The following is a 906,136-nucleotide window of genomic DNA, read 5'->3' on the forward strand; positions in this document are numbered from 1 at the left end:
GTGTTCAGCGCGGTACCGCACATGACCTTTCCCGGCGGGCCCGCCTTGCGTGCGCCCTTGCTGGCCCTGGGCATGCTCTGGCATCGGCTGCGTGAAATCCTGGGTTGACGGCCCACCTCCCAGGGCTCGGGAAGTGGGCGCATGCCCAGGTTCACAAAAAGCGCCTGTGCAGGAAGTCCAGCAGCCGGTGGTTGACCTGCTGTGCACGCTCGCTCTGGATCCAGTGCCCACACCCTTGCAGCACATGCTGCTCCAGGTCGGCGACCCGGTCGGGCATGCGCTTGAGGGTATGGGCCTCCAGCACGCCGACCGGATCGCGATCGCCCAACAGGAACAACGTAGGCTGTATGACCCGGGCTTGCGCGAGAAACTCGGTACGCTGCCAATTGCGCTCGAAATTGCGGTACCAGTTCAAGGCCGGGCGAAATCCCCTGCCAACGAAAGCCTGCCGATAGACCTGGAAATCCTCCTCCGGGCACCAGCTGGGCAAGCTGTCGGGGATGGTCACGCCATCGAACAATCGGGAGTCGGCCGGCTTGGGTTGCAGCAGGGCCTCGATATTGCCCATGAACAACCGCAGGCTGGTATCGATGTCAGCGTCGAGCTCGACCTCGGCCACGCCCGGTTCCTGGAAATACAGGATGTAGTTGAAATGCCCACCGTGCACCTGGCGCATGATCTCGCTGGCCGGGCGCTTGGGCCGCCCGGCAAAGGGCACCGACATCGTCACCAGCGCCGCCACCCGCTGCGGCTCCAACAGAGCCAGGTGCCAGGCCACCGGCGCTCCCCAGTCGTGGCCAACCATGCACACCCGCTCGTGACCGAAGGCCTCCATGGCCTGCTGGATATCGGCGCACAGGGTCAGCAGGTCGTAGTCTGCTATCGCCTGGGGAGCGGAGCTGCGGCCGTAGCCACGCATTTCCGGGACAAAGACCCGGAACCCGGCCGCCGCCAAAGCCGGCACCTGGTGCCGCCAGGAATGCCAGCACTCGGGAAAGCCGTGGAGCAGCCAAACGGGCCGGCCTTGCTCGGGGCCGGCCACCCAGACGCTGAGTTCGATGCCGTTGACGGCCAGAATGTGCTGCTGGAAGGAAGTCATGGCGAGGGCTCCTGGCAAGTGCCAGGACAACCTAGCAGATGTCCTGCCAGGCATTGAGCATCATCGATCAGCCGAATGATGCGGGTGTCGGCTCTGCGCGGCGGGCATCAGCTCAGGTGGATTCGCGAACTGCGGCGGCTGCGCAGCCGGTCGCAGCCTCGCCAGCTCGGCAGCGGCTACAGGTGCCCGGCCAGGGCATGGCTTTGCTGGCGAATCAGTCGCTGGGTCGCGAGGACCTTTTCCAGTGCCTGCTCTGAGTCCGGGTCCTGCATTGGCGCGCGGATCGCCGCCGATACCAGGCTGATCAGCTTGGCCATGACCTCGGCATCGGTGGCCGGGCGCCCCAGGCTCATCGCCTGCATCAACAGCCGCAACTCGGTGCCCGCCATCACCCCGGAAATCGCCTTGAGGGCGAACTGCAGGCGCACCCCCAGCTCGTTACGCGGCAGGTCCGGCAGGGCCAGGGCGAATGCCTTGAAAAAGCGTTCGAACACCGGCTGGTAGTGTTCCTTGAGGTACTCCTGGATGAAGGGCGAGGTATCGCTGTAGACCCGGCCAAGGAAGCGGATGAACGAACGACCTTCCACGCCGCCACTTTCATCACTGCGTTCCATGCCCATCGCCGGGGCGAACAACACCCCCAGCAGGGTTTCGCAATCCAGCGGCCCGTCGCTCTGCTCCTCGCACTTGGCCAAGAGCTCCAGGCGCTGATCATTGAGCGGCCCCAGGCGCTGCATCAGCAGGGCCTTCATCAGCGAGTCCTTGTCGCCGAAGTGATAGTTCACCGCCGCCAGGTTGACCTTGGCCCGTTCGGTGATCTGGCGCAGCAGCACGGCGTCGTAGCCGTACTTGATGAATAATGCCTCGGTCGCTTCCAGCAGTCGGGTCTTGGTGACATTGGGGGCACTGAGTTTCTTGGCGACCATGGAGGGCTAACCTTTACTGGATGAAAAACTGACCGTTCGAACAGTGTTTTAAAAAAAAATTTGATTTTTTATACCCGCGAGATTCCCTAAAAGCAAGGGCCTGAGGGACTCCTAAAGCGCCCATAGGCCGTTTTGTGACCAGTGGGTTCCTGCCCTGAACCTGTCAAAAAAAGCGCTCGATTACCCGCTCTAGACAGCTAGCGCACAGGAATGAACGCAGTTACTATTCAAACAAGTTTTTTAAAATAATAAATAAAACCAGAGCTTGGCGCTGCTCCAAAAAACTGCCCCGAAGACTCCCCCAGGTGTGGTTTTTTTCAGACAGTCCGTCGAGCCAGCCGGCGCAGTAAGCAATGACAGAGACGATAATCGAGCAAGGTTTCATCTCCCTGCAGGGCATAGGCAAGAGCTATCGGCTGGCGGAGCAACCGCTCCATATTCTCAAGAACGTCTCCTTGTCCATCCAGGCCGGTGAAAGCTGCGCCATCCTCGGTGCCTCCGGCTCCGGCAAGAGCACCCTGCTGAATATCCTCGGCCTGCTGGACCTGCCCGACAGCGGCGACTATCGCTTCGCTGGCCACGATATCTTCCGCGCCAGCCCCGATCAGCTGGCGGCGATCCGCAACCGCCAGATCGGCTTCGTGTTCCAGAGCTTCAACCTGCTGCCACGCCTGAGCGCACTGGACAACGTCGCCCTGCCCCTGAGCTACCGCGGGGTAGCACGGCGTGAGTCCCTGGAGCGAGCCATGCACATGCTCGACCAGGTCGGCCTCGGGCAGCGTGCCGACCACCGTCCGGCGGACCTGTCCGGCGGCCAGCGGCAACGGGTGGCCATCGCCCGGGCACTGGTGGGCGAACCCTCGGTCATCCTCGCCGACGAGCCCACCGGCAACCTCGACAGCCACACGGCCCGGGACATCATGGACCTGCTGCTGTCATTGAACCGTGAACGCCAGGTCACCCTGATCATCGTCACCCACGACCCCGGCATCGCCCAGCGCCTGGAGCGGCAAATCCGGGTCAACAACGGCGTGGTGCAAGAGGTCTGTCCGGCATGAGCCTGATGCTCGAGCAAAGCGCCAGCCAGCTGCTGCACGAAGCCTTCGTCAGCCTGCGGACCCTGGGCAAGCGCTCGATCCTGGCCCTGTTGGGCATCGTCATCGGCAGCTCCTCGGTGGTGGCCCTGATCAATATCGGCCATAACGCCGCCAAGGATGCCGCGGCGATCTTCCAGGACATGGGCACCGATACCCTTGCCGTACAGTTTCCCGATACATCCGGCAGCAAGGCCCGGATGCCTGCGGTCCTGGATATCGACTACCTGTACCAGCGCCTGCCACACATCCTGCATATCGCGCCCGTATCCCTGTTCAGCGGCCCGGTGGTCTTCCAGGGGCGGACCACCAATGCCGGCCTGGTAGGCGCTACCGCACCGCTGGCCCAGGCCATGCGCCTGCAATTGCTGGAAGGTCGTTTCCTCTCGGTATTCGATGCCGGTGAAACCTATGCGGTAATCGGCGCCAACATCGCCCGGACCTTGAGTACGCCCCATCACCCCCTGCGGCTAGGGGACCGGGTTCGGGTCAACGATTACCTGTTCCAGATCATCGGCATTCTGCGCGAACAACCCTCCGCGGTATTGATCCCGGTACAGACCAACGACTCACTGTTCATACCGCTGGAAGGCATGCGGCGAATTTCTCCCTCGCCACAGATCAGCAACCTCATCGCCCGCGCAGCCCCGGCACAGGATATGAACCACGTGGCCAGCGATCTGGAGCAAGCCTTGAAAAAACTCGTCCCAGGACGAGGCGTCGAGGTCCAGATACCACAGCAGATCATCGACGGCATGACCCGGCAAAGCCGCACCTTCGGCTATTTGCTGATGGCGCTGGGGGGGATCTCCCTGGTGGGCGGTGGCGTTGGCGTCATGAACGTGATGTTGATGAACGTCTCGGAACGGCGTCGGGAGATCGGTATCCGCATGGCCTTGGGGGCCCGGCGCCGGGACATTCGCAACCTGTTCCTGCTCGAGGCGGTGACCCTGACAGCCGTTGGGGCCTTGTCAGGGGCCCTCCTGGGAATCAGCGCCGCCTATCTCTATGCCCGGGTCTCCGGCTGGGAATTCGCCCTGGCGTCCACCTCACTGCCACTGGGTGTCGGTAGCACCTTGCTGATCGGCCTGTTCTTCGGCCTGTATCCGGCGCTTTCGGCTTCTGCCCTGCAACCGGTGGAGGCCTTGCGGGATGAGTGAACGTATCGTCGCCCTGTTGCTGTGGTCATGCCTGCTCAGCCCATTGGCTCTGGCCAAGGAGATGGATGTGCTCAGCCAGGCATCGGCCCCCAGCATGCGCAATATCGGTGGGCACCAGGACGGCGCCACACTGCTGAACCAGCAGGTCGACCTGACCCTTGCCGATGCCGTCTACCTGGGGCTGCGCAACAACCGCACAATCCGCAGCGCCTACCTGGACCGTGTCACGCAGAAATACGACTTGCTGGTCGCGGAAGACACCTTCAACCCCAAGTTCTCGATCAACGGCACCTACCAGGCCAACAGAGGCAGTGCGGACGGTGTACGCAACGCCACGCTCAAACCCTCCTCGACCCTGCTCACCGAATACGGGACTCGGTTGAACCTGGCCTGGAACCAGGAGCTGAGCAATGCCAACCGGGCCGGTTACAACCGCCGGGACGGGCTGGACCTCTCCATTATCCAACCGCTGCTCAAGGGCGCCGGCTGGGATGTCACCACCGCGCCCCTGCGCCTGGCACGCCTCAACGAGCAAGCCAATCGCCTGAACCTCAAGGCTGGCGTGGCGCAAACCATATCCGCCGTCATCAGCGCCTACCGCGATCTGCTTCGGGCCCAGGAGCAATTGACTATCGTGGAGGCGGCGCTCAAGCGGGCCAATGCCCTGCTCGACGTGAACCGGGCCCTGATTGCCGCCGGCCGGATGGCCGAATTCGAGATCGTGCAGACTGAGGCCGATATCGCCACCCAGGAACTGGGGGTCGAGGATGCGCGCAATCAGGTCGACAGCAATCGCTTGTCATTGCTGCGCCTGCTGGCGCTTGACCTGTCGGCCCGGGTTCGAGCCAGCGATGCGTTGCAAGCAACACAGATCAGCATCGGCCGCCAGGAGGCCTTGCGCCTGGCCCAAATCCAGCAGCCCAACTACCTGGCGACCCTGCTGGGCAGCCAGCAGGCCGATCTGAACCTGGTCGTGGCCAAGAGCCAGGGACTCTGGGATGTCTCGCTGGTCGCTGGCGCCAATCAGGTTCGCAATCGCTACGACAATGACAGCGGCAACGGTTCAAGGCGTAACTGGGACAGTTATGCCGGGGTCCAGGTACAAATTCCCATCGGTGACCCGAAGACCCGCCAACAGGAAGTCCAGGCCCGGGTTGCCGTGGAGAAGCAGGAGCTGACCATTGCCGAAGCCCGTCAGGAACTGGAGCGCAATGTCAACGATGTAGTGCGCGACCTGGGGACGCGCTGGCGCCAATATGAGATCTCCCAGCGCGCCGTGGAGCTATCCCGGCGCAAGCTGGAAATCGAGCGGGAAAAGCTCAGCGCCGGACGCTCCAGCAACTTCCAGGTACTGAGCTATGAAAACGATTTGCGTACCAGCGAAAACGCGCGCCTGAATACCCTCATTGCCTATCTCAACGCCCAGACCCAACTGGACCTGACGCTGGGCACGACCTTGGAGACCTGGGACATTGAGCTCAACGACTTCTGATCCCAAGAAACTACGCAAACGCCGTATCCAGGTTGGCGTTGCCATCGCCCTGCTGGTGGTGGCCGGTGCCGTCGTGATCAGCTATCGCGCCCCGGCCGAGCCGCAACCTGGCAAAGGGCAGTGGATCGAAGTGAGCAACGCGCCATTGACCCACCAGATCGGCCTGGTGGGCAAGATCGAACCCTTGCAGACCATCAGCCTGGTAGCGCCCTTCGATGGCAATGTCCTGGCCAATCTGGTGGAACAGGGCCAGCGGGTCGAAGCCGGCCAGGTGCTGCTGAAAATGGACCCGAGCCTGATCGAGATCCAGTTGCGCGAAGCCTTGTCGGTACAGCTCAAGGCACGCCGCACAGTGCAGGAGTTGCAGGATTGGGACAACAGCCCCCAAGTGTCCAGGGCCCGACGCACCTTGCGAACCTCGCAGATGACCGTCAGCAATACCGAGCGCAAGCTCAACGAGAGCCAGAACCTGTTCAGCCGGGGCATCATCCCCCGCAACGAACTCGATGACCTGACCCAGCAATTGCAGACCCAACGCATGGACCTGACCGCGGCCCAGGGCGAGTTGCAGCAGGCACAGGAACAGGGCAAGGGCGAATACCGCCAGATCGCCGACATGGAACTGACCAATGCCACGGTCAAGTACGAAGCCCTGCGCGCTTTGCTTGCCGGCAAGGACGTCAAGGCGCCCTTTGCCGGGATCGTCGTGCCGGCACCCGGGATCACCCTGGCGCAAGCGGCCTCGGCTGCCACCTCGGGCTCGATCCAGAACGGTAGCAAGGTCGGCCAGGGCCAGGCGCTGTTCGGCCTGGCCAACATCGAGCAGCTGAAAATCGTCAGCAAGGTCTCGGAGCTGGATATCAACCAGCTACGCCAGGGCCAGAGCGTGGAGATTCTCGGCGATGGCTTCGATGGCGAGCGCCTTCGCGGCCAGGTGGACATCGTCAGCAGCCTCGCCCTGCCGGCAGATGCTTCGGGCGGCAGCGCCCAATTCCCCGTGACCCTGTCGGTTCCTAAACTGACCCAGGAACAACTGCAACGGGTACGCCTGGGCATGAGCGCCCGGCTCACCATCATTACCTACAGCAATGACCAGGCGATCGTGGTGCCTCCCTCGGCGATCCAGCACAGCGCCGAGGGCATGAGCGTGGAGTATCGGACCGCAGCCGACCAGCCGCCCCGGCGGGTGCCCGTGACCACAGGCCAATCGACGGCCGAAGGCGTGGAAGTGTTCGGCCTGCAATCAGGCCAGGTACGGCTGCCCGAGGGCCAGTGAGCGCGCGGGGAAGATATGGCTTGCCAGCCTTGAGGAAACTGAGGACATAAAAAAGCGCCCCGCAGGGCAATGCCGATCGGTTAAGGACATCAGGCGCGAGGCTTGCCCGCGATGGACTGCAGAGCGCTGCGTTTATCCCGTAAACGCGCACTACCGCTCACGACCATCGCGGGCAAGCCTCGCTTCCACAATCACATGCCCGTTGCGCTCAGGTTCAGCGCAGGGCCCGGCGCAGGACCTTGCCGACCGTGGTCTTGGGCAGCTCTTCGACACGGAACTCGACGTAGCGCGGCACCTTGTAGCCGGTGAGGTATTCCCGGCAATGGGCCAGCAGTTGCTCCTGGGTGAGGTTCGGGTCCTTGCGCACCACGAAGATCTTCACCTTCTCCCCGGTGACTCCATCCTCGACGCCGATGGCCGCTACTTCCGCCACCCCGGGATGCAAGGCCACCACATCCTCGATCTCGTTGGGGTACACGTTGAAGCCAGACACCAGGATCATGTCCTTCTTGCGGTCCACCAGGCGGATGAAACCCCGCTCGTTCATCACCCCGATATCGCCCGTAGAGAGCCAGCCGTGGCGGTCCAGGACCTTGGCGGTTTCCTCGGGTCGCTGCCAGTAGCCCTTCATCACCTGCGGGCCGCGTACCTGCAACTCGCCCTCCTCGCCGATGTCCGCCAGTTGGCCGTCCTCGCGCATGAAGCGCACCCAGGTGGACGGCAGCGGCACACCGATAGTGCCGCTGAAATCACTTTCACGCACACGGGCGACCTCGATCGGGCTGATGCTCACCACCGGCGAGCATTCGGTCAGTCCATAACCCTCGACGATCGGTACCCCCGTCACCTCTTTCCAACGCTGGGCCACGGCGGTGTGGGTGGCCATGCCACCAGCAATCGCCAGCTTCAGGTCGGAGAAATCGCGCCCACGGAATTCCTCGTTCTCCAGCAAGCCATTGAACAAGGTGTTGACCCCGACGATGCCGCTGAACTTTTCCTTGCGCAGGATCATCTGCACCCGCTTCACGTCACGGGGGTTGGCGATCAGGATATTGCGCCCCCCCAGGCACATGAACATCAGGCAGTTCACCGTCAGCGACAGCACGTGGTACAGCGGCAGCAGGGTGACATTGGTTTCCTGCTGGTTCTCGTCCAGCTGGTCGCCGACCCAGGCCTTGGCCTGCATCAGGTTGGCCAGGATGTTGCGGTGGGTGAGCATGGCGCCCTTGGCATCGCCCGTGGTACCACCGGTGTACTGCAAGAAGGCGATGTCGTCCTGCGCAAGCTCCACCGGCCGGTACTCCAGCACGGCCGCCAGCTTCATCATCGCCGGGAAGCGAATGGAACCTGGCAGGTTGAACTTGGGAACCTGCTTCTGCACATGGCGCAGGACGAAATTCAGCGCCGCCCCCTTGAAGGTGCCCACCAGGTCGCCGATGGAGGCCACCACGATGTTCTTCAACTTGCTGCCCGGCATGGCCTGTTCCAGGGTATGGGCGAAGTTCTCGAAGATCACCACGGTCTCGGCGCCGCTGTCCTTGAGCAGATGGCGCAGCTCATGGGCGGTGTACAGCGGGTTGACGTTGACCACCATGGCGCCGACCAGCAGCGTACCGAACAGGCAGATCGGGTACTGCAGGCTGTTGGGCATCATCAACGCCACCCGATCGCCCTTTTTCACCCCCTTGGACTGCAGCCAGGCGGCGAAAGCGAACACGCGCTTTTCCCACAGGTCGTAGCCCATCTCGGTGCCGATGCTGACATAGGCCACCCGTTGTCGATACTTGTCCACGTGTTCGAGAAACACCTCGCGCAACGACGGGTAACGGTCGATGTCGGCTTCGATATCGCTGGGTACACCCGACATGTAAGCGTTGAGCCAGATACGCTCGGCAGGTTGCAGGCTTGCGACGCTCATGGGCAGTCTCCTTGTTATTTTATTTTTCGACGATGGCGGTTACACCCAGCCCGCCTGCTGCACAGACGGAAATCAGTCCGCGGCCTCCCCCGCGCTCGTGAATGGCCTTGGCCAGGGCCGCCAACAGCCGCCCACCGGTAGCGGCAAAAGGATGCCCGCACCCTAGGGAGCCGCCGTTGACGTTGAGTTTGGCCCGGTCGATGCTGCCCAGCGGCCCTTCGAGCCCGAGCTTGTCCCGGCAATAGTCGGCATCCTCCCAGGCCTTGAGGGTGCACAGCACCTGGGCAGCGAAGGCTTCGTGGATCTCATAGAAATCGAAGTCGCCAAGCCCCAGCCCCTCCCGGGCCAGCATGCGCGGTACTGCGTAGGCTGGCGCCATCAGCAGGCCCTCGGTGCCATCGACGAAGTTCACCGCCGCGGTCTCCCCGGTACGCAGGTAGGCCAGCACCGGCAGGTTGTTGGCCGCGGCCCACTCTTCGCTGGCCAGCAGCACCACCGAGGCGCCGTCGGTCAGGGGCGTCGAGTTGCCGGCCGTCAGGGTGCCGCTGTTGCGGTCATAGGCCGGGCCCAGGCCGGCGAGCTTTTCCAGGCTGGCGTCGGCCCGCAGGTTGTTGTCCCGCGCAAGGCCGCGATACGGCGTCATCAGGTCGTCGAAAAAACCCCGCTGATAGGCCGCATTCAACCGTTGGTGGCTGGCCAGGGTCAGTTCGTCCTGGGCCAGGCGCTTGATCTGCCAGCGCTTGGCCATTTCCTCGCAGTGCTCGCCCATGGACAGGCCGGTGCGCGGCTCGCCGTTACGCGGCAGCAATGGCTTGAAGAACATCCCCGGGCGCACCTTGAGCAGGCTACGCAGCTTGTTGCCGGTACCCTTGGCGCGATTGGCCGCGAGCAAGGTGCGACGCAAGCCTTCATTGATGCCGATGGGCGCATCGGAGGTGGTATCGGAGCCACCGGCAATACCCACCTCGATTTGCCCCAGGGCGATCTTGTTGGCCACCAGCAGCGCCGCCTCCAGCCCGGTACCGCAAGCCTGCTGGATATCGTAGGCCGGGGTCTGCGGCGACAACGTGGTGGACATCACACACTCACGGGCCAGGTTGAAGTCCCGCGAATGCTTGATCACCGCCCCCGCGGCGAACTCCCCCAGGCGTTGTCCGGCAAGGCCGTACCTGTCCACCAGGCCCTGCAGGGCCGCCACCAGCAGGTCCTGGTTGCTGTCATTGGCATACACCGTGTTGGAACGGGCGAACGGAATCCGGTTACCACCGATGATCGCTACCCGACGCACCGGCGCCGGATTGAAACTGTACTCAGTCATTCCCGAGCTCCCCAGGTCAGTAGGCCGCGCATATGGGGCTTGTCGCCCGCGTTGTTGCGCACTTCGAATTCATGGCGCGGGCCGTCGGGCACGCGACTCCACAGGCTTACCGAGGCCGGCAGGAAAATCGGCAGCTTGAACTCGCAATCCAACTGCGCCACGGCCAGCGGATGCGGTGGTTGTTGCGCCGCCAGGGCCCGACCCAGGGTCCACATGCCATGGGCGATGGGCCGACGGAAACCGAACAACCGCGCACCCAGCCAAGAGGTGTGGATCGGATTGAAGTCGCCGCTGACCTTGGCGAAACGTCGCCCCAGGTCCCCGGCCAGGCTCCAGCGTTGGGTGCGTATCAGGGCCTGTTCATCCAGCGCCAGTGCACCTACCCAGGGTTCGCCCACAGGGTCGGAAACGCCGCGGCGCAGGTACAGGCTGTCGCCCTCCCAGACCAGCCCGCCACCACTGTAGGCACGGGTGGCGATGGACAGGGCCTGGCCCTTGGGATGGGCGACCCAGCGCTCGGCAAAGACTTCCAGTCGCAGGGCCTGGCCCTCCTCCAGGCGCTGATGCTGGCGAATGTGATTGGCCAGGTGGACCATGCCACTGGCCGGATAGGGAAAGGTCCGGCTGGTGAGCAGCAACAGATGCAGGGGAAACGCCAAGGTATGGGGGAACGACAGCGGCACCCCATGCTCGCGGCGGAACCCGCAGGCCTGGGCATAACGGGCGACCTGCGCCGCCTGCAGCTCCACCGCCGGGCGCACCAGGCGCTCGGTAGGCAACGGCGGTGCGGTCTCAAGCTTGGGCTTGCGCAAGCCGCGCAGGCCGTCGTAGAGCAACTGGCCACGGGACGGTGGCGGCTCGATGATGCGAATCGCGGAATCGGCACTCATGGCTCAGGCTCCCAGCAGGCTTTGCCCGCAAACGCGGACCACCTGCCCATTGATCCCGCCGGAGGCTGGATGGGCCAGCCAGGCGATGGTCTCGGCCACATCCACCGCCTGCCCACCCTGGGACATGGAGTTCATCCGCCGTCCCGCCTCGCGGATCATCAACGGGATCTTCGCGGTCATCTGGGTTTCGATGAACCCCGGGGCCACGCCGTTGACTGTGATCTGCTGGCGCGCCGCCAACGGCGCCAGGGCCTGGACCAGGCCGATGACCCCGGCCTTGGAGGTGGCGTAATTGCTCTGGCCGAGGTTGCCGGCGATACCGGAAATCGACGACACGCAGACAATCCGCCCGCCCGGATTGAGCCCCTGCCCCTCCAACAGCGCCTGGCTGAGCAGCAACGGCGCTTCCAGGTTGACAGCCATGACCTTGCGCCAGGCGGCCTCGGTCATCTTCGCCAGGGTCTTGTCCAGGGTGATGCCGGCGTTGTGCACCACGATATCGAAGGCGCCCTGCTCAGCGACGAACGCCAGCAGACGCTGGCCAGCATCGGCTGCGGTGATGTCCAGGGCCAGGGCGCTGCCACCCAGGCTGGCGGCGGCCTGTTGCAGCTCGGCCTCGCTCTGCGGGATGTCCAGGCACACCACCTGGGCGCCTTCGCGGGCCAGGACCTTGGCAATGGCCAGGCCGATGCCACGACAGGCACCGGTAACCAGGGCCCGGCGCCCCCCCAGGGGCCGCTCCCAATCCAGCTGCCGAGGCACATCCACCGGTTCGCCGATGCGCACCACCTGGCCCGAGACATAAGCCGAGCGCCGGGACAGGAAGAAACGCAGGCTGCTGTCCAGTTCCGCTTCGGCACCGGGCTCGACATACAGCAGTTGTACGGTGATGGCCCGGCGCAGTTCCTTGCCCAGGGAACGCACGAAACCCTCCAGCGAACGCTGGGCCACCGCCTGGGCCAGTTCGGTGCAACGTTCCGGCGGCGTCCCCAGGATCACGACCCGGCCATGGGCGGTCAGGCGCCGGACATTGGCATGGAAGAAGCGATACAGCTCATCGAGCTGGGCGACGTCGCCCAGCCCGGTGGCATCGAACACCACGCCCTGGACCTTCACGGTCGAGGGCGCGTTGATGCTTGCGGCCTGCGCCGCCACGATATCGGTGGCGGCAAAGATCCGTTGCAACTCGCCCAACAGGCGCCCCTCGGGCGCCGCAGCGAGAATCACCGGGTTGATCAGGTTGCCGCCCTGCCCCTCGCGGTTGCGTTGCAGCGGCACCGGTTGTGGCAGGCCGGTGCGCTGGGCCAGCCAGCGGCCCCACCCGGAATTGACGAACGAAAGATAACCGTCGGACATATATGGATTCCAATCAAAACCAGTAGAAGGTCAATAGGCCGAGTCGCTGGCCGCTACCGTGTCTTCGCTGCTGGCGCTGCGCTTGCGCGAGGCCGGCTTGGCGCTCTGTTCGAAATGCGCCTGGCGTTGTTGCAAGGCTTCCAACAGACCGAAATCCTGCGGGAAGTCGTCTACCTGGATCGCGTGATCGCCGTACTCCACATAGCGGTCGAGCAATTCGTCCTCGTCCTGGCTGATCAATTGCAGTTCCCGGGCCTTGAGTCGCCATACGTCGAAGGCGTCGCGGGAGATCGGCAGCGGTGCCAGGGTGCCCTGCTTGACCGCCGGCTTGAGCCGCGCCTCGATCAGCTCCACCTGCGGTTGCAGGCGGAACGCCAGTTCGCCGTAGGCCAGCTTGTCGATGTCCGGTTGCGGGATGTAGGAATCGGCCAGCAGGCGGTCGCGGGTCGCGCCCGGGGTCTGCACCAGCTCGGCGACCTCTGCCAGCAGGCGGTCGCTGGGTTTGTGCTGGGGAATGCCGAACGGAAAGCTCAGGCCACGAATGATCCGCGCCGCGGCCTTGGACGGGTAGTTTTCCAGGACTTCGGCCAGGGCCTCGTGAGCCCGCAGCAGCGCGTCCTGGGCAGCCCAGTGCACCAGGGGCAGGTCGGCCTGGGGCCGGCCATCGTCCTCGAAGCGCTTGAACACGCAGGACAGGATGTACAGCTGGGAGAGGATGTCGCCCAAACGCCCGGTGATGCTTTCCTTGCGCTTGAGTGCGCCGCCCAGCACGCCCATGGAGATATCCGAGACCAGGGCCAGCACCACCGACAGGCGCTGGACCTGGCGGTAGTAAGGCGCCAGGGCCTTGTCGGTGTTGCTCGGGGCCTTGATCAGGCGCCCGCCGGTCACCGCATGCACGGCCGCGCGCACGGTGTTGGCGAAGACGAAGCTGATGTGGCCGAACATGGCGCTGTCGAAATCCTCCAGGCCCTTGCGCCCGGTATCGCGGGCCGCCTCCATCTCGCGGAACACGTAAGGATGGCAACGGATCAACCCCTGGCCGTAGATGATCAGGCAGCGGGTCATGATGTTCGCGCCTTCCACGGTGATGGCGATCGGGCTTTGCTGGTAGGCGCGGGCCAGGAAGTTGTTGGGGCCCATGCAGATGCCCTTGCCAGCGACGATATCCATGCCGTCGTTGACGATGATCCGCGCGCGCTCGGTGACGTGGTACTTGGCGATGGCCGAGATCACCGAAGGTTTTTCGCCGGCATCCAGGGACGCCACCGATACCCGGCGTACCGAGTCACAGGCATACAGGTGCCCGGACATGCGCGCCAGGGGCGCCTGGACGCCCTCGAACTTGCCAATGGGCAGGCCGAACTGCTTGCGCATCGCCGCATAGGCGGTCGTGCCGCGGACCGCGACCTTGCCCAGGCCGACGTTGGACGACGGCAGGGAAATCGCCCGCCCGGCGGCCAGGCACTCCATCAGCATGCGCCAGCCATTGCCCACCTGCGCCGCGCCGCCAATCACCCACTCCAGGGGAATGAACACATCCTTGCCGGTAGTCGGGCCGTTCTGGAATACCGCGTTCAGCGGCCAATGCCGGCGCCCGGTGTTCACCCCCGGATGGGTGGTGGGAATCAGTGCGCAGGTGATGCCCAGGCTGCCCTTCTTGCCCAGCAGGCCGTCCGGGTCTTCGGCGCGAAATGCCAGGCCCAGCACGGTGGCGATCGGCCCCAGGGTGATGTAGCGCTTGTCCCAGGTGACACGAAAGCCCAGGACCTCCTGGCCTTCGAACTGGCCCTTGCAGACCACGCCGGTATCGGGGATGGCCCCGGCGTCGGAGCCGGCATAGGGGCTGGTCAGGGCAAAGCATGGAATGTCTTCGCCACGGGCCAGGCGCGGCAGGTAGTGCTGGCGCTGGGCCTCGGTGCCGTAGTGCAGCAGCAGTTCGGCCGGGCCCAGGGAGTTGGGCACCATGACCGAGATCGCCGCCGCCGAGCAGCGGGTGGAGAGCTTCATCACCACCTGGGAATGGGCATAGTGCGAGAAACCTTTGCCGCCGTACTGCTTGGGAATAATCATCCCCAGGAAGCCGGCTTCCTTGGTGTACTGCCAGGCCTTGGGCGACAGGTCCTGCCAGACCTGGGTGGTTTCCCAGTCGTTGGCCATGTCGCACAGGGTTTCCACTTCGTTGTCCATGAACGCCTGCTCTTCGGCGCTCAGGCTGGCCGGTGCAGCACCCAGCAGGCGTTTCCAGTCGGGCTTGCCGCTGAACAGCTCGGCGTCCCACCACACGGTGCCGGACTCGATGGCCGCACGCTCGGTATCGGACATCGCCGGCATGATCTTGCGAAACATCGCCAAGGCCTTGCTGGTGAGCAAGGTACGACGCAGCGGCTTGAGCGTCAGCAATGCAGCAGGTGCTACCACCAGCACGATCCCCAGGACCAGGCCCAGGGTACCTACCAGGCCCAGCAGATGCCCGGCCGCCAGCCAGACCAGGCCGGCACCCAGCCACAGGGCTGCCGTGGCCTGCCGATACGCCAGGGCCAACGCCGCGGCAACTCCCACCAATAACCAGACAATCATGGAATACCTCTCTTGTTCTAACGAGACAGCTCCTTGGAGCCCGGGCGTTGTGCCGGCCCCTCGGAAACCACACTACAAAGGAAACAAGTGCGTTTCAAATTTTATTTTGAAATTTTTATTTAACATTTTTCTACAGCACAAAATGGCTGAACGCAGTCAGCCAGAAGGGGGAAAAATGAATGAAAACGGCCTCTACAAAGGCCTGTTTAGCCAACGGCAGCAGCGCAATTCCTTGGTGCTGTCGTTGGCTCGGTGGGGGTTCGTCCTTAGAAGCTATAGGTGGCGGATAGGCTCACCACTTCACCCTTGGCATCGACCTTGCCGTCCAGGCGAGAACCGCCGAGGCGGTCCTGGTTGACGGTCTTGAGCTTGGCTTCCTTGACGAATTGCCGGGAGTAGGCGCCGTCGATGGTCAGGCCGGGAATGGCCTTGATGTCATAGCCAAAGCCCAGGGAGGTGAACCAGCGATCGTTGTCCGGGATCCGCGGGTCACGGGTCGAATCCCGGGTCGGGGTCTCGTCGAATGCCACACCGGCACGCAAGGTCAGCTGGTCGGTGAGGCGATAGTCGCCGCCCAGGGAGTACATCATGGTGTCTTTGTATTTGTACGGGATGGAGACGATGGTGTTGCCTTGGGACTTGAGGGTCAGGTCCTTGAACGATGACCATTGGGTCCAGAGCATACTGGCTCCGAGAGTGAAACGATCATCGAACACATGCACCCAGTCCAGGCCGACGGTTGCAGGAATATCCAGTTGCGTGGACGCCTTGGCTCCGTCGGGGTTCAGCTTCAGGCCGGGATAGGCCGCTTCTACCAGAGTCTTGTTGCCCGGGTACGCAGGGATCGTCATTTGATCACGCCCCAGTTTATCGGCATAGATGTTGTAATTCCCCTCCATCTTGTTCTTGATCTTGGCGTGATAATTCAGGCCCAGCGTGTCACGATCCGTGGGCTTCCAGACCACACCGGTGAACCAGCCTACCGAGGTGTTGTCCACCTTTACCCGCATCAAGTTGGACCCTGCTCCAGATGGAAAAGGGATCGATCCGCCCAACCCAGGAGAGAGAGCCGCAGCCCCGCTGAGGTTGAGGTTCTGACTGACGAATCCCTGGCTTCGCTGGACGATGAGGCCTCCCCCTATGGAAAAATCATCCCTGACTTTGAACGATAACGAACCGGTCAAGCCCACGGTTTCGATCTTGGTATCGACAGCAAAGTCACGGAGCTTGGAGCCGTTCTGGTCCCAGGTACTGCGCATGCCCATGGGCACGACCTGGCTAAGACCGAAAGCGAACCGATCATTGATCGGCATCACCATGAACCCTGTCGGCAGCCACGCGGTAAAGCCACCCTGGCCACCATTGCCGTCCAGAGGAACAGCCGTATCACCCGGAATGCCATCTCCATCCACAGGCAGCATGGTCGCCGGGTCCCCACGGAAGTCATAGGCATTGCCTTTGTACTTCATCTTGATGCGGGCGTAGTCGACCGTCATCTGGGCAACGTTGCGATCGATAAAGGCCATGGCCGCCGGGTTGTTGAATGCAGCGCTAGGGTCGTTCTTGAACAGCGAGCCTCCCCCGAAGGCTCGACCCCATCCAGGAGCCCCGTAGGTCGGAGTAGAGAAACCACCCGCCTGCACCGAGCCAGAGCCGATCAGGCTTCCCAATACTGCCAGGCCAATGGCCGCCTGGAGCTTGTATTTCTTGTTATTCATGCCCTACTCCTTACTTACCTTACTTATTGTTATCGGCTGTGATCGGTCAACCCACCGATCTTGGGTACTGCTGCTGGCATCTGCAATCAGACGCCTGTTTCCGGTAAAACTAAAAACTGCAACTCATGCATTCATCATGGCGACACCGTTAAACGTGGCGTTGGCTGGACACTCAAAACCGTGATCTTGCATTTGCCAACTGGCTGCGATGAAGGGATGCTCAGGGTATTGGTTGAGTTATCCCAAATAACATTGATAGTTACCGGGATCGGACTGCAATAGTTAACAAACCTCAGATTCATTTTCGACACAGTGCCTGCAGCAACAGTGGGAAAGTACAAGTTCCAAGGTAGGGTCAGCGCGTTGCCCACCGTGCATGGAGGGCTGCTACCATTGATGGAAAAATTGGAGATCAGAGCCTTCGAACCATCTGGCGCCACAGCGCCATAGATATTGACATTGCAGGGAAAAGGAACATTAAAAAAGTCTGGCGACGTAATTGAAATAATACCCGCCGCGGAAAAATTAACGCCTGGAGGTGCAATGGTGACGGCACCAGCCAAAGATGTTACGCCCAGGAAAATGAGGCAAGAAACCAAAGACAACAGTGCCTTGATACTTTCCATTGACTTGCCTCCTCATTCCTGGAACTCATCCGATGCCCTAAAGACCATATCTTTCGCAAAAGCAACAATTCGCCCTGTCATCTATAGTCATCAAGGCTGATACATAGAAAACTTCAAATCTTGCAACAGGCACTTCGAGCGAAGTGCCCGTGCCCAACAGTTCTAACTCTGGCTCAATCCGACACAGTGAAACGTGGATTTGGATTGACACTCAAATCCGTGATCGTGCACCGCCCCACCTGCTGCGCAGAGCTGACCCACAGTCGATTTTGCTCATTGCTCCAATTACCACTGACGGTCGCCGGCGTATTGCCGCAATCAGAGAGCGCCCAGAACATAACGCCGGAAACTGTACCAGTAGTGGTGCTGGTAGCGGTCAAGGTCCAAGGCAGGTTCTTCAACACTGGCACTTTACAGAGCTGGTTACTGCCACTGATCGTAGCGCCCGTAATCATGGCCTTGGAGCCATCTGCCGTCACATTGCCGCTGAAATTGATATTGCAGGTCACCGGCATAAAGAAAAGAGCAGGCACCTTTACCGTAATAGTACCCGGAGCAGTGAAACTCGCCCCTTTAGGTTCAATGGTCGCTGCGCTGACCATTGACGTCACGCCCAGACAGATAACACAAGACGCCACAGAAAACAGAGTTTTTATAGTGTTCATCGCGTTATGCCTCTTAATGTTTGGACTCGACCGAACATCCATTCAAGTTATTGTTAGTTAGTTCATCACACCTCAACTTTCAGTTACGTTGCAGATCAGTCTTCAGTACATTGCAACAGGCACCCCAAGCGAGGTGCCTGTTTTCCCAGCCGGTGATCAGCAGGCTAGAAACTTACACCTGCATCAGTTCGATACAGTGAAACGTGGATCTGGGTTGACGCTCAAAGCAGTGATCTTGCATTTGCCGACTGGCTGCGCCGAAGGAACGCTCAGGGTGTTGGTCCCATTGTTCCAGGCAATATTGATGGTGACCGGAGTAGCGCTGCAGTCGCTGAGGATCTTGAAGTTCACGCCAGATACAGTGCCCGAGGTGGCGTTGGCGGGAGTCAGGGTCCAAGGCAGGTTGAGCAGTACTGGCACACCGCACAGTGGGTTAGAACCGTTGACAGTGGCGCCAGTGATGGTGGCGTTAGGGCCGTTCACAGTACCGGTGAAGTTGATGTTGCAGGTCACCGGCTGATTGAACGACGCAGGCGAGGATACAGTGATGGAGCCCGGAGCCGAGAACGGACCGGCAGGGCTGATGGTCGCTGCGCTAGCCATCGACGCGGCGCCGAGGCAGATGGCGAAGGAAGCGACAGATACCAGAGTCTTGATGCTTTGCATTGTTGTTTTCCTCAAGAATTAGGCAACCAGTGTTGCCAGGGGGTTATCAGCCTTGCCAGGTTGTCGATGACGCCATCGGCGCTCCGGCTCGACCGAATTCGGTACTGGAGTGCGCTAGGGTGATATCGATGCTGTTTGGACAGCCGGGGCTTTCCAATCCGCTTGCAAGATCATCAGCGTCCCTCCTTGGATTCTGTTTTTACTCAGGGTGCCACCCGGAACTTGGGCGGCATCTGGATCGATACGGTCTTGATGGTGCAGCCGCCGTCGAGGCTGACCTGGGCCGCTTCGAGTTTGCCGGTGGTGTTGTTCCAGCTGCCTTCGGCTGTGCTCGGGCCGCATTCACCGCCCACCAGGGGGGCGTGCACCGTGACCCGGATACCCGACATGGCACCGCTGGTTTCGTCCTTGGCGATCAGCTTCCAGGGCAAGTGCGTGGCCTCGACCTGGCCACACTTGAGGCCGCCGCTGAAATCGACTTTCTCGACACTGGCATAGCTGCCATCAGGACTGATCTTGCCGCTGACCTGGATGGTGCAATCGGCATTGATAATGCTCTTGGCAAAACTGATGGGGCCCTTGGCGGTGAACTCGGTGTTGGCCGGTTCGATGCGCGCGGCGTCGGCCGCGTTCATCAGCGATACACCCACCAGGACCACGAACAGACGGGCTGCGAACAGCGGTGAGATAGACATCCGTGACTTCCTTACAGTTGCTTATTGTTGTTGTCGGTCAACGTGTTTAAGGACTTCTGTCTTGCTCTGCTCACCCTTCAAGAGGTGAATCACAGGCGAACACAACCGGTTCACGAGCACTTGAAGTGGTGAGCAGTACAACTAAAGAGCGGTGTCTCAATCGGTTGCGTTGAAGCCGTAGCGCTTGAGTATCTCGGCACGCTTGGCCGGCTGGATATTGGCCAGCCGTACATCACCCGAGTAGTGGGCCAATACCCGGTGATCCATCAGCCGGCGCCAGAGGAACGGTACGTAGGCCCAGACGATCATGGTGGCGTAGCCATAAGGCAGCTGCGGTGACTCATCGAAGTGGCGCAGCGCCTGGTAGGCACGAGTGGGGTTGGCATGGTGGTCCGAATGCCGCTGCAACTGGAACAGGAAGATATTGGTGACGATCCGGTTGCTGTTCCAGGAATGGCGTGGCGAGCAGCGCTCATAGCGGCCATTGGGTTGTTTCTGGCGCAGCAGGCCGTAGTGCTCCACGTAGTTCACCACTTCCAGCAGGGAGAAACCGTAGATGCCCTGGATCAACAGGAACGGGATCACCGCAACGCCCAACCAAGCGATCAGCACCCCCCACAGCACCAGGCTGTAGGCCCAGGAACTGAGCACGGTGTTCTTCCAGTGCAGGGTCGGCAGGCCCTGCTTGCGCAGCCGCTCGCTTTCCAGGTGCCAGGCCGAGCGCAGGCTGAACCACACGGTGCGTGGCAGGAAGCTCCAGAACGACTCGCCAAGACGCGAACTGGCAGGGTCTTCCGGTGTGGCCACGCGGACGTGGTGCCCACGGTTGTGCTCGACGAAAAAGTGCCCATAGAAGGTCGAGGCCAGGGCCAGCTTGGCCAGGAACTTGGACATCAGCAGGTTCTTGTGTCCCAACTCATGGGCGATGTTGATGGCGATGCCAGTAGCCGCCCCAGTGGACATGGCCATGCCCAGGTAGGTGAACCAGGTCACGCTGCCGTGCAATTGCGAACGTTCGGTAACGAATGCCGCGAAATTCGCCAGGCCGCCCTGCAGGTGCAGCTGTTCGCTCAGCTGGACCAGGCCGCCGGCCATGATCCAGTCCACCCCATGGACTGCCATCCAGGCGGTGACTATCAGGGACAGCACCGAGAGCACGGCGCAGCTGTAGACAATGAAACGGTAGTAGGGTTGTTTTTCCAGGTCTGGAACAGCGGATTCAGGCGGGTTGCTGGTGTCTTCGCCAATCAGGCCGTCGATCAAGGGGATCAGGCCGAAGATCACCAGTACACCGATCCACCAGGAGAGCTGGATACCGGTAAGGAGCGCGAACACTCCAGACAACAAGGGGGTGATCATGGGCAAGGTGCCCAGCCACCACAGGTGACGCTTGCCATCGGTCCAGACTTGAGGTGCCGCCACTGAAACATTCATGGCAGCCTCCGCAGGATGGCAGAGGACAAGGATGCTATTAACCTGGCAAATAAATAGGGCATATTAGATAATCTGTCTCCATGAAAATAGATGCCCGTAAACTCAGCCCCCAAGAACAACGTGAAAAGCGCTCCACGGCCCTACGCATGCGTGAGCAGGGTTACACCTACAAGGCTATTGGCGAAGCGGTTGGTGTTCACCCCCGCACTATTGCTCACTGGGCGCAGGTCGCAGAACATAAAGGCGAAAAGGCTGCCATTGCCGGCGGCCAGCGTGGTGTGCGCCAGGGTGATCGCCGCAGTTTGAGCTCCAGCCAGGAAGTGCTGATTCGCACCTTGATGACCGATAAGATGCCCGACCAACTCAAGCTCGGCTTTGCGCTCTGGACGCGTGATGCGGTGCGAGAACTGATCCGCCAGCGCTGTGGTTTTCTCATGCCGGTTCGAACGGTTGGTGAATACCTCAAGCGTTGGGGCTACACCCCGCAGCGCCCACTGCATCGGGCTTATCAGCAGAAACCTGAAGTGGTTCAGCACTGGCTGGATAATGAATATCCACGCATCGCACAGCGGGCCAGGGCTGAGAATGGTGAGATTCAGTGGGGCGACGAAACCGGTATGCGCAGTGACAGCCATGCTGGCCGCAGCTACGCCCCTATTGGCGAAACGCCGGTGCGCCTGGTCAGCGGCAGTCGTTTTTCCACCAACATGATTTCCACCGTGACCAATCGGGGCAAACTGCGCTTCATGCTGTATCGGGAAACGCTGACAGCCCCAGTGCTGATTCGCTTCCTGAGTCGCCTGATTCGCGATGCTCAGGGCCGCAAGGTGTTCCTGATTCTCGACAACCTGCGCGTACACCACAGCAAAAAGGTGAGCGCCTGGGTTGGCGACCGCAAAGAGCAAATCGAACTGTTCTTCTTGCCGGCCTACGCCCCGGAGTTGAACCCTGACGAGTATTTGAATTGTGATTTGAAACATCAGGTTCGCACGGGCTTGCCGGCGCGTAATCAGGACGAACTGGAAAGGCGTGTTCGCTCGGTCATGAGACGATTGCAATTACGCCCTCAAAGAATCCGTTCTTATTTCCGGCATCCACGTATCGCCTACGCAGCATGATTTGGTGTATTTGATTGCCGGGTTAATATAAAGGAAAGCGCATCTGCGCTGTCCGAAGCGAGAGTGAATGAAGATGAAGCGTGAAATGGCGGTATTTTCATTATTTTAACCACTCAATTGCACTTTCAAAAAAAACATTCAAAACATTTTTTTAAAATAAATAGCGCGGATTCGATAGCTCGTCAACTATTTTTTCAGTCTGTTTTGAATGTCGCCCGTAAAGCAGTTACAGCTGCTGCCAAAGTCGTCGCCGGGCCCCCGAAAGCACCCCGCACCACGCCCCTAGCCTGCTCGTGATGCCGCGAACGGCGGATGCAATATGGTCGCGCTACGCTGCGGTCCGGCCTGCCCGGCAACGTGCCGGACCATGGCGACCACCCGTTCTACCGCGGTAATGGGCAGCATGTGTCCGCGCCCTTGAACGATCTCCAGCGCCAGGCCCGGCACCTTGCCGACCATGGACTCGCCGTGCCTGCGGTAGCTCAGGACCGGGTCCTTGGAGCCGTAGATCAGGCCCACCGGCAGCTTCAGGCTGGAGTAATGCTTGACCATGTCGGGCAAGGCCCGGTTGACCACGGCAATCTCGCTGGAGGCGTTGTAGAAGTTGCTCGTACGCATGCCCAAGAGGCCGCCGCCGCGTACCGCAAAGTCCTCGGGCACCGGGTCCGGGGCGAATACCGCCTTGACCAGGCTGTGCCGCCCGAGCATGGCCATGGGCGCGGCCAACGTCAGTGACATCCAGCGGCGCAGCAGGGCCGGCCGCACGCCCAGGGACAGGAACACCAGGGGCAGCATCCGTTGCGGGTGGGTCAGGGGCGCCACCAGGACCAGCCCCGACACAGACTGCGGGTGATTCAGCGCCAGCGACAAGGCAATGGCGCCACCCAGGGAATGCCCGAGCACCAAAGGTTGCCCAAGGTCCAGGGTCCGGATGAACTTGGCGATCAGGCTGGCCTGGGCCGGCAGGTCGGCCGGGGCCCCTCGGGCCCGGGTGGAGTAACCGGAGCCGGGGCGATCGAGGGTGATCACCCGAAACTGCTCACGCAGTTGTGGCGCCAGGGAATGGGTCAGGTTGCGTGCGCAGCCGGACAGGCCGTGGATCATCAGGAGCACCGGTCCCCTGCCCTCATCGGTGTAGTGCAGGCGTTCGCCCCCGACCTCAAGAAAGCGCCCGTTGATCGGCACCTGGCTTTCTATCTTGCGGTCGATACGAAAGCTCACCAGCCAAAGCACCACACTGACCACCAGGAATACCGTCGCCGCTACCAGCCATTCCATACCACGCCCCCTCGAGCTGACCTGTCTCGCGCGGCAACCGAATCACTGATCCGGCCCGGCTTGTCGCCCTGGCCTGGTACCGCCTGTGGAATCCCACCCAAGTCCGGATGGAGCCCGCAAATCCACAGGCGACGAGCGCAGGTGACATTTTCAGGTGATTTATTTAAATTAATTTTTAAAACATTATTTTAAATTGTGCAATCCTGAGTTTTCACTCACTGACGAAAGTCACCCAAGCGTCACTACAATCGAGGTACACACAATGAATGCGTACTCGCCACCCGACGGCCCCGAGGTCGTCGATATCGCCATCATCGGCGCAGGCTTTGCCGGCTTGTGCATGGCGATCAAGCTCAAGCAGGCCGGAATCACGGATTTCTTCGTTGCCGAACAGGCTGCCTCCCTGGGGGGCACATGGCGCGACAACCACTACCCGGGCTGCGCCTGCGACGTGCAATCCCATGTCTATTCCTTTTCCTTCGCTCCCAACCCGAACTGGACGCGGCAATTCGCCCCCCAGCCGGAAATCCGCGAATACCTGGAAAACTGCGCCCGGGATTTCGCCCTGGCGCCCTACCTGTGCTTCAACATGGGCCTGGAGCAAGCGGTCTTCGATGAGGATCGTGAGCGTTGGCAACTGCATTTCAGCAATGGCCGCCGGGTCAGCGCCCGGGTCCTGGTGTCCGGCATGGGCGGCCTGTCGCGCCCGGCGATCCCCGACATCCCGGGGCTCGAGACATTCACCGGCAAGCGCTTCCACTCCCAGCAGTGGGACCATCGCTACTCCCTACAAGGCAAGCGGGTCGCGGTGATCGGCACCGGTGCCAGTGCCATCCAGTTCGTACCGAAGATCGCCCCGCGAGTGGCTCAGCTCAAGCTGTTCCAGCGCACTCCACCGTGGATCATGCCCAAGCCCGATCGCAAGCTTGGTGCCCTGGAGCGCTGGGCCTTCAAGCACCTGCCCTTTACCCAGCGCCTGGCCCGCTCGGCGCTGTACTGGGCCCTGGAAAGCCGGGTGATCGCTTTCGCCCGGCGGCCCAAACTGATGAAGGTGGTGCAGCGCGTAGCCTTGCGCCACTTGCGCAAGCAAGTGCCCGACCCACTGCTGCGCCAGCGCCTGACTCCCGACTACACCATCGGCTGCAAGCGCATCCTGATCTCCAACGACTACTACCCGGCCCTGTCCAGGGGTAACGTCGGCGTGGTCAGCGAAGCCATCGAGCGCATCGAGGCCGATGCCGTGGTCACTGCCGACGGCACCCGCCATCCCGTGGACTGCATCATCTTCGGTACCGGCTTCCAGGCCACCGACCCGCTGCCCCATGGCCTGCTCTTCGGCCGCCAGGGCCAGGACCTGATGGACTACTGGTCCAAAGGCGCCCACGCCTACCTGGGCACCTGCCTGCCGGGGTTCCCCAACCTGTTCATGATCGTCGGCCCCAACACCGGGCTGGGGCATAACTCGATGATTCTGATGATCGAGGCCCAGGTGGACTACATCCTCAAGGCCCTGGAGCGGATGCGCCAGGACGGCATCGGTGCCCTGGAGGTCAAGGCCGACATAGAGCGCCAGTACAACCAGCGCCTGCAACAACGCCTGGCCGGGGCCATCTGGTCCACGGGCGGTTGCCGCAGCTGGTACCTGGACCCACGCAGCGGGCAGAACACCACGCTCTGGCCCGGCTCAACCCTGAGCTTCAAGAAGACCCTGCAGCACTTCGAACTACGGGACTACCTGAGCAGCCGCCTGCCCGGCCCCGTTCCTGTAGCCGCGCCGATCGTCGCGCATCCACTGAACCTGCAAGAGGCCGTCACCCATGAAGAACTTCAACGGTAAAGTCGCCGCCATCACCGGTGCGGCCTCCGGCATGGGGCGCGCCCTGGCCATCGCCCTGGCCCGCGAAGGCTGCCACCTGGCCCTGGCCGACAAGAATCCCCAGGGCCTGGCCCAGACCGTCGCCCAGGCCCAGGCCGCCACCTTGTTGCCATTGCGCATCAGCAGCCGGGAGCTGGACGTCGGCGATCGCGACGCCATGTTCGCCTGGGCCGCCGCCAGCGCTGCCGAGCACGGTCAGATCAACCTGATCTTCAACAACGCCGGGGTCGCCCTGTCGAGCACTGTCGAAGGCTCGAGCCTGGCGGACCTGGAGTGGATCGTCGATGTCAACTTCTGGGGCGTGGTGCATGGCACCCAGGCCTTCCTGCCCTACCTCAAGCAGGCGGGCGACGGCCACATCATCAACACCTCCAGCGTGTTCGGACTGTTCTCGCAACCGGGCATGAGCGGCTACAACGCCACCAAGTTCGCCGTGCGCGGCTTTACCGAGTCCCTGCGCCAGGAACTCGACCTGCAGGGCAACGGAGTCTCCGCCACCTGCGTACACCCCGGCGGCATCCGTACCGACATCGCTCGCACCAGTCGCATCAGCGACAACGTCAAGGGATTCCTCATCGACAACGAACAGCAAGCCCGTGACGACTTCGAAAAGCTGTTCATCACCTCGGCGCAAACCGCCGCCAAGGTCATCCTCCTGGGGGTGCGCAAGAACAAGCGCCGGGTACTGATCGGCCGCGACGCGCACTTCCTCGACCTGTTCATCCGCCTCTTGCCCAGCGCCTACCAGGCCCTGGTGGTATGGGTCAGCCGACGCATGGCGCCCAAGCCGGGCAAGGCTCGGCCAGCGGTGTATGAACCCCAGGATGAACGCGGCCTGTGAGGCCGCAACCTATTTCCATGTCTAGAGGAGCGACAGCCATGCTGCCCGTCCGCCGTGACATCAAGGTCGAACTGCCTGCCGAGCGCATCTGCGATTGGCACGAACAAGGCAGCCACGTGAGCCATTTCTTCAATGCCCTGTCCCTGCTGTTTCCATCCGGCGAGCTGTTCTTCATGGACAGCGTGCGCCACTACCGCGAGCACATCCACGACCCCGAGCTCAAGCGCCAGATCCAGGGCTTCATCGGCCAGGAGGCCATGCACAGCCGCGAGCACCAGCAGTACAACGATCTGTTGCAAAACGTCGGGTTGCCGGCCCACCTGCTGGATCGGCGCTTGCGCATGATCCTCGACTTCCAGAAGAAGCACTTCGCTCCCGCCTTCAACCTGGCGCTGACCATCGCCCTGGAGCACTACACGGCGATCCTCGCCGACCTGCTGCTGCGTGATCCCAGTCGCTTCGGTGACTCGGTGGAAGGCTACCGGCAGATGTGGCAGTGGCACGCGCTGGAGGAGACCGAGCACAAGGCGGTGGCCTACGACGTCTGGAACACCGTGCTCAAGCCGGGCCCCAAACGCTATCTGATCCGCACCGGCACCATGCTGTTCACCACCCTGACCTTCTGGCTGGTAGTGTTCGATTTCCATGTGCGCCTGCTGATCGCCGATCGCAAGCGTGGTGGCCACTGGCGCGGGATGTGGCAGGTGATCAAGTACCTCTACGGGCCCAAGGGGATATTCCCACGGATCGCCCTGCCCTGGCTGCAGTACTTCAAGCCGGGGTTCCACCCCTGGGATCACGACAACCGCCACCAGTTGCAGCGCATCGATGGCCTGGTACGAGACATCGAGCAGACCCGCTCCGCGGCAGCCAAGTAAGAGACCGTGCCGGGCACTCGACAATCACGGGCAGCCTGGGCAGTTCCCGGCGCAATCCCCGGGGGCTGCTAATCTGCAGCGGACCCTTCGTGCTCCCGAGCCTGCCCATGATCCTGATCCTGCTGCCCCACGCCGACTACGACCCCACCGAAAGCGGCCTGCCCTGGCAAGCCGCCCGGCAGGCCGGTTTCGAGGCATGCTTTGCAACGCCATTGGGGATGCCGGCCTATGCCGACTCGCGCCTGGTCAGCCTGGGCTTCGGCCCGCTCAACCCGATGCTCATGACCCGCGTCGCCGACCTGGAGCGCTACCATGACATGACCCGCGATCCGGCCTTTCGCGATCCGCTGGGCTACGCCGAGGTCGATCCGCAGGCGTTCGAGGGCCTGCTGATCCCGGGAGGCCATGCCCGAGGCATGCGTAGCCTGCTGGAATCTGATCAAGTGCGGCGGATCATCCTGGCCTTCTTTCGCGCCGACAAACCGGTAGCCGCGGTGTGCCACGGCCCCCTGGCCCTGGCTCGCTGCATCGATCCGCAGACTGGCCACTCGGTACTTTACGGGCGCAAGGTCACGGCCTTGCTGGCCGGCCCCATGGAACTGATGGCCTGGATCGCCACCGCCCCATGGCTGGGACGCTATTACCGCACCTACGACCACAGCGTCGAAGAAGAGATCAAGTCGGTCCTGGCCAACCCGCAGGACTTCATCCGTGGTCCGTTGCTGCCCAGGCGCGATTCGGCGCAGCATCCCGAGCGCGGTTTCGTAGTCCGCGATCGCAACTTGCTGACTGCACGCTGGCCCGGGGACTGCCACCGCTTTGCCAACGAGTGGGTGGATCTGCTGCAGCAAGCGCGCACTGCCCAGCCTCAGCCGCTACAGGTCACCCGCTGACCCGGCTTGAAGGCGTATCGGCGAGCCGCCCAGACCAGCACCAGCCCCATCGTGGCCAAGGCTGCCATCGCCCAGGGGAAGGACAGCGCACCGAAACGCTGCAGTAACAGGCCGCCCACCACCCCGCCACCGGCGATTCCCAGGTTGAACAAGGTCACCAGCATCGACTGGGCGACATCGGCCCCTTCCCCGGCGGCGTCTGCCACGGCAGTCTGCAGCAGGGTCGGTGCACCACCGAAGGTCAGGCCCCAGGCGATGATGGCCGGCCATACCAGCCATGGCTGCCGGCCAGCGATCCCCAATAGCAAGCAGGCCAGGGCGAAACCCGCCAGGCTGCACAGGGTCAGGCCCCGCAGCCAGCGATCCACCAGCAATCCGGTGCCCCAGATCCCCAGCAGCGACGCCAGGCCGAACAGCAACAAGGCGCGGTCCAGACTGCTGGCCAGCCCCAGGGATTCGAGGAACACCGCGATATAGGTGTAGAGAATGTTATGGGCCAGGATCCAGACGAAGATCACCAGCAGCGCCTGGGCAATCCCCGGAGTCAGGAAAATCTTCCCTAACGGCTGGCGTTGACCGGCTTGTTGCCCGGGCTGATCAGGGACCGCCAGGCGCACCCAGAGCCACAAGGCCAGGGCCAATAGGGACAAGCTCCAGAACACCGATTGCCAGTCCATCCAGGTCCCGAGCCAAGTGCCCAGCGGCACGCCCAGGCACAGGGCCAGCGGCTGGCCGACGCCCATCACCGCCAAAGCCCGCCCCTGCAACGCAGGAACCACCAGGCGCCGCGCGTAACCGGCCAGCAATCCCCAGACCAGCCCCGCCGCCATGCCAGCGGCAAACCGCGCGACCAGGGTCAGGCCATAGTGAGTCGACAGAGCCGTGAGGCTGTTACCTAGGAGCAAGCCGCCAATAGCCAGCAACAACAAGGGCCGGCGCCGCCAACTGCGGGTCGCGGCGACCAGCGGAATGGCGGCCGCCACCGAGCCCAGGGCATAGACGCTGATCAACTGTCCGGCCATGGCCTGGTCGATGGCCAAGCCATGGCTGATCTGCGGCAGCAGCCCGGCGGGCAGGGTTTCGGTGACGATGGCGATGAAGCCAGCCAGGGTCAGGGCCAAGAGGCGCCAGACCGGCAGCCGCGTGGCGGCGGCCGGATAAGATTCGGGGATGTTCATTCTGAAGATACTCACGCAAGCAACGATCAGGGCTGCGGCAGGCACCACTGTGGCCACCGCAGTAAAAGGCCGGGTTTCAGCCGAGGTAGGAGGCAGCCATGTCCTTGTCGCCATGGCCTTTGTCGAGGGCGCGCTGGAAACGCTGGATCCCTGCCTCGGCCAGATCGACCTTGACTCCGGCCTGCTGCGCGGCAGCCACCATCAGCTGGGCATCCTTCAAGGCATTGGCGAGGGTGAAGCTGGGGCGGTAATCATCGTTGAGCATGGCGGCGGTCTTGGCCTGGAAGTAGCCGCTGTCCAGGGGGCCGCCGGTTACCAACTCGACCACCAGCGCCGGGTCCACGCCAAGCCCCCTGGCCAGCGCCAGGCTCTCCGCGGCGCCGTGGGTCAAGGCCAGCACCCAGCTGTTGAGGGCCAACTTCAAGCGACTGCCGCCGCCAGGCACTTCACTGACCCAGGTCACTCGCTTGGCAATGGCATCGAACAGCGATTGGAGCTGGGCCCGGTACCCCTCGGGCCCAGCCCCCAGCACCAGCAGTTGCCCCTGTTCCGCTGGCTGCCGGGTACCGAGGACTGGGGCGTCGTAGAACACCAGCCCCCGGGCCTGGGCAAAGCCATGCAGCTCATCACAGGCCTGGACGCCCACCGTGGCCATTTGCAGCCAGAGCATACCGGGCTCCAGGGCCGGGCCAGCCTGCTCCATGGCCGCCAGCACGGCGGGGCCGTCCTTGCCCAGGGTAATGATCACCTCAGCCCCACGCACGGCATCCGCGGCCTGCTCGAACACCTGGACGCCCTCTTCCTGCAGCGCCTGGGCCCGCTGTGGCGTGCGGTTCCAGGCACGCACTGCAAACCCACGGCGTTGCAGGTTGCGCGCTACCGCCGCCCCCATGATGCCGATACCCAATACCGCGACTGAACCAAATAGCTTGGACATGATGTGTTTCTCCGATTTCAGCGATTTTTTTGGAATGATCATTCCAATAAAGGGTAAAAAAACAGCCACCCCGCGGGCTGGCTGAGCGATACATCGACCGCTGTACAGCGGCCTGGACAACGGCCACGCCAGGCGTCAGGCCAGGCTGGCCAGGGCCACCTCCACGACATCCAGCAGGCGCTGGCGGCGCTCATCAGGCAGGCTGCCCTTGCCCAGCACCCGCAGGCCCTGGATGGTGCACACCACAAAGCTGGCCAGGGCCCGGGGATTCTTCTGCGACGCGACCTGTCCCTGTTCCTGCCCCTGTCGCAGCACTTGCTCCAGCGCTGCCTCGATGCGCTTGAAGTTCTGCGCAACCCATTGCGCCACCACCGGGTCCTGACCGGCCATTTCCAGTGAAGCATTAGCCGCCAGGCAGCCCAGGCGCTGGTCGTCCTGCAATTCGTTGTCAACGATCTTCATCAGCAGGCGCCGCACCCGCTCCAGGGCCGGAGCCTCTTGGCCCAGTAGTTCGATATTGGCCGTGGTCATCTGCTGATAACGCTTGAGCGCGCACATGTAGAGCCCATGCTTGCTGTCGAAGGCGTTGTACAGGCTGCTGCGGCTCAGGCCTGTGCCCTCCACCAGGTCCTGGATGGAAGTGGCGGCATAACCGCGCTGCCAGAACACCTGCATGGCGGCATCGGCGATCTGGTCGGGGTCGAACTCCTTGGGACGCACGGCAAACACCTTTATGGAATGATCGTTCCATAAATTAAAGGTGCTACGGGTGAGCGTCAACCGTACCGGGGAAAATAATCCCCGGTACCGCCGGCGAGAGACTCATCCGGGAATGGTCCGATGCCGCTCAGGCGTGGGCCCAGCGGCGATGCAGGCTGCGAGCCATGGCATCCAGGGCAAAACCCAGGGCGCCGATCAACAGCACCATGGCCATCAACTCCGAATAGGCCAGGCGATCACGGGTATCGAGAATGAAGTAACCCAGCCCCGCGCTGACACCGAGCATTTCGCAGGGCACCAGGACGATCCACAAGATACCGATGGCCAGGCGCACTCCCGTCAGCACATGCCCCACGCCCCCCGGCAGGATGACCTTGCACAAGGTCTCCCAGCGGGTGGCGCTCAGGCTGCGGCTCAACTGCAACCAGCGCGGGTCCAGTTGACGCACCCCGGCGGCAGTGTTCAGCAGGATCGGCCACAACGCGGCAAAGGCCAGCAGGAAGTAGATCGGCTGATCGCCCACGCCCATCAGCATCACCACCACCGGCATCCAGGACAGCGGCGAGATCATCCGCAGGAACTGGAATGCCGGAGTGGTGGCCGCCTCCAGGTGCCGATAGCTGCCCACCAGCAGGCCCAGGGGCACCCCGACCAGCAAGGCCAGCAACAGCCCCAGCACAATGCGCTTGAGACTGACCCCGATGTGCTCGTACAACTCGCCACGCCCCAGCAGCTCGGCCAGGCTGGAGAAAGTCGCCTCGGGCGAGAAACGCATCGCCAAGCCGTCGCCAGCCAGCAGGTGCACACCCAGCCACCAGCCCAGCAACAGGCTGGCCAGACCGGCCAGCCCCAGGCCCCAATGGCCCAGGGAAGAAGGTTGCTTGTCCATCAGAACGCGAACTCCTCGCTGCGCTCGAAGCTTTCCGCCAGGCCAAAGGCCTTGAGCCCGCCAACGCTGGCGATGGCGTTGCGCACAAAACGGTCGTCCACCAAATCGCCAGCGGCGTGCCGCGGGTCGAGACCGGCAAGAAAGCCCTTGTCCCCCTCGATCAGCGTGTCCTTCAGGCGCTTGACCAGCTCTTCGGTGTAGCTGGGGAACGGATAGGGCTGGAAGTCGATGCGCTGCTCATCCCACTGGCCATTGCGGATCGCGCCACTGGCCAGGTAGGCCTCGCGGTCCGTGGCTGCCGGCGCCAATACCCGACCCAGCACCTGGGGCGCATGGGGGGTGTAGCGGTTGCTACCGTCCTTGGACAGCAGTTGCGCGGCCTCGGCGCGATGTTCGCGGGTCCAGAGCTGGGCCTTGACGATGGCGTTAACCACTTTCTGCGACCACTCGGGTCGGTTGTTCAGATCGTGCTCATGCATGAACACCACGCAGCAGGCGTGATTGCGCCAGACATCGCCGGTAAAGCGCTGCACCCGGCCGACCTTGAGTTCCTCGGCCAGGGCATTGAAGGGTTCGGCGACGATGTAGCCGGCGATGCGCTTGCTGGCCAGGGCTGGCGGCATGTCCGAGGGCGGCAGCACTACCAGGTTGACCTCATTGGCCCCCAGGGCGCTACCGGTGGCCTTGCTCACCGGCACCAGGCCACTGTCACGCAGCAACTGCTGGAGTACCACGTTGTGGATCGAGTACCAGAACGGAATCGCCAGGGACTGTCCCGCCAGTTGCCTGACCTCGGTAATGCCAGGGGCCACGGTCAGGCCGGAGCCGCCGACATGGTTCCAGGCCACCACCTTGGCCGGAACCTTGCTGCCATAGCGGGCCCAGACGGTCATTGGCGACAACAGGTGGATCACGTTGACCTGCCCGGAAATGAACGCCTCGATCACCTGGGCCCAACTGCGCAACAGCACCGGACGCTCGGCCTTGATGCCCTCGGCCTCGAACAGGCCGTTGTTGTGGGCAACCAATAAGGGCGTGGCGTCGGTGATCGGCAGGTAGCCGATGCGCACTGGCGCATCCGGCTCCTGGGCCGCGCGAGCCTGCAGGCTATTGAGCAGCGGCAAGGCGCCACCGGCGGTCAGCAGCGCGCTGAGTTTGAGGAAGTCACGACGCGTGTGGGTGAAGTCGTCCAGGCACATGGTCAATCTCCGACGGTGCAGGCAAAGGGGAATTGAGAGGGTTGCGGCTCGCCCGCCGAAGGGTCTTGAGAATCTCGATACGCAAGGCGCCCAACTCCTCGATCCGCTCGGCACGGGGTGCCGGCAGCTCGATACGCCATTGGCCGAGGATGTGCGCCGGGCTGTTACCCAGTAGCAGCACCCGATCGGACAACAGCAGGGCCTCGTCGATATCGTGGGTGATCAACAGCGCCGAAGTCCGGTGCTGGCCGATCACCTTGAGCAGCAGTTGCTGCATGTCGGCCCGGGTCACTTCGTCCAGGGCCCCGAAAGGTTCGTCCAACAGCAACACCTGCGGCTGGCGGGCCAGGCAGCGGGCCAACGCGGTACGTTGCGCCATGCCGCCCGACAACTGCGCCGGATAGCGCTGGCGGGCGTGCTCCAGGCCGACATCGGCAATGGCCTGGTCGATACGCTCCTGGCGCTGGCGGGCGCTCAGGCGCGGCTGGCGGGCAAAGTCCAGACCGAAAGCCACGTTGTGCTCCAGGCTCAGCCACGGCAACAGGCTGGGGTCCTGGAACGCCACCGCGACCCGCGGATGAGGCCCCTCCAGCACCTCGCCGGCCAGGCTCACCTGGCCCTTGTGCGGTGATTGCAGCCCGGCCAGGACCCGCAGCAGGCTGGACTTGCCGACGCCGCTGGGACCCAGTACCGAGACCACCTCCCCGACCTGCAATTGCAGGTCGAAGTCTTCCAGTACCGAGTGCCAGCCGTCCGCCGCGCGATACCCCAGGCTGATCTGCCGTGCATTCAACAAGCCACTCATGCGGCATTCCGCGCCTGGCGCTGCAGCTCGGCACGCAGTTGCACCAGGCTCGGGGTGACGATGGGCACGAAGGCCGACTCGCGCCAGCGCCGGGCGAAACCACTGCCGTGCTCGCACAGGTAGGCCTTGCCACCGCTGGCCTGGAGTTCCAGCTGCACGGCGTTGGCTGTGGCCTCCGCCAGGGCGATACGGACCCGGAACAAGGCGGCGGGCTCGCCCAGGAAGCGTCCGTCGAGCAAGCCGGCCTTGAGTTCGGCGACGGTCCGTTGCAGTTGTTCGCGCTGCTCCAGCAAAGGCTCCTGGAGCACCGAGCGAACGCCCTGGATATGCTGCTCGACCTCGGCCAGTGCCCGGCGGGCAAGGCCAATGGCCAGGGCGCATTGCAGGCCCAGGAATGCCGGACGCACTGCCGGCAGGAACTGGCGGGCGTCCTCATGCAACAGCCAGTCACGAGCGACCTCGACCTGCTCCAGGTCGAGGGCCGCGGTATTGCTCGACTGCAAGCCCATCAGTTGCAGGTCCTCGGAACGCTCAAGCCCCGGCAAGCCGTCAGGAATCGCCAGGATGAAAGGCGCCCCACCCTCCTCACGCTCTACCGCCGCGGCCACCACGAAACCGCTCTTGCGCAGGTTGGTCACCCAATGCAGGCGCCCGTTGAGGCGCCAGCCATGGGCCTGGTCCTGTGCCCGGACTTGCAGGGCCTCGATCCCGGAGAGGAACTTCATGGCGTTGGACAGCCCGGTGGCACCGGCCAGTTCGCCACTGAGCAGTGACGGCAACAGCCGTTCACGCAAGGCCTGGTTGGGACTGTGCAGTAGGTACTCGATGAAGGCGCGCTGGCCCCAGCAGACGAATGCCGCCGCCAGGGAGTGGCTGGCCACTTCGGCCATGACTTCCAGGGCGTCGCCCAGGTCCCCGCCACTGCCCCCCTGGGCCTGGCTGATGCCAGCTCGCAGCACACCGCCGGCCGCCAGTTGGGCGAGCACCGATTGCGGATCGCACTGCCCCAGGTCCAGCGCCTGGGCCTGGGCATCCAGCCATTGACTCAATTGCGCATTGAGCATGTGATTTTCTCCTTGAAGGGGCGTCGCCGATTGGCGACGCCCTGCTCATTGGCCCTGCACGGACCAGCGATACCTGGCCAGCTCGGGGTTCAATTCAGTACCGGCGAACACGTTGGCGAAGTTGCACAGGGTCGCCAGGCTGATGCCCAGGATCACTTCCAGGGCATTGCCTTCGCTGTATCCTGCGGCCTTGAATTCGGCATAGCGCTGGTCGCTGACCTTGCCCCGGGTAGCGATGACTTCCCGGGCGAACGCCGCCAGGACCTCCAGCCGAGCTTCAGGCAAGGTGCTCTGTTCACGCAGGGCGCTGACCACCGGATCGGCGAGTTTGGCCTTGTTCAGGGCGACAGCGGTATGACCTGCGACACAGAAATCGCAACCATGGGTGGTGGCGGCAATCAACTGCACCACTTCACGCTCGGCCAGGCTCAGTTCGGACTTGGCATTGAGCCCCGAGACCGTGACATAGGTTTCCAGGGCAGCCGGGGCATTGGCCAGGATGCCCAGCAGGTTAGGGATGAAGCCGGAATTCTTCTGGGCGTTTTCCAGGAAAGGCCGGGCCGCTTCTGGAGCGCTGGACAAGGTGTGTAGAGTGACGCGGGACATGGAGTGGACTCCTGTGGTGAAGGTGTGCGCCAAGTCTGTTGGTTATAAGAATTCCGATCCATATTCTAAAGTAGCGATTACTTGCTCCTGAGTGTTTCCCTTAGATGATTTCGTCGAGCCCCCTGGTTGATTGGTTATTAGAAGGACTGGAACTGGACGCCAGCCTGTTCCACGTCGGGCGCTACTGCGGTGGCTGGCACGCCAGCACCCAGGGCCTGGCCCGGGCCAGCTTCCACTTGATCGTGCAAGGTCATTGCTGGCTGCATGTGGACGGCGTATCCCAGGCCGTGCGCCTGGACGCGGGCGACGCCGTGTTCCTGCTGCAGGACCTGGATTACCGGCTGTCCAGCGCACAGCAGGCCTCCCAGGCACAACAGTTGCCGCGCACCGCCATGGGCGCCCTGGACCTGGGCGCCCAGGACGGAGTCGGACTGGTCTGTGGGTTCTTCCACTTCAAGTCGGGACTGTCGTCATTGATCATCGACGGCCTGCCCGGCTGGATCGTCCTGCGCGCTGGCGACCCGTCGCTGTCAGCAGCCAGGGCCCTGTTCCAGTTGATTCTCGAGGAGTGCCAACGGGGCCCGGCACCCTCGAGCACGTTGCTGGAACGCCTGAGCCACCTGCTGTTCCTGTATGTACTGCGCCAGCAGGTCAACCATAACCAGGACCTCGGGGGCCTGGTGGCCCTGGCCCGGCACCCGGCCTTCGCCCCCTTGCTGGAGCAATTGATCCAGCAACCCGGGCAGCCCTGGCCCCTGGAAACCATGGCGGCCCTGACCGGACTCTCGCGATCGGCATTTTTCAAGCGCTTCAACGAACTGGCCGGGCAGTCGCCGGGGCAGGTGCTACTGGCCCTGCGCATGCGCCATGCCTGCCAGTTGCTCAAGGCCAACCAGACCGTGGAGCAAGCGGCCGCCGCCGTGGGCTACCAATCCATAGCGGCCTTCACCCGGGCGTTCACCAAAGCCGTGGGCCTGCAACCGGGGGCCTATCGCAAGCAGCATGAGGGGCGCTGAATCCGCCATCAGCAGCCTGTCGGGCAGGCCACCTTCCGCGGCTGGCGCAAAGCCAGGGCGCAACACAAGGCCGCCGCCAGGGTGACCCCTGCCAATATCTGCAGCAGATGGGCAAACCCCTGGCTGTAGAGCTGTGCCATGGCCGCTGGCGATACCCGGTCGGCCAGCACCTGGACCCTCTGCATATCGCCCATGGCCAGGGCATTGGCGACCCGTCCCAGGGCGACATCCCCCATGTCCTGGCGGTCAGCAAGCCCCACCAACTCGCTGGCGAGCAAGGCCTTGAGCAGGGCCAGGCCCGCGGCCACGCAGATCGCCTCGCCACAGGCACGCATCGTGGTAAAGATCCCGGTGGCCATGCCCGCCCGCTCCACGGGCACCACACTGACCGACAGATCGTCCATCAGTCCCCATGGCAGTCCGGTACCGATGCCGATCACCAGCAGCGGCCAAAGCAACGCCGCGCCCGGCTGCCCCACAGGGACCAGGCTCAACCAGAACAGACCGAGTGCGGCAATCACCAGGCCCAGGCACGCCAGGCCAGCGGCGCTGTACCAACGCACCAGCCAGCCTGCGGCAAACGGCACGATGGCCATCGGGGCCGACAAGGCAATCATCATCGCCCCGGCCCGCCAGGGTCCCAGTCCTTCGATGCCAATCAGGCGCAACGGCAAGAGAATCAACAGCACGATGAAACAGACCGCCGTCGCCACCGGCAGCAGCTGGATGCCAACGAAGCGCCGGTAGCCGAACAGGCTCAGGTCCAGCATTGGCCGCCGGTGCCGCTGCTCCACCCGCACGAACCCCCAGAGACAAGCTGCAGCCCCACCCAGCAACCCCAGGACTGGCAAGCTGCCCAGGCCATCCTCGGGGACTTGCATGATGGCGAACGTCAGACACACCAGGAAAGCACTGAAGGTCAGGCCCCCCAGCTTATCCAGGGCCTGTGCCTCGGGATCGCGGGTCTCCTGCATATGCGGTACACCGAGGATCAGCACGGCAGCACCGATGATTGCTCCCAGCAGGAAGATCGCCCACCACCCCACCTGTTGCACCAGGGCTCCGGCGATGACCGGCCCGCTAGCGAGGCCAATGCCAAAGGCACTGCCCAACAGGCTGAAGGCACGGGTACGCGCCCGGCCCTCGAATGCCTGGGCCAGGGCCGCCGCACCACCGGCCATGGCCAAGGCGGCAGCGATGCCCTGCAAGCCACGCAACAGATCGAGCATCCAGACATCACGACAAAAACCGATCAGCAACGAGAACAGGGTGAAGCTGGCCATGCCCAGGCTGAAGATACGCTTGCGGCCATAACGGTCGGCCAGGGTCCCGGCCAGCATCACCGAGCTGCCAAAGCTCAGGGCAAAGGCATTGATTACCCAGGCCAGGGCGGTCGGGCTACCACCCAGGGCCTGTTCGATGGCCGGCAGTGCCATGGCCGGGCCGGTGTACTCCAGGGGCAGGATGAGGCCCGCCGCACAAACGGCGAACAACAGCCAGTAACGGTCGGCAGCAGAGGCAGGACGAGAGCTGGAAGGCATGGTGACAGGCTCGGGATTCAAGGAATCCTCGATGCTATTGCTGCACTTTTCGCATTGACATGCCCGCCTGATCAAAAGCAAATTGCACAATGCGCAAAACTCAAGATAACGCCGCCTGGCGTATTTTCTTCCGGGTGGTGGAACGCGGCAGCCTGACCCTGGCGGCCGACGACCTGCACCTGGAGCCCTCCTCCGTCAGCCGCCAGCTCACCGCCCTGGAGCATCGGCTCAATACCCAATTGCTCAATCGCAGTACCCGTAAAGTTAGCCTGACGCCGGCCGGAACCCGGGCTTACGAACACATGCGTCCGTTGCTCGAAGCAATGGACGCCCTGCTTGGCAGCCTCGACCAGAGTGCGACCGAGCTTTCCGGCCGCCTGCGGGTCAGCGCCCCGGTTGCCCTGGGGGAGCATCACGTGAGTGCCTGGCTCGCCGACTTCCAGGGCCAGCATCCACAGCTGACCCTGGACCTGGTGCTTTCCGACCGGGTCCTGGACCTGATGGCAGAAGGCATCGACGTGGCCTTGCGCATCGGCCACCTGCCCACCTCCTCCCTGGTGGCACGTCCCCTGGGGCAACTGTCCCACGGCGTGTATGCCAGCCCGGGCTACCTGCAAAGCCATGGCACCCCGCTCCAGCCTGCGGACCTCCCGGCCCACCGGGCGCTGGTTTACTCGTGGATGACCGAACACAACCCGACGCAGCTCACATTCAAGCACCAGGCAGAAGTGGCGAAGGTCGAACTCGATGCGCGTTTCTTTCTCAACAACCTCGGCGCCATTCACCGCGCCCTGCTTGCCGGCGCCGGGCTGCACGCAGGCCCGGACTGGCTGCTGGGTCCATCGGCCAGGCGCGGCGAACTGGTGCGCCTGCTACCCCAATGGCAGTTGCCGACGCTGCCGGTGAACCTGGTGCGCCTGCACAATCGCTTCGTTCCGCAGCGGATCAGTGCCCTGTGCGATTGGTTGGACCATTGCTGGCAGCAACTGCCGGATGTCCACTGATCGCCTGCGCCCTCGGGCTCAGCGCCGATGGGCCAGGGACCGCACCAGGCGATCGCCAACCGACTGTACGCATTGGACCAGCACGACCAGCACCACCACGGTGGCGAACATCACCTGGTTGTTGAAGCGCTGGTAGCCATAACGAATCGCCAAGTCCCCCAGGCCGCCGCCACCGATGACCCCAGCCATGGAGGAAAAGCCGATCAGCAGCACCAGGGTCAGGGTCAGCCCCGCCAGTAGGGTCGGCAGCGCCTCGGGCAACAAGGCCTTGAAGATCACATGGCCGATGTGTCCTCCCATCGCCAGCACCGACTCCACCCGGCCCTTGTCCACTTCGTCCAGGGCGTTCTCGACGATCCGGGCAAAGAACGGAAACGCCCCGATGGTGATTGGCACCACGGCAGCCGTACTGCCCAGGGTGGTGCCCACCACCATCCGCGTCAGGGGAATCAGGGCGATCAGCAGCACCACGAAAGGCAAGGAGCGTCCCAGGTTGACCAGGGCGCCCAGCAGGCGATTGAGCCGCACCATTGGCAACAATCCTTGCGGACGGCTGACGAATAGCAGCACCCCCAGTGGCAAGCCGATCAACACGGTGAACAGCGCCGCCAGCAGCACCATGTACAGGGTTTCGCCCGTGGCCGTCAGCAGTAGCTGCGCCAGCTCTTGCCAATCGAGGCCGCGGTTCACAGGCGCTCACTCCGAATGCCCCGCTGAACCAATGCGCTCAACAGGTGATTGAAGCGACTGGCGTCGGAACCTGCGGCACCGACCCGCAGGCGCCCTATCCGCCGGCCGGCCACGGACTCGACACCCGCTGCCAGGACCCGGAGCGGCACAGCCTGCTGGCCGCTGAGCTGCTCGAGCAAGGGCGCGGCGCGCTGGTCGTCGAAAAAGGTCAGTTCAGCCTGGAGCTGATCGCCGGTAACCGGCAGGTTGTAACCCGGCAACAGCGCCCGCCCAAGCACGGACTGCGGGTCCGCCAGCAGCGACCCGATCGGCCCGCACTCCACCAACCGCCCCTGGTCCAGCGAAGCAGCATGGGTGCAGATCGAGCGCACCACATCCAGCTCATGGGTGATCAGCACAATGGTCAACCCTAGCTCTCGGTTGATTCGAGCCAGCAGCTGCAGGATCGAGGTGGTGGTTTCCGGGTCCAGGGCGCTGGTGGCTTCGTCCGACAGCAGATAACGCGGGCCAACGGCCAGGGCCCGGGCAATGCCCACGCGCTGTTTCTGCCCCCCGGACAGCTGCGAGGGAAAAGCCTGGGCCTTGTCTTCCAGGCCCACCAGTTCGAGCAGTTCCAGCACCCGGTTGCGGCGCTGCTCGCGGGCCAGGCCGGCGATTTCCAACGGCACCGCGACATTGTCCAGCACCGTGCGCGAATGCAGCAGGTTGAAACCCTGGAAGATCATGCCGATCCCTTGGCGCTGGCGACGCAGCTCAGCCCCGGACAAGCGCCCCAGGTCTCGTCCATCGACCAGCACCCGTCCACTGCTGGGACGCTCCAGCAGGTTCAGGCAGCGCAGCAGGGTCGACTTGCCCGCGCCACTGCGCCCCAGGATGCCGTAGATCGAACCCTCGGGAATGCTCAGCGAGACCTGCTGCAACGCTGGCGCCTGGCCTTCGCCGTACACCTTGCTGACCTGTTCGACCTGGATCATGGCTGCGGCTCCGTGACCGGGATGACCGAGCCGGAATAGGTCTGGGCAATGAACCTGGCCACGTCGGGCGAATTGAGATCCTTGGCCAAGCGGCGAATGCGCGGATCATCCTGGAGCCCGGGGGTGGTCACCAGGATGTTGGCGTAGGGGTTGTGTTCGGCCTTCTCCAATCCCAGGGCATCCTTGGCCGGCACCAGCCCGGCCTCCAGGGCGTAGTTGCCGTTGATCACCGCCAAGTCCACATCCTCGAGGGCCCTGGGGATCTGTGGCGACTCCACTTCCAGGATCTTCAGTTGCCGGGGGTTCTCGGCGATGTCCCTGGGCGTGGCCTGATCGCGCGCCGGATCATTGAAACCCGGCTTGAGACGGATCAATCGATAGTCCTGCAACAGGTACAAGGCACGGCTGAGATTGGTGACGTTGTTGGGCACCGCCACCGTGCCACCCAGGGGGACCTGCTCGAGCCCCGGGTGGCGGTGTGAATAGATCCCCAGGGGTTCGATATGCACGCTGGCGACTACCGCGAACGGCTGCCCCAGGGCTTGCTCCTGGGACTTGAGGTATGGCAGGTGCTGGAAGTAGTTGGCGTCCACGTCACCGTGGGCCAGCAATTCATTGGAGTTCACACCGTTGGGGATCTCGATGACCTTCAGCTCCAGCTGCGGATCGAGCTTTTGCACATAAGCCAGGATCTGGGCGTGCGGCACCGGGTCGGCGGCCACCCGCAGCGGCTGGGCAACGGCGGTCACCAGCAACGACCCCGAACTGGCCAACAGGGCCAGGGCGAGCAGGTTCTTCTTCAGCATTGGCTAGGTCCTTGTGATCAACGGATTGGCTCAGGCACCCAGCGCGTCGGGCACCAGCACATCGGCATAGAAGCGTCGGGCCACATCAGGATGGGAACGCAAGCGCCCCTTGAGGTAGTTCCAACCGACATCGCGGAACAACGGGTTATCAGGATCGCTGGCAGGCCCGCGGGCCTCGCGCTGCAGGGTTTCGGGCAACGGGTACAACGGCACTCGGGCATCCAGCCGGGCTCCCAGGAAAAACGCGATGGACAGGCGCTCGCGATCCGCTGGCGGCGATAGCACCCTATGCACCGTGGCCCGCAGGTAGCCGTGGGTGGCCAACTCCAGAAGCTCCCCGATGTTGACCACCAGTGTGCCCTCCCGGGGTGGCGCATCGATCCAGCGCCCTTCTTGTACTTCCACTTGCAGGCCATCCTGGTGGTCCTGCAGCAGGAAACTCAGGAATCCGGAATCCTTGTGGGCCCCAACGCCCTGGTTGCCCTGTCCCGGAGCCTGGCCCGGGTAGCGAATCAGCTTGATGTGTTCGTTGGGGCTTTCACCGTACAGCCCATCGAAAGCCTGTTCCGGCAGCGCCAAGGCCTGGGCGAATGCCCTGAGCAAGCGCAGGGACATGCTGGTCATCGCCTGCTGCCACTCCAACAGCAATGGCTTGAGTTGCGGTAGCTGTCGCGGCCATTGATTGGGCCCTTGCAGGCGAGCCCAGGGCGGACTTTGCGGGTCCCGGGCCAGGACCTGGCGCTCGGCGCCGAGATCGAACTGCTCACGCAGGTCCGGCCGGCCACGGGTGATTTCCGAGGCGGCACGGGTGTAGCCACGAAAGTGCGGCGAGTGGATCATGTCCACCGCTGCTTTATCGGCCTCGGACAAGGCGAAGAAGGCCCGGGCCTGCTCCTGTACCTGGCTCAGCAGGCGGCTGTCGATGCCATGCCCGGTGAGGTAGAAAAAACCAACGTCCCGCGCGGCCTGGCGCAAGTCATCGAGAAAGGCCTGGCGGCGCTCCCGGGGAGCATCCAGCTGGGCCAGGTCCAGGACAGGCAAGGCGGTGATATCGAGCGAAGGCGGCATGTTCCACTCCCCTGTGAATGACCACGTCCGAAGGCACCGCCTCAGAGCTTGGCGATGGAGACCTCGGTGGACTTGACGAAGGCGATGACCTCACTGCCGACCTTGAGCTCCAGGTCCAGCACCGATCGGGTGGTGATCACTGAGGTGACAATGCCCGAGGCGGTCTGTACGTCGATTTCCGAGACCACCTGGCCCTGGTGGATCTCCTTGATCACACCCTTGAACTGATTGCGTACGTTGATCGCTTGAATGGTCATGCTGGAACTTCCCTTGTTGAGAGCGGACTCAGGACTTGAGCGGCTGGTGCTAAACATGCACCTTCGGCAAAAGCCTTCAAAGGAATAAATAATTAGTATTTTATTCTTTTTGGAAATATAAAATGCCAGGCTGGATTTCTCGGCCTTCCCTGCCAGGGCCCCGGAATGCCGTCTTGACCATTGCCAATCGCTTTGCTTTTCTGTGGCCCTCGCCCACCCGCTTGCCAACGACACCAGGAGGTAGCCATGCGCAAATTGCCGCTCGCAGATAGACAAGTCCCGGTCATTGGCCAGGGCACCTGGCGCATGGGCGAGGATCGCGGACGACGCCAACAGGAAATCGCCGCGCTACGCATGGGTATCGACCTGGGGATGACCCTCATCGATACCGCCGAAATGTATGGCGAAGGCGGCGCCGAAGAAGTCGTCGGCCAGGCCATCAGCGGCCGACGCGATGAAGTATTCCTGGTCAGCAAGGCCTACCCGCACAACGCCAGCGCCAAGGGCCTGCCCCTGGCCTGCGAGCGCAGCCTGAAACGCCTGGGTTGCGAGGTCATCGACCTGTATCTGCTGCATTGGCGCGGCCAGCATCCTCTGGCCGAGACCGTCGAGGCCTTCGAGCGCCTGCGCCAGGACGGCAAGATTCGCCGTTGGGGGGTCTCCAACTTCGATGTGATGGACCTGGATGAGCTCGGCACACCGGCCTGCGCCAGCAACCAGGTGCTGTACAACCTGGAGTCCCGAGGGATCGAGTTCGACTTGTTGCCCATCTGCCAGCAGTTACGGATGCCGATCATGGCTTACTGTCCGATCGGCCAGGGCGGCGCCCTGCTCGCCGAGCCGGCCCTGCAGCAAGTGGCCCAGCGGCACGGGGTGACAACGGCCCAGGTGGCCCTGGCCTGGCTGCTGCGCCAGGAAGGCGTACTGGTCATCCCCAAGGCCGTGCATCCCGAGCATGTCCGACTCAACGCCCAGGCCTGCGAGCTACAGTTGCAGGCAGAGGACTTGCAAACCCTGGACCTGGCCTTCCCCGCCCCCCGACGCAAGCAGCACCTGGAAATGGTCTGACCTCCTGCCGGCCCTGCCCAGGGGGTTGTCGCAGACACTCTGGCCAGCGACACACATGAGTCGTAGCTGTCACTTTCAACAAAACTACTTTGTACCCGACAATTTGAGAATTGTCTGATCCCTGCCTGGCATACCCCCCATTTACAGTGGCGGGCATGAGATTAAAAAGCTATCTGCATCAGATCAATCCACTATTTTCCTCCCCTGAAGCAGTTCGCAGGCTGCTACGTATCGTTGCGCTGGTTTTCCTGATCGGGCTGCTGGGCGCGGTCTACAACTTCATGCGCTCCACCCTCAACAACGAGCTTTCTCAGCGACGCAGCTACATGAGTAGCGCCATTGCCGAGGCCCAGACCTTCTTCACCTCCCGCGAGGCCTTGCTGGAAAGCCTGAGCCTGTCGGCCGTGCACAAGCCTCAGGCAGCCACCGGTTTCGACTCCACCGAAGAAGTCCACCTGAAGCTGGGATCACCAGAAGAGGACCATTGGGGCGTATGGCTCACCCGGCGCATGCGCGACTACCTCAAGAGCAAACAGTTGACGCTGCTCTACGTCCACCCTGGACAAAAACCCGAAGTGCAGTACCTGTTCAACCCGCGCCCCGAAACCTCTCATCTACCGCTGTCGCTACTCGCCAGGCTGACCGCCTTGAAGCCTGGGCAGACACCCCCGGGTGAAGAGGTATGGTTGATGGACCAGACCTCGATCTCTGCCAACCTGTACATTTTCACCCGCCTGGACGAACGCTTCGCCGACTCGGGTTGGTTGGGTCTGGAAATGGACGGCGCCAGCGTTTCTGATGCCCTCAGGAACCGCAGTGCAGGCGAGTTCATGATGTTCAACTCCCTGGGTGGCGTGCTTCTGGGCAGCGTCTCCAGCGCGCCACTGGCCGAGGCCATACGGCAGGTCCAGGGCGATAGTTTCTTTGGCGTCCTGGGTGGCGACTGGTGGTCCGAACACTTGGTGATGCGCAAGCAGCTAGGTTCCTCGGGTTGGCAACTGGTCTATTTCTTCGAGCTGCGAACCCTGCTCGAGAACCTGCTGCCGCAACTGATCGCTGCCGTGCTCATCAGCCTGTTCGGCATGGCACTGATCTGGCTGCTGACCCACTGGATAGAGATACGCGTGCTCGCCCCAGCCATGCACCGGATCCAGGCCCTTATCGAAAGCGAGGCATTCAGCCGCGACGTGATCCAGATCGCCCCGGTAGCCCTTTGTGTCCTGCGCCGCAGCGATGGCCGGCTGGTACTGGAAAACACCCTGTCCCAACAGTGGCTGGGCAATAGCAGCGAACGCGAGCAATTGTGTCCCGGCTGGATCGAGCAAGCCTTCGATCCAGGACGCGCAAACAGCACCGACTACTTTGAAACCGCAGACGGGCGCCACCTCTATCTCAGCTCGGCGCCCACCCGCTACAAGGGCGAAGACGTGTTGTTCTGTGCTTTCAGCGATATCAGTGCGCGCAAGCAAATCGAGGCGACCCTGGAGGAAGCCCGGCGCCTGGCCGACATCGCCAACGAAGCCAAGACCTTGTTCCTGGCGACCATGAGCCATGAGATCCGTACGCCACTGTACGGAGTCCTCGGCACCCTGGAGCTGCTCTCCCGCACCCCGCTGGACAACCAGCAAAAAGACTACCTGCGGGCCATCGAGGGCTCTTCCGGGACCCTGTTGCAGTTGATCTGCGACGTGCTCGATGTCTCCAAGATCGAAGCCGGACAATTGGCCCTGGAGCTCAGCGAATTCAACGCCCTGGACCTGGTGCACGAGATCGTCCAGGGCTATGCAGCCGCCGCCCAGGCCAAGGGCCTGCAACTCTATGCGTGCATCGATCCACAGTTGCCGGAGTTGCTGGTCGGGGATGTCACGCGGATCCGCCAGATCCTCAGCAATCTGCTGAACAACGCGGTGAAGTTCACCGACTCCGGACGTATCGTCCTGCGCGTTCGGGTCAACCGCCACGAAGACGAGCACGACAGCATCGTCTGGCAGGTTTCCGACACTGGCCGTGGTATCGCCCAGGGCGACCAGGCGTTGATCTTCCAGCCGTTCTACCAGTCCGAGGGCAATACCAACGTCATCGCCGGTACCGGACTGGGGCTTTCGATCTGCCAACGCCTGACCCAGCTGATGAATGGCAACATCCGTACGGTCAGCGAGTTGGGGTTGGGCAGTAGCTTCACCCTGACCCTGCCGCTGGAAACTCCCACCACGCCACCCCGCCCCCCGACTATCGGCGCCTTGCTGCCACAGATCATCTATGTCGTGTCGCCAGTACGCGAGCTGGCCGAGTCGCTGGCCGGGTGGTTGCGACGCTGGGGCGCACGGGCCCAGCCTTGCTCGCCCAACGTGGTCGGCATCAATCGCGACACGCTGCTCATCGAATTGCACCCGGGCCCGTTGGAGCGCCGGCTGGAGCCCGACTGGCCAGGCCCACTGGTGCTTGCCAGTGGCGACGGCCACCAGGAGACCCGGAGCCAGGATGGTATCTGGCAAGTCAACTGCAACAATCTGCGCGCCCTCCACCAGGCGGTCGGCCAGGCCCAGGGCCTATGGTCGAAACCGGGCCAGGAACACCCCGACAGCCGCGAACTCAAGCCGCTTCACCTGCATGTGCTGGTAGCCGAGGACAACCTGATCAATCAACTGATCCTCAAGGACCAACTGGAAGAACTCGGTTGCAGCGTAGAGTTGGCACGCAACGGTGAAGAGGCCCTCGCCATCTGGAAAAGCGGCCACTTCGACCTGGTCCTGACCGATGTGAACATGCCCAAGATCAATGGCTATGAACTGGCCAGGGAACTACGCCGGCGGGACGCTGCGATTCCGATCATCGGCGCCACCGCCAAAGCCATGCGCGGTGAAGAGGAGAAGTGCGCCGAAGCCGGGATGAACCACTGCCTGGTCAAGCCCTTCGCCCTGAGGGCCTTGTTCAACTATTTGTCGATTTATGCACGAACCGCCCGTGACGCCCCGGGCCTCGCCGACCAGAACCCAACATGACCGACACCGCCTTCGACTGCGCTCCTGGCGAAGGGCGAGCAAAGGCAGCGACCCTGGATAAACCCTCCGGCAGCCACGTCCGAACCTGGCGCCGAATGACCTGCCGCCATCCCGGGTGACGCCACAAGGATGCAGGGCCGGTGGCTCAACGTCCTTTCGCCCTTTACCTGTAGCGCTAAATGCCTTGTTGAAATTGAAGCCGCGATACCTGAGCCCACAAACCTGCTTGGTGAATGAGTGATGAATGACAGCGCAGTCCTCTTGAAAAGCCCGGCTCGCAAGCCATTGTGCGTGTACCCCGTGCTGCTGGCGCCACTGAGCCTGGCACTGCTGCTGGGGACCATGTACTGGACAGTGGCTCGGTCGATCGATGAGCAATCCGGCAACATCAGGTTTCATTTCACCCGGCTGATGGAACACATTCAGGAGCAGGAACTGTTTCTCAGGCGAGTAGCCGCTTATGACCCGATCGACTGGTCGGGCAGAAATACCGGCGACTTGCATGAGCTCAGCCATTTACTGGCGCAATCCCGGGACTGCGAAAACTGGAACATCCCACGCTCGCCGACAACGTCTCTCGCCCTCGATCCGGCGCTGCGCCAGATACCTCGTATCTTCGCCCTCGGCTTGCAGCTCTCGAGCCTCTACCAGGCCTTCTGGTCCTCATCACGCAACCAGACACCGCGAGCCTTTATGTTCAACTCGTGCGGTAACCTCGATATCGCCGCCTTGGCCACACAAAATGACCGCAACGGCTCTGGACACGTGGCCTCGACGGCGATGCTGGAGTTGGGCCAGGCAACCCTGGAGAAGGGGTGGCCTGCGAGCCACCAGGTTCGCTGGCGACAATACCCCGGTTCCCAGGCGCTGGGTTTGCGCCCAGGCATGCTGGCCTACATCAATTTGCATATGGGCTCCGCTCAGCGCCCTTTCTCTGCAAATCAAGGCGAGACACGAGTCGCCTCGTTGTTGGAGCTCGATGACATCCAGAACGTCGAACGCCTCAAGGATTCGACAGCCTACGACGCACTCACCCTGGTCGATCCCGCGGGTAACATCCTGGTCGGCTCTCGAGAACCGACCGAGTCCTTGCACGAGGGCCTGAACGTTGGCTGGCAAGGCATGACCCTGAAGCTCACCAGTCACACCCCCGCTCTCTGGACCGGCTTCTACAACATCAGCTACCGGGAGCTCTACAGCCAAGCGTTGTGGGCCCTGGCCAGCCTGCTTGGCCTGATGGCCGGAGCCGTGGCCTGTGGCTGGAGTGCCAGTCGCTGGTATCGCGCCTGGGAACAGGCACCTCACCCCCTGGCGCAACAGAGCGTTGCTGAAAGTGAAGCCTTCAACCGCACGGTCATCGAAACCTCGCCCACGGGCCTGTGCGTGCTGGGTCGGGAAGACTTCAAGGTCCTGCTGGAAAATCCCCTGGCCCGGCAGGAAGCCATTACCAGTGACCTGCTGGCACTGCTGGAGCAGGACCCACAGTGCATCGACGGCACGGAATCGTGCCTGATGATCGAAGGGCGGTACCTGCAAGTCAGGTTCGCCGCCACACGCTACCAGGACCAGGAGGCGGTGCTCTGCGTTTTCAATGACATCACCTGGCAAATCAAAAGTGCCCAGGCCCTTGAGCAAGCAAGGAGCTCGGCGGATGCCGCCAATCAAGCCAAGGCCCTGTTCGTGGCCACCATGAGCCATGAGATCCGTACGCCCTTGTACGGCGTGCTCGGGACCCTGGAGCTGTTCGGCCTGACAGCGCTGGACCCACGCCAGGCCGACTACCTGCAAACCATCCAGCGTTCCTCGGGTGACCTGCTGCAATTGATCAGCAACGTCCTGGACCTCTCCAGGATCGAATCAGGGCAGATGAAGATAGAACCGGTGGAGTTCTGTCCCCTGGATCTGTTGGAGGACCTCCTGCGCACCCATGCAGCCCTCGCCGAACATCACGGGATACTGCTTTATGGATGCATCGACCCTGGCCTGCCCGCGCTGCTGCAGGGCGACGCCGAACGGATCCGCCAGATTCTCGGCAACCTGCTGGACAATGCACTGAAGTTCACCGACAGCGGCCGGGTGGTGCTGCGGGCCAGGGTATTGGAACTGGACGAGCAGCAAGCCAGCATCGAATGGCAAGTCACCGATACCGGCATCGGCATCTCGACGGAGCAACAGAAGCATCTATTCGATCCGTTCTATCAAGTGCGCGACACCTCGACACAGGCTGGGGCCGGCCTGGGCCTGGCGATCTCCCGCCACCTCTGCGCCCTGATGGAGGGACACATGCAGGTAACCAGCGAACCCGGCCTGGGCAGCAGTTTTTCCATGCGCCTGCAGCTACCGCGCCTGGCAGGCGCCTTACCCGGCCTCCAGTCATTCCCCGATGGGCCGCCCGTGTATGTCCGGGCACCGATACCCGAGTTGCTCAAGAACACCTGCGAATGGCTCGAGCGCCTGGGCATCCAAGCCTCTGCGGTGCCTACTGATTGGGACGAACAACCGCAGCCCCCGTTGCTCATCGACATGCTGCCCCGGGACACCCTGGTCTCGTGGCCCGGCCTGTGCATCAATGCCGTCGGTAACGCGAGCCCGGGCGAGCCAAGGACAGTCGATGCCCACGATATTCGTGCCATTGCCCAAGCGGCCTCGCGTTCCCGGCAAGGCCTGCCCCTGCCCAGCGCCCCCCGCCAGCCTGAAGCCCTACGGCTGTTGAACCTGCATGTACTGGTAGCCGAAGACAACCCGGTCAACCAGGCGATCATCCTGGAGCAGCTACACACCCTGGGCTGCCAAGTCACCCAGGCGAGCAATGGCGCACAGGCGCTGGAACATTGGCAACCGCAATTGTTCGATCTGGTGCTGACCGACGTGAACATGCCCGTGATGAACGGCTATGAACTCGCCCGACAGTTGCGCGGCCAAGACCTGCAACTGCCCATCATCGGTATCACCGCCAACACCTTGCGTGAAGAAGGCCAGCGCTGCCTGGCGGCGGGCATGAACAGCTGGCTGGTCAAGCCCATCGACCTGCAAGGCTTGTACGAGCAGCTCACGCGACTCTGCCCAGTGGGCGCCGAAAAGCCTTCTCACCCCGCCAGCCCGGCACCTTCGCAGACTGCCAGCCCTCCTGAGGAATTCCTCTACGGCACGACGCTAGCCACTGGTGAACACATTCAGATTTCACAGCGCATGCGCCCGTTGTTTCTCCAGACCATGGACCAGGACCTGCGACAGCTGGATCGGGCGCTGCATCAAGGTGACCTGCAGGCCGCCGCCGAACGCCTGCACAGCATTGCCGGGGGCCTGGGTGCGGTTCGGGCCAGCACCTTGTCCAGGGCCTGTGCCGAAATGGAATGTCGCCTGCTGGAATCCCCATCGAACCCACAACTGGTGGTACAGACCAGGCAACTGATGCGACAGCTATCCGAACTGCTGTCGCTGCTTGCATGACGACACGCGGTATGCAGGTCGTTTCTCGACCTGTCATTCTTATTCTCTAACTTGTCTATTACACGAGTGCATTTCTCATGGAAAAGCTCAAAGTCATCATTGCTGACGATCACCCTATCGTGCTGCTCGGAGTCCGTGAGCTGATGGAGCGCGACGAGCGTTTCGAAATCGTGGGTGAAGCCGTGTGCTCCAGGGACTTGGTCCAGTTGCTGGAAACCCGACATGTAGACCTGATCATCACCGACTACAACATGCCTGGAAGCTCGCCCTACGGCGACGGCCTGAAGCTGGTGGAATACATCAAGCGCAACTTTCCGCACCCGCAGATCTTGATCCTGACCGTGATTTCCAACTCGTTGATCCTGGCCCGTCTACATGAGCTAGGAGTGGTGGGCGTGATCCAGAAGAACCAACTGCATGAGGAAATCCAGCTCGCCCTGAGGGCCATCGCCCAGAAAAGCGCCCACCGGAGCCACACCTCCCTCATCCGCTCGGTACCAGAATCGAATGTGGCGATCGATGAACGTATCTCTACCCTCTCACCCAAGGAATTCGAGATACTGCGGCTGTTCGTCTCCGGCAAAAGTGTCAGCGACATTGCTCGTACCCAGAATCGCAGCTCGAAGACCATCAGTGCGCAGAAGATATCCGCCATGCGCAAGCTGGACGTGCAAAGTGACCTGGACTTGCTGACCTATTGCATTGGTCGCAACCTCTTCAACTGACCCCTGTCTCTGAAAGGAATCAACCAGCATGAGCTCTACAATGCCCATCACCAGCGACCTGCTGGAACTGCAACGCCTGCAAGGCACCTGGGAGCAGGTCGAAATGGAGGACAGCGGCATACTCAATCCTCCTGACGAGCACAGCGCTCCAGGCGCCCAGACCCGGATCGAGGGCCAGAACTTTCGCGTGGTGACGGTAGACGGCCAGCTGTTGCTGGCTGGCAGCTTCACGCTCGACAGCAGCACCGATCCCAAGTCCATTACCTGGGTCGATTCGATCGGAGCCGATGCCGGGCAACCGCTGCCGGCCAGCTATCAGTTGACCGACGATGAGTTCGTGTTCATTGCCGCCGACACTGGCCAGCCACGCCCGACGCGGTTCCAGACTGGCCCCGGCCAGACCCTGCGTCGTTTTGTCAGGGCTCGCCAGGGCCATTGATACTTGCCGCGAAGCCTGGTGCCAGGCAGTACCGCGCCCATAGGGTTCAACACAACGCCGCCGGCCGGCCATGGGCTGTCCTGCGGCGTTGTCTATGGCGCGATGGCCCACCAGCGCGGCAGCAACCGCCGCACCCTGGGCTCGTTGAAACGATCGTCGATGAGCATCAGCACCCCGCTATCGGCCTGGCTGCGAATCACCCGGCCAGCCGCCTGCACCACCTTCTGCAAGCCGGGGTACAGGTACGTGTAGTCATAACCGCAGCCGAACAGTTCGCCCATGCGCTGCTTCATCTGTTCGTTCAATACATTGAGTTGCGGCAGGCCCAGGGTGGCGACAAAGGCACCGATGAGCCTCGAGCCCGGGAGGTCTATGCCTTCACCGAAGGCGCCACCGAGCACCGCAAAACCGATGCCCTGGCCCTCGACCTGGAACTTGCGCAGAAAATCCTCGCGGGCGGCTTCATCCATGCCTCGTGCCTGCAGCCACAAAGGAATGTGTGGATGTTCCCGGGCCAGTAATTCAGCCACCTGTTGCAGGTAATCGAAGCTGCTGAAGAACGCCAGGTAGTTTCCCGGACGTGCCGCGAACTGGCGGGCCATCAGCTCGACAATCGGCCCCAGGGACTGTTGGCGGTGGGCATAGCGCGTGGAGATCCGCTTGACGATATGGACTTCCAACTGCGTGGCCGCGAACGGCGACTCGACATCCACCCACACGCTATCCTCGGGCAGCCCCAGCAGGTCCTGGTAGTAATGCCTTGGATTGAGGGTCGCGGAAAACAGCACCACGCTGCGGGCGGCCTCCATCCGTGGGCGCAGTAGCGCGGCCGGCACCACATTGCGCAGGCTCAGGCATGACAGGCTGCGCCGGGCACTCAAGGTGCGCTTGCTGACATCGAAGATGAATGGCTGCTCATCGAACAACTCCGCCACCCGGGCGAACTGCAACAGCTCGAAGTACCAGCCCTGCAACCCACTTTCCAACCCCTGGGGGTGCTCGGCGAAGTAGTCGCCCAAGGCGGCGATGCACAATCCCAAGGCCTTGAGCAAGGCAGCGGGGATGCCTTGGTAGACCTGGTAAGGCACGAGCTGCTCCTTGTGCAGCGCGTTCCACTCCCGGTTCAACCGTTGCAGAGATGACTTCAACGCTTGTGGGGCGCTCTTGCGCACTTGGGCCAGTTGTTGCTGGTCGAGACTGGCGCTGTACATGCCGCGTCCTCGCTCTACCAGGTTGTGGGCCTCGTCCACCAGTACCGCCAGGCGCTCTTGAGCGGCCTGGGCCAGCCCGAACAACAGGGCGCTGGAGTCAAAGTAGTAGTTGTAGTCAGCCACCACCAGGTCACTCCAGCGCGCCATCTCCTGGCTCAGGTAGTAAGGGCAGACCTGGTGCTCCAGCGCCACTTGGCGCAGGGCCTGGCGATCGAGCAGCGGCACCTGGACCGCCGCCTGGCGGGCAGCGGGCAAGCGCTGGTAGAAACCCTTGGCCAGGGGGCAGGATTCGCCATGGCAAGCCTTGTCCAGGTGTTCACAGGACTTGTCCCGGGCCACCAGCTCCAAAACTCGCAAGGGCAATCCGGGCTGCTGGGCGAACAGCATTCGCGCACCCTCCAGTGCCAACCGCCGCCCCGGGGTCTTGGCCGTGAGGAACAACAGCTTGTCCAGCCGTTGCGGGGCCATGGCCTTGAGCATGGGAAACAGCGTGCCCAGGGTCTTGCCGATACCGGTGGGAGCCTGGGCCAGCAGGCAACGGCCGGTGCTGACCGCCTTGTACACCGACTCGGCCAGGTGCCGCTGGCCGGGGCGAAACTGCCCGTGGGGGAACCGCAGTTCGGCAGTCCCCTGGTCGCGCAGTGCCCGATGTTGCAGTTCCTGTTGCGCCCAACTGAGGAATATTGCGCATTGCTGGTTGAAGAACGCCTGCAACTGCTCGGCACTGTGCTCTTGCACAAAAGCCGTTTCCTCCTCGCTCTGGATATCGAAATACACCAGCGACACCCGGATCGCCGGCAGTTGCAGGCTCTGGCAGAGCAACCAGGCATAGACCCGGGCCTGGGCCCAGTGCAGTTGCCGGTGATTGTCGGGCATGCGCGCCAGGTCGCCGCGGTAGGTCTTGATCTCCTCCAGCAGATTCTGCTGCGGGTCGTAGCCATCTGCCCGGCCCTTGACCAGCAGCTCGCCATAGCGGCCTTCCACGGGCACTTCGCTTTGGTAATCGGGGCTGCGCCGGGCAGCCACGGTACGGTGTCCGAGCATGCCCTCCTGGGCGCTGGGCGATGGTGTGAAGCGCAGGTCAAGATCACCGCTCTTGGCACTGAACTCGCAAAGCGCCCGCACCGCAACGCGGTAGCTCAAAGACTCGGCTCCCGCCATTGCACGTAGCACACGGCCACCGGCATCCCATGCTCCTGGCAGAAGTCCAGCCAGCGCAATTGGTTGTCCTGCAGGCGATCTCCCGGGCCCTTGACCTCGATCATGCGGTAGGTCCTGTCCTCGGGCCAGAACTGGATCAGGTCCGGCATGCCCGCACGATTGGCCTTGATATCCAGCAACAGGCGCTCGAACCAATGCTTGAGGTGCGCAGCCGGCAGGCAGTCCAGGGCCTGCTCCAGCAGTTCCTCACTCAAGGCGCCCCAGAACACGAAGGGCGATTGCAAGCCCCATTTGCTCGCGAAGCGCTGGCGAATGCTGTCGCGGTAACGACCGTCGTCCAGCTCATCCAGGCAGGCCTGGAACAGCTCGCTGCGGCGCTCGTGGAAGTCCTCGCTCAAGAGATCCACCGGCCCACGCTGGAACGGGTGGAAAAAGGCCCCAGGCAACGGCGCGAAGATCGCCGGCCAGCACAGCAGCCCGAACAGAGAGTTGATCAGGCTGTTCTCCACGTAATGCACCGGTGCATGGGCCTGCTGCAGGTGCGCCTGGACCACCTGCTCCACCGCCAGGCTTTCATCCTCGCGGGGCAGGCACAGGTCCAATCGCGTTACCTCTGGCCTGCTGGGCCGGGCGACCACCGGCCCTCCCAGCTTGCGCCGTAGCCTGGGCAGCACGCGAGCGAGCTGCTGGGCCTCGGCGGCACTGTGCGGCGCGGCCCAGGCCTGCTCGGCCAGCGCCAGGGCCGCGGAGTATTCGTCGCTACGCTCCAGCACCCGGATCAGGCGCAAGCGCGCTCCGGGATAGGTGCACTGCTGGTAGATCTGATGGGCCAGGGGCCAGTGTGCCAGGCGCTCGCAATGCTGGCCCAGCAGGAACAGCAACTTGCTGCGGCGCTTGTGCAGCCAGGGGTTGGCACTCTCGAAGGCAACCACCAGTGCCAGTACCTCGGGCAATGGATGTCCGGCCTCGAATGCCTCCTGGCAGCGGTGCAGGTAGATGAAGCCGTCCACATCGTCGCGGCTGCGCAAGCCGCGAGCCTGGGCATCGATCTCGACCTTTTCGTAGCTGTAGATCCCCAGGTCCGCCAGCACGAATTCCGACCAATCCTGGTAGAGATTGCCGAAGAACATCAGGCGCAGGCGATCACACAGGGTCATGATCGTCAGGCTGAACAGGCGGTCCCCAAGCCCGGGGCACCATTGGGCAAATGCCCGGGGTTGCGGGTACAACGCCTGCAAGATTTCCCGCCACTGATCCTTGCGTGCCTTGGCCGGCAACGCCTGGGCACTGAAGCACTGCTGGAGCTCGGCCTTTTGCAACAGGCCGAACAATTCGTCCACCGCCAGCGGCGCCTGCTCATCGACCCAGCCCAGCTCCAGCAATGGCGCCAGGGCCCGGGCGCTGTCGCCGATCTCCGGATAGGCCAGCCTGCTCAAGCGAAAGTGATGCCCCTTGCGCATCACCATGCGGACCAGCAATGCCTGGGAGGGCTGTTCGAGCACGGAGAAGTCGGCGATGAAGCGTTGCTCCTCGGCGCTCAAGACATCGGCATAGCGCTGGTCCAGCCAGCTCAGCACCTGCTGGAAGTTGTGCAGGTAATACAGGGGGTTCTCGAGAGGGTTGGAAGTCACAGGAAAAAGGCGCCACGGCGGGATGGATACTGGTTATGCGTACAGATAACAGCGAGCGCCCCAGCCTGGCAAATAGTATTGGATAAATGGTGGAGAGAAGATTTTTATGGGCAACCAGCGAACTTTCGTCGTCTTCACGACACCAAGGCCCAGGATTATAGTGTCCGATACCGCCCGGATGCCCCATTAGAGATAGAGGTCTGCATGAACATGAAGAAACTGGCCCTGCCCCTGGCCATTGTCGGCACCCTGGCCCTGGCTGGCTGCGCCTCCCCTACGGTGGTCACGCTGCAGAACGGGACCCAGTACCTGACCCGTGACAAACCCAAGACCAAGAGCGCCGATGGCTTCTACGAATTCCAGGACATTTCCGGCAAGACCATCCGGGTCAAGGCGGACGATGTCGCCACGGTCCGCCAGGAAAAATAACACCCGCGCCCGGCTCAGGGCGACCAGGGCAACCCCGCCTGCCCCGGCTCACAAAACACCCCCATGGCCTTGCCACGCCTCACCAGCTCGTCACGCAGTTGTCGACAGCGCGCACGCTCCCTGGCATTGGCGTTGTCGATGCTGATATTGCCGGTGCTCTCCGGGGGCCGGTCGTCTCCCAGTCGTAGCTGCAACGCCGGCTGTTCAGGTTCCAGATGAAAACGTGCGGGGGCCGGAGCCTGGCCCATCGACGACCCCGCCTGCCCGGCCGGCAATTGGTCTGGGCTGACACCGAAACGTTGCAGAATCGAACCATGAGGCAGCTCCTCGGCCACTGCCGACAACGCCCATAAGGCCAGCAGCAGGCCGCTCACATACCTCTTGCTGTTACTCACTGTCAAAACTCTCCAACTCCTGGAACCGATTGCACCGTTTGTCCTGCGCCTGTAGTAACGCAACCACGAGGCAACACTTTAGGGGTATTGGAGTCATCAGCTGACCAAATGGTCACTCAATTGCAAAAAAACAGCGCGCACCCTGGCCGGGCCCGCGCTGCTCGCCCATCAGGCGATGGTGATCCCGGAACCGTTGAGTTGCGCGAGGCTGACGCCCACCAGCGTCACCGAGTCGGTGCCGAAAGTCAGCACCGTGTCGCTGCCATGGCTGCTGGCGTGGGCCCGATAGTCCTGGTCGGGCCGCACATCGCTCACCCCCATGAACACCAGTTTGTCCCCCCCCTGGTAACCGACGATGCGGTCCTCGCCGAAGTGCCCGGTAAACAGGAACGTATTGTTGCCGCCCCCCGACTCCATCAGGTCGTTACCAGCGCCACCGACAAAAATGTCATTGCCCTTGCCGCCAATCAGGTGGTCGTTGCCATCCAGGCCGAACAGCCAGTCGCCTCCGGCATGGGCCTTGAGCACATTGTCGCCGGCATCGCCGCGCACCGATGAGGCGTACTGGGTCAACTCGCCCCCCGCCTTCAGGCCCTGCTCGGAAACCTGGTGCAGCACGTCGTCCTTGAACAGGCCCCAGAGGAAACCCGGTTCCTTGCTCTGGATCGCGCCAATGTCGCGGGTGATGCTGATCCCGCCGTTGGCATCGCGCACATACAGGGTGCCGGCGCCATCGCTGGCAAAACTGTAGTCGTTCACCGAATGCTGCAGATCGAGGACATTGCTGCCCTTGCCGCCCAGGATGATGTTGTAGCCACCCGCATCGCGGAAGGTGTCGTTGCCGTCGCGGCCCTCCAGGTAGTCGTTGCCGCTGCCGCCCTGGATCAGGTCATTGCCGTCGGTGCCGATGATGAAGGTACTGCCCTTATGGGCCTGGGCATTGCGATTCAGGTCCTGGACCCAGGTATCGGCCCGGGCCGGATCGGACAGGTTGGCCACCACGATGGTGGAGTCCTTGCTGGTGTACTCGTAGAACTTCGAGTCCAGCACCCGGGTCAGGCCATCGCCATAGCCGGTGGGCAGGTGGGAGATCCAGGTGGAAATCTTGAGGATCGAGAATGGCACCACATTCCACAACGTCGAGGCGTAGTGGTCGTTGAAGTTGACGATGTTATTGGTGGCCGATGCCTGGGGAGTGTCGTGGATATGCAGCGAATCCAGGTTGAATTTCGAGCCGTCCAGGGCTCGGAACACCGGGTCGTTCTCATAGCCGATATTCAGCACCTTGTCGCTGGCGCTCTGGGTCGGCGAGGCGTAGGCGATGTAGTTGGCATCCTTGAAGAAGCCGGACCAGCGTCCGCCACTGAGGTCGGCCAGGCTGTTGACCGCCAGTCCGCCCAGGCTGTGGCCGCTGACCAGGATGTCCTTGCCGGACAGGCCGTTGGCCTGGGCGAATGTCGCGACATCGCCCAACAACCTGCCAAAAGCCTCACCCGCATAGTTCTTGGCATAGTCCTTGGGCCCCAGGGCTGCCAGCAGGTCGCTGATCAGGTCGCCGATGGTGTCGCTGATCAGCGATTCCCGCGGACCGCTGGTACCGCGAAAGGAAATACCGATGGAGCTCAGGTGCCCCTGGGCATCGTACTTGCCGAGGATCTCCACCTGGGCCGTCTCATAGCCGTTCTTTTCCCCGAAGAACGTGCCGCGTGCGTCCACCTTGCCGGTGTAGCCCAACTGCTGGGCACTGATGGTGGACCAGCCAGCCTTGTTCAACGCGTCCTTGGCGGCCTTCTCCGAGTCCGGGTTCCAGGGAATGCCGGGGATCACCCCCTGGGAATCGCTACTGCCGATCAAGGCAGTGATCAGGGTCGCCGGCAGGCCAAGGCCGAAGCCATTGTGCTGGTAGCCCACGGCAAAGCCATTGTCGAGGTTGTGGTAGGAATACAGCGTGATGGCCATGGCATCGGTGAACAGCGCCTTGGATTCAGCCGTACTGAGGTTTTTGTAGTCGTAGACACCCATGGTATTGCCTCTCTTTTGTTAGATTTGTCAGAGATAGCGAGTGCCCTGCCGGCCTGTCGCCAGGCTGGCAGGGCTGGTACAACACCTTGCATATCCGTTGCTGGGGCCTCAGAACGCCCAGTCCAGGGTCAGGCCGACCCCATGGCTCTTGTCACGGCTGCCCAGCAATGCGTTGTAGTCCAGGTTGACCCGGGCCTGGCTGTTCAGGGCAATGCCTGCCCGGGCACCGACCACGGCGGCATCGCGATCCAGGGCGACCGCCTGGACCTTGTAGCTGTCGCCCTGGCCGGCGAAGGCCAAGTGCTGCTCGGACCCCACCGAACTCAGGTTGTGCTGCCAACCCAGGGTGCCGGACAGCTCCACTGTCTGGCCCGTGGACAACTGCAGTTGCTTGCCCGCGCGCAGGCCCAGGGTCGATAGCCAGGCATCGCGATTGTCCTTGGCGCCCTTGAGCGCCGCAGCCCCGCCATGTTCCTTGAAGCTGTCGCTGTCCACATGCACGTAGGTCAGGCCAGCGAAGGGCTCCAGGGCGACACCGGGCAACGCGATTTTCCACGCCGCTTCGCCGAACACCTGGGTGCTCTGGGCGTCACGCTTGCTCTTCTGGCGATCGGAGACCTCGTTGTACTGCAGCTCGCGCTTGGTCTCGATCCGGTGCCAGCTGTGGCTGCCGCCCAGGCTCAAGCGCACCTGCTCCAGTTCCTTCCCGGCATAGGCACCCAGGTGGTAGCTGTCGACGGTGGCCGAAGAGTGACGCCCATCGCCCATGTTCAGCGAGCTGTCGCTGTAGCCAGTGAACACGCCCACGCGGGTGTCCTCGCTCATCTGCCCGTCGACGCCCAGCAGCAGGCCAGCGATGGAACTGCTGTAGCGAGCCTGGGCGGAGTCACCATCGGTCTTGCCCCAGGCCCCCAGGGCCTTGACCCACAACCCGGTATCGGCGCCGCTCACCGCAGGCGCGGCCGCTACACCCTGCTGACGGGTTCGTTCACCCACGGCATCGCGCAGATGACGGCTGTCGTTGAGCAACAGGTTGCTCACCGCCGGGTGGATTTCCCCGGAAAGCTGGTCGAAGGCTTGCTGGGCGCTGCTCGCACTGGAGGACAGCAACAGGCTTTCATACACCGGATTGCCTGCCCCCAGGCGGTCGGCAGCCGCCGCCACCGAGCGCTGGTTGGCAGTCAAGCCGACACTGGCAAAGGAGGTGGCATTGCGCTGGACCGCCAACTGCACACCGGTACCGGAATAGGCCAGGCCGCCACCGAGGAACAGCGAATTGGACGTCACGTTGGCAAAGCTGCCCTGCACTCCGCCTGCGGCATCCAGGATGTCGAACTGGCGCCCCACTAGGCTCGGTGCCTGCTGTGCTGCCAGGGAAACTCCCGGGTTTTGCAGGTCCAGCGCCAGGTTTGCCCCACCCAGCGAGGCCTTGCCATCGCTGACCAGGCGATCGGCACCGTTGGTGGCCACTTCCACGGCATAGGTCGAGCCCGGCTGGAAGGTCACATCGGAGCTCACCTGCAAGGTGCCGATGGAGTTACCGGGCGCCACCACGCCGCCAGCATTGGCGATCAGCGCGCCGATCCGGCCGTTACCGCCCACGATGCCGCCGGCATTGACCGTCACCGTCGATTGCAGCGAGCCATTGACCGCCAATCGTCCCTGGTTGACCAGGGTCGGGCCCGAGTAGCTGTTGTTGCCGCTGAGCACCAGGGTACCGACGCCCTGCTTGGTCAGGCCGCCATGGCCGCCGATATCGTTGCTCCACAGGTCCAGCACGCAACTCAGGTCGTTGCAACGCCGCTGGGTCGGCTTGCCGGCGTCCACCAGGGCGCCGATGCCCGGCAAGTCGGCCACGAACTGCGTTGGCCCGTAGCCGCCGGCGATGCGGAACTCCTCGGGAATGTCCTGCTCGGTGACCAGCATGCCCGGGCCGCGGATACCCTTGTCCAGGTTGATCATGCCCCAGCCGTACAGGGCATCGATGCCCGGCGCGCCCATGTCAGTGGCAGTGGTGCGCAGCACGCTGGCGATCTGTGCGCCGCTCATGTAGGGGAAGCGCTCCATCAGCACTGCCGCCGCGCCAGCGGCATGGGGCGCCGCCATGGACGTACCGTTCTTGTTGGCGTAGCCCAGGGTCAGGTTTTCCAGGCTGGTGCCGCCAATCACCGCGCTGTAGATCCGGGTACCGGGGGCCGAGACGCAGAAGCTTGCGGTATAGCCGCAACGGGACGAGAACGTACTGATCACGTACGGATTGGCGCTGCTGGTGTCGGGGTTCTGCTGCAACGCCGCCACGGTCATCCAGCTGGGAGCGATTTGCGGGACGAAATAGCCCAGCCCGGCAATCGCATCGGGGTTGTTCAGGTTGTAGTCGTTGCCAGCGGCGAAGATGGTCAGGACCCCACTGCGGGCAGCGGCGATGGCGCCGTCATAGGCACCGCCGGGCAAGGTGCCCAGCAATGGCTGGATCTGCGCGAACTGCGCGCGGGCATCGTCCACGGTGAAATGCGGGAAATCCGGATTGCGCCCACCCTTGGCGAAGCGATCGGTGATGCCGATGCCCCAGCTGTTGTTGATGATCCGTGCGCCGCTGTTCACCAGGCTGTCCCAGCCGGCCTTGTACACCGCGCCATCGTTGCCCAGGACGATGCCATCCTCGGGGCCGGGGTCGCCGTTGTCGGCACTGATGATCTGCGCGTCATAGGCCACGCCATGCATCTCTACGCCATCACGGTTACCGGCGGCGATCCCGCCGACGTGGGTACCGTGGGAGCCGAGCTTGCCATCCGAGCCTACCGACGGGCTGCCGTCATAACGAAAGGCATCACCGGCCTTCACCGGGATATAGGGGTCGGTGTACTGGCGGATGCCACTGGTGATGAGGGTCACGATCTTGTCCTGGCCGGCGAACTCCGGGTGCTTGGCATACACCGGCTGGTCGAAGATCCCCAGCTTGACCCCCTTGCCGCTATAGCCGGCGGCATAGGCGCTGTCGGCATTGATCGCCCCCAGCCCCCAATCAGCCTTGAATTCACTGCTGCGCCAGCTACTGGCATCCCCCAGGCGCCCGCTCTCGACATAGGGCGCGGCCTGGGCGGTACCCGCCAGCACCGCCCAGCCCATCAATGCCCGCCCCAACGGGCGTAGCACCCTGCCCTGTCCAACCGTACGACCCTCGCTGCATTTGAGTTGCTTCACTACGACCTTCCTTAGCTGCATTGAAAAAACCGCATCAATAAAATGGCGCGAGAAACGCCCAGCCAGCGGGCGTTCCACTCGCCAGCCAGTGACCTTAGAAACGCCACTGGAGATTGAGCCCGGCACCATGCTGTTGCTCACGGCTGGCCAGGCGGCCCTGGTAGTCCAGGCTCAAGTCCAGGTTGCGCGTCAGCCCCAGGCGCGCCTGCGCCCCCACGACCGCTGCATCCCGCAGGGCCGGTGCACTGTCGACCCGAAACGCGCTATCGCTGCCGGCAAACGCCAGGTGTTCACTGTCCTGGGTGCCGCTCAGGCGGTGTTGCCAGCCCAGGCTCGCCGCCACGTCCAGGCTTTGCTGCGAAGACAGCTGCCACTGCTGGCCGGCCCGCAGCCCAAGGGTGCCGAGCCAGGCGTCCCGCCGCTCTTCACCGGCATGCAAGGCGGCCGCGCCACCCTTCTCATGGAAGCTGTCGCGCTTAAGGTTCTGGTAGGTCAGGTTGGCGAAGGGCTCCAGTTGCAGGGGTTGCAACATCAAGCGATAGGCTGCTTCGGCGAACAGCTGCTGGCTACGAGCATCGACCCGGGCCCGCTGGCGCCCGGACACTTCGCCGTAGGCCAGGTCGCGCCGGACCTGTGCACGATGCCAGCTGTAGCTGCCGCCCAGGCTCAGGCGCCACGCGTCCACGTCATGCCGGGCATAGGCCCCCAGGTGATAGCTATCCACCTTGGCTCGGGAATGGGTATCGCCCATGCCCAGGGAACTGTCGCTGTAGCCCGCCGCCAGGCCGGCCCGGGTCTGTTCGTCGAAATCCCGATCGACACCCAGCAGCGCCCCCCCCAGGGAGCTGGTGTAGGACTCGTTGCCGTCCACCCCCTCGATCCGCCCCCAACTGCCCAGGCCCTTGAACCACACCTGGTTCGCCCCCGACTCGCCCGCCGGGGCCAGTGCGGAGCGTTGCAGGCGCTCGCCCAGGGCGTCACGAACCACAGAGCCCTGGCTGAGCAGCATCGAATCCAGGGCCGGATAGATTTCTCCCGCCAGCTGGCGCATGGCCTCCTGGGCACCCGCCTGGGAAGTCGAGAGCAGCAGGCTTTCGTACACCGGGTTACCCGGTCCCAGCCGTTCCACGGCCGCGCCGCTGGAGCGCTGGTTGGCACTGGCACCGACACTGGCAAAACTCGCGGCACTGCGCGTCAGGTCCAGTTGCACGGCGTTGGCCGAGTAATCCAGGCGGGTATCCAGAAACAGATAACCAGGCTGGACACCGGCAAAGCGCCCGCTGACCCCACCTGCCGCTTGCAGGATGTCGTACTGGCGCCCGACCAGGCTCTGCACTGGGCCTGCGCTCAGCAGGTCCGGCCGACTCTGGGGCAACAGGCTGACATTGGCGCCCTGGACACTGGCCTGGCCGCTGGCCACGATGCGGTCGCTGGCCGTGGGCGACAGCTCCACCCGGTAGCTGGAACCCGGCTGCAGATCCACATTGCCCGCCACATTCAAGGTGCCGATGGAATTGCCCGGAGCGATTCGGGAACCGGCTTGCGCGGTCAGCCCGCCAATCTGCCCGGTCCCTCCCAGGGTGCCTGCGGCCTTGACCGTGACCGTCGATAGCAAGCTGCCATTGACGCTCAGTTGCCCACCTTCGACCGTCGTTGCACCGCGATAGCTATTGGCGCCTCCCAGCACCAGCCAACCGTCCCCGGACTTGACCAGGCTGCCCTGGTAGGACCGCTGTGCTGCGGCGGCATCCCGGGCCATGCCCAGGGCGTAGTCGGTACGGTCCTGCTGGCTGGCCCCCGGCGCCAGGCCATGCTCCCAGCCCCGATCCTTGAGGGTCTGCTGCCAGGCCTGGTGTTCGGCGGCATCCTCGGCCTGGCGCTGGACCAGGGCCTGGTCGGAGATGCCATTGTTCCAGATATCACCCTGCCCGGCCCCCAGGTTGACATTGAACTCACCCAGCAACTGCCCGGGCCCATGCAGCGCCCGTCCCAGGTCCGGCACACCCCAGCCGACCCGCTCGCTGGGGGCCTGGGTGGGCGAGCCATCAAGCTGCCGGGAGGTGGTCAGCAGCACTTGCAAGGCCTGCTGGTTGTTCAGGTACGGATAGCGCTCCATCACCAGGGCCAAGGCCCCGGTGGCATGGGGCGCAGCCATGGACGTGCCGTTGTAGGTCGCGTAGCCGCCACCGGGCACCGTGCTGGTAATCGCTGCGCCCGGTGTCGCCAGGCACCAGTATTTGGCGATGCCGCACTGGTTGTATTTCTGCTGGTTGTTCTTGTCCAGCCCCGAGACGGCCAGCCAATGGCCCTCCAGGTCCGGCTGGAAGTACGGCAGCCCGGCGCGCACGCTGGCATTGGCATAACCGCTGTTGCCGGCGCTGAAGACATTGATCACCCCACGGCGCGAGACCTCGGCCGCGGCATCCAGCCAGGTCCCTTGCTGAAAGTGCTGGGCGTAGGCCGCGCGCAAGCCGTCCAGGGTCTGGTAGCTGACATCCTTGGGCTGGCTGCCCCAGCTGTTGTTGATGGCGCGTACCCCGGCGTCGGCCAGGGCCCCATAAGCGGCCGCGAAGTACTTGGGGTCAGGGCCTGGGCCGAACAGGAAACTGTCGTTGTGGTTGGTGTTGCCCACATATACCTGGGCATTGAAGGCCACGCCGTGCATGCCATTGCCATCGCGCGCCGCTCCCATGGTGCCGGTGACATGGGTGCCATGGCTGTCGTTGGCGCCGTTGAGGACACCGGAGACATTGAATGGGCTGCCATCCAGGTATTGGCCACTGGCGGTGACCGCATGAAAACGCTCGGGGCTGGCTTCGGGATGGGTCGGGTCGAACCCGGAATCCAGGGCGCCGATCTTGACCCCGGCACCGGTGATGCCGGCCGCATAGGCTTGGTTCGCCTGCATGCGTTCCAGGCCCCAGTCCTGCTGGTATTCGGCCGAACGCCAACTGGCGGGATCGCCCTGGCGGCCGGTCTCCTGATAAGCCGCCGCAACCGACAGCGGCAGTCCGGTGGCAAACGCCAGGCACAAGGTGCCCGTCAGCGTCTTGAGCTGATCAGATCTCACATCCATGTCGATGACTTCTCTTGTTTTTGTTGTTGGATCGCCCATTCCGGGTCGATCGATATACCGCTGCGTTGCCTGGCCGCAAGCTTGCGGCCCTATCGAACCAGGGGCGCTCACCCGCCCCTGGCCTGTTACCTCGGCTTCAGGCGAAAACGAAGCTTGAGCCGTTGAGTCCCTCAATACCAACGCCCAGCAGCGTCACGGAGTAGTCGCCGACCTTGAGCAAGGTGTCGTTGCCATCCTGAGACACGTGCTGGTTGTAGTCGTAGTGGGCGTCGATCCCCGGTACGCCCATGAACACCAGCTTGTCGCTGGCCTGGTAACCGTGGATCAGGTCATTGCCGAAGTTGCCGCTGAACAAAAAGGTGTTCACCCCGCCACCGCCGGACTGCATCACGTCATTGCCGCTGCCACCGACGAAGGTCACGTTGGACCTGTCGCTGCCCAGGAAGTCGTTGCCATCATGGCCGAACAACCAGTCGCCATCGACGCTAGCCAGCAGGGTGTTGCCATAGCCATCGCCATTGAGGGAATGGTTGTAGGCGTACCACGCATGGCCATCGAACATGCCGTCGGCGCTAAGGCTGTAGGTGACGTCCCGACCGCCCCACTGCCAGAAGCTGCCCTGCTCGTGGCTGACCAGCGCCCCGATATCGCGGGTCATGCTGATACCACCGTAGGCATCGCGGATGTACAAGGTGCCGTCGCCGTCGTTGGCGATGGAGAAGTTCTGCAAGGGTTGGCGCAGCTCCAGCACGTTATGGCCCTGGCCACCGTGGATGATGTTGTAGCCGCCGTCATCGCGGAACCGATCATCGCCAGCACCGCCGTCCAGGTAGTCGTTGCCCTTGCCGCCGTGCAGCAGGTCGTTGCCATCGGTGCCGATGATGAAGGTGCTGCCGGTGTGCTGCTCGGCGTAGAGGTTGAGGTCCTTGACCCAGACCTGGTCGCGCTTGCCCTCGGACAGGTTGGAGATCACCACCGTGGAATCGCGACTGGTCAGGTCATAGAAATCCGAGGCGACCAGGCGATTCAGGCCCGCGGCGTAGTCCACTGCACTATGGGCCGACCAGGATGCCGGGTTGAGGATGCTCTGGGGCACCAGCTTGCCCAGCAGCGACGAATAGTGATCGGTGAAGCTGACGATATTGTTGGTCGCCGACTCCTGGGGCCGGTCGTGGGTGCCCAGGGACGAGCCGTTGAAGTGGGTACCGTCCAACACCCGGAATACCGGATCGTTCTCATAGCCGATGTTCAGTACCTGTTGGCTATTGGCGCTCTGGGTCGGCGAGGCGAAGGCCACATAGTTGGCATCCTTGAAGAAACCGCCCCAGTGCTCGCCGCTCATGGCGGCCAGGCTGTTGACCCCCAGCCCGCCCAGGCTGTGCCCGGTGACCAGCACGTCCTTGCCGGCCAGGCCCTGGGCAGCGGCGAAGGCAGCGACCTTGCCCAGCAGGTTGTCGAAGGCCAGGCGGCTGTAGTTGTCGGCAAAGCCCGGGGAGAACGCCGCCTGCAGGTCGTTCACCGCATCGGCGAGGCTGTCGGTGCCACGAAAGCTGATGCCGATGGACAGCAACTGCCCACTGGCGTCGTACTTGCCAAGGATCTCCACCTGGGCATCGCTGACCGACGCCTGTTCGCCGGAAATGGTGCCCTGGGCGCTGACGTTGCCCTCATAGCCCAGCTGCGTCGCGCTGATCGGCCGCCAGGACGTCCCCGGCAACGGTTGCCCCGTGGGGGTCGAGGCATACAGGGCCAGGGTAATGGCGTCGCTGTACTGGGCTTTACCGGCACTGCCAAGGGCGTTCTTGTAGTCGAAGATGCTCATCTGCTTTCTCCTTTTTTCATCCCTGTGCCCACGTCCTTCGGCAAAGGCCTAGGGCACTGTACGTTGGCCGAAAGCCTCATCGACCCTGGCCAGGTCTGCTTCACGCAGGGTGCCTGCGTAGTAGTGCAACTTGGTCCAGGCCATCAAGTAGTCGTAACGGGCCTGGGCCAGGTCGCGCCGGGTGGTGTACAGCTGCTGTTCGGCGTTCAGCGCGTCAAGGTTGACCCGCTCGCCCCCGAGGATGCTCTGCTTGGTGGAGACCACCAGCGCCTCGGCCGACGTCAAGGCCTTCTGATAAGCGCGCAACTTGCTCACCCCAGATAGACAGGCACTGAATTGCCGGCGCAGTTCAATCAGGGTTTCCCGGGTCCTGCCGTCCAGCTCGTATTCGGCCTGTTCCATATTGCGGCTGGCCTGGCGGGTCGAGGCCGAGACCCCGCCGCCAGCGTAGAGCGGCATGCTGATCTCGATCCCGATGGTGTTGGTGTCGTAGCGCTGGTTATAGGTGTTGCCACTCTCGGACTCGTTCTGGCGCGAGGTGGCGTAGGCGCTGAGCCTGGGCAGGTGCCCGGCGCGGTTACGCTCCACCTCGTAGCGGGCCACTTCCACCCGCTGGCGCTGGGAGGCCAGCATCGGGTTGTTGCTCAGGGCGATCTCATGCCAACTGTCATAGGTGGCCGGGCTCAGGGCGAACGACTGGAAGCTCTCTTGCAGCGGGTCCAGGTCTCGCACATCGATGGCCGGTTCACCGATCAGCGCCGCCAATTCGCGCAGGGCCGCATCCTGTTCGTCCCGGGCCTGGATCTCCTCGGCAGTGGCCAGCTCATAACGCGACTCGGCCTCGAGGATATCGGTACGCGTGCCCTCGCCCCGCTCGAACAGGTGGCGATTCTGCTGGAACTGCTGGTCGAAGGCCTTCTTCTTGGCCAGGGCAATGTCGATCTGGTCCTGGGCGAACAGGGCCTTGGTGTAGTAGTCCAGGACCCTGAGCAACAGTTCCTGGCTCTTGCTGCGAAAGTTTTCGTCGGCGAACAACGCCTGGGCTACGCCCTTGCGATAGCTGGCATAGGCCTCGTAGTCGAACAACGGTTGCTGCAGGGTCAGTGACGAGCCGTAGCTGTCGTAGTTGCGCTTGTCGGTCTGGTTGCCGCCCCGAGGGCTGGGGTAGGTCGCCTTGGAGTTGTTGTGGCCCTTGTTGTAGTTGTAGCTGAGCCTGGGCAGCAACCCGGCGCGGCCGATGATGCGGTTTTCAAGCCCGGCATCGCGCTCCTTGATCGCGGCGAGAAACACCGGATCGTTGCGCACGGCCAGTTCGTAGACCTGGAACGGCCCCATGGCCTGGGCCCCCTGGCACACCAGCAAAGCCAAGGTTGCAGCGAGGATGGAAAGCTTACTCATACGACGCGACATCCTTATTCTTCGGTCAGTGCAGAGCCAGCCCGGTCGAGCAGGGGCTTGAACAGGTAGTTGAGCAACGAACGCTCACCGGTGCGAACGAACATCTCCGCCGGCATACCGGGCTTGATCACCAGCCCGTTGAGCTTCTCCATGGCCTGGTCGCTGACGCTGCTGCGCAGCACGTAGTACGGCATGCCGGTACGCTCGTCGATCATCTGGTCGGCGGACACCAGGCTGACCTCGCCGGAGACCCGGGGTGTGCGACTCTGGTTGAACGCGGTAAAGAGAATATCGACGGGCAACTGGCTGCCGACCTTGTCCACCAGGTTCACCGGCAGGCGCCCTTCCACTTCCAGATGCGTGCCCTGGGGCACGATCTCCAGCAGCGTGTCGCCCTGGCGCACCACCGCGCCCTCGGTATGGACCCCGAGGTTGACTGCAATGCCGTCGGCGGTAGCGATGATCTCGCTGTGCTGCAAGTCGAACCCGGCGGAAGTCAATTGCTGCTCCAGGGTCTGGGTCTTGAGCTGGGCTTCCGCCAGTTGGCTGCGTACCTCCTTCTGGTATTCCTCGCCATGCTGCTGCAGCTTGAGCCGGGACTCGAGGATGCCCTGCTCCACTCGCCCGCTCTCACCGGTGTTCTGCGCCAGTTCCTGTTGAACCTGGGACAGCTGGCGCTGGTACTCCAGCAGGCGATTGCGGGGGATGTAGCCGTTGTCGGCCAAGGGTTGCAGGTTGCCCAGTTGCTGACGCAGGGACTCGGCCTGGCTGCCCAGGTCGCTGCGAGCCCGGCGCATGCCGGCCAGTTGCGCGGTAGCGCCCTCTATATTGGCGCGGATTGCCGCTTGCTCGCGCAAAAAGGCTTCGCGCCGGCTGCTGAACAACTGCCGCTGGCCCTCGAGCACCAGGGCCAGGCGCGGATCGTCGCTGTTTGTCAATGACGCGGGAAAATCCACCTGCTTGAGGCCGTCGCGCTCGCTGCGCCAGCGCGCCAGGCTGGCCATGGCCATGCGGTACTGGGCTTGCAGCGATTGCACATCCGCCGCTACCTGGGTCTGGTCCAGGCGGAACAGCGGCTGGCCCTGCTTCACGCTTTCGCCTTCACGTACCAGGATGCGGCTGACCACGCCGCTGCTCATGGACTGCACGGCCTTGCGCTTGCCCGACACCACCACGGTGCCTTGCACCGGTATCCCCTGGTCCAGGGGCGCCAGGGCCGCCCATGCGAAGAAGCTGCCAGCCCCTGCCAATGCCAGGAGCCAACCCATGCGCACAAAAAACCCGGCATCGCGTTCGACCCGCTCCGGCGCGTAGTCCTGTTCGATCATCATGCTGCTGTCCTTGCTCATGCGCCTTGATTGCGCGTAGGGGCCTGATACTGGCGGCTCATGCTCAAGCCGCCGGGAGCTGCTGCCGCGGGTCGCTCCCGAGGCGCATCCTGGGCCTGGGTCTGTTGCGCGCCGGACAGTGCCTTGAGTACTTCCTGGCTGGGGCCGAAGGCTTGCAATCGACCTTCGTTGAGCACCAGCAGCTTGTCGGCCAGGGCCAGTACCGAAGAGCGGTGGGTCACCAGCACCACGCTGGTACCGCGGGCCTTGAGCTGGGCGATTGCTGCCGCCAGGGCACTTTCACCAACGGTGTCGAGATTCGAGTTGGGTTCGTCGAGTACCACCAGGCTGGGGTTGCCGTACAGGGCCCGAGCCAGGGCCACCCGCTGCTTCTGACCGCCGGACAGGCCGCTGCCGTCATCCCCCAGCACAGTGTCGTAGCCCTGGGGCAGGCGCAAGATCAGTTCGTGCACGCCTGCCAGTTGCGCAGCCTGGACCACCTGCTCCGGGTCGGCCTGGCGAAAACGCGCGATGTTCTCGGCAATGCTGCCGGTGAACAGCTCGATATCCTGGGGCAGGTAGCCGATGTAGGGGCCCAACTCATCACGGTTCCAGCGGTGGATGTCAGCGCCGTCCAGGCGCACTACGCCAGCCAGGGTTGGCCACACGCCGACCAGCACCCGGGCCAGGGTCGACTTGCCGGAACCCGAGGCTCCCAGCACCCCCAGTACCTCGCCGGCATGGAGGCTGAAATTGACTTGCTGCAGGGTCGCGACCCGGCGCCCGGGAGGGCCGGCACTGACCTGTTCGAAACTGACCTCGCCCTTGGGGGCTGGCAGCGACATGGCGGTGTCGCTGGGAGGGAACTCGCCCAGCAGCGCATCCAGGCGGCGGTAGGCCAGCTTGGCCGAGCTCCATTGCTTCCAGACGGCGATCAACTGGTCGATAGGGCTCAGCACCCGGCCCATGAGAATCGATCCGGCGATCATCATCCCGGCGGTCATGTCGCCCTTGATCACCAGCAAGGCCCCCAGGCCCAGCACCAAGGATTGCAGGCACAGGCGCAAGGTCTTGCTCAGGGAGCTGATCACCGCGCCGGTATCGCTGGCCTGGTTCTGCAGGCCGAGAAAACGCGAATGCACGCCAAACCAACGCTTGCGCAAGGCGCCCAGCATGCCCATGGCCTGGATGGTCTCGGCATTGTGCAAATGACTGGTGGCCAGTTGCGTGGACTGCTGCGAAAAACCGCTGGCTTCGCTCAGGGGCTTCTTGGTCAAGCCCTCATTCAGGTAGGCCAGGCCGATCAGCATCACCGCGCCCACCGTGGCCATGACGCCCAGCCAGATATTGAAGGCAAAGATCACCAGCAGATAGATGGGAAACCAGGGCGCATCGAAGAAGGCGAACAACGCCGGCCCGGTGAGGAACTGGCGGATATGGGTCAGATCGCCCAGGGACTGCCCGGCATGGCCTTCGCCCCGGGCCAGGTTACGCTCGAACGCAGCCTGGTAGACCCGCAGGTTGAAGCGTCGCTCCAATTGGCTGCCGATGCGGATCACGATAAAGCTGCGCAGCACCTCCAGCAGGCCGATGAACACGAAGAACCCCACCACCATCAGCGACAGCATCGCCAGGGTGGTTTCGTTCTGCGAAGACAGCACCCGGTCATACACTTGCAGCATATAGATAGAAGGAACCAGCATTAGCAAGTTAATCAACGCGGTAAAACAACCGACGCTGATCAAGATGCCTTTATATTCGCCCAGTGCCTTGAACAGTGGAGGTGCAGGATGAGAGTTCTTCACCATTTTTTAACCATTTCCCTGAGCTGTTAGTCCGCGTCCATTTGCGAAGAACCAATCTAGTACATAACTAGTTAATTGCTCTTTTTAATTCATAAAGCCTGCGGACACAGATAATTCGGACCGCTGTCTGCAACAGCAACCCGAACATACTCCTGTCGTTCAATCGAGAAACAATCTAGTGCCCATCCAATAGAGAACGAACAACCTCGACCGTTAATTAGCCGCACGCTGTAGAACTATCAGCTCGTCGGCCTTGAGGCGTGCTTCATACACCCCCTCTTGCTGGCGGCTGAAGAAAATCACTTTCGAACCTTCACGCCCGGTGATGGCGATGCCATCGGGCTCCGGGAACCAGCCGACAACGGCTTCCCCGACCCATTGCGACAGGCAGTCGGCGCCCGCCCCCAGGGCAGCGTTCTGCAGCAAGTCCAGGGTGCACGCGGTGCCCGGGCGGGCCTCCTGCTGCAGCTGCCAATGCCCAACCAGTTCCGAGGGGTCCGCCAAACGCAGGCTACTTGCCATGCTCATCGCTCCATAAAACATCATCAACGTCGCCGCCAGCCAGATGGCCGCCTTGCGACTCAGGGTGTGTGGGGTCATAAGGTACTCCGTCCGCCCGGTAGACTCGCCCAGTTGCCAGGGCCGATGCAAGAACACAGGGCGCCGCATCGGCAGCGCCCCGCGTCTACTTCACTCAGGCAACGATGTCGCTGACTGCTGCCTGGCCGATGGTGGTGACCAGGAAGTCCGCCACGCCGTGCCCGGAGAAGTCCACCGACAGGGTGCTGACACCACCGGAGGTGCTGAGGATCGCATCACCCGCCGCGCCGCTGAAGGCGTTGACGAAGTGCAGGCCCGCACCCTTGGTGATACCGGTCAGATCGATCTTGTCCTGGCCACTGACGAAATCCATGATCTGGTCGGCCGCACCCGGCTTGGAATCGGTGCTGGCACCGAACACGAAAGTGTCAGCGCCGGAACCGCCCCACAGTTTATCGGCACCGCCACCGCCGTAGATGATGTCGTTGCCGGCACCACCCTTGAGCTCGTTGGCGACGTTGTTACCGATCAACAGGTCGTTGCCCGAACCGCCGATGGCGTTCTCTACGGTCACCCCCTTGGCAATGGAAACGTTGCCGATCAGGCCACCAACATCGGAGAACGAAGTCTCATTGAGGTTGATCTTCTGATTCTGGGTGAAACCAGAGAAGTCCAGGGTGTCGTTGCCGCCACCGTCCCATACCGAGAACACCAGCTTGTCGGCCGACGAGGTCGCGCTGTAGAAGTCGCGTCCGGTGTTGGAGTTGAAGCCGTAGGTGGTGTCACCGGCACGGGTGGCGTAGTTGGCACCGTAGAGCTTCTGGATGGCAGCGATATCATCGATCAGCGGACCGGACGAATAGGCTTCGACCCCGCCCTTGCTGAAGTTCTGGCTGGTATTGCTTTCACTCCAGTAGCTCATGATGCTGTAGCCACGGGTGTCCTGCCCGTAGGTGGCATCCTTGTAGGTCGGGTTGCCATTCCCGGCGTTGTAGTCGCCAGGGTGGGCCAGGCCCAGGGTATGACCGATCTCATGGGTCAGGGTCTGACGGCCATAGTTGTTCAGGTCAGGGGTCTTGTTCGGGGTATAGCTGCTGTTGATCAGGTACCACGAAGTACCGTCATAACCCGCGCCAGTGCCCGGCAGATAGGCAAATGCCGCCGCGCCATCCTGGCCGCTGCTGTAGTTGCCGAAAGTCATGTGGCCGTCACCACCGGAAGCCTTCTCGGTGAAGACCACATTGGCCACGTCGGCCCAGGACTGCATGGACAGCACGGCCTGGGCTTTCTGTTGGGCGCTGAACTGGCTGAACCCGGCGATACCATGCTTGTTCATGGTGGCCTGGGTCGCCGAGGTCAGGAAGGTATAGGTCAGATCGATCTTGCCATTGCCGTTCAGGTCCTTGTAGGAAGCACCGTCACGCAGGATCTGCGTAGCTGCCTGGTCGACCGAGAACGAAGGTTTGCCATTGACCGTGAGATTGCCGCCACGATCATACTGGTGGCTGAAGCTATTGATCTGGTTATACGCCGAACTTGCTGCGGCCAGAGGCACCAGTTGTTGTTCAGCTGCATCAATAGCGTCATTCACTTTTACTTTCGACATAAACACACTTCCTTGTAATCAATGGAACAGTTTTTGTCAGATAGCGACAATCCCTGGCGAGATCGTCCTATCACTCGCCTTAAGCAGGCGCAAGGAAACTGACACAATTCGAAATCAAACGTCCACTACTTTTTTGACGTCAATTTCCACTGTTCCACGAAACTCCCGAAAACAATGACTGCCCAGTCGAAATATTCCTTTTCCAACTGATTGGCGGCAGCCATTGTCCGACAATCTACAATTTAATTATTAAATATCCTCATATGAAGTTATGCCAACTACGTCCCACTTTTCCGCCTCTTACTTCATGCTCCAACCCGTCGCTTGCAGGGCATCCTTGAGTATCTGCGCCGTCAGTGCCGGAACTTGCACACCGTCGGCACTGGTCATCGGCTCGCCGGCCAGCAGGGCATTGATGATCGCCTCCTCCACGGCCTCGGCAGCAGCACTGAACAGCGGAGAGATCTGATCGTTGTTGAGCATCGTCACCGGCGTCGTCCGCCCTGATTCCTCGAGCGTGTAGTCGGCAGTGGGCAAGTCCCGGTTTCCTGTGGCAAAGGCCAGGAAGATGTCGCCGCTGGCATCCTCGGTGCCACCGCCGGTGCGGGCGATGCCGATGGATGCGCGCTGGGCCAGGCGTTGGCACTGGTGCGGCAACAGCGGTGCATCGGTGGCCAGGATCACGATGATCGAACCCATGCCCGGGGTGCCACGCTCAGCGAAGGGCGAGACGATCTCGCGCAGGTGGCGTCCCACGGGATAACCATCGACCCGCAACTCCACGCGCTTGCCATGGTTGGCCTGGACCAGCGCCCCGACGGTATAGCCGCCCTGCTCCGCCGGCAGCCGTCGGGACGCGGTACCGATGCCACCCTTGAACTCGTGGCAGATCATTCCAGTGCCCCCGCCAACCGCCCCTTCGGCGACCGGTCCGGATTCGGCCCTGGACATTGCCTCACGCACTTGCGCGGGCCCCACGTGCTGGCCCCAGATATCGTTCAACAGGCCATCGAAGGTCTCCATCACCACCGGCATGCACCAGTACACCGAAGGATCGGCCAGCGCCTCGCGCTCCAGGGCAATCAGCGTATCGCGCACCACACCCACGCTATGGGTATTGGTAATGGCGATCGGCGTGGTCAGGGTTCCAGCCTCGCGAATCCACTCCAGGCCCGTGGCATCGCCATTGCCATTGAGCACATGGCAACCGGCGAAACACGGCTGCAGACGAGCATGCTCGGCCCGGGGCTCGATCAACGTCACACCAGTGCGCACCTGCTTGCCGCCGATGCTGGTTTTCAGCGTGCTGTGGCCGACCCGGATACCGGCAACATCGGTAATCGCATTGAGCGGGCCGGGAGTTCCCAGGCCCAGACTGATACCCACTTCACGTGCTCGCATAACCACTCCTTACAATTTCTGGAACGCCGGGCTGTACCGGCCATTGGTGCAATAGAGGATCACCGACAGTGCCAGCAAGCCGATGATTACCATGATGTCCCGCAGGGACGCGTCGAGAAACAGATTGACCAGCAGGTACCCGGCACCGACCACCGCCAGCAGCGCCGGCATCGGCCACAGCGGCATGCGATAGGGATGCTCGCGATCGCGCAGCAGGACCCGGCTCATCAGCGCGCTCAGAGCCACCACCAGGTACACCAGCATGATCAGCAGCACGCTGAAGGACGTCAGGTCCGCCAGGTTCGAGCTGAAACTGAGCAGCGCCGAAGGAACCGCCAGGAACAAGGTGGCCAGCCAGGGCGAATCCCAGCGCGGGTGGATACGGGTGAACAGACGATTGATGCCCGGTGTCCACAGGGCATCGCGGCCGCTGCTGAAGACGACCCGGCCGATCTGGATCACGATGGCGACGATGGCATTGAACACCGAGAGGAAGATCCCGGCGCTGACCACCCGGGCCAGGGTTTCGTTGCCATGGCTGGTGAGCAGGTAGCCGATCGGGTCGGGGCTGGCGAGCATCTCGCTCAAAGAGGGTGCGCCGATAAGCAGCGCCGTGAGCGGCACCAGCTCGATGATCACCACCAGTACCAGGGACCAGAGCACCGCCTTGTGCACCCCGCGGCCCCCGCACTTCATGTCTTCGGCCAGCAACACCGCCGGGCCGTAGCCGTTATAGGCAAACAGGCCGATGCCCACCGCCCCGATCACCAGGGCCCAGGGCGCCGCTTGCAGCACGCCATGATCGAGGATCTGCGGTTGCAACAGGATACTCACCGGCTGCGTAGCGTTGCCGAACCCCAGCCAGACGATCACCAGCAACGCCGCTACCTCCAGCAACAGGCAGGTCCCGGTGATCCAGGCATTGAGCTTGATATTGAGGATGCCCAGCAGGTAGCTGCAGGTGACGATCGCCAGGGCCACGGTCTGGGAATCGTACTGAGTGCCCAGGGCGTTGTTCAGGTAGGTAGCGGCACCCGTGGCCAGGACCGGCGGGATGAACAGCAGCATCACCAGCACCGTCAGGAAGGTGGCATAGCCGGCCAGGCCGCCGAACACCCGCTTGGCATACACGTATTCGCCGCCGGCACTGTTGTGGGCCCGGCCCAGCTCGGCATAACAGAAGGCGAACATCAGCGCCAGCAGGCCCGCCATGACGAAGGCCAGGAACACGCCGCTGCCGGCCTGATGGATGGCAAAGGGGGCGATCACGAACACGGAACTGGCAGGAGTCACTGCAGACACGGTGATAGCCACCACGTCGAACACGCTCAAGGTGGGTTTCAATACGCCGTCAGGCGTAGAGGGAGAGCTCATATCGTTATCCTCGTGCTTATTGTTGGTCTGAGGCAGGAACGAGATTCATCGGGCGGGTGCGCTCTGGGTCGCACTTGACGCCTGCCACTCTAGTCAGTGGCTCGCTGGCGAGAAATTCCCCTATTGGAGTACTCCCCCTTGACGGCATCGGGTAAATCGACGAAACCGTGATCACGCATTTTCAGCACATCGGTGGAGCGCAACCTTTGAGTAACCTGTTCAGGGAAGTCGGCCTGCATAGCAGCCTGGGACGAGCCCTCACGCTGATTGGCCAACCGCGATTCTGGAAGCAGCTGGTCCTGCTGCTGCATCAGGCCACGCCGTTCGACAACGCCCTGGTGATGCTCTACCCCCACGAAGGCCTGCCACAGGTTCTCGAGGAGTACGATGCCCAGCCCAACAGCAAGCCCGCCCCGATGGTTACCTACCTGAGTGGCATGTACCTGCTGGACCCGTTTTTCCAGGCCTGCCGCGAGGGCTACCCCAGCGGCCTGTATCGCCTGGAAGAAGTGACACCGGACCACTTCCGCCAGAGCGAGTACTTCCTCAGCTATTTCCACGACAACGTGCTGGAGGACGAAGTGCAGTTCATCCTGCAACTGCCTGAAACCGGCACCCTGTCCTTGTCCCTGGGTAGCCAGCGCCTGTTCGGCAACGATGAAGTCGGCCTGCTCACCACCTTCGCCGCCTGGGTGCTACCGCTCATGCAGCAGCACTGGCAGCACACCCAGGCCAAGTCCCAGGTGCCAGCCGCCGTCGAGATGGCCAGCCAGGTGCGCGATGCCCTGAGCCAGTTCGGTCATGCCGTGCTATCGGAGCGGGAGCTGGAGATCGCCCGGCTGATCCTGCGCGGGTTCTCCTCCAAGGCCATGGCCGAGCGCCTGAAGATCTCCCCGGACACCGTCAAGGTCCACCGCAGGCATCTCTATGCCAAGCTGGACATCTCCAGCCAGCCGGAACTGTTCTCGTTGTTCATCCAGTCCCTGGGCCACGACCTGGAAAACCCCTGAGCCCGTCGGCCTTCAACGATCACACCACTGCGCCAACCTTGCGGCCGCTACGCGCCCGGGCGCAGCCTGCGGCAGCGGCTACACACAGCACTGGCCTGTAGCCGCTGCCGAGCTTGGGAGGCTGCGACAAGGCCCGCAGGGCCTTCTGGGAATCGCCTCGCCCCACCGACGCCAGCGGCTACACGCCCTCAGGCATTCAATGAACGCGCACGGAAATCCCGGGGCGACTGTTCGAAATGTTTCTTGAAGGTGCGGCTGAAATGCGCCGAATCGGTAAAGCCCCACTTGAAGGCGATATCGGTGATCGATTCGTTGCGCAGGTGCGGGTTGCTCAAATCCGCCGCACTGCGCTTGAGCCGTGAACGCTGGATGAAACGACAGACGCTGTCGCCCTGCTCCTCGAACAATCGGTACAACTGGCGCACCGAGATATTCAGTTGCCCGGCCAGGGACACCGGGGTCAGGCTCGGCTCGTTGAGCGATTGCTGGATCAATTGCCGCGCCTGCTCCCCAAGACATGGGCCATGCAGGCCCTCGTCGAGGCCGGCAAGGCCTGCGGTATGGCGCAAGGTCGGGCCGAGCAAGGCGATCAGCGCTTCCTGCAAGGCCTGCCCTTCCTGCTGCGCCGCGCAGCCGTGGAGGTCGCCGGCACAGATCTGCTCCACCAGCAGGCGCATCAACCGGCCACTGGCGCAGTTTTGCGACAGCTTGCCGAACTTGCGCTGCTGGGCCGGCAGGTGCCGGTAGACCTCCTCCCGGCACAAATGGAACGAGGCATGCTCGATCAGGCCATGGGGCACGATCTCGCAAGCACCAGCGGAATCGAGCAAGGCCATGTCGCCCGGGGCCAGCTCAACGCTCTCGCCGTCCTGGCTCAGGCGCGCATGGCCGCTGCGCTGGACGATCAGGAAGCAATGGCGATCGTCGTCATGGTCGGCCGTGGTGCTCTGCCGGGAGATCAGCCCGGCGTTGGTACGGATCTGCGCCACCTCCAGCCCGGCGTAGTCCTGCAATCCGACCTCGCCAATGAACAACGCCGGATTGCGCGCCGGACGGGCATCAAATCGACCACAGACGCCCTGCAGGGCGCCGACCCAGGAACTGAAACTATGCGAAGCAAGCACTGTGCACCTCCGAAAGCCGGTTCAGACCGCCATTGTTGTTATGGCAATATCATTAACATGTTATCTATTTACCAGGCAAGGCACCTGGCAACCTGGATAACCTGTCGCGGCTCAAGCAGAGGTTGTGCCAGTACGCGGTTCAGTAGCCTCCCAACAAGCGTTGCAGATGGCTGAAACTGCCCAGCAACGCCTCGCGCTGCTCGGTGTTCAAACGGATGTAGCGACGCATTCCCGGTAGCCGGTTGACCACCTCGCTGGCGCCGAAGTGCTCCAGCGTCACCTGCCAGCCCCGCTCGTCACGACACAGTTCCAGGCGCTTGAAATCCAGGGGCAGCAGCACCTCAAGCAGCTGCCGATCCCGACACAGGCGCTGGAGAAGAGGCGTCCAGTCGGCCGAATCGCCCACCTGCAACCGGGCGGCAACCCCCTGGCGCCGGATCGCCCCGGTATGGCGCAGGGTGATTCGGGCCTGCCCCGGGCCGGCACATGGCACCCGCATGGACCATTGGCAAGCCACGATATGCATCAGGAACTGGGCCTGGGGGCACTCCGTCACCTCGAAGGCCAGGCCGCGCTGCAGGCAACGGAAAGTCCCCCGTGCCATGCCCTGTCCATCGAACTCCAGCCCCGCAAGGTCACGCCGCAACTGATTGAGGGTCAGTCCCGGGCGGTAGCCCGAAGGTGGCCGGTGCCAGAACTCAAAGAGATTTTGTCGCCAGCTTGAAAGATTCATCGCCCATGCCCTCCCGGGTACCAGGGATCTCGTCTGGAACCATCCCCAACGCCTGCTCCAGCACCTCTTCCACCGGCACCGGGCGAAACGGATTGACCTTCTGCACCAGCAGGGTCCAGGCCAGGGCATAAATCGCCGTCAGGCCCAGCATGCTGCCGAACGGCAAGTAGATGTCCCTCGGGTTCATCCCCGGTGGAGTGATGAACCACATGCCCAGCAGGATGCCCACCGAAGAGAGGATCTGCGGCAGTGGGAACCAGGGCGACTTGTAGGGTCGCGGCAGGTCCGGCCGGCGAATGCGCAGCATCACCACCGACAGCGTGACCAACAGATACGCCGTGCTCCAGGCACAAACCGCCGCCAGCACCAGGTGCATGATGCTGTCGGTGCTGCCACCCAGCCACCAGGCGTGCAGGCAAGGAATCAGCACCGCCACGGCGATGCACAGCAACGGCGTCTTGAAGCGTGGGTGCAGGTAGGTGAATACCTTCGGCAAGGCGCCGTCCTGGGCCATGCCATAGAGGATGCGCGGCAACCCGGCCATCAGCGTATTGATAGTGGCGGCACCGGCGAACAGCAGGCCGATCCCCAGCCAGATACGCCCGAACGGGCCCATGATCTGCTCGGCGAAATGCGGGATGGCCATGGGTGTCTCCAGCAGGTGCACGCTGCCGTCCTCGCTCAGGGCGACGTTGGCCACCTGGCGCTTCATCGCCGCGCCATAGATGAACATGCACACCGCCACCCCCACCAACCCCAGAGCCATGGCCCGGGGAATGGTCCGCGAGGCCTTGCGTACGTCCGGGGTCAGGGGCGTGACGAACTCGCAGCCGACGAACATGAACATCGCCATGCCCACCAGGGACAGGATGGTGGGCAGGTCGGTGCCCACCGTGGAAGCACCGAACCAGCCATCGAGCTGCACCGCCGGGGCCTTGAGCACGCCCATTACGCCGAAGATGATCAGGGTGCTCCACATGCCGAAGGTCAGGATCACCTCGGCGCGGCTGAAGGCTGTGATCCCTACGGCGTTGAGCAGGCCAAAGAACAGCACCAGCCCCACCCCCACCAGCCAGGCGCTGCCGCTCTGCTCCAGCAGGGTATTGAGGGACTCGAAATTGACCAGGGCCATGACCCCGCTGAGGATGGTTTCCGCAGTGCCGGCGAACACATGGACGATCAGGTAGGCCGACAAGGTGCCGGTAATGGCGAAGAAACGCCCCAGGCCGCAGGCCAGGTAGTCATAGACCGAACCGTTGGTGGGCAACAGGCAGGCCGCCTCGGCGAAGGTGGTGGACTGCGCCAGCATCATCAGCAGGGCGATCACCATGGCCGCGGCGAAGGCCCCGCCGCCGATGCCGAAACCGGTGGTGGCGGTGAGGATCACCGGACTGGCCATGATCAGGCCCACGGCACTGGCCAGGGCCGTGGGAAAACCGACGACACCCTGGTGCAGGTGCCGGTTGAGTCTGTCGTTGAGCGACATGCTGGTAAACCTCGAAAGCAGGGATTGATGATTGTTGTTCTAGGCATTTCAAGGGCACGCGTGGCCGCCATGCTCGGCTGTCTGGCGCAGCCTGGAGTCGTCCCGCAGGGCTGGCCTGCGGGGTGTGGCTCAATAGGCGATGCACACCGACTTGTTCTCGGTGTAGGCCTCGATGGCCGCATGGCCCATTTCCCGACCGATGCCGGACTGCTTGTAGCCACCGAAGGGCATCGAGGGGTCGAGCATGTTGTGGGTGTTGACCCAGACGGTGCCGGCCTTGATCTGCGGGATCAGTCGCATGACCTGCCCCAGGTCGTTGGACCAGATGCTCGCGCCCAGGCCGTACTGGTTGTCGTTGGCCAGCGCCACCACCTCTTCCAGGGTGTCGAAAGGCATGGCGACCACCACCGGGCCGAAGATTTCCTCGCGCACCAGCTGCTGCCCGACCTGCACATCGGCCACCACCGTGGGCCTGACATAGAAGCCGCGCTCACCGAAGGCCACGCCCCCGCACAGCACCCGCGCGCCCTCCTCGACTCCGCGCTCGACCATCTGCAGCACCCGGCGCTGCTGCTTGGCCGAGATCAGCGGGTTGATCTGCGCCTGTTCGTCCAGGCCCGGGCCGATGCTCAGCGAGCCGGCAATGGCCACCAACCGGTCGAGCACCTGCTGATAGATGCCGCGCTGGATGTACAGCCGCGAACCAGCAGTACAAACCTGGCCCTGGTTGAAGAAGATCGCCGCACTGGCGCCAGCGGCAGCGGTGTCCGGATCGCAGTCATCGAGCACGATCACCGGCGATTTGCCACCCAGTTCCAGGGAAAATCGGGTCATGTTGTCCACCGCCGCATGACCGATCAGCTTGCCCACCTGGGTCGAACCGGTGAAGGCCAGCTTGTCGATGCCCGGATGGGCCGCCAAGGCCGCCCCGGCCCCGGCCCCAGTGCCGGTCACTACGTTGACCACCCCGGGGGCGATGCCCGCCTCCAGGCACAACTGGCCCAGGCGCAGCGCGGTGAGCGGGGTCTCGTCCGCCGGCTTGAGCACCACGGTGCAACCGCAGGCCAGGGCCGGGACGATCTTCCAGATAGCCATCAGCAGCGGGAAGTTCCACGGCACGATGGCCCCCACCACGCCCACCGGCTCTGGCACCGTGTAGGCCCGGTACTGCGCGCCGGGCACTGCGGCAATGGACACATCCAGGCTCTTGCCCTCGATCTTGGTCGCCCAACCGGCCATGTAGCGGGTGAACTCCGCCGCCGCGCCCACTTCCAGGGCCCGGGCCAGGTGGATCGACTGGCCGTTGTTGAGGGTTTCCAGTTGTGCCAGCTCCTCGCCATTGGCTTCCAGCACATCCGCCAGCTTGAGCAGCAGGCGCTCGCGGTCGGCCGGGCGCAGTGTCTTCCATTCTCCCTCGAAGGCCCGGCGTGCGGCCCCCACCGCCAGGTCGATGTCGGCCTGGGCGGCCATGGCCACTTCGGTCAATTGCTCGCCGGTGGCCGGGTTATGGACCGGCATCCGCGCCCCGGAGAGCGCCGGTCGGCTATGGCCGTCGATCAGCAGGCCGTGCTGGCTGTCTATGAATGCGGCGACACGTGGGTCGATGGCAACGCTCATCGTCAATCCTCTTGGTTGTACCTGTTGACCGAGACTCTGAGCCCAAAGCCGAGAGTCGTCTTGATCCTGGCTGCCGCAAAACTTGGCGCTGGCTGCCAAGCCCGACAGCCTCGACAAACCCTTGGCAGCCTGGATCAAATGCCCTGGCACACAGAGGCAAGCAACACGTCGGCCAATCGCGCCCTAATGGCCCCAAGCTGTTCGAGCCCTATCAGGAGATCCAACGTGAGCCAAGCAAGCCATTTCTGGCATCCCATGCTGCACCCCAACGAGATGAAGCAACGTGAGCCGATCCGCATCGTGCGCGGCGATGGCTGCTATGTGTACGACGACCAGGGCCGTCAACTGGTGGATGGCGTGGCCGGGTTGTGGAACGTCAACGTTGGCCATAACCGCAAGGAAGTGAAGGCGGCCATCACCGCCCAGCTCGATGAGCTGGAGTACTTCCAGCTGTTCGACGGGGTCAGCCATCCCCGGGCCGAGGAACTGTCGCGGGTCTTGATGAACCTGCTGGAGCCTGAAGACATGCGCCGCGTGGCCTTCAGCTCGGGCGGCTCGGACGCCATCGAAAGCGCCCTGAAGCTGGCTCGCCAGTACTGGAAGCTCGAGGGCCAGGCCGATCGCACCAAGTTCATTTCTCTGCGCCAGGGCTACCATGGCACCCACTTCGGTGGTGCTTCGGTCAACGGCAACACGGTGTTCCGGCGCAACTACGAGCCGCTGCTGCCCGGTTGCTATCACATCGACACCCCCTGGCTGTACCGCAACCCCTACAGCCAGGACCCGGAAGAACTGGGCAAGATCTGCGCCGACCTGCTGGAGCGGGAAATCCAGTTCCAGAGCCCGGACACCGTGGCGGCCTTCATCGCCGAGCCGATCCAGGGCGCGGGCGGGGTCATCGTGCCGCCGGCCAACTACTGGCCATTGATCCGCGAGGTTTGCGACAAGTACGGCGTGCTGCTGATCGCCGACGAAGTGGTCACCGGCTTCGGCCGCAGCGGCTCGATGTTCGGCAGCCGCCTGTGGGGGGTCAAGCCCGACATCATGTGCCTGGCCAAGGGCATCACCTCGGGCTACATCCCCCTGGGCGCCACTGTGGTCAACCGGCGGATCGAGGAAGCGTTCGAGAAGAACGGCAACTTCACCGGCGCCATCATGCACGGCTACACCTACGCCGGGCATCCGGTGGCCTGCGCCGCGGCCCTGGCCTGCCTGGACATCGTGGTCAAGGAAGACCTGCCGGCCAACGCTGCGAAGATGGGCGACTACCTGCTGGCCAAGCTGCAGCCGTTCGTCGAACGCTTCGACAGCGTTGGCGAAGTGCGTGGCCAGGGCCTGATGGTGGCCCTGGACCTGGTGGCCGACAAGAGCACCCGCGAGCCCATCGACCCCACCAGCGGCTACGCCAACCAGGTGGCGCAGATCGCCCGGGAGCACGGGGTCATGGTGCGCCCGGTGGGCACCAAGATCATTCTCTCGCCGCCGCTGGTGATCCAGCCGGCGCAGGTGGATGTCATCGTCGACGCCCTCGCCCAGGGCCTGAGCCAGGCCCGGCGCTGACCGGCCCACCGGTACTGCCCGCATTCGCAGCGGGCAGCGCCGGCACTCTCCAACGGCCGGCCGCCATCGCGCGGCCCGCTACCTGCGCCAGCCCCGAGCCCCTGCCCAGCGGGCAGCCAGGAGCCTTCCATGAACGCAGTCGCCATGCCCCATGAACTGGGCCAACGCTGCATCGCCGCCTTCACCCGGGTAGTGCCCGCCACCCTCTGCGCCTTCTACCGCATCGACCCACAACTGCAAGCACAAGACTTCGCGCTGTACCGCATGCCCGAGCAAATGCACCAGGCCTACTTACAACGCTATCGGCGCTACGACCCGCTGCAACCACAGCTGTGCGCGGCCGCCGGGCGCCCGGTGCTGTCGCTGCACATGGGCATGGCCCGCCAGGATCGTCACGACACCCTGGTGTACCAGGGCTTCCTGCAGCGCCACGGAGTGCTGGATGTGGTGGAGATCCTGGCCTGCGACAAACAGCGGCCCATCGCCGGGCTTTCGCTGCTGCGCGATGCCAGCCTGGGGCGCTTCAGCAACGATGAGCTGACCACCCTGCAAGCCTTGCAGGGGCTGCTGGAAATCGCCGCCCGGGCCCCGTGCCCCGAGGCCGACCCGCGCTTGGCCGGGCTGACGCCCCGCGAGCGGGAAATCGCCTGGCTGCTGCGCGACGGCGCGGACAACAAGACCATCGCCCGGCGCCTGGACCTGGGCCTGCCCACGGTCAAGACCCACCTGATCAACCTGTTCCGCAAGGTCGGCGCGGGCAACCGCACCGAACTGGTAAGCACGCTGTTCCTCTGAAACAGCCAGGACTCAACCATCCGGTTGATGGGCAGGCGCCGCACCAGGCCCGAACATGCAGCTCTACGACAACGAACAAGAGCCTTGCCATGAACCTGCAACCTGAATGGATCACCGTCGGCGCCCTGGCCGACGGGTTTGCCGGCGACAACCATATCCTCCCCGCCCTCGACGATTTGGCCGGACGCCACCTGACCCTGCACTTCGACAACGGCTGGCAGATCGAGCATCGCTTCGGCGCCACCACCCTGAGCTGGAACAACATCGGCGAAACCGCCAGCGAGGAACTGGCCTACCGCGCCACCTCCGTGCGCCCTGGCCTGTACCTGGTGGACTTTCTCAAGCAGGACCAGGGCGCCACCCATTCGGTGAGCCTGGTCCTGGACCTGGAGCGCCAGTGCTTCACCGCCGTCCTCGGGCAGATGCCCAGCCGTGAAGAATCCCGTACCGATCTGTTCAGCCGGGCCCTGGCCGGCGGCGAGCTGACCAGCGTCAAGGCGCAGTTCCTGCACGGCGCCATCGACCGCCCGTGCACTGCCGACACGCCACGGCACGTCCCCACCCAGGAACTGGTCGGCCTGCGCAACCAGTACGTCTACAGCGCCAGCGAGGCCTACGAACACGTCTACCTCAATGCCGATTTCTACAGCTGGCAGTGCCTCAAGGGCGTCGAGCAAGGGCTGGCGGACACCGACCGTTGCCACTACTACAAGGTCGCCGAGCAACTGTACCTGTTCGTCTGGCGGGAAAAGATCGTCCCGACCCTGGGCCTGGTGCTGATCGACCTCGCAGCCGGGCGCAGCGACGGCAAGATCTTCGGCTACCAGGGCGCGGACTTCGAAAGCTTCGCCAACTTCCCGGTGGGCGCCCTGGCCCGGGTGCTCAATCGCACCAGCCATTCCTGAGCCTTTGCCACCGCACACTTTTCACAGGACCTTGCCATGACCCTGGGACTCGACCTGCAACGCGTCGCCGACTGCTACCAGAGCGAACTACAACTGTTTGCCGAGCGCCATCCGCGCTCCGGCGCCTTCTACCGCCAGAACCTCGAGCACTGGCTCTACGGTGCCCCGCTGCACTGGATGCAGCAGTGGCCCGGCTCGTATCCGATCATGGTGGCCGATGCCCAGGGCGCGACCCTGACCGACTGCGACGGCCAGCAGTACGCCGACTTCGCCCTGGGCGATACCGGGGCCATGTTCGGCCACGCCCAACCGGTGGTGGCAGCAGCCATCGCCGAGCAAGCGCGGCATGGCTCGACCCTGATGCTGCCCACCGCCGACAGCCTGTGGGTCGGCCAGGAGCTGAGCCGGCGCTTCAAACTGCCCTATTGGCAGGTCACCACCTCGGCCACCGATGCCAATCGCTTCGTCTTGCGCCTGTGCCGGATGATCACCGGCCGGCAGAAAGTGCTGGTGTTCAACTGCAACTACCACGGCAGCGTCGACGAGTCCCAGGTGGAGTTCGATGCCAGCGGCCAGATGATTCCCCGCGAAGGCGTGCATGCCAACGGCCTGCATCACGAGGCCACCACCCGCCTGGTGGAGTTCAACGACCTGCCGGCCCTGGAGGCGGCCCTAGCCCATGGCGATGTGGCTGCGGTACTCACCGAACCCTTCATGACCAACGTCGGCATGGTGCCGCCGGCGCCGGGATTCCATGATGGCCTGCGGCAACTGACCCGGCGCTATGACGTGCCGCTGATCATCGACGAGACCCATACCCTGTCCTGCGGCCCTGGCGGCTATTGTGGCGAGCATGGCCTGGAACCAGACTTCTTCGTCCTCGGCAAGTGCATCGCCGGGGGCATTCCCACCGCGGTCTGGGGCGCCAGCCAAGCCATGGCCGAGCGGATCTGGCAGGTGCTGCCGCACTTTGCGCCGGGCCAGGCGATCAACCATTTCGGCTTTGGTGGCACCCTGGCCGGCAACGCCCTGCAGATGGCCGCCATGCGCGCCACCTTCAGCGAGGTGATGAACGAGGCCAACTACCAACGCATGTTCCAGCTGGCCGAACGCCTGCGGGCCGGGGTCGAGGCGATCATCCAGCGCCACCGCCTGCCCTGGCACGTGACCCGCATCGGCGCCCGGGTCGAGTACCTGTTCATGCCCCATGCCCCGCGCAACGGCGGCGAAGCCCACCATGCGCGGCACGGGCTGATCGAGGCCTACCTGCACCTGTACCTGCTCAATCGCGGGGTGCTGCTGACGCCGTTCCACAACATGGCCCTGCTGTGCCCCAGCGCCAGCGAGGAGCAGGTGGACCTGCACAACCGCCTGCTGGACCAGTGCCTGGCCCAGGTGCTGCCGGGAGCAAGTTCATGAGCGGCGAACAGGCAGGACGCATCGCCCTGGTCACCGGCTCCGGCCAGGGCATCGGCCGGGCCATCGCCCAGCTGTTCGCCGCCCAGGGCGCCAAGGTGATGCTGGCCACCCGCAGCGCTGCCTCCGGCGCCGAGACCCTGCGCCTGATCCGCGAGGCCGGCGGCTGCGCCGAGCTGCTGGCCATCGACCTGGGTACCCGGGCCGCCGCCGAGCAGGCCGTGGCCGCTACCGAACAGGCCTTCGGCGGCCTCGACCTGCTGCTGCACAACGCCGGGATCTTCCCCATGCAGCGGCTCGCCGAACTGGAGGACGCGACCCTGGACAGCACCCTGGCGGTCAATCTCAAGAGCTGCTTCTGGCTGGCCCGGGCCGCGCTGCCGGCGCTGCGCCGGGCCCAGGACCCGCGGATCGTCGTGACCTCCTCGGTCACCGGGCCGCGCACGGCGATACCAGGGCTGGCCCACTACGCGGCGTCCAAGGCCGGGGTCAACGGGTTCATCCGCGCTGCGGCGCTGGAGCTGGCGGAATACGGGATCACGGTCAATGGCGTCGAGCCGGGGTTGATCGCCACCCAGGCCACCGACAACCTGGGGGATGCCGGTGCCCTGGCCAGGCACATTCCGCTCAAGCGCCTGGGGGCGCCCCAGGACATCGCCTGGGCCATGGCCTTCCTGGCCTCCCGGCAGGCCGGCTACATCACCGGACAGACCCTGGTGGTGGATGGCGGCGCCGTGCTTCCAGAGAACACCCAGATCTAGCAAGACGTTGAAAACTACCTGCGTTGCCATCGCGGTGTTAAAAACAAGCGGGGGCGCCAGCCCGGTCAAATGCTCATTTAGCACGCGTAAACTGCGTTTTTTCGCCTGTTTTTGCCTTGCGCTGGCTGCCTCGCCTAGGTTTTCCAATGGCCTGTTAGCGGCTTGGGTTGTCAGTTGCCGCTGCGGATCTTGTTCCACAAACGGGTACGGAGCCGGTCGATATCCAGCGGCATGGCCTGCAAGGCGAACAGCTTGTCCATCATCGCCGGGCTCGGGTAGATCTTGGGGTCGTCCTTGATCGCCGGATCGACCCGGCTGTCGGCTTGCTGGTTGCCATTGGCGTAATGCACGTAGTTGCTGATATCGGCCATCACCTCTGGACGCAGCAGGTAGTCCATGTAGGCGTAGCCGGCCTTTTCATCCGGGGCATCCACCGGCATGGCCACCATGTCGAACCACAGCGGCGTGCCTTCCCGGGGAATCGAGTAACCGATCTGGATACCGTTGCCGGCCTCCTTGGCGCGGCTTTCGGCTTGCAGGATGTCACCGGAAAAGCCCACTGCCACGCAGATATTGCCGTTGGCCAGGTCGCTGGTGTACTTCGAGGAATGGAAATAGCTCACATAAGGCCGGACCTTCATCAGCAAGGCTTCGGCTTTTTTGTAGTCCGCCGGATTCTTGCTGTGGTGCGCCAACCCCAGGTAGTTCAGGGCTGCCGGTATCAGTTCCGGGCCGTTATCCAGGATCGCCACCCCGCACTTCTGCAACTTCTGCATGTACTCGGGCTTGAAGATCAGGTCCCAGGAATCCAATGGTGCATCGTCCCCGAGCACTGCCTTGACCTTGGCCACGTTGTAGCCGATGCCGGTGGAGCCCCACAGATAGGGGAAACCGTACTGGTTGCCCGGGTCATTGACTTCAAGGGCCTTGAGCAGCACCGGGTTGAGGTTCTGCCAGTTGGGTAATTGGGTCTTGTCGAGCTTCTTCAGGGCCCCGCCCTGGATCTGCCGGGCCATGAAGTGGTTGGAAGGAAAGACCACGTCGTAACCGGATTTTCCGGTCATCAACTTACCGTCCAGGGTTTCGTTGCTGTCATAGACGTCGTAGGTGAAACCGATCCCGGTTGCCTTCTGGAACTGGCGGTTGGTGTCCGGTGCAATGTAGTCGGACCAGTTGTAGATCTTCACCGTATCGGCGGCCTGGGCCAGGGCGGCGGCCAGGCACAACGGGCTCAGCAGCAAAGCGCGAGTCTTGCGGGTCATGGAGCGATACCTGTGGTTGGTTTTGTTATTGGCAGGCAATTGGCGATCAGAAGATCAGGACATAGGTCTTGCGCACGGTCTCGAGGATGTCCCAGGTCCCGGTGCTGTTGGCCGGCAACATCAAGGCATCGCCGGCCTGGATGTGCACGGTTGCGCCGTTGTCGGGGGTGAAGGTGCAGCGGCCCTGGATGAAGTGGCAGAACTCCTGGGCGACGATCTGTCGCCGCCAGCGTCCTGGCGTGCACTCCCAGATGCCGGTCTCGACCCCGTCGCTGCGCTCCACGGCGGTGACCGAGGTCACGGCCAACGGCTCGCCCAGGGGCACGGCGACCGGAGCCGATTGCTCGAGGATGGCCGTGGCGGTGTTCTTCAATTGCGTGATGCTCATGGTGCTACCTCAGGCGGAAGCGCCGAGCGCACAGCGCCCGGCAGGTGAAGCCGGGTCAGTGCATGAAGCCTTCCATGAACCCGGCGATCCGGCTGGCCATCCTGCGCCGCCAGGGAGCCGTGGCCGGATTGGCCAGGGTCTGGTCTTCGTGAACGAAGCTTTGAATGATCGCGTTGTAGCCCAGCCAGCGGCAGGGCTCGGGCTCCCAGGCCCGCAGTCGGTCCAGGCCGCCTTCGGGCAGGACCCAGGGCTGGCGTACCAACGGGCTGTCGCGCTGCAGAATCAGCTCGGCCAGGGTCCGGCCGCCCAGGTTGCTGGCCCCTACGCCCTCGCCACCGTAGCCGCCAGCCAGGGCGATGCCCTTGTGGCGGTCGCAGAGCATGTGCGGATGGAACTGGCGCGACATGCCCAGGTTGCCGCCCCAGGCATGGGTGATGCGCACGTTCTTGAGTTGTGGAAACAGCTCGCCGAACAGGTAGCGGCGCAGTTGCACTTCGTCCTGGCTCAGGTTGAAGTCGTGGCGCAGCTTGCCAGCGAACTGATAGCCACCCCGCGCGCCGAACACCAGGCGGTCGTCCAGGGTGCGCTGGCCGTAGGTGACCTGGCGACTGCCCTCGCTGAAGGCCTGGCCCTGGCTCAGGCCGATCTCGTCCCAGGTGGACTGGGGCAGCGGCTCGGTGGCCACCAGCAGGCTCTGCACCGGCAGTTGGTAGCGCCCCAGGGGGGCCAGGGTCACCGAATAGCCCTCCACCGCCGGCACTATCCAGCGGCTGCGCACCGCCGCCCGTGGAGTCTGCAGGCTGCCGGACTGCCAATGGGTCACCGGGCTGTTCTCGTAGAGCGCCACCCCCAGGCGCTCCACCGCCCGGGCCAGGCCGCGCACCAGCTTGGCCGGCTGGATGGTGGCGCAATGGGTAGCCTGGATCGCCCCATAGGCATTGGCCACGCGCAGTTGCCCAGCCAGTTGCTCGGGAGTCAGCCAACGGTAGTCGGCCTCGCCAAGGCCCTGGTCATGCAGATGCGCCAGGTACTGGCGCAGGCTGGCGTGCTGCTCCGGATAACGGGCCGCGCAATACAGCACGCCGCCCTTGCGGTAGTCGCAGTCGATGCCTTCACGTTCGATGACGTTGGCCACCTCATCGGGTATGCCATGCAGCAGTTCATAGGAGGCCCGGCGCTGTTCGGGCGGCAGCGGCGCCAGCAGGCGGTCCTCGCCCAGCAAGTTGCCCATCAGCCAGCCGCCATTGCGCCCGGAGGCACCGAAACCGGCGATCTGTGCCTCGAACACGGCGATCTTCAACCCAGGATCCAGGCGCTTGAGGTAATAGGCGGTCCACAGGCCGGTGTAGCCGGCGCCGATGATCGCCACGTCCAGGTCCAGGTCCCGTTCCAGGGCTGGCCGGGGGGTTAGCGGCTCGTCGAGCTGGTCCATCCACAAACTGATATTGCGCCACGCAGGCATGCCAACACTCCGCCAACCGAACTTTCGATGGCCGATCCTAGTGCCCGGCCTCAGGCGCTGTCTTGTGCCCGTGCACGCAAGGAAATTTTCCGGGCATAGGCCTTGGGGGTCTGGCCGGTGTGCTGGCGAAAACAGTTGTAGAACGCCGACAGTGAATTGAAGCCCGCGGCGAAGGCCAGCTCATCGACCCGCACCGGCGGCACGGCCTGTTCCAGGGCCGCCAGCACATGTTGCAGGCGCGCCTGGTTCACATAGCGGTAGAAGCTTTGGCCCAGCACCTGGTTGAGCAGGTAGGAAATCTGGTTGCGGCTGTAGCCGGATTCAGCGGCCACCCGTTGCAGGTCCAGCTCCGGGTCCAGATAGGACTGCTGGTGCTGGAAGTATTGCTCCAGGTCGTTGGCCATGCGCCCCAGCTGGCGCGGCGACAACCCCAGGCGACTGGTTGCCGGACGCGGGCCGCCGGTAGCCTGGGCCGAAGCCCCTTCGCGCACCAGGGCCGCATATTCGTTGACCCGCCAGATCAGGCCGTCACGCACGGTGATCGCTTCGCTGGCCCGGAACGACACCAGCCCCTGGCTGCCCCTCAGGGTCACCTGGTACTGGATGAAGGCCGTGTCGCCATCCAGGCGGATGCGATCGCAATGCTCCAGGGTCTCGTCCGGGGCCCGCGGCATGCTGGCCTGCACGTATTCGCGCAGGTCAGCCAGGGCCAGCGTGCGATTCTGGAAGAAATCGTTGTATTGGATCTGCGGGTGATACAGCGCCATCACCCCTTCCAGATCGCGCAGCTTCCAGCACAGGTGGTAGCGCATCACCGTGTCGCCGGTGATTTCGGTTTGCAGGGGCCCGTCGTCAGCGCCAGCCATAGATTTCCCGAAAAGAAAAAGTGCAGCTTGCCGAACTTGCCGACAGGCGGCAATCACCACCCTGATAACCGGGACAAGCCGCGCGCTCGGTCATCCAATGCCTGCAGGGCTGGCATCAAACTTTCATGAACGAACCGCCGGACGGTGGCCAAAAAAACTGCAAGCGGCCATGACCCGGTGCTATTTTTAGAACCTCAACCGAGCGGCTCAGCGACGAGCCCTCGTTCCTACCGCGAGCACAAGGAAGCGCTCAATGAATCAAGGTGGGCCATCGATGAACACAGCCTGGGCCAGCAAAGTCACCTTCCCCAACGCCTGCCAGCTGATGCGCTGGCATTTTCATCCCATGGGTTTCGAAGCCAGCATGGATGCGCCTGGCAGCATGATCGCCCGGCTCTTCGACCGCGCCAGCGGCGAAACCATGATCGCCATCGCCGGCATTCCCTGCGCAACGGTAATGAGCGCCGCGGATGTCGAACGAATAATCGAGGCGGTGGAGGATGAGCTGGAGGCCTTCTCGCCCTCCCTGGTCCTCAAGGCCTGACCCCTTCACCCAGGCCCGCCCAACCGGCGGGCTTTTTCATGGCCGTTGCCGCAGGTCCTGGAAATACGGCTTGTCCTTCGGCACCCGGTCCGACGCCCTCGGAGCATTGCCCGCACTGGAGTCCTGGCGCTCGACATACCAGTAGCAGTGCTTGACCGCCCGAGTGATGCCCACATAGGCCAGGCGCAGGATCTCGTCTTTCTGGGCGCTGTCGTAGGGCGTGGCATCGCCGTCCTTGCCCAGCCCGGCCATGCGATACACCTGGTTCTTGTAAGGGGAGCTACTCAGGTGCTGGCAATCGCCCAGCAGGAATACCACGTCGGCCTGCAAGCCCTTGGCGCTGTGAAAGGTCAACTGCTTGAGCCGCCTGGCCGCTGGCGGCAAGCTAGAATCAACATTAACTATTTGTGAAATTTCGTTTTCAATCAATAACTTATCACTTGTTTTTCGAAACAACATCAAGATTGAATCGCCCTGTCGATAGTGCTCCGTCAAACGCTGGGCCAAGCCCTCGTCGTCCCGATCCAGCACTTGCACCGGCCATGGCTCGCGGGCCTCGCCGCTGGCCTTGGCTTTCTTACCGGCAATCGTCGGGGCCGAGCGGACGATGTGCTCCGCCGCATCAATGACGTACTGGTGGCTGCGGTAGTTCTCGCTGAGCATCACCCGGGTGACGCCCGGGGATGGAAACTCCTTGTTGAACTCGATGAAGTAGCGCGGCGAGCTACCCCGCCAGCCATAGATCGACTGCCAGTCGTCCCCCACGCACAACAACGAGGAATGCTGCGCACCACGCCCGACATGCAGCGTCGCGCCACGACGGCGGATCTCGCCGAGGCTGGCCTTGATCCAGGAGACGATCTGCGGCGAAACATCCTGGAACTCGTCGATCATCAGGTGCGACATCGGCCTCAGGCAGGCGTCGGCCAGCAGTTTGAAGTTCTCCGGCGAACGCTCGCTGAACAGGGCGAACATGCGGTTGTAGGTCATGATCGGTGGCGACTGGTCCAGCAGATGGTCTTCCAGGGCGCGCCAGAACAGGCTCAGGGCCTCGAAGAAGTACCGGTCCGGGTCATCCTGGGCAAAACTCATGCGGCCCACGGCGTCGCCCACATCCAGCCCCAGGTTCTCGATGAACCCGGCAGCGGCGACGAAACAATCCAGCAGCGGTGCCGAAGCCAGCTCGCCCTTGGCCCGGTAATCGAAGCCAGGGCCGGCACTGGCCTGGGCCGAAAAAGCGCCAAGGGCGCGTTTTGAGTCTTCATAACTATCAAGCCAAATCAATGGCTTACGACAGAAAGCTTGAAACAGGGTGCGTTTTACCGCCCACTCCGCACGGACACTCAGTTTGGCTCCGGGGCGGGTGATCTGCGAGTTTTCCCGCGGGTCGAAGCCCAGCACCACCCAGGCATCGAGTTCGGCGCAGTAACCATGGCAGTGGAACGATGCGCCGTTGATCTCGAAGCGTTGACGCTTGGGTTCGATGCCCTTGATCGGCCAGGCTCCGGCCCTGAACCACAAGTCCTCCACTGCGTCGCACAGTTCCTCGTCGCGCTTGGCCGCCAGCTCGGTGACGGCCATGCGCTTTTGCACATCCGGGTGATCACGCTCCAGCTCCTTGAGCTGCAGGGCATGGCGCAACAGCGGTTTCAAGGCCAGGCGAAAGCGCTCGTCGCTGTTATACAGCCCCTGATAGCAGGCGTTGAGGTGCTTGCGCTGGGCATCGTTGATACGCAGGTCGAAGGGGTTGCTGTCCACCTCGGCGTCGAGGCCCGGCTGCCGCTCGTTGAGGTTCTCGAAGGCCTGCAGCCGTTCGAACCCCGGCAGGCTGCGGACCATGGGCAGGATCCGTGAATGGAAGGTGCGCACCAGGTCCCGGGCCTGCCGGGCATCCAGTTGCCGGCCCCACAGGGCGAACACCTGTATCAGCTTGGCGATGAAATCCTTGCGCGACTCCCGGGTGAAGGTCACCACGGTCATGGAGTCCAGCTCGAACCCCAGGTAGTGATGGAGCAACAGCAGGCGCAGCACCAGCGAGGTCGACTTGCCGGCCCCGGCCCCCGCGATCACCGCGGTGGCTGGAGTATCGCTGAAGATCATTTTCCATTGCGCGGCACTGGGCTGGGCCTCGGGCGCCAGCAAGCGCGCGACATCGGCCTTGAAGCGCTTCTTCAGCTCGGCCCCCAGGGGCAGGCGCCAATCGTCGAACAGGCGGTCGTCCACGCCCGGGGGTCTGTGCTCGGTATTGCGGCTGTCGCGAATCAGCAAGACCTGCCGGCCTTCCTCCAAGCCCTCCAAGCGTCCTTCCCGGTAACCGTACTCCACCCCTGCCGTATGGCCACTGCGAAAGCCATCCGCCTGGCCATGCAGCCAGGACGCCCGATGCTGGGCCCGCAGGCGACTCAGGCCATGACCGAAGAAACGCGCTGCCAGGCGCTTGAGCAACGGCATCTGCGCCAGTGGCATGAGTTCGGGAGGTAGATCGGGGGTGTGTTGCGACACGCGGACTCCAGGGTGTGAGGCTTGAGCGGTTATGGTCGCCGGATTTTCTCGCAGCATCCAGTCAATTGCTTGCAAGTCATCAACTTAAGCGATGAACCGGAGATTCGGCATCCTCTTCGTCAGCTTAAAAAACATCTACTTTATCGATTGGATTACGGTATTTTTTGCGCTTTTTATCGATCAATGACTGATAGATGATGCTCGCCATCAACCAACGGTTATCGTTTTTGGCCAGACGCAACGTGCCATGACGAACCCTGACGAGGAGACGATCATGCTTGAACTCAGACCCTTCAGTTCCCTGGGCGGCGCCAACCACGGCTGGCTGGATGCCCATCACCACTTTTCCTTTGCCGAGTACTACGATCCCGAACGCATGCACTGGGGCAACCTGCGGGTCTGGAACGACGATGTGATCGCCCCCGGCACCGGCTTCCCGCAGCATCCGCACCGGGATATGGAGATCATCACCTATGTGCGCGAAGGCGCCATCAGCCATCAGGACAACCTGGGCAACAAGGGGCGTACCGAGGCGGGCGACGTGCAGGTGATGAGTGCCGGCACCGGCATCGCCCACAGTGAGTACAACCTGGAAGACACGCCAACCAAGATCTTCCAGATCTGGATCATCCCCAACCAGGCCGGTTCTGCGCCTTCCTGGGGCGCCAAACCGTTTCCCAAGGGGCAACGTGAAGGCTTCGTGACCCTGGCCAGCGGCAAGGATGGCGACGTGGAGAGCCTGCGTATCCGTGCCGATGCGCGGTTGGTGGCAGCCAACCTCAAGGCCGGTGAAAGCGCCGAGTATCGCCTGGACGCCGGGCGCCGGGCCTACCTGGTGCCGGCCACCGGGATCATCGAGATCAATGGCTTGCGCGCCGAAGCTCGAGACGGCGTCGCCGTGCAGGATGAACAGGTGCTACGGGTAACCGCAGTACAGGACAGCGAGATCGTCCTGGTGGACCTGGCCTGAGACTAGGCGCGACACAGCGGCAAATAAAAAAGGGGCGACCGAGATGGTCGCCCCTTTTTATTTGCCGGCAATCGCCTGATCAGTTGCCGCTGATGGCGCCATCCACCAGGGCCTGGGCTTGCTGCACCAATTGCTTGAGGTGATCATTGCCGATGAAGCTTTCGGCGTAGATCTTGTAGATGTCCTCGGTACCGGATGGCCGTGCGGCGAACCAGCCGTTCTCGGTCATTACCTTCAAGCCGCCAATGGCCTGGTCGTTGCCCGGAGCGTGGCTGAGGATCTGCTGGATCGGCTCGCCCGCAAGCTCAGTGGAGGTCACCTGCTGTGGCGACAGCTTGCTGAGCAACGCCTTCTGCTGCGGGTTGGCCTTGGCATCGACCCGTACAGAGAACGGCTCACCCAGCTCATCGCACAATGCACGATAGGCCTGGCTCGGATCGCGACCCGTACGGGCGGTCATTTCCGCCGCCAGCAATGCCGGGATCAGGCCGTCCTTGTCGGTGCACCACACACCGCCATCCCTGCGCAGGAACGAAGCCCCAGCGCTTTCTTCGCCGCCAAAGCCCAGGGAGCCATCGAACAAGCCGTCGGCAAACCACTTGAAGCCCACCGGCACTTCATACAAGCGCCGGCCCAGGCGGGCCGCCACACGGTCGATCAAGCCGCTGCTGACCACGGTCTTGCCTACCGCGGCATCAGCGCGCCATTGCGGACGATTCTGGAACAGGTAGTCGATGGATACCGCCAGGTAGTTGTTCGGCGCCAGCAGGCCACCGCTCGGAGTGACGATGCCGTGACGGTCATGGTCCGGGTCGCAGGCGAAGGCCACGTCGAAGCGCTCCTTCAAGCCGATCAGGCCCTGCATGGCGTGGCTGGAGGATGGGTCCATGCGGATCTGCCCGTCCCAGTCCACTGACATGAAGCGGAACGTCGCGTCCACTTCGCGGTTCACCACATCCAGGTCCAGCTTGTAGTGCTCGGCGATCGCCGACCAGTAGCGCACCCCTGCTCCACCCAGCGGGTCCACGCCCAGGCGCAGCTTGGCATTGCGAATGGCATCCAGGTCGATGACGTTGATCAGGTCGGCGACATAGGTATTGACGTAGTCATGGCGATGGGTGGTGTCGGCCTTCAGCGCCTGCTCAAAGCTGATGCGCTTGACCCCGGCCAGCCGGGCCGCCAGCAGTTCGTTGGCCTTGGCCTCGATCCACTTGGTGATGTGGGTATCGGCCGGGCCGCCGTTGGTGGGGTTGTACTTGAAGCCGCCGCTTTGCGGCGGATTGTGCGACGGTGTGATGACGATACCGTCCGCCAGGCCCGAAGTGCGGCCACGGTTGTAGCAGAGGATGGCATGGGAGACGGCGGGCGTCGGGGTGTATTCGTCGCCTTCGGCGATCATCACGGTCACGCCATTGGCAGCCAGGACCTCCAGGGCGCTGGCACCGGCCGGGGTCGAGAGAGCATGGGTATCGATCCCCAGGAACAGCGGACCATCGATACCCTGGGCTTCGCGGTACAGGCAGATGGCCTGGCTGATGGCCAGGACATGCCACTCGTTGAAACTCAGGTCGAACGAGCTGCCACGATGCCCGGAGGTGCCGAACGCCACGCGCTGGGTAGGGACCGATGCATCAGGCTGACCGGTGTAGTAAGCCGTAACCAGTCGCGGGATATCCACCAACAACTGGGTTGGTGCCGGTTTGCCCGCAAAAGGACTGAGAGTCATGCAAAACCTCAAAAGATGGGTGGTTCGAGAATGCCGCGCAGTTTACTGGCAGTTTGACCGCAGCGCGATGGAATCTATCCGTCGGCCACGGCAACATTTGCCACGAACCCAGGGGGCACGCAACGCCAGGAAAATGTATGGGCAAGAGCAACAGGCAAGCATTTGCCAGGAAGGCAGGAACAAGAACGCCAGGCTTCGAAAGCGAAGCCTGGCGTCAGGGAATCAGGCCGGTTCGACCTGCAGTGCGACCCGCTCGCGGCATGGGCATTCATCCATATAGCGGTGCGCCTGGACAAACTCGCTGAACGGGAAGACCCGGGTCTTCAATGGCACCAGCACCCGGTCGGTAGTCAACTGGTTGATATCACGCAGCGCCCGTTGCAAGGCTGCCTGGTCCTGGGTGATCCCCAGCTCGGGTTTACCGGTGAAGTTGCCGATGCAGTGCACGAAGAACTGGATGTTCTTCTGGAACGCCGCGCAAGCCGGGAACGGTGTCTGGTTGCCGCCTTGCAGGCCGTACAGCACCAGGCTGCCGCGAGGCGCCAGGACATCGCCGAGCATGGACATCTGCGGCCCGCCGAGGCCATCGAACACCACATCGACGCCACGACTGTCCGTGAGCTTGTTGACCTGCATCAGCAAGTCCTGTTCTTCGGTGACGATCACCTTCTCTGCACCGAGGGACAGCAGGTACTCGCGCTCCTCGGCGGTCTTGGTGACGGCAATCACCCGCACGCCCAGGGCCTTGCCCAGTTGGACGAAGGACGGGCCGGCGCAATGGCTGGCATCGGTAACCAGGGCGAACTGCCCAGGCTTGACCCGCGCCAGGTCGGCATAGGCAAAGTAGGCGATCAGCAGCGGCGTGTAGTGCACGGCCGCCTCGATCGGGCTCAGGACCTCCGGGTAACGAGTCAGGGCCGAGCGTGGCAGGACGATCTGCTCGCCATACACCGGGTAGTCATTGGGACTTTCGGCAGGAAAGCTGGCGACCTTGTCGCCCACTGCCAGGTCCTCGACGCCCTCGCCCACGGCGGTGACCACACCGGCCATCTCATGGCCCAGGCCAGAAGGCAACCGGGCATGGGAGGAAGCCAGGTTCTGCCGCCAGAGCACGTCATACCAGCTGATACCGATGGCTTCGACTCGTACCTGCACTTCGCCTGGCGCAGGCAACGAGGCCGCATGCTCTTCGCACTTGAGCACCTCGGCCGGTCCAAACTTGTGAAAACGAATCGCGCGGGACATCGCAAACCTCGTCAAAAAAAACCTCTAATGCCGCGGACTTTATCCGGGCTTTGAAAGCAAGACTATCAGTGCTGATTAATAGTCGACATGCCTGTCATCGATTCCAGGCCCTTGAAAATCGGGGTCGGGCGCTCTCCATGGGGCGATCCAGGCAATTAGCCGGTGCAGAGTAGCAGCCTTTACCCGTAAGATTCACGCCGGCCATTGTTTCGATATGGCCGCTCCCGTCAAGCTCGCTGACTCTGCCAGGACTCCAGATGAATCGTAATGACCTGCGTCGTGTCGACCTGAACCTGTTGATCGTGTTCGAAACATTGATGCACGAACGCAGTGTGACCCGCGCCGCCGAAAAGCTGTTCCTTGGCCAGCCCGCCATCAGCGCGGCCCTCTCGCGCCTGCGCAATCTGTTCGACGACCCGCTGTTCGTGCGCACCGGCCGCAGCATGGAGCCTACCGCCCGAGCCGTGGAGATCTTCGCCCTGTTGTCTCCGGCGCTGGACTCGATCTCCACTGCCGTGAGCCGCGCCGCCGAATTCGACCCGGCCACCAGCACCGCGGTGTTTCGCATCGGCCTGTCCGACGACGTCGAGTTCGCCCTGCTACCGATGCTGCTCAAGCGTCTGCGCGCCGAAGCCCCGGGCATCGTCCTGGTGGTACGCCGGACCAACTACCTGCTGATGCCCTCGCTGCTGGCTTCCGGGGAGATATCCATCGGCGTCAGCTACACCACCGACCTGCCAGCCAATGCCAAGCGCAAGGTGCTGCGCCGCAGCATGCCCAAGCTGCTGCGCGCCGACACCATGCCCGGCCCCCTGAGCCTGGACGACTTCTGCACCCGCCCCCACGCCCTGGTGTCGTTCGCCGGCGACCTGAGCGGTTTCATCGATGAAGAGCTGGAGAAACTCGGGCGCAAGCGCCACGTGGTGCTGGCGGTGCCGCAATTCAATGGCCTGAGCACCCTGCTGGCCGGCACCGACATCCTCGCCACCGTCCCCGACTACACCGCCGACGCCCTCACCGCCGCCGGCGGCGTACGTGCCGAAGACCCGCCCCTGCCGGTGCGCAGCTTCGAAATGCACATGACCTGGCGCGGCTCCCAGGACAACGACCCCGGGGAGCGTTGGCTGCGCTCACGGATCCAGATGTTCTTCGGCGACCCCGACAGTCTGTAAGAGCCCTACCGGCCAGGGTTGAACGACGCAGCGGGCCGGTATCGGCCGCTCGCAACTCAACTGACCACCCATGAGCAAGGCCCGGGCTCCTGCGTTCAATCCCTAAAGAGCAGCTGGCCTCGGCGCCGGCAACCCCACCAGTGCCAACTCAAGAAACGGCCGGGCGTCTTCCAAGACGCTTCTTGTTAACCCTAACGGCCCACCTTCCTAGAATTTCCTTGCGCTGATTCAAGGCGCTTTCTGCCTGATATATACCTGCAAGGAAAGACTCTCCCCATGAAAGCAATCAAGTTCCTGATGATCGCCTCGACTGCCTGTGTTCTGGCCAATTCCGCCCAGGCCGCCGATGGCACCATCAACTTCACCGGCGAAATCACCGCCGCCTCCTGCGTCGCCTCGGCAGGTGCCGGTTCCTCTGTCGGAGGTGGGCAAGGCCAGCAGATCGTCGAGGTCAACCTGGGTAAAGTCAGCATGGATGCCCTGGGCGGCTCCGCCGAGGCAGGACTGGCTGCCGGGACCTCGATCAACCTTAACCTGGACTGCGGCAACACCGCAGCCGGCCTGACCACCGTGAAGTTCGGCTTCGACCCGATGTCCGGCTCCGGCATCGATCCGAACAACAACAGCCTGCTCAAAACCACTGGCAGCGCCGGCGGAGTGGGCATCGGCATGTACGACGAAAACAGCCAGTTGATCAACCTCTCGGCGAACGAGGCCTACAGCGCAGCGCTGACTGCTTCCGGCGAAGGTGAACAGGCCAAGTACTCTGCCGCACTGAACATGCGTGCCTCCTATGTCGCCAACGGCAGCGAGCTCAAGCCGGGCACCGCCAACGGCACCCTGCCGTTCACGCTGACTTACGAATAAGTCGCCCTGGCGGGGGTGTATCGCCCCCGCCCTCCTCTTCGTTTTTTTGCTTTTTCCGAGTCCGTAATGAAACCAGGATTGATTTTGCGTCTCTGCATGCTGCTGACGCTCTCCATGTCCTCCGGGATCTGCCTGGCCGGCATCCAGGTCGGTGGCACGCGAATCATCTTTCCAGCCAGTGACCGCGAAGCGTCCATCCAGGTCAGCAACCTGGGGGCCGAGGACATCATGATCCAGGCTTGGATCGAGGCCGAACCAGGACATCAGCAAGCAGATGTACCATTTGCTGTCACACCTTCGCTAGCGCGCCTTGGCCACCGCAAGCAACAGACGCTGCGCATCTTCTACCAAGGCAAAGGCCTTGTGCAGGATCGCGAATCCGTGGTCTGGCTGAGTATCCAGGAAATCCCGCAGGTGTCTGATGCCAACAACAGCCTGCAGGTCGCGTTCCGCCAGCGCCTTAAACTGTTCTACCGGCCCCAGGGCCTGCCCGGCAACGCCGAGGAATCGGCCAAGCAGCTGCAGTGGGCTGCGCTCAAGGCGGGCAACGTACCGGCTCTGCAGGCAATCAACGACACAGCCTTTCACGTCTCGCTGGCTCAGGTACGGGTTCTGGCCAACCACCAGGAGTATGCGGTCGAGTCCGCCATGGTCGGACCGCACGACACCCGCAAGATGATCATCAAGGGCCTTCCCTCCGACTTCAGTGGGGTAGCGCAGGTTCGCTGGGAATCCATCAACGACTACGGCGCCCTAGAGAAACACAGCGTTTCTCTCCAGTTCTGACGCGCTTTCCACACCCCTCCCTTCTCAATTCTCGCGGACGCCGAGCGGTCGGCTCGAGTCCGCGTGCACAGGAAAGTGCTGTCAATGAACATGAATGATTATCCAAAGAGGCCTGGCAACAAACGAGCCTGGAAATACTCGAATGCCTGTATCCCGTTATTTGCCACCGCCAGCTTTCTTGGTACCACTCCCGCCAGCGCCGCGCAGTTCAACCCCATGTTCCTGCAGAACAAGGGGGCCGAAGTCGACCTTCGCTACTTCGAGCAGAGCAATGGCGTGGTCCCGGGCAGCTACAGCGTCGACCTGTACCTGAACCAGCGCCTGGAGCGACGCGAGGAAATCACCTTCACCCTGGATGACGAGGGTGATTCCACCAACGCACAACCTGTTCTGAGTCTTGGCCTGTTACGCGAGATGGGCATGGATATCGAGCGCCTGAAGCATGAAGGCATCGTCTCGCCAGACAGCTTGGACACCGACCCAGTGGTCCTGCTGCGTATCGAAGGTGCATCCATTGAAATGGACGCCTCAAGGCTCGCGCTGTACGTGAGCGTGCCCCAGGCCTACCTCAAGCGACGCTCACGCGGGTATGTCGACCCTTCGCTATGGGACAACGGGATCACTGCGTTTTTCAGTAACTACCAGTTGAACTACAACCGCAACACCAGTGACGGGTTCAACAGCGACTATGGCTACCTGGGCCTGCGCAATGGCTTCAACATCGGCCAGTGGCGCCTGCGTAACGAAGCAGCGATCAGCCAGAGCACCGGCATGTCGCGCCATTTCTCCAGCAACCGGACCTACCTGGAGCACGACATCACCGAGCTGAAGGGGCGGTTTGCCATGGGTCAGCTCTATACCAACGGCGATATCTTCGACAGCAGCCGCTTTCGCGGTTTCCAGCTGGGCTCGGACATCGGCATGTTGCCGGACAACGAATCCGGCTATGCACCGGTCGTTCGCGGCATCGCCGAAACCCACGCCACGGTGGAGGTGCGCCAGAACGGCTACGTCATCTATTCCACCACCGTCTCGCCGGGCGCCTTCGAGATTCGCGACATCTACCCGGGTGGTTCCAATGGCGATCTTGAAGTCACCATCGTCGAGTCGGACGGCCGTAAACGCTCGTTCAGCCAGGCCTATTCCTACCTGCCGGTGATGGTACGGCGCGGCACTTTCCAGTACAGCCTGTCGCTGGGCAAGTACGACAACGATGGGCAAAAAGCACCGAACCTGCTACAGGGCACCGCGGTCTATGGCGCCACCGACAACCTGACCACCTACGGCGGACTGCTGGGTGCCGACGGCTACAGCGCCGTCAACCTGGGCCTGGGCCTCAACACCACGGTCGGCGGCATGTCGCTGGACGTCACCAATAGCCACTCGCGCCCGGGGCACGGCAAGGCCGCGACCGGACAAAGTGCGCGCTTCCTGTACTCCAAGACGCTCGACAGCACCAACACCACCTTCACCATGGTGGGGTATCGCTACTCCACCTCCGGCTACCGGACACTGAGCGAGCACATCCAGGAGATGGCCGAGGCCAATCGCCAGGACTTCGTCAGTGCCAGGCCCAAGAACCGCCTGGATCTGAGCATCAACCAGTCAATCGGCAACAACGGCTCGGTTTTTCTCAGTGCCGGCGAAACCAACTACTGGGACCGTACCGGCAACACCCGGCGCATCCAGCTGGGCTACAGCGGTAACGTCGGCGAAGTGAGCTTCAGTATTTCTGCATCGCATACCCAGAGCGCCGGCACTTCGCAGGCTTCGGACAATCAACTGGCGATGTCGGTGAGCATCCCCTTCGGCTCCAGCACGCGCTCGCAGCGCCTGTACAGCAGCTATACCCACGCAGGCAAGGGCGATGACAGCCTGCAGACGGGGGTTTCCGGCTATCTGGACGACGCCGGCACGCTTTCCTACTCCGCCCAAGCCGGAAGATCCGACCAGGAACGCTCAGGCAGCGTCGGCATGGGTTGGGATGCGCCTTCGGCCAAGGTCGCCGGGAACTATGCCAAATCCGGTGCCTCACGCCACCTGGACCTGACGGCGACCGGCTCGATAGTCGCCCACAGCGGCGGCGTGACCTTCGCGCTGATCGAGGTCCCGGGGGTCAAGGGGGCGCGGCTGGAAGGTGCCAGCGGACGTACCGATGGCGCCGGCTACACCCTCGAAGGCTACGTGCAGCCCTACCGCTACAACAACCTGAGCCTCGATACCCAGACCCTGGGCACGGACGTGGACGTCAACGAGACCTCGACCCGAGTCGTGCCACGCCGCGGAGCGGTGGTCAAGGCACACTTCGCGGCATCTTCCGGACGTCGCGTGCAGTTCAACCTGCTGCAGTCCACCGGGGCCAACCTGCCCTTCGGCGCACAGCTGTTCGAAGGCGAGAAGCTGCTGGCCGTAGTGGACAACCAGTCGCGGGCGCTGGTGTTCGGCATCCCGGACAAGGGCCAGTTGCAGGCGCGCTGGGCAGGCGGCAGTTGCCATATCCCCTACACCCTACCTGAGCGCGACGCGTCCCTGGTGTATGACCAGGTGAACGCGGCATGCAGTGCTCAGCCGCTCACGGAGTCATGAAATGAAACCGCAGGTTCTGGCCCTCGCTGCAGCCTTCGCTGCGCTGGCCTTCAATACGGCGCAGGCCGCCAACTCGGATGGATGCTTCTGGTACACCGGAGGCAGCGGCAGCCAAAAAAGGTATTTTTCGATGACTGCGCCAAGCGCCATTGAGCTCAAGAGCGCGCCCGTCGGATCGGTCATGGCCACGGCGCCCAAGGCGACCATCCACACCGAGATCTGGCAGATCAAGTGCCCGTTTCCTGCCACCCCCAACTACCACGGTGAACACTACATCGCCGACGGCGAACTGGCAGACGGCTTCACCGATGTCTACAAGACCGGCATCCCGGGAGTGGGTGTGCGTTTCATGAGCGCGGCCGGCAATGCAAGCGGCAGCTTGCCACTGAAGCAGGGTTACCGTAATAGCGCCAGCATGTACATCAACGTGATCAAGTCCATCCAGCTCGAATTCATCCGCACCTCGCGCGATGTCAGCCAGGGAACCGCGACGATGAACTTTCGTATCGAGCAGGACATCAACGGCTGGAACGCAGCGCAGATACTGGTCGCAGGCAGTACCAAGCTTGAAACCCGCAGCTACTTCTCTGGCTGTGCTGGCGTTGAGAAACTCACCATTCCCATGGGGCGGGTGTCGATCGGCGATATCGGCAAGCAACAGAAATCATTCAACCTCGACGTACTCTGCGCCGGCATGCCGGCAGGAACGAAGATCCCGGTGCGGGTCTATTTCGAAGGGAACTCCAGCGGTCCTGGCCGCCTCAACCTCGACGCGGGAGGGGCAACAGGGGTGGAGATTTCGTTGAGCAACGGCAGTGGCGCGCTGCTGCCCTTCTCCAGGGGTAGCGCGCTATCCATGGGCTGGATCAACAGTCAACCTGGCGGAGAACTGTATCGCCTGCCCGTCAACGCCGCCTATGCCAGAAAGGCCGGGCAGCAGGTCAAAGCGGGCATGGCGAACGCAACGCTCAACTACATCATCGAATACGATTGACCGGCAGCACTGGGCGGCTGCTCCAGCCAGCCTCCCAGCGCGCCCAGTGACATGGGCCTGGCGCAGAGATAGCCCTGCCCGAAACGAACCCCCAACCCCATGAGGATCGAACGCTGCGCCCGGGTTTCGATACCTTCGACAATCAACTCCATTCCCAGCTCCTCAGCCAGGGTTCGCGCATGGCCCACGATCGCCTGCGCGCGCCCCGGTGTGGTGAGCTGACGCGTGAATTCCCCCGCCAGCTTGATCTCATCGAACGGCAACTGGCACAGGCGCCACAGTGAGGAGTGGCCTGTACCGAAATCATCCATCGACAGGCGCACCCCCAATCGCTTCAGGCGAAGTATCCGTTGAGTCACGACGGGCAAGATGTGGGTCCCTGCATCCTCGGTGATCTCCAGAGTCACCGCCGACAACGACAAGGGATGCGCTTGCAAGCGTGCCTCCAGGCGGTCGACCAGCCCTTCGTCGACCAACTGATGCAAGCTGAGGTTGAAGGCAAAGCCCATTTCGCGTCCTTGCCGGTGCAGCTCCAGCTGGCAGGCAAGGCCCTGGTCCAGCAGGCTGCAGAGCAGCTCGTCGAGCAACCATCCGTGCCCCATCAGTGGGAGAAAGGTCGCGGGGCCCAGTAGGCCACGCAGGGGATGGTGCCAGCGGGCAAGTACTTCCACGCAAGGCACTTGATGGCTTCGCAAGTTGAACTTGGGTTGCACATAGGCCTGGAACTCCCGGCGGTGCAGCCCTCTGCGCACCTCGTCGACGGTCAGCAACTGGGGGGATACTGCAATGGACATGTCTGAAGCCCTGGTTCGAATCACCCGCAAAGCCTATGCGTGCGGTGGCTCGGACCCTCAAAGATGCATCTGCGATACAGCCAGGAAAAGTCTTGAAGCAAACCAGGAAGCTTCTTGGTTCATACCGCCTGCAGGGATCCTGTGATCACTTCCAGGGTGTCGAGCAAAATCTGCACCGTTTCACCGAACTCCTCGGTGAGTTCACCTGAGCACAGCTCCTCGACTTCCACGCACTGCTCCAGCAAGGCCTGATGATTGAGCAGGTAGGCAGTGCCCTTCAGCTTGTGGGCAATACGCCCGGCCCCAGGCAGGTCACCCTCCTCCAACGCCCTGCGCAATGCGGCACTTTCCTCCTGGTTGCTGGCCACCACCTGCCGGGCCATTGAGGCGCGGATATCGTTGGTCCATGACAGCCCTTGGCTTGCCCACGATTGATCGGGGCCGAGCTTGGGAATGAAGCGATTGAGCGTGGCCAGATTGGTGGGTTTGGCCAAGGCATGGTCCATACCGGCATCGCGGCAGAGCTGCAGCGCCTCGCGCTGGGCATCTGCGGTGAGGCCGATAATCAGGCAAGGCTTGCCGCCCTGCTGTTGCTCCAGGCGGCGAATGGTCCGGGCCATCTCAAGGCCACCCATTTGCGGCATGTTGCAATCGCTGATGACGATATCGACGGCGTGCTCGCTCCACGTTGCAAGCCCCTCCAGGCCATTGCTGGCAGCCAGCACGCGATGCCCCAGGTATCCGACCTGCTGGACCAGCAAGTACTGGCTGGGCAGATGGTCCTCGACGACCAGCACGCTCAGCGGCTCATTGATGTGGCTTTTCGGCGCCTCCCCTTCGGGGAGCGTTGCACAATCGGCCATCACCCGTTCCAGCACGACGACGAAGCTCATGCAAGTGCCCGTGCCCTCCTCGCTCTTTACCTCCAGCGTCCCACCCATCAACAGGCAAAGGGCCTGGCTGATCGCCAGGCCCAGGCCCGCGCCAGCATTAGGATCGCCAACCGCCCCATCGACGACGTAGAACGGTTGGAACACCTGCCCCAACTGCGCAGCGGCAATACCCGCCCCAGTGTCAGTAACGCTGACTCGAAAACTCAACGCCGAGTCGCCGGCCGCCTCTACTGAGCAGCGCAGGTCGACGCCCCCCTGCTCGGTGAACTTGATCGCGTTGCTGAGCAAGTTGGAAACGATCTGCTTGACCTTCACCGCGTCCACCCAGACCTGTGCCGAGGCCTGCGCATCGATGTCCAGGGTAAGACGCAACTGCTTCTGCCGGGCAAGCCCCGAAAATACATTGCCCACGGACTCCAGCAACACCGTCATCCTCGCCGGTTCGGGCGCCAACTCCAGCTTTCCCGACTCGATGCGTGAGATGTCCAGGATGTCGCCAATCAGGGCCAGGAGACTGACCGCCGACTCGTAGGCGATATGCATCGACTGGTGATCGAGCTCGGTTTCGCCCCGACGTGTCAGCACCAGCTCCAGCATGCCGATGATCGCGTTCAGCGGCGTGCGGATCTCGTGGCTCATGGTTGCCAGGAATACCGTCTTGGCACGACTCGCGTGGTCCGCCGACTCCTTGGCCACTTGCAACTCATCCATCAACAATTGACGCTGCTGCAAGTCCTGGCGCTTGCGCCGAATACGCCGGCGCTGAGCGACAATCAACATGCCTGCCACCAGCAGCATCACTCCCAGCAGTCCGAAGGAGCGCCAGATGAACGATGCGACGCCTTCCCAGTACTTGTCATCGGTGGCCGAGTTGGCACGCCAGCGACCGACGATCAGCAGAGACTCCCTGGGGGTGATTTCCAGCATCGCCTTGTCGAGAATGCTGATCAGCTGGGCCTGGTCATGCGGCGCAGCGAACACTATCCGCACGCCGGGCCCGTCGAAGATGCCTCCGACCTTCAAGCTGCTTTCGTATTTGTACGACAAGTAGTAGCGCGCCACATTGGCAGGAGCGAGAACAAGATCGGCGCCGCCGTCTCGTAGCTGCTTGAAGGCTTCGCCCATGGTCTGCGTCTCCTTGAAGACCAGGTAAGGATACTGGGCACGGAACTGCTGTGGCTCGACATACCCCTTGGCGATGATGACCGTGGCCCGGGTCTGTGCATCGAGCGTTTCCTGAGCCTCCTGGCGCTGTATGAAGAGATATGGCGCGGTGGCGAGCGGATCGGAATGAGGATAGGGCAGCTCGACCGGAGAGGTTTCCGGAAGGATGCTCAGGCTCGCCGCTCCATGGTCGAGCAATTCGTTGGCCTGGCTGAGCGAGCTGACACGATCGATTTTGAAATGCAGGCCAGTCTTGCGTCGGATGATGTCCAGCACGTCCGACGCGATGCCGTTGAAGCGCCCACGGTTGTTGAAGAATGCATAGGGCGCCAGGTCTTCGCTGACCGCCAGGCGCACCGTCCCAGCCCTGTCGAGCCAGTCCAGTTCTTGTGCGTCGAGGCGGCTGCGAAAGTCGCTGGTACTGCAGACTTCGTTATCGCCCCAAAGGTGCTGCGCGCGGATCTTCTGGCAGCGGGTCATTCCCCCCAGCGCGCGCTTGAGAATACCTTCGAGTATCGCGTTACCCGGTTTCAGGCCAAAACCGACCTTCACTTCTGGCAGCTTCACACTCTGGTTGACCACCAACTGGTTGCTGAACAGTTGGCTGGACAGGTAGCGGGTCGAGAGTGCATCACCGAGGAACACCTCGTTCTCGCCGGTCAATACCGAGGCCATGGCCAGCAGCGCCGAGGGGTAGTGCTGGAACCTGCCACGCCCACCGGCGCTGCGAAACAGCTCCAGCATCATGCCGTTGGCGACTGCAATGCGTGTCTGGCCATCATCAATGCTGTATTCATGCAAGTCCCCACCTTCGGAGAACAGGGCCAGTTCGGTCAGGACATAAGGTGGGCTCAGGACCAGGCCATGACTTGCGGCCATCAACGGATTGATATTGCTGACCATATCGAGGTCGCCACCACGCAAGGCGGCATACATGGCGTCGCGGGTCAGGAAGCTGCGCAGCCGGATCGGCACCCCCAGCTCGCGTTGCAAGGCCACCACGTAATCGGCCAGCAATCCCTCCAGGCGCGGGCCTTCGACAAAGATGCGAAGCGGCGGCAATGGATCATGCAAGATGCCAACTGTCAGTGACTTTCTTTGCCCTAGCCACTGCCGCTCGGGCGCGGACAGGCTGATTTTCAGCTCATCGAGCGGCTGCCGCGCGACAGGCTGCAAGTCCGCGCCTCCAGCCATCCCAATCCGATGGCACATCAACAGGAGTAGAAAACACCCACAGCGAACCAGAGGCCAACGGGACTTCACGTCTGCAGGCTCAGATCAGATTGTGCCGACGAGCGATATCGGCCAGCTCGATGACCGAGACAACGCCGAGTTTGGTCTGGATATTCACCTTGTGGCCGCTGATGGTCTTGTTGCTGAGGCTCAAGCGCTTGGCGATATCGCCGTTGGAAAGCCCCTGCGCCAACATCTTGAGGATTTGCAGCTCCCGATCAGTGAGGTCTTCCAGGTCTCCGGTCAACTCGTGCTTGCCGAGCAACGGCATGAAGTCTTTCGGAAAGAAGATATAGCCGTCGGCGACCGTCTCGACCGCCTTTATCAGCTTGCCTATGGGCTCGCTCTTGCCGACGAAACCAGTCGCACCGGCCTGCAGGCAACGAGTTGCGTAGTTCTCCTTGGCCTGCGCGGTAAATACCAACACACGGGTATCGAGCTTCTCGCGGGTAATGCGCCTGAGCACGCTCAGGCCGTCAAGCTTCTCCAGGCCAATGTCGAGGATGACCACATCAGGCGCCAGCGACTCGATCATGCGCAACGCCTCCACGCCATCGGCGGTCTCCCCTACGGCCTCAAAGCCGATGGTCACTAGTGCTTGGCGAATTGCCTGGCATACCAGGGGATGATCATCAACGATCAAGACTTTCCTACTCATGCAATCACCAAAGTCATCAGGCATAGACGTTCCGAGAGCGACAAGGCCGATCCTGCAGCGTCTCACTAATAGGCTTACCCATATGGTGTAGCCGATTGGCTTGAGCTGACGGATTTTTCTTGCTGCCGGTGTGAATAATTCTGTCCGGCAACCGGGAAAAAAGCCTCAAGACACCTCTCGATATACGACAAGAATATTCTTGGTCCATGACTCTTGCTTGCCTTCGAGAATCCGCCCGACTGGAAACCAGGCGCTTCTTGCACATGCCGATGGCGCAAGGGCTTAGGCTTGGACGTTTTGAGGATCTTGCTGTGCATCGTCAATGCAAAGTCGCCGTGTTTGGCAGGTGTTTCAACGGGCTGCTGGAGCTCTGGCGCAAGCTCAACGGGCTGGGCGTGTTCAGCGTTTCAGTGCAAAGCAGCACCCAAGCACTCATCGAACGGCTGGAGGCAGGCGAGCGCTTCAATGCACTCTTTTTCGATGGCTTTGACTTAGACCGGGATGACAGCCTCCTGGAGACCATTGCCAAGTACCAAGCTTTCGACCTGCTCGTTCTGCTGGCAGACGTTAATTCCGTCCAGCGCCAGCAATTGTTCCAGCGGACGCATGAGCGCGCCATGGCGCATGTGCAGGTGCTCCCGCTACCGGTTCGGGCCGAGGACCTGGCGCTCGTGGTCGAGCTGCATCCTGCCTGTGGCCAAGTCGGCAACCTGGAGCCACCAACCACCGGTCGGCGTGCCAAAAGGAATAGGAAATTTCCTAACCCGAAGCTGGAAAACCTGAGCATGGGGCAATACCCTGCCACCACCGCCCAAGGTTACGAGCTGAAACATGTCAGGGAATACACCGTTTGAAAGCCCACGTTGGATGCGTGACCTGGTCCGCTTCCTGCCACTCAAGAGCCAGTTTGTCCTGTCCGGCAATATCCGCGACTTGCAGGCCAGCGAGGTGGCCCCCGGCACGGTCACGGCCCTGAGCTTCAACCAGACCCTCTGCGACACCCTGCTCGCGGCCGGCTACGCCCATGTGCTGACGTGGGACCCGGTAACCGGCATGCGCGCCATCGGCAAGCCGGACAGCGATCCCGCGGCGGGCCAGACCCTGCTCAAGGAGCTGGGCCTGACCCCGGTGGATGGCGCCGCTCCGGCAGGCCCCGATCTCTTGGCCGCCACCGTGCAGCGCCTGGTGAATCGCGCCGGCCCGCCGACTGCCCTGGTCATCGACTTCGCTTCGCGCCTGGTGGTGCGCAATGACTCTCTCAGCGCCGCCGAACACCAGCTGTTCACCCAGGCCCTGGTGCACTCCCACCAGGCCCGCAGCCGGCCGCTGCCGGAGCTGCGCAAACCCTTCTTCAATACCTTGCTGTGGCTGGTGGAAAAGGAAGGCGACCTGCCCGACTGGCTGCTGGTGGACAACCCGCGGCTACGCCACATTCCGGTATCCCGGCCCGATCAGCTGACCCGCCGCGCCCTGGCCCCGGCCCTGCTCAAGAGCCTGGCCGGCAGCCAGGAAGCCAGCGAGGACAGCACCCGCGAGGCGGTGGATGCCTTCGTGCAGAATACCGAAGGCCTGCTGCTGCTCGATCTGAGCGCCATCGCCCAACTGGCACGGGTCGAGGGCGTGGCCATGGAGCAGATCGCCGATGCCGTGCGCCGCTACAAGATCGGGGTCACCGAAGATCCCTGGCTGCGCATCGACCGCCAGCAGATCCGCCAGGCCGATGAACGAGTGCACCAGCGGGTCAAGGGCCAGGATCATGCGGTGACCCACATGCTGGACATCGTCAAGCGGGCGATGACCGGGGTCGGCGCCAACCGCAAGGGCAACCGGCCCCGGGGCGTGGCCTTCCTCGCAGGTCCCACGGGCGTGGGCAAGACCGAACTGGCCAAGACCATCACCAGCTTGCTGTTCGGCGATGAAAGCGCCTATATCCGCTTCGACATGTCGGAGTTCAGTGCCGAGCACGCCGACCAGCGCCTGATCGGCGCGCCGCCCGGTTATGTCGGCTACGACGTGGGCGGCGAGCTGACCAACGCCATCCGCGAAAAACCCTTCAGCGTGGTGCTGTTCGACGAAATCGAGAAGGCCCACCCGCGCATCCTCGATAAATTCCTGCAGATCCTCGACGACGGCGTGCTCACCTCCGGGCGCGGTGATCGGGTGTATTTTTCCGAGGCGCTGATCGTGTTCACCTCCAACCTGGGCATCTATCGCCAGGGCGATAATGGCGAGCGCGTCGCCAACGTGCTACCCGGCGAACCCTTCGAACAGATGCAGGAGAAGGTCCACAGCGAGATCGACCGCTACTTCAAGCTGGTGCTGAACCGTCCGGAGATCCTCAACCGCATCGGCGAGAACATCATCGTCTTCGACTTCATCCGCGAGGATGTGGCGATCCAGATCTTCGAGCAGATGGTCGACACCACCTTCAAGGACCTGCAACAGCAACAGGCGTTGTTCGTCGAACTGAGCTCCCAGGCCCGCCAAGGCCTGCGCACGCTGTGCCTGCATGACCTGTCCAATGGTGGCCGGGGCATTCGCAACCAGCTCGAGGCGCGCCTGCTCAATCCATTGTCCCGGGCCCTGTTCGATCAGGATGCGCAGCCGGGCGAGCGTTTCTCGATCACCGCGCTGGACGCCGGCGGCCTGCTCATGGAACGCCGCTGAAAATGCAGTTGAGCCTGTCGCGGGTGCATTTCCCGGTCACCACCCTGGGCCCCGGGCGGCGCCTGGGCATCTGGTTCCAGGGCTGCAGCATCCGCTGCCCCGGGTGCATTTCCGCCGATACCTGGGGGCCCGGCCAGCGGCGCCTGGACATCGACCAGTTGCTCACGCAACTGGCGCCCTGGCTGCGCGAAGCCGACGGCATCACCTTGTCCGGCGGCGAGCCCTTCGATCAGTTCGAGGCCCTGCTGCTTTTACTCCAAGGGCTGCGCCGCCAAAGTCCGGTGGACATCCTGGTCTACAGCGGCTATCCGCTGGAGCACCTGCAGCCCCAGCTAAGCAAGGCCCAGGGCCTGATCGACGGGCTGATCAGCGACCCCTACGAGGAACGCCTCGAACAATCCCTGGCGCTGCGCGGTAGCGACAACCAGCGCCTGACCCTGCTCACGCCCCTCGGCCATGCGCGCCTGGCGTCCTATGAGCGTCCCCTGGCAGCCGCCGACAAGGCCCTGGACCTGATGTTCGACGCCAACGGCAGCGTCTGGATGGCCGGTATCCCCCGACGTGACGACCTGCTGCACCTGCGCGACCTGCTGCAGGAGCAAGGCCACCAAATACAGACCAGTGCGCACCGCCACTGAATGGAATTCTCCCGATGATTCGCTTCTGCCCCAATTGCCAGACCGAACGCCCACTCCAGGAGCTGTTCTGCGAAGGCACCGTCGACCAGAACCCTTGTAACTGGGACCTGGCCGGCGAACCGCTGCGCGCCGACGGCTGGCGGCCCCAGGTCATCGTCACCCAAGACGCCATGCCCCAAGATCCCGTGCCCCAGCACGGCCCAGGCCAGGACAGCCCGCCGCCAGAGGCCCCGGCCCAGCCCGAGACCACCGCGCCGGGCCTGGTTTGCAGCAACGGCCATGCCATGGAACCAGGCGACCTGATGTGCCTGGAGTGCGACGCGCCCCCGGCCCAGCCCCCTGGCAACACGGCACCTGGGCCAGCACTTCCTGATGCCGAGGTCGACCCGGCCAGCGCCAGCCAGACCCTGATCGACGGCTGGGCGCTGATCCGCCAGATCAGCAGCACCGACGGCGTGCGCGAACGCTACCTGGCCAGCCACCAGGCAACGCCACTCCAGGCGGTGTTGACGCTCTACCGTCCCGGCGCCGAACCCGACCCGGCGATCTACGACGTGATCCGCCGCCTGCCCCGTGCGCATGTGCCCGAGATCATCGCCACCGGACGCTGGGACGGCCGGGCCTACGAGGTCATCGAAGAGCTCAGCGGCGGCACCCTGGCGGACCTGGGCAGCATCATTCGCGACACCGACAGCGTGCGCCATGTGGTCCGGGAACTGGGCCAGGCGCTGCATGCCTTCAACGAAGCCGGGCTGCGCCATCGCGACCTGCGCCCGGCCAGCCTGCTGGTACGCGCCCACGAGCCGCTGGACCTGGTGATCAGCGGCTTCGGCTCGGCGCGCCTGTCGGAGTTCGACCTGGATATCGTGTCGCCGCTGGAAACCAGCCGCTACATGGCCCCGGAGGCCATCGCCGGTGGGGTAGCCGCGGCCTCGGACTGGTGGAGCCTGGGGATGATCCTGCTCGAGCAGTTGACCCAGGGCGCCTGTTTCGAAGGCATCCATGCCAATGCCTTCCTTATTCATGTACTGGCCAACGGGGTGCCGATCCCCGATGACCTGGACCCGGGGCTCAACCTGTTGCTGCGCGGGCTGCTGGCCCGGGACCGGCACCAGCGCTGGCAGTGGCCCGAGGTCGAGGCCTGGCTCGATGGCCATCCGGTCGCGGCGCCGGCCTCGTCGTTCCAGGAGCGCGACGACGGCGAAGGCGCCACCTTGCAGCTGGGCCAGCGCCACTACCACAAACCCCGGGTGTTCGCCCTGGCCGCGGCCCAGGCCGAACACTGGGCCCAGGCCCTGGACCACCTGCTGCGCGGGGTGATCGTGACCTGGGCCGAACAGCTCGGCCTGCCCTCCTCGCTGCTCGCCGGCCTGCGCCAGGTGGTCCAGCATGACGGCCTGGAAGACGACTTGCGCCTGATGCTGGCGCTCAAGCTGCTCAATCCGCAAGTGCCGCTGATCCATCGCGGCGACATCGTCACCCCAGGCTGGTTGCTCGAACACCCGTTGGAAGGCTACCGGCTGATCAGCGGTTCGGTTCCCGATCTGCTGGAGCAGCTGCAGACCGACAACTGGCTGTCGCGCCTCAAGCTGCGCGCCGAGCAGGTGCGCCAGCGCGCCCTGCACCAGCAGGTCGAACTGGTGGAAGAGACCCTGCGCATCTACCTGCTGTCGACCTCTCGCGCCAGGCTCGCCACCCAGTGGCAGGAGCGCCAGCGCCTGCTGCCGGATACCGAGCATCCTGGCCTGGCCTACCTGTCGGAACGGCGAGTGATCGCCGAAGAAGACCTGATCGTGCTGCTCAGCGCCGCCATCGAGCAATTCCGCTCGGCCGACTCGATCATCCAGGAAGCCACCGAGCTGGCCCAGCGCACCGAGGTCGGCTGGTTCGACAGCGAGCAAGCAAGCGCACTGCTTGAGCACCCGCGCCAGGACCTGTACCGCAGCGTCGACGAACGCATCCGTGGTTTTGCCCGCAGTGGCGTGCCGGCGGTGGATGAGTGGGCCGAGCAGTTTCGCCTGGAACGGCGCATGCCCCTGGCCAAGGTACTGGTGCTGCTGGCCATTCCCGAGAGCCAGTGGCTGGAGCCGCAAAAGCAGCACTACGTATCGCAGATCCTCGACTTCTTCGAAAAGAAGGTGGTCACCGCGGTGATGCGCGGCCCGCTGGTGCGCATGAACATCGGCAAGACCACCGCCCGCGTCGACCTGGCCGAATTGCACAGCGAACGCCGCCCCGCCGCCGCCCTGCTCGACCACCTGCTGCAACGCAACGAGCGCGCGGTGAACCTCGACCCGGAATGCTTCCAGGCCGATCCGCGGATCGAGGCCCGACTGCATGCGCTGTACCGCCAGAGCGCGTTGTACAAGCGCGATACCGGCATCGACGGGCTCTACCTGGGCTTCCCCTTCTTGCTCAGCCGCGATCCGCGCGGCAACGCCCGCCCGCGGATCATCCCGTTGCTGCTGTGGCCGGTGAAACTGCTGCTGGAGCTGGGCCAGCGCGGCAACGCGCGGCTGGCCTTCGACGGCGAACGCGAAGAGGTGCGCCTGAACCCCGCGCTGGACAGCGTGCTCGGCGCCGAGACCTGCAAACTCTGGCGCAAGACCGCCGATGAATTACTCGGCCGCTCGTCCATCCGCACCAGCGACGTGATGGATGCCTTCGGCATGCTGGCCGGCGTACGCTCGCGCACCTTCGCCAGCCTGCCGGCCAGCACCGTGGAGGTCGCGCCCTACCAGGACGAACTGGCCTGCGCGGCGGTGCTGTTCCACGTCACCTTCATGGGCCAGGCCATTGGCGAAGACCTGCGCCAGCTCAAGTCGCTGTCACCCAACGGCACGGGCCTCGAGACCGCCTTGCGCCTCAGGAATGGCGAGGACGAACAGCCACCGGCCGATCCCGGGGAGTTGCAGCGCTATTTCACCGTGGCCAGCGACCCGTCCCAGGAAGCGGCAGTGCTCCAGGCCCGGCAAGGCCCCGGCCTGCTGGTGGAGGGGCCACCCGGCACGGGCAAGAGCCAGACCATCGTCAACATGGTGGCCGACGCCATCGGCCGCCAGCGCAGCCTGCTCATCGTCTGCCAGAAACATGCGGCGCTGGAGGTGGTGCACAAACGCCTGGTGGCCGAAGGGCTTGGCCAGCGCATCATCATGCTCAACGACGTCAACCGCGACCGCGAGCCGATCATCCGCAGTATCCGCGAGCAGCTGGAGGCCCTGTTCGTCGCTGGCGGCGACAGCCAGGGCTGGTTGCGCCAGCGTGAACAGACGGCGGAGCGGATCGAGGCCCTCGAGGGCGAGCTCGATCGCTACCATCAGAGCCTGCATCACCCGGACCCGGCCAGCGGCCTGAGCTATCGCCGCCTGTTGGGCGAGCTGATCGAACTGGAAGATGGCCCCGCGCCCCTGGAGTTCCCGGCCCTGCGCCAGCACCTGGCGCCCCTGGACCCCGCCAGCCTGACCCACCTGGAGGAGCGCTGCGCGCCGCTGGTTCGCCTGTGGTTGCCGGCACGCTACGAAGGCAGCCCCTTGGCGCAGCTGCAAGCCTTCGCCGCCGATCGCCCGACCCTGCAAGCCTTCGACGACAACCTGCGGGACTTCGCCCTGGCCGAGGCCGATCGCCAGGCCACGCTGCAAGCGCATCCGGCCAGTTTCGAGATCGACGACCCCGTGCCCTACCGCGCATGGATGGCGGCGCACGTCGCCACCTTGCTCGCCCTGGAGCCGCAGCAGCGGCTGCGCCTGGCCCGCTGGCTACCGCTGTTCCGCCTGCGCGAGCATGAGCCGCTGCCCCGTGGCGAGGCCATCCTCGACGAGCTGCGGCAATTGCAGCAGCAACTGCGCCAGTTGCCGGAAGATCGCTACCAGGCGGCGCTGTCGCCCGCCCTGGGGCTGATCGACCACAAGCGCCTCGGCAGCCTGGGCCAGGATTGCGCCAAGGTCATGGCCGCCCGTTCCTGGTGGTCGCGGATCAACCCCTTGCACCTGCTGCGCCGTGGCCGGCTGCGCGAGTTCCTGCAGGAACAGGGTGAAAACCGGATCGAGGAAGTCCTGCCCGCACTGCACGCAGCCATCGACCTGGAGCGCCAATGGCGCCCGCTGCGCGCCGAACTCACGGCCCTGCAACGGGAGCTGGGACTGGACGCCCCGGCCCCCGAAGCCGGCCTGGAGCTGAGCGCGACGGTCACCCACGACATCCGCCAACTGCTGGAGATCCAGGTCCTGGCCCAGGCCCTGGCCCAATCGCCCCGCGCCCACCAGGCCGACGCTGCGGTGCTCAGCGGCGACAAGCGCGAGTTCGAAGCGTTGCTCGGTGACCTGGACGCCTCGCTGATTCGCCAGGGCGTACGCCAGACCAGCCTCGACCAGCTCAAGCTGCTCGGCCACTGGCTGGGCGCCGAACTGCTTGGGCAACTGCAACAGGCTATCGAGCACAACCAGAGCAACGAGTTGCCCCTGGCCCGCCTGCAACAAGCCCTGCCCTGCCTCGGCGCCTACCAGGCGTTCCGTGGCCGAGCCAGCCTGCTGGGCGCGGAGGAGCTGGAGCTGCTGGCCCTGCTACGCCAACGCCAGGCGCAATTGGACGCCTTGGCGCCCGAGCAACTGGAAGCTGCCGTGCGCCGTCTGCTGAACCGCGAGGCGCGGCTGGGCTGGAAGCACCGCATCGAACAAACCCATCCCGAGTTGCTGTACGGCCAGGACGAAACCCAGGCCAAGGTCGCCAGCCTGGCCCAGGCCGATACCCGCATGCGCGAGCTCAACCGCGAGCTGCTGGCCAAGGGCATCGACCCCTCGCACCTGGGCAATCGCAAGCAATGGGAAGACGTGACCCGGCTCACCGGCAAGCGCTCGCGGCGTCTGCGCGAATTCATCGAGCTGGGTGCTCCGCTGGGGCTGATGAGCCTGCGCCCGGTGTGGCTGATGAACCCGGACGTGGCCAGTCGCGTGCTGCCGCTCAAGGCCGGCCTGTTCGATACCGTGATCTACGACGAAGCCTCGCAGATGCCGGTGGAGTTCGCCCTGCCGACCCTGTTTCGCGGGCAGGTCACGGTGGTCAGCGGCGACGAGAAGCAGATGCCGCCGACGGCGTTCTTCTCCAGCCGGGTGGAAAGCGACGAAGCCGAACTGTTCGACGGCGACGAACCCGACGCAGAAGCCGACCAGGAGCAACGCGAGGCCTTCGAAGACACCTGGAACCGCCGGGAGATCAAGGACTGCCCCGACCTGCTGCAACTGGCACGCAATGCCCTGCCCAGCACCACGTTGCAGATCCACTATCGCTCCGCCTACCGCGAGCTGATCGGCTTCTCCAATGCCTCGTTCTATGGCAACCGCCTGAATGTGCCCGTGCGCCATCCACAAGCCAGCATCGAGCGGGTCAAGCCGCTGGAGCTGATCCAGGTCGAAGGCCTGTACCAGAACCAGAGCAACGCCCAGGAAGCCGAGCGTGTCGTGCAGTACCTGGCCGAGCTGTGGCGCCAACCCTACGAGCAGCGCCCCTCGGTCGGCGTGGTGACCTTCAACCGCAAGCAGGCCGAGCTGATCGAGGAACACCTGGAGGCCCACGCCGCCCAGGACGAGCTGTTCCGCAGCGCCTACGCCCAGGAGCGCGAACGCAGCGAGGACGGCGAGGACATGTCGGTGTTCGTCAAGAACGTGGAGAACGTCCAGGGTGACGAGCGCGATGTGATCGTCTTCTCCTCGACCTTCGGCCGCAACAGCCAGGGCACCTTCCGCCGCAGCTTCGGGGTGCTTGGCCAGACCGGCGGCGAACGGCGCCTGAACGTGGCGGTCACCCGCGCACGGCACAAGGTGGTGATGATCACCTCGATGCCCATCGGCGACATCTCCGACATGCTCAATACCCACCGTGCGCCGGCCAGCCCCAGGGACTACCTGCAAGGCTACCTGGAATACGCCCGGGCGCTGTGCGCCGGGGAGTTCGACTACACCGGCAAGCTGCTCGACCGACTGCAGACCGACCGCGGCGACCTGCAACGCGGCCAGGGCCAGGATAGCGACGGCTTCGCCAGGATCGTCGGCCAATACCTCCAGGCCCAGGGCTGGCAGGCCGCGCCGACCAGCGAGGGCGACGCCTTCGGCCTGGACTTTGCCATCGAAAACCCCGGTACCGGCACCTACGCCATCGGCATCGAATGCGACGCCCCCAGCCACACCTTGCTGGAACGCGCCCGCGCCCGGGAGATCTGGCGCCCCTCGGTCCTGCGCCGGGCGATCCCGCATATCCACCGGGTGTCGTCCCAGGCCTGGTACCACGATGGCGACAACGAACGCGCCCGCTTGCGCGAGGCCATCGAACGGGCACTGCCGGCCGCCCAGCCAGATCCGGTCACGGCCCCTTCCAGCGATACGGAGATCTGCCCATGAGTGGTCCCAAGGTAGTGCGGATCGTCACCCGCGAAGAAATCATCGCCCTGTGCGAGGGGCACCTGCAGCGCCTGGAACAGGCCGTGGCCCGCTGGGAAGCCCAGGCCGCCAGGCTCGGCGAATTGAACGAGGAACAACGCAACGCCACTCGCGCCCGCGCTGAGCGCCTGCGCGCCCTGCTCGGCCAGGAACAGTTCGCTCAATTGCAGAAAGCCGTGCCGATCGAGATCGAGTACCTGCGCCGCGACCAGACAGAACGTGAGGAGCGCGCGGTGCTGCGTGCGACCGAGCAACGCCAGCGCCAGCGCCGCCAGCAAGAAAATGCCGCGACCCTGCTCGGCGCCCTGCGCGCCGCACAGGCAGCGGTTGCGCCCGAGCTGTTGCAAGACGTGGCGCGCCTGGCCGAAGGCGCCGACCTCGACCATGCGCAGCAGGTCCTGGCCCAGGGCTTCAGCCAGCTGGCCAGGGTCGACGAGACGGACAGCTTGAGCGAGCGCCAACGCGAACTGGCCCGGCAACTGCGCGAAGAGACACCCCAAGCCAGCCTCGAACAGTGGATCGCCGCGCAACAGCCAGCCGAGCGTGATCCGCGCCTGCAACGCATCGACCGGCATATCGCCGAACTGCAACTGCTCCAGGGCGCGCCAGCCGCGACCCCGTTCCTGCAACGGCTGGCCCGGGCCGAAGCCCAGGAGCAGGCGCAACAGCGCAACCTGTTGCTCGACAGCCTGGTGATCGAACTGGCCGAGGCCACGCGCGACTTCCAGCAGCGCCGCGAACTGCTTGGCCAGGTGCAGGACCTGGCCAGCGAACTCCATCCCCACGCCGCGGCCGATCACGCAACCCTGCTACGCCAGGTCGCCGAGTGCCACGAGCACAGCGACCTGGCGCTGCTGCAAGCGCTGAAGTCCGAATGCGAGGCTGCGCTCACCGCTGTGCTACAGGCCCAGGCTGCACTGGCCCAGCGCCAGGCCATGCTCGAGGGGCTGGCCCGGCTCGGCTACGAGGTTCGCGAAGGCATGGCCACCGCCTGGGCCGAGTCCGGCAAGGTGGTGCTGCGCAAGAGCGCCACCCCAGGTTACGGCGTCGAAGTCGGTGGCAAGGCCGACAACGGCCGCCTGCAGGTGCGCGCAGTGGCCCTCGACCCACAGCGGGACAAGGGGCGCGATCGGGATATCGAGACGATCTGGTGCAACGAATTCCAGCGCCTGCAAGCGCTGCTCAAGGACAACGGCGGCGAACTGCTGATCGAACGCGCCTTGGGGGTGGGCGAGGTGCCGCTCAAGGAAGCCACGGTCATGGGCGAGGAACGAGAGGCGGCGAACCTCCAGCAGCGGACGCTTTGAGCCGATCGCCCAGCAGCGCTTGGGTTTCCCGCCTCCTGGCACGCCCCCTAACCCTCCAGCAACAGGTGCCGGGGCGGGGCCTTGGCCACATGCTGCAGCACCGCCAGGGTCGCGGAGATCGCCTCCTGCGGGTGCGGGTTGTCATGCAGGCATTCATACAACAGGCCGGTAATGGCGATGCAACAGAACTCCAGCACCCCCGGCACATCGAGGCTGGGCGGCAGTTCCTGGCGCGACACGGCGGTTTCCAGCAGCCGCCGCAGATGCAGCTGGAGCAGCCCCCTGACCCAGTCCAGCCGCCGCTGATGGGTGCTGGGGTCGCTGCCGCAGGCGCCCTGGTACAGCATGATTTCCGAAAGACGGCGCGGCCCCTCGCCACTGACGGTGGCCACCAGGTCGTCGTGCAGCCGTTGCCAGCCGCGGTGGAAATCCACGGCTTGCGGCCGGTCGTTCTCCAGGGGCAGGGTCTGTTCGCTGAACAGCGCATCGAGCAGGTCCTGCTTGCCCTTGAAATGCCAGTAGATCGCCCCCCGCGTGACCCCGGCCTGCCGGGCGATCTGATCCAGGGTGGTGCTGGACACCCCTTCCCGGGAGAACAATTCGCTGGCGGCCTCCAGGATCCGGCGACGGGTGCGCGCGGCCTCGGCTGCGGTCTTCCTGGCCATGGCCCGGGCTAGTCCTGGGCCACGCGAGGAGTTCGGCCGATCATCTCCTCGATCTTCTGCTTGCACGCTTGCAAGGCCTGCTGGAACGCCTCGCCCCTGGCCGCCGCCCGTGAATTGGGGGCAACGATGGAGATCGAGTAATGGCCAAGGTAGGTGTCCAGCAGCACCGCGTAGGAACACAGGCCCTCGATGTACTCGTCCTGGTCATTGGCTGCGCCACGACCCTTGATGGCCCGCAACTGTTCCAGCAACGCCGCACGCCCCAGGCTCTTGGGGGTGCACACGGGCAACGGATCGGGCAGCAGCGCCTGCTGGGCCTCGCTCGACAACTGCGCCAGTAGCACCTTGCCGCCGGAAGTGGCCGTGGCCGGCACATGGATGCCGATGGGGAACACCACGCGCAACTCACGCTCGGCGACGATGCGATCCAGCACATAGACCTTGTCGCCAGACAGCGACGCCAGGCAGGTCGACTCCTGCACTTCCTCGGACAGGGCGCTCAGGTATGGCCTGACCAGGGAAATGATATCGACCTGGGCCTGGGTCACCAGTTGGCCGAAGGCCGGGCCCAGGCGAAAGCCGCCGGCCGGGCCCAGGGTCTCGACCAGATGCTCCACGCACAGGGCATTGATGATGCGCTGCACCGTCGAGCGCGGCAGTTCCACCACCTGGGCGATGGCTCCCAGGCTCAAGCCCTGGGGGTTGCTGCCCAAGGCCCGCATGACCGACGCGGCCCGCGCGATGACCTGTATCCCGCCGTGCTTGGCGCTGCTTTCTTCCGAATCATTCATACGACTCCTTGGGGCTGGCCGCGAGGCCGTCGTGCCGGGTTCTGTGAATTGGCCGCCACTCTAGTGGCAAGCGGCCGATCAGGCCAGCCGAGCAAATCCGAGCTTGCATTCGCTGAATCTCATGGTGGTACACTGTATCGCAATACGGACAACAAGTCGTAATTTTTGACTATTCAGTCCCACAACAGGAGACGAGCGTGAGACTCAAGCAAGCTTTGTGTGCGCGGCCATTCATTCCCCTGGCGGCCTTGTGCCTACTGGCCGGTTGCGGCGCCAAGGAGACGGAAATGGCTGCCGCCCCCGCGCCGGAGGTCGGCGTCTATACCGCCAAGGCCCAGGCACTGACCCTGACCACCGACCTGCCGGGCCGGACCTCGGCCTATCGCGTCTCGGAAGTCCGGCCCCAGGTGTCCGGGATCCTCCAGCGCCGGCTGTTCGCCGAAGGCGCCGAGGTCAAGGACGGCCAGCAGCTGTACCAGATCGATCCGCGCACCTACCAGGCCCGCCTGGCCCGGGCCGAGGCCAGCCTGCTCACCGCGCAGAACCTGGCCCAGCGCTACGAGCGCCTGCTCAAGACCAATGCTGTCAGCCAGCAGCAGTACGACGATGCCCTGGCCACCTGGAAACAAGCCCAGGCGGACGCACAGATGGCCCGTATCGACGTGCAATACACCAAGGTCCTGGCGCCGATCTCCGGACGTATCGGGCGTTCGGCCGTCACCGAGGGCGCGCTGGTGACCAACGGCCAGGAACAGGCCCTGGCCACGGTGACCCAGCTCGATCCGATCTATGTCGACGTCAACCAGCCCATCACCAAGCTGCTGGGCCTCAAGCAGGCCCTGGAGTCCGGGCGTTTGCAGGCCAGCGGCCCGGACCAGGCGCAAGTCAGCCTGACCCTGGACGACGGCACCCCCTACCCGCTCAAGGGCACCTTGAAGTTCTCCGAGGTCAGCGTCGATCCCACCACCGGTTCGGTGACCCTGCGCGCCGAGTTCCCCAACCCCGACCGCAAGCTGCTGCCGGGCATGTTCGTCCATGCCCAGCTCAAGGAAGGCGAGCAACAGGCCGCCATCCTGATCCCGCAACAAGCGGTCGGCCGGGATGCCCGCGGCGTACCCACTGCCTGGGTGGTCAAGGCCGACGACACCGTCGAACAACGCGAACTGCAGACCCTGCGCACCGTGGGCAACGCCTGGCTGATTGGCGCCGGCATCGCCGATGGCGAGCGGGTGATCACCGAAGGCGTACAGCGCGTGCGCAGTGGCCTGGCCGTCAAGCCGGTGGCGGCCGGCAACGTCAAGCTGGTGGCCGAGTTCGGTGCCGCCGCTGGCCCCCAGGCCCATTGAGGAGTCACTGATCCATGTCTCGTTTTTTCATCGACCGGCCGATCTTCGCCTGGGTGCTGGCCATCGTCGCGATGCTCGCCGGCGCCCTGTCGCTGCTGAAGATGCCCGTCAGCCAGTACCCCAACATCGCTGCACCCGCGGTCTCGATCCAGGTCAGCTACCCCGGCGCCTCGGCCAAGACCGTGCAAGACACCGTGGTCCAGGTCATCGAACAGCAGCTGGCCGGGCTTGACGGCTTTCGCTACATGTCCGCCGAAAGCAACGCCGATGGCAGCATGAACATCATCGTCACCTTCGAGCAGGGCACCAACCCCGACATCGCCCAGGTCCAGGTGCAGAACAAGCTGCAACTGGCCACCCCGCGCCTGCCCGAGGAGGTCCAGCGCCAGGGCCTGCGCGTGGTGAAGTACCAGATGAACTTCTTCCTCATCGTCGGCCTGGTGGACAACACCGGCAAGCTGGACAACTTCGACCTCGGCAACCTGATCGCCTCGCAGTTGCAAGACCCGATCTCGCGGATCAACGGCGTTGGCGACTTCCAGCTGTTCGGCTCGCCCTATGCCATGCGCATCTGGCTCGACCCCGGCAAGCTCAACAGCTACCAGCTGACCCCCGGCGACGTGGCCCAGGCCATTCGCGAGCAGAACGTGCAGGTCTCCGCCGGCCAGCTCGGCGGCCTGCCGACCCGTTCCGGCGTGCAGCTCAACGCCACGGTGCTGGGCAAGACGCGCATGACCAGCGTCGCCGATTTCGAGGAGATCCTGGTCAAGGTCAAGGCCGACGGCTCGCAAGTGCGGGTCAAGGACCTGGGCAACGTCAGCCTGTCCTCGGACAACTTCGCGATCTCCTCCAAGTACAAGGGCAAGGAATCGGCCGGCCTGGCCCTGCGCCTGGCCAGCGGCGGCAACCTGCTGGAGACGGTCAAGGCGGTCAAGGCGGTGCTGGAGAAGCAGAAGGCCTACCTGCCCGAGGGCGTGGAGGTCATCTACCCCTACGACACCACCCCAGTGGTGCAAGCGTCGATCCATTCGGTGATCCACACCATCTTCGAGGCCGTGGCCCTGGTGTTCCTGGTGATGCTGCTGTTCTTGCAGAGCATCCGCGCCACCCTGATCCCGACCCTGGCGGTGCCGGTGGTGCTGCTGGCGGCCTTCGCCCTGCTGCCCCTGTTCGGCCTGAGCATCAACGTGCTGACCATGTACGCCATGGTCCTGGCGATCGGCCTGCTGGTGGACGATGCCATCGTGGTGGTGGAGAACGTCGAACGCCTGATGCATGAGGAAGGCCTGTCGCCGCTGGAGGCGACACGCAAGTCGATGCAGCAGATCTCCGGTGCGCTGATGGGCATCGGCATGGTGCTCTCGGCGGTATTCGTGCCCATGGCCTTCTTCGGCGGCTCGGCCGGCATCATCTACAAGCAGTTCGCGGTGACCATCGTGGTCTGCATGGGCCTGTCGGTGCTGGTGGCACTGATCTTCACCCCGGCCCTGTGCGCCACCATCCTCAAGGCCCCCAAGGGCGATGCGCACCACGAGAAGAAAGGCTTCTTCGGCTGGTTCAACCGCACCTTCGAGCGCAGCACCCAGCGCTTCGAGCGGGGCGTGGGCGGCATGCTCAAACATCGTGGGCGCTACCTGCTGGCCTTCGTGCTGATCACCGGTGGCACGGGCTTTCTGTTCACCCAGATACCCAAGGCGTTTCTGCCCAACGAAGACCAGGGCCTGATGATGGCCGAGGTGCGCATGCCGCTCAACGCCACGGCCGAACGCACCGAAGCGGTACTCCAGGAGGTCAAGGACTACCTGGTCAACGAGGAAGGCGAGCGCGTCGAGCACGTCATGACCGTCAACGGCTTCAACTTCGCCGGCCGCGGGCAGAACTCCGGCCTGGTGCTGGTGGTGCTCAAGGACTGGGCCGTGCGCAAGGCCGCAGGTGAGGACGTGTTCAGCGTCGCCCGCCGCGCCAACCAGCGCTTCGCCAAGATCAAGGACGCCACGGTGATGGCCTTCGTGCCGCCGGCGATCCTGGAGATGGGCAACGCCATGGGCTTCGACCTCTTCCTGCAGGACAACTCCGGCCTCGGGCACGAGGCGCTGATGGCCGCGCGCAACCAGTTCCTCGCCCTGGCGGCGCAGAACCCCAAGCTGCGCTCGGTACGCCCCAACGGCAAGGACGACGAACCGCAGTTCCAGGTGCGCATCGACGACGAGAAGGCCCGTGCCCTGCAGGTCAGCATCGCGGCGATCAACGAAACCATGAGCGCGGCCTGGGGCTCGATGTACGTCAACGACTTCATCGACCTGGGCCGGGTCAAGCGGGTCTACCTGCAAGGCGTGGACAGCTCGCGGATATCCCCGGAAGACTTCGACAAATGGTACGTGCGCAACAGCCTGGGGCAGATGGTGCCGTTCTCCGCGTTCGCCACCGGCGAGTGGATCTACGGCTCGCCCAAGCTGGAACGCTACGGTGGCATTCCCGCGGTGCAGATCCTCGGTGAACCGGCGCCCGGCTACAGCACCGGCGATGCGATGCTGGCCATCGCCCAGATCATGCAGCAACTGCCGGCGGGTATCGGCCTGAGCTACAACGGCCTGTCCTACGAGGAGATCCAGACCGGCGACCAGGCGCCCATGCTCTACGCCCTGACCGTGCTGATCGTGTTCCTGTGCCTGGCGGCGCTGTACGAGAGCTGGTCGGTGCCGGTGTCGGTGATGCTGGTGGTGCCGCTGGGTATTCTCGGTGCGGTGCTGGCCACCCTGTGGCGCGGGCTGGAGGCCGATGTGTACTTCCAGATCGGCCTGATGACCACGGTCGGCCTGTCGGCGAAGAACGCGATCCTGATCATCGAGTTCGCCAAGGAACTCTACGAGAAGGAAGGCCTGCCCCTGGCCAAGGCTGCCATCGAGGCCGCCAAGCTGCGCCTGCGCCCGATCATCATGACCTCCCTGGCCTTCACCTTCGGCGTACTGCCCATGGCCATCGCCTCGGGTGCCGGCGCCGGCAGCCAGCACTCCATCGCCACCGGCGTGGTCGGCGGGATGATCACCGCCACGGTGCTCGCGGTGTTCTTCGTGCCCCTGTTCTACGTAGTGGTGGTGAAAGTGTTCGAACGCAACAAGCCAGCGATAGCCGCTGAAGGAGAAACGGCATGAAGCGCACCGGCCTCTCGATCGCCCTGGCCCTAGCCCTGGGCGGTTGCAGCCTGATCCCCGAGTACCAGCGCCCTACTGCCCCCGTGCAAGCGGCCTGGCCCCAGGGCGTGGCCTATGACCAGGCGACCACCGCCAAGCAGGCCCAGCCCGAGACTGGCGATACGGCCCTGGACTGGCGGCTGTTCTTGCGCGACCCATCGCTGCGCACGCTGGTGGCCACGGCCCTGGACAACAACCGCGACCTGCGCCAGGCCGCCTTGAATGTCGAGGCCTACCGTGCCCTGCACCGGATCGAGCGTTCGGCGCTGTTCCCCAGCGTCGATGCCAGCGCCGGCGGCAGCCGCCAACGCCAGCCCGCCGAGCTGTCGCCCAGCGGCAAAGCCGGAATCCAGAGCCAGTACAGCGTGGCCCTGGGCTTGTCCTATGAAGTCGACCTGTTCGGTCGCTTGCGCAGCCTGGAACGGGCGGCGCTGGAGCAATACCTGGCCAGTGCCGAAGCCCAGCGTGGCGTACAGATCGCCCTGGTGGGCGATGTGGCCATCGCCTACCTGACCTGGCGCAGCGACCAGGAACAACTGGAACTGGCACGCTCGACCCTGGCCAGCTACCGGCAGAGCCTGGAGCTGATCCAGTCGAGTCGCGAAGTCGGCACCGCGTCGGCGCTCGATGTGCGCCAGGCCCGCAGCCTGGTGGAAACCGCGCGAGTGCAACAAGCGCTGTACACCCGCCAGGTCGCCCAGGACGTCAATGCCTTGCAGTTGCTGCTCGGCACCGCGTTGCCCGCCGGCTTGTCGCGGACCACGGCCTTCGAGCAACCGCTGGCCGCGCCAACCCCGGGCCTGCCGGCCGACCTGCTGCTACGGCGCCCGGATATCCGCGCCGCCGAGCATCGCCTGCTGGCCGCCAATGCCGACATCGGCGCGGCGCGCGCGGCGTTCTTCCCGAGCATCAGCCTGACCGCCGCGGCCGGCACCACCAGCCGCGAGCTGGATGGCCTGTTCGAGGGTGGTTCGGGGCTGTGGAGCTTCGCACCGCAGATCAACCTGCCGATCTTCACGGCCGGGCGCCTGCGCGGCAACCTCGACTACCGCAAGGTGCTCAAGGACGTCAACGTCGCGGCCTACGAGCAAAGCATCCAGACCGCCTTTCGCGAAGTGGCCGACGGCCTCGCGGCCCGGGGCACCTTCGGCGAGCAGTTGCAGGCCCAGCGCGACCTGGTGAACAACGACCAGGCGTACTACGCACTGGCCAACCAGCGTTACGACGAAGGCGTCGACAGCTACCTGGCGGTACTCGACGCCCAGCGTGAGCTGTTCGGCGCGCAACAACAGCTGATCCGCGATCGGCTGAACCAGCTCAGCAGCGAAGTGAAGCTGTTCAAGGCCCTGGGCGGTGGCTGGGACAGCCACGAGCCCCTGGCCCTGGCCACCCAAGGCCAAGGCGGCAAGCAGTAGTTGAGCGGGCGTCCAGGCGAGCGGCCACGCCCCGCTCGCCTGAACGCCCAGGACCAGGTGACACCACGGGTTTCTTCCCGCTTGGCCAGTTCATGCAGTTCCCCACTGCATGGCTGGTCTTTTTTATTGCCCGTCCCATCCCGGCTCGCACCGGCCGAACACATACCGATCAACCAGGGCAATGCCCTGCCCCGCGCCTGGCCCGCCTGAGGCCTGCGGCGTCACTCACCACAAACCCATCACCCTGGCCTTTGAAGACCGGGTGCGCAGTTCAGGGTGCGAGGAACGTGATTTAAAAGTGGCACGGCCCGGTGATCGTGGGCACCGGGCCGCACCATGCCCTCCTGGCGGACGGACAGCGGCCGGCCTGGTGAGCGCCGGCCCTGCCCAGGCTTCCGTGCCTGGAACCCTTGAGGACTAGAAGCGGTAGCCCAGGCCCACCGTCAGCATGTGCAGCTCGCCACCGGCCTCGACACCTTCGCTGGCGCCCTCGCCCTTGGTGATGTGCCGTAAGTCGTACATGTAGGCGCCCGTCACCTCCAACTGGTCCGAGACCTGGTAGGTCAGCCCCAGGTGCAGGCTCTTGGGCTGGTTGCAGGGGGCGATGGAGACCAGCGTGGCCTCGCGATCCGGCACCTGGTGATTGGCCAGGGACACACCGGTACGCAACTGCAGGCGTTCGCTGTAGTGGTAGTTGACCCCAAAGCGAAAGACCTGCTGGTCGCGCCAGCCGAACCCCGGCCCGTTGCCGGCTCCCGGTGGCCCGCCCTGGGTCAGTGAATTGGCCAGGGCCTTCTCGCTGCTCCAGTCGATCCACAGGTAGTCGAAGGCGAAGGTCCAGGGTCCCGAGTCATAGGCCAGGCCCAGGCCCGCCTGCTGCGGCATGTTCAGGCGGCCATTGGGGATGATCTCCTCATGGGCCTCGAGCTTCTGGAACCACACCGGGCTCGAGTAGGTCAGGCCCAGGCGCAGCCCGGGGGCGATGGTCCCCAGGTAGCCGATGCCCAGGCCAGCACCCAGGGCATAGTCACGGTCGTTGCTTGCGCCGAAGTTCTCCAGTCCGTGGAGCATCAGGGTTTCATACCCCAGCTTGAGCGACAGGCCGAGGTAGTGCCCCGGCTGGAACTCGTAGGTGGCCGTGGGCGCCACCAGCATCTGCACCAGCTCGGACTTGACCTTCGAGGTGCCGAAGGCCGGCACCGACTTGCCGTAGTCGATACCGGCACCATAGCCGGATACCGCGACGCCGACGGTGATGTCCGGACGGTACTGGTAGTTGGCGCCGAACCCCGGCACGAACACCAGCACGTCATCGCTGTTCTTCGCGCCCTGCACGTTCGAGCGCAACTGCCCGGTGGTGGCGGTCAGGCTGCCATCGATCCGAGTGCCGACCCGGCCCATGCCGGCAGGATTGTTGACCGCCGCTACCGCGTCGGTGGGGTTGGCGATGGCGGCGCCGCCCATGCCCATGGCCTGGGCGCCGTAGCCGGCGTACTGCGGTCCGTTGGAAGCGCCCGCGGTGGTCGCGACCAGCAGCGGACTGGCGAACAGCAATCGGAAAAATCTGTTCATGACCCTGGTTCCTTGTAGTTGTTGTGATCAGGTCAATGGTTGGCGGTCCTGCGCCGGGCACAGCGTCGCCCGGGGCGCTTGCTGGCGGGCAGGCACCGTCGATAGGCAGGCAAGGCAAGCGCGGGCGCCCAGGCGCCCGCTGTCACTCAGCCCCGGGGGCTAGGGGCGGCCCGCACCTTTGCCGATGGCAACGCGGGTGGTGAAGATCGTGGTTTCGGTGCGCAGGTTGACCATGGCCTCGAAGATGTTGTCGCCCTCGACCTTGGTCGCCACCAGGAACAGGGTCTTGCCGTCTTCGCCGCCAAAGGTGCTGGCCACGCATTCGTAGCCCGGCATCGGGATGCGGTGGGTGACTTCGCCCTGGGGGCTGATGCGCATGAACTGCTCGGCGCGCAGCATGCTCAGCCAGATGCCGCCTTCGGCATCGATGGAGATCCCATCGACGCAACCACGCTTGCGGGCACGGTCTTCTGGCGAAGGGAACAGCAGCGTCAGGTCCAGCAGCACGCGGCGGTTGACCAGCTGGCCGTCGACGATGTCCACCGCGCTGAGGCGCTCGGCGAAGGTCTCGACGAATACCAGGGTCTTCTGGTCCGGGGTGATGACGATGCCATTGGGGAAGTTGCAGTCCTCCACCCCCACCGAGATCTCGCCGTTGGGCTCGACGATCACGATGCGCCCCGGCTTGAGCGGTTCACCCTCGAAGACCCGGGCCCCGACATCGTCGACATAGATCCGACCCTGCGGGTCGATCACCATGTCGCCGACATAACCGGTGAACACAGCGGACAGGTCGGCATAGAGTTCCGGGCCCTGGGGGGTGTAGCGGTACAGCCGGGCTTCGTGCATGGAGCTGAGGATCAGCTCGCCATTGGGCAAGAACCCCATGCCGTTGGGTTTGTGGGGCATTTCGGCGATGACCCGGCGATTGCCGGCGGCATCGATGGCATAGACCTTCTTGCCCAGCATGTCCGAGACATACAGGGTGCCGTCACGCCAGCGCGGGCTTTCACCGAAGTACAGGCCGCGGGTCAGTTCGTTCAGTGCATATTGTTCTTGTTCTACGGTCATTTTGCGTACTACCTCTGGTTTGTTGTCTGGTGGGTGGCGGCCCCAGCCCCAGGCAGGGCCATGGCGCGGGCCGCCACCGTCAAGCGATCTCGAACAACCCCGCTGCGCCCATGCCGCCGCCGACGCACATCGACACCACCACGTAGCGCGCCTTGCGCCGCTTGCCTTCGAGCAGCGCGTGCCCCACCTGGCGCGCACCGGTCATGCCGTAGGGGTGGCCGATGGCGATGGCGCCACCGTTGACGTTGCAGCATTCGGGGTCGATATCCAGCTGGCGCTGGCAATACAGGGCCTGGCAGGCGAACGCCTCGTTGAGCTCCCACAGGTCGATGTCCTGGACCTGCAGGCCGTGCTGCTTGAGCAGCTTGGGAATGGCCAGCAACGGGCCGAGGCCCATCTCCTGTGGCGCCAGCCCGGCCACCGCCATGCCGCGATACAGGCCCAGCGCGCTGTAGCCCCGCTGTTCGGCCAGGCGCCGGTCCACCAGCACGCAGGCACTGGCGCCATCGGACAGCTGGCTGGCATTGCCGGCGGTGATGCTTCCGCCATCGAGCACCGGCGCCAGGCGCGCCAGGCCGTCCAGCGTGGTTTCGGGCCGGTTGCCCTCATCCTGGTGCAGGGTCAGCGCCTGCAAGCGGGAAACCCCGGTGAGCTTGTCGACGATCTGCTGCCGGACCTCGATGGGCACGATCTCATCGGCAAACAGCCCCTGGGCCTGGGCCCGGGCGGTACGCAACTGCGAGACATAGGCGAACTCATCCTGCTGCTCGCGGCTGATGCCGTATTTGCGTGCCACCACCTCCGCCGTTTGCAGCATCGGCATGTAGGCATGGGGTACTGCCTGGATCACCGCGTCATCCTGCTCGTCGGCGACCCACTGGAAATAGCGTTGCTGCACCGCGGAGATATTGTCCTGGCCGCCCGCGGCCACTACGTCCATGCCATCGACGATGATCTGCTTGGCCGCCGTGGCGATCGCCATCAACCCCGAGGAACACTGGCGATCCAGGGTCTGCGCGCTCACCGAGACCGGCAACCCGGCGGCGAACACCGCATTGCGCCCCAGGTTGGAGCCAGCAGTGCCGGCGGCCAGCACCGTGCCGATGACCACATCGTCGATGGCCCCGGGCTCGACCCCCGCGCGCTCGACGGCATGGCGCAGGGCATGGCCCATCAGCGTCGGTGACTTGATGTGGTTCAGCGCGCCACGCCCGGCCTTGCCGATCGGCGTGCGCGCGGTGGAGACGATCAGTGCCTCACGCATGGGCGCCCTCCTTCACCGCCGGATACCGCCCCGAGAGCAACGCCCCGGCACCGGGCACCACAGGCTCCAGGCCCAGGTGGTCGAGCATGCGGCGCACTGTGCACACCGCAGTGGAAGTCACCGGAATGCCCAGGGCGTCCTCGGCCGCCTGGATCGACGGCAGCGACTGCATCTGCACGCAGGCCGACAGCACCACCACGTCCACGCCCCGGGTATCCAGGCGCCGCACATCCTCGAGCAACAACGCCGGATCACGCTTGCCCACCTCGAGGTTGTCGGGGATCTCGAAGGCGATCGAATCGACCACCTCGATGCCTTCGCTCTCGATGTATTCCACCACTCGGTCGCACAAGCCGCGCATGTACGGCGCCAGCAAGGAGATGCGCTTGGCGCCCATGATCTTCAGGCCTTCGACCAGGGCCCCGGCCGAAGTCATCACCGGCGCCTGGCACTGGTTGGCCCGGGCGATGGCCGTCAGCTCCTCCTGGACCTTGCGGTGGTAGCCGTTGCCCATGGCCATGATCGCCACCAGGCAGGCGGTGCTCATCACGTCCACCCGGGCGTCCGCCAGCTCGGCCGCGCAACGCAGGGCTTCGCGGTTCATCGCCTCCAGCTCCTCGCGGGTCACCTTGTGCATGCGCATGCGGCTGGAGTGGAAGGTGAAACGTTGCGGCCGGATCAGTTGCCGGGCATGGAGCATCGCCGGGATCTCGGTTTCCATCGTGGTGTTGGAGCTGGGCACGATCTGGCCAATTCGATAGGTCGCGTTCATGGGCGGCCCCCTTCATCAGTGATGTGGTGGAACTGCAGGATGTCTCGCAGGGCAGGCGGGATGGGCACCCCACGGCGCTCCCGTGGCTCGATGCAGATCGGCGCGAACACGCCTTCGAAGGCCAGGCGCCCGTCCGCCAGCCGGGCATGGGCCAAGAGGTCGAAGCTGCGCTCGCGAATCGCCCCGACCCGGATCACGATGTCCACCGTGGTTTCCGGCGGCAGGCTCACGTGGAAGGTCAGCGCCATGTGCTTGCAAGGCAGGCCGACATTGGCCTCGCCCTTGGCCCCCGGGCCCCAGCCGATATGCCGGTAGAAGTGCATGACGGCACCGATCAGGTACTCGCTGAAACGCCCGGTGAAGGCCACTCCCGCCGGGTCGCAATCGATCCAGCGCACCGTGCGCCGCACCGTGAACGGCTGATGGTCGACGACCATCTCGACACTCTCGTTCATGCCGGGCTCCCGACACGACCCAGGCGCGCCATCAGTTCCGGGTATTCGCGGCGCAGGCGCTGGTCATCCACGCGGCCGGTGCGGGTCATGAACTGGTAGACGAATTGCTCGGCGCTGTAGTCGTCCATCCAGCGCGCCATGTCCTCGTACCACAGGTAGGAGCGCTCCGAGGCGCGGATCAGCTTCTGCTTGCTGGGCTTGTGGCCCTGCTCGTAGGCCGCGAGGCCAGCCAGGGCATCGCCGCTGCAATCGAGCAGCGCCCGGGCCAGGGCAATGGAGTCGTTCATGGCGATGCGCGTGCCCGAACCAATGGAGAAATGCGCGCTGGCCAGGGCATCGCCCACCAGCACATGACGGCCATGGGTCCAGTGGGCATTGCGGATCACCGGGAACTGGCGCCAGACCACCCGGGCGCCACCGTCGAGCAACGGCGCGCCTTGCAACTCGGGGGCGAAGATCTTTTCCATCAGCGCCTGGCGCTGGCCGTCGCTGAGGCTGCCCAGGTCCAGGCGCTGCCAGGTAGCGTCGTCGCACTCGGCGACGAAGGTGCTCATGGTGTCGCTGTAGGCGTAGTAATGGGCCACGAAATGCCCGCCGCCATACTTGCGGAACACCAGCGCCGAGGCGTCGAACACCTTGGGCGTGCCGTACCAGGCGAAGTGGTTGCCCAGGGTGCTGCTGGTGGTGCCGAAACCGTCCTCGAAGGCCCGGCGCACCACCGAGTTGATACCGTCGGCGCCCACCACCACATCGGCGTCGTCCAGCCCCAGGCGGGCCAGGTCGGCGAGGCTTTCCAGGCGTTCGCGGTAATGCACTCGCACTCCCGCGGCTTCGGCTTGCTGCTCGAGGATCTGCAACAGGGTCAGGCGTGGAATGGCCCCGCCCTTGACCGGCAGGCGGATATCGATGGCAGTTTCCGCCTGCACGATCACTTGGTGCTCGTGCTGCTTGGTGGCGGCACACAGGGCATCATAGGACGCCTCGTCGGCCTCGCGCAGTTGCTGCAGCCCGCTGTCGGCCAGCACCACGCCAAAACCGAAGGTCGCGTCCGCCGCGTTCTGCTCCACCACTTCCACTTGCCAGTCCGGCGCGCCGCGCTTGAGCAGCAAGCCCAGGTAGAGCCCCGAAGGGCCGCCACCGACAATCGCGATCTTCATCACTGCTCTCCCCGGCTGATCTGCAACCGATAACGGTCGAATTCACTCACCTGGCCAACGAAGCCACCGGTCAACGCGGCGTTCCACAAGGCCGGCACAAAGCCCAGCTGCTTGCGCTCGAACACCAGGGCGTCTTCGGTGGTGATCTTCCAGTAGCCGTTGCCGAGCTTTTCCAGGTGCACGCCGCTGGCCTGCTGCGCCGCTTGCACCAACGGCGAGAACTCCGGCGCATCGAGCACGTACAAGGCCAGCTCGTCGTCGGCCCCGGGATCGATGGCCCTGGCCTTGGCCCGCCATACCTGGTCGATGCTGGTGAATGCACCGCCACCGGCCTGCAGGCCGTCTTCCAGGGCCATGGCCGCTTCCAGGGTGCGGGTGGCATCCTCGGCGTCCAGGGCGTCCATCGGCCGCTCCTGGATGGTGATCTCCAGGTAGTAGCCATTCGGGTCGTTGAAGTAGATCGACTCGATCAGCTCGTGGCGAATCTGGAAGATCAACGCGATGCCCTGGCTCTCCAGGCGCTCGCGCCAGGCCAGCAACTCCTCGCGGCTGTCGACGCGCCAGGCGGTGTGGGTGGCCTCGTAGCGGTAGTCCGCTACGGGCTGGGTGTAGTCCGGCTGCTCGGTGTTGATGTAGTAGAAGAACGCGATGGTGCTGTGCTGGCCGCTGTCGAAGAAAAAGTGCAGGAAATCGGGGTGGTTGGACGGTCCCCAACCACGGGCCGAGATCGCATGAACCAGCGGCAGCCCCAATTTGTCGCGGTAGAACTCCACGGTCTCACGAAGTTTCCAGGTGGGCCTGGCACTGTGGTGGACGCCTTTGAGAACGGGCTGGTTTGCCATTTTCGGTACTCCTTTGAACGGTCTGTCAGTTCGCTTGCTTGGCCTTTTCATGCAGCACGTTGGCCTTGACCTGCTCGCGCAGTTTTTCCTTGCTGAGCTTGCCGGAGGCGGTCAGCGGGAAGGCCTCCAGCACTTCGATGCGCTCCGGCCACTTGAACTTGGCCAGGCCGTAGTCCTCGAGGAAGGCGCCCAGCTCGGCGACCGTGGGCGCGGCGAAACCGTCGCGCAGCACCAGGGCGGCGCACAGGCGCTCATCGAATACCGGGCATGGGTAACCCACGGCCGCCACCGCAGCGACGGCCGGATGCCCGGCGACCGCCAGTTCGACTTCCTCGCAATTGATCTTTTCGCCACCGCGGCTGACCAGGTCCTTCAGGCGGCCGCAGAACACGAAGTAGGTCTTGCCCTCCAGGACCTTGGTGTACATCAGGTCGCCGGAGCGGTAGTAACCGTCGCGGGTGAAGGTTTCGCGGTTGCGCTCCTCGGCACGGAAATAGCCGTGGATGGTGTACGGCCCCTTGAACGCCGGTTCGCCGATCTCGCCGGGCTTGGCGTCCTGCTCGGTGCCGGGCACCAGGATGCGGATGTCGTCGAAGGCCGAGACTGGCCGGCCATTGGTAGTGTCGTGGGCCTCGGCCCCGTCTTCGCGGTGGCCGAACATGATCACGCCTTCGGTGATGCCGAACACATTGTGGGTCCGCACCCCCAGCAGCTTCTGCAACTTGGCGGCGCTGTTGGCCACCAGCACGCCCCGGGCATTGCCCAGGTCGACCCGGCCATCCTGGATCGCCGATTCCAGGCGGGCGATGATCGGCCCGCCAAGCATCAGCCAGGTCGGCCTGGTCGAGGCGATCAACGCAATCAGGGTTTCCGGCTGCAGGTCGGGGGTCACGGTGATGGTGCCGCCGGTCATCAGGAACGGCCCGAAGCAGCAACCCATGTTGAGGTTGTGCACCATCGGTTGCGGCATGAACAGCACGTCGTCAGCCCGGTAATCGAGCCACTGGGCCACGGCGCGCATGTTGTACAGGTACTCGTTGTGAAAGCGCGGGATGATCTTCGGCACCCCGGTGGTGCCGCCGGACAACTGGTAGACCGCCACCTGGAACGGGTCCAGGCGCACGCCTTGCAACAGCGCTTCGGCACTGGCCAGGTCGATGCCGTCCACCAGCGCATCCTGGTGCAGCACGCCGTCCTGGGCCGGGCCCCGGACCTGCATGATCAACTGCAACGACGGCGTGGCTTCGCGCATCTTGCGGGCGAAACCGACGCTGTCGAACTTGGCGTCATCGCCCTGGACGATATGCAGCTTGGCCTCGGCCAGGTTGGCCAGGTAGCCGATCTCGCGCTCGCGGTGCGCCGCCAGGGTGCAGATCGGGATCAACCCGGCCTTGAGGCAGGCGAGGAAGGCGATCACCAGCTGCTCGCTGTCGCGCAGCTGGAACACCACCGGGTCCAGCGGTTGCAGGCCCTGCTGCAGGAAGGCCCCCGCCAGGCGGGTGGAGCGCTGGTCCAGCTCGCGATAGGTGATGCGCAGCCCGGGGCCGAGCAGCGCGACGTTGTCCGGGTACTGGCGGACGATGGCGGCAAAACCATCGACCAGGGTCTGGAAACCGAGCACCCCTTCACGCAGGTAGCGCTCGAGCTCGCCCTGGGGCGGATAGACCACCCCGGGAATCGGCGCGGCGACGTGGCGCAGGGGTTCGCCGCGGGTATCCGAGGCAGTGGAGAAAGAGGCTTGAGTTGTTGTAATTGTCATGACTGCACGCTCTTGATCGTTAGGATGCTTGGCCGTTCAGGCTCTTGGTCGTCTAGAAGTGGTCTTGGAGCCACCGTTGCAAATGCCTGCCGGCGAGGATCTGGCCGCTGGTCTCGCCCTCCTCCAGGGCCTGGCCGTGATGGTTGCCGCGCACCCGCTGGCGCTCCTTGCTGGATGCTGGAATGGCGTCGTAGATGGCGTCGGCGTCGCCGGGGAATACGCAGTTGTCACCGCTGTACTCGATCAGCAGCAGGGGCTGCTCCATGGCCCCGGCGCACTTGGCCAGCGAAGCGTTCGAGGACAACCCGGACCAGGTCGACAGCCACGACTCCGGGGTCACCGTGCGGGCAAAGCTGACGCTGCCCAGGTTGGAAATAAACGGGTCGCTGCCCCACAGGGAGCCGACATAGCGGTCGGACGGGTCGAGGCTGGTATCCCAGCAGCGCAGGTCGGCATCGGTGCGCCACACCTGGAAGATCGGGCCATGGCTGGCCACGGCCTTGTCCTGGCGCGAGCCGCCGTTCTTGAGGCGTTCACGCGCGGCCTGGCGTTGTTCGACCAGGTGCCGGGCGAAGGTATCGATACGGGCGACCCGCTGGCGCTGCGCGGCGCGATAACGCTCGATGAACTCGGCGCTGTAGCGCGAGCTGTCCGGCGGTGCGCAAAAGCCATTGGCGGCGCTGAACGGGTCCAGCCGAGGATCCACCGAGAACGGGTCCAGCTCATCGGTGACCGAGGGGTCCAGGGCATTCATCAGCAAGATGCCCTGGCCCGGATGCGGCGACACCAGGACGATGCCGTCCGCCGCGGGCAGGTCGGCACTGGCGAAACGGGTGGGCCGCCCGGCGGGGGTATGGCTGATGCGCTGTGCGGGAGCGCACAGGGCCTGCTGGTTGTAGAAGGCAAACAGCCCGGCGCCCCCCGAATTGCCCAGCAGCACGATGGTCTCGAAACCCTGCGCCCGCAGGTGACGCATGCCGGCGGCGACATCGTAGAGCGCGAACTCGTGCTCCAGGCGCAGGTCGTTGCCGATCGAGCGCGCGCCCTGGACCCAGCAGGCCCAGCCCGCATCCAGGGCATCGGGCACCAGGTAGTGGGTCAGCACCAGCTCGCGAGGATGCATGATGAACAGCACCTTGCGCTCGCCACCCCGGGAAAACAGCATGCCCAGGGCGCCTTGGCCGTCCTCGGTCAGCAACGGGTACGGGGTGGATCGATACGGCTCGAGCATGCGCTGGGCACTCCAGGATGCACCACGCAGACCGGCGGTCACTGCGACTTTCTTGTTGTTGGGATTAGCCACGACGGGCCCTCCTGCCAGATCCCGAAGGATCGCTTACAAGCAATAATTGAGATGCACTCAATTAAACCTGAAGCCAGACTAGAACAACAATTGAGATAGTGTCAATTATAGCCCTGAAAAAATTTCCCGCCCTCGCCCGAAGGCGCTTGCGGATAGCCGGCCAACACGGCCTCCAGCGCCCCGAGCGCCGGTTGCAGGTCCTCGGCCAGGCGGGTCGCCAAGGGGGTGGGCGCCAGTTGTCGGCCTGCGCGCAGGAACAGCGGATCGTTGAAGCGCCGGCGCAACTTGCCCAGCACATTGCTCACCGCGGGCTGGGTCAGGCCCAGGCAGTGCGCCGCGCGGGAGACGTTGCGCTCGCGGTAGACCGCGACGAAGGCCACCAGGGCGTTGAGGTCCAGGCTGCGCAGCAGGCAGGGATCGAGGGAAGTGGGCGGCATAATTGACAGATCCTCAATTTGAACCCGGCAAAAGCTAGATGCTAATCTGAGAGCCTGTCAATTAGCCCATGGGACATCTGGATGTCTGAGAAACCCGCCTCCCCCGTCACCGCCAAGGCCGCCCCTCGCAAACGTTCGGGACGTCGTCCCAAGGGCGACCAGGACGTCTCGCGCGAGGCCATGATCAACTGCGCCATCGGCATCGCCCAGGGCGAATCCCTGGCGGAAGTCAGCATGGTCAGGATCGGCAAGGAACTGGGGGTCGCTGCCGGCATGGTCCACTATCACCTGGGCAATCGCGACGAGCTGATCAGCGCGGTGATCAACGCCGCATTCAAGGAGCGCCTGCAACAACTGCCGCCGATCACCGGCCACTGGCGCCAGGACATCGAGGCCTTCGCCCACTCGTCGCTGGCGATCCTCGAACGCTGGCCGGGCCTGGCGACCTACATTCTCACCGAGAACAAGTTCCGCCTGTTCCAGCGCGTGCAGCCGGGCGAGATCGACTATGGCCTGGCCTACTTCGATCACATCGGCCGGATCCTCGAACAGGCCGCCCTGCCCCAGCCCTTCGCCGCCATGGCCTATCACCTGTTGCTGCTGTTCATCTCGGTGATCGCCGCGGAAAAGGAAAACCACCAGGCGCCACAAGCCCATGGCGATTTCATCAGCGGCTACCTGGCCAGGTCCGCAGGCGACTACCCGGGCGCTGCCTTTCTCGGCACGCACTTTGTCCAGGTCAATAGCGGCAACACCTTCGAAGCCGGCCTCGGCCTGCTGCTGGATGGTTTCGAAACCTGGCGCCGGCCAACTGCCTGAGCGGCCAAGTGGGCCGGACCGGCTACATACGCAGCTCGAAGTCGGGGAACAGTTCGCCCAGGGCAGCCCACAAGTCGGGCAACCGGCCTTGGGGCATTGCAGGGGGCAGGTCCTCATCGAGCATCCGGGCAGTGCGTACCCACTGCACGACGAAGCGTTCGACGCCACGCTGTCGCAGGCGTTCGGCCAGGAGCATGAGCCTGGCCGGATCGACCAGGTGCCAGTGCACCGTGGTCCGGCATTCGTAGTCCACGCCACTTTGCAGCAGGTATTCCAGGCTGCGCCAGTTGGCCGCGCCACTGCCGCGCACGCCGGTGATGGCCTGGCAATCCTCGGCCAGGGACTTGACGTCGAAACCCACCCAATCGGCCAATGGCAAGGCCCGGGCCAGGGCTTCGGGCTTGATCCCGGCGCTGTGCAGGCCCACGGCGAAGCCCAGCTCCCGGACCTGGGCCATGGCGTCCGGCAACCCCTCCTGCAAGGTCGGCTCACCACCACTGAACACCACCGCTTCCAGCAGCCCCTGGCGGCGCCGGAGGAATTCCAGGACCTGCTCCCAGGGACGCTCATCGAGGCCTCGGGGCGGGATCAGTTGCGGGTTGTGGCAGTAGCGGCAGCGCCAGGCGCAGCCCTGGCAGAACAGCACGCAGGCCAGCCGCCCCGGGTAGTCGAGGGTGGTCAGGGGCACCAGGCCCCCGACCCGTAGTGCTCGGTTCAAGGGTGAGTGGCCGTGGCCGCGCGTTCGTTGAAGTGCAGGCGCTCGCGATGCTCGGACTGTTTGCCGGGATTGAACGCGGCGACCGGACGATGGTAGCCCATCACTCGAGTCCAGACTTCGCAGCGCTGGCGTTGGGCGGTAGGCAGGTTGGCTTGTGCAGTCATGGGAGAAACTCCTTGGTCTTCAGGGAAAGTGGCTCAGTGCAGGCTGCCCTGGCGCTGCGCCAGCAACAGGGCCTCATCGCATTTCGGGCAGAACTCGTGCTCGCCATCCAGGTAGCCGTGTACCGGGCAGATGGAGAAGGTCGGGGTGATCGTCAGGTATGGCAGGCGGAACCGCTCCAGCGCCCGGCGCACCAGTTGCTTGCAGGCCTGGGCCGAGGAAATCCGCTCGGCCATGTACAGGTGCAGCACCGTGCCGCCGGTGTACTTGCATTGCAGCTCGTCCTGCAGTTCCAGGGCCTCGAACGGATCGTCGGTGTAGCCCACCGGCAGCTGCGAGGAGTTGGTGTAGTACGGCGCCTCATGGCAGCCGGCCTGGAGGATGCCGGGGAAGCGCTTGCGATCCTCCTTGGCGAAACGGTAGGTGGTGCCCTCGGCCGGCGTGGCTTCGAGGTTGTACAAATGCCCGGTCTCTTCCTGGAAGCGCACCAGGGTGGCGCGCACATGGTCCAGCAGGTTCAGGGCGAAGCGCCGGCCCTGGGCGGTGTGCAGGCCCATCTGGTCGTCGCTGAAGTTGCGCAGCATCTCGTGCAGGCCGTTGACGCCGATGGTGGAGAAGTGATTGCGCAAGGTGCCCAGGTAGCGCTTGGTGTAGGGATACAGGCCGGCGTCCATGTGGTGCTGGATGACCTTGCGCTTGACCTCCAGGCTCTCCATGGCCAGTTCCATGAGCAGGTCCAGGCGCCGCAGCAAGCCGCTGGCATCGCCCTTGTACAGGTAGCCCAGGCGCGCGCAGTTGAGGGTCACCACGCCCAGGGAGCCGGTCTGCTCCGCCGAGCCGAACAGCCCGCCGCCGCGCTTGAGCAGCTCGCGCACGTCCAGTTGCAGGCGGCAGCACATGGAGCGCACCTGGTTGGGTTGCATGTCCGAATTGAGGAAGTTCTGGAAGTACGGCAAGCCATAGCGGGCGGTCATCTGGAACAGCCGCTCGGCGTTGTCGCTGTCCCAGGGAAAGTCATGGGTGATGTTGTAGGTGGGAATCGGGAAGGTGAACACCCGGCCCTTGGCGTCGCCGGCCTGCATGACCTCGATATAGGCGCGGTTGATCAGGTCCATTTCGGCTTGCAGCTCGCCATAGGCGAAAGGCATTTCCTCCCCGCCGATCACCGGGATCTGCTCGCGCAGATCCTGCGGGCATACCCAGTCGAAGGTCAGGTTGGTGAAGGGGGTCTGGGTTCCCCAGCGCGACGGTACGTTGAGGTTGTAGATGAACTCCTGGATGGCCTGGCGCACCTCTTCGAAACCCAGCCGGTCCTTGCGCACATAGGGCGCAAGATAGGTATCGAAGGAACTGAAGGCCTGGGCCCCGGCCCATTCGTTCTGCAAGGTGCCAAGGAAGTTGACCATCTGCCCCAGGGCGCTGCCCAGGTGCTTGGGCGGCGCTGCCTCGACCCGCCCCGGCACGCCGTTGAGGCCCTCGTGCAACAGGGTGCGCAGGGACCAGCCGGCGCAATAGCCGGCAAGCATGTCCAGGTCGTGGATGTGCAGGTCGGCCTCGCGGTGGGCGCGGCCGATGGCTTCGCTGTAGACCTCGTCGAGCCAGTAGTTGGCGGTGACCTTGCCGGATACATTGAGGATCAGCCCGCCCAGGGAATAACCCTGGTTGGCATTGGCCTGGACCCGCCAGTCCTGGCGGTCCAGGTACTCGTTCATCGAGGCCGCCACCTCTACCAGGGTCTTGCGATCGCGGCGCAGGCGCCCGTGCTGTTCGCGGTAGACGATGTAAGCGCGTAGCGAGAGGAAGTGCCCGGCGTCCATCAGCACCCGTTCGACCCGGTCCTGGATCTGCTCCACATGCAGCTGCGGACACCCTTCCAGGTGGGCCAGGACCGCCGCCAAAAGGCCTTCGCTTTCGGCTTCGGCGTACTCGCCAGTGGCCTTGCCGGCAGCGATCAGCGCCTGGCGGATCTTGTCCGCGTCAAAGGCCACCAGGCTGCCATCGCGCTTGTGCAGCCGGTTGTGCCCCACTTCGATCAGTGTGCTGTGCATTCACCCTCCTGACACTACATATAGGTGTTTTGGAATCTCAAAACACAAGATGCAGGGATATTACGGAGCATGAGATTGATTGCCATTGATCGTGATCAAGTATTTTTCCGCTCCCCGGCGACTGCCCAACATCAAACCCTGTAGCCGCTGCCGAGCAGCGCGAGGTTGCGTACGAGGCCGCAGGACTCGCCGGGCAGGCAACACGTTTCGCAAGGTTCTGCGGGATGGAAGGCTTGGCGGCAAATGGCGCGTCAGCCCCCGCTCATGTTCATGAAGCGCACCAGTTGCACCGCGCCCTGGGGATCGAAGTCATGGCGCAGCGGCTTGCGCCGCAACGCCTGTTGCAGGGCGTCGATCAGCGGCGCATCGTCCAGCGGATAGCGGCGCAGCAGGCCGCGCAAGTCCAGGGAGTCTTCCTGGCCCAGGCACAGCAACAGCTTGCCCTCGACGGTCAGGCGCACCCGGTTGCAGGTGGCGCAGAAGTTGTGGCTGTTGGGTGAAATGAAACCGACGCGGGTTCGCGGATGCTCCACCAGGCGCATGTAGCGCGCCGGGCCGCCGCTGTTCTCGGCGCTGTCGAGCAAGGCATGGCGGCTGGCGATCAGTCGCCGCACCTGGTCGCTGGCACAGAACGCCTCGCCCCGCGAGCGCCCCACCTCCCCCAGGGGCATTTCCTCGATGAAGGTGATATCGATGCCCTGGTCGATGGCGTATTGCAGCAGCGCCGGCACCTCGTCGAAATTGCGCCCCTGCATCACCACGCAGTTGAGCTTGATGCCTTCGAAGCCGGCCTGCCGCGCGGCCTCGATACCGCGCAGCACCTGGTCCAGGTCACCGTTGCGGGTGATGGCCCGAAAGCGCTGGCCGTCCAGGCTGTCCAGGCTGATATTCAGCCGGCGCACCCCGGCGTCGGCCAGGGGCCGGGCCAGGCGCTGCAACTGCGTGCCGTTGGTGGTCATCACCAACTCCCGCAGGCCCGGCAAGGCCGCGATCTGCCGGCACAGCTCGACGATCCCCGGGCGCACCAGCGGTTCGCCGCCGGTCAGGCGGATCTTGCGCACGCCCTGGCCGACGAACAGCGTGGCCAGGCGCAGCAATTCCTCCAGGGTCAGCACCTGCTGGCGCGGCAGGAACGTCATGTCGCTGGCCATGCAATAGACACAACGCAAATCGCAGCGATCGGTCACCGACAGGCGCAGGTAGTCGATCTGCCGCCCGAAGCCATCCTGCATCAGCTTGCCCATGCTCCTGCTCCTATTGCACCAGCGGCGAATCGGCACCCTGCAGGCGGATCCCGCGGATGTCCGCGGCGCCCACCAGGGTCTGCAGGTACTGCACCACCGCCTTCTGCCACACCCCCTGCTGCAGCTGGGTGCGGATCGCCGTGGCCACCGCCTCGTAGGGCAAGGGCTGGCCCTCGATCCGCTGGTCGACGCTCAGCACGTGCCAGCCATAACGACTCTCCAAAGGCTTGGCCACCAGGCCCTGGCCCTGGGTGAACAACTGGCGCTCCAGCTCCGGCACGGTCTGGCCCTTGCTGATCTGCCCCAACTCGCCGCCCTGCTCCTTGGACGGACAGGCCGAGTACTTGCGCGCCAGCTCGGCGAACTGCCCGGGGAACTGCACAAGCCGCTCGCAGAGAATCTGCGCCTGGGTGAAGGCCTGGGCCCGCGCCTGGGCATCGTCCGGGGCGCACTCGAGCAGGATATGCCGCACCGCCAGCAGCGGCGCGCTGTGGAAGCGCCCGCGGTTGCTGGCGTAATAGCGCTGGCAGCTGGCCTCGTCACATTCGGGCACCTGCACTTCATGTTCCAGGAGCAAGCGGGTGGCCGCCTCCTCCTGGTTCTCCCCGGCACCGAGCCGGGCCCCAAGGCCCAGCTCGGCGATCCGTTGCTGCAACAGCTCGCGGATCACCAGCGCCCGGGCGGCCAGGAACACCGCCTCCTGGCGATCGGCCGCCGGATGGTATTGCAGCTCCTGGGCCATGGCCTGGGGCTCGATCAGGGTGCCGTTGACACTGACCACCGGCCATTCCTGCTCACTGCTGGCAATCAGCTGCGGCGTTACCTCCACCGCCAGCTCCGGCCCCTGGCCAACCGCCTGGGGCGGGTGCACTGCCGAGGAGGAACAGCCGCCATTGCCACCCCCATTACCGCCACATCCGCATCCACTGGTCATGGTCGCCTCCTCAGGCTTTCTGCCGCACGATTTGATAACGCCGGCCCAGGTACCACACCGGGGCACTGACGATGTGCACCAGGCGGGTAAAGGGAAACAGCACGAACAGGCTCAGACCCAGCAGCACATGCAGCTTGTACACCAGGGCCACCGGGGCGATGGCCGCCGCCGCATCCACCGGCCGCAACAGCACGGTGTACTGCGCCCAGTCGGCGAGCATCACCATCACCGAACCGTCCATGTGCCCGGTGGAGGCGACGATGGTCAGCAAGCCCAGCAGCAACTGGGCCAGCAGCACCAGCAGGATCAGGATGTCCGAAGTGCTGGAAGTCGCCCGCACCCGAGGGTCGGTCAGGCGCCGCTTGATCAGCAGTACCAGGCCCAGCAGGCACAGGAGGCCGAAAAATCCACCGGAGACCATGGCCAGCAGTTGCTTGTGCTCGGTGCTGATCACGTGGTGATAGACCGAGGCCGGGGTCAGCAAGCCGACGAAATGCCCGGCCAGGACGAACAGCACGCCGATGTGAAACAGGTTGCTCGCCAGCCGCATGCCACGGCTGGAGAGCATCTGGCTGGAGCCGGCCTTCCAGGTGTACTGGGACAGGTCGAACCGCGCCCAGCTGCCCAGCAGGCAGATCGCCAGGGCCACATAGGGATACACCCCGAACAACAACAGGTTCCACTTAGACATTACCCACCTCCCCGGCCGGCTTGCGGGCCAGCCCTTGATCCTGAAAATCCACCCAGTGCAGCGGCACCGCGCTTTCCTCCCGGGGCTTGCCCGGCGCACTGGCCTGTCCGGCGCAACGGTCCTGCTGCTGGGCCTGGAGGAAGTCCACCGCCTCCTCCTCCCAGATCTTGTCCAGGGCCTCCAGGGAATCGTCGCGCTGCTCCGCCGCCACCTGCTCACGCACATCGGCCACGGCCTGGTGCGGCTCGGCCCCGGCGATCTGCAACAAGGCGCGGAAGCAGCCGGCATAGAAGCTCTCACGCTCCTCCAGGCGGGCGGCGAGCAGCGCCAGCAGGTGCGCGACATCGGCCAGGCCCTCGCGCGCCTCCAGCTCATCGCGAGTCGACAGGTACTCCAGGTACAGCGGGATGTAGTCCGGCAGCTCCTTGACGCCCAGGGCGAAACCCGCCGCCTCGTACTGGGCCAGCAAGTCGACCATGGCCTGGCCGCGATCGCGGGACTCGCCGTGCACATGCTCGAACAGCAGCAGCGACAGTGACCGCCCCCGGCCGAACAGCGCCCCGTAGTGCTCCTGGCGGTCCATCAGGTCGTTGTTGCAGATCAGCTCCAGCAGCTCGAACAGCGCCCCGCGCTGGCGCGGGCTGATCTCCCGGGCCTGGATGATCGCCTGCTCCAGTTCATCTCGGCCGGCGACCAGTTCCTGGGTCGGGTAGTCCAGCAGCAGTGAAATCACCTTGAGAATGCGCATGGTCAGTCCTCCCACAGTTGGACGGTCTTGATGATGTCGCGGCGGTTGGCCTTCTTCGCGCCGAACAGGTTGGTGTCGGAACTGCCGCTGCAGCCGCTGCCGAAGCTGAAGCCGCAGCCCGAGCGCTCGGCGAAGGCGTCGCTCATGGCCTCTTCGCGATGGGCGCTGGGCACCACGTAGCGATCTTCATAGTTGGCGATGGCCAGGTAGCGGTACATCTCCTCGACCTGGGCCACGCTCAGGCCGACGTCGGCCAGGACTTGCAGGTCCGGTGTGCCGTCCACCTGTTCCGAGCGCTTGTAGGCACGCATCGCCAGCAGGCGCTTGAGTGCGCGCCGCACCGGTTGCTCGTCACCGGCGGTCAGCAGGTTGGCCAGGTAGCGCAGCGGAATGCGCAGGCTGTCGACATCCGGGATCACCCCGCTCATGCCCACGGTGCCGGCCGCCGCGGCGTTCTGGATCGGCGACAGCGGCGGCACGTACCAGACCATCGGCAAGGTCCGGTATTCCGGGTGCAGTGGCAGCGCCAGTTGCCAGTCCACGGCCATCTTGTACACCGGCGAGCGCTGCGCGGCGTCGATCACCGACTGCGGCACGCCATCGGCCAGGGCCTGGCGGATCACCGCCGGATCGTGGGGGTCGAGGAAGATCTCCAGCTGCTTCTGGTACAGGTCCTGCTCGTCGGCGGTACTGGCCACCTCGCTGATGCGGTCGGCGTCGTAGAGCAGCACGCCGAGGTAGCGAATGCGCCCGACGCAGGTCTCGGCGCACACGGTGGGCATGCCGGCCTCGATCCGTGGGTAGCAGAAGATGCACTTCTCGGACTTGCCGCTCTTCCAGTTGAAATAGATCTTCTTGTACGGGCAGCCGCTGATGCACATGCGCCAGCCACGGCACTTCTCCTGGTCGATCAGGACGATGCCGTCTTCCTCGCGCTTGTAGATCGCCCCGCTCGGGCAGGACGCCGCGCAGGCCGGGTTCAGGCAGTGCTCGCACAGGCGCGGCAGGTACATCATGAAGGTGTTTTCGTACTCACCGTAGATGTCCGCCTGGATCTGGTCGAAGTTGCGATCCTTGCGGCGCTTGGCGAACTCGCTGCCCAGGATCTCCTCCCAGTTGGGTCCCCACTCGATCTTCTCCATGCGCTTGCCCGACACCACCGAGCGTGGTCGCGCGGTGGGCTGGTGGTTGCCCGAAGGCGCGGTGTGCAGGTGCTGGTAGTCGAAGTCGAACGGCTCGTAGTAGTCGTCCAGGCCTGGCAGCTCGGGGTTGGCGAAGATATTGGCCAACACCCGGAACTTGCCGCCGATGCGCGGGTTGATCGAGCCATTGGCGTTGCGCACCCAACCGCCCTTCCACTTGTCCTGGTTCTCCCACTCCTTGGGGTAGCCGATCCCGGGCTTGGTCTCGACGTTGTTGAACCAGGCGTATTCCATGCCCTCGCGGCTGGTCCAGACGTTCTTGCAGGTGACCGAGCAGGTGTGGCAGCCAATGCATTTGTCCAGGTTCAGGACCATGCCGATTTGCGAACGGATCTTCATGACTGCATTCCTCATTCCATCTCGGTGGGCAACGGCTGTGGCAGCTCGTCGCCACGGGAACCGTCGAGCCAGTCGACCTCGGCCATCTTGCGCACCACGACGAACTCGTCGCGGTTGCAACCGACCGTGCCGTAATAGTTGAAACCGTAGGCCTGCTGGGCATAGCCGCCGATCATGTGGGTGGGCTTGAGCACCACCCGGGTCACCGAGTTGTGGTGGCCGCCACGGGTGCCGGTGGTCTCGGAACCGGGCACGTTCACGATCCGTTCCTGGGCGTGGTACATCATCACCATGCCCTCCTTGACCCGCTGGCTGACCACCGCCCGGGCGGTCGCCGCGCCGTTGGCGTTGAAGCACTCGATCCAGTCGTTGTCCTGGATGCCGGCGCGCTTGGCGTCGATCTCCGAGAGCCAGACGATCGGCCCGCCACGGCTCAGGGTGAGCATCAGCAGGTTGTCGCTGTAGGTGCTGTGGATCCCCCACTTCTGGTGCGGGGTGATCCAGTTGAGGACGATCTCCGGGTTGCCGTTGGCGCGCTTGCCCTTCACCGCTTCGATGGTCCGGGTGTCCACCGGTGGCCGGTAGTTCATCAACTGCTCGCCGAAGGCCTGCATCCACGGGTGGTCCTGGTAGAACTGCTGGCGCCCGGTGATGGTGCGCCACGGGATGTTCTCGTGGACGTTGGTGTAGCCGGCGTTGTAGCTCACGTGGTCGTCTTCCAGGCCGGACCAGGTCGGACTGGAGATGATCTTGCGCGGCTGGGCCTGGATATCGCGGAAGCGGATCGCCTCATGGGCCTTGGATTGCGCCAGGTGGCTGTGGTCGATACCGGTAAACCGCGACAGGGCTTCCCAGGCCTTGAGCGCCACGCGGCCGTTGGTTTCCGGGGCCAGGGACAGCACCACTTCGGCGGCGTCGATGGCGGTGTCGATCTTCGGCCGGCCCTGGCTGATGCCCGCCTCCTGCTCGCGGTAGTTCAACTCGCCCAGCAGTTGGACTTCCTCCTCGGTGTTCCAGTTGATGCCCTTGCCGCCGTTGCCGAGCTTTTCCAGCAACGGGCCCAGGGAGGTGAACTGCTTGTAGATGTTCGGGTAGTTGCGCTCCACCACTTGCAGGTTCGGCGCGTTCTTGCCCGGCTGCGGCGCCACTCCGGCGCTCTTCCAGTCGCTGCCGCCGAAGGGTTGGGCCAGCTCGCCGACGCTGTCATGCAGCAGAGGCACGGTGACCAGGTCCTGCTCGACCCCCAGGTGCCCTTCGCTCATCTCGGAGAAGGCCTTGGCGATGCTCTTGTAGATCTCCCAGTCGGTGCGCGATTCCCAGGCCGGGTCGATGGCCGCCGACAGCGGGTGGATGAAGGGGTGCATGTCCGAGGTGTTCATGTCGTCCTTCTCGTACCAGGTCGCGGTCGGCAGGACGATGTCGGAATACACGCAGGTCGAGGACATGCGGAAATCCAGGGTGGTGACCAGGTCCAGCTTGCCGGTCGGGCCCTGCTCGACCCATTCGGCTTCCTGCGGCTTGCAGTCGCCGGACTGGCCGATGTCCTCGTTCATCACGCCGTTGCGGGTGCCCAGCAGGTACTTGAGCATGTACTCGTGGCCCTTGCCGGAAGACCCCAGCAGGTTCGAGCGCCAGATGAACATGTTGCGCGGGAAATTGGCCGGATCGTCCGGCTGCTCGCAGGCGAAGCGCAGGCTGCCGTCCTGCCAGGCCTTGACCACGTAGTCCTTGGGCGCCATGCCGGCCGCGGCGGCGTCACGGCAGATGTGCAGCGGGTTGCTGCTGAACTGCGGCGAGCTGGGCAGCCAGCCGGCGCGCTCGGCGCGGATGTTGTAGTCCAGGGCGTGCTCGGGGAACTGGCTCTTGTCGGCCAGGGGCGAGAGCACGTCGTGCATGTTCATCTTCTCGTGGCGCCACTGCGAGCTGTGGGCATAGAAGAAACTGGTGCCGTTCATCTGCCGGGGTGGCCGGCTCCAGTCCAGGCCGAAGGTCAGGGGCAGCCAGCCGCACTGCGGGCGCAGTTTCTCCTGGCCGACGTAGTGGGCCCAGCCGCCACCGGTCTGGCCGATGCAGCCGCAGAGCATGAGCATGTTGATCAGCCCGCGGTAGCTCATGTCCATGTGGTACCAGTGGTTGAGCGCCGCGCCGAGGATGATCATCGAGCGGCCACGGGTCTTGTCGGCGTTGTCGGCGAACTCCCGGGCGATCTGAATCGCCTTCTCGCGGCTGACGCCGGTGATCTGCTCCTGCCAGGCCGGGGTCCCGGGTACGTTGGCATCGTCGTAGTCGCGAGCGACGTTGGCGCCGCCCAGGCCGCGGTCGATGGCCAGGTTGGCCGCCGACAGGTCGAACACCGTGGCCACCTTGACCTGGCTGCCGTCGGCCAGGGTCAGACTGCGCACCGGCACCCGGCGAAACTGCACGGCATCGCCCGCCACATGCTCGAAGTGCTCGTGGCCGGCACCGGCGAAGTACGGGAACGCCACCTCGGCGACGTCGCCGCCGATCAGGCTCAGGCGCAGGTCGATCTCGCGCCCGGCGCCGCCCTCGCGGGGCAGGATATTCCACTTGCCCTGCTCGCCCCAGCGATAGCCGATCGAGCCTTGGGGCGAGACCAGCTGGTCATCGGCATCCAGGGCAATGGTCTTCCACTCGGGGTTGTTGTCCTGGCCCAGGTTGTCGGCCAGGTCCGAGGCGCGCAGGAAGCGGTCCGGCTGGTAGCCGGCGCCCGGCGCGGTGCCGAGCATCGGCTTGAGCAGCACCAGCACCGGCAGGTCGGTGTAGCGCTTGGCGTATTCAGTGAAATAGGCGCTGGGCCGCTCCAGGTGGAATTCCTTGAAGATCACATGGTTGAAGGCCTGGGCCAGGGCCGCGTCGGTGCCCTGCTTGGGGTTGAGCCACAGGTCGGTGAGCTTGGCCACCTCCGAATAGTCCGGGGTGATGGCCACGGTCTTGGTGCCCTTGTAGCGCACCTCGGTGAAGAAATGCGCATCGGGGGTACGGGTCTGCGGGACGTTGGAACCCCAGGCGATGATGTAGTTGGAGTTGTACCAGTCGGCCGACTCCGGCACGTCGGTCTGCTCGCCCCAGACCATCGGCGAGGCGGGAGGCAGGTCGCAGTACCAGTCGTAGAAGCTCAGGCAGGTGCCGCCGATCAGCGACAGGTAACGGGCGCCGGCGGCGTAGCTGATCATCGACATGGCCGGGATCGGCGAGAACCCCACCACCCGGTCCGGGCCGTACTGCTTCACGGTGTAGACGTTGGCGGCGGCGATGATCTGGGTCACCTCGTCCCAGCTGGAACGGATGAAGCCACCCATGCCGCGCTTGCTCTTGTAGGAGTCGGCCTTGGCCCGGTCCTCGACGATGCTGGCCCGGGCCTCCACGGGTGGCAGGGTCTGGCGCGCCTCGCGCCACAGCTTGAGCAGCGCCTTGCGTACCTTGGGGTACTTCAGGCGGTTGGCACTGTAGATGTACCAGCTGTAGCTGGCGCCCCGGGGGCAACCACGGGGCTCGTGGTTGGGCAGGTCGGTGCGGGTGCGCGGGTAGTCGGTCTGCTGGGTTTCCCAGGTGATCAGGCCGTTCTTCACGTAGATCTTCCACGAACACGATCCGGTGCAGTTCACCCCGTGGGTGGAGCGCACGATCTTGTCGTACTGCCAGCGCGAACGGTAGACGTTCTCCCAGTCGCGCGATTCCTTGCGAGTTTCCCCGTGACCGGCGGAAAACTCGCCTTGCTTGCGGTTGAAAAACCGCAGTTGATCCAGCAAGTGACTCATGATGCTGTCCTCTCAGGCGTGCTGCGGGGTTCTGCGCCCCGACTCGGCAAAGGTTGGATACGGGGGCATGTCAGCAAGGGGTCTGGGCGCCCTTGCGGGCGTACCACCACCAGGTCACGACGATGCAGCTCAGGTAGAACACCACGAACATGTAGAAGGCCAGCGCCGGGCTGCCGGTCAGGCTCATCGAGGTGCCGAAGGTCTTGGGAATGAAGAAGGCGCCGAAGGCCCCCATGGCCGAACTGAAGCCCAGCACCGCGGCCGACTCCTTGCCGGCGTCCTTGAGGGCCTGCTCGCGGGCGGCGCTGCCCTTGCCGCTGGCGGCGCGCTCATGCAGGGTGCGAAAGATCACCGGGATCATGCGAAAGGTCGAACCGTTGCCGATGCCGGTGGTGATGAACAGCAGCATGAACAGGCCGAGGAAGCCGTAGAAGTTGCCGCTCTCCCCCGGCTGCGGGATGAACGCCAGCACGCCGAAGACCATCAGGATCATCAGCACGAAGTTCCACAGGGTCACCCGCGCGCCGCCCAGCTTGTCCGCCAGCCAGCCACCCAGTGGCCGGACCAGGGCGCCCACCAGCGGGCCGAGGAAGGCGAACGTCAGGGCGTTGACCTGGGGAAAGGCCGTCTTGATCAGCAGCGGGAATGCCGCCGAGAAGCCGATGAACGAGCCGAAGGTGGCCAGGTACAACCAGCACATCAGCCAGTTGTGCTTGCGCTTGAAGATCACCGCCTGCTCGCTGAACGAGGCCCTGGCGCTGGACAGGTCGTTCATGCCGAACCAGGCCGCCAGGGTCACCAGCAGGATGAACGGCACCCAGATGAAACCGGCGTTCTGCAACCACAACCGGCCACCGTCGGCCAGCACCTGGGGTTGGCCGCCCAGCACCCCGAACAGGCCGAAGGTGATCACCAGCGGTACGCAGAACTGCATCACCGACACCCCGAGGTTGCCCAGCCCGGCGTTCAAGCCCAGGGCCGTGCCCTGCTGCGACTTGGGGTAGAAGAAGCTGATGTTGGCCATGCTCGAGGCGAAGTTGCCACCGCCAAAACCGCACAGCAGCGCGATCATCACGAACACGCTGTAGGGCGTGGCCGGGTCCTGCACGGCAAAGCCCATCCACAGCGACGGCGCCAGCAGCGAGGCGGTGCTCAGGGCGGTCCAGCGCCGGCCGCCGAAGATCGGCACCATGAACGAGTAGAACACTCGCAGCGCCGCCCCCGAGAGTCCCGGCAGGGCCGCCAGCCAGAACAGCTGGTCGGTACTGAAGCTGAAGCCGATGGCATTGAGGCGCACGATCACCGTGCTCCAGACCATCCACACGGCGAAGGCCAGCAACAGCGCGGGAATCGAGATCCACAGGTTGCGGGTGGCCGTGCGCTTGCCGCTCTGGCCCCAGAAGGCCGGGTCCTCCGGGCGCCAGTCGTGGATCACCGGGCCAGTGCCGGGCGTATTAAGAACCGACATGTTCTTCTCCTTGGGAAATGCTCGAAAACGGTGCCTGGATGGCGGATGGGTGCTTGCCCAGTAGCGGGCGCCGACGGATCTCGCTGAGGTACATCCAGATCAGCGACACCCAGACCACGCCGTACATCAACATGAAGCAGGAAGAGCGCACGCCGGTGAGGTCCACCAGGGCGCCGAACAGGATCGGCAGGATGAAGCCGCCCAGGCCACCGGCCAGGCCGACGATGCCGGACACCGCGCCCATGTTCTGCGGGTAGTCGTTGGCGATGTACTTGAAGACCGAGGCCTTGCCGAAGGCGAAGGCGATGCCCATGACGAACAGCAGCACGGTGAACAGCGCAGGGTTCAGACCGATATGCAAGTCCAGCGGGCCGTTGACGGTCTGCACCTGCAACTGGGTCTGCGGGTAGGACAGCAGGAACAGGCAGATCCAGCTCACCCACAGCACCCACCAGGTCACGCTCTGGGCGCCCCAGCGGTCCGACATCCAGCCGCCGACGGCGCGCAGCACCCCGCCCGGCAGGGAGAAGCAGGCAGCCAGCAGCGCGGCGCTCTGCAGGCTGAAGCCGTACTCCTGCACGTAGTACTTGGTCATCCACAGGGCCAGGGCCACATACCCGCCGAAGACGATCGAGTAGTACTGGCAGTAGCGCCACACGGCAGGCTCGGCCAGGGCCTTGAGCTGTTCGCCCAGGCCGACCGTGGACACCCGGCGATGGGCCTTGTTGTCGGCGCTGAAGAACCAGAACAGCAGCGCGGTGAGGAACAGGATGGCGCTGAACACCTTGGGTACCAGTTGCCAGCTACCGGCGGCGATCAGCGCCGGGGCGAGGAACTTGGTGACGGCCGAACCGGCATTGCCCGCACCGAAGATGCCCATGGCCAGGCCCTGGTTGTCCTGGTCGAACCACTTGGCGACATAGGCGATGCCCACCGAGAACGAGCCCCCGGCCAAGCCGACGAACAAGCCCAGCACCAGGAACTGCCAGTAGGCGGTGGCGTGGCTGACCAGGTACAGCGGCAGCACGCAGGCCAGCATCAGCAGGCAGAACACGCTGCGTCCGCCGAAGCGGTCGGTGAGCATGCCCAGCGGCAGGCGCACCAGGGAACCGGTCAGCACCGGGGTGGCGGTCAGCAGGCCGAACTGGGTTTCGTTGAGCTGCAACAGCTCCTTGATCGGCACGCCGAGCACGGCAAACATCATCCAGACCATGAAGCAGACGGTGAAGGCCAGGGTGCTCATGCCCAGCACCAGGCCTTGGCGTAATCGTGGTTGAGTCATCTTGGAGTCTCCAGCCATTGATCCATGGCTGCAGACTAGGGAGGCCAACCCCGATAAAACTTGACACCGATCAAGGAAGCCCAGGCGCCTGCATGTCTATGCTTGCGCCGCCTACCTCCAAGGAGGTAGCGCCGAAAAACCTCTGAACCCTTTGTTTATCAGGGCCTTGCCAGTTTCCCCAGGAGCTGCGCGAGGCAACCTTGGGTGAGCAACTCTTTAGAGGTAGAGCGCCAGGGACCGGCTGCGAAACAACCTTTTGCCATCCCGGAGCGCTACATGCCCCCTTCTCACCTGCCCGCTTTCGGTGATCACCGATGATCGCCTGGTTGCGCAGTTCGCTGCCGGCCCGCGCCGGCCTGGCGGTGATCCTGATCAGCGTGCTGGCCCTGGCCAGCTCTCTGAGCGCCGGCCTGATCGCCTGGTTCAGCCAGGGCGACGCAGCGGCGATCAATACCGCAGGCTCGGTGCGCATGGAGACCTACCACCTGAGCTGGAAACTGGCCGCCGGCGCCGGGGCCGACGAGCTCGAGCGCATCAGCCAGAGCCTGCAGCAACGCCTCAACAGCCCGGCGCTCAAGACCGTGCTGGAGGACGGCAACGACCTCGACCTGCAGCTCAGCTACCGGCAGTTGCAGGACGACTGGCAGCAGATCCTGCAACCGGCGCTGCAACGCGGCGATGCCAGGCTGTTCCAGGCCAGCACCCAGCCCTTCGTCGAGCGGCTCAACCAGTTCGTCAGCCTGTTGCAGCACGAGAACGAGCACAAGCAAGGCTGGCAACAACTGATCCAGGGCGCGGCCTTGTTCACCACCATGATCGTCCTGCTGTTCGGCCTGTATGAACTGCAATCCAACGTGATCAGTCCGCTCAAGGAACTGGTGGACGCCACCCAGCGCTTTCGCTGCGGCGATTTCCGGGCCCGGGTCAACCACCAGTCCGAGGACGAGCTGGGCCAGCTGGCCACCAGTTTCAACGCCATGGCCGAGACCATCGAGCAGTCCCATCGCACCCTGGAAACCCAGGTCCGGCAGAAGACCCTGCACCTGCAACAAGCCAACGCCGCGCTGGAGCTGCTGTACCAGAGCAGTCGCAACCTGGCCACCCGCCAGGCCAACGCCGAAGGCCTGGACGAGCTGATCCGGCGCTTCCAGGAGCGCCTGCCGGGCCTGCGCCTGTCGTTGTGCCTGCAAGGCCAGGCCCAGGCCAAGCAACTGCTGGCCCTGCATGGCAGCGACAACCGGCAGATCTGCGCCAGCAGCGACTGCGCCAGCTGCCGCCAGCGCAGCGACAGCCTGGCCTTCGACATCAGCCACCAGGGCGGTGCCTTCGGTGAACTCAAGGCGCACTTTCACAACGGCCTGGAACCCCAGCCCTGGGAAATCGAACTGATCCAGGCCCTGGCCAACCTGATCGGCACCTCGCTGCAGCTCAAGCGCCAGCGCGAGCAGGATCACCGCCTGGTGCTGCTGGAGGAACGCGCGATCATCGCCCGCGAACTGCACGACTCCCTGGCCCAGGCGCTGTCCTACATGAAGCTGCAGGTCAGCCGCATGCAGACCCTGATGCGCCGGGGCGAGCCGGTGGCGACCCTGGAGAACGTCACCAGCGAGCTGCGTGAAGGCCTGAACACCGCCTACCGCCAACTGCGCGAGTTGCTGACCACCTTCCGCCTGCGGATCCAGGACGCCGGGCTGGTGCAGGAACTCAAGGACACTGCCGGTGAGTTTTCCCGCCGGGGTGAGTTCCAGGTCCACCTGCATATCGACAGCCTGGCCTTCGAGCTGTCGGCCAGCGAACAGATCCACATCCTGCAGATCACCCGCGAGGCCCTGTCCAACTGCCTGCGCCATGCCCACGCGCAAAACGCCTGGCTGCAACTGCGCCAGCACGGCGAGCGGCTGTGCCTGTCGATCGAGGACGATGGCCGCGGCTTCAGCGGGAGCCACGACCTGCGCGAGCACCACGGTTTGAACATCATGGACGAGCGGGCCCGCAGCCTGCGCGGCCAATTACAGATTTTTTCCCGGGAGCCCCAGGGCACCCTGGTCAAGATGGAGTTTCGCCCGGAATTTCTCGGGCGCCTGACAGAAGGTAAACCCTCATGAACCCCTCCCCGCGCCACCGCATCCTGCTGGTGGACGACCATCCGATGATGCGTCGCGGCATCCGCCAGATGCTCGAACTCGAAGACGACTTCATCATCGTCGGCGAAGCCAACCACGGTGCCGAGGCCCTGGCCCTGCTGGACTCGCTGCAACCGGACCTGATCCTGCTGGACAACAACATGCCGCAGATGAACGGCCTGGAAACCCTGCGCCACCTGCGCGCGCAGGATTTTGCCGGCAAGGTCCTGCTGTTCACCGTATCCGATGCCGAGGACGACATTCGCGATGCCCTGCGCCTGGACGCCGATGGCTACCTGCTCAAGGACATGGAACCGGAGCTGCTGATCCAGTACATCCGCGACGCCATGGACGGCGTCCTGGTGATCAGCCCGGGGCTGACCCGGGTCATGGCCCAGGCCCTGCGCTCGCCACCACGGCAGAACGAGGTCGAGCTCACCGAGCGCGAGCGCCAGGTCCTGCGCAGCATCGCCAGCGGCTACAGCAACAAGGTCATCGGCCACAAGCTGGGCATCACCGAGGGCACGGTCAAGGTGCATGTGAAGAACCTGCTGCACAAGCTGGGCCTGCGCTCGCAGGTCGAAGCCGCCGTGTGGGCCATGGAGCACCTGCGCCAGGTCTCCTGACTGCTCCCTTGGAGGTAGGCCGGTGGAGGCATGGGCCGCCGGCGTCCGTCGCCCTACCATGGGCGGCAGCGGAGGTACGCCATGCTCAATCACCCATCCACCGTCCTGCTGTTGCGTCGCCACTACCTGTTCGCCAAGCTGCCGGGCCAGGTCTTCGAGGACGTCTGCGCCCTGGCCACCCTCAAGCGCCTGGCCTGCCACGACATCCTGGTGCGCCAGGGCGAACCGGCCAAGCGCTTCTTCCTGCTGGTCAGCGGCCAGATCAAGCTGTACCGGCTCAACGTCGAGGGCCAGGAACACCTGGTGGAAATCATCCAGCCGGGCCAGACCTTCGCCGAGGCCTTGCAGTTCAGCCAGGCCCACAGCTTTCCGGTGAGCGCCGGTGCCCTCAAGGATTGCGTGCTGGTGAGCATCGACGGCGCGCACTATCGCCACGCCCTGCAGGACCAGCCGCAGGTGTGCCTGGCAGTCATGGCCAGCATGAGCCAGCACCTGCACCAGCGCCTGCGGGACATCGACACCCTGATCCTGCCCAATGCCAGCCGCCGGGTGATCAACTTCCTGCTCCAGGAATGCAACACCGGCGATGGCCGGGTCGAGTTGCAGGTTTCCAAGCGCCTGGTGGCCTCCAAGCTCGGCATCCAGCCGGAGACCTTCTCGCGGACCCTGCACCGGCTGGTGGACGAGGGCTTGATCAGCATGCAAAGACGCAGCATCCAGATCCTCGCCCTCGACCGCCTGGCCGACTACCCCGGCTGAGCGCCGGGCCCAGCGGTGCCGGCCAAGCCCTGGCCGGCCCGTTCCAGGTTGCGCCACAACCACCCCGGCAATACCTGCGGGTCAAGGCTGTCGATCAGGTTCTTCAGGGTCAGGCCCAGCTCGGTATCGCCCTCGATCACCAGGCGCCGGCGGAAGAACAAGGTATCCGGGTCTTCCTGGCGGCTGGCCAGCAGCAGGAACTCGCGCCAGTTGCCGCGGATGCTGACGTCGGCCCGGGCTCGCTGGGCGATGTGCAGGCCACCGCGCTGGCGCGTCAGGTACCAGGTCAGGTCCAGGTCGCTGATGCGCAGGCACAACCAGCGCCCGCGCAACAGGTCGAACTCGCCATCGGCCAGGGGCTCGGCCAGGCAGCGGTTGAGCGCCTGCTCCAGGGCCAGGCGCTGGAGGCCGAACGGCACCCGGCGCACCAGCGGCAACATCCGGTCAGCGCTCTTGAGCAGCCATTGCATAGGTTTCAGCACAGTCCCGCCTCCTCGACCCGCAGCATGCCCGCCTGGCCATGCCAGTAACCATTGCAGCCGTCCACGCACAGCGGTGGCGCCTCGCCCTGGCAGACCCGGGCGAAGGCCTCCACCACCTGGACCATGCCTTCTGCCCGGGGGCTCAGGCGCAACAGGTCGGCGCCACAGGCCACCAGCCCCGGATAATCGGCCAGCAGGTTGGTGACCTCGGCCGACATGGTCTGGATGCCATTGAGGGTGAACAGCGCCTGGCCTTCCTGGCTGCTCAGGGCCAGGCCGTCGGGGTAGTTGATGCAGCAGAACTGGCAGTCGTCCTTGGGGCGGTTTTCCGCACGGGCGGTGAAGCAACGCGCCGAGTAGGCCAGTGGCAGGTGGCCGTAGGCGAACACCTCGACCTCAGGCAAGGCCCGGCCCAGCCCGGCAACTTGCTCGAGCACGGCGCGCACCAGGGCCGCGGAGCATTCCACCGGTGGCACCCAGCGGATCATCCCGCAGTCCTGCAGCTTGGCCAGGGCATGGCCGTTGTACAGGTTCAGCGCCGGGCCGGCCACGAACGGCAGTTGGCGCTCGGCCAGGAACTGCACCGCGCCCATGTCGTTGGCCTCCACCAGGAACTGGCCGTTGTCACACAGCCGGCGCAGGCTCGACAGCTCGGAGGCGGCCTCGATCAGGGTCAGGCCCGACAGCACGATCTGCGCCGCACCGGCCTGCTGCAGCTCGCGGCCCAGGCCCAGCCACTGGTCCAGGTTGAGCACCCGGCGCTTGGAGCACACGGTTTCCCCCAGGTAGATCACATCCAGCGCCAGGCTGGCCATCTGTTCGTAGAATCGCGCCAAGCGCTCCTTGTCCCAGTAGTAGAGGACGGGTCCCAGGCTGAGCTTCATCGGTAATCCCTCATTGCCATGAACGGTGGTAGGCGCCCAGGGTGGTCTGGCTGCCTTCGGAAAGCCCGGCCAGCACATGCCGCCACTGGTCCTTGACCGCGAAACGCTCGGGCGCCAGGCGATGGGCATCCAGCGCCGCGCGCCAGACCCGGGTGACCTGCTCGACATAGGCCGGGCTGCGCTGGCGCCCTTCGATCTTCACCGCCTGCACGCCGATCGCCGCCAACTCCGGCAGCAGGTCGAGGGTGTCGAGGCTAGTGGGCTCCTCCAGGGCATGGAAGCGCTTGCCGCCGACCATGAACCGCCCCTTGCACAGGGTCGGGTAGCCGGCCGGCTCGTCGTGCCCATAGCGGTCGATCAGCACTTCGCTCAGGCGGGCGCTCAAGCCCTCGGCATCCTCGCTCCAGCGCACCGCCTTGGCCGGCGAGCAGACCCCGCACAGGTTCGGCGACTCGCCCGTGATGTAGGACGACAGGTGGCAACGGCCCTCGGCCATGATGCACAGGCTGCCGAAGGCGAACACCTCGATGGGCACGGCGCTGTTGACCGCCACCTGGCGCACCTGGGCCAGGGACAGCACCCGGGGCAACACGGCGCGACGGATGTTGTAGTGCTGGGAGTAGAACGCCAGGGCACTGGCGTTGGTGGCCGAGCCTTGCACCGACAGGTGCAGGCTCAGGTGCGGATGGCGCTCGGTGGCATAGCCCAGGACCCCGGGATCGGCGGCGATCAAGGCATCCACGCCATGGTCGGCGGCGCGGTCCACCGCCCGTTGCCAGCGCTCCCAGCCCTGGGGTTGGGGGTAGGTGTTGACCGCCACATAGAGCTGGCGCTGGTGTTGGCGGATATGGGCGACGGCGGCGTCGAACTGCTTGTCGTCCATGTTCAGCCCAGCGAAGCTGCGGGCATTGGTGTCATCGCGAAAACCGACGTAGACCGCGTCAGCGCCTTGGCGCACCGCGGCCTTGAGGGCAGGCAGGTTGCCTGCCGGGCAGACCAGTTGCATGGGCATTCCTCTTCAAAGAACCTGCTCCACCCACCTTTCGTGCAGACCGCCAGCAGGCCCGGAGCACTGGAAAAAAAGCGCTGCCAGTCTAGCCAGCGCACCCGCCAGGACCTTGACGATAATCAAGAGCGCTCACTGCATCAGCTCGGCGAACGAGAGGAATTGCACCGGGTCGTCCTGGCGCAGTTGTTGCTGGCACTCCACCAGCGCCAGGCCATCGGCCCAGCAGGCGGCGCTGAGCATCGCCGAACTCTGCTGGGGATGCAGTTGCACGCGGCACTGGCCGTTATCCCCCGGCACCAGCCGGGCGCGCAGGTACTGGCGCCGGCGATTGGCTTGCGGCCAGTCGAAGCCGGCCGGCAACGCCACCGGTTGCGGCACGACATCGCGCAGGCCCTGGCTGCGCAGCAGGAACGGACGCAACACCACCAGCGCGGTGATCAACGCCGCCGCCGGATTACCCGGCAGGCCGAGCCAGGGCTTGTCCGCCACGGTGCCAAAGGCCAGGGGCTTGCCCGGCTGGATGGCCAGGCGCCAGAAGTCCACCTGGCCCAGTTCGCGGATCGCCTGCTTGAGGTGATCCTCCTCGCCCACCGAGACCCCACCGGAGCTGAGCAACAGGTCGCATTCCTGGGCGGCCAGGTGCAGGGTCTGCTTGCTGGCCTGCAGTTCATCGGCCATCGCGCCGTAGTCGTGGACCTCGACGCCCCACCCCTGCAGCAGCGCCGACAGGCAATAGCGGTTGCTGTTGTAGATCTGCCCCGGCGCCAGGGGCTGGCCGGGTTCGCGCAGCTCGTCGCCACTGCTCAGCAGGCCGACCCGCAGCGGCCGGTAGACCTCGACCCAACTGACCCCGCAAGCCGCCAGCAGGCCCAGCTCCTGGGCCCGCAGACGCTTGCCGGCGGGCAACAGCAGATGCCCTTCACGGACCTCTTCGCCGGCCTTGCGCACGTGCTGGCCAACGCTGACCGCCGGCAACCACAGTTGCTGGCCTTCGACCCGGCACAGCTCCTGGGGCACCACCGTATCGGCGCCCGGTGGCAGCGGCGCGCCGGTGAAGATCCGCACCGCTTGCCCGGCCAGCAACGCCGTGGTCGCCGCCTGGCCCGCAGCGACCCGCCCGGTCAGGACCAGGCAGCCACCCGCGGCCGGCAGGTCGGCAGCGCGCAAGGCATAGCCGTCCATGGCGCTGTTGTCCCAGCCCGGCAAGGCACGGGGGGCATGGACATCGGTTCCGAGGACCCGGCCCAGGGCCTGTTCCAGGGCCAGGCAATGCAGTTGCGGCGGGCGTGGCGCGCGTTCGAGCAAATGGCCGATGGCCAGGTCCACCGGCAGCAGCGTGCCGCTGTCGCAAGGCCCGACGCTCATGGTCGTACCTCGCAAGCGGCGATGGCCGCGCCGGGTTGCGGCTTCAGATGCGGGGCGAAGTTGCACGGGCCGGTGCGGCTGTCCAGCTGGTTGTGCAGGATCTGCGTCCAGGCGGTGCGGCAGGCCCCGGGCGAGCCCGGTACGCAGCACACCAGTACGCCATTGCTCATCCCGGCCAGGGCGCGGGATTGCAGGGTCGACATACCGATCTCCGCCAGGGAGACCTGGCGGAACACTTCGCCGAAACCTTCCACGTGCTTGTCCAGTAGCGGTAGCACCGCCTGGGGCGTGTTGTCCCGGGCAGTGAAGCCGGTGCCGCCGGTGGTCAGCACCACCTGCACCGCAGGGTCGGCGATCCAGCGCGAGAGCGTGGCGCGGATCTGGTAGATATCGTCCCGGACCAGCTCGCGGTCCACCAGCGCATGGCCGGCGGCCTGCAACAGGTCCACAAGGGTCTGTCCGGAGCTGTCGGTCTCGAAGGTGCGGGTATCGCTGATGGTCAGCACGGCGATGTTCAAGGGTACAAAAGTGCGTTGCGACAAATGGGCCATGGCCTGGGTGTCCTGTAGCTGGGGAATCGGCTTTGGGCCCAAGCCTGGACCCAAAGCCCCGGCGGGCCCATCCCTCCTTGGAGGTACCTCCGGGGGTGCGGCTCAGGGCGCCAGGCGTTGGCGCCGCCACTGGCCGCCCTGGCGCCGATAGTCGAGACGGTCGTGCAGGCGGTCGGCCCGCCCTTGCCAGAACTCCAGGCGCTCGGGTTGCAGGCAATAGCCACCCCAGTGCGCAGGCCGGTGCAGGGGTTTTTCAACGAAGCGGCGGATGGTCTGGGCCAGCAGCGCCTGCAGTTCATCGCGATCGGCCAGCGGCCGGCTCTGGGGCGAGGCCCAGGCGCCTAGGCGGCTGGCCAGGGGCCGGGAATCGAAATAGGCGTCGGACAGCTCATCCGCCAGGCGCACTACCGGGCCCTCGATCCGCACCTGGCGCTCCAGGGCCGGCCAGAAGAAGGTCATGGCGGCCTGGGGGTTGGCCGCCAGCTCCAGGCCCTTGGCACTCTGGTAATTGCCGAAGAAGGTGAACCCCTCAGCGCTCACCCCCTTGAGCAGTAACACCCGGCCATGGGGCCGGCCCTGGCTGTCCACGGTGGCCAGGTGCATGCTGTTGGCCTCCACGGGGGCGCTCTCGGTTTCCCGCGCCTGCTCCAGCCACTGGCCGAACAGCAGCAGCGGATCGTCCGGCGCCCGCTCTTCGTGCAGGCCACCTAGGGTGTAGTTACGGCGCATCTGGGCAAGGGACAGCGGCATTTCGGTGATCTCCTGGTAAGTGCTGCGCAGTCTGTAAGCAGCGCCACTTACGCACCTTGACCGCCATCAACGCCGCTGGCGCTACTTGAGCCGCAAGCGCCTGGCCAGCTTGTGCAGGTTGCTCGGGTCCACCGCTAGCAGCCGCGCCGCAGCGGCCCAGTTATCCCCGCTCAGGCGCAAGGCCTGGACGATGCACTGGCGCTGGCAGGCATCCACCGCATCCCCCAGGGAGGTCAAAGGCAAGCCCGGATCCGCCGGCTGCTCGGGCACCGGTGGCGCTGCCGGGGTGCTGTCCAGGTCCAGGGCCTCGGGCTCCAGGGTGATGATCAGGCTGCGGCTGCCGTCGCGGCTGAGCTGCTTGAGCGCAGCCCGGCCGATCACGTGTTCCAACTCGCGCACGTTGCCCGGCCAGCGGTAGCCCAGCAGCGCCCGCTCGGCCGCCGCCGACAGGCGCAGCCCGCGCAAGCCCAGGCGGGTGCGGTTGAGTTCGAGAAAGTGCCCGGCGATCAGCAGGACATCCTGGCCACGCTCACGCAGCGGCGGGATCGGTACCGGGTACACCGACAAGCGGTGATAGAGGTCGGCGCGAAACAGGCCATCGCGGATGCTGTCGGGCAGGTGTCGGTTGGTGGCGGCGATGATGCGCACATTGACGTGCAGCGGCTTGTCCGCCCCCAGCCGCTGGATCTCGCCGTTCTGCAAGGTACGCAGCAGCTTGGCCTGGACGCTCAGGGGCAGCTCGCCCACCTCGTCGAGGAACAGCGTGCCGCCGTTGGCCGCATCGAAGCGCCCGGCGCGATCGCTGGTGGCACCGGAGAACGCCCCTTTGACATGGCCGAACAGCTCGCTCTCGGCCAGGGATTCGGGCAAGGCCGCGCAGTTGACCTGCACCAGAGGCTTGTGGCTGCGCCGTGACAGGCGATGCAGGCGCCGGGCGAACAGCTCCTTGCCGACCCCGGTCTCGCCCAGCAGCAACACCGGCAGCTCGGAGTCGGCCAGCACGTCCAGTTCGTTGAGCAACTGGTGCAACACATCGCTCTGGCCGAGGATCTCGCCCTCCTCCAGGGGCCGCCGCACATCCACAGGTTCGCTGCGGGACAAGCGCAGGCTGCGGTTCTCCTGCTCCAGGCGGGTGACGCGCACGGCCGCCTCGATCTGCAAGGTGCAGCGCTTGAGCTCGTCCCGGGCGTCATCGTCAAAGGTGCCGGCCTGCAAGGCATCGAGGGTGATCGCGCCCCAGATCCGGCCTTCGATGTACAGGCTCACGCCCATGCAGTCGTGCACGGCCAAGGGTTCGCTGACGGCAGTATCGAGCAGGCCGTCGTAAGGGTCCGGCAAGCGGCTGTCGGGCTCGAACCAGGTCGGCTCGCGCGAGGCCATGATCGCCGCCAGCCGCGGGTGCTGGGCAATCACGAAGCGCCGCCCGAGGGCCTCGTGCACCAGGCCGACGGTGGCCAGCGGCCGCAGGCTGTCGTCCTCCAGGCGCAACAGGCCGACCGCACCGCAACGAAAGTATTCGCGCAGGGTCTGCACCAGTCGTTGCAACCGCACGGCATTGGGCAACTCGACGATCAGGTCGGCGGCCAGGCTTTCTCGCAACATGGTGGTCCTCACCCTCTATGGTCATATCTACCCAGGGAAATCGCGGTGGATTTCACCATAGTCCAGGAAACGGCCATTGATTCCGGGCAATCAAAGCTGGCATGGGCGATGCAATCACCAGGCAAGACCCACCCCCCCCAGGAATCCCCTGATGAACCAGACACTGTCCCAAAACGAACTTATCGAGCACATCCTGTCGCGTTTTCACGACCGCCACCGCGAGCAACTGCCGGAACTGATCCGCCTGGCCCGCCGGGTGGAACAGGTGCATGCCGGCGACAGCCACTGCCCCGAAGGCCTGGCCGATCACTTGCAGGACATGCAACAGGAACTGGAAAGCCACATGCTCAAGGAGGAACAGGTGCTGTTCCCGATGCTGCAACGGGGCATGGGCCGCCAGGCCGGTGCGCCGATCCACGTGATGCGCCTGGAGCACGACCAGCACGGCGAAGCCCTGGAACGGTTGATGCAACTGACGGGGCAGATCACCACCCCAGAGGCCGCCTGCAACACCTGGCGCACCCTGTACAGCGGCCTGCAGGAGTTTCGCGACGACCTGCTGGAGCACATCCAGCTGGAAAACGACGTGCTGTTCACCCAGGCCCTGCAATAACCCGCACCCCTCCCGGACCGGCCCGTTCCCTGGTGGAAACGAGCCGGTCCGCGCCGGTCAATGCCAATAGAACATGGCCTTGGCCAGGATCACGATCAATACCATGTGCCCAAGGATGCTGCGGCGGATGCCCAGCGCCCGGCCCTCGCTCAGGCGTCCGCTAAGTAGCCAGAACGCCAGCAGGAGATAGTGGCCAATGATGCTCAGGGCCAGGACGATCTTCAGCCCCAGCAAGCTGGCGAAGGTGCTGCCCAGCGGGTGCGCCAGGGCCAGGCGATGGTGCCAGGCCAGGCCGATTCCAGCGCCATAGAGCAACACCACCACGCCATGCAGGACCTTGCGCGAGCGCACCGACAGCGCCTGGTCGACCCCGGCCAGGGCCGCGGCCGGCACCTGGCGGCGTACCGCCGGCCAGATGAGCAGCTCGAAGAACAGCGTGCCGATGAACGCGATGGCCGCCAGCAGGTGGATCAGCAACAGATAGGGATAGAACATCCTGGACTCTCCTGAACCTTAACCTGGGTGGCCGTCGACCCGTGGCTGCAGCAGCATCGGCCCGTAGCGCCAGGCATACAGGGCGAAGGCCAGGGCCCAGCACGCGCCCGCCAGCCACAACCCGGCCTGGGGCAGCCAGGGCACCAGCAGCACCCGACAGACACCCGCCAGGTTGATCAGGATAAAGGCCTGGGTCATCCCCGCCGGTGGCTGCAACGGCCGCCCGGTATGGCCGAGGCTGACCCGGGCGATCATCGCCAGGATCAACCCGGCCATGGCGCCGATGGTCAGGCAGTGCACCGCCAGGCTCGGGTTCAGCGCCACCCCGCCATGCCACAGGGCCATGCCCAGGCAGGCCAGCGCCAGCCAGGCATAGGCCAGGTGCAGCGACCACAGCAGCGGTACCTGCCACAGGCCGCGATCATGCCAGCGCCACAGGCGTACCAGGTGCCCGAGCGCCAGGAAGGCGAACAACAGGCCCAGCCAGGGGCTCGGGGCCAGGGCCAGCCCAGCGGCATACAGCAGCGCCACCAGGGCCGAACCGCCCAGCAACAGCCAGTCCAGCCAGGGCCAGGGCGCCACCGCCTCGGCCCGCCCCAGCCCGCGCTGGGTGAAGAACGGAATCACCCGGCCACCGATCAGGCCCATGATCGCCGCCACCAGCCAGATACCGGCCAGCACCGCCTGGCGCTGCCAGCCCTCATCGCCACGCACCAGGCCGCACACCGCCAGGCCGTCCACCGCCGTCAGCAACAACAGGACCAGCACCAGCGGATAGTTGCGCTGCTGGCGCACCCGCCACAGGGTCCGCGCCATGACCAGCGCCACCAGCAATGGAAAACCCAGTTCCAGCAGCGCCAGCAGCGGCCAGGGCAGGTTCGCCAGCCAGGCCATCCGCGCCGCCAGCCACAACAGCGCCAGGCCCGCCAGCGGCTTGCCGGACAGGCCCGGCTGGCCGGTCCAGGTCTGCACCGCGGTGAGCAGGAACCCGGCGATGATCGCCAGGCCGAAACCGAATACCAGCTCGTGGCGGTGCCAGGCCAGCCAGCCGCCCGCGGGCTGCCAACTGCCCAGCACGCCCTGCAGCGCCGCCAGCCACAGCGGTACCGCCAGCAGCGCGAGGACGCAGCCGGCGAGGAACATCGGACGGAACGCCAGGCGCAACAACGGCGCTACGGCCAGGGCCTTACGGCGATCAAGTACTTGCATCAAGCCACTCCTTACCTTGTTGCCGGTGCTATCCACGGCGAAGCGAATCCCGGCGTCACCTTCTGCCATTCGCCGACCGTCGCCGCTGCGCCACATCAACGAAGCAGTCGATGAGCTGGTCGACGACAGCCGCAACCTGGCTGTCCAGACGGGTAGTGCAAGGGTCGTGCCCTGTGCCCGGGCGCGGCTGGCCGGCACCCTGGCGCCCATCGCAGGGTAAAAACAACCCGATCATGGTTATTAGAACCCTGATCATCAGGGTCATTTAAACCCTGCCGTCATTCAGGCCCAGGATTTGCGGGCGCCCGGGCCTGGTCCGGGTCTTGCTCGGCAAAGCTGTCCCGCGTTCCTGGAGTTCCCATGAAAAACATCGTCCAGCCCCTGGCTTGGTTCTGCATCCTCAGCGCCCTTGTGGCGGCCGCCAGCGGTATTTCCCTGAGCCTGGTCTGAACCCGTTCCCTGCCCTTTCCTACACGAGGATCAATAGCCATGGTGCTTCACCGAGTCCACCACCAGATCTTGCGCAGCCATCACCTGTTCGAGCCCTTGAACGACGAGCAGCTTGACGAGCTGATGGCCACCAGCCAACTGCTCAGCGTCGACAAGGGCGAGCCGCTGTTCCACCAGGGCGAAGTGGCCGATGCGTTCTATTTCGTCATTGCCGGGGCGGTGAAGATCTACCGCCTGACCCCGGACGGCCAGGAGAAGGTCTTCGAGGTGATTGGCCCGCGCCAGACCTTCGCCGAAGCGATGATGCTGATGGACACCCCCAACTACGTGGCCTCGGCCGAGGCCGTCGGCCCCGCGCAACTGTACCGGCTGTCCAATGCCACCTATATCCGCCTGCTGCAAAGCAACAGCCGGCTGACCTTCGCCCTGCTGGGCAAGCTCTGCGTACGCCTGCACCAGCGGGTCAACGAGATCGAGACGCTGTCGCTGAAAAACGCCACCCACCGGGTGGTGCGCTACCTGCTCACCCAGCTGATGCAGGCCCAGCCCGTGGAGCGCCAGTTCGAGCTGCCGATGGCCAAGCAACTGATCGCCGGGCACCTGGCGATCCAGCCCGAGACCTTCTCGCGGATCATCCGGCGCCTGATCGACGACAAGATCATCAGCCAGGACGGCCGGCGCATCGTCATTCTCGACCGGCCACGGCTGGAGCAATTCGAATGAGCCTCCAGGTGCAATGCCTGTACTGCCAGCAGGACAATCCGCCCGGGGCCGACCACTGCCAGCACTGCGGCATGCCGCTGCCGGCCAGGGCGGCCCAGGCCGGGGCACGCCGGCAGAAGCGCTTCATGGGGTTCTGTATCGCCCTGACGCTGTTCTGCCTGGCGATGGTGCTGTGGTTGCCGCGCTAGGCATCGCCCTCGACCCGGCCTCAGGGCTGGGTCAATTGGCGGTACAGCTGCGGCAGGCGCAGGGGTAGCTGCTCGGGCTGGTGGATCAGGCTGTAGCCGTGGCTGCCGAACATGTACGGCAGATAGGCCCCGGCCTCGCGATCGATGGTGATGCAGAACGGCGTGAGCCCCTGGCGCCGGGCTTCGCGCAGCGCCTCACGGGTGTCTTCGACGCCATAGCGCCCTTCGTACAGATCCAGGTCGTTGGGCTTGCCATCGGTGAGCAGCAACAGCAGCTTGCGCTGGTGCTTGCGCCCTTGCAGCAGGCGCGTGGCCTGGCGGATCGCCGCGCCCATGCGGGTGTAGTAGCCGGGCCTGAGGCTCTGGATCTTGCCCCGGATACGGTCGTCGTAGGCCTGGTCGAAACCCTTGAGTTCCTGCAGTCGTACCTGCTGGCGGCGCAGCGAGGAGAAACCGTACAAGGCGAAATCGTCGCGGAGCAGCGACAAAGTCTCGCCGAACAGCAGCAGGCTGTCGCGGATCACCTCGATCACCCGGTGCTGGTCGTTCAGGTGCGCATCGGTGGACATCGACACATCCGCCAGCAGCAGGCACGCCAGGTCGCGCTGGGTCTGGCGCCGCTCCAGGAACAAACCGCGCGCGGCGCTGCGCCCGTGCTGGCGCTCGACGTGGAAGTCCAGCCAGGCTTGCAGGTCCAGCTCGCTGCCCTGGGATTGCTGGCGCAGCCATTGGCGACGGTCGCGCAACTGCTCGAACTGCCGGCGCAAGCGCCGGGCCGGGGCCTGCAGATGGCCCGGCAGCGCTTGCGGTTGGCAATCCCGTGGCTCGAACAGCTGCAGGTTGACGAAGTCCTCCCGCAGCCGGCCCTGGCGATAGTCCCACTCGGGCAGCTTGATGCCCTCGCCCAGGGGCAGGTCGTCGATGTCCGCCGGTGGCAGGTCCAGGTGCAACTTGAGGCCGCCACCCTTGCGGATCCGCGTGCGCGACAGGGTCAGGTGGTCGAGGTCCTCGGCGACCCGGGCGGCGTCGGGGTCCTGGCTGTCATCCTCCCAGCGGTCGAGCTCGACGTGTTCGGTCCAACTGAACAGGTTCTCCAGGCGCACGATCAGCAGGCCGCCCTTGGCCGGCGCGTCATCGATGCGCGTGGCCCGCTTGCGCCCGCCCTGCTGCTCACCGGCACTGGCCGGCAGTGGGCTGTCGTCCTGCTCGAAGTCCGCCGCCTGCGGGCTGCAAAGGTGCAGCGGCGGATACAGCCACAGGGGCAGCGGCCAGGCGGCCCGTTCACTACGGGGAAACTCACGGACACTGCCCGGCTCGCGCAGGGCCCGGCACAGGGCGCGCTCCAGGGCTGCCTCGTCCGGTCGCAGCGTGGCCGGGTCGGGGCGCAACTGCAGGTGCGCCTCCACCAGGCGCCGGTAGCGCCTGGCCAGCCCCGGATAGGCCTGCAGCAATGCCTGGGTCCAGCGCTGGTTGTCCCGCCCCCAGTGGCGCATGGGGCCGGCCTGGGCCGCCAGCAACACCAGCCAGCGGTAGAGTTCCGCATTCAGTTGGGGATCGGGAAACACCGCCAGGCTGGCCGGCAAGCGCAGGTGTTGTTCGTCGCAACAGGCCAGGGGCGCTTGCCGGCACGTCCCGGCGATCTGCTGCAGCAGGCTGCGGCGCAGCAACAGGTCGCGCTCGCTGGCCGCCTCGAGGTTCTTGCCGGGCGCACCGCCCATGGCCCGATACAGCACGGCCAGGGCCCGCTGCCGGGACGCCAGCTCGACCCGTGCCTCGGGAAAATCGCTACTGGCCCGGCGAGTGATGAAGCGATGCCAGACGCTGCCGACCCATTCTTCCAGTTCAACCGTGAAGGCCATTGCGGCACCTCCTCTGAACACCAGGAAGCGGCCCGCCGTGCTGGCCGGGCCGCGTTTTTTTTCAAGCGCCAGCCAGCCTCAGGACGCGACCACCGGGGCCGGTGCGGCCAGGGCGGCGCGACCCCGCTGGCGAAAGCTCAGCAGGTAGCAGATCAGTCCGGCCATGAAGCCCACGCCACTGGCCAGGCGCGCCCAGAACAGGCCACGCAGGTGCTCGGTGGTGGACATGAACGGCAAGGCGCTGCCGTCTTCGGCCCAGCGTTGCAGCAGTACCTGGACCACGCCGGCAGCGGTGAGCAGCAAGGTGATCATCACCATCGACAGGGTCATCAGCCAGAAGCCCCAGATTTCCAGGGTCTGCGCACGCTCGTCAGGCGCCTCGCCCAGACCGCGCAAACGCGGCATGGCGTAGCTGATCAGGGTCATGACGATCATCGCGTAGGCCCCGTAGAACGACAGGTGACCGTGGGCCGCAGTCAGTTGCGTGCCGTGGGTGTAGTAGTTGACCGGCGCCAGGGTGTGCAGGAAGCCCCAGACCCCGGCACCGAAGAACGCGGTGACCGTGGTGCCCTTGGCCCACAGCGTGGCGGCGCGGTTGGGGTGTTGGCGCCGACGGTTGCGCACCATGGTGAAGGCGAACATCACCATGGCCAGGAACGGCAGCGGTTCCAGGGCCGAGAAGATCGAGCCGACCCACAACCAGACCTCGGGCGCGCCGATCCAGAAGAAGTGGTGGCCGGTGCCGATGATGCCGCTGATCAGCGCCATGGCGATGATCACGTACAGCCACTTCTCCACCACCTCGCGGTCGACGCCAGTGATCTTGATCAGCACGAAGGCCAGCATCGACCCCATGATCAATTCCCACACACCTTCCACCCAGAGGTGCACCACCCACCACCAGTAGAACTTGTCACGGGCCAGGTTGCCGGGGTTGTAGAAGGAGAACAGGAAGAACACCGCCAGGCCGATCAGGCCGGTCATCATCACCATGCTGACGGTGGTCTTGCGACCCTTGAGCAGGGTCATGCCGATGTTGTAGAGGAAACCCAGGCACACCAGCACGATGCCCAGCTTGGTGATGGTCGGCTGCTCCAGGAACTCCCGGCCCATGGTCGGCAGCAGTTCGTTGTGGGTCAGCCGGGCCAGGCCCGCATAGGGCACCAGCAGGTAGCCGAGGATGGTCAGCACCCCGGCCACGGCGAACACCCAGAACAGCACGATCGCCAGTTTCGGACTGTGCAGTTCACGGTCGGCCTCTTCCGGCACCAGGTAGTAGGCCGCGCCCATGAAGCCGAACAGCAGCCAGACGATCAGCAGGTTGGTGTGGACCATGCGCGCCACGTTGAACGGGATGGTGGGGAACAGGAAGTCGCCGACCACGTATTGCAGGCCCATGATCAGGCCGAACAGCACCTGGCCGAGGAACAGCATCAGGGCGAATACGAAGTAGGGTTTGGCCACGGCCTGCGAGGCGAATTTCAGATGTGGATTGGCAATGCTCATCACTCAGCCCTCCTTGTTGGGCGGCCAGCCGTTGGTGTCGATGTTCGAGCTCCACTTGAGGAATTCGGCGATATCGTCGACCTCTTGCTCGCTCAGGTGGAACTGCGGCATGGCGCGGCGCCCGGGCACGCCCAAAGGCTGCATCTTCATCCAGGCCTGCATGAAGGGCTTGAACCCCTCCTCGCCGCCACGGCGCTTGTAGACGTTGCCCAGCTCCGGCGCGAAGTACGCGCCCTCGCCCAGCAGCGTGTGGCAGCCGACGCAGTTGTTCTGCTCCCAGACCGTCTTGCCGCGCACCACTGCCTCGGTCAGCTGCGCCTGATTGCTACGTTTGGGAAAGGTCTGCTCGGTGTGATAGGTCAAGGCCAGGAATATCAGGAAGAAGAACACGCTTCCCCCGAAATAGATGTTCCTGGCCATGCCCTTGGTGAAGGTCTCTGACATGGTCGCGTCCTCTTTGCTTGGCGTGGCCATGATAGAAAGCGCGAGGTCCGAAACCGCTTGATGGCAATCAAGAAAGACTGATTGTTTTACTCAGGCTTTGCCCGACAGGTGCGACACCAGGCCCACCAGGGCCAGCACCACCAGGGCCCAGGCCAGCAGAGGCAAGCGCCAGCGCCAGGGGCTGTGGCGCAACTCCATGAAACCCTCGGTGATCAGCCAGGCCTTGGCCACCGCCAGGGCCATGACCCACCCGCCCTGGCCCAGCAGCACGGTGCCCAGGCTGAGCACGGCCAGGGCCAGCCCGCACAGCAGCAGGATGCGTGAAGCCGTCATGGGGTTCTCCTCAATCCAGGATGTAGACCAGCGGGAACAGCACTACCCACACCAGGTCCACCATGTGCCAATACAGCACCCCGGATTCGAAGCCGCTGCCGGCTAGCGGGGCCCGGGTGCAGGCGCGGTACGCCAGCCAGGCGAGGATCGCCATGCCCGGCAGCACATGCAGGAAGTGAAAGCCGGTGAGCAGCCAGTACAGGGTGAAGAAGGTGTCGTGCTCCAACCCCAGGCCCAGGCCCGCCAAGTGCCGGTACTCGCCGAGCTTGAGCCAAAGGTAGACGCCAGCCACGCAGCAGGCCAGGCCCAGCAGGCAGGCCGCCCGCCGAGGCCGGAGCTCGCGCAGTTGCTCCAGGGCCAGCGCCGCCAGCAGCCCGGCCCCCAGCAGGCTCAGGGTCATGGCCAGGCCGGTGGAGGTATCGAGCAAGGCGCGGCCGCTGGCGAACAGTGGCGGCTTGAGTTGCGCAGTCACGGCGAACGCCAGGATCAGCAAGGCGAACACCGACAGCTCGACCAGGATGAACAGCCACATTGCCAGGTCCCCCGGCAAGCGGCGTGCCCTCGTTTCAGGGGAAGTGCACATCGACCACGTCCATCAGCGCCGCCACGGTCACCGGGTCGTCGCTCAGTGGCTCGGCCAGGCAGGCCAGGCACGCCTGGCGCGGGTCCATGCCGGCGCCGATCAGGCGCGCGGTGAAGATCAGCAAGCGGGTCGAGGCCACCTCCTCCAGGTCGTGCTGGTCGAGCCGGCGCAGGGCCTGGCCGAGCTTGACCACCTGGCTGGCCAGGGCCGCATCGACCCCGGCCTCGCGGCGGACGATGCGTTCCTCCTGCGCGGCGTCCGGGTAACCCAGGCGCATGGCCACGAAGCGCTGGCGGGTGCTGGGCTTCATGCCCTTGAGCAGGTTCTGGTAGCCGGGGTTATAGGACACCACCAGCATGAACGACGGCGGCGCCTTGAGCACTTCGCCGGTGCGTTCCAAAAACAGCTCGCGGCGATCGTCGGCCAAAGGGTGCAGTACCACCACGGTGTCCTGGCGCGCCTCCACCACTTCGTCGAGGTAGCAGATGCCGCCCTCGCGCACCGCCCGGGTCAGCGGGCCGTCCTGCCACCAGGTGCCCTGGGCACCGATCAGGTGCCGGCCCACCAGGTCGGCGGCGCTCAGGTCGTCGTGGCAGGCCACGGTGTGCAGCGGCAGCTGCAAGCGCTGGGCCATGTGCTGGACGAAGCGCGTCTTGCCACAGCCGGTGGGGCCCTTGATCAGCACCGGCAGGCCGTGGCGCCAGGCTTGCTCGAACAGGGCCGGTTCATTGCCCTGGGCCTGGTAGAAGGGTTCGCAGCGGGGTTCAGAGAGGTCCATGGGATACCTGGATGACGACGGGTTCGCGATCACGCTAAGAGCCCCTGCGACAACCTGGCAAGCGTCGTGGCGCGCAAACTTGATCGCGATCAAGCGAGTCGGGCCCTGCTCCGGCATAGCCTTGGCGACACCAAGAACCTGCGCTCTGTCCTGGCCCCCAGCACATCGCAAAGGTCACGCCTGAGGAGAGAAGGATGCTGATCAGTAATCGAAAAACCTTTGCCCTGTCCGTCGCCAGCCTGTGTTCGGCCCTGGCGCTGACCCTTCCCGCCAACGCCGCCGAGCCCAAGGGCCCGGGGGCAGCGCAACCGGCCATGGTCACCAGCGCCGGGGCGCCGGACATGAGCCAGGCCGACTTCGACGCCGCCAAGGAGATCTACTTCCAGCGCTGCGCCGGTTGCCACGGCGTACTGCGCAAGGGTGCCACCGGCAAGCCCCTGACGCCGGACATCACCCAGGCCCGAGGCCAGGCCTACCTCGAAGCGCTGATCACCTACGGCTCGCCGGCGGGCATGCCCAACTGGGGCACCTCCAACGCCCTGACCAAGGCGCAGATCACCACCATGGCCAACTTCATCCAGCACACCCCGCCCACCCCGCCGGAATGGGGCATGGCCGAGACCCGCAACACCTGGAAGCTGCTGGTCAAGCCCGAGGATCGCCCGACCCGGCAGATGAACACCCTCAACCTGCAGAACCTGTTCTCGGTGACCCTGCGCGACGACGGCAAGATCGCCCTGGTGGACGGCGACAGCAAGCAGATCGTCAAGCTCATCGAAACCGGCTATGCCGTGCACATTTCGCGGATCTCGGCGTCCGGACGCTACTTGCTGGTGATCGGCCGCGATGCGCGCATCGACATGATCGACCTGTGGCCCAAGGAGCCGACCAAGGTCGCGGAGATCAAGGTGGGCATCGAGGCACGCTCGGTGGAGACCTCCAAGTTCAAGGGCTACGAGGACAAGTACGCCATCGCCGGCTCCTATTGGCCACCGCAGTTCACCATCATGGATGGCCAGACCCTGGAGCCCAAGCAGATCGTCTCGACCCGGGGCATGACCGTCGACAAGCAGGAATACCACCCCGAGCCACGGGTGGCGGCGATCATCGCCTCCCACGAATGGCCGGAGTTCATCGTCAACGTCAAGGAAACCGGCAAGGTCATGCTGGTCAACTACGAAGACATCAAGAACCTCACCATCACCAGCATCGATGCCGCGCCGTTCCTGCATGACGGCGGCTGGGACAGCAGCCACCGCTACTTCATGACGGCGGCCAACAACTCCAACAAGGTGGCGGTGATCGACTCCAAGGAGCGTCGCCTGACCGCCCTGGTGGACGTGGGCAAGACCCCGCACCCGGGCCGTGGCGCCAACTTCGACCATCCGCAGTTCGGCCCGGTGTGGGCCACCAGCCACCTGGGCGATGCCGGCATCTCGATGATCGGCACCGACCCGGCCAAGCACCCGCAATACGCCTGGAAACAGGTGGGATCGCTCAAGGGCCAGGGCGGCGGCTCGCTGTTCATCAAGACCCACCCCGCGTCCCGCCACCTGTATGTGGACACCACCCTCAACCCCGACGCCAAGCTCAGCCAGTCGGTGGCGGTGTTCGACATCGACAAGCTCGACGCCGGCTACAAGGTGCTGCCGATCGCCGAATACTCCGGCATCAAGCAAGGCGCCCTGCGGGTAGTGCAGCCTGAATACAACAAGGCCGGCGACGAGGTCTGGTTCTCGGTGTGGAACGGCCAGACCGAGGAGTCGGCGCTGGTGGTGATCGACGACAAGACCCTGGCCGTCAAGCAGGTGATCAAGGACCAGCGGCTGATCACCCCCACCGGCAAGTTCAATGTCTACAACACCCAGAACGACATTTATTGAGTTTTATCAACGCAAGGAATCGCCATGAAAAATACTCTGCTTTCACTCTTCGTCCTGAGCGCTGCGTTGAACCTGCAAACCGCCTTGGCCGACGACGGCCTGGCCCTGTTCCAGAGCAAGTCCTGCGTGGCCTGCCATAGCGTGGACAGCAAGCTGGTGGGGCCTGCGCTCAAGGAGGTAGCGGCCAAGAATGCCGGGGTCGCCGGTGCGGCCCAGACCCTGGCCGGGCATATCAAGAACGGCACCCAGGGCAACTGGGGACCGATCCCGATGCCGGCCAACGCGGTCAGCGAAGAAGAAGCGGCGCAGCTGGCCAAGTGGGTCCTGAGCCTGAAATGAAACCAACCAGGAGGGCGTCATGAACAGCTACCCCCGCGCAGTGATCCTGGCGACCCTCCTGCTTTGCCCTCCTCTTCACGCCGCGCCTGACGCCCAGCGCCAGGCGCAGCTGCAACACCTGCTGGAACAGGACTGCGGCGCCTGCCATGGCCTGCACCTGACCGGCGGCCTGGGCCCGGAACTGACCCCCGCCGCCCTGGCCGGCAAACCCCGCGACGGCCTGGTCGCCACCGTGCGCCTGGGTCGCCCCGGCACCGCCATGCCGCCCTGGGAGCCGCTACTGAGCGCCGAGGACATCGGCTGGCTGGTCGATCATCTCTTGCAAGGAACCTCTCAACCATGATCCGTCCCCTGATGCTCGGCGCGGCGTGCGCCCTGCTGTTGTCCGCCTGTGCCCAGGCCCCGCTGCGTGGCAGTGGCGACCTGGGCCTGGTGGTGGAGCGCGCCACCGGTAGCGTGCAGATCGTCGAGAGCAGCCAGGGCCGGGCCCTGGCCCGTATTGAAGGGCTGGGCGACCTGTCCCACGCCTCGGCGGTGTTTTCCCGCGACCAGCGCTACGCCTATGTGTTCGGCCGCGACGGCGGCCTGACCCAGGTCGACCTGCTCGAACAGCGCATCGCCCGGCGGGTGATCCAGGGCGGCAACAGCATCGGCGGTGCCATCAGCCAGGACGGGCGCCTGATCGCGGTGTCCAACTATGTGCCGGGTGGGGTCAAGGTGTTCGACGCCGCCACCCTGGAGCTTGTGGCCGATATCCCCGCCACCCTGCTGGCCGACGGCAAGAAACGCTCGCGAGTGGTGGGCCTGGTGGATGCCCCGGGCCAGCGTTTCGTGTTCAGCCTGTTCGACACCGGCGAGATCTGGAGCGCCGACTTCAGCCAGGGCAACACGCCACGCATCACGCGCTACACCGGCATCGGCCAGCAGCCCTACGATGCGCTGATCACCACTGACGGCCGCTATTACATGGCCGGCCTGTTCGGTGAGGACGGCATGGCCCAGCTCGACCTCTGGCACCCGGAACGCGGGGTCAAGCGAGTGCTTGGGGACTATGGCCGTGGCCAGGAAAAACTGCCGGTGTACAAGATGCCCCACCTGGAAGGCTGGGCCGTAGCGGGCGACCAGGCGTTCGTTCCCGCCGTGGGCCGCCACCAGGTACTGGTGATGGATGCGCGCAGTTGGCAACAGAGCGCCGCCATCGCCGTGGCCGGCCAGCCGGTGTTCGTTACCGCGCGCCCCGATGGCCGCCAGCTGTGGGTCAACTTCGCCTACCCGGACAACGACCGGGTGCAGGTGATCGACAGCCAGAGCCACCAGATCGTCGCCGACCTGCGGCCTGGGCCCGGGGTGCTGCATATGGAGTTCACCGCCCGTGGCGACCAGTTATGGCTATCGGTGCGCGATGGCGACCAGTTGCAAATCTGGGACCCCTATCGCCTCAAGCTGCGGCACAGCCTGCCGGCCGCCGCGCCCAGCGGGATTTTCTTCAGCAGCCGCGCCCAGCAGATGGGGTACTGACATGCCCCTCGACCCCCTGGAAAAACGCCTGATCGAACGCTTCCAGCACGGCATGCCGGTGTGCGCCGAGCCGTACCTGGAAATGGCCCAGGCCCTGGATTGCAGCCAGGAGCAGGTGATCGCCTGCCTGCAGCGGATGGCCGAGCACGGGCGCCTGTCGCGCATCGGCCCGGTGTTCGAGCACCGCCGCGCCGGGGCCAGCACCCTGGCCGCCCTGGCGGTGCCCCAGGAGCGCCTGCAGCAAGTGGCCGAGCGCATCAACCACTACCCCGAGGTCAATCACAACTACGCCCGCGAGCACCACTACAACCTGTGGTTCGTGCTCACCGGGCCGGACCGGGCGCACCTGCAGAGCGTCCTCACCGAATTGCAGGCCGACACCGGCCTGGTCCCCCTGGACTTGCCGATGCTCACGGCCTATCGCATCGACCTGGGTTTCGCCCTGGGAGACGCCCCATGAACGCCGCCCTCGATGCCAGCCAGGCCCTGGCCCTGCGCCGCCTGCTGGAGACCGGCCTGCCGTTGGAGGCCCGCCCCTACCAAGCCCTGGCCCGGCAGATCGGCGCCGAAGAGCGCCAGGTGCTGGCCCAGGTCGAACAATGGCAGCACCAGGGGCTGTTTCGCCGCCTGGGCCTGGTGCTCAACCACCGCGCCCTGGGTTTCACCGCCAACGCCATGCTGGTGCTGGACATTCCTGACGCGCTGATCGATGAAGTCGGCCAGCGCCTGAGCGGCGAGTCGGCGGTGAGCCTGTGCTACCAGCGGCCGCGGCGCCTGCCGCAATGGCGCTACAACCTGTTCTGCATGATCCACGGCCGCCAGCGCCAACGGGTCGAGGCGCAGATCCACGACCTGCTGCAGCGCCATTTACTCAGCGACCTGCCCCACCAGGTGCTGTTCAGCACCCAGGCCTTCAAGCAGTGCGGCGGGCGCTTCGCCCCGGGGGCGGTGAGCCATGGATGAACTGGATCGGCGCCTGGTCAACCGCCTGCAACTGGGCCTGCCGCTGGTGCCCGAGCCCTGGCAGGTATTGGCCCGGGAACTGGGCAGCGACAGCCAGGTCCTGCGCCAGCGCGTGCAGTGCCTGCTGGACGACGGCACCCTGACCCGCTTCGGCCCGATGTTCGATATCGAGCGCCTGGGCGGCGCCTTCACCCTGGCGGCGCTGCGCGTGCCTGAGGACCGCTTCGAGGCGGTCGCGGCGCTGCTGGAGGCCATGCCCGAGGTGGCCCACAACTACCGTCGCGAACATGCCTGGAACATGTGGTTCGTGCTCGGTTGCGCCAGCGAGCGCGAGCTGCGCCAGACCCTGCGGCGCATCGAGCAGGACAGCGGCCTTGCCGTGCTCAACCTGCCCAAGGAGGAGACCTACCATGTCGGCCTGTACTTCCCGGTCTGAACGCGCGCTGGAGCTGCGCCTGGTGGCCCTGACCCAGGCCGGCCTGCCCCTGGTGGACGATCCCTGGGGCTGGCTGGCCGAGCAGTTGCAACTGAGCCGCGACGCAACCCTGGAGCTGCTCCAGCGCCTGCAGGCCGAGGGCGCCATCCGCCGCATCGCCGCGGTGCCCAACCACTATCGCCTGGGTTATCGCTTCAACGGCATGACCGTCTGGGACGTCGACGACGAGCACATGCCGCGCCTGGGCCAACTGATCGGCGCCCAGCCCTTCGTCAGCCATTGCTACCGGCGTCCGCGCCGTGAGCAGTGGCGCTACAACCTGTTCGCCATGGTCCACGGCCGCAGCGCCATGGAGATCGACAGCTATCGCGAGCACCTGCGTTATCTGCTGAGAGAGGCCTGTCGGGCCGACGAGATGCTGGTCAGCAGCCGCATCCTGAAGAAGACCGGCCTGCGTCTGCACGCCCAGCAGCACTGAGACAAGGAGAGTTGCATGTTGAGGATCAGCCATTACCTGCGCGTCCTGGCCGGCCAGGCGCCGCCCCCCCGCACCAGCGCACCGGGCAGCAGCCGCCCGCCGGTGGTGATCTGGAACCTGCTGCGCCGGTGCAACCTGACCTGCAAGCACTGCTACGCCACCTCGGCCGACAGCGTGTTCCGCGACGAGCTCGACACTCCGGCAGCCTTGCAGGTGATCGACGATTTGGCCGAGGCCGGGGTCAAGGTGCTGATTCTCTCCGGCGGCGAACCGCTGCTGCGCGACGATCTGTTCCAGCTCAGCGCCCACGCCCGGGCCCATGGCATGTTCGTTGCGCTGTCGAGCAACGGCACGCTGATCGACGAGAGCAATATCGAGCAAGTGAGCGCCGCCGATTTCGACTATGTGGGCATCAGCATCGACGGCCTGCAGGACACCCACGACAGCTTTCGCCAGCTCAAGGGCAGCTTCGCCCGCTCGCTCAAGGCCATGCGCCTGTGTCGCGAGCGAGGCATCCGCGTGGGCATGCGCACCACCCTGACCCGCGACAACTACCCGCAACTGCCCGAGCTGCTGGCCCTGATGCGCGACCTGGACGTACAGAAGTTCTACCTCTCGCACCTCAACTACAGTGGCCGGGGCAAGCGCAGCCGAGGCCTCGATGCCCACCTGCAGATGAGCCGCGAAGCCATGGCAATGCTGTTCGACCGGGCCTGGGAGGACATCGTCCAGGGCCGTGACAGCGACTTCGTCAGCGGCAACAACGACGCCGACGCCATCCTCCTGCTGCACTGGACCCGGCACCACCTTCCCGGGCAGTACCCACAGCTGGAACAGATGCTCCGGGCCTGGGGCGGCAATGCCTCGGGCAGCGGCATCGCCAACATCGACAACACCGGCGAAGTGCACCCCGACACCTACTGGTGGCAACACTCGGTGGGCAACGTACGGCGCACGCCATTTCGCACCCTGTGGCTGGAGCAACCCGACGCCCTGCTGCGCCAGTTGCGCCAGCATCCACGTGCCGTCACCGGGCGTTGCGCCAGCTGCCGCTGGCTTCAGATCTGCAACGGCAATACCCGTACCCGCGCCTGGGCCGCTGGCGACCTCTGGGGCCAGGACCCGGGCTGCCACCTGAGCGATGAAGAAATCGGCCTGCCCCCGCTCGCCCGCATTCCCTGCGTCACCTGTTGAGAACCTGGCCCGGCAAGCGTCGATACAGGCGCAGCTGGCCACCCTGATGATGGATCAAGGATCGCCCACATGCATTCAGCCCTCACTCTACCTGCCGCCCTGCACTCGCCGTTCAACCCCGGGGAAGTCGCCCTGGTCGGCGCCGGGCCGGGCGATCCACGCCTGTTGACCCTGCGTGCCTGGAGCCTGCTGATGCAGGCCGATGCCGTGGTCCATGACCGGCTGATCAGCGCCGAGCTGCTGGCGCTGATTCCCAGCCGTTGCCAGCGCCACTACGTGGGCAAGAGCAGCGGCTACCACAGCCTGCCACAACCACGGATCAACCAGCTGCTGGCCGAGCTGGCCCAACAAGGGCTGAGGGTGGTGCGGCTCAAGGGCGGCGATCCGTTCATCTTCGGCCGTGGCGCCGAGGAACTGGACTACCTGCTGCAACAAGGCGTGGACTGCCAGGTGGTGCCGGGCATCACCGCCGCGGCCGGTTGCAGCGCCTATGCCGGGATCCCCCTGACCCATCGCGACCTGGTCAGCTCCTGTCGCTTCATCACGGGCCACCTGCAACGCGATGGCGCCCTCGACCTGCCCTGGCAGAGCCTGGCCGACAGCAGCCAGACCCTGGTGTTCTACATGGGGCTGGGCAACCTCGGGTTGATCACCGAGCGCCTGATGGCCGCCGGCTTGGCCGCCGATACCCCGGCGGCGTTGATCAGCCGGGGCACCTGCCGCGACCAGCAGGTCCTGCGTGGCCGCCTGGCGCAACTGCCGGCATTGGCCGGGCAATGCTCCCTGGCCACCCCGACGCTCACCGTGATCGGCAAGGTGGTCGGCTTGTTCGCCCAGCACAGCATGGAGCAACCTGCGCATTTCGCCGGCGCCGGGCTCGAACTGGAGCTGACGCCATGAGGGCCCTGTGGTTGCTGCCGCTGTTGTGGATCAGCCCGGCCCACGGCAGCCCGGCCCTCGACCAGGCCGCCCGGGATTACCAGCAGTATTGCCAGGCCTGCCACGCCGCCAACCGCTTCGGCGGCAGCGGGCCGGCGTTGCTGCCCGAGAGCCTGGGACGGATCAAGCCGGCCGAGATCCGCCAAGTGATCAGCACCGGCCGCCCGGCCAGCCAGATGGCGGGTTTCGCCCAGGTGCTGGGCCCGGAGCGCATCGACGCCCTGGCCACCTACCTGCAACAACCGCCGGCCACGCCGCCGACCTGGAGCGAGGAGCAGATCCGCGCCAGCCACCAGGTGCTCAACCCCATCGAGCAACTGCCCGCCACGCCCCAGCATGACGCCGACCCGTTGAACCTGTTCGTGGTGGTAGAAGCCGGCGACCACCACATCAGCATCCTCGATGGCGACCGCTTCACCGTGCTGGCGCGTTTCGCCACCCATTTCGCCGTGCACGGCGGGCCGAAGTTCTCCCCCGACGGGCGCTTCGTCTACCTGGCCTCCCGCGATGGCTGGGTCAGCCAGTACGACCTGCACAACCTCAAGCTGGTGGCCGAGGTGCGCGCCGGGCTCAACACCCGCAACCTGGCGGTGAGCAAGGATGGGCGCTGGGTGCTGGTGGGCAATTACCTGCCGGGCAACCTGGTGCTGCTGGACGCCCGCGACCTGACCCCGGTCAAGAGCATCGCCGCCGTCGGCCAGGACGGCACGCTGTCGCGGGTCAGCGCGGTGTACACCGCCCCGCCCCGGGACAGCTTCATCGTCGCGCTCAAGGACGTGAAGGAAGTCTGGGAGCTATCCAGCGCCGGCAGCAGCCCGGACTTCAGCCCACGGCGGATCCAGGCCCAGGACATGCTCGACGACTTTTCCTTTTCACCCGACTACCACCAGTTGCTGGCCACTTCGCGCCAGGCCCAGGGCGGCCAGGTGCTGGACCTGGACAGCGGCCGGGTGGTGGCCAACATCGCCCTGCCCGGCATGCCGCACCTGGGCTCGGGGACCTACTGGCAGCGCAACGGCGACTGGGTGTTCGCCACACCGAACATCAGCAAGGGCCTGGTCTCGGTGATCGACCTCAAGACCTGGAAGCTGATCAAGGAGATCCCGACCCTGGGCCCGGGCTTCTTCATGCGCAGCCATGCCAACTCGGCCTACGCCTGGACCGATGTGTTCTTCGGCCCGGACAACGACGCCATCCACCTGATCGACAAACAGACCCTGGAAATCGCCCACACCCTGCGCCCCGTGCCGGGCAAGACCGCCGCCCATGTGGAGTTCAGCCATGACGGCCGCTACCTGTTGCTGAGCATCTGGGCCAACGACGGCGCGTTGATCGTCTACGACAGCCAGACGCTGAAGGAGATCAAGCGCATTCCCATGAACAAGCCTTCGGGCAAGTACAACGTGGGCAACAAGATCGAGTTCGCCGAGGGCACCTCGCACTAGGTGCGCCGGGACGGGCCACGGCCTTCAGGAATGGGCGTCGTGGTCCTGCCATTGTTGATAGAGATCCACGGTAGGCCGCTCCAGTTGCTCGAACAGTTGGCAGATGCGGTCTACCTCCAGGCGTCCGGCGGGCAGGATGCTGATGAAATCCTCACTCAACTCCACCAGCCCGGCACGGGCCATGGTCTCCAGCTGGCGCCAGGCCTGGGCAAAGAACTGGCGGAAGATCAGGCCGTAGCGCTGCTCGATGGCCCGCACATCCAGCTCCAGGTCACAGGCGAGCCGTTCCGTTACCCATTGGCGGATCTGCGCTCCGGGCTCGCAGCGCCAACCGCGCCAGGTGGCCAGCTGGCCCTGTTGCAGTTGCTCCAGATAGTCTCCCAGCACCTCGGTATTCTGCGCATGCAAGCGTTCGAACTGGCTGACCGCCCCCAGGCCCAGGCCTATGTGGTCACAGTAGCCATGACGGGTGAATCCCCGATAGTTGCGGCTCAACTGGCCTCGTTCCTGGGCCAGGGCCAGGTCGTCGTCAGGACGTACGAACAGCCCCAGGCCGATGTGCAGGTAACCCGCTGCCGGCAGTTGTTCGAAACACAAGCGGCGCATCAGGGCCTTGTCGGCCGCGCTGCAAGCAGCCTGGTGGAGACTGCGCGGGTAGCGCGCCGGGGGTTGGGCGTAGTCGAAGACCTGCACGCGATCGGGCTCCAGCTCGATCAACGAGGTCAGCTTCAGGGCGAAGCTGGCCGGGGTCTGCCAGGCATGGCCATATCCCAGGTCGACGCTTACCGAGCGATAGCCGAAAGTGCGCGCCGCATCCAACAGCGACTGGATCGGTGCCGGGTCCTGGTAGCAGGCGGTGGAATGCTCGCAGGCGCACCCGCTATCGGGCACCCCGATGCTCACGTGATTGAAACCCTGTTCGCGCAGCAGTCCCATGCTCGCCCAGTCGGTGCCGGGTAGATCGACATCGACCCCATAGTCGCCCCCTTCGTAGGCCAGGAAGTTGAAACGCTTGTGCAACTGGGCCAGCAGTCGCTGCACAGGCACGGGATCGGGCGTGCCACCGGCCAGGTGAAATTGCTCGACGCGCTGGAAGCCGCCCAAGTGGCAGCCCACCAGGTCGATCTCCCGCAGCAGGGCGTCCAGATAGGCCGCCATGGGCTGCCCGGCGCCGCGCAGGGTGCCGGGCAATTGCAGGTTCAGCGCCAGGGGCCGTGGCTTGCGCCGATTGCCGCGCAGGGCCCGCAGTACATCCAGGGAGCCGATACCGGCGTGAAACCTGCTGATTTCAATCGGGCCGCTGGGGGCGAGCTGGTCGTGGTCACGTCGCTCGACCCGCTCGCCACGAGGGTGAATGACATCGAACATGACAAGGGCTCCGGGACCGGCTGTGGAACTTCAGTGTCTGTCGTTAAGGAGGCTGGGGCGTTGATTTGCATCAAACGCCGGCCTTGTGGCTACCAGGCCAGGTAGAACATGGCCTTGGCCAGCACGACGATCGCGATCATGTGGCTGAACACGCTGGCATGGATCAAGCGTGTCCAACCGGCAGTCATGCGCTCCTGGCGAAACAGCAGCATCGCCCAGACAAAGTGCAGCAGCACGCTGGCCGCCAGCGCGATCTTCAATGCCAACAAGGTGGCGAACGCAGAAGCCAGGGGAGCCGCCAGCAAGGGCAGGTAGCGTTGCCAGACCATACCGATACCGGCCCCGAACAACACCAGCAGCACCCAGGGCATCAGTTGTCGAGCACGTCGGCCAATGGCTTGCTCGAGCAGGAGCATGAGCCTGGCCGGCAGTTGCTTGCGGATGTTGTCCAGGAACAGGACTTCGAAAAACACCGTCCCGATGAAAATCAGCGCGGCGAACAGGTGCAGGGTCAGCAACACGGGGTAAATCATCATCCCCTCACGGATGGCTATGACAGGCTCCAGCCTAGCCCCACCCCTGCCCGTTCCCCTTGATGCCAATCAAGTAAGCATCTGCCAATGCATGCTGCCTCTGGCCTCAGGTGGCGTGGCCATCCGCACCACGGTGGGCCTGGCGCCATTGGATGGGGCTGACGTCGTACCAACGGCGAAAGGCTCGCGAGAATGCACTGATTTCCGAATAGCCCAGCGCCAGGGCCAACTCCGAAATGGGCAGGGTCGACTGTTGCAGGTAGTACAGGGCCAGCTCCTGGCGCACGGTGTCGACCAACGTCGAAAAGCTCAGGCCGCTTTCACTCAGGCGTCGCTGGATGGTCCAGGTGGGTATACGCAGGTTCTGCGCGACGTGCTCCAGGCTCGGATAACCCTCGCCCAGAAGATCCCGGACCTGGGCCCGCACTTGCGCGACGATGCCGGGCTGCGCCTGGCCCATGCCAGCATGGCAAAGCTTGCCCATGCTCTCCAGCAGGATCGCCAGGAGCTTGGGGTCGTGATCGGGCATCGGCCGTTCCAGCACACTGCGCCGAAACACCAGGGCATTGCAGGGCTGGCCGAACAGCACCGGCGCATCGAACACTTTGCAGTGCTCGTGCCAGGCCTCGGGTTGCGGATGCTCGAACAGCACCCGCTCCGGCGCCCAGTTCTGCCCCAGGGCATGGCGTATCAGGTTGCTGAACATGCCCATGGACAACTCGGCATCCTGGCGCTTGCGCAGGATCGCACCGTGCTGCACCTGGTAGTCGAACCGGCACCATTGGCCCTCCTCCACCAGCCGTAGCAAGCTGCCTTGCTGGTGTGCCGGAAAGGTCCTGGCGACATTGCGTAGGCACTCGCCGAGGGTCGCCGAGCACAGCCCGACATACCCCAGGAACCCCAGGGAGTCCGGGCGAAACTGTTGCCCGTAGCGCAGGCCGAAATTGTGATTGCCGGTTTGCCGGGCAGCCTCCTCGAACACCGAGCAGTACTGGTTCAGGTCCAGGCTCAGGGTCGGGTGCAGCAGTTGCTCAGGATCGATGCCCGCCATGCCGAGAATCCGCTCGGGGCTACCGCCCTGTTGCTGGATGAACTCGCTCAGGCCGCTGGCCGCCGAAGCCAGGATGCCGATCTGGCGCTCATGGGAAGCGGCCTGGCAGGCCGTGGACGTTGTGACGGCGGGCATCTGCAACCTCCTTGCACAATCACCCTGGACAGATGGCTGAAGCAGGCAAGTTCCATTCCAGATCCTCAGTTTGCCCTGGCCCTGCACCAGCGGCGCCCTCAAGCCCGCCCCTATGGGCGCAACACGTGGGTGCAGGTCGCAGGCTGCTGCTCTGGGGTGGTGCGTAGCGGTTTGTAACATTCGTCTCAATGCCCACCATGGGACATGACATCCCGCAGCCCGTCATCCAGGTAGCGCCGGCACAATCCCAGGGTCTGCGCCACCCAATCGCGCCCCAGGCTCTCGACCTGCGGCGTGCCCCGGTGGGTTCCGGTCCAGGCCAGCAATTGCAGGCGCCGCTGCATGATCAATGTCGGCAGCATGGCCAGGTCCTCATCGCCAAGGCTCAGCCGGCTGCAGTAGCCCTGCAGCCAGTTGTCGATCCATTGCGGCAACTCGACGTGATGCTCGAAGAAGCTCAGGGCAGCGGCCAGGTCGTGCAGGTACCAACCCAGCCCGCAATCATCGAAATCGATGATTCGCGTCTGTTCGCCCTGCACCAACAGGTTGGCCAGGCGCAGGTCGGCATGGATCAGGCCGAAGCGCCCGGCCCCCTGGCCATACTCGGCCAGGCGCTGGCCGAGTAGGCCGACCACCTCGCCGATCAGCGCCCGGTCCGGCTCAGCCAGGTAAGGCGCTGCCTGCCATTTACCCCAGTGCCCTTGGGCACCGAGCATGCTCGCGTGGTTCCAGGTCATGCGGGTAAACCCCTCGGGCTGGCGCCAACGTCGGGCCTGTTCGTGCAGTCGGGCATTGATCGCCCCGAGACGGCGGAACGAGGCATCCAGGCCCTGGGGCGCGGGCTCGCTGCCCTCGATCCAGTCGAACAGCACCACATAGCGGCGGCCCAGCCCCGCCAGCTCGACCTGCTGGATCAACTGGCCATCCAGGCCTGCAATGGCATTGGGCACTTGCAGCCCCTCCTCACGCAGTGCCGCCAGCCACCACAGCTCGCTGACGATCTCCTGGTACGAGTGATAGGCCTGGCGGTGGACCCGCATCACCGAGCGGCGCCGTGCGTTGTACAGCACATAGGTGGCGTTTTCCGAGTGGCTCAGCAGCCGCAGTTGTCCCTGCAGCGCCGGGTCGTAGCGCAAGGCGGCCAGGCTGGCCAGGGGGGCGATGGCATCCAGGCCGGTGGCAAGGTTCGAGGCAGTCATCATCAGCACGCTCCAGGGTAGATAGGCCACCACAGGATGCGAGGCCGCCAGGGAACGTCGCTTGACCCGCCACGGCGAAATCTTGACTCCAGGACACAAGGCGTCCTGTGATCGCCACCGATTTGATAATTCAGGGTAAAAGTTGTGCCGCACGGTCAAGTGCGACCGTGCGTTGAAGTTTCAACATCCAGACAACCTCACGAGAAAAGGACTTAACCATGCTCACTTCCCTTCAAGGCAAGAGCGTTCTGATCACCGGCGCCACCAGCGGCATCGGCCTGGGTATCGCCTACGGATTCGCTCGCCAGGGTGCACAGGTCGCCATCACCGCCCGGCACGCCGACAAGGTCGAGGCCGTGGCCAGGCGCATGCGCGATGAAGGCTTGAAGGTCCACGGCTTCGTTGCCGATGTGGCGCAAGGCGAAGCGGTGAAGCGGCTGATCAACGATGTGGTCCGGGTCCAGGGTGGCCTGGATGTACTGTGCTGCAATGCCGGGGTGTTCCCGTCGGCCAGCCTCGAGCAGATGAGCGAGGCCGACTGGGACGGGGTACTCGCCACCAATGCCAAGGGCAGTTTCCTCTGCGTCCAGGCAGCCCTGCCCCACCTGCGCCGGGCCGAGTACGGCCGGGTGATCCTCACGTCCTCGATCACAGGCCCGGTCACCGGTTTTCCCGGCTGGGCCCACTACGGCGCCAGCAAGGCCGCGCAACTGGGCTTCATGCGCACCGCAGCGATCGAACTGGCCCGTGATGGCATCACCATCAATGCCGTGCTGCCGGGCAACATCCTCACCGAAGGCCTGCAGGGCATGGGCCAGGAGTACCAGGACAGCATGGCTGCCTCGGTGCCCCTGCGGCGCCTGGGCAGTGTCGAGGACATTGCCAACGCCGCGCTGTTCTTCGCCTCCCGCGAAGCCGGCTACATCACTGGGCAGAGCCTGATCGTCGACGGCGGCCAGATCCTGCCCGAATCCCTCCAGGCCCTTGCCTGAAGCCTCACCCCTGTTGACGGAGTGCCCCCATGAGCGAGATCTACACGGACAAGCTGCCCCAGCAACTCGATGCACCGGCCAGGCCCCATGAAGTCCAGCGCTTGCGCAAGAACGCCGTGGGCCTGATGGGGGTACTCTTCATGACGGTGGCCACGGCGGCGCCGATCACCGCCATGCTCGGCAACGTGCCGATCGCCATTGGCAGCGGCAACGGCCAGTACGCGCCCGCCGGCTACCTGGTGGCGACCCTCATCCTGGCGCTGTTCGCCATCGGCTATGCGCAGATGGCCAAGTACATCACCGCCACGGGGGCGTTCTACGGCTTCATTTCCCACGGGCTGGGCCGAGTGACCGGCATGGCGGCCGGTATCGCCGTGACCTTGACCTACATCGTCTTCGAAGCGGCCCTGGTGGGCATCTTCGCCTTCTTCTGCGTCGACCTGCTGGCCAGCTTCAGCGGGGTCCAGGTGCACTGGATCGTGTTCGCCCTGGCCATGCTGGCGGCCAACGGCATCCTCAGCTACTTCGATATTTCCCTGACCGCCAGGGTCCTGGGCATCTGCCTGGTCCTGGAGATCCTGATGCTGGCGATGATGGCGTTCGCCGTGCTCTGGCACGGTGGCGGTCCCCAGGGGCTGGTGCCGGAATCGATCAACCCGCTCAAGGCCCTCACCCCGGCCCAGGGGGTGATCGGCGCCAATGCCGGTATCGGCCTGTTCTTCGCCTTCTGGTCCTGGGTCGGCTTCGAGTCCTCGGCCATGTACGGCGAGGAGTCGCGCAACCCGAAAAAGATCATTCCCCTGGCCACGCTGCTGGCGGTGATCGGTATCGGCGTGTTCTACGTATTCGTGTCCTGGATGGCCATCGCCGGCGTAGGCCCCAGTGAAGCCATCCGCCTGGCCCAGGACCCGGCCCAGGCCGCTGAGGTGTTCTACGGCCCGACGCGCCTGTACCTGGGCGAATGGGCGGTGGGCCTGTTCAAGCTGCTGGTGGTGACCGGCTCGTTCGCCTGCGGCATGGCCTTTCACAACTGTGCCTCGCGCTACCTCTATGCTCTGGGCCGGGAGAACCTGTTCGACTGCCTCGGGCGCAGCGTGGGGCGTACCCATCCACGCCACGGCTCGCCCCATGTGGCCTCTACCGTGCAGAGCCTGATCGCCACGGCCATCGTCCTGGCCTTCCTGGCCGCAGGCAAGGACCCCTATGCCGACCTCTACGCCCTGCTGGCGATCCTCGGCACCATGGGCATCCTGATCGTCCAGGCTCTGTGCGCCTTCGCGGTGGTCTGCTACTTCCACCTGGGAACCCGCCATGTGGCCCAGCGCCACTGGTTCAAGACCTTTCTCGCGCCACTGCTGGGCGGGCTGGGCATGCTCTACGTGGTCTACCTGCTGTTTGCCAACCTCAGTTTCGCCGCCGGCAGCGCGGCACAATCGCTGCTGTTCAAGCTGATTCCCTGGATAGTCGCCGCCAGCTTCGCCCTGGGTGCGGCCATTGCCTTGTATTTCCGCCACTTCGACCGCCGCAAGTACCACATCATCGGCAGCATCGTCATGGACGATGAGCGCCAAGAGCCCTGAGGAGCCTCGCCATGTTGAAAGTCAATGCCTTCCAAGCCGAGCACGCCGAGGCCCTGGACAGCGCCCAGCGCGCCATGATCGAGCGCCGGCAACGCTTGCTGGGACCGGCCTACCAACTGTTCTACGAGCAACCCCTGCACCTGGTCAGCGGCAGCGGCGCCTGGCTGCAGGACCACGCCGGGCGCCGCTACCTGGACCTGTACAACAATGTCGCCTCGGTCGGCCATTGCCATCCGCGGGTGGTCCAGGCCCTGGCCGAGCAGGCGGCGCAACTCAATACCCATACCCGCTACCTGCACGAGGGCGTGCTGGACTACGCCGAAAAACTCCTGGCCACCCTGCCCACAGAGCTGGGCCAGGCGATGTTCACCTGCACCGGCAGCGAGGCCAACGACCTGGCCTTGCGCATTGCCCGGGACTACAGCGGCGGCACCGGGGTGATCGTCACCCGCTACGCCTACCACGGCATGACCCTGGCGATTGCCGAGCTGTCGCCCTCGGTGGGTGACTACGTGCCGCTGTCCCGGGACTGCCGGGTGATCGATGCGCCCCTGCATGACCCACTGCACCCGGAACGGGTGGGCCAGGTGTTCAGCGCCCAGGTGCGCGCGGCCATCGCCGATATGCAGCGCCATGGCATCCGTCCGGCAGCGTTGCTGGTGGACACCCTGTTCACCAGCGACGGGGTGTTCGCCGATCCGCCGGGCTTCCTCGCACCGGCAGTCGAGGCCATCCGCCAGGCCGGCGGCCTGTTCATCGCCGACGAAGTACAACCCGGGTTCGCCCGTACCGGCAGCCATATGTGGGGCTTCGAGCGCCATGGCCTGGTGCCGGACCTGGTGACCATGGGCAAGCCGATGGGCAACGGCCATCCATTGGCGGGCCTGGCGGTGCGCCCGCATATCCTGCAGCGTTTTGGCCAGCACGCCAGCTACTTCAATACCTTTGGCGGCAACCCGGTGTCCGCCGCCGTGGGCCTGGCAGTGCTGCAAGTGATCGAGGACGAAGGCCTGCAGGCCAACGCCCTCGTGGTGGGGCGCAGACTCAAGCAAGGCTTGCAAGGCCTGGCCGCCAGTCACCCATGCCTTGGGGAAGTACGCGGTGCCGGGCTGTTCCTGGGGGTCGATATCCTGGAGCGCGGTACCGGCGAAATGGACCCGCGGATGGCTCGGCGCCTGGTCAACCTGCTGCGCGACGAAGGCATGCTGATCGGGGTTGCCGGGGCGGCCAACAGCACCCTGAAGATCCGCCCGCCACTGTGCTTCAGCCAGGACCAGGCCGAGCAGTTCCTCCACGCCCTGGAACAGGTCCTGCGGCGCCTGTAAGGGCCGCGCCAGCGTTGAAAACCCCGCCAGTCAGTCAACCTGTAGGAGCGAAGCCTGCTCGCGATGGTCGTTAACGCCAGCGCGTATTGACTGGCTCAACGCAGCGTTCTTAAGTCCATCGCGGGCAAGCCGGATCGCTGCCCGCTCCTTCAATCTCCTTGAACACCCTAGCCCGGCCCTGCTCCATAAAAACCCTGCTCGGCGAACAGCTGGCGCAGCTCATCGAGCACCTTGACATCCTCGATGGTCGCCGGCACCGCCACTTCCGGGCCCCGGGCCAGGCTGCGGATAGTCTTGCGCAGGATCTTCCCCGAGCGGGTCTTGGGCAGGCGCTTGAGCACCAGTACCCGACGCAGCGAAGCCAGGGCCCCGACCTGCTCGCGTACCCGCTGCACCAGCTCCTGCTCCAGTTGCCCGGGGTCCACCCGGGCGTCCTGCTTGAGCACCACGAAACCCACCGGCACCTCGCCCTTGAGGACATCGTCCAGGGCCACCACGGCGCATTCGGCCACCGCCGGGTGCTCGCCCAAGGCTTGTTCCAGGCTGCCGCTGGACAGGCGATGGCCGGCTACGTTGATCACATCGTCGATGCGTCCCATGACGAACACGTAACCCTGGGCATCCACATAGCCGCCGTCGCCGCTCAGGTAGTAGCCGGGAAAGGTCCCCAGGTAGCTGTCGAGAAACCGCTGGCGGTCCTGCCACAAGGTATTGAGCACCCCGGGCGGCAAAGGCAGGCGCAAGACGATGTTGCCCGGCTCGCCAGGGGGCACCGGGTCGCCCTGGTCATCGAGCACCGCCAGCTGGTATCCGGGTACCGGCAGCCCGGCCGAACCGGACCTGACCGGGTAGCCGGCGTCGATCCGCGGCGTGCTGACCACCGGCCAGCCGGTCTCGGTCTGCCACCAGTGATCGATCACCGGGCATGGCAACGACGCACGCAGCCAATCGTAGGTGGCCGGGTCCAGGCGCTCGCCGGCCACGTACACCGCCTTCAGGCAGGACAGATCGTGTTCCTGGCGCAGCCGGCCATGGGGGTCCTCGCGCTTGATGGCGCGAAAAGCGGTGGGTGCGGTGAAGAACACATTGACCCGGTGTTCGGCGATCACTCGCCAGAACGCGCCGGCATCGGGGGTGCGCACCGGCTTGCCCTCGTAGAGCAAGGTGGTGCAACCACGGATCAAGGGCCCGTAGACGATGTAGGAATGCCCCACCACCCAGCCGATGTCCGAGGCGGCCCAGAACACCTCGCCAGGCTGCGCATCGTAGACCGCCTGCATGCTGTAGTTCAGGGCCACCGCGTGGCCGCCGTTGTCGCGTACCACGCCCTTGGGCTTGCCCGTGGTGCCCGAGGTATGCAGCACGTACAACGGATCGCCAGACATCACAGGCACGGGCGGTACCGCATCGGCACTGGCCATCAGCGCGTCCCAGTCGACATCGCGCCCAGCCTGCAATTGGGCATGGGCCTGGGGCCGGGCCAGCACCACTACCCGGGCCGGCGCCTGGGCCACCCGCTCCAGTGCCTGGTCCACCAGTGGCTTGTAGGGCACCACGCGCTCGTACTCGAGGCCGCAGCTGGCGGTCAGCAGCACCTTGGGCCGGGCATCGTCGATGCGCACCGCCAGCTCCACCGCGGAGAAACCGCCGAACACCACCGAATGCACGGCCCCCAAGCGGGCACAGGCCAGCATGGCGATCACCGCTTCCGGGATCATCGGCATGTACAGCACCACCCGGTCGCCCTGCTCCACCCCCAGCGCCCGCAACATGCCGGCACAGCGAGCCACCTGCTCGAGCAGTTGCCCATAGCTCAGGCGTCGCTGCTGGCCGCTGACCGGGGAGTCGTAGATCAGCGCCAGCCGCTCGCCATGCCCGGCCAGGACATGGCGATCCAGCGCCAGGTGGCAGGTATTGAGTTGCCCGTCGGCAAACCATTGATAGTGCTCGGGACTCTGCTGCTCGAAGATGCGTTGGGGAAAACGCATCCAGTCCAGCTGCCGGGCCTGTTGGCGCCAGAAATCGCTGGGATCGTCCTGGGCATGGGCCGTGGCGGTCAGGTAGGCATTCATTGGGCGATGTCCTGTTCTTGTTGGAAGTCGAAGGACCCGCGCCGTACCAGGCCGGCACAGGCCCAGGTTCCATCCTGGAGAGATCGCGGCCTGCGTGCTTGACCTTGCACCACAGTTTTTTGACCCTGGCCTGCATGAGGTCCGGGGCCCTCTCGGCCCGATCAATATTGCGTCTGGCGAAAGAATTAATTGCGCGTGAGGGAATTGATAGCCACCTAACGAAAGGTGCATGCTAGAGGGCTTTCCTGCGGCTTATATCATTCCGAATGATAGTTACCTTTGCTTCATTCGATTCGTGAGATACAAACCCGCCGAGCATCATCCGCCCATCTCAAATTACCTTGGCGGATGTATCCATGGACCAGTCAGTCAAACTCTTAAGTTTTCCACTAGCCGCGCTCGCCGTGGTGGTGTTGAGCGCCTGCGGCAAGGCTCCACAGACCGCCTCTGCCCCACCGGCAGCCAAGGTCAGCGTGGCCAAGGTGCTGGAGCAGCCTGTCAACGAGTGGGATGAGTTCACCGGGCGCCTGGAGGCGCCGGAAACCGTCGAGATCCGCCCACGGGTCTCGGGCCAGATCGACCAGGTAGCCTTCACCGAAGGCGCCCTGGTGAAAAAAGGCGACCTGCTGTTCCAGATCGACCCACGGCCGTTCCAGGCCGAAGTGCGCCGCCTGGAAGCCCAACTGCAACAGGCCCGGGCCACCGCGACCCGCAGCGCCAACGAAGCCCAGCGTGGCCAGCGCCTGTTGACCAGCAACGCGATTTCCGCCGAGCTGGCCGACACCCGCACCAGCGCCGCCCAGGAAGCCCGGGCCGGGGTCGATGCGATCCAGGCGCAACTGGACCTGGCCAAGCTCAACCTCAGCTTCACCCGCGTCGTCGCCCCCATCAGCGGTCGGGTCAGCCGGGCGCAGATCACCGCCGGCAACCTGGTGACCGCCGATGTCACCGCGCTGACCAGCGTGGTCTCCACCGACAAGGTCTACGCCTACTTCGACGCCGACGAGCGCGTGTACCTCAAGTACACCCAGCTCGCCCGCCAGGGCCAGCGCGGCCAGAGCACCCCGGTGTACCTGGGCCTGTCCAACGAGGACGGCCACCCGCACCTGGGCCAGATGAACTTCGTCGACAACCAGGTCAACCCCAAGACCGGCACCATCCGTGGCCGCGCGGTGTTCGACAACAGCGACGGCAGCTACACCCCGGGCCTCTACGCCCGGCTGAAGCTGGTGGGCAGCGGTACTTACTCGGCGATGCTGATCAACGACGAAGCCGTGGGCACCGACCTGGGCAAGAAGTTCGTGCTGGTGATGGACGCCGATAACAAGCCGGCCTATCGCGCCGTGGAACTGGGGCCGAAGATCGAAGGCCTGCGCATCGTGCGCAACGGCCTGAGCAAGGACGACACCATCATCGTCAAGGGCCTGCAACGGGCACGCCCGGGGGCACCGGTCACGCCTGAGGTGATCCCCATGGCCAGCAAGGAAACCCTCGCTGCCCTGGCCCAACAACGCCAAGCACTGGAAGCCAGCAACCTGCCGCAGGTCACCCCTGCCAAGCCGGCTGTGGCCGTGAAACTCGCCGCCGCGAATCCGCGCGGTTAAGGGACGACTCTCAAGATGAATTTTTCCCAATTCTTCATATCAAGGCCGATCTTCGCAGCGGTGCTATCGCTGCTGATCCTGATCGCCGGCGCCATCTCGCTGTTCCAACTTCCCATCAGCGAATACCCGGAAGTGGTCCCGCCGACCGTGGTGGTACGCGCCAACTTCCCGGGGGCCAACCCCAAGGTGATCGGTGAAACCGTGGCCGCGCCGCTGGAGCAGGCCATCACCGGGGTCGAGAACATGCTCTACATGTCCTCGCAATCCACCGCCGACGGCAAGATCACCCTGACCGTGACCTTCGCCCTGGGCACTGACCTGGACAATGCCCAGGTCCAGGTGCAGAACCGCGTGACCCGGACCCAACCCAAGCTGCCGGAAGAAGTGACGCGCATCGGTATCACCGTGGACAAGGCCTCCCCCGACCTGACCATGGTGGTGCACCTGACTTCGCCGGACAAACGCTACGACATGCTCTACCTGTCCAACTACGCCATCCTCAACATCAAGGATGAGCTGGCGCGCCTGGGCGGCGTGGGCGACGTGCAGCTGTTCGGCATGGGCGACTACTCGCTGCGCGTGTGGCTGGACCCGAACAAGACCGCTTCGCGCAACCTGACTGCCACCGACGTGGTCACTGCGATCCGTGAACAGAACCGCCAGGTGGCTGCCGGTGCCCTGGGCGCGCCACCTGCGCCCAACGCCACCAGCTTCCAGCTGTCGGTCAACACCCAGGGCCGCCTGGTCACCGAGGAAGAGTTCGAGAACATCATCATTCGCTCCGGCGAAGACGGCGAGATCACCCGCCTGAAGGACATCGCCCGGGTCGAGCTGGGTTCAAGCCAGTACGCCCTGCGCTCCCTGCTGGACAACCAGCCGGCGGTGGCGATCCCGATCTTCCAGCGTCCGGGTTCCAATGCCATCGAGATCTCCAACGAAGTGCGGGCCAAGATGGCCGAGCTCAAGCAGAGTTTCCCCGAAGGCATGGACTTCAGCATTGTCTATGACCCGACCATCTTCGTCCGTGGCTCCATCGAGGCAGTGGTGCATACCCTGTTCGAAGCCCTGGTACTGGTGGTACTGGTGGTGATCCTGTTCCTGCAGACCTGGCGCGCCTCGATCATCCCGCTGGTGGCCGTACCGGTCTCGCTGATCGGCACCTTCGCGGTGATGCACCTGTTCGGCTTCTCGCTCAACGCGCTGTCGCTGTTCGGCCTGGTACTGGCCATCGGCATCGTGGTGGACGACGCCATCGTGGTGGTGGAGAACGTCGAACGTAACATCGGCCTGGGCCTGAACCCGGTGGAAGCCACCAAGCGCGCCATGCGCGAGGTGACCGGCCCGATCATCGCCACCGCCCTGGTGCTGTGCGCGGTATTCGTGCCCGCGGCCTTCATCAGCGGCCTGACCGGACAGTTCTACAAGCAGTTCGCCCTGACCATCGCCATTTCCACGGTGATCTCGGCCTTCAACTCCCTGACCCTGTCCCCGGCCCTGGCGGCGGTGCTGCTCAAGGAACACCACGCGCCCAAGGACCGTTTCTCGCTGTTCCTCGACAAGCTGCTGGGTGGCTGGCTGTTCAGGCCGTTCAACCGCTTCTTCGAACGCGCCAGCAACGGCTACGTCGGTACTGTGCGCCGGGTCATCCGTGGCAGCGGCATCGCCCTGTTCCTGTATGCCGGCCTGATGGTGCTGACCTGGTTCGGTTTCGCCCACACGCCCACCGGCTTCGTTCCGGCCCAGGACAAGCAGTACCTGGTGGCCTTCGCTCAATTGCCGGATGCGGCGAGCCTGGATCGTACCGAAGACGTGATCAAGCGCATGTCCGACATCGCCCTGAAGCAGCCTGGAGTGGAAAGCGCCGTGGCCTTCCCCGGCCTGTCGATCAACGGTTTCACCAACAGCCCGAACAACGGCATCGTCTTCGTCACCTTGAAGCCCTTTGAAGAGCGCAAGGACCCGAGCATGTCCGCCGGCGCCATCGCCGGGGCCCTGAACGGCAAGTACGCTGATATCCAGGATGCCTACATGGCGATCTTCCCACCGCCACCGGTACAGGGCCTGGGCACCATCGGCGGGTTCCGCCTGCAGGTCGAAGACCGTGGCGGCCTGGGCTACGAGGACCTGTACAAGGAAGTGCAGAACGTCATCGCCAAGAGCCGCAGCGTGCCGGAACTGGCCGGGTTGTTCACCAGCTACCAGGTCAACGTGCCCCAAGTGGACGCGGCCATCGACCGGGAAAAGGCCAAGACCCACGGCGTGGCGATCTCGGACATCTTCGACACCCTGCAGATCTACCTGGGTTCGCTGTATGCCAACGACTTCAACCGCTTCGGACGCACCTACCAGGTCAACGTCCAGGCCGAGCAGCAGTTCCGCCTGGAAGCCGAGCAGATCGGCCAGCTCAAGGTGCGCAACAACAAGGGCGAGATGATCCCCCTGGCGACCTTCATCAAGGTCAGCGACACCGCAGGTCCCGACCGCGTCATGCACTACAACGGCTTCGTCACCGCCGAGATCAACGGCGCGGCAGCCCCGGGCTACAGCTCCGGCCAGGCCCAGGCGGCGATCGAGAAACTGCTCAAGGAAGAACTGCCCAACGGCATGACCTACGAATGGACCGAGTTGACCTACCAGCAGATCCTGGCTGGCAACACTGCGCTGTTCGTATTCCCGCTGTGCGTACTGCTGGCCTTCCTGGTGCTGGCCGCCCAGTACGAAAGCTGGAGCCTGCCGCTGGCGGTGATCCTGATCGTGCCCATGACCCTGCTGTCGGCCATTGCCGGGGTGATCATCTCCGGTGGCGACAACAACATCTTCACCCAGATCGGCCTGATCGTACTGGTGGGCCTGGCGTGCAAGAACGCGATCCTGATCGTCGAGTTCGCCAAGGACAAGCAAGAGGAAGGCCTGGACCCGCTGGCCGCGGTACTGGAAGCCTGCCGCCTGCGTCTGCGGCCGATCCTGATGACCTCCTTCGCCTTCATCATGGGCGTGGTGCCCCTGGTGATCTCCAGCGGCGCGGGTGCGGAAATGCGTCATGCCATGGGTGTGGCGGTGTTCTCCGGGATGCTCGGGGTGACCTTCTTCGGCCTGCTGCTGACCCCGGTGTTCTATGTCCTGATCCGCAACTACGTGGAGCGCAGCGAGGCCCGCAAGGCCGCCCGCACCCCGCAACTGGAGGCGCAACAATGAGTTCGAAAGTCTTCCTGCCGAGCCTGCTGGTACTGGCCCTGAGTGCCTGTGCCGTAGGTCCGGACTACCAGACCCCAAGCACCGAGGCGGCGCACATCAGCGCCGCCGGCGACACCGCTGCGGGCCAGAAGAACTTCGATCGCGCACGCTTCGAAGGCATCTGGTGGCAGCAGTTCGACGATCCGACGCTCAACCAGCTGGTGAGCCAGTCGCTCAAGGGCAACCGTGAGCTGCGGGTGGCCTTCGCCCGCCTGCGGGCCGCCCGGGCGATCCGCGATGACGCCAGCAACGACGCCATGCCGACCATCACCAGCCGCGCCAGCAGCAACCTGGGCAAGGGCCAGGTACCCGGCCAGACCAGCAAGCGGGTCAATAGCGAGCGCTACGACCTGGGGCTGGACATGGCCTGGGAGCTGGACCTGTTCGGCCGCATCCAGCGCAACCTGGAAGCCACCGAAGCCGACCAGCAGGCCGCCGAGGCCGACCTCTACCAACTGCAGGTGACCATGATCGCCGAGCTGGTGGACGCCTACGGCCAGCTGCGTGGCGCGCAACTGCGGGAAAAGATCGCCCTGGCCAACCTGGATAACCAGAAGGCCTCGCGCAAGATCACCGAAAGCCTGCGTGATGCCGGAGTGGGCGACCAGCTGGACGTGGTCCGCGCCGATGCGCGCCTGGCCGCGGTGGAGGCCAGCGTGCCACAACTGCAGGCCGAGCAGGTACGCCAGCGCAACCGCATCGCCACCCTGCTGGGTGAGCGTCCGGACAAGCTCAGTGTCGACCTTTCGCCCGCGCAGTTGCCGGCCATTGCCAAGGCCTTGCCGATCGGCGATCCGGGCGAGCTGCTGCAGCGCCGGCCGGATATCCTCAGCGCCGAACGCAAGCTGGCCGCCGCCACCGCGCGAATCGGCGTGGCCAAGGCCGATCTGTTCCCGCGGGTCAGCCTCAGTGGTTTCCTCGGTTTCACCGCCGGGCGTGGTTCGCAGATCGGCTCCTCGGCGGCCAATGCCTGGGCCCTGGGCCCGAGCATCACCTGGGCCGCCTTCGACCTGGGCAGCGTGCGGGCGCGCCTGCGCGGCGCCGACGCCAATGCCGACGGCGCCCTGGCCAACTATGAGCAGCAGGTGCTGCTGACCCTGGAAGAATCGGAGAATGCCTTCAGCGACTACGGCAAGCGCCAGCAGCGCCTGCTCTCGCTGATTCGCCAGAGCGAGTCCAGCCGCGCCGCCGCCGACCTGGCCGAGATCCGCTATCGCGAAGGCACCGTGGACTTCCTGGTGCTGCTGGACGCCCAGCGCGAACGCCTGGCCGCCGAAGACTCCCAGGCCCAGGCCGAAGTCGAGCTGTACCGCGGCATCGTCGCCATCTACAAGGCCCTGGGCGGTGGCTGGCAACCCGAGACGGTGGCCAGCAACTAAGTATTTGCAACGAGCTCCTTTGGTTGGCCGCAACCAACCAATGTTTGGCCCCGTGGATCATTCGGTCGCGGGGCTTTTTTTTGCCCGGATACCGACCTGCCGCTACGCAAGGCTGCGTCCGGCTGGGGCGGCATACCGGTGCCGCAGGGGCAGGCGCTTGCGCCCGCTGAAGGTCGCCAAGCAAGGTCCTGCGGACCTTTGTGCAGCCTCGCCGAGGGCTCGACAGCCGCTACACAGTGACGGATCGCCGATAGAGGCGCTCGATCAACCAGTCGGCCATTACGATTGGACAGCCACCCGGCCCGCTCCTAACCTGCGCTCGCCTCGTAGTCGCCCAGGCCTTCATCCCCATGATCGTGCGTCCCAAACCGAACCTGTTCGCCTTGCTCTTCGCCCTCAAGGGCTCGATCGCCAAGCGTATCGCCCTGCGCTGTGCCCTGGTGACCCTGCTGGCCTCGGTCATCGTGTTGGTGGAAACCCTGCAACCGGCCTTCTTCTCCAAAGTCAACGCCACGCCCTTCACCCTGCTGGGGCTGTCGCTGTCGATCTTCATGAGTTTTCGCAACAACGCCTGCTACGACCGCTGGTGGGAAGGCCGCAAGCAACTGGGGCAGTTGACCATCGAGGTGCGTTCGCTGATCCGCGAAAGCCTGGTGATCGAGGGCCACCCCGAGCGCGAGGGCTTGTTGCGCGATCTCTGCGGTTTCGCCCACAGCCTGATCGCCCGGCTGCGCCAAGAGGACGAAGCCCGTGCCCTGGAGCCCTGGGCCCAGGCACCGCTGGAGCGCCAACACCCGAACCTGACCGACGCCCAGTTGCAGCACATTGGGCGCCGTTGCTCGCAATGGGCCCGGCAAGGCCTGATCAGCGAGTGGCGCTATACCCAGCTGGAAAGCCGCCTGGTGAGCCTGAGCCTGGTACAGGCCGCCTGCGAGCGCATCCAGAACACCCCGCTGCCCTTCCCCTACACTTTGCTGCTGCATCGCACCATCTACCTGTTCTGCATCCTCCTGCCTTTTGCCATGGCCGAACCCCTGGGCTGGCTGACGCCGCTCTTCACCGCCATCGTCAGCTACACCTTCCTGGGCCTGGACGAAATCGGTGATGACCTGGAGGACCCGTTCGGCTACGACGACAATGACCTGCCCTGCAGCGCTCTGCTACGGGGCCTGGAGCGCGAAGTGCTGGCGGCGCTGGGCGTGTCCCCATTGCCACCGCTGCTGGAGCCCGAGGAGTACGTGCTGACCTGAAGCGGGGTTTGACTCAAGCCGGTTCCTGACCGAAGCTTGCTCCCTCCCCAAGTCGCTCGCTCCTGGACTTTCGCATGCCCCAAGCCCGCCGCTACCTGCTGATCAGCCTGTCCATCGTCATTCTTCTGGCCCTGGCCTGGTTCTTCCTGCGTAGCAGCCCACCCGCGGTGCCCGAGGCAATCCGCCAGGGTTATGGCGTGGCCCTGGAGAAGGCCCGCAATGGCCAGCCAGGCGCGGCACGGGTGCTCTACCAGCAGTTGGGGCGTCCCGATCTCAGCGACAAGCAACGCACTCGCCTGCTGGCCGTACTGCCCAACTACCCCAGCCCCCAGGCCCTGAAACTGGCGGACGCCGGCCTGCACCATGCCTCGGCGCAAGTACGCAAGGCCGCCATCGCCAGCGTGCTCGGCCTGGTGCCCAGCGGCAAGCGCAGCCTGTTGCTGGGTCCGTTGCTGGACGATCCGGAGCAAAGCGTGCGCTTTGCTGCCGTGGATGCGCTGCTGGGACTGTCTCCGGATGACCAGGGCCTGTATTTCGGCCCCCTGCAGCAAGTGATCGACGAATACACCCAGGTCCTCAAGACCCGTGGCGACGACGTCGAGGCCCAGTACCAGCTGGCGCGCCTCTACCTGCACAACGCCGACCTGGCCAGGGCCCAGCAGACCCTGGAGCAAGCCTTGAAACTGGCACCGGACAACCTGCAGGCCGTGGTGTTGCAGATCGAGGTGCTCGACAAGCAAGGCCAGAGCGAAGCCGCCCGCCAACTGTTGGCCAAGCAGTTGCAAGCCCAGCAGGATTCAGCCTACCTGCAACATGCCCTGGGGCTCTGGCTGCTCCAGCACGACCAGGGCGAGTTTGCCCTCCTGGGCTTGTCCCGGGCCGTGGAGCTGGAGCCGAACAACGCGGCCTACCGCTACGACCTGGCCACTACCTTGCACAGCGAGCAGGAACTGGAGGCCGCACAGAAGCAGTTGGAGGAAATCGTCCAGCGCCAGCCGTACAACCGCAAGGCGCGGGTGCTGCTGATCAACTATTGGAAGGAAAGCGGCCAATTGCAGAACGTCCAGGTGCTGCTGGCCCAGCTCGAACAGCAGAATCCCGACGATCCGGCATTGCAGCAGGGTCTCTGAGCCTGCGCCGCTGCGCGCCCGGGCGCAGCCTTCGATAGCGGCTACACCGTTGTAGCCGCTGTCGAGCCCGCGAGACTGCGACAAGGCCTGCAGGACCTTCAGCGCTCGACCAGGCGAACGGTTATGGTCCTGCGCGCCCCAGCCCCCGGTGGCGATAAAAGGTTGAACCGCGCTGGCGGCAAACGGTCAAGTGATCAAAGCGACATCGCGACTTGCGTGCCGCCACTGATCGAAGCCATTGCGAGGGTATTGCTTGACCACCCCAACTGCGTTGCACAGCGATAAGGCCGCCACCGGCATCGAGGGCCTGGACGACATTCTCAACGGGGGACTGTCGCGCAGCCACGTCTTCCTGCTGGAGGGTGAGCCCGGTACGGGCAAGACCACCGTCGCCCTGCACTTCCTGCGGACCGGTGCCCTGGCCGGCGAACGCTGCCTGTACATCACCCTTTCGGAAACCGAGCGTGAGCTGCGCCAGGGCGCGCAGTCCCATGGCTGGGAACTGGACGGCAGCATCCACATCTTCGAGCTGACCCCACCGGAAAGCCTGCTCAATGTCGAACACCAGCAGAGCCTGTTGTACTCCTCGGACCTGGAGCTGGGAGAAGCCACGCGGCAGATCTTCGAGGTCGTGGAGCGCGTCAAGCCGACCCGAGTCGTGCTCGACAGCCTCTCGGAAATCCGCCTGCTGGCCCAGAGTTCCTTGCGTTATCGCCGGCAGATCCTGGCGATCAAGCACTACTTCGTGCGCTACGACGCCACCGTCCTGCTGCTGGACGACCTGACCAGCGAAGCCCTGGACAAGACCGTGCACAGCGTGGCTCACGGTGTGATCCGCCTGGAGGAGCTGACCCCGGGTTATGGCGCCGAGCGGCGGCGGATCAAGATCATGAAATACCGCGGCCAGAAGTACCGTGGCGGGTTCCATGACTTCACCATCCAGGGCGACGGCGTGCACGTGTTCCCACGGCTGGTCGCCGCCGAGCACCGACGTCGCCACGAGCGCCAGACCCTGACCAGCGGCATCCGGGAAATGGACGCCCTGCTCGGCGGCGGGATCGCCAGCGGCTCCAGCACCCTGATCCTTGGCCCCGCAGGCACCGGCAAATCGCTGATTGCCATGATCTTCGCTGCGGCCGCCGTGGCCAGGGGCGAGAAAGCCGCGCTGTTCATCTTCGACGAGGAACTGGGGTTGCTGTTCGAGCGCATGGACAACATGGGCATCGACCTCCAGGCCCTGCAAGCCAGCGGCAACCTGATCATCGAACAGGTGGACGCCGCCGAGCTATCGCCTGGAGAGCTGTCGCACCGGGTCAGGCATTGTGTCGACAAGGGCCAGATCAAGACGGTGGTGATCGATAGCATCAACGGCTACCAGGCAGCCATGCCCGAGGAAAACGCCCTGGTCCTGCACATGCACGAGCTGCTGCTGTACCTCAACCGCCAGGGTGCGGCGACCTTCATGACCGTGGCCCAGCACGGCCTGGTGGGTGACATGCAGGCTCCGGTGGACATCACCTACCTGGCCGACACGGTCATCCTGCTGCGCTACTTCGAAGCCCTGGGCAAGGTGCGCCGGGCCATCTCGATCATCAAGAAACGCACCGGCAGCCATGAGTCCACCATCCGCGAATACCGTATCAGCGGCCGCGGCTTGACCATCGGCGAGCCCCTGGAAGCCTTCCAGGGCGTACTGCGCGGCGTCCCCAACTATCAAGGTGCAGGCCAGCCGCTGCTGGGGGACGAAGATCCATGATCCATAGCCCGGAGTTTTCCGAGCGGGCCCTGGTGCTCACGCCCCTGGGCCGTGATAGCCAACTGGCCCAGATGATGCTGCATGAAGCCGGCCTCAGCAGCCTGGCCACCGCAAACCTCGGCGCCCTGTGCCAGGAACTGGAGCACGGCGCCGGCTTGCTGATCATCGCTGTCGAAGCCTTGCGCGGGGGGGACCTCACGCCCTTGCTGCAGTACCTGGAGCAGCAACCGGCCTGGTCGGACCTGCCGATCATCCTGCTGACCCATCATGGCGGGCCGGAACAGAACCCGGCGGCAAGCTTTGGCGCGCCCCTGGGCAATGTCAGCTTTCTCGAACGGCCCTTTCATCCGGCCACCCTGATCAGCCTGGCCAAGGCCGCCTTGCGCGGCCGACGCCGGCAATACGAAGCCCGGGACCGGCTGGTCGATTTGAGCCAGAGTGAACTGCGCCTGCAACGCACCCTGGAGACCCTGGAGCAGCAGGTGGAGGAACGCACTGCACAGCTGCGGCACAACGAGGAAGCCTTGCGCCAGTCGCAGAAGATGGAAGCCGTCGGCCAGCTCACCGGCGGCATTGCCCATGACTTCAACAACATGCTGACCGGCATCATCGGCAGCCTGGAGTTATTGCGCCGGCGCCTGGCCCGGGGACGCACCGAGGACCTGGACAGCCTGATCGATCTTGGGGTGACCTCGGCCAATCGCGCGGCGGGCCTGACCCATCGCCTGCTGGCCTTCTCCCGACGCCAGTCGCTGGACAGCAAGCCCGTGGAAATGAACGCCCTGGTGAGTTCCATGGCACAGTTGCTGCAGGGCAGCCTCAGCGAAAGCATCGAACTGCAACTGCGACTGTGCGAACAGCCCTGGGTAGCCGAGGCCGACCCCAACCAATTGGAAAGCGCCCTGCTGAACCTGGCGCTCAATGCCCGGGATGCCATGCCCAACGGTGGTCGCTTGCTGGTGGAAACCCTCAACTGCAGGCTGGACGAGGACTTCGTCCAGGCCCACGACAACCTCGAGCCTGGCGACTACGTAGTGTTGCGGGTCAGCGATAACGGCTGCGGCATGCCCGAGGCCATCATCAACCGGGTGTTCGACCCTTTTTTCACCACCAAGCCCATCGGCCAGGGCACAGGCCTGGGCCTGTCGATGATCTATGGGTTCAGCAAGCAGTCCCATGGTCATGTGACGTTGGACAGCACCCTTGGGCGAGGCACCGAAGTCAGCCTCTACCTGCCGCGCTTCAGCGGCCAGCCGGCCCAGGACCTGCACCCCGAAGCCTTGCTGGCGCCTAGTGCGCACGACGGCGAGACGGTACTGATCGTCGAGGACGATCCTGCGGTGCGAGCCTTGGTCAGTACGGTACTGGGCGAGCTGGGCTACCGCTTTATCGAGGCTGGCGATGCCCGCAGCGCCATGCCGGTCCTCGACTCCGGGCAGCGCATCGACCTGTTGATCAGTGACGTCGGCCTGCCCGGCATGAATGGCCGGCAGCTGGCGGAGATCGGACGGCAGGTCCGTCCGCAATTGAAAGTCCTGTTCATCACCGGTTATGCCGAGCATGCGGCGGCCCGTGGCGGCTTCCTCGACCCGGGCATGCAGTTGATCACCAAGCCCTTCACCTTCGATCTGTTGATCGCCAAGGTCCAGGAAATGCTACGCGACTGAATCCCGGCTCAGGCCAACAGTTGCTGGATCTGTTGATGCAGGCTGTTGAGGTCGAAAGGCTTGGCCAGGATCGGCGCCTTGCGGGTGATGGGGCTGTTGCATTCGAGGATCTCGTTGGGATAGCCGCTGATGAAAATCACCTTGAGGTCCGGGCGCAGTTTCACTGCCGGCTCGGCGATCATCACCCCGGTGATGCCACCTGGCAGCCGGTAGTCGGTGATCATCAGGTCCAGGTTCGGCTTGCTGGCCAGGATCTCGAACGCCTGCTCGCCGTTCTCCGCCTGCAATACCCGATAGCCCAGGCCCGACAGGTAGTCGGCCAGCAGCATCAGGATCACCGGTTCATCTTCGACGATCAGTACGACGTCTTGTGCATCTTCACTCATGGAAAACCTTTGTTCGGTCAATTGCTGCTTGAGGCTGTCGAAGTTTGCCGGACCACCGTGCCGGCAAACCCCGGCAGCCACTGTACGACCATCGGGCCACGCAGAGGTTGCGTGCGGATGAAGTTTTAAGCGCTGGCCGGTAGGTCGATGTCCGCCAGAGGCAGGCAGACGCGAAACAGCGCCCCTTCGCCAATGCGGCTCTCGACGCCGATGGAGCCACCGTGGGCCGTGACGATCTGCTCGGAAATGAACAGCCCCAGCCCCAGGCCCGAAACCACATGGTTGGCGCTGACCCGCTCGAATTGCTGGAAAATGCGCTTCTGGTTGTCTTCGCTGATGCCGATACCGTGGTCACGCACCTCGACCCGGGCTTCACCGCAGGTGGTGTAGACCCGTACCTCGATAGGGCTCTTGGCGCCGTAGCGCAAGGCGTTGGTCAGCAGGTTGGAAACCACTTGCTCGATGCGAAACTCATCCCAGTTGCCCTCCACCGCTTGCTCGGCATGCAGGCTCAGGGATGATTGCGCGGCTTCGACCTGGGGGGCGAAATTCTCCACCAGGCCGCGTACCAACTGCACCAGGTCGAAGCGCGACGGGCGGATCGACAGTTTGCCGGTACGAATGCGCGAGATATCGAGCATGTCCTCGATCAATCTGATCAGGCTCTTGATCTGGCGCTCGTCGCGGTCGACCATCGCGTGCATCTTGTCCAGGCTGAAGGCTGCGGCATTCTCCCGGGCCAGGTGCATCTTGCGCAGCTGGGTCTCCAGGATCAGGCCATTGAGGGGCGTGCGGACCTCATGGGCGACGATCGACATGAAATCGTCACGCATGCGTACCGCCTGCTCCAGTTCGTTCTGGGTGGCCTGCAGCTTCTTGAGCAGCGCCTCCTGCTCACGACGACTGCGCTCCAGGGCCTCGACCTGCTGCTTCATGGCCTTGCTCTGGCGGTACAGGTCGACGAAGACGTTGACCTTGCTCTTGACCGCATGGATATCCAGGGGCTTGTGCAAGAAGTCCACGGCCCCGCTCTCGTAGCCCTTGAAGGCGTAGTTGAGTTCGCGCCCGGCAGCGCTGACAAACACGATGGGAATGTTCTTGGTCTTTTCCGTGCCCCGCATCAGCTCCGCCAGTTCGAAACCGTTCATGCCAGGCATCTGCACATCGAGGATGGCCATGGCAAACTCATGCTGGAGCAACAGCGACAGGGCTTCGTCGGCCGACAAGGCCTTGTATACCAGGCGATCCTCGCGCTTGATCAGGGCTTCGAGGGCCAGCAGGTTCTCCGGCAGGTCATCGACGATCAGCAGCTTGGCTTGGACATTACTCAACATGCGCTTCGTTCCAGCTCGGCGAGCAGACGGCTGATGCCGTGCAAAGGGAGGATGTAGTCCGGTTGGTGCAGGGCCAGGGCCGCATCCGGCATGGTCGATACATGGGCCTCGCTGGGGTCCTGGACGATGGTCAGGCCGCCCTGGCGCTTGACCTCGGCCAAGCCGCGAGCGCCGTCCTGGTTGGCCCCGGTCAACAGCACCGCAGCCAGGCGCGGGCCATAGGCGTCGGCGGCAGATTCGAACAAGACGTCGATGGCCGGCCGCGAATGATGGACCCGCTCCTCCTGGCTCAGTGACAGGCTGTGGTCCTGCTCCACCGACAGGTGATAACCGGGGGCGGCGAAATACAAGGTGCCGGGCAGGATCTGCTCCTTGTCATCGGCCTCCTTGACCCTCAGCGCCAGGCGCCGGTCGAAGACCTCCGCCAGTTGGCTGCGGCGTTCATCGGGCAGGTGCAGGACGACGATCAACGGCAGTCGGAAACCCCGGCCGAACCCGCTGAACAGGCCCAGCAAGGCTTCGACGCCACCGGCGGAGGCGCCCACCACGATGGCCTCGATCGGCGGTAGCGCGCCAGGGCTGAGAATATCCTGCGTCATAGCTTGCGATAGATCCGTTCTTGTTTGACCAGGGGCTCGAAGTGCTTGCCGTAGGCGGAGAAGTCCAGGGTTTCCTTGCTACCCAGCACCAGGAACCCACGATGGCAGAGCGACTCATGGAACAGGCCAAAGGCTCGATCCTGCAACTTTTTATTGAAATAAATCAATACGTTACGGCATGAGATCAACTGCGTCTCAGAAAATACGCTGTCGGTGGCCAGGCTGTGGTCGGCAAAGGTCACGCTTTCGCGCAGGCTCTTGTCGAAGATCGCATAGTCATAGGCCGCGGTGTAGTAGTCGGCAAAGGAGCGCTTGCCACCCGCCCGCTGGTAGTTGTGGGTATAGGCCCGCACGTTCTCCAGGGAGAAGATGCCCTGCTTGGCCTTTTCCAGGGAGTTGGGGTTGATGTCCGTGGCATAAATGATGGTCCGTTCCAGCAAGCCTTCCTCGCGCAGCAGGATGGCCATGGAATAGACCTCTTCACCCGTGCTGCACCCGGCGATCCAGATCTTCAGCGACGGATAGGTCTTGAGCAACGGCACCACTTCCTGGCGGATCGCCAGGAAGTGCGAAGGGTCGCGAAACATCTCGCTGACCGGAATGGTCAGGAACTGCAACAGCTGCATGAACGCGGTCGGGTCGTGCAGCACACGTTCCTGCAAGGCCGAGATGGTCTTGCATTCGAACTGGCGCAAGGCGTGGTTGACCCGGCGCTTGATCGAAGCGCCGGAGTAATCGCGAAAGTCGTAGCTGTATTTAAGGTAGATAGCTTCGATCAACAAACGCAGTTCGATCTCGGTATTGCGCTCCACTAAATTCTTTCCATCTTGGGTAGCCACACGCGGATAAGTGAGAACAACCGGTCGAGATCGATGGGCTTGGCCAGGTAGTCGTTGGCGCCGGCCTGCAGGCAGCGCTCCTGGTCGTCCTTCATGGCCTTGGCCGTCACCGCGATGATCGGCAGCTTGCGCCAGCGCGGATCCTTGCGGATCTGCGCCGTGGCTTCGAAACCGTCCATCTCCGGCATCATCACGTCCATCAGCACCAAATCGATATCCTCGACTTCGTTGAGTCTGGCAATGGCTTCCAGGCCGTTACGCCCGATCACCACCACGGCGCCCTTGTGTTCCAGGGCGCTGGTCAAGGCGAAGATATTACGCACATCGTCATCCACCAGGAGGACCTTGCGTCCCTCGAAGACCTTGTCGCGGCTGCGGGCGGTCTTGAGCATCTTCTGCCGCTCATGGGACAACTGGGATTCGACTTTGTGCAGAAAAAGCGTCACTTCATCCAGCAGGCGCTCTGGCGAACGGGCGCCCTTGATGATGATCGAGCGCGAATACTTGCGCAGCTCGGCCTCCTCGTCGCGGGTCAGGTTGCGCCCGGTGTAGACGATCACCGGTGGAAACGAGCAGATGTCTTCGGTGGACATGCGCTTGAGCAGGTCGTTGCCCAGCATGTCCGGCAGCTTGAGGTCGATGACCATGCAGTCGTAGACATTCTTGCGCAGCAGCTCCAGGGCATCCTGGGCCAGGCCCACGGCGGTGATCTCGATGTCATCGTCGCCGATCAGCCGGGCGATGCTGTCGCGCTGCAGGTCGTCGTCCTCCACCAGCAGCACGCGCTTGACCTTCTGCGTCAACTTGGCCTCCAGGCGGGCGAAGACGTCCTTGAGCTCCTCGCGGGTCGTGGGCTTGACCGCATAGCCCACGGCGCCCATGTGCATCGCCGCCTCGACCCGGTCCTCCACCGAGATCACATGCACCGGGATATGCCGGGTCTGCGGGTGCTCCTTGAGCCGTTGCAACACCGTCAGGCCGGAGTGATCGGGCAAGCGCATGTCCAGGAGGATTGCATCGGGAACGAACTGGGTCGCCAGGCTGAAACCTTCGTCGGCGCCATGGGCCACCAGGCAGTGATAACCCAGCTCATGGGCCAGGTCGAAGAGGATATGCGCAAAGTTGGCTTCGTCCTCCACCACCAGGATGCAACGGCTCTTGAAGGGCGCCTTGTCCCGATCGTCGGCGAAACGAGGGATCTCCACCACCGCCATCGCAGCCTCGGCAACCACCGGGTTGGACGGCTGGGGCAGTACCGCAGGCGCCACCGGCGCGAGGACGGTCGGCGCGGCAGACAAGGCATCGCTGTATCGCTCCGGCAGTACCAGGGTAAAGACACTGCCCCGGCCCGGTTCGCTGCTGACGCTGATCGTGCCCCCCATCAGGTTGGCCAGGTCCCGGGAAATGGACAGCCCCAGGCCAGTGCCGCCATAGCGCCGGTTGGTGGTGCCATCAGCCTGGTGGAACGCCTCGAAGATGCTTTCATGCTGGTCCTGGGCGATACCGATCCCGGAATCCTGCACCGCAAAAGCGATGCCCGAACCTGGATGAGCCGACACCACCAGGCCAACCTGTCCCTGCTCGGTGAACTTGACCGCATTGGACAGCAGGTTCTTGAGCACCTGCTCGACCCGCTGGCGATCGGTGAACAGCGTCTGCGGTGCGCCTGGTTGCAGCTCCACCTTGAATTCCAGGCCCTTGTCCGCCGTCAGTGGCTCGAACAGGCTGCGCAGCCCATCCACCAGGCGCGAGACGCTGGTGTTCTCCGGACGGACTTCGAGCTTGCCGGCCTCGACCTTGGAAATATCCAGGATGTCATTGATCAGGTTCAGCAGGTCGTTGCCGGCGGAATAGATCGACTCGGCGAACTTGACCTGTTCGTCGCTGAGGTTTTCCTGGGGGTTCTCGGCCAGCAACTTGGCCAGGATCAGCGAGCTGTTGAGTGGCGTGCGCAGCTCGTGGGACATATTGGCCAGGAACTCGGACTTGTACTTGCTCGAACGCTGCAATTCCTCGGCACGCTCTTCGAGCTGGATCTGCGCCTCGTTGAGTTCGCTGTTCTTGCGGTCCATGGCGTCACGCTGCTCGGCCAGCGCCAGGGCCTGTTCCGACAACTGCTCGTTGGTCTGCTCCAGCTCCACCTGCTGGGTTTCCAGGTGTGCCTGGGACTCCTTGAGAATGCGCGACTGTTCTTCCAGCTCCTCGTTGGCGGTCTTGAGCTCCTCCTGCTGGACTTGCAGTTCTTCGTTGAGCTGCTGGGTCTCGGCCAGCACCTCCTGCAAGCGCTGGCGATAGCGTGCGGCCTCGATGGAAGTACCGATATTGCCGGCGATCAGCTCCAGCAACTCGATATCGCGCTCGCTCAGGGCGCGCAGGAAGCCCAGCTCGATCACCCCGTTGACTCGATCGTCATCGCGGGTTGGCACCACCAGCACGCTGCGCGGCGCCCCCTCGCCAAGGCCGGAGCTGACCTTGAAATAATCCTGTGGCACATCATCCAGGCGGATCAGGCGCTTGTGTTGCGCAGCCTGCCCCACCAGCCCTTCGTCGCCATACAACGACTGACCCTGCTCCTCCTGCTCACGAGAGAAGCCGTAGGAAGCCACGCGCTTGAGGGCGCCATGCTCCTCGCGCACATACAGCGCCGCCACCGGCGTCCCCAGGTACTGGGCGCAGAACTGCAGGATGTTGCGACCCAGCAGGTTCAGGGTCAGTTGTCCCAGCATCTGCTCGGCCAGTTCGGTCTGGCCGGTGCGCAGCCAGGCCTGGCGCTCCAGGCTGCGGGCACTACGCAGCTCGGCCTCGAGGTTCTCGCTGTAGCTGCGCGACAGGGCGAGCAGGTCACGGCGCCCGACATAGGCCAGCAAGCCGCTGATGCCCACGACGAACAGCAGGTACAAGGTGACGCTCAAGATCGTGGTACGACTGACGTTGTCGTTGCGCTCCTGGCGCAGTTGCTGCTCCGAAGTCACGGCATCGTCGAACTCCTTGCGCACCTCATCGGTCAGGCGCTTGCCACGTCCGGCCCGCACCGCTTCGCGATAGTCGCCGTTCTGCCGGCGCAGCTCGATCATGCCATGGGCATAGTTGTTCCACTCGGTCTGCAGGGCTTCCATGCGCTTGAGCCGGTCCACCTGCTGCGGGTTGTCCGCCACCAACTCCTGCAGGCCGCGCAATTCAGTAAGGATGCGGGGCTTGGCCACTTCATAGGGATCGAGGAAATGCTCGTCGCCGGTGATCAGGAAACCGCGCATGCCGGTTTCCAGGTCGATGGTCAGGCGTGCGGCTTCATTAAGGTTGTTGATCACCCGATCGGTGTGTTGCACCCACTGGATCACCGACAGCAGATAGGTGATCAGGGCCACGAAAAACACTGCACTGAGTACGCCCACGCCAAGGGGCAGGCTGACGTTACGTGTCAGCAGCTTGCGAAAACTCTGTTCATCAACCGAGGACGGACGAATCATGTGGTGGACCTTGGGGTTGGTGAAAAAAAGGGCAGTTTGCCCCACATTCGGCCATCGCAGCTATTTTTTATAACCAACACGCCGGTGCATTGCGATGTGACCTGCCGTAGGACGATAGAAGCGGTTATTCTTGCCGGCACTTGTACAAGTGATTTTTTTTGTACAGCTTCGGGAACTTGTGGCCAGGCGCCACTTACTGATGCACAGGGCCGCCTGTTGCGCTGCCCGCCGAATTCAATCCTTGAGAGTGCCTATATGCCCGCCAGCGTTCCAACCATCCTAGTCGTCGAAGACGATGCCATCGTGCGCATGCTGATCGTCGATGTCCTCGAAGAACTGGAATTCGCGGTCCAGGAAGCCGACGGCAGTGAGGCGGCCCTGGACCTGTTGCAGGACCTGGAACGCCCCATCGACCTGCTGATGACCGATGTTGGCCTGCCCGGCATGAACGGCCGCGAACTGGCCGAGCATGCGCGCCAACTGCGCCCGCACCTGCCGATCCTGTTCGCCAGCGGCTACGCCGAATCCATCGAGGTGCCGCCGGGCATGTCGGTGATCGGCAAACCATTCTCCATCGATCAACTGCGGGACAAGGTGCGCGGCATCCTCGGCTGATCCTGGCGCCCGCCTGATCGAGCACTGGGGCACTGTGGTTTAATGGCGACCTTTTTTTGCCCTCGCCCACCAGGAACCACGCCCCATGAGCCCTACCGCCACGACCAAAGTCCTGATCATTGGTTACGTGTGGCCCGAGCCGCGCTCTTCGGCCGCCGGCGGGCACATGATGCAGATCCTGCAATGTTTTCTCGACCAGGGCTGGGAGTTGACCTTCAGCAGCCCGGCCAATCCTGGTGAACACAAGGAAGACCTCGTTGCCCTGGGCATCCGCGAATGCCCGATCGAGCTGAACAACGCCAGCTTCGACCGTTTCGTCGCCGAGCTGGCGCCGGATATCGTGCTCTTCGACCAGTTCATGATGGAGGAGCAGTTCGGCTGGCGCGTGGAGCAACACTGCCCCAATGCCTTGCGGGTCCTGGAGACCTCTGACCTGCAGTGCCTGCGCCATGCGCGGCACCAACGGCTCAAGGACCATCTCAAGCACGCGAGCGCAGAAGACGATTTCAGCCCGCTGTTTGCCCAGGCGCAGCAGGACGAGTTCCAGCACATGGCCGAGACCGACCTGGCCAAGCGCGAGATCGCCGCCATCTATCGTTGCGACCTGAGCCTGATGATCTCCGAAGTGGAGATCGAGCTACTGGTGGAACAGTTCCGCCTGCCACCGACGCTGCTGCACTGGTGCCCGTTGATGCTGGAACGACTGCCGGAGAGTTTCGCGCCGTTCGAGCAACGGGCGCACTTTCTCAGCATCGGCAACTTCCGCCACGCACCGAACTGGGATGCGGTGCTGTGGATGAAGAACCGCGTATGGCCCTTGATCCGCCAGCAATTACCCGGCGCGCAACTGCACCTGTATGGCGCCTATACCCCGCCCAAGGCAGCGGCGCTGCATAACCCGGCCCAAGGCTTCCATATCATGAACTGGGCCGAGGACGCGTTGCAGGTGATGAGCGCTGCGCGCATCTGCCTGGCACCACTGCGCTTCGGCGCGGGCATCAAGGGCAAGCTGCTGGACGCCATGCTCTGTGGCACGCCAAGCGTGACCACCCCCATAGGCAGCGAATCGATGACCGTGCCCGACCTGCCATGGCCCGGCGCCGTGGAGGAGTCCGCCACCGCCCTGGCCGCAGCGGCAGTGCGCCTGTATCAGGACCAGGCCCAGTGGTCCCAGGCCCAGGCCGCGGGCAGCCAGTTACTGGCAGCACGCTACCGCCAGCAGGTCCATGGCCCGGCGTTGATCCAGCGCCTGCAACACTGCCGCCAACACCTGGCCCAGGAACGCCGGGACAACTTCACCGGCAGCATGCTGCGCCACCATCACCACAAGAGCACCCAATACATGGCGCAATGGATCGAGGCGAAGAACCGTCCCTGAGATCCGGGCCAACACTTGCCCGAACCCGCCACACTCCCCCGCTCGAAACGCGTCTTCATCTTCATGGCTGGCCAGTGGGCCAGCCTCTCTTCCCCGCCCCAGATCGAAGTACTTTCTCGTCATTGCCGCCCAAGGCAACGATGCCTGCTGCCCTGCCCGGCCAACCGTGCTTAGCCATGCACTGAAGTTGCCCGGGGATACCGGACCAATGACCGCAAGGAATCCCGATGCGCGGCTATCCTGGTAAACAAATCTCGTTCAGCTTCCGTTCAGCGGCTGTCAACAATCTTCATTTAGCAATGAGTATCATTATGTTACAACTTAGCTCCCTACCTAGTTCATCCGCTGGTGCTGAATGCTCGTTCCATTTCTGATCATGCTGCGCGAAGGGATCGAAGCCGCGCTCATCGTTGGCATCATCGCCAGCTACCTGCAACAGACAGGCCGCGGCCAGTGGATGCCAGCGGTGTGGATCGGCGTCTTTCTCGCGGCTGCCCTGGCCCTGCTGGTCGGTGGCGGCCTGGAACTGATGAGCGCCGAGTTCCCGCAGAAGCAACAAGAACTGTTCGAAGGCATCGTCGGCCTGGTGGCCGTGGGCATCCTCAGCTCCATGGTGTTCTGGATGCGCAAGGTCGCACGTTCCATCAAGCACTCCCTGCAAGCCTCCCTGGACCAGGCCCTGGCCGGCTCCCGGCACCAGGTGATCGCCCTGATCGCCATGGTGTTCTTCGCCGTCGCCCGGGAGGGCCTGGAGACCGTGTTCTTCCTGTTGGCGGTGTTCCAACAGAGTGAAGGCCCGGGCGCGCCCATCGGTGCATTGCTGGGGTTGGTGACGGCCATTATCGTCGGCTTCCTGATCTACACCGGCAGCATGCGCCTGAACCTTGCGGTGTTCTTCCGCTGGACCGGGCTGTTCATCCTGGTGGTAGCCGCCGGCATCCTGGCCAACTCGGTACAGGCACTGCATGAAGCCGGGCTGTGGAACCACCTGCAGACCGTGCTCTTCGACTTCAGCGCCAGCCTGCCCATGGACGGCCCGCTGGGCTCGGTGCTGGCCGGCATGTTCGGCTACCAGGACGCCCCCACCATCAGCACCCTGGGCGCCTATGTGCTGTACCTGGCCGTGACCCTGGTGCTGTTCTTCCTGCCCGGCGCCGCGCCTGCCAAGGCGCCCGGCCCATCGTCTTCCGTTTCCAGTCAGTAAGGCTCCCCATGACCCAGCAAGCCTCTCCCCAGGCCTCGCCGCCCCGCGCTCTGCGTTGGGCGGTGGCCGGCTCGGTGATCGTGATGATCGCCGCCGGCGGGCTGTTCTACTACGCCTCGCAACTGGCGGCCAGCAAGCGCCAGGCCCACCAGGGCGAGATCACCGTGACCATCCACCCCCACAGCTGCGAGCCCAATGCGCTTACCGTGCCCGCCGGCCGCGCCAGCTTTCGCATCGTCAACCGCTCTGAGCGCGCCGTGGAGTGGGAAATCCTCGATGGCGTGCTGGTGGTCGAAGAACGGGAAAACATCGCCCCGGGCCTGAGCCAGGTGATCAACGCCAACCTGCAGCCCGGGGACTACGCCATCACCTGCGGCCTGTTGAGCAACCCCAGGGGGACCCTGCATGTCACCCCGACCGCCGAGTCCGAGGCCCAGGCCAAGGCACGGCCATCGATGGTGGCCTTTATCGGTCCCCTATCGGAGTTCCGCGTCTACCTGAGCACCCAGGGCAGTGCCCTGGTCAAGGCCGTCGCGGCCTTGCAGCAGGCCATCGAAGCCGGTGACCTGAAGCAGGCCCAAGCCCTGTACGTGCCCGCCCGCGCCGCCTATCAACGCCTGGCCCCGGCCGCGCAGCGCCTGGCCGAGCTGGACAATGCGATCAACGCCCGTGCCGATTACTTCGAAAAGCGTGAACAGGACCCCGGTTTCGGCGGTTTCCATCGCCTGGAGTACGGCCTGTTCCAGCAACGTGACCTGGCAGGCCTGGCGCCAGTGGCCCAAGCCTTGTCCAAGGATGTCGGCAACCTCAAGGAACAGTTGCTGGCCCAGGCCCTGCCGCCCGAACAACTGGTGAGCATCGTGGCGCGCAACATGCACAGCCTCGCCGACCTGCGTGCCAGCAGCGGTGAAGAGGAGCGCTATAGCCACAGCGACCTGGGCGGTTTTGCCGCCAACCTGGAAACCACACGCAAGGTCATCGACCTGCTGCGACCGCTACTGGCCAAGTCGGCGGCCCAGGTGCTGCCACCGGTGGACAACGCCGCCACCGCCCTGGCCGCACGCCTGGATAGCCTGCGCGACGGCTTCGGCTACCTGGGCTACGACCAGGTCAGTGGCGAGCAACGCAAGGAGATCGCCGACAAGGCCAAGACCCTGGCCGACGCCCTGGACGGCATCGATCCCGCATTGGGCCTCTCCGGCCTGTAACGACACGAGTCCTGCGCAATGAACGATTCAGATCAGTCCAATCCGTCATTTTCCGCCCAACGCCGACGTGTCTTGCTGGGCATGGGCGCCGCCAGCGTCGCCCTGGCCGGCAGTAGCCTGGCGAGCCCGGCCCTGGCCGGACAGGCACCGCCCCAAGTGACCGTGGCCCCCAGCAGCGACAAGACCCAGGAACGCAACGACTTCCACGGCCAGCACCAGAGCGGCATCGTCACTGCGCGTCCCACCGCAGGAATGATGGTGGCGTTCGATGTGCTGGCCAGCGACCGCGAGGACCTGGAGCGCCTGTTCCGCACCCTCAACGAGCGTATCGCCTTCCTCATGCAGGGCGGCCCCGTGACCCAGGTCGACGCAAAACTGCCGCCACTGGACTCCGGCATCCTCGGTCCGGTGGTCACCCCGGACAACCTGACCATCACCGTCTCGGTGGGCGAGTCACTGTTCGACGAACGCTTCGGCCTGGCCGACGCCAAGCCCAAGCGCCTGGTACGCATGGTGGGCTTTCCCAACGACGCCCTGGAACCGGCCTGCTGCCATGGCGACCTGAGCCTGCAGTTCTGTTCCAACACCGCCGACACCAATATCCATGCCCTGCGCGACATCGTGAAGAACCTGCCCGACCTGCTGCTGGTGCGCTGGAAACAGGAAGGCAGCGTACCGCCCCAGGCCCCGGCCAAGCCGGGCGAACCGGCACAGAGCGCGCGCAACTTCCTGGGCTTTCGCGATGGCTCGGCCAACCCCGACTCCAACGACCAGAAGGCCATGCAGCAGATCGTCTGGGTCCAGCCTGGCAGCGACGAGCCGGCCTGGGCCGCCCACGGCAGCTACCAGGCGGTGCGCATCATCCGTAACTTCGTCGAACGCTGGGACCGTACCCCGCTGCAGGAACAGGAAAGCATCCTGGGCCGGATCAAGGCCAGCGGCGCCCCCATGGACGGCCATCACGAAAACCAGGTTCCCGACTACGCCAAGGACCCCCACGGCAAGGTGACCAAGCTCGATGCCCACATCCGCCTGGCCAACCCGCGCACCGCCAAGACCCAGCAGAACCTGATCCTGCGCCGGCCGTTCAACTATTCCAATGGCGTGAACAAGAACGGCCAGTTGGACATGGGCCTGTTGTTCATCTGCTACCAGGCGGACCTGGAGAAAGGCTTCATCACCGTGCAGACCCGACTCAACGGCGAACCCCTGGAGGAGTACCTCAAGCCCACTGGCGGCGGTTATTTCTTCACCCTGCCGGGGGTCACGGGCGACCAGGACTTCATTGGTCGTTCGCTGCTCGCCGCCACGGCTGCCAAGGCCAATGCCTGATCGCCCCCTACAATAACCCCCACGGAAACGTCCCATGAAAAAGTCGCCTCTCGCTGTGTTGCTGACCCTTGGCTTGCTCCACGCTCCGCTGTCGGCCCTGGCCGCCCCCGCGCCCCTGGAGCTGGTGGGGCCGATCTCCGACTACAAGATCTACGTCACTGAACAGCTCGACGAGCTGGCCAGCCATACCCAGCAATTCACCGATGCAGTGAAACAGGGCGACTTGGCCAAGGCCCGGCAGCTCTATGCGCCGACCCGGGTCTACTACGAGTCGATCGAGCCGATCGCCGAGCTGTTCAGCGACCTGGATGCCTCTATCGACTCCCGCGTCGACGACCATGAACAAGGGGTCAAGGCCGAGGACTTCACCGGCTTCCACCGCCTGGAGTACTCGTTGTTTTCAGAGAACAGCACCCAGGGCCTGGGCGACCTGGCCGACCGCCTGAACAAGGACGTCAAGGACCTGCAGGCGCGCGTCGCCGGCTTGACCTTCCCACCGGAAAAAGTGGTCGGCGGGGCCGCTGCCCTGCTCGAGGAAGTCGCTGCGACCAAGATCTCCGGTGAAGAAGATCGCTACAGCCACACCGACCTCTACGACTTCCAGGGCAACATCGACGGGGCGAAGAAAATCGTCGACCTGTTCCGTCCGCAGATCGAGAAGCAGGACAAGGCCTTTGTCGCCAAGGTGGACAAGAACTTCGCCACCGTGAACAAGATCCTGGCCAAGTACAAGACTGCGGACGGTGGCTTCATGACCTACGACAAGGTCAAGGAGAACGACCGCAAGGCCCTGGTGGGCCCGGTCAACACCCTGGCCGAGGACCTCTCTACCCTGCGCGGCAAGCTGGGCCTGAACTGACTCCGCGGCCCCTGGCGGGAACCGGCATGCCGGTTCCTGCTCCATCGCTCCCCCCCCGCTTGCGCTGCAATTAGGCCTGGGCAGCCGTGCGTTATCCCGATAACGTGCACGCCCCGATGTTCCTCATGGAAGACCTGCTATGCCCACCCCCTCGGCCTCCAGGCCCCTCTCGCTCTTGCCGCTGATGGCGGCCTACATGGCCTGCACCATGTCGATGATGGCCTTCGTCTCGCTGATCGGCCCGATCTCTCGGGTACTGCATCTGGAAACCTGGCATGCCGGTGTGGCAGTGACCGTGGCCGGGGTGATCTGGGTGCTGCTGGCGCGCCCCTGGGGCCAGGCCAGCGATCGCTATGGCCGCCGCCGGGTGTTGCTGGTCGGGATCGCCGGCTTCACCCTGGCTTACTGGGCCCTGTGCCTGTTCATCGATGTATCCCTGCGGACCTTGCCCAGTGTCGCCGTGGCCTTCGCCGGCCTGGTACTGGGCCGTGGCTTGATCGGCGCCTTCTACGCGGCAGTGCCGGTGGGCGGATTCGCCCTGGTGGCCGACCACTTCGAACCCCAGCATCGGGCCCGGGCCATGGCCACCCTGGGTGCAGCCAACGCCGTGGGCCTGGTGGTAGGGCCGGCCGCTGCCGCGCTGCTGGCCCGGCACAGCCTGAGCCTGCCCTTCTACGTCATGGCTATCCTGCCGCTGCTGGCGCTGGTGGTGATGTACCGGCAACTGCCCCGCCAGGAGTTGCACCTGGCCCAGACGCCTGGCCGGGTTCGCCTGAACGATCCGCGGCTGGCCCGGCCAATGGTGGTGGCCTTCGTCGCCATGCTCTGCGTGACGCTGGCCCAGATCACCGTGAGCTTCTATGCCATGGACCGGCTGCAGATGAACTCCGCCGATGCGGCGCAGACCGCCGGGATCGCCCTGACCATGGTCGGTGTGGCCCTGATCTGCGCCCAACTGGTGGTGCGCAAGCTGGAATGGGCGCCACTGCGGATGATCCGCGCCGGCGCCCTGCTTTCAGCCGTGGGTTATGCCGGGGCGATGCTGGCGGACAGCGCCTGGAGCCTGTGGCTGGCGTTCTTCGTCTCGGCGGCGGGCATGGGCGGGATATTCCCGTCGTTCTCGGCCCTGGCGGCCAATTCGGTGCAAGCCTCGGAGCAAGGCGCCACGGCCGGCAGCATCGGCGCAGCCCAGGGCCTGGGGGCGGTGGTCGGGCCAATGGCCGGCACCTTGATCTACGCCATGGAGCCACGCCTGCCCTATCTGCTGGCGGCAGTGCTGCTGGCGTTGGTGGCGCTGTGGCCTTACCCACCCAAGCAAAGCTGATCCACTGGCCGCTGCCCTACGTCGATATCGACTTGCGCAAAGGGCCTGCGGCCCTCTTGCGCAGCCTTGCAGGCGAGGCTGCGGTACAGATTCGAGCTTCGTGTAGCCGCTGCCGCAGGCCCCGCTGGAGCACGGTGATACCCAACGCCTGAAGGGCCTAGCGGCTACAGATCAGAGGATGCGGTACAGCAGGCGCTCGATGCGCACGCGGCTGACCCGGCGCAGGAACTTGCTCACCGCCTCCGGGTAATCGGCCAGGCTGTCCAGCGACTGGAAATGCTCGATACGCCGGGTATGGCGATAGATCTCGGCCTGCTCGGCACTGCGCGCCGCCAGCAACTCACCCTTGGGGTCGTCCAGCAGCAGGGCATTTTCCAGGTCCAGGCGGAATGCCCGTGGGTTGAGGTTGTTGCCGGTGAGCAAGGTGTAGCGCTCGTCGATCCACAGGCCCTTGAGGTGGTAGCTGTTATCGCCATCGCGCCATAGGTGCAGGTTCAACTGTCCATTGTCGATGTACTTCTGATGCCGCTTGGCGAAGCGCCGCAGGCTGATCTCGTACAGATAGGGCAAGGCAGCGATGACCTTGAACGGCTCGCTGGGGGGGATATAGAAGTCGTTGGCAGTCTTGTCGCCAACGATGATGTCGATCTTCACTCCCCGCTCCAGGGCCCGGTTGATTTCCCGGACCACTGGCAATGGCAGGTTGAAATACGGGGTGCAGATGGTCAGCTGCTTCTGGGCCCCGGCCATCAGTTCGCAGATCACGCGGTTCAGCGGGTTGCCCTTGCCCACTCCCAGCAGCGGACTGACGGATAACCCGTTGCGCTCCAGGCTGCCGGCCGTGGTGTCGTAGGCTGCATGCTTGAGCCGGCTGCGCAGGTCGCCGATGTCATTGCGCAAGCTGCGAGTCGTCGGCAGCTTTGGCAGGTCCAGGCGATGCACCGCCCGCGATTCCACCAGGCCATGCTGCACCAGGTGATGCATGGAGTCGGCCAGGGCGCGATTGTGCAGCAGGTGATAGCGGTCGAACCGGTACTTGTCGAATTTGTGCAGGTACACGTTGTTCAGGCTGGCGCCGCTGTAGAGCACGCAATCGTCGATCACGAACCCCTTCAGGTGCAGGACCCCGAACAGCTCCCGGGTCTGCACCGGTACGCCGTAGATCGGCACCACACTGGCGTGGGTGCGAGTCATTTCCTGGTACCAGGCCGAATTGCCCGGCTGCTTGCCAGCGCCGATCAGGCCGCGTTGGGCGCGCATCCAATCCACCACCACCACGATGTCCAGCTCGGGACGAGCGGCCTTGGCAGCATGCAGGGCATCGAGGATCTCCTGGCCAGCTTCATCCTGCTGCAGGTACAGGGCAACGATATAGATGCGTTGGGTAGCCTGGGCGATCTGCTCCAGCAGGGTTTGGCGAAACTGCGCCGCACCACACAGCGTGGTGAAGGCATCGGGGGCCAGGGGAAAGCTGCGCAGCTTGGGCAGCAGGGAACGCTTGAAAAGCAACGGCATAGGGTTGGCAGTGGCTCAGATTCAAAGAGCGCAAGAGCTTACACCATGGATAGGTCGCAGTCCTCTATCTGGCCTGTACAAAGCCTGTAGTGGCCGATACACAGGCAGTCGAAGTACTGCGTGGATGAATGATTCGAACAACCCCATTGACCAAGGAGAACGATCGTTCTACTCTTTGCCCATGAACGAAATTACTCACTCAGAAACACGCGATATCATTCTCGATGTCACCGAGAAACTGATCTATAAAAGTGGTATCGCCGCCACCGGCATGGATCTTCTGGTCAAGACTGCCGGGGTTTCTCGAAAGAGCGTCTATCGCTATTTCGACAATAAGGAACAATTGGTCGTGGCCGCCCTGGAGCGGCGCGACGAGCGCTGGATGCACTGGTACCGCAGCGAAGTGGACAAGGCCCAGGGCTCGGCCCAACGCCTGCTGGCGCTGTTCAGCGTACTCAAGGCGTGGTTCGGCCGCGAAGACTTTCGCGGCTGCGCCTTCATCAATACCAGTGGTGAAACCGGTGATCCGCAAGACCCGGTGCGCCAGGTAGCGAAACGGCACAAACAGAAGCTGCTCGACTATCTGGTCGAACTTTGCCAGGAACATGGCACGCAACAACCTTCGGAACTGGCGGCACAGCTGCTGATCCTGATCGATGGTGCCATTACCGTTGCGCTGGTCATGGGCGATTACAGTGCTGCCGATAATGCGCAATGCATGGCGCGAAAGTTATTGGATCTCTGATCGACCCGAAGCAGTGCTACGCCTTAGTTGGAACTGCAACTTTCATTGGAGACTACCCATGTCGTCTAACACCCAAGTGCGCCCGCCGCTTCCCCCTTTCACCCGTGAATCGGCGATCGAGAAGATCCGCCTGGCCGAAGATGGCTGGAACTCGCGGGACCCGGAACGAGTATCCCTGGCCTACACCCTGGATACCCAGTGGCGCAACCGCGCCGAGTTCGCCCATGACCGGGAGCAAGCCAAGGCCTTCCTCACCCGCAAATGGGCCAAGGAACTGGACTACCGGCTGATCAAGGAACTCTGGGCCTTTACCGACAACCGCATTGCCGTGCGTTATGCCTACGAATGGCACGACGACTCCGGTAACTGGTTCCGTTCCTACGGCAACGAAAACTGGGAGTTCGATGAACAGGGGCTGATGGCCCGGCGCTTCGCCTGTATCAACGACATGCCGATCAAGGCCAGCGAGCGCAAGTTCCACTGGCCCCTGGGGCGGCGCCCGGACGATCACCCGGGCCTCTCCGAACTGGGCCTGTAATCGCCACGACCTTGTAGCCGCTGCCGAGCTTGCGAGGCTGCGACCAGGCTGCCAGGCCTGCATGCTCCAGGGCCCCTGCGGCCCTGCGGGCCATGCGCAGCCTGGGGCAGCGGCTACACGAAGCATGAAGGCCACGGGGCCTTCGACGCATCAGGCCGCGGCGTCCTGCCCGGCCTGGGCCTCCAGCTCGCGTACCAGGGGCAGTACGCGGCGGCCGAAGTACTCCACTTCCTCCTGGAAATGCAGGAATCCCGCCAGTACCAGGTCCACACCCACCGCCTTGAGCTCGACGATTCGCTGGGCAATCTGCTGCGGGGTACCGATCAGGTTGGTCTTGAAACCGTCGTTGTATTGCACCAGGTCCTCGAAGCTCGACTTGGCCCAGTTGCCCTCTCCTTCCGGCGAAGCCTGGCCAGCCTGCCTGGCCGCATCACCGAAGGCCCTGACCGCCTCTGGATCGGCCTGGTCGATGATCTGTTGCAGCACCGCCTGCGCCTCTTGTTCGGTATCCCGGGCAATCACGAAGGCATTCACCCCAATCTTCACCTGATGTTGGTTGGCCGTGGCCTTGGCGCGGATGTCATCGACCTGGGCCTTGATCCCCTCCACGCTGTTGCCGTTGGTGAAGTACCAGTCCGACACCCTCGCGGCCATGTCCCGGGCCGCCCGGGAACTGCCGCCCTGGAAGATTTCCGGTCGCCCCAGGGGCTTGGGCTTGAGGCTGTAGTTATCGAAACGGTAGAAGTCGCCCTTGAAGGTGAAATGCTCCTGGCTCCACACCCCGCGCAGGCAGCGGATGAACTCCTCGGAGCGGCGATAGCGCTCGTCGTGCTCCAGCCAATGCTCGCCGATGGCCTGGAACTCGCCCTTGAACCAGCCACTGACGATGTTCACGGCGATGCGCCCCTCGGTCAGTTGGTCGATGGTCGCCAACTGCTTGGCCGCCAAGGCCGGTTGCCAGGGCCCGGGCAAGATTGCCGCGATGACCTTGAGCTTGCTGGTGGCGGCCAGCAGCGCATGGCTGAACGCCACCGACTCATGCTGGTACTCGGCGCCGTAGCCGGCGGTAAAGCGGATCTGCGTCAGGGCGTATTCGAAACCGGCAGCCTCGGCGATCTGCGCCAGCTTGCGGTTGTAGTCGATGCCCCAGTGGGTGCGCTGCGCGATCTTGCTGACCACCAGGCCGCCGCTGACGTTGGGCACCCAGTAGGCGAATTTCACGGCTTGCTGACTCATGGTTCGGTCCTCGGGATGGGAAAGGTACAGGGGTCCCGAGCAGCATGCGTGCCAAACCCGCAGCGAGCGGTCACCGCTGCCGAGCCTGCGAGGTGGCGACAAGGCCGCCAGGCCTTCAATGACCCAGTGCCCCCTGCGGCCCTGCGGGCCATGCGCAGCCTTCGGCAGCGGCTACACGGATGCAGTGACCCACGGTAGTTTTCCGGGATCACCAGCTACCGATCAACCAGGCGGGAAAGTATTGCGGACAACGATTTGTTGCAGGGCTGTTGCCAGGGCAACAGTTACCGGCGGGCTGGGCACTGGCCCGACCAGCAAAACCGGAGCCATGACGGTCGGCATGTTGTGTGCAATCACCTGCAGGACCTTTTGTCTTTTCCTGCCGATTGCGGAGCCATGCCATGACCGAACACCAGGTAATCAATCCACTGTCCACCGGGGTCGACTACGACCCCCTGGCCGAGCGCTTCCGACCGATCTTCCAGCGTATCGCCACAGGCGCCGTGGAACGCGAGCAGCAGCGCGAGCTGCCTTACGAAGCCATCCGCTGGCTCAAGGAGGCGGGGTTCGGTGCGGTACGGGTGCCCGTCGAGTACGGCGGCGGTGGTGCCTCACTGCCCCAGCTGTTCCAGTTGCTGATCGAATTGGCCGCGGCCGACGCCAACCTGCCCCAGGCCCTGCGTGGGCACTTCGCCTTTGCCGAGGACCGGCTCAACGCGGCTCCAGGGCCCGGGCGCGACCTGTGGTTCAAGCGCTTCGTCGCGGGGGACATCGTCGGCTGCGCCTGGACCGAGATCGGCGCGGTGGAGATCGGCCAGGTGCTGACCAAAGTCAGCCCCCACGGCAAGGGCTGGCGGCTGGACGGCGAGAAGTTCTACAGCACCGGGAGTATTTTCTCCGACTGGATCGATGTCTACGCCCAGCGCAGCGACACCAGTGAAAACGTGATCGCCGCCGTGCGCACCCACCAGCCAGGCGTCGAGCAGAGCGACGACTGGGACGGCTTCGGCCAGCGCACCACCGGCAGCGGCACCACCCGATTCACCCAGGCCGAGGTGGAGGCCGACAACATCATCGACTTCGCCACCTGCTTCAAGTACCAGACCGCCTTCTACCAACTGGTGCTGCTGGCGACCCTGGCCGGTATCGGCCGCGCGGCCTTGCGCGACGTCGCCCATGAGGTACGGGTACGCCAGCGCATCTATAGCCATGGCAATGCACCACGAGCCAGTGCCGATGCCCAGGTGCAGCAGGTGGTGGGCGAGATCGCAGCCCTGGTCTATGTCGCCGAAGCCGCCACCCTGCGGGCCGCCCTGCCGGCGCAGCAGGCCTACCTGGCACGCTTTGCCGGGGACCCGACGCAGGAACAGCAGGCCAATGTGGCAGCGGAGATCGAATCGGCCAGCGCCCAAGTGGCGGTCACCGAGCTGGTCCAGCGTGCCACCAGTGAGCTGTTCAATGCCCTTGGAGCCTCGGATGTGCGCCGGGGCAAGGCCCTGGACCGGCACTGGCGCAATGCCCGAACCGTGTCATCGCACAATCCGGCGATCTACAAGGCGCGGATCGTCGGTGACTGGCACATCAACGGCACCGAACCGCCGTTCGCCTGGAAGATCGGCAACGGGCCCAAGGCCTGAAGCGGCTGCAACTCACCCTTGGCAGGGTGCCGGGCCAGGACCTTGGTCGCAGTCGCACCAGGGCGCGGGATGCAGGTAAGATGTCAGGCTTTCGCGCCCCCTGCGCTCCCGCCGAAATAAGCCGATTCCATGCCCTTCGATCTCAGCGTTGACCTGACCACCCTCGCCGTTCTCGCCCTCGTGGCCTTTATCGCCGGTTTCATCGATGCCATTGCCGGCGGGGGCGGCCTGCTCACCACGCCGGCCCTGCTCACCGCGGGCCTGCCACCGCACCTGGTACTGGGCACCAACAAGCTCAGCTCGACCTTCGGCTCGGCCACTGCCAGCTTCACCTTCTATCGGCGCAAGCTGTTCCACCCCCGACAGTGGATGCACGCCATCATCGGCACCCTGGTGGGCGCGCTGGCCGGGGCCATCGTCGCCCACTACCTGCCTGCCGAGTGGCTGAACAAGATGCTGCCGGTGATCGTCTTCGCCTGCGGCCTGTACCTGCTGTTCGGCGGCACGCCCAAGGCACCGCTGGACAGCGACGCACCGATCAAGAAGAAATGGCAATCGACCCAGGGCTTCAGCCTGGGCTTCTACGATGGCGTGGCCGGTCCCGGCACGGGCGCGTTCTGGACGGTCAGCAGCCTGCTGCTCTACCCCATCGACCTGGTCAAGGCCAGCGGCGTGGCGCGCAGCATGAACTTCGTCAGCAACATCGCGGCGCTGGCGGTGTTTGTCTTTTCCGGGCAGGTGGATTGGATCATCGGCCTGAGCATGGGCCTGTCGGTGATGGTCGGGGCCTTCTTCGGGGCACGCACCGCCATCAGCGGTGGTGCCAAGTTCATTCGCCCGGTGTTCATCACCGTGGTCCTGGGCCTGACTGTGCGCCTAGCCTGGCAGCACTGGTTCAGCGTGGCCTAAGCGACGCGCCACATAGAGGTCGATCAGGTAGCGGGCAATCGAGCGCGACGCTGGCAACGGCGGCAGCGCGTGCACATTGAACCACTGGGCATCCTCGATCTCGTCTTCCTGGGGCAGGATCTCGCCACTGGCGTACTCGGCATGGAAGCCCAGCATCATCGAATGCGGGAACGGCCAGCACTGGCTGCCCACGTACTGGATGTTGCGGACTTCGATGCTCACCTCCTCGCGCACCTCGCGGACCAGGCAATCCTCTGCCGACTCACCGGGCTCGGCAAAACCTGCCAAGGTGCTGTAGACCCCGGTGACGAAACGTGGCGAACGCGCCAGCAGGATCTCGTCGCCACGGGTAATCAGCACGATCATGCTCGGCGAGATCCGCGGATAGGCCCGCAGGTCGCAGCCCTGGCAGTACATGGCACGCTCGAGCGGCACCTGCACCGTGGGTTTCCCGCAACTCCCACAGAACCGGTGCTCCCGGGCCCAGGTGCCGATCTGCGCCGCATAACCGAGCACCTTGTACAGGGTGTGGTCGCTCTCCAGCATGAAGGCCCGCAGGCCTTTCCAACCACAACCTTGCACGTCGGCACGGCCACTGAGCTCCAGCAGGTACACCGGCTCGCCATCGAGGTGGCCGATGCCGTGCTCGGCCAATACCGGCAGGTCCTGGCTCTTGAGCCAGTGCCGGGGGAACAGCGCGCCGTTGTCATCGTAGAGAAAACCCTCCGGGCCACGGGCCACGGCCCAGCCGCCGGGAAGGTCAGTATCGAGTACTGCGGTGCTCCAGCGTGCAATCATCTTCTATCAGTCCAGAAATTCGGGTTTCTGTTTGCTCATGTGGGCGGCGATGGCCACGCGCAGGTCGTTGGACTGGAGCATCGCAGCGTTCCAGGTGGCGACGTATTCCAGGCCATCGTCGATACGATGGTCGCGCATGTAGCTGAGCATTTCCTTGGTGCCGGCCACGGCGATCGGCGACTTGGCAGCAATCTCCCGGGCAATCTCCATGACCCCGTCCAGCAGGCCCGAGGCATCGGCGAAGGTGCGATTGACCAGGCCGATGTCGAGCGCTTCCTCGGCGCCGAAGGTGCGTCCGGTGTAGGCCAGCTCACGCAGCATGCCGTCACCGATGATACGTGGCAAACGTTGCAGTGTGCCGACATCGGCGGCCATGCCGATATCGATTTCCTTGATCGAGAACTGCGCGTCGGCAGCGGCATAACGCATGTCGCAGGCGCTGATCAGGTCGATGGCGCCACCCAGGCAGTAGCCCTGGATCGCCGCCAGCACCGGCTTGCGGCAGTTGTCCACGGCGTTGAACGAGGATTGCAGTTCAAGGATCTTGCGTCGCAGCAGGCGCGCGTTGCGCCCCACGTCCTTGCCCAACTCATTGGCCACCCCGGCCAGCAGCATCAGGTCGATGCCCGAGGAGAAATGCTTGCCGGCGCCACTGAGTACCACCACCCGGACCGCGTCGGTATCGTCGATCCAGCGGAAGATATCGACGATCTCGGTCCAGAACGCGGCGTTCATGGCGTTGATTTTTTCCGGCCGGTTGATCTGCACATGGGCGATGTTATCGGCGAGTTCGACACGAAAGGCTTGGTATTCGGACATGGCGACGATCCTTCTCTGGTCAGCAAACAAGGGCCGAACTATAGCAAGTGGCAACCGCGCCCCGTAAGGCAGCGCATTGGCCAAAAACAGGACTGGGCCTGGCCTGCTGCCTTATTCGGTGATCGGTTCAGGCCTGCTTTATCGCGTAGAAGGCAGCGGTCTCATAAGGCACGGTCACCTCGCGGCTGTCCCGCAATTGGGGTTCGCTGGCCACCAGCTCGGCGAGCTGTCGCTCCAGCGCATCGCGTTGGTCCTGAGGCAACGCGGCGATGAAACTGGTGGAGCGCACGCGATTGAAGATCACATCTTGCGCGGGGCCCGTGTGCCCATGGCTAAAGTGCTGCTCCTGCAACGGTCCGAAACCGGGATGGGGAAAGGCCTGGCGCCAGGCCCCGGTGTAGTAGCGTGGCGTGTCGCCCTGCAGGGCATTGACGATGCGCTCCAAGTGCGCCACCCAGGGCACTCGCGCATCGCGCTGGTTCCACACCAGCGCCAGCTTGCCATTGGGCTTTAGCACCCGGTGGATTTCATCCAGGGCCTGGTGGCTGGCAAACCAATGAAAGGCCTGGGCACAGGCCAGCACATCCACCGAGGCGTCACGTAGCGGGATCGCCTCGGCGCTGCCATCCAAGACCTGGGCATCGGGATACTGCTGCGCCAGCTTGGCACGCATCTGCGCCACAGGCTCCACGGCAATCACCTGGGCGCCGGTCGCCAGGAGTCGCGCAGTGAACTTGCCAGTACCGGCACCCAGGTCCACCACTACCCTGCCCGGCTGCAGCTCCAGCACCTGGCGCAACCAGGGTTCCAGCTCAGGCGGATAGCCGGGTCGGCCGCGAGCATAGGTATCGGCCGCCTGCTTGTAGCCATCGGCCGCAGCATGATGAATGGGCCGGTCGTTCATGAGGCACCTCCTGGTCAGGGGAAAGCGCCGTTGAGAATAAACCCTGCACGCCGCCGGCCACATGAAATTAATGTCAGCACCACACTGCCGGGGCTGACGCGTTAACGCGACGTGGGCAGGCTCAGGAGAAAACGCGCGCCCCCCAGTGGCGAGGCCTCGACGGTCAGCGTGCCACCCTGAGCCTCCAGGGCGCGGCGACTGATGGCCAGGCCCAGGCCGAAACCGCCCGTGGAACGATCACGGCTACGATCCAGGCGATAGAAAGGCTCGAAGACCCGCTCCCGCTCATCGTCGGGAATGCCGATGCCATCATCGTCGACCCAGATTTCGCAACCATGCTCCCCCACCAGTACCCCGACCTGGATGCGTTTTTCACAGTAGCGGGTGGCATTGCGCAAGAGATTCTGCAAGGCCCGCGCGGTCAGGCGCGGGTCCAGGGTGAAACGCTCCAGGGTGCCGTACAGCAGCACGTCGATGACCACATCCGACTCCAGTTCATCGTCGACGCTGCCCAGGATGCTGTCGATGAACTCATCCAGGGCCACTTCGATCTGCTCCGGCAGGCACGCTGGATTCTGTAATCGGCTGTAGGACAACAGCTCCAGCACCAGTTCGTCCAGTTCGCGGATATGCGCCACCAGCCCCTGCAGGCGCTCGCGGCTGGCCGCGGGCAAGTCGTCGGACAGGGCCAGGGCCAGGCCGAAGTCGAGCCGGGTCAGGGGCGTGCGCAACTCGTGGGACACCGCATTGAGCAAGTCACGCTGTTGGTTCAGGAGCTTTTCGATGTCCCCGGCCATGGTGTCGAACACATGGGCCAGGCTGCCGATGTTGGAACTGGCCGGCAGTTGCGTACGCTCGTCCAGGTGCCCCTTGCCGAAGCGCTCGGCGGTGCGCTTGAGGCGCTCCAGGTCACGCCAGTGAGGCCTGACCCACAGCAGCAGGCAAGCCAGGAGCACCGCACCGATCAGGACATTGATGCTCCAGTACAACAAATTGACGTCCAGGGGGTCCGGCGGCATCACCAGCTTGACCGCCATCTGGTCGTGCAGCGGCGAAACCGCAAGCGTTCGCGAGCCCCAGTCGCCCACCCGCACGACCTTCTTGCCCGCCTGCAGCCGGGCGCGTTCGTCGGCGCTGAAATCAGGGTCGTCGATGCGTACCAGGGCGATCTGCAGCGGGTGGAAGTCCTCGTCCATCGTCTTCGCCAGCGCCGGCCACTGGGCGGGTGGGTGGGAGCGGAACTGCCTGGCAATCAACTCCTGCAGGCCTCGGGACTTGGTCAGGTTGTAGTCGATGAAGCGCTGGTGAAACACCTTGATCACCAGGTCGGGGACCAGGTACATCGCCGCACTGAAGGCGACGATGGTGATCAGGTACAGCCGTACCAGGATGCGTAGCATGGACTCAACATTCCCACTCGGAACGGCTGAACAGATAGCCTTTGCCCCACACGGTCTTGATCTTGCGGGCCTCGCCGGCATGATCGTCGAACTTGCGCCGCAGCTTGGAGATGGCCACGTCCACCGATCGGTCGGTGCCGTTGAACTCGATGCCACGCAAACGCTGCAGGATCTGGTCGCGGCTCAATACTTCGCCAGCATGCCGGGCCAGCACCACCAGCAGGTTGTATTCGCCGCTGGACAGCTCCACCAGTTGCTCGCGCCAGGTCACGGTACGCTCTGAAAGGTCGATGCACAGGTTGCCCATGAGGATCCGATCGCTGGCCGTCTGCGGCTCACCGAGGCTACTGCGGCGCAACAAAGTGCGCACCCGGGCCAATAACACTCGCGGTTCACAAGGTTTTGTCACATAGTCGTCGGCGCCCATTTCCAGGCCCAGGACCTGGTCGTGGCTGTCGTCACGGGCGGTGAGCATCAGGATCGGCAAGCTGGCCGAATCCGCTCGTAGCAGCCGGCATACCTGCAGGCCATCCAGGCCCGGCAGCATCAGGTCGAGGATCACCAGGTCCGGGGGGCTGGTCCGGGCTCGCTCGCGCACCTGGTCGCCACGGCTGATGACACTGACCTGGTAGCCATTGCGTTCAAGGTAGCTGGCAATCAATTCGGAGAGCGCGGGATCGTCTTCGACAAGGAGGATGTTGGCCATGGAAGAAAGGTCTTTTTGAAGAAATACACAGTACCGGCGTCTATCAGGATACCGGACAAGCAAGGCGCCAAGGATATACGCCCCGGCCCGTGCCGGCGCGCCTGCTTCACACTTTTTCACACAGCGCCTACGAAGCTTCACAGCGCGCGCTGTCTCCCGCTCTTAGCATGCCGGAGTCATTATTGGGGTATCAGCATGTCGAATAAACTCTTTACGCCGCTTTGCCTGGTGATTCTGGCCGCGACGTTGAGCGCCTGCGGCAAGGCCGCGGACGAACAGAAGGCACCACCGCCCAAGGTCCGGACCGAGACGATCCAGAGCCAGGCGCTATCGATCACCAGTGAACTGAGCGGGCGCATCGCCGCGCCGCGCATCGCTGAAGTGCGTGCCCGGGTCGCCGGCGTGGTGCTGCAGCGAACCTTCCGCGAAGGTTCGGATGTCAAGCAGGGCGACGTGCTGTTCCGTATCGACCCGGCGCCGTTCAAGGCCGACCTGGATAGCGCCATCGCCAGCCTGCGCAAGGCCGAGGCCACCGCATTCCAGGCGCGCCTGCAAGAGCAGCGCTACTCCAAGCTGGTGGCCGACCAGGCCATCAGCAGCCAGGAATATGACAATGCCCGGGCCGCCACGCGCCAGGCCGATGCCGAAGTGGCGGCGAACCAGGCGGCGGTACAGCGCGCCCGGCTCAACCTGGGGTATGCCACCGTCACCGCGCCGATTTCCGGCCGGGTCGGTCGCGCCCTGGTCACCGAAGGCGCACTGGTCGGCCAAAACGAAACCACGCCCCTGGCACTGATCCAGCAGCTGGACCCGATCCATGCCGACCTGACCCAGTCCACCCGTGAGCTCAACGAGCTGCGCCGGGCCATGCGGGCCGGGCAGTTGCAACAAGTCGGCAAGGACCAGGCCAAAGCCACCCTGATCCTGGACGACGGCAGTTTCTACCCATTGCCGGGCAAGCTGCTGTTCGCCGATATCAGCGTCGACCCGGGCACCGGGCAGATCATCCTGCGCAGCGAATTCCCCAACCCGGACCTGGACCTGTTGCCCGGCAGCTTCGTGCGCGTACGCCTGGAGCAGGCCGTCGACCGCCAGGGCATCAGCGTGCCGCAGCGCGCCATACAGCGCGACGGTGCTGGCATTGCCCAGGTGTTGCTGGTCAACGCCGAGAACCGTGTGGTGCAGCATCCAGTGCATCTGGGGGGCGTACAACAGGATCGCTGGATCGTCACCGCCGGCCTCAAGCCCGGTGACCGCATCATCGTCGAGGGCCTGCAACATGCCCGCCCAGGCGAGTTGGTGGAGATCGAAGACACTCCCGTGGTGCACGTCCAGAACCCAGGCCAGTAGGTAGTACAACATGCCGCAATTCTTCATTGACCGCCCGGTGTTCGCCTGGGTGGTCGCCTTCTTCATCTTGCTCGGCGGTGCGCTGGCGATTCCCAAGTTGCCCGTGGCGCAGTACCCCAACGTCGCCCCGCCGCAGATCGAGATCGCCGCGACCTACCCCGGCGCGTCGGCCCAGACCCTGGACGAGTCGGTGGTCAGCCTGATCGAGCAGGAGCTCAACGGCGCCGACCACCTGCTGTACTTTTCGTCCCAGAGCAGCCTGGGCAGCGCCACCATCACCGCGACCTTCCAACCGGGCACCAACCCGGAGCTGGCCCAGGTGGATGTACAGAACCGCCTCAAGGCGGTGGAGCCACGCCTGCCCCAGGCCGTGACCCAGCAAGGCCTGCAGGTGGAGAAAGTCTCCGCTGGCTTCCTGCTGCTGATCACCCTGAGCTCCAATGACGGGCGCCTGGACGAGGTCGCGCTCAGCGACTACATGGCGCGCAGCGTGCTGAACGAGATCCGCCGTCTGGATGGCGTCGGCAAGGCCCAGTTGTATGGCGCCGAACGGGCCATGCGGATCTGGCTCGATCCGCAGAAGCTGATCGGCTTCAACCTCACCCCCGCCGACGTCAACGCCGCCGTGGCTGCGCAGAACGCCCAGGTACCGGCAGGCAGCATCGGTGACCTGCCCGGCCCTTCCAGCCAGGAAATCACCGCCACCGTGCTGGTCAAGGGGCAGTTGGCCAGCCCTGAAGAGTTCGCCGACATCGTTCTCAAGGCCAACCCCGACGGCTCCACCGTGCGTATCGGCGATGTGGCGCGAGTGGAAGTGGGCAGCCAGGAATACCAGTTCGGCACGCGCCTGAACGGCAAGCAGTCCACCGCCGTCGGCGTGCAGCTGTCACCCGGGGCCAACGCGCTGAATACCGCGACCCTGATCCGGGCGAAGATGGACGAGCTGTCGCGCTACTTCCCCGCCGGCGTGGAATACAAGATTCCCTATGACACCTCGCCCTTCGTCAAGGTCTCGATCACCAAGGTGATCTACACCCTGCTCGAGGCGATGGCCCTGGTGTTCCTGGTGATGCTGCTGTTCCTGCAGAACATCCGCTACACCCTGATCCCGACCCTGGTGGTGCCGGTGGCCTTGATGGGCACCTTCGCCACCATGCTGGTCCTGGGCTTCTCCATCAACGTGCTCACCATGTTCGGCATGGTGCTGGCCATCGGCATCCTGGTGGATGACGCCATTGTCGTGGTGGAGAACGTCGAGCGGATCATGGCCGAGGAAGGCCTGCCGCCCAAGGAAGCCACGCGCAAGGCGATGAAGCAGATCACCGGCGCAATCATCGGTATCACCCTGGTGCTGGTGGCGGTGTTCATCCCCATGGCCTTCATGCCTGGCTCGGTGGGGGTGATCTACCAGCAGTTCTCGCTGTCCATGGCCACTTCGATCCTGTTCTCGGCGTTCCTGGCCCTGACCCTGACGCCGGCACTGTGCGCGACCCTGCTCAAGCCCGTCGCCGCTGGGGAGCACCACGAGCGTGGTGGCTTCTTCGGTTGGTTCAACCGCCGCTTCGAGCGCATCACCAACAGCTACCAGGGTGGCGTGGCCTACGCCCTCAAGCGCAGCGGTCGCTACCTGTTGGTCTACGTCATGCTGCTGGCGGTCATGGCGCTGTTGTTCGTGCGCCTGCCCTCCTCGTTCCTGCCAGTGGAAGACCAGGGCTACACCATCACCGATATCCAGCTGCCTCCTGGTGCCAGCCAGAATCGCACCATTCGCGTGGTGGAGCAGATCGAGGCGCACAACGCCACAGAACCGGGGGTTGGCGACACCACCATCATCCTGGGCTTCAGTTTCTCGGGTAACGGGCAGAACGCGGCGCTGGCCTTCACCACCCTCAAGGACTGGTCGCAACGGGGCCATGACGACTCGGCGATGAGCATCGCCGAGCGCGCTACGGTAGCCTTCGGCGAAATCAAGGATGCCGTGGCCTACGCCATCCTGCCGCCGCCGATCGATGGCCTGGGCACGTCCAGCGGTTTCGAGTTCCGCTTGCAGGACCGTGGCGGCGTCGGCCATGAAGCCCTGATGCAGGCCCGCACCGAGCTGCTGCAGGCCGCGGAAAAAAGCCCGATCCTGGTCAACGTCCGGGAAAACGCCCTGGCCGAGGCCCCGCAAGTGTACCTGGAGGTCGACCGCAAGCAGGCCAATGCCCTGGGCGTGTCGTTTGCCGACATCGGTAGCCTGTTGTCCACCGCCCTGGGCTCGGCCTATATCAACGACTTCCCCAACCAGGGTCGGATGCAGCGCGTGGTGATCCAGGCCGAAGGCGATCAACGCAGCCAGGTCGAGGATCTGCTGCGGCTGAACGTACGCAACAGCAACGGCAAGATGGTGCCGCTGTCATCCTTCGTCCGGGCCAGCTGGAAGCAGGGACCGGCGCAGCTGACCCGCTATAACGGTTACCCAGCGATCAGTGTGTCCGGTGAGCCGGCGCCAGGGCGCAGTACCGGTGAAGCCATGCAGGAAGTCGAGCGCCTGGTGGCCCAGCTGCCGGCAGGCCTGGGCCTGGAGTGGACCGGCCTGTCGTTGCAGGAACGCCTGTCCGGTAGCCAGGCCCCCCTGCTGCTGGGCCTGTCGCTGCTGGTCGTATTCCTGTGCCTGGCAGCGCTCTACGAGAGCTGGTCGATCCCGGCCTCGGTGCTGTTGGTGGTTCCGCTCGGTGTGCTGGGTGCCGTGCTGGCAGTGAGCTTGCGCGGCATGCCCAACGATGTGTTCTTCAAGGTGGGCCTGATCACCATCATCGGCCTGTCGGCGAAGAACGCGATCCTGATCATCGAGTTCGCCAAGAGTCTGTACGACGAGGGACATGACTTACTGGACGCCACCTTGCAGGCTGCCCGCCTGCGCCTGCGCCCGATCGTCATGACCTCCCTGGCGTTCATTCTCGGCGTGGTGCCCCTGGCCATTGCCACCGGCGCCAGCTCCGCCAGCCAGCAAGCCATCGGCACCGGGGTGATCGGCGGCATGATCACCGCGACCCTGGCAGTGATCTTCGTGCCGGTGTTCTTCGTGGTGGTGATGAAGCTGGTACGCCGTGGCGGCTCCCGCTAACGCCTGATGCTTGCCGCCCGCAACGGCGCGGCAAGTGCCATCCGCCCCGCCGCCGACCTACTCCAGGCCGGCGGCTACAGGGCCAGGGCCAAGGACACGCCAGTGCTCAGGCAAATGCCCAACAGCAACAGCAGGTACAAGGCGATGGCTGCATAGGCGCCCTGTTTGGCGCAAACGAGCAAGGTACGGCCCATGTCGATGATCTCCGAAGCGGCAATGTCCGGAGATTGCGCCAGATGCAGGCGACGCGACAGTCACTTTTTTCCATGACGACGATCAGTTTGCTTGATCGCCGGCAAGCCCTGGGTCAGTCCTGCAACAGACTGTTCAAGCGCTCGCGGGCCGTCTCCGGCTCACCTTCGAGCGGTTGCGCAGAAGACAGGATGGGACTGGAATAGAGCAACAACAGAACCACGGTCAGACGCATCATCATGCTATCGATCCTTGCTCGGGAAAGAGTCAATAATTCAGCGTCAAATTTAAACACATGGCCATGTGACACTACCAAGCAAAATTTGCCTGGCCTGTGAGTTCGCTCGCAAACAGGTCATGCAGGAGCGACAGCACTGCACCAGTGATGTCGCTCCTGCATACCGGGGGATCGGCGAGTCGGGATCAGCTATGGGACTTGTGGTCCAGAGCCGCATAGAAGTTGGCACTTTGCTGCAGGTACTTCTGGGTGTAGGTGTTGGTCGCGGATTTCTTCTGGCTGATTTCCACATGGGCGCTGGCAGGCAGGACCACGCTGGCGGAAATGGCGGAAGCGGCGATCACGGAGAAGAGATTGAAGTTCATCGGTATAACCCTCGGATTCAGTTGGCTTGCTTGCCCGTGTGGGCCTTGAAGCAAACTTACTCCCGAGGGTTGGCGGGCAAAAATGCTTTGCACCAGTAGCCAATATCAGCGTCATTAATAGAAAGACTCAGGCCCCGGATGACGGGGCCTGTGGCTTATTGCCGCACCAAAAACTTGATATCGCTGGGGGCATCGAAGGGCAATTTCTGCACGGTCTTGCCAAGGAACCCGGTCTTGGCGTCACGCTCGATCACCACGATCTGGTTGCTCTTCTGGTTGCCGATCAGCACATAGCGGTTGCTCGGATCGAGGCTGAACTCCCGCGGGTGGTCACCTTCCACGGAACGGCGCTGGATCTCCTTGAGCTGGCCGCTGGCCGGATCGATGGCGAATACCAGCAGCTGGTTGGCGGTGCCACGGTTGCTCACGTACAGGTACTGGCCGTCCTTGGAGGCATGCAGCGCCCCGGCGGCTTTCTTCTCCTTGCTGGCGTTGGCCGCCAGGTCGAGGATCTGGCGCTGGGTCAGCTTGCCATCCTGGTAGTCGAACACCGCCACCTGGGCGCTCATCTCCATGGTCAGGTAAGCATGCTTGCCATCGGCACTGAACAGCAAATGGCGCGGGCCACTGCCTGGCGGTAGCTGGACGAAGGCTGGCTCGGCCGGGCTCAACGGATGCTCGGGATTGGCCTTGGGGTCATAGCGATAGACGAAGATCTTGTCCGCACCCAGGTCATTGGCGAACAGGAACTTGCCATCGGGCGAGGACACCGACGAATGCACGTGGGCCGATTGCTGGCGCTCGGGGTCGACCCGGCTGGCCGGATGGCTACTGAGTTGCACCACGGGCGACAGATGACCATCGGCACTGACCGGCACCACCGCCAGGCTGCCACCCGGGTCGACATCCACCGAGTAGTTGCTGACGAACAGGTAGCTGCCATCGGCGCTCAGGCTGGAATGGGTCGGCTCGTTGCCCTGGCTCTGCACCTGGCTGATCAGGCTCAGTTGATGGGTCTTGGGGGCCAGGCTATAGCTGCTGACGCGACCGATGGGATCGGCCTGGCCGGGGCTGTTCTCGTTCACCGCGAAGACGAACTTCAGGTCCTTGGACAGGGTCAGCCAAGAGGGGTTGGAGCTCTTGATCACCTGCAACGGCTTGGGGTCGATTTGCCCGGTCCGCTCGTTGAAGTGCAGGCGGTACAAACCTTGGCTCTGGCCTTGGGTATAGGAGCCCACCAGCAGCTCCTGGGTCTCCACCGGCGCAGCCTGCACCGCCATCGCGCCGACACTGCCCGCCATCAGCAGGGGCCAGAAATTACGCATCTTCATGGTCATCTTCCTCTTCGTCACGGGCACTGAAGGCACTCATGCATACCAGGCGGTGCTCACCGGAATCGCCTTCCAGGGTCCAGCTTTGCAGATCCGGGTCGAAAGTCGCGGCCTGCACCTGGGCCAGGCTGAAGCTCCAGCGCTTGGCGGCGCGGCCATCCATGCATTCGATCAGCAGCCCCTGGTCGTCGAGGCTGAAGTCGAAGGCGTGCAAGCCGTCGATCTCCAGCATGTCGCAGGCTTGCAGGGCGGTGAGCAAGGTATCGGTTACAGCGGTCATGGCGAGCCATCATCAGTGGAAAGGCGCAATCATAGCTGATTGGCGCGCGCCGGTAGGGCCAGTATCGCACTGGCCAGGGCAGGTTCCACCGGAGCCCTGGCAAACCCGGCCAGACTCGCCCGGCCAAGAATGAAAAAGGCCGCAACCCGAAGGTTGCGGCCAGCTACTGGCGCATGGCGCAATCAATGAGCGAACAGCGAGTTGCCCTTCTGCCCCGCCAGCTTCTCGGGACGGATCAGGAAGCGGGCCAGGGCTGGCAGCAGCCACAGGGCGCCGAACATGTTCCACAGCAGCATGAAGGTCAGCATCAGGCCCATGTCGGCCTGGAACTTGATGGCCGAGAAGATCCAGGTGCACACGCCGATAGCCAGGCACAAGCCGGTGAACAACACGGCCTTGCCGGTGGAGCGCAGGGTCTGGTAGTAGGCCTCCTGCAACGGCAGCCCAGCCCGCAGGAAGCTCTCCAGGCGGCTATAGATATAGATGCCGTAGTCCACGCCGATGCCCACCCCCAGCGCCACCACCGGCAAGGTCGCCACCTTGACGCCAATGCCCATGAAGGCCATCAGCGCGTTGCCCAGCACCGAGGTCAGGACCAGTGGCAGGACGATGCACAGGGTCGCCGCCCAGGAGCGGAAGGTGATCATGCACATGGCCGCTACGCAGATGTACACCAGGATCAGGATGGTCAGCTCCGAGGTCTTGATCACCTCGTTGGTGGCCGCCTCGATCCCGGCGTTACCGGCAGCGAGGATGAACTCCAGGCCATCCTTGTTGTTCTCCTTGGCGAACTCCTGCACCGCATGCACGGCGCGGTCGAGGGTCTCGGCCTTGTGGTCGTTGAGGAACACCAGCACCGGCGCCAGGGAGCAGTTGTTGTTGTACAAGCCGTCGGCCCGGGCGATGGAGTTGTTCAGCACATCGGGGTTGCGCGACAGGGTTTCCCATTTCAGGTTGCCCTCGTTCATGCCCTTGATCATCTGCTTGGACACGGTCACCAGGGAAATCGCCGACTGCACGCCCTCGGTGTTCTGCATCTTCCACATCAGCTCATCGATCGGCGCCATGGCCTCGTAGCGCGAGCAGCCTTCGGCGGCGGTCTTGACCATCACCACCAAGACATCGGAGCTGGTGGAGTAATTGCTGATGATGAAGTTGTTGTCCTTGTTGTAGCGCGAGTCGGGGCGCAGCTCCGGCGCGCCCTGGTCGAGATCGCCGATCTTCAGGTTCTGGCTGTACCAGAGGCCGCCGCCAAATGCCACCAGGGCCAGGGCGATGGAAACGGGAGCCACCTTGGGGCTGGCAAAGCTGGACAGCCGGCGCCAGAACGGGTGCTCGCGGGACGCGTCCTTCTTGCTGCGCTCGACCGCACGCTTGCTGATGCCGACATAGGAGATCGCCACCGGCAACAGGATCAGGTTGGTGAACACGATCACCGCCACGCCGATGGAGGCGCCGATGGCCAACTCGCGGATCACCCCGATATCGATGATCAGCAGCGTGATGAAGCCCACGGCGTCGGCCAGGATCGCGATCATGCCCGGCAGGAACAGCTGGCGGAAGGTCCTTCGTGCCGCGGTCAGGGCGTTATCGGCATCACTGGACTGCAAGGCGATACCGTTGATCTTCTGCACCCCATGGGAAATACCGATGGCGAAGATCAAAAACGGCACCAGCATCGAGTACGGGTCCAGGCCGAAACCGATGGCGTGCATCAGCCCCAGTTGCCAGACCACCGCCACCAGCGTGGTGATCAGCACCGCGATGGTGCTGCGGATGCACCAGGTGAACCAGTACAACAGCACCAGGGTGATGATGAAGGCCACGCCGAAGAACAGCACCACCATGATCAGGCCGTCGATCAGGTCGCCGACCTTCTTGGCGAAACCGACGATGTGGATCTTCACATTGGGGTTCTGCGCCTCGAACTTGTCGCGGATCTTTTCTTCCAGCTGGTGGGAGAACTTCTGGTAGTCCAGGGCCAGCAGCTTGCCCTGGTCCTGTGGGTCCGGGTAGGACTCCAGCAAGGGGATATCGACGATGCTGGACTTGAAGTCGTTGGCGACCAGGCGCCCGACCTGCCCGGACTTGAGCACGTTGTTGCGCAGCTTGTCGAGGCTATCGGCCGAGCCGTTGTAGCTCTGGGGAATCACCTCCCCCCCGGCGAAACCTTCCTCGGTGACCTCGGTCCAGCGCACGCTGGGGCTCCATAGGGACTTGAGCCCGGAGCGATCGACGCCGGGGATGTAGAACACCTCGTCATTGATCTGCCTGAGGGTCTCCATGTAGGCCTGGGTGAAGATATCGCCGTCCTTGGCTTCCACCGAAATCCGCACGGTGTTGCCCAGGTTGGCCAGGTCGTTGCGGTGCTCCATCATCCGCTCGATGAACGGGTGCTTGAGCGGGATCATTTTTTCGAAACTGGTGGACGGCCGGATCAGGGTCGCCTGCCAGAACAGGAATACGCTGACCAGCAAGCAGAGGAAGATCACTGCCGGGCGGTTGTTGAAAATCAGGCGCTCAAGAAAATTCGCCTTGTCCTGGTTCTGACTACTCATGGAGTTCCCCACCTTCTTATTATGTGCCCGGCCTAGTTGCTGCCGAGTTCAGCGCCGGTTGCCGTGGCAACCCGTACCCCGCCCTGCCCGGCCAGGATCAACCCACCATTGCCGGCACCACTGACCGCCGACAGCGAGATTCGATCCGGGCGATTGAAGACGCTGAAGCTCAGGCCATGATCGGTGCTGCGGATCACGCTGCCGCCGTTGCCGACGATCACCAGGGAACCGTCTTCGAGCACGGTAGCGCCAGACAAACCGAATTCCAGGGCGCCGCGAGCGGCATTCAGCTGCACCTGCTCCCAGGTGCTGCCAAAATCCGTCGAGCGATAGAGGTTGCCACGCAAGCCATAGACCAACAGGGTCGCCGGCTGGCCGGTGCCGATCACGCCGAACAACGAGCCCTCGTAAGGGCCTTCCAGGCGCTCCCAGGTCTGGCCGCCATCGGCGGAGCGAAACATGCTGCCCTGCTCGCCCACGATGAACAGTCCGGAATCCTTGATCTGGGCAATAGCGTTTAGATGGAACTGATCCGGGTTGTCCAGGCGATCGCTGGCGTCCTCCCAGTGCTGGCCGCCATCGGTGGTCTCCAGCAAGGCGCCATAGGCTCCCACGGCATATCCGACCTGGGCATCCTTGAACCACACGTCCAGCAGCGGTGCCTCGCGCTTGAGGTCCTGGAACTGCCGGGTCCAGGTGAGGCCACCGTCGGTACTGGCGAGCACCTGCGCGTCGTGGCCCACGGCCCAGCCGTGTTGCTCGTCGACGAAATACACCGCGGTCAATAGCTGCCGGCTCGGCACCTTGGCCTGGGCCCAGCTTGCGCCCTGGTCATCGGAATAGAGAATGTGCCCACGGTCGCCCACCGCCACCAGGCGCTTGCCGGCGTGGACCACATCGAGCATCAGGTTTTTCGCCGCCTTGGGCGATTCAATGGAATAGACAACCGTATCCGCTGCGCTGGCAGCGGCCAGGACCGGTGCCGGCAGTGTCGCGACACCCAACAGCGAGAGCGCTGCGGCCAACGCTGCGAACCCACGCAACGCCGGCGGGCGGCCAGCAACCACACCCATGACAGGCTCACTCATAGACCACTCCCCCATTATTATTGTCAGGTCGTTCAACCTTTCAGGGCGCCTGCAGGGTGTCGCGGGTGTTCGTCCGATCAAGCCGATCGTCCTGAAACCTGCAATCTAGAGCCCCTTTGGCTGCGGGCTATCCTATCGGGCTTTGGAAACGTCTGACAATCGACGCCACGTTATCTTTTGTTAATCGCGTCCCCCCACGAGCTCCCTGAATCATCGGGCATTCGTCGAAGTGATCGATATGTGGTCCAGGCAGGCGCCACCCTGCCGGTATAGGCCAGGGGCGGTCGTGGGGCAAGCGAAGAAGAAAGGAAGAAAGGACCGGCACGCCCACGGGCAAGGCCGGTCGGAACTGCAGGGAAACACCGGCCACGAAAGCGAACAGGCCCCCGAGGGAGCCCATTCGCCTTCGAGCCAGGTCAGGCGAGGCTCTTGCTCACCACCTCGAACACATCGCTGGACAGTTCACCCGAGGCGCGAATGCGCTCCAGCTCGGCCTTCATCAACGCCTGCCGGGCGCTGTCGTACTTGCGCCAGCGAGTCAACGGCGCCAGTTGTCGAGAGGCAATCTGCGGGTTGATGGCATTGAGCTGGATCACCAGGTCCGCCAGGAAACGGTAGCCCGATCCATCGCCAGCATGGAAGTTGATCAGGTTCTGGCCAGCAAACGCACCGAATACAGCCCGTACCTTGTTCGGGTTCTTGATGTTGAACGCCGGGTGCTCCATCAATGCCTTGACCCGCGCCAGTCCACCAGGCAGCGGGCTGGCGGCCTGCACGCTGAACCACTGGTCCATGACCAGCGCATTGTCCTTGAAGTTCTCGGCGAATACCGCCAGTGCCTGTGCCCTCTCGGCCTCGAACGGCGAGTTGACCAGTACCGCCAGGGCGGTCAGGCGTTCGGTCATGTTGTCGGCGCTGTCGAATTGCTCGATGGTGGCCGCCAGGACCTCGGGCTTGCCGACGAGCATCAGGTAGGACAAGGCAATGTTCTGCAGCGCGCGGCGAGCGAAGTGCTCGGACTCGGCCACATAGGCGGTGGCGCGGGACAGCTCGCGATTGTCCTGGTAGCGCTTGAGCAAGGCGTCGAACAGCTGCTCGGCCAGTTGCTTGCGAGCGAATTCGCGGGCCCCATGGATAGCCTCGACATCCGCCACTTCGCTGATCTCGGTGAGATAGGCCTCACCCGGCAGCGACAGCATTTCCGCGACCATGGCCTGGTCCAGGCTCTCGTCGGCCAGCACGGTGCCCAGGGCGGTCACCAGGCGTTGGTCCATCACCAGGGCCTGGCCCTGCTGGTGCTGGCCGATCAGTTCCTGCAGTACCTGCACCGCCAACTGCTGGCCGGCATCCCAGCGGTTGAAACCGTCGCTGTCATGCTGCATGAGGAACATCAGTTGGTCGCGGTTGTAGGGGAAGCTCAGCTTCACCGGCGCCGAGAACCCACGCAGCAGCGACGGCAGCGGTTGTTCGGCAACATCGACGAACGTGAAGGTCTGCTCGGCCTCGGTCACCGAGATCACCCGGGAAGTGCCCTGGGCACTGGCCTCGCCAGCCAGGCGCAGGGCCATGGCGGCGCCCCGGCTGTCCAGCAGGCCCAACTCCACCGGGATCACGAATGGCAGTTTTTCCACCTTGTCCGGCGTCTGCGGGCAGCTCTGGCGGAAGGTCAGGCTGTAGGTCTTCGCCGCTGCGTCATAGGACTCGCTGACCGCGAGGCGCGGAGTACCGGCCTGGCTGTACCAGCGCTTGAACTGAGTCAGGTCGACGCCGTTGGCGTCTTCCATGGCCTTGACGAAATCGTCGCAGGTCACGGCCTGGCCGTCGTGGCGTGCAAAGTACAGGTCGCTGCCCTGGCGGAAGCCCTCGGCGCCCAGCAAGGTGTGGATCATGCCCACCACTTCCGAGCCCTTCTCGTACACGGTCAGGGTGTAGAAGTTGGAGATCTCGATGAAGCTCTCCGGGCGCACGGCATGGGCCATGGGACCGGCGTCTTCGGCGAACTGGTGGGTGCGCAGGTAGGCCACGTCCTGGATGCGCTTGACCGTGCGCGAATTCATGTCCGAAGAAAACCCGGCATCACGGAATACCGTGAAGCCTTCCTTGAGCGACAGTTGGAACCAGTCGCGGCAGGTGACCCGGTTGCCCGACCAGTTATGGAAGTACTCGTGGGCGACGATGCCCTCGACCCGCTGGTGGGCGCCATCGGTGGCGGTCTCGGCACGGGCCAGCACGGCGCTGGAGTTGAAGATGTTCAGGCCCTTGTTTTCCATGGCGCCCATGTTGAAGTCGTTGACCGCGACGATCATGAAGATGTCCAGGTCATACTCGCGGCCGTAGGTCTGTTCGTCCCAGCGCATGGACTTCTTCAGGCTGTTCATGGCGTGCTGGCACTTGTCGATGTTCTCCGGCTCGACATAGATGCGCAGCGCCACGTCGCGGCCGCTCATGGTGCAGAAGCTGTCCTCGACGCACCACAGGTCCCCTGCCACCAAGGCGAACAGGTAGGCCGGCTTCATGAACGGGTCTTCCCAGGTCGCCCAGTGCCGGCCGTCTTCGCCCGGGCCGCTGGCGATCGGGTTGCCGTTGGACAGCAGCACCGGATAGCGGTGCTGCTCGGCCACCACGGTGGTGGTGAACTTGCTCATCACATCCGGGCGGTCCAGGTAGTAGGTGATCTTGCGAAAGCCCTCGGCCTCGCACTGGGTGCAGAACATGCCGCTGGACTTGTACAGGCCTTCCAGGGCGGTATTGCTTTCAGGGTGGATCCGCACGCTGGTATCCACGGTGAAGCTGGCGCTGGCTGGGTGCAGGGTCAGGTAGCTGTCGTCGAGCTGATAGTCGCCAGCTTCCAGAAGCTGGTCGGACAGGCTCACCGACAGCAGTTCCAGCTGCTGGCCGTCGAGCACCAGGGGCGGCAGCCCGGCACCACGGGCCGGGTTGCGACGCATCACCAGTTGCGCATGGACCAGGCTGTGGTCCTCGAACAACTCGAAGGTCAGGTGCGTCTCGTCGATCAGGTACTCGGGGGCCTGATAGTCCTTCAGGTAGATCATCTTCGGCTGTTCGGTGCGCATGGCGAATTCCTTCTACTGATGCACGGCCAGCTGGTAGGCCGTGTACTTGCGAATGTTGATCACGCCGGTGTCGAAGATCAGGTACTGGCCCTTGATCCCCAGCAGGGTGCCTTCGGCGATCGGATTCTTGTCCAGGTTGAAACTGACGATCTTGGTCGGGTACTCCTCGACCGGATAACGGATTTGCAGGGGGTCGATGTCACGCACCGGCTGGATCGCCTGCAGGCCGAACCGCTGCTGCAAGGCCAGCAGGCCCTCGGCGCAGGATGCGAACAGCTGCTCGCGCACCTGCACCAGGTCCACGGCCTGGGCATCGCCCTTGAGCAAGGCCCGCCAGTTGGTCTTGTCGGCCACCTGGGAACGGAACAGGTCTTCGACGAAACCGGACTGCTGGCGGGTCGCTACACGCATGATCGGCAACGCCTGGCTGGCGCCCTGGTCGAGCCAGCGAGTGGGCAACTGGGTCGCCCGGGTGATGCCGACCTTGATCCCCGAGGAGTTGGCCAGGTAGACCACGTGGTCGGTCATGCAGAACTGTTCGCCCCAGGACGGCTCGCGGCAGGTGCCGGAGTCGTAGTGGCAGCGTTCCGGACTCATGATGCAGACATCGCACTGGGCCAGCTTGGTCATGCACGGATAGCAATAGCCCTGGCTGAAGCTGGTCTTGGTCTTGCGTCCGCAATGGGTGCAGTGGATCGCCCCCAGGTATTCCAGGCGCAGCCTGCTGCCGATCAAGGGGTTGACCGGCACCTCGCTATCACCCAGGCGAAAAGCGTATTGCACATTCGGCCCGTCGAGACGAGCCGACATTTTACTGATGGAGCCGCGGCCGATCTCGATCAATGGATGGCATCCGACTTGAACAGGATGTTCGGCACCGGCTCGGACTTCGACGAGCACTCCTGCGGGCCCATGTAGCCGGTGCGCTCCTCCTCCGGCAGGTTCTGCATCTCCCAGGCGATCATCGCCTGCAGCGACAGTTCACGCTGCTCAGCGGTGAGCTTGCGGCCATCGGACCATTTGCCGATCTCCACCGCCAGCTTCAGGCTGCGATAGATATCGGGGGTGATGTTTTCGATCATTTCGACAAAGGACGACATACCAGACTCCTGAACTCAAGGGGCCGGTCTACGGCGGCTGTACAAGCCACCCAACAGACCGGTAAGGCAACCGACGAGCAAACCGCCAACATGGGCGGCATTGGCGATTTCACCGAAGCCGATCATCGAGATCAGCCCGGACAGACACAGCAGCAGCCACACCAGCATCATCACCAGCACACCCCGGGGCAGGCGGTAGATGGGGTTGGGCGACAGCCATTGATAGATCCAGCAATGCCCCAGCAGTCCGTAGAGCACTCCGGAGAGGCCACCGAACAAGCTCGGGCCACTGAAATAATATTGCGCGTAGTTGGACACCAGGCTGAACAGCAGGGTCAGGCCCAGCAGGTTGATACTGCCCTGGCGCAACTCGATGCGCCGCCCCAGTTCCCAGTACCACATGCCGTTCATAGCGATGTGCAGGATGCCGAAGTGAACCAGCATCGGTGTCACCAGGCGCCACCATTGCCCCGCCGCCAGGCTGTCGGCCAGGGAGCTGAACTGGATGTAGTCGCCCGCCACGCGAAACTGCAGGAAGGTGAACCAGCTCAAGGCCTGCAGGTTGTCCCCCAACAGGGTGATGCCACAAACCGCCAGGCTCAGGACCAGGATCAACGCGGTAACCGGGCTGCGTCGCAATTGCTGGACCAGCCCAAGGCCCACCGGGGCGGCGGCCTGGGGAATGTCCAGTTGCTGTTCGGGATCGCCCTGGGGAAAACGCTGGTACAGGTCCAGCACGTCCTCGCGGATGGATTCGGGCACCCACAGCACCTGCTCCCCCGCTTCCTCGCTGACCCGATGGGGCACTTGCATGCGCTGCAAGAGCTTGACGAAGCCGCTGAGGTCAGTGGCCAGGGGCAGGCGCAAAATCGCTACCGCGCTCATCGCAGCACCTCCGGCCGCTCGACGTCGACCCAGACGAACTTGTTCGGGTCCAGGCGCGTTTCCTGGTCCAGGCGGTAGGCGGCGAGCTTGCCGTAGAGCACCGCGCTGTAGTCCAGGCAGGCCAGGTTGGGCCGGATCGGCGCCGGCGTGCCGCTGCGCCAATAGTGGCCGACGAACAGCAACGGCTCCTCGACGGCGTAGCGCAGCAGGCTGTTCTTCTCGTCCCTGGACAATGGCGTGCGCGCTACCGGCTCGGGCAAGGCATCGGGCTGGAAGACGATGTCGCCATAGGTCTGCGGGTCGTCTTCCCAGAACTTGGTACGGAAGAATGAACGGGTCAGGCCGTCGCCGCTGGTCATGGTCAGGCCATGGGGCAGGCGCATGTCGGTGCCACGCAGCAGGCGGTCGAAGGCATTGCTGGCAAAGCTGTCAGGCAACGCCGAGGCCTGGAGGAAATCGCGATCGATGCAGCCGTCCGGGTAGCGCTGGCGTAGCTGGGCGATCAGCGCCGAATCCCAACAGGCATGGACCACCCGGAAGCGCCCGGCGTCGACGAACAGCGGCATCTGGTAGAACCACTGAAGAAAGTCATGCCAGTCGCCCGGGTGCTGTTCGAACTGCGCCAGGGTCTCGTGGATCAGCCGGGCATGGCGCGGTGTGTGCTCGCGCACGAACTGCTTGCCACTGCCCGGCGCGGCCGGTGTACTCCAGCCCAGGGCATTGAACTCATGGTTGCCCATGATGCACAGCGCCTGGCCGGCCTCGGCCATGTCGTGGACGATGTGCAGGGCCTCGCGAATACGCGGGCCGCGGTCGATGATATCGCCGAGGAACACCGCCATGCGCGACGGATGCCGCCAGACGCCGCCCTGCTTGTGGTAACCGAGTCGGTCCAGCAGGTGCTCGAGGGTCAGGGCGCAACCGTGCACATCACCGATCAGGTCGTAGCTACGCGCGGGATCGAGCATCAGTCGCCTCCACCACCCAGGCGGCTGCCCCAGCCGAGCTTGGTCCGGCAGACCTCATAATAGTTATGGTCCAGGGGATGGATCAGGCGCAGTTTCTGGGCCTTCTTGCTGACCGTGATGGTGTCGCCCGGGGCGCAGGTGAAATGGTTCTGCCCGTCGCAGGAGACTTGCGGGTAGATCTGCATATCTTTGGACACGACGATTTTCAGCTCACTGTTGCCATCGACCACGATCGGCCTTCCGGACAAGGTATGGGGGTACATCGGCACGATCACAATGGCATCGAGCTTGGGATGCATGATCGGGCCGCCGGCAGACAGTGCGTAGGCCGTGGAGCCGGTGGGGGTAGCGACGATCAGGCCGTCGGCCTTCTGGCTGCAGACGAACTGGCCATCGATATAGATCTCGAACTCGATCATCCGGGTCGACTTGCCCGGGTGCAGCACTACGTCGTTCAGTGCATCGCCCTGGCCGATGGCCTCGGCGTGCCGGCGCACCTCGGCCTGCAGCAGGAAGCGGTTCTCCACCAGGTAGTGGCCATCCAGTACTTCGGCGACCTTGATCTCCAGCTCATCGGGGCGGATGTCGGTAAGAAAGCCCAGGCTGCCCCGGTTGATTCCCAGCACCGGGGTGTTGTGCCGTGCCAGGGCCCGGGCGGCGCCCAACAAGCTGCCATCACCGCCGACCACGATGACCATGTCGCAGACCTCGCCCAACAGCTTGCGCGAGGAGGTCTGCAAGCCGTGGCCTGGCAGCACTTCGGCGATGGTGTCCTCGAGGATCACGTGCAGGTGGCGTTCGAGCAGAAACTTTTTCAGTCGGCGAATGGTGTCCAGCACCTGGGAACTGCCCAGGCGACCGATAATGCCGATATTGCGAAATTGCTCCATGGGGCTCCTGCGGGGTTCGGGTTCAGGCCAAACGCTGGATTATGGGCGAAACCCGGCCGCAGACAAAATCCTTTCAGCCCTGTGGCCCTGCCGAAGTGCCGCGCCGACCGGAAACCCGGGCATTTGTCGCGGCGCCACCGGGTTTGCAGCTATGCTCGCAACATGCTCCCATTTCCGGATTTGCTCGATTTCCCCCGCCAGTTGCGCCAGCCTGAAGTCCGCGACCTCGCCTGGGTCATCCTCGCGCCGCCGATGCTCAGCCACACGCCCTGGCCCCAGCGCCACCCCCTGGCCGGCAGTGACTGGGCGCAGGCACCGCATTTACTGGTCCACTGGTTACGGCAACAAGACCAGGACAGCAGCGCCCTGCGACACTGGCTCAGTCGCAGCCCGACCCGACGCCTGGGCCTGTACTACGAACGGCTATGGCAATTTGCCGTGCAACAGGCTCCGGGGGTCGAGCTGCTGGCGGCCAACCTGCCGATCCGCCGCGGAGGCCACACCCTGGGCGAGCTCGACATGCTGCTGCGCGACCGCGACGGTGTGCACCATCTGGAACTTGCCATCAAGCTCTACCTCGGCCCACAGCAAGGCGACGGCACCGATTGCAGGCAATGGCTGGGCCCCGGCTGCCATGATCGGCTGGACCTCAAGCTGGCCCATCTGGATGAACATCAACTGCCGATTTCCACGCGATTGGAAAGCCGGGAGGCGCTAGCGGCACTGGATATCAATCAGTTCAACGCCGCCCTGTGGCTCGGGGGTTACCTGCTCTACCCCTGGCCGGGCCATGCCGAACCGCCCCGGGGCGCCCACCCCGGACACCTGCGCGGGCGTTGGCTGCACCAACGGGACTGGCCCGCCTTCATCACCCAGAGTCCGGCGGGGCGCTGGCAGCCCCTGCCCCGCCAGGCCTGGCTGGCCCCGGCCCGCTACCCTGGCGAGCACACCTGGAGCAGCGCCCAGCTCCAGCAATGGCTGGGTGAACTCGACCCACTTGCTCCGGCGCAATTGCTGGTGCGCCTGGAACAAAGGCGCGATGGCGACTGGGTCGAGGCCGAACGCCTGTTCCTGGTGTCCGATCTCTGGCCCCACCTGCCCCCCATACCGCAGCCCTAGGCCAGCGCTGCCGATCTCACCACGTCAGGCGCAAGGCCAGGGCTGCCAGCGTCGCCAGCAACACCGGCAGTGTCAGCACTATCCCGACCCGCAGGTAATAACCCCAGCCGATGTGAATCCCCTTGCGCTCCAGCACATGCAGCCAGAGCAGGGTCGCCAGGCTGCCGATAGGGGTGATCTTCGGCCCCAGGTCGCTACCGATCACATTGGCGTAGACCATCGCTTCCTTGATCACTCCCGTGGCGTGGCTGGCCTCTATGGACAAGGCGCCGACCAGCACCGCGGGCAGGTTATTCATCACCGATGACAGCCCCGCCGCTAACAATCCGCTGCCCAGTGCGGCGCCCCAGACCCCGGAGGCGGCCAGGCGGTCGAGCCAGCCGGCCAGGTACGCGGTCAGCCCGGCATTGCGCAGGCCGTACACCACCAGGTACATGCCCAGGGAGAAGATCACGATCTGCCAGGGCGCCTCCCTGATGACCTTGCGCGTGGAAATCCTGTGGCCCCGGGCCGCGACTATCAGCAACAGGGCCGCGCACACCGCGCAAATGGCACTGATAGGAATGCCCAGCGGCTCCAGGGCGAAGCAGCCCAGCAACAGGATCAGCAACACCCACCAGCCGGCCATGAACGTTGCACGGTCATGGATGGCGCTTGCAGGATCGGCCAACTGCCGGGGATCGTAGGATTGAGGGATATCCCGGCGAAAAAACCACAGCAGCACCGCCAGGGTCGCGATGACGCTCACCAGGTTCACCGGCAGCATCACCGCCGCATAACGATTGAAGCCGATGCCGAAGAAATCGGCACAGACAATATTCACCAGGTTCGAGACCACCAGCGGCAAGCTCGCGGTATCGGCGATAAAGCCCGCACCCATGACGAATGCCAGGGTCGAGGCCGGGGAAAAGCGCAGGGCCAGGAGCATGGAGATGACAATGGGCGTCAGGATCAGGGCCGCACCATCATTGGCGAACAGCGCCGAAACCAAGGCCCCCAGCAAGACCATGCAGGCGAACAACCGGCGTCCCCGGCCTTGCCCCCAACGCGCCACGTGCAGCGCCGCCCAGGCGAAGAACCCGGCTTCATCCAGCAGTAGGCTGATGATGATCAAGGCCACGAAAGTGGCGGTGGCATTCCAGATGATCTGCCACACCAGGGCAATGTCGCCGGGGTGCACCACTCCACTGAGCAGCGCCAGGCCGGCACCGATCGTGGCACTCCAACCCACGCCCAGGCCCCGGGGCTGCCAGATCACCAGGATGAGGGTCAGCAGGAAGATCGCCACGGCAATCAGCATGTTCGGGAAGTCACCATGGATGGCGGGAACTGGCGCGCCAGGGAACGCAGCGCAACCAGGCAAAGCGTAGCGGCAGGCCTGGATCGACGAGAAGCCGGCCTGGCGCTACGCCAGGCTTCAACTGCGTTTTTGCTGTTCGACCCACTGGCCGTAGGCGTTGATGAAGCTCTGCAGGAAAGGCCGCGTGGTATCCGACAACTTGCCGGCATCATCGAAGGCCGCGCCCGCGCCGCCCATATAGGCCTCGGGTTGCTGCATGCACGGCACATTGAGGAACACCAGGGACTGGCGCAGGTGGTGGTTGGCCCCGAAGCCGCCGATAGCCCCCGGGGATACGCTGATCACCGCTCCCGGCTTGCCGCTCCAGGTGCTCTGGCCATAGGGGCGCGAGCCGACATCGATGGCATTCTTCAATGCCGCCGGCACCGAGCGGTTGTATTCAGGCGTCACGAACAGCACCGCATCGGACTCGCGGATCTGCTGGCGGAACCTGGCATAGGCGGCCGGCGGGGTGTGCTCGATGTCTTCGTCATAGAGCGCCAGGTCGCCTATCTCGACAATGTTCAATTGAAGATTGGCGGGTGCCAGGTCGGCCAGGGCCAGGGCGACCTTGCGATTCAGGGACTGCTTTCTGAGACTGCCGACCAGCACTGCAACCTTGTAGACATTGCTCATTGGAGTTTCCAACCATTGGCTTGGGAGAGTTGCTAGTTATAGATGAGCCGGGGTCGTATCTGCTAGCCCACTCCGTGCATTTATGCACGGGAAGCGGCCATCGACTCCGAGCCAGGCCCACAACAGAATATTTTTTTTCGGGAGCAAAACTTCCCCCGCTCCCACTGGGTCTACAGCACCGAATTTTGCGTGTTTTATTTCCAGAGGCTCTAATAAATGGCAGCAGTACTTGTCGGACAATTCCATGCAAGAGATGCCGAGGGACGGGTGTATTCCGTCCACGAATTCCAGGAATCCATGCCTTCAGCGGACGGCGAAGCCGGCTCGGAACCAGTCACCACCTATCGCCTGGCCATCGGTGACCGGGTCAAGAAACTCGACGACAACCAATTCTTGCTGGTGCAGGCGGATGTAACCCTGGTGCGTGAACCCGAGTCGCCAGTGAATCAGTGACCCTCCCCTGCTCTTCGCCCAGCCCTGTCCGCTGCGACATCAACTACAGATTCGCGGCGCAGACTTGGGTTAGGATTCGACGCTTGCTTCCCTGACCGGCCGGATATGGATTTCAAGCATGCGTCTACGTCATATCGAAGTGATTCAAGCGCTCCTGCAAACCGCTCACCTGGGTACCGCCGCCGAGTTGCTGCAGCTCTCGGTGGCCGAGGTCGAGGCCCTGCTGCGCGACGCCGAAAGCCAACTGGGCTTGATGCTGTTCGCCAGCGTGCGCGGACGCCTGCAAGCCACCCGCGAAGCCTTGGAGCTACAAGTTGCCATTACCCGGGTCTACGACGCGTTCGAGCCCGTGCAACGCCTGGCCGATAGCCTGCGGTTCCACCAGGCGCCGCCCTTGCGCATCGTCGGTACCGCTCCACTGGTCCAGCAATTGCTCCCCCAATGCATCGCCGCCTTGCGCCGGCGCTTCGTCGATACGCCGTGCAGCCTGCTGTGCCAGAACACCCGTGAGATCACCGACAGCCTGCTGCTGCGCCACTGTGACCTGGGCCTGAGCCTGCATGACCCCGAGCACCCGGACATTCACAGCCAGAGCCTGGCCCAGGGCAAGCTGTTCGTCCTGGCGCCCCACGGCTGGCTGCAGGCCAAGCAGAAATACGTGTCCCTGCAGGACCTGGCCGGCCAGGCCATGGTCGGCCTGGAGGACCTGGACCCATTGGGCGTGACCCTGGCCAGTAAATTGCAGAACCTGCGACCCAGGCCGGTGATCCAGACCCGGGTACAGACCTACCAGATGATGCGCAGCCTGGTGGAAGCCGGCGAGGGCCTGGCGATAGTCGATCCCTTCACGGCCGCCGGCGCTCGGAGCGCGGGTCTCGATATCAGCCCTTTATCGCCCCCCATCGGCATCACCCTGTATGCCCTGCGCCGCAAGGGCAGCGAAACCTCGCCCCTGCTCAATGCCCTGATGGAGCTGTTGGGCGAACAGGCCACGGCGCTGCTTGCAGGTTAAGGAGCGTTGCCTGCGGGGTCTTCGGCGAACAGCAGGTACCAGAAGATCGCCACCTCGCGAGTCTGTGGATCGATACCGCGATAACGCAGGCGATCCACCCCGCCCACGACATAACCGCAACGTTCATACAGGCGACAGGCACCCAGGTTGTTGTTCTGGGTCTCCAGCATCACCCCCGGCAAACCCTTCCTGCGACTCCAGAACTGCGCGACTTCCAGCAGTGTCCTGGCCACCCCGTGACCTCGCGCTGGGGCGTGGACCGCCAGTTCATCGATATGCCCATACCCATTCCAGTTGGTACTGACCACCACGTGCCCGACCGCCTGGCCATCGAGATAAGCCATGAAGACTTCGCTGTCCGGCGCATTGCGATAGCTGCTGAATTCCTCGGGATCGATGCCATAGAACTTGCGATAGGAGGCGATCCGGCACAGCGGCCAGTCGGTCACCGCTACCCCGTGCGCGACCTCGGCGTAGGCATCGACCTGGAAACTGAAGTCACTGCCATTGATATAGGCCGCGAACCCTGCATCGGCGACACGAACCTGCACTCGCGACTTCCCAACATTGACCGTGGACGGCATAACGGCAGGCTCCTTACTCCTTGATGCAATCGACGGTGTAGTGCCGCCCATTGCCTTGTTCTTCATGTTGCAGACCGTGCACATCGGCGACAAATCCCGGGAAGCTGCTATCGAAGGCGCGGGCGAATGCCAGGTAGTCGATGATCGAGCGGGTCGATTCGGTGAAGCGCTCGCCGGGCATGATCAACGGAATGCCTGGCGGGTAAGGCACCAGCATCACCGCGGCGATACGCCCCTGCAACTGGTCGATGGAGACTGCCTCGACATCGCCGCGCACCAGGTGGTCGTAGGCGTCGGCAGGTTTCATCGCCACCTCCGGCAATACCGTGTACATGCGCTTGAGGTGCTTGGCCGTGGCGTTGCTGCGATAACAGGCATGCAACTGGTCACACAGGTCCTGCAGCCCCATGCCCTGGTAACGCTGCGGGTCCTGGCTGGCGACACTGGGCAGGCAACTGGCCAGGCTGGCGTTGGCGTCGTAATTGCGCTTGAACTCCAGAAGCTCGGTAAGCAAGGTGCTCCACTTGCCCTTGGTGATGCCCATGGAGAACAGCACCAGGAAGGAATACAGGCCCGTCTTCTCCACCACCAGCCCACGCTCCCACAGGAACTTGCTGACCACCGCCGCGGGAATCCCATGCTCGCTCAGGGCTCCTCCGGCGGTCAGGCCAGGCATCACCAGCGTCACCTTGATCGGATCGAGCAGTACATAGTCGTCGGTGACGCCGGCAAAGCCATGCCACTCGCCGTCGGCCTCCAGCAACCAGTCGCCCGTGCATACCTGGTCGATACCTTCGACCCGTTCCGGCTGCCAGACCGAAAACCACCAGTCATCGGCGGCGATGTTCTGCCGCAGGTTGGCCAGAGCACGGCGGAAGCTCAGGGCCTCGTCGAACATTTCCTGTAGCAGCGAGCGCCCTGCCGGGCCCTCCATCATCGCCGAGGCCACGTCCAGCGAAGCGATGATGCTGTACTGCGGGGAGGTGGAGATGTGCATCATGAAGGCTTCGTTGAAGCGGTCACGATCCAGTTGCCGGGCGCCACCGTCCTGCACATGGATCATCGAAGCCTGGCTGAAGGCCGCCAGCAGCTTGTGGGTGGAATGGGTGGTGAACACCAGCGGACTGTCGGCCGAACGCGAGGTCCCCATGCCATAGCGGCCGGCAAAGAACTCGTGGAACGCCGCATAGGCGTACCACGCTTCATCGAAATGCAGGACCTCGACGCTGCTGCCCAGGCTCTGCTTGATCAGCTCGGCGTTGTAGCACAGCCCGTCGTAGGTCGAGTTGGTGACCACTGCCAACTTGACCTTCGGTGCACGGCCACGCGTCAGCGGGCTGGCATCGATCTTGGCCTGGATCGACTCGGTGCTGAATTCCTCAAGGGGAATCGGCCCGATGATCCCCAGCTCGTTGCGCTCCGGACACAGGTACAGGGGGATCGCGCCGGTCATGATGATCGAATGCAGGATCGACTTGTGGCAGTTGCGATCCACCAGCACCAGGTCGTCACGACCGACCATGGAGTGCCAGACGATCTTGTTGGCCGTGGAGGTGCCATTGATCACGAAGAAGGTGTGATCGGCGCCGAAGTTGCGCGCGGCGCGGGCCTCGGCTTCCGCCAGGGGGCCGGTGTGATCCAGCAGCGAGCCCAGTTCCGGCACCGACACCGACAGGTCCGAACGCAGGGTGTTCTCGCCGAAGAACTGATGAAACGCCTGCCCTACCGCACTCTTGCGATACGCCACGCCACCGCCATGCCCCGGGGTATGCCAGGAATAGTTGGAGTCGGCGGTGTGTTGCACCAGGGCCCTGAAGAATGGCGGCAACAGGCCATCGAGGTAATTGCGTGCGGCCCGGGCCACTTGCCGGGCCAGGAACGGCACGGTGTCTTCGAACAAATAGAGGATGCCGCGCAACTGGTTAAGTTCGCTCATGGCGTCGGCCGGGGCGTTTTCCAGGGTCACCTGCTCGCCCAGGGCAAAGATCGGCAACAGCGGTGCGCGCACCCTGGCCAAACGAATCAGCTCCACCATGTTTTGCAGCAGGTGGGTGTTCTCCCCAGCGCCCTCGGCGGCGATCAACATGCAGGCCAGGCCATGGTGCGTGGAGGCCACCAGCCGCCCCTCGGCATAATCCACTGCGGAAAAGATGCTGAAGCCATCCTTTTCCAGCTCCCGGGCGATCCCTCGTACCCGGTCCCCCGCGACCGTATCGGCCTTGATGTCACGGTGCACGATCAGGATCGGAAACTGCAGGTCTTTATACATGGGGCGACAAGTCCTGAGGCGACGGGGGTGCCCCGCCAATCCACTCAGGGTAGAAGCTGCAAAGCACGCATGTCACCCCAGGCAGGGACTCCCTGTAATAAAACGTCGCACTGGGACAACAACGATGGCGCAGGCCGCTGCCTAGCCTACGCCCTTGCGAACAACCCGCGGCCCTTATGCAACAAGGCGAAGGACCGTGCGAGCCTGATAGTTACTGCTGGGTTTCGAGCAACTGGGTCCAGAGTGCCGGGCCGCCGGCGGACTTGGCGATGGCTTCCAGGCGTGCCTGGTGCTCGGCCAGCTCCGCCTCGCTGGCCATGATGATCCGGCCGCGTTGGCGATCGGCGGACAAGCGGCGGATCTCCGAGGCGCGCATCCCATCGCCTGCGCCACCATCGGCACCATTACCCGCCAGGGACAGGCTGGTCTGGCCACCGGTCATGGTCAGGTAGACGTCGGCCAGGATCTCCGAGTCGAGCAAGGCGCCGTGCAATTCACGGCCGGAGTTGTCGACGCCATAGCGCTTGCACAAGGCATCGAGGCTATTGCGCTGGCCCGGGTGCCGCTCGCGGGCCATCAGCAAGGTATCGAGGATGCTGCAATGCTGGGTGATGTCGGCCCGCTCATGCTGGCCCAGCAAGGCGAATTCGTTGTTGATGAAGCCAACGTCGAACGCCGCGTTGTGGATGATCAGCTGCGCACCCTTGATGAATTCGAAGAACTCATCGGCCACTTCGGGGAAGCGCGGCTTGCCCACCAGGAATTCGTTGGTGATGCCGTGGACGCCAATAGCGCCCTCGTCGCTCTCGCGATCGGGTTGCAGGTAAACGTGGAAATGGCGGCCGGTCAGGCGCCGACCGATCAACTCGACGCAACCGATTTCAATAATCCGGTGACCGTCGGTCACCGGCATGCCGGTGGTTTCGGTATCGAGGACAATAGATCTGTTGGCCATCAGTGGTCAGTTCTCAATCTGGCAAAGGGCGGGATTTTAGCATGCCCAGCCCAGGGACTGTGCACCAGGGCAGCAACGCCGGCCCGGCAGGCTTCATTTTAAGCAATCGACAAGCGGGCCGGCCTAGCCCTTGTGGCCACGGACCTCGTCCACACCGCGATTGGCCAACTGGTCGGCACGTTCATTGCCATGATGCCCCGTGTGACCACGCACCCACTTCCAGGTGACGTTATGCCGGCTCACCTGCTCATCGAGCTGTTGCCACAGGTCGGCGTTCTTCACCGGCTCCTTGGCGGCGGTCTTCCAGCCGCGCTTCTTCCAGTTGACCATCCACTCGGTGATGCCCTTCATCACGTATTGCGAGTCGGTGATCAGTTGCACCTCGCACTGACGCTTGAGCTCCTGCAACCCTCGGATTGCCGCCATGAGTTCCATGCGGTTGTTGGTGGTGTTGGCTTCGCCACCCCAGAGTTCCTTCTCGACGCCCTTGCACACCAGCAGCGCGCCCCAGCCACCCGGGCCAGGATTGCCCTTGCAGGCACCGTCGGTAAAGATTTCTACGCTATCGCTCATCCACGCCTTCCATCAAAAATTGCCATTGGCCCGCCGGCGATCACCGACGGCACCCAGGCCGGGCGAGCCCGGCCCATCTATATAAAGAGAGGTTTGCTACAGGTGCTCAAGGTTCAACATTGCGACGATTGACCTTGGCCAGGGGCATTGGCACCAGCTTGCCCATCGGCTCGCGGCGCACTTGGCGCACGGGGCGCAAGCCCACCGCGATCTTGCGCGCCACCAGCAGGTAGAAGCCGCCTCCGGACAGTTGCCAACGCCCTGCCCTGCGTTCCCAGCCCGCCAGCCGCGCCTGCCATGCAGGCGAGGCAAGCGGCGGACGATAGCACCCGAAGCGGCGTTTCTCCAGCGCGAAGCCCAGCAGGTTGAGCCAGTCGCCAACCCGCGAAGGCGCGATGCAACGGGCCCGGCGCAAGCCGTCATGGGCAAACGCCCGACGCAGGCCCCAGGTGCTCCAGGGGTTGATGCCAATAATCAGCAGGTGGCCACCCGGACGTACGCTGCTGGCCGCCTCGCGCAACAGGCCATGGGGCGACAGGGAGAAATCCAGGCCATGCTGCAGCACCACCACGTCGGCGGCATGCTCGCTCAAGGGCCAGGCCTGTTCCTCGCAGACGATCTCGACCCCGGGCAACGGAGCCCCCAGGCGAACGTTGCGCTGGACTTGGGGCGCCGTCGGCGGAGGCTGGGCCGACGGCCCGTAGTGCACCAGGTAGCCGCCAAAGAAGCGCCCCAGTTCCTCCTCGAGCATGCGCCGCTCTTCGTCCAGCAGGAATTGCCCAAGGGGCCCGGACAGCCAGTCCCGGGCGGCACCGATCAGGGCCAGCCAGTCAGGATCTGCCTGAGCGAAGGCTTTATCGGTCATTGCATTCTCCAACACGCCAGGAAGTTCTAAGATGCGCCATTGTTTTCCGCTTGGCGAATCCGAAGATGATACAGATCAGTGCCCTGCCCGCCTTCACCGACAACTACATCTGGTTGTTACAAGATCATCGCAACCACTGCTGCGCCGTCGTCGACCCGGGCGATGCATCGCCCGTACTGGCTTGGCTGGAGCAACACCCCGGGTGGCGCCTGAGCGACATCCTGATCACCCACCATCATCACGATCACGTCGGTGGCGTCGAACGCTTGAAACAGCATAGCGGTGCCACGGTCCACGGCCCCGCACGGGAAAAGATCCCCGCTCGCGACAATGCCCTGGACGACAACGACCAGCTCCAGATCCTGGGCTGGGACTTCACCGTGCTCGCCGTGCCCGGCCATACCCTGGGGCATATCGCCTACTACCATCGTGGCCTGCTGTTCTGTGGCGACACCCTGTTCGCCGCCGGTTGCGGCCGGCTGTTCGAAGGCACCCCCGAACAAATGCACCATTCCCTGAGCCGCCTGGCGGCCCTGCCGGACGACACCCTGGTCTACTGCACCCACGAATACACCCTGGGCAACCTGCGCTTCGCCCAGGCGGTGGAGCCGGATAACCCGGACATCGCCCAGCGCCTGGAGAAGGTGGTGCAAATGCGTGAGCAAGGCGTCATGACCCTGCCATCGACCCTGGCCCTGGAGAGGCTGACCAACCCATTCCTGCGTACGGGTGAAACATCTGTTAAACAAAAAGCAGACGAACGGAACGGCCAGGATAACCCGTCCCAGAGTGCGGTCTTTGCGGCGTTGAGAGCCTGGAAAGATAAATTCTAAGAGGCCCCGGCATTGGCATAGAAATTCTGAATGGTTGACCGCACTCCGGGTGCTTTCTAGAATCGCCCGACATTTTTGCCCGGAACTTACTTCCAGCCAATGTCGTCATTTATTCGTTACTCCATCAGTTCAGACGCATTGACGCGCTTGGCCCAGGCCATCGCGGTAGCTGTGTCAGCGACTCTTGCGGGCTGCCAAAGCACCGGCCATGTCCCGCAGAGCGACGCGACACACACTCCGAATCTCAACGCCCGCATCAAGCAAAAACCCATCTGGCTCGGCAAGCAGCCCAGCCCGCAAGTACCCCAGGACGTCTGGGAGCGCATGCGCCAGGGCTTCCAGTTGCAAGAAGGCTTGGGCGTCAACCCGCGTATCGAACAACAACGCCTCTGGTTCGCCAGCAACCCCTCCTTCCTGGAGAACGCCGGCGAGCGCGGCAGCCTTTATATCCACTACATCGTCGAGCGCCTCGAAGAACGCAACATGCCGCTGGAGCTGGCTCTATTGCCAGTGATCGAAAGCGCCTACAACCCACTGGCCTATTCCCGGGCCGATGCCGTGGGCCTGTGGCAATTCGTCCCGGCCACAGGTCGTTCGTTCAACCTGCGCCAGACCCGCTTCTACGATGGTCGGCGCGACATCACCGCCTCGACCACCGCGGCCATGGACTACCTGACCCGCCTGCACGACATGTTCAACGGCGACTGGCTGCTGGCCCTGGCGGCCTACAACGCCGGTGAAGGCACCGTGAGCCGGGCCATCGAGCGCAACGAGAAGCTTGGCCTGCCCACCGACTACTGGAACCTGCCACTGCCATCGGAAACCCAGGCCTACGTACCCAAGCTACTGGCCCTGTCCCAGGTGGTCATGACCCCCGAGGCCTATGGCGTCAACCTCAATCCCATCGCCAACGAACCCTACTTCCAGGTGGTGGAGATCAACCAGCGCATGGACCTGTCCAAGGTCGCGGCGGTGGCCAACATCGACGAGGACGAGCTGTTCCAGCTCAACCCGGCGTTCAAGCAGCGCATGACCGTCGATGGCCCGCAGCATCTCCTGGTGCCCACCTCCAAGGCACAGCTGCTGACCACCAGCCTGTCGACCATGCGCCCCGAAGAGCTGATCAGCAAACGCTCGCTCAAGTCGGTCTTCGCCAGCGATGAAGGCCGCGACTCGTTGCGCAAGCGTGCCTACCGGGTCAAGCGCGGCGACAACCTGGCGTCGATCGCCAAGGCCAACCGGGTCAGCGTTCAGGAACTGCAACGCTGGAACAAGCTCAACGGCAAGAACCTCAAGGTCGGCCAGACCCTGGTCACGCAGGACACCCGCAAGGCCGTCGGCAAGAAGACCGCCGTGGCCAGTGTCGAGAAAAAGAAATCGACCCAGTACAAGGTCAAGCAAGGCGACTCGCTGTACATGGTGGCCAAGCGCTTCAACGTCGAGATGCAACACTTGAAGCGCTGGAACCCCCGCGCCGGCCAGGCCCTGAAGCCAGGCCAGGTGCTCACCGTCTACCTGTCTCACTGAGCGACAGGCCCGGAACCCGACACCAGCAGTCAAGCCCTGCGACACTGACTGCCCGACACGCTGCGACGCCCCGATCCGGGGGCGTCCAACGCTCACCGGAGACAGGCTCCGGCATCCGGCAGGCCCCCGCCAGAACAAGCTTTTTCCAGCCGATACAAGCTGTTACTGTACCGAGCACAAAGCCCAAGCCGTCTGGATCGGATCTCTGACTCGATGCGTCCCCTGCTTCTGCTCTTCATCAGCCTGGCCTTGAGCTTTCCCGCAAGCGCGACGATCACTGAAAGTCATGGTTATGCGCAATTCGGCACGCTCAAGTATCCGTCCAGGTTCACCCACTTCGACTGGGTCAATCCCGCTGCGCCCAAAGGCGGCACCCTGCGGGTCATGGCCTTTGGCACTTTCGACACCCTCAATCCCTACACCTTCAAGGGCACCAGCCCTGTAGCCACGCCGAACTTCCTGCAGTACGGAGTCAACGAGCTCAACGAGCCCCTGATGGTGGGCACGGGCCTCTATGCTCCCTCCGGCGACGAGCCCACCTCCAGCTACGGCCTGATCGCCCGCTCGGTGGAGTACAGCGAAGACCGCAGCTGGGTGGTGTTCAACCTGCGGCCCGAGGCCCGCTTCCACGACGGCCTGCCGATCACCGCCCGGGACGTGGCGTTCTCCTACCGCCTGCTGCTCAAGGAAGGCCATCCGCAATACCGCACCAACCTGCAGGAAGTGCAGCGGGTCGACATCCTCGGGCCACAGCGCATCCGCTTCGTGTTCAAGCGCGCCGGCAACCCGCTGCTGATCCTGCGCCTGGGGGAAATGCCGGTACTGCCCCAGCATTACTGGAAGGACCGCGACTTCAAGGCCACCACCTTCACCCCGCCCCTGGGCAGCGGCCCCTATCGCATCACCCAGGTGCAGCCCGGGCGGCAGCTGGTGTTCGAGCGGGTCAAGGATTACTGGGGCAAGGACCTTGCGGTCAACCGCGGGTTCGCCAACTTCGATCGGGTCGAGGTGGAGTTCTACCGCGACAGCGACGTGGCGTTCGAGGCCTTCAAGGCCGGTGAATTCGATATCTACATCGAACACCAGGCCAAGAACTGGGCCAGTGGCTACGACTTCCCGGCGGTACGCCGTGGCGAGGTGATCAAGGCCCAGGTAGCGCACCAGATCCCCACCCAGACCCAGGGCCTGTTCATGAACACCCGGCGCGCGACCTTCGCCGATGTGCGGGTACGTGAAGCCCTGGGCATGATGTTCGACTTCCAGTGGACCAACCGCACGCTGTTCAGCGGTGCCTACCAGCGCGCCCTGAGCTACTACCCCAACAGCGACTTCTCCGCCACGGGCGTCCCCCAGGGCCGCGAATGGCTGCTGCTTTCGCCCTATCGCGAGCGGTTGCCAGCCAGCCTCTTCACCCAGCCCTTCAGCTTGCCGAGCACCGACGGCCGCGGCATCCCGCGCCAGACCCTGCGCCGGGCCCTGGGGCTGCTGGGCGAGGCGGGCTGGAAGCTCAACGGCCAGCGCCTGCAGAACAGTGCCGGGCAACCGCTGCGGTTCGAGCTGATGCTGGTCAATCCCAACCTGGAACGCATCCTCCAGCCCTACGTGGAGAACCTGGCCAGCATCGGCATCGACGCGCGCCTGCGCACCGTCGATCGCGCGCAATACAAGCAGCGCCTGGACCAGTTCGACTACGACATGATCCTCATGACCCTCAACCAGACCCTGAGCCCGGGCCTGGAGCAATGGCAGTACTTCCACTCAAGCCAGGTCGCGGTCAAGGGCAGCAAGAACTATGCGGGCATCAACAACCCCATCGTCGACCACCTGCTGGAGCAGCTCCTGGCGGCCCAGAGCCGCGACGACCAGCTGGCCGCCGGCCGGGCCCTGGATCGGGTGCTACTGTGGCAGCACTACATGATTCCCAACTGGTACCTCAACTATCACCGCCTGGCCTACCGTAACCGGTTCGCCTTCGTCACCACGCCGCCCTATACCCTGGGGCTGAGTGCCTGGTGGCTGAAGTCCTTGGAGACCACCCAATGATGCCCCTGCGTGCCCTGCTCCTGCGCACCTGCGGCGTGTTGCTCGGCGTCATCGCCTGCTGTGCCCAGGCCACGCCACAACATGCCGTGACCCTCTACGGCGAAGCGCCGAAATACCCGGCGAACTTCCAGCACTTCGACTTCGTAAAACCCGACGCCCCCAAGGGCGGGACCTTCCGCATGGCCGGCTTCGGCAGCTTCGACAGCCTCAATCCGTTCATCAGCAAGGGCGTGCCGGAGAGCAATATCGGCCTGGTATACGACACCCTGATGGCCCAGAGCCTGGACGAACCCTTCACCGAGTACGGCCTGGTGGCCGAGCGGATCGAGAAAGCCCCGGACAACAGCTGGGTACGTTTCTATCTGCGACCCGAGGCTCGCTTCAACGATGGCCATCCGCTGCGCGCCGAGGATGTGGTGTTCAGCTTCCAGACTCTGACCAACGCCGGCTCGCCGCTGTATCGCGGCTACTACGCCGATGTCGAGCAGGTGATCGCCGAAGACCCGCTACGAGTCCTGTTCAAGTTCAAGCACAGCAACAACCGCGAGCTACCGCTGATCCTCGGCCAACTGACGATCCTGCCCAAGCACTGGTGGGAGCACCGCGACTTCGCCAAGAGCAACCTTGAAGTGCCCCTGGGCAGCGGCCCCTACCGGGTGACCGAGGTCAAGGCCGGGCGCTCGATCCGCTATGAGCGGGTCAAGGACTACTGGGCCCGCGACCTGCCGGTCAATCGCGGCTTCTACAACTTCGACACCATCACCAGCGACTACTACCGCGACAACACCGTGGCCCTGGAAGCCCTCAAGGCCGGCCAGTTCGACTACTGGCTGGAAATGAGCGCGAAGAACTGGGCCAACGCCTACAACATCCCGGCCGTGGCCCAGGGTCGGTTGATCAAGGAGCAGATCCCCAATGGCAATCCCACCGGCATGCAAGGTTTCGTCTTCAACACCCGGCGCCCGCTGTTCCAGGACGTGCGGGTACGCCATGCCCTGAGTCTGCTGCTGGACTTCGAGTGGAGCAACAAGCAACTGTTCAACGGTGCCTATACCCGCACCCGCAGCTACTTCGAGAATTCGGAGATGGCCGCCACCGGCCTGCCGGGCCCTGACGAGCTGGCGATCCTCGAGCCCTTGCGCGGGCAAATTCCCGAGCAGGTGTTCACCCGGGCTTTCGCCCCTGCCCTATGCGACGGCAGCGGCATGATCCGCGCCCAACAGCGCCAGGCCTACCAACTGCTGCAAGAAGCCGGCTGGCATATCGTCGACGACAAGATGGTGGACGCCCAGGGCAAGCCGGTGGTGATCGAGTTCCTACTGGCCCAGACCGAGTTCGAGCGCGTGCTGCTGCCGTTCAAGCGCAACCTCGCCGACCTGGGCATCGACCTGGTGATTCGCCGGGTGGACGTGTCCCAGTACATCACCCGGGTCCGCTCGCGGGACTTCGACATGATCGTCGGCAGCTTCCCGCAGTCCAACTCACCGGGTAACGAGCAGCGTGAATTCTGGATGTCCAGCAGCGCCGACAAGCCTGGCAGCCGCAACTACATCGGCCTCAAGGACCCGGCCATCGACCGTCTGGTGGAGAGCCTGATCAACGCCGACTCCCGAGCCAGCCTGGTGGCCCATGCCAAGGCCCTGGACCGGGTCCTGCAATGGGGCTACTACGTGATCCCCAACTGGCACATCAAGACCTGGCGCGTGGCCTACTGGGACCACATCGGCCATCCACAGGTCGCGCCCAAGTACGACATCGGCGTCAACACCTGGTGGATCAAGCCCGATGCCAAACCCGCCGTGGAACCGGCACCAGACCACCAGGCGGCCGCGGCCGAAGCGGTGCAATAAGATGCTGGCCTATATCGTTCGCCGCCTACTGCTGATCATCCCGACCCTGCTGGGCATCCTCCTGATCAACTTCATGATCATCCAGGCCGCCCCCGGCGGGCCGGTGGAACAGATGATCGCCAAGCTCGAAGGCTTCGACGGCGCCACCAGCCGCATCGCTGGCGGTGGCGCCGAGGTCTCGGTGGCCGGTTCCAGCTACCGCGGCGCCCAGGGCCTGGACCCGGCGCTGATCAAGGAAATCGAGCACATGTACGGCTTCGACAAGTCGGCGCCGGAACGCCTGTGGATCATGATCAAGAACTACGCCACCCTGGACTTCGGCGACAGTTTCTTCCGCGATGCCAAGGTGGTGGACCTGATCAAGGAAAAGATGCCGGTCTCGATCTCCCTCGGGTTGTGGAGCACCCTGATCATGTACCTGGTGTCGATCCCCCTGGGGATCGCCAAGGCCACCCGCCACGGCAGCCATTTCGACGTCTGGACCAGCTCGGCGATCATCATCGGCTACGCAATCCCGGCGTTCCTGTTCGCCATCCTGCTGATCGTGGTGTTCGCCGGCGGCAGCTACCTCAACTGGTTCCCCCTGCGCGGCCTGACCTCCAGCGACTTCGAGCAACTGAGCCTGGGGCGCAAGGTCCTCGACTACTTCTGGCACCTGGCGCTGCCGGTCACGGCCCTGGTGATCGGCCACTTCGCCACCATGACCCTGCTGACCAAGAACAGCTTCCTCGACGAGATCAACAAGCAATACGTGATCACCGCCAAGGCCAAGGGCCTGACCCAGCGCCGGGTGCTCTACGGCCATGTGTTCCGCAACGCCATGCTGCTGGTGATCGCCGGCTTCCCGTCGGCCTTCATCGGCATCTTCTTCACCGGGTCCTTGCTGGTGGAAGTGATCTTCTCCCTGGACGGCCTGGGCCTGATGAGCTTCGAGGCCGCTATCAACCGCGACTACCCGGTGGTGTTCGGCACCCTGTTCATCTTCACCCTGCTGGGCCTGGTGGTGAAACTGATCGGCGACCTGACCTACACCCTGGTCGACCCACGCATCGACTTCGACAGCCGGGAGCATTGAGATGAACCTGTCCCCCCTCAATCGCCGGCGCTTCGAGCGCTTCAAGGCCAACAAACGTGGCTGGTGGTCGCTGTGGCTGTTCCTGGTGCTGTTCGTCCTGAGCCTGGGCGCCGAGTTGATCGCCAACGACAAGCCCCTGGTGGTGCACTACGACGACGGCTGGTATTTCCCGGCGCTCAAGCGCTACCCGGAAACCACCTTCGGCGGCGAATTTCCCCTGGAAGCCAACTACAAGAGCCCGTACATCCGCGAACTGCTGGCCCAGAAGGATGCCTGGGTGCTCTGGGCACCGATCCCCTTCAGCTACCAGAGCATCAACTACGACCTGCGGGTGCCAGCTCCGGCGCCGCCCTCCAGCGACAACCTGCTGGGCACCGACGATCAGGGCCGCGACGTCCTGGCGCGGATCATCTATGGCTTCCGGGTGTCGGTGCTGTTCGCCCTGACCCTGACCATCCTCAGCTCGATCATCGGCGTCACCGCCGGCGCCCTCCAGGGCTTCTACGGTGGCTGGGTGGACCTGGCCGGGCAGCGCTTCCTGGAAATGTGGTCCGGGCTGCCGGTGCTTTACCTGCTGATCATCCTCGCCAGCTTCGTGCAGCCCAACTTCTGGTGGCTGCTGGGCATCATGCTGCTGTTCTCCTGGATGAGCCTGGTGGACGTGGTGCGCGCCGAGTTCCTGCGCGGGCGCAACCTGGAATACGTGCGCGCGGCCCGGGCCCTGGGGATGCAGAACGGCGCCATCATGTTCCGCCACATCCTGCCCAACGCCATGGTCTCGACCATGACCTTCATGCCGTTCATCCTCACCGGCGCCATCGGCACCCTCACCGCCCTGGACTTCCTCGGCTTCGGCCTGCCTCCCGGCGCGCCGTCCCTGGGCGAGCTGGTGGCCCAGGGCAAATCCAACCTGCAGGCGCCCTGGTTGGGCATGAGTGCCTTCGCCGTGCTGGCCCTGATGCTGAGCCTGCTGGTGTTCATCGGCGAATCCGCCCGCGATGCCTTCGACCCGAGGAAATGACATGACCCAGGACAACCTGATCGAAGTGCGCGAGCTGGCCGTCGAATTCGTCGCCGGCGAGCAGCGCCAGCGGGTGGTCGAAGGCATCAGCTTCGACATCAAGCGTGGCGAGACCCTGGCCCTGGTGGGTGAAAGCGGTTCGGGCAAGTCGGTCACTGCCCACTCCATCCTGCGCCTGCTGCCCTACCCCCTGGCCCAGCACCCGTCGGGCAGCATCAACTACTCCGGGCACGATCTGCTGACCCTGAAAGAAAAGAGCATCCGGCACATTCGTGGCAACCGCATCGCCATGATCTTCCAGGAGCCCATGACCTCGCTGAACCCGCTGCACAACATCGAGAAGCAGATCAACGAGGTGCTGGCGATCCACAAGGGCCTGACCGGCAAGGTCGCCACCCAGCGCACCCTGGAACTGCTGGAACTGGTGGGCATCCCCGAGCCACGCAAGCGCCTCAAGGCCCTGCCCCACGAGCTGTCCGGCGGCCAGCGCCAACGGGTGATGATCGCCATGGCCCTGGCCTGCGAGCCGGAACTGCTGATCGCCGACGAACCCACCACTGCGCTGGACGTCACCGTGCAGTTGAAGATCCTGCAGTTGCTCAAGGAACTGCAGGCGCGCCTGGGCATGGCCCTGCTGCTGATCAGCCACGACCTCAACCTGGTGCGGCGCATCGCCCACCGGGTCTGCGTCATGCAAAAGGGCCGGATCGTCGAACAGGCGCCGTGCGAAGAGCTGTTCCGGGCCCCACAGCATCCCTATACCCGGGAACTGCTAGCCGCCGAGCCCAGTGGCCTGCCGGTCGCTAGCCAGGTCGGCGCACCACTGCTGGAAGTCAATGACCTCAAGGTCTGGTTCCCGATCAGGAAGGGCCTGCTGCGCCGCACCGTGGACCACGTCAAGGCGGTGGATGGCATCCACTTCAGCCTGCCCCAGGGCCAGACCCTGGGCATCGTCGGCGAGAGCGGTTCGGGCAAGTCGACCCTGGGCCTGGCGATCCTACGCCTGATCGCCAGCAAAGGCGCCATTCGCTTCGAGGACCAGCAGCTGGAGCGCCTCTCGCAGCAACAGGTGCGGCCACTGCGCCGGGAAATGCAGGTGGTGTTCCAGGACCCCTTCGGCAGCCTCAGTCCGCGCATGAGCGTGAGCCAGATCGTTGGCGAGGGCTTGCGCATCCACAGGATCGGCACCGAGCAGGAACAAGAACAGGCGATCATCGAGGCACTCCAGGAAGTGGGCCTGGACCCGCAGACCCGCCACCGCTACCCCCATGAGTTTTCCGGCGGCCAACGCCAGCGCATCGCCATCGCCCGGGCGTTGGTGCTCAAGCCCCGGCTGATCCTCCTGGACGAACCGACCTCGGCCCTGGACCGCACCGTCCAGCGCCAAGTGGTGGAGCTGCTGCGCAGGCTGCAAGGCAAGTACAACCTGACCTACCTGTTCATCAGCCATGACCTGGCGGTGGTCAAGGCCCTGAGCCACCAACTGATGGTGATCAAGCACGGCCAGGTGGTGGAACAAGGAGACGCCAGGGCCATCTTCGACGCCCCACAACACCCTTACACCCGGCAGTTGCTGGAAGCCGCGTTCCTAGTACCGGCAAACGCCGGATAACCCCTGACAGGAGACCGATGACGAGGCCCTGCCTCATCACCGGGAATGCCAAATCCATGCATGACAAACAATGGGCCATGATGGCCCTGAGCGGTCTTTTCGCAATGAGCGTCCAGGCCCAACCGACGACTTTCCAGCCGGACAAGCACAGCACCGTCACGCTTGCCCTACAGGGCCAGCAGGTCAGCCTGGAAATACAACGCAACGGTCACACCCAATCCAGAGAACTGCTGGTGCAGGCCGAGAAGCCGCTGCACATCGAGCTCGACGATTTCAACTTCGATGGGGCCGGCGACTTCGCCATCTGGCATGTCGATGATGGGATGGGTACTTACACGATCCACCGGGTGTTCATCTACAACCCGACGCAGGGCGAGTTCGTCGAGCGCTTTCCCAGCTGCGGTGATGAATTCCTCAACCTCAAGGTCAACAAGCCCGGGAAACTCCTGGTCAGTACCTACTATCAGGGCAACATCCCAAGACGCTGCCTGACGCGGCTGAACCAGGCTCCGGGGCCTGAGCCATTGTCTGCCGATCAGTCTTGACGCTGGCGCTTGCTGGCCTGCTTTTGCAGGTACATGGCCTTGTCGGCATCGGCCAACAGCGCCTCCACGTCCGGATGGCGCTCGGCGTTGTATTCGATCTGGCCGACGCTGAAGCGAATGTCGTAGCCACGCTTCAACGTGGCGTTGCGTTCATCGAGGATCTCGCGCAATCGGGCCATGATGTTCGAGGTTTCTACATGATCGGCGGCGGTCAACAACGCCACGAACTCGTCGCCGCCCAAGCGCCCGATCACATCGCTCTCGCGAAAGGCGATGCGCAGCACGTCGGCGAAGGTCTTCAATGCCCCGTCGCCCTCGGCATGGCCATAGGTGTCGTTGATCTGCTTGAAATCATTGAGATCGAAGAACAGCAGCGTCGCCGGTTTCTCCAGGCGCTTGCAGACGCCCAGCGCGTGCCGGGCCAGGGCCTCGAACCCACGGCGGTTGGACAGCAGGGTCAGCTCATCCATGCTGGCCATCTGCACGGCCGCCAGCTCCTGCTCGGCCATGCGTGCCAGATCCCGCAGCAGCGCCCGCTCCTCGTCATCCAGGTCCCGGGGCTTGACGTCGATCAGGCACAAGGTGCCCAGCTTGCTGCCATTGCCCACCGTCAGTGGGCAACCGGCGTAGAAGCGGATCCCGGGGTCGCCCACCACCAATGGGTTGTCATGGAAACGCACGTCCTGTTCGGCATCGCAAACCGTGAGGATCTGGTCGCCAAGAATCGCGTGCCCGCAAAACGAGATATCCCGTGGCGTCTCGCTGGCATCCAGGCCCATGCAGGACTTGAACCACTGGCGATCGCCATCCACCAGGCTGACCAGGGCGATGGGTACGTTGAACAGGCGCTTGGCCAGGCGGGTCAGGCGGTCGAACCGCTCCTCCGGCGGGGTATCGAGGACATTGAGCGCCCGCAGGGTCTGGATTCGCAGGGCCTCATTGTTCGGTTTGCTTGGGTACAACATCGCTGACTCCATTCGCGGCTAAGACGGCAAGCGTAGTCCAAAATGGCCAATGCCTGGGCCAGAGCTGTCGCCAGGCGATAAAGCGCCCGCTCAAGCACCGCGGTCCTGGGCCCGCTGCCTGACGAATTCAGGGAGCTGGCGGGCAGGCAGCGACTTGCTGTAGTACCAGCCCTGGATCACCAGCTCCGCACTCGATTGCAGGAGTTCCAGTTGCTCGCCCGTCTCCACGCCTTCCACCACCACCTTGAGGTCCAGGGTCTCGCAAAAACGCAGCAGGCCATTGAGTACCAGGGCACCCTTGGGGTCGGATTGGGCGAGAACGAAACTGCGATCGATCTTGATCCCATCCACCGGGAACTGGTGCAAATAGCTCAAGGCGGAAAAACCGGTACCGAAGTCATCGATGTAGATCCGCGCCCCCAGCGCATGCAGTTGCCCAATCCAGCGCTGGGTCAGCAACGCATCGCCCACCAGGGCATCCTCGGTGATCTCCACCGACACCTGGCCACCGGCTCGGGCAAGGATATCCAGCAGGCGCCGGCCGTGCTCCACCGACGCCAGGGTGGCACTGGAGATATTGATGGTGATCGGCAGCTCGAAGCCCTCGCGACGCCAGGCCTGATACTGGCGTACCGCCTGGGAGGCGACCCAGAAATCCACCTCAGGCATCAACCTGGCCTGCCCCAGCCACTGCAGCAATTCCCAGGGCGAGCGCACCTGACCGTCGCGGTCCCGGGCGCGGATCAACGCCTCGCACCCCGTGCAACGGCCACTGCCCTTGGCCACCTGGGGCTGGTACTCCAGGTGGAAGTCGTACTCGCTCAACTGCTGGATTCGCGCCAGCTGCAAGGACTGCCGGGCCGCTTGCTGATAGGAGGCCACCATCGGGTCCAGCTCGAACAGGCGGCCCCGTTCTTCCAGGCCATGAAAGGTGGTGTCGAAGGTCTTCAGGTAGACCTGCTCGGCGCCCTCGCCCTGGTACTGGATACTGCGGATGTAGGGGATATAGATCAGCGTACCGATCCCCAGCAGCACCAGTTGCAACAACACCGCGCCCCAATCGCCCTGGGTACTGAGGTAGGCATTGAGCAATACCGGCGAGGTAAAGGGCACCTCCACCAGTGCCGGGCGCACCCACCCCTGCTGGACCACCAGTAACGCCAGGCTGACGTTGGCCATGGGCACCAGCATGAACGGCACCAGCAACCTCGGGTTGAGGATGATCGGCAGGCCGAACAACAGCAGCTCATTGATGTTGAACAGCGACAGCGCCAGGCTCGCTAGGGCCAGCAAGCGCATGGAGCGATTGCGGGAAAACCCCAGGATCGCCAGGACCAGTGCCAGGGAACCGCCGGAACCGCCGATGAAGGCAAAACACCCCAGCAACCCGCTATTGAGGGCATAACGTATGGGTCGCCCGACTGCCTGATCCAGCGCATTGAGCGACACCGCCTGGTCCATCACGTCCATGAATGGCTGCATGGCGTGGCTGCCGTGGATCCCGAAGAACCACAGCAACGAATTGCTGGCCGTCAGCAGTATCCCACTCAGGTAGGGACTGCCCAGCTCATCGAGGTCCAGCGGCCGCTGGACATAGGCGAACTCCTGGACCTGCAGCAACAGTTGCAGCACCAGCACCAGCAACAGCGAAGTGACGATCCCCGGCAGCACCATGTTGATGGTGCTCTGCAGGTTGTACCCCACCAGGTCCTCGGCGATCAGCCGGGTCCAGCGCCGACGGTGCAGCCAGCCGATGATCGGAACATTGACCAGTGGCGAGGCAATGGCGATGAACAGCACGAACGTCGCCGCCGCCAGCGGGTAGTCGCGCAACACGTAGGTGGCGATCACTACATGGGACAGGCAGAGAAAGGCCACGGGAAGCTGCGGCAGGCGATGCTGGATCGCCAGCATGTAACCGATGGAAGCCGCGACCAGCAAGGGAATGATCGAGCTGATGCGGTCGTGCAGCCCCGTCAGCAGCTCCACCACCGCCCTCGGCGCTCCCAGGGCCTGGACACACTGGGCGAGGATCAGCAGCACGGCCGAAACCAGCAGGCATGGCAATAGCCAAAGCAGGCCTTCACGGATCGAACGCAGGGATTCGGCACCCGCCAGGAGCGCCAGACGGTGGGTGAAAAACAGCTTGAATCGCGGCTGGCGCATCAGCTTCTCCCCCCTTGCAGTCACTGCCTGCCTGATACCAGCAGGCATTTCAGGTAGCGCTTCACCCCAGTGCTGCGGCGTTCTACGGCCACTCGAGGCTGATAGCGAAGATACCATTGAAGAAACCCATGTCAGCAAGCATTCAATCGCCCGTACCCGGCCAGGGCTTGGCTACGCTTGTTCAAGGGGGGTAGCAGTCGACAGAGGGTCGCCAGCATGCAACGCATCCAAACCATCACCCCGTGCCTGTGGTTCGACCACCAGGCCCAGGAGGCTGCGCAGTTCTACTGCTCGATCTTCGAGCGCTCGCGCATCACCCACGTCAGCCACTACGGCAAGGCCGGCTTCGAGTTCCATGGCCGCCCCGAGGGATCGGTGATGAGCGTGGTGTTCGAGCTCGACGGCCAGGCCTTCACCGCGCTCAACGGCGGCCCGGCATTCACCTTCAACGAAGCCATTTCCTTGCAGGTGCATTGCCGCAGCCAGGCCGAGCTGGACCACTACTGGAATGCCCTGGGCTTTGGCGGGCCGCCCGAGGCCCAGCGCTGCGGTTGGCTCAAGGACCGCTTCGGCCTGTCCTGGCAGATCGTGCCGCAGGCCCTGGCGCAGATGATGTGCGACCCCGATCCGAGCCGTTCGCAACGGGTGATGCAGGCCCTGCTGGGCATGAGGAAACTGGATATCCAGCGCCTGCAGCGGGCGTTCGATGGCAAATCCTGAGCCATCCCCTCTACAATCGCCGGCACCCTGGACAATGGACAGCCCTGATGAAGAGCGCCCTGCACACTGACATCGCCCCGCGCTTCTGGCGCGACCCAGCCCTGCCCTTCATCGAGGCCCGGTCCATCGCCGATGGACACAAGGTCTGCTACAACCGCCATGCCCATGAGCAGTTCTCCATCGGTTGCATCACCGCGGGCCAGAGCACCTACCTCAGTGAAGGCGAACAGTGGCGGGTCGGCGCCGGCACCGTGGTGTTGATGAACCCTGGCGTGGTGCATGCCTGCAACCCCATCGACGACCAGCCCTGGTCTTATCGCATGCTCTACGTCGACACCCCCTGGCTGACCGCCTTGCAGCATGAGCTGGGCTTCGATGCGGCGTCGGGCTTTCGTCCTTTCAGCGCCACCCACAGCGACGATCCACAATTGTTTGCCGAGCTCCAGACGCTGTACCAGGTCCTGGTGGACGAACGCGGCGATACCCTGCACAAGCACAGCTGCGCGGTGGCGTTCTTCAGCGACCTGCACCAGCGCCTGAACCCGGCCGACAGCCTTCCCCGGGACAGCAACGAAAAGCTCGAACGGGCTGCCCGTTACATCCGCCAGCACTGCACCGAGCCCCTGGTCCTGGAAGATATCTGCCAGGCCGCCCAACTCTCGGCCTCCTACCTGACCCGCGCCTTTGGCCAGCGGTTCGGCATGCCGCCCCATGCCTACCTGGTCAACCAGCGGGTGCAGTTCGCCCAGGCCCGCCTGCGCAGCGGCGCATCGATCGCCGAGGTGGCCCTGGAGGCCGGCTTTGCCGACCAGGCGCACTTTCAGCGGGCGTTCAAGCAGCACTTGGCCGCGACACCCGGGCAGTACCAGCAAGGCCTCAGGTAAACAGGTACGCCGCGCTGACCGCCAGCAGCGCGGCCATGCTGCGATTGAACAGGCGCATGCCCGCAGGATTGTCCAGGTAGTGGCGCAGGAAACTGCCGGCATAGGCCCAGCAGGCAATCGACAGGTAGCAGATAACCAGATACACCGCGGCGAACAGCCAGACCAGGCGCGTATCGCCGTCGGCGGCAAACGCCCCGATGCCGGCCACGCAGGCCAGCCAGGCCTTGGGATTGAGCCACTGCATCAGGGCGCCGTACCAGGCTGAAGGTGCACGGACCTGGCCGTCGGCAGTCACTCGACCATCATCCCGGACCAGCTTCCAGGCCATGTACAGCAGGAACGCCACGCCAAACAGGCGGATGCCCTGGGTCAGCACCGGCCACTGGCGCAACAGTTCGTTCAACCCCAGGCCCGTCAGTACCAGCAGCAAGGTAAAGCCCAGGGTCGCGCCAGCGACGTGGCTCAGGCTGGCCTTGAAGCCGAAACGGGCCCCGCTGCCCAGGGCCAGGATATTCACCGGCCCCGGGGTAATGGATGCGGCCAGGGCAAAGGCCGCCATGGAAAACACTACGCTCATCTCTCGCCTCTCTTGTCCGGGTCGAATCGACCGCCCACAGATTACGAAGCGAGCCACATCACGTATTGAAGAAAACAACCCTTGAATCGTCGTTCAGCTATTGAAACGCGTGACCAGGGCATTGAGCTCATGGGCCGTGGACTCAAGGTCGCCGCCGATGCTGCAGGAGTGCACGGCGATATCGGCGTTCTGGTCCGAGACCCGGGCGATATTGGTGATCTGCCCGGAAATTTCCTCGGCCACATGGGCCTGCTGTTCGGAGGCCGCTGCCATCTGCTGGCTCATCTGCTGGATGCGCTCCATCGCCGAGTTGATCCCGTCCAGCGCCTGTTCGGTGCTGATCACCTGGGCCACTCCGGAACGCGCCTCGACACTGCCCTGGCGCGCTACTTCCACTGCCTGGCTGGCCACCTCCTGCAAGGTGGCGATGATCTGCTGGATGCTCTGGGTCGACTCCCGGGTCTTGGATGCCAGGGCCCTTACCTCATCGGCCACCACGGCGAAGCCACGACCCTGCTCCCCGGCGCGGGCGGCCTCGATGGCAGCATTGAGCGCCAGCAGGTTGGTCTGCTCGGCGATGGAATGAATCATGTTCGCCGCCAGCTGGATGGACTGGGTTTCATCGGCCAGGCCCTGGACCGACTGGCTGACCGTGTCCACGGTATCGGCCAGCTTCTCGATCATGACCCGGGTCCGCCGGGCTTCCTCGGAACCGACATGGGTCAGCTCATTGACCTGGTCGGCCGCCGAAGCGGTGTCCTGCACATGCACCGAGACCTGGGCGATGGAGGCCGCCATCTGGTTCATCGCCGTGGCCGCCATGTCCGCTTCGTCGCGCTGCTTGCCCAGGGCCGATTCCGCCTGGCGCGACAGGCTCTGGCTGCTGGAGGCCAGCGCCGCGGCCTGGTTGGCGTAGTCGCCCAGGCGACTGAGGGCGGTGCGGATCTTGGCCGCTTCGCTGATCAGGATCATCTGCAAGCGCGCCACCGGGCCACGCTCGTCGGTATAGGTACGGGCGATCAGTTCACTATCGAAGCTGCCCAGGGACACCGCGCTGATGCGTGCCAGCAGCCGTCGGGTGTGATACGCACCATAGGCCTGCACGGCGAACAGCCCGGCCACGGCAGCGGCCAATCCGGTCCAGGGCCCACCCAGCCAGCTGGACAGGGCAATGGCTGCCAGGGCCAACAGCGGCGGCAGCAGGATCTCGCCAGCCACCAGCAGCCGCTGGCTCCAGGGCATGGCCATGTCGGCGCCGCGCATGCGCTGGTAGAGGGCCGCGGCGCGCTCGACCTGCTCGCGCTCGGGCTTGACCCGCACCGACTCGTAGCCGGTGACCACGCCAGCGCTGAAGATCGGCGTGACATAGGCATTGACCCAGTAATGGTCGCCGTTCTGGCAGCGGTTCTTGACGATGCCCATCCAGCTCTTGCCATCCTTGAGATAGGACCACATATGGGCGAATACGGCCGGGGGCATGTCCGGGTGGCGCACGATATTGTGCGGGCTACCGATCAGTTGCTCGCGGGAAAAGCCGCTGACCGCCACGAACTCGTCGTTGCAGTACGTGAGCTTGCCGTGGGTGTCGGTAGCGGAAATAAGGCGCTGCTCGGCAGGAAAGACCCGCTCGCGCTGGGTCACTGGGAGATTGTTTTTCACCGGAAAAACCCCGCAGGAAGTCTGATGATTGTCCGTCGTGATCAAACAGCAACTTGCGCATCCTGCGATGACCCGAAGACTGCTCCTGCACCCCGGCAAGACTTCCCCGGCAGTCGGCGCCGGTGCAGTCGAGTTTAGATACAGCCTTGGTGAGTGCGACTAATTTTTTGCCAAGGGCAAGAAGGCACACCGGACAATCTCGCGTCTTCTTGATCTGGATCAATACGTAGCCTGGCAAGCGAAATCCTGTCTGAGAAAGGTTCCCGACACCAACGGCGCCAGGCGCTCCAGGCCCTAAAAAAGCCCCGATCTGAGGATTGACAAAGCCCCGGCCGGCTCTTAAAACTGAGCGCCTGAATTTGCGAGCCGCCAGCCATCATGTCCCAAGCCACCCTCCACGATCCGCGCGCTATTGGCCTGGTTGCCAAGGCTCCGGCGTGGGTGGCCTGCAATCGCAAATCGAAGAAACAGTCGCTCATGTGACCGGGGCGCTGTGTCCCGTCAGATGAGCTGACAGGACCTCGCCTCGGATACCCCCCGCTGACCGCCCTTCTACTCTTCTGACGACGACCCGACGGTCAAGCATCAGGAGAATCTGCATGTCATCGTTTCAAGGTATCTGGGTCCCCATCGTCACGCCCTTTCACAATGGCGCCATCGATTTCGTCGCCCTGCGCCGCCTCGCGGCCCACCTGCTGGAAAGCGCAGTGGCCGGGCTGGTGGTCTGCGGCACCACCGGCGAAGCCGCCGCGCTGGACAAGGACGAACAACTGGCCGTACTCGACGAGGTGCTGCAACTGGCGCCTGCGACCCGAGTGATCATGGGCCTGGCGGGCAACAACCTGCAGGAGCTGCTGGCCATGCAGCAGCGGGTGCTGGAGCGGCCGATTGCCGCCCTGCTGGTGCCCGCGCCCTATTACATTCGGCCCTCCCAGGCCGCCCTGGAGCAGTTTTTCCATCGCCTGGCCGATGCCTCCAGCGTGCCGTTGATCGTCTACGACATCCCCTACCGCACCGGCGTGACCCTGAACCAGGACACCCTGCTCAACATCGTCCGTCACCCACGGATCGCAGCGGTCAAGGATTGCGCAGGTAACCTGGAGAAGACCCTGGCCCTGCTGGCCAGTGGCGAGGTGCAGGTGTTGTGCGGCGAAGACCTGCAACTGTTCAGCGCCCTGTGCCTGGGCGCCAGCGGCGCCATTGCCGCCTCGGCGCATATCCGCCCCGAGCTGTTCGTGCAATTGCACCGGCAAGTCATGGACCAGCGACTGGAGGCCGCCAGGACCACCTTCATGCAATTGGCGCCACTGATCCAGGGCTTGTTCAGCGAACCCAACCCGGCCCCGGTCAAGGCGCTGCTGGCTCGCCAGGGCTTGATCGAGCCCCATCTGCGGGCACCGATGGAGGATTGCAGCGCCCCTACTGTCGAGCGCCTGGGGCACCTGCTCGCCGCCCTGTAGCCAGGAGCCGGCTCCCTTGGGCGGGAGCCGGCAGGCCAGCCCGGCTCAGCGGATCGGCGGAATGCGGATCTGCCCGGAACGGCACTGGGTCTTCACACCCTTGCCACAGTCGGCGAACTCCAGGTCCTTGTTCAGGCAGACCCGTACTTCGGACAGTTCAGGCCCGCTGCACAGTACTGCGACACCATTGGCGGTGATCCCAGGGTTGCTCTGGCGCAACTGCTGGGCGATCTCTGCAGCTTCGTAGTAGCGCACGCTGGTCGAGGGTTGCAGGGTTTCGGGGATTTGCACCTTGGCCAGGGCCTTGTCCGCCGCGTCCAGGTAGCCCATGGCTCCCAGGCCGCTACAGGTGCCGTGCTTGCTCCACTCATGCTTGAGCAGCTTCTCGGTGGGGAACAGGGTCAGGCCCTTGGCACGCTCTTGCTGGTTCAACTGAGTCAGCGGTGGGCACGACTCCGGCCAGCCGCCACGGGCGTACTGCGGCCACAGGCCATGCAGGACAAAACCGTAGCCCTTGCCCGAGCACTGTTCATTATCCGGGTGCATCAGGCAGAACGTTGGCGACCAGGACAGGCTCAACAGGTAGTAGTCGAAAGTCCCGGCCACCGAATCGCGCTGCTGCTTGGGCGAGCGTGCGTCGCTGATGCCCACCATCCCCAGGGTCAGCGTCAGCGCTGCCATCAGGGCAAAAAACTTTCTCATCGTGACCTCTCCTTGAAAAAACAGACGTGTCCCTGCCCGGATTGCAGGACGGTGCCGATCAAACATAGCGGATTCTTATTGGCACGCAGGCGTTGCAAGAACATGACAGGTGCGCCGCAGCGTCCCCGGATCGCCGGCCAGCGCCGGCGCGCCAAGATACCAGCCAGATCCTCCGAACGCATGGCTGTAACGCCACGGATACCCGTGCGCAACCACGGCGAATTGCACGCCTCACCCGCACCTATTTCACCCGTCCAGCCTTCAAGCAGACATCACCTGGGCTGGTGATCTGGAAAATTCCCGAGCGCAATCTGCAGACGCCAGATCGACAGGCGCTTGGGGCTGTCATGGCCAGGTTCAGGGGGCAAGGGGGTTCAGGGGGTCGGATCGGCGTTGGCCGGCAACTCGGCGAACAGCGTCGACAAACCCTCCGCCGCCAGCGGCCCGGCCAGGAACGGCCCCTGCACTTCATCACAGCGGACCTGACGCAATATCTCGAACTGCTCGGCGCTTGCCACACCTTCGGCAATGACCCGCAACGACAGCGCATGCCCCAGGTCGATGACCGCCTGGACGATAGAGCGGCCGGCCGGGTTATCGACCAACGCGGCAACGAAGCTGCGATCGACCTTCAAGCCGTCCAGGGGCAGGTTCTGCAGGTGCTGCAACGCCCAGTGACCACTGCCGAAGTCGTCCATCAGCAGGTTCACGCCCAGGGCCTTGAGCCCACGCATGACCTCCAGCACCTGGCGGCGATCGTCCAGCAGCAGCTTGTCGGTCATCTCAAGCTCCAGGCGCTCGGGCGCCAGGCCGCTGTGTTCGAGCACAGCCTTGATCCGCGGCACCAGCTTGGCCCGCTGGAATTCCGAGGCCGAGACCTTGACCGCGATCCGCAGCGGTTCGGGCCACGCCTGCGCCGTCTTGCAGGCGGCATGCAGCACCCAGTTGCTCAGCGGCAGGATCAGCCCGCTGTCCTCGGCGATCGGCACGAACACCTCTGGCCCCAGCAGCCCGTGCTGCGGGTGCTGCCAGCGCACCTGGGCCTCGGCCCCCACCAGTTGCCGCCCGACCAGCCGGTAGCGCGGCTGGAACTGCAACAGCAACTGGTCTTGCTCGATGGCCTGGCGCAAGTCCTGTTCCAGGCGCCGGCGCTCGACGATCCGGGCATTCATCTGCGAGGCATAGAAGCGCCAGGTGCTGCGACCTGCGGCCTTGGCCTCGTAAAGGGCGATATCGGCCAGGCGCAGCAGCTCATCGGCCTGCAGCGCATCCGCCGGGGCCCGGGCGATGCCGATGCTGGCGCTGATGAAGACCTCGTGGCCGGCCACGTAGAACGGCGCCTCGATCTGCTCGATCACTCGCCGGCACAAGCCCTCGATCTCCACCTGGGCCACATGCCCGGGTACCACCAGCACGAATTCGTCGCCACCGACCCGGGCCACCAGGTCCTCACTGCGCAAGCAGCGACACAGGCGCCGGGACACCTCGTGCAGCACCTGGTCGCCGGCCCCGTGGCCCAGCAGGTCGTTCACCGGCTTGAAGCGGTCCAGGTCGACGCTGAGCATCAGCAGTGGCTCGCGCAGCGGCGGCGAAAGCAACAGCTTGCCCTCCAGGAACTCCTGCATGCGCGTGCGGTTGGCCAGCCCGGTCAGGGTGTCGTGCTGCGACAGGTACTCGACCCGCCGCCGGGCCATGACCTCCTCGGTGATGTCGCTGGCGGTGCCGCGGTAGCCGCCGCCCGGCATGGCCCGCAGGGACAGGCGGCAAATCCGCGACTGCCGGCTGCCATCCAGGTAGGTGCACTGCAACACCTCCCGGGAGCGACGCTCCGGTTGCGCCAGCCATGGGGACAACCCGCCTTGCTCGCTGCTGAGCAAATCATCCAGGGACTGGCCCAGGGTCGCCTCCCGAGAGAGCCCGGTAACCGCCTGGAAACGCTCGGACAAGTAGGTGAAACGCAAATGCGCGTCGACTTCCCAGATCCAGTCGGACGCGGCCTCGGCGACGTCGCGAAAGCGAGCTTCGCTGGCCGCCAACGCCGCACGCCCGGCTTGCAGTGCATGCATCTGCTGGTCCATGACCCGGGCCGCCAGCGCTGCCCGGCGCAACAGGACGGCAGCCATCGCCCCCACCAGCAGCCCGGCCAGCAAGAGCAGGGGCATCACCAGCACCAGCAGTTGGTGGCCGGGCTGCGAAGGTTGCCACTGCAAGGCGCCGGCGCCATCGGGCAAGACCAGTTGCGGCAGGCCCGAAGCTGGCGTGCCACCGGCCACTTGCAGTCGCTCGATATCCAGGCCCTTGCCCAGCGCCAGCAAGCGCGGCGGGTCCAGACGGGCCACGAAGATCACCACCGATTGTGGCCCGGCATCGGCGCGCACCTCGGGATCGTTGCCCGGGCTCAGCACATCGGCGGCCACCAGGGCCGGGGTGCCGCCAATGGACACGTAGCGACTGACCGGATTGCCCGCAGGCGTCAGGCGGGTCTGCTCCACCAGCGTTGCGAGTTGCTGGCCCAGCCAGGTCCGTGCGTCCACCGCAGCCAGTTGGCCAGCCACCAGGGCATAGGAGGTGGCGCCGTGGGCATCGATCACGAACACGGCATCGAAGCCTAGATCGCGGTACAGGGTCGGACCGAAGTTCTGCCGGGTGAACGCCCAGTCGATATCGACCTTAAGGTGCAGGTTCTGGTAGGCGTCGCCCCACAGGGCATAATCCTTGAGCGTGGTACGGGTGCTGCTGGCGAGGGTTTGCAGGGCCTTGTCGATATCCAGTCGGTTGTGCTGCTCGGCGCTGTGGTTCTGTTCGAGGGCGATGTACACCAGCAACATCGCGGTAAACAGGAACAGCGCCAGCAATAATCCGCAGCAGCCGAACAAGGTGACCCGGGTCAGCGCCTGGTTGGAGGGGCTGGACCCTTGGGGCAGAACAGGACCGTGGTTTTCCATAGTGCTCCAGGTGCCATGGCGATCAATCGACCGGCGCGTCCCTGCGGTTCACACGCGGCTTTCGACGAAGCTCCCGCTTGCCTATAGACGATAGACAGTATTTTCCCGCCAGGCGTTGGCAACGCACCACACCGATGACATGACCCGACGGCAGAAATGCCCGCGGTACCCGGTCTCGACCCGGGTACGCACCGGCTTGGTGGCCTGGCGGCCGCGGCACTCAGGCCGGGGATGGGATAGTCAGTACCGGCAGTTGTTCCACCCCGTGATAGATGGCCAGGCCCTGGCGTCGGGCCTGCTCGAGCATGGCGTCGCAGCCGGCCGATGGCCCGCCAATCCGCAACACCGCATCGCAGCGCTGCAACAGGCGCTCGGCATAGGCATGGAACTGCGCTTCGTAGACTTCATCGCCCACTGCCGTGGAGCCAGCCAGGCGCGTCATGGGCAGGGCCACCCACTCCCCCAGCAGCGGAAAATGCCCGGCGGCCAGCACCTGCGCCGCACACTGCTCCATGGCCTCGACGTTGCGCGCCAGCAGCGTTGGGTCATCACCGGTGCCGGAACGGTAAGGACCGGCCACCAGCACCATCAGGCTGCGGGGCTTGAGCACATGCAACTGCAAGTACTGCAGGAGCATGATGGTCTTGCCGTCGGCGATTTCCCCGCTGTGGATCATGCCCAGGGCCTGGTCGATGTCCAGTTCCAGGACCTCGATGTCCTCGCCTTCGTGCTCCAGGCCGCCGCCGTCGTCGATCCGGTCATCGGCCTGGTAGCGGGCGATGAAGAAATGCACGCGCTCGGTTACCGAGCCGGGGCTCATGAAGGCGTCGAAGACCTTCTGCACCTCGCCGACCCGGTAGCCGGTTTCCTCCTCGGCTTCCTGGCGGATGCGCACCTCGGGGCTGGCGTTGTCCAGCAGCCCGGCGGCGGTCTCGATCAGGTAGCCGTCGTGATCGTTGACATAGGCCGGCATGCGGAACTGCCGGGTCAGCAGCACCGTGCGCCGCTCCAGGTTGTACAGCAAGATGGTGGCGCCGTTGCCGCGGTCATAGACCTCGCGGGTCTGGGCCTGCCAGCTGCCGTCGCGGCGACGCAGCTCGAAGCTGTATTTCTTCAACACATACCAGTTGTCGGAGAGGGTCTGCTCGCCGGTGATGCGGATCGAGGCCTCGCTCATGGTTGCTCCTGGAGATCAAGGGGGGTGGCGGGAAAGCCAGCCAGCTGCGCGAGCAGGTGCTGGCGGTATTCGGCGCTGAAGGCAAAACCACCACCGACCTGGAGCAACTGGCCGCCGGCCATCCGTGCCCGCCACCAGTCGTTGATGAAGTCGGGGGCGTAGCCACCGCTGCCGAAGCCCTTGGCGAAGGCGATCATCTCGCGGTAGTCCTGCAGGTACTGCTGCTTGCCGATGACCCCGTGGCGTTCCTGGTACAGCCAGAACTGCAGGTCGTACAGCAGTTGCGACAGCGGGTCGGCATGCAGGGCGAAGTAGCGCTTGTCCTGGACGATGCCCAGGGCGATGTGGCGGATGCGCAGGCCCAGGTCCGGCACCTGGGCGAAGTGTTCCAGCAGCTCGGCCAGCATCGGCGAGAACTCGGCGTTGGCCACCTTGTCCAGGTCATCCAGGTAGTCCTGCTCGGAGGTGTCGTAGACCTCCCAGGACACCAGGCCACGGACGAAGGTCTCGAAGTCAGGGGCCAGGACGGTCACCTCGTAGTCGCCCTCCTGGTCCACGTGCACCACTCGCGGCTCACCTTGCGGCCCGCACTCGCTGTAGTCCAGGGCCACCATGTCGTGCCCGGCGGACGGGCAGTCGCAGATGTAGATCCCCAGGTCCGGATAGCCCCAGTCCTCGATCATGAAACGGCTGCCGGAGGGTCCGCCCAGACTGTCGCCACCCTCGCGGGAGATGGCCAGGAACGAGTCGATAGCACAATGATCCTCGGCCCAGGAGGTGCCCTGCTCCACCGGGAAACAGGTGAGCTCGGGCCGCCCGCCATTGCGCAGGCGCATGAAGGCCACATAGGAATCGGGGAAGCGGTAGCCCAGTTCCTCTTGCAGTTCGGCGATCAGCTGGTCGCTGGGAGGTGGCAGGCGCTTGGCGGGATCATCCTGGCCCCAGAACTGGTCCAGGTCGATATCATGGGGAAATTCGCTCATCCAGTGCTTCCGTTGCGGTGGGTGGGCCGCCTGGGCCCAAAGGTGCCCAGGCTACCGCAATCGGCCGCTACAGCCACCAGCGCAAGAGAAAAAAGAAGCCCATGCTCAACAGCATGCTGAGCAAGGTGTTGCGGGTGTAGATCACCAGCACGATGGCCACCAGGGAGCTGAGCAGATAGGGGTTGTCCAGCCGCAGGTTCAACTGGTGCTCGGGCATGAACACGATCGGCCCGCAGATCGCGGTGAGCATGCCCGGCACGGCGAAACCGAGGAACTGCCGCGCATTGCTGCTCAAGCGCAGCGGCAGGCGCGGTTCGAGGAACACGTAGCGGTTGAGGAAGACCAGCAGGCCCATGCCGAAAATCACTGCCCAGACCATCATGCGCGCCCCCGATACAGCTTGTTGCAGACAAAACCCGCGGTCATGCCCGCCAGGCCCGAGATCACCAGGGCCGAGCCCCACTGCCAGTAGCTCAACAGCACCGAGCAGAACAACGACACCGCGACGCAGACCACGGTCGGCACATTGCGCACCAGGGGGGTGATCAAGGCGATGAAGGTGGCGGCGATGGAGAAGTCCAGCCCCAGGTGTTCAAGCCCCGGAATGCTCTTGCCGAGCACGATGCCCAGCAGGGTGAACAGGTTCCAGGCCACGTAGAAGGTCAGGCCCACGCCCAGGGCATACCAGCGGTCGAACTGCTGCTTGTCGTGGGCGCTGGTGAGGGCGAACAGCTCGTCGGTGAGCAGAAAGCCCAGGCCCAGGCGCCAGCGCCCCGGCAACGGCGCGATCACCGACCGCATGCTCATGCCATACAGCAGGTGCTGGGAGGTGAGCAGCAAGGTGGTCAGCAGGATCGAGAAGATCCCCGCCCCGCCCTTTAGCATGCCGATGGCCACCAGCTGCGCGGCACCGGCGAACACGATGCCCGACAGGCCCTGGGCCTGCAACGGCGAGAGATTGGCCTCGATGGCCATGGAACCGGCCAGCAAGCCCCAGGGCGCGGTGGCCAGGGACAAGGGCACGATGGCGATGGCGCCGCGGATAAAGGCGGCGCGCGGTAGAAGAACGCTGGACATGGAACCCCGCACGCAAATGATGGACCCGGACTGTGCCAGCTACTGCCGGTCCTGGCTTGAACAATCTTGCGCACTTGCGCCTGCTACAGGCCGGCGAGGGAGCGCCAGGCCGCAGCGGCCAAGTGCTCGCGGTACTCGCGGGGACGCCCCTGGACCCGCCCGGACAACCAGGCCCGGCAATAGCTCTCGGCCTGGCCGATGATCAACGACGGTAGCAGTTCGGCCGGGATGGCCGGCAAAGCGTCCGACGCCGAACGCGCCTTGAGCCACTCCAGCAAGCTGCGGTTGCGCGTGCGGTTGCGCTCGGCCAACTCCTGGCTGAAGGGCCCACGGGTCACGGCAAAGCGTGCATGGAACTGGAACCGCGCCCACTCCGGCTGGGCGTCGACCCAATCCACATAGCTGTGCACCAGGGCCTGGACGCCCTGCTCCAGGGTCTGCGCCTGGGCCAGGTAGCTGTCGCGCAATTGCGCCTGGTCGTCCAGGGCGGTGAAGAACAGCGCAGCGACCAGGCCTTCCTTGTGAGTGAAGTGGTGATAGATGGCGCCGACGCTGGTCTCGCATTCGGCACGAATCATCTCGATGGTAGTGGCCTCCAGGCCCAGCCGGTTAAAGCAGCCCAGGGCCTGCTGGAGGATGGTGCGCTTGAGTTCGGCGCGACGGCCCGGGTAGCAGCGTTCCAGCAGATCGGTATCCGGCATGGGGGATCTGGCTCCTTGCAGGGTCAATGGATGGGGCAGGCACGAGCCTAACAGGCCGTTTGAAAACTACCTGCGTTGCCATCGCTGCGTTAAAAACAAGCTGGTGCGCCAGCCCGGTCAAAATGCTCATTTACCACTCGTAAACTGCGCTTTTCGCCTGTTTTTGCCTTGCGCTGACTGCCTCGCCTACGTTGTTCAACGGCCTGCCAAGACCCATAGCTTGACAGGTTTTCTTTTTACCGAATATTGTTCTTTTACAGAATATTATTCTGTAAACCCTGCTCCCCTACCACAGCGAGGCATTTCCATGAGCCAGGTTCTCAGCATGTTCAACGCCGCCGGGGCGGAAAAATTCACCCAGATGGCCTGCCAGATGGCGCCCTACTTCTCCAGCATCACGCCCTTGATCGATGAGTTGCAGGCTGGCCACTGCCAGGTGCGGGTACCGTTTCGCCGGGAAATCACCAACCACCTGGGTACGGTGCACGCCATCGCCCTGTGCAATGCAGCCGAACTGGCGGCCGGGGTCATGACCGATGTGTCGATTCCCGCCGGTGCGCGGTGGATTCCCAAGGGCATGACCGTGGCCTACCTGGCCAAGGCCAAGGGCGATATCCGGGCAGTGGCCGACGGCAGCGCGGTGGACTGGTCCAGCGCCGGGGACAAGGTGGTGGCGGTGACGGCCTTCGATGGCCAGGAGCAAGCGGTGTTCACCGCGCAGATCACCATGAACGTGAAGCTGGCCTGAGCCATGAACGACAACGCCCCTCACGATGGAGGGGCGTTGGGTCACGCGGGCAGTGCGGTTACAGCTGGACCAGCTTGTCGATCTTCACGTCCGGATCGACATCGGCTTCGTAGTCGACACCGTCGATCTCGAAACCGAACAGGCGCAGGAACTCCTGCTTGTAGCCGGCGAAGTCGGTCAGCTGGTACAGGTTGTCGCTGGTGACTTCGTCCCACAGCTGCTTCACGCGGTCCTGGACCTCAGGTTGCAGCTCCTTGTAGTCGGCGCGCAGGCGGCCTTCTTCGTCGATGATCGGGTTCGGGTTGTACAGGCTGTCCTTGTACAGGCCGTAGACCTGCTCGATGCAACCTTCGTGGCTGCCCTGCTCCTTCATCACCTTGAACAGCAGCGACAGGTACAGCGGCATGATCGGGATCGCCGAGCTGGCCTGGGTCACCACCGCCTTGAGCACCGATACACGGGCATCGCCACCCAGGTCCGAGAGTTCCTTGCGAATGCCGATGACCTTCTGGTCCAGGTCCTTCTTGGCTTCGCCGATGGAACCGTTCCAGTAGATGTCGTGGGTCAGCTTCTCGCCCAGGTAGGTGAAGGCGGTGGTCTTGGCGCCTTCGGCCAGGACGCCGGCCTCGTGCAGGGCATCGATCCACATCTGCCAGTCTTCGCCACCCATGACCGCCACGGTGCCGTCGATCTCTTCCTGGGTCGCAGGCTGCAGGGTGGTTTCCTTGACAATTTCCTTGTCGGTGTCGACACCGCGCAGGGTCACGGACTTGCCCAGGGGCTTGAGGGTCGAGCTCAGCACTTCACCGGTCTTGGGGTGAGTGCGGCGCGGGGCGGCCAGGCTGTAGACCACCAGGTCGATCTTGCCCAGGTCGCGCTTGATGGTCTCGATGGTTTCGGCCTTGACCGCATCGGAGAAGGCGTCGCCGTTGATGCTCTTGGCGTACAGGCCCTTTTCTTCGGCGAACTTGTGGAACGCCGCGCTGTTGTACCAGCCGGCGGTGCCCAGCTTGCCGTCGACGCTGCCGCGCTCGAAGAACACGCCCAGGGTATTGGCGCCACAGCCGAAGGCTGCAGTGATCCGCGCAGCCAGGCCGTAGCCGGTGGAAGCGCCGAGGACCAGTACGTTCTTCGGCCCTGCGTCGATGGCGCCCTGCTGGGTGACGTAATCGATCTGTTGCTTGACGTTGGCCTCACAGCCGACCGGGTGGGTCGTCACACAGATAAAGCCGCGAACGCGGGGTTTGATGACCATACAGATTCTCCCAATTTCAAATGTGCCAGGCGCCGATGACGGCGGCGGCAGTGTCACTTGCACAAGTCGTAGACGCTCTCGCGGGCTTCGCGTCACCAACCGCTGGAATTTGTCCGCCAGGACCGGGTGTCCCCGCCTGCCAGGGGCGAGACTCTAGCAGTTGCGCGAGCAGGCTTCAGCATCCCCGCGCGTAAATTCCAGGGCGCCGGGTCAGGGCATCATGTCCAGCGCCAGGCGCTTGCCCTTGGTGCGTTCTTCGTACCACGCCTGCACCACGTCCGGCAGGCTGTGCTTCCACTCCGGCACGTTGCTGTAGTAGCGCACCCGCACCTCGTCCGCGGGCCCCTGCACCACCAGCATGGCGGTCCACAGCTGGCCCTGCGGCCCACGCAGGAAGATCGCGGCATTGGTGTTCGCCACCCCGCGCAGCCACATCTGGGTGACCTGGGCGTCTGGCAGCTCGGCCGAATGCTGCTCGATGAACACCGAGCCGCTGTCGAGCAGGGTCTGGTAGTCCGCGCCCAGCAGTTGGCGGGCCTGGCGATCTTCCTCCTCGGTATGCACCAGCGCCGTGCTCAGCAGATCGTAATGCGGTTTCAGTTCACGCTTGGAGGCCACGTAGCGGCCACTGTAGTTCACCCCGCTACCCGCCCCGCAGGCATAGGACTCGCCTTCCTGGTCCACCTCCAGCAGGCCATCGCGGGTGCGAAAAACCAGACTGCAACCCTCCACCGCATAGTGCGCCTCATTGCCCTGGATCCGCGCCTCGCCCTGCAAGGCCCCGGAGTTGGCGCCGCCCATGCCGGAGATCTCGAAATCCAGGCGGTCCTGGGCCAGGCGGCGGATAAACAGCTCACCGGCGAAGTAAGGGCTGGTGGACACCCGCTGCCAGGTGCCCTGCCAGGCGAACGGCACATTCACAAAGGGCAGCTCCAGCAGGCGACTCTGGTAGGTGCCGCGCAGGCAGGCCAGGTTGGCCTGGCAGTCATCGCGCTCCTTGAGCCACTGGCGTTGGGCCTGGCGCAGGGCCTTGGGCTCCCTGGACTGGGCCAGGGCCGTGGTCCAGGCGCTGGCCAGTTGGCTATCCAGTTGCAAGGTGTAGGAATCGGCGCAAATCGCCTTTTCGCTGGCGGTGGCGGCCTTGGCGCAAGCCAGGCCCGCGGCCTGGGCGGTCGGGGCACAGGCCAGGGCCAGGCACAACAGCCCTGCGGCCCGCAGGGAGGTGAACGAGGATCGGGGCATCGGTTAGCGTCCATGGTGCAAATGGCGCGCAGCATACTCCTGGGGCACGAGCGCTGGCGACGCTGGCGTGCAGGCTTGTCCCCGGCGCCCCGGCAGATGGCGCGAGAACTGGAAATACCTGGGATTTTCTGCGACAGCCCGCATCCTCGCGTACTAAGCTCTGCTCTTTTGTGCTCAAGGTGTGCGATGAACTGGGTGCTGGGAGCCATGCTGTCCCTGTTGAGCCTTGCGGCCAGCGCAGAGCCGCTGCGCATGCTGACCGACAACCACCCACCGCTGCACTTCCAGCAGGGCGAGCACATGGCAGGTTTCGGCGTCGATGTGGTGCAGGCCCTGGCGCAACGCAGCGGCGACCCTGTCCAGATCCAGCAACGGCCGATGCTGCGGGCCCTGCGCGATGCCAGCGAGGAAGCCGATACCGCGGTGTTCACCATCCTGCGCACCGCCGAGCGCGAAACCCGCTACCAGTGGGTCGGGCCTTTGATGCAGACCGAGACCGCGCTCTACAGCCGCAGCAGCGACACCACGCCAGTGGCCGACCTGCAGCAGACCCAGGGCCAGATCGCCGTGCCGCGCAAGTGGCTGGTCTACAGCTTGCTCCGGCAACAGGGCCTGACCAACCTGTGGGGCGTGGACAGCCCGGAAATCATGATGCGCCTGCTGCAGGTCGGCCGCGTGCAGTACGTGGTCGCCGACACCATGAGCGTCGGCACCTTCGCCGCCGAGCAAGGCATGGGGCTGGAACAGCTGCGCTACCAGATCCCGCTGATGCACCAGGATGCCTATATCGCCTTCTCGCCCAAGGTCGACCCGGCCCAGGTCGCCCGCTGGCAGCAGGCCCTGGAGGCGATGGAGCGCGATGGCAGCTTGCAACGGCTCAAGCAGCGCTGGAAGATCGACCGCCCACGCACATCGACCGATTGAAACGAGCATGACCGGCCTCTATCAGTACCACCCCATGCCCCACCAACTGGCACTGGCCTGCCCCCAATGCGCAGGCCAGGCCGACTTCGAATTCCTGGTGGCGGTGAGCATCGAGCGCAAGGCCGACGTGCCCTGGTTCCAGGCCCATCCGTTGCTGGAATACTGGCGCCCCCAGGACAGCTGCGGCCACTACCGCCACTACGCCCTGTACTATCCCGGCCTGCATGGCGACCCGTTGCAGAGCCTGGGACAGCTGCCCGAGGGCTATCGCGCCGAGCAATGGCGACAACCGCGCCACGGCTACCGCCAGCACAGCCTGGACCATGGCTCGGTCAGTTGCCCGCACTGCGATTACCAGGCCAGGCATGCACTGAACTGGCCAACCGAGGCTTATTACGGCGTGCCATACAGGGGCCAGTTGCTGTGGGCCTACCACCGGGAGTCGGCCCTGGCCCTGCACGATTACCTGCTGTCCACCCGGCGCGATCCGGGGGGTTATCCCTGGCAGCACTTCTTGCGACACATCCCTTCGCCGTTCAAGAGCCGCAAGGCCCGGGAACCGCTGACCCGCCTGCTCAAGCGGCTGCTGAACCGCGCCTGAGTACCCTGCCAAGGAACCATCGATGCCCACCTTCACCCCTGCCCGCGCCCTTCACCGTCTGAACTGCACCGGCTGCGGCTGGACACTGGCGATCCTCGGGCAGCACGAACAACCCCTGCAAAAGTGCCCCTGGTGCGGCTGCAACGAATTCAGCGCAGAACAGCCCGCCCGCAACGGCGCCGGGCAAGTGCTGGAGTGCCCGCGCCACGGCCCGGTTGTGGTGCAGGTCCTGGACGCGAACATCCACAGCGATGACTTCCTGGACAACCTGTACTGCCCCTTCTGCCCCTAGCCCGGGCCAATGCATCAACGCGCCTGCCAGTCCCGCAGCCATTGCAGGCCGGCGCTGGTGTCGCCCCGGGGCCGGTACTCGCAACCGACCCAGCCGGCGTAACCCAGCTCATCCAGCCACTGGAACAGGTAGGGGTAATGCAACTCGCCCTGATCCGGTTCATGGCGCTCCGGCACCCCGGCGACCTGGATATGGCCGATGCCCGCCAGGTCGCGGCGCAGCTTGGTGGCCACGTCACCCTCGACGATCTGGCAGTGGTAGCAGTCGAACTGCACCTTGAGATTGTCGGCCCCTACTTCGCGGCAGATGGCCTGGGCCTGGTCCTGGCGGGTGAGGAAAAACCCCGGCATGTCCCGGGTGTTGATCGGCTCCACCAATACCGTGATGCCCGCCTCGGCGGCCCGGGCGCAGGCATGGGCCAGGTTCTCCAGGTAGACCCCATGGTGCCGGGCCCGCTCGCCTTCGTCGGCCAGCAGCCCGGCCATCACATGGATGCGTGCATTACCCAGCACCGCGGCGTACTCCAGGGCCCGGGCGAACCCTGCACGAAACTCCTGCTCGCGCCCGGGCAGCGAGGCCGTGCCGCGCTCCCCTGCCGCCCAGTCCCCCGGTGGTGCGTTGAACAGCACCTGCTGCAGGCCGTGGTCGTCCAGGCGCTGCCTGAGCTCCTCGGCGCGATGCTCATAGGGAAACAGGTATTCCACGGCGGCAAAGCCATCGGCGGCGGCTGCGGCGAAGCGATCGAGAAAGGCGTGTTGCGGGTAGAGCATGCTGAGGTTGGCGGCGAAGCGAGGCATGGCGACTCCAGGGACCCGAGAGCGGACGACAATCAGTGGCGCAGGGTAATACAACCGTCATGGATCGCCACAAGGTAATGGCCGGACACTGGCTCTTCATACCGCTCGTCCCCTTCTGCCATCGCTGGCCGCACCGCTGGTCGGAAGCCCCGGGGCACTGGTCGGCTGGCTGCTACAAACATTCACAGCCCTGACTTGGATCAGCATCGCCAGCGGAGCTCTGGCCGAGGCTGGATGCACGAGGGCTGCTGACTGGTGGTAGTGCCCTTCATCGCAACTCCGTTGACGCTCCCGGTGACGGCGAGCTCAATGGCCTGTCTGGTTATGCTTGGATAAGGATGATTCAACATGGCAAAGATCGAGGTTTTATCGGGTGATTTCCTGCAAGGCACCGGTGAATACCGGCACGGTACCTTCAGGCTCAAGACCGTGCTCAACAGTGCCGGGGTCGACGTCAAGGCATCGGCGTTCAAGTCCCTGGAAATCGCCAGCGAAAGCCCTGTGACCAACCGCGACGCACTGGGCTACGGCCTGGCCGGCGCCATGCTGTTGGGCCCGGTGGGGGCGCTGGCCGGCTACCTGATCGCGGGCACGGAAAACGAGGTGACCTTCATCGGCACCTTCAAGGATGGCCGGCAATTGATGGCCGCCACTGACAGTGCCACCTACAAGGATATTTCCCAGCACCTGCTCAATTGAGGTCCTGGCAACTTCGTAACTATTGAGTGCCCATGATGTTATTCGATCATGGGCACTTTTTATTTACCGTCCAACTTATACAAGCAACTTTACAAGTTAGTTGCCCCCTGCCTGAACCTCAGCTGAAAAAAACATCATCGATCATTGATTTCCGAGCAATTTGAACTTGACTCACCCCAGCGCCCTGAGTAAATTGCGCGGGCCGGTCAAACCGGCCTTTTTTCCAACTCACCAAAGAAGCCAATGGACACAGTATCTAGACGCTGTCTGGTCGCGGCCCTCGGGCACCGCCAGGCACTTAACCCTGAACAAGACGGGACTCGACTCCACGGTCGGGTGAGCTGCGCTAGAGCTTGACGCTCCAACGTAACTTGCCTCCTCCGGAGCCAGTCCGGTCGCGAGGCAACTGTTATGACCTTCACTTCCTCTGTAATGCCCGGTGTCCGCGCCTTTGCCGCGACCATGCGGGTCAAGCTGCGCCCTGAGCCCAAGGCCCAGGCCCGCTCGCCTTTCTCTCGCACCACAGCTGCCTGCGCCACGCACCTGCGGGCCAACTGGCGTGTCTGCCCCACCAGCGGCCAACTGCAACAACGCTGGAGCTTCGACGACAGCCAGGACCCGCAGAGTCGGGGCGCGGCCTGGCTCTTCACCCAGGCCGCCTTGATCCTTGGCCTGTATCTCGGGGCTCGCACCTAAGTTCCAGGCGACAATAACTTTCGTTATTCAAAGACGAATTCCTTATATAGGAACTTGTCGGCACCCTATCGCCTTAAAGTTAATAAACATGCCGGAGAAAGTTATGGAAGAGGCCAGTAGTAGGTTCGCTGTCCATGCAACTTCATTGTGTGGGCAGCGAACGTTAAATCCTGAAAGACGCCCAGATCAAAATCGATCGCCAACCTGCGGTTCGACATACTTTCGCTCGCCTTTGATTAGTTGAGTGGCTCGTGTGTCGCGCCGTCAGCAAGCGGCAGGAGCACACACCCATGACTGTAAAAATCGCAACTTCCCGCAACCACAACGCCACCGGCGACCAGCACAAGCTGTCGATGCGCGCCGCCCGTGAAGCCCAGAACGGCCTGGCCGTGACCCTGGCCAATGTCAAGTCCAGCACCGCAGGTCTCACCGAACTGGACGCCGAAGGCCGCCTGCAACGGGACGGCCACAACGAGGTCGCCCACGACCGTCCGCCGCACGCCCTGGTGCAACTGCTGCAAGCCTTCAACAACCCCTTCATCTATGTGCTGATGACCCTGACCGGTATCAGTTTCTTCACCGACTTCTGGCTGCCGCTGCAGGCCGGCGAAGAAACCGATCTCACCGGGGTCATCATCGTCCTGGTGATGGTCCTGGCCAGCGGCCTGATGCGCTTCTGGCAGGAGCACCGCTCGGCCAAGGCCGCCGAGGCCCTCAAGGCCATGGTCCGCACCACCGCCGCGGTCCTGCGGCGCGAGCAGATGGGCATGCAGGCCCGGGTACGCGAAGTACCGATGCGCGAACTGGTGGTGGGCGACATCATCCAGCTCTCGGCGGGCGACATGATCCCTGCCGATATCCGCCTGATCGAATCCCGCGACCTGTTCATCAGTCAGGCGGTGCTCACCGGCGAAGCCTTGCCGGTGGAGAAGTACGACACCCTGGGCGCCGTCCAGGAGAAATCCGCCAAGGCCCAGGCCGCCGACCAGCAAGACCTGCTGGATTTGCCCAACATCTGCTTCATGGGCACCAACGTGGTCAGCGGCACCGCCACCGCCGTGGTGGTGGCCACCGGCGCGCGTACCTACTTCGGCTCCCTGGCCCGTTCCATCGTCGGCTCGCGCTCGCAAACCGCCTTCGACCGTGGGGTCAACAGCGTCAGCTGGCTGCTGATCCGCTTCATGCTGGTGATGGTGCCGGTGGTGCTTCTGATCAACGGCTTCACCAAGGGCGACTGGGCCGATGCCTTCATGTTCGCCCTGGCGGTGGCCGTCGGCCTGACCCCGGAAATGCTGCCGATGATCGTCAGCGCCAACCTGGCCAAGGGCGCCGCGGCCATGGCCAAGCGCAAGGTGGTGGTCAAGCGCCTCAACGCGATCCAGAACTTCGGCGCCATGGACGTGCTCTGCACCGACAAGACCGGCACCCTGACCCAGGACCGAATCATCCTCGAGCACCACGTGGGCATCGACGGTCAACGCTGCGACCAGGTACTGCAACTGGCCTGGCTCAACAGCTACCACCAGAGCGGCATGAAGAACCTGATGGACCGCGCGGTGGTGGCCTTCGCCGAGGAGAACCCGCGCTTCACCCCGCCCGCCGCCTGGCGCAAGATCGATGAGTTGCCGTTCGACTTCGTGCGCCGGCGCCTGTCGGTGATCCTCGCTGACGCCCATGGCCAGCACCTCTTGGTGTGCAAGGGCGCGGTGGAGGAAATGCTCGAGACCGCCACCCGGGTGCGCCAGGACGGCATTGCCGTGGCGCTGGACGCCGAGCGCCGGGCACAACTGCTGGCCCTGGCCGAACGCTACAACCGCGACGGCTTTCGCGTGTTGCTGGTGGGCACCCGGGAGCTGCCCAAAGGCCAGACCCGCAGCCAGTACAGCGCCAGCGATGAGCGCGAACTGGTGATCGAAGGCTGCCTGACCTTCCTCGATCCGCCCAAGGAAACCGCCGGCCCGGCCATCGCCGCCCTGCGCGACAACGGCGTGGCGGTCAAGGTACTGACTGGCGACAACCCTATCGTCACCGCCAAGATCTGCCGCGAGGTCGGCCTGGAAGCCGGCGAGCCACTGCTGGGCCGCGACATCGAGCACATGGACGATGAAGTCCTGGGCCGGCTGGTGGAAGAACGCACGGTGTTCGCCAAGCTGACCCCACTGCAGAAGTCGCGGGTGCTCAAGGCCCTGCAGGCCAACGGCCACACCGTGGGCTTCCTCGGCGACGGGATCAACGACGCCCCGGCCCTGCGCGATGCCGACGTCGGCATCTCGGTGGACAGCGGCACCGACATCGCCAAGGAATCGGCGGACATCATCCTCCTGGAAAAGAGCCTGATGGTGCTCGAGGAAGGGGTGATCAAGGGCCGCGAGACCTTCGGCAACATCATGAAGTACCTGAACATGACTGCCAGCTCCAACTTCGGCAACGTGTTCTCGGTACTGGTAGCCAGTGCCTTCATCCCGTTCCTGCCGATGCTGGCGATCCACCTGCTGCTGCAGAACCTGATGTACGACTTCTCCCAGCTGGCCCTGCCCTGGGACAAGATGGACAAGGAGTACCTGGCCAAGCCGCGCAAGTGGGACGCCAACAACATCGGGCGCTTCATGATCTGGATCGGGCCGACCTCGTCGATCTTCGACATCACCACCTTCGCCCTGATGTGGTACGTGTTCGCCGCCAACAGCGTGGAGATGGCGGCGCTGTTCCAGTCCGGCTGGTTCATCGAGGGGCTGCTGTCCCAGACCCTGGTGGTGCACATGCTGCGCACCCGCAAGATCCCGTTCATCCAGAGCACCGCGGCCTTGCCGGTGATGCTGGCTACTGGACTGGTGATGGCGCTGGGGATCTACGTGCCCTTCTCGCCCCTGGGCAGCATGGTCGGCCTGGTGCCGCTGCCGTGGGAGTACTTCCCTTGGCTGGTGGGCACCCTGCTCAGCTACTGCGTGGTCGCCCAGACCATGAAGACCCTGTACATCCGCCGCTTCAAGCAGTGGTTCTAAGGGCCTGAAACGTGGCGCGACCGCCCGGTGGCGGTCGCTTGCGATCATCCAGACCACTGCTGCCATCGTCGGCGCGGCCCGCGCCGTGCCGACGCCGACAGCGCTCGCCCCAAAGGAGCGTCGCCATGTACCTCAAGCCTTTTTCTTCGTTGCAACGCGGCCTCAAGGCCTTGCTGGTCTGCGCCTTGTGCGCCTGTGCCCGGCTGCTCGCCCGCCTGGGTTGCCGTCTCTATGTGCGGGGCCTGTTGAGCGCCGTGGAAATGCGTTTCGTGCTGGATTTGAGCGCCGCCCTCAACCGCGCCTCGCTGCGCCTGGCGATCGCCTGAACCCGCACCCGTCCCGGGAGAACCCTCATGTCGGGAACCACCCTTCTGATCAACCTGGCCGGCGCCATCGCCCTCTTGCTGTGGGGCTCGCAGATGATCTGCAACTCACTGCTGCGCGGCTTCGGCAGCCCGCTGCGCCACTGGCTCGGGCAACACCTGAATAACCGGTGGCTGGCGCTGCTGTGCGGCGTCGGCATCACCGGGGTGCTGCAAAGCAGTACCGCAGTGAGCCTGATGGCCAGCTCCTTCACCGCCGCCGGCACCCTGGGCCTGGCCCCGGCGCTGGCGGTGATGCTGGGGGCCAACATCGGCTCGACCCTGGTGGTCCAGCTGCTGAGCCTGGACCTCTCGCTGGCCGCCCCGGTGGCGTTGCTGGCGGGTTTCTTGTGCCTGCGCCTGCGCGATGACTCGCGCTTTGAAAGCATCGGTGCCGCGCTGATCGGCCTGGGCCTGATGCTCCTGGCCCTGGGCACGCTCGGCGCCACCCTGGGTGCGGTGGAACACACCCCGATGTTGCGCCTGGTGATGCAAAGCCTGGACGGCGACCTGCTGCTGGCGCTGCTGGTGGCGGTCGTGCTGACCTGGATGTGCCACTCCAGCGTGGCGGTGGTGCTGCTGGTCGCCTCGCTGGCCGGCACCGGGCTGCTGTCGCCGGCCACCAGCATGGCCCTGGTGCTGGGGGTCAATCTCGGCGGCAGCCTGCCCTCGCTGCTGGGCGCCAGCGGCAACGTCGCCCGGCGCCTGCCCCTGGGTAACCTGCTGGTGCGCCTGGCCGGGGTGGCGCTGGTCTTGCCGTGGATCGGCGCACTGGCCCAGCTCGAAGGCGTGCGCCAGCTGCCCGGGGCGCTGCTGGTGGTCTACCTGCACAGCGTCTTCAGCCTGGTGCTGGGGCTGCTGTTCATCGGCTTCACCGAGCCCATGGGCAAGCTGCTGACCCGCTTGCTGCCGGCCCCGCCGCCAGTGACCGACCCGGGCATGCCGCTGTACCTGGACGAGGCCGGGCTGGAAGTGGCCAATATCGGCCTGGCCAATGCCGCCCGCGAGGCCCTGCGCATGGCCGACATGCTCTCGGGCATGCTCGACCGGGTCCTGCAACTGCTGCGCACCTCACAGGTGGCCAACGCCGAGCAGATCCGCCAGATCGACCAGTCCCTGGACCTGCTCAGCGCGGCGATCCGCGCGTATCTGGCGGACATCGGCAAGGAAGGCATCAGCGACCAGGACGCCGACCGCTCCCAGGAAATCCTGCTGCTGGTGATCAACCTGGAGCACGCCGGCGACATCCTCAGCAGCAGCCTGGCGCAGCTGGCGGTACGGCGCCTGCGCCGCAGCGAGCCGTTCTCCGCCTTCGAGCTGGGGACCCTGGTGCCGCTGCACCAGGAACTGCTGGCCAGCCTTAGCCTGGCGGTCACGGTGTTCCTGCGCGAAGACCTGGCCACCGCCCATCAACTGGTGGCACGCAAGGAGAACGTGCGCCGCCTGGAAGCCGCCGCCGGCCGCGAGCACTTTCGCCAACTGCGCGAAGACCGCAGCGCCTGGGCCGAGTCCGGGGACATTTTCCAGCGCCTGCTGCGCGACTACCGGCGGGTCCACCACCACATCGCCGCCCTGGCCTACCCAGTGCTGGAACGGGCCGGCGAGCGTGACATCGAGCACGGCTATCTCGGCGAGCCACTGGCCGAGCCCCTGCCCGGCCAGTCGCACGACACCCGGGAGGACAGCCGATGCGCGTCCTGATCTGCGCCGGTCGCCACTACACCGACAGCCGTCGCTGCCGCCAAGTGCTGGAGGCCTTCCAGCGCCTGCACCCGGTACGGGTGGTGATCCATGGCGGCAGCCAGTTCCTCGGAGCGCAGATCGAGGACTGGGCCCGGGAGATCGGCGCCGACCTCGTCCGCTACCCGCCCAACTGGCAGTTGCACGGCAAGCACGCCGAGCGCCTGCGCAACCGCTTCATGCTGGCCGACAGCCGCCCCGACATCGTCCTCGCCCTGCCCGGTGGCGACGACACCGAGGAACTGCTGGCCCAAGCCCGGACCCAGGGCATCCAGACCCTGGGTCTGGGTGAGTGATCACCCGCCACTTCATGACTCCAACCCCGGGCGCCGCCAACCCGGCGCCCACAGCCGTGAGATTCGCCATGACCCAGCATCGTCCGCATCGCTCCTCCCGCTCCCGCGCCTGGGGCCAACCGCTGCCCGTCGCCAAAAGCCGCATGCTCAAGCGCAACCTGCTGTTCCTGGCCATCACCGCCGGCGCCACCGCGACCCTGGCCCTGTGCTCCAAGGCCCAGGCCGCCGGTGGCGCCTACGTGGTGGACAACGGCGGGATCAACGCCCCCGGCGAATGCAATGTCGACCTCTGGTACCAGGCCGATCGCCGCCAAGGCTCGAACCACAACAGCGTGCTGGTGCCGGCCTGCACCTTCAGCCAACTGCCTGGGGTGCAATTGGGCGCCGCACTGCAACGCCAGGAAACCGATGAGCACGGCGAAACCCAGCTCAGCCCCCAGGTCAAGCTGGCCTTGCTGGACCGCGACGACCTGGGCCTGCAACTGGCGCTCGCCGGTTCCGCCCACTGGGCACTGAACCGCAGCCACAGCTTCGACGGCGGCGACCTCAGCCTGCCGCTGACCTTCAGCCCCAGCGACGCGCTGCACCTGAACCTCAGTACCGGCTGGAGCCACGCCTATGACGACGGCCAGCAGCACCATCGCTGGACCTGGGGCACGGGGGTGGAATACGAGCTGCTGCCCAGCCTGACCCTGATCGCCGAACGCTACGGCCAGCGCGGCGGCGAACAAGCCTGGCAAGCCGGCCCGCGCCTGCACATCGGCCACGCCCTGGACCTGGACCTGATCCTGGGCCAGCACCTGACGGACCAGCGCGACCGCTGGCTGACCACCGGTGTCACCCTGCGCTTCTGAGCCGATCCCCCCACGGCAGCGGCTACACCTCCTGTAGCCGCTGCTGAGCCTGCGAAGCTGCGCCAAGGCCCCCAGGGCCTTCCAGCAATCGCCAACCCCGTGGCCGCTAGGCGCCCATGCGCAGCCTGCGGCGGCTACACGAAGCCCATCACGCCGGTAACGGGTACAGGGCGTCGTCGAACTGTTCCAGGCGCGGGAACACCAGCGGTTGCTCCTCATCGATGCGCTCCAGGCGTTGGCGGTACTGGGCCAGGAACCCCTCGCGCGCGTCCTGGCTGATATAGGGCACGTGCCAGGCCACGAACGGCTCCAGCACCTGGCAACCGACATAGGCCAGGGTGCCGCGCAAGAGCGGGCGCAACATGTCCTCCAGCGGACCGTGGATCGCCCCCTGGCCGAACATGTGCTCGCGCCCGCCCAGGGTCAGGCTCAGCAGGGCCTTCTTGCCCACCAGGCCGCCCTGGTCGTAGAAACGCTTGCCGCCGTAGCACACCCCGGACACCAGCACCCGGTCGATCCAGCCCTTGAGCATGGCCGGCACCGAGAACCAGTACACCGGGAAATTGAGGATCAGCAGATCGGCCCACAGCAATTTGTCCAGCTCGCCCTGGATGTCGGCGGCGATCCCGCCGTTCTTCACCCCTACCCGCTGCTCCAGGGCATAGACCAGGTACTCGGGGTTGTCGCGCCGGGCAAAGTCGGCGGCGCTGGCCACCGGGTTCCAGTCCATGGCGTACAGGTCGCTGACCTGCACCTGGTGCCCCTGGGCCTCCAAGGTGCTGCGAGCCTGGTCGCGCAGCGCAGCGGTGAAGGATTGCGGCTCGGGGTGAGCATGGACGATCAGCACATTCATGGCGGTTCCTCGGGGTTTATTTATAATTGTTACCGTAACAAATACTTTATTTTCCACACAATCGCTTTCACCGCGTCGTTGAACGGCCGGCGCTGGCATACTGGCGCCTTCCCAGGGACTTGCAGACACCCATGAGCCAGTCGACCCGCCTGATCACCGCTTCCTACATCCTGTCCTTCGTGGCCGCCAACGCGCCGCAGAAGCTGCGCACCGAGACCATCGCCAAATGGGTCAAGATCCACCCGGCGCGGGTGCGCAACCTGGTGTCGCAGATGGTCAAGGCCGATATCCTCGCCTCCTGCCGTGGCCCCAAGGGCGGCCTGACCCTGGCCCGCCCAGCGGCGCAGATCACCCTGCAGGACGTCTACGACGCGGTGCAGGAAAGCTCGCTGATCGCCGAGAAGATCGACAACCCCTTCTCTGGCATGGAAGAGCACTGCAAGGTGTTCGACGTCTTCACCCGGCTGTTCAGCCTGCTGGAGCGCAACATGCGCCAGGACCTGGCCAACATCACCGCCGACCAGCTGTTCGTGGCCTTCGACCCGCCCCTGGAAACCGACCGCGCTTAACCCCCCAACACCTTCCAACATTCCCAAACCCTGCGGCAGCGGCTACACGAAACCGGTAGCCGCTGCTGAGCCTGCGATGCTGCGCCAAGGCCCACAGGGCCTTCCGACGATCCTCCGCCTAGGCGAGGCAATCGCTGGCGCAGCGGGCGATGCGTCGGCAGGCTTCGCGCAGGGCCTCGGGCTCCAGCACCAGGCCCAGGCGGATATGCCCGGCGGCGCTGGGACCGAAGGCTTCACCGGCCAATACCGACACCCCCTGCTCGTCCAGCAGCCGTTCGCTGAAGGCCTGGGCACTCAGGCCCGTGGCGCGGATGTCGACCATCACGAACATGCCACCATCGGGCTTCAGCGGCCGGGCACCCGGGCAGTCGGCCAGGCAATCGCAGACCAGGTCGCGCCGCTGGCGGTAGGCCTCGGTCATCGCCGCCAACTGCGGCAAGGGTTGCTCCAGGGCGACGATGGCGGCGTCCTGGATGAACTCCGGCGAGCCATAGAGCATGCACAGCGCCAGGTTCTCCAGGTGCGCGGCCAGGGGCGCCGGGGCCACCACCCAGCCCAGGCGCCAGCCGGTCATGGCATGGGACTTGGACAAGCTGTTGAGGGTCGCGGTGCGCTCGGCCATGCCCGGCAGGCTGGCTGGGCTGACGTGCTCGCCCTCGTACAGCAGTTCGCTGTAGACCTCGTCGCAGATCAGCCACAGGTCATGCTCGATGCACAGCGCCGCCAACGCCTCCCAGGTGGCCCGGGGAATGCTCGCCCCCGTGGGGTTGTGCGGGCTGTTGAGCACCAGTGCCCGGGTCTTGCCGGTGATGCGCGCGGCCACGTCCTCTGGACGCACCTGGAAGCGCTCCTCGGCGCGTACCGGCAACGGCACCACCTGGGCATTGCAGGCGCCGAACACCGCCTCGTAGGTGACGTACATCGGCTCGGCGACGATCACCTCGTCCCCCGGGTCCAGCAGGCATTGGGCGACGCTGTACAGCGCGCACTGGGCACCGGCCAGCACCACCACCTCATCGGCCTGCACCACCTGCCCGCTGCGCGACTGGTGACGGCGGGCAATGGCCTCGCGCAGGGCACGCTTGCCGCGCACGTCGGCGTAATGGGTATGGCCGTCGCGCAGGCTGTCGATGGCCGCCTGGACGATGGGCTGCGGGGTGTCGAAATCCGGGTCGCCCACCGACAGCAGCCACACCGGCTCGCCCCGCTCGCGCTTGGCCAGGGCCCGGTAGTGGATGTCCCAGGCGGCGGCGCCATCGCCGGCGATACGTTGGGTCAGCTTGGAAAAACGCATGGCGAAACTCCTGGCAAAAAAATGTAGATCAGGCCTGGGCGCAGGCGTGCTTGAGCTCGATCAGCGTCACCCCGGGCTGGGCGAACCCACGGCGCAGCGCCTGTTGCAGCTCGTCGAGGCTGGCCGGCTGGCTCACCGGGCAACCGAAGGCCCGGGCCAGGGCGATGAAGTCCGGGTTACGCGGCAAGACCCCGATGGGCTCGATGTCCAGGGCCTGCATGTCATCGCGGATCTGGCCCAGGGCGTCGTTGTTCCACAACAGCACCACCAGCGGGCTGTCCAGTTCCTCCACCGCCGTGGCCAGCTCCTGCACGGTGTAGAGAAAACCACCGTCGCCCACCAGCACCAGGCCCGGGCGACCGGGCGCGCCGAGCTTGGCGCCGATGGCCGCCGGCAGGCCGTAGCCCAGGGTGCCGTAGCCGGTGGGGTGCAACCAGCTGCGCGGCCCCTGGCTGGGGTACAGGTAGTTGCCGCTGTAGGCCAGCTGGGTCATGTCGCTGCTGATGAAGCCGCGTTCGGGCAGCTCGGCCGCCACTCGCTGGAGAATCTGCTGGTGAATGCGCTGCAACGGGCCCTGCCCTTCGTCCACGGTGCGGCGTAACCGGGCCACCGCCGCCACCGCCCAGCTGGAGTCCGCCGGCGGCTGCTCCAGGTCCTCGAGCAAGGCCTCCAGGGTCTGCCGGGCATCGCCGTGCAAGGCCACGGCGCAGGGGTAGAAGTCATTGAACTTGCGTGGGTCGAGGTCCAGCCGCACGAGCTGGCCGTTGAGCGGCAGGCGCTCGCGCCAGTAGTCGGTGTCGGCCATCTCGGTGCCCACCGCCAGCACCACATCGGCCTGGCTGATCAACTGCCAGCCGGGCTCCACGCACAGGGTCGCACCGGCATTGAGCGGCGCCCGGTCCGCCAGCAGGCCCTTGCCGGCCACGCTGCTGAAGCACACCGCGCCCAGCCGGGTCGCCAGTTCCTGCAAGGCCGCGCCGGCGTGCAAAGCCCCTCCGCCGGCGATGATCATCGGCCGCTTGGCCAGGCGCAACAGGTCCGCCGCCTGGTGCACATCCGCCGCTGCGGCGGGACCACGGGCCGGGCGCCTCCGCACTTCGCCAGTCCAGTCCCGGGCCACCGGGGCCGCCAGCACATCCAACGGCACCGAGAGATGCACCGGCCGCGGGCGCTCGCTGTCGAACACGGCGAAGGCCCGGGCCAGCAGCTCGGGCAGGTCCTCGGGGCTCAGGGCCAGGGCCGAAAACGCGGTGATCGGCGCGGTGATGGCGCGCTGGTCCTGGGTTTCGTGCAGCGAGCCCCAGCCCTTGCCTAGGCTGGCGCTGTGGTTGACGCTGGAAATCACCAGCAGCGGGATCGAATCGGCATAGGCCTGGCCAATGGGCGTGGCGACGTTGGTCACCCCCGGGCCGCTGATGACGAAGCACACCCCGGGCTTGCCGCTGACCCGGGCATAACCGTCGGCCATGAACCCGGCGCCCTGTTCGTGGCGCGTCAGCACATGGCGGATGCCGCTGCCGGGCAGGCCGCGATACAACTCCAGGGTGTGCACCCCGGGAATGCCGAATACCGTGTCGACGCCATAGCCGGCCAGCAGCCGCACCAGGGCCTGGCCACCGGTCAAGGTCTGTTCGTGCATGTCTCTCTCCTCATACCCGGCCAAGGCGAATCAACGCATCGACCGCGACGGTGCCGCGGGCACCGACCAACAATGGGTTCACATCCAGTTCCAGCAGGGTCGCCGCGTGTTCGCAGGCGTAGTCGGCCACCGCACCGATGGCCGCTACCAGCGCGTCCAGGTCGGCCGCCGGGCGTCCGCGAAAGCCTTGCAGCAAGGCAGCGCTGCGCAGTTGCAGCACAGCCTGGCGGATTGCCGCCGGATGAGTCGGCAGCAACAGGCTGCGACTGTCCTTGAGCAGCTCCACCAGCACCCCGCCGGCGCCGATCACCAGGGCCAGGCCGAAATGCTCCTCGCGCTTGATGCCGACGATCAGCTCGGCCAGGGGCGGCGCGGCCATGGGCTCCAGCAGCACCTGGTCGAAGACCACCCCCGGGGCATGCTCGGCGATCCGCGCGCGCATCTGCCGCAGCGCCGCGCCTAGCGCCTCGGGGTCCTTGAGGTTCAGAGCCACCGCGCCGGCTTCGGTCTTGTGCGGCAGCTCGACGCTGACCGCCTTGAGCACCAGCGGATAACCCACCGCCGCCGCAGCGCTCAGCGCCTGCTCGGGAGTGCTCAGCAGGCCCTCGGGAATGCGCAGGCCAAATTCGCGCAGGGCCTGTTTGGATTGCCATTCATCCAGCAGTTGGCCCGTCCCCTCCAGGGCCTCGGGACACAGCGGCACCAGGGCCGCCTCGCCCAGTTCCAGCAAGGCCTGGCGCCGGCCCTGGTAGGCGGCGATCCGGCCCCAGGCCGCCAGGCCGTCCTCGACCCCCTGCAAGGCCGGGATGCCCAGGGCATGCAGGCGCTCCCGGGCCGCCGCCGGCAGCAATTCGGGGAAGGCCGAGGTGACGAAACCGCGCTTGCCATGGCGTTGCAACGCGGCGCAGAACAGCTCCAGCAGCAGGTCGCATTCCTTGCGCTCGCCGGTGAACTCGGCCGGGTAATCCAGCACCAGCATGGCGCTGTCGGCTGCGCTGCCCAGCACGGTATCGAGCATCTGCTGCAAGGCCTGGGCATCGCCCCAGATCGCGGTGGTGAAATCCAGCGGATTGACCAGGTTGGCGTACCCCGGCAACACCTGGGCCAGCGCCTGGCATTGCTCGCTCGCCAGCTTGGGCAACTCCAGGCCGTTGCGCTCGGCGTAGTCGGCGATCAACCCGGCATCGCCCCCGGAACAGGCCAGGGCCATCAACTGCGGGCCCGCGGGCAACTGGCCGCAGGACGCGGCCTTCAAGGTCTCGACAAAACTCACCGGGCCGCTGACGCGGATCACCCCCAGGCGCTGGAACAAGGCGTCGTACAGCGCATCGGAGCCGGAGAGCGAGCTGGTGTGGCTCAGGGCCAACTCGGCGCCGATCTGCGACACCCCGGTCTTCAGGGCGATGATTGGAATGCCCTTTTCCAGGGCCTTGTACGCGGCCCGGGCAAACCTCGGCACGTTCTTCAGGCCTTCCAGGTGCAGGCCGATGGCGGTGACTCGGGGTTCGTCCAGCAGCACGTCCATCAGTTCGGCGATGCCCAGTTGCGCCTGGTTGCCCACCGAGGCCATGTAGGCCACCGGCAACGAACGGTCGCTCATGGACAGGTTGTAGGCGAAGTTGCCGCTCTGGGTCAGCACCGCCACACCCCGCTCGACCTGCTGGCCGCCGTGGGCCACCGGCCACAGGGCGGCGCCGTGCAGGTAATCCAGCAGGCCGTAGCAGTTGGGCCCCAGCAGGGCCATGTCGCCGGCGGCCTGCAGCAATCGCTGTTGCAGGGCCTGGCCCTCGGCGCCGGTCTCGGCAAACCCCGAGGCGTAGCAGATCGTCCCGCCCGCGCCCTTGGCCGCCAACTGGGCGACGCAGTCCAGGGTCAGCTCGCGGTGGGTGGCGACGAACACCGCATCCGGGCCGCAAGGCAGTTGGTCGATGCTGGCCACGCAGGGCACGCCGTCGATCTGCGCGTGCTGCGGGTTGACCAGCCACAGGTCGCCGGCAAAACCGCCCTCGGCGCAGCGCTTGAGGGCCCGGGCCATGCTGCGGCCGCCGACGAAGGCCAGGTGCCGGGGCGCCAGCAGGCGCTTGAGGTTGTCACGTAGGGTCTGGGACATGACGCAGATTCTCCAGGCGGTTCAGCGCAGCAACGGCCGCAGCAGTTCACGGGAAATGATGTGCCGCTGGATCTCCGAGGTGCCCTCCCAGATCCGCTCGATCCGTGCGTTGCGCCAGATGCGCTCCACCGGGCCTTCGTCCATCAGGCCCATGCCGCCGTAGATCTGCACCGCCTCATCGGCCACCTTGCCCAGCACTTCGCTGGCGAACAGCTTGGCCATGCCGGCCTCGCCGTCGGTCATGCTGCCCTGGTCCATCTTCCAGGCGGTGTGCAGGGTCAAGAGCTCGGCGGCGCGGATCTGCGTGGCCATGTCCGCCAGCTTGAACGACACCCCCTGGTAGCTGCCGATGGCCTGGCCGAACTGCTTGCGGTCCGCCGCCCATTGCAGGGAGGCATCCAGCGCCCGCTGCGCCTGGCCCACGCAGTTGGCCGCGACCATTACCCGCCCGGCGGTGAGCCAGGCGTTGGCCACCTCCCAGCCCTTGCCCACCTCCCCCAATACCTGGTGGGCCGGCACCCGGCAGTCGTCGAAGAACATCTCGAAGGTGTGGTAGCCACGGTTGCTCACGCACTTGGGGCCACGGCGAATGGTCAGGCCCGGGGTGTCGCGGTCCACCAGGAACGCGGTCACGGCATTGCGCTGGCGGCCGTTGTGCTCGTAGGTGCCGGTGACGGCGAAGACGATGGCGAAATCAGCATGCCCGGCGTGGCTGATGAAGTGCTTGGCGCCATTGATCACGAAGTCGCCGCCCTCGCGCACGGCGCGGGTCTTGATCGCATTGGCATCGGAGCCGGCGCCGGGTTCGGTGAGGGCGAAGCAGTCGATCTTCTTGCCCTGCACGCAAGGCAGCAGGTAGTCGCCTATCTGCGAGCCGGTGCAGGCCATGAGGATCTTCGACGGTCGGGCGACGAACACATGCAGGGCCCAGGAACACTTGGCCAGCTCGCGCTCGATCAGCGCCTGGGACAGGTAGTCGAGGCCACCGCCACCGACCTCCTCGGGCATGTTGAAGGCATAGAAACCAGCAGCGATGGCCTTGTTGCGAATCTCTGCGGCCAGTTCGGCCGGGACCTCGTCGGCGCGGTCCACCGCTTCTTCGTGGGGCAGCAACTCCTTGCTGACAAAACTGCGGACTGCATCGACCAACATTTCTTGTTCTTGGCTGAGTTGGAAGTTCATGGCGCTACCTGTGGCGGGTTGACGGTGCGAAATAAGTGGATTGGGTCGTGGCTCAGCGACCGATAAAGCGTGGCGGGCGTTTTTCCGTGGCCGCGCGCAGGGCCTCAGCGCCGTCGGCACTGCGCCCGCACAGCAAGCCGGCGGCCAGTTCGGCGGCCAGTTGCCCGGGCAGGTCGCGCTCGGCGCTTTCGCGCAGCAGGCGCTTGGTCTGGGCGAAGGCGAAAGTCGGGCCGTTGGCCAGGCGGCCGGCCAGTTCGCTGACGGTGGCGTGCAGTTGCTCGTCGGCGCAGACCTCGCCCACCAGCCCGGCGGCCAGGGCACGTTCGGCGCTCCAGAGCTCATCGAGGAACAGCAGGCGCTTGGCCTGCTCGCTGCCGATCAACCTTGGCAGGTGCCAGCTGGCACCGGCATCCGGCGAATAGGCCATGCCGGTGTAGCCGGCCTTGAACCGCGCCGACTGCCCCGCAACCCGCAGGTCGCAGCACAGCGCCAGGTCCATGCCGGCGCCCACGGCCGTACCGTTGATGGCGGCGATGGTGGGTTTGTCCAGGCTGTGCAGGCAGCTCATCAGGGCGTGGGCGGTTTCGGTCCAGCCGTAGCTTTCCAGGGCGCCCCGGGCTTCGGCTTCGGCCCATTCGGCCAGGTCGGCGCCGGCGCAAAAACTGCGGCCGCTGCCGCCCAGCACCACCACCCGCACCGCCGGGTCGTCCTGGCAGCGCTCGAGCAAGCCGTGCAATTGGCGCAGGCCGGGAATGTCCAGGGCATTGCGCTGGTCCGGGCGGTTGAGGGTGATCCAGGCGATACCCGCCTCGATCTGGCAAAGCAGCGACGATGAAGTGCTCATGGGCGTCCTCGAATGATTGTATTTGGCATGAGGGAGGTGAGTTGCGAACCATGCTAAACGACTGTTCAACAAGACGGCAATTGCTCGAGGGGTACGCCGACCAGGGCCGGATTACCTATCCATCCTGTTGTTTTTATTGAATAAATAGTGATTCGAACGATTTGTGGCCGAGCGGCTGTTACAACTTCGAACAAGCCACTACAACCCGGTAAAGATGCAGACCTTGCGGCCGCTGCGCCCCCGTACGCAGCCTGCGGCAGCGGCTACAAAACCCTGTAGCCGCTGTCGAGCGGAGCGAGGCTGCGCCAAGGCCCGCAGGGCCTTCGGCTGTCAGGTGGCGGCGGCCAATGGCTGGGCCTGGCGCTTGCGGTTCACCAGGTAGTAGGCGCCGTAGCACAGGGCGATGAAACCGAAGCCCCAGTACAAGGATGGGCGCTGGGTTTCATCCAGGGCCAGGAACACGAACAGCGAACTGCACAGGACGATGCACAGCAGCGGTACCAGGGGGAACCACGGCGCACGGTACTTGAGCTGCTCCAACTGCCCGCCCTCACGCAGGAACTGGCGACGGAAGCGGTACTGGGCCAGGGCGATGACGATCCAGGTCACGGTGCCGGCCATGCCGCTCACCGCCATCAGCACCATGAACAGGGTGTCGGCGGCGATGAAGCTGGTCATCAGCGAGATCAGGGCGAAGCACAGGGTGATCGCCAGGGCCCGCAGCGGCACGCCCTGCTTGCTCAGGGGCGACAGCGCCTTGGGCGCCATGCCGCTCTTGGACATGGCCCAGAGGATGCGGGTCGAGGCGTACAGCCCGGAGTTGCCCACCGAGAGAATCGCCGTGAGGATCACGAAGTTCATCAGGTCCGCGGCATAGGGAATGCCCACCATGTCGAACACCTGGACGAACGGGCTTTCCACCAATCCGGCCTGCTGCCAGGGAATGATCGCCGCCAGCACCATCACCGCCAGCACGTAGAAGATCAGCACCCGGAACACCACGTTGCGCACCGCCCGTGGAATGCTCTTTTCCGGCTGGTCGGTCTCCCCCGCTGCCACGCCCATGATCTCGCAGCCCTGGAAGGCATAGACCACGGTCATCATCACCGCGAACACCGCCGGCAGGCCGTTGGGAAACAGCGAATCGCCGGTGAGGTTGTCGAACATCGGCGCCGGGGCGCCACCGGGCAGGTCGATGACGCCGAAGATCACCAGCACCCCGACCACGATGAAGCTGAGGATCGCCAGCACCTTGATCCCGGCGAACCAGTACTCGGCCTCGCCGAAAGCGCGGGTGGCCAGGGCATTGATGCCGAACAGCAAGGCGACGAAGAAGGCCGACCAGTACCAGATCGGCACCCCGGGGAACCAACGCTGCATGAGCATGCCCGCCGCGGTGAACTCCAGGCCCACGGTGGTGGCCCAGCTCATCCAGTAGACCCAGCCGATCATGAAGCCGGTGGCCGGGCCGATGTACTTCGTGGCGTGGGCCTGGAACGAGCCGGACACCGGCATCTGCACCGACAGCTCACCCAGGCAGACCATCACCAGGTACATCAGGAAGCCCGCCACCAGGTAGGACAGGATCGCCCCCCAGGGACCGCCCTGGTTGATGGTGACCCCGGAGCCCATGAACAGCCCGGTGCCGATCACTCCTCCCAGGGACAACATGAAGATGTGCCGGCTCTTCAAGGCCCGGGTCAGTTGGATGCCTTTGCGTTCAGTAGTGGTCGTCACGGCGCACCTCAGCAGTCGGTGAGGCGCAGGGCGCGCTGGGAAGGGGTACGACGGGATGGGGCAGCAGCTTGCAGGCGGTTCATTATTATTATCTCCAATAAGCTTCGAAGGCCGCGGCGGGCGCGGCTCGACCGATTATTGGAAAGCCATGTAAGTTCGCGTTGAAGCAAAAGATCGAAGATGTAAAAAGTCGTAAGGTTTTTGTACTTCAGGCCGCCAGCAGTTGTTCCAGGGCCCTGCGCGCCCGCTGCCAGGCCTGCTGCAGGTGTGGTACCTGGGCGGCCATTGCCGCGACGCCGGACTGCCCCGCCGCATCCTCCAGCGCCCGCAGCACCCGGGCCAGTTCGCAAAAGCCCAGGGAATCGGCACTGCCGGCCAGGCGGTGAGCCAGGTGATGCACCTGGGTACTGTCGGCCGCCGCCAGGGCGTCATCGAGCAACGGCCGTTGCTGGTCCAGGGTGCTCGCCAGGACCTTGAACAGCCCCTGCAACTTCTGCTCCCCCAGCAGGCTGCGGTGGGTGTCCAGCAGTTCCTGGTCGAGCACGCCCTCGGCGCTCCGGGCTGGCGCCGCCAATTCCTCGCTGGCCTGCTCCGCGGTGGCCAGAACCTGGCGCAGGCTGTCCATCTGCAAGGGCTTGCCGAGGATGCCCTGCATCCCCGCCTCCAGGTAACTGCGCACCAGGGCCGGCTGGACGCTGGCGGTCAGGGCGAAGATCCGCGCCTGGCGATTGGGTCCCGGGCGCCGGCGCAGCTCGCGGCACAGCTCGATGCCACTGATACCCGGCAGTTGCACGTCCAGCAGCAACAAATCGAAGCCCTGGCGCTGGCACAGCTCCAGCGCCGCCTCGCCGTCCTCCACCAGCCACACCTGGTGGCCGTCGCGCTCCAACAAGCCCTGGGCCACCTCGCGATTGAGCGCCACATCCTCCACCACCAGGATCTTCAGCCCCGGCACCGGTGCCGCGACCGGCGGTGGCGCCGGTAGCCCCAGACCGCCCCCCAGGGCCAGTTCGAACCAGAAACGACTGCCCTGCCCCAGCTCGCTGTCCACGCCGATGCGCCCATCCAGTTGCTGCACCAGGTGCTTGCAGATCGCCAGGCCCAGGCCGGTGCCGCCATAGCGCCGGCTCACCGCATCGCTGGCCTGGACGAAGCGCTCGAAGATCTTGTCGCGCATCGAGGCCGCGATACCGATGCCATTATCGGCTACCGAGCAGCGCAGCCGTTGCCGTTGTGGTCCGTCCTCCAGCACCTGGACCTCGACCCGCACCCAGCCGCCTTCGGTAAAGCGGATGGCGTTGGCCAGCAGGTTGCTCAGCACCTGGCGCAGGTACTGCTCGGCGCCGTACTGCCCCGGGGCCAAGCGCGGGTCGACGTGCACCTGCAACTGCGTGCCGTGCTCCCGGGCCCGGGGTTCGAGCAGTGTGCTGACCTCCTCCAGCAACTGGCGCAGGGAAAAATCCCGGGCCTCCGGGCGGCTTTGCCCCTCCTCCAGGCGGGCGAAGGACAACACCTCGTCGAGGATCGTCAGCAAGCCCTCGCCGGCCTTGTGCAGGGCCTGCAAACGCTGGCGGTCCTGGTGCGCAAGCGGCGCGCCGCGCAAGAGTTCGGCCATGCCGAGGATGCCGTTCAACGGCGTGCGCAGTTCGTGGCTCATGGTGGCCAAAAAGCGCGACTTGGCCAGGTTGGCCGCCTCAGCCTCGTCCTTGGCGTGCATCAGGCTGGCGGTGCGGCGCTGGACCATTTTCTGCAATTCGTCGCGCTTGTCCTGCAGGGCCTGGCGGTCCTGCTCGCGGCGCTGGATGTCATCGAGAATCGCCCGGCGCATGTCGTCCAGGGCCCCGGCCACGGTGTCGATCTCGTCGCCGCCCGGGTGCTGGCGCTTGTCCAGGTGCAGCGGCTGCTGTAAGTCGCCGCCGGCCACGCGGCGGGCGAACTCGGCCATGACCTGCAGGTGCCGGGTGACCAGGCGATAGAACAGCCCGGACAGCGCCACCGCCAAGCCGCAGAGAAACACGCTCATCCACAGCAGGCTGGCCAGCCCGGTGGTGTACAGGCGCCGGTACACCGCCCCCAGGTCAGTGCTGACCTGCAACTCCCCCAGCTCGCGACGGGGCCCGGACGGCGGCTGGTAGCTCAGGGCGAAGCGCTCCACTCGCAAAGGCCCGATCAGCTCGGCACTGCCCTGTTGCAGGTCGAAATCACTGCTGAGCAGGTGCACCCGGGCCACATCGGAAAAGTCCACCAGGCCCTGCAACTGCACTGTCAGCTGTTCCTGGTTGAGGTCCCACAGGTTGCGCTCCAGGCTGCCCAGGTAACCGGCGCGGATCAGCTCCATGCGGCTGTCGATGTCGCGCATTTCGCGGCGGTATTCGAAGTACAGCTGCACGGCGCTGGCCAGCACGGTGAAGCACAGGCTGAACAGCAGGATGAACAGCAACAGGCGCCGCAGCAGGCCGCCGGGCCGTGGGCCGATCATGGCGCCGCACCGGCTTGGGCCTTGAGCATGGCGCGGTAGTCGGCCTGGCTCTGGTCCAGCCAGCGCTGTACCGCGCCGCTGTCGACCTGGCGCTGCAACTGCGCGTCGATCTCGTCCATGCGCGCCGCCAAGGGCGACTGGCGCGACACCGCCAGGCGCAGGTAGTCGACGCTGATCGCCTGGGGCAAGGCGACGATGTCCTGGGCGCCCGGCAGGCGTTCGATGAACAACTGCCCGGTACGCCGCTCGTGGGGGATGAAATCGATGCGCTGGCGGATCAGCTTGCCGAAGTTCTGCACGCTGCTGGACACCCACTCGATGTTGCCGTGCTGCACCACCTCACGGTCGAAATCCTGGCCGTAGCTCTCGCCGAACAGCAGGCCGCCGCGATAGGCGGTGAGGTCTTGCAACTGCTGGAAGCGCGGCAAGTGGCGGCGGTTGACGAACAGCGCCACCTCCTCGCGCAGCACCGGCACCCGGGAGAACCGCAGCCCCTGCTGGCGCTGGCCGGTGCGGTAGGCCAGCACCACGTCCACGCGGCCGGCGGCGGCATCCAGCAGGCAGCGCTTCCAGTTGCCCAGCACCACCACTTGCACCTGGTAGCCCAAGTCCCCCAGCACCTGGCGCACCAGGCTCGGGGCCAGGCCGCGCACCTGGCTGCCGTCGCTCCAGGAGATCGGCGGGTACACCGGGTAGTCGCAATATTTCAGGGTCGGCCTGGGCTCGGCCAGCGCCGCGCCGGCCAGCAGCATCAGCCCCAGGGCCCAGGCGCGGCGCAGCACCTCAGGCGGCCACGCTGGCAGTGAACAGATAGCCGGCACCGTGGATGGTGATGATCAGCTCCGGCTCGGCCGGGTCGTCATGCAGCTTGCGCCGCAAGCGCCCCACCAGTACGTCGATGGAGCGGTCGCTGGGCACCCACTCGCGGTTGCGGATCTGGTCCATCAACTGGTCGCGGCTGAGGGTGTGGCCACTGTTGCGCAGGAACACGCTGAGCAGTTGGTATTCGCCGTGGGTCAGCAGGGTTTCGCCACCCCGGGCGTCGATCAGCCGGCGGCGGTCGGTGTCCAGGGCCCAGTCGGCGAACTGCTTGACCGGGCTGGGATGGCTGGCCGGCGCTGGCGGCTGGCGGGCATGGCGCACGCGGCGGACCAGGTTCTTGGCCCGGGACACCAGCTCGCGGGGGTTGAGGGGCTTGATCACGTAGTCGTCGGCGCCGCATTCCAGGCCGACGATGCGGTCGATGTCGTCGTTGCGCCCGGTGATCAGGATGATCCCCACCTCCGAGCGCACTCGCAGCTCGCGGGTCAGGGTCAGGCCGTCCTTGCCGGGCAGGCGGATATCGAGCATCAACAGATCGACCGTGTGCTGGTCGAGGAAGCTCTCGGCCTGTTCCGCCGTGGCGGCGCAATGCACGTCGTAGCCTTCCTGGGACAGATAGGCCTGGAGCAGTTCGCGAATCAACGGATCGTCGTCGACGATCAATACCCGAGGAGTCATCGCCTGTGTTCCTGATTATTTTTATTAGAGGTGTCGCCTTGTGCGCAGCAGCCTAGCCATTACTGAACAACCGATCAACAGCCCTATGTCGGCTGGCGAAAGCCCCGCCCCTGGCTGGCCAGCACGCCCTCGACCCAGGCTTCGCAGATCTGCACGCCTTGCTGCGGGCTGAAGGTCCCGGGGTTGAGCCCGGACTCCAGCCACAGGCCGTCGAGCAAGGCGCTGAGGCTGATGGCCGCCAGGTCCGCGTCGAAGTCGGCCCAGGCCTGGTCCCCGGCCAGGCTGGCCAGGAGTCCGGCCAGTTCGTTGCGGTATTCGGCGTAGGAATGGTCGTGGGCCTGGTTGATCGCTTCGGCGGTCTTCACCGCGCCCCAGAACGCCAACCAGGCGTCCAGCAGTTGCGGGTCCAGCAGTTCGGCGCAGAACGAGGCCCGGAAGAACGCCGACAAACGCTCCCGGGGCGCCGGCGCGGCCTGGTCCATGGCTTCGCGCAGCAGGTTCATGACCCGCCCGGTGATCGAGCGATAGGCCTCGGCCACCAACTCGTCCTTGCCGGAATAGTGATGGCTGATCAGCCCCACCGAGACCCCGGCCTCGGCGCTGATCTTGCGGATCGACGCGCCCTGGAAACCGTGGAGCTTGAGGCAGGTCAGGGTCGCCTCGATCAGCTCGGCCTTGCGCAACCCGGGTTCCAGGCGGGAAAAGCGCGCTTCCTGGTTCATGGGGCATGACTCCTTGGCAATGACGGGAAATGACAGTTGAACGACTGTACAACAAGCCTTTGTGAACTGGCCAGATTCGCAGCGGCGCCGGGTGATGTTGGCCGAGCGTTCGCTGAAGGCCCTGCGGGCCTTGGCGCAGCCACGCTGCGCTCGACAGCGGCTACAGGCTTCGTGTAGCCGCTGCCGCAGGCTGCGTACGGCTCGGCACGAGCCGCCAATCGTTATCCACGGTTTGCCTGCCGCGCTGCGGTGCTTGGTGTTACGGGCGCTGGGGTAGTGGCGTCAGTCGCGGTAGTCGGGGGCGATGCGCTCGAGCAGGCGCAGCAGCGCGGCCCAGGCCAGTTGCATGGCGTCCGGGTCGCTCAGTTCGCCCTCCTGCAACGGCCGGCCCGGGTCGTTGAACTGGCGCTCGGTGTGGGCGCAGACCGCGTCCGGTGGCAGCACGATCTCCCCCGCCGCCTGGGCCGCCAGCTGGATCTCGCAGGCCTTCTCCAGGTAATACATGCGCAAGAATGCCTGGCTGACGGTTTCGCCCACGGTGAGCAGGCCGTGGTTGCGCAGCATCAGCACGCTCTTGTCGCCCAGGTCAGCCACCAGCCGCTGTTGCTCGGCCAGGTCCAGGGCCACGCCTTCGTAGTCGTGGTAGGCCACCCGGCCATAGAACTCCATGGAGATCTGGTTCACCGGCAGCAAGCCGCACTTGAGCGCCGCCACCGCACAACCGGCCTTGGTGTGGGTGTGCAGCACACACTGGGCATCGTCGCGAGCGCCATGGATGGCGCTGTGGATCACGAACCCCGCCGGGTTCACCGGATACGGCGAAGGCTCCACGGCCTGGCCATCGAGGTCGATCTTCACCAGGTTGGAGGCGGTGATTTCCTCGAACATCAGCCCGTAGGGGTTGATCAGGAAGTGATGCTCGGGCCCGGGCAGGCGCACCGAGATATGGGTGAAGATCAAATCGGTCATGCGAAAGTGCGCGATCAGGCGGTAGCAAGCCGCCAGCTCTTCGCGCAGGCGCTGCTCGGTGGCGCTGCGCTCGGTCAGGGCGTGGGGGCTGGGCACGATCTTATTCATTATTGGAGTCCTCCAGGCTGTTGGGCTGGCAAACGATAGGGCCGCACGTCCGCCGACGTCCAGCCCGTTGGGGTTACTTGCTGGCCCAGGCGTTGAAGCGCTCTTCCAGCTCCTCGCCATGATCGACCCAGAACTCCACGTTCATCGCCAGGGCGCCCTTGAGGTTCTGTTCCGAGGTCGGCACCCACTGGGCCAGCGCCGGATCGAGCCGGGCCGCAGCCAGGGTGTTGGTGGGGCCGTAGGGAATGGCGCGCACATAGTCGACCTGGGCCTCGGGGCGGTTGGCGTAGGCGATGAAGCGCTTGGCCTGGGCCACGTGCCTGGAGCCCTTGATGATCGCCCAGTAATCCATGCCATACAGGCTGCCGGGCCAGACCACGGCCAGGGGCGCGCCGTCCTGGGCGGCCGCGGCGATGCGACCGCTGTAGGTCGAGGTCATCACCACATCGCCGGCGCTGAGCCACTGCGCCGGCTGCGCCCCGGCCTCCCACCACTGGATGTACGGCTTGAGCTGGCTGAGCTTGGCGAAGGCCCGATCCACCCCCTCGGGCGTGGCCAGGACCTTGTACACGTCCTCGACCTTGACCCCATCGGCCAGCAGCGCGAACTCCAGGTTGTACACCGCGCGCTTGCGCAGGCCGCGCTTGCCGGGGAACTGCTTGACGTCCCAGAAATCGGCCCAGGAGGCCGGGGCCCTGGCCAGCTTGTTGCGGTCGTAGGCGATGGCCACGCTCCACACCAGCACAGCCGAGCCACAGGGCTGGGCGGCATCGGCGATCAGCTCGTCGGCGTGGCCCAGGGCCTTCCAGTCCAGGGGTTCGTACATGCCTTCGTCGCAGCCGCGCATCAGGTCCGGACCTTCGATCTGCACCACGTCCCAATCGACGTTGCCGGTGTCGACCATGACCTTGATCCGCGCCATCTCGCCGTTGTACTCGCTCTGGATCAGCTTGCTGCCATCGGCCTTGGCAAAGGGTTGGAACAACGCCACATCCTGGGCTTTCTGGCCGGCTCCGCCGTACCCCACCACGACCATGTCGGGGGCTGCCCGGGCACTGTCCAGGCCCAATGTCAGGGCGAGGCTCAGGGCCAGGAACGAACAACCATGCTTGCGGGTGAGCGCTTTCATCGGTGATTCCTCGTGACGGTGCCCTGCCGGACAGCTCCGGCACGGCCCTTTTTTATTGTTGTGAGGGGCGCCCCGCAGGCTGGGGCGCCAATCGAAGCTACTGCAAGGATCAGTAAAAAAACAAGTTGATTTTTTACTACCGGTAAATTTTTATAGGAAAACAATAACAACGCCAAGGCATCGCCCTGCCCTTGGCCAGCCTGGAGCCCGCGCCATGACCACCGCCTTCCCGCACCTCTTCGCGCCGTTGCAGATCCGTGGCAAGCGCCTGAAGAACCGCATCATGTCCAGCGGCCACGACACCTCGATGCCCACCGACAACCTGGTCAACGAGCAGTTGATCGCCTACCACCGGGCCCGGGCCGAAGGCGGGGTTGGGCTGATCGTGTTGCAGGTGGCCGGGGTCCACGACAGTGCGCGCTACACCAGCCATGTGCTGATGGCCACCGACGATGCCTGCATCGACGGCTACCGGCGCCTGGCCGAGACCTGCCATGCCCACGGCACGCTGGTGCTGTCCCAGGTGTTTCATCCGGGGCGCGAGATCATGGAGTCTGCCGACGGCCTGCTGGCGGTGGCCTATGCCCCCTCGGGCGTGCCCAACGAGCGCTTCCGGGTCATGCCCCGGGCCCTGGACCAGGAGATGATCGACGCGATCATCCAGGGTTACGCCGACGCTGCCCGGCGCCTGCACCAGGCCGGCCTGGATGGCGTGGAGCTGGTGGCCAGCCACGGCTACCTGCCAGCGCAATTCCTCAACCCGCGGGTCAACCGCCGCAGCGACGGCTACAACGGCGAGCTGGAGCAGCGCCTGCGCTTTATCCGCGAGGTGCTGGCGGCCATGCGCGTCAGCACCGCCGACGACTTCATCATCGGCCTGCGCATCAGCGCCGACGAACGCGACCCCGAGGGCCTGACCGAGGACGAGTCCCTGGCCGCCGCCCAACACCTGCAAGACCAGCTGGACTACCTGCACATCGTCGCCGGCACCTCGGCCTCCCTCGGCGGCGCCGTGCACATCGTCCCGCCCATGGCGGTTGAAGCGGCTTACCTGGCCCGTGAAGCTGGGACCTTCAAGGCCGCGCTGCAGATCCCGTTGTTCGTCACCGGACGCATCAACCAGCCCCAGGAAGCCGAGGCCATCCTCGCCAAAGGCCAGGCCGACGTGTGCGGCATGACCCGGGCGCTGATCTGCGATCCGCAAATGCCCAACAAGAGCGACAGCGGCCGGGTCGACGACGTGCGTGCCTGCATCGCCTGCAACCAGGCGTGCATCGGCCACTTCCACAAGGGCCTGCCGATTTCCTGCATCCAGCACCCGGAAACCGGCCGCGAACTGCTGTACGCCCAAGCTCGGCCGGCCCAACAGCGCAAGCGCATCCTAGTGGTGGGCGGTGGCACGGCGGGCATGAAGGCCGCCGCCGTCGCCGCCCAGCGCGGCCACCAGGTGACCCTCTACGAAGCCGGCTCCCAGCTCGGTGGCCAGGTGCTGCTGGCGCAACTGCTGCCCCGGCGCAGCGAATTCGGCGGCGCCAGCACCAACCTGCAACGGGAAATGCAACTGGCCGGGGTCGAGGTGGTGCGCAACACCCGGGTCGATCGCGCCCTGGTGGAGCGCGAACAGCCCGACCACGTGATCATCGCCACCGGCGCCCGCCCCTACTGGCCCCATTTCGAGCGCGCCGGCGAGCTGCAAGTGGTGGACGCCTGGCAAGTGCTGCGCGACGAGGTCCAGCTCGGGCGCTCGGTGGTGGTGGCCGACTGGCGCTGCGACTGGATCGGCCCGGGCATCGCCGAGCGCCTGCTGCGCGCCGGGCACCAGGTGCAACTGGCGGTCAACGGCACTCACTGCGGCGAAAGCCTGCCGCTGTACGTGCGCGACCAACTGGCCGGGGAACTACACAAGCTGGGGCTGCCGATCATCCCCTACGCCCGCCTCTACGGCTGCGACGACAACACCGTGTACCTGCAGCACACCGCCAGCGGCGAGCCGATGCTGCTGGAAAACGTCGACAGCCTGGTGCTGTGCCAGGGCCACCAGCCGGTGGACGACCTGGGTGAGCAACTCAAGGGCCTGGTGGCCTTCCAGCGCATCGGCGACTGCCTGGCCCCGCGCACCGTCGAAGAAGCCATCCATGAAGGCTTGAAAGTCGCCTGGGCGCTTTGAGGCTGCTTTATACTCCAGGGCTTTTGCAGGACGGGTGCTCGGACGCGCCCGCCTTCCAAGCCTGGAGCCCGCCATGACCCAAAGCAGCAAGACGCCGCCCGCGAGCCACCTGCCCGAGCCCGGCGGCGACCACCAGGCCCCCGGCGGCCCGCAGTTCCTTGGCACGCGCATCCGCGGCCTGCGCAAACGCCGCGGCCTGACCCTGAGCGAACTGGCCCAGCAGAGCGAACTCACCGCCGGCTACATCAGCCAGCTGGAACGCAACCTCGCCTACCCCTCCATCCCCGCCCTGTTCAACATCGCCCGCAGCCTGGGCGTGACCATCCAGTGGTTCTTCGCCAGCGAAACCCAGACGGCCCCCGAAGACCAGGGCTACGTGGTGCGCAAGAAACAGCGGCTGCAGGTGAACTACGAAAACGGCATCGTCGACCAACTGCTGACCCCGCAACCGACCCAGCAACTGGAATTCTTGCACTCACGCTTTCCCCCGGGCACCTACAGCAAGGAGAGCTACAGCCATGAGGGCGAGGAAGCCGGGTATGTGCTGTCGGGGAGCTTCGAGCTGTGGGTGGGCGAGCGCTATTTCCAGCTGAGCGAGGGGGACAGCTTCAGGTTCTCCAGCCAGGAGCCGCATAAGTATGGGAACCCTGGGGAGGAGGATGCGGTGGTGTTGTGGGTGATTACGCCGCCGACGTTTTGAGGGGGCGACTGAGCGGAAGCGCAATGCACCGCTCTTTCGTTTACTGAAAACTAGCTGTCACGGGGAGGGAAGTAGGACTGCTGCCATAGCCACTCGCTGAACTGGGCCTCGGTCAGCAGCGCGGGTTGCTCGCCCATTTCATCCCACACGCGATTAATCATGTGCTCCCAGTTACGGGTGAGCTCCATTAGTGGCGCTGCTGAGCTTTAGCCTTTCTATTGCCCTGGTGCATCCATGCTCGGCGGCTTTATTGATAAACCGCACCCGCTCTTGCTTAAGGTTTTGCGTCAACATTTGAGTCGCCATACTCATATAAAGGTTGGCGCGAAAGCTTTTTTCGTCGAGCAACACGATTGGATTGCTCTCAGAGCGACTATTTCTATCGCAACTCGGCATCATCGTTGGCTGGGGGTAGTACCTGCTATACAGGGTTTCATCATTAGGCAACGCGTCGACAAGTGACCGATACCCAGGTGTTTTAACCTCATCGAAGCAATAGAAAAGCATCTGCAAACCCGCTGGAGTAAATCCGTTACTGAAACTGGATTTTAGGAGAGTGCAGACCTTTTCAGCGACTTGATCGCGAGATTCAAATGTCGACAACATTAGCGCTAGACGGTACTGCGCTGCTGGGTTGCCTTCCTCAGCAGAACGCTTGAGCAAAGGTACTCCTTCATTTACAAGCCGAAGCATTTCGTCTCTATATTGTTCTTTTTTTTGGTCGGGAACCTTTTCACTGACCGCTAACTGCTTTCGAAAAGTGAACATATCGTTTTGTATTTCATCGATTTTTTCTAGGTAAGGCAGCGCTTTGAAGTACAGCATCTCGCTTTCGGCGGATACTTTTAGATCACTTTCACTCGCACTTGCGAATGCAGCTAAAAAGACAGAAGCAAGAGCCAAAAAGCTCTTAATGGATGATTTTTCCACTGGAAACGTCCTTTGTATCTTCATTATGATTAAAACTAATGCTGAATCGCCCATACGTTGATAAAAGACAGAATGACCGCTTCCAACCTGCTCAGTACTTCATTCTCTCCATGCTGAAAAACGATCTTCGTATTTGAAAACTTCAAACAGAGGAACTCGTCCATTTAGCCTAACGGGCACGTTCACCACGCTCCGGCCGCCGCATTCGGGAGGGTAACCAGCCCATCGAAACACTACAAGTCACAGCCATGATGCCGGAAGACGCCGGCTATGTGTTGCTGGGGGCTTTGAACTGTGGGTGGGGGAACGGTATTTTCAACTGAGCTAGGGGGGACAGCTTTAATTTCTCCAGCCAGGAACCGCATAAGTATGGGAACCCTGGGAAGGAAGATGAGGTGGTTCACGCCGCCGACGTTTTGAGGGGAAAACGGCAGCTATCGGCCAATAGCGGACGTTCGATCCACCTACGACCTAAGTTCAGCTCACCGAGTTACGATGAAACGGACCACTAAAATGCTGCGCTATGTAGCGCGTTGCTTCGCGGAAGAGTGTCTATGCGTAGCAATTGGCAGGCCAATCAGGACACCATCGTGTGCAATTCGCTTAAGTTTATCGATATAGGACGCCTATGATGGAGACAGCATGGATCACTCTTCTCAGCCCATTGTGCTCGCAGTCGATGGCAAGAACATCCGACACGCCCAGTCCACCAATAGACTCAAATTGTCGAAGATGCTGCAGTGGAGCTGGTAGTTTGACTCCAACCCGCTTGAATAGACTACTGCCATCGTCGAGGTGAAGTGCTACATATTCGTCGAGATGTGCATCGAACTCATGTAAAGCAATGGCTGCACCGCCCAGTGCGATTTGGCCAGGGAGCGCAAGGGGAATGGCGCTATCTTCTTTAATACGGTAAGCCGACTGGACTTTTTTAATCTGCGAAATTTCTGGTATCTGCACAGCCTCATTTTTGGAACTAGGCACGAATTCAAGGCTGCCGAAAAACATCCCCACGATTGAATGCAGCATCACTTGATTTTCATGCAGAAGTTGTGTGGGAGGACTTCTTCTTGGATCAGGGGATTCAGCGGCGAGTGCAACAAGCTCCGAATGCTGAGGCTTCAGCAATCTACGAGCAAACACATCTTTCCCTGTACGGGCAATGACAATTTGTCGATCTGCTGGGACAGAAGCCTCTATCTCGACGATCGCTACGCTGCCCTGTGGACCTGCAAAACCTAATGTGTTCGATCTAATATAGAAAAAAGCTTTGGACTGGAACCAGTCGGAGGTAATTTCTTCAAATTCCAGTTCCTGAGAGTCGCCGAAGGAGGTACCTCTTACGAATGCCTTCAGGGAGGCTTGGATAAAAACTTGAAATTCCGGAACTTCAGCGGGGCATAAAGCGGCTAAATTCGTCGAAGGGATAGCTAATGGTTCCCGGCGGTTGAAGGTTCGGAACTCTTCATGCGCACGTTCTACTCCCTTGCGTAGACGCTCGAGATGCTCCTTGATTCCGGATACGTCCAGTGGGCGAATTCTTTCCTTATCCCTGTGATGGGATTTGTTGAGCAGCGCTAGTGTTGGAGATCCGTCGTTTAGAGCATGATCGTTGACGAAACCTCTGATGATCGGGCTCTTGAACAACTCATTTGGAGGATTCTTGATCAAGCCGCGCAGTCGACTCAGATGATCACTCAGCGTGGGCGCGAAACTAACTGTTGCGGCAGCAGGAAACGCGCGGTCATCGAACAGATCTCCCATACGACCCTCCAGAAATATACGACATTCTGCGAGATAATCTTGGGCCGCTCTGGCGTCGTCGGGGAGAGCCTTGAACTGTTCAAATGCCGCCTGAACTCTAGTTACGCTGGGTGTCAGGAAGATGGTGCCACGAGTGGCTGTAGCAGGATGTACATACTGATGGTTAAAAGAGACTGGCTTGCCTTGTAGATGTCTGGCTACCGCTAGAGCGAAACGCGTGTCATGAGTCGTGATGATCAATTGCGCACTTGCTTTGCAGATTTCATATATAGCTTCAGCAAGCCTATCGCGATTATCTCCATCAAGCAGCTCCTGGGGGTCATCAAGCAGAAGCAAATATAACCCTCCTCGCTCGCTGAGCATGTACTGCCAGTAAGCAAGGTAGAAGCCCAATAGGCTTGCGCGTAGAGCTGAAGCGTTTGACACGTGCTGTGCTGGTGCGGCGAGCCTGTTAGCCCCCACTAGCAGTTGCAACTCACCGCTGCCGCTCATCCGGGTATCCACAAGCTCCAAGCTGGTTGAGGGAAAAGCGCTGGAGTAGATTTTTTGTCGCCAAGCTGTAGCGCTGCTGTGTAGTCTCTTTTGTAGCAGCATAACCTGCTGCTCTGCCAACTCACCTACGGTGATACATTCTTTCAGCGCTAGACTTGCTTCACCGTAAGCCATCAAGCGTTGCTCAAAACTCCGACGTCGCATGAGCTCCGCCACCAGTCGCTTTTGCTTCACGACAGCATCGTCAACAGGGGCTATCGCAGCGACCACGGCTTGCAGCTTTTGTAGCATCCCCACAAGTGAATTTGGCACTGTCTCACACTCGGCGGTTGCTTCTTGACCAATGACCTCTGCCATGAAGCTGTTCCTCGCCGATGTGGCGCGCTTACGCCACTCGGGGTACGCCAGCGCGCGCTCAACGCGATAGATAAGTTTATTGAGCATTTCAAGTTCAGGTCGTCCGCTTCCCAACAACGGTGAAGCAGTAAAGCTGAATTTTGGAAATGACTCTAAGCGGTGGTCGCAGGCCTCAGCAACGCTCTGTTTGAGCGGCGCCAGACTTCCGATGAAGGAGGTATCAAGAAATAATTCGTCTACCACCGCTTGTCGAAGCAGTGAAGTCGGACTTTCTGGAGAGTCGCGTCTTGCCTCTGCAGCAATAGCGGCTGGGAGTCGTGTTGTTATTTCACCTACGACGTGATGAGCCCAAGTAGTGAAGGTTTGCCCTGCGTAGTCCCCTTCTTTAGCCGCCCCGCCTATGTGGTCCTTAATTTTTTGCCCTGTGATGTCATCTACGACATCTTCTAGATTGTGGCCACAGACCGCACAATTGTTTTCGTCGTGCAGTCCAGGATGTTCCTTTATCCAGGATGCAACCCGTGCGTAAAGTCGCACACGTGCCGCTTTGTTTGGCTCGGCAGCAATCTCAACAAGTTCTTCTGCTTCTTTCCGCACCGCAGAAATAAAATCCCGGATGGGTGCTGCCTCAGCATCCGAGAGCTTGGTCAGCCCACCTAGCCGCATAATTGAGGGAAGAGTGCCCAATTTGCCAACTGCGCTAAGTGCCGGAGCAATGCTCTTCACCAAGTCGTTCCGTTGCTTTTCATCCTGAGCATCGAACGCCTCTCCTAACACCTGTTTTGCGTGCTCAAGTCCGGACGACTTGAGCGTTTCCAGCTGAACCGCAAGTTCATCTAGCCTGGTCTCAAGAGTCGAATCGTCTGAAGGAAATGGAACGGCTTCTTGTTCAATAGTTAATGTGTGCTTATGGATCAGGTCTATCAGGTCGCTGCGGGTGACGATATAGGCTTCGTCTGATCTCTCCAGTTCGCCTTTTTTGCTCTTTGAAAGGTCGCCATCAATTTTTTTCTTGGCTTTTTGGGCATGGTTTGCCAGTTGGACCAGAGGTGCCATACCAGTGAGTTCTGACACCGCCTTACCTAATGCTGAGGTAGAGCCGACCTGAACATACGGCAGAATGCCGGGAATCGTCGTCCCAACGCGAGTGGCGATTGGATCTAGGCCCATTTCTTCAAGACCGGAGACTTCTTCCTTCAAGGCGTTGCGCGTTGCGCGCTTCAGGCTTCGACGAACTTGATAGGACTGGCTATCTTGATCTTCGAATACCAACTCGACCCAAGTATTGACGGGGATCGCTTGGGTGGCTAACGCTTCCATCGCCGGGTCTGGCAGCGGCACAACCGGCGGGGCGTTATGAATAGCGCCTCCATCAACTTCAAAATCAAAATCCTTGTTGCCTAACTCCGGTGGTCGCTGAGGTCGTAAGACCTCCCCGGTCAACGCCCAGACGATGGCATTAATGAGGGATGTCTTGCCGCAACCGTTGTACCCTTCGAAGAGGGTCACACCGTTTTTGACTTCAAAGGCGAAGGCGCTTGGTTTGGCTTGTGTGGTTCCAGCATGATGAAGACCGGCGAACTGATGCGCTTTGATCGATACGAGAGAAAATCTGCGGAGAGAGTCTGAGGGGGTGGCATTCGAAGGTGGGGGCTGCGGATCGGGAGCGGCAATAGCTGCATCGACTATAGCCTCCACATCTGTGGTTTGAACGTTGGCTGCCCATCGAGATTTATTTTTTGTATACCAGCGAAGCACGCCCCGCGACGCGTTTGATTTAAGTTGGAAAGCACTTCCGTCATCGCCCACGCTAACGGGTACACCTGCTATCAGGTCTGCGCAAAGGCTATCCAGCGTATGTAAGTGCAGTGGGCGATTCGCTGTCATCATTCCATTCTCTTTTTTGCGTTCGTCGAGCATAGATCTAAAGATGGCCATGCGCCATTTTCAACTTTTCTCCGCACCTGCACTCATTCCCTATGACACAGCACTCCTAGAGCGGTACCGCACTCGACCGTCAAAATATCCATTTCGAAATTCGACTTTGATACAGGAAGGCTGACTTATAGTTGGAACTATTGTTTCTGGTGGGGTAGCGGTCGATTGCGAACGTCCGCTTATGGCCGAAAGCTGCCTCCTCAAATCTCAAAGACGCCGCTTATCAACCAACAATAAGCGGCGCTTCTATCTACTTAGTACGGTGTAGCCCTAACTCAGAGCCCCTCCCTCAGCCGCTCTTCCACCCAACCCCAAACTCACATCATCTATCACCGCCTTACCCATCTCCGCCAAAAAGTGCGAAGCCCAAGCATAGCGCTCACCCTGCTCTTCCATCGCGGCATCCAGCGCAAGTTTCTTGGCGTAGTACAGGAGTGTCGAGGCGTGCTCCAACGCCTGCTCCAAAGGCACATCAGCGTTTACGCGAAACAGCGTTAATTCAGGATCGGCACAACTGCCAAAGGTAACGAAACCCAACGTCTTGACTGTGGTGGAAGTGCTCATCGGACACCTCCTACAACAGCCCGGAGACGGGTATTACGAAAGGAAGGTCCAGATAGATTACGGGCGTACATGATTGAAACTCCCATATCGGTAATGAGAGCTGCCGCGTTCGTTCTCAGGCGAATGGGTGGCAGCTGTGCGCGGGCTGAGAAACCGGAGATACAGGAACCCGGCAGACCCGAAGGTCTCCCACGCACAGCCGCCATAACACGAATAGACGGGCACAAAAATGCGCCAGCATCGTGGGCGGGCGCTTGTGCGCCTGCATCTTACCGGGTTCTCAGGCCCGGTCGCTGATTTTGCAGCGACCGCAGCAGACTAGGCGCTCTGCTTAGGGTCCGGCAACCGCTAAACCGTAGCCGGTTATGTCCCTCGATTGGCCGAGCCGCTATGCTCTCCCCCACCTCGGATAAGGACATCTGCCCCCTCATGATCGACCGCGAACAACTCCATCAAAACGGCTACCAGTTGCTGCGCCAGGCGGTACCCGCCAACTGGCTGGATGAGTTGCGGGCCACGTTCGAGGCGGGGGTGATTGCGCCGCAACAATGGCCGGTGCCTCGGGGCCACGATTGGCGTCATGCGCTGGTGGATCTGGATGCGCGGGTGCAGGCGGTCTGTCGGTTGCCAGCGGTGCTGGCGGTGGCCGGCGAGTTGATTGGGGAAGGTTTTTTTCTGGCTCAGGTGGAGGGCCGCGAGCCGTTGCCGGGGGGCGGTCATCAGGCGCTGCATCGGGATCTGTCGGAGCAGCGCCTCGGGGATCGGGCCATTGCCCTGGTCTATCTCGATGACTATGGACCGGCCAATGGCGCGACGCGCATCGTGCCCGGCAGTCACCGCCCTGGGGAGCTTTTGGCGCCCTTTGATTTCAGTGAGGAGTCCCATGCGGTGCAGCTCTCGGGCGCTGCGGGAGACATTCTGCTGTTCGATGCCGATCTGGTGCATGGGGCCAGCCTGAACCCCAGCGGCGCGCGCCGCCGCAGCTTGCTGATCAGCTATTGCGCCCAGGGATTGTATGAGGCTCATCTGCAAACGCTGGGCCTGCGCTTTGTGCGCATGGATACCAGCGAGCGCTTCGAGCCTGCGGACTTTGTCTGAGTGGGCTCGGGCGCCAGGGGTGCGTCAGCCAAAGCGTGGCGCTCACTCAGGCTGTCCTTGAACTAATCCGTTGCGCGGTCAACCGCCCCCTCACTCTCCACGCCCATGGGCCACGGCCAGTGCCAACAAGCGGGTGAAGTTGGCGATGGCGAAATACAGGTCATCCAGGGTGTCGCCATCCCACTCCTCCACCGCTTCGCGCTGGGCGGTCAGCGTGGCGATGCGCGCCTCGATCTCGACGATTTCCGCCTCGCCACACTGCCGGGCGATGGCCTCCCAGGCGGCCTGGGGGATGTTCTGCTGCACAGAGAGGCCAGCCTTGGCTTCAGCGATCAGCGTAGTCAATTTGCTCATGGTTCATCATCCTCAAGAGGCTAGGGCTTGCCGCGTTCCGCCCCTGGCGGGTGGCCGAAGTGGGCTTTATAGGCGTGGTTGAAGTTGGCGGGATTGGCATAGCCCAGGCGATAGGCGATTTGCGCCACTTGCCATTTGCCCTGGCGCAACAGGGTGCGGGCCAGTTCCATGCGCTGCTGGCGCAGGTACTGCAGCATCGACTGGCCGAAGACCTGGGCGAAGGCCCGGCGCAGGGTGGTTTCCCCTACACCCAGTTGCTGGGCCAGGGCCTGGCTGCCGGGCGGCTCGATCAGCTGGGCGTCGAGCAGGCGCCGGGCTTCGTGGGCCAGGTCCAGGCGGCCGCGCACCGTCGGCGGTGGTCCGGGGCGCTGGCCTTGCAGGTGCGCCGCCAGCTCCACCAGCACCGCCAGGCTCAGGCTCTCCTGGTGCAGGCGCTCCAGGGCGCCCTGGTACGGCGACTGGTATAGCCGTCGCAGCAGGTTGCCCAGGGCCTGGCAGCGCTGGAATTCGCTGAAGCACATGCCGTCGTCCAGCAGGCCGAGCAAGGGTTGCAGGCTGGAGTCTTCCTCGGCCAGTTCGCGCAGGTAATGCCCGGCGATACGCAGCCCGGAGAGGCAGGCGTGGCTGCCGGCGGGCAGTTGGTCCACCGCTTCCATGGTCTCGCTCAGACCCAGGGCGTGGGGCGCACCGGGGGTGTAGTGGTTGAGCTGGCCATCGACCCGGTGCCGCCACTGGCCGTCGAGCACCTGGACGATGCACAGGCTGTCCGGCAGCACCTTGTGGATGCGCAGCGGCTCGGGAAATTGCAGGTTGCAGTCGAAGTACTGCACATGGGCGCGCACGGTGCGGGCGCGGTAGTGGCCGATGGCGCTGCCCATCACTCGGCGGGCAGTGGGATCGAAGACCCCGGCACGGGCCAGGGCGCCGGGCCGGTCGAAGCGAAATTGGGTGTCGAGATAGGGGTTCCAGCATTCCATCGGTAAAGCGTGTCCATGACTGCCTGGCGTGCGGTGGCCAATGGTAACCCACTCACACTTTGTCCATCGCCACTTGTGAGCGACGGCATTTTTAGTGTGCGCGACGGTCATAGTGCTTGGCAGCGCGGCCAGCGCCGACTTCAATAGCTGCCCCTTTTCAATTTCTCAGGAGCGTGAAGGATGCACTTGTATAGCCGATGGACGGCCGCATGGGCCATGGCGTTGGCCCTGGTGGCCGGGATGGCCCAGGCCGAGGAACGCCCGCAGGTGGCGGACAAGATGGTGGCCTACAACGGCCCGCACGGGGTGAAGGTCTGGACCCTGCGCATCGGCGAGCGCAGCGCCAACCAGGCGCTGGTGCAGGTGGAAGACGCCGACCACGACTGGAACATGCGCATCCAGAAGATGAACGTGGAACAGACCTCCCGCGACACGCGCTATTTCACCCAGGTCGACGGCCAGAAGTTCGTGGTGCTGGTGCTCCAGGAAGGCTATGGCGAGCTGCACCTGCCGGGCCAGGCCAAGCCGCTGAAGGTGGGTTATGACGACAACCTGTCCAGCTATGGCAATGCCCAGGCCTTCCTCAACGACTACCTCAAAGCGCAATGACCCTCACGCGGGCGAGCGCCCCCGCGCCGCCCGTGCTTGTTCCCTCCCCTGATCCAAGGCTCCCCCATGACCGATGCCCAACACCCCGATTCCGCCCTCCCGCCCATGGCCGAGCATCCCCAGGCCGCCCAGCGCCAGCGAGTGATCGCCGAGCTGCAACAGGTGATCGAGCGCGTGCCCGAGCAGAGCGAGTTCACCAACACCCGCCGCTACCAGGTGTTCGGCCCGTTGCTGACCCTCGCGTCCCTCGGCGCCCTGGCCCTGGGCCTGCACCAGGGCAAGACCGGCCTGCTGCTCTGCGGCCTGTTCCTGACCCTGCTGTTCGCCGTGGTCAGCTGGCAGCACCGCAACGCCGGCCAGCAGGTTTTCATGCGCCTGACCCGGCGCCAGTTGTTCGCCGAGCCGTTGAGCGCGCCGGTCAACCTCACCGACGTGGTGGACATCCAGGTCAAGGACGAGCTGCTGCAAACCCTGCAACAACTGACCTTGCGCGCCGACGCCCCGCTGCCCAGCCATCGCCCGGTGCGCCAGCTGTTCGGCAACCAGGCCGTGGCCCTGCGCGACCCGCAACCGCAGATCCGCATCCACTCCGCCGGCCTGATGCGCGCCGGGCAAAAACTCAGCGTCGATGACATCTGCGCCCTGCTGGACGCCTACTGCCAGGCCGCCAACGCCCAGCAGCAACTGGATGAGCTGCAAGGCCGTGGATAACGCCGGCAAGGAAGCGCTGCTGGAACAACTGCAAGCGGCCGCCGACGGCCCCCAGGGCCAGTGTGAGATTCATGAGCGCTGCCTGGGCCAGGCGGCCCTGCTGGCCCTGCTCTCGGTGCTGTTGCTGGCCATCGGCGGCTGGTTGGCCAGCCTGCCTACGGCCTGGCAGTTGCACTCGGCCCAGCTGTTGTTCTGGGGGCCTGGCGCGCTGCTGCTCGGCGCTGGGCTCGCCGGCCTGATGGGGGCCGAGGCCCTGCGCCGACGCCACGGCCAGCGGGTGCTGGCACTGAGCGCCGACAGCCTGCAGTTCGCCAACGCCACCGAACCCACGCCCTGGACCTGTTTCGATGCCTTCGAACTGGAGCAGCGCTACCTGAGCCTGGCCGTGGTGTTCTCGGTGAGCGCCGGCCAGCGCGCGCCGGAACTGGCCCCGGCCGGCTTCAAGGCCCTGGCCGCGCCCAACGCCCGGAGCGTGGCGGCGGGCATGCGGGTCCGCCTGTGGCTGTGCAATCCCATGCTCGACGGCCGACGCCTGGGCTTCGAAGACCTGACCGACCTGCTCTACGCCTACCTGGAGGCGGCCCAGGCTCGTCGCACCCTGGGCCAGCTGTTCCCCGAGGTGCAGCGCTTGGGCGCCAGGCCATAGCCCCTCCCCCGACTGAAACCGCTGCCGCGCCCCGCCGCTGCTCTACCAGCAGAGGCGGCGGTGAACGCTCAGCCAACAGCGCTGAAAATAGGCGATCCGGCACTTAATTCGCCGCGCCGCGGCGGCGATTGCCGATAATCAATTCCTGCCTACTAAGGGCAACTTGAAAGTTGCCGAGAAAGTTCAAGAAAGCCCCCCCCATCGCACTTTTTAACAATCTTTAGCAAAAGCCCTGAGGTTGCCGAAGGTTACCCGTTGGTAGGGTTCACCCCCGAATTTAACCCCAACTTAACCTTCGTAGATCCAATGAAACGGCCAAACTTTCCCCACCTGTTATGTGTTGTTTGCGGCCTGATGAGCATGCATGCCCACGCCACCAGTTTCGTCATGACCACCGATATTTCGGTCAGTCTCACCATGAGTGCGTCCAAAGGCACTAGCGGCTCGTTCAAGGACGACAAGATCGTGCTGGCGGCCAAGGATGACGCAGCGGCATTCGTTGCCAGTGACGGCGATATTCGCGGGGTCCGCATTGAAGCGGCATTCGCCAGGATTCGCCAAGTAACGGGGGACTCGCAACTCTCGGACCTGCAACTAGCCAGAGCCATCCTGGTACTTTAAATGGAATTTACATGCCTCTTGCCAACACCCTCGTGGACCCGCAACTGATCAATATCCGCCATCTGTTCGCCACGCCGGTAGCGAGCCTGCGCCACCCCGATGCCCACGCGCTGAATGTGCAACTCAAGGCCCTGATCGCCAGCCGCATGGCCCAAGACCTGTGCGGCGCGCAGCACAGCAACGACGGCGGCTGGCAATCGCCGAGCGATTTCAACCTCTGGGGGGGCACGGCTTGCGAGTCCCTGGTGCAATTCGCCAAGGACTTCGCCAGCCAACTCACTGCGGTGCACAGCGAACAATACGGCCTGGTCGAACCCAACTTCGAGTGGAAGATCAACGCCTGGGTCAACGTCAATCAAGCCGGCCATGCCAATGCGCTGCATGGGCACCCCGGGGCATTCTGGTCTGGGGTCTATTGGGTCGATACCGGCGGGCGCGAAGAGCAACTGCAGGTGGGAGGCGATATCGAATTCATCGACCCCAGAGGCATGATCGCCTCGACTTACAACCCGGCACTGCGCATGCGCATCAAGGACTGTTTGGCAGCAGGTTTTGGCATCACCCAAGTTCCGGAAAGTGGCACCTTCCTGATGTTTCCCTCATGGCTTTTGCATTCGGTACAGCGCTATTCAGGTAACCGGCCAAGAATATCCATCGCTTTCAACTTCGGTGTTTGAAACAACGTGCGATTTAACCAAGTTGATCGGCAGGCAGGTGCAACTTTCAGGCAGTAGGTCGCGCGATATTCAAACGATAAAAAGCCTCGTCCAGCGTCCGCAAAAGACTCGCCGGCGCTGCCGCAAAAAGCTCCCGTAGCGCTTCGGTAACACGGTCATCGCGTTGCCCGCAGGCCGCAAGTGCCTCGACTGCGGCGCGAGGCACCAGGGTGGCGCGGGTCGCGTCGCACAAGATCGCCCACTGCCCTGTCGGGTACCACACCGCGGCAAACACCGCTGTTCCACGCTCCTCATGCTGGCGGGCATTGGGGTTGCCGCCCACGTCCTGCAAGAGCCTCGGCAGGGCGTGGGGGCTGCTGACGAAAGCATGCTCCAGGCTGGCGAACTTGTGCGCCGCCAGGGTGTGGCGACGCCAGGCACAACGCACATGGGCGGCGCCGAACTCCAGTGATTCGCCGGGTATTTCACGGACCTGGGTCCAGGATAAAGCGGTCATTGGCAGCTCCTTGCGTGGTATCCAGCACCCTGCATTGCTCCTGCCAGAAGCCTAGCTGGTTTCGATCAGGCCCAGCTAACCCCAGAGCGAGTAATGGCAACCATCAGCATCATGCAAGTGATTGTCCATCAAGGGGCGATGATGCCAATATGCCTTTACGCTAAAGGCCTCAGCAATTGAGAGTTTTAGTGCAACGCTAGGTACTTGCCGATCTTGGCCATACACCACAACATTTTCCTCGACCGCTACAGTAAGTGCCGGTCTGTATTGAATCAGGACGATGAACGAACACGCACTGAAACTCGCCACCTACTGGCGAAACTCTCTGGCCGACGCAGAGAACGGCAACGGCGCACTGGACGCCAGCCAAGCCGAAAAACTCATCGAGGTTCCAAACTGCAACGTGTCGAGCGGACGCCTGCCAGTCGAGCTCGCCGAAATGCTGTTCATGGGTGAGCCGCAAACGGCTGCCACGATCAAGGTCACCCTGCGCCCACTGGTGTACTACCAGCGCCTGGAACACGGCAAGGCTCGCAAGGACATGCCGGCAGTGGTCACACCATTGGTCTGTGATGTACTGGTTACCAGGGACGGCCGCTTATACCCGACCTCCCGAGTACTCCTTCCCCGCGACATTCTCGAACCACTGGACCAAGACAATTTCACCATTGGTACCCAGGCAGACCTGGATGCATTCCTGTCCACCGAGGAGGTGCCCTGCTTCGAACCATTGGCTGCAGAGCAGACGCAGGATGAGGAGGAACATCACGCCCAGTGGCGAACCTACCTGCACTTTTGCTGGAAAATGCTTCGGACCGTCAGCAATGGCTGGAAACATAACCAAGACAGCCTGATGCATGCCAACCACGGCTTGTTATTCAAAGAGGACAAGCCGAGCGGTTTCAGCCAAAACATCGTGCGTCTCTACGACTACCTGCGCCACCAAAAACCCAAGGCACAGCTGTTCGAGCGCTTTGCCCAACACACTCCTTCTCTCACCGAACCCTGCCTGGCACCACACAGTGGCTTTGCCGTACGTCTTGCCCACGCTGGCGATGAATACGCCCTGGCTTCGGCCCAGCGGGACGCCTTGACCCATTTGCTGGTTGGCGAGGCAGGCGATGTATTAGCCGTCAATGGCCCTCCCGGTACGGGCAAGACCACCTTGGTGCTGTCAGTGGTAGCTTCCTTGTGGGCTCGAGCAGCGCTGGCCGGTGGCGATCCGCCAGTAATCGTCGCCAGCTCCACTAACAACCAAGCCGTCACCAATATCATCGCCGCCTTCGGCAAGGACTTCGCTCACGGCTGCGGCCCGCTCGCCGGGCGCTGGCTGCCAGAGATCAAGAGCTTCGGTGCGTATTTCCCCAAGGCTTCAGCCGAAAAGGATATGTCGAACGCCTATCAGACCCAGGCCTTTCTCACCGGCCTGGAATCACCGGCGTATCTCGAACAGGCCCAAGCCCAATACCTGGCAAAGGCTATCGAGGCCTTTCCCGACGCCCAAGAGCCTGGTGTGCGCGATGTGGTCGAACGGTTGCGTGAACAGATCCAGGTTCGCCACCAGCAACTGCTCGGTATCGAACAGGCCTGGCCCGCTCTGGTTGCCGCGCGGGAGGCCGTTATGATGGAGCTTGGACCCACTCCCCAAGCTACGATTGCACAACGCGAACTCTCCTGCGATGAGCAGCGTCAGCAGCTCTGTGCCGCACAACAGCGCTTGAAAAACTTTCGGCATTACCTAGCCCACGAATCGCTGTTCTATACCTTGTTCAACTGGATCGGACCGGTGGCCGCCAAGCGGTTGCGCCTGGCCAAGCTTCAATTGGCCGAGACCGACCCGTTACTCCAAGGCGCTACAAGTATCGCTGAGATCGAAAACTACCTGACGTCTGCCGAGGCCGTTGCGCTTGCCACCCTTGCCGAACGTGAAACACGTCTACGCCTCGGCCAACAATTGCTGGCCACAGAGCAACGCGAACTGGCGACATGGCGGTTGAAGATCGCTGTACTGGCGCAAGCCAGTGAAAAGCCGGCAGCGCAGGTCACTCTTGCCGAATGCGATGTCTGGGCCGACACCTCTGTGCGTTTCGAAATTTTCCTCCTGACCACCCACTACTGGGAGGGTCGCTGGCTAATGGAGCTTGCCGAAGACCTTCCGACGATCCTCAAGCGAAGAGGCAAGAACGGCGCGAAGACCATTGCCGGCAACTGGCGGCGCTGGATGAAGCTAACACCCTGCGTAGTCGCGACCTTCTTCCGCTTGCCGGCCGAACTACTGTGCAAACGTCACGAGAATGGCAACTTCGTCGATGATTACCTGGTTGATTTCATCGATCTGTTGATCGTCGATGAAGCTGGCCAGGTCCTGCCCGAAGTGGCCGCCCCATCGTTTGCCCTCGCCAGGCAGGCATTGGTAATCGGTGATACCCAGCAGATCGAGCCAATATGGTCGATCCCGACCAGCGTGGATATCGGTAACCTGGCCAGCGCCGGACTGGTGGAGCGAAGCCAGGTAAAACACGGCTATGCGGCTTTCTGCAACGGCGGCCACAGCGCGGCCAGCGGCAGTGTCATGGCTGTAGCCCAAAGTGCCAGCCGCTACCACTACGACCCTGAGCTTGCGCGCGGCATGTACCTGTATGAGCACCGCCGTTGCTACGACTCGATCATCGCCTTCTGCAACGCCCTTTGCTACAAGGGCAAGCTGCAGCCGCGTCGGGGGCAGAAACCTGCCGGCGGACTACCCGGACTCGGCTACTTGCATATCGACGGTCTCTGCCGACAGGACAATCAGGGCAGCCGCGAGAACCTGCTCGAGGCACAAACCATCGCCGCCTGGATTCAGGCCAATGAAGCCCAGCTCAGGCAACGTTACGGCAACAAGGAGTTGTGCGAGATCGTCGGGGTGATCACGCCTTTCAGTGCTCAAGCGGCCACCGTCGCGCAAGCCTGCGCAGCCCTTGGTATCCGCGCAGGCAAGGGCGCAAGTGAAATCACCGTGGGCACGGTGCATTCGTTCCAGGGTGCCGAACGGCCAGTGGTGATTTTTTCGGCGGTGTATTCCAAACACGACGACGGTGGCTTCATCGATCGTCGGGAGAGCATGCTCAATGTGGCGGTTTCCCGAGCCAAAGACAGTTTTCTGGTGTTTGGCGACATGGACCTGTTCAGCCAGGTGCCACCTGGAAAGCCACGTGGATTGCTAGCTCAGTTCCTGTTGGCAAACCCAACCAATGAGTTGCAGTTCGCCTACCAGCCCAGAGAGGATCTTGGTACTGGCCTGAGTCATCTACATGAATGGGTAGAACACGACGCATTCCTGGCACAAACATTACGGACAGCACGCCAGCAGGTGCAGATCGTTACGCCCTGGGTCCGGCTGCGTTGTCTGCACAGCACCGGTGCTTTGGCGCACATGCGCGATACGGTACAGCGTGGAGTACAGGTGGAGGTCTACACTGACCTGCTACTCAATACCGAGCCCACTCCCTCGAATCCCGGCGGAGATCCCAAGAAAGTGCAGCAGTTCCAGTCAGTACTAGCCGAACTCAAGGCTCAGGCCATTCAGGTGCGCGTGGTGAAAAAGGTACACAGCAAACTATTGATGGCTGATCAGGAATTGCTATGTGTAGGCTCATTCAATTGGCTGAGCGCCCAACGCGAGGGAGACTTCGTGCGCCATGAAACCTCCATGGTCTATCGCGGCAAGGCTGTCCGGGATGAGATCGAGGTCAATCGCAACAGCTTGGCGAAGCGGGTGACACCCTACACGTAAGCTGGCGAACTGGCCGGTTCGATCAACGTTGTACATATAAGAATTTCAGAGCGCTATAGCACTCGCCTGAGGTCGAAAGCTCCCGACTGCAGATGGCAGCCATCACCAAGAGCTGAAGCCTCAAAGTAGGTGAATTACAAAGACCACCGAACAAGGGACAGTTCAAATGTTAACGGGAAAAACCACGTGAGCTCAGCTACGGACGAATACTCCATAGAGAAACACAAACACCTCTATGCCAAGTGGTGCGCAGCCTCCGCATACGGTCGCGGCCTGAGCGGTGGAGGCAACGTCTTGGCTTTTAATCTCATAGAGAGCAGTGGGCTAGCCCAAGTAACCGGACCAGAACATATCGAACAGGACGTCGACAAATGGCAAATGAATTTCATGAAGAAGATCGAGACCGAGGCAACACGTTTGGGAGTAACCAAATTCTCCTTCGGCCATGCCCATAAACTAGTCAACATCTATTTGAAAACCATGCTGGTCTGCGGCGGCCACCATCAACATCCAAGAGTTGCCCTGATCCATCCTCCTCTGGATTACGAACTCTTCAAGGGACTGCGCAGTTACTTATGGAACAACCGTTCAACACTGGGCAAGGCACGCTTAGCCTTCAACTCCGCGCAAAAGCGCAATCCACGATGGACCAAGTTCTCCGAGGCGGACTACACAGCACACATAGATGCCATCAAGCTACTGATGGCCGACAAACCTCTCTATTTGGTCGAGGAGCACTGGAAGCTATAAGCAGGCCAGAAACCGAACCGCTTGACCGCCAACCCTGGGCACTCCAATAGAAGCTCTGGAACGAAGCTGCCATCAGCGGCTCGTCACCCTCCACCCAGTACTGGCACCTGCCTGAAACGCTTCTGGTAATCGCCCAGCGACAGGCCGGTCTTGCGCTTGAACAGGCTGCGAAAGGTGCTGAGATCGTTGTAGCCCACCTGCTGGCAGGTCTGCTCCATGCTGAGCTAGTCCGGTTCCGGCAGGCGAAAGCCCAGGGCCAGGGTCGCTTCCATGCGGTGCTGGGCTTGGGCCACCAGCTTGTCGCTGTGGCCGTGCTCGCCCAGCAAGTTGGCTTAGGGCGCCTAGCCGATACGGTTGGTCTCGAACAGCAAGGGCTTGGCGGTGGCGCTGACCAGAGGCGCGCCGCGAGTTTTCCACCAGGCGGATCGCCAGGTTCAGGTAGGACGTAACGGCCCCGGCGCAAAACAGGCCTTCCTGCTCGATGAGGAGCAAGCGTAACCGCAAGTAACGCCGGGCAAAATCACCGGTCTGGGCCCAGGGGGGGGTGGCGTATCGGCTATCGAGCAGGCCGGCCTCGGCCAGCAGGAAGTTGCTGGTGCAGTAGGTCGCCAGCCAGGCGCCCTTGGCGTGCTGGTGGCGCAGCGCCTTGATCAGGGCCTGGACCAATGTCCGGTTGCCGATTGCGAAACTGCACTCCACTTGACCACCTGATTGCATCGGTACTGACCGCTCGATTGAATTGCACTTGACCAGGCGTTTGCATTCGGTCTGACAAGCGCGCTTAGTCACCATGATCGACTGAGAGCTGCGCGTTGTGGCGGTGGCGACAGGCAGAAATCGGCCAAAAGCGGACCTTGAAAGCAATTACAATGTGAGTCCCCTTTACCATCTTTTAGCAGCCACGCCAGCGGCCGCCATTGGGGTTATAGAGGGGTCGTTTGCAAAGAGTGTGGACTTACGTTAATGGCCTTGCTGCCGTTCGTACAGTGCGCGGTGAGTGACACTGAAGAGTCCAAATTGCTGATTTCCGGCACTGCGGCTAACGTCCGCTGCTTTAGTAGGTGCGGATATAGCGGTTAGATGTTGCCTCATATTCAGAAACACTAGTGCTGTGAATGATCCAGAGGCCGGACACCATTATCGAAAACGACGTTTCGTTTTCGAAACGTCGTTCCCTCGATACAGTGCGGTTTTCTGATCCGGTCCATGCGGAAATGCCGGAAATCTTCACGTGCAGGATCCCAGGCCACCAGATACCAGAGTGGCGGCAGAATCAACATCGCTTGCGGCTCAACTACACGTGTGCTGCTTTCACCTTTCGCATCGCGGTAATTGAACCGCAGATGCCGGTGCTGAAGAAACGCTGCCTCGAATTCCGGAAGCAAGGCAGGGTCCATTGTTCCGATACTGGATCTGTCTACCTGCGGGGCAAGTTCGCCAATGTACAGGCAGTCCAAAAAATGCCGCAAATCCCGAATTTTGTCTGACGGCAGTGCCTTTTCAATCTTTGCAAGCCCGGTATCTGCAATGCTTGAAAATGGTAGATTTCCCGCCGCGCGCATAGATGCCACGCTGATCAAAAGCGCAAAAACCTCGATCACTGAAAGACGTGGCGCGGTCTGGACTGAACGAGGGTCAAGCTGCAGCCCGCCGCCGCGACCTGGTTCAGAGCGAATGACAAAACCCTGTTCTCGCAACGCATTAATGTCACGTAGCAGCGTGCTGCGGGATGCCCCTACCTGTCCTGCGAGCTCGGCAATGGTTGATGATCCGTTGCGACGGAGACTGCGTATGATGGCTTCTTGTCGAAGGCGAACATTCATTTTCTTTGGATCAATAATCAAAGGTTTCAGATTTTGACACCTTTACCTCGTAGTTTACGAGTGTCGACGCCAGCTGAATGTCTGGCTCGAACCCTCGGACCTACCGGCATTCAGTGCTGCACCACTGCCTGATTGCCCATCCAAACCCAAAAGGAAGATGAATGTTTAACTCCAACGGCTTTCCCCAGCCCACTTTGATATCGGTAAACGGCGTTGAATTGGAGGTTTTTGAAGCCGGAAAAGAAAACTTTGGAAACCCGATCGTGCTTTGTCACGGCTGGCCGGCGCATGCCTTTTGCTGGCGGTATCAATTGCCAGCACTTGCAACCGCGGGCTATCACGTCATCGTGCCGAACCAGCGTGGGTATGGCAATTCTGCACGGCCGACTGACGTGACCGCATATGACCTCGCACATTTGACTGGCGACCTTATCGCGCTGCTTGATCACTTCGGATACGACGATGCCGTCTTTGTCGGCCATGATTGGGGCGCTAATGTTGTCTGGGGTACGGCGTTACTGCATCCAAACCGAGTGAGCAAGCTCATCGCGCTCGCACTTCCCTATCAGGAACGGGGTGATATCCCGTGGGTGGAGCTGATCGAAAACATCATGGGGCCTGATAACTACATGGTGCATTTCAACCGGAACCCTGGAGTGGCGGATGCGATCCTGGATCGAAACAGGCAACAGTTCCTTCGAAATCTGTATCGCAAGAATGAACAAACACAAGCACCCGACCTAGGAATGGCAATGATCAACTTGGCTGAGGCTGAGGCTGATACCGGAGAGCCGCTCATGACAGATGCCGAGCTGTCTGTCCTCGACGCCGCGTTCGAGGTCTCTGGCTTCACGAGCAGTATCAACTGGTATCGAAATCTAGACCGCAACTGGCATCTCTTGGCGGACGTAGACCCGATTGTTCCTCACCCCGCCCTAATGATCTACGGGGACCGCGATACGATACCCAAGTCCCCCAATCTGAGTGACTTTGTGCCAAACGTTGATGTTGTCAGTCTGGACACAGGCCACTGGATTCAGGAAGAGAAGCCAAAAGATACAACCAAGATAATTCTGGATTGGTTAAAGCAGACGTCTGCAAGCTGACCCTCAAAAGAGCAACAACTCATTTGCGCCCTCTGTCATGACTGGAGGGCGCATACGAACGCTGAAGGAAAAACGCTGGAGAGCCGACCTTTTTCGTCACTCCGCCGCCTCGAAGTGAATCGCCTCTGATTTCATAGACGGGTGCGAATGTCTGGCTTTTGCCAATTAGCCAATTCTGAATGACGAAAGCGGGTCGTTCTCTGTCGGTCGTCACTTCGGCGTGTGCTGGTCAAGTCGAACGCAAACGATTGCTCAATTGCAATGCAAATGGGTGGTCAAATCCATGCAATTACTCACCGATGAAGGCGGCCATTTCAGCCACGAACGGTGCGATCCGCGGCGATGCTCTGGCCCGAGCCGGCGCGCTGCCGATGGGCCTTTCGCCAGGCCTCCTCACTGCAAAAAGAAATGCTCCTTGATGCAATCCAGGATCAGCGCCTTGACCACCTGCATCGCTTCATCGTGCTTGCTGCCCACGCGCATGCCGATCTCCAGCTCGTAGGACGGCATCGGCACGGGACAGGGAAAGGTTTGCAACGAGGTGATCCGTGCCATCGCCCGGGCGGCGTGGGTCGGCACGGTAGTGATCAGGCTGGAGCCCACCAGCAGGAACGGCACGGCGGCAAAGTGCGAGGTCGAGACCTTGACCGTGCGCTTGTAGCCGGCGGCGTTCAGCCCTTCGTCGACGATGCCCACGTAGCCAGCCGAGGACACCAGCAGGTGCGGGCGCCCCGCGTAGTCTGCGGCGCTCTGGGGGATCGAGTTGTGGGCATCGGCGATGCACAGGTAGTTGCCCCGGCCCAGGCGGGTGCGAGTCACCAGTTGGGACGAGAAGCCACCGGCGCTGATGGCGATATCGACCTTGTGACCCATGAGCATGTCCTGCACCACGCCGCTGTGGGTCTGGCGGAAGATGATCCGCAGCCCGGGCAGGCGCTGCTCCACCGCCGCCAGGATCTGCTGCCCGAGGGCGATCTCGCTGTCGTCGGAAAGGCCGATGGTGATGGTCCGGCCACGGGTCTCCCGGCCGCCCACCGACAGGCTCAGGGCCAGGCGGCAACGATCGATGGCCTCGCCGATCAGCGGCGCCAGCTCATTGGCCCGGGTGGTCGGGCGCAGGCCACGGCCGGTGCGCTCGAACAGCGGGTCGCCGTAGATGTCCCGCAGGCGCCCGAGGGCGGCGCTGACCGCCGGCTGGGTGACCCCAAGGCGAATGGCGGCTCGACTGGCCCCGCCCTCCTCGATCAAGGCGACGAACACCCGGAGCAGGTTGAGGTCCACCGCTTCGATATCAACTGGATTCATATCAGATAGCCCATATAGCGCGTTGCTCTATATTCTAGCCTTCTTAAAATGTCCCCCCATAACCTTTTATCGCCCACTAAGCGATTGAGCGGTAAGGCTTTTCAAGCGACACAGGAATATCCGCAGCAGGTGCAACCCGGGCCCGATGGGCACCAGGAAAGGCACGGCGGATACCAGGGGACTAGACATGAAACAGCATGCCAAGCACGGCACAGCCCTGGCGGCCTTGGCCCTGCTGCTGGTGGTGCCTGCCGGGGCGTTGACGGCAACGCTGGCGAGCCAGGAGCCGGACACGGTTGCCGCCGGCCCCTGCTCAGCGCCCGAGCCACACTGCATGCAGGAGGCCCCAGGCTCGGCATCCGGCCAGCAGGTCATCAGCCAGTTGCAACGGGCGCTGGCCGCACGGGACTACTACCAGGGCCTGGTCGATGGCGTGGCGGGTGAACAGACCGCCCAGGCGATCTTCCTGTTCCAGATGGACTGCGAGTTGCCGCTGACCGGCAGCCTCAATGCCCGAATCCTCAAGTTGTTGCACATCCCCAGCCCTGCCTGGTTAACCGAATGACGCCACGGCTGGACCCGCCGTGTGCGACCTCTTCAAGCCATCGACTGCCCGCCGCGGGCCTGCAAAGCACTGCCCCATGACTCCAGCATCAACCACCCGCCAGCCCTGGCGCTTCAGCCTGGCCGTGGCCATCGTCGCCGGCATGGCCCTGGCGATCTGCGCGCGGATCATCCAGCTGCAAGTGACCGACAAGGCCTTCCTGATCAAGCAGGGCGATGCCCGCAGCCTGCGGCACATCGGCCTGCCCGCGTACCGGGGGCTGATCACCGACCGCAACGGCCAGCCGCTGTCGGTGAGCACCCCGGTCACCACCTTGTGGGCCAACCCCCGACAGTTGCTCGAACAACGCGCGCATTGGCCGGCCCTGGCCCAGGCCCTGGAAATCCCGCCAGCCCGCCTGGAGGCCTTGCTGCTGGGCAATCGCCACAAGGCGTTTCTCTACCTACATCGGCGCCTGGCACCGCAAGTCGCCGAGCGCATGCTGCAGCAAGTGCAAGCGCTCAAGATCGACGGTGTGCACGCCGTGCAAGAGTCGCGGCGCTTCTACCCAGCCGGGGCGACGGCGGCCCATGCGGTGGGTTTCACCGATATCGACAACCGCGGCAGCGAGGGCATCGAGCTTGCCTATGACCCACTGCTGCGCGGGCACGATGGCTTGCAACAGGTGCTGAAGGATCGGCGTGGGCAGTTGATCCAGGACCTGGGCGTGTCCCGCCCGGCTCGGCCCGGCCAGCCCCTGGCGCTGTCCCTGGACCTGCGCTTGCAGTACGTCGCCCATCGCGAGCTGCACCAGGGCATCGAGGACAACGGTGCCGATGCCGGCAGCGTGGTGATCCTCGACGTCAAGACCGGAGAAATCCTCGCCCTGGCCAACCAGCCCAGCTACAACCCCAACAACCGCGCGCAACTGAGCCCGGCAATGATGCGCAACCGCGCCGTGGTGGACGTGTTCGAGCCGGCCTCGACCATCAAGCCATTCTCGGTAGCAGCGGCCCTGGAAAGCGGGCGCTGGAAACCCGGCGACAGCGTGCACGTCGACACCGGCACCCTGAAGGTCGGCCGCTACACCATCCGCGATGCCTCCAGGACCGCCGGCCAGACCCTGGACCTGACCGGCATCCTGGTGCGTTCGAGCAACGTGGCGATCAGCAAGGTGGCCTTCGACATCGGCGCGCCACGCATCCATGACCTGCTGCAACGGGTGGGCCTGGGCCAGGCAACGGGCCTTGAATTTCCCGGCGAACGGCTCGGCGTGCTGCCCAACCGGCCAACCTGGCGCCCGAGCGAAACCGCCACCCTCGCCTACGGCTACGGCCTCTCGGTCAGCGCGGTGCAACTGGCCAGGGCCTACGCCACCCTGGTCAACGGTGGCGTCCGCCTGCCCTTGTCGCTGCTGCGGCTATCGGCGCCGCCCAAGGGCGTGCAGGCCATGGCGCCGCAGGTGGCCAACCGCGTGCGGGACATGCTGGTGCAGGTGGTCGAGGGGCCGCGGGGTATCTACCGGGCGCGGGTCGCGGGTTACCAGGTGGGCGGCAAGAGCGGCACGGCGCGCAAGACCGGTGCCGGAGTCCAGGGCTACCTGGCGCGCTCCTACCGGGCGGTATTCGCCGGTTTCGCCCCGGCTGCCGCGCCGCGCTACGTGATCGTGGTGGTGGTGGACAACCCGCGCCAGCACGGCTTCTTCGGCGGCCTGGTAGCGGCGCCTTTGTTCAGCCGGATCATGGCCGAGACCCTGCGCCTGAACCAGGTCGCTCCGGACCCGGGCTGAGGCCAGCCCATGTCCATGCCCATGCTCGTGCGCATCCGTCCACCGCCACGGCCCGCCGCGCTCCAACCCACGATCGTGGTTGCCCTCGGCGACCACCGCCAATGTTCCCCATGCTGGCCGGCCATCCGCCTGGCCGGTCACTGCCCAGCCCCAAGAGTCTTCGATGCCAGAGCACACCCCCTTCCACGATCAGGCCGACAACCAGCGGATCGTCAACCGCCGCATCATCGCCAGCGCCGTGCTGGTGATCGTCCTGACCTGCGCGCTGGTGGGCCGGCTGTATGTCCTGCAGGTGACGCAACACGACTACCAGGTGGCGGTGTCCGAGAAGAACCGCATCCACCTGCGCCCGATCCCGCCGCCCCGGGGCCTGGTGTATGACCGCAACAAGGTGCTGCTGGCGGGCAACGTACCGACCTTCAACCTGTTCCTCACCCGCGAGCGGGCCGGCGACGTGGCGACGGTGATCGCCCGCCTGAGCCGGATACTCGACCTGGACGCCGGGCAACAGGCGCGAATTGCCAAGTTGCTGCAACGCCGTGGGCGGGCCTTCGAGCCGCTGATACTGCTGCCGGACCTGAGCGAGCGGCAGATCGCCCTGATCGCGGTGAACCAGTTCCACCTGCCGGGGCTGGACGTCCAGGCGCAGTTCTCGCGGGTCTACCCCTTGGGGGAACATTTCGCCCACTCGGTGGGTTATGTCGGGCGGATCAACGAACAGGAATACTCGCGTCTCGACCCGGCCAAGTACCTGCGCAGCCAGTTGATCGGCAAGACCGGCATCGAGCGTTTCTATGAAGAGGCGCTGCATGGCCGCATGGGTTACGAAGAGGTGGAGACCAACGCCCAGGGCCGGGTCATGCGGGTACTGCGCCGCCAGCCGCCGGTGCCCGGCCAGGACGTCGTGCTGAGCCTGGACGTGCGCTTGCAGGGCGCCGCCGAAGCGGCCCTTGGCGAACGCCGGGGCGCGGTGGTGGCCCTGGACCCGGACACCGGCCAGGTGCTGGCCATGGTCAGCCGCCCGAGCTTCGACCCCAACCCCTTCGTCAAGGGCATCGGTGCCGGGGCCTATGCCGCCCTGCGCGACTCCGCCGACATGCCACTGTTCAACCGGGTGCTGCGCGGGCTCTACCCGCCCGGCTCGACCATCAAGCCCATGGTGGTGGTCGCCGGGCTCGACAGCGGCGTGACCACCCCGAGCCAGCGGGTGTTCGATCGCGGCTACTACGAACTGCCCAACTACCGGCACAAGTACCGCAACTGGAATCGCGGCGGCGATGGCTGGGTGGACATGTACGACGCGATCATGCGGTCCAATGACACCTACTTCTACGACCTGGCGCACAAGCTGGGCATCCGCCGGCTGCACGACTACCTCAGCGAGTTCGGCCTGGGACAGCGGGTGTCCATCGACATGTTCGAGGAGTCGCCCGGGCTGATGCCATCCCCGGAGTGGAAACGCGCGACCCGCCGCCAGGACTGGTACCCCGGGGAGACCCTGATCCTGGGGATCGGCCAGGGCTACATGCAGGTCACCCCGCTGCAACTGGCCCAGGCCACCAGCCTGATCGCCAGTCGAGGTATCTGGCACCGGCCGCACCTGGCGCTGTCGGTCGGCGGCCAGGCCCTGGTCGACCCGCAACCGCTGCCGGACATCCACCTCAAGGACCCGCAGACCTGGGACCAGGTCACCCAGGGCATGCAGATGGTCATGCATCACCCGCGCGGGGTCGGGCGCCGGGCGGCCCGTGGCGCGCAGTACCGGATCGCCGGCAAGAGCGGCACCGCCCAGGTGGTGGCGATCAAGCAGGGCGAACGCTACAACCGCGCCAAGACCCATGAACGCCACCGCGACAACGCCTTGTTCGTCGGCTTCGCCCCGGCCCAGCGCCCGGCCATCGTGGTCGCCGTGATGATCGAGAACGGCGAGGCCGGCGCCCGGGTGGCAGGCCCGGTGGTGCGCCAGGTGATGGACGCCTGGCTCTTGGATGACAGCGGCCGGCTCAAGGCCGAGTACGCCGTGCCGGCCGACGGGAAGCAGGCGGCGCTCGGCGAACCACGGCGCGCCGCCAGCGCAACCCTTTGAGGCCCATGCCGGGCCCATCGCCAACCGCAGTCGAGGAACCTTTGATGCGACTACTGAAGAACCTGGGCTGGTGTGCCCTGGCCATCGCCAGCCTGCTGGTGCTCGGCGCCAGCGGTACCTACCTGTACCTGCAACCGCAACTGCCCGATGTGGCGACGCTCAAGGACGTGCAGATGCAAGAGCCGCTGCAGATCCTCAGCCACGAGGGCAAGCTGATCGCCGAATTCGGCGAGATCCGCCGGATTCCCCTCGCCAACGCCGATATTCCCGATGACTTCCTCGCGGCCTTCATGGCCGCCGAGGATGGCAACTTCCGCCAGCACGCCGGCGTCGATCCCTCGGGGTTGTTGCGCGCGGCCCTGGAGCTGGCCAGGAGCGGGCATGTGCGTTCCGGGGGCAGCACCATCACCATGCAGGTGGCGAAGAACTTCTTCCTCAGCCAGGAGCGGACCTTCTCGCGCAAGCTGACCGAGATCCTGCTGGCCTTGCAGATCGAACGCAGCCTGTCCAAGGACGAGATCTTCAACCTGTACGTCAACAAGATCTACCTGGGCAAGCGCGCCTACGGCATCGCCGCTGCCGCGCAGGTCTACTACGGCAAGCCGGTGGCGCAACTGACCCTGGCCCAGACGGCGATGATCGCCGGCCTGCCCAAGGCGCCGTCGCGCTTCAACCCGATCAACAACCCGGCCCGGGCCAAGCAGCGCCGGGACTGGATCCTGGGGCGCATGCACGAGCTGGGCAGCATCGATGCCGCCCGCTACCAGGCAGCCCTGGCCGAGCCGCTCACGGCCCGCTACCACGCGCCGGAACCCGAGGTGGATGCGCCCTACGTGGCAGAGATGGCCCGGGCGCAGATGGTCGAGCGTTTCGGCGAACAGGCCTACACCCGTGGGCTGCAGGTGGTGACGACGATCACCGCGCCATTGCAGGCAGCGGCCAACAGCGCGCTGCAAAAGGGCTTGAAGGTGTATGACCGGCGCCACGGTTATCGCGGCCCCGAAGCCCAGCTGCGTGGCACGCCGCGGCCGGACTGGCCACAAGCACTGCAGGCCTACCCGACCCTGGGCGGCCTGAAGGCCGTGGCGGTGACCCAGGTCCTGGACCAGAGCCTGGTGATCGTCGATGGCAGTGGCCGGGAACACGCCGTGCCCTGGTCGACCATGGCCTGGGCCCGGCCCTTCATCAGCCACAACGCACTGGGCCACGCCCCGGCGCGACCGGCCGACCTGATCAAGGTGGGCGATGTGATCCGCGTCGAACAGCAAGATGCACAGCGACTGGCCTTCAGCCAGGTGCCCAAGGCCCAGGGTGCGCTGGTGTCGGTGGCAGCGGAAGATGGCGCGATCCGCGCGCTGGTGGGCGGCTTCGACTTCCAGCAGAGCCACTTCAACCGGGTGCTGCAAGCAAAGCGCCAGCCGGGTTCGAGCTTCAAGCCCTTCATCTACGCCGCAGCGCTGGACAACGGTTTTACCCCGGCGAGCATCGTCAACGACGCGCCCATTGTGCTGGGCAGCGACTACGCCGGCCCCGCCTGGCGCCCACGCAACGAGAACCGCACCTTCCTCGGCCCGATCCGCTTGCGCGAGGCGCTGTATCGCTCGCGGAACATGGTCGCGATCCGCCTGGTGCAGGCCATGGGCATCGACCCGACCCTCGACTACATCCGGCGCTTCGGGTTCGCCGCCGACGATCTGCCGCGCAACCTGTCCCTGGCCCTGGGCACGGCCTCGGTGACGCCCATGGAGGTGGTCGCGGCCTGGAGCGTGTTCGCCAACGGCGGCTACCGGGTCACGCCCTACCTCATCGAGCGCATCGAGGACCGCAACGGCCAGCTACTCTTCGCCGCCAACCCGAGCTGCGCCCCCAGCCTGCGCAATCCGGCGCCAGCCGCCGTGGCCGAACAGGTGGTGGACGGCCGCACCACCTACCTGCTGACCAGCATGCTCCAGGACGTGATCAAGCGCGGCACCGGGCGCGCTGCCGCCGCCATGGGGCGACCGGACATCGCCGGCAAGACCGGCACCACCAACGACGCCAAGGACTCCTGGTTCACCGGCTACAACGGCGACTACGTGACCAGCGTCTGGGCCGGTTTCGACCAGCCGCAAAGCCTGGGCCGCCGGGAATGGGGGGTGACCATCGCCCTGCCGATCTGGATGGATTACATGGGCCAGGCCCTGGCGGGCAAGGCCCCCTACTCACAGCCCGAACCGCCGGGCATCGTCACCCGGCGCATCCACCTGGAAGATGGCACGGCCGCGCCCGCGGACGCCGCGCACACGGCCATGGAGCTGTTCAAGAGCGAGAACGCACCGGCGCTGGAGAGTACCGCGCCCGCCTCGAACCCGGCCGTGGAGCGCACCTTGCAGGAGCTGTTCTGAACCCCACGCCCCTAGCCCTGGGCCTCGAAACCCGGATGAAAGCGCACTTCACCCTCCGGGCAGCGGCCCTGGAACGCCAGCGCCTGGAAGTACTCAGGGGGCACCCCGGGCAATACCGGTCCTTGCCCGGCCTTGAAGCCGAAACGCGCGTAGTAGGCCGGGTCGCCCAGCACCACGCAGCCGGCGGCGCCCTGCTCCTGCAACTGCGCCAGCAACTGGCGGATCAAGCGTGAGCCGATCCCCTGGCCCTGGCGCTCCGGCACTACCGAGACCGGCGCCAGGCCAAACCAGCCGGGCTCGCCACCGCTGAAGACCACCGGGGAGATCGAGCCATGGCCGAGCAGTGCATCGCCCTCCTCGGCCACCAGGGACAGGGTCAGCGCGCCGGCACTGCGCAGCGCGTTGACGATGTACTGCTCGGTATGGCTGGAGTGAGGCGCATCGCGAAAGGCTTCGCGGGTCAGCTGTTCGATGGCCGGGATATCGCCGGGACGTTCGGCGCGCAGGATCGGGTTCATAGGCTGCGGATACTCTCTGCAAGGGGCCAGCGCTCAGCCGGCCGCGTCGATGTGGCGCCGCGTGTCGTGGTCGATCTGCTCGCGCAGGGCTCGGAACAGCGGCGTGGCGCTAGTGTAGCGGCGGCCGTAGTCGAGGTTGAAGCGGTAATCGAAATCCGCCGGGTTGCGCCCCTGGTTGTGCTGCACCAGGGTCTCCAGCTTATCCAGGGCCTTGACCGCCCGGGCCTCGGCCGAGCTGGCATTCTCGTATTCGTCCCACAGGGCCAGCAGGCGCTGGCGGGCCGGGGCATCGAGGCAACTGGCGAGGGTCTGCAGGTCTTCGCGCTCCTGCTGGCCCTTGTCCGGGTGGGCCGCCTGCTGCACCGCCGGGATGTCGCCATGAAGGGCTTCGCCCAAGTCGTGGACGATGCACAGCTTGAGCACTTGCAAAAGGTCCAGCTCGCCCAGCTGGTCTTCCAGCAGCAAGGCCATCAGGCACAGGCGCCAGCTGTGCTCGGCGGTGCTTTCCTGGCGACCGCTGGAGGTGTGGGCACTGCGCAGTACGTCCTTGAGGCGCTCCGCCTGGCGCAGGAATTCGAGGCGACCACCGAGGAGTTGATCGTTCATGGCTAAACCTGAATGAAATGACAGCCCAGCCTAGCCGGCCCGGATTCGACAGGCCACGGATAAAATATCCGTGGCGCCGGAGCAGGCTGGAGTCAGAGGGTTTCCACCAGCCGCACCGCGTTGCCGTCGGACAGGTTCAGGCGGGTCCAGCGGCACTGGCTGGCCGCGATGGGCACGATGGCCGAATCGTTGTGCCCGCTGAAGAACTCCAGCGCCGGGGGCGCCAGCACTTCGCGCCAGCCAAGATCGTCGAGGGCCCTCTCCTTGCGCACGATTTCCTCGGTGCAAAAGCCCCACAAGGATTGCCCCAGCAACTCGCTCAAGGGCACGCCGAACTCCCCGGCACGGGTCGGCGAGCAGGCCAGCAGGCGGTGGGTCAGGTCGCAGACCAGGTGCACCGCCCGCGGGCTGTCGTTCACCAACCGGGCCAGGGCCTGGTCGGCGGCGGCGCTGAGGTTGGCCGCCAGCAGTTGCTCCAGCTTGGCGCGCTCGCTGGGTTCCATGGCTTGCTGGCCGTTTTCCCAGCGGGAAATGCTCGACTGCGCCACCCCGAACAGCTCGGCGGCGTGCTGTTGCTTGACCCGGTGCAGCAGGCGCCAGCGGCGCAGGGCCAGGCCCAGGTGCGGGGAAGTGAACAAGGATGCGGACATGAAAGCGACAGGTCCCAGCTGGAAAGACGCGACAGTTTGCCCGGGGCCGCAGCCTGCCGGCAAATCGGCCTGACCGAGCGCACCAGCGCTGGACAAGCGGACCGAAGCCGCGAAAACTCTCTGCCCTCGCCCGCCATCACAGCGGCACCATCAGCCAGGGACCCCGGCGGAATGCTCAATGTGTTGTTCGTTTGCAGCCAGAACAAGCTGCGCAGCCCCACCGCCGAACAGGTGTTCGCCGATTGGCCGGGGATCGTCACTGCGTCCGCCGGGCTCAACCACGATGCCCAGGTGCCTCTGGGCCCGGAGCTGGTGCAATGGGCCGGGCTGATCCTGGTGATGGAAACCCGGCACCGGGAAAAACTGCGCAAGCGCTTCAAGCAGCACCTGCACAAGCAACAGGTGGTGTGCCTGAACATTCCCGATGACTACGAGTTCATGGACCCGCAACTGATCCAGCTGCTGCAACAACGGGTGCCACCCTTCCTGCCCGAATCCTGACGGCCGCTACGCGTCCGTGCGCAGCCTGCGGCAGCGGCTACACCAAACCTGAAGCCGCTGCTGAGCCCGCGAAGCTGCGACGAGGCCCGCAGGGCCTTCAGCGATCGACCGTATAACCCACTACAGAAGCGCCTGGAGCAGTTCCGGGGAGGCGTTGTACAGCGGGGTATGGCCTTGCAGCAGGATCTGTGCGCTGCGCCGATAGGCAGCGCCATCGATCGAGAGCTCGCCGCCATGCACGCGGGCGCTGATCAGGGTCTCGAGGATGCCCGCGGGGTTTTCGATGGCCAGCGGATACTCGCTTCGGGTCGCGTTCAATTGCCGGGGCTGGTTCAGCAGTTGCTGAGCCACGGTGCCCTCGGCCAGGCAGGCCGCCGCCAGGCAACAGCCGCCGGATACCGCCAGGGACGGATGGGCGTTCTGCGGGGTGAAGTAGCGGGTCGCGATATCACCGCCGTCGCGGGCCGGGCTGACGATGCAGATCTTGGGAATGGTTTCGCTGCGCCGCAGTTCCTCGGCCGTCAGCAAGCCACCGTCGCGCCGGCGCAAGCCCATGCGCAGCCCGCCCTCGACCATCAGCCCCAACAGGCGCTCCTTGAACAGCGGGTCGGCGTCCAGCTGTGCCGGGGTTTCCTGGCCGGTCTTGCCCAGGTCCGCGGCCCGCACAATGACCATGGGTACCGCCACATCGATGCAGGTGGCCGGGACACCGTGGAGCAGGTCGATCCGCTGCCCGGTGGGAAACAGCGCCCCGGTCTTGGCGCCTACCGGGTCATCGAGGAATAGATCGACCCCGGGGAACTGGCCATTGACCCCGGGGATCCGCGTATCGCTGAGCAAGCGGCCGGCGTGGAAGCCCAGGCGCGCGCGCAGGGTGGTCTGGGTGTTGCTGTTGTAGATCTCGATCTGCCCGTCATCGACCTCCGGCGACAGCCAGCCCCGTTGCCAGGCGTACAACGGCAGGGCTGCCGACATGTTGCCGCAGTTGACGCTCCAGTCGATGGCGCTCTTGCCCGCCGCCAACTGCGCCAGGGTGCTGATCATCCGCGTCTGGCCGGGGCGACGCTCGACGATGAACACCTTGTTGCTGGTGGGGCCACCCCGGCCCAGGCCGGTGATCTGGTTATTGCCCGGCCACTCGCCAGCCAGGGGTACGCCCATCAGGTGGCGCAGCAGCTCCTCCACCAGGGCCTCGTCCTCGGGCAAGTCTTCCCGGGCCAGGATCAGCCCGGTGGAGGTGCCGCCACGGGCGTGGCACACGGGAAATTCGGGGATGGGCATGACAGAGGAATCGGGCATGGCGGGCGCCTCCGGGCTGGGCGAGAGGGAAAGGCCGCCGACCCGGGCTCGGGGTCGACGACAGCCCATGATAAACCGCCGACCCGGCGCGATGTTGGTTGGCAGCGTCGTACTGGCCAACGATGCCAATGGCTAGTGGCGCTGGACCGGCTCGCCCCGCAAACGCCGTTCCAGGGCCGCCAGATCGTGGACGAAGCACCAATCGCCACCACGATCGGTCTCATACACCAGGTCGCGCAGCGCCCGACTACGCGCCAGCCAGGGTTGGATATCGCCCAGCACGGCGAACCTCAGGCCGTAGTTCAACAGCTTCTGCACCAGACTGCCGGCCAGTCGGCTTTGCAGATCGAAGAAGGCCTGGGGCAAGCGCTCGACGGGCCAGACGATCCAGCGCCCGCCCAGCTCCCAGGCCGCACCGATCAGTTGCAGCGCCGCGGCTTCGCTATCCAGCAACGGCCCTGCCTCGGCTGCCAGCAACACCTCTTGCCCGGCCAGTGTCCGCCGCTCAAAGCGCTCCATTGGAGTCCTCCAGCGCGGCGTTTAGAAAGGCCAGCACTGGCAGGCTCTGGTCGCCCACATAGTGCGGCTTGTCGACCAGCAAGCGGACCTGCGCCCGTGGCACGCAACGTTGCAGGCGGCGCTGGCTGTCGAGGCTATCCAGCAACACATCGCGCCCGCCGAGTATCACCAGCAACGGTATCGCCAGGCCTTGCAACTGGGCATCGCTGAAACGTGGAATGCGCGCCAGGCGCGGCAGAAAATGCCGGTCGATCACCTCAATCAGCCGCACCAGGGCCTGCTCCGCCGGCGGCAACTGGCGGGGCAACGGGCCCAACACCATATCCCGCACCCGACGCCGGCCCCAGCGTCCCAGCAACAGCCAGGGCGCGGCCCGCAACAAAAAGGCTTTCTGCCGGCCGATTCCGGAAGGCCCGAGCAAAGCCAGGGCCGCGACCCGCCTGGGCCGGCGCAGGGCAAAATCCAGGGCCACCCAGCCCCCCAGGGACACACCGACCAGGCTTGCCCGCGCCAGCCCCAATCCATCCAGCACCTGTTCCAGCCAACGGGCGTGGGCGTCGCTGTCCAAGGCAGGGCGAACGGCAGCGCTCAGGCCGGCTTCCCCCGGCAGGTCCACGGCGTAGAGGCGAAAAGCCCGCGCCCAACACTCGACCTGGCGCATCCAACTGGCGCTGTTGCTCTGCGAACCGTGCAACAGCAGCACGGGCGGCGCATCTTCGGGGCCAGAGCGGATGACGAAGGTGTCGCCCAGGTCAGTGTCGATCCAACCCTGGGAATGAGCCACCGGCCACAGCCCAAGGGTCTCTCGGTACTGCGCCAGGATCGCCGCGGCGCCCGCTGGTGACTTGTACACCCCGCTCACGGCGCGTAGTTCTGCAGTAGTCGGTCCAGTAGGCCAAGCAGCGCGGCGGCGGTGCCCGGGGGAGCCACCAGCACCACCTTGAGCTGGTCCTGAGTGGGATCGAGCAGGGTCTGCAGGTGCACCACATCCTGCCCCGGGGCCGCCAGGGCTGCCTGCAGACCACGCGCCAGGTACTGCTGCAACTCGATGCTGGCACCGGGAATGTCCACCACGCTGGTGACCTTGGCCTGCCCGGCCCGAGCCGGTGCCTGCTCCGGTTCGCCGGCCAGGACCTGCAGGCGCGCATGGGCGATACGGTAGGCGCGCCCGACCCGGGTCGCCGGCAGGCGCCCTTCGCGGATGAAACGCAACACGGTCTTGGGGTGCAGTTGCAGGCGCGCGGCGGCTTCATCGACCGAATAGAAGGCTTTGAACATGGTTCCTGACTCCGGAGAAGGACGCCAAATATTACCTATTAATCCTATTAATAGGAACATTAAGGATTCTCCTGAGAGCAACCACTCGTCCAGCGTCGCCGTTTTTCTAGCCGGCCGATTTGACTCTGGAGGCCGGCGATCTAGATTCCACTCGCGACGTCATGGAAGTGCATCCAGCCCACCCTCCGAATCCTCGGCACTGGCTCGCGATGCTCAGTGGTCGCGCGATGAACATTGATTAGCCATGCCTGACAGCAGGGAGCTGGAAAAATGAGCGGAAACGAAAATACCATCGACATCATGATCCTCATCGATGTCGCCACCATCCTCGACTACAGCAAACAGGGCATTCTTCCGACACAACTGAGCATGGACCCCAGTAAGCCGACCCCGCTGTACAACTATTTATTGCCAGGTACGCAGACCAACGTCTCCAGCCAAGTGATCTGCATGTACACCGCCCGCAGCAACGTCAGCCCCGGCAGCAACAGCGAAGGCAGCGACGAACTCTCGGTGACGATGAAACAGGGCGACAATGTGTACTGGCGCACCACGACCCTGAGCAAGGACATGATTTACGCAGCAGTCCTGTACGACTACGAACAAACGGCCCCCAATCCCAAAGTAGATACAACGGTCTACCTCAAAAACATCGATGCCAGCGTCTTGTCAGATACCCCAATGCCGGTCATCAACAACCACAATCCACCAGCCAGCTACCACGATCAGCCAATCCCACAAAAGGTCACGACCTACTACTGGAGCGCGCAAGCCGTCAACAAATGCAACAACCTCAGGTACAACTGGTCGTTCATGCTCGTTGGTCCGGACAACGGTACCCTCGGCTATTGCTCCTGGGACCCCTACTTCATCATTACTTGAAGCCCTCGCCCCTCTTCCTCGCCAGGAAGGGGGGCCGCTCGCCCGATGCGGGCAGCCCGGCCCGTTGAATCAAGGCGATGGCGCCGCTGGCTTCAAGCGCACCGCCACGCGCAGCCCGCGGCGCGTGGCTTCATCCGCAAAACTCAACTCGACAGTGGCGCCAGAGCGCTCGGCGATTGCACTGACAATCGACAATCCCAGCCCGGAGCCCACCTCCCCTGTGCCCAGGCTGCGGTAGAACGGTTCGAATACCAATGTTTGCTCCTCGACGCTGATGCCAGGGCCGGAGTCCTTGATCTGGAGGGTCACGCCCTCCAGCCCTGCTTGCACCGCCAAGTCGATGCGCCCGCCTGGGGGAGTAAAGCGAATAGCGTTGTCCAGCAGATTCCTGACGAGGATGAACAGATCCATGTCGTTGATCATGACCTGCACATCCCGAGTGCTTTCAACGCCGATGTCGATGTCCTTGTGCTCTGCCAGTGGCAGCAAGTCCTCCAGGACCCGCCGAAAGACTTCATGGACCGATACCGCTGCCTGCACCCGCGGCACGATGGACTGGGCAGCCGCCAGGGCGAGCAATTGCTCGATCAGTTTGCGGCTGCGCTCGATGCCCTGGGCCAACGGCTCGAAACACTCCCGGGCTGGCGCCGGCATCGGCGTGGAGGCCAGGCGCTCCGCCTGCAGGGAGAGCGCAGTCATCGGTGAACGCAATTCATGGGCGGCATCGGCGATGAAGCGGCGCTGCACCTCCATGCCCTGGGCCACACGCTTGAGCAAGCGATTGATCGCCACCACGAAGGGCCGCACCTCCGTCGGCAGGTGGTGTTCATCGATGGCATGCAGCGCCTGCTTGTCGCGCTGGTCGATCTCGGCCGAGAGCATGGCGATGGGACGGAACAGCTTGCGGACCAGATCGCTCACCACCAGCAGCAACACCGGAAACAGGATGAGAAATGGCAGCAGGCTGCGCCAGGCGCTTTCACGTGCGTCCTTGTCCCGCAGGTCCATCTCCTGGGCGACGACTATGCGCTCGCCCCCGGCCGTGGTCCGGACCAGCACCCGAAACTGTTCGCCGGTGATGTTCAACGTCGACAGGCCATCGGCCAGTGTCGTGGGAAACGGCAAGGGCATGCTGGCGTCGTCATTGCCGGTGGCTTTGCTGCTATCGGCCAGGTACTGCACGATGACCCGCGACTCTTCGTCGTCTCCGGCGATCGGCTCGCCCGTGCGATAACGCAGGGTCATCTGCTGTCGATCGAACAGCATCGCCACCTGGCGCAGGGTCTCGTCCTGCATTTCGTGGGCCTCATCGAGCGCAGTGATGAAAGCGAACGCGCCAGACAGCAAGGCGACCAGGAAAATGGCCAGGGACAACGCCACGCTAAGCCTTAGCTGCACCGAATCCCTCAGGCGCCTTTTGAAACCATCCATCCCATTCCCCTGACATTCTTGATGACTTGGCTTCCCAACTTGCGCCGCAGGGCATGGATCAGGAACTCCACCGCATTGCTTTCCACTTCATTGCCCCAGCCGTAGATCCGGTCTTCGAGCTCGCTGCGCGAGAGGATCGCACCCGGCCGGATCAGCAAGGCCTGCAACAGCGCGAACTCGCGGGCGGACAGCGGGACGTCGGCCTGTCCGGCGGTGCTGGCCAGCTTGGAGACCAGGTCCAGCGACACCTGGCCATTGCCCAGTACGGATTGAGCGCTGCCGCCGCGACGCCGCAGCACGGCGCGCATGCGCGCCAGCAACTCGGCCATGGCGAAGGGCTTGAGCAAAAAGTCGTCGGCGCCCGCATCCAGGCCGCGCAGGCGATCATCCAGAGCATCGCGTGCCGTGATGATCAGCAGCGGCACCGGATTGTCGCCGGCGCGAATGTCATCGAGCACATCCAGCCCGTCCTTGCCGGGCAGGCCAAGGTCGAGCAGCACCAGGTCATAGGCCTGGGCACCCAGCGCCGCCAGTGCGTGCGGCCCGTTCTTCACCCAGTCGGTGGCGTAGCTGGCATCGTTGAGCGCGCCCTTTATGGCGTCGCCAATCATCAGATCATCTTCGACCAACAGAATCCGCATGCGGCGCTCCGATAGAAAAAGGCGCGGCGGTCATGACCGTCGCGCCTGTATTGAAGCATCTGGGCCGGTGGTTGTCCCCGGTCCCTGGAGGGTCACCGCGAGTCTTTCATCGAGTCGAAGGCCTTGAGCAAATCATCCATCGCGGCCTTGCAGGCGCCCTGCTGCGGCGAGCTGGCGCGCAGGGCATCGAGGGCGCGGTCGATGGCCTTGTCCAGCACATGCCAATCGCTGGCGGCACGCGGCTTGATGCCGGCTTCGGCGGAGTCCCAGGAGGTTTCCAGGTCCTTGATCCGGGTCTTGGCGGCAGGCAGGTCGTTATGCTCGACCAGGGTACTGACCTGGGCGGCAATGCTGCGGAACGCGCTCAAGTCCCCGAGCTTCGAGCCCGCCTGGGCCGAGGCACTTGAAGAGACGGTCGGCGTGGCGGTCGCGGGCTTGTCCCCGGGTTTCGAGCAACCGGCCAGGCTGCCCAGCAAGACGATGGAGGAGACGAGTACGACGCGGTTAAAGGCAAATCGCAAAGAGCGCATGTTGATTCCTTGATAGGTGCCCGAAGGGCTACGGGGTGACGGTTCTACGGTGGCTGAGGGTGATTTGCGCGACCGCCACCAACAGGACGATGACCGTCAGGAAGATGGCGCTGGTCCAGGGTGCTCCCAGGCCCAGGCCGCCGTATTGCTTGGCCTGGGTCAGCAAGTCACCGAGGGACGCGCCGAACGGCCGGGTAAGGATGTAGGCGACCCAGAACGTCAGGACCGTACTGGCCCCCAGGCGCCAGGCCACCAGGGTTGCGGCGATCAGTGCGGCGAAGATCATCGCGCCGAGCGTGAACCCCAGCCCCAGCGCTTCGGTAGCCAAGTCGCCGGCGGCGGTGCCCAGGGCAAAGGTGCAGAGCACCGTTGACCAGTAGAAACACTCGCGCCGCGGGGTGTCGATTTCGCGGATCGACAGGTTGCGCTCCACCTTGAACCAGAGCAGGAAATTGATCGCCAACAGCGCCGAGAACACCGCGGTGCTGGTGCACAGGCTGATATCGAGCCTGTCGGTCATGATGTCGGTGATCTGCGTCCCGACGATGCTGACCAAGACCACGGTCAACCAATAGATCCAGGGCGAATAGGCACTTTTGCGCATCTGCAGGAACAAGGCGCAGGCCAGTAGCAGCGCCATGCCGATGCTGGTCCAGCCGGCACCGAAACCGGCATCGACGGCCAGGAAATCGGCCCCGGTCTCCCCCACTGTCGTCGACAGGATCTTGATGACCCAGAACGACAGGGTCACCTCAGGTACTTTGTTGAGCCATCCGGCTCTTGCGTGATTCATGTGCGGCTAGCCTCTCCTGGTCTGCACTGAATGTGTGTAGAGGAGAAGATACGCAGTGAAACTTAGCTGGGACTGAGCAGGTCCCTATCGTCGATCAGGCCCGCCGTGCCAGTAGCAGGAGCGAGGCCGCACCCGACAGCAAGAGCGCGCAACCACGGTTGAACACGCGGCGTCCGGCGGGTTGGCCGAACCAGCGGCGCATGTGCAGGCCCATGCCGGCATAGGCCATGATCGCCACGCACTCCAGTGCCAGGAACAAGCCTCCCAGCATCAGGAACTGCCCCGTTACCGGCGCGGCGGGATCGACGAACTGCGGCAGGAATGCGGTGAAGATCAGGATGGCCTTGGGATTGCCGATAGCGATCAAAAACTCCTGCCGGGCCAGGCCCTGGAGCCCGGCTGCGGCGCGCTCCCCATCGGCCACGGTGCGGGTATCGGCCGTCCATAGCTGATACGCCAGGTACAGCAGGTAGCCCGCGCCAAGAATCTTGATCCCGTGAAACAGCAGCTCCGAGGCCTGCAGCACCGCCGCCAGCCCCACCGAGGCCAGGCCGATCATCAGCATGAAGGCCAGCAAGCGCCCTACCCCGGCCAGGCACGAAACCCGAAAGCCATAGGTGGTGGCGTTCTTCACCGACAGCAGGTTGTTGGGGCCAGGCGCCATGTTCAGGGCGAAACAGGCAGGCAGGAATAAAACCAGGGTCGCGAGGTTCATCGGCGGTGCACCTTGGGCTGGGCTGGGCTGGGCTTGGTGACGGAGCAACGGGCAATATAAAAGAGCGCCAGGGCACCACACAACCGGTCGCCCCTAGCACCGCCGCGCCGTGCGCTCGATGGCGGCCAGCACCGATGGCTGGCAGGCCGGTGGCAGGTCATGGCCCATGCCCGGGATCAGCAACCACTCGGCACCGGGGATCGAACGTGCGGTGTCCTCGCCACAGGCCGCAGGTATCAGCGGGTCTTCACTGCCATGCACCACCAGGGTCGGCGCCTGGATGCTGGCCAGCCGAGCCCGGCGATCGCCGGCACAGGCCAAGGCCGCCAACTGGCGCATGAAGCCTGCGGGATTCCAGCCCCGGCGCAACTCCTCCAGCACCAACGCGCGCTGGGCCTGGGCGTCGAACGCCTGGACGGTGCCGGCGATACGCCGGGCCAGGGCCAGGCGCTGGGTGACATGGCCCTCCAGGTCGGTCGCCGGGTCGGCCGCCGGAGCGGTCAGCAAGGCCATGACCTGCGGCGCGGGGGGCGGCAAGGCCGGGTTGCCGCTGCTGGCCATGATCGAGGTCAGCGAGCGCACCCGTCGCGGGTGTTCGCTGGCCAGCACCTGGGCGATCACCCCGCCCATGGAGCGCCCCACCAGGTGGGCCTGCTGGATGCCCAGGGAGTCCAGCAGGCCCAGGGCATCGGTGGCCATGTCGTGCAGGCTGTAGGGCAAGGCCAACGGGTGACCGGCCATCAGGGCCGCGAGGTCCGGAACACCGGCCTCGACCAGGTGCGTCGAAGCGCCGACGTCGCGGTTGTCGAAGCGAATCACCCGGAACCCTCGGGCCGCCAGGTCCTGGCAGAACGCCAACGGCCAACGGACCATCTGGGTGCCGAGGCCAGCGATCAGCAGGATCGTTTCGTCCGCCTCGTCGCCATGGCTGTCCCAGGCCAGCTCGATGCCATTGACCGGGGTACGTTGCAGTGCCGGGCAGCTCGGCGAAATCATTGCCCGGCTCCTTCGTCCACCTCTGCGCCTGCCAGGCGCAGGGCGTAGGCACGGATCGCCTCGGGCCAAGGCTGGAGCTGCTGGCGCAAGCGCTCCAGGTCATCGGCGAACAGGGCCCGTGTCGCTTCCTCGTAGCCCGGAAGGTCCCCGCCCAGTGCCAGCATAAATTGATAGGCCGCTTCCTGGGCCTGGCGCCGTTGTTGCCGAGGGTCGGGATGGCGCTGGGCATCGTCCACCAGGCGCCGCAGCACCGCCGAAGCGCCGCCGGGCTGGCTGGCCAGCCAGTCCCACTGGCGCGGGAGCAGAGTCACCTCGCGCGCGATGACCCCCAACTTGGGACGGCCGCGGCCGCGGACGGTTTCCGCTTCTGGCACGGCTTGCGCGTCGAGGTTGGCGGCCGGGCGATACCGGCCCCGGCCGGGTGGCGGGGTGGCTGCCAGGCGTTGCAACAGATCGTCCGCACTGCCACGCAGATCCAGGTCGATCAGCCGACCCGAGGCGTCATCGAACACCAGCAGCCCGTGGGCTACACCCTCCCGGCTGGCTTGCTGGACGGTCCGGGCGACCTCGACCAATGGGCCGTGGGCCAGCAAGCGCTGGTCCTGGAACGCGGTGACGGGTTTGTGCAATGGATCGGACATGGTGACGGCCTCATGAAAGGAGGCCAAATAATACCCGGGTAATAAAAAAATAAACAATATACCCGGGTAAAATAAATCAGGCGTCAGCCTAGCGGCTCACTGCGGGTCTTTCCCGGGACTTGCCGGCTCACTGTCGGTGGGAGGCGCAAAGCCCCAGTCGCCATGCAGGTACCAATCTTCGCCAAGCATCTCGGCCGGGTGCATGGTGCGATCGGAACCATTGCCGCAGGCCAGGGCATTGGCGGCGCAATAACGGTCACACCCCCAGCAGATGCGCTCGGGGTGCTTGGGGGAAAGAGGAAAAGGCTTGGCCATGACAGCTCCCGATATCAGGGAAGAGACCTGCAAGATAAAACCTCGTACCGGCTGCAACCTTGATCCGCATCAAGCCAGCCATGCCTTGTTTCCAAGCGGCCACAGGGGTCGATGGCAGTGGGCACTAGCCCATTTGTGCTAATCGACTGGCCACAGGAGCCAGGGCTATAGTCCTTCGCGCACGTTCCTTGTGTTCCCCCCCTCTGCACCGCAGCCTTGCGGTGCGAGGGTTCCCTCCCCGTCCTGGTTGCCCGGCACATGCCTGCCGAAGGTGGTTGCGGGACGCAGATTTTTCTCTGAAAGCCCTGGCCAGATCGCTATGATGGATCACCATGAATCCCAGCATCGCCATCCGCCAACCTTGTCCGCCTGGCGCTTGTGTCTGCGAGCGCGAGCAGTTGCTGGACACCCCCGGGGCCGACCTGCGCATCCTCAATCTCACGCGCCAGGAAGAAAAACGCCTGGTCGAGCGCCTGGAGAACCTCAAGGACCTGGCCGACCTGGAGCACATGCAACAGCGGATGTACCAGCAACTGGGCATTCGCCTGGAGATCACTCCCAGCGACAATGAAGTGCGCAGCATGCGCGGCATCACCATCGTCCTGGCCGAGCATCCGGGGCTGTGCCGCAAGACCCGCCAGAACATTCCCGCCGCGATTCGCCGAGCCATGGAAGAGCGCCCGGAAATCGCCTATCGCCTGCTCGATTCCCAAGACCTGCTGCGCGGAACTTAAGGGGCCTAGGCGCTTGCAGCCGTGGCGCCAAGGCTTGAAAATCGCCGCTGTTTTTTCCTGGAATGCCCATCATGCAAAACACCCCTCTGAACGCCGCCGACTTCGAGGCGATCGAAGACACCCTGCTCAAGTACGGCGACGACCACTCGGTGCTCAACCCCTGCGAGCTGGACGGCTACTTCACCGCCCTGGTCTCGGGCCCGGCCCAGGTGGATATCGCCGAATGGTTCCCGGCGATCTGGGGCGGCGAGAACCCGGCCTGGGAAACCCCGCAGGAATGCCGGCAATTCATCGACCTGTGCGTGCGCCACATCAACAGCCTGGCTGAGCAACTCGAGACCGAGGCCGGGGGCTTCAAGGCCCGCTTCGAGGAAACCGAGCACCAGGGGCAGAACCTGTTGCTGGCCGAGGAATGGTGCTTCGGCTACCTGCGTGGAGTGGCGGTAGGCAACTGGCCCACCCTGCCGGCACCACAGATCGCCCTGTTGCAGACCATCATCGACTGCGCCGAACAGGACAACTTCGAACTACCGGCAGACCTGGACATCCCCCGGCACCAGCAGCAGGTGGCGAGCATCGAACCCGCCGCCCGCCAATTGCACCAGTACTGGTCGAGCCAGCGCTAACCAGGCCTCCAGCCCTTGCACTTGCAGGGGCGTGCCTGGGCAGCGTCACTGGAAGCAGCCCTCGCTGGCCTCCAGCAAGTTGAGTAGCAGTTGCTCATCGATCTGCTCGTCGTCCAGGCCAACGGGGCCGGCCTGGTCCGGGTCCGAGATGCACTCCAGCACCCGCAAGGGCAACTGGGCGGCGCCGAAGAACGCCAGGATGTCGCGCACTTCTTGCTCGCGCTGCACATGGTCGTTGTGGAACAGCCAGGCGCTGTAGAACACCCCCTGGGCCCCCTGTCCCAAGTGCTCCCGGGCGATGCGCAACGACATGCCCAGGCGCTGGTGGAGAAATTTCACCAGCGCCAGGTCGGTGCTGGGGGCCATCAAGGCGATACTGATTCTGGACATACTCTGATCCTGCAAAAAAGTCGGTGGGGCTCGACCCTAGTCCGGGCGCCAGGGCTTGACACTTTGCAGATGCCGCTCGATGTCATCCATGTCGTCCTCGCCCAGGGTCAGGTCGAAGGGCTCGGTGAGGATCCTGCGCACCTGCGCCAAACGCCCGGTGACGCGCTCGTTGTCGATGAAGTCGGTGGTTGCGCGCTGGTAGTCCGCCACGGGCTTGTCCACGTAATGGCTGCCCATGCGGTGCAGCGACAGCATGATGAACTCCAGCTGCGCCAGGGCTTGCAGCGCCTGGTCTGCGGTGAGCGTGATCTTGCGGTTGTTCTCGCGTATCGGTCCTGCTGCCATCGCCCTGCCCTCAATCGCCCTGGGGGCCCTTGAACGGCGGCGCGCCCAAGCGTGCCGCATCGATGCCACAGGCCATGTTGCGCAGCTCGCCGATCACCGACTGACGGGGAAAGGCCGCCCATTGCGCGTGGGCCTCCTTGCGCATGACTTCCACGCCCTGGGCGAAGGGCTCGGAGAAATACACCCGGCCCAGTTGCGCCGATTCATCGCGCTCGCAGTTGATGATCCGCACCACCCGCGAGCTGTGGATCAGGGGTTTGGAATCGCCCGGGGCGGTGGGCTTGCTGTAGTTGTTGATCAGGTAGAACTGCCGCAGATGCGGGTTGTTCTGGTACAGGGCCAGGGAGTTGGCCGCGAAGTAAGTCGCCGACTCCGGAGTGTCCAGCACTTTGAACATGGCCTCGGGACGCGCCGCGCCAGCATCGCGGGCCTGGTCATGGGCGCAGCCCGCCAGCAGGAGCAAGCCACCCAGCCACCACAGACGCTTCATTGCGCTGCTCCCTGGGCCATGTCTGGCCGCTCCTGGCGCAACAACGTGGCATCGACGCTGCCTTGCAACGAGCAGAGCATGCGGGTCTTGCCGCCCTCCACGCTGAGCATGAGGATCTTCTCCGCAGAGCCCGGGGCTGGGGCGATCTCGGAAACCGCCGCCGGGTTGTCCTGCCAGGGCGCCTGGGCGCTGGGCTTGATCTGCGGCCGGGAGATGAAGTACTCGCCCGCCTCCTGCCAGCCGGCCTGGGGCATGGCGGCCATCACCGCTTCCCGGCTGGCATCGATCTCCAGGCCCCAGAAGTAGTAGATGCCCTCGCTGCCCAGGTCGAACACGCTGTCGTAGTAGCCGGTCAGCTTCAGGCCCTTGTCTTGCAGCGGGCGGGAGAAGGTGGCGGTGGAGGTCGCATTGTCATGCCGGTCGGGTACCGGAATCCAGGCGATGCCTTGCTGGTCGTCGTGCTTGAGGGCCACTACCCGGCCGAGCTCGGCGCGCTGCTGGTACAGGTCCTTGAAGAACGCCGGCTGGCATTGCATCAGGCTGTCGCTCAGGCTGGCCGCCAGCGAGCTACCAGCCCACAGGCTCAACACGAGTGCCAGGGGCTTGGGTGAATGGCGGGAGATGGCGCGAATCAAATCCATTGTCAGAAGCTTCCGGGTCAGGCGAAAAAATCGCGACTCTAAACCTCGCCAGCTTCCGACACAAATACTCCCGGGAGCCCAGGCTCCCGGGAACCGCCTCAGAGGAAAATGCTGCCACGCAGGTACAGCGCGCCATGGCCGCTGATGATCACCCGCCCGTTGTCCAGCACCTGGCAGTGCAATTGGCCCTTGCGCGCCCCACCCTGCTGCGCCCGCAGCTGGCTCTTGCCCAGGCGCTCGGCCCAATAGGGGGCCAGCGAGGTGTGGGCGGAACCGGTGACCGGGTCCTCGTTGACCCCGACGCTGGGACCGAACCAGCGGGAAACGAAATCGAATTCCCGGGACGGCGCGGTCACCGCGATGCCTCGCACGCCGAACTGGGCCAGGGCCACGAAGTCCGGCTTGAGTTCATCCAGCAGGCGCTCGTCGTCCACCACCAGCAGGTAGTCGTCGGTGCGATACAGCGCCTCGGCCCGATTCAAGCCCAGGGCTTGCAACAAGGCTGCGGGGATCTCCACCGCTTCGGGCTGCTTGGCCGGGAAGTCCATGGACAGCAAGCCACCCTCGCGGCTGACGCGCAACTCGCCACTGCGGGTGAAAAAGCGCAGCACATCGCGCTGCTCGCCCAATTGCTCGAACAGTAACCAGGCCGCTGCCAGGGTGGCATGGCCGCACAGGTCGACCTCTACCGTGGGGGTGAACCAGCGCAGCTCGAATCCCTCGTCCTTGGGCACGAAGTAGGCGGTTTCGGACAGGTTGTTCTCCTCGGCGATGCGTTGCAGCACCACGTCCGGCAGCCAGGCCTGCAGCGGGCAGACCGCCGCCGGGTTGCCGCCGAAGACACTGGAGGTAAAGGCATCCACTTGAAAGATATCGATCTGCATCGCGGTCATTCCTCAGCGCCTTGGGCGCGGATCTGGTCCAGGTAGTTGTAGATGGTGTAGCGAGTCACGCCGAGGGCCGCAGCGGCCTTCTCGATCCCGCCCTTGACGATGAACAGGCCGCGCTCCTGCATCTGGCGCACGGCTTCGAGCTTGTGCTGCTTGGTCAACCGCGCCCCGGGCTCCGGACAGGCCGCCTGGATGATCTGGGCCAGCAGTTGCTCCATGTCCTGGGGCTCATCGCCCCGTGGCTCCGGCGCACTGCCCAGGCCCAGCATCTGCCCCAGGCAGGCATGGGCCGCGGCGATCCCACTCAGGTCGCTGTTGCTGCACAGGCTGGCGAACGGTTGCCCGCCGCTGTCGCGAAAGACCACGGTGGAGCTGCGCAGCTCGCGGCCATCGGGCGCCAGGGTCGGGTAGTTCTCCAGCACCAGCGGGGTGCTGCCGGAGCGGTCGTGCAAGGCCCGCAGCACCGCGGCGAAGCCCAGGTCCTGGCGCGGTCCGCCCAGCACCGGGCCACCGACCCGGCGCCCGGTGACATGGCCGTTGGCGATAGCGATGATCGAGCGCTCGGGCTGGTCAAGATCGTGCAGGACGATCTCCACATGGGGCCCCACCACACCGGCCAGCATCTGCAAGGTACTGCGCAGCACCTGCAGGACCAGTTGGCGCTCGGCCAGGACGGCGGAAGAAGGCTGGTTCATGGACACTCCGGGAAAAATCTTCGGCGAAAAATATCAACGCAATGTTGAATATTCAACTTTTTGTTTACCTGACCTCGATCAGCCCTGGCCATCATGGCAATTGCATCGCCAGGGGCATTGCTGCAATATTCGCGGATGTAAAACGTTCTCATTTAAGCCTTTTCTCCAGCCGCTTGCGCAAAGTACCCCACCCCATGACCCCCAATCTGCTTCTCGTGGAAGACGACGCCCGGCTGCGCCAGGACCTTGACCGGCATTTCCGCCAGCGCGGCTTCGCCGTCAGCGCCTGCATCGATGGCCACGAAGGACTGGCGACGCTGCGCGCCGGGCACTTCGACCTGGTACTGCTGGACATCATGCTGCCCGGCCTCGATGGCCTGGCCCTGCTCGATACCCTGCGCCACGAACAAGGCATCCCGGTGATGCTGATGTCGGCCCTGGGCGCCGAGCAGGACCGCATCACCGGGTTCACCCGGGGCGCCGACGACTACCTGCCCAAGCCCTTTAGCCTGGCCGAGCTGGATGCCCGGGTCGATGCGCTGCTACGGCGCATGGCCCGGGTCCAGCCGCCCCCCAGCCAACGCCAGGACCCTTTGCTCGCCTTCGACGAGCAGGCCCAGGACGTGCTCAGCCAAGGCCGCGCCGCCGGCCTCACCGGCTCCGAATACCGCCTGCTGGTGACCCTGCGCGAGCATCCCGGGCAGACCCTGAGCAAACCCTTCCTCTACCAGCAGGTGCTGCACCGCATCTACACCCGCCTGGATCGCGGCCTGGACGTACACGTCTGCAACCTGCGGCGCAAGCTGGCCGAAATTGGCGTACAGCACTTGCAGATCCAGGCCGTGCGCGGTGCCGGCTACATCCTGGTACAAGCGGACCGCTGCTGATGCGCCGCCACCCCCTGTTGTGGAAGCTGGCGCTGTTGCAGATCGGCTTCTGCCTGCTGCTGACCTGGATCATCTGGACCTGGGGCCTGTCGGCCGAACGCAGCACTTACTTTCTCGACCCGGCCGACCGCCAGTACCTGGCCAGCTATGCGCAACAGGCCGAAAGCGCCTGGCGCCAGGACGGCGCGGCCGGGGTCGACGCCTTCCAGCGCCAGCTGGCCGCCCGGGAACACACCTGGGTCGCGGTGATCGGCGAGCGCCTGCAAAGCCTCGGCAGTACGCCCTTGAGCGCCGAGGAGGCCAGCCACCTGACCTTCATGCGCAAGCTGGACTGGCCCATGAGCCGGCGCCTGCAGGACGAGTTGCCCTATGTCAGCATCCAGTTCCCGGAGCATCCCGAACAGGGCCGGCTGGTGCTGCAACTGCCCGAACGCCTGCTGCCCAGCGGCCTCACGCCCTGGACCCACGTGCTCAGCCACGGGGTGGTGCCGACCTTGCTGGCCGCCCTGCTCGGCTTGTTGCTCTACCGTCATCTGGTGCTGCCGTTGAACCGCCTGCGCGACCGCGCCGATGCCCTGCGCGCCGACGACCTGGAGAGCCCGGGCCTGGGTACGCCCCTGGCCCGGCGCAGCGACGAACTCGGCGAACTGGCCCTGGCCTTCGAACACATGGCCGAGCGCCTGCGCCAGAGCCTGGCCCAGCAACGCCTGCTGCTGCGGACTTTGTCCCATGAGCTGCGCACGCCCCTGGCCCGCCTGCGCATCGCTCATGACAGCCGGCTACCGCCGGAGCAACTACGCCAACGCCTGGACCGCGAGATCCTCGACATGCAGCGCCTGCTGGAGGACACCCTGGACCTGGCCTGGCTCGACACCGAACGCCCGCAACTGTCCACCGAGCCGGTACAGGTGTTGTCGATCTGGGAGGCCCTGCGCGAAGACGCCTGTTTCGAGAGCGGCTGGAACCTGGAGCGCCTGCCCTGCCTGCTGGACGCCGATTGCCGGGTCCAGGTGCACCTGGACAGCATTGCCCAGGCCCTGGAGAACCTGTTGCGCAACGCCATCCGTTACTCCCCCGAGGGCGGCCGGGTCAGTCTGCGCGGCTGGCGCGAGGGCAGCCACTGGCACCTGTGCCTGGAGGATGAGGGCCCAGGGGTCGCCGAACAGGACCTGCAGCGGATCTTCCAGCCCTACCAGCGCCTGGGCTCGGCCCAGGGCGAGGGTTTCGGCCTGGGCCTGGCCATCGCCCAGCGCGCCGTGGAGTTGCACCAGGGGCGGATCTGGGCCAGCAACGGCCACCCGGGATTGTGCATGCACCTGCTGTTGCCGGCCGCCTGAAAGCAGGCTGTGCCAGCCCGTAGTCCGCCCCGTTACCGCCGAAGTGTTTAGAAAGTTAATGCGCTTTACTCGCAAATAGCAGTCATTATCATTCGTGATCTTCCTGTTCCAGCTTCCGTCCCGGAGATCACCGATGTCCATGCGCTCGATGCGTCCTTTCGCTCCCTTCCTGCTGTCCAGCTGCTGCCTGCTCAGCCATGCCGTCCAGGCGGCCAATGCCGAGGCGCCGCAGCCGGTCCTGGAACTCCAGCCCCAGAGCATCGTCGCCACCGCCAAGGAAGAGACCAAGCAGGCCCCGGGGGTCTCGGTGATCACCGCCGAGGACATCCAGAAGCGCCCGCCGGCCAACGACCTGTCGCAGATCATCCGCACCATGCCCGGAGTCAACCTCACCGGTAACTCCACCAGTGGCCAGCGCGGCAACAACCGGCAGATCGACATCCGTGGCATGGGCCCGGAAAACACCCTGATCCTGGTGGACGGCAAGCCGGTGGGCAGCCGCAACTCGGTGCGCTATGGCTGGCGCGGCGAGCGCGATACCCGGGGCGACACTAACTGGGTGCCGGCCGACCAGGTGGAGCGCATCGAGGTGATCCGTGGCCCGGCCGCCGCCCGCTACGGCAACGGCGCCGCCGGTGGGGTGGTCAACATCATCACCAAGCAGGCCGGCAGCCAGACCCACGGCAATGCCACGCTCTACAGCTCGTTCCCCGCCCACAAGGACGAAGGCGCGACCCAGCGCATGAGCTTCGGCCTCAACGGCCCCCTGACCGACACACTCAGCTACCGGGTCTACGGTAACGTGGCCCGCACCGACTCCGACGACGCCGACATCAACGCCGGCCATGAGTCGCTGCGCACCGGCAAGCAGGCCGGCACCCTGCCCGCCGGCCGCGAAGGCGTGCGCAACAAGGACCTCAACGGCCTCTTGAGCTGGCAGCTGACCCCGGACCAGAGCCTGGACTTCGAAGCCGGCTTCAGCCGCCAGGGCAACATCTATACCGGCGATACCCAAAACACCAACAGCAACAAGACCGTGAAGAACCTCCTGGGCCACGAGACCAACCGCACCTACCGCCAGACGTACTCGCTGACCCACCGCGGCGAGTGGGACTTCGGCAGCTCCATGGCCTACCTGCAATACGAGAAGACCCGCAACAGCCGGATCAACGAAGGCCTGGCCGGCGGTACCGAAGGCATCTTCAGCGACGCCAACTTCTACACCTCGGTGCTGCGCGACCTGAGCGCCCATGGCGAACTCAACCTGCCGCTGCACGCAGGCTTCGAGCAGACCCTGACCCTGGGCAGCGAGTGGTCGCAGCAAAAGCTCGACGACCCCAGCTCCAACACCCAGGACACCAAGGAGGCCGGCGCCATTCCCGGCCTGACCTCGAACAACCGCAGCAGCCAGATCAGCGCGCAGATCTTCTCGCTGTTCGCCGAAGACAACATCGAGCTGGCGCCCGGCACCATGCTCACCCCCGGCTTGCGCTTCGATCACCACAGCATCGTCGGCGACAACTGGAGCCCGTCGCTGAACCTGTCCCATGCCTTAAGCGACAGCCTGACCCTCAAGGCCGGTATCGCGCGGGCCTACAAGGCGCCGAACCTGTACCAGCTCAACCCCGACTACCTGCTCTACAGCCGTGGCCAGGGCTGCTACGGCCAGACCACCAGCTGCTACCTGCGGGGCAACGACAAGCTGGGGGCGGAAACCAGCGTCAACAAGGAACTGGGCCTGGAATACAAGGCCGACGGCTGGGTGGCCGGCCTGACCTACTTCCGCAACGACTACAAGAACAAGGTCGAGTCGGGCCTGGCGCCCACCGGCCGGGCCAGCGGTGGCAGTTCGGCGCTGTACAAGAACGCCGCGGTGTATGAGTGGGAAAACGTGCCCAAGGCCGTGGTCGAAGGCCTGGAAGGCACCCTGACCGTGCCCCTGGCCAGTCAGCTGACCTGGAACAACAACTTCACCTACATGCTGCAATCGAAGAACAAGGAGACCGGCGACTACCTCTCGGTGACCCCGCGCTTCACCCTCAACTCGATGCTCGATTGGCAAGCCACCCAGGACCTGTCGCTGCAGATGAACGTGGCCTGGTACGGCAAGCAGACGCCAAAGAAATTCGACTACCACGGCGACCGGGTCACCGGCAGCGCCACCCAGCAACTGGCCCCCTACGCCATCGCCGGCATCAGCGGCACTTACGCCCTGACCCGCAACCTGAGCCTGACCGCCGGGGTCGACAACCTGTTCGACAAGCGCCTGTATCGCGAAGGCAATGCCCAGGGCGTGGTGGATATCGCCGGGGCCGGCGCCGCCACCTACAACGAACCGGGACGCACCCTGTACACCAGCCTGAGCGCGTCGTTCTAAGCCCATAACGAGAAAGCCTGATGAGAACCACGACCTTGCGCCTGGCCCTGGGCTGGGCGCTGGCCGCCGCCAGTTGCCTGGCGATGGCCCAACCGGCTCCCGAGCAGCGGATGGACAGCAGCCTGCTGCAACGCCAGGACCTGCCCTATCGCTTCAGCAGCCTGCAACTGGATTCCACCGACGGCCAGCGGCACTACCAGGTATGGATCGGCCAGCCGCTCAAGGCCGCCCCCGAGCACGGCTACCCGGTGCTGTGGATGCTCGATGGCAACGCCGCCATCGGCGCCCTCGATGCGCAGCAGCTCAAGCAACTGGACCCACCCCCACTGCTGGTGGCAGTGGGTTACCAGACCCCGCTACGCATCGAGCGCACGGCCAGGACCTACGACTACACCCCGTACCAACCCGGCCGCCAGGAGCAGCAGGACCCCTTGACCGGCCAACCCAGCGGTGGCGGCGAAGCGTTCCTGCAACTGTTGCGCGAGCGCCTGCGCCCAGCGGTGGCCGCCCGGGTAGCGATCGACCCTGCGCAGCAGACCTTGTGGGGGCACTCCTATGGTGGCCTGTTGGTGCTGCAGGCATTGTTCCAGCGTCCCGGGGAGTTTCGTCACTACGCCGCCGCCAGCCCCTCATTGTGGTGGGGCGATGGGCTGATCCTCGACCAGGCCCGGGGGCTGGCTGAGCGCATGCAGGGGCATCGGGCACAGCTGCTGCTGATGCGCGGTGATGCCGAGCCGGGGGACCCACGCCAGGCCCCGGCTTCGTACCCAGCCCCGGGGGCCGACCTGCGGGCCCGGCAGTTACGCGAGCAACTGGCGCCGGTTCCCGGCCTGGCCCTGGACTTCCATACCTTCGAGACGCTCGGCCATGGCCAGACCTTGGCCGCGTCCCTGCACTATGTGCTGGAGCGCCTGTACTTGCCCCCGGACCAGCCTTGAACCACGAATTCCAGCGCAAGGGACCGGGTGCCAGGACCGCCGCCAGCGGCTAACCTGCCAGGCATCCCGACCCTTGCCCCGGATCACCGATGCCCGCCAGCCCCGATTTCGCCAGCACCTTCCTCGCCGCCCTGGATGCCGACTGGGCCCGGCATATCGCCGCCATCGGCCCCTGCCTGCACCAGCCCCGGCCGGAACGCGAGCCCTACCAGGCGCTGGTGCGCGCGGTGGCCTACCAGCAATTGCATGCCAAGGCCGGCGACGCGATCCTCGCCCGGCTGCGGGCGCTGTTTCCCGGCCAGGACTTTCCCAGCCCCAGGCAGCTCTGCGCAAGCAGCACTGAACAGCTGCGTGGCTGCGGTTTTTCCGCGCGCAAGGCGGCCACCCTGCACGGCATCGCCCAGGCCACCCTGGACGGCCTGGTGCCGTCGGCGGACGCCGCACGGGAGCTGGACGACCAACACCTGATCGAACGGCTGACGCAATTGCCCGGGATCGGGCGCTGGACCGTGGAAATGCTGTTGATCTACAGCCTGGAGCGCGCAGATGTGCTGCCGGTGGACGACTTCGGCGTGCGCGAGGGTTACCGGCGCCTCAAGGGCCTGGAACACCAGCCCAGCCCGCGCCAGATGCGTGAACTGGGCCAGGCCTGGAGTCCCTGGCGCACCACCGCCGCCTGGTACCTGTGGCGGGTACCGGTGTCATGAGCGACCCGGCAGTGCGGCACTGGACCCTGCTGGACCGCCACGGCCAGCCCTGGTCCAGCCCCTGCCCCGGGACCCTGGGCGGTCATCGGCGCAGCCGCATCTATGGCCGCCTGGACTGCCCCTGTGCCCTGGCCGCCATCGCCCGTGGCGGCTACGTACGCCACCGGGTGTTCTTCCTCGACGAGGCCACGGCGCTCGCCGCCGGCTACCGGCCTTGCGCCCGCTGCCTGCCCAGGCTCTATAAGGCCTGGCGCCACTCCGTGAATCGCTGAACCGGCAGGCACCTGCCAGGCTCTGGCAGCGATCCGGAGGAGAACTTGCCGGTATCTGTCGTGGAACGTCGCACCGTCGATTGAACCGCCGGCGCGTAACCCCTAAAGTCACGCCTTTCCGATTCCTGCTTCGAGATTGCCGATGGCTGCCCTTCGCCTGACCACCCTGCACACCACCCAAGCAGTACTGGACGCCTTTCGCGACAGCGACGTCCCGACCCAGGTGTTGCTCGAAGGTAGCGGCATCCAGCTGGCGGACCTGGAACTGCCCAACAGCCTGATCAATATCAGCCAGGAAATGCGCGTATTCAGCAATGCCGTGGCCTTTCGCCAGGACCTGGGACTGGTGCTTGGACGCAACCTGCACATCTGCGCCTACGGCATGTTCGGCCTGACCCTGCTGACCAGCGCCACCCTGCGCGAGGGCTGGTCCCTGGCGCTGCGCTACCCGCTGTTGCTGGGCACCTTCTTCCACCTCGACCTGGAACTGCGCGATGGCCTGGCCTGGCTCACCGCCGACCAGTACAGCGAGAGCGAGCTGGAAGTGTTCAACACCGATTTCTGCATGTCGTCCTACCGGGTCACCTGCCAGGACCTGCTGGGCTGTTCGCTGCCACTGCGCGAGGTGCACCTCAAGCACGGGCCGCAGCCCTACCTGGACAGCTACGAGCAAGCCTTCAATTGCCCGGTGCAGTTCAATGCCGGGCGCAACGCCATCGGTTTCGACCCGGAGTGGCTGGACCGGCGCCTGCCCCTGGCGGACCTGGTGACCCAGAACGACATGCTGCAACGCTGCATCCGCCTGAACGAGGAGCTCAGCGCCCGTCCGACCTGGATCGACCAGGTGCGGCGCATCCTCAACGAACAGCTGCACGCCGTGCCGGACTTCGACAGCCTGGCGCGCCAGGTGCACTGCTCCCCCAGCACCCTGCGCCGGCGCCTGCGGGCGCAGGACACCAGCTACCAGCAATTGCTGGACGAGCTGCGCTATACCCGGGCCCGCCAGTTGCTGGAACAGCACAGCCTGCCGGTGTATCGCATCGCCGAAGCCCTGGGGTTCAAGGAGACCGCGAGTTTCCGCCATGCCTTCCAGCGCTGGAGCGGTGTCGCTCCAGGACGGTTCCGGCAACTGGCCGGTCAGCTCGGTCCACTTTCGGACCGTTCGCAAGAATGACGTCAAATATCCCCTATTGACCGTTACCAACATTCTCTGAGCAACGCTTCCGGCGAAAAATGACGTCCGGAACGTTTCGCTTTCTTCAAGACATGGAGTCGTCGCATGAAATCGCTGCATACCGCCCTCACCAGCCTGGCCCTGAGCCTGGCCCTGACCTGCTCTTCCAGCGCGATGGCCGCCCCTGAACGGACGGTGAACATCTTCAACTGGTCGGAATACATCGCCCCCAACACCATCAAGGATTTCCAGGCCAGCAGCGGGATCAAGGTCAAGTACGACATCTTCGAAAGCAATGAAGTGCTGGAAGCCAAGCTGTTCACCGGCAACAGTGGCTACGACGTGGTGGTGCCCTCCAGCGGTTTCGTCAGCAAGCAGATCAACGCCGGTGCCTTCCAGCCCCTGGACCGCAGCCAGCTGCCGAACTGGAAGAACCTCGACCCGGCCGTCATGAAGTTGCTGGAGCAGAACGACCCCGGCAACCGCTACGTGATCCCCTACATGTGGGGCACCAACCTGATCGGCTACAACCGCGACAAGGTCCAGGAACTGCTGGGCAGCGACGCGCCGGTCAACAGCTGGGACCTGGTGTTCAAGGAAGAGAACCTGAAGAAGCTCAGCCAATGCGGCGTGACCTTCCTCGACTCGCCCGCCGAGATGCTGCCCCTGGCCCTGCACTACCTGGGCCTGGACTCCAACAGCCAGAACCCCGAGGACTATCGCAAGGCCGAGGCCCTGTTGCTCAAGCTGCGCCCCTATGTGCGCTACTTCCACAGCGCCAAGTGGATGGGTGATATCGCCAACGGCAATATCTGCGTGGCGGTCGGCTACTCCGGCGGTTTCCTGCAGGCGGCCAACCGTGCCAACGAAGCCAAGAACGGCGTGCACATCGAGATGCGCATTCCCAAGGAAGGCACCCTGGCCTGGATCGATACCGTGGCCATCCCTACCGGCGCCAAGCATGTGGACACGGCCCACGCATTTCTCAACTACCTGATGGAACCGCAAGTCATCGCCTCCATCAGCAATTTCGTCGGCTACCCCAACGGCGTCACGGACTCCAAGGCGTTCATCCAGCAATCGCTGCTGGACAACCCTGACCTGTTTCCCAACGCCCAGACCATGACCCGCCTGTTCCCCCTGGCGCCGCTGCCGGCCAAGGCCGAACGCACCCGGACCCGGACCTGGATCAAGGTCACCAGCGGACGCTGAACCCTTTACCCCGAACACCTTGCGCGCTGGTGCACAACCGGCCCGCAAGCTTTCGCCGCCGACGTGCCCAGCGCAGCCGGCGCCCTTGAAAGAAGAGTTGTCCATGTCGTCAGTCACGCCTAGCCACCCGCCCCTGCACCAGCTGTCGATCGAGGCCTTGCTGCACGGTTTCGCCACCTTGCAGTTCACCCCGGTGGACCTGTTGCGCGACCTGCTGGCCCGCATCGAGCAGCATGAGCCACGGCTCAACGCACTGTGCGCGCGCCAGGATGCGGCGGCGTTGCTGGCCGCCCAGGCCAGTGCCGAGCGCTGGGCCGCCGGGCAACCCATGGGCCGCCTGGACGGCATCGCGGTGCTGGTCAAGGACAACCATGACATCCAGGGCTGGCAGACCCGCAACGGTTCCAGGGCCCTGGCCCATCGCCCGCCCCTGGAGCGCGACTGCGCCCTGGTGGCGCGCCTGCGCGAAGCCGGGGCGATCTTCATCGCCAAGACCACCTTGCCGGAACTGGCTTGTACGCCCCTGACCGACAGCCCCCTGACCGGAGTCACCCGCAATCCGTGGAACCTCGCCCTGCATGCCGCGGGCAGCAGCGGTGGCAGTACCGCTGGGGTGGCGGCCGGTTTTGCCCCGGCCGCCACGGCCAACGACGCGGCCGGCTCGATCCGCACCCCGGCGAGTTTCTGCGGGGTGATCGGCCTCAAGCCCAGCCACGGCCTGGTTTCGACCAGCCCGGCCATCGATCCAGGTGGCATGTCCGCCGAGGGCCCGATCGCCCGCCATGTGCGCGACATCGCCTTGTTGCTGGAGCACATGAGCGCCTATGAGCCCGGCGAGCCCTTTGCCTGGCCCCATGCCCCCCTGGGCTTCCTGGAACGGATCGAGGATGGCGTCCAGGGTTTGCGCATCGCCTTCAGCACCGACCTGGGTTATGCCGCCTATGTCGACCCGCAGATCGCCGCCGCTTGCCTGGCCGCGGCGCGGTGCCTGGAAGAGGCTGGCGCGACGCTGGTGCTGGCCTCGCCGGACATCGGCAATCCAGCGCCCGGCTTCGTGCGTTCCTGGCCCGTGGAAGCGGCCAGCGCGGTGGACCTGGAGATACCCGGGGAGCAACAGCACCTGATGAGCGACTTTCTCCAGCAGACCCAATTGCGGGCCCGCCAGCTCAATGCCCTGGACTACGCCAATGCCGTGCAGGAACGGCATCAGGTTGCGCAGCAGTTGCATGACTTCCTCTGCGACTACGACCTGCTGCTGACCCCGACCGCGGTGGTCGAGCCATTCGCCGTGGAACTGCAGAGCCCGCCCGACTGGCCGCAGCAAGCCAGCAGCATGTGGCAGCCGACCACGTTCCCATTCAACTACAGCCGCCAGCCGGCGCTGAGCATGCCCTGCGGCCTGAGCGCAGCGGGCCTGCCCATCGGTTTGCAGATCGTCGCCCGCTTCGGCCGCGACGACCTGGTACTACGGGCCGCACGGGCCCTGGAAAAACGCCAGTCCATGGAGCTGTTCGCCCATCCCCCTGGGCTGTTGGACGCCACAGACACCCTCGGCACTGGCCAGTAACCCGTACAGCACAACCCGCCGCCCAACGGCAGCGACGGACAAGGAGGTGGACCATGGATTCTTCTAGCAGTTGGTACCAAGACACCCAATTCGAGCATGACATCTACGTGATGATCATCCGCGAGCCCAGCTCGCCAAGCCTCGACCCGCACCAGTCCGGCGCCAGCTACAGCTATGTCGGGCGCCTCACCGGTCAGGGCCAGCACCCATGCTTTTCCCTGCATTTTGCCTGCCCGCCCTATGGCAACGACTACCTGAGCACCGATGCCGCCCTGCAGGCCGGGATGGCCCACGGCCGGGCGCTGATCGAACACTGGCGCACCCGTGGCCGCAAGCCGCTGGCGCAGAACGCCGAAGTCGCCCTGGCCAGCTACAGCAACTGAGGTCCCGGCCCGGACCTTGGGTACGGGCCCAATGCCTCGGTCCTGGCTGGAACATGACCGGTGATCAGCCGTTGCCATGCACCGTTGCGAATATTGATGCCGGTCAAGCACTCCAATCGCCACACAGGTGAACCTGAGGGCAATCAGGGCTGTGGTTGCAGCCCGTTCCTTGCCTCCCAGGAGACTTGACCATGCCCAGCAGCGCTCTCGATATGCTCCCTCATCCGCCGTTCCCGGCGCAGCAAGGCCAGTACTGGATCGACGCCTTGAGCGACGGCAGCCATGTATTGATTCGCCCGTTGCGGCCCCAGGATCGCCAGCGGGAGAAGGCCTTCATCGAAAACCTCTCCCCCGTCACCCGGCACCAGCGCTTCCTGGGCGAGGTCAAGGAAGTGGGCGACCAATTGCTCGATCAGTTGATGGACGTCGGCACGCCACAGCGGGTGGCCTACGTGGCGCTGGTCCACGACAACGGCGAGTTGCGCGAAGTCGGCATCAGTCGCTATGCCCAGGTGGACGACCAGCCCTGGCGCTGCGAGTTCGCCGTGACCATCGCCGATCAATGGCAGGGCAAGGGCCTGGGTGGCCTGCTGATGCAGCACCTGATCGACGAGGCCCGCCACAATGGCTTCCAGCAGATGTACTCGGTCGATTCGGCCACCAACTATGGCATGCGCCGGCTGGCCAAGCTCCTGGGCATGCGCAGCGCCATCGACCCTGACGACGCCACCCAGGTGATCCACAGCCTGGAGCTGTAGCCCCCGCGCCGCGCCTCAGCCCGAGGCGCGGCCACACTGTCCGCAGAACCGCGCGCCAGCCTGCATCGGCGCACCACATTGCCCACACCCTGCTGCACCCAGCGATGCCGCGCATTGCTGGCAAAAGCGTGCGCCCGGCGCATTCATCGCGCGACATTGCCCACACGCATTGCCAGCCCCGACCTGGGGCGAACCGGAACCATGATGGCCACTGCGGGAACCGCCATGCCCAGAACCGTGGTGCCCCATCAGCAAACGTTTGAAAAAGCTCATCTCGATCACTCCGTATTGAGGTGATCGCCAGTAAAAACCCTATAGCTACTAAAGGGTCAAGCCATGGCCGACAAGTGTTCATAGAGAATGGCGCAACCGACGATGATCAGTACCAGGCCGCCCAATGCCTCGGCACGCTGCCCCATGACCGTGCCGATGGCGCGGCCGAGCATGACGCCCAGGGTGACCATGGTCATGGTGGCCAGGCCAATGGCGCTGGCGGCGATCCAGATATTGACGTTGACGAAAGCCAGCCCGACGCCCACGGCCAGCGCATCGATGCTGGTGGCGAACCCGGTGACCGCCAACAACCAGAAGCCATGCTCGCGAGGCTTGTCCGGCTCGGCCTCAGCCTCCAGGCGCAGGCCGTTGTAGATCATGTGCAGGCCCAGCAGCACCAGCAGGCCGAAGGCGATCCAGTGGTCCCAGGCGGCAGCCCATTGGGCCGCTGCCTGGCCAATAAACCAGCCCACCACGGGGGTGATGGCCTCGATGACACCGAATATCAGGCCAATGCGCAGGGCTTCGAGCAGGCGGGGCTTGAACATGGCCGAACCTTTGCCGACCGCGGCAGCGAAGGCATCGGTGGACATGGCGAAGGCCAGGAAAATGATCGAGGCAGGATTCATCTTGAGTCTTCCGGTCGGGCTTGAGTCCACGACATGCCCACGCGCCCGACTTCAGCGCAAGCCTGTCGATGGTCTCACCAACCGAAACGGTGCCCGTACCACGGCAGGTTGCCGAGAGTGTTGATACGGGCTCCACCGCGACAAGCGGTGGCAGGTTACTCCCCAAAGAAGGCCGCAGCTTAACTTGGCCCTTGTGAAAATTTCATTGCTGCCCGGACTTCCCAGCGCCAACCACGCTTCGAGTTAAGAAGCGGTTTAACACTCTTTGACAGTTTCCTGACAAAGCTGCCAAAGACTGGCCACCAGCCCTTCCCTAGCATTCACCCATCCAATTTGCGCTCGGGTGCTTGCTACATGTCCCCCAAACTTCTCGGCCTGCCAGTGCTGGGCATTCTGCTGGGTAGCCTGGGTTGCAATGGTCAGCCGCCATCGCCGCCGTCCATTGCACCCGGTGACTACGCCAGCATCATTCGCTATTTGAAACAGCACATTCCACGGGAGATGGCCGAGCATCAGGTCCCCGGGTTCTCCATTGCCCTGGTGGAAGGCCAGGAGCTGATCTGGGCCCGGGGCTTTGGTCTTGCCGACAAGAATCGTGGCCTGCAGGTCACGGAAAACACGGCGTTTCGCGCAGGGGCACTGTCGCAACTGCTGACCGCCACGGCGGTGATGCAACTGGTGGAGCAAGGCCGTCTGCAACTGGACTCGCCCCTGCAGGCCACACTCAAGGAGTTCTACGTTCGCTCGCGCTTTCATGACGATCAGAACGCCGCCGACCAGGCAGTGACCCTGCGACGCCTGCTCAGCCACCAGGCCGGGATGCCCGCCGAATACCTGCGGGACCTGCGCACGCCGCATATCCTCGGTGAGTTGCCACAGAAGGTCAGCGGGGTCTGGCTGAACAACCTGCCCGGAACGCGAACGGCCTACTCCAATCTCGGTTACGCCCTACTGGGAGCGGCCATCGAACGTAGCAGCGGCGTGGATTTCGAACAGCAGTTGCAGACCAGGCTGCTGCGCCCCCTGGGCATGAGCCAGTCGAGCTTCCTCGGTGACAGTAGCCACCTGCCCTATCGCACCCGGGGCTATGAGGACGGCGCGGTCAGTGTCAATGCGCCAGTGCGCGACGTTCCCGCCGGTGGCTTGTGGACCAGTCCACGGGACCTGAGCCGTTTCGTACGGATGCTTTTCGCCCAGGGTCGATACCAGCATCGCCAGCTGCTGTCGGCGGACTCCGTCAATGAAATGGTGCGAGTACAGAACACCGGCAACGTCATGGATTTCGACTGTCAGGTCGGCTTGGGCTGGTTTCTCTCGCCCTGTGGCGACGAGTGGGTGCGCCCGGGTATCCGTACCTGGCAACACAGCGGCAGCGGCAACAACTTCCATGCCCAGATCAGCGTGCTGCCGGAGCAGCAACTGGCAGTCATCGTCATGAGTAACTCCGGCACCGGCGAAGCCCTGGCCCAACCCTTGGTACCGCAGATCCTGCGGATGCTGTTGCAGGCCCATGGGGAGCCTGGCGAACAAGGCGCACAGGTCAACCAGCCCGCCCGGCAACTGGCGGCGCGGCGCCGGGTACCCGAGGCGGCGGACCGCCAACAACTGGCCGGGTTCTACGCCACCGCCTACGGCGTGTTGCGCATCAGGGACCAGGGCCAACGCTTGTTCGGCGAGGTGGGCGGCATTCGTTTCGAACTGCTGCGTGATGAACACGGCTGGCTACGGGCACAGAAGAAACTCCTGGGTTTCTGGCTCCAGGACCTGGGCGACCTGGGTCGGGTGCAACTGGATGTCGTCAGCGTCCAGGGACACCGGGTGTTCACCGCCAAGAGCCATGGCCAGTTGCTGGCCGTGGGGGAGCGCATCGACCCGGTGCCCCTGCCCGATAACTGGCTGGCCACGGTCGGCACCTACACAGCGCTCAACGACGACGAAGCCAACACCCCCATGAGCGGCGTCGACATCGCTCTGGAGGACGGTTTCCTGATGATTCGCAGCCTGCAGCAGGGACGCACCCTGACTGACTACATCCTGGCCCCGGTAGACAACGCCCATGCGGTGATTGCCGGCCATGGACCCGGCCTGGGCGACACCGTGCGACGCCAGATCAATGGGGTCAATGTCCTGGGCTACTCGTTCAAACGTACCTATAACTCCAACCACCTGAGGTTCTAAACCGATATGAAAACCCTGAAACGCACCACCACCGCGCTGTGGCTCGGCACCCTGGGCCTGACCACGGCTTCTGCCGTGGTCCATGCCGAGGACTGGAAATTCGGCGTCAATGCCGGGGTGGCCAGCGTTCCACGCTACAGCGGTAGCGACCAGCGCGCCGTGATGCCGATCCTCGGTGCCGAGGTCGTCAGCCCCTACGGCATCTTCCTCAATACCGAGCAGGGCCTGGGCTGGGGCAACAAATGGGGCGACCTGTCGTTCAGTACCTGGGTCGGCCCGAGCGAATCGCGCCACGACAAGAACCGGATGGGCCAGGGCTCCAAGCGCCTGAAGGGCATGGGCGACATCAAGACCCGCGCCCAGTACGGCGCTCACCTGGGCTATGACCTGGGCCCATTCGAGCTGGGCGCCACCGTGACCCATGCCGTGAAGAAGAACAGCAACCGCGATACTGGCCGGGCCTACAGCCAGCTGGAACTGAGCGTCGGCACCAACCTGTACGAAGGCAGCTACGGCAGCCTGGACGCCAGCGTCAACACCCTGTTCGGCAACGCCGACTACATGCAGACCTGGTACGGCGTCAGCAGCACCCAGGCGGCCAACAGCCGCTTCGGTGCCTATAACGCCAAGGGCGGCCTGGTCAGCAGCGGTGCGGACCTGACCTGGAGCCTGCCGCTCAACGAGCAGACCAAGCTGTCCACCCAGTTGTCGATGGACTACCTGGGCAAGAAGGCCGCCGACAGCCCGCTCGTCGATCGGCGCCTGCAGACGGTCCTCTCTACCCAGATCGAGTACAGCTTCTAAGGCCGCAAAAAATACGGCCCGTGATCACGGGCCGTAGGGTGTCGAAGACCAGGCCCCGCGAGGGGCTTGGTCATTTTTGTGCTCGGCCCTGGCGCAGCGTCAATCCGTGCTGGCCCAGGTCATGCGGAACGAGGCACCGCCCCACTCCGAGTCCATCACTTCGACCTTGCCGCCATGCCATTGCGAGACCCTGCGCACCAGGGCCAGGCCCAGGCCGAAACCACCGGTACGCCGATCACGACTGGCATCGAGCCTGGAGAATGGCTCGAAGATCTTTTCCCGCCCCTCTACCGGCACACCCGGGCCGTCATCGTTGACCCGCACCTCGTAGCCGTTTTCCAGACGCACCAGGGACACCTCCACACGCCGCTCGGCGTAGCGAATGGCATTGCGCAACAGATTGATCACGGCCCGGGCCATGAAGCGCGGCTCGATGCTGATGTACTCCACCTGGCAGGAGCGAATCAGCAACTGCACGCCTGCCGCCTCGGCCTCCAGCGCAACGCTGCCGATCACGCTGTCCAGCCAGCTCTGGGCCTGGATCTGTTCGCGATTGATCGTCGCCGCGCCGTGCTCCAGGCTGGCGTAGCTCAAGAGTTCGGACACCATTTCCTCCAGCTCGCCCAGGTCGGCGTACATGTCGCAGATCAGCTCCTGGCTTTCCTGCGGGTCCGGGTTCTGCTTGAGCTGGTCCAGTTCGAAGGACAACCGGGCAATGGGCGTGCGCAACTCGTGGGACACGGCATTGGTCAGCTCGCGCTGGTTGGCGATCAGGCCTTCGATGCGTGCGGCCATGCGGTTGAAGTGCTGGGCCAGGTCACGGATGTTGGAACTGCGCGACAGATGCAGGCGGGTTCCCAGGTCGTTGTTGCCGAAACGCTCGGCGGCCAGGCGCAGGCGCTCCAGGTCACGCCAGTGCGGCCGCACCCAGAAGTACAGGACGATACCCAGCAGCGCACCGAGCAAGGCATAGCCTGCAATGTTGTAGTGCAGGGTCATTGGCTGCTCTTCCGGCAGCTTGATGCTCAATAGCTGCGGACCGCCGTCGATACTGGAGATGAACTCGTCGTACTCATCGCCGCGCACCACCAATTGACTGGAGTCCAGCAGGGCCTGCTCGCGAGGCGTCAGGTTCAATTGATCGGCCTTCACCAGCGCCAGCAACAGCCCATAGTGAGGCTTGAGCGCCTCCAGCTGGCTCTGGCGTCCGGATTCGTCCAGCGGTCTTAGCTGTTCACCCAGGCTGTAGGCCTGCCCCCGGACCGCCTCGCGGTTGTAGGACTCGATCAGGTCGGCCGCCAGGTAGTTGAGGAAGATGTGTTGCACTGCAGCCATCGACCCGGCGAAACCCAGGACCAGGAACAGGTAGAGCCCCAGAAACAGCCGCAGCATTCAGATCTCCCAGGCGAACGGATTGAACAGGTAGCCCTTGCCCCACACGGTCTTGATGCAGGCCGGCTCGCGAGGATTGTCCTTGAGCTTGTGGCGCAGCTTGCTGATGTAGACGTCCACGCTGCGATTGAGACCGTCGAACTCGATGCCGCGCATGCGGTTGAGGATGTCGTCCCGGGACAGGGTCTTGCCCGCGGCGCTGGCCAGCAGCCACAGCAGCTCGAACTCCATGGTGGTCAGATCGATCGGCTCGCCGCTCAGGCGAACCTCGCGGCTGCTGCGATCGATGTTCAGTACGCCGAACTCCAGGGCCCCGCGCTGGGCAGCCGGCTCAGGCACCTGGCGTCGCTGCAAGGCCCGCAGGCGGGCCAGCAGCACCGGCGGCTTGATCGGCTTGATCACGTAGTCGTCGGCGCCGGACTCCAGGCCGAGGATGTGATCGAGATCATCCTCCTTGGCGGTGAGGATCACGATCGGGGTGTCCGATACCGCACGGATTTCCCGACACACATGCAGGCCGCTCTGGCCCGGCAACATGAGGTCGAGTACCACCAGTTTCGGTTTGAATTCGAGAAAAGCCGACAGGGCTACATCGCCCCGATGGACCGTCAATACTTCAAAGCCATGCTGGGACAGGAAGTTGGCGATCAGCCCGGCGAGCTTCTCGTCATCTTCCACCAGCAATACTTTGCCAAGACCCAGGTTTTCCATAGATACCAGTCTGCGAACGCACGATTTTTAAGTGCGCGCAGTATAAGCGGCAGGGGATTAAAGAAAGGCTAACGCGCAGCACAAAATCCAAAAGCTGCAGGGTTGCATGCAAGATTTCATCTTTTTAAGAGTTTTTTACAATTTGCCCCCAGTAAACCGGGGGCCATTGCTCACCAGGCCGGCACACCGCTGTGGAAACGGAACTCCTGGTCCGGCGACTGGATCAGTTCCTGCTCGGCGACTCGCACCTTGTCGATCACCTGGGCGATGTCCTTGGCGTCACCGTACTGATACGCCAGCTTCAGGTAGCCCTGGTAGTGCCGGGCTTCGCTCTTGAGCAAGCCGAAGTAGAACTTGCCCAGCTCCTCGTCCAGGTGCGGCACCAGGGCCTCGAAACGCTCGCAACTGCGCGCCTCGATGAAAGCCCCCACCACCAGGGTGTCCACCAGCTTTACCGGCTCGTGGTTGCGCACCACCTTGCGCAGGCCCGAGGCATAGCGACCGGCGGAGAGCTGGCGCAGTTCGACCTTGCGCTTCTTCATCAGGCGCAGGACCTGCTCGTGGTGCACCAGTTCTTCACGCGCCAGGCGCGACATCATGTTGATCAGGTCGATATGGGAGTGGTACTTGGCAATCAGGCTCAAGGCCGTGCTGGCGGCCTTGAACTCGCAGTTCTTGTGGTCGATCAGCAGGGTTTCCTGATCGGCCAGGGCGGCCTGGACCCAGGCATCGGGAGTCTGGCAGCCGAGGAATTCGGCAATCGGCGGGAAGTTCATCGGCGGGTATCCAGGCAATCCGCTGCGGCCCGCAGGTGACGGGCGGCGCTAGGGGTGATCGGTAACATGGGGCTCACGGGACAGGAGGGCTTTGCAGCCAAAGGCGCGATTATACCGGCCACGCCACAGACCACCAGCGACGGCGCTTGATATGCATCAACATCCCTCCAAGGTGCCAGCAACTATAGTTATTCACAGTAGTCGTTCATCCCTTCCTGGAGATCCCGAGCATGCAAAGCATCCGCAGTATCCTGGTGGTCATCGACCCCACGCCTGGAGAAAGCCTGGCCCTCAAGCGCGCCAAGCTGATTGCCGGGGTCACCCAGGCGCACCTGCACTTGCTGGTCTGCGACAAGAAACATGAGCATTCGGCCTTGCTCAGCGTGCTCAAGAGCAGCCTGACCGGCGAAGGCTACAGCGTCACCACCGAGCAGGCCTGGAACGAGAGCCTGCATGAAACCATCATCGACGTGCAGCAGGCCGAAGGCTGTGGCCTGGTGATCAAGCAGCACCTGCCGGACAGCCCGTTGAAAAAGGCCTTGCTGACACCCGCCGACTGGAAGTTGCTGCGCTACTGCCCAACCCCGGTATTGCTGGTCAAGAGTGCTACCCCCTGGTCCGGTGGCGTGGTCATGGCGGCGATCGATGTGGGCAACCTGGACGGCGAGCATCGCATCCTGCATTCGAGCATCGTCGACCATGGCTTCGATATCGCCAGCCTGGCCAAGGCCCAGTTGCACGTGATCAGCGCCCATCCGTCGCCGATGCTGTCGGCGGCCGATCCGGTATTCCAGCTCAAGGAGACCATCGAGAAGCGCTACCGCGAGGCGTGCAAGGCATTCCAGAGCGAGTTCGACATCGACGATAACCACCTGCATATCGAGGAAGGCCCGGCCGACGTACTGATCCCGCACATGGCCAACAAGCTCGAGGCCGTACTGACCATCATCGGCACCGTGGCCCGTACCGGCCTGTCAGGGGCACTGATCGGCAATACCGCCGAGGTGGTGCTCGACTCCCTGGACAGCGACGTGCTGGTGCTCAAGCCGGCGGACATCATGGATCACCTGGAAGAGCTGGCTGCCAGGGCCTGAATGACCGGGCGAGGGAGTTCGCTCCCTCAAGGCCCGGGGCTCAGGAACCCAGCGCGTCCTTGAGGAAGCCCGGAGCGATGTAGCGCTGGTAATGGGCTTCCGACAGGAGGAAGAACTCCCGGTCGATCGCATCGCGCAGTTCCGGCAGGCCCCAATCGCGAAACTCCGGCAACAGCGCCATCCCATAGGCATCGAGCTGGTTGATCACCCGGGCGCCGCGGGCAATCAGCTGGTAGGCCCAGCAGTATTCGGATTGATGGGGAACGAAACGGATCTTGCGTTGCTCGAGCTGCCCACGCAGCCGCGCCGGGTCGAAGACCTCCAGCTTGGCCGCCATCACCTGCACCAGGAGTTGCTCCAGGCGCAGCCACACCGCCCGCTTCTCATCCTCGTTGTAGCCATTCCAGTTGACCACTTCATGATGGAAACGCTTGCAGCCACGGCACACCAGGTCGCCATAAACGGTGGAGCAAAGGCCGACGCAGGGAGTCTTGATGGTCTGATTGGGCATAGATAGACAGCACACGCAAAAGCAAAACAGGGCGCAATGTTAGCCCTTTGTCTAACATTGATCACCCCTCAAACTTTAATCCGCCAACTTACGTTTAGTTTTTTTTTGCCGTAGAATCAGCCAGCCTTTTTAGGCGCCAATGTCCGTTTGAAGCTGTTTTCAAAGCGTCACGAGCACAGTCGTTCCTTCAGAGCGGTGTTGGCGAGGGGTTTTTCCAGCGGGGAAAAATCCAGCGCCAACCCTCATCAGCTCCCGTTCTGCAGGCGTAAAACTTTGAAAGCAGCTTCTGTAAGGAATTGTCGGTAATTCTGGCTAAGTGGCCCACAACGCCACGCAGCGCATGAGTACGGCAATTTCGGGATGAGCGTCCCGGACACCCATTTGGGACCACTGATGAGGGTAATAACTGTGCTTGAAGCCTACCGCAAACATATCGAAGAGCGCGCAGCACTGGGTATCGTTCCCCAGCCGCTAAACGCCGAACAAACTGCAGGCCTGGTCGAGCTGCTGAAGAATCCCCCGGCTGGCGAAGAAACCTTCCTCGTTGACCTGATCACCAACCGCATTCCACCAGGCGTTGACGAAGCTGCCTACGTCAAGGCCGGTTTCCTCTCCGCCGTCGCCAAAGGCGAAGTCACTTCCCCTCTGATCGACAAGAAACGTGCCGTCGAACTGCTGGGCACCATGCAAGGCGGCTACAACATCGCCACCCTGGTGGAGCTGCTGGACAGCGCCGAACTGGCCGCCGTCGCCGCCGAACAACTCAAGCACACCCTGCTGATGTTCGATGCCTTCCACGACGTGGCCGAAAAAGCCAAGGCTGGCAATGTCCACGCCAAGGCCGTGCTGGAATCCTGGGCTGCCGGCGAGTGGTTCACCAACAAGCCAGCCATCGCCGACAAGTACAGCCTGACCGTGTTCAAGGTCCCAGGCGAAACCAACACCGACGACCTGTCCCCTGCCCCGGATGCCTGGTCGCGCCCTGATATCCCGCTGCACGCCCTGGCCATGCTGAAAATGGCCCGCGACGGCATCGTGCCTGAGCAACAAGGCGCCATCGGCCCGCTCAAGCAGATCGAAGAAGTCAAGGCCAAGGGTTTCCCGGTTGCCTACGTCGGTGACGTGGTCGGTACCGGTTCTTCGCGTAAATCGGCAACCAACTCGGTACTGTGGTTCTTCGGCGACGACATTCCGTACGTGCCGAACAAGCGCGCCGGCGGCTTCTGCTTCGGCAGCAAGATCGCCCCGATCTTCTACAACACCATGGAAGATGCTGGCGCACTGCCTATCGAGTTCGACGTTTCGAACCTGAACATGGGCGACGTGATCGACGTCTACCCGCACGCTGGTAAAGTCTGCAAGCACGGCACCGACGACGTCATCACCACTTTCGAACTGAAGACTCCGGTCCTGCTGGACGAAGTTCGTGCTGGCGGCCGTATCCCACTGATCGTCGGCCGTGGCCTGACCGAGAAAGCCCGTACCGAACTGGGCCTGGGCCCAACCAACCTGTTCAAGCTGCCAGAAGCTCCTGTCGATACCGGCAAGGGCTACACCCTGGCACAGAAAATGGTTGGCAAGGCCTGCGGCCTGCCGGAAGGCAAAGGCGTGCGCCCTGGCACCTACTGCGAACCGAAGATGACCACCGTCGGCTCCCAGGACACCACTGGCCCGATGACCCGTGACGAACTCAAGGACCTGGCGTGCCTGGGCTTCTCCGCTGATCTGGTGATGCAGTCCTTCTGCCACACCGCGGCTTATCCAAAGCCGATCGACGTGACCACCCACCACACCCTGCCCGACTTCATCATGACCCGCGGCGGCGTTTCCCTGCGTCCGGGCGACGGCATCATCCACAGCTGGCTGAACCGCATGCTGCTGCCTGACACCGTCGGCACCGGTGGCGACTCCCACACCCGCTTCCCGATGGGCATCTCGTTCCCGGCCGGTTCTGGCCTGGTCGCGTTCGCCGCTGCCACCGGCGTCATGCCGCTGGACATGCCGGAATCGATCCTGGTGCGCTTCAAGGGCAAACTGCAACCTGGTATCACCCTGCGTGACCTGGTTCATGCCATCCCTTACTACGCCATCCAGAAAGGCCTGCTGACCGTCGAGAAGAAAGGCAAGAAAAACGCCTTCTCCGGCCGCATCCTGGAAATCGAAGGCCTGGACGAACTGACCGTCGAACAAGCGTTCGAACTGTCCGACGCCTCCGCCGAACGTTCCGCTGCCGGTTGCACCATCAAGCTGCCAGAGAAGGCGATCGCCGAGTACCTGCAGTCGAACATCACCCTGCTGCGCTGGATGATCGGCGAAGGCTACGGCGATGCCCGCACCATGGAACGTCGTGCTCAAGCGATGGAAGCCTGGCTGGCCAACCCGCAGCTGATGAGCGCCGACAAGGACGCCGAGTACGCCGAAGTCATCGAGATCGACCTGGCCGACGTCAAGGAGCCTGTGCTCTGCGCGCCGAACGACCCGGACGACGCTCGCCTGCTGTCCAGCGTCGCTGGCCAGAAGATCGACGAAGTGTTCATCGGTTCGTGCATGACCAACATTGGCCACTTCCGTGCAGCCGGCAAGCTGCTGGACCAGGTCAAGGGCCAACTGCCAACCCGCCTGTGGCTGTCGCCGCCAACCAAGATGGACGCCCACCAGCTGACCGAGGAAGGCTACTACGGCATCTACGGCAAGGCTGGCGCGCGCATGGAAATGCCGGGCTGCTCGCTGTGCATGGGTAACCAGGCACGTGTAGAGCCGAACTCGACCGTAGTGTCGACTTCGACCCGTAACTTCCCGAACCGTCTGGGCGATGGCGCCAACGTCTACCTGGCTTCGGCCGAGCTGGCGTCGGTGGCTTCGATCCTGGGTCGCCTGCCGACCGTCGAGGAGTACATGGAATACGCCGGCAAGATCGACAGCATGGCAGCGGACGTATACCGCTACCTGAGCTTCGACCAGATCGCCGAGTTCCGCGAAGCGGCCGCCAACGCCAAGATCCCGGTGATACAAGCCTAAGGCTCTAGCGTTGTAGAAAGAACGCCGCGTATTCCACGATACGCGGCGTTTTTTATTGCCCGTGATCCAGTGGCGGACCTCCGTCCTCTTCGTGGCGCAATTGACTCTGGCCCTTGAAAAGGCCGCAACGGCGCCAGGCTTCCGGGGTTTCTTCCTGGACGCAGGCGCCCGCCCCAAGGCCGCCGTCAACGCTACGGGGTCCGCTAGAGCGCCGAGTCATCGACATCGCTCGCCCCGGGCTGATAGCGGTGCCTGGAATAGCGTCGCGGCGAGACCCGGGTCCACGCCTTGAACGCCCGGGAGAATGTCGCCTGGTCGGAATAGCCCAGGTCCTGGGCCACTGCCGAAAGCGGCATGTCGCAAGCCTGGAGCAGGTTTTGCGCCTTAGCCTGACGCACCTCCTTTAACAGGCTGCGAAAGGAGCTCCCCTCTTCGACCAGGCGCCTGCGCAAGGACCGTGAGGAAAGGTCCAGCGCGGCGGCAATCGAATCGCAATCCACCGAGGCACATCCCAGCCGGCGGGCGATCAGTTCGCGGGCTTGCATGGCCAACCCCCTGGTCGTGGTGTTTTCCGGGCCCAGCAAGTCCAGCAGGTGGCGTTCCAGGACGCGTTTGAGCCCGATATCGTGCCCGCCTGCGGTACGGGAGAACGGGCGTTCGAGATCGCTGTTGAGCAACACCAATTGGTTGGCGCCCTGGTGGCCGCGTACCGGCGCCTTGAAAAAACGCTCCAGGTGCTGCTTCTTGCCGGCTATCGAGTGCTCGAAATGCACCTGCACCGGCGCCCATTGCGTCGTCAGCAACTGCTTGATCAAGCCTGCGATCCCGGACAGGGTGAATTCCGCATCCTGGCGGCGCGGCCAGATACCCGGGTCCTGGATCCGATAGCTCAGGACGCTCGTTTGCGGGCCGCAAGCCAGCTCCAGCAACGAGTGGGTCTGCCAGCGCGTCTGGAACTTAATGACGTAGTCCAGGGCATCGTGCAGGTTGGCGCAGGCCCTGAACAAAGCATGAAAAGGCCCCAGCTCCTCGAGCCCGAACTGCGTTCCCATGTCCAGGCCGAGAAAAGGCCGGTCGAACCTTTGCGCCGCCTGCTCGAGCAACGACACATAGCGCCCCAGTGCTATGCGCTCATAGGGTGTCGCAGCCTGGGATCGGTAGAGGCCGTGCTCACGTAACAACGAATCCAGCCGCCTGCCCACATTGGCCAGGACCTTGAGCAGCGTGATCAGGTACAGGGTACGGGTCGTCGCCGGCTCACCGGTATCCGGACGGCACTCATGAGTTACCTCAAGCAGTTCCTTCATACGCATCACCCCTCGCAGGCCATCCTGGCGTTAGTCGATCGCGCCCTCCTCCTATCGGCCTGGCCCCTACCAGCGCACAGCGCAGGGACATCAGTTTCCGCTCTTTCCCACAGGCCGCCAGAGCCGAATAGCGTGTTGGCCGATTCTGCAAATTCTGCATCCGGTTTTGCAATTTACCGCGGTTCTGGCCCACGGCAAGATCCGCCCAACAACAACAACAACAACAACAACAACAACAACAACAACAACGCCTGAAAGGATGTGAGAGATGAACGCCTCGACGAAGATCGACTTTGTTTATCTGTCCGAACCGGACATGGTCCGGGCCGGTGTGACCGACATGCCCAGCTGCGTGGACACCATCGAAGAAGTGTTCGGCCTGCTCTATCACAACGACTATCGCATGGCGGGCGCCAACAATAGCTCCCATGGCGCACTGATGGTGTTCCCCGAGAATTCGCCCTTTCCCGATATGCCCAAGCCCACCGCCGACCGCCGCTACATGGCGATGCCGGCCTATCTGGGAGGGCGTTTTCGCATGGTCGGCATGAAATGCTACGGCTCCAATGCCGAGAACCGCGACAAGGGCCTGCCCCGCTCGATCCTGATGTTCATGCTCAATGACGCCGATACCGCCGCTCCGCTGGCCTTCATGTCGGCCAACCTGCTGTCGGCTTACCGAACAGGTGCCGTGGCCGGGGTTGGTGCCCGGCACTTGGCGCGCCAGGACTCCCGGGTAGTCGGGATCCTCGGCCCGGGCGTCATGGCCCGGACCTCGCTGGCCGCTTTCATGGCGGTATGCCCGCAGATCGACACGGTGAAGATCAAGGGGCGCGGCCAGCACAACCTCCAGGCCTTCCTGGTCTGGGTCGCCGAGACCTTCCCGCAGATCACCCGGGTGCAGGTGGTCGACAGCCTGGAAGCACTGGTACGCGACAGCGACATCGTGACCTTCTGCGCTTCCGGCGTGGTCAGCGACCCTTCGACCTACCCCACGGTCCGGCGCGAGTGGCTAAGGCCCGGAACCTTCCTGTCGATGCCGGCCACCTGCAACATGGACCAGGCCATGGAGGCCGCGGACATTCGCAAGGTGCTGGACCACACCGCCCTCTACGAAGCCTGGTATGACGAAGTGCCCAAGCCTTCCCACGCCACTGTCCCGATGATCGGCATGCGCTTCATGGACCTGCTCGCCGCAGGCGGGATGCAACGCGAGCAGCTCGAGGACCTGGGTGCGATTGTCGCTGGCCAGGCGCCTGGCCGGCGCTCCGAGGACGACATCATCATGCTGTCGGTGGGCGGCATGCCCGTAGAAGACGTGGCCTGGGGCACGGTGGTCTATCGCAATGCCCTGGAGCGCGGGATCGGCGTCAGGCTCAACCTGTGGGAGCAGCCCGCCCTGCGCTGAGACCGGGTCGCGAGCAGCGGCCCGGGTGATGTCCAAGCTGAAGGAGACGAGCCGTGGCTCCCCTGATCACTCCAGTCCAGACCTCGCTGGACCTACCCGAAGCGACCACCGTAGTGGTCATAGGCGGCGGCATCATTGGCCTGGTCGCCGCCCTGGTCCTGGCCGAACGCGGCACACCCGTGGTCGTACTGGAAAAAGGCCGGATCGCTGGCGAACAGTCCTCGCGCAACCAGGGCTGGATTCGCAAGATGAGCCGCTCGGCGCCAGATGTCCCGCTGGCCATGGCCGCCGATCCACTATGGAACGGCCTGGCGGCCCGTGTCGGTGCCGATGTCGGCTACCGCCGCGCCGGCATCCTGTACCTGGCCCGCAACGAATCCGAATTGGCCGTGCACCAAGACTGGCTCGACTCGGTACAAGACCTGGCGTTGGACTCGCGCCAGATCAGTGCTCTGCGTATCGGGCTCCTGGCGCCAGGCGGCAGAGGCCACTGGGCAGGCGGCCTTTACACACCTTCGGACGGACGCGCCGAACCGACCCTGGCGGCCAGCGCGATCGCCCGTGCAGCCATGGCAAAGGGCGCCGTGATCGTCGAGCACTGTGCGGTACGGACCCTGTCGCTGGCCGCCGGCAGGATCGCCGGGGTCGTCAGCGAACGCGGCGAGATCCGCTGCGAACAGGTGCTGCTGGCGGGCGGCCTGTGGTCGCGACGTTTTCTCGGCAACCAGGGCATCGACCTGCCGACCTTGCCCCTGGTGGCGTCGATCCTGCGCACCGCGCCTGTGCAAGGCCCCTGTGATATCACCGTGGGCGCCCCGGACTTCTCGTTTCGCAAACGCCTGGACGGTGGCTTCACCATCAGCCATCGCGGCGTCCTGAACGCACCGTTGACGCTCGACAGCCTGTTGCTAGGGCGGCGTTACCTGGGTGCGCTGCGCGAACAATGGCAAAACCTGCAACCGTCCATCGGCCGCGAGCTGTTCGACGATCTCCTCCTGGGACGACGCTGGCGAGCCGACCAGGTATCGCCTTTCGAACGGGTACGGACCCTGGACCCACCTGCCGACCCCAGGGTGAACGCCGAAGCGCTGCGCAACCTGGCCACGGCCTGGCCGATGTTCAAGGACGTCGTGGTGAAGCAAGCCTGGAGCGGCGCGCTCGATGTCACCCCCGACTCGCTGCCGGTGATCGGCCCTGTCGCTAAGATCCCCGGCCTGACACTGGCCAGCGGTTTCTCGGGCCACGGCTTCGGTACTGCGCCAGCAGCCGGGCAGCTCGCCGCCGACCTGATCTGTGCCACCCGGCCCATTGTCGATCCGAGGCCTTATCGGCTGGAGCGGTTCTAGCCCTCTACCGCCGCGGGCCGGAGCCCGGTGCCTGATGATCGGCATGCTCGTCAGTCGCCGGCTCGCGCCCGCCCCGCCGCCCCTCCTGGAGGGTATCGTCGACGCTGGTACCGCTGAGCAACACCTGGTACCGACGGCTCGACGGCAGCGCCACCAGGGCCTGGTTGACGTCGTGCTTGAGCCGGGCCAGGGCCAGGTGCTTGCCCTCCTGGCTGACCTGGCGGAAGAACTCGTCCAGGGCCTCGATGCTGGTGCCGTCCAGGTTCGGCGACTCCTCGAGGCTGAGGATGATGCTGTGGATCGGTGCCTCGACATGGCGGATCAAGTGCAGCGCGCCCCCCAGGATGCGCTCGGCATTGGCGAAGAACAGCGCCTCTCCCGGACGCAGGATCAGTACCCCGGGCACCTGCCGCGCCTGGGGATGACGGCTCAGGTCGACAAAGTCGTGGCCGCTGCCCAACTGGCCGAGGATCTGGATTTGCGCCGACGACATCTGGCGCAACATCAGCAGGATGCTCACCCCCACCGACAGTAGCAGGCCATCGAGCACCCCCAGCACCAGCACCGCGGCCACCGCGCAGATCACCAGCAGGCGATCCCGGCGCCAGATAAAGTAGCGCCCCAAGGGTTGCAGGCTCAGCCCATGGCCCAGGGCATACATGACGATCGCCGCCAGCACCGGCTCCGGAGTCAGGGCGATGTAGGGCAACACTGTCAGCACGATCAACAGCATCACCGCCGCGGCGGTCAGCCCCGCCAGGCGCGAACCGGCTCCAGCCGCCTCGTTGGCGGAGCTGGCCGAGTAACCGGCACCGGCCGGCATGCCGTGGAACAGCCCGGACACCAGGTTGGATACCCCCAGGGCCAGCAGGTCGCGGTTGGACGACACCCGATCGCCATGCTTGAGCGCCAGGGAGCTGATGGAACCATAGGACTCGGCATACAGGATCATCACCAGGGCGAACGCCAGCTCCCCCAGGCGCAGCCAATCGGCAAACGGCAGGTCCGGCAGGCTCGGTACCTCCAGCTTGAGCTCGATGACGCCAATCAGCGCCACCCCATGGGCCGGCAGGTCCAGCCATTGCCCGGCGACGATGCCGATGACCACGGCCACCAACCCACCGGGCACATAGGGGATCCGCGAACAGATCGCCAGCACCAGCAGGGCCGCGGCCGCCACGGCGGCACCGGCCCAGTTCCAGTGCGGCCACTGCTCCAGCAACTGCGGTAAAAAGCGCACCAGGTTGCCGGTACTCAGGTGCACCCCGACCACCGTGGCGAACTGCTTGAGGATGATGGTCAGCGCCAGGCCGAAGGCGAAGCCACGCAGCACCGGCTTGGCGATGAAGGCCGTGACGCCACCGAGGCGGAACACTCCGGCCAGGACAAAGAACGCCCCCGTGAGCAGCACCAGGGCAAAGGCCAGGCCCAGGCGCAACTGCCCATCACCATCCGACAGCGACAGGGTCGCGGCGGCCAGTACCGCCGCCGATGACGAGGTCGCCGACACGATGGCGAAACGGCTGCTGCCCAGCAGGCCATAGCACAGCAAGCCGGCGAACAGGGCGATGACCCCGGCCTGGGGCGGCAAGGCGGCGATGCTCGAATAGGCCACCGCCTCCGGCAACAACAGCCCGGCGATGGACAGTCCGGCCAGCAGATCCCGTGCTCGTGTGGGGAGCGCAGTGGCAGGTCCCTGCCCTCGATCAGTCGACAATCTGGCCCACCCATCCCGGCAAGTAACGAGCGTCCTGGCTGCGCGCCAGCTTCATGGCCCGGGCCTGGACCTTGGCGCCCAGCTTGCCCAGCGCCTCGATGGCGATCCGCCGGCGAAAGAAATCCGCCCAGAGGAACTCACTGAAGGGCGTGGCGTCCTTGGCAAAGCCACCGGCGCGGCGCAGCAACCCGGCCAGGCTGCGGTAGGGGTCGTCCTGCAGATCGAGAATGCGCCCCGGGATACGCTCGAAGGAACGGCGAACGCCCTGGGCATCGTAGGGATGGGCCCACTGGTTGAAACCCATCACCTCCCAGAAACTGCCCGGCTCGACAAAGGACAGGTCTTTGAGCACCAGCAATGGCACCTCCTTGACCTCCTCTTGCAGCAGGGCCAGGCCAAAGTGATGGTGATCGACGATGTAGTAGCGCTGCCGGGGACCGAGTACACAGGGAAACCAGTGGTCGTCCAGGGCTGCCGCCCGGGCCTTGCGCTTGAGCTGTTGCCATTGCTCGCGCTTGGCCTGGACTTCGGCCAGGCCGACGGTGAGTTGGGTGGGGTGCAGGCTGTCCAGCCGGGCGCGGATCAACTGCGGGTGGGCACGGGCCATGAAATGACTCCAGGCAAAAATCATCAGCTTAGACGCTAATCGCCCGACGCTTGCCCTCTCCATCCACCCGCCTGCCTTCAGGCTCGGCAGGCCCCTGAACGACAACGCCGCCGGTGCTGGGCAGCATCGGCGGCGTTGATTTCAACTATTGCCTGGCGCCAGGCCAGCCCGGCCTCAGGAAGCCAGCGAGTACACCAGCGCGGTGATGGCCACCAGGCCTACCAGGGTCACGAACACATTGGACGCCTGGCCACGGTAGCGGGCCATGGCCGGCACCTTGCGGATGGCGTACATCGGCATCAGGAACAGGATGGCCGCGATCACCGGGCCGCCCAGGGTCTCGATCATGCCCAGGATGCTCGGGTTCAAGGTCGCCACGGCCCAGCAGATCACCAGCATGAAGGCCGCGGTCACCCGGTCCAGGGTCTTGGCGCCCGGGCGTCGGCCGCTCTTGACGATCAAGCCCTTGAGGCCTTCGCTGGCACCGATGTAGTGCCCCAGGAACGACTTGGCAATGGCCACGAAGGCAATCAGCGGCGCGGCGAACGCGATGGTCGGGTTGCTGAAGTGGTTGGCCAGGTAGGACAGGATCGACAGGTTCTGCGCCTTGGCTTCGGCCAGTTGTTCCGGCGACAGGGTCAGCACGCAGCTGAAGACGAAGAACAGCACCATGACCACCATCAGCAGGTGGGCGCGGGACAGGATCTGCGAGCTGCGCTGCTCGGCGTGCTGGCCGTAGCGACGCTTCTGGTCAACCGCGAAGGCCGAGATGATCGGCGAGTGGTTGAACGAGAACACCATCACCGGAATCGCCAGCCACAGGGTGTGCAGGAAGGCCGATGGCGCCGGGATGTCGCCGGCGGTGGCGAGGATGCCGCCGTTCCAGTGCGGAATCAGGAACACCGCCAGGAACAGCAAGGCGACGATGAACGGGTAGACCATCAGGCTCATGGCCTTGACGATCACCTGCTCGCCACAGCGCACCACCGCCAGCAGGCCGAGGATCAGCACCAGGGACAGGATCGCCCGTGGTGGCGGCGCGATGTGCAGCTGGTGTTCCATGAAGCTGCCGACGGTATTGGTCAGGGCCACGCTGTAAATGAGCAGGATGGGGAAGATGGCGAAGAAGTAGAGCAAGGTGATCAGGGCCCCGGCCTTGATCCCGAAATGTTCCTCCACCACCTCGGTGATGTCGGCGCCCTCACGCCCGGAGAGCACGAAGCGGGTCAGGCCGCGGTGCGCGTAGAAGGTCATGGGGAAGGCCAGCAGCGCCAGGATCAGCAGCGGCCAGAAGCCACCGAGGCCAGCGTTGATGGGCAGAAACAGGGTACCGGCACCAATGGCGGTGCCGAACAGGCCCAGCATCCAAGTGGTGTCTTGGCGGTTCCAGCTGGTCAGGGTCGCTGGGGCCGCCGTTTCAAAGCGTTGATCAACGCTGTTGGCCTGATCATTCATCCGGTGGGATCTCCACATTCCGGTCGTTTGCCGTTGGCTCGGAGCGCGCCGGAATACCCGACAGACAAACCCCCGAGCAAACAGAGGGGGCGCGATTGTCCGGGATTCCAAGGACGCTGCATAGACTCAGCGGAGGAATGGCACCTGCGTTGCGGCAATCTTGTCCGTTTTTGTCGCAAAGCGTCTGGCCCGGCCCTCTCCCTGGTCCTGCGGTTTTTTCGCAGGTGCCGATCGGCCCGTCAAAGCGGCTTATCGCCTCACCCCTGGTGAATCCCGCTCGGCCCGCGCCCGCGTTGACAGCAATTGGCGACGAACGGCATGATCGGGCCCATGAATGCCTATCCGCTCATCTCGACCACCAGCACCACGACTGCCTCCGGCGGGTCGCGTGGTGGCTGTGCAGGATGAAGCGAGCACAGTGACAACCAAGGCCCCGCCAGCAATGGACGGGGCTTTTTGTTTCTCCGTCCGGCTGGCACAACAAGGAGAGACAAGATGCCTTTACCCAACGCCAAGCGCGCCCTGCTGGTCATCGACATGCAGGTCGGACTGTTCAACGGACCGGACAAGCCCTACCAGCGCGAACAGGTCCTGGACAACATCAACCAGCTGATCCGTCGCGCCCGCCAGGCCGGGGCCCCGATCTTCGCTGTGCGCCACACCGGCGCCGCCGACTCGCCCATCGCCGCCGGCAGCCCGTTCTGGCAGTTGCTGCCGACCCTGGAGGTGGACGAGCAGCAAGACTGCGTACTGGACAAGACCCGTCCCAACTGCTTCACCGGCACCGGGCTGGCCGAGCGCCTGCACCAGGCCCAGGTCAGCGAGCTGGTGATCGTCGGCATGAAGACCCAGTACTGCGTCGATGCCACCTGCCGTGCCGCCGGCGACCTGGGCTTTGCCGCACGGCTAGTGGAGGATGCCCACACCTGCATGGACACCCCATACCTGGGGGCGCGCAAGATCATCGATCATCACAACACCACCCTGGACGGCGCCTTCGTCACCCTGGCCAGGACCGCCGACATCACCTTCTGATCCCGCCATCACCGCCCGGGACGCGCCGACGACGGCGCCACTCCCCGGCAACGGCTGCTTCGGGCATTGCCAAACGCCCGGCTAATGCGCACCCTTGAGCCTTCGCCATTGTTTTGCTGGAGTTGCCCATGAGTGTTGCCGGCTTCGTGCTCTACAGCCTTGACCCACAGGCCCTGGCGCGGTTCTACGCCGCACTCCTGGGCTGGCCCATCAGCGATCAGCAGCCCGACTACCTGCAACTGCAACACCAGGGCATGGAGCTGACGCTGATCCAGGTGCCGGCGGCGATCGCCGCGCGCATCGTCCTGCAAGATCCTCCCCTGCCCCGCAGCGACTCTGCCTGCAAGCCAGTGTTCTGGATCAGCGACCTGGATCAGGCCCGGCAACGCGCCGCCAGTGCCGGCGGGCGGCTGTACGAACCCGAGCGCGAATGGCAGTTCAAGGGCGCCCGGGTCTGCGATGGCATCGATCCGGAAGGCAATATCTTCCAGTTGCGGCAAACCCTGCCTCAATAACCCAAGGAGTTCGCCATGCCCGCTACCGTCCTGGTCCTGATTGAAAATTTCAACGCCTACCTGCCACGGCTCGAAGCGCTGGGCTTTGAGCTGATCCTGGCCCAGACGCCCGCTGCCCGGGCCCGAGCGATCGCCGACCACGCCGGGCAGATCGACGCCGTGCTGACCCGCGGCCCCCTGGGCCTGAGCGCACAGGAAATCGATGCCCTGCCCCGGCTGCAGATCATCTGCGTGATTGGCGCCGGCTACGAGCAGGTGGACCTGCAAGCGGCGAGCAACCGGGGGATTGCCGTGACCACTGGCGCCGGGATCAATGCCTCGTCGGTGGCCGACCACGCCCTGGCACTGCTGTTGGCCCTGGTGCGCGGCATCCCCCAGGCGGACGCGGCGGTGCGCCAGGGGCATTGGCCGAAAGTCATGCGCCCGGCGCTGACCGGCATGCGCCTGGGCGTCCTCGGGCTCGGCGCGGTGGGCCAGGCCATCGCGCGGCGCTGTGCCCTGGGCCTGGACATGCAGGTCAGCTATCACAGCCGCCAGCCCCGGCCGGACCAACCCTATCGTTTTTGCCCGACCGTGCTGGAACTGGCCCGGGACACCGACCTGCTGATGATCGCCACCCCCGGCGGCGCCGAGACCCGGCACCTGGTGGGCCACGAGGTGCTAGAGGCCCTGGGGCCCGAGGGTTTCCTGGTGAATGTGGCCCGGGCCAGCGTGGTGGACACCGAGGCCCTGCTGCTGGCACTGGAGCAACGAAAGCTCGCCGGTGCGGCCCTGGACGTGTTCGATGCCGAACCAGGGGTGCCGGAACGCCTCAAGCATCTGGACAACGTGGTGCTCACCCCCCATGTCGCCGGGCTGTCGCCCCAGGCCAGCCGCGACAGCATGGACATGGTCGGCCGCAACCTGCTGGCCCACTTCAGTGGCCAACCCTTGCTGACCCCTCTGGCCCTGCCGCTGCCCAACCGCAGCTGAATCCCGGCTGACGGCTATGCTCCCTGGGGCGATTCAAACGCCTGTATCAAAAACAATGATTGCCCGGCAACACTCGCACCTATAAAGGCCCGCCACGATTGTGGGGGGCCAGCGGGCACATTAGATTAGTCAATAATCTCTGGCCTCCAGAATAAGCAGAAGGGATAAGCATGGCGCTTACAGACCAGTCCACCCGCACCCGCTCGGGTGAAGAACTCGACGCCGCTCTGATCGACCCATACCTCAAGGCGCAGATTCCCGGCCTGACCGGCACGCCACGGATCAGCCAGTTTCCCGGCGGCGCCTCGAACCTCACCTACCTGCTGGAATACCCCGAGCAGGAATTCGTCCTGCGCCGTCCGCCGTTCGGCCACAAGGCCAAGTCGGCCCACGACATGGGCCGCGAGTTCCGCATCCTCAACCAACTCAAGGACGGCTTCCCGTACTGCCCCAAGGCCTACGTGCACTGCACCGACGAATCGGTGATCGGGGCCGAGTTCTATGTGATGGAACGGGTCAAGGGCATCATCCTGCGCTCCGACCTGCCAGCGGAACTGAACCTCGACGCCAGCCACACCCAGGCGCTGTGCAAGAGCTTCATCGACCGCTTCGTCGAGCTGCACCGGGTCGACTACCAGGCGTGCGGCCTGGGCGACCTGGGCAAGCCCGAAGGTTATGTGCAGCGCCAGATCAAGGGCTGGAGCGACCGCTACGAGAAAGCCCTGACCCCCGATGCCCCGCAGTGGGAGGTGGTCAAGGCCTGGCTCAACGACAAGATGCCCGCCGACCATCCGACCTCGAGCATCGTGCATAACGACTACCGCTTCGACAATGTGATCCTCGACCCGCAGAACCCGATGCAGATCATCGGCGTGCTGGACTGGGAACTGACCACCCTCGGCGATCCGCTGATGGACCTGGGCAACACCCTGGCCTACTGGATCGAAGCCAGCGATCCGGGGCCGGTGCAGCTGATGCGCCGCCAGCCAAGCAACGCCCCGGGCATGCTCAGCCGCCAGCAGTTCGTCGACTACTACGCCGAGCGCTCCGGCATCCAGATCGGCAACTTCGATTTCTACTACACCTACGGCCTGTTCCGCCTGGCCGGCATCGTGCAGCAGATCTACTACCGCTTCTACCACGGCCAGACCCAGGACAAACGCTTCGCGCAGTTCATCCACATGAACAAGCTGCTGGAGCAGATGAGCCTGCAAGTCATCGGCAAATCCAGCCTCTGAGTGCGCTTCGGCGCCTGACCGCCCAACAAGGAAAAACCATGTCCAAGACTCAGTTGTTCGACCTCGACGGCAAGATCGCATTCGTCTCCGGCGCCAGCCGTGGCATCGGCGAGGCCATTGCCAAGCTGCTGGCCCAGCAAGGCGCCCATGTGATCGTCTCGAGCCGCAAGCTCGAAGGCTGCCAGCAAGTGGCCGATGCCATCGTCGCCGCCGGCGGCAAGGCCACCGCCATTGCCTGCCACATCGGTGAAATGGAGCAGATCCAGCAGGTGTTCGCCGCCATCCGCGAGCAGTTTGGGCGCCTGGATATCCTGGTCAACAACGCTGCCACCAACCCTCAGTTCTGCAATGTGCTGGACACTGACCTGGGAGCCTTCCAGAAGACCGTGGACGTGAACATCCGCGGCTACTTCTTCATGTCGGTGGAAGCCGGCAAGCTGATGCGCGAACACGGTGGTGGCAGCATCATCAACGTGGCTTCGATCAACGGCGTATCGCCGGGGCTGTTCCAGGGCATCTACTCGGTGACCAAGGCCGCGGTGATCAACATGACCAAGGTCTTCGCCAAGGAATGCGCGCAGTTCGGCATCCGCTGCAACGCCCTGCTGCCGGGCCTGACCGACACCAAGTTCGCCTCGGCACTGGTCAAGAACGACAGCATTCGCAACGCCGCCCTGGCGCAGATCCCGCTCAAGCGCGTGGCCGACCCGAGCGAGATGGCCGGTGCGGTGCTCTACCTGGCCAGCGACGCTTCCAGCTACACCACCGGCACTGCGCTGAACGTGGATGGCGGCTTCCTGTCCTGAGCCACCTGCGCCGTACAAAAAGGCAGCCTGTGGGCTGCCTTTTTCATGCCCTACATAAACCTGCAGGAGCAGCCGGTGGACGCTCGATTGCACGCGAGGGTCGTTAACGATGATGTGCATTGCCTGACGGAACGCGGCGCCCTCGGGTTCATCGCGGGCAAGCCTTGCTCCTGCGGAGTTTTGCCTCGGTAATGAATATTTATTCTCTTTATTGAAATTAGAGAATTTTTATTCCATAAATACTCATCCCTACCACAACAACTCTAAAGGTGCGGCGATGGATGAACTGGGCGTTGGGCTGATCGGAACCGGATTCATGGGGCGCGCCCACGCCCTGGCTTTTCGCAGTGTCGGTGCGGTATTCGAACTGCCAGTGCGCCTGCGCCTGGCGGCCCTGGCCGATGCCGATGGGCAACGCGCCGCGCACTGTGCCAGGGCCTGGGGATTCGCCCAGGCCTACGCGGATTGGCGCCAGTTGATCGATGATCCCCAGGTCGGCCTGGTGGCGATCACCACCCCCAATCACTTGCACTTTCCCATGGCCATGGCTGCCCTGGCGGCGGGCAAGGCGGTGTACTGCGAAAAACCCCTGGCGGTGACCAGCGAACAGGCCCAGCAGATGCATCAAGCCGCACAGGCGGCCGGGGTGGTGACCCGGGTCGGCTACAACTACCAGCACAATCCATTGATCGTCCTGGCCCGGGAGCTGATCGGCAATGGCGAGCTGGGGCAACTGGTGAGTTTCCAGGGCGAATTCAGCGAGGACTTCATGGCCGATCCGGACTCACCCTGGACCTGGCGCTGTGACCCGCAACAGGCGGGCGGCGCCCTGGCGGACCTGGGCAGCCACCTGCTGGCCATGGCGCGTTTTCTCATGGGGCCGGTGGCCGCCGTGTGCGCCGATACCCACACCGTGCATCAGGAGCGCCCCGTTCGGGCCGGCGCCCCTGAACGCCGCGCCATCGCCGTGGACGACCAGGCCCATGCGCTGCTGCGCTTCGCCAATGGCGCCCGGGGCAGCGTGGGCAGCAGCTGGATCAAGCACGGCTACAAGAACCACCTGGCCTTCGAGATCAGCGGCACCCTGGGCACCCTGGCCTTCGACCAGGAACGCCTGAACGAACTGCGCCTGTATCGGGCCGGCCAACCGGGTTTCCAGCGCCTGCTGGCCGGCCCGTCCCTGCCCGGCTACGCGGCCTTCAGCCCGGCGCCAGGGCACCAGCTGGGCTACAACGAACTCAAGACCCTGGAAGTGCAGGAGCTGCTCATGGCGATCTGCGGCCAGGGGCGAGACGGCACCGACTTCCAGGAAGCCTGGAAAGTGGAACGGCTGGCGGCAGCGATCCGCCTGGCCGCCCGGGAGCAACGCTGGATCACCTTGTAACCGTTGCAGGGCCTAGGCGAGGCTGCGCCAAGGCCCGCAGGGCCTTCATCACGCCAAGCCCAATGCCCTCCAGCGCCTACAACGAGGCGGCCAGGCGCGCAGCCAGGGCCTTGGCCTGCAGGGCCACATCGGTGACCGCGGTGCTTTCCCACCACAGGCCGCGCAATGGCGGGCCCATGGCGAACAGGCATTCGCTGGCCCGACCCTGGGCGTCGTGCACGGCGCCGTCGGGCTCGGCACTGATGCCCAGGGCCAGCGGCCCCGGTTGCACCAGGCCCCGGGCCAGGAGCTGCCGGGGCAAGGGCCGGTCCACCCGGCGCCAGTCGTATTCGATGCCGCTGGAGTTGATCAAGGCATCGCCCGCCACTCGCGTGCTTTCCCGGCTGCCGCGATAGCGCAAGCGAATCGCCAGGCGGCCCTCACTGTCCGGCTCCAGCCCCTGGTAGCTGGCGGCATGGATGCGCAAACGCCCCTGGGCATGCAGGCGCCTCACCAGCTCATCGCTCAAGGGCGGCGAACGATGGTGATGGCTTTCCCACCAGGGCCGCACATGCCGCACGAACTGGCGGCGTTGGAAATCACTGGCCTGGCTCCACAAGCGCGGGATGTGCACCCGCACCGTGTCCAAGGGCGCTTGCCAGTCGATGCCCTGGGCCAAGGCCTGGCGGCACTGGCGGCGCAGCTCGTGGAGTAATTGACGGGGGCTGCGGATACCCGGGTCCTGGCCCAGGAAATCGATCCAGGCCGGCGGCTGGCGCCGCACATGGGGCAGCAGCCCGTGGCGGGAAAACACTTCGATGGGGCCCCGGTGCCCCGCCTGCTCCAGGGACACCACAGCGTCCACCATGGTCAGTCCGGAGCCGATGATCAGCACCCTGGACATCGGGTCCAGGCGCGCCATGGCGCTCACATCCCAAGGGTCCAGGGCGGCAGCATTGAGGCCGCTGGAATGGGTTTGCCGGGTACGGGCGGCGGGGAACATGCCCGTGGCCAGTACCGCTCGCGCGCCCTGCAGTTGGCGCCCATCGGCCAGGACCAGCGAAATCCCGCTGTCCTTATGCTGCAGGTCCACCACCTCACTGTGCACATGCTCCACCCAGGAGCCCTTCGCCAGGCCCACCGCCCGGGCCTCGGCCAAACGCTGCTGGACGTAGACCCCGAACAACCCCCGGGGCGGGAAGAGCTCGCTGATGGGCACAGGCTGGAGGGCCGACTCGGGCCAACCGCCTTCGGCAATGTGCTGGGTCAGCCACTGGGTCAGGTCGTCGGCGTTGTCCGGGTCGACACTCATGCGCGCCGCATTGCCATTGAGGGTGTGCCCCAGCTCAGTGGCACTGTAGGCCTCGCCGCGCCCCAGCTCGGCACGCGGTTCGATCACCAGGATGCGGCGCGCGCCCGGCAGGCGTAGCAATTGTGCGGCCAGCAAGGCGCCACTGAGGCCGCCGCCGATAATCAGTACTTCGGCATCGCAAGGGGCAGGATCCGGCTGCCCGATAGGGGTCTGGTTCATGCAAGGCTCATGGTCAGTGTTGGCCGGGACCCTGTCCCGGAGGGCATGGGGCACATCCCCGGGCAGCAGGGTAATACCTTGCCCGGTACCTGGAACATCCCCAGCAAGATATTAGGCCTGTACCACGACCGGATTCGCCAGGCAGTACCAAAGTAGGACGCCATCCGCGGCGACCTATCCGGGGCGGCGTTCGAACCGGTCGATCCAGCCTGGTAGCGTTCCTTGGGACGGCATCGGTTGCCAGATGAAACGCAGACGGGAAAGGCCCAGAACACGCCGCACCTGGCGCTCCAGCAGCCGCGCCAGGGTGCTGCTCGGGTGGCGCATGGTCCAGCCCCACAAGCGTCGGCGCCAGCTACCGACGGGGCCCAGTTGGCCTTCGATCTCCTCTGCCAGGCCCTGCAAACGCCGCGGTGACAGCAGCAGGTCGCTGGGAGCCATTTCGCGCCGGTCACGGGCCGCCGAACCCTGGCTCTCAGGAAACGCCAGGCTGTGCCCGCTACCCAGCCATTGTCCGAGCAGCACCTCCAGCCCGCCCTGCCATTGGGTCCCCTCCTCACTCCACAACTGCACGGCCTCATTGCGCTGGTGCCAAGCTGCCTGGCGCCGGGAGCCACTGCCGGGCCCCAGCAACTGACTGAAGGCCAGCCAGGGCTGGCGCGAACTCGCCAAATCGACTGGCGGCTCACGGACGATCAGCAGGCCTGGAGCCACGCCGTTCTCCCCCGCCGCCAACCAGCACGCCAGTTGCGGGCCGGAGTCGATGAACACGTGGCTGGGCCGCCAGCGCCACAGGCATTGACGCAAGGCCTCGATGGGCGACTGGTCGCCAAGGCTCACCACCTCGGCCCCCAGGCTGCTCGCCGCCAGGGCCAAAAGCAGCAGGTCCGGTTCGAACGACCCACTCAGGATCAGCCGGGAGCGATAGCCCAGGCCATGCTGGCGCAAGCCATCGACCAGGCGCTGGACATCGCGCAGCACATCGATCCAGCGCCAGGCGTACCACTGCCCCCCGCGCTTGTGGCGCAGGGCGTTGGCCAACGGCCGCATCCGGGCCCAGTGTCGCAGCGACTCGTACCTGTCCATGACCGCTCCCTGGTGGCGCCCCGTAACTGCCAGTGCAAGCTACGAACTACAACGGATGCGCGGCCGGCCGCAGCCGCTCCGGCTCGGCAGCGGCCACCACCTGGCGTTGGGCACCGAGGTTGCGCCAGGCGCTGCCCGGATGGCTCTCGGGCAACCCTGGGCCTGCGCCGAACAACTTCTCGCGCAAGGTGCCTGGCGCATAGTCGGTCTTGTACGCCCCGCGCTTCTGCAACTCCGGCACCAGCAGGTCCACTGCATCGATAAAGGTTTCGTGAGTCAGGGCATAGGCCAGGTTGAAGCCATCCACATCGGTTTCCTCGACCCACTCCTGCAACAGGTCGGCCACAGTCTCGGGACCACCGACGAACAACGGGCCGAAACCACCGATGCCCACCCAGTCTGCCAATTCGTGGGGCGTCCAGACCTTGTTCGGATCCGCCGTGGAGAAGGCCTCCACCGCGGACTGGATGGCATTGGTATGCACATGCTGCAGCGGCTCGTCAGGGCGGAAGCGACTGAAATCGATACCGGTCCAGCCACTGATCAAGGCCATGGCGCCTTCGTAGCTGACCCAGCGCTTGTACTCCTCGAACTTGGCCTTGGCCTGGGCGTCGGTCTCGCCGAGGATCACCGTCTGCAGGTTGAAGATCAGCAGCTTCGACGGATCGCGCCCGGCCTCGGCGGCGCGGCGGCGGATATCGGCCACGGTCTTTTTCAGCAGCACCTTGGAGGGCGCCGCAACGAACACGCATTCGGCCTGCTCGGCGGCGAACTGCTTGCCCCGGCTGGAGGCCCCGGCCTGGTAAAGCACCGGGGTGCGCTGCGGCGAAGGCTCGCACAAATGGATACCCGGCACCTGGAAGTGCCTGCCCTGGTGGCGAATCTCGTGGATCTTGCTTGGATCGCTGAAGATCCGCCGCTCGCGGTCGCGCAGCACCGCGCCGTCCTCCCAGCTGCCCTCCCAAAGCTTGTAGCAGACCTCCAGGTACTCCTCGGCATAGTCGTAGCGGGCGTCGTGCTCGGTCTGGGCTTGCTGGCCGATATTGCGCGCGCCGCTCTCCAGGTACGAGGTGACGATGTTCCAGCCGGCACGGCCTTTGGTCAGGTGGTCGAGGGTGGAAAGGCGCCGGGCGAAGGGATACGGGTGTTCGAAGGACAGCGAGGCCGTGAGGCCGAACCCCAGGTGCTCGGTGACCAGGGCCATGGGCGGAATCAGTTGCAACGGATCGTTCACCGGTACCTGGGCCGCCTGGCGGATCGCCGCCTCGCCGTTGCCGTTGTAGACGTCATAGAGGCCCAGCACATCGGCGATGAACAGCCCGTCGAACTTGCCCCTCTCGAGGATTCGCGCCAGGTCGGTCCAGTATTCCAGGTCCTTGTACTGCCAGGAGCGGTCCCTGGGATGGGCCCAGAGCCCCGGGGATTGGTGGCCGACGCAGTTCATGTCGAAAGCGTTGAGGCGTATTTCACGAGGCATCACACAGCACTCCTGGAACCTGGTGCCACGCCATTGAGGCGGTAATTGCCAATCAGCTGATACTTCCAGCGCAGCGGATCGTGCAGCGTCGACGGCTGCGGGCTGCGCTGGCCGGTGAGTTCGAACTCGGCATTGCCGGCCGCCAGCAGCGCCTCGCCGGCGGCAATCGCGGCCTCGGCCAGGGCGATCTGGGTCTCGGCCGGGGCCTGGCCTGACTGCAAGTGGCGCCGGGCACGGTCCTGCAAGGCCGAGGCCACGTCGATGCGTAGCTGAAGGTCGCCAAAGCGGCTGATCACATAAGGGTCGTCGCTGGCTCGGGCCAGGCCGCTACCGGGCCAGGGCAACGCCTGGTGGCGGACAAACGCCAGGGTCTGCTGCAACAGACGGCGTGCCAATTGCAGGTGTTCGACGCCCTGGGCCAGGGCCTGTTCGGGGTTCTCGGGACGGGTCAGTGCATTCATGGGGCAGTCCTTCAGTTCCAGGCGTGGCGGGCCGGCTTGACCCCGTTGAGCAGAAAGTTACCGAGCAGGTGGAGCTTCCAGCGCGCCGGGTCATGCAGGGTATGGGTCCGGGCATTGCGCCAGTGACGGTCGAGGTTGTACTTGGCCGAGACCGAGCGGGTGCCCGCCAGCTCGAACAGTTTGCTCGCCGCCAGCAGCGAGCTTTCTGCCGACAGCACCTTGGCCTGGGCCACCACCACCGAGGCCTGGGCGACGCTATCGGCATCAGGCCTGGCCAGGGCCTGGTCGATGGCCTGGGCGGCCCGGACGAGGATTTCCTCAGTGCCGTGCACGCGCCACTCCAGGTCGCCAATGGCGGCAAGGGTGTAAGGATCCTGCCAGCCATGATCCAGGCCGCTGTCGATCCAGGGCCGGGATTGCCGGGCCTGTTGCTTGGTGTCCTCCAGCGCAGCGACAGCGATGCCGGTATCCACAGCGGCCTGGATCACCTGGGAGATCGGCCCGTCGGCGGTGGGTTGGTCGAAGGCTCGATGGGCAGGGATCACCGCGCTGCGCGGCACCTGTACCGCCTGCAGGCTGACCCCGCCACTGGCGGTGGTGCGCTGGCCGAAGCCATCCCAGCTGTCGATCACCGTCAACCCCGGGGCATCGCGCTCGATAAAGGCGATATGGGCCTGACCGTCCTCATCCACGGCCACTGCCGGGACGATATGGGCGAACAAGGCACCGGTGCAGTAGAACTTCTGGCCATCGATGCGCGCCTGGTCGCCGTCGAAGCGGATCTGGCTCTGGAAGGCACCGACATGCTTGCTGCCGGCCTCGGAGAACGCGTTGCCGAAACGATACCCCTGCAACACCTTGGCGAAGTAATGGTGTTTTTGTTCCTCGCTGGCGGTCTGCAACAGGATGTCCACCACCCCCAGGTGGTTCTGCGGCAGCTGGCCCAGGGACGGGTCGGCGGCGGAGATGATCTTGATCACCTCCACCAGGGTCACATAGGACACTCCGGCACCGCCGTATTCGCGGGGAATGGTGATGCCCCACAGGCCACTGGCGGAGAACTCCTCCAGTTCGGCGATCGGCAGGCGCCGCTCGCGATCCCGTACCGCGGCATCCACGGCAAAGCGCCGGGCCAGGGCTCGGGCGACACTGATGGCTTCGGCATCGCTCTGGATGATATGGGCATTGCTGGGGGGTTGGGCTGGGGCTGTCATGGGCCGGCTCCGCTTCCTGATGATCGAGATCGACACCCGAAGGTGACTCCTGCCAGGACAATTGCAGAACCCGTGCCTAAGAATAAAATTCTTTTAAATCAATAATCCAAAAAACAAACAAGAGAAACTACCTTAACTTTAAACAGGCAAAATGCCCAACTGCTGTTGGCTGGCGAACAGTTGCCCGTGGCGTTGGCGCTCAGATCACCACATTGCGCACGAAGCGTGTGGCCTGCTCGCCGTCATTGCGATAGCCATGGGGAACATGGCTGGCGAACATGAAGAAATCGCCACTCTCCAGGCGACGTTCGTCATCGCCGAAGAACACCGTCAGGCAGCCCTCGAAGACGTACAACTGCTCGCTCCAGCCCTCGGCATCGCACTCGGAGCGATACACCTCCCCCGGCTCCAGGCGCCACTCCCATAGTTCCACTTCACGGGTTGCGTCGGCCTTGGCCAGCAACATCGCGCGACTGCCGGGAATCACCCCGGCCCAGGCCAATTCATTGATACGAGTGGAGTCCCGGGAGTCCGGGGCCTGGATCAGGTCGCTGAAGGCTACGCCCAGGGCTTCGGCCACCCGGTCCAGGGTGCCCAGGCTGACGTTCTTCTCCCCGGCCTCGATGGCTACCAGCATGCGCCGACTGACAGCGGATTTTTCCGCCAGGGCGGTCTGGCTCAAGCCTGCGGCATGCCGCAAGCGCCGGACATTGAGGCTGACGTGTTGCAGGACTGACGCCCGTTGCGTGTTTTCCTTGTGCACTATATTGCTCACCCCTGGTACCTGCGCAGTATACTGCTCAACTTTCGGCGCATTGTGCGTCCCCCTCAGGTAGCACGCAAGACCATGACATCCAAGGCTCCCAGCACTTTTTCCTACAAGCTCAGCAAGGCCGAGGCCGTGCTGGTGCTGATCACCATGATCTGGGGCGCTACCTTCCTGCTGGTGCAACAGGCCATGAGCGTCAGTGGCCCGATGTTCTTCGTCGGCCTGCGCTTCGCCGCGGCGGCCGCTATCGTCGCGCTGTTTTCCGGGTCGCGCCTGCGTGGGCTGACCCTGTTCGAATTGCGCGCCGGCAGTTTCATCGGGGTCGCCATCGTGCTCGGCTACGGTTTGCAGACCGTGGGCCTGCAAACCATCCCCAGCAGCCAGTCGGCCTTCATCACCGCGTTGTACGTGCCCTTCGTGCCCTTGCTGCAATGGTTGTTCATGGGCAAGCGCCCGGGCTTGCTGCCCAGCCTGGGGATCATGCTGGCATTCACCGGGCTGATGCTGCTGTCCGGGCCCAACGGCGCTTCCCTGGATTTCAGCCCCGGAGAGATCGCAACCCTGATCAGCACCGTGGCGATCGCCGCGGAAATCATCCTCATCAGCAGTTTCGCCGGGCGCGTGGACGTGCGCCGGGTGACGGTGGTGCAATTGGCGGTGACCTCGGTACTGGCCTTTGCCATGGTGGTGCCGACCGGGGAAACACTGCCGGAATTCTCCTGGCTGCTGCTGGTCATCGCCCTGGGCCTGGGAGCCTCCAGCGCGGCGATCCAGGTGGCGATGAACTGGGCGCAAAGGAGCGTCTCGCCGACCCGGGCCACGCTGATCTATGCCGGCGAACCGGTCTGGGCCGGGATCGTCGGGCGCATCGCCGGCGAGCGCTTGCCCGCCCTGGCCCTAGTGGGCGGGGCGATGATCGTGCTGGCGGTGATCGTCAGCGAGCTGAAGATCAACCGTAGATCGACGCACAGGCCAGAAGCCACCCTGGGCGGTGAGTCGACACCGCCCTGACCCCGGCCACCTACAAGGACGGCGCGTCGGGCTCAGGGCTCGAAAGCCAGCCCGGGGCGATCAAGGACCCATGGTGCTTGGGCTCCAGCGGCAGCGGATCACCTTCAATTTTGCCCTTGTAATAGAAATAGGCCCGGTAGCGGACATGCCCCTCCGGCATGGCCTTTTCGTAATACAGCACGGTGCCCGGCGGCAACAGGTAACTGTGCCCGTCGTCCGGGGGGCCGTCGATGACCAGGGCCTTGCGGGTGCTGATCATCTCCTGGGCCGGCGGGTACAACCGCTCCAGGCCGATGGCCAACGCGGCGCCCAGGCAGGTGAACAGCAGGGCAAAGCAGCCACGCCGGAGAAATCGGCGGGTGGTGGTTTGGGCTGGGTGCATCCGTGTCGATCCTTGTCCGATGAGTTGCGTGCAGGGCAAACCTTGTACAAACACCCGGGAACGGGCGAAGCAGGCATTTGTCTCCTACCTTTGAAAGCGCATGTAACATTTCTGATGGCTGCCTGGCCGCGCTTGGCGGTTGGTGATCCAGGGCCTGGCACGTATTATGCGTCATACTTTTCCGCAGATTAGAAGCCTATGTCCCTGATAGTTCTACTGCTTCTGCCGTTCATGGGCAGCTGTCTGGCGGCCCTGTTGCCGCACAACGCACGTAATACCGAATCCTTGCTGGCCGGCCTGGTTGCCCTTATCGGCACCGTCCAGGTGGCCCTGCTGTACCCGCAGATCGCCGATGGCGGGATCATTCGCGAGGAGTATGCCTGGCTGCCCAGCCTGGGACTGAACTTCGTGTTGCGCCTGGACGGCTTCGCCTGGCTGTTCTCGCTGCTGGTGCTGGGCATCGGCACCCTGGTGTCGTTGTATGCCCGCTACTACATGTCGCCCCAGGACCCGGTGCCGCGCTTCTTCGCCTTTTTCCTGGCGTTCATGGGCGCCATGCTGGGCCTGGTGATCTCCGGCAACCTGATCCAGATCGTGTTCTTCTGGGAACTGACCAGCCTCTTCTCGTTCCTGCTGATCGGCTATTGGCATCACCGTTCCGACGCCCGCCGTGGTGCCTACATGGCGCTGATGGTCACCGGGGCCGGGGGATTATGCCTGTTGGCGGGGGTCATGCTGCTCGGCCATGTGGTGGGCAGCTATGACCTGGATCAGGTACTGGCTGCCGGCGACAAGATCAGGGCCCATGCCCTCTACCCTGTCCTGCTTCCCCTGATCCTGCTCGGTGCACTGAGCAAGAGCGCACAATTCCCCTTCCACTTCTGGCTTCCCCACGCCATGGCCGCACCGACCCCGGTCTCGGCCTACCTGCACTCGGCAACCATGGTCAAGGCAGGGGTGTTTCTCCTGGCCCGCCTGTGGCCATCGCTGTCCGGCAGTGAAGAATGGTTCTGGATCGTCGGCGGCGCCGGCGCCTGTACTCTGGTGCTGGGCGCTTATTGCGCGATGTTCCAGAACGACCTCAAGGGCCTGCTGGCCTACTCCACCATCAGCCACCTGGGCCTGATCACCCTGCTGCTGGGCCTGAACAGCCCGCTGGCGGCGGTGGCCGCGGTATTCCACATCCTCAACCACGCCACCTTCAAGGCCTCGCTGTTCATGGCCGCCGGGATCATCGACCACGAGAGCGGCAGCCGCGACATCCGCAAGCTCAACGGCCTGATCAAGTTGATGCCCTACACCGCGACCCTGGCCATGGTGGCCAGCGCCTCCATGGCCGGGGTGCCGCTGCTCAACGGCTTCCTGTCCAAGGAGATGTTCTTCGCCGAGACGGTGTTCATCAATTCCAGCGCCTGGGTCGAGATCGCCCTGCCGGTGATCGCCACCATCGCCGGGACCTTCAGCGTCGCCTATGCCCTGCGCTTCACCGTCGATGTGTTCTTCGGCGAGCCGGCCACCGACCTGCCCCACACGCCCCACGAGCCGCCACGCTGGATGCGCGCACCGGTGGAGCTGCTGGTGTTCACCTGCCTGCTGGTGGGGATCTTCCCGGCCCAGATCATCGGGCCGTTGCTGGCCGCCGCCGCACGGCCGGTGGTGGGCGGGACCCTGCCCGAGTACAGCCTGGCGATCTGGCACGGCCTCAACGCGCCGATGATCATGAGCCTGATCGCCATGTCCTGCGGCATCGTCCTCTACCTGCTGCTGCGCAAGCCGCTGGTGCGTGGCCGTTTCGCCTACCCGCCGGGCGTGGGCCGCTTCAACGGCAAGCGCCTGTTCGAACGCTGCCTGGTGGCCCTGACTCGCCAGGCCCGCAGCCTTGAACGGCACTTGAGCACCAAGCGCCTGCAGAGCCAGCTGTTCCTGCTGGTGCTGGCGGCGGTGATCGCCGGGTTGATCCCCATGCTCTATAGCAGCCTGACCTGGGGTGACCGGCCGAAGATCCCCGGTTCCATTGTCTTCGTGACTTTCTGGCTGCTGGCCATCGCCTGTGCCCTGGGCGCCGCCTGGCAGGCCAAGTACCACCGCCTGGCGGCCCTGACCATGGTCAGCGTCTGCGGGCTGATGACCTGCGTGACCTTCGTCTGGTTCTCCGCCCCCGACCTCGCCCTGACCCAGTTGGTGGTGGAAGTGGTGACCACGGTGTTGATCCTGCTGGGCCTGCGCTGGCTGCCACGGCGGATCGAAGACGTCTCGCCGCTGCCCAGCAGCGTGCCCAAGGCGCGTATCCGCCGCCTGCGCGACCTGAGCCTGTCGGTCGCCGTGGGCCTGGGCATGGCGCTGTTGTCCTACGCCATGCTGACTCGGCCGACGCCCAACGACATTTCCTCGTTCTACCTGAGCCGGGCCCTGCCCGAGGGGGGCGGCACCAATGTGGTCAACGTGACCCTGGTGGATTTCCGCAGCTTCGACACCCTGGGCGAGATCACCGTGCTGGTGGCCGTGGCCCTGACCGTGTTCGCCCTGCTGCGACGCTTCCGCCCGCCCAAGGAGAGCATGCAACTGCCGGCCCAGCAGCGCCTGCTGGCACCGGACGTGGTCACCGACCTGGTCAACCCGCGCCAGGCCAGCGACACCGCCCTGGGCTTCATGATGGTACCCGCGGTGCTGGTGCGCCTGCTGCTGCCGATCGCCCTGGTGGTGTCCTTCTACCTGTTCATGCGCGGGCACAACCTGCCGGGCGGCGGTTTCGTCGCCGGGCTGGTGATGTCGGTGGCGTTCATCCTGCAGTACATGGTGGCCGGCACCCAGTGGGTGGAGGCGCAGATGAGCCTGCGACCGCTGCGCTGGATGGGCACCGGCCTGCTGTTCGCCGTGGCCACGGGCCTGGGCGCCCTGGCCTGGGGCTATCCGTTCCTGACCACCCACACCCTGCACCTGGACCTGCCGCTGTTCGGCGATATCCATATCGCCAGCGCGCTGTTCTTCGACATCGGCGTGTACGCGGTGGTGGTGGGCGCGACGCTGCTGATCCTCACCGCCCTGGCGCACCAGTCGGTGCGGGCCCACAAGCCTGCCAGCCAGTCCAAGTCCCTGATCAAGAGCGGAGCCGCCTGATGGAAGAAGTCATTGCAATCGCCATTGGTGTCCTCGCCGCCTCGGGGGTCTGGCTGGTGCTACGCCCCCGGACCTTCCAGGTGGTGATGGGCCTGTGCCTGCTGTCCTACGCGGTCAACCTGTTCATCTTCAGCATGGGCAGCCTGTTCATCGGCAAGGAGCCGATCGTCAAGGACGGCGTGCCCCAGGACCTGCTGCACTACACCGATCCCCTGCCCCAGGCGCTGGTGCTCACCGCCATCGTCATCAGCTTCGCCATGACTGCGCTGTTCCTGGTGGTACTCCTGGCATCCCGGGGCCTGACCGGCACCGACCATGTCGACGGTCGGGAGCCCAAGGAATGAACCTGTTGTCGCACCTGATCGTCGCCCCCATCCTGCTGCCGCTGCTGACCGCGGCCCTGCTCCTGTTGCTGGGGGAAAAACACCGCCCGCTCAAGGCTCGGATCAACCTGTTCTCCAGCCTGCTGGGCCTGGGCCTGGCGCTGTACCTGCTGTACTGGACCCAGGCCGAGGGCGCCACCGGCTCCTTCGGCGTGTACCTGCCGAGCAACTGGCAGGTGCCGTTCGGCATCGTGCTGGTGGTCGATCGCCTGTCGGCGCTGATGCTGGTGCTGACCGGCATCATCGGTACCTGCGCATTGCTGTTCGCCATGGCCCGCTGGGACGGGGCCGGCGCGAGCTTCCACGCGTTGTTCCAGATCCAGTTGATGGGCCTGTACGGCGCCTTCCTCACCGCCGACCTGTTCAACCTGTTCGTGTTCTTCGAGGTGCTGCTGGCAGCCTCCTATGGCCTGATGCTGCACGGCTCCGGACGGGCGCGGGTGTCCTCGGGGCTGCACTACATCACCATCAACCTCCTGGCCTCGTCGTTGTTCCTGATTGGTACGGCGATGATCTACGGGGTCACCGGCACCCTGAACATGGCCGACCTGGCGATGAAGATCCCCCTGGTGCCCGAGGCCGATCGCGGCCTGCTGCACGCCGGTGCCGCGATCCTGGCCATCGCCTTCCTGGCCAAGGCCGGGATGTGGCCGCTGAACTTCTGGCTGGTACCGGCCTACTCCTCGGCCAGCGCGCCGGTAGCGGCCTTGTTCGCGGTCATGACCAAGGTCGGGGTCTATACCGTACTGCGCCTGTGGACCCTGCTGTTCTCCGGGCAAGCCGGGGCTTCGGCCTACTTCGGCAGCCAATGGCTGGTGTACGGCGGCCTGGCGACGATCTTCTGCGCGGCGCTGGCGATCCTCGCGGCGCAGCGCCTGGAACGCATGGCCAGCCTGAGTATCCTGGTCTCGGCGGGCATCCTGCTCGCGGTGATCGGCTTCGCCGACCCGGCCCTCACCGGCGCGGCGCTGTTCTACCTGTTCAGCTCGACCCTGGCGATGTGCGCCTTGTTTCTCCTGGCCGAGCTGATCGAGCGCTCGCGTTCGGCCACCGAAGCCCCACTGGAGGATGAAGGTGAAATCCTGCCGCAACCGGTGGGTTCGCGAAACCCGCCACGGGGCAGCAACCTCGACGACGAACAGCAAGTGGTGGTCGGCCAGGTGATCCCCTGGACCATGGCGTTCCTGGGCCTGAGCTTCATCGCCTGTGCCCTGCTGATCATCGGCATGCCGCCGCTGTCGGGCTTTATCGGCAAGCTCAACCTGATCGCCGCATTGCTCAATCCCCAGGGCCTGGGCAGCAGTCCCGATGCCCAGGTTCCGCTGGCGGGATGGTGCTTTTTGGTGCTGCTGATCCTGTCGGGCCTGGCCTCGCTGGTCGCTTTTGCACGCCTGGGCATCCGCCGCTTCTGGACCCCGGAGGAGCGGCCTTCGCCCGTACTGCGGCGCCTGGAATGCATGCCGATCGTGATCCTGCTGGCGCTGTGCGTGCTGCTGAGCATCAAGGCCGAGCCGCTGCTGCGCTTTACCCAGGACACCGCCAACAACCTCAACCAGCCCGAGCACTATGTGATGGCGGTACTGGGGACTCGCACGGTGCTCAGCCCCGAGGCCAAGGCCGCACTGTCGATGGAGGTGCAGCCATGAAGCGCCTGTTCCCCTCGCCCTTCCTGTCCCTGGCGTTGTGGTTGTTGTGGCTGCTGCTGAACCTCTCCGTCAGCCCCGGCAACCTGCTGCTGGGCGCGATGCTGGGTTTTCTCGCGCCGCTGCTGATGCGCCCGCTGCGCCCGCAGCCGATCCGCATCCGCCGACCGTGGACCATCCTGCGCCTGTTCCTGTTGGTGGGGCGCGATGTGCTGGTGTCGAACCTGTTGGTGGCCTGGGGCGTGCTCAATAACGGTCGGCGCCCGGTGCGCTCGGCCTTCGTCAAGGTGCCCCTGGACCTGCGCGATGCCAACGGCCTGGCGGCGCTGTCGACCATCACCACGGTGGTGCCGGGCACGGTCTGGTCCGAGCTGTCGCTGGATCGCAGCATCCTCTTGCTGCACGTCTTCGACCTGGAGGACGAGGCGCAATTCATCCAGCACTTCAAGACCACCTACGAGCGTCCGCTGATGGAGATCTTCGAATGAGCGCACTGATGGATAACGCGATCCTGCTGAGCCTGTTCATCTTTTCCCTGGCCATGGTCCTGACCCTGGTGCGCCTGTTCAAGGGTCCCTCGGCCCAGGACCGGGTCCTGGCGCTGGACTACCTGTACATCCTGGCGATGCTGATGATGCTGGTGCTGGGCATCCGCTACTCCAGCGATACCTACTTCGAGGCGGCGCTGCTGATCGCCCTGTTCGGCTTCGTCGGCTCCTTCGCCCTGGCCAAATTCCTCCTGCGTGGCGAGGTGATCGAATGAACGACCTGCAACAACTGCCCCTGTGGGTGGAAATCCTGGTGGCGCTGCTGCTATTGGTCAGCAGCCTGTTCGCCCTGATCGGCGCCGTGGGCATCCTGCGCATGAAGAGCTACTTCCAGCGCATGCACCCGCCGGCCCTGGCCTCGACCCTGGGCTCGTGGAGCGTGGCCCTGGCCTCGATCCTGTATTTCTCGGCGCTCAAGTCGGGGCCGGTGCTGCATGCCTGGCTGATTCCGATCCTGCTGTCGATCACTGTACCGGTGACCACCTTGTTGCTGGCCCGCGCCGCATTGTTCCGCAAGCGCATGGCCGGTGACGACGTGCCGGCGGAAGTCAGCAGCAAACGCCAGGAAACCGGTAACTGAGGCGACGCGGGCTTGCCCCGCGCCTACCTTGCGGGGTTGGTCAGGCCCAGGCCAGTACCAGCAGCCCGGCCCCCAGCACCACGCACAAGGGGCAATAGAACAACGTATCGAGCCGGGCGAACGTCGAGCCGCGCACCTGCTTGAAGAACCCCACCAGTTCCGAGTCGCCAATGGCCCGGGCGAACATCAGCAAGGCCATGGCGCTGATGACCCACTGCAAGGCCGGATGGCTCACGCTCGGCAACAGGAGCCCGACCCGCAGGCACACCAGCAGCGCCACCAGCAACAGGGCTAGCGCCACCAGCAAGGTCGCCAGCGCCGGGGGCTGGAAGGCCGGCTGGCTCTGCCCGGGCACAGGCCCCGGCACCTGCGGAATCACCGCCTCGCTGCCGCGCTTGCCGCCAGCGGCCCAGTACAGGTGCAACAGGCTGATCGATAAAAAGGTTCCGGCCACTCCCTGTGCAAGCAGATGAGTCATGTTGGACGTCCCTGGAAAATTTCGCTGAAGAATGGACCTGATTGCACGTTTTGGTAAGTACGTTCGTCGTCTTCGATGCTAAAGTGCCGGCCCATGAAATTCGCCCGTTCCGATCGCTCGCTCGTTGCCTGGATGCTGTATTGCTGCGTCCTGTTCAACGTGTTCGCCTGCAGTATCGGCCATGGCCAGATGCTGGGCATGCAGCTCAACGGCATCGGCGGGCAGTTCTGTAGCGTCGACCCGGCCACCCAGGCGCCCGTGCAGGCCCCCACCGACCAGGATTCGCTGCCGACCCTGGCCAAGGCCTTCGGTTGCCCCCTGTGCTCCACCGGCGGCATGGGCCCGGCGCTGAACACCAGCCTTGGCCTGGCCTTCCTGCCGCAGCCCCAAGCACCACCGCTGCTCGCCGTAGCCCAGATCGACCTCCCTGCCCACCATAGCTGGCCCACCGCCCATCCCCGGGCACCGCCCCACGCCTGATTCCTGCCCCTACCCGCCCTCTCCACCGCGCCCTCTGCGTGGCGCGTGGCCGTGGGCTGTTTCCTAGTCAAGAATTCAGGACCTTTCAATGAAACACCTTCCTTTACTGGCGAGCCTGTTGGGCTGCCTGTCTATCAGCGCCTGGGGCCAACCGGGCCTCGAACTGGCCCCCACTACCATCGGTGCCGACGAAGCGGATGCCGAACCCGGGTTATCGCTCGATCGGTCCAGCGGCATGGCCTCGCGCCTGGGCCTGAGCCTGCGTGAAACCCCCGCCTCGGTGGCGGTGAGTAGCCGCCAGGACATCGAGCGCCGGGGCGATCGTACCTTCCAGGACGCCGCCAATGCCCTGCCCGGGGTCAATGCCAGCGCTCCTCCGGGGTTCGGCGGCTTCGTTTCCTATCGTGGCTTCACCAGTGGCCAGATCACCCAGATGTTCAATGGCATCAATGTCGCCACCGGCCTGGCCCGCCCTGTGGACGCCTGGATCTATGATCGGGTGGAACTGGTGAGCGGCCCGTCGTCGCTGATCAATGGCGCAGGCTCCGTGGGCGGCTCGCTGAACTACGTGACCAAGCTGGCCGAACGCCGCGAACGGGCCGCCGAGGGCCTGCTCGGCTATGGCAGCTTCGACACCACCCAGACCGCCTTCGGGGTCAACCATGCCCTGAGCCCGGCCAGCGCCGATGTGCAGCACTTCGCGCGGCTGGATGTCAGCCACAACACCAGCAACGGCTATATCGACCGCCAGGAGCGCGACGCCTGGAGCCTGGCATTCTCCCTGCTCAGCGACCTGACCCCGGACCTGTCCCACACCCTGGCCGTGGAGTATCAGGACGAGCACGAGGACAGCCCCTACTGGGGCACGCCAGTGCTCAACCCCAAGGCCGGCGACCTGAAGATCGACAAGCACAACCGCTTCAACAACTACAACGTCGCCGATGGCCTGTACGAACAGCGCACCGTCTGGCTGCGTTCGATCCTCGACTACCGGATCAACGACAGCACCAGCCTGCGCAATACCCTCTACCACCTGGACAGCCAGCGCGACTACCGCAACCTGGAGACCTACCAGTACAGCCCCGACAACCGGCTGGTGAACCGCTCCACCGCCTACCTGGTGCGGCACCAGGGCAACCAGGTGGGCAACCAGTTCGAGGTGCGCCACGAAGACCAACTACTGGGCCTCGACACCACCTGGGCCGCCGGTTTCGAGTACAAGGTCAACAGCACCACCAATTCGCCGAACAACGTACCGGCCCGCAACAGCGTCGACCCGAACAGCTACCGTCCCGGGCACTTCTACGAACTGGAAGGAACCCGCCAGGGCTGGGTCAAGGACAAGACCAACCAGGTCACCACCCGCGCGCTGTTCGTCGAGAACCGCCTGGCCCTGACCGACGAGCTGTCGCTGCTCAGCGGTTTGCGCTACGACGCCATCGACCTGGACGTGACCAACCACCGGACCATCACCGCCAGCAACCCGCGCCACTTCAAGCGCAGCTGGGAGCCGGTCACCGGACGCCTGGGCCTGACCTGGCAGTTCTTGCCCAGCGCCAACGTCTATGTGCAATACAGCACCGCCGCCGAACAGCCCAGCGGTACCCAGAACTTCGACGTATCCACCGGCAAGCAGTGGGAGGTGGGGAGCAAGTTCGACTACCTGGACGGTCGTGGCTCGGCCACCGTGGCGGCCTACCGCATCGAACGCAAGGACTTCGCCGTGACCGATCCACTGGACCCGGCCAATAGCATTCCGGTGGGCCAGCAGACGTCGAAGGGCATCGAGCTGGCCAGTTCGCTGCGCATCACCCCGCGACTGCTGGCCCAGGGCAACTTCGCCTGGGTGGATGCCGAGTACGATGCGTTCAATGAAAAGCTCGCCAGCGGCGCGGTGGTCTCGCGCAAGGGCAATACCCCCACCAACGTGCCCTCGCGCCTGGCCAACCTGTGGCTGACCTATGACTTGGCGAGCGACTGGCAGGCCGGGGTCGATGCCCGCTACGTGGCCTCGGTCTACGCCGACAATGCCAATACCCTGACCATGCCCGCCTACACCCTGTATGGCAGCTTCCTGCGCTACCAGCTCGACAGCCACACCAGCATTACCGGGCGAGTGCGCAACCTGACCAACGAAACCTACGGCCAGTTCGCCCACGTGTCCCCGGCCTACTACCTGGGCACCCCGCGAACCTTCGAAGTGGCGGTGCAAACCCGCTTCTGAAACGCCTCTGCAAGGTGGTGGCCCGAATGCCTTTACCAAGGGTTCGGGTACACCCAGGCCTGGGCGATTGCGCCTGGTTCGTCAACGAATGGAGGAACTTGCAAGCCGGGCCATGGTGCGCCGCACCTGCGTCCGGGGCTGGCCGATGGAACGAGCGGGCTGTGCTAGGGCGCGGGTATCACGGTTGTCACGGGCCTTCCGGCTCCTGCAGGCGTTGCAGCTCACGCCGCACCATGCTGGCGTAGGCTGCCGGGCGCAAGCTGTAGATCTGTGCAGCCACCCAGTTCAGCCAGGCGCCCTGCAAGACCGTCTTCTGCTGGAACAGGCGCAGGGCCTCGTTGCGCGCGTCAGCCAGATGCTGCTGGTGGAATTCGGCGCGGCTCAGGCTCGTCACTCGCTGGCCTTGAAGCTGATCAATTCGCCCTTGCGCCATTTGGCGGCCTTGGCGGACACCGCCTTGAGGGTCTTGGTCAGGCCTTCCTGCAACTGTTCGTTGGCGGCGAACACCATCACCACCGACTGGCCTTCCCGGAACACGATCCCCTGCCCCAGCGGGCTGCTGACGAAGGCGTAGTCGCCCAGGCCATAGACCGTCAGCTTGATCTCGCGAAAGCGGATTTCCATCTTGCCGCCTTCGCGACTGGGCAGCACCGCCGCCCGAAAATGATCGCCTACCTTGAGTTCCAGGCGCGGCTTATCGTCCACCACCATCGCCGACTCGGTATCGAGTTCGGCGATGTAGATGCCTTCGGCGGATTGTTCGGTGACATAGACAAAACGAGATTGAAACTGCTTGACCAGCTTTGCGCGCAAATCACCCAAAACAAACAACGCATGCATTTCAAGATTACTTACTGCCAAGGAAAGCTCCCCGATACTCAAATAATGCTGTCCTTGAAAAAATGGACAGCACAAAAAACCGCCATGGCGGCGTACTTATCTCGAACGATCAACCGGAAAAGTCACCCATATGAGCCTGGTACCGCTGCAGCCACGGGCGCTGGGCAAAGGGTATTTCGCCGATGCGGCAGGCTCGTGTCGAAGGCAGGAAAGTAGGCTCAGGGCCCGAAAAACATGGCTTTGCGCAATCAGGAATGGATGCTGGAACAGGCTTTCAGGCCCAATACGTCTAGTAACATGAATCCCTGGATCGGCAGCCACTTCGGGCGGCACAGGCAATTCTAGAGCAACTTTGGGCATTTCGACCATTCAAAGCGATCTTCCACTGCATACAGGCCCAGTCAAGCACAACAGCCGCGCAGCCATGCAGCAGGTAATACTGCCTTGGACACCTCCTTCGACAAGGCGCGATTCTAACTCTCCACCCCCCTTGATACGGCTAGGCATGGGCAAGATTAGTCGTAAGAAATGTCAACTCTGCTCGTCAGAACATTTACAACCTGAGTAGGACATGACCTGACTCAAGATCTGGCAGCAAACCGCGCGCCATACTCGACAGCGAACTTTTCGACCGCATCCTGCGGACCTTTAATACTCATTCACCCTGGGAGCAGGCAGGAAATGACCGAGCTGGATATTGGCGAATTCTTCATCCGCGGCCAGTGCCGGGAAGTCAGGGGCGAATTCCAGGCCGTGATCGCCCTGCGGGCCAAGCCACCAAGCAATCGGGTCGGTTTGTACCAGGTCGAGCGCGACCGCTGGTTCAAGACCCCAGCACAAGCCGCAGCCGCCGCCAGGGCATCGGCCCGGGCCCTCAAGCAGGCCATCGACCAGGGTGCGCTGGACGCTTGAGTCATTGAGCCGGAACCCGGCCCGCAAGCCCGACAGTACCCGGGGCAGCGTTCAAGCCGAGTGCTTGAGCGGCCTCCGGCCCGGCTTGAGCACCGCCAGCTGCTCCACCCAGGCCAACTGGCACTCCTGGGCTTCGGCGCGCGTGGCAAAGGCAGTACCACGCTGCTCACCGTTGACCAGCACCACCCAGCACACCTTGCGTCCCAAGGCCCGCAACGAAGCGGGCACTCCACTGCCAATCATCACCGCCACATCGACTTTGCCGTGCATGGAGTCTTCTCCGGAAAATAGTTAGCTGACTAATGATGTCTCATGCTAATGATTTCCCGCTCCACGCGACATGCCTGATTCTGCACAGCACAATTGCGCCATCGGTAACAATGACGGGCCTCATGAAGCCCGTTGCGGTGGCGCCTGCTCCGGTTTGTAGCCCAGGCGCAACCCACCCCAATGCCGGCCCAGGACCATGATCGGCACCGACAGGTCATGCATCAGCTCACCGGTGTCGCGGGTATAGGTCTGCAGCAGCAACGGTTGCTGGTGGCTGCCACAGCGGATGCCCGTACGGTCGGCAAACTTGCGCTTGCTGCGGTTATGCAGGTTGTCCACCTGGGGATCGCCGGTCAGCGGCTGGGAAAACGCCTTGTTATGGGTTGGCACATAACCTTCCTGGGTACAGGCGATGGCAAACACCAGGCCATCATGACGTGACAACAGCGACTCCTGGATCGGCGGCAGCACCTGGTCGGTATAGCGGTCGAAGCGGGTCTGGTACCTGGCCGGCTCCGTATTGGCGATCAGCTGATAGTGGCGGTCGAACAAATCATCGAGGGTAACGCGCTTGCCTGCCAGGTCCGCTTCGAATTGCTCGGCGATACGCCGTGCACCTTCGCGGGCCAGGTCATAGATGCGCTGGTGATAATCGTCCAGGCCCACCACGGCCAGGCGCTCGCTGATGGTTTCCGCCTGCCCTTCCATCTGTACCGCTGCCTGGGCCAGGCTGCGGGTCTGCTGGTCGCTGACCGCCAGGTCGCTGCGCATCTGCTCTACGGCATGGAACAGGCTGTCGAGCTGCTCGCGATTGGTCTGCGCCCCCCGGGCAATCTCGCTGACCTGCTCCTCGACCCCGGCAGCCAGGCGGGCGATGTTGTCCAGGTGGCGTCCCGTGTGTTCCACCTGCTCGACCCCCTGGCTCAGATCGTCGGACAGCTGGCGAATCTGCTCCACCACATCACTGGTGCGCTGCTGGATATCGGCCACCATCACCCCGACCTCGTCGGTGGCGGTGGCAGTGCGCCCGGCCAGGCCGCGCACCTCGTCGGCGACCACGGCGAAACCACGGCCATGCTCGCCGGCGCGAGCGGCCTCGATGGCGGCATTGAGCGCCAACAGGTTGGTCTGGCTGGCGATGGACTGGATGACCAGCGCCACCCGCTGGATTTCTTCGCTGCGCTGGCTCAGGGCCTCGATCAGCTCGCGGCTGTCATTGGCCCGCTGGCTGAGCAGGTGCATGCGGGTGATGGACTCGCCCAGTACGCTGCGCCCTTCGGCGCTGCTGGCATGGGCTTCGCTGGCGGCGCCCAGGGCCTGGAGGCTGAGCTGCGAGGTGACCTGCTCGGTCTTGATCATGACCTCGGCGTTACCGACGATGCTCACTGCGGCATCCAACTGCGATTGCAACTTGCCGGCCAGTTGGGTTACCGAGTACGCCACGGCGGCGGCAGACAATGCGTTATGGGTAGTGCCGTAGGACAGATCGCGGGTCAGTGCCGACAGCTCGGTATCGGCCGCGACCGCCGTGGTCTCCAGCGCCTTGCGCGTGCGCCAGCGAGGCAGCCAGACCACCAGCACCGCCAGCGGCAGGCACAGGTACAGCGGCCAGCCCCCCAGGGCCTGGCCCGCGAACAACGCCATCAAGGCTGCGCTCTGCAGGGTCGGCGCCCACCAACGTCCCCCATCGTCGCTGGCCAGCGGCTGCGCGACAGGCGCCGCGAGAGATCCTTCTCTTGACATCTTGGTCACCCCATATCGTTCTAATTGTTTTCCGGCATTAAACGCCACTAGAAGGCCATTATCCATGGTCCCTTAGTAGGAATCAGAGCAGCGGCAAGCTTGCAGCCATAAGCGGCAAGAGACGTTTGGGGAGGTATTATTCAGAGTCTTCCGGGAGGGATGTTGCAGTAGATCAAGGGAAATGGAAGACGGGCTGCGGATATCGCACAGGATTACCGCGAGGGGGGAGGTTCGCCCTCCAGTGCGCAGCGCTGGCTAGGCTGCGCCCCTGGAGGCAAGAATGCACTTGAAACACTGACAGCTTGCAGCTGCCTTTAAGCCTGGCGCTGGTGCTTGTCGATCTGCTCGTGGCGCTCTTGGGCTTCGATGCAGTACTTGGTGGTCGGGCTGATCAGCAGGCGCTTGAGGCCGATCGGCTCGCCGCTGTCGTCGCACCAGCCAAAGCTGTCGTCACTGATCCGGCCCAGGGCCTGCTCCAGCTGCGGCAACATGCGCTGGTCACGATCGATGGCGTTGACCAACCAGGTGCGCTCTTCTTCGACGGAAGCGGCGTCGGCCGGGTCAGCCGGGGTATCCAGGCTTTCAATGGCGATCCGGTTCTGCTCGATGCGCTCGTGGGTTTCCACCTTCATGGCTTGCAACAGCTCAGTGAAAAAAGCGTGTTGCTCGGCATTCATGTAGTCATCCGCCGGCATGGCCAGCAACTTTTCCTTGGTCATTGATTTCTCTATAAAAAATACGTGCATTAAGGCGAATTCAAGCTGTTTCCGGTTGACCCGTCAGGTCATCAGAAAGGCGCCATACCTTCCAAGCGCCACCCGGCACTCAATTTACGAGGGGCGGCAGTCTAAGGCCGGTTTGAGGGCGCAGCAACTGAAATGACAGCGAATCTGTCCGACAAACCGCACAAAGCCCGCAATTGCGGGCTTTGGGGCGGATGATCGGAGTGCTTTTATAACAAAAAATTCAATGGACACCGCTCTTTTAGAAGACAAACGGCAGTACCGGACGGCGGATTTGGCTATTTCTGCGACAGATTACCGCCCTTTCCCTCCCCCTCCGCCATCGGCATCAGCGTTTTAACTTGCGCTTGTTGCGGTACTGGTCGATGACCACCGCCACCACGATGATCAGCCCCTTGATGATGTCCTGGATATAGGCATCGACACCGACGAAGGTAAAGCCGCTGGCCATCACCCCCAGGATCAGCGCGCCGATCACCGTGCCGGTGATGCGCCCCACGCCCCCGGCCAGGCTGGTGCCTCCGATCACTGCAGCGGCAATGGCATCCAGCTCGTAGGACATGCCCATCCCCGCCTGCCCGGTGGCGGCCCGGGCCGAGGCCACCACCCCGGCCAACCCGGCCAGCAGCCCGGCGATGCTGTAGACGATCACCAGGTGGCGCTTGACGTTGATCCCCGACGTGCGCGCCGCCTGCATGTTGCCGCCAATGGCATAGGTGTATTTGCCGTAGCGGGTGTAGCGCAGGGCGACATGGAAAATCACCGCGACCACCAGGAAGATCACCACCGGCATCGCCCCGTGGCCAATGGCGGTGTAGGAATCGGACAACATGCTCACCGGCTGGCCCTGGGTGTAGTAGCGCGCCAGACCACGGGCCGAAACCATCATTCCCAGGGTAGCGATAAAGGGCGGGATGCCGCTGAGGGCGATGATGCTGCCGTTGATCGCCCCCGCCAGCAGGCCCACTCCCAGCCCCGCCAGCACCGGGATCCATACCGGCAGATCGGTCAACCCGGGGAACACCGCGCGGCTGAAGTCGGAAGTCTGCGCCAGGCTGGCGGCAATCATCGCCGACAAGGCCAGCACCGAGCCCGAGGACAGGTCGATGCCGGTGGTGATGATCACCTGGGTCACGCCGATGGCCAGCAGGCCAATGACCGAGACCTGGAGAATCATCAGCACCAGGCGCTGGGAATTGAGCAAGAAGCTCTGCTCGCGGACCACCCAGCCGGACAGCTCGAACACCAGGGCGATGCCGATCAGCACCAGGAAGATACTCAGTTCGGTCGGCAGGCGCCGACGGCTCTTGGCCGGTGCCAGGGCCGGTTTGTTTTCCAGTATTGCGTTCATCACCGTCCACCTTGATCAGGGGCGGCGCCATTGGCGGCGGCCGGCCCAGGTTGAATGTCGCGTGTCGCCGCTAGTGTTCCAGGGCCAGGCCCGAGGCCAGTTGCATCACCCGCTCCTGGCTCGCTTCGCTACGGTCCAGGGTGCCCATCAGCTGCCCCTCGTGCATGACCAGCACCCGGTCGCTCATGCCCAGGACCTCGGGCAGTTCCGAGGAGATCATCAGCACCGCCATGCCTTCGCCGGCGAGTGTGGCGATCAGGCGGTAGATCTCGGCCTTCGCCCCGACATCGATGCCCCGGGTCGGCTCGTCGAGGATCAGGATCCGCGGCCGGGTCATCAGCCAGCGGGCCAGCAGGGCCTTTTGCTGGTTGCCGCCAGACAGGGTGTCGATGCACTGCTCCAGCGACGGGGTCTTGACCCGCAACTGGCGACACATGTCCTCGCACAGGGCACGCAGGGTCTTGTGCTTGACGAACCCCGCCCCGGCATAGTGCTTGAGCACCGCCACTTCCATGTTCTCCAGCACCGACAGGCAGGGAAACAAGCCGCTGAGCTTGCGATCCTCGGTGAGCAGCGCCAGGCCCTGGCTGATGGCCACGTGGGGCTCGCCAATGCGCAACACCTGGCCATCGAGGATGATCTGCCCGCCATCGGCCGGGGTGATGCCGAACAGGGTCTCGGCCACGTTAGTCCGCCCCGAGCCCATCAGCCCGGCGATACCGAGGATCTCGCCGGCATGCAGGTCGAACGACACCCCCTCGAACACCCCGTCCAGGCGCAGGTCGCACACCTGCAGCAAGCGCTCGCCGATGGGCTGGTCACGCGTGGGAAACAGCTGGCTCAGCTCGCGCCCGACCATCATCGAGATCAGGCTGTCGCCGTCCAGGTTCTCGGCCCGTTGCAGGCCGATGTAGGTGCCATCGCGGAACACCGCCACCTCATCGGCGATGGCGAACACTTCGTTCATCTTGTGGGTGATGTAGATGATGCCCTTGCCCTGGGCCTTGAGGTCGGCGATGATCGAGAACAGGTGGGCCACTTCCTTGTCGGTGATGGCCGAGGTCGGCTCGTCCATGATCAGCACATCGGAGTCATAGGACACCGCCTTGGCGATCTCCACCATCTGCCGCTCGGCAATGCTCAGGTGGCCCACCTGTTCCTGGGGATCGAGCTCGATGCGCAGGCGCGCCAACAGCGCGGCGGTGGCCCGATGCATCGCCCGATGATCGACCAGGCCCAGCCGGCCCAGCGGCTCGCGGCCGATCCAGATGTTCTCGGCGACGCTCATGTGCGGCATCAGGTTGAGTTCCTGGTGGATCATGGCGATCCCCGCCTCCAGGGCCGCCAGTGGCGAGGCGAAGCTCACCGGCCGGCCCTTGAGGCGCAACTCGCCGGCATCGGGCTGGTAGATCCCGGCGATGATCTTCATCAGGGTCGACTTGCCGGCCCCGTTCTCCCCCATCAACGCCAGCACAGTGCCGGGACGTACCCGCAACTGCACCTCTGACAGGGCCACCACCCCGGGAAAGCCCTTGCTGACATTGATCACCTCTAGCAGGTAAGGCTCGATGACGGGGGTGATCCCGGCCGGATTCGAAACGGACGCACAGGCGTTCATGCTCAGCTACTCCCGCCGCCAGGCACCCTGGGCGCCCGGTCGGCTTGCTCGGTGAATGAGGCCCGGCTACTTGAACTGGGCGACGTTGTCCGGAGTGATCAACCGATACGGGATCCACACCGCAGCCTCCACCGGCTGCTGGTTGATCATCTTCACCGCGGTCTCCACCGACCCTTCGGCCTGGCCCTTGGCGTCCTGGAACACCGACACCGCCAGCTCGCCGCGCTGCACCGCGCGCAGCCCGTCGGGGGTACCGTCGACCCCGGCGATCAGCACGCTGCCGCGCGCCACCCCGGCCTGGTTCAAGGCCATGGCGGCGCCGATGGCCATCTCGTCGTTGTTGGCCACCACGGCGTTGAACTCGCGGCCCTGGGTCAGCCAGTCATTGACCAGGGTCATGCCGCGGTCGCGCAGCCAGACCCCGGTCTGCTCCTGGTCGACCCGGATGCCCGGGTACTTGGCCAGCACCTCCTTGACGCCCTTGGTGCGATTGGCCGTGGAGTTGTTGGCCAGGTCCCCCAGCAGGATCACCACGCTGCCCTTGCCGCCCATCTTGTCCGCCAGGTACTGCATCTGCATCCGCCCGGCCTCCAGGTCGTCGGAGGCCACGGTGACCACCCCCTTGGGCAGCGCCAGGTCATCCGGGCGGCGGTTGACGTAGACCAGCGGGATCCCGGCCTTGACCGCCGCCTCGGTGATCTTGCGAGTGGCGGCGGTGTCCACCGGGTTGACCACGATGGCGTCGACCTTCTGGCTGACGAAGCTTTCGACCTGGCTCAACTGCTTGACCACGTCGCTGCGGGCGTCCTCGAACTGCAACTGCACGCCCTCGGGCATGGACTTGGCCTTCTGGTCCATGGACTCGCGCAGGTAGGTCAGCCAGGTGTCGTCGAACTGCGACATGCTCACACCGATCCGCACCTGGGCCTGGGCCACGCCGCTGGACAGCAGCAAGGCCAGGGCCAGGGAAACCACTCGGGTCTGGATATTCATCAAGGGTGCTCTCCACGTTGTTGTCGGTTGGCGGCTCGGGCGCCGCCGCGGCTCAGGCGCGTGAATACAGGACCGGGGCGCCGGGCATGCAGCCCAGCAGCGAACCTTGGTGTTCGACGCACAGGCAACCCAGCAGCGACAGCAAGCGGGAGGACCAGGGAGTGCGAGGCATCTCGCGAGGGAGAGTGGCACCTGCCCGGGAGGGCAATGGCGTGGCAGAGCGAGGGATCTTCATCGACGGCACCTGTGTTGTTTTTGTTGGATGGCTGGCCAGGACACCAGGCAGAACCTGAAGACCCCGGCAGCCTGGGTAGTCGGCAACCTGGAAACGACTCTATTGGAAAATATTTTCTATATCAACTCATTTTAGAATTTTGTTGCAAGCCCTGTTCAAGCCCCATTCGAGGGCCTGCCCAGGGCCTTGGCCCGGGCCTCTCAGCCATAGAATGCGGGGCGCGGCGGCAAGTGCACCGGCACGATGGCCCCGCTCTGCTGGGCCTGGATGCAAGCGTCGGCAGCCACCGCTGCCGCCAGGCCGTCCCAGGCCGAGGGGCCACCCACCTGCCCTGCCGCCACGGCATCGATAAAGGCTTGCAGCTCGACGTCATAGGCGGCGATGAAGCGCTCCTTCCAGTCCATGAGGATGGCGCTGGACAGGTTGGCCGCGCTGCGCAGCTGCACCTGAGGCGGCTCGGGCAGGCGCGCGATCCCGCTCTCGCCCACCACCTCGCACTGGATGTCGTAGCCGTATTGGCAGTTGACGAAAATCTCCACATCGATCCGCACCCCACGGGCGGTCTCCAGCAGCACGATCTGCGGGTCACGCAGTTGCCCATGGGCCTTGCTCGAAACCCGGGGGAACAGCACCTGCACCGAGACGTAGTCGTCGTCCAGCAACCAGCGCAGCACGTCTAGTTCGTGGATCAGGGTGTCGGTAATGGCCATGTCGGTCTTGTAGTTCGGCCCTACCCGAGGATTGCGGTGGGCGCAGTGCAGCATCAGCGGCGTGCCGATCCGACCGCTGTCCACCACGGCCTTCAGCGCCTGGTAACCCGCGTCATAAGGGCGCATGAAGCCCACCTGGACCAGGCGCGTGCCATGGGCCAGTTCGGCCTCGACGATGCGCCGGCAGCCCTCGGCGGTCACCGCCAGGGGTTTCTCGCAGAACACCGGCTTGCCGGCGGCGATGGCTGCCAGCACGAATTCCTCGTGGCTGGGGCCCCAGGACGTGACCAGCACCGCCTGCACCTGGGGCGAGCGGATCAAGGCATGGCCGTCTGCATGGACTTCAGCCTGCAATTGCAGGTCGTCGACCACCCGCGCCGCCTGTTGCCGATCGATGTCGGTCACGGCCACGACCCGACTGCCCTGCAGGGTCTGGCTGCAACGCCGGATGTGATCCTGGCCGATGGCCCCGGTCCCGATAACGCCTAGCTGCAAAGACATGGATGTACTCCTGTGGTTGTTCGTGGCAAAGGATCAATACTGGCGGGCCCTGGCCAGTTCGGCGGCGATGGCTCGGGACGCGGCGGCAACCCGCTCGCTGTCAGAGACCTGGGCCACCCCCACATGCCACCAGGACTGGTAGCCGTGGAGCATGGTCTTGGGCAGGACCTTGATGTCGATCAGGGTCGAGACCGTCTGCCGGCGGGCATCCGCCAGGGCCGCCTGCAACTGCTCGAGACTGGTGACCCGGTAGGTCTTGCAACCGTAGGCTGCGGCGCTCATGGCGTAGTCCACCGGGATCAGGCCGCCGTCGAGCCGGCCCGTGAGCGGGTCGCGATAGCGAAATTCAGTGGCGAAGCTGTCCTGGCCCTGGCCCAGCTGCAGGTTGTTGATGCAACCGAAGGCCATGTTGTCCAGCAATACCAGGTTGATCTTGCGCCGCTCCTGGAGCGAGGTGACCAGCTCCGAATGCAGCATCAGGTAGGAGCCGTCCCCCAGCAGCGCATAGACCTCGCGCCCAGGCTCGGCGAGCTTGACCCCCAGGGCCGCGCCGACCTCGTAGCCCATGCACGAATAGCCGTACTCCACGTGGTAGCTGTTGAGCCCCTTGCTGGCCCAACTGCGTTGCAGGTCACCGGGCAGGCTGCCGGCGGCGGCGACGATCACCGCGTCTTCGTCCAGCACCTGGTTGAGCACGCCCAGGACCTGGCTCTGGGTCAGGCAGGAGCCGGTGAGTTCGATGAACTCGCGCAGCACCGCCGGGTCCAGTGAGTCGTCGACCTCGGGCACGAAGGCCTGCGCCGAATACTGCACGCCATGCAGGCGCTGCACCTCGGCCGCCAACTGCGCCTTGGCCGTCGCCACCTGCTCGCCCCAGCCGGCGCGATAGTCACGCTCCACCAGGACCTGCGACAGGCCCTGCAAGCCGGCCCGCGCATCGGCCAGCAACTGCACCCCATCGAGCTTCAGGGCATCGCCGGGGTTGACGTTGAGATTGAGGAACTGCACCTGCGGATGCTGGAACAGCCATTTCGAGGACGTGGTGAAATCGCTGTAGCGCGTCCCCACGCCGATGATCAGGTCGGCCTCCCGGGCCAGCAGGTTGGCCGCCAGGCAGCCAGTCTCGCCAATGCCGCCGACGTTCAGCGGATGGCTCGAGAGCAGCGCACTCTTGCCCGCCTGGGTCTCGGCCACGGGAATCGCGAAACGCTCGGCGAACGCCTGCAGCGCCTCGCCGGCAGCGGAGTACTTGACCCCGCCGCCACAGATGATCAGCGGCCGGCGCTTGCCCAGCAGCAGCGCCGCGGCATCGGCCAGCATGGCCGCGGTGGGCAGGCGCCGATCGATACGGTGGACCCTGCGGGCGAAGAACGCCTCGGGATAGTCGTAGGCCTCGGCCTGCACGTCCTGGGGCAGCGCCAGGGTCACCGCGCCGGTTTCCGCCGGGTCGGTCAGCACCCGCATGGCCTGCAATGCGGCACTCATCAATTGTTCCGGGCGGTTGATCCGGTCCCAGTACTTGCTCACGGCCTTGAAGGCATCGTTGGTGCTGATGCCCAGGTCATGGAACTGCTCGATCTGCTGCAACACCGGGTCCGGCTGGCGGCTGGCGAACACATCGCCGGGCAACAGCAGCAAGGGGATGCGATTGGCCGTGGCAGTGGCGGCCGCGGTCAGCATGTTCGCCGCGCCAGGCCCCACCGAGGCGGTACAGGCATAGACCTGTCGGCGCAGGCGCTGCTTGGCGAAACCGATGGCCGCGTGGGCCATGCCCTGCTCGTTGCGCCCCTGGTGCACCTGCAGGCCACCCGGGTCCTGCTGCAGGGCCTGGCCGATGCCCAGTACGTTGCCGTGGCCGAAGATGGTGAAGACTCCGGCGACGAAACGGCTCTGTTGTCCATCCACCTCGACGTACTGGTTGTCGAGGAACTTCACCAGGGCCTGGGCCATGGTCAGGCGTAGCGTGCTCATTTCAGCTCCTTACAAGGGATAGGGGCATGGCGCCGGGCACTCACTCCAGGGCCTGGCGCAGATGGTCGATGCTGGCGCCCAGGGCCTGGCGGACATCCACCAGGCCATGGACGCAGGCGGCGAAAGGCTCGAACGACAGGTAACCGGTGTAGCCCTGGTGCAACAGCGCCTTGAGTTGCGCCACGTTGCCGAGCCGATCCGCCGCGCCCACCAGCACTCGATGGCCGTCGCGCAATAGCTCCAGGGGCGCCTGCGCCTCCTCGACCCCGGAGATGTGCACCAGGGCGGTCTGTTCGGCGAACAGCTCCTGTTCTCCAGCCAGGCGGTGATGGAAGGTGTCATGCAGCAGGCGCAGGACATCCAGGCTGGCAGTGTCGCGGACCGCCTCCAGCGCCAGGCGCTTGCTGCGCAAGGCGCTCTCCTCAAAGCCCAGGGGCTCGATGAAGCCGTACAGGCCATGCCGGCGCAGTACCGGGGCGATTCCCTCGAGGGCGCTGCGCAGCGCCAGCGCCCGCTGCGTGGCATCGCGCGGGTCCCCGGCCTCATTCAGCGGACACAGCACCAGCCCCCTGGCACCGCAGGCCACGGCATACTCGGCCAATTGCCGCAGTTGCCGCTCGCGCTCCGGGTTCCAGACATCGAAGGGGTACAGCGCATTGATCGACAACACCCGCACGCCACGGTTGGCGCACAGCTCGCGAACCCGCTCCGGCGGCGTGCCATCGGTGATTTCCACGCCCGGCAGGTCGTTGCGCAACTCGATGGCATCGATCTGCAACTCCAGCGCCAGGTCGAGGAATTCCACCAGCGACAAGCTCGGCGCGACCATCCGGTTCAAGGCAAAACGCAAGGGCCGGGGCATGTGGCTGACTCTCCCTATGGCGTGGCGCTCTCAGAGATCGAGCAGCCAGCTGTGCTGCGGATCGTTGTGGAATTGCCAGGCGCGTTTCGGCCCGGCCATGACATTCAGGTAATAGGACTGGTAGCCGTACGGCACGCAGACCGGGTGATAGCCCTCGGGGACCACCACCAGGTCGTGGTGCTCCACGGCCATGGCTTCGTCCAGCCGTCGATCGTCGGTGTACACCCGCTGGAACACGAAGCCCTGGGGCGGGTCGACCTGGTGGTAGTAGGTCTCTTCGAGAAAGCTCTGGTGCGGCAGGTCGTCGGTGTCGTGCTTGTGGGGCGGGTAGCTGGAGGAGTGCCCGGATGGCGTGCGCACCTCCACCACCAGCAGCGAATGCGCAGGCTCGCTGGCCGGCAGGATGTCGCAGACATAACGGGTATTGGCGTCCTTGCCCCGTACGCTGCGCGAGCACTGCTGCGGGCGGATCAGCCGCGGCCCCAGCCCGGCCTCGCGGCAACCGGGGGCTGCGCAGACCGCCAGCTGCACCGGGTCCAGCGCGGTGATCCGGGCCTGGCTGCCCGGCGGCAGGTAGACGGCGAACGGCGCCAGGTCCTCGAACACCGATTGGCGCTCGCCGATCCCCTCCCAACGGAACGCACCATGCCCCGGTGCCTCGCCCTCGACCCGCACATGCCCGGCCAGCAAAACCAGGCATAGCTCGCGTTCACCGGCACTGACCGGCAGGCTTTCGTCCAGGCCCAGGCGGTAGGCGGCGAAACCCACGTACTGCAAACGGCCTTCCTCGAGTCGCACCAGCTCCTGGGCCGCGCTCGTGCCCTTGACCAGCAGGCTCATCGAGCAGCCCTCCCGTGCCCGGCACTGGCCAGCAAAGCGCGCAGGGTATCGTAGCCTTTGCGGGCATAGACCTCGCTGGGGGCCACCGCCGGGTCCTGCTCGGCCTCCACCACCAACCAGCCCTGGTAACCCGCGCCCAGCAACACCTGCAGCAACGCGGCAAAATCCAGGTCGCCATCACCGGGCACGGTAAAGGTGCCGTTGACGATACAGTCGGGAAAGCTCCAGAGCTGGTTGCGCGCCAACTGCACCACCGGCTTGCGCACATCCTTGAAATGCACATGGCAGACCCGCCCGACATGCCGGCGCAACACCTCCAGGGGCTCTGCACCGCCCATGTAGCAATGCCCGGAGTCGAACAGCAGGCCCACCTCGGGGCCGCTGCGGCGCATCAGTTGGTCGATGTCCTGCGGTGATTCGACGTAGGCGCCCATATGGTGGTGATAGGCCAGGCGTACGCCCTGGGAGAGGGTGAAACGGGCCAGTTCGGTGAGCTTGTCGGCATATGCCTGCCAGGCCTGTTCGGTATGAAAGCGCGGGCGCTCCACCAGGGCGATGGGTTGGCCCTGGATCGAGTCGGCCACCTCGCCATAGACCAGCACCGTGGCGCCATTGTGCGCCAGCAACTGCACATGGGCGGCGATGGCTTCGATCTCCTCGGCCACCGAGCGCCGCGCCAGTTGGCCGCTGTACCAGCCGGAAACCAGCGCCAGCTCGTAGGGCCGCAGCACCTCGGCCACCCCCTGGGCATCCTTGGGGAACTTGCCGTTGAGCTCGAAGCCCTCGTAGCCGATGGCCTTGCCTTCGGCCAGCGCCGTGTCCAGGGGTGTCTCGCCCCCCAGGGACGGCAGGTCGTCATTGCTCCAGGAAATCGGATTGATGCCAATTCGGATCGCGGGCATGGCTGCACCTTTTATTGTTGTTCGGATCGCACTCTAAAAAACCGCCGCGCCACCAAGGCCTGGGGCGTTCACGGGCGGGCGCTGCGCCAGGCCTCGATCAACTGGACGAACGTGCCCTGTACTTGCTCGATCAGCTGCTGGTCGTCGATCTCCCCTGCCAGCCAGGCGCGGCTGGGCTCCTGGAAGATCGTGCGACCCACGGCGAAGCCCCGGCAACTGCTGCTGCCGGCGGCCTGGCGAAAGCCCTCGGCCAGGGCCTGGGGCGAGGCGTTGAGCCCCAGCAATACCACCCCACGGCAGTAGGGATCACGCTCCTGGATCAACTGGTCCAGGCGCTGCCACTGCTCGCGATCCTGGGCCTCGATCTTCCACCAGGCCGGGTAGATGCCCAGGTTGTAGAGGCGCTTGATGGCCCGGTACAGCACCTCGGGATGGGCCCCGGGCAAGTCCTTGGGCGGGATGACCTCCAGCAGCAACTCATGGCCGCTGGCCTGGGACGCCTGGTACAGGGCGCGGATCTGCGCCTCCTGCTCCAGGCGCAGCAAGGGTTCGTCATCGGGATGAAATTGCACCAGGCACTTGATGATCTGCTCCTGGGGCCAGGCGATCAGGTTGCTGCCAATGGCCCGGCCCTGCTCGAACACCAGGGGCCGCGAACCCTGCAGTTCCACCGGGCGTGCCACCCACCAGCCACGACCGGTGGCGGCGTTCAATGCATCCTGGCCGAAGCGCTGGTCCGCCAACACGCCGACATCGGCCTCGACGCCTTCGCGTCGCAGGTCGGCCTCGACCCGCTGCACCGCCTCGACGAACAGCAGCTTGAGTTGTTCGATGACCCTGAGCTCGCGCCCACCCTGGCGGGCCAGCTCCACCAGTTGCCCGCGATGATCGAAGGCGAAGATGAACAGCGGCCGCCACGCCTTGCGCGGCACGCTGACCTGGTGCAGGCGCCGCAGGGTCGGGTCTTGGTCCGGACGGGTAATGGGCCGCGGGCTGCCGAACAGGTAGTCGAGCTCGGCACGGGTCGGCATTGCCGGGGCACAGGCGTGGCGCGAGACCACCAGGGCACCGCAGGCATTGGCCAGCTGGCAGCAGCGCTCATCGTCCGCCCCCTCCAGCCAGCCACTGAGAAAGCCGGACATGAACGCATCGCCGGCGCCCAGCACGTTCAGCACCTCGACCTGCACGCCCTGGTGCACCTGCAACTCCTCCAGATGGCCGGGAATGGCCCCATGGATCACCGTGCAGCCCCTGGGGCCGAGCTTGACCACCAGGGTCGCGGCCGTCAGCTCGCGCACCCGGCGCAGGGCCGCCAGCAAATCCGGCTCGCCCCCGGCGATCAGGAATTCCTCCTCGGTGCCGACGATCAGTTCGAAGCGCGGCAGGATGCCTTGCACATGCTGGCTGACCTGGCGGTCGGCGACGAAGCGGGTCTGGCCATCGGCCTTGGCCGCCAGACCCCAGAGCACCGGCCGATAGTCGATGTCCAGTACTCGCCGCACCCCGTGGCGCTCGGCATAGTCGAGGGCCTGGATGCTGGCGCGGTAGACCTGGTCGCTGGAAAAATGCGTGCCGGTGATCAGCAGCGCCTTGCTGGAGGCGATGAAGGCCTCGTCGATGTCCTCGGCGGCCAGGGCCATGTCGGCGCAGTTCTCGCGATAGAACACCAGGGGAAAGCTCTCGCGATCCTTGAGGCCCAGCAGGACCAGGGCCGTCAGGCGCTCGGGATCGACCCGCACGGCGCGGGTGTCGCAGCCTTCGCGCTGCAAGGACTCCAGCAGGAAGCGCCCCATGTGGTCGTCGCCGACCCGGGTCAGCATCGCCGACTTCAGGCCCAGGCGCGCGGTACCGAAGGCGATGTTGGCGGACGAGCCGCCAAGGTACTTAGCAAAACTGGCGACATCTTCCAGGCGGGCCCCCACTTGCTGCGCGTAGAGGTCGACGCCCAGGCGTCCGAGGCAGATCAGATCCAATTGACGCCCACTGGCAAAGCGATCCTGGCCCATGCTGGCTCCTGTTATTGTTATCAGCCGCTGCCTGCCGCCGGTTCCTCGGCAAGCACTCTTGGTGGGTGCAGCCTAGAACGGCTTTCACTGCCAAATCAATATTTATTCTAATTATTTTTACATGGAATATTTTTTCCACTAAAGTGCTTTGCACGCCGGAATCTGTGCCCTGCATCGATTCAGCAATGTGCTGCAGGCCCCGGCCGGCAAGATTTTCCCGGCGCCGACCCTGTAGACTGCCCGCAGTCCGCCTAGTCTCAGGGGCGATACCCAGGCTCGCCCCATCAGCACCCGTAAGAAGGATTGACCATGCCCCAGACCGATCAGCCGGCCTTGTCCGAAGGCACCACGGACAGCGACCTCGCCACTCGCCCGCTCGATGCCGAGGGCCTGCTGCAGCTGATCGCCCAGGAATACGAAAGCCTGCCGCGCCAGCTCAAGCGTATCGCCAGCTACATGAGCCAGCAGCGCGACCGGATCATGGTCGATCGCATCAGTGACATCGCCCGCGAATGCGAAGTGCATCCCTCGGCCATCGTGCGTTTCTCCCAGCGCCTGGGCTTTCGCGGCTTCAGTGACATGCAGGCGTTGTTCCGCGAGGCCTATACCCACAAGGCCACGCCGGTGCAGAACTACCAGCAGCGCATCCGCAGCCTGATCGCCAACAAATCACAGAAGGCCAGCAGCGCCGACCTGGCTCGCGACTGCATCGGCGCCACCCTCTCGGGGATCGAGCGCCTGGAACAGGAGCTGGACGAGGCGGCCCTGGAGCGAGCCGTCGACCTGGTGGTCAATGCCGAGAACATCTACGTGGTGGGGGTGCGGCGCTCCTTCGCGGTGGCCGACTACCTGGTCTACAACCTGCAGCACACCAACAAGCGCATCCACCTGGTCTCGGGGCTCGGTGGCAGCTACCGCGAACAGATGCGCAGCATCCGCCCCGGCGACCTGGTGATCGCCATCAGCTTCACGCCCTACGCCAAGGAAACCCAGCACTGCCTGCGGATTGCCCAGCACCACCAGGCCAAGACCCTGATCATCACCGACAGCACCCTCTCGCCCCTGGCCAAGCGCGCCAACAGCGTGCTGCTGGTCAACGAGGGCAGCTCGTTCGCCTTCCGTTCGCTGAGCGCCACCTTGTGCCTGTGCCAGGCGCTGTTCATCGCCGTGGCCTACCGCCTGGAGCTGAAGATGGATGAAATCCACGAGCAGAGCGGCTTCGAGGATTAGCCGCGCAGCGGGCGCCTCATTCGTAGATCTTGCCGCAGTACAGGAACACCGCGAAGCGCTTCCACGGTGAGGCGTCGGCCAACCCCTGGCTGGCGCCCATGGCACTGGCTTCGGCCCAGGCATGGGCGGAGTCGAGGAAGTCCTCGATGGAGTCGTTCTGCCAGTCGCTGGCTTGGCGCCGGTCGGCACTCAAGGCCTGGACGAACGCCAGGAAACTGCGCTCATCCACCACTTGCTGCAAGGCTTGATCCAGGTCCACGGTTACCTCGGGGTCATCGGTGCCTGCCAGGCCAGGCCCATGCGCAGCAACTCCTTGCGCAAGATCGGCCGTTCCAGGCAGTGCAGGCCATTCACGGCCGGGCACTCTAGCAGCCGGTCCAGCTTCTGCGCACTCGCGACTCCACCACTGAGCAAGTAGCTGCGCCCCTCGCCGAGGCTGATCAGGTTCAGCAGCCAGTCATCGCCCCACTGCCCCAGTACCCTTTCGATCAAGGGCCGTTGCTGGCGCAGCAAGCGATCGGCATTCCACAAGGTCAACTGGGCGAAACGCCTGGGCAGGTTGCTCTCTTCCCCGAGGACTTTCAGGTCCTTGTGCAGGGCCTGCTCCAGTTGTTCCTCGATCTGGCGCTGGCACTGGTCGAAGTAGCGTGCAGGCCATTGCTCGTCCAACCCGGCGTGCCGGGCCAGCACGGCATAGGCCTGGCGATCGGCATCGGTGCAGATCTGGGCAGTGAAGTTCAGGGTGTTGTCGAGAATCCCGGCTGCCAGCAACTGCGCACTGTCGCGGCTCATTCGCGGCAACAGCCCCGAGTCGCGCCAACGCTCGTAGACCTGGGTACAGGCGGCGCCGATCCGGCGAATATCCGCACGGGGGCCAAGGCGCTCGATCCAGAACGGCTCGAACCCCGGATGATGATCGATGACCTCCACCACCCGCTCCAGCGCCACCAGTGGGTCCAGGTGCAGGTGATTGGAAACGTCCACCAGCACGAACACATCGTCGTCGCCGATCGGCACCGGTGCATCCAGCCCCTTGCAGTTATGGCGCAGGGCCTGGGGAATGCTTTCGTTCAGTGGTGCGCTGCTCAGGGCCCGGGCCGGACGGCCGCAAAGGTTGAGCCATTCGGCGTAGGCGATACAGCCGGCGTAGGCATCCATGTCCAGGTAAGCCGCGCCGGAGGTGACAATGATCATGACATCCCTGTGGTGTACGAAGGCCCGCGGGCCGGGGTGCCGAGCATGGCGGGCGAATATGACCAAAGCATGACGATCAGCACCTGGCCAGGCCGGCCTCGGCCACCAGCAGGCTTGCCAGGCGCGCAGCGCTGTAGCGGATCTGCGCCGGGCTCAGGGCCGCATAACCGATGATCACGGCCGCTGGCCGACCGGGTCTCTGACAATGCTCGGCCAGGCCCTGCAGGTCGATGCCAGCCTCGGCGGCGCGTTGGCGAAAACGCGCCTCATCGCTACCGGCCGGCAACTGCAACAGCAGGTGCAGGCCGGCCTGCTGCCCGGTAATGCGATAGCAGCCCGGCGCCTCCCGGGCCAGGATCTGCAGCAGCAGGTCGCGACGCTCCTGGTAAGCCTGGCGGGCGGCCCGCAGATACCGCAGGAACGCACCGCTGGCGATGTAGTCGGCCAGGGCCACCTGCTCGATCACCCCGACCGAACGCCCGGTATTCTGCAAGGTCGCCAGCAATCGCTCGCGCAACGCCTGCGGCACCAGCATGAAACCCACCCGCAGGCCGGCGAACAGCGTCTTGTTGAAGCTGCCGCAGTAGATCACCCGGTCATCGAGGTCCAGGGACTTGAGGGCCGCCAGGGGGGCGCTCTGGTAATTGAATTCACTGTCGTAGTCGTCCTCCACGATCCAGGCCTGGCTGGCGCGCGCCCACTCCAGCAGTGCCAGGCGCCGCGATACCGGCATGCTCATGCCCAGGGGGGCCTGGTGCGCCGGGGTCACGTAGACCATGCGCGCATCGCGATGACGATGCAGGTACTCCACGTCGATCCCCTCCTCGTCGACCGGCACCGGCACCCATTGCGCACCGGCCAGGGTGAACAACTCCCTGGCCGACAGGTAGCCGGGGTCTTCCAGGCAGACCTTGTCGCCCCGGTGCAGCAGGCTGCGGGCCAACAGATCGAGGCCATGGCGAATGCCCGTGGTGACCATCACCTGGTCCGGGTCGCAGACAATGCCGCGGTGCTGCCCCAGGTACTGGGCGATCTGCTGGCGCAGCAGCGGCAAGCCAGCCGGATCGGGATCGCACAGCAATTGCGCCGGGGCCGCAGCCAGGGCCCGGGTCAGGGTGCGGGCCCACAGAGCCAGGGGAAACAGCGTAGGGTCGGCGAGCCGGGCGACGAAGGGTTGCCCGGCACGTACGCCCTGGGCTCGGGGGCGCGGGCCCGCAGGCTGTTCGGGCCGTGGCGCCCCAGGGGGCAGTGCCTTCAGGTAGAGGTCCGGCACCACCGCGCAGACCCGGGTCCCGGAACCGGACACGCGGCTGACGTAGCCCTCGCTGCGCAAGCGATCGAACACCGCTTCCAGGGTGCCTCGGGACAGGGACCAGCGCTGGGCCAGGGTCCGGGTCGACGGCAGTCGGCAGCCGGCCGGCAAGCGCTTCTCCAGGATCGCCTGGCGCAGGGCGCCATAGGCACTGTCCTGCTTGCCCAGGCCCTCGCCCAGGGCCTGGGGCAGCGGCAAGTCCAGCGGAACAGGGTGTTTTCCACGACTCATAGTGGTCCACTCGATACAGGTATAAATGGCTCTCGGCATTAAACCATAAAGGCCTTAGTTTTCTGCCCATGCCCTACCTGCCGAGCCATCCATGAAACCGACCACCGAAACCCCGCTCCTTGCCTCTACGGCCCCGCAAGCGCTGGCGCCCTGGCTCTGGACCCTACTGTTGCTGATCGTGGTCTGCCTGCCGCGGATCAGCATCGACCTGTACCTGCCGGCCTTGCCCGCCATGGCCGACGCGCTGGGCGCCAGCGACCAACAGCTGCAACTGACCCTGAGCCTGTACATGCTCGGCTATGCCTTCTCGATGCTGCTGGGAGGTCCCCTGTGCGATCGCTTTGGCCGGCGTCCGGTGCTGCTCTGGGGCATGGCGCTGTACCTGCTGGCCAGCCTGGCCTGCATGCTCGCCACCCGCGTCGAGGTATTGATGGCCGCTCGCTTGCTACAAGCCCTGGGCGGTTGCTGCGGCACGCTGGTGGGCCGGGTCATGGTCCGGGATCGCTGCACGCCTGCCGAACAGGCGCGGCTCCTGGGCCTGTTATCCATGGGGATCGCCCTGTCGCCCATGCTCGCACCTGTACTGGGCAGCCTGCTCGGCCACTGGCTCGGGTGGCGCGGCCTGTTCCTGTGCCTGAGCCTCTTGGCCGCCGCCGTGTGGCTGCTGATGCTGGCCAAGCTGGCCGAGACCCGTTCGCCCGAGGTGGCCCAGATGCCCCGCCAGAACCTGCCACGGCTCTACTTGCGGCTGCTGCGAAGCCGCTATTTCATGCGTTATTCCCTGGCCATCGGTTGCCTGTACTGCACCTACTTTCCCTTTATCCTGCAGTCGCCCGCCTTGCTCCAGCGCCAACTGGGGCTCTCCTCGAGCGCCTATGCCCTGGTCTTCGCCACCACAGTGGCCGGTTATCTATTGGGGTCGCGGTGGTTCCAGCGCCTGGCGCCACGCCAGGGTGCCGACCGCCTGATCGCCCGGGCCACGTTGCTCAACCTTGCAGGCGCCGGCCTGCTGCTGATCGCCCGCGGCTTCTGGCCAGACAGCCTGCTGGCCATCGTCCTGCCCATGCTGGCGATCATGTTGGCGGTGGGCCTGGCGATTCCGGCCTGCCAACTGGCGATCCTGCAACCCTATGCCGATGTGGCAGGCAGCGCTTCGGGACTGTTCTTCTTTATCCAGATGGGCATGACCGCCCTGTGTGGCCTGCTGGCCGATGCCCTGGTCGACAGCGCCGCCGGCTCCTTGCAAGCCCTGACGGGGCTGTTCAGCCTCGCCCTTGGCGTGGCCTGGTATGGCCTGCGCCCGCGACCGTAGCCGCCTAGCCCACGCCAGGCTCCAGCACAGGGCCAGGCAAAGGTACCCTGGCGCCCGTGCGCAGCCTGCTCCAGCGGCTCCACCGGGCATGGCCTGCCCCGGTGGCCGCTACCGAGCCCACGTGGTTGCGCCAGGTCAGCAGGACCTTCGGCGCACCACCGGGCAACCGGATCGATCAGGCGAACAGTGCCTGTTTCTTCTGCGGTTCCAGGGCAAAACGCCGGGCCAGGAATGGCGTGATGTCCAGCGGCAGGGCCTCGTCGTTGACCAGCTTGTCCAACAGCACCCCGGTGATGGCCGAGGTCAGGATGCCGGTACGGAAGTGCCCACAGGCATTGAGGTAACCCTCCACCCCTTCCATCGGCCCGAGGATCGGCAGTTCATCCGGCGAACCGGGGCGCAGCCCCGCCCAGCAACGCTTGAGGTTGACCTGGGCCAGCTCGGGGATGCAACGCACCGCGCCCTGCACCAGGCCGTTGATTTCCGGGTAGGTGGTGCTGACGTCGAAGCCCTTGTCCTCGGTGGTGCTGCCGATGAGGATTTCGCCGTTGTCCTTCTGCGCCATGTAGCAGTCACTGGTGGTCAGGCAACCATTGAGCAGCTTGGGCATGCGCTCGGTGAGCAGGATCTGGCCCTTCACCGGCTTCACCGGGATCTCCACGCCCGTGGCCTGCAGGCTCAGTTCGGCGGCCCAGGCACCGGCGGCGTTGATCAGGGTCGAGCAATGGAACAACCCGGCCTCGGCGGTCTGTACGCCGCTGACCCGGTTGCCCTGGTGCAGCACCCCGGTGACATTGGTATTGAAGTACACGTCCACGCCGTTCTGCCGGGCACCCTCGGTGTAGGCATCGGTGAGGCGGAATGGATTGACCTGGTGATCGCAGAGGAACTCCAGGGCACCCTGGGCCTCGTGGCTGATATTCGGCTCACTGGCGCGCAACGCCGCCTGGTCGAGCCAGCGCACCTGATCGGTCAGGTGCGGGATGCAGCCGACGATATGCTCGGCGTACAGGCGGTCTTCATCGTCATAGATGACGAACTTGAGCCCGGTCTGCTCGAACTTGAAGTCCATGTCGTGCAGGCCCATCAGTTCCCGGTGCAGGCGCGGATAAAGCTCGTTGGACTGCAAGGCGAAATCGAAGAACGACTGCGGCAGGATATGCGGCGTGCTGGAGTCCACCACCACGGCCGAGCCCTGGGCCTCGCGCTTGCGGTTGGCCGACATCATGCGAAAGAAAATCACCCCGCATCCCAGGCCCACCGACTCGCCGATGGCCCACAGGCCGCCGGCCGAGGCGCGGCTGGCATTGCCCGGGCGCTTGGAATCGATCAACGCCACCTTCAGGCCCTTGCGCTTGGACAGCTGGTAGGCGCAGGACGCCCCGATCACACCGCCACCGGCGATAACCACGTCATAGTGCTTAGTCATGCTTGGAGACCTCCTGTTCGGCCGGCGCAAAGGCAGAGAATGGAATCGGGTCCAGCGGGAAGCGCGGGCGAATCCAACCCACGTCCTTGCGGCCCGTGGCCTGGCGCAGGCGGTCGCTGCAATAGCCCACGCACATCCGCCCCTGGCAATCGCCCATGCTCACCCGGGTGCGCATCTTCAGGCTGGCCATGTCCTCGACGCCCTGGGCCAGGGCCCGTTCGATATCGTTGCGGGTGGTGTGCTCGCAACGGCAGATCACCGTATCGCCCTTGGGCAGCTCTACCTGCCCGACACCGCGAGCGGTGTAGCGATCCACCGCACCGCGAAAACGCAGGATCGAGGCCAGCTTGCGCTCATAGCCCTGGCGCCGTTGCAGGGCCTCTTCGTTACTCAGCACGTCGCGCTGCATGAGGATCGACAAGGCCGCGATACGCCCGCTGAGCATCGCCGCCTCGCCACCGCGGATGCCGCTCATGTCGCCAGCCAGGTGGATGTGCGGCTCGCTGCTCTGCTGCCAGACGTTGGCGTCGGCCCGCAGGTAGCCGTCGTCGCTGAAACTGTGCTCCAGGCCCATCTGCTGGCTGAGCTGGGTCCTGGGAATGAAGCCATAGCCGACGGCCAGGGTCTGGGCGGCTATGCGCTGGGCCTTGGACATGTCCGGTTGCCAGTCGCTGGAATACGGCGCCACGGTCACGACCCCCAGGGCACCCTGGCCCTGGGCCTCCACCACGCCCCAGCCATAACGCAGGGGGATGCCGTGGAGCTTGAGGTAGGCCAGCATGCTCAGGCCGTCGAGGAACAGTTGCGGCTTGTTGAGCATGGCCAGGCTCTGCTTGGCGATCTTGCCCAGGGCGCTGGCCTCGTAGACCCCGGCCACGCGCACCCCGGAAGCGTGCAACTGGCACGCCACCAGCGGCAGCAAGGGGCCGGTCCCGGCGATCACCACCGGGCTCTGCGGCTTGACCACGCCACTCTTGATCTGTAGCTGCAAGCCGCCCAGCAGCTTGACCCCGGGCAAGGTCCAGCCGGGGAACGGCACGCTGCGCTCGTGACAACCGGCGGCCAGCACCAGTTGCCCATAGGGCACCTCCTGCACCTGCTCCTCGGCATCCAGCAACATCAGGCTGTGGCTGCCCTCGGCGCCGATCACCCGGCTGTTGAGGCGCACGTCGATCATCTGTTCATGGTCGCCAAAGGCGCCATGCAGCTTGGCCAGCACTTCGCAATAACGAGGCCCCAGGTAATCGAGTTGCACGCCATCGCGCAGCGGTCCGCGATACACCACCCCGCCCAGGCGCGAGGCCTCTTCGACCAGGGTGCTGTGCACCCCGTGCTCGGCCAGTTCGATGGCCGCCGCCATACCCGCCGGCCCACCGCCGACGATCACCGGATTCAGGCTCATGAGTTGGGCTCCGTTTCACTGATGCGGTTGGCCAGCGTCTGCACCTGCATGCCCGGCTTGACCAGGGTCTGGCAAGCCCGGCGCTTGTGCCGGCCATCGATTTGAACCAGGCAGCAATGGCATACGCCCATGCCGCAGTAGGCGCCCACCAGTTGCCCATGGTCGTTGCGCGCCACCTGACGCAGGCCGGTGGCCTGGATCACGCTGAGGACGGTTTCGCCCAGGGCTGCGGTGACCGGCTGGCCATTGAGGCTGATGGTCATGTCCGCATGCTGCAGCGGCTGGATATCGAAGTTGCGGTCTATCTGACGCATTGCGGTTCATCCGTGAAGAGGTGAAAAGCGATTGCCGGCATCCTGCCGTCCGGGTCCCGACGGTCCGGAAATGGAGACGCGGCAACACCGCGGTTCCGAAAGCTCTGTCAGAACCGAGCGTGGGCCAAGCTAGTCGGTTTGTCGGACACGAGTATTGACCTGGGCCAAGCAAACGGTTGCGTGGCGCCGCAACAGTGCCGCGCCTGTCTCTGCATCTCGGGTCAGCGGGCAACAAAAAACCGCTGCCGGCGGGGCCGGCAGCGGTTCGAAGCGACATCAATGATGCCTGAGCATCAGTGCATGAACAGGGCGATCAGAATGATCACCGGGATAGGTACGCCAAGGAACCACAAGAGTAATGAGCGCATGGGGGATATCTCCTGATCAATGGGTGGCAACGGGCACTGCGGTACGTGGCTGGAGGTCGGTCTCGACCCAGACCACCGCGTCCCGGCGACGGCCGCCGTACAGCGCGGCCAGGCTGGCGAAGAAAGCGCCGCACAGCAGTGCGATGAACATCCACAGCGAGGACCACGCAGCGACCTTGGCAGCGGTATCGGCAGCCTCCTTGGCCGCTTGCTTGGCCTGCTCCACGGCCTGGTGAGCCTTGGCGAACACTTCATCGACCCGCCGCTCGGCCTCAGCCTGGCCGAGGTTGGTACGCTGGGCCACCAGTTGCGCCAGGTAGGCCCGATCCTCGGGCGCCAACTGACCATCGTTGCCCAGGGTCCGCACGAAGATGCGCGACACGGTGCCCCGAGCCGCATCGTCACTCACTACCACCGGGCGGTCGTCGCGAAACAGACTGTCGACGAAGTAGCCATAATCCTCTCGGGAACCCTGGCTGGCCGCCTGACCGGCCACCTGGGTCGCCGCTCCTGCAACGCCGCCGGCCAACTGCGCACCAGCCTGCAGGCCACCGCCAACCAGGCTGCCAACGGCGCCTACCAGCAACGTCGCGGTGACCAGGGTCGCCACGGCCCAGGCCAGGAAACCATGGGCCGTATCACGGAAATACACCTCGTCACCGTGCAGGTTGGCCCACTTCACTCGCAGACGTCCTGCCAGGTATCCGCCCAGGGCCGCAGCGACGATCTGCGTCAGCGCCAGCCAGACAATGCTGGAAATACCCAGGCCCTTGGCCCCCAGGCCGCTACCGGCCCAGGGCGACACCGAGGAGAACCCCAGGCCCAGGCCCAGCAGCAAGAGAATCAGCGACAGCGCCGCAGCCGCCGCGGCGCCGGCGAAGATCGCCGACCATGACACCCCCGAGCCATGGCTGGAGACATCGGTGGTAGCAAGCAGGTGTTCAGAAGGTCTGTTCATTGTTGTTCTGCTCCTGGCAGATGAAGGTGACGAAGCAAGTCTCGATCAGAGGATTGCAGTCGTCATGCCAGTTGCACGAAACCAATGAATGCTTTGTTTTTCAGCAGGTTGTAGCGCGATCAAAACGCCAGGGGCCGGGCAGATTGCCCACTGGATCGGTTGTCCGGCGGGCGTTCTGCACGGTCAGGCTCAGGACTTGGCGCGGGCGTAGTAGTACAGGTCGCGCCCCTTGAGCCAGGCAAAGCGGCCCAGCAAGGCGATGATCCAGTAACCCAGCAGGAACTGGCCGATGCTGGTTCCAGGCCAGGGCCCCAGGATCATCAGCAGGATGCACATCGGCAGGCAGGCCCAGGCGCCAAAGCGCAGGCCGAAGAGCATCAAGAGGCCCGGGATCACGGCGGTCAGCGGCGTCAGCAGGAGGATCTTGACGCCCGTGGTCACCAACAGGCTCCAGGCATAATGCGGCACGGCGCCCACTAGGGCGATGGCCGCGGGTAATGCCAGCAGGATCTGGCTCAGGCTGTTGAGTACCAGGCTCACCAGCAGCAGCCGGCCCAGGCGTTTGAAACGGGAGGTCTTGTTCATCGTCGATAGTCTGGAGTGGAAGAATCCGGCGCCGGCTTGGCTAGCGCCGCTTGTAGCTTTTATTGCCACTGGGCGTCAGGCAGTAGACCCCGCCCCTGGGCCCGGTGCAAAAGCTGCCAGAGCCGCAACTGCAACCCTCGGCGTCGCGCAGCAACGGTTGCGCCCGGGGGCTGGGCGCAGGTTCGCCGAACATCAGCGCGCAGTTTTTCTTCGAGGCGCTGATGGAGCCGTCGCGGCACAGGAACAACTCACCATCGCAGCGGGCGATGCCACCCTTGCGCCCGGAACAGGGCTGGTTACCCGCCAGCGCAACGCTGCTGCCCAGCAAAAGGAGCAGGCCCAGGCACAGCAATGAAGCGGGTTTGCTGCCCATTTGGATCACCCTGCCCATGCTCGTGCCTCCTGGCAAAAAAGTGGCCAGATGATATCAGCGTTCTGGCCCAGTGACGCTGGATTTCACTGGCCATGATGGGGTGAGTGCGATAGATGAAAGTTTTTTTAGAATCCAGGCCGCGGTTTCTTGGCAGAATGCCCTCCTGTGCCATGAACCCCTGCAACAGGTGCTCCGCCCATGACCCGCATTCTGACCATTGAAGACGACGCCGTAACGGCCCGGGAAATCGTCGCTGAACTGAGCAGCCACGGCCTGGACGTGGACTGGGTGGACAACGGCCGCGAAGGCCTGGTGCGCGCCGTCAGCGGCGACTACGACCTGATCACCCTGGACCGCATGCTGCCTGAGTTGGACGGCCTGGCCATCGTCACCACCCTGCGCACCATCGGCGTGTCGACGCCGATCCTGATGATCAGCGCCCTGTCCGATGTCGACGAGCGCGTGCGCGGCCTGCGCGCCGGCGGCGACGACTACCTGACCAAGCCCTTCGCCTCCGACGAGATGGCGGCCCGGGTCGAGGTGCTGCTGCGGCGCAAGAACACGGTCAAGGATTTCGACACCAGCCTGCGGGTGGCGGACCTGGAGCTGAACCTGATCAGCCGCGAGGCGACCCGCGCCGAGCAACTGCTGAGCCTGCTGCCCACCGAATACAAGCTGCTGGAATTCCTGATGCGCAACACCGGGCAGATCCTCTCGCGGATGATGATCTTCGAGGAGGTCTGGGGTTATCACTTCGACCCCGGGACCAACCTGATCGACGTGCACATCGGCCGCCTGCGCAAGAAGATCGACCCACCCGGCATGGCCCCGCTGATCCGCACCGTGCGAGGCTCGGGTTATGTCATCGCTGAACCCCTCTAAGGGCTGGCGCTCTTCCAGCAGCCGCCTGCTGGCGCTCTACAGTTCGCTGTTCGTGGCCTGGAGCTGCATCCTCATGGGGGTGCTGTACTACGAGGTCTCCAACTACCTGGACAGCCTGGCCAAGCACTCACTGATGCAGCGCCAGCACCTGTTCGCCCGCTTCGAGGGCGAGCAGCTGGTGGAAGCCCTGGCCACCAGCATGACCTTCGACATGCGCGCCATCGACGCCTACGGCCTGTTCGACGCCCAGCGCCGGCCACTGAGCGGGCCGATCCGCGAGATCCCCGAGGACCTGCCCCTGGACGGCAAGATCCACGAGCTGAAAAACTGCATCGACTCCGACGACCCGAGCCTGCCCCGGGACAGTTGCGATGCGGTGGCCACCCTGACCCGCGACGGCCGCTGGCTGGTGCTGGTGCGCGACAACGGCTCGCTGTTCGCGGTGACCCGGATCATCCTCCATGCCCTGCTCTGGGGGATTTCCCTGACCATCATTCCCGGCGCGGCCGGCTGGCACCTGCTGCGGCGCCGGCCGTTGCGGCGCATCCGGCAGATCCAGGCCAGTGCCGACGCCATCGTCGCCGGCGACCTGACCCGGCGCCTGCCGCTGTCCAATCGGCGCGACGAGCTGGACATGCTGGCGGCCATCGTCAACGCCATGCTCGAGCGCATCGAGCGGCTGATGCATGAGGTCAAGGGCGTGTGCGACAACATCGCCCACGATCTGCGCACCCCATTGACCCGCCTGCGGGCCCAGCTCTATCGCCTGCAACAGCAGGCCGAGGAAGGCTCGCCCCAGGCGTTGCAGATGGACCAGTTGCTGGCGGAAGCCGACACCCTGATGGCGCGTTTTCGCGGGTTGCTGCGGATCTCGGAACTGGAAGACCGTCGGCGCCGTTCGGGTTTTCTCGAACTCGACCCCTTGCCGCTGCTGCAAGAGCTGCATGATTTCTACCTGCCCCTGGCCGAGGAAGGCCGCCTGAGCCTGGTGCTGGAGGTGCCGCCGAGCCTGCCGCGCATGGTCGGCGACCGGGCGCTGCTGTTCGAGGCCCTGGCCAACCTGTTGAGCAACTCGATCAAGTTCACCCCACCGGGTGGCGAGGTGATCCTGCGTGGCCTGGATGACGGCGGCAGCCCGCGCCTGGAAGTGCTCGACTCCGGCCCCGGGATTCCCCCGGCGGAGCGCGCCGCGGTGTTCCGGCGTTTCTACCGGGTCGACGAAAACAACGCCCAGGGCGGCTTTGGCCTGGGCCTGTCGATCGTCGCGGCGATCGTCGACCTGCACGGCTTCAAGCTCGACGTCGGCACCAGCGAACGCGGCGGCGCCCGCCTGAGCCTGGACTGCCACCCCAACCTGATCACCGAATAGCCGCTATGCGCCCATGCGCAGCCTGCGGCAGCGGCTACACGCAGCGGTCTGCGCCAATCAGGCCCGGGGCAATTGCCAGCCGTAGTGCACCGAGAGCATGCGCAGGGCGAAACACGCGCTGCCGGCCAACCAGGCGCAGGCCATGGGCGCCAGCCCCAGGCGTCGGGCGAGGATCAGGGTGGCCGCGCCGATGAAGGCCGAGCTGGCGTACAAATCCACCTGCAAGACCAGGGGAATGCGCGCCAGCACGATGTCGCGGATCACCCCGCCACCGACCCCGGTCACGGTGCCCATCAGGGTCGCCACGAACGACGAGATGCCGACGTTCAAGGCCTTCTGCGTGCCGGCCACGGCAAACAGCCCCAGCCCCGCCGCATCCAGCAGGATCAGCAACGGCTCGGAAATCCCCAGCACCCCTTCATGGAACACGAAGGCCAGCCCACCCATCACCAGGGCCAGGGCCGGATAGCGCCAGTCGGCCACCGCCTTGGGCGGGCTGGCGCCGATCAACAGGTCACGGGTGACGCCACCGCCAAGGGCGACGATGAAGGCAATCACCATCACCCCCAGTAGATCGAGCTGGGCGCGCATGGCGCTGATCGCGCCTTCCACGGCGAACACCGCGGTACCGGCCAGATCCGCCACCAGGACGATATTGTCCAAACGACCGGGCACACCCTGAACCCGGGCGTTCACGGTTCACCACGATCGGAGTAGGGAAAGGTTGCGGGCATGGGGCCGACTCGCAAGGCCGGCCGCGAGCGCGGCCAGCGACCCTTTGCTTATAGTCCAGCGCCGGCGGCGCCGCCATCGAGAAGGCTCAGGGCGTCAGGTCGATGCGCCCCAGGGAGTTGCTGTCCAGCTCATAGAGCAGTTCGTCGATCATCTTCACCACATCGGCCTCGCTGCGCAGGGCCTTGAGGCTGAGCCCGCTGGCCACCAGGTCGACCCGGCCGCTGTGGGGCTCGAACACCCGCAGGGTCAGGGTGCCGTCGCCCGCCGTGGTGAAGCTGCAAGCCAGTGGCGCCAGGCGCTGTTCGATACAGGCCCGTAGCTGCGCCTGGGTAATCACCCCGGGCACCTCAGCGACGCCGCAGCAACAGGCCGGCCAGCAGGCCGACACCCGCCAACAACGCCACGCTGGCCAGCGGGCGCTCCCGGGCCCAACGCAAGCCCCGGTCCAGCACCTCGCCGTAGTGCTCCTGCAACTGGCCCGCCGCTTCCCGGGCCATGCCCCGCGCTTGCATCGGCTCATCGTCCAGCAGTTCGCCCACCATCGCCTGGGCCTTGCCTGCCGCCTTGTCCACCTTGCCCTTGAGCTGCTCGCTAGCCATGTCGATTGTCCTTTCGCTGTGGTTGATCGGGCGCCAGGTTCCAACAACGGACCTGCGCACACTCACAGCCTAAGAACCCGTAACGCCCGGCAAAAGGCGCATATGCACTAGCCGCACTAGTGCATGCGCACCAGCTCAGCGCGGCCCGCCCGCCAGGACGCCAGCGAACAGCCCGCGCTCCCGGGCCCAGACGATGGCCTCGCCACGGCTGTGCACGCCAAGCTTGGAATACAGGGTCGCCACGTGGTTGCGCACGGTATTGAGGGCCAGTTGCAACTGGGCGGCGATCTCCTTGTCCGCCAGGCCCTGGTAGAGCAACCCCAGGACTTCACGCTCGCGGGCGGTCAGGTCGGCCGAGGACGTGCCCGGGGCGCCGGGGCCACGGCTGTTGCGGACATTGGCGAGTTTTTCGATCAAGGTCTGGCTGAACCAGGAAGCGTCGCGCATCACCTCCTCGATGGCCCCCACCAGCTCCAGTTCGGAACGCTTGCGATCGCTGATGTCCATCAGCACCAGCAGGTAGCTGGGCTGGTCCTGAATCACCACGGTATCGGCGTAGGCCACGCAGTCGATCAGCTCGGCGCCCTTCTTGCGCACCTTGAGGTCCTGGCCCATGACGTGGCCGCTCTTCTCCAGCTGGCTGAACAACTGCCGGGCCGCCGCCTGCTCGGCGATGAAACCGATGCTGTCGAGGGTCTTGCCCAGCAGTTCCTCGCTGCTGTAGCCGCAGGTGTTGAGGAAAGCTTCGTTGACGTCGACGATCTGCTGCTCGGCGCTGCACACCAGGGTCGGCACCGGGGTCAGGCGGAACGAGCGGGCGAAGCGCTCCTCGCTCTGGCGCAGGGCGACCTCGGCCTTGCGCCGCGGCTCCAGGTCCATGAAGGAAAACAGCATGCAGTCTTCATCGTTGATATCCAGGGGCTGGCCAGCGACGATCACCAGCTTGCTGCCGCCCTCGGGCAGGCGCAGCTCGGCCTGCATCTGCGGAATGGTCGCGCCCTGCCCCAGGCGCTCGATGGCCAGGTCCTTGTGCTCGGCGTCCTCCAGCACATCCAGCTCATACACCGAACGGCCGATCACCTGATCCCGGGCGTAGCCGGTCATTTCCAGGAAGCCCTGGTTGACCTTGATGTAGCGCAGGTCGCTGAGGCGGCAGATCACCGCCGGCGCCGGGTTGGCGCTGAAGGTCTTCTCGAAGCGCTGCTCGGCGCTGGCCCAGTCGGTGGCATCGCTGAGAATCAGCACCAGCGATTCCGGGGCGCCGCCGCGGTCGCTGAGGATCATGCTGCGCACCCGGTGCACCCAGTGCCTGGCTTCACCCTCGATCTCGGCCTGGACCTCCACCACCACATCGCTGAAGGTCTCGCCGGCGGCCACCCGGCTGATGGGGTAGCTGTCCAGCGCCAGGGGATGGTTGTTGCGATAGCGCAAGGCATAACGCTTGGCGTATTCCCGGGCGTTGGCGCCCAGCTGGCTGACTTCGCTGACCCCGTGCATGGCCAAGGCCGCCTCATTGGCCCAGAGCAGGCTCCTGGCCTTGTCGGTCTCGATCAGGATCACCCCGTCGGACAGTCCCGAGATGATCTGCTGCAATTGGCGGCGATTGGTTTCGGTGGCAAGTACGGCCTGGCTCATGGCATCTCCTGAAGGCCACGGCAATGGCCGGGCAAGGGACAAGGGCAACTGCCATTACGACCACGGGCCGGCGCCATCGTGCCCCGGCATTGCGCCCTGGCACTCTGGCCCTATCACTCTGGCCCAGGCACACAGGCTCGGAGTAAGCTGCCCGACCCCGGACCTGGCAAGGAGCGCAGCATGATCACCATCCGTGAAGCCGAACACCGCGATCTGGAAGCGTTGCAGACCATAGGCCGCGCCACCTACCGCGAGCATTTCGCCTCGATCTGGAGCGCCGAGGGCATGCAGCGTTTTCTCGACCAGGACTTCGCGCCCCAGGCGCTGGAGCAATCCCTGGCCGCCCGGCACCAGCATCTGTGGCTGCTGGCCCTCAACGCGCAGCAGGTGCCCATCGGGTTCGCCAAGCTCAACTGGAACCGACCCATGCCCGGCAGCGGCAAGGTCGGGGCCGAGTTGCAGAAGATCTACCTGCTCAAGTCCCAGGCCGGCCAGGGCCATGGCCGGGTGCTGCTGGACCACGTGCTGCAAAGGGCCAGCCAGGGCGGCGCGCGCTGCCTGTGGCTGGACGTGCTCAAGAACAACGCCGGCGCTCGGCGCTTCTATGAAAGCGCCGGCCTGCGCCAGGTCGGCGAAGTACCTTTCAGCACCGACCTGGAACAGATCGGCATGTGGGTCATGGCCCGCGACCTGCCCGCCCCCACCCTGTAGCCGCTGCTGCGCCTACGAAGCTGCGCCAAGGCCCGCCGGGCCTTCCAGCCAGCGCCCCAACCGCCCTCTGGCAGCCGCTAAGCGCCCGTGCGCAGCCTGCGGCAGCGGCTACACGAGGCGATATCTAGCGGTTTACAGGCCCAGGGCCTTGAGCCGGCGGTACAGGGTGCGTTCGCTCAGGCCCAGGGCCTTGGCCAGTTCGGCGCGCGAGCCGTCGAACACTTCCAGGGCGTGGGCCAGTTGCTCCAGGTCCTTGCCGCCGCGACGCCGGGCCACCGGGGCCGCAGGTTGGGAACTGCGCAGCTCCGGCGGCAGGTCCTGCAGGCGGATCACCCCGTCGTCGCTGAACAACCGCGCCCGCTCCAGGATATTGCGCAACTCGCGGATATTGCCCGGGAAGGCGTACAGCCGCAGTTGCTCCAGGGCCGGCGGATCGAGCCGCAGCATCGCCCCCGGGTCGAGCCGGCGCAGCAGGCTGTCGATCAGCAGCGGCAGGTCGTCGCTGCGCTCGCGCAGGGCCGGCAAGCGGATCGGGAAGGCGCTGATGCGGTAGTACAAGTCCTGGCGGAAGGTGCCGGCCGCGACCATTTCCTTGAGCGGCTTGTGGGTCGCAGCCACCAGGCGAAAGTCCGAATGCACGGTGCGCAGGCTGCCCACCGGACGAAAGCTGCCGGACTCGATCAACCGCAACAGCTTGACCTGCATCGCCAGCGGCACCTCGCCGATTTCATCGAGGAACAGCGTGCCGCCATGGGCCGCTTCGGCCAGGCCGATCTTGCGTTGCAGGGCCCCGGTGAAGGCGCCCTTCTCGTAACCGAACAGCTCGCTTTCCAGCAGGCTCTCGGTCAGGCCGGTGCAGTCCACCACCACCAGCGGTCCGCCGACCCTTGGGCTGCCGTCATGCAGGGCGCGGGCGAACAACTCCTTGCCGGTACCCGATTCGCCTTGCAGCAGCACCGGGATCGGCGCCGGCGCTGCCCGTTGCAGGGCGCCAAGGGCTTCATTGAATGCCGGCGAGCGCCCCACCAGGCCATGTTGCTGCGGCTGCACCGAGGCCACCGCCACCGAACTCAGGCGCTCGACATAGGCCACCACCGCCCCGCTGGCATCGATGATCGGCCGCAGCTCCACATCCACGTGCTCCGGCCCGCGCGGGGTGTGGTGGATGTGCAGCATGCGTTCCGGCACCCGGCTGTCGTGGGCCTTGCGCATCGGGCAGTGCTCGCCGGCCTGGTCGCACGGCACCGCGAACTGGTGGGACACCCGGTAGCACTTGGCGCCCACATGGGGCTTGCCGGCCACGCCGAACTGGCGCTGGTAGGCCGCGTTGGCGGCAATGATGTTGTAGTCGGTGTCCAGCACTATGCTCGGTTGAGGATCGTGCTCCAGGTAGGACACCAGGGCAGACATCCGCAAATTGGCAAGGTCGGTGGCGATCAGGGACATGACAGGCTCCAGGGCAATGGCGAAAGCTTAAAGCAAGGCGCCCGCTACTGCCATTTTCTGCCACTCACCGCCAACTAACTGCCACTTCCGGGTGACAGTCACCCCGCCCAAAGCCCCGTACCAGGGCCTTGGCAAGCTTGCACACCCAGTAATGGGTGCCGGCCGGCGCTATGCCGGGTTGGCACGTTTATTGACAGTCCAAGGCAGGAGCGGCAGCGCAGACTGCCCTCGCCCTTCATTGCCGGAGTGCCCCATGATCATCAGCGACACGCTGCGTGTAGAAGCCTTTTTCGACAGCCACACCTGGACCATCAGCTACCTGGTGATGGACCTCGCCACGCGCCGCTGCGCCCTGATCGACAGCGTGCTGGACTACGACCCCAAGTCCGGCCGCACCCGCACCGAGTCCGCCGACCGCCTGGTGGCCCGAGTCCGGGAGCTTGAGGCGCAGGTCGACTGGATCCTGGAAACCCACGTCCACGCCGACCACCTCTCGGCCGCCGCCTACCTCAAGGAGCAGCTCGGGGCCCAGGTGGCCATCGGCGACCAGATCACCCGGGTGCAGAAAGTCTTCGGCGCGCTGTTCAACGAAGCCCCGGTGTTCGCCCGTGACGGCAGCCAGTTCGACGTGCTGCTGGCCGACGGCAGCGAGTTCGCCATCGGCCAGCTCACCGCCCGGGCCATGCACACCCCGGGGCACACCCCGGCGTGCATGACCTACCTGGTGCAGGTGGGCGAAGAGCAGGTGGCCTTCGTCGGCGACACCCTGTTCATGCCCGACTACGGCACCGCCCGCTGCGACTTCCCCGGTGCCGACGCGCGAACCCTGTACCGCTCCATCGGCAAGATCCTGGCCCTGCCACCGCAAACGCGGTTGTTCATGTGCCACGACTACCTGCCCAACGGCCGCGAGCTGCAATACATGACCACCGTGGCCGAACAGCGGGCCAACAACATCCACATCCACCAGGGCGTTGACGAGGACAGCTTCGTGAAGATGCGCGAAGCCCGTGACGCGACCCTGGACATGCCGGTGCTGATCCTGCCCTCGGTGCAGGTCAACATGCGCAGCGGGCACTTCCCCGAGCCCGAGGACAACGGCGTGAGCTACCTGAAGATCCCCCTGAACACCCTATAACGATTACTCCATACGGAGACCTTGCCATGCGTCCCATCCACCCTGCCCCGCGTGCCGTCGACGGCAGCCACCAGGTGCTGATCGTCGGCGGCGGTGCCGCCGGTATCGCCGTCGCCGCCAGCCTGCTGTCCCGCGATCCCCACCTGGACGTGGCGATCATCGACCCCGCCGACACCCACTACTACCAACCCGGCTGGACCCTGGTGGGCGCCGGGGTGTTCAGCGCCGAATCCACCCGCCGCGACATGGCCTCGCTGATGCCCAAGGGGGTCAAGTGGCTGCGCCAGGCGGTCAGCCGCTTCGAGCCCGAGCACAATGCCCTGGTGCTGGCCGACGAGCGTGTGCTGGCCTATGACCAGCTGATCGTCTGCCCCGGCCTCAAGCTCGACTGGGCAGCCATCGACGGCCTGCCACAGGCCCTGGGCAAGCACGGCGTGACCTCCAACTACCGCTACGACCTGGCGCCCTACACCTGGGAGCTGGTGCAGCAACTGCAACAAGGCCAGGCGCTGTTCAGCCAGCCGCCGATGCCGATCAAGTGCGCCGGCGCGCCGCAAAAGGCCATGTACCTGTCCTGCGACCACTGGTTGCGCCAGGGCCGCCTGGGCGCGATCAAGCCGCGCTTCATGAACGCCGGCGGCGTGCTGTTCGGCGTCGCCGACTACGTACCGGCGTTGATGGAATACGTGAAGAAGTACGCCATCGACCTGGACTTCGGCCACAACCTGGTGGCGGTGGACGGCCCGGCCCAGCGCGCGACCTTCGTCCGCACCCTGGCCGATGGCACCCAGGAAACTCTGGAACGGCCGTTCGACATGCTCCACGTGGTGCCGCCACAGTGCGCCCCGGACTTCATTCGCCAGAGCCCCTTGGCCGACGCCGCCGGCTGGGTCGACGTCGACCCCCACAGCCTGCGCCACAAGCGCTTCGCCAATATCCACGGCCTGGGCGACGCCACCAACACCAGCAATGCCAAGACCGCCGCGGCCGCACGCAAGCAAGCGCCGGTGGTGGCCAACAACGTGCTGGTGGCCCTCAAGCGCCTGACCCGGCTGGCCCATTACGACGGCTACGGCTCCTGCCCGCTGACCGTGGAACGGGGCAAGATCGTCCTCGCCGAATTCACCTACGGCGGCAAGCTGGCCCCCAGCTTTCCCGCCTGGCTGCTGGACGGGCGCCAGCCGACCCGGCGCGCCTGGTGGCTGAAGGAGATGATCCTGCCGCCGCTGTACTGGCGCGGCATGCTCAAGGGCCACGAATGGCTGGCGCACCCGACCCTGGCCACGGACACCTCCCAAGCATGAATGAACACAGTCTGCTGGGTGCGGGCCTGGGGGCGATCATCGGCGCGATCCTGGCCCTGACCGGGGCCGGCGGCGGCATCCTCGCGGTGCCGCTGCTGGTGTTCGGCCTCGGCCTGAGCATGGTCGAGGCCGCCCCCATCGGCCTGCTGGCGGTGGGCCTGGCCGCCAGCGTCGGGGCCATCCTCGGCTTGCGCCAGGGCATCGTGCGTTATCGCGCCGCGGGGTTCGTCGCCGGCATCGGCATCCTCATGGCGCCACTGGGGCTGTGGCTGGCCCACCGCCTGCCGAACCTGCCATTGGCCCTGCTGTTCGCCCTGGTGCTGCTGTACGCCTGCGGGCGCATTCTGCGCAAGGCCAGCCTGGAGCTGAAACAGGGCCGGCCGGCGCCGCGCCCGGCGTTCCAGCCCTGCGTGCTCAACCCGGCCCAGGGCCGACTGCGCTGGACCCTGCCCTGCGCCCGGGCGCTGACCTTCACCGGCCTGCTCTCCGGCCTGCTGTCGGGGCTGCTGGGGGTCGGTGGCGGTTTCGTGATCATCCCGGCGTTGAGCCGCTACACCAACCTGGACAGCAAGAGCATCGTCGCCACCTCCCTGGCGGTGATCGCCCTGGTGTCCCTGGGCAGCGTGGTTACCGCCAGCCTCAGCGGCGTGATGCACTGGGCGGTGGGCGCGCCCTTCGCCCTCGGCGCGGTGTTGGGCCTGGTGCTCGGCCGCCAGGTCGCCAGCCACCTGGCCGGGCCACGGCTGCAGCAACTGTTCGCCGTCACTGGCATCTGCGCCGCCCTGCTCCTGGCCGGCGGCGCCCTGGGCCTGTTGCCCCACTGAAGCATCCCGGCCCGCCACGGGTGATGGCCTGTGGCGGGCTTGCCCTCTTCCTGACGTGAGGAACCCTTGCATGTCCATCGACCTGCTGCACTTCAGCCCCTGGTCGGCCCTGGCCGGCGGCGTGTTGATCGGCCTTTCGGCCGGCTGGCTGATCGCCGCCAACGGCCGTATCGCCGGGATCAGCGGCCTGCTGGCCAGCGTGCTGCAACCGGCCGGCGAAGGCTGGGCGGAAAAGGCCCTGTTCATCCTCGGCCTGCTGCTGGCGCCGCTGCTGTGGGGGCTGTTCGCGGCCCTGCCGCCCGTGGAATTCCACAGCGACACCCTCGGCCTGATCGGCGCCGGCCTGCTGGTGGGCCTCGGCACCCGTTATGGCAGCGGCTGCACCAGCGGCCATGGGGTCTGCGGGATCTCCCGGCTGGCGCCACGCTCGATCATCGCCACCCTGTGCTTCATGGCCACCGGCTTCGCCACGGTGTGGGTCATCCGTCACCTGCTGGGGCTACTGCCATGAGGCGCCTCAGCGCCTTCGCTGCGGGCCTGGTGTTCGGCCTCGGCCTGCTGCTGGCCGGCATGGCCAACCCGGCCAAGGTCCTGGGTTTTCTCGACCTCGCCGGCCAGTGGGACCCGTCCCTGGCCCTGGTGATGCTCGGCGCCATCGCCAGCGCCTGGTGGCCTATGCGCTGGGCCCGGCAACGCTCGCACTCCCTGCTGGGCGCACCGATGCAACTGCCAGGCAAACGCCCCCTCGACCGCCGCCTGATCGGCGGCAGCCTGGTGTTCGGCATCGGCTGGGGCATCGCCGGCATCTGCCCCGGCCCGGCGCTGGTACTGCTGCCCAGCGGGCATTGGCAGGCCTGGCTGTTCGTGCTGGCGATGCTCTTGGGGATGCAACTGTTCAGTTACCTGGAAGGCTGGCGCCAGGCCTGAGGGCAACCCAAGCGGCGCCCATGGCCGCCAGCAGTTCCCAGGGAAGTTCTCTCCGTTGCCAGCGCACAAACGCAGCAGCCACCATGACCTGGCGCCCGTTACCCGCAAGGAGCCCGCCATGTCCACCCTCCCCGCCCTGGAACAAAGCTTCCACCGCTGCCTCTGGCGCAAGATCAGCCGCTACGCCCTGCATGTCGGCCGCAGCCTGATCACCAAGGCCCTGTGGCTGTACTACGCCGCCCAACGCCCGCAAACCCCAACCTGGGCCAAGGGCACCATCTACGGAGCCCTGGGCTACTTCGTCCTGCCCCTGGACCTCATCCCCGACCTGCTGCCTGGCGCCGGCTACGCCGACGACCTCGGTGTGCTGAGCCTGTCGATCGCGGCGGTGGCCGCGCATATCAATCAGGAGGTCAAGCAGCAAGCGGCTGGGCGGCTGGTGGAGTGGTTTGGGGAGTTGGGGGATTGAGCTGGCGCTGCGGGGTGGAGCGCACCGCACCTGCGCCAAGGCGGGCCAGCATCGAATGCATGGCAAGCTCAGCAACTCAGCCCGCCCCTACCGCAAATCAGGATCCGTCCTACAGCGGCGCCGTTGTTCCTGGTGCGCGGCATCCCTATAGTTTTTGGCGTCGCCGGCCTGGCCGGTGATGGGGTTTCGCAGCCTCAGAGATACGATTAATCTATGCCGCCCATAAAACACCGGTCGCCCACGGCATCCCGTGTTTGTTCTATGGCAGCTGTGTGCGGGAGATCTTCGGATCTGCCGAGTTCTCGTATCTTCGGTCTGCGAACCCGCGCACAGCTGCCACCCAATTCGATTCGCAGCGAATGGCAGCAATGTTTTCCGATACGAGGAGCAATGCCATGACGACTCAAGACAAGCCCCAACGCTTTATTCCCCTGACCCCGATCGCCAGCGATGGGCCAGTGCTGTTTGTCGACAGCCACGCCCCGCTAGAGGATCTACATGCATGCGCCAGCGAGCGGTTGCTCACTACGCTGGATTATCTGAATTTGATGGCCTGCGCTGGGCTGCGCGACTCCAGCGACAAGGACATTGGCACCGTGACCAACACCGCCCGACTGTTGCTGCAGGATGTGCGGGATGTGTTGGCGGTGATTGAGACGCGGGCTTTTAGTCGTTGATCTAAGCGCGCAAGAGAGCCGGCCATCGGCCGGCTTGTCTACTCGTACTCTTGCTAGTCAAGACAATGCCCTCTACGTCGAACACAAAAAGTACACGTGAGCTAAACCGCAGCCCTACCTAGCGATCAGTTCTAAAAACCCTTCCTCAAAAAACGAAATCTCCTACAATCAATCCTCCCATTTCTGACACAGCTCCTAGTCGCACCAGCTGTAGTCAACCAAGAGGCGAGATTGTGAGCACCGCTGTTGACTCCCCCACCCCATTACTCGACATCACCCGCTTAGCAACCGCACTACAGCGCTTCGCCGACGACCGCGACTGGCAGCAGTTCCATTCTCCCAAGAACCTGCTCCTGGCCCTCACCGGTGAAACCGGAGAGCTCTGCGAAATCTTCCAATGGATGAGCGAAGCCGACGCCTTGAATGCGGCCAAGCGCCCAGAAACGGCTCAAGCAGTGAAGGATGAATTGGCTGACGTACTGATGTACCTGGTGCGCCTAAGCACCGTGCTGGGTGTCGACCTCAATGAAGCGGTGACCAGCAAACTCGCATTGAACGGCCGGAAGTACCCCGTCGACAAAGCCAAAAGCACCAGCAAGAAGTACGACCAACTCTGACCCTCAGGGCTCTAAGGACCATTCGTGATCGTTTACGCCGCGACTAAACAGCAATTCCTCGACGTCTGCGATAACGACGATATCGAAGAGGTCATCCTCAAGCACTTCAAAGAGGCCACGGGCAAGAAAGTGGCGGCTTCGGAAATCAGATCTTGGCAAGGTTCGCTGACTTACATGGCCAAGGTTCTACGCGATAAGGACCTGCCGGATGACGCCGGCGTGGCCATTGAACTGCATATCCCGCAGTCCATGAAACGCATCGACTTCTTGCTGACTGGCCACGATCAACATCAGACCAAAAATGCAGTTCTGGTCGAACTGAAGCAGTGGAGCAAAGCCAGCGCCACCAGTAAGGATGCGATCGTGAAAACGGCGCTAGGTGGCAGTCATGTGGAAACCATCCACCCGTCCTATCAGGTGTGGTCGTACGCCACTTTGCTAGAGGGTTTCAATGAAGCCGTCTATGACAAAGGTATCCAAGTCCGCCCCTGTGCCTATCTGCATAACTATGTCAGCGATGGCGTTATCGACTCGGCTCACTACGACGCCTATACCAGCAAAGCACCGTTATTCCTTAAGGGCCCTGACGAACTGACGAAGCTGAGAAGTTTCCTCAAGCAACACATCTATTACGGCGACAACAAAGAAGTGCTCTACGAGCTTTCCACTGGTAAGACTCGTCCATCCAAGGCGTTGGCTGAAGCGCTGAGTGGTCTGATGGATGGCAAGCCCGAGTTCGTTCTGATCGATGATCAGAAGGCCGTCTTCGAGTCAGTACTCGCTGCGGTCACAGAAGCCTCTGCCGACGCTCCAAAGGTCGTGATCATTGAGGGCGGTCCAGGGACTGGAAAAACGGTCGTAGCCATCAACCTGTTGGTAAGGCTCACCGCCTTACAGTTGATGAGCAGATACGTCTCAAAAAACGCCGCTCCACGTGCCGTGTACGAAAAGAAATTGGTCGGCACCGTCAAGCCCACTAAGTTTTCCAGCCTATTTTCCGGTTCCGGCGCTTACACGGAAATCAAGCCTGATTTTTATGACGCTTTGATCGTTGATGAGGCCCATAGGCTCAATGAAAAAAGTGGTTTTTATGGCAACGAGGGTGATAACCAGATCAAGGAGTTGATCGGTTCTGCTAAATGCTCAGTGTTCTTTATCGATGAAGATCAGCGCGTGACCTTAAAGGACATTGGCAGCAAACAAGCCATACGGGCTTTTGCCGAGGCAAGAGGAGCGACAGTTGAGGAGTACACCCTGTCTTCCCAATTCCGTTGCAGTGGCTCCGATGGCTACTTGGCGTGGCTGGATGACGTATTGGGTATTCGCGAGACCGCCAACCCATTGCTCGATACCAGCGAGTACGAGTTCAAGGTGTTTGATTCTCCGCAAACGATGCACGCAGCTATCGAGGAGAAGAACCACGGCAACAAGGCGCGTGTTGTCGCTGGCTATTGCTGGCCATGGAGTAGCAAGAAAGACTCCAAGGCCATGGATATTGAGATCGGTGATAGTTACGCGCGCCAATGGAACTTGGACCAGGACGGCAGCTTGTGGATCATCGCGGACAACTCCGTAGAACAAGTTGGCTGTATCCACACCTGCCAAGGGTTGGAGGTGGATTACATCGGAGTGATCATCGGGCCCGACCTGGTCGTGCGTAATGGCCAGGTAGTGACTTCGCCTCATGAGCGGGACAAGTACGACAAGTCGATCCGAGGCTGGAAAAAACTGATGAAAGAACAACCTACTTTGGCGCAAAAGGAGACGGATTTGATCATCAAAAACACCTATCGAACCCTGATGACCCGTGGGATGAAAGGTTGCTACCTGTACTGTACCGATCCAGAGACTGCGCAATATTTTGCGAGCCGGCTAGCTGAACAAAGTAACAACTGATAGATCCACCTCACCCCGAGCACACTACTACGAAAGGGGCTGTGCTCGGGAAGCGTCTTTCGAGCTTCCCTCCTTCCAGCGAATCTCATTCGCATACGACATGATTCCCAAACGCTATCAGGCGAGAATATCCTTATTGAATATTGCGTTTCTTCCTACAAAGAAACGAGAAGCCTATGGGTAGCCCGATGCCCTCCTCCCCCACAAGCAACCAATCTAACCCCGCTTGGAGTCGCGACGAACTTGTCCTGGCCCTGGACCTTTACCTGCGTTATCGCGATGGGTTGCCCGGTAAAAACCATCCGGAAGTCCAAGCTTTGTCGCAGAGCCTCAATCTGATTGGAAACGCCACTGGCATGACTAAGAACCAGAGCTTTCGCAACGCCAATGGTGTTTACATGAAACTCAACAATTTCCGCCGCTGGGATCCGAGCTACACAGATTCCGGCCGGACTGGCCTTGCGAAAGGCAACAAGGACGAAGAGCTAGTATGGCTGGAATTCGCTAATAACCCCAAGCGACTTGCCGAAGTAGTGGCCGCCATCAACGCCAACGTCGACTCCAACACCACGACACCTATAAATTTGAATGAAGAGGAAGAGCCAGGCTTCTTCGAGGCAGAGGAAGGCAAGGTACTCACCCGGGTACACCGGGTACGGGAAAGGGACAAAAAGCTCGTCAAACACAAAAAGGACGAAGCCCTCAAGCAACACGGTGAACTCAAGTGCGAAGCCTGCGGCTTCAACTTCAGCAAAACCTACGGCTCGGATATCGAGGGCATTATTGATATTCACCACACTAAGCCACTGCACACACTCCAACCTGGCGATAAAACCAAGCTCGCTGACTTGGCGTTGCTGTGTGCCAATTGTCATCGTGTGGTGCATTCGCGACGTAAGTGGCTGAGTGTGGCGGAGGTAAAGGCGCGGTATCAAACCAATCGGGAGTGAACGACTTTTTTCATCGCCCGTTTGCCGGTGATTTATGGAGTGCTTGCAACCTCGGCAACCGCACCACTTTCAAAATATGGATAAGCATCGAGCCACCCAACCTCACAGGTTGGGTTATCTAATTGTTGGCCAGCAACGTCGCTCCTTGGGCGGCGGATTACTTGGTCGGTTACTTGATCGCTTACTTGGTCGCTTTGGCTGAGACCAGTCGACATTCCACAGTCGTCATGACGCATAAGAGCGCCGCAAGCAATCAAGCGTCGACCGGCTGCTCCTACAGTAGGATTGGTGGCCTTGGTTTATTGGCCCGCAGCCCCAGGGCTGCGCAATGTGAGCCTCACACCAACACCCCACTCCCCACCCCCACCAACTTATCCGGATTGCGCATGATAAAGACGCGGTTCACCCGCCCTCCTTCGTCATACCCAAAACTCACCACCGCCACCACTTCCTCCCCCTCCCCCCGCAACACCACCCCACGCCCCCCATTGATCTCCACCTCCTGCCACTGATACTCCCGCCAGTACCGGCTCAACGACTCCCCCACAAACGCCAACACCGCTTCCAGCCCATACAGCGTCTCGCGAATGGCGCTGGCCTTGCCGCCACCATCGGCGCACAGCTCAACGTCTTCGGACAACAACGCCGCCAATCCCTGGGTCGACCCACTGGCGATGGCAGCATGAAAGGCACTCAGCAGTTCCTGCTGACGGGACGGTTCCGGTTGGTGGCGTACCTGGGCATTACCCAGGCTGACCTTGGCGCGGGATACCAGTTTGCGGCAGGTGGCTTCTTGAACATCGAGTGCAGCAGCTACTTGCGAGTAGTCCAGGTCGAAGATGTCATACAGCAGATAGGCAGCGCGCTCCTTGGGCGTCAAGCGCTCGAGCAATAGCAGGAACGCGGTGGACAGCGACGAGGCCAGTTCATGGCTCTGTTCGGGGGATTCGTGGTGCAGGGTGTGGATCGGTTCCGGCAGCCAGGTGCCGATGTAGTCGACCCGGGCGCGGCGGGCGGAGCGCAGCAGGTCGATGCAGTGGCGGGTGCAGGCGGTGGTCAGCCAGGCGGCGGGGTTGGCGATGGAGGCCTGGTCGGCCTCCAGCCATTTGATGAACAGGTCTTGCACCACGTCTTCAGCTTCGGCGCGGGAGCCGAGGAGGCGGTAGGCCAGGCCCAGCAGGAAGCTGCGACGGCTTGCGAACACCGTCGCGTCATCGATTCGATCCATCCTCAGTGCCTCGACACCTGCATGCGATTCCACAGGTTGATCATGCCGATATCGGCCGTCAAGGCGGCGATCTGCGCGTCGCTGAAATGTTCGCGCAGGGCCGCGCGCAGCGGGCCGAAGTCGGTGCCTTCGTGCAGCACGGTGAGGGCTTCGGTCCAGGCCAGGGCGGCGCGTTCGGCGGCGCTGAAGTCGCTGACGTGGCGCCAGACCACCAGGCGGTCCAGGCGCTCGTTGCTTTCGCCGTCTTCCCGGGCTTCACGGGTGTGCATCTTCACGCAGAAGCCGCACTGGTTGATCTGCGAGGCGCGCAGCACCACCAGGTGATGCAGCTTGCGATCCAGGCCATGGGCGTCGATCAGGCCGTGGATCTGGCCCAGGCTGTCGAAGATCTCGGGGATGGTTTGCAGCAGGTTGACGGCTTGGGTGGGGTGGCTGGATGGCATGGGGTGGCTCCGTTACTTGAGGGATACACCGACATGACGGGCCAGCCTTAGAGTTTGTGACGGGGTGGTGGAAAATTAAATTACCCCCTCCCTCCAACCCGATAAACCGGCCCCTCCACAGCAGGCATCGTCAGGACATCGGGGTGAGTGTGTCGCACCCGTGGCGCGACTTTTAGCGCTCAACGTCAGGGTTTCAAGCATCAGGGGTTCAAACAATAGTGTCAGCAGTGCCGACACTTTCAGGCCCCTGTCACGCCCAGCCCCACCCTACCCCGGCATACACCTGAACCCACTCGCACTGGCCACTTGCTTGCCCTGCCCGTCATACAGCCGCGCCCGCACTTCGGTGCCCAGGGTCGATTCCACCAGCTTGTAATGCTCGCCGGCCTTGAAGCCGCTGTAGCTGATATGCCCGTTGCAGTCTTGCTGGTTGGAGTCGCCGGTGCTGTCTTCGAACAGGGTCACGTCCAGGCGGTGGGCGCCGGGGCGGACCTGGAAGTAGCGGCCGTCGTCGACGTTTTTGCCGTCCACGCGTTCGGCCATCAGATCGCTGGGGGCCTCTTCTTCAAGGCTGATCCAGGCGTCGTTGGGGTCGGCCTTGGGCATCGGGCCGGCGCAGGCGGAAAGCGCCAGCACCAGGCTCAGGGCGGGAATCAGCAGCAGCGGTTTGGCATTCATGGTAGGCACCTCGGCAGTGAGAAGGAACACGGGGTGCGACTGCGAACGCCAGCCGCGCCGGATTGCCATCCAGCTTGTCGAGGCCCGGCAACGAGGACAAATGAATCCCCATGAAGGAAAGTTAAGGCCCAACCTAAAACTTCCTTCACCTGGCTGAAAGCCGCGTGTTAGGTGGGTCGCCGGAGACTGCCGAGCCTCGTTTCCGTCTCGGAGGTCCACCCCATGCTCGGGCTGGTCAAGACCGCTCTGCTCAAGCCCTACACGTTTATCGTGCTGGCGATCTTCATCTGCATCATCGGGCCGCTGGCGGCCCTGCGTACGCCCACCGACGTGTTCCCGGACATCGGCATCCCGGTGGTGGCGGTGGTCTGGCAGTACAACGGCTTGTCGCCGGACGCCATGGCCGGCCGGGTGATCTACACCTACGAGCGCTCGCTGAGCACCACGGTCAACGATATCGAGCACATCGAGTCGCAATCGCTGCCGGGCATGGGGATCGTCAAGATCTTCTTCCAGCCGGGGGTGGACATCCGTACCGCCAACGCCCAGGTGACAGCCGTTTCACAAACCGTGCTCAAGCAGATGCCGCCGGGCATCACTCCGCCGCTGATCCTCAACTACAGCGCCTCGACGGTGCCGATTCTGCAGATGGCGTTTTCCAGCCCGACCCTGTCCGAAGCGAAGATTCGTGACCTGGTGCAAAACAATATCCGCCTGCCCCTGAGCGCCCTGCCGGGTCTGGCGATGCCCACGCCCATGGGCGGCAAGCAGCGGCAGATCACCCTCGACCTCGATCCCCAGGCGCTGGCGGCCAAGGGCCTGTCCGCCCAGGACGTGGGCAACGCCCTGGCGGCGCAGAACCAGATCATCCCGGTGGGCACCGCCAAGCTGGGTGGCAATGAATACACGGTGCTGCTGAACAACAGCCCGAGTGCCATCGACGAGCTCAATGACCTGCCGATCAAGACCGTCGACGGCGCCTTGATCACCATCGGCCAGGTGGCCCACGTGCGTGACGGCGCGCCGCCGCAGACCAACATCGTGCGGGTCGACGGCCACCGGGCGGTGCTGATGCCGGCCCTGAAGAACGGCAATATCTCGACCCTGGCCATCGTCGATGGCATCCGCCAGATGCTGCCGCGCATCGATGAGACCCTGCCGCCAGCGCTGAAGACTTCGCTCTTGGGCGATGCCTCGGTGTTCGTCAAGCAGTCGGTGGGCAGCGTGGCCCAGGAAGGCATCATCGCCGCGCTGCTGACCAGCGCGATGATCCTGCTGTTCCTCGGCAGTTGGCGCTCGACCCTGATCATCGCCGCCTCGATTCCCCTGGCGGTGCTCGCCGCCATCGCCCTGCTGGCCGCCAGCGGCCAGACCCTCAACGTCATGACACTGGGCGGCCTGGCCCTGGCGGTGGGGATCCTGGTGGACGACGCCACGGTGACCATCGAGAACATCAACTGGCACCTGGAACAGGGCAAGACGGTGAAGGACGCGATCCTCGACGGCGCCAAACAGATCGTCGGCCCGGCGTTCGTCTCGCTGCTGTGCATCTGCATCGTCTTCGTGCCGATGTTCCTGCTGCAGGGCATCGCCGGCTACCTGTTCCGGCCCATGGCCCTGGCGGTGATCTTCGCCATGGCCAGCTCCTTCCTGCTGTCGCGGACCCTGGTGCCAACCCTGGCCCTGTACCTGCTCAAGCCCCACATGCCGGAGACCGGCCCTGGCCATCACCCGGAAGATGCCTTCATCAACCACCACGAAGGCGAGCAGCACGCCCCGCCCCGGCATGCCCTGGTACGCGCCCTGCTGGGATTCCAACAAGGCTTCGAGCGGCGTTTTTCCAATGTGCGCGACACCTACCACGGCCTGCTGCGACTGGCCTTGGCCAGGCGTCGGCCGTTCCTCCTGGGTTTCCTCGCCTGTGTGCTGGCCTCCTTCGCCCTGCTGCCGAGCCTGGGCCAGGACTTCTTCCCCGCCACCGATGCCGGGGCCCTGGCCTTGCATGTGCGCCTGCCCCTGGGCACGCGGATCGAGGAAAGCGCGGCGGCCTTCGACCGCATCGAAGCACGAATTCGCGAGGTAATCCCGCCCGAGGAGCTGGACAGCGTGATCGACAACATCGGCATCCCCCTGAGCGGCATCGACATGGCCTACAGCAACAGCGGCACCATCGGCCCCCAGGATGGCGATATCCAGGTCACCCTCAAGCCCGGCCACGCGCCCACCGCCGATTACGTGAAGCGCTTGCGCGAGGCCTTGCCGGAGAGTTTCCCCGGAAGCCAGTTCGCCTTCCTGCCGGCGGACATCAGCAGCCAGATCCTCAATTTCGGCGCACCGGCCCCGCTGGACGTGAAGATCTCCGGGCCTGACGATGCGGCCAACCGCGCCTATGCCCTGGAGCTGCAACGGCGCCTGCGCCACGTACCGGGCATCGCCGACTTGCGCCTGCAGCAGTCCACCGGCTATCCGTCGCTGGCGGTCAAGGTCGATCGCCTGCGGGCCAACGGCCTGGGGATCACCGAGCGCGACGTGACCAACAGCATGGTCGCCTCCTTGGCCGGTAGCTCCCAGGTGGCGCCGACCTTCTGGCTCAACCCGAAGAACGGCGTGTCCTACTCCATCGTCGCCGCCACCCCGCAGTACCGCCTGGACAGCCTGCCAGCCCTGGAGGCCTTGCCGGTCACCGGCAGCAACGGCCAGGCGCAGATCCTCGGTGGCCTGGCGAATATCTCCCGCGCTGACAGCCCGGCGGTGGTCAGCCACTACAACATCCAGCCGACCCTGGACCTGTACGCCAACGTCCAGGGCCGCGACCTGGGCGCCGTGGCCCACGACATGCAACAGGTGCTGGACGACGCCGCGGCCCTGCGGCCCAAGGGCGCCACGGTCAGCCTGCACGGGCAGATCGATGCCCTGCACCAGGCCTTCAGCGGCCTGAGCCTGGGGCTGCTGGGGGCTGTGGTGCTGATCTACCTGCTGATCGTGGTCAACTTCCAATCCTGGCTCGACCCGCTGGTGATCATCAGCGCGCTACCGGCGGCCCTGGCCGGCATCGTCTGGATGCTGTTCCTCAGCGGCACCTCGCTGTCGGTGCCGGCGCTGACCGGGGCCATCCTGTGCATGGGGGTGGCCACCGCCAACTCGATCCTGGTAGTGAGCTTCTGCCGCGAGCGCCTGGCGGAACACGGCGATGCCCTGCTGGCCGCCCTGGAAGCCGGCTACACGCGCTTTCGCCCGGTGTGCATGACCGCCCTGGCGATGATCATCGGCATGCTGCCCCTGGCCCTGTCCGAGGAGCAGAACGCGCCCCTGGGCCGGGCGGTGATCGGCGGCCTGCTGCTGGCCACCGTCGCCACCCTGATCTTCGTCCCCGTGGTCTTCAGCCTGGTCCACGGTCGCCGTTCCCACCCCGCTGTCGCTGGAGAAACCACCCATGTCGCCTGACCACACCCCTTCGCGCAAACGCCTGATGCTGCTGGGCATCGGCGGCCTGAGCCTGGCCGCCCTGCTGGTGGCCAGCGGCCTGGCCGCGCGCACCCGGCATGAGCGGGCCGTCGCCGCCTGGACCGAAACCGCCGCCGTGCCCCAAGTGCTGGCGGTGCAACCACAACCCAACGCCCAGGGCGACAGCCTGCGCCTGCCGGCCCACCTGGAAGCCTGGAGCAAGGCGCCGATCCATGCCCGGGTCAGCGGCTACCTCAAGGACTGGAGCGCCGACATCGGCACCCAGGTCGCCGCCGGCCAGGTGCTGGCCCATATCGACAGCCCCGACCTGGACCAGCAAGTGGCCCAGGCCCGGGCGCGGATGCTCCAGCAGCAAGCCACCGCGCGGCTGGCCCAGACCACCGCCGCACGCTGGCAGAACCTGGTGGCCAGCCACTCGGTATCGCGCCAGGAAGCCGACGAAAAACGCGCCAACGCCACCGCCGCCCAGGCCAGTGCCGCAGCGGCCGCCGCCGACTACGCACGGCTCTCGGCCCTGGAAGACTACAAGACCATCCGCGCACCGTTCGCCGGCGTGGTCACGGCCCGCCATACCGACATCGGCCAGCTGGTAAAAGCCGACAGCGACAGCGATCCGCAACTGTTCGACCTGTCCGATACCCACAAGCTGCGGCTGTACGTGCCCATTCCGCAAAACTACGCCAGCGTGATCCGCCCCGGCCTCACGGCCCGGCTGACGGTGCCCGAGCATCCCGGCCAGCAGTTCAGCGCCCAGTTGGTGGGCGACTCCTGCGCCGTCGATCCGCGCTCCGGCACGCTGCTGGCGCAGTTCGTCGCCGCCAACCCCGACGGCGCCCTGCATCCTGGCGACTACGCCGAAGCGAGCCTGGCGCTGGCGGCCGACACCCATGGCCTGAGCATCCCCGCCAGCGCCCTGATCTTCCGCGCCCAGGGCACCCAGGTGGCGCTCATCGACAGCGCAAAACACGTGCACCTGCGCAGCATCCATATCGGCCTGGACCTGGGCGACCGCCTGGTGATCGACCAGGGCCTGCAAGCCTCGGATCAGGTCATCGACAACCCGCCGGACGCCCTGCGCGAAGGCGACCTGGTGCAACTGGCCGACGCCGGAGGTGCCCATGCGCCCAAGGCTTAAGCCCTTCGCCGCGCTGGTGCTGCTGGCGCTGCACGGCTGCTCCCTGGCGCCGCATTACCAGGCGCCGGAGGTGGCGTTGCCAGCGCAGTTTCGTGAACAGAGCGCCGCCGGGCCCTGGCACCCGGCCACGCCCCAGGCCCTCGACGCGCACTGGTGGCGGCTGTACCACGACCCACGGCTCGACGACCTGCAACAGCGCCTGCTCCAGGCCAACCCGGACCTCGCCGCGGCCCTGGCCCACTACGACGGCGCCCAGGCCTACGCCAGCCAGCTGCATGCCGGGCTGTTCCCGCAGATCAGCGCCAGCGCCCAGCCCTTGCGCCAGCGCCAGTCGGACAGCCGACCGCTACGCGGCGGCAGCCAGCCCTCGGTGTACAACAGCAACAGCGCCGGCTTTACATTGGAGTTCGACCTCGATCTCTGGGGCCGGCTGCGCAACCAGGCGCTGGCGGGCGATGCCCAGGCCCAGGCGTCCGGTGATGACCTGGCGGCGGCGCGCCTGAGCCTGCAACGCCAGCTGGCATTGCTCTATGTGCAACTGATCGGCCTGGACGCGCAAAGCAGGATTCTCAGCCGCTCCCTGGAAGACTACGGCCAGGCCCTGCAACTGACCCGTGACCGCTACCAGGGGCAGATCGCCTCGGAGCTGGACCTGACCCGAGCCCAGAGCCAGCTAGCCAATGCCGAGCCCGACCTGGACGAAGTCCGGGCCCAGCGCAACCTCACGGAACACGCCATCGGCGAGCTGGTGGGCGAACCGGCCAGCCAGTTCCGCCTGGCGCCCTCGAAACAACTGCTGGGCCTGCCGGAGGTCCCCCGGCAACTGCCCAGCAGCCTGCTGCAACGCCGGCCGGACATCGCCGCCGCCGAACGCCGGGTATTCGCCGCCAATGCCGGCATCGGCGTGGCGCGAGCGGCCTGGTACCCGGACTTCAGCCTCACCGGCCTGCTCGGCGGCCAGACCCAGGGCAGCGGCAGCCTGCTGGCGGCGGGTAATCGCTACTGGGCCCTGGGACCGCTGATGACCCTGCCGATTTTCGACGGTGGCAGGCTCAGTGCCAACGAGCGCCAGGCCCATGCCGAATTCGAAGAAGCTGCGGCCCATTACCGGGGACAGGTGCTGCGGGCGGTGCGCGAGGTGGAGGACAACCTGGGGCAACTGCGCGACCTGCAACAACAAGCGCTGGACCGACAAGCGGCGGTGAATGCGGCGCTGCACACCCAGTCCCTGGCGATGAACAGCTACCAGGCGGGAGCCGTGAGCTACCTGGATGTGGTCACCGCGCAAACCGCCGCGCTGCAGGCCCAACGCAGCCTGCAAGCCCTGCAGACCCGCCAGTTGCAAGCCAGCGTCGGCCTGCTCACGGCATTGGGTGGAGGCTGGAGCCCCCTGTAGGAGCGAAGCTTGCTCGCGATGCTGGTTAACGGTAACGGGGGGTTACCGGATAAACGCGGGGGCTCTGAAGGCCATCGCGGGCAAGCCTCGCTCCTACTCTTTCCTTAAACCCGCTTTTTACCCGCCATGGATTCTCATATATGACAGTTTCGGAGCGATCGGAAGCCCCATTCCAGAGCATTTTGCCATCACCCAAAAATTCACTGGACATGTAACGTTCATTACATAACTATCGTTTTCTGCTTTTTATGAAACAAAAACTACACCCGACCTTCAAGGCGTGCCGATGCCTTCGCTCAGAACCCTGATCACCGACCCTGCCCTCGACCTGACGCCCTCCGAGCGCAAGGTGGTGCGAGCCCTGCTCGACCACTACCCACGCAACGGCCTGGGGCCCATGTCGCGCCTGGCCGAACATGCCGGGGTCAGCGATCCGACCATCGTGCGCCTGGTGAAAAAGCTCGGCTTCGGCGGCTACGGCGAATTCCAGGACGCCCTGCTCAGCGACATGGATGACCGCCTGCGTTCCCCCAGCACCCTGTTGCACCCCCGGGCCCAGGTGGCCCAGGGCGACACCTGGGGTCGCTACCTGGCCGGCAGCCAGCGCGCCCTGCAGGACACCCAGGCGCTGACCCAGCCCGAGGACATCCGCGTACTCATGGACTGGCTGCTGGACAGCCGCCACTGCGTGCACTGCTTCGGCGGGCGCTTCAGCAGCTTCCTCGCCCAGTACCTGCTCAATCACCTGCGCCTGATGCGCCCGGGCTGTTTCTTTCTCGAAGACAACGCCCAACTGCCGGACCGCCTGTTCGATGTGCAACGCCAGGACGTGGTGCTGCTGTTCGACTACCGCCGCTACCAGTCCCAGGCCCTGCGGGTGGCCAGCGCGGTCAAGGCGCGCAACGCCCGGGTGGTGTTGTTCACCGATATCTACGCATCGCCGCTGCGCGAACTGGCGGACCTGATCATCAGCGCCCCGGTGGAGTCGCTGTCGCCCTTCGACACCCTGGTGCCGGCCTTGGCCCAGGTCGAGGCACTCATTGCCTGCATGACCCCGCGCAGTACCCATCTTGACCAACGCCTGGAGGGCATCGATGCCCTGCGGGCCGAATTCGCTACACACGTGCTGGAGGAGAAATAAGGATGTTCAGCCTGCCCCATCGTTCGCCACGGGACCTGCCCTTCGTCGTCGACCACACCGCCCTGCTGCTGGTGGACATGCAACGGGCCTGGCTCGAGCCTCAGTTCGACCCGCACCTGCAAAGCCCCGAGGGCGAGGCGTTCCTCAAGCGCGCCCGGGAGCAGGTGATCCCCAACCAGCAGAAGCTGTTGGCCGCCGTGCGCGAGGCCCGGCAAAACGTGCTGCACACCATCATCGAGAGCCTCACCGCCGATGGCCGCGACCGCTCCCTGGACCACAAGCTGTCGGACATGCACCTGCCCAAGGGCAGCCCGGAAGCGGCGATCATCGCTGAGCTCGAGCCGGTGGAAAACGAGATCGTGTTGCCCAAGACGTCGTCCGGCGTCTTCAACTCCACCAACATCGACTACGTGCTGCGCAACCTGGAGACTCGCCACCTGATCGTCGCCGGGATCGTCACCGACCAGTGCGTGGACATGGCCGTGCGCGATGCCGCCGACCGCGGCTACCTGGTGACCCTGGTGGAAGACGCCTGCGCCACCTACAGCGATGCCCGGCACCAGGCCTGCCTCAATGCGATCAAGGGCTACTGCTGGATCACCGACACCGCCACGGTGCTGGGCCGCCTGCGGGAGATCCGCGGGTGAGCCGGGGCCAGGGCGTCGAGGCCCTGAGCCCGGTGGCGATGACCAGCATCGTCACCACCGACCTGATCGGCGTCACCCGCGGACGCTCGTTTCCCAGCGATGAGCTGGAGCGCTATCGGCTCGGCGGTTGTGGCTGGGTGCCGGCCAACAGCGCACTGACACCCCAGGACCTGATCGCCGAGGACAACCCCTGGGGCGCCTATGGCGACCTGCGACTGATTCCTGACCTGGACAGCCGGGTCAGCGTCGGGGCCGGGCCCGATGCCTCGGCGCCGCCGCTGGATTTCATCCACGCCGATATCCGCGAGACCGATGGCCAGCCCTGGGCCGCCTGCCCGCGCACCCTGTTGCGCAACGAACTGGCGGCCTACCAGGCCCTGGGCATCCAGGTCATCGCAGCGTTCGAGCATGAATTCAACCTCGACACCGGTAGCGGGCAGGCCGAGCACCTGGCCTTTTCCCTGCAGGCCCAGCGCCAGGGCGCGGACTTCGGCGGTTGGCTGCTGGCAGCCCTGCGCAGCGCCGGGGCCGAGCCGGAGATGTTCCTGCCCGAGTACGGCAAGCACCAATACGAAATCACCTGCCGCCCGACCCAGGGCCTGGCCGCCGCCGACCGGGCGGTGAACGTGCGCGAGATCACCCGCGAGATCGCCCGGCAGCTGGGACATCACGTCAGCTTCGCCCCCAAGACCGCCGAGAACGCGGTGTGCAACGGCGTGCACCTGCACCTGAGCCTGCAGGACCTGGACGGCACGCCGTTGCTCTACGACCCGCAAGCGGTGAGCGGCGACGACCTCTCCAACCTGGGCCAGTACTGGGCCGCCGGGGTGCTCAAGCACCTGCCGGCGCTGTGCGCCTTTACCGCGCCAACGCCGATTTCCTATGCGCGCCTGCAGCCCCATCACTGGAGCGCCTCCTACGCCTGCCTGGGCCTGCGCAACCGCGAAGCCTCGCTGCGGATCTGCCCCACCGTGACCATCGGCGGCAAGGCCGCGGCGCCGCAGTACAACCTGGAGTTCCGGGCCCTGGACGCCACCGCCTCGCCGCACCTGGCCATGGCCGTGGTGCTGATGGCCGGGCGCCTGGGCATCGAGCAACAACTGGCGCTGACCGCGGTGACCGACAAGGTCCCCGACGAACTGAGCGCCGAACAGCGCCTGGCCAGCGGCATTGTGCCGCTGCCCGGCACCCTGCCCCAGGCCCTGGATTGCCTGCGCGAGAACCGCGAGCTGCGGCAACTGCTGCCGCCATCGCTGCTGGATACCTATTTCGCCGTCAAACAAAAGGAAGTGTCCCTGACCGAACACCTGAACGCTGCCCAACTTTGTGAGCACTATGCACGCCTGTACTAAATCTGCCGAGCTGGGGTTGTATACCGAGCCGGCCTACCGCCTGTTCCGGGAAGACTCCGAGCATCCGCTGATTCTGGTGTGCGAGCACGCCAGCCACTATATTCCTCCCGCCCTGAACGACCTGGGGCTGGACCCGGTGGCGGCGCGCGAACACATCGCCTGGGACCCGGGCGCCCTGGAACTGGCCCAGAGCCTGTCCCAGGCCCTGGGGGCGACCCTGATCGCGGCCAACTACTCGCGCCTGCTGGTGGACCTCAACCGTCCACGGCATGCTCCCGACAGCATCCCGCTGCAAAGCGAGATCTACCAGGTCCCGGGCAACCAGCACCTGGACGAAGCGACCCGCGAGTATCGGCGCCAGCAATTGTTCACCCCGTTCCACCAGCGCTTGCAACGGATCATCGACCGGCGCCTGGCCCAGGGCCGTGAAGTGCGCGTGGTGGGTATCCACAGTTTTACCCCGGTGTACTACGGCCAGCCGCGGACGCTGGAAATCGGCGTGCTCTACGGCGGCGCCACCGCCTATGCCGCCCGGGTGTTGGAGGGCTTGTGGGCCCTGCCATTGAAAGTGGCGGGCAACCAGCCTTATGAAATCGACCCGTTGAGCGATATGACGGTACCGGTGCACGGCGATGCCCGGGGCCTGGAATCGATCCTGATCGAGGTGCGCAACGACTTGCTGCGTACCCCAGAGGCGGTACAACGCTGGAGCGATTGCCTGGCACCGCTGCTGTAGTACCTCGGGAGCACCGCAGGTCATCCCATAACGCTGTTAACAGGACTGCAATAACAATCAGAAAAACCGCTGTGGTGTGCCTTTGACCCTGCCAGGTTCAAACACCGGCCCGCGTCCCCAAGCGTCAATGACGACGCTCGCCGCGGGCTTTGCCCCCCTATTGGCTACAAGGAGAACTGCTTCATGGAGATTGAAGAATTCGGCTACAAACAGGAACTCAAGCGCGGGCTGACCCTGCGCGACCTGGTGGTCTACGGGATGATTTTCATGATTCCCATCGCCCCGTTCGGGGTTTACGGCTACGTCAACCAGGAAGCCCCGGGCATGGTGCCCCTGGCCTACATCATCGGCATGGTGGCGATGGTCTTCACCGCCCTGAGCTACGGCGCCATGGCCCGCGCCTTTCCCATCGCCGGCTCGGTGTACTCCTATGCCCAGCGTGGCCTCAACCCCCACGTGGGGTTCCTCGCCGGCTGGCTGATGCTCCTGGACTACCTGCTGATCCCGCCATTGCTCTATGTCTACGCGGCCATGGCGCTCAACCACCTGTACCCGGAAGTGCCCAAGGTCGGCTTCATCCTGGCGTTCCTGGTCAGCGCCACCTTCGTCAACCTGCGGGGCATCACCTTCACCGCGCGGATGAATATCCTGTTCCTGCTGGCGCAACTGGTGGTCCTGGGGATCTTCCTGTTCTACGCCTGGAACGCCCTGCACGGCGGCACCGGCCACGGCCAACTGACCCTGGCGCCGCTCTATAGCCCGGAAAACTTCCACTTCGGCATGCTGATGCAGGGTGTGTCGATCGCGGTGCTGTCGTTCCTGGGTTTCGACGCCATCTCGACCCTGGCCGAAGAGGTCAAGGGCGACCCGGGCCGCAGCGTCGGGCGCGCCGCGCTGATCACCCTGGTGGTGATGGGCGCGATCTTCGTGGTGCAGACCTGGATCGCCACTGACCTGGCCGCCGGCATGGGCTTCAAGTCCGCCGATACCGCGTTCTACGAGATCGCCGAGCTGGCTGCCGGCAGCTGGCTGGCGACCGTCACCGGGGTCGCCACGGCGCTGGCCTGGGGCGTGGCGGTGGCCATCACCTCTCAGGCCGCCGTGTCGCGCCTGCTGTTCGGCATGGCCCGCGATGGCAAGCTGCCCAAGGTGCTGGCCAAGGTCCACCCCAAGCACAACACCCCGCACATCAGCATCTACCTGGTGGCGCTGTTGTCGCTGCTGATCTGCTACCTGTTCATCAACTCGGTGGACACCCTGACCTCGCTGGTCAACTTCGGTGCCCTGAGCGGCTTCATGCTGCTGCACATCACGGTGATCAACTTCTACTGGCGCCGGCAGAAGTCCGGTCAGGTGGTGCGTCATCTGATCTGCCCGTCGATCGGTTTCGTGATCGTTTGCGCCATCATGTACAACATGGGCGTGGATGCGCAGAAACTTGGCGCGATCTGGGTGGTCGCAGGATTGATCTATCTGTTTTTGCTCAACCGGCTGGGCAGCGGTGCCGCCCTGCCCGATCCGCTCAAACAGTAGTGTCGCCGGTGCCGCCCCCAGGGTGCGGCACCCACTGTGCACCACCGGCAACTGCGGTGCGCAGCCAGGCTGCCACGAGAGCGGCCATGAAACTGCGTGGTAATCGACAGTGATGTCTGGCCGCACCGACAGGCGCGGCCCTTGATACAGGAGTACCCCCATGCTGGCCTTGCGTCCCGTGGCGTTATCCGATTTGCCCCAACTGCGGCGCCTGACCCGCGAACGCCTGCTGGGCGCCACATCGCTGGTGGATGACGAAAGCTGCCTGCGCAGGAAGATTCTCAACTCGCAGGCGTCCTTCGCCAGGCAGGAAGCCGGCCGCGGACCGGAAAACTACTTCTTCGTCCTCGAGGACCTGGACACCGGGCAACTGCACGGCTGTTCCGACATCCTCGCCACCACCGGCCTCAGCGAACCCTTCTACAGCCTGCGCAACCGGCCTTTCGTCAGCAGCTCCCGCGAGCTGAACATCCAGCATGGCGTACCGACCCTGTCGCTGTGCCACGACCTCAACGGCCAGACCCTGCTGCGCAGCTTCCACCTGGATGCGCACCTGAGCGGCACGCCCATCGCCCAACTGGCGTCCAGGGCTCGCCTGCTGTTCATCGCCGCCCACCCGCAACGCTTCGCCGAGAGCTGCATCAGCGAGATCATCGGCTACAGCAGCGAGGCCGGCGAGTCACCCTTCTGGGAAGCGGTGGGCCAGCACTTCTTCGACCTGCCCTATATCGAGGCCGAGCGCGTGTGCGCCCTGCAAGGCCGTGGGTTCCTGGCCGAGCTGATGCCCCAGTACCCGATCTATATCCCGATGCTTTCGCAGGCGGCCCAGGATTGCATCGGCCGGATCCATCCCGCTGCCCGGGAAGCCTGTGACATCCTGGTCGACGAAGGCTTCTCGCCCACCCAGTATGTCGACCTGTTCGACGCCGGGCCGACCCTGCAGGCACGCAATAACGAGCTACGCTCGATCATTCAGAGCCGGGTCGCCGCCACTTGCTCGCAACCGCAAAGCGGCCAGGGCCGGCCATGGCTGCTGAGCAACGAACGGCTGGAGGATTTTCGGGCGCTGATCGCCCCCCTGGACGAAGCCCCCGGCGACATCGTGGGCCTGGACCCAAGCGTGCTGCAGGCGTTGCGCCTGGCCCCCGGCGAAGTTGTGCGAGGCGTGGCCTTATGAACCGCGCTGGATTTCGAAACGTGCCTCAATCGCTGCAAGGAGTTCGCCGATGATCGTGCGCCCGATCCGCATCAACGACCTGTCGGCAGTGCTGAGCCTGCTCAAGGGCTGCTGCCGTGAGCTGGACGACCTGAGCAGCGATCCCGAGCGCCTGGCCCACAGGATCCGCTGGGCACAGCGGACATTCGCCGGCCAGGTGGAACGCGCCGATGCCGACTACTTGTTTGTGCTTGAAGATGACGACCTGCAGGTAATCGGTATCTGCGGCCTGAGCGGTGCCATCGGCCTGCGCGAGCCCTGCTACAACTACCGGGTGGGCATCACCCGTGGCAGCGCCCCGGGGCTGGGGATCGAGAAGCAGATCCCGACCCTGTTCCTGTGCAACGAAATGACCGGACAATCCCAACTCTGCTCGTTGTTCCTGCGCCAGGACCAGCGCCAGGGCCATGCCGCACGCTTGTTGTCCACCGCACGCTTGCTGTTCGTCGCCGAGTACCCGGCGCTGTTCGGCGACAAGCTGGTGGTCGAACTGCGTGGCCAGGTCGACAGCGAGGGTGCCTCGCCATTCTGGGACAGCCTGGGGCGGCATTTCTTCAAGATGGATTTCCAACAGGCCAATCGCCTGTCCAGCCAGGGTGGCAAGGCCTCCATCGCCGAACTCATGCCGCGCCAGCCGCTCTACACCTGCCTGCTCAGCCCTACCGCCCAGGCCGCCATCGGCCAGGCCCACGCCAGCACCGATCAAGCGGTCGGCATCCTGCGCGAGGAAGGCTTCAACCACCAGGGCTGCATCGACATTTTCGATGGCGGGCCGGTGATCGAGGCCCAGGTGATGAACATCCGCAGCGTCCGCGAAAGCCGGACCCTGCCGTTGCTGGTGGGCAGCCTGGACGAACAGGCGCCGCTGTGGCTGATCTACAACCGCCGCCTGGAAACATGCCGCATCACCGCAGCCCCCGGGCGCCTGGTCGCCGGTTGCCTGCTGGTGGACCGCCAGACCACCAAGCACCTGCAACTGCAGCCCGGCGATACCGTGCGCGCCGTACCGCTGCTGGCCTGCCTCTCCGAGACCAGCAACCAGACCCAGGTGCGCACCTCCCCCGCCACCGCCTGGTAACGCCGGCCCCGTCCGTGTAGCCACTGCCGCAAGCTTGGCCCCGCGCTGAAGCCCCTGCGCACCTTGGCGCAAGCTCGACAGCGGCTACAGGGTTCGGCAGATGATGATGGGTGCCAACGGCTGCAGGATTGACGAACGGCAGGACGGATGTTCAGATGCCGCCCTGTTTCAGGTGCCTCACGCCGCCGTGCGTGAGGTGAAACGGGAAACCGGTGCGCCCCCAGGGGCAAGTCCGGTGCTGCCCCCGCAACGGTAAGCGAGTGCTGCATTCAACACGCCACTGTACCCAAGGTATGGGAAGGCGAATGCAGCCAGCCTCGCAAGCCCGGAGACCGGCCTGAAGCATCTGTTTGGCAATCCTGCGGTGGGCGGGCATGGGCCGGTGTGGGCGCGTGCGCGTGCCTGCCACCTTCTCCCTGCGTGCTTCCCGAAGACACTTTCGAGAAGACCAAGAATGACAACAACACACACTTCCCTTGCGCGCGACTGGCGTGCTCCGCGCCGTTCCATGGGCGGCGCCCTGCTCGGCTGTCTGTTCAGCCCCTGGCTGCTGGCGGACGACACCTCCCTGAAGCTGGACCAGCAGTTCGTGTCCGCCCCGTCGGTGGAGTCCACCACCGTGGCCGAGATGGCCAAGTACGGCAGCAAGGTGGAAATCATCGATCGCCAGCAGATCGAACGCGCCGGCCCCAGCAGCGACATCACCCGGGTCCTGCAAATGTACGTGCCGGGCCTCTATGTGGCGCCCAAGAACGGCCCCTTCGACTACGGCACCTATTCGCTGCTGGGCGGGCGCAACGATGACACGCTGATCCTGCTCGATGGCGTGCGCCTGAACAACCGCCTGTACGGCGGTTTGTACCTGGATACCCTGCCAGCCAACGCCATCGAGCGCATCGAAGTGCTCAAGGGCGGCCAGAGCCTGCTGTTCGGCACCCAGGCGGTGTCCGGGGTGATCAACATCGTCACCCGCAGCCCACAGACCCGCGACGCCTCCGGCGAAGTCAACCTGGGCCTGGACAGCTTCATGGGCAGGAGCGGCGATGCCCGGGTGGAACGCATCTTCAGCAACGGCCTGGGCGACCTCGGCTTGCTGGCCTATGTCAGCCACAACGTTTCCGACGGCTACCAGCCGTTTCGCAACAGCGCCTACAACACCAGCACCAAGGACAAGAAGCGCTCCTATGAGGTGACCACCTTCGGCGCCAAGGCGATCCAGGGGTTCGGCGACGACTCGCGCCTGGAGCTGTTCTACCAGTACACCGACGCCAACCTGGATTTTGCCCGCGCCGCGAACAACAAGAAGACCACCAACGACCGGGTCCAGCAGATCGCCACCGCCACCTTCGAGCAACGCCTGGGCGAGCGCTTCAGCTACTTCGTCAAGGGCCATGTCAACGATTGGGACACGCGCTACACCCGTATCAACAGCAACGATGATGGCGGCATCAAGGTCATCAACCACAACGACTACTGGGGCTTCACCGACTGGGGCGTGCAAGCCGAGGGCAAGGCCGAGCTGGACGGCGGCCATGTGCTGGTGTTCGGCACCGACAACCAGTGGTTCAAGGGCCAGGACGACGTACTCAAGATCGACGACAACAAGGCCCAGGCCAACGCCCTGTATACCCAGTTGCGCCCGGTGTTCGAAGCCCTGCCGGACTGGCACCCGAGCATTGGCGTGCGCCACGAGAAAATCAGCGGCGGCGAGAGCGCCACGGTGGGCATGCTCACCTCGCTGTACGACCTCACGCCCAACTGGCAACTGCGCGGCCAGTACGGCAATGCCTTCAAGCTGCCCAACGCCGAGCAGTTGTTCGCCAACGAACCCTATGAAAAAGGCAACCGCAACCTCAAGCCGGAAAAGAGCGTCAATGCTGAGCTGGGCCTGGACTACAAGGGCAGCCTGCTGGCCGGTGAATTCAATGCCAGCGTCACCGCCTACCGGCGCAAGATCGACGACCTGATTGCCCTGGACAACAAACAATTCGTCAACGGTGACAAACAGGTCAGGGTCCGGGGCATCGAGGTGGACGGACGCTGGCAGTTCAGCCCGCAATGGAACCTGTCCGCCGACATGACCCGCAACCTGGTCGAGTCACGCAACGTGACCCTGAGCAACATCCCCGGATTCTTCGCCCGCTCGCGCCTGGGCTTCGAATCGCAGGACCGCATGTGGGGCGTGGGCGGCGCGATTCGCTATATCGGCCAGATCGACAGTCCACGCAAGCTCGACTACGGCCATTACTCGGTGGTGGATGCCGACGCCTATCGCTACCTCGACACGGCCCAGCAGCATCGCCTGAGCCTGCTGGTGGAGAACCTGTTCGACCGTGACTACACCACCAGCATGACCAACGACACGCCAGCGCTGGACAACCTGGGGCGCCCCTTCACCACCGAAGTGCGCTACACCTACCGCTTCTGAGGCCGACCGACATGCATGAACACTATCAACGGGTGTTGTTCGTCGGTCCCGGCCTGCTGGGTGGCGCCCTCGGCCAGGCCTTCTGCCGCGAGCTCGAGGGCCTGCACGAGAACAGCGTCGAGACCCGGGTGATCGATACCCTGGATGGCTTCGACAGCCTCTGGGCTGCCCTGGACGAAACGCTGGCCAAGGCTGGCGCGGCGTTGCTGGTGGTGGACCTGGAACCCAGCTCCGACAGCGCCTACCTGGACTGGCTGCGCGATGAACTGGGACGCCGCGCCCGTGCCCACTCCCAGGCGCCACGGCTGTGGGTCACCGCCCAGGCCCTGGGTCGCCGGGGGCTGGATGCGGCCCTGGCCTGGGCCAGCATCGCCCAGCGCGAACGCCACCTGCCATGCGACCAGGTCAACCCGGTGGCCAGCGATCCGGACTGGTCGCAGGTGCCGCCCCACGCCCGCCAGGTATTGCTCTGCACCGGCCCGCGCTGTGTCCGGCGCGGCGCCCTGCCCTTGTGGAAGACCCTGCGTCGCGAGCTGCTGCGCCTTGATCTCATGGAGAAGCCCGGAGGCGTGCTGCTGACCCGCACCGCCTGCCAGTTCCCCTGCAACCTGGGACCGGTGCTCACCGTGCACCCGGATGGCTGCTGGTACCGGATCGAGAACGACAGCCAGGTGCTGCAACTGGTGGAGGGGCACCTGCTGGCAGGCGAGCCCGTCGCCCAGTTGCAGATCGCCGCACCGTATGGAGTACCCACCGATGCCTAGGACAGCCCGGGCCAGATGCCTGGCCATCCTGCTGTGGTTGGCCAGTGGGCCGGCCCTGGCCGGCAGCTACGAAAACTGCGGCAAGAGCTGGCCCAGCCCCGGCACGCCGCAGCGCATCGTCGCCCTCAACCAGCACAGCGCCGACCTGCTGCTGGCCCTGGGCGCCGGGCCGGCGCTGATCGGCGTCGCCTACCTGGACGACGATGGCCAGGCCATGGCCCAGGGGCAGTACCACGGGGTGCCGGTGATCGCCCGCCAGTACCCGTCGGCCGAGGTGCTGTACAGCCTCAAGCCCGACCTGGTGGTGGGCGGTTTCGCCTCGGCCTTCCCCGACAACTTCAGCTCCCGCGAGCGCCTGGGCGCCATCGGCGTCGGCAGCTACCTGCTGGAGTCGGCCTGCGCCGGGCATGACGAGGACTACTTCGGGCACATCCGCCGCGACCTGTTGACCCTGGGCCAGTTGTTGGGCAAGCAGGAACGGGCCCAGCAGTTGATCGCCCAGATGGATACCGACCTCGCCTCGGCCCGGGCCCTGTACCAGGACCAACCCCAGCCCTCGGTGTTCTACCTGGACAGCGAGGTCAACGGCCTGGCCAGCCAGGGCCGACGGGGGTTTGTCGGGGTGTTGCTGCAAGCTGCCGGAGCCCGCAACAGCTTCGCCGCCATCGACCGCCCGCGCCTGGTGGTGGACAGCGAGACCCTGCTGGCCAATGACCCGGAAGTGATGCTGCTGGCCGATGCCCTGTGGTCGCCGGCCGCACGCAAGCGCCGCCTGCTGCAGGGCGATCCGGTGCTGTCGCGGCTGCGGGCAGTGCGCGAGCAACGCCTGATCGACATCCCCTTCACCCAGTTGGTCCCCGGTATCGCCAGCGCCCGCACCGCCCTGGAACTGGCCCGGCGCCTGCACCCGCCGCAGGATTGAGCGCATAGCGGTAGCGGCCCAGCCTCGGTGGCCGCTGCCGCAGGCTGCGTACGGCCGCGCAGCGAACGCAAAACGTGAGCCCGACACCATCGCCGCAAGCCCCTTCGGGCCTGGGCGCAGCTTCGCAGGCTCAGCTGCGGCTACAGGGAGTTGAGCAGGTGCCGTTGTGGCGGGTGGCAGCTGACGTTGTTGCGCCCGCAGGTCTTGGCCGCATACAGCGCCTGGTCGGCGTCGTGGAGCCAACCCATGGCTTCTTCATGCCGGGAGTCGAAGGCGGCCAGGCCGATACTCAGGCTGACCTGCAAGGCCGGGGTCTGCTCATAGCCCAGGGCGCCGAAACGCCCGCGCAGCGCCTCCATCAACTCGGCGGCATGCTCCAGGGGGACATCCGGCAGGATCACGCAGAACTCGTCACCGCCGTAGCGACCGGCCTGGTCGCTGATGCGCAGGTTCTGGCGCAGCAGCTTGCTCAACTGGCGCAGTACCACATCGCCGGCCACATGGCCGTAGGTGTCGTTGATGACCTTGAAGTGATCGATATCGATCAGGGCGATGGCGCCGCCATGGTCCTGGCGCTTGCAGCGCTGGAACTCGATCTCCAACTGGTCCTTCCAGGCGCCGTGGTTGAGCAACCCGGTCAGGCTGTCGGTACGGCTCAAGGCCAACAGCTCGCGCTTGTGCCGGGCCAGGGTCACCGCCTGCTGGTAGCAGATGTATCCCAGGGCCAGCGGGTACAGGGTCAACATCGGCAGGCAGGCATACAGCTGCTCGGGCGAGGTGCGGGCAGCGAAGGCGAAACCGAAGATCCCCAGGCCCAGGCCAATGCCCAACAGTTGGGCCACGCAGCCAGCGAGAAAGAACCGCACCCCGCCCATGGCGATATTGTTCATGGCCATCATGCCCAGGGTGGTGGCCAGCGGCAGCGGATTGAACTGCATGGCCGCGACCCAGAAGCCCCCCAGCAGCGAATCCACCAGCAGGTTGCGGTATTCGGCGCGAAACGGCTGTCGGGCCAGGCGCGCCCACTGGTAGGCCAGGTGTGGCCAGGCGAAGGCGTTGAACAACATGAAGCCCCAGACCCAGGGCGCTGGCTGCAAGGGCGCCATGCCCTCGACAACGCAGAAGAACCCCAGGGCCAGCCCCAGGGTGCGCGAGCGGTAGAGCCTCCTGGCCAACGACAATCCCTTCCCTCTGGTGTACTGCTCAGGGGCCAAATCGCCTCCGTCCAGCGTTGGGAAAGATGCAACGAGCGGATAGGAATCAACCGGTGCATGCCGATCGATGCGAACTCAAAACGCCATCATCCATACAGGCCTGTTTTACCAGCCTCGGCGCGGTTGTTCGGGAATATTTGGCTATAACCGCAAGGCCCTCGATAACCAATTTTCCAGGAGCCCTGGCCGCAGCCTCCAGCTCCATGGCCAAAGTGGCTGCCGGCCCTGGCTGTCGCCGGGGGCCATGCAGTCGTTTGCAGAATGAAGTTCAGAGGAACTTTCGTTTGTCAGCCCTGACGGCGCTGCGCAGAATCGAGGCCGACCCGCTCCTCTCACGCCTCGATCCATTGCCACGGGAACCTTGTCCATGAGCCACCAGCGCTTCGTCAGTCCTGACCTGATCCGCCAGGGATTTTCCCGGGCGATGTCGGATATGTACCGCGAGGAGGTGCCACTGTATGGCGACCTGATGCAACTGGTGGCCCAGGTCAACGCCCAGGTACTGGAGCAACAACCGGCCATTGCCCAGCACCTGCAACACACCGGCGAATTGCAACGCCTGGACCTGGAGCGCCATGGCGCGATCCGCGTCGGCACCGCCGCCGAGCTGGCGACCCTGGCGCGCCTGTTCGCCGTGATGGGCATGCAACCGGTGGGCTACTACGACCTCACCCCCGCCGGGGTGCCGGTGCACTCCACGGCGTTTCGCGCGGTGCATGAACAGGCCCTGCAGCTCAGCCCGTTCCGGGTCTTCACCTCGCTGCTGCGCCTGGAGCTGATCGACAACCCCGAACTGCGCGCATTCGCCGAGCAGGTGCTGGCGCGGCGCTCGATCTTCACCCCCCGGGTGCTGGAGCTGATCCATCAGGCCGAGGACCAGGGCGGCCTCACCGCCGACGCCGCCGAAGCGTTCATCCAGCAAGCCCTGGAGACCTTCCGCTGGCACCACCACGCCACGGTCAGCGCCGCCCAGTACGCCAACCTCAGTGCCCAGCACCGGTTGATCGCCGACGTGGTGGCGTTCAAGGGCCCGCATATCAACCACCTGACCCCACGCACCCTGGACATCGACGAAGTACAGCGGTTGATGCCCGCGCATGGCATCACCCCCAAGGCGGTGATCGAGGGCCCGCCGCGCCGCGATTGCCCGATCCTGTTGCGCCAGACCAGCTTCAAGGCCCTGGAGGAAAGCGTCGCCTTCACCGACCAGGCGCACAACCAGGGCAGCCACAGCGCCCGCTTCGGCGAGATCGAACAGCGTGGCGCGGCCCTCACGCCCAAAGGCCGGGCACTCTACGACCGCCTGTTGAATGCCGCCCGCGACGAGCTCGGTGACTTCCCCAGCGAAGCCAATGCCCAGCGCTACAACCAGTTGATGCAGCAACACTTCGCCGAGTTTCCCGACAGCCACGACGCCATGCGCCAGCAGGGCCTGGCCTATTTCCGCTATTTCACCAGCGAAGCCGGGCTCGCCGCCCGCACCGAGCCCGGTCGCCCTACCACGGTGCAAGCGCTGCTGGCCGCCGGGCACCTGGGCTGCGAGCCCCTGGTGTACGAGGACTTTTTGCCGGTCAGCGCCGCCGGGATCTTCCAGTCCAACCTTGGCGACGACAGCCAGAGCCATTACGCCGGGCACTCCAACCGCCAGGTATTCGAAACGGCCCTGGGCCGGTCGACCCTCGATGAGTTGCAGCTGTACGCCCAGACCCAGCGGCGCTCCCTGGAGCAGTGCGCCGAAGCTTTGGGCCTGCCCGCCCTGTAAGCGCAAGAATCCATGGCCGGGAAACGGCGGCAAGGCTATCCTGCCGCCATTTGCGCCACCTGCCGGTGGCGTCTTCCAGGGATGGTTCCATGAAATTCAGCACCGGCCTGCTGTTCTGCGCTGCACTGGGCCTGGCCTCGGCCAGCCACGGCGAACAAATCGTCAACGACATCACCCAACTCAATCCCATCGTGGTCGACCAGGTGGCGCAGCCCACTCGCCTGGAGCAGATCGTCCAGCTGGTGGCCGACCACCCCGGGCCCATCGCCATCGGCGGCGGCCGCTACAGCATGGGCGGGCAAACCGCCACCGAGCACGCGCTGCAGATCGACATGCGGCGCTTCGACCAGGTCCTGGCGTTCTCCCGCGAGCGCAAGGAAATCACGGTCCAGGCCGGTATCACCTGGCGCGCCCTGCAAACCTTCATCGACCCTTACGATCTGTCCGTGAGCATCATGCAGAGCTACGCCAACTTCACCGTCGGCGGCGCCCTGAGCGTCAACGCCCATGGCCGCTACATCGGCTACGGGCCACTGGTGGGCTCGGTGAAGTCGATCAAGCTGGTGCTGGCCGACGGCCAGGTGATCGAGGCCAGCCCGCAAAACAATGCCGAGCTGTTCTACGGCGCCATCGGCGGCTACGGCGGCCTGGGAGTGATAGCCGAAGCCACCTTGCAGCTGAGCGACAACGTGCGCCTGCTGCGGACCTTCGAAGAAATGCCCCTGGAGCGCTACAACGACTATTTCTTCCAGCACATCGCCAATGATCCCAAGGTGATCCTGCACAACGCCGTGCTCTACCCCAACCAGTACCAGCACCTGCGCGCGGTGTCCTACAGCCAGACCGAGCTGCCGGTGACGGTCGAGGAGCGCCTCACGCCCCTGGACCGCAACTACTGGAAGGAACGCCGGGCCATGAAGGTGGTGAGCCAATGGCCCATGGGCAAGTCGATCCGCGAAGAGGTGATCGACCCGCTGGTGTTCAAGCGCCAGCAGGTGGTCTGGCGCAACTACGAGGCCAGCCTCGACGTGCGTGAGCTGGAGCCGGCATCCCGGGCCAGGCGCACCTACGTGTTGCAGGAGTACTTCGTGCCCCCTGGGCAGTTGCAAGGCTTCGTCGAGGACATGGGCGAGACCCTGCGCAAGCACAAGGTCAATGTGATCAACCTGTCCATCCGCCACGCCAAGGCCGATCCCGGCACGCTGCTGGCCTGGGCCCGGACCGACGTGTTCGCCCTGGTGTTGTACTACCAGCAAGACACCCGCCCGGCCGCCCGCGATGAGGTGCGCCAGTGGACCCGGTCCCTGGTGGACAGCGCCATCCGCCACGGCGGCAGCTACTACCTGCCCTACCAGATCCTGGCCACGCCTGAGCAGTTCCACGCGGCCTATCCCCGGGCCAACGAGTTCTTCGCCCTCAAGGCGCGGGTCGATCCGCACAACAAGTTCCGCAACAAGCTGTGGGATGCCTACGCCCCGCAGCGCCCGGGCCCAAAACCCTCGGAACGCTAGCGGGCGATGGACTTCTGCGAGGCCAGGACCTTGCGCTGTTGCAGGTAGATCACCGCATCGCCATCAAAAGCCAGCACCTTGTCGGCGGTCAGCGGGCCGCCGTCGCCGTCTTCGTAGCGCACCCAGCCTTCATCCCACAGATCGCCGCTGGCATGACGCACCTGGACGAAGAACAGCGGCGGCTCGGCGCGGGTGATCTCGACGAAGTAACCGCCATCGGCGGCGCCCTGCCATTGGGCCCCGGGGTGGTTGGCCAAGGGCAGGGGCGGCGTTCGGGCGAACTCCACCTTGGCCAGCACCAGGCCAAGCAGCACCAGCGCCAGCACACCGATCGACATCAACAAACGTTGCAACCAGATCAATCCCGGATCTCCAATAGCGTCCATGGCCCTCGTGGGCTCGGGCAAGGGGCGCATTCTGTTGAACGGGCCCGGCCCACGCAAGCAAAACCACCGCTCGGCTTGCCAGCCGGCCCCGGCTGCGGCAGCCTTGGCGCCACTCATCTCCCGGCCCGTGGAAACCCTGCCCATGCGTATCACCCTGACCGCCCTGCATCCTGAAATGCCCGATGGCCCGTGGGTCGGTTTCAGTTGCGCCGTGGGCAACGGACGCGGCCAGTGGTCGGGGTCGCTTCCGCCCCTGGCCAGCGAGCACGAGGTGGAGCTCGCCCTAGAGGACGGCTTCCAGTGGGACCACAACCTGCACGCAAGTCCCAACAGCGCCCCCCGCATGGACTGGAGCGCCGATGGCTTGCGGATCAACGCGCAGTTGTTGCAGGTGGACAGCGATGGCGGCGCAGCACTTTCTATCGGCGGGTCCATCGTCCTGCTGTCGTTGCAGGGCGCATCGCAAGACGGCCCGCAATGGGTCGAGCTGCAGGCCCGCAAGGTGGCGTTGTACCCGGTAGTTCTCTGACTGGGGCACGCAATAAGGCGACCCTCGATGAGGGTGGAGCGCTGATGAATAAGAGGGGGTGGAACGATGTGCGCAGGGCGCGGATCAGGAGGAGGTGTTCGCCCAGTGCTCTGGCCTTGGCAATCCTTGCACCGGTAAAGAGCCCTTGCACCGGGCGAACGGTTCGCATTCTAGTGCAACTGCCAGGGAAAGTCCGAGGACTGATTCTGAATAAAACTGGATTGATGAATTATCTGTATTTCAAGTAGGAAATTTCACACCCCCCAGGCCACTCCTGGCGCTGGTTTAGCCACTGGCGCGGGCCACTGCCTAACCGTTCGCCATTAATGCTCCAGGCACTCATCGGCCACCGGATACTTGACCACGACTCGATTGCGATACAGGCACTCCTGCTGCACCAGCTCGGAATCCTGGCCCTTGGTGCGGATGTCGCGCCAGATCTGGTTCTCGCGAAACACCCGACCACCCTCGCGAACGAAACGGTGCTCCCGCTGATAGACGTGGTAGCGGTAGCCGCGTGGTTGCTCGCACAACAGCTCGCCCTCGAGCTGATGCGCGCCGACGTGCAGCTTGAGCTGGAAGGCGTGCGGCCCGGGGTTGTGCAGCACCAGGTCGATGTAGTTGTAGAAGATCGCCGCGCCGGAACCGAAAGGCAGCACCCGGCCCTCGTCGGGAAAGGGGTCGAAGCTGTGGTTGGCCCGCTCCACCACCTGCAACGGCGAGTGGATCGCCATCCAGTGGATCAGGTTGCTCAGCTGGCAGATGCCCCCGCCGATACCGCTGCGCGCCTCGCCGAACGACAGCTCCATGCCCTCGACGAACCCCCGCGCGCGACTGGGCCGGCCCACCAGCTGGCAGAAGGAAAAATACTCCCCCGGGCCGATGCGCACCCCATCGATGCAAGCCACCGCCAGCCTGAGATTGATCACCTTGTTGTGCTGCAGGGCCAGGTCGCTGTCGCCCAGGGTGCGGATCAGCTTGGAGGTGTGCTTGATGTAGCGATGGGGCAAGCGCGGGCTGTCGGCTACGGGGCGCGCATAACGCCGGCCGGAAAAACGCCAGGCCAGGCTGCGCGCCAGGCGCTTCTGGCGCACGCGCAGCCAGTACAACAACGGATGGTACGAAGACAACGGCTTCATCGATGGGTATGGGCCAGCCCAGGGCCAGCTTCGTCCTTGAAAAAAAGAGCGGCATCTTAGCCGCAAGTCCGCCGCCCCACTAGCCAGGAGTCCGGCCTCTAGGCGCCGCCCTGCCCCAGCAATTGGCTCAAGGCAGCACGCAGCTTGCCTGGCTTCACCGGTTTGTTGAGCAGCGGCGCGCCCAATTGCTGCAAGGCCCGCCGGCACTGATCGCTGCGGTCGGCGGTGATGATCACCGCCGGCAACGGCTGGCCGAAGTGCTCGCGCAACTGGCGCACCACCTCGCACCCGGTGATGCCGTGATCCAGGTGGAAGTCCGCCAGAATCAGCTCCGGCGCCTGGCCCTGCAACGCCTCCAGGGCCGCCGCCTGGTCAGTGGCGGTGACGACCCGGCACCCCCACTGCCCCAGCAACGCGGCCATGCTGTCCAGGATGCTCAGCTCATTGTCCAGCACCAGCAGCCGGCGCCCGGGCAGCGGGTTGCCGGTGCTCGGCTGCGGCGCTTGCTGGCCGATGGGCAGCGGCATACGAGCGGCCAGGGGCACCTCGATGCTGAACCGCGAACCACGGCCCGGACGCGAATGCACCTGCACCCGGTAGCCGAGGATGCGGGCGATGCGCTCGACGATCGCCAGCCCCAAGCCAACCCCCTTGCGATCGGCGGCGCGGCCCACGTCCAGCTGGTTGAACTCGAGGAAGATCGACTCCAGGCGGTCGGCGGCGATCCCGCGCCCGGTGTCCCAGATCTCCAGCCGCAGGTACTCGCCCCGGCGCCGCGCCGCCAGCAGGATGCTGCCGCGCTCGGTGTAGCGACAGGCATTGCTCAACAGGTTGCGCAGGATTCGCGTCAGCAACCGCAGGTCGGTGAACAGCGCGTAGTCCCCCAGGCGCACCCGCAACTCCAGGCCAGCGGCCTCAGCGACCGACTGGAACTCGGACACCAGTGGCGCGAGGATTTCATCCAGGCGATAAGTCGCCGGATCGGGCTTGACCGCCGCCTGGTCCAGGCGGGAGATATCCAGCAGGTCGGTGAGCAGGTCCTCGGCGCCCTCCAGGGCCTGGTGGGTGCGCTCCACCAACAGTTGCTCGGCACTGGGCAACTGGCGCTCGCGCAGGGTGGAGATCAGCAAGCGCGCGGCATTCAAGGGTTGCAGCAGGTCGTGGCTGGCGGCGGCCAGGTACTTGTCCTTGCTGCGGTTGGCAGCCTCGGCGGCATCCCGCGCCTCCCGCGCTTCCCGTTCGCTGCGCTCGCGCCGCAGGATCTGCTGTTGCAGCTCGCGGTTGGCGTCCAGCAGTTCATCGGTGCGCGCGGTCACCCGCTGTTCCAGCTGGTCATTGAGTTGCTCCAGGCGTTGCTGGGCCAGCTTGCGCTCGGTGATATCGGCAACGAAACCCTCCACCAGCCCGGCTTCATCGGGCTTGAGCAGCAGGTTCATCAGCACGTCGATACTGCTACCGTCCTTGCGCCGCAGTTGAGTCTCGTAGCCCAGCAAGCTGCGCTCGCGTTGCAACTGCTCGCCGATGGCCTCCAGCTCCTGGGCGCCGCCGACGAACAAGTTGCCGGCCAGGTCGGCCAGCGAGAACAGCACTTCCTGGGGGTCCTGGTAACCCAGCATGCGCGCCAGGGCCGGGTTGGCGGCGCGCATGCCGGCCTGCAGGCTGGCCTGGAAGATCCCGTGCACGGCGTGCTCGAACAGCCACTTGTAGCGGTTGCGCTCGGTTTCCAGGTCTTCCAGGCGTGCGGCCAGCTCCGGGTAGTGACTCTTGCGCGCCGAGTGATTGCCCAGGCCCAGCAGCCCGGCCAGGGCCCGTTGCTGCTCGTCAGAGGGCCTCGCCATAGACCACCTCGACATCGCGCTGGCTCGACTCCCGGGGGTTGGTAAGGATGCACGGGTCGTCCATCGCATGGCGCGACAGGAACGGAATATCGCTGCTGCTGACCCCATGCAGGCTCAACGTTTCGTGGAAGCCGATGGCCTGCTTGAGCGCGATCAGGTGGTCCACCAGGCGCCGGCAGATCTGCTGTTGGTTGAGGCCGCGACAGTCGATGCCGAAGGTCTCGGCGATCACCTTGAAACGCTCCGGTGCCGAGCTGTAGTTGAACGCCACCACGTGCTCCACCAGCACCGCATTGCACAGCCCGTGAGGCAGGTCGAGGAAGCCGCCCAGGCTGTGGGACATGGCATGCACCGCGCCGAGGATCGCATTGGAAAACGCCAGTCCGGCCTGCATGCTGCCGAGCATGATCTTCTCGCGCAGGGCGATGTCCTGCGGGTTGGCGATCATCTGCACCAGGTTGCCGTTGATCAGGCGCATGGCCTCCAGGGCATGGGGGTCGGTGAGCGGGCCGTGGCCGGTGGAGACGAACGCCTCGATGGCATGCACCAGGGCGTCGATGCCGGTGCAGGCGGAGAGGAACGGGTCCATGCCCTGGGTGGTTTGCGGATCGATCAGCGACACATCGGGGACCACCGCCTTGCTGACGATGGAGAACTTCATCCGTTCCTGCTGGTTGGAAATGATGACGAACTGCGAGACATCCGCCGAGGTCCCGGCGGTGGTGGGAATCATGATCAATGGCGGGCTGGGCATGCGGAGCATGTCCACCCCCTCGAACTCCAGGATGCTGCGCCCGTGGGCCACCACGATACCGATGCCCTTGCCGCAATCCATCGGGCTGCCGCCGCCGACGGCGACGATCACGTCGCAGGCGTTTTCCCGGTAGACCTCGGCGCCCTGCATCACCTCCTCCACCCGCGGGTTGGGCGACACCGCGCTGTACAGGCAGTGCTCCACGCCCTGGGCCTGGAGGCTGGCCAGGACATCGGCGACCCAGCCGGCGGCGATCACCCCGGGGTCGCTGACCACCAGGACCTTGCGCGCACCGAAGGTCTTCGCATAGTTGCCGACGTTATGCCGGCAACCGGCGCCAAAGATGATTTCCGGGGAGACGAACTTGCGCAGCAGACTGAGATTCTGGCCCATGGCAAAAGCCTGTTTTCTTATTGTTCTGGAAAGAACGCCAGCCTAAAGCATCGCCGGGCGAATGCAATCCGACCATGGTGCCCCCTCGCCTCGTGTGGCCGCCGCAGACTGCGCACGGCCCGGTACGGGTCGCCCGATCAGGTGGTGCGATCGGCCTGATGCACCGCGCCGCCTGGTTTACGGGCGCTGCGCACCCGGTCGCAGCCTCGCGGGCTCGGCAGCGGCTACAGGTGCAGGTCCATGCCGTCGTGGGCCACTTCGATGCCACGGCACAGCAATTGGGCATGCTCGGCGGAGTCTTCGTCGAGGATCGGGTTGGTGTTGTTGATGTGGATCAGCACCTTGCGCGCCCTTGGGAACGCCTCCAGTACCTCGAGCATGCCGCCGGGGCCGCTTTGCGCCAGGTGGCCCATCTCGCTGCCGAACTTGTCGCCGACCCCGCACTGGCGCATCTCGTCATCGCGCCACAGGGTGCCGTCCACCAGCAGGCAGTCGGCGCGGCCCATCCATTCCAGCAGGGCCTGGTCCACCTGACCCAGGCCCGGGGCGTAGAACAGGCTGGCGCCGCTGCGCCGGTCCTCGACGAACAGGCCGATGTTGTCCCCCGGATGGGGGTTGCCGCGATGGGGCGAATACGGCGGCGCACTGCTGCGCAGGACAATGGCCCGCAGCAGCAGGTCCGGGCAGGCCGGTACGCTGAAGGTGCGGCCATCGAGGTGGATCGGCTGCCAGGCCAGGCCGCCGTTCCAGTGGCTGAGCATGTTGAACAGCGGGAAACCGCTGCACAGGTCCTGGTGCACCATCTCGGTACACCAGACCTGATGCGGGCAGCCCTCGCGCAGGCTGAGCAGGCCAGTGCAATGGTCGATCTGGCTGTCCAGCAGGATCACCCCGGCCAGCGCCGAGTCCCGCAGTTGCCGTGCCGGTTGCAAGGGAGGAAAAGACGCCAGTTGCACGCGAATGTCCGGCGAGGCGTTGCACAGGATCCAGTCCACGCCGTTGTCGCTCAAGGCGATGGACGATTGCGTGCGCGGCCGGGCTCGCAGGCTGGCATTGCGCACGCCGGCGCAGTTGCGGCAATTGCAGTTCCACTGCGGGAAACCGCCGCCCGCTGCGGAACCGAGGATGCGGATATGCATGGTGTGCTCCGAAGACAGAAGACTCCGGTCGCCACCCGTAGCGACCGGAGCGGAACGGCTCAGCGATTGGCGAAGTACAGGGTCACTTCGAAGCCGATGCGCAGGTCGGTGTAGGCGGGTTTATGCCACATGGGGTCGATCCTCTTGTCGTGCCGGGGGATTCCGGTAACCGCATTAATGCACGGTGGACGGTGGGACCGAATGCTACTTTGGCACCGGTTGGCGGATGCCTTGGTAGGGGTAGGGGCAGCTACAAGTTACAAGCTACAAGCGGCAAGATAGGAGCGACAAAGGCACGCATGGGTCGCTTGAAGCTTGCCGCTTGCCGCTGCCTAGAAGAAGCCCAGCGGATTGATGTCGTAGCTCACCAGCAGGTTCTTGGTCTGCTGGTAGTGGTCGAGCATCATCTTGTGGGTTTCGCGGCCCACGCCGGACTTTTTGTAGCCACCGAATGCCGCATGGGCCGGGTACAGGTGATAGCAGTTGGTCCACACGCGACCAGCCTTGATCGCCCGGCCCATGCGGTAGGCACGGTTGATGTCGCGGGTCCAGACCCCGGCCCCGAGGCCGAACTCGCTGTCGTTGGCGATCGCCAGGGCCTCGGCTTCGTCCTTGAAGGTGGTCACCCCCACCACCGGGCCGAAGATCTCTTCCTGGAACACGCGCATCTGGTTATGCCCCCTGAGCAGGGTCGGCTGGATGTAGTAGCCGCTGGCAAGGTCGCCCGCAAGGGGTTCGATGGCGCCGCCGGTCAACAGCTGGGCGCCCTCCTCCTGGGCGATCTGCAGGTAGGAGAGGATCTTCTCGTACTGCTGCCGGGACGCCTGGGCGCCGACCATGGTTTCGGTGTCCAGCGGGTTGCCGCGCTTGATCTGCTTGATCTTCTTCAACACCTCGGCCATGAACGGCTCGTAGATCGACTCCTGCACCAGGGCCCGGGATGGGCAGGTGCAGACTTCGCCCTGGTTGAAGAACGCCAGCACCAGGCCCTCGGCGGCCTTCTCGATGAACTTGGGCTCGGCCTGCATGATGTCTTCGAAGAAGATGTTCGGCGACTTGCCGCCCAGCTCCACGGTGGACGGGATGATGTTCTCGGCAGCGCATTTCATGATGTGCGAGCCCACCGGGGTCGAGCCGGTGAAGGCAATCTTGGCGATGCGCTGGCTGGTGGCCAGGGCCTCGCCGGCCTCGCGACCAAAACCCTGGACGATGTTCAGCACGCCGGCCGGCAGCAGGTCGGCCACCAGCTCGGCGAAGATCATGATCGACAGCGGCGTCTGCTCGGCCGGCTTGAGCACCACGCAGTTGCCGGCGGCCAGGGCCGGGGCCAGCTTCCAGGCGGCCATCAGCAGCGGGAAGTTCCACGGGATGATCTGCCCCACCACGCCCAACGGTTCATGGAAGTGGTAGGCAGTGGTCAGTTCGTTGATCTCTGCAGCGCCGCCTTCCTGGGCACGGATGCAACCGGCGAAATAACGGAAATGGTCGGCGGCCAGGGGCACGTCGGCATTGAGGGTCTCGCGCACCGCCTTGCCGTTGTCCCAGGTCTCGCTGACCGCCAGCAGCTCCAGGTTCTGCTCGATGCGATCGGCGATCTTCAGCAGGATCAGCGAGCGTTCCTGGACGCTGGTCTTGCCCCAGGCCTCAGCCGCGGCATGGGCGGCGTCCAAAGCCTTGTCGATGTCTTCGGCCGTGGAACGGGGGAACTCGGCGATCACCTGGCCATTGACCGGCGAAGTGTTGGTGAAGTACTGGCCGGCCACCGGCGGCACGAACTGGCCACCGATGAAATTGCCGTAGCGCGGCTTGAAGGACACGATGGCGCCTGGGGTTCCGGGTTGTGCGTAGATCATGCTGGGCCTCTGCGGGTCGATGCCTGTCCCACGACAGGCGATGGCTCGATAGTAGAGAGCCCCGGGGCACCGACGAATGCATCGTTGGCAGTGGGACTCTCGTCATTTGGTCGTAGGGCCGCAGAGTGGCAGGAGCTGAGCTGCAAGCTTCAAGTCGGGAGGCTGACCAGACAAATGTGGCGAGGGAGCTTGCTCCCGCTCCGGGGCGCAGCCCCGGCAAGACCTGAGACCACGGTCTGCCTGATGCAACCCGCTAAGCGGATTCTCGCTGGCAAGAATCAGAACATCGACCGCCCCCACGGGAGCAAGCTCCCTCGCCACAAGGGCGGTTCCCGGCGCTGGTGTCTTATGGCGAGTCGACGCGCTGCATCTGCTTGCGCTCGTAGCTCGGGTACAGGTGGCTGACACTGCGGATCAGTTCATAGCGGGTCAGGCTGATGGCGGCAAAACGCGCGGGGATCGGCGCGCGGATCAGTTCAGCCATGTCGTCGCCACGGGCAGCGCCGTCGCTCAGCAGCTGGTGCAGCCAGCCCAGGTAGTCGCGCATCTGGGCAAAGGGGACAGCGCTGCTGGCCACCGGGCCGTGGCCGGGCACCACCAGCCGCCAGGGCAAGGCTTGCAGGCGGTCCAGGTCCTTGAGCCAGACCGGAAGCCCCGGGCTGTTGGGGGTGGTCAGGGCGCGCTGGTAGAACACCAGGTCGCCGGCGAACAACACCCCGGTGCGCTCGTCGAAAATCGCCAGGTCGGCGCCGGTATGGCCGGCCAGGGCCAGCAACCGCAGGCGGTGTCCGCCGATCTCCAGCACTCCGGGTTCCAGGGTCCGGTTGGGCAGCACCACCTCGGTGCCGCGCATCCAGTCGCCCACCAGCCGGTAGAGGTTCTCGGCCATGGCGTCACCCTGCTGGCGCAGCAGTTCGGTGGTGCCGGCCAGGGCACCGATGGGCACATCGGCAAAGGCCTGGTTGCCCAGCACATGGTCCGGGTGATGGTGGGTCAGCAGCACCTGGATCACCGGCTTGCCGGTGGTGCCGGCAATCGCCTCGCGCAGGGCCTGGCCATAGCGTTTCGACGGCCCGGTGTCGATCACCAGCACCCCGGCCTCGGTAACGATGAACCCGGTGTTGACGATGTTGCCGCCGTTGTCCCGGGAGAAATTCTCGGTGCCGCCTTCCAGTAGCCAGGTGTCCTCGGCGATCTGCCGGGGCTCGAGACGGTAGTCCAGCTCGGCCCGGGCCGGCAGGCTCAGGCTCAGACACACCAGTAGTATCCAGCGCATGCTTGGCTCCTGGGCTCAGGGGATGGCCGCTTCGAACTGATTGCCGTTGTTGTCCCGCAGTAGCAGGCGGGTCTGCCCGGTGGCCTGGAGGTCGAACCCCAGGCTGGGGTTTTCGCTGACCGCCGGGTACAGCTCCAGGTGCGCCAGCACGCGATGGTCGGCGTCCAGCAGTTGCGCCTGGTTGAGGAAGAATTCGGGAATGCCGTTGAGCAGGCCGTTGTCCATCGGGTGCGACACCTGCAGGCGCAAGCGGCTGGCGCCGCCCCGGGGATAGCGCGCGCCCAGCACCTGGCCGACGTGCTCTTCCCAGCCGGGCTGGCTGCGCACCACGCTGGGGGCGGTACAGCCGCCGCCCGCGGCATCGATCAGGGCCGAGCCGACGTGCCACAGGCCATCGCGGGTCAGCACCGCGGCGCGCAGGGGCGTGGCCTGCTCGATGCGGATACGGATCGACAACCAGGGCTGCACCCCAGCGCCGGGGGTGAAATCGACGATCCGCGGCAGTGGGTTGAGCTCGGCCCAGGCGAGGATCTTCACCACTTCGCCGGCCAAGGCCCGGGCGTCGATTTCCAACGGCACCTGCCGCGCATCCTCGGCGAACGGCGGCGCCAGCAGCTTGACCCGTTCATCGAAGACGAAGGGCGCGTCCGCCAGGATCTGCCGATGGTAGTAGGCCCACATCACCGACGGCACCGGGTCCGGGCCGGGCTCGATGAGGGCCGCGAAGACCAGTGGCGAATTCAGCAGCAGGCCGCCCAGGTACAGCACCCAGAGGCGCATGGCCGTCATTCCTCGACGTGCACGCTGTCCAGGTAGCTACGCACCGCCCACAAGGCCTCCTGGCTCAGGTAGTCGGCCATCTTCGGCATGTACACCCGGCCATCGCGCACCGCGCCATGGCGCACCCGCTCGACGAACCACTCATCCCCGGCCTCGCCGACATCCAGCATGCGCAGGTCCGGGGCAATGCCACCGGACTTGGCTTCCAGGCCATGGCAGGCGGCGCAGTTCTGGTTGTAGGCCGAGGCGCCGATCTCCACCGCCTTGTCCCGCTCGGGGCTGGCCCGGTAAGGGTTGACCGCGGCCCAGCCGTCGCCGTCCAGGGTCACGCCAGCGTCCTTGACCGGGGTCAGGCCCTTGGTCTCCACCGCCTGGGGCACTACGTTGCCGTGGGCCCATGCACCGCTGTTCAACAGGCCGGCCAGCAGCCCGGCGGCCAGCCAGGCGTTGTGTTTTCTTATCATTGTCATGCCCTCAAGATTGCACGCTAGGCCTCTGGACAGAGGCCGTGGCGCCATCTTAGAAACAGCCTCCGGGGCAGCCGTATGCTGCTTTGGTGGCCGGGCCTTACTCCCTTGGTAGTAGGGCTTGTGGTGCGGTTCTAAATCAGGTGCCGGCTGGGAATTTTTCCCGGCAAGCGCGGGACTTTTTCCGTATCTCCAGGCCACGCCCCGGCACACCCTAGTCAGGCCAAAACCTCCACTGGGAACTGCCACCATGAGAATAAGAACGCTACCCACCCTTACCCCGCTGACCCTGGCCATGCAGGCCTGTCTGCTCGCTGGCAGCCTGTCCCTGAGCGCCGGCGCCAGTGCCGCCACCCCAGCCGCACCGAGCACCCGCAACGTTACCTGGGAAGACATCGCCAACGACCACCTGACCACCAAGGACGTGCTGCAGTACGGCATGGGCACCAACGCCCAGCGCTGGAGCCCGCTGGCCCAGGTCAACGACCAGAACGTGTTCAAGCTGACCCCGGCCTGGTCCTACTCCTTCGGCGACGAGAAGCAGCGCGGCCAGGAATCCCAGGCCATCGTCAGCGACGGCGTGGTCTACGTCACCGGTTCCTACTCCCGGGTGTTCGCCCTCGACGCCAAGACCGGCAAGCGCCTGTGGACCTACAACCACCGCCTGCCGGACAACATTCGCCCGTGCTGCGACGTGGTCAACCGTGGCGCTGCGATCTACGGCGACAAGATCTATTTCGGCACCCTCGACGCCCGGGTCATCGCCCTGGACAAGAACACCGGCAAGGTGGTGTGGAACAAGAAGTTCGGCGACCACAGCGCCGGCTACACCATGACCGGCGCCCCGGTGCTGATCAAGGACAAGACCAGCGGCAAGGTGCTGCTGATCCACGGCAGCTCCGGCGATGAGTTCGGTGTGGTCGGCCAGCTGTTCGCCCGCGATCCGGACACCGGTGAAGAGGTGTGGATGCGGCCCTTTGTCGAAGGCCACATGGGCCGCCTGAACGGCAAGGACAGCACCCCCACCGGCGACGTCAACGCGCCGTCCTGGCCTGATGACAAGACCACCGAGACCGGCAAGGTCGAGGCCTGGAGCCATGGCGGCGGCGCCCCTTGGCAGAGCGCCAGCTTTGACCCCGAGACCAACACCATCATCGTCGGCGCCGGCAACCCCGGCCCCTGGAACACCTGGGCACGCACCGCCAAGGACGGCAACCCCCACGACTTCGACAGCCTCTATACCTCGGGCCAGGTCGGCGTCGATCCGAGTACCGGCGAGGTCAAGTGGTTCTACCAGCACACCCCCAACGATGCCTGGGACTTCTCCGGCAACAACGAGCTGGTGCTGTTCGACTACAAGGGCAAGGACGGCAAGGTGGTCAAGGCCACCGGCCACGCCGACCGCAACGGTTTCTTCTACGTGGTCGACCGCAACAACGGCAAATTGCAGAACGCCTTCCCCTTCGTCGACAACATCACCTGGGCCAGCCATATCGACCTGAAGACCGGGCGTCCGGTGGAGAACGAAGGCCAGCGTCCGGCCAAGCCGCTGCCCGGTGAAACCAAGGGCAAGCCGGTGGAAGTCTCGCCGCCGTTCCTGGGGGGCAAGAACTGGAACCCCATGGCCTACAGCCAGGACACCGGGCTGTTCTACATCCCCGGCAACCAGTGGAAGGAGGAGTACTGGACCGAAGAGGTGAACTACAAGAAAGGCTCGGCTTACCTGGGGATGGGCTTTCGCATCAAGCGCATGTACGACGACCACGTCGGCACCCTGCGCGCCATGGACCCCACCACCGGCAAGCTGGTCTGGGAACACAAGGAGCACCTGCCGCTGTGGGCCGGGGTATTGGCCACCAAGGGCAACCTGGTATTCACCGGCACCGGCGACGGCTTCTTCAAGGCCTTCGACGCCAAGACCGGCAAGGAGCTGTGGAAATTCCAGACTGGCAGCGGCATCGTCTCCCCACCCATCACCTGGGAGCAGGATGGCGAGCAGTACATCGGCGTGACCGTGGGCTACGGCGGCGCCGTGCCACTGTGGGGCGGTGACATGGCCGAGCTGACCAAGCCGGTGGCCCAGGGCGGCTCGTTCTGGGTGTTCAAGATCCCCAGCTGGGACAGCAAGACCGCCCAGCGCTGATCGACCTGTGGCGAGGGCGCTTGCTCCCTCGCCACACCCGCCTTCACTGCTTCCGGAGAACCGCCCCATGAACTACCTGCCCCTTGCCCTGCTGCTGACCCTCTCCCCCGCCTTCGCAATGAACGTCGACGACGAGGGCAACGACGTCCCGCTGACCATCAACGGCTGCCTGATCGCCGAATCCAGCCAGTGCCCCGGGGCCAACCTGCGGGGCGCCAACCTGGCCAACCAGGACCTGCGCAAGATGAACCTGGCCGGCGCCGATCTGCGCGATGCAGACCTGCGTCACGCCCAACTGGACCTGGCCAACCTGGAAAAAGCCCGCTTGCAGGGCGCCAACCTGACCCGCGCCAGCCTGCAGCAGAGCAACCTGCGGTTGGCGGACCTGAGCGGCGCCACCCTGGTGGCCATCCAGGGCTGGGGCCTGTTCGCCCAAGGCGCACAGCTCGCCAACGCCAACCTCAGCGCCGCCTACCTGCAATTTGCCCGGCTGTCCGGGGCCAAGCTGCACCAGGCCAACCTGCAAGCGGCGGACCTGGAAATGACCTGGCTGAGCAAGGCCGACCTGCAAGGCGCCGACCTGCGCGATGCCAACCTGCAGGAAGCCAAGTTCGGCGAAAGCAACCTGGAACGCGCCGACCTGCGCGGAGCGCGCCAGCATTATGGGAATTTCCAGGATGCCAATATGGAGGGGTGCCAGGGGTGTCCGGGGACGTGGGATAAGTAAGGGGACGGGTGCATATCCGTTGCTGCGGGTGTGGCGGCTGGTGGTTTCGCCCTTACGGCGAGTCACTTTGAAAAGCCCAAAGTAACCAAAGGCTCCTGCCCCTCCACTCGGTGCCTCGCCTAGGCTCGGCATGCCCTCTCTCCGGCATTGATCCGTGGGCCGCCGCCACCGGCCGTCCCTGGCCGGATGGCGGCTAATCCGGCGTCCTGCCGGATTACCCACGGCTCAATGCCTGCGTTCGGCCATCGTGTCTAAGGGGGCAGGAAGATCAAAAGCAAAATCTGACGGCGGCCTGTCGGCCGGCCTTGTTTTTGTCCTGTTGCCCCTCTTTCACTGCCCTCTCCACGATGAATGAGGCTACATGGAACCGGCCTGCGCACCTTTGCTTTGGCTTTGGCTTTGGCTTTTGATCTTGATCTTGATCTGCCTGCCCCTTCAGGAGGCCGAACGCAGGCGTTGCGTAGGGGGCAGCTCGGCAAGGATGCCGAGCTAGCCGCCCCAGGCCATGGATGGCCTGTGGCGGCGGGCCCTCCGGAGCAATGCCGGAGCGAGGGCACCCCGAGCCTAGGCGAGGGGCCGTATGGAGGGGCAAGACTTTTTGGTTCCTTTTGTGGCGTTTGACAAAAGGGACTCGCCGTAAGGGCGAAACCCTAAGTTGGCCATGACCGCAGCAACGGATATGTACCCCGTCCCCAACATCCCTCACCACTACCGGAAAACACCTTCAGCCAACCACTCAGGAAAATCCCGCATACCCTGCAAAACGCGCCATACGTCGATGTAGTCATCGCGTTCAACGTAGAACACCAAATAGGGGTAGCGCTTCAACGGCCAGCAAGGTACCCCGGCAGATCCAGCTCGTGGGCGTAGCGAGACATACCCGAGGCCGGAAGGCGGCCGATATGAACATAGGCCTTTTCTAAAGCATCGATAAAACCGAGCGCAGCCTGCTCGGCCTGTTGGTCAAGGTAGTAGTTGATAGCGCCTTCCACGTCCTGACTGGCAAAGGCACGTGGAATGACCGGCTTGGCTTTCATCCTCGCGTCTTGTGCACCCTGGCACGCAGGGATTCGAAATAGTCACCCTCCACAGCAGTGCCCGGAGCCGATTGAGCACCGGCCAACAACAGGCCACGCAGGTATTGCCGATCCTGATCCTTGCGAGTCAGCTCACGCACATATTCACTGCTGGTGCTGTAGCCGCGCTGGCTGACTTGATCATCGACAAAGGACTTGAGAGCGTCCGGCAGGGAGATGTTCATGGTGCTCATGGCTTTGTCCGCTTTTGACAAAATTTGCCAAAATATACACCCCTCACCCCGCCACCCTGACCACCCCCATGTCGATCCCCAGATGCACCAGCTCCCCATGGGAACTGACCTGCAACTTGCTCTTGAGCAGAGTCAGGTGGTTGGACACGGTCTTGGCGCTGATGCACAGCTGCTCGGCAATCAGCCGCGCCGGGGTGCCCCGGGCCAGCATCACGAAGATCTCCAGCTCGCGCTGGGTCATGCTCTGCAAGCGCGGGTCGCTGGCGTTCGCCTGGGGGGTACAGGCCAGTTGGGTGGCCAAGGGTTGCTCGATGTAGGCGTGGCCGGCCAGCACCCGGTGCACCGCCTCGATCAGCACCTGGGGCGCCGAGTTCTTGGTCAGGTAGCCCGAGGCTCCTGCCTCCAGGGCCTGGCGCACCAGGGGCAGTTCGTCGTGCATGCTGAAGAACAGCACCCGCAACTGCGGCAAACGCTGGCGCAAGCGCCGAGTCGTCTCCAAACCGCTGATACCCGGCAAGGCAAAATCCATGATCACCAGTTGCGGCACGTCTTCCAGCACCCGGGCCAGGGCTTCTTCACCATTGGCGGCTTCACGCACCTGCATGGTCGGCAACACCGCCTGCAACAGGCTGGCGTAACCCTGACGGACCACCGCGTGGTCATCCACCAACAAGATATTCATCAGGCCTCCAGGGGTATGTCCAGGACCAGCGCCCAACCGGCGCCGGGGCAGTTGATGATGCGCAGTTCACCGCCCAGGCTGCGCGCCCTTTCGGCCATGGAGTGCAGGCCGACGCCCGTACGCCGGGCCTGGGGTGCGCCGCGACCGTTATCGCGGATCAGCAGGCGCAGCCCTGGGCCGCTTCGTTGCAGGCGCACCCGCACCTGACTGGCGCCGGCGTGTCGGGCGACGTTGGTCAGGGCTTCCTGCAACAGGCGATAGAGGTGGGTGTTGCTCGCCCTCGGCAAGGCCGGCAGGCGCTCGCCAACCCGCAGTCGGCATTCAATCCCCTGGCGCGCTTGCCACTGTTGCACCAGCAACCCCAGGGCTTCGGCCAGGGGCAGATGGCCCAGCACCACCGGGTACAGGTCCTGGACCATGGCACGAAAGCCCTGTTGCAGGTGCTCGCAGTTGAGCTCCAGGGATTGGGCGGTGCTGGCCACCCGCGCCGGCTGGTCCACCACCAGGCGCAGCAGGCAGGCCTGGGCGCGAATGCCGGCCAGGTACTGGCCGAGGTCGTCGTGCAAGGTCTGCGCCAGGTGATTGCGCTCTTGCTCCTGCACCGCCAGCAGGGACTGGGTCAGTTGCTGGTTGTCGCAATGGGCCTGCTCCAGGGCGCTGGCCATGCGGTTGAAATGTTCAGCCAGTTGCCGGGTTTCCGGCAGCGCGCTGCTGCGCAGGCGCACAACCATCTGGCCGTCGGACACCTGGCCCAGAGCATGCAGCACTTCATCGAGCCAGGCCCGGCCACGGCGCACCGCCCAGCCGATGCTCAGCAAGCTGAGCAGCAGCGCCAGCGCGCACAGGCCAAACCATTGCTGCAAGGCCTGGCGCACTTCCCCCAGTTCGGCGGCGGCATTCACCGCGATCAGCACGCGCCGGCCATCATTGAGTTGAAGTAACCGAGTACTGGGTGGGCTGTCACCCAGCAACAGGCGCTCCAGCCAGCCATCGGCAGCAATGGTACTGAGCGGCGTCAGGTCTTCATCCGGAACCAGCCAGTGCACCCGCACATGTCGCAGGCTGCGGGTCAGCTCTGGTTGCAGACTGGCTGGCTGCCGTTCGGCGCTATCCCCCAGGTACTGCACCAGGGCCTCGGCGGATTGCACTTCGCGTTCCACATCGTCCGCCGCCTGGCGCAGCAACAGCCCGGCGCCGGCCAGGGTCAGCAGCGCAAAACAGGCCGTGACCCACAGGTTGATCCGCCACAGGGCCGACATGCCTAGCGCCCCAGCGCCGCCGGCTGGCTCGCCGCCGGGGCCGGCCGTGAGCCGTGCAGGCGATCGACGCCGATCAGGCTGAGGATCAGCAGCAACGGCAAGAGCAGCACTTTCAGGATGCGCATGGGAAGGTCCTCCGGGTGGCCATGGCCGCTGCAGCCCATGCTAAGGCCAGCGCAAGAGTGCCGGCCTACTACCTTGGTACCGCTGCCCCGCTACTTTCTGCATAGCCGCCGAACACTCGCGTCAGGCAGCCGCCGCAAAGCCCGCGTCCCCCCTTTGCGAACACCCTCTTGGCGGCATGGTTTTCTACGACTTTGGTACTGCTTTTAGTGTCGATGGTCGCATTCCCAAGTGCCCGGCCCTGGCATGTAATGGGCCCATAACAACAAGGATAAAAGCCTTATGCCTCGTGCCCTGCAAACCCTGGCCACGCTGTGCCTGAGCCTGGCGCTGGGCAGCGCCCAGGCCGCCGACCCGCTGTTTTCCGCCGAAGGTTATCGCACCGGTCTCTATCGCAGCCCGACCCCGCTGCACATCGAGGCGGCGCAGATCGTCGACACCCAGGCCTTACAGGGCCTGCTGCAAGCGCGCCCGGCGCCGCTGCTGATCGATGTCTATCGCCGGCAATGGCTGCAAGGCCGCTTCATCGACAGCGAACCCCACGCCAACCTGCCCGGCAGCCATTGGCTGGCCAATACCGGCGACGGCGAGCTGACGCCCCAGTGGCAGGACTACTTCAACCAGCATTTGCAGCGCCTGAGCCTGGGCGACCGCCAGCGAGCGCTGGTGTTCTATTGCCGCGCCGATTGCTGGCTGAGCTGGAACGCGGTAAAACGCGCCGCAGCCCTGGGCTATAAAAATATCTACTGGTACCGCGATGGCCTGGATGCCTGGGAAGCCGCCGGGTTGCCCCTGGTGGCCGCCCAGCCCGAACCCCTGCCCTGACCCTGCCTGGCTCAAGTGCCCCCATAACCACAATAACGAGGTGAAAGGCCGTGTACAGAATCCTGATAGCCGATGATCACCCACTGTTTCGCGAAGCCATCCACAACGTCATCAGCGACGGTTTCCCCGGCAGCGAGGTGATGGAGACCGCCGACCTGGACAGCGCCCTGGCCCTGACCCAGGACCACGACGACCTGGACTTGATCCTGCTGGACCTGAACATGCCCGGCATGCACGGCCTCAATGGCCTGATCACCCTGCGCAACGAAGCACCGACCATCCCGGTGGTGATCGTCTCCGCCGAGCAGGACAAGCAGATCGTGCTGCAGGCCATCACCTACGGCGCCGTGGGTTTCATCACCAAGTCCTCGCCGCGCTCGCAGATGACCGAAGCCATCGAGCAGATCCTCAATGGCAACGTGTACCTGCCGCCGGACATCATCCGCACCCAGAAGAGCTCGCCAGGACGGCGCAGCAGCGAAGCCCCGAGCTTCCCGCCGGAGCTGTTGCAGGCCCTGACCCGCAAGCAACTGCTGGTGCTGGAGCGCATGACCAAGGGCGAATCCAACAAGCAGATCGCCTACACCCTGGACATCGCCGAGACCACGGTGAAGGCCCACGTCTCGGCGATCCTGCGCAAGCTCAACGTACACAACCGGGTACAAGCAATCCTCAGCGCCGGCGACATCGATTTCGGCGCCTACCTGCGCCGCTAGCGGTAAGCCTCAAGCTCGGGGCTTACAGCTTGAAGCTTGCCGCTGCTTTATGAGGTGGCTGATGGCGGTCTTGAGTTTCATTGGCCGAACCGGCTTGTGCATCAGGGTGTGGCCCAGTTCGCGCAGTTGCTGCTTGAGGTCGTTGCTGTAGTTGGCGGTGATCATCATCGCCGGGATCGCCAGGGCGCGCCGGGCGTTGATCCGCGCCACGGCGTCGATGCCGTTGCGCTGCTGGTCCAGGTGGTAGTCGGCGATCAGCAGGTCGGCCTCGGCCCGGTAGTCGTCCACCTGGCGCGCCAGGTCCTGCTCGGACAACGCCGTGACCACCTGGCAGCCCCAGCCTTCGAGCAGGGTGCGCATGCCGGCGCAGATCGCCGCATCGTTATCCAGCACCCAGATCCGCGCGCCCTGCAAACGCTCCAGCGGCGCCGCCCGCCCTTCCAGGCACGGTGTAGGTGGCGGCGCGCTGGCGCTGATCGGCACTTGCACGCTGAACACCGAACCGCGCCCAGGCCAGGAACGCACGTCGATGCGGTGGCCGAGGATCCCGGCGATTTTCTCGACGATGGCCAGCCCCAGGCCCAGGCCCCGATCCTGGTCGGGACGCTGTTCATCACCGCGCTTGAACTCCTGGAAGATCTCCTCCAGCCGCTCGGCGGCGATGCCCAGGCCACTGTCCCAGACCTGGATCGACAGCCAGCGGCCCTGGCGCCGGCAGCCCAGCACCACCCGACCCTGGCGGGTGTAGCGGATGGCATTGCTCAGCAGGTTGCGCAGGACCCGCGCCAGCAGCTGGATATCGCTGCGCACCAGCACCGAGCAGGCCACGAAGTGCAGCTCCAGGCCTTCGCTGCGGGCCACCTGGGCGTACTCGGCGGCCAGGTTGTCCAGCAGCTCGCCGAGGGCGAAGGGTGCGATATCGGCCTTGATCACCCCGGCGTCCAGCTTGGAGATGTCCACCAGGGTGCCCAGCAGGTTCTCCACGTCCTCCAGGGAGTTGCTGACATTGCGCACCAGGGCCTGGCTCGCCTCGGGGTCGCGACGCTCCAGCAGGGCACTGGTGAACAGCCGCGCGGCGTTCAGCGGTTGCAGCAGGTCGTGGCTGACCGCGGCGAGGAACTTGGTCTTCGACAGGTTGGCCCGCTCGGCCTCGCCCTTGGCCTCGCGCAGGCGCGATTCGACCCGGCTGCGCTCCTCGATCTCGCGCAGCAGTTGCTGGTTGAGGGTGGTCAATTCGGCGGTGCGCTCGCGCACTCGCAACTCCAGGTTCTGGTAGGCCTGGTGCAGGGCCTCGGCGGTGCGCCGGCGCTCGGTGATGTCGCGGATCAGCACGAAGATCCCTACCACCTCACCGTTGGCCAGGCGGTTGGGCACGTAGGAGCGCAGCATGTAGCGCTCTTGATGGTTGATGTTGGTCTCGGGGAACTCGAACGTCACGCTTTCCCCCGCCAGCGCCCGGACGATGTAGGACTCCAGGCGCTGGTAGTGCTGCTCGCTGTGCACCTCGCGCAGGCTCTGGCCGAGCATCACGCCCCGGGGCCAGCAGTACCACTCCTCGTAGACCTTGTTGGTGAACTCGTACACCAGGTCGGCATTGAGGTAGGCGATCAGCGCCGGCACCTGGTCGGTGATCAGGCGGATCCAGCGTTCGCTCTCGCTCAGGGCCTCGGCATGCTGGTAGCGCTCGGTGATGTCGGTGAAGGTGTTGACGAAACCACCGGTGGGCAGCGGATGGGTGCGGATCTCCAGGACCCGGCCATCGCTCAGGCGCTGCTCGCACTCATGGATCGGTCGACCATTGGCATCACGGCTGTCAGGGCTGAGCAGGCTCAGTTCGCTGTCACCGATGACCTCGGCAAACAAGCGGTGCGCGGCCACCGGCGCCAACCCGCTGAGCTCCAGGAAGCGCCGGTTCCACAACTCCAGCACGCCCTCGGCGTTGACCATGGCCACGCCCTGGGACAGGTTGTCCACCGCCCGTTGCAACAGGTGGGATTTTTGCGCCACCGCCTGCTCGCGGCGCTGGGTCTCGCTGTGCTTGACCTCGGTGATGTCGGTGAACAGGATCACCCGCCCACCCTCACGGGTCGGTCGTTCGCTGACCTGCAGCCAGCGGCCGTTGTGCAGGCGATACAACAGGTGTTCGTCACCGCCGCTGCGCGGCTCTTCGCTGAACAGCCCGGTGCTGGTCAGCAGCCGCCGGACCTCGGCCAGGCGCATGCCGGCCATGATCCGCACCCGGCTGCGGGCCCAGAAGGCGCGAAAGCGACTGTTGAACAGGACGATGCGCTGCTCCTGGTCGAACAGCACAAAGGCGTCGGAAATGCTCTCGATGGCATCGATCAGATGCTGGTGGGCGGTCTCGGCCCGCAACCGCGCCTCGCTGAGCAAATGGTTGCCGGCCTTGAGCTCGGCCATGGCCTGGTTCAGTGCGTCGGTGCGTTCGCGCACCTGTTCGGCCAGCACCACCGAGTGCTGGAACGCCGCATAAGGATCGTTGCCCCGGGTGATGCCGGACTCGACCCGCTCGATCAGCGCGTCGTTGATCCGCCGCAGCTTGCGGTTCTCCCGTTGCAGGCAGTCGATCCGGGCTTGCAGTTCAGCGACGGGCCGCAGTTCGGCTGCGGGCAATGGCGACCCCGGTAAAGGTCTGGTTGATGTGCATGCCATTGAACTGTTCTCCGTAGGTGTTGAACCCCATCACCCGCTGCTCGCGCAGGAAGGCACCGATACGCTCCAGGCCGCCCTGATCCTCCAGCTCCAGGCGGCGCAGGAAGCAGTCGCAGCCGATGGTCAGCAGCAAGCTGCCCAGGCGTTGCTGCAAGCCGTCGAACAAGGCTTGCAGGTTGGGCAGCAAGGGGCCGGGAGTCATGGCGGTGAGGACGATGCCGTTCTCCACCGCGCAGTAGAAGCTCAGGCTCAGGTCCGGGTGCACCTGCTGCACCGCACGCACGTAGTAGTGCTGGTTGATCCGCACCGCCAGCGGATGGGCGGCGAATACCCGGTGGTCGAGGTGCGCCAGCGGCACGCCGATCAGCCGTGCGTATTCCTCGGCGGCCGGCTCGGCGTTCAGCTCATAGACCCGGCGCAAGGTGCTGTCGACGCCGGTGACCACCAGTTTTTCCGTCCGGGGCTGGATGTGGTGGGTGGTGAACACCTCGAAATCCAGCCAGGTATTGACCAGCACCACCACCGCTGCACCGCTGTGGAATTCACCGCCGAAGTACACGTGGGTGTGGGTCAGGTAGTTGTCGTCGCCGGCCGAACCGCCGAAATGCGGGATATCGCCCAGGGCCGCGCTGAGGGCGGCCAGGACCATTTCCTCACGACTCGACAGGCCGTCCAGCAGGGTCAGGGCGAAGGTGTTGCCCTTGATCGGCGCCAGGGTGTTGCTGCGACAGCCGCCCACCAGGCGCTCGACCATGCGCTGGGCGTCGATCAGGCTGAAATGCTCCATCTGGTCGATCAGCTCGGCGGCGATGGAAAAGTGCCGATGGTCGAAACCGATGGCGGTCACGCAGTTGCGCCCGTAGCCCTGGGGCGTGATTTCCCCGGCGCTGGTGCAGCCCACCAGGGGGATACCGCCAAAGCCCTGTTGCAGGGCCTGGCCGAGGGCTTGCAGCGGGTACTCGGCGGAGCAGAAGAACAGCACGAAGCCCAGGTGCGGATGCAGCAGCTGGCGGGCCAGGTCCTGGGCCACCTGCTGCGGATCGCCGGCCTGGGACATGGCGCTGACCACGCCCTCGCTCTGGGCTTGCTGCATCGTCGCCTCCGGCGCGGGATTGTCTGAGGGATGAGTGTACGAAGCCGGCCCCGGGGCACGAATGCTACTTGGGTAGCGGGTGGCCGGTTCCATGGGCGTAGGCTGCGCCTTCCAGCGCGAGCGCACTTGCGCACCACAGGATTCTCACAATCGACCGCAAGAACAGACGCACACCGCTTGCGGCTACCCACTTGCGGCTTGCAGCTGGCAACTGGCGGCTTGCCGCTGCCGTTACCAGGTCAGCACTGCGCCTACGGCGAAGGTGTTGGTGTCTTCGTTCTGGGCGCTGCCGCGATGGCCGTCGATCTGGAACTGGTTGTACTCGGCCACCAGCTTGAGGTTGTCGTTGATGTCATGGAACAGCGCGACGCCGCGCGTCTGGTAGTCGGCGCCGCTGCCCACCACGCCGTTGCCGTCGTCACGGGTCTTGCCGTAGGACAGCGCCAGGCGGTTCTTGCCCAGCTTGTACGAGCCCTGCAGCAGGTAGCCGCGGCTGTCGACATTGCGCAGGGTGGCCTTGCCGGCGTTGTTGGTGAAGAACGGGTTGATGCCCCTGGCCTGGAACCCCGAGCCGGTCAGGGACAACCCGCCCAGCTTGGCTTGCAGGCCGTAGCCCAGGCCCTTGGAGGTCACCGAGCGCACCTCGGGGTCGGTGTTGTCGGAGGTCTGGTAGCTGCCGTTGAGCCAGCTGTAGAACTTGGCCCCGCCCAGGTCGAACTGGTAGGTGATCTCGCTCTCGGTACGCGGGTTCTTCTGGTAGGCCTTGCCCAGGGTGCTGCTGTCGTTGGTGTCCACCGGGTCGAGGATGCCCACCGCCACCCGCAGGCCGTCCATCAACGGGCTGCGGTAGGTGATCTGCGAGGTGGGAAAGGGATAGGGATAACCGCTGCCGATATTGCCGAACGACACCCCGCCGCCATCCACCAGCCCCAGGCTGTCGCTGACCTGGCCATAGCCTGCGAGCATCTCGTCGAGCAGGATGTTGGAGCGGGCGAACAGGCCGAAGTCCTTGCCGATCAGCACTTCGCCCCACTCCGGGTTGGCCACGGTGCCGTAGAACTGGCGCACGTCGATGGCGGTGTCGGTGCCGTTGTCCTGGCTGTCGTTGATGGTTACCCAGAACGAGGCCCGGGCGCCGAGCTTGAGGTCGTCCACCTGCTTGCCCATGTTGAAGCCCAGGTAGTTGGGCAAAAAGCCCATCTTCACCCGCGCCTGGCGCCGGTCGTACTGCTCGCCGGCACGGTCGACCTTGCTGTTGACGTAGAAGGCGTTGACGTAGCCGTCGGTGGAAAAGGTGGTCTGGTCCTTGTCGTAGAGCATGATCTGGGCCTGGGCGGCATTGCCCAGGCCGAGGGTCGACAGGCCGGCGATCAGGGCCGGGAACAGAGGGTGCTGGCGATTCTTATTGTTGTGCATGGCGCGCTCCGCATTCGGGGGACGAGATGTCGGAGGCGATTATCAAAAGGCGCCGCAAGCGCCCATAGGCTGCCTTGGGGGCAAGTGGCCGGTGCTTTGGTGGGGCAGCAGCGGAGCGGCCGTTTCGATCCACGACCAGCCCCGCTACCGGCCCCCTACCTGGAGTAACACCAAGGGCTCATGGACCCGGATGCGAAGGGATGAAGCCCTTAGTCGTCGCCCGCCAGGCCCCGCAGCCGCGCCAGTTCGGCGGTGGCCAGGGGAATGCCCTCTTGCAGGGATCTGGCCCGGGTGCGGTAGCGCCGGTCACCGGGCAGGCGCTCCAGGCCCACGGCCTGCATCTGCTGTACCAGCTCCTGGCTGCGCTGGGCGAAGCGTCCACCGCCGCAGTGGCTGGGGTCGATGACGATCAGCAACTGGCCGGTCCAGGGCGTCTGTGCCCCGGGATGCCGGGACCAGTCGAACTCGAAGGAGAAGTTGCCTCCGGTCAGCGCCGCTGCCAACAGCTCCACCATCATCGACAGCGCCGAGCCCTTGTGCCCGCCGAAGGGCAGCAAGGCACCGCCGTCGAGGATCGCCGCCGGATCGCAGGTGGGCTGGCCGTCACGATCCACCCCCATGCCCTCGGGCAGCTGCTCCCCCTGGCGCTTGGCGATCTGTACGTCGCCATGGGCAATGGCGCTGGTGGCCAGGTCGAAGACGATGGGCTCGGCGCCTTCGCGGGGCGCGGCGAAGGCAATCGGGTTGGTGCCGAACAGCGGCCGCTGGGCACCGTGGGGCACCACGCAGGTCATGCTGTTGACCAGGCTCAGGGCCACCAGGCCTTCTTCGGCGAAGGGCTCGACATCCGGCCAGAGCGCGGCGAAGTGATGGGAATTACGGATCGCCAGCACCGCGATCCCGGCGCTGCGGGCCTTGCTCACCAGCGCCTCGCGGGCCGCCGCCAGGGCCGGCTGGGCAAAGCCGCCTGCGGCATCCACTGCCACCACGCCAGGGGCTACATCCTCCACTTGCGGCACGGCCTGGCCATCGACCCAGCCGCTGGCCAGGGACGACAGGTAGCCGGGAATGCGGAACACCCCATGGCTGTGGGAGCCGTCACGCTGGGCCCGGGCGCAGTTGTCCGCCAGGACCCGGGCCACTTCGGCGCTGGTGCCGTGGCGCAGGAAGATACGTTGCAGAAGATGGGTCAAGGCCGATAGGTCGAGGTGCTCGACAGCGGCCTGCGCCAGGGGGGCGTCGGACATGGGTGGCTCCATTGGAATTGTTATTGGAAGGCACCTGACTATCGCGTCACGACAGTTAACTGTCAAATGTTGACTTAATGACAGAAAACATTCATTTTCCGTTGTCAACGGCCAATAACAATGAAAAACCATGAGCCAATCCATCAAACAACGCCTTGAAAGCAGCCTGCCCAGCGCCACCGCTTCAGGCCGGGCAATCGCCAGCTACATGCTGGCCAACCTCTACGAGCTGCCGTTCCAGACTGCCGCCGACATTGCCGAGAAACTCGGCGTCAGCGAGTCCAGCGTCGGCCGCTTCTGCCGCGCCATCGGCTACAGCCATTTCAAGGATCTGAAGAACGACCTGAAGAACGACCTCGGCGAAGGGCCGTGGCTGGTGGGCGATCGCTTGCAGGAGTTCCGCCAGCAGCCCAGCCCCACCGGCCAGGGCCTGCCACGCAGCTTCGAGCTGGAAGTCGGGGCGTTGATGAAGGTCTATGAATACAGCCTGACCCCGGCCTGGGACCAGGTGGTGCAACGCCTGGCCAGCCGGCCGCGGGTGTTCGTCGCCGGCTTCCAGACCGAGCGCGGCATCGCCGCCTCCATGGTCCATCTGCTGCAATACCTGCGCGACGGCGTGCAGCTGGTGGACGGTTCCGCCGGGCACTTCGCCGAGGTGCTGCTGGCCCCGCCCGCCGACTGCGCGCTGGTGGTGTTCGAAGCTCGGCGCTACTCGCGCCACGCCCTGGCCCTGTGCCACAAGGCTCGCGAGGCGGGGATACCCGTGACACTGGTGACCGATACCTTCTGCGATTGGGCCGAGCAGAACGCCGACGAGGTGTTTCGCGTGCCCACCGAGTTCAACCTGTTCTGGGAGTCCACCGCGGCGATGCTGTCGCTGGTGCACCTGCTGGTCAACCAGGTGTGCAAGCACCTGGGGCCCGAGGTGGAAAAGCGCCTGGAAGCCACTGCCGCCCTGCATAACGAGTTCGTTGGCTACACATCCTCCACCCGAGCAAAACAATAAATAATCGAGGTGCTCCATGAAAAACGTCGTTCGCTTCGCCAGTGCCTGCGTCATGGCCGTCGCCGCTACCGCGGCCCAGGCCGAGGTCTTGAAGATCGCCACCGAAGGCGCCTACCCGCCCTTCAACTACGTGGACTCCAGCAACCAGCTGCACGGCTTCGACGTGGACATCGCCAACGCCCTGTGCGAGCGGCTCAAGGTGCAGTGCCAGATCGTCGCCCAGGACTGGGAAGGCATCATCCCGGCGCTGATGGCCAAGAAGTACGACGCCGTGGTGGCCTCGATGATCGCCACCGACGAACGCAAGAAAAAGATCGCCTTCACCAACCACTACTACCGCACCCCGCTGTCGGTGGCGGTGCCCAGGGACTCGGACATCACCGATGCCCAGACCGACTTCAAGGGCCGTACCGTGGGCGCGCAATCGTCCTCGACCCAGGCCATCTACGCCGAGGACCACTACGGCCCGGCCGGGGCCGACGTGAAGTTCTACCCGACCCTGGACGAAGCCAACAGCGACCTGGCCGCCGGGCGCATCGACGGGGTGATCGCCGACAAGTTCCCGCTGCTGGCCTGGGCCGACACCGCCGGCAAGGATTGCTGCAAGATCATCGGTGACGTCAACGGCACCACCGCCGACGCCTCGATCGCCGTGCGCAAGGAAGACAACGCCCTGCGCGAGCGCCTGAACCAGGCCCTGGACGAGATCGTCGCCGACGGCACCTACAAGAAGATCTCCAGCCGCTACTTCGCCTTCGACATCTACTGATCCGCCGCCACGGTGCCGCGCCGCCCTGGCGCGGCGACCGGCTGCACGAAGCTTTGCGCAAGAGGGTCCGAGCATGTTCGAACAGCTGTCTCTTCTTTCCCTGGCCAGCGGCGGCTGGGGCTCGGCCTTGTTGGCCGGGGCCCTGGTGACCATCGCCCTGGCACTGGCCTGCGTGCCCATCGGCCTGCCCCTGGGGCTCGCCGTGGCCCTGGCCGCCCGCTCGAAAAACCGCTGGGCGCGAGCCTGGGCCACCAGTTTCTCCACGGTGTTTCGCGGCCTGCCGGAGCTGTTGACCCTGCTGATCATCTACTACGGCTGCCAGATCGCCGCGCAGAAGATCCTCGCCGCCCTGGGCTACCCCGGCGAGGTGGCGATCAATACCTTCGTCGCCGCGATGATCGCCTTCAGCCTGGTGTTCGCCGCCTTCTCCAGCGAGATCTGGCTGGCGGCGTTCAAGACCCTGCCCAAGGGCCAGTACGAAGCCGCCAGCGCCCTGGGCCTGTCGCGGCGCACCACCTTCAACCAGGTGCTGCTGCCGCAACTGACCCGCATCGCCCTGCCGGGCCTGTCCAACAACTGGCTGTCGCTGCTCAAGGACACCTCGCTGGTATCGACCATCTCCCTGGTGGACCTGATGCGCCAGACCAACCTGGCAGTCAGCGTGACCAAGGAGCCGATGCTGTTCTACACCGTGGCCTGCCTGGGCTACCTGTTGTTCTCGGCGTTGTCCGGGCAGTTGTTCGGCTTTCTCGAACGGCGCTTCAGCCGCCATCAACGGAGCCTGCAACCATGAACCTGGATCAATGGCTGAACCTGGTGCTCAACCAGGAACTGCTGGAGCGCTACGGCCCGCGCTTTATCGACGGCTTGCTGGTGACCGCCAAGCTGGTGGCGATCTCCTTCAGCCTCGGCGCCCTGCTGGGCCTGCTGATCGCCCTTGGGCGGCTGTCCGGCAACCCGCTGCTGCGGCGCTTTACCGGGGCCTATGTGTACTTCTTCCGCGGCTCGCCGCTGCTGGCCCAGTTGTTCATGCTGTATTACGGCCTGGGCTCGTTCAAAGGCTTCTGGCAGGACGTGGGGCTGTGGTGGTTCTTTCGCGAGGCGTGGCTGTGCACCCTGCTGGCCTTCACCCTGAACACCGCCGCCTACCAGGCGGAGATCCTGCGCGGCAGCCTGCTGGCGGTGGCCCAGGGGCAGCGTGAAGCCTGCCAGGCCCTGGGCCTGTCGCGCTGGACGGCGTTTCGCAAGGTGATTTTGCCGCAGTCGCTGCTGGTGGCCGTCGGGCCTTTGGGCAACGAGCTGATCCTGATGATCAAGGCCAGCGCCATCGCCTCCCTGGTGACCCTCTACGACTTGATGGGCGTGACCAAGCTGGCCTTCTCCCGCAGCTTCGATTTCCAGATCTACCTGTGGGCCGCGGTGCTGTACCTGGTGATCGTCGAGGTGGTGCGGCGCAGCCTGAAATACCTGGAAGGCCGTCTCGGCCGGCACTTGAACTGAACCCTTGGGAGCCCGCGCACGGCCCCCCGCAGTAAGGATAGAACCATGCATTGCCAGACCATCGTCTTGGGCGCCGGGATCGTCGGCGTCAGCACCGCCCTGCACTTGCAGGCCCGTGGCCGCGAAGTCGTGCTGCTGGACCGCCAGCCCCCGGGCAACGGCACCAGCCACGGCAACGCCGGGCTGATCGAACGCGCCAGCGTGATCCCCTACGCCTTCCCCCGGGAAGTGACCAAGCTTTTGCGCTACGGCCTCAACCAGCAATCGGACGTGCGCTACAGCCTGCGCCACCTGCCCAAGGCTGGCCCCTGGCTGCTGCAATACTGGCACCACTCCTCGCCCCAGGGCCTGGCCGCCGCCACCCGCGCCATGCTGCCGCTGATCGAACAATGCGTCAGCGATCACCTGGCCCTGGCGGAGCCGGCGGGCATGCTCGGGCTGATCCACGACGGCGGCTGGCTCGAAGCCTTCAATGACCAGCAAGCCTTCGACAGCGCCCAGGCCGCCGCCGCGGACCTGGCCCAGTACCAGCTCAACTACCGGGTGCTGGACCGCGAGCAGATCCACGCCCTGGAACCCGGCCTGCACGGCGACGTGGTGGGCGGCCTGCACTGGCTCGATCCCAAGACCGTCAGCGACCCCGGCGGCCTGACCCGCGGCTACGCCGAACTGTTCAAGCAACGTGGCGGCCAATTCGTCCTCGGCGATGCCCTGAGCCTGGCCCAGGTCGAAGGCGGCTGGCAGGTGCAGAGCGAACAGGGCCCGATCAGCGCCCAGGAAGTGGTGGTCGCCCTCGGCCCGCAAGCCGCAGGCCTCTTCGAGCCCCTGGGCTACCGCATCCCGCTGGCGATCAAGCGTGGCTACCACATGCACTACGCCGCCCTGCCCGGCAACGAACTGCGCCACCCTATCCTCGACCCGGTGGGCGGCTACGTGCTGGCGCCGATGGTGGACGGCATTCGCCTGACCACCGGCATCGAATTCGCCGACAGCGATGACCCGATCAACGAAATCCAACTGCGCCGCTGCGAAACCCTGGCCCGGCAGTTCTACCCCCTGGGCGAGCGCGTCGACGCCGAACCCTGGCTGGGCCGCCGCCCCTGCCTGCCGGACATGTGCCCGGTGATCGGCCCGGCGCCGCGCCATCCGGGGCTGTGGTTCAACTTCGGCCACGCCCACCACGGCCTGACCCTGGGCCCGGTCAGCGGTCGCCTGCTGGCGCAACTGATGACCGACCAGACACCCTTCACCGACCCTGCCCCCTATCGCGCCGAGCGCTTCAACTGACCGTCGGAGACCTGCCATGCTGACCCAGACCGCCCCGCTGTCCGCCGTGCCCGAACCCGCCGCTCGCGCCACCATCGACCGCCGCGAGGTGGTGATCGATATCGCCGGGCTGAACAAGTTCTACGGCGCCTTCCACGTGCTGCACGACATCGACCTCAAGGTCCGCCAGGGCGAACGCATCGTCCTCTGCGGGCCTTCCGGCTCCGGCAAATCCACCTTGATCCGCTGCATCAACCGCCTGGAAATCGCCGAGAAGGGCCAGATCCTGGTGGACCGCACCGACCTTGCGCAAAACACCCGCGAAGCGGCCAAGGTGCGCAGCCAGGTGGGCATGGTGTTCCAGCACTTCAACCTGTTCCCGCACATGAGCGTGTTGGACAACTGCACCCTGGCCCCCACCACCGTGCGCGGCCTATCGCGCAAAAAGGCCGAAGAACTGGCCCGCAGCTACCTGGCCAAGGTCGGCATCGAAAGCCAGGCCAGCAAATACCCCAGCCAACTGTCCGGGGGGCAGCAACAGCGCGTGGCCATCGCCCGGGCGCTGTGCATGGAACCGAAGATCATGCTGTTCGACGAGCCCACCTCAGCGCTGGACCCGGAGATGGTCAGCGAAGTGCTGGATGTGATGGTGAAACTGGCCGACAGCGGCATGACCATGCTGTGCGTGACCCACGAGATGGGGTTTGCCCGGCAGGTGGCGGAGCGGGTGTTGTTTCTGGATGGGGGGCGGATTGTGGAGGATGCGCCGCCGGAGGCGTTTTTTGCGGCGCCCAAGAGTGAGCGGGCGAAGGCGTTTCTTGCGCAGATTGTGCATTGAGATGGGTGGGCAGATTCGTTGCTGCGGGTGTGGCGGCGTCCTGCAACGAGTCAGGTTGGAGTTCCACAGTGAGCCAGGGGCTCCGCGAACTTACTGTGGCGAGGGAGCTTGCTCCCGCTCGGCCGCGCAGCGGTCGTAAAACCTGACACCCTGATCTTCTTGATGAAAAAGGGATGTGAGCATATCCGTTGCTGCGGTCACGGCCACTTAGGGTTTCGCTCTTACAGCGGGTCACTTTGGAAAAGCCGGAATGCCGGCCCAGCCCAAAGTAACCAAAGGGCTTCTGCCCCCTCACTCGGTGCCTCGCCTAGGCTCGGCATGCCAGAACGAAGGCATTGATCCGTGGGCCGCCGCCACCGGCCATCCATGGCCGGGGGCGGCTAACCCGGCGTCCTGCCGGGTTGCCCACGGCTCAATGCCTGCGTTCGGCCATCGTGTCTAAAGGGGCAGGCAGATCAAAAGCCAAAGCAAGAACAAGAGCAAGAGCAGACGGCGGCCTACCGGCCGGCCTGTTTTAGTTCCGCTCGCGTTACATGTAGCCGCTGCCGAAGGCTGCGAACGACCGCGAAGCGGGCGTAGCGATCTAAAACGTGAATATCTATCCGTCTCTCCAAGCCCCTCCCCCAGCCACGACATCTATCAACACAAGAAGAAAGTGCTCCACCGCAACATCTGAGGCAATCTCCAAGTTTCTTTATGAAGAACTCAGCAAAGGGATAAATCGACTAACCGAAAAAATTGCGTACTGCAATGAGCACGGCCAACAGCAAACAACCATTGGCAAGCATTCATGACGGATAACTATCGGCCAAGAGCAGTCGTTTGGTTCGGCGTTTAGATTTCATCCCAAAACCAAGGTGTTTCCGTTCCGCGCTAGCGCAACCTCTCATAAAAATGAGCGGTTTGTAGCTTTCTAACCCTTCAACCTCGCGTCAAACCTACAACTCCGTTCTTTTCCTCCTGGAACTCTTTGCGCATACACAGCAGGATAAGGAAAATGACCGCCTGTACACCGGTAAACGCGCTAAATGCAGCAACGAATGAACCGCTGGCTTCAATGATCGCTCCCATTAACGCCGGCGCGATTAAGGTTGAGGAAATACCAACCATCTCGGCATAGCCAATAGCATTACCACTGAGCTGGTCTCCATACTTCTCACTCAGTAAGGCGAAAATAGCGCCACCGCTGAACACCGCCACACCACTCATGACCGCAACGGTGATCAACCCACCATAAGGTAAACCCAGCTTGAGGGTCATCAGAAACGAAAGTGCCGAGAGCAGAGACAGCAAGGAGCCGATCTTGAGAATCAGCACGCGACGTCGGAACAGGTCGCTGCAATAGCCGCCTAGCAGCAACATGATGATTTGCGACACTCCCATCAGAGTGCCTATTGTGGCCGCTGATGCAGTTGCCATGCCTTGGGTCTCGATAAAGGCTGGAACCACCCAGGTAGCGGTTGCGGAGATAGCAAACATGTCTCCAAAGATCGCGAGCGACGCAATGTAGAACCAGCGTGACTTGAAAATAAGGCTAACTTTTGCGACTGCTTGATTGGCGGGAGGCTCGTCGTCCCAGGCAAAGTCGGGTAACCCCACACAGCGGCGCTCGCTCTTGACCAGTACCCAGCCCAAAAACGCGACAACCAAAGTGCCAATCGCCAGAACGATGAAAAAACCGCGCCAGCCAACGGCTTCGGCAAGAGGAATCCCGATCGCAAAATCTACTGTGATCGCCAGACTAAAAGCTGCCAGCAACGCGCTCAGTGCTCTCCCGCGCTGAGCTGGAGGGAACCATGTAACAACCAATTTTGCTGCTGCGATCCACACCGCGGCATCGAAAAAACCCACCATCAAACGTGCGGCTACCATCGCTTCATACGACGTGACTTGCGACTGCAATAACATGAACACGCCAACACCCAGCAGGCCACAACAGTACAGTGCACGTGTCGAAATTCGACTTCCCCATGCGGCCCAAAAAACCATACCCAATGCGTAGGTGATGGAGAACGAACCTTGTACGACACCGATTTGCAGTGGCGACAAATGCAACGTTTCTGTGACAAAGGGAATTACTGCTGCGAACCCATACCAATCACCCGCCAGAAATAACTGGGCAATGACCCCCATCAGAAGGCTAATGGTTTTCCATTGTTTTAGCGTGGTGCGCTGAGTGATGTTGAGCGACGACATTTTCATGCCAGATACTCCATTAACAAACACAGGAATTGATTGGGACAGGTTCATAGTTTGTGTACCCATCGCATCACAAAGCGGTTGCCTTCAGGACGGTTGCGAGCTTCGGATTCGAAGTAAAGGTTGGCAATCACTACGTCTTGGCGAGAGAACGCAAACATAGCGCCGGGGCCGATGGCGAAAACTTTTTCGCGTCGTCCAGATACTGAATCACCATCGATTTTTGTATCGGTGAACTGGTTGAGCCAGTACCCGTTCACACCTGCCGAAAATTTCGGGGTGAATGCGTAAAGGGTGTTGAAATTCAGATGTACCGCTTGCCCGGCCTGCACATCATCGACCCCATCGCCATAGGTCTCTGGTGAGGGAGCATCATTTTTAGCGTTCCACAGGTAGTGCAGACGCCACGAAATTGTGGTTTTGGAACTAGCCCAAAACGTCGCAGCCCAATATGGATTAAATGACCAGAAGTTTGCCCCTGGGTTGATCGCAGTATGTTTTTTGTAGTCGCCCACGGGGGCGATTACATCTGCCTCCAGGCGATGGACAAAGCGAGGGCCCTCGTCGCCCATGATTGGTTTGAACTGCAAGTAAAAGCCAATGTTGAGGTCAGCCAAACCTTCTGAACCGTCGAGCACGGTATTGTTCAAGCCATCGTCGACATGGTTCTTGGTAACCACGGGCAGAACCGCCGAAAACCCCCAATCGGAATCGTGGGGGCCACCACTTCCCTGATAAATCAGCTGCATCAGCACACTGTCTATATTGGTGGTCGACTTCGACAGGCCGATTTCATGCCCTTTGTTGTCGGTGATCTTTCTGCCGCGATAGTTCTGGTAGAACAACGATGCACTCCAGCCTTTGCCGCCGGGTACCTCAGCGCCATCATAGAACGTCGTCGAACCCAGGTTGACCACGGGAAGGTCAACGGCATGAGCGTTGATATGAATGGAGCATCCTACGATGAGGCCAACGATCAAGTGACCACGGTTTTTTACACATTTGTCTCCAAAGTTTTGAAGGTATTTCACCTTATTCGCTCCAGACTGATGTAATTGTGTTCGGGCTTTTTCAAATGAAAAACCCGATATTTTTGAGGACAGTAGGAAGTGGTGATGGAAGTCGGCTCGTTGTTCTGTTGACGCCTTGGGCCGACTAAACACGATGGTGCGCTGAGGCCGCGGGATGCTCTATCCGCGTTATGGGCAATAGCTATCCTGTTTTTATTTACGTGATTTTTGAGCGAGCCCCATGAAAGCCAGGACACCGTTTCCCCCTTACGAGAAGGGATAGGCAAACGACTGTGTTTATGACTACCAGCAAAGACAAAATCATCGAAGTGCTCGGCCAGGAGCGGCGTCGCCGTTGGAGCGTCGAGGAGAAACTAGCCATGGTGCGCGAGAGCCTGGAGCCTGGACAAAGTGTCTCGGTGTGGCGCGCTCGCAATTGACGGCTCGGCTCAAACAGCCCACTGCGAGGGCCCAGCCGCGTCGCAATGGACACGAGCAACACCCGCAGGTGCTCGGATGGATTCGAGTTCCGCTGCAAGGACGGCGAAAAACTACGGGTAACCTTCGCCCTGGGGTGCTGCGAGCGAGGCCATTAGTTGGGTGAGCCCACATGGCTGCGGTGGCGACGGTGTTCGCGAAGTGATGCTGGAAAGCCATCGAGCAACGCTTTAGTGACCAGCTTCCGACATCGCCGGTGCAATGACTGAGCAATAACGGCTCGGCCTATACCGCCGAACAGACTCGAAGCTTTGCCCGGCAGATCCGCCTGCTGCCCTGACAACTCCGGTGTGCAGCCCGCAGAGCAACAGCAGGGTGGAGAGCTTCGTGAAGACTATGAAGCGTGGCTACATCCGTCACATACCCAAGCCCGATCGAGCGACGGCCCTGCGTAACCTGGCCATCCTCTTCGAGCATTACAACGAGGAACATCCGCACAGCGCACCGAACTACCGCTCACCTCGGGAGTTCACATGCCGGCCATGACCACTGCTATTGCTCTGATCTTCGGCCCGTCAGAAAAGATACCCCAACAGGTCTATTTCACCCGTAGGGAACGTGGTATCGGAAATCGCTTTGACCATGAACGTCCCAGAAAAGTCTCGGCGCTGCATACTGTGGCTCGCGCGTTCTTCGATCGCCAGCCAAGTCAGCACGGCTGGTTCGATCGGCCGATAGCCATTACGCAAATACAGATCAGCTCGGTCGGCGAACAGGATCATAAAGTTTGACTGTCCACCACGCGCTAACGTCTCAGCGAACTGGAGCAGAGCACTGCCTCGGCCGACGTGCCAATAGCTCGGGTCGACGCAAAGATCAACGATACCTGTAACTCTCGTGACTGCATCGTCAATGCGGATGACACGGTGGTCGAGTCCGGCATATCCAATGAGAGTGCTACCCCTCCACATCAGCACGCGAGCATGAGGAATTTGTTTGAAGTAGCTGCGACCTTCGAACGTATTCGGAAAGCATCGATCAAGCAGCACCACGAGCTGTCTTTCCAACGGGCCTCTTAGGCTCATTTCGACGACAAGTTCGATCTTCTCGTCAGGCATAGTCATCCGCTTAAGCCCCCAGTTCCTGGATCACCGCCAGCGCGGCCTCGGTTGTTCCGAGGTCCCCACCCCCGGCTTCAACGACGGAACAACTGTCGATCCGCGTCTCGTTCATAATTTGCCTTATCGTGCGAATCAGTTGCTCAGGAGTCCATCCCGCATCGATCGGACTTGAAACGGCCGGCGCATACTGAGGGTCGAGAATGTCGAGATCGACGGAGAGATGGGTATGGGCTGAATCGCTCCATTGCGCTGGTCGCCAAGCCTCTCCACTCTGCGAGAGGCTGATCGGCAAACCATCATACTGGGCGGCTCGCACAGGGGCTGCGCCGTCACGGCATCCGATGAGGACTGCGTGGTCAATATGACGGTGCTGAAGTAAGTCCGCGAGAAAATTGGCGTGGTTGATTCGAAGCGGAGGCTGATCCGATCGATATCCATAAAGATCGTGGTGTGCGTCGATGTGGATGTACTGCACTGTCTTATCCGGCAACGCGGATTTGACGATGCTCAACATCGACCAAGTCGCGCGGTGGTCACCACCGACGATACCGAGCCGAATATTTAGCAAATCGGCAAGACCAACCAAGTCTTTAAGCTCCTCCGCGCTACGCGGCGAAGGGGCTTGCTCTGGCAATACACCTAGCACCGAAATCGTTTGAGGGCAGGCTGAAGCCAATATGTCAGCCAGCCCAGACGCTGTCGAGTGGCCTAGGCGGGCCAGATTGGTGTAGGGCAGCCCGATCCAGAACGCGCGTGGAGGTGGCCCGTCCAGCCATGTGGAAAACGGCTGTTCCACAGTTTTGTTAGGAAACTGCTCTTTGTAGTAGATCCGAGCTCGCCTCGGAATCTGGAAGCGCGTTCGCCCTACATCCACGATTCCTTCGAGGAAAAGACGCTCTACTTGCCATGCCGCAAACCCGTATGCCGAAAGCTCAGCGCATGACAGCCATTGGTGCGACAACGAAGTGAGTATTTTGAGTTCTGGAGGTAACGTCAGAACCTGACCGGTCTCGTCTCGAAGAGTCCCGCACGCTGTTACTTCGAGGCGTTGGTTTAACCGAACATCCAACATCGCGAAGCTCCTCTAAAGAAGCCAGCCGGAAAAGGCAAGGCGTACCGGGTAGTTTTCCTCGAATGGAACTGGATCAATCCAATGCGTCGTCGCGGTAGACGGCACGAAGATCACGCTCCTGTTCGGTACCGGTCGGATACGGATCGGAGCCTTGCTTTCACCGAACAGCAGAGGAACCTCACTTGTTCCCTTGCTGCTAAAATAGAGCAATATAGTCAAACGGTAAGCGTCCTGCCCCCCAAAGTCGGTATGTCGTTCAAGCCGGCAGCCCGGCGTAAACGCTGTAAGTGAGAAGTTCGTCCTGTCGAACGGACCTACCAAATGGCCGATCACCTCACGCCACGCGGCACAGGTGACCTCTTCGATTCTATGGAGCAAACCACTTTCATCGCGATCTTTGTGAAGTTGATGGTAGAGGTAGGTGAACGAATCGCCGCTGCCATCCATCACACAGTCGATGAGCGCCGCGACTTTCCGCAGACGGGTACCCAATTGCAATGGAAGCAGGTGTGACGGCCCAAGTCCTTTCACGCGAGTACCCCAACCGATACCACTTCGCCAGGATTCAACCACACGCTTGTCAAGTTCGTCGAAGACCGACTTGGGCAAGAGTGCGTCCTGCACCGCGAAGCCGTCGCGCTGCAGCGCGTCACATATCTCATTAATCGACCGCATGTGGCCCGATCTCGCAAAGGTTAAGAGTCGCGACGGCAGCGAGGTGACGGGAAAGCGCAGACTTAGTTTCGCCGACACGCATCCGAACGCTGGACAATGTCCGCCGGAGGACGAGGTTCTTTGAAATACAAAGCGACGGTTCGTGGTAAGTGACGCAATGCCACCAATCTTCGGGGATCCAAACGATCTGTCCCGACCTCTGCTCGAAGCTCATGCATGGCGCGTCAGTGGAGGGGGATTTGTGTTTTGCCCAGAAGGTCCACTGCTTGCTTCCCGAAAGGAGGACGTTCCAACTGGCCGTCCCGAACATGTCCTGATGCACTTTCACACTGCTACCTGACGGACCAACTATCGCCCAGAGGTAATGGGGTGTTTCGTCGCGCCGAAACTCGTCAAGCACACAACAAGTATCGGATCCCAAAGCCGAGATCCCCCTTTCTGCTTCGAGCAAGACAGGGGCCAGGAAGTCGTCACTGCAACGCCTCTTGAGCGGCCAGTGGACAACCTGGCCGGAAGAGGCCGCGGCTTTAGCTGCTTCAGGGTGGTTCCACCACCGCTCAAAGACGGACATGAGGCGCACCTTCTCAATCCGCTCAGCCTTCGGTCCAGTGATCCACACGCTCTCTTCTCCGTATCGCTCTGAGAATGTAGCCGCTAGCACTCTTGCATTGGCCCCCAAATCGACCAAAGTTGGCTCCAAGCTGGACACTGTCTGAAGTATCACTACGGCATTCATCTAGTCGTCGCTACGGCGCCTTGCAGCGCCGGTTGCGACAAGCCAAACACGGAGCGCCATAACCCCGACGTCGAACCCAAGATCCTGTCCGATCTCAAACTCGTTCACCGCAAGTAAATGATTTAAGTCTCGAATTTGCTTCTCGGAATTCAGGAATGCTCGGTGACCGTTCGAATAAACGTATGTCCCCTCGTCGGCTTTAACAACCTCGATGGGCGTATCGGACCGGATGTAGTTGCCGGTGGTCGTTTCGATAGTGGGAAGCTTTAGCTCAGGTATTTCGTCGAAACTGTTGTTGCTGAACCGACGGGCGACCGCATGCTGATGAGCCAGGGTCAGATCAACCCGATCGTAGCGAGCGATGAGCTCGTATTCACCCACTTCAGCATTCGCTAGGAAGTCTCGATAGTAGTTTGCCGTGGGGATCTGCAATGGCACCAGTTGACGCAACTCATGAAGTGCCTCTCGAAGGAGAAGGCTCTCGCTCTGCCTAGAGAAGGCGAGCGCGACTACAATGCTGACACCCTCCTGGCTAGACCCCACGTGATGGTAGTCAGCCGGTAAGAAGAAGGCGCTGCCGACCGGCATCACATAAGTCGTCGGCTCCGCGTGATCCACAGTACGACGCAGTCGGGCGGCATCTCCTCCGTAAGCGGTGAGAAATTCATGCCGGGGCCACAGGCTCATGGTTTTGTGATGCGGTCCCAGGTTGAAGTGGAAAATGCGGTCGGTCGGGTCGTCGATGTGAACCCCGAAAGAGGTTTCGACATAATGACCAATGATCAGGTGGTGCTCAATGGAGATCCCCGTTCGTCCGAAGCGGCGATCAAACGCTCCAACGAACGCTTTTGAGGCGGAAAGCATCTTTGGCACGTACAGCGCGGCGCGATTGATGAAAATGAGAAAGTCATGACCGCCAAAAATCTCAGACCAATTGATTTCACGAATCGACTCACTCAGGACGATTCGACGCACGATGTCGCGAGATGCGAATGGGCATACCAAAGCGCCGTCGACATAAATGCGGCAATTGCGGGTGATGCGCGACTGGGGACTGCTGCCTATCACGCGCAGGCACTCGATAACCATTTCATCCGTATACGGGTGGGGCGCGTTCAGGGTGACGTGCGGTGTTGCGAAGTGCTCTGTCGGACCATCGAATTGCCTATCAAAAAAGGTACTCATTCGACAACGGCTCCCCTCGCACTTAGAAGAAACTCGATAGCACGCAATCCCGTTGTCAAATCTCCTCCGTCGGCGACATAAACTTCCAAGAAATCCCGGACCGTCACGTGCCCATCATCGATAAGCCCGAGCACAGCCCGTGATATGCGATCAGCAATGAAATGACGGCCACGAGCGTAGACCACAGCTAAGGAGCCGACCTGCTCGACGATCACGGGCCATCGCTGGTCAATTCTGATCACAGACTGAGGCTGTAGACTCTGCATCCCGACCGACTTCGTCGGAGGAGCATAGCGCAAGTTGCCGTTTGAACTCGATCGCAGGCGCCCCATCTCGGCGAGGCGCGCGATCGTCATCTGCCAGATGGCGGACCCAGGCGCTCGTTCGTGTAGCTCACGACGCAGCAAAGTCAGTTCGCGCTCCGCCAAATGAAGCTCGCTTACATGTTCGAGGACGAATGTGGCCGCTGTCGATACATCGTTGTTGTAGGCGATGTGGAACTCGTCAGAAGGCAGTACGAACGCGTGACCGGGCGGTAAGGAATAATTGTCCGGTGCGATGTGGATCTTGGCAGTATCGATGATATTTCGGACGGGACCAAACTGCGCCTCGATGCCCTCTCGAGACCAAATATTGAGCTTCTTTAAGCCGGGACCCAAGTTAAAGATAATCGTCCGGTGCGTGCTGTCGTCGATATGAGCACCGAAGGGCGTTGCTCCATATGATCCGATGAAAAGAGTTACGTCGATCGTTATTGTGCCGGAAACAGTTGCGCGCAACGCTTCTGCATGCGGTGCAAGGCGCTCATGAACCTCATGGGACCACTGTAAGCCTCCATTGACGATCAGGCCCGCATTCTTTCCGTAATGCCCCCGTTCCGGGTCGAACGCTCGTAAGAGAGTGGCCTCAATGTGACTGGCGCTCAGATCCTCCGTCTCTAGAAATCGCCTTGCGAGGTCATAGTCTTCGCGACCTTCTACGTAAGCTCGAAAAAAGTTCAGTTTTGTGGAGCCGGGAGCGTCCCTCGCTCCCTGAAGAATCGAGGCTATTTCAGTGAAGTTTACGGGACTGGAGAAAGTCGGCGAGAACAGATGAGGCCCTCGCAGCCCGTTGGTCTGTTCGTAAAGATCAGCCCACATGAATGGCAAAGCGGCTATTGGCTGCTACGCGGGCCGATATCACGACGGGGCCCATCGAGCTCGTCCGGTTCGGCTCGTGGCCCAATATCGCGGCGAGGCCCTTCCAGATCGTCCTGATCAGTCCGTGGGCCAATATCACGGCGAGGCCCTTCCAAGTCGTCCTGATCAGTCCTTGGACCAATATCACGGCGAGGCCCTTCCAAGTCGTCCTGATCAGTCCTTGGACCAATATCACGGCGAGGTCCTGCCAGATCCTTATCGCGCTTCGGCCCTCCAACAATGGATGCTAGTGCTCGATCAAACGCTTCCTGGCTTACGCTCCCGTCCTCGCCTTTTGAATCTCCTGACATGATCAAATCCTTTTTGTTTAGTTACCTGGCGTTGATAGGTCTAGCACATAACGCCTTAAGCACAAGTCAACAGCTCCATCGGGGTTGGGGCGTCGATAACAAGCGTTCTTGTCGAGAGTGTAGTGGTCAACTAATCCCAGACACGACGTTAAGTTTTTTCTCGGTTTGAGCTGGCGCCAGCCCACCGTTGAACTGGTGCGGTCGAATCCAGTTATAGCGATGCATCAGGTAATGACTGATATCTCGGTGCGCTTCTTGAGCCGTCATGTAGCCCACGCTCGGTATCCATTCAGTTTTCAAACTGCGAAACACGCGTTCCATCGGCGCATTGTCCCAGCAGTTTCCACGACGGCTCATGCTCTGGCGCATGCGATAACGCCAGAGCCGTTGGCGAAACTGGCGACTGCCATATTGCGATCCCTGATCCGAGTGGAACAGCCCCCTTGAGGCCTGCCACGCTGTTCATAAGCCATGTCCAACGCCTTGATCACCAACTCGGCATCGGGTTTGTTTGACAGCACCCAACCCACAATTCGGCGTGCGTAGAGATCCAGAACGACCGCCAAGTAATGCCATCCTCCCTGCGCCCAGATGTAGGTGATATCGCCACACCAGATCTGATTAGGTGCCGGCACATCAAATTCCCGATTCAAGATGTTCGGAGTATCAGGCCGCTCGACCGTCGCTTGTTTGTAGGCATGTGATCCCGGTTGTTTACTGACTAACGCCAGTTCCCGCATCAGGCCACGCGCCTTGAACCGTCCGATTTGCTCGCCGTCTCCCTGCATCATCAACACGATGCTGCGGCTACCGGCGGCGCTTCGACTTTGCGTAAACAGTTCATTGACTCGACTGCGTAACCGAAGCCGCTCAACGCCCGGGGTTCAGCGTCTGAGACGCTGGGCGTAGTAACACGAACGAGTGATGTCAAAGATCGCGCAAAGCCAGTCGACCGGCTCATGGGCGCTTAGCTGATCAATCAGCGTGTGCGCTCGTGCTCTTCCGACATCAAGAGCGCGGTAGCCTTTTTTAAAATGGATTTCTCCCGCTCAAGGCGAGCGATTCGAGCTTCCAGTTCCTGGATTTTCTACTGCTCAGGCGTCAGCGCCTTGCTCTGCGGAGTCACGCCAGTGCGCTCTTGCTGGAGTTGGTTAACCCAGCGGCGCAACGCAGACTCGACCACCCCGAGCGACCGGCAGGCTTCGATATGGCTATAGCCCTGATCGGGCACGAGGCCTGCGGCCTCGCGTTTGAATTCAGCGGAAAAGGAACGGCGTTGCTTGGTCATCAGACACCTCTATCTGGCGAGCATTCTCGCCTAAATGGATGTCCGGTTTCATTAGACCACTACACAGGAGGCCGAACGCAGGCGTTGCGTAGGGGACAGCTCGGCATGGATGCCGAGCTAGCCGCCGTCAGGCCATGGATGGCCTGTGGCGGCGGGCCCCCGGAGCAATGCCGGAGAGAGGGAATGCCGAGCACTAGCGAGGCGCCGGATGCGGGGGCAGAAGCCCTTTGGTTACTTTGGGCTGGGCCGGCATTCCGGCTTTTCCAAAGTGACCCGCTGTAAGAGCGGAACCGATAGTGGCCGTGACCGCAGCAACGGATATGTACGCAGAACCGTATGGGCCAGCTGAGGTTTGGCGAGAACTGCGTCCTCGTACGCAGCCTCGCTGCGCTCGCCAGCGGCTACAGGTTTCGAGTGCATCTTGGAACACTAGACAAAGCATGATACATAACTCCAGACACACAAAATCAGCCGATTTACAATGTACCTGGAGTTATAAAACACCTCTCACCCCGACAAGGAGATGGAGGTGCAAAGCAGACAGCTAATCAAGGAGCTTGAAGCCGCTGGATGGATACTGGACCGGATAACCGGAAGCCATCATCTGTTCAAGCATCCTTACAGACCCAACACCGTTCCGGTGCCTCACCCGAAGAAGGACCTGCCACGGGGAACGGTCAGGGCCATCCGAAAACTGGCCGAACTGATATAGCGCCTGCCCCCTTCACACCTATTGAGGAGATCCCCATGCAATATCCCATCTGCATCGAATGGGGCGACGAACACACCGCCACCGGCATCCAGATTCCCGACATCCCCGGCGCAGTCACCGCCGGCGACACCTTCGAGAGCGCCTACAGCGCCGCCATCGAGATCGCCCACGTCATGCTCGAAGAACTGGCCCGCGCCGGACAAGCCATTCCCCTGCCCTCACCCACGAGCAAACACCGCGTCAACCCCGATTTCGCGGGCATGGGCTGGGGCATGCTGGACATCGACATCACGCCGTACCTGGGCAAGACCGAGAAGGTCAACGTGACGTTGCCCGGTTATGTGATTCAGCAAATCGACCGCTTTGTCCGTGAGCACAACATCAAGAGCCGGTCGTCCTTCCTGGCCGATGCCGCGCTGGAAAAGCTCGGGCGCTGAGAGCAGCTCCGCAGGGCAGGCCAAGCGGTATGAGGACTGTTGTGCTTGCTGCGCACCCCAGCGGGAGCAAGCTCCCTCGCCACAGGGGGGGGGCCTGCCAAATGGCTACATCACCTGACGGCATTGAGACGACCAGTTATACCCCAGTTCCAACCATGGGCTAGCTCTCTTTGGCACCCTCTACTCAACCGAAAATGATGAGAAGTAAAATGACAACTTATTATCTTCAAGATCGACCAATTGATAACGCATCCTGTCAAAACCCGAATCCAACTTACTCACGCTCATATGCATCAACTGAGTCAAGCCGCCGCCAATACCACGGGACGCAAAATGGCTGATATCAATAAATCTGATACGCACGACATCAGCCCCTGCCTTTTCAGAGACTGAAATCGATAGAGATAAATCATAAGCTATCCCATCTTCGTTTAACTGAATACTAATCGCGCGCAAGCAGTTGTGAGTGACAAGTAACTCATTTAATTGCGAAACTTCAATCATTGCTTATCCTCGCCCCTTCCTTTCGAACCCATAGCCAGCAACCTATTCGTAGGTGTGCGTGTGCGAATAGGAATGATATCTTGCAAAAATCAACTCAAAACAAACTCACCTCAACTCAACCAGTCAATACCAAACTCAGAAAGCTGATTATCAAGGTGCAACTTTAGCTCAAACCAAAAATCAAAAGTTCGACCATCGCTACTAGTCAAAAACAAGTAATACCCACCTGTTCCCCCTCACGATCCTCATCAATAGTTATTTTCCATCCAGAATACTCCCCAGATACAACAACTCCTTTCCGGATAATCGTCATCTACCCTCCTCAATCAAAATTTCCATATCAGTACGAATGCCTTCAGCCGGTTTGATGACAAGCTTGCCCTGAGCAGTAAGAGCACCTTGTCGAAGGGGCCCGCAGCGCCGATATGCCCTCGCTTTCCGCTGCCCCTCCTCACCCAACAACCCGCCCCAACCGCCTCGCCACGCCCGCCGCCTGCTCCGCACTGCCCACATTGGTAAACCCCATCACCAACCCCTGCCTAACCCCCTCCCCCAGGTACCACTGCGACAGCGGCTCCACAGCGATGCCCTGCGCCCAGGCCCGCTGGGCAATCTGCACATCGTCCCCCTCCGCCAAGCCGGCCACCACATGCATGCCCCCAGCCTGCGGGTCTATCTGCAACCGCCCCGCCAACTGCTGGTGCAACGCCTCAACCAGCCATTGCCGCCGACGCGCATACAGGCCACGCATCTTCTTCAAGTGCCGGGCAAAGTGCCCCTCGTTGAGAAAGGCCGCCACCGTCGCCTGTAGCAGCTGCGGGCAGTGATTGTGCAAACGATCCGCCTGCCGGGCGAACGCCTGGGCCTGTTCGGCGGGCACCACTAGATAGGCCAGGCGCAACCCTGGAAACAACACCTTGCTGAAGGTGCCGGTGTAGAGCACGCGGCCCTGCTGGTCGAGGCTCTTGAGGGCCGGCAAGGGCTTGCCCTGGTAGCGGTACTCGCTGTCGTAGTCGTCCTCGATGATCCAGCTGCCCTGGCGGTTGGCCCAGTCCAGCAGGGCCAGGCGCCGGGGCAGCGACAGCGACACCCCCAGTGGGCTCTGGTGGGTCGGGGTGACCACGGCAAAATCGGCCTCTGGCGCGCGGGCGATGCCTTGGGCAACGTCCAGGCCCTGATCGTCCACGGGCACCGGCACCAGCTGGGCGCCGGCCGCCAGCAGTGCGCTCCTGGCCATGAAGTAGCCGGGCTCCTCCAGCCAGCAGGTGGCCCCTTTGCGCATCAGCGTGTGGCTGATCAGGTCGAGGCAGGCGCGGTAGCCGGCGCAGACGAAAATCTGCTCCGGCTGGCAGCTGATTCCCCGGGAAATCCCCAGGTAGGACGCAATGGCCGCCCGCAACGGCGCATAGCCTCGCGAGTCCGGATAGATGAAGCCTTCGGTGCCCGCCTGGCGCAGTTGCCGGCCCGCGAGGCGGGTCCAGAGCTTGCGCGGAAAGGCATCCAGCGCCGGCAGGCCCATTTGCAGCGCCAGCGGCGGCGTGCCGGCGTGGGTGGCCTGGTAGGCCGTGGCCGCCACCGGGGCATGCGGCATGGGCGCGGTAACCGGCGCCAGCTGCGGCGTGACAATGGTCCCGGCGGCTCCGCGAGCCGTCAGGTAGCCCTCGCCCATCAGCAGTTGGTAGGCCGCCTCCACGGTGCCACGCGCCAGGTTCAGTTCCGCCGCCAGGGCGCGCACCGCCGGCACCCGGTCTCCCGGACGCAGGCGGCCATCGGCGATGGACTCGCGAAACCGTTGATAAAGCTGGCGATAGATCGGCGCCGTCTGGCTGCGGTCCAGTTCGAATGCAAGCATCATGGCCTAGTCATTTATGCACTTTTTGGCTCTACAGCTTAAGCCATCGGCCTTCTAAGGTGGGTCATCTCTTTTCAGCGGATGACGAACATGCCCTACACCCTTCAACACCTCGACAGCGAAGAAGCCTTTGCCGCCAGTTTCGACTTGATGCGCGTCCTGCGCCCACACCTCACCACCCCTGCGGCCTATACCGCGCAACTGGCTCGGCAGGCCGCGCAGGGCTACCGCTTGCTCGCCGCACGGGACGCTGAGCGCATCGTCGGCCTGGCGGGTTACCGCGAAATGGAAAACCTGCTCTACGGGCACTTCATCTACGTCGATGACCTGGTGGTGTGCCCACAGCTTCAGCGCAGCGGCGTGGGCGCCCGGCTGTTGAGCGCCGTGAGGGATGAGGCCGTGCAACGTCAATGCGAGCACTTTGTGCTGGATACCGGCCTGCACATGCCCCTGGCCCAGCGCTTCTATTTTCGCCAGGGGTTGCTGGCCCGTGGCATGCACTTCACCCAACGCCTGCGCGGTGAGGAGCGGGCATGAACAACCTGCTGTTGATCAACGCCAGCCCCCACGGCCGGGGTTCCCACGGACACCAGCTGGCCCTGGAACTGGCGGGCGCCCTGCGCCAACGGCATCCGCACCTCGAACTGCTCGAACGCGACCTGGTGGCGCAACCGCTGCCACCGCTCGGCCTGGACTACGCCCACGCCCTGACCACCGCCACGCCCTTCGACGCGCCGCTGTTCGAGGTGTCCGAAGGGTTGATTCGTGAGTTGGAGCGCAGCGATGCCCTGATCATTGCCACGCCGATGCACAACTTCACCCTGCCGGCCGCGCTCAAGCTCTGGGTCGATTATGTCCTGCGCATTCACCGCACCTTCAGCGCCCTCCCGGAGGGCAAGGTCGGCCTGCTCAAGGACCGTCCGGTGCATGTGCTGGTGAGCTCCGGCGGCGTTCACCAGGGCGAACGGGCACGCCAACCGGACTTCCTGACGCCCTACCTGCGCCACGTACTCAACATCCTCGGCCTGTTCGACCTGCAGTTCACCTACCTCCAAGGCTTGGTGTTCGGGGAGGACGCCGTGCGGCAGACCATCGAAGAAGCCCGCACCGCACTGTTCTCCAACCCCCTGTTCAACCCCCTTGTGGGTGCTTGATCACTTTTTCCCTACCGGAGTTTCACCATGAGCCAACTCAGACTGCCCTTTGCCACCCTGTCGCCTGCTGCCTATCAAGGCCTGCTCGCCACCAACACCGCGCTCGCCGCCAGCCCGCTCGGCTTGCCCTTGCTGGAACTGGTGTACTTGCGCGTATCGCAGATCAACGGCTGCTCGTTCTGCCTGGGCAAGCATTCGCAGACCCTGCGCGAGAGTGGAGTGACACAAGGCAAACTGGACTGCCTCGCCGGCTGGCGCGTCAGCGAACTGTTCAACGACCGCGAACGCGCCGCCCTGGCCTGGGCCGAAACCCTCACCTACGTCCACGACAAAGGCGCGCCGGACGAACTGTACGAACCACTGAAAGCACACCTGAACGACGTCGAAATCTCCGACCTGACGCTGGCCGTGTCTCTGATGAATGCCTTCAACCGGCTGGCGGTGGGCATGAAGCTCTAAGGGCGAGGTCGCCCGTGGACCAGATCACGAGGGTTGGGCTGAACAACACGACAGACATCTTGTCGCCCTAGGGACTCCAGCCGAGCCATCCACAACCTTCGGCCGTGACGACAACAGCGTCACCTGGCTTTGGCTTTGGCTTTGGCTTTTGATCTTGATCCACCCGCCCCTTTAAACACGATGGCCGAATGCAGGTATTGAGCCGTGGGCAACCCGGCAGGACGCCGGGTTGCCCACGGCCATGGATGGCCGGTGGCGGCGGCCCACGGATCAATACCGGAGAGAGGGCATGCCGAGCCTAGGCGAGGCACCGAGTGAGGGGGCAAAGAGCCTTTGGTTACTTTGGGCTCTTTCCAAAGTGACCCGCTGTAAGAGCGGAACCTCCAGTGGCCACACCCGCAGCAACGGAAATGCACACAGAACCGCGTGGAGTCAGGCAAAAAAGCGTTGCCAGGTTTGGCGAGGACCACGTCCCCGTACGCAGCCTTGCTGCGCTCGACAGCTGCTACAGGTTCCTCAATGTGCCCCACACAAAAAGGGACCGCAGCAACGGATATGTACACAGAACCGCGCGAAGTCAGGTGAAGAGCGCCGCCAGGTTTAGCAAGGACTACGTCCCCGTACGCAGCCTCGCTTCACTCGACAGCGGCTACAGACTAATGGGGCGGTTCCCCATAGGCAGCACCACACTCAGACCTTGAACCGCGCCACCAACCGATTCAACTCCGTCGCCAGATTAGCCATCTCCCCACAGGCACTGGCCGTCTGACTGGCTCCCGCCGAACTCTGGACCGACAGCTCACGGATGCTGGTCAGGTTCTGGTCGGCCTCGCGGGCCACCTGCGCCTGCTCCTCCGAGGCAGTGGCGATCAACAGGTTGCGTTCGTTGATCTGGGTGATGGCCTGGGCGATCTGCTTGAGCGACTGGTCGGCGTTCTGCGCCACCGAGATCGAGTTGTTGGCCATTTCCGCGCTGACGTTCATGGCACTCACCGCCTGGGTCGAGTCGGCCTGGATCGCGCCGATCATCTGTTCGATCTCCTGGGTCGACTGCTGGGTCCGGTGGGCCAGCGCCCGCACCTCGTCGGCCACCACCGCAAAGCCACGACCCTGCTCACCGGCCCGCGCCGCCTCGATGGCGGCATTCAAGGCCAGCAGGTTGGTCTGCTCGGCGATGGCGCGAATCACCTCCACCACCTTGCTGATGTCCTGGGCCCTGCTGGACAAGGCCTTGACCTGCTCGCCAGTGCTGGCGACGTTGCCGGCCAGGCCTTCGATGGCTTTGAGGGTCTGGGCCACGTTCTCGATGCCGGAGCGGGTGAACTCCAACGACTCGCGGGAAGACTGCGCGGCGGCCTCGGCGTTGCGCGCCACTTCATCCACCGCAGCGCTCATCTGCGTCACGGCGGTGGCGGCCAGGCTGACTTCGTCGTTCTGCCGCACCAGCCCACGGCTGGCGTCTTCGGTCACCGCGGTCATTTCCTCCGAGGCCGAAGCCAGCTGGGTCGAGGAGTCGGCGATATGGGCGATGGTCTCCCGCAGGTTGGCCTGCATCTTCGCCAGTGCGGCCAACAGCCGGCCGGCTTCGTCGCCGCCGCTTACGCCGATGTCCCGGGACAGGTCGCTGCCGGCGATGCGCTCGGCCACCGCCAGGGCATCGCCAATCGGCGCGGTGATGCTGCGGGTCAGCACCGCCGCCAGGGCAATGGTCAGCAGCACGGTGGCCACCAGCAGGCCGACCACCAGGCTCACGCCGCCGCTGTAGACCGAGGTCGCATGCACCCCGGCGCCCTTGGCCCCCTCGTCGTTGAAGTCCGAGAGCTTGTCCATCTTGTCCTGCAGGGAATTGGTCATGGGGCTGATGCGGGTATTGATCAGGGTGATGGCCGCGGCGTTATCGCCACTGCGCAGCAGCGGCTCCAACTCGTCCAGCAACTTGAAGTAGGCCTGCGCGTCCCCAGCCACCGCCTGGTACAACTCACGCTCTGCTGGGCCGGTGATCAGCGGCACGTAATGGGTCAGGGTGTCTTGCAGGGTGCTGCGATAACCGCCCAACGCGGCGATCCGGGTCTGGCGCTGCTGCTCGTCGGTGGTCACGGTGATGCGCAAGCTTTCCAGGCGCAGCCGCAGAGTGCCAGCCTTCATCTTGCCGATTTCCCGGATGCTGGCCATCCAGTTGTTTTCCACATCCTGCTCGGACTCACGCAGCTTGCCCATCTGCAACACCGCGACCACTCCCAGGGCGAAGACCACCAGGATAATGAGTGAGAAAAACACGGCAGACCTGGGCGCGAGATTCATTGTCCTGACGTTCATTGGCTATCTCTCTTATAGAAAGCTCGATGGTTCGCGGTTGCACGCTATCGACGCCAGGGAATGGGACATGGCACCGATGCAAGGTTGGGCAAAACGGTGATGGCTACAGGCAATTGCACTTTGTCATCACGATAGATCCAGCCTCGTCACAAAACCATTTTGCTGGCGTGAATTTTTATGGTCTGAGGCGTGGGGGCAAGGCACGACAGGAGCCGCTCCACCGGCTTTGGCTTTGGCCTTGGCCTTGGCTTTTGATCTTGATCCACCCGCCCCTTTAAACACGATGGCCGAACGCAGGTATTGAGCCGTGGGCAACCCGGCAGGACGCCGGTTAGCCGCCCCCGGCCATGGATGGCCGGTGGCGGCGGCCCACGGATCAATGCCGGAGTAAGGGCATGCCGAGCCTAGGCGAGGCACCGAGTGAGGGGGCAAAGCCTTTGGTTACTTTGGGCTCTTTCCAAAGTGACCCGCTGTAAGAGCGGAACCGATAGTGGCCGCACCCGCTGCAACGGATATGTACACAGAACCGCATAAAGCCAGGAGAAAAGCATGAGCAGGTTTGGCGAGGACTGCGTCCTCGTAGGCAGCCTCGCTGCGCTCGACAGCGGCTACAGGCTTCTCAGCCTGCCCAAGATCGGAACCCCAACCATGGACAGGTGCACAAAACCGCATTAAGCCAGGTGAAAAGCGTCGCCAGGTTTAGCGAGGACTGCGTCCTCGTGCGCAGCCTCGCTACGCTCGACAGCGGCTACAGGTTATCGACGTGTCCCGCATAAGAACGGAACCGCAGTGGCCGCAACCGCCGCCAACTCAACGACCAAGCACAGCCCTCCCGTCACTACCCCAGAACAACCCCACTGGCGCCGCCATCGGCCAACGCAAAAAGAAGATCCTCCACTGCCGGCGCCGGAGCAGACCCCAGGTCGATCTTCACTTGGAAGCCTTCGGCCGTCGGCTCAGGGTCGGAGATAAAGTGCACCACCCCTTGCAGCCCGTCTTCGGTCGCCGGGTTTTCATCTTCCACATCGAACCACTCGAGAAACCAGCGGCCCATGACCTGCACAAGCGCCTCCTGGCCCAGGCCACGGACCTCCAGCGCCAGCCAGTCCCAGCCAAAGGGCGAGATGCGCACCGCCATCTGCTCGATCCCAAAACCCACGGGCTCGAAGGCCAGTTCGGACTCGGCATCGACCTGGACAGGTTCCCCGGCCGCAGCGCCCTCCTGCGCGATCATGTCGACCCGGCAAGGCATGGCCATGACCCCTTCGGTGGCCAGTGAGCCGTCGCTGTTGCGGTAGGCGGGCTCGACGTAGGCGGCCCCTTGTGTAATCTGGCGGGCCAGCGTTTCAACATAGGGCTTGCGAATGGCGACAAGCAGTTCGGAGACGGTCATGAATCGGAGCTTCCCTGGCGGACTCGTCGCTGGGCAACCTACGACGAGAGGATGATGGTTGATGCACAAAGCGGCGCAATTGTGCAGTGGGCGAGCGCCCGGCGTCCATGACGGCCGATGATTGTTGGCGCTGGCCGCATACCTGGCAGGGGCCACCGCCCACCGGTGGCCCCTGGAACGCGGTGCATCAACCCAGGCGCATGCTCAGCTCGATATCATCGGCGAACGGCACCGACAGGTAGCCGTTCTGCGGCGCCCGGACGTGCGCCAGGTACTCGGGGCAGTAGTCGGTGTTGTCCGCCACCACCAGCGCGCCAGGCTTCAGGTGCGGTTCCACCAGGCCCAGGACCTCCCCATACAGCGCCTTGGCGCCATCGAGCAGGAGCAGGTCGATGCTCTCCGGAAGGTCGCCGGCCAAGGTCACCAGCGCGTCGCCCTGGCGAATCTGCACCAGGTCGCCGACACCGGCCTCGAGCATGTGCTCGCGGGCCATGGCGACCTTCGAGGCTTCGAACTCGCTGCCGATCAGCACGCCGCCGCCGTTGTCGCGCAGGGCGGCCGCCAGGTGCAGGGTGGACAGGCCGAACGAGGTGCCGAATTCGACGATGCTCCTGGCCTTGGCATTGCGTGCCAGCAGGTACAAGAGCTTGCCGGTATCCCGCGAGACCGGCAGCCACAGGTCCTTGAGCAATCCGTAGAACTCGAGGTAGTCAGTCTTGCTGTGCATCAGCCGTTCGCGTTCTTCCCGGGGCAAGTTGTCGAGGGCCGGGCTGGTGGCGGCATGGGCCAGGGTGTAGAGGCGTTCGATCAAGCCCGCCAGGGGCTCGCAGGTGAGGGTCGTCATGCTGGTCTTCCATCGGATGGGTCTAAGATGTTGGGTCACGACCATGATGGGAGCGATTCGGCCCATCCGCTATTCGCATTCCCAGGCACATCCGAGCTGTCCATGAGCAAGCGCCAGAGCCCTCGTATTTCCTCACGCAAACAGCCACAGCAGTCGCGCTCCACCGAGCTGGTAGCAGCGATTCTGCAGGCCGCCATTCAGGTTTTGACCCAACAGGGCGCCAAGCGCTTCACCACCGCGCGGGTCGCGGAAAAGGCCGGGGTGAGCATCGGTTCGCTGTACCAGTACTTTCCCAACGAGGCGGCGATCCTGTTCCGCCTGCAAAGCGATGAGTGGCTGCAAACCCGGCAGATGTTGAGCCGGATCCTCGACGACCAGGCACAAGCGCCCCTGGCGCGCCTGCGCAGCCTGGTGCATGCCTTCATCCGCTCGGAGTGCGAGGAGGCGCCGCTGCGCAGTGCCTTGAACGAGGCCGCGCCGCTGTATCGCGATGCCCCCGAGGCTGGCGCAGCCCGTGCGGCGGGACGGCAGATCTTCACCGGCTTCATGCTCCAGCTGCTGCCCGATGCCAGCGAAGCGACCCGCGCCGCAGCCTGCGAGCTGACCCTTTCCACGCTGAGTTCGGTGGGCAGGGATTTCTCCGGCAAGCCCCACACGAAGAGCACCATGACCGAGCGCGCCGACGGCCTGGCGGACATGTTCAGCGCCTATGTCCTGACACTCGCCCAACCCGGGGCCGCGACCGTGCACGCCCCTGTCGACAGCTGAGGTTTTCAGGCTGTTGTTTGCCTGCCACAGCCTCGGAGCCTTCGACCTAGAGCCTTGGACATAAATGTTTAAACATTGCCCGGCCAGGGTTCGTTGTACGGCGCTTGGCATCGTTTTTATAGTGCGATGGGGTGGGTAAACCTGCCCTTGCAATTGCTTCTTTAAGGAATGAAGTCCGGCCCTATAGAAGGATGAGCAGCCATGTACGCATATCCTGTGACCTTGCACCTGGAAGATGGCAGTACTCGGGTCAGTTGTATCGATGTGCCAGGAATGGCCTGCGTCGGCGATACGCTGGAACAAGCGCTGGCCGATGCGGTTGTGACCCTGGAAATGGCGTTGTCGTTGTATGTCATGCAGCGCATGACCATTCCCCTGCCCTCGCCCACTACACCGGGACAACTGCTGGTGCGCCTGCCCGCACTGAGCGTGGCCAAGGTGGCGCTGTGGAACGCCATGCTCCACCAGCGGGTGAGCAAGGCGGAACTGGCCAGGCGCCTGGGAGTGAACCGGCCCCAGGTGGACCGGCTGGTGAACCTGCTGCACCGCTCGAAGATCGAGAAGGTGGAACAGGCATTGCGAATGCTGGGATGGCGGATCGAGCTGGCGGTGGTAAAAGCCGCCGTGTAGCCGCTGTCGAGCTGGCGAGGCTGCGCACGGCCCACAAACCTGCCTCCGCGCAGTCCCTGGCGCACCGCGCCCTCTGATTTTGCGGCCGCTACGCGCCCGTACGCAGCCGCGCTGCGCTTGGCCCGGCACGGGCCGCCAGGGCGATATCCACGGCGCTACTGCACCGGCAGGAAGTTCATCAGCAACAGGCTCTGCGCATAATTGAGCCCCACCCGCCGGTAGCGCTCGTCGAGGATCTGCGTCAGCAGGTCCAGGCGTGCGACGATCTTGCCGAACTCCACGGCGAAACTCAGGTTGCTGCCCTCCTCCGAGATCTCGTTGGAGAACAGCAGCAATACCCCATTGGTATCCTGGCGCTGGCCCAGCATCCAGGTGGCTTTTTCGATATTGCGCGCGGCGTTGCTGATGAATTGCGGGTCCAGGGTGTCGGTCATGTAGAACTCGGTGCGCCCGCCATGGGCGGTCACCAGCATGCTGCCGATGGCGTAGATGAAGGCGCCGACCCGGTCGCCCTGGAACTCCGGGCTCAGGGAATAGCTCAGGGCCGCCAGGTCCCGGCGATCGCCCAGGGCCGGCAGCGGCTGGCGCTGTTCGATGGCATTGCGAATCTCCCGCTGCGCCGCGGTGCCATCGGCATACCCGGACTTGCGCCACTGGCTGGGGTTGCGCAGGTACAGCTTGCCCATCAGCAGGTACAGGCTCTGCAGGTTGTCGCGCATGCCGATGGTGGCCATGCGATCGACGCTGGTCTGGAAGAACTCGTCGGCCTTGCCATTGCGAAACTGGTTGGCGATATCACGCCCCTGCTGCTGGCTGCAGCCAGTGGCGCCGAGCATCAGCAGGCCTGCCAATAGCAAGGTGGGAAACGGGGTTTGCATCATGCAAGAAGAGGGAGCGTAGGCCATCGGCACCGGGTCGACATTCACGGGCTGCAGCGGGGATCGGCGCAGCCAGGCCTGCTCATAGAACGCAAAACGGTAAAAAAGTGCGATGGCCGTGGCCGGCCATCGCCAAATCGCCCGCTGTCGGGCGCTAGAGCCGACTGGGTGAAACGATGATCTTGACGTTGTGCTCCTTGTTGTTGACCAGCTCCTCGAAGCCCTGGCCGACGATGTCCTCCAGCTGGATGCGCCCGGTCACCAGCGGCGTGATATCCAGGCGGCCATCGGCGATGAAGGCGATCACATCGGCGAACTCACCGTTGTAGGCCAGGGCTCCCAGCACCTGCTTCTCGGTGGCCACCAGTTCGAAGAAGTTGAACTCGCTGGGCTCTTCGAAAATGCCCACCAGCACGCACTTGCCGGCCTTGCGCACCAGGTCGATGGCCAGCTTGGCGGTGTGCTTGTTGCCGATGCACTCGAAGCTGACATCGGCCCCCAGGCCACCGGTCAGGCGCTTGACCTCGGCCAGGGCATCGCACTCCTTGGGATCGAGCACCAGGCTGGCGCCCACTTCCAGGGCCTTGGCCTTGCGCGCCCCGGACATTTCCAGGGCGATCACCTGGGCCGCGCCGGCGGCCTTGGCGCACATGATGGTGCACAGGCCGATGGTACCGGCACCGACCACCACCACGTTCTGCCCCAGCAGGCTGCCAGCCTTTTTCACCGCGTGCATGCCCACCGCCAGCGGCTCGATCAACGCCCCGGCCTCGGCGGGAAAGTTGGCCGGCAAGGCGTACAACAGGTTGGCCGGCACGTTCACCAATTCAGCGAAGGCGCCGTTGTTCATCAGCCCGGTGAAGGCCAGGTTCTCGCAGATGTTGTACAGCCCGTGGGTGCAGTAATAACAGGTACCGCAGTGCTGGCAGGCGTCCGCCGCCACGGGCTGGCCAACACTGAAGCCCTGGACCCCGGCGCCGAGGGCAACGATCTCGCCACAGAACTCGTGGCCGAGGATGCACTGGCCCTTGATCCCGGTCAGCGGGTGCGGCGCCTGCACCGGAATGAACACCGGACCTGCCACATACTCATGCAGGTCGGAACCGCAAATGCCGCACCAGTCGACGCGGATCTGCACCCAGCCGGCAGGCGGCGCCTCGGGCAAGGGCACATCTTCGACACGGATATCGTGGCGGCCGTGCCAGACCGCGGCGCGCATGCTGGCAACAGGCTTGAGGGAAACGCTCATCGTGGCTTCTCCTGATTGTTGTAGAGCTGCGACGGCCCCCTGGCCGGCGCAGCGAACCTCAGTGCTGCTGGATGAAGTCGAGGATCAGGCGGTTGACCTGCTCCGCGCTTTCCATCTGCACCATGTGCCCCTGCCCCGGCAGCACCTCGACCTGCGCCTTGAGATCGGCGCTGTGGTTCACCGGGATGATCCGGTCGTCGCTGCCCCAGATCACCAGCATCGGCTGCTCGCCGCCCTGCACCACCGAACGCAGATCGGCCTGCTGGCGACCGTCGGTAAACAGCGTGCCGGCCAGCTGCCCGAGGGCCTGCTGCACCCCTTCCAGGCGCTTGTACTTGAGCATGTCGTCGAGCATCTGTCGGTTCACCAGCTCGGGGTTGGAGAACAGCTGCACCAACTGCGGTTTGAGCGCATTGCGATTGCCCGCCTCGACGAAGCCTTGCAGGTAGTCGCCATTGATCTCATGGCCCAGGCCGGCACTGCCGATCAACGTCAGGGAGCGCACTCGGTGCGGCGCCAGGCGCGCGGTGTCGAGGCACACCGCACCGCCCATGGAATGCCCCACCAGGTGTGCCTGGGCGACGTCCAGGTGATCCAGCAGCGCCAGCAGCACTTCGCTCAGCTCGTCCAGGTCGCCCCGCTGCAAGGCCTTGGCCGACTCGCCGTGGCCCGGCAGGTCCAGGGCGATCACCCGGCGCCCGGCGGCCAGGGCTTCATGGTTGAACAGCCAGTTGTTGAGGTCGCCGCCGAAACCGTGCACCAGCACCAGCGGCGTACCGCCTTCCCCGCGCTCGAAATAGCGCAGCAGGCGGCCATCGAGTTCGATCTTCTGCGGCGCCGGGCCGCTGTCTTCGGCGGCGCTGTCACCCGGTACGAAGCTGGCCTGGAAGCGCTCGATCACCGCGTCGATCTCGGCGTCGCTGGCCTCGCCCTCCACCACGATGCCCAGCAGCGCGCCCACCGCCAGGGTCTGGTCCTGGCGCGCCACCTGGCGACGCAGGATGCCGGAGAACGGCGCCTCGACACTGCTGGAGATCTTGTCGGTCTCCACGTCCAGCACTTCATCGCCCTTGCTGATGCTCTGGCCTTCTTCCTTGAGCCAGGCATCGACCCGGCCCTCGGTCATCGACAGGCCCCACTTGGGCATGGTCAGGGTATGGATCTGGCTCATCGACGGCTCCACTCGATCAGGTTCAGCACGGCCTGCTCGATCTTCGCCGCGTCGGGGATGTACAGGTCTTCCAGGGCGTCGGAGAACGGCACCGGGGTATGGGGCGCGGTGACCATCTCGATCGGCGCCTTGAGAGAGGCGAAGGCTTTTTGCGCCACCAGCGCCGAGATGTCGGTGGCCATGGAGCAACGCGGGTTGGCTTCGTCGATCACCACCAGGCGCCCGGTCTTCTCCACGCTTTCCAGGATGCTGTCCTCGTCCAGCGGGCTGGTGGTGCGCAGGTCGATGACCTCGCAATCGATACCACGCCCAGCCAGGTTGCGGGCCGCGTCCAGCGCGGTGTTCACCGTGCGCCCGTAGGACACCAGGGTCACGTCATTGCCGTCGCGCAGGAAGTTGGCCTCGCCGAAGGGAATCGCATAGGACTCCTCCGGCACCTCGCCTTGCAGGCTGTAGAGCAGCTTGTGCTCGCAGAAGATCACCGGGTCGTTGTCGCGGATGGCCTGGATCAGCAAGCCCTTGGCGTCGTAGGGCGACGAGGGGCAGACCACCTTCAACCCGGGGATATGGGTCCATAGCGAGGTGAGCATCTGCGAATGCTGGGCCGCGGCGCGCAGGCCGGCGCCGACCATGGTGCGGATCACCAGCGGGGTCTGGGCCTTGCCGCCGAACATGTAGCGAAACTTGGCCGCCTGGTTGAGGATCTGGTCCAGGCAGCAGCCGGCGAAGTCGACGAACATCAGCTCGCACACCGGACGCACGCCCCGGGTGGCCGCGCCCACGGCGGCGCCGACGTAACCGATTTCCGACAACGGGGTGTCCAGCACCCGCCCGGGGAACTGGTGATAGAGGCCCTTGGTGACGCCCAGCACGCCGCCCCAGGCATCGTTGTCGCCGGGGGCGCCGGCGCCGCCAGCCACGTCTTCGCCCATGATGAACACGCTGGGGTCGCGGCGCATTTCCTGGGCCAGGGCTTCGTTGATGGCCTGCTGGTAACTGATTTTTCTCGCCATGATGATGGTCTCTTGTTGTTCTTGGAGATGGCTTTAGAACCTGTTCACGATCTAGCGAGCGACACTCCGCCATTTTTAACGCCGCATGAGCTAAGCGCAGCAGATCGTGAGCAGGTTCTCAGGGATAGGCGACGTACACGTCGCTGAGCAGGTCCGCCGGGCTCGGCTTGGGATCGCTCTTGGCCTTGCGCACCGCGTCTTCGATCAGTGCTTGCACCTGGGCATCGATGCCGTCCAGCTGGCTGGCCTGTACCAGGCCCGAGCGAGTGGTGCGCTGGCGAAACTGCATCAGGCAGTCGTTGTGCTCGCGGTAGTGCTTGACCTCGTCCGGGGCGCGGTAGGTCTGGGCATCGCCCTCGAAGTGGCCGTAGTAGCGGGTCAGCTTGACCTCGATCAGCGACGGTCCCTCCCCGGCCCGGGCCCGTTCCACGGCGGCGCCGGCGGCTTCATGCACGGCGAAGAAGTCGAAGCCGTCCACCGTCACCCCGGGCATGCCGAAACCTGCGGCGCGGTCGGCGATATGGTCGCAAGCCACCGACCAGTTCGAAGCGGTGGCCTCGGCATAGCCGTTGTTCTCGGCGATGAACAGGCACGGCAGGTTCCACACCGAGGCCATGTTCATGGCCTCGAACACCGCGCCCTCGTTGGAACCGCCGTCGCCGAAGAACACCACCGACACGCCGTCGCTGCCTTGCAGCCGGGCCGCCAGGGCCGCGCCCACCACCAGCGGCGCACCGGCACCGACGATGCCGTTGGCGCCGAGCATGCCCTTCTCGAAATCGGCGATGTGCATGGAGCCGCCCTTGCCCTGGCAGACCCCGGTCTTCTTGCCGTAGATCTCGGCCATCATCCCGTAGACATCCACGCCCTTGGCGATGCAATGGCCGTGGCCGCGATGGTTGGAGGCGATGCAATCGTCATCGCGCAGGTGGGCCATGACCCCGGCGGCCGAGGCTTCCTCGCCGGCGTAGAGGTGGACGAAACCGGGGATCTCGCCCGTGGCGAACTCCACATGCAGGCGCTCTTCGAAAGCGCGGATGGTGCGCATCACCCGGTAGGCGTGCAGCAGTTGGTCAGCGTTCAGGGGTGTCGACATTTTTATTCTCCAGGGGTGTCTTCAGGCTGAAGGTTCATGGGGTGTTGCCGGTGACTGCGGTCGATGGCCAACAGGCGCTGGCGCGCCGCATGTTCCAGGACCGCATTGACGTCGATGCTCAGCGGGCCGCCGGCATCCAGGGTGACCGTGGGCCGGTCGCCGGGGTTGAACTCGATCTCGCGCTCGCCATCCAGGGCCAGGGTGCCGGCGCCCAGGCACAGGGGCTGGGGCTGGCCCGGTTGCAGGTAGCCGGCCTCCAGCACCCCGCAGCCTTGCAACAGCCCCGGGGCCAGGGGCACCAGCAGCGCCTCGGGCGAACCTGGTGCCAGGCGCATCCAGGCGCCGTGGGGCTGTTGCCGGGTCACCGGCAGCCACAACCCGCAGAGCGCGGAAATACCGATGGACTGTGGCTCGGCGAAGGTCACAAAGACCTCGGCCAGGTCGCTGGCGCGGCTGATGGCCCGGGCCCCGATGAAGGCCAGGGGCGACACCGCCACGTCCACCAGGGCCACTTCGCACAGGCCGCGGGCCGGCTCGCGCACCAGCAGCCGCTTGTTGCGCCGCAGGGCGATCTCGCCACTCACCCGGCCACTGGCGTAGAGCCCGCCGGCCAGGCCGGCGCTGGTGGCTTCGCGCAGTTCCGGAAAGGCGTTGTTGGTGCCGGTGGACAGGGTCAGCAGCGGGATATCGCCGACCTCGGCGGCTACCGCCTTGTGGGTGCCGTCGCCACCGAGCACGGCGATCAGCGCCACCCCGCGCTCGGCCATCCAGCGCGCAGCCTGGCGGGTGTCCTCGACGCTCTGGCGCAGGGTCAGGTCGAGGAACTCCAGCTCCGGCCAGTGCTGCTCGCGGGCCTGGCGGCTGCGGCTGTTCTTCTGCACTGCGGCGGCCATGCCGGTCATGTCGGTGGGCATCAGCACCCGCTCGATACCCGTGGCGCCGAAGGCCGCCAGCAGGCGCTGGATCACCCAGACCTTGTCGGTACTGGAAAACAGCCCGGCATTGGCGGTCAGGCGGCGCACATCGCGGCCCGAGGCCGGGTTGGCGATGATGCCGACACTCAACGGGCGGCGGCTCATAAGCTCACCACAGGCAGTTCACGGCCAGGACAGTGCATGGCATACCTCGTTCTTGTTCTTGGATGGGCCCGCCGCCGTGGTAAGCCTGCGGCGGGTTGCCAAGGGCCAGAGCAAGGCCGGTGCCAGTTGTCGAAAATCTTGCGCAAAAGCCCGCCGCAGAGCGCCTGGCACGCAGGCCTCGGCACCTTGCCCGGCAGCGCCGGTGAGACGTTGCATGTCAGGTTGCACGGGGCAGAGGTGAGACCTTGAGACGTTGCGTCTCAACCTCGCCGCCGGGCCAGCCGGTGCTTGTCCGCAGGCGCGGATCGGCGCTTAATGCGCCCACAACGATAAGAAGCTGTAACCGGAGGCCTGTCATGCTTTCCGCCCATTCCCGCGCCCATGTCGACTGCGTCAGCCGGGTCTTGAAGAACGCCGCGCACCTGCCCCAGGCGCCGGTACCGAACCTGATCCTCGACTCCTGGCGCCGCTCCATGGAGCAGCACCACCTGGACCCCGCCTCGCTGCAGGGGCCACGCATCCTCTCCGAAGACCTGCTCAAGCAGTGCCGCGAGCGCTCGGAGCTGTTCCTGCGCATCGCCAGCGAAGAAGTGGCGCGCCTGCATGGCCAGGTGCGCGATGCCGACTACTGCGTGCTGCTCACCGACGCCCAGGGCCGCACCATCGACTACCGGGTCGAGTCCGCCATCCGCAACGATTGCCGCAAGGCCGGCCTGTACCTGGGCACCTGCTGGTCGGAGGGCGAGGAAGGTACCTGCGGCGTGGCGGCGGTGCTCACCAGCGGCGCTGCGGTGACGGTGCACAAGCGCGATCACTTTCGCGCCGCCTTCATCGGCCTGACCTGCTCCGCGGCCCCGGTGTTCGACCCCCAGGGTGAACTGCTGGGGGTGCTGGACGTCTCGGCGGTGCGCTCGCCGGACGATCGCCGTTCCCAGCACCTGATCCGCCAGTTGGTGGTACAGAGCGCGCGGGCGATCGAGCAGGCGTTCTTCATGAGCAGCGCCCAGGGCTACTGGGTCCTGCGGGCCCACGCCAGCCCGGGTTATGTCGACAGCCAGCCGGACTTCCTGCTGGCCTGGGACGACGACGGTTGCCTGCAAGCGCTGAACCCCGCCGCCCGGGCCTACCTGCTGCGCCGCCACGGCCAGTTGCCCCGGCACATCGCCCAGGTGTTCGACACCCGGTTGCTGCAGCGCGCCAGGGACCAGGCGCTGTGGCCCCTGGATGGCGAGCTGCACGGTCGCCTGCAAGCGCCGCGCAGGCCGGCCAGCCGGCCACGGCTGCAACTGGCCGGGCAGGCGCTGGACCCCAGGGTGGAGCAGAGCCTGCGCCTGGCGGTGCGGGTCAAGGATCGCCACCTGCCGGTGCTGGTCCAGGGCGAAACCGGCAGCGGTAAGGAAGTCTTCGCCCGCCAGTTGCACCAGGCCAGCCAGCGTCGCGAGCGGCCGTTCGTGGCCCTGAACTGCGCGGCGATTCCGGAAAACCTGATCGAGAGCGAACTGTTCGGTTATGTCGCCGGGGCCTTCACCGGAGCCTCCAGCAAGGGCATGCAGGGCCTGCTGCAACAGGCCGACGGCGGCACCCTGTTCCTGGATGAGATCGGCGACATGCCCCTGGCCTTGCAGACCCGCCTGCTGCGGGTACTGGCCGAGGGCGAGGTGGCGCCGCTGGGCGCCGCGCGGCGCCAGGCGGTGGACATCCAGGTGATCTGCGCCACCCACCGCGACCTGGAAGCGCTGGTGGCCGATGGCAGCTTTCGCGAGGACCTGTATTTCCGCCTGGGCGGCGCGCGCTTCCAGCTACCGCCCTTGCGCGAGCGCAGCGACCGCCTGGCGTTGATCACCAAGATCGTTGAAGAAGAGTCCCAGCGTTGCGGCACGCCCCTGCAACTGGGCGACGCCGCCCTGGAGTGCCTGCTGGGCTATCGCTGGCCGGGCAACGTGCGCCAGCTGCGCCACGTGCTGCGCTATGCCTGCGCGGTATGCGAAGGGCCGGTGATCCAACTGCTGGACCTGCCCGAGCCACTGCGCGACGCCACCACCCCAGGCCCTCTGCCCGCCCCACAAACCGGCACCAGTCCCGAGCGCCAGGCCCTGCTCGACGCCCTGGTGCGCCACCGCTGGAAACCCCTGGCGGCGGCCAAGGCCCTGGGCATCTCCCGCGCGACCCTGTATCGCCGGGTGCAGCAACACGGCATCCAGATGCCCGGCAGAAGCGCCCCTGCCCCAAATGGATAACCCCTGTAGCCGCTGCTGAGCCCACGAAGCTGCGCAAAGGCCCGCAGGGCCTTGCTTGGCGATCTCCCGTCGGACCTGCTGGGGCTTCAAGATCGCGCGCCTGCTACGCAGCCGTTCGCAGCCTGCGGCAGCGGCTACAGGGTTGGGTTGAAACGGGCGCGGTAGCGCCCGGGGCTTTCGCCGGTCCATTTCTTGAAAGCGCGGTGGAAGGCGCTGGGCTCCTGGAAGCCGGTCAATTCGGCGATCTCGCCGATGCTGGCCGCCGAGCGGCGCAACAGGTCCACCGCGACGTTCCGGCGGACCTCGTCCTTGATCTCCTGGTAGGAGCCCCCCTCGCGCTCCAGGCGCCGACGCAGGGTGCTGGGGCTCATCTGCACCTCCTGGGCGAAGGCTTCCAGGGTCGGCCACTGGCTGTAGTGGCTGCTTCGCAGGCGCTGGTGCACCTGGGTGGTCAGGCCGTGCTGGTTGCGAAAACGGATCACCAGCCATTGCGGGGCGCTGCGCAGGAATACCTTGAGCGAGGCCAGGTCCTGGACCACCGGCAGGCGCAGCAAGCGGCTGGCGAATTCGATCTCGGTGCGTCCGGCGTTCCAGGTCAGGTTGCTGCCCCACAGCAGCGCGTCGTCGTCGAGGCTGAGGCGGGCATGGCGAAACTCCGCGCGATCGATGGGAATCCGCCGTCCGCCCAACCAGCACAACAGGCTGATGATCAGCACCAGCAGGGTTTCCTCGCCATAGTGGCCGCGCCCCGGCTCCTGGCAGCGGCTGTGGAGGCTGATCACCGCGCGCTTGCCACGCACACTGAGAGTGCCGCCAAAGTCCCGCAAAAACAGGCTGAAGTTGTTCAGGCACTGGCGCAGGGCCTTCTCCAGGTTCGGCTCCTGGATCAACCCCCGGCAGATCAGGGCGAAGGCCCCGGGCGGCAGGCCATGGGAATCGAGCTGGAAAAATTCGTCCTGCAGCTCGCGGATCTGGATCAGCCACAGCGCCGCAAAGGCGCTGCCGGAGACCCGCGCCCGAGGCTGTTGCAACAGCGCAGGGTCGATCCCGGCCTCGGCCAGCACCGCCGCCAGGCGCGCCGGACGCTGGTGCAGGGCATGGGTCATGACCTGCAGGTAATAGGCGGCGACCGAATCGGTTTCGCGCATGTGAAGGCTGTCCCCCCGGAACGGACGCTGTGGCAAAAAACGCCAGCACGGTTGACCGCTTTCGGCATAGTCCGCCCCTGTGCGGGGCCCTAGACTCGCGCTCGACAATGGGCCGTGCAAGGCATGGCCGCCATGCTCCGCGAAGGCAACGAACAAAGGAAGAGCTGAAGATGAATCTTGCGAACATCGGTGTGATCGGCGCCGGCACCATGGGCAACGGTATCGCCCAGGTCTGCGCCCAGGCGGGCTTTGCCGTGACCCTGCTGGACATCGCCCAGCCCGCCCTGGAAAAGGCCCTGGCCACCATCGGCAAGAACCTCGACCGGCAGGTGGTCAAGGGCGAGTTGAGCGATGGGCAGAAGCTCGCGACCCTGGAACGCATCCGCATCAGCACCGACTACGCCACGCTCAAGGATGTCCAGCTGGTGATCGAGGCCGCCACCGAGAACCTCGAACTCAAGCTCAAGGTGCTGCAGCAGATCGCTGCCCAGGTCGGCCCCGAGTGCGTGATCGCCTCCAACACCTCGTCGCTGTCCATCACCCAGCTGGCGGCCAGCGTCAGCGCCCCGGAGCGCTTCATCGGCCTGCACTTCTTCAACCCGGTGCCGGTGATGGGCCTGATCGAGGTGATCCGCGGCCTGCAGACCAGCGATGCGACCCACGCCCTGGCCCTGGACATGGCCCAGCGCCTGGGCAAGACCGCGATCACCGCCGGCAACCGCCCGGGCTTCGTGGTCAACCGCATCCTGGTGCCGATGATCAACGAGGCGATCCTGGTGTTCCAGGAAGGCCTGGCCAGCGCCGAGGACATCGACGCCGGCATGCGCCTGGGCTGCAACCAGCCGATCGGCCCATTGGCCCTGGCCGACCTGATCGGCCTGGACACCCTGCTGGCGATCCTCGAAGCCTTCTACGAGGGCTTCAACGACAGCAAGTACCGCCCCGCCCCGCTGCTCAAGGAAATGGTTGCCGCCGGCTACCTGGGCCGCAAGACCGGACGTGGCTTCCATGCCTATGGCTGAACGCTGCTCGCGCTTCGCGCAAAGCCGCGACAAGGCCCTGGAGCTGTTCGCCAGCAAGGGCTTCGGCCAGGTCGGCATGCGCGAGCTGGCCAGCCACCTGGGGCTGACGCCGGGTTCGCTGTATCACCATTACCCGAGCAAGCAGCACCTGTTGCTGGACCTGATCGAGGAGTTCTTCGATGAGCTGCAAGGCACCCTCAAGCGCCTGCAGCGGCGCAAGCTCCAGGACGGCTGCCTGGTGGCGCTGATCCGCGCCCACCTGAAACTGCACCGGGAACTGCCCCGGCACTTTCGCCTGGTGGAGCGCGACAGCGGCTGCCTGAACCCCGACCAGCAGTTGCGCGTCGAGCAATTGCGCGCAGGCTACGAACAGCAATTGCTGCAACTGCTGGGCACGCCTGCCGGGCAAGGGGAAGCCGCGCGCCGGGCCACCGCCCATGCGGTGGCCAACCTGCTCAATACCGCCCCCAGCTGGTTCCAGGAACAGCCCCTGGGCGAGCGCGAGCGCGAAGCCTTGCTGGAGAACCTGCTCAGCGGCGCCATCGAACGCCTGGTGGGCACAGGCCCAAGCCACAGCGCCGTGGCCTGAGGCCAGGCCTCAGCGCAATTGCAGCGGGTCCACCAGGCCGGCGGCGATGGCCATGCCCACCAGTTCCGGCAAATGCTCGGCCTGCATGCGCTTCATCACCCGCGAGCGGTACAGGTCGATGGTCTTGATGCTGACCCCCAACTGCTCGGCGATCTCGCGATTGGTATAGCCCTGCACCAGCGGCAGCAGCACATCCTTTTCCCGTGGCGTCAGGCTCTCCAGGCGCTCCAGCACCCGGGCCTGCCCGGCGCCCTGGCGCTGGCGGCTGCCGGCACGGTTCAACGCCTGCTGCACGCTATCGAGCAGCAGTTGCTCGTTGTAGGGCTTCTCGATGAAGTCCGCCGCCCCGGCCTTGAACGCGCGGACCACGATGGGCACATCGGCATGGCCACTGACGAAGATCAGCGGCAGGTCGATTTCCCGCTGGCGCAGCTCTTCCTGGACATTCAACCCGCCCATGCCGGGCATGCGCACATCCAGCAGCACACAGGCGTTGCGGCTCGGGTCGCAATGCTCGAGGAACTCGCGGCCGCTGGTGAAGGGCACGGCCGCCAGGCCCACCGACTCCAGCAGCCAGACCGTGGAGTCGAGCATGGCCGGGTCATCGTCGACCACGTACACCAACTGCTGCGTCGCACTCGTCATGGCCTTGCTCCTGTATTCGGGGAAATGGATGGATCGGTCTCAAGCGGCGCCGTGGCCGGCAGATGGCAGTCCATGCGCAGGCCCCGGGCCTGGGGCCGGGCCTGCAAGTCGCCGCCGAAACCCTCGACGATGCTGCGGCTCATGGACAGCCCCAGCCCCAGGCCATTGGCCTTGCTGGTGTAGAACGGGGTGAACAACTGCGCCAGCTGCTGGGTAGAAACCCCGGGGCCCTGGTCGCTGACGCTGATGCAGACCCCACCCTCGGCGCCGGCCATGGCCTGGAGCACAATCTGCGAGGCCTGTTGCGCATGGACCTCGCGATTGGCCTCTATGGCGTTGCGCAAGAGGTTGAGCAGCACCTGTTCCAGCAGCACCCGGTCGGCGTAGACCGGCGGCAGATTATCCGCCAGGCGCAGCTCGATCACCACCTGGCACGCCTGGGCTTCCCAGGCGCACAGGCGCACGGTTTCCCGGGCCACCTCGGCGCTGTCCAGGGCCTGGAGCCGCCGCCCGCCCTTGCGCAGGAACGCCCGCAGGCGCTTGATCACCTCGGCGGCGTGGGTCGCCTGCTCGGCGATGCGCTCCAGGCCCTGGGCCACCTTTTGCGCAGCCTGGGGCTGGGTGTCCAGCGCCTGTAAATAGCGCTGGCTGGCGTTGGCGTAGTTGACCACCGCCGCCAGCGGCTGGTTGATCTCGTGGGCAATGCCCGAGGCCAACTCGCCCAGGGTCACCAAACGCGCGGTATGGGCCAGCTCGTCCTGGTGATGACGCTGCTGGGCTTCGCGCAGTTCGCGCTCGCTCTGGTCATGGGCCACCAGGGAATAGAAGCGCTCGCCGCTGGCCGCCCGGTGCGCCAGGAGCATCAGCGACACCGCCACCGACTCACCGCCCGAGGGCGGCTGCAAGCGAGTCTCGATGCTCCAGCGCCCGGTGCGCTCGGCGCATTCCCAGCCCTCTCGCTGCAGGCTTTGCAGCACCGCCGGACTGAGGATCGCCACCAGCTCGGGCATCGCCTGCGCGGGCTCCAGGCCCAGGGCGCGCCGGGCGGCCGGGTTGAGGTAAGTGACACTGCCGCCCGGCTGGACGAACAGCACCGGATCGGGGTTGGCCTCCACCACCTCGGCCAGGCGCCGCTTGTTCTCCTCGGCCTGGACCCGGGCGGTGATGTCCCGGGATACCGCCACCACCTCCACCACCGCCCCGGTGTAGGTCTCGCGGATCGCCCGGCAGGCGGTCTCGAACCACAGGTAGTGGCCGTCGCGATGGCGGATGCGATAGGTCATGGTGTGGTAGCCGTCCTGCTCCAGGGCATCCCCGGTGCGCTGCATCAGCCCGGCCAGCCCGCGGCTGTGCAACAGGCTGCGGGCGGGCATACCGCGCAGCTCCTCGGGCCAGTAGCCGAGCAGGGTCCAGGACGCAGGCGAGGCGTCGAGGAAGCAGCCATCGGGGGTGTGCCGGGAAATCAGGTCGGTGGTGTTCTCGGTGATCAGCCGATACAGCCGCCGAGCCCTGGCCGACTCGCGCTCGGCCTGCACCTGGGTGGTGGCCTCGCGGCACCGGGCCAGGACCCGCTGGCGATACGGGTCGGGGATGAAGGTCCAGAGCAGGATCCGCTCGCCGCACTGGGCCTCGACGTCCTCGATCGGCCGTTGCTGGTCGAGGCAGGCCCGCACCAGGGCCGGGTGGTTGACCGGCAGCCAGGCCGCCAACCCATCCCCTGTCGCGCCCTCCAGCCACTGGCGCAGCGCCGGGTTCAGGTCCAGCGCCCGGGCGTCGGCATCCAGCAGCGCACTGGGCTGCGGGTCATGGCCCAGCCAGGGCGAATCTGGCAGGCGGCCTTCGCGCTGCAGGCGCAGCCAATGGCTCAAGTGAGCGGAGCTTTGCATCATCGTTGGACCTTTAGGGATCATCGGCGATCAATATAGTATTAATACTATACAACTCAGGTATTACTTCCATATCAATCTGCAAACAGTATATAAAAGTCTCCGGATAAGTCACCGAGGCGCCAACGAGCGCCTCGGTCAATAGAGCTAACAATCAGCCACCGGGTGCCCGAACCATGTCCATCTACGAGCAAGGCCTTGCGCCGTCTGCCGTCAACCACATCGCCCTTTCGCCCCTGAGCTTCATCGAGCGTACCGCCGCGGTCTATCCGGACTACCCGGCGGTGGTCCATGGTTCGATCCGTCGCACCTGGGCCCAGACCTACAGCCGCTGCCGGCGCCTGGCCTCGGCCCTGGCCGGCCGCGGAATCGGCAAGAACGACACGGTGGCGGTGATGCTGCCCAACATCCCGGCGATGCTCGAGGCGCATTTCGGCGTACCGATGATCGGCGCCGTGCTCAACGCCCTCAACGTGCGCCTGGACGCCGAGGCCATCGCCTTCATGCTGGCCCACGGCGAGGCCAAGGTGCTGATCGCCGACCGCGAGTTCCATGCAGTGATCCAGGCCGCCGTGGCCATGCTCGACCACCCGCCGCTGGTGATCGACCTCGACGACCCGGAGTACGGCGAGGGCCAGCCGGTCAGCGACCTGGACTACGAGGCGTTCCTCGCCGAGGGCGACCCGGAGTTCGCCTGGCAGTGGCCGGATGACGAGTGGCAGGCCATCGCCCTGAACTACACCTCCGGCACCACCGGCAATCCCAAGGGCGTGGTCTATCACCACCGCGGCGCCTACCTCAACGCCCTGGGCAACCAGATGACCTGGGCCATGGGCAACCACCCGGTGTACCTGTGGACCCTGCCGATGTTCCACTGCAACGGCTGGTGCTACCCCTGGACCGTCACCGCCCTGGCCGGGGTCCACGTATTCCTGCGCCGGGTCGACCCGCAGAAGATCCTCAACCTGATCCGCGAACACCAGGTCAGCCACCTGTGCGGCGCGCCCATCGTGCTCAATGCCCTGGTGAACATGCCGGAATCGGCCAAGGCGGCCATCGACCACCCGGTCAAGGCCATGGTGGCCGGGGCCGCGCCACCGGCCAAGGTGATCGGCGCCGTGGAAGAGATGGGCATCCAGGTCACCCACGTCTACGGCCTGACCGAGGTCTATGGCCCGGTGACCCTGTGTGCCTGGCACGCCGCCTGGGACCCGTTGCCCCTGGAAGAGCGGGCGCAGATCAAGGCGCGCCAGGGCGTGCGCTACCCGACCCTGGAAGGGGTGATGGTGGCCGACCCGAAGACCCTGGAACCCACGCCCCGGGACGGCCAGACCATCGGCGAGATCTTCATGCGCGGCAACACGGTGATGAAGGGCTACCTGAAGAACCCCACCGCCACCGCCGAAGCCTTCGAAGGCGGCTGGTTCCACACCGGCGACCTGGGCGTGACTCATCCGGACGGCTACGTGGAGATCCGCGACCGGCTCAAGGACATCATCATTTCCGGAGGCGAGAACATCTCCACCATCGAGCTCGAAGGCGTGCTCTATCGCCATCCGGCGGTGCTGGAAGCGGCGGTGGTGGCCCGGCCCGACGAAAAATGGGGCGAGACGCCCTGCGCCTTCATCACCCTCAAGGCCGACCACCAGGACGTGCGCGAAGCCCAGATCATCGCCTTCTGCCGCGAGCACCTGGCGGGGTTCAAGGTGCCGCGCACCGTGGTCTTCAGCCAGTTGCCCAAGACCTCCACCGGCAAGATCCAGAAGTTCGTCCTGCGCGACATGGCGAAAAACCTCTAGCCTGAACCCAAGATCCCCGCGCATGCTGCCCCGGCATGTTCGCGGGGCCCGCCCCTTTTGAATCACGCGGCCACGGCCGTGCAACCTCCACCCTTGCACGAGGTTTCCTGCAATGCCCGAATTCAACGCTCCTCTGCGCGACATGCGCTTCGTCCTGCATGAAGTGTTCAACGCCCCCAAGCTCTGGGCCCGGCTGCCGGCCCTGGCGGACATCGTGGACGGCGACACCGCCGATGCGATCCTCGAGGAAGCCGCCAAGGTCACTGCCACCCTGGTGGCCCCGCTCAACCGCAGCGGCGACGAAGAAGGCGCCACCTGGGACGCCGGCCAGGTGCGCACCCCCGCAGGCTTCAAGGAGGCCTACGCCACCTATATCCAGGGGGGCTGGGTCGGCCTGGGCGGCAACCCGGCCTATGGCGGCATGGGCATGCCGAAGATGCTCGCGGTGCAGTTCGAGGAGATGCTCTACGGCGCCAACTCCAGCTTCGCCCTGTACTCGACCCTGAGCTCCGGCGCCTGCCTGGCCATCGACGCCCACGCCAGCGAGGAACTCAAGGCGCGCTACCTGCCGGCGATGTACGAAGGCCGCTGGGCCGGCTCCATGTGCCTGACCGAGGCCCACGCCGGCACTGACCTGGGGATCATCCGCACCCGCGCCGAACCCCAGGCCGACGGCAGCTACCGCATCAGCGGCAGCAAGATGTTCATCACCGGCGGCGAGCAGGACCTGACCGAGAACATCATCCACCTGGTGCTGGCCAAGCTGCCGGATGCCCCGGCCGGGCCCAAGGGCATCTCGCTGTTCCTGGTACCCAAGATCCACGTCGACGCCAACGGCAACCTGGGCCAGGCCAACGCCGTGAGCTGCGGTTCCATCGAGCACAAGATGGGGATCAAGGGCTCGGCCACCTGCGTGCTGAACTTCGACGGCGCCAGCGGCTACCTGGTGGGCGAGGCCAACAAGGGCCTGGCGGCGATGTTCACCATGATGAACTACGAGCGCCTGTCCATCGGCATCCAGGGCATCGGCTGCGCCGAGAACTCCTACCAGAACGCCCGGACCTACGCTCGCGAACGCCTGCAGAGCCGCGCTCCGTCGGGCCCGGTGGCCAAGGACAAGGTCGCCGACCCGATCATCAACCACCCGGACGTGCGGCGCATGCTGCTGTCGATGAAGGCCATGACCGAGGGCGGCCGGGCCTTCGCCAGCTACGTCGGCCAGCAGCTGGACCTGGCCAAGTTCGCCGACCAGCCCCATGAGCGGCACAACGCCCAAGCCCTGGTGGCGCTGCTGACCCCGGTGGCCAAGGCATTCTTCACCGACAACGGCCTGGACAGCTGCGTGCTGGGCCAGCAGGTGTTTGGCGGCCACGGCTACATCCGTGAGTGGGGCCAGGAGCAGCTGGTGCGCGACGTGCGCATCGCGCAGATCTACGAAGGCACCAACGGCATCCAGGCCCTGGACCTGCTGGGGCGCAAGGTGGTGGCCAACGGCGGCGTGGCCCTGCGCCTGTTCACCGGCGAGATCCGCGACTACGCCTACCTGCCCGGCGCGGCCTATTCGGCGCAGCTGCTCGATGCCGTGCAGCGCCTGGAAGAACTCAGCGACTGGCTGTGCGAACAGGCCGTGCAGAACCCCAACGCCGTGGGCAGCGCCTGCGTCGAGTACCTGCAGTTGTTCGGTCATGTGGCCTACGCCTACCTGTGGGCGCGCATGGCCCAGGTGGCCGGGCACAAGCGCGCCGAGGACGAACGCTTCTACAGCGCCAAGCTTGGCACCGCGGACTTCTATTTCAGCCGCCTGCTGCCGCGCATCCTTGGCCTGGAGCAGAGCATCCGTGCCGGCAGCTCGCCGCTGTTCAGCCTCGCCGACGAGCAGTTCTGAAGCATCGGGCCGGGGGGGGGCAGCTCCCTGCCCGGCCCCTTGCACAAGCAGGTGCAAAACCCCGGGCGCCCCGGCATACTCGGCGCCCCTGCCCACCACCCAAGGATGAATCGTGTCGGCACCTGCCCTACTCGTCGCCGGCGCAGCCATCGTGCTGCTGCTCGGTACCCTGCACCTGATCTACACCTTCGCCACCGACAAGTTCCAGCCCCGCGACCCGGCCCTGGCCGAACGCATGCGTGCGGTCGCCCCGGTGATCAGCGCCCAGACCAGCCTGTGGCGCGCCTGGATCGGTTTCAACGCCAGCCATAGCCTGGGCGCCATGCTCTTTGGCCTGGTCTATGGCTACCTGGCCTGGCTGCATCCCGAGCTGCTGCAACAGGCCCCGGGGCTTTTGTACCTGGGCCTGGCCTTCCTCGCCGGGCTGTGGGTCCTGGCCGTCCGCTACTGGTTCCGCATCCCGCTGGTAGGCATCAGCCTGGCCTTGCTGCTGTTTGCCGTCGGCAGTGCACTGGCACTCGCCTGAACCTGCACCGCAACCACCCTTCACCTTCATCGAGTTTACCCATGCCCCGCCTGTTCACCCTCTGGTCCTGGCTCTACCACCCCCTGTGCTGGGTCGCCGTCGCGGCGCCGCTGGCGCTGATGGTGTTTTGTGACGTGCAATTGATTGTCCCGCGGGATGTCGGCGGCACCCTGTTCGGCGGTTCAATGGGCTTCATCCTGTACCTCAGCATCTGGCTGGCGTGTGCCCTGGGCCTGGGCCTGGCCTTGCTGACCCGGATGCCCGGAGCTCGCCTGGCCTGGATCGGTGCCGGTGTGGCGCCTTTGCTGCTGGGCGCCTGGTGGCGGATCAACTACCCGGACGATGCCGACGGCAACCTGATGTTCAGCCCCATGGCCCGGGAGCTGGACTACGCCATGGCCATTGGTTGCGCCTTCATCTACAGCGGCGTGCAACTGTTGCGCCGACGACGCCTGGCACCACGCCCTGCGGCCACCAGCGCCGATGAGCTGTTCCTGCGCACCGTCTTGGCACTGATCCTCGCGGCGCTGTTCATCCTTCCGCCCTTGAACGCCATGCGCCAGCGGGCCCTGCCCTATTGCGCATTCAACAAGGCGGGCGAGCAGTTGAGCGTATGCCTGGGCGGTGGCCCGGAGGAGCGGGTGATCGTCGACTGACGCCTGTCAGCGGCCCGGTCGAAACCGGTGTCGGGCCCCTGCGCCTACATCTCGTCGAGCACTCCGGGGCCTGAGCGAGCCTAACTACGCGGTTCGCGAAAGGCGCTGGCGATGACTCGCAGGGACTCACGGGTGCGGGTGTCCGACAGTTTGGAATGCACCACCAGCTTCGACGATGGCAGGCCAGGCAGGTCGAAACGCTGGGAGACCTCCACCAGCTCCACCGGAGCCAGGCGGCAAGGCAAGACACCCACCGCCAGCCCGGCACAGATCGCCGCGACGACAGTGGATACCCCGCCGCCAACGAACACTTCGACCCAAGGGATGGCCGCGCGATCGAGCGACAACGCCGCAAGATCCCGCACGCCGCATTGCGGGCTCAGGTTGGCGACGCGCAAGGGCTCGTTGCGATTGAATTCGAAGTCTGCGGCGGCGAACCAACCGAAGGTTTCGACGCACAACACGTTGCCGTCACGGCGATCTTCACAATCGCGGATGATCACCGCATCCAGCGCTCCAGCGTCGTAGTCATCGAGCAGTGGCCCGACGCTGTCGAGCCGCACCTCGATGGACAAGCCCGGGTCCATGGATTTCAACCGGGCCAGCAGCGTGGTGATCTCCGGCCCCATGACATGGCAGGCCATGCCGAGCTTCAGGTGCTTGCGCTGGGTGGCCAGGTTGGCCAAGGCCCGCTCGTGGGCCGCGAGAAAGTCCCGGGCCGACTCGATGAACAGCTCGCCCTTGGTGGACAGCCGCACATGGCGCGGGGTGCGCTCGATCAAACGATGCCCGAGCTTGTCTTCCAGGCGCTTGAGCTTGACGCTGAGCGCCCCTTGGGTCGTGCCCAGACATTGCGCGGCACGGGTGAAGCTCTGCGAATCGGCGATGACCACGAAAGCCCGGACCGAATCCACGTCCAGGGTGAAGTTGGCGACCATGGAGACATCCCAAATTGTTGTCATAGATATGGCGGGTGATTCTATTTCGTTGTGTTTAGCATCGCTAGCGCTTGATCAGCGCTGCCCGGGCGTCCCGGGGTTCTATCAACCCGCGCTGATTCGATCCAGGAGTGACCTGCACAATGAGCGCAATTGCATCATCCAGAAACCGGATCGCCCTGATGGCGGTCTGCCTGTCCGCCACGATGCTCGGTTTGGAAATCACCAGCATCCCCGCCATCCTGCCCACGCTTGAACACACATTGGCCGCCGACTTCCGGCAACTGCAATGGATCATGAACGCCTACACCATCGCGATGTGCGCCATGCTCATCGCCATGGGCGCCTTGGCCGACCGCTATGGCCGCAAGCGCCTGTTCATGCTCAACGTCGCGGCTTTCGGCGTGGCGTCACTGGTCTGCGGCCTGGCCAGCAATGCCCCGCTGCTGATTGCCGCGCGCTTCGGCCAGGGTGTCAGTGCCGCAGGGATGCTGGCCTGCCAGGTGGCGATCCTCTCCCAACAGTTTCGCGAAGGCCCCGAACGGGGCGTGGCGTTCTCCTGCTGGGGCGTGGTCTTCGGCTTGGGCCTGGGCACCGGCCCGGTCGTTGGCGGGGCGATCCTGGCGGTTTCGAGCTGGCAATGGGTGTTCCTGATCCATGGGGTCCTGGCGCTGCTGACCCTTGCCCTGACCCAACGCGGAGTGCAAGAGTCGGCCGACCCGCACACCAGCGGTATCGACATCGGCGGCATGATCACCTTGCCACTGGCGGTGTTCGGTTGCGTCTACCTGATCACCCAGGGCCAGGAGCTCGGCCTCGGGAGTGCCGGCGCAAGGGGCGTGCTGGCGGCCAGCCTCGCCTGCCTGCTGCTCTTCGTCGTGATCGAGCACCGGGCCGAACGGCCCATCTTCGATTTCAAGGCCTTTGGTATCCGCCACTTCTCCGGAGCCCTGCTGGGGGCCTGCGCCATGAACTTCAGCTTCTGGCCCTTCATCATCTACTTTCCCCTCTACCTGCAATCGGCACTGGGTTATGACGGCGTGCAGTCCGGGCTGATCGTACTCACCTACACCCTGCCGATCTGCCTCGTGCCGCCCTTGGCGGAGAAGATGCTGGCCAAGCGCGGCCCTGGCTGGGTGATCCCCCTTGGGATGTTCGCCATAGCCCTGGGGTTTGGACTCCTGGGCCTTGCCGTCACCACGTCCTACGCCGGTTGGGCCAGCCTGCTGCCTGGCTGCCTGCTGGCAGGCGCAGGAGTCGGCCTGACCACCACCTGCGTCACCAACACCGCCACCGGGGCTCTCCCAGCGGAGCGCGCAGGCATGGCCTCTGGCATGGAGTTCAGTGCACGGATGATTTCGCTGTCCATCAACATTGCCGTGATGGGATTGATCCTGGGGCTGGGAGTCTCCTGGTCGCTGGAGCAAAGCCTGGCCCCTCTCGGGGTCCAGGCGGGGCGTGCACTGGTGGACGCCATCTGCGCAGGCAACTTCACGGCCGCTGAAGCGCTGGGGGTTCCCATCGACCTGGCGCGTCGCGCATTGATGCAGGGAATCGGCTGGGTCCTGGGCTACGGCGCCAGCGCTACCCTGGTCCTGGCGTTACTGGCGCTGCGGGTCTTTGGCAAGTATCGGCCGCGCACCCTCTTGCCCATAGCCGACCTGGCCGAGGGTGACTGACGCAGCACCGGCCAACGCAGCTAGCGCGCAACGAAAAGCCCCGGACGAACCGGGGCTTCTCGTTGCCAGTCAGCTATCGTGCGGTGGGCCTGGGCCGATCCTTGCGTACCGGCAAGGCAGCGGCGAAGGCCAGGGCCTCTTCCCGGGTGCCAAAGGTGGCAAGCCGGTCGCCCGGGGTGCAGACCTTCCAGGGTCCGTTATTGACGCTCAGTACCTGATAGCCATTGATCTGCATCTTGTTCAGCAGTGGCGTACTCATACACACCTCCTTATCGTCAGCGAGCCTGAGGCTGGCCGGTCCACCTTACACCCGCACGTGGAACCGGCGACTGCCGCATGTCGGCATGCCCGGCGCACTCGCTTCACTTCTTCAGGTTGGCCAACGGATCATAGGCTCGGGAGCGCTTGCGCTCATGCTCCGGTGGCGGCCGATCCAGCGGGGCCCTCGCCGGGCCTACCGGATCGACCTGGGGGTCGGCCAGGTCCGGTGGGTTGCCGGGTGCTCATGGACTCCTCCTGCGCGAATGCCTGCGTGACGGGTACAGGCATAGATCGCAATCGAGCCCGTGGGTGCCGTGAACCGGACCAATGGCGCAGGACAAATTGCATTGTGCCGGCTGGCGTCGCAGGATGGCCCCTGCCCTCAACCGCTCAACAGGAAATGTCCATGACGATTCGTGCTGTGGTTTTCGACTTCGGTGGCGTGCTGTTCGACTGGAGTCCCCATCATCTGTACCGGCAACTGATCCCCGATGATCAACACCGCCAGTGGTTCCTCGACACCATCTGCACCCAGGCCTGGAACACCCGGCAAGACGGCGGTCGCAGCCTGGCCGAGGGCACCCGCAGCCTGGTGGCCGAGCACCCCGAGCATGCAGCGCTGATCGAAGCCTATTACGGGCGCTGGGTGGAAATGCTGCGCGGACAGCTGGACGACGGCGTGGCCCTGCTGGAGGAGCTGCACCAGGCGCAGATGCCGCTGTTCGGTTTGACCAACTGGTCCCGCGAGACCTTTCCCTACGCCTGGGACAACTACCCTTTCCTGCGGCTTCTGCGCGACATCGTGGTGTCCGGCCAGGAGCACCAGCTCAAGCCCGAGCCGCCGATCTACCACACCACGGTGCAACGCATCCGCGCCCACCTGCCGGACATCGCCCCCGAGGAACTGGCGTTCATCGACGACCATGAACCGAATATCCAGGCGGCCAGGGCCCTGGGCTGGAATACCATCCACCATCTTTCGGCGCAGCAAACGCGTGAACAATTGCAAGCGCTGGGCGTGACGCTGTAGCGGCTCGGTGAGGCTGCGCAGCGGGGCCTGATGCAGCGTGTCGTGGGGTCTCGCGGCAGCGGCTACAGATGCTTGGGGCTCCAGAGCTGTACGGCCCGGGCATCCACGGGCCTGGGCAGGAGTTTCTCCTGGTAGAAGGTGTCGGCGATCTTCTGCTGTTCGCCCAGGGCTTGCACCTGTACGGGCTCGACCTGGTAGGTGCGGCGGCTGTTGGCCAGTTCTACGGTCGGGACGTCGAGGTTGCCCCATAGCGGGCCCAGCAGCTTGGCCGCTTGTGCCGGGTTGGCCTTGACCCAGGCGCCGGTTTTCTGCAACTCGGTAAATACCTGCTGCAACACCTCGGGATGGGCCTTGGCGTAGTCGTTGGAGGCCAGGTAGTAGCGGCGGTAGCTGGCCAGGCCCTGGCCGTCGTGCAGTACCCGTGCACCCTGCTGGCGCTCGGCGCTGGCGACGAAGGGTTCCCAGGTGACCCAGGCATCGACCTTGGCGGTTTCCAGGGCGGCGCGGCCATCGGCGGGGGTCAGGTACACCGGCTGGATATCGGCGAAGCTCAAGCCCACCTCGCGCAACGCGGCGATCAGCAGGTAATGGCTGCCGGCAGCCTTGGTCACGGCGATGCGCTTGCCCTTGAGATCGGCCAGGGACTTGAGCGGCGAGTCCTTACCGATGACGATGGACTGGGCCGCGGGCGATGGGGTCTCGGTGGCGAAGTAGGTCAACCTGGCGCCGGCGGCCTGGGCGAACACCGGCACGGTGTCGGCGACATCGGCGCTGATATCGACATTGCCCACGTTCAGCGATTCGGCCAGGGGCAAACCGCTGGTGAACTCATGCCAGGTGATGTTCACCCCCTGCCCCGCCAGTTGCTTTTCCAGGGTGCCCTGGGCCTTGAGCACTGCCAGCAGGGTCGAGGATTTCTGGTAGCCAATGCGCAGGCTGGTGTCGGCCTGGGCGTTGCAGGCCATGCCCAACGCCAGGGCGACAAGGACGGAGAGCGACAAGCGACGAGGCAAAGCAAAGGGTTGGCGCATGGGGGCGAACCTTCTGGGAGAGGACAGTCGCTAAAAGCTAATTGATCTAATAATTAGAAAATAAATAATTTTTAGGAATTAGCTTAGTGTCTGCCAAAGGTTCGTCACCCATGCAAACCTGTAGCCGCTGCTGAGCCTGCGAAGCTGCGTACGAGGACGCAGTGCTCGCAGGCCGGGGACGGCAGTCAGGAGGTCAGGCTGATGGTCTGGGAGGCGGCAAGCATGGCGCGCAGCAGTACCGCGCAGCCGGCGGCCAGGTCGTCGGGGTCGGCGTTCTCGATTTCGTTGTGGCTGATGCCGCCTTCGCAGGGCACGAAGATCATCCCCGCCGGCCCCAGTTCGGCGACGAAGATCGCGTCGTGCCCGGCGCCACTGACGATGTCCATGTGCGACAAGCCCAGGCCCTCGGCGGCGCCGCGCACGGCCTCGACGCACACCTTGTGGAAGTACAGCGGCGGGAAGTCCGCCGTCGGGGTCAGCTCGAAACTCAGGCCGTGTTCCTCGCACGTGCATTCGATCACCTGGCGCACCTCGGCGATCATCGAGTCCAGGCGTGCAGGCTCCAAGTGACGGAAGTCCAGGGTCATGCGCACCTCGCCGGGAATCACGTTGCGCGAGCCCGGGTAGGCCTGCAGGCAACCGACGGTGCCGCAGGCGTGGGGTTGATGGCCAAGGGCCGCACGGTTGACCGCCGCCACCACCGCCGCGGCGCCGACCAGGGCGTCCTTGCGCAGGTGCATCGGGGTCGGGCCGGCATGGGCCTCGACCCCGCGCAGCTTGAGGTCGAACCACTTCTGCCCGAGGGCGCCGAGCACCACGCCGATGGTCTTGCGCTCGTCTTCAAGAATCGGCCCCTGCTCGATATGCGCCTCGAAGTAGGCCCCCACCGGATGCCCGCTGACCTGGCGCGTGCCGGCGTAGCCGATGGCGTTCAGCGCCGCGCCGACGCTGATGCCCTCGGCATCGGTCCTGGCCAGGGTGTCCTGCAGGGTGAATTTCTCGGCGAACACCCCGGAGCCCATCATGCACGGCGGGAAGCGCGAGCCTTCCTCGTTGGTCCACACCACCACTTCCAGGGGGGCCTCGGTTTCCAGCTTGAGGTCGTTGAGGGTGCGCAACACCTCAAGCCCCGCCAGCACGCCAAAACAACCATCGAACTTGCCCCCGGTGGGCTGGGTGTCGATATGGCTGCCGGTCATCACCGGAGGCAACTGCGGGTTGCGCCCGGGGCGGCGGGCGAAGATGTTGCCGATGCCGTCCACGCTGACCGTGCACCCGGCCTCCTCGCACCAGGTGACGAACAGGTCACGGGCCTGGCGGTCGAGGTCGGTCAGGGCCAGGCGGCAGACCCCGCCCTTGACCGTGGCGCCGAGCCGGGCCAGCTCCATGAGCGACTGCCACAGGCGGTCGCGGTTGATGTGCTGATGGCTGGATTGCAGAACGTCGACGGCAGCGTTCATGGTGATCTCCTCAGGCTTTTCTGGTTGTGGTCGACAAGGTCGTGCTCGTCTTGAGTGCTGTGGTGTCTGGTGGATTGTTTGTGAACAAGCCCCGCGTTCCCTGCAGGAGCGAGCGGGCGGCGATGCGACTTGCCCGCGATGCTCTCAATGCATCACACCGGCGTCTTGGCGCTCACGCCCTGCGGGCTGCGCAGGTTGCACAGGCCGTAGTAGATGAGCCCGCCCAGGGCCGAACCGGTGAACCAGCCGTAGCTGTAGAACCAGTTGAAGGCACTGCTGCCCAGCGACATCAGGGTCAGCGCCACCGGGATGGCGAAGGCGATGAAGCCGTGCCAGTTCCACGCCGGGTACACGTCGTCGCGGTACAATCCGGCCAGGTCCAGGCGCTGCCTGCGGATGATGAAGTAGTCCACCACCATGATCCCGGCGATCGGCCCCAGGAGGCTGGAGTAGCCCAGCAGCCAGTTGGAGTAAACGGTTTCCAGGCTCACGTCGGACACCAGCAGGCCGAGCTTCTTGAGCAGTTCGTGGCCCATCAGCGCCAGCCCTACCAAGCCGGTGAGGATCACCGCCGTGGTGCGGCCGATCAGCTTGGGGGCGATGTTCTGGAAGTCGTTGGTGGGCGAAACGATGTTGGCCGCGGTGTTGGTCGACAGCGTGGCGATGATGATCAGCGCCATGGCCACGGCCACCCAGCCCGGGCTCTGGATATGCCCGATCAGGCTCACCGGGTCGGAGACCGTGACCCCCACCAGCTTGGCCGAGGCCGCGGTCATCACCACTCCCAGGGCGGCGAACAGGAACATGGTCAGCGGCAGGCCGAAGATCTGCCCCAGCACCTGGTCCTTCTGGCTCTTGGCGTAGCGGCTGAAGTCCGGGATGTTCAGCGACAAGGTGGCCCAGAATCCGACCATGGCCGTCAGCCCGGCCATGAAGTAGCCGGTGACGCTGGCACCTTCGGGACGCTTGGGCGGGATCGCCAGCAACTCACCGAGCGATACGCTGGGCAAGGCCCACAGCAGCAGCCCGATACCCACCGCCACCAACAGCGGCGCCGACAAGGTCTCCAGCCATTTGATCGATTCCGCGCCGCGCAGCACCACCCACAGGTTGAGGGTCCAGAACAGCATGAAGCCGATCACCTCGCCGGTGCCGCCCAGGGCCTTCCAATCCGGGAAGATCGAGCCGAGGAACAGGTGGATGGCCAGGCCGCCGAACAGGGTCTGGATGCCGAACCAGCCACAGGCCACCAGGGCGCGGATCAGGCACGGCACGTTGGAGCCGATGATGCCGAACGACGAGCGCAGCAGCACCGGGAACGGAATGCCGTACTTGGTGCCGGCGAAGGCGTTGAGGGTCAGGGGCAACAGCACCACGACATTGGCCAAGAGGATCGCCAGCAGCGCCTCGCCGACACTCAGGCCGAAGTAGGCGGTGAGCACCCCGCCCAGGGTGTAGGTCGGCACGCAGATCGACATGCCGATCCACAGCGCGGTGATGTGCCACTTGTTCCAGGTGCGCTCCTGGACCTTGGTCGGGGCGATGTCGTGGTTGTAACGGGGGCTGTCGAGCACGTCGCTGCCGGCGTCCAGCTCGTACAAGCCGGCGCGCTCGGTCACCTGGGATCTGATCTGTTGCATGGCCGCTCCACTGTTGTTCTGATTATTTTGCTCATCAAGCCAGCGGACGATGGGATCGGGCGCCGGGCGATGGCCGGAGAACTGACGACTTCCATCCCCGGCGTGACGATCCGTGGCGGCACTCAATAAGTGTGCCGGTGAGCCCAGGTTCGTGACTGACCCGTTGATGGAATCCATGTAAGCAACTGATGTAACTCAGCTTTATTCAAATAACTTTCAGGTCTTCGGTTAGTTGCCAGGCCACTCAGGCAAGGTAGCTGGCAAGTTGCCACTTAGATCAAGACCCAAATAGGTGCACCGCACTTTCAGCAACGATATCCGATTCGTTTTCGTACCTCTTCAAGCTGCTGATAGGACATGGAAAATCTCGACTATTTTTCGATCCTGTCAAGTGCGTCAAAATGGTGAACGCCTGCACTATTTCTGGGATTTATATTTTTTATCGTTAAATTTCAATTAGTTACATTCAATATAAGCTTATAAAAAATATTCTTGATGTTTCTTCAAAGTGAGACTAGCGTTTAATCCTGACACCACTGACAGGATTGTTTAGTTGTCAGTGCGTTCAATAAAAAAGTTAGAACCGGCAAACAGTCGGTCATGCCTGCGAGGAACTCGGAATGTCTCTGTTGATCCGTGGCGCCACCGTTATTACCCATGATGAAAGTTATAAAGCCGATGTCTTGTGCGCAGAGGGCCTGATTAGAGCCATCGGCGCTCACCTGGACATTCCCGCAGGCTGCGAAGTGCTCGACGGTAGCGGCCAGTACCTGATGCCCGGCGGCATCGATCCCCACACCCACATGCAACTGCCCTTCATGGGCACCGTGGCCAGCGAGGACTTCTTCAGCGGGACGGCGGCGGGCCTGGCCGGCGGCACCACCTCGATCATCGACTTCGTGATTCCCAACCCTCAGCAATCGCTGCTGGAGGCCTTCCACCAGTGGCGCGGCTGGGCCGAGAAATCGGCCAGCGACTACGGATTCCATGTGGCCGTGACCTGGTGGAGCGAACAGGTGCGCGAGGAGATGGCCGAGTTGGTGCGGCATCACGGGGTCAACAGCTTCAAGCATTTCATGGCCTACAAGAACGCCATCATGGCCGCCGACGACACCCTGGTGGCCAGCTTCGAGCGCTGCCTGGAACTGGGCGCGGTGCCCACGGTGCACGCCGAGAATGGCGAGCTGGTGTACCACCTGCAGCGCAAGCTGCTGGCCCAGGGCATCACCGGGCCGGAAGCCCATCCACTGTCGCGGCCATCCCAGGTGGAGGGCGAAGCCGCCAGCCGGGCGATCCGCATCGCCCAGACCCTGGGCACGCCGCTGTACCTGGTGCACGTGTCCACCCGCGAGGCCCTGGATGAAATCACCTATGCCCGGGCCCAGGGCCAGCCGGTCTATGGCGAAGTGCTGGCCGGGCACCTGCTGCTGGACGACAGCGTGTACCGCGACCCGGACTGGCAGACCGCCGCCGGCTACGTGATGAGCCCGCCCTTCCGCCCGCGCGGCCACCAGGAGGCGCTGTGGCATGGCCTGCAATCGGGCAACCTGCACACCACCGCCACCGACCATTGCTGCTTCTGCGCCGAGCAGAAGGCCGCCGGGCGCGAGGACTTCAGCAGGATCCCCAACGGCACCGCCGGCATCGAGGACCGCATGGCCGTGCTGTGGGACGAAGGGGTCAACAGCGGGCGCCTGTCGATGCAGGAGTTCGTCGCCCTGACCTCCACCAACACCGCCAAGATCTTCAACCTCTACCCGCGCAAGGGGGCGATCCGCGTCGGCGCCGATGCCGACCTGGTGCTGTGGGACCCGGCCGGTACCCGGACCATTTCCGCCAAGACCCACCACCAGCAGGTGGACTTCAACATCTTCGAAGGCAAGACCGTGCGTGGCATCCCCAGCCACACCATCAGCCAGGGCCGGCTGGTGTGGGCCGACGGCGACCTGCGGGCCGAGCGCGGCGCCGGGCGCTACGTCGAGCGCCCGCCCTACCCGACGGTGTTCGACCTGCTGAACAAGCGCGCCGAAGCCCACAAGCCGACTGCCGTCGAACGCTGAACCTGTCGCCCTGTAGCCGCTGCCGAGCCTTGGCGAGGCTGCGATCGGGTTGGGCGGCAGTCCGAAGAAGCGCGCCCTAACCCGGCTATCGCGTTCTACCTGGCGCACCGCACGCGCAGGTTTTGCGGCAACTGCGTTGCCGATCGCAGCCTCGCTGGGGCTACAGAAACAGGCAGCGAATCAGAGGTCAGCGCGATAACCGCTCCATCGCTGAAAAACAATGCCCATCAGAGGCATTCGATAAAAAAACCTGAGGCCAGAACCGTGATCCAGACCCTGAACCACTTGCCCCGTCCGACCCTGGACGGCGTCACCCTCGCCGAGCATTTCAGCGACCTGGCGCCACCCCTGACCCCACGCCAGGCGCAGCTGGAAGCTTCGCGCTGCCTGTACTGCTACGACGCGCCCTGCGTCAACGCCTGCCCCAGCGAGATCGACATCCCCTCGTTCATCCGCCACATCCACACCGACAACGTGCAAGGCGCGGCGCAGAAGATCCTCGCGGCGAATATCCTCGGCGGCAGCTGCGCCCGGGTCTGCCCCACCGAGGTCCTGTGCCAGCAGGCTTGCGTGCGCAACAACGCCCAGGAATGCGCGCCGGTGCTGATCGGCCAACTGCAGCGCTACGCCCTGGACAACGCGCAGTTCAGCCAGCATCCGTTCCAGCGCGCCGCCGCCACCGGCAAGCGTATCGCCGTGGTCGGCGCCGGCCCGGCCGGGCTGTCCTGCGCCCACCGCAGCGCCTTGCACGGCCATGAGGTGGTGATCTTCGAGGCCCGGGAAAAAGCCGGGGGCCTCAACGAATACGGGATCGCCAAGTACAAGCTGGTGGACGATTTCGCCCAGCGCGAACTGGAGTTCCTGCTCGACGTCGGCGGCATCGAGATCCGCCATGGCCAGGTACTGGGCGACAACTTGAGCCTGAGCGAACTGCACCAAGAGTTCGATGCGGTATTCCTCGGCCTGGGCCTGGCGGCCAGCAAGCGCCTGGGCCTGGAGCACGAGGACGCCCCCGGGCTGCTGGCGGCCACCGACTATATCCGCGAGCTGCGCCAGACCGACGACCTTGGCCAGTTGCCCCTGGCCGAGCGCTGCATCGTCATCGGCGCCGGCAATACCGCCATCGACATGGCGGTGCAGATGGCCCGCCTCGGCGCCCGCGACGTCAACCTGGTGTACCGCCGTGGCGCCGCGGACATGGGCGCCACCGGCCATGAGCAGGACATCGCCAAGGCCAACCAGGTGCGGTTGCTGACCTGGGCCGCTCCCGAACAGGTATTGCTGGACGACCAGGGCCGGGTGCGCGGCATGCGCTTTGCCCGGACCCAACTGGTGGAGGGTCGCCTGCACACCACCGGCGAAACCTTCGAGCTGGCCGCCGACGCGATCTTCAAGGCCATCGGCCAGGCGTTCGACAGCGCCAGCCTGGACGATCCTCTGGCCCGGGAACTCAAGCGCAGCGGCGAACGCATCGCCGTGGACGAGCAACTGCGCACCAGCATTCCCGGAGTCTACGCCGGTGGCGACTGCACCAGCCTCGGCCAGGACCTCACCGTCCAGGCCGTGCAGCACGGCAAGCTGGCCGCCGAGGCCATGCATGCTCAACTCATGCTCAACGTGGAGGCTGCGTGATGGCCGATCTGTCGATTGTGTTCGCAGGAATCAAGGCGCCCAACCCGTTCTGGCTGGCCTCCGCGCCGCCCACCGACAAGGCCTACAACGTGGTCCGCGCCTTCGAGGCGGGCTGGGGCGGTGTGATCTGGAAAACCCTCGGCGAAGACCCGGCGGCGGTCAACGTGTCGTCGCGCTACTCGGCGCATTTCGGCGCCAATCGCGAGGTGCTGGGGATCAACAACATCGAGCTGATCACCGACCGCTCCCTGGAGATCAACCTCAGGGAAATCACCCAGGTGAAGAAGGATTGGCCGGACCGGGCGCTGATCGTTTCGCTGATGGTGCCTTGCGTCGAGGATTCGTGGAAACACATCCTGCCGCTGGTGGAGGCCACCGGCGCCGATGGCATCGAGCTGAACTTCGGCTGCCCCCACGGCATGCCGGAACGCGGCATGGGCGCGGCAGTGGGCCAGGTGCCGGAGTACGTCGAGCAGGTGACCCGCTGGTGCAAGACGTACTGCTCGCTGCCGGTGATCGTCAAGCTGACGCCGAACATCACCGACATCCGCCAGTCGGCCCGCGCCGCCCATCGTGGCGGGGCCGATGCGGTGTCGTTGATCAACACCATCAACTCCATCACCAGCGTCGACCTGGAGCGCATGGTGGCCCACCCGATGGTGGGCAGCCAGAGCACCCACGGTGGCTACTGCGGCTCGGCGGTCAAGCCGATCGCCCTGAACATGGTGGCCGAGATCGCCCGTGACCCACAGACCCGTGGCCTGCCGATCTGCGGCATCGGCGGTATCGGCAGCTGGCGCGATGCCGCGGAATTCGTGGCCCTGGGCTGCGGCGCGGTACAGGTGTGCACGGCGGCGATGCTGCATGGCTTTCGTATCGTCGAAGAGATGCAGGATGGCCTTTCGCGGTGGATGGACAGCCAGGGCTACCACAGCCTGCAGGACTTCTCCGGGCGGGCGGTGGGCAACACCACCGACTGGAAGTACCTGGATATCAACTACCAGGTGATCGCGAAAATTGACCAGGAGGCGTGCATCGGTTGCGGCCGTTGTCATATTGCCTGCGAAGACACTTCGCACCAGGCCATCGCCAGCCTCAGGCAAGCGGACGGCACCCATAAATATGAGGTGATCGACGAAGAATGCGTGGGCTGCAACCTGTGCCAGATCACCTGCCCGGTGCAGGATTGCATCGAGATGGTGCCGCAGCAGACCGGCAAGCCATTCCTCGACTGGCTGCATGACCCCCGCAACCCTCACCGCGAGGAAGCAGCTACAAGCGGCAAGTTCTAAGCAGCAAGTCGCAAGCTTCAAGCTCCTAGCTTGAAGCTTGCTTTCACTTGCCGCTTGCCGCTGCCTCTATGGTTCCAGGCCGATGCCGCGCAGGATCACGCTGGTGACGGTCTGCACCGCCCGTTCGAATTGCAGATCCGACAGCGGCTGGTGGTCGTTGAGGATGTTCACCTGGTGGTCGAAGTCGGCGTAATGCTGGGTCGAGGCCCAGATCAGGTACAGCAGCGCCGAGGGTTCCACCGCAAGGATCCGCCCGTCGTCGACCCATTGGCGGATCTTGGCTTCCTTCATCTTCGCCCAGTCGTACAGGCTCTCGTCCAACGCGGTGCCCAGGCTTGGCGCGCCATGCATGATCTCGTTGGCCCAGACCTTGGAGCCGTGGGGGCGGCTGCGCGAATGCTGCATCTTGGCGCGGATATAGCTGCTGAGCACCACCCGCGGGTCGTCGAACATCTCGAAGCACAGGGCGTCCTGCTTCCACACGTCCAGCAGGTCCAGCAGCACCGCGCTGTAGAGTTCGTGCTTGGTGCTGAAGTAGTAATGCAGGTTGGAACGCGGCAGTTGCACCTCTTCGGCGATGTCGGCCATGGCGGTGCCGGCGTAACCCTTTTCGGCGAAGACTTTCTCGGCCCCCAGGAGGATCTTTTCCACGTTGTTGCGACGAATCTCGATCTTGTGATTGCCCATGAGGGCTCCTACCAAAACAGTCTGCGGCAAGACTAGCACCCTGCTAAGCGCACTTCTAACTCAAGCACTGCCGAGAAAACCGGCTTGCTTGCCCGCTAGAGCCAGCGCGGATCGCCGGTGCCAGTGCCATGCCTGCATCAGCGTGGCGGCGGGTTCATGGGAGCCACACCCAGCTCGCCATTTCATGTTAAATCACGCCCTGGCGCAGCCAGCCCCCTGGGCCGGGGAAACGACTCGCCGCCCAGCGATTGACGCGACAACGCTTTGCCCCAACAGGCAGGGAGCATCCTTACGGAGACCTCATGGACGAATTCAAGCGCTTCAATTTCAATTTGAGTTTCGACAGGCAGAAAATCGCTCAAGTCCCGGAGCGACTGCAGATCCAGAGAAGCCTTGGCTTCTTGCAGGAGATCGGCAGGATCGACCCTATCCTCAAGCACTGGTTCTTGTGCGCTGACAGCCGCAACAAGGGCCTGGAGCATGAGGTGCTGCTGGACGAAGCCAGTTTTGTCCGCGAAGTGCAGTCCTGGAAGGATGAGGACTTCGCCATCAATGACATGAGCTTTGTGCTCTGGAACGGGATATCCGACCCGCTCAAAGGCGGGCTTTCACTCAAGTACCACGCAAGGCACAGAGGTTCGCTGCCCACGGGCCTCGAGTTTTCCGACGCTGGGACCTTGGTCCGCTGCTTGCAAAATCCGCGGCAAGGTTTGGTGGAACTGATCAGCACGGCGTTTGAGTTCTGGCCGGAGATCGCCTGGGGCGTGGTGGCCCCCAACGCTTACTACCGCCGGCAACGAACCTTCGCAGACCGGCAAACCGTCGGCTGGATCGGCTACTGCCCCCAGCCCTTGTCGGCGCAGGATTTCCCCCAGGTGGATGAACTGCGCCCAACCCCGGCCCAAGGCAGCATCATCGTCACATGCCCCGGCGTCATGGATGAAGGCAATGCACAACATCTGCAGAAAATCGCAACGACCGATGCCAAGCTGGTCGAGCTGGGGTTCCTGCCCATGCGGCATTAAAGACGCCTTCGGGGTTTCGCTGGCGGGCATCATTGGGTAGGATCGGCCTCCCGCTCATTTGCAGCCGTCACTGCAGTGCTCCGTCCAAGCGTTGATTCGCGACACGGGCATACAGGTCTCTGCCCAAATGCCGGCCCTACCCTACCGCCGGCCATCTAATCAGTTACCAAGATGGATCATCCCCATGAAGATTCGCCCTCGCGTCGCTGCGGACGACGCCTTGCTTACCGCGCTCTGGGAGCGTTCGGTACGCGCCACCCATGACTTCATCAGCGAAGACGACATCCAGCGCCTCTACCCGCTGATACGCGACAGCTACCTGCCGGCCCTGCAAGTGCTGGTCTGGGAGAACCCCGATGCCACGCCTGGCGGCTTCATCGCCATTGGCGACGACACCGTGCAGATGCTGTTCATCGAACCGGCCCAGCGTGGCCAGGGTATCGGCCGCCAGTTGCTGGATCAGGTCCGGCAGCCGGGTCTGAAGGTCGATGTCAACGAGCAGAACCCCCAGGCCCATGGCTTCTACCGTCACTATGGTTTCGTCGACTACGGTCGCTCGGAAACCGATGGTGAAGGCAAGCCGTACCCCATCATCCACATGCAGTTGCAAGACGCTTGAACCATACCGGCGCCCCAGCGGCGCCGGCTCCCTGGCTTTTCTACAGGTAACCTGCCATGTCGTTGAAAACACTCTGCACCACCTCCGCCCTCCTCACCTGCCTGCTGGCCACCGGCTCGGCACTGGCCCACGCCCACCTGAAAACCACCACGCCCGCCGCCGACAGCAGCGCCAGCGCCCCCAGCGAGCTGCGTCTGGAGTTCAGCGAGGGCGTGGAAGCGGCCTTCACCAAGGTCGAGCTGAGCAAAGACGGCGCCCCCGTCGCGCTCAAGGGCCTGGCCACCGAAGGCGCGGACAAGAAGACCCTGGTCGTCACCCCCGCCAGCGCTCCACTGCCGGCCGGCAGCTACAAGGTGCAATGGCACGCCGTGTCAGTGGACACCCACAAGAGCGAAGGCAGCTACAGCTTCAAGGTGAGCCCATAACCCATGGCGTCATGGCTGGTGCTGTGCCGCTTCGTGCATTTCGCCGCGATCCTGACCCTGGTCGGGGCCTGGGGCTTGCGCCCGTTGCTGCTGGGCCGAGGCCATGAAGTCGTGCAGCAGCGGCTGGACCGCGTGGCTCGCGGGCTGACCCTGGTCGGCCTGGCCAGCGCTCTGGGTTGGTTGCTGCTGATCAGCGCCAGCATGGCCGGGGCCTGGTCCGCCGCCCTGGACCCGGCGACAGTTTGGCTGGTGCTGGGCAAGACGTTCTTCGGCCAGGTCTGGACCTGGCACCTGGTGCTCAACCTGGTGTTGCTGGGCCTGCTGCTGACACCCCTGGGCCGTTCCCTGCCGTTGCGCCTGGGGCTGGCCGCCCTGCTCCTGGGCACCCTGGCCCCGGTGGGCCACGGCGCCATGTTCGATGGCCTCAAGGGGCAATTGTTGATTCTCAACCAGATCGTCCACCTGGGCTGCGTCGGCCTGTGGCTGGGCGGTTTGCTGGTATTGCTGATGGTCCTGCGCCAGCCGCAGGCGTCCCTGGAGCCGCTGCTGCGGCGCTTCAGCGGCGTGGGCTACGTGCTGGTGGCGGGCCTGTTGGCCAGTGGCCTGGTCAACGTGAGGATGCTCACTGGCCAATGGTGGCCGACCCCGCTGTTCAGCGGTTTCGCCCTGGTGCTGTTGGTGAAAGCCCTGCTGGTGGCCGGCATGCTGGCCCTGGCCCTGTTCAATCGCTTGCGCACCCGGGGCTGCGACCAGCGCCTGGACAGCCTGCGCCGCAGCGTGGGCCTGGAGTGGTTGCTGGGCATCGCCGCCGTGGCGGCCGTCGCCTTGCTAGGCACCCTACCGCCGCTGCAAGCCTGAACCGCCTTTGTAGCCGCCGCCCAGCGCCAGCGCGGCTGCGACCGGGCGCGCAGCGCCCGTGGAAACAGGCACCGCAATTATCCAGATGGAATGCATAGGCCGGTTTGGCGAGGACTGCGTCCTCGTGCGCAGCCTCGCGGGCTCGACAGCGGCTACAGGGCGGTAGCGCTAGGGGGTGACGGAGGTGTCGATGCTGACCACCACCGACAACCCCGGGCGTAGGCGATCCAGCTCTTGCTGGTCAGGGTCGACGGTGATCCGCACCGGCACCCGCTGGGCGATCTTGACGAAGTTGCCAGTGGCGTTGTCCGCCTGCAGCAAGGCGAATTCCGAGCCGGTGGCCGGCGAGATCAGCTGCACCTTGCCGGTGAACTTGCGGTGGTTCAGCGCATCCACGGTGAAGCTCACCGGCTGCCCCAGCCGGACGTTGTCCATCTGGGTTTCCTTCATGTTGGCGATCACCCACAGCTGGTCCGGCACCAGGGCCATCAACTGCGCCCCGGAGTTGACGTAGGCCCCCAGGCGCACGCCGATCTGCCCCAGCTGGCCATCGCGCGGGGCGAGGATCCGGGTGTTGGACAGGTCGATCCGCGCCAGTTGCACCGCCGCTTCGGCATTGGCCACCGCCGCCTCCAGGGAGCCGCGATTGACGATCACGGTCTGCAGGTCCTGGCGGGCGATTTCCAGCTGGGCCTGGGCCTGGGCCACCGCTGCCACGGTCTGGGCATTGGCGGCGCGGGTCACGTCCAGCTCACGCCGGGACACCGAACCATCGGCGATCAGCGCCTCGTTGCGCGACAGGTCCGCGGCGCTCTTGCGCGCCTGGGCCTGGCTGTCGGCCAGGGCCGCCTGGCGCAGCTTGATGGTGGCTTCGGCGCTGTTGCGTTGTTGCAGGTTATTGGCCAAAGAGGCCTTCTGCACCGCCAGCTGGGCCAGGGACTGGTCCAGGCGCTGCTGGTAGATGCGGTCATCCAGGCGCACCAGCAGGTCGCCGGTCTTGACGTGCTGGAAGTCCTGCACCGGCACTTCAAACACATAACCGCTGAGTTGCGGCCCGATGATCGTCACCTGGCCACGCACCAGGGCGTTCTCGGTGCTTTCAATGGCGCTGGAAAACGGCGGCAGCTGCCAGGCGTAGAGCACGATCAGCACGCCGACGATGGCGATCGCGGCAAACCCCAGGGACGAGATGATCCGCACTGCCAACGGCCGTGGCTCGGTGGCAGGAATGGTCGGCGGGCCATTGGGCTCGGGGCTCGAGGCGATGGCATTGGTGGTGGGATTGACGGTTTCGCTCATGAAGAAGGGGCACCACTGGGTTGGACGGGAGGCTGGGGCGCGACGGGCTTGGTGGTGCTCATCAGCCACAGGCTGCGGATGAAGATCCAGATCATGGTCAGCACGGCGATCACCGCGATCAGCATGAATACATCGTTGTAGGCCATCACGTTGGCTTCGCGGGTGGCCGCCGAAGCCAGGCTGCGCATGCCTTGCAGGGTGCGCAGGTCAGGGTCGGCGATGACCTTGCCATAGGCCGCCGCGCCGCTCTGCACCCGGGCCAGGACCTGGGGGTCGAGCAAGGTCAGCTGCTCGACGATGAAGCTGGAATGGTATTTCTCGCGCACGATCTGGAAGGTCCCCAGCAGGGCCGAGCCGATCAGCCCGCCGAGGTTCTGGCAGATGCCGAACAGCACCGAGAAGCTCACCAGGTTGCGCGGGTTGGTCAGCACGTTGCGGGTGCCCAGGACCATGGTCGGGCCAAGGAAGAACGTACCGCCGAAAGCCAGCAGGAACTGGCTGATGTACATGTTGGCCGGGCGCGTGAGGTTGCTGGAGAAACTGTCCATCACCGAACCGACGGCCATCAGCGCCAGGGAAATGACCAGGGGCATGAACAGGTGCGCCGGGTTGATGGTCAAGGCGCTGGTGGCCAGCCCCGCAATGCTGCCCAGCAGCATCACCCCGTAAAGCAGGCGCATCTGTTCGCTGCTCATGTTCAGCGCCTGGAGGAAACCCACCGCGCCGGTGGACTGCTCCGAGAGCACCATGCGGATCAGGATCACCGCCAGGGCCAGGCGGATCATCGCCCCGCTGCCCAGCCAGCGGGTCATCAGCATCGGGTTGCTGCGGTTATGTTCGATGCATAGGCCAGCGAAGATCAGCAGGATCGAGGCGGCGCTGGCGTAGCCGATCCACGGAGCCTCCAGCCACCAGTCGATGCGCCCCAGGGACAGCACCGCGCACAACAGCGCCACGCCGGTGGCGAGCAAGGCGAAGGTCAGGAAGTCGAGTTTCTCGAAGGTGCGAAAGCGATCGCCGGGCGGCAGCTTGAGCATGAACACGCAGCCCAGGGAAGCCAGGGCCAAGCCCAGCTCGAACAGGTACAGGCCACGCCATTCGGCGATCTGCAGCAGGTCTTCGGAGAACAGCCGCGCCAGGGGCAAGGCCAACTGCGAGGTACCCAGCCCCAGCACCAGGGCCTTGAGCCGCCATTTGGCCGGGAAGGCCTGGACCATGTAGTACAGGCCCAGCGAGCTCAAGGCCGCACCCACCATGCCGTGGGCCGCACGCACGGCGATGGCCGAGCTCAGGTCGTTGACGAACAGGTGGCCGAAGGTCACCAGGGCATAGAGCACCAGGAACACCTCGGTGAAGGCCCGCAGGCCGAACTGCTGGCGGAATTTCACCAGCAGCAGGTTCATCGACACGTTGGTCATGACATAGGCGGCCGGCAACCAGGCCATTTCCGCGGTGGTGGCCCCCAGGGCGCCTTGCAGGTACGGCAGGTTGGCGATCACCAGGGAGTTGCCCAGCCCACCGGTGATGGCCACCAAAAGGCCCACTAGCGCATAAGCCAGGCGCTTGTGGGTGGGGTGCAGCGGTGTCGAGGGCGAGCCGGGCAAGCTGGGCTTTTCGTGGGGCTGCCAGTTGCGCGGGGCGTAGTGATCCATGCAGTGACCTTAGTGTTGTTCTGGTCCGTACCGGGAAGGTCGACGCGGATCGTGTGACCGCCAGCCTGCCATAAACCCCCGGGCCCAGGCACGCCTGGAGTACGTTGGGTGAATTTTATTTCAAGACGCTGGCGTCGCCGGAGTTTTTTCGAAATCCTGCAACGGATGGCGACGGGTGCCGCTGACTGTTCGATCCTGGCCTGGTTGCATATCTTGTCCTATCCCTGTGGAGCATAAATGCCGCTTAATTTCGTGAAGATGCATGCCAATGGCGACGATTTCGTGGTGATCGACGCCCGCGGTCGCGGCCAGCCGATCACCGCCGAACGCGCCAGGGCCTTGGGCGACCGGCAACGTGGCATAGGTTTCAATCAACTGGTGGTGCTGGGCGATTGTCGCGAGAGCGCGGCGCAACTGACCTTCTTCAATGCCGATGGTTCCAGCCTCGATGCCTGCGGCAGTGCTACCCGGGGTGCCGCCGAGCTGTTGCTGCGCGAAAGCGGCGCCAGCGCGCTGCGCCTGAAGACCGCCCGCGGCCTACAAGATTGCCAGCGCCTGGCCGACCACAGCGTGTCGGTGGAGATGGGCGTTCCCGGGCTCGCCTGGCAGGACATTCCCCTGGCCCGGGAGCTGGACAGCCTGCGCCTGCCGCTACCGGGGGAACCGGCGGCGTGCAGCATGGGCAATCCGCATTGCAGTTTTTTCGTCGACGACCTGCAGCAGCTGGACATCGCCAGCCTTGGACCGGCGGTCGAGACCCATCCGTTGTTCGTAAAGCAGACCAACGTGCATTTCATCCAGGTCATCGACCGCCAGACCATTCGCCTACGGATCTGGGAACGCCACGGCGGCATTCCCCTGGGTTCCGGTTCCTGCTCCTGCGGCGCAGTGGTCAACGGCATCCGCCGGGGCCTGCTGGACAACCAGGTGACGGTGCTGTGCGACGGCGGACCGGTGAGCGTGAGCTGGGACGGCCAGGGCAAGGTGCGCCTGGCCGGTAGCGTGACCCGGGTGTTCAGCGGCTGGCTGTAGGGCCAGCCCTGCCCCGCTCCGGGCCTACAGCCAGCCCAGCCATTTCCACCAGGTCATGGCGAACACCAGCATCAGCAGGTAGCCGACCAGCGTCACCACCAGCCCGACCTTGGCGAACTGGCGCGCGGTGAAGGTCTCGGTGCCCAGGCACACCATGTTCTGCGGGGCGTTGATCGGCAGGATGAAGCCGTAGCTGACCACGAACCCCAGGAGCATGGTCATGCCCAGCCGGCTGAACTCGCCCGGCAGGGTCTGCAGCACCGCGATGAGGATCGGCAGCAAGGCCGAGGTCAGTGCCGTGGCGCTGGCGAACCCCAGGTGGATCAGGATCAGGAAGGCGCCGAGGATGGCGAAGACCGCCAGCGGGCCGACCTGGTCCAGCCCGGTGTGGGCCACCACCTGAGTGCCCAGCCATTGCCCGGCCTGGGTACTGAGCAGCGCCGAACCGAGGCTGATGCCGACCCCGAAGACGATCACCGTGCCCCAGGGAATGCGCGACTGCACATCCTTCCAGGTCATGATGCCGATCCGTGGCAGCAGCAGGAGCACCAGCCCGGCGTAGGTGGTGGTCGTGGTGTCGAACGGGTGCAGCTTGCCTTCGGTGGACCAGGCCAGCAGCAACAGCAGCGACACCGCCAGCAGGCGCTTCTGCGGCCCGGTCATGGGGCCGATATCCGCCAGGGACCTGGCCACCGCTTCCTTGCCGCCGGGAATGCTGTCGCTCTCCGGGGGCAGCATCTTGAGCACCAGATACAGCAGCACCAGGGACATGATCAGCGCCCAGGGCGCCCCGGCGATCAACCAGTCGAGCCAGGCCACGCGCTGGCCGAGCATCTTGTCCATGAATCCCACGGTCAAAAGGTTCTGTGCGGCGGCGGTCTGGATCCCGACGTTCCAGATACTGGTGCCCTGGGCCACCACGATCATCAGCCCGGCGGCGATGTTCGAGCGCTTGTCGACGCCGAACGCGGCGATCACTCCCATCATGATCGGCACCACGCAGGCGCTGCGGGCGGTGGCGCTGGGCACCAGCAGGCTGAGGAGGATGGTCACGGCGATGGCACCCAGGAGGATGCGCCGGGTACTGGTGCCGACCCGGGCCAGGGTTACCAGGGCGATGCGCCGGTCCAGGCCGGTGTGGGTCATGGCGGCGGCGATGAACAAGGCGCCGGCCACCAGGGCCAGGGCCGAGTTGGAAAACCCGGTCAGGGCCAGGCTGATGGCCGCCGAGCTGCCATACAGTTGGCCAGGGTCGTTCAAGGTTGGCGCGGTGCCGATGAGGATCGCCATCAGGGCGGTGATCATGATCGCGCTGGCCTCGTAGGACACCGCTTCGCTGATCCACACCACCACCGCGAATGCCAGGATCGCCAGCATCCGGTGCCCCGCCACGGGCAGGTCGGCGGGCAGCGGCAGGAACAACACGCCGATCATGGCCAGCACGGCGATCAGCAATCCAATTGGTAATGCGGCCTTGGCCGCGGGCGCCGTTGTCACAGGCGTAGTCATGGGCCTTTTCCTTCTCCATTGGACAGGCGCCCAGCATGGCGCAAAAGCGCAAAAGGCGCGTTGATGGGAGTCAAACCAGGGGCCGTGTATGGCTCGGCACGAGTCGCAGAACCTGCATCCGTGGTGTACCTGCCAGGACGAATCGCCCGGTTTGCGGGGCGTTGGCGCGCTGGGTGAAACGGAGAATCGTTTACAGAAATATTTTTTAACATCTCTACAGATTTTTCATCATTTAGGAGTCAGAGTGATATCAGGGCGACAAGGAGTCGACACAAACCTGGCTGTATCACTCCAACCTGCAAGGTGCCTCTATGGTGACAAGAAACTTGAAGCTGACTTCCAGGGCGCTGCTGAGCTTCGGCGCCATCTGCGTACTACTGATCGGCCTGGGGGGGCTGGCACTGTGGAAGATGGGACAGATTCACGACGCCGCGCTGGACTTGCAAACCAACTGGATGCCCAGCGTCCGCCAAGCCGCGAAAATCGAATCCGGCACCTTGCGGGTCCGCCTGGAGGCCCTGCACTACGCCACTGAGGGAGACAACCAGAAACCCGCTTCGCTGGACAAGCTGGGCACCCTGAAGACCACCCTGGCCCAGGCCATCAAGGACTATGAACCGCTGGTGTCCGGCCCCGAGGAGAAAGCTGCCTACGAACAGGTCAAGCGTGGCGCCCAGGACTACCTCGACAAGCTGGCGGTGATGATCAACTCCACCCAGACCAACACCGCCCAGCAGACCGCCGACTACATCAACCAGATCACGGTGCCTCTGGCCAACACCCTGCAAGCGTCCATCGAGGAGCTGATTCGCATCAACGAAAGCGGGGCCGGGCAATCCGCCGTAATCGCCGGCGACCAGTTCAGCACCGGCCTGACCGTGACCTGGGTGATCATCATCCTGGCCATCGTGCTGACCATCTTGATCGCCACCCTGTTCACCCGCAGCGTGACCCGGCCCGTGCTGTCGTTGCTGGCCAGCACTCGCAAGATCGCCGAGGGCGACCTGCGCACCCAGGTGGAGGTCAGTGGGCATGACGAACTGACCGATCTGCAAGCAGCGACCCAGGCCATGCTCGACAGCCTCAAGTCGACCATCCGCCATATCAGCGACTCCTCGACCCAACTGGCCTCGGCCGCCGAGGAGATGAGCGCCATCACCCGCGAATCCAACGCCGGCATCCAGCAACAGAGCATGGAGACCGACCAGGCCGCCACGGCAGTCAACGAGATGACCGCGGCGGTGGAGGAAGTGGCGCGCAACGCGGTATCCGCCTCGCAATCGACCCAGGCCTCGGAACGCTCGGCGGGCCTGGGCAAGGAACGGGTCGAGCAGACCATCCATGCCATCGAGAAGCTCACCGGCACCGTGGAGAACACCCGGGTGGAAATGGCCGGCCTGGCCCAGCAGGCCCAGGACATCACCAAGGTCCTGGACGTGATCCGCGCCATCGCCGAGCAGACCAACCTGCTGGCCCTGAACGCCGCCATCGAGGCGGCCCGTGCCGGCGAGCAAGGTCGGGGCTTTGCCGTGGTGGCCGACGAGGTGCGGGCCCTGGCCCATCGCACCCAGTTGTCGACCCAGGAAATCGAGCAGATGATCCAAGGCATCCAGAACGGCTCGAGCAAGGCCATGCTGTCCATGCAGCAGAGCAGCGAGGACGCCAACCAGACCCTGGCCATCGCCCACGAGGCCGGCAGTGCCATCGGCCATATCACCGAAGCCATCAGCGACATCAACGAGCGCAACCTGATGATCGCCACCGCCTCGGAAGAACAGGCCCAGGTGGCCCGCTCGGTGGACCAGAACCTGATGAGCATCCGCGACCTGGCGTTGCAGAGCTCGTCCGCCGCCAGCCAGACCTCCCTGGCCAGCAGCGAACTGTCGTCCCTGGCGGTGGGTCTGAACAAGCTGGTGGCACGCTTCGCCCTGTGACGCGTGTCGTGGGGCCTTAGCGAAACGCGTGGGTAAAAACGCTCGTGTGATCCGCAGTTCCCCGCTGCAACGGCTGCCGTCCAGCCGTTGCAGCGGGGAGAGTCGAGCGCCCCGTGGGGAGTACTGGTGATGCTGAAATTGATCTCGCTGCAACAACTGCAAATGGGCATGTACATCCACCAGTTCTGTGGTTCCTGGCTGGACCACTCGTTCTGGAAAGCCGGTTTCGTCCTCAACAGCCGTGAAGACCTGCGGCGCCTGCAACGCTCGAACCTGAGCGGCTTGTGGATCGACTCGGCCAAGGGCCGCGACCTGCCCGAACCTGGCGAGCGGCAAGCGACCCCGCCACCCGCGCCCGAACCGCCCTCGCCTGCCGCCGCCCCAACGACTGCACCGCGGGCCAGCATGGGCGAGGAGCTGCAACGGGCCATCAAGGTCTGTGCCCATTCACGCCAGGCGGTGATGGACATGTTCCAGGAAGTACGCATGGGCCAGGTGATCCAGGTGCAACAGGTCAACGAACTGGTGGGCATGATCACCGATTCGCTGCTGCGCCATCCCCACGCCCTGATCAGCCTGGCCCGACTCAAGCGCGCCGACGACTACACCTACATGCACTCGGTGGCGGTGTGCGCGCTGATGCTGGCCACTGCTCGCCAACTGGGCCTGTCGGAGCACTTCGTGCGACTGGCCGGGGTGGCCGGGCTGCTGCACGACGTGGGCAAGCTGACCATCCCCGATGCCATCCTCAACAAACCGCAGAAGCTGTCGGACAGCGAGTTCGAACAGGTCAAGCTGCACCCCGAGGCTGGCGGCAGCATCCTGCGCCAGAACGGTGCGGTGGATGCCCTGGTGCTGGATGTGTGCCTGCACCACCATGAAAAGGCCGACGGCTCGGGTTATCCGCACCGCCTGAAGGGCGAGCAGATCAGCCTGTTCGCGCAGATGGGCGCGGTCTGCGACGTCTATGACGCGGTAACTTCCAACCGCCCCTACAACCGCGGCTGGGACCCGGCCGAGGCGATCCAGCGCATGTCCACCTGGACCGGCCACTTCGACCAGCGGGTGTTCCAGGCCTTCGTCAAGAGTGTCGGGATCTACCCGGTGGGCTCCCTGGTGCGCCTGGAGAGCGGGCGCCTGGCGGTGGTGCTGGAGCAACACCCGGATGCGTTGCTGACCCCCAAGGTCAAGGTGTTCTTCTCCACCCGCTCCAACCTGCCCCTGGAACAGAGCGTGGTGGACCTGGCCAAGGTCAAGGGACGCGAACGCATCATCGCCCGTGAAGCCCCCGGCGACTGGGACTTCAAGGAACTCGATCGGTTATGGCAGGACGTCCCGGCCTGAGCCTCAGGTGCCCAGGGTCAGGCCATTGGCCGGCAGCGGCAACGCAGTCTTGTAGCGCACCTGCTTGAGGGCGAAGCTGGAGCGAATATTGGCCACCCCGGGCACCTTGGTCAGAAAGTCCATCATGAAGCGCTCCAGGGACTGGATGCTGGGCACCAGCACGCGAATCAGGTAGTCCGGGTCACCGGCCATCAGGTAGCACTCCATCACTTCCGGACGATCGGAGATGGCCTCTTCGAAGTGCTGCAGGGCCTCTTCCACCTGTTTCTCCAGGCTGACGTGGATGAACACGTTGACGTGCAGGCCCAGGAGGTCGGCATCGAGCAGGGTCACCTGCTCGCGGATCAGCCCCAGTTCCTCCATGGCCCTGACCCGGTTGAAGCAGGGGGTTGGCGACAGGTTCACCGAACGGGCCAGGTCGGCGTTGGTGATGCGGGCGTTCTCTTGCAGGCTATTGAGAATGCCGATATCGGTACGGTCCAGTTTGCGCATGAGACAAAACAACCTTGTTTTTATGTTTATGCAGATTTTTTATCTGCAAATGACTTTCTGCGCAACGAAACAGAGATAAATATTCTCCTTCTCCCGGCCTATGATGTTTGTAGGACAAGATTTCCCTTACCCAGGGAATGACTGCCAGCTAGCGCGCCCAAATACAAGAAATCCACAAGATCGAGCGTAGAAAGCCATGACCCCAGCGTATGCTCCGCTACGCCTGCACGTGCCCGAACCATCGGGCCGTCCCGGCTGCAAGACCGACTTCACCTACCTGCGCCTGAACGACGCCGGCCTGGTGCGCAAACCCCCGATCGATGTAGAACCCGCCGATACCGCCGACCTCTCCCGTGGCCTGATCCGAGTACTCGATGACCAGGGCAACGCCCTGGGCGAATGGGCCGAAGACGTGCCTGTAGAGATCCTCCGCCAGGGCATGCGAGCCATGCTCAAGACCCGCATCTTCGACAACCGCATGGTGGTCGCCCAGCGCCAGAAGAAGATGTCGTTCTACATGCAGAGCCTCGGCGAGGAAGCCATCGGCAGCGCCCAGGCGCTGGCCCTGAATGTCGACGACATGTGTTTCCCCACCTATCGCCAGCAAAGCATCCTGATGGCCCGCGAAGTGCCACTGGTGGACATGATCTGCCAACTGCTGTCCAACGAGCGCGATCCGCTCAAGGGGCGCCAGCTGCCGATCATGTACTCGGTGAAAGAAGCCGGGTTCTTCACCATCTCCGGCAACCTGGCGACCCAGTTCGTGCAGGGCGTGGGCTGGGGCATGGCCTCGGCGATCAAGGGCGATACCAAGATCGCTTCGGCCTGGATTGGCGACGGCGCCACCGCCGAATCGGACTTCCACACCGCCCTGACCTTCGCCCACGTCTACCGGGCGCCGGTGATCCTCAACGTGGTCAACAACCAGTGGGCGATCTCCACCTTCCAGGCCATCGCCGGTGGTGAAGCCACCACCTTCGCCGGACGCGGCGTGGGTTGCGGCATCGCCTCGCTGCGGGTCGACGGCAACGACTTCATCGCCGTGTACGCCGCCTCGCGCTGGGCCGCCGAACGCGCCCGCCGCAACCTCGGCCCGACCCTGATCGAGTGGGTCACCTACCGTGCCGGCCCGCACTCCACCTCCGACGATCCGTCCAAGTACCGGCCGGCCGACGACTGGAGCCACTTCCCGCTCGGCGACCCGATCGCTCGCCTCAAGCAGCACCTGATCAAGCTCGGCCACTGGTCCGAAGAGGAACACGCCGCGCTCAGCGCCGAACTCGAAGCCCAGGTCATCGCCGCGCAGAAGGAAGCCGAACAGTTCGGCACCCTCGCCGGCGGCCAGATCCCCAGCGCCGCGACCATGTTCGAGGATGTCTACAAGGACATGCCCGAGCACCTGAAACGCCAACGCCAGCAACTGGGGGTTTGAGATGAACGATCACAACAACAATATCCAGCTGGACACCGCCATGACCACCACCACCATGACCATGATCCAGGCCCTGCGCTCGGCCATGGATGTGATGCTCGAGCGTGACGACAACGTCGTGGTGTTCGGCCAGGACGTGGGGTATTTCGGCGGCGTGTTCCGCTGCACCGAAGGCCTGCAGGCCAAGTACGGTACCTCGCGGGTGTTCGACGCACCGATCTCGGAAAGCGGCATCATCGGCACCGCCGTCGGCATGGGCGCCTATGGCCTGCGGCCGGTGGCGGAAATCCAGTTCGCCGACTATGTCTACCCGGCCACCGACCAGATCATCTCCGAAGCTGCGCGCCTGCGTTATCGCTCCGCCGGCCAGTTCACCGCGCCGCTGACCATGCGCATGCCTTGCGGCGGCGGCATCTATGGCGGCCAGACCCACAGCCAGAGCATCGAGGCGGTGTTCACCCAGGTCTGCGGCCTGCGTACCGTGATGCCATCCAACCCCTACGACGCCAAGGGCCTGCTGATCGCCTCCATCGAGAACGATGACCCAGTGATCTTCCTGGAGCCCAAGCGCCTGTACAACGGCCCGTTCGACGGCCACCACGACCGCCCTGTGACCCCGTGGTCCAAGCACCCGTCGGCCCAGGTGCCGGACGGCTACTACAAGGTCCCGCTGGACGTGGCAGCCATTGCCCGTCCGGGCAAGGACGTCACCGTGCTGACCTACGGCACCACGGTCTATGTCTCGCAAGTGGCGGCCGAAGAAACCGGCATCGACGCCGAGGTCATCGACCTGCGCAGCCTGTGGCCACTGGACCTGGACACCATCGTCAAATCGGTGAAGAAGACCGGCCGTTGCGTGGTGGTGCACGAGGCCACCCGGACCTGCGGTTTCGGTGCCGAGTTGGTGTCGCTGGTGCAAGAGCATTGCTTCCATCACCTGGAGGCCCCGATCGAGCGCGTCACTGGTTGGGATACGCCGTATCCCCACGCGCAGGAGTGGGCATATTTCCCAGGGCCGTCCCGAGTGGGCGCGGCGCTGCAACGGGTCATGGAGGTCTGAATGGGCACGCACGTTATCAAGATGCCGGACATCGGCGAAGGCATCGCAGAAGTAGAACTGTCGCAGTGGCACGTGAAGGTTGGCGACCTGGTGGTCGAAGACCAGGTGCTGGCAGACGTGATGACGGACAAGGCCATGGTCGACATCCCCTCCCCGGTCCACGGCAAAGTGCTGGCCCTGGGCGGCGAGCCGGGTGAAGTGATGGCGGTAGGCAGCATCCTGATCAGCATCGAGGTCGAGGGTGCGGGCAACCTCAAGGACTCCGACCAGCTGCCGACGCCGAGCAAGGCGCCAGCCGCCGCGGAAAAACCGGCCGCCGCGCCGGTGGCCGCCGCACCTCAAGTGGAAAAACCGGCTCCCGCCTGCCAGGCCGCCGCCAGCCGTCCGGCCCAGGCTCCGGTCGCCCGGGAAGCCAACGAACGCCCACTGGCCTCGCCGGCGGTGCGCAAGCATGCCCTGGACCTGGGCATCCAGCTGCGCCTGGTACAAGGCAGCGGCCCTGCCGGGCGCGTCCTGCATGAAGACCTGGATGCCTACCTGGCCCAGGGCACCCGGGCGGCGCACGGACATTCGGCGCCATCTGCCGGTTATGCCGAGCGCCACGACGAGGAGCAGATCCAGGTGATCGGCATGCGCCGCAAGATCGCCCAGCGCATGCAGGAGTCCAAGCACCGCGCCGCGCACTTCAGCTATGTCGAGGAAGTGGACGTCACCGCCCTGGAAGAGCTGCGCATCCACCTCAACGAGAAGCATGGCGCCACCCGCGGCAAGCTGACCCTGCTGCCGTTCCTGGTACGGGCGATGGTCGTGGCCCTGCGCGACTTCCCGCAGATCAACGCACGCTACGACGATGAAGCCCAGGTCATCACCCGCCACGGTGCGGTGCACGTCGGGGTCGCCACCCAGAGCGACGTTGGCCTGATGGTGCCGGTGGTGCGCCACGCCGAGGCCCGCAGCCTGTGGGGCAACGCCGAGGAGATCGTGCGCCTGGCCAAGGCCGCCCGTGCCGGCAAGGCCGCGCGTGAAGAGCTGTCCGGCTCGACCATCACCCTCACCAGCCTCGGCGCCCTGGGCGGGATCGTCAGCACGCCGGTGCTGAACCTGCCGGAAGTGGCCATTGTCGGGGTCAACAAGATCGTCGAGCGGCCCATGGTGATCAAGGGCCAGATCGTGATTCGCAAGATGATGAACCTCTCCAGCTCCTTCGATCACCGGGTGGTCGACGGCATGGACGCCGCGCAATTCATCCAGGCCATCCGCGGCCTGCTCGAACAACCCGCCACGCTGTTTGTGGAGTAAGACATGCAACAGACTCTCAACACCCAACTGCTGATCATCGGTGGCGGCCCTGGCGGCTATGTCGCAGCGATCCGCGCCGGCCAGCTGGGGATCTCCACCATCCTGGTGGAAGGCCAGTCCCTGGGCGGCACCTGCCTGAACATCGGCTGCATTCCGTCCAAGGCACTGATCCACGTAGCCGAGCAGTTCCACCAGACCCGCCACCACAGCCAGGGCTCGGCCCTGGGCATCGAAGTGGCGGCGCCGACCCTGAACATCGGCAAGAGCGTGGAATGGAAGGACGGCATCGTCGACCGCCTGACCACCGGGGTCGCGGCCCTGCTGAAAAAGAACAAGGTCCAGGTGATCCATGGCTGGGCCCGGGTGATCGACGGCAAGACCGTGGAAATCGACGGCGCCGACACCCGTATCCAGTGCGAGCACCTGCTGCTGGCCACCGGTTCCAAGAGCGTCAACCTGCCGATGCTGCCCCTTGGCGGGCCGATCATCTCCTCCACCGAGGCCCTGGCGCCCAAGGTCCTGCCCAAGCGCCTGGCCGTGGTCGGCGGTGGCTACATCGGCCTGGAACTGGGCATCGCCTACCGCAAGCTGGGGGTGGAGGTCAGCGTGGTCGAGGCCCAGGAGCGCATCCTGCCGGCCTATGACGCCGAGCTGACCCAACCGGTGCTGGAATCGGTCAAGCAACTGGGGATCAAGCTCTACCTCAAGCACAGCGTGCTGGGCTTCGATGCCGGTACCAGCAGCCTGCAGGTACGCGAGCCCAACGGCGACACCCTGGCCCTGGCAACCGACCAGGTGCTTGTGGCAGTGGGCCGCAAGCCCAACACCCAGGGCTGGAACCTGGAAGCGCTGAACCTGGACATGAACGGCTCGGCGATCAAGATCGACGCACGCTGCCAGACCAGCATGCGCAACGTCTGGGCCATCGGCGACCTGAGCGGCGAGCCGATGCTGGCCCACCGGGCCATGGCCCAAGGCGAGATGGTGGCCGAGCTGATCGCTGGCAAGCATCGGGAGTTCACCCCGGCGGCGATCCCGGCGGTGTGCTTCACCGATCCGGAAGTGGTGGTGGTCGGCAAGACGCCGGACGAAGCCAAGGCCGCCGGCCTGGACTGCATCGTCAGCAGCTTCCCGTTCGCTGCCAACGGCCGGGCCATGACCCTGGAATCCAAGGGTGGCTTCGTGCGCGTGGTGGCACGGCGCGACAACCACCTGGTGGTCGGCTGGCAGGCGGTGGGCGTCGGGGTTTCCGAATTGTCCACGGCCTTTGGCCAATCCCTGGAGATGGGCGCGCGCCTGGAAGACATCGGCGGCACCATCCACGCCCACCCGACCCTGGGCGAGGCCGTCCAGGAAGCCGCGTTGCGCGCCTTGGGCCACGCGCTGCACATGTAACCACCAGAGCGTAGGAGCGAGGCTGCCTGCGATAAGGCCAGCAGGTACGCCAGAGATGTCGAACCGTCTGCGCCGATATCATCGCGAGCACGCTTCGCTCCTACAGAAAAGATGCAAAGCAGGTCGCTATCCGTGGGGTGACGGGAGGGTTCATGAGCAGGCTAAGTTTTTTTGCTCCCCCTCCCATCGTCCGGGGTGCGGCCTGCCCCCGGAATGCAGTATTGTTGTGCCCATCCAATAAAAACGTCAGAAGCCTTGAGCCGTTCCGACGGTTGTTAAGAGATAGAGGGTGTCATGGGTAACGAAAGCATCAATTGGGACAAGCTGGGTTTTGACTACATCAAGACAGACAAGCGCTATCTGTCGTACTGGCGCAATGGCGAGTGGGACGCAGGCACCCTGACCGAAGACAACGTGCTGCACATCAGCGAGGGCTCCACCGCCCTGCACTATGGCCAGCAGTGCTTCGAGGGCCTCAAGGCCTACCGCTGCAAGGACGGTTCGATCAACCTGTTCCGCCCGGACCAGAACGCCGCCCGCATGCAGCGCAGCTGCGCTCGCCTGCTGATGCCGCAAGTACCGACCGAACAATTCATCGAAGCGTGCAAGGCCGTGGTCAAGGCCAACGAACGCTTCATCCCGCCTTACGGCACCGGCGGCGCGCTGTACCTGCGCCCGTTCGTGATCGGCGTGGGTGACAACATCGGCGTGCGCACCGCACCCGAGTTCATCTTCTCGATCTTCGCCATTCCGGTCGGTGCCTACTTCAAGGGCGGCCTGACCCCGCACAACTTCCTGATCTCCAGCTATGACCGTGCAGCGCCACAGGGCACCGGCGCGGCCAAGGTCGGTGGCAACTACGCCGCCAGCCTGATGCCCGGCTCCCAGGCCAAGAAGGCCAGCTTCGCCGACTGCATCTACCTGGACCCGCTGACCCACAGCAAGATCGAGGAAGTCGGCTCGGCCAACTTCTTCGGGATCACCCATGACGACAAGTTCGTGACCCCGAACTCGCCATCGGTGCTGCCGGGGATCACCCGCCTGTCGCTGATCGAACTGGCCAAGAGCCGCCTGGGCCTGGAAGTGGTCGAGGGCGACGTGTTCATCGACAAGCTCGGCGACTTCAAGGAAGCCGGCGCCTGCGGTACCGCTGCGGTGATCACCCCGATCGGTGGCATCGAGTACCAGAACAAGCTGCACGTGTTCTACAGCGAAAAAGAAGTCGGTCCGGTCACCCAGAAGCTCTACAAGGAGCTGACTGGCGTGCAGACCGGCGAAGTCGAGGCTCCGGCCGGCTGGATCGTCAAGGTCTGACCCGCCCCGCTTCACCCGAGCCCGCCTCTGCTTGCCAGCGGCGGGCTTTTTATTGTCCAGCGCTTGGCTCAGTTGCTGCCGATGCGCTTGCCCGGCCGCACCGCCACCTGGCTGGCCTGGCCATCGCGCTGCTTGCCGTGGCGCGCCTGGGCGATCAACGCGGGGATCAACGGCCCCTCCGGCAGGTGCTTCCAGAACCGCGCCGGCAAGTGCCCCTGCATGACCTTGGGGTTGAGCCGCGCCGGGTTGAAGATATGGCTGTAGTAGGTCAACCACAGCTCGCCCCCGGGGTCTTCCATGCCCTGGGCCAGCTGTTGCCAGCCAAGTGGACACTGGCGCAGGTACAGCAGGCGTTCGCCATCGAAATACACCCCGTCCCGGGGCGTGGCGATCATCCAGCGCTGGCGCCCCATGCGCCCGATGAAATGCTCGCTGGCGCTGGCCAGGATGTCGTGGGCCGGCTCATGCCAGGCCACGAACTGCGGCTGCTCGGCCAGGGCCGAACGTCCTGGCGGCACCGCGATAAAACGCACGAAAGCGTGCAAATGATGGGCCTCGCGATCCACCTGGCGGATGCGCCGTTGCAATTCGCTGCCCAAGGGGTCGCCGCTGAGCATGGCCGTGCGGTCGCCATGGCTGACCCGCCACAACACCTCGTACAACAGGCTCCAGCGTTGCTCGCCGCAATAGCTTCCCGCCCGTTGCAACAGGCCCAGCAGCGCCAGGGGAATGCGCGCCTGGAACGGCCCGGGCTGCTGCGGATAGTCCTGCTGCTGGCCGAACAGGTCGGCCTCGCGGGCGCCGGACCAACTGACCTGGCTGGGGTCGATGCCATGGCTGAGCAAGCGCCGGGCCTGCTCGCGCCAGGTGTCGAACGACTCGTGGCAGTCCAGGTCGATCATCCCCACAACCCCATCTGCTGCGGCTGCGGGCGATCGCGCAGTTGCTGGTAGAGCTGCGCGCTGCTGGTCTCGGCCTGGCGCGGGTGATAGTCGCTGGTGATCAGGAACGGCTTGGCCTTGCCCAGCACGCACCGCATGCGCGCCAGGTCCTCGAAGCGGATGCGCCGTTCCCGGCGCAGCTCCACCAGGCGCTGTGTGGTACGCAGGCCGATCCCCGGGATACGCGCGATCAACGCTGGTTCGGCGCGGTTCAGGTCCAGGGGAAACAGGCTGCGGTTCTCCAGGGCCCAGGCCAGCTTGGGGTCGATGTCCAGGGCCAGGTGCCCGGGCCCCTTGAACAGTTCATTGGCGCTGAAGCCATAACCGCGCAACAGAAAGTCGGCCTGGTACAGGCGGTGCTCGCGCATCAGCGGCGGCGCGGCCAGGGGCACGCTCTTCGGGCTGTTGGGGATCGGGCTGAAGGCCGAGTAATAGACCCGGCGCAGGCGGAAGTTGCCGTACAACGCCTCGGCACTGTGCAAGATGGTGCTGTCGTCGGTGTCGTCAGCGCCAACGATCATCTGCGTGCTCTGCCCAGCCGGGGCGAAACGCGGTGCCCGGGGCTCGTTGAGCACCGTCTGCTCGCCGGTGTGGATGGTGCGCATGGCCTGCTTGATCGAGCCCAGCTGCTTTTCCGGGGCCAGGGTCCTGAGGCCCTGGTCGGTGGGCAACTCGACATTCACGCTCAAGCGGTCGGCATAGCGCCCGGCCTGCTCGATCAACGCGGGGTCGGCATCAGGGATGGTCTTGAGGTGGATGTAGCCACGGAACTCGTGCTCCTCACGCAAGAGCCTGGCCACCTGCACCAACTGCTCCATGGTGTAGTCCGCCGAGCGGATGATCCCGGAACTGAGGAACAGCCCGCTGACGCAGTTGCGCCGATAGAAGTCCAGGGTCAGGCGTACCACTTCCTCGGGGGTGAAGCGGGCCCGTGGCACATCGCTGGAACGGCGGTTGACGCAATACTGGCAGTCGTAAAGGCAGAAGTTGGTCAGGAGGATCTTCAGCAACGAGACGCAGCGCCCGTCCGGCGTGTAGCTATGGCAGATGCCCATGCCGTTGGTCGAGCCCAACCCTTCCTTGCCCAGGGAGCTGCGCTTGGGGGCGCCACTGCTGGCGCAGGAAGCGTCGTACTTGGCGGCATCGGCGAGGATGCCCAGCTTGTCGATCAGTTGCATGGCCGGACCCGGATACTGTTTTTATATACAGTAAAGAATTCGCCCTTGCCAGTTCAAGGGGGCCGGGGGGCTGGATCATGAAAAAATACCCCGGATAACCCGGACAAATCCCTCGCCAGATTCGCCAAAGCCCTTAAGATACGCGCCCCTCCCCGCCCCGAGAAAGGACTGCTCCATGCGCCACCCCGCCGCCTCCTGGTTATTGACCCTGATCCTGCTGCCCATCTGGCAGACCCAGGCCGCGACAACGCCCACGACCCCGGCCGAAGCGGTATCGAACAAGGTCCTGGCGCAGTCGCAATGGCAGGCCCAGGCCCAGCAATGCCCGGCGACGCTGATCCCGAAACGAGCGCAGGCAAGTCTCGACCGCGGCGACAACTGCAGCGAGGCCGAGCACATGGAAAGCTGCCTGCAACACTGCAAGGCCGGCGATGGCAATGACTGCTACTGGCTAGCCATCAACGTGCAAAAGGCCAAGGGCCCGGCCATGGGCTATGAGCCGCTGTTCCAGAGAGCCTGCAGCCTGGGCGTGATGTCCGGCTGCACCAACCGTGCGGCCGGGATGTTCGTGGCCAGCCCCGACGACGAGTCCGTGCGCCAGTGCGTAACCCAGACCTACGCCAAGGCCTGCGAGACGGACGACCCCTGGGCCTGCACCATGTACGGGTTCAACCTGAGCCAGGGCATTGGCACCCCGCCGGACAGCATCAAGGCCCTCAAGGTGCTGGACAGGTCCTGCAACAAGCACGGTCTCAAGGACCCGGCCTGCACCGCCGCCATCCAGCTCCAGCAGAAGATCCAGGACAAGCTCGCGGCGCCCAAGCCCTGAGGCCGCCATTCAGGACCCCATGGCTCGCCGCGGGCCATGGCCCAGGCGCTGGCGCAGCCATTCATAGCCGCTGACCAGCATGATGCCCGCCAGCACCAGCGCGGCGCCGAAGATGAAGCTCGGCTCCAGGGGCTCGTGCAGCAGCCACACGCCAAAACCGATGCCGAACAGCGGCGTCATGAACGACAGTACCCCCAGGCGCGAGGCCAGGTAACGGCGCAGCAGGCCGAACCAGATCAGGAAGCTGGCAAAAGACACCACCAGCACCTGGAAGCTCAGACTGGTGATGACCAGCGGGGTGAAGCGGATGGAGGTTTGCCCGGACAACCAGGCCGCCAATCCCAACCAGACGCAGGCACCCAGCAACTGGTACTGCAAGGTCCGGGTGGTGGGGCTCGAAGCCAGGCGTGAACAGCGCACCACCACCGTGGTCGCACCCCAGGCGGCACCGCCCAGCAGGCCGAGGAAATCCCCCAGCAATGCATTGCCCCCGGCGCCCTGGGTCGAGGGCCCGCTAAAGGCCACGACAATACCGGCGAACGCCACGCCGATCCCCAGCCATTGCATCGACTTGAGACGCTCGGCGGGTAGCCGCCAATGCAGGCCCAGGGCGGCGAAGATCGGCGCGGTATAAAGGAAGATCGCCATGTGCGAAGCACTGGTATGGCGCAGGCCCTCGCCCACCAGCAGGAACTCCAGGGCAAACAGCGCGCCCACCAGCAGGCCGGGGCGCCAGTGACCTTCACGCAGGCCCAGGCGCTCGCCGCGCCAGAGCATCAGCAGCCCCACCAGTAATGCAGCGCCAGCGGAACGCAGGGCAATCTGCATGATCGGCGCGATGTCCTGGGCGGTGGCCTTGAGCGCCACCTGTTGCAGGCCCCAGACGGCACACAGGCCGACCATCAGGCTGCAAGCCGTGGCATCGAGGGGTTGGCGTACAGCCATGACGGTTCCTTGGGTGGATGATTCAGGTGGGCTATTGTCCACCTGACAGAATTGCTAGATATAGCTGGCCTACGCCAACTCATAGCGAGTTAAAGACAACCGCATCAGAAATTTCCGGGAAGGGACTTCCAAGCAACGCCCTCAAGGCGCCGCTGTTTTCTATGGGGTTTGAATTAGCAGCAACGCGATAAAAAGACGGACAAGCCAAGGTCGAACCCAGCGTCGAGGTGATGGCTGGCACCAGGCAGGCTTGCAGACACGGCTCCCCCCCAAGTAGCAGAGAATGTTGATAAAGCTGCGCCGGAAAGAAATCAATTCCTCACTAGCAAACCCAAATCACCACAGGCAAACACTTGCAGCGTCCTGAAGGGCGCGCCTTGAGCGTTCAAATCTGCTGTGCGACTGATTCCACTGAACTCAAGTGTTAGCCAGGATCAGGCGCTGCTTCACCCCGGCTCGGCACTCCCAGCAGTACTGGCTTGGTCTCTTTCAATGAGGCACTCGGTTCGCTACTCGCCCTACCGTCTGAGAAGGCAGCTCGCCGAAGAAGTCTTGATAGTACTTGGAGAAGCGCCCCAAGTGACTGAACCCGGCGTCCAGGGCGGCGCCTTGGATCTTGTCGTGTGGCGACAACAGCATCAACTTGCGAGCGACATTCAACCGCACCGTCCGAACATAGTTGGATGGTGACATGCCCATGACCGACTCGAAACTATATTGAAGCGTGCGGCGACTCACCTTCAGGTAATTGCACATCTCCAAGACCCCAAATTCCTCATTGGAGAAATTGTCGAACAGGAGTTCACAACTTCTATCAACAATGTATGCACGGGTACTAGGCGGCAACACCCGAAGCACACCATCGGCTTCGCTCAGTGCGATTTCCTGTATGGAGCCCATCAAACGCTTGGTACTGGCTTGGCACACCTCACCTGGAGGGCTATCGACAAAGTTTTGCAGAACAGTCTTTTGGAAGTCCAGAACCGATCCATGGGAAGGCGTGATGAACGTCTCGAATACCCCCTTGAGAGACTTGATCTTTGCCCCCTCGGTGATGTGCTCCAAGAAAAAGTCTCTATCCAGCGTGACGATATAGGCACAAATCATGCTTTTCGAAATGGCATGAATAGGCTTGCCGGAGGAAACATGAAAACTTCCAGAGTTTACGTATCTTCCATTAATGAGAATATCGCTATCGCCCTGAATGTTAATAAGCATGATTTTATCGGACGGTACATATCCAATCTGTTCCACCAAAGGGGGGCGGTTGCAGGAGCTGAGTGCAACACGGTCATTGAATTGAAACTGGAGCATCATGCCGCATAGCCATGGCCTTCTGCATCACCTCGTCCATAACTTCGATTGGGCATTTGAAGTCGAAGCGCTTACGCGGTCGCATGTTCAGTTGCAGCGCAATGGCGTCCAGCTCCTCCTGGCTATGTACCGACAGGTCTGTGCCCTTGGGCAAGTACTGGCGAATCAGGCCGTTGATGTTTTCGTTGCTGCCGCGCTGCCAGGGGCTGTGCGGGTCGCAGAAGTAGATCGCCACGCCGGTTCTTTGGGTGATCTCGGCGTGTCGCGCCATCTCCCGGCCCTGGTCGTAAGTCATGCTCTTGCGCATCTCCAGCGGCATGCTATTGAGCGCGGCGCTGAAGCCTTCCAGCGCCGAAGTCGCCGTCGCGTCGTTCATCTTCACCAACATCAGGTACCCACTGGTGCGTTCCACCAGCGTACCGACGGACGAGGCGTTGGCCTTACCCTTGATGAGGTCGCCTTCCCAATGCCCCGGCATCAGCCTGTCTTCAATCTCCGGCGGGCGCACATGAATACTGACCATCTCGGGGATCTGGCCGCGCCGATCCACGCCACCAGAGCGCGGCCGGCGCGTCGTCTTGCCTTGGCGCAGACAGATGATCAGCTCCTTACGCAGCTCACCCACTGGCAGGGCATAGATCGCGTTGTAGATCGTCTCGCGACAGACGTAGGCATCTCTGAGGCTAGGTATGTTCATGTGGCGCAGCTTGCCGGCAATCTGTTCGGGAGACAAACGCTCACGCAGCATATGAACCACCAGTTCGAAGCGCTCGCTCCCCGGCAGCAGCTTTCGGCTCGGTCGACAGACTTGGCGGCGGGCCTTCATCTGCTCCTGGGCCGCGCGGGCCGAGTAGCTGCCACAGACATCTCGATTGCGGCGCAGCTCTCGACTGATGGTCGAAGGAGACCTATTGATCAGGCGAGCAATCCTGCGCAGGCTGAAGCCCTGGGCGTGGCCGATTTGGATGGTGGCGCGTTCTTCAACGCTGAGTTCGGTATATGACATAGGGGCAGCACCGTACCGGAAAGGTCAGGTGTTGCACTCAGTTTTTGCCGCCGCCGGGTGTTAATTATTTCCTTGGTGACGCGCACCCGCTTATCCAACTGGATATCAGACAGCATGCCGTGAAACTTGGACTTCTTCTCCAACTGGTGATATCGGTTGTCGAGCCATTGGTCAAGGCCATTGGCATGCTCGCAAACATCGTTGGAGACAGAAAATCGAACAGCATTGGTATCGGCGGAACTCATGATCGTTTACATCCACACGGGGGGAGCTAGTACATCAAGAGCAAGGAGCGTGCCGACAGGAGCCAAAAAACCCTTAATTTTCATAAAGTAAAGTCAAACGCCCGTAGATCCGACAAAAGTCTTGAACACAGGCTTTGACAAGCGTGTTTTTTTTAAAAAAACAATAAAAAGACCAACCAGAAATAACGATTCGAAATAATCAGACTTGAACAGGAGCACTACCCTAGTGCACACATGCTCAAGCGTGAGGCGCCATCAGAACGCTGTTACTAAGGTGTTACCGTTGTCCACAAAAAAGGGTGCACAGGGCACCCTTCACCGAGGTCGTACGAAACCTATTCGAAGTGGCCTGCCGTAACACCACCATCAAGTGCGTAGATCATACCGTTGGTGTAGGCCGCATCTTCAGAAGACAAATGCTCAATGACCTTCCCAACTTCTTCCGGAGCAGCGAAGCGACCAAGAGGAACTTCTTTCATGTAGGAGCGTTTTTCCTTCTCCGGATCAGCCGCCTCAGCGAACAACCGATCCATCATTTGGGTCTGCACGAACCCCGGGCAGACTGCATTAGAACGAATTCCAAACTTCCCGTAGTCCAGTGCCAAACAACGAACCAAACCAATGACTCCATGTTTGGACGCACAATATGCTGCGTAGCCCGAAGCCCCGCGAACACCCGCATCGGAGCTGACGGCAACGAAGCTTCCCCCCTTGAGTTCCATGAAGACTTGCATGGCACTCTTGGCCAGAAGGTAAGTGCCTGTGAGGTTGACGGAGATCTGCAGATCCCAATCACTGCGTGGCATCTCATCGATCCGGCCCGTACGAGCCACACCGGCACAGGAAACAACTGCCGATAACCACCCGAAACGCTCTTTGGCATGGGCGATCAAAGCCCTGACCTCGGATTCGTTCGCGACATCGACGGCACGAAAATCGAACACTCCACCGAAAGCCTTGATCTGCTCGGCCGTGTGTTCCATCCCGGCCAGGTCCCGGTCAGCGCCCACAACGGTGTAACCGCGTTGGGCAAATACCCGCGCTGTAGCCTGCCCGATACCGGAAGCTGCCCCTGTGATGACGGCTACGTTTTTCATGATGTGCTCCACTACTTGCTCAGTGACCAGGACTTACTGCGCGAGGAAGCCGCCATCGATGACAAATTCAGCGCCGGTAGCGAACTTCGATTCGTCCGAGGCGAGGAACAGTGCCATGTTGGCGATATCCATCGGTTCCCCCAAGTGACCAATCGGATGGAGCCTGGCCAAGCGAGCCAGTTCCGCCGGGTCATCCCCTACCATCGGGGTTTTGATGTAGCCCGGGTGGATGCTGTTGACCCTGACCTTGTAGCCTTTGCGCCCGGCGTGCAGCGCGGCGGATTTCGTCAAGTTGCGAACGCCAGCCTTGCCGGCGCTGTAGGCGGCATAGGTATCGATACCAACGATGCCCTCGATCGAAGACAGGTTGATGATCGATCCGCCGCGCGTCTTCAAGGCCTTCATGCCGTGCTTGGTGCCGAAGAAGGTGCCATTGAGGTTGACATCGAGCTCGCGCTTCCAGTCCTCGAAACTCATGTCTTCAACGTTGCCGGGAACGGCAATGCCAGCACTGTTCATCACCACATCAACCTGGCCAAACCGGGCCTGCGACTGCTCGAATAGCTCGACCCAGTTGGACTCGTTACGCACGTCGAGCCGAACGAACATGGCTTCACTCCCTGCGGCAACGATCTCATCAATCAGGGCGCTGGCGGCCTGCTCGTTGATATCCCCCAACACGAGCTTGGCACCCTCCTGGGCAAAGCGAAGAGCGGTAGCCCTTCCAAGACCTGAGCATGCTCCGGAGATAACAGCGACTTTTCCTTCAAGGCGCATGGCAGGCTCCTTACTTCTTGCTGATCTGGGCCAGGACTTTCTGCGCGACGGCTGCCGATGAGGCCGGGTTCTGCCCCGTAATGACCAAGCCATCTTGCACTGAGTGTTCGGTCCAATCCGATGCTTTGGTGTAGAGCGCACCGAGCGCCTTGAGGTCGGTCTCCACCAGATAGGGAACGTGTTCGACCATCGCCACCGCCGCCTCTTCGCTGTCGCTGAAAGCGGTCACGTTGAGGCCCTTGACGAGCGGACTGCCGTCAACTTTTTTGACCTCAAGCAGCGCGCAACCGGCATGGCAGATGGTGGCGACAGGCTTGCCTGCGCCCAGCAACGACTCGATCAAGCGAATCGACGCCTGGTCATGACGCAGATCCCAGAGCGGGCCATGGCCGCCTGGATAGATCGCAGCGGCAATGGCTGCGGGGCTTAGGCTGGACAGTTCGGTGGTGCTTTCCAAGGCCTGGTGCAACTGAGCATCCTTGGCGAAGCGAGCGTAAACCTCACTGTCTTTGAGAGCCTCGACCGATGCTGGATCGATAGGCGCATGACCGCCCTTGGGCGTTGCCAGGAGCGTTGGCTGGCCAGCGTCTTTCACCGCGTAATAGGGAACCAGGAACTCTTCGAGCCACAGGCCAGTGCTACGACCGGTGTCACCGAGTACAGCGTGGGAGGTCAGGATGAATACGACGCTCATGTTTCAGCCTCAAGCAGTGGAAAAATGACAGGAACAAGGGTGAGCCATGCCCACCCTTGTCGGCTTAGTGGATCTGCTCGCTCCACAATTTCTGGGCGTCGTAGCAGGTCTGGTTGAGCTGCGAGCCGTCCTTGAGCAGCCAGCTGATTGGCCCAACCATTTGCAGGATGAATGTGGTGTCGGCCAGCATTTTGGTCTCTTCGTGCTCGGCACCGGTAGCCTCGTACAGGTAGCCGTCCTTGATGCACAGCGCGCCGCCATTTTCAGGACCACCACGCAGTTCCAGGATGCCGTCGAAGACATAACCTTCTGCCGGGCCGTGATGGATGTGAGGTGCCAGGATCGAACCATTCGGGCAGAAGAACATGACCGTCCAGATACCGAATTCCGGCGCCACGTTCAGCAGCTTCCATTTAACGCCACCGGAGTGGAATTGCTCGGGAAAGTCCTGCCATTGGACTTCGTTGACTTGGACGTATGCGTCTTTGGGTTTCTGGACTTGCATCATCGGGACTCGCTCAGGTCGTACATTGAATTTCTTATGGCCAAAAGCTAACACCCACCTTTGCGGCCCCCTATCCGGTTTTGGCAACCAATCACCGGCGGCGCAATGTTCTTTTCTGGGAGCAATAAGACGCCGGCAGCATCTTCATAACGCTGCCGGCCAACCAGAGGATTGGATGAACGATGGATCACAGGTGCTTCGCGAACCACTCGATCGCGTACTGGGAAGACTGGTCGAAGCCCGAGAGATAGGGGTCGAAATGACCACCCTCCAGCAGCTCCAGATGCTTGGGCTGCAGTGCTTGTTCATAGGCTTTCAACGCGAGGTCGGTCACCGTCAGCGCGTCCCGCTTGGCCACCAGCATCAGCAAGGGCGTCGGACTGATCCGGTCGATCACGCTGCCTGGTTCGTACTCATTGAGCATCTCGACACTGCGCAGGGTGACTTCATTGCGCCAAGCGGGCGCCCTCTGCTTCTGGCTGCCGACAAAGAAGTCATAGGCATCTTGGCCGGGCAGTGCGCAATCACTTTTCGGATCTTCATTGACCACTTCAAGCATCACAGGTCCAGCGCCCTGATACCTGGCCGCACGATCTTCCTCGAAAGCAGCAAACAGGCCAGGCAGGAGGTCAGGCCGGATGGCCAAGCGCAGGTCCATGGAGCCGCTGATGTCTGGAACCTGGGCCACCACGCATTTCACACGCCGGTCGTAAGCCGCCACTTGCAGCACGTGGCCACCGCTGTAGCTCGATCCCCACACGCCGATACGCAAAGGGTCTACCTGCGCGAGCGTGGCCGCGAAGGTCATCGCATCACGGTAGTCGCGCACTTGCAGGACGGGATCGACTTCCTGGCGAGGCAGCCCCTCGCTGGCACCGAAGTTGCGGTTGTCATAGATCAGCACCGCGAAACCAGCATCGGCGAAGGCTTCGCCATATTTGTCCAGGTACTGTTCCTTGACCGCCGAGAAGCCGTGCGCCATCACGATGGTCGGCGAACGGCCGCGGGTACCTGGACTGAATAGCCAGCCCGCCAGGGTCAGGCCATCCTGTGTCTTGAACGCAATATCAGTGCGCATCTGGGGGGCTCCTTAAAGGATGTCTACAGCTTTGGTGTTCAGGACATCCGAGGCCACCAGGTAGTTGGGGTCACGCATTTCAACCCAGCCACAGAACGGAGGATTGGTGCTCCACCCCAGCAGGCGCTGGATACGCTCTGGATACTCGCGTACCCGATCACGTGGCACTGCGATGTAGGCGTTCTCCTCCTGGCGCAGATAACCGAGCACCAGGGTGGTTGCGATCGCCGTTCGGGGCCGATCCACAGTCGTGTTCTGACCGCCACCGTGGTAAGTCGAGCCCAGATAGATCAAGCCGTCGCCAGGATTCATCTGCGCCGGAACCGACTCTTCATAGGTTGGAGCCCGGTCATCGTCCCACTTGTGGCTACCAGGAATGACGCGAGTAGCCCCGTTGGCTTCGCTGTACTCGCTCAGTGCGTAGAGCACCTGGACTTGGCTGTCCGGGCCAGGGTGGCGGCGGTGGTGGGCAATATCGTCGCGATGCAAAGGCTGCAGCCCCTGTCCCGGCATGATCATGATTGCCTGGGTCAGCGATACCTGCAGCGTTGGGATCGCCTCGTATTGGGTGTCGTTCAGCCAGTACTTGAACGGCTTGCACAGCAGGCGTTCGGCAGCGCCATAGAAGTGCGGCTGGGTGATCAATTCCTGCATGTGCCTTGAGCGATTGAACAACCCCGATATTCGTCGCGTCTGGTTGCCTACGAAATACCCTTCTCCGGTAGGTGTCATGTCCAACTCGGCCCGCAGGTCTGCCCAAAGACCGTCGAGGGTGGATGTGTGCAACATGTTCTCGACGATGCAACCACCGTCGCGCTCAAAGCACTCCAGCACGTCATCAATGGTCGCCGTGTTGGGCAACTTCGTCAGGCCTTTCTTGCTCATGGGGAAACTCCGGGAGAAATCTGATTTCGATCCCGTTATACAAGTCCCTCCTCGGAGCCCTTAGCCAGAATCGGCAACCCACGACCGCACAGCACTGGACTGATGAAAACGTTGCTGCGCATTCCAGGCATGGGCCTTCGCAACAAGGTGCCGAGCAATGCCTATAGCTGCTGTGGTGCTTGGGTATTGGGTGATGCACTGGCCTTGATCGCGAACTTGCAGCCCGCGCTCACCGGGCCATTGATACGGGGAAGCATTTTTGCCGTGGTGGTCGGCCAACGGGGGCGTTTCATTCAAGCAAACGAAAAAACAGGCCCAGGCGCCATTTCAGCGTTGCCGATATTGGCTAGGGGGTACCGCCAGCCGCTCTGATAATCGGCTTGTAACTCGACGATTGAAACCAGGCACACAATGCTTTGTTCGAGGTCGGGACGGGCCAAAACCTTACTAATCAGAGACTAATAAAATGAATAAGACAGTCACCGTCATCGGTACCGGCCTGATGGGCTCCGCTTTCGCCAACACCCTGCTCAAGGCCGGCACAAAAGTGACGGTCTGGGATGGTCGCCCATCCGCCGCTGCCGGTGTCGTGGCCAATGGAGCTAGCCTGGCCTCCTCGTTCGCCGATGCCGTCAACACAAGTGATGTCGTGCTGTCCATCATCAGCAGCGCATCGGGCGGCGTCGCCCTGTTCCGGGAACACGCCAGCAAGCTCGACCTGAACAATCGTTTCGTGATCAACCTGAGCACTGCCATGCCTGAAGATGGCGAACAGTTCCGCTCGGTCGTGGAAGGCAACGGCGGCAAGTTCATCAATGGCGCCATAACCTCTTATCCGGATCTGATCGGCGGCCCGTACACCATCGTCCAATACTCCGGTAATCCTGACATCTGGAGGCAGGTCGAGCAGACCATGAAGCCGGTTGCCCCGGAAGGCACCCTCTATACCGGTGAGGACCTCGCCGTTCCATGCACCGTCGACGCCGCCATGACCGGCAGTTTCTACGCAGTGGCCTTGGCCGGGTTCCTGGAGGCCGCCGCCTACGCCAAGACCCACGGCGTCGACGCCATCCAGTTGGGGGACTTCGCTGACAAGTGCATCGATCTCCTGCGTTACAAGGTCAAGAAGAGCATCAAGGAAATCGAGTCCAACGACTTCAGCACCATCCAGGCCACCGTGGACGTCTACCTGGACGCCGTAGTCCAGTGGCGCGATGCCCTCCGTGCCTGTGGCCTGCGCGCAAGCCTGATCGGCGCGGTGGCCGATGACCTGGCCGAGACTCAAAAAGCGGGCCATGGCGGCCTGGGCTTCTGCGCTCAGTACCTGACGGCCAAGAACCAGTAGAACGCATTGCTCAAGCCCCGGTGCGTGCGACCCAGCCATACCGGGGCTTCTTTCTGCCCAGGCGACAGACTGGCGACGCCCACCTCAGCGCAACCACAGGCAAACACCCAGGCCACAGTGGGTTTAACCGAGGTTGCCAATTTCGGATATAGGACTGATCAAGGCGAGAGTAGCCTGGTTTCCAGGGCCGGATCCGAGCATTCAACGCCCCTGCCCTAAACTTGAAAGCTGTACACAACAAAGATAGGACTTTGCGTGTGAGGGATGATTGAAGGCACTCGCCTATCGAGCTTCCACTGAGTTTTCTGCCTCTCTATAACAAACATTACTGGCATACCTCCAAGAGCTGCCTAGAAGAGGGTCAAAATGAGCAAAATCGAAGTCGACGCTAGCTCAGGGATGATGCTGACCAGCCAAAGCTTGAACCAGGACCTGGTTCGCCAACTGAATGCTTTGGCCACTGAAGAACACACCTCCTCCGATTGCTGGAGACCGGCTCGCCCGATGATTGTCGAATCCACCGTCTGGATTCTGATAGCAGCGATCCTCTGGCTCGGCACCTTGATGATCGTCGCGTAGGAGGCCCGCCATGACCCAATCCAGTATCGAGTTCAAAAGCCATGTCGAGCAGGAGGCTCTTGCAGGACGCCTTCCCGTGCTTGCCCGTGACCGCGTCTACAAGACCTATGGCTCATTCCTTTGGACATGCTGTGCATTCAGTGCAGCAACCTGGGCCTTCCTGATCGGGAGTTACCTCCCCTACGTTGGCGACTGGCGCCTGGGTGTGATGGGCTACGTCATCGGTCTCATGATCGGTATGGCCATTGTCACACTCGCCTCCGGCGTACCCAGCCACAAATACGGTACCGATGTGATCGACAATGCCAAGGCATCCTTTGGCTATCGAGGGATTGTCGTGCCCCTGTTCGGTCTGCTCGCCACCTTGGTTGGCTGGTCGTATGTCGTTGAAGCGCTCACTGCCCGCGGCGCAGCGAACATTGCCGCGACCATGACAGGAACCGAAGTGACCGGGACCTCCCACGAACACCTGGTCATTGGTGTTGCCTTGGCAGCACTGGTACTGGTCTGGTTGATTGCAAGCAAAGGGCCCAAGCTGTTCGAGCGGCTGAATGGCTACATCGGCCCTCTGCACATGTTCATCACCTTGGTGATGCTGGGCATCCTGATCCACAAGTTCGGCCTGCAGCACCTCTGGACGACACAACTGCCTGCCGACCAGATGCTGAGCAAGGACCCGGTTCAGGGATTTGCCCTGGCGGTTGAGTTCGGTGTCTCGAACTCGATGACCTGGTGGCCCGTCATGGGCGGCCTGACTCGCCTCGTAGCCAAGCGCAAGCACGTGGTTGGCCCATCCGTGGTGGGCGTCGGTGTCCTGGGGGCGGCGTTTGTCTCGACCGTTGCCGCCTTGGCAGCCATCAGTGCCGGTACCTATGACCCCACGATCTGGATGATTGCCGTAGGTGGCCCAGTCTTCGGCTCCATCGTCATGGCGATCGTGCTGACGGCAAACATCGCGACCATGGTGGTCATGATCTACCTGGCCGGAGTGTCGGTGCAGCAGATCAAGTTCTTCGCCCGACTGAAGTGGGAGTTCCTCCTGGCCTTGCTGTTGCTCCCAGGCGTCTACTTCGCATTCAAAACCCAGTGGTTGCTCTCGGTGGTGATGAGCTGGCTTTCGTACAACGGCGTCATGTTCGTCGGCATCACCGGCATTACCCTGGTCGACTATTTCGTGCTTCGTCGCGAGCAGATCGATGTCACCAGCCTCTTCGCACACAAGGGTGGCAAGTACGAGTTCTGGAACGGGGTGAACTGGATAGCGGTCATCGTCACTGTCGCCTCGACCTTCGGTTACCTGTGGCTCTACAACCCGGTCACTGTCGCCATGGCTGAACCCTTCCGCTACCTGGGGGCATCGCTGCCGGTGATCCTGCTCTCGGGGGCAGCCTACTACCTCTGCGTTCGCCTGCTCATCTGGCCACTGCGCAAAGGCGACTACCAGGCGACCTCGGGCGTCATCAGTCGACCGAGCCTGGTCAGCCAGCGGGAGGCCGGCACCGTTGCCGTAAGCCTCTGAAGCAACCTTGAGGGGAGTTCGAACTCCCCTCTTCTACCACCAGCCACGTTGCTAGTTCGCGCCATTCCTGACGCATGTTTTTTATCGCCCGTAGAAAAACAAGGAGAAACCCCATGGGATTCGTTAAAACTGCCGAAGAAGTCAAAGAAATCCAGAAGCTCCTCGCCGATGGCAAGTTCACCACCGAAGGGGTGACGGTCGAGTTGCAGACCACTCCCGAGTTCGTGCGCAGCGTCCTTGCTCCCTGCTTCGAACCGGGCGACACGCCGACCGCCTACGTGAACATCTCGAAGTGGCAAAGCGCGATGTGCGGCGAGTTCGACTGTGCCATCGTGTTCCTCAAGTGCCGCTACAAAGAGCACGAAGGCACCACCATGCTGTGGATCATCGTCAGCGGCGACATGCCCGTGACCATCGGCCGTGAGATGTGGGGGGAGCCGAAGAAAACCGGCACCACCCAGATCTACATGGACGGTCACCAGTTCTATGGCTTTGCTGAGCGCAACGGCCAGCGCCTGATCGAGGTCAGCGCTGAGTTCGGTGAAGACCTGGGCCCGGTGAGCTACGAAGGCCTGGACTTCGAGCTGAAGGCCAGCCCCCATGTGAAAGGCATCGGCCTGCAGGACAAAGTGATCCTCACCTGCATGAAGAACATGGAAAACTACCGCATTCGCCGTGAAGGCACCGCCACACTGAAACTGACCGGTAACGAACTCGACCCGCTGGACAGCATCCCGGTGGTCTCGGTCGGCAAGGCCTGCTACTCCCAGGGCGAATCGTCGTGGGTTGTCCCATGGTTCGACACCCTGGAGAACCCCGACGCCTACGTGCCATTTATCTATGGCCAGAAGTTCGACGACTTCCGCATGTTCCACAAGGCCAAGCGCTTCGTGAAAGAGTGAGGCTCCGGCAACCGCATCCGAACTGTTTGGCAGGTTTGTTTCTGGCTCAGCGGTTATAAGTCTGAAGCCGACACTACAAGCCAGTGTCGGTTTCAGATTTAGGAGTACTGGATCGCCCAGGGACCTCTAGACACTCTGCAAGCTCATTGGACTCTACTCTGCATCGTAAGCGTCACCAGGCCATGCGTTGAAAGGAGAAAGCCTATGAGAACCCAACGATTCGCACCATGGGTTCGCTCCAAACGGCAGCAAAACTAGAAAACTAGCCCTGGCAGCGTACTTTCCTGGCACCACCTCCAGCGATGAATCTAGTGGGGTCGTGTAGGATTCGCACCTACCCCCTTTTGCTTGTCCACCCACCGGTGCCGCCATGCCCAAAGCCGCGCAACACTTGCACCTGCCACCGTTCAGCCAGGACCTGCCGGCGCCGGTGTTCTTTCGCACGGCCAACCTGCCCGCCCACGCCACCTACCCCCGGCATAGCCATGCCTGGGGCGAGTTCGTCTATGCCTACAGCGGGGTGATGGAGATCGAGCTGGACGACCACCATTACCTGGCGCCGCCGCAGTACGGCATCTGGTTGCCACCGAATGTCGAGCATGTGGGTTTCAACCACCAGGAGGCCTGCCACTGCTCGCTGTACCTGAGCCCGGAGCTGTGCGGTGCCCTGCCCGCGCGGCACTGTGCCCTGAGCCTCAGCCCGCTGGTGCTGGCGCTGCTGGACGACCTGCGCCAGGACCCGCCCGGCCTGCCGCAAAGCCCGGAGCAGCAGCGCTTGCTGCAAGTGCTGGTGGACAAGCTCGGCCAGGCGTCCTGCGCCGGCAGCTACCTGCCCTCCTCCGATGATCCGCTGCTGGGTCCGGTGCTGCACATGCTCAAGGCCAACCCCGGGGACCCACGTTCCCTGGCGGAACTGGCCCATGCCGCCAATACCAGCGAGCGCACCCTGGTGCGCCGCAGCCAGAAGGAGTTGGGCATGTCGCTGCTCGAATGGCGCCAGCGGCTCAAGGTGGTCCAGGCCCTGGCCTTGCTGGAACGCGGCCAGACCGTGGAGACCATCGGCCTGGACCTGGGCTACAGCAGCGCCTCGGCCTTCATCAGCATGTTCCGGCGGATGATGGGCACCACCCCGGACGAATACCGCCGGCAGTGCATGGGCCGGGGCTGAGCCCCACCACCTGTGCTTCAGCGGGCCGGCGCGGACAACTGCGCGAGAATCCGCTGTACCGCTTGCTCCGGTGCCAGCCGCGCAGTGTCCAGCACCAGTCGCGGTCGGTCCCAGGCCTGGTAGTCGTGGGCCAGTACCGATTGCCAGCTTGGGGGCGAAAGACCCGGGACATCCGCGCACCGGCCCTCGACCCGGCGTCGGTGCTGGTCGCGGTCGGAACACACCACTTCGATTTCCAGCAGGTCGACCTCCAGTTTGCGCGCCAGGGTTTGCCAGGCCGCGCGGCTCTCGGCCACCGGGTTGACGCAATCGGCCAGCACCCGGTTGCCCAGGGCCAGGTTGGCCTCGGCCAGTTGCAACGCAATCTGATAACCCGCACTGCCGACGTCCGCCAGGCCGGCATCACGCAGGCCCTGTTCGATACTGTCGATGCGCAGGTAGGTGGCCCCCAGGCGTGGGACCAGGGTGCGGGCGATGGTGGTCTTGCCAGTGCCAGGCAAACCGCCGAACACGATGAGCATGGGACGCTTCTCCTGGTTAGGGGTACAAATCGTCATGTGCCGTTCAGCCGCCGAGACCCTGCTGCTCCAGGCAGGCCGAGGCCGAGAGCGGCCGGGCCGGCTGGATCAGCGCCACGCCGAAACGCTTGCTGATGGCTCGCGCACCGGTGCTGGTCAACGCCAGGGCACGGCTGTCCAGGTCGCGAACCAGCCATTTGCGCTGCACCAGGGCTTGCAGCAAGGCCGCGCCCAAAGCGCCGCCCAGGTGCGGACGACGCACGCTCCAGTCCAGGCAGCCGCAGGCGAAACGCCGACGCAAGCCGGCCAGCGCCGCGACATCGATGTCCAGCCCACGGAAGAATTCACTCCCGCTGGCGCTGACCCGGTAGCCCTCCCCATCCACCAGCAGCCAGCCGGCCTCGAACAAGCGGTCGTGCAACTGCACGCCCAGGGTGCCCGCCAGGTGGTCGTAGCAGGTCCGGGCGAACTGCAGGCGATCCGGCGTGCGCGGGGTGAAGGTGCCGATATCGCCCTGGCCGATCACCATCAGGGTCTCCAGGGCCTGGGCGACCAAGGGGTCGGCCAGGCAGTAGTAGCGGTGCCGTCCCTGGACCTGCACCCGCACCAGACCCGCGTCCTTGAGCCTGGCCAGGTGCACGCTGGCCGTGGAGGTACTGACCTCGGCGATGGCCGCAAGCTCGGTGCTGGTACGCGCATGGCCGTCCATCAAGGCGCACAGCATGCGGGTCCGGGCCGGTTCGGCGATGGCCGCGGCGACCTGGGATACGCCACGGTCGGGGTGTTCGACATTCATATTTCGCTCTCCGACGAATCATGCCTTCGAGCGACTGAGGATAGTGACAACCCGAATGCTTGCCAAACATAGAGATCAATCATGGATCTGATCAGCATCCACAGCCATTCCAACCCCTACCAGCGGTACTACGCCCCGGTGCGTGCCCAGGGCGGATTGACCTACGACTCCACGCTCGGCTTGTGGATCGCCAGCAGCGCCGCGGCGGTAGCGGCGGTCCTCGAGCACCCGGCCTGTCGCGTGCGGCCAGCCCACGAACCCGTGCCGGTGGCGCTGACCGATGGGCCCGCTGGAGCGCTCTTCGCCCGCCTGATGCGGATGAACGACGGTCCGCGCCACGCCTGCCCGCGCACGGCCATTGAACCGGGCTTGCGGGCCATGGCCGAGATAGATTTGCAGGCCTGCCTGGGCCACGGTTACCCGAGGCTGGATACACCCACCGACGCCGCCGGGCTGCGCCACTGGCAATTCCGGCTGCCGGTGGCGCTGGTCGCCGGCTCGCTCGGCGTGACCATCGCCCAACAACCCGAGATCGCCCAGCGCACGGGCGAGCTGGTGGCCGGGCTCTCACCTCTGGGCGATGCCTCCCAGCGCCAGGCCGCCCATCAGGCAGCGCACTACCTGGACCAGCAAATGCACGCCCTGCTGCACGCCGATGCTCCCGGGCCGCTGCTGCAAGCGATCCGGCAACAGCAAGGGAGCCTGGACCCGGCAGACCTGCGGGCCAACCTGGTGGGCTTGCTGATCCAGGCCCATGACGCCTGTGCCGGGCTGTTCGGCAATGCCCTGCTGGCCTTGCTCGACCAACCGGCGCTGACCCAGCGCCTGCGCCACGATCCGGCGCAGCTCTGCACCTGGTTGCGCCAACAACAGAAGCTCGATCCAGCGGTGCACAACACTCGGCGCTTCGTGGCCGAGCCCTGCACCCTGGCCGGGGTGCCACTGCAGGCCGGCGACACGGTGCTGGTGCTGCTGGCCGCGGCCAACCACGACCCAGCCCTGCCCCCGGACCAGGACTTGAGTTTCGGCGCCGGCCGCCACCAGTGCCCCGGCCGGGGCCTGGCGCTGAACATCGTCGCCAGCCTGCTCCAGGCCCTGCTGGGCACGCCAGCCCTGGCCGAGCTGCGGCTACGCTGGCACTACCTGCCGTCGCTCAATGGTCGTATTCCGTGGTTCAACGATGCATCACCGCCCCACTGAAGCAGGCCCCCTTGGCAGCGTCCCGGGCTTGCGGTAAACCTGCGGCCCACGCGGTGCCCCGCACCCCGACCGATCCCGGAACAAGGAACGCCCATGCTGTTTGTAGTGATGCTGGGGGGCAAGCACCCCCAGGCGAAGATCGAGGTCCACGACGTCCAGTTCGTGGTGGCCGACTCCCTGGAAGCGACCTACCCGCAACTGCGCGAGGGCTGGTTCGGCAGCCCAGCCGGCCTGCACATCGACTCATGGATGCAGGTCGATGGCGTCGAAGGCTACAAGCTCGAGCTCAGCCCCCTGGCCCCCGCGGCCGGCGCACCCCGGCTGTTCTTCATCAACCTGGGCGGCTACGAGAGCGCCACCTTCGGCGAGGCCCATCGCTACTTGCTGGTGGTTGCCTCGGACAAGCAGCAAGCCAAGGCCAAGGGCAAGCAGCAGATGCTCGCCCATTGGCACAAGGCCCATACCGATGCCCTGCTGGATGTCGACGACTGCCTGCCGATCGACCTGTTGCAAGGACGCTACGTGCACCTGGTGCCAGGCCCGCACCAGGGCATAACGCAGCACAATGACTACATCACCCTCGGCTAGGCCGGTAGCGGCGGCCTAGGCTCGAGGCGCACCGGGCACCAGATAATCCAGGACCAGGTCGTCGATCGGCACCACCCGCTCCAGCAGGTACTGGCGCAAACGGGCGATCCGCTCCTGCTGGGGACTGCCGCGCAACCACACCAGGTAGTAACCGTCTCCCGAGGCCACCGCCCGGGGGAACGGCACCCCAACCCGACCACGCCGAATGTCCTCGGCCACCAGGTGCAGGTCGCCCACCGACAGCCCGTGCCCGGCCATGGCGGCGGAAATTGCCTGGTCCAGGGTGTCGAAGACCGTACCCCGGTCCAGCCGCAGCGCCTGTACCAAGCCCTGCTCCGGCTGGGCCTGCAGCCAGCGGCGCCAGTCGCGGCGATCCGCCGAGGGGTGGATCAGCTCGGCCTGCGCCAGGCGTTGCAGAGTCCAGGCCGGTGCATCCGCAGGTTGCGGCAGGCCAATGGGGATCAGCCACTCGTCGAACAGCTTGCAAGCCTCGACCCCGGCCCCGAAATGGCCATTGCCCAACAGGATCGCGCAGTCGTAGGGCTCGGCGTGCAGGTCCACATGATCGAAATCCATCCACACGCTGGCCAGCTGCACCGGCAGTTCCGGGCAGTCGCCCTTGAATTGCTCCAGCACCCGCAGTAGCCAGCGCATGGTCAGGGTCGAGGGGGCTTTCAGGCGCAGTTGGCCGCTGTTGGCGCGCAGGGGCAGGCAGGCGTCCTCGATGATCCGAAAGCCGCTCTTGAGCTCCCGGGCCAGGCGCTGGCCGACTTCGGTGAGCACCAGCCGCGGTCCATGACGCTCGAACAGGCGGCAACCGAACTGGCTTTCCAGGGTACGGATATGCCGGCTGATGGCGCTCTGGGTCAGGGACAGCTCCTCTGCCGCACGGGTGAAGGAGCTGGAACGAGCGGCCACTTCGAACGCGCGCAAGGCATAGAGCGGCGGCAGGGACTCGACCATCGGCGGGCACTCATCATGATAAAAAGTCATAGTAGGTCACAGCTTTTTGCGTTTTTCAACGCCGGCAAAAGCCCCCAAGCTGCGCGCCTGTCAATTGCCGGGAGCCTGGTCCGTGGAGCTGAATCTGTCGTTGTTACTGGTCTACATGCTGAGCGTGCTGATGCTGGTGGCGACCCCGGGACCGGTGGTGGCGCTGATCATCAATACCAGCATGAACGCCGGCCCGCGCCAGGCGCTGCTGACCGCCGTGGGCACCAACGCGGCCTCGCTGCTGCTGGCCCTGGTGGCGGTGCTGATGCTGACCACCGGCTTGTCCCTGGACCCGCGCCTGATCAGCTGGGTCAGCCTACTGGGCTGCTGTTTCATCGGCTGGCTGGCGCTCCAGGGCCTGCGGGAAGCTGCCGCTGCGCCCGGTACCGAACCTGAGGCCACTAGCCCACGGCGCCGTGGCCAGGGGCTGGCGACCGGCTTCCTGGTGGGGATCGGCAACCCCAAGGACATCATCTTCTTCGTCTCGTTCTTTCCCCAGTTCATCCAGGTTGGGCGCTCCCTGCAGCACAGCGCCCTGCTGCTGACCCTGGTCTGGGCGCTGATCGACTTCGCGGTGCTGGGGGCCTACATCCTCGTCGCTCGCCATGGCTTCTCACTGAAGTACAAGCGCCTGATCACCGGTTTGTCGAGCCTGGTGCTGATGGGCGTGGCACTGGTGGGGCTGGTCTATTCGGTGCTGGAGCTACTGCGCCCGGCGGCCTGAGACGTCAAACGCTGCGCAGCTCCAGGGTCAGGTGCGCCAACCCGGGCACCGGTGCCAGTCGCCCACGCAGGGCCTCGGCATTGAGGGACGCGCGGGCCACCACGCTGACGATCGCCGCCCGTGCCCCGGGGCCCACCTGCCACACATGCAGGTCGACGATATTGGCGTCTCCCTGCGCTTCCACCGAACGGCGGATCTGCTCGGCCACCTGCTCGTCGCTGGCATCGAGCAGCACTGCAGCGCTGGACTTGATCAAAGTGTAGGACCAGCGCGCGATCACCAGGGCGCCGACGATGCCCATCGCCGGGTCGAGCCAGACCCACCCCAGGTAACGCCCGGCCAGCAAGGCGACGATGGCCAGTACCGAGGTCAGGGCGTCGGCCAGGACGTGGACATAGGCCGAATGCAGGTTGTTGTCACCGTGGGCAGCGTGCTGCCGTCGATGTTCGTGATGTTCGTGATGTTCGTGATGTTCGTGATGTTCGTGATGTTCGTGATGTTCGTGATGTTCGTGATGTTCGTGATGTTCGTGATCATGGTGGTGCCCGTGGGCATGGCCGTGGTGGCCATGACCTGCTCCCAGCATCCAGGCGCTGAGGATGTTCACTGCCAACCCCACTACGGCAATCAGCGTGGCTTCGGCAAAGGCCACGCTGGCCGGCTGGAACAGGCGCACCAGCGACTCGCCGGCGATGCCCAGGGCCACCAGGCCAAGGATGATCGCCGAAGCGAAACCCGCCAGGTCGCCGACCTTGCCGGTACCGAAGCTGAAACGGCGGTTGCCGGCATTGCGCCGGGCAAAACCGTAGGCCGCCGCTGCGATCCCCAAGGCTCCGGCATGGGTCGCCATATGCAAGCCATCGGCCAGCAGCGCCATGGAGCCAGTGAGATAACCGGCGAGGATTTCCCCCACCATCATCACCACCGTCAGCACCACCACCCACAAGGTGCGCCGGGCATTGGCGTCGTGATCGGCGCCGAGAAACTGGTGATCGTGGGCCAGGTGTGCGGCCTGCTGGGACAAATTCATCGCATGGCTCCTACTTGGAATAACGGCGGATGGCTTCCAGCAACTCGTCTACGCCCTGAGCCCGCTCGGCGTCGCTGAGCTCGGGATTGGCCACATGTTCCAGGGCATGGGCCTCGATGATCTCGTCCAGCAAACCGTTCATCGCGCCCCGACTGGCAGCCACCAGATGCAGTGTCTTGCCGCACTCGGCACCGTCCTGCAGGGCCCGCTCGATGGCCTGGACCTGGCCGAGAATGCGCCGGACGCGTTTGAGCAACTGCTCCTTGCGCTCATGAGTGTGCGACATACCTATACCCCCTATACCTATATGCTGCGCATCCTGACCGCTGGCCCGTCGCCACACAAGCCACCCACGCAGAAAAAACGCCTTTGCCTGCTGCCGGTAGCGACTTGCCGACCAACGGCATGGTTCGGCAGAAAAAACTGCTGTTCGTCACATGGCGTGGATTAACATAGCCATGTGCCACCCTCAGGATCTCTCCCTCCATGTCGTCCAGAATCCGATGATTGCTGTCTGGTCCCTGCTCTGCCTGACCCTGTTGCTGGCCCTGCTGGCGTTGTGGCTATTGCATCGTGAACGCCACGCCCAGGCACAGTTGCGGGCCTATCGCAAACTCGCCGAGGACCTGCCCGACGATGTCGAGCGCTTCAAGCGCAGCCAGTATTTCGCCCGGATCGGTACCTGGGACTGGGAGGTGGACACCCAGCGCCTGTATTGGTCGGAAGCCATCTACGGCATGTTCGGTTTCAAGGTTGGCGAAGTGGTGCCCTCCTACGAGCTGTTTTGCTCCTGCGTGCACCCAGAGGATCGGGAGCGGGTACGTGAGGGGGAATTGCGCTGCCTGCGCACTGGGGAGAATCATGATGAGGAGTACCGCGTGGTATGGCCCGATGGCAGCGTCCACTGGCTGCGGGAAACCGGCAACGTGGTGAAGAATGGACACGACGCCGCGATCAAGATGATGGGCGTGGTGCGCGATATCACCGATGAAAAGGTGTCCACCCGCCATTTGCAGCGCCTGGCGCATTTCGACCCACTGACCGGCCTGCCCAACCGCCTGATGCTCGAACAGCGCCTGTCCCGGGCCCTGGAGCAGGCCCGCCTGAGCCAGACCCGGGTCGCCCTGGTGTTCGTCGACCTCAACGGTTTCAAGGCCATCAACGATCAGTACGGCCATGCCACGGGTGATCAGGTGCTCAACGTCACCGCCCGGCGCCTGCAAGGCATCCTGCGGGCCAGCGATACCGTGGCGCGCATCGGTGGCGACGAATTCGTGGTGATTCTCGAAGGTTTGTCAGCGGGCCTGGATCTGTCCGAGGAAGCCAGGCGCATCGGCGAGAAGATCTTCAGCCAACTGTCCCCACCAGTGGAGGTCGACAGCCACCGACACAGCATCGGCAGCAGCCTGGGGGTGGCAGTGTTCCCCGACCACGGGGCCCGCATGGACCAGTTGCTGCACGTCGCCGACCTAGCGATGTACGAGGCCAAGCGCAGCGGCAACAACCAGTACCGACTGGGGCAATGAACACACCGCGACCCCATTGCCCGCTATCGGGTCAATTGCCCGCAAGGCGCTCGCGCAAAAAGGCCAGGGCCTGCTGGAACAGCGGATGCCATTGCTCTGATGGCGCCTCGGCCAGGGGATGCCAGAAGAAGCTGAACTCATGGCCGCCGTCATCGCCACAACGGTGGCTCCAGGATTCGGCCAGCGCCTGGGCCACCTGGCACTCATGGAAGGCCCAGACCTGGCCGGGGAATCCGGACCGCCAGATGCCCAACGGGCGCACCGCGATGCCCTGGACCCCAGCCTCCTCCGCCAGCTCGCGGACCGCCGCCGCGGCCGCCGCCTCACCTACCTCGATGCTGCCCTTGACCAGTTGCAGGCCAGCCAATGGGTGCCGAAAAGCCAGGATTTCCAGGCCTGCGCCCTGGCGCAACACCACGGGGCAGGCCTTGTTCGCCTGCATGTTCACGCTCCCTGGCTCAGTCGTCGCGGGTCAGCACTTCCAGCAGTTCGATCTCGAACACCAGGTTGGCGTTGGCCGGGATCGAACCCACGGCGCGCTCGCCATACCCCAGGTGCGCCGGCACCAGCAGCTTGCGCTTGCCGCCCACCTGCATGCCCATCAGGCCCTGGTCCCAGCCCTTGATCACCCGCCCGGTGCCGATCACGCACTGGAACGGCTTGCCGCGATCATAGGAAGAATCGAAGCTGCTGCCGTCCTCCAGAAAGCCCCGGTACTGGGTGGTGATCAGGGCGCCCTTGACCACGGCCTTGCCGTCGCCCAGCTGGATATCGATCACCTGCAACTCATCGTTCATGCGTGCTCATCCTTCAACCATTGCCCCGGTGCGGGGCTGCGGGCGGCTTTTTCGCAGAATTGCCCGGGCTTGGCAATCACTGGGCTTGTCGCCGGATAACGGTGGCGGTCTCGTTGAAGATGCCAGCCAGTGCCGCGTCGAGTTCATCCGGCACCAGCAACCCGGTTTCCCAGCGTATTTCCAGGCTCGGCAGGGCACGACACCAGGCCACCGCCTGGGAGAAGTGCAGGGTCAGTTGGCCCGGCGCCAGCAGCACCTGCTCGATACCGCCGTAGCCGGATACACCCTGGCCCCCAAGCTCCACATGGTAGGTGGCCATGCCCAGTGCCTCGTCCTGCTCGTCGAATTCCTCGGCACGCTGCAACAGCAGGTAATGCGTGGGCTGCGCAGGGTCGTCGGCCAGGCCGAGGATATGCACCTCGTCTTCGGTATAGGCGCTATAGGTGTTGGCGTGAAATTCCAGGTTCATCCTTTGCTTTCCTTGTGCATTCGCTCTGGTCGTCACTGACGCAGCAACCCATGTTCATGGTCCAGCCAGCCCTGCTCGCCGAGTTCGTGCAAATAATCCAGCACCAGGTCCAGGGATACCTCGGCCGGCACGTTGACTGCATAGAACCAGCGATGCAGCCCTTCCCAGCTGCAACCCAGCGCCACCAGGTGCTGCAGGACCTGCTGCGCCTCGTCGTGGCCCGGTTCGTGGAACACCAGGCGCAAGGTGCTGTTAGTGCTTGCGCGGATCACCCGCTCGAACCATTTCAGGCCGTCATCCGCCACCCGTACCTGCACTTCGTCACCCCAGCACAGCTCGCGGGAATAGAAGGGAATGTTGTCGATCCGGTAATGCCCGCAAGGCTGGAGCTGGGCCCAGACGCCTTCGCTGGCAACCGGTGGGTAATCGTCGACCACTGTCAGCCGGAGCATGATCTTGTCCATCGCCAGTCCCTGGTTGTGCGAAATGGGAGCGCTTTTTCGCAGAATTGCCCGGACCTGGCAACCATCGGCCGCAAGTATTCCGTTACCATGGCCGCCCCCACGCTCCACCTCGATAAGGACATCCATGGCCACCGCCGATATCGTCACCCTGGCGCTGCTCGCCCTGCTGGCGCTGTACCTGTTCAGCCTCTACAACCGCCTGACGATCCGCCGCACCCGCCTGCGCAACGCCTTTGCCCAGATCGAAGTGCAGCTCAAGCGCCGCTATGACCTGATTCCCAACCTGCTGGAAACCGTCAAGGGCTACCTGCAGCACGAACACACCACCCTCACCGCCCTGGCCCAGGCCCGCAACACCGCCCGGGACAGCCTGCAAGCAGCGGCGGCCGAGCCCGGCGACCGCGAGAAGATCCTGCGCCTGGGCCAGGACCAGGGCGCCCTGGACCAGGCCCTGGGCCATCTGCACGTGAACCTAGAGGCCTATCCGCAACTCCAGGGCTCGCAGAACATGGCGCAGTTGAGCGAGGAACTCACCAGCACCGAGAACAAAGTGGCGTTCGCCCGCCAGGCCTTCAACGATGCGGTGACCGACTACAACCTGTGCAAGCAGCAGGTGCCGGCGCTGTTCTTCGCCCGCTTGCTGGGTCATCGCAGCGACGCCACCCTGTTGCAATTCAGCGACAGCGCGCTGATTCAAGACGCCACCCGGATCTCCTTCCAGTAAAACGGCCCCTGCCCTGCGGATGTTTGCATGAAGTTTTTTCAACACCAGGCCCAGGCCCGGCGCCGCACCCTCAAGCTGCTGTCGTTGATGGCCCTGGCGGTCGCCAGCCTGACCGCCCTCAGCAGCCTTGGCCTTGGCTGGCTGTGGCGCGAGCTGAACCAGGAGTCCGGCCAGCCCAAGGTACTGAACTGGCCCCTGGTCGCAGTGGTGGCCGCCCTTATCGTCCTGGTGGTGCTGCTGGGCAGTTGGTACAAGACCTGGCGCCTGCGCGCCGGCGGCAAGGTTATCGCCGAGCACCTGGGAGGACGCCTGATCAACGGCGCGGCGCGCAACAGCGATGAACAGCGGCTGCTGAACATCGTCGAGGAAATGGCCCTGGCTTCGGGCACCACGATGCCTGCGGTGTATGTACTGCCCGAAGAGGCGATCAACGCCTTCGCCGCCGGTCTCGACCCGCAGCAAGCGGTGCTGGGGGTGACCCGGGGCGCCCTCTCCCGGCTTGAGCGTGACGAGCTGCAAGGCATGGTCGCCCACGAATTCAGCCATATCCACAATGGCGACATGCGCCTCAACACCCGGCTGCTGGCGGTGATTCACGGGCTGCTGCTGTTCAGCCTGGCGGGCGTGCTGGTGCTGCGCCAGGCCGAACGCGAGCACCTGGCCAGCGACCGCCACCGCTTCATCTGGCAGATCGTCTTCGCCGTGCTCGGCCTGGCCCTGCTGATCCTGGGCTCGCTCGGCACCCTGCTGGGCAACCTGATCAAGGCCGCCATCGGCCGCCAGCGCGAATTCCTCGCCGACGCCTCGGCCGTACAGTTCACCCGCAACCCCCAGGGCCTGAGCGGGGCGCTGAAGAAAATCGGCGGCTGCACGGCCGGCTCGCGCCTGAAGGCCTTCAACGCCGCTCAATACAGCCACATGTATTTCCACCAGGGCGTGCAGTCGCGCCTGGACCGGCTGTTCGCCACCCACCCGCCCCTGGCCGAGCGCATACGGCGCCTGGATCCGCAGTGGGATGGGCGCTACCCGGGAGACAGCCGATAAGCTCACCCGGCTATCGTTATTACGTGCCTCATGGCGCCTGAGCCGAGTCTCACCCGATACCCGTACCCACCGTTGCTCGCCTGCGGCTGAAATCGTCACCTCCAGGCCGTTATCATCGTTGCGCCAAGTTTTGCGTACCCGTTCTACCAGGAGTCCCCCGATGCCCCATGAAGGCAACCTGCTACAAGCCGCCGTCGTGTTTCTCTGCGCCGCGGTCGTCACCGTGCCCCTGGCCAAGCGCCTGCAACTGGGAGCCGTGCTCGGCTACCTGCTGGCCGGGGTGCTGATCGGCCCGTCGGTGCTGGGCCTGATCGGCAATCCCCAGAGCGTCAGCCACATCTCCGAGCTGGGGGTAGTGTTGTTGCTGTTCATCATCGGCCTGGAGCTGTCACCGCGACGCCTGTGGGTGATGCGCAAGGCGGTTTTCGGGGTCGGCCTGGCCCAAGTGCTGCTGACCGGGGTCGTGATTGGCAGCGTGGCGCTGTTCCTCTTCGGCCAGACGCTCAACAGCGCAGTGGTGCTGGGCCTGGGCCTGGCCCTGTCGTCTACCGCCTTCGGCCTGCAGAGCCTGGCCGAACGCAAGGAACTGACCAGCCCCCACGGACGCCTGGCGTTCGCCATCCTGCTGTTCCAGGACATCGCCGCGATCCCGCTGATCGCCATGGTGCCGGTACTGGCCGGTGTCGATCACCACACCAGCAGCGCCGAGGACCTGCGCCACGGCTTGCAGGTGCTGGGCAGCATCGCCGTGGTGGTGGTCGGTGGCCGCTACCTGCTGCGCCCGGTGTTTCGCATCGTGGCCAAGACCCGTTTGCCGGAGGTCTCCACCGCCACCGCGTTGCTGGTGGTGATCGGTACCGCCTGGCTGATGGACCTGGTGGGCGTATCCATGGCCCTGGGCGCCTTCCTCGCCGGCCTGCTGCTGGCCGACTCGGAATACCGGCATGAGCTGGAAGCCCAGATCGAACCCTTCAAGGGCCTGCTGCTGGGCCTGTTCTTCATCAGCGTAGGCATGGGCGCCAACCTCAGCCTGCTGCTCAGCGCGCCCTTGGCCGTGCTGGGCCTGACCCTGCTGCTGATCGGCCTGAAGTTGCCACTGCTGTTCGTGGTCGGGCGCCTGGCCGGTGGCCTGGACCGCGAGCATGCGATCCGCCTTGGGGTGGTGCTGGCGGCGGGCGGTGAATTCGCCTTCGTGGTGTTCAAGATCGGCCGCGACCAGGGCCTGTTCGACGCGCGCCTGCACGACCTGCTGGTGCTGACCATCACCCTGTCCATGGCCCTGACCCCGCTGCTGTTGCTGGCCTGCTCGCGCCTGCTCAAGCCCAAGCCCAAGCCGGTGGAAATGCCCGCCGAATACCGCCGGATCGACTCCGACCAACCGCGGGTGGTGATCGCCGGCATGGGCCGTATGGGCCAGATCGTGGCGCGTATCCTGCGGGCCCAGAAGGTGCCGTTCGTAGCCCTGGACACCTCGGTGGAAACCATCGAGCTGATCCGCAGCTTCGGCGGCGGCATCCCGGTGTTCTATGGCGACCCGTTGCGGCCGGAGATCCTCAGCGCAGCCAAGGTCGGCCAGGCGGAGTTCTTCGTCATCGCCACCGACGACCCGGACACCAACATCAAGACCGCCGAGCAGGTGCGCAAGCTCTATCCGCACCTGAAGGTCATCGCCCGCGCACGTAACCGCCAGCACGTGCACCGCCTGGTGGACCTGGGCGCCCAGGCCGTGCGGGAAACCTACTACTCGAGCCTGGAGATGAGCCGCCGGACCCTGATCGGCCTCGGGCTCAGCCAGGTCCAGGCCGACTCGCGGATCCAGCGTTTCACCCAGCACGACCAGCAATTGCTGGCCGCCCAGCATGAGGTGTACGACGACGAGGCCAAGGTCATGCAGACTGCCCAGGAAGCCCGTGCCGAACTGGCCCGCCTGTTCGAGGCCGACGAAGAGGACGAACGCCTGGAAGAGAACCTGCTGCCGCCGATGCGCTGAAGCACTCTCCTGACAGATTCTGTCAGCCGCCCGGTCTAGATTGGGCGGCCCCTCCCCAGACAGGAACCCTCGATGAGCGACGCCGCCCCAGCCCTCAAGGAAATCTTCAACCAGCAACGCCTGGTGCATATCGCCGACGCCATGCGCGAGGTGTATCCGGCGTTCGATCACCCGGGCTTTCTCAAGCGCGCCAGCCAGGGCCTGGCCGAGCTCTCGGTGATGCAGCGCCTGGCGCGGGTCAGCGACAGCCTGCACCAGGTGCTGCCCGGGCACTACGAACACAGCCTGGAACTGTTGTATGCCCTGGCGCCACGGCTCGACAGCCGCTTCGTCTGCATGTTCCTGCCGCACTTCGTGGCCAGCCATGGCACCCATGACTTCGCCCGCTCCATGGCAGCGCTGAAGTTCTTCACCGGTTTTGGCTCCTCGGAGTTCGCCGTGCGCCCGTTCCTGGTCAACCAGCAGGCAGCGACCCTGGAGCATATGTACGACTGGTCGCGCGATCCGGACGAACACGTGCGCCGCCTGGCCAGCGAAGGCAGCCGCCCGCGCCTGCCCTGGTCGTTCCGCCTGGAACGCCTGCAGGCCGAACCTGGGCTGGCGGCGCCGATCCTCGAGCGACTGCGCAACGACCCCAGCCTGTATGTGCGCAAGTCGGTGGCCAACCACCTCAACGACATCACCAAGGACCACCCGCAGTGGGTGCTGCAACGCCTGCAAGACTGGCCGCTGGAGCAACCGCACACGGCCTGGATCGTCCGCCATGGCCTGCGCAGCCTGATCAAGCAGGGCGAGCGCCAGGCCCTGGCCTTGATCGGCGCCGGGGCCCGGGCCGAGGTCCAGGTAAAGCACTTCACCGTCACGCCCGCGGCCTTGCGCCTGGGCGAGCGCCTGGAGCTGGCGCTGGAACTGGTCTCCAGCAGCTCGCAGCCCCAGCGCCTGGTGGTGGACTACGCCATCGACTACATCAAGGCCTCGGGCGCCGCCAGCACCAAGGTGTTCAAGCTCAAGACCTTCACCCTGCCCGGCCAGGGGCGCCAGGCACTGGCCCGCCAGCAGCAGATCCGTGAATTCACCACCCGTCGACACTACCCCGGGCGCCACCTGGTGCACCTGTTGGTCAACGGCGAACAGTTGGCCAGCGCGCACTTCGACCTGCTGCCCTGACCCCTCTCAATCCACACAAGGAAGACCTCGTGGCAATCATCAACAGGTGGGCCAAGTCCATCGCCAAGGTGCTGGAAAGCAGCTTTGCGGTGAGCAGCAGCATCGCCGACCACAAGACCATCCTGGGCGACGCCCGGGAGAGTTTCATCAGGGATGTGCTGCAACGCTTCCTGCCGCGCAATATCAGCATCGGCTCAGGGCAGATCGTCGATGCCGAGGGCGGGATCTCCAAGCAGATCGACCTGATCATCTACCGCAACGACTTTCCCATCCTGCGCACCTTCGGCTCGGCCGATGTGTACCTGATCGAAGGCGTGGTGGCCACGGTGGAGGTCAAGTCGCAGCTCAACGAAACGCAGTTGTTCCAGGCCCTGGAGAACGGCAAGTCGGTACGCAACCTCAAGGTGTCGATCACCCGGGAATCCATGAACCACTACAGCCAGTTCATGTACCGCAAACCCTTCGCCGACCTACCACCGGCGCAATCCTTCTCGGTCCGCGACCAGCTGCTGCCGCCAACCTACATCTATGGCTACAACGGCTATACCGCCGGCAGCCTGGACAAGCTGCGCCAAAGCCTCAACGCCTGGCACAGCGAGCCCCTGGCCCAGGGCGAGCAGGACGTGATCCTGATGCCGGAGGTGATCGCCACCCAGGGCTGCGTGACATTGAAGAACCTCAACAACATCCTGGGCCTGCCCCGGGTTGCCGGCGAAGAGCTGGAGGCCTGCCGCCAGGCCTTCAACCGGGCGCTGGGATGCAACCTGGACAAACGCGAGTTCCTGGGCTATTTCCGCGAGCGCGACGCCCAGGGCTTCGACTACGGGATTGGCCTGAAAACCTGCGAGTCGCCCCTGCAGTACCTGATCTCCAGCCTGCTGCAGACCCTCACCTCCCGGATCGGTCATCCGCAGCTGGGCAGCACCGCGATCCAGTACGACCTGACCCGCTATCACTTGAGCGATGAGATGGAAGGTGGCTGGTCGGGCGCCGCGGTGAACCTCACGCGCATCAGCGACCCACGGCTGGACTTCGCCCGGGACAACGGCTTCTGAAACCTGCGCTGCGGCCACGTGCAACTCGGCCGCAGCGCGCCGGGCTTCAGTCCTTGGCGGTCGTGGCCGGCAACGCTATCAGGTGGTCGTCGCAGCCAAAGCCCACCACGTGCTCGCTGCCCCAGGACACCTCCACCACCGCAATGCACGGGTCATAAGACTCGCCCACCAGGCTGCCATCGGCCTTGAACACCCGCAGGTAGCCACCGGTGGAGTAGCGCGAGCTGTCGCCATCGCCGGGCATGGTCATGGCCGGAATCCAGGCGCGCCAGCTGAACAGCCGGTACTTCTGGTAGTAGAAGGCCCGGTCGTCACTGTAGTAGCGGTCCTGGTAGGGCGTGCCGTAGTAGAACCAGCCATAACCCTTGTACGCCAGGAATACGGCCAGTACCGCGCCGAGCAGGCGTTTGCTGTGTTTCATCGGGGTCTTTCCTTGTACCGAGAAGAACTTCAGTGCTGGGTCACGCCGAGCATCCGCAGGCAGGCCTGGACGATGGCCTCGGCCAGGGCCTGGCCATCTTCCTGGCGGGCGGCGATCACGTCATCGGTGGCGCCGTGCACCCCGGCATAGATCAGCGAGGCGATCACCGTCGGCTGTTCCAGGGGCCAGCAACCGGCCTGCCGCCCTCCTTCGAGGATGCCCTGCAACTGCCGCAGGATCGCATTGCGCTCCGGGTTGCCGCGCTCATGGTGGTGATGGTTGGGGTAGACGATGTCGTGCAGGCGGTAGGTGGCCAGGTAGGCCTGGACGCTGGCGCGGATCCAGCTACTGACCTTCGCCACCCAGTCATCCTCGGCGCAGGCCGCCACCGCCTGCTCCAGGCAATCGAGGAAGTCCCGGGTATAGCGCTCACCCAGGGCCGCCAGCATGTCGTTCTTGGATTGGAAGTAGTGATAGAAGGTGCCCTTGGCCACCCCGGCGCGCTCGACGATCTGGCTGATGGTGGTGGCCTCCACTCCCTGCTCCAGGAACAGGCTGCGGGCGGCGCCCATCAATTCTTCCAGGCGCACTTCGGCGGGTTTGGTCCGCGGCTGCGGCAAATCGCTGGCAGGTTCCTGGGCCTTGTGGCGTTTCACGATCATGAACGATTCCGGGCGGTGGCGAGGGCCGCCAGTCTAGGGCAATTGCCGGGCAAAAGAGAGTTGAGAATATTTATCATTTTCCATTGACCGACGGTCAGTCGAAATACTAACCTGAGTGCCTCGCCCCTCTCCAGCCCTCCACGGGAGATGTTTGATGGAACGCTATCGTCGCCCGGCCCTGGTGGCCGCCGCCTACCTCGGGACCTTCCTCGCCTCGCTGGACATCAGCATCGTCAACGTCGCCCTGCCGACCCTGCAACAGGCCCTGGCCACAGACCTGGCCGGCCTGCAATGGGTGGTCAACGCCTATGCCATCTGCCTCTCGGCCTTCATGCTCTCGGCCGGCCCCCTGGGCGACCGCTTCGGCCACAAGCGCTGCTGGCTGGCCGGGGTGTTGTTGTTCACCCTGGGTTCAGCGCTCTGCGCCCTGGCCCAGGAGCTCGGGTTGCTGCTGGCCGGGCGCGCGGTCCAGGGGCTGGCCGGGGCACTGCTGATTCCCGGGGCGATGCCGATCCTCAGCCACGCCTTCCCCGACCTGCGCCAGCGGGCCCATGTCATCGGCGGCTGGTCGGCGTTCAGTGCCCTGGCGCTGATCCTCGGCCCCCTGGTGGGCGGCCTGCTGTTGGAGTCCGTCGGCTGGCAGAGCATCTTCCTGATCAACCTGCCCATCGGCCTCCTCGCCCTGGCCCTCGGGTGCTGGGGAATCAGCGAGCGCAAGCACCCACAGCATGCCGCCCTCGACCCGCTGGGCCAGGCACTGAGCGTGTTGTGGCTGGCGGCCCTGACCTATGGCCTGATCCTCGCCGGCGAAGAAGGCTTCGCCAGCCGAGGCCCCCTGCTGACCTTATTGGTGGCCGCCGTGGGGCTGCTGGTCTTCACCCTGGTGGAGCGGCGGGTGCAACGGCCGCTGGTACCCCTGGACCTGTTCCGCCAGCGCCCGTTCGCCGTGGCCAACCTGGCTTCGTTCATCCTCGGTTTTTCCAGCTACAGCAGCCTGTTCTTCTTCTCGATCTTCCTGCAGCAGATCCAGGGCTGGTCCGCAGCCGAAACCGGCCTGCGCCTGCTGCCGCAATTCACCGTCACCGGCCTGGTAGCCATCGGCTTCGGGCGCATCAACCAGCGCGTACCCCTGTCCTGGCTGATGGTGGCCGGCTACGGCCTGGTGGGCCTGGCCATGACCGCCATGACCCTGTTCGACGCCCACACTCCCTACTGGCTGGTGGGCTCGTTGCTGGGGCTGCTGGGCCTGGGCATGGGCCTGGCGCTGCCGGGCACCGGCCTGACAGTGATGGCCTGCGCACCGCCGGAACGCGCCGGGATCGCCTCGGCCAGCATGAATGCCCTGCGCCAGACCGGCATGAGCATCGGCATCGCCCTGCTCGGCAGCCTGATGGGTGCCCGGGCCATCCAGGTGCTGAGCGAGTCGGCCCGGGCCAGCGGCATGGCCAACGCCGGCGAACTGGCCCACCAAGCGGTGACCGAACACCAGTTGCCCCCGGACAACCCGCTGTTCGGCGAGCTGTACCGCACGGCCATGACCAGCGGTTTGCACCTGGCCATGCTGCTGGCGGGTGCCTCTAGCCTGCTGGCCATGGGCTTGCTGCTGGGCATCCGCCGACGGGCCCGTGCGAAACAGCCCGCTGGGCCTGGCCGAGTCCAGCCCCGGGGGATCGAGAACAGGTGAACGATGCCCATTGTCCGGGGCTTTTCTCCTCGTCTAGTATGGTTGCCGGACCGCGCGAGCCACCTGGGGACGTGCCTTGCAGAACAATAAGAAAAACGCCATCGCCATGCCTGCATCCCGCCCCGTCGGCGCCTATGTGCGCCGCCTGAAGCTCAGCCCCTTGCTCGAGTACCTGCAAGAACGGCAGCTGCGCCTGCCATCGCCCTTCCAGGCCCAGTGGCAAGCGCTCAAACCCGCGGACAATATTCCCCTGGATCAATACCTGGGCTTCTTCGAAGAGGCGGCCCGGGCCTTGGACGACCCGCTGCTGGGCGCGCGCATCGGCCTTGCCAGCCGCTCCCCAGTGCTCTCGCCGCTGCGCGAACTGTTCCTCAACGAAGCGACCCTGCACGGCGCATTGCTTGAACTCAACCTCAGCACCGCGGCCCTGCAGGGCGGCACCCGCACCCAACTGCGCATCGACGGCGAGCAGGTGCAGATCAGCTACCAGTTGCCCGCCTACCCGGCCAATGCCTGCCGCCAGGACGTGGAGTTCAGCCTGGGCATGCTGATCCATGTCTTGCAGTTGCGCCTGGGGCAGGACTGGCGAGCCCAGCGGATCGACCTCTGCCATGAACTGACGGCCAAGGACCGCGAGGCCCTGGCCGGGTTGCTGGATTGTCCGGTGCGGGATGCCGCGCCCAGCAACGGCATCGTCTTCGCCAACCATTGGCTGGACCACAGGTGCCCTGGCCAGGGCTGCGATGCCGACGTCCTGCTGTTCTTTCGCGAGCACATCCAGGGCCTGTGCGCCGAACAACACAGCGGCAGCTTCCATGAGCGGGTGCGGCGCCTGCTGGAACAGCAATTGGGCGAACAGCCGCCCTCCCTGGAGCGCATCGCGCGTCAGCTGTGCCTGTCGCCACGTAGCGTGCAACGCAAGCTGGCCCTGGAACAGGTGGTGTTCTCCGAGCTGCTGGAGCAGGTGCGGCACAGCCTTGCCCTGGAACGCATGCGCCATCCCGGCACCCGGATCGACGAACTCGCCGACAGCCTGGGCTACGCCGACAGCGCGGCGTTTTCCAAGGCTTTCAAGCGCTGGACCGGGGTGCCGCCGCTGCGCTATCGGCGGCAGTTCCTCTAGCCGGCCCGACCCTTCAGAGCGGCGAGATGCCTTCGGGATACGCCGTCTCGCTCAGCAGTCGTACCTGTGCGCCGATGGGCGCGTTGAACCAGGTCCCATCCACCTCGCCCAGGGCCATGCCGTTATTGCGCCAGGCCCTGGTGTCGAGGACGAAGACGATCGCCACATCCACCGCCTTCTCGCGAAAGGTCACCAGGTACAACTGCTCGCGCAGCTTGAAATAACTGGCCTCGTCGCAATCACAGTCACCATGGCGCACACCGCCATGGATCTGATACGCGTACCAGCGACTGTTGAGATAGACATGCTCCACCGCGGTGTCCTGGCTATAGAGATTGAGCACGCGCTTGCCGATCAACTCGCCGCTGCGCTCGGGCGGTGCGCCTGCCGGCAGGCCATTCAACCCGGCGTGATGCAGCGCCTGGCCGACATTGGAGGCCAATCCGCGAGCCTTGCGCCCGGTATCCAGCCAGGAATGCACCAGCAAGGCCCGGGATCGCTGCTCGTCGATGATCACCACCAGGCTCTGGCGCTGCGCCGCCGGCAATGGCAGGTCGATGAAAAACAGCCCGGCGCAGGCCTGCACCACATTGGCTTGCGCCGTCCCCGACGCCAGCACCAGCGGCAGTCCCTGCCAACGAACCTCGCCCTGTTTATCGAACGCCAGCTCGCCACGCTGCTCGGCGAACGCCAGGACGAAGCGCCGCCCGCGCAGCGCCGGGGTGTCGGGCAGGCGGTTGAGGCGCAACTGCGCGGCAAAGTCATCGAACCCGGGAAGCGCCTGCTCCAGCGGGTTCATGGCCGCACCTCCCGCTGCTCGCCAGCCAGGGCCTGCTGGATCAGCCGCTCGCTGAGCGTCCACAGTTGCAGGGCCTGGGCGACATCACGCACCCGGGGCATGACGCCCAGGTGATTCAGGGGATCGGCGTTGCTCAAGGCCACCTGGCAATCCTCCAGGTAGTAACCGCCACAACCCTCCAGCTGCGGATGCAGCAGGGCCCAGAGAATGCTCGCCGCACCCTCCTCGGTGCTCTTGCGCCGGGTCAACTGGCGCAGCCCGGGCTGGCGTTCGAGCAAGGGCACGAAGTCGGCGTCGGTCAGGTGATTGTGCAGGTTGGTCCCGGCCACCACTCCGGGGGCCACCGCCAGGGCGCGAATGCCCTCCTCGGCCAGGTGCTGGTCCAGGCCCAGGGCGAACAGTACGTTGGCCGACTTCGACTGGCCATAGGCCGTCCAGCGGTCGTAGGCCCGGTGCTCGAAGTTGGGATCGGCGAAATCGATGCCCGCCAGGCGATGGGCGCCCGAAGTCAGCAGCACCACCCGGGCAGCGGCCGCCTGGCGCAGCAGCGGCAACAGCCGGGTGATCAACCGATGGTGGGCGATATGGTTGATACCGAACTGGCACTCCAGGCCATCGTCGGTACGAGCGAAATCGGTGGCCATGATCCCCGCACTGGCGATGACGCCGTCCAGGTGCGGCAACTGCTCCAGCAGCCTTGAGGCCAGCCGGTCGACGTCGCGCAACGACTCCAGGCGCACCGCCTCGAAGTGCAGCGACTGGCTGCCCGTGGCGGCCCGCAGTTCGGCCAGCGCGGCATTACCGCGTTCGGCGCTGCTGCCCAGCACCAGTACCCGGGCGCCACGGGCAGCGAGGCAGCGGGCGCTTTCCTTGCCCAGCCCCGAAGTGCCGCCGGTCACCAGGTAGATCTTGCCGGAGAGGTCCAGGTCCCGGACCAGATCCCAGGCTCGTGTATGGGTATCGAATGACATGTTGCTACTCCTTCTTTCATTGAATGAACAGGCTGGCGTCCAGCTCCAGGGCCGCACCGGGTGCCTCCAGGGCCTTGACCCAGAGCAGCGCCACGGACAGCTGCAACGCCGCCGCGGGTCCCAGCTCACGCTGCAGTTGGCGGCTGAACGCTTCCAGCAAGGGCTGGCTCGCCACGGGGCCGGCCTCGATGCCGGAGCACTTGAGCAACACCTGCAAGGCCGCCGGCTGGCCACCGGTGTCGAGGCGCCTGGCCAGGGCCCTCGCCGCCTGCTCCACGCTCGCCAGCGACAAGCTGCCGGCCTCGCCGCAGGCCAGGCTGACCCAGGTTGGCCGCGGGGCTTGCGGGCGCAAGGCCAGGCCATCGATCTCGATCTTGAAATCCTCCAGGACCATGCCGTGACCACGTAGCACGCACAGTTGCAGCGCCTCGGCCACCCCGGCATCGGCCCGCTGGCGCACAGCCTGCGTTACCAACTGCCGGGCATGCTGCGGGTCCTGGTCGGCGCGCAGGTACAGGGTCAGGCGGGCCAGGTCGGAGCAGTCGGCGTCCAGGGCCCGGAGGCTGTCCTGGATCTTGTCCAGGATCACCTCCACCTGCTCCGCCAGCCCGGGACGGACCTGCAGGTTATCGGCGCTCAAGCCACGCTCCGGCGCTAACAGTTCCAGGGCCTCGAAACCGGTGAGGAACAGCTGGCCGCGATACTCCAGGGCCCGCGCCACATCCATCGGCAGGTCGTCAAACAGGGCCCGCCGCGCCGGTGTGGCATGCCTGGCGAATACCGCCTCGAGCGCCACCAGCGCCCCTTCCCGGGACAGATGCGGCACCCGGAAAAGGGTGCCGACGCTGGGCTCCCGGACCAACCGGGGGGCCAGAGCATGGCACTGGCGATGGAATGCCTGGATCGCCGCCAGCGGGTCCACGGCGCCATTGCGAATGGCGATGCTGTGCTTGAGCATCGCGCCCAAGCTCACCCCTCGTTCGGCCAGGGCGGCGGCCATGGTTTCGAGCAAGGCGGCAAGTTGCTGCTCCAGGTCACCGTCCACTGCCGCCTGTTGCCAGTTGCAGAAGATCAGGTCCTGGGTTTGCACAAGGTTCATCGGGACTCTCCTCAAGGGATCAGTGGCGCCAGCCCAGCAACGGGTCGAGGGCGAAGTTCAGGCCCAGGCCGAACAACCAGCCGCTGGCCGGACGCTGTTCGGCGAAGGGGTTCTGGAAGCGACTGGGTTGCAGCACGTAGTTGATGAAGGGGTCCAGGGTCACGCCGCTACCCAGGACGAAGCGCCCATTGAGCTCGGCGACGAAACTGTCCCGTGGCTGCTCGTAGGCACTGCCCGACAGGCGCCCGGCGTCCTTGAGGCGGGCCTGGAAGTCCTTGCTCACGCGAAACCAGCTCAGGCGTGCACCAAGGCTATCCAGCGGGCGGCCCGGAATGACGTTGAGGGCATTGACCCCGATGAAGCCGAAGGCATCCACCCCACCGGTAACCCCGGGGGTCAGCGACGAGCTGAGCCCGCCTTCCAGGGTCAGGCTGCGCGGGTTGGTATCGAACGGGCGGCTACCACCGTCGGCGCGGTACACCGTCTTCTGCCAATTGAAGAGAATGCCGTCGGCATGGTCCTGGACCTTGGGCGCCGAGCCCGGGTCGAGCAAGGTCGAGGTACCGGCCACCGTGCGGCTGGGGTTGGGCTGTTTCTTGGTGGAGCGATACAGGGCCAGCTCGAAACGACTGGGATAGAGCGCCTCGCCAAAGCGGGTCTGGGTGCCGACCTGGGCCAGGAAGAAGCGCCCGTCATGGCGTTCCTCGCGCCAGTTCCAGCCGGACTCGAAGGGGATCTGCCCATTGAGCAACCAGCCGCCCACCTGGGCAAAGCGGTTGTCGTCGAAGTTGTAGCGGGCCGTGGCGCTCCAGTAGGCGAACGGATAGGCGAACACCGAGCCGTTCATCAACGTCAGCGGGTTGAAACAGGTGAACACGAAGGCACAAGCCGGCTGCATGAACGAGGTTGCGGGGTTGCTCCGGCCCAGCTCCAGCTTCAAGGCATCCTCCAACAGGCGCTGCTCGTAGGACAGCTGTACCAGCCGCGCCTTCTTCGGTACGAAGGGCGCCACCGCGCCATAGATGTCCCCCAGCGCCGGACCGTAGTCGACGTTGCTGGCCACCGGGGCATAGCTCTGCTTGAGGTGCACGCTGGCGCCCTTCACACCCAGCAGCTTGTGCAGGTCGAAGTCGGCCGCCAACATCAGGAACAGGTTGTTCTGATCCTGGCGACGCCCCACCCCGTAGGTGTTGTACAAGCTGTACCAGCTACCGAAGCCGTGCACGGCGATGCCCTGGGCATCCAGCTGTTCGCCAAGGCTCGGAGCCCGGGCCGGCGAGACCGGGCCGGGCTGATCCGGGCCGGCCAGCGCGCACCCGGCCCACAGGGCACAGCACGCCAGCACAGCCCCACGTTGGACGAAGAATCGATTGTTGTTATTGGAAGGATTCATGGTCGGACCTGTATGGGCGATGGACTCAAGGAGCAGGCACCAGCTCCAGTTGCCGGGCCTGGGTTTGCACGCGCTGGTGGTGCAGGCGATCGAAGTCGTCCGCCAGCCGCTGCTGTTCGATGAACTCGATAAAGGGATCGCGGACCTGGGTCTGCAGGCCGGTCAGGGCCTCGATGGCAGCGATCGCGCAGAACGGCACGTAGACCTCCGAGTAGCCGCCCTCATGGACCATCACCAAGCGCCCATGGCCGAGGCGCTCGGCCACCGCCACCATCATCCGGGTCATCTCGCGGAAACTGCCGCTGTGCAATTGCATGTGGCCGAGCACGTCGTAGGTGCTGGCGTCGTAACCGGCGCCGATCACCAGCAGGTCCGGGGCGAAACGCAGCAGCGCCGGCACCACCAACTGCGCCATGGCATGCAGGTACTGCTGGTGGCCGCAACCGGGCAGCAGCGGGATGTTGAGATTGCACCCCTGCCCTGCGCCTCGCCCAAGTTCGTCGGCGCCGCCGGAGCCTGGGGGAAAGCAGTTTTCCTGGTGCAGGGAGATGGTCAGCACGTCCCCGCGCTCGTAGAACAGCGACTGGGTACCGTTGCCGTGGTGCACGTCCCAATCGACGATGGCCACGCGCCGCGCGCCGAGTTCGGCAATGGCGTGCTCCACGGCGATGGCCGAGTTGGCCAGCAGCGTCGAGCCCATGGCCTGATCCCGCAAAGCGTGGTGCCCGGCCGGGATGCAGGCGGCATAGGCCCGCTGGTACTCGCCGCGCATCACGCCTTCCACCGCCGCCCTGGCCAGCCCGGCGGACAGCGCCGCCAGCTCGAAGCTGCCGGCAGCGAAAGGCGCCGCCAGTCCCAGTTCTCCTCCCTGCTGCTCGCTCAACCGACGAAAGCGCTCCAGGTACTCAAGGTCATGGACCCTGGCCATCTGTGGCAGGGAGGCCGGCGCTGCGGACTCCACCCGCAACTGCCGGCTCAGGCCGCTGGCGTCCATCAACGCCTTGAGCCGCCGCAGGCAATCGGCCGAGGCTACCCCCGAGCCGCTGGCCAGCGGCTGGACCCACCCGCCGACCGGGGCCGCCAGGGCCGAGGCCCGGCCGGAGTGGAACCACAGGCAGCGTTCGTCGAACAGGAACGCACTGGCGCCCGCTGAAGGATGCAATTCAGGCTTCATGGCAAAGACTCTTGGATGGCAGGTGCAAGTGCGCGAGGTTGATCGCCGCGGCGGCCAGCAGGGCCAACAGCGCGCCGCAGCCGAACATCGCCTGGTAGGAAAAGGTTTCCAGCAGGTAGCCGCACAGCGCCGGGCCGCAGGCCAGCCCCAGGCCGAGGACCAGGTTGGTCAGGTTGATCAAGCCGCCCTCGCGATCGTGCAGGCTGATCACCGTGAGCATGAAGGGCACCAGCAGGGTCCAGGTGAACTTGAACACCAGCACCGCGATGAAGGCCGCATCCGCCCGGGGCACCGCCGCCATCACCAGCAAGGCCAGGACCAACGCGGCGAACCCCAGCAGCAGGCATGCCCCGCGATAGCGATCACGTCCCAGCAAAGTGGCGGCGCCGGCGCCGAGGATGCCCACCGCGCTGGACAGGGTCAGCAACTGGTCCAACTGCCCACGATCCATGGCCGTGGGCGCCTGCAAGGCACTGATGAAGGTCCAGACTCCGCCCAGGCACACATACAGCAGGAAGATCGAGGCCACCCCCAGCAGGCCATGTCTGGAAGCCCCCAAGCGACGGCGCCCACCGCTGGCCGCTAGCTGAGGGACCCGAATGAAGTGCCGGCACAGCGGCACGCAGGCCAGCATCAACAGCGCCTGCAAGGCAAAGCACACCCCGGGGCCAAAATGCTGGAAGGCGCTGGGCAACACCGCCAGTCCCAGGGTTCCGAGTATCAGTTGGCCGAAGATGATCGAACCGAACGCCCGCCCGCGATCATCCAGGTGCGCGACGCTGCGGGTACACAGGATCAGCAGCGAACCGGCGGCCAGTGCAGTGACGCCCCGAGCCACCAGGAAGGCGTTGAAATAGCGCTCCAGCAACAGCGCCGAAGCCAGGTTGCCGCCGATGTACAGGCCCATGAACAGCAAGGCCCAGCGCTGCCAGTGACCCGAGCGCAGCCAGTAGATGGCCGGCAAGGTGGCCAGGCTGCTGAAGATCAGTTCCAGGGAAAACATCGCGCCGATCCGGCTCGGGCTCAGGCCGATCTGCGTGGTCAATTGCATGGACAGGGCCGGGGCCCAGAGGAAGGTCGCCGGCAGCACCGACGCACATAGGGTGATGGTGATCAGCAGCCAGCGATGACTGGCCTCGCCCGGCAGGGCTGCAGGTTCGGCGGTAGCGCTCACGATAGGCACCTTCGTTATTGATTGTTATGGGTGAGGTGGCACGGCAACGGCTGCCAATCTAGCAACGGCCCAGGCGGCGACCGGCTTCAATTGATGACGACTTTTTGTCTTTTCACGCCAATGCCCGCAGGCGCTATCAGGTTGGCCAGGCGCACCGGCGAGCCGGGGCATTGACAAGCTCGATGGCGGCTTCGACCATCGGCGCCGCAACGGCCGCTGCCGGCCATGACTCAGGAGATCAAGGATGAAAAGGCTTTCGCTGGCGCTGTGCCTGATGGCAGGCATGGGCCAGGCTGGCGCGATGGACCTGGCGGCGGCACGCCAGTCCCTGAAGAACTATGGACTGGCCTACTGCATGGCCAGGCAGTTTCCCGAGCGCTCGGCCATGGGCGAGGACGTTGGGCATGCCATCGGCATGTATGGCGTCATGGGCGGTGGCCTGCATCAGGTCCTGCAGGACGAAGACACACTCACCACCCTGCATGACCCCTATGACGCCACCACCGACTACGTCTTCAAGGCTTATGACCAGGTCGCGGCCAACAGCAAGCACCGTCCTGGCAAGGTCGTGCTGCACGCTTGCTTGCAGGTCTACAACTCCAGAGCCTTCGACCGGTTCATCCGGACCCAGGACTCCTACATCCGCCAGCAAGACCTGCAAGCTGCCGGCCCCGCCTCCTAGCCAGTGGCACCAGGCCCGCCATGACCTGGCCGCCCTGACGCGCACCGACAGCAACCGATGGCAGGTGTCGCTTAAACACCGGTCGAGGTCGAATCCAGCGCTCGGCCAGTGGTGCCACTGTCCATACTCAGCCACTTGCCCCTGGTAATGGAATACGCCCGTGAACCTGCCGCAGCCGCCCGCTTCTTCCCTGGTCAATCCCCTGCCCCTGGACCCGCAACAGCGGCGGCTGTTTCAGGAACAGGGCTACCTCAAGCTGCCGGGATTGCTGACCAGCGCCGCCATCGAATCGCTGCGCCAGCTGGTGGAGCAGCAACTGCGTCCGACCCAGGCCAGCGCTGGCGAGGGGTTCAACCGCCTGACCCACCGCCTGGACCAGGACGGTATTCTCCGGCAACTCCAAGGCCAGCCGGCACTGGCCCAGGTACTGACTTACCTCACCGACAGCCGGCTGATCCTGTGCGAAGCCCAGGGCTTCGAGCTAGACCAGGGGCGCTCGGGTTTCGCCTGGCACTACGACTCGCTGAACTTTCGCTACATCCGCCCCCAAGACCCGGCCTTCAGCCTGTGGCTGCCCCTGCAACCGGTACGCCCAAAGGCACAGGGTGGCGGCATGGCCTGGGTGCCGCTGTCGCTGTGCTCGGCCCTGGGCAACTTCCAGTTTTCGCGAATGCTGGCCCAGCAACTGGCCCAGGGCGAGTCGATCACCGAACTGTCCGAGCTCTTGCGCCAGACCTACGCCAGCCCGGGACCTTTGACCGAGCGCTTCGAGCGACAGCGCATCGAAGAAGCCTTCGAGCCCGGCGATGCCCTGCTGTTCAGCAAGTACCTGTGGCACCGCTCCAGTCCCTTGCTCGCCGGTGAGCTGCCACGGCGCCAGGCCGTGACCCTACGCCTGGTGGCTGCCCAGGCACGCCTGGACCCGCTGTTGCAGGACGGCGAGACCCGTACCACTGGCGGCCTGGGCATGGGCCAGGAACGCGGGGCACTCAAGCCGCGGTCCTACGGCTCGCGCTTCGTCGATATCCAGGCCGGCGACCTGCTCAGCCGCTCGGCCCACTGCGGGCCGCTGCTGTGAGTCGGCCTCAGCCCTGCACACCGCCACCCAGCAGCACCTGCTGCTGGGTGGTGCACAGCTCCATGAGGTAGTCCCAGACCACCCGCAGGCGCACCGACTTGTGCAGCTCGCGGCGGGTGCTGATCCAGTAGGCGCGCTGGATGCTCTCGGTGGGCAGCAACGGCACCAGCTGCCGGTCCTCGGCGGCCATATAGCACGGCAGCACCGCGATCCCCAGGCCCGAACGGGCCGCCTCCTGCTGGGCGATGACGCTGGTGCTGTGGAACAACACCTGGGGGTTGCGGCAAAAGCTGTTGAGGAACATCAGTTCCTGGCTGAACAGCAGGTCGTTGACGTAGCCGATCCAGGCATGGCGCCCCAGGTCCTCGCGATTGCGCAGCGGTGGGGCGCGGTCCAGGTAAGCCTGGCTGGCGTACAGCGCCAGGCGGTAGTCGGTGAGCTTGCGGGTCACCAGCATGTCGGCACTGGGTCGTTCCAGGTGGATGCTGATTTCCGCCTCGCGGTTGAGGATGCTGACGAACCGCGGCACCGCCACCAGTTCCACCTCCAGCCCCGGGTAACGCTCGAACAGGCCGCCCATGCGGCTGGCGAGGAACTTGACCCCCAGGCCCTCGGTGACGCCGACGCGGATCTTGCCCAGCAACGCGCTGGACTGGGTGATTTCCTCCTGGGCCAGCAGCGCCACGTTCTCCATGGCCTCGGCGTGCTTGAGCAGCGCCTCGCCGGCCGGGGTCAGCTCATAGCCCTGGGCGTGCTGGACGAACAGCGCGGTGCCCAGGGCCTTCTCCACCGCCTCGATATGCCGCGCCACCGTGGCGTGGGTGGTGTTCAGCCGTCGCGCCGCGGTGAGCAGGCGACCACTGCGTTGCAGTTCGAGAAAAAAGCGCAGGTCGTTCCAGTCGAACATGGGGATTCCTTGCCGGTGCCTGGGGGCTAATGCTGTTAGAAAACGCACAGCGGGTGGGCAAAAACTAACATTCTTTTAACGAAAGCTAACAACTAGGATGAAGCACAAGGCTGCCGCGGATGACGGACAGCTGCTAACAGGCCCTTGAAAAATGTAGGCGAGGCAGCCAGCGCAAGGCGAAAACAGGCGAAAAAGCGCAATTTACATGTGGTAAATGAGCATTTTGAGCCTGTTTTCAACGCAGCGATGGCAACGCAGGTAGTTTTTCAACGGCCTGCTAATAAGAATCTGCCAACGAGGTCACGAATGCTTCCTGCCTTTGACGCTTTCGACTACATCGTGGTCGGTGCCGGTCCCGCCGGCTGCCTGCTGGCCAATCGCTTGTCCGCCAACCCCCAGCACCGGGTGCTGCTGCTGGAAGCCGGCGGACGCGACAACTACCCCTGGATCCACATTCCCGTCGGCTACCTGTTCTGCATCGGCAACCCACGCACCGACTGGTGCTTCAAGACCGAGGCCGAACCGGGCCTGCAAGGCCGCGCCTTGAGCTACCCGCGGGGCAAGGTGCTGGGGGGCTGTTCATCGATCAACGGCATGATCTACATGCGTGGCCAGGCTGCCGACTACGATGGCTGGGCCGCCGAGGGCAACCCGGGCTGGAGCTGGAGCGAGGTCCTGCCGCTGTTCAAGAAGAGCGAGAACCACTTCGCCGGGGCCAGCCCGCTGCACGGCGCCGCCGGTGAGTGGCGGGTGGAGCGCCAGCGCCTGTCGTGGCCGATCCTCGATGCTTTTCGCAGCGCTGCCGAACAGAGCGGCATCCCACGGATCGACGACTTCAACGGCGGCGACAACGAAGGCTGCGGCTACTTCCAGGTCAACCAGAAGGCCGGGGTGCGCTGGAACGCCGCGAAGGCCTTTCTCAAGCCCATCGCCCAGCGCCCCAACCTCACCGTCCTGACCGGCGTCGAGGTGCAACGGCTGCTCCTCCAAGACGGCCGCGCCACGGCGGTGCGCGCCATGGCCCAGGGACGCCAGCAGGACTTCAAGGCCCGCCGGGAGATCATTCTCTGTGCCGGCTCCATCGGCTCGCCGAGCATCCTCCAGCGTTCCGGCATCGGCCCGGTGGCGTTGCTGCAACGCCTGGGCATCGGCGTCGCCCATGCCCTGCCCGGGGTCGGCGGCAACCTCCAGGACCACCTGCAACTGCGGTTGATCTACAAGCTGGACAACGCCCGCACCCTGAACCAGATCGCCGGCAGCCTGTGGGGCAAGATGGGCATGGGCCTGCGCTACCTGTACGACCGCAGCGGCCCGCTGTCCATGGCTCCCAGCCAGCTCGGCGCCTTCGCCCGCTCCAGCCCCGAGCAGGCCACCGCCAATCTCGAATACCACGTGCAGCCACTGTCCCTGGAACGCTTCGGCGAACCCTTGCACGATTTCCCGGCGTTCACGGCCTCGGTCTGCGACCTGCGCCCGCAAAGCCGTGGCCGGGTCGAGATCCGTTCCGTGGACGCAGGCCAGGCGCCGCTGATCCAGCCCAACTACCTGAGCCATCCGCAGGACCTGCAAGTGGCGGCCGACGCCATCCGCCTGACCCGACGCATCGTCGCCGCCCCGGCCCTGCAAGCGTTCAGTCCCAGCGAGTACCTGCCCGGCGCGCAATTGCAAAGCCAGGAGCAATTGCATGAAGCCGCAGCGAAGATCGGCACCACCATCTTCCATCCGGTGGGCACCTGCCGCATGGGCCACGACGCCCAGGCCGTGGTGGACGCCCAACTGCGCGTGCACGGCATCGCCGGGCTGCGCATCGCCGACGCCTCGATCATGCCGCGCATCACCTCGGGCAACACCTGCTCGCCGACCCTGATGATCGCCGAGAAGGCCGCCGAACTGATTCTGGCCACGACTACAAGGAGCCCTGCCCCGGAAAAACAGACCGCCTCCCCCGCCTGATTGTAGGGGCGAAGCTCGCCCGCGACAGGGCCAGCCGGCACGCCAGAGAGATCGAGCCGCCGACGCTATCGCGAGCAAGCTTCGCTCCTACAGAAAAGATCCAACGCCGGACCGTAGGAGCCAGGACTGCGAAAAACAAGATAGCGACGCCATCACTGGCGCCGACAGTGGAACAACAAAAACAATCACTGTGAGGGATATCGATATGTCGGAACATGCTCAAGCGATGGACACCACGGCCGTGGCGCCCACCAGCAAGGAAAGCCAGAAAGTCATCTTCGCCTCGTCCCTCGGTACCGTCTTCGAGTGGTACGACTTCTTTCTCTACGGTGCCCTGGCGGCGGTGATCAGCAAGCAGTTCTTCGCCGGGGTCAACGACACCACGGCCTTCATCTTCGCCCTGATGGCCTTCGCCGCCGGCTTCGTGGTGCGCCCCTTCGGCGCCCTGGTGTTCGGCCGCCTGGGGGACATGATCGGGCGCAAGTACACCTTCCTCGCCACCATCATCCTCATGGGCCTGGCCACCTTCGCCGTAGGCCTGTTGCCCAACTACGCCAGCATCGGCATCGCCGCGCCGATCATCCTGGTGGCCTTGCGCATGCTCCAGGGCCTGGCCCTGGGCGGCGAATACGGCGGCGCCGCGACCTACGTGGCCGAGCATGCGCCCCATGGCAAGCGCGGCCTGCACACCAGCTGGATCCAGTCCACCGCGACCCTGGGCCTGCTGCTGTCGCTGCTGGTGGTGCTGGCCTGCCGCTACTTCACCGGCGATCAATTCGACGTCTGGGGCTGGCGCTTGCCGTTCCTGCTGTCGATCGTGCTGCTGGGCATCTCCACCTGGATCCGCATGAGCCTGCACGAGTCGCCAGCGTTCCTGAAGATGAAAGAAGAAGGCCGCGCCAGCCAGGCACCGATCCGCGAATCCTTCGGCAAGTGGGAGAACCTCAAGGTGGTGCTGATCGCCCTGCTCAGCATCAACGCCGGCCAGGCGGTGACCTTCTACGCCGCGCAGTTCTACGTGCTGTTCTTCCTCACCCAGTTCCTCAAGATGGACCCGGCCCTGGCCAACAGCCTGCTGATCATCAGTGTGGTGATTGGCGCGCCGATGTTCATTTTCTTCGGCTGGCTCTCGGACAAGGTCGGCCGCAAGCCGGTGCTGATGCTTGGCCTGCTGTTGGCCACGGCGCTGTACTTTCCGATCTTCAAGGGCCTGGCCCACTACGCCAACCCGGCCATCGACCAGGCCAGCCGCCAGGCGCCCATCACCGTCACCGCCGACCCGGCCACCTGCACCTTCCAGTTCGACCCGGTGGGCAAGGCACGCTTCGACAGCCCCTGCGACAAGGTCAAGACTTTCCTGGTGAAACAGGGCCTGCCCTATTCCAGCATCGCCGCCCCGGCGGGCAGCCCGGTACAGGTCAGCATCGGCGACGTGAAGATCGACGGTTTCGACGAGGCGGCGCTGCGCGGTGCGGTGACCCTGGCCGGCTATCCGCAACAGGCCGATAACCAGAACGTCAACAAAGCCATGGTGGTGGCGCTGATCGTCGCCCTGATCCTGATCGCCGCCATGTGCTACGGCCCGCTGGCGGCGCTGATGGTGGAACTGTTCCCGACCCGTATCCGCTACACCTCGATGTCCTTGCCCTACCACATCGGCAACGGCTGGTTCGGCGGCTTCCTGCCCACCGTGTCCTTCGCCCTGGTGGTGTACACCGGCGACATCTTCTATGGCCTGTGGTACCCGGTGGCGATCACCGGGGCCAGCCTGCTGGTGGGCCTGCTGTGCCTGAAGGAAACCCGTGAGGTGGACATCAACCACAACTGATGACCACGGCCGCCGGCCAGGGCACGGCCCTGGCAGGCGGCCGGTTCACTCAGGTGTTGTTGCAACCCTTGGCGATGGAGTCCTCATTGGAGGTATAGGGGCGCGAGGGCTCCAGGTTCCACTGCGGCTTGTCCCGGGCGATGTTGAAGTGGCAGACCAGTTGGCGGCGCATGCTGCCCACCGTGCTGTCGCGGTTGTCCGGGTTGTTTTTCCACTGGGCGTCCAGGTAATGATCGCTGGCCAACTCGTTGAAGAAGTTGTTGGTCTGGTTGTCCTGGACCTTGCGCCCGCAGTCGGTGGGGGTGACTTCCAGGGTCATGACCTTCTTGCCGAACCCCGGGTCATCCCGCTCGATCCAGGTGGCACTCTGCACATAGCGTTCGCAGCTGTTCTTCTCGGTGATGGGGTAGATCACCTGCTTCTTGTTGTCGTAGACGAAGTTCGCCTCCTGCTGGGGTGTCTGCGGCAGCTTCATGTTGATCACCGGCAGGTACTGCTGGACCGCCTTGTACCACTGGATCTGGTTCAGGCGCGCGCCCTCCAGGCCGCCCTCCTCGGTGTAGAACAGCGCCAGGATCGACGGCGACTGCGGCGGCTTCTCTTCCCACTTGGCCAGGCGCAGCTCGTTCTGGGTACCGAAGGATTCGGCGGCGATCTGCGCCATGGAGCGGATGCTCTGGTAAAACGCCGGGCCAGCTGCGGCATTGCGCTCGTCGCGTACGTCGAAGGAGCACTGGCGCGAATGATCACCCCGATTCTGCCGGTAGTTGGCGCCCCATTGCTCCGCGGTGGTCACGCCGATCTCGTGGCAGTACTTCTCGACGCTGCCCGGGGTGCGCCGCGAGTCGGTGCAGCCTTGCTGCTGGCGGTCGTCGGTGGCGGCATCGATGGGGAAGGAGCACAGCACGGCGTAGTCCTGGTGATCCTTGGGGTTGCCGAAGATAGTGTCGAAGATGAAGCCGCTCTGCAGGCCGTAGGCCAACTTGCGGAACTTGGAGTCCTTGCGCAGGTAGGACGCCGAGACGCCGCCGCTGGCCTGGCTTTTCGGGCTGATGCTGTAGAACTGGTAGTCGGTGGAGGGCCAGGTGGCGCGAAACAGCACCCCAGAGCAGAGGAACGCCGGCTTGGACGGGCCGCCGCAATCCTGGCGGGTGTCGTTATACAACTGGTTGAGACGGGCCACGGTATCGCTGCCCTGGTCGGCTTGCGCGCTAGACAGCAGGCACAGGCCAGCCAGGCCCATGGCCAGGGGGATGGAGGTACTGAGTTTCATGAGATGGCTTCCGTGTGGGGTGAAATCCATGGTCGGCCACAGGCACGGCCGATACCGCCAGAGGATAGAAGCGTCCCCTGGCGCCATCCGGTTTTTTCCCCGGGGTGTCCCGGATCGCCGCTGCCCGGGCCCGGCACCGCGCGGCTTGAATTAACCGCGGCTTTACGCCACTGTCTCGGCACTTTTGCGGCGGAGACCCTGGCATGCTGTTCATCCTTCCCACAGTGGCGGCCCTGGCCTTGGCGCTGTTGTTCTGGCGGCGCCAGAAAGCCCTGGCGGCCTTGCGCCGCGAGGCCTTCATCCGCAGTTTCAGCCTGCCGCCCGGGCTCTTTACGCCCCTGCGCACCCGGCACCCCCACCTGACGCTCAAGGACTGCCAACTGGTCGCCCAGGGCCTGCGCCAGTTCTTCCTGGCCTACTTGAAAAGCGGCCAGCGCTACGTGTCGATGCCGTCCCAGGTAGTGGATGACCTGTGGCACGAATTCATCCTCCATACCCGTGATTACCAGGCGTTCTGCCACCAGGCCTTCGGCCAGTTCCTGCACCACACCCCGGCGGCGGTCCTCGGCCAGAATGCCGAGCGCCAGAGCGACAACGGCCTGCGCCGGGTCTGGCGCCAGGCGTGCCTCGAAGAAAACATCCACCCCGCCCAACCCAGCCGCTTGCCGCTGCTGTTCGCCCTGGATGCCAAGCTGAAGATCGCCCAGGGCTTTCACTACGTCGCCGATTGCCAGTCGCTGCGGCGCCTGACCGATAACGGCGCCGGCAGCACGGTGATCCATTGCGGCAGCGAGCTGCACAGCAGCTCTGCAGACAGCGACTCGTCCCCCAGCAGCTCCGACAGCGACAGCTCGCGCTTCGGCGGCGATGGCGGCAGCAGCGACGGCGGCGGTGACAGCAGTGGTTGCGGAGGCGGCGGTTGTGGCGGTGGGGGCGGCGACTGAGCGCCGGGGAAACCTGTGGCGGCCGCGCTGCTACCGAAAAGGTGGCGGGCCCTGGCCGACAGAGTGGAAGCGGCGCATCGCGCGCCGCTCCACTGGACCTGATTGATCAGGCGATGATGTCGGCCGCTACCGCCTGGCCAACGATACCCACGGCGAAGTCCGCCGTGCCGTGACCGGCGAGGTCAACCAGCAGACTGCTCTGGTTGGTGCCGGCGTTGTAGCTGAGGATCGCGTCGCCCGCATGGCCACTGAAGGCCTTGACGAAGTTCAGGGTTGCGCCGCCGGTGGCGAACTGCGCGATACCGGTGAGGTCGATCTTGTCCTGGCCGCTGGTGAAATCCATGATCCAGTCCGGCGCGTTGACGGTGGAATCCGACGCCGCGCCGAAGACGAAGGTGTCCGCCCCGCTTCCGCCCCACAGGGTATCGGCGCCGCCGCCACCGTAGATGATGTCGTTGCCGGCACCACCCTTGAGGACGTTGGCCACTGCGTTACCGATCAGCAGGTCGTTGCCGGAACCGCCAATGGCGTTCTCCACGGTCACGCCATAGGCGATGGAGACGTTGCCCACCAGGCCGCCAACGTCGGAGAAGGCACCGGCGTTGAGGTTGATCTTCTGGTTATGGCTGAAGCCGGAGAAGTCCAGGGTGTCGTTGCCGCCACCGTCCCAGACCGCGAACACCAGCTTGTCGCTGTTGGAGTGGGCGCTGTAGAAGTCCCGCCCGGTGTTGGAGTTGAAGCCGTACACGGTGTCGTCGGCACGGGTCTGGTAGTTGGCGCCGTAGAGCTTCTGCACCGCGACGATGTCGTCTACCAGCGGCGCCGAGGCATAGGCGCCACTGCCGTCCTTGCTGAAGTTCTGCCCGGTGTTGCTCTCACTCCAGTAACTCATCAGGCTGTAGCCACGGGTGTCCTGGGCGTAGCTGGCGTCCTTGTAGGTGGGGTTGCCATTGCCGGCGTTGTAGGTACCAGGATGGGACAGGCCCAGGGTATGGCCGATCTCGTGGGTCAGGGTCTGGCGCCCGTAGTTGCCGGTGCCGGGAGTCTCGTTGACCCGGTACTGGCTGTTGATCAGGTACCAGGACTGGCCGTCGTAGCTACCACCGGATGGCAGATAGGCGAAGGCCGCGCCGCCGGTGCTGACGTTGTAGTTGCCGAAGGTCATGTGCCCGTCGCCACCCTTGGCCGCCTCGGTGAAGCTGACCTTGGCCACATCCGCCCAGGACTGCATCGACAGCACGGCCTGGGCCTTCTGCAAGGCGCTGAACTGGCTGAAGGTACCCAGGGACGGGTTGTAGTTGGCGGGTTTCTCGGTGAGGAAGGTGTAGGTCAGGTCGATCTTGCCGTCACCGTTCTTGTCGTGCCAGGACAGGTTCTTGCGCAGGATCGCATCCGCGGCCTGGTCGGCGGTGAACGACGGCTTGCCGTTCACCGGATCGCTGCCACCCCGGTCATAGCGGTGGCTGAAAGCCTGTACCTGTTGGTAGGCATTACTGGCTTGTGCGGCCTGGTCGGCCCAATTCCAGGTAATTTCCGACAGTGCTTTTGACAGTGTCTTTGACATTGTTACGTCCTTGTTCCAGACAGAAAATGTTCGATAGAACACAAACGACCCCGCCTGCGAGATCGTCCTATCACTCGCCCAAAGAGGCGCTCCGAAGCTGACACACTCGTCGACGGCCAGTCCATGGTTTTTTTCGCCCGCTCAGAACCCGCCGGAGCCGCGTTTCGGGGGCCATATTCCACTCGCGCAAGCGTTGGGCAGGCGATAGGCTAGGCACTGACCCGGGGTGCCAGGGAGGCCGCAACGGCCGTCCCTACCCCTTCTCGCCAGGAGTCCGTAATGCGCAAGACATTGTTGCTGGGCACTTTTATGATCATCACCGGCACCGCCCAGGCCGAAGGCATTCCCCTGTTCAACGTCGCCTGCCCCGGCAACCTGGCGGTCAGCGCCGACCAGGGCGGCCCGGTGTACATCAATGGCAAGGAGGTCAAGAGCACGGCCGTGGATGACCGGCATTTCCAGGTCAAGGCAGGCGAAGCCAACCTGCCCATCAGCGTTGAAGCAGACGATTCGGTCACCGTGAACTACACCGACAAGCACGGTGCCAGCCACTTGTGCGAAGCCGTGGACGACTGACTCGCCCAGCGGCCCAGCGGCCCGTCATGACAGCCCGGCCGCTGCTCAGCCTTAGAACAACCCCATCTGCCCACCCACCAGGGTCGAGAAGTCATCCTGCACGAACGGCAGGATGGCATCCGCCACTGGCTGCAACTGGCGCGTCAGGTAGTGTTCGTAGTCGATGGTGGCACGGCGGATCTCCAGAGGCTCGGGACCCGCCAGGGTCATCACATAGCTGATCCAGCCACCACGCTGGTATTGCAGCGGCCGGCCCTGTTCACGGTTGTAGTCGTCGGCCAGGCGCGCCGCGCGGACATGGGGCGGGACATTGCGCTCGTACTCATCCAGGGGTCGGCGCAGACGCTTGCGGTAGATCAGCAGATCGTCCTGCTGGCCGGCCAGGGTGCGCTGCACGTAGTCGCGCACATAGTCCTGGTAGGGCTGGCGGTGGAAGATCCGCCGATACAGTTCCTGCTGGAACTCCCGGGCCAGCGGCGACCAATCGGTACGTACGGTCTCCAGGCCCTTGTAGACCATCTCCTGGCTGCCATCGGCGCGCTGGACCAGGCCAGCGTAGCGCTTCTTGCTGCCCTCCTCGGCGCCGCGGATGGTGGGCATCAGAAAGCGTTTGTAGTGGGTTTCGAACTGCAACTCCAAGGCGCTTTCCAGGCCGTACTGCTCGCGCAGGTGATCGCGCCACCACTGGTTGACGTGGTCCACCAGGGCCCGGCCGATCTGCCCGGCGCGCTCCTCGTCGTGAGCGCTGCCGAGCCAGACGAAGGTGGAGTCGGTATCGCCATAGATCACCTGGTGACCCTGGGCCTCGATCAACTGCCGGGTGCGGGCCATGATCTCGTGCCCGCGCAGGGTGATGGACGAGGCCAGGCGCGGATCGAAGAAGCGGCAGCCACTGGAGCCCAGCACGCCGTAGAAGGCGTTCATGATGATCTTCAGGGCCTGGGACAGCGGCGCGTTGTGCTCGCGCTTGGCCACTTCCCGGCCCTCGGCCACCCGCTGGACGATCGCCGGCAGGCAATGCCGGGTACGGGAGAAACGCGCCCCGCGAAAACCCGCCACCGAATGCTCTTCGTCACTCTGGCGCAGGCCTTCCACCAGGCCCACCGGGTCGATCAGGAAGCTGCGGATGATCGAGGGGTACAGGCTCTTGTAGTCCAGCACCAGCACCGATTCATAGAGCCCGGGCCGCGAATCCATGACGAACCCGCCGGGGCTGGCCTGGGGCGGCAGCTCGCCGAGATTGGGGGCGACGAAACCCTGGCGGTGCATCAGCGGCATGTACAGGTGGGTGAAGGCCGCCACCGAGCCGCCACTACGATCGGCCGGCAAGCCGGTGACGCTGGCCCGCTCCAGGAGGAAGGTCAGCAGTTGGGTCTTGGCGAAGATCCGCGTCACCAACTCGCAGTCCTTGAGGTTGTAGCGGGCCAGGGCCGGCTTGTCCTCGGCGAACATGCGGTTGATCTCGTCCATGCGCTGGTAGGGATTGTCGATCGACTTGCCCTCGCCCAGCAGGGTCTGGGCGACGTTTTCCAGGCTGAAGGACGGGAAACTCCAGGTGGCCGAGCGCAGGGCCTCGATGCCATCGATGATCAAGCGCCCCGCCGCCGAGGCGAAGTAATGGTTGTGGGTGGCGTGTTCGCGCCAGTGCATCTCCTGCCCTCCACGGCCCAGGCGCAGCGGTACCGCCAGGCGCCGGGCATGCTCATGCAGCACTCGCAGGTCGAACTGCACCAGGTTCCAGCCGATGATCGCGTCGGGGTCGTGCTCGGCCAACCACTGGTTGAGCTTCTCCAGCAATTGCTCGCGACTGGCGCAGAACTCCAGGTCGAAGTCCACCGCACTGTCGTCGGCGCGGGCCTTGCCTAGCATGTACACCTGGCGCTGGCCACAGCCCTCCAGGGCAATGGAATACAACTCGCCACGCTCGCTGGTCTCGATATCCAGGGACACCAGGCGCAGTTGCGGGCGGTAGTCGAGGGCGGGTTTCATCTGCGCGTCCAGCAGCAGCCCATCCGGTCCCGGTTGGCCATTGAACTCCACCGGCGCGGTGATGAAGCGCTCCATCAGGTAGCGCTCCGGCGGGCGGATATCGGCTTCGAACACGTCGACCCCGGCCCGGCGCAGTGTCTTGTCCAGGCGGATCAACTGGTTGTGCTGCGGGCAATACAAACCCAGTACCGGACGCTGGTGAAAATCACGCAGTTGCAGGGGGCGCAGCTCGACATCCGGATCGTCAGCCAGCAGGCGCTCGGCCTGGGGCCGCTGCACGGCCGGGACAAAAGCCACGGAGGTCTGCAACGGCAGGCGCAGGTGCCGTGGCCCCTGGTCGGTGGCCAGCCAGAATTCGACTTCAGTGCCTGCTGGCGTATCGCGCCAGTGTCGCGTCAGGACGAAGCCTTGTTGTACATCCACCGCTGCAACCTCAGAACCATTTCCAGGCGCCGATTCTACCTGCCCCAGCCCTGCTTGGGGGCTCGAATGAGGGCTTTGCGGCTTTTGTCAGACAATATGTAGTGCCTGAAAATTTTCACTACAAAACCGTTGACGAGCGGATTGCGCCCTTGCATGATGCAGGCGTCCCCCCGATCGGGGGACAAGGCAAAGGTGTTATGAGCAAGCTCGTCTGACCGCCGAGCTGTTGACCCGGATGTGTACTGCCCACAAGGCAGATTGATGAAACTGACCTGGCATTGACCGTTCGCGATTCGACGGGAAAGCCGGCGAGAACTCTTCAAGATGCTTGTGGCCGATGGTGGGAATGTCGGCAGCTTCATCCAGGTTCATGCTGCTTTCTATCGTTGTGGCGCTCTGTGCGTAGCAGTTAATCAAGGTAACTACACACATCAGGCTCTGGGCCTTATCTGTATCCGACAGACACCCTCTGTCGCCCTGTTTCCGGTATCAGGGTTCAACTTACCGATGTAGCAAGATGAATTAGCTAAACAACTTAGATAGATCGATGAATGGTCAAGGGGGCTACAAATGAATCTTAATAACCATCCCACTATTGATGAATTGGCACGTATGTTCGCCGCACGCAAAGACAGCCACGACAGCCATATCCTGTGGATTGCCAAGTCGGGCCAAGTGCATATCGACTGCCTGTCGCCCCATAGCCATGAAGCAGAATTCGACCGCAACAACCAGGATCTGGCAGCCCGCCTGAAGATGTACCGCCGCGGCCAGGGTTATGTCGGCAAGAAAGCCGCCGCCGACAAGGACTTCATCGGTCGGGTACTGGAGACCCTGAAGAACGAATGGCAGTCGCTGCGCGGCAATCCGGAAGTTCGAGTCATCGATCGGTTTTGTTGAGACAAGTTTAATCTCAATATAAAACAACAGGGGCGCTGAACTTTCAGCGCCCCTTTTTATTGCCCGCAATTAATCCGAACAACATCTTCCAGCTCACTCATCGCGATTCATGAACACGATCACCTGGCAACTGGACAGCCTGACGGCCAATTAGTAGCATCGCCCCGCTCAAACCGGCCAGGCGGTTGGCAAAGAGGGCTGCAGTATTCACTGACGCCTCGATGTCACCACCAGGCACGATATTCGAAAGCCAAGTCGAACCTTAAAAAAGGGGCGGCGGCAAAAACTGAGTGCAACACCTGACCTTTCCGGTACGGTGCTGCCCCTATGTCATATACCGAACTCAGCGTTGAAGAACGCGCCACCATCCAAATCGGCCACGCCCAGGGCTTCAGCCTGCGCAGGATTGCTCGCCTGATCAATAGGTCTCCTTCGACCATCAGTCGAGAGCTGCGCCGCAATCGAGATGTCTGTGGCAGCTACTCGGCCCGCGCGGCCCAGGAGCAGATGAAGGCCCGCCGCCAAGTCTGTCGACCGAGCCGAAAGCTGCTGCCGGGGAGCGAGCGCTTCGAACTGGTGGTTCATATGCTGCGTGAGCGTTTGTCTCCCGAACAGATTGCCGGCAAGCTGCGCCACATGAACATACCTAGCCTCAGAGATGCCTACGTCTGTCGCGAGACGATCTACAACGCGATCTATGCCCTGCCAGTGGGTGAGCTGCGTAAGGAGCTGATCATCTGTCTGCGCCAAGGCAAGACGACGCGCCGGCCGCGCTCTGGTGGCGTGGATCGGCGCGGCCAGATCCCCGAGATGGTCAGTATTCATGTGCGCCCGCCGGAGATTGAAGACAGGCTGATGCCGGGGCATTGGGAAGGCGACCTCATCAAGGGTAAGGCCAACGCCTCGTCCGTCGGTACGCTGGTGGAACGCACCAGTGGGTACCTGATGTTGGTGAAGATGAACGACGCGACGGCGACTTCGGCGCTGGAAGGCTTCAGCGCCGCGCTCAATAGCATGCCGCTGGAGATGCGCAAGAGCATGACTTACGACCAGGGCCGGGAGATGGCGCGACACGCCGAGATCACCCAAAGAACCGGCGTGGCGATCTACTTCTGCGACCCGCACAGCCCCTGGCAGCGCGGCAGCAACGAAAACATCAACGGCCTGATTCGCCAGTACTTGCCCAAGGGCACAGACCTGTCGGTACATAGCCAGGAGGAGCTGGACGCCATTGCGCTGCAACTGAACATGCGACCGCGTAAGCGCTTCGACTTCAAATGCCCAATCGAAGTTATGGACGAGGTGATGCAGAAGGCCATGGCTATGCGGCATGATGCTCCAGTTTCAATTCAATGACCGTGTTGCACTCAGCTCCTGCAACCGCCAGGACTTTGTGTGACTGATCGCAGCGGTGTCTTGCGTTACATCATTGAGCGGTACTACTCGGACGATCTGGAAGACGCCGAAGCCCGTACCGGATACAGCGTCAAGCAGATCCAGGAGTGGTGCTCAGGCCATTGCCAGCCCCAGCACATCACCGTCGAGTACTTCATTCACCGCGCCTTCACGCCTGAATTCCAGTCGGTGATCGAATTCGCCGAGTTCCAGCCGGATCAACCGGTGATGAAGCAGTTGAAGGTCCTGTTCAAAGGACACGAAGACCGGGCCGGCATCTATGCGTTCTATGACTCGATGGCCAACCTCATCTACCTCGGCAAAGCCACCAACCTGCTCAAGGAAGCCTATTCGGCCATACGCCGGGATGTGCATATCCAGTTCCCCGCGGGAATCAAGAAGAAACCCGAGAAACGCTATGAACTGGTGCGCTACATTTCTGCCTACGATGTCGGCAGCTCAGAATGGCGAGACTTTCCAAAGCATGTCGAGTCCCTGATCCTGCGTATTTCCAAGCCAATCCTGAACAAGAACATTGGTCACATCGAACAGGCGTATGCCGCGCCTGGTGAAGACTGAGACACTTGCCTGTCGCGAATACCCAGCCAGCAGGCGACAGCACGCCGCAGCGTCCTGTCGCCCTTTTATCGGCTGGGTTCAAAAGGCAAAGCACGAGCAGCCAAACGCGCCCCAGAAGCCCTGGAAATCGCTGACCGGCACCTTGGCCAGGCGAGCCCGCTCGTGCCCGTGGGCATGCACCGCGCAAGGACCGCTGCACTGGTGCAACTGAGCCGACAACGGCGCGGCAGGCTTCCAGTGCCCTGGCACCTTGGCCACCGGCGACCAGTCCGGCGTCACGGGCAAGCTGGGCGGTGCCAGCGAGTGGAAGTCGCCGGCGGCATGCACCACCTTGCCATCCACCACCGTCAACAGCGACTCGATCCACTTGATCGCCTCTTCCTCGACGCTGAAGTAGTCCGCCGACAGGGCCACCAGATCCGCCAGTTGCCCGACCTTGAGCTGGCCTTTCTTGCCCTGTTCCGAGGAGAACCAGGCGCTGCCGTGGGTATAGAGCTCCAGTGCGGTATCGCGATCCAGGCCCTGGGGATACAGAGCCAGGCCACCGACGGTCTTGCCACTGACCATCCAGTACAACGAGGTCCAGGGGTTGTAGCTCGAGACCCGGGTGGCATCGGTACCGGCGCCCACTGGAATGCCTTCGGCGAGCATGCGCTGGATCGGCGGGGTCATCTCGGCCGCCTTGGCGCCATAGCGGTCGACGAAGTACTCGCCCTGGAAGGCCATGCGGTCCTGGATCGCGATGCCACCGCCCAGGGCCCGGACCCGCTCGATATTGCGCGGGCTGATGGTCTCGGCATGGTCGAAGAACCAGGGCAAGCCGTTGAAGGGGATATCGCGGTCGACCTTTTCGAAAACATCGAGCATGCGCGAAATGGATTCGTCATAGGTCGCATGCAGGCGGAACGGCCAGCGCTGCTCCACCAGATGGCGGACCACCGGCTCCAACTCCTGCTCCATGTCCTGAGGCAGATCGGGGCGCGGCTCGAGGAAGTCCTCGAAATCGGCGGCGGAGAACACCAGCATCTCCCCTGCCCCGTTGTGCCGCAGGAAGTCATCGCCCTGGCCGTAGCGCACGCTGCTGGTCCAGTTCTTGATGTCCGCCAGTTCTTGCTTGGGTTTCTGGGTGAACAGGTTGTAGGCGATGCGCACCGTCAATTGCTGCTGGGCCGCCAGTTGCTCGATCACCTGGTAGTCGTCCGGGTAGTTCTGGAAGCCGCCACCCGCATCGATGGCACTGGTGACCCCAAGGCGATTGAGCTCACGCATGAACTGGCGGGTGGAGTTGACCTGGTACTCCAGCGGCAACTTGGGCCCCTTGGCCAGGGTGGCGTAGAGGATCATCGCGTTGGGCCGGGCGATCAGCATGCCGGTGGGATTGCCGTTGCCATCGCGGACGATCTCGCCGCCCGGCGGGTTCGGGGTATGGCGATCGTAGCCCACCACCCGCAGCGCGGCGCGGTTGAGCAGCGCCCGGTCGTAGAGGTGCAGGACAAATACCGGGGTATCCGGTGCCGCCTGGTTCAACTCTTCCAGGGTTGGCATGCGTTTTTCGGCGAACTGGAATTCGTTCCAGCCGCCGACCACCCGCACCCACTGCGGTGCCGGGGTGCGCTGGGCCTGTTCCTTGAGCAGGCGCAGGGCATCGGCCAGCGACGGCACGCCTTCCCAGCGCAGCTCCAGGTTGTAGTTGAGGCCACCGCGGATCAGGTGCAGGTGCGAGTCGTTGAGCCCGGGGATCACCGTACGCCCCTTGAGGTCGATGACCTGGGTGGTGCTGCCGCGCAAGGCCATGGCCTGGGCATCGTCGCCCACGGCGATGAAGCGCCCCTCCTTGATCGCCACGGCCGTGGCTCGAGGATTGGCCCGGTCCACGGTATGCAGGCGGCCGTTGAACAGGATCAGATCGGCAATTGCGTTGTGGTTCATGGCATGGCTCCGATTGAGGCGAAAAGGTTCAGGCCGCGCCGCGCGGTTGCAGCCAGCGGCTGAACAGGCGGGTGACCCGAGGCATGAAAACGTAGACCACCAGCAGCACGATGCTCAGGGTGATCAGCACATTGGCCTGCACGTAACCGCCAAGCCAGGGCAGCCAGGCGAACAGCGGCTTCCATAACTGCGGCACGAGGAAGGTCAGCGGCAGGATCACCAGGAAGGTCACGCAGGCTTGCTTCCAGCGCGGCGGCGGGGCCGGCGCGGCGCTGTCCTGGGGGGTGAACCAGAACTCGCGCTCGACATTGACCTCGGTCTGGTCGCCATCGGCCAGCAGGTGCTGGGCCTGTTGCACCAGTTGCCGACGGTCGTCGGAGTCCAGCCAGTCTTGCAACTGCTCGGTGCTAGCAAAGCGCAGCACGCTGGTGAAGAGGCCGAGGCCGCCGCTGTGGCCGCGCACCACATCGATCCCCAGGTGCCCCGGATAACTGCGGGCCTTGGCGATGATCTGGCGCAGCCAGGTCTCGTAGGCCTGCTCCTGCCCCTTCTTGATGCGGTGGCGCACCAGCAGGGTGACCACGCCATCGGTAAGTTCAATATTCATCTGCGACTCCGCACTGCCAGCACATTGAGCGACCAGCAGGGGCGCGCCCTGCTGCACGATATCCAGCGAGTGCCCGGGGGCACCGCCTGGCGAGCCATCACAGCCGGCGCTGCCCGGCCTTGTGCACCATGCTGTAGGCATAGTCGACACCCATGCCGTAGGCACCGCTGTGCTCCAGCACCAGGGCCATGACTGCGTCGTAGGTATCCTTGCGGGCCCAGTCGCGCTGGTACTCGAGCAGCACCTGCTGCCAGGTCACCGGCACCGCGCCGGCCTGGACCATGCGCTGCACCGCCATGTCGTGGGCTTCCTGGCTGGTGCCGCCGGAGGCATCGGTGACGATGTACACCTCATAGCCCTCGGCCAACGCCTCCAGGGCCGGGAAGGTCAGGCAGACCTCGGTCCACAGCGCCGCCATCACCAGTTTCTTGCGCCCGGTGGCCTGCACGGCCGCCACCAGGTGGCGATCCTCCCAGGAATTCATCGAGGTCCGTTCGATGGGCTGTTGCTCAGGAAACACCGCCAGCAGCTCCGGCCAGATGTAGCCGCTGAAACTCTCGGTCTCCACCGAGGTGAGGATGCTCGGTACGTTGAAGATCCTGGCGGCCTTGGCCAGGGCCACGGTGTTGTTCTTCAGGGCCTGGCGGTCGATCGATTGCACGCCGAAAGCCATCTGCGGCTGGTGGTCGATCAGGATCAGGGCCGAGTTGTTCGGGGTGAGCAATTCACGAATGGACATGGCGCGTTCCTTTTGCAGTCAGAGTGAGGGGCGAACATGACCGGCTGATGGCGCTGAAGGCGCCCTGTGGGGCCGGCTTGGTGGTTAATCTAGGTTCTGGCTGAAACAGGAACAATTCCCTAAAATCGAGAATCATTGATTCCAAAACAGGGACAATCATGGATCGTATCGAATGCATGCGCGCCTTCGTCGCCACCGTCGACGAAAGCGGTTTTGCCGCTGCGGCGCGGGCCATGGACGTGCCCCGCTCCAAGGTCAGCAAACAGATCCAGGCCCTGGAGGAAAGCCTCGGTGTGCAACTGCTGCAACGCACCACCCGCAGCCTGCACTTGACCGAGACCGGCGCCGAATACTACGAGTCCGCTCGCGAAGTGCTGGCAGCGGTGGACGAAGCCGAGCAGCGGGCCCGGGACGGTAGCGCCGAGCTGCGCGGAGTCTTGCGGGTCAATGCACCGATGTCTTTCGGCCTGCGCCGGCTCGGGCCGCTGGTGCCGCTGTTCCATGAACTGCATCCGCTGATCGAGTTGCAACTGGTGCTCAGCGACCAGCAAGTGGACCCGGTGCGCGGCGGCTTCGACGTGACGCTGCGGATCGCCAGCCTGGCGGATTCCTCCCTGGTAGCCCGGCAACTGGCGCCGGTGCCACGGATCATGGTGGCCTCCCCCGCCTACCTGGAACGCACCGGCCTGCCGCTCCAGCCCAAGGATCTGGGCAGCCACCGGTTTCTCGGCTACGGCTACCTGCAAAGTGGCGTCAGCCTGCAGTTGAGCCATGGCAGCGATACCCAGCGGGTGCATGTGACCGGCCCCCTGCACGCCAACAATGGCGACCTGCTGGCCCAGGCGGCGGAGGCTGGAATGGGGATCGCCCTGCTGCCGGACTTCATCGTCGAAGAGGCCCTGGAGGCAGGACGCCTGGTGCCGGTGCTGTGCCAGTGGCAGGCGCCGTCGATCAGCATCAACGTGGTCTACCCTTCGGCCCGGCGAGTACCGCAGAAGACCCGGGCCTTCATCGACTTCCTGGTGAGCCGGCTGGCCCAGCGCAGCGCCTGAACCGGACCAACGTACACCTGGCCGAACCGGCGCGCTCCTACACTCAAGAGAGGTTCCTGATGCTAGTGCGGTCATCATGAAAATCTCTCCTCGACTGGCCATCTCCAGCCTGCTGGGCGCCCTGGCCTACCTTGGCCTGGCGATCTGGGGACGCGGCGGCTTCGCGGCGTTCTTCGCCCACCCGGCGCTGACCTTGATCGCCATTGCCACCTTGCTCATGGTGCTGGCCTCGCTGTACAGCGAGGTCAACCTCAGCAGCGGCGAACAGGAAGACCGGGACAATCGCTGGGTGCTGCCGGTGTTCGGCCTGATCGGCCTGGCGAGCGGCTTCCTGCCGGCCTATTGCGATCGCCTGGAGTTCTGGACCTTCGGCGGCGAGGCCCTGCGCTGGCTCGGCGCGCTGTTGTTCATCGCCGGTGGCGCCTTGCGCCTGTGGCCGGTGTTCATCCTCGGCCGGCGCTTCAGCGGCTTGGTGGCCATCCAGCCCGATCACCGCCTGGTGACCGACGGCCTGTATCGCCACTTGCGCAACCCCAGCTACCTCGGCTTGCTGGTCAACGCAGTGGGTTGGGCCCTGGCCTTCCGTTCCGGGCTGGGGCTGTTGCTGGCGGTGCTGACCCTGGTGCCGTTGATTGCCCGGATCCACGCCGAGGAGGCGCTGCTCCGCGAGCATTTCGGCCAGCCCTACGAGGACTACTGCGCCCGCAGCTGGCGCTTGTTGCCCGGCCTCTACTGAAATGCCGTAAAAAAAATTAGACACCCTCGCCAAGGCCAACGCCCCGCTCTAGCCCGGGACTTGGCACCGACTCCATGGAAGCCTTCCGGGGCTGACTGACTCCACCACCCCCTTACATTGGCCAAAGGATTCTTGCAGTATGGGTTCGCCTCGGGGCTTGCTGCCCCTGAGACACCCGGAAGAATAAGCACAACGAACTCGACAGCGAGATCACCGGCCGATGTCCCTCACGAACCCGTACCACGGATTCGCCCGCCCCGCTCCCACGGCTTGCAGCCAGGGTCGCACGGGCATGGCCGTCGCACAGGGTTCGCTGCCTGCTCGCCACCTTCGCCACTTCGCCCATCCCCCTCATGAGGTCCATGAGGGTCGCGCCGCCGTCATCGGTTATTACCTGCTGGACAGGTCCTGCCCATGAAGCTCCTGGTCAACCTGCCCATGGCCCTGTGCCGTTCCCGCCTGCGCCACTCCTCACGTCCTCCGGATCACTCGCTCCTGGCCTGATCGCGCAACGTTGCGCATCACCCCTCCAGACCTGTTTTGCGTCCCTGCGAACGCCCCGTGCGTGGTGTCGTCGCAGGACCTGAAAACCTCTGCGCCCTGAAGGCGCAAGCGAGAACGACAATGAATTTTGCCGCCCCCGAAGAGGCCCGTGATTTCCTGGCCGCCAACCCCGACATCGACATGATCGAGCTGTTCATCCTCGACGCCAACGGCGTACCCCGAGGCAAGCTGCTGCACCGCGAGGAACTGCTGGCGGTGTATGAAAGCGGCCGCCCCCTGCCCAGCACCATCCTCGGCCTGACCCTCAATGGCGACGACGTGGAGAACTCCGGACTGGTGTGGGATGTGGGCGATATCGACTGCCGCGCCTATCCGCTGGCGGGCAGCCTGGTACGCCTGCCCTGGCGGCAGATCCCCACCGCTGCGGTGCAGGTCAGCATGCACCCGCAGGAAGGCCAGCCAGCCAACATCGCCGGTCCGCGTCACCTGTTGATCAAGGTCATCGACCGGCTCAAGGCCGACGGCTACTACCCGGTGATGGCCTGCGAACTGGAGTTCTACCTGCTGGATGCCAGGCGCGACGGCAATGGCCGCCCTCAACCGGCGCTGGATGCCGATGGCGGCCGACCGCGTACCACCCAGGTCTATGGCCTGCGGGAACTGGAACAGATCGAACCCTTCCTCGCCGACCTCTATGCCGCCTGCAAGCTGCTGGGCATTCCGGCGCGCACGGCGATTTCCGAGTACGCCCCAGGCCAGGTGGAGATCACCCTGGAGCATGGCGACGCCCTCGCCGCCATGGACCAAGCCGTGCGCTACAAGCGCCTGGTCAAGGCCGTGGCCCACCAGCATGGAATGCAGGCCACCTTCATGGCCAAGCCCTTCGACCACCTGGCCGGCACCGGCATGCACATGCACGTGAGCATCGCCGATGCCGCCGGCAACAACCTGTTCGCCGCCCAGGACCCGGCCGGCACCCCGCTGCTGCGCCAAGCGGTGGGCGGCATGCTCGCCTCGCTGCTGGACTCGTTGCTGCTGTTCTGCCCCAACGCCAACTCCTACCGGCGCTTCCAGGCCAACAGCTATGCGCCGCTGGCCCCCACCTGGGGCGTCGACAACCGTACCGTGAGCCTGCGGGTTCCCGGCGGCCCGGCCAATAGCCGGCACATCGAACATCGCATTTGCGGCGCCGATGCCAACCCCTACCTGGCCGCCGCGGCGATCCTCGCCGCAGTCCATCGCGGCCTGGATGAACAACTCGACCCGGGGGATCCGGTGCAGGGCAACGGTTATGCCCAGGCCAAGGAACTGCTGCCCACCGACTGGCTGACCTCGCTCACCGCCCTGGAACGCTCGACCTGGGCCCGCGAGGCCCTGGGCAGCGAATTCCTCGGGGTGTACCTGGCGGTCAAGCGCGCCGAGTACCGCCAGTTCATGGCCGAGGTCGGCGAGCAGGACTGGCGCTGGTACCTGACCCAGGCCTGAGCCCCCTGCTGGCAACCCGACTTGCTGGCCGCTGCCTACCGGCAGCGGCCCGGTTCATTCTTTTGCGAGGAGTTCCCCCATGAGCGCCGCCTTCGATCCGCGGACCCCGGCAGCCGAGCGCTGCCCCAGCTACTACAGCGCCACCCTCAACCAGGAAACCCAGTACCCGACCCTGCAAGGCAGCCAGCAGGTGGACGTGGTGATCATCGGTGGCGGCTTCACCGGCGTTGCCAGCGCCGTGGAGCTGGCCGAGCGCGGCCTGAAGGTGGCCATCGTCGAGAGCCACAAGATCGGCTGGGGCGCCAGCGGGCGCAACGGCGGCCAGGTCACCGGCAGCCTGTCCGGCGATGCCGCCATGCGCAAGCAGATGCGCCGCAGCCTGGGCGACGAAGTGGATGACTTCATCTGGCACCTGCGCTGGCGCGGGCACCAGATCATCCGCCAGCGGGTAGAAAAATACGCCATTGCCTGCGACCTCAAGCACGGCCACCTGCATGCCGCCTACAAGCCCGGGCACCTGGCCGAGTTGCGCGCCGCCTACGACGAAGCGGTGGAACGTGGCATGGGCGACGAGGTCAGCCTGCTGGACCGCGAGCAGGTCCGCGGCCTGCTGGAAAGCGATCTCTACCACGGCGCGATCAAGAACACCCGCAACCTGCACCTGCACCCGCTGAACCTGTGCATCGGCGAGGCCCGCGCCGCCGAAAGCCTCGGCGCGCTGATCTTCGAACACAGCCCGGTGCTGGAGATCGTCCATGGCCCGCAGCCGGCGGTGATCACCGCCCAGGGGCGCATCGAGGCCCGCCAGGTGCTGCTGGCCGGCGACGTCTACCACAAGCTCGAGCCCGGGCAACTCAAGGGCAAGATCTTCCCGGCCATGGGCGGCATCGTCACCACCGAACCCCTGGGTGACCTGGCCCGGCGCCTGAACCCCGAGGACCTGGCGGTGTACGACTGCCGCTTCGTCCTCGACTACTACCGGATGACCGCCGATGGCCGCCTGCTGTTCGGCGGTGGCGCCAACTACAGCGGCAAGGATTCGCGGGATATCGCTGGTGAGCTGCGGCCGTGCATCGAGCACACCTTCCCGGCGCTCAAGGGCGTGGCCATCGACTTCCAGTGGAGCTGCGCCATGGGCATCGTGATCAACCGCATCCCGCAACTGGGCAAGCTCTCGGACAACGTCTGGTACTGCCAGGGTTACTCCGGACATGGCGTGGCCACCAGCCACATCATGGGCGAGATCATGGCCGAGGCCCTGACCGGCCACCTGGGCCGCTATGACACCTTCGCCGCCTGCCAGCACATCCGCGTGCCGTTCGGCGACCAACTGGGCAACCCGATGCTGGCCGCTGGCATGTGGTATTACCAGATGCTGGAAAAACTGCGCTGAAGCCGGTCGGAGGGCATGCTAGATTCGCCCTCCAGCCACTACGGCACACCCTGGAGGAGGACCAGCATGAGCGCAGAGATGTACCAGGGCGGCTGCCTGTGCGGGCAGATTCGCTTCGAGGCCCGGGGGCCTGCCGCCAATCCCCATACCTGCTCGTGCAAGCTGTGCCAGCGCCATAGCGGCGCCCTGACCCTGGCCTGGGTCGAGTTCCCCCGCGAGCGGGTGCGTTGGACTGGCCCGGGCGGCGCGCCGAGCACGTTCAGGTCGTCGGACTATTCCAGCCGGGCGTTCTGTGCCCAGTGTGGCAGCTCCCTGGGCGCCATCGACGACGCACCCACGGTCGCCCTGCTGCTGGGGACGTTCGACAGCAACAACCGCAAGGCCCTGATGCCCACCCACCACTCCTACAAGAGCCAGCGACCGCGCTGGTGGCACGCCGGAGAAACGCCATGAGCCAAGGCAGTGGCCACGAAAAACTGGCGACGAATATCTGGACCTGGTACGGCCAGGACCAGTACCGCTGGCTCATCCTCCTGGGCGAACTGGGACCGGCCCTGGAGTTCCTGGCCATGGATGCGGACCAGCAACGGGTGGAGATCGGTTGCTGCGCGGAATGCAACCTGTGGTCCGATCAGCTGGATTACCTGGAGCGTTTCGTGCGGGATTTCCCGGCGCGGCTGGACCCGGCCCTGCACCAGCACCTGCAAGCCTTGTTGACGGCCTGTGAAGGGCTGAGCCCAGAAGCCTACGGCATGACCCTGGAGGACAACGGTTTCGAACACCGGCAATGGCAGCCATTGCGCCAGGCGGCCCAGCAAGCGCTGGAGGACCTGGGCTGGCCCGAGGCACGGGAGCATATGCCCGAGTTGGTCGCCGATTGCCGTGCGGCCCTGGACAAATGGCGCGATGGTTGAAACTGCGTGTAGCCGCTGGCGCAGACTCGGCACGAGCCACATCTGGATATCCGAAATTTGCCTGATGTACCCCTCCGCCAGGTTTGGCGGGCGCTGCGCACCCGATCGCAGCCTCGCCCGCTCGGCAGCGATTAAAGGGACCGGGTATGTGGCGCCGGAGTGCGGGGCAAGGCGCGCTTGTGGGCGGTGCGCTGGTAGGCGTTTTCGATCAGTTGGCGCACGGTGTCGGGTACCGGCTGGCCCATCAGGTAAGCGTCGATTTCCTCGTAGCTGCACCCATAGGCGTCCTCGTCCAGCTTGCCCGGCGCCAGTTCCTCCAGGTCCGCAGTGGGCGCCTTGCGCACCAGGTGCCCAGGCGCGCCAAGGGCATCGGCCAGCAGCCGCACCTGGGTCTTGGTCAGGCTCGACAACGGCGCCAGGTCGCAAGCGCCGTCGCCGTACTTGGTGAAGAAGCCCATCAACGCCTCGGCGCCATGATCGGTGCCCACCACCAGGCCATTGCTCAGGTTGGCCAGCGCGTACTGGGCCAGCATTCGGGCCCGGGCCTTGACATTGCCCTTGGTGAAATCCGTGAGTGCCGCCGAAGGTTCCAGGCCGTCGAGCTGCACCTCACGCATCAAGCCATCGACGCTGTCGGCGATATTGCAGGTGCTGATCTCATCGGGGCGGATGAATTCCAGGGACGCCTGGGCGTCGTGTTCATCCGCCTGGTGGCGATACGGCAGGCGCATGGCAATGAAACGCACCCCATGGCCGGCCTCGCGCATCTGCTCCACCGCCAGCTGGCACAGGCGCCCGGCCACCAGAGAATCGACGCCGCCGCTGATGCCCAGCACCAGGCTGTGGCAACCGGAATCACCCAGGACCTGCTGGATGAATGCCACGCGGCGGGCAATCTCGGCAGGCTCGCCGCCAGCGACCAGTTGCCGGTCGATGCCCAGTTCCCGGGCGATACGTTCTTGGGTCGGATGGGTCATGTCAGGCCTCCAGGGGCGAGTTGGCAAGATCGACGTTGAATACCTGTGCCGCATAGCGAAGGAAGGATGGGTCTTCGCAGACGTTCTTCACCGGGTCGTCGGAGAACTTCACCACCGGCTCGCCATGTACCCGCACCAGCTTCATCACGATGCTCAGCGGCTCCACACCCTCCACATCGCAGGCCAGGCTGGTGCCCATGCCGAAACCGAAGCGAGCCTGGCCGCGCACATGACGCAGGATCGGCAGGCATTTCTCGAAGTTCAGGCCGTCGGAGAACATCAGGTCCTTGCTCCGCGGGTCGATGCCCAGTTCCCGATAGCGGGCCAGGACCTTGTCGGCCCAGACCAGCGGGTCCCCGGAATCCTGGCGCAGGCCGTCATACAGCTTGGCGAAGTACAGGTCGAAGTCCTTGAGGAAGAAGTCGGTGCTAATGCAGTCGGTCAAGGCGATGCCCAGGCGCCCGCGATACTCGCGAACCCAGTTCTCCAGCGCGGCATTCTGGCTTTCCCGCAGCCGCCCCAGTTGCTGGTGCACCATCAGCCACTGGTGGGCCATGGTGCCGATCAGCGGCAGGTCGAACTCGTAGGCCAGGTGCGCATTGCTGGTGCCGACGAACACCCCGGGAAAATCACTGTGCATGATCTTCACCACTTCGCGCTGGGCCTTGAACGACAAGCGCCGGCGGGTGGAGAAGTCCGAGACCCGCAATTCGGCGAGTTCATCGCGGCTGGCATTCTTCTCCAGCCATTCGAACTTCTGGTAGAGCCGGCGAGTGACGTCCGCCAGTTCGACATCCGGGTACTTGTCGCGATTGCGCAGCTCGCTGACCATGGCCAGCACCGGTTGCTCGAACATGATGCAGTGCAGCATCGGGCCACGGACGCGGATGCTCAACTGACCCTCGACGGCGGCCACATGGATGTAGCGCAGGTTGAAGCGGAACAGCCCGAGGAATTGCTCGAAATCAGGGGTCAGGTATTCGCGAAAACGCTTGCTGAACAAAAAGCGCTGCTCGCCTTCGCGCATCTGCAGGTCGGCCAGTTTCTCCAGCTCCTGGCGGATCTCGGGGATCAGGTGCACCAGGGACTCTTTGGAGCGAACGATGAACTGGTACTCGACCTCGACATTGGGGTGCTGGTGCAGCACCGCCTGCATCATGGTGAAGGTGTAGTAGTCGGTGTCCAGCAGGCTCTGGATCACGCCGTTGTCGCGGTCAAATGCACTTTCCATGGTGACTCCTCAAACGCTGGCCAGGCTGGCGGCTTCTTCGCGGGTCGCGGCTATCGCGATACCGGCTTGCTGCATGTCGGCGATGGCCTGGGTGGCGCCCTCGGCGCTGATGGCCCGGCACGCCGGCAGGTGGATGATCACCTTGAAACCGGCGGCGGCCAGTTGCAGGGCGGTGGTCTTGACGCAGAAGTCCAGGGCCAGGCCACCAACGATGACCCGCTGCACGCCCTGGCTCTTGAGGTACTCGATGACCCCGGTGGAGAGCTTGCCGTGCAGGTCGTGGTAGCAGGCGCCGTAGGGGTGCAGGTCCGGCTCCACGCCCTTCCACACGAAATAGTCGTAGTCATAGGGGCTGGGCAATTCGTCCAGCAGGGTGAAGCCCTCGGTGCCTGGAACGCAGTGGCTGACCCAGGTCAGGTCGGCGTGTGCCAGGCCGGTGGGCTGGAGCATCTGCTCGTGCCCGGCCACCACCCAGGGAGCCTGGGGACTGTGGGCGTCCTTGCTGCCAACACGCAGGCTGGCCAGGGTCGCCATGAAGTTCAGCTCGCCACCGATGCGGTCGCCCTCGGCCACCGGCAACTCGTCCGGGCACAGCGGGGTGAAGCTCTTTTGCGCATCGACATCGAAAGAAGCGGTCTTCATCGTTTGGCTGTTCATGCTGGGTCTCTCCTCTGCATGGAGCACAAAGTACACGTCATGTACTTTTGTGGCAATCCCCCCTACTTCAGTTTTTTCAGTGTCGCCAAATCGATCACAAATTTAATGACAGCCTCAAACAGCAGTTGCAGCAGGACAAAGCGGTGATAAAGTACACGTCATGTACCAACATAGGATAAGCCGATGTTCGAACTGGCCCTGTATGGCGGCGCTTTCAATCCGCCCCACGCCGGACACGCCCAAGTGATGCTCGAGGCCGCTCGCCATGCCCGGCGCGTCCTGGTGGTGCCCAGCTTCCGCCACCCCGACGGCAAGCGCATGGCCGATTTCGAACAACGGGCACTCTGGTTGCAGGCCATCACCGGACACCTGCAAGCACAATGCCCGACCGAGCTGGCGGTGAGCCGCCTGGAGCAGACACTGGCGCTGGCCGATCCCGGCCCGGTATACAGCATCACCCTGCTCGAACGCCTGGCCGACGACCTGGCCCTGGAGGGCAAACGCATCGCCCTGGTGGTCGGTGAGGATGTCGCGCGGCAGCTGCCCAGGTTCCATCGCGGCCAGGAGTTGCTGCAGCGTTTTTCCATCCTGTGCATCGAGGAACAGCCTGGGGTGCGCAGCACGGTCTTGCGTCAATGCCTGGCTCGTGGCGAAACACCGCCCAGCCAGTGGCTGGCTCCGGGGATGAATCCGCTAAACTACGGCCTCTACGCCGCCCACGGAAGTTGATATGCACGACCGCCCCACCCTCGCCAACGCCTACCTGCACACCATCGACCTGTGCCTGTTGCGCTACAACCGTGACAGCGGCGAACTGGACATCCTCCTGCACCAGCGTGACAGCGAACCCTTCGCCGGACACTGGGCGCTGCCCGGGATCGTGGTCAACGGCGATGTCGAGGACCGCAGCCTGAACGACGCGGTGGAACGCCTGCGCCGCTCGAGCAAGGTGGACATGCCCCTGGCCTGGCTGGAACAGGTGGGCACGGTGGGCGATGCCTTCCGCGATCCGCGCTGCTGGTCGTCCTCGACCTTCTACCTGGGGATCGCCAGCGAACCCGTGCAGCCTGGCCCGCAGCAAGGTTTCTTCAGCTTGCGGGAAGTGGCCAGCGGCACCTTCAAGCTGCCCTTCGACCACAACAGCCTGGTGGCCCAGGCCCATGAACGGCTGCTGTCCAAATCCCTGTACAGCAGCCTGCCGCTGATGTTCCTCGGCAACGAGTTCAGTGCCCCCGAGGCCGTGGCGATCTTCTCTATCGTGCTGCAGCGCCCGGTGCTCAAGACCAGCATCCGCCAACGCCTGCTGAAGATGAGCGAAGCCGGCTACCTGCGCGACACCGGGCGCAAGAAGAGCGGCGACGGCGGCCGCCCCCAGGCGACCCTGGACAACCTCAAACCCGAGCAGGTGTACCTGTTCGATCGCTGCTTCCTGGAGTAACCCACATGAGTTCGACCCCCGATAACCAGTGCCTGCTGGAAACCCCCTATTTCAGGGTGGTCCGTGAGCAGGGCTACTTCATCATCAAGGAGGCCCAGGCAGTGAACGGCGTAGTCGCCATACCGACCCTGGCCGATGGCCGGCTGATGCTGGCCGACCTCAGGCGCCGGGCCATCGGCGGCCAGTCCATCGAGTTTCCACGAGGGGCCATCGACGCCGGCGAAAGCCCCTGCGATGCCGCCGCCCGTGAACTGCTGGAGGAAACCGGCTGGCAGGCATCGCAGGTGCGCCAGCTGGGATTGCTGCACAGCAACACCTCGCTGATCGCCAGTGCCGTTGCCGTGTGCCAGGTGGAAATCACCGAGCAGCAGGCCGGCGCCACCGATGGCGAAGTGGACAAGGTGCTGTGGGTCAGCCGCCAGGAACTGCTGGCGATGATCGCCGCCGGGCGCATCACCGACGGCCATACCCTGTCGGCGGCGATGATGCTGCTGGCCCACGAAGCGAGCTAGGGGCGCCCCCACTTCTCCAGGGCGAACTCGACGAAACTGCGCAGCTTGGGCAGCCGGTAGCGGTCCTGGGCATAGAGCAGGTGCATCGCCCGCAAAGGCAGCTGGTAGTCCTGCAACACGGCCACCAGCCGCCCCTGGCGCAGGTCTTCCTCCACCAGCGCATCGGGCATCATCACGATCCCCAACCCGCCCCGCGCCGCGCGATGCAGGCCGGAGGACGTATTGGCCAGCAATGAGCCGGACACCGGTATCAGCACATCTCCCTCGGGCCCGTGCAAGGGCCACTGGGTCGCGGTGGAACTCCACTCGTCTCCCGCCGGAAAGGCAAAGGCCAGGCAGTTGTGCTGCGCCAGGTCCTCGGGCACCTGCGGCGTGCCATGGTGCTCCAGGTATTGCGGCGCGGCGCAGATGGTCAGGGTGTAGTCCTGCAATGGCCGGGCAATCAGTGCATTGGTGTCCAGGTTGCCCAGGCGGATGGCCACGTCGAAGGTGCCATCGGTGAGGTCGAAGCGCTGGTTGGCCAGGTTCAGCTCGACCTTGACCTCGGGGCAACGCTGACGGAATTCACTCAGGGCCGGCGCCAGGCGTTCGGTGCCGAACGTCACCGGTGCGGTGATGCGCAAGGTCCCGGACGGCGTGCCCTGGGCCTGCTCCGCCAAGTGCTCGGAGTCGGCCACCAGGCCCAGCACCGCCAGGCAACGCTGGTAGTACTCGGTGCCGAACTCGGTCAGGCGCTGGCGGCGGGTGGTGCGATTGAGCAGGCGCACCCCCAGGCGTTGCTCTAGGGCCCGCAGGTGATTGCCCACCATGGTGGTGGAAAGGCCGCATTCCCGGGCGGCGGCGGTCATGTTCCCCGCCTCCACCACCTTGACGTACACCGACATGGCCTGGAACAGATCCATTATCAACTCCTACTTCAAGATGATTAAAGATCTTCCGAGTTTATCTAGCCTGGCTGGCTAACGATACTGGCGACCCCCCCACCCGTGATGGAAGTGAACCGCCATGAGCGCCGCCCTGATGAGTACCTACCAGCCTTTGTCCCTGAACTTCAGCAAAGGCCTGGGCACCCGCCTCTGGGACCAGGCCGGCCGCGAATACCTGGATGCCATCGCCGGCGTGGCCGTGACCGGTGTCGGCCATTCCCACCCGCGCCTGGTCAGCGCCATCAGCGAGCAGGCCGGACTGCTGCTGCACACCTCCAACCTGTACAGCATCGACTGGCAGCAACAACTGGCGGGCCGGCTGACGGCGCTGGCCGGCATGGACCGGGCGTTCTTCAACAACTCCGGGGCCGAGGCCAACGAAACCGCACTGAAACTGGCGCGCCTGCATGGCTGGTACAAGGGCATCGAGCAACCGCTGGTGGTGGTGATGGAGAACGCCTTCCACGGCCGCACCCTGGGCACCCTGTCGGCCAGCGACGGGCCGGCGGTCCGCCTGGGCTACGGGTCATTACCCGGGGATTTCCTCAAGGTACCCTTCGGTGACCTGGCGGCCCTGGAGCAGGCCGCCAGCCGCCATGGCGCGCGCATCTGCGCGGTACTGCTGGAACCGATCCAGGGCGAGAGCGGCATCCAGCTGGCACCAGCAGGTTATCTGAAGGCGCTGCGCGAGCTGTGTTCCCGGCGCAACTGGCTGCTGATGCTCGACGAAATCCAGAGCGGTATCGGTCGCACCGGCCGCTGGTTCGCCTGCCAGCACGAAGGCGTGGTGCCGGACGTGATGACCCTGGCCAAGGGCCTGGGCAACGGCATTCCCATCGGCGCTTGCCTGGCCCGGGGCAAGGCCGCGCAGCTGTTCACCCCCGGCAGCCATGGCAGTACCTTCGGCGGCAACCCCCTGGCCTGCCGGGTGGCCTGCACGGTGCTGGAGATCATCGAGGAACAGGGCCTGCTGGCCAACGCCGAACACCAGGGAGCGTTGCTGCTCAAGCTGTTGCGCGAGGAACTGTCGGGGCATCCGCAGGTGCTGGAGGTTCGTGGCCTGGGCTTGATGATTGGCATCGAACTGCGGCATCCGGCTCCGGACCTGGTGCAAGCTGCCGCCCGGGATCATGGGCTGCTGATCAATGTCACCCGGGGCAAGACCATCCGCCTGCTGCCACCGCTGGTGATCGATGAGGGCGAGGTGCGGACGATCGTCCAGGCGTTGCGCCAGTTGCTGGATCGCCCTTGAGCGCAACCGGGAAATACCTCGGGGTGCGGAGCAATGCCGGGGGCTAATGCAGCCTGCTCCCGGCAGGTCCTGAAACCAGGCTCAGTCGTCCAGGGCCTGGGGCGCCGACGCAGGCTTGGCTTGCTTACCGGCCTTGGCATTCTTGGCCTGGGGTTCCGGCGCCGGGGCCGGGGCGGCCGCCTGCTTCTCGGCCGCCGGCAATTGATCGATGGCGCTGAACACGTCCTTGAGTTCGATCGCCCCGGAATGCTCCAGCTTCTTCTCACCATCCTTACCCACCAGGATCACCTTGGTCTGGGCCCCCGCACCCAACTTGAGGCTACGAATCAGGGCCATGGTGGATTGCGGATCGATGTCCTTGCCATCGCGCTGGCCGATGGTATTGAGCACCGTGTACAGGACCATGTTGCGTTCGTTGAAGGCCTGGCGATTGGCGGGCTCTTCCAGGGACTTCTTCAAGCTCACCAGGGTCGGGTCGACGCTGCTGGGGGCGATCACGATCAATGGCCGTGATTTGCCCAGGTCCTGGGTCAGTGGGCCATCGTTGTCGGCAGCCAGGACGGGGCCTGCGACAGCGAGCAGAGTTGCGAGGGTCAATGACCGAATGAACATGCGTCTCTCCTTATATTTTCCACGCAGTAATGATTGCGCATTGCGGGAAAAGGTCCAGGCCGCTACTCAAAATCTGACATTTTTTTGGCCGCTCGCCCACGCTTGCCCCAGGCTCCCTACAGGCAGCGCAAATCAAGGGACCCAGTGATCAGGCAAGCCCCTGGGGCAGGCTGCGCGGTAAGTTCTTGTTGCATATTGGCAGGCTGGTTGTGGCAGGTGGGCAACTCGACCCATTAACTTTCATCCCCCGCGCCTGACCGACCGTTCATTCGAACACTGACTCGTTCCACACCAACCTATACGAACACGAAGTCACCACAAATAATAAGAAGTTATTTAACGATCAATTAAAAGTTATTTACAACGCGTCATTTTTCAAACGCCAGAAAACAGTCGCAAGACACCTTGAAAACTGACCAGACCCCCGTATTTACTGACTCTCATAACACGCCCCGGCAAACCAAGTGCCCACCCATTGAAAGTTGAACCCGCATCTTAAGTTGCCATTCCAGGTACTGGAAATTCATTGAACAATGATCTGGAACAAACAACTCGATTACCCGCTGCTTGTTCTTTCATTATCTGCCGCTCTATAGTTCGGCGCGGCACGGACAGCCTGTAACAAACACAATACAAACGGCAACTCGTTACATTCCCGAACACTATCCACCTGCGGATTTTTTCGAATGAGCGTCCGACCCCGATGATTCCCCTCCTCGTCTGCGATGACTCGAGCATGGCCAGGAAGCAGGTGCTGCAGACCCTGCCTGGCGAATGGCGAGTGTCCGTGACCCAGGCCTGCAATGGCCGCGAAGGACTGGAAGCCCTGCGCCGGGGCCTGGGCAAAGTGGCGCTGCTGGACCTGACGATGCCGGTGATGGATGGCTACCAGGTACTGAGTGCCGTGCAGGAAGAAGGCATCGACACGCAGATCATCGTCATCTCCGGCGACATCCAGGAAGAAGCCGTACGTCGTACCCGCGAGCTGGGCGCCCGGGCCTTTCTCAAGAAACCTTTCGACCCCCAGCAATTGCGCAGCCTGCTCAATGAACTGCAACTCTTGGATAACGGACGCTGCAAGCCGGTGCCCAATCCGTCCCCGGCACCGGTGGTGACCTTTCGCGATGCCTTTCGCGAGACCGTGAACGTCTCCATGGGCTACGCCGCGGCGCTGATCGCCAAGGTCCTGGATGTGTTCGTGCACCTGCCGATTCCCCACGTCAACGTCCTGGAGGCCGGCGAGCTGCAAATGCTCCTGGCGGACGCCAATCGCTCGCGACAGTTGACGGCCATCTGCCAGAGCTACATCGGCAGCGGCATCGCCGGCGAGGCCCTGCTGATGTTCTACGACTCTTCGGTGGCCGACATTGCGCAGTTGATGGAACAGGGCACCGACCCCTACCAGGAAATGGAAGTGCTGATCGACCTGTCCAGCGTGCTGATCGGCGCCTGCCTGAGCAGCATCGCCGACCAGCTGGACATGTTTTTTTCCGTGGGCCACCCCCAGGTGCTCGGCGAGCAGACCAGCATCGACGAATTGATCGTGCTCAATCAGCAGCGCTGGAAAAACACCCAGGCAGTGGAGATCAGCTACAGCCTGGAAGAGCAGAACATCCACTTCGACCTGCTGCTGTTGTTCACCGAAGGCTCGCTGGCCTTGCTGGAACAGAAGCTGGCCTACCTGATGAGTTGAACCATGCCCAGACAAATGAATTTCAGCGAGCTGCACTGGCTGCTGGCGGTGGTCCAGAGCATCGACGTGGGAATCGTCGTGCTGGACCTCGAATGCCGGGTCCAGGTGTGGAACAGCTTCATGGAGAACCGTTCCGGGGTGGCCTCCAAACAGGCCATCGATCGCTCGTTCTTCGAGCTGTTCCCGGAAGTCGAGAAACCCTGGTTCACCCGCAAAGTGGGGCGAGTGGTGGCCCTTGGCACCCCCGCCTTCACCATCTGGAAACAGCGTCCGTACCTGGTGCACTTCAAGAACTACCAGCCGATCACCGGCCAGGGCGAGTTCATGTACCAGAACACCACGCTGCTGCCGTTGCGCTCGGCCAACAGTGAGATCGATCACGTGTGCCTGGTGATCTACGACCTGACCGATGTGGCGATCAACAGCCTTGCCTTGCAGAAGGCCAATAATCAAATGCAACAACTGTCGCGTACCGACCACCTGACCCAACTCTACAACCGTGGGCACTGGGAGCAGCGCCTGCAATTCGAATACGCACACCATGACAACGCCATCGCCCTGCTGATGCTGGATATCGACCATTTCAAGTCGATCAACGATCGCTACGGCCACCAGGCGGGCGATGCCGTGATCAAGTGTCTTTCGCAATTGATCCACCAGCACCTGCGCGACAGCGACGTGGCCGGACGCTATGGCGGCGAGGAGTTTGCCATTGTCTTGCCACGCACCGACCTGGGAGGCGCCCGCACCCTGGCCGAACGCCTGCGTCAATCCGTGCAGAACCAGCAGGTGCTGCACAACGGCCAAACCATTGCCTTCACCATCAGCCTGGGCATCGCCTGCCTCGATCACACGGCCCGCGACCATCGCTGCCTGATCGAGCGGGCCGACCAGGCGCTGTATGCCTCCAAGCGTGCCGGACGCAACCGGGTCAGCACCTACGCGGCCTGAATGATCACCGCACCAGGAAAATCCTCGAGCCGCGGATAAACCACTGGTTTTCAAGGTCCATTCCAGGGTCAACTTGCCTACCCCGCGCCACAAGGAGTCCACGCGCATGTTCCGCCCCCCGCCCCAACAGAACGCCCAGGAGCAATGGCACCTCGCCGTGCACCGTTATGCCCAGGACATCAACCGCTATGTCGAGACCGGCATGCGCGAAGGCTGGGATAACCTGAAGGAGCCCAGCCTGCCAGCCACCAAGCACCTGCTGCCCGCCTGGCAGGCGGCCCTGGAAGCGAGCAATGCCGGCCCCCATGATCCCGTCGCACGCGAAGCCTTTCGCCAGGCCTGGCCGCCGGCGCACTTCCCCCTGACGCCACACCTGGAGAACCGGGGCCAGATGATCCCGGCCCTGGCCCTGCTGGCCGACGGCAGTCTGCTGGCGCGAATCGGCGCGCCCTACGAGGCGGGCTCGGTGGTGCACATCGATAACGATCGTGTCCGGCCCCTGGACCAGGTGGAGTACTTCGGCGCCTGTCCGCAGCGGCGCTACTTCGCCTGGGCCCGGGCCGCAGGCATCCAGGTCACCGACGGTTGGGACGGCCCACAGGTGGCGAGCTTCGCCTGGCCCGAGCGGCTCGCCGGATTGCCCGCAAACCTGGAACTGCGCGAGCGCGCCACGCCCAGCCAACTGATCCCCTTCCCCGACGGCCAGAGGGTGCTGCTGGTCAGTGCCGATGGCATCTTCGTCCTCCACGCCGGTGGCGCCACCCGCCTGCTGCGCAGCCTGGAAGAGCTGCGCCAGGACTTGGCCAAGGGAGTCGCCGCCGAGGACCTGAACCTGGACCTGAGCATGGAGCACGGGGCGATTTCGGCGGACGGCCAGTGGATCGCCGTGGGCGAGCAAAGCAGTTCGCACCTGGTGTTCGATGCCCAATTGCAGCCAGTGGCCGAGATCGGCCCCGGCAGCGAGTACCCGCACTTCGCCTGCTTCAACCAGCGCGGCGACCGCCTGCTGCTCAATGCCTGCCACTTCTACAGCGGCGCCAGCCTGGGCGTCGCGGTGGCCGACCTGCCGGGGCTGGCCACCGATTTCTACAGCGACGATCCACGCACCCCAGTACTGCAGGATGGCGCCCGGGTATACGCCGCAACCTCGCGAGGCGACGAGTTCATCATCGGCGATGCCTACGGTTACCTGCGGGCCTTCAGCGAGACTGGCCAAGAGCGTTGGCAGCACTACGTCGGCTCGACCCTGTGCGCCATGGACATCAGCCCCGATGGCAAGACCCTGGTGGCCGCCACCTTCGCCGGGATCATCGTGCGCATCGAGCTGGACCGTGGGCGCCCGGACTGGCAGATCGGCACCGGCGCGCACCATGAAGTACAGCGCTGGCTGTTCTGGAAGGACCTGGCCAAGCCGCTTCTATGGTGAAAAAGTCCAGCCCGGCTAACGCGAGAACTCAACCTGCATCTGCAAGTGGAGCGGATCGTCGATGGCCCGCAGGTACTGCTCCAGGCTGACCTCGCCGATGCAGGCGCGGGCTCCCGGGAGCAGCGCCTGACCATCGAGCACCTTGAGGATCACCGCCACCGCCGCACAACTGGGAATCTCCGGGCCATGATCATGGGTGGCCGTCAGTTGCGCGGCCATCGACAGCGGCTGGCCATCCTGGCCCAGGCCATGCACGTCGACATACATGGCACTCAAGCCATCGCCCAGCCACTCGAACCAGGTCCCGCAGCGATGCAACCGTACGGCCCAGGGCGCCGGATCGCGCACCAGACCCAGCTTCACCGCCTGGGCCAGCAAGGCGTTGGCCAGCCCGGCGACCTTGAGCCCGGCACCCGCCTTGAACGACAGGGTATGGGCGCCATAACGGGCGGCGAACAGGTCCAGGTCCGGCACATCGACATTGGCCACCAAGCGTGTGCCCAGCCTTGGCAACGTGCGCAAGGCCAGCCCCTGCCAGCCGATCACCGGGTGCGGCTGGCCGTCCTTGAGCTGCTGGATCGGCCGGCCGGCATAGGCCAGCACCCCGAGGATGGTGGACACCCCGGGCATCTTCGCCGAGGAAGAAATACCGTGCTCGATGCGATCGATACGGGAGAAGCGCTGGCGATGCTCGTCGATGATCGCCGACGACAGGGTCGGCACCGAACTGCAACCACTGAGCAACGTCACTCCGGCCGCTCGGGCCTGGGTATCGAGGCCGCCGATACCCCCCACGAATTGCCGGCAGTCGGCCAGGTCGCAGTAGTTCACCCCGGCCTCGATGCATCCCTGGGCCACGGCATAGGACTGCCCCTGGAACGGTCCGCCGGTGTGGATCACCCAATCGATGCCCAGGGTCTTGAGCGCCGGTGCCCACTCCTCGCCCATGGCATCCCCACACCACCCCTCGCAGGGCTGCCCGCCCTCGGCGCGCAGGGCCTCGACCTTGGCCGCCAGGCGGGCCGGGTCGCGTCCTGAGATCAGCAGGTGCACGCCGGGGCGGTGGATCAGGTAGCGGCAGATGATGCTGCCGAAATTGCCATAACCACCGACCACCAACACTCTGAGCGTCATTACCTGCATCCCTGAAATAAGTACGTTGCACCGCTGGATGAGCGGACCTTGCGGCGCGGCAGCTTCCGCGATTTGCCCTGGACCGACAAGCCCCTGGAGCCGCCCGGTACCTTACGGCCACAGTCCATCGGCACCCTGCGGAACACTTGTAACATTAAGTTGCTAAAAAATTGCCAATGCCAGTCCGGCATAATGCTATGCAAATTCCTCATCCTCTACGGCCTGGGAGCGTGTTAGCCTCGTCCTGCTATGTCGGCCTCGCATAACAAACCCGCCGTTTCATCCAATCAAGCGGGATAAAGACGCCTTGCTACCCCCCTGCTTCACCTTCATCTGCCCAACTAACGTTTCGCTGCGAGCCTTTCGATCATCGGCTCGCCAAGGGAACTGATTGCAAAATTCGATTCGACCCGAAGGTCGATCTCTCGATCCTATCTCGGAGCTGTTATGTCCAGGCTTTCCCATCAAGATTTGCGCCGCGGTTTCCGTGAACTGATCGCCTCATCTTCCTGCTATCACACCGCTTCTGTATTTGATCCGATGTCCGCCCGGATCGCCGCCGACCTGGGTTTTGAAGTGGGCATCCTCGGTGGTTCCGTAGCCTCGCTGCAGGTCCTGGCGGCCCCCGACTTCGCCCTGATCACCCTGAGTGAGTTCGCCGAACAGGCCACCCGCATCGGCCGCGTGGCCCAGTTGCCGGTGATCGCCGACGCCGACCATGGCTACGGCAACGCCCTCAACGTGATGCGCACCGTGGTCGAGCTGGAGCGCGCCGGCATCGCTGCGCTGACCATCGAGGACACCCTGCTGCCGGCGCAATTCGGCCGCAAGTCCACTGACCTGATATCCGTTGCCGAAGGCGTGGGCAAGATCCGCGCGGCCCTGGAAGCCCGGGTCGATCCTGAACTGGCGATCATCGCCCGGACCAACGCCGGGATCCTGCCGGTGCAGGAAATCATCAGCCGTACCCAGCAGTACGAGCGCGCCGGCGCCGATGCCATCTGCATGGTCGGCATCCGCGATTTCGAACAACTGGAGCAGATCTCCGAGCACCTGAGCGTGCCGCTGATGCTGGTGACCTACGGCAACCCGGCGCTGCGCGACGACGCACGTTTGGCCCAGCTGGGCGTGAAGATCGCAGTGGACGGCCACGCCGCCTATTTTGCGGCGATCAAGGCCACCTACGATTGCCTGCGCGAGCAGCGGCAGATCTTCACCCAGGCCTCGGACCTGAGCGCCACCGAACTGGCGCACACCTACACCCAGCCCGAGGAGTACATCGTCTGGGCGCGGGAGTTCATGAGCGTCAAGGAGTAACACCGGCAATTGGCCGGGGTGAGGCGCAACGCCTCAACCCTGGGCCGATTTCAACGCGCCTTCCACGCAATCCAGGACCTGCCCGATGGTCCAGGGCTTGCGGATGAACGACACCGGATAGCGCACCCCGGAACTCTCGGGAGTCTCGTACCCCGACATCACCACGATCGGCATTCCCGGCCAGTGTTCGCCGCACAGGTTGCTCAGGCTTGCACCATTGAGCCGGCCAGGCATGGTGATATCGGTCAGCAGCAGCGCCACATCCGCGGCCCGTTCATGGAGGAATTCCCAGGCCTGGTCGGCACTGTCCAGGGCTTGGGTGGCGTAGCCCTCGTCCTCGAGGATCTCGCACAGGAACTCCAGCACCGTCGGCTCGTCCTCCACCACCAGGATCAAGCGCCTGCAGGCGTCGCTATCGATGGGCGAAGCTGAATACATGGATGACACTCCCTGGCAGGTTGGATGGGCGAGCCAAGCCGCCGACACACTTATGAGCGAAGGCGCGAAGATAAATTCACTTGCCGCGACCGTCGGCGGATAATGCCAGCCCCGCACGCGCCACCCAAGTGGCGCCGTGGTTGAAAACGGAGGTGGTTCTTTCCATGGAGTTCGATCCCAAGCGACTGGCCCAGGCCAGGCACCTGGTGGTATTCAGCGGCGCCGGAGTCTCGGCGGAAAGTGGCATCCCGACCTTTCGCGATGCCCTGACCGGCCTCTGGGAACACTTCGATCCGGCGCGCCTGGCCACGGTCCAGGCCTTTCGCGACGACCCGGCGCTGGTCTGGGGCTGGTACGAATGGCGGCGCCAGAAGGTGCTCGCGGCCCAACCCAATCCGGCCCACCTGGCGATCGCCGAACTGGGCCGGCGCCTGCCGCGCCTGACCCTGATCACCCAGAACGTCGATGACCTGCACGAACGCGCCGGCAGCGTCGATGTGCTGCATCTGCACGGCAGCCTGCACACGCCCAAGTGCTTTGCCTGCAACCGGCCCTTCACCGGCGAACTGCCCATGCCCTCGGTGCCGGAGACGGGCGCTTGCCTGGAGCCACCACGCTGCACCGGCTGCAACGGCAAGATCCGCCCTGGCGTGGTGTGGTTCGGCGAAGCACTACCCGAAGCGGCCCTCAAGCGCGCCTTCCAGGCGGCCCGCGAGTGCGACCTGCTGCTGTCGGTGGGCACCTCCGGGCTGGTGCAGCCGGCGGCGCAGATTCCCCAGCTGGCCCTGCAGCAAGGCGCCTGCGTGGTGCATATCAACCCGCAGCCGCAACCCGGCAGCGCCCCAGGGGAATACCACCTGGTGGGCAAGGCCGGGCAAGTGTTGCCACACCTGCTACAGCAGGCCTTTACCTGATTTCCGGGTGGCCCACAGTGGGCCGCCCTCTGCTTTCAAGGACGTTTCAAGATGTCGGATACTCAAGACTTTTCATGGTTCGAAGCGGCCTGGGAACAGCGCGAAGAACAGGTCTACCGGAGTTTGTTCGGTGACCTCGGCCCCGGGATCTACCCCCTGGACCCGAGCCTGTTCCGCGACGCCGAAGTCGACCCGCGCTGGCTGACCCATGGGGTCTTCGAGTCGCCCCCCAATGCCCAGCGCGACAGCTGGCTGTACGTCACCTCGGGCCTGTCCAATGCCTGGCACGCGGAGCAGCCCGAGCCGGACGGCTGGTCCGGCATGGGCCGCGAGCTGCTGCTGGAAACCCGCGAACAATCGCCATGGGCGCTGTACCTGCTGCGCCACTTCTGCGCCTACCAACTGCTGCTATCTGCCGGCCACTTCGGCGAGCGGCCACTGCTGGACGAGTGGGACCGCATGCGCCTGGGCAACCCCATCGACGGTGCCGGCAGCCTGGTCGAGAGCGTGCTGTTCATCGCCGCGCCGGGTTTTCCCGGGACCCAGCAACTACTCTCCGGGCGTTTCGACTTCCTGCAACTGGTGGGCCTGACCGCAGCGGAACACACCTGGGCCCAGGCCGAAGGCTACCCCGAGCTGCTGCAGCGCCTGGCCCAGGCCGGCGCCTCGCCGGTGATCGATCCACGGCGCGCCAGCGTCCTGTGATGCGCCCAAAACCTGCAGGCAAGCGCGCGTCTCATCATTTTTCCCGCCACGGCGGTTCGTCATGAGGTAGATTCAAGCAGCGAACACCCGTGCAGCGAGTGGCGCTGTCTTGTCCAGCCGTTGCCAACCAGGCCGCCCGAACCGGGCGATCCTGCTCACTGCCCCGCTCTTGTGCGCCACCTGCGACCGCAGGTCCGGTGGCGCCGCTTTCAGGAAATGGATGAATGCCGCAAAGACATGTGATCAATGCTTCGGTCAGCCCGAAAGGCAGCCTGGAGACCCTCTCGCAACGTGAAGTGCAGCAATTGAGCGCTGCCAGTTCCGGCAGCATCTACACGCTGTTCCGCCAGTGCGCCCTGGCCATCCTCAATACCGGCGCCCACGTCGACAACGCCAAGACCATCCTCGACGCCTACCACGATTTCGAAGTACGCATTCACCAGCAGGATCGCGGCGTGCGCCTGGAGCTGCTGAACGCCCCGGCCGATGCCTTCGTCGATGGCGAGATGATCGCCAGCACCCGGGAAATGCTGTTCAGCGCCCTGCGCGACATCGTCTACACCGCCAATGAGCTGGACAGCCAGCGCATCGACCTGGAAAGCTCCCAGGGCATCACCGACTACGTCTTCCACCTGCTGCGCAATGCCCGCACCCTGCGTCCCGGCGTAGAGCCGAAGATGGTGGTGTGCTGGGGCGGCCACTCGATCAACACCGACGAATACAAGTACACCAAGAAAGTCGGCCACGAGCTGGGCCTGCGCAAGCTGGACATCTGCACCGGTTGTGGCCCCGGCGTGATGAAGGGCCCCATGAAGGGCGCCACCATCGCCCACGCCAAGCAGCGCATGAGCAGCAGCCGCTACCTGGGGCTGACCGAGCCGGGCATCATCGCCGCCGAGGCGCCGAACCCCATCGTCAATGAACTGGTGATCCTGCCGGACATCGAGAAGCGCCTGGAGGCCTTCGTCCGGGTCGGCCACGGCATCATCATCTTCCCCGGTGGCGCCGGCACTGCCGAAGAGTTCCTGTACCTGCTGGGCATCCTGATGCACCCGGACAACCGCGACCTGCCGTTCCCGGTGATCCTCACCGGCCCCAAGAGCGCCGCTCCGTACCTGGAGCAACTCAATGCGTTCGTCCTGGCGACCCTGGGCGAGGCGGCCAGCCAGCACTACCAGGTCATCATCGACAACCCGGCCGAAGTGGCGCGGCAGATGACCGAGGGCCTGAAGACCGTCAAGCAGTTCCGCCGCGAGCGCAACGACGCCTTCCATTTCAACTGGCTGCTGAAGATCGACGAAGGCTTCCAGCATCCGTTCGATCCAACCCACGAGAACATGGCCAACCTGCAGCTCAGCCATGCCCTGCCTCCCCACGAACTGGCGGCCAACCTGCGCCGGGCGTTCTCCGGCATCGTCGCCGGTAACGTCAAGGACCAGGGCATCCGCCTGATCGAGCAGAAAGGCCCCTACAGCATCCATGGCGACCCGACGATCATGCAGCCGCTGGACCAACTGCTCAAAGCCTTCGTCGAGCAGCACCGCATGAAGCTGCCTGGCGGCGCCGCCTACGTGCCCTGCTATCGCGTGGTGAGCTGAACCCTCTGTGGTGAGGGAGCCTGCTCTCTCACCACTCGACCCGCCTGGCGGCTAATGCCGATCAGTTAAGGAAACGGTAGGAGCGAGGCTTGCTCCTACCGGGGGATCGCCTCGCTTAACTGACGGGTATCAAGCCTGGCGCCCCCTTGCCGCCGGCTGGTGCTTCACCTTTGGCTATAGGCATAAGAATTTCTTAGAAGGCAGGACGCCGAAAGCTCCCTACCATGCCACGGACCCCGTTTAACGGGGCCCTCAAGGACCACGACCGGTCTCCTGCGACAGTGTTCGCAGGTACCGGCCGTCTAGGTGGAGAGCAGCATGGTGCAAATAAGAAAACCGGGGACCATGTATCCCCAGCCTCTGAAACCTCATCATTTAAAACCCCGTCACCTGACCGTTGCCCTGGCCCTGGCTTGGGCCCTGCCGGCCCAGGCCGAAGATTTCCGGCTGGGAGAAATCAGTGGTCGCTTCGACTCATCCCTGTCGATCGGTGCCAGCTGGGGCCTGCGCGATGCCGACAACGCGTTCATCGGCGTGGCAAATGGTGGCAGCGCTTCCACCCGTACCGGTGACGATGGGCGCCTGAACTTTCGCAAGGGCGAAACCTTCTCGAAGATCTTCAAGGGAATCCACGACCTGGAGTTGAGCTACGGCGACAGCGGAGTCTTTGTCCGAGGCAAGTACTGGTACGACTTCGAACTCAAGGACGAGCACCAGCACCTCTACGATATCGATGACCACGGTCGAGACCGTGCCGCCCGAGCCTCGGGAGCAGAGTTTCTCGATGCCTTTCTCTATCACAACTACAGCATCGCCGATCTGCCGGGCAGTATCCGGGTCGGCAAGCAGGTGGTGAGTTGGGGCGAAAGCACCTTCATCGGCAACTCAATCAACGCCATCAACCCTGCTGACGTCGCCGCCCTGCGCCGTCCTGGCTCTGAGCTCAAGGAAGGCCTGATTCCGGTCAGCATGCTCTACATCAACCAGGGCCTGAGCGACAACCTGTCGATAGAGGCCTTCTACCAGTTGAGCTGGCAGAAGACCGTGCTGGACAACTGTGGTACCTATTTCGGCAGCGACGTGGTGGCCAAGGGTTGCGACCTGGGCATGACCATCAACGGCACGGACCTGGAGCGCACCGCTCCCAGCTATGGTTACGTACCGCGCCTGGGCGACCGCGATGCACGGGACGGTGGCCAGTTCGGCGTGGCCTTGCGCTGGACAGTGCCGGAGCTCAACGAGACCGAGTTCGGCTTCTATGCCCTCAACTACCACAGCCGCACCCCGGAAAGCGCCTGGCTGGTAGGTAAGGGAGCCTTTCTCGACCCGGTCGGCGGGCTCATCGGCCAAGGAGGCGTCAGCACCGCACGCTATTACCTGGAATACCCCGAAGACATCCGCCTGTATGGCCTGAGCTTTGCCACCAACCTGGGCAGCACCGCGGTATCCGGCGAAATCAGCTACCGACCGAACATGCCCATGTCCCTCAACAGTACCGACGTGTCCACAGCGGCCACCCTCGGAGCGGCCGCGGTCCACCCGGCGATCAATGCCGGCCTGCCGATCTTCGACAGCGGTTGGGCCAGCTCGGTCTACGGCTCGCGAATCCAAGGCTACAAGCGCCTGCCCTATACCCAGGCACAGCTCACCGCGGTCCAGATCTTCGACCAGGTATTGGGGGGTGATCGCCTGACCCTGGTGGGCGAAGCCGGCATCGCCCACATCGGCGGCCTGGACAGCAGCGATGGCTCAGGCCTGCGCTTCGGTCGCAACAGTGCCTACGGCAATGGCGAACTGGCCAACGCTGGCAATGCTGCATTGCTCGGGGTCTCTGGCAATGACATTTGTCGCGCCCTGAATTCGGCCAATCCGCGCCAGTGTACCGACAAGGGTTTTTACACTCGTAGTTCCTGGGGCTATCGCCTGCGCGCGGTACTGGAGTTCAACGATGCCATCGCCGGGGCCAACCTCAAGCCCAACCTGTCGTTCGCCCATGATGTCGAGGGTTACGGCCCGACCTTCAACGAGGGCAGCAAGGCCCTGAGCATCGGCCTGGATGCCGACTTCATGTCCAAGTACACAGCCAGCCTGAGCTACACCGACTTTTTTGGCGGCGATTACAACACCAATACCGACCGAGATTTTCTCGCCCTGAGCCTGGGTGTGAGTTTCTAGGCCCTGCCTTCAAGAGGTTAACCATGGAACATCCACAACTGTTGCAGATTGGCTGCCTGATTCTGAGCCTGTTAACGGGCTCGGTAATGGCGGCGGTACCCAACGACCAGGCCGCACGCCTGGACAAGGACCTGACGCCTGTAGGAGCCGAGCGCGCCGGCAATGCCGACGGCAGTATTCCGGCCTGGACCGGCGGACTGCCTACCAGCACCGGCAAGATGGACGCCGACGGCTTCCTTAAAGACCCGTACGAGACAGAAAAGCCGCTGTTCACCATCACACCCCAGAACCTGGAGCAGTACAGAACCAAGCTCAGCCCCGGCCAACTGGCCCTGTTCAAGCGCTACCCACAGACCTACCGGATGCCGGTCTATCCCAGCCACCGCAGCGTCAGCCTGCCGCAGAAAAGCCTTGAGGCCACCCGGCTCAACGCCATGCATACCAGCTTGGTCGAAGGTGGCAACGGCCTGGAGAACTACAGCCCGGGCGCGGTGCCCTTCCCGATTCCCAAGGATGGCCTGGAAGTGATCTGGAACCACATCGGCCGCTACCGCGGGGAAAGCCTCAAGCGCATCGTCATGCAGGCTTCACCCCAGGCCAACGGCAGCTTCACCCCCAGCGTGGTCAAGCAGGAGTTGGCCTACCCCAGCGGCCTGACGGATTATCAGCCCACCGAGATGGCCAACATACTCAACTACTACCGCGAAGAGTTCCTCTCGCCTGCACGACTGGCCGGGGGCGTGCTGCTGGTCCACGAAACCGTCAACCAGGTCAAGGAGCCACGCATGGCCTGGCAGTACAACGCCGGCCAACGCCGAGTACGCCGGGCGCCGCAGATCGCCTACGACAGCCCGGCTGCCGAGGGCATGCGCACACTCGACGATTTCGACCTGTTCAATGGTGCGCCGGACCGTTTCGACTGGAAGCTGGTAGGCAAGCAGGAGATGTACATTCCCTACAACAGCTATCGCCTGGAATCTCCCAGGCTCAGGTACAGCGACATCGTCCAGGCCGGCCACCTGAACCCCGAGCACACCCGCTATGAACTGCACCGAGTCTGGCACCTGCAGGCAACCCTCAAGCCGGGCCAGCGCCATGTCTACTCCAGGCGCGACATCTATATCGACGAAGACAGCTGGCAAGCAGCGATCACCGACGCCTACGACGGCCGAGGTGCCTTGTGGCGCGTGGCCGAAGGGCATGCCAGCTTCTTCTACGACGTCAAGGTGCCTTCCTTCGCCGCCGAAGCCCACTACGACGTGCTCTCCGGACGCTATGCCGTGAACTCCCTGCGCAACGAGGAAAAGAACAGCTACCAGTTCAACCTGCCCTTCAGTCGCAAGGAGTTCACGCCATCGGCTTTACGCGCCACGGGCATTCGTTGACACCCAGCCGCCCGGCCTGCGGTTGCTTGGCAACCGTACGCTGCCTTGCAGGCTCGGCAGCGGCTACAGCACCAGGCTCGCTCCGTGTAGCCGCTGCCACCCGCTGCGCACGACCGCGCAGCGGGCGCCAGACTCAGGTTTGCGACTGCCGCGCCCAGGCGCCGCTTCGTAGGCACGAATACGGAGATTGGCTGCTCTCCCATCCCCTATGACAGGGTTTATGGCTTAGATTCAAGCTCCCATCCCTCGCCGGAATCTCGCCATGAAACTGCATCAGTTGCGCGCCCTGGTTTCTATCTGCGAAAGCGGCAGCATTCAGGAGGCCTCACGCCTGCTGCATATCTCGCAACCTGCGCTGTCCAAAAGCATCAAGGAGCTGGAAGCGGAACTTGGAGTACCTCTGCTGCTGCGCTCCAATCGCGGCATTACTGCCACTGAATACGGTGAACGCCTGGTACGCCGGGCACGACTGATACTGGAGGAGGTACGCCGCGCGACCGAGGAGATCGATACCCTCAAGGGGCGCATGGACGGCAGGCTCTCCATCGGGGTCTCACCGGTTACCCCCAGTCCGCAGTTCGTCAGCAGCCTCAATCGCTATCGCCAGCGCTACCCCAAGGTCCAGGTACAGATCCATGAGCTGCGGCCCTCAAAACTCATGGAGGGCTTGCGCGAGGGACTGCTGGACATGGTCCTCACCTCCTTGCCTGCAGCACGCAACATAGATGGTTTCCATTGGGAAGAACTCTATGCCCAGTCGACGATGCTGGCCGTACGCAAGGACCATCCCCTGCGTAACGCCCGGCACTTGAGCGAACTACGGGAGCAGGAATGGCTACTGCAAGACTCCCTGGAGCAGTCCATGGCCGGGGTCATGTTCAAGGAGCACGGCATCCAGCCCCCGGAAAAGATCATCGAATGTGCATCGGTGGTACTCCTGGCCGAACTGGCGATCACCAGCGATGCGGTCAGCTACTGGTCGCAGCGACTGCTGGAAAGCGCCCCCATGTTGATGCAGAAGCTGGAAATCCTGCAGATTGCCGAACCTGTACCGCCAATGAACATCTCCCTGGTGTGCCGCGACCCGGAGCTGATGACCCGCGAAGCCAAGGCCCTGGCCGATGAGTTGATCTACGTCTACAAGGGGCCGGTGGCCCCACCGCCGAACCGCATCCCGGCATTTGCCTGAACAGCTCGCCCAGCCACCTTGATAACCGCAGCCGATAAGCATGCACAGAGGTGATTATTCAGTGCTGTGACGCTGGGCCATGCTGCAGGTCTCCGTCAGTCATCCGGTATGCATTTCATGACCGCACCCTGCCCTTCCCTGATTCCGCAGATTCTCGCCTGGCAGGACGAATTCGTCCGGCTGCGCCAGGATTTCCACCAGCACCCCGAGTTGGGGTTTTCCGAGCACCGTACCAGCGAGCGGGTCGCCCAGTGCCTGGAACAATGGGGCATCGAAGTCCATCGTGGCGTCGGCGGCACCGGTGTGGTCGGTGTGCTGCGCAATGGCGGCAGTCCTCGCAGCCTGGGCATCCGTGCCGACATGGACGCACTGCCGATCAACGAAACCAGCGGCATGCCCTGGCAAAGCCGGCAGCCGGGAACCATGCATGCCTGCGGCCATGACGGCCACACGGCAATCCTGCTCTGCGCCGCCCGCTACCTGGCCCAGACCCGCCGCTTCCTGGGCACGGTCAACCTGATCTTCCAGCCCGCCGAGGAAACCCTCGATGGAGCCCGGCGCATGATCGAAGACGGATTGTTCGAACGCTTTCCCTGTGACGCCGTATACGCCCTGCACAACATGCCCGGCTTGCCGGTGGGGGTGTTCCTGACCCGACCGGGGGCCATGAGCGCCTCCTCGGACAATGTGCATATTCGTCTCAAGGGCATCGGGGGCCACGGCGCCATGCCACACAAGGCCCGCGACCCGGTAGTGGCCGCCGCTGAGCTGGTCCTGGCCCTGCAATCGATCGTTGCGCGCAACGTGCCGGCCGGCGAAGTGGCGGTCATCACCGTCGGCTCGCTACACGCCGGACAGGCCGCCAACGTTATCCCCGACTACGCGACCCTGGAGCTGAGCGTGCGCACCACCGACCCCAAGGTCCGCGCCCTGCTCAAGCAACGTATAGGCGAAGTGACCCAGGGCATTACAGCCGCTCATGCCCTGGAACTGGACTACCAGTACGATGAGCGTATCGGGGTCCTGCTCAATACCGCCCCGCAAACCGCCTTGTTGCAACAGGTAGCCCAGGAGCTGCTGGGCCCCGAAAGCCTGCTGACCGATATTCCCTCGGGCTTTCTTGGCAGTGAGGATTTTGCCTCGATGCTGGAACAACGCCCGGGATGCTACATCGTCATGGGCAACGGCACCGAAGGCGCCCACGGCTGCATGGTGCACAACCCAAACTACGACTTCAACGACGCGGCGCTGCCCTATGGCGCCAGCCTCTGGGCACGACTAGTGGAAACCGCCTTGCAACACCCCGATAACAACAACCAAGGGTAACTCGCCCCATGTCGATAGCTACCGCAAGACCCCGAGCCTTGATCATGGCGCTGCTGATGGCGGTGATGGTCATCAGTGTGCTGGACAAGACCATCTTCGCCTTCGCCGGTGTACAGATCATCGAAGAGTTGCAACTGACGCCAGAGCAATTCGGTTTTGTCGGCAGCGCCTTCTTTTTTCTCTACTCGATATCAGGGATCGCCGTAGGCTTTCTCGCCAACCGCTATCCGACTCGCTGGATCCTCACGCTCATGGCGCTGGTATGGACCAGTGCCCAACTGCTGGTGACCTTCGCTGGCAGCCTCGCCGCCCTGACCGCCAGCCGCTTGCTGCTCGGTGCGGGTTGCGGGCCGGGCACCGCGGTGACGCAACACGCGGCGTTCAAATGGTTCGGTACTCGGGAACAGGTCCTGCCGGCCTCGCTGATCCAAGTATCGATCATGCTCGGCGGGCTCTTGGGCGCACTCGCCCTGCCCTACGCCATCAGCCACTACGGTTGGCGCTCAGCGTACCTGGCCCTGGCTTTGTTGAGCCTGGGCTGGGTGTTGGCGTGGTTGTGCTACGGGGCCGAAGGGCGACATGGCGAACAGCCGGAGCAGATGCCACCTAGCGAGCCGGCAATTTCCTACCGTCACTTGCTGCTCAATCGCACCTTTGTATGGATCTCGCTGATGTGCTTTGTGGCCTATCTGCCCAACGCTCTTTCCTTCAGTTGGTCGGCGGTGTACTTGCAAAAAGGCCTGGGGCTCGACCCGATGCAGACCGGTTATGTCATGTTCGCCGCCACCTTCAGCATCATCCTGCTCAACCTGCTGGTCTCTGGCCTGTCCCAGCGGCTGCTCAAGCGCGGAGTCAGCGTGCAGCACAGCCTGGTGCTGCTACCGATGCTGTGTTGCATATTCGGCGGCCTGGCCTTGAGTACCTTGGGTTCTGTATTCAATGCCTTGGAAGCAAAGCTGCTGCTGTATGTCGCCGGCGCGGTACTGCTCAACAGCGTATTTGCGTTCGGCATGACCATCACTTCATATATTTCCCCTACTCGCCAGCGTGGAGCCATGCTGGCTATCCATGTGGGCTGCATGACCTTGTCCGGCATGCTCGCGCCCTGGCTCGTGGGCAAGCTGGTGGTTCTGTTCGATAACGACATCGCCCAAGGTTTTGAAACCGCGCTCAACGGTATCGGCCTGACAGCCCTGGCCTGTGCCTTGCTGGGGCTCTGGGTCATCACCCCAGGCGTTACTCGCGAACGCCTCCTGGCCCGGGGCCACGACACCCTGCCAAATCCGGCACCGGCTCAAGCAGCCTGACTGCGCCTGATCGACCGCCTGGCGGTACCCCTCTTCATTCTCCCTGGGACTACCAGTACCCGTGGCATGTCGGACACCGACGTGCCTCGCGATCCCGTATCCCTACCAGGAAGCCTTTCCATGAATCTTGCGAGTTTCTCCGACAGCTACGCCGAGGCCCGGGACAAGTTTCTCCGGGGCTGCGAGCAACGTGGCTTGCCAGTGCAATCCCACATCCATCCACTCAAGGGCCGTGATCAAGAAGTCCTGGCCATCGATGTCTGTCGTGTCGGCCCCAGCGACGCGCGCGACCTGATGGTGATCAGCAGCGGCTGCCATGGAGTCGAGGGTTTTTGTGGTTCGGCGATCCAGATCGACCTACTGGGCGACGAACAATGGGCCCGCTGTACCGAGGCACCAAGCCTCGCAGTGCTGTACCTGCATGGACTGAACCCCTATGGTTTTTCCTGGATGCGCCGGGCGACCCATGAAAACGTCGACCTGAACCGCAACTTCCTCGATTTCAGTCGGCCCCTGCCAGATAACCCCGGCTACCGTGCCATCGACCACCTGCTGCTGCCCCGAACCTGGCCGGCTGGCATCGGTCAGAGTGCCCGGCTGATGCTATTCGCCGCACGCCATGGCCGCCTGGCCCTGCAGGAAGCCATCACCCGCGGCCAGCATAGCCATCCCGATGGCCTGTTCTTCAGCGGCCTGGAACCCACCTGGAGCAACCTGCAAATCCGCCAAATCCTGCGCCAGCACGCCCAACGGTGTCGACGCATCGGCTGGATCGACATCCATACCGGCCTTGGCCCCAATGGCGTAGGCGAACGCATCTACAAGGGCCGCGCCAGCGCCGCCGACCTGCAACGGGCACAAGACTGGTGGGGCCCGCAGGTGACCAACAGCTTCGACGGCAGCTCCACCTCCGCGCAGCTCGACGGCACCCTGGACCTGGCCGTGATGCAAGAGTGCCCCCAGGCCCAATACAACGGTTTGACCCTGGAATATGGCACCCTGCCCGGTCCTCAGGTGCTCAACGCCTTGCGCGCCGAGCAATGGCTGGAATGCAACCCCCAGGCCTCGCGCACGCGCCACGAACAGATCAAGCGCCAGATGCGCGATGCGTTCTATGACAACCGTACGCAGTGGAAACAGCAGGTCCTGCAGCAGGCTCGTGAGGTTTGCGACCTGACCCTCGCCGCCCTGATGGAGCCATTCGATTAGCGCTAACGAACGCTCTGTCACGGCTGTGCATCACTGCCATTGGGCTCCAGCGGCGGCAACTGGCCTTCGATTTGCCGGCCCAGGTAATACACCCCCGCCATGACCCCGTGCTCAGGATCGTGCAGGTGCTTGAGCCAGGCCTGATCGAACGCGGCTCCCAAATCGCGGCGGGTCTCGGCCTGCAGGTCCGGGCGCGCATTGTCCTGCACCAGCGCCCGGACTCCGGCTACCCCCACCGAAATCAGCGCTCCCGCCACCCGTCCCACGGCCGCTGCCACAGCTCCGGCCACGCCTCGCCCGGCAAACTGGGCCTGGAGTTTTTCGCTGGTCTGCTCGGCCACCCGGGGCACGCCCGATGTCGTGCTGGCCGGCTCGGCCTGCGCCGGCGGCTGGAGCTTGTGCAACAGCGCGCCATAGACCGGCAAGCGGGCGATGGGCTCCACTTGCAGCAACTGCCGAAGGGTGGCTCGCTGGCCGGGCTCGGGGCCCAGGTCGATGGCCGTGACCCGCTCCAGATGCTGGTCCAGCTGTGGTGCGGGCAATTGGTGGCGGCGGCTGGTCACCGCCACTTGCTGACGCAGCAACTGCACATAGAATTCCATGGCTTGCGCAGTGATCTGGCTGGCATCGATCTCCAGTGCCACCGGCTCCAGGACTCGCTCCTGGTATTGCTGCTGCAAGTAACCGGCCAGGCGCCTGGAAGCCTGCTCGCTGTCGCCCCGGCTGTTGAGCGAATACCAGCCCACCTTCAACGACAGCCATTCCTGGGTCCAGTAGCCGCTGAACCAGGGCAGGAAGTTTTCATCGGTCTGCTGGTAGACCCGGGTCCGCCAATGCTCCATGGAACCCTGGGCGTAGACTTCGGCCTGCTCGGTGGCGGAACGCGAAGCCGCCAGCAGCTCACTGTCGACCTGGAGCCAGAAGGCCGGGGCCACCGCAGGTTGTACCGTCGGTTCGGGCACGCGGCTGGCGCAACCGGCCAGGATCAGCAGCGCGAGGCCGACGCCCACTGATCTTGCGTACGCACAGAGCCCTGTCGGAGAGCACAAGATGGGTACCTCCTGGCAACGCAGCGTCGGGCCCGGTCTCCCGACCTTTTTGCAGTATAGGTAGCGCAACACCGGTATATTGCGCCGCCGGCGCCCCCGCCACGGATTCTCCCCCCACAAGGACTCTTCATGCTCTACCGCATTGCCGCCGACAGCCTGGTGCTGTTCCACCTGTCATTCATCGTTTTCGTCATGCTCGGCGGCCTGCTGGTGCTCCGCCACCCCCGGCTGATGCTGCTGCACCTGCCTGCGGCAGCCTGGGGCGTGGCCGTGGAAATCGGCCACCTGGAGTGCCCGTTGACCCGCTGGGAAAACCTCCTGCGCCATGCCGCCGGCCAGCAGGGTTATGAGGCCGGGTTCATCGAGCACTACCTGATCCCGCTGATCTACCCCAGCGGCCTGACTCCAGGCATCCAGCTGTGGCTGGGAGGCCTGGTGCTGCTGGTCAACGTTTCGGTCTACGGCTGCCTGGCACGCCGCTGGTGGCGCCAGCGCAGCTCCTGAACGCCTCCACGAGCGGGCCCTGGCCCAAGGCCCCTATCAGCCTTGGGCCAGGGATGACGGTTTCGCTATATACTTTTGTATATTGCGAATATCGAACCCCGGGATTGCCCCATGCCTCACCCCTCGCCCTGCGCCGGCAAACCATCGCCCGCGACGACACCTGCAGCACCCCCATCGACCTCCAGCAAAGCCCCGGCAAGCCGGGAGCGCCGGTCCCGCTCACGCCATCGGCAGTTGATTCTCGAAGCGGCGTGCAACGAGTTCGCCGCCAAGGGGTTCAGTGCCTGCCAGACCCTGGACATAGCGCTGCGGGCCGGGGTCCCCAAGGCCAACCTGTATTACTACTTCCATACCAAGGAAAACCTCTACGCCGAGGTCCTCGAGCCCCTGCGCGCGCCCCTGCAACAGGCATCGTCACTGTTGTCCCGCGAGGTCGCACCGGCCACGGCGCTGGCAGCCTACATCGCCGCGCGATTGCAGATCGTCCAGGCCTACCCCTTGCGCTCGAAGATTTTCTGCAGCGAGTTGCTGCACGGTGCCCAACAGTTGCCAGAGGCCTGGCGCAACGAACTGCACGCCTGCAACCAGGATGAGATCGCCTGCCTGCGCCACTGGATGGCCCGTGGCCTGATCCAGGCCGTGGCTCCGGAACACCTGCTGCTGTTCATCGGCTCGGCGACCCAGACCTACCCCACCCTGGGCTGGCAGATCGCCCTGATCCGCGGCAAAGACGGGCCGCACGAGCAAGACATCGACGCGGTGGCCGCAACCTTGACCCGCATGGTCCTCGCTGGCGCCGTAGCGCCCCCGAGGGGTGTTGTGCGCCAACCTGGCCGGGCGCTGGCGACCTAGTCCAGGTTCGCCGCAGCCTGCTGCGCACAGGCCTGGGCCAGCGCCTGCCAGGTCGCCTCGTCGGCCGGTATCAGGTGTTCGATACGCAATGAGGCAACGGTGATGTCCTGGGGCATGCCGAAGGTGGTGAAGGTCGACAGGAAGCTCAGTTCGCCGTGAGGCCCGGCGACCCGGGTCAATAGCAATGGCGAGGCCAGGTCCGGGGCCATTGCCGACACCTCGGGACACGGCAGGCTGGCCAGCAACGCTGCCAGCCCGGGATCCTGCCCGGCCTCGCGGCTGGCCCGTTGCCAGGCCACCTGGCGGATCTCCGCGGCGTTGACCAGGCAATCGCCGAAACCACCGGGAGCCAGCAGAGCCGCCAGCAGGTTGAAACCTTCGGCAACCGCTTGTCGTGGCAAGCCCAGCCACTGGAACAACGCCTCGGTGGCGCGATTGGCCGCCAGCACCTGCCAGCCACTGTCGATGACGATCGCAGGTGCCGGATTATTCGCCTCCAGCAAATGCAGCAATGCCGTGCGTACCGGCGCCAGCCCCGGATCATCCAGGGGCAAGGCGGCATAGCGCGGCGCATAACCGGCGGCGAGAAACACCCGATTGCGCACTTCCAATGGGGTTTGCAGGTTGTCCAGCAAGCGGTGCAGCAACCCTTGGCTGGGTTGCGCACGACCGGTCTCCACGCAGCTCAGGTGGCGCTGTGAAAGACCTGCCTGCAACGCCAGGCCCAACTGGCTCAGGCGCGCTTGCTGTCGCAACTGGCGCAGCTGCAACCCCACCGGCAGGGGCTGGGCCGGGGTTTGCTCAAGATCTCGGGACACGGGTAGCACCGTCCTATGCAGGGTCATGAACAGTATCCGGTTCAACCCACCGGTTTGAAGAAGATCAGCTCCGGGTCTTGCTCGTCGAGGTTCTCGATCACCCCGCTGGGACGGAAACCAGCCTTGGCGATCATCCCGCGGGCGGCCTGGTTCGACTGGTTGGTGGAAATGAACAGACGCGGCGTGCGGCAGGCTCGCTCCGCAGCCTCGAGCAAGCGCAGCGCCACCCCCTGGCGTTGCTGCCCGGGGGCCACGACCACCAGCGAGACAAAACCATGGTCGAAGAAATCATGCTGGAGCAGCAGATAACCCGCGACGCTATCACCAACCATCTCGACCCAGCCCTGGCCACACTCTACCGCCCGAGCGACCGCCTGGCCCCGGGCCGGATGGGCCTGGGCATAGAGATCGCACTGGAGCATGGCCGGCACATCGTCGGCACGGGCCGCACGGATAAGTCGGCCGGGGCCGGCAGGCAGGATCGGGTGGCTCATGGTGGTTCAGTCCTTGAAAGGGAATCGGAGGAGCAGCACAGCGGATCCGCCCGCTGCTGTCTATGACCTCAGGGGTCATTGAGTGGTGACGCGCCTGCCACTTAGCCTGTTTGCCTTGGGTTGTTCAAGGAGTTTCACCGTGAAAAACATCCTCTGGATACTGGCCGTCGCCCTGTTCGCCGGTCATGAACTGGATGCCGTGGCCCAGGCCGAATGGCGCCTGCTGTACGGCCTGCGCGCGCTGGAGCCGGCACAGGGCCGAGGCTGGTTCATCGCCTTGCACGTGCCACTGTGCGCCGCCCTGATGCTGCTGGCCGGGCACCGACAAGCGCGAATCCGGCGCATCAGCCGACGCTCACTGGCCGGTTTTTTCGTGGTCCACGCCGGGCTGCACTACCGCCTGCAAGAGCACCCGCTGTACCTGTTCGGCTCGCTACCGTCCCAGGTACTGATCTACGCCTGTGCCCTGGCCGGCTTCGGGTACCTGCTGCTGGACCTGGGGAGTCGCCATGACCGCACTCCCGTCCCCACCCACCACTGAGCGAGAACCACACCATGCCCCGTCCCTACCCTGCACTCCTGGCCTTGCTGGCCTTGCTGGCCTTCGGCGGCTACACCCTGTTCACCCTGATGCAGGCCGAGCAATCGCTGCTGCAGTTCGGCTTGCAATTGCTGTCGCGCCCGGACACCGCGCAGGTGGTGATCGACCTGTACCTGATGGCCGTCCTGGCCGGCCTGTGGATGCTGCGCGATGCCCGCGCCCGTGACCGGGCGCTAGTCTCGGTTTTGCCTTATCTGTTGCTGACCGCCGTCTTTGTCTCCATCGGCCCGTTGCTGTACCTGGTGATCACCGGTTGGCAGGACCGGCGCCAAGCCGATCCCACCAAGCGTTGAGCCCGGTGCCTCAAATCAGGCGCTGGATCTGCTTGTGCCGCCAGACCAGCTTGAAGTAGCTGGTCTGCAACACCAGCATCACCAGGTAGGCCACCGGAAACGCCATCCACACCCCTTGCAGGCCGAAATGCGCATCCAGCAGGTAGGCCGCCGGCAACTGCACCCCGAGGATGCAGAAGATCGAGATCGCCACCGGCATCAACACCGTGCCGCTGGCGCGCATGATGCCGCCCACCACGGCCTGGAAACCGAACACCAGCAGACTCCAGAGCATGATGTGCAACAGGTGCTCGGCCTGGGCCAGGGCCGTCGGCTCGATGATGAACAACCCCAGCAGCCAGTGGGAAACCAGATAGCCCAGCAGCACCAGGGCTCCGGTCAGGCACAGGTTGATCAGCAGCCCGGTGCGCAGGATCGGGGTGATCCGCTCCAGGCGCCCGGCGCCGATGGCCTGGGCCCCGAGGATCGAGGCGGTGATGGCGATCGACAACGCCGGGAACTGCACATAGTTGACGATCTGCGTCACGGCGCCATAAGCCGCGGTCGCCTGGGAGCCGTGGCGGTTGACCAGGGCCAGGATCACCAGCTCGGACAACGAGATCACCACCATCTGCACCCCGGTGGGCAGGCCGATGCGCAGCACCTTGGCCAGGATCGCCCGGTCCAGTCTCAACGCCGCGAACAGCGTCCGGTCGAAGGCCAGTGGATGGGTCTGGCCCCTCAGGCGCCAGACCAGAAAGCCCATGGCGATGATGTTGCTGGCCAGCCCGGCGAAGGCCGCGCTCTGGATCCCCAAGGGCGGCAAGCCCAGCCAGCCGCGGATCAGCGCCGGGGTCAAGAGCAGGCCCACCAGGGTCGAGACGATCAGCGCCAGCAACGGCGACAGCGTATCGCTGACCCCTCGCAGCAACTGTGTGAAGATCACGAAGACCAGCAGCAACGGCAAGATCAGCATCATCACCCGGGCATAACCCACCGCGTCATCCAGCACGTCCGCCGGGGTGCCCAGGCCCTGCAACACCGGGCGAGCGAAGAGCATGCCCAGCAGCGCCCCCACCAGGCCGATCAGGGCCCCGAGCAACAGGGTGCTGCCGGCCACCGACTTGACCGTGTCCAGCTCCCGGGCACCCCAGGCCTGGCCAATCAGCACCGAGGCCCCGGCCCCCAGGCCGATCACCAGGGCGATGAAGAAGAACAGGATGGGAAACATCCCCGACACCGCCGCCAGGGCCTGGGTCCCCAGCAACTGGCCGATGTAGATACCGTTGAGGGTGCCGGAAAACGACTGCAAAAAATTCGACAGCACCATGGGCAGCAGGAAGATCAGGTACACCTGCCAGAGTGGTCGCTGGGGAGCCATGGACATGAACGTGCAACCTCGAATCAGGAACGCGAAAGAGCCACCAAAGGGCCCGGGGAATTTGCCGACCGGGTGTTGTCCGGTTCAGCGGCTCGGCCGTGGCGTCCACTCGGATCTATCGTGGGCACACGCGGCCAGCGAGGGATCAGCGGTTCACATCGACCACGACCCGTCCACGGATCGTGCCAGCGAGCAGCTCATGGGCAACCTCGATGGCTTCGCCCAGCGCCACCTCGCGAATCATCAGCTCCAGGTGAGCGAGGTCGAGCTCGGCGGCCAATCGCTCCCAGGCATGGACCCGTTCCTGATAGGGCCGGGTCACGCTGTTGATTCCCAGGAGGCTGACCCCACGCAGGATGAACGGCGCCACCGAGGCCGGGAAGTCCATGCCCTGGGCCAGCCCGCAGGCGGCCACCAGGCCATCGGCGGCAGTGCCGGCACAGGCGTTGGCCAGGGTGTGGCTGCCCACCGAATCGATCGCCGCTACCCAGCGCTCCTTGGCCAGTGGCCGTCCCGGCTGCGACAGCTCGGCACGCTCGATCACCTGGCTGACGCCCAGTTGCCGCAGGTAGTCGGCCTCTTCCGGGCGGCCAGTGGCGGCGATGACCGAGTACCCCCGGCGCGCCAGCAGGCTGATGGCAAAGCTGCCGACACCCCCATTGGCACCCGTGACCAGCACCTCGCCCTGCCCCGGGCGCAGGCCGTTACGTTCCAGGGCGATCAGGCAGAGCATAGCGGTGTAGCCGGCCGTGCCGATGGCCATGGCCTGGCGCGCAGTGAAGGCTTGCGGCAGGTGGATCAGCCAGTCGCCCTGCACCCGGGCCTTCTGCGCCAGCCCGCCCCAATGACTTTCCCCCACGCCCCAGCCATTGAGCAGCACCTGCTCGCCAGGACGGAACCTGGGGTGAGCGCTGGACTCCACCGTACCTGCCAGATCGATACCCGGGACCATGGGGAATTGCCGTACCACCGGGCTCTTGCCGGTGATCGCCAGGCCATCCTTGTAGTTCAGGGTGCTGTACGCGACCCGCACGCTGACATCGCCGACGGGCAACCGGGCTTCTTCCAACTGCGTCAAATCAGCGCGGTAACCTGCGGTGTCTTTATCGATCACAATGGCGTTGAACATCCTGGACTCCAGCTTGAACAGTGGTCGGTCGGCAACGGCAAAACGCTCTGGCCCCAGCAGCACCTGGCATGGCTTGCGGGCGAAGGCGCCATCCTACTCGGGGCTCTGCGAGGCGTCCACGCTGAACCCGACATGGCAAACCCGCGTACTGCGGCGTTACCATTGCCTGGCGTCTTTTAGTTGATCGAACGGATTCCCGACCTTGTCCCACCTTCTGGAAAAAGCCGCCGCTCGCGGCGATCTCATTGCACTGACCCGCTTGCTGGATGCCGGCGCGGATATCGAATGGAAGCACAAGGGCACCGGCCGCACCGCGCTGCTGGCCGCCACCATCGCCGGGCGCCTGCCCGCCGTGGCCCTGCTACTGCAACGCGGCGCCAACCTGCAACAACCCTGCAAGGCCCTGGGCTACAGCGCCCTGTCCTGGGCGGCCGGCAACGGCGATTGCGCCATCGCCAAGCTGCTGATCGAACACGGCGCGGCCCTGGACCAGGCTTCCCCCGACCTGCAGCGTAGCGCCTTGATGAACGCCGCCCAGGGCGGCCACGCGGAGATGGTCAGCCTGTTGCTCCAGGCCGGCGCCAACCCCCAGCACCTGGACTTCCAGCAACGCAACGCCTGGTCCCTGGCAGAAGAAAAAGGCCATGGGCGAATCATGCAGTTGCTGGCAGAAGCCGGTGCCGGGGAACAGCCTCCAGCACAACCGTCCCCGCACCTGCCGTGGCCGGATCTGCCGACCGATGCCCACAGCAGCGACCCGGTCACCCAGGTGCGGGCCTACACCCTGGCCCTGGAAGCCTGGGAACGGCGCGGCAAGGCCCAGGCTCGCAACGGCCTGGACCAGGATTTCTGGGCCGAACCCCAACAACTGCTGGAACGCTTCTGCACCCTGCGCGACAGAGCCTATACCCGCTCATCCTATGGCTCGCCCACCACCTACTCGAAGGACAACGAACTGCTGGCCTGCCAGCGGCTCAAGCCGAACCAGGCCGAAGTGCTGATCCGCGACCCCGCTTCGCGCAGGCTGCGCTACGAGTATCGGTTCCTGGTCAAGCTGGCGGCCGGGCAATGGCGGATCGACAACGTCAAGCGGCGCCTGGCCGGCACCGAGAAATGGGAAAACACCCTTCTTTGAATCGCATGTACACAAGGACCCATGCCCGATGAAATACGACGACGCCTCCTGGCACTACGGCGGTGACTTCCCCAGCGACCTGCCACCGAGCGCCGGGGGCACCCATATCGGCCTGTTCCTGGCCTGGATGCTGCTCAACGGCTTTGCCAGCGAAGAACTTGAAGAAGATGCCGCCGAGGAACTGGCGCAGCTACGTTCGCGCAAACTCGACGGCCGTGAGTTCCTGTTCAAGATGCTCGATGAAAAACTCTACGACGAAGACTTCAACGCCGAAGGCAATGCCTTCGCTGCTGCCTACTATGCGGGAAAGGACAGCAACGGCCGCTACAGCGAGGACTATGAGCAGCTCCTGGCGCCAATCCCCGATACGATCTACCGGGTGGAGAACAGCTGGAGCAACTACGACCTGCTGGCTCCGGTGCTCGCCAGCCGGCTGGCACAATGGCGAGCCATGGGCCGCCCGGAACACCTGGACTGAACCGCGCCCGGCCGGCAATTGTGGTTAAATGCCGCCCCGAAAAATTGCCGGTCGCGCCGATGAACCCTCAAGCCCTCGCCACCCTCAACCAACACCTGCTCGATGCCCTGGCCATTGCCCCAAGGGAAACCCGGCGCCTGTTCCACGGCCGTGGGCGCTGCTGGCCGGGCCTGGAGCAGGTGACCGTGGATTGGCTGCAAGGCGTGGTGCTGGTGTCGCTGTTCAAGGAAGTGCAAGCCGAGGAACTGGCGGCCTTGAAACAGCTGCTGGTGGCACTGGGCTCCACCGCACAATGGCAGGCCAGCGGCGCCACCAGCCTGATGCTGCAACACCGCTACCTGCCCGACAGCCTGGGGGAATGGCTGCTGGGCGAGCCGGTGGAGTCCTGCACCATCACCGAGGAAGGCCTGGACTACCGGGTGGACCTGGGCAGCAAGCAGAACAACGGCTTGTTCCTCGACATGCGCTACGGGCGCAACTGGGTGCGGGCCAATGCCCAAGGCCTGAGGGTGCTGAACCTGTTCGCCTACACCTGCGGTTTCTCGGTGGCGGCGATCGCCGGCGGGGCCGAGAAAGTGGTCAACCTCGACATGTCCCGGGCGGCCCTGAGCCGTGGTCGCGACAACCATCGGCTCAATGGCCACGACCTGGGCCGGGTGAGTTTCCTCGGCCATGACCTGTTCAAGTCCTGGGGCAAGGTCAAGCAAGGCGGCCCTTACGATCTGGTGATCATCGACCCGCCCTCCTTCCAGAAAGGCAGCTTTGTGCTGAGCAAGGACTACGCGCGAGTGCTGCGACGCCTGCCGGAGTTGCTGACGCCGACGGGCCGGGTGCTGGCCTGCATGAACGATCCGGCGTTCAGCGTGGAGTTCCTGCTGGACGGCATGGCCGAAGCCGCGCCAGGGCTGCATTTCGAACAGCGCCTGGACAACCCGCCGGAATTTCCCGATGCCGACGTGCAGTGCGGCCTGAAGGCCCTGGTGTTCAACCAGCCAGCGTAGCCGTGGCGGCCACCGGGTCGGCCTGGCGGCGCAGCTGATCGACCGCATCGTCCTTTTTACGGCCGCTACGCGCCCGGACGCAGCCTCGCCAGCTCGGCAGCGCACGGCTCGGCACGAGCCGCCAGGATCGGCGAGGGCTTAGAGTGGCATCCGGTATTCGATGAACCCCGAATTGGCCGCCACCCAGTCATAGAGCTTTTGCGCGCGCTTGTTGGTGGCATGGGTGTGCCAGTACAGCCGGGCGCAATCGTGCTGGCGGGCAAAGGCCTGGACCCACTCGATCAACTGCTTGCCGGTGCCGCCCCCACGCACCTGCGGCGCCACGTACAGATCCTCCAGGTAGCAGAAGTCCGTGGTGGCCCAGGTCGAACGGTGCAGCACGGAGTTGACGAACCCCACCAACTCGCCACCTTGCACCGCCACCGCCGAGTACACCGGCTCCAGGGGATCGAAGAAACGCTCGAAAGTGCGTTGGCTCACCTGTTCCGAAAGGTTCACCTGGTAGAAGTCCTGGTAGGCCAGCCACAACGCCTGCCATTGTTCGCGGTCTTCAGGCCGAATCGCACGTACTGTTACCGCCTGCTGTTTTTCGCTCATCACACGCTCCTCATGAAAAACCCGCAAGACCGTGGCCTTGCGGGGGTATCGAAGAGCGCCAGCTTAGGGGCAGAACGGCCTGCCTTATCAGGCCAATTCCATATTCAAGAGCAGACCACTTTCAAGTTTCGCCCAGGCTCAGGCCGCCGGCAATTGATGGGTCACGCAATGGATGCCACCCCCACCTGCGGCAATCGCATCGATATCCAGCTGCACCACCTCGCGCCCGGGGTAGAGCTGGCTAAGCAAGTCGTGGGCCTTGGCGTCGGCCACAGGATCGCCGAACTCCGGGGCGATCACCGCGCCGTTGATCACGAAGTAATTGATGTAGCCCGCGGCGAAGTCTTCGTTGCCCCGGCTGAAACGGCTCTTGCGCGGATTCAAGGGTGGCGACAGGGTGTGTACCTTGAGCTTGCGGCCATCGGCATCGGTGGCGTTGCGCAGGATCTCCAGATGCGCGCGGGTCACCGCGTAGTCGTAGGAATCCGGGTCGTTGTCGAGGTTGGCCACCACCACCCCGGGAGCCGCGAAGCGTGCATAGAAGTCGACGTGGGCATCGGTGATGTCATGCCCCTTGATCCCCGGCAGCCAGATGATCTTGCGCAGCCCCAGGCAAGCCTTGAGCTCGGCCTCGACATCGGCCTTGCTCCAGTCGGGGTTGCGATTGCGGTTGATCCAGCTGCTCTCGGTCATGATCCCGGTGCCGTGGCCATCCACCTCGATACCACCGCCCTCGCCTACCAGTTCGCTGCGCAAGTAGGTAGCGCGCGCGCCATCGGCCACCTGCCGTGCCAGGCGCGCATCCCGGGAATGGCGCTGCTTGTTGCCCCAGCCATTGAAGTTGAAGTCCACCGCGCCCAATTCACCGCGGGGGTTGAGCACGAAGTTGGCGCCGATATCGCGCATCCAGATATCGTCCAGCTCGGTGATCACATAGGTGACGTTGCGAGTGCCACACAGCTCCTCGGCCAGGTCGCGCTCATGCTCGCGGCAGAACAGGGTCAGCGGTTCATGGGCGGCAATCGCCCGGGCGATACGGCCCTGGGCCTCCTGCACATCGCCAGTGAAGTCTTCCCAGATCGCGTCCTGGGCACCGAAGGCCATGAAGGCCCGCTGGTGACGATCGCCTTCGTCGGGCATGACCCAGTCCTCCTGTTCCTGTTCTTGGGCCAAGACCCGACGGGCGCCCAGGCCCAGGGTAGTCACGGCGGCGAAACCGGCCAGCAGCGAGGCCTGTTTGATGAATGTACGTCGGGTCGACATCGGTCTTTCTCTCAAGGGGGATTGCATGAAGTGGAACGGCTCACGGTGCTTTTATCGTAGCCGTCTTGAACTGGGTCCAGATGCGCATTCGGGCCCGCATGTCGGCCTGGGGAATATCGCGCCCCGGCACCAGGCGGGCAAAGGTCGCGGCATCAGGATAGATATCCGGGTTGCCCACCATCCGTGGATCGATCTGCGGCCGCGCCTTGGCATTGGCCGTGGGGTAGCCGGTGAAGTTGCTGATGGCCGCCATGTTCTGCGGGCGCATGACGAAGTTGATGAAAGCATAGGCGTACTCCGGGTGCCGGGCATCCTTGGGGATCGCCATGGTGTCCATCCAGACCGTGGTGCCCTCGCGCGGGATGCGGTACTGGAAATCGACCTTCTTGCCTGCCGCGTCGGCGGCGCGCTGGGCCTGGGTCACATCGCCGCTGTAGCCCAGGGACAGGCACAGGTTGCCATTGACCAGATCGGTCACCGGCTGCGACTGGAACTTGCGGATGTAGGGGCGCAGCTTGAGCAGCAGCTCGCCAGCCGCTTGCAGGTCTGCCGGCTTGGCGCTGCGCGGATCGCGTCCCAGGTAATTGAGCGCCACCGCCAGGACTTCGTCGGGCGAGTCGATCACCGAGATCCCGCAATCGGCGAAATGCTCCGCCAGTTCCGGCTTGAACAGCAGGTCCAGACTGTTGACCGGTGCATTGGGCAAGCGCTGGGCGATCTGCCCGGCATTATAGGTCAGGCCGATGGTGCCCCAGGTATAGGGCACCGTGGCCTGGCTGGCCCTGGGGTACTGCACGCGCAAGGCTTGCAGGCCGGGCTCGATGTCGTCCATCTGCGCCAGCTTGGCAGGGTCGAGGCTCTGCAGGCTGCCGGCGTGCATCAATCGCTCGGCCACGGTATCGCCGGGAAAGATGAGGTCGTAGCCGCTGCCGCCGGTCATCAGCTTGGCCTCCAGGACCTCGCTGCCTTCCATGACGTCATAGATCACCTTGATCCCGGTCTCAGCGGTAAAACGCGCCAGGGTGTCCTCGGCGAAGTAGTCGGCCCAGTTGTACAGGCGCAGGGTCTTTTCTTCAGGCGCGGCCTGGACCTGCGCAGCCATCAATGCCAGAGCCAGCGCGCCGAGGCGCAATATGCCAATGCGGTTCATGGTCATGCCTCCCGAGGGTTCCAGCGTGAGTGCAGGTGTTGGCCGTCGAGGCTCAGCAAGGGCCCGTACATTTCCGGACGACGATCACGGAAGATGCCCCAGGTCCGCCGCTCCTCGGCCATGGCCGCCAGGTCCAGCTCATGCAGGAGCATGCCGGTGGTGTCGCGATCGGCCTCGGCCAGCAGCCGGCCCTTGTGGTCGCAGATGAACGAGGAACCGTAGAACTGCATGTGCAACTCTGAGTCGCTGCGGGCCACTTCCCGCCCGACGCGGTTGGCGGCCACCACCGGCAGCAGGTTGGCCGCGGCGTGCCCGCGCATGGTCATCTGCCAGTGATCCCGTGAATCCAGGTCGGTCGCGCCAGGCTCCGAGCCGATGGCCGTGGGGAACAGCAGCACCTCGGCGCCCTGCAAGGCCAGGCAACGGGCGGTTTCCGGGAACCACTGGTCCCAGCAGATGCCCACGCCCAGGCGGCCGAACGCCGTGTCCCAGACCTTGAAGCCGGTGTCGCCAGGGCTGAAGTACTCCTTCTCCTGGTAACCGATGGCGTTGGGGATGTGGGTCTTGCGGTACACCCCCAGCAGGCGTCCGTCGGCATCGGCCACGCTCAGGGAATTGAAGTAGGCAGTGCCGGCCCGCTCAAACCAGCTCAGCGGCAACACCACCCCCAGCTCCTTGGCCAGGGCGGCAAAGCGCTTGAGTATGCGGCTCTGGCCATACTCTTCGGCCAGAGCCAGGTGTCGGTGCTGCTGTTCGATGCAGAAGTACGGCGTGGCGAACAGCTCCTGCAGCAGAATCACCTGCCCGCCGCGGGCCGCGGCCTCGCGCACCAGTTGCTCGGCACGCTCGAGGTTGTCCGCCAGGTCCCAGGTACAGGGCATCTGCAACGTTGCGACGGTCAAGTTGCTCATGCCGACACCTCCAGTGGCCAGCGCGGTTGCTGCTGGGTGATGCAATGCACGCCACCACCGCCATGGGCCAGGTGGTTGATCTGCACCGGCACCACTTGCCGCCCGGGGAAGGCCTTGGCCAGGACCTGGGCCGCGACCTGATCGGCCTCGATGCCGTAGGCCGGCATGATGATCGCGCCGTTGGCGATGTAGAAGTTGGTATAGGAAGCGCAGAACACCTCGGCCTGGGTGTCCACCGCGGCAGTGGCTTCGAACAGCTCCACCAGTTCGAAGGCACGGCCCTGGGCATCCCGGGCCAGCTCCAGGGCACGGCGGTTCTCGCGCACCACTTCGGCGTACACCGAGCCTTGGTCATGGGTGGCGTCCACCAGCAGCAGGCCGGGACGGGCGAAGGCACAGACGCCATCGACATGGCCATCGGTCATGTCGCCGGTCACGTAGTCCGGATCGCCGGGCAGCCAGATGGTTTTCTTCACCCCCAGCAGGCGCTCGAAGATCTCTTCCATCTCGGCCTTGCCCAGGCCCGGGTTGCGATTGGGATTGAGCAGTACCGACTCAGTGGTGATCAGGGTGCCTTCGCCGTCCACATGGATGGCGCCGCCTTCGTTGGCCAGGTGGGTGCCGAAGCAGTCCAGCCCCAGCTGGTCGAGCAGGCGCCGGGCCAGGCTGCGATCCAGCTCATGGGCCGACTTGCCACCCCAGGCATTGAAGCGCCAGCTGACACCGGCCAGCCCGTGCTGGGGATGGCAGACGAAACTTGGCCCGGAGTCGCGGCACCAGCTGTCGTCCACGGCCTGGACCACCCGCTCGACGTTGGCACCGCAGTGGCGCCGGGCGCTCTCCAGGGCCGAAGGATCGACCACCAGCTTGACCGGCTCGAAACGTGCGATGGCATTGGCCACCCGGGCGAAATCCGCCTGTACGTCGGCCAGGGTCACGCCCCAGCCCGACTCCCACAGGTCCTGGTTATGGGGCCAGACCATCCAGGTCGCCGCGTGGGGCACCCACTCGGCGGGCATCCGCCAACCGCTGTTTCGACTGTCATTGCTGTGCATGGGAATCGCGCCTCTCGATTAAGGTTTTGTTATCAGCCAACAAATACCGGTGTAACCAATGGCGCCCATGCTATGGCTTTGAAAATCCCGCAACAAACGATAGATTTAGTGAAATTCTGATTAGCTGGGCTTATTGATAATGTTAAAACACTGGCCTCCCCTGAACGCCCTGCGCGGCTTCGAAGCGGCCGCGCGCCTGGGCAGCTTCCACCAGGCGGCGCAGGAGCTGCACCTGACCCAATCGGCCATCAGCCAGCAGATCCGCAGCCTGGAAACCTTCCTCGAACAGCCGCTGTTCTACCGCAGCGGGCGCAGCGTGACCCTGACCGATGCCGGGCATGACCTGCGCAGCACCACCCAGTCGCTGCTGCAGCAACTGGCCGTGGGCATTCGCCGCCTGGAGCAGTACCGCAAGCCCAACCAACTGGTGGTCAACACCAGCCCGGCCTTCGCCCGCCACTGGCTGCTACCGCGACTGGGCGAATTCAACCGCCTGCACCCGGAGGTGGACCTGTGGCTGTTCATCAGTTTCGAGCCGCCGGACATGACCACCCAGACCATCGACGTGACGATCCGCGACGACCTCAGCGCCCAGGCCGAATGCAGCTACCTGGAGCTGTACAACGACCAGCTCTATCCGGCCTGCCACCCGTCCCTGCTGGAGCAGCCCCAGGCGCTGCGCACCACCTTGCATGGCGAACGGGAAATGGACTGGAGCCACTGGGTGGTGGAAGGCGGCACGGATGTTGGCCAGCGCAACAACGGCCTGAACTTCTCCGACCCGGGATTGCTGCTGGACGCCGCCTGCGCCGGCCACGGCATTGCCCTGGTCAGCCAACTGCTGGCCCAGCAAGCCCGGGCCCAGGGTCAGTTGCAGCCGCTGTGCGAACAGAGCGTGCGCGGCCCGACCTGGGCCTGGCTGGTGCATCGCGACAGTGAAGGCAGCTCGCTGACCCGCAGCTTCTGCAACTGGTTGCACAACTCCCTGGAGCAGGCCGGACAGGCCTGAAAAACCGCTTTGCATTCCTGGCGCTAACCCCTGCCCCGGCGCCGCCTTAAGCTGGCGCCGGTGCAATCCGCACTGCCTCCAAGGAATCGCGCGTGCCCCCGTTCCACGACATCAACTGGTCATTGTGGTTGTCCACCATGCTGCCCATGGCCCTGAGCGCCGGCCCCGGCAACCTGATGGTGGCCAGTTCCGGCGCCCGCAGCGGCGTGCGCCGCTCCCTGCGCTTCATCCTCGGCCTGGACCTGACCTACTTCCTGCTGGCCCTGCTGGTGGGCCTCGGGCTCTACCACAGCCTGGCGCAGCAAGCGCCACTGCTGCGGGGCCTGCGGATCGCCGGCAGCCTGTACATCTTCTGGCTCGGCCTGCGCCTGTTGCTGCGGCCACTGCGCAAGCCCGGCGAGCCAGAACAGGCGCTGTTGTTCCGCGATGGCGTGGTGTTGCAATTGGGCAACGTGCAAGGGTTGGTCATGCTGCTGGTGATGTTCTCCACCTTCAGCCCGGCCACCAGTGCCGGCAGCCTGGCGGTGGTGACGCTGAGCGCCGCGCTGATCGCGGTGAACCTGTTCGGCCACCTGCTCTGGGCGGGCCTGGGCTCGAGCCTGCAACCGCTGCTACGTGCCAGGCCGGGCTTGCTCAAGGCGCAAAATGTGCTGTTCGGCTTGCTACTGATGGGGGTGGCGGCGTGGATCTTCCTGCGCAATGGCCTGGCCTGAGCCGACCGCCTCAGTGGTCTTGCAGGCCATGCTGGCGCAGCACCCGGTCGATGAACTGCACCACGTGCTCGACCCGCTCCTGGCCCTGGGTCGCCAGGTTGCGCAGCAACCAGATATCGGCCCGATGCGCCGGGACATCCGGCAACACCCGACACAGCCCCAGGGGTTCGGCGATATAGGCCGGCAAGGCGGCGATCCCCAGGCCAGCCTGCACCGCCTGGAGCTGCGCTTGCAGGTTGGTGGTGCTCATCCACAGCGGCTGGCCGCCACTGAGCCCATCTAGCCAGCGGGCCAGGGGCATATGCTCCAGGGCCTGGTTCCAGCCGATCAAGCCATGCCGGGCCAAGTCTTCGGGCGCTTGCGGACACCCCTGGGCCTGGGCATACCCCGGGGAGCAGAACAGCGCCTGGGTCAGCGCGCCGACCTTGCGCAAGGTGAAGTTGCTACCGGCTTCTGGCCGGTGCAGGCGCAGCACCAGGTCACTGTGGCTCTGGGTGAGCTTGACCGAGTGCGCGGCATTGACGAAGTCGAAACGGATTTCTGGATGATCCGCACGAAACGCCGCCAGGGCCGGGATCAACAGGTGGCTGCCCATCAGCTCCGGGCAATCGATGCGCACCACCCCGGCCATGCGCGCACCGGGCCGGGCCAACTGGCGCTCCATCTGGCCAAAGCGCTCCTGGGTCTCGAGCGCCATGGGCAGCAAGTCACGGCCGGCCTCGGTGAGGAAATAGCCCTGGGTGGTCTTCAGGAACAGCGCCGTGTGCAAGGCCTGCTCCAGCATCTGGATCTTGCGCGAGACCGTGGCCGCCGACACCTTCAGCGCCTGTCCGGCATCGGTGATATTGCTGGCGTTGGCGACCGCAATGAAGAATCGCAGATCATCCCAATTCACGCTTACCTGCCTGTCCTTGCGAAATCAGGCCGGGATCTTATGCGAAAAATACTCTGGCGCGATCAGAGTTTTCTTAAACCCAGGCGCTGAAGCGGTAGAGTGAGAACACCGCCCAATCCGAGGACAAGGACCGCCCCATGCTGGAACTGCACACCGAACGCCTGCACCTGCGCTCCCTCAACGCCAATGACTGGGAGCTGTTCCTGACCCTGCACAGCGACCCCGATAACCTGCGCTATGTCTGCGACCCGCTTTCCCGAGCGCAGATCGAGGAGCGCTTCACCTCGCGCCTACCGCACTGGAATACGGATTCGACCCACTGGCTGTGCCTGCTGATCAACGACCGCCACAGCGGTGAGGGCCTGGGTTTCACCGGCCTGCGGATCAGCAACGGCGACGCCGCCGAGGCCGAGGTCGGCTACTTGTTGCGTCCGCAGCATCAAGGCAAGGGACTGGCCGTGGAATCCCTGCGCGCCGTCATCGAGCACGCCCGGCACACCCTGGGCATCAAGCAATTGATCGCCACGGTCACCGACGGTAATGCGGCATCTTGCAAGGTCCTGGAGAAATGCGGCTTCGTCCTCCAGCGCCGTGACGAACGGGCCTTCCAGCTAGGCGGCGAGGATTTCGACGACCTGATTTTCGGCTGTCGCCTGACCGCTTGATGCGGCGCCTTGTCGCGGGTTTTTCTTGACAGGAAAAATTCGCCACGGCTATTGTCTGACAACCTGACTTACAAGGTTTACCCATGCTCGAACTCCAGCGCCCCGACTCTCTGGTCGTACGGGTCGTCAACGCCATCCGCAATGAGATCGACTCCGGCCGACTGGCTCCCGAGTCGCGCCTGCCCACCGAACAGCAATTGGCTGAACAGCTCAATGTCAGCCGCTCGGTGGTGCGCGAGGCCATCGCCCAGCTCAAGGCCGATGGCGTGCTGATTGCCCGCCGTGGCCTGGGTTCGTACATCTCCAAGACCCCGGCCGGCACGGTGTTCCGCTTCCCCCAGAGCGAGGGACGCCTGGCGGACCTGGCACAGATGTTCGAGATGCGCCTGTGGATCGAGACCCAGGCCGCGTCGATCGCCGCCCAGCGCCGGGATGCCGACGACCTGCAACGCATGCAAGCCGCGCTACAGGAAATGCACGACAAGCGTAGTGATTTCGAAGCGGCGGCCCTGGCCGACGTAGCGTTCCACCGGGCCATCGCCGAAGCCAGCAAGAACGATTACTTCGTGGCCTTCCACGACTTCCTGCGCAGCCAGCTGGCCAGTGCCCGCAAGACTGCCTGGGAAAACTCGGCGCTGCGCCTAGTGGGCGGCTCGGCCGACGCGGCCCAGGAGCACCAGGCGCTGTACCAAGCCATCGCCGCCGGTGACCGCCAGGCTGCCGCTGGCTGTGCCGATGCCCATTTGCGTGCCTCGGCCAAGCGCCTGGGCCTGGAGTTGCCGACCCTCGACTGACCCAACTGACGCCAGACCGCAGGCCGAGCCTGCGGTTTTTATCGGACTACTTAGTCTGACAACCTGATAACCAGACTGATACGGACACCTGGAACCATGATCTACGACTTTTGCATCATCGGCGGCGGCATCGTCGGACTGGCCACGGCGATGGAGATCCTCAAGCGCCAGCCCGGCGCTTCGCTGGTGGTCCTGGAAAAGGAAAGCGTGCTGGCCAAGCACCAGACCGGGCACAACAGCGGCGTGATCCACGCCGGGATCTACTACGCGCCGGGCAGCCTCAAGGCCGACCTGTGCAAGCGCGGCGCCGAGGCCACCAAGCAGTTCTGTACCGAGCATGGGATCAAGTTCGAGGTTTGCGGCAAGGTGCTGGTGGCCTCCAATGCCCTGGAAGTGCAGCGCATGGAAGCCTTGTACCAGCGCTCGCAGCTCAATGGCCTGAAGGTCGAGCGCCTGGATGCCGAGCAACTGCGCCAGCGCGAACCGAACATCGTCGGCCTGGGCGGGCTGTTCCTCGACGCCACCGGCATCGTCGACTATCGCGAGGTGTGCGACACCATGGCCCGGGTGATCCGCCGCGCCGGTGGCGAGATCTGCCTGGGCCAGACCGTCACCGCCATCCAGGAGCACGCCGACAGCGTCACCGTCGGCACCCATGGCGGCAGCTGGCGGGCAAAGAAACTGGTGGCTTGCGCCGGCCTGCAGTCCGACCGCCTGGCGACCCTGGCCGGGGTGCGGATCGATCACCAGATCATCCCCTTTCGCGGTGAGTACTTCCGCCTGCCGGCGGCGAAGAACGACATCGTCAACCACCTGATCTACCCGATCCCCGACCCGGAGCTGCCGTTCCTCGGCGTGCACCTGACCCGCATGATCGACGGTAGCGTCACCGTCGGCCCCAACGCGGTGCTGGGCCTGGGCCGGGAAAACTACCGCAAGTTCTCCATCAACTGGCGCGATGTCGCGCAATACGCCAGCTTCCCCGGGTTCTGGAAAACCATCTGGCAGAACCTCGGCTCCGGCACCACCGAGATGAAGAATTCGCTGTTCAAGTCCGGCTACCTGGAGCAGTGCCGCAAGTATTGCCCGTCCCTGGAAGTCAGCGACCTGCTGCCCTACGAAGCGGGCATCCGCGCCCAGGCGGTGATGCGCGATGGCAGCCTGGTCCACGATTTCCTGTTCGCCGAAACCTCGCGCATGTTGCATGTGTGCAACGCGCCCTCGCCCGCCGCCACCTCGGCGATTCCCATTGGCTCGATGATCGCCGACCGGATCTTCCAGGCCGGCTGAAACACCCTGGCACTCGCGTTGCCCGGCGCCTCGACGACGCCGGCAGGATCGCGTGCTCGCGTCACCCGACAATAAATACAATGATCCAAGAGGATGCACCCGATGACCGCAGTTGAACCCAGCATTACTGCAGCGGAAACCCCACAACAAACCAGGAAACGCCTGCGCAAGGTCGCGGCGGCCACCATCTTCGGCTCGATGCTGGAGTGGTACGACTTCTACCTCTACGCCACCATGGCGGCGATCGTCTTCTCGAAGATTTTCTTCGATACCAACAACCCCAACAGCGCCATGCTGATGTCGTTCTCCACCTTCGCCATCGGCTTTATCGCCCGCCCCTTTGGCGGCGTGCTGTTCGGCTACCTGGGCGACAAGTTCGGGCGCAAGCAGGTGCTGGTGCTGACCTTCTGCCTGATGGGTGTGTGCACCGCGCTGATCGGCCTGATTCCCAGCTACGCCTCGATCGGCATCTGGGCGCCGATCATCCTGGTGGCGATCCGGATCATCCAGGGTCTGGGTGCCGGTGCCGAACTGTCCGGCGCGGCGGTCACCTCCTACGAGCACGCCAGCGAAGGCAAGCGCGGCAGCCAGGGCGCCTGGCCGGCACTGGGGCTGAACCTGGGCTTGCTGCTGTCGTCGCTGACCATCTACCTGCTGACCATCAACGGCAACGAGTTCCTCTTGGCCGGCGGCTGGCGCATACCCTTCGTGTGCAGCATCGTGCTGGTGGGCGTCGGCCTGTGGGTGCGCAAGAGCATTCCGGAAACCCCGGAGTTCAAGGAACTGGACCAGCAGAGCCGCAAGGCCAAGGCCTCGCCGCTCAAGGCACTGTTCAAGAACGACCTCAAGGGCCTGGCCGTGGTGTTTTTCGTGGCCATCGGCTACAACGCCCTGAGCTACATCTTCAAGACCTTCTCCCTGGCCTACCTGACCCAGTACAAGCATGTCGATGTGCACGTGACCTCGTTGTCGGTGACCATCGCCAGCCTGGTGGCCATCGTCGCCGTACCGTTCTTCGGCTGGCTGTGCGACAAGTGGAGCAGCAAGACCGTCCTGGTGCTCGGTGGCCTGTTCTCGGTGCTGTTCGCCTACCCCTTCCTGGCCCTGCTCAACACTGGCGACAGCCTGATGATCTACCTGGCCATCGGAGTCGGCACCGGCATCCTGGCACCGATGATGTTCGCGCCCCAGGGCTCGTTCCTCAGCCGCCAGTTCCCCACCGCGACCCGCTCCTCGGGCTTCGGCACCGGGCGCGAGATCGGCACCGCCATCGCCGGTGGCCTGGCCCCGCTGGGCGCACTGTCGCTGGTGACCGCCTCGGCCACCCACTCCACCGATGGCGTGGTGATCATCCTCGCCATTGCCGCAGTGCTGGTGGTGGTGTTTGCCCTGTGCGACCAGGGCCGCAAGCACTCGGCCTTCAAGAACTGAGCGATGCAAGACTGCGGCAGGCGCCAAGCGACCTGCCGCAGCCTGTTAAGCTGGCGCTGGTTTTTTCTCGCAGGCCATCCCATGCAAATGCCCAGTACGTTCGGCGTCGATGCCGAAGGCTTGATCAAGTTGCCTCCCGAGCCGCCCCTGCAACCTGGGTTCGGTGCCTTGCTCGATGAGCTGTGCCACAGCCTCGGCCAGCCATCGCTGCACAGCCTCTACCTGTACGGCAGTGTGGCCCGGGGCGAGGCCCGGGTTGGAATCTCCGACCTGGACCTCGCCCTCATCCTGCGACAGCCACCTGCCCCGGGCCTGCTCGACGAGCTGGAACAGCTGCGCCTGCAACTACAGGCGCGGCACCCCGAGGTGTCGAAGATCGATTTCGATATCGGCCACCTGGAGCAAGTCCTGGCCAGCGAGAATCGCCCCAGCTGGGGTTATTGGCTCAAGCATCATTGTCGCTGCCTGCTGGGCGAGGACCTGCGCCAGCGCTTCGCCCCGTTCAAGCCCAGCCGGGAAATAGCCCTGGCGGTGAACGGCGATTTTCTTGCGGTGCTGAACGACTACGCCACGCGCATCGACCACGCGCCAACACCTGGGCAGACCCTGCGCCTGCAACGCGAGGCCTCGCGCAAGCTCCTTCGCGCGACCAACCTGCTGCGCCCGGAGCAGGAACCGAGCTGGCCCCGCAGCCTGGATGAGCATGCCCAGCTGTTTGTGCGGCGCTACCCGCAAATGAAGGCGGCCATCGACGAGTTCCGCCAAGCCGCCGAAGCGACAAGTCCCGCCGATGCCGGTTTCAGCAGCCGCTTGCGGCAGATGGCGCAGTGGATGAGCCAGCAAGCCGATACCCTTTGCCCCAGGGACTGACCCATGGATCTGCATCGCACCCAGCAACTGCTGCACCAGGACTTGGACCGCAGCCAGCCCCGCGAAGCACTGGTCCTTGTACTAGAGGCCGCGCTGGAGCTGGTGTCGCTGCCCGACAACGATTTCTGCTGGTCCAGCTGGACCGGACAGGAGCAGGCTAGTGCCGAGTTGCGTGGGCTGATCGCCACCCTGCAGGCCGGAAGGTTGCCCGAGCGGTCGAGTGTGGCGGTGCTCTTCGCCGTCACCGGTCCGCTGCAGGAAGTCAGCCTCAGCAGCGGCTGGGCGCAGACGTTCCTGAAAGTGGCGGACAGGTTCGACGAAGTAGCAGCCCTGCTCTGGTAACTGCCAAGGGTCAGACCTGCAGTACCTCGACTCCCTGCTGTCGATAGCCTTCGAGCTCCGCGCTCGCCACTTCCCGCTCTGTAACCAGCCGGTGCAGACGGTTGCAGGGTGCCACGACAAAAGGCTCCATGGCCCCGAGCTTGTCGGCGGTAGTCACGGCGATCACTTGCGCGGCGCTGTCGAACATCGCCTGCTTGATCGGCACTTCATCGAAATGCAGGGAGCTGATGCCGATCTCCGGGTGGATCGCGCAGACCCCGGTGAACAACAGGTCGGCCTTGATCCCCTGGAGCATCCGCAGCGCTTCATGGCCGCTGGCGGCCAATGTCGATGGATTGAGTTGGCCGCCGGCCAGGATCACTCGGACCCTGGGGTATTCGGCCAGGGCCACGGCGATCAGCGGTGAGGCGGTGACCGCAGTCAGGCCCATATCCCGGGGCAGCGAGCGGGCGATGTGCAAGGTGGTGGAGCCGGAGTCGAACAACACCGTCTGCCCCTCCTGCACCCACTGTGCGGCGAACTGCGCCAGGCGCATCTTCACCGCGTCGGTCTCGCCTACCCGGGTGAAGTAATCCTTGCCACTGTCCTTGGGCCGGGGCAGCGCGCCACCGTGGACCCGTTGCACCAGGCCAGCGGCATCCAGCTCCGCCAGGTCCCGGCGGATGGTGTCCTCGGAGACCGAAAAATGCCGGCTCAGTTCGGCGGCCATGACCTTGCCGTCGCGCTCGAGCAGCAGGAGGATCTTTTGCCGGCGCAGGGACGGCAGTTCAGCGGTGGAATGCAGGTTTTGCATGTTGATGCCTGATTCTGCGTGTTTGTGCGAGATTATCCAGGCAAGAGCAGTGGCACAAGCCCCTCTACCCAGCACCACCCGAAGGCCCTGCGGGCCTTGGCGCAGCCTCGCCGCGGCTCGACAGCGGCTACAGGAGCCATGCGTTGAGGCTTCGTGTAGCCGCTGGCGCAGGCTGCGCACGGACGCGCAGGGGCCGCAAGATCTGCAGGAACAGGGTCAGACCAGGCGCGGTGCCCGCGAGCGATGCAAGGCCGCTTCGCCCAGGCGCTCGCGCACCAGGGCTTGGGCCTGGCGGGTCAATTGGTCGAGGTGGCGGTCGCGCTTCTTCTCCGCCTCGATCATCGCCTTGCGCCCATGCTGCGCCAGCAGGTAGGTATGGATCTGCCGCACCTCCACCGAGTTGTAGATCGGCGCCACATCCAGTACTGCCAGCAAGCCATCGCTGCCATGCTCGCGGGTGTTCATCAGCACCTGCGGGCCACGGGCGCCCAGCAGTTGGAACCCCAGGGCCTCGAAGCACTGGAGCTTGGCCGGGCTGCAGGCCAGCTCGGCATGGGGATAGCGTGCGCGCATCGCCGCAAGCATCTGCCGGGCAATACCCTGGCGGCGCAGGTCCTGACGGACCGCCATGTAGGCCACGGCGCAAGCCTCGGGGTCGTCCTTGAGCGGCAGGTAGAGCAAGAAGCCCTGCACCTGCTCCGGGTCCAGCGGGTCGCTGGCCACCAGCAACTCCACGGCGAGATCCCGGGAGCCGTCCATGGCCTGCAGGTACAGGTGCACCTCGTAGCCAACGCCGTACTGGTAGAGGTTGTACAGCGGATTGCTGGGAGCGATGGCGACCGCGCTGATGTCGGTGATGTAGTCCACCACCATCTGCTGGATCTGGCTCTGGATGGCTTCGGCGGGCGGGGCCTGGAACAGGGTGATGCTGGACATCTGGGTGGTGACTCCGAGGGTTGGGGCATGTCCGCCAGGAGCGGGCGCGCCATGATACCCCTTCACGCAGGCGCAGGGGCGCACCGCCACATGGCAAGGCAAGGCAAGATTGGGAAGGCTTGGGGAATTTGCTGCCCCATTGCGGCGGCGACACGCCACCGCAATCGGAACAGCCAGCCGATGCCAAGGGCATCGGCGATGTCCCGCCCGGCGAACGCGGGCGGGAGCGGGGCTTACAGCGCCATGTCGGCCGCTGGGTTGCTCTCAGGCTTGGCCATGCTGGCCGGCGCTTGAGGAGCCGCACCCTTGACTGGTGGCGGCGTGGTCAGCTGCAGCACTTCGGCGGTGTAGGCCCATTCTTTGGCCACACGCTCTGGGCTGTCGTTCAGCGCAGTGCCGTAGCTCGGTACGATCTGCTTCAGCTTCTCCTGCCAGGCTGGAGTGGCGACCTGGTCCTTGAAGACTTTCTGCAGCACGCTGAGCATGATCGGCGCGGCGGTCGAAGCGCCCGGGGAAGCGCCCAGCAGGCCGGCGATGCTGCCGTCCTGGGAAGCGACGATCTCGGTGCCCAGTTTCAGCACGCCGCCCTTCTCTTCGTCACGCTTGATGATCTGCACGCGCTGGCCGGCCTGCCACAGGCGCCAGTCTTCCTGCTTGGCGTTGGGGAAGTATTCCTTGAGCGCCGCGAAACGGTCGTCATCCGACAGCATCAGCTGGCCAGCCAGGTATTCCACCAGCGGGTACTGCTCGATGCCCACCTTGGTCATCGGCCAGATGTTGTGGGTGGTGGTGCTGGTCAGCAGGTCGAAGTACGAACCTTCCTTGAGGAACTTGGTGGAGAAGGTAGCGAACGGGCCAAACAGGATCACGCGCTTGCCATCCAGCACGCGGGTGTCCAGGTGCGGTACGGACATCGGTGGCGCGCCGACCGAAGCCTTGCCGTAGGCCTTGGCCAGGTGCTGCTCGGCAACGCTGGCGTTGTCGGTTACCAGGAACGAGCCACCCACCGGGAAACCGGCGTATTCGTTGGCCTCGGGGATACCCGACTTCTGCAGCAGGTGCAGGGCACCGCCACCAGCGCCGATGAACACGAACTTGGCGTCGGTCTCGGTTTTCGAACCGTCCTTGAGGTTCTTGTAGGTCACGCGCCACGAGCCATCTTGGTTGCGCTCGATTTCTTCTACTTCGCTGGACAGCTTCAGGGCGAAGTTAGGCTGGGCCTGCAGGTGGGCGACGAACTGGCGGGTGATCTCGCCGAAGTTGACGTCGGTGCCGATCGGGCTCCAGGTCGCAGCGATCTTCTGCGCCGGGTCACGCCCTTCCATCATCAGTGGAACCCACTTCTTGATCTGCTCGGCGTCTTCGGAGTACTGCATGCCGCTGAACAGCGGGCTGGCTTGCAGGGCCTCGTAGCGAGCCTTGAGGAACTTGATGTTGTCATCGCCCCAAACGAAGCTCATGTGCGGCGTGGAGTTGATGAACGAACGCGGGTTCTTCAGGACACCGGTCTTGACCTGCCACGACCAGAACTGGCGGGAGATCTGGAACGCTTCGTTGATCTCGATGGCCTTGGCGATCTCGATCTTGCCGTCCTTGCCTTCAGGGGTGTAGTTCAGCTCGGCCAGGGCCGAGTGACCGGTACCGGCGTTGTTCCAGCCGTTGGAGCTTTCCTCGGCCACGCCATCCAGACGCTCGACCATCTCCATGGACCAGTCCGGCTGCAGCTCGTTGAGCCAGACCCCGAGGGTCGAACTCATGATGCCGCCGCCGATCAGCAGCACATCCACTTTTTTTGGCTCAGCCGCGTGAGCGGTCGTCAGACCTATCGACATCGCCAGCCCGATGAGGGCCGTGTTCACTTTCTTCAACATTCTGTAGTACCTACGATAGAACGCCATCCGCCGCCCGATCCTCGATCCTGTGAATCCCGGAGGGTGCGAAACAGGCATTTCGCAGGTCCCGGATGAACGCATTCATGAGAACTGGGGGGTGGGCACACAAGGCCGACGAAACGCGCTCGACCTCAGTTTTATATCGCTCCGGTGCTGACTTCTTGTCGTTGTTGGCTCAGCTACATGAGTGACACTTGTTACTCGGGGCTCGTCACGGGACGCAGCCGACAGGCAGCCACCCTGCTCCTTTCCATATTCCGCTGGCGCCGAATCGACGGGCAACGGCGGTACCCGCCTTCGCGGGAACCAGCAGGGAAAAAGGGTCGGATTCCACCAAGGAAGGTGGATGGACACTGCCTGACATTACGCTCGGCGGGTTTGCCAGAGACACCCGCACGCTTGCAAAGGACCCGATCAGGCCATTTGAAGCAAAGCACAGGGGGCATATTTTTGCACAAACGATGAACCGATTCAGCGCAAGAATATCATTACGGCATCAGCCTGTCTTGGCTGCGGCGCCCTTGGCAAACCCCGAGGCACTACGACATCCGCCGCAATCAATGCGTCACAGGGACGCTGGCGCAAATCCTTTCCCGGCACCGCCGCAGACCTTGGCCTGTGGCACCACCACGGGCATCATGGCCGACCGCGATACCCGCCAGACCATCGTCAAGGACAAGAAGAACAACCATGCACGCGACTTCCCTGCAAGACACCACCGCGCCCGAGGGCGTCTGCTTCGGCTGCGGCAGCAGCAACCATCACGGCCTGCACATCAAGAGCCACTGGCACGAGGACGGTATCCACGTGCTCGCCGAGCACCTGCCGGAGGCCAAGTACTGCGGCTGGCCGGACCTGGTGTATGGCGGCCTGATCGCCATGCTGGTGGACTGCCACTCCAACTGGACCGCCATGGCCTACCACTACCGCAACGAACAGCGGGCCCCGGGCAGCCTGCCGCGCATCGACTGCGTGACCGGCAATCTGGGGATCAAGTTCATCAAGCCGACCCCCATGGGCGTGCCCCTGACCCTGCGGGCCCGGGTCGAAGGTGAAGTGGCACGCAAGAGCCGGGTGGTGTGCGAGGTGTATGCCGGCGACGTGCTCACGGCCATCGGCGACTCACTATTCGTGCGAGTCGATACCCTGCAGCTGGCCGACGCGGCCCACGGCCGTGAAAGCTGAAACCGTTCCTCCCATGCCGTGCCAATCGGTGAGGGCCATAGCGCCCTCATGCGACGATTGCAGTCCTGTTTGACGCCCTTGTACTATTGAGAACGATTCACACTCACATCTCGGCGGCCAACGGTGCACTCATCTTCGAGCAACAAGCTGGGCTTCTTTTTCAGTGACCATCACCGGTGGTTGCTGCAACACATTCAAAAACGCCTGGGCAACCGTGCCGATGCCGAAGACACCGCCGCAGATACCTTCTGCCAGTTGCTCAGCGCCCAGGTCGACCCGGACAGCATCGAACAACCTCGGGCCTACCTGTCCACCATCGCCAGGCGCCTGGTATTCGACCGGCATCGTCGGCGCCAGTTGGAGCAGGCCTACCTGCAACGCCTGAGCGCCCTGCCGGAATTACTCGCGCCCTCCCCCGAAGAACAATTGCTGCTGATCGAGGCCCTGGTGGCGATCGATCGTGCGCTGGATGGCCTGCCGATGATCGTCAAGACCGCCTTCCTCTACAGCCAGCTCGATGGCCTGAGCTATGTGGCAATCGCCAACAAACTGCAATTGTCCGAACGCACCGTCAGCCGCTACATGAAACAGGCCTTGCGCCAGTGCTACCTGAGTGAGCTGGGCCTGTGAGCCGACAACGCCTGGACCCGGAGATCGAGCAGGCCATCGAGTGGATGGTGCGCTTGCGCGCTGGCGGCGCCGACCCACGCCTGGAGCAGGAGTTGGCCGCCTGGCTGGCCAGCGATCCTGCCCACGCCCAAGCCTGGCAGCAACTGCAAGCCAAGCTGGGGACGTCGTTCAATACCTTGCGCACCCTCGACCAGCGCCTGCCAGGGCAAGCGGGCGAAGCACGGCAGTTGCTGCTCAGCCCCCACGCCTCGCGCCGGCAACTGCTACGCGGCCTGGTCGGACTCGGCCTGCTGGGTAGCGGCCTGTGGCTGGGCACTCGCACACCTTATGGTGAAACCCTGTTGGCGGACCTCAGCACCGGCCGCGGCCAGCGCCGGGATTTCACCCTGGCCGACGGCAGCCGCCTGAGCCTGGATGCCGACAGTGCCGTGGACCTGAGTTTCGACGACCAGCAACGGCTGCTGGTCCTGCGTCACGGGCAGTTGCTGATCCAGGTAGCCAGCGATTCCCGGCGCCCCCTGCGGGTGCAAACCCTCCAGGGCCAGGTCCAGGCCCTGGGCACACGCTTCCTGGTGAGCCAGGAAACCGATGCGAGCCGGATCGTGGTACAGGAACACTCGGTGCGCCTGCGCCTGCGAACCGGCCATGAACAGGATTTGCAGCAAGGCCAGGCCGCACTGCTGCATCCTGGGCGGATCGAACTGCTGGCGCAGGACCAGGCATACCGTGGCGACTGGCTCAACGGCCGCTTGAGCGTGCTGGATGACTCCCTCGAGCAGGTCATTGCCGCGCTACGCCCCTATTGCCGGGGCTATATCCGAGTCAGCCCAGCGATCAGCCAGCTACGAGTACAAGGCGTGTTTCCCCTGGATGAGCCAGAGCGGGCCCTGGATGCACTGGCCCAGACCCTGCCCATCCGCATTGAACGCTACGGCCCCTGGTTCACGGTGATCCAGCCACACAGTTGAGAGCGGATATTTTTTAAAAATAACTCTCATTCGTGTCTGGTTTTCATTTTTCGTCCCACCTATCTCCTGACACTTCAACGCAATCAGGAGAATTTCGTGCGCAACCCTTGGTTCCATGCCTTTCCCGTCGCCATCGCCGTGACTGCCCTGAGCGGCCCGGCCCTGGCCCAGGAGCAGTCCCGGTCCTTCAACCTGCCAGCCGGGCCGCTGGCGGTGACGCTCAATGCCATTGCCGGCCAGAGCGGTGTCGTTCTGTCCCTGGACCCAGGCCTGGTCTCGGGCAAGCAGGCGCCAGCAGTGAACGGCACGATGACGCCGACCCAGGCCATGCACGCCGCCCTGGTCGGCAGCGGCCTGCAACTGCGGGTCACGGCCAGCGGCCACTTCAGCGTCGAGCCGCTCCCCGCCGGTGTTGCCGGGTTGCAACTGGGCATGACCGACATCGTCGAGAGCGAGTTCGACAGCGCCACCACCGAGGGCTCCAACTCCTATGCCGCACGCGCCGTGACCATCGGCAAGGGCCAGCACAGCCTGCGAGAAATCCCGCAATCGGTCACGGTCATGACCCGCAAGCAACTGGATGACCAGGGCCTCACCGACCTCAAGGCCGCCGCCAACCAGACCACCGGCCTGGTGGGTGTGCAAGGGGTCGGCAAAGGCATGATCCTGTCGTCGCGGGGCTTCCAGATCGACGATTGGCAATACGATGGCGTGCCGATCCCACGCAACACCTACTCATTGGGCAACTGGGCGACCCAGGACCTGATTTTCTTCGACCGCCTGGAAGTGTTGCGCGGCGCCTCCGGCCTGCTGCAGGGCACTGGCAGCCCGGGGGGCGCGATCAACCTGGTGCGCAAGCGCGGCCAGGACGCCCCGACCGTGACCCTGACCGGCAAGGCCGGGTCCTGGGACCACTATGGCCTGCAACTGGATGCCGGCGGCCCCCTGAATGATGCCGGCACGCTACGCGGACGTGTGGTGCTGGACGAAGACCAGAGTGATTCATTCATCGACAAGCAGTGGAGCAAGACCCACTCACTCTATGGCGCCCTGGATTTCGACTTCAGCGACGACACCACCCTGGGCCTGGCCGTGAGCCGCTCGGAAGCCGAATCGCGGCCGATGATCCGCGGCCTGCCGCGGCACGCCGATGGCAGCCCGGTCGATGTACCCCGCTCGACTTACAGCGGTGCCCGCTGGAACCATTCACAGATCAACATCACCACCCTGTACGCCGACCTGGAGCATCGCTTCAACCCGGACTGGACGTTCAAGGTCGGAGCCGTGCGCATGAGCGAAGACAACGACTCGACCCAACAGCGCACCCAGACCATCGCCGACGGCCTCGATGCCGACGGCAGCGGCTTGCAGTACGCCGACTGGGTCACCGATTTCGACAACACCAAGATCGGCCTGGACATGAACCTCACGGGACGTTTCGAGGGCCTGTCCATGGAGCAGGAAGTGACCCTGGGTGGCAACTACTCGAAGATGACCAGCGACGACGTGTTTGCCCGCACCTTCAACAATGGCGGCAACATCTTCGCCATCGAGCATGACCGGCCGCCCATCAGCTACGACAGCCTGCTCAATACTCCCGGTGGCCGTGGCACCCACAGCCGCTACGACATCCGCCAGAAAGGCCTGTACGGCAGTTGGCGGATCAAGCCGGTGCAGGACTTGACCCTGGTGCTGGGCTCGCGTGTGAGCTGGTACGACTATCGCTACGATGCCACCGATTACCAAGCCATCACGCGCAAGGCCACGGTGCAGTCGCCGAGTACCATGACCAACAACGGCGAAGTCACGCCCTACGCCGGTTTCATCTATGACTTGAGCCGCCAGTGGTCGCTCTACGCCAGCTACACCGATGTGTTCGAACCCCAGAGCTCACGCACCGCCAGCGGCTCGGTGCTGCAACCGGTGATCGGCACCAACTATGAAGTGGGGCTCAAGGGCGAACTGCTCGATGGCCGAGTCAACACGTCCCTGGCGCTGTTCCGCTACGACCAGAAGAACCGCGCCGTCCAGGACAAGGCCTCGGGTTTTGCCTGTGATGGCTGGTACTGCTCCACCGCCTCGGGCCAGGTGCGCAGCCAAGGCCTGGAAGCCGAAGTCAGTGGCGAAGTGCTGGATCGCCTGCAACTGTCCGCGGGCTACACCTACAACACCACCAAGTTTCTCAAGGACCCACAGGAACAGGGGCGGATCTTCAGCACCTGGACCCCGAAACACATGCTGCGGGTGTGGGGCGACTATCGCCTGGACGGTGAGTGGAGCAAGGTCAGCACCGGCCTGGGCTTCACCAGCCAGAGCCATACCCTGGGTTACGAGCGAAGCTACAAGGTACCGGGCTACACCGTCTGGAACGCACGTATCGCCTACCAGCTCAACGACCAGGTCAGCCTGGCGCTCAATGCCTACAACCTGTTCGACAAGCACTACTACATCTCCGGCTACAACCAACTGGATGGCAACAACAGCTTTGGCGACCCGCGCAACTTCATGCTCAGCGTGAAATACACGCCGCAGTTCTAAAGCCGCCAACGCAGTGCCCGAAGCGCATTCGGGCGCTGCGCGCCAGGCGCGGCTTTTGTATGATCGCGCTCCCGTTCCCCCCATAAAGGACGCTGTACTTGACCATGGACATCCAGAGCATCCAGGACCGACTGGCCAAACCGGCGCTGAAGTTCAGCGCCGGCGGTTTTCGCCCCAGCCATAGTGATGAAGAGAGTTGGCTGGGCCGAGTCTTCCTGTTTCGCGAAGACGAAGAGCTGCCAATCAACAGCGCGGGAGAAACCCTTCTGCCCTTCGCCCAGTTCCACTTGCCCTCCCTGCCCTTTAGCAGCCCGCATTTGCAAGGCATCAAGGTACTCACGGTATTCATCGCCAACCCCTTTCCCGATGAGCTCGAACCCATGGGCGAGCGTTGGCTGGTGCGCGAATACCGTGACGAGGACGTATTGGTGCGCAAGGAGCTGACGGCCGAGAAGGCCTTTCTCAAGCCCTTCCCGCTCAAAGCCGAGGCAGTGCCCGCCGACTACCCGCTGTGGGACGGCGGCGGCGTGCCCCGGGACCTGGAGCTGGAAATCCTCGAACTGGAACGCTCCGGCCGCATCGAGTGCTACTACGACCTGACCACCCACTGCTACGAACACAAGCTGGGGGGCTACCCATCGTTCTGCCAGTCGGGGATCGACCCGGGCGAAGGCTTCGAATTCGTGATGCAGATTTCCTCTGACGCCAAGATCAATCTCAACGTGGTGGACAGTGGCAGCCTGATGTTCTGGAAGCACCGGGACAGCGGCGAATGGGCGCTGTACTACGACTTCTACTGAGGCGTTCCGGCTGACGCCGGTTTCATCCGCCAATGGGTGAAAAGCCCTGGCGGCGAGTGCATCATGGGCGCGTCCGATTCCTGGGAGACCTTCATGTCCATGCGCTCATTGCTGTTGCCCGTCGCCACCCTGTCCCTGGCCCTACTGGGCCCGGCCGGGGCCATGGCCGATGACCAGGCGCAGCTGATCGAGTCGATCAACGCCTACCGCAGCCAGCCGCAACGCTGCGCCAACCAGGCCTCGTCCGAACTACCACCGCTGGCCAGCGACCCGCGCCTGATCCTTCCGGTGGACAACGCCGGCGATCTGCAACAGGCCCTCGCGCGGGCGGCCTACCCCATGGTCAACGTCCAGGCCATCAGCCTCTCCGGCCCGCGTGATGCCCAGGCGGCAATGCAGGCGATCCGCGAGAGCTTCTGCCAGGTGGTGCTGGATCCGCAGTTCGTCGATATCGCAGTCAATCGCCAGGCCACCCAGTGGCGCATCGTCCTGGCCCGCCCGCTATTGTCGGCGCGCCTGGGCGATTGGCAGGCCGAGGGCCAGCAACTGCTGGCGCAGATCAACAGCGCCCGCAACCAGCCCCGGCAATGTGGCGAGCAGGGTTTTGCCGCCGCCACGCCCCTGGCCTGGAACGCCACCCTGGGCGAAACCGCCCAGGACCACAGCCGGGCCATGGCCAACCAGAACTATTTCGACCACAAGGATCGCGACGGGCGCACCCCCGGCGATCGTGCGGAACTGGCAGGTTACGCCGGCCAGCAAGTGGGCGAAAACATCGCGGCCGGCCAGGACAGCGTGCGCAAGGTGGTGGACGGCTGGCTGGCCAGCCCCGGGCATTGCGCCAACCTGATGAACCCAGCCTACCGTGAGCTGGGCGCGGCCTATGCGGTGGACCCGAAAAGCGATGCCGGCATCTACTGGACCGCAATGTTCGGCGCACCTTGAGGCTCTGCCTGCCCCGCACAAAACAACCCGGTTCGACCTGGACCGGGTTCAGGCCCTGGGCAGTACCTCAGGCCTGCGAGTCGAATTTTCCGCAGGAGCATTGTCAGGTGGCCATGGGCTCTCGATAATCGCGCGCCCTATCCAATGAACTCACGCAAGGAACTGCCGTGAAAAAATCCCTGCTGTTGATCCCGCTGCTTGCCCTGTTGTTGCAAGGCTGTGGCGTGACCATGACTCGCTACGAACCCAGCTATGACAACGTCCAGCGCCTCAAGCAGCAGCAACCGCTGCAACCCATCGCTGGCGCCCAGGTGACAGCTGCGCCGGGCCAGGGCTCATTATCGGTTCGAGCCAACCCCATCCGCTCCCCCAGCGGCAGTATCAGCCAGCACATTCAGGAAGGTCTCAATGAAGAGCTGCGCCGGGCCGGCCTCCTCGACCCGAAAGCCCCGCGCCAGCTCCAGGTACTGATCGTGACTAACCAACTGGAGGCCGGTGTGGGCAGCGGCAGTGGCCAGGTTGCAGCACGCTTCACCCTGAGCAAGAGTGACCAGGTGCTGTACGAGGCGACCAAGCAGGCCAGCAGCAGTTGGGACAGCAGCTTCATCGGAGCCATCGCCATTCCCAACGCGGCCCATGCCTACAATCCGCTGGTACGCGAGTTGCTCAAGAACCTGTACAGCGATCCGTTGTTCATCCAGGCCCTGAAGTAACCAGTAGCAAACACTGCAATGAAAAAGGGACCGCCTCTTGTAGGGGCGGCCCCTTGGCCAGGTATCGTTTCGCAGCACACAGGACGCTAGCGATCGATGTCAACCAGGCTCTATCAACCGCGAGTCTCGACGGCCTTTAGCGATGAGTACTTGACCTGGTTCTGCTCGACCATCTGCTTGAGCAATGCATTGACCTGGCGACCGAAGGTATCGGTGACCGCCTGGCGTGGGGTGTAGGCCACCAACGGCAAGATCAGGATCCCCATCCAGGTTTCGACACCATCGTGGTTATTGCCCATGCCCACGCGCTGCCCCTGGGCGTCGAGCACTTCCAGGCTCATGCTGTATTGGTCATGGGCCATCGCCGGCACCACCCCCAGTGTCAGGCCGCTGATAAAAGCAAAAAACAGCTCGCCGCCGTTGGCTGGGTGGTTATAGACCTTCAGGCGCAACTTGTAGTCACCCGGCTGCTTCTCGAACTCATCCATGGTGACTCGACCGAACAACTCGGAGTCGGTCAGCAGTTTCTGCAATTTCGGCTTGAGTTCTTCCCGGGCAGCAGACACTTCGATTGCAGAAGCACTGGTCGGCAAGCCCTGATAGAACATGAACTCCACGAAGACATTCGGCTTGTTGGTGTAGCTGGCCATCGACGGCATCGTCACCGGCGCGACTTCATTCATGGTGAAGCTGGCACAACCGGCCAGCGCAAGTGCCAGGCTGGCACCCAGAATCTTGACGAACTTCATTATGACTTCCTTGAAAGATGGCTCTGCCCCTCCATGGCCGGAGCGGCTGGGGCGGATTCTAGAGGCAGACCAGCAATAGTAAAAGGCCACCATCGAGTGCCACGCCAGCGACAGGCCATAAAAAAGCCCCGATCACTCGGGGCTTTAATCAATACCTCGATCGCTTGGTTTATTTAGCCGCCATCTGCCCGGCTTCATCCTGGGTCACCAGGGCCTTGAGCGAAACATCGAACTGCTTCAAGGCATCGACCTGCAACTCGGTCTGCTGGTTGATCTGGGCCGCGATCTCCGGTGCCGCCTTGCCCCGCACCCACACCGAAGGCATGTCCTTGGCACGCAGGCCCTCGGCCTGGCCTATGTACTGCAGGTTGGCATCGTAGAACTTGGCGATGAACCGCGCCTCGACCCGATTGTTGCGTTTGCTCACCAGTTGGTTATAGGTATCGAGCATCACCACCACATCGGGATGGGCCTGGACCACGGCATCGAGATTGTCGTAGACGGTCACCGAAGCGAAGTGTTTCTGTAACGAAGCCATCAGCCAGTTGATGGCCAGTTTCGGATCGGAGCTATTGACGAAGGCCTGGCTGATACGAGGATCGAGACCGGCGTTCTTCGCGCCATTGAGCGCTACCGAATGGTAATGCTCCAGGTACTCCAGGGTATTGAGGGTGTTCTCGCTGTACAGCACACCAACCGATTGTGCGTGCTGCAGGTTGGCGCCGCTGTCGGCCATGGGCAGGAAGTGGCAGCTCATGTCATCGGCGGCCGAAGCCACTGCAGAAGTGCCGGTTCCCGTGAGCAAGACAACGACAAGGGCTAGCAAAGTCGAGATTCTCATCGGGTATTTCCTTCTGCAACAAACACGGTATGAGGGCTATCTTCCTCCTTTGTAGGAAAAACGGAACCACCACTTTTTGATGATAACTATCGATTGAAGCAATGATGTAGGGCGACGGCTCTGACAGTGCTTGGAACAACGTGGCGTTTGAGTGCAAAAAGAGATTTCAAGCATGCCCGGCTGCGGGACCAGCAGCGCATTTTCAAATTGCCCCGGTTCAAAACGGCGTTGCGGCTCAGTTCAGGTCAACGGTGCTGGATGCACACGGGCGCTTCAAGTGAGTGCTTCAGAATCGGCTGTGTTGGCAACATCGCTAATAGAGCAGTGATCAGTGCGTAAATAGGGGGGAAGTGAAAAGAACATACGTGGAGATATCCCAGGCCGCCGTCTTTCAGAATCGTCTAACTCCAAGTACGAGGGGCGATTGTTAGTCTACGAACCGCAACACAATGTAAATCGTTCAACACTCGGTGTGACTGCATCCGACGATCGATATTCGGCCTGTCTTTTGGGATCTCTACGACCATGAAACAACTCACTAGCAAACTCTCTCTTGTGGTTCTGGCTTCTTGCATCGGTGTATCACCTGCCGCGTTCTGTGCAGACGGTAGGATCACATTCACCGGCAACGTGACCGCGCAAACCTGCAAGATCAACGGCAACGGCAGTGGCTCGAATGACTTCACGGTCACGCTGCCAACGGTGTCGAGCAGCGCTCTGGCTAGCACGGGCCAAACAGCCGGCCGTACACCGTTCAGTATCGCCTTGTCCGATTGCACGCCAAAGTCCGGCAACGTTCATAGCTACTTCGAACCGGGCTCAACGGTCAACACGGCCACCGGCAATCTGGTTCTGAATTCGGGCGGTGCCTCCAACGTCGAAATCGGCGTGCTGAACAACGACCTCACCGCGATCAAGATCGGCGCTGCCGACGCCAGCCAAAACTCGCAATCCGTGGGCATTGACGGAAGCGGCAGTGCCACGCTTCCTTTCTACGCACAATACGTGGCGACCGGAACTGCAACAGCCGGTGCGGCGAGTTCGAGTGTCATGTATACGCTCGTTTACCAGTGAATAGAGAGTTGATCTTACTGAACTAGGGTCGAGTGGGCGTGTATTCGCCCTCTCTCTAACTACCGGTATGGAAACCTGCCATGACGCCCTCAAAAGCATTCAGAGCCGCAGCCATGACGTACTTTGCATCCTTCGGCTATCTGACGATGCCTGCTGAAGCCTCGGTCGTAATCGGAGGCACGCGCGTGATCTACGACGAACGCGAGTCCGAGATCACACTCAAGATGTCCAACGAAGGCCGAGCCCCGGCACTCGTGAAGTCATGGATTGATGATGGGCAGGTGTACAACACGCCATCGGCTATTCAGGTGCCGTTTACCGTGCTGCCGCCGATCACACGTATTGACCCGGCCAAGTCCCAGACGTTGCGTATTGTGTACACCGGTGAATCACTGCCGAAGGATCGCGAGACGGTGTTCTGGCTCAACGTTTTGGAAGTGCCACCTGAGCCGAGCGCGAAGGACGCGGACGCAAACCGGCTCCAGTTTGCATTTCGTTCGCGCATCAAGCTGTTCTATCGTCCGGAGAACCTTCCCGGCTCGTCTGCCGACGCGCTGGCGCAGCTCACTTGGCGGCTCATGCAGATAGATGGCCGACCAGCCATCGAGACGCATAACCCCACGCCGTTCTATGTCTCTTTGACTGAAATCAGTGTGCTGTCGGGGACCCGTAGCGCGACTTTCGACGATGGTGGCATGGTCAAGCCTGGCGAGACGCGAGCCTTTCCCTTGAAAGGCGACGCACTGCCTGCGGCAGGTGCCCGCGTGCGCTACACGTTCCTGAACGACTACGGCGGCGCGGTCAGCGGCGAGACGCCGCTGCGGGCAGGCGGTGCCGCGCCGCTGCCGTAACACGAGATCACCGCTTCCATTCCACGAAGAGCGGCTAGGGCCTCTAGCCTGCTTCCCGTTCATTGCCAAACCAATCATGCCTGACGAATGGGTAGGGGGTTGGTTTGCCCAAATTTCCTCGGGCTATCGTGATGCAACACACTTCTACCTTACAGCTGGCATTGCGCCGAAGCTCAAGCAGGGTCTGCCTGTTCGCGCTCTCGGTATCCGCGTCGGCACAGACAATGGCGTGGGAGACGGATGCCGCCCAAGTCGCGGACGTTCGATTCAATGCCCTGTTCCTGCAGCAACCTGACGGCGCGTCCGTAGACCTGAGCCGCTTTAACAAAAGTAATGCGGCGTTGCCCGGGGCGTATCGCGCGGATCTGTTCGTCAATACAAGCTGGATCGGCCGCTCGGAGATCACGCTACGGCAGGTCGGCGATGATCCGAACAATGTCCGGCCCTGCTTTGACCGAGAGCTTCTGCTAAGGGTAGGTGTCGATATTTCGAAGCTGAGCCAGGACGCAGCCAGCATGCTGACTGAAACGGCCCGGCTATGTGCCGTCCTTGAAAGGTTGGTGCCACAGGCGAGCGCCCTCTTTGATAACGGTGAACAGCGCCTGGACATCAGCATCCCCCAGGCCTCGCTGAGCCGTACGGCGCGCGGCTACGTGGACCCCCGCTATTGGGACGAAGGCGTGCCGGCGGCGCTGCTGTCATACAACGGCAATATGTACCGTTCAGAGAACCAAGGCATTTCATCGACACAGGGTTATCTGGGCTTGACGGGCGGCCTGAACCTCGGGCCTTGGCGTTTGCGCCATAACGGCAACTACACGCGCGACTCGTATAACGGATCGCACTACCAGAGCGTGCAAACGAATCTCTGGCGCTCGTTACCGGGAATGAAGTCGCAGTTCGTGATCGGTGAAGCGTTTACCAACGGCATGATGTTCGACAGCGTGGGCTTTCGGGGCGTCCAGCTGGCAAGCGATGAACGCATGTATCCAGAGTCGCAACGCGGCTATGCGCCGACCATCCGTGGGGTTGCCAACAGCAATGCACTGGTGCAGATACGCCAGAACGGCAACATCATCTACAGCGCCAATGTCGCGACCGGCCCGTTCGAAATCAACGATCTCTACCCGACCGGTTACGGAGGGGACCTGGATGTCATGGTGACCGAGGCCGATGGCGGTATTCGTACCTTCAAGGTGCCCTATGCCTCGGTCGTCAATTCGCTGCGACCCGGCATCACGCAGTTCAGCCTGACCGCTGGCCAATACCGCAACCCCCTGCTGTCGGACGAGCCGTCGCTGTTTCAGGCGACAGTCCAGCATGGGTTCACCAACCTGCTGACCGGCTACGGCGGGCTGACGGCAGCGCGCGGCTATACAACGGCCGTGGTCGGCACCGCGCTCAATACCGGATTGGGGGCTTTCGCGCTCGATATCTCGCAGGCCAACACCGAACTTCCCAACGCCCCCACGCGTCGTGGCCAGAGTGCGAAGCTCTCATACAGCAAATTGATCAGCCCGACCGATACCAATATCACGGTGGCTGCCTATCGCTATTCCAGTAGCGGCTACTTGGGTCTGCGCGATGCGATGCAATGGCGTGGTGAGCCGAGAGATCGAGATCGTGGCAATCGGCTGTTTTTCGACGGAATCCGTCGTGGGCAATTTCAGGTCACGTTGAACCAGAGCCTGATGGCAGGCTGGGGGTCGCTCTACCTCTCGGGCTCGACGGTCAACTACTGGGATCGCAAGGGCAACGACACGCAGTACCAGGCTGGCTATAACAATACCTTCGGGCGCTTGAACTACAGCATATCGGCCTCGCGCCAGTTCGATGTCCTGCAAAGCCGATGGGACAACCGCCTCATGCTGAACCTGTCGACTCCGCTGAGCTTCGGCGGGAAACCCCTGTATGCGTCCACCAGCCTGCAGCGTGACAGCAATGGCTCGACAATGGCCCAACAGTCGATGACGGGGTCGCTGGGTATCGACAATGCGCTCAGCTATGGCGTGACCGCGGGTCACACAAGCGGCAGCGGCGCAGGTTCGACCTCCAACGTGGGCGGCAACGTTTCCTACCTGTCGCCGTACACCACGTTGGCGGCCAATGCCTCGAAGGGCACCGGCTACAAACAGTATGGCGCCGGCCTCTCGGGCGGCATGGTGGCCTATGCCGGCGGGCTCGCATTTACCCCGACCATGGGTGAAACCATGGCGGTGGTCGAGGCCAAGAATGCCAGCGGCGCCCGTGTGACAGCGGGCAGCGGCCTGCGCATCGATCCGTTCGGCCATGCGCTCGTGTCCAGCCTGACGCCGTTTTCGACCAACGAAGTCGAAATCGATCCGAAAGGTCTGCCGATGAGCGTCGAGTTGAAGTCGAGCGCGCAGCATGTGGCGCCCACCGCAGGCGCCGTTGTGCGGCTGAAGTTTGAAACAGACGGGGGCGGACGCGCCGTCATCATGCGCGTGCGCATGAAAGACGGCGGCCCCATCCCCTTCGGCGCCGAAGTCACTGACGAGGGCCGAAGGAGTGTTGGCACCGTGGCGCAGGCGGGCCGCATCGTGCTGCGAGGCGTGAAGGCCGATACGGGAACCTTGCATGTGAAGTGGGGCGATAGGGCCTCCCAGCAGTGTTCGCTCCAGTACGCGTTGCCAGCGGCGAAAAAGACCGGAAACACGCAACGCTGGATCGACGCGGAGGCCGTATGCCTATATTGATCGAGAGAAACTCCAGGGAGCATCAAGGCATCCTGACGTCAGAAGACGCGCTGGCGAAACACGCGCACCGGAAACAACATGCCGTGTTCTGGCTGCTCACGCTGGCGACCCTATGGCTCGGACTCGGCGCACGCGCAGCATTCGCGAATAGTTGTACGGGGGTTGCGCAGACGATTGCGGTGTCGATGCCCGTATCGGTGACCGTGCCCCGCGACGCGGCTGTCGGGACGGTATTGACGCCGTGGGTATCTACGGCGGCAACGAACAACTATTTTAATTGTGTAACTACCTACACGGGCGGCACGGGAACTGTTTTCAGAACCTTGTCACTGACAAGAGCGCCACTGAGTGTGATGGGGCCAAACGGAAGTACTTATTACGTCTGGAATACCAACCTCCCTGGCGTAGGAGTCGCGATCGGCGTTCGTCCGTTTGTAAACTCTTGTGGCTGGATGGGCTGGATGGGCTGGATGAGTCAGGGGGCAGGTAATGAAGGTTTTGGGGAAGGTTGGACAGGCCAGGCCTGCAACGGCGGAGGTACCGTCACCAATGGTGGCCAGGCGCAGATGGCGCTCGTGAAGACCGGCCCCATTACTCCTGGTACTTTCGCGGGTGGCCCGATGCTCGAGGCCTCGGTTACGATCTCGGACGGCGGCGGCTACAGGACGCCAACGGATGGAAGAAAAACGTTCTCGTTGACCAGTACGATCATCAAAGTGGCAGCCTGCACCACCCCGGACGTGACGGTCAGCATGGGATCGCACAAGCAATCGGTTTTCAAGGGAGTCGGCACAACGACCCCCGCAGTCGCTTTCAATCTCGGCGTCAATGCCTGCCCGGCGGGCCTGAATGCGATCCAGTACCAGTTCATTCCGATCAACGCCGTGCTGGATGCCGCCAATGGCGTGTTGGCGCTATCAGGCGATTCGACGGCCACGGGAATCGGCTTGCAACTCAAAGACGGCAACGGCAACGCGCTGAAGTACAGGACTCAATATGTGTTGACCAACTACAACCGTGCCACAGGCGGCTCGTACACAATTCCACTCAGGGCGGCTTACTACCAGACCGGCCAGCGAGTGACGCCAGGCAGCGCAAACACGGTGCTGACCTTTACGATGAACTACCAATAGCCGCAGGGGCCAGCGGTGCTGGAAATTCGAGACTCGCATCGGCTTGCAGGTGTTTGGCCCACACCATCACCTGCTCGAACTACGCCTTGTGCTGGTCGAACCGGGCTCCTGGCTCTACGGCGCCCGGCACATCCACCCCGCCCCTTTAACAGCTGCCGGGCCTTTGGCTTTTCCTGCCGCGGCCAAAGCCTGGTGATCGCCTCGCCCAGTGACCCGGTGGTCTACCACCTAGCGCTCTAGCCGGTACTTGCGAAGCGTGTCGCAGAAGCTTTCCCGGCGTTTTGTCCTGTAGAATCCAGCCTCCTCCTCCGAACGAGTCCAAGCCATGGATGCCCACTCGATCCTCACCTACACCCTGGTCGCCGCCATCTCCATCGCCAGTCCTGGCCCGGCCACCCTGGTGGCGCTGCACAACAGCGTGACCTACGGCGCCAAGTCCACCCTGTGGTCATCCCTGGGTAATATCAGCGGCCTGTTCTGCATGTCTGCGGCAGCCATGCTGGGCCTGGGGGCGCTGATCGCCAGTTCCGAATGGATATTCAACGCCGTGAAGATCCTCGGCGCCGGCTACCTGTTCTACCTGGGTGCCAAGCAGTTGCTCAGCAAGAGCCCATTGCTCAGCGCCAACAGCCTGGATAACCAGGGCGTCAGCACCCCGCCGCGATTCAAGCTGTTCAAGTCGGCGTTACTGACCGCCGCCACCAACCCCAAGGCAACCATCTTCTTCACCGCGCTGTTCCCGCAGTTCATCGACCAGCATGCCGCCCTGCTGCCGCAGTTCTTCATCCTGACCCTGATCTTCATGGCCCTGTCGCTGACCTCGCTGAGCATCTATGCCCTGCTGGCCTCCCGGGCCAAAGGCGTGCTGACCCGTCCGGCATTGTCCAAATGGGTCAACCGGGTCGTGGGCTCCACCTTCATCTTCTTCGGCAGCACCATCCTGGCCATGCGCCACCAAGGGGTGTAGCCAAGCCGCGCAGCTCTTGGTCTCAGCCCTGCTTTTTGCGCAGGGCCTTGAGCCGGGTACTGGCCCGTTGCACGGCGGCCATCTTCTCCGGGCGCTTCATGCGTTTCCACTTGCGGATATCGTCCTTGGTGCGGCCACAGCTCACGCACAAGTCGCCGCTGAGCTGGCACAGGGCGATGCAGGGGTTGTCGATTTCCTTGGCCATCTCAGCCCCGCCCCGGTCGCAGGCGCGCCAGGCGTGGGGCCCAATCACCACCACTGATCCGCTGGCATTGCTCTTCACTGTCGAAGAATACGTGGGCCGCTACTGATGCAAGGCAGACGCCCGCCTCCTCCAGTGCCCAGGACGTGAGTTCGATCATCCGTGCCGCCTGCCCGGCGGCCAGGGCCTGCTCCTTGTGGGCCTGGGTGTCGAAGACCCAGACCACCACCAGGCTGGAGGGGAACGCCGCGTAATCCACTTCGTGGGTCAGCCAGGAAAACCCCTCGAGCAACGATTTGGCCGTTTCACAGGCTTGGGTGAGGGTCTTGGCCAGCAAGCGCTCCGTCGCGGCTTGCTGGCGTTTGTTCAATGGCATGGCGAGGCTCTGGTCGATCGCAAAAAAAGGCCGCACACGATACCTCAAGTCCGGCCTGCGAGTACCTTGGCGAGCTTCAGATCTTTGTGCCCAGGGCGCTCGAGAGCACCTCGTCATGCCCATAGATATCCGGCGCGTACAGCAACTGCCCATGGCTGTCGGCCTGCACCGTCCAGTAGCTGAGCAGGATCGGCACCGGCTTGGCCAGGCGGAACTCATGGGTCACGCCGGTCGCCAGCAACTCGTTGGTCCGCAGGCGCTCTGCCGGGCTGAGCAGCCAGTCGCGCAGTTGCAACGCTTGCTCGACCCGCACGCAGCCGGAGCTGAAAGCCCGTGGTCCCTTGCTGAACAGCGCCTGGCTCGGGGTGTCGTGCAGGTACACGGAAAACGGATTGGGGAAACGAATGGCGATGCGTCCCAGGGGGTTGCGCGGCCCGGCGCCCTGGCGCAGCAGGATATTGCCCGGACGGTCCCAATCGATATCCGCGGCGGCCAGGGGTTGGCCATTGGCGTCCAGCACCTGCAGGTTCTGGCGATTGAGGAAACCCTGGTCACGGCGGATTTCCGGCAGTTTGTCTTCCTTGAGGATGGTCGGCGGCACGGTCCAGGTCGGATTCAGGGTCAAGCGCGTGACCTGGGACTTGAGCAATGGCGTCTGGCGCTCGGCGCGCCCCACTTGGGTACGGGTCTGCCAGACGACGGCGTCATGCTGGTAGAAACTCAGGTGCGCCGCGGCGACATTCACCAGCACGATGTTGGGCTCGAAGTCCTGGGCCATCCAGCGCAAGCGCTCCAGATTGATGCGCAGTTGCTCGCGACGCAACGCCGGGCTGACATTCAGCTCCTTCAAGGTACCGGCGCCGATCACCCCATCAGCCTGCAGCGAGTGGCTGAGCTGGAAGCTCTTCACGGCATCCACCAGCTCGCCGCCATAGGTGTTGTCGGCATCGACACTGGGGCTTTGCAGGAAGCCGCCGTGATACAGACGCTGGGCCAACTCAGGAACGCGCTTGTCTTGCATGTGCGGCCTGAGCAACGGGCCACCGGCCACGGCCTGCCAGTGGGGCAAGGGCTGCTGGCGCTCATGGGCATAGGCCTGGCGCAGGTTGCGATACTGTTCAAGGCTCGGGCGTGCCTGGTCGAAGGCGGCCGCAAGATCCTCAAGCCCTGGCACGGCGATCGCCAGCAACACGCTCTGGCGATTGTCGGGTAGCGGTTGGGCACGCCACAGGGGCTCGAACCGCGTTTGCGACAGGCGCCCATAGTGCAGGTCCTGCAGGGCCTGCAGATACTGATGGGTGATATCGATATCGGTGCACAAGCCGTCGCTCGCGGCACTGCTGGGCGGCAGGTGGTAGCGCCCCGGGTCCAGGCCGTCGTCGACCATCTGCGCCAGCTGCGCCTGCAACTTGCCCAGCCGGCCCTCGACCGCCCATGCCGGTTGCTCGCCATGCTGGTGGTAAAACGCCTGCAGCAGTTGCTGGGTCGGCAGATCGAAACGCGTAGCCAGGCCCGGACAGGCCACCGTCAGTTGCGCCGGTGTGTCCTGCACAGGGCTCGCCGCGACCTGGGGCAGATCGTCGGCCAGCGCGACCAATGGCGCAGCGAGCAGCCACAGGCTCAAGTAACATGCGTGTTTTTTGAACAACTGCTTTACTCCAATCCGTAGCCCTCAAGGTGAGGGCCTAGCGTTACGGCAGATGTGGAAAACAATCAGGCCTGGGTATTAAACATATAGACCAGACTGCCGGGGAGACGACAGGACGTCAGGAGCCAAAGTGACCATGGGGATGCTCTATACATGTTGACCTTCTTGTGCCGATTCTACCTGGCGGCCATCGCCCTGGGCGCCATTTGCAGTCCTTCCTACGCCGCCAGCAAGCCCCACCCCACTACCAGCCCGGCGCTGTACAGCAGCCTCGCCCACGCCGCTCCGGAACTCAATCCCCAGGCCTTGAAAAGCGCCCTGAACGCCATGCAATGCGCAGTCAACAGCGGCGCCCGGCAAGCCCGGCACCTGGCGGTGATCGACTATTCCCAGCCGTCCACCGCCCGGCGCCTGTGGATCTTCGACCTGCGCAGCAAGAAGCTGGTGCTGCGCGACCTGGTGGCCCATGGGCAAAAATCCGGGGAAAACTTCGCCACCCAATTCTCCAATCGCCTGGGCAGCTACCAGTCCAGCCTGGGCCTGTTTCGCACCCAGGAAAGCTATGAAGGCAGCCACGGCTACTCGCTGCGCATGGACGGCCTCGAACCTGGCATCAACGATCGCGCTCGCGATCGTGACATCGTGATCCATGCCGCCGACTATGTGAACCCACTGTGGAGCCAACGCCAGGGCCGCATCGGCCGCAGCCAGGGCTGCCCGGCGGTACGCCCACAGGTCGCGCGCCAGGTGATAGACAAGCTCAAGGACGGCCAGTTCATGTTCTCCTGGTATCCCGATAAACGCTGGCTCAAATCCTCGGCCTACCTCAACTGCCAGCCACGCCAGGTAGCGAGTATTCTCAGCGCCAACGGCGGCTGAACCGCGCCACCGCTTGCGTCGGGCATCGAGGGCGAGATACCGTCGGTGTCCGCTACCTTCCAGCCCGATCCCATGCCGACATTCCTGCTCCACGCCCCCGGCCCTCGCCCGGCCTTTCCCCTGGTCGCCGAACACCTGTGGGGCCCTAAGTGCAACATCGACTCCGATGGCAACAGCCGCAGCGTGGCCGACGAGCAGTGGACGGAACTGACCCTGATCCTGCGCGCCGACCGCCAGCAGCGCCTGGATATCGACCCATTGACCGAAGTGCCGCTGGTCCTGGCGATCCACTCCTCCCAGGCCGGGCTGGGCCGCAAGGCCGCAGAATTTCTCCAGGCCCATTGCGGCGGCACCCTGGAACTCCAGGCAGGACGCTGAACCTTCATCGACTCATCCCCCACTGATTATTGTTTTCCCAGCCAAGGCAGGCCCAGCATGAGCGCACCCGATATCGATTTCGTCCCCCATTTCATCCCCGAGCCCGATGCCCTGTTCGAACAGCTCAAGCATTCGGTGCTTTGGGACGAACGCATGCGAGCTCGCAAGACCGCAAGCTTCGGCGTCCCCTATGACTACTCGCAGATCAGCTACCCGGCGGTGCCGATGCCCGAAGCGCTTGGCCAACTGTGCCCGGCCATCGAACGCTTGCTGGGGTTTGGCCCCAACAACTGCCTGCTCAACTTCTACCCGGACGGCCAATCGTCCATGGGCTTTCACTCCGACGCCAACGAACAACTGATCGCCGGCACCGGTGTGGTGGTGATCTCCCTGGGTCATGCGCGCAGCATGCTGTTCAAGCACAAGCAAAGTGGCGTGATTCACGAGTACAGCTTGCCCAGTGGCTCGCTGCTGCACATGTCCGATGAACTGCAGACCCAGTGGCTGCATGCGATTCCCAAGGCCCCTGGTGCGGGCGAGCGGATCAGCCTGTCGTTCCGCCAGCTCAAGGAGCAATAGTGCTGGAGCCGGGCCGGATCGACGCTTGACTCAAGGTCCTGCCCGTCGACAATGCCTGCCTGTGCTTACCCTGCCCCGAGGCTCCATGCAGTTGATTCCCTGGTCCCACCCGTGCCGCGAAGGCTTCACCCTGCGCGGCCTGCGCTCCGAGCCTTCGGGCAAGCCGCTGCTGCACTTTCTCCATGGCAACGGCTTCTGCGCCATGGCCTACCGCCCGATGCTGGCGCTGCTGGCAGAGTCTTTCGACCTGTGGCTCAGCGACGTCCAGGGCCACGGCGACAGTGACCATGGCGGCCCTTTCCTCGGCTGGAACCGGACCGCGCAACTGGCCGCCGAAGCCTTCGAGGCCGGGCTGAGGACCTACGGCGCAGTACCACGCTATGCCCTGGGCCACAGCTTTGGCGCCGTATTGACCTGCCTGATCCTGGCCGAGCGACCGCAGCTGTTCGCTGGAGCGGTGCTGCTCGACCCGGTGCTTTTCACGCCGTCGATGATCGGCTCGCTCAACGTGCTCTCGGTGCTGGGCCTGAGCCGCCGCCATAGCCTGGCACGCAAGGCGGCCACTCGCCGTCGACACTGGCCGGACCGCGCGGCGGCCAAGGCCGCGCTGGCCCACCGGGGAATCTTCAAGGGCTGGTGCGACGATGCCCTGGCCGCCTACATCGAATACGGTTTGAAAGACGATGGCCAAGGCGTGGCACTCAAGTGCGCCCCCGAGCGCGAAGTAGAGATATTCGGCTCCGTCCCCAGGCGGTTGTGGCATTCCCTGGGCCAGATCCGCACACCGAGCCTGGTGATTCACGGCCGCGACAGCTATCCCTACGTTGCGCGATCGATCAAGCGCTGGGCAGCCATCAACCCACGCCTGAGCACCTTGGTAGTGGATGGCCAACATTGCTTCATGCAGGTGAACCCCGCGGAAAGCGCGGGTGCTGTCGCCGCTTTCCTGCGCAAACACTCAGGCTGAATCCCTTCAGCTGGCGCCGCAAGCATGTCATTATGATATCATCCAGCGGTTTTCCGGTCAGGGAACGTGCCCCCGCCTACACTGGATGACGCTGGCCAAAGGCGCCGCCAGATGCGCCTCCCGCCCGCCTTGTGTGCAAAAACGCCGACGGCGCCATGAAGCCCGCTCCATGACGCGCCGCACCGACGCAACCGCGATTCACCTCGCCGGTTGTGCTTTTTGCTGCCACAAGGAACACCGTCATGCTCTTGAGAACGATGAACATATCCCGCCGCGCAGGGCTGAGCTTCGCCCTGATCGCCTTGCTGGCCCTGGGCCTGGGGGGCTTCTCGTTGCTGGAAATGCAGCGCATGAACCAGCAATCCCTTGAGGTCGACCAGAACTGGCAACCCTCCATCGTCGCCGCCAATGCCGTGGCCCTGACCAGCACCCAGATCCGCACCATCACCCTGCGCATGCTGGTGGTCCGTGACGCGAGCGCCGTCCAGGCCCTGCTGGCTCGGGTCGAACAGCTCGAACAGCAACTGGACCGCCAGCAGGCCACCTACGAACAGTTGATCAGCGAACCTGAGGAACGGGCCGCGTACGAGCGTTATCTCAACGCCAGGGCGGCTTATGTGAAGGACCAGCACCAGGTGCTGGAGCAGGTCCGGCAGGGCCACAAAGAGGCCGCGGTGAGCATCGTCGACGGCGGATCGTTCCTGGTCAACGCCGACGCCATGCTCAAGGAGCTGTTGAGCATCATCGACATCAACACCCGGGGCGGGGTCGCCGCCGCCGAGAAAAGCAACCAGGTGTTCCACAGTGCCATCGCCATGGTGCTGGTGATCCTGCTGGTGGTCGTGGCCCTGACCATCGCCCTGGCCCTGCTGCTGACCCGCAGTATCGTGCGTCCCCTGGGCCAGGCCCTGGGCGTAGCCGAGACCATCGCCAGGGGTGATCTGGGCCAAAGCTTCAGCATCAGCGGCAAGGACGAACCGGCGCGCCTGCTGCAAGCCTTGCAGACCATGCAAGCCAGCCTGCGCAACACCCTGCAGCGCATCGCCGACTCCTCGAACCAGCTGGCCTCGGCCGCCGAGGAACTGCACGCGGTCACCGAGCACTCCAGCCAGACCCTGCATCAGCAAAGCAATGAAGTGGAACAGGCGGCCACCGCGGTCAACGAAATGACCGCCGCCGTGGAAGAAGTGGCGCGCAACGCGGTGAGCACCTCCGAGGCGTCCAAGGAAACCGACCACACCGCCCACCATGGCCGCGAGCAGGTGCAGCACACCGTCGACTCCATCGGCCAGTTGGCCCAGGACGTGACCCAGACCTGCGAGCGGGTCGAACACCTGGCAGTGGATGTGCGCAACATCGGCCAAGTGCTGGAGGTGATCCGCTCGATCGCCGAGCAGACCAACCTGCTGGCCCTCAACGCCGCCATCGAAGCGGCGCGGGCCGGGGACGCCGGACGTGGTTTCGCCGTGGTCGCCGACGAAGTGCGGGCCCTGGCCCATCGCACCCAGCAGTCGACCCAGGAAATCGAAAGCATGATCAATACCATCGAAGAAGGCACCGAGGGGGCGGTCAGCGCCATGCGCACCAGCAATGAACGGGCGCACCTGACCCTGGAAGCAGCCCGCGCCTCCGGCCTGGCCCTGGACCAGATCACCTACGCCATCACCTCGATCAACGAGCGCAACCTGGTGATCGCCAGCGCCAGCGAGGAACAGGCCCAGGTAGCACGCGAGGTGGATCGCAACCTGATCAATATCCGCGACCTGTCGACCCAGACCTCGGCCGGGGCCAACCAGAGCAATGCCGCCAGCCAGGAACTGTCGCGCCTGGCGGTGGACCTCAACACCCTGGTGACCCAGTTCAAGCTGTAGCAGCGCCTCCGGCAACGGGTCCGTGCTCAATAGGCATAGCGCGCGATGACCTGCCGGACCTTGACCAGTGCCTCACGCAATTCCGCCAGGCTCACCGAACCCAGGGCCAGGCGGATCGCATGGGGCACCGGTGCGGCACTGACAAAGGGTTCGGCCGTGGACACCGAGATATTCTCGCGTAGCAACGCCATGGCGACCTGATCGGCTCGTACTTCCTCGGGCAACGGCAACCAAAGGAAGTAGGAGTTGGGATGAGCGATCTGCTCCAGGCCCGCCAGCAGCTCCCGCGCCAACGCCTGGCGCTGGCGCGCATCCTCGCGTTTCTCCCGTTCCAGGCGGGCCACGGTACCGTCCTCCAGCCAGGTGCAGGTCATTGCACTCATCACCCCGGGATTGCTCCAGGTCGTGGCGCGGATCGCCCGCTCGAGCCGCTGCGTCCAGGCCGGCGGGGCCACCAGGTAACCCACCCGCAGGCCCGCTGCAACGTTCTTGGAAAAACCGGACACATAAAGCGTGATGTCCGGGGCCAGGGCGGCCAGGGGGGCAGGCGGGTTCTCGGCGAGAAACGCGTAGGCGCCATCTTCGATGATCAGCAGCCGCTGCTCCCGGGCGATCGCCACCAGGCGCTGGCGCCAGGGCAGGTCCAGGATCCAGCCCATGGGATTGTGCAAGGTCGGCATGGCATACACCGCCCTCACCCGCCGCTGCCGGCACAGGCGCTCGAAGGCCGCAAGGTCAGGTCCCCGCGGCGTCAGTGGAATGGCCAGCAATTCCAGGCCATGGGCGTCCGCCACCACCTTGAAGCCCGGGTAGGTCAAGGCATCGGTAGCCACCACATCGCCGGGCTTGAGCAATGCCATGGCGGCAATCGACAAGCCATGCTGGGCGCCACTGACCATCAGCACCCGCTCGGCCTCCACCGGCAAGCCACGACAGGCCAAGTACCGCGCCACCTGGGCCCGCTCATGCAGTCGACCCGCATGGGGCTGATAGCGCAGCAGGGTCTCCAGGTCGCCACTGGAGGCCAGCTGGCGCAATGCACCGCGTAACAGTTCGGCCTGCCCGGGCAAGGCCGGGTAGTTGAAGTTGAGGTCCAGGGTGCCGGCTGCGGTGGCCTGCTGGTCCACCCCCTGCCCTGGCGGCAAGGCGGTCTCGCGGACAAACGTGCCGCGACCGGCCTCGCCACTGACCAGCCCCATGGCCTCGAGCTCGGCATACACCCGCGAGGCGGTCACCAGGGCCAGCCCTTCCCTGGTTGCCAGTTCGCGATGGGTGGGCAAGCGGGTGCCGGGAGCCAGCACACCGTTACGGATATCACTGGCAAAGCTGTCCACCAGTTGCTTGTAGCGAGCACGGGCCATAGGCGCTGTATCCATGACAATTTTTTGATTGTGCTGATTCTCGATCCTAGGATGAGCCAGACGCAAGGCCCACCTCAATGCCGGCCTGAATTTGCCCTCCCAAACGAGACCCCTTCAATGGAACGGACATCGAACCTGCAATCCCCCGTGCTGGAAAAAACCTCCAGTGGCTGGCTCAACGGCTTTCTCGGCGTGCTGATCTTCAGCGGCTCGCTGCCCGCGACCCGGGTCGCGGTGGCGGAATTCGATCCGTTGTTCCTCACCGTCGCCCGCGCCACCATCGCCGGGGTGCTGGCCCTGGCGATCCTGCTGCTGTTCAAGGAGCGACGCCCGAGCAAGCAGCAACTGCTGCCCCTGGCGGTCGTCGCCCTGGGCGTAGTCCTGGGCTTTCCGCTGCTCACTGCCCTGGCCCTGCAATACGTGACCTCGGCCCACTCCATCGTGTTCCTCGGCCTGCTGCCATTGGCCACTGCGGTATTCGGGGTGATCCGCGGCGGTGAGCGGCCACGCCCGGTGTTCTGGCTGTTCTCGATCCTGGGCAGCTTGCTGGTAATGGGGTACGCCTTCGCCCAGGGCCTGACGGCCTCGCCCCAGGGTGACTTGTTGATGCTGCTGTCGGTACTGGTCTGCGGCCTGGGTTATGCCGAGGGCGCCAAGCTGTCGCGGACCCTGGGCGGCTGGCAGGTGATCTCCTGGGCCCTGGTGCTGTCCTTGCCGCTGATGATCGCCCTGAGCCTGTTCACCCTGCCCGCTACATTCAGCGGCATCAGCCTGCCGGCCTGGACCAGCCTGGCCTATGTCTCGCTGTTCAGCATGCTGATCGGCTTTGTGTTCTGGTATCGCGGGCTGGCCCAGGGCGGCATTGCCGCCGTCGGCCAATTGCAGTTGCTACAGCCGTTCTTCGGCCTGGGCCTGGCCGCCGGCCTGCTGCATGAACAGGTCAGCCTGGGCATGCTCGGGGTCACGATCGCGGTCATCCTCTGCGTCGTCGGCGCGCGCAAGTTCTCCAAATAGGCCACCAGCCACCGCTCACATCGGCACGGCGATCAACCAGATCACCGTGGCATGGGCCGCGGTCGCTGCCAGTACTCCGTGGCGCAGGCGCAAGCCTGCGCACACCAGCCCTTCCAACAGCGTGAACAGCAGCACCGGCCAGCCCACGCCGGTGACGCTCAAAGCCAGGAAACCATGGCAGGCAGCGAACGCCAGGGCACTGAGCAATGCCGCCCGCCACGGCTCGCAGGCCTGCTCCAGATGCCCCTGGAGCAGGCCTCGAAACAGCACTTCCTCCAGGGCATTGCCACCCAGGGCCAGCAATGCCATGCCCAGCAGCCAGGAGCCACTTGCCTGCTCCAGGCCGATACCGGCATGCAGGCGCAAGGGCAGCCCCAGGGCCACCCCGGCGAACAACCCCAGGGCCAGCCCCACCAACCACCCACGACGTTCCCAGACCACCAGGGCCCAGAGCTCGGGAGCGATTCGCGCCAGGCAGGCCAGCGTACCCAGCGACAACAACCCCAGGCCCGCCAACACCAGGGGGTTGGCGATAAAGCCGATCTGCGCACCTGAGCCCAACGACCAGAACTGCAACGGTGTCATCACATCCCGCAGCAGGATGAACCCCAGCAGCAGGATCGCGATACGCAGCCCCACCAGGTGCCTGGGAGTCAGGCCGAACCACAGGGCATAGAGCCCCAGGCCCGGAAGCAGGTAGAAGAAGTAATGCCCGAGTGACGCCGCGGCCGAGATCATCGACCGCCCTCGCCCATCGATGGCCGGTGGCTGGGGAAGGAAAAGCTAGGATTCATGTCGGCAGTCCATTGCAACGAAGGGCCGCCAGGGTGGCGCAACTCGTTGCTCGGCTGCAACGTCCATGACCACGGAAGATGAGCGGCATTCAGCAAAAAAATGGAGAAACTCGAGGCTGGAACGGCAGCACGCCTTAAGAGCGAGCTACCGCCGCCTGGGCGACCTTGATTCAGGTCGGGGAGATAGTGGCAAGCGCACCGAGAGTGATGGTCAAGACCAGAAACCCAAACAAGAACAACGCCATCTTGGTCATCGGACCTCCTGAACATTAGGGTGCAGCGGGCCCGCTCTACAGCCAGAAGCCGGGCGGGTGTGCCATTTTCGAAGCTCGGCTGTGCTGATAACAGATGCAGATGAACAAGAAAAATACGGATCAGATGCCGCCAAAGGCCCTCCCACGCTTGAGTCGCCCGACTCTCAAGAGCAGCCGAAAAACCAGAGCCCCCATGGAGCTCCGGTAGCAGGTCGCGCAGCAGCGCTCAGGCCAGTTCTTTGCGCAACTGGCGAGCGGCGGTGACCATGTGCACCAGGGCGGCCTCGGTCTCCGGCCAGCCACGGGTCTTCAGGCCGCAATCGGGGTTGACCCACAAGCGCTCGGCAGGAATGCGCTTGGCGGCCTTGCGCAGCAGGTTGGCCATTTCCGAGGCATCCGGCACCCGCGGCGAATGGATGTCGTAGACCCCGGGGCCAATCTCGTTGGGGTAGGCGAAGGCCTCGAAGGCCTCCAGCAGCTCCATGTCCGAGCGCGAGGTCTCGATGGTGATCACATCGGCGTCCATGGCCGCGATGGACTCGATCACATCGTTGAACTCGCTGTAGCACATGTGGGTGTGGATCTGGGTTTCGTCACGCACCCCGCAGGCGCACAAGCGGAACACCTCGGTGGCCCAGTCCAGGTAGTGCTGCCATTGCGCCCGACGCAGCGGCAGGCCTTCGCGGAACGCCGCTTCGTCGATCTGCACGATGCGGATGCCGGCGGCTTCCAGGTCCACCACCTCGTCGCGGATCGCCAGGGCCAACTGTCGCGCCTGGACCTCGCGGGATACGTCCTCCCGGGGGAACGACCACATCAGCATGGTCACGGGGCCGGTGAGCATGCCCTTCATCACCTTGTCGGTCAGGCCCTGGGCATAGCGGATCCACTCCACGGTCATGGCCCGGGGGCGGCTCAGGTCGCCGAAGATCACCGCTGGCTTGACGCAGCGCGAACCGTAGCTCTGGACCCAACCGAACCGGGTGAACACGTAGCCGTCCAACTGCTCGGCAAAATACTCCACCATGTCGTTGCGCTCGGCCTCGCCATGCACCAGGACGTCCAGGCCCAGGCGTTCCTGGATCTGCACCGCATGGCGGATCTCGCTCTGCATGGCCTCGGTGTATTCGGCGACGCTCAACTTGCCCTGCTTGAACGACTGGCGCGCCAGGCGGATGGAGGCTGTCTGCGGGAACGAACCAATGGTCGTGGTGGGAAACAGCGGCAGGGCCAGGCCGGCGCGCTGCTTGGCGATCCGTTGGGCGAACAGCGACTGGCGCTGGCTGTCCCTAGCGGTGATCGCCGCCACCCGCGCCTGCACCACCGGCTTGTGGATCCTCGGCGAGGTGGCCCGGCTGGCCTGCACGCCACGGCTGTGCTCCAAGGCCTTGAGGACGGTCGGTGCCTGCGGCTGGTTGACGGCCTGGGCCAGCAGCGCCACTTCCTCGCACTTCTGCACGGCGAAGGCCAGCCAGCCCTTGAGCTCAGGATCGAGCTGGTCTTCCCGGGCCAGGTCCACCGGGCTGTGCAATAGGGAGCAGGAAGGCGCCACCCACAGCCGTTCGCCGACCCGCTCCTGGGCATGGCGCAGGGTCGCCAAGGCCTTTTCCAGGTCACAGCGCCAGACGTTGCGGCCGTTGACCACCCCCAGCGACAGCACCTTGTAGGCTGGCAGGCGGTCAAGAATGCTCGGGTATTGGTCAGGGCCGCGCACCAGGTCGATGTGCAGGCCGTCCACCGGCAGGTTGGCGGCCAGGCCGAGGTTCTCCTCAAGCCCGCCGAAATAGGTGGCTAGCAGCTTTTTCAACGGATCGCGCTGGATCAGGTTGTAGGCCCGCTCGAAGGCGTTCTTCCATTCTTGCGGCAGGTCCAGCACCAGGATCGGCTCATCGATCTGTACCCACTCCACGCCTTGCGCCGCCAGGCGCTGGAAGATCTGCCCGTACAACGGCAGCAAGCGCTCCAACAGCTCCAGCTTGTCGAACTCGCTGCCCTTGGCCTTGCCCAGCCATAGGTAGGTCAGCGGGCCAAGCACCACCGGCTTGACCTGGTGACCCAGGGCCCGGGCTTCCTCGACCTCCTCGAACAATTGCTCCCAGCCCAGCTGGAACTGCTGGTCGGCGCTGAACTCCGGGACCAGGTAGTGGTAGTTGGTGTCGAACCACTTGGTCATCTCCTGGGCATGGGCACCGCCGCAGCAGTTGTCGCTGACACCACGGGCCATGCCGAACAGGGTCTGCAGGGTAGCCGGGCCGTTCTGCGGGCGGAACCGCTCGGGGACCACGCCGAACATCAGGGAATGGGTCAGGACCTGGTCGTACCAGGCGAAGTCGCCCACTGGCAGCAGCTCGATGCCGGCGTTTTTCTGCAGTGCCCAGTGCGCCTGGCGCAGCTCGCGGCCAACGGCGCGCAAGCCAGCCTCATCGAGTTCGCCCTTCCAGAACGCTTCCTGGGCCTTTTTCAGTTCGCGGTCGCGGCCAATGCGCGGAAATCCGAGGGAATGAGCCAAAGCCATGACAGACAACTCCATTGTGTGAATGGCAGCCATTGTCGATAGCACCGCACGAGTGAGACAAACTCATTTTAATCCTGATGACCACAAGTTTTATTCATGATCATCCTTTCACCGCATTTCACTCTCGGGCTCAGCGCCGGGCCAGCTTGTAGCGCACGCAGTCATCGTAAAAGCTTTTACGCAACGCCTCGGGCTTGATCCGCGACGGGCTGTCGTAGGTCTGCTCGGTGATGCCCAGGGCCATCATGCGCATCCAGCCCTTGCTGAACTTGTAGACCTGGATCTTCTGCCGCGCCGCATACAGCGATACCCCGGACAACTTCAGCTCCTGGGCCCTGGCAGCTGTGCCTGCGCCCCAGCTGCAGACATACCGGTCATTGGCCGCCAGCTCCCGGGCCTGGGCGCTGCACGCCCCGCCGATCAAGGCAAGCGAAGTCAGCGTAATCAACACATGGCGCATTTTGCGGTCACCTAACCACCTGAAATTAAAGTGATTTTGGCGAATCTTCGGGAACCGCGGGGCCAGCATGCCGCCTCAACCGTCAAGGCAAAGTGCCTGCCAATGCTGGCCACCCATGCGATACAACCGCACCGGACGCTGATGGAACTGTATCTGCTGGTACTCACTGAAACCGGCCTTTTCGGCGACTCGCAAGGACGCACCATGGTCCGGTTCGATAATGACCACCACGCAGTCCAGGCCCGGTGGGGCGAAGACTCATGCCAGGACGCCACGCACCGCTTCGGTGGCCAGGCCGCGGTTCCAGAAACGCCGGGCCAGGCGATAGCCCAGGTTGGCTTCCTGGACCCCGCCCACCTGTTCGGGACTGACTCCGCAGAACCCCACCAATTCGCCGGTGCCCTTCTCCACCAGGGCCCAGGGCCCCATGCCCTGTTCGGCGTAGCAAACCAGGCACTCGTCGATGAACCGGCTGGTGGCCTGTTCATCGCACACGCCACGCAGGGAATGCTTCATCACCCAAGGGTCGCTGAGGATTGCCGTCAGTGCCGGCAAGTCCTCGCGAGACAGCGGGCGCCCGATAAGGCGTGGGGTTTCGAATAGCGGCACAGCTGACTCCTTGTACAACAGTTGAACGACGTTCATTGCCAATCGAATCGCTCAGGACGGCGAAGCAGCACCGGTAACAACGCCCCCCGCCTCCATCAGCATCCACTCGCGCAATGCCGCCACCGCCGGGCGTTCGAGGGCAGTGGCCGGATACACCAGGTAGTAGGCCAGATCGCTGGCGATGCCCTGTGCCATGGGCGCCAGCAGCGTCCCTTCGGCCAGCTCCCGCGCCACCAGCGAGCGGCGGACCAGGGCCACGCCGAGGCCAGCTTTCGCCGCCTCGATGGCCCCGTTGCTATCGACGAACACCCGCCCCTGATGCTCATCGAGCGACGCGCCGCCTGCCGCCTCGAGCCACAGGCGCCAATCATGGCGATGCTCGTCATGCAGCAGGCACAGGCGCGCCAGCTCGGCCAGTGTCAGGAGGGCCTCCGGGCCCAGCAACTGCGGGCTGCACACCGGCACCAGTTGATCGTCGAGCAGGCGCTCGCTGACCAGGCCGTCGTAGCGGCCAAAGCCATGGCGAACCGCAAGATCGATGCCATCGCGAGCCAGGTCGAGCACCCGGTTGCAGGCGCTGATGCGTACATCCACCCCAGGGTTTTTTGCCTCGAATTGCCCCAGGCGCGGCACCAGCCATTGCACGGCGAAACTCGGCGTGCAACTGAGCACCAGCACCTCCAGGCGCGTGCGCCCCACCAGCTCGACAGTGGCTTCGCGGATCATGCGAAACGCCGTTCGCAAGGTGGCGAAGTACTCTTCGCCGGAAGCGGTCAGGAGCAACCGCCGGGGCCGACGCACGAACAGCGTCACGCCCAGGGCCGCTTCCAGTTCCTTGATCTGCAGGCTCACCGCACCGGGAGTGACGTGCAGCTCGCCAGCCGCCAGGGTCACACTCAGGTGGCGCGCCGTGGCTTCGAATGCACGTAACGCGACGAGGGACGGCAACTCCATGCTCATGATTTAGCCCTCCTTAATCATTCAGCGAAAAATACTGGTTTGTCAGCGACTGGAAGCTCCCAGAATAATTGGCCTCAGCACGATATCAAGTGCAAGCACTCGACGAAAAATCCGAGCAAGACTCAATCATCGATCGGCAAACGGGAGCTACAGGCATGACCAAGCAGAATGTCATGGGCGCCTCGCAATGGGGCCAGTTGCTGGTGCTGTCCGTCCTGTGGGGCGGTTCGTTCTTTTTCATCGGTATCGCCGTCAAGGAGCTGCCGCCCTTGACCATCGTCCTGCTGCGCCTGTGCCTGGCGGCCCTTGCCCTGCTGGCAGTGCTGCGGATCACGGGCCTGAAACTGCCCACCGACCGCCAGGCGTGGCAAGCGTTCCTCGGCATGGGATTGCTGAACAACCTGGTGCCCTTCAGCCTGATCGTCTGGGGCCAGACCCACATCGCCAGCAGCCTGGCGGCGATCCTCAATGCCACCACCCCCCTGTTCGCGGTTCTGGTGGCCCACCTGCTGACCGCCGATGAAAAACTCACCGGCAACAAGCTGGCCGGTGTCACGGTGGGGTTCATCGGCGTGGCGATCATGATCGGCACCGATGCCCTGGCCGGCCTCGGTGAGCAGTCGGGCGCCCAGTTGGCCGTGCTGGGGGCAGCGTTGTCCTATGCCCTGGCCGGAATCTTCGGTCGGCGCTTCAAGGCCATGGGCATTGCTCCGCTGCCCAGCGCCACCGGCCAGGTCTGCGCCTCCAGCCTGTTGCTGATGCCCCTGGCATTGCTGGTGGACCGCCCCTGGACCCTGGCCCTGCCGAGCCTGCCGGTGTGGGCCGCCTTGCTGGGCATTGCCCTGTTGTCCACGGCCCTGGCCTACGTGCTGTTCTTCCGCATTCTGGCCAGCGCCGGCGCCACCAACCTGATGCTGGTGACGTTCCTGATCCCGGTCAGCGCCATCGTGCTGGGCGCCCTGGTCCTGGGCGAACACCTGCACGCCAAGCACCTGCTGGGCATGACCCTGATCACCCTGGGCCTGGTGGCCATCGACGGCCGCGTATTCAAGCGCCTGGCCCGAGCGAAGGACAAACCCGTGGATCGCGAGAGCTTTCTGGGCCGGGACATCTAGCCAGGCAAGCGCTGCGCACCGACACGTGGAGCGCCCATCCCCTGCACGCGGCCGGCTGCGCAAGGGTCATCAGGCAATGGGGGCGTACCGCCAGGTCGCGTATCGGCGAGCTGGCGCTCGGCGCAGTATTCCAGCGAAGAATAGGCCCATGAAAATCGTGCATTGTATTTCTCGCCCGGGATCTCTTAGCGTGTCCGCACCCCCATTGGAGATCATGCCGTGACCGCTTCCCGCCCGCGCCTGTACGTCGATGCCCAGTTCACCAGCCCCTATGCCATGTCCGTATTCGTGGCGCTACGGGAGAAAGGCATCGATTTCGAAATGCTCCCGCTGGACCTCGACGCCGAACAGAACCGCAGCCAGGACTATGCCCGGCTGTCCCAGACCCAACGGGTACCGACGCTGATCCATGAAGGGTTCGCGCTGTCCGAATCCTCGGCCATCACCGAATACCTGGAAGAGCTGTTCCCCCAGGTCCCGGTCTATCCCAAGACGCCACGCCAACGAGCCAAGGCCCGCCAGGTACAGGCCTGGCTGCGCAGCGACCTGCTGCCGATCCGCCAGGAGCGCTCGACCCTGGTGGTGTTCTACGGCCAGCGCGGCGAGCCGTTGTCGGCTCAGGCCCAGGTGGCCGCGGCCAAGCTGATCGATGCGGCGCAAGCGCTGCTGGAGGACGGGCGCCAGTACCTGTTCGACACCTGGTCCATCGCCGATGTCGACCTGGCGCTGATGCTCAACCGCCTGGTGCTTAACGGCGACCCGATACCGGCGAACCTGGTGGACTACGCCCAGCGCCAATGGCAGCGCCCGGCGGTGCAGGAATGGGTGCAGCTGCAGCGCCCGGCACTGTAGGCACTGGCCAAGGTCACGGCTCAGCCGGCGACCGGGGCCTGGCGCAGGTAGGCGAACATGTGTTGCGCGTACTCGGCCTTGCCCAGCGGCACACCGTTGTGGCGCAGGATGTTGTAGGCGGTGACCAGGTGGAAATAGAACTGTGGCGTGGCCCAGTTACGCGCGTACTCCTCGCCAGTCATGTCGAAGGCGATGGCGTTGGGCAGTTCGATAGCCACGGCCCGCGCACCGCTGTCATCGATCAATCGGCCATCGGCATCGGCGAGAAACGCCACGGTCTGGCGGATCAGTGCCTTGGCCTCGGCCATATTGGCCGGCGTCGGCAGTGTGCTGACCGATTGGCCGCTCAGGCGCTCCACCGCTTCCCGGGCCTGGGTACAGGTAAAACGCACCTGCGCCGCCAGATCGTACATATCCGGGGCCAGGCGTGCATCCAGCAGGTTCTGCGGGTCGAAACCCAGCTTCCGGGCATGCTCCTCGCCCTTGGCCAGCAGGGTCTCCAGAGTATGCAGCATCTGGGCGAAACAGGTGACGGTCACAGCATGGATCGACATAGGCTTCCTCTCAGGCTCGGGGTGCGCCTGGGCGCACGATGATCACAAGGCTTGCAGCCTAGCAGGTGGCCAGGCCGGGTTCGACGGTGCCTACCGGTGACAAAGGTACCCGTGCGCCGATCGTGCTGTTATGGTGCGCCCCTTGAGAAATACACCGCCAGCCAATGAGGAAAATGACCTTGAGCAGTGAAGCAACAATGACCGGGGACCTGTTCGAAGTCGACAAGCGCCTGGCCCTCAAGCCCATCGTCGAGTTCAATGCCTACCTGCGCGCCGCCTTCGCCGACGGTCCCTGTGCCTGCGGCCGCTGCGTGGCCAGCCAAGGCGACGAGAGTGGCTACGAACACCGCCACAGCTTCGAGTTTTCCGGCCAGGTGGCCAGCCGCCGCTTTGCCTCCACCGCCGGTAGCGATGTGCTGCAAGCCTTGAAGAAGGCCTGGCTGTCCTACACCAAGGCCGAGCTGCTGGTGCCTGGCGAACTGGAACTGGCCACGGTCAAGGAGTTCGTCGAACCACAACTGCACCAGCGCCTGGTGCCGTTGTTCCTGGCCAGCGGGCTGGCCCGGGAAACCGATGGCCAGTTGCACCTGCAGGTCCAGGCCGCCTGAGCCCACCCCGCACGTCCGTTCACAGCCAGCGGCGCACCTGCTGCTGGTAGGCCGTGAAATCGCTGCCGAACAACTGCCCCAGGGCACGCTCCTCGGGGCCGATCTGCCAGCGGTTCATGTACAGCACGAACCCTGGCACGCCCAACAGCGCCAGGGGGTTGGCCAGGTACAGGCCCCAGGCCAGCAGGCACAGGGCGAAACCTGCGTACATCGGGTTGCGGGTATAGCGATAGATGCCCGAAGTGACCAGCGCCGAGGCGTTCCCCGGCTTGAGCGGATTGACCGTGGTCCTGGCCCGGCGAAACGACACCACGCCAGCAAGCGCCACCCCTACGCCGACACACACCAACGGCAAGGCCAAGGCCAGGCGTAATCCGCGGCCCAGCTCCAACCCCGGCGTCCCCCAGGCCACAAGCCCCATGAGCAGCGCGCACAGCAGCGCGATCGCCGGTGGCGGAATGCGATGTTCCAGTCCCTGCATGTTTGTCCCTCCCTTCACCCTGAGCCTGCGACCGATGCCTACAGGTTATCCGTCAGTGAGCCCGGTTAGAATGCCTGGACCTGCCTTGAAGCTGGAGCAACGCCCCCACGGCACACCGATACCAGAATGGAGCGAGGGGATTGAGGCGATGGAGCGCCTGGATCACTATGTCGCTCCCCACGACGCGGGGACTGCCAGGCAACGAGCTCCAGCAAGACCTTGCCTGCGATGACAATACCGCCCCAAGGCCCTTCCCCTTCAAGCAAGAGATGAACATGCAGAACCCCCATCAAGGCAGTTGCCTGTGTGGCGCCGTGACCTACCAGGTCCACGGCGAACTCAAGGCCGTCACCCACTGCCATTGCCGCAAGTGTCGCAAGGGCCATGGGGCCGCCTTCGCCACCTACGCCAGCACCCTGCGCGCCCATCTCGCCATCGACGACCCAGGCGCTGCGCTCAAGGCCTACGAGTCCTCGCCCGGGGTACTGCGCCAGTTCTGTGGGCAATGCGGCTCTTCACTGTTCTGGCACAACGCCGGGGGCCAGTTCGCCGATTGGCTGTCGATCGCCATCGCCACCCTGGACACCGTCTTTACCGCGCCACGGCAAAAGCACCACTGCGTGGCCACGAAAGCCGACTGGCACACCATCACCGATCAATTCCCCCAGCAGCCATGACCCGGGAGTTCAGCTATGTCTGGCTGCTGCCGCTGCTGGAACGTCCCTGGGCCAGGGTCATGGCCGACCTGCCCGGCGCAGTGGCCGAACTGAGGATCGATGCACCGCTGCCCGAGCCGCTATCGCTGCGCGAACTGCTGCTCACCGCCCTGGACTCCGGCTCGCCCTACTGGCCACGGTGTGCGGCCCAGTGGCTGGAACAAGGGTTTCCCCTCGACCACGGGCTCTGCACAAGGCTGCTGGAGCGGGTGCATGGGAAAGCCTTCGAGCAGTCCGTCGGCCAGCGCCTGGGGGCACTGGCCAAGCGCTGGCAGCGCCAGCACCTGCCAACGCCCTAGCGCCATGCGCTAGCGGGCCGCCACATCCTTGGGCCGGTAGAACAGGAAGCTGCCGATCTCGACGGTCTTGATGTAAGTCCGGGCCCAATCCGGCGAAGCACTGCGATCGTGAAAGTACAGCGCACCGCCGGTGCGGTCCTTGAGCTGCTGGTTCAAGGCCTTGCGGGCAATCTCCTTGGCAACGCTGTAGCGCTGCTCTTCTTCCACCTGGTCCGGACGGCCATCGCACCACCAGGAGAATTGGCAAGGGCTCTTCTGCGAACCCTGCTTGACCACCTCGCACACCGTCCCGGGAAACCCCTCGTGGCCCAGGCGATTGAGCACCACATCGGCCACCGCCTCCATGTCCTCGGTCTCGCCGCCCTTGGCTTCCCAATAGAGGGTCCGCGACAGGCAAGTCAGGGCATCGTCCAGAGGTGCCTGGCCCGCCGGATCGACGGCCTGGGCTTCGCTCTTGCTCAGGGGAGCGGCCTCGGGCGCGGTCTTCGGGCTTTGCTTGTCCGCGGCCTTCTGCTCCAGGGCCTGGGCCTTGTCCTCGGCAGCGGCCTGGACCGCCGGCGACTCGGCCGCCCAGGCTGAAACAGTCAAGGGCAGCAAGCAAAAACAGATGATCCTGGCAATCAGATGCATGATCGATTCGTCCTGGTGAACCTTAACCACCCCGCCCCATCGCGCTGCTGGCAAGTCGGCGGGAGCCATGCTGAATCGACCATCGAGCGAGTAAAACATTCCGCGGCCAGCCCAGCGCCAACCACTGGATGCCAGTACGGTAAAAACCTTGAGCATGACTGGATTAGCCACTGGTAATGATACGGATTCTCATTAAAATAGCCGCCCATTCACGCTGGTACCGCATCGGCGTAGCGAGGACCATGGGCGATGGTGACCGGAGACAACCAACAACGACTCAGCACGCTGTTCGTCGCCCAGCGCGGTGCATTGATCCGCATGCTGTCGCGCGTGGTCGGCTGTTCCAGCCTGGCCGAAGACCTGGCCCAGGAAGCCTACTTGCGGGTGGCCAAGGCCTTGAACACTCGCTCCATCGAGCATCTGCAACCGTTTCTCTACCAGACGGCCCAGTACCTGGCCTTCGATCATCTGCGTAGCCAACGCAGCAAGCGCCGTTTCGAATACCAGCTGGGCGACGATCACCAGATCAACCAGGTTCCAACCGCCGCGCCGGGTCCCGATAGCCACGTACAGGGCCAGCAGCAGCTGCAATTGCTGCAGCAGGTACTGGCCACCCTGCCTAAGCGCCAGCAACAAATCCTGGTTTTGCATAAACTGCACGGCCTTTCCCAAGGCGAGATCGCCCAGCGCCTGCAGGTCTCCCTGAGCACGGTGGAAAAGGACCTGCGCCATGCACTCAACGCCTGCCTCAAGGCCACCGACCGGCACGACCCCGATGACTGAACACCCAAGCAACGCCCTGCCCTGCGATGCGGTGCGAGAACAGGCCAGCGACTGGTTCGCCCAGCGCGAGGCGGTGGCCGGCAACCCACTGCTGCGCCAGCGCTTCGAACAATGGCGCAGCGCCGATCCACGACACGCTGCGGCCTATGAGGCATTGCAAGCACTGTGGGAATCCACCGCCTTCGAGCAGGCCCTGGAGCATCTGGCGCTGGATCTGGAGCTGCCTCCCGCGCCGCTCCCGGTACGCCGCAAACCCGCCACTGGCCGCTGGCTGGCGGCAGCCGCAGCCTTGTTGCTGATGCTCGGCGCGGGTTGGATCAGCGACTTGCCAATGCGTTTGCAAGCCGATCACCTGGCCGGAATGGGCCAGTTGCAGGCATTCGACCTGGCCGACGGCTCCCATGTCGTCCTGGGCAGCCATAGCGCTATCAGCACCGCGTTCGACGGCGACCACAGGCGCATCCGCCTGCTGCGCGGCGAGCTGTATGTCGAAGCCTTTCACGATCCTTCCCGGCCCATGATCATCGACGCCGGCGACGCCACGGTCACCGTGGTCGGCACGCGCTTCAGCGTCAATCGTCATGACGAGGCCGTCACGGTGGCGGTGCGTGAAGGCCGGGTGCGCCTGGCCAGCGACGACGGCGAACAGAGCCTGTTGCAGGCCGGCAACTGGCAACGGCTGGAAGACCGGCACCTGCAGGCCTTGCACCTGCAAGGCAGTGAACGGCAGATGGCCTGGCTCAACGGTCGCTTGTCGTTCCAGGACATGCCGCTGGCCCAGGTGCTGGACGAGCTGCGGCGCTACTACCGGGCACCGATCCTGTTGTTCAACGATGCCGCCGCCCAGCAGCAGGTCAGCGGCAACTACCGGCTCGACAATCCGCAAGCGGTCGTCCAGGCCTTGAGCAAGGTCACGGGGACCGAGTTCACCCGCCTGCCAGGTGGCATCCTGGTGATCCGCTGACATACCCAAGGCAGGCGAGAAAAAAGTTTTACGGCTTTGTCCGGGACAACCCGTCAGGGTGTTTGCTTTTGCAAATCATTCCTATTTCGTACGGAACTTCCATGCACTTCTCATCCCACATCCCCGCCCGCAGCATCCTGGCGCTAGCCATCTGCCTGGCCTGCGGGCACGCAGCAGCTGTCGAACCCGCCAGCGCCCTCAGCAAGCAAGAGTCGAACCTGCATAGTTTCTCCATCGCCAGGCAACCCCTGGCCGAGGCCCTGGACCAACTGAGCACCCAGAGCGGGTTGCAGATTGCCTATTCCTCGCCGATGGCCCAAGGCATCCAGTCCCCTGGAGTCAGCGGCAGGATGAGCGCCGAACAGGCACTGGCCAAGGTGCTGGAGGGCACCGGCCTGGGCTTCGAGCGCAATGGCCTCAATGCCGTCCTGCTGACCCGCCTGCCCGCGGTGGAGAAGAGCGTGGAACTGGGTGCGACCCAGATCATCAGCAACCAACTGGGCACCGTGACCGAGGGCTCCGGCTCCTATACCCCAGGCACCCTAGCCACCGCCACCCGGCTGGTGTTGAGCCCCCGCCAGACCCCGCAATCGGTGAGCGTCATCACCCGCCAGCACATGGAAGACTTCAACCTCAACAACGTCGACGACGTGATGCGCCACACCCCGGGCATCACCGTATCGGCCTACGACACCGACCGGACCAACTACTACGCCCGCGGTTTCTCGATCAACAACTTCCAGTACGACGGCATTCCCTCCACCTCACGCAATGTCGCCTACTCGGCGGGCAACACCCTGAGCGACATGGCGATCTACGACCGGGTCGAAGTGCTCAAGGGCGCCACCGGCCTGCTGACCGGCGCCGGCTCCCTCGGCGCCACCATCAACCTGGTACGCAAGAAACCCACCGCCGAGTTCAAGGGGCACGCCACCCTGGGCGCAGGCTCCTGGGACAACTATCGCAGCGAGGTGGATGTCAGCGGCCCGTTGACCGACAGCGGTAATGTCCGTGGTCGTGCCGTGGCCGCCTACCAGGACAAGCAGTCGTTTTTGGACCACTACTCGCGCAAGACCGGAACCTACTACGGCATCCTCGAATTCGACCTGTCCCCGGATACGATGCTGACCGTGGGCGCCGACATGCAGGACAACATTCCCAAGGGCTCCAGTTGGTCCGGCACCTTCCCGCTGGTCAATTCCAACGGCAGCATCAACAAGATGTCGCGCTCCTACAACAACGGTACGACCTGGAGCGCTTGGGAGCAGTACACCCGCACCGCCTTCGCCATGCTCGAGCACGACCTGGGCGATGGCTGGGTCACCAAGCTGCAGCTGGACCACAAGATCAACAGCTACCATGCCGAGCTGGGCTCGATCCAGTTCGACCAGCCCCAGGCCGATGGCAGCGCGGAGATCAACGGCCAGAAGTACACCGGCGAAACCAAGAGCACCTCCGCCGATCTCTATGCCAGCGGGCCGTTCAGTCTGTTCGGGCGCGACCATGAGCTGGTGCTGGGCGGTTCGATCAGCACGTCACGCTGGCAAGGCAAAGGTTATTGGGCGCCGGTCTGGCCCCAGGGCAACAAGGTGGATTTCTACAACTGGAAGGGCCACCTGTCCCGCCCCATCTGGCAGGCTCCGGCGCAGATTACCGACGACACCACGCGCCAGACTGGCGCCTACCTGACCACCCGCCTGAACCTGCTGGACGACCTGAACGTCATCCTCGGCGGGCGCGTGGTCAACTATCACCAGACCGGCCTGACCCCGTCGTACCGGGAAAGCGGACGCTTCGTCCCCTATGCCGGGATCATCTATGACCTCAACGAGAACTTCTCGGCATACGCCAGCTACACCGATATCTTCATGCCCCAGGAAAGCTTCAACAAGGACCGGGACCAGAAGCTTTTGGAGCCGGATGAAGGCCAGAACTACGAGCTGGGCCTGAAGGGAGAATTCTTCGAAGGCCGGTTGAACAGCAGCCTGGCCTACTTCGAGATACGCGAGAACAACCGGCCGATCTCCGACGACGCCTACAACAACCTGACCCCCACCCCGAGCAACTATGCCTACAAGGGGTCCAAGGCGGTTACCAAGGGCTACGAGGCGGAGATTTCCGGTGAGTTGAGCCCGGGCTGGCAGGTCCAGGCCGGCTACACCCACAAGGTGGTGCGCGATGACAAAGGCGACAAGCTCTCCACCTTCGAACCCGAGGACCAGGTCAACCTGTACACCACCTACAAGCTCAAGGGCGACCTGGACAAGTTGACCGTCGGCGGCGGCCTGCGCTGGCAGAGCAAAGGCTGGTACTCGATCTACAACAAGCCGCTGGACCGCAACCAGGACATCACCCAGTCATCCTACTGGCTGGTGGACCTGATGACCCGCTACCAGATCACCGACAGCCTCTCGGCGACCCTGAACGTCAACAATATCTTCGACAAGTCCTACTACACCAACGTCGGTTTCTATAACTCGGCCGCCTACGGTGAACCGCGTAACTTCATGCTCAGCACCCGCTGGGACTTCTAGGCCCTTGGCCCTGTCGGACAATGACATCCGGCAGGGCCTGTCGCGGCCTCGCTGCACTCAGTCGAGCAAGCCGGCCTGCTTGAGCAACTGCTCCAGCCCCTGGGGCACCAGGGGCGCTTGCGGGCTGAAGCTCGAACTGTCGTGCCAGCTGACGGTAAAGCCCATGCCGTCGGTTTCCTCGCCGTGCAACTGGTCGCGGGAGTAGACACTGGCATCGTTGAAGCGTGCGTCATACACCTGGACGATTTCGTGCCCGGGCTGGCCCAGGTAGGTGAACAGGTTCTCCAGGGTACCCAGCAGGCGCAACTGGCTGATGGACAGGCCGAGTTCTTCCTCCACCTCGCGGCGGATGGCCTGGTCGCTGCGCTCGCCGAACTCGATGCCGCCACCCACCGGGCGGAACACCGTCTGCTGCTGATGGGGGTCGTCGAACTGATGGACCAGGATCTTGCCCTGGTGATGGAAGACACAAAGCGCCAGGGCGCGGATACGCGGTTCAGCCATGGGAAAATCCGTTTGCCGAGGGAAAAGGCGCGGCATTAGAGCATGGGCACCGACACCTCGACCAGGACCTCCCCGGCGAACCTTCGCAGTTGCTCCGGGCTGAGCAGCAGCGAGGCGTTGACGTGCCAGTCGCTGGCGTCATCCGCGGTCGACCACAGGCTGACCTTGAGCATCAGCAACGGCTGCCAGTCGGCGTCGGCCGTCACTTGCAAGGCCAGGTCAAGGCACGCCGAGCGCCATTGCAACGGCTCCTCAGGCAACGCTTGCGCCGCTTGCAGAAAAAACTCGGCCAACCCGACACAGCCCTCCAGGGGTTCGTGGACGATATGAATATGGGCCTGGAAGCCGCTGCCCCGCAGGCCAACGTCAAGCAACGGGCAGACGCTGCCCTCCTTGGCGACGATGGACAATTGCAGCCCATCGTCCTGGGCCACCACCGCACTCATTCGCAGGCCGGCAGGTAGAAATGGCTGGCCGCCAGTGCCGGCACTTCTTCCAGCGCCGTCCACAATTGCTCGTCCAGTTCGCCACTGATCAGCTCATGCTGCTCATCGCTGAGCCGCTCGGGAATATCCCACAGGCGCTCCAACGGCGGATGGGCCTGCAGATCGCCGATCGTCTGCCGCTGGCGTTCTACCACCGCCCTGGCCCGGGTCGCACCCAACGCCTGGAGTGCGTCCAGGGCCAACTGGTAGCTGCGCTCGCCCCAGTTGCAGAAGAACTGCAGGAAACCACCGTTGTAGCCATCTGCCTCCAGGCGCCACAGGGCGACGATGGCCTGGTCCCGTTCAGGCAGACGCTCCAGGTCCCAATCCAGCGCCTGCAGGCGCGCCATGGACTGCTCGCACACATGCTCCCAGATCCAGTCGGCACCCTCGATCACCAGCCCCTGCTCACCCAACCCGGGCCACAGCACCGAGCTGCCCTGGGGCGCGATCCGCCAGGCCTGGCGCTGCTGCGCCGAGGCTTCCTGCAAGCGGCCATAACGCCCGAGGGATTGGCGCAGCAGCAAGCCATCGGCCCAGGCGAGACAGAGCTGGTCCGCTTCGAAAGCGACGTGGGTGATGGGATTGGCGTTGGACAAGGCAGACCTTCCTGGCAGTGGTTTCGATCAAAGACTGGGGCGTTGCCCCGGGATGCTTCTACACCGATCCACCGCACGGTACCACCCTGCATAGGCTGCAAATACCCTTGGCTTGCGTGACCTGGAACCGCTATAAAACCCGCCCCCTCCAAGGATGCTTGCCGTGTTCACCAGACTGATCGACCAGGAGCTGCATCTCTACGCCAGTCCTGGCGAGTTCAATGCCATAGCCCGCGCCATTCGCAAAGACTGCCGTCAGGCTTTTGCCCTGGAGCCCGAACCTGCGCAACTCGTCAGCCTGATCCTGCACTGCGGTGGACACCAGGACAGCGTTCGCATCGAAGGGGACAGCCTGTACATCCATTTTACCCAGGCCACCAAGAACCGCGTTTGGACACACTTTTCGATGCCCCAGGAAACACCCCCGGGAGCGATGTTCTTCATCGACCGGTGCCAGGGTCATGTACCTGCTTTCGGCGATGACTGCTTGAACCTGGTACTGCACGTCAACGTAACGCCCCCTACCTGAAACCAGCCGAGACACCCTGCCCGATGAAAATCTACCTCGACGATGAACGCCAGACGCCCGAAGGCTGGGTGCGGGCCTACTGGCCGGACGAAGTCATTACCTTGCTCAAGGCCGGTGGCGTCAGTGAAATCAGCCTCGACCACGATCTGGGCGACGACGAACGCGGCACTGGCTACGACGTGATCCTGTGGATCGAGGAAGCCGTGGCCTTGCAGGGTTTTCGCCCACCACGGATCCAGGTGCACTCAGCCAATGCCTCGGCCGTGGAGAAGATGCAGGCCGGAGTCCGCTCGATACAGCGGCTGGCAGCCGGGCAGTAACCGTAGGGTCTTGAGTAGCGCTAGCGACAGCCCCACGGATCTCTTCCCACTGGATAGCGGCGCCCCAGCCCCTCTCAGGGCCGCGCCAGGCCTCAATAAGCGCCACCACAGCGGGCTGTCGCTTGCACATGTCCGTCGGTCGAATCTTCCATGCCAGGGTTCCACCACCAGCAGCACCTGGGCATCAGCCCACCAACCGCTTGCCCTTGAGCTCGGCATAGGCCGCCTTGATCGACTCGAAACCGTACTGCTGCTCCAGGCGCTTGACGATGAAATGCCCACGGGCCATGTCCTGGTAGAAGTCGGTGAACAGGGTATTGATGGTGGCGCCGGTGACGGCTCCGATCACCGGCACGGCCTGGGCCGCGAACTTGCTGGAGATGGTCACGCCATAGCGCGCCGCGACCTTTTCGATCAGCACCGCCAGCCACTTGCCCGCCTGCCCCGGCGACATCCGGCTGATGGCACTGGAGCCCTGCTTGGCGGCGATGGCGGCCAGTTCCTTGGAGAGTTGCTGCATGGCCTGGGTGGTGAAGCTGCGGGTCAGGTAGTAACCCGTTTCGCTGGCATCGTCGGCCTCGCTGTTGCCGCCCATGGCGAACACTTCGATGCACGCCTGCTTGGTGGCGAAGTCCGTCAGGTCGAACCCCTCGCTGCGCGCCACATCGGCCACCGAGCGCATCATGATGGTGGTGGACACCGGCAGCTCGACGAACAGCGAAGCAAAACCGAAGGCGCCCCCCAAGGCCCCGGACGCGGCCGCATACAACTTGTGCAAGCGCGGCGAGGCCTGTTTCTTCGGCTGGTTGTCCAGGCTCCACAAGGCCGCATCGGCGGAACTGTGCAGTGCGGCCACCACCGCGCCGTTGATCTTCTGCGACACCACCGCCGGCAAGGCCTTGACCGCACCCTCGATGGGCGAGCCCAGCAAGCCCGACAGGCGTGCCGTCAACGATGGCGACTCCAAGAGGCCCACGGCGCGCTTGAGGTCCCTGTAGTCTTGCGGGTTGTCTTGGATATTCACTGAAGCTTCCCTTGGCAGGCACTGATACGGGCGAACATAGTGGCAGCATCGACCGGGGAAAATAAACCGCCCGCCGACGCAGATTCGCGTCGGCGGGCGGGATGCGCTGCATGGTCAAGCCTGCAACCAGACCCGCACCTGCCGCTCGGGGCCTTCGATGAACAGCAAGTGCGCCACCTGGCCCGCTTCCAGCAGGTCCTGGCGGGCCTCCTGCAAACGTTCCAGGGACGGCGCCTGGTCCACCAGCTCGACCCGCGCGACCGGCGCCTTCATCGATTGCCGGGCATCGGACTTGGCCTTGCGAATCGCCGCCAGCGTCGCACTGACCGCTTCCAGCAACGACTCCACATCAGCCTCTGCCGCACAGGCCTCGGGCCAGGGCGCACGGTGCACCGAACCCGGCTGCCAGCAACGCCAGACCTCTTCGCAAACGAAAGGCAGGAACGGCGCAAACAGCCGCTGCAGGCTGCTCAAGGCTCGGGCCAGGGCGTTGCGCGCCGAGTGCCCTTCGGGCCGATAGGCGCGGCGCTTGACCAGCTCGACGTAGTCATCGCAGAACCACCAGAAGAATCCCTCGATGCGTACCAGGGCAGCGCTGTAGTCGTAGCTTTCCAATGCCTGCCGGGCCTGGCCGGCGACACTTCCCAGGCGTTGCAGCATGGCCTGGTCCAGCGCCTGGGACAACGGCCCGGCGGGGTCGCCGGGCAAGCCGAACACCAGCTTCGAGACGTTGAACAGCTTGAGCGCCAGGCGCCGGCCGATCTTCATCTGCTGCTCTTCGAAGGCGGTATCGCTGCCCGGCCGCCCCAGGGCCGCCCAGTAGCGCACCGCGTCGCTGCCGTACTGCTCCAGCAGCGCCAGGGGGGTGACCACATTGCCCCGGGACTTGGACATCTTCTTGCGGTCCGGATCGAGGATCCAGCCCGACAGCGCCACATGGCGCCAGGGCACGGCGGCCTGCTCGAAGTGACTGCGAACCAGGGTCGAGAACAGCCAGGTGCGGATGATGTCGTGGCCCTGGGGCCGCAGGTCCATGGGAAAGACCTGCTCGAACAGGCCATCGCCCTCCTCCCAGCCCGCGGCAATCTGCGGGCTCAGGGAGCTGGTGGCCCAGGTATCCATGATGTCCCGCTCGCCGATGAAACCATGGGGCTGGCCGCGCTGGTTCGGCTCGTAACCCGGCGGGGTGTCCAGGGTCGGGTCCACCGGCAGCAAGTCTTCGCTGGCCGCGATCGGCCGGTCATGGTCCGGTTCGCCCCGGGCATCCAGGGGGTACCAGAACGGCAGCGGCACGCCGAAGATCCGTTGCCGGCTGATCAGCCAGTCGCCATTGAGGCCGCCAACCCAATGCTCGTAGCGGCTGCGCATGAATGGCGGGTGCCAGGCCAGGGCGCGGCCCCGCCCCAGCAGTTGCTGGCGCAGCTCGGCATCGCGTCCGCCATTGCGCAAGTACCACTGGCGGGTGGCGACGATCTCCAGCGGTTGGTCACCTTTCTCGAAGAACTTCACGGCATGGCGGATCGGCCGTGGCTCACCGAGCAGGCCGCCGCACCCGTACAGCAGCGGCAACAACCGCTGGCGCGCCTGGGCCAGGCTGCAACCGGCCAGTGCAACATAGGCCTGGCGTCCGGCGGGATCGGCCAGCCACTCAGGCGCCTGCGCCAGCAAGCGACCGTCGCGGTCGATGATGCAACGGGTCGGCAGCTGCAATTCACGCCACCAGAGCACGTCCGTCAGGTCGCCGAAGGTGCAGACCATCGCCAGCCCCGTGCCCTTCTGCGGATCGGCCAGCGGGTGGGCGAGCAACGGCACCGGCACCTCGAACAGCGGCGAACGCAACTGCTGCCCGAACTGCCCCTGGTAGCGTGGGTCGTCGGGGTGCGCCACCAGCGCCACGCAGGCCGCCAGCAACTCCGGACGCGTGGTGGCGATGCGCAGCGCCTGGCCCCCGTCGCCCCGGAACACCAGGTCGTGCCAGGCTCCCGGCTGCTCGCGATCCTCAAGCTCGGCCTGGGCCACGGCGGTCTGGAAGGTTACGTCCCACAGGCATGGCGCCTGCTGGCTGTAGAGCTCGCCACGCTGGTAGTTGCGCAAGAGCGCGCGCTGGCTGACCCGCTGCGCCCGCTCATCGATGGTGGCGTAGGTCAGCCCCCAGTCCACCGACAACCCCAGCTGCACGAACAGGTTGCGAAAGGCCTGCTCATCGATGGCGGTCAGGCGATGGCACAGCTCGACGAAATTGCGCCGGCTGATCGCGACATACTCGCTGCGGCGCCGGGCTACCGTAGTCGGCGGCTGGAACTGCGGTTGGTACGTGGCATCCGGATCGCAGCGCACGCCGTAGTAGTTCTCCACGCGCCGTTCGGTGGGCAGGCCGTTGTCATCCCAACCCATGGGATAGAACACAGTCTTGCCGCACATGCGCTGGAAGCGGGCGATGATATCGGTGTGGGTGTAGCTGAACACATGGCCGACGTGCAGCGAGCCGGAGGCCGTGGGTGGCGGTGTGTCGATGGAATAGACCGCGTCCCGTGGGGCATTGCGGTCGAAGGCGTAGGTGCCTTCTTCGAGCCAGCGCTGGGACCAGCGTGTCTCGAGATGTTCAAGCGAGGGGGTGGGGCAAATCGTCAGGCTTTCACGTTTAACGGTGACATAGCTTCCTCCTGTCATCGGCAGATGGCGCGCAGTGGTGCGCGCCGCAAGGCCGATTTATAGAGCAAGGACACGGATTAGTAAATCGCCCTTTCAAAGCCATTTCACCTGCGGCGCCCACTGCGGGTACTCCGCGCGCAGGTGCTCCAGGCACTGGGCCAGCAACCGCGCATCGTCGGGCAAGCGCTGGCTCAATGCCGACCCGCCGTGGAACGACAATTGCCGTGGCATCTCCACCAGCCCGGTGATCGCGTCCCAGAACGCATCCCAGTTGCAGCCGTACCAAGCGGGAAACCCCAGGGCGTCGCGCAACAGGATGTGCAGTTCGGCCGAACTGCCCACCGCGCTCAAATCGATGTCCAAGCGCTGCAAACCAGTCACCTCCAAGCGGCTCCTGGATTCAGGCACCCGCACCGATCACTGGCGGACATACTGCACCTGCTTGCCATCGAAGACGTAGCTGACGTCATCGGCATCCCCCATCTTGCGGGTCTGGGTGTCGCCCGCAGAGGTGGTGCCGCTGAACTTGACCAGCAAGCGCGGCATCGGCCCTTGGGCCGCCACGAAATTCAGCTCGCCCTGGTTGGCGATGCAGGGGATCACCGTGCCGTCGTCGCAGGCCGCCGAGTTGTCCTCGCCGCTGAAGACCTGGCCCAGGTAGCTCCAGACCCAGCCGTCCTCCTCCGGGGTCTTGTTCGGGTTGAACACGAACACGGCATAACCGCTGATGCCATAGCCGCTGTCGAAGGTGGCCGTGGGCACCGCCAGCACCAGGCGGCCATCGTTGGTGCGGTACTCCAGGGCCTGGCGGCTGGTGTCCACTTCCTCGGGCTGCTCGCGGGCGCCGAAGAAGCCGATCTTGCGCTCGATGCTGCGAATATCGTAAGGCTGCTTCTGACCCGGGCGAGCCAGTTCGAAGGTCGCGTCCGCCAGCCGGACCTTGACGTCCGGGGCGATGAAGTCCTCACCTTCACGGGCCGCGCGGTCGCGAGTGAACCAGGAGAACGTCGCGTAATAGTGCTTGCCGCCCAGGTCGATCTCGCGGCCATACCAGAAATTGGACACCACGCCATCTTCCAGTTCGAAGGTTTCGGCCTGGTCATCGATCTGGACGTTGTTGATCACCGCCAGCACCGCGCCAGGCGGGATCAAAGGGTCCTTGGCATAGACGGCCAATGGCGCCGCGAACGCCGCCGTGGCCAACGTCAGAGCGGCCAACGCCCGCCCCAGGCGGCCGGGCTTGGGCAAACCTGCCTTGTTGTCGATCTTCATCGCTAGAACATCCCTGTAGAACCAGTGAAAGAGCCCGAGGCCGGTGGCGCAGAACCTGTCGACTCCGGGTGATTGGGCGCGCGAATCATATAAGCAGGTTTTCACCCGCCACAAGATACTGGCACATGGCGATTAACGGCCCATGGGCCAGCGGGCGGTCGATCAGCAACAGCGCCTTGACCCAGGCGCGGCCTCAGCGCGACAGGAACCCTAGCACCTGCTCCAGAACGCCATGTGGATTTTCCCGGTGGGGAACATGGCCACACCCGGCAAAGACATGCACCCACGCCGGGCCGCCGGTCCCAGCGGCGATACGCTCAGGGTGCAACAACGAACCGTATTCGTCGCAATTGCCATGCAACACCAACAGCGGGCACTGCACCCGGGCCAACTGCGGGTCCAGGGTCCAGTGGCCGAAGGCAGCGTCCAGCCAGGTGTCGGTCCAGGCCCGCAGGACCCACGTCGCCTTGTCGCCATGGTATTTGTGCAATCGCTGCAACTGCCCGGGCTCGGCGAACTGACGCTGCGCCTGGCGGATACCGTCGCGGGTCCGCTGCTCGACGAAAGCCTGAGCCGACTCACTGATCACCGCCTCGCAGCCCTGTGGGTGGGCCGCCGCGCAACCAATGGCCATGCCACCACCGACGCTATGGCCAAAGACCACGAAGCGCTCGATCCCCAGGGTGTGGCACACGGCCTGGAAATCACCCTGCGCCTCGTCCTCGACGAAACAGGTAGGCGGCAAATCGCTGCGAGCCGCCGAACGGCCGAAGCCCAGGCGGTCATAGGCCACCACTCGGCGCCCACTGGCCAGGGCCAGGCGCTCGGGGAAGTCCCGCCACAAACTCACGCACCCCAGGGAGTCATGCAACAGCACCAGGGGTACGCCTTGCTCCCGGCCCGGGTTCCAGCATTGGGCAAACAGCTGCCCCCTCGGGGTGTCGATCCAGTGTTGCCGGGTAGAAACAGAAGGCATGCACACGCTCCGCGACAGTGAATAAAAGGCCGGGCATTCCGGGCGCATCTTGCCCCAGGGTCACTGGCCGAGGCGATAGGCGGTGGCACTGAACAGGGCAATGCGCCGCTCCTGGCTGTCCGTGACCATGACCTGGTAATGGGCGATGTTCTTCGTGCTGCCCACCAGGGTGGCGCAGGCCATCAACTCCTCGCCCTGGACCCTGGCCATGTAGCGGATCTCGGCTTGCAAGCCGATGTACAGCGCATTCGCGGCATTGCACGCAGCGGCGAAAGCAATGTCGGCCAAGGAGAACACCAGGCCGCCGTGAATGCCGCCCAAGGCGTTGCGATGCGCTTCGCCCAGCCGTAGCCGGCAGACCGCCTGCTCGAAACTGGCCTGCTGGTATTCGACCCCGAGCAGATCGGCAAAGCGATCCACCTGTCCCGTACTGGTTGCTTGCATCCCTTGCTCCTGGCCATGGGCCTGTTCAACGATGCCGCCCATCCTAGTCTTGCGATTGTTCCCGATCGGTGTTCTAAAGGGCCGATCGATAGTCCGATCAGGCCATGGGGGGATGCATGAACGAGGTAGCGATTCTGGCTTATGACGGCTGCTGGGCCATGGGCGTGTTCTCGGCCACGGACTTCTTTCGCATCGTCGCACTGCTGGAACAGCACCTCGGGGTCCCCCAGGGTTATCGGGTCAGGGTGCTGTCGATCGATGGCGGCCCGGTCCAGGCTGCCAGTGGCCATGCCATTCACCCGGATGCCGCGCTGGAGGCGGCCGACGACTGCCAGCTGATCGTGATTCCGCCCATCGAAGGCCCGCGCCTGGCCGCCGGCTTTGCTCCGGATGCCCGGGCCCTGGCCTGGCTGGCCCAGTGCAAGGCCCGTGGCGCACGGGTCCTGGCGATGACCACCGGCGCCTGTCATGTGGCGGCGGCCGGGCTGGGCCGGGACATGCTCCTGGCCACCCACTGGGCCTATACCCGGCTCCTGAACAAACGCTATCCGGACTGCACCTTCGTGGCCCATTCATCCTTCACCCAGGCGCAGGGCATCTGGAGCAGCGGCTCGCTGGGGGGCGGCTTCGACGCCTTGCTGGAAATGCTCGCCCAGGACCAGGGCGACCGCTTCGCTCAACTGTGCGCCACCCACCTGCTGGTCTCGATGCCCGAGCGCCTGAGCCCGATCCTGCCGGGGCATCGCAATCATCGCGACCCGGTGGTACTCAAGGTCCAGGACTGGATCGAGAACCATCACCGGCAAGCCATCAGCATCGCGAGCCTGGCCCGTGAAGCCGGCCTGAGCGAGCGGACCCTCAAGCGCCGCTTCCAGTTGGCGACCCACTTGCCGCCCAACCTCTACGTGCAGAAGGTGCGGGTCGACAAGGCCAAGAAACTGCTGCTGTCCAGCGGCCTGCCGGTCAAGGCCATCGCCTATGAAGTCGGCTACGAAAACGTGAGCTTCTTCATCCGCCTGTTCAAGACCCAGGTGGGCCAGACCCCAGCCCAGTGGCGCGATGGCGCCGGCCTGCCGGCACCTTGAACGCCAGCGCCCCATGGGTTGCCAGCACGTATTGATATCCCGGCGCAGCGAGCATCCCTGGGCTCGACCTCGACATCGAACACCGCCTGCGCCACGTTCCCTCCCCCCTAGCGCACCGACAACCAGGCTGGCACCAGATGGCAACTGCCCTGGCCTCTGCGGCCAAGCCGCCCCAAGCACTTTTGTATAACTTGACCTGGCAGGCGAGCCGCACTAGCCAGTCTCCATCGCCTCCCGGACCGCCTGCATGCGCACCACCAAAAAAACCAATAAAGAGGGTGAGTAGATGACTGCGAGCAGACTCTACTGCGGGATGTCGAGTCATTTGCCGGAACGCGCTGCGGCTTGCGCGACACGACCGGGGCATGGGTACGGTGCGTACCACAGCCCTGCCGGCGAACCGCTTCCGTGCAATGCGGAACAGCGTCACCCCTACCCTTGCGAGTCACTTCGAACTACTTCCCGATAAACACAAAAAGCTCCCCAGGAGAAGTTCATGACACACCCTTCGCTTTCGCTGTTGGGCGGCGCGCTGTTGGCGCTGCTCGGTACTGTCCAGGCACAGGCTGCCCCCGCGGCCGACCTGAGCCAGCTGGGCAATCGACTGACCCCCATCGGGGCCGAGAAAGCCGGCAATGCCGACGGCAGCATCCCGGCCTGGACCGGAGGCCTGACCCAGGCCCCCACCGGCTGGTCGGCCGGCCATGGCAATCCTTACGCCAGTGACAAACCGCTGTACTCCATCGACTCGCGCAACCTGGCCCAGTACCAGCAACTGCTGCCCGCAGGTCAAGCGGCCCTGATCAAGGCCTACCCAGGCTACCGCCTGGACGTCTATCCGACCCGGCGCAGTTGCCCGATCCCGGCCGAAGTGGCCGAGCGCACCCGCACATTCGCCGGCCAGGCACGCATTGGCAGCGATGGCTGGCGCCTGGAGCAGGCCGCGGGAGCAGCGGTACCGTTCCCGATTCCGCAGAACGGCATCGAAGCCATGTGGAACTACAAGCTGCGCTACATGGCCAAGGGACGTCGAGCGCAGATCTCGTTCCTGCTGCGCGAAAAGAATGCGGCCCTCTCCGAGGTCCGGCAGTGGGCCTACGAGTACTACCCCTACAACAATGCCGCGGTGAAAGCACCGGGCGACACCGACGGCATCGAGGCCAAGCTGCTGTATGACGTGCTGTCGCCGTCGTCCAGGGCCGGGGAGATGTACCTGGTGCATGCCTTCCTCGACAAGGTACAGAGCTCATGGATCTATTTCCCCGGCCAGCGGCGTGTACGCCAGGCACCGTCCTTTGCCTATGACAACCCGATCGCCGGCTCCGACAACCTGTACTTCGTCGACCAGATCAACATGTTCACCGGAGCGCTGGATCGCTACGACTTCAAGTTGCTGGGCAAGCAGGAAATGATCGTGCCGTACAACTCCTACAAGCTGGTCGACAAGGCCAACAAGTACGAGCAACTGATCGGCCAGGACTACCTCAACCGCGATGTGCAGCGCTACGAGAAGCACCGGGTCTGGGTGGTCGAGGCCACCGTCAAGGCCGACAAGCGCCACTCCTTCGCCAAGCGCGTGTTCTTCTTCGACGAAGACAGCTGGAGCCTGTTGCACGTCGACATGTACGACGCCAAGGGCAACCTCTGGCGCGTCCAGGAAGGCAGCCTGTGGGCCGCTCCCGAAATCCAGGCCTGCACCAGTTTCGAATACCTGAGCTACGACCTGATTGCCCGGCGCTACATTGCCGATGGCTTCACCCAGGAAGGCCAGGTGCTGGATCTCACCGCCGGCCAGGAAGGCCGGGTCAACGACAAGATGTTCAACTCCAACGAACTGCGCCGTCGCGGCGAACGTTGATCGACCCGGGGAAAACGCCATGCACAAGTATAAAAAAGGCGGCGACTCGGTGCCCAAGCCAAGCCTCTGCTCGCGCAAGACCCTGGTCCTGACCATGACCGTGGCTTCCAACCTGGCCTGGATACCGGCCAGCCACGCCGTCCTCTTCGGCAGCGCGGACGGCCTGTCAGGCAGCTTCGACTCCACGCTCTCCTATGGTTTTGCCAGCCGCCTGCAATCCCCCGCATGCCGCCAGCTGGGCGGCGATAACGGTGGTTGCAACAACGGCATCGACAACGAGCTGGGCCGCTACTACAACCTCGGACGCGGCAACGGCTATGCCAATGCCGATATCAACTTCTCCAACTCCGACGATGGCGACCTGAACTATCGCAAGCACGATGTATATTCCCAGGTCGTCAAGGGCACCCATGAGCTGAGCCTGAAGTTCGGCGATGGCTGGAGCGCGCTCGGGCGCGTGGCCTGGGCCCGGGACTTCAAGATGGACGATACCCGGCGCACCGACCTGGAGCACACGGCCAAGCGCGATGCCACCGAGCGCTTCGACCTGCTGGACCTGTGTATGGTTCGAGAATGCCCGGCACGGCATCGTCGTCGGTGCCTACGGCTACGCCGCGCAGACCCAGGACGGCGGGCAGAGCTGGCAACGCCTGCAAGTCGGCGAGGAAGGCAACGACCGACACCTGAACCAGATCTTCGCCTCCGGCCAGGCGGGCCTGTTCATCGCCGCCGAAGCCGGCAACGCCTACCGTTCCAGCGACCATGGCAGTACCTGGCAGGCACTGGACACCGGTGCCAGCGGCTCGCTCTGGAGCGGGCTCGGCTTGCGCGATGGCCGGGTATTGCTGGCAGGCATGAGCGGCCGGGTGCTGCTCGGCGACCCGTCGGGTACGCAGTGGCGCGCGCTGGACAACCCCAGCCAGGAGTCGATCACAGCGATCACCCAACTGGCCGACGGTCGCGTGGCCCTGGTGGGCAATGGCGGCCTGATCGCGGTCGCCGAGCAGGACCTCGAACACTTTCGCGTCACCCGCCAGGAACAGCGCCTGAACCTCTCGGCCCTGGCCCCTGGTGCCAACGGCCAGTTGCTGCTGTTCGGGCCGGCCGGCGTGCTCACCCATTAACCCTGCCCCTTTTACTTGAGCATCCAACTGGAGAGTCACCATGGCATCCGAAGCATTCATTCACGATTTCGCTCGGGAGTTGGCCAACCGCGCCTTCGCCCTGATCACCGTCCGGCGCCTGTGCGAGCGCCTGGAAGGCGACAAGAGCCAGGTGTTCTGGAAGACCTACTGGGACCTGGAACTCTTCAACGCCGATCGCTATGGGGCGGCGGCCCGTCACTGGGGGCTCGATGCCACGCCCGCCGCCATGACCCGGCTCAAGGCCTGGCTGATTTCATCGACCCCCAAGGTGTTGCTCGGAGCCCTGGTCAGGGTCTTCCACAAGGGCACCATCGATTACGTCGACTGGCTGCGCAAACTGCGCCAGGCCGGGCCTGTCGAGGCCCGGGCATTCCTGGACTACATGGTCGAGCAAGAGGTACTGCAGGTGGAAATGATGCAACTGGCGATCGCCGGTCGTTACTCGGACATCGCCCAGCGGGCCGACGCGTTCTTCCTCAAGTACAACGGCGTCACCCTCGGCGCCCAGGCCCCCTCAGAGTCCCAGGGCGCAGGGGCTTGAGCCCCCCAAGGCAGTTTTTTACAGGACCTGGGGAGCGTCCCGGCCAGGCGATCTACAGCCCTGGACGGCCCCCACAGCAAGCGGCATCACCCAGGGCGGCCCCAACCGGGGCAGCGCCGGCGGAGGCCAAGACAGTCAACCCCGACAATGTTGGTACAGAGGTAAAAATGGCAACCCTTCCCAAACGCATGGCCGATGAGCTCTACCACGACCTGATGTCCTCCACCGCAGTGCTTGAGATCCGCCGGGAAGTCCGGGCATTCGCCGACGAATTCGTCGCCCCACGGGCCTACGAAATCGCTCACCGAGACGAGAGCGTGGCCAACTTTCCCCGGGACGTCTTCGATGCCATGGCGCGCCACGGCATCTTCCGCATCCCTTTCCTGGCCCAGGATGGCGGGCTTGGCCTGGAGCACCGGGTGCTGGCCACGGCCACGGCCTGCGAAGAGCTGGCCTACCACAGCAATTCGATCGCGGCGATCTTCGACGTGCATTGCATCCTCGCCGGACGCACCCTGGAGCGAGGCAGCGACTTCATCCGCGAACGCTATCTGCGCCCTTTGATCAACGGCGACAAGATCGGCGCCTTCGCCACCACCGAGCCCCTGGCCAGCACCGACCTGTCACCCAAGGCCGTGGCCACCAGCGCCCGGCTCAAGGGCGATCGCTACATCGTCAATGGACACAAGCGCTTCATCACCAACTCGCCGGTCGCCGACTTCATCGTGGTGCTGTGCCGTAGCGAAGAGGACGGCATGGTGGAGCTGGTGGTGGAGACCGACCAACCGGGCGTACGCATCGGCAAGCCCGATCGCAAGATGGGCAATCGTGGACAACTGACGGCCGACGTGCACTTGCAGGATGTGGAAGTGCCCCTGGAACGGCGCATCGGCGAGCCCAACCAGGGGCTGCGGGTCGCCCTGTCGACCCTGACCTACGGCCGCATCGGCATCGCCGCTACCGGCGTGGGCATGGCCCAGTCGGCATTCGACCACTCCACCGGACACCTGCGCAGCCGCGAGGCATTCGGCAAGAAACTGGGGGCCTTCCAGCACTGGCAGTTCCGCATGGCCGAGCGCGCGACGCACATCGAGAACGCCCGCAACCTCTATATCAAGGCGGCCCTGCGCATGGACCTGGGCAACGAGTTTCCGGAGCCCGAAGCGGCCATGGCCAAGTACTACGCCACCGAAGCGGCCGGCGACATGGCTCGCGATGCCGTGCAGATTTTCGGTGGCTACGGCTTCCTGCGCGAGCTGGCGCAGGACGGCAGCCACTACAAAGTCGAGGAGATCTATCGCGACAACAAGATCAGCGAGATCTATGAAGGCACCAACGAGATCCAGCGCATGGTCATCGCGCGGCAGATCTTCGGCAAAGCCCTGGTGGGCTGACCCGCCCCTGGGGCATCCGAGCGCTGGAGCAGCCGGGCCGCGGACCGATCCGGGGCGCGCTGCGGCCCGGCGCCATGGGCCCCACGCCTGACCTCACTCCCCCGTGGTGACGCGGCGATAACCGCTGTCGGGGCTGTTCACCAGCAACAGCCCCAGCAGGCCCAGCCCGAGCATCGCGACGATGGCCCCGCTGAGCCCCATCCAGGCGATGCCCGCCTGGCCGATGGTGATACCTCCCAGCCAGGCGCCCAAGGCGATCCCCGCATTGAAGCCGGCGATATTCAGCCCGGCCGCTACGCCCTGGGCATGGGGCGCATGCCGTTCGGCGACCCCGATCAAGCGGGCCTGTAGCGCCGGCACCGCCGCATAGGTGAACAACCCGAGCAAGGCCACCAGCACGAACATGGCCCCCGCAAACGTTGCCAGGCCCCACATGCCCAGCGTGCAGGCGGCAATGCCGGCGAGCACGATGGCACTGGCGCGGTTGACCCCGAGGCCGTCGGTCAAACGGCCGCCAAGCCAGTTGCCGACCGCAGCCAGCACGCCATAGGCCAACATGAAGAGGCCAACCGTCGTGGAGCTGATCTGCGTCACTTCGGTCAGCAGCGGCGCAATGTAGGTATAGGCGCTGAACGAACCGGCGTAACCGAGCACGGTCACCAGCGCCGCCGTCAGTAACGCTGGATGCAGGATCGCCTTGAGGGCCTGGCCCGCAGACTCGCGCTGTTGCCCCGCGACCCTGGCCGGCTCCCGCATGCCCAGCAACAAGCCAAGGAAACCCAATGCACCGAATGCGGCAATCGCCCCCAGCACCGGACGCCAGGACAGCAAGCCGCCCAGATAGGTGCCAATGGGCACACCGATCGCCATGGCGAGGGTGAAACCGGCGAAGACCACGGCCACCGCACGTCCCGCTTGCCCGGGGCCGACCAGGCGTGCTGCGGTGCTGGAGGCCACAGCCAGGAACAGGCCATGGCCCATGCCGGCGACGAAGCGCGCGACCAGTAGCAACGCCAGGCTGTTGGCGAACGCGACAACCAGGCTGCCGGCACAGAACACCAGCACGGTCACCAACAGGGCGTGCCTGCGCGACCATCCAGCGGTCAGGGCACTGAAGATTGGTGCGGCGAACGTCGCGCCCAGGGCGTACAGGGAAACCGCGCCACCGGCCTGCTCGACATTCACGCCCAGGTCCCGGGCAATAACGTCAGCCAGGCCGATGGGCACGAATTCAGCAAGGCCCAGGGCAAAGGCACTGAGGGTGAAGATATAGACGATGAATGGCATGGAAGCTCTCTCGAAACACTGGTTGGGCCGGCTCGTGGCCGTGCATGCGGCGGATCGTAGAGAGGCGTTACAGATACGAGAAATTATCCTTTATTGACCTTTACCAAAATATTTTTATAGCTCAAGCCGGGCTTGGCCCTATGCTGGCAAGCCCTTGGTCGGCGATGGATACCCTCGCCGGGCGCTTGTTGCTCAACCCCAGGAACACTTCGCGAGGGCGCCCACTGCGGCGCGATACCGTTTCATGAGCCATCTGGACCACCTGCGTACCTTCATCGAGGCCTATCGCCTGCAATCGTTCTCGCGTGCGGCCCAGGCCCTGGGCATGACCCAGCCTGGCGCATCGCTGCACATCCAGGCGCTGGAGGCCTTCGTCGGCAAGCCGCTGTTCGTGCGACGCTCACGCGGCGTGACCGCGACCGAAGCGGCGGACGAACTGGCGCGGGCCATCGGGCCGATGCTGGACGGCCTGGAAATGCGCATGGCGTCCTATCGCCTCGGCGATGAGATGAGCGGCACCGTGCACATCGCCGGGCCCTCGGATTTCATCCACGGCAAGATCGCCGCGGGCCTGGCGCCCCTGCTGGACCAGGGCCTGCAGATCCGCCTGCACACCGGCAATCGCGAACGCATCTACAGCCTGCTGGACAACTCGACCGCCGACCTGGCGATCACCGCGTCCCTGCCGGACGAGCATGCCCACGGTTTCGCCCGGCTGCTGACCGAACGATTCCTCCTGGTTCTGGCCCCGGAGCTGGCCAGGAAACTGGGGCCGCGCCCCTCGGCCGAGGAACTGGGGCAACTGCCACTGCTGGCCTACGATGAAGACCTGCCGCTGATCCGCCCGGTGTGGACGGCGCTGTTCCAGTTCGCGCCAACCCTGCAGGCCGCGCTGACCATTGCCGACCTGCGGATCATCCAGGACCTGGTCGTGCAGGGACAGGGCTGGAGCGTACTGCCCGACTACCAGTGCCGCGAAGCGCTGGAAGCCGGCCGCCTGGTGTCCCTGACTCCGCTCGAGGAGGCGCCCAGCAACGAGCTATACCTGGTCTGGAACAAGACCTCGATGCGCAATCCACGGCTGGTCCATGTGCGCGATTTTGTCCTGGGCCTGTTCGCCGACGCTCACCCTTGAACGCCACGATGCCCTGCCCCGGGAGCCGATGCTAGACTGCGCGGCTTTTTTCCCTGGGGCCAGGTTATGCAGCGCATCGTGATACTGGGCAACGCCGGGAGTGGCAAATCCACCCTGGCCCGTGAACTGGGACGCCGTCTGGCAGTGCCGGTGGTGCACCTGGACCGGCTGTTCTGGGAGCCCGGCTGGGTCGAGGCCGATACCGAGGTATTCCGCAGCCGGGTCCGCGAGGCCGTCGCCACGGATGCCTGGATCTGCGAAGGCAATTACTCGCGGCGCACCTTCGACCTGCGCCTGCCCCGCGCCGAGCTGGTGATCTGGCTCGACACCCCGCGCACCACCTGCCTGCGCCGGGTGTTCATGCGCAGCCTGCGCAACCGTCCACGCGCCGACCTGCCGGCAGGTTGCCGCGAGCAACTGAACCTGGAGTTCCTCAAGTTCCTGGGTTTCGTGTGGCACTTCGACCAGCACAATCGCCCGGGCATCGAACAGGTCCGCCAGGCCGTGGCGCCCCAGGTGCCGGTGATTCATCTGCGAGGCGTGCAGGACATCGACAGCTGGCTCAAGACGCTGCCACCCCGCCTGCCGGGCTGAACGCGACAGCCTGGACCGGTCGGCGGCCATGGCGCAAAAGCGCAAGACTTCCGGGTGAAAAACCGGATAATGGCGGCCTTTTCGTCTTGCTCGTTATTCTGGTAGCCCCCCATGGAAATCAAGGTCAACTTTCTCGACAACCTCCGACTTGAAGCCAAGTTCGATGACTTCACGGTGGTGGCCGACCAGCCGATCCGCTACAAGGGCGACGGTTCGGCACCGGGTCCGTTCGACTATTTCCTGGCTTCCTCGGCGCTGTGCGCCGCCTACTTCGTGAAGCTGTACTGCCAGACCCGCGACATCCCCACCGACAACATCCGCCTGTCGCAGAACAACATCGTCGATCCGGAAAACCGCTACAACCAGATCTTCAAGATCCAGGTCGAGCTGCCGGCGGACATCTCCGAGAAGGATCGCCAGGGCATCCTGCGCTCCATCGATCGCTGCACGGTGAAGAAGGTGGTGCAGACCGGCCCCGAGTTCGTGATCGAGGAAGTGGAGAACCTGGACGCCGATGCCCAGGCCCTGTTGATGCCGAGCCTGGATGCCGGCACCAGCACCCGCATCCCCGGCAAGGACCTGCCGCTGGAGCAGACCATCGCCAACATGTCGGCGATCCTCGCGGACCTGGGGATGAAGATCGAGATCGCCTCCTGGCGCAACATCGTGCCCAACGTCTGGTCGCTGCATATCCGCGACGCGCAGTCGCCGATGTGCTTCACCAACGGCAAGGGCTCGACCAAGGAAAGCGCCCTGGCCTCGGCCCTGGGCGAATTCATCGAGCGCCTTAACTGCAACTTCTTCTACAACGACCAGTTCTGGGGCCAGGAGATCGCCAACGCCGAGTTCGTCCACTACCCCGACGAGCGCTGGTTCCAGCCAGGGCGCAAGGATGCCCTGCCCAAGGAAATCCTCGACGAGTACTGCCTCGGGATCTACAACCCCGACGGCGAGCTGCGCGGCTCGCACCTGTACGACACCAACTCCGGCAACATCGAGCGCGGCATCTGCTCGCTGCCCTTCGTGCGCCAGTCCGATGGCGAAGTGGTGTACTTCCCCTCCAACCTGATCGAGAACCTCTACCTCTCCAATGGCATGAGCGCCGGCAACACCCTGGCCGAGGCCCAGGTGCAGTGCCTGTCGGAAATCTTCGAACGGGCGGTCAAGCGCGAGATCCTCGAAGGCGAGCTCGCCCTGCCGGACGTGCCCCAGGAAGTGCTGGCCAAGTACCCGGGCATCCTGGCCGGTATCCAGGGCCTGGAGGAGCAAGGGTTCCCGGTGTTGGTCAAGGACGCTTCCCTGGGCGGTGAATTCCCGGTGATGTGCGTGACCCTGATGAACCCGCGCACCGGTGGCGTGTTCGCCTCCTTCGGCGCCCACCCGAGCCTCGAAGTGGCGCTGGAACGCAGCCTCACCGAACTGCTCCAGGGCCGCAGCTTCGAGGGCCTGAACGACCTGCCGCAGCCGACCTTCGAGAGCCAGGCGCTGATGGAGCCGAACAACTTCGTCGAGCACTTCATCGACTCCAGCGGCGTGGTCTCGTGGCGCTTCTTCAGCGCCAAGGCCGACTTCGAGTTCGTCGAGTGGGACTTCTCCAGCCAGGGCACCGACTCCAACGCCGAGGAAGCCGCGACCCTGTTCGGCATCCTCGAAGGCCTGGGCAAGGAAAGCTACATGGCGGTGTACGAGCACCTGGGCGCCACCGCCTGCCGGATCCTGGTGCCGGACTACTCGGAAATCTACCCGGTGGACGACCTGATCTGGGACAACACCAACAAGGCGCTGTTCTTCCGCGAAGACATCCTCAACCTGCACAGCCTGGACGAAGACGGCCTGCGCGACCTGGTGGAGCGCCTGGAGCAAAGCGAGCTGGACGACTACACCGACATCACCACCCTGATCGGCATCGAGTTCGACGACAACACCGCCTGGGGCCAGTTGACCATCCTCGAGCTGAAGCTGCTGATCCACGTAGCCCTGGGCCAGTTCGACCCGGCCAAGGAACTGGTGGAGATGTTCCTGCAGTACAACGACAACACCGTCGAGCGCGGCCTGTTCTACCAGGCCATGAACGCGGTGCTGGAAGTGCAACTGGACGACGAGCTGGAGCTGGCTGACTACGAAGCCAACTTGCGCCGCATGTTCGGCAACGAGCGGATGGACGCGGTGATCGGCTCGGTACAGGGCCGCGTGCGCTTCCATGGCCTGACGCCTACCAGCATGCAACTGGAGGGCCTGGACCGGCACCTGCGGTTGATCGACAGCTACAAGAAGCTGCACGCGGCACGGGCCAGGATGGCTGGCCTGGCCAGCTGAGGGCAGTGTCAGAATGAGCATCGGCAGTTGAACCAACAGACCTTGTCCATGCGCCTGGAGCGCGTCGCGGCCCAGGTACCGGCCGGGGCGCGCCTGGCCGATATCGGCTCGGACCACGGCTACCTGCCGCTGGCGTTGCTGAGCCGTGGCGCCATCGAGAGGGCAGTGGCTGGCGAGGTGGCGCTGACGCCCTTCCACTCGGCCCAACGCAGCGCTCGTGCCAGTGGTTTCGGCCAACGCATCAGCGTGCGCCTGGCCAACGGCCTGGCGGCAATCGAGCCGGGGGACGGGATCACCGCCATCAGCTTCTGCGGCATGGGTGGCGAGACCATCCGCGACATCCTTGAGACCGGCAAGGCACGCCTCAATGGCCGCGAGCGCCTGGTCATGCAGCCCAACGGCGGCGAGCAGCCGCTGCGTCAATGGCTGATGGACAACGGCTACGCCATCCTTTTCGAAGAGGTGCTGCGCGAGAACCGCTTCGACTACGAGATCATCGTCGCCGAGCGCGGCGCCAGCCCAAGCTACAGCGCCGAGCAGCTGTACTTCGGCCCGCTGCAGATGCAGGAGCGCAGCCCGGCATTCCTGGCCAAGTGGCAGCGCAAGTTGCGCCAGAAGCACAAGATCCTGGCCCACTTCGCCCGGGCTCAGCAGGCGGTGCCCGAGGAGAAACTCCAGGACACCCAGCGCAAGGCCCGCTGGATCAGCGAGCTGCTGGCCTGAGTCTGCAGCGCTGCTTTCACTGGTAAAACCCGCTGTGTATCATCGGCCCAGGTCGATGCTACCTGCCGCTCGCATCCGCAAGGAATGGTGAAAGCATCGCTGTCCCCCTACCCTGTCGTCACTCTTGACAGTCGAGGCCCGGCAACGCGAGCACCCCTGCACCTCGGCGAACAGGAGCAACGATGATCACTCTCGAATACGCCAAGCAAATGGCCAAGCGCCTGCGCACCGCGCTCGCCGCCCACGACCAGTCGATCAGCCACGCCACCGCGCTGGAAAGCGTGGCCCGGCAACTGGGCTACAAGGACTGGAACACCGCCGCCGCAGCCCTGCCCCAGGAACAACCCCAGGGGATCAGCTTCGACAAGGCCATCCCGATCCTGCGGATGTTCGACGAAACCAAGGCTCGCGAGTTCTACCTCGATTTCCTCGGGTTCGCCGTGGAGTTCGAACACCGCTTCGAAGCCGACCTGCCGCTGTACCTGGGCATCAGCCGCAATGGCCTGCAACTGCATCTGTCCGAGCACCATGGCGATGCCAGCCCCGGGGCGACGATTTTCGTGCCGATGCACAACATCGAACAACTGCGCGATGAACTGCAAGCCAAGCGCTACGGCTACGGCCGCCCCGATATCGTCGAAGAAGACTGGGGCAAGACCCTGGAAGTCTACGACCCCTTCGGCAATCGCATCCGCTTCTGCCAGGGCTGATCCTGCGCCGACCATCCAGAGCGCAAACGATCCGCTCCACGGGCAGGCCCAGTGCCTGCCCGTGGACGCTCATGGGCTAGGGTTTCAAAAATCCACCGAGGCGGACAGCTCGAAGGTGCGTGGCGCACCCAGCCCCAGGCTGGTGGTCAGCGGCATTCCCCAGTAGGCCTTGTTGGTGAGGTTGCTGACGTTGCCCCGCAGGGTCACCGGGCGGTTGGCGACCTGGGTGGCGTAGCGGGCGCCCACGTCGAACAGGGTGTAGCCGGGAATCGACTGCTGGTTGTCGGCGCTGATGTACTGCTTGGACAGCGCCGTGGCGTTGGCGGTCAGCGTCAGGCCCTGCAGCACCGGGGTATCCCATTCCACGCCGAGCTTGCCTTGCAGTTCGGGATAGCCAGTGGCGTTCTTGCCGTCGTTGCGGCCACCCTCGGTCTTGGTCAGCTTGGGGTCGACATGGGCGACGCCGCCCATCAGCCGAACGTCGTCCAGCGGCGCCCCGAAGAAGCCCCACTCCACCCCGCGGTTACGCTGTTCGCCCCCCATGGAGTAGATGTTGGTGGCCGGATCGGTGTAGCTGCCCGGACGGGTGATCTCGTACAACGCCAGGGTATGGGTGAAGGAGCCCAGGTCGAGCTTCAGGCCGACTTCCTTCTGCTTGGTCTTGTAGGGCGCGAAGATCGCGCCGGCGTTGGCGGCGGTCAGCGGCGCCATGCCGCCTTTGCTCAGGCCCTCGATGTAGTTGGCATACAGCGACAGGTCGTCGGTGGCCTTGAACAGCACCGCGGCCGCCGGGGTGGTGGCGCTTTCGTCATAGCGCGAGGTGCGCTTGCCGGTGCTGACGCTGAAGGTATCGCTGAGCACCTCCTGGCGGCGCACGCCCAGGGTCAGTTGCAGGCGATCGTCCAGCACCGACAAGGTATCGGCCACGCCGTAGCTGCGCAGGCGGCTCTCGCTGTGCATGATCAGCGGCCAGCTGGTGGGCGCCTTGGGACCCCAGGTCGGGTGGTAGATATTGGTGGTCCAGTCGGCACCGGGCACCGAGCGACGCCCCCAATCCTTCTTCTTGTCCGAGTACTGGGTAGCGTTCAACGACCACTGGTGCTTGATCTCGCCCGTCTGGAACTGGCCCTTGAGGCCGGTTTCTGCCGAGACCTTGCGCACCTGGAACTTCAACTGGCCCATGCTGCTGCGCAGGTCGCCGGCATCGTTGATCACCGTGGCGATCATGGCGCCGTTGTAGGCGTAGTCGCTCTTGCTGCTGCCTACCGCGGCATAGGCGGTCAGTTGTTCACTGAGGTCGAACTCGCCACGCAGGATCGCGCCCTTGTCCTTGCTTTCCACCGTCGCCCAGTCGGGGTTGAGCAGCGAACCGGCCTTGGGCGGCCTGGGCACCGCAACCCCGGCAGCCAGGCCCATCCCACGGTTCTGGCCAGTGATGCGCTGGTCGGCGTCGTACAGGTCGAGGGACAACCGTGCGCGTTCGCCCCGCCAGTCCAGGGCCAATGACGCCAGGTCGGCTTTCTGCTTCTGGTGGTCGGTGGCCGCATCGCCTTCGCGGTGGACGCCGTTGAAACGCACGCCGAACTGTTGGTCCTGGCCAAAGCGCCGGCCCATGTCCAGGTGCCCCCCAAGCTGCGAGTCGGACATGTAGCTGCCGGTCAGGCGTGTCAGCGGTTCGTTGCCGGCACGCTTGGGCACCAGGTTGACCGTGCCGCCCACCGAGCCGCCTGGCGGCATGCCGTTGAGCAACGCCGAGGGGCCCTTGAGTACTTCGATGCGTTCGTACATTTCAGGGGACACGCGATAGAACGGTGCCATGCCGAACAGCCCGTCGACGGTCACGTCGCTGATGTCCGAGGAGAAGCCGCGAATCGAGTAGTTCTCGCTAAAGGTGCCGGTCAAGCCGTTGCTGAACACTGCCGGATCGGTGGCGGCGATCACATCGGTGATGCTCTTGGCCTGGCGGTCCTCGATGTATTTCTCGGTGTAGCTGATGGTGCTGAACGGGGTCTCCATGAAGTCCTTGTTGCCCAGCAAGCCGAGCTTGCCCCCCGAGGCCACCTGCTCCCCCGCGTAGGCCGGTGGCAGGCTGGAGACGGCTTCGCCCTGGATCGTGGTGGCGGGCAACGCCAGTGCCCGGTCCTGGGTCGCTTCGGCCGGCTCGCGAACCTCTGCGCCCGCCGGCGCCGCCAGCGTGGCCAGGACCCCCAGGGCCAGCCCTGCCAGCCCGCGGTGGACGCCGACGGCCAGGGGTTTGGCGACCAACGCCTGGGAAAGGTGTGCATTGCGATGGAAAGAATGACGGTGAGTCACGCTACAGCTCCGTTGAAGTGAGAAGGCAGTGTTTTTTTGATTAGTTGGCTTGATTCGAATACAAGAGCTAAGGCTGTTGATAATCACTTGCTACCACGCAAATGCCGCGAACAGCCCTTAGCTCGAAGTCAGGGCTGATAACCCTTGATGACGTCGTCGATCATCAGCTTCACCGAGGTCGGGCTGGCGGCGGTGACGTACCAGGCCTGGGCATCGGCAAAGACCACACGGCCGTTCTTCCACGCGTTGGTCTGGCGCAGCAGAGGGTTGTCCAGGCTCTGGGCATCCAGGGCCGGGCGCCCTTCCATCACGGCGGTGCGGTCCACCACGTAGAGGATGTCGGGGTTGGCCTGCTGGATGAATTCGCTGGAGATCGGCTGGCCATGCAGGCCGGTCTCGCCCTCGGGGCTGGCCGGTTTCACGCCCAGGGCATCGAAGATGAAGCCATAGCGCGAATGCGCGCCGAAGGAGCTGAAGGCGCCGTTGTTATGCAGCACGATCAGGGCGCGCTCAGGACGACCTGCCGTGACCTGCCGGGCCTGCTGCACCCTGGCCTCCAGTTGCGCGGCCTGCTCCCGGGCCTGTTGCTGCTTGCCGAAGATCTCGCCGAGACTCGCCAGGTGCTCCTTGATGACCTCGATATGCCGGCCCTGGCTGTCGCGGTAATCCACATCGAAATGCACTGTGGGCGCGATTGCGCTCAGCTCCTGGTAGTGGCTGGCCTGCAGCGAGGTGATCAGGATCAGGTCCGGCTTGACGGCGTAGATCCGCTCCAGGTTGGGCTGGACGATCGCCCCCAGGTCCTCGACCTGGGCCGCCTGCTTGTACCGGGCCAGGAAGTGCGGGATGAAATCCTTGGGCATGCCGGCCACGGGAATGCCCAGCTGGTCGAGGAAATCCACTTCGTTCATGTCCAGGGCCACCGTGCGCTGGGGCAGTCGCTCCACCAGCGTGGTGCCCAGCTGGTGCCGGACCGTGACCGGGGTATACGCCGGAGCCTGGTTGGCAGCAGCCGGAGCCTGGCCCGTCGCGGGCGAGGTGGCGGTTTTATCCTGGCAGCCCTGCCCGGCCAGGATCGCGGCCACCAACAGGGCCAACGTCCCATACCTGCTTGCGTGATGTCGGGTCATTTCAGTTCTCTTGCGGGGTTGAAGTAGTTGCACAGGTAGCCGCGGGCGTCATGGCTGATGCTGAAATCCAGCCCGTAGAGCTCTCGCAGCCGCTCTTCGGTCAGCACCTGGGCGACGCTGCCGGCGGCGTGCACGGCGCCCTTTTCCATCGCCACGATGTGGTCCGAGTAGTTGGCGGCGAAGTTGATGTCGTGCACCACCAGCACCACCGTGCGCCCCTGTTCGTCGCACAGTCGGCGCAGGGCGCGCATGATCTGCACCGCATGCTTGATGTCGAGGTTGTTCAGCGGCTCGTCCAGCAGCAGGTAGTCGGTCTGCTGGGCGATGGTCATGGCCAGGAACGCCATCTGCCGCTGGCCACCGCTGAGCTCATCGAGGAAGGCCCCGCGCAGCTCCTGCAGCGAGAGGAAGGCAATGGCCTCGTCGATCGCCTGCTGGTCGGCCCGGGTCAGGGCGCCGCGGCTGTAGGGAAAGCGCCCGAAGGCCACCAGCTCCTCGACCGTCAGGCGCAGGTTGAAGTCCGGCGCCTGGCGCAGGGTGGCCACCGTGCGGGCGTAGTCGCCGATGGCCATGCCACGGGTATCGCGGCCCGCCACCAGGATGCTGCCGCGAGTCGGTTCCAGCAGCCGCGCGATCATCATCAGCAGGGTCGACTTGCCCGCGCCGTTGGGACCGATCAGCGAGGTCAGGCGGCGGGCCGGGAACTGCACGTTGACCTCGTGCAGTACCGTCTTGGCGCCGTAGCTCTTGTGAAGGTCGTGGACGGTGATCATGCAACTCCTCGGGTACGCAGCATCAGGGCCAGGAAGTAAGCGCCACACAACAGGTTGACCAGCAGGCCCACGGTGGTCTTGTAGTTGAACAGGTGCTCGACCAGCAGCTGGGCGAGCAGGAACAGGCCCACGGCGATGGCGCAGCCCAGGGGCAGCGTGACCCGGTGGCGGAAGGTCCCGGCCAGGGCATAGGCGATGTTCGCCACGAATACCCCCATGAAGGCCACCGGCCCCAGCAGGCTGGTGGACACCGCCACCAGGCCGGCGATCAGCGCCAGTTGCAGGCGCACACAGCGTTGGTAGTCGACCCCCAGGGAGATCGCCTGGTCGCGCCCCAGCGCCAGCACATCGAGGGTCGCCAGGGTCTTGCGCCCTACCAGGCACAGCCCCGCCACCAGCAACCCGGCGTACAGCAACTGCTGGGGCTGCACCCGGTTGAACGAGGCCTGGCTGAACCCCAGCAGCATGGAGAACTCCCCAGGGCTGGCCTGGTACTGGACGAACTGGGTGAAGGTGCCGATGACCATGGTCAGCACCAGCCCCACCAGCAGTAGGAAGAACAGGTCGCGCCGGCCATCGCCGAACAGCCAGCGGTGCAGCGCCCAGGAATAGGCCAGCATCAGCAGCACCGACAGCCCGAAGTTGCCATGGGCGCCCAGCACCAGTAGGCCGGACATGCCCAGCACCGCCACCAGTACCGCCTGCAACAGCAGGTACACCGCCTCGTAGCCCATGATCGCCGGGGTCAGGATGCGGTTGCAGGTCAAGGTCTGGAAGGCGATCGACGACCAGGCGACGCACACCCCGCCAATCACCATCGCCCCCAGCCGGACCAGGCGCCTGGGGATCACCTGGGCAAAATCCAGCCCCGAGTCCAGCAACAGGAACAGCAGCGCCAGGGCGAACACCCCAAGCCACACCCCATAGTGCGAAGGTTTCATCGGCGCCCCCGTACCAGCAGGATCAGGAACAGCACGCCGCCGAGGCATCCGGCCGTCAGGCCGATGGGCACTTCGTAGGGGTAGATGACCAGGCGCCCCACCAGGTCGCAGACCAGCAGCAGCGATGCGCCGCCCAAGGCCACCAGCGGCAGGGTCCGGCCCAGCTGGTCACCGTGGCGCAGGGCGACCAGCTGCGGGATCACCAGGCCGACGAAGGGAATCGAGCCCACGGTGATCACCGTGGCCGATACGGTCACGGCCACCAGCAACAACCCCAGGGCCACCGTCGCCGGATAATTCAGGCCCAGGCTCGCGGCCATGCCCTCGCCCATGCCGAGCACGGTGAAACGCTGGGCATACAGATAGGCCAGGGCCACGATCGGCAGGATCAGGTAGATGATTTCGTAGTGGCCCTGGACCACCCGGGAGAAGTCCCCGAGCAACCAACCCTGCATGCTTTGCAGCACGTTATGGCGATAGGCGTAGGACTCGGCGAGTGCGCTCAGCACGCCGCCGTACATCAGGCCGATCACCGGCACCAATGCTGCGCTGCGCAATGGCACGCGGCGGATGATCAGGACGAAGGCCAGGCTCGCGGCGAAGCACACCCCCAGGGCGAACAGCATGCGCCCCAGGGTGCCGGCGCCCGGCAGCAGCACCAGCGACAGCAGGATGCCCAGCTTGGCCGCATCCAGGCCGCCGGTGGTGGCCGGCTCGACGAACTTGTTGCGCACGATGTGCTGCAGGATCACCCCGCACACCGCCAGCCCCACGCCGCTGAGCACCAGCGCCATCAACCGTGGCAGGCGGCTGGCGGTGAGGGTCAGCCAGGCATCGCCGGCCCCGGATAACAGCTGCCCCAGGGAGAACTGCCGGGCGCCCACCAGCAACGAGGCGCCGCAGAGGATGACGAAGGCCCCCAGCCAGCTGGCACGCATCAGCGGGACGCTCCGATCCGCCAGCCCTGGGCAGCGCCACGCGGGTCGAGCAAACGCGCGTAGTACCCCGGCCTGGCACGCAGCTCATCCGGTGTTCCCTGCTCCACCACCCGTCCCTGCTCCAGCACTACGATCTGGTCGGCCATGGCCACCGTCGACAGCTGGTGGGCGATGACCACCAGTGTGCATTGGCCGCGCAACCTGGCCAGGGCCTGGGCGATGACCGCCTGGTTTTCGGCATCCAGGGCCGCGGTGGCTTCGTCCACCAGGAGGATCGGCGCCTGCTTGAGCAGCGCCCGGGCAATGGCGATGCGCTGGCGCTCGCCTCCCGACAAGCGCGCCCCACCCTCGCCCACCTGGGTGTCGATGCCCTGGGCCAGGCGTTCGATGATCTCCCCAACACCGGCCTGGCGCGCGGCCTCCATGACCCGGGCGGCGCTGGCCTCGGGGTCGCCCAGGCGGATGTTGTCGGCAATGCTGCCCTGGAACAGGTAGGAATCCTGGAAGATCTGGCTGATGTGCCCGGCCAGTTGCGCCTCGGACATCTGCCGCACATCCACGCCACCGACCCGTACGCTGCCCTGGTCGACCTCGAAGAACCGGGCGATCAGCCTGGCCAGGGTGGTCTTGCCCGAACCCGACGCGCCGATCAACGCGGTCATGCTGCCCGGCGCCAGGCGCAGGCTGACGTCCCGCAGGACCTCGGGCTGCCCGGGGCCATAGGCGAAGCTCACGCCTTGCAGTTCGACCGAGGCATCGCCCGGCGCCTGGGGCGACTGGGCCTGGGCCAGAGGCGGCACGGCGAGGATTCGGCTGGCTTCTTCGAGCTGGCCCAGGGCCCCGCGCAAGGTCTCGCCATAGCTGGCCAGCTCCAGCAGCGGATCGACGAAGCGGCTGACCACTACCAGGGTCACCGCCAGGGCGATGGCCGGTCCGGTTTCCAGGCCCAAGCCCAACAGGCGTTCGAGCCATAGGCCGACACTCACCAGCAAGGCGGCGAAGATGCCCTGGACCACCCAGGTGTTGAGCACCGAGGATAACGACGACAAGTAGATCAAGCGCCCGGCGGACTGGCGCTGCTGGTCGATGGCCTGGCGCAGCAGGCGCGTGCCGCCCTGCTCGCCGTTGAACGCACGCAGCACCGACTGGGCCTGGGCGAACTCCACCATGCGCTGGCTGGTGTCGGCGAAATGCGCATGGAAAGCGCTATCGGCGCGACGCCCCAGGCGGGTCGAGAACGACACCGCGAGCGCCAGCAGCGGCAAGGCCAGGAGGGCCAGCAATCCGGTCGGCCAGTGCAGCACCCCCAGGGCGACGACCATCGCCAAGGGAGTCATCGCGGCACTGATCAGGGGCGTGAACACATGGGCCGGCAACTGCGCGATGGCCATCATGCCCTGGGTGATGACGTGGCCCAGCCGGGCGTTGTGCTCGGGCGTGAACCAGCCTACCGGCAGCCGGGCGATATGCTCGCCCATGCGCAAGCGCACGCCTTGCAGGACGGCGACACCCACCGCGACCCCGGCGCGCTCCACCCGGCGCCGCCAGAGCCAGCACAGCAGCACACCGGCCAGCAACAGCGCCAGCCAACCGATGGCCGCTTGCGTGTCGCCGGCCAGCAAGTGGCCGAGCAAGGGCACCAGGGCGGTGATGGTCAGGCCGCTGAGCAGGCCATAGCCCACTGCCATCCAGGCATAGCGACGCAATACCGGGACATCCTCGCCCAGCAGTTGGATGAAGGTCTTCAGCATGGTTGTGCTACCTGTTCCTTGCGGGTATCGCCATAGCCACCGAGCCTCCAGAGCCGTGCATACAGCCCTGCGTGCTCGAGCAATTGGGAGTGCCGGCCCTGTTCGCGAATACGGCCGTTGTCGAGTACCACGATGCGCTCGGCGTGCATCACGGTGTCCAGTCGATGGGCGATCACCAGCAGGGTGCGGCCCTGGGAGAAACGCGCCAGTGCTTCCTGGATCGCCACCTGGCTTTCGGCATCCGCCGCGGCCGTGGCTTCGTCGAGCACCAGCACCGGCGGATCGAGCAGCACGGCTCGGGCGATGCTCAGGCGTTGCTGCTCGCCCCCGGAAAAATGCGCGTCCTCGCCCACCACCGAGTCGTAGCCCCGTGGCAAGCGCAGGATCTGCTCATGGATATTGGCCAGGCGCGCGGCCGCTTCGATCTCCTGGCGGCTGGCCGAGGGTTTGCCCAGGGCGATGTTCTCGCCGACGCTGGCGTGGATCAGGCGCACGTCCTGCAACACGAAGCCGATATGGCGGTAGAGGCTGGCGCTGTCGAGTTGGCGCAGATCGACACCCCCCAGAGTGATGCGCCCGGTGCTGGGGTCGAAGAACCGCAGCAGCAGCCGCGCAAGGGTCGACTTGCCGGCGCCGGAAGGCCCGACGATGGCGGTGGTGGTACCGGGTTCGAGCACCAGGTCGATGTCCGCCAGCACCGGATGCTCGGGGTCGTAGCCATAGCTCACCCGCTCCAGGCGCAGCTCATTGCCCTGGGGCTGTTGCCCCGCACCGGGGGCCGGCTGTTCCAGCACTGGGGTCTGCAGCAAGGCCTGCACCCGCTGGGCCGCGCCGGTGGCACTGCCCAGGTCGTGGAGGATGTAGTGCAACAACAATACCGGCGCGCACAGCCCCGGGGTCACCAGGGCGAAGGGCAGCACGTCCAGCGGCGCGGCCCAGCCCTGGCTCACGAACAAGGTACCGGAGGCCAGCACCACCCCCAGTACCGAGACTGGGGCGACCATCGCGTTGGCGTTGGCCATGGCCGCCACCAGCGGACGGGTGAAGGCAATGAAGGTTTGGGCGAAGGCGTCGATCGCCTCGCGGTAGCGCACATGGGCCTGGCCACTGCTGCCAAAGGCCTTGATCACCGGGATGCCGTTGACGAATTCGACCACCGCATTGTCGATGCGCCCAAGGCCAGTGACGATCTCCTGCATGTTGGCGCCACTGGACTTCATGGCCCGCCCCAGGAACAGGAAGAACCCGGGAAACGGCAGCAGCGAGAGCAGCGCCAGGCGCCAGTCCATGGCGAACAGGTAGATCACCCCGATCAGCAACGCACCGCCGGCACGGCCCAGGGTGGTGAAGAAATGCGCGGTCAGGTTGTGCAGCGTGCCGATGTCGTCCTGCATCGCCCGCTTGACCTCCCCCGAGGCGCGGCCGGTGAACCATCCCAGCGGCACCAGGGTCAGGCGCTGGACGATCGCCAGGCGCAATTGATGGGTGATGCGGTTGTCGGCCAGGTGCGCCTGCAACTCGCCGGCGCAAAGCAGCGCCATGCCGCAGAACAGGCTCGCTACGCCCACCAGCAGCAGCCAGCCAATATCGCCGGCCACATGGGTGGCGTCGCCCAGGGCCAGCCTGGCGATACGCTCGATAACCGCCAAGGGGACCAGGGTCAGCATCGATCCGCTGGCGGCCAGGACGGCCGCCGTAATCAGCCGACCGCGCACGGGAGTCAAGACCTGGCTGATCGGACCCTGGGCCTTGGAGTTGGCCGAGGTCGCGTCGTGGGTGCTCATAGATGAAGTTTTCCAGACATTCGAAGACCGGCCTGCCCCACCCGCCCCGGTAAACGGAGCCGGAAACCCTGGCCGGGGGTAGCTCATGGATAGATCTGAGAATCAGAATCATATTTAGTTGCATGACTATAAACTAATTTGCCAAATCCAGACAAGACAGCTAAAAGTCATGCCTCATCGAGCCAGGACCTCTCCATGGAACCGCCACAGAAAACCCCGGCGCGCGGGCGCCCGCGCACCATCACCCGGGAACGGATCGCCGATGCCGGCATCGGCATCGGCTTGTCGAACATCACTTTCGTCGGCGTCGCCGCCGCCCTGGGCGTCAGCCATATGGCGCTGTACAAGCACATCGCGGGACTCGATGCGCTCAAGAGCCTGATCGCCGAGGAGCTGTTCCAGCGCTGGCAGATCCCCCGGGTCAATGCCGAGCAGCGCACCAGCCTCAAGGACTACCTGATCCTGTTCGCCACCTCGGCACGGGAGTTCGTCAAGGCGCATCCGGGGTTGACGCCCTATATGATCCGCCGGCTGGCAGCGACCCAGCCGATGCTGGACAAGATCCACGAGCACCAGTTGCATATCGCCCAGGCCTACGACATCGACCCGCTGCAGGCCCGCTGGTTACTGGCCACGGTGGCGTTCCACTGCTTCGCCGTGGCCGATACGGTGTATGCGGTGTCAGGCCAAGAGCCGGAACTGGAGGCTGATCGCCTGGCGGAAGTGGCGGAGATGGAGGCCGAACTGATCCAGGGCATGCATGCGCTGATCGTCGGTGCCCTGACGCTGCTGGAGGAAGGCCTGGTCCCAGGCGCCTGAAAACACCTGCCCGGCCGCCCAGCGGCCTGCCGGAACAAGGACGAACATGCTATTTCACGATTTCGCGCTAGGGCACATCGAAGTGCAGGTACAGGGCCGCGCCCACGACCTGCACAACTTCTACCAGGCCGAGCATATCCAGTACGACGTCACGAGCCGCACCCTGGCCCTGCACTTTCGCCGGTGGCCAGAACCCTGGGTGCCTCCCGAGGAGCCCGAGGCGATCGACCTGCTCTTCAGCGGCGTGAGCTACTTCTCGACCGATGGCCGTGATTGCGCCTGGGGCCCGGAGGACGATCGTTGCCTGCACGCCATCGGTGTGGTGCCGCAGGATGCCGCCACCAGTGAGTTCTACCTCAGCGACGACTTCCCCACCGATCACCACCTGGTGATCGAGTTCCAGTCGGGGCTGATCCTGCGCCTGCAGGCCGAAGAGGCGCGGTGCAGCCTGCGACCCTGACGATCCGGGTTGCACGACACTCCTGTACCCGCTACAAATCCAGCCATCGAACCTGCAAACACAAAGGAGCTGTGCATGTCCGAACAACTGAAATCACTGTTTCTCTCGAGCCAGGATTTTTTCAGGGCGAACCCGGGAAAGGCCACGGCGACTTTCTCGGTGACCAGCAGCGGCGATGGTGCGCTGCATCGCCAGGTGAAAATCCGCGAGTTCATCCTGGATATCGATGAACCGCAAAACCTGGGGGGAACGAACAAGGGGCCCAACCCCGTGGAGATGGCCCTCGCCTCCCTGGCGACCTGCCAGGAAATCAGTTATCACCTCCATGCGGCCGCCCTCGGGATACCGCTCAAGGAAGTCAGCGTCACCCTTGAAGGAACACTCGATCTGAGGGGGTTCTTCGCGGTCGATGATGAAACCCGCCCCGGCTTCACCGGCATACGCGGGACGGTCAAGTTCGATAGCACGGCGAGTAGAGAGGAGCTCATGGCCCTCAAGGAAAGCGTTGACCACTCTTGCCCGGTCATGGACCTGTTCCGGAACCGGACGCCCGTTGAAATCGCCTTCTAGCCCCCGCGTCGAGTGAGCGGCTCCGGCTCGTTCACCCTCCCAAGGAGCGCATCGGCCCACGCCGACGCGCTCCTTGCCCGTCCTTAGAACTTCGTCTGCATCCCCACCCGCAGCGTGCGCCCCGGCGCGGGCATGAAGCTTTGCGCCAGCGGGTCGAGGTAGTAGCGATCGGTGAGGTTCTGCAATGAGACATTGAAACTGGTGTGATCCTGCAACTGATAGTTGAGGAACAGATCCACCAGGGCCACTTCCCGGTAGTTCAACTGCGGGGTGGTGGCGCCGGTCTGCCAGGGCTTGTCGGCGGTGACCGTCGGCCCCGAGGTATAGGTGATGCGGGTACCGAGGGTCAGGCTCTGGTCGAAGAAGCGCAAGCCGGTGGTCAGGTTACCGGCGATCCGCGGTGGGTTCTGGGTGTTGGTGTAGGAACCCATGAAGCTGCCCGGGGTGCAGTTCGGGGTATCGGCGGTTGGCTGGTAGCGGTTGCTGGTGGCCCGCATCGTAGCGGCGAATTGCGAGTCGCAGGTTTCGGTCTTCAGGTAGTAGGTGGACGACAGGTCGGCGAACACTCGACCGGCGTCGTAGCGGGTCTGCAGCTCCAGGCCGCTGGTCTTGAAGCTGTCGGTGTTGCTGAAGCGCATCAGGCCCCACAGGCCCGGGCTCGGATCGTAGTAGCGGGTGATGTAGTTCTTGATGGTGTTGTTGAAGTAGGCGACCTTGATCGCGGCCGAGTCGCCATCCACCAGCAGGTCCTTGCGCAGGGTGCTGGCGCCGATTTCCCAGTTGCTCGAGCGCTCGGGCTTGAGGTTCTTGCCCGGCATGGTCTGCAGCACTCCCTGGCTGGTCTCGAACAGCGACGGCATGCGCATGCCCTGGGTGTAGGAGGCATAGACGAAGGTATCGGGCGCCACTTCCAGGTTGACTCCGAAGGCCGGAGCGAAGGCGCTGCCACTGTTGCGGTCCTTGCCGGAGTAATCGTAGCCGGTGACCACCTCCCCCACCTGGGCACCATAGACGCTGGTGCTGGTGGCGCCATACTGGTTGTAGGGCGTGCCTTCGAATGGGAAGTTGGTATTGGTGAACACCGTACCGTTGTTCAACCGCGGGTCGGTGGCATCGGTGTACTGGCCGCTCTGGTCGGGGAACCACATCAGGTAGCCGTAGTTGCCGGGCTTGGAAACCATCACGTACTTGTGCTCGAGCTCCTCGCGGCGGGCACTGGCCTGGGGAATTTCGTCCTTGGTGCGGTAGTAGGTGTAGCGTCCGCCACCCCACAGGGTAAGGCTGTCCACAGGCTTGTATTCCAGCTTGCCGTTGAGGCTGAACTCCTGCCGCGAACCTTCGCGCAACATGCGGTTGGCATTGATGTCGTGCTGGGTGGTGGCTACGCCTTTCTGTGGCTTGAGGTCCTCGATCTGGAACGAACCGCCCAGGTCCAGCTTCAAGTCGCCGTAGTCGGTCTTGAACCGTGAGCTGTTGTTCAAGTCGCCACCGATGCGCTGGTCGGCCTGGCGGCTCCAGCTACGGTCCGAGCGATAGGCCTGGGAGGCCGGCGCTGCCACCGAAGTCAGCTGGCTGGTCTGTGCATCGGTCATCCACACATTGGCGGTCAGGTCCACCAATGGGTTGTTATCGGGCAGGTAGTTGTAGCGCGCGGTATAGGTGTCGATCTTGGTCTGGCCCAACGGATACTGGTAGATGCCGCCGGTGCCGAAACGGAAGATGTCCGAAGGCATGATTTCGCCAATGCGCCCGTCGTAGCGGCGATAGCCCAGCTCGAAGGTGTGGCCGTCCGCCGGGCGCAGGGTGGTCTTGAGCAGGAACGACTCGGTCCGTGACGAGGAGTTGAGCACCTCCTCGCCGGCGTTGTAGGTCTTGGCCACACTGCTCTCCTCATCGCCATAGCGGTTGTACACGCGGTAGCGGTCCTGGCCCTTCTTGCCGGCGAAGTAGTTGCCCTGGTTGCGCTTGGCATAGGCGGCCACTACGTCGAACAGGTCATGACGATAGGCGAACGCGGCGCTGCCGGCTTCCGCTTCCGAACCGAACAGGCCACCACGGCTCTGGTGCGGCTCGGAATACAGGTCCTGGGTCCTGGAATGGCCGTCCCGCGAGGCGGGGGCGACGCCGTTGTTCCACAGGTCGCCCTTCAAGCGCAGGCCGACATCCTTACCCTCGCGCAGGATGTCGTCGACGCCGATGGTACGCATTTTCACCGTGCCGCCGATGGCGCTGGAGGTCAGGCTCGGGCCCTTGTCGATGCTGACGTCGCTGATCAGGTCGGGATCGATGTAGCTGCGCTGCTGGGTGCCGGCGTAGCCGCGATAGACATCCAGTGCCTGCTGCGAACCGTCCACCGTCACCGCCACCCGGCTCTGGCCCTGGATACCGCGGATGTTCACGTCCAGGCCACCGCCGTTGCGGCTGTCGCCTACTTGCACGCCAGGCTGGCCCTTGAGTATGTCGCCCACCGAGACCACGCCGAAGCGCTGCAGGTCTTCGCTGGAGATGTACACCGACGAGCGCGGCGCCCGGTAGACCTCTTCCTGGTTCGGGTCTTCACCCTTGACCTTCTGCACCGGCAAGGCCACCGACTCCTGGCGCAGGCGCAGGGCGTAGCCGCCGCCGGGCTGGTGCTGAAAGCCCAGGCCGGTACCTTGCAACAGCTGGTTCAAGCCGTTCTCGGCCGTGAACTCTCCATGCAGGCCCTGGCTGCTCTTGCCTGCGGTGAGCAAGGCGTTGCCGGCCATGCTGATCCCGGCCTGGGCTCCGAAGCGCGCCAGGACCTCATCCAGCGGTCCCGCATCGATCTGGTACTGGCGCTCGCCGACGGCGAACGCCAGCTCGCTGCCCAGTGGCTGCAAGCTGAGAAAAAGCAGGGCAAGAGTGCGGGTGCGCAAGGCACGGGCGGGGAATGTCATGCAAGGCTCCTAGGGGGTTGGCACCCACCTGTCCCGGTGGGTAATACCTGGAGGCCCCGCCAGCTCGGCAAAAACTGCGCAGGAGAAGAAAAATATTTTCAGGCGGGCACCAGGGTCACCCAGTAGCGGGTCCGGCGCTCGATACGCACGGGCAGCGTGCGGACCAGCAGCGCCAGGGCCGCATCGGTGTCGTCCAACTGGAAACTGCCGGTCACCCGCAAGGCCGCCACCGCTTCGCTGCACCGCAGGATGCCCGGGCGATAGCGCGACAGCTCGGCCAGCAATTGGTCCAGGCGCATGCGTTCGGCCGGCAGGATGCCTCGCAGCCAGGCCTGGGCCAGCGACGGATCGACCGGGCTCGGCACCCCGACGCCACGGCTGTCGACCCGCGCCCGCCAGCCAGCCTCCAGGCTGAGGAAGGCCGGGCGCTGCCGAGCCTCGACCTGCACCTGCCCGCGCAACACCGTGACCTGGGTCCCCAGGGAGTCATGGCGTACCAGCAGATGGGCACCATGGCCATGGAGCAACGCATCGGCAGTCAACAGTCGCAGGGCCGGAGCCTGCGCACGCACATCCAGCGCCAGTTCGCCCTCGATCAGTTGCACGTTGCGTCGCTGCGAATCGAACTGCAGGTCGACCGCACTGGCGGTGTTCAGCCACAGCGCACTGCCATCGGCCAGGGTCCAGCGCCGCCGTTCGCCAATACCTGTGCGGTAGGTGGCCAGGGCCGAGCGCACCAGGGTCGAATCCGCCCCCTGCCAGGACACCCCGCCCAGCAACCCGAAAGCCAGCAGGCACTTGAGCAGTTGCCGGCGCCGCCGAGGATCGGTTCCAGCGGCCTCCAGGGTCCGCCGGGCCGTCGCATCGGCCAACAGCCCCACGCCCGGTTGCAACAACAATGGCAGGCTGCTGACCCGCTGCCAGGCCTGTTCATGTTCGGCACTCGCCTGCCGCCATCGCTCCAGGGCCTGTTGCTCGCCAACGCTCATCAGCCCGGACTGCGAGCGCACCAGCCAGTCGATGGCACTGTCGCGCACCCGTGGATCGAGCGCCATGCCACTCATTCGAAACGGCTCGCGTAGCAGACACTGAAGGCCTTGCCCATGGCTCGCTGCACCTGGGCCACGCTCAGGCTCAACTGCGCAGCGATCTGCGGGTAGGTCAGGCCATCGAGCTGGGACAGGAAGAAAATCTGCCGCACCTGCATCGACAACCCCACCAGCAGCGAATCCAGCTCCAGCAGGGTCTCGATCATAAGGTGCCGCTCCTCCGGCGATGGTTCCTCGGCCACCGGTCGCGCCGCCAGGGCTTCCAGGTAAGCGCGCTCGATCGCCTGGCGCCGCCAGCGGTTGATCAACAGGCCGTTGGCGATGGTGGCGAGAAATGCCATGGGCTGGCGCAACTCATGCACGTCTTCCTTGGAGCGCAGCACGCGAATGAAGGTGTCGTGGGCCAGGTCCTCGGCATCGGCACTGTGCCCCAGGCGCCGGTGCAGCCAGCCACGCAGCCAGCCATGATGGTTCACATACAACTGGGCGACGGGCGAGGCAGTGCTGTTGTCGTGCATGGGAGATTCGCATTAATGATAATGCTTCTCATTTTATTATTTGCCGACGAGGATTGTACAGGCCGCAAAGCCCACAATTGCAGCAAGGCGACAGGCCTGCCCCACAGCCCGGGCAACCGGGACCAGGCGGCAAGAGCAACCTGCCGGCCGATCTGGCCCGCGTGGCGAATCAGGAGCTTTGTCGATCGATGTCGCGACGCAGGACGACCGCCGTGGTGATGTCCTCGACGGATTCGTGAGTGGCCACGGCGTCCCGGACGCGGTTCAGGTCATCGATGGTCCGCGCCTCGATCTCGATCACCAGGTCGAGTTGCCCGCTGACCGAAGAGACGCGGCGTACCTGCGAGTGTTGCGCCAGGACGTCGAGCAAGCCCATGGCCGGCGTGCGCTTGAGGCTCACCAGCAGGATGGCGCGAATCACATGGGCATCGATTTCACCGATATCGGCCCGGTAGCCCCTGATCACGCCGCTGCGCTCAAGGTTGATGACCCGCTCGCTGGTGGCGCTTCTCGAAAGGCCGATTCTCGCGGCCAGGGCCTTCAGGGCGATCCGCGCTTCTTTAGACAGGATCTCGAGTATTTCTCGATCTTTCACATCCAGGTCGCGCATTGGAACTTCCCCCGTTTTCCACCGATTTTGTGCCGGTCGATTCCGACAATATGCAGGCCGGGGCCGACCGCATACCTACTGCCCGCCCAGGCCGCGCATGCCAAGCTAACTGAAAAAAATAACTTGGAAAACCGCCGCCATGACCGATCTTCGCCACCCCGCCCCGCCGTTCTCCACCAGCGCTGCCGAAAAACTGGCCGAGCAGCTTTTCAATGTCATCGGCACGGCCACCCCCCTGGACAGCGAGCGCGATTGCAATTTTCGATTGAAGACCGAAACCGATGCAGGATGGATCCTGAAGGTCGTCAACGCGGCCGAACCGAGAATCGAGAGCGAACTGCAAACGGCCCTCCTCAGCCACCTTGCCAGCCACGGTCCCGGGCTGGCCGTGCCGGTGCTCAAGAAGAGCCTGGCAGGTCAATTCCTCGCCTCTGCGGTGGCGCCCTGCGGCGAAACCCATGTGGTGCGCCTGGTCAGTTGGTTGCACGGCACCCCACTGGCCGAAGCCAAGCGCACAGCCGGGCTGATGCGCAACCTGGGCCGGTCGTTCGGCGATCTGGACCGTGCGCTCCAGGGGTTCATCCACCCGGGCGCGGTGCGGGACCTGGACTGGGACCTGCGTCACGCCGCTCGCTCCAGGTCACGCCTGCACTTCGTCAAGGACCCTGGGAAAAGGGCCATCCTGGAGCGTTTCATCGATGCCTTCGAAAGCACGGTGCAACCGGCACTTTCGCGGTTGCGCGCGCAGGTCATTCACAATGATGGCAATGACTGGAACATCCTCGTCGCCCCGCAGAATCAGCAGGAGGTCTCGGGCATCATCGACTTTGGCGATGCCCTGCATACCGTGCTGATTGCCGAAGTCGCCATCACCTGCGCCTACTCCATTCTCGACATGGAAGACCCGATCGGCGCAGCCGCCGCGCTCACCGCCGGTTTCCATGAGCGCTACCCTCTGCAACCGCAAGAGCTGGACGTGCTGTTCAATCTGATCGCCATGCGCCTGGTCATCAGCGTCACCTTGTCGGCATCGCGGCAGGAACAGACCCAGGACAATCCCTACCTGGCGATCAGCGAAGCACCGGCCTGGCGCCTGCTGGAAAGAATGGACCGGATGAACCCGCGACTGGCGACGGCGATCCTGCGCAAAGCCTGTGGCTATGACGCCATGGAAGGCGCTGGAGCGGTGCGCCGCTGGATCCAGGAAAACCGCAGGCTCTTCGCGGATATCGTCCAGCCCGCGGCGACCACCCTGCACAAGGTCATCGTTCCGTTCGCCGATGCCTCCCACGAGATGACGATCGCCTCGGCCGCCCAGCGCCCGGCGGAGGCGACCCAGTGGTGGAATGAGTTCTCTGCCCAGCACAAGGTCCCGCTCGGCATCGGGCCCTGGGGCGAAGAACGGACCATCTACACCGACCCGGCCTTCGTCTCGCGATTCATCGAAGGACAGCGCCGGATCATCCACCTGGGGGTCGACTTGATCATGCCCGCCGGAACGCCGCTGTACACCCCGGTGGCCGGCGTGGTGCGCAGTGTCGAGGTCGAACATGAACCACTGGGTTATGGCGGCTTGATCATGCTCGAACACTCGCCACCAGACTGCCCGCCCTTCCTCACCCTGTGGGGCCACCTGGCCCACGAAGCCCTGGCCCGCCTGAAGCCCGGGGATCGCCTGGAGGCCGGCGCACTGGTGGGACACATGGGAGCGGACACGGAAAACGGTGGCTGGCTGCCCCATCTGCATTTGCAGATGTCCACCGACACCCAACTGCAAGCCAGCGAGTTCATCGGCGTTGGCGAGCGGGCCTATCTGGAGGTGTGGGCCGACCTGTTCCCCGACGCCTCGACCCTGGCCGGCATCCCCCCGGAAACCTACAGCCAGGAGGGAAGGACCAAGGCCGAGATCGTGGCCAAGCGCAAGGAGCTGTTGCTGCCCAACCTGTCGATTTCCTACTCGGACCCGATCAAGTTCGTGCGCGGCGATGGCGTCTGGTTGATCGATAACTTCGGCCGGGCCTACCTGGACTGCTTCAACAACGTCTGCCACCTGGGCCACAGCCATCCAGACGTGGTGCAAGCGCTGGCGCGCCAGGCGTCGCGCCTGAACACCAACACCCGGTACCTGCACGACACTATCGTGGAGTATGCCCAGCGGCTCACCGCCACCTTGCCTGAAGGGCTGGCGGTCGCCTCATTCGGTTGCTCGGGCAGCGAGGCCAACAGCCTGATGCTGCGCATGGCGCGCAATCACACCGGGCGCAACGACGCCATCGTGCTGGACTGGGCCTACCACGGGACGACCCAGGAACTGATCGACCTGAGCCCCTACAAGTACAAGCGCAAGGCTGGCAAAGGCCGCGCCGCACACGTGTTCGAGGCGACCGTCCCGGATATTTACCGCGCCGCCGATGACTGGCCGTTCGAGGAGCTGGGCCAGCGTTTCGCGCAAAGCGTGGCCGAACAGATCGAGAGCATGCGCAAGCAGGGTCGAGCGCCGGCGTTCTTTCTGGCGGAGTCCATTCCCAGTGTCGCCGGGCAGCTGTTCTTCCCGGAAAACTACCTGCGCGAAGTCTATGCCATGGTGCGTGCCGCAGGCGGCCTGTGCCTGGCCGACGAAGTCCAGGTCGGTTTTGGCCGGGTGGGCAGCCACTGGTGGGCCTTCGAAACCCAAGGGGTGGTGCCCGATGCGGTCTCCATGGGCAAACCCATCGGCAACGGGCATCCGCTGTCCGCAGTGGTCACCACGCGAGAGCTGGCCGACAGCTTCGACAATGGCATGGAGTACTTCAACACCTTCGCCGGCAGCCCGGTTTCATGTGCGGTAGGGCTCAGCGTCCTGGAGGTGATCGAGCGCGACAACCTGAAACTCAATGCCCTGACGATTGGCAACTACCTGCTCGATGGCTTTGGCAAGTTGCAGCAGCGTTACGAGGCCATTGGCGATGTGCGCGGGCTGGGGCTGTTCCTGGGCATAGAGCTGGTCACGGACCGCAAGAGCAAAGCCCCCGCCACGGAGCTGGCCAGGAAGGTCGCCGATGGCGCTCGCGAGCGCGGCATCCTGATCGGTACGGAAGGCCCCTACGACAACGTGCTGAAAATGCGCCCATCGATGATCTTCAGCCAGAAGAACGCCGACTTCCTGCTCGAGGTCCTGGACGAGAGCTTCAAGGCGGCGCTGCAATAGCAGGCTGGCACTGCGGCCGACATAGTGCCGGCCAACTCCGGCAATGTGTCCGGCAGGCGGACACATTGCCTGGTGATTTCCGGGGTGCCCTATGCAAAGCTTTTTCCGTGGCCTGGGTGAAGAGCCCAACAACAATAAATAATAATTCTTCAAAGGTGCCATCCAATGCTGACCAAAACGCTCAAAGGCCTGCTTGCTGCATCCACCATGGCCGCCGCAGCACTGCTCTGTTCCAGTGCCGCCCAGGCCGATGACCTGAAGTCGATCCAGGAAGCCAAAGAGATTCGCATCGCCATGAGCGGTCAATACTCTCCTTTCAGCTTTGCCAACGAGCAGAACCAGATCGTCGGTTTCGATGCCTCCATCAGCGAGGCCCTGGCTGAACGGCTGGGGGTGAAGGTAACCATTATCACCACGCCATTCGACGGGATCATTGCCGGGCTGCTGGCCAAGAAATACGACGCCATCATCGCCTCCATGACCATTACCCCGGAGCGTTTGAAGGCCGTGGATTTCGCCGGTCCCTACTACCACGCCGGGCGCACGATCGTGGTCAAGGATGACTCGCCGATCCACAGCCTGGACCAGCTCAAGGATGTGACGGTCGGCGTCACGCTGGGCGACGCCCACGACAAATGGGCCCGAGCCCGCGGCAACCTGAAGGTGAAGACCTACAAGGGCCTTCCCGAGATGCTGGTCGACCTGGAGGCCGGGCGGATCGATGCCATCGTGATGGACAGCGTCCCGGTGCTGGTGGCCGTCAAGGAAACCGGGCAGAAAGTACGCATCATCACGCCCCCGGACAGCGATGGCGGCATCGAAGGCATGGGCATCGCGCTGCGCAAGAACAACCCCGAGCTCAAGGCGGCGCTGCAGAAGGCGCTGGACAACATGCTCGCCGACGGCAGCTACGAAAAGATCTCGATGCAGTGGATCGGCAAGGACATTCGCTGACGCCCTTGTCACCTGGTTCGACCCGGCGTCGAGCCCGTCCACCTGACTTTTCCGAGCCTTCCCATGGACCTGACTCTCATACAGCGTACGCTGCCGTTTTTTCTCGAGGCCGCATGGACCACGGTGCAAGTGTCGCTGCTGGCACTGGTGCTCGGCTTGCTGGTTTCCATCGTCCTGGTGGCGGCGCGCCTGTGCAGCAGCTTCATCCTGCGCTGCCTGGCCAGGCTCTACATCAGTGTGTTTCGCGGCACGCCCTGCCTGGTGCAGTTGTTCCTCATCTACTTTGGCGGCCCACAGATCGGCCTGGAGCTGGAGCCGTTCTCGGCCGGGGTCCTCGGCCTGGGCCTGAACATCGCGGCCTACATGGCCGAGTCCATTCGTGGCGCTATCGCCAACGTCGATCCCGGGCAGGTGGAAGCCGCTCGCTCCATTGGTTTCAGCAAGGGCCAGACCCTCTGGCTGATCACCCTGCCGCAAACGACAAAGCTGATGATCCGGCCCCTGGGCGTGAATGCCGTGGCATTGATCAAGGGCTCGGCACTGGTGTCGACGATCTCCGTGGTCGAGCTGTCCTATACCGCGCAGCGATTCATCAGCTCGACCTATAAACCCTTCGAGATCTTCATGGTATCGGCGGTGCTTTACATCGTGATGGTCTATGCGGTGAGGCTGCTGGTCGACCACCTCGATCAGCGCTTCGCGGCCAAGTGAGATTTTTCCATGCCAAGCCTCGACCTGAGTATCGTGACACCTTATTCCGAACTGCTGGCGACCGGACTGTGGTGGACGGTCGTCCTGTTCCTGAGCTCCAGCGCCTTGAGCCTGCTGGCGGGAATCGCCTTCGCCCTGATCGTGCTCTACACCCCAAGGCTGGTATCGCTGCCCATACGCTTCATGACCTGGCTGCTCATGGGCACCCCGCTGCTGCTACAGCTGTACCTCATCTACTACGGCCTGGTGCAAGTGGGGATCGATATCCCGGCATTGATGGCCGGGATCATCGGCCTGAGCCTGCATTTCGCCGTCTACAACGCCGACGTCATTCGTGCCGGCGTACTGTCGGTGGACCCGGGCCAGATCGAAGGCGCGCGCTCCATTGGCCTGAGCCGCAGCCAGACCCAGCGCTACATCATCGTCCCGCAAGCCCTGCGCAGCACTATCGCGCCCCTGGGGAACAACCTGATCGTGCTGCTCAAGGACACCTCCCTGGTCTCCATCATCGGCATTGCCGAACTGGTCTACAGCGCCCAGCGCGCGGTGAGCGAGACCTACAGTCCATTCGAATTCTATCTGGCCGTCGCGGTGATCTATTACGCCGTCAATCTTGTTCTGGAAGCCGGCCTGCACCTTCTTGAAACCCGGGTAGAGATGTCACGATGACCACAGAAAAGCTCATGATCCAAGTCAAGGGGGCACGCAAGGCCTATGGCGCACTGGAAGTCCTCAAGGGCATCGACCTGTCGGTCTCGCGCGGGCAGATCATCGCCATCATCGGTCCCAGCGGCTCCGGTAAAAGCACCCTGCTACGTTCGATCAATCACCTGGAAGTACTTAACGACGGCGAGATCTGGCTGGAAGGCGAGCAGGTCAACCGACCATTGAAAGGCCGAGCCTTCGAGCAGCACATCAATAGCGTGCGCCAGCAGATGGGCATGGTGTTCCAGCACTTCAACCTGTTCCCGCACCTGACCGTGCATGAAAACATCGCCATCGGCCCGATCAAGCTCAAGGGGCTCACCAAGCCGTTGGCTCGCGAGCTGGCCATGGAGTACCTGGAGAAAGTGGGCCTGGCCAACAAGCTCGACGAATACCCCTCGCGCCTGTCCGGCGGGCAGAAACAACGGGTGGCCATCGCCAGGGCGCTGGCCATGCGCCCCAAGGTGATGCTGTTTGACGAAGCGACCTCGGCCCTGGACCCGGAGCTGGTCGAAGAGGTCAACCAGGTGATGAAGCAGCTCGCCGCCGAACACATGACCATGCTGATCGTCACCCATGAAATGCGCTTTGCCGGCGAGGTCGCCGACCGGATCATCTTCATGGACGGTGGCGTGGTGGTCGAGGAAGGAACACCCCGGGAGATCCTGCAGAACCCGACCCATGAACGGACTCGCCTGTTCTTGAAAAAGCACCTGCACGATCGATAGGTCGCCCGATCGCTTCGCCGGCAGGCTGAAGACAGCACCTACCAAAGCCTGGATAACCCGCAGGTCCAGCCGATCTAAAAGACCTATCGGGCTCATACCGGGGCCCGCCTGTGTGAAGGATCTTGTGAGGATCTCCCCGGACCGAGTGATCGCAACGCCCTGGCGTGTCTAGCCAACAGTAACGCTGCTAAACTCCCGCACCCGAACCCACCTGCCGATGACCACAGGCCTTGGTCTCTCAATTGAAAGGATGCTTCCATGAACAAGGCGCTCTACAGCCTTTGTGCCACCACCCTGGCGCTGTCTCTCGACGTGGCCCACGCCGCCTCCGTGGCCGAAGTCTTCACCGGCGACATGCTGGGCACCAACCAGCGCTACTTCGAATCGATCGCCGGAATCCCCCGGGAATCCAACGGCAATGCCCACGTGTTCAAGGTCCAGGGCTGCCAGATCACTGCCACGGTAGAGGGTGGCAAGGTCAGCGCCCTGCGCATGGAGCTGGGCCCCAAATGCCAGGCCGACCTGACCCAGTTCGTCGGCACCTATGCCCCAGCCCCCGGCCAACCCCTGACCCTGGGCGCCTTCGAGGCCTCGTCCGGCGGCGGCCTGAGCTACAGCGCCGACTGCCTGAGCATGTGCGGCAATGCCGCTGACCCGTCGGTCTATGCACACTGGGAAGGTCCCCATGCCGTGGACTTCAAGGAGGTGCTGCTGGAAGTGACGCTGGTCTCGGATGCCGCGATCAACGCCGCCGACCAATGGGCGACCCAGATGCAAAAGGCCGAGGGCGACGACTATGTGATGGAGACGCGCTTCAACTGCGACCAGAAATACACCGCCGCAGCCCAGAAAGCCTTTGAAAAAGTCCAGGTCACCGCAGTCACCATCGGCACCGGCCTCAAGGGCCCCGGCTGCTGAAACGACATGCGGCAACCCAAGCGCGTACGGGGATCCAGTTCAAGCTGATATCATCCGCGCGCTTGTCCCCCAGGTAGAGAAAGATGAATCGTCGCAAGAAAATCAAGCAACTGTTGGACGCCCACGCCAAGAAAGCCAAGGCCAAGCTGGCACCGAAAAACAAGCCCAAGTACATCTGCAAGGCTGATCGCTTGAAGCTGGCCGAAGAGGCCGCCCGCGAGGCCCAGGCTGCTGCCGAGAGCTGAGTGAAATGCCCTGGAGGAGCAGCTCATGCTCAGGGGCACGGATACCGAAGAAAGCCCTCGTTCGACGAGAAGCAGCCGCTGGTGATTAGCCACCTTCAACCGAAATTGGCTGTGGGGCACCCTATGCGCCGCAAGCTCTTCCAAAGGCAGGCAATGCTGGCTCCCTTGCGAGTCTGGCTTCAAACGCGCATGGCGGAATCCAGCTTGGGGTGATTGTCTTTATAGTAAAGCTCCGCATCCGCGGCATCTTCCAGAAACCCCCAAACCGACCTTGCAAGTACGCAGGACAACAAGACAAACGTGAAGATCATCCCATATGCCCATAGCAAACCACCGCTACCAAACTGCGTTACTGCAGATCCCATGAGCATATAGGAAGCCGAGTTCGCAAGCTGATTGATAACAAGAGTGGCTGCCGTCAATCGGATGCGAACTCCAGGAGGCACTGAAACGGTTCTTTTATCCATCCCGACAAGAGCAATAGATGCACTAGTAGCCCCTGCAACAAAGAGGCACAGAGCCAACTGCCAAACCTCTACCGAAAGAGCTGAAGCACTGAGAGAAGCAGTCAGCAGTACCCAAAGCGCAAGGTACCTATTGCGCTGATGCTTTTTTCCGGCAATAAAAGGACTAAGCCAAAACAGCCCCGCGACAGATCCCCCTGCAAATATAGCGTTGAATAGACCGACACTGCTTTCAGCAAGATCATGTGCATGGATCTGGTTCGGAACCAGCATGGGCAACGTAGCGCTAATGGCCAGGCAGAGTAAGAGACCAGATAGAGTCAAGAACCGTTCCGGCGGAAGAATGAGTTTTAGTTTGATACCTAAAAACATGTCATGGGCGCGCTCGATAGATGATTTTACCCGCGTCATATTTGGCTCCACACCATTGGGCAACATAAGTGCAAAAGCCAGGGCCGCCATACCCAGCACTGAGGAAAAAAGCAGGGCAGCTTGCGACGAAATAATGCCAATAGCAGCCCCTGCCAACAACGGCCCGACTACCCGACTGATAGTGACGACAATACGGCGGATGCGAAATGCATACTCTATACGATGCTTCTCTACTGTTTCAGCCGGATATATACCAAAGAGCGACTGGACAACACCAAAGGCTGATACGGCAAAAATATCAATTATCGTTAAAGCCTCGATCGAATATGAAACAGAAACAGAAAAGTAACGAAGGATGCCCGTCAACAGAATTATCGTGCAACCGGCTTTGAGCGCGGTACCACGCCGCATGCCCTCGACACGGGGGGCTAAAAACAGTATGGAAATGACGGCAGCGACGGCAAGAACTGTTTCGTAGGTCGCCAGTTCAAGCAGACCTCCCCGCTGCACGATGATAAGAGGTACCGTCGCGTTCCAGCAGCCGAGGTATATCCATATCATTGCTTCAAGACAAAGGTATGTTCGGAAAATGTTCAAGCCGTATATCCTTTCCCCACATGAGATCTACAACAGCCATTTGCCGCTGCAGACCCCATGCGTCACGATTATCCCGCTATGAAATGGCTTGACATTGAATCTACAAAAACCAACCGCAGAGTATTAAAATAATTATCCGTGTTTTTTATACATCTTGCGTCTGCCATCAATGCCAACTTCGCACCTTTGAAATTTCGCGCCACTCTCCAGGCATCGCCAATACTTCAATATTTTTACACCCCCAGGATCTGGCGATGACCAAGAAACATGCGCCCGGAATAACTTATCTCTTGAGAGACCTAAAGCGCCAACGAATCAATTAGACGCTTAGAAAACCTCTACCCGACATATCCAGCAGAAACACCATGAAAATATTCAGGATCTTGCAGTTGGCTTGGTGAAACGCAGCGGACTATTGCATGGATCGAGGAAAATCTTCAAGGATCGAAAAATTTCATGCTTATACTCAATATCCATATCGGCTATCCATCTACGATGAACAACCTGAAATGCTATTGCAGCACTGCCCAGGCAAAGGAAAACATCGAGATGGACATAAACACTCAATTAAAAATTTTCCCCTTGAGTAGATTAAGGCCAGATCGCTTCACTCTAAAACTCTAAGATCACCTCCCCCTCTGCAAAGTAGCCCAGTGACTCAGGCGTCACTGACGCAAGCTCATCACCAGCTTTGCCGCTGGGCTACCCCGCAACTGTCGGGGTCAACCGGACGGGCCGCCTGATACCCCAACCAGATGCCTTGCTGTTCCGACTTCTGAAGGCTTGGGAACAAGCTTCGCGACGTAAACGAAGGCTCGATCACTCATCGTCCCCGTAGTACTTGACGCCAATGCGGATGATGTCTCGTCCCTGGTCCTTGCGGTGGTGGTTGGTATCGCGCAGTGAGTAGATGCAACCACAGTACTCTTGCTGGTAGAAACGTTCGCGCTTGCTGATTTCGACCATCCGCGCCGAGCCGCCGCCCTTGCGCCAGTTGTAATCCCAATAGGTGATCCCCGGGTACTTTTGCGCGCTGCGGATGCCGCTATCGGTGATTTGCTTCATGTCTTTCCAGCGCGAGATACCCAAGGAACTGGAAATCACACTGAAGTTGTTTTCATAGGCGTAGAGCGCAGTGCGTTCGAAGCGCATGTCGAAGCACATGGTGCAGCGCACGCCACGCTCGGGTTCATGTTCCATGCCTTTGGCGCGTTCGAACCAGTTGTCTTTGTCATAGTCGGCATCGATGAACGGCACGTTGTGGTCTTCGGCAAAGCGAATGTTCTCGTCCTTGCGCAATAGGTATTCCCGTTCAGGATGAATGTTAGGGTTATAGAAGAAGATGGTGTAGTCGATGCCCGAGGCGGTGATCGCCTCCATCACCTCTCCCGAACAGGGAGCGCAGCAAGAGTGCAACAGCACTTCTGCGCACCATTGGGAAGGCTCAACTGAGGCCTTTTGAAGTCTGGCATTAGAGGTGTCCTGGATACATTGGCCCAGATGAAAAAACCAGAACACGATGATGTGCTCCGGCCACCTGTGGGCAAACATCGCTAGAGGTCTTGAGAGGGCCGCGCGGGTCAATGCTCAAAGCGTGTCATGCGCGGCGATGTTGCAATATTGCCCCTTGAAGTACAGCAATGGCTGCGTGGCGGCAGCTTCTTGCAGGTTCAAGGCCTTTACTTCACCAATCACTATCAAGTGATCGCCTGCAGCGTGTTCGGCATGAATTTCACAATCGAGCCAGTGCAGGCTGCCGGCAATGATGGGGTTGCCCAGCGGTGACTCCTGCCATTGGACTCCACGCCATTTGTCCGTGCCACGGCGAGCGAACTGGTTGGAAATACTGACCTGTTCACCTGAGAGGATATTGACGACGAATCGGCCGGCCTGGCGAATTTTTGGGTAGCTGGCCGAGTTGGACATGACGCTGAATGACACCAGCGGCGGACTCATCGATACGCTGTAGAACGACTGGCATGTGAAACCAATCGGCTCGCCATCGATGTGAGAAGTAATTACCGTGATACCGGATGCGTAGTGCCCGAGCGCTTCGCGAAAGCTCATAGGTTCGATAGCAGTACTAGGGAATGGCATATCAGGACCTGAATATTGGGTGCCGTACGAAAGTGCCAAGGACGGTTGAAGTAGCTTGAGCTACCACCGCCCCTTTGGCATTCCTTGCGGCTCCAGCTAAGCACTAGTTCGAAAGTTCTCTTCGGACGATTTCCGCGCCTGCACTCAGAGCACTCAGCTTGCCTCTTGCTACGCCACGAGATAAAGGCGCCATGCCGCAGTTGGTGCAAGGATAGAGCTTGTCAGCATCGACGAATTGCAGTGCTTTTCTCAGGGTATTGGCTACTTCTTCTGGAGTTTCAATAGCGTTGGATGCGACATCGATGGCGCCTACCATCACTTTTTTACCGCGAATGAGCTCAATGAGGTCCATTGGCACATGGGAGTTATGGCACTCCAGCGAGACTATATCGATGCTGGATTTCTGCAGCTTGGGGAAGGCTTCTTCATATTGCCGCCACTCTGACCCCAGCGTCTTTTTCCAGTCTGTATTGGCTTTTATGCCATAGCCATAGCAGATATGTACCGCTGTTTCACATTTGAGGCCTTCAATAGCCCGCTCTAATGTGGCAACGCCCCACTCGTTCACCTCGTCGAAGAAGACATTAAACGCAGGCTCGTCGAACTGGATGATATCGACGCCAGCCGCCTCCAGCTCCCTGGCCTCTTGATTGAGGATCTTGGCGAACTCCCAAGCCAGTTTCTCGCGGCTTTTATAGTGGCTGTCATAAAGCGTATCGATCATCGTCATCGGACCTGGCAAAGCCCACTTTATGGGTTGCTTGGTTTGCTGGCGCAAGAACTTGGCATCTTCGACAAATACGGGTTTTTGGCGAGTGACCGCACCCACGACCGTCGGAACGCTGGCGTCATAGCGATCACGAATCCTGACGGTTTCGCGCTTCTCGAAATCGACACCGTCCAGATGCTCAATAAAGGTGGTGACGAAGTGCTGACGGGTTTGTTCACCATCACTGACGATATCAATGCCTGCCTGCTGCTGCTCTTGCAATGACAGGCGCAAAGCATCGTGCTTACCTTCGGTCAATTCTTCATCTTGTAACTTCCAAGGCGACCAAAGTGTTTCCGGCTGGGCAAGCCAAGACGGTTTTGGCAGGCTGCCAGCGGTTGAGGTAGGTAGCAATTTCTTCACAGTAGATAACCTTGTATTTTTATCAGTCAAAGGGCGTAACTTGCAGACCACTGCTCAAGAATGGTTTGGTACGGCTTGATAAAGTGTTCTTCAACAAATTGCCCCTGCTCAATAGCTAGGGAAACTCTGAAAAAGACTTTCTGATTTGGCAAAATACCGCGACCCCACCCACCGAGTTTCCCGATGAAGCAGATGACCTTCGCCGACGCCGAGTACGCTGGCAAGCGCAAGCAAACCCGCAAGGAGTTGTTCCTGATCGAGATGGATCGGGTGGTGCCGTGGAAGGGCTTGATTGCTTTGATCGAGCCACATTATCCGAAAGGTGAAGGTGGCCGTCCGGCCTACCCGTTGATGGCGATGCTGCGTGTGCATCTGCTGCAGAACTGGTTCGGCTACAGCGATCCAGCGATGGAGGAAGCGCTGTACGAAACCACGATCCTGCGCCAGTTTGCCGGGCTGAACCTGGAGCGCATCCCCGACGAAACCACCATTCTCAACTTCCGCCGCTTGCTGGAGAAACACGAGCTGGCGGCCGGCATCCTCGCTGTCATCAATGGCTATCTGGGCGACCGCGGCCTGTCGCTGCGCCAGGGCACCATCGTCGATGCAACGCTGATCAATGCGCCCAGTTCGACCAAGAACAAGGACGGCAAGCGCGACCCGGAAATGCACCAGACCAAGAAGGGAAACCAGTATTATTTTGGCATGAAGGCCCACATCGGCGCCGATGACGAATCGGGTCTGGTGCACAGCGTAGTGGGCACGGCGGCCAATGTGGCGGATGTCACCCAGGTGGACAAATTGCTGCATGGCGACGAAAACGTGGTCTGCGCCGATGCAGGCTACACCGGTGTCGAAAAGCGGCCCGAGCATGAAGGACGTGAAGTTATCTGGCAGGTGGCGGCACGCCGCAGCACCTACAAAAAACTCGATAAGCGCAGCGTGCTGTACAAAGCCAAGCGCAAGATTGAAAAGGCCAAGGCTCAGGTGCGCGCCAAGGTCGAGCATCCGTTCCGGGTAATCAAGCGCCAGTTCGGTTACACCAAGGTGCGCTTTCGCGGCTTGGCCAAAAACACGGCGCAACTGGTGACACTGTTCGCTCTGTCGAACCTGTGGATGGCGCGCCGACATTTACTGACGAATGCAGGAGAGGTGCGCCTGTAATGCGGGAAATGGCCACCGGAGTGGGGTCCGGGTGGCGAAAACGTAAGAAATACTCGTCGAATTGATTGTTTTTTGATCATTTGGCGAGTTTAAAAGTTGCGCTAGGTGGTATGCCGGGGAAATACATGGCTACTTCAGACCATCCTTAGGGAAACTCTGAAAAAGACTTTCTGATTTGGCAAAATACCGCGACCCCACCCACCGAGTTTCCCGATGAAGCAGATGACCTTCGCCGACGCCGAGTACGCTGGCAAGCGCAAGCAAACCCGCAAGGAGTTGTTCCTGATCGAGATGGATCGGGTGGTGCCGTGGAAGGGCTTGATTGCTTTGATCGAGCCACATTATCCGAAAGGTGAAGGTGGCCGTCCGGCCTACCCGTTGATGGCGATGCTGCGTGTGCATCTGCTGCAGAACTGGTTCGGCTACAGCGATCCAGCGATGGAGGAAGCGCTGTACGAAACCACGATCCTGCGCCAGTTTGCCGGGCTGAACCTGGAGCGCATCCCCGACGAAACCACCATTCTCAACTTCCGCCGCTTGCTGGAGAAACACGAGCTGGCGGCCGGCATCCTCGCTGTCATCAATGGCTATCTGGGCGACCGCGGCCTGTCGCTGCGCCAGGGCACCATCGTCGATGCAACGCTGATCAATGCGCCCAGTTCGACCAAGAACAAGGACGGCAAGCGCGACCCGGAAATGCACCAGACCAAGAAGGGAAACCAGTATTATTTTGGCATGAAGGCCCACATCGGCGCCGATGACGAATCGGGTCTGGTGCACAGCGTAGTGGGCACGGCGGCCAATGTGGCGGATGTCACCCAGGTGGACAAATTGCTGCATGGCGACGAAAACGTGGTCTGCGCCGATGCAGGCTACACCGGTGTCGAAAAGCGGCCCGAGCATGAAGGACGTGAAGTTATCTGGCAGGTGGCGGCACGCCGCAGCACCTACAAAAAACTCGATAAGCGCAGCGTGCTGTACAAAGCCAAGCGCAAGATTGAAAAGGCCAAGGCTCAGGTGCGCGCCAAGGTCGAGCATCCGTTCCGGGTAATCAAGCGCCAGTTCGGTTACACCAAGGTGCGCTTTCGCGGCTTGGCCAAAAACACGGCGCAACTGGTGACACTGTTCGCTCTGTCGAACCTGTGGATGGCGCGCCGACATTTACTGACGAATGCAGGAGAGGTGCGCCTGTAATGCGGGAAATGGCCACCGGAGTGGGGTCCGGGTGGCGAAAACGTAAGAAATACTCGTCGAATTGATTGTTTTTTGATCATTTGGCGAGTTTAAAAGTTGCGCTAGGTGGTATGCCGGGGAAATACATGGCTACTTCAGACCATCCCTAGCCGACTGCGCTCTTCTCGATCATAAACAATGCGGGTCAACGAATAGTCCTGATTCTTCAGGCTTGGCTGATAGGACTTTCCTGCCGCGGAATTTGCATTGTAGATTTCAGGCCGATAGATCTTTTGAAAGGTATCCATTGTGCTGATGGTGCTGATAAGTTCGAGATTGGTGTAGTCATCGAGCAAATCGCCTGAAAAATAAAAGGCCAAAGGCGCAGCACTATTGGGCGGCATGAAATAGCGAACCTTCAAGCCCATCTTACTGAAGTATTCATCAGTCAAGGAATACTCATCCTGCTGATATTCAACACCCAATACAGGATGGTTATTTTCAGTCCGATGATAGGTCCTGCTACTCGAAACACTTAGGCATATAACCGGAGGCTTACTAAAGTGCTCCTTGTACTCGCTAGAATTCACAAAACACTTGAAGAGATTGCCATGCAAGTCACCAAAGTTCTCTGGAGCACTAAAGCCTGCCCGACCATTATTGTGCCCCAGCAACAGCACACTAAAATCGTAATCCCGCACATAAGACGAGAAGTTATTTCCAACAATACCCTCAATACGCACATTGGTCTTTCGATCAAGAATATTGGTTTTCAATATTTCAATCAGCGGCAGGGAGTCACCGCCACTTTCAACACCCAGTTTCATCTCAACTGAAATGATATCAAGCTCTACAGCGTAACGATCACCTTTGGGGTTATCCCAATGTGCCAAGGCATTGAAACGGTTATCGATCATCCTCAGCGTATTGCGCAAATTTTCCTGGCGACTCTTGCCCCTGGCCAGGTTAGCGAAATTGGTAGTGATTCGCGTATTTTCGGAGGGCTGATAGTCCTCATTAAAACAAATACTTTTAATTGAGAATAAAAATTCGCTGCTCATTTCAATCCGGCACCCTGAGTCTTAAGAAAACCATAACTCATCAACTGAACCTGAACTTATTCCAATTGACTTTCTGGCCTTGCTTAATAATTCCTTGATAATCTTTGTAATGCTTAAAACTTGCATGTATTTTATGCAGACTCATTGATCGAGTGAAAATGAATTGATTTCAATCAATCTTTAGCCATCTTCATAATGTGTTCTGCAGCCAACTATAAAAGTTCCTGGCCCGCACATTGATTGAGTCGCCCCAACACCGAGCATCGCCATTGCGTTGGCAACCCCAGGGATCGGGATAAGCCGACAGCATCACCTGATGACGAGCTGGAAGGCTGGAGGATGCCGGCCGGGGGCAGCCTGCCTGTGCACGTTTGCCCAGGTCCATGCGATGCCCCAGGACCGCTACCTGAGCCCTACCCTCTTCGAACCCTGCAACGGCACTCGCCTGGTGGCTTGGCCGGGCATAAAAAAGCCTGCGACAGGCGCAGGCTCGATCAGGGTTACAGCAGATATCGTTGAATCAGTGCCCTGGCCGCTTAGAAGTTCGCCGGGGTGTTGGCACTGATGATCTCGGCCTCATCCTGGCCAATATTGCGAAAGCTGTGGGGCAAGGTGGTGGGGAAGTAATAGCCATCCCCCGGATTGAGCACGCTCACCTGGCCATCCACCGTCAGCTCCACGGTGCCACGGATTACCAGGCCGCACTCCTCGCCTTCGCTATGCACGATTGGCTCCTCGCCGGAGCTGGCACCCGGGGCGTACTGCTCGCGCAGAAAACGCATCTGCCGGTTGGCCAGGGGCGCGCCGACCATCAACAGGCGCAGGCCGTCACGACCCAGATCCGGCTGTTCGTTGGCACGGAATACGTATTGGTGCTCACGGGGCGGCTGGTCGAAGGTGAAGAAGTCGGCCAGGGACATGGGAATGCCCTCCAGCAGCTTTTTCAGGGAACTGACGGAGGGGCTGACGCGATTCTGTTCGATCAGGGAGATGGTGGCATTGGTAACGCCGCTACGCCGGGCCAGCTCGCGCTGGGAGAGGTTGTAGCTTTCGCGAACGAGTTTGAGTCGGGTGCCCGTGTCCATAACAGCCTTATGTGAGAGGAACTGGAGGGTATCGTGTGGCGGTTGGGTCGCGAAAATCGCGATCTGGCTGCCTCGGGAGCCGGAAAAGGCGGCTATTTAAACATGTTTGACGGCGGTGCTGTAAAGGCTGGCGACAAGGGGTTTGCGGGGATTTTACGGTGGTATTGCGGGCCCTGGGAGGTTCTGCGCCCGACCGCGAAGCGGGCGCCAAGCCTGTGGGCCCGTGGTGCCTGGCAAACCCTGTCATCGTTCATCGCGAGCAAGCTGCGCTCCTACATAGAACAGGAGCGCGGGCGTCCTTTCGGATTAGATACCAAAACGGTCACGCAGGGCGTAATAGGCAGCGCCCATGGCGGTCAGCGGCGCCTGGAAGGTGCGGCCGCCGATCATCGGCATGTGTGGCAGCGAGGCGAAGGCGTTGAAGCGCTCGGCATCGCCACGAATCATCTCGGCGATCAGCTTGCCGGCCAGGTGCGAGCAGGTCACGCCATGGCCGCTGTAGCCTTGCATGTAGTAGGCGTTCTTCTCGATCCGGCCGAATTGCGGCATGCGCGACATGGTCAGCAGGAAGTTGCCGGTCCAGCGGTAGTCGATCTTCACGTCCTTGAGCTGGGGGAAGGTCTTGAGGATCTTCGGCCGGATCAGTTGCTCGATGTCGTTGGGCTCGCGGGCACCGTAGACCACCCCGCCACCGTAGAGCAGGCGGTTGTCACCGGTGAGACGGAAGTAGTCCAGCAGGTAGTTGCAGTCTTCCACGCAATAGTTGTTGGTGATCAGGCTGCGGGCCAGTGGTTCCGGCAACTGCTCGGTGACCACGATCTGCGAGCCGCAGGGCATGCTCTTGCGGGTCACCCGTGGGTCCAGGTCCTGCTGCAGGTAGGCGTTGCCGGCGATCAGCAGGTACTTGGCGCGGACCACGCCCTTGGCAGTGCGCACCACGTTGGGCTCGCCGTAGGTGATTTCCAGGGCCGCCGACTGCTCGAAGATCTTGCCGCCCAGGCCGACGATGGCATTGGCCTCGCCCAGGGCCAGGTTCAGCGGGTGGATATGCCCGCCCTGCATGTCCAGCAAGCCGCCGACGTAGTTGCGGGTACCGACTTCGCGGTCGATCTGCGCCTTGTCCAGCAGCTTGAGGTTGTGGTTGCCCAACCGCTCCCAGTTGCGCTTCTGCTCGGCCAGGCCCTTGAGCTGCTTGGGGTTCAGGGCGGCGAAGATGCCACCAGGACGGTAGTCGCACTGGATATCGTAGTGCTGGATGCGCTGGCGAATGATGTCCGCGCCTTCGAAGATCATGCTGCCGAGCACCTCGGCGCTCTTTTCCCCGTAGCGCTCTTCGATCACATCCACGTCGCGGCTGTAGGAGTTGACCAATTGCCCGCCGTTGCGCCCGCTGGCGCCGAAGCCGACCTTGGCCGACTCGAGCACGGTGACGCTGTAGCCGGCCTCGGCCAGGAAGAGCGCCGAGGACAGGCCGGTATAGCCGGCGCCGATCACACAGACATCGCACTCCACCAACTGGTCGAGCTCGGGGTAGTCGACGGTCCGGTTGCGGGTCGCCGCGTAATAGCTGTTCACGTAGGTTTGCATGTCGTAGTTCCCCAGCAGGTGCGGCTCGACCGCCCTGCCGTTGTTATAGGTCTTAGAGCTTGATCCAGGTCGCCTTGAGCTCGGTGTACTTGTCGAAGGCATGCAGCGACTTGTCGCGGCCATTGCCCGACTGCTTGAAACCACCGAACGGCGCGGTCATGTCGCCGCCGTCGTACTGGTTGACCCATACGCTACCGGCGCGCAGGCCCCGGGCGAAGCGATGGGCGCGGCTGAGGTCGCGGGTCCATACGGCAGCGGCCAGGCCGAAGATGCTGTCGTTGGCGATCTGCAACGCCTGTTCCTCGCTGTCGAACTCGATCACCGCCAGCACCGGGCCGAAGATCTCCTCGCGGGCGATGGTCATGGCGTTGGTCACACCGTCGAAGATGGTCGGCTCGACATACAGGCCGCCGGTGCCTTGCAGGGTGCGCGCACCACCGGCCAACAGCCGCCCGCCCTGCTCCCGGCCGATGCCGATGTAGCGCAGCACGTTGTCCAGCTGGCGCTCATCGACCACGGCGCCGACGCGGCTGGCCGGGTCCAGCGCATGCCCGGGCTGCCAGGCCTTGAGCGCCTCCACCAGCAACGGCAGGAACTGCTCGCGGATCGACGCCTGCACCAGCAGCCGCGAGCCGGCGGTACAGACTTCGCCCTGGTTGAAGGCGATCGCCGCAGCCGCCGCTCGGGCCGCTTCGCCCAGGTCGGGTGCATCGGCGAACACCACGTTGGCGCTCTTGCCACCAGCCTCCAGCCATACCCGCTTCATGTTGCTCTGGCCGGAGTACTGCAACAGTTGCTTGCCCACCGCGGTGGAGCCGGTGAAGGCCAGCACGTCCACGTCCATGTGCAGGGCCAGGGCCTTGCCCACGGTGTGGCCGTAGCCCGGCAGGACGTTGAACACGCCCTTGGGAATGCCCGCGTCCAGGGCCAGCTGGGCGATGCGGATCGCGGTCAGCGGCGACTTTTCCGAAGGCTTGAGGATGAACGAGTTGCCCACCGCCAGGGCCGGGGCGAACTTCCAGCTGGCCATGATCAGCGGGAAATTCCACGGCACGATGGCCGCCACCACCCCCGAAGGCTCGCGGGTCACCAGGCCCAACTGATCGTGGGGCGTGGCCGCCACTTCGTCGTAGAGCTTGTCGATGGCCTCGGCATTCCAGCGGATGGCATTGGCCGTGGCCGGGATGTCGATGGCCAGGGAATCGCTGATGGGCTTGCCCATATCCAGGGTTTCCAGGAGCGCCAGTTCTTCCTGATGCTCGAGGATCAGCTCGGCAAAGCGGATCAGGATGCGCTTGCGCTCGGCCGGGGCCTTGCCCGACCACACGCCGCTGGCGAAGGCCTGGCGCGCCACGGCCACGGCATGATCGGCATCGGCCTGGTCGGTACTGGCGACATTGGCCAGGAAGCGCCCGTCCACCGGGCTCAGGCATTCGAAAGTGGCGCCGCCCTGGGCAGCGCAGTACTGGCCGTCGATGAAGGCGCGACCTTCCAGGGTGAGGGATTGGAAGCGCTGCTCCCAATCGCTGCGGGATCTAGTCATGGCGAATACTCAACGCGCGAAGACACACGGCCGTCAGACCGTGTGCAGGTACCAGTTGTATTCCAGGTCGGAGATGGAGTTCTCGAACTCCGCCAGCTCGCTTTCCTTGCAAGCCACGAACACGTCGATGTACATCGGGTCGATGTACTTGGCCATCACCTCGCTGTCGTCCAGCACGCGCAGGGCGTCGCGCAGGTTGCTCGGCAAGCTCGGCTCGCTCTGCTCGTAGGCGTTGCCCTCCATGGCCGGGCCGGGTTCGATCTGGTTGGTCAGGCCGTGGTGGATGCCCGACAGCACCGAGGCCATCAGCAGGTAGGGGTTGGCATCGGCACCGGCCACCCGGTGTTCGATGCGCACCGCGTCCGGCGAACCGGTAGGCACGCGCACGGCCACGGTGCGGTTGTCGATGCCCCAGGTCGGTGAGTTCGGCACGTAGAACTGGGCGCCGAAACGGCGGTAGGAGTTGACGTTGGGACACAGGAAGGCCATCTGCTCCGGCAGGGTATCCAGTACGCCGCCGATGGCATGGCGCAGGGCCGCATTGGTCTCGGGATCTTCGCTGGCGAAGATGTTGTTGCCCTGCTTGTCGAGGATCGAGATGTGCACGTGCAGGCCGTTGCCCGCCTGGCCCGGGTAAGGCTTGGCCATGAAGGTGGTGTCCATCTCATGGTCGTAGGCGATGTTCTTCACCAGGCGCTTGAGCAGCACCGCGTAGTCGCAGGCCTTGATCGGGTCGGACACATGGTGCAGGTTGACCTCGAACTGCGCCGGGGCGCTTTCCTTGACGATGGCATCAGCGGGGATGCCCTGCTCTTTCGCGCCTTCGAGGATGTCCTGCAGGCAGTCGACGTATTCGTCCAGATCGTCGATCAGGTAGACCTGGGTCGATTGCGGGCGCTTGCCGGAGATCGGCGAACGCGGCGATTGCGGCCGGCCGTTCACGTTGTCCTGGTCGATCAGGTAGAACTCCAGCTCGAAGGCGGCGCAGATGGTCAGGCCCAGTTCGTCGAACTTGCTCACCACCTGGCGCAACACTTCGCGCGGGTCGGCGAAGAACGGCTGGCCCTCGATCTCGTGCATGGTCATCAGCAACTGCGCGGTGGGGCGCTTCTGCCAGGGCTCGACACTCAGGGTGCCGGGGATCGGGTAGCAGATGCGGTCGGCGTCGCCGATGTCCAGGCCCAGGCCGGTGCTTTCCACCGTGGAGCCGTTGATATCCAGGGCAAACAGCGAGGCCGGCAGGTTGATGCCCTTCTCATAGACCTTGTGCAGGGCGGTACGCTCGATGCGCTTGCCGCGCACCACACCGTTCATGTCCGCAATCAGCAGATCGACGTAGAGAACCTCGGGATGTTTTTTCAGGAAGGCATTGGCTTCATTGAGCTGAATGGCACGCGGGGGGACCGACATGATGCACCTATCGTGTTAATTATTATGTTCACTGCGGTGACGCACCAGCAGTCAATCCGAAAGAAAAACCGAAGTCAATAGCCCTGCAGGGTGCCGATTCGTTAATTATTTTTCCCCATGAAAACCAAATAAGCCTCAACATCTGCGCCACCCAGGGCTTTCAGATGAAATGCGTTTAGAATTTTTTACATGGAAGTTGTTAATTAAAATCAACGAGGATAAGCTCTGGAAAAACTCGTTCCAGCGTGAATTTCGAGGTGATAAAAATGGCATTCAAGCCATTGATCGGCGTTACTGCGTGCGTCAAAGAGATCGGTCTGCATCCCTACCACGTCAGCGGCGACAAGTACTTGCGTGCGGTCAGCGTCGCGGCCGAGGGCCTGCCCCTGGTCATTCCTTCCCTGGCGGACCTGGTCGATATCCAGGATCTGCTGCACAACCTGGACGGGCTGTTGTTCACCGGCTCGCCATCCAATGTCGAACCCTTCCACTATCAGGGCCCGCCCAGCGAACCGGGTACCGCCCATGATCCGCAACGCGATGCCACCACCCTGCCCCTGCTGCGCGCGGCCGTCGCCGCCGGCGTGCCGGTGCTCGGTATCTGCCGCGGCTTCCAGGAAATGAACGTGGCCTTCGGTGGCAGCCTGCACCAGAAGGTCCACGAGTTGCCGGGCTTTCTCGATCACCGCGAAGCCGACGATCCGCGCATCGAAGTGCAGTACGCCCCGGCGCACCCGGTGGCGATCCAGCCCGGCGGGGTCTTCGCGGCCATGGGCCTGGATGGCGAGATCCAGGTCAACTCGATCCACAGCCAAGGCATCGATCGCCTGGCCCCGGGCCTGCGGGTCGAGGCCGTGGCGCCAGATGGCCTGATCGAGGCGGTATCGGTGGAACACAGCAAGGCCTTCGCCTTCGGCGTGCAGTGGCACCCGGAATGGCAGGTGCTGTCGAACCCGGCCTACCTGCGGATCTTCCAGGCCTTTGGCGACGCCTGCCGGCAACGAGCCGCGCAGCGCCGCTGACCCCTGGCAACGGGCCGTCGAGGCGGCCCTGAAGATTTCCATACGTATCAACACGCCCTGCCCCACGGCGAGCGCGCCTGTGTGCGCCCGACATTCGGCGTGAGCGACAAACGGCAAGACCACAACAACAAATAGCGTCAGGCCGCCAGGGAGGCGGCGCCGAATCAGCCCGCCCCCGGGCTGGCAATCAACCTTTAGGCCGGGCCGAATTGGCCGGGCTGCTGACATCTGTTGGGAGTTTCACATGGCAAACGCCTCCAGCACTTACCGGAAGGCCCTCGAAGGCAACCCGAGCCCGCAGAAGGTTCTGGTGAAGATCGACCGCGTGACCAAGAAGTTCGACGAAACCGTAGCCGTGGACGATGTGTCCCTGGAGATCCACCAGGGTGAGATCTTCGCCCTGCTGGGCGGTTCCGGCTCCGGCAAGTCCACCCTGCTGCGCATGCTCGCCGGGTTCGAGCGGCCCACCGAGGGACGCATCTTGCTGGATGGCGTGGACATCACCGACATGCCGCCCTACGAACGACCGATCAACATGATGTTCCAGTCCTATGCCTTGTTCCCCCACATGACCGTGGCCCAGAACATCGCCTTCGGCCTCAAGCAGGACCGTTTGCCGGCAGACGAGATCGACGCCCGGGTCGGCGAGATGCTCAAGCTGGTGCACATGACCCAGTACGCCAAGCGCAAGCCGCACCAATTGTCCGGTGGCCAGCGCCAGCGCGTGGCCCTGGCCCGTTCCCTGGCCAAGCGGCCGAAGCTGCTGTTGCTCGACGAGCCCATGGGCGCCCTGGACAAGAAGCTGCGCTCGCAGATGCAGCTGGAACTGGTGGAGATCATCGAGCGCGTGGGGGTGACCTGCGTGATGGTGACCCACGACCAGGAAGAGGCCATGACCATGGCCCAGCGCATCGCCATCATGCACCTGGGCTGGATCGCCCAGACCGGCAGCCCGGTGGACATCTACGAGGCCCCGGTGAGCCGCCTGGTGTGCGAGTTCATCGGCAACGTCAACGCCTTCGAAGGCACCGTCACCGAAGACCTGGAAGGCTACGCCATCATCGACTGCCCGGACCTGGCGCAGCAGATCTACGTCGGCCATGGGGTCAGCACCTCGGTCCAGGACAAGTCGGTGACCTACGCCATCCGCCCGGAGAAGATGCTGGTCACCACCCTCAAGCCGGAGTCGCGCTACAACTGGTCCCGGGGCAAGGTCCACGACATCGCCTACCTGGGCGGCCACTCGGTGTTCTACGTCGAGCTGCCCGGCGGCAAGATCGTCCAGTCGTTCATGGCCAACGCCGAGCGCCGTGGCGCCCGGCCGACCTGGGATGACGAGGTCTACGTCTGGTGGGAAGACGACAGCGGCGTGGTACTGCGCGCATGAGGACCTCGACCATGACCCTGGACCGCAAACTGCTGCGCATGTTGCCCTCTGGCCGCAAGCTGGTGATCGGCATCCCCTTCCTCTGGCTGTTCCTGTTCTTCATGCTGCCGTTCTTCCTGGTGATGAAGATCAGCTTCTCCGAAGCGGCCCTGGCGATCCCGCCCTACACCGAGATCTATGCCTACGCCGAACAGAAGTTCCAGCTGCTGTTGAACCTGGGCAACTACGCCATGCTCGCCGGCGACGAGCTGTACCTCTCGGCCTACCTGGGCTCGCTGAAGGTGGCGCTGATCAGCACCCTGCTGTGCCTGGCGGTGGGGTTCCCCATGGCCTACGCCATCTCCCGGGCCAGCAAGGAAACCCAGAACGTGCTGGTGCTGCTGATCATGATGCCGACCTGGACCGCGATCCTGATCCGCGTCTATGCCTGGATGGGCATCCTCAGCAACAACGGCCTGCTCAACAGCTTCCTGCTGTGGACCGGGCTGATCAGCCAGCCGCTGGAGATCCTCAACACCAACCTCGCGGTGTACATCGGCGTGGTCTACGCCTACCTGCCGTTCATGGTGCTGCCGCTGTACGCCAACCTGGTCAAGCATGACCAGAGCCTGCTGGAAGCCGCCGCCGACCTGGGTTCGAGCAACTTCAACAGCTTCTGGAAGATCACCGTGCCCCTGGCCAAGAACGGCATCATCGCCGGTTGCATGCTGGTGTTCATCCCGGTGGTGGGCGAGTTCGTGATCCCCGAACTGCTGGGCGGCCCGGAGACCCTGATGATCGGCCGCGTGCTGTGGCAGGAGTTCTTCAACAACCGTGACTGGCCGGTGGCCTCGGCCCTGGCGGTGGTGATGCTGGCGATCCTGATCGTGCCGATCCTGCTGTTCAACCGTAGCCAGGCCAAAGAGATGGAGGGACGGGCATGAAACGCTTCGAATTTTCCAAACTGATGCTGGTGCTCGGCTTGTCGTTCATCTACCTGCCGATGCTGATCCTGGTGATCTACTCGTTCAACGCCTCCAAGCTGGTGACGGTCTGGGGCGGCTGGTCGGTGAAGTGGTACGTGGGCCTGCTGGACAACCAGCAACTGATGGGCTCGGTGCTGCGCTCCCTGGAAATCGCCTGCTATACCGCCATTGCTGCGGTGGCCCTGGGTACCCTGGCGGCCTTCGTGCTGACCCGGGTCACCCGCTTCAAGGGGCGCACCCTGTTCGGCGGCCTGGTCACCGCGCCGCTGGTGATGCCCGAGGTGATCACCGGCCTGTCGCTGTTGCTGCTGTTCGTGGCCATGGCGCAATTGATCGGCTGGCCCATGGAGCGTGGGATCGCCACCATCTGGATCGCCCACACGACATTCTGCGCAGCGTACGTAGCCGTGGTAGTCTCCGCGCGCCTGCGTGAACTGGACCTGTCCATCGAAGAAGCGGCCATGGACTTGGGAGCGCGGCCCTTCAAGGTGTTCTTCCTGATTACCATCCCGATGATCGCCCCCTCCCTGGCGGCGGGCGGCATGATGTCCTTCGCCCTGTCGCTGGACGACCTGGTGCTGGCCAGCTTCGTGTCCGGCCCGGGCTCCACCACCTTGCCGATGGAGGTCTTCTCGGCGGTGCGCCTGGGGGTCAAGCCGGAGATCAACGCGGTGGCCAGCCTGATTTTGCTGGCGGTATCGCTGGTGACCTTCCTGGTCTGGTACTTCGGCCGACGCGCCGAGGAAGCCCGCAAGCGGGCGATCCAGGAGGCCATGGAGTTCACAGCCAACGAAGCGTGGAACCCCACACCCGCCAGGCCCCAGGCCAAGCGGGAGCCGGCAACGGCTTGAACCCTTGTGTGACAAGGCCGCCCAGGCGGCCGTTTTGACAATAAGAATGGAGTTGTCGTGATGAAAATGCCTGGCAGGATATTGTCCGCCAAACTGCTGCTGACACTGTCCCTGACCGGTGCCCTGGTCGCCGGCGCCCAAGCTGGCGACAAAGTGCTGCGCGTCTATAACTGGTCGGACTACATCGCCCCGGACACCCTGAAGAAGTTCGAGGCCGAGACCGGCATCCACGTGACCTACGACGTCTTCGACAGCAACGAGACCCTGGAAGCGCGACTGCTGACCGGCAAGTCGGGCTACGACATCGTAGTTCCGTCCAACAGTTTCCTGGCCAAGCAGATCAAGGCCGGGGTCTACCAGGAACTGGACAAGTCCAAGCTGCCCAACTGGCAGAACCTCAACCCGGTGTTGCTCAAGAATGCCTCCGCCAGCGACCCGGGCAATGCCCATGCCTTCCCCTACATGTGGGGTTCGATCGGCATCGGCTACAACCCGGACAAGGTCAAGGCGGCCCTGGGCAGCGACGCACCGGTCAACTCCTGGGACCTGCTGTTCAAGCCCGAGAATGCCGAGAAGCTCAAGGCCTGCGGCATCAGCTTCCTCGACTCGCCCACCGAGATGCTTCCGGCCGCCCTGCACTACCTGGGCTACCCGGCAGCCAGCAAGGACAAGGCGCAGATCCTCGAGGCCGAGGCGCTGTTCATGAAGATCCGCCCGTCGGTGACCTACTTCCATTCCTCCAAGTACATCTCGGACCTGGCCAACGGCAACATCTGCGTGGCCGTGGGTTACTCCGGCGACGTGCTGCAGGCTCGCTCGCGCGCCGAAGAAGCGGGCAACAAGGAGAAAGTCGCGTTCAGCATTCCCAAGGAAGGCGCCGGCAGTTTCTACGACATGATGGCGATTCCCAAGGACGCCACCAACGTCGACAACGCCTACCTGTTCATGAACTTCCTGATGCGCGCGGACATCATCGCCGAGGTCACCAACAGCCTGGGCTACAGCAACGCCAATGCCGCCGCCACGCCGCTGGTGGACGAGGCGATCCGCAACGATCCGGCCTCCTACCCGCCCCAGGACGTGCTGGCCACCCTGTATGCGGTGCCCGACCAGCCGATCCCGATCCAGCGCGTGATGAACCGCGGCTGGACCCGGATCAAGCTGGGCAAGTGATGTTCCGGCGCCCGTGCTCCCGCCGGCGCCCTCCCTCTTCCGTTCACGTCGCGCCTTACCACCGCGACACTCCTGCGAACGGCTTCACCCGGCTCCCTCGGTTGGGGTGAATCCTTGGCGCCTGCGGGCGCCTTTTTTCAGGGTGCCTGCCACCTTCTGCGCAGAGCCACTGCCCACCTGGTGGACGCAATGGTCGCCTCGTGTAGCCGCTGCCGCAGGCTGCGTACGGGCGCACAGCGGCCGCCGGGACTTGACGGCGCTGAAGGCCCTTCGGACCTTGTCGCAACCTCACACGCTCGGCAGCGGCCACAGCACAATGGTATTTTTGCCGCGCGCCAGCAGGCGCCGCCATTTCTTACAGGGAACCGTATCGATGCACGCCACTGTCCAACCTTGCCCAGTGCCCAGCCCATCCAGCATCGCCAACCTGGCCGTCGGGGCGAGCTTCGTCGATTGCCGCCAGGTGCTGGCCAACGATCCCGAACGCAGCGCCATGCGCCACCTGCTGTTGCTGATGAGCCAGACCCCGGCCTGGATCGACCGGATGATGGCCCTGCGTAATCGCGTGGTGCAGCTGTTCGGCCTCAAGGACCTGGGCCGCCTGACCCGCATCGATCTGGCGCGGGCCGATGAGGACTACCAGCCGGACCAGCGGGTCGGCATCTTCACCCTGGTGTCCCAGGCGCCCGACGAAGTACTGGTGGTGGACCGCGACAAGCACCTGGACGTGTACCTGTCCCTGAATCGCCTGCCCCTGAACGACGATGGGCAACGCCCGGTGGTGCTGTCCACCGTGGTGCACCCGCACAACCTCCTGGGACGCCTGTACATGTTGCCGGTGGCGCCCTTCCACCGGATCATCGCGCCCATGACCCTGGCCAATATCAACCGTCATTGAACCGCGACACCCAGGTCCTTTGGGGGCCAGGGCCGCGGTTAGGCAGGGGTTTTCCCCAGCAAGCCTGCAAAAACTCCTGCCGATTGACGTTTTTTGCCGTCTATCTGCCGCTTTCAGCCTTGCCGGCCGGCCCAGTCTCTACGATTCTGTAGAAACCCACCTTGGGGCGGCCGGCGCCGCCCCCTGCAGAACCACCGGAGCGCCCCAATGAAGAGCGTCGCAGAACTGCTGAAACTCAAGGCCAAGCACCACCAGCAAGTGCACACCATCGCCCCGCAGCAGATGGTGCTGGAAGCCCTGATGCTGATGGCCGAGAAAAACGTCGGCGCCTTGCCGGTCCTGGAAAACGGCGCAGTGGTCGGCGTCATCAGCGAACGCGACTATGCGCGCAAGCTGGTGCTGCACGGCCGCTCCTCGGTGGGCACGCCGGTGAGCGCCATCATGAGCTCGCCGGTGATCACCGTAGACTCGCACCAGAATGTCGAGACCTGCATGAGCATCATGACCGACAACCACCTGCGCCACCTGCCCGTGGTGGAGAACGGCCAGTTGCTGGGCCTGCTGTCCATCGGCGACCTGGTCAAGGAGGCGATCGCCGAACAGGCCGACCTGATCCGCCAGCTGGAGCAATACATCCGCGGCGAGTGATGCCCCTGGGGAGCCGGTCCGCGGCTCCTTTTTAACACTCTGAAATAGTAAATCCGCGCCAGCCCTCTCCTCCCTGCAGGCGCCCCAAGCGCCTGGACCAGGGCCCTGCAACCGCGCAATGACTTAATGGGGCACCTCGAAGCGACCCATGAAGCGCCACTGCGTCGCCAATTTAAGAAACGACTAGCCGCCGTGTCTTGTTACCATTGCGCACATTTGCGTGAAGCTTTAATGACAGGCAGGTTATTTGTGAAGTTGATCCGTCGTTGCCTACAACACCCCCTTGCACCCCTGTGCACCCTCTTCGGCCTGTTGCTGCTGGTCCCCATGGGCGCCCGCCTGGCCCTGGGCTGGTCCAACCCGCTGGGTTATGTCTCCGACCTGGCCAGTGCCAGCCTGTTGACCGTCCTGCTGTATCGCCGCCCCTGGTGGCTGGCGTTGCCCGTGCTGCTGATCTGGGCCCTGCTGACCCAGGTCAGCGCCGAACTGGTCAGCGCCGTGGGCCGCATGCCCAACCTCGCCGACCTGCATTACCTGGTGGACCCGCAATTCGTCGAGAACTCCACGGGCGGCGGCCTGACCCATCCCGAGCTGGGCCTGGCCCTGCTGCTGGGGCTGGCGCTGTGGCTGCTGGTGCAACGCAGCAGCCGCGCCGTGGCGTTGCCAGCCCTGCCACGCTATAGCTGGAGCCTGCCGGTGGTGCTGTTGCTGGCCCATGGCAGTACCCAGTACCTCAAGCCCAGCGAGGCCGACCAGTGGCAGCTGTTCAACCTGCCACACCAGGCGCTGGCCACCGCCGTGGGCCAGGCGCAAATTCGCGTGGAAGACTGGCTCGACGGCGATATCGCCGACGTACCACCGCAAATGGCCGGCCTCACTCGCCTGGACCTGGAGGGCCAGCCACTGCTGCCCAGTGCCGGACGCGCCCGCAATGTCCTGGTGATCGCCCTGGAGGGCATTCCCGGTGCCTACATCAAGACCAACCGCGAGGCCCTGCACAGCCGCTACCAGGAAGACCTGATGCCCAAGCTCAGTGCCTGGGCCGAGCGCGGGATGAACACTCCCGACTACGTGCTGCACAGCCACCAGACCATCCGCGGGCTGTACGCCATGCTCTGCGGCGACTACGACAAGCTCGACAACGGCACCCCAAAGGGCGTGGAGATGCTGACCCAGAGCCAGCGCAACAAGGCCTGCCTGCCGGCGCAGATGCACAAGTTCGGCTTCGACACCCATTACCTGCAAGGCGCCGGCCTGCGCTTCATGGCCAAAGACAAGATCATGCCGCACATCGGCTTCGATGCGACCCATGGCCTGGAATGGTTCAGCAACGCCAACTACCTGGAGTTCCCCTGGGGCAAGGATGACAAGGCCTTCTTCGAGGGCGCCCTGGGCTATGTCGAGCAACTGAAGAAAAACAAGAAACCCTGGATGCTCACCCTGCTGACCGTCGGTACCCACCAGCCCTACTCGGCCCCCGATGATTACCTGGAGCGCTACGACACACCCAAGCAGGCGGCAGTCGGCTACCTGGACGATGCCATCGGCCAGTTTCTCGAAGGCCTGGAGCGCAAGGGCGTGCTCAAGGACACCCTGGTGATCATCACCTCCGACGAATCCCACGGCATCGACGGCGTGCGCCTGGCCTCGTCCTGGGGCTTCAACCTGATGCTGGCCCCGGAACAGCAACTGTTGCCGCACATCAAGTCCGGTACCTACGGTCATGTGGACTTCAGTGCCTCGGTACTGGACTACTTCGGCCTGCCCGTACCGGCCAGCCTCAGCGGTCGCTCGCTGTTTCGCGACTATGCCCAGGGCCGGGAAATCATGTCCTATACCAACGGCAAGCTGCGCTACCACGATGGCCAGGGCACCTTCACCGAGTGCGATTTCCAGCAGCGCTGCCGCAACTACGCCAGCCCCGGCTTCATCGCCGACAGCGCCAGCTTCCTGACCCAATACGGCGGCCAGCGGGCCCGGCTGGTCAGCGCCCGGGCCACGAACCTGGACCGCAGCCTGTTGCAATCGCCGCTGAACCAGCACTACCAGTTCGGTAGCCCGGCGATCATCCCGCTGCAAGCGCAGATCAAGGACGACTGGGCCGACAACCTGATCGGCGCCCAGTACCTGGAGATGCCCAAGGGCTCACAGACCCGGGTGCGCTTCACCGTACGCTCGGCCGACCCGCAGCAGAACGCCTACATCCTGCTCAAGGGCAAGGAACTGGAGCAGGACGTTCCCCTGGGCCTGCCGGAAGAAATGCTGGTGACCCCGGACCAGCCCCTGCAGATGGATTTCAGCTTCGACAACCCACAGACCCGCAAGGCCTTCTCCTTCCACTTGCTGGGCTACGGCCTGGGCGCCGTCGAAGTCAGCGACTTCAGCGTGATCACCGAAGTGCCCGGCCAGGAAGACAGCAGCGCGGACATGCCCCTGGACGACGACAGCGAACACTCCAGTTGACCCCCGGCCGGACCTGCCACGCCCTGCGGCAGGTCCCCAGCCCCCCCGCCCCAGGTTTACCACCCTGTCAGCACACGCTGGCGCAACAGCGGCTTTGCGGCTATTTCTACCAGGCCTGCCTGAACGAGCCCCGAGCATGAACCCACCTGCCGCCACATCCTCCCTGGAACCACTGGCCACCGTCATGGACGCCCAGCCGTTCATGGTCCTCACCGGGGCGGGCATCAGTACCCCCTCGGGCATCCCCGACTATCGCGACAGCGAAGGCGTGCGCCGTGGGCGACAACCGATGATGTACCAGGAGTTTCTCAACCAGGGCGAAGCCCGCCGGCGCTATTGGGCCCGGGCCATGCTCGGCTGGCCGCGCATCCGCCAGGCGCGGCCGAACGCTGCGCACCTGGCGCTGGCGCAATTGCAGGCCGCAGGGCGGATCGCTGGAGTGATCACCCAGAACGTCGACACCCTGCACGACCAGGCCGGCAGCCCCGGGGTCATCGAGCTCCATGGCAGCCTGCACTGGGTGCGCTGCCTGGACTGTGGCCAGCGCAGCGAGCGCGATGCCATCCAGCAGCAGTTGGAGACGCAAAACCCGTACCTGGCCGGCGTCGACGCGGTGCAGGCGCCCGATGGCGATACCCTGCTGGACCCGGCTTTCGAGGCACGCTTCCAGGTGCCCCATTGCCCCCACTGCCAGGGCACGCGGCTCAAGCCCGACGTGGTGTTTTTCGGCGAGAACGTGGCCCAGGCTACGGCAGCCCAAGCCTGGAGCGCGGTACACGAAGCTGGCGGCCTGCTGGTGGTGGGATCGTCGCTGATGGCCTATTCGGCCTTTCGCCTGTGTCGCGCCGTGGTCGAGCAAGGCAAGCCGCTGCTGGCCATCAATTTCGGCAAGACCCGCGCCGATGCCTTGCTGGACCTCAAGCTGGAGCAGCCCTGCGACCAGGTCCTGCCCTGGCTGGCCGAGCGCCTGAAAGGCTGAGTCAAGCGGGCAAGCGCTCGCCGAGCCTGGCCTCGCGCAGGATGTCGAACAGGGCCTGGGCCGCCGTGGACAGCTCATCCCCCGGCTTGGTCAGCACACCGATGGCCCGCTCCACCACCGGTTCGCCCAGGGTGATGCAGTGCCCGCCCAACTCCCGCATCTGCCCGGCACACAAGGCCGGCACCGCACTCACCCCCAGGCCACTGGCAACCATGCGCCCCACCGTCGCCAACTGGTGACTCTCGAACTCCACCGGCAATTGCACGCCCCGGGCCCGCAGGTGTTCCTCAAGCATGACTCGCACCGTGGACGGGCGCTGCAGAGTGATGAAGGGTTCCTGCAACAGCGTCTGCCAGTCGATTTCATGACGCCCGGCCAGCGGCGAGTCCCTGGGCACCACGGCGACGAAACGATCGATGTACAGCGGGGTGAACACCAGCGAAGTGTTGTCCTGCGGCTCGAAGGCTACCCCCAGCTCGACCTCGCGATCGCGGACCATCTCCAGCACCTGCTCGTTGATCACATCGTCGACCGTGACGTTGACCTGCGGGTAGCGAGCGCGAAATTGCTTGAGAATCGGTGGCAACAGGTTGCCGGCAAAGGAAGGCATGGCCGCCAGGGTCACCCGCCCGCGCTGCAGGGTAAAGCGCTGGCGCATTTCATCCTCGGCGTTATCCCAGTCAGCGATCAGGCGCCGGGCCAGGGGCAACAGCGCCTCACCCTCGGGCGTCAGGGCGACGTTGCGCGTGTTACGCGTAAACAGGCGTCCGCCCAGGCCCTCTTCCAGGGCCTTGATCGTCAGGCTCAGGGCCGACTGCGACAGGTGCAGGCGCTCGCAGGCCAGGGCGAAACTCATGCTGTGGGCCACCGCCAGGAAGGCCCGAATCTGTTTGACCGTCATCCATCATCCTCAGGAGGCGCAGCGACAGGCCACAAGCTATAAGCTTGCAGCTTGCAGCTTGCAGCTTGCAGCTTGCAGCTTGCAGCTCATTATGCTGTTTTTCAAATCAATCAACCTTAAAAATCAACTTAACAAATCAATCCCATGGCGCAACACTGATTCCACCAACGGCTGGCCAGCCGCCAACGAACAAGAAAGAGGATGGTGCATATGGCAGGTTTCGATAAGCGCGTGGCGTCCTACGAGGAAGCCCTGGAAGGTCTGCAAGATGGCATGACCGTGATCGCCGGGGGCTTCGGCCTGTGCGGCATTCCCGAGAACCTGATCGCCGAGATCAAGCGTCGCGGTACCCGCGACCTGACCGTGGTATCCAACAACTGCGGCGTCGACGGCTTTGGCCTGGGCGTGCTGCTCGAAGACCGCCAGATCAGCAAGGTGGTGGCCTCCTACGTCGGCGAGAACGCCCTGTTCGAGCAGCAACTGCTCAGCGGCGAGATCGAAGTGACGCTGACACCCCAGGGCACCCTGGCGGAGAAGATGCGCGCAGGCGGCGCCGGCATCCCGGCCTTCTTCACCGCCACCGGCGTCGGTACTCCCGTGGCCGAAGGCAAGGAAACCCGCGAGTTCAACGGCCGCACCTACCTGATGGAAGAGTCCATCACCGGCGACTTCGCCATCGTCAAGGGCTGGAAGGCCGACCATTTCGGCAACGTGATCTATCGCCATACCGCGCAGAACTTCAATCCCCTGGCGGCCACCGCCGGCAAGATCACCGTGGTCGAGGTGGAAGAAATCGTCGAGCCGGGCGAACTGGACCCAGCGCATATCCATACCCCGGGCATCTATGTCGACCGAGTCATCTGCGGCACCTTCGAGAAGCGCATCGAACAGCGCACCGTGCGCAAGTGATCGCCCTTCCCCAGCCCGACTAAAAGGACAATAAACATGGCTCTTACCCGCGAACAAATGGCTCAGCGCGTCGCCCGCGAATTGCAGGACGGCTACTACGTGAACCTGGGCATCGGTATCCCGACCCTGGTGGCCAACTACATCCCCGACGGCATGGAAGTCATGCTGCAATCGGAAAACGGCCTCCTGGGCATGGGCGCCTTCCCCACCGAGGACCAGATCGACGCCGACATGATCAACGCCGGCAAGCAGACCGTGACCGCACGCATCGGCGCTTCGATCTTCTCCTCCGCCGAGTCCTTCGCGATGATCCGCGGCGGCCACATCGACCTCACCGTGCTGGGTGCCTTCGAAGTGGATGTACAAGGCAACATCGCCTCGTGGATGATCCCCGGCAAGCTGGTCAAGGGCATGGGTGGCGCCATGGACCTGGTGGCCGGTGCCGACAACATCATCGTCACCATGACCCACGCCTCCAAGGACGGCGAGTCCAAGCTGCTCAGCCGCTGCAGCCTGCCGCTGACCGGTGCGCAGTGCATCAAGCGCGTACTCACCGACCTGGCCTACCTTGAAATCGAGGATGGCGCCTTCATCCTCAAGGAACGCGCCCCCGGGGTCAGCGTCGAGGAAATCGTCAGCAAGACCGCCGGCAAGCTGATCGTGCCGGACCATGTTCCCGAAATGCAGTTCTCCTGAGGAGCCCATCATGCAAGACGTCGTAATCGTTGCCGCTACCCGTACCGCCGTAGGCAGCTTCCAGGGTTCGCTCGCGGCCATTCCCGCCGTCGACCTGGGCGCCGCGGTGATCCGCCAACTGCTGGCCCAGACCGGCATCGACCCGGCCCAGGTCGACGAAGTCATCATGGGCCAGGTGCTCACCGCCGGCGCCGGGCAGAACCCCGCCCGCCAGACCGCGATCAAGGCCGGCCTGCCCCACGCCGTGCCCGCCATGACCCTGAACAAGGTCTGCGGCTCCGGCCTCAAGGCCCTGCACCTGGGCGCCCAGGCCATCCGCTGCGGCGATGCCGAAGTGATCATCGCCGGCGGCCAGGAAAACATGAGCCTGGCCAACTACGTCCTGCCCGGCGCCCGCACCGGCCTGCGCATGGGCCACAGCCAGATGATCGACAGCATGATCAGCGACGGCCTGTGGGATGCCTTCAACGACTACCACATGGGCATCACTGCCGAGAACCTGGTGGACAAGTACGGCATCAGCCGTGAAGCCCAGGACGCCTTCGCCGCCGCCTCCCAGCAAAAAGCCGCGGCCGCCATCGAGGCCGGGCGCTTCGTCGACGAGATCACGCCGATCCTGATCCCCCAGCGCAAGGGCGACCCCGTGGCCTTCGCCACCGATGAGCAACCCCGGGCCGGCACCACCGCCGAAGCCCTGGGCAAGCTCAAGCCGGCGTTCAAGAAAGACGGCAGCGTCACCGCCGGCAATGCCTCTTCGCTCAACGACGGCGCCGCCGCGGTGATCCTCATGAGCGCCAGCAAGGCCCGTGCCCTGGGCCTGCCGGTACTGGCGAAAGTGGCCGCCTACGCCAACGCCGGGGTCGACCCGGCGATCATGGGCATCGGCCCGGTCGCAGCCACCCGCCGCTGCCTGGAGAAAGCCGGCTGGACCCTGGGCCAACTGGACCTGATCGAAGCCAACGAAGCCTTCGCCGCGCAATCGCTGGCGGTGGGCAAGGAGCTGGAATGGGACCCGGCCAAGGTCAACGTCAATGGCGGTGCGATCGCCATCGGCCACCCGATCGGCGCCTCGGGCTGCCGGGTGCTGGTGACCCTGCTGCATGAAATGCTCAAGCGCGATGCCAAGAAAGGCCTGGCCACCTTGTGCATCGGCGGCGGCCAGGGCGTGGCCCTGGCCATCGAGCGCTAAGACCTCTCCTGCGGGCCACCCTGGTGGCCCGCACCACCACGAGCATCGGCAAGCCGGCGGACCCACGATGATGCCGCGCGCGAAAAATCTACAACCTGAATTGAGATAAATGACTTCATGAACCATTGCATCTGCTGCAATGGAATTGTTGACCCGAACAACCCAACCAGAGCATCAAACCATCTGCCTAGCTAACCAGACAGGAGGCAGCGGGCGATTCTCGTTATTAGGAAAGTCAGGCGACTGCGGTAAGTCACGAAGGGCCTGAATATATGTCAGCAGCTCCTTGAACTGCTCAGCGCTCAATGTAGGAGCCGCGTTCGCTTCGAGCTGGTCTCGATGACGCTCACGCAACCATAAAACATTTGCCAGCTCCCCATCCCGCCAGGCCCTCTCATCAGCAGCAGGATCAGGCGGCACTACTGGTGCATCGATGAGATATGGCCGTCCTGCTTCGTCATGCGCTCGAATCTTGCCAGGTGGCGGATTTCCAATAACTTTCAAATACAACTCCTCAGATATCTCAACGGCATCGGTTGGTATATCTGAATGTATCCCCTTTAAATACGTGGTCTGAGTTGTTTGGCTATAGAGTCGATTTTTACTGGCCATTTTAGTTACCTATTGCCGCCCACATCTGGATGCCTGCTGCAGATGCAGACGCTGAAACAAGACTGAATCCCGCAGTCGTTGGAACTGTTACACCAACAGCGGAGAGAGTGCTCGGAGTACCCGCAACAACTGCATCTACTGCAAGTGCGATAAATCCATTGTTTGGAAACGCGACTGGAAACGCCACATTGCCGAATTGCGATCCTGCAAGATCAGATCTCCCCCACTGAATGACCAGACCGCCGAGCCAGCTGGGCAGCGCGATATAGCCATTGATGGCGAGACTGGCTGAAAAGCCCCAACGCAATTTTTTTGAAGTTACAAACGCTGCGTCATCGACACCTGCATTTACATCAGCGATTGGAGCTATGCGGGCTGTGCCTCGTTTGCTCTCAGTTGCTTGCAATACGGAATCAGCATCGGCCTTTTTGGTTGGATCGTAATTTCCAGAAGTCCAAATTATGCCCGCGTCAGTCGTATCGACCGTTATTCGTACCCCTTGTAGGGAGTAACCGATTTTAATTTTGTTCGGTAGCTGATCAATGCCTCCGCCTTGCTGAACGGTGGTATAGCCAATTTTCGGCTCAAGGAAATACATCCCTAAGTCTGACTCGCGCAACATGTAAGGGAGTCTAACGTCATCGTTTTGAAACCCTACACTCAGAATTGATTCGCGAGACAATTTTGCTGAAAGCAGACTATTAGTCTGGGTAGCTGTATAAGCATCAGTAATGCCGTAGCCACCGAGAGTGGCTGCTTTGTTCGCCTTGCCTGCCAGAGCATTTGTCATGGTGGTGGCAAAATTCGGGTCATTGCCCAGCGCATCGGCCAGCTCTTTCAAGGTATCAAGTGCTGCAGGTGACGATGCCACCAGACTCGCTATCGCTTGTTGAATAGCCGTTGTGGTTTCAGGCTTAGTGAATGCATCAGTAATACCGTAGCCAGCGAGAGTGGCGGCCTTGTTCGCCTTGCCAGCCAGAGCATTTGTCATGGTAGTGGCAAAGTTCGGGTCATTACCCAGCGCGTCAGCCAACTCCTTGAGTGTGTCGAGCGCTGCTGGTGATGATGCCACTAGACTCGCTATCGCTTGTTGGATGGCTAAAGTGACTTCGGGCTTGGTGAACGCATCACTGATGCCGTAACCGCCAAGCGTCGTTGCTTTCCCGGCTTTCCCTGCAAGAGAAACACCCAGCGATTCAGTTTTGTCCTTCAGCCACAATGTACGGTTCGCAAGCTGCTTGGCCTGCAGATTGTCGATGCCTTCAGGGCCGCCGAGGACAGGGTCTGAGGTTTCGAGTTGATAAATGCCAGTTGTCCACTCATTGGACTCGGGTAGATCGGCCATTAGCTGCTCCCATGGTTGTATTGGCCATCGCGACGCGCAACGCCGTTGTGCCGGATCGCGACAGACTGATAGTCGAGGGTCACCAGGCGGCAGCGTGCGGGCGCTACGGATAGAAGAAGGCGGCGCAGGAGCGCGGCCTGGTCGTTGGTTATGGCGCGTTGAAGCACAACGCGATAAAGGGCCCAGGCTGAAGGATCACCATGGACATTTCTGCCATTTCGGGTGATCGATCCATCACGCAGGCGGTTGTTCATGCCCTCCTGGAGCGTTACCTCGCCGAAGCCAAGCAAGCGGATGACCTCTCGCACAGCCCAGGGAGTGCCTTTGTATCGATGCAACTGGGCGGCGCTCTTGACCAGGTTGCGCTTGGCTTCATCGGACTCGGCCAGTTGCCACGCCGCCTCATCGAGCAGGGAAAACTGATCTGCCAAATTTGGCAGCAATGCGGGTTTCACCAAGTCGACCAGATAAACCAACATGGCATTGAGGTCGAGGCCCTCCAGTGTTTCGTCAAGCAATCCGCAGAGCATTGCAAAGCGCTCATCACCGGCCAGCGCCGGTGGCAGTTGGTGGTTAGCCATAGACGAACCCTGCATCCAACAACTGGATAGAGGTGCAGTTTGCCCACTCGTGCCCCTGCAGCTCGCGTACAGCGCTCGGAAGCTCAACGTCTGCTCGATACACACCATTCACCTGCAGCAGCGCGGTGAGTTGCTCCTGGACAAGATCACGTCCAAGGCCTGCACGTCGTTCAACGGCGTAGGCTTGCGCTGCAGCCTGAGCCATCTTCATAGCGCCTTCACGACTTGCAGAGTCATAGAAGGTGATGCGCGCCTTGATCTCGTAGATGACCTCGGTGGGTGCATAGGTATGTACCGTGTCGCACAGTGGGCGTACTTTCTCGCCACTCACCTGGTTCTTGACGCGCTGAAGCAGGTCAACTGAGGGCAAGCCGGCTGGCCTTCGTCTGGCCCATGCACGGCCACATCGATGATGGACTGATGCACTGCCAGCGCGTGGTAGCGATACGCGCCACGGCTGCCCGCATTGCTGAATGCCTCCGGTGCAAGAATGATACGCTCGCGATAGCGGTCATCGTCCTCGTCCTCTGCGCCGTCTGCAGTGACGCTGGTGTTGGTGGCGATCAGACCGGCTGCAGGTGGGTTGGCAATGCTGCTGATTTGGCCGACAGCCCATCCGTTGCCCAGGACACCGGCAGTCAAACAGGTCGCTATCACGTTGGTCTGCATTTGCCCGGTCGGTATGAGGGCATCCTGGTCTGTCAGGAACGAAAGCTTGGCGTCCTGGGTACTGACGCGGGTGCCTGCTGGTATCAGCAGCGGCTGCTGCGAAGCAGTCGGGATACGGAACTGCAGGGGGCAGCGGGCGGGAACGGCCAACAGCCTCGGGGTCGCCACCAATTCGCCTAGGTAATCGAGTATCGGGGCCTTGGCATAACGCACCAGGAGCTGCTCGCCAGCGCTCTGAATAGCCAACTGCAGCCGCGTCTGGGCATATGCGACCTGGTCTATGAACAGTCGCTCTACTTGCGCCGGATACAGGGTCTTTCCTGTCTTGCCCTCATATCGAGCAATCAAGTCCGCCTCGTTGGCGGCTGGATTGATCTCGACGAATACCGGTTTAGGTAGCTCGCGCATAGGACACCTCGGTCAACTGGGTGACACCATCCGCAACACGCCATTGAACCCGCAGAGTCACCTGCGAGCCCTCAATGGCCACCTGTACCTGGACTACGGAAACCCGTGGCTCCCACTGGCGAATCGAATCAACCGCCTCGCGCACCAGGTGCGGAATCACTCGATTGACAGGCCAGTCGATGTACAGATGGATGTTGCTGCCGAACTCTGGCCGGTGTGCATCACTACCCTTGGGGGTTGTCAGGATGATGCGGATCGCCTGGTCGATGTCGCGCAGGCCCTCGACCACCTCGCCGGAAGTACCGAGGGCGGGCTGCCAGTGGGCGGCGGTGATGCTGGTATAGGAGATGGGCGTATTCATGCGCCCATGGTGCTGAAACTGAACGGCTCTAGCTTTTAATCGAGTTTAAAGACGGCCTAGAATGTGACCCGAAACCAACCGAAACCATGGACGGAGACACAATGGAGCAGCTAGTAGTCTGGATCATCGCCGTAATCGGCGGCGGCACCCTGATAGGGGTGTTCTGTAAAATGAAAGATGGGTTCGGTCCAATGAACCTCCGTGTCGTGGGTATCGTATTAGTTGCTGTTCTAACCTCACTGTTAGCGGTCCTAAAGGACGATGGCTTTACTGCTGCGATAGGTGTGCTGGGCGCAATTGCAGGGTATTTGTTTGGTTCTCAGACAGACAAATGAGGTTGTTCTTCCACTGCGCTATTAGTGACTGTGGTGGTTTGAATTACCCCCTACGTCGATCACCGTTCCACTCGCACTGACGTTCCCATCGACCTGCAGATTACCTTTCATCTGCAGGTTTCCATTCAGCGTGACCTGTGGGATGTTCAATGTCGCTGAGGGCGCCTTGACCACCACCGGCTCCCCAGCTTCAACCGTGATATTTCGCCCGCATTTCACAAGCAAAGCTCCCACGCAGTCCAGCATCATGACCCCGGCTGCACGGTCGTAGGTTGAGACAGTCCCATCGCTGAAACGTACATAATCCGTGTCCTCATCGACCACTGGCGGCGGTTCTGCTGTTGAATAGACCCCGCCCAGGTACACACCACCCACGCCATCGGCATCGAGCAGCACGGCGACCTGTTCCCCAAGTTCGGGCATCAATAGGCGGCGCTTCGTGCCCTGGGTGTTGCGCTGGGGTACGTTGAGCCAGTAGCTCTCGACACCATCTCGCTCATCAAGGCGAACCCGGATGCGACATGTCAGGTAGTCCACGGCGCTGACTTCACCGTACTCCAGTTCAACGCCCATCACGCCACTACCTCGCGCTCGATGCCGTATGTCGATAGGGCAAGGTCTGGCTTGGTGTTTTCCAGCGTCATGGAGATCGAGGCCGCCGAGATCCGACACGCCTCCATATCAACGATGTAGCCGCCACTGCGCGTCATTTCATGGCGAGCGGAAGTGATCAGGTAGTTGCCCCCGAGCTTGCCTGCAACGGCCAGGGTGACGATGTTTCCGCTGACCAGGTTGGGGCGTCCCATTGCCGTCCAGCTGCCCTTTGTCCGCTCCCTGTTGGTCCTGGCTAGCTCGGCTTTAGCCTTGGCCTTCGCCTCTTCAGCCGAGGCCGTGCGCTTACGCTTCTTCTTGGTGTCACCACTGGTTGTCGTCTTACTGGCGCTGCTGGGGACCGCGACGGTCTCGCCGTTGACGATGTCATAGGCGACCAGTTTTTTACTGGCTGGGTCTTTGTGTTTGACCTTCACGGCCTTGGGGATGTCGCGGATCTGGTCCCGTATGTTGACGTTGGCCAGGTCACCGAGGACTTGAGTTGTCACAGGTGCGCCTCGGGTAAGCTCACTGATGGCATGGAACACCATCTTGTTGCCGGTGACTTTGAAGGCATAGTCATACTCCTCGGCGAGCTTACGCAGAAAGACCAGGTCCGACTCCTGCTGGGTCAACCTGTCGAGTTTGATCGGTTCGATGCTACCGACAAGGAGCAACCCCTGGCGTGCGGCTATCTGCTTGGCAACGGCATCCAGGGTGGTGTTTTCGTAGGCCTTGTGTTCTGGAGTGCGCAGCGGGGTGTTGATGCCCGTGCCGAGGGCACGAATAGTGATCGTCGAGGGCGGACAACGCAGCTCGATGCCGTCGATTTCAAACCGGCCCACGGTCCGTAGGGGCTGCCCAGCCCATCCGATGGCCAGCGCCAAGGTATCGCCGTGTCCCGGATACCAAGCGTCTCGCCACTTGCCCTCTGAGTCCTCCAGCTCGACATCCAGGTTGTCGGCCTCACCGCTCAGGAAGTCCTGATAAGTTAGCGATATCAGGTGCTCACTGATGTTCCGGGTGATGTTGCGCTGCTGGTAGGTCAGAACAAAGCGCGCCTCAGGCACCTGTGCAGGTGTTATCGCATCCATGGCGGCAGGTCCTCCGCTGCAGGTTTGGGCTCAATCATTGGAATGGCCAAGGTCAGGCCTGCAGGCAGCGCGGCGGTGATTGGCACATGAGGATTTTCCTCAACGATCGGCAGATACCGGTAAGCGTCACCGTAGTAAAGCCAGGCCAGTTGATCCCAGCGCTCTCCCTCTGTGGTGACATGGACAAGAAACATCATGCCTTCCTCGTGAGAACTTGCGCAGCCAGGCCGGAGAGTCGGGTACTGGCGCCGTCCATCTTGGTCAGTGCCTGGCCAAGTGACTCTCTCGACGCGGCGAAGCGGTCAACGATGTTGCCCAGGTCTACAGGGCTCAAGCTGGATCGAGCGCCCACGACGCTTGAGAGCACGTCCTCGCCCAGGCGTGACAAGTCAGAGCCATCATCGAGCAGGCCAGCCGTTTCCTTTAGTCCCTGCAGCGGCTCGATTGCCCGAGCGGTCACTCCCAGCAACTGGGGGACCTGGCCCAGGATCATTGAGGCATTGCCGCTCTTGACCGTCTCATAGAGGTTCTGGCCTGCCTTCAGTACGTTGCCTGCAGTTTTCGCGTGACCTATCACCAACTGGGTTGTGCTGGGAGAAGGCAGCATCCTGGAGATCAGCCCAGGAGAACCGACTACCGCTGCAGAGGTCCCGCTGACGGATGGATCAAGTAAACCAGGACGAAGAGCCTTGCGGGTAAATGCTCCCGTGTACTCTTTCAAGCTCACTTGGACTGTTGCGGATCTGATCTGACCGTTGTCAGTAGCGCGGTGGATGGCGTTGCTCAGATCGACGATGACATACGGCCCCAGGTACTGGCCGCTCCCCATGACGAATGCCAATGGCTCATGCTTTTTTTTTGCCGCTTGCAAAGCCCGCAGTCGCGCCTCGGGGTCGCCTAGGACTGAATGCAGCTCGATGGTCAAACTGTATTCGTCCAGGCCCTCACCAATCCACTCCAGCAAGGGCTTGCCCTGGATGCGAGGATGCTCTGCCCAGTCGGCTGATCCGCGTTGCTCCATACCTGTAATGCCACCGGCAAGGGTGAATTCAATGTCCCCTAGGATTGCGAACATCAGGCTGCACCTCCGGCTGCAGGTCCATAACTACGGCGTTGCTTGTCGTACTCGTAACGCTCCATGAACCGCACAAAGTCGGCATAGCTAGACTGCAAGACCTGGCCGACCTGATCACGCACACTTGAGCCACCTGGCACCGTGATCTGAGGCGAGAAGTTGAAGACCGACTGGCCGCCGCCTGAAGACGCGCCACCGCCCATCATGCTGGCCCTGGAGACGGCTACAGGATCGGGCGGCAGCAAATCGACTTTCGATTGCGCGGCCATACCTAATGCTGCGTTGCGTACCAGGCCAGCCTGGGAGCTGATCCCGATGGCGGCGCCTTCACTGATGTTTGCGCCATAGCCCATGAACACGCGGCTTGGCGACTGAATACCGAGAGTCTCGGTGAACCAGCCTTTGACCGATGAGCCGACGCCTATGACGCTGTCTTTGAGAGATCCGGCCATGTTGGTGATGCCATTGACTAGGCCCGTTATCAGCATGCTGCCGAACTCGGTAAATTTCCCAGGCAACTCAATGCCGAAGTAATCCATCACGGCCGCAAAGGCCCGGTAGAACCAGCCAATGGGAGAGAAATTGATCAGCAAACCGATGATGCCCGTCAGGCCTCCATTGAAGCCTTCCTTGACCTCGGCCCATAGACCAGAGAAGAAAGTCTTGATGGGTTCCCAATAGCGGTAGATCAGGTAAGCAGCCAAGGCGATGCCCGTGATAGCGAGTCCGATAGGATTCATCATCAGGGCACGCCCCAACCACAGTACGGCCTGGCCAGCCAGCTTAAGGCCGAACAACAACGTCCCCCCCAGGACTTTGCCCAACCCAAGCGCGCCACGAGCAATCATGGTCAGCGGAGCACCCAAGGCCATTCCGACGCCGCGTAGGAACAGGCCGCTGTACCTTGCAACTGTCGCCAGCCCGCTACCGACGCGGCTGAGGCCGGTGATCAACGGGGTGAACTTGCCCATTTGCCAAAGCCCACGCAACAGAGTCCATTTTGCTGATACCGTCCTGATGGTGGTGCCCACTGCCACAAAAGGCGATATCACCAGGTTGGCCCCGTAAGCAACACCGATGAAAGCTAACTTGGTGAGTAGCAGGCCGCCGACTAGGCTGACGATTCCTTTGATAAGAGCGGGGTTCTCGCCAGCCCAGGTAGAGAATGACTGCATAAGTGGAACAACGGCGCGGCTCACCTCGACGATGGCCGGCAACAACGCGTTACCAATTGAGATTCCTATGTCGCTAAGGTTATTGCGCAGCTCTTTAAGCTGCTCTTTGGGGCTCTCCATTCGCCTGGCCCAGTCTTGATCAAGAACACCTTTGTCAGCGGCGTCCTTGCTGCCTTGTTTGATACCGGTGAGGTCTTTCTGATTAGCAAGCGCTGGGCGCACGAAGGACAGCACCTGCTGATCGGCAAACAACTCCCCGAGCTTATAAGCCTCATCAAGCCTGGTGAGCGCCGTCTCACGCTCTTTTTGATCTTTTATATCCAGTGCCTTGCTATACGCGTTGGCAGCGGCTGGTCCTTTGGTGCCTAAGTGCTTAGTTAGAATATTAATCATGGCTTCAGCAGGCGAAAGCCCCTCACGAACCAGGTTTTTCATGCTTCTTTTAAGGTCAATCCCCGCCTTCTCAAATGCCTTGATTGTTTCCGGTGCACTAAGTTTGGAAAGGAAGTTCTTGAAGTTGTTTGCCGCTTCGTCGTTGGTGCCCGCACCTCGGCGGGCTATCTGCAAGGAAGCACCGATTTCGGCAACCGCACGCTCACCGGTAATACCAAGGGCGGCAAACTGCGGCGTAAGTTGGGGTAACCACTTGGCCATGTTCGCGAGTTCAAACTGGCCGCTCTTGCCCGCGAACGCCAACATGTTCATTGAGCGCTCAAGCCCAGCTGCACCAATACCCAAATTGTCATTGAGCGCAATCGCCACAGAGCCGAGGTCATCCATGCTAGCCCGAGTCGCGGTGGCCGATTTCGCCATCACGGGGGCGTATGCCTCTAGCTCCTTAACGTTGGAAATGCCGCCAGCAATCAATACGGCGGTGCCGTTGGCCACCTCAGTTTGAGTCTGATTCCACTTAAGAGCGGCGCCGCGCATCACATCGCCGAGGCCTTTTTCCTGCGCCTTATCGAAGCCACCAGTGATTGAGATATCGTTGGTCTGGTCTTGGAATTCGATGGCTGTACGCATCGACTGCACAATAGGAGCGCCGACAACCGCAGCCGTACCCAAGGTTTCCATGGCCTGGCCACGAAGCTCGCTGCGTTGGTTTTTAAGTGTGGCGCCTCTGGCAATGCTGGCGTTGAGGCCGTCTTGCTTGACCTTCAATTGCTCAATCACTCGGCCGACCTGGTCATACTGGCGGCGCATGCGCTCGATGCCCGAGCCACCGCGAGCGATGGATGCGGCAAGTTCGGTCCCGATGAGTTTTTGCTTGGCCGTCAGACCATCAGTCGCACGCCCGAGTTGCTGCACCGTTGACTTGGCAGAACCGAACGCGGCACTCAAGGAGCCCGATACAGCGGCGCCTATTCGCAGTCCGACTAAGACTTCATTCGCCATGGAGTACTCTGCAGGCTATCTAATTGAGGGAGCGCCCCAAGGTCAGGGGCGCCGGACGGTACAGGCTCTAGGTGTGAGCAGAATGCTTAGCGCTGTGCTTCGGCTATCTCGTTGCGACGGTCGATTTCTCGCCTACACACGTCAGCCCAAAACCAGTACCGTTCCATATCCAGCTCATCGATCTCAGATGGCTGCATCCTCAATACCAGCAGTAGCGCTTCGTCCCAGGACTGCAGCAAGGTCTCCTCCGCCAGCCATTTCCCGAAACACCTCGACGACTGTCTTGGAGTCGGCGATGTCCAGGTCCATCAGGTCTTCGATGGTGAGGCCGGTCATCTTGGCGAGCAGGAAGTCCTCCAGAACAGCCTCGTCCTTGGTATGGTTCTGCGCGGCGCTGATGTCTTTGCGTTTCAACCGAGTGATGGGCAGCGAGCTGATATACACACCGGCTGCAGAGGTGAAAGGGAACTTGAGGGGAATGCTGAGGGCGTCGGCCACGGTCGTTACTCCAAGTGATGATCAGTTGCTCTAAATGAGTCATGAGCATCGCACCTGGTCGTGGCGTTGGCTTTTAATCGAGTTTAAAGACGAAGCCCCGCACAATTGGCGGGGCTTCGATTACAGAGCTGCGATTATGGCAGAGGCGATGGTGCTGATGCTGGCGACATGGGGTAAGGCACTTAGCAATGCTGAGACAACGGGCTTGCTGGGTTTCTGAGAGGACAGATTAGCCTCAACAGCATCTACGATTTCGGACGCTTCTTTTTGCTGAGCGGTCTCAAGAGTAGAAATGATCTGCCTCAGTCCGCTCACGTAGTCCTGTAGCTCGCCCCCCATGGTCACAGTATTTGTCGAGTTATCGACAGAGCTATTGTTGACCCGCGCATTGTGACCATGAAAATTGTAGGTAATACGCTCCACTCGGGCCTTGGCTTCGGGGACACCGAGCTTTTTAACCTTCATCTGATAGTGTGCAGGGATTCCTTCAAAAGCCTCATGGAACCCTGGATCAAGAACCTCAAAGGTCTCGATCCCACCGTTTGACATACGCCTCTCAATCAGGTCGCCGACTTCAACCAAAATGTCGGAGCGGTCCAAGAAGACCCCTTTGCTTTGGACAGAGGCTTTGATCATCTCCGTCTTCTCACCGTTCTGCTTTTGAAGACAGATGGTATCGGTCATAAAATCTTCGAACATGTCGTGCTCCTTACGAATGTGGGACGCCGCGGTGGTCTGCTGCTGGCCGCATGATGACCTCAAAGCAAATCCCCGCGCAATGGCGGGGCTTTGATCAGACTTGGTGCTCAGACGGTGTTTACGCTTGCCCGATGTTCTTCTTGTACTTGGCCAACTGGTCCTGACCGCCGACGCGGAAGATGTTGGCCAAGTAATCGAGCAGCACTACCTCCTGCCCATCCAGTACCTGACGCACGTATGTTGCCGAGAACGGAGTCTCGTACTTGGTCGGGTCTCGTGGTTTATGGCTGCCCAGTTGGTACTCTTTGCCGGTGATTGTCATCATCGTCACCAGGGCCACTTCATTGACCAGGCCGCCGTTGTTGAACACCTGGACGTTGGAACGACACTGCAATTGCACGCTCTTGAACGGGGTGACCAGCTTGACCGCCGCGTCGTAGTACAAGCTGTTCCAGATGATCTTGCCCTCCAGCTTGTCGATGCCGTCTGGCAGTTCGATCAGGCCAACCATTCCCAGTCCCTGGAAGTCGCTGGTCACGGTCTTGACCGAGCCCAGATCGATCTCTTCGGCGCGGCCAAAGAAGCTGGCACCGTCCAGGTAAATCGCGGCGTTGGAAACACGGTGAGCACTAAAGCCAGCCATTATTTGGCTCCCAGGTTGACCAGGTATTCCCCGGTGATTTCGGTTTCAAAGGTTCCGCGCTCAAATGGCAGCGGCACGGTCAGCTTGTAGTTGAACAACGCATGTCCTTTTTCCAGCTCCGTCTGAGGGTTTCGCGCTGGGTCATACCAGCATTCACCGCCGATCAAGGCTTCATCGCCGATCAGCTTGCGCAGGAACAGGTTGACGCTCTCTGTGATGCTGGTGATGAGCGAGTTGGTGATCGGCATGTCCACGAACTGCAGCGAGCTGTAGCGGATCGACTCATCGGCCACGTCCTTTGTACGCCGGACGTTTTCGAAGTTGCGCATATGGGTCACGTTCGGCCAGGCCGCTGTACGGTTGCCCCACAAGCGCAGGCCGGTGCCGAATGAGTTGAAGACGGTGGTGATGCCTACTTCGTTCAGCAGGTTGACTTCACTGTTCGGATCATCGATTCGCGCCGTCAACGGGCGCTCCAGCCCGATGATGCCGAGCAGCTCCTGGTTGGAGCTGCTCCACCAGTAACCCTTGTCGTTGTCCACCTTGGCCCGCAGGCCTGCAGCACGGATCGACAGTGGCTGCAGGCGTTCGCCGTTGGTTGCAGCGTCGTACACTTTGACGTGCGGGTAGCACAAACGGGCTCGGTCGCTGCTGGTGTTGAAGTTGATGGCGCCCACCGGCCCACGACCGGCAATCACCTGTTGCACCGTTACGCCGATCGGCGCGTCGATGTAGGCGACGGCGCCAACCCTGGTAGCTTCTGAGATAAGTTCGACACCCACCGCATTAAGGGTACTGAAACCAGGGGCGATGAAAATCTTGGAGAAGAAGCCCAGGGTGTTGTAGCTATCCTGGAACGCCTTCAAGCCGGTACGGCGGCCTGCCAACGTCACCGCACCAATAACCTCGGCAGGCGTGATCTTGGACGGGTCAGCGTGGGTGTAATCCACTTTCACCTGGGCCTTGGCTGGAATAATCCCTGTCGCCAGGCGTTTTACCCGACCAGTCAGCATGTCCACGGTGTAGTCAGTGGCTAGCGTATAGGTGTTGGTGTCATCCGCCGACTTCACTTTCAGCTGTTGCAACGCACCGTGCCCGAGCTGCAGGAGATCGTTGTCGCCGAACTGGCGAGCCTGGCCCGACACATCCGTCCGATGAATCGCCGGATCGAGGACATTGACCACCAGCACAGTACCTGAGCCGAAGTCATAGATGCCGTCCAGGGCCTCGGGAATGCTGAAGCCAGTAAGGTGGGTGCCGAACTGGGCAGCATCGCCCTCGGTCAAGCACAGCGTCAGTTGATTGACTGGCCCTATGGGTGCGGTGCCGACCAAGGCAATGACTGCAGACTTGACCACCTTGATTGCCCTAGGGCCTCGCTCTATCTCGGTGGTTTCAATGCCGTGTAAGTAATTGGCGCTCATGCAGACACCCTCTGTTCAAAGTAAGTAATGCCCTGCGCGGTGATCCGGCAATGAATGGACTCGTGACGGACAAGGCCCATTTCAACCAGGAACTCAAGTGCGAACACGCACTCTTGCGGGTCATGTCCCAAGGTATGTGTCAGGTCTCGCGAGAATCCTGATTGCCCGGTTTTGCGCTTCTCATAGAGGGCTCCGAGCATGGCCTGACGGATAACCTGTTGACGGGCGATGAAGTCGCGTTCAGTGGTGCTGGCCATTAAGATTTCGCTCCCTTTGGTGCGACCTCGGCAACAGACTTGGAGGAGGCTTTAGCCTCGACCGGCATTGCCCGTAAATGCTTCAGTTCCAGCAATACCTTGGTGTATTCGTGGCCCGGGGGCAGCTCAACGCTTTCATTGGTATGCAGTTGCACTTCAAGCAGTTCATCGCCTACCCGCAGGGAGGCGGCGCTGGGTGGCCCCATATAGATGTAGCGAGTTAGGTTCATTGGACCCCCTCAAAAAAGGGTTGGATTAATAGCGCACCACCAGGTTGAGTCATCGTTTGTAGTTGAGTGGCGCGCATGGAAAAGTCCTGGCCGTATTGCCATAGTCCGCTGACCTGACCAATGAACTGTTCGGCCACGGGGCGGCAGGCCTGGTCGCAGTGCGGGGCGAACCAGCCGGTCAGGCATTCGCGGATCTCGTCCAGGTAGCCGATCACCCCGTCCTTGCCATTGAGCTGGCGAAACACCAGGGTCAACCGAATAATCAGGGTGCGGGTCTGGAACACCGCATCGTTGGCTTCTGATCCGCCAAAGGTCGATTTGCCGTAGGCCAGCAATATCGCCCCTCGGGGGTGGTTCAGGCGGTAGGCCGCAGGGTTTTCAGGAAACAGCTCGACCATCAGCGTCTTGCTGAAGGTCTCCTGCAGGCGCTGATGCATGGCATCCAGCAGCTCCTTGGTTTGGGTTTTGGACCGGTTCATCGGTATTGCTTCCAAAGGTCACCACCGAACTGTTGACGACGAGCGCGAACACGGACTTCACCCGGCTCGGGCGTGGCCTGACCACTGGGCATACCCAGGGTGACCACGCCGTCGCGGATGCTCTCCAGGAGCTTGATGGTGTCCTTGCGGCTGTCCTTTACCGCGTCGGGCAACGCACCTTCCGGGCGGCGCTGATAGAGCCAGTGGCGAGCCAGGTAGACGACTGCATCCCGCAACACGGTTGGCACTGGATTGAGTGGCAAGTCGTAACGACCACGTAGATAGCCATCAACCAGCTCCTCTGCCTGGCGGACGGCATCCTCGATCACGTTCTCGTTGGGCTGCTCGGCTGCGGGGTCATCGTTCGAGAGCTGAACAAGGGTCAGCTCTGGAATAGCCCGCCCGATGTCATCACGGCTGCAGTAGCGCATGACTGGTCAAATTCCCCGGACGATACGGATGACATCACCTGCAGCAGTTGCTGCGTCCATGGCGAAGCCGTTCGACTTACCAGAAGCGAGAGTCACCGCACGTCCCGAGGCGTCCGACTCGACCTCGACACCGGCCACGACCGCTGCACCCGCTGTGATCAGGCAGATACCCAGCACATTGACCGGAGCCACACTGTCAGCTTCGGTATCGGCTTGAACCGTGCCCAGGGCCTTGGCACCAGCCCCGCAGAGCCCACCAGCAAAGCTGGCAAAGCGGTTGCGGGGAAGATCGACCAGGGCGACCACCGAGATGGTAAGAACAGGTTGTTGAGTCTTCATTTTTCGCTCCGCAACGGTTTGATAATTCGGCGGTTCAACAGCGGCACCGCGTCCTTGTCGTTCAGGAAAACTTCATCGCCCTGGTGATACCAGGTGCCGTCATGCAACACGCACGACACATCCGTAACCAGGTAACCAGGCAGCTCCTGGGCAGAACCTGGGGCAGCAGTTGCGTCAACTGCCGTCGTGCTTGGTGAAGGAGCGCCTGATTGCGAAGGTGCTGCAGAGGCTGGGGCGCCCACTGCGGCTTGGCCGACATCCCCCGGAGCCACTTCTTCAGCATTTACCAATGCGCTGTCCTGGTCTTGTCCTGTCTTCTTCGTAGCCATGGAAACCTCAGACGTTGATATCGGAAATCAGGTAACCGGCATCAGCGCCCACGACCACGGGCTTGTAGATGTCAGTGTTACGAACGAAGCGCACTTTGCCGCCCGAGCCGTCATAGGTATCGATCTCGGGCATACCCTTACGGCGCAGGGTGTAGCCGAAGCTCGGCTCGTCGTAGTCGGCCTCGGCGCCAGCTGCAGGCTTGGCCACATAGGCCAACGTCATGTTGTCACTCCAGATATCGGAGGTGTTGACCGAGCCCGCCAGGGATTCACCGATCAAAATGTCCTGGATACCGAACAGGGCTTTCAGATGTTCAACGGTGATCAGCTTGCGTTCGGTCGAACCCAAGGCCGCCTGAAGCTTTGGGTGGAACTTCAGAGACTGATACACCGAAGCGCCCATGGTCATGGTGTTAGGGCGAATACCGATTCGACTACGAACCACTTCCTTGCCTTGCTCAACCACGGCGATGGGATCGCCACCGCCATTGCTCCATTGGCTGGAGCCGGACAGGGTGACCTTGGCACCTGGAAGGAAAGTGTTGGGGTTTTGCGCCAATTTGGCGCAGAGCACCTCGCGGCGCAGGTCGATGGCGTTGACGACGCGTCGAGAGGCTCGGGCTTCAGCATCGAACATGGACTCGTTCTTCTCGCGGTAGTCCACGGGATAAGCGAGGTCATGTTCACGCAGCACCACGTCGAGACCGTCAACATCATCCGGGGTCATGACGTTGGATTGGGCACGGATTGCCCGCTCGGTGTCGTAGACCTCGAAAGCCTCCTTGCCGAACACCGGAATGACCCCGGCTTCCTTGTCCATCAGCGCAATAGGGAACAAGCCCTCGCCGATGTATTGGGCATTGCGATAACCACGCGCCAGGTTAGTGAGAACCGGATCAACGATCCGCAGTTTGCTCAAACGATCAGCCATGATGACTCCTTGTTACTTGATGAGTTGGCGAACCGCCGACTCGTAAGGGATGTTTTTGTCGGCGGCCAGGGCAGTTGCACGGTTGTGCAAGCTGAGGCGGTCGGGGTCGGTGTTCTTCTCGGCGAACTCCAGATCGCTTGGGACATGCAGATCGCCCTGGCGGTGCTTGCTCGCTTGCTCCGCGAAGTCGATCTGTTGCGGCAGGTCGTCGAAGATTGCCTTGAGGCCGTCGATAACCGGCTTGCGTTGATCGCCTTCGCCGAACTCCAGCGGTGCATCACCTGCCTCGGCGAAGTCCAAGGCGGCGATCAGTGCGGCGGTGTGTTTGGGCAGCAGCTTGCCTGCACCAACCAGGCCTTCAGCGAAAGCCAGGTTCTTGGTATGACGTTGGGCAGCCTGTTCCTTCTGCTCCCGTTCCTGGTGTGCGGCCAACTGAGTTTTGAGGCGAGTGTTTTCCGCCTCCAGGGCGGCTTTTTCCGCTGGGTTCACGGGGTGTTCCTCGGTGGTGGGTTTGTTGGATGGAGTGGGTTCGGTGAATGCGGGGCTGTCGACTTCGCGGCGGGACTCCGCCAGCAAGTTGTCCACGTCCCAACCAGGAACAACGCGGTCAGCGTCTTCCTGACTGAACTTGTCGATGAGCCACTCGCGCAGGCGGCGGAACACTCCGGCCGAAACGCTATCGCCGAAGTCGCCGAACTCGACGACGCCTTCCTCGTCCTCCGCCAGTTCGATGGGGCGGAGCCCTTTGACTGACGGCGGCTGCGCCCCGAGAAAGCCGACATGACGTAGGTAGTACACGCCCGGCACCGGGTTGTTGGCGGCGTCGGGGTGATAGAAGGAGGCAGAGATCTTCTTGAATTTCTTTTGCGCCACCAAATCCGCAAAGGCCACATCAACCTCATGTGGAACTGCGACCAGGCCGTCAGGGGCGGTCGAAAGCGATTTGACCCAACCGGCTGCAGGTGCATCGTGCTTGGGATGGCCGATGACCAGCGGAGCTTCATGCAATGCCGGATCGTAGGCGAGTACGGTGGCGGCCAGATCGGACTCGCCAAAGGAGATGCAGGCGCCACTCATGGTGACGTGGTTGCCCGGCTTGAAAATGTGGAGTGGCTTCATGGTCTGTGCGCTTCAGCTGAAGGTGATGCGCACAGATTGGGCGAATGGACGGCCTAAGGCTTTTAATCGAGTTTAAAGACTGCCGTGAACAGACTCAGTATTGGCCTTTGAGGTGCTCCGTCACGGTGAAGGGTTCAAAAATCGGTTCCGAGCGGATTTGATTCATTAAGCCCCAATAACAGTGTCTTGCGTAAGGGTTTTCAAGTGTGTCGGGATATAGAAATTTGTAGCGTGATGAACCACCACCGTCAGGAGTAAAGCTACGTGAGTACTCCGGCAACAAATAGTTTTGAATCCCCCAGTAAATATTGTTTAGAAACTCAACAATTGTGCTTGCGTGATACATGGATACGTTGTCATGAAAGGACTCGTATATTTCTTCTTGAGCGAGCATTGCTTGGAATAAGTCAAAGTCATGACCTGCTTCTTGCAGAAGGCTCCGCAAGTCCGCTGCGACTCCGACAGATCGCAAAGTGTTGTGCTTTGAAACGTTGCCGACGATTTTAAGCAGCAAGAGCCTTGAGATTTGGACCTCGGTTTCAAGATCTAGCGATGGCAACCAAAGGGCGACGGTGATTTTCTCATTCAACCAATCAGCAAAAATATTCACTGATTTTCTCAAATCACTCACAGAGTTCCCCACGGAGAAGCTTGGAGTATCGCTAATGCCCCTTAGAGCGCTTAGGTAGGTTGCTGATGGAACGGGGGCTTTTGCATCTGTCTTTGATAGAAAATCTACAAGGGCGATGAAGAAAAACTGCTGATGTGTCATCCCTTTAAATTGGATGCTCTTATGGTCGCCCTCACCACGTATGACCATTAACTCATGATTGACCATCGACCTAATCATCTCGACCACAGCGGTCAAGTAAACAACCTCTTCTTCCATTTTGTTCATTTGGTTCTCCACAAGCGCAGTTTAGTCTGCTGTTTGGCAGCATAAAGCCCAGCAAAAGCATTTATAAAGCTTTACGGTAGCGTCCAAAGACCCTGATGATGAATCGGTGTAGCAACGTTGCTAAACCCCCTCAAAGAGCCTTACAGGCGGGCAGCTCTTTCTATGTGGTTCAACGCGAGTTCCAGGATCGCTTCCTCTGCTTCGGGCTGCAGCTCGCCCTCGGCGTCCATAGGCAGGTATGGGCGACCTGGAATGTCACCCCACAGGTGCGGGAAGTCTGACTGGTTACCCCCGAACTGCATCATGGCGGCATAAGGTTTGTTGCTGCCGACCAGGGCCGAGCTATCGGTCGCCCGTGTTGTGATCGAAGCGGCCAGTCCTGCCGAACTGACCTGCAGCATCTGCCCAGGCCAGTTACCGGTTTTCTCCCGGCGTGCAGTGGTGACATCGGACAGGTCTTCCCAGTCGGGCCGACCTTCCTCGCTGAAGTTCTCCTCGGTCTGGCTGGCCAGCTCGGCGCCGATGCCGCGCATCAGTGGCGCCAGATCGCCTACTGCCCACTCAACCCGACGCAAGGCCGCCTGCAGGCGTTGGTGATCCAGTTCAACGGTGAACATCTCAAGTCTCTCCAGCAGCTGCTGCTTGTTTCCGTTTTAGAACATCCGCCAAGCCAGTACCCGGTGCGTGATTGAATCCCGGATCAGTACGGAAGGTGATGGGCTTGCCCGCTGCATCGGTGGTACGGATGCCGGTCACGGACGCTGTGCGGACTTCGCCGGTACGCTTGTCGATGCCTGTTTCCACAGTCTCTGTGAAGAGACGCCCCTCGCTCGACTCGACCTTCAGGCCCCGGCGCTTGGCCGCAGACTCGCTCAACGCCGTCACGCGGCAACGGCAGTTGAATCCGTTGGGCGGGTAGATCGCCGACCAGATCGGGTCGTCATGGCGATACACCCTGCCACTTAGCGCACGATGGCTGGGCCGCGTCTTGCCGTCCAGTATCGCCACATACATCCAGTACGGATGGGTCTCGGTGGTTTGCTCCATCTCAGCTTTACGCCCGGCCATGTACGCGCTCTGCAGGTTGGTTTGATAGATGGTCTTGAGACGGCGCGGGCTGCCCAACTGGACCAACTCGCCGACACCCTGACTATCAACAATCACCTGTTTGCCCCACCAGCCTTGTGACTCAAGTGTGGGCTGCAGGGCTGCAATGAATTGCTTGAGGGTCTGACCTTCCTGTAAGGCAGTCTCCAGCGCACCACGAATGTCCGACAGCAGATCAAGGCGCATGGCCTTGGCGACGGTAAAGGCTTTGTCGTGCGCCTGGTCGAGCATCTCCTGCCAGTTCCAAGTAAGCGCATAGCCTTTGGACTTCAGGTAGGCCACAGCGTTTTTGGGCTCAAGGCCGAAGATGGCCTTGAGGTCAGCCGGGGTTGGGCTCGTGTTTGTGGTTGTCATCAGTCGTCCCGATCCACACTGGCACTCAGCCGACCCCATGTGCCAGCCATGAACAGCAATCGCGTGAGGTTCTCCTGCAGGGCCTGGTCATCCATCGTCGGATGCAGCTCCGCAAGCAGGCCGAGCGCCTCGGTATCGGTGCGAGCGCGTAGCAGTGCATCGATCACAGAGGCAACGACCTGTTCACTCTGCTCCTGGAGCAATTCAGCGGGAAGGCTGTTGATGGCTTGATCAAGTGCTACCTGGTCGAGAATAGGCGCGAGGGATGCCTCGGCAAATTCTGGAGACTCGGTTGGAGCTTGAGTCTCGTCCAGGTCGCCATCCTGCAGGTTGTAGGTGCGCTTCCAATACTGAGGTGTGAATTTCACGCCTGCTTCAGTTAGGGACTTATCGCGGTCAGCCTGGGTCTTGTCGATCTCCTCCTGTTCCCATAGTTCGTACACAGGCGCGATGACGTTCTCGCCGAAGTTCAGATCCACCAACCGGCGTATGACCGCGTTCATGGTCGCGGCAACAATGCCCTTGTCGCCGTCGCGGATGTCCTTGGTAACCTCCAGGCCTGCTGTTGCGCTGGCCCGGTTGCTGTTGGCCTCGGTTGTTTGGTTTTGTCCCAGCAGGCCAACGTTGATTTCACTACGGCAATAGACCAGCAACTCGCGATAGACATCGGCGCTGCCAGCTTTACCTGCAGCCTCCATGATCTCGACGCTGGAGTCATCCGGTATAACGGCAACTGCGTCCTGAACCATTGCTTCCAGGCTATCGAGCAGCAAATCAGTTTCGCCGGTACTGGCCCCGCGAGGGTGTTTACCGATCACCCAAGGTGATCCGTACTTCTCGGTGAACTGGACCCAGAACTTCAGGCCTCCCTTCATGAAAATCACTGGCCAAAAGCACATGGACAGATCGGCGAAGCCATACGGGTTGTTGTAGGTCGCATCCTGACGGGCCACAACAAAGCGTTGCGGATCGCACAGCTCGCCAGTCAAGCCGGCATCGCGGGCACGGAAGCGCAAGTTGTTCTCCTGGTCGTAGAGGAACCACTCGGCGGGCTTGCCCAGCAGATCCTCGGGCACGATGTTCATGCCGACCGGACGCCACATCAGTTCAATGGGTTGGAACCCGTACAGTGGCGCGTCCAGCATCTCGCGAATAATGCGGTCGAGATCGAGGTCGGCGAGCCAGTCCCGTACGAAACGCTCAACCCGCACCGGGGCGTTGCCGCGCTTCAGATCGCGCTCCAGGGCGAGGACTGACGACTTGCGGCGGCGGATGTTGCCGCCGACCAGGGCCGAGCTGCGCAGATCCCGATAAACCTTAATGTCCTTGCCCTGAGCCTTGAGGATCGGGTCGGGGTTGGGCAGATACATACCCAGCGCCTGCGCATCGAAGCTGCGCGCACGGCTGGCGATATGTTCGGTCAGGCCCTTATGTTTCGGCTCGGCGAAGTTGACGAATTCCGTGGGGGTGACCCACACACCTTTCTGATTCATGCGTACCCCTGGGTGATGCGGGCGCCCTGGCGAGGACGGCGAGACTTAACGGTGACTGGGCCATTCGGGCCATCACTGGCATTCAACGCGAGAAAGCCCGCCCAGGTCCGGTCGGCGTGACCGGCCACATCGGATTCGGCCACAAAGCGTGGCGCCCCTGTAGGCCCCGCGACCTTCTGAAGCTTGTGCAGGTCGTTACGCAACTCGGTGTCACCCAGGGGGATGCGAATCTGTTTGTCCTGGAACACTTCCTTGCCTCGGGTGGCCATGGTCAGCTTGCTGGCGGTGTTGAAAACCACCCCTTCGACCCGCATCGAGCCGTGCCGCCGCTTGGCATCTTCCACGGGCTTCTCACCCATACCGGTTTGGTCAATGCAGCAACGCAACACCCGGTAACGGGCGAACACGTCATCGAGCAGGGTGTCTTGCTCCAGGAAGGACGCGCGTTTACGGGTGATGATTTCCCGCGTCCAGTACACATCGCCAACCTGTTCCAGCACCCAGATCACGTACAAGTCATTGCGGATGCCGATATCGACACCCACAAAACACGGCCCACCGCTGTACAGCTCCGGGCGACCGGCCTGGTCATGTTCCACATCGTTGATCAGTTCAAAGCTCAACCAGGCACTGGCTTCATCCAGCCACTGCAATTCAAATTCCTGCGCCCAGGCATCCTCATCATTGAGGGCGGCGCGCATCTGCTCGATGTCCCGAGGCAGACCGTCAGCAACAGCAGCGTGAATATCGACCGTATGCCGCGACCAGATCTCGGCCAGCTTCTTGTCAGTCATCAGCTCATAGAACTTATTGCCCTTGCCGTTCGGGGTGCTCGTGATGCGCAGCTTCCAGCCGTTGGAGATCACGGGAAACAAGGCCGTCCAGATCTTCCGACTGTCCTGGTGAAAGGCGAATTCGTCCAGGAACACGTTGGCGCTAAAACCCCGTGCGGTATCGGGGTTGGCGGGCAAGGCAGTGATCTTCGAACCGCCCGGCAAGACCACATCCAACATCGTGAAGCGTTCGCCAGAGGCCCCTTTGAACTCGCCCTCGATCTCCTGCACCGCCAGGTTATAGGCGCGGCAATGTTTCTTGACCCCTTCGTCCATGGCTTCCTTGGCCTGGCGTTCGCCACGGGACAGAATGACCCAGCGAGTACGACCGCCACGGGATTCAGCCTCGAAACAGTCATCGACGATTTCCAGGGTGCTGGTGAAGGTCTTGCCGGTTTGGCGGGCAAACATGCCGATCTTGAAACGCTCACGGTCGCGCAGCCATTTTTTCTGGTAGGCGAACAGCGGTACGGCGGGCTGCAGGATGCTCATAGCCCATAGACCTCTTGTCGAATGCGTTGCAGGGTGTCTGCTGACAACGCGCCCGACTTGCCCAGCTCGTCCAGTTTGCCTTGCTGCTCGCGCACCAGGCGTTCCTGAGCGGCCTTTTCGATGGCCTGGCGCTCCTTGATACTCAGGGTGCGGGCCTGCATAGTGTTCTTCGCCGCCCGCGCCAGATCGGCCACTTCCTTGGTGGTGACATCATCCTTTTCGTGAGCACCCACAGCGGCCTGGTAGGCCAGGGTCGATATCGCTTCGACCAGCAACGCCCCGGTCTTGTCGGATGAGTCTTCCCCGAAGGCGCCCACGAAGGCCTCGGCTTGCTCACGGTGCTGTCGGGCCTTCTCAGTCAGTAGATCAAAACCCAGCTTGAAGCGCCCCAGTGCGCTACGGCTGGGGGCTTTTTCGTTAGGAAAGCGCGACCGGATATCAGACAGCATGTCATCCAACGTCATGCGGTCTTCGCGCAAGAGCTTCTGGATGTACGCCTTGACCATCGGCGGCAGACGATTGATGGACGACTTGCCTGCCATGGTTATGCCCCTGGCCGCTTGATGCCTGGCACACGAGCTCGGCCTGCGGCGATGTCCTGGCCGCGCTCGGTGAGGGTCGCCACCAGGACAGGGCCGACATCAGCCAGCGTCAAGGCGCCTTGTTCCGCTAGCCAGTGCAGTTCGGTTTTCACTTGATCACGGCTTAGCGTATGGCCGTAGCTGTCCAGGGCCATAGTCAGCACCGAGCTGTTGGCACGGTAGCCGCCCATCTCGCCCAGCAGGCGAAGAATGACCAGGCGATAATCCTGACGTAGAAATTCGGCGTATTGGGTCATGTCTTCTCTCGCAGCAAGTAATCATTGATCCGGTCCAGCGAGCGGGCTAAAGGGCCAAGCGCTTCCTTGACCCCCGACAGCTCGGCTCGTACCGCCTTCATGTCGCCCAAAAGGTCAGTGACGGCAGTCTGGTCAGGCAGGTGCCGGACGTGCTCTTCCAGGGCGACAATGCGAGTACGCAGCTCCAGCAGTTCCTGAGCACTGGCGGCCTGTCGCTTGGTCATCCAGGTGTAAATGCTCAGTACCGTTAACATCAGCCATTGCACGGTCTGAAAGCCGAAGTTCAGTTCATTGAGGTTCATCGAATCCCTCGCTTACGCAGGTGCTCAAGTGCTGATTTGCAGTCCACGCAGTGCTCAGTTCCAGGCTCGGCCTGGCGGCGCTCTTCTGGAATCGCATCGCCACATTCTTCGCAGCGATATGCCGAAGGTCCTGAGCGGCGCTGTGTCCTGGTGTTGTGAATCTGCAACGCGGCTTCGTTGAAGTCGTTGTCTTGAGCCAGATCAGCTACATCCATATGCGGTCAGTCCTTGTGTTGAAACGCGATGAGTTGGGCACGGATACCCAAGGCCCAACGACCGTAGTCCTGGGCGAAAGCGAGGATGTCTGCGGGGGTGACGCCGCTTTCCAGTAGTTCTTGCGTAGAACCGGGGGCTGCCCAGGCGGCTGCATCATGGACGGTGGTGTTGGTAGCTGAGGCGGCGGCAGGCAGATCGGCTCCACCGAGGGCGAGATTGAAGTCGCGCACCCAGCCAGCAGTAAACACGCAGTGAGGGATAGGAGCAGGCTTGGCAGCAGGCCCCGGTAGATAGACAGTTGTGACATTGGGGATGTGCTCCTGAAGCTCTTGATGTGCGTCGGAAAGCTGCTGTTGGGTTTGCTGCAGTTGCCGGACAACCTGGTCCGCGCGCTCGGCCTGTTCCTGAAGCGCCGAAAGATTCGCCTGAGCCAAATCAGCACGCTGATCCGCGTGCTTTCGCTCCAGCCTTGCCAAGGCTTCGTTGCCCACTGCGCGCTCACGAGCGGTGGCACCTTTATCGCCTGCAGTGAAAGCAATCAGCACAGAGATCGCCCAAGCAAACGCAAGCAGGACTGGCGCGTAGCGGCGCAAGACTTCAAGTACGCCCATGGTTGAGGCTCCTACGGCTACGTGCCTTTCGTGCAGCACGACGAATAGCGGCAACACGAGGCTTGCTGGCCTTAGTCAGCGGCTGGGGGCCGTGCCAGCTCGCCACGCCTGGCGATGACCAGGAGCGTGGGAGTAGCGACAACAGATGGTTGAACACGCGGGCCAGCAGGTTCATGGGATGCCCCCTTGATCCGGCCCTTGCTTCACCAGCCGTGCCAGGAAGAGCAGCACGGCCAACACGCTGTTGACTGTCGCGTAGGTCGAGGGGGAAAGCTGGGCCTCCCACATGGGCAGGATTGTTACCTGCAGGAGGCCCAGCAATGCGATGACGATAGCCAGCTGGACGCTATGGAGCTTCCAGCAGCAATGGCAGTTGTCGATCAGCTTCATGCCTGCTCCCCGTGATAGGCGTCGGGGACGACTCCGGCCAGGTGCAGGCCATCGTTTACCAGCGACTCTCCGTACCAATTGCCCTCGGGAAGTGGGCCGGAGCCGTTTTCATGACGAACAATTGCCTCAACCAGAGCCCGCATGGTGCGGTAGTCGTACACATCGATCCTGGTATCGGGGGATACGCCCACGCGGGTAGCGACTTGGCGAATATAACTCTCAGTGTTGTTCTCGTTCGGCGGTGCCCAACGGCCAATGATTTGGCGGATGGTGCGCAGCTGGTGCTTGTCTTGGTAGGTGATCAGCGTCCTGGCTAGGGCACGGATGCCCCATTGGGCGCCGGTGAACTGAACGAATGCGGGGTCATTTTGGTTCGCTGACATTCCCTGCCAGCGGGTGCCTTTGACATGGCGAATGTTGCCGGGGTTGAAGTTGCGGATACCGCGAGGGCTTTCGGGTCGCATGGGACGCCTCCTGTAAAGGCGCCGGGGGTTTCAGGCGCCAGAAATACACACGCCGCCATTCTCGGCGGCGTGGTACAGGAAGGCTTTTAATCGAGTTTAAAGAGAACTAAGTCTTGGTTAACGTCTGTTTAGGCCCCTCATTTCACGAGCCCCATCCCACGATATAAGCCTCGCCCACCTGCAACAGCATCTGAGTGCGTGCTGCCCTGGATTCGATTCACCGCATACAAAGAAAGAAGCTCAGTACAGTCTTGCTTTTCCTTTGTCCCTAAGAGTACGGCGTTCACACCTTCAATGAGGTCTGTTGCTTCTGCATAGTGCCCCTCAGAGCGTATTTTTTTTGTAATGAACCAGACAATGTCCGCAAGCTTGGCCTCACTTTCAACATTGCAAACGGTCATTGCCCTTGTCAGAGCCACTTGGGTTCGTTTGACCTCTGGGGAGCTTGCTTCAACGTCTTTATCGAGGCTCACGATAGTGAGTTTCTCTGCGACAGTTTCCGCGACTGCGGCTACGGAGAACAAAGCTGCAAAAACAAAAATTAGAGTTCTCAATTGTAACATCCTTGTTGTTGACGCCGATCTGGGCAGACGCGGGCCTGAGAATAACCATCTATGACTACTTGCAGGCAAATTATTAGTATGACCCTAGCCAATCTACTTACCAGAGGAAGCCAAGACTACAAAAGCAAAAAGGCCGCTCACACCTGTGACCACCATGGACCAAATCCTCATTGTCGCGGGGAGATAGTCCTTGATGGCGTAGCTAAAGACGGCGATAAAAATCAAGACTAAAAGAAGCTTCAGCATAAAAGTATCGAGCCTTTTTTTATACTCCTCAGCCTCTCTTCTCTCGCGCTCTTCGGCCTCAACTTGGTCGTGGTTATGTAAATTGTAGTCACAGTGCATGCATAACTTGGTATATCGCCAAGTGACTTTTCCGCATTGCGGGCACTCTCTTGACCTGTCGCTTCCTTGAGGTGGAGGTTGCTTGGTCGAATTTATTTCAAAGTTTTGGGTTCCGAGATTTATATTCCCGTGATTACCTTTAATTTTAATAACCAGCTCGTGATCTTTCCCATCATTAGGCAGGTTCTCAATCTCTTCAGTGAGCCTAGCCGAAAGTTTGGCTACTAACTCTTCATCGCCTCGCATAACGCTCCTTTGCTAATTCAGCGATTTACCACCAACTTTAAGACTCGTTCCATCTGGGGCTCACTCAGTTCTTGATCTGCGCTGAGAACGTTGTAGACCTCCGAAGCAATAGCCACCAGCTTTTTTGTTGTCCATTGCTTGCCTGCCAATCGGGCTGCTTTCTCAAGCATTTCAGTAATTCGCTCCAGGCGATCCACATCAATTTTTCCCGCCATCACATCACTTTTAGTGACGTCGCCCGAGCCAGCTCGCCCACCTGTGAGGATGAATTGAACATCGGCACCCGCCCGAGCAAAAGAGAACAATACATCTCCACCAGGAACGGTAGCGCCTCGCTCATAACGCCCCCATATTTCGCGAGAAACACCACAAATTTCAGCGATTTCGGCCTGTTTAAGACCAAGACGAACACGCTCTTCCTTCATGCGCTCAGCTGAAAGAGAAGAAAAAGACACAAAAACCCCTTGAAAAAGAGAACTACAGTTCTCATAATCGATCAAACAAACATCAACCATCTTTGCATCACAGGAGCCACCACCATGGCCACCCATGCCAAAGCCCTAACCGCTCACCAGGTGAAGGAAAACTTCCGACGCGCTGGAAAAACGTTCACTCAATGGGCCAAAGAAAACGGCTACACCCGCAACGAGGTGTATCGCGTACTCAACGGCCAGGCCAAAGCCAATTACGGCAAGGCCCATGATATTGCGGTGAAGCTCGGCCTCAAGCCGACTGCCGCATTGGCGGCGTAATGGCTACCGCATCGCAGTTCCGTACTTGCCCTTTGAGGCTTGAGGCGCCACAGATCGTCGTACTTTCTGTGCTTCGCTCAAGTGATCGCACAGCCAAGCCAATGTCCTGGTCGCTTCAGCCTCTATGGGCTGCCCAGGCCAGCGGACCGAAAGCAACGCCTCGTGGAGCCCTCCGGGCGAAACAAGCCCTTGAACTTCAAGCGCTGCGGCGAGACGTAACCAGCTCTGCGCCAATGCATTCACCTGCGCCTCAAGTTTCTCAATACGGTCGTTCATTTCTCAAATCCGTGTTGGGGAATGTACCCCAAAACATTGCATCCAACGCAATCACTTTGCATAGCTGCAAAAGTTCAGAAGTTTTGGAGCATCTATCGGAAAGGTCCTTCCAATGAGCCGCCGTCGCTGGAAGAACATCCAACCCACCTCACTGCGTCATGCACTGGAACTGTGCAAGGACTTCGCCAAGGACGCCCATAACAAAGGTGTCGAGCGTATCGCCGATGAGATGGGGGTGGCTGATCACTGGTCGGTTTACAAGTGGCTGCAGACAGGCCGTATGCCCGCCAACTTAATTCGTCCTTATGAACGGGCCTGTGGCTGTGACTACGTCACTCGCTGGATTGCAGCCAGCGCTGGTCGGTTAACCATTGACGTACCTACGGGCCGGAACTGCACGGCCCAGGACACGCAGGCTCTGCAGGAGCTTCTCACCACAGCAGCCGGCAGGTTGCTCGCCTTCTATTCCAAGAACTGTGAAGCCGACGAAACCCTGGCGGCCATACAAGCCGCAATGGAAGGGCTTGCTTGGCACCGAGGCAATGTCAGCCAAACCCAACACCCACAACTTGAACTGGAGGGGCAGCCATGAGCCGCACCGTCTCAGCCGCCGCGCGCGTGTTGCGAGTCCTCAAGGCTTTGAAGGGCCACACCGTGACCGGCCTTAGCAACAACGATCTGGCCCAACTCACCCAGGACAGCCCGAGCAACATCACGCGAGCGATGCAGACCCTGATCGAGGAGGGGCTTGCGGTGAAGCTGGACAACGGTCGTTTTGCTCACTCAGTGGGTGTGCTGCAGATCGCCCAGGCCCACGCCGAGCATATGGCCCGCCTGACTAACCGCATGCAGGAAATCAATCAACGCATAGCTGCTGGATCGATGAACTAAGGAGAACACCATGGCACGTACTAAAGCCCAACCTGTAGAAACAGTCGATCTGCCAGTCCTGAATGGCGAGATGCTCACCGCGAACCAAAACACAATGGCGGCGATACTTGCCTCGCACAGTGAAGAGCGAGACCTCCTGAATCAGTTGCTTGGTCAGGCTCAAATGGCTGACTCGTTTGCCAAATTTTCCCTGACCGTCAGGACTTCCAAACTTGCTTACGTCAAGGAAAACAAGCTCTACAAAGTATTGAAGGGTAAAAAAACTCCTGACGGTCAGGGATTCTTGTCTGGATCGTGGGACGAGTTTTGCGGACTACTTGGCAGATCTGTAGCGCAGACTGATGAGGATATTTCGAATCTCCGAGCGCTAGGTGAGGAAGCCCTCGATTCCATGTCCCGCATGGGCATCGGCTACCGCGAAATGCGCCAGTACCGCCGCCTTCCAGAAGACCAAAAATCGGCCCTGATTGAAGTGGCCAAGACCGGTGACAAGGACGCCTTCCTTGATCTCGCCGAAGAAATCATTGCCAAGCACGCCAAGGAAAAGGAAGAGCTGGGCAAACGCCTGGACGAAACCAACGCCGACTACGAAGCGCAGAGCGAAGTCATGGCGAAGAAAACCAAAGAACTGGACAGCACCAAGCAGGAGCTGGAGAAGCACCGTAAACGCATCCAGACCGCCACCCCTGACGATGTCCTCAAAGAGCTGCGCACAGAGATTGTCGCACTGCAGTTTGAAGTCGAGGCAAAGATCCTGGGCGAATTGCGTGAAGGCTTTTCCAAGATGGCTGAACACGGTGAGGAACATGGCGTAGATCACCGAGCTTACCAGGCGGACCTGATCCTTCAACTCGAAACCACCCTGGCTACCCTGCGCAGCGAGTTTCACCTGCACGACCAGCAAGGGGGCGCCCCGGCCTGGATGGGCCAGGCCGAGGCTTAATCCATGAATCCGGTACTGACCCAGCAACTGGCACAGATCGCCTTGCGTGCGGAGAGCGCTCCGCACGGTCAGCGCACTGCAATTTACAAGGCAGGCGCAGCTGAGCTGGGCGTTTCCATTCAAACACTTCAGCGCAAGCTGAAGGAGGTCCGAGTAACGAAGCCGCGTAAACGCCGTAGTGACGCAGGCAACAGCGCCTTGCCTTTGGATGAAGCTCGGCTGATATCAGCGATGTTGCTGGAGTCGATCCGAGCCAACAACAAGCAGTTGTCCACGATTGAGCGCGCTGTTGAACGCCTGCGGAGCAACGGCTTGATCCTGGCCGGGCGAGTCGATGAGGCGACAGGGCTGTTTCGACCGCTGACCAGTGGCGCCATCAGCCGCGCCCTACAGGGTTACAAGCTGCACCCGGACCAACTGCTGCAGGATGCTCCCGCAGTGTCGCTGGCCAGCAATCACCCCAACCACGTTTGGCAGGTTGACGCATCGATCTCGACGCAGTTCTACCTCGCCGACAGCGGCGCCCAGGTCATGAGCAAGGCCGAGTTCTATGACGGCAAGCCCGGCAACTTGAAGAAAATCGAGCGTCAACGCCTTTGGCGCTACGTCATCACGGACCACACCAGTGGCACCTTGTATCTGGAGTATGTCCTGGGGGCGGAGTCCGCAGAAAACCTGTGCAACGTGTTGATCAACGCGATGCAAAAGCGTCACGAGGCGGACCCATTCCACGGCGTGCCTTGGATGCTGATGACCGACCCAGGTGCGGCCATGACCAGCGGCATTTTCCGTAACCTGTGCCGCGCCATGTCCATTGAGCTGATCATCAACCAGGTCGGCAATGCGCGGGCAAAGGGTCAGGTCGAACAAGCGCACAACATCGTTGAACGGGAGTTTGAGAGTGCGTTGAAGTTTCAGGCAGCGAACAGCCTGGAACAGATCAATACCTGGGCCGGAAAGTGGATGCGGTACTACAACGCGACTGCGATTCACACCCGGACCCGGCGCACCCGGTACGGCGTTTGGCAATTGATCAAGCAGGAGCAACTGCGCCTGGCACCGAGCATTGAGGTCTGCCGTGAGCTGGCTGTTAGCACGCCCGAGTACCGGAAGGTCAGCAACTTGTTGCGGGTTTCGTTTCGCGGCGCTCAGTTCGATGTCAGCTCAGTACCTGATGTGATGGTGGGTGAAAAGCTCCTGATCACCCGCAATTGCTGGCGTGACACGGATACTGCCATCGCTGTGTTGGTGGGTGAGGATGGCCGTGAGCACTACCACGTGATCGACCGGATCGGAATCGATCAGTTCGGGTTTGCTGAGACCTCGGCCCTCATTGGCGAACAGTACAAGCGCCATGCTGACACCCCTGCGCAGGAGTCGCGCAAAGTCCTGGAGCAGATCGCCACCGGTACAACCAACCAGGCCGACGCAGAGGCTTCGCGCAAGGCCAAGGCCGTTCCGTTCGGCGGCCTGATCGACCCTCACAAACACATCAACGACACGGTGTTGCCGTCTTACATGCCGCGTCGCGGTACGTCGCTCAACGTCAATGCCCCGGCTGTCGAGCTGGCGCCGCTCAGCCATGTTGAAGCCGCAAAGCTGCTGCGCCCACGCCTGGGCAATCTTTGGTCGGCTGACAGTTTCAGTCTGCTGCAGCAGCGGTATCCAGAAGGAGTTCCCCATGAGCAGCTCGACGCCATTGAGGCGGAGCTGAAACGACCTGTTGAGGTCATGCGCAAGCCGCTCAGCCTGGTGCTGGCTGCGGTTGGAGGTGAGTGATGTTGAAGCTCAAGCACGTTTTACAAGGAATCGGTAAACCTCAAACGGCCTTGGCCGAGTCGCTGAAGCTCAGTGACGCGACAGTCGCCCAGTTGCTGAACCACGGTCAGTGGCCGCGCAGCTTGGACTGCGAAGACCTGCAGGGGCGTATCCGCGTATTCCTGACCGAATGCGGCGCCAACGATGCCGATATCGCCAACGCCTTTGAAGAAGTGGATCTGCCGTGCGCCAACACGGCAGATCCGGCCCTAGTGAAAGAGCCGTCCGGGGAGGACGAACCTATGTTACTGCCAAAACAGACCTTACAGCCAAGTACCCGAAAAGCCTTCGGCCTTTTCCGTGACCCATTTGATGAGCTGCAATGCGCCCAGGACATGTGGGTTAGCCCTGATATTCGCTATGTCCGCGAGATCATGTATCAGACGGCACGGCACGGTGGTTTCCTCGCTGTCGTGGGTGAGTCGGGGGCCGGTAAAAGCACTCTTCGCCGTGACCTGGTAAACCGCATAGCCGACAGCGGTGACCCGGTGATCATCATTGAGCCCTATGTTTTGGCGTCCGAAGACAATGACACCAAGGGCAAGTCCCTGAAAAGCACTCATATCGCCGAGTCGATGATGGCGGCGGTGTCGCCCCTGGCCAAGCCAAAAAGCAGCCCTGAGGCGCGCTTCGCTCAGTTGCACAAGGCTCTGAAGGAGTCCCATGCAGCCGGTTACCGCCACTGTCTGGTGATCGAGGAAGCCCACAGCCTGCCGATCCCGACGCTCAAGCACCTCAAGCGCATTCTTGAGCTGGAAGTCGGTTTCACCAAGTTGGTCAGCATCATCATGATCGGCCAGCCCGAGCTGGACGTGAAACTCAGTGAGCGTAACGCCGATGTGCGCGAGGTCGTACAGCGCTGCGAGCGTGTGACCTTGGAGCCCGTTGAAGGGGCACGTCTGGAAGAGTTCCTGAAGTTCCGCTTCGACCGTGCAGGCAAGACGCTTGCGGAAATCATTGACGCCAGCGGCATCCAGGCGATTGCTGAACGTCTGTCCCAGCCCAGCCGACGCGGTGGCCGCGATGAGACGGTTTCGCTGCTGTATCCGCTGGCCATTGGCAACTTGGTTATTGCTGCGATGAACCTGGCTGCCCAACTGGGCGTACCCGTGGTCACCGCTGATGTCGTGAAGGGGGTGTGAGATGAACCCATTCGTACAACCAGTACCGGATGCTCCCAGCACCCTGGATAGCGCTTTTTGTGAAAGGCTGGCGGCTTTCAACGACCTGGGCCGCAGCCTGCGCGAGGCGGGCATTCAGCCTCAGCACCTGGTACTGGCGGACAACAAGATCTTTATCAGCCCTGACTGCGTCGATCTGCTGAGCCGTCGCTTCGGGCACGAACTGCGCGGCGTCCGCTACAGCACTCGGGGGACGTTCATCTATAGCACCGTGACGATTCGGGGAATCGATGTCGTGTGGTTCGAGCCGGTGAAGGAGCAAACGCAATGAGCGAAGTCACTGTTCACGCCTGCTCGACGCAGTGCAACCCGGACCTGCTGGACGAGCAGGAAGTACGAGCCGAGCTGAAACGGGCCAATGGCGAGTTGTTTGCCAAGGACTTGCTGATCATTGAGTTGAAACAGCAGGCCGGCGCGCTCGACCGCATCTTGATCAGCCTGGCCAGGCTGCAACTCGCCGGTAACTACAGCGCTCTCCGTAGCGAAATTCAGCGCCTCGCTGCCCACTACCAACAGCAACAAGCGGCGCAACGAGCCGCAAGGCAGGTGCATTGATGAACCAATCTATAGTCACTGCCATCGCTGCCCTCCGTGACGCCGTCAGCCATGAAAGCCCAACCATGTTTTGGGGCGAGGCGATGGAACACGTCTCCTTGCTGCTCATACACATTGACCGCTATGGCCTATCTGTCGGCGGCATGCCTGCTGAGATCAATGGACAGTTGCTCGCCTGGATCGTAGACCAAGCGTTTGACGGCGCCATTGAAGATGACAGCGTCATTCGCGACATCTACCGCCTGATTGCGCAGGACCACGCGGCTTTCAGCGAAACGGAGTACGCGCAAAAGGCGCCTGCGTCCCTGCAGAGCGTACTGGCTGAGCGTATCCGCCAGATCCAGGTGGAATGCTTCTATCCCGAGCAGGATGACGAGTACATCGATGGTGATCTCGCTATCGCAGCTGCTTGTTACGCCACCGAGGCATTTGTCCAGGCCACTGAAATCGAGGGCGTCATGCGCATTGTTCCAGAGGCCTGGCCTTGGATGGCCGCGTCCTGGAGACCTCGCGACCAACGCCGAAACCTGGTCAAGGCTGGTGCCTTGATCCTCGCTGAAATCGATCGGCTCGACCGCGCTGCAGCGAGCCTCCAAAAGGAACAACGCCATGACTGATATCACCATTCCTGCGGGCTTCGTTCGCAATGCCATTGGCCACCTGGTCCCGGTTGACCAGGTACGCGAACACGACAAGCTACGTGATTGTGTCGCCCGTGATCTCGGCGCTGAGGCTGAGCAACTCAGCGCAGCGTTGGCTCGCTTCAAGAAAAAAGCATTGGCCGATGTTGCCGATCTAGTAGCCGTTTCCTCAGAGCGCTACGGCGTAACGCTTGGCGGTCAGAAAGGCAACGTATCCATCACCACCTACGACGGCGAGTTCAAGATCGAGCGGGCCTATGCCGACCGGGTTGTCTTTACCGAGGAAATCCTCGCCGCTAAAGAGCTGATCAACCAATGCATCAGTGCCTGGTCCGAGGGCGCCAACAGCCACCTGCGGGTGCTGGTTGACCGCGCATTCAGGGCCAACCGCCAGGGGCAACTGATGGTCAAGGATGTGCTCAGTTTATTGCGCGTTGAGATCGATGATCCCGACTGGAAAAAGGCCATGCAGGCACTGAAAGACTCCATCCAGGTCAACGGCACTGCCGTCTACATCCGTGCCTATAAGCGCCAGGGCAATACCGATCAGTACTTGCCTATCAACCTGACTTTGGCAGGGGTGTGAGATGACCAACCTCAAGAAACACACACTGATGGATAGCTGGAAGGACTGGAGCATCACTCTGGAGGTCGACCACGACATTCTGACTATAGAGCGAGCCACCGAGATCAACGAATTCTGGACCAGTGCTGAAGAGCGCCTCAGCGATGAGGATGGCGATGTTGTCATGGTCGTCATAAAGATGGCAGCTAAGCATCTGGTCTACGCCTTTTTGGAGATGGGTGGCGGTGTCTGCTCTGACGAAAGGGCTGCAGGTCATTGGACGCGTGACAACCTACAGAACGATGAAGGCTGGGGTGGAACTGTAAAGGGGTCAGCTTTCGGGTGGTGTGGTATTCGGTTGGTAAGCGCAGATATCGAGGTTGATCTCAATCTTGAGTTCCGGGGGGAATGACATGGGCATGAACGTCGCGCCCAACAATCCAACCAGGCTGCGTTACATCAAGCTGATCCATGTCGCGCGGCGCGAGATGCGTATGGATGACGAAACCTATCGGTTGATGCTGTCTGGAATGACCGGATTGGACGGCGCGACATCGACCGCTGACTTGAGTGTTCCAAACCTGCAGAGGGTTTTGGAGCAGCTCAAGCAGCGGGGTTTCAAGCCCCGTCCAAACAAGGCAGGAACGCGGCCACGGGCCAATGATGAGCAGTCCAGGAAGATCCGGTCGCTATGGCTGGAGCTGCACGACCTGGGTGCGGTTCGCGATCCGTCCGAGGAGGCGCTGGCCAACTTCGTGAAAAGCATGACCAAGGTGTCTGCGCTGCAGTGGCTCAGCGCCACCCAGGCGAGCCGGGTGATCGAGAACCTGAAGCAATGGCAGCGTCGTGTAACCAATAAGGAGGTCGTATGAAAGCACCTTGTAGCGCACCGGGTGAACTCCTCCAGACCCTAGCCGACCATGTAGCCCAGTCTGCCAGGGAGACACTTGATGTCAGCCCTGAACTCGCGGAAGCACATGGCAGTGAAGTGGCGATGCTCATGGCAAATGTCTGGGGTGGGCAGGTTCTTTACATGCCCAAAGGCATCCACCTGCAGGCCTCGAAACTACATCAGCAACTCTTTGATGAATGCACAGGGCGTAACCAGCGCGAGCTTGCCAGGAAATACAATCTCTCCCTGGCGTTTGTCTATAAGGTCGTTAAGAGAATGCGTCTGGCAGTAATTGCTCGCGACCAAGGTGATCTCTTCGCGTCCTTTGAAGAGGACGACGAGTAGTTACCAACGGCAGAGAGAGCTAACTTTCCACCTAGAGCCCCGACCACCTGGCAATGGCCGGGGCCAAACCTAATTGCACCGGCTGCAACACATTTACAGTTCCCGTACCACCATGGACCATGAGATCCCGGAGTGTCTCGGGTTTATCTCACACCTCTCCCTATATTTATCTCAGTCCTAAACACCACGACATCCACCGGCCTGCCTGCCCTCCCGGTGCTCACGCACCGGGATCCCCTCTCCCCCTAGTGCCCTTCCACCAGGCCCTTGAGTTGCCCGGCCAGGCGCGTCGCTTGCTGACGCAACGACTGGCAAAACCCTTCGACGAAACTCGACGAGGGCCGGTAATCCGGACGCACCAGCATCACCTTGTAAGGCACCGACAGCTGCAACGGCCGGATCGCCAGCCCCCGCCCTGCCTCCTCCATGGCGCTCAACGGGTTGATGATCGCCACCCCCAGCTGCTGGCGCACCATGGCGCACACCGAGGCGGCATTGGTGGTCTCGACCACCACCCGGCGATCGACCCCGGCCTGGCGAAAATGCTCGTCCAGGCTCTGGCGGTAGATATCCAGGCCCGAGAGGTTGATGAAGTTCTGCCCGCCGAAGTCCGCCACCGACAGCCGCGCCTTGGCCAGCAACGGATGGGCCTCGGGCAGGATGCAGACCATGTCGGCACAGAACAGCAACTCGCCGTGGGTACCCCGGGGCAGATGGTCGCTTTCGGTCAGGCCCAGGTCATGGCGCTGGGCGCTGAGGGACTCCTCCAGCAGCGGCGATTCCTGGGCGCTGATGCTCAGGCCGATGCCCGGATGCCGGGCCTGGAAGTCCTTGCACACTGGGGGCAGCAGGGTCTGGGAAAACAGCGGCAGGCAGCAAAGGCTCAGCTGGCCGTGCTCGAAGCGGCGGATCGAGCGCGCCACGCTGTTGATCCGCTCCAGGCCGACATAGGCCCGCTCCACTTCCTCCAGCAACAGCAGGGCCTGGGCTGTGGGCAGCAGGCGCCCGCCTTCGCGATCGAACAGGCGCAGGCCGGAAAGACTTTCCAGGCGCGCCAGCTCGCGGCTCACCGTGGGCTGCGAGGTAAACAGCAGGCGCGCGGCGCCCGTCACGCTACCGGCCTGCATGATGGCGCGGAACACTTCGATGTGCCGTAGGGAGATATCCATGACGGTAGGGCTCGTTGAATCAATCGATCCATATCAGAACTGAATCAGGTGACAAAGAATAGATATTTTCTTGAATGACCAGCAAGCGGCATGCTGCTCACACTTTCATCGACCACAGATTGCATTCGCCATGGCCATTCCCTTCTCCCCCGCCCAACTCGCCGCTGTCGCCCGCCAATACGGCACCCCGCTGTGGTGCTACGACGCCGCCACCCTCCAGGCGCGTATCGCCCAGCTGCAAGCCTTCGACGTGGTGCGCTATGCCCAGAAGGCTTCGTCCAACCTGCACCTGCTGCGCCTGATCCGCGAAGCCGGGGTGCGGGTCGATGCGGTCTCCCTGGGTGAGATCGAGCGGGCCCTGCTGGCCGGTTTCAGCCCGGCCAACGGCGGGATCGTCTTCACCTGCGACCTGTTCGACGAGGCCACTCTCAAGCGTGTGGTAGAACTGCAAGTAGAGGTCAACGCCGGCTCCATCGACATGCTCCGCCAGTTGGGCGAACAGTCCCCCGGGCATCGTGTCTGGTTGCGGATCAATCCCGGGTTCGGCCATGGCCACAGCCGCAAGACCAACACCGGCGGGGAAAACAGCAAGCACGGTATCTGGCACGACCAGGTGGGCGAGGCCCTGGCGGTGATCCGCCAGCACAACCTGCACCTGGTGGGCCTGCACATGCACATTGGTTCCGGGGTCGACTACGACCACCTGGAACAGGTGGGCGCGGCCATGGTCGCGGCGGTCAAGTCCCTGGACCACGACATCGAGGCCTTCTCCATCGGCGGCGGCCTGTCCACCCCTTACCGCGACGGCGACACCCCGGTGGACGTGCAACGCTACGCCAACGCCTGGAAAGTCGCCCGCGAGGAAATCGAGGCCTACCTGGGCCACGGCGTGCACATGGAAATCGAACCCGGGCGCTTCCTGGTGGCCGAGGCCGGTTGCCTGGTCAGCGAGGTACGGGTGGTCAAGGATGCCGGCCAGCATCACTTCGTGCTGGTGGACACTGGCTTCAACGACCTGATGCGCCCTGCCATGTACGGCGCCTACCACGGCATGAGCCTGCTGGACGCCAATGGCCAAGCGGTCCAACGCCCGCAACGACCGACCGTGGTCGGCGGCCCGCTGTGCGAGTCCGGCGACATCTTCACCCAGGACGACGAGTGCCTGACCCCGCGCCTGCTGCCCCAGGCCCAGGTCGGCGACCTGCTGGTACTGCACGACACCGGGGCCTACGGCGCCAGCATGTCTTCGAACTACAACAGCCGGACCCTGCTGCCTGAGGTGTTGTTCGAAAACGGCCAACCGCGCCTGATCCGCCGGCGCCAGCCGCTGGCCGACCTGCTGGCACTGGAACTGGGGCTGTAACTGGACCTGTCACTGGGATTGGATCCCCTGTAGGAGCCGCCGGTCGATGCTCGTTAGCGGTAGCGGGTGTCTACCGGATAAACCCGGCGCTCTGAAGTCCATCGCGGGCGAGCCAAGCGCCTACAGTTCCATCAACTGATCGGCATTAACCTACCAAGGCGCCAGTTGCAGTCGTTCCGGCCGGTCGTTCATGGCGTCGTCCTGCTTGCGGGTCACCAGGGGCGCACCATCGGCACCGTAGAACTGCACCTGCATTTCGGCGCTGCCCGGCTGCAGGTCGATCCGTGCAAAGTTATCGGCCTGGGTGAAGGCCCAGGTGCGGTAATGCATGGTCTCGCCGCCCGCCAGGGCAAAGCCGTCGGGCGTGGCTGGCGCCTGGGAGTCGTGCACGTAGCCGGCCGGATCACCATCGGCGAAGGGAAAGGGCCAGTAGAACGCCGACGAGGTCACCGCGTAGGCCACCAAGTCCTTGCCCGCCCCACTGAACTGCAACCGGGAAATGTTCGAACAGTGGATATCTCCGGACAGGAACACCACGTTCTGCACCTGGTACTTGAGCAGGGTGTCCAGCACCGCACGGCGAGTGCTGGGAAATGCTGCCCAGGCATCGCTGTCGTTCTTGTGGCGCAGCGCATCGCTGTCGCTGCCCAGGGTATCCACGCCGTTGGGCACGAAGACGCTGGAGGTGACGATGAACTTCGGCTGGTTGCCTCGATCCGCCTGCATGTGCCGCAGCCACGCACACAGGCGATCGAGCTGGCCGGGCTCGCTGCGATGCAGTGATGGCCGGCCCAGCAGGTGGTTGTCCTCCAGGGCATCCGGGACGTCGTCGAGGAAGCGCTGGGTGCGGGTATCGAGGACAAAGAACGGATAGTCGACACAGGAAAAGTCATAGAACAGCTGGTTGGTCTGCAACTGCTGCAAGTACAGGTCGTCGCCCGACATGCCGCGCCCGTGCACGTAGCTGTCGGCAAAGCGCGGGCCATGGCTCCACTGGTAGCTCATGTAGGCGCCCATGGCCAGGTTGAACAGCAGGCGCTTGCCGCGATCCTTGCGAATGCGGTCCTGGGTCCAGTTATCCTCGATTTCGTGATCGTCGAGGATCATGTAGGTCGGCAGGCGCGCCAGCAACTGGCGGATGTTCGGCGAACCGAAGGCTGTGTGGTAGCGCTCCTCGAACTCCTCGAACGTATCGGCCAGGCCTATCGGTACCAGGCGGTTGAGCAGGTCGGCATAAATCTGGTCGCCAACCATCAGCACCAATTGCGCATCGTCATGATCGGCCAGCATCGGGGCGAAGATCGCATCGGCGTTCTTGCGCTTCCACAGCAACCCCGGATAACGACACGAACCCAGCAGGAAACTCAGTGGCGCCGGCTTCGCGGGTGCGCTGGCCTGGGTGGTGAACTCGGCCTCGACGTACTTCTTGTCCACCCCACTGCGGTTCAGGTCATTGGCCCAGGCCCCGGGTGCCGGCAGGCGCTGCACCACCGACTCACTGGACACCGCATCATCGTTGCTGCCCGCATCATCGACGTTGAGCGAGGCCATGCGTACCCGGTAGCGCGTCGCCGGGCTCAGCAGGAACGGCTTGAGCTGCTTGCGCTCGGTTTCGTTGCGCCACAGGCTCAGGTCGACACCGAGGTTGAAGGTGCCGGTGCGGTGGAACTCGCGGCGCAGGCGGAAATAGAAGATGTCCTGGGCGGCGACCTTGCCATTGCTGCCCACCACACCAATGACGCCGATGGTGCGGATGTCCTCGGCCACGCCCTTCTCGTCCAGGGCATCGGAGCCGGCGATCCACAGGCGACAGGACGTATCGGTGGTGTGCCCGACGATCGGGCCTAACGAAGGGGTACGCAGGCTGCTCACGATGACCGGCTCCTTGGCAGGGTGTGCCAGCCAAGCTTAGTCCGGGCGCGGTGCCCGGCAAGCCTCGAACGACGCCTCCGGTCGGCGCGCCACCAAGGCCGCCAACAAGGCCAGCAGGACCAGCACCGCCGCCACGCCGAAGGTCACCCGCATGCCCTGCACAGCGGCTGCGGCCTGCTCCAGCGCACCGCCCCGGGAAGCCCGGGCGAACACCGCACCCATGGCGGCCGCGCCGCTGATCAACCCGAGATTGCGCGACAGACTCAGGAGTCCGGCCGCCAGCCCGCGCTGCGCAGCCGGTACGTCGAGCAGCAGCAAACTATTATTGGCCGCCTGGAACAGCGCATAACCGGCGGTGACCAAGGTGATCGGCAGCAGGTACCCGGTCAGTCCCAGGCGCACCGGCAGCAGTACCAGCAAACCCAGGCCCAGCAACATGCCGAACAAGCCAACCTGGCAGGGCAACTGCGGGCCATGGCGATCCACCAGGCGTCCGGCCGGCACCCCGACCATGGCCGCCACCAGGGGCCCCAGGGACAATCCCAGGCCCACCCAGACAGTTGGCAGCGCCAACCCGCGGGAAAGATAGAACGGCCCTACCACCAGGGTGCTCATGATCACCGTGGACACCAACAGGCTGGTCAGCAGGCTGGCGCGCAGTGGTCGGCGCTGTAGCAGGGCCGGCTGGAACAGCGGGGCCCGGGCCCGGCGCTCGACCCACAGCAAGGCACCCATCGCGACCACGGCCACCAGCAGCAACCCCAGGTTCAAAGGCGCCAGCAGGTTGCGGCCCAGGGTCAGGGCCAAGGCATAGGCCCCCAGCCCCAAGGCCAGGAGCAACGTTCCGGGCACGTCGAAACCATCGCTCGCGGTCGAACGGCGATCCTCCGGCAGGCAGCGCCAGGCCAGCACCAGGGCAACCAGGCCCAGGGGCAGATTGACCAGGAACATCCAGCGCCAACCGACGCTGGCCAGCAACCACCCGCCCAGCGCAGGCCCCAGGGTGGTCCCCAGGGCCGATAGTGTGCCCAGCAGCCCCATGGCGCTACCGGTGCGCCCCTTGGGCAAGACATCGCCCACCAGCGCCAGGGTTTGCGCCAGCATCGCCGCCGCCCCCGCCCCCTGCACCGCCCGGGCCGCCAGCAAGCCATGCAGGCCAGGGGCCAGGCCACAGCCCAGCGATCCCAGGCAGAACAGCATGATCCCGCCCAACAGTACCCGCCGCCGTCCCAGCAGGTCACCCAGGCGTCCGGCACTGGCGATCAGGACGGTGATCGTCAACAAGTAGGCCAGCACTACCCATTGCACCTGCTGGAAGGAGGCATCGAACGCCTGGGCCAGCTGCGGCAAGCCGGCATTGGCGATACTGGTATCCAGGGAGGGCATCAGCATCGCCAACGCCAGGCTGGCCAGGGCCCAGCGCGCCCGGGACGCAAGAGGCTCCAGGCTCGAGGCGACTTCGAGGGTGGACATGCAGCGACTCCTGCGTGGTGATCGGTCCCCTAGCCTGGGCTGGCTGCAAGGGCGGCGGAAGGCGCGGCAGGTGCAGTGAATAGCTGCAGGCAACGCCATGCCAGCCGCGTTCGGCCATGCTAGATTTCGCCCATGTCGACTCCCGATCTGAATCTATTGCTGACCCTGGACGTGCTGCTGGCCGAAGGCAGCGTGGCGCGTGCCGCCGCACGCCTGCAACTGAGCCCGTCGGCCATGAGCCGGGCCCTGACCCGCCTGCGCCAGGCCACCGGCGACCCGCTGCTGGTGCGCGCCGGGCGCGGCTTGGTGCCCACGCCCCGGGCCCTGGAACTGCGCCAGCGGATCGGCCCTCTGGTGGAAGAAGCCCTGGCCGCCTTGCGCCCGGCCACCGAGGTCGACCTGCGGCAGTTGCGTCGCACCTTTACCCTGCGCAGTCGCGACGGTTTCGTCGAGAATTTTGGCCCGGCACTGCTCGCCCGCCTGCAGCGGGAAGCACCGGGCGTGCGGATTCATTTCGTGCCCAAGCTGGACCGCGACAGCCAGCCCCTGCGCGAGGCCAGCATCGATCTGGAAACCGCAGTAGTGGATGCCGATACCAGCCCCGAACTGCGCACCCGGGCGTTGTTTCGCGATCGCTTCGTCGGCGTGGTACGTGCCGGCCACCCCTTGAGCCGGGGCCCGGTCGACCTCGACGAGTACCTGGCCGGCCAGCACATCCTCGTCTCCCACCAGGGGCACGACCACGGCCCCATGGACGATGCCCTCCAGGAGCTGGGCCTGGCACGCCAGGTGATGGCCCTGGTCAGCGGGTTCTCCGCCGCCCTGGCCCTGGCCCGGGGCTCGGACCTGATCGCCATGGTGCCCGAGCGCCACACCAGCAACCTGCGGGCTGGCCTGCATGCCTTCAATCTGCCGGTGGCGCTCGCGCCGATGACCATTTCCCTGCTCTGGCACCCGCGCATGGAAGCCGATCCGGCCCACCGCTGGCTACGCCAATGCGTGCATGAGCTGTGCAGCACCACCTGAACACCCGTGCCAGGTACAGCACGGTTGGGCCGCCCAACACCAGCAAGCACCCCCGGCACACTGGACAGGTACAGCCAGGAGCCGTAAAAAGTCCCTGCCCGCCCATCCGGAGGTCGTCATGTCACTCCTGCACCGCCTACCGCTCCGGCACCTGCCCGCCATCATCGCCGTCACCCTGGGGCTGGCCCTGGCCATTGCCCGGGCCCTGGTGCCACTGGACTACTTCTGGGACAACTTCGCGGCCTACTGGCTACCCCAGGCGCTGGTCCTCGGCCTGCTGCTCCTGACCCGCCCGGCCTCGGCCATGGTCGCCGGTGCCGCCCTGGCCCTGGCCATCCACCTGTTGCTGTTCTGCCTGTGGATCACCACCCCCCAGGATGCCCTGGGCTGGATCTACTACCTGCTCAACTTCCCTGGCGCAGTGCTCGGCGCCGCCGCGGCCCGCTACCTGGCCAAACGCCGCCCGCCGCGCAGCGCCCTGGGCAGCGGCCTGCTGGGGTTCTTCGGTGTGGCGTTGGGCTTGTTGCTGAACTTCAAGCTGCAATAGCTGGCGTACAGCTGATTCGGCGCCGGCGGGCCCGGCGGCGAAAAAGGCCGAAGCCGCCCGCCCGACCCTGGCTGGGTCGGGCGGGCGCGGCTTCAGATCTGACCGTGACTGAGATCGGCCAGGCGTCCTGATAAGGCCTGCATGGCCTCGCTGACCTTGTCCAGGGCCTGGGCGTCCCGGGCGTTGTCTTCGCTGATGCTGTGGATACGTACCGCCAGCTCGTTGATTTCCTGGGTCACGTGGCTCTGCTCCTGCGCCGCCACGGCAATCTGCTGTGCCCGCTGGGAGATGTCATCGAAGCTGTTGACCGTACTGGACAGCGCGTCCGAAGCCCCGGCCGCCTCGCCCACCGCCTGGCGGGTGCGTGACTCGCCGGACTGGATGGCCTGCACCGCCTGGCGCGAGGCCTGCTGCAGGTCGTTGATCATGCCGCTGATCTCGTTGGCCGAGGTCTGGGTACGCCCGGCCAGGGTCCGCACCTCGTCGGCCACTACAGCGAAACCACGGCCCTGTTCGCCGGCCCGGGCCGCCTCGATGGCGGCATTGAGGGCCAGCAAGTTGGTCTGCTCGGAGATGGCCTTGATCACGTCCAGGACCGCGCCGACCTGCTGGCTGTCCTGCTCCAGGCGCTGGATCACCGAGGCTGCCTCGGCCATTTCCGTGGACAGTTGCTGGATCGACTCGCTATTGGCCGCCACCCGCTGCTGGCCATCCTGCACCACCACCAGCGACTGGCGCGCGGTATCGGCGCAGTTGTTGGTGTTCTGCGCCACTTCCTGGGCACTGGAGGACATCTCGGTGATGGCCGTGGCCAGTTGGGTGTTTTCCTGGCGCTGCTGCTCGGCGCGCCGGGCCAGGGTGCTGCTCAACTCGCCCAGGCGCGCGGCCTCGCTCTGCAACTGGCGGGCTTCGCTGGCGATCTTCTGCAGCATCTGCCGCAGTTGCCCGGCATAGCGGTTGACCGCGCCACGCAGGGCGCCGATCTCATCGGCCCGATCCACGTGCAGCTCGGCATTGTCGGTGGCCTGGCCACTGCCCAGGGCATCGATCTGGCGAGTGGTTTCCTCGAGCTGGGCAATCAGCTTGTTGCCCGCCAGCCAGGCGAAGAACAGCAACAGGGCCAGCAATGGCAGGAGGAACAACAGGATCTCGGTGGTCATGGCCCGGGCCAGGCCGGTGACCCGTTTCTCTGGAGTCACCAGGCCAATGGTCCAACCGGTGCCAGGCATGGTGAACAGGCTGACCCGCGCCGCTTCCTGCAAGCGTCCGTCGCGGTCCAGGTCGAGGCTGCGCACCTGGCCGGGGCGCGCCGCGCTGGCCAGGGTCTCGGCCACCGGGCGCAACCAGGCCTGCTGCTTGCTCAAGGCGTCGAAGCTGAGCATCTGCGCGCCACCGCTGGCCTGGGCGTCGGGGAAGTACAGGACGTTGCCGGCCTGGTCCAGGGCGAAGGCATAACCGCCGGTGACCGAACCCTGTTCCTTGAGGAAGCGCGCGAGATCGTCCAGGCGCAGGTCGATGGTGGCCACCCCGGCAAAGGCGCCGCCCTGGCGATAGGGCACGCTGCAGGTGGTCATCGGCACCTGGGTCACCGGGTCCTGGTAGGCCTCGGACCACAGGCAGTGCCCGGCGGCGCTATTGCGCGCCCCCGTGTACCAGGCTTCATGGTGATAACCGGCGCTGCCAGCGGCGTTGTAGTCATCGGAATACACCAGCGAGCCCGCGTCGCTGCGGCCCCAGAAGAAGCTGCGGCGTTCCACGCCCGGGGCGAAGGCATTGGGTTCCGGCCAGATCCCGCCACCGGCGATGGCCTTGTCGTTCTCGTGGTCGATCACCTTGGGCGCGGTGGCCATGACCAGCTCCGACTCCTTGGGCAGGCCCTCGACCATGTGCGCCATGCTCACGGTCACGCCTTCGATTCCCGCCAACTGCAAGGCCAGTTGACGGACGATGGCACTGCCGGTCTGTTCGATCAACGCCGAGCTCGCCTCCACTACCTTGGGTTGTCCCCGCAGGGTCATCACGGCAAAAACCGCCAACGCCGTGAACAGCAACAGCAGCACGCTGCCGAGGGTCAAACGATGAGACAGACGAACCGGAAGCAAAGCCATGACGAACTCCGTATCAGTTAGGCATCCCGACGTTATCGACCGCGACCAGGATTCCCTTGAGAAAAGAGTGACATCGTTCACATAAATCTCACTTGCGGCCAGGGCGTGCCCGATGCGTCAGCCTCGCCTGTCGCGCTCGCGCCGGCGGATCACCGTTACCGTCTCGCCGCCGATACGCCCGCTGGGGCCAGGGCCTGGAGCGCGGCACGGGTCTGCGGCTCGGTCGGGTGCAAGGGGGGATCGACGATCCCCGGCACCACCGCATTGATCTGGACCTGGGAGCCGGCCAGTTCCGGGGCCAGGAGGCGCCGGCCGAGCACCCATGCGTGCAGTTCGAATTGCCCAGCAGCGGACGCCGGGGGCCTTGGAGCTTTCAGGTCGAGGGACGGCAGGGGAACATGCGCACCTCAGGCAGCCTGACCTGCCTGGAGGATTTGCTGGCCACGGTGATCGCGGTGAAGAACGGCGGCGAGTTGATGGAGGTCCTGGCGCGGAGCGGGTAAAGCCGAGCCGCAGGCTCGAGCCATAGAAGCATGGCCACCTGCGGCTTGAGCCCTTATCGCGTGCGCCTCAACCTTCGAGCACCAGCATGAACTGGCTGAAGCGATCGATGCCGTCCTTGGACAGCTCCAAGCCCTTCTCGCCCATCCGCGACATCCACTTGCCGTTGTCGCCACGCAGGGATATCTGGCCGCTGGCCGTATCGATGGCGTAGGCGAACTGGCAATACGGGTCGATGCTGTCCTTGGACAGCTCCAGGCCCGTGGCCCCCATGCGCGACATGAACTTGCCGTTATCGCCCTGCAGGGCGAGCTTCTTGTCGGTGCCGATCTGCACCAGCACCACCTTGAACTTGCAGTACTGATCGATGGAACCCTTGGACAACTCCAGGCCGGTCGCGCCCATGCGCGACATGTAGTTGCCCGAGTCGCCACGCAGCGAGATGACACTACCGTTTTCGATGACACGTTGTGGAATGACGATCATGGTTGGCACTCCTTGCTGATTGGGTATGTCCTGCTTGCAGGCAGCGCCTGCCACTACCGGACGCTGGCCTCTGGTACAGGTGCAACGACCGGCAAGACGCGCCGCAAGCGAAGTCTAGTCGAGCCCCTCGGCAAGCCTCGGGACTCCTGGCAGGAACAGGACCAGCGGTTGGGTGCCCCGGCGCCAGGCGGCGCCGGCGGTCTTCACTCTGGCGAGCGGTGGGTGTACTGCGCGAAGTTCTCGGCGTAGTCCGTCAAGTGCTCGTCGAGCATGTGGCGGAACTGATCGACGAAGTAGTCCAGCGTCTGCTGCTTGGAAGCGGCCATTTCCTCGGCGTCACGGCAGCCGGTGGCGCGGATGAATGCGCAGAAACGGGCATTGGCGTACATCAGCGAGGCGCTGACCTTGCCACGGCCGCAGGTGGCGACCTGGGAATTGGCCAGGTCGATGATGGCGTCGGCGCGATCGTAGAATTCGTGATCCGGTTCGTTGGCCACAGGTGAGTCCTTTTGCTGGGTATGAAAACGAGGCGCCGGAGTATAAGAGCTTTGCCCGGCAAAACCGACGGTTTTCAGCGCCGCGCCAATCTCCCCCGCCCCTACGCTCCGGGCAAGGCCCGCAGATGCCCGGCCAACAAGGCTTCGCTCTTGCCCAGGGACAAAATCACGCTGTCATCGGCCAGCCGCTGGACCTGCTCCAGGTGCGACTCGCCCCGCTGCCGATCACCGTCGAGGAATGCCGCCAGGGCCTGGCCCCGCGGCCGTAACCAGGGCGAATACCACTCGACCTCGGCGGTCAGCGGAGCCCCTTGCAGCAGGCTCGCATCACGTTGCTGGCAGGCACGGCAGAAGGCCAGTTCCGTGCGCAACAGATCGACCATCACTTGCAGGCCAGGCAGTTCCCCTGCCCGGCCCTCCAGCAGCCGCTCCAGTTCAGGTTCCATCGCCTGCGCCGCCGCCCAGTCGCCCTGCTCTTGCCGGGCAGCCAGCCGATAGCTGAAGGCGACCAGGGGCTGGGGCATGGCCGCCTGGTCCAGGTGTTCGAGGTCCGCTTGCGGCAACTGCCCACTGGTGGCTCCGGCCACGCTCAGGGCCAGCAATCGGGCGTAGGCCAGTTCCGCTAGCTGGTCGTCACGATGAGTGAACCAGCGCCACAGCAGCAGGCCGTCGCTGGGCATGGTCCCCAGGGTCGGAATGAGATTGGCCACTCCCAACGCCAGGTTGATCGCGGCAAACCCCAGGAGCACCGCGCCGGACAACCCAGGCCAGGCGAGTCCGAGGCCCAGGGCGGCCAGGCCCGCCAGCAGGTTCAGCAATGGACCGCAGAACGCCACCGCCAGCCATTGCCCGCGCAGCGAGCGTTGCAGGTTGCTTGCCGCCATCACATAACCGCCCAGGCACTTGCGCAGGCGAAGCCGCCAGCCACGCCGCCGCGCCTGGAGTTCGAGGACGGTGAGCCGCATCGACAGCACCGGCATGCCCCACCAGCGGGCCGCCAGGTAGTGCCCGGCCTCATGCACGAAGATGCCCAGGATCCCCAGCGCCAAGGCCAGGCACAGCCCCAGCAATGGCCGGCCGCTGCTGGTGCCGATGACGAAGGTGGCACTGAACCAGCCACTGATCACCACGGCGCCTTGCACCATCAGCAGCAGTCGGTTCAGGGCCTTGGGCCAGTGCTTGCCATCCATTGCGTAACGTCCTCGAAGTGAACCTTGGGGAATCCGGGCGCGCAGACTGCCAGCTTTGCCCCCGACACCTCAAGCCGGCTCTCAGCGGGATTCGGGCCAGTGCCGGGCCAGCACCGGGGCCACCCGGGGCTCGTGCTCGATGCGCTCGAGCAACGCCACGAAGTCCGGTTGGCTGTGGCGCAGCGCGTCCCTCGCGCCGCCCCAGCGCGACACCACCGCCGCCTGGATATCCAGGGCCCCGGGCGCGGCGCCGCCCAGGAAAGGCCGTGGGGTGAACTGGCGGGCGAACAGCTCCCAGGCGTGGTGCAGGCGCTGCCCGGTCGCCTCGCGCACCCGCGCCTCCAACGCCGGATCGGCATCGCTCACCCAACGCCCCGGGTAGTCGAGAATGCCGATCGCCGAATAGCAGTTGGCGGCGATGTACACCAAGCCACGAATGACCTGGGCCCGCGCCGAGGCCTGGGTCGGCAGCAACCCGGAATCGGCGAACTGCAACCCGAGGTGGATCAGGATCGCCGCGCTTTCCGTGAGGATGCTGCCGTCGGGCAGCTGCAAGGTGGGAATCTGCACCAACGGATTGAGCCGCTCCAGGGCATCCCGCCCCGGGCTGGCTTGCCAGGGCGCGGCCTCGATGCAGCGGTACGGCGCCTGGCAATACTCCAGGGCAATCTCCACCATGGCCGAACCCGTGCCCTGGCTTCCATACAAGTGATACATCTTCGCGACCTCCAGGTTGACCGGGGCACTCTACGCCTATCGGTCCTGGGAACGACACTCCACGTGCAGCACCTGCTCGCCCAGGGAGCGCGTCTGGAAGCGCACCGGCAGGAAGGCTTCGATCACCTGGATGTTGCTCGCCAGATGATTGGTCAGGCGCGGCGTGGTGAAGCTGCCACCACCGGCCAGGGCCATGGGCAGCAACAACTGGTCGGCCAGGCATTCGGCCACCACCGCGCCGGAGGCCAGCCATTCCCGGGCCTGGTCGATGGCAGCATCGGCGACGCTTTCGGCCCGCAGGCCGTTCTGGGCGAAACCGCAGAACAGCTCGGTCAGGTGCTCGTAGGCAAACTCCAGCAACAGCACATTGCCCGGGCCGTATTGCTCATCCAACTGCACGTCTTGCAGCTGGTCCCGGGACAGCCCCAGGCGATTGCCCACCCGCCGCAGCTCACGCTCGGCCACATGTTCCGGCAAGCCGGCGCTCAGGGCCCAGGCCCTACGCCCGAGCAAGGCGCCACGCTCTTGCAGATGCACAGGCTGCAGGGTCGAAGGCCGGACCAACAGTTCCAGCTCGCCACCGCCAGCCGGTACGAAACCATGGCGCAGCAACTGCAACTCGACCTGCGCGCCCATGCGTCGCAGCTGCGGCAGCCAGGATTGCTGGAGGAAGTCCGCCGGTGGTGCCAGGGGATTATGGGTGCCGCCGGTAACCGTCACCCGGCTGGGTTCCGGGGCCCGGAGCAAGGCCGGCAGCAAGGTCTGCAACACCAGGGTGCAGCTGCCGGCGGTGCCGATGGCGAAGCGGTAGTCACCGCCACGGATCGGCCCCGGTTCGAAGTCCAGCACCTGGGAGCCCAGCTCAGCCCCCCGGACCCTGGCCCCACACACCTGGGCAGCGGCCTGGACCGCCGTCAGGTGCTGGCGCATCAGGCCCGGACGGCTGCGCCGGGCGCGTATATTGCTGATCCGCAGGGCCTTGCCGGTGAGCATCGACAGGCTCAGGGCACTGCGCAGTACCTGGCCGCCGCCAATGGCGCCGTCCAGCTCGATCACATCCTGTTTCATCATGTTCCTTAAGCGTAGTGCCGGACGGTGTCTCTCAAGTAGGCGTCCAGCAGGGCATTGTCTTCATGGGTGCGCGCAAGCTTCGGCACCGGGCGCTCCAACTCGGCGGCGATGAAGTCGTGCAACGCCGGGCGCCGTGGACCGTAGGCGGACTCATCGGCACGACGCTTCAAGTCCAGCAGCTCATCCACCTCGTCCAGCAAGCGCCGATCATCGACGGTCTCCAGCAGTTGGGCGAAGGTCATGGGCGGTCGGCCCCGGCCCTGGTCGATCCAGCGCACCGCCAGCAACGGTCGCAGCACATAGAAGTATTTCTTGAACCGCACGCTGTCGCCCTGGAGGTAACCGCGAAAGTTCTTCCGGGCCATCGACAGGTAGTGGTTACGTGCCGCCGGCGGGCTGTAGAAGGCCTCGGCCAACTCGCGCAAACGCGCGGTCGCAGCCACCTCGCGGCGATACACCAGGGGCGAGTCGAGCCATTCGAGCAAGGTCGGGTTGGACTTGCGCAGCAACCCCAGGGTCTTGCGCAGCTCCCAGCCGCTGACATCCAGCTCATCGTCCAGCGGGCGCTCGATCACGTCCCGCGCGGCGTCCACCTGGATGAACCACTCGGGTTTCTCCACGTAGATGAAACGCACGTCGTAGTCGCTGTCGGTGGAGGAGAAGCCCCAGGCCCGGCTACCGGACTCGCAGGCATACAGCACCTGCACATTGCGCTCGCGCTCGATCCGCGCCAGCTCCTCCAGGACCCGTTCGCGCATGGCGTCGTCCAGGGGGTGAAGTTCCTTGTCTATTTGCATGTCCTGCTTCCTGTTCAATCGGTGGCACTGGCCATCAGTACCCCCAAGGTCCGGCGCTCGGGGTTCCAGATGCTCAGGCACCAGACGCCCCACCACTCCAGGCCCTCATCGAAATAATCGCTCCAGGCCTCGGTCGCCGCAGTACCCTCGACCTCCCACTCCAACTGCAAGTCGCTCACCCAGTCGATCACCACCGGCTGCGCCTCGGGCTCAAGCCCCAGCAACGCCAGCCAGCGCTGGAAGATCGCCTCCGGCGGCTCGCCGCCCTCGGGGAAATGCGTTCGGTAAGGCGGGTCGATAAAGGCCTGGTACAAGGCCTGCGGACCTGGTAGCACACTGGCTGTACCCAGGCGCTGGATCTCTTGCGCATCCAGCTCCCGAGCCACGGCCCGCTGCACTTCCCAGCGCATCGGCGGCGCCTCGCCGAGATCGGCATAGCGCGGATGCTCCTGGATCAGCCGGCGCCGCGCCTCGCGGTGCTGCTCTTCTATCTGCAGGTACAAGGCGTCAAGGGCCTGGCGATGCAGATCAAGATCGATGCTGGCCTGCGGCGCGACGTCCAGCACCGCGAAATCGAACACGCAGTCCGCCTCCTTCAATTGCCGGCGCAGGGCCTGGATCGACTCGTTGTCCTGCAGGTTCAGCAGTGCTGGCAGCATGTTTGCTCTCCTTGGTTCATGGCAGCCACTTGAGTGAGCCCGCCGGCAATTCTCCGGCCTTTTCCATCATGCGTACCCGCTGGGTCAGCGCTTCGCGCAGCGGCTTGGGGGTCACTGGATCGAACAGTGCATAACGCCCACTGCACCAACCGGCCAATTGCACCTGCCAGTAGCTCGCCTGTTGTGGAGCCTGGTCCAGGCACCAAAGCAGGTACTCCAGCTGCCGCCAGCCCGGTTTGAGACTCAGCAGCATCCGCTGGCGCCATGCAGGCAGCGCTGGCCAGTGAACATCCAGGTACTGCTCCAGGGCTTCGTCGAATACCGCCCAGGGTTGTTCGCGCAGCAGGCTGACCGCCATCTCGAAGACCTTGTCCGAGACATCGCCCAGGGCCTTGAGCTGCCAGGCCATGCCGCGCTCGCCCAGGCTATGCAGGGCCAGCAGGCGAGTGTTCAAGGCCGGCGAGTCCAGGGCCAGTTGCACCATGGCATCGGCCCGGGGCTCTTGCAGTTCCCTGGCCAGGCCCAGCAGGCCTTGCCACTGCGACCGGTTTGCCGGCGCCGGTTGCAGCACCCGGGCCAGCAGCACTTCCCGTGGCTCCAGGCCATAGCGTGGCGCCGCCCAATGCCCCAGGCCACGCAGGGCTGCCGAGGGGTCGAGCAAGGCCTGGCGCAATTGCTCGCGCGGGTCGTCCAACAGCGGCAGCAACAAGCGCAGGGCCTTGACCCGCACGCTAGCGCCCGAGGTCCGCATGACCTGCTCCAGCAACGGCCGGGCCTGCTCTTTAGCCAGTTCGGCGCAGGCGTCCACCGCCATCTGCCGCACGCTGACCTCGCCATGGCCCAGGGCCTGGGCCAGCAGGGCCGGGCGATCCGCGCCACTGTCCAGCAACAGCTCGAAGACGAACCGTGCGGCCCGGCCCCGGCACGCGGCAAAGGCCTGCTCGACCTTGCCTCGTACTTGCGGCAACTGCAGCACCGCTCGTGCCCGTTCCAGGGTCGCCCCGTGGCTGACCCGCTGCTTGGCGGTCAAGGCCAGCAGCGGACCCAAGACCTGCAACCACAAGGCGCCATGTTCAGGTACCAGGTACAGCTCCACGGCCGTAGCCGCCTCCTGGCGAACCTGGGGCACCCAATCGTTGAGGCGCTCCAGCAGCACCACCAGGGCGGCGGCCGACGGCTGGCGGGCCAGGCGTCGTACTGCCGACTGGCGGACGAAGCCATTGCCAAAACCGCTCAGGACCAGCCAGGCATCGTGTTCGTCCCGGGTTTGCCAGACTTCGCGCATCCGGCCAATTTCGTAGTCGCTCAGCTGGTAGTGCCAATCGGGCGGGCACTCCAGCATATCCATGACATCCATCGCTCTACCCCTTAACGCATACCACCTGACGCAAGGTATGCAGTACTTCCACCAGTTCGCTCTGGGCGTCCATCACTTGGTCGATGTCCTTGTAGGCCATCGGAATCTCGTCGATCACGTTCTCATCCTTACGGCACTCCACATGGGCGGTGGCGCGGATCTGGTCGGCCAGGGTGAAGGTGTTCTTGGCCTTGGTCCGGCTCATGGTTCGACCGGCACCGTGGCTGCAGGAGCAGAACGCCTCCTCGTTACCCAACCCGCGGACGATGAAGCTCTTGGCTCCCATCGACCCGGGGATGATCCCCAACTCGCCCTTCTTCGCCGACACCGCACCCTTGCGGGTCACCAGCACCTCTTCACCGAAGTGGCGCTCCTTCTGTACGTAGTTGTGGTGGCAGTTCACCGCCTCCAGCGCGACTTCGAAGGGCTTGCTGATCACCTTGCGGGTGGCCTGGATCACCAGTTGCATCATCAACTCGCGGTTCTGCCGGGCGAAATCCTGGGCCCAGGCCACGGCCTCGACGTAATCATCGAAGTGCTGGCTACCTTCCTCGAAGTAGGCCAGGTCGCGGTCCGGCAGGTTGGCGATGTGCTGGCGCATATCCGCCTGGGCCAGGTTGATGAACAGGTTGCCGATGGCATTACCTACGCCGCGCGAACCGCTATGGAGCATGAACCAGACGCGGTTGGCCTCGTCCAGGCACACCTCGATGAAGTGGTTCCCGCCTCCCAGGGTTCCCAGGTGCTGGCGGTTGTTGCTGTTGGCCAGCGCCGGGTACTTATCGGTGATCGCCTTGAACCGTGGATGCAGGGCTGCCCAGGCCTGGTCGGCCTGTTGCGGGATCTCACCCCAGGCCCCCTTGTCTCGTCCGCTACGTGGCGAGGTACGACCGTGGGGCACCGCCTGCTCGATGGCGCTACGCAACCCGGCCAGGTTATCCGGCAGGTCGGAGGCGGTCAGCGAGGTCCGGGCGGCGATCATCCCGCAGCCGATATCCACCCCGACCGCCGCCGGAATGATCGCGCCCACGGTGGGGATCACGCTACCGATGGTCGATCCCTTACCCAGGTGGACGTCGGGCATCACGGCCAGGTGCTTGAAGATGAAGGGCATCTTGGCGGTGTTCATCAGCTGCTGGCGGGCTTCGTTTTCCACGGGCACGCCCTGGGTCCACATCTTGATTGGCTTACCGTTGGCGACTTCCAGCAATTGGTAGGTCTTGCGTTCCATATCTTTTTACTCTTTCTTCCTGGGGCCCGAATCCGGGCCTTGTTGTATCGGCAGCGCAAGAGCGGATTGCAGTCTTGCGCCCATGATCGATCGGGTGGCCGGTCATCCGGCAGGTCTTGGCGACAAAAAAAGGTGAAACATGCAGCCTGCTCTACCCCTGAGCTACCACCTTGCGGTGGGCGGGAATCGAACCCGCGACCAGGCTGTCCTGTAGTTCCACCGGCATTCGCCGGGTCAATCGGTGCAGGCCGGGCCTGCGGGCAGCGACAAGGGAACGGGCACATTTGCTCTACCCACTGAGCTACAGCCTTGCGGCTGGCGGGGCTCGAACCCGCGACACCATGTAGTACCCGTGGCATTCGCTGCCATCCCGCCAAGGCGGGGGAAACCTGCGACGACAAGGAATCGATGAAACGATGCACTCGCGTTCTGCTGGTTGAACCACGGCGCCCTTTTCGAGCACCGGCGGGACTCGCACCCGCATCTCGAGCCTTGGATGTAGTTCCATCGGCATTCGTCGCAAAAAACCGCAAAACAGGTGGCGCGACAACAGTAGTGGCTGATAGCCGGATTCGAACCGGCAAGACCAGGATGTACAGCCACCGGCATTCGCGCCGTCACCGGCCCTGACAAAATCTGCTGAGACGTCTTTGGATGTAGTCACAGCGGCATTCAGGGCCAATGATCAAGAAACTTCAGTGTGCGCCGGCTGCCCGGCGCATGCTCTAACTCAATAACCTGGCGCTCAGGGCGCCAGGGCCTCGATGGCTTTCACCCAGTGCTGGCCACCGTAGTTGCCGGCGATGAACTGCTCGATCACGTCGAACACCGTATCGCTGAAGCCACCGACGTTGAGGATGTCCTCACGGTCCGAGGCCTGGGTGGTGGCCCCGGGTTGCATATCGATGCACACCAGCCGGGCGTTGGGGTTGATCGCCTTGATCCGCTCCCACTGGCGCATGGTTTCAGTGGCCCCATGGCGCCGGGCGTCGATCCACGACTCGTTGTCCGAGACCAGGATCAGCGTGTCCAGCTTGAACCGCGCATTGGCCAGCTGCGCCAAGGGGGCCGAGCAGTTGGTCCCGCCGCCACCGATGGCCGCCAGCTTCTGGGCATTGGTCATCACGCTGTCCCGGGGGTTGAGGCGGATATCCACCACTTCCCGTTCGAACGGCATGACCCGTGCCGTCGGCCGCTTGCGCAGGACCGCCGCCGCCACCAGTGCCGCCACATCGATGCAGCGCACCGCCGTGGTGGCGCCCTGGCGATAACCCGTGACCGGACTGTGCATCGACCCCGAGACGTCCGGGCATACCACGACCGAACCGCTGAGCGCCGGCACATTGGCCAGGGACAGCTCCAGGGCATCCTGCAGCGCCTCGCGCACCCGCTGCGGCACCTCCTCTCCCGCCATGCGGTAGGCCGCCAGCAGCTGGTACGGGTAGACCCGGGCCTTGGCCACCTCTGCGGCATCCGCCAGGCGCGCCGCCACATACTCCGTGCAACCGCGCACCTGGAACGCACCGTGGCGAGCCAGGGTGTTGAGGTTCATGCGCAGCCCCTGCCAGCCCATGTTGCGAGCCTGGGCGGCCCATTGCTCAGCGCTCAGGCTCTCGTTGCCCAGCAACTGGAACGGTACATCCGGCACCTGGGTGCTGGCCCCGCTGCGAAACGCCAGCAGCTCACGGGTCAGCCCGGGCAGCGCCTGGACATCCACCGGCTTGCCGATCAGCCAGGCGAAGAAGGCTTCACGCCAGGCCTCGCGGGGCTTGGGGTGGACCATCTTGACCACATCCGCCAGCGACGGCTGGTTGCCGATCGATGCCTGCAGCAGCTGGCGCTCGCTGGCGTTGTTCAGCCAGTCCTGCACCAGGCGCTTGGGTTGCGAGCCCAGGGACTTGCGGCCGGTCACGCCGCTACGCAGGATCTGCACGTAGTTGCGTAGCATCTTGCCGTTGTCCACCACCTGGGCGAACAGCTCGGGCACCTGGACCGAACGTTGCGCGGTCAGCGCCGCCAGCAGCAGCGCCGGCATGTCCTTCATATGGCCTTGCTGGCGAGCGTAGCGAGCGGCCTGGGCCACGAAGCGGCTGTCGACTTCACTCACCAGTTGCAACACGGCTTCCAGCTGATCCTCGGGTGAGGTGTAGAAGGTCGAGTTCAGGCAACCGGTGACTGCCAGCTGGGCCAGGCGACGCTTGGCGTTGTAGGCGTAGGCCGGGGCCCGGGAGGCATTGCGGGTGTCGCTCGCCGGGGCTTTTGCCTGTTGGGTGTTGAACAGCTGCTGGTTGGCCATCTTGGCGTCTCGCTGGTTGTCTTGTTCGTTGCCAGAGATATTGCAGCCGCCGTGCCAGCTTTGAATTTTTTATCGAATTTATTTTTAACTTATTGATTTTAAACGTATTTATTTTTCATCTTTATTTCTTCAGTGATTTTTCGCGACAAACGTTGCTCTGATTTTATATCTTTATCTATCGCAGTTTATCCAAGGATATAAACATGTCGGACAAGTCCACGGTCGCCATCGGTTTCGTCGGAGCCACCCTCGATCGTGTCGGCAAGGGCGCCAACCGTTGGAGCCACTGGCGCCCGAGCGTGGGCTTGTGCCAGCAGCAGGATGTGCTGATCCACCGCCTGGAACTGATCCATGGCGTCGACGCCCGGGACATCAGCCTCGCCGGGCGCATTGCCGACGACATCCGCCAGGTCTCCCCCGAGACCGAGGTGCGCTTGCACCCCATGGAGCTGAAGAACCCCTGGGACTTCGAGGAGGTGTATGGCGCCCTGCACGACTTCACCAGCGCCTACGCGTTCGACACCGAGCGCGAGGACTACCTGGTGCACATCACCACCGGGACCCACGTGGCGCAGATTTGCTGGTTCCTGTTGACCGAGGCCCGCTTCCTGCCGGCGCGACTGATCCAGACCTCCCCAGCCCGGCGCCGCGATCCGGACGAGCACGCTACCGGCACCCATGCACTGATCGACCTCGACCTGTCGCGCTATGACCGCATCGCCTCGCGCTTCGCCCACAAGCGCCTGGAGGGCCTGGCCTTTCTCAAGTCGGGGATCGCCACCCGCAACCTGGCCTTCAACCGCTCCATCGAACAGATCGAGCGAGTGGCGGTACGCTCCAAGGCGCCGATGCTGCTGATTGGCCCCACCGGGGCGGGCAAGTCGTTCCTGGCCCGGCGCATCTATGAACTCAAGCGTGGCCGGCACCAGGTCCTGGGGCGCTTTGTCGAGATCAACTGCGCCACCCTGCGCGGCGACGGCGCCATGTCGGCACTGTTCGGCCATACCAAGGGCGCCTTCACCGGCGCCCAGAATGCCCGCGACGGCCTGCTGCGAGCGGCCCACGGCGGCATGTTGTTCCTCGACGAGATCGGCGAACTGGGCCTGGACGAACAGGCGATGCTGCTCAAGGCCATCGAGGAAAAACGCTTCTTCCCCATGGGTTCGGACCAGGAGGTGGAGAGCGACTTCCTGATCATCGCCGGTACCCACCGGGACTTGCGCGGCCGGGTGGCCCAGGGCCTGTTCCGCGAAGACCTGTACGCCCGGATCAACCTCTGGACCTTCAACCTGCCGGGGCTGGCGGGGCGCCGCGAAGACATCGAGCCCAACATCGATTTCGAGCTGGAACGCCATGCCCGGGAGCAAGGCCAACTGGTGCGCTTCAACCTTGAGGCCCGGCGGCGCTACCTGGCCTTCGCCAGCTCCAGCGAAGCGGCCTGGCTGGGCAACTTCCGCGAGCTGTCGGCGTCCATCACCCGCATGGCCACCCTGGCCGACAGCGGCCGGATCGACGAGGCCCTGGCCCAGGAAGAGATCCAGCGCCTGCGCCATGCCTGGGGCCTGGAACAGAGCGAGGACGAGCTACAGCCGCTGTTGGGCACAGACATGGAACTGGACCTGTTCGACCGCCTGCAACTCAAGGCGGTGATCGCCGAATGCCGGCGCGCCGACAGCCTGTCGGATGCCGGGCGGCGCCTGTTCGGGGTCTCGCGCCTGGGCAAGGCCAATCCCAACGACGCCGATCGGTTGCGCAAGTACCTGGCGCGCTTCGGCCTGGACTGGAAACAGATCACCAGCTGAGCATCGCGTAGCTGCTCATGAATGCCCGCTGAAGGCCCTGGGGGGCTCGCGGGCTCGGCAGCGGCTACAAAGAGGATACGCCAGACACCAAAGGTGCCCGCTTCGTGTAGCCGCTGCCGCAGGCTGCGCACGGGCGCGATGCGTCAGATCAGGCCAGCGTCGGCGACGGCTGCGGCACGGCGAACACGCCGCTGGCTCGGGCCACTTCGCGCTCGCCAACGCTCAGCACCACGGTGGCGAAGGCGATCTGCCGCCCGCGCCGGGAATGCTCCAGGCGCACCTCCAGCCAATCCCCCACCTGCACCGCGCCCAGGTAATCGAGGTTCATGCTGGCCGTGATCAGTGGCAATGGCGGCTCGCTGGAGAACGCCATGGCATACCCCATGCCGACGTCCGCCAGGGTGGCGATGATGCCGCCGTGCACGATGCCGCGACCGTTGGCGTGGCGGGCATCGGCACGCAGGCCGACACGCAGCCCACTGCCATTGCCACAGCCGTAGACCGGACCGATCAGCTCCAGCAACGGACTGCTGCGAGGCAAGGGACTGAAACCCTGGGGAACATCCGCTTCACTCATGACAAGCTCCTTGAGCACCAGCGCAGCACCATCGCTGCGTACTGCCACAGATGTAGCGCCAATCCGCGGTGCGGCCTATCAGTATCAATCCGGGAAATTGCCGCAAATAAGTCACAACGCCATCGTGGCCGCCCCAGGAAGGACGGTAAGATGCGCGCCTGCGTTCCCAACGCAGTTTCAAGTACCCAAGGAGCTCCCATGCAACATCAGGACGACCACCCTAACCGCCCTCGCCGCCTGGCCTTTGCCCTGCTGGGAGCGCTGGCACTCAGCGCCTGCTCTCCCAGCGACCAGGGCAGAAGCGCCGTGGCCCTTGGCGGCGCCCAGGGCCAGGCCGGCGCCCAGTTGGCCTACGAACATGAGCTGACCCTGTCGTTGCCCTCGGAGCAGATCGGCCCGCGCCTGGCGCAAACCCGTGAAGCCTGCGAACAGGCGAAGTTCGGTGCGTGCAATATCCTGCGCCTGGAACAAGGCAAGTACCGCGCCCAAGTGGTACTGCGGGTAGTACCGAGCGGCGTCGAGCCCATGGTCCAGCAGGCCGCCGAAGGCGCCGAGCTGGGCGAGCGCATCACCAGCGCCGAAGACCTGGCCGACGCCGTGGCCGACGTGCAGCGCCAGCAACAACGGCTCAAGGCCCAGCAACAGCGATTGGACGAACTGGCCGCGCGCAAGGACATCAGCGTCGGCGACCTGATCGCCCTGAGCAAGGAGCAAGCCGGCATCGAGAATGACCTGCAAGCCCTGGCCCAGACCGCCGCCGGCCAGCAACGGCGGTTGGACACCAACCGCCTGACCCTGAGCTTCCAGCCCAGCGACAGCGGCCAGCGCAGCTCCAACCTCAAGCGCGCCTTCAGCAACCTGCTGGACAACCTGGCCGACGGTACCGCCGAGGCCCTGGAGAAAGGCAGCTACGTGCTGCCCTTCGTGATCCTCGCCTTCCCCCTGGTGCTGCTGTGGGTCTGGCTGTGGCGCAAGTTCGTCCGTCGCCGCCAGTAACCTCGCCTAGGCCTGGGCCTGGAGCGCCAGTTGCAAGCGCTCCAGGCCGATGCCGAACCCGGCACCCTGGCGATAGGCCCCCGCCCCCACCACTTGTTGCTGCGCCCCGAGGCGCCGGCAACGCACCTCGAAACCCTCGCCATCCAGGTAATAGGTCAGGCCACGCTTGACCCCCAGGTTGAGCTCATAGTCCAGCGCCAAGGCATCCAGGAAGCCGGTGCACAACTGCTGCGCCTGCACCAGTGCCTGGCGTGGATCGGGCCCGAGGATCTCCAAACCCAGCTGGGTGAATTCACGGTAGCGCCCGGCCTGGGGCTTCTCGTAGCGATAGCAGCGGGCAACGTAGAAAAACATTGCCTGGGTCCGTCCCGCCAGCAGCTGGCCAGCGGTTTCCTGGAACAGCGCGGTGGCTTCCGGAATCAGGCAGCAAGGGCGACCGGCCTTGTCGGCGAAGGCCCACATCTGGCCGATGACTTCACTGCCCCCGGCTTTTTCAATAAAGGTGTCCTGGCCCCACAAGGCCGGGACTATGACTTCTTCAGCACCCGCTTCGATGAAGCCAGCTCCGGAACCGGCCCTCCAGGATGCGCAGGTTGGCGGCTTGTTCACCGGTGATCATTCGCGTGCCACGGAGCATAGTCATGGGTCGTTCCTCTGGTTTTTTACAGACAATAAAAAAGGCGCCTTGCAGGGCGCCTTGGTGGTGAGTCGAGGGTCAGTGGCGAGGGATGCGCATCACTGACGGCTCGATGCGCATACGCGACCACGGCCCCTGGAATGAGGTCGATGGTGATGGGTGCGATTGCCGAGCCGGAAAAAATTCATGGCGCATCCTGGCATACCGTAAAAGCAACTGACAAGCGCCTCGTTGTTCGTGCCAGCAGCCCCACACTCAAGGCCGACCGCCCACCAACGCGTCGACTCCGGTCAACTGGCCAGACAACGTCCAAAGGCGTTCGGCCTGCCCGGGGTCGATGGCATATGAGCGGACACCGACAAAGGACGGTGGCTCGCGCTCATCCAGCGAGGCGATGTCGCAGTCCTCGCAATACAACCCGCCCATGCCCTCCAGCTGCGGCGAAGTGGCCGCCCAGACCTGGGTCGCAGCGCCTTGCTGCGGCGTCTTGAACGAGGGATCGGCCGGCTGGCCCGAAGCGTCGAGCCAACCAGCCGCGATCATCTCGCCCTGCACCAGATGGCGTTGCAGCGGGGTGAAGATCTTTCCGGGATGAACGGCAAAGGCCCGGACGCCGGCATGCCGCCCCAACCGATCCAGGTGCACGGCGAACAACGCGTTGGCGGTCTTCGATTGCCCATAGGCGGCCCATTTGTCATAACCCCGAGTGAATTGCACATCGTCCCAACGCATGGCCGATTGCTGGTGTCCTGCCGACGACAGCACCACGACCCTGGCGCCACCTTCGAGTGCCGGCCAAAGCTCATTGACCAGGACGTAGTGCCCCAGGTGATTGGTCGCCAATTGCCTTTCCCAGCCCGGGCCCACGCGTCCCTCGGGGCAAGCCATGACGCCTGCGTTGGCAATCAGGATGTCGAGATGCCGGCCACTGCCCAGCACGCGCTGCGCGAGGTCCTTCACCGAAAGGAGATCGGACAGGTCCAACTGCTGGACCTCAACACCAGCAATCCCATAGGTGCTTGCCTGGGCGGCCGCGACATCGCGTGCCGTCACGATCACCTGGGCGCCGGCCTGGGCCAGGGCCCGCGTGGCTTCCAGGCCAAGCCCTGAGTGGCCGCCGGTGACCAGGGCCAGGGTGCCGGAAAGGTCTCGCCCTGCCAGCACTTCTGCCGCCGTACTGGCTGCACCAAAACCGGAATGGATCGGGATTTGCCTGCTCGTCATGAACGCTCCGTGAAACAGGATGGGTAGTCGCGGGAAGATCCCCGCGCCTGGTATTTTCCCGGCTGGACTTGCAGCCGGGAATGCAACAAAGTCCGGTTTTCTATCGCGAGCGTCCGAATATCCATGGACCCGTTATCCGAAGTTCTGGCCCTGCTCAATATGCGCAGCTCGGTGTTCGCCGGCTTGAAGGCGGGCGGCGACTGGGCCATCGACTTCCCTGCGCCCGACGGCATCAAGTTCAACGCGCTCATCGAAAGCTCCTGCTGGTTGACCGTGGAAGGCGCCGGCCCCCCCGTACGCCTGGTGGCCGGGGACTGCTTCCTGCTGTCGCGCAAACGGGCCTTTTCGCTCTGTAGCGACCCAGAACTACCAGCCATCCGGGCGGACGAGGTCTATCGCCACGCCAGCAGTGGCGTCGCCCATTGCGGTAGCGCCGATGAGCTGTTCCTGATCGGTGGCCGCTTCGCCTTCGGCGAGGAGGCCAACCTGCTGTTCGCCGGGTTGCCTGCGCTGGCGGTCATCGGCAATGGCTCGGAGCCGGCGTCGGTACTGAACTGGGCCTTGCAACACATGGCCCACGAACTGGCCGGGTCTTCCCCAGGCCATTCGATCGTGGTCCAGCACCTGGGGCACATCATGCTGGTGCAGGTGCTGCGCATGTACCTGGCCCAGGCAACCGACGCACCACCAAGCTGGTTGCTGGCGATCTGTGATCCACGCATCGGGGCGGTCATCGAGGCCATCCATGCCGACCCGGCCCGGGCCTGGACCGTCGAGGACCTGGCCCGGATCGCCAGGGTCTCGCGCTCGACCCTGGCCCTGCATTTCAAGCAAAAGGCCGGGATAGCCCCACTGGAGTACCTGTTGCGCTGGCGCATGCAACTGGCCACGCAATCCTTGAAAAGCGGGCGGGCGAGCATTTCCTCGATCGCCCAGAAGCTGGGCTACGACTCCGACAGCGCCTTCAGCCACGCCTTCAAGCGGATCATGCACTGCTCGCCTCGCCAGTACCGCGAGCGACAGGCACACGCCATTTAGTGACGCGCCATGCAGCGCTGATAGCGCTCTTCCACCCGCTTGGCGAACCAGGCGGTGGTCAGCTGGCGCGTGATCTTCGGGCTCTTGAGCTCGATGCCCGGGAGTATCTGCCGCGGTACACCCTTGCCCTTGGCCTGGTCGGCCAGGGCGAATACCTTGCGGTACAACGCGGTCTGCTCGAATTGCGCGCTGTCGCCCTGCTCCAGCTGGTCGCGAATCACCGGGTTGCGCAGCCCCAACTGCTTGCCCAGGGTGCGTACTGCCAGCTCGGTACTGCCGGGCAGGATCGAGTCGTAGCGGATCAGGTCGCCATCGAGCGCCAGGCGAATCCCGGTGAGCTGGCTGACCGCAGCCTGGAACGCGGCATTGCGGCTGGCGTACCAGCCAGCGTTGAAGTCGGCGAAGCGATACAGCGGCTGCGGGTAGCTCACCGGATAACCCAGCAGGTGGGCGATGCCGAAGTACAGGCCTCCCCGACGGCTGAAGACCTCGTGGCGGATCGAATCTCGTGGTGAATAGGGATAGCCCTGGGCGTGCTTCTCGGCAAAGGCGATGCTGACCTGCATCGGCCCGCCGGTATGCACCGGGTTGAAACCACCGAACAGGGTCTGGCCCATGGGCACCTGGCCGATGAAGTCATCGAAGATCGCGCTCAGTTCCTTTTCGGTACGGGCCTTGGCCAGGCGCTGGCTGTAGGACTGGCCGTCGCTGGAACGTACCTGCAATGCAGCACTGACCAGCAGCCCCGGAACATGTGCCTTGGCCGCACGGCGATCGACCTCATCCCGGGCAATGCGCCCCAGGCCCGGCACCGCTGGATCGACCTGGAAACCGGACTCCTGCTCGGCCACCGCCAGCACTGCGCACAAGTTGCCGGGACTGGGGTCCAGCCCTTGGGCATTGAAGGCTACCTGGATGTCCCGGGCCCAGCCCTGGCGATCGCTCACCTGGGCGGGCAACAGTCGCAGGATGCGTGCCTGGACCTGTTCGGCAGGTAACTCGGGCGAGTGGGAACCGGGCTGGCTGGCACAACCGGCCAACAACAGCAGGCCAAGGAAACTGCCGACAAGGCGATGTGAAATCATGGTTCTCCAAGGGAAATCGGGACCCGGTCCCTGCAAGTAAAGCAACGAACGCGAGCTTCGACCGAAGACCTGCAGCGCCGTTCCCCTGCCCCGCTCGACAGATGCCAGCGTGATCGGCTTCATGTAGCCGCTGCCGCAGGCTGCGCAATAGCGCAGCGGCCGCCTATGCCCGGCCATTCCTGCGCTGCCGAGCCTGTGGGTCTTGGCGCAGCCCTGCAGGCTCGGCAGCGGCTACAGATCCGTTCAAATCGCCGGCAACAAGAACAGGGCCGACTAGAATCCATCTACTGCACACCCCCCGCCTGGGTGTATGTTCGACGACTCCCCCGCCTTGCCATGGAGTACTGCCCGGATGTTGAACCTGGATTTCTTGATCACCAGCCTGATCGTCGTGCTGATCCCCGGCAGCGGCGTCATCCTGACCATTTCCACGGCCCTGGTAGCCGGCAAGCGCGCCAGCCTGTTCACCGCCATCGGCTGCACCGCCGGGATCGTCCCGCACCTGCTGGCCTCGATCCTCGGCCTGTCGGCGATCCTGCACACCAGCGCCCTGGCGTTCCAGGGCCTGAAGTTCGCCGGGGTCGCCTACCTGCTGTACCTAGCCTACGCCACCTGGCGCGATCGCTCGGCCTTCGCCGTCGACAGCCACGCGGTCAGCCAGGGCGCCGGCGCGCTGATGCTCAAGGCCTGCCTGCTGAACATCCTCAACCCCAAGCTGACGATCTTCTTCCTCGCCTTCCTGCCGCAGTTCATCAGCCACGACGGCAGCGATCCGGTCCCGCAGATGCTGCTCCTGAGCGGAGTGTTCATGGCCATGACCTTCTTCGTGTTCGTGCTCTACGGCCTGCTGGCCAACCTGTTCCGCACCGCGGTGATCGAGTCGCCCAAGGTCCAGGACTGGCTGCGCCGCAGCTTCGCCGCCAGCTTTGCCGGGCTGGGCCTGAACCTGGCGTTCGCCCAGCGCTGAGCCAGCGGCAGTACCGCCGGATCCATGACATTGATTCCTTGCCCAGGACAAAGACATGAACTGCAGCGACGTACTGATCATCGGCGCCGGCCCCACCGGCCTCGTCCTGGCGCTCTGGCTGCGCCAGCAAGGGGTCAAGGTGCGGATCATCGACAAGACCTCCGGCCCGGGCACCACGTCCCGGGCCCTGGCGGTGCAGGCCCGGACCCTTGAGCTGTATCGCCAGCTGGGCCTGACCCAGGCCATTGTCGAGCGGGGTTGCCACGTGCCGGCGGTGAACCTGTGGGTCAAGGGCGAACGGGTCGCACAACTGCCGTTCGAGACCATCGGTGGCGACCTGACGCCCTACCCCTTCCTGCAGATCTTTCCCCAGGACGAACACGAACAACTGCTGGTCGAGCGCCTGGCCCAGATGGGCGTCAGTGTCGAGCGTGAGACCGAGCTGCTGGCCTTCACCGATCACGGTCACCTGATCAATGCCCGCTTGCGCGGTCCCGATGGTCGGGAAGAGCACTGCCAGGCGTTCTACCTGGCCGGCTGCGACGGTGCCCGCTCCACGGTCCGCAAGACCCTGGGCGCCAGTTTTCCCGGCGGGACCTACCAGCAGGTGTTCTATGTGGCGGATGTCGAGGCCGCTGGCCCGAGCCTCGATGGCCAGTTGCATGTGGACCTGGACGCTGCCGACTTCTTGGCGGTGTTCCCCCTGGCCCACAGCGGTCACGCACGGTTGATCGGTACCGTGCGTGACGAACGAGCCGAACACCTGGAGCACCTGCGCTTCGAGGATGTCAGCCAGCGCGCCATGCACCAGCTCAAGGTGCAAGTCGAGCAGGTCAACTGGTTCTCCACCTATCGGGTACACCACCGGGTGGCCGGGCAATTTCGCTGGGGTCGGGTCTTTCTCCTGGGCGATGCCGCCCACCTCCACAGCCCGGCTGGCGGCCAGGGCATGAACACCGGGATCGGCGATGCCATCAACCTGGCCTGGAAGCTGGCCACGGTGCTCGCAGGCCAGGGCGACGAGCGCCTGCTGGACAGCTATGGCATCGAGCGCATGGAGTTCGCCCGGCGCCTGGTCGCCACCACCGACCGGGTGTTCAACTTCGCCACGGCCGACGGCCCGATCGCCTATCTGGTCCGCACCCGTGTCGCACCGCTGCTGCTGCCGAAGATCGCCGCCTTCGACCGGGCCCGCGAATTCCTGTTTCGCACGGTGTCGCAGATCACCCTGAACTACCGCGGCATGCCCTTGAGCGCAGGCAGCGTCGGCCCGGTACACGGCGGCGACCGCCTGCCCTGGGTCAGCGACGGCGGGCAGGACAACTTCGACAGCCTGGAATACCTGGGTTGGCAGGTGCATGTGTATGGCGTGGCCAGCGACGCCTTGCATGCCTGGTGCAACGCCCGAGAGATCCCCTTGCGGGTCTTCGATTGGCAGGCGGCCCATGCCGAGGCGGGACTGGCGCGCAACGCCCTGTACCTGCTGCGCCCCGACACCTACGTGGCGCTGGCGGATCGCTCGGCGGACCCACAGGTGCTGGAGCGCTACTTCCGTGAGCAGCAGATATCCCCACAGCCCGCCACGGCGTTGCGCAAGAGACCGTGAGGCCTGGCTCTGCCCATCGGTACTGGCAAGGCGGTTCCGGCAACAGCCGGCCCCGCCTCACGGGCCTTAGAAGTCGGCCTTGACCGACAGGGTGAAGTTGCGCGGATCACCATAGAAGTTGCCGAAGTTCTCGGTACCGATGGTGGTGTAGTAGCGCTTGTCCAACAGGTTGTTGCCGTTCAGCGCCAGGGACCAGGTGTCGTCGATGCGGTAGCCGATCCGCCCGTTCCAGATGGCATAACCGGCCTGGCTGATGTGCTTGCCGCTGGAAGGCGAGACGCGGAAGTTGTCACTCTGGGCATTGACCCCGGCCCCCACGGTGAAGCGCTCCAGAGCACCGCCCAACTGGTAGTCGCCCCAGACCCGCAACAGGTGCCGCGGCACATAGGAGTTGAATGGCTGGCCGTTGTTGTTGCTGTCGGCGTCCTCCAGGGTCTTGGTCTGGGTATAGGTGTAGCCGGCCAGCACCTGCAGGCGCTCGATCACCTCGCCACTGACTTCGGCTTCAAAGCCCTGGGCGCGGACCTTGCCCGAGTTCATCGAACACGTACTGTCGGGGCATGCCGGGTCGTCCTGCTGGGCATCCTGCTGGATCGTGCGGAACAGGCTGAAGGCGCTGTTCAGGCGGCCATCGAACCACTCGCCCTTGATCCCTGCTTCGTAGCTCTTGCCCACCAGCGGCTTGAGGGTGGTGCCATCCAGGGTCCGATAGTTGCCCTGGGGGGTGAAGATGCTGGAATAGCTGGCATACACCGTCAGGTTGTCGTTGAGGTCATACAAGATCCCGGCGAACGGGGTGACTTCGCCGGTTTCCTTGGAACGGGTACTGCTGGGCGTACGGGTTTCGCGCCAGTAGGCCACGGCATCGTTCTGCGACTTGTACCAGCTGACCCGGCTGCCCATCACCAGGGTCAGCGGGTCGGCCAGTTTCAGGCGCAGGGTGGAATACAGCCCTTGCTGCTGGATCCGTATATCGGAGGGGCCGCCCCGGCTGGAGTTGGCCTGGTAGTAGCTGTCATCGGGCTTGGGCATGTGGTGATCGGGGTCCAGCACATTCTGCCGTTGCGGCAAGCTGGCCACGGCGTAGAAGTCGTCCTTGATCGAACGGCTGGCATTGGCCCCGACAGTCAGTTCGTGCTCCTGGCCAAAGGCCTGGAAGCGCCCGTCGACATAGGCATCGAAGCCATAGTCCACCTGGTCGTAGTCAAAGGTGCTGGCCAGCATCAGGGTATTGGAGCGGCTGGCGCCCACCGGCACCGAGCCGCTGGGGAACGCGTACTCGATGTCCTGGGTGTTGCGGCTGTAGACACCCGCCACCTTCAGCGCCCAGTCATCGTTGAGCTGCTGCCGGAGGTCGGCGAAATAGGTCGCGCGCTTGCTGCGCGAATTGTTCCAGGCGGCGTTCAGGCAAGTCGAACGGCCGAGCTTGAGATCGCTGCCGTCGCTGTAGCGCGGCAGGCCGCCCCAGCATGGGCGCGAATCGACGTCTTCATAGGCCATGCCCAGGCCCAGGGTGGTGTCGTCACTAAGATCGAAATCCAGGGCGCCGTAGTAGACCTGGTCCTTGCGCTCGCCCAGGTCATAGAAGTACTGCCGGGTCTGCTGGGTGACCACCGCCCGGCCACGGACCGTGCCGGCATCGTTCAACGGCCCGCCGGTGTCCACCTGGGCCCGATAGTTGTCCCAACTGCCGGCGGACATCGCAAGCTCGGTATGGGGCGTGGCCTGGCCACGCTTGCGCACGAAATTCACCGAGCCTGCGGTACCGCCTGCGCCCTTGAGCATGCCGGCGGCGCCACGCAGGATCTCCACCCGATCATAAAAGGCCATGTCGCTGCTGAAGCTGTCGGCCTGCACGTAGCTGCTGCCCATGTCCAGGGGCACGCCGTCGTACTGGTACTGGCCGGTCATGCGAAAGCCCCGGGAGTAGAAGTATTTGCCGCCCATGGGCGAGTCGTAGAGGGTGATGCCCGGGGTTTTCTCCATCACCTGGTCGATGGTGTTGAGGTTCTGGTCATCGAGCATCTTGCGGGTGATCACGGTCACCGACTGCGGGGTTTCCTTGAGGGAATGCTGGCCCTTGCCGATGGTCACCGCGCCTGTGGTGTAGGAGCCGGAGTATTCGGTGGTCGCCCCCAACTCCTGGCCCTGGACCTGGGTGGTGCCCAACTGCAGGGCGCCACTGCCCTGGGGTACGGGGCGCAAGACATAGCTGCCGTTGCTCTGGGGTTCGGCCTGCCAGCCACTGCCGGCAAGAATCCGCGCAAAACCTTCCTGCACGCCATAGTCGCCCTTCAGGCCGGCTGAACGCAGGCCAGCGGTCTGCCGGGCATCGAAGGAAATGGCCGCCCCCGCGGCGCTGGCATAACGGCTCAACACCTCGGTGAGCTCGCCAGCGGCGATATCGAAGTGGCGGGCCTGCACCTGCTCGCTGGCGACCGCAGCCATTGCCGGTGCCAGCACCATGGCGTGGGCCGTCAGCGCCCCCCACAACCCGATCCTGACCGCCAACACCCGCTTGGACTTGTGTACATCAGACATGCTTTGCCATCCCCCACGCTTGAAAATGAATCCACTGGGGGATGAGCCGGACCAGGCCCGACAATAGTGCAAACGCGAACTATTATTTTTCACGCACCCGATCAGCCCACGTGGCTGGCGGAAATCCGCACCCAATACCGGGTATAGCGCTTGACCTGCAACGAGAAGCCGCTTTGCAACGCCGCCAGGGCTCGATCGGTGTCGTCGATGGGAAAGGCCCCGGAGACCTTCAGCCCGGCGATCTGCGGATCGCACTGCAAGACCCCGCGCCGGTAGCGCGAAAGGTCGGCAAGCAACTCCCCCAGCGGCCGGTCGATGGCGATGATGCTGCCTTGGCGCCAGGCGCCCACCGATGCATCGTTGGGCCGCAATGCGGCAAAGTCCCGGGCGCTGAACGCCAGCTGCTGGCCGGCCTCGACCCGGCGCGGCGCGGCGCCATTACCGAGGCTGACCTGCACCGCATGCTCGAGCACCGCGACCTGATCCTCGCGCTCGTCGCTGCGCAACAGGAAGCACGTGCCCAGGGCCAGCACCTTGGCGTGCCGGGTGAACACCTGGAATGGTCGCTGCAACGAGTCGGCACCGGTGCTGACCAGCATCTCGCCCCAGAGCAACGTCACCTTGCGTTGCTCGCCGTCGAACTGCACGTTGACCGACGTGTTGGTATTGAGCAGCAGCGAGCTGCCGTCCGCCAAGCGTACTTCCCGGCGCTCGCCGACCTGGGTGCGATAGTCGGCCAACAGTTGCTGGGCACCGTCGCTGCGCCAGCCCAGCCATCCCAGGGAGCCCGCCGAAGCCAGCACCACCAGGTTACGCATCAACTCGCGACGCGAACGCCCGGCCCCGCGCAACGTGGAACCGGCGAGGCCACCGGGCAGCGCCGACATCTGCTCACCCAGGGCCTGCATCTGCGCCCAGGCCTCGCGGTGCAACGGATCAGCCGCCAGCCATTCACGCCACGCCGCCTGCTCCTGTTCGCTGGCAGTGCCGGAGCGCAGTTGGGCATACCAGCGGGCGGCGCCGCTGATGGCCTGGCGCTCGCCCACACTCAATTGCAGCGGTGGCAGGCTCATCCGCGTTGCATCCGCATCTGCATCAGGCAGCAATGCTCCATCGCCTTGGCCATGTAGTTGTTGACGCTGCGCACCGACACCCCCAGGCGCACGGCAATCTGCTCGTAGGTCAGGCCATCGCACTGGGACAGCAGGAAGGCCTGCTTGACCTTGGCCCCCAGCCCATCGAGCAAGCGGTCGATCTCCATCAGGGCCTGCAGCAGCATGCCCTGCTCTTCAGGCGACGGGTGCTCCGCCTCGGGCACCTGGGCCAGGGCCTCGAGATAGGCCTGCTCCAGGGAGCGACGACGGAACAGGTCGATCAGCAAGCCATTGGCGATCCGCGACAGATAGGGCCGAGGCTCACGGATCTCCAGGGCATTGCGCGCCTTGAGCACCCGCACGAAGGTGTCCTGGGCGAGGTCCGCCGCATCGCAGGTATTGCCCAGCCGGCGGCGCAGCCAACCCTGGAGCCAGCCATGATGATCGAGATAGAGGTCGTTGACGGCACAGCGCAGGGTTAAGTCGTCGGCGGGCATGACAGTCGCAGTTCATATTTGATAATGAATCGCATTGTCATGTAGAGACGGAAGGCTTGGCAATAGCCACGAACGCCGCGATGGCGTCCGTGGGCAGGGGCATCGGGGCGGCTCAGATTCCGGCCAGGGCCAGGTCCATGGCGAAGTAGGTGAAGATCAGGTCGGCACCGGCACGCTTGATCGAGCCCAGGCTCTCGCGTACCACGCGCTGCTCGTCGATCGCCCCGGCCTGGGCACCGAACTTGATCATCGCGTACTCGCCACTGACCTGGTAAGCCGCCACCGGCAGGCGCGAGGCTTCGCGGATGTCGCGGATGATGTCCAGGTAGGCGCCCGCTGGCTTGACCATCAGCGAGTCGGCGCCTTCCTGTTCGTCCAGCAGCGATTCGCGCACCGCTTCGCGGCGGTTCATCGGGTTCATCTGGTAGCTCTTGCGGTCGCCCTTGAGCGCACTGCCGCCAGCTTCGCGGAACGGGCCGTAGAGCGCCGAGGCGAACTTGGTGGAATAGGCCATGATCGGCGTCTGGGTGAACCCGGCGGCGTCCAGGGCCCGGCGAATGGCCTGGACCTGACCGTCCATGGCCGCCGACGGGGCGATCACGTCGGCACCGGCACGGGCGGCGGCCACGGCCTGCTTGCCGAGGTTGATCAGGGTCTGGTCGTTATCCACCTCATGGCCGTGCATCACGCCGCAATGGCCGTGCTCGGTGTACTCGCAGAAGCAGGTGTCGGACATCACCACCATCTCCGGCACCGCGTCCTTGGCGATGCGCGACATGCGCGAGACCAGGCCGTTTTCCTGCCAGGTATCGCTACCGTCGCCATCCAGGTGATGGGACACGCCGAAGGTCATCACCGACTTGATCCCGGCACGGGCATAACGCTCGATTTCGCCAGCAAGCTTGGACTCGGGGATGCGCATCACGCCGGGCATGCTCTTGATCGGCACGAAATCGTCGATTTCTTCTTCGACGAAAATCGGCAGCACCAGGTCGTTGAGGGTGAATTCGGTTTCCTGGAACAGACTGCGCAGTTGTTCGGAACGACGCAGGCGACGAGGACGGGCTTCAGGGAACTGGCTGGACATGATTTTTCCTAAGGCTGAGCGCGGGACAACACGAGCTATGTCGAAAAAAGGCTGAAAGCTTATGCCTGCAGCCGCCAGGGTACAAACCCGGGACGCTCAAGAGAGCCTTGCCAATCAGGTAACAATCGCCGGCAAGCCCCGTGTTTGCGTCCCTTGGCCCCGGCGCTGCGATCGACCTGCGACGATCTGCCGCAAGAACCCGCGCCCGGCTGCAAGCCCCATCCAGCGGGTGACTACGACCTGGACGCCAGGTTCAGGCGGCCTTCGATACAGGTCGATGCAGCACCGCCGACCCACACCTCGTCCCCCACCTGCTCCACCTCGATGCAACCGGCGCGCCCCATGCTCAGGCCCTGGCTGACACGGTAGCGCGATGGCGCCAGCCCGGCTCCCAGCAACCACTGGGCGATACCGGCATTCAAGCTGCCCGTAGCGGGGTCCTCAGGCATGCCGTCTCCGGCGATGAAGGCCCGCACCTCGAACTGCGCGTCACTGGCGGTATCCACCTGCGGATCGCACGGCGCGATCACGCCCACCGCCAGCCCGCTCAGGGCCGGGTAGTCGGGTTGCAGGTCCAGCACCTGCTGACGACTGGCGAGCATCACCGCCAGCCATCCGGCACCGTTATCGACCCACTGCGCTGCAACGATGTCCGCAGGCGCCAAACGCAGGCCGCGGCATACCTGCTCCAGCAACTGCGCCGCTACCGGCCCGGAACGCAACAGGGGCGGCGCCAGGAACGCCAACTGCTGGCCCTGGCGGCGAATCCGCACCAGGCCCACCGCACACTCCTGGACGATCTCTTCACCCTGGGGCACGCCACCGGACTCCAGCCAGGCATGGCAACTGCCCAAGGTCGGGTGGCCGGCGAACGGCAGTTCGTCCAGGGTGGTGAAGATCCGCAGGCGGTAGTCCGCCCGTGGGTCCCGCGGCTTGAGGATGAATGTGGTTTCACTGAGGTTGGTCCAGTTGGCGAACCTCGCCATTTGCTGGTCGTCGAGCCCATCGGCATCGAACACCACTGCCACCGGGTTGCCTTTGAGGGGCGTGGAACTGAAAACATCGACCTGCTTGAAAGCCAGGGTACTCATGGGCCGTCCTGTTGGTTTTGTTCTGGGAGGGGCACAGTTTACCCAAGGCTCCGGCCCGGGTGCGAGCAACAAAGGCGCTTCACGCCGGCGCCGGACAGGGGGCTCTGGCGTCACGAAAAGCGCCGCCCTATCGCCCTGGGCAATCGCCTCTATCGCCCTTTGGAATGACCGCAGGGCCTGGCGTAGAGCCACTTTTTGCAACGTGAAATCCACCGGTCGGAAACCCATAAAATCAGTGTGCCATTAGCCTGTCTTTTCCATCCGCGCTGCTTAACTGCAAAAGCTGCCGAGTACCGCAGCATCCCCTCATCCCCACGGAAGGCACACGCCATGAGCAATGCACCTCAACACGTCATCCCCCCCTATGGAGTCGCCATTCAGTCGGCGATTTCCGAAGGCAAGTTGCCGCAGATGAAAGCCCTGCTGGCCAAACGCGACCCGAGCAAGGCCGAGCCTGCGGACCTGCGTAGCGCCTACGAACAGCTGGTCAAGGAAGTTGCCCGCCTGGAACGGCACTGACCGCTGTTTCCCTGTCACTGAATGGAGGCAAAGCAAATGTCCGGTTCCAACGCACAAGAAAGCCTGTTCCCCGTCAGCTATCGCATCGGCACCTCCGACCCCGGAGCACCGAACCTGCAACTCAACCTGCTGGTCTACACCCCCGAGCGCAGCCTGCGCGGCACATCGTCGATCACCCAAGCGGCCAGCCCGCCACTGGACCTGCAGACCGACGACTGGGGCCAGTACACCTACCTGACCGTGACGTCCCCCACCAGTACCAAGATCCTCCTCACCGTTGCAGGCAACCAGGGTGGCCCAGGCGCGAATTCGATCATCACCTTCAAGCTGCACCTGGTGGTCGACGACGACTGGAAGCAAGGCGTCGCCAACTACCAGTACTACAACGGCCACAGCTGGGTGACAGTGAGCGACGTACCGGCTTACCTGGAGAACAACATCGAATCCAGCAGCCTGTCCCGACCCCAGCCCCACGGCCACTCGCACCATCCGCTGCCACCACTCGCGGCGCTGTACGCGGCCCCGATCCACGGCGCCATCGCCAGCGGCGACCTGGCGCAGATGAAGAGCCTGCACCGCCTGGCTACGCAGCAACTGGAACAGCTGCCGCTGATCCGTACCGCACTGGACGCTGCCAAGAGCGAAATCGCCAGGCAGGAGCGGCGCTGAGCTCCAGGCCCAGTGCACTCTTCCATCACGCCAAGGAGTTGCAACATGACAACTGGACTGTTCCATACCCGCCTGATCATCACCAACCCCGTGATCGGCGCACCGATCCTGACCCTCGACCTGCTGGTCAATACCGTGCGCAAGACCGTCTCAGGCCTGGCCCAAGTGACCCAGAGCACGTCGCCGCCGGTGCATTTCAGCGCCGACGTCTGGGGCGACTACTCGCAGATCAAGCTCGATCGATCCAGCGAAGGGCACCTGGTCCTCAACCTCGCGGGCAACCCCAGCGGCCCCGGCAGCCAGATCGCCGAGACCTTCCATCTGCAGGGCATCCTCAACCTGGATTGGGCCAGTGGCTTCGCCAGCTACCGCTACAACTACCAGGGCCATTGGCATGTGGTGCAACACGCCGCCGTGAGCCCAGCCCCGGTGGAACAGGCGGCGCACGTCGAGCCCCAGGGCCGTGCCAGCCAGGCGGACCCTGTGCACTTGCACCCGCATCCGCTGTACGCCGTGACGCTGCAACAGGCCCAGGCCAGTGGCGACCTGGCGCGACTCAAGGCACTTGTGGCCCAGGCCGAGCAACAACTGGCCAACAGTGACAACCTGAGCAAGGCCGCGCAGCAGTTGCAGGTGGAAATCCATCGCCTGGAACAACGCTGAACCCCGGCTCCGGGACCGGTCGGCAACGGCCGGTCCCGGCTCGCGGGACAACCGATCGCGCCACTGCCGCTCAAGGAAGGCGCGCCTATTCCGATGGGTTGGTGCCGCGCACCGCCGGGTGCGCAAGGATCTTTTCATGTCAGACCGTCTCCCCGCCCGCTACCTCAGCGAAACCGATATCAAGCGCTATGTGCCTGTGCACGTGGTCTGGGAAATCACCCTCGCCTGCGACCTCAAGTGCCTGCATTGCGGCTCCCGGGCCGGGCACCGCCGCCCCGGCGAGTTGAACACCGGCGAATGCCTGGAAGTGATCGACGCCCTGGCCGCCCTGGGCACCCGGGAAGTCACCCTGATCGGCGGCGAGGCCTATTTGCGCAAGGATTGGACACGACTGATCCAGGCCATCCACGACCACGGCATGTACGTGGCGGTCCAGACCGGCGGACGCAACCTGACCCCAGCCAAGATGCAGGCGGCGATAGACGCCGGGCTCGATGGCGTTGGTATCTCCCTGGACGGCCTGGCACCACTGCACGATGCGGTGCGCAATGTACCCGGCTCCTTCGACAAGGCCCTGGACACGCTGCGCCGGGCCAAGCAGGCCGGGCTCAAGGTCAGCGTCAACACCCAGATCGGCGCCGCCACCCTGCCCGACCTGCCGGCCCTGATGGACCTGATCATCGAGGCCGGGGCCAGCCACTGGCAGATCCAGCTGACCGTGGCCATGGGCAATGCCGTGGATCACCCCGAACTGCTGTTGCAGCCCTACCAGCTGTTGGACGTCATGCCGCTGCTGGCCCGCCTGTACCGCGAAGGCAGCGAGCGCGGGCTGCTGATGAACGTTGGCAACAACATCGGCTACTACGGCCCCTACGAACACTTGTGGCGCGGCTTCGGCGACGAGCGCGTGCATTGGAGCGGTTGCGCCGCCGGGCAGACCGTCCTGGCCCTGGAGGCCGACGGCACGGTCAAGGGCTGCCCGTCACTGGCCACCGTGGGCTTCTCCGGTGGCAATGTGCGCAACATGAACCTGCACGACATCTGGCACTACAGCGAGGGCATCCACTTCGGCCGCCTGCGCTCGGTGGACGACCTGTGGGGCTACTGCCGCACCTGCTACTACAACGACGTCTGCCGGGGCGGCTGCACCTGGACCTCACACTCGCTGCTGGGCAAGCCGGGCAACAATCCCTACTGCCACTACCGGACCCTGGAGCTGGAAAAACAGGGCCTGCGCGAACGCATCGTCAAGCTCGAGGACGCGGGGCCGGCCTCGTTCTCCGTGGGTCGCTTCGACCTGATCACCGAACGCATCGACAGTGGCGAAACGGTCTCCAGCGTCAGCGACAGCGGCCAGGTGATCAAGCTGGCCTGGGTCAACCAGGGCCGGGCCTCCCCCGAGGAAGGCCGCATCCCGCCCCGCCTGTCGCTGTGCCGCGCCTGCCGCCAGTACATCCATGCCCATGAACGCCACTGCCCGCACTGCCAGGCCGATGTCGCCGAGGCCGAGGCCCGCCACCAGGAAGACCGCCAGCGCCAGCAGGCGCTGATCAACACCCTGCATCAGTTACTGGGCCTGCCCGAGGAACAGCCGCGCCTGTAGCCGTACCCTTCCCGGTCGCCTCCAGAAACGGGGGCGATCGGGTATAAGCCTTGCGCAAACCATGGAAAAAGCGTCTAAAAAAACCGCTCGCGAACGGTCATTCGACGCTTTGCTATGCAGTGTCCACCGATACCCGCCAGGCTATCGGTTCTCCCAGGGCACGCCCTGGCCGCACAAGGAGAGTACGCGATGAAAATCAACCCCTACCTGGTGTTCAACGGCGACTGCCGGGCTGCCTTCACCTTCTATGCCCAGTGCCTGAACGGCACCCTGGAGATGATGCTGACCTTCGGCGAGAGCCCGGTCCGCGATCATCTCCCGCCTGACTGCCACACACTCATCATGCATACCCGGCTCAATGTCGGCGACCAGGTGCTGATGGCTTCGGACAGTACCCCGGACCTGCCCTATTCCGGTATCCGTGGTTGCTCGATCGCCCTGAATGTCGACAGCGCCACCGAAGCCGAGCGGGTCTTCAATGCCTTGCTTGAGCAAGGCAGCGTCCGCATGCCCCTGGAAAAGACATTCTGGGCCGAACGTTTCGGCATGCTCGAAGACCGTTTCGGAGTGTCGTGGATGATCAACTGCGAACAGAGCCAGCACTAGGTAGCGACATAGCCGAGTCGACCTGGGCAGCACTGCCCGGGTCGATCAGCCGTTCGACCTTGGCCGCATGGGAACGCACCACAGGCCAGGGCAGTGCAAATCATCAGCGGCAACCGCACTTGCATCGGATAGCCTCCTGCTTGTGGTCAAGGCCTGCCAGCCAGACCAAGGGCTGCGGACACTTGAACGGCCACCCGGGCACAACTTTCGTGCCAACCGGGCACTACTGCAAAAGTTTTTTTCAAAATCCTCCACAACCGCCATCCCCCCGCCAGCCGGTGCCTTGGGCGCCATTGGCGACTCTGCACGGGGGGCTTTTGCAGCAGTTCATCAAACAGCCACCAAAACCCTGTACTAGGATACGAAGCGCCCTTTGGTCGATCTGCGGAAACAGGAGTTAAATCCGCAGTCATCCAAACTCGTTGCTATAAGGCAGTCCTGTCCAACTTTCACATTCAAGGATGAAATGATGAACTCACAAGTACTGTTCCCTCACATTGGCAAGGTCATCGCCAGTACCGGCAGCCGTCGCTTCCCACGCATGCTGCACGACCTGATTCTGACCCAGCTGGCAGTGGACGCCACCCATATCACCCAGCTGCGGGTAGACCAGGCTGTCGACGGCCATGGCCACAACGCCGTGCACAACCATCATCCGTTGCATGGCCTGCCAGCCAACGATGACCCGCTGCTGTGCGCCACCTTCCCCGAGCAAGGCAGCGATGCGAGCCCCATGCCACAGCGCCGCCATGGCGACGCCAACCCGGTGCAACTGCACCTGACCGGCCACAAGGACTCCTACCAGTACGTGGTCTCGGTGTATCGCAGCAACCAGGCCCGCAGTTTTTCCGCCCAGGAGCGCACGCTGCTGGAGGATTTCTCGCCCTTGCTGCTGCCGATGGTGGAGAAGCACATCAGTGCCCTGCAGCCACGCGGCGCCGATACCGCCCAGGACGGTTCCGTCGAAGGCCTGGAAACCCTGCGCCTGCGCTTTGCCGATCGCCTGGCGCGGTCCGGCCTGAGCCTGTCCAACCGGGAAATGGAAGTCTGTGTCGGCCTGCTGGCCGGGCGCACCGCGCCACAGCTGGCCGAGCAGTGCCAGCTCAAGGTCAACACCGTCGAGAGCTACCTCAAGCGTGCGGCCATCAAGCTGGGCATCAGCGGCCGCCATTCGCTCCTGCGCTGGATGTACTCGCCCCAGGAGAGTGTCGCCGCAACGGCCAGCAGCAAACCTGAGTGAGTCCCATGCCGCCGGCCAGAACGCCGGCGGCAGACCCCACACTCAGTCCCGGGCCAGGGCTTCGATGGGGTCCAGGCGCGCCGCATTGCGCGCCGGGACGAAGCCGAAGACCACCCCGATCAGGGTCGAGCAGGCGAACGCCATCACGATCGACCCCATGGAGAACACCATCTCCCACTCCTTGATGAACAAGGTGAACAGGTAGCCGATAGCGAAGGACAAGGCGATACCGATGGCACCGCCAATCAGGCAGACCATCACCGCCTCCACCAGGAACTGCTGGCGGATGTCCGACTGGCGCGCCCCCACCGCCATGCGAATGCCGATCTCGCGGGTACGCTCGGTAACCGACACCAACATGATGTTCATCACCCCGATGCCGCCCACCAGCAGGGATATCACCGCGATCAGCGACAGCAACAGCGCCAGCGAGCGGCTGGTGCGCTGCACCGTCTGCATGATGCTGTCCAGGTTGTTGGTGAAGAAGTCCTTGGTGCCGTGGCGCTGCGCCATGAGTTTCTTGACGTGCTCCTCCACCACCTTGCTCGGCTGGCCGTCCTTGATCTTGACGCTGATGCTGTCCAGGTGGCGCTGGCCCAGCACCCTCCCCGCGGCCGTCTCGTAGGGCACCCAGACGTTGAGCAGGTTGGCCGCGGTGAACAGGTTCTTGTTCTCGGCGGTGACACCGATCACCGTGCACGGCAGGTTGCCCACCAGGATCACTTGCCCCAGGGGGTCGACGTCCGGGCCGAACAGGCGGTTGCGGGTGTTGTGGTCGATGACCACCACCTGGGCCTGGCGCCGGGCATCGTTCTCGCTGAAGGCGATGCCGGCGGCGAGCTTGATGTCGCGGACCTTGAAGTACAGGTGGCTGACGCCGTTGACCGTGGCGTTGAGGTCGATGTTGCCGTAGCGCAGCAGCAGGCTGCGCCCCACCATCGGCGTGGCGCTGTCGACGTAGTACAGCTGGTTCAGGGCGGTGACGTCGGCGGGCACCAGGGTCTGGATTCCCGCGGCCCGGCTGTCGCCGAAGCTGGTCCCGGGAAAGATGTCGATGGTGTTGCTGCCGATCGCCTGGATGTCCTTGAGCACGTAGCGCTTGGCGCCCTCGCCGATGGCCACGATGGACACCACCGAGGTGATGCCGATGATGATCCCGAGCATGGTCAGCAAGGTGCGCATGCGGTGCGAGACCAGCGCCACCCAGGCCATCACGAACGCCTCCTTGAACAGCCCCAGGCTGGCCACCAGGCGCCGGACCCCAGCCGACCGGGCGGGGGCCGCGGTTGCGGCGGCGATCGCCTCTGGCGAGCGCTGGTTGGCCCGGTCACTGACGATCTCGCCATCACGCACTTCGATGATGCGCTCGGCATTGGCCGCCACCTTGGGGTCGTGGGTGACGATGATCACCGTATGCCCGGCCGCATGCAGCTCCTGGAGAATGCGCATCACCTCCTTGCCGCTGCTGGTGTCCAGGGCCCCGGTGGGTTCGTCGGCGAGGATCACCTCGCCACCGTTCATCAAGGCCCGGGCGATGCTCACCCGCTGCTGCTGGCCACCGGACAGCTGGTTGGGCCGGTGCTCCAGGTGCCCGGCCAGGCCCAGGCGCGCCAGCAGTTCGCGGGCCCGCCCATGGCGCCGGGCCTGGGGGCTACCGGCATAGATCGCCGGGATCTCGACGTTGTGCATGGCGTTGAGGTGGGGCAGCAGGTGGTAGCGCTGGAAGATGAAGCCGAAATAGTCGCGGCGCAGTTCCGCCAGGGCCTGGTCGTCCAGATCGCGAGTCTCCCGGCCATTGACCTGGTAGCTGCCGGCCGTGGCGTAGTCCAGGCAACCGAGGATGTTCATCAGGGTCGACTTGCCCGAGCCCGAGGCACCGGTGATGGCCACCATCTCCCCGGCCTCGATGCACAGGTCGATGTTCTTCAGCGCCAGGAACTCGCGCTCGCCGGCCTTGAAGCTGCGGCTGATGCCCTTGAGCTGCAACAGGGGCTGGCTCATGGTCATGCCCCCGCCGAGTCGGGCAACGGATCACCGATCACCACCTTGTCGCCCTCGGCCAGGCCGTCCTTGACCTGCACCTTGACGTTGTTGTTGATCCCGGTACTGATGTTGCGCGACTGGGCCTGGCCCTTGGCGTCGAGCACCCGCACCGCGAAGCTGCCGTCGGCATTGCGCGGGCCCAGGGCCGCCACGGGTACCATCAGCACGTCCTTGGCGTTATCCAGGACGATGCGCACCTGGGCGGTCATGGAAATGCGCAACCGGTGGTCAGGGTTGGGCACATCGAACAGCGCGTTGTAGAACACCGCGGTGTTCTGCTTGGGGGTACCGGCCGGCTGGGTCTCGAGAAAGTTCTGCGGCGCCGGTTCCGTGCCCCGCAGCTTGGCGTAGTAGCGCTTCTCGGATTCGCCGAGGATGGTGAAGTACACCTGCTGGCCGGGAGTGATGTGGATCACGTCGGCCTCGGAGACCTGGGCCTTGACGGTCATGGTGTCCAGGTCGGCGAGCTTGAGCAGCACTGGCGCCAGTTGGTTGGCGATCACGGTCTGGCCTTCCTGGGTCACCACGCCCACCACATCGCCGTCGATGGGCGCGACGATGCGGGTGTAGGCCAGGTTGACCTTGGCCGTGTCGATCTGGATCTGCGCGCTCTTGATCTGCGCGTCCAGGGACATCAGGGTGGCGCGCTGCACCTCGTAGTTGGATTCGGAGGTATCGAAATCCTGCTTGGAGATCGAGGCGTCCGTCTGCAATTGGCGATAGCGCTCGTAGGTGGCCTTGGTTTCCTTGAGCTGGGCGGCGGTGGCCCGGCGCTTGGCCTGCAGGTCCTCCTCATCCACCTCGGCCTGGCGCAGGGTATTGCGCAGCACCAAAGGATCGATTTCCGCCAGCCACTGGCCCTTCGTCACCTTGTCCCCGACCTTGACCTTGAGGGACTTCAATTGCCCGGAAACCTGGGCCCCGACATCCACCTGCTTGATGCCTTCCAACAGCCCCGAGGCCAGCACCGCATTTTCGATGTCGCCCCGTTCGACGATGGCGGTCAGGTACTGCGGCGGCTGCGCCGGCGCGCGCACCGTATAGAAAATCAACCCGGCCACAACCACCAGCAACGACCCCATACCGATTTTGCGAAACTTCGACTTTTCCATAGATGACCACAAGTGCGTTGAGGCTGGGCTCCACCGGCCTGCGGCGAGCCCCTTTACAGAACACCGTGCTGCCGTAGTGAGCAGTGTTCCAGATGAGTGAAACGCTTTAACTGGCCATTGCCGGGCACCCGCCCGGCAATGGCCGACTCCTGTCGCCGGTCATGACACAACCTCCCCCTGGGGCAACGACAGGCCGTCGAGCCACCAGGCCGCCAAGTGGTAGACATTGGGCGCCTTGAGCAGGCTGAAGTGGTTGCCTGGGCAGGACCACACGCCAAGATCGCTCACCTGGCGCCGCCAACCGTGGACCATCCCCTGTTGCTCCCGACGATTGCCAGCGGCGTCCAGGCTCGGATCGTCGGCCAGGACCAGGCGCACCCGGCCCCGATAGCCATCCCGGGGCTGATAGCGAGTACGCAAGGCCGTGGCGAAGGTCCGCGCCGGGCCATGCATGGCTCGCGGGTCGGCACGCTGGGACAACAAGCCGACCCGCACCATGCCGGCATGCAGCAGGTGCATCTGCATGGCGTCGTCCTCGGCGGCGAACGCCACCGGGTCGATGCCCATGGCCTGGCCCGCGGCCAGTTGCATCGACTCCACCAGGCGCCACAGCGCCGCCGTGGTGGTATAGGGCCGCCCCAACTGACCGTCGCTGTCCGGGGCCTGGCTGTCGATCAGGGTCAGTGATGCCACCACCCGCCCGGCGGCCTGCAAGGCCCCGGCCATCTCGAAAGCCACCCAGCCGCCGAAGGAATGGCCGATCAGGTGCAACGGCCCTTGCGGGTACTGCTCCTGGATCGCCTGCAGGTAATGCCGGGCAGCGGCCTCCACCTGGGCATGGGGGGCATCGTTGCCATCCAGCCCCCTGGCCTGCAGGCCATAGATCGGCCAGTCCGTGCCCAGGGCCTCGGTGAGCCCGATAAAACCGGTGATGCTGTCGCCGGCCCCGGGTACGCAGAAGATCGGCGTATGCCCAGGCCGACCGCTCTGGATGCGCAGCAGTGGCTGATGGGCCGTTGCTGCAGGGGTGGCACTGGCCAGGCTGCGGGCTTGTTCCATGGCTGCGCCGAGCGCCTGGCCCAGGGCCTGGACATGGGGCAACTGCATCAAGCTCAGGTGGTCCCCCGGCACGGCGATGCAGTGCAGGCGCTCGCTGGGCAGCACCTCGCCCCAGCCCAGGGTCGGGCTGCGACGGGACAGTTCGGTCGGCCGCTCGGTGGCACAGAACAGGTGCACCGGCACGCCAATCGGATGCAGGTGGTAGTGGGCCAGCGCATGACCATGGGCCACCTCGCGATCCAGGTACTGCCACAACTGCTCGGCACTGGCTGCAGCCAACTGCTCGAACAGCAACCCCTGCTCATCCAGCTGCTGAAGCAAGGCCTGGAAATCGAACTGTTCGAGCCTGCTGCCCATGTGCTCCACGGCCGCCAGCGACGCCTCGCCGGCCACGCCCTGGGCACTCCAGTAAGCCTGGCACTGCAACAGCAAGTGCTGCTTCTGGGCATGCTCCCCGGACCAGCGAGCCTTGCCCTGGTCGGTCAGGCGCGGCACATAACTGTCGATCAGCCCGAGGAACTCCACCTGCTCGTCCAGCCCCCGCAACTGCTGGGCGATCTCATAGGCCAGCACCCCGCCGAAGGACCAGCCGGCCAAGCGATAAGGCCCCTCGGGCTGGGCCTGGCGCATCACCTTGATCAAGCGCGTTGCCAGGCACTCCATGGTGTTCAACTGGGGCTGGCCCAGGGCGATGCCGGACAGGCCATGAATGGGGAAATCCCCCGCCAGGTGTTGTCCCAGCACCGGGAAATACATGTCCAGGCCAGTGAACTCATGCACCAGGAACAATGCCGGCCCGCGGCCATGGCGAACCGTCACCAGCTCCAGGGGGCCCGCCTCGGTCTCGCGCTCGCCGAGCCAGCGTGCCATGGCGGCCACGCTGGCATGCTGGAACAGGTCCGCCAGGCCCAGCTCGAAACCCGCCTGCTGCAGGCGGTTGACCAGCTGGATCGCCAGCAGCGAATGCCCGCCCTGCTCGAAGAAATGCTCATGACGCCCCACCTGGGGCAGTTGCAACACCTGCGCCCAGTGCTCGGCCAGGACCTGCTCGAGCGCCGTCGCCGGTGCCTCGTAGCAAACGCCAGCCTGGGCCGGCGGCAGCGGCAGGGCCTTGCGATCCAGCTTGCCGTTGTTGGTCAACGGCAAGCCATCGAGCAGCACGTAGGCCTGGGGCACCATGTACTCGGGCAATTGCTCCAGCAAGTGCTCGCGCAGGGCCTGCTGCGTGGGCTGCGCCTGTTCCTGTTGCAGCGTGTAGTAGGCCACCAGGCGCTTGTCGCCAGGCTCATCCTCGCGCACCAGCACCACGGCGTCGCGCAGCCCGACAAAGCTCGCCAGGCAGGCCTGGATCTCCCCTGGCTCGATCCGGAACCCACGGATCTTCACCTGCTCGTCGTTGCGCCCGATGCACTCGAGCAGGCCATTGTCCAGCCAGCGGCCCAGGTCGCCGGTGCGATACATCATGGCCCCAGGCTCGGTACTGAACGGATCGGCGAGAAACTTCTCGGCGCTCAGCTCAGGGCGATTCAGGTAACCCAGGGCCACACCATCGCCCCCGATATGGATCTCCCCGACCACCCCCACCGGCAATGGCTGACCCAGTGCATCCAGGACATAGACGCTGGTGTTCGACAGTGGCCGGCCGATGGGCACGCTGTCGGCATCCGCTGGCAATTCCCACGGCTCGTGGGTGACCGCGAAGGTGGTGGTTTCCGTCGGCCCGTAGCCATTGACCAGGCGCAATCCCGGGGCCTGGGCCTGCATCCGCCTGAACGCCGTGGCATCGGCCCGCTCGCCACCACACAGGAGCATGCGCAGCCCCTTCAGGGCCTGGGGAATCAGTTGCACGTACTGGTTGAACAGGCTGGTGGTGAGGAACAGCATCGTCACGCCATATGCTTGCAGCAGCTGGGCGAACGCCGGTGGGTCAAGCAGGGTCTGGTGATCCACCACCACGACCCGGCCACCGTTGAGCAACGGTCCCCAGACGTCCAGGGTGCTGGCGTCGAACGCCGGGTTGGAGGCGAACGCCACCCGGTCACCGGCGTTGAAGTCGGCATAGCCGTTGTTGATCACCAATCGGGTGATGGCCCGGTGCGGCACCAA

840 protein-coding genes, 15 pseudogenes and 2 riboswitches (2 of these 857 only partly in view) are annotated in these 906,136 nt (G+C 64.0%); of the genes and pseudogenes, 390 read left to right on the plus strand and 465 right to left on the minus strand.

The window, feature by feature from the left end:
* Window positions 1–108, plus strand: partial view of an NAD(P)/FAD-dependent oxidoreductase gene (locus ATY02_RS16600; RefSeq protein ID WP_068576100.1) — the 3' portion only. The gene continues 1,206 nt to the left of window position 1, outside the view; only the last 108 of its 1,314 coding nucleotides appear in the window; its start codon lies beyond the left edge, outside the window; the stop codon is at window positions 106–108.
* A gap of 43 nt (window positions 109–151) precedes the next feature.
* Here the strand turns inward: ATY02_RS16600 and ATY02_RS16605 are convergent, their stop codons facing one another.
* Together ATY02_RS16605 and ATY02_RS16610 are read right to left on the minus strand one after the other, a co-directional pair.
* Window positions 152–1,099, minus strand: a complete 948-nt coding sequence (locus tag ATY02_RS16605; protein WP_068576098.1) for an alpha/beta fold hydrolase — start codon at window positions 1,097–1,099, stop codon at window positions 152–154.
* A 176-nt stretch (window positions 1,100–1,275) separates the two neighbouring features.
* Window positions 1,276–2,025 (minus strand): TetR/AcrR family transcriptional regulator, encoded by a 750-nt coding sequence (locus ATY02_RS16610; protein WP_068576096.1) that lies wholly within the window; start codon window positions 2,023–2,025, stop codon window positions 1,276–1,278.
* Between the two features lie 353 nt (window positions 2,026–2,378).
* On the opposite strand from ATY02_RS16610, the gene ATY02_RS16615 reads away from it, so the two are divergent.
* Genes ATY02_RS16615 through ATY02_RS16630 form a run of 4 tightly spaced genes read left to right on the plus strand, consistent with a single transcriptional unit; the run spans window position 2,379 to window position 7,047 of the window.
* Window positions 2,379–3,083 carry an ABC transporter ATP-binding protein gene (locus tag ATY02_RS16615; protein WP_068576094.1) on the plus strand — a complete coding sequence of 235 codons (705 nt, stop codon included), beginning with the start codon at window positions 2,379–2,381 and terminating at the stop codon, window positions 3,081–3,083.
* Complete coding sequence (locus ATY02_RS16620; protein ID WP_068576092.1) at window positions 3,080–4,279, plus strand: ABC transporter permease; 1,200 nt, start codon at window positions 3,080–3,082, stop codon at window positions 4,277–4,279. The genes ATY02_RS16615 and ATY02_RS16620 overlap by 4 nt, the downstream gene beginning before the upstream one ends.
* Window positions 4,272–5,771, plus strand: coding sequence for a TolC family protein (locus ATY02_RS16625; RefSeq protein WP_068576091.1), 1,500 nt, complete (start codon window positions 4,272–4,274; stop codon window positions 5,769–5,771). Before ATY02_RS16620 ends, ATY02_RS16625 begins: the two co-directional genes overlap by 8 nt.
* Entirely contained in the window at window positions 5,752–7,047 is a 1,296-nt protein-coding gene (locus ATY02_RS16630; protein ID WP_068576089.1) for an HlyD family efflux transporter periplasmic adaptor subunit, read from the plus strand. Before ATY02_RS16625 ends, ATY02_RS16630 begins: the two co-directional genes overlap by 20 nt.
* 214 nt (window positions 7,048–7,261) lie before the next feature.
* Here ATY02_RS16630 and ATY02_RS16635 read toward each other — a convergent pair whose 3' ends face one another.
* From ATY02_RS16635 to ATY02_RS16685, 11 genes are all read right to left on the minus strand, one after another.
* Complete coding sequence (locus ATY02_RS16635) at window positions 7,262–8,965, minus strand: AMP-binding protein (RefSeq protein WP_068576087.1); 1,704 nt, start codon at window positions 8,963–8,965, stop codon at window positions 7,262–7,264.
* 19 nt (window positions 8,966–8,984) lie between these two features.
* The gene (locus ATY02_RS16640; protein WP_068576085.1) at window positions 8,985–10,283 is read right to left on the minus strand and encodes an acetyl-CoA C-acetyltransferase; all 1,299 of its coding nucleotides are present in this window, start codon (window positions 10,281–10,283) and stop codon (window positions 8,985–8,987) included.
* Window positions 10,280–11,173: a MaoC family dehydratase gene (locus tag ATY02_RS16645; RefSeq protein WP_068576083.1), complete on the minus strand. Its 894-nt coding sequence runs from the start codon at window positions 11,171–11,173 to the stop codon at window positions 10,280–10,282. Before ATY02_RS16645 ends, ATY02_RS16640 begins: the two co-directional genes overlap by 4 nt.
* Window positions 11,174–11,176: 3 nt before the next feature.
* Window positions 11,177–12,529 (minus strand): 3-oxoacyl-ACP reductase, encoded by a 1,353-nt coding sequence (locus ATY02_RS16650; protein WP_068576081.1) that lies wholly within the window; start codon window positions 12,527–12,529, stop codon window positions 11,177–11,179.
* 30 nt (window positions 12,530–12,559) lie between these two features.
* On the minus strand, window positions 12,560–15,109 hold the full coding sequence (locus ATY02_RS16655; RefSeq protein ID WP_068576079.1) for an acyl-CoA dehydrogenase: 2,550 nt from the start codon (window positions 15,107–15,109) through the stop codon (window positions 12,560–12,562).
* Between the two features lie 266 nt (window positions 15,110–15,375).
* A complete protein-coding gene (locus ATY02_RS16660) occupies window positions 15,376–16,827 on the minus strand; it encodes an outer membrane protein transport protein (protein ID WP_068576076.1) in 1,452 nt (483 codons plus the stop codon).
* Window positions 16,828–16,961: 134 nt separating this feature from the next.
* Complete coding sequence (praB, locus tag ATY02_RS16665) at window positions 16,962–17,453, minus strand: alkane oxidation protein activator PraB (RefSeq protein ID WP_141698182.1); 492 nt, start codon at window positions 17,451–17,453, stop codon at window positions 16,962–16,964.
* A 173-nt stretch (window positions 17,454–17,626) separates the two neighbouring features.
* The gene (gene praB, locus ATY02_RS16670) at window positions 17,627–18,118 is read right to left on the minus strand and encodes an alkane oxidation protein activator PraB (RefSeq protein ID WP_083236049.1); all 492 of its coding nucleotides are present in this window, start codon (window positions 18,116–18,118) and stop codon (window positions 17,627–17,629) included.
* Between the two features lie 183 nt (window positions 18,119–18,301).
* Window positions 18,302–18,784: an alkane oxidation protein activator PraB gene (praB, locus tag ATY02_RS16675; RefSeq protein ID WP_068576072.1), complete on the minus strand. Its 483-nt coding sequence runs from the start codon at window positions 18,782–18,784 to the stop codon at window positions 18,302–18,304.
* Window positions 18,785–18,987: 203 nt separating this feature from the next.
* Window positions 18,988–19,479: an alkane oxidation protein activator PraA gene (praA, locus tag ATY02_RS16680; RefSeq protein WP_068576070.1), complete on the minus strand. Its 492-nt coding sequence runs from the start codon at window positions 19,477–19,479 to the stop codon at window positions 18,988–18,990.
* A gap of 156 nt (window positions 19,480–19,635) precedes the next feature.
* Window positions 19,636–20,913, minus strand: coding sequence for an alkane 1-monooxygenase (locus ATY02_RS16685; RefSeq protein WP_068576068.1), 1,278 nt, complete (start codon window positions 20,911–20,913; stop codon window positions 19,636–19,638).
* An 80-nt stretch (window positions 20,914–20,993) separates the two neighbouring features.
* On the opposite strand from ATY02_RS16685, the gene ATY02_RS16690 reads away from it, so the two are divergent.
* Entirely contained in the window at window positions 20,994–22,031 is a 1,038-nt protein-coding gene (locus ATY02_RS16690) for an IS630-like element ISPa47 family transposase (protein WP_011911785.1), read from the plus strand.
* 282 nt (window positions 22,032–22,313) lie between these two features.
* On the opposite strand, the gene ATY02_RS16695 is transcribed toward ATY02_RS16690, so the two are convergent.
* Complete coding sequence (locus ATY02_RS16695; protein ID WP_068587361.1) at window positions 22,314–23,309, minus strand: alpha/beta fold hydrolase; 996 nt, start codon at window positions 23,307–23,309, stop codon at window positions 22,314–22,316.
* Window positions 23,310–23,571: 262 nt separating this feature from the next.
* On the opposite strand from ATY02_RS16695, the gene ATY02_RS16700 reads away from it, so the two are divergent.
* The 4 genes from ATY02_RS16700 (at window position 23,572) to ATY02_RS16715 (ending at window position 27,797) form a co-directional block, all read left to right on the plus strand.
* Complete coding sequence (locus ATY02_RS16700) at window positions 23,572–25,146, plus strand: flavin-containing monooxygenase (RefSeq protein ID WP_068587359.1); 1,575 nt, start codon at window positions 23,572–23,574, stop codon at window positions 25,144–25,146.
* Window positions 25,127–26,026 (plus strand): SDR family NAD(P)-dependent oxidoreductase, encoded by a 900-nt coding sequence (locus ATY02_RS16705; RefSeq protein ID WP_068587358.1) that lies wholly within the window; start codon window positions 25,127–25,129, stop codon window positions 26,024–26,026. The genes ATY02_RS16700 and ATY02_RS16705 overlap by 20 nt, the downstream gene beginning before the upstream one ends.
* A 38-nt stretch (window positions 26,027–26,064) precedes the next feature.
* A complete protein-coding gene (locus ATY02_RS16710; protein WP_068587356.1) occupies window positions 26,065–26,904 on the plus strand; it encodes a metal-dependent hydrolase in 840 nt (279 codons plus the stop codon).
* A gap of 107 nt (window positions 26,905–27,011) precedes the next feature.
* Window positions 27,012–27,797 carry a type 1 glutamine amidotransferase domain-containing protein gene (locus ATY02_RS16715; RefSeq protein ID WP_068587354.1) on the plus strand — a complete coding sequence of 262 codons (786 nt, stop codon included), beginning with the start codon at window positions 27,012–27,014 and terminating at the stop codon, window positions 27,795–27,797.
* Here ATY02_RS16715 and ATY02_RS16720 read toward each other — a convergent pair.
* The 8 genes from ATY02_RS16720 to ATY02_RS16755 form a co-directional block, all read right to left on the minus strand.
* Complete coding sequence (locus ATY02_RS16720; protein ID WP_068587352.1) at window positions 27,773–28,975, minus strand: MFS transporter; 1,203 nt, start codon at window positions 28,973–28,975, stop codon at window positions 27,773–27,775. The two genes, ATY02_RS16715 and ATY02_RS16720, sit on opposite strands and share 25 nt — an antisense overlap.
* Before the next feature lie 76 nt (window positions 28,976–29,051).
* Window positions 29,052–29,912 (minus strand): NAD(P)-dependent oxidoreductase, encoded by an 861-nt coding sequence (locus ATY02_RS16725; RefSeq protein ID WP_083235704.1) that lies wholly within the window; start codon window positions 29,910–29,912, stop codon window positions 29,052–29,054.
* A gap of 135 nt (window positions 29,913–30,047) precedes the next feature.
* On the minus strand, window positions 30,048–30,632 hold the full coding sequence (locus tag ATY02_RS16730; RefSeq protein WP_068587368.1) for a TetR/AcrR family transcriptional regulator: 585 nt from the start codon (window positions 30,630–30,632) through the stop codon (window positions 30,048–30,050).
* Window positions 30,633–30,759: 127 nt separating this feature from the next.
* The gene (locus ATY02_RS16735) at window positions 30,760–31,521 is read right to left on the minus strand and encodes an ABC transporter permease (protein WP_068587350.1); all 762 of its coding nucleotides are present in this window, start codon (window positions 31,519–31,521) and stop codon (window positions 30,760–30,762) included.
* Window positions 31,521–32,720, minus strand: coding sequence for an ABC transporter substrate-binding protein (locus tag ATY02_RS16740; protein WP_068587348.1), 1,200 nt, complete (start codon window positions 32,718–32,720; stop codon window positions 31,521–31,523). The genes ATY02_RS16735 and ATY02_RS16740 overlap by 1 nt, the downstream gene beginning before the upstream one ends.
* Complete coding sequence (locus ATY02_RS16745) at window positions 32,686–33,525, minus strand: ABC transporter ATP-binding protein (protein WP_068587345.1); 840 nt, start codon at window positions 33,523–33,525, stop codon at window positions 32,686–32,688. Before ATY02_RS16745 ends, ATY02_RS16740 begins: the two co-directional genes overlap by 35 nt.
* A complete protein-coding gene (locus tag ATY02_RS16750; protein WP_068587343.1) occupies window positions 33,522–34,589 on the minus strand; it encodes an acyl-CoA dehydrogenase family protein in 1,068 nt (355 codons plus the stop codon). The genes ATY02_RS16745 and ATY02_RS16750 overlap by 4 nt, the downstream gene beginning before the upstream one ends.
* A 45-nt stretch (window positions 34,590–34,634) precedes the next feature.
* The gene (locus ATY02_RS16755) at window positions 34,635–35,195 is read right to left on the minus strand and encodes a carboxymuconolactone decarboxylase family protein (RefSeq protein ID WP_068587341.1); all 561 of its coding nucleotides are present in this window, start codon (window positions 35,193–35,195) and stop codon (window positions 34,635–34,637) included.
* A 104-nt stretch (window positions 35,196–35,299) separates the two neighbouring features.
* Between ATY02_RS16755 and ATY02_RS16760 the strand changes: the two genes are divergently transcribed.
* The gene (locus ATY02_RS16760) at window positions 35,300–36,211 is read left to right on the plus strand and encodes an AraC family transcriptional regulator (RefSeq protein ID WP_068587339.1); all 912 of its coding nucleotides are present in this window, start codon (window positions 35,300–35,302) and stop codon (window positions 36,209–36,211) included.
* A gap of 8 nt (window positions 36,212–36,219) precedes the next feature.
* On the opposite strand, the gene ATY02_RS16765 is transcribed toward ATY02_RS16760, so the two are convergent.
* Window positions 36,220–37,752, minus strand: a complete 1,533-nt coding sequence (locus ATY02_RS16765) for an MFS transporter (RefSeq protein WP_068587337.1) — start codon at window positions 37,750–37,752, stop codon at window positions 36,220–36,222.
* An 89-nt stretch (window positions 37,753–37,841) separates the two neighbouring features.
* Here ATY02_RS16765 and ATY02_RS16770 point away from each other — a divergent pair, with 89 nt between their 5' ends.
* A complete protein-coding gene (locus ATY02_RS16770; RefSeq protein ID WP_068587335.1) occupies window positions 37,842–38,756 on the plus strand; it encodes a LysR family transcriptional regulator in 915 nt (304 codons plus the stop codon).
* 18 nt (window positions 38,757–38,774) lie between these two features.
* Here ATY02_RS16770 and ATY02_RS16775 read toward each other — a convergent pair whose 3' ends face one another.
* The 5 genes from ATY02_RS16775 to ATY02_RS16795 are packed head-to-tail and all read right to left on the minus strand — an operon-like array spanning window position 38,775 to window position 42,551.
* Window positions 38,775–39,446 carry a methionine ABC transporter permease gene (locus tag ATY02_RS16775; protein WP_068587333.1) on the minus strand — a complete coding sequence of 224 codons (672 nt, stop codon included), beginning with the start codon at window positions 39,444–39,446 and terminating at the stop codon, window positions 38,775–38,777.
* The gene (locus ATY02_RS16780; RefSeq protein ID WP_068587331.1) at window positions 39,443–40,420 is read right to left on the minus strand and encodes a methionine ABC transporter ATP-binding protein; all 978 of its coding nucleotides are present in this window, start codon (window positions 40,418–40,420) and stop codon (window positions 39,443–39,445) included. The genes ATY02_RS16775 and ATY02_RS16780 overlap by 4 nt, the downstream gene beginning before the upstream one ends.
* The gene (locus ATY02_RS16785) at window positions 40,417–41,226 is read right to left on the minus strand and encodes a MetQ/NlpA family ABC transporter substrate-binding protein (protein WP_068587328.1); all 810 of its coding nucleotides are present in this window, start codon (window positions 41,224–41,226) and stop codon (window positions 40,417–40,419) included. The genes ATY02_RS16780 and ATY02_RS16785 overlap by 4 nt, the downstream gene beginning before the upstream one ends.
* Window positions 41,227–41,256: 30 nt before the next feature.
* Window positions 41,257–42,294, minus strand: coding sequence for an isopenicillin N synthase family dioxygenase (locus tag ATY02_RS16790; RefSeq protein ID WP_068587326.1), 1,038 nt, complete (start codon window positions 42,292–42,294; stop codon window positions 41,257–41,259).
* A 41-nt stretch (window positions 42,295–42,335) separates the two neighbouring features.
* Window positions 42,336–42,551, minus strand: a complete 216-nt coding sequence (locus ATY02_RS16795; RefSeq protein WP_068587324.1) for a TOBE domain-containing protein — start codon at window positions 42,549–42,551, stop codon at window positions 42,336–42,338.
* A 246-nt stretch (window positions 42,552–42,797) separates the two neighbouring features.
* Between ATY02_RS16795 and ATY02_RS16800 the strand changes: the two genes are divergently transcribed.
* The 5 genes from ATY02_RS16800 (at window position 42,798) to ATY02_RS16820 (ending at window position 51,235) form a co-directional block, all read left to right on the plus strand.
* A complete protein-coding gene (locus ATY02_RS16800) occupies window positions 42,798–43,619 on the plus strand; it encodes an aldo/keto reductase (protein ID WP_068587321.1) in 822 nt (273 codons plus the stop codon).
* 155 nt (window positions 43,620–43,774) lie between these two features.
* The gene (locus tag ATY02_RS16805) at window positions 43,775–46,621 is read left to right on the plus strand and encodes an ATP-binding protein (RefSeq protein ID WP_068587319.1); all 2,847 of its coding nucleotides are present in this window, start codon (window positions 43,775–43,777) and stop codon (window positions 46,619–46,621) included.
* Between the two features lie 240 nt (window positions 46,622–46,861).
* Window positions 46,862–50,071: a hybrid sensor histidine kinase/response regulator gene (locus tag ATY02_RS16810; RefSeq protein WP_068587317.1), complete on the plus strand. Its 3,210-nt coding sequence runs from the start codon at window positions 46,862–46,864 to the stop codon at window positions 50,069–50,071.
* A gap of 77 nt (window positions 50,072–50,148) precedes the next feature.
* Entirely contained in the window at window positions 50,149–50,796 is a 648-nt protein-coding gene (locus tag ATY02_RS16815) for a response regulator (RefSeq protein WP_068587315.1), read from the plus strand.
* Between the two features lie 28 nt (window positions 50,797–50,824).
* The gene (locus ATY02_RS16820; protein ID WP_068587312.1) at window positions 50,825–51,235 is read left to right on the plus strand and encodes a TIGR03067 domain-containing protein; all 411 of its coding nucleotides are present in this window, start codon (window positions 50,825–50,827) and stop codon (window positions 51,233–51,235) included.
* 92 nt (window positions 51,236–51,327) lie between these two features.
* On the opposite strand, the gene ATY02_RS16825 is transcribed toward ATY02_RS16820, so the two are convergent.
* Window positions 51,328–53,589 (minus strand): ATP-dependent DNA helicase, encoded by a 2,262-nt coding sequence (locus ATY02_RS16825; RefSeq protein WP_068587365.1) that lies wholly within the window; start codon window positions 53,587–53,589, stop codon window positions 51,328–51,330.
* Window positions 53,586–55,238: a VRR-NUC domain-containing protein gene (locus ATY02_RS16830; protein WP_068587311.1), complete on the minus strand. Its 1,653-nt coding sequence runs from the start codon at window positions 55,236–55,238 to the stop codon at window positions 53,586–53,588. The genes ATY02_RS16825 and ATY02_RS16830 overlap by 4 nt, the downstream gene beginning before the upstream one ends.
* Before the next feature lie 204 nt (window positions 55,239–55,442).
* Here ATY02_RS16830 and ATY02_RS16835 point away from each other — a divergent pair, with 204 nt between their 5' ends.
* Window positions 55,443–55,667, plus strand: a complete 225-nt coding sequence (locus tag ATY02_RS16835; protein WP_068587309.1) for a YgdI/YgdR family lipoprotein — start codon at window positions 55,443–55,445, stop codon at window positions 55,665–55,667.
* Window positions 55,668–55,681: 14 nt separating this feature from the next.
* Here ATY02_RS16835 and ATY02_RS16840 read toward each other — a convergent pair whose 3' ends face one another.
* From ATY02_RS16840 to ATY02_RS16895, 12 genes are all read right to left on the minus strand, one after another.
* On the minus strand, window positions 55,682–56,062 hold the full coding sequence (locus ATY02_RS16840; RefSeq protein WP_068587363.1) for a hypothetical protein: 381 nt from the start codon (window positions 56,060–56,062) through the stop codon (window positions 55,682–55,684).
* Between the two features lie 168 nt (window positions 56,063–56,230).
* Window positions 56,231–58,084 (minus strand): polyurethanase, encoded by a 1,854-nt coding sequence (locus tag ATY02_RS16845; RefSeq protein ID WP_068587307.1) that lies wholly within the window; start codon window positions 58,082–58,084, stop codon window positions 56,231–56,233.
* A gap of 108 nt (window positions 58,085–58,192) precedes the next feature.
* Window positions 58,193–61,210, minus strand: a complete 3,018-nt coding sequence (locus ATY02_RS16850) for an autotransporter serine protease (RefSeq protein ID WP_228022322.1) — start codon at window positions 61,208–61,210, stop codon at window positions 58,193–58,195.
* 169 nt (window positions 61,211–61,379) lie between these two features.
* Complete coding sequence (locus tag ATY02_RS16855; protein WP_068595853.1) at window positions 61,380–64,361, minus strand: autotransporter serine protease; 2,982 nt, start codon at window positions 64,359–64,361, stop codon at window positions 61,380–61,382.
* 136 nt (window positions 64,362–64,497) lie between these two features.
* Window positions 64,498–66,183: a polyurethanase gene (locus tag ATY02_RS16860; protein ID WP_068588600.1), complete on the minus strand. Its 1,686-nt coding sequence runs from the start codon at window positions 66,181–66,183 to the stop codon at window positions 64,498–64,500.
* Window positions 66,184–66,231: 48 nt separating this feature from the next.
* Window positions 66,232–67,593: a TolC family outer membrane protein gene (locus ATY02_RS16865; protein ID WP_124346771.1), complete on the minus strand. Its 1,362-nt coding sequence runs from the start codon at window positions 67,591–67,593 to the stop codon at window positions 66,232–66,234.
* A gap of 2 nt (window positions 67,594–67,595) precedes the next feature.
* The gene (locus ATY02_RS16870) at window positions 67,596–68,912 is read right to left on the minus strand and encodes an HlyD family type I secretion periplasmic adaptor subunit (protein ID WP_416220665.1); all 1,317 of its coding nucleotides are present in this window, start codon (window positions 68,910–68,912) and stop codon (window positions 67,596–67,598) included.
* 14 nt (window positions 68,913–68,926) lie between these two features.
* Entirely contained in the window at window positions 68,927–70,717 is a 1,791-nt protein-coding gene (locus ATY02_RS16875; protein ID WP_068588620.1) for a type I secretion system permease/ATPase, read from the minus strand.
* A gap of 210 nt (window positions 70,718–70,927) precedes the next feature.
* Window positions 70,928–71,314, minus strand: a complete 387-nt coding sequence (locus ATY02_RS16880; RefSeq protein ID WP_068588617.1) for an AprI/Inh family metalloprotease inhibitor — start codon at window positions 71,312–71,314, stop codon at window positions 70,928–70,930.
* Between the two features lie 94 nt (window positions 71,315–71,408).
* Window positions 71,409–72,860, minus strand: a complete 1,452-nt coding sequence (locus ATY02_RS16885; protein WP_068588614.1) for a serralysin family metalloprotease — start codon at window positions 72,858–72,860, stop codon at window positions 71,409–71,411.
* A gap of 300 nt (window positions 72,861–73,160) precedes the next feature.
* On the minus strand, window positions 73,161–74,261 hold the full coding sequence (locus ATY02_RS16890) for a P1 family peptidase (protein WP_068583453.1): 1,101 nt from the start codon (window positions 74,259–74,261) through the stop codon (window positions 73,161–73,163).
* A 9-nt stretch (window positions 74,262–74,270) separates the two neighbouring features.
* Window positions 74,271–75,635 (minus strand): APC family permease, encoded by a 1,365-nt coding sequence (locus ATY02_RS16895; RefSeq protein WP_068583450.1) that lies wholly within the window; start codon window positions 75,633–75,635, stop codon window positions 74,271–74,273.
* A 206-nt stretch (window positions 75,636–75,841) separates the two neighbouring features.
* On the opposite strand from ATY02_RS16895, the gene ATY02_RS16900 reads away from it, so the two are divergent.
* Complete coding sequence (locus tag ATY02_RS16900) at window positions 75,842–76,645, plus strand: helix-turn-helix transcriptional regulator (RefSeq protein ID WP_068583445.1); 804 nt, start codon at window positions 75,842–75,844, stop codon at window positions 76,643–76,645.
* A 188-nt stretch (window positions 76,646–76,833) separates the two neighbouring features.
* On the opposite strand, the gene feaR is transcribed toward ATY02_RS16900, so the two are convergent.
* The 4 genes from feaR to ATY02_RS16920 all read right to left on the minus strand — a co-directional run bounded on the left by feaR (window position 76,834) and on the right by ATY02_RS16920 (window position 81,605).
* Entirely contained in the window at window positions 76,834–77,769 is a 936-nt protein-coding gene (feaR, locus tag ATY02_RS16905) for a transcriptional regulator FeaR (protein ID WP_068583442.1), read from the minus strand.
* Window positions 77,770–77,908: 139 nt separating this feature from the next.
* Window positions 77,909–78,502, minus strand: a complete 594-nt coding sequence (locus ATY02_RS16910) for a DUF3156 family protein (protein ID WP_068583439.1) — start codon at window positions 78,500–78,502, stop codon at window positions 77,909–77,911.
* Window positions 78,468–79,988, minus strand: coding sequence for an APC family permease (locus ATY02_RS16915; RefSeq protein ID WP_068583436.1), 1,521 nt, complete (start codon window positions 79,986–79,988; stop codon window positions 78,468–78,470). The genes ATY02_RS16910 and ATY02_RS16915 overlap by 35 nt, the downstream gene beginning before the upstream one ends.
* Before the next feature lie 129 nt (window positions 79,989–80,117).
* Entirely contained in the window at window positions 80,118–81,605 is a 1,488-nt protein-coding gene (locus ATY02_RS16920) for an aldehyde dehydrogenase family protein (RefSeq protein ID WP_068583431.1), read from the minus strand.
* 225 nt (window positions 81,606–81,830) lie between these two features.
* On the opposite strand from ATY02_RS16920, the gene ATY02_RS16925 reads away from it, so the two are divergent.
* The 5 genes from ATY02_RS16925 to ATY02_RS16945 all read left to right on the plus strand — a co-directional run bounded on the left by ATY02_RS16925 (window position 81,831) and on the right by ATY02_RS16945 (window position 87,042).
* On the plus strand, window positions 81,831–83,165 hold the full coding sequence (locus ATY02_RS16925) for an aspartate aminotransferase family protein (protein WP_083235972.1): 1,335 nt from the start codon (window positions 81,831–81,833) through the stop codon (window positions 83,163–83,165).
* A 129-nt stretch (window positions 83,166–83,294) separates the two neighbouring features.
* Complete coding sequence (locus ATY02_RS16930; RefSeq protein ID WP_068583425.1) at window positions 83,295–83,960, plus strand: helix-turn-helix transcriptional regulator; 666 nt, start codon at window positions 83,295–83,297, stop codon at window positions 83,958–83,960.
* An 89-nt stretch (window positions 83,961–84,049) separates the two neighbouring features.
* The gene (locus tag ATY02_RS16935) at window positions 84,050–84,865 is read left to right on the plus strand and encodes a molybdenum cofactor biosynthesis F family protein (RefSeq protein WP_068583422.1); all 816 of its coding nucleotides are present in this window, start codon (window positions 84,050–84,052) and stop codon (window positions 84,863–84,865) included.
* 36 nt (window positions 84,866–84,901) lie between these two features.
* Complete coding sequence (locus ATY02_RS16940; protein ID WP_068583419.1) at window positions 84,902–86,284, plus strand: aspartate aminotransferase family protein; 1,383 nt, start codon at window positions 84,902–84,904, stop codon at window positions 86,282–86,284.
* Window positions 86,281–87,042, plus strand: a complete 762-nt coding sequence (locus ATY02_RS16945) for an SDR family oxidoreductase (RefSeq protein ID WP_068583417.1) — start codon at window positions 86,281–86,283, stop codon at window positions 87,040–87,042. Before ATY02_RS16940 ends, ATY02_RS16945 begins: the two co-directional genes overlap by 4 nt.
* A gap of 170 nt (window positions 87,043–87,212) precedes the next feature.
* Here the strand turns inward: ATY02_RS16945 and ATY02_RS16950 are convergent, their stop codons facing one another.
* From ATY02_RS16950 to ATY02_RS16965, 4 genes are read right to left on the minus strand one after another with little or no spacing between them, the layout of a single operon-like run.
* The gene (locus ATY02_RS16950) at window positions 87,213–88,304 is read right to left on the minus strand and encodes a polyamine ABC transporter substrate-binding protein (protein WP_068583414.1); all 1,092 of its coding nucleotides are present in this window, start codon (window positions 88,302–88,304) and stop codon (window positions 87,213–87,215) included.
* 46 nt (window positions 88,305–88,350) lie between these two features.
* Window positions 88,351–88,692 (minus strand): cupin domain-containing protein, encoded by a 342-nt coding sequence (locus ATY02_RS16955; protein WP_022639895.1) that lies wholly within the window; start codon window positions 88,690–88,692, stop codon window positions 88,351–88,353.
* Window positions 88,693–88,747: 55 nt separating this feature from the next.
* Window positions 88,748–90,154 (minus strand): NAD(P)/FAD-dependent oxidoreductase, encoded by a 1,407-nt coding sequence (locus ATY02_RS16960; protein ID WP_068583411.1) that lies wholly within the window; start codon window positions 90,152–90,154, stop codon window positions 88,748–88,750.
* Between the two features lie 50 nt (window positions 90,155–90,204).
* Complete coding sequence (locus ATY02_RS16965; protein ID WP_068583408.1) at window positions 90,205–91,020, minus strand: AraC family transcriptional regulator; 816 nt, start codon at window positions 91,018–91,020, stop codon at window positions 90,205–90,207.
* 274 nt (window positions 91,021–91,294) lie between these two features.
* On the opposite strand from ATY02_RS16965, the gene ATY02_RS16970 reads away from it, so the two are divergent.
* Entirely contained in the window at window positions 91,295–91,564 is a 270-nt protein-coding gene (locus ATY02_RS16970) for a DUF1652 domain-containing protein (RefSeq protein ID WP_068583470.1), read from the plus strand.
* A gap of 36 nt (window positions 91,565–91,600) precedes the next feature.
* Here ATY02_RS16970 and ATY02_RS16975 read toward each other — a convergent pair whose 3' ends face one another.
* Entirely contained in the window at window positions 91,601–94,066 is a 2,466-nt protein-coding gene (locus ATY02_RS16975; protein WP_068583404.1) for a UvrD-helicase domain-containing protein, read from the minus strand.
* A 274-nt stretch (window positions 94,067–94,340) separates the two neighbouring features.
* Here ATY02_RS16975 and ATY02_RS16980 point away from each other — a divergent pair, with 274 nt between their 5' ends.
* Window positions 94,341–95,036, plus strand: coding sequence for a pirin family protein (locus tag ATY02_RS16980; protein WP_068583401.1), 696 nt, complete (start codon window positions 94,341–94,343; stop codon window positions 95,034–95,036).
* A gap of 79 nt (window positions 95,037–95,115) precedes the next feature.
* Here ATY02_RS16980 and pgm read toward each other — a convergent pair whose 3' ends face one another.
* Window positions 95,116–96,762: a phosphoglucomutase (alpha-D-glucose-1,6-bisphosphate-dependent) gene (gene pgm, locus ATY02_RS16985; RefSeq protein WP_068583398.1), complete on the minus strand. Its 1,647-nt coding sequence runs from the start codon at window positions 96,760–96,762 to the stop codon at window positions 95,116–95,118.
* 222 nt (window positions 96,763–96,984) lie between these two features.
* Entirely contained in the window at window positions 96,985–98,007 is a 1,023-nt protein-coding gene (locus tag ATY02_RS16990; RefSeq protein WP_068583396.1) for a zinc-dependent alcohol dehydrogenase family protein, read from the minus strand.
* Between the two features lie 257 nt (window positions 98,008–98,264).
* Here ATY02_RS16990 and ATY02_RS16995 point away from each other — a divergent pair, with 257 nt between their 5' ends.
* The 5 genes from ATY02_RS16995 to ATY02_RS17015 all read left to right on the plus strand — a co-directional run bounded on the left by ATY02_RS16995 (window position 98,265) and on the right by ATY02_RS17015 (window position 104,412).
* Window positions 98,265–99,179 carry a LysR family transcriptional regulator gene (locus ATY02_RS16995; RefSeq protein ID WP_068583393.1) on the plus strand — a complete coding sequence of 305 codons (915 nt, stop codon included), beginning with the start codon at window positions 98,265–98,267 and terminating at the stop codon, window positions 99,177–99,179.
* A gap of 276 nt (window positions 99,180–99,455) precedes the next feature.
* Window positions 99,456–100,046, plus strand: a complete 591-nt coding sequence (locus ATY02_RS17000) for a fimbrial protein (protein WP_068583389.1) — start codon at window positions 99,456–99,458, stop codon at window positions 100,044–100,046.
* A 78-nt stretch (window positions 100,047–100,124) separates the two neighbouring features.
* Entirely contained in the window at window positions 100,125–100,832 is a 708-nt protein-coding gene (locus ATY02_RS17005) for a molecular chaperone (protein ID WP_228022304.1), read from the plus strand.
* A gap of 84 nt (window positions 100,833–100,916) precedes the next feature.
* Window positions 100,917–103,418, plus strand: a complete 2,502-nt coding sequence (locus tag ATY02_RS17010) for a fimbria/pilus outer membrane usher protein (protein WP_228022305.1) — start codon at window positions 100,917–100,919, stop codon at window positions 103,416–103,418.
* Window position 103,419: 1 nt separating this feature from the next.
* The gene (locus tag ATY02_RS17015) at window positions 103,420–104,412 is read left to right on the plus strand and encodes a fimbrial protein (protein WP_068583384.1); all 993 of its coding nucleotides are present in this window, start codon (window positions 103,420–103,422) and stop codon (window positions 104,410–104,412) included.
* Here ATY02_RS17015 and ATY02_RS17020 read toward each other — a convergent pair.
* From ATY02_RS17020 to ATY02_RS36635, 4 genes are all read right to left on the minus strand, one after another.
* Window positions 104,391–105,206, minus strand: coding sequence for an EAL domain-containing protein (locus tag ATY02_RS17020; protein WP_068583381.1), 816 nt, complete (start codon window positions 105,204–105,206; stop codon window positions 104,391–104,393). The two genes, ATY02_RS17015 and ATY02_RS17020, sit on opposite strands and share 22 nt — an antisense overlap.
* 119 nt (window positions 105,207–105,325) lie before the next feature.
* Window positions 105,326–108,337 (minus strand): ATP-binding protein, encoded by a 3,012-nt coding sequence (locus ATY02_RS17025; RefSeq protein WP_241526816.1) that lies wholly within the window; start codon window positions 108,335–108,337, stop codon window positions 105,326–105,328.
* Between the two features lie 199 nt (window positions 108,338–108,536).
* Window positions 108,537–109,154, minus strand: coding sequence for a response regulator transcription factor (locus ATY02_RS17030; protein WP_068583463.1), 618 nt, complete (start codon window positions 109,152–109,154; stop codon window positions 108,537–108,539).
* 491 nt (window positions 109,155–109,645) lie between these two features.
* The gene (locus ATY02_RS36635; protein WP_416220666.1) at window positions 109,646–109,780 is read right to left on the minus strand and encodes a hypothetical protein; all 135 of its coding nucleotides are present in this window, start codon (window positions 109,778–109,780) and stop codon (window positions 109,646–109,648) included.
* A 167-nt stretch (window positions 109,781–109,947) separates the two neighbouring features.
* Here ATY02_RS36635 and ATY02_RS17040 point away from each other — a divergent pair.
* From ATY02_RS17040 to ATY02_RS17055, 4 genes and pseudogenes are all read left to right on the plus strand, one after another.
* Window positions 109,948–111,821, plus strand: a pseudogene (locus ATY02_RS17040) (AAA family ATPase).
* Between the two features lie 2 nt (window positions 111,822–111,823).
* A complete protein-coding gene (locus ATY02_RS17045; protein WP_068583369.1) occupies window positions 111,824–112,459 on the plus strand; it encodes a 4Fe-4S single cluster domain-containing protein in 636 nt (211 codons plus the stop codon).
* Window positions 112,460–112,473: 14 nt separating this feature from the next.
* On the plus strand, window positions 112,474–118,848 hold the full coding sequence (locus ATY02_RS17050; protein ID WP_068583367.1) for an AAA domain-containing protein: 6,375 nt from the start codon (window positions 112,474–112,476) through the stop codon (window positions 118,846–118,848).
* Window positions 118,845–120,194, plus strand: coding sequence for a hypothetical protein (locus tag ATY02_RS17055; protein ID WP_068583364.1), 1,350 nt, complete (start codon window positions 118,845–118,847; stop codon window positions 120,192–120,194). The genes ATY02_RS17050 and ATY02_RS17055 overlap by 4 nt, the downstream gene beginning before the upstream one ends.
* Window positions 120,195–120,241: 47 nt before the next feature.
* Here ATY02_RS17055 and ATY02_RS36425 read toward each other — a convergent pair whose 3' ends face one another.
* Together ATY02_RS36425 and ATY02_RS17065 are read right to left on the minus strand one after the other, a co-directional pair.
* Window positions 120,242–120,859 (minus strand): TetR family transcriptional regulator, encoded by a 618-nt coding sequence (locus tag ATY02_RS36425; protein WP_068583362.1) that lies wholly within the window; start codon window positions 120,857–120,859, stop codon window positions 120,242–120,244.
* A gap of 8 nt (window positions 120,860–120,867) precedes the next feature.
* Window positions 120,868–121,650 carry an IclR family transcriptional regulator gene (locus ATY02_RS17065; protein WP_068583360.1) on the minus strand — a complete coding sequence of 261 codons (783 nt, stop codon included), beginning with the start codon at window positions 121,648–121,650 and terminating at the stop codon, window positions 120,868–120,870.
* A 197-nt stretch (window positions 121,651–121,847) separates the two neighbouring features.
* On the opposite strand from ATY02_RS17065, the gene ATY02_RS17070 reads away from it, so the two are divergent.
* From ATY02_RS17070 to ATY02_RS17080, 3 genes are read left to right on the plus strand one after another with little or no spacing between them, the layout of a single operon-like run.
* Window positions 121,848–122,996 carry an efflux RND transporter periplasmic adaptor subunit gene (locus ATY02_RS17070; RefSeq protein WP_068583358.1) on the plus strand — a complete coding sequence of 383 codons (1,149 nt, stop codon included), beginning with the start codon at window positions 121,848–121,850 and terminating at the stop codon, window positions 122,994–122,996.
* A 14-nt stretch (window positions 122,997–123,010) separates the two neighbouring features.
* On the plus strand, window positions 123,011–126,148 hold the full coding sequence (locus tag ATY02_RS17075; protein ID WP_068583355.1) for an efflux RND transporter permease subunit: 3,138 nt from the start codon (window positions 123,011–123,013) through the stop codon (window positions 126,146–126,148).
* Window positions 126,145–127,602, plus strand: a complete 1,458-nt coding sequence (locus tag ATY02_RS17080; RefSeq protein WP_068583352.1) for an efflux transporter outer membrane subunit — start codon at window positions 126,145–126,147, stop codon at window positions 127,600–127,602. The genes ATY02_RS17075 and ATY02_RS17080 overlap by 4 nt, the downstream gene beginning before the upstream one ends.
* Window positions 127,603–128,019: 417 nt before the next feature.
* On the opposite strand, the gene ATY02_RS17085 is transcribed toward ATY02_RS17080, so the two are convergent.
* The 10 genes from ATY02_RS17085 to ATY02_RS17130 all read right to left on the minus strand — a co-directional run bounded on the left by ATY02_RS17085 (window position 128,020) and on the right by ATY02_RS17130 (window position 138,234).
* Window positions 128,020–129,174: an OmpP1/FadL family transporter gene (locus ATY02_RS17085; RefSeq protein ID WP_068583349.1), complete on the minus strand. Its 1,155-nt coding sequence runs from the start codon at window positions 129,172–129,174 to the stop codon at window positions 128,020–128,022.
* A 159-nt stretch (window positions 129,175–129,333) separates the two neighbouring features.
* Window positions 129,334–130,245 (minus strand): SMP-30/gluconolactonase/LRE family protein, encoded by a 912-nt coding sequence (locus ATY02_RS17090; protein WP_053129384.1) that lies wholly within the window; start codon window positions 130,243–130,245, stop codon window positions 129,334–129,336.
* A 79-nt stretch (window positions 130,246–130,324) separates the two neighbouring features.
* Window positions 130,325–131,509 (minus strand): acetyl-CoA C-acyltransferase, encoded by a 1,185-nt coding sequence (locus ATY02_RS17095; RefSeq protein WP_068583345.1) that lies wholly within the window; start codon window positions 131,507–131,509, stop codon window positions 130,325–130,327.
* On the minus strand, window positions 131,502–132,281 hold the full coding sequence (locus ATY02_RS17100; protein ID WP_068583343.1) for an aspartate/glutamate racemase family protein: 780 nt from the start codon (window positions 132,279–132,281) through the stop codon (window positions 131,502–131,504). The genes ATY02_RS17095 and ATY02_RS17100 overlap by 8 nt, the downstream gene beginning before the upstream one ends.
* On the minus strand, window positions 132,278–132,736 hold the full coding sequence (locus ATY02_RS17105) for an acyl-CoA thioesterase (RefSeq protein ID WP_068583340.1): 459 nt from the start codon (window positions 132,734–132,736) through the stop codon (window positions 132,278–132,280). The genes ATY02_RS17100 and ATY02_RS17105 overlap by 4 nt, the downstream gene beginning before the upstream one ends.
* Window positions 132,733–133,893, minus strand: a complete 1,161-nt coding sequence (locus ATY02_RS17110) for an FAD-dependent monooxygenase (protein ID WP_068583337.1) — start codon at window positions 133,891–133,893, stop codon at window positions 132,733–132,735. Before ATY02_RS17110 ends, ATY02_RS17105 begins: the two co-directional genes overlap by 4 nt.
* A complete protein-coding gene (locus ATY02_RS17115) occupies window positions 133,893–134,735 on the minus strand; it encodes a VOC family protein (protein ID WP_068583334.1) in 843 nt (280 codons plus the stop codon). The genes ATY02_RS17110 and ATY02_RS17115 overlap by 1 nt, the downstream gene beginning before the upstream one ends.
* A gap of 25 nt (window positions 134,736–134,760) precedes the next feature.
* Complete coding sequence (locus ATY02_RS17120; RefSeq protein WP_083235970.1) at window positions 134,761–136,494, minus strand: AMP-binding protein; 1,734 nt, start codon at window positions 136,492–136,494, stop codon at window positions 134,761–134,763.
* A gap of 52 nt (window positions 136,495–136,546) precedes the next feature.
* Window positions 136,547–137,797, minus strand: coding sequence for an alpha/beta hydrolase (locus ATY02_RS17125; protein WP_176719789.1), 1,251 nt, complete (start codon window positions 137,795–137,797; stop codon window positions 136,547–136,549).
* Between the two features lie 101 nt (window positions 137,798–137,898).
* On the minus strand, window positions 137,899–138,234 hold the full coding sequence (locus tag ATY02_RS17130) for a LysR family transcriptional regulator (protein ID WP_068583331.1): 336 nt from the start codon (window positions 138,232–138,234) through the stop codon (window positions 137,899–137,901).
* Window positions 138,235–138,315: 81 nt separating this feature from the next.
* Between ATY02_RS17130 and ATY02_RS17135 the strand changes: the two genes are divergently transcribed.
* Complete coding sequence (locus ATY02_RS17135; RefSeq protein WP_068583327.1) at window positions 138,316–139,053, plus strand: TetR/AcrR family transcriptional regulator; 738 nt, start codon at window positions 138,316–138,318, stop codon at window positions 139,051–139,053.
* Between the two features lie 22 nt (window positions 139,054–139,075).
* Here the strand turns inward: ATY02_RS17135 and ATY02_RS17140 are convergent, their stop codons facing one another.
* The 11 genes from ATY02_RS17140 to ATY02_RS17190 all read right to left on the minus strand — a co-directional run bounded on the left by ATY02_RS17140 (window position 139,076) and on the right by ATY02_RS17190 (window position 153,668).
* The gene (locus ATY02_RS17140; RefSeq protein WP_068583324.1) at window positions 139,076–139,771 is read right to left on the minus strand and encodes an anaerobic ribonucleoside-triphosphate reductase activating protein; all 696 of its coding nucleotides are present in this window, start codon (window positions 139,769–139,771) and stop codon (window positions 139,076–139,078) included.
* Window positions 139,768–139,935 (minus strand): anaerobic ribonucleoside-triphosphate reductase, encoded by a 168-nt coding sequence (gene nrdD / locus ATY02_RS17145; protein ID WP_068583321.1) that lies wholly within the window; start codon window positions 139,933–139,935, stop codon window positions 139,768–139,770. Before nrdD ends, ATY02_RS17140 begins: the two co-directional genes overlap by 4 nt.
* 33 nt (window positions 139,936–139,968) lie before the next feature.
* Complete coding sequence (locus ATY02_RS17150; RefSeq protein WP_068583317.1) at window positions 139,969–141,981, minus strand: ribonucleoside triphosphate reductase; 2,013 nt, start codon at window positions 141,979–141,981, stop codon at window positions 139,969–139,971.
* Between the two features lie 251 nt (window positions 141,982–142,232).
* A complete protein-coding gene (moaA, locus tag ATY02_RS17155) occupies window positions 142,233–143,225 on the minus strand; it encodes a GTP 3',8-cyclase MoaA (protein ID WP_068583314.1) in 993 nt (330 codons plus the stop codon).
* A 10-nt stretch (window positions 143,226–143,235) separates the two neighbouring features.
* Complete coding sequence (locus ATY02_RS17160; protein ID WP_068583311.1) at window positions 143,236–144,159, minus strand: peptidylprolyl isomerase; 924 nt, start codon at window positions 144,157–144,159, stop codon at window positions 143,236–143,238.
* A 10-nt stretch (window positions 144,160–144,169) separates the two neighbouring features.
* The gene (narI, locus tag ATY02_RS17165) at window positions 144,170–144,850 is read right to left on the minus strand and encodes a respiratory nitrate reductase subunit gamma (protein WP_068583307.1); all 681 of its coding nucleotides are present in this window, start codon (window positions 144,848–144,850) and stop codon (window positions 144,170–144,172) included.
* Window positions 144,843–145,598 (minus strand): nitrate reductase molybdenum cofactor assembly chaperone, encoded by a 756-nt coding sequence (gene narJ, locus ATY02_RS17170; protein ID WP_068583304.1) that lies wholly within the window; start codon window positions 145,596–145,598, stop codon window positions 144,843–144,845. The genes narI and narJ overlap by 8 nt, the downstream gene beginning before the upstream one ends.
* A 2-nt stretch (window positions 145,599–145,600) precedes the next feature.
* A complete protein-coding gene (gene narH, locus ATY02_RS17175) occupies window positions 145,601–147,139 on the minus strand; it encodes a nitrate reductase subunit beta (protein WP_068583302.1) in 1,539 nt (512 codons plus the stop codon).
* Between the two features lie 11 nt (window positions 147,140–147,150).
* Window positions 147,151–150,918: a nitrate reductase subunit alpha gene (locus ATY02_RS17180; RefSeq protein WP_068583297.1), complete on the minus strand. Its 3,768-nt coding sequence runs from the start codon at window positions 150,916–150,918 to the stop codon at window positions 147,151–147,153.
* Window positions 150,919–150,988: 70 nt separating this feature from the next.
* Window positions 150,989–152,386, minus strand: a complete 1,398-nt coding sequence (locus ATY02_RS17185; protein ID WP_053129315.1) for a NarK family nitrate/nitrite MFS transporter — start codon at window positions 152,384–152,386, stop codon at window positions 150,989–150,991.
* Window positions 152,373–153,668, minus strand: coding sequence for an MFS transporter (locus ATY02_RS17190; protein WP_068583296.1), 1,296 nt, complete (start codon window positions 153,666–153,668; stop codon window positions 152,373–152,375). The genes ATY02_RS17185 and ATY02_RS17190 overlap by 14 nt, the downstream gene beginning before the upstream one ends.
* Window positions 153,669–153,982: 314 nt before the next feature.
* Here ATY02_RS17190 and ATY02_RS17195 point away from each other — a divergent pair, with 314 nt between their 5' ends.
* The 3 genes from ATY02_RS17195 (at window position 153,983) to ATY02_RS17205 (ending at window position 157,176) form a co-directional block, all read left to right on the plus strand.
* Entirely contained in the window at window positions 153,983–155,773 is a 1,791-nt protein-coding gene (locus ATY02_RS17195) for a HAMP domain-containing protein (RefSeq protein WP_068583293.1), read from the plus strand.
* Window positions 155,770–156,417, plus strand: coding sequence for a two-component system response regulator NarL (gene narL / locus ATY02_RS17200; protein ID WP_068583290.1), 648 nt, complete (start codon window positions 155,770–155,772; stop codon window positions 156,415–156,417). Before ATY02_RS17195 ends, narL begins: the two co-directional genes overlap by 4 nt.
* 81 nt (window positions 156,418–156,498) lie before the next feature.
* Window positions 156,499–157,176: a Crp/Fnr family transcriptional regulator gene (locus tag ATY02_RS17205; protein WP_068583287.1), complete on the plus strand. Its 678-nt coding sequence runs from the start codon at window positions 156,499–156,501 to the stop codon at window positions 157,174–157,176.
* On the opposite strand, the gene ubiT is transcribed toward ATY02_RS17205, so the two are convergent.
* The 7 genes from ubiT to norR form a co-directional block, all read right to left on the minus strand.
* The gene (gene ubiT / locus ATY02_RS17210; RefSeq protein WP_416220685.1) at window positions 157,164–157,646 is read right to left on the minus strand and encodes a ubiquinone anaerobic biosynthesis accessory factor UbiT; all 483 of its coding nucleotides are present in this window, start codon (window positions 157,644–157,646) and stop codon (window positions 157,164–157,166) included. The two genes, ATY02_RS17205 and ubiT, sit on opposite strands and share 13 nt — an antisense overlap.
* Window positions 157,647–157,651: 5 nt before the next feature.
* Window positions 157,652–158,542: a U32 family peptidase gene (locus ATY02_RS17215; protein ID WP_068583282.1), complete on the minus strand. Its 891-nt coding sequence runs from the start codon at window positions 158,540–158,542 to the stop codon at window positions 157,652–157,654.
* A 10-nt stretch (window positions 158,543–158,552) separates the two neighbouring features.
* A complete protein-coding gene (gene ubiU / locus ATY02_RS17220; protein ID WP_068583279.1) occupies window positions 158,553–159,548 on the minus strand; it encodes a ubiquinone anaerobic biosynthesis protein UbiU in 996 nt (331 codons plus the stop codon).
* Between the two features lie 132 nt (window positions 159,549–159,680).
* Window positions 159,681–160,916 carry a gephyrin-like molybdotransferase Glp gene (gene glp / locus ATY02_RS17225; RefSeq protein ID WP_068583276.1) on the minus strand — a complete coding sequence of 412 codons (1,236 nt, stop codon included), beginning with the start codon at window positions 160,914–160,916 and terminating at the stop codon, window positions 159,681–159,683.
* Window positions 160,913–161,467, minus strand: a complete 555-nt coding sequence (moaB, locus tag ATY02_RS17230; RefSeq protein WP_068583454.1) for a molybdenum cofactor biosynthesis protein B — start codon at window positions 161,465–161,467, stop codon at window positions 160,913–160,915. The genes glp and moaB overlap by 4 nt, the downstream gene beginning before the upstream one ends.
* Window positions 161,468–161,569: 102 nt before the next feature.
* Entirely contained in the window at window positions 161,570–162,217 is a 648-nt protein-coding gene (gene pdxH, locus ATY02_RS17235; protein WP_068588580.1) for a pyridoxamine 5'-phosphate oxidase, read from the minus strand.
* A gap of 81 nt (window positions 162,218–162,298) precedes the next feature.
* Complete coding sequence (norR, locus tag ATY02_RS17240) at window positions 162,299–163,819, minus strand: nitric oxide reductase transcriptional regulator NorR (protein WP_068588582.1); 1,521 nt, start codon at window positions 163,817–163,819, stop codon at window positions 162,299–162,301.
* Window positions 163,820–163,997: 178 nt separating this feature from the next.
* Here norR and ATY02_RS17245 point away from each other — a divergent pair.
* Window positions 163,998–164,432 (plus strand): annotated as a pseudogene (locus tag ATY02_RS17245) (hemerythrin domain-containing protein); the annotation flags it as partial.
* 57 nt (window positions 164,433–164,489) lie between these two features.
* Here ATY02_RS17245 and ATY02_RS17250 read toward each other — a convergent pair.
* Window positions 164,490–164,927, minus strand: coding sequence for a hypothetical protein (locus tag ATY02_RS17250; protein ID WP_068588493.1), 438 nt, complete (start codon window positions 164,925–164,927; stop codon window positions 164,490–164,492).
* A gap of 18 nt (window positions 164,928–164,945) precedes the next feature.
* Entirely contained in the window at window positions 164,946–166,136 is a 1,191-nt protein-coding gene (locus ATY02_RS17255) for an NnrS family protein (protein WP_068588490.1), read from the minus strand.
* Window positions 166,137–166,625: 489 nt separating this feature from the next.
* Here ATY02_RS17255 and ATY02_RS17260 point away from each other — a divergent pair, with 489 nt between their 5' ends.
* Both ATY02_RS17260 and ATY02_RS17265 read left to right on the plus strand, forming a co-directional pair.
* Window positions 166,626–167,309 carry a Crp/Fnr family transcriptional regulator gene (locus tag ATY02_RS17260; RefSeq protein WP_068588483.1) on the plus strand — a complete coding sequence of 228 codons (684 nt, stop codon included), beginning with the start codon at window positions 166,626–166,628 and terminating at the stop codon, window positions 167,307–167,309.
* On the plus strand, window positions 167,306–167,497 hold the full coding sequence (locus tag ATY02_RS17265; protein ID WP_068588480.1) for a hypothetical protein: 192 nt from the start codon (window positions 167,306–167,308) through the stop codon (window positions 167,495–167,497). The genes ATY02_RS17260 and ATY02_RS17265 overlap by 4 nt, the downstream gene beginning before the upstream one ends.
* Before the next feature lie 20 nt (window positions 167,498–167,517).
* On the opposite strand, the gene ATY02_RS17270 is transcribed toward ATY02_RS17265, so the two are convergent.
* From ATY02_RS17270 to ATY02_RS17295, 6 genes are all read right to left on the minus strand, one after another.
* Window positions 167,518–169,356: a nitric oxide reductase activation protein NorD gene (locus ATY02_RS17270; RefSeq protein ID WP_068588479.1), complete on the minus strand. Its 1,839-nt coding sequence runs from the start codon at window positions 169,354–169,356 to the stop codon at window positions 167,518–167,520.
* Between the two features lie 78 nt (window positions 169,357–169,434).
* Window positions 169,435–170,862: a cbb3-type cytochrome c oxidase subunit I gene (locus ATY02_RS17275; RefSeq protein WP_053129261.1), complete on the minus strand. Its 1,428-nt coding sequence runs from the start codon at window positions 170,860–170,862 to the stop codon at window positions 169,435–169,437.
* Between the two features lie 3 nt (window positions 170,863–170,865).
* Entirely contained in the window at window positions 170,866–171,306 is a 441-nt protein-coding gene (locus tag ATY02_RS17280; protein WP_053129258.1) for a c-type cytochrome, read from the minus strand.
* Between the two features lie 90 nt (window positions 171,307–171,396).
* Window positions 171,397–171,639, minus strand: coding sequence for a cytochrome C oxidase subunit IV family protein (locus tag ATY02_RS17285; protein WP_068588477.1), 243 nt, complete (start codon window positions 171,637–171,639; stop codon window positions 171,397–171,399).
* 10 nt (window positions 171,640–171,649) lie between these two features.
* Complete coding sequence (locus ATY02_RS17290) at window positions 171,650–172,222, minus strand: cytochrome c oxidase subunit 3 (protein WP_068588475.1); 573 nt, start codon at window positions 172,220–172,222, stop codon at window positions 171,650–171,652.
* Complete coding sequence (locus tag ATY02_RS17295; protein WP_068588473.1) at window positions 172,206–173,000, minus strand: CbbQ/NirQ/NorQ/GpvN family protein; 795 nt, start codon at window positions 172,998–173,000, stop codon at window positions 172,206–172,208. Before ATY02_RS17295 ends, ATY02_RS17290 begins: the two co-directional genes overlap by 17 nt.
* 314 nt (window positions 173,001–173,314) lie before the next feature.
* On the opposite strand from ATY02_RS17295, the gene nirS reads away from it, so the two are divergent.
* The 11 genes from nirS (at window position 173,315) to ATY02_RS17350 (ending at window position 182,195) form a co-directional block, all read left to right on the plus strand.
* Window positions 173,315–174,883 (plus strand): nitrite reductase, encoded by a 1,569-nt coding sequence (gene nirS, locus ATY02_RS17300; protein WP_225926586.1) that lies wholly within the window; start codon window positions 173,315–173,317, stop codon window positions 174,881–174,883.
* A 24-nt stretch (window positions 174,884–174,907) separates the two neighbouring features.
* Window positions 174,908–175,222, plus strand: a complete 315-nt coding sequence (locus ATY02_RS17305; protein WP_068588466.1) for a c-type cytochrome — start codon at window positions 174,908–174,910, stop codon at window positions 175,220–175,222.
* 19 nt (window positions 175,223–175,241) lie between these two features.
* Entirely contained in the window at window positions 175,242–175,565 is a 324-nt protein-coding gene (locus tag ATY02_RS17310) for a c-type cytochrome (RefSeq protein WP_068588463.1), read from the plus strand.
* The gene (locus tag ATY02_RS17315) at window positions 175,562–176,740 is read left to right on the plus strand and encodes a cytochrome D1 domain-containing protein (protein ID WP_068588460.1); all 1,179 of its coding nucleotides are present in this window, start codon (window positions 175,562–175,564) and stop codon (window positions 176,738–176,740) included. Before ATY02_RS17310 ends, ATY02_RS17315 begins: the two co-directional genes overlap by 4 nt.
* A gap of 1 nt (window position 176,741) precedes the next feature.
* Window positions 176,742–177,200, plus strand: coding sequence for an Lrp/AsnC family transcriptional regulator (locus ATY02_RS17320; protein ID WP_068588457.1), 459 nt, complete (start codon window positions 176,742–176,744; stop codon window positions 177,198–177,200).
* Complete coding sequence (locus ATY02_RS17325; RefSeq protein WP_068588454.1) at window positions 177,197–177,703, plus strand: Lrp/AsnC family transcriptional regulator; 507 nt, start codon at window positions 177,197–177,199, stop codon at window positions 177,701–177,703. The genes ATY02_RS17320 and ATY02_RS17325 overlap by 4 nt, the downstream gene beginning before the upstream one ends.
* The gene (locus tag ATY02_RS17330) at window positions 177,696–178,139 is read left to right on the plus strand and encodes an Lrp/AsnC family transcriptional regulator (protein WP_068588451.1); all 444 of its coding nucleotides are present in this window, start codon (window positions 177,696–177,698) and stop codon (window positions 178,137–178,139) included. Before ATY02_RS17325 ends, ATY02_RS17330 begins: the two co-directional genes overlap by 8 nt.
* Entirely contained in the window at window positions 178,114–178,617 is a 504-nt protein-coding gene (locus tag ATY02_RS17335; RefSeq protein WP_068588448.1) for an Lrp/AsnC family transcriptional regulator, read from the plus strand. The genes ATY02_RS17330 and ATY02_RS17335 overlap by 26 nt, the downstream gene beginning before the upstream one ends.
* Before the next feature lie 15 nt (window positions 178,618–178,632).
* Window positions 178,633–179,811, plus strand: coding sequence for a heme d1 biosynthesis radical SAM protein NirJ (gene nirJ, locus ATY02_RS17340; protein WP_068588446.1), 1,179 nt, complete (start codon window positions 178,633–178,635; stop codon window positions 179,809–179,811).
* Window positions 179,812–179,880: 69 nt separating this feature from the next.
* Window positions 179,881–180,711 (plus strand): uroporphyrinogen-III C-methyltransferase, encoded by an 831-nt coding sequence (gene cobA, locus ATY02_RS17345; RefSeq protein WP_068588443.1) that lies wholly within the window; start codon window positions 179,881–179,883, stop codon window positions 180,709–180,711.
* Window positions 180,708–182,195, plus strand: coding sequence for a nitrite reductase (locus tag ATY02_RS17350; RefSeq protein WP_068588440.1), 1,488 nt, complete (start codon window positions 180,708–180,710; stop codon window positions 182,193–182,195). The genes cobA and ATY02_RS17350 overlap by 4 nt, the downstream gene beginning before the upstream one ends.
* A gap of 24 nt (window positions 182,196–182,219) precedes the next feature.
* Here ATY02_RS17350 and ATY02_RS17355 read toward each other — a convergent pair whose 3' ends face one another.
* From ATY02_RS17355 to ATY02_RS17370, 4 genes are all read right to left on the minus strand, one after another.
* Entirely contained in the window at window positions 182,220–183,563 is a 1,344-nt protein-coding gene (locus ATY02_RS17355) for a coproporphyrinogen III oxidase (RefSeq protein ID WP_068588437.1), read from the minus strand.
* Between the two features lie 89 nt (window positions 183,564–183,652).
* Entirely contained in the window at window positions 183,653–184,096 is a 444-nt protein-coding gene (locus ATY02_RS17360) for a CopD family copper resistance protein (protein WP_068588500.1), read from the minus strand.
* A gap of 106 nt (window positions 184,097–184,202) precedes the next feature.
* On the minus strand, window positions 184,203–185,282 hold the full coding sequence (locus ATY02_RS17365; RefSeq protein WP_068588434.1) for an AraC family transcriptional regulator: 1,080 nt from the start codon (window positions 185,280–185,282) through the stop codon (window positions 184,203–184,205).
* A gap of 185 nt (window positions 185,283–185,467) precedes the next feature.
* Window positions 185,468–186,484, minus strand: a complete 1,017-nt coding sequence (locus tag ATY02_RS17370; RefSeq protein ID WP_206600598.1) for a phosphotransferase enzyme family protein — start codon at window positions 186,482–186,484, stop codon at window positions 185,468–185,470.
* Window positions 186,485–186,699: 215 nt separating this feature from the next.
* Between ATY02_RS17370 and fabG the strand changes: the two genes are divergently transcribed.
* From fabG to ATY02_RS17385, 3 genes are read left to right on the plus strand one after another with little or no spacing between them, the layout of a single operon-like run.
* Window positions 186,700–187,473, plus strand: a complete 774-nt coding sequence (gene fabG, locus ATY02_RS17375; RefSeq protein WP_068588431.1) for a 3-oxoacyl-ACP reductase FabG — start codon at window positions 186,700–186,702, stop codon at window positions 187,471–187,473.
* 29 nt (window positions 187,474–187,502) lie between these two features.
* Window positions 187,503–189,053 carry an APC family permease gene (locus tag ATY02_RS17380; RefSeq protein WP_068588427.1) on the plus strand — a complete coding sequence of 517 codons (1,551 nt, stop codon included), beginning with the start codon at window positions 187,503–187,505 and terminating at the stop codon, window positions 189,051–189,053.
* Window positions 189,054–189,064: 11 nt separating this feature from the next.
* Window positions 189,065–190,378 (plus strand): aspartate aminotransferase family protein, encoded by a 1,314-nt coding sequence (locus ATY02_RS17385; RefSeq protein WP_068588424.1) that lies wholly within the window; start codon window positions 189,065–189,067, stop codon window positions 190,376–190,378.
* 167 nt (window positions 190,379–190,545) lie between these two features.
* Here the strand turns inward: ATY02_RS17385 and ATY02_RS17390 are convergent, their stop codons facing one another.
* Window positions 190,546–192,450, minus strand: a complete 1,905-nt coding sequence (locus tag ATY02_RS17390; protein ID WP_068588421.1) for an acetate--CoA ligase — start codon at window positions 192,448–192,450, stop codon at window positions 190,546–190,548.
* A gap of 356 nt (window positions 192,451–192,806) precedes the next feature.
* Here ATY02_RS17390 and mexE point away from each other — a divergent pair, with 356 nt between their 5' ends.
* The 7 genes from mexE (at window position 192,807) to ATY02_RS17425 (ending at window position 204,470) form a co-directional block, all read left to right on the plus strand.
* Window positions 192,807–194,054 carry a multidrug efflux RND transporter periplasmic adaptor subunit MexE gene (gene mexE, locus ATY02_RS17395; RefSeq protein WP_068588418.1) on the plus strand — a complete coding sequence of 416 codons (1,248 nt, stop codon included), beginning with the start codon at window positions 192,807–192,809 and terminating at the stop codon, window positions 194,052–194,054.
* Between the two features lie 15 nt (window positions 194,055–194,069).
* Window positions 194,070–197,249 (plus strand): efflux RND transporter permease subunit, encoded by a 3,180-nt coding sequence (locus tag ATY02_RS17400; RefSeq protein ID WP_068588415.1) that lies wholly within the window; start codon window positions 194,070–194,072, stop codon window positions 197,247–197,249.
* Window positions 197,246–198,667, plus strand: a complete 1,422-nt coding sequence (locus ATY02_RS17405; RefSeq protein ID WP_068588412.1) for an efflux transporter outer membrane subunit — start codon at window positions 197,246–197,248, stop codon at window positions 198,665–198,667. The genes ATY02_RS17400 and ATY02_RS17405 overlap by 4 nt, the downstream gene beginning before the upstream one ends.
* A gap of 350 nt (window positions 198,668–199,017) precedes the next feature.
* Window positions 199,018–199,917, plus strand: a complete 900-nt coding sequence (locus tag ATY02_RS17410; RefSeq protein ID WP_068588409.1) for a bestrophin family protein — start codon at window positions 199,018–199,020, stop codon at window positions 199,915–199,917.
* A gap of 74 nt (window positions 199,918–199,991) precedes the next feature.
* Window positions 199,992–201,047: a tetratricopeptide repeat protein gene (locus tag ATY02_RS17415; protein WP_068588406.1), complete on the plus strand. Its 1,056-nt coding sequence runs from the start codon at window positions 199,992–199,994 to the stop codon at window positions 201,045–201,047.
* 253 nt (window positions 201,048–201,300) lie between these two features.
* Entirely contained in the window at window positions 201,301–202,803 is a 1,503-nt protein-coding gene (locus ATY02_RS17420) for an ATPase domain-containing protein (RefSeq protein ID WP_068588403.1), read from the plus strand.
* Window positions 202,800–204,470, plus strand: coding sequence for a response regulator (locus ATY02_RS17425; protein ID WP_068588400.1), 1,671 nt, complete (start codon window positions 202,800–202,802; stop codon window positions 204,468–204,470). The genes ATY02_RS17420 and ATY02_RS17425 overlap by 4 nt, the downstream gene beginning before the upstream one ends.
* 8 nt (window positions 204,471–204,478) lie before the next feature.
* Here the strand turns inward: ATY02_RS17425 and ATY02_RS17430 are convergent, their stop codons facing one another.
* The 5 genes from ATY02_RS17430 to ATY02_RS17450 form a co-directional block, all read right to left on the minus strand.
* Entirely contained in the window at window positions 204,479–204,856 is a 378-nt protein-coding gene (locus ATY02_RS17430) for a response regulator (protein WP_068588398.1), read from the minus strand.
* Window positions 204,857–204,981: 125 nt separating this feature from the next.
* Complete coding sequence (locus ATY02_RS17435; RefSeq protein WP_068588395.1) at window positions 204,982–206,190, minus strand: hybrid sensor histidine kinase/response regulator; 1,209 nt, start codon at window positions 206,188–206,190, stop codon at window positions 204,982–204,984.
* Window positions 206,184–206,789: a chemotaxis protein CheB gene (locus ATY02_RS17440; protein WP_068588392.1), complete on the minus strand. Its 606-nt coding sequence runs from the start codon at window positions 206,787–206,789 to the stop codon at window positions 206,184–206,186. The genes ATY02_RS17435 and ATY02_RS17440 overlap by 7 nt, the downstream gene beginning before the upstream one ends.
* Entirely contained in the window at window positions 206,786–207,601 is an 816-nt protein-coding gene (locus ATY02_RS17445; protein WP_068588389.1) for a CheR family methyltransferase, read from the minus strand. Before ATY02_RS17445 ends, ATY02_RS17440 begins: the two co-directional genes overlap by 4 nt.
* Window positions 207,601–211,095 carry a response regulator gene (locus tag ATY02_RS17450; RefSeq protein WP_068588385.1) on the minus strand — a complete coding sequence of 1,165 codons (3,495 nt, stop codon included), beginning with the start codon at window positions 211,093–211,095 and terminating at the stop codon, window positions 207,601–207,603. Before ATY02_RS17450 ends, ATY02_RS17445 begins: the two co-directional genes overlap by 1 nt.
* A 255-nt stretch (window positions 211,096–211,350) precedes the next feature.
* Between ATY02_RS17450 and ATY02_RS17455 the strand changes: the two genes are divergently transcribed.
* The 7 genes from ATY02_RS17455 (at window position 211,351) to ATY02_RS17485 (ending at window position 219,015) form a co-directional block, all read left to right on the plus strand.
* Window positions 211,351–211,710, plus strand: a complete 360-nt coding sequence (locus ATY02_RS17455) for a response regulator (RefSeq protein WP_068588383.1) — start codon at window positions 211,351–211,353, stop codon at window positions 211,708–211,710.
* 85 nt (window positions 211,711–211,795) lie between these two features.
* Window positions 211,796–213,088, plus strand: a complete 1,293-nt coding sequence (locus tag ATY02_RS17460) for a glycosyltransferase (protein ID WP_068588381.1) — start codon at window positions 211,796–211,798, stop codon at window positions 213,086–213,088.
* Window positions 213,089–213,443: 355 nt separating this feature from the next.
* A complete protein-coding gene (gene efeU / locus ATY02_RS17465) occupies window positions 213,444–214,292 on the plus strand; it encodes an iron uptake transporter permease EfeU (RefSeq protein WP_068588379.1) in 849 nt (282 codons plus the stop codon).
* Window positions 214,293–214,300: 8 nt separating this feature from the next.
* Window positions 214,301–215,500, plus strand: a complete 1,200-nt coding sequence (efeO, locus tag ATY02_RS17470) for an iron uptake system protein EfeO (protein WP_068588376.1) — start codon at window positions 214,301–214,303, stop codon at window positions 215,498–215,500.
* A gap of 18 nt (window positions 215,501–215,518) precedes the next feature.
* Window positions 215,519–216,832 (plus strand): iron uptake transporter deferrochelatase/peroxidase subunit, encoded by a 1,314-nt coding sequence (gene efeB / locus ATY02_RS17475; RefSeq protein ID WP_068588374.1) that lies wholly within the window; start codon window positions 215,519–215,521, stop codon window positions 216,830–216,832.
* 34 nt (window positions 216,833–216,866) lie between these two features.
* Window positions 216,867–217,691, plus strand: a complete 825-nt coding sequence (gene efeO / locus ATY02_RS17480; RefSeq protein WP_022644256.1) for an iron uptake system protein EfeO — start codon at window positions 216,867–216,869, stop codon at window positions 217,689–217,691.
* A gap of 139 nt (window positions 217,692–217,830) precedes the next feature.
* On the plus strand, window positions 217,831–219,015 hold the full coding sequence (locus ATY02_RS17485) for an MFS transporter (protein ID WP_068588372.1): 1,185 nt from the start codon (window positions 217,831–217,833) through the stop codon (window positions 219,013–219,015).
* A 171-nt stretch (window positions 219,016–219,186) separates the two neighbouring features.
* On the opposite strand, the gene pssA is transcribed toward ATY02_RS17485, so the two are convergent.
* Window positions 219,187–220,530 (minus strand): CDP-diacylglycerol--serine O-phosphatidyltransferase, encoded by a 1,344-nt coding sequence (gene pssA, locus ATY02_RS17490; protein ID WP_068588370.1) that lies wholly within the window; start codon window positions 220,528–220,530, stop codon window positions 219,187–219,189.
* A gap of 181 nt (window positions 220,531–220,711) precedes the next feature.
* Between pssA and ATY02_RS17495 the strand changes: the two genes are divergently transcribed.
* Together ATY02_RS17495 and ATY02_RS17500 are read left to right on the plus strand one after the other, a co-directional pair.
* Window positions 220,712–221,275, plus strand: coding sequence for a TetR/AcrR family transcriptional regulator (locus tag ATY02_RS17495; RefSeq protein WP_068588367.1), 564 nt, complete (start codon window positions 220,712–220,714; stop codon window positions 221,273–221,275).
* A 58-nt stretch (window positions 221,276–221,333) separates the two neighbouring features.
* Window positions 221,334–221,813, plus strand: a complete 480-nt coding sequence (locus ATY02_RS17500; RefSeq protein WP_068588363.1) for a DUF1348 family protein — start codon at window positions 221,334–221,336, stop codon at window positions 221,811–221,813.
* Window positions 221,814–221,963: 150 nt separating this feature from the next.
* Here the strand turns inward: ATY02_RS17500 and sfnG are convergent, their stop codons facing one another.
* Window positions 221,964–223,049, minus strand: coding sequence for a dimethylsulfone monooxygenase SfnG (sfnG, locus tag ATY02_RS17505; protein ID WP_068588358.1), 1,086 nt, complete (start codon window positions 223,047–223,049; stop codon window positions 221,964–221,966).
* Between the two features lie 401 nt (window positions 223,050–223,450).
* Here sfnG and ATY02_RS17510 point away from each other — a divergent pair, with 401 nt between their 5' ends.
* Window positions 223,451–224,686 carry an acyl-CoA dehydrogenase family protein gene (locus ATY02_RS17510; RefSeq protein ID WP_068588355.1) on the plus strand — a complete coding sequence of 412 codons (1,236 nt, stop codon included), beginning with the start codon at window positions 223,451–223,453 and terminating at the stop codon, window positions 224,684–224,686.
* A 129-nt stretch (window positions 224,687–224,815) separates the two neighbouring features.
* The gene (locus ATY02_RS17515; protein ID WP_068588353.1) at window positions 224,816–225,595 is read left to right on the plus strand and encodes a TSUP family transporter; all 780 of its coding nucleotides are present in this window, start codon (window positions 224,816–224,818) and stop codon (window positions 225,593–225,595) included.
* Here ATY02_RS17515 and nudC read toward each other — a convergent pair.
* The 5 genes from nudC to ATY02_RS17540 all read right to left on the minus strand — a co-directional run bounded on the left by nudC (window position 225,563) and on the right by ATY02_RS17540 (window position 230,222).
* Window positions 225,563–226,393, minus strand: coding sequence for an NAD(+) diphosphatase (nudC, locus tag ATY02_RS17520; RefSeq protein ID WP_068588351.1), 831 nt, complete (start codon window positions 226,391–226,393; stop codon window positions 225,563–225,565). The genes ATY02_RS17515 and nudC overlap by 33 nt on opposite strands.
* Before the next feature lie 6 nt (window positions 226,394–226,399).
* Complete coding sequence (locus ATY02_RS17525) at window positions 226,400–227,212, minus strand: crotonase/enoyl-CoA hydratase family protein (protein WP_068588347.1); 813 nt, start codon at window positions 227,210–227,212, stop codon at window positions 226,400–226,402.
* Window positions 227,213–227,339: 127 nt separating this feature from the next.
* The gene (locus ATY02_RS17530; RefSeq protein WP_068588344.1) at window positions 227,340–228,116 is read right to left on the minus strand and encodes a class I SAM-dependent methyltransferase; all 777 of its coding nucleotides are present in this window, start codon (window positions 228,114–228,116) and stop codon (window positions 227,340–227,342) included.
* Between the two features lie 101 nt (window positions 228,117–228,217).
* Entirely contained in the window at window positions 228,218–229,516 is a 1,299-nt protein-coding gene (locus ATY02_RS17535; protein WP_068588341.1) for an ATP-binding protein, read from the minus strand.
* Window positions 229,517–229,520: 4 nt separating this feature from the next.
* On the minus strand, window positions 229,521–230,222 hold the full coding sequence (locus ATY02_RS17540; protein ID WP_068588340.1) for a response regulator transcription factor: 702 nt from the start codon (window positions 230,220–230,222) through the stop codon (window positions 229,521–229,523).
* Window positions 230,223–230,417: 195 nt separating this feature from the next.
* Here ATY02_RS17540 and ATY02_RS17545 point away from each other — a divergent pair, with 195 nt between their 5' ends.
* Together ATY02_RS17545 and ATY02_RS17550 are read left to right on the plus strand one after the other, a co-directional pair.
* Window positions 230,418–231,572, plus strand: a complete 1,155-nt coding sequence (locus ATY02_RS17545; protein WP_068588335.1) for an efflux RND transporter periplasmic adaptor subunit — start codon at window positions 230,418–230,420, stop codon at window positions 231,570–231,572.
* A gap of 10 nt (window positions 231,573–231,582) precedes the next feature.
* Window positions 231,583–234,678 carry an efflux RND transporter permease subunit gene (locus ATY02_RS17550; protein ID WP_068588332.1) on the plus strand — a complete coding sequence of 1,032 codons (3,096 nt, stop codon included), beginning with the start codon at window positions 231,583–231,585 and terminating at the stop codon, window positions 234,676–234,678.
* Window positions 234,679–234,985: 307 nt separating this feature from the next.
* Here ATY02_RS17550 and ATY02_RS36365 read toward each other — a convergent pair whose 3' ends face one another.
* The 12 genes from ATY02_RS36365 to ATY02_RS17605 form a co-directional block, all read right to left on the minus strand.
* Window positions 234,986–235,111, minus strand: a complete 126-nt coding sequence (locus ATY02_RS36365) for a hypothetical protein (RefSeq protein WP_263986925.1) — start codon at window positions 235,109–235,111, stop codon at window positions 234,986–234,988.
* A gap of 182 nt (window positions 235,112–235,293) precedes the next feature.
* Window positions 235,294–235,473: a hypothetical protein gene (locus ATY02_RS17555; protein ID WP_068588328.1), complete on the minus strand. Its 180-nt coding sequence runs from the start codon at window positions 235,471–235,473 to the stop codon at window positions 235,294–235,296.
* A 155-nt stretch (window positions 235,474–235,628) separates the two neighbouring features.
* Complete coding sequence (locus ATY02_RS17560; RefSeq protein ID WP_068588325.1) at window positions 235,629–236,804, minus strand: lactonase family protein; 1,176 nt, start codon at window positions 236,802–236,804, stop codon at window positions 235,629–235,631.
* Window positions 236,791–237,084 (minus strand): DUF5629 family protein, encoded by a 294-nt coding sequence (locus ATY02_RS17565; RefSeq protein WP_068588321.1) that lies wholly within the window; start codon window positions 237,082–237,084, stop codon window positions 236,791–236,793. The genes ATY02_RS17560 and ATY02_RS17565 overlap by 14 nt, the downstream gene beginning before the upstream one ends.
* Before the next feature lie 182 nt (window positions 237,085–237,266).
* Entirely contained in the window at window positions 237,267–239,642 is a 2,376-nt protein-coding gene (locus ATY02_RS17570) for an efflux RND transporter permease subunit (RefSeq protein WP_068588956.1), read from the minus strand.
* A 32-nt stretch (window positions 239,643–239,674) separates the two neighbouring features.
* Window positions 239,675–240,730 (minus strand): WD40/YVTN/BNR-like repeat-containing protein, encoded by a 1,056-nt coding sequence (locus tag ATY02_RS17575; RefSeq protein WP_068588960.1) that lies wholly within the window; start codon window positions 240,728–240,730, stop codon window positions 239,675–239,677.
* A gap of 416 nt (window positions 240,731–241,146) precedes the next feature.
* Window positions 241,147–243,804 (minus strand): aminopeptidase N, encoded by a 2,658-nt coding sequence (gene pepN, locus ATY02_RS17580; RefSeq protein WP_068588963.1) that lies wholly within the window; start codon window positions 243,802–243,804, stop codon window positions 241,147–241,149.
* 12 nt (window positions 243,805–243,816) lie between these two features.
* Window positions 243,817–244,647, minus strand: a complete 831-nt coding sequence (locus ATY02_RS17585) for a DUF2797 domain-containing protein (RefSeq protein ID WP_068588965.1) — start codon at window positions 244,645–244,647, stop codon at window positions 243,817–243,819.
* Entirely contained in the window at window positions 244,644–244,904 is a 261-nt protein-coding gene (locus ATY02_RS17590; protein ID WP_068588968.1) for a YeaC family protein, read from the minus strand. Before ATY02_RS17590 ends, ATY02_RS17585 begins: the two co-directional genes overlap by 4 nt.
* 15 nt (window positions 244,905–244,919) lie before the next feature.
* Window positions 244,920–245,789 carry a rhomboid family intramembrane serine protease gene (locus tag ATY02_RS17595; protein ID WP_068588971.1) on the minus strand — a complete coding sequence of 290 codons (870 nt, stop codon included), beginning with the start codon at window positions 245,787–245,789 and terminating at the stop codon, window positions 244,920–244,922.
* On the minus strand, window positions 245,786–246,760 hold the full coding sequence (locus tag ATY02_RS17600; protein ID WP_176719784.1) for a metallophosphoesterase: 975 nt from the start codon (window positions 246,758–246,760) through the stop codon (window positions 245,786–245,788). The genes ATY02_RS17595 and ATY02_RS17600 overlap by 4 nt, the downstream gene beginning before the upstream one ends.
* On the minus strand, window positions 246,757–247,647 hold the full coding sequence (locus ATY02_RS17605) for an NAD(+) kinase (RefSeq protein WP_068588976.1): 891 nt from the start codon (window positions 247,645–247,647) through the stop codon (window positions 246,757–246,759). Before ATY02_RS17605 ends, ATY02_RS17600 begins: the two co-directional genes overlap by 4 nt.
* Before the next feature lie 162 nt (window positions 247,648–247,809).
* Between ATY02_RS17605 and ATY02_RS17610 the strand changes: the two genes are divergently transcribed.
* Window positions 247,810–248,766: a DUF1853 family protein gene (locus tag ATY02_RS17610; RefSeq protein WP_068589028.1), complete on the plus strand. Its 957-nt coding sequence runs from the start codon at window positions 247,810–247,812 to the stop codon at window positions 248,764–248,766.
* Between the two features lie 16 nt (window positions 248,767–248,782).
* On the opposite strand, the gene ATY02_RS17615 is transcribed toward ATY02_RS17610, so the two are convergent.
* Both ATY02_RS17615 and ATY02_RS17620 read right to left on the minus strand, forming a co-directional pair.
* On the minus strand, window positions 248,783–250,066 hold the full coding sequence (locus ATY02_RS17615; protein WP_068588978.1) for an arsenic transporter: 1,284 nt from the start codon (window positions 250,064–250,066) through the stop codon (window positions 248,783–248,785).
* Window positions 250,067–250,183: 117 nt separating this feature from the next.
* The gene (locus ATY02_RS17620) at window positions 250,184–250,741 is read right to left on the minus strand and encodes an NADPH-dependent FMN reductase (protein ID WP_068588981.1); all 558 of its coding nucleotides are present in this window, start codon (window positions 250,739–250,741) and stop codon (window positions 250,184–250,186) included.
* A gap of 216 nt (window positions 250,742–250,957) precedes the next feature.
* Between ATY02_RS17620 and ATY02_RS17625 the strand changes: the two genes are divergently transcribed.
* Together ATY02_RS17625 and ATY02_RS17630 are read left to right on the plus strand one after the other, a co-directional pair.
* Complete coding sequence (locus tag ATY02_RS17625) at window positions 250,958–251,194, plus strand: hypothetical protein (RefSeq protein ID WP_068588983.1); 237 nt, start codon at window positions 250,958–250,960, stop codon at window positions 251,192–251,194.
* Between the two features lie 118 nt (window positions 251,195–251,312).
* Window positions 251,313–252,206 carry a LysR family transcriptional regulator gene (locus ATY02_RS17630; protein ID WP_068588986.1) on the plus strand — a complete coding sequence of 298 codons (894 nt, stop codon included), beginning with the start codon at window positions 251,313–251,315 and terminating at the stop codon, window positions 252,204–252,206.
* On the opposite strand, the gene ATY02_RS17635 is transcribed toward ATY02_RS17630, so the two are convergent.
* The 5 genes from ATY02_RS17635 to ATY02_RS17655 all read right to left on the minus strand — a co-directional run bounded on the left by ATY02_RS17635 (window position 252,203) and on the right by ATY02_RS17655 (window position 257,452).
* A complete protein-coding gene (locus tag ATY02_RS17635; protein ID WP_068588994.1) occupies window positions 252,203–252,790 on the minus strand; it encodes a GNAT family N-acetyltransferase in 588 nt (195 codons plus the stop codon). The two genes, ATY02_RS17630 and ATY02_RS17635, sit on opposite strands and share 4 nt — an antisense overlap.
* A gap of 13 nt (window positions 252,791–252,803) precedes the next feature.
* Window positions 252,804–255,059: an Orn/Lys/Arg decarboxylase N-terminal domain-containing protein gene (locus tag ATY02_RS17640; protein ID WP_068588997.1), complete on the minus strand. Its 2,256-nt coding sequence runs from the start codon at window positions 255,057–255,059 to the stop codon at window positions 252,804–252,806.
* 211 nt (window positions 255,060–255,270) lie between these two features.
* Window positions 255,271–256,014, minus strand: coding sequence for a DNA polymerase III subunit epsilon (dnaQ, locus tag ATY02_RS17645; RefSeq protein WP_068588999.1), 744 nt, complete (start codon window positions 256,012–256,014; stop codon window positions 255,271–255,273).
* Window positions 256,015–256,137: 123 nt separating this feature from the next.
* Window positions 256,138–256,587, minus strand: a complete 450-nt coding sequence (rnhA, locus tag ATY02_RS17650; protein WP_068589006.1) for a ribonuclease HI — start codon at window positions 256,585–256,587, stop codon at window positions 256,138–256,140.
* Window positions 256,588–256,693: 106 nt separating this feature from the next.
* Window positions 256,694–257,452, minus strand: coding sequence for a class I SAM-dependent methyltransferase (locus ATY02_RS17655; RefSeq protein ID WP_068589008.1), 759 nt, complete (start codon window positions 257,450–257,452; stop codon window positions 256,694–256,696).
* A gap of 65 nt (window positions 257,453–257,517) precedes the next feature.
* On the opposite strand from ATY02_RS17655, the gene gloB reads away from it, so the two are divergent.
* The 8 genes from gloB (at window position 257,518) to ATY02_RS17695 (ending at window position 267,958) form a co-directional block, all read left to right on the plus strand.
* Window positions 257,518–258,285 carry a hydroxyacylglutathione hydrolase gene (gloB, locus tag ATY02_RS17660; protein WP_068589032.1) on the plus strand — a complete coding sequence of 256 codons (768 nt, stop codon included), beginning with the start codon at window positions 257,518–257,520 and terminating at the stop codon, window positions 258,283–258,285.
* A 99-nt stretch (window positions 258,286–258,384) separates the two neighbouring features.
* Window positions 258,385–259,812: a LysM peptidoglycan-binding domain-containing protein gene (locus ATY02_RS17665; protein WP_068589010.1), complete on the plus strand. Its 1,428-nt coding sequence runs from the start codon at window positions 258,385–258,387 to the stop codon at window positions 259,810–259,812.
* 213 nt (window positions 259,813–260,025) lie between these two features.
* Complete coding sequence (locus ATY02_RS17670; RefSeq protein WP_068589013.1) at window positions 260,026–261,855, plus strand: extracellular solute-binding protein; 1,830 nt, start codon at window positions 260,026–260,028, stop codon at window positions 261,853–261,855.
* The gene (locus ATY02_RS17675; RefSeq protein WP_068589016.1) at window positions 261,852–263,705 is read left to right on the plus strand and encodes an extracellular solute-binding protein; all 1,854 of its coding nucleotides are present in this window, start codon (window positions 261,852–261,854) and stop codon (window positions 263,703–263,705) included. The genes ATY02_RS17670 and ATY02_RS17675 overlap by 4 nt, the downstream gene beginning before the upstream one ends.
* A 1-nt stretch (window position 263,706) precedes the next feature.
* Entirely contained in the window at window positions 263,707–264,780 is a 1,074-nt protein-coding gene (locus ATY02_RS17680; RefSeq protein WP_068589019.1) for a microcin C ABC transporter permease YejB, read from the plus strand.
* A 1-nt stretch (window position 264,781) separates the two neighbouring features.
* Window positions 264,782–265,801: an ABC transporter permease gene (locus ATY02_RS17685; RefSeq protein ID WP_068589023.1), complete on the plus strand. Its 1,020-nt coding sequence runs from the start codon at window positions 264,782–264,784 to the stop codon at window positions 265,799–265,801.
* 1 nt (window position 265,802) lies between these two features.
* Window positions 265,803–267,413: an ABC transporter ATP-binding protein gene (locus tag ATY02_RS17690; RefSeq protein WP_068595679.1), complete on the plus strand. Its 1,611-nt coding sequence runs from the start codon at window positions 265,803–265,805 to the stop codon at window positions 267,411–267,413.
* Between the two features lie 56 nt (window positions 267,414–267,469).
* Window positions 267,470–267,958 (plus strand): XAC2610-related protein, encoded by a 489-nt coding sequence (locus ATY02_RS17695; RefSeq protein WP_068586761.1) that lies wholly within the window; start codon window positions 267,470–267,472, stop codon window positions 267,956–267,958.
* Here the strand turns inward: ATY02_RS17695 and ATY02_RS17700 are convergent.
* Both ATY02_RS17700 and ATY02_RS17705 read right to left on the minus strand, forming a co-directional pair.
* Entirely contained in the window at window positions 267,949–268,923 is a 975-nt protein-coding gene (locus ATY02_RS17700) for a sensor domain-containing diguanylate cyclase (RefSeq protein WP_068586755.1), read from the minus strand. The genes ATY02_RS17695 and ATY02_RS17700 overlap by 10 nt on opposite strands.
* 90 nt (window positions 268,924–269,013) lie before the next feature.
* Window positions 269,014–271,089: an EAL domain-containing protein gene (locus ATY02_RS17705; RefSeq protein ID WP_068586752.1), complete on the minus strand. Its 2,076-nt coding sequence runs from the start codon at window positions 271,087–271,089 to the stop codon at window positions 269,014–269,016.
* Window positions 271,090–271,305: 216 nt separating this feature from the next.
* Between ATY02_RS17705 and ATY02_RS17710 the strand changes: the two genes are divergently transcribed.
* Both ATY02_RS17710 and ATY02_RS17715 read left to right on the plus strand, forming a co-directional pair.
* On the plus strand, window positions 271,306–271,809 hold the full coding sequence (locus tag ATY02_RS17710) for a VOC family protein (RefSeq protein ID WP_068586751.1): 504 nt from the start codon (window positions 271,306–271,308) through the stop codon (window positions 271,807–271,809).
* Between the two features lie 47 nt (window positions 271,810–271,856).
* Window positions 271,857–272,693: an AraC family transcriptional regulator gene (locus tag ATY02_RS17715; protein ID WP_068586748.1), complete on the plus strand. Its 837-nt coding sequence runs from the start codon at window positions 271,857–271,859 to the stop codon at window positions 272,691–272,693.
* Here ATY02_RS17715 and ATY02_RS17720 read toward each other — a convergent pair.
* From ATY02_RS17720 to ATY02_RS36640, 3 genes and pseudogenes are all read right to left on the minus strand, one after another.
* Complete coding sequence (locus tag ATY02_RS17720; protein ID WP_068586745.1) at window positions 272,686–273,270, minus strand: LysE family translocator; 585 nt, start codon at window positions 273,268–273,270, stop codon at window positions 272,686–272,688. The genes ATY02_RS17715 and ATY02_RS17720 overlap by 8 nt on opposite strands.
* Window positions 273,271–273,363: 93 nt before the next feature.
* Window positions 273,364–274,533, minus strand: a complete 1,170-nt coding sequence (locus ATY02_RS17725; RefSeq protein WP_416220686.1) for a methyl-accepting chemotaxis protein — start codon at window positions 274,531–274,533, stop codon at window positions 273,364–273,366.
* Between the two features lie 75 nt (window positions 274,534–274,608).
* Window positions 274,609–274,929, minus strand: a pseudogene (locus ATY02_RS36640) (PAS domain-containing protein); the annotation flags it as partial.
* 599 nt (window positions 274,930–275,528) lie between these two features.
* Here ATY02_RS36640 and dapA point away from each other — a divergent pair.
* Complete coding sequence (dapA, locus tag ATY02_RS17730; RefSeq protein WP_068586740.1) at window positions 275,529–276,389, plus strand: 4-hydroxy-tetrahydrodipicolinate synthase; 861 nt, start codon at window positions 275,529–275,531, stop codon at window positions 276,387–276,389.
* Between the two features lie 45 nt (window positions 276,390–276,434).
* Here the strand turns inward: dapA and ATY02_RS17735 are convergent, their stop codons facing one another.
* The 7 genes from ATY02_RS17735 to ATY02_RS17765 all read right to left on the minus strand — a co-directional run bounded on the left by ATY02_RS17735 (window position 276,435) and on the right by ATY02_RS17765 (window position 283,974).
* Complete coding sequence (locus ATY02_RS17735) at window positions 276,435–277,091, minus strand: ribonuclease T2 family protein (RefSeq protein ID WP_068586737.1); 657 nt, start codon at window positions 277,089–277,091, stop codon at window positions 276,435–276,437.
* Window positions 277,092–277,465: 374 nt separating this feature from the next.
* Window positions 277,466–280,036 carry an EAL domain-containing protein gene (locus ATY02_RS17740; RefSeq protein WP_068586733.1) on the minus strand — a complete coding sequence of 857 codons (2,571 nt, stop codon included), beginning with the start codon at window positions 280,034–280,036 and terminating at the stop codon, window positions 277,466–277,468.
* A 220-nt stretch (window positions 280,037–280,256) separates the two neighbouring features.
* Window positions 280,257–281,213 (minus strand): GDP-mannose pyrophosphatase NudK, encoded by a 957-nt coding sequence (gene nudK, locus ATY02_RS17745; RefSeq protein ID WP_068586731.1) that lies wholly within the window; start codon window positions 281,211–281,213, stop codon window positions 280,257–280,259.
* Window positions 281,210–282,196: an SMI1/KNR4 family protein gene (locus ATY02_RS17750; RefSeq protein ID WP_068586728.1), complete on the minus strand. Its 987-nt coding sequence runs from the start codon at window positions 282,194–282,196 to the stop codon at window positions 281,210–281,212. Before ATY02_RS17750 ends, nudK begins: the two co-directional genes overlap by 4 nt.
* 67 nt (window positions 282,197–282,263) lie before the next feature.
* A complete protein-coding gene (locus tag ATY02_RS17755) occupies window positions 282,264–282,575 on the minus strand; it encodes an AzlD domain-containing protein (protein ID WP_164485051.1) in 312 nt (103 codons plus the stop codon).
* Window positions 282,575–283,273, minus strand: a complete 699-nt coding sequence (locus ATY02_RS17760) for an AzlC family ABC transporter permease (protein ID WP_022644076.1) — start codon at window positions 283,271–283,273, stop codon at window positions 282,575–282,577. The genes ATY02_RS17755 and ATY02_RS17760 overlap by 1 nt, the downstream gene beginning before the upstream one ends.
* Window positions 283,274–283,356: 83 nt before the next feature.
* On the minus strand, window positions 283,357–283,974 hold the full coding sequence (locus ATY02_RS17765) for a TetR/AcrR family transcriptional regulator (RefSeq protein ID WP_068586726.1): 618 nt from the start codon (window positions 283,972–283,974) through the stop codon (window positions 283,357–283,359).
* Between the two features lie 307 nt (window positions 283,975–284,281).
* Here ATY02_RS17765 and ATY02_RS17770 point away from each other — a divergent pair, with 307 nt between their 5' ends.
* A complete protein-coding gene (locus ATY02_RS17770; RefSeq protein WP_068586723.1) occupies window positions 284,282–284,722 on the plus strand; it encodes a hotdog fold domain-containing protein in 441 nt (146 codons plus the stop codon).
* 58 nt (window positions 284,723–284,780) lie between these two features.
* Here ATY02_RS17770 and fabV read toward each other — a convergent pair whose 3' ends face one another.
* Both fabV and ATY02_RS17780 read right to left on the minus strand, forming a co-directional pair.
* Window positions 284,781–285,977, minus strand: a complete 1,197-nt coding sequence (fabV, locus tag ATY02_RS17775) for an enoyl-ACP reductase FabV (RefSeq protein ID WP_022644073.1) — start codon at window positions 285,975–285,977, stop codon at window positions 284,781–284,783.
* 210 nt (window positions 285,978–286,187) lie between these two features.
* The gene (locus ATY02_RS17780; RefSeq protein WP_022644072.1) at window positions 286,188–287,219 is read right to left on the minus strand and encodes a lysozyme inhibitor LprI family protein; all 1,032 of its coding nucleotides are present in this window, start codon (window positions 287,217–287,219) and stop codon (window positions 286,188–286,190) included.
* A gap of 186 nt (window positions 287,220–287,405) precedes the next feature.
* Between ATY02_RS17780 and ATY02_RS17785 the strand changes: the two genes are divergently transcribed.
* Genes ATY02_RS17785 through ATY02_RS17795 form a run of 3 tightly spaced genes read left to right on the plus strand, consistent with a single transcriptional unit; the run spans window position 287,406 to window position 289,036 of the window.
* Window positions 287,406–288,143 (plus strand): substrate-binding periplasmic protein, encoded by a 738-nt coding sequence (locus ATY02_RS17785; protein ID WP_068586720.1) that lies wholly within the window; start codon window positions 287,406–287,408, stop codon window positions 288,141–288,143.
* Window positions 288,144–288,150: 7 nt separating this feature from the next.
* A complete protein-coding gene (locus tag ATY02_RS17790; RefSeq protein WP_068586717.1) occupies window positions 288,151–288,744 on the plus strand; it encodes a hypothetical protein in 594 nt (197 codons plus the stop codon).
* 22 nt (window positions 288,745–288,766) lie between these two features.
* Complete coding sequence (locus ATY02_RS17795; protein ID WP_068586715.1) at window positions 288,767–289,036, plus strand: hypothetical protein; 270 nt, start codon at window positions 288,767–288,769, stop codon at window positions 289,034–289,036.
* Window positions 289,037–289,050: 14 nt separating this feature from the next.
* On the opposite strand, the gene otnI is transcribed toward ATY02_RS17795, so the two are convergent.
* Window positions 289,051–289,833, minus strand: coding sequence for a 2-oxo-tetronate isomerase (gene otnI / locus ATY02_RS17800; RefSeq protein WP_068586712.1), 783 nt, complete (start codon window positions 289,831–289,833; stop codon window positions 289,051–289,053).
* 348 nt (window positions 289,834–290,181) lie between these two features.
* Between otnI and ATY02_RS17805 the strand changes: the two genes are divergently transcribed.
* The 7 genes from ATY02_RS17805 (at window position 290,182) to ATY02_RS17835 (ending at window position 297,482) form a co-directional block, all read left to right on the plus strand.
* Window positions 290,182–290,532 (plus strand): hypothetical protein, encoded by a 351-nt coding sequence (locus ATY02_RS17805; protein ID WP_068586709.1) that lies wholly within the window; start codon window positions 290,182–290,184, stop codon window positions 290,530–290,532.
* A gap of 411 nt (window positions 290,533–290,943) precedes the next feature.
* Entirely contained in the window at window positions 290,944–291,228 is a 285-nt protein-coding gene (locus tag ATY02_RS17810) for a hypothetical protein (RefSeq protein ID WP_031321607.1), read from the plus strand.
* A 290-nt stretch (window positions 291,229–291,518) separates the two neighbouring features.
* Complete coding sequence (mgtA, locus tag ATY02_RS17815; RefSeq protein WP_068586706.1) at window positions 291,519–294,230, plus strand: magnesium-translocating P-type ATPase; 2,712 nt, start codon at window positions 291,519–291,521, stop codon at window positions 294,228–294,230.
* Between the two features lie 125 nt (window positions 294,231–294,355).
* Complete coding sequence (locus tag ATY02_RS17820; protein ID WP_068586701.1) at window positions 294,356–294,556, plus strand: hypothetical protein; 201 nt, start codon at window positions 294,356–294,358, stop codon at window positions 294,554–294,556.
* Between the two features lie 27 nt (window positions 294,557–294,583).
* A complete protein-coding gene (locus ATY02_RS17825) occupies window positions 294,584–296,293 on the plus strand; it encodes a Na/Pi cotransporter family protein (RefSeq protein WP_068586698.1) in 1,710 nt (569 codons plus the stop codon).
* On the plus strand, window positions 296,281–296,628 hold the full coding sequence (locus ATY02_RS17830; protein WP_022644062.1) for a DUF2493 domain-containing protein: 348 nt from the start codon (window positions 296,281–296,283) through the stop codon (window positions 296,626–296,628). Before ATY02_RS17825 ends, ATY02_RS17830 begins: the two co-directional genes overlap by 13 nt.
* Before the next feature lie 68 nt (window positions 296,629–296,696).
* The gene (locus ATY02_RS17835; RefSeq protein ID WP_068586692.1) at window positions 296,697–297,482 is read left to right on the plus strand and encodes a hypothetical protein; all 786 of its coding nucleotides are present in this window, start codon (window positions 296,697–296,699) and stop codon (window positions 297,480–297,482) included.
* Between the two features lie 148 nt (window positions 297,483–297,630).
* Here ATY02_RS17835 and ATY02_RS17840 read toward each other — a convergent pair whose 3' ends face one another.
* Window positions 297,631–298,335 carry an NAD(P)H-dependent oxidoreductase gene (locus tag ATY02_RS17840; RefSeq protein WP_068586689.1) on the minus strand — a complete coding sequence of 235 codons (705 nt, stop codon included), beginning with the start codon at window positions 298,333–298,335 and terminating at the stop codon, window positions 297,631–297,633.
* A gap of 131 nt (window positions 298,336–298,466) precedes the next feature.
* On the opposite strand from ATY02_RS17840, the gene ATY02_RS17845 reads away from it, so the two are divergent.
* On the plus strand, window positions 298,467–298,904 hold the full coding sequence (locus ATY02_RS17845) for an RrF2 family transcriptional regulator (protein ID WP_022644059.1): 438 nt from the start codon (window positions 298,467–298,469) through the stop codon (window positions 298,902–298,904).
* A 118-nt stretch (window positions 298,905–299,022) separates the two neighbouring features.
* Here ATY02_RS17845 and ATY02_RS17850 read toward each other — a convergent pair whose 3' ends face one another.
* The 12 genes from ATY02_RS17850 to ATY02_RS17905 all read right to left on the minus strand — a co-directional run bounded on the left by ATY02_RS17850 (window position 299,023) and on the right by ATY02_RS17905 (window position 314,617).
* Complete coding sequence (locus ATY02_RS17850) at window positions 299,023–300,198, minus strand: pyridoxal phosphate-dependent aminotransferase (protein WP_068595681.1); 1,176 nt, start codon at window positions 300,196–300,198, stop codon at window positions 299,023–299,025.
* 28 nt (window positions 300,199–300,226) lie between these two features.
* Window positions 300,227–301,837, minus strand: a complete 1,611-nt coding sequence (locus ATY02_RS17855; RefSeq protein WP_068587061.1) for a 5-guanidino-2-oxopentanoate decarboxylase — start codon at window positions 301,835–301,837, stop codon at window positions 300,227–300,229.
* Between the two features lie 10 nt (window positions 301,838–301,847).
* Window positions 301,848–303,947 (minus strand): acetate--CoA ligase family protein, encoded by a 2,100-nt coding sequence (locus tag ATY02_RS17860; RefSeq protein ID WP_068587063.1) that lies wholly within the window; start codon window positions 303,945–303,947, stop codon window positions 301,848–301,850.
* A gap of 21 nt (window positions 303,948–303,968) precedes the next feature.
* Entirely contained in the window at window positions 303,969–305,129 is a 1,161-nt protein-coding gene (locus ATY02_RS17865; protein ID WP_022644056.1) for an acyl-CoA dehydrogenase family protein, read from the minus strand.
* A 52-nt stretch (window positions 305,130–305,181) separates the two neighbouring features.
* On the minus strand, window positions 305,182–305,973 hold the full coding sequence (locus ATY02_RS17870) for an enoyl-CoA hydratase/isomerase family protein (RefSeq protein ID WP_068587065.1): 792 nt from the start codon (window positions 305,971–305,973) through the stop codon (window positions 305,182–305,184).
* Between the two features lie 330 nt (window positions 305,974–306,303).
* A complete protein-coding gene (locus ATY02_RS17875; protein WP_164485052.1) occupies window positions 306,304–307,644 on the minus strand; it encodes an amino acid permease in 1,341 nt (446 codons plus the stop codon).
* 274 nt (window positions 307,645–307,918) lie between these two features.
* Window positions 307,919–310,189, minus strand: coding sequence for an ATP-binding protein (locus ATY02_RS17880; RefSeq protein ID WP_068587067.1), 2,271 nt, complete (start codon window positions 310,187–310,189; stop codon window positions 307,919–307,921).
* Window positions 310,186–310,971, minus strand: coding sequence for a substrate-binding periplasmic protein (locus ATY02_RS17885; protein ID WP_068587069.1), 786 nt, complete (start codon window positions 310,969–310,971; stop codon window positions 310,186–310,188). The genes ATY02_RS17880 and ATY02_RS17885 overlap by 4 nt, the downstream gene beginning before the upstream one ends.
* A gap of 1 nt (window position 310,972) precedes the next feature.
* Window positions 310,973–311,689 carry a response regulator gene (locus tag ATY02_RS17890; protein WP_022644050.1) on the minus strand — a complete coding sequence of 239 codons (717 nt, stop codon included), beginning with the start codon at window positions 311,687–311,689 and terminating at the stop codon, window positions 310,973–310,975.
* Window positions 311,690–311,772: 83 nt separating this feature from the next.
* Complete coding sequence (locus ATY02_RS17895) at window positions 311,773–312,411, minus strand: TetR family transcriptional regulator C-terminal domain-containing protein (RefSeq protein WP_022644049.1); 639 nt, start codon at window positions 312,409–312,411, stop codon at window positions 311,773–311,775.
* Between the two features lie 282 nt (window positions 312,412–312,693).
* The gene (locus ATY02_RS17900; RefSeq protein ID WP_022644048.1) at window positions 312,694–313,488 is read right to left on the minus strand and encodes a class II aldolase/adducin family protein; all 795 of its coding nucleotides are present in this window, start codon (window positions 313,486–313,488) and stop codon (window positions 312,694–312,696) included.
* 73 nt (window positions 313,489–313,561) lie between these two features.
* On the minus strand, window positions 313,562–314,617 hold the full coding sequence (locus ATY02_RS17905; protein ID WP_053130509.1) for an ABC transporter substrate-binding protein: 1,056 nt from the start codon (window positions 314,615–314,617) through the stop codon (window positions 313,562–313,564).
* 214 nt (window positions 314,618–314,831) lie between these two features.
* Between ATY02_RS17905 and ATY02_RS17910 the strand changes: the two genes are divergently transcribed.
* Both ATY02_RS17910 and ATY02_RS17915 read left to right on the plus strand, forming a co-directional pair.
* On the plus strand, window positions 314,832–316,784 hold the full coding sequence (locus ATY02_RS17910; RefSeq protein ID WP_068595685.1) for an FAD-dependent oxidoreductase: 1,953 nt from the start codon (window positions 314,832–314,834) through the stop codon (window positions 316,782–316,784).
* 73 nt (window positions 316,785–316,857) lie between these two features.
* Window positions 316,858–317,484: a helix-turn-helix domain-containing protein gene (locus ATY02_RS17915; protein WP_068583919.1), complete on the plus strand. Its 627-nt coding sequence runs from the start codon at window positions 316,858–316,860 to the stop codon at window positions 317,482–317,484.
* Between the two features lie 171 nt (window positions 317,485–317,655).
* On the opposite strand, the gene ATY02_RS17920 is transcribed toward ATY02_RS17915, so the two are convergent.
* Window positions 317,656–318,414: a hypothetical protein gene (locus tag ATY02_RS17920; protein WP_228022197.1), complete on the minus strand. Its 759-nt coding sequence runs from the start codon at window positions 318,412–318,414 to the stop codon at window positions 317,656–317,658.
* A gap of 280 nt (window positions 318,415–318,694) precedes the next feature.
* On the opposite strand from ATY02_RS17920, the pseudogene ATY02_RS17925 reads away from it, so the two are divergent.
* A pseudogene (locus tag ATY02_RS17925) lies at window positions 318,695–318,815 on the plus strand (cupin domain-containing protein); the annotation flags it as partial.
* Window positions 318,816–319,023: 208 nt separating this feature from the next.
* On the opposite strand, the gene ATY02_RS17930 reads toward ATY02_RS17925, so the two are convergent.
* Together ATY02_RS17930 and ATY02_RS17935 are read right to left on the minus strand one after the other, a co-directional pair.
* On the minus strand, window positions 319,024–322,947 hold the full coding sequence (locus tag ATY02_RS17930) for an ATP-binding protein (protein WP_164823688.1): 3,924 nt from the start codon (window positions 322,945–322,947) through the stop codon (window positions 319,024–319,026).
* 288 nt (window positions 322,948–323,235) lie between these two features.
* Window positions 323,236–323,529, minus strand: a complete 294-nt coding sequence (locus ATY02_RS17935; RefSeq protein ID WP_068583912.1) for a DUF3077 domain-containing protein — start codon at window positions 323,527–323,529, stop codon at window positions 323,236–323,238.
* Window positions 323,530–323,958: 429 nt separating this feature from the next.
* Between ATY02_RS17935 and ATY02_RS17940 the strand changes: the two genes are divergently transcribed.
* On the plus strand, window positions 323,959–324,627 hold the full coding sequence (locus tag ATY02_RS17940; protein WP_068583909.1) for a phytanoyl-CoA dioxygenase family protein: 669 nt from the start codon (window positions 323,959–323,961) through the stop codon (window positions 324,625–324,627).
* 90 nt (window positions 324,628–324,717) lie between these two features.
* Here ATY02_RS17940 and ATY02_RS17945 read toward each other — a convergent pair whose 3' ends face one another.
* Complete coding sequence (locus tag ATY02_RS17945) at window positions 324,718–324,981, minus strand: hypothetical protein (RefSeq protein ID WP_068583906.1); 264 nt, start codon at window positions 324,979–324,981, stop codon at window positions 324,718–324,720.
* A gap of 20 nt (window positions 324,982–325,001) precedes the next feature.
* On the minus strand, window positions 325,002–325,958 hold the full coding sequence (locus ATY02_RS17950; protein ID WP_053130521.1) for a helix-turn-helix transcriptional regulator: 957 nt from the start codon (window positions 325,956–325,958) through the stop codon (window positions 325,002–325,004).
* Window positions 325,959–326,138: 180 nt separating this feature from the next.
* Between ATY02_RS17950 and ATY02_RS17955 the strand changes: the two genes are divergently transcribed.
* From ATY02_RS17955 to ATY02_RS17975, 5 genes are all read left to right on the plus strand, one after another.
* A complete protein-coding gene (locus ATY02_RS17955; RefSeq protein WP_068583903.1) occupies window positions 326,139–326,567 on the plus strand; it encodes a hypothetical protein in 429 nt (142 codons plus the stop codon).
* Between the two features lie 66 nt (window positions 326,568–326,633).
* Window positions 326,634–327,278 (plus strand): hypothetical protein, encoded by a 645-nt coding sequence (locus tag ATY02_RS17960; RefSeq protein ID WP_068583900.1) that lies wholly within the window; start codon window positions 326,634–326,636, stop codon window positions 327,276–327,278.
* Window positions 327,256–327,924, plus strand: coding sequence for a hypothetical protein (locus tag ATY02_RS17965; RefSeq protein WP_068583897.1), 669 nt, complete (start codon window positions 327,256–327,258; stop codon window positions 327,922–327,924). The genes ATY02_RS17960 and ATY02_RS17965 overlap by 23 nt, the downstream gene beginning before the upstream one ends.
* 306 nt (window positions 327,925–328,230) lie before the next feature.
* Window positions 328,231–328,545: a DUF2388 domain-containing protein gene (locus ATY02_RS17970; protein ID WP_068583930.1), complete on the plus strand. Its 315-nt coding sequence runs from the start codon at window positions 328,231–328,233 to the stop codon at window positions 328,543–328,545.
* Between the two features lie 11 nt (window positions 328,546–328,556).
* Entirely contained in the window at window positions 328,557–329,222 is a 666-nt protein-coding gene (locus ATY02_RS17975) for a TIGR02466 family protein (RefSeq protein ID WP_068583895.1), read from the plus strand.
* A 46-nt stretch (window positions 329,223–329,268) separates the two neighbouring features.
* Here ATY02_RS17975 and ATY02_RS17980 read toward each other — a convergent pair whose 3' ends face one another.
* Complete coding sequence (locus ATY02_RS17980) at window positions 329,269–329,718, minus strand: hypothetical protein (RefSeq protein ID WP_068583892.1); 450 nt, start codon at window positions 329,716–329,718, stop codon at window positions 329,269–329,271.
* Between the two features lie 280 nt (window positions 329,719–329,998).
* On the opposite strand from ATY02_RS17980, the gene ATY02_RS17985 reads away from it, so the two are divergent.
* Window positions 329,999–333,493: an AAA domain-containing protein gene (locus tag ATY02_RS17985; protein ID WP_068583890.1), complete on the plus strand. Its 3,495-nt coding sequence runs from the start codon at window positions 329,999–330,001 to the stop codon at window positions 333,491–333,493.
* Window positions 333,494–333,679: 186 nt separating this feature from the next.
* Window positions 333,680–334,243: a hypothetical protein gene (locus ATY02_RS17990; RefSeq protein WP_068583887.1), complete on the plus strand. Its 564-nt coding sequence runs from the start codon at window positions 333,680–333,682 to the stop codon at window positions 334,241–334,243.
* Between the two features lie 83 nt (window positions 334,244–334,326).
* Here ATY02_RS17990 and ATY02_RS17995 read toward each other — a convergent pair whose 3' ends face one another.
* Entirely contained in the window at window positions 334,327–334,461 is a 135-nt protein-coding gene (locus tag ATY02_RS17995) for an AraC family transcriptional regulator (protein WP_083235946.1), read from the minus strand.
* Between the two features lie 885 nt (window positions 334,462–335,346).
* Entirely contained in the window at window positions 335,347–336,066 is a 720-nt protein-coding gene (locus ATY02_RS18000; protein WP_083235944.1) for a helix-turn-helix transcriptional regulator, read from the minus strand.
* Between the two features lie 161 nt (window positions 336,067–336,227).
* On the opposite strand from ATY02_RS18000, the gene ATY02_RS18005 reads away from it, so the two are divergent.
* Window positions 336,228–337,172 (plus strand): alpha/beta fold hydrolase, encoded by a 945-nt coding sequence (locus tag ATY02_RS18005; protein WP_068583881.1) that lies wholly within the window; start codon window positions 336,228–336,230, stop codon window positions 337,170–337,172.
* 393 nt (window positions 337,173–337,565) lie between these two features.
* Here ATY02_RS18005 and ATY02_RS18010 read toward each other — a convergent pair whose 3' ends face one another.
* Window positions 337,566–338,477, minus strand: coding sequence for a LysR family transcriptional regulator (locus ATY02_RS18010; RefSeq protein WP_022639884.1), 912 nt, complete (start codon window positions 338,475–338,477; stop codon window positions 337,566–337,568).
* A 187-nt stretch (window positions 338,478–338,664) separates the two neighbouring features.
* Here ATY02_RS18010 and ATY02_RS18015 point away from each other — a divergent pair, with 187 nt between their 5' ends.
* The 4 genes from ATY02_RS18015 to ATY02_RS18030 all read left to right on the plus strand — a co-directional run bounded on the left by ATY02_RS18015 (window position 338,665) and on the right by ATY02_RS18030 (window position 345,280).
* Window positions 338,665–339,042, plus strand: a complete 378-nt coding sequence (locus tag ATY02_RS18015; RefSeq protein WP_068583878.1) for a peptidoglycan-binding domain-containing protein — start codon at window positions 338,665–338,667, stop codon at window positions 339,040–339,042.
* Window positions 339,043–339,118: 76 nt separating this feature from the next.
* Window positions 339,119–340,810, plus strand: a complete 1,692-nt coding sequence (locus tag ATY02_RS18020; protein ID WP_068583875.1) for a peptidoglycan D,D-transpeptidase FtsI family protein — start codon at window positions 339,119–339,121, stop codon at window positions 340,808–340,810.
* A gap of 163 nt (window positions 340,811–340,973) precedes the next feature.
* On the plus strand, window positions 340,974–342,896 hold the full coding sequence (gene mrdA, locus ATY02_RS18025; RefSeq protein ID WP_068583871.1) for a penicillin-binding protein 2: 1,923 nt from the start codon (window positions 340,974–340,976) through the stop codon (window positions 342,894–342,896).
* 41 nt (window positions 342,897–342,937) lie between these two features.
* Window positions 342,938–345,280, plus strand: coding sequence for a penicillin-binding protein 1A (locus ATY02_RS18030; RefSeq protein WP_068583927.1), 2,343 nt, complete (start codon window positions 342,938–342,940; stop codon window positions 345,278–345,280).
* A gap of 11 nt (window positions 345,281–345,291) precedes the next feature.
* Here the strand turns inward: ATY02_RS18030 and ATY02_RS18035 are convergent, their stop codons facing one another.
* The 3 genes from ATY02_RS18035 to ATY02_RS18045 form a co-directional block, all read right to left on the minus strand.
* Window positions 345,292–345,798 (minus strand): GNAT family N-acetyltransferase, encoded by a 507-nt coding sequence (locus tag ATY02_RS18035; RefSeq protein WP_068583868.1) that lies wholly within the window; start codon window positions 345,796–345,798, stop codon window positions 345,292–345,294.
* A 33-nt stretch (window positions 345,799–345,831) separates the two neighbouring features.
* Window positions 345,832–346,404: an HD domain-containing protein gene (locus ATY02_RS18040; protein WP_068583865.1), complete on the minus strand. Its 573-nt coding sequence runs from the start codon at window positions 346,402–346,404 to the stop codon at window positions 345,832–345,834.
* A 92-nt stretch (window positions 346,405–346,496) separates the two neighbouring features.
* Entirely contained in the window at window positions 346,497–347,054 is a 558-nt protein-coding gene (locus ATY02_RS18045) for a helix-turn-helix domain-containing protein (protein ID WP_022639877.1), read from the minus strand.
* Between the two features lie 171 nt (window positions 347,055–347,225).
* Here ATY02_RS18045 and ATY02_RS18050 point away from each other — a divergent pair, with 171 nt between their 5' ends.
* Entirely contained in the window at window positions 347,226–347,555 is a 330-nt protein-coding gene (locus tag ATY02_RS18050; RefSeq protein WP_022639876.1) for a low molecular weight protein tyrosine phosphatase family protein, read from the plus strand.
* 120 nt (window positions 347,556–347,675) lie between these two features.
* Here ATY02_RS18050 and ATY02_RS18055 read toward each other — a convergent pair whose 3' ends face one another.
* From ATY02_RS18055 to ATY02_RS18070, 4 genes are all read right to left on the minus strand, one after another.
* Window positions 347,676–348,854, minus strand: coding sequence for a PrpF domain-containing protein (locus tag ATY02_RS18055; RefSeq protein WP_068583862.1), 1,179 nt, complete (start codon window positions 348,852–348,854; stop codon window positions 347,676–347,678).
* 132 nt (window positions 348,855–348,986) lie between these two features.
* Window positions 348,987–349,373 (minus strand): DUF4180 domain-containing protein, encoded by a 387-nt coding sequence (locus ATY02_RS18060; RefSeq protein WP_068583860.1) that lies wholly within the window; start codon window positions 349,371–349,373, stop codon window positions 348,987–348,989.
* The gene (locus ATY02_RS18065) at window positions 349,360–350,226 is read right to left on the minus strand and encodes an alpha/beta fold hydrolase (protein WP_164823689.1); all 867 of its coding nucleotides are present in this window, start codon (window positions 350,224–350,226) and stop codon (window positions 349,360–349,362) included. Before ATY02_RS18065 ends, ATY02_RS18060 begins: the two co-directional genes overlap by 14 nt.
* A 5-nt stretch (window positions 350,227–350,231) precedes the next feature.
* On the minus strand, window positions 350,232–350,651 hold the full coding sequence (locus ATY02_RS18070; protein ID WP_068583854.1) for a helix-turn-helix domain-containing protein: 420 nt from the start codon (window positions 350,649–350,651) through the stop codon (window positions 350,232–350,234).
* 270 nt (window positions 350,652–350,921) lie between these two features.
* On the opposite strand from ATY02_RS18070, the gene ATY02_RS18075 reads away from it, so the two are divergent.
* A complete protein-coding gene (locus tag ATY02_RS18075; RefSeq protein WP_068583852.1) occupies window positions 350,922–351,533 on the plus strand; it encodes an AidA/PixA family protein in 612 nt (203 codons plus the stop codon).
* Between the two features lie 69 nt (window positions 351,534–351,602).
* Here the strand turns inward: ATY02_RS18075 and ATY02_RS18080 are convergent, their stop codons facing one another.
* From ATY02_RS18080 to ATY02_RS18115, 8 genes are all read right to left on the minus strand, one after another.
* Window positions 351,603–352,964: an ATP-binding protein gene (locus ATY02_RS18080; RefSeq protein ID WP_068583850.1), complete on the minus strand. Its 1,362-nt coding sequence runs from the start codon at window positions 352,962–352,964 to the stop codon at window positions 351,603–351,605.
* On the minus strand, window positions 352,940–353,605 hold the full coding sequence (locus ATY02_RS18085; protein ID WP_068583847.1) for a response regulator transcription factor: 666 nt from the start codon (window positions 353,603–353,605) through the stop codon (window positions 352,940–352,942). Before ATY02_RS18085 ends, ATY02_RS18080 begins: the two co-directional genes overlap by 25 nt.
* A 92-nt stretch (window positions 353,606–353,697) precedes the next feature.
* Window positions 353,698–354,135, minus strand: a complete 438-nt coding sequence (locus ATY02_RS18090; protein ID WP_068583844.1) for a hypothetical protein — start codon at window positions 354,133–354,135, stop codon at window positions 353,698–353,700.
* A 28-nt stretch (window positions 354,136–354,163) separates the two neighbouring features.
* On the minus strand, window positions 354,164–354,928 hold the full coding sequence (locus ATY02_RS18095) for a hypothetical protein (RefSeq protein WP_068583841.1): 765 nt from the start codon (window positions 354,926–354,928) through the stop codon (window positions 354,164–354,166).
* Window positions 354,929–355,022: 94 nt separating this feature from the next.
* Window positions 355,023–355,643 carry a LysE family translocator gene (locus tag ATY02_RS18100; RefSeq protein ID WP_068583840.1) on the minus strand — a complete coding sequence of 207 codons (621 nt, stop codon included), beginning with the start codon at window positions 355,641–355,643 and terminating at the stop codon, window positions 355,023–355,025.
* 93 nt (window positions 355,644–355,736) lie between these two features.
* Window positions 355,737–356,639, minus strand: coding sequence for an alpha/beta fold hydrolase (locus ATY02_RS18105; RefSeq protein ID WP_068583836.1), 903 nt, complete (start codon window positions 356,637–356,639; stop codon window positions 355,737–355,739).
* A complete protein-coding gene (locus tag ATY02_RS18110) occupies window positions 356,636–357,280 on the minus strand; it encodes a DUF2239 family protein (protein ID WP_068583834.1) in 645 nt (214 codons plus the stop codon). The genes ATY02_RS18105 and ATY02_RS18110 overlap by 4 nt, the downstream gene beginning before the upstream one ends.
* A 96-nt stretch (window positions 357,281–357,376) precedes the next feature.
* Window positions 357,377–357,595, minus strand: coding sequence for a DUF3079 domain-containing protein (locus ATY02_RS18115; RefSeq protein WP_068583831.1), 219 nt, complete (start codon window positions 357,593–357,595; stop codon window positions 357,377–357,379).
* Between the two features lie 332 nt (window positions 357,596–357,927).
* On the opposite strand from ATY02_RS18115, the gene ATY02_RS18120 reads away from it, so the two are divergent.
* The gene (locus ATY02_RS18120) at window positions 357,928–358,329 is read left to right on the plus strand and encodes a hypothetical protein (protein ID WP_068583830.1); all 402 of its coding nucleotides are present in this window, start codon (window positions 357,928–357,930) and stop codon (window positions 358,327–358,329) included.
* 71 nt (window positions 358,330–358,400) lie between these two features.
* On the plus strand, window positions 358,401–358,955 hold the full coding sequence (locus tag ATY02_RS18125; protein ID WP_068583826.1) for a UPF0149 family protein: 555 nt from the start codon (window positions 358,401–358,403) through the stop codon (window positions 358,953–358,955).
* Between the two features lie 45 nt (window positions 358,956–359,000).
* Here ATY02_RS18125 and ATY02_RS18130 read toward each other — a convergent pair whose 3' ends face one another.
* The 6 genes from ATY02_RS18130 to ATY02_RS18155 form a co-directional block, all read right to left on the minus strand.
* A complete protein-coding gene (locus ATY02_RS18130; RefSeq protein ID WP_068583823.1) occupies window positions 359,001–359,345 on the minus strand; it encodes a hypothetical protein in 345 nt (114 codons plus the stop codon).
* A gap of 36 nt (window positions 359,346–359,381) precedes the next feature.
* On the minus strand, window positions 359,382–359,690 hold the full coding sequence (locus ATY02_RS18135; RefSeq protein ID WP_228022198.1) for a hypothetical protein: 309 nt from the start codon (window positions 359,688–359,690) through the stop codon (window positions 359,382–359,384).
* A gap of 10 nt (window positions 359,691–359,700) precedes the next feature.
* The gene (locus ATY02_RS18140) at window positions 359,701–360,180 is read right to left on the minus strand and encodes a surface-adhesin E family protein (RefSeq protein WP_068583820.1); all 480 of its coding nucleotides are present in this window, start codon (window positions 360,178–360,180) and stop codon (window positions 359,701–359,703) included.
* Entirely contained in the window at window positions 360,177–360,821 is a 645-nt protein-coding gene (locus tag ATY02_RS18145) for a hypothetical protein (RefSeq protein ID WP_068583819.1), read from the minus strand. Before ATY02_RS18145 ends, ATY02_RS18140 begins: the two co-directional genes overlap by 4 nt.
* 98 nt (window positions 360,822–360,919) lie before the next feature.
* Window positions 360,920–361,705, minus strand: a complete 786-nt coding sequence (locus ATY02_RS18150; RefSeq protein ID WP_068583922.1) for a PhzF family phenazine biosynthesis protein — start codon at window positions 361,703–361,705, stop codon at window positions 360,920–360,922.
* Window positions 361,706–361,710: 5 nt separating this feature from the next.
* A complete protein-coding gene (locus ATY02_RS18155; protein WP_124346623.1) occupies window positions 361,711–362,406 on the minus strand; it encodes a helix-turn-helix transcriptional regulator in 696 nt (231 codons plus the stop codon).
* 194 nt (window positions 362,407–362,600) lie between these two features.
* On the opposite strand from ATY02_RS18155, the gene ATY02_RS18160 reads away from it, so the two are divergent.
* From ATY02_RS18160 to ATY02_RS18210, 11 genes are all read left to right on the plus strand, one after another.
* The gene (locus ATY02_RS18160; RefSeq protein WP_068583940.1) at window positions 362,601–363,293 is read left to right on the plus strand and encodes a response regulator transcription factor; all 693 of its coding nucleotides are present in this window, start codon (window positions 362,601–362,603) and stop codon (window positions 363,291–363,293) included.
* Window positions 363,293–364,630, plus strand: coding sequence for a sensor histidine kinase (locus ATY02_RS18165; protein ID WP_068583938.1), 1,338 nt, complete (start codon window positions 363,293–363,295; stop codon window positions 364,628–364,630). The genes ATY02_RS18160 and ATY02_RS18165 overlap by 1 nt, the downstream gene beginning before the upstream one ends.
* 139 nt (window positions 364,631–364,769) lie before the next feature.
* Window positions 364,770–367,007, plus strand: a complete 2,238-nt coding sequence (locus ATY02_RS18170) for a TonB-dependent siderophore receptor (RefSeq protein ID WP_416220687.1) — start codon at window positions 364,770–364,772, stop codon at window positions 367,005–367,007.
* A 20-nt stretch (window positions 367,008–367,027) separates the two neighbouring features.
* Window positions 367,028–367,945, plus strand: a complete 918-nt coding sequence (locus ATY02_RS18175) for an alpha/beta hydrolase (protein ID WP_068595899.1) — start codon at window positions 367,028–367,030, stop codon at window positions 367,943–367,945.
* 89 nt (window positions 367,946–368,034) lie between these two features.
* On the plus strand, window positions 368,035–368,652 hold the full coding sequence (locus ATY02_RS18180; protein WP_068584004.1) for a DNA-3-methyladenine glycosylase family protein: 618 nt from the start codon (window positions 368,035–368,037) through the stop codon (window positions 368,650–368,652).
* Window positions 368,649–368,924 carry an Ada metal-binding domain-containing protein gene (locus ATY02_RS18185; protein WP_068584000.1) on the plus strand — a complete coding sequence of 92 codons (276 nt, stop codon included), beginning with the start codon at window positions 368,649–368,651 and terminating at the stop codon, window positions 368,922–368,924. Before ATY02_RS18180 ends, ATY02_RS18185 begins: the two co-directional genes overlap by 4 nt.
* Window positions 368,925–369,066: 142 nt before the next feature.
* Window positions 369,067–370,098, plus strand: coding sequence for an AraC family transcriptional regulator (locus ATY02_RS18190; protein WP_068583997.1), 1,032 nt, complete (start codon window positions 369,067–369,069; stop codon window positions 370,096–370,098).
* Window positions 370,099–370,203: 105 nt separating this feature from the next.
* The gene (locus ATY02_RS18195; RefSeq protein ID WP_068583994.1) at window positions 370,204–371,310 is read left to right on the plus strand and encodes a polyamine ABC transporter substrate-binding protein; all 1,107 of its coding nucleotides are present in this window, start codon (window positions 370,204–370,206) and stop codon (window positions 371,308–371,310) included.
* Window positions 371,311–371,413: 103 nt separating this feature from the next.
* On the plus strand, window positions 371,414–372,877 hold the full coding sequence (locus ATY02_RS18200; protein ID WP_068583991.1) for an amidase: 1,464 nt from the start codon (window positions 371,414–371,416) through the stop codon (window positions 372,875–372,877).
* A gap of 53 nt (window positions 372,878–372,930) precedes the next feature.
* On the plus strand, window positions 372,931–373,260 hold the full coding sequence (locus ATY02_RS18205) for a hypothetical protein (RefSeq protein ID WP_068583988.1): 330 nt from the start codon (window positions 372,931–372,933) through the stop codon (window positions 373,258–373,260).
* 191 nt (window positions 373,261–373,451) lie between these two features.
* Entirely contained in the window at window positions 373,452–374,018 is a 567-nt protein-coding gene (locus ATY02_RS18210; protein WP_068583985.1) for a GNAT family N-acetyltransferase, read from the plus strand.
* Between the two features lie 15 nt (window positions 374,019–374,033).
* Here the strand turns inward: ATY02_RS18210 and ATY02_RS18215 are convergent, their stop codons facing one another.
* A complete protein-coding gene (locus ATY02_RS18215; RefSeq protein WP_083235960.1) occupies window positions 374,034–374,291 on the minus strand; it encodes a double zinc ribbon domain-containing protein in 258 nt (85 codons plus the stop codon).
* 56 nt (window positions 374,292–374,347) lie between these two features.
* Window positions 374,348–374,920 carry a manganese efflux pump MntP family protein gene (locus ATY02_RS18220; RefSeq protein WP_068583983.1) on the minus strand — a complete coding sequence of 191 codons (573 nt, stop codon included), beginning with the start codon at window positions 374,918–374,920 and terminating at the stop codon, window positions 374,348–374,350.
* 5 nt (window positions 374,921–374,925) lie between these two features.
* Window positions 374,926–375,096: riboswitch (yybP-ykoY riboswitch) on the minus strand.
* Window positions 375,097–375,274: 178 nt separating this feature from the next.
* Here ATY02_RS18220 and ATY02_RS18225 point away from each other — a divergent pair.
* Together ATY02_RS18225 and ATY02_RS18230 are read left to right on the plus strand one after the other, a co-directional pair.
* Window positions 375,275–377,098 carry a serine hydrolase domain-containing protein gene (locus ATY02_RS18225; protein WP_068583981.1) on the plus strand — a complete coding sequence of 608 codons (1,824 nt, stop codon included), beginning with the start codon at window positions 375,275–375,277 and terminating at the stop codon, window positions 377,096–377,098.
* A 6-nt stretch (window positions 377,099–377,104) separates the two neighbouring features.
* Window positions 377,105–377,902: a MipA/OmpV family protein gene (locus tag ATY02_RS18230; RefSeq protein WP_068583978.1), complete on the plus strand. Its 798-nt coding sequence runs from the start codon at window positions 377,105–377,107 to the stop codon at window positions 377,900–377,902.
* 99 nt (window positions 377,903–378,001) lie between these two features.
* On the opposite strand, the gene ATY02_RS18235 is transcribed toward ATY02_RS18230, so the two are convergent.
* From ATY02_RS18235 to ATY02_RS18245, 3 genes are all read right to left on the minus strand, one after another.
* On the minus strand, window positions 378,002–379,237 hold the full coding sequence (locus tag ATY02_RS18235; RefSeq protein ID WP_416220688.1) for an ATP-binding protein: 1,236 nt from the start codon (window positions 379,235–379,237) through the stop codon (window positions 378,002–378,004).
* Window positions 379,238–379,294: 57 nt separating this feature from the next.
* The gene (locus tag ATY02_RS18240) at window positions 379,295–380,005 is read right to left on the minus strand and encodes a winged helix-turn-helix domain-containing protein (protein WP_068583971.1); all 711 of its coding nucleotides are present in this window, start codon (window positions 380,003–380,005) and stop codon (window positions 379,295–379,297) included.
* Between the two features lie 170 nt (window positions 380,006–380,175).
* The gene (locus ATY02_RS18245; RefSeq protein ID WP_068583968.1) at window positions 380,176–380,781 is read right to left on the minus strand and encodes a tRNA-(ms[2]io[6]A)-hydroxylase; all 606 of its coding nucleotides are present in this window, start codon (window positions 380,779–380,781) and stop codon (window positions 380,176–380,178) included.
* A gap of 230 nt (window positions 380,782–381,011) precedes the next feature.
* Between ATY02_RS18245 and ATY02_RS18250 the strand changes: the two genes are divergently transcribed.
* Window positions 381,012–381,875, plus strand: a complete 864-nt coding sequence (locus tag ATY02_RS18250; protein ID WP_068583963.1) for a universal stress protein — start codon at window positions 381,012–381,014, stop codon at window positions 381,873–381,875.
* A gap of 40 nt (window positions 381,876–381,915) precedes the next feature.
* On the opposite strand, the gene ATY02_RS18255 is transcribed toward ATY02_RS18250, so the two are convergent.
* Window positions 381,916–382,386: a DUF1289 domain-containing protein gene (locus ATY02_RS18255; protein WP_068583959.1), complete on the minus strand. Its 471-nt coding sequence runs from the start codon at window positions 382,384–382,386 to the stop codon at window positions 381,916–381,918.
* Between the two features lie 408 nt (window positions 382,387–382,794).
* Between ATY02_RS18255 and acnB the strand changes: the two genes are divergently transcribed.
* The gene (gene acnB / locus ATY02_RS18260) at window positions 382,795–385,404 is read left to right on the plus strand and encodes a bifunctional aconitate hydratase 2/2-methylisocitrate dehydratase (RefSeq protein ID WP_068583956.1); all 2,610 of its coding nucleotides are present in this window, start codon (window positions 382,795–382,797) and stop codon (window positions 385,402–385,404) included.
* Window positions 385,405–385,607: 203 nt separating this feature from the next.
* Here acnB and ATY02_RS18265 read toward each other — a convergent pair whose 3' ends face one another.
* Entirely contained in the window at window positions 385,608–386,711 is a 1,104-nt protein-coding gene (locus ATY02_RS18265; RefSeq protein ID WP_068583954.1) for an AraC family transcriptional regulator, read from the minus strand.
* Here ATY02_RS18265 and ATY02_RS18270 point away from each other — a divergent pair.
* From ATY02_RS18270 to ATY02_RS18280, 3 genes are read left to right on the plus strand one after another with little or no spacing between them, the layout of a single operon-like run.
* Window positions 386,685–386,966 carry a hypothetical protein gene (locus ATY02_RS18270; protein ID WP_141698288.1) on the plus strand — a complete coding sequence of 94 codons (282 nt, stop codon included), beginning with the start codon at window positions 386,685–386,687 and terminating at the stop codon, window positions 386,964–386,966. The two genes, ATY02_RS18265 and ATY02_RS18270, sit on opposite strands and share 27 nt — an antisense overlap.
* Window positions 386,967–386,979: 13 nt before the next feature.
* Complete coding sequence (locus ATY02_RS18275) at window positions 386,980–388,119, plus strand: tyramine oxidase subunit B (protein ID WP_068583950.1); 1,140 nt, start codon at window positions 386,980–386,982, stop codon at window positions 388,117–388,119.
* Between the two features lie 53 nt (window positions 388,120–388,172).
* Window positions 388,173–389,465, plus strand: coding sequence for an NAD(P)/FAD-dependent oxidoreductase (locus ATY02_RS18280; protein WP_068583947.1), 1,293 nt, complete (start codon window positions 388,173–388,175; stop codon window positions 389,463–389,465).
* 4 nt (window positions 389,466–389,469) lie between these two features.
* Here ATY02_RS18280 and ATY02_RS18285 read toward each other — a convergent pair whose 3' ends face one another.
* The 3 genes from ATY02_RS18285 to ATY02_RS18295 all read right to left on the minus strand — a co-directional run bounded on the left by ATY02_RS18285 (window position 389,470) and on the right by ATY02_RS18295 (window position 393,244).
* Window positions 389,470–391,182 carry a SulP family inorganic anion transporter gene (locus ATY02_RS18285; RefSeq protein ID WP_164823690.1) on the minus strand — a complete coding sequence of 571 codons (1,713 nt, stop codon included), beginning with the start codon at window positions 391,180–391,182 and terminating at the stop codon, window positions 389,470–389,472.
* On the minus strand, window positions 391,172–391,789 hold the full coding sequence (locus ATY02_RS18290; protein WP_068578267.1) for a ParB-like protein: 618 nt from the start codon (window positions 391,787–391,789) through the stop codon (window positions 391,172–391,174). Before ATY02_RS18290 ends, ATY02_RS18285 begins: the two co-directional genes overlap by 11 nt.
* Window positions 391,790–391,963: 174 nt before the next feature.
* Window positions 391,964–393,244, minus strand: a complete 1,281-nt coding sequence (locus ATY02_RS18295) for a serine/threonine transporter (protein WP_068578265.1) — start codon at window positions 393,242–393,244, stop codon at window positions 391,964–391,966.
* A gap of 495 nt (window positions 393,245–393,739) precedes the next feature.
* Here ATY02_RS18295 and ATY02_RS18300 point away from each other — a divergent pair, with 495 nt between their 5' ends.
* The 6 genes from ATY02_RS18300 (at window position 393,740) to ATY02_RS18325 (ending at window position 399,194) form a co-directional block, all read left to right on the plus strand.
* Window positions 393,740–394,279: a cysteine hydrolase family protein gene (locus tag ATY02_RS18300; RefSeq protein ID WP_068578263.1), complete on the plus strand. Its 540-nt coding sequence runs from the start codon at window positions 393,740–393,742 to the stop codon at window positions 394,277–394,279.
* A gap of 128 nt (window positions 394,280–394,407) precedes the next feature.
* Window positions 394,408–394,794, plus strand: a complete 387-nt coding sequence (locus ATY02_RS18305; protein WP_068578262.1) for a VOC family protein — start codon at window positions 394,408–394,410, stop codon at window positions 394,792–394,794.
* Between the two features lie 15 nt (window positions 394,795–394,809).
* Window positions 394,810–395,766 (plus strand): 2-hydroxyacid dehydrogenase, encoded by a 957-nt coding sequence (locus ATY02_RS18310; RefSeq protein ID WP_068578260.1) that lies wholly within the window; start codon window positions 394,810–394,812, stop codon window positions 395,764–395,766.
* Window positions 395,767–395,936: 170 nt separating this feature from the next.
* Window positions 395,937–397,004, plus strand: a complete 1,068-nt coding sequence (locus ATY02_RS18315; protein WP_022644001.1) for a phosphotransferase family protein — start codon at window positions 395,937–395,939, stop codon at window positions 397,002–397,004.
* 38 nt (window positions 397,005–397,042) lie between these two features.
* Complete coding sequence (locus ATY02_RS18320; RefSeq protein WP_068578258.1) at window positions 397,043–397,810, plus strand: SDR family oxidoreductase; 768 nt, start codon at window positions 397,043–397,045, stop codon at window positions 397,808–397,810.
* 277 nt (window positions 397,811–398,087) lie between these two features.
* On the plus strand, window positions 398,088–399,194 hold the full coding sequence (locus tag ATY02_RS18325) for a Gfo/Idh/MocA family protein (protein ID WP_068578255.1): 1,107 nt from the start codon (window positions 398,088–398,090) through the stop codon (window positions 399,192–399,194).
* 76 nt (window positions 399,195–399,270) lie between these two features.
* Here ATY02_RS18325 and ATY02_RS18330 read toward each other — a convergent pair whose 3' ends face one another.
* The 6 genes from ATY02_RS18330 to ATY02_RS18355 all read right to left on the minus strand — a co-directional run bounded on the left by ATY02_RS18330 (window position 399,271) and on the right by ATY02_RS18355 (window position 405,705).
* The gene (locus tag ATY02_RS18330) at window positions 399,271–400,704 is read right to left on the minus strand and encodes an FAD/NAD(P)-binding protein (RefSeq protein WP_068578253.1); all 1,434 of its coding nucleotides are present in this window, start codon (window positions 400,702–400,704) and stop codon (window positions 399,271–399,273) included.
* Window positions 400,705–400,878: 174 nt separating this feature from the next.
* A complete protein-coding gene (locus ATY02_RS18335) occupies window positions 400,879–401,790 on the minus strand; it encodes an AMP-binding protein (protein WP_068578251.1) in 912 nt (303 codons plus the stop codon).
* A 46-nt stretch (window positions 401,791–401,836) separates the two neighbouring features.
* Window positions 401,837–403,267, minus strand: coding sequence for an LLM class flavin-dependent oxidoreductase (locus ATY02_RS18340; protein ID WP_068578250.1), 1,431 nt, complete (start codon window positions 403,265–403,267; stop codon window positions 401,837–401,839).
* Window positions 403,267–403,728 carry an acyl-CoA dehydrogenase gene (locus ATY02_RS18345; protein WP_068578248.1) on the minus strand — a complete coding sequence of 154 codons (462 nt, stop codon included), beginning with the start codon at window positions 403,726–403,728 and terminating at the stop codon, window positions 403,267–403,269. The genes ATY02_RS18340 and ATY02_RS18345 overlap by 1 nt, the downstream gene beginning before the upstream one ends.
* Before the next feature lie 11 nt (window positions 403,729–403,739).
* Entirely contained in the window at window positions 403,740–404,942 is a 1,203-nt protein-coding gene (locus ATY02_RS18350) for an SfnB family sulfur acquisition oxidoreductase (RefSeq protein ID WP_068578246.1), read from the minus strand.
* 199 nt (window positions 404,943–405,141) lie between these two features.
* Window positions 405,142–405,705, minus strand: coding sequence for a helix-turn-helix domain-containing protein (locus ATY02_RS18355; protein ID WP_068578273.1), 564 nt, complete (start codon window positions 405,703–405,705; stop codon window positions 405,142–405,144).
* Between ATY02_RS18355 and ATY02_RS18360 the strand changes: the two genes are divergently transcribed.
* A complete protein-coding gene (locus ATY02_RS18360; RefSeq protein ID WP_083235645.1) occupies window positions 405,700–406,722 on the plus strand; it encodes a DMT family transporter in 1,023 nt (340 codons plus the stop codon). The two genes, ATY02_RS18355 and ATY02_RS18360, sit on opposite strands and share 6 nt — an antisense overlap.
* Before the next feature lie 10 nt (window positions 406,723–406,732).
* Here ATY02_RS18360 and ATY02_RS18365 read toward each other — a convergent pair whose 3' ends face one another.
* Window positions 406,733–407,104, minus strand: coding sequence for a hypothetical protein (locus ATY02_RS18365; protein WP_068578242.1), 372 nt, complete (start codon window positions 407,102–407,104; stop codon window positions 406,733–406,735).
* Between the two features lie 198 nt (window positions 407,105–407,302).
* On the opposite strand from ATY02_RS18365, the gene ATY02_RS18370 reads away from it, so the two are divergent.
* The 6 genes from ATY02_RS18370 to ATY02_RS18395 are packed head-to-tail and all read left to right on the plus strand — an operon-like array spanning window position 407,303 to window position 413,375.
* The gene (locus tag ATY02_RS18370) at window positions 407,303–410,221 is read left to right on the plus strand and encodes a monovalent cation/H+ antiporter subunit A (protein WP_068578240.1); all 2,919 of its coding nucleotides are present in this window, start codon (window positions 407,303–407,305) and stop codon (window positions 410,219–410,221) included.
* Complete coding sequence (locus ATY02_RS18375) at window positions 410,221–410,565, plus strand: Na+/H+ antiporter subunit C (protein WP_011060906.1); 345 nt, start codon at window positions 410,221–410,223, stop codon at window positions 410,563–410,565. The genes ATY02_RS18370 and ATY02_RS18375 overlap by 1 nt, the downstream gene beginning before the upstream one ends.
* Complete coding sequence (locus ATY02_RS18380) at window positions 410,562–412,250, plus strand: monovalent cation/H+ antiporter subunit D (RefSeq protein WP_068578237.1); 1,689 nt, start codon at window positions 410,562–410,564, stop codon at window positions 412,248–412,250. The genes ATY02_RS18375 and ATY02_RS18380 overlap by 4 nt, the downstream gene beginning before the upstream one ends.
* Complete coding sequence (locus ATY02_RS18385) at window positions 412,247–412,735, plus strand: Na+/H+ antiporter subunit E (RefSeq protein ID WP_068578234.1); 489 nt, start codon at window positions 412,247–412,249, stop codon at window positions 412,733–412,735. Before ATY02_RS18380 ends, ATY02_RS18385 begins: the two co-directional genes overlap by 4 nt.
* Entirely contained in the window at window positions 412,732–413,010 is a 279-nt protein-coding gene (locus ATY02_RS18390; RefSeq protein WP_068578232.1) for a K+/H+ antiporter subunit F, read from the plus strand. Before ATY02_RS18385 ends, ATY02_RS18390 begins: the two co-directional genes overlap by 4 nt.
* Entirely contained in the window at window positions 413,007–413,375 is a 369-nt protein-coding gene (locus ATY02_RS18395) for a Na+/H+ antiporter subunit G (protein ID WP_068578230.1), read from the plus strand. The genes ATY02_RS18390 and ATY02_RS18395 overlap by 4 nt, the downstream gene beginning before the upstream one ends.
* A gap of 40 nt (window positions 413,376–413,415) precedes the next feature.
* Here the strand turns inward: ATY02_RS18395 and ATY02_RS18400 are convergent, their stop codons facing one another.
* Entirely contained in the window at window positions 413,416–413,853 is a 438-nt protein-coding gene (locus ATY02_RS18400) for a DUF3995 domain-containing protein (RefSeq protein WP_068578227.1), read from the minus strand.
* 93 nt (window positions 413,854–413,946) lie between these two features.
* Between ATY02_RS18400 and ATY02_RS18405 the strand changes: the two genes are divergently transcribed.
* Entirely contained in the window at window positions 413,947–414,333 is a 387-nt protein-coding gene (locus ATY02_RS18405; RefSeq protein WP_176719729.1) for a DUF2946 domain-containing protein, read from the plus strand.
* Between the two features lie 88 nt (window positions 414,334–414,421).
* Window positions 414,422–416,557, plus strand: coding sequence for a TonB-dependent receptor (locus tag ATY02_RS18410; protein WP_068578224.1), 2,136 nt, complete (start codon window positions 414,422–414,424; stop codon window positions 416,555–416,557).
* 187 nt (window positions 416,558–416,744) lie between these two features.
* On the opposite strand, the gene ATY02_RS18415 is transcribed toward ATY02_RS18410, so the two are convergent.
* Both ATY02_RS18415 and ATY02_RS18420 read right to left on the minus strand, forming a co-directional pair.
* A complete protein-coding gene (locus tag ATY02_RS18415; protein ID WP_083235649.1) occupies window positions 416,745–416,942 on the minus strand; it encodes a hypothetical protein in 198 nt (65 codons plus the stop codon).
* A 5-nt stretch (window positions 416,943–416,947) separates the two neighbouring features.
* Complete coding sequence (locus tag ATY02_RS18420; protein ID WP_083235648.1) at window positions 416,948–417,418, minus strand: hypothetical protein; 471 nt, start codon at window positions 417,416–417,418, stop codon at window positions 416,948–416,950.
* A 660-nt stretch (window positions 417,419–418,078) separates the two neighbouring features.
* Here ATY02_RS18420 and ATY02_RS18425 point away from each other — a divergent pair.
* Complete coding sequence (locus tag ATY02_RS18425) at window positions 418,079–418,309, plus strand: hypothetical protein (RefSeq protein WP_068578218.1); 231 nt, start codon at window positions 418,079–418,081, stop codon at window positions 418,307–418,309.
* A gap of 51 nt (window positions 418,310–418,360) precedes the next feature.
* On the opposite strand, the gene ATY02_RS18430 is transcribed toward ATY02_RS18425, so the two are convergent.
* The 13 genes and pseudogenes from ATY02_RS18430 to ATY02_RS18490 all read right to left on the minus strand — a co-directional run bounded on the left by ATY02_RS18430 (window position 418,361) and on the right by ATY02_RS18490 (window position 433,054).
* Entirely contained in the window at window positions 418,361–418,579 is a 219-nt protein-coding gene (locus tag ATY02_RS18430; RefSeq protein ID WP_068578216.1) for a hypothetical protein, read from the minus strand.
* Window positions 418,580–418,699: 120 nt separating this feature from the next.
* Window positions 418,700–419,752: pseudogene (locus ATY02_RS36645) on the minus strand (methyl-accepting chemotaxis protein); the annotation flags it as partial.
* Between the two features lie 884 nt (window positions 419,753–420,636).
* The gene (locus ATY02_RS18440) at window positions 420,637–421,041 is read right to left on the minus strand and encodes a TraR/DksA family transcriptional regulator (RefSeq protein ID WP_022643977.1); all 405 of its coding nucleotides are present in this window, start codon (window positions 421,039–421,041) and stop codon (window positions 420,637–420,639) included.
* A 352-nt stretch (window positions 421,042–421,393) separates the two neighbouring features.
* A complete protein-coding gene (locus ATY02_RS18445) occupies window positions 421,394–422,416 on the minus strand; it encodes an ABC transporter permease (RefSeq protein ID WP_068578214.1) in 1,023 nt (340 codons plus the stop codon).
* Window positions 422,417–422,486: 70 nt separating this feature from the next.
* The gene (locus ATY02_RS18450; protein ID WP_068595976.1) at window positions 422,487–424,034 is read right to left on the minus strand and encodes a sugar ABC transporter ATP-binding protein; all 1,548 of its coding nucleotides are present in this window, start codon (window positions 424,032–424,034) and stop codon (window positions 422,487–422,489) included.
* 66 nt (window positions 424,035–424,100) lie between these two features.
* A complete protein-coding gene (locus ATY02_RS18455) occupies window positions 424,101–425,027 on the minus strand; it encodes a sugar ABC transporter substrate-binding protein (protein WP_068578275.1) in 927 nt (308 codons plus the stop codon).
* Between the two features lie 52 nt (window positions 425,028–425,079).
* Window positions 425,080–425,262, minus strand: coding sequence for a hypothetical protein (locus ATY02_RS18460; RefSeq protein WP_068595973.1), 183 nt, complete (start codon window positions 425,260–425,262; stop codon window positions 425,080–425,082).
* A 200-nt stretch (window positions 425,263–425,462) separates the two neighbouring features.
* Window positions 425,463–426,473 carry a Gfo/Idh/MocA family protein gene (locus ATY02_RS18465; protein WP_068578277.1) on the minus strand — a complete coding sequence of 337 codons (1,011 nt, stop codon included), beginning with the start codon at window positions 426,471–426,473 and terminating at the stop codon, window positions 425,463–425,465.
* A gap of 33 nt (window positions 426,474–426,506) precedes the next feature.
* Complete coding sequence (iolD, locus tag ATY02_RS18470; protein ID WP_068578279.1) at window positions 426,507–428,444, minus strand: 3D-(3,5/4)-trihydroxycyclohexane-1,2-dione acylhydrolase (decyclizing); 1,938 nt, start codon at window positions 428,442–428,444, stop codon at window positions 426,507–426,509.
* 40 nt (window positions 428,445–428,484) lie between these two features.
* Complete coding sequence (locus ATY02_RS18475) at window positions 428,485–429,306, minus strand: TIM barrel protein (RefSeq protein ID WP_068578281.1); 822 nt, start codon at window positions 429,304–429,306, stop codon at window positions 428,485–428,487.
* A 30-nt stretch (window positions 429,307–429,336) separates the two neighbouring features.
* Window positions 429,337–430,146, minus strand: a complete 810-nt coding sequence (gene iolB, locus ATY02_RS18480; protein ID WP_068578283.1) for a 5-deoxy-glucuronate isomerase — start codon at window positions 430,144–430,146, stop codon at window positions 429,337–429,339.
* The gene (gene iolE, locus ATY02_RS18485) at window positions 430,143–431,048 is read right to left on the minus strand and encodes a myo-inosose-2 dehydratase (RefSeq protein ID WP_068578285.1); all 906 of its coding nucleotides are present in this window, start codon (window positions 431,046–431,048) and stop codon (window positions 430,143–430,145) included. Before iolE ends, iolB begins: the two co-directional genes overlap by 4 nt.
* A gap of 68 nt (window positions 431,049–431,116) precedes the next feature.
* Window positions 431,117–433,054: a bifunctional 5-dehydro-2-deoxygluconokinase/5-dehydro-2-deoxyphosphogluconate aldolase gene (locus ATY02_RS18490; protein WP_068578287.1), complete on the minus strand. Its 1,938-nt coding sequence runs from the start codon at window positions 433,052–433,054 to the stop codon at window positions 431,117–431,119.
* A 309-nt stretch (window positions 433,055–433,363) separates the two neighbouring features.
* Here ATY02_RS18490 and ATY02_RS18495 point away from each other — a divergent pair, with 309 nt between their 5' ends.
* Window positions 433,364–434,284 carry a MurR/RpiR family transcriptional regulator gene (locus ATY02_RS18495; protein ID WP_068578290.1) on the plus strand — a complete coding sequence of 307 codons (921 nt, stop codon included), beginning with the start codon at window positions 433,364–433,366 and terminating at the stop codon, window positions 434,282–434,284.
* A gap of 16 nt (window positions 434,285–434,300) precedes the next feature.
* Here ATY02_RS18495 and ATY02_RS18500 read toward each other — a convergent pair whose 3' ends face one another.
* From ATY02_RS18500 to ATY02_RS18510, 3 genes are all read right to left on the minus strand, one after another.
* A complete protein-coding gene (locus ATY02_RS18500) occupies window positions 434,301–434,543 on the minus strand; it encodes a hypothetical protein (protein ID WP_053130677.1) in 243 nt (80 codons plus the stop codon).
* A gap of 2 nt (window positions 434,544–434,545) precedes the next feature.
* Window positions 434,546–435,478, minus strand: coding sequence for a DHH family phosphoesterase (locus ATY02_RS18505; RefSeq protein WP_068578291.1), 933 nt, complete (start codon window positions 435,476–435,478; stop codon window positions 434,546–434,548).
* Window positions 435,479–435,554: 76 nt separating this feature from the next.
* Window positions 435,555–437,021 (minus strand): PLP-dependent aminotransferase family protein, encoded by a 1,467-nt coding sequence (locus ATY02_RS18510; RefSeq protein ID WP_068578294.1) that lies wholly within the window; start codon window positions 437,019–437,021, stop codon window positions 435,555–435,557.
* Window positions 437,022–437,112: 91 nt separating this feature from the next.
* Between ATY02_RS18510 and ATY02_RS18515 the strand changes: the two genes are divergently transcribed.
* Complete coding sequence (locus tag ATY02_RS18515; protein WP_068578296.1) at window positions 437,113–438,333, plus strand: multidrug effflux MFS transporter; 1,221 nt, start codon at window positions 437,113–437,115, stop codon at window positions 438,331–438,333.
* A 175-nt stretch (window positions 438,334–438,508) separates the two neighbouring features.
* Here ATY02_RS18515 and hcnC read toward each other — a convergent pair whose 3' ends face one another.
* From hcnC to ATY02_RS18545, 6 genes are all read right to left on the minus strand, one after another.
* Complete coding sequence (hcnC, locus tag ATY02_RS18520) at window positions 438,509–439,762, minus strand: cyanide-forming glycine dehydrogenase subunit HcnC (RefSeq protein ID WP_068578299.1); 1,254 nt, start codon at window positions 439,760–439,762, stop codon at window positions 438,509–438,511.
* Window positions 439,755–441,164: a cyanide-forming glycine dehydrogenase subunit HcnB gene (gene hcnB / locus ATY02_RS18525; RefSeq protein WP_068578301.1), complete on the minus strand. Its 1,410-nt coding sequence runs from the start codon at window positions 441,162–441,164 to the stop codon at window positions 439,755–439,757. The genes hcnC and hcnB overlap by 8 nt, the downstream gene beginning before the upstream one ends.
* Window positions 441,161–441,478, minus strand: coding sequence for a cyanide-forming glycine dehydrogenase subunit HcnA (hcnA, locus tag ATY02_RS18530; protein ID WP_068578303.1), 318 nt, complete (start codon window positions 441,476–441,478; stop codon window positions 441,161–441,163). Before hcnA ends, hcnB begins: the two co-directional genes overlap by 4 nt.
* A 384-nt stretch (window positions 441,479–441,862) precedes the next feature.
* The gene (locus tag ATY02_RS18535) at window positions 441,863–442,804 is read right to left on the minus strand and encodes a hypothetical protein (RefSeq protein WP_068578305.1); all 942 of its coding nucleotides are present in this window, start codon (window positions 442,802–442,804) and stop codon (window positions 441,863–441,865) included.
* A gap of 189 nt (window positions 442,805–442,993) precedes the next feature.
* Window positions 442,994–443,389 carry a hypothetical protein gene (locus tag ATY02_RS18540; protein ID WP_068578307.1) on the minus strand — a complete coding sequence of 132 codons (396 nt, stop codon included), beginning with the start codon at window positions 443,387–443,389 and terminating at the stop codon, window positions 442,994–442,996.
* A gap of 40 nt (window positions 443,390–443,429) precedes the next feature.
* On the minus strand, window positions 443,430–443,780 hold the full coding sequence (locus tag ATY02_RS18545) for a hypothetical protein (protein WP_068578310.1): 351 nt from the start codon (window positions 443,778–443,780) through the stop codon (window positions 443,430–443,432).
* Window positions 443,781–443,960: 180 nt separating this feature from the next.
* On the opposite strand from ATY02_RS18545, the gene ATY02_RS18550 reads away from it, so the two are divergent.
* On the plus strand, window positions 443,961–444,644 hold the full coding sequence (locus tag ATY02_RS18550; RefSeq protein WP_053128966.1) for a response regulator transcription factor: 684 nt from the start codon (window positions 443,961–443,963) through the stop codon (window positions 444,642–444,644).
* Window positions 444,622–446,013 carry a sensor histidine kinase gene (locus ATY02_RS18555; protein WP_068578312.1) on the plus strand — a complete coding sequence of 464 codons (1,392 nt, stop codon included), beginning with the start codon at window positions 444,622–444,624 and terminating at the stop codon, window positions 446,011–446,013. The genes ATY02_RS18550 and ATY02_RS18555 overlap by 23 nt, the downstream gene beginning before the upstream one ends.
* A gap of 57 nt (window positions 446,014–446,070) precedes the next feature.
* On the opposite strand, the gene ATY02_RS18560 is transcribed toward ATY02_RS18555, so the two are convergent.
* From ATY02_RS18560 to ATY02_RS18575, 4 genes are all read right to left on the minus strand, one after another.
* Window positions 446,071–446,709, minus strand: a complete 639-nt coding sequence (locus ATY02_RS18560) for a trimeric intracellular cation channel family protein (protein ID WP_083235646.1) — start codon at window positions 446,707–446,709, stop codon at window positions 446,071–446,073.
* A 124-nt stretch (window positions 446,710–446,833) separates the two neighbouring features.
* Window positions 446,834–447,085 carry a DUF1652 domain-containing protein gene (locus tag ATY02_RS18565; RefSeq protein WP_068578314.1) on the minus strand — a complete coding sequence of 84 codons (252 nt, stop codon included), beginning with the start codon at window positions 447,083–447,085 and terminating at the stop codon, window positions 446,834–446,836.
* 10 nt (window positions 447,086–447,095) lie between these two features.
* Window positions 447,096–447,347 carry a CsbD family protein gene (locus ATY02_RS18570; RefSeq protein WP_022643959.1) on the minus strand — a complete coding sequence of 84 codons (252 nt, stop codon included), beginning with the start codon at window positions 447,345–447,347 and terminating at the stop codon, window positions 447,096–447,098.
* A 135-nt stretch (window positions 447,348–447,482) separates the two neighbouring features.
* Window positions 447,483–448,982, minus strand: a complete 1,500-nt coding sequence (locus ATY02_RS18575; RefSeq protein ID WP_068578316.1) for a helix-turn-helix transcriptional regulator — start codon at window positions 448,980–448,982, stop codon at window positions 447,483–447,485.
* Window positions 448,983–449,162: 180 nt separating this feature from the next.
* Here ATY02_RS18575 and ATY02_RS18580 point away from each other — a divergent pair, with 180 nt between their 5' ends.
* A complete protein-coding gene (locus tag ATY02_RS18580) occupies window positions 449,163–449,693 on the plus strand; it encodes a GNAT family N-acetyltransferase (RefSeq protein ID WP_068578318.1) in 531 nt (176 codons plus the stop codon).
* 132 nt (window positions 449,694–449,825) lie between these two features.
* On the opposite strand, the gene ATY02_RS18585 is transcribed toward ATY02_RS18580, so the two are convergent.
* Window positions 449,826–451,139: a sigma-54 interaction domain-containing protein gene (locus ATY02_RS18585; RefSeq protein WP_068578321.1), complete on the minus strand. Its 1,314-nt coding sequence runs from the start codon at window positions 451,137–451,139 to the stop codon at window positions 449,826–449,828.
* Between the two features lie 253 nt (window positions 451,140–451,392).
* On the opposite strand from ATY02_RS18585, the gene ATY02_RS18590 reads away from it, so the two are divergent.
* From ATY02_RS18590 to ATY02_RS35845, 10 genes are all read left to right on the plus strand, one after another.
* The gene (locus ATY02_RS18590) at window positions 451,393–452,277 is read left to right on the plus strand and encodes an MBL fold metallo-hydrolase (protein WP_068578323.1); all 885 of its coding nucleotides are present in this window, start codon (window positions 451,393–451,395) and stop codon (window positions 452,275–452,277) included.
* A 26-nt stretch (window positions 452,278–452,303) separates the two neighbouring features.
* The gene (locus ATY02_RS18595) at window positions 452,304–453,581 is read left to right on the plus strand and encodes an NAD(P)/FAD-dependent oxidoreductase (protein ID WP_068578325.1); all 1,278 of its coding nucleotides are present in this window, start codon (window positions 452,304–452,306) and stop codon (window positions 453,579–453,581) included.
* On the plus strand, window positions 453,578–454,405 hold the full coding sequence (locus tag ATY02_RS18600) for a sulfite exporter TauE/SafE family protein (RefSeq protein ID WP_068578327.1): 828 nt from the start codon (window positions 453,578–453,580) through the stop codon (window positions 454,403–454,405). Before ATY02_RS18595 ends, ATY02_RS18600 begins: the two co-directional genes overlap by 4 nt.
* 70 nt (window positions 454,406–454,475) lie before the next feature.
* Window positions 454,476–454,916, plus strand: coding sequence for a YeeE/YedE family protein (locus ATY02_RS18605; protein WP_068578329.1), 441 nt, complete (start codon window positions 454,476–454,478; stop codon window positions 454,914–454,916).
* Window positions 454,913–455,332, plus strand: a complete 420-nt coding sequence (locus ATY02_RS18610) for a DUF6691 family protein (protein WP_068578331.1) — start codon at window positions 454,913–454,915, stop codon at window positions 455,330–455,332. Before ATY02_RS18605 ends, ATY02_RS18610 begins: the two co-directional genes overlap by 4 nt.
* Window positions 455,333–455,450: 118 nt before the next feature.
* Window positions 455,451–455,801, plus strand: coding sequence for a YkvA family protein (locus ATY02_RS18615; RefSeq protein WP_068578333.1), 351 nt, complete (start codon window positions 455,451–455,453; stop codon window positions 455,799–455,801).
* Between the two features lie 395 nt (window positions 455,802–456,196).
* Window positions 456,197–456,478 (plus strand): fructose-bisphosphate aldolase, encoded by a 282-nt coding sequence (locus ATY02_RS18620; RefSeq protein WP_068578334.1) that lies wholly within the window; start codon window positions 456,197–456,199, stop codon window positions 456,476–456,478.
* Window positions 456,479–456,711: 233 nt separating this feature from the next.
* The gene (locus ATY02_RS18625; protein WP_068578336.1) at window positions 456,712–457,095 is read left to right on the plus strand and encodes a nucleotide pyrophosphohydrolase; all 384 of its coding nucleotides are present in this window, start codon (window positions 456,712–456,714) and stop codon (window positions 457,093–457,095) included.
* A 24-nt stretch (window positions 457,096–457,119) separates the two neighbouring features.
* On the plus strand, window positions 457,120–458,991 hold the full coding sequence (locus ATY02_RS18630) for a DUF2075 domain-containing protein (protein ID WP_068595970.1): 1,872 nt from the start codon (window positions 457,120–457,122) through the stop codon (window positions 458,989–458,991).
* 176 nt (window positions 458,992–459,167) lie between these two features.
* Entirely contained in the window at window positions 459,168–459,941 is a 774-nt protein-coding gene (locus tag ATY02_RS35845) for an HNH endonuclease (RefSeq protein ID WP_228022199.1), read from the plus strand.
* Between the two features lie 337 nt (window positions 459,942–460,278).
* Here the strand turns inward: ATY02_RS35845 and sigJ are convergent, their stop codons facing one another.
* The 3 genes from sigJ to ATY02_RS18650 form a co-directional block, all read right to left on the minus strand.
* Window positions 460,279–461,169, minus strand: a complete 891-nt coding sequence (gene sigJ, locus ATY02_RS18640; RefSeq protein ID WP_164823691.1) for an RNA polymerase sigma factor SigJ — start codon at window positions 461,167–461,169, stop codon at window positions 460,279–460,281.
* A 2-nt stretch (window positions 461,170–461,171) separates the two neighbouring features.
* A complete protein-coding gene (locus ATY02_RS18645) occupies window positions 461,172–461,612 on the minus strand; it encodes a carboxymuconolactone decarboxylase family protein (protein ID WP_068586378.1) in 441 nt (146 codons plus the stop codon).
* A 267-nt stretch (window positions 461,613–461,879) separates the two neighbouring features.
* Window positions 461,880–462,290, minus strand: a complete 411-nt coding sequence (locus ATY02_RS18650; RefSeq protein WP_068586381.1) for a hypothetical protein — start codon at window positions 462,288–462,290, stop codon at window positions 461,880–461,882.
* A gap of 222 nt (window positions 462,291–462,512) precedes the next feature.
* Here ATY02_RS18650 and ATY02_RS18655 point away from each other — a divergent pair, with 222 nt between their 5' ends.
* The 13 genes from ATY02_RS18655 to ATY02_RS18715 all read left to right on the plus strand — a co-directional run bounded on the left by ATY02_RS18655 (window position 462,513) and on the right by ATY02_RS18715 (window position 480,103).
* A complete protein-coding gene (locus ATY02_RS18655; RefSeq protein WP_068586384.1) occupies window positions 462,513–465,734 on the plus strand; it encodes an efflux RND transporter permease subunit in 3,222 nt (1,073 codons plus the stop codon).
* Complete coding sequence (locus ATY02_RS18660; RefSeq protein WP_068586388.1) at window positions 465,724–466,890, plus strand: efflux RND transporter periplasmic adaptor subunit; 1,167 nt, start codon at window positions 465,724–465,726, stop codon at window positions 466,888–466,890. The genes ATY02_RS18655 and ATY02_RS18660 overlap by 11 nt, the downstream gene beginning before the upstream one ends.
* Window positions 466,874–468,286, plus strand: coding sequence for an efflux transporter outer membrane subunit (locus tag ATY02_RS18665; protein WP_068586391.1), 1,413 nt, complete (start codon window positions 466,874–466,876; stop codon window positions 468,284–468,286). The genes ATY02_RS18660 and ATY02_RS18665 overlap by 17 nt, the downstream gene beginning before the upstream one ends.
* A gap of 286 nt (window positions 468,287–468,572) precedes the next feature.
* On the plus strand, window positions 468,573–469,427 hold the full coding sequence (locus ATY02_RS18670) for a MurR/RpiR family transcriptional regulator (RefSeq protein ID WP_124346552.1): 855 nt from the start codon (window positions 468,573–468,575) through the stop codon (window positions 469,425–469,427).
* 2 nt (window positions 469,428–469,429) lie between these two features.
* Window positions 469,430–470,074, plus strand: coding sequence for an isochorismatase family cysteine hydrolase (locus ATY02_RS18675; protein WP_068586394.1), 645 nt, complete (start codon window positions 469,430–469,432; stop codon window positions 470,072–470,074).
* On the plus strand, window positions 470,071–471,426 hold the full coding sequence (locus ATY02_RS18680; protein ID WP_083236096.1) for a glutamine synthetase family protein: 1,356 nt from the start codon (window positions 470,071–470,073) through the stop codon (window positions 471,424–471,426). Before ATY02_RS18675 ends, ATY02_RS18680 begins: the two co-directional genes overlap by 4 nt.
* Window positions 471,410–472,162, plus strand: a complete 753-nt coding sequence (locus ATY02_RS18685) for an N-formylglutamate amidohydrolase (RefSeq protein WP_068586397.1) — start codon at window positions 471,410–471,412, stop codon at window positions 472,160–472,162. The genes ATY02_RS18680 and ATY02_RS18685 overlap by 17 nt, the downstream gene beginning before the upstream one ends.
* A 183-nt stretch (window positions 472,163–472,345) precedes the next feature.
* Window positions 472,346–473,695, plus strand: a complete 1,350-nt coding sequence (locus ATY02_RS18690; RefSeq protein ID WP_068586400.1) for an APC family permease — start codon at window positions 472,346–472,348, stop codon at window positions 473,693–473,695.
* A 160-nt stretch (window positions 473,696–473,855) separates the two neighbouring features.
* Window positions 473,856–474,872, plus strand: coding sequence for an arginine N-succinyltransferase (locus tag ATY02_RS18695; protein ID WP_068586402.1), 1,017 nt, complete (start codon window positions 473,856–473,858; stop codon window positions 474,870–474,872).
* 49 nt (window positions 474,873–474,921) lie between these two features.
* Window positions 474,922–475,989, plus strand: coding sequence for an arginine N-succinyltransferase (locus ATY02_RS18700; RefSeq protein ID WP_068586406.1), 1,068 nt, complete (start codon window positions 474,922–474,924; stop codon window positions 475,987–475,989).
* Window positions 475,990–476,142: 153 nt separating this feature from the next.
* Window positions 476,143–476,345, plus strand: a riboswitch (cobalamin riboswitch).
* A 152-nt stretch (window positions 476,346–476,497) separates the two neighbouring features.
* On the plus strand, window positions 476,498–478,417 hold the full coding sequence (locus tag ATY02_RS18705; protein WP_228022323.1) for a TonB-dependent receptor plug domain-containing protein: 1,920 nt from the start codon (window positions 476,498–476,500) through the stop codon (window positions 478,415–478,417).
* A gap of 11 nt (window positions 478,418–478,428) precedes the next feature.
* Entirely contained in the window at window positions 478,429–479,181 is a 753-nt protein-coding gene (locus ATY02_RS18710; protein WP_068586412.1) for a (2Fe-2S) ferredoxin domain-containing protein, read from the plus strand.
* On the plus strand, window positions 479,174–480,103 hold the full coding sequence (locus tag ATY02_RS18715) for an ABC transporter substrate-binding protein (protein ID WP_068586416.1): 930 nt from the start codon (window positions 479,174–479,176) through the stop codon (window positions 480,101–480,103). Before ATY02_RS18710 ends, ATY02_RS18715 begins: the two co-directional genes overlap by 8 nt.
* A gap of 140 nt (window positions 480,104–480,243) precedes the next feature.
* Here the strand turns inward: ATY02_RS18715 and ATY02_RS18720 are convergent, their stop codons facing one another.
* Window positions 480,244–481,317, minus strand: coding sequence for a diguanylate cyclase (locus ATY02_RS18720; protein ID WP_068586418.1), 1,074 nt, complete (start codon window positions 481,315–481,317; stop codon window positions 480,244–480,246).
* A gap of 367 nt (window positions 481,318–481,684) precedes the next feature.
* Between ATY02_RS18720 and ATY02_RS18725 the strand changes: the two genes are divergently transcribed.
* Window positions 481,685–483,079, plus strand: coding sequence for a VOC family protein (locus ATY02_RS18725; RefSeq protein ID WP_068586420.1), 1,395 nt, complete (start codon window positions 481,685–481,687; stop codon window positions 483,077–483,079).
* 89 nt (window positions 483,080–483,168) lie between these two features.
* Window positions 483,169–484,590: an FAD-binding oxidoreductase gene (locus ATY02_RS18730; protein WP_068586423.1), complete on the plus strand. Its 1,422-nt coding sequence runs from the start codon at window positions 483,169–483,171 to the stop codon at window positions 484,588–484,590.
* Here the strand turns inward: ATY02_RS18730 and ATY02_RS18735 are convergent.
* Window positions 484,587–484,976, minus strand: a complete 390-nt coding sequence (locus ATY02_RS18735; RefSeq protein ID WP_228022200.1) for a hypothetical protein — start codon at window positions 484,974–484,976, stop codon at window positions 484,587–484,589. The genes ATY02_RS18730 and ATY02_RS18735 overlap by 4 nt on opposite strands.
* 142 nt (window positions 484,977–485,118) lie before the next feature.
* On the opposite strand from ATY02_RS18735, the gene ATY02_RS18740 reads away from it, so the two are divergent.
* Complete coding sequence (locus ATY02_RS18740) at window positions 485,119–485,505, plus strand: hypothetical protein (protein ID WP_068586442.1); 387 nt, start codon at window positions 485,119–485,121, stop codon at window positions 485,503–485,505.
* A 323-nt stretch (window positions 485,506–485,828) separates the two neighbouring features.
* Here the strand turns inward: ATY02_RS18740 and ATY02_RS18745 are convergent, their stop codons facing one another.
* The 9 genes from ATY02_RS18745 to pedF form a co-directional block, all read right to left on the minus strand.
* Complete coding sequence (locus ATY02_RS18745) at window positions 485,829–486,644, minus strand: VanW family protein (RefSeq protein WP_068586430.1); 816 nt, start codon at window positions 486,642–486,644, stop codon at window positions 485,829–485,831.
* Window positions 486,645–486,742: 98 nt separating this feature from the next.
* Window positions 486,743–488,482, minus strand: coding sequence for a NahK/ErcS family hybrid sensor histidine kinase/response regulator (locus ATY02_RS18750; RefSeq protein WP_068586431.1), 1,740 nt, complete (start codon window positions 488,480–488,482; stop codon window positions 486,743–486,745).
* Window positions 488,466–489,629 carry an alcohol dehydrogenase-like regulatory protein ErcA gene (ercA, locus tag ATY02_RS18755; RefSeq protein ID WP_068586433.1) on the minus strand — a complete coding sequence of 388 codons (1,164 nt, stop codon included), beginning with the start codon at window positions 489,627–489,629 and terminating at the stop codon, window positions 488,466–488,468. Before ercA ends, ATY02_RS18750 begins: the two co-directional genes overlap by 17 nt.
* A gap of 224 nt (window positions 489,630–489,853) precedes the next feature.
* Window positions 489,854–490,768 carry a pyrroloquinoline quinone biosynthesis protein PqqB gene (gene pqqB, locus ATY02_RS18760; RefSeq protein ID WP_068586435.1) on the minus strand — a complete coding sequence of 305 codons (915 nt, stop codon included), beginning with the start codon at window positions 490,766–490,768 and terminating at the stop codon, window positions 489,854–489,856.
* Window positions 490,769–490,827: 59 nt separating this feature from the next.
* Window positions 490,828–490,899 (minus strand): pyrroloquinoline quinone precursor peptide PqqA, encoded by a 72-nt coding sequence (pqqA, locus tag ATY02_RS18765; RefSeq protein WP_083236097.1) that lies wholly within the window; start codon window positions 490,897–490,899, stop codon window positions 490,828–490,830.
* Between the two features lie 201 nt (window positions 490,900–491,100).
* Window positions 491,101–492,621: an aldehyde dehydrogenase family protein gene (locus tag ATY02_RS18770; protein ID WP_164823692.1), complete on the minus strand. Its 1,521-nt coding sequence runs from the start codon at window positions 492,619–492,621 to the stop codon at window positions 491,101–491,103.
* Between the two features lie 346 nt (window positions 492,622–492,967).
* Window positions 492,968–493,897, minus strand: coding sequence for a quinoprotein relay system zinc metallohydrolase 1 (locus tag ATY02_RS18775; RefSeq protein WP_068588608.1), 930 nt, complete (start codon window positions 493,895–493,897; stop codon window positions 492,968–492,970).
* Between the two features lie 15 nt (window positions 493,898–493,912).
* Window positions 493,913–494,677, minus strand: coding sequence for a quinoprotein dehydrogenase-associated SoxYZ-like carrier (locus ATY02_RS18780; protein WP_083235675.1), 765 nt, complete (start codon window positions 494,675–494,677; stop codon window positions 493,913–493,915).
* A 5-nt stretch (window positions 494,678–494,682) separates the two neighbouring features.
* A complete protein-coding gene (gene pedF, locus ATY02_RS18785; RefSeq protein WP_022643635.1) occupies window positions 494,683–495,141 on the minus strand; it encodes a cytochrome c-550 PedF in 459 nt (152 codons plus the stop codon).
* 253 nt (window positions 495,142–495,394) lie between these two features.
* Between pedF and exaA the strand changes: the two genes are divergently transcribed.
* Together exaA and ATY02_RS18795 are read left to right on the plus strand one after the other, a co-directional pair.
* Entirely contained in the window at window positions 495,395–497,287 is a 1,893-nt protein-coding gene (exaA, locus tag ATY02_RS18790) for a quinoprotein ethanol dehydrogenase (RefSeq protein ID WP_068588605.1), read from the plus strand.
* A 67-nt stretch (window positions 497,288–497,354) separates the two neighbouring features.
* Window positions 497,355–498,014, plus strand: coding sequence for a pentapeptide repeat-containing protein (locus tag ATY02_RS18795; RefSeq protein WP_068584369.1), 660 nt, complete (start codon window positions 497,355–497,357; stop codon window positions 498,012–498,014).
* Between the two features lie 708 nt (window positions 498,015–498,722).
* On the opposite strand, the pseudogene ATY02_RS18800 reads toward ATY02_RS18795, so the two are convergent.
* From ATY02_RS18800 to ATY02_RS36370, 5 genes and pseudogenes are all read right to left on the minus strand, one after another.
* A pseudogene (locus ATY02_RS18800) lies at window positions 498,723–499,051 on the minus strand (type II toxin-antitoxin system RelE/ParE family toxin).
* Window positions 499,048–499,284: a ribbon-helix-helix domain-containing protein gene (locus tag ATY02_RS18805; protein WP_068584366.1), complete on the minus strand. Its 237-nt coding sequence runs from the start codon at window positions 499,282–499,284 to the stop codon at window positions 499,048–499,050. Before ATY02_RS18805 ends, ATY02_RS18800 begins: the two are co-directional and overlap by 4 nt.
* A 43-nt stretch (window positions 499,285–499,327) precedes the next feature.
* Window positions 499,328–499,966, minus strand: a complete 639-nt coding sequence (locus tag ATY02_RS18810; RefSeq protein ID WP_058434445.1) for a response regulator transcription factor — start codon at window positions 499,964–499,966, stop codon at window positions 499,328–499,330.
* Entirely contained in the window at window positions 499,966–501,225 is a 1,260-nt protein-coding gene (locus ATY02_RS18815) for a sensor histidine kinase (RefSeq protein ID WP_068584363.1), read from the minus strand. The genes ATY02_RS18810 and ATY02_RS18815 overlap by 1 nt, the downstream gene beginning before the upstream one ends.
* Window positions 501,226–501,227: 2 nt before the next feature.
* A complete protein-coding gene (locus tag ATY02_RS36370; protein ID WP_263986923.1) occupies window positions 501,228–501,350 on the minus strand; it encodes a hypothetical protein in 123 nt (40 codons plus the stop codon).
* A gap of 280 nt (window positions 501,351–501,630) precedes the next feature.
* Between ATY02_RS36370 and ATY02_RS18820 the strand changes: the two genes are divergently transcribed.
* On the plus strand, window positions 501,631–502,173 hold the full coding sequence (locus ATY02_RS18820; protein WP_068584360.1) for a PQQ-dependent catabolism-associated CXXCW motif protein: 543 nt from the start codon (window positions 501,631–501,633) through the stop codon (window positions 502,171–502,173).
* A 50-nt stretch (window positions 502,174–502,223) separates the two neighbouring features.
* Window positions 502,224–502,889, plus strand: coding sequence for a response regulator transcription factor (locus ATY02_RS18825; protein ID WP_022643626.1), 666 nt, complete (start codon window positions 502,224–502,226; stop codon window positions 502,887–502,889).
* Between the two features lie 9 nt (window positions 502,890–502,898).
* Here ATY02_RS18825 and nahK read toward each other — a convergent pair whose 3' ends face one another.
* The 4 genes from nahK to ATY02_RS18845 form a co-directional block, all read right to left on the minus strand.
* Window positions 502,899–505,559, minus strand: a complete 2,661-nt coding sequence (nahK, locus tag ATY02_RS18830; protein ID WP_068584358.1) for a hybrid sensor histidine kinase/response regulator NahK/ErcS' — start codon at window positions 505,557–505,559, stop codon at window positions 502,899–502,901.
* Window positions 505,489–506,652 carry a nitric oxide-sensing protein NosP gene (nosP, locus tag ATY02_RS18835; protein WP_068584356.1) on the minus strand — a complete coding sequence of 388 codons (1,164 nt, stop codon included), beginning with the start codon at window positions 506,650–506,652 and terminating at the stop codon, window positions 505,489–505,491. Before nosP ends, nahK begins: the two co-directional genes overlap by 71 nt.
* Window positions 506,653–506,883: 231 nt before the next feature.
* Window positions 506,884–508,068 (minus strand): porin, encoded by a 1,185-nt coding sequence (locus tag ATY02_RS18840; RefSeq protein ID WP_068584353.1) that lies wholly within the window; start codon window positions 508,066–508,068, stop codon window positions 506,884–506,886.
* Window positions 508,069–508,277: 209 nt separating this feature from the next.
* Window positions 508,278–509,315, minus strand: coding sequence for an Ldh family oxidoreductase (locus tag ATY02_RS18845; RefSeq protein ID WP_068584352.1), 1,038 nt, complete (start codon window positions 509,313–509,315; stop codon window positions 508,278–508,280).
* Between the two features lie 130 nt (window positions 509,316–509,445).
* Between ATY02_RS18845 and ATY02_RS18850 the strand changes: the two genes are divergently transcribed.
* The 6 genes from ATY02_RS18850 (at window position 509,446) to ATY02_RS18875 (ending at window position 514,694) form a co-directional block, all read left to right on the plus strand.
* Complete coding sequence (locus ATY02_RS18850) at window positions 509,446–510,321, plus strand: MurR/RpiR family transcriptional regulator (protein ID WP_068584349.1); 876 nt, start codon at window positions 509,446–509,448, stop codon at window positions 510,319–510,321.
* A gap of 16 nt (window positions 510,322–510,337) precedes the next feature.
* Window positions 510,338–511,090 carry a transporter substrate-binding domain-containing protein gene (locus tag ATY02_RS18855; protein WP_022643621.1) on the plus strand — a complete coding sequence of 251 codons (753 nt, stop codon included), beginning with the start codon at window positions 510,338–510,340 and terminating at the stop codon, window positions 511,088–511,090.
* 73 nt (window positions 511,091–511,163) lie between these two features.
* On the plus strand, window positions 511,164–511,883 hold the full coding sequence (locus ATY02_RS18860) for an ABC transporter permease (RefSeq protein WP_068584345.1): 720 nt from the start codon (window positions 511,164–511,166) through the stop codon (window positions 511,881–511,883).
* Complete coding sequence (locus tag ATY02_RS18865) at window positions 511,880–512,590, plus strand: ABC transporter permease (protein ID WP_068584342.1); 711 nt, start codon at window positions 511,880–511,882, stop codon at window positions 512,588–512,590. The genes ATY02_RS18860 and ATY02_RS18865 overlap by 4 nt, the downstream gene beginning before the upstream one ends.
* A gap of 45 nt (window positions 512,591–512,635) precedes the next feature.
* Window positions 512,636–513,877, plus strand: a complete 1,242-nt coding sequence (locus ATY02_RS18870) for an NAD(P)/FAD-dependent oxidoreductase (protein WP_068584339.1) — start codon at window positions 512,636–512,638, stop codon at window positions 513,875–513,877.
* Window positions 513,878–513,893: 16 nt separating this feature from the next.
* A complete protein-coding gene (locus tag ATY02_RS18875) occupies window positions 513,894–514,694 on the plus strand; it encodes an amino acid ABC transporter ATP-binding protein (protein WP_068584336.1) in 801 nt (266 codons plus the stop codon).
* A gap of 921 nt (window positions 514,695–515,615) precedes the next feature.
* Here ATY02_RS18875 and ATY02_RS18880 read toward each other — a convergent pair.
* Window positions 515,616–516,896 carry an MFS transporter gene (locus tag ATY02_RS18880; RefSeq protein WP_228022201.1) on the minus strand — a complete coding sequence of 427 codons (1,281 nt, stop codon included), beginning with the start codon at window positions 516,894–516,896 and terminating at the stop codon, window positions 515,616–515,618.
* Between the two features lie 44 nt (window positions 516,897–516,940).
* Complete coding sequence (locus tag ATY02_RS18885) at window positions 516,941–517,873, minus strand: SphA family protein (protein WP_068588782.1); 933 nt, start codon at window positions 517,871–517,873, stop codon at window positions 516,941–516,943.
* A 329-nt stretch (window positions 517,874–518,202) separates the two neighbouring features.
* Here ATY02_RS18885 and ATY02_RS18890 point away from each other — a divergent pair, with 329 nt between their 5' ends.
* Both ATY02_RS18890 and ATY02_RS36125 read left to right on the plus strand, forming a co-directional pair.
* Window positions 518,203–518,343: a transposase gene (locus tag ATY02_RS18890; RefSeq protein WP_068588761.1), complete on the plus strand. Its 141-nt coding sequence runs from the start codon at window positions 518,203–518,205 to the stop codon at window positions 518,341–518,343.
* A gap of 24 nt (window positions 518,344–518,367) precedes the next feature.
* Window positions 518,368–518,887, plus strand: a pseudogene (locus tag ATY02_RS36125) (integrase core domain-containing protein); the annotation flags it as partial.
* Between the two features lie 29 nt (window positions 518,888–518,916).
* Here the strand turns inward: ATY02_RS36125 and ATY02_RS18900 are convergent.
* The 7 genes and pseudogenes from ATY02_RS18900 to ATY02_RS18930 form a co-directional block, all read right to left on the minus strand.
* Window positions 518,917–519,459 carry a GNAT family N-acetyltransferase gene (locus ATY02_RS18900; RefSeq protein WP_068588785.1) on the minus strand — a complete coding sequence of 181 codons (543 nt, stop codon included), beginning with the start codon at window positions 519,457–519,459 and terminating at the stop codon, window positions 518,917–518,919.
* A 10-nt stretch (window positions 519,460–519,469) separates the two neighbouring features.
* Window positions 519,470–520,534, minus strand: coding sequence for an arginase family protein (locus tag ATY02_RS18905; RefSeq protein ID WP_068588764.1), 1,065 nt, complete (start codon window positions 520,532–520,534; stop codon window positions 519,470–519,472).
* Window positions 520,535–520,546: 12 nt separating this feature from the next.
* Window positions 520,547–521,209, minus strand: coding sequence for a 2OG-Fe(II) oxygenase (locus tag ATY02_RS18910; RefSeq protein ID WP_068588767.1), 663 nt, complete (start codon window positions 521,207–521,209; stop codon window positions 520,547–520,549).
* Window positions 521,196–521,780, minus strand: coding sequence for a hypothetical protein (locus tag ATY02_RS18915; RefSeq protein ID WP_143121903.1), 585 nt, complete (start codon window positions 521,778–521,780; stop codon window positions 521,196–521,198). Before ATY02_RS18915 ends, ATY02_RS18910 begins: the two co-directional genes overlap by 14 nt.
* A gap of 165 nt (window positions 521,781–521,945) precedes the next feature.
* Entirely contained in the window at window positions 521,946–523,130 is a 1,185-nt protein-coding gene (locus ATY02_RS18920) for a hypothetical protein (protein ID WP_068588771.1), read from the minus strand.
* The gene (locus tag ATY02_RS18925; protein WP_068588775.1) at window positions 523,127–524,269 is read right to left on the minus strand and encodes a hypothetical protein; all 1,143 of its coding nucleotides are present in this window, start codon (window positions 524,267–524,269) and stop codon (window positions 523,127–523,129) included. Before ATY02_RS18925 ends, ATY02_RS18920 begins: the two co-directional genes overlap by 4 nt.
* A 476-nt stretch (window positions 524,270–524,745) precedes the next feature.
* A pseudogene (locus ATY02_RS18930) lies at window positions 524,746–525,907 on the minus strand (IS3 family transposase).
* 529 nt (window positions 525,908–526,436) lie between these two features.
* Between ATY02_RS18930 and ATY02_RS18935 the strand changes: the two are divergent.
* Together ATY02_RS18935 and ATY02_RS18940 are read left to right on the plus strand one after the other, a co-directional pair.
* The gene (locus ATY02_RS18935) at window positions 526,437–526,619 is read left to right on the plus strand and encodes a type II toxin-antitoxin system HicA family toxin (RefSeq protein ID WP_068588599.1); all 183 of its coding nucleotides are present in this window, start codon (window positions 526,437–526,439) and stop codon (window positions 526,617–526,619) included.
* A gap of 35 nt (window positions 526,620–526,654) precedes the next feature.
* The gene (locus ATY02_RS18940; protein WP_068588591.1) at window positions 526,655–527,056 is read left to right on the plus strand and encodes a type II toxin-antitoxin system HicB family antitoxin; all 402 of its coding nucleotides are present in this window, start codon (window positions 526,655–526,657) and stop codon (window positions 527,054–527,056) included.
* 180 nt (window positions 527,057–527,236) lie between these two features.
* Here the strand turns inward: ATY02_RS18940 and ATY02_RS18945 are convergent, their stop codons facing one another.
* A complete protein-coding gene (locus tag ATY02_RS18945) occupies window positions 527,237–527,560 on the minus strand; it encodes a hypothetical protein (protein WP_068588594.1) in 324 nt (107 codons plus the stop codon).
* Window positions 527,561–528,011: 451 nt separating this feature from the next.
* The gene (locus ATY02_RS18950) at window positions 528,012–529,415 is read right to left on the minus strand and encodes a PLP-dependent aminotransferase family protein (RefSeq protein WP_068588596.1); all 1,404 of its coding nucleotides are present in this window, start codon (window positions 529,413–529,415) and stop codon (window positions 528,012–528,014) included.
* An 87-nt stretch (window positions 529,416–529,502) separates the two neighbouring features.
* On the opposite strand from ATY02_RS18950, the gene ATY02_RS18955 reads away from it, so the two are divergent.
* From ATY02_RS18955 to ATY02_RS18965, 3 genes are read left to right on the plus strand one after another with little or no spacing between them, the layout of a single operon-like run.
* Window positions 529,503–529,949, plus strand: coding sequence for a GNAT family N-acetyltransferase (locus ATY02_RS18955; protein WP_164823693.1), 447 nt, complete (start codon window positions 529,503–529,505; stop codon window positions 529,947–529,949).
* On the plus strand, window positions 529,946–530,566 hold the full coding sequence (locus ATY02_RS18960) for an FMN-dependent NADH-azoreductase (protein WP_068588565.1): 621 nt from the start codon (window positions 529,946–529,948) through the stop codon (window positions 530,564–530,566). The genes ATY02_RS18955 and ATY02_RS18960 overlap by 4 nt, the downstream gene beginning before the upstream one ends.
* Before the next feature lie 27 nt (window positions 530,567–530,593).
* A complete protein-coding gene (locus ATY02_RS18965) occupies window positions 530,594–531,025 on the plus strand; it encodes a carboxymuconolactone decarboxylase family protein (RefSeq protein WP_068588568.1) in 432 nt (143 codons plus the stop codon).
* 690 nt (window positions 531,026–531,715) lie between these two features.
* Here ATY02_RS18965 and ATY02_RS36650 read toward each other — a convergent pair.
* From ATY02_RS36650 to ATY02_RS18980, 4 genes and pseudogenes are all read right to left on the minus strand, one after another.
* Complete coding sequence (locus ATY02_RS36650) at window positions 531,716–532,579, minus strand: methyl-accepting chemotaxis protein (RefSeq protein ID WP_416220689.1); 864 nt, start codon at window positions 532,577–532,579, stop codon at window positions 531,716–531,718.
* Window positions 532,571–533,341 (minus strand): annotated as a pseudogene (locus ATY02_RS36655) (MCP four helix bundle domain-containing protein); the annotation flags it as partial. The gene ATY02_RS36650 and the pseudogene ATY02_RS36655, both read right to left, overlap by 9 nt.
* A gap of 838 nt (window positions 533,342–534,179) precedes the next feature.
* Window positions 534,180–534,734, minus strand: coding sequence for a hypothetical protein (locus tag ATY02_RS18975; RefSeq protein ID WP_068584372.1), 555 nt, complete (start codon window positions 534,732–534,734; stop codon window positions 534,180–534,182).
* 187 nt (window positions 534,735–534,921) lie between these two features.
* On the minus strand, window positions 534,922–535,578 hold the full coding sequence (locus ATY02_RS18980; protein ID WP_068584375.1) for an O-methyltransferase: 657 nt from the start codon (window positions 535,576–535,578) through the stop codon (window positions 534,922–534,924).
* A 102-nt stretch (window positions 535,579–535,680) separates the two neighbouring features.
* Between ATY02_RS18980 and ATY02_RS18985 the strand changes: the two genes are divergently transcribed.
* Window positions 535,681–536,346: a TetR family transcriptional regulator gene (locus ATY02_RS18985; protein WP_068584559.1), complete on the plus strand. Its 666-nt coding sequence runs from the start codon at window positions 535,681–535,683 to the stop codon at window positions 536,344–536,346.
* Between the two features lie 201 nt (window positions 536,347–536,547).
* The gene (locus ATY02_RS18990; RefSeq protein WP_068584377.1) at window positions 536,548–536,976 is read left to right on the plus strand and encodes a type II toxin-antitoxin system HicB family antitoxin; all 429 of its coding nucleotides are present in this window, start codon (window positions 536,548–536,550) and stop codon (window positions 536,974–536,976) included.
* Window positions 536,977–537,131: 155 nt separating this feature from the next.
* Here ATY02_RS18990 and ATY02_RS18995 read toward each other — a convergent pair whose 3' ends face one another.
* The 6 genes from ATY02_RS18995 to ATY02_RS19020 form a co-directional block, all read right to left on the minus strand.
* Window positions 537,132–537,857 (minus strand): hypothetical protein, encoded by a 726-nt coding sequence (locus tag ATY02_RS18995; RefSeq protein WP_416220639.1) that lies wholly within the window; start codon window positions 537,855–537,857, stop codon window positions 537,132–537,134.
* Window positions 537,858–538,008: 151 nt separating this feature from the next.
* Window positions 538,009–539,073 (minus strand): 2,3-butanediol dehydrogenase, encoded by a 1,065-nt coding sequence (locus tag ATY02_RS19000; RefSeq protein ID WP_225926582.1) that lies wholly within the window; start codon window positions 539,071–539,073, stop codon window positions 538,009–538,011.
* Between the two features lie 88 nt (window positions 539,074–539,161).
* Window positions 539,162–540,274 carry an acetoin dehydrogenase dihydrolipoyllysine-residue acetyltransferase subunit gene (locus tag ATY02_RS19005; protein ID WP_068584380.1) on the minus strand — a complete coding sequence of 371 codons (1,113 nt, stop codon included), beginning with the start codon at window positions 540,272–540,274 and terminating at the stop codon, window positions 539,162–539,164.
* Window positions 540,271–541,287, minus strand: coding sequence for an alpha-ketoacid dehydrogenase subunit beta (locus ATY02_RS19010; RefSeq protein ID WP_068595440.1), 1,017 nt, complete (start codon window positions 541,285–541,287; stop codon window positions 540,271–540,273). The genes ATY02_RS19005 and ATY02_RS19010 overlap by 4 nt, the downstream gene beginning before the upstream one ends.
* A gap of 118 nt (window positions 541,288–541,405) precedes the next feature.
* Window positions 541,406–542,383 (minus strand): thiamine pyrophosphate-dependent dehydrogenase E1 component subunit alpha, encoded by a 978-nt coding sequence (locus tag ATY02_RS19015; RefSeq protein WP_022643586.1) that lies wholly within the window; start codon window positions 542,381–542,383, stop codon window positions 541,406–541,408.
* Between the two features lie 2 nt (window positions 542,384–542,385).
* A complete protein-coding gene (locus ATY02_RS19020) occupies window positions 542,386–543,462 on the minus strand; it encodes an ATP-NAD kinase family protein (RefSeq protein WP_068584383.1) in 1,077 nt (358 codons plus the stop codon).
* Between the two features lie 356 nt (window positions 543,463–543,818).
* On the opposite strand from ATY02_RS19020, the gene ATY02_RS19025 reads away from it, so the two are divergent.
* Window positions 543,819–545,699 (plus strand): sigma-54-dependent Fis family transcriptional regulator, encoded by a 1,881-nt coding sequence (locus tag ATY02_RS19025; RefSeq protein WP_068584386.1) that lies wholly within the window; start codon window positions 543,819–543,821, stop codon window positions 545,697–545,699.
* A 134-nt stretch (window positions 545,700–545,833) separates the two neighbouring features.
* Here the strand turns inward: ATY02_RS19025 and ATY02_RS19030 are convergent, their stop codons facing one another.
* Window positions 545,834–546,847, minus strand: coding sequence for an AraC family transcriptional regulator (locus ATY02_RS19030; RefSeq protein WP_068584389.1), 1,014 nt, complete (start codon window positions 546,845–546,847; stop codon window positions 545,834–545,836).
* A 170-nt stretch (window positions 546,848–547,017) separates the two neighbouring features.
* On the opposite strand from ATY02_RS19030, the gene ATY02_RS19035 reads away from it, so the two are divergent.
* Entirely contained in the window at window positions 547,018–547,869 is an 852-nt protein-coding gene (locus ATY02_RS19035; RefSeq protein WP_068584392.1) for a 3-hydroxybutyryl-CoA dehydrogenase, read from the plus strand.
* Window positions 547,862–548,458 (plus strand): TetR/AcrR family transcriptional regulator, encoded by a 597-nt coding sequence (locus tag ATY02_RS19040; RefSeq protein WP_068584395.1) that lies wholly within the window; start codon window positions 547,862–547,864, stop codon window positions 548,456–548,458. The genes ATY02_RS19035 and ATY02_RS19040 overlap by 8 nt, the downstream gene beginning before the upstream one ends.
* 9 nt (window positions 548,459–548,467) lie before the next feature.
* On the opposite strand, the gene ATY02_RS19045 is transcribed toward ATY02_RS19040, so the two are convergent.
* The gene (locus tag ATY02_RS19045) at window positions 548,468–549,103 is read right to left on the minus strand and encodes a response regulator transcription factor (protein ID WP_068584399.1); all 636 of its coding nucleotides are present in this window, start codon (window positions 549,101–549,103) and stop codon (window positions 548,468–548,470) included.
* Window positions 549,100–550,989 (minus strand): PAS domain-containing sensor histidine kinase, encoded by a 1,890-nt coding sequence (locus ATY02_RS19050; RefSeq protein ID WP_068584565.1) that lies wholly within the window; start codon window positions 550,987–550,989, stop codon window positions 549,100–549,102. The genes ATY02_RS19045 and ATY02_RS19050 overlap by 4 nt, the downstream gene beginning before the upstream one ends.
* Window positions 550,990–551,165: 176 nt before the next feature.
* Here ATY02_RS19050 and ATY02_RS19055 point away from each other — a divergent pair, with 176 nt between their 5' ends.
* The 4 genes from ATY02_RS19055 (at window position 551,166) to ATY02_RS19070 (ending at window position 555,855) form a co-directional block, all read left to right on the plus strand.
* The gene (locus ATY02_RS19055; protein WP_022643578.1) at window positions 551,166–552,788 is read left to right on the plus strand and encodes an acyl-CoA synthetase; all 1,623 of its coding nucleotides are present in this window, start codon (window positions 551,166–551,168) and stop codon (window positions 552,786–552,788) included.
* 112 nt (window positions 552,789–552,900) lie between these two features.
* Complete coding sequence (locus ATY02_RS19060; protein ID WP_068584402.1) at window positions 552,901–554,673, plus strand: acyl-CoA dehydrogenase C-terminal domain-containing protein; 1,773 nt, start codon at window positions 552,901–552,903, stop codon at window positions 554,671–554,673.
* A gap of 112 nt (window positions 554,674–554,785) precedes the next feature.
* Window positions 554,786–555,199: an LIC_13387 family protein gene (locus tag ATY02_RS19065; RefSeq protein ID WP_068584405.1), complete on the plus strand. Its 414-nt coding sequence runs from the start codon at window positions 554,786–554,788 to the stop codon at window positions 555,197–555,199.
* Window positions 555,200–555,240: 41 nt separating this feature from the next.
* The gene (locus ATY02_RS19070; protein WP_068584408.1) at window positions 555,241–555,855 is read left to right on the plus strand and encodes a hypothetical protein; all 615 of its coding nucleotides are present in this window, start codon (window positions 555,241–555,243) and stop codon (window positions 555,853–555,855) included.
* A gap of 80 nt (window positions 555,856–555,935) precedes the next feature.
* On the opposite strand, the gene ATY02_RS19075 is transcribed toward ATY02_RS19070, so the two are convergent.
* Complete coding sequence (locus ATY02_RS19075) at window positions 555,936–556,793, minus strand: LysR family transcriptional regulator (protein ID WP_068584411.1); 858 nt, start codon at window positions 556,791–556,793, stop codon at window positions 555,936–555,938.
* A gap of 143 nt (window positions 556,794–556,936) precedes the next feature.
* Here ATY02_RS19075 and ATY02_RS19080 point away from each other — a divergent pair, with 143 nt between their 5' ends.
* Window positions 556,937–558,472 (plus strand): MFS transporter, encoded by a 1,536-nt coding sequence (locus ATY02_RS19080; protein ID WP_206600640.1) that lies wholly within the window; start codon window positions 556,937–556,939, stop codon window positions 558,470–558,472.
* 73 nt (window positions 558,473–558,545) lie between these two features.
* On the opposite strand, the gene ATY02_RS19085 is transcribed toward ATY02_RS19080, so the two are convergent.
* Window positions 558,546–558,731: a DUF2188 domain-containing protein gene (locus ATY02_RS19085; protein ID WP_068584415.1), complete on the minus strand. Its 186-nt coding sequence runs from the start codon at window positions 558,729–558,731 to the stop codon at window positions 558,546–558,548.
* Window positions 558,732–558,834: 103 nt separating this feature from the next.
* A pseudogene (locus ATY02_RS36130) lies at window positions 558,835–558,960 on the minus strand (DUF6021 family protein); the annotation flags it as partial.
* Window positions 558,961–559,139: 179 nt separating this feature from the next.
* Here ATY02_RS36130 and ATY02_RS19090 point away from each other — a divergent pair.
* Window positions 559,140–559,763 (plus strand): HAD family hydrolase, encoded by a 624-nt coding sequence (locus tag ATY02_RS19090; protein WP_068584418.1) that lies wholly within the window; start codon window positions 559,140–559,142, stop codon window positions 559,761–559,763.
* Window positions 559,764–559,825: 62 nt separating this feature from the next.
* On the opposite strand, the gene ATY02_RS19095 is transcribed toward ATY02_RS19090, so the two are convergent.
* The 3 genes from ATY02_RS19095 to ATY02_RS19105 all read right to left on the minus strand — a co-directional run bounded on the left by ATY02_RS19095 (window position 559,826) and on the right by ATY02_RS19105 (window position 563,894).
* Window positions 559,826–560,794: an aliphatic sulfonate ABC transporter substrate-binding protein gene (locus ATY02_RS19095; RefSeq protein WP_068584421.1), complete on the minus strand. Its 969-nt coding sequence runs from the start codon at window positions 560,792–560,794 to the stop codon at window positions 559,826–559,828.
* 185 nt (window positions 560,795–560,979) lie between these two features.
* Window positions 560,980–562,254: a Zn-dependent hydrolase gene (locus ATY02_RS19100; RefSeq protein WP_068584424.1), complete on the minus strand. Its 1,275-nt coding sequence runs from the start codon at window positions 562,252–562,254 to the stop codon at window positions 560,980–560,982.
* A 152-nt stretch (window positions 562,255–562,406) separates the two neighbouring features.
* Entirely contained in the window at window positions 562,407–563,894 is a 1,488-nt protein-coding gene (locus ATY02_RS19105) for an NCS1 family nucleobase:cation symporter-1 (RefSeq protein WP_022643934.1), read from the minus strand.
* Between the two features lie 620 nt (window positions 563,895–564,514).
* Here ATY02_RS19105 and hydA point away from each other — a divergent pair.
* The 3 genes from hydA to preA all read left to right on the plus strand — a co-directional run bounded on the left by hydA (window position 564,515) and on the right by preA (window position 568,878).
* Entirely contained in the window at window positions 564,515–565,954 is a 1,440-nt protein-coding gene (gene hydA / locus ATY02_RS19110) for a dihydropyrimidinase (protein WP_068584427.1), read from the plus strand.
* 264 nt (window positions 565,955–566,218) lie between these two features.
* Window positions 566,219–567,586, plus strand: coding sequence for an NAD(P)-dependent oxidoreductase (locus tag ATY02_RS19115; protein WP_068584429.1), 1,368 nt, complete (start codon window positions 566,219–566,221; stop codon window positions 567,584–567,586).
* Entirely contained in the window at window positions 567,583–568,878 is a 1,296-nt protein-coding gene (gene preA / locus ATY02_RS19120) for an NAD-dependent dihydropyrimidine dehydrogenase subunit PreA (RefSeq protein ID WP_176719766.1), read from the plus strand. Before ATY02_RS19115 ends, preA begins: the two co-directional genes overlap by 4 nt.
* A 66-nt stretch (window positions 568,879–568,944) precedes the next feature.
* Here preA and ATY02_RS19125 read toward each other — a convergent pair whose 3' ends face one another.
* Complete coding sequence (locus ATY02_RS19125; RefSeq protein ID WP_068584434.1) at window positions 568,945–569,565, minus strand: TetR/AcrR family transcriptional regulator; 621 nt, start codon at window positions 569,563–569,565, stop codon at window positions 568,945–568,947.
* A 302-nt stretch (window positions 569,566–569,867) separates the two neighbouring features.
* Here ATY02_RS19125 and ATY02_RS19130 point away from each other — a divergent pair, with 302 nt between their 5' ends.
* From ATY02_RS19130 to copD, 4 genes are all read left to right on the plus strand, one after another.
* The gene (locus ATY02_RS19130; protein ID WP_068584436.1) at window positions 569,868–570,590 is read left to right on the plus strand and encodes an Imm52 family immunity protein; all 723 of its coding nucleotides are present in this window, start codon (window positions 569,868–569,870) and stop codon (window positions 570,588–570,590) included.
* Window positions 570,591–570,774: 184 nt separating this feature from the next.
* Entirely contained in the window at window positions 570,775–571,209 is a 435-nt protein-coding gene (locus ATY02_RS19135; RefSeq protein WP_022643928.1) for a GNAT family N-acetyltransferase, read from the plus strand.
* 56 nt (window positions 571,210–571,265) lie between these two features.
* The gene (copC, locus tag ATY02_RS19140; RefSeq protein WP_068584439.1) at window positions 571,266–571,634 is read left to right on the plus strand and encodes a copper homeostasis periplasmic binding protein CopC; all 369 of its coding nucleotides are present in this window, start codon (window positions 571,266–571,268) and stop codon (window positions 571,632–571,634) included.
* Between the two features lie 3 nt (window positions 571,635–571,637).
* Window positions 571,638–572,492 (plus strand): copper homeostasis membrane protein CopD, encoded by an 855-nt coding sequence (gene copD / locus ATY02_RS19145; RefSeq protein ID WP_068584441.1) that lies wholly within the window; start codon window positions 571,638–571,640, stop codon window positions 572,490–572,492.
* Between the two features lie 168 nt (window positions 572,493–572,660).
* Here the strand turns inward: copD and ATY02_RS19150 are convergent, their stop codons facing one another.
* Together ATY02_RS19150 and ATY02_RS19155 are read right to left on the minus strand one after the other, a co-directional pair.
* Entirely contained in the window at window positions 572,661–573,791 is a 1,131-nt protein-coding gene (locus tag ATY02_RS19150) for an HlyD family secretion protein (protein WP_068584445.1), read from the minus strand.
* A complete protein-coding gene (locus tag ATY02_RS19155) occupies window positions 573,788–575,443 on the minus strand; it encodes an MFS transporter (RefSeq protein ID WP_068584448.1) in 1,656 nt (551 codons plus the stop codon). Before ATY02_RS19155 ends, ATY02_RS19150 begins: the two co-directional genes overlap by 4 nt.
* Window positions 575,444–575,680: 237 nt before the next feature.
* Here ATY02_RS19155 and dapF point away from each other — a divergent pair, with 237 nt between their 5' ends.
* Complete coding sequence (gene dapF / locus ATY02_RS19160; RefSeq protein ID WP_068584450.1) at window positions 575,681–576,475, plus strand: diaminopimelate epimerase; 795 nt, start codon at window positions 575,681–575,683, stop codon at window positions 576,473–576,475.
* A 24-nt stretch (window positions 576,476–576,499) separates the two neighbouring features.
* Here dapF and ATY02_RS19165 read toward each other — a convergent pair whose 3' ends face one another.
* Complete coding sequence (locus ATY02_RS19165) at window positions 576,500–577,984, minus strand: DASS family sodium-coupled anion symporter (protein ID WP_068584452.1); 1,485 nt, start codon at window positions 577,982–577,984, stop codon at window positions 576,500–576,502.
* 311 nt (window positions 577,985–578,295) lie between these two features.
* On the opposite strand from ATY02_RS19165, the gene ATY02_RS19170 reads away from it, so the two are divergent.
* Both ATY02_RS19170 and ATY02_RS19175 read left to right on the plus strand, forming a co-directional pair.
* Complete coding sequence (locus ATY02_RS19170; protein WP_068584455.1) at window positions 578,296–579,918, plus strand: HAMP domain-containing methyl-accepting chemotaxis protein; 1,623 nt, start codon at window positions 578,296–578,298, stop codon at window positions 579,916–579,918.
* A gap of 129 nt (window positions 579,919–580,047) precedes the next feature.
* Window positions 580,048–581,262, plus strand: coding sequence for an HD-GYP domain-containing protein (locus ATY02_RS19175; protein ID WP_068595873.1), 1,215 nt, complete (start codon window positions 580,048–580,050; stop codon window positions 581,260–581,262).
* A gap of 3 nt (window positions 581,263–581,265) precedes the next feature.
* On the opposite strand, the gene bkdR is transcribed toward ATY02_RS19175, so the two are convergent.
* Complete coding sequence (gene bkdR / locus ATY02_RS19180; RefSeq protein ID WP_068584458.1) at window positions 581,266–581,754, minus strand: Bkd operon transcriptional regulator BkdR; 489 nt, start codon at window positions 581,752–581,754, stop codon at window positions 581,266–581,268.
* 196 nt (window positions 581,755–581,950) lie between these two features.
* On the opposite strand from bkdR, the gene ATY02_RS19185 reads away from it, so the two are divergent.
* The 5 genes from ATY02_RS19185 to ATY02_RS19205 all read left to right on the plus strand — a co-directional run bounded on the left by ATY02_RS19185 (window position 581,951) and on the right by ATY02_RS19205 (window position 588,254).
* Window positions 581,951–583,186, plus strand: coding sequence for a 3-methyl-2-oxobutanoate dehydrogenase (2-methylpropanoyl-transferring) subunit alpha (locus ATY02_RS19185; protein ID WP_068584459.1), 1,236 nt, complete (start codon window positions 581,951–581,953; stop codon window positions 583,184–583,186).
* 1 nt (window position 583,187) lies between these two features.
* Window positions 583,188–584,246, plus strand: coding sequence for an alpha-ketoacid dehydrogenase subunit beta (locus ATY02_RS19190; RefSeq protein ID WP_068584462.1), 1,059 nt, complete (start codon window positions 583,188–583,190; stop codon window positions 584,244–584,246).
* Window positions 584,247–585,545, plus strand: a complete 1,299-nt coding sequence (locus tag ATY02_RS19195) for a dihydrolipoamide acetyltransferase family protein (RefSeq protein ID WP_068584465.1) — start codon at window positions 584,247–584,249, stop codon at window positions 585,543–585,545.
* 3 nt (window positions 585,546–585,548) lie between these two features.
* Window positions 585,549–586,940 (plus strand): dihydrolipoyl dehydrogenase, encoded by a 1,392-nt coding sequence (gene lpdA / locus ATY02_RS19200; RefSeq protein WP_068584469.1) that lies wholly within the window; start codon window positions 585,549–585,551, stop codon window positions 586,938–586,940.
* A gap of 294 nt (window positions 586,941–587,234) precedes the next feature.
* Window positions 587,235–588,254 carry a branched-chain amino acid aminotransferase gene (locus ATY02_RS19205; RefSeq protein WP_068584472.1) on the plus strand — a complete coding sequence of 340 codons (1,020 nt, stop codon included), beginning with the start codon at window positions 587,235–587,237 and terminating at the stop codon, window positions 588,252–588,254.
* Window positions 588,255–588,322: 68 nt separating this feature from the next.
* Here ATY02_RS19205 and ATY02_RS19210 read toward each other — a convergent pair whose 3' ends face one another.
* Together ATY02_RS19210 and ATY02_RS19215 are read right to left on the minus strand one after the other, a co-directional pair.
* Window positions 588,323–589,156 carry a TIGR03915 family putative DNA repair protein gene (locus tag ATY02_RS19210; RefSeq protein ID WP_068584474.1) on the minus strand — a complete coding sequence of 278 codons (834 nt, stop codon included), beginning with the start codon at window positions 589,154–589,156 and terminating at the stop codon, window positions 588,323–588,325.
* Window positions 589,153–590,373, minus strand: a complete 1,221-nt coding sequence (locus ATY02_RS19215; protein WP_068584476.1) for a putative DNA modification/repair radical SAM protein — start codon at window positions 590,371–590,373, stop codon at window positions 589,153–589,155. The genes ATY02_RS19210 and ATY02_RS19215 overlap by 4 nt, the downstream gene beginning before the upstream one ends.
* Window positions 590,374–590,548: 175 nt before the next feature.
* On the opposite strand from ATY02_RS19215, the gene ATY02_RS19220 reads away from it, so the two are divergent.
* Window positions 590,549–591,202, plus strand: coding sequence for a sel1 repeat family protein (locus tag ATY02_RS19220; protein ID WP_068584479.1), 654 nt, complete (start codon window positions 590,549–590,551; stop codon window positions 591,200–591,202).
* Between the two features lie 9 nt (window positions 591,203–591,211).
* Here ATY02_RS19220 and ATY02_RS19225 read toward each other — a convergent pair whose 3' ends face one another.
* From ATY02_RS19225 to ATY02_RS19270, 10 genes are all read right to left on the minus strand, one after another.
* Complete coding sequence (locus tag ATY02_RS19225; RefSeq protein WP_068584482.1) at window positions 591,212–592,147, minus strand: DMT family transporter; 936 nt, start codon at window positions 592,145–592,147, stop codon at window positions 591,212–591,214.
* 489 nt (window positions 592,148–592,636) lie between these two features.
* Window positions 592,637–593,464, minus strand: coding sequence for an AraC family transcriptional regulator (locus ATY02_RS19230; RefSeq protein ID WP_164823694.1), 828 nt, complete (start codon window positions 593,462–593,464; stop codon window positions 592,637–592,639).
* The gene (locus ATY02_RS19235) at window positions 593,439–594,467 is read right to left on the minus strand and encodes an IS30-like element ISPsp8 family transposase (RefSeq protein WP_058182715.1); all 1,029 of its coding nucleotides are present in this window, start codon (window positions 594,465–594,467) and stop codon (window positions 593,439–593,441) included. The genes ATY02_RS19230 and ATY02_RS19235 overlap by 26 nt, the downstream gene beginning before the upstream one ends.
* Window positions 594,377–594,712, minus strand: coding sequence for a hypothetical protein (locus tag ATY02_RS19240; RefSeq protein ID WP_164823695.1), 336 nt, complete (start codon window positions 594,710–594,712; stop codon window positions 594,377–594,379). The genes ATY02_RS19235 and ATY02_RS19240 overlap by 91 nt, the downstream gene beginning before the upstream one ends.
* A 335-nt stretch (window positions 594,713–595,047) precedes the next feature.
* Entirely contained in the window at window positions 595,048–595,809 is a 762-nt protein-coding gene (locus ATY02_RS19245) for an SDR family NAD(P)-dependent oxidoreductase (protein WP_068584493.1), read from the minus strand.
* Between the two features lie 33 nt (window positions 595,810–595,842).
* Window positions 595,843–596,586, minus strand: coding sequence for an SDR family oxidoreductase (locus ATY02_RS19250; protein WP_068584496.1), 744 nt, complete (start codon window positions 596,584–596,586; stop codon window positions 595,843–595,845).
* Window positions 596,587–596,596: 10 nt separating this feature from the next.
* The gene (locus ATY02_RS19255; protein ID WP_068584499.1) at window positions 596,597–597,280 is read right to left on the minus strand and encodes a type 1 glutamine amidotransferase domain-containing protein; all 684 of its coding nucleotides are present in this window, start codon (window positions 597,278–597,280) and stop codon (window positions 596,597–596,599) included.
* 64 nt (window positions 597,281–597,344) lie between these two features.
* Window positions 597,345–597,788 carry a cupin domain-containing protein gene (locus ATY02_RS19260; RefSeq protein WP_053136081.1) on the minus strand — a complete coding sequence of 148 codons (444 nt, stop codon included), beginning with the start codon at window positions 597,786–597,788 and terminating at the stop codon, window positions 597,345–597,347.
* Between the two features lie 184 nt (window positions 597,789–597,972).
* Complete coding sequence (locus ATY02_RS19265) at window positions 597,973–598,863, minus strand: alpha/beta hydrolase (protein ID WP_068584502.1); 891 nt, start codon at window positions 598,861–598,863, stop codon at window positions 597,973–597,975.
* Between the two features lie 12 nt (window positions 598,864–598,875).
* Window positions 598,876–599,748, minus strand: coding sequence for a phytanoyl-CoA dioxygenase family protein (locus tag ATY02_RS19270; RefSeq protein ID WP_068584504.1), 873 nt, complete (start codon window positions 599,746–599,748; stop codon window positions 598,876–598,878).
* 102 nt (window positions 599,749–599,850) lie between these two features.
* Here ATY02_RS19270 and eutH point away from each other — a divergent pair, with 102 nt between their 5' ends.
* The 6 genes from eutH to ATY02_RS19300 all read left to right on the plus strand — a co-directional run bounded on the left by eutH (window position 599,851) and on the right by ATY02_RS19300 (window position 605,261).
* The gene (gene eutH / locus ATY02_RS19275; RefSeq protein ID WP_141698157.1) at window positions 599,851–600,120 is read left to right on the plus strand and encodes an ethanolamine utilization protein EutH; all 270 of its coding nucleotides are present in this window, start codon (window positions 599,851–599,853) and stop codon (window positions 600,118–600,120) included.
* Between the two features lie 94 nt (window positions 600,121–600,214).
* A complete protein-coding gene (locus ATY02_RS19280; protein ID WP_068584506.1) occupies window positions 600,215–601,093 on the plus strand; it encodes an NAD(P)-binding domain-containing protein in 879 nt (292 codons plus the stop codon).
* Between the two features lie 366 nt (window positions 601,094–601,459).
* Window positions 601,460–601,672 (plus strand): hypothetical protein, encoded by a 213-nt coding sequence (locus ATY02_RS19285; protein ID WP_068584509.1) that lies wholly within the window; start codon window positions 601,460–601,462, stop codon window positions 601,670–601,672.
* Between the two features lie 10 nt (window positions 601,673–601,682).
* On the plus strand, window positions 601,683–603,191 hold the full coding sequence (locus ATY02_RS19290; protein WP_083235841.1) for a cytosine permease: 1,509 nt from the start codon (window positions 601,683–601,685) through the stop codon (window positions 603,189–603,191).
* Window positions 603,192–603,304: 113 nt separating this feature from the next.
* The gene (locus ATY02_RS19295) at window positions 603,305–604,093 is read left to right on the plus strand and encodes an acetoacetate decarboxylase family protein (protein WP_068584511.1); all 789 of its coding nucleotides are present in this window, start codon (window positions 603,305–603,307) and stop codon (window positions 604,091–604,093) included.
* A 370-nt stretch (window positions 604,094–604,463) separates the two neighbouring features.
* A complete protein-coding gene (locus ATY02_RS19300) occupies window positions 604,464–605,261 on the plus strand; it encodes an AraC family transcriptional regulator (RefSeq protein ID WP_068584514.1) in 798 nt (265 codons plus the stop codon).
* A gap of 17 nt (window positions 605,262–605,278) precedes the next feature.
* On the opposite strand, the gene ATY02_RS19305 is transcribed toward ATY02_RS19300, so the two are convergent.
* Window positions 605,279–605,782 carry an AAA family ATPase gene (locus ATY02_RS19305; protein ID WP_068584516.1) on the minus strand — a complete coding sequence of 168 codons (504 nt, stop codon included), beginning with the start codon at window positions 605,780–605,782 and terminating at the stop codon, window positions 605,279–605,281.
* Window positions 605,783–605,825: 43 nt separating this feature from the next.
* Entirely contained in the window at window positions 605,826–606,575 is a 750-nt protein-coding gene (locus ATY02_RS19310) for an ArsR/SmtB family transcription factor (RefSeq protein ID WP_068584518.1), read from the minus strand.
* A gap of 81 nt (window positions 606,576–606,656) precedes the next feature.
* On the opposite strand from ATY02_RS19310, the gene ATY02_RS19315 reads away from it, so the two are divergent.
* Window positions 606,657–607,775, plus strand: coding sequence for a cytochrome P450 (locus ATY02_RS19315; RefSeq protein ID WP_068584520.1), 1,119 nt, complete (start codon window positions 606,657–606,659; stop codon window positions 607,773–607,775).
* A 93-nt stretch (window positions 607,776–607,868) separates the two neighbouring features.
* Window positions 607,869–608,363 (plus strand): DUF1543 domain-containing protein, encoded by a 495-nt coding sequence (locus ATY02_RS19320; RefSeq protein ID WP_068584522.1) that lies wholly within the window; start codon window positions 607,869–607,871, stop codon window positions 608,361–608,363.
* 15 nt (window positions 608,364–608,378) lie between these two features.
* On the opposite strand, the gene ATY02_RS19325 is transcribed toward ATY02_RS19320, so the two are convergent.
* The gene (locus ATY02_RS19325) at window positions 608,379–609,326 is read right to left on the minus strand and encodes a LysR substrate-binding domain-containing protein (RefSeq protein WP_068584525.1); all 948 of its coding nucleotides are present in this window, start codon (window positions 609,324–609,326) and stop codon (window positions 608,379–608,381) included.
* Between the two features lie 118 nt (window positions 609,327–609,444).
* On the opposite strand from ATY02_RS19325, the gene ATY02_RS19330 reads away from it, so the two are divergent.
* On the plus strand, window positions 609,445–610,080 hold the full coding sequence (locus ATY02_RS19330; protein ID WP_068584580.1) for a LysE family translocator: 636 nt from the start codon (window positions 609,445–609,447) through the stop codon (window positions 610,078–610,080).
* 4 nt (window positions 610,081–610,084) lie between these two features.
* Here ATY02_RS19330 and dmeF read toward each other — a convergent pair whose 3' ends face one another.
* Together dmeF and ATY02_RS19340 are read right to left on the minus strand one after the other, a co-directional pair.
* Window positions 610,085–611,110, minus strand: coding sequence for a CDF family Co(II)/Ni(II) efflux transporter DmeF (gene dmeF, locus ATY02_RS19335; RefSeq protein WP_164823696.1), 1,026 nt, complete (start codon window positions 611,108–611,110; stop codon window positions 610,085–610,087).
* A gap of 10 nt (window positions 611,111–611,120) precedes the next feature.
* Window positions 611,121–611,396, minus strand: a complete 276-nt coding sequence (locus tag ATY02_RS19340; protein WP_058433837.1) for a metal/formaldehyde-sensitive transcriptional repressor — start codon at window positions 611,394–611,396, stop codon at window positions 611,121–611,123.
* A gap of 217 nt (window positions 611,397–611,613) precedes the next feature.
* Here ATY02_RS19340 and ATY02_RS19345 point away from each other — a divergent pair, with 217 nt between their 5' ends.
* Window positions 611,614–612,636: a sensor domain-containing diguanylate cyclase gene (locus tag ATY02_RS19345; RefSeq protein ID WP_068584530.1), complete on the plus strand. Its 1,023-nt coding sequence runs from the start codon at window positions 611,614–611,616 to the stop codon at window positions 612,634–612,636.
* A gap of 31 nt (window positions 612,637–612,667) precedes the next feature.
* Here ATY02_RS19345 and ATY02_RS19350 read toward each other — a convergent pair whose 3' ends face one another.
* From ATY02_RS19350 to ATY02_RS19365, 4 genes are all read right to left on the minus strand, one after another.
* On the minus strand, window positions 612,668–613,078 hold the full coding sequence (locus ATY02_RS19350) for an NUDIX domain-containing protein (RefSeq protein WP_068584532.1): 411 nt from the start codon (window positions 613,076–613,078) through the stop codon (window positions 612,668–612,670).
* 16 nt (window positions 613,079–613,094) lie between these two features.
* Window positions 613,095–613,433: an FKBP-type peptidyl-prolyl cis-trans isomerase gene (locus ATY02_RS19355; protein ID WP_068584536.1), complete on the minus strand. Its 339-nt coding sequence runs from the start codon at window positions 613,431–613,433 to the stop codon at window positions 613,095–613,097.
* A gap of 76 nt (window positions 613,434–613,509) precedes the next feature.
* Window positions 613,510–613,902 carry an Imm10 family immunity protein gene (locus tag ATY02_RS19360; RefSeq protein ID WP_068584539.1) on the minus strand — a complete coding sequence of 131 codons (393 nt, stop codon included), beginning with the start codon at window positions 613,900–613,902 and terminating at the stop codon, window positions 613,510–613,512.
* 32 nt (window positions 613,903–613,934) lie between these two features.
* Window positions 613,935–614,354, minus strand: a complete 420-nt coding sequence (locus ATY02_RS19365) for a DUF4265 domain-containing protein (protein ID WP_228022203.1) — start codon at window positions 614,352–614,354, stop codon at window positions 613,935–613,937.
* Window positions 614,355–614,490: 136 nt separating this feature from the next.
* On the opposite strand from ATY02_RS19365, the gene ATY02_RS19370 reads away from it, so the two are divergent.
* The 5 genes from ATY02_RS19370 (at window position 614,491) to ATY02_RS19390 (ending at window position 620,346) form a co-directional block, all read left to right on the plus strand.
* Entirely contained in the window at window positions 614,491–615,090 is a 600-nt protein-coding gene (locus ATY02_RS19370; RefSeq protein WP_068584546.1) for a LemA family protein, read from the plus strand.
* Between the two features lie 27 nt (window positions 615,091–615,117).
* The gene (locus tag ATY02_RS19375; protein WP_068584550.1) at window positions 615,118–616,134 is read left to right on the plus strand and encodes a M48 family metallopeptidase; all 1,017 of its coding nucleotides are present in this window, start codon (window positions 615,118–615,120) and stop codon (window positions 616,132–616,134) included.
* Between the two features lie 160 nt (window positions 616,135–616,294).
* Window positions 616,295–618,124 carry a monovalent cation:proton antiporter-2 (CPA2) family protein gene (locus ATY02_RS19380; protein ID WP_053136130.1) on the plus strand — a complete coding sequence of 610 codons (1,830 nt, stop codon included), beginning with the start codon at window positions 616,295–616,297 and terminating at the stop codon, window positions 618,122–618,124.
* 72 nt (window positions 618,125–618,196) lie between these two features.
* Window positions 618,197–619,291: a DNA alkylation repair protein gene (locus tag ATY02_RS19385; RefSeq protein ID WP_068584553.1), complete on the plus strand. Its 1,095-nt coding sequence runs from the start codon at window positions 618,197–618,199 to the stop codon at window positions 619,289–619,291.
* Window positions 619,292–619,320: 29 nt separating this feature from the next.
* Window positions 619,321–620,346 (plus strand): DUF6602 domain-containing protein, encoded by a 1,026-nt coding sequence (locus tag ATY02_RS19390; protein ID WP_068584556.1) that lies wholly within the window; start codon window positions 619,321–619,323, stop codon window positions 620,344–620,346.
* 46 nt (window positions 620,347–620,392) lie between these two features.
* On the opposite strand, the gene ATY02_RS19395 is transcribed toward ATY02_RS19390, so the two are convergent.
* Entirely contained in the window at window positions 620,393–620,767 is a 375-nt protein-coding gene (locus tag ATY02_RS19395; RefSeq protein WP_068595488.1) for a hypothetical protein, read from the minus strand.
* A gap of 29 nt (window positions 620,768–620,796) precedes the next feature.
* Window positions 620,797–621,429 (minus strand): TetR/AcrR family transcriptional regulator, encoded by a 633-nt coding sequence (locus ATY02_RS19400; protein ID WP_068584604.1) that lies wholly within the window; start codon window positions 621,427–621,429, stop codon window positions 620,797–620,799.
* A 154-nt stretch (window positions 621,430–621,583) separates the two neighbouring features.
* On the opposite strand from ATY02_RS19400, the gene ATY02_RS19405 reads away from it, so the two are divergent.
* Together ATY02_RS19405 and ATY02_RS19410 are read left to right on the plus strand one after the other, a co-directional pair.
* The gene (locus ATY02_RS19405; protein WP_068584602.1) at window positions 621,584–623,113 is read left to right on the plus strand and encodes an MFS transporter; all 1,530 of its coding nucleotides are present in this window, start codon (window positions 621,584–621,586) and stop codon (window positions 623,111–623,113) included.
* A 106-nt stretch (window positions 623,114–623,219) separates the two neighbouring features.
* The gene (locus tag ATY02_RS19410; protein WP_141698156.1) at window positions 623,220–624,236 is read left to right on the plus strand and encodes an AraC family transcriptional regulator; all 1,017 of its coding nucleotides are present in this window, start codon (window positions 623,220–623,222) and stop codon (window positions 624,234–624,236) included.
* 13 nt (window positions 624,237–624,249) lie between these two features.
* Here the strand turns inward: ATY02_RS19410 and ATY02_RS19415 are convergent, their stop codons facing one another.
* From ATY02_RS19415 to ATY02_RS19440, 6 genes are read right to left on the minus strand one after another with little or no spacing between them, the layout of a single operon-like run.
* Complete coding sequence (locus tag ATY02_RS19415; RefSeq protein WP_068584597.1) at window positions 624,250–625,035, minus strand: MoaF C-terminal domain-containing protein; 786 nt, start codon at window positions 625,033–625,035, stop codon at window positions 624,250–624,252.
* Entirely contained in the window at window positions 625,032–626,006 is a 975-nt protein-coding gene (locus ATY02_RS19420) for an SDR family NAD(P)-dependent oxidoreductase (RefSeq protein ID WP_068584594.1), read from the minus strand. Before ATY02_RS19420 ends, ATY02_RS19415 begins: the two co-directional genes overlap by 4 nt.
* Window positions 626,007–626,022: 16 nt before the next feature.
* On the minus strand, window positions 626,023–627,105 hold the full coding sequence (locus ATY02_RS19425) for a hypothetical protein (protein WP_068584591.1): 1,083 nt from the start codon (window positions 627,103–627,105) through the stop codon (window positions 626,023–626,025).
* Between the two features lie 19 nt (window positions 627,106–627,124).
* Window positions 627,125–628,498, minus strand: a complete 1,374-nt coding sequence (locus ATY02_RS19430) for a carbohydrate porin (protein ID WP_068584588.1) — start codon at window positions 628,496–628,498, stop codon at window positions 627,125–627,127.
* A gap of 25 nt (window positions 628,499–628,523) precedes the next feature.
* Window positions 628,524–629,672 carry a class II histone deacetylase gene (locus ATY02_RS19435; RefSeq protein WP_124346457.1) on the minus strand — a complete coding sequence of 383 codons (1,149 nt, stop codon included), beginning with the start codon at window positions 629,670–629,672 and terminating at the stop codon, window positions 628,524–628,526.
* On the minus strand, window positions 629,662–630,846 hold the full coding sequence (locus tag ATY02_RS19440; protein ID WP_083235837.1) for an MFS transporter: 1,185 nt from the start codon (window positions 630,844–630,846) through the stop codon (window positions 629,662–629,664). Before ATY02_RS19440 ends, ATY02_RS19435 begins: the two co-directional genes overlap by 11 nt.
* Window positions 630,847–631,090: 244 nt before the next feature.
* Here ATY02_RS19440 and ATY02_RS19445 point away from each other — a divergent pair, with 244 nt between their 5' ends.
* Both ATY02_RS19445 and ATY02_RS19450 read left to right on the plus strand, forming a co-directional pair.
* Window positions 631,091–631,528 (plus strand): hypothetical protein, encoded by a 438-nt coding sequence (locus ATY02_RS19445; RefSeq protein WP_068584583.1) that lies wholly within the window; start codon window positions 631,091–631,093, stop codon window positions 631,526–631,528.
* Window positions 631,529–631,688: 160 nt separating this feature from the next.
* Window positions 631,689–632,606, plus strand: coding sequence for a phytanoyl-CoA dioxygenase family protein (locus tag ATY02_RS19450; protein ID WP_068584582.1), 918 nt, complete (start codon window positions 631,689–631,691; stop codon window positions 632,604–632,606).
* Between the two features lie 7 nt (window positions 632,607–632,613).
* On the opposite strand, the gene ATY02_RS19455 is transcribed toward ATY02_RS19450, so the two are convergent.
* A complete protein-coding gene (locus ATY02_RS19455; RefSeq protein WP_068584581.1) occupies window positions 632,614–633,513 on the minus strand; it encodes a LysR family transcriptional regulator in 900 nt (299 codons plus the stop codon).
* A 306-nt stretch (window positions 633,514–633,819) separates the two neighbouring features.
* On the opposite strand from ATY02_RS19455, the gene ATY02_RS19460 reads away from it, so the two are divergent.
* Entirely contained in the window at window positions 633,820–635,466 is a 1,647-nt protein-coding gene (locus tag ATY02_RS19460) for a GMC family oxidoreductase (RefSeq protein WP_068585704.1), read from the plus strand.
* A 205-nt stretch (window positions 635,467–635,671) separates the two neighbouring features.
* Window positions 635,672–637,294 (plus strand): MFS transporter, encoded by a 1,623-nt coding sequence (locus ATY02_RS19465; protein ID WP_068585708.1) that lies wholly within the window; start codon window positions 635,672–635,674, stop codon window positions 637,292–637,294.
* A gap of 49 nt (window positions 637,295–637,343) precedes the next feature.
* On the opposite strand, the gene ATY02_RS19470 is transcribed toward ATY02_RS19465, so the two are convergent.
* On the minus strand, window positions 637,344–638,567 hold the full coding sequence (locus ATY02_RS19470; protein WP_068585712.1) for a DUF2599 domain-containing protein: 1,224 nt from the start codon (window positions 638,565–638,567) through the stop codon (window positions 637,344–637,346).
* A gap of 203 nt (window positions 638,568–638,770) precedes the next feature.
* Between ATY02_RS19470 and ATY02_RS19475 the strand changes: the two genes are divergently transcribed.
* On the plus strand, window positions 638,771–639,511 hold the full coding sequence (locus tag ATY02_RS19475) for a glycine-rich domain-containing protein (RefSeq protein WP_068585715.1): 741 nt from the start codon (window positions 638,771–638,773) through the stop codon (window positions 639,509–639,511).
* 106 nt (window positions 639,512–639,617) lie between these two features.
* On the opposite strand, the gene ATY02_RS19480 is transcribed toward ATY02_RS19475, so the two are convergent.
* Window positions 639,618–641,075, minus strand: coding sequence for a serralysin family metalloprotease (locus ATY02_RS19480; protein WP_068585716.1), 1,458 nt, complete (start codon window positions 641,073–641,075; stop codon window positions 639,618–639,620).
* A gap of 279 nt (window positions 641,076–641,354) precedes the next feature.
* Here ATY02_RS19480 and ATY02_RS19485 point away from each other — a divergent pair, with 279 nt between their 5' ends.
* A complete protein-coding gene (locus ATY02_RS19485; RefSeq protein WP_068585719.1) occupies window positions 641,355–641,651 on the plus strand; it encodes a hypothetical protein in 297 nt (98 codons plus the stop codon).
* Window positions 641,652–641,702: 51 nt separating this feature from the next.
* Here ATY02_RS19485 and ATY02_RS19490 read toward each other — a convergent pair whose 3' ends face one another.
* The gene (locus ATY02_RS19490) at window positions 641,703–644,063 is read right to left on the minus strand and encodes a DNA polymerase II (RefSeq protein WP_068605683.1); all 2,361 of its coding nucleotides are present in this window, start codon (window positions 644,061–644,063) and stop codon (window positions 641,703–641,705) included.
* Window positions 644,064–644,258: 195 nt separating this feature from the next.
* Window positions 644,259–644,435 carry a hypothetical protein gene (locus tag ATY02_RS19495; protein WP_164487277.1) on the minus strand — a complete coding sequence of 59 codons (177 nt, stop codon included), beginning with the start codon at window positions 644,433–644,435 and terminating at the stop codon, window positions 644,259–644,261.
* A gap of 198 nt (window positions 644,436–644,633) precedes the next feature.
* Here ATY02_RS19495 and ATY02_RS19500 point away from each other — a divergent pair, with 198 nt between their 5' ends.
* The 3 genes from ATY02_RS19500 to ATY02_RS19510 all read left to right on the plus strand — a co-directional run bounded on the left by ATY02_RS19500 (window position 644,634) and on the right by ATY02_RS19510 (window position 646,937).
* Window positions 644,634–644,963 (plus strand): hypothetical protein, encoded by a 330-nt coding sequence (locus ATY02_RS19500; RefSeq protein WP_068586838.1) that lies wholly within the window; start codon window positions 644,634–644,636, stop codon window positions 644,961–644,963.
* A 327-nt stretch (window positions 644,964–645,290) separates the two neighbouring features.
* Complete coding sequence (locus ATY02_RS19505; protein WP_058182715.1) at window positions 645,291–646,319, plus strand: IS30-like element ISPsp8 family transposase; 1,029 nt, start codon at window positions 645,291–645,293, stop codon at window positions 646,317–646,319.
* A gap of 39 nt (window positions 646,320–646,358) precedes the next feature.
* Window positions 646,359–646,937, plus strand: coding sequence for a hypothetical protein (locus ATY02_RS19510; protein WP_068586837.1), 579 nt, complete (start codon window positions 646,359–646,361; stop codon window positions 646,935–646,937).
* Between the two features lie 78 nt (window positions 646,938–647,015).
* Here ATY02_RS19510 and ATY02_RS19515 read toward each other — a convergent pair whose 3' ends face one another.
* From ATY02_RS19515 to ATY02_RS19525, 3 genes are all read right to left on the minus strand, one after another.
* Window positions 647,016–648,866, minus strand: a complete 1,851-nt coding sequence (locus ATY02_RS19515) for an amidohydrolase (protein ID WP_068586835.1) — start codon at window positions 648,864–648,866, stop codon at window positions 647,016–647,018.
* Window positions 648,867–648,894: 28 nt separating this feature from the next.
* Window positions 648,895–649,473, minus strand: coding sequence for an antibiotic biosynthesis monooxygenase (locus tag ATY02_RS19520; RefSeq protein WP_068586832.1), 579 nt, complete (start codon window positions 649,471–649,473; stop codon window positions 648,895–648,897).
* Window positions 649,474–649,570: 97 nt separating this feature from the next.
* Complete coding sequence (locus ATY02_RS19525) at window positions 649,571–650,212, minus strand: hydrolase (RefSeq protein ID WP_068586830.1); 642 nt, start codon at window positions 650,210–650,212, stop codon at window positions 649,571–649,573.
* Between the two features lie 158 nt (window positions 650,213–650,370).
* Between ATY02_RS19525 and ATY02_RS19530 the strand changes: the two genes are divergently transcribed.
* The 6 genes from ATY02_RS19530 to ATY02_RS19555 all read left to right on the plus strand — a co-directional run bounded on the left by ATY02_RS19530 (window position 650,371) and on the right by ATY02_RS19555 (window position 656,296).
* Window positions 650,371–651,264, plus strand: coding sequence for a LysR family transcriptional regulator (locus ATY02_RS19530; RefSeq protein ID WP_068586829.1), 894 nt, complete (start codon window positions 650,371–650,373; stop codon window positions 651,262–651,264).
* Window positions 651,265–651,340: 76 nt separating this feature from the next.
* Entirely contained in the window at window positions 651,341–652,000 is a 660-nt protein-coding gene (locus tag ATY02_RS19535) for a methyltransferase family protein (RefSeq protein ID WP_068586827.1), read from the plus strand.
* A gap of 624 nt (window positions 652,001–652,624) precedes the next feature.
* Complete coding sequence (locus tag ATY02_RS19540) at window positions 652,625–653,989, plus strand: glutamine synthetase family protein (RefSeq protein ID WP_068586825.1); 1,365 nt, start codon at window positions 652,625–652,627, stop codon at window positions 653,987–653,989.
* A gap of 79 nt (window positions 653,990–654,068) precedes the next feature.
* Window positions 654,069–655,382 carry an NAD(P)/FAD-dependent oxidoreductase gene (locus tag ATY02_RS19545; RefSeq protein WP_068586764.1) on the plus strand — a complete coding sequence of 438 codons (1,314 nt, stop codon included), beginning with the start codon at window positions 654,069–654,071 and terminating at the stop codon, window positions 655,380–655,382.
* A 66-nt stretch (window positions 655,383–655,448) separates the two neighbouring features.
* Window positions 655,449–655,835, plus strand: a complete 387-nt coding sequence (locus tag ATY02_RS19550; protein WP_068586767.1) for a GFA family protein — start codon at window positions 655,449–655,451, stop codon at window positions 655,833–655,835.
* Window positions 655,832–656,296 carry a hypothetical protein gene (locus tag ATY02_RS19555; RefSeq protein WP_068586770.1) on the plus strand — a complete coding sequence of 155 codons (465 nt, stop codon included), beginning with the start codon at window positions 655,832–655,834 and terminating at the stop codon, window positions 656,294–656,296. Before ATY02_RS19550 ends, ATY02_RS19555 begins: the two co-directional genes overlap by 4 nt.
* A 131-nt stretch (window positions 656,297–656,427) precedes the next feature.
* On the opposite strand, the gene nadE is transcribed toward ATY02_RS19555, so the two are convergent.
* From nadE to ATY02_RS19570, 3 genes are read right to left on the minus strand one after another with little or no spacing between them, the layout of a single operon-like run.
* Window positions 656,428–657,273, minus strand: a complete 846-nt coding sequence (nadE, locus tag ATY02_RS19560; RefSeq protein ID WP_068586773.1) for an ammonia-dependent NAD(+) synthetase — start codon at window positions 657,271–657,273, stop codon at window positions 656,428–656,430.
* 1 nt (window position 657,274) lies between these two features.
* Entirely contained in the window at window positions 657,275–658,504 is a 1,230-nt protein-coding gene (gene pncB, locus ATY02_RS19565; protein ID WP_068586778.1) for a nicotinate phosphoribosyltransferase, read from the minus strand.
* Window positions 658,505–658,513: 9 nt separating this feature from the next.
* Window positions 658,514–659,161 carry a nicotinamidase gene (locus ATY02_RS19570; protein ID WP_068586782.1) on the minus strand — a complete coding sequence of 216 codons (648 nt, stop codon included), beginning with the start codon at window positions 659,159–659,161 and terminating at the stop codon, window positions 658,514–658,516.
* A 183-nt stretch (window positions 659,162–659,344) separates the two neighbouring features.
* Here ATY02_RS19570 and ATY02_RS19575 point away from each other — a divergent pair, with 183 nt between their 5' ends.
* The 3 genes from ATY02_RS19575 to ATY02_RS19585 are packed head-to-tail and all read left to right on the plus strand — an operon-like array spanning window position 659,345 to window position 661,111.
* Window positions 659,345–659,890 (plus strand): adenylyltransferase/cytidyltransferase family protein, encoded by a 546-nt coding sequence (locus ATY02_RS19575; protein ID WP_068586785.1) that lies wholly within the window; start codon window positions 659,345–659,347, stop codon window positions 659,888–659,890.
* Between the two features lies 1 nt (window position 659,891).
* A complete protein-coding gene (locus ATY02_RS19580) occupies window positions 659,892–660,599 on the plus strand; it encodes an NUDIX hydrolase (protein WP_068586788.1) in 708 nt (235 codons plus the stop codon).
* A gap of 5 nt (window positions 660,600–660,604) precedes the next feature.
* Complete coding sequence (locus ATY02_RS19585) at window positions 660,605–661,111, plus strand: NUDIX hydrolase (protein WP_068586791.1); 507 nt, start codon at window positions 660,605–660,607, stop codon at window positions 661,109–661,111.
* Here the strand turns inward: ATY02_RS19585 and ATY02_RS19590 are convergent.
* The gene (locus ATY02_RS19590) at window positions 661,108–662,013 is read right to left on the minus strand and encodes a LysR family transcriptional regulator (protein WP_022643810.1); all 906 of its coding nucleotides are present in this window, start codon (window positions 662,011–662,013) and stop codon (window positions 661,108–661,110) included. The genes ATY02_RS19585 and ATY02_RS19590 overlap by 4 nt on opposite strands.
* Before the next feature lie 103 nt (window positions 662,014–662,116).
* Here ATY02_RS19590 and ATY02_RS19595 point away from each other — a divergent pair, with 103 nt between their 5' ends.
* The gene (locus ATY02_RS19595; protein ID WP_068586794.1) at window positions 662,117–663,289 is read left to right on the plus strand and encodes an acetylornithine transaminase; all 1,173 of its coding nucleotides are present in this window, start codon (window positions 662,117–662,119) and stop codon (window positions 663,287–663,289) included.
* A gap of 81 nt (window positions 663,290–663,370) precedes the next feature.
* Here the strand turns inward: ATY02_RS19595 and ATY02_RS19600 are convergent, their stop codons facing one another.
* Window positions 663,371–663,901: a DUF4174 domain-containing protein gene (locus ATY02_RS19600; RefSeq protein ID WP_068586796.1), complete on the minus strand. Its 531-nt coding sequence runs from the start codon at window positions 663,899–663,901 to the stop codon at window positions 663,371–663,373.
* A 703-nt stretch (window positions 663,902–664,604) separates the two neighbouring features.
* Between ATY02_RS19600 and ATY02_RS19605 the strand changes: the two genes are divergently transcribed.
* The 3 genes from ATY02_RS19605 (at window position 664,605) to ATY02_RS19615 (ending at window position 667,971) form a co-directional block, all read left to right on the plus strand.
* Window positions 664,605–665,594, plus strand: a complete 990-nt coding sequence (locus tag ATY02_RS19605) for a response regulator (RefSeq protein WP_068586799.1) — start codon at window positions 664,605–664,607, stop codon at window positions 665,592–665,594.
* Between the two features lie 3 nt (window positions 665,595–665,597).
* Window positions 665,598–666,545, plus strand: a complete 948-nt coding sequence (locus tag ATY02_RS19610) for a sensor domain-containing diguanylate cyclase (RefSeq protein WP_068586803.1) — start codon at window positions 665,598–665,600, stop codon at window positions 666,543–666,545.
* A 106-nt stretch (window positions 666,546–666,651) separates the two neighbouring features.
* Window positions 666,652–667,971, plus strand: a complete 1,320-nt coding sequence (locus ATY02_RS19615) for a hypothetical protein (RefSeq protein WP_068586806.1) — start codon at window positions 666,652–666,654, stop codon at window positions 667,969–667,971.
* A 15-nt stretch (window positions 667,972–667,986) separates the two neighbouring features.
* Here the strand turns inward: ATY02_RS19615 and ATY02_RS19620 are convergent, their stop codons facing one another.
* Complete coding sequence (locus tag ATY02_RS19620; RefSeq protein WP_068586809.1) at window positions 667,987–669,105, minus strand: saccharopine dehydrogenase family protein; 1,119 nt, start codon at window positions 669,103–669,105, stop codon at window positions 667,987–667,989.
* A 447-nt stretch (window positions 669,106–669,552) separates the two neighbouring features.
* Between ATY02_RS19620 and ATY02_RS19625 the strand changes: the two genes are divergently transcribed.
* The gene (locus ATY02_RS19625) at window positions 669,553–670,422 is read left to right on the plus strand and encodes an isocitrate lyase/PEP mutase family protein (protein WP_068586813.1); all 870 of its coding nucleotides are present in this window, start codon (window positions 669,553–669,555) and stop codon (window positions 670,420–670,422) included.
* Between the two features lie 33 nt (window positions 670,423–670,455).
* On the opposite strand, the gene ATY02_RS19630 is transcribed toward ATY02_RS19625, so the two are convergent.
* Window positions 670,456–670,860, minus strand: coding sequence for a response regulator (locus tag ATY02_RS19630; protein ID WP_068586816.1), 405 nt, complete (start codon window positions 670,858–670,860; stop codon window positions 670,456–670,458).
* A gap of 164 nt (window positions 670,861–671,024) precedes the next feature.
* On the opposite strand from ATY02_RS19630, the gene ATY02_RS19635 reads away from it, so the two are divergent.
* The 9 genes from ATY02_RS19635 to ATY02_RS19675 all read left to right on the plus strand — a co-directional run bounded on the left by ATY02_RS19635 (window position 671,025) and on the right by ATY02_RS19675 (window position 682,668).
* Window positions 671,025–671,774, plus strand: coding sequence for an SIR2 family NAD-dependent protein deacylase (locus ATY02_RS19635; RefSeq protein ID WP_068586819.1), 750 nt, complete (start codon window positions 671,025–671,027; stop codon window positions 671,772–671,774).
* Between the two features lie 51 nt (window positions 671,775–671,825).
* Entirely contained in the window at window positions 671,826–672,479 is a 654-nt protein-coding gene (locus ATY02_RS19640; RefSeq protein WP_068586822.1) for a suppressor of fused domain protein, read from the plus strand.
* A 224-nt stretch (window positions 672,480–672,703) separates the two neighbouring features.
* A complete protein-coding gene (gene ppnN / locus ATY02_RS19645; protein WP_068586823.1) occupies window positions 672,704–674,077 on the plus strand; it encodes a nucleotide 5'-monophosphate nucleosidase PpnN in 1,374 nt (457 codons plus the stop codon).
* 345 nt (window positions 674,078–674,422) lie between these two features.
* Complete coding sequence (locus tag ATY02_RS19650) at window positions 674,423–676,252, plus strand: DUF1302 domain-containing protein (RefSeq protein ID WP_164823697.1); 1,830 nt, start codon at window positions 674,423–674,425, stop codon at window positions 676,250–676,252.
* Between the two features lie 23 nt (window positions 676,253–676,275).
* A complete protein-coding gene (locus tag ATY02_RS19655) occupies window positions 676,276–677,637 on the plus strand; it encodes a DUF1329 domain-containing protein (protein WP_068586840.1) in 1,362 nt (453 codons plus the stop codon).
* A 262-nt stretch (window positions 677,638–677,899) separates the two neighbouring features.
* Window positions 677,900–678,826, plus strand: a complete 927-nt coding sequence (locus tag ATY02_RS19660; RefSeq protein ID WP_068586842.1) for a LysR family transcriptional regulator — start codon at window positions 677,900–677,902, stop codon at window positions 678,824–678,826.
* A 117-nt stretch (window positions 678,827–678,943) separates the two neighbouring features.
* Window positions 678,944–680,152, plus strand: a complete 1,209-nt coding sequence (locus tag ATY02_RS19665; protein WP_068586917.1) for a M20 aminoacylase family protein — start codon at window positions 678,944–678,946, stop codon at window positions 680,150–680,152.
* An 8-nt stretch (window positions 680,153–680,160) separates the two neighbouring features.
* Window positions 680,161–681,459 carry an MFS transporter gene (locus ATY02_RS19670; protein ID WP_068586843.1) on the plus strand — a complete coding sequence of 433 codons (1,299 nt, stop codon included), beginning with the start codon at window positions 680,161–680,163 and terminating at the stop codon, window positions 681,457–681,459.
* Between the two features lie 120 nt (window positions 681,460–681,579).
* Window positions 681,580–682,668, plus strand: a complete 1,089-nt coding sequence (locus tag ATY02_RS19675; RefSeq protein ID WP_068586845.1) for a M14 family metallopeptidase — start codon at window positions 681,580–681,582, stop codon at window positions 682,666–682,668.
* Between the two features lie 17 nt (window positions 682,669–682,685).
* On the opposite strand, the gene ATY02_RS19680 is transcribed toward ATY02_RS19675, so the two are convergent.
* Window positions 682,686–683,678: a hypothetical protein gene (locus ATY02_RS19680; RefSeq protein ID WP_141698249.1), complete on the minus strand. Its 993-nt coding sequence runs from the start codon at window positions 683,676–683,678 to the stop codon at window positions 682,686–682,688.
* Window positions 683,679–683,846: 168 nt separating this feature from the next.
* Here ATY02_RS19680 and ATY02_RS19685 point away from each other — a divergent pair, with 168 nt between their 5' ends.
* Together ATY02_RS19685 and ATY02_RS19690 are read left to right on the plus strand one after the other, a co-directional pair.
* Window positions 683,847–684,221, plus strand: a complete 375-nt coding sequence (locus tag ATY02_RS19685; protein ID WP_068586848.1) for a DUF2784 domain-containing protein — start codon at window positions 683,847–683,849, stop codon at window positions 684,219–684,221.
* Window positions 684,222–684,332: 111 nt separating this feature from the next.
* Window positions 684,333–685,073 (plus strand): TetR/AcrR family transcriptional regulator, encoded by a 741-nt coding sequence (locus ATY02_RS19690; protein WP_083235966.1) that lies wholly within the window; start codon window positions 684,333–684,335, stop codon window positions 685,071–685,073.
* Here the strand turns inward: ATY02_RS19690 and ATY02_RS19695 are convergent.
* Both ATY02_RS19695 and ATY02_RS19700 read right to left on the minus strand, forming a co-directional pair.
* The gene (locus tag ATY02_RS19695) at window positions 685,070–685,891 is read right to left on the minus strand and encodes a helix-turn-helix transcriptional regulator (RefSeq protein ID WP_228022204.1); all 822 of its coding nucleotides are present in this window, start codon (window positions 685,889–685,891) and stop codon (window positions 685,070–685,072) included. The genes ATY02_RS19690 and ATY02_RS19695 overlap by 4 nt on opposite strands.
* A gap of 41 nt (window positions 685,892–685,932) precedes the next feature.
* Entirely contained in the window at window positions 685,933–686,385 is a 453-nt protein-coding gene (locus ATY02_RS19700; RefSeq protein WP_068586854.1) for a GNAT family N-acetyltransferase, read from the minus strand.
* A 139-nt stretch (window positions 686,386–686,524) separates the two neighbouring features.
* On the opposite strand from ATY02_RS19700, the gene ATY02_RS19705 reads away from it, so the two are divergent.
* Complete coding sequence (locus ATY02_RS19705; protein WP_068586856.1) at window positions 686,525–686,926, plus strand: DUF6713 family protein; 402 nt, start codon at window positions 686,525–686,527, stop codon at window positions 686,924–686,926.
* 14 nt (window positions 686,927–686,940) lie between these two features.
* Window positions 686,941–687,279 (plus strand): DUF2834 domain-containing protein, encoded by a 339-nt coding sequence (locus tag ATY02_RS19710; protein WP_068586858.1) that lies wholly within the window; start codon window positions 686,941–686,943, stop codon window positions 687,277–687,279.
* A gap of 10 nt (window positions 687,280–687,289) precedes the next feature.
* On the opposite strand, the gene ATY02_RS19715 is transcribed toward ATY02_RS19710, so the two are convergent.
* Together ATY02_RS19715 and ATY02_RS19720 are read right to left on the minus strand one after the other, a co-directional pair.
* Entirely contained in the window at window positions 687,290–688,645 is a 1,356-nt protein-coding gene (locus ATY02_RS19715) for an MATE family efflux transporter (RefSeq protein ID WP_068586860.1), read from the minus strand.
* 139 nt (window positions 688,646–688,784) lie between these two features.
* Window positions 688,785–689,768: an MDR family oxidoreductase gene (locus ATY02_RS19720; RefSeq protein WP_068586863.1), complete on the minus strand. Its 984-nt coding sequence runs from the start codon at window positions 689,766–689,768 to the stop codon at window positions 688,785–688,787.
* 202 nt (window positions 689,769–689,970) lie between these two features.
* Between ATY02_RS19720 and ATY02_RS19725 the strand changes: the two genes are divergently transcribed.
* Genes ATY02_RS19725 through ATY02_RS19735 form a run of 3 tightly spaced genes read left to right on the plus strand, consistent with a single transcriptional unit; the run spans window position 689,971 to window position 692,382 of the window.
* A complete protein-coding gene (locus ATY02_RS19725) occupies window positions 689,971–690,903 on the plus strand; it encodes an ankyrin repeat domain-containing protein (protein WP_068586865.1) in 933 nt (310 codons plus the stop codon).
* A 28-nt stretch (window positions 690,904–690,931) separates the two neighbouring features.
* Window positions 690,932–691,381, plus strand: coding sequence for a hypothetical protein (locus ATY02_RS19730; protein ID WP_068586867.1), 450 nt, complete (start codon window positions 690,932–690,934; stop codon window positions 691,379–691,381).
* 59 nt (window positions 691,382–691,440) lie between these two features.
* Entirely contained in the window at window positions 691,441–692,382 is a 942-nt protein-coding gene (locus tag ATY02_RS19735; RefSeq protein WP_068586869.1) for a class I SAM-dependent methyltransferase, read from the plus strand.
* Window positions 692,383–692,520: 138 nt separating this feature from the next.
* Here ATY02_RS19735 and ATY02_RS19740 read toward each other — a convergent pair whose 3' ends face one another.
* The 5 genes from ATY02_RS19740 to ATY02_RS19760 form a co-directional block, all read right to left on the minus strand.
* Entirely contained in the window at window positions 692,521–692,979 is a 459-nt protein-coding gene (locus tag ATY02_RS19740) for a GNAT family N-acetyltransferase (protein WP_068586871.1), read from the minus strand.
* Between the two features lie 138 nt (window positions 692,980–693,117).
* Window positions 693,118–694,242, minus strand: coding sequence for an agmatine deiminase family protein (locus ATY02_RS19745; RefSeq protein ID WP_068586873.1), 1,125 nt, complete (start codon window positions 694,240–694,242; stop codon window positions 693,118–693,120).
* Between the two features lie 40 nt (window positions 694,243–694,282).
* A complete protein-coding gene (locus ATY02_RS19750) occupies window positions 694,283–695,392 on the minus strand; it encodes an extracellular solute-binding protein (protein ID WP_068586919.1) in 1,110 nt (369 codons plus the stop codon).
* A 2-nt stretch (window positions 695,393–695,394) separates the two neighbouring features.
* Complete coding sequence (gene aguB / locus ATY02_RS19755; RefSeq protein WP_068586875.1) at window positions 695,395–696,303, minus strand: N-carbamoylputrescine amidase; 909 nt, start codon at window positions 696,301–696,303, stop codon at window positions 695,395–695,397.
* Entirely contained in the window at window positions 696,300–697,358 is a 1,059-nt protein-coding gene (locus tag ATY02_RS19760) for an agmatine deiminase family protein (protein WP_068586877.1), read from the minus strand. Before ATY02_RS19760 ends, aguB begins: the two co-directional genes overlap by 4 nt.
* A 139-nt stretch (window positions 697,359–697,497) precedes the next feature.
* Between ATY02_RS19760 and ATY02_RS19765 the strand changes: the two genes are divergently transcribed.
* Together ATY02_RS19765 and ATY02_RS19770 are read left to right on the plus strand one after the other, a co-directional pair.
* The gene (locus tag ATY02_RS19765; RefSeq protein ID WP_068586879.1) at window positions 697,498–698,367 is read left to right on the plus strand and encodes a LysR family transcriptional regulator; all 870 of its coding nucleotides are present in this window, start codon (window positions 697,498–697,500) and stop codon (window positions 698,365–698,367) included.
* Between the two features lie 92 nt (window positions 698,368–698,459).
* Complete coding sequence (locus tag ATY02_RS19770; protein ID WP_068586881.1) at window positions 698,460–699,080, plus strand: LysE family translocator; 621 nt, start codon at window positions 698,460–698,462, stop codon at window positions 699,078–699,080.
* Window positions 699,081–699,090: 10 nt separating this feature from the next.
* Here ATY02_RS19770 and ATY02_RS19775 read toward each other — a convergent pair whose 3' ends face one another.
* Window positions 699,091–699,975, minus strand: a complete 885-nt coding sequence (locus ATY02_RS19775) for a LysR family transcriptional regulator (protein ID WP_068586883.1) — start codon at window positions 699,973–699,975, stop codon at window positions 699,091–699,093.
* 137 nt (window positions 699,976–700,112) lie between these two features.
* On the opposite strand from ATY02_RS19775, the gene ATY02_RS19780 reads away from it, so the two are divergent.
* The 6 genes from ATY02_RS19780 to ATY02_RS19805 all read left to right on the plus strand — a co-directional run bounded on the left by ATY02_RS19780 (window position 700,113) and on the right by ATY02_RS19805 (window position 705,367).
* Window positions 700,113–700,640, plus strand: coding sequence for a GNAT family N-acetyltransferase (locus tag ATY02_RS19780; RefSeq protein WP_068586885.1), 528 nt, complete (start codon window positions 700,113–700,115; stop codon window positions 700,638–700,640).
* A gap of 83 nt (window positions 700,641–700,723) precedes the next feature.
* The gene (locus ATY02_RS19785) at window positions 700,724–701,434 is read left to right on the plus strand and encodes a FadR/GntR family transcriptional regulator (protein WP_053136270.1); all 711 of its coding nucleotides are present in this window, start codon (window positions 700,724–700,726) and stop codon (window positions 701,432–701,434) included.
* 96 nt (window positions 701,435–701,530) lie between these two features.
* On the plus strand, window positions 701,531–702,724 hold the full coding sequence (lhgO, locus tag ATY02_RS19790; RefSeq protein ID WP_068586886.1) for an L-2-hydroxyglutarate oxidase: 1,194 nt from the start codon (window positions 701,531–701,533) through the stop codon (window positions 702,722–702,724).
* Between the two features lie 102 nt (window positions 702,725–702,826).
* The gene (locus tag ATY02_RS19795; RefSeq protein ID WP_068586889.1) at window positions 702,827–704,155 is read left to right on the plus strand and encodes an MFS transporter; all 1,329 of its coding nucleotides are present in this window, start codon (window positions 702,827–702,829) and stop codon (window positions 704,153–704,155) included.
* Between the two features lie 81 nt (window positions 704,156–704,236).
* The gene (locus ATY02_RS19800) at window positions 704,237–705,025 is read left to right on the plus strand and encodes a nucleotidyltransferase family protein (RefSeq protein WP_068586921.1); all 789 of its coding nucleotides are present in this window, start codon (window positions 704,237–704,239) and stop codon (window positions 705,023–705,025) included.
* A 3-nt stretch (window positions 705,026–705,028) separates the two neighbouring features.
* Window positions 705,029–705,367, plus strand: coding sequence for a hypothetical protein (locus tag ATY02_RS19805; protein WP_068586891.1), 339 nt, complete (start codon window positions 705,029–705,031; stop codon window positions 705,365–705,367).
* A gap of 10 nt (window positions 705,368–705,377) precedes the next feature.
* On the opposite strand, the gene ATY02_RS19810 is transcribed toward ATY02_RS19805, so the two are convergent.
* From ATY02_RS19810 to mqo, 3 genes are all read right to left on the minus strand, one after another.
* Window positions 705,378–706,160, minus strand: a complete 783-nt coding sequence (locus ATY02_RS19810) for a DeoR/GlpR family DNA-binding transcription regulator (protein WP_068586893.1) — start codon at window positions 706,158–706,160, stop codon at window positions 705,378–705,380.
* A gap of 216 nt (window positions 706,161–706,376) precedes the next feature.
* On the minus strand, window positions 706,377–707,096 hold the full coding sequence (locus ATY02_RS19815; RefSeq protein WP_068586896.1) for a GNAT family N-acetyltransferase: 720 nt from the start codon (window positions 707,094–707,096) through the stop codon (window positions 706,377–706,379).
* 233 nt (window positions 707,097–707,329) lie between these two features.
* Window positions 707,330–708,967: a malate dehydrogenase (quinone) gene (gene mqo, locus ATY02_RS19820; RefSeq protein ID WP_068586898.1), complete on the minus strand. Its 1,638-nt coding sequence runs from the start codon at window positions 708,965–708,967 to the stop codon at window positions 707,330–707,332.
* A 711-nt stretch (window positions 708,968–709,678) separates the two neighbouring features.
* Between mqo and ATY02_RS19825 the strand changes: the two genes are divergently transcribed.
* The 7 genes from ATY02_RS19825 (at window position 709,679) to ATY02_RS19855 (ending at window position 716,767) form a co-directional block, all read left to right on the plus strand.
* On the plus strand, window positions 709,679–710,173 hold the full coding sequence (locus ATY02_RS19825) for a PaaI family thioesterase (protein ID WP_068586899.1): 495 nt from the start codon (window positions 709,679–709,681) through the stop codon (window positions 710,171–710,173).
* Between the two features lie 123 nt (window positions 710,174–710,296).
* Complete coding sequence (locus tag ATY02_RS19830) at window positions 710,297–710,803, plus strand: sigma-70 family RNA polymerase sigma factor (protein WP_068586901.1); 507 nt, start codon at window positions 710,297–710,299, stop codon at window positions 710,801–710,803.
* Window positions 710,800–711,771, plus strand: coding sequence for a FecR family protein (locus ATY02_RS19835; RefSeq protein ID WP_068586903.1), 972 nt, complete (start codon window positions 710,800–710,802; stop codon window positions 711,769–711,771). The genes ATY02_RS19830 and ATY02_RS19835 overlap by 4 nt, the downstream gene beginning before the upstream one ends.
* Window positions 711,772–711,867: 96 nt before the next feature.
* Window positions 711,868–714,309, plus strand: coding sequence for a TonB-dependent siderophore receptor (locus tag ATY02_RS19840; RefSeq protein WP_068586905.1), 2,442 nt, complete (start codon window positions 711,868–711,870; stop codon window positions 714,307–714,309).
* A 104-nt stretch (window positions 714,310–714,413) separates the two neighbouring features.
* Entirely contained in the window at window positions 714,414–715,109 is a 696-nt protein-coding gene (locus ATY02_RS19845) for a DUF1963 domain-containing protein (RefSeq protein WP_068586923.1), read from the plus strand.
* Window positions 715,110–715,202: 93 nt separating this feature from the next.
* Window positions 715,203–716,054 carry a CAP domain-containing protein gene (locus ATY02_RS19850; protein ID WP_068586925.1) on the plus strand — a complete coding sequence of 284 codons (852 nt, stop codon included), beginning with the start codon at window positions 715,203–715,205 and terminating at the stop codon, window positions 716,052–716,054.
* A 167-nt stretch (window positions 716,055–716,221) separates the two neighbouring features.
* Window positions 716,222–716,767, plus strand: coding sequence for a hypothetical protein (locus ATY02_RS19855; protein ID WP_068586907.1), 546 nt, complete (start codon window positions 716,222–716,224; stop codon window positions 716,765–716,767).
* 113 nt (window positions 716,768–716,880) lie between these two features.
* Here the strand turns inward: ATY02_RS19855 and ATY02_RS19860 are convergent, their stop codons facing one another.
* A complete protein-coding gene (locus ATY02_RS19860) occupies window positions 716,881–717,516 on the minus strand; it encodes a hypothetical protein (RefSeq protein WP_068586909.1) in 636 nt (211 codons plus the stop codon).
* 169 nt (window positions 717,517–717,685) lie between these two features.
* On the minus strand, window positions 717,686–718,357 hold the full coding sequence (locus ATY02_RS19865; protein WP_068586911.1) for an ATPase: 672 nt from the start codon (window positions 718,355–718,357) through the stop codon (window positions 717,686–717,688).
* Window positions 718,358–718,882: 525 nt separating this feature from the next.
* Between ATY02_RS19865 and ATY02_RS19870 the strand changes: the two genes are divergently transcribed.
* The 5 genes from ATY02_RS19870 (at window position 718,883) to ATY02_RS19890 (ending at window position 725,099) form a co-directional block, all read left to right on the plus strand.
* The gene (locus ATY02_RS19870; protein ID WP_068586913.1) at window positions 718,883–719,431 is read left to right on the plus strand and encodes a fimbrial protein; all 549 of its coding nucleotides are present in this window, start codon (window positions 718,883–718,885) and stop codon (window positions 719,429–719,431) included.
* Window positions 719,432–719,511: 80 nt separating this feature from the next.
* Entirely contained in the window at window positions 719,512–720,282 is a 771-nt protein-coding gene (locus ATY02_RS19875) for a molecular chaperone (protein ID WP_068605672.1), read from the plus strand.
* 131 nt (window positions 720,283–720,413) lie between these two features.
* Window positions 720,414–722,999 (plus strand): fimbria/pilus outer membrane usher protein, encoded by a 2,586-nt coding sequence (locus ATY02_RS19880; protein WP_083235964.1) that lies wholly within the window; start codon window positions 720,414–720,416, stop codon window positions 722,997–722,999.
* Window positions 722,987–724,132: a fimbrial protein gene (locus tag ATY02_RS36135; RefSeq protein ID WP_083235962.1), complete on the plus strand. Its 1,146-nt coding sequence runs from the start codon at window positions 722,987–722,989 to the stop codon at window positions 724,130–724,132. Before ATY02_RS19880 ends, ATY02_RS36135 begins: the two co-directional genes overlap by 13 nt.
* A gap of 325 nt (window positions 724,133–724,457) precedes the next feature.
* Entirely contained in the window at window positions 724,458–725,099 is a 642-nt protein-coding gene (locus ATY02_RS19890) for a LysE family translocator (protein WP_068586928.1), read from the plus strand.
* A gap of 22 nt (window positions 725,100–725,121) precedes the next feature.
* Here the strand turns inward: ATY02_RS19890 and ATY02_RS19895 are convergent, their stop codons facing one another.
* The 3 genes from ATY02_RS19895 to ATY02_RS19905 all read right to left on the minus strand — a co-directional run bounded on the left by ATY02_RS19895 (window position 725,122) and on the right by ATY02_RS19905 (window position 727,325).
* Window positions 725,122–725,304, minus strand: a complete 183-nt coding sequence (locus tag ATY02_RS19895; protein ID WP_068586931.1) for a DUF1289 domain-containing protein — start codon at window positions 725,302–725,304, stop codon at window positions 725,122–725,124.
* 1 nt (window position 725,305) lies between these two features.
* Window positions 725,306–725,677, minus strand: a complete 372-nt coding sequence (locus tag ATY02_RS19900; protein ID WP_068586953.1) for a hypothetical protein — start codon at window positions 725,675–725,677, stop codon at window positions 725,306–725,308.
* A gap of 76 nt (window positions 725,678–725,753) precedes the next feature.
* Entirely contained in the window at window positions 725,754–727,325 is a 1,572-nt protein-coding gene (locus tag ATY02_RS19905; protein WP_068586933.1) for a L,D-transpeptidase family protein, read from the minus strand.
* A 153-nt stretch (window positions 727,326–727,478) separates the two neighbouring features.
* Here ATY02_RS19905 and ATY02_RS19910 point away from each other — a divergent pair, with 153 nt between their 5' ends.
* The 6 genes and pseudogenes from ATY02_RS19910 to ATY02_RS36665 all read left to right on the plus strand — a co-directional run.
* The gene (locus tag ATY02_RS19910) at window positions 727,479–728,204 is read left to right on the plus strand and encodes a murein L,D-transpeptidase catalytic domain family protein (protein ID WP_068586935.1); all 726 of its coding nucleotides are present in this window, start codon (window positions 727,479–727,481) and stop codon (window positions 728,202–728,204) included.
* 45 nt (window positions 728,205–728,249) lie between these two features.
* Entirely contained in the window at window positions 728,250–728,582 is a 333-nt protein-coding gene (locus ATY02_RS19915; protein WP_228022205.1) for a hypothetical protein, read from the plus strand.
* A gap of 57 nt (window positions 728,583–728,639) precedes the next feature.
* Window positions 728,640–729,161, plus strand: coding sequence for an alpha-ketoglutarate-dependent dioxygenase AlkB family protein (locus tag ATY02_RS19920; RefSeq protein WP_068586938.1), 522 nt, complete (start codon window positions 728,640–728,642; stop codon window positions 729,159–729,161).
* Between the two features lie 85 nt (window positions 729,162–729,246).
* Entirely contained in the window at window positions 729,247–730,128 is an 882-nt protein-coding gene (locus ATY02_RS19925; protein ID WP_068586940.1) for an alpha/beta fold hydrolase, read from the plus strand.
* Window positions 730,129–730,385: 257 nt separating this feature from the next.
* Window positions 730,386–731,141, plus strand: a pseudogene (locus ATY02_RS36660) (MCP four helix bundle domain-containing protein); the annotation flags it as partial.
* Window positions 731,142–731,399: 258 nt separating this feature from the next.
* A pseudogene (locus ATY02_RS36665) lies at window positions 731,400–731,999 on the plus strand (methyl-accepting chemotaxis protein); the annotation flags it as partial.
* A gap of 26 nt (window positions 732,000–732,025) precedes the next feature.
* Here the strand turns inward: ATY02_RS36665 and ATY02_RS19935 are convergent.
* Window positions 732,026–733,360, minus strand: coding sequence for a PLP-dependent aminotransferase family protein (locus ATY02_RS19935; protein ID WP_068586945.1), 1,335 nt, complete (start codon window positions 733,358–733,360; stop codon window positions 732,026–732,028).
* Window positions 733,361–733,477: 117 nt separating this feature from the next.
* Here ATY02_RS19935 and ATY02_RS19940 point away from each other — a divergent pair, with 117 nt between their 5' ends.
* A complete protein-coding gene (locus tag ATY02_RS19940; protein ID WP_068586948.1) occupies window positions 733,478–734,374 on the plus strand; it encodes a DMT family transporter in 897 nt (298 codons plus the stop codon).
* Window positions 734,375–734,389: 15 nt separating this feature from the next.
* Here ATY02_RS19940 and ATY02_RS19945 read toward each other — a convergent pair whose 3' ends face one another.
* From ATY02_RS19945 to gcvA, 5 genes are all read right to left on the minus strand, one after another.
* Entirely contained in the window at window positions 734,390–735,112 is a 723-nt protein-coding gene (locus ATY02_RS19945) for a type II CAAX prenyl endopeptidase Rce1 family protein (RefSeq protein WP_068586950.1), read from the minus strand.
* Window positions 735,113–735,648: 536 nt separating this feature from the next.
* Complete coding sequence (gene metE / locus ATY02_RS19950) at window positions 735,649–737,937, minus strand: 5-methyltetrahydropteroyltriglutamate--homocysteine S-methyltransferase (RefSeq protein WP_068595785.1); 2,289 nt, start codon at window positions 737,935–737,937, stop codon at window positions 735,649–735,651.
* Between the two features lie 130 nt (window positions 737,938–738,067).
* Complete coding sequence (locus tag ATY02_RS19955; protein ID WP_068586955.1) at window positions 738,068–738,397, minus strand: hypothetical protein; 330 nt, start codon at window positions 738,395–738,397, stop codon at window positions 738,068–738,070.
* Window positions 738,398–738,655: 258 nt separating this feature from the next.
* Window positions 738,656–739,042, minus strand: coding sequence for a GNAT family N-acetyltransferase (locus ATY02_RS19960; protein WP_228022206.1), 387 nt, complete (start codon window positions 739,040–739,042; stop codon window positions 738,656–738,658).
* A gap of 15 nt (window positions 739,043–739,057) precedes the next feature.
* On the minus strand, window positions 739,058–739,966 hold the full coding sequence (gcvA, locus tag ATY02_RS19965; RefSeq protein WP_068586956.1) for a transcriptional regulator GcvA: 909 nt from the start codon (window positions 739,964–739,966) through the stop codon (window positions 739,058–739,060).
* A gap of 155 nt (window positions 739,967–740,121) precedes the next feature.
* On the opposite strand from gcvA, the gene ATY02_RS19970 reads away from it, so the two are divergent.
* Window positions 740,122–741,081 carry a DMT family transporter gene (locus ATY02_RS19970; protein ID WP_068586958.1) on the plus strand — a complete coding sequence of 320 codons (960 nt, stop codon included), beginning with the start codon at window positions 740,122–740,124 and terminating at the stop codon, window positions 741,079–741,081.
* Between the two features lie 219 nt (window positions 741,082–741,300).
* Window positions 741,301–741,933 (plus strand): glutathione transferase, encoded by a 633-nt coding sequence (gene yfcF, locus ATY02_RS19975; RefSeq protein WP_068586960.1) that lies wholly within the window; start codon window positions 741,301–741,303, stop codon window positions 741,931–741,933.
* A 20-nt stretch (window positions 741,934–741,953) separates the two neighbouring features.
* Here the strand turns inward: yfcF and ATY02_RS19980 are convergent, their stop codons facing one another.
* Entirely contained in the window at window positions 741,954–742,487 is a 534-nt protein-coding gene (locus tag ATY02_RS19980) for a DUF1993 domain-containing protein (RefSeq protein WP_068586962.1), read from the minus strand.
* A gap of 173 nt (window positions 742,488–742,660) precedes the next feature.
* On the opposite strand from ATY02_RS19980, the gene ATY02_RS19985 reads away from it, so the two are divergent.
* Complete coding sequence (locus ATY02_RS19985) at window positions 742,661–743,095, plus strand: hypothetical protein (protein ID WP_068586964.1); 435 nt, start codon at window positions 742,661–742,663, stop codon at window positions 743,093–743,095.
* A gap of 19 nt (window positions 743,096–743,114) precedes the next feature.
* On the opposite strand, the gene ATY02_RS19990 is transcribed toward ATY02_RS19985, so the two are convergent.
* Window positions 743,115–743,576, minus strand: coding sequence for a methyltransferase family protein (locus ATY02_RS19990; protein WP_068586966.1), 462 nt, complete (start codon window positions 743,574–743,576; stop codon window positions 743,115–743,117).
* 275 nt (window positions 743,577–743,851) lie between these two features.
* Between ATY02_RS19990 and ATY02_RS19995 the strand changes: the two genes are divergently transcribed.
* Together ATY02_RS19995 and ATY02_RS20000 are read left to right on the plus strand one after the other, a co-directional pair.
* Entirely contained in the window at window positions 743,852–744,253 is a 402-nt protein-coding gene (locus ATY02_RS19995; RefSeq protein ID WP_068586967.1) for a GFA family protein, read from the plus strand.
* A complete protein-coding gene (locus ATY02_RS20000; RefSeq protein ID WP_068586970.1) occupies window positions 744,250–744,591 on the plus strand; it encodes a hypothetical protein in 342 nt (113 codons plus the stop codon). The genes ATY02_RS19995 and ATY02_RS20000 overlap by 4 nt, the downstream gene beginning before the upstream one ends.
* Window positions 744,592–744,600: 9 nt before the next feature.
* Here ATY02_RS20000 and ATY02_RS20005 read toward each other — a convergent pair whose 3' ends face one another.
* On the minus strand, window positions 744,601–745,221 hold the full coding sequence (locus ATY02_RS20005; RefSeq protein ID WP_068586992.1) for a cell wall hydrolase: 621 nt from the start codon (window positions 745,219–745,221) through the stop codon (window positions 744,601–744,603).
* A 249-nt stretch (window positions 745,222–745,470) separates the two neighbouring features.
* Between ATY02_RS20005 and ATY02_RS20010 the strand changes: the two genes are divergently transcribed.
* From ATY02_RS20010 to ATY02_RS20020, 3 genes are all read left to right on the plus strand, one after another.
* Window positions 745,471–746,004, plus strand: a complete 534-nt coding sequence (locus ATY02_RS20010; protein ID WP_068586971.1) for an RNA polymerase sigma factor — start codon at window positions 745,471–745,473, stop codon at window positions 746,002–746,004.
* Entirely contained in the window at window positions 745,997–746,968 is a 972-nt protein-coding gene (locus ATY02_RS20015; protein WP_068586973.1) for a FecR family protein, read from the plus strand. The genes ATY02_RS20010 and ATY02_RS20015 overlap by 8 nt, the downstream gene beginning before the upstream one ends.
* A gap of 101 nt (window positions 746,969–747,069) precedes the next feature.
* Window positions 747,070–749,502, plus strand: coding sequence for a TonB-dependent siderophore receptor (locus ATY02_RS20020; RefSeq protein WP_176719793.1), 2,433 nt, complete (start codon window positions 747,070–747,072; stop codon window positions 749,500–749,502).
* A 57-nt stretch (window positions 749,503–749,559) separates the two neighbouring features.
* On the opposite strand, the gene ATY02_RS20025 is transcribed toward ATY02_RS20020, so the two are convergent.
* Genes ATY02_RS20025 through ATY02_RS20035 form a run of 3 tightly spaced genes read right to left on the minus strand, consistent with a single transcriptional unit; the run spans window position 749,560 to window position 751,090 of the window.
* Window positions 749,560–750,006, minus strand: coding sequence for an NUDIX hydrolase (locus ATY02_RS20025; RefSeq protein ID WP_141698245.1), 447 nt, complete (start codon window positions 750,004–750,006; stop codon window positions 749,560–749,562).
* Window positions 750,007–750,041: 35 nt separating this feature from the next.
* Window positions 750,042–750,440, minus strand: coding sequence for a hypothetical protein (locus ATY02_RS20030; RefSeq protein ID WP_141698246.1), 399 nt, complete (start codon window positions 750,438–750,440; stop codon window positions 750,042–750,044).
* 8 nt (window positions 750,441–750,448) lie between these two features.
* Window positions 750,449–751,090, minus strand: coding sequence for a DMP19 family protein (locus ATY02_RS20035; protein ID WP_068586981.1), 642 nt, complete (start codon window positions 751,088–751,090; stop codon window positions 750,449–750,451).
* A gap of 163 nt (window positions 751,091–751,253) precedes the next feature.
* Between ATY02_RS20035 and ATY02_RS20040 the strand changes: the two genes are divergently transcribed.
* Entirely contained in the window at window positions 751,254–751,619 is a 366-nt protein-coding gene (locus tag ATY02_RS20040; protein ID WP_141698247.1) for a hypothetical protein, read from the plus strand.
* Window positions 751,620–751,642: 23 nt separating this feature from the next.
* Window positions 751,643–751,939, plus strand: coding sequence for a cyclic-phosphate processing receiver domain-containing protein (locus tag ATY02_RS20045; protein WP_068586985.1), 297 nt, complete (start codon window positions 751,643–751,645; stop codon window positions 751,937–751,939).
* Window positions 751,940–752,123: 184 nt separating this feature from the next.
* On the opposite strand, the gene ATY02_RS20050 is transcribed toward ATY02_RS20045, so the two are convergent.
* From ATY02_RS20050 to ATY02_RS20075, 6 genes are all read right to left on the minus strand, one after another.
* On the minus strand, window positions 752,124–752,963 hold the full coding sequence (locus tag ATY02_RS20050; RefSeq protein ID WP_083235980.1) for an EcsC family protein: 840 nt from the start codon (window positions 752,961–752,963) through the stop codon (window positions 752,124–752,126).
* A gap of 114 nt (window positions 752,964–753,077) precedes the next feature.
* Window positions 753,078–755,633: a valine--tRNA ligase gene (gene valS, locus ATY02_RS20055; protein ID WP_164823698.1), complete on the minus strand. Its 2,556-nt coding sequence runs from the start codon at window positions 755,631–755,633 to the stop codon at window positions 753,078–753,080.
* Window positions 755,634–755,708: 75 nt separating this feature from the next.
* A complete protein-coding gene (locus tag ATY02_RS20060) occupies window positions 755,709–755,996 on the minus strand; it encodes a barstar family protein (RefSeq protein WP_068588083.1) in 288 nt (95 codons plus the stop codon).
* 36 nt (window positions 755,997–756,032) lie between these two features.
* The gene (locus ATY02_RS20065) at window positions 756,033–756,887 is read right to left on the minus strand and encodes a hypothetical protein (RefSeq protein WP_068588076.1); all 855 of its coding nucleotides are present in this window, start codon (window positions 756,885–756,887) and stop codon (window positions 756,033–756,035) included.
* Between the two features lie 193 nt (window positions 756,888–757,080).
* Window positions 757,081–757,863: an alpha/beta fold hydrolase gene (locus ATY02_RS20070; RefSeq protein ID WP_068588073.1), complete on the minus strand. Its 783-nt coding sequence runs from the start codon at window positions 757,861–757,863 to the stop codon at window positions 757,081–757,083.
* A gap of 60 nt (window positions 757,864–757,923) precedes the next feature.
* Window positions 757,924–758,307, minus strand: coding sequence for a PaaI family thioesterase (locus ATY02_RS20075; protein WP_068588080.1), 384 nt, complete (start codon window positions 758,305–758,307; stop codon window positions 757,924–757,926).
* Between the two features lie 116 nt (window positions 758,308–758,423).
* On the opposite strand from ATY02_RS20075, the gene ATY02_RS20080 reads away from it, so the two are divergent.
* The 6 genes and pseudogenes from ATY02_RS20080 (at window position 758,424) to ATY02_RS20105 (ending at window position 764,330) form a co-directional block, all read left to right on the plus strand.
* On the plus strand, window positions 758,424–759,392 hold the full coding sequence (locus ATY02_RS20080) for a GlxA family transcriptional regulator (RefSeq protein ID WP_068588070.1): 969 nt from the start codon (window positions 758,424–758,426) through the stop codon (window positions 759,390–759,392).
* 496 nt (window positions 759,393–759,888) lie between these two features.
* A complete protein-coding gene (locus tag ATY02_RS20085; protein ID WP_068588067.1) occupies window positions 759,889–761,250 on the plus strand; it encodes a DUF1329 domain-containing protein in 1,362 nt (453 codons plus the stop codon).
* Window positions 761,251–761,344: 94 nt separating this feature from the next.
* Window positions 761,345–761,749 (plus strand): annotated as a pseudogene (locus tag ATY02_RS20090) (DUF1302 family protein); the annotation flags it as partial.
* A 28-nt stretch (window positions 761,750–761,777) separates the two neighbouring features.
* A complete protein-coding gene (locus tag ATY02_RS20095) occupies window positions 761,778–762,374 on the plus strand; it encodes a WD40/YVTN/BNR-like repeat-containing protein (protein WP_068588059.1) in 597 nt (198 codons plus the stop codon).
* Between the two features lie 40 nt (window positions 762,375–762,414).
* Window positions 762,415–762,936, plus strand: a complete 522-nt coding sequence (locus ATY02_RS20100) for a hypothetical protein (RefSeq protein ID WP_068588054.1) — start codon at window positions 762,415–762,417, stop codon at window positions 762,934–762,936.
* A gap of 167 nt (window positions 762,937–763,103) precedes the next feature.
* On the plus strand, window positions 763,104–764,330 hold the full coding sequence (locus ATY02_RS20105; protein ID WP_068588052.1) for an acyl-CoA dehydrogenase family protein: 1,227 nt from the start codon (window positions 763,104–763,106) through the stop codon (window positions 764,328–764,330).
* Window positions 764,331–764,423: 93 nt separating this feature from the next.
* Here the strand turns inward: ATY02_RS20105 and ATY02_RS20110 are convergent, their stop codons facing one another.
* Entirely contained in the window at window positions 764,424–765,617 is a 1,194-nt protein-coding gene (locus ATY02_RS20110; protein ID WP_068588048.1) for an MFS transporter, read from the minus strand.
* Between the two features lie 244 nt (window positions 765,618–765,861).
* On the opposite strand from ATY02_RS20110, the gene ATY02_RS20115 reads away from it, so the two are divergent.
* The 5 genes from ATY02_RS20115 (at window position 765,862) to ATY02_RS20135 (ending at window position 771,095) form a co-directional block, all read left to right on the plus strand.
* A complete protein-coding gene (locus ATY02_RS20115) occupies window positions 765,862–766,752 on the plus strand; it encodes a LysR family transcriptional regulator (RefSeq protein WP_068588045.1) in 891 nt (296 codons plus the stop codon).
* A gap of 66 nt (window positions 766,753–766,818) precedes the next feature.
* Window positions 766,819–767,346, plus strand: a complete 528-nt coding sequence (locus tag ATY02_RS20120; protein WP_068588043.1) for an AAA family ATPase — start codon at window positions 766,819–766,821, stop codon at window positions 767,344–767,346.
* A gap of 111 nt (window positions 767,347–767,457) precedes the next feature.
* Window positions 767,458–769,662, plus strand: coding sequence for an OsmC domain/YcaO domain-containing protein (locus tag ATY02_RS20125; protein ID WP_068588040.1), 2,205 nt, complete (start codon window positions 767,458–767,460; stop codon window positions 769,660–769,662).
* 27 nt (window positions 769,663–769,689) lie between these two features.
* Window positions 769,690–770,385, plus strand: coding sequence for a tRNA (adenine(22)-N(1))-methyltransferase (locus ATY02_RS20130; protein ID WP_068588037.1), 696 nt, complete (start codon window positions 769,690–769,692; stop codon window positions 770,383–770,385).
* 182 nt (window positions 770,386–770,567) lie between these two features.
* Window positions 770,568–771,095 carry a glyoxalase superfamily protein gene (locus tag ATY02_RS20135; protein WP_068588034.1) on the plus strand — a complete coding sequence of 176 codons (528 nt, stop codon included), beginning with the start codon at window positions 770,568–770,570 and terminating at the stop codon, window positions 771,093–771,095.
* 84 nt (window positions 771,096–771,179) lie between these two features.
* On the opposite strand, the gene ATY02_RS20140 is transcribed toward ATY02_RS20135, so the two are convergent.
* From ATY02_RS20140 to ATY02_RS20170, 7 genes are all read right to left on the minus strand, one after another.
* The gene (locus tag ATY02_RS20140) at window positions 771,180–773,408 is read right to left on the minus strand and encodes a TonB-dependent receptor (protein ID WP_416220640.1); all 2,229 of its coding nucleotides are present in this window, start codon (window positions 773,406–773,408) and stop codon (window positions 771,180–771,182) included.
* A gap of 128 nt (window positions 773,409–773,536) precedes the next feature.
* The gene (locus ATY02_RS20145; RefSeq protein WP_068588027.1) at window positions 773,537–774,538 is read right to left on the minus strand and encodes a siderophore ABC transporter substrate-binding protein; all 1,002 of its coding nucleotides are present in this window, start codon (window positions 774,536–774,538) and stop codon (window positions 773,537–773,539) included.
* On the minus strand, window positions 774,535–775,311 hold the full coding sequence (locus tag ATY02_RS20150; protein WP_068588024.1) for an ABC transporter ATP-binding protein: 777 nt from the start codon (window positions 775,309–775,311) through the stop codon (window positions 774,535–774,537). The genes ATY02_RS20145 and ATY02_RS20150 overlap by 4 nt, the downstream gene beginning before the upstream one ends.
* A complete protein-coding gene (locus tag ATY02_RS20155) occupies window positions 775,308–776,252 on the minus strand; it encodes an iron chelate uptake ABC transporter family permease subunit (RefSeq protein ID WP_068588021.1) in 945 nt (314 codons plus the stop codon). Before ATY02_RS20155 ends, ATY02_RS20150 begins: the two co-directional genes overlap by 4 nt.
* The gene (locus ATY02_RS20160) at window positions 776,249–777,190 is read right to left on the minus strand and encodes an ABC transporter permease (protein WP_053136382.1); all 942 of its coding nucleotides are present in this window, start codon (window positions 777,188–777,190) and stop codon (window positions 776,249–776,251) included. Before ATY02_RS20160 ends, ATY02_RS20155 begins: the two co-directional genes overlap by 4 nt.
* Window positions 777,190–778,941: an ABC transporter ATP-binding protein gene (locus ATY02_RS20165; RefSeq protein WP_068588018.1), complete on the minus strand. Its 1,752-nt coding sequence runs from the start codon at window positions 778,939–778,941 to the stop codon at window positions 777,190–777,192. The genes ATY02_RS20160 and ATY02_RS20165 overlap by 1 nt, the downstream gene beginning before the upstream one ends.
* Window positions 778,935–780,725 (minus strand): ABC transporter ATP-binding protein, encoded by a 1,791-nt coding sequence (locus ATY02_RS20170; protein WP_068588016.1) that lies wholly within the window; start codon window positions 780,723–780,725, stop codon window positions 778,935–778,937. Before ATY02_RS20170 ends, ATY02_RS20165 begins: the two co-directional genes overlap by 7 nt.
* A gap of 195 nt (window positions 780,726–780,920) precedes the next feature.
* Here ATY02_RS20170 and ATY02_RS20175 point away from each other — a divergent pair, with 195 nt between their 5' ends.
* The 3 genes from ATY02_RS20175 (at window position 780,921) to ATY02_RS20185 (ending at window position 782,574) form a co-directional block, all read left to right on the plus strand.
* Window positions 780,921–781,544, plus strand: coding sequence for a TetR/AcrR family transcriptional regulator (locus ATY02_RS20175; protein ID WP_068588014.1), 624 nt, complete (start codon window positions 780,921–780,923; stop codon window positions 781,542–781,544).
* Window positions 781,545–781,590: 46 nt separating this feature from the next.
* Window positions 781,591–782,004: a hypothetical protein gene (locus ATY02_RS20180; protein ID WP_068588012.1), complete on the plus strand. Its 414-nt coding sequence runs from the start codon at window positions 781,591–781,593 to the stop codon at window positions 782,002–782,004.
* A gap of 75 nt (window positions 782,005–782,079) precedes the next feature.
* Window positions 782,080–782,574 carry an OsmC family protein gene (locus ATY02_RS20185; protein ID WP_068588010.1) on the plus strand — a complete coding sequence of 165 codons (495 nt, stop codon included), beginning with the start codon at window positions 782,080–782,082 and terminating at the stop codon, window positions 782,572–782,574.
* A gap of 83 nt (window positions 782,575–782,657) precedes the next feature.
* On the opposite strand, the gene ATY02_RS20190 is transcribed toward ATY02_RS20185, so the two are convergent.
* From ATY02_RS20190 to ATY02_RS20205, 4 genes are all read right to left on the minus strand, one after another.
* Window positions 782,658–785,492 carry a TonB-dependent receptor gene (locus ATY02_RS20190; RefSeq protein ID WP_068588009.1) on the minus strand — a complete coding sequence of 945 codons (2,835 nt, stop codon included), beginning with the start codon at window positions 785,490–785,492 and terminating at the stop codon, window positions 782,658–782,660.
* A gap of 98 nt (window positions 785,493–785,590) precedes the next feature.
* On the minus strand, window positions 785,591–786,556 hold the full coding sequence (locus tag ATY02_RS20195) for a FecR domain-containing protein (RefSeq protein WP_068588007.1): 966 nt from the start codon (window positions 786,554–786,556) through the stop codon (window positions 785,591–785,593).
* On the minus strand, window positions 786,553–787,059 hold the full coding sequence (locus ATY02_RS20200; protein ID WP_068588005.1) for a sigma-70 family RNA polymerase sigma factor: 507 nt from the start codon (window positions 787,057–787,059) through the stop codon (window positions 786,553–786,555). The genes ATY02_RS20195 and ATY02_RS20200 overlap by 4 nt, the downstream gene beginning before the upstream one ends.
* A 169-nt stretch (window positions 787,060–787,228) precedes the next feature.
* A complete protein-coding gene (locus tag ATY02_RS20205) occupies window positions 787,229–787,669 on the minus strand; it encodes an Lrp/AsnC family transcriptional regulator (RefSeq protein ID WP_068588003.1) in 441 nt (146 codons plus the stop codon).
* 139 nt (window positions 787,670–787,808) lie between these two features.
* Here ATY02_RS20205 and ATY02_RS20210 point away from each other — a divergent pair, with 139 nt between their 5' ends.
* From ATY02_RS20210 to ATY02_RS20240, 7 genes are all read left to right on the plus strand, one after another.
* Complete coding sequence (locus ATY02_RS20210) at window positions 787,809–790,856, plus strand: aminotransferase class III-fold pyridoxal phosphate-dependent enzyme (protein WP_068588002.1); 3,048 nt, start codon at window positions 787,809–787,811, stop codon at window positions 790,854–790,856.
* 165 nt (window positions 790,857–791,021) lie between these two features.
* Window positions 791,022–791,810 carry an ABC transporter substrate-binding protein gene (locus ATY02_RS20215; RefSeq protein ID WP_068588000.1) on the plus strand — a complete coding sequence of 263 codons (789 nt, stop codon included), beginning with the start codon at window positions 791,022–791,024 and terminating at the stop codon, window positions 791,808–791,810.
* Window positions 791,811–791,873: 63 nt separating this feature from the next.
* On the plus strand, window positions 791,874–792,521 hold the full coding sequence (locus ATY02_RS20220) for an amino acid ABC transporter permease (RefSeq protein ID WP_068587998.1): 648 nt from the start codon (window positions 791,874–791,876) through the stop codon (window positions 792,519–792,521).
* Between the two features lie 9 nt (window positions 792,522–792,530).
* Window positions 792,531–793,190 carry an amino acid ABC transporter permease gene (locus ATY02_RS20225; RefSeq protein ID WP_068587996.1) on the plus strand — a complete coding sequence of 220 codons (660 nt, stop codon included), beginning with the start codon at window positions 792,531–792,533 and terminating at the stop codon, window positions 793,188–793,190.
* Between the two features lie 14 nt (window positions 793,191–793,204).
* Complete coding sequence (locus ATY02_RS20230) at window positions 793,205–793,954, plus strand: amino acid ABC transporter ATP-binding protein (RefSeq protein ID WP_176719794.1); 750 nt, start codon at window positions 793,205–793,207, stop codon at window positions 793,952–793,954.
* Between the two features lie 258 nt (window positions 793,955–794,212).
* Window positions 794,213–794,872 (plus strand): hypothetical protein, encoded by a 660-nt coding sequence (locus ATY02_RS20235; protein WP_068587992.1) that lies wholly within the window; start codon window positions 794,213–794,215, stop codon window positions 794,870–794,872.
* Window positions 794,873–794,955: 83 nt separating this feature from the next.
* Window positions 794,956–795,117 carry a DUF2986 domain-containing protein gene (locus ATY02_RS20240; protein ID WP_068587990.1) on the plus strand — a complete coding sequence of 54 codons (162 nt, stop codon included), beginning with the start codon at window positions 794,956–794,958 and terminating at the stop codon, window positions 795,115–795,117.
* 179 nt (window positions 795,118–795,296) lie between these two features.
* Here ATY02_RS20240 and ATY02_RS20245 read toward each other — a convergent pair whose 3' ends face one another.
* The 5 genes and pseudogenes from ATY02_RS20245 to ATY02_RS20265 all read right to left on the minus strand — a co-directional run.
* Window positions 795,297–796,550, minus strand: a complete 1,254-nt coding sequence (locus ATY02_RS20245; protein ID WP_068587988.1) for a hypothetical protein — start codon at window positions 796,548–796,550, stop codon at window positions 795,297–795,299.
* Between the two features lie 819 nt (window positions 796,551–797,369).
* Entirely contained in the window at window positions 797,370–797,930 is a 561-nt protein-coding gene (locus ATY02_RS20250) for an epoxyqueuosine reductase QueH (protein WP_068587987.1), read from the minus strand.
* Window positions 797,931–798,137: 207 nt separating this feature from the next.
* A complete protein-coding gene (locus tag ATY02_RS20255; RefSeq protein WP_068587985.1) occupies window positions 798,138–798,647 on the minus strand; it encodes a flavin reductase family protein in 510 nt (169 codons plus the stop codon).
* A gap of 103 nt (window positions 798,648–798,750) precedes the next feature.
* The gene (locus ATY02_RS20260; RefSeq protein WP_068587984.1) at window positions 798,751–799,779 is read right to left on the minus strand and encodes a methionine synthase; all 1,029 of its coding nucleotides are present in this window, start codon (window positions 799,777–799,779) and stop codon (window positions 798,751–798,753) included.
* 26 nt (window positions 799,780–799,805) lie between these two features.
* Window positions 799,806–799,907: pseudogene (locus tag ATY02_RS20265) on the minus strand (putative oxygenase MesX); the annotation flags it as partial.
* Between the two features lie 55 nt (window positions 799,908–799,962).
* Between ATY02_RS20265 and ATY02_RS20270 the strand changes: the two are divergent.
* Both ATY02_RS20270 and ATY02_RS20275 read left to right on the plus strand, forming a co-directional pair.
* A complete protein-coding gene (locus tag ATY02_RS20270) occupies window positions 799,963–800,943 on the plus strand; it encodes an IS5-like element IS1384 family transposase (RefSeq protein ID WP_010466230.1) in 981 nt (326 codons plus the stop codon).
* A 213-nt stretch (window positions 800,944–801,156) separates the two neighbouring features.
* The gene (locus ATY02_RS20275) at window positions 801,157–802,137 is read left to right on the plus strand and encodes an IS5-like element IS1384 family transposase (protein WP_010466230.1); all 981 of its coding nucleotides are present in this window, start codon (window positions 801,157–801,159) and stop codon (window positions 802,135–802,137) included.
* 134 nt (window positions 802,138–802,271) lie between these two features.
* Here ATY02_RS20275 and ATY02_RS20280 read toward each other — a convergent pair whose 3' ends face one another.
* From ATY02_RS20280 to ATY02_RS20300, 5 genes are all read right to left on the minus strand, one after another.
* Window positions 802,272–803,177: a DUF1852 domain-containing protein gene (locus tag ATY02_RS20280; protein WP_083236082.1), complete on the minus strand. Its 906-nt coding sequence runs from the start codon at window positions 803,175–803,177 to the stop codon at window positions 802,272–802,274.
* 536 nt (window positions 803,178–803,713) lie between these two features.
* A complete protein-coding gene (locus tag ATY02_RS20285) occupies window positions 803,714–804,262 on the minus strand; it encodes a cupin domain-containing protein (protein WP_068587148.1) in 549 nt (182 codons plus the stop codon).
* Window positions 804,263–804,568: 306 nt separating this feature from the next.
* Window positions 804,569–805,849: an NAD(P)/FAD-dependent oxidoreductase gene (locus tag ATY02_RS20290; protein ID WP_068587150.1), complete on the minus strand. Its 1,281-nt coding sequence runs from the start codon at window positions 805,847–805,849 to the stop codon at window positions 804,569–804,571.
* 52 nt (window positions 805,850–805,901) lie between these two features.
* On the minus strand, window positions 805,902–807,392 hold the full coding sequence (locus tag ATY02_RS20295) for an aldehyde dehydrogenase (protein WP_068587151.1): 1,491 nt from the start codon (window positions 807,390–807,392) through the stop codon (window positions 805,902–805,904).
* A gap of 33 nt (window positions 807,393–807,425) precedes the next feature.
* Window positions 807,426–808,802 (minus strand): glutamine synthetase family protein, encoded by a 1,377-nt coding sequence (locus ATY02_RS20300; protein ID WP_068587153.1) that lies wholly within the window; start codon window positions 808,800–808,802, stop codon window positions 807,426–807,428.
* Window positions 808,803–809,068: 266 nt separating this feature from the next.
* Between ATY02_RS20300 and ATY02_RS20305 the strand changes: the two genes are divergently transcribed.
* The 9 genes from ATY02_RS20305 (at window position 809,069) to ATY02_RS20345 (ending at window position 819,188) form a co-directional block, all read left to right on the plus strand.
* Window positions 809,069–809,824, plus strand: coding sequence for a gamma-glutamyl-gamma-aminobutyrate hydrolase family protein (locus ATY02_RS20305; protein ID WP_053136438.1), 756 nt, complete (start codon window positions 809,069–809,071; stop codon window positions 809,822–809,824).
* A 244-nt stretch (window positions 809,825–810,068) separates the two neighbouring features.
* Complete coding sequence (gene potA, locus ATY02_RS20310; RefSeq protein WP_068595531.1) at window positions 810,069–811,211, plus strand: polyamine ABC transporter ATP-binding protein; 1,143 nt, start codon at window positions 810,069–810,071, stop codon at window positions 811,209–811,211.
* Window positions 811,212–811,252: 41 nt separating this feature from the next.
* Entirely contained in the window at window positions 811,253–812,134 is an 882-nt protein-coding gene (locus ATY02_RS20315) for an ABC transporter permease subunit (protein WP_164487352.1), read from the plus strand.
* A complete protein-coding gene (locus ATY02_RS20320) occupies window positions 812,131–813,027 on the plus strand; it encodes an ABC transporter permease subunit (protein WP_068587157.1) in 897 nt (298 codons plus the stop codon). The genes ATY02_RS20315 and ATY02_RS20320 overlap by 4 nt, the downstream gene beginning before the upstream one ends.
* A gap of 60 nt (window positions 813,028–813,087) precedes the next feature.
* A complete protein-coding gene (locus ATY02_RS20325) occupies window positions 813,088–814,200 on the plus strand; it encodes a polyamine ABC transporter substrate-binding protein (RefSeq protein ID WP_068587158.1) in 1,113 nt (370 codons plus the stop codon).
* A 373-nt stretch (window positions 814,201–814,573) separates the two neighbouring features.
* Entirely contained in the window at window positions 814,574–815,098 is a 525-nt protein-coding gene (locus tag ATY02_RS20330; protein WP_068587159.1) for a DUF2867 domain-containing protein, read from the plus strand.
* A 207-nt stretch (window positions 815,099–815,305) separates the two neighbouring features.
* Window positions 815,306–815,746, plus strand: coding sequence for a CBS domain-containing protein (locus ATY02_RS20335; RefSeq protein ID WP_022641043.1), 441 nt, complete (start codon window positions 815,306–815,308; stop codon window positions 815,744–815,746).
* A 231-nt stretch (window positions 815,747–815,977) separates the two neighbouring features.
* A complete protein-coding gene (locus tag ATY02_RS20340; RefSeq protein WP_068587160.1) occupies window positions 815,978–818,209 on the plus strand; it encodes an LTA synthase family protein in 2,232 nt (743 codons plus the stop codon).
* A gap of 136 nt (window positions 818,210–818,345) precedes the next feature.
* The gene (locus ATY02_RS20345) at window positions 818,346–819,188 is read left to right on the plus strand and encodes an NAD-dependent protein deacetylase (RefSeq protein WP_068587734.1); all 843 of its coding nucleotides are present in this window, start codon (window positions 818,346–818,348) and stop codon (window positions 819,186–819,188) included.
* Between the two features lies 1 nt (window position 819,189).
* On the opposite strand, the gene ATY02_RS20350 is transcribed toward ATY02_RS20345, so the two are convergent.
* Window positions 819,190–820,089 (minus strand): LysR family transcriptional regulator, encoded by a 900-nt coding sequence (locus ATY02_RS20350; RefSeq protein WP_068587732.1) that lies wholly within the window; start codon window positions 820,087–820,089, stop codon window positions 819,190–819,192.
* A 210-nt stretch (window positions 820,090–820,299) separates the two neighbouring features.
* Between ATY02_RS20350 and ATY02_RS20355 the strand changes: the two genes are divergently transcribed.
* Genes ATY02_RS20355 through ATY02_RS20365 form a run of 3 tightly spaced genes read left to right on the plus strand, consistent with a single transcriptional unit; the run spans window position 820,300 to window position 822,883 of the window.
* Window positions 820,300–820,998 (plus strand): CoA transferase subunit A, encoded by a 699-nt coding sequence (locus ATY02_RS20355; protein WP_068587736.1) that lies wholly within the window; start codon window positions 820,300–820,302, stop codon window positions 820,996–820,998.
* Window positions 820,999–821,034: 36 nt separating this feature from the next.
* Complete coding sequence (locus tag ATY02_RS20360) at window positions 821,035–821,694, plus strand: CoA transferase subunit B (protein WP_068587730.1); 660 nt, start codon at window positions 821,035–821,037, stop codon at window positions 821,692–821,694.
* A 10-nt stretch (window positions 821,695–821,704) separates the two neighbouring features.
* The gene (locus ATY02_RS20365; RefSeq protein ID WP_068587728.1) at window positions 821,705–822,883 is read left to right on the plus strand and encodes an acetyl-CoA C-acetyltransferase; all 1,179 of its coding nucleotides are present in this window, start codon (window positions 821,705–821,707) and stop codon (window positions 822,881–822,883) included.
* Window positions 822,884–823,057: 174 nt separating this feature from the next.
* Here the strand turns inward: ATY02_RS20365 and ATY02_RS20370 are convergent, their stop codons facing one another.
* Genes ATY02_RS20370 through ATY02_RS20390 form a run of 6 tightly spaced genes read right to left on the minus strand, consistent with a single transcriptional unit; the run spans window position 823,058 to window position 826,859 of the window.
* Window positions 823,058–823,495: a phage tail assembly chaperone gene (locus ATY02_RS20370; protein WP_083236081.1), complete on the minus strand. Its 438-nt coding sequence runs from the start codon at window positions 823,493–823,495 to the stop codon at window positions 823,058–823,060.
* Between the two features lies 1 nt (window position 823,496).
* A complete protein-coding gene (locus ATY02_RS20375; protein ID WP_164823699.1) occupies window positions 823,497–824,840 on the minus strand; it encodes a hypothetical protein in 1,344 nt (447 codons plus the stop codon).
* The gene (locus tag ATY02_RS20380; RefSeq protein ID WP_068589034.1) at window positions 824,840–825,421 is read right to left on the minus strand and encodes a phage tail protein; all 582 of its coding nucleotides are present in this window, start codon (window positions 825,419–825,421) and stop codon (window positions 824,840–824,842) included. Before ATY02_RS20380 ends, ATY02_RS20375 begins: the two co-directional genes overlap by 1 nt.
* A complete protein-coding gene (locus tag ATY02_RS36375; protein WP_265582637.1) occupies window positions 825,414–825,752 on the minus strand; it encodes a baseplate J/gp47 family protein in 339 nt (112 codons plus the stop codon). Before ATY02_RS36375 ends, ATY02_RS20380 begins: the two co-directional genes overlap by 8 nt.
* The gene (locus ATY02_RS20385) at window positions 825,749–826,498 is read right to left on the minus strand and encodes a baseplate J/gp47 family protein (protein WP_265582638.1); all 750 of its coding nucleotides are present in this window, start codon (window positions 826,496–826,498) and stop codon (window positions 825,749–825,751) included. The genes ATY02_RS36375 and ATY02_RS20385 overlap by 4 nt, the downstream gene beginning before the upstream one ends.
* A complete protein-coding gene (locus tag ATY02_RS20390) occupies window positions 826,482–826,859 on the minus strand; it encodes a GPW/gp25 family protein (RefSeq protein WP_068589037.1) in 378 nt (125 codons plus the stop codon). Before ATY02_RS20390 ends, ATY02_RS20385 begins: the two co-directional genes overlap by 17 nt.
* Before the next feature lie 101 nt (window positions 826,860–826,960).
* On the opposite strand from ATY02_RS20390, the gene ATY02_RS20395 reads away from it, so the two are divergent.
* Window positions 826,961–827,194, plus strand: a complete 234-nt coding sequence (locus tag ATY02_RS20395) for a hypothetical protein (RefSeq protein WP_068589040.1) — start codon at window positions 826,961–826,963, stop codon at window positions 827,192–827,194.
* 21 nt (window positions 827,195–827,215) lie between these two features.
* Here the strand turns inward: ATY02_RS20395 and ATY02_RS20400 are convergent, their stop codons facing one another.
* The 32 genes from ATY02_RS20400 to ATY02_RS20555 form a co-directional block, all read right to left on the minus strand.
* Entirely contained in the window at window positions 827,216–827,767 is a 552-nt protein-coding gene (locus ATY02_RS20400; RefSeq protein ID WP_068589046.1) for a phage baseplate assembly protein V, read from the minus strand.
* Window positions 827,767–828,879, minus strand: coding sequence for a phage late control D family protein (locus ATY02_RS20405; protein WP_068589048.1), 1,113 nt, complete (start codon window positions 828,877–828,879; stop codon window positions 827,767–827,769). Before ATY02_RS20405 ends, ATY02_RS20400 begins: the two co-directional genes overlap by 1 nt.
* On the minus strand, window positions 828,867–829,076 hold the full coding sequence (locus ATY02_RS20410) for a tail protein X (protein ID WP_068589051.1): 210 nt from the start codon (window positions 829,074–829,076) through the stop codon (window positions 828,867–828,869). Before ATY02_RS20410 ends, ATY02_RS20405 begins: the two co-directional genes overlap by 13 nt.
* The gene (locus ATY02_RS20415) at window positions 829,073–829,954 is read right to left on the minus strand and encodes a phage tail protein (protein ID WP_068589053.1); all 882 of its coding nucleotides are present in this window, start codon (window positions 829,952–829,954) and stop codon (window positions 829,073–829,075) included. Before ATY02_RS20415 ends, ATY02_RS20410 begins: the two co-directional genes overlap by 4 nt.
* A complete protein-coding gene (locus ATY02_RS20420; protein WP_068589055.1) occupies window positions 829,954–832,524 on the minus strand; it encodes a phage tail tape measure protein in 2,571 nt (856 codons plus the stop codon). Before ATY02_RS20420 ends, ATY02_RS20415 begins: the two co-directional genes overlap by 1 nt.
* Before the next feature lie 183 nt (window positions 832,525–832,707).
* A complete protein-coding gene (locus ATY02_RS20425) occupies window positions 832,708–833,022 on the minus strand; it encodes a phage tail assembly protein (RefSeq protein WP_068589058.1) in 315 nt (104 codons plus the stop codon).
* A gap of 120 nt (window positions 833,023–833,142) precedes the next feature.
* On the minus strand, window positions 833,143–833,721 hold the full coding sequence (locus ATY02_RS20430; protein WP_068589061.1) for a hypothetical protein: 579 nt from the start codon (window positions 833,719–833,721) through the stop codon (window positions 833,143–833,145).
* A gap of 118 nt (window positions 833,722–833,839) precedes the next feature.
* Complete coding sequence (locus ATY02_RS20435) at window positions 833,840–834,364, minus strand: phage major tail tube protein (protein WP_068589062.1); 525 nt, start codon at window positions 834,362–834,364, stop codon at window positions 833,840–833,842.
* Entirely contained in the window at window positions 834,364–835,788 is a 1,425-nt protein-coding gene (locus ATY02_RS20440; RefSeq protein ID WP_068589067.1) for a phage tail sheath subtilisin-like domain-containing protein, read from the minus strand. Before ATY02_RS20440 ends, ATY02_RS20435 begins: the two co-directional genes overlap by 1 nt.
* Window positions 835,785–836,045: a hypothetical protein gene (locus tag ATY02_RS20445; protein ID WP_068589069.1), complete on the minus strand. Its 261-nt coding sequence runs from the start codon at window positions 836,043–836,045 to the stop codon at window positions 835,785–835,787. Before ATY02_RS20445 ends, ATY02_RS20440 begins: the two co-directional genes overlap by 4 nt.
* Complete coding sequence (locus ATY02_RS20450; RefSeq protein ID WP_083236089.1) at window positions 836,045–836,275, minus strand: hypothetical protein; 231 nt, start codon at window positions 836,273–836,275, stop codon at window positions 836,045–836,047. Before ATY02_RS20450 ends, ATY02_RS20445 begins: the two co-directional genes overlap by 1 nt.
* The gene (locus ATY02_RS20455; protein ID WP_068589071.1) at window positions 836,272–836,754 is read right to left on the minus strand and encodes a Gp37 family protein; all 483 of its coding nucleotides are present in this window, start codon (window positions 836,752–836,754) and stop codon (window positions 836,272–836,274) included. The genes ATY02_RS20450 and ATY02_RS20455 overlap by 4 nt, the downstream gene beginning before the upstream one ends.
* Window positions 836,751–837,185, minus strand: coding sequence for a gp436 family protein (locus ATY02_RS20460; RefSeq protein ID WP_068589074.1), 435 nt, complete (start codon window positions 837,183–837,185; stop codon window positions 836,751–836,753). Before ATY02_RS20460 ends, ATY02_RS20455 begins: the two co-directional genes overlap by 4 nt.
* Window positions 837,186–837,191: 6 nt before the next feature.
* Window positions 837,192–837,524: a capsid cement protein gene (locus ATY02_RS20465; protein ID WP_068589076.1), complete on the minus strand. Its 333-nt coding sequence runs from the start codon at window positions 837,522–837,524 to the stop codon at window positions 837,192–837,194.
* The gene (locus ATY02_RS20470) at window positions 837,521–837,853 is read right to left on the minus strand and encodes a hypothetical protein (protein ID WP_141698267.1); all 333 of its coding nucleotides are present in this window, start codon (window positions 837,851–837,853) and stop codon (window positions 837,521–837,523) included. The genes ATY02_RS20465 and ATY02_RS20470 overlap by 4 nt, the downstream gene beginning before the upstream one ends.
* A 7-nt stretch (window positions 837,854–837,860) precedes the next feature.
* The gene (locus ATY02_RS20475; RefSeq protein WP_068589078.1) at window positions 837,861–838,784 is read right to left on the minus strand and encodes a hypothetical protein; all 924 of its coding nucleotides are present in this window, start codon (window positions 838,782–838,784) and stop codon (window positions 837,861–837,863) included.
* Between the two features lie 12 nt (window positions 838,785–838,796).
* The gene (locus ATY02_RS20480) at window positions 838,797–839,903 is read right to left on the minus strand and encodes a peptidase (RefSeq protein WP_068589081.1); all 1,107 of its coding nucleotides are present in this window, start codon (window positions 839,901–839,903) and stop codon (window positions 838,797–838,799) included.
* A 94-nt stretch (window positions 839,904–839,997) separates the two neighbouring features.
* The gene (locus ATY02_RS20485) at window positions 839,998–840,801 is read right to left on the minus strand and encodes a hypothetical protein (protein WP_083236088.1); all 804 of its coding nucleotides are present in this window, start codon (window positions 840,799–840,801) and stop codon (window positions 839,998–840,000) included.
* 140 nt (window positions 840,802–840,941) lie between these two features.
* Window positions 840,942–841,418, minus strand: a complete 477-nt coding sequence (locus tag ATY02_RS20490; protein WP_068589083.1) for a phage virion morphogenesis protein — start codon at window positions 841,416–841,418, stop codon at window positions 840,942–840,944.
* A 1-nt stretch (window position 841,419) separates the two neighbouring features.
* The gene (locus tag ATY02_RS20495) at window positions 841,420–842,262 is read right to left on the minus strand and encodes a phage minor head protein (protein WP_068589085.1); all 843 of its coding nucleotides are present in this window, start codon (window positions 842,260–842,262) and stop codon (window positions 841,420–841,422) included.
* Window positions 842,262–843,755 (minus strand): phage portal protein family protein, encoded by a 1,494-nt coding sequence (locus tag ATY02_RS20500; protein WP_068589088.1) that lies wholly within the window; start codon window positions 843,753–843,755, stop codon window positions 842,262–842,264. The genes ATY02_RS20495 and ATY02_RS20500 overlap by 1 nt, the downstream gene beginning before the upstream one ends.
* Window positions 843,752–845,080, minus strand: coding sequence for a terminase large subunit domain-containing protein (locus ATY02_RS20505; RefSeq protein WP_068589091.1), 1,329 nt, complete (start codon window positions 845,078–845,080; stop codon window positions 843,752–843,754). The genes ATY02_RS20500 and ATY02_RS20505 overlap by 4 nt, the downstream gene beginning before the upstream one ends.
* On the minus strand, window positions 845,077–845,622 hold the full coding sequence (locus ATY02_RS20510) for a phage protein Gp27 family protein (RefSeq protein ID WP_068589094.1): 546 nt from the start codon (window positions 845,620–845,622) through the stop codon (window positions 845,077–845,079). The genes ATY02_RS20505 and ATY02_RS20510 overlap by 4 nt, the downstream gene beginning before the upstream one ends.
* Window positions 845,623–845,624: 2 nt before the next feature.
* A complete protein-coding gene (locus ATY02_RS20515; RefSeq protein WP_068589098.1) occupies window positions 845,625–845,918 on the minus strand; it encodes a hypothetical protein in 294 nt (97 codons plus the stop codon).
* On the minus strand, window positions 845,915–846,220 hold the full coding sequence (locus ATY02_RS20520) for a DUF2730 family protein (RefSeq protein ID WP_025132158.1): 306 nt from the start codon (window positions 846,218–846,220) through the stop codon (window positions 845,915–845,917). Before ATY02_RS20520 ends, ATY02_RS20515 begins: the two co-directional genes overlap by 4 nt.
* Window positions 846,217–846,435, minus strand: a complete 219-nt coding sequence (locus ATY02_RS20525) for a TraR/DksA C4-type zinc finger protein (RefSeq protein ID WP_083236087.1) — start codon at window positions 846,433–846,435, stop codon at window positions 846,217–846,219. Before ATY02_RS20525 ends, ATY02_RS20520 begins: the two co-directional genes overlap by 4 nt.
* Window positions 846,436–846,441: 6 nt before the next feature.
* The gene (locus ATY02_RS20530) at window positions 846,442–847,047 is read right to left on the minus strand and encodes a hypothetical protein (protein WP_068589101.1); all 606 of its coding nucleotides are present in this window, start codon (window positions 847,045–847,047) and stop codon (window positions 846,442–846,444) included.
* 171 nt (window positions 847,048–847,218) lie between these two features.
* Window positions 847,219–847,437 (minus strand): hypothetical protein, encoded by a 219-nt coding sequence (locus ATY02_RS20535; protein ID WP_068589104.1) that lies wholly within the window; start codon window positions 847,435–847,437, stop codon window positions 847,219–847,221.
* Window positions 847,434–847,901: a structural protein gene (locus ATY02_RS20540; RefSeq protein WP_068589107.1), complete on the minus strand. Its 468-nt coding sequence runs from the start codon at window positions 847,899–847,901 to the stop codon at window positions 847,434–847,436. Before ATY02_RS20540 ends, ATY02_RS20535 begins: the two co-directional genes overlap by 4 nt.
* A 137-nt stretch (window positions 847,902–848,038) precedes the next feature.
* The gene (locus ATY02_RS20545; protein WP_068589110.1) at window positions 848,039–848,455 is read right to left on the minus strand and encodes a hypothetical protein; all 417 of its coding nucleotides are present in this window, start codon (window positions 848,453–848,455) and stop codon (window positions 848,039–848,041) included.
* 102 nt (window positions 848,456–848,557) lie between these two features.
* On the minus strand, window positions 848,558–849,055 hold the full coding sequence (locus ATY02_RS20550) for a hypothetical protein (RefSeq protein WP_068589113.1): 498 nt from the start codon (window positions 849,053–849,055) through the stop codon (window positions 848,558–848,560).
* A 17-nt stretch (window positions 849,056–849,072) separates the two neighbouring features.
* Complete coding sequence (locus ATY02_RS20555) at window positions 849,073–849,606, minus strand: helix-turn-helix domain-containing protein (protein ID WP_206600621.1); 534 nt, start codon at window positions 849,604–849,606, stop codon at window positions 849,073–849,075.
* On the opposite strand from ATY02_RS20555, the gene ATY02_RS20560 reads away from it, so the two are divergent.
* Window positions 849,595–849,807 carry a DNA-binding protein gene (locus tag ATY02_RS20560; protein WP_068589121.1) on the plus strand — a complete coding sequence of 71 codons (213 nt, stop codon included), beginning with the start codon at window positions 849,595–849,597 and terminating at the stop codon, window positions 849,805–849,807. The genes ATY02_RS20555 and ATY02_RS20560 overlap by 12 nt on opposite strands.
* Before the next feature lie 3 nt (window positions 849,808–849,810).
* Here the strand turns inward: ATY02_RS20560 and ATY02_RS20565 are convergent, their stop codons facing one another.
* On the minus strand, window positions 849,811–850,083 hold the full coding sequence (locus ATY02_RS20565; protein ID WP_068589124.1) for a hypothetical protein: 273 nt from the start codon (window positions 850,081–850,083) through the stop codon (window positions 849,811–849,813).
* A 112-nt stretch (window positions 850,084–850,195) separates the two neighbouring features.
* Between ATY02_RS20565 and ATY02_RS20570 the strand changes: the two genes are divergently transcribed.
* From ATY02_RS20570 to ATY02_RS20625, 12 genes are read left to right on the plus strand one after another with little or no spacing between them, the layout of a single operon-like run.
* Entirely contained in the window at window positions 850,196–850,675 is a 480-nt protein-coding gene (locus tag ATY02_RS20570) for a hypothetical protein (protein ID WP_068589128.1), read from the plus strand.
* A complete protein-coding gene (locus ATY02_RS20575; RefSeq protein ID WP_068589130.1) occupies window positions 850,672–850,974 on the plus strand; it encodes a helix-turn-helix domain-containing protein in 303 nt (100 codons plus the stop codon). Before ATY02_RS20570 ends, ATY02_RS20575 begins: the two co-directional genes overlap by 4 nt.
* Before the next feature lie 10 nt (window positions 850,975–850,984).
* Window positions 850,985–851,917 (plus strand): hypothetical protein, encoded by a 933-nt coding sequence (locus ATY02_RS20580; RefSeq protein ID WP_068589133.1) that lies wholly within the window; start codon window positions 850,985–850,987, stop codon window positions 851,915–851,917.
* A 3-nt stretch (window positions 851,918–851,920) separates the two neighbouring features.
* Window positions 851,921–853,696, plus strand: a complete 1,776-nt coding sequence (locus ATY02_RS20585; protein ID WP_068589136.1) for a DDE-type integrase/transposase/recombinase — start codon at window positions 851,921–851,923, stop codon at window positions 853,694–853,696.
* On the plus strand, window positions 853,696–854,877 hold the full coding sequence (locus ATY02_RS20590) for an ExeA family protein (protein WP_068589143.1): 1,182 nt from the start codon (window positions 853,696–853,698) through the stop codon (window positions 854,875–854,877). Before ATY02_RS20585 ends, ATY02_RS20590 begins: the two co-directional genes overlap by 1 nt.
* Window position 854,878: 1 nt before the next feature.
* Window positions 854,879–855,187, plus strand: coding sequence for a hypothetical protein (locus ATY02_RS20595; RefSeq protein WP_228022207.1), 309 nt, complete (start codon window positions 854,879–854,881; stop codon window positions 855,185–855,187).
* A complete protein-coding gene (locus ATY02_RS20600) occupies window positions 855,184–855,471 on the plus strand; it encodes a hypothetical protein (RefSeq protein WP_068589146.1) in 288 nt (95 codons plus the stop codon). Before ATY02_RS20595 ends, ATY02_RS20600 begins: the two co-directional genes overlap by 4 nt.
* Complete coding sequence (locus ATY02_RS36140; RefSeq protein WP_068589150.1) at window positions 855,471–856,088, plus strand: hypothetical protein; 618 nt, start codon at window positions 855,471–855,473, stop codon at window positions 856,086–856,088. The genes ATY02_RS20600 and ATY02_RS36140 overlap by 1 nt, the downstream gene beginning before the upstream one ends.
* Window positions 856,081–856,698: a DUF3164 family protein gene (locus tag ATY02_RS20610; protein ID WP_068589151.1), complete on the plus strand. Its 618-nt coding sequence runs from the start codon at window positions 856,081–856,083 to the stop codon at window positions 856,696–856,698. The genes ATY02_RS36140 and ATY02_RS20610 overlap by 8 nt, the downstream gene beginning before the upstream one ends.
* A gap of 1 nt (window position 856,699) precedes the next feature.
* Window positions 856,700–857,089 (plus strand): DUF2528 family protein, encoded by a 390-nt coding sequence (locus ATY02_RS20615; RefSeq protein WP_228022208.1) that lies wholly within the window; start codon window positions 856,700–856,702, stop codon window positions 857,087–857,089.
* Between the two features lie 7 nt (window positions 857,090–857,096).
* Window positions 857,097–857,549: a gp16 family protein gene (locus tag ATY02_RS20620; protein WP_068589203.1), complete on the plus strand. Its 453-nt coding sequence runs from the start codon at window positions 857,097–857,099 to the stop codon at window positions 857,547–857,549.
* Window positions 857,546–857,914, plus strand: coding sequence for a Mor transcription activator family protein (locus tag ATY02_RS20625; protein WP_025132177.1), 369 nt, complete (start codon window positions 857,546–857,548; stop codon window positions 857,912–857,914). Before ATY02_RS20620 ends, ATY02_RS20625 begins: the two co-directional genes overlap by 4 nt.
* Before the next feature lie 245 nt (window positions 857,915–858,159).
* On the opposite strand, the gene ATY02_RS20630 is transcribed toward ATY02_RS20625, so the two are convergent.
* The gene (locus tag ATY02_RS20630) at window positions 858,160–859,083 is read right to left on the minus strand and encodes a LysR family transcriptional regulator (protein WP_068589153.1); all 924 of its coding nucleotides are present in this window, start codon (window positions 859,081–859,083) and stop codon (window positions 858,160–858,162) included.
* A gap of 130 nt (window positions 859,084–859,213) precedes the next feature.
* Here ATY02_RS20630 and lysA point away from each other — a divergent pair, with 130 nt between their 5' ends.
* Window positions 859,214–860,446, plus strand: a complete 1,233-nt coding sequence (gene lysA / locus ATY02_RS20635; protein WP_068589156.1) for a diaminopimelate decarboxylase — start codon at window positions 859,214–859,216, stop codon at window positions 860,444–860,446.
* 150 nt (window positions 860,447–860,596) lie between these two features.
* On the opposite strand, the gene ATY02_RS20640 is transcribed toward lysA, so the two are convergent.
* On the minus strand, window positions 860,597–862,318 hold the full coding sequence (locus ATY02_RS20640) for an alkaline phosphatase D family protein (protein ID WP_068589159.1): 1,722 nt from the start codon (window positions 862,316–862,318) through the stop codon (window positions 860,597–860,599).
* Window positions 862,319–862,354: 36 nt separating this feature from the next.
* A complete protein-coding gene (locus ATY02_RS20645) occupies window positions 862,355–863,791 on the minus strand; it encodes an MFS transporter (RefSeq protein ID WP_068589161.1) in 1,437 nt (478 codons plus the stop codon).
* A 132-nt stretch (window positions 863,792–863,923) separates the two neighbouring features.
* Between ATY02_RS20645 and ATY02_RS20650 the strand changes: the two genes are divergently transcribed.
* Both ATY02_RS20650 and ATY02_RS20655 read left to right on the plus strand, forming a co-directional pair.
* Window positions 863,924–864,817 carry a LysR family transcriptional regulator gene (locus tag ATY02_RS20650; RefSeq protein ID WP_068589166.1) on the plus strand — a complete coding sequence of 298 codons (894 nt, stop codon included), beginning with the start codon at window positions 863,924–863,926 and terminating at the stop codon, window positions 864,815–864,817.
* 118 nt (window positions 864,818–864,935) lie between these two features.
* Window positions 864,936–865,364: a hypothetical protein gene (locus ATY02_RS20655; protein ID WP_068589169.1), complete on the plus strand. Its 429-nt coding sequence runs from the start codon at window positions 864,936–864,938 to the stop codon at window positions 865,362–865,364.
* 92 nt (window positions 865,365–865,456) lie between these two features.
* Here the strand turns inward: ATY02_RS20655 and ATY02_RS36670 are convergent, their stop codons facing one another.
* The 13 genes and pseudogenes from ATY02_RS36670 to ATY02_RS20715 all read right to left on the minus strand — a co-directional run bounded on the left by ATY02_RS36670 (window position 865,457) and on the right by ATY02_RS20715 (window position 878,274).
* Window positions 865,457–866,593 (minus strand): methyl-accepting chemotaxis protein, encoded by a 1,137-nt coding sequence (locus ATY02_RS36670; protein WP_416220690.1) that lies wholly within the window; start codon window positions 866,591–866,593, stop codon window positions 865,457–865,459.
* A pseudogene (locus ATY02_RS36675) lies at window positions 866,579–867,472 on the minus strand (cache domain-containing protein); the annotation flags it as partial. The gene ATY02_RS36670 and the pseudogene ATY02_RS36675, both read right to left, overlap by 15 nt.
* A 155-nt stretch (window positions 867,473–867,627) precedes the next feature.
* Window positions 867,628–867,792 carry a hypothetical protein gene (locus ATY02_RS20665; protein ID WP_176719827.1) on the minus strand — a complete coding sequence of 55 codons (165 nt, stop codon included), beginning with the start codon at window positions 867,790–867,792 and terminating at the stop codon, window positions 867,628–867,630.
* A 250-nt stretch (window positions 867,793–868,042) separates the two neighbouring features.
* A complete protein-coding gene (locus ATY02_RS20670) occupies window positions 868,043–868,459 on the minus strand; it encodes a fascin domain-containing protein (RefSeq protein ID WP_053138426.1) in 417 nt (138 codons plus the stop codon).
* A 203-nt stretch (window positions 868,460–868,662) separates the two neighbouring features.
* Window positions 868,663–868,956 (minus strand): DUF3144 domain-containing protein, encoded by a 294-nt coding sequence (locus ATY02_RS20675; protein WP_068589176.1) that lies wholly within the window; start codon window positions 868,954–868,956, stop codon window positions 868,663–868,665.
* 101 nt (window positions 868,957–869,057) lie between these two features.
* The gene (locus tag ATY02_RS20680; protein ID WP_068589177.1) at window positions 869,058–870,146 is read right to left on the minus strand and encodes a M50 family metallopeptidase; all 1,089 of its coding nucleotides are present in this window, start codon (window positions 870,144–870,146) and stop codon (window positions 869,058–869,060) included.
* An 81-nt stretch (window positions 870,147–870,227) separates the two neighbouring features.
* The gene (locus ATY02_RS20685) at window positions 870,228–870,863 is read right to left on the minus strand and encodes a glutathione S-transferase family protein (protein ID WP_068589178.1); all 636 of its coding nucleotides are present in this window, start codon (window positions 870,861–870,863) and stop codon (window positions 870,228–870,230) included.
* Window positions 870,864–870,899: 36 nt separating this feature from the next.
* Window positions 870,900–871,931, minus strand: coding sequence for an RNA 3'-terminal phosphate cyclase (gene rtcA, locus ATY02_RS20690; protein ID WP_068589181.1), 1,032 nt, complete (start codon window positions 871,929–871,931; stop codon window positions 870,900–870,902).
* An 8-nt stretch (window positions 871,932–871,939) separates the two neighbouring features.
* A complete protein-coding gene (locus ATY02_RS20695; RefSeq protein WP_068589183.1) occupies window positions 871,940–872,731 on the minus strand; it encodes a nucleotidyltransferase domain-containing protein in 792 nt (263 codons plus the stop codon).
* Window positions 872,732–872,745: 14 nt separating this feature from the next.
* Window positions 872,746–873,390 (minus strand): hypothetical protein, encoded by a 645-nt coding sequence (locus ATY02_RS20700; RefSeq protein WP_083236086.1) that lies wholly within the window; start codon window positions 873,388–873,390, stop codon window positions 872,746–872,748.
* A 16-nt stretch (window positions 873,391–873,406) separates the two neighbouring features.
* A complete protein-coding gene (locus ATY02_RS20705; protein WP_068589185.1) occupies window positions 873,407–874,747 on the minus strand; it encodes a PBS lyase in 1,341 nt (446 codons plus the stop codon).
* A gap of 4 nt (window positions 874,748–874,751) precedes the next feature.
* On the minus strand, window positions 874,752–875,978 hold the full coding sequence (locus ATY02_RS20710; protein WP_068589187.1) for an RtcB family protein: 1,227 nt from the start codon (window positions 875,976–875,978) through the stop codon (window positions 874,752–874,754).
* A 745-nt stretch (window positions 875,979–876,723) separates the two neighbouring features.
* Window positions 876,724–878,274: a TROVE domain-containing protein gene (locus ATY02_RS20715; RefSeq protein ID WP_068589190.1), complete on the minus strand. Its 1,551-nt coding sequence runs from the start codon at window positions 878,272–878,274 to the stop codon at window positions 876,724–876,726.
* A gap of 203 nt (window positions 878,275–878,477) precedes the next feature.
* Here ATY02_RS20715 and rtcR point away from each other — a divergent pair, with 203 nt between their 5' ends.
* Window positions 878,478–880,076, plus strand: a complete 1,599-nt coding sequence (rtcR, locus tag ATY02_RS20720; RefSeq protein WP_068589193.1) for an RNA repair transcriptional activator RtcR — start codon at window positions 878,478–878,480, stop codon at window positions 880,074–880,076.
* 148 nt (window positions 880,077–880,224) lie between these two features.
* Here rtcR and ATY02_RS20725 read toward each other — a convergent pair whose 3' ends face one another.
* Complete coding sequence (locus tag ATY02_RS20725) at window positions 880,225–880,653, minus strand: PaaI family thioesterase (protein ID WP_068588788.1); 429 nt, start codon at window positions 880,651–880,653, stop codon at window positions 880,225–880,227.
* A 198-nt stretch (window positions 880,654–880,851) separates the two neighbouring features.
* On the opposite strand from ATY02_RS20725, the gene ATY02_RS20730 reads away from it, so the two are divergent.
* Entirely contained in the window at window positions 880,852–881,649 is a 798-nt protein-coding gene (locus ATY02_RS20730; RefSeq protein ID WP_068588789.1) for a DUF4349 domain-containing protein, read from the plus strand.
* A 6-nt stretch (window positions 881,650–881,655) separates the two neighbouring features.
* Here the strand turns inward: ATY02_RS20730 and ATY02_RS20735 are convergent, their stop codons facing one another.
* Complete coding sequence (locus ATY02_RS20735; RefSeq protein ID WP_068588793.1) at window positions 881,656–882,258, minus strand: ATP phosphoribosyltransferase regulatory subunit; 603 nt, start codon at window positions 882,256–882,258, stop codon at window positions 881,656–881,658.
* Between the two features lie 283 nt (window positions 882,259–882,541).
* The gene (locus tag ATY02_RS20740; RefSeq protein ID WP_068588795.1) at window positions 882,542–883,510 is read right to left on the minus strand and encodes an SDR family NAD(P)-dependent oxidoreductase; all 969 of its coding nucleotides are present in this window, start codon (window positions 883,508–883,510) and stop codon (window positions 882,542–882,544) included.
* A 123-nt stretch (window positions 883,511–883,633) separates the two neighbouring features.
* Here ATY02_RS20740 and ATY02_RS20745 point away from each other — a divergent pair, with 123 nt between their 5' ends.
* Complete coding sequence (locus ATY02_RS20745) at window positions 883,634–884,548, plus strand: AraC family transcriptional regulator (RefSeq protein ID WP_068588798.1); 915 nt, start codon at window positions 883,634–883,636, stop codon at window positions 884,546–884,548.
* On the opposite strand, the gene ATY02_RS20750 is transcribed toward ATY02_RS20745, so the two are convergent.
* Window positions 884,545–885,633, minus strand: coding sequence for a DUF1615 domain-containing protein (locus ATY02_RS20750; RefSeq protein ID WP_068588800.1), 1,089 nt, complete (start codon window positions 885,631–885,633; stop codon window positions 884,545–884,547). The two genes, ATY02_RS20745 and ATY02_RS20750, sit on opposite strands and share 4 nt — an antisense overlap.
* Before the next feature lie 352 nt (window positions 885,634–885,985).
* On the opposite strand from ATY02_RS20750, the gene ATY02_RS20755 reads away from it, so the two are divergent.
* Together ATY02_RS20755 and ATY02_RS20760 are read left to right on the plus strand one after the other, a co-directional pair.
* Window positions 885,986–886,600: a LysE family translocator gene (locus ATY02_RS20755; protein WP_068588803.1), complete on the plus strand. Its 615-nt coding sequence runs from the start codon at window positions 885,986–885,988 to the stop codon at window positions 886,598–886,600.
* A 55-nt stretch (window positions 886,601–886,655) separates the two neighbouring features.
* Window positions 886,656–888,206, plus strand: a complete 1,551-nt coding sequence (locus ATY02_RS20760; protein ID WP_068588807.1) for an FAD-dependent oxidoreductase — start codon at window positions 886,656–886,658, stop codon at window positions 888,204–888,206.
* Window positions 888,207–888,272: 66 nt separating this feature from the next.
* Here the strand turns inward: ATY02_RS20760 and ATY02_RS20765 are convergent, their stop codons facing one another.
* From ATY02_RS20765 to ATY02_RS20785, 5 genes are all read right to left on the minus strand, one after another.
* Complete coding sequence (locus tag ATY02_RS20765) at window positions 888,273–890,747, minus strand: TonB-dependent siderophore receptor (protein WP_068588810.1); 2,475 nt, start codon at window positions 890,745–890,747, stop codon at window positions 888,273–888,275.
* Window positions 890,748–890,848: 101 nt separating this feature from the next.
* Window positions 890,849–891,820: a FecR family protein gene (locus ATY02_RS20770; protein WP_068588812.1), complete on the minus strand. Its 972-nt coding sequence runs from the start codon at window positions 891,818–891,820 to the stop codon at window positions 890,849–890,851.
* Window positions 891,817–892,338, minus strand: coding sequence for a sigma-70 family RNA polymerase sigma factor (locus tag ATY02_RS20775; RefSeq protein ID WP_068588815.1), 522 nt, complete (start codon window positions 892,336–892,338; stop codon window positions 891,817–891,819). The genes ATY02_RS20770 and ATY02_RS20775 overlap by 4 nt, the downstream gene beginning before the upstream one ends.
* 112 nt (window positions 892,339–892,450) lie before the next feature.
* Window positions 892,451–893,425 carry a porphobilinogen synthase gene (gene hemB / locus ATY02_RS20780; RefSeq protein ID WP_068588817.1) on the minus strand — a complete coding sequence of 325 codons (975 nt, stop codon included), beginning with the start codon at window positions 893,423–893,425 and terminating at the stop codon, window positions 892,451–892,453.
* 233 nt (window positions 893,426–893,658) lie between these two features.
* The gene (locus ATY02_RS20785; RefSeq protein WP_068588819.1) at window positions 893,659–894,516 is read right to left on the minus strand and encodes a PhzF family phenazine biosynthesis protein; all 858 of its coding nucleotides are present in this window, start codon (window positions 894,514–894,516) and stop codon (window positions 893,659–893,661) included.
* A 330-nt stretch (window positions 894,517–894,846) separates the two neighbouring features.
* Here ATY02_RS20785 and ATY02_RS20790 point away from each other — a divergent pair, with 330 nt between their 5' ends.
* The 6 genes from ATY02_RS20790 (at window position 894,847) to ATY02_RS20815 (ending at window position 899,816) form a co-directional block, all read left to right on the plus strand.
* Window positions 894,847–895,035, plus strand: coding sequence for a DUF1843 domain-containing protein (locus ATY02_RS20790; protein ID WP_068588822.1), 189 nt, complete (start codon window positions 894,847–894,849; stop codon window positions 895,033–895,035).
* A 36-nt stretch (window positions 895,036–895,071) separates the two neighbouring features.
* Window positions 895,072–895,704: a DUF1842 domain-containing protein gene (locus tag ATY02_RS20795; protein WP_068588825.1), complete on the plus strand. Its 633-nt coding sequence runs from the start codon at window positions 895,072–895,074 to the stop codon at window positions 895,702–895,704.
* A gap of 45 nt (window positions 895,705–895,749) precedes the next feature.
* Window positions 895,750–896,367 carry a DUF1842 domain-containing protein gene (locus ATY02_RS20800; RefSeq protein WP_068588828.1) on the plus strand — a complete coding sequence of 206 codons (618 nt, stop codon included), beginning with the start codon at window positions 895,750–895,752 and terminating at the stop codon, window positions 896,365–896,367.
* Window positions 896,368–896,503: 136 nt separating this feature from the next.
* Entirely contained in the window at window positions 896,504–897,970 is a 1,467-nt protein-coding gene (locus ATY02_RS20805) for a GDL motif peptide-associated radical SAM/SPASM maturase (RefSeq protein ID WP_068588758.1), read from the plus strand.
* Window positions 897,971–898,159: 189 nt separating this feature from the next.
* Window positions 898,160–898,576 carry a VOC family protein gene (locus ATY02_RS20810; RefSeq protein WP_068588754.1) on the plus strand — a complete coding sequence of 139 codons (417 nt, stop codon included), beginning with the start codon at window positions 898,160–898,162 and terminating at the stop codon, window positions 898,574–898,576.
* Between the two features lie 469 nt (window positions 898,577–899,045).
* Window positions 899,046–899,816: a helix-turn-helix transcriptional regulator gene (locus ATY02_RS20815; RefSeq protein WP_068588751.1), complete on the plus strand. Its 771-nt coding sequence runs from the start codon at window positions 899,046–899,048 to the stop codon at window positions 899,814–899,816.
* A gap of 42 nt (window positions 899,817–899,858) precedes the next feature.
* Here ATY02_RS20815 and ATY02_RS20820 read toward each other — a convergent pair whose 3' ends face one another.
* The 3 genes from ATY02_RS20820 to ATY02_RS20830 all read right to left on the minus strand — a co-directional run.
* Entirely contained in the window at window positions 899,859–901,817 is a 1,959-nt protein-coding gene (locus ATY02_RS20820) for a MacB family efflux pump subunit (RefSeq protein WP_068588748.1), read from the minus strand.
* Window positions 901,818–901,819: 2 nt separating this feature from the next.
* Window positions 901,820–902,971: a macrolide transporter subunit MacA gene (macA, locus tag ATY02_RS20825; RefSeq protein ID WP_068588745.1), complete on the minus strand. Its 1,152-nt coding sequence runs from the start codon at window positions 902,969–902,971 to the stop codon at window positions 901,820–901,822.
* Between the two features lie 159 nt (window positions 902,972–903,130).
* On the minus strand, window positions 903,131–906,136 hold the 3' portion of the coding sequence (locus ATY02_RS20830; protein WP_164823700.1) for a non-ribosomal peptide synthetase. Its footprint extends 11,688 nt past the window's final position; the window shows 3,006 of its 14,694 coding nt (coding positions 11,689–14,694); the start codon falls outside the window, past its right edge — the gene reads right to left on this strand; it ends in the stop codon at window positions 903,131–903,133.

The sequence above is a fragment of the Pseudomonas sp. BIOMIG1BAC genome (genome assembly GCF_001705995.2).
GTDB lineage: Bacteria > Pseudomonadota > Gammaproteobacteria > Pseudomonadales > Pseudomonadaceae > Aquipseudomonas > Aquipseudomonas sessilinigenes.

Excerpts from the sequence above, each read along its gene's own strand:
- ATY02_RS18910 (WP_068588767.1), bottom strand. The coding sequence starts at position 521,209 with ATGCGGTCGATTAATGAGATATGTGACGCGCTGCAGCGCGACGGCTTC.
- ATY02_RS16650 (WP_068576081.1), bottom strand. The coding sequence starts at position 12,529 with ATGTCCGACGGTTATCTTTCGTTCGTCAATTCCGGGTGGGGCCGCTGG.
- ATY02_RS18700 (WP_068586406.1), top strand. The coding sequence starts at position 474,922 with ATGATCGTGCGCCCGATCCGCATCAACGACCTGTCGGCAGTGCTGAGC.
- ATY02_RS17890 (WP_022644050.1), bottom strand. The coding sequence starts at position 311,689 with ATGACTCCTCGGGTATTGATCGTCGACGACGATCCGTTGATTCGCGAA.
- ATY02_RS20790 (WP_068588822.1), top strand. The coding sequence starts at position 894,847 with ATGAGCAATGCACCTCAACACGTCATCCCCCCCTATGGAGTCGCCATT.
- ATY02_RS17105 (WP_068583340.1), bottom strand. The coding sequence starts at position 132,736 with ATGAACGAGAGTGTCGAGATGGTCGTCGACCATCAGCCGTTCACGGTG.
- ATY02_RS17370 (WP_206600598.1), bottom strand. The coding sequence starts at position 186,484 with ATGATGACTGCCTCGAACCTTGCCACCGGCCTGGATGCCATCGCCCCC.
- ATY02_RS19590 (WP_022643810.1), bottom strand. The coding sequence starts at position 662,013 with ATGGATCTGTTCCAGGCCATGTCGGTGTACGTCAAGGTGGTGGAGGCG.
- moaA (WP_068583314.1), bottom strand. The coding sequence starts at position 143,225 with ATGGGCAAGCTGATGCAGGATGGCTTCGGGCGGCAGATCGACTACCTG.
- ATY02_RS16780 (WP_068587331.1), bottom strand. The coding sequence starts at position 40,420 with ATGATCCAGGTCGAACAGGTCAGCAAGGTGTACGGCGAAGGCCAGGCG.
- ATY02_RS17610 (WP_068589028.1), top strand. The coding sequence starts at position 247,810 with ATGCTCCCATTTCCGGATTTGCTCGATTTCCCCCGCCAGTTGCGCCAG.
- ATY02_RS18045 (WP_022639877.1), bottom strand. The coding sequence starts at position 347,054 with ATGTCCGCATCCTTGTTCACTTCCCCGCACCTGGGCCTGGCCCTGCGC.
- ATY02_RS19010 (WP_068595440.1), bottom strand. The coding sequence starts at position 541,287 with ATGGCGAGAAAAATCAGTTACCAGCAGGCCATCAACGAAGCCCTGGCC.
- ATY02_RS19485 (WP_068585719.1), top strand. The coding sequence starts at position 641,355 with ATGCGCAAGACATTGTTGCTGGGCACTTTTATGATCATCACCGGCACC.
- ATY02_RS20190 (WP_068588009.1), bottom strand. The coding sequence starts at position 785,492 with ATGACATTCCCCGCCCGTGCCTTGCGCACCCGCACTCTTGCCCTGCTT.
- iolD (WP_068578279.1), bottom strand. The coding sequence starts at position 428,444 with ATGAGCACGCTACGCCTGACCATGGCCCAGGCCCTGGTGAAGTTCCTC.
- ATY02_RS36135 (WP_083235962.1), top strand. The coding sequence starts at position 722,987 with ATGCCTATATTGATCGAGAGAAACTCCAGGGAGCATCAAGGCATCCTG.
- ATY02_RS17715 (WP_068586748.1), top strand. The coding sequence starts at position 271,857 with ATGAAGAGCGCCCTGCACACTGACATCGCCCCGCGCTTCTGGCGCGAC.
- ATY02_RS17020 (WP_068583381.1), bottom strand. The coding sequence starts at position 105,206 with ATGTCCATTGCAGTATCCCCCCAGTTGCTGACCGTCGACGAGGTGCGC.
- ATY02_RS17570 (WP_068588956.1), bottom strand. The coding sequence starts at position 239,642 with ATGAGTAGTCAGAACCAGGACAAGGCGAATTTTCTTGAGCGCCTGATT.
- ATY02_RS19380 (WP_053136130.1), top strand. The coding sequence starts at position 616,295 with ATGCCCCATGAAGGCAACCTGCTACAAGCCGCCGTCGTGTTTCTCTGC.
- ATY02_RS20240 (WP_068587990.1), top strand. The coding sequence starts at position 794,956 with ATGAATCGTCGCAAGAAAATCAAGCAACTGTTGGACGCCCACGCCAAG.
- ATY02_RS17255 (WP_068588490.1), bottom strand. The coding sequence starts at position 166,136 with ATGCAAGTACTTGATCGCCGTAAGGCCCTGGCCGTAGCGCCGTTGTTG.
- ATY02_RS18245 (WP_068583968.1), bottom strand. The coding sequence starts at position 380,781 with ATGAACTTCCCGCCGATTGCCGAATTCCTCGGCTGCCAGACTCCCGAT.
- mexE (WP_068588418.1), top strand. The coding sequence starts at position 192,807 with ATGGACCAGTCAGTCAAACTCTTAAGTTTTCCACTAGCCGCGCTCGCC.
- ATY02_RS18490 (WP_068578287.1), bottom strand. The coding sequence starts at position 433,054 with ATGGGCCAGGATCGCTTTGCCAGTGGGCGTCAATTGGATCTGATCTGC.
- ATY02_RS17545 (WP_068588335.1), top strand. The coding sequence starts at position 230,418 with ATGTCGAATAAACTCTTTACGCCGCTTTGCCTGGTGATTCTGGCCGCG.
- ATY02_RS18695 (WP_068586402.1), top strand. The coding sequence starts at position 473,856 with ATGCTGGCCTTGCGTCCCGTGGCGTTATCCGATTTGCCCCAACTGCGG.
- ATY02_RS20325 (WP_068587158.1), top strand. The coding sequence starts at position 813,088 with ATGAAAATGCCTGGCAGGATATTGTCCGCCAAACTGCTGCTGACACTG.
- ATY02_RS19185 (WP_068584459.1), top strand. The coding sequence starts at position 581,951 with ATGACCCCAGCGTATGCTCCGCTACGCCTGCACGTGCCCGAACCATCG.
- ATY02_RS20360 (WP_068587730.1), top strand. The coding sequence starts at position 821,035 with ATGGCTCTTACCCGCGAACAAATGGCTCAGCGCGTCGCCCGCGAATTG.
- ATY02_RS20745 (WP_068588798.1), top strand. The coding sequence starts at position 883,634 with ATGGACCCGTTATCCGAAGTTCTGGCCCTGCTCAATATGCGCAGCTCG.
- ATY02_RS17690 (WP_068595679.1), top strand. The coding sequence starts at position 265,803 with ATGACCCAGGACAACCTGATCGAAGTGCGCGAGCTGGCCGTCGAATTC.
- ATY02_RS17970 (WP_068583930.1), top strand. The coding sequence starts at position 328,231 with ATGAAACGGCCAAACTTTCCCCACCTGTTATGTGTTGTTTGCGGCCTG.
- ATY02_RS18920 (WP_068588771.1), bottom strand. The coding sequence starts at position 523,130 with ATGAGTACCTTTTTTGATAGGCAATTCGATGGTCCGACAGAGCACTTC.
- ATY02_RS20770 (WP_068588812.1), bottom strand. The coding sequence starts at position 891,820 with ATGAGCCTGCCACCGCTGCAATTGAGTGTGGGCGAGCGCCAGGCCATC.
- ATY02_RS20685 (WP_068589178.1), bottom strand. The coding sequence starts at position 870,863 with ATGTATCACTTGTATGGAAGCCAGGGCACGGGTTCGGCCATGGTGGAG.
- ATY02_RS16920 (WP_068583431.1), bottom strand. The coding sequence starts at position 81,605 with ATGAGCGTTGCCATCGACCCACGTGTCGCCGCATTCATAGACAGCCAG.
- ATY02_RS19325 (WP_068584525.1), bottom strand. The coding sequence starts at position 609,326 with ATGGTCGAGTCCCTGCCGCCGCTCTATGCCTTGCGCGCGTTCGAAGTG.
- ATY02_RS17120 (WP_083235970.1), bottom strand. The coding sequence starts at position 136,494 with ATGACAATTACAACAACTCAAGCCTCTTTCTCCACTGCCTCGGATACC.
- ATY02_RS20565 (WP_068589124.1), bottom strand. The coding sequence starts at position 850,083 with ATGAACGACCGTATTGAGAAACTTGAGGCGCAGGTGAATGCATTGGCG.
- ATY02_RS18120 (WP_068583830.1), top strand. The coding sequence starts at position 357,928 with ATGAATCCCAGCATCGCCATCCGCCAACCTTGTCCGCCTGGCGCTTGT.
- ATY02_RS16625 (WP_068576091.1), top strand. The coding sequence starts at position 4,272 with ATGAGTGAACGTATCGTCGCCCTGTTGCTGTGGTCATGCCTGCTCAGC.
- ATY02_RS17130 (WP_068583331.1), bottom strand. The coding sequence starts at position 138,234 with ATGCCGCCCACTTCCCTCGATCCCTGCCTGCTGCGCAGCCTGGACCTC.
- ATY02_RS17985 (WP_068583890.1), top strand. The coding sequence starts at position 329,999 with ATGAACGAACACGCACTGAAACTCGCCACCTACTGGCGAAACTCTCTG.
- ATY02_RS20225 (WP_068587996.1), top strand. The coding sequence starts at position 792,531 with ATGCCAAGCCTCGACCTGAGTATCGTGACACCTTATTCCGAACTGCTG.
- ATY02_RS17350 (WP_068588440.1), top strand. The coding sequence starts at position 180,708 with ATGAGGGCCCTGTGGTTGCTGCCGCTGTTGTGGATCAGCCCGGCCCAC.
- ATY02_RS17285 (WP_068588477.1), bottom strand. The coding sequence starts at position 171,639 with ATGACGGCTTCACGCATCCTGCTGCTGTGCGGGCTGGCCCTGGCCGTG.
- ATY02_RS17010 (WP_228022305.1), top strand. The coding sequence starts at position 100,917 with ATGAACATGAATGATTATCCAAAGAGGCCTGGCAACAAACGAGCCTGG.
- ATY02_RS17500 (WP_068588363.1), top strand. The coding sequence starts at position 221,334 with ATGTCGTCTAACACCCAAGTGCGCCCGCCGCTTCCCCCTTTCACCCGT.
- ATY02_RS18965 (WP_068588568.1), top strand. The coding sequence starts at position 530,594 with ATGAGCCAACTCAGACTGCCCTTTGCCACCCTGTCGCCTGCTGCCTAT.
- ATY02_RS17080 (WP_068583352.1), top strand. The coding sequence starts at position 126,145 with ATGAAGCGCACCGGCCTCTCGATCGCCCTGGCCCTAGCCCTGGGCGGT.
- ATY02_RS17390 (WP_068588421.1), bottom strand. The coding sequence starts at position 192,450 with ATGAATGCCTACCTGACCGCCACGGCCCATGCCCAGGACGATCCCAGC.
- ATY02_RS17655 (WP_068589008.1), bottom strand. The coding sequence starts at position 257,452 with ATGACCGATAAAGCCTTCGCTCAGGCAGATCCTGACTGGCTGGCCCTG.
- ATY02_RS16715 (WP_068587354.1), top strand. The coding sequence starts at position 27,012 with ATGATCCTGATCCTGCTGCCCCACGCCGACTACGACCCCACCGAAAGC.
- ATY02_RS18405 (WP_176719729.1), top strand. The coding sequence starts at position 413,947 with ATGAAATTCGCCCGTTCCGATCGCTCGCTCGTTGCCTGGATGCTGTAT.
- ATY02_RS19015 (WP_022643586.1), bottom strand. The coding sequence starts at position 542,383 with ATGTCGACACCCCTGAACGCTGACCAACTGCTGCACGCCTACCGGGTG.
- ATY02_RS17305 (WP_068588466.1), top strand. The coding sequence starts at position 174,908 with ATGAAAAATACTCTGCTTTCACTCTTCGTCCTGAGCGCTGCGTTGAAC.
- ATY02_RS20195 (WP_068588007.1), bottom strand. The coding sequence starts at position 786,556 with ATGAGTGGCATGGCGCTCGATCCACGGGTGCGCGACAGTGCCATCGAC.
- ATY02_RS18010 (WP_022639884.1), bottom strand. The coding sequence starts at position 338,477 with ATGAATCCAGTTGATATCGAAGCGGTGGACCTCAACCTGCTCCGGGTG.
- ATY02_RS19535 (WP_068586827.1), top strand. The coding sequence starts at position 651,341 with ATGAAAATCTCTCCTCGACTGGCCATCTCCAGCCTGCTGGGCGCCCTG.
- ATY02_RS19925 (WP_068586940.1), top strand. The coding sequence starts at position 729,247 with ATGCAGTTGATTCCCTGGTCCCACCCGTGCCGCGAAGGCTTCACCCTG.
- ATY02_RS20755 (WP_068588803.1), top strand. The coding sequence starts at position 885,986 with ATGTTGAACCTGGATTTCTTGATCACCAGCCTGATCGTCGTGCTGATC.
- ATY02_RS17635 (WP_068588994.1), bottom strand. The coding sequence starts at position 252,790 with ATGCCGTCCACGGTCAATGTTGGGAAGTCGCGAGTGCAGGTTCGTGTC.
- ATY02_RS18105 (WP_068583836.1), bottom strand. The coding sequence starts at position 356,639 with ATGATTTCGCCGAGCTGCCCGGCACTGCAACGTACCCCGGTCAATGGC.
- lpdA (WP_068584469.1), top strand. The coding sequence starts at position 585,549 with ATGCAACAGACTCTCAACACCCAACTGCTGATCATCGGTGGCGGCCCT.
- pdxH (WP_068588580.1), bottom strand. The coding sequence starts at position 162,217 with ATGCCGCTGTCCCTTGCCCAGATGCGCCGTAACTACACCCTAGGTGGC.
- ATY02_RS20490 (WP_068589083.1), bottom strand. The coding sequence starts at position 841,418 with ATGTTCACCGTTGAACTGGATCACCAACGCCTGCAGGCGGCCTTGCGT.
- sigJ (WP_164823691.1), bottom strand. The coding sequence starts at position 461,169 with ATGGATCGAATCGATGACGCGACGGTGTTCGCAAGCCGTCGCAGCTTC.
- ATY02_RS18235 (WP_416220688.1), bottom strand. The coding sequence starts at position 379,237 with ATGGCTGCAGTGCAACACATCTTCCTCAACTACCTGGCGGCCGACCTG.
- ATY02_RS19580 (WP_068586788.1), top strand. The coding sequence starts at position 659,892 with ATGCACGACCGCCCCACCCTCGCCAACGCCTACCTGCACACCATCGAC.
- ATY02_RS18240 (WP_068583971.1), bottom strand. The coding sequence starts at position 380,005 with ATGGAAAACCTGGGTCTTGGCAAAGTATTGCTGGTGGAAGATGACGAG.
- ATY02_RS17425 (WP_068588400.1), top strand. The coding sequence starts at position 202,800 with ATGATCCATAGCCCGGAGTTTTCCGAGCGGGCCCTGGTGCTCACGCCC.
- ATY02_RS17665 (WP_068589010.1), top strand. The coding sequence starts at position 258,385 with ATGTCGTCATTTATTCGTTACTCCATCAGTTCAGACGCATTGACGCGC.
- ATY02_RS20165 (WP_068588018.1), bottom strand. The coding sequence starts at position 778,941 with ATGCTGAAGACCTTCATCCAACTGCTGGGCGAGGATGTCCCGGTATTG.
- ATY02_RS16890 (WP_068583453.1), bottom strand. The coding sequence starts at position 74,261 with ATGCGAGCACGTGAAGTGGGTATCAGTCTGGGCCTGGGAACTCCCGGC.
- ATY02_RS20810 (WP_068588754.1), top strand. The coding sequence starts at position 898,160 with ATGAAAATCAACCCCTACCTGGTGTTCAACGGCGACTGCCGGGCTGCC.
- ATY02_RS18795 (WP_068584369.1), top strand. The coding sequence starts at position 497,355 with ATGAACTACCTGCCCCTTGCCCTGCTGCTGACCCTCTCCCCCGCCTTC.
- ATY02_RS17330 (WP_068588451.1), top strand. The coding sequence starts at position 177,696 with ATGGATGAACTGGATCGGCGCCTGGTCAACCGCCTGCAACTGGGCCTG.
- norR (WP_068588582.1), bottom strand. The coding sequence starts at position 163,819 with ATGTTGCGAGAAAGCCTGGCCGCCGACCTGATCGTCGAGTTGCCCAAT.
- ATY02_RS20750 (WP_068588800.1), bottom strand. The coding sequence starts at position 885,633 with ATGATTTCACATCGCCTTGTCGGCAGTTTCCTTGGCCTGCTGTTGTTG.
- ATY02_RS20145 (WP_068588027.1), bottom strand. The coding sequence starts at position 774,538 with ATGACCCGACATCACGCAAGCAGGTATGGGACGTTGGCCCTGTTGGTG.
- ATY02_RS36365 (WP_263986925.1), bottom strand. The coding sequence starts at position 235,111 with ATGATGATGCGTCTGACCGTGGTTCTGTTGTTGCTCTATTCCAGTCCC.
- ATY02_RS20695 (WP_068589183.1), bottom strand. The coding sequence starts at position 872,731 with ATGCAAATAGACAAGGAACTTCACCCCCTGGACGACGCCATGCGCGAA.
- ATY02_RS18900 (WP_068588785.1), bottom strand. The coding sequence starts at position 519,459 with ATGCCTGACGAGAAGATCGAACTTGTCGTCGAAATGAGCCTAAGAGGC.
- ATY02_RS18000 (WP_083235944.1), bottom strand. The coding sequence starts at position 336,066 with ATGAATGTTCGCCTTCGACAAGAAGCCATCATACGCAGTCTCCGTCGC.
- ATY02_RS18570 (WP_022643959.1), bottom strand. The coding sequence starts at position 447,347 with ATGGCTAGCGAGCAGCTCAAGGGCAAGGTGGACAAGGCGGCAGGCAAG.
- ATY02_RS19765 (WP_068586879.1), top strand. The coding sequence starts at position 697,498 with ATGTTAAAACACTGGCCTCCCCTGAACGCCCTGCGCGGCTTCGAAGCG.
- ATY02_RS18375 (WP_011060906.1), top strand. The coding sequence starts at position 410,221 with ATGGAAGAAGTCATTGCAATCGCCATTGGTGTCCTCGCCGCCTCGGGG.
- ATY02_RS20550 (WP_068589113.1), bottom strand. The coding sequence starts at position 849,055 with ATGCGAGGCGATGAAGAGTTAGTAGCCAAACTTTCGGCTAGGCTCACT.
- ATY02_RS18730 (WP_068586423.1), top strand. The coding sequence starts at position 483,169 with ATGAAATTCAGCACCGGCCTGCTGTTCTGCGCTGCACTGGGCCTGGCC.
- ATY02_RS17805 (WP_068586709.1), top strand. The coding sequence starts at position 290,182 with ATGGCAAAGATCGAGGTTTTATCGGGTGATTTCCTGCAAGGCACCGGT.
- ATY02_RS16835 (WP_068587309.1), top strand. The coding sequence starts at position 55,443 with ATGAACATGAAGAAACTGGCCCTGCCCCTGGCCATTGTCGGCACCCTG.
- ATY02_RS20095 (WP_068588059.1), top strand. The coding sequence starts at position 761,778 with ATGCCACCGAGCGCTTCGACCTGCTGGACCTGTGTATGGTTCGAGAAT.
- ATY02_RS17845 (WP_022644059.1), top strand. The coding sequence starts at position 298,467 with ATGAGCCAGTCGACCCGCCTGATCACCGCTTCCTACATCCTGTCCTTC.
- ATY02_RS20445 (WP_068589069.1), bottom strand. The coding sequence starts at position 836,045 with ATGGCCAGCACCACTGAACGCGACTTCATCGCCCGTCAACAGGTTATC.
- ATY02_RS18380 (WP_068578237.1), top strand. The coding sequence starts at position 410,562 with ATGAACCTGTTGTCGCACCTGATCGTCGCCCCCATCCTGCTGCCGCTG.
- ATY02_RS20410 (WP_068589051.1), bottom strand. The coding sequence starts at position 829,076 with ATGATGTTTCTTGTCCATGTCACCACAGAGGGAGAGCGCTGGGATCAA.
- ATY02_RS19500 (WP_068586838.1), top strand. The coding sequence starts at position 644,634 with ATGAATCTTAATAACCATCCCACTATTGATGAATTGGCACGTATGTTC.
- ATY02_RS20370 (WP_083236081.1), bottom strand. The coding sequence starts at position 823,495 with ATGGCCAGTAAAAATCGACTCTATAGCCAAACAACTCAGACCACGTAT.
- ATY02_RS17495 (WP_068588367.1), top strand. The coding sequence starts at position 220,712 with ATGAACGAAATTACTCACTCAGAAACACGCGATATCATTCTCGATGTC.
- ATY02_RS18540 (WP_068578307.1), bottom strand. The coding sequence starts at position 443,389 with ATGAACAAGACCTCCCGTTTCAAACGCCTGGGCCGGCTGCTGCTGGTG.
- ATY02_RS18840 (WP_068584353.1), bottom strand. The coding sequence starts at position 508,068 with ATGCACAACAATAAGAATCGCCAGCACCCTCTGTTCCCGGCCCTGATC.
- ATY02_RS17265 (WP_068588480.1), top strand. The coding sequence starts at position 167,306 with ATGAGCCTCCAGGTGCAATGCCTGTACTGCCAGCAGGACAATCCGCCC.
- ATY02_RS19075 (WP_068584411.1), bottom strand. The coding sequence starts at position 556,793 with ATGGTCGCCAACTTCACCCTGGACGTGGATTCGGTCCGGGCTTTCGTG.
- ppnN (WP_068586823.1), top strand. The coding sequence starts at position 672,704 with ATGCCGCAAAGACATGTGATCAATGCTTCGGTCAGCCCGAAAGGCAGC.
- ATY02_RS18545 (WP_068578310.1), bottom strand. The coding sequence starts at position 443,780 with ATGGGCAGGGTGATCCAAATGGGCAGCAAACCCGCTTCATTGCTGTGC.
- praB (WP_068576072.1), bottom strand. The coding sequence starts at position 18,784 with ATGCAAAGCATCAAGACTCTGGTATCTGTCGCTTCCTTCGCCATCTGC.
- ATY02_RS20510 (WP_068589094.1), bottom strand. The coding sequence starts at position 845,622 with ATGGCAGGCAAGTCGTCCATCAATCGTCTGCCGCCGATGGTCAAGGCG.
- lysA (WP_068589156.1), top strand. The coding sequence starts at position 859,214 with ATGGCCATTCCCTTCTCCCCCGCCCAACTCGCCGCTGTCGCCCGCCAA.
- nudK (WP_068586731.1), bottom strand. The coding sequence starts at position 281,213 with ATGAGCGAGGCCTCGATCCGCATCACCGGCGAGCAGACCCTCTCCGAC.
- ATY02_RS18980 (WP_068584375.1), bottom strand. The coding sequence starts at position 535,578 with ATGACGACCCTCACCTGCGAGCCCCTGGCGGGCTTGATCGAACGCCTC.
- ATY02_RS17680 (WP_068589019.1), top strand. The coding sequence starts at position 263,707 with ATGCTGGCCTATATCGTTCGCCGCCTACTGCTGATCATCCCGACCCTG.
- dnaQ (WP_068588999.1), bottom strand. The coding sequence starts at position 256,014 with ATGGCCAACAGATCTATTGTCCTCGATACCGAAACCACCGGCATGCCG.
- ATY02_RS17860 (WP_068587063.1), bottom strand. The coding sequence starts at position 303,947 with ATGTCCCAGACCCTACGTGACAACCTCAAGCGCCTGCTGGCGCCCCGG.
- ATY02_RS18805 (WP_068584366.1), bottom strand. The coding sequence starts at position 499,284 with ATGAGCACCATGAACATCTCCCTGCCGGACGCTCTCAAGTCCTTTGTC.
- ATY02_RS18135 (WP_228022198.1), bottom strand. The coding sequence starts at position 359,690 with ATGGCAGCAGGACCGATACGCGAGAACAACCGCAAGATCACGCTCACC.
- ATY02_RS19030 (WP_068584389.1), bottom strand. The coding sequence starts at position 546,847 with ATGCGCGAAACCGATTCGGTCGCCGCCTATTACCTGCAGGTCATGACC.
- ATY02_RS18015 (WP_068583878.1), top strand. The coding sequence starts at position 338,665 with ATGAAACAGCATGCCAAGCACGGCACAGCCCTGGCGGCCTTGGCCCTG.
- ATY02_RS18585 (WP_068578321.1), bottom strand. The coding sequence starts at position 451,139 with ATGTCCCTGATCGCCACCGACCTTGCCAATTTGCGGATGTCTGCCCTG.
- ATY02_RS18715 (WP_068586416.1), top strand. The coding sequence starts at position 479,174 with ATGCCTAGGACAGCCCGGGCCAGATGCCTGGCCATCCTGCTGTGGTTG.
- ATY02_RS17770 (WP_068586723.1), top strand. The coding sequence starts at position 284,282 with ATGAGCCAGGTTCTCAGCATGTTCAACGCCGCCGGGGCGGAAAAATTC.
- ATY02_RS20220 (WP_068587998.1), top strand. The coding sequence starts at position 791,874 with ATGGACCTGACTCTCATACAGCGTACGCTGCCGTTTTTTCTCGAGGCC.
- ATY02_RS17765 (WP_068586726.1), bottom strand. The coding sequence starts at position 283,974 with ATGCCGGATACCGATCTGCTGGAACGCTGCTACCCGGGCCGTCGCGCC.
- ATY02_RS17085 (WP_068583349.1), bottom strand. The coding sequence starts at position 129,174 with ATGAACAGATTTTTCCGATTGCTGTTCGCCAGTCCGCTGCTGGTCGCG.
- praB (WP_141698182.1), bottom strand. The coding sequence starts at position 17,453 with ATGGAAAGTATCAAGGCACTGTTGTCTTTGGTTTCTTGCCTCATTTTC.
- ATY02_RS17485 (WP_068588372.1), top strand. The coding sequence starts at position 217,831 with ATGCCCACCCCCTCGGCCTCCAGGCCCCTCTCGCTCTTGCCGCTGATG.
- ATY02_RS17280 (WP_053129258.1), bottom strand. The coding sequence starts at position 171,306 with ATGTCAGAGACCTTCACCAAGGGCATGGCCAGGAACATCTATTTCGGG.
- ATY02_RS17760 (WP_022644076.1), bottom strand. The coding sequence starts at position 283,273 with ATGTCCAGCGTTCTTCTACCGCGCGCCGCCTTTATCCGCGGCGCCATC.
- ATY02_RS16860 (WP_068588600.1), bottom strand. The coding sequence starts at position 66,183 with ATGAGCATCTTCGACTACAAGAACGCCCTTGGCAGTGCCGGTAAAGCC.
- ATY02_RS19460 (WP_068585704.1), top strand. The coding sequence starts at position 633,820 with ATGCTTCCTGCCTTTGACGCTTTCGACTACATCGTGGTCGGTGCCGGT.
- ATY02_RS19700 (WP_068586854.1), bottom strand. The coding sequence starts at position 686,385 with ATGAGCCACCCGATCCTGCCTGCCGGCCCCGGCCGACTTATCCGTGCG.
- ATY02_RS17270 (WP_068588479.1), bottom strand. The coding sequence starts at position 169,356 with ATGGCCTTCACGGTTGAACTGGAAGAATGGGTCGGCAGCGTCTGGCAT.
- ATY02_RS17900 (WP_022644048.1), bottom strand. The coding sequence starts at position 313,488 with ATGAATAAGATCGTGCCCAGCCCCCACGCCCTGACCGAGCGCAGCGCC.
- ATY02_RS16660 (WP_068576076.1), bottom strand. The coding sequence starts at position 16,827 with ATGAATAACAAGAAATACAAGCTCCAGGCGGCCATTGGCCTGGCAGTA.
- ATY02_RS19895 (WP_068586931.1), bottom strand. The coding sequence starts at position 725,304 with ATGGCCAAGGAAATCGACAACCCCTGCATCGCCCTGTGCCAGCTCAGC.
- ATY02_RS19730 (WP_068586867.1), top strand. The coding sequence starts at position 690,932 with ATGAAATACGACGACGCCTCCTGGCACTACGGCGGTGACTTCCCCAGC.
- ATY02_RS17735 (WP_068586737.1), bottom strand. The coding sequence starts at position 277,091 with ATGAGAAAGTTTTTTGCCCTGATGGCAGCGCTGACGCTGACCCTGGGG.
- ATY02_RS19655 (WP_068586840.1), top strand. The coding sequence starts at position 676,276 with ATGGAACATCCACAACTGTTGCAGATTGGCTGCCTGATTCTGAGCCTG.
- ATY02_RS17320 (WP_068588457.1), top strand. The coding sequence starts at position 176,742 with ATGCCCCTCGACCCCCTGGAAAAACGCCTGATCGAACGCTTCCAGCAC.
- ATY02_RS19785 (WP_053136270.1), top strand. The coding sequence starts at position 700,724 with ATGCTCGAACTCCAGCGCCCCGACTCTCTGGTCGTACGGGTCGTCAAC.
- gcvA (WP_068586956.1), bottom strand. The coding sequence starts at position 739,966 with ATGAGCATGGAGTTGCCGTCCCTCGTCGCGTTACGTGCATTCGAAGCC.
- ATY02_RS18020 (WP_068583875.1), top strand. The coding sequence starts at position 339,119 with ATGACTCCAGCATCAACCACCCGCCAGCCCTGGCGCTTCAGCCTGGCC.
- ATY02_RS19430 (WP_068584588.1), bottom strand. The coding sequence starts at position 628,498 with ATGAATCCTTCCAATAACAACAATCGATTCTTCGTCCAACGTGGGGCT.
- ATY02_RS16740 (WP_068587348.1), bottom strand. The coding sequence starts at position 32,720 with ATGTGCCTGGACGACTTCACCCACACGCGTCGTGACTTCCTCAAACTC.
- ATY02_RS16865 (WP_124346771.1), bottom strand. The coding sequence starts at position 67,593 with ATGTCGCGTCGTATGAGTAAGCTTTCCATCCTCGCTGCAACCTTGGCT.
- ATY02_RS19285 (WP_068584509.1), top strand. The coding sequence starts at position 601,460 with ATGAGCAAAATCGAAGTCGACGCTAGCTCAGGGATGATGCTGACCAGC.
- ATY02_RS20800 (WP_068588828.1), top strand. The coding sequence starts at position 895,750 with ATGACAACTGGACTGTTCCATACCCGCCTGATCATCACCAACCCCGTG.
- efeO (WP_068588376.1), top strand. The coding sequence starts at position 214,301 with ATGACCCAGCAAGCCTCTCCCCAGGCCTCGCCGCCCCGCGCTCTGCGT.
- ATY02_RS17740 (WP_068586733.1), bottom strand. The coding sequence starts at position 280,036 with ATGGAAAACCACGGTCCTGTTCTGCCCCAAGGGTCCAGCCCCTCCAAC.
- ATY02_RS20385 (WP_265582638.1), bottom strand. The coding sequence starts at position 826,498 with ATGCGCGAGCTACCTAAACCGGTATTCGTCGAGATCAATCCAGCCGCC.
- ATY02_RS19365 (WP_228022203.1), bottom strand. The coding sequence starts at position 614,354 with ATGCTCCGGCTGACAGTGGTCGACGATTACCCACCGGTTGCCAGCGAA.
- ATY02_RS20465 (WP_068589076.1), bottom strand. The coding sequence starts at position 837,524 with ATGAAGACTCAACAACCTGTTCTTACCATCTCGGTGGTCGCCCTGGTC.
- ATY02_RS18455 (WP_068578275.1), bottom strand. The coding sequence starts at position 425,027 with ATGAATATCCAGACCCGAGTGGTTTCCCTGGCCCTGGCCTTGCTGCTG.
- ATY02_RS18740 (WP_068586442.1), top strand. The coding sequence starts at position 485,119 with ATGCGTATCACCCTGACCGCCCTGCATCCTGAAATGCCCGATGGCCCG.
- ATY02_RS17675 (WP_068589016.1), top strand. The coding sequence starts at position 261,852 with ATGATGCCCCTGCGTGCCCTGCTCCTGCGCACCTGCGGCGTGTTGCTC.
- ATY02_RS16605 (WP_068576098.1), bottom strand. The coding sequence starts at position 1,099 with ATGACTTCCTTCCAGCAGCACATTCTGGCCGTCAACGGCATCGAACTC.
- ATY02_RS19310 (WP_068584518.1), bottom strand. The coding sequence starts at position 606,575 with ATGAATGTCGAACACCCCGACCGTGGCGTATCCCAGGTCGCCGCGGCC.
- ATY02_RS18845 (WP_068584352.1), bottom strand. The coding sequence starts at position 509,315 with ATGTCCGACGCCCCCCTGGCGCAGGCCGCTGTCGAGCACCTCGACCTA.
- ATY02_RS19070 (WP_068584408.1), top strand. The coding sequence starts at position 555,241 with ATGCCCCGCCTGTTCACCCTCTGGTCCTGGCTCTACCACCCCCTGTGC.
- fabV (WP_022644073.1), bottom strand. The coding sequence starts at position 285,977 with ATGGTCATCAAACCCCGCGTTCGCGGCTTTATCTGTGTGACGACCCAC.
- ATY02_RS19230 (WP_164823694.1), bottom strand. The coding sequence starts at position 593,464 with ATGATGCTCCAGTTTCAATTCAATGACCGTGTTGCACTCAGCTCCTGC.
- ATY02_RS17915 (WP_068583919.1), top strand. The coding sequence starts at position 316,858 with ATGACCCAAAGCAGCAAGACGCCGCCCGCGAGCCACCTGCCCGAGCCC.
- ATY02_RS18175 (WP_068595899.1), top strand. The coding sequence starts at position 367,028 with ATGAGAACCACGACCTTGCGCCTGGCCCTGGGCTGGGCGCTGGCCGCC.
- ATY02_RS20710 (WP_068589187.1), bottom strand. The coding sequence starts at position 875,978 with ATGGAACGCAAGACCTACCAATTGCTGGAAGTCGCCAACGGTAAGCCA.
- ATY02_RS20480 (WP_068589081.1), bottom strand. The coding sequence starts at position 839,903 with ATGAAGCCACTCCACATTTTCAAGCCGGGCAACCACGTCACCATGAGT.
- ATY02_RS19850 (WP_068586925.1), top strand. The coding sequence starts at position 715,203 with ATGTCCATGCGCTCATTGCTGTTGCCCGTCGCCACCCTGTCCCTGGCC.
- ATY02_RS20650 (WP_068589166.1), top strand. The coding sequence starts at position 863,924 with ATGTCGACTCCCGATCTGAATCTATTGCTGACCCTGGACGTGCTGCTG.
- ATY02_RS17865 (WP_022644056.1), bottom strand. The coding sequence starts at position 305,129 with ATGAACTTCCAACTCAGCCAAGAACAAGAAATGTTGGTCGATGCAGTC.
- ATY02_RS20485 (WP_083236088.1), bottom strand. The coding sequence starts at position 840,801 with ATGAACAAAATGGAAGAAGAGGTTGTTTACTTGACCGCTGTGGTCGAG.
- ATY02_RS16945 (WP_068583417.1), top strand. The coding sequence starts at position 86,281 with ATGAGCGGCGAACAGGCAGGACGCATCGCCCTGGTCACCGGCTCCGGC.
- ATY02_RS18270 (WP_141698288.1), top strand. The coding sequence starts at position 386,685 with ATGAGTTACCTCAAGCAGTTCCTTCATACGCATCACCCCTCGCAGGCC.
- ATY02_RS18430 (WP_068578216.1), bottom strand. The coding sequence starts at position 418,579 with ATGCACGGCAAAGTCGATGTGGCGGTGATGATTGGCAGTGGAGTGCCC.
- ATY02_RS17705 (WP_068586752.1), bottom strand. The coding sequence starts at position 271,089 with ATGCGCCAGCCGCGATTCAAGCTGTTTTTCACCCACCGTCTGGCGCTC.
- ATY02_RS17135 (WP_068583327.1), top strand. The coding sequence starts at position 138,316 with ATGTCTGAGAAACCCGCCTCCCCCGTCACCGCCAAGGCCGCCCCTCGC.
- ATY02_RS17045 (WP_068583369.1), top strand. The coding sequence starts at position 111,824 with ATGCAGTTGAGCCTGTCGCGGGTGCATTTCCCGGTCACCACCCTGGGC.
- otnI (WP_068586712.1), bottom strand. The coding sequence starts at position 289,833 with ATGCCTCGCTTCGCCGCCAACCTCAGCATGCTCTACCCGCAACACGCC.
- ATY02_RS20115 (WP_068588045.1), top strand. The coding sequence starts at position 765,862 with ATGAGCCATCTGGACCACCTGCGTACCTTCATCGAGGCCTATCGCCTG.
- ATY02_RS20395 (WP_068589040.1), top strand. The coding sequence starts at position 826,961 with ATGGAGCAGCTAGTAGTCTGGATCATCGCCGTAATCGGCGGCGGCACC.
- ATY02_RS16970 (WP_068583470.1), top strand. The coding sequence starts at position 91,295 with ATGAACACAGCCTGGGCCAGCAAAGTCACCTTCCCCAACGCCTGCCAG.
- ATY02_RS18685 (WP_068586397.1), top strand. The coding sequence starts at position 471,410 with ATGCACGCCTGTACTAAATCTGCCGAGCTGGGGTTGTATACCGAGCCG.
- ATY02_RS20680 (WP_068589177.1), bottom strand. The coding sequence starts at position 870,146 with ATGGATGGCAAGCACTGGCCCAAGGCCCTGAACCGACTGCTGCTGATG.
- ATY02_RS18815 (WP_068584363.1), bottom strand. The coding sequence starts at position 501,225 with ATGTCGGCCCTGTGGCGGATCAACCTGTGGGTCACGGCCTGTTTTGCG.
- ercA (WP_068586433.1), bottom strand. The coding sequence starts at position 489,629 with ATGGGCCAGAATCTCAGTCTGCTGCGCAAGTTCGTCTCCCCGGAAATC.
- ATY02_RS17315 (WP_068588460.1), top strand. The coding sequence starts at position 175,562 with ATGATCCGTCCCCTGATGCTCGGCGCGGCGTGCGCCCTGCTGTTGTCC.
- ATY02_RS20080 (WP_068588070.1), top strand. The coding sequence starts at position 758,424 with ATGAACGAGGTAGCGATTCTGGCTTATGACGGCTGCTGGGCCATGGGC.
- ATY02_RS20400 (WP_068589046.1), bottom strand. The coding sequence starts at position 827,767 with ATGGGCGTTGAACTGGAGTACGGTGAAGTCAGCGCCGTGGACTACCTG.
- ATY02_RS19685 (WP_068586848.1), top strand. The coding sequence starts at position 683,847 with ATGCTCTACCGCATTGCCGCCGACAGCCTGGTGCTGTTCCACCTGTCA.
- ATY02_RS18255 (WP_068583959.1), bottom strand. The coding sequence starts at position 382,386 with ATGCCCAATCAGACCATCAAGACTCCCTGCGTCGGCCTTTGCTCCACC.
- hydA (WP_068584427.1), top strand. The coding sequence starts at position 564,515 with ATGTCTCTGTTGATCCGTGGCGCCACCGTTATTACCCATGATGAAAGT.
- ATY02_RS17695 (WP_068586761.1), top strand. The coding sequence starts at position 267,470 with ATGCATGACAAACAATGGGCCATGATGGCCCTGAGCGGTCTTTTCGCA.
- ATY02_RS19805 (WP_068586891.1), top strand. The coding sequence starts at position 705,029 with ATGGATCTGCATCGCACCCAGCAACTGCTGCACCAGGACTTGGACCGC.
- ATY02_RS18465 (WP_068578277.1), bottom strand. The coding sequence starts at position 426,473 with ATGTCTTTGCAGCTAGGCGTTATCGGGACCGGGGCCATCGGCCAGGAT.
- ATY02_RS20520 (WP_025132158.1), bottom strand. The coding sequence starts at position 846,220 with ATGAACCTCAATGAACTGAACTTCGGCTTTCAGACCGTGCAATGGCTG.
- ATY02_RS17360 (WP_068588500.1), bottom strand. The coding sequence starts at position 184,096 with ATGATTTACCCCGTGTTGCTGACCCTGCACCTGTTCGCCGCGCTGATT.
- ATY02_RS20805 (WP_068588758.1), top strand. The coding sequence starts at position 896,504 with ATGTCAGACCGTCTCCCCGCCCGCTACCTCAGCGAAACCGATATCAAG.
- ATY02_RS18615 (WP_068578333.1), top strand. The coding sequence starts at position 455,451 with ATGTCCACCCTCCCCGCCCTGGAACAAAGCTTCCACCGCTGCCTCTGG.
- ATY02_RS19550 (WP_068586767.1), top strand. The coding sequence starts at position 655,449 with ATGAGCGCAGAGATGTACCAGGGCGGCTGCCTGTGCGGGCAGATTCGC.
- ATY02_RS17560 (WP_068588325.1), bottom strand. The coding sequence starts at position 236,804 with ATGAAGATGCGTAATTTCTGGCCCCTGCTGATGGCGGGCAGTGTCGGC.
- ATY02_RS20295 (WP_068587151.1), bottom strand. The coding sequence starts at position 807,392 with ATGACTAGATCCCGCAGCGATTGGGAGCAGCGCTTCCAATCCCTCACC.
- ATY02_RS19170 (WP_068584455.1), top strand. The coding sequence starts at position 578,296 with ATGGTGACAAGAAACTTGAAGCTGACTTCCAGGGCGCTGCTGAGCTTC.
- ATY02_RS18985 (WP_068584559.1), top strand. The coding sequence starts at position 535,681 with ATGAGCAAGCGCCAGAGCCCTCGTATTTCCTCACGCAAACAGCCACAG.
- ATY02_RS18250 (WP_068583963.1), top strand. The coding sequence starts at position 381,012 with ATGCAAAGCATCCGCAGTATCCTGGTGGTCATCGACCCCACGCCTGGA.
- nrdD (WP_068583321.1), bottom strand. The coding sequence starts at position 139,935 with ATGACTGCACAAGCCAACCTGCCTACCGCCCAACGCCAGCGCTGCGAA.
- ATY02_RS16615 (WP_068576094.1), top strand. The coding sequence starts at position 2,379 with ATGACAGAGACGATAATCGAGCAAGGTTTCATCTCCCTGCAGGGCATA.
- ATY02_RS17115 (WP_068583334.1), bottom strand. The coding sequence starts at position 134,735 with ATGGCAAACCAGCCCGTTCTCAAAGGCGTCCACCACAGTGCCAGGCCC.
- potA (WP_068595531.1), top strand. The coding sequence starts at position 810,069 with ATGGCAAACGCCTCCAGCACTTACCGGAAGGCCCTCGAAGGCAACCCG.
- efeU (WP_068588379.1), top strand. The coding sequence starts at position 213,444 with ATGCTCGTTCCATTTCTGATCATGCTGCGCGAAGGGATCGAAGCCGCG.
- ATY02_RS18345 (WP_068578248.1), bottom strand. The coding sequence starts at position 403,728 with ATGAATGCACTGACCCGTCCCGAGAACCCCGAACAGGCCCTGGCCCAG.
- ATY02_RS19405 (WP_068584602.1), top strand. The coding sequence starts at position 621,584 with ATGGAACGCTATCGTCGCCCGGCCCTGGTGGCCGCCGCCTACCTCGGG.
- ATY02_RS35845 (WP_228022199.1), top strand. The coding sequence starts at position 459,168 with ATGGGTAGCCCGATGCCCTCCTCCCCCACAAGCAACCAATCTAACCCC.
- ATY02_RS20610 (WP_068589151.1), top strand. The coding sequence starts at position 856,081 with ATGACTGATATCACCATTCCTGCGGGCTTCGTTCGCAATGCCATTGGC.
- fabG (WP_068588431.1), top strand. The coding sequence starts at position 186,700 with ATGCTCACTTCCCTTCAAGGCAAGAGCGTTCTGATCACCGGCGCCACC.
- nirJ (WP_068588446.1), top strand. The coding sequence starts at position 178,633 with ATGTTGAGGATCAGCCATTACCTGCGCGTCCTGGCCGGCCAGGCGCCG.
- ATY02_RS17605 (WP_068588976.1), bottom strand. The coding sequence starts at position 247,647 with ATGGAGCAATTTCGCAATATCGGCATTATCGGTCGCCTGGGCAGTTCC.
- ATY02_RS16695 (WP_068587361.1), bottom strand. The coding sequence starts at position 23,309 with ATGGAATGGCTGGTAGCGGCGACGGTATTCCTGGTGGTCAGTGTGGTG.
- ATY02_RS20595 (WP_228022207.1), top strand. The coding sequence starts at position 854,879 with ATGAACCCATTCGTACAACCAGTACCGGATGCTCCCAGCACCCTGGAT.
- nirS (WP_225926586.1), top strand. The coding sequence starts at position 173,315 with ATGGTCACCAGCGCCGGGGCGCCGGACATGAGCCAGGCCGACTTCGAC.
- ATY02_RS17710 (WP_068586751.1), top strand. The coding sequence starts at position 271,306 with ATGCAACGCATCCAAACCATCACCCCGTGCCTGTGGTTCGACCACCAG.
- ATY02_RS17945 (WP_068583906.1), bottom strand. The coding sequence starts at position 324,981 with ATGAGCAAATTGACTACGCTGATCGCTGAAGCCAAGGCTGGCCTCTCT.
- ATY02_RS16990 (WP_068583396.1), bottom strand. The coding sequence starts at position 98,007 with ATGTCCCGCGCGATTCGTTTTCACAAGTTTGGACCGGCCGAGGTGCTC.
- ATY02_RS19890 (WP_068586928.1), top strand. The coding sequence starts at position 724,458 with ATGGATGCCCACTCGATCCTCACCTACACCCTGGTCGCCGCCATCTCC.
- ATY02_RS18200 (WP_068583991.1), top strand. The coding sequence starts at position 371,414 with ATGTCGTCAGTCACGCCTAGCCACCCGCCCCTGCACCAGCTGTCGATC.
- ATY02_RS18850 (WP_068584349.1), top strand. The coding sequence starts at position 509,446 with ATGAGCCAATCCATCAAACAACGCCTTGAAAGCAGCCTGCCCAGCGCC.
- ATY02_RS19035 (WP_068584392.1), top strand. The coding sequence starts at position 547,018 with ATGAATCTTGCGAACATCGGTGTGATCGGCGCCGGCACCATGGGCAAC.
- ATY02_RS20590 (WP_068589143.1), top strand. The coding sequence starts at position 853,696 with ATGTTGAAGCTCAAGCACGTTTTACAAGGAATCGGTAAACCTCAAACG.
- ATY02_RS19955 (WP_068586955.1), bottom strand. The coding sequence starts at position 738,397 with ATGCGCCATGTGTTGATTACGCTGACTTCGCTTGCCTTGATCGGCGGG.
- pedF (WP_022643635.1), bottom strand. The coding sequence starts at position 495,141 with ATGATAAGAAAACACAACGCCTGGCTGGCCGCCGGGCTGCTGGCCGGC.
- ATY02_RS19480 (WP_068585716.1), bottom strand. The coding sequence starts at position 641,075 with ATGTCAAAGACACTGTCAAAAGCACTGTCGGAAATTACCTGGAATTGG.
- ATY02_RS18325 (WP_068578255.1), top strand. The coding sequence starts at position 398,088 with ATGGATGAACTGGGCGTTGGGCTGATCGGAACCGGATTCATGGGGCGC.
- rtcA (WP_068589181.1), bottom strand. The coding sequence starts at position 871,931 with ATGAAACAGGATGTGATCGAGCTGGACGGCGCCATTGGCGGCGGCCAG.
- iolB (WP_068578283.1), bottom strand. The coding sequence starts at position 430,146 with ATGAGCCTGCTGGTCAAGGGCACGAGCGCGGCCCAGGAGCTGGTGCGA.
- ATY02_RS18310 (WP_068578260.1), top strand. The coding sequence starts at position 394,810 with ATGCCCGCTACCGTCCTGGTCCTGATTGAAAATTTCAACGCCTACCTG.
- ATY02_RS20775 (WP_068588815.1), bottom strand. The coding sequence starts at position 892,338 with ATGCCCGCCGACGACTTAACCCTGCGCTGTGCCGTCAACGACCTCTAT.
- ATY02_RS19650 (WP_164823697.1), top strand. The coding sequence starts at position 674,423 with ATGTATCCCCAGCCTCTGAAACCTCATCATTTAAAACCCCGTCACCTG.
- ATY02_RS18055 (WP_068583862.1), bottom strand. The coding sequence starts at position 348,854 with ATGCCCGATTCCTCTGTCATGCCCATCCCCGAATTTCCCGTGTGCCAC.
- ATY02_RS16800 (WP_068587321.1), top strand. The coding sequence starts at position 42,798 with ATGCGCAAATTGCCGCTCGCAGATAGACAAGTCCCGGTCATTGGCCAG.
- ATY02_RS18870 (WP_068584339.1), top strand. The coding sequence starts at position 512,636 with ATGCATTGCCAGACCATCGTCTTGGGCGCCGGGATCGTCGGCGTCAGC.
- ATY02_RS17110 (WP_068583337.1), bottom strand. The coding sequence starts at position 133,893 with ATGAAGATCGCGATTGTCGGTGGCGGCCCTTCGGGGCTCTACCTGGGC.
- ATY02_RS19985 (WP_068586964.1), top strand. The coding sequence starts at position 742,661 with ATGACCTTGAGCAGTGAAGCAACAATGACCGGGGACCTGTTCGAAGTC.
- ATY02_RS18040 (WP_068583865.1), bottom strand. The coding sequence starts at position 346,404 with ATGAACGATCAACTCCTCGGTGGTCGCCTCGAATTCCTGCGCCAGGCG.
- ATY02_RS18370 (WP_068578240.1), top strand. The coding sequence starts at position 407,303 with ATGTCCCTGATAGTTCTACTGCTTCTGCCGTTCATGGGCAGCTGTCTG.
- ATY02_RS20455 (WP_068589071.1), bottom strand. The coding sequence starts at position 836,754 with ATGAACCGGTCCAAAACCCAAACCAAGGAGCTGCTGGATGCCATGCAT.
- ATY02_RS17870 (WP_068587065.1), bottom strand. The coding sequence starts at position 305,973 with ATGAGCACTTCATCGTCGCTGCTTTGCCAGATCGAGGCGGGTATCGCC.
- ATY02_RS19660 (WP_068586842.1), top strand. The coding sequence starts at position 677,900 with ATGAAACTGCATCAGTTGCGCGCCCTGGTTTCTATCTGCGAAAGCGGC.
- ATY02_RS19420 (WP_068584594.1), bottom strand. The coding sequence starts at position 626,006 with ATGTCATTCGATACCCATACACGAGCCTGGGATCTGGTCCGGGACCTG.
- ATY02_RS18230 (WP_068583978.1), top strand. The coding sequence starts at position 377,105 with ATGAAAACCCTGAAACGCACCACCACCGCGCTGTGGCTCGGCACCCTG.
- ATY02_RS17565 (WP_068588321.1), bottom strand. The coding sequence starts at position 237,084 with ATGACCGCTGTAACCGATACCTTGCTCACCGCCCTGCAAGCCTGCGAC.
- ATY02_RS19920 (WP_068586938.1), top strand. The coding sequence starts at position 728,640 with ATGAGCGCACCCGATATCGATTTCGTCCCCCATTTCATCCCCGAGCCC.
- ATY02_RS20585 (WP_068589136.1), top strand. The coding sequence starts at position 851,921 with ATGAATCCGGTACTGACCCAGCAACTGGCACAGATCGCCTTGCGTGCG.
- dapA (WP_068586740.1), top strand. The coding sequence starts at position 275,529 with ATGTCATCGTTTCAAGGTATCTGGGTCCCCATCGTCACGCCCTTTCAC.
- ATY02_RS17825 (WP_068586698.1), top strand. The coding sequence starts at position 294,584 with ATGTCGGGAACCACCCTTCTGATCAACCTGGCCGGCGCCATCGCCCTC.
- ATY02_RS17510 (WP_068588355.1), top strand. The coding sequence starts at position 223,451 with ATGACCGAACACCAGGTAATCAATCCACTGTCCACCGGGGTCGACTAC.
- ATY02_RS16635 (WP_068576087.1), bottom strand. The coding sequence starts at position 8,965 with ATGAGCGTCGCAAGCCTGCAACCTGCCGAGCGTATCTGGCTCAACGCT.
- ATY02_RS20105 (WP_068588052.1), top strand. The coding sequence starts at position 763,104 with ATGGCAACCCTTCCCAAACGCATGGCCGATGAGCTCTACCACGACCTG.
- ATY02_RS18995 (WP_416220639.1), bottom strand. The coding sequence starts at position 537,857 with ATGATGCAAACCCCGTTTCCCACCTTGCTATTGGCAGGCCTGCTGATG.
- ATY02_RS18770 (WP_164823692.1), bottom strand. The coding sequence starts at position 492,621 with ATGATCTACGCACAACCCGGAACCCCAGGCGCCATCGTGTCCTTCAAG.
- ATY02_RS17385 (WP_068588424.1), top strand. The coding sequence starts at position 189,065 with ATGTTGAAAGTCAATGCCTTCCAAGCCGAGCACGCCGAGGCCCTGGAC.
- ATY02_RS16690 (WP_011911785.1), top strand. The coding sequence starts at position 20,994 with ATGAAAATAGATGCCCGTAAACTCAGCCCCCAAGAACAACGTGAAAAG.
- ATY02_RS17835 (WP_068586692.1), top strand. The coding sequence starts at position 296,697 with ATGACCCAGCATCGTCCGCATCGCTCCTCCCGCTCCCGCGCCTGGGGC.
- ATY02_RS18675 (WP_068586394.1), top strand. The coding sequence starts at position 469,430 with ATGTTCAGCCTGCCCCATCGTTCGCCACGGGACCTGCCCTTCGTCGTC.
- metE (WP_068595785.1), bottom strand. The coding sequence starts at position 737,937 with ATGGCTTTGGCTCATTCCCTCGGATTTCCGCGCATTGGCCGCGACCGC.
- ATY02_RS18495 (WP_068578290.1), top strand. The coding sequence starts at position 433,364 with ATGCCCCAGACCGATCAGCCGGCCTTGTCCGAAGGCACCACGGACAGC.
- ATY02_RS19875 (WP_068605672.1), top strand. The coding sequence starts at position 719,512 with ATGACGCCCTCAAAAGCATTCAGAGCCGCAGCCATGACGTACTTTGCA.
- mrdA (WP_068583871.1), top strand. The coding sequence starts at position 340,974 with ATGCCAGAGCACACCCCCTTCCACGATCAGGCCGACAACCAGCGGATC.
- ATY02_RS20540 (WP_068589107.1), bottom strand. The coding sequence starts at position 847,901 with ATGCGACCCGAAAGCCCTCGCGGTATCCGCAACTTCAACCCCGGCAAC.
- ATY02_RS18205 (WP_068583988.1), top strand. The coding sequence starts at position 372,931 with ATGGATTCTTCTAGCAGTTGGTACCAAGACACCCAATTCGAGCATGAC.
- ATY02_RS20525 (WP_083236087.1), bottom strand. The coding sequence starts at position 846,435 with ATGGATGTAGCTGATCTGGCTCAAGACAACGACTTCAACGAAGCCGCG.
- ATY02_RS20300 (WP_068587153.1), bottom strand. The coding sequence starts at position 808,802 with ATGTCGGTCCCCCCGCGTGCCATTCAGCTCAATGAAGCCAATGCCTTC.
- nosP (WP_068584356.1), bottom strand. The coding sequence starts at position 506,652 with ATGCAGCAAGCCCAGAGCGAGGGCGTGGTCAGCGCCATGTCCCAGGCC.
- ATY02_RS16640 (WP_068576085.1), bottom strand. The coding sequence starts at position 10,283 with ATGACTGAGTACAGTTTCAATCCGGCGCCGGTGCGTCGGGTAGCGATC.
- ATY02_RS17205 (WP_068583287.1), top strand. The coding sequence starts at position 156,499 with ATGCTCAATCACCCATCCACCGTCCTGCTGTTGCGTCGCCACTACCTG.
- ATY02_RS20600 (WP_068589146.1), top strand. The coding sequence starts at position 855,184 with ATGAGCGAAGTCACTGTTCACGCCTGCTCGACGCAGTGCAACCCGGAC.
- ATY02_RS19520 (WP_068586832.1), bottom strand. The coding sequence starts at position 649,473 with ATGAATATTGAACTTACCGATGGCGTGGTCACCCTGCTGGTGCGCCAC.
- ATY02_RS17290 (WP_068588475.1), bottom strand. The coding sequence starts at position 172,222 with ATGTGCACTTCCCCTGAAACGAGGGCACGCCGCTTGCCGGGGGACCTG.
- ATY02_RS19320 (WP_068584522.1), top strand. The coding sequence starts at position 607,869 with ATGCTGTTTGTAGTGATGCTGGGGGGCAAGCACCCCCAGGCGAAGATC.
- ATY02_RS16760 (WP_068587339.1), top strand. The coding sequence starts at position 35,300 with ATGATTTCGTCGAGCCCCCTGGTTGATTGGTTATTAGAAGGACTGGAA.
- ATY02_RS20120 (WP_068588043.1), top strand. The coding sequence starts at position 766,819 with ATGCAGCGCATCGTGATACTGGGCAACGCCGGGAGTGGCAAATCCACC.
- ATY02_RS19215 (WP_068584476.1), bottom strand. The coding sequence starts at position 590,373 with ATGCAACTGATCGACAAGCTGGGCATCCTCGCCGATGCCGCCAAGTAC.
- ATY02_RS16915 (WP_068583436.1), bottom strand. The coding sequence starts at position 79,988 with ATGTCGCTCAACGACAGACTCAACCGGCACCTGCACCAGGGTGTCGTC.
- ATY02_RS18705 (WP_228022323.1), top strand. The coding sequence starts at position 476,498 with ATGGGCGGCGCCCTGCTCGGCTGTCTGTTCAGCCCCTGGCTGCTGGCG.
- mqo (WP_068586898.1), bottom strand. The coding sequence starts at position 708,967 with ATGTTGAAGAAAGTGAACACGGCCCTCATCGGGCTGGCGATGTCGATA.
- copD (WP_068584441.1), top strand. The coding sequence starts at position 571,638 with ATGGCGTCATGGCTGGTGCTGTGCCGCTTCGTGCATTTCGCCGCGATC.
- ATY02_RS16845 (WP_068587307.1), bottom strand. The coding sequence starts at position 58,084 with ATGGGTGTCTACGACTACAAAAACCTCAGTACGGCTGAATCCAAGGCG.
- ATY02_RS18125 (WP_068583826.1), top strand. The coding sequence starts at position 358,401 with ATGCAAAACACCCCTCTGAACGCCGCCGACTTCGAGGCGATCGAAGAC.
- ATY02_RS17000 (WP_068583389.1), top strand. The coding sequence starts at position 99,456 with ATGAAAGCAATCAAGTTCCTGATGATCGCCTCGACTGCCTGTGTTCTG.
- ATY02_RS18475 (WP_068578281.1), bottom strand. The coding sequence starts at position 429,306 with ATGCCCCGGCCCTTGCGTTTTGCCTTGAACCGGATGGTCGCGCCGAGC.
- narH (WP_068583302.1), bottom strand. The coding sequence starts at position 147,139 with ATGAAGATCCGTTCGCAAATCGGCATGGTCCTGAACCTGGACAAATGC.
- ATY02_RS20085 (WP_068588067.1), top strand. The coding sequence starts at position 759,889 with ATGACACACCCTTCGCTTTCGCTGTTGGGCGGCGCGCTGTTGGCGCTG.
- ATY02_RS19960 (WP_228022206.1), bottom strand. The coding sequence starts at position 739,042 with ATGAACGTCGTTCAACTGTTGTACAAGGAGTCAGCTGTGCCGCTATTC.
- valS (WP_164823698.1), bottom strand. The coding sequence starts at position 755,633 with ATGACAGGAGGAAGCTATGTCACCGTTAAACGTGAAAGCCTGACGATT.
- ATY02_RS19255 (WP_068584499.1), bottom strand. The coding sequence starts at position 597,280 with ATGAGCGTCGTATTCATCCTGACCTCCCACGCTGTACTCGGTGACACC.
- ATY02_RS17615 (WP_068588978.1), bottom strand. The coding sequence starts at position 250,066 with ATGCTGATTGCCGTGGCGATCTTCCTGCTGACCCTCATCCTGGTGATC.
- ATY02_RS20535 (WP_068589104.1), bottom strand. The coding sequence starts at position 847,437 with ATGAAGCTGATCGACAACTGCCATTGCTGCTGGAAGCTCCATAGCGTC.
- ATY02_RS19800 (WP_068586921.1), top strand. The coding sequence starts at position 704,237 with ATGCAAATGCCCAGTACGTTCGGCGTCGATGCCGAAGGCTTGATCAAG.
- ATY02_RS18660 (WP_068586388.1), top strand. The coding sequence starts at position 465,724 with ATGTCGCCTGACCACACCCCTTCGCGCAAACGCCTGATGCTGCTGGGC.
- ATY02_RS19205 (WP_068584472.1), top strand. The coding sequence starts at position 587,235 with ATGGGTAACGAAAGCATCAATTGGGACAAGCTGGGTTTTGACTACATC.
- ATY02_RS16620 (WP_068576092.1), top strand. The coding sequence starts at position 3,080 with ATGAGCCTGATGCTCGAGCAAAGCGCCAGCCAGCTGCTGCACGAAGCC.
- ATY02_RS17410 (WP_068588409.1), top strand. The coding sequence starts at position 199,018 with ATGATCGTGCGTCCCAAACCGAACCTGTTCGCCTTGCTCTTCGCCCTC.
- ATY02_RS19050 (WP_068584565.1), bottom strand. The coding sequence starts at position 550,989 with ATGCAAAGCTCCGCTCACTTGAGCCATTGGCTGCGCCTGCAGCGCGAA.
- ATY02_RS18860 (WP_068584345.1), top strand. The coding sequence starts at position 511,164 with ATGTTCGAACAGCTGTCTCTTCTTTCCCTGGCCAGCGGCGGCTGGGGC.
- ATY02_RS19545 (WP_068586764.1), top strand. The coding sequence starts at position 654,069 with ATGAGCGCCGCCTTCGATCCGCGGACCCCGGCAGCCGAGCGCTGCCCC.
- ATY02_RS19020 (WP_068584383.1), bottom strand. The coding sequence starts at position 543,462 with ATGAGCCGCCGCCCGTTGAGTGTCGGCATCATCGCCAACCCGGCCTCG.
- ATY02_RS17075 (WP_068583355.1), top strand. The coding sequence starts at position 123,011 with ATGTCTCGTTTTTTCATCGACCGGCCGATCTTCGCCTGGGTGCTGGCC.
- ATY02_RS17325 (WP_068588454.1), top strand. The coding sequence starts at position 177,197 with ATGAACGCCGCCCTCGATGCCAGCCAGGCCCTGGCCCTGCGCCGCCTG.
- ATY02_RS20475 (WP_068589078.1), bottom strand. The coding sequence starts at position 838,784 with ATGGCTGATCGTTTGAGCAAACTGCGGATCGTTGATCCGGTTCTCACT.
- ATY02_RS18190 (WP_068583997.1), top strand. The coding sequence starts at position 369,067 with ATGGCTGCCCTTCGCCTGACCACCCTGCACACCACCCAAGCAGTACTG.
- ATY02_RS17720 (WP_068586745.1), bottom strand. The coding sequence starts at position 273,270 with ATGAGCGTAGTGTTTTCCATGGCGGCCTTTGCCCTGGCCGCATCCATT.
- ATY02_RS19945 (WP_068586950.1), bottom strand. The coding sequence starts at position 735,112 with ATGATCTCGGCCGCGGCGTCACTCGGGCATTACTTCTTCTACCTGCTT.
- ATY02_RS18440 (WP_022643977.1), bottom strand. The coding sequence starts at position 421,041 with ATGACCAAGGAAAAGTTGCTGGCCATGCCGGCGGATGACTACATGAAT.
- ATY02_RS19340 (WP_058433837.1), bottom strand. The coding sequence starts at position 611,396 with ATGTCGCACACTCATGAGCGCAAGGAGCAGTTGCTCAAACGCGTCCGG.
- ATY02_RS18690 (WP_068586400.1), top strand. The coding sequence starts at position 472,346 with ATGGAGATTGAAGAATTCGGCTACAAACAGGAACTCAAGCGCGGGCTG.
- ATY02_RS18185 (WP_068584000.1), top strand. The coding sequence starts at position 368,649 with ATGAGCGACCCGGCAGTGCGGCACTGGACCCTGCTGGACCGCCACGGC.
- ATY02_RS18605 (WP_068578329.1), top strand. The coding sequence starts at position 454,476 with ATGTCCATCGACCTGCTGCACTTCAGCCCCTGGTCGGCCCTGGCCGGC.
- ATY02_RS17905 (WP_053130509.1), bottom strand. The coding sequence starts at position 314,617 with ATGAAAGCGCTCACCCGCAAGCATGGTTGTTCGTTCCTGGCCCTGAGC.
- hemB (WP_068588817.1), bottom strand. The coding sequence starts at position 893,425 with ATGTCCAGCCAGTTCCCTGAAGCCCGTCCTCGTCGCCTGCGTCGTTCC.
- ATY02_RS19970 (WP_068586958.1), top strand. The coding sequence starts at position 740,122 with ATGACCAAGCAGAATGTCATGGGCGCCTCGCAATGGGGCCAGTTGCTG.
- narI (WP_068583307.1), bottom strand. The coding sequence starts at position 144,850 with ATGTCTAAGTGGAACCTGTTGTTGTTCGGGGTGTATCCCTATGTGGCC.
- ATY02_RS20045 (WP_068586985.1), top strand. The coding sequence starts at position 751,643 with ATGAAAATCTACCTCGACGATGAACGCCAGACGCCCGAAGGCTGGGTG.
- ATY02_RS20375 (WP_164823699.1), bottom strand. The coding sequence starts at position 824,840 with ATGGCCGATCTACCCGAGTCCAATGAGTGGACAACTGGCATTTATCAA.
- ATY02_RS19125 (WP_068584434.1), bottom strand. The coding sequence starts at position 569,565 with ATGGGCAATCACAAGATCGAGATTCGTCGCAACAACGTGGAAAAGATC.
- ATY02_RS19445 (WP_068584583.1), top strand. The coding sequence starts at position 631,091 with ATGAAAAGGCTTTCGCTGGCGCTGTGCCTGATGGCAGGCATGGGCCAG.
- ATY02_RS19825 (WP_068586899.1), top strand. The coding sequence starts at position 709,679 with ATGCACGCGACTTCCCTGCAAGACACCACCGCGCCCGAGGGCGTCTGC.
- ATY02_RS36140 (WP_068589150.1), top strand. The coding sequence starts at position 855,471 with ATGAACCAATCTATAGTCACTGCCATCGCTGCCCTCCGTGACGCCGTC.
- ATY02_RS16685 (WP_068576068.1), bottom strand. The coding sequence starts at position 20,913 with ATGAATGTTTCAGTGGCGGCACCTCAAGTCTGGACCGATGGCAAGCGT.
- ubiT (WP_416220685.1), bottom strand. The coding sequence starts at position 157,646 with ATGCAATGGCTGCTCAAGAGCGCTGACCGGATGTTGCCGCTGGTGCGC.
- ATY02_RS16795 (WP_068587324.1), bottom strand. The coding sequence starts at position 42,551 with ATGACCATTCAAGCGATCAACGTACGCAATCAGTTCAAGGGTGTGATC.
- ATY02_RS18535 (WP_068578305.1), bottom strand. The coding sequence starts at position 442,804 with ATGAACAGACCTTCTGAACACCTGCTTGCTACCACCGATGTCTCCAGC.
- ATY02_RS18265 (WP_068583954.1), bottom strand. The coding sequence starts at position 386,711 with ATGAAGGAACTGCTTGAGGTAACTCATGAGTGCCGTCCGGATACCGGT.
- aguB (WP_068586875.1), bottom strand. The coding sequence starts at position 696,303 with ATGAGCAACTTGACCGTCGCAACGTTGCAGATGCCCTGTACCTGGGAC.
- ATY02_RS19900 (WP_068586953.1), bottom strand. The coding sequence starts at position 725,677 with ATGCCATTGAACAAACGCCAGCAAGCCGCGACGGAGCGCTTGCTGGCC.
- ATY02_RS19750 (WP_068586919.1), bottom strand. The coding sequence starts at position 695,392 with ATGAACCGCATTGGCATATTGCGCCTCGGCGCGCTGGCTCTGGCATTG.
- ATY02_RS20765 (WP_068588810.1), bottom strand. The coding sequence starts at position 890,747 with ATGTCTGATGTACACAAGTCCAAGCGGGTGTTGGCGGTCAGGATCGGG.
- ATY02_RS20135 (WP_068588034.1), top strand. The coding sequence starts at position 770,568 with ATGATCACTCTCGAATACGCCAAGCAAATGGCCAAGCGCCTGCGCACC.
- ATY02_RS36635 (WP_416220666.1), bottom strand. The coding sequence starts at position 109,780 with ATGCGCCATGGCGCGCTCATGCGTCCGCTGGAACAATTGCTGGCGCTG.
- ATY02_RS20250 (WP_068587987.1), bottom strand. The coding sequence starts at position 797,930 with ATGGAGGCGATCACCGCCTCGGGCATCGACTACACCATCTTCTTCTAT.
- narL (WP_068583290.1), top strand. The coding sequence starts at position 155,770 with ATGAACCCCTCCCCGCGCCACCGCATCCTGCTGGTGGACGACCATCCG.
- ATY02_RS17930 (WP_164823688.1), bottom strand. The coding sequence starts at position 322,947 with ATGCTCGACGAACGCAAAAAAGAGAATGGAATGATGACAGCGAATCGC.
- ATY02_RS16855 (WP_068595853.1), bottom strand. The coding sequence starts at position 64,361 with ATGGATGTGAGATCTGATCAGCTCAAGACGCTGACGGGCACCTTGTGC.
- ubiU (WP_068583279.1), bottom strand. The coding sequence starts at position 159,548 with ATGCAACTGGTCTGCCCGGCAGGCAACCTGCCTGCCCTCAAGGCCGCG.
- ATY02_RS18220 (WP_068583983.1), bottom strand. The coding sequence starts at position 374,920 with ATGAATCCTGCCTCGATCATTTTCCTGGCCTTCGCCATGTCCACCGAT.
- ATY02_RS19295 (WP_068584511.1), top strand. The coding sequence starts at position 603,305 with ATGGGATTCGTTAAAACTGCCGAAGAAGTCAAAGAAATCCAGAAGCTC.
- praA (WP_068576070.1), bottom strand. The coding sequence starts at position 19,479 with ATGTCTATCTCACCGCTGTTCGCAGCCCGTCTGTTCGTGGTCCTGGTG.
- ATY02_RS19635 (WP_068586819.1), top strand. The coding sequence starts at position 671,025 with ATGGAGTTCGATCCCAAGCGACTGGCCCAGGCCAGGCACCTGGTGGTA.
- ATY02_RS20470 (WP_141698267.1), bottom strand. The coding sequence starts at position 837,853 with ATGGCTACGAAGAAGACAGGACAAGACCAGGACAGCGCATTGGTAAAT.
- ATY02_RS16850 (WP_228022322.1), bottom strand. The coding sequence starts at position 61,210 with ATGGGCTGGGCGGTGCTGGCGGGTACCGCCCAGGCCGCGCCCTATGTC.
- ATY02_RS20160 (WP_053136382.1), bottom strand. The coding sequence starts at position 777,190 with ATGCGTGCCAGCTGGCTGGGGGCCTTCGTCATCCTCTGCGGCGCCTCG.
- ATY02_RS17455 (WP_068588383.1), top strand. The coding sequence starts at position 211,351 with ATGCCCGCCAGCGTTCCAACCATCCTAGTCGTCGAAGACGATGCCATC.
- ATY02_RS19470 (WP_068585712.1), bottom strand. The coding sequence starts at position 638,567 with ATGAAACTCAGTACCTCCATCCCCCTGGCCATGGGCCTGGCTGGCCTG.
- ATY02_RS17555 (WP_068588328.1), bottom strand. The coding sequence starts at position 235,473 with ATGAACTTCAATCTCTTCTCCGTGATCGCCGCTTCCGCCATTTCCGCC.
- ATY02_RS20070 (WP_068588073.1), bottom strand. The coding sequence starts at position 757,863 with ATGCCTTCTGTTTCTACCCGGCAACACTGGATCGACACCCCGAGGGGG.
- lhgO (WP_068586886.1), top strand. The coding sequence starts at position 701,531 with ATGATCTACGACTTTTGCATCATCGGCGGCGGCATCGTCGGACTGGCC.
- ATY02_RS18590 (WP_068578323.1), top strand. The coding sequence starts at position 451,393 with ATGATCATCAGCGACACGCTGCGTGTAGAAGCCTTTTTCGACAGCCAC.
- ATY02_RS19495 (WP_164487277.1), bottom strand. The coding sequence starts at position 644,435 with ATGAACCTGGATGAAGCTGCCGACATTCCCACCATCGGCCACAAGCAT.
- ATY02_RS20185 (WP_068588010.1), top strand. The coding sequence starts at position 782,080 with ATGTCCGAACAACTGAAATCACTGTTTCTCTCGAGCCAGGATTTTTTC.
- ATY02_RS19610 (WP_068586803.1), top strand. The coding sequence starts at position 665,598 with ATGCCCAGACAAATGAATTTCAGCGAGCTGCACTGGCTGCTGGCGGTG.
- ATY02_RS17215 (WP_068583282.1), bottom strand. The coding sequence starts at position 158,542 with ATGAAGCTCAGCCTGGGACCCGTCCTCTACTACTGGGACAAGGAGCGC.
- dmeF (WP_164823696.1), bottom strand. The coding sequence starts at position 611,110 with ATGAATTTGTCCCAGCAGGCCGCACACCTGGCCCACGATCACCAGTTT.
- ATY02_RS18990 (WP_068584377.1), top strand. The coding sequence starts at position 536,548 with ATGTACGCATATCCTGTGACCTTGCACCTGGAAGATGGCAGTACTCGG.
- ATY02_RS20275 (WP_010466230.1), top strand. The coding sequence starts at position 801,157 with ATGAAGCAGATGACCTTCGCCGACGCCGAGTACGCTGGCAAGCGCAAG.
- ATY02_RS20330 (WP_068587159.1), top strand. The coding sequence starts at position 814,574 with ATGCACGCCACTGTCCAACCTTGCCCAGTGCCCAGCCCATCCAGCATC.
- ATY02_RS20010 (WP_068586971.1), top strand. The coding sequence starts at position 745,471 with ATGGTGACCGGAGACAACCAACAACGACTCAGCACGCTGTTCGTCGCC.
- ATY02_RS17670 (WP_068589013.1), top strand. The coding sequence starts at position 260,026 with ATGCGTCCCCTGCTTCTGCTCTTCATCAGCCTGGCCTTGAGCTTTCCC.
- ATY02_RS19690 (WP_083235966.1), top strand. The coding sequence starts at position 684,333 with ATGCCTCACCCCTCGCCCTGCGCCGGCAAACCATCGCCCGCGACGACA.
- ATY02_RS36425 (WP_068583362.1), bottom strand. The coding sequence starts at position 120,859 with ATGGCCAGGAAGACCGCAGCCGAGGCCGCGCGCACCCGTCGCCGGATC.
- ATY02_RS20620 (WP_068589203.1), top strand. The coding sequence starts at position 857,097 with ATGAACGTCGCGCCCAACAATCCAACCAGGCTGCGTTACATCAAGCTG.
- ATY02_RS16735 (WP_068587350.1), bottom strand. The coding sequence starts at position 31,521 with ATGGACAAGCAACCTTCTTCCCTGGGCCATTGGGGCCTGGGGCTGGCC.
- ATY02_RS19100 (WP_068584424.1), bottom strand. The coding sequence starts at position 562,254 with ATGAACGCTGCCGTCGACGTTCTGCAATCCAGCCATCAGCACATCAAC.
- ATY02_RS20430 (WP_068589061.1), bottom strand. The coding sequence starts at position 833,721 with ATGTTCGAAGATTTTATGACCGATACCATCTGTCTTCAAAAGCAGAAC.
- ATY02_RS17430 (WP_068588398.1), bottom strand. The coding sequence starts at position 204,856 with ATGAGTGAAGATGCACAAGACGTCGTACTGATCGTCGAAGATGAACCG.
- ATY02_RS18085 (WP_068583847.1), bottom strand. The coding sequence starts at position 353,605 with ATGCGGATTCTGTTGGTCGAAGATGATCTGATGATTGGCGACGCCATA.
- ATY02_RS18645 (WP_068586378.1), bottom strand. The coding sequence starts at position 461,612 with ATGCCATCCAGCCACCCCACCCAAGCCGTCAACCTGCTGCAAACCATC.
- ATY02_RS16655 (WP_068576079.1), bottom strand. The coding sequence starts at position 15,109 with ATGATTGTCTGGTTATTGGTGGGAGTTGCCGCGGCGTTGGCCCTGGCG.
- ATY02_RS16880 (WP_068588617.1), bottom strand. The coding sequence starts at position 71,314 with ATGACCCCACACACCCTGAGTCGCAAGGCGGCCATCTGGCTGGCGGCG.
- ATY02_RS16995 (WP_068583393.1), top strand. The coding sequence starts at position 98,265 with ATGAATCGTAATGACCTGCGTCGTGTCGACCTGAACCTGTTGATCGTG.
- ATY02_RS18130 (WP_068583823.1), bottom strand. The coding sequence starts at position 359,345 with ATGTCCAGAATCAGTATCGCCTTGATGGCCCCCAGCACCGACCTGGCG.
- ATY02_RS19135 (WP_022643928.1), top strand. The coding sequence starts at position 570,775 with ATGAAGATTCGCCCTCGCGTCGCTGCGGACGACGCCTTGCTTACCGCG.
- ATY02_RS17755 (WP_164485051.1), bottom strand. The coding sequence starts at position 282,575 with ATGGTCTGGGCAGTGATTTTCGGCATGGGCCTGCTGGTCTTCCTCAAC.
- ATY02_RS18340 (WP_068578250.1), bottom strand. The coding sequence starts at position 403,267 with ATGCCTCGTGAAATACGCCTCAACGCTTTCGACATGAACTGCGTCGGC.
- ATY02_RS18905 (WP_068588764.1), bottom strand. The coding sequence starts at position 520,534 with ATGTTGGATGTTCGGTTAAACCAACGCCTCGAAGTAACAGCGTGCGGG.
- ATY02_RS18735 (WP_228022200.1), bottom strand. The coding sequence starts at position 484,976 with ATGGACGCTATTGGAGATCCGGGATTGATCTGGTTGCAACGTTTGTTG.
- ATY02_RS19525 (WP_068586830.1), bottom strand. The coding sequence starts at position 650,212 with ATGTCCATTCGTGAATTGCTCACCCCGAACAACTCGGCCCTGATCCTG.
- ATY02_RS36650 (WP_416220689.1), bottom strand. The coding sequence starts at position 532,579 with ATGCAGGCCAACCTGCGGGAGACCATCGCCCATATCGCCGACTCCTCG.
- ATY02_RS19910 (WP_068586935.1), top strand. The coding sequence starts at position 727,479 with ATGTTGACCTTCTTGTGCCGATTCTACCTGGCGGCCATCGCCCTGGGC.
- ATY02_RS17450 (WP_068588385.1), bottom strand. The coding sequence starts at position 211,095 with ATGATTCGTCCGTCCTCGGTTGATGAACAGAGTTTTCGCAAGCTGCTG.
- ATY02_RS20340 (WP_068587160.1), top strand. The coding sequence starts at position 815,978 with ATGACAGGCAGGTTATTTGTGAAGTTGATCCGTCGTTGCCTACAACAC.
- sfnG (WP_068588358.1), bottom strand. The coding sequence starts at position 223,049 with ATGAGTCAGCAAGCCGTGAAATTCGCCTACTGGGTGCCCAACGTCAGC.
- ATY02_RS16965 (WP_068583408.1), bottom strand. The coding sequence starts at position 91,020 with ATGGCTGGCGCTGACGACGGGCCCCTGCAAACCGAAATCACCGGCGAC.
- ATY02_RS17030 (WP_068583463.1), bottom strand. The coding sequence starts at position 109,154 with ATGAGTAGGAAAGTCTTGATCGTTGATGATCATCCCCTGGTATGCCAG.
- ATY02_RS20205 (WP_068588003.1), bottom strand. The coding sequence starts at position 787,669 with ATGCGCGACCTGGATGTGAAAGATCGAGAAATACTCGAGATCCTGTCT.
- ATY02_RS17620 (WP_068588981.1), bottom strand. The coding sequence starts at position 250,741 with ATGAGCAATGTCTACAAGGTTGCAGTGCTGGTCGGCAGTCTCAGAAAG.
- ATY02_RS17400 (WP_068588415.1), top strand. The coding sequence starts at position 194,070 with ATGAATTTTTCCCAATTCTTCATATCAAGGCCGATCTTCGCAGCGGTG.
- ATY02_RS18115 (WP_068583831.1), bottom strand. The coding sequence starts at position 357,595 with ATGGCCAAGCCTTTTCCTCTTTCCCCCAAGCACCCCGAGCGCATCTGC.
- ATY02_RS17840 (WP_068586689.1), bottom strand. The coding sequence starts at position 298,335 with ATGAATGTGCTGATCGTCCATGCTCACCCCGAGCCGCAATCCTTCACC.
- ATY02_RS16870 (WP_416220665.1), bottom strand. The coding sequence starts at position 68,912 with ATGATGATCGAACAGGACTACGCGCCGGAGCGGGTCGAACGCGATGCC.
- ATY02_RS18305 (WP_068578262.1), top strand. The coding sequence starts at position 394,408 with ATGAGTGTTGCCGGCTTCGTGCTCTACAGCCTTGACCCACAGGCCCTG.
- ATY02_RS20255 (WP_068587985.1), bottom strand. The coding sequence starts at position 798,647 with ATGCCATTCCCTAGTACTGCTATCGAACCTATGAGCTTTCGCGAAGCG.
- ATY02_RS17150 (WP_068583317.1), bottom strand. The coding sequence starts at position 141,981 with ATGCACAGCACACTGATCGAAGTGGGGCACAACCGGCTGCACAAGCGC.
- glp (WP_068583276.1), bottom strand. The coding sequence starts at position 160,916 with ATGAGCGTCGGGCCTTGCGACAGCGGCACGCTGCTGCCGGTGGACCTG.
- ATY02_RS17830 (WP_022644062.1), top strand. The coding sequence starts at position 296,281 with ATGCGCGTCCTGATCTGCGCCGGTCGCCACTACACCGACAGCCGTCGC.
- ATY02_RS18940 (WP_068588591.1), top strand. The coding sequence starts at position 526,655 with ATGCAATATCCCATCTGCATCGAATGGGGCGACGAACACACCGCCACC.
- pqqB (WP_068586435.1), bottom strand. The coding sequence starts at position 490,768 with ATGCATATCCGCATCCTCGGTTCCGCAGCGGGCGGCGGTTTCCCGCAG.
- ATY02_RS17275 (WP_053129261.1), bottom strand. The coding sequence starts at position 170,862 with ATGAGCATTGCCAATCCACATCTGAAATTCGCCTCGCAGGCCGTGGCC.
- ATY02_RS19455 (WP_068584581.1), bottom strand. The coding sequence starts at position 633,513 with ATGTTCGACTGGAACGACCTGCGCTTTTTTCTCGAACTGCAACGCAGT.
- ATY02_RS17365 (WP_068588434.1), bottom strand. The coding sequence starts at position 185,282 with ATGCCCGCCGTCACAACGTCCACGGCCTGCCAGGCCGCTTCCCATGAG.
- ATY02_RS20210 (WP_068588002.1), top strand. The coding sequence starts at position 787,809 with ATGACCGATCTTCGCCACCCCGCCCCGCCGTTCTCCACCAGCGCTGCC.
- ATY02_RS19555 (WP_068586770.1), top strand. The coding sequence starts at position 655,832 with ATGAGCCAAGGCAGTGGCCACGAAAAACTGGCGACGAATATCTGGACC.
- ATY02_RS19175 (WP_068595873.1), top strand. The coding sequence starts at position 580,048 with ATGCTGAAATTGATCTCGCTGCAACAACTGCAAATGGGCATGTACATC.
- ATY02_RS16610 (WP_068576096.1), bottom strand. The coding sequence starts at position 2,025 with ATGGTCGCCAAGAAACTCAGTGCCCCCAATGTCACCAAGACCCGACTG.
- ATY02_RS19395 (WP_068595488.1), bottom strand. The coding sequence starts at position 620,767 with ATGAAACACAGCAAACGCCTGCTCGGCGCGGTACTGGCCGTATTCCTG.
- ATY02_RS17950 (WP_053130521.1), bottom strand. The coding sequence starts at position 325,958 with ATGGAATGCTGGAACCCCTATCTCGACACCCAATTTCGCTTCGACCGG.
- ATY02_RS19810 (WP_068586893.1), bottom strand. The coding sequence starts at position 706,160 with ATGCAAAACCTGCATTCCACCGCTGAACTGCCGTCCCTGCGCCGGCAA.
- ATY02_RS16820 (WP_068587312.1), top strand. The coding sequence starts at position 50,825 with ATGAGCTCTACAATGCCCATCACCAGCGACCTGCTGGAACTGCAACGC.
- ATY02_RS20505 (WP_068589091.1), bottom strand. The coding sequence starts at position 845,080 with ATGAGCATCCTGCAGCCCGCCGTACCGCTGTTCGCCTACCAGAAAAAA.
- ATY02_RS16935 (WP_068583422.1), top strand. The coding sequence starts at position 84,050 with ATGAACCTGCAACCTGAATGGATCACCGTCGGCGCCCTGGCCGACGGG.
- ATY02_RS18385 (WP_068578234.1), top strand. The coding sequence starts at position 412,247 with ATGAAGCGCCTGTTCCCCTCGCCCTTCCTGTCCCTGGCGTTGTGGTTG.
- ATY02_RS19425 (WP_068584591.1), bottom strand. The coding sequence starts at position 627,105 with ATGAACCTTGTGCAAACCCAGGACCTGATCTTCTGCAACTGGCAACAG.
- ATY02_RS17810 (WP_031321607.1), top strand. The coding sequence starts at position 290,944 with ATGACCTTCACTTCCTCTGTAATGCCCGGTGTCCGCGCCTTTGCCGCG.
- exaA (WP_068588605.1), top strand. The coding sequence starts at position 495,395 with ATGAGAATAAGAACGCTACCCACCCTTACCCCGCTGACCCTGGCCATG.
- ATY02_RS19795 (WP_068586889.1), top strand. The coding sequence starts at position 702,827 with ATGACCGCAGTTGAACCCAGCATTACTGCAGCGGAAACCCCACAACAA.
- ATY02_RS17820 (WP_068586701.1), top strand. The coding sequence starts at position 294,356 with ATGTACCTCAAGCCTTTTTCTTCGTTGCAACGCGGCCTCAAGGCCTTG.
- ATY02_RS19780 (WP_068586885.1), top strand. The coding sequence starts at position 700,113 with ATGCTGGAACTGCACACCGAACGCCTGCACCTGCGCTCCCTCAACGCC.
- ATY02_RS20270 (WP_010466230.1), top strand. The coding sequence starts at position 799,963 with ATGAAGCAGATGACCTTCGCCGACGCCGAGTACGCTGGCAAGCGCAAG.
- ATY02_RS18095 (WP_068583841.1), bottom strand. The coding sequence starts at position 354,928 with ATGAATCACGCAAGAGCCGGATGGCTCAACAAAGTACCTGAGGTGACC.
- ATY02_RS18445 (WP_068578214.1), bottom strand. The coding sequence starts at position 422,416 with ATGAACGCAATACTGGAAAACAAACCGGCCCTGGCACCGGCCAAGAGC.
- ATY02_RS18195 (WP_068583994.1), top strand. The coding sequence starts at position 370,204 with ATGAAATCGCTGCATACCGCCCTCACCAGCCTGGCCCTGAGCCTGGCC.
- ATY02_RS19105 (WP_022643934.1), bottom strand. The coding sequence starts at position 563,894 with ATGCAACAGATCAGATCCCAGGTGACCGAGCGCGCCGGCTTGTACGAG.
- ATY02_RS19600 (WP_068586796.1), bottom strand. The coding sequence starts at position 663,901 with ATGTTCATTCGGTCATTGACCCTCGCAACTCTGCTCGCTGTCGCAGGC.
- narJ (WP_068583304.1), bottom strand. The coding sequence starts at position 145,598 with ATGCGCATTCTCAAGGTGATTTCACTGCTGCTGGACTACCCGACCCAG.
- ATY02_RS19300 (WP_068584514.1), top strand. The coding sequence starts at position 604,464 with ATGCCCAAAGCCGCGCAACACTTGCACCTGCCACCGTTCAGCCAGGAC.
- pncB (WP_068586778.1), bottom strand. The coding sequence starts at position 658,504 with ATGGAAAGTGCATTTGACCGCGACAACGGCGTGATCCAGAGCCTGCTG.
- ATY02_RS17780 (WP_022644072.1), bottom strand. The coding sequence starts at position 287,219 with ATGCCCCGATCCTCGTTCACCTCCCTGCGGGCCGCAGGGCTGTTGTGC.
- ATY02_RS17100 (WP_068583343.1), bottom strand. The coding sequence starts at position 132,281 with ATGAACGCGACCTATCGAATTGGCCAGATCGTGCCCAGCTCCAACACC.
- ATY02_RS16745 (WP_068587345.1), bottom strand. The coding sequence starts at position 33,525 with ATGAGTGGCTTGTTGAATGCACGGCAGATCAGCCTGGGGTATCGCGCG.
- ATY02_RS18350 (WP_068578246.1), bottom strand. The coding sequence starts at position 404,942 with ATGACAGCCCCAGCCCAACCCCCCAGCAATGCCCATATCATCCAGAGC.
- ATY02_RS19190 (WP_068584462.1), top strand. The coding sequence starts at position 583,188 with ATGAACGATCACAACAACAATATCCAGCTGGACACCGCCATGACCACC.
- ATY02_RS20285 (WP_068587148.1), bottom strand. The coding sequence starts at position 804,262 with ATGGACACGGGCACCCGACTCAAACTCGTTCGCGAAAGCTACAACCTC.
- ATY02_RS20560 (WP_068589121.1), top strand. The coding sequence starts at position 849,595 with ATGGCCACCCATGCCAAAGCCCTAACCGCTCACCAGGTGAAGGAAAAC.
- ATY02_RS36370 (WP_263986923.1), bottom strand. The coding sequence starts at position 501,350 with ATGCGCATCCTGAAAGTGCTGCTCTTGCCGTTGCTGCTGATCCTCAGC.
- ATY02_RS19025 (WP_068584386.1), top strand. The coding sequence starts at position 543,819 with ATGCTTTCCGCCCATTCCCGCGCCCATGTCGACTGCGTCAGCCGGGTC.
- iolE (WP_068578285.1), bottom strand. The coding sequence starts at position 431,048 with ATGCCCGCGATCCGAATTGGCATCAATCCGATTTCCTGGAGCAATGAC.
- ATY02_RS19640 (WP_068586822.1), top strand. The coding sequence starts at position 671,826 with ATGTCGGATACTCAAGACTTTTCATGGTTCGAAGCGGCCTGGGAACAG.
- nudC (WP_068588351.1), bottom strand. The coding sequence starts at position 226,393 with ATGATTGCACGCTGGAGCACCGCAGTACTCGATACTGACCTTCCCGGC.
- ATY02_RS20570 (WP_068589128.1), top strand. The coding sequence starts at position 850,196 with ATGAGCCGCCGTCGCTGGAAGAACATCCAACCCACCTCACTGCGTCAT.
- ATY02_RS18820 (WP_068584360.1), top strand. The coding sequence starts at position 501,631 with ATGCCTCGTGCCCTGCAAACCCTGGCCACGCTGTGCCTGAGCCTGGCG.
- ATY02_RS20705 (WP_068589185.1), bottom strand. The coding sequence starts at position 874,747 with ATGGATGTCATGGATATGCTGGAGTGCCCGCCCGATTGGCACTACCAG.
- ATY02_RS19410 (WP_141698156.1), top strand. The coding sequence starts at position 623,220 with ATGCCTGCATCCCGCCCCGTCGGCGCCTATGTGCGCCGCCTGAAGCTC.
- ATY02_RS18710 (WP_068586412.1), top strand. The coding sequence starts at position 478,429 with ATGCATGAACACTATCAACGGGTGTTGTTCGTCGGTCCCGGCCTGCTG.
- ATY02_RS19465 (WP_068585708.1), top strand. The coding sequence starts at position 635,672 with ATGTCGGAACATGCTCAAGCGATGGACACCACGGCCGTGGCGCCCACC.
- ATY02_RS20785 (WP_068588819.1), bottom strand. The coding sequence starts at position 894,516 with ATGAGTACCCTGGCTTTCAAGCAGGTCGATGTTTTCAGTTCCACGCCC.
- ATY02_RS19385 (WP_068584553.1), top strand. The coding sequence starts at position 618,197 with ATGAGCGACGCCGCCCCAGCCCTCAAGGAAATCTTCAACCAGCAACGC.
- ATY02_RS17335 (WP_068588448.1), top strand. The coding sequence starts at position 178,114 with ATGTCGGCCTGTACTTCCCGGTCTGAACGCGCGCTGGAGCTGCGCCTG.
- ATY02_RS19475 (WP_068585715.1), top strand. The coding sequence starts at position 638,771 with ATGCTGTTCATCCTTCCCACAGTGGCGGCCCTGGCCTTGGCGCTGTTG.
- ATY02_RS19150 (WP_068584445.1), bottom strand. The coding sequence starts at position 573,791 with ATGAGCGAAACCGTCAATCCCACCACCAATGCCATCGCCTCGAGCCCC.
- ATY02_RS19000 (WP_225926582.1), bottom strand. The coding sequence starts at position 539,073 with ATGCGCGCCGCGGTCTGGCACGGCCGCCACGATATCCGTGTCGAAGAT.
- ATY02_RS16725 (WP_083235704.1), bottom strand. The coding sequence starts at position 29,912 with ATGTCCAAGCTATTTGGTTCAGTCGCGGTATTGGGTATCGGCATCATG.
- ATY02_RS19005 (WP_068584380.1), bottom strand. The coding sequence starts at position 540,274 with ATGAGCCAGATCCATACCCTGACCATGCCCAAGTGGGGCCTGTCGATG.
- ATY02_RS18070 (WP_068583854.1), bottom strand. The coding sequence starts at position 350,651 with ATGTTCAAAGCCTTCTATTCGGTCGATGAAGCCGCCGCGCGCCTGCAA.
- ATY02_RS17795 (WP_068586715.1), top strand. The coding sequence starts at position 288,767 with ATGCCCACCTTCACCCCTGCCCGCGCCCTTCACCGTCTGAACTGCACC.
- ATY02_RS19865 (WP_068586911.1), bottom strand. The coding sequence starts at position 718,357 with ATGAGAATCTCGACTTTGCTAGCCCTTGTCGTTGTCTTGCTCACGGGA.
- ATY02_RS19315 (WP_068584520.1), top strand. The coding sequence starts at position 606,657 with ATGGATCTGATCAGCATCCACAGCCATTCCAACCCCTACCAGCGGTAC.
- ATY02_RS20645 (WP_068589161.1), bottom strand. The coding sequence starts at position 863,791 with ATGTCCACCCTCGAAGTCGCCTCGAGCCTGGAGCCTCTTGCGTCCCGG.
- ATY02_RS18170 (WP_416220687.1), top strand. The coding sequence starts at position 364,770 with ATGCGCTCGATGCGTCCTTTCGCTCCCTTCCTGCTGTCCAGCTGCTGC.
- ATY02_RS19570 (WP_068586782.1), bottom strand. The coding sequence starts at position 659,161 with ATGAACAGCCAAACGATGAAGACCGCTTCTTTCGATGTCGATGCGCAA.
- ATY02_RS18145 (WP_068583819.1), bottom strand. The coding sequence starts at position 360,821 with ATGGATTTGATTCGCGCCATCTCCCGCCATTCACCCAAGCCCCTGGCA.
- ATY02_RS19095 (WP_068584421.1), bottom strand. The coding sequence starts at position 560,794 with ATGCGCCAACCCTTTGCTTTGCCTCGTCGCTTGTCGCTCTCCGTCCTT.
- ATY02_RS16875 (WP_068588620.1), bottom strand. The coding sequence starts at position 70,717 with ATGGTGAAGAACTCTCATCCTGCACCTCCACTGTTCAAGGCACTGGGC.
- ATY02_RS16940 (WP_068583419.1), top strand. The coding sequence starts at position 84,902 with ATGACCCTGGGACTCGACCTGCAACGCGTCGCCGACTGCTACCAGAGC.
- ATY02_RS16885 (WP_068588614.1), bottom strand. The coding sequence starts at position 72,860 with ATGTCGAAAGTAAAAGTGAATGACGCTATTGATGCAGCTGAACAACAA.
- ATY02_RS19760 (WP_068586877.1), bottom strand. The coding sequence starts at position 697,358 with ATGCACAGCAATGACAGTCGAAACAGCGGTTGGCGGATGCCCGCCGAG.
- ATY02_RS18925 (WP_068588775.1), bottom strand. The coding sequence starts at position 524,269 with ATGTGGGCTGATCTTTACGAACAGACCAACGGGCTGCGAGGGCCTCAT.
- ATY02_RS20575 (WP_068589130.1), top strand. The coding sequence starts at position 850,672 with ATGAGCCGCACCGTCTCAGCCGCCGCGCGCGTGTTGCGAGTCCTCAAG.
- ATY02_RS19860 (WP_068586909.1), bottom strand. The coding sequence starts at position 717,516 with ATGAAGTTCGTCAAGATTCTGGGTGCCAGCCTGGCACTTGCGCTGGCC.
- ATY02_RS16930 (WP_068583425.1), top strand. The coding sequence starts at position 83,295 with ATGAACGCAGTCGCCATGCCCCATGAACTGGGCCAACGCTGCATCGCC.
- ATY02_RS17975 (WP_068583895.1), top strand. The coding sequence starts at position 328,557 with ATGCCTCTTGCCAACACCCTCGTGGACCCGCAACTGATCAATATCCGC.
- ATY02_RS17630 (WP_068588986.1), top strand. The coding sequence starts at position 251,313 with ATGCGTCTACGTCATATCGAAGTGATTCAAGCGCTCCTGCAAACCGCT.
- ATY02_RS20580 (WP_068589133.1), top strand. The coding sequence starts at position 850,985 with ATGGCACGTACTAAAGCCCAACCTGTAGAAACAGTCGATCTGCCAGTC.
- ATY02_RS19995 (WP_068586967.1), top strand. The coding sequence starts at position 743,852 with ATGCAGAACCCCCATCAAGGCAGTTGCCTGTGTGGCGCCGTGACCTAC.
- ATY02_RS18425 (WP_068578218.1), top strand. The coding sequence starts at position 418,079 with ATGACCGAGCTGGATATTGGCGAATTCTTCATCCGCGGCCAGTGCCGG.
- ATY02_RS18745 (WP_068586430.1), bottom strand. The coding sequence starts at position 486,644 with ATGAAGCCGTTGTCTTCGTACCATCCGTTGTTGTACTGGCTGCGCGTG.
- ATY02_RS18155 (WP_124346623.1), bottom strand. The coding sequence starts at position 362,406 with ATGAACCAGCCTTCTTCCGCCGTCCTGGCCGAGCGCCAACTGGTCCTG.
- ATY02_RS16765 (WP_068587337.1), bottom strand. The coding sequence starts at position 37,752 with ATGCCTTCCAGCTCTCGTCCTGCCTCTGCTGCCGACCGTTACTGGCTG.
- ATY02_RS19615 (WP_068586806.1), top strand. The coding sequence starts at position 666,652 with ATGTTCCGCCCCCCGCCCCAACAGAACGCCCAGGAGCAATGGCACCTC.
- ATY02_RS17790 (WP_068586717.1), top strand. The coding sequence starts at position 288,151 with ATGACCGGCCTCTATCAGTACCACCCCATGCCCCACCAACTGGCACTG.
- ATY02_RS19060 (WP_068584402.1), top strand. The coding sequence starts at position 552,901 with ATGCCCGAATTCAACGCTCCTCTGCGCGACATGCGCTTCGTCCTGCAT.
- ATY02_RS20435 (WP_068589062.1), bottom strand. The coding sequence starts at position 834,364 with ATGGCTGGCTTTAGTGCTCACCGTGTTTCCAACGCCGCGATTTACCTG.
- ATY02_RS17525 (WP_068588347.1), bottom strand. The coding sequence starts at position 227,212 with ATGTCCGAATACCAAGCCTTTCGTGTCGAACTCGCCGATAACATCGCC.
- ATY02_RS17700 (WP_068586755.1), bottom strand. The coding sequence starts at position 268,923 with ATGTTGTACCCAAGCAAACCGAACAATGAGGCCCTGCGAATCCAGACC.
- ATY02_RS18390 (WP_068578232.1), top strand. The coding sequence starts at position 412,732 with ATGAGCGCACTGATGGATAACGCGATCCTGCTGAGCCTGTTCATCTTT.
- hcnA (WP_068578303.1), bottom strand. The coding sequence starts at position 441,478 with ATGCGTCAGATAGACCGCAACTTCGATATCCAGCCGCTGCAGCATGCG.
- ATY02_RS20230 (WP_176719794.1), top strand. The coding sequence starts at position 793,205 with ATGATCCAAGTCAAGGGGGCACGCAAGGCCTATGGCGCACTGGAAGTC.
- ATY02_RS19250 (WP_068584496.1), bottom strand. The coding sequence starts at position 596,586 with ATGCGCCTTGAAGGAAAAGTCGCTGTTATCTCCGGAGCATGCTCAGGT.
- rtcR (WP_068589193.1), top strand. The coding sequence starts at position 878,478 with ATGTCGGACAAGTCCACGGTCGCCATCGGTTTCGTCGGAGCCACCCTC.
- ATY02_RS17295 (WP_068588473.1), bottom strand. The coding sequence starts at position 173,000 with ATGGACCTCTCTGAACCCCGCTGCGAACCCTTCTACCAGGCCCAGGGC.
- ATY02_RS18620 (WP_068578334.1), top strand. The coding sequence starts at position 456,197 with ATGACGACTCAAGACAAGCCCCAACGCTTTATTCCCCTGACCCCGATC.
- ATY02_RS19130 (WP_068584436.1), top strand. The coding sequence starts at position 569,868 with ATGGACGAATTCAAGCGCTTCAATTTCAATTTGAGTTTCGACAGGCAG.
- ATY02_RS19220 (WP_068584479.1), top strand. The coding sequence starts at position 590,549 with ATGCGCCACCCCGCCGCCTCCTGGTTATTGACCCTGATCCTGCTGCCC.
- ATY02_RS20615 (WP_228022208.1), top strand. The coding sequence starts at position 856,700 with ATGACCAACCTCAAGAAACACACACTGATGGATAGCTGGAAGGACTGG.
- ATY02_RS19355 (WP_068584536.1), bottom strand. The coding sequence starts at position 613,433 with ATGAACGATGAGTTGCAGGTGATCGATATCCAGCTGGGCGACGGCAAG.
- ATY02_RS36670 (WP_416220690.1), bottom strand. The coding sequence starts at position 866,593 with ATGCCTGGCACCGGTTGGACCATTGGCCTGGTGACTCCAGAGAAACGG.
- ATY02_RS16955 (WP_022639895.1), bottom strand. The coding sequence starts at position 88,692 with ATGAGCATCACGCAATTGAAGAACACCGCCACGGCCATCCTCGAGCAA.
- ATY02_RS18595 (WP_068578325.1), top strand. The coding sequence starts at position 452,304 with ATGCGTCCCATCCACCCTGCCCCGCGTGCCGTCGACGGCAGCCACCAG.
- ATY02_RS20405 (WP_068589048.1), bottom strand. The coding sequence starts at position 828,879 with ATGGATGCGATAACACCTGCACAGGTGCCTGAGGCGCGCTTTGTTCTG.
- ATY02_RS19370 (WP_068584546.1), top strand. The coding sequence starts at position 614,491 with ATGGCCACCGCCGATATCGTCACCCTGGCGCTGCTCGCCCTGCTGGCG.
- ATY02_RS18295 (WP_068578265.1), bottom strand. The coding sequence starts at position 393,244 with ATGAATGATCAGGCCAACAGCGTTGATCAACGCTTTGAAACGGCGGCC.
- ATY02_RS20450 (WP_083236089.1), bottom strand. The coding sequence starts at position 836,275 with ATGAACCTAACTCGCTACATCTATATGGGGCCACCCAGCGCCGCCTCC.
- ATY02_RS18060 (WP_068583860.1), bottom strand. The coding sequence starts at position 349,373 with ATGGAGCGCTTTGAGCGGCGGACACTGGCCGGGCAAGAGGTGTTGCTG.
- ATY02_RS19165 (WP_068584452.1), bottom strand. The coding sequence starts at position 577,984 with ATGACTACGCCTGTGACAACGGCGCCCGCGGCCAAGGCCGCATTACCA.
- ATY02_RS16755 (WP_068587341.1), bottom strand. The coding sequence starts at position 35,195 with ATGTCCCGCGTCACTCTACACACCTTGTCCAGCGCTCCAGAAGCGGCC.
- ATY02_RS17895 (WP_022644049.1), bottom strand. The coding sequence starts at position 312,411 with ATGAACCAGGAAGCGCGCTTTTCCCGCCTGGAACCCGGGTTGCGCAAG.
- bkdR (WP_068584458.1), bottom strand. The coding sequence starts at position 581,754 with ATGCGCAAACTGGACCGTACCGATATCGGCATTCTCAATAGCCTGCAA.
- mgtA (WP_068586706.1), top strand. The coding sequence starts at position 291,519 with ATGACTGTAAAAATCGCAACTTCCCGCAACCACAACGCCACCGGCGAC.
- ATY02_RS20020 (WP_176719793.1), top strand. The coding sequence starts at position 747,070 with ATGCACTTCTCATCCCACATCCCCGCCCGCAGCATCCTGGCGCTAGCC.
- ATY02_RS17750 (WP_068586728.1), bottom strand. The coding sequence starts at position 282,196 with ATGAGCGAATTTCCCCATGATATCGACCTGGACCAGTTCTGGGGCCAG.
- macA (WP_068588745.1), bottom strand. The coding sequence starts at position 902,971 with ATGGAAAAGTCGAAGTTTCGCAAAATCGGTATGGGGTCGTTGCTGGTG.
- ATY02_RS18775 (WP_068588608.1), bottom strand. The coding sequence starts at position 493,897 with ATGCGCTGGATACTACTGGTGTGTCTGAGCCTGAGCCTGCCGGCCCGG.
- ATY02_RS20150 (WP_068588024.1), bottom strand. The coding sequence starts at position 775,311 with ATGATCACCGTCCACGACCTTCACAAGAGCTACGGCGCCAAGACGGTA.
- ATY02_RS18505 (WP_068578291.1), bottom strand. The coding sequence starts at position 435,478 with ATGATCATTGTCACCTCCGGCGCGGCTTACCTGGACATGGATGCCTAC.
- ATY02_RS17095 (WP_068583345.1), bottom strand. The coding sequence starts at position 131,509 with ATGCGTGAGGCACTGATCGTCTCCACCGCGCGCACGCCGATCGGCAAG.
- ATY02_RS19375 (WP_068584550.1), top strand. The coding sequence starts at position 615,118 with ATGAAGTTTTTTCAACACCAGGCCCAGGCCCGGCGCCGCACCCTCAAG.
- ATY02_RS20795 (WP_068588825.1), top strand. The coding sequence starts at position 895,072 with ATGTCCGGTTCCAACGCACAAGAAAGCCTGTTCCCCGTCAGCTATCGC.
- ATY02_RS16895 (WP_068583450.1), bottom strand. The coding sequence starts at position 75,635 with ATGAGCTCTCCCTCTACGCCTGACGGCGTATTGAAACCCACCTTGAGC.
- ATY02_RS17355 (WP_068588437.1), bottom strand. The coding sequence starts at position 183,563 with ATGTTCGATGTCATTCACCCTCGTGGCGAGCGGGTCGAGCGACGTGAC.
- ATY02_RS17535 (WP_068588341.1), bottom strand. The coding sequence starts at position 229,516 with ATGCTACGCATCCTGGTACGGCTGTACCTGATCACCATCGTCGCCTTC.
- ATY02_RS18865 (WP_068584342.1), top strand. The coding sequence starts at position 511,880 with ATGAACCTGGATCAATGGCTGAACCTGGTGCTCAACCAGGAACTGCTG.
- ATY02_RS17725 (WP_416220686.1), bottom strand. The coding sequence starts at position 274,533 with ATGCGCGGCGCCGACATGGCCATGCCCTGGAGCCAGCGGCTGCTGGTG.
- ATY02_RS17195 (WP_068583293.1), top strand. The coding sequence starts at position 153,983 with ATGATCGCCTGGTTGCGCAGTTCGCTGCCGGCCCGCGCCGGCCTGGCG.
- ATY02_RS19195 (WP_068584465.1), top strand. The coding sequence starts at position 584,247 with ATGGGCACGCACGTTATCAAGATGCCGGACATCGGCGAAGGCATCGCA.
- ATY02_RS17980 (WP_068583892.1), bottom strand. The coding sequence starts at position 329,718 with ATGACCGCTTTATCCTGGACCCAGGTCCGTGAAATACCCGGCGAATCA.
- ATY02_RS19345 (WP_068584530.1), top strand. The coding sequence starts at position 611,614 with ATGATTGCTGTCTGGTCCCTGCTCTGCCTGACCCTGTTGCTGGCCCTG.
- ATY02_RS19870 (WP_068586913.1), top strand. The coding sequence starts at position 718,883 with ATGAAACAACTCACTAGCAAACTCTCTCTTGTGGTTCTGGCTTCTTGC.
- ATY02_RS18410 (WP_068578224.1), top strand. The coding sequence starts at position 414,422 with ATGAAACACCTTCCTTTACTGGCGAGCCTGTTGGGCTGCCTGTCTATC.
- ATY02_RS17250 (WP_068588493.1), bottom strand. The coding sequence starts at position 164,927 with ATGTTCTATCCCTATCTGTTGCTGATCCACCTGCTGGCGGCCATCGCG.
- ATY02_RS20125 (WP_068588040.1), top strand. The coding sequence starts at position 767,458 with ATGGAAATCAAGGTCAACTTTCTCGACAACCTCCGACTTGAAGCCAAG.
- ATY02_RS19260 (WP_053136081.1), bottom strand. The coding sequence starts at position 597,788 with ATGATGCAAGTCCAGAAACCCAAAGACGCATACGTCCAAGTCAACGAA.
- ATY02_RS17935 (WP_068583912.1), bottom strand. The coding sequence starts at position 323,529 with ATGAGCACTTCCACCACAGTCAAGACGTTGGGTTTCGTTACCTTTGGC.
- ATY02_RS20075 (WP_068588080.1), bottom strand. The coding sequence starts at position 758,307 with ATGCAAGCAACCAGTACGGGACAGGTGGATCGCTTTGCCGATCTGCTC.
- ATY02_RS19350 (WP_068584532.1), bottom strand. The coding sequence starts at position 613,078 with ATGCAGGCGAACAAGGCCTGCCCCGTGGTGTTGCGCCAGGGCGCAGGC.
- ATY02_RS19745 (WP_068586873.1), bottom strand. The coding sequence starts at position 694,242 with ATGTCGACCCGACGTACATTCATCAAACAGGCCTCGCTGCTGGCCGGT.
- ATY02_RS20815 (WP_068588751.1), top strand. The coding sequence starts at position 899,046 with ATGAACTCACAAGTACTGTTCCCTCACATTGGCAAGGTCATCGCCAGT.
- ATY02_RS18880 (WP_228022201.1), bottom strand. The coding sequence starts at position 516,896 with ATGAAAATGTCGTCGCTCAACATCACTCAGCGCACCACGCTAAAACAA.
- ATY02_RS18580 (WP_068578318.1), top strand. The coding sequence starts at position 449,163 with ATGATCACCATCCGTGAAGCCGAACACCGCGATCTGGAAGCGTTGCAG.
- ATY02_RS18665 (WP_068586391.1), top strand. The coding sequence starts at position 466,874 with ATGCGCCCAAGGCTTAAGCCCTTCGCCGCGCTGGTGCTGCTGGCGCTG.
- ATY02_RS17180 (WP_068583297.1), bottom strand. The coding sequence starts at position 150,918 with ATGAGTCACTTGCTGGATCAACTGCGGTTTTTCAACCGCAAGCAAGGC.
- ATY02_RS19605 (WP_068586799.1), top strand. The coding sequence starts at position 664,605 with ATGATTCCCCTCCTCGTCTGCGATGACTCGAGCATGGCCAGGAAGCAG.
- ATY02_RS18750 (WP_068586431.1), bottom strand. The coding sequence starts at position 488,482 with ATGGCGAGGCCCTCTGACGAGCAGCAACGGGCCCTGGCCGGGCTGCTG.
- ATY02_RS20820 (WP_068588748.1), bottom strand. The coding sequence starts at position 901,817 with ATGAGCCAGCCCCTGTTGCAGCTCAAGGGCATCAGCCGCAGCTTCAAG.
- ATY02_RS20390 (WP_068589037.1), bottom strand. The coding sequence starts at position 826,859 with ATGAATACGCCCATCTCCTATACCAGCATCACCGCCGCCCACTGGCAG.
- ATY02_RS19505 (WP_058182715.1), top strand. The coding sequence starts at position 645,291 with ATGTCATATACCGAACTCAGCGTTGAAGAACGCGCCACCATCCAAATC.
- ATY02_RS17575 (WP_068588960.1), bottom strand. The coding sequence starts at position 240,730 with ATGAGTGAGCCTGTCATGGGTGTGGTTGCTGGCCGCCCGCCGGCGTTG.
- ATY02_RS18955 (WP_164823693.1), top strand. The coding sequence starts at position 529,503 with ATGCCCTACACCCTTCAACACCTCGACAGCGAAGAAGCCTTTGCCGCC.
- ATY02_RS17190 (WP_068583296.1), bottom strand. The coding sequence starts at position 153,668 with ATGACTCAACCACGATTACGCCAAGGCCTGGTGCTGGGCATGAGCACC.
- ATY02_RS19710 (WP_068586858.1), top strand. The coding sequence starts at position 686,941 with ATGCCCCGTCCCTACCCTGCACTCCTGGCCTTGCTGGCCTTGCTGGCC.
- ATY02_RS20760 (WP_068588807.1), top strand. The coding sequence starts at position 886,656 with ATGAACTGCAGCGACGTACTGATCATCGGCGCCGGCCCCACCGGCCTC.
- ATY02_RS16720 (WP_068587352.1), bottom strand. The coding sequence starts at position 28,975 with ATGAACATCCCCGAATCTTATCCGGCCGCCGCCACGCGGCTGCCGGTC.
- ATY02_RS18575 (WP_068578316.1), bottom strand. The coding sequence starts at position 448,982 with ATGAGCCAGGCCGTACTTGCCACCGAAACCAATCGCCGCCAATTGCAG.
- ATY02_RS17090 (WP_053129384.1), bottom strand. The coding sequence starts at position 130,245 with ATGACCGTAGAACAAGAACAATATGCACTGAACGAACTGACCCGCGGC.
- ATY02_RS19210 (WP_068584474.1), bottom strand. The coding sequence starts at position 589,156 with ATGATCGACCTGGACTGCCACGAGTCGTTCGACACCTGGCGCGAGCAG.
- ATY02_RS18810 (WP_058434445.1), bottom strand. The coding sequence starts at position 499,966 with ATGAATATCTTGTTGGTGGATGACCACGCGGTGGTCCGTCAGGGTTAC.
- ATY02_RS17065 (WP_068583360.1), bottom strand. The coding sequence starts at position 121,650 with ATGAATGATTCGGAAGAAAGCAGCGCCAAGCACGGCGGGATACAGGTC.
- eutH (WP_141698157.1), top strand. The coding sequence starts at position 599,851 with ATGAAAACGTTGCTGCGCATTCCAGGCATGGGCCTTCGCAACAAGGTG.
- ATY02_RS19880 (WP_083235964.1), top strand. The coding sequence starts at position 720,414 with ATGCAACACACTTCTACCTTACAGCTGGCATTGCGCCGAAGCTCAAGC.
- ATY02_RS17540 (WP_068588340.1), bottom strand. The coding sequence starts at position 230,222 with ATGGCCAACATCCTCCTTGTCGAAGACGATCCCGCGCTCTCCGAATTG.
- ATY02_RS19845 (WP_068586923.1), top strand. The coding sequence starts at position 714,414 with ATGGACATCCAGAGCATCCAGGACCGACTGGCCAAACCGGCGCTGAAG.
- ATY02_RS19980 (WP_068586962.1), bottom strand. The coding sequence starts at position 742,487 with ATGTCGATCCATGCTGTGACCGTCACCTGTTTCGCCCAGATGCTGCAT.
- rnhA (WP_068589006.1), bottom strand. The coding sequence starts at position 256,587 with ATGAGCGATAGCGTAGAAATCTTTACCGACGGTGCCTGCAAGGGCAAT.
- ATY02_RS18275 (WP_068583950.1), top strand. The coding sequence starts at position 386,980 with ATGAACGCCTCGACGAAGATCGACTTTGTTTATCTGTCCGAACCGGAC.
- nahK (WP_068584358.1), bottom strand. The coding sequence starts at position 505,559 with ATGGCATGCACATCAACCAGACCTTTACCGGGGTCGCCATTGCCCGCA.
- ATY02_RS20380 (WP_068589034.1), bottom strand. The coding sequence starts at position 825,421 with ATGGCTAACCACCAACTGCCACCGGCGCTGGCCGGTGATGAGCGCTTT.
- ATY02_RS20715 (WP_068589190.1), bottom strand. The coding sequence starts at position 878,274 with ATGGCCAACCAGCAGCTGTTCAACACCCAACAGGCAAAAGCCCCGGCG.
- ATY02_RS19515 (WP_068586835.1), bottom strand. The coding sequence starts at position 648,866 with ATGAACCACAACGCAATTGCCGATCTGATCCTGTTCAACGGCCGCCTG.
- ATY02_RS20670 (WP_053138426.1), bottom strand. The coding sequence starts at position 868,459 with ATGATCGTCATTCCACAACGTGTCATCGAAAACGGTAGTGTCATCTCG.
- ATY02_RS20110 (WP_068588048.1), bottom strand. The coding sequence starts at position 765,617 with ATGCCATTCATCGTCTATATCTTCACCCTCAGTGCCTTTGCCCTGGGC.
- ATY02_RS17685 (WP_068589023.1), top strand. The coding sequence starts at position 264,782 with ATGAACCTGTCCCCCCTCAATCGCCGGCGCTTCGAGCGCTTCAAGGCC.
- hcnC (WP_068578299.1), bottom strand. The coding sequence starts at position 439,762 with ATGACTAAGCACTATGACGTGGTTATCGCCGGTGGCGGTGTGATCGGG.
- ATY02_RS18365 (WP_068578242.1), bottom strand. The coding sequence starts at position 407,104 with ATGCACCCAGCCCAAACCACCACCCGCCGATTTCTCCGGCGTGGCTGC.
- ATY02_RS20355 (WP_068587736.1), top strand. The coding sequence starts at position 820,300 with ATGGCAGGTTTCGATAAGCGCGTGGCGTCCTACGAGGAAGCCCTGGAA.
- ATY02_RS20065 (WP_068588076.1), bottom strand. The coding sequence starts at position 756,887 with ATGAAGATCGACAACAAGGCAGGTTTGCCCAAGCCCGGCCGCCTGGGG.
- ATY02_RS20495 (WP_068589085.1), bottom strand. The coding sequence starts at position 842,262 with ATGACAACCACAAACACGAGCCCAACCCCGGCTGACCTCAAGGCCATC.
- ATY02_RS16815 (WP_068587315.1), top strand. The coding sequence starts at position 50,149 with ATGGAAAAGCTCAAAGTCATCATTGCTGACGATCACCCTATCGTGCTG.
- ATY02_RS19990 (WP_068586966.1), bottom strand. The coding sequence starts at position 743,576 with ATGCAGGGACTGGAACATCGCATTCCGCCACCGGCGATCGCGCTGCTG.
- ATY02_RS20280 (WP_083236082.1), bottom strand. The coding sequence starts at position 803,177 with ATGAGCAGCGAATTTTTATTCTCAATTAAAAGTATTTGTTTTAATGAG.
- ATY02_RS18225 (WP_068583981.1), top strand. The coding sequence starts at position 375,275 with ATGTCCCCCAAACTTCTCGGCCTGCCAGTGCTGGGCATTCTGCTGGGT.
- moaB (WP_068583454.1), bottom strand. The coding sequence starts at position 161,467 with ATGGCCCATTTGTCGCAACGCACTTTTGTACCCTTGAACATCGCCGTG.
- ATY02_RS19040 (WP_068584395.1), top strand. The coding sequence starts at position 547,862 with ATGGCTGAACGCTGCTCGCGCTTCGCGCAAAGCCGCGACAAGGCCCTG.
- ATY02_RS18110 (WP_068583834.1), bottom strand. The coding sequence starts at position 357,280 with ATGTCCGATCCATTGCACAAACCCGTCACCGCGTTCCAGGACCAGCGC.
- ATY02_RS20320 (WP_068587157.1), top strand. The coding sequence starts at position 812,131 with ATGAAACGCTTCGAATTTTCCAAACTGATGCTGGTGCTCGGCTTGTCG.
- ATY02_RS20235 (WP_068587992.1), top strand. The coding sequence starts at position 794,213 with ATGAACAAGGCGCTCTACAGCCTTTGTGCCACCACCCTGGCGCTGTCT.
- ATY02_RS19290 (WP_083235841.1), top strand. The coding sequence starts at position 601,683 with ATGACCCAATCCAGTATCGAGTTCAAAAGCCATGTCGAGCAGGAGGCT.
- ATY02_RS18945 (WP_068588594.1), bottom strand. The coding sequence starts at position 527,560 with ATGATTGAAGTTTCGCAATTAAATGAGTTACTTGTCACTCACAACTGC.
- ATY02_RS16770 (WP_068587335.1), top strand. The coding sequence starts at position 37,842 with ATGCGCAAAACTCAAGATAACGCCGCCTGGCGTATTTTCTTCCGGGTG.
- ATY02_RS17440 (WP_068588392.1), bottom strand. The coding sequence starts at position 206,789 with ATGACGCAGGATATTCTCAGCCCTGGCGCGCTACCGCCGATCGAGGCC.
- ATY02_RS19625 (WP_068586813.1), top strand. The coding sequence starts at position 669,553 with ATGTCCAGGCTTTCCCATCAAGATTTGCGCCGCGGTTTCCGTGAACTG.
- ATY02_RS16910 (WP_068583439.1), bottom strand. The coding sequence starts at position 78,502 with ATGAATCTTTCAAGCTGGCGACAAAATCTCTTTGAGTTCTGGCACCGG.
- ATY02_RS20625 (WP_025132177.1), top strand. The coding sequence starts at position 857,546 with ATGAAAGCACCTTGTAGCGCACCGGGTGAACTCCTCCAGACCCTAGCC.
- ATY02_RS17995 (WP_083235946.1), bottom strand. The coding sequence starts at position 334,461 with ATGGAGCAGACCTGCCAGCAGGTGGGCTACAACGATCTCAGCACCTTT.
- ATY02_RS19235 (WP_058182715.1), bottom strand. The coding sequence starts at position 594,467 with ATGTCATATACCGAACTCAGCGTTGAAGAACGCGCCACCATCCAAATC.
- ATY02_RS18670 (WP_124346552.1), top strand. The coding sequence starts at position 468,573 with ATGCCTTCGCTCAGAACCCTGATCACCGACCCTGCCCTCGACCTGACG.
- ATY02_RS18890 (WP_068588761.1), top strand. The coding sequence starts at position 518,203 with ATGACTACCAGCAAAGACAAAATCATCGAAGTGCTCGGCCAGGAGCGG.
- ATY02_RS18180 (WP_068584004.1), top strand. The coding sequence starts at position 368,035 with ATGCCCGCCAGCCCCGATTTCGCCAGCACCTTCCTCGCCGCCCTGGAT.
- ATY02_RS20530 (WP_068589101.1), bottom strand. The coding sequence starts at position 847,047 with ATGGGCGTACTTGAAGTCTTGCGCCGCTACGCGCCAGTCCTGCTTGCG.
- ATY02_RS18950 (WP_068588596.1), bottom strand. The coding sequence starts at position 529,415 with ATGATGCTTGCATTCGAACTGGACCGCAGCCAGACGGCGCCGATCTAT.
- ATY02_RS17640 (WP_068588997.1), bottom strand. The coding sequence starts at position 255,059 with ATGTATAAAGACCTGCAGTTTCCGATCCTGATCGTGCACCGTGACATC.
- ATY02_RS17050 (WP_068583367.1), top strand. The coding sequence starts at position 112,474 with ATGATTCGCTTCTGCCCCAATTGCCAGACCGAACGCCCACTCCAGGAG.
- ATY02_RS19415 (WP_068584597.1), bottom strand. The coding sequence starts at position 625,035 with ATGAACCCGCTGGAGCAGGCGCTTCCCGGGTTCGATGACTTTGCCGCG.
- ATY02_RS16750 (WP_068587343.1), bottom strand. The coding sequence starts at position 34,589 with ATGCTCAATGCGCAATTGAGTCAATGGCTGGATGCCCAGGCCCAGGCG.
- ATY02_RS18100 (WP_068583840.1), bottom strand. The coding sequence starts at position 355,643 with ATGAACCTCGCGACCCTGGTTTTATTCCTGCCTGCCTGTTTCGCCCTG.
- ATY02_RS16705 (WP_068587358.1), top strand. The coding sequence starts at position 25,127 with ATGAAGAACTTCAACGGTAAAGTCGCCGCCATCACCGGTGCGGCCTCC.
- ATY02_RS20740 (WP_068588795.1), bottom strand. The coding sequence starts at position 883,510 with ATGACGAGCAGGCAAATCCCGATCCATTCCGGTTTTGGTGCAGCCAGT.
- ATY02_RS18450 (WP_068595976.1), bottom strand. The coding sequence starts at position 424,034 with ATGAACGCCTGTGCGTCCGTTTCGAATCCGGCCGGGATCACCCCCGTC.
- praB (WP_083236049.1), bottom strand. The coding sequence starts at position 18,118 with ATGAACACTATAAAAACTCTGTTTTCTGTGGCGTCTTGTGTTATCTGT.
- ATY02_RS18050 (WP_022639876.1), top strand. The coding sequence starts at position 347,226 with ATGCTCAATGTGTTGTTCGTTTGCAGCCAGAACAAGCTGCGCAGCCCC.
- ATY02_RS18080 (WP_068583850.1), bottom strand. The coding sequence starts at position 352,964 with ATGGATGGTTTCAAAAGGCGCCTGAGGGATTCGGTGCAGCTAAGGCTT.
- ATY02_RS19280 (WP_068584506.1), top strand. The coding sequence starts at position 600,215 with ATGAATAAGACAGTCACCGTCATCGGTACCGGCCTGATGGGCTCCGCT.
- ATY02_RS20365 (WP_068587728.1), top strand. The coding sequence starts at position 821,705 with ATGCAAGACGTCGTAATCGTTGCCGCTACCCGTACCGCCGTAGGCAGC.
- ATY02_RS17185 (WP_053129315.1), bottom strand. The coding sequence starts at position 152,386 with ATGTCGGTTCTTAATACGCCCGGCACTGGCCCGGTGATCCACGACTGG.
- ATY02_RS16645 (WP_068576083.1), bottom strand. The coding sequence starts at position 11,173 with ATGAGTGCCGATTCCGCGATTCGCATCATCGAGCCGCCACCGTCCCGT.
- copC (WP_068584439.1), top strand. The coding sequence starts at position 571,266 with ATGTCGTTGAAAACACTCTGCACCACCTCCGCCCTCCTCACCTGCCTG.
- ATY02_RS19740 (WP_068586871.1), bottom strand. The coding sequence starts at position 692,979 with ATGAGCGAAAAACAGCAGGCGGTAACAGTACGTGCGATTCGGCCTGAA.
- ATY02_RS18400 (WP_068578227.1), bottom strand. The coding sequence starts at position 413,853 with ATGACTCATCTGCTTGCACAGGGAGTGGCCGGAACCTTTTTATCGATC.
- ATY02_RS16950 (WP_068583414.1), bottom strand. The coding sequence starts at position 88,304 with ATGACCCGCAAGACTCGCGCTTTGCTGCTGAGCCCGTTGTGCCTGGCC.
- ATY02_RS18975 (WP_068584372.1), bottom strand. The coding sequence starts at position 534,734 with ATGACCGTCTCCGAACTGCTTGTCGCCATTCGCAAGCCCTATGTTGAA.
- ATY02_RS20100 (WP_068588054.1), top strand. The coding sequence starts at position 762,415 with ATGGCATCCGAAGCATTCATTCACGATTTCGCTCGGGAGTTGGCCAAC.
- ATY02_RS20350 (WP_068587732.1), bottom strand. The coding sequence starts at position 820,089 with ATGACGGTCAAACAGATTCGGGCCTTCCTGGCGGTGGCCCACAGCATG.
- ATY02_RS18725 (WP_068586420.1), top strand. The coding sequence starts at position 481,685 with ATGAGCCACCAGCGCTTCGTCAGTCCTGACCTGATCCGCCAGGGATTT.
- ATY02_RS18140 (WP_068583820.1), bottom strand. The coding sequence starts at position 360,180 with ATGAAGCGTCTGTGGTGGCTGGGTGGCTTGCTCCTGCTGGCGGGCTGC.
- ATY02_RS17850 (WP_068595681.1), bottom strand. The coding sequence starts at position 300,198 with ATGCGTTTTTCCAAGCTGACCCAACGTATCGCCGGCGATGGCGCCGCC.
- ATY02_RS17785 (WP_068586720.1), top strand. The coding sequence starts at position 287,406 with ATGAACTGGGTGCTGGGAGCCATGCTGTCCCTGTTGAGCCTTGCGGCC.
- ATY02_RS17875 (WP_164485052.1), bottom strand. The coding sequence starts at position 307,644 with ATGTTGTCCCTGGGAGGAGTGATCGGCACCGGGCTGTTCATGGGCTCC.
- ATY02_RS18005 (WP_068583881.1), top strand. The coding sequence starts at position 336,228 with ATGTTTAACTCCAACGGCTTTCCCCAGCCCACTTTGATATCGGTAAAC.
- ATY02_RS19720 (WP_068586863.1), bottom strand. The coding sequence starts at position 689,768 with ATGTTCAACGCCATTGTGATCGATAAAGACACCGCAGGTTACCGCGCT.
- ATY02_RS17955 (WP_068583903.1), top strand. The coding sequence starts at position 326,139 with ATGCACTTGTATAGCCGATGGACGGCCGCATGGGCCATGGCGTTGGCC.
- ATY02_RS16710 (WP_068587356.1), top strand. The coding sequence starts at position 26,065 with ATGCTGCCCGTCCGCCGTGACATCAAGGTCGAACTGCCTGCCGAGCGC.
- ATY02_RS19530 (WP_068586829.1), top strand. The coding sequence starts at position 650,371 with ATGGATCGTATCGAATGCATGCGCGCCTTCGTCGCCACCGTCGACGAA.
- ATY02_RS17550 (WP_068588332.1), top strand. The coding sequence starts at position 231,583 with ATGCCGCAATTCTTCATTGACCGCCCGGTGTTCGCCTGGGTGGTCGCC.
- ATY02_RS20290 (WP_068587150.1), bottom strand. The coding sequence starts at position 805,849 with ATGCAAACCTACGTGAACAGCTATTACGCGGCGACCCGCAACCGGACC.
- ATY02_RS18655 (WP_068586384.1), top strand. The coding sequence starts at position 462,513 with ATGCTCGGGCTGGTCAAGACCGCTCTGCTCAAGCCCTACACGTTTATC.
- ATY02_RS19245 (WP_068584493.1), bottom strand. The coding sequence starts at position 595,809 with ATGAAAAACGTAGCCGTCATCACAGGGGCAGCTTCCGGTATCGGGCAG.
- ATY02_RS17405 (WP_068588412.1), top strand. The coding sequence starts at position 197,246 with ATGAGTTCGAAAGTCTTCCTGCCGAGCCTGCTGGTACTGGCCCTGAGT.
- ATY02_RS18600 (WP_068578327.1), top strand. The coding sequence starts at position 453,578 with ATGAATGAACACAGTCTGCTGGGTGCGGGCCTGGGGGCGATCATCGGC.
- ATY02_RS19940 (WP_068586948.1), top strand. The coding sequence starts at position 733,478 with ATGGAACGGACATCGAACCTGCAATCCCCCGTGCTGGAAAAAACCTCC.
- ATY02_RS16790 (WP_068587326.1), bottom strand. The coding sequence starts at position 42,294 with ATGCCGCCTTCGCTCGATATCACCGCCTTGCCTGTCCTGGACCTGGCC.
- ATY02_RS17415 (WP_068588406.1), top strand. The coding sequence starts at position 199,992 with ATGCCCCAAGCCCGCCGCTACCTGCTGATCAGCCTGTCCATCGTCATT.
- ATY02_RS18650 (WP_068586381.1), bottom strand. The coding sequence starts at position 462,290 with ATGAATGCCAAACCGCTGCTGCTGATTCCCGCCCTGAGCCTGGTGCTG.
- ATY02_RS17260 (WP_068588483.1), top strand. The coding sequence starts at position 166,626 with ATGGTGCTTCACCGAGTCCACCACCAGATCTTGCGCAGCCATCACCTG.
- ATY02_RS18090 (WP_068583844.1), bottom strand. The coding sequence starts at position 354,135 with ATGCGCTCTTTGCGATTTGCCTTTAACCGCGTCGTACTCGTCTCCTCC.
- ATY02_RS17965 (WP_068583897.1), top strand. The coding sequence starts at position 327,256 with ATGAGCTGCAAGGCCGTGGATAACGCCGGCAAGGAAGCGCTGCTGGAA.
- ATY02_RS19435 (WP_124346457.1), bottom strand. The coding sequence starts at position 629,672 with ATGAAGCCTGAATTGCATCCTTCAGCGGGCGCCAGTGCGTTCCTGTTC.
- ATY02_RS18335 (WP_068578251.1), bottom strand. The coding sequence starts at position 401,790 with ATGGACAGGTACGAGTCGCTGCGACACTGGGCCCGGATGCGGCCGTTG.
- ATY02_RS18855 (WP_022643621.1), top strand. The coding sequence starts at position 510,338 with ATGAAAAACGTCGTTCGCTTCGCCAGTGCCTGCGTCATGGCCGTCGCC.
- ATY02_RS19620 (WP_068586809.1), bottom strand. The coding sequence starts at position 669,105 with ATGACGCTCAGAGTGTTGGTGGTCGGTGGTTATGGCAATTTCGGCAGC.
- ATY02_RS16785 (WP_068587328.1), bottom strand. The coding sequence starts at position 41,226 with ATGCTGAAGAAGAACCTGCTCGCCCTGGCCCTGTTGGCCAGTTCGGGG.
- ATY02_RS17855 (WP_068587061.1), bottom strand. The coding sequence starts at position 301,837 with ATGCACGAACAGACCTTGACCGGTGGCCAGGCCCTGGTGCGGCTGCTG.
- ATY02_RS18160 (WP_068583940.1), top strand. The coding sequence starts at position 362,601 with ATGACCCCCAATCTGCTTCTCGTGGAAGACGACGCCCGGCTGCGCCAG.
- ATY02_RS19675 (WP_068586845.1), top strand. The coding sequence starts at position 681,580 with ATGAATCTTGCGAGTTTCTCCGACAGCTACGCCGAGGCCCGGGACAAG.
- efeB (WP_068588374.1), top strand. The coding sequence starts at position 215,519 with ATGAACGATTCAGATCAGTCCAATCCGTCATTTTCCGCCCAACGCCGA.
- ATY02_RS19270 (WP_068584504.1), bottom strand. The coding sequence starts at position 599,748 with ATGAGCAAGAAAGGCCTGACGAAGTTGCCCAACACGGCGACCATTGAT.
- ATY02_RS20500 (WP_068589088.1), bottom strand. The coding sequence starts at position 843,755 with ATGAATCAGAAAGGTGTGTGGGTCACCCCCACGGAATTCGTCAACTTC.
- ATY02_RS17310 (WP_068588463.1), top strand. The coding sequence starts at position 175,242 with ATGAACAGCTACCCCCGCGCAGTGATCCTGGCGACCCTCCTGCTTTGC.
- ATY02_RS18315 (WP_022644001.1), top strand. The coding sequence starts at position 395,937 with ATGGCGCTTACAGACCAGTCCACCCGCACCCGCTCGGGTGAAGAACTC.
- ATY02_RS20440 (WP_068589067.1), bottom strand. The coding sequence starts at position 835,788 with ATGAGCGCCAATTACTTACACGGCATTGAAACCACCGAGATAGAGCGA.
- ATY02_RS17910 (WP_068595685.1), top strand. The coding sequence starts at position 314,832 with ATGACCACCGCCTTCCCGCACCTCTTCGCGCCGTTGCAGATCCGTGGC.
- ATY02_RS18875 (WP_068584336.1), top strand. The coding sequence starts at position 513,894 with ATGCTGACCCAGACCGCCCCGCTGTCCGCCGTGCCCGAACCCGCCGCT.
- ATY02_RS18075 (WP_068583852.1), top strand. The coding sequence starts at position 350,922 with ATGAGCGGAAACGAAAATACCATCGACATCATGATCCTCATCGATGTC.
- ATY02_RS20215 (WP_068588000.1), top strand. The coding sequence starts at position 791,022 with ATGCTGACCAAAACGCTCAAAGGCCTGCTTGCTGCATCCACCATGGCC.
- ATY02_RS20305 (WP_053136438.1), top strand. The coding sequence starts at position 809,069 with ATGGCATTCAAGCCATTGATCGGCGTTACTGCGTGCGTCAAAGAGATC.
- ATY02_RS19265 (WP_068584502.1), bottom strand. The coding sequence starts at position 598,863 with ATGCGCACTGATATTGCGTTCAAGACACAGGATGGCCTGACCCTGGCG.
- ATY02_RS19630 (WP_068586816.1), bottom strand. The coding sequence starts at position 670,860 with ATGTATTCAGCTTCGCCCATCGATAGCGACGCCTGCAGGCGCTTGATC.
- ATY02_RS18330 (WP_068578253.1), bottom strand. The coding sequence starts at position 400,704 with ATGAACCAGACCCCTATCGGGCAGCCGGATCCTGCCCCTTGCGATGCC.
- ATY02_RS19400 (WP_068584604.1), bottom strand. The coding sequence starts at position 621,429 with ATGATCGTGAAACGCCACAAGGCCCAGGAACCTGCCAGCGATTTGCCG.
- ATY02_RS20630 (WP_068589153.1), bottom strand. The coding sequence starts at position 859,083 with ATGGATATCTCCCTACGGCACATCGAAGTGTTCCGCGCCATCATGCAG.
- ATY02_RS18150 (WP_068583922.1), bottom strand. The coding sequence starts at position 361,705 with ATGCAGATCGATATCTTTCAAGTGGATGCCTTTACCTCCAGTGTCTTC.
- ATY02_RS18555 (WP_068578312.1), top strand. The coding sequence starts at position 444,622 with ATGTCATCGCTGAACCCCTCTAAGGGCTGGCGCTCTTCCAGCAGCCGC.
- ATY02_RS18035 (WP_068583868.1), bottom strand. The coding sequence starts at position 345,798 with ATGAACCCGATCCTGCGCGCCGAACGTCCCGGCGATATCCCGGCCATC.
- ATY02_RS19080 (WP_206600640.1), top strand. The coding sequence starts at position 556,937 with ATGAGCGCAATTGCATCATCCAGAAACCGGATCGCCCTGATGGCGGTC.
- ATY02_RS20555 (WP_206600621.1), bottom strand. The coding sequence starts at position 849,606 with ATGGGTGGCCATGGTGGTGGCTCCTGTGATGCAAAGATGGTTGATGTT.
- ATY02_RS17590 (WP_068588968.1), bottom strand. The coding sequence starts at position 244,904 with ATGTCGTCCTTTGTCGAAATGATCGAAAACATCACCCCCGATATCTAT.
- ATY02_RS18215 (WP_083235960.1), bottom strand. The coding sequence starts at position 374,291 with ATGAGCTTTTTCAAACGTTTGCTGATGGGGCACCACGGTTCTGGGCAT.
- ATY02_RS19715 (WP_068586860.1), bottom strand. The coding sequence starts at position 688,645 with ATGTCCATGGCTCCCCAGCGACCACTCTGGCAGGTGTACCTGATCTTC.
- ATY02_RS16960 (WP_068583411.1), bottom strand. The coding sequence starts at position 90,154 with ATGCCTGCGTGGCGCAATATCAGTTTGTGGATGGACCAGCTCGACGAG.
- ATY02_RS19735 (WP_068586869.1), top strand. The coding sequence starts at position 691,441 with ATGAACCCTCAAGCCCTCGCCACCCTCAACCAACACCTGCTCGATGCC.
- ATY02_RS20725 (WP_068588788.1), bottom strand. The coding sequence starts at position 880,653 with ATGAGTGAAGCGGATGTTCCCCAGGGTTTCAGTCCCTTGCCTCGCAGC.
- ATY02_RS18300 (WP_068578263.1), top strand. The coding sequence starts at position 393,740 with ATGCCTTTACCCAACGCCAAGCGCGCCCTGCTGGTCATCGACATGCAG.
- ATY02_RS20175 (WP_068588014.1), top strand. The coding sequence starts at position 780,921 with ATGGAACCGCCACAGAAAACCCCGGCGCGCGGGCGCCCGCGCACCATC.
- ATY02_RS19085 (WP_068584415.1), bottom strand. The coding sequence starts at position 558,731 with ATGAGTACGCCACTGCTGAACAAGATGCAGATCAATGGCTATCAGGTA.
- ATY02_RS20515 (WP_068589098.1), bottom strand. The coding sequence starts at position 845,918 with ATGACCCAATACGCCGAATTTCTACGTCAGGATTATCGCCTGGTCATT.
- cobA (WP_068588443.1), top strand. The coding sequence starts at position 179,881 with ATGCATTCAGCCCTCACTCTACCTGCCGCCCTGCACTCGCCGTTCAAC.
- ATY02_RS20730 (WP_068588789.1), top strand. The coding sequence starts at position 880,852 with ATGCAACATCAGGACGACCACCCTAACCGCCCTCGCCGCCTGGCCTTT.
- ATY02_RS19360 (WP_068584539.1), bottom strand. The coding sequence starts at position 613,902 with ATGAACCTGGAATTTCACGCCAACACCTATAGCGCCTATACCGAAGAC.
- ATY02_RS20345 (WP_068587734.1), top strand. The coding sequence starts at position 818,346 with ATGAACCCACCTGCCGCCACATCCTCCCTGGAACCACTGGCCACCGTC.
- ATY02_RS20000 (WP_068586970.1), top strand. The coding sequence starts at position 744,250 with ATGACCCGGGAGTTCAGCTATGTCTGGCTGCTGCCGCTGCTGGAACGT.
- ATY02_RS19575 (WP_068586785.1), top strand. The coding sequence starts at position 659,345 with ATGTTCGAACTGGCCCTGTATGGCGGCGCTTTCAATCCGCCCCACGCC.
- ATY02_RS18460 (WP_068595973.1), bottom strand. The coding sequence starts at position 425,262 with ATGAAGATCCCTCGCTCTGCCACGCCATTGCCCTCCCGGGCAGGTGCC.
- ATY02_RS18550 (WP_053128966.1), top strand. The coding sequence starts at position 443,961 with ATGACCCGCATTCTGACCATTGAAGACGACGCCGTAACGGCCCGGGAA.
- ATY02_RS18395 (WP_068578230.1), top strand. The coding sequence starts at position 413,007 with ATGAACGACCTGCAACAACTGCCCCTGTGGGTGGAAATCCTGGTGGCG.
- ATY02_RS18510 (WP_068578294.1), bottom strand. The coding sequence starts at position 437,021 with ATGAGTCGTGGAAAACACCCTGTTCCGCTGGACTTGCCGCTGCCCCAG.
- ATY02_RS19055 (WP_022643578.1), top strand. The coding sequence starts at position 551,166 with ATGTCCATCTACGAGCAAGGCCTTGCGCCGTCTGCCGTCAACCACATC.
- ATY02_RS19665 (WP_068586917.1), top strand. The coding sequence starts at position 678,944 with ATGACCGCACCCTGCCCTTCCCTGATTCCGCAGATTCTCGCCTGGCAG.
- ATY02_RS18210 (WP_068583985.1), top strand. The coding sequence starts at position 373,452 with ATGCCCAGCAGCGCTCTCGATATGCTCCCTCATCCGCCGTTCCCGGCG.
- ATY02_RS17960 (WP_068583900.1), top strand. The coding sequence starts at position 326,634 with ATGACCGATGCCCAACACCCCGATTCCGCCCTCCCGCCCATGGCCGAG.
- hcnB (WP_068578301.1), bottom strand. The coding sequence starts at position 441,164 with ATGAGCCTGAATCCGGTGATCGTCGGCGGTGGGCCGGCGGGTATGGCG.
- nadE (WP_068586773.1), bottom strand. The coding sequence starts at position 657,273 with ATGACCCATCCGACCCAAGAACGTATCGCCCGGGAACTGGGCATCGAC.
- ATY02_RS19815 (WP_068586896.1), bottom strand. The coding sequence starts at position 707,096 with ATGTCCAGCATCACCCTGTTCCAGGCCCCGCCCGCCGAAGCCATCCAG.
- ATY02_RS17435 (WP_068588395.1), bottom strand. The coding sequence starts at position 206,190 with ATGTTGAGTAATGTCCAAGCCAAGCTGCTGATCGTCGATGACCTGCCG.
- ATY02_RS18320 (WP_068578258.1), top strand. The coding sequence starts at position 397,043 with ATGTCCAAGACTCAGTTGTTCGACCTCGACGGCAAGATCGCATTCGTC.
- ATY02_RS17880 (WP_068587067.1), bottom strand. The coding sequence starts at position 310,189 with ATGATCGGCCCACGGCCCGGCGGCCTGCTGCGGCGCCTGTTGCTGTTC.
- ATY02_RS20420 (WP_068589055.1), bottom strand. The coding sequence starts at position 832,524 with ATGGCGAATGAAGTCTTAGTCGGACTGCGAATAGGCGCCGCTGTATCG.
- ATY02_RS20155 (WP_068588021.1), bottom strand. The coding sequence starts at position 776,252 with ATGAAACCTTCGCACTATGGGGTGTGGCTTGGGGTGTTCGCCCTGGCG.
- ATY02_RS18290 (WP_068578267.1), bottom strand. The coding sequence starts at position 391,789 with ATGGCCCGTGCCCACCCGCAGTTGATCCGCGCCCGGCTGGACAGCCTG.
- ATY02_RS20005 (WP_068586992.1), bottom strand. The coding sequence starts at position 745,221 with ATGCATCTGATTGCCAGGATCATCTGTTTTTGCTTGCTGCCCTTGACT.
- ATY02_RS18960 (WP_068588565.1), top strand. The coding sequence starts at position 529,946 with ATGAACAACCTGCTGTTGATCAACGCCAGCCCCCACGGCCGGGGTTCC.
- ATY02_RS17625 (WP_068588983.1), top strand. The coding sequence starts at position 250,958 with ATGGCAGCAGTACTTGTCGGACAATTCCATGCAAGAGATGCCGAGGGA.
- ATY02_RS16980 (WP_068583401.1), top strand. The coding sequence starts at position 94,341 with ATGCTTGAACTCAGACCCTTCAGTTCCCTGGGCGGCGCCAACCACGGC.
- pgm (WP_068583398.1), bottom strand. The coding sequence starts at position 96,762 with ATGACTCTCAGTCCTTTTGCGGGCAAACCGGCACCAACCCAGTTGTTG.
- ATY02_RS17530 (WP_068588344.1), bottom strand. The coding sequence starts at position 228,116 with ATGAACGACCGGCCCATTCATCATGCTGCGGCCGATGGCTACAAGCAG.
- ATY02_RS20025 (WP_141698245.1), bottom strand. The coding sequence starts at position 750,006 with ATGGCTGAACCGCGTATCCGCGCCCTGGCGCTTTGTGTCTTCCATCAC.
- ATY02_RS19540 (WP_068586825.1), top strand. The coding sequence starts at position 652,625 with ATGAATTTTGCCGCCCCCGAAGAGGCCCGTGATTTCCTGGCCGCCAAC.
- ATY02_RS19045 (WP_068584399.1), bottom strand. The coding sequence starts at position 549,103 with ATGACGAGTGCGACGCAGCAGTTGGTGTACGTGGTCGACGATGACCCG.
- ATY02_RS17055 (WP_068583364.1), top strand. The coding sequence starts at position 118,845 with ATGAGTGGTCCCAAGGTAGTGCGGATCGTCACCCGCGAAGAAATCATC.
- ATY02_RS20170 (WP_068588016.1), bottom strand. The coding sequence starts at position 780,725 with ATGAGCACCCACGACGCGACCTCGGCCAACTCCAAGGCCCAGGGTCCG.
- ATY02_RS20200 (WP_068588005.1), bottom strand. The coding sequence starts at position 787,059 with ATGCACGACAACAGCACTGCCTCGCCCGTCGCCCAGTTGTATGTGAAC.
- ATY02_RS17460 (WP_068588381.1), top strand. The coding sequence starts at position 211,796 with ATGAGCCCTACCGCCACGACCAAAGTCCTGATCATTGGTTACGTGTGG.
- ATY02_RS18610 (WP_068578331.1), top strand. The coding sequence starts at position 454,913 with ATGAGGCGCCTCAGCGCCTTCGCTGCGGGCCTGGTGTTCGGCCTCGGC.
- pepN (WP_068588963.1), bottom strand. The coding sequence starts at position 243,804 with ATGCGCACCGAACAGCCGAAGATGATCTACCTGAAGGACTATCAGGCC.
- ATY02_RS16810 (WP_068587317.1), top strand. The coding sequence starts at position 46,862 with ATGAATGACAGCGCAGTCCTCTTGAAAAGCCCGGCTCGCAAGCCATTG.
- ATY02_RS17515 (WP_068588353.1), top strand. The coding sequence starts at position 224,816 with ATGCCCTTCGATCTCAGCGTTGACCTGACCACCCTCGCCGTTCTCGCC.
- dapF (WP_068584450.1), top strand. The coding sequence starts at position 575,681 with ATGCCGCTTAATTTCGTGAAGATGCATGCCAATGGCGACGATTTCGTG.
- ATY02_RS19595 (WP_068586794.1), top strand. The coding sequence starts at position 662,117 with ATGAGCGCCGCCCTGATGAGTACCTACCAGCCTTTGTCCCTGAACTTC.
- ATY02_RS18515 (WP_068578296.1), top strand. The coding sequence starts at position 437,113 with ATGAAACCGACCACCGAAACCCCGCTCCTTGCCTCTACGGCCCCGCAA.
- ATY02_RS20180 (WP_068588012.1), top strand. The coding sequence starts at position 781,591 with ATGCTATTTCACGATTTCGCGCTAGGGCACATCGAAGTGCAGGTACAG.
- ATY02_RS19225 (WP_068584482.1), bottom strand. The coding sequence starts at position 592,147 with ATGGCTGTACGCCAACCCCTCGATGCCACGGCTTGCAGCCTGATGGTC.
- ATY02_RS16700 (WP_068587359.1), top strand. The coding sequence starts at position 23,572 with ATGAATGCGTACTCGCCACCCGACGGCCCCGAGGTCGTCGATATCGCC.
- ATY02_RS18165 (WP_068583938.1), top strand. The coding sequence starts at position 363,293 with ATGCGCCGCCACCCCCTGTTGTGGAAGCTGGCGCTGTTGCAGATCGGC.
- ATY02_RS17940 (WP_068583909.1), top strand. The coding sequence starts at position 323,959 with ATGATCGACCGCGAACAACTCCATCAAAACGGCTACCAGTTGCTGCGC.
- ATY02_RS16805 (WP_068587319.1), top strand. The coding sequence starts at position 43,775 with ATGAGATTAAAAAGCTATCTGCATCAGATCAATCCACTATTTTCCTCC.
- ATY02_RS20415 (WP_068589053.1), bottom strand. The coding sequence starts at position 829,954 with ATGTTCGCAATCCTAGGGGACATTGAATTCACCCTTGCCGGTGGCATT.
- ATY02_RS18915 (WP_143121903.1), bottom strand. The coding sequence starts at position 521,780 with ATGTCCGTCTTTGAGCGGTGGTGGAACCACCCTGAAGCAGCTAAAGCC.
- ATY02_RS17595 (WP_068588971.1), bottom strand. The coding sequence starts at position 245,789 with ATGAGCGCGGTAGCGATTTTGCGCCTGCCCCTGGCCACTGACCTCAGC.
- ATY02_RS20460 (WP_068589074.1), bottom strand. The coding sequence starts at position 837,185 with ATGCGCTACTGCAGCCGTGATGACATCGGGCGGGCTATTCCAGAGCTG.
- gloB (WP_068589032.1), top strand. The coding sequence starts at position 257,518 with ATGATACAGATCAGTGCCCTGCCCGCCTTCACCGACAACTACATCTGG.
- ATY02_RS19585 (WP_068586791.1), top strand. The coding sequence starts at position 660,605 with ATGAGTTCGACCCCCGATAACCAGTGCCTGCTGGAAACCCCCTATTTC.
- efeO (WP_022644256.1), top strand. The coding sequence starts at position 216,867 with ATGAAAAAGTCGCCTCTCGCTGTGTTGCTGACCCTTGGCTTGCTCCAC.
- ATY02_RS19935 (WP_068586945.1), bottom strand. The coding sequence starts at position 733,360 with ATGGCCCGTGCTCGCTACAAGCAACTGGTGGACAGCTTTGCCAGTGAT.
- ATY02_RS20655 (WP_068589169.1), top strand. The coding sequence starts at position 864,936 with ATGTCACTCCTGCACCGCCTACCGCTCCGGCACCTGCCCGCCATCATC.
- ATY02_RS18780 (WP_083235675.1), bottom strand. The coding sequence starts at position 494,677 with ATGCGCCTCTGGGTGCTGTACCTGGGCGGCCTGCTGCTGAATTCGCCA.
- ATY02_RS19090 (WP_068584418.1), top strand. The coding sequence starts at position 559,140 with ATGACGATTCGTGCTGTGGTTTTCGACTTCGGTGGCGTGCTGTTCGAC.
- ATY02_RS17380 (WP_068588427.1), top strand. The coding sequence starts at position 187,503 with ATGAGCGAGATCTACACGGACAAGCTGCCCCAGCAACTCGATGCACCG.
- ATY02_RS19155 (WP_068584448.1), bottom strand. The coding sequence starts at position 575,443 with ATGGATCACTACGCCCCGCGCAACTGGCAGCCCCACGAAAAGCCCAGC.
- ATY02_RS19305 (WP_068584516.1), bottom strand. The coding sequence starts at position 605,782 with ATGCTCATCGTGTTCGGCGGTTTGCCTGGCACTGGCAAGACCACCATC.
- ATY02_RS20700 (WP_083236086.1), bottom strand. The coding sequence starts at position 873,390 with ATGCTGCCAGCACTGCTGAACCTGCAGGACAACGAGTCGATCCAGGCC.
- ATY02_RS17015 (WP_068583384.1), top strand. The coding sequence starts at position 103,420 with ATGAAACCGCAGGTTCTGGCCCTCGCTGCAGCCTTCGCTGCGCTGGCC.
- ATY02_RS20015 (WP_068586973.1), top strand. The coding sequence starts at position 745,997 with ATGACTGAACACCCAAGCAACGCCCTGCCCTGCGATGCGGTGCGAGAA.
- ATY02_RS19670 (WP_068586843.1), top strand. The coding sequence starts at position 680,161 with ATGTCGATAGCTACCGCAAGACCCCGAGCCTTGATCATGGCGCTGCTG.
- ATY02_RS19240 (WP_164823695.1), bottom strand. The coding sequence starts at position 594,712 with ATGAGTTCCGCCGATACCAATGCTGTTCGATTTTCTGTCTCCAACGAT.
- ATY02_RS20335 (WP_022641043.1), top strand. The coding sequence starts at position 815,306 with ATGAAGAGCGTCGCAGAACTGCTGAAACTCAAGGCCAAGCACCACCAG.
- pssA (WP_068588370.1), bottom strand. The coding sequence starts at position 220,530 with ATGCCGTTGCTTTTCAAGCGTTCCCTGCTGCCCAAGCTGCGCAGCTTT.
- ATY02_RS17160 (WP_068583311.1), bottom strand. The coding sequence starts at position 144,159 with ATGACCAGTGGATGCGGATGTGGCGGTAATGGGGGTGGCAATGGCGGC.